This is a genomic window from Streptomyces sp. NPDC090088 (assembly GCF_044747345.1).
In the GTDB taxonomy this organism is placed as follows: Bacteria; Actinomycetota; Actinomycetes; order Streptomycetales; family Streptomycetaceae; genus Streptomyces.
The window spans coordinates 55,373-822,247 of the sequence record NZ_JBIVDZ010000005.1 but is presented as its reverse complement, the minus strand read 5'-3'; the positions used below and the strand labels follow the sequence as shown (position 1 = coordinate 822,247).

Genomic DNA, 766,875 nt, shown 5'->3' with positions numbered 1-766,875 from the left:
CCGCGAGCCGCGAGCCGCGAGCCGCGAGCCGCGAGCCGCGAGCCGCGAGCCGCGAGCCGCGAGCCGCGAGCCGCGAGCCGCGAGCCGCGAGCCGCGAGCCGCTGACCAGCGGGAGGCGCGGGTTTGTTAGAGGCGGCCGCTGTGTCGGATAGCTGGCCGCTTCGCGTGCCGGTGGGCGCTGATGCCCACCGGTGGAGCACGTTCTCCGGTGAGCGCACTCTGGTCATCGCCGCCCGTACGGTCACCTCGACCGTACGGGTTCTTGAGACGCTGCCGTCCCTCCTACGGGGCGACAGCCGGGTGACCGTCATCTTCGCCTACGACCCCACGTCCGCGTTCAACGCCGGTGTCCTCGAACTCCTTCGCGATGCCGGGTGCCGGGTCATGCCCTGGGAGCAGTTGGAGAGCAGTTCCCCTGACCTGATCCTGTCCGCCAGTGAGAACATCGAGGTGCCGGAGGGCAACTGCCCGGTATTGGTGCTGCCGCACGGCGTGGGCTTTCAGAAATTCGTGCCGGATTCACGGAGTTCGGGTGAGAGGCTGTCGGGGGCCGTGGCGGATTCTCTGCTGGAGACGGGGCGTGCGTGGCTGGCCGTCTCGCACCCGGCGCAGGAGGAACAGTTGCTCGCCGTCCACCCGAAAGCGGCCGGGCACACGCTGCTGGTCGGCGACCCGTGTTTCGACGAACTGGTCGGCAGCCAGCCGCGCCGGGTGATGTACCGCGAGGCGCTGGGCGTGGCGGAGCACCAGCGTCTGGTCATGGTCAGTTCCACCTGGGGACCAACGTCGCTTCTGGGACGCCATCCAGACCTTCCGCAGCGTCTGCTCGCACAGCTTCCCTGCGACGAGTACCGGGTCGGTGTGATCGTCCACCCCAATGTGTGGGCGGCCCACGGGGCGTGGCAGATCCGCACCCTGTACGCCGCCGCCCTGGACGCGGGACTGCTGCTGATGCCGGCCGTGCACGCGTGGCGGCCCGCGCTCGTCGCCGCGGACGTCCTCGTGGGCGATCACGGCTCGGTGACACTGTACGGGGCGTCGGCGGGCATACCGCTGCTGCTGGCCGCGTTCGGCAGCGACTCGGTACCCGGGACGGCCGTCCACGAACTGTCGGCCCTCGCGCCCCGGCTCGATCTGCGCGGGGATCTGCTGCGGCAGGTGGACGACGTCGTGCGCGGGCACACGCCCCAGCAGTACGCCGCGGTCGCGGACCAGGCTTTCGCCGAGCGCGGACACGCCCTCGCCCGGTTGCGCACCGTCCTCTACCGTCTGCTGCAACTCCCCGAACCTGCTTCCCCGCCGCCGTCTGCGCTGATGCTGACGGCTGCGGATCCTCCCGTCTCCCAGGTCACCTCCTGGCAGGTGACCACGCTCGTCGCCGGGGAGCGCGAAGAGGTAAGCGTCGTCCTGTCCCGTATCCCGGCTGCCGTCTGCGGGTTCGACGAAGCGCGCCCGGGCCCGCCGGGATCCTTCGCCCATCTGGCGTGTACGACCGACGAGCGTGACCGGCGTCTGGCCGAGAGCGCCTCAGTGCTCGTACGCAGCCGGTGCTCGGCGACCCCAGTCGAGGCGCTGCGCTGGATCCGGGACACGCTCGCCGAGCTGCCGGGAAGCCTTCTCGCAGCCTCGGCCGTGCGCCAGGGCGTGTGCCTGGTCGGGCTCCGGGACGGCCGGGTGGTCGAGGCGTCTGCCACGGGCCCGGCCGGTGACCCCGGCTTGCCAGCTGCGGTCGTCTACGCCTGTCTGCGCGCAGGGCATCCGCTCAACGGCAGCCGGGTGACGCTGCGGGTCGGCGGCGTGCGGGAGGAGGACATCGTGCTGCGTCTTCGCCCCGTACTCGCGGCCCGGTAGCGTCTGGAGCCGCCGGCCGGCTGGTCGTGCCGGATTCAGCCGCCGAGACCGTCCAGCCGCTGCCGCAGGATCTCCGCCGTGCGGCTGCCGGCTGCCTCGTGGATCTCGACGGCGCGGGTCAGGCACGCGCGCACCAGGTCCTCGCGACCGGATGTGCGCTGTGCGATGTCGGCGAGCTGCACCAGTGCCTGCGCCTCATAGTGCGTCGCCCCCGCCTCCTTAAGGGCCCGGATCGCCTCGCGCAGGTCACCGATCGCTTCCTCACTCTGACCGAGATGATCGCGAACCACGCCGATGGCTGCCTGGGCACGGGCCGCCATCCGCCGGTCCGGCTCCTGACGGGATTGAAGGTCCTGCAGCGCCCGGCTCAGGGTGGCCATCGCCTGTGTGTGATCGCCCTGGGTGTCCTGGGCGCATCCGAGGAAGAATGCGGCGATGGCTGCGCCACGCGCCTCCCCGGCGCTCTCGTTGAGTTCCAGGGAGCGCCGGTATGCCTCGACGGCGTGGGAGGGCTCGAAGAGATCCCGGTACCGGCCGAGGAATTCCTGCACGGAAGCGCGCAGCACGAGGTGGCCGGACGCCTCGGCCAGGACCACGGCCTGGTCCAGTTCGGCTGCCGCGCGGCCGTTCTCGCCGAGGTCGAGCAACGGGCGCGACAGCAGGCTGCGCAGCCGCGCCTCGGCCGCGACGTCCGCCGCCGCGGCGGCGGAGGCTGCGCCCAGCTCCAGTGACTCCTTCCACGTCCCCAGGTAGCGGCGGTACAGGAACAGGACCGTGAATGCTTCCGCCAGCTGCCAGACCAGGGTGTGCAGCTCGTGCCGGACAGCCGAGCGCAGCACGGCCAGGACGGCGGAGCGCTCGGTGTCCAGCCACTCCAGCGCGGGCGGCCCTCCGGCGGCGGCGAAGGGGTCGTCGGCGCCGTGCAGCAGGGCCGACAGGTCGGCGATGCGCAGCCGCTCGCGACGCAGGGCCCGGTCGGCGAAGGCGGTGAGCACGAGGTAGTGCGTGCCCACTCGGCCGATCAGCGCCTCTTGTTCGCTCTCCTGCTCCTCGTCTGCCGCGCGCTCCCGGGCGTGCAGGCGCACCAGATCGTGCATCCGGTAGCGGCCGTCTCCCCCTGCCTCTACCAGGCTCGCCTTCGTCAGGACACCCAGCAGGCGCTTGGCACGCGCGGTGTCGAGGTCGGCGGCGACCGCGGCCACACCGGCGTCGAAGACACCCACCGGCAGCCATCCGAGCAGGCGGTAGAGCCGGGCGGCGTCGGGCGGCAGCAGCCGGTAGGAAGGATTCAGAACAGCGGACACCGTGGACTCCTCACCCTCCAGTGCCATGCCGGCCAGCCGGCCGGCCTCGTTGTCGAGTTCGGCGGCCAGTTCGGTCATGCTCGGGCTGTCGTCGCCGACCAGACGCGCCGCTACGACCTGCAGGGCCACCGGCAGGCCGCCGCACAGTTCCACCAGGCGCCGTGCGGCCTGCGGTTCGGCTGCGACCGTCTCCTGGCCGCAGCGGTCCGTCAGCAGTGTCAGTCCGCCGTGTGCGTCCAGCGGCTTGACGGAGATCAACCGGGCTCCGTCCAGGGCCAGTTCACCGAGTCGGCCCCGTCCGGTGACCAGGACGGCGCTGCCCGGGCCCTTAGGGGTCAGGGCACGCACGTGTGCGGGCTGGTTCACGTCGTCCAGGACGAGCAGGATCCGCAGGCCGGCCGAGCGGGAGCGGAACAGATTGGTCCGCTCGGCGAGGGAACTCGGAATGCTGTCGCTTCCCGGTAGCGATCTCAGGCACATGGCGAGGGCCTCGGAGACGTCCGCACCGGCGCCGGTCGCCAGCTCGGACTGGGTCCGCAGGGCGGCGAAGTCCACATACAGCTGCCCGTCCGGAAACCGCCGTCGGGCCCGCTCCGCCCACCGCCAGGCCATGGTCGTCTTGCCGACTCCGGGCAGTCCGCCCAGCACACCGACGCGGACGGGGCCCAGGCCGCCTTCTAGCGTGCCGAGAGTCTCATCCAGCACCGCGAGTTCGGCTGTGCGGTTGCTGAACAGGACCGTGGTGACGGGCACTTGGTCGGGCAGCGGGCGCGCGTCCGGTCCGGACTGGTCGGGCCGGACATTGAAGGTGATGCCGCCATGGATGTGTGAACCCTGGAAGGCCGGACCGTAGTTAACCCCTCCGCTCACGAGGCTGACGAACCTGCGTGAGGCGTCGGGTGCCAGCTCGGACAGCAGTCCGGCCAGTTCCTGCGCCGCACCGGGGTCCTCCCGGAAGACGTCCTCCAGCCGCTGCTGCCACCGGGCCTGGAGGTCCGCCCGGGCACTCGCGTCGCCCGCTGCCTGCGCGCTGTCCAAGCCCGTGCTCGACGCCTGCAGTTCCCCTGCGGCGTCCTCGCCCGCGGCCCGCCGTGCGAAGAACCGGGCAAGGCTGCCCTTCGCCCGCTCCCACGACTCCGAGACCATCAGCCCGACCAGCGTCGTCGCTCCCGACGCCGCAAGCGCCGCCAACTCGGCTTCCACACTGCCCCCTTCGCACCGTCCATGCCCACCGGGCAGGCACCAACCGTAGAGAGATCTTGGGCGCATGGGCAATCCGACTCACTACAGCGCGGCCGCCAGCCACAGGTAAGGGTCCTGTTGTGCCACCTGGCTGACCGGCACGAAATCGCCGGAATGCTCGGCGCGCCGCGTCCCGGCGATGACGACCAGGACGCACGGATGTGGTTCTCGGTAGGCCAGAGGTTCACGGAAGACAGGCGGACGTCCTAGCCCAATGAGCAGCAGCTGCTCACCGAGGCGTGTCTGCACCGACTGCCGGCCCGGCTGTGTGACGACTTCGACGCGCTGGACAGATACCCGCCACCGCACATCGCGGCGCTCGCACGGAAGCCGGGGTGCTGAAGGTGCCGCAGCCGACACCCGCGTGACGACGGGGGCCGTGCCGTCGGCGTCACGCTGTCGTTGAACAGCACGACTCATATGCGGGGCCCCGGGGTCCGTAACTTGCTCTGCCGAAGTCACCTTGTGGGGACAGGGCGTAGGAAGGACTGGTCTCCGTCGTCGGCGAACAGCTCGACTACGAGAGAATTGGTGGCCACCAGGGCGAGGTTCAGGTTGAGGAGCCGTTTCACGGCTGAACTGCGGTCTTCCTCGCCTCCGATATTGAGGTGGATCTGAACCAGGAGCTTCCGCAGCACCGTCCTGGCCTGTGCGACGAGCCCGAGGGCTGTCTCCTCGCTCATGTTCCGTTCCCGGACCCCCACAACCAACGCGGCGAGCAAGGTGGCCGCGTTCTCCACATGCCCCGGCCCCAGCGGTCGCCCCTCCGACACGCAGTCCAGCCAGCGCCGGAGCAGGTCGAGGTCGTAGGAGATCCGGTCCAGCAGGTCCAGAATCTGGGTGACCCGCCCGTTGACATCGTTCACGCTGGCGCGGAGCCGTCGTGATCCGTGCGCCTGGTTGTCTCGCTGGAGGGCCGCTTCGACCGAGATGCCGGCGAAATCGATGACACTCCCGTCCGGGCCGATCTTCCAGCCCGGGGGCTGGCGGTCTTCGCGTTCACAGGCCGTCACCTGGGCGAACAGGACCGCGCGTCCTGCGTCGAGGTCCAGACCGTCCTCCACGGCAGTCAGTACCGCCTCGTCCGCGGACCGCAGCACGGCATCGAGTTCGGCGTCGCTGTCGAAATGGGTCATCGCTCGCCCCCGTCGTTCACGCTGAGCAGGATCGTCTTGAGCCGGGCGCGGCCGCGGCTAAGGTTCTGCCGTACGGCTTCGTGGGTCATATCGAGGGCATCGCTGATCTCGCCGGTTGCGAAGCCGTCCAAGTGCCAGGCGAGAACCGCCCGTTGCAGAGGCGGCAGAGCGGCGAGGGCGGCGTAGACACGGGCCTCTTCCTCTTTGAGTTCCACTGAGCGCAGGGGGCAGACGCCGCCCGACAGTTGCGGAACGTTGTCGGTGAGGTCCTCGCGGCGCACCGGCTGGCGAACATAGAGGCGGATGGCGACCTTGCGGAGCCAGGCGGCGGGGTGGTCGATGGTCTCCCACTTCACGAACGCTTCGGCGAAGGCGGCCTGCGCGGCCTCTGCTGCTTCGTGGCCGCTCGCGCCCTGTCGCAGCAGGTGGCGGACCAGCTTGGCCATGTGCTGCTCGTAGAACTGGGTGAACTCCACCCGGACGACGCTGCCACGCTCCTGTGGCGGTACTGGCGGAATGTACGGCTCTGGCGCAGACACCGCGGGTGTGTGGCTGACCGTGTGCCGTCCGGGGGGCTCCAGTTCGAGCTGTACGGTCTCCAGGTGGATCTCAAAGTCAGCCACGGGCGTCTCCGCCAGCCGCACCGACCTCGCTGCGCAGTTCCTCACCGGCCCTGCGCTCGGTGACCTTGCTGCCGGGCGGCAGGGCCCGGACGCGGTCACTGACGCCCTGCTGGGTGAGGCGGGCCAGCTGGACCTGGGTACGGCTGCAGATCCACTGGTAGAGCAACCGCCCGCTCAACGTCACGCCCAGTGCCGCTAACCCGATCGCTGTCTCTGGCAACCTGTCCCCCTCAATACTCCGTACGACGCCCGACGCGCCCTGTCACCAAGGAAGTGCAGCAAGGGGCGGCAGCCGTGACATCGAGGCGGTTGTGACGTGCGTCTCGCGCTGCGAGGATCAGCCTTCGCTGACTCACGGGGGTGCGTCAGCGAACAGCGTCGGGCTGCCGGAGGAAGGTGGCGGGAAGGTCCGCCTGCCGCAGGCGGACCGGAATACGGTTCGGCCAGTGCGGCGTGACCGCGTCCCGCGCGAAGGCCTCCAGACCGCTGCCGGGCCGCAGGTACACGTAGTCGGCGGCCGCCCGGACCTGGGCGGTGTTGTAGCGGTCCACGTCGTCGGCACCGATCGTGGCGTAGCCGTGGCCGGCCCCGAGGACTGCCAAGAGTTGAGGCCCCAGCGGCAGGACAAGTTCGTCGCAGTTCTCCAGCCCGAGGCCGTCGCGGGCGCCAGTGCCGGGGTGCCCCTCGCGCAGGGTGAGGGCGGGTACGTCGCCGATCAGGAACTCGCCGGATGCGGGCTGGCAGAGTTTCACGGACTCGTTCGCGAGCATGCGGCTAAAGCGCCCGAACCGTTCGACGACCGTGACGCGGAAGTACACGCCGCGGTCCATCTGGGCAGCCAGGTCGGAGATCAAGGCTTCGGCCATGAGTTGCAGTTCCTGGTCGCTGGTCGGTGACCAGCCGAAATGGGCGCGGTGCAACCAGAACAGGACGTCACGGCGGTGCCGCATCCACTGGGCTATGTGTGCGGCGTGGCGATCGCGCCATGTCTCGTCGGACCCGATCAGCGCGGGGATGCTTCGCACCATGTGCAGCACGATCGCGTCGCGCACCGTGTCGGAGTGCTGCGTCTGGTCGAAGAACGTGCCGTTGTCCGCCGCGTTGAGCGCCTCGCGCATCCGGGTTTCCGTGGCCATCCAGGCGGCCTCGCTGGAGTCGGAGGCATGGCGCACGAAGTGCCGGAACTTCCCGCAGCCGGCCGGGCCCCGCTTCGTCGGCTTGGCCTTCATGTACGCGCGGTTGAGACTGCTGACCAGGCGTTCGCCCTTGACGCCGACCGGTTCGGCGAACTGGTCAAGGAGCACCCGGGACACAACATGCTGGTCGGGCTTGAGTTGCTGCGAGTCCTGGGAGGCCTCGTGCACCAAACGGTCGTATTCGACCGGTGTGGGTGGAGGGACGTATTTGAACGAAAGCACGAGTACAGGCTGACACGCGGCACAGCCCATCTTCCGCCGGTTTTTCTACCATCGCCGTCAGCATCGGCGCCGCGCCGTCGTGCGAGGGCTCTCAGGATGCTGCGAGTCCATCGGCGGATGTGTCTCGGTCGGCGGTCATCGAGCCGGTGATCCCATTCCGTCACGTCTTCCGGGCCGCGTGTCCCCTGCCCGCCTTCCTCTCGTGATGTGTCGTTGTCGGAGGGGCTGTCCAGCAGTGCGATGGCGCGGCTGGGCTCCACGTTCGTCATGGCTCAGCTGTCGGCCTCGTCGTCCCCGTCGACGGTGCGGCGGTACTCGGGGTGGTCCTTGTCCATCTGGATGCCGAGGTGGACGGGTGCGGGGTACTGGGTGCGGTGTTCCCAGTGAAGGGCGTGGTCGCAGAGGCGGGCGGCGGCGAGCCCGTACGTGAGCAGGGCCTGGTCAGCCGGGTGATGCAGCACGGTGATCTCCGTTGCCGTGTGGCTGTACCAGGTTTCGGCTTGTTCCTCGGCGTCGCTGCTTCCCCACCGGCTGCAGGACTCGCCGGCGCGGGCGTAGCGCGCGCCTCCGGTGAACTGGTGGGGGAGGTTGCACAGGATGAACGTCTGGTCGGCCTCTTCCATCTGGAACAGGCCGGTGGCGAGTTTGCCCTCCTCGGTGACGGGCTCGTCGTACTCCTCGATGTGGCGGAGCCGTTCGACCAGGGCTGGCCTGGCCACGTCCTGGCTGCCGGAGGTGATCCGGATGACCGCTCGGGGGCGCTGGCCGGGCGGGAGTGTGAAGCCGGGCAGTGCAGGCCGTTTGTTGATGTGGCCGGCGGCGTCGGGGGCCTGGCCCAGGTTCTTGTTGGCGAGCAGGGGCCAGATGCTGCGGGCTTCGTCTCCGGAGACGTACAGGAGGTATTCCTGGGCCGGGCCGGCGTGGCTGCCCAGCTCGTAGAGTGCGCGGTCGATGTGGCGAGGCAGGAGTTCATCGCGGCGTCGGCCTTCGGGCAGCGGCCGGGCCCGGAAGCGGCAGTTGGCGGTGGCGTAGTCGAGCCAGGCGCCTGGGCCTGTGTGCTCGGCGGGGAGGTAGGCGAGGGTGCGCCAGTAGGGGCCGTGGGGGACGAGGGCGACCAGGGTCCACATCAGTTTCGGCTCGTCGGTGGCACTGCGCCGTTTGCCGCGCTGCTGGCGCAGGTGCAGCCCGACGTGGACAGGTGGTTCCTTGAGGCCGTGGGGGCCGGAGTTGAGGGCTTTGGTCAGTCGCGGGTGTACGAGGCCGGCCACGCGGGACAGGTCCGCGACGGCCATATGGCCGCGGTGGTGGCCTTGGAGTTCGTGGCCCAGGAGCTGGAGATCAGTGGTGAGCTCGCGGTCCTTCTTGCGGGGGTTGCGGCGTCCGGGCTTGTACAGGGTGAGGAATTGCGCGAGGACTTGGTGGCGGGCGAGTTCGGCGTTGACCCGGTGCTTGGCGTCCAGGGTGTCGGGGTCGGCGACGGTGGAGTCGGTCTTCTTGGAGGCGCGTCGTTGGCGTGCCCAGGCTTTGGGGTCGTACTCGGTTTCACACAGGGCGAGCAGGCGGGTGCCCTCGGGCGCGCCGAGACCGAGGAGTTGTCTGACGAGGGCGGGGCGCTGATCGTGGTGCTCGCCGTGGGCCAGCAGCTCGGGTGCCGGCTGGAACAGGACCTCGACGTGGTCGTTGAGGGAGACGGGTTTGTTCTCGCCGATGCCCTTGGTGGCGAGGTCGGGGCGGTTGAAGTGGTAGGCCAGGAGCATCTGCATGCGTGCGCGCATGGCCTGGCCCTTGTAGAGGGCGAGGATGCGCAGGTTCCGGCATCCGGATGCTGCGAGGATCTGCGGCAGGTTCTCGTCGTCCCACAGGACCGCATCGCGGCCTTCGACGGTGGTACGCCGGTTTCCGAAGGGGCGGCGGCCGGCGACCTGGACGCACTTGACCAGGGGCTGGTCGAGAGCGGTGCTGATGAACCGGGCGAGTTCTCGCTGGCTGTACATGCCCACGCCTCTGCCGAGGGGATAGCTCGTGGCGAAAGGCAGGAGGGCGCGGAGCTTGCCGGGAGGGCCGCTCAGGTCGAGAGCGCTGGGCGCGAGGAACTCGCCGTCTTTGTCGTGGGGGAAGACGTGTTCGCCGTGCAGGCGGATCCAGGCGTCCAGTGCCAGGCGGGTGGTGTGGTTGAGGTGGGTGTGGTCGCCGTATCCGCCGAGTTCGAGGTTGAGGAGGGGGCCTTTGTCGTCGCGGGGCTCGAACCAGGCGGTGCGGGCGTTGCGCAGGGTGTTGCTCAGCCGGGAGACGGAGGGTTGTACGACGGCCACGGGGCGGGGCAGGCCGGGGTGGGACTTCATCATGATGTCGAGCCGGAGCGTGGCGTATCGGGTGGCGGTCTTCCAGGCGTGTTCTTCGTCGTCGTTGCCGGCGAGGTCGTCGGGGGTTTCACCGCGGGCGGCGAGCCAGGTGTTGGTCCAGAGCAGGGTGCGGTCCCAGACCTGGAGGCTGTTGGCGAGGTCGCGGCGGAAGGTGACGGTCTTGGCGTCGATCGTCCACGTCTCACCGGAGAGTTTCTCGGCGATGGTCCAACCGGCGGCCGTCCATACCCAGCTGGGGGCGTCGATGCAGGCCGTGGTGCGGGTGATCTGGTCCCACAGCTGGACTTTTTCGGGGGCGGTCCCGGCGATGAGGTCGGCGATCTGGCTCGGGTGCTGGAAGGTGAATCTGTCGGCCGGGGTCTGCAGCAGTGCCTGTTCCCAGAGGGTGATGGCGGCATGTAGGTCGTCGCGGTCGATGGGCCGGGTGGTGGCGAGGAACTTCGGCGGGTCGGTCTTGGTGACGGGGTAGAGCGTGGCGCTGGTGTAACCGATGGCGCGCAGGACGGTCAGCAGGCCGCTGTAGGGGAGGTTGGCCGTGGAGCCGGTGATGCCGCGGTATTCCTCGCGCAGCTTCTTCCAGGCCGTGTCGATCTTCACGGTGGGCAGGCGGTAGAGCAGCACCGTGCCCAGGAGGTCTTCGTCGGTGTGGCAGGCAAGCAGGGACATCTGGCTGGTGGCCGTGGTCATCAGACGCCTTCGTGATCAAGGTCTTGGCTGCGGGGCAGGGGGACGTGGGTGAGCGGGAGGAGGTCGGGTGCGTGGGCGAAGTCGAGCCAGGCGGTCAGGGTGGTGCCGTAGATGCGGCGGAGGCTGGCCTGTTCGTCCTCGGTGAGCCGGTCGTAGTAGGAGCGCACCAGTGAGGGGAAGTCGGAGCCCAGACGGGTGTCGAGGAGGGAGTTGTCGACGAGGTAGAGCTGGACGGGGGTGCCTCCGCGGCGGGCGCGGCCGGCGAGTTGGATGAGGTCGACCAGGATTCCGGCGAGGATCTCGGTCTTCAGGTGGCGGGGGAGCCTGCTGAAGCGGGGGTCGCTGCGCAGCAGGGTGTGCAGTTGTCTTCGGGCGGCCCGGCTCTGGATGGCGAGCATGCGGGCGGGGTCGGGGCCCGGGCAGGCCGCGGCGATGGCGGTTGCGTTGACGCTGGCGTACATCGCCTCGGGTGAGTGCAGGTCGGCGACGGGGCGCAGGCCGACCCAGACGGAGGCCAGCGCGGAGTTCTCGGTGCCGGGGACGAGGATGTTCAGTCCGCGGGCGACCAGCGGCAGGGGCGCGCAGATGACTTTGACCTGGGGGTGGGTGCGGGGCAGGTCCTCGAGTTGATCGAGGGTGATGGTCACGACGCCGGGGGGCAGGTGGACGCCGGCGGGAGTGCCTGTCTTCGGGACGACAGCGGCGATCCAGGAGGCTTGCACGGCCGCCGAGGCGATGCCGGCGGCGAGGAGGACGGCTTGCTTGTAGGAGTTGGAGACCACCATGGCTCGGGCCCGGTCGGGGTCGTCGATCTCCAGTTGGCGCAGGTGTTCGGAGAGCCGGGTCTGCCACAGTCTCTCCCCCAGTTTCTGGATCTCGGCTGGTTTGTAGGCTTCGGCGATGCCTCCGATGGTGATGGGGTCCCATACGGTGTCCCGGGCGGAGACGTTGCCGGCCAGGGCGGTGACCGCGCCGGGGGTGGCGTCCGTCATGACGTAGGCGGGCTCGGTGTGCACGTGTTCGCAGGATGCGCGCGGGAAGAAGGCGGTCGCGGACAGGGCGAGGACGCTGCGCTCGATACCGGCGGCGGCCAGGGCCATGGTGCCGCCGAGCTGGACGGTTCCGGTGTGGGGGTCACCGCCGAGGGACTGGACGAGGAGTTCGCCGCCGCCCCGGTTGTCCTTGTTGACCTTGAATCCGAACAGCTGGTAGCCCAGGGGCCCGAACGGCAGGGCGCCGTTGTGTGTGGAGGAGCCGAGCGCCCGTGCCAGTTCGCGGCCTGCGGTCAGCTGGGCGCCGAGTCCGGCGATCACTGACTTCAGGTAGGTCAGGCTCTGGTGGAGGCTGCCCAGCCAGGCGCGTACGAGCAGTGCGTTGGTGAGGTTCGGGTGCCGCGTTTTGGGGATCTTGAGGCGTTTGAGCGCCTGGGAGATCTCCGTTTTAAGGACGGGTAGTTCGTCCTCGCTGCTGTCACGGCTGACGGCCCGGGCAAGGATGCGGGCCAGTTGCTGAAAGCGTGGCTCGGGGAGGGTGTTGCCGTCCGAGTCGGGGAAGATGGCACGGAACGCCTTGTGCGTGCCCGGGTCGATGCGGGCGTGTTCGTCGAGGCCGAGCAGGTCCCTGATCAGGATGCGGTCCCAGATGCCGGGCACGTGCCAGCCGGAACCGGGACGTTCTTCCTCCCCGGCGTCCTGCTCCAGCCAGAGCTCGCCGTCCAGCACGTAGTTGAGGAACTGTTCGCCCAGTCCCCTGGCCTTGAACAGGGCGTTGACCACGCGGCGGTCGGCAGCCGCCGGCAGGGTCTGCCGCTGCTGGTCCACCTGGAGCAGCAGGGAGGTCTTGCTGATGCCGCGGGTGGCCAGGGAGAAGTCGTGGGCGCCCGTCGAGCACCAGCTGTTCTGCAGGTTGTCGACCTCGTCGACGATCAGTGTGCGGCAGTGCCGGCTGAGGAACTCCATCACGGGGATCTGCCGCAGGAGATGCCGGCCGGTGTCGACGGGGACCGGGATGAGGCCGCGCAGCAGGTTGTGGTGGTTGGTGACGATGATGTCCGCCTGGACCGCCTCGCGCAGCAGCGTGTACTTCCCGCACACTCCCATCCGCGGGCAGCCGTGCGGGCCGGCCGGCTCTTGGTCGTCTGTTCCGGCCACGGGATCGGTGACCTTGGTCAGGGTGCGGCACGGCTCGCGGCCGCGGGTCACCTTGGGGCCGTCCGTCACCCATGTGGACAGCTCGCATCCGTAGGCGAGCCGGTCGTGGCGGTCCTCGCGGCCCTGTTCGGCGGCGCGCTGGGCCTGTTCCGCGATCCGGACCCCGGTGACCAGCGGCACGCAGTTCAGTTTCCGGGGGGCGGTCGCCTGGGCGAGCTGGGCGGTGACCTGGAAGACGAGTTCGTCGTCCGCTGCGATCTTCTCGGCGCCTGTGAGGCTGTCGTGGACCGTGCTGACGACGACCGCGATCGGGCCCTGGCCCCGGCCGGCCAGGAGCGGGGCGAGGACGTTCATCAGCACGCTCTTGCCCACGCCCGTGGGCGCGTTGACGATCGTGAGCTTCCCGGCCGGCAGGTCCAGGCGGGTGGCGGGGGCGCCGGAAGCGTCCTGGAGCCGGTCGAAGAAGGAGGCGAGCACGCCCGGTTTCCAGCCGTGGCGGCCGGGTCCGGCCGCCGCCTGGCGCCGGGCCATGCGCAGGATCTTCTTGCGGGTGACGGCCGTCGTGGCCGTATAGGGGGCGGTCGTCAGCTGCAGCGGCCGTACATGGGCGTCCTGTTCGGTGTCGGGGATGGTCACCACCGAGGGTTCGGGTCCCCCGAACTGCCACCGGCCGGGGCCGGCCACGGGCAGCGGCAGGCGGGTGCCGTGGTAGTGGTCTTCGGCTTCGCGCACCAGCTCCCGTGCCAGGTCCAGCGGCTTTTGGGCGTGCGCGGCCAGCAGGTAGGCCGCCTCCCGGGGCGGCACGTCGTCAGGGAGCCGGTAGAGGCCGCCGCCCGAGTTCGCGCAGGTCCGCGCGATGGCCTCGAACGTGCCGCGGCCGGCCAGGTCCTCGGGGCGCACGCGCCAGTACCGGCCGGCCAGTTCCCGTACGCGCCGCGGGACTCGGGGCCAGCGCTCCCACAGATCCGTGCGGGCGGCCGCGAACACATGGGCCTGGTCCAGTGGCACAATCATCCGGCCGTCGGCGTCACGGAAGCCGAAGTACTCCTCGGCCAGTGCCAGCGCCGTGTTGACGCACAGCGTGTGCAGTTCCCACTCCTCCGGCTTCACCGCGGCGCTCCGCAGGCGGCCTTGACGCGGTTGGCCAGACGGCTGACCGTGGTCACCTTGACGCCCCGGTCGCGTACCTGGGAGGCGAGGAAGTGCCGCTCGCTGTGCTGGTGGTCGGGCAGGACGATGGTCAGCCCGCGGCGCAGCCCCGGGCGTGCCGAGAGCGCGTTGCCGAGCGCGACGACCGACTCCCATGCCTTGGCGTCCACCCGCCAGTGGCGTTTGTTCTTGCCCGGCACGGCGACGGTGATGTGCACGTCGTACTCGTCCGGCCGCTGCTCCCCGGGCCACATCTGCATCTGGAGGAACGGCAGGCCGATCAGCGCATCGCGCAGCTGGAGTTCGAGGAGCACGGGAAGGGTTCCGTAGCGCCACACGGGCCGGCTCACGGCCAGGTGATCGGCGCTGGCCGGCAGGGGGGTGACCGGCACCGCCGCCTTGCCGGTCCCGGTCAGCTCGCCCGGGCCCGGCCCTTTGCCGGGGGTGTACCGGTAGTGGACGCCCCTGGGTGCATGGGCCTCACAGCGCACGTCGAACTGCGGCCCGGACCGCAGGACCCGCATCGGCCAGTGGCAGAGCGGGCACGGATACCACCAGCCGTCGACCTGGCACCACGGCCAGTCGGCCACGGACTCGAAGAAGTCGAACCGCATCCACAGCCGGTCCCACTGACGCCGCAGGTCCCTGACCGGGCCGGCGGGGTGCTCGCCCAGCAGGATGCGGGCACACCGGTAGTCCTGCGGCGTAAGGCGCCGCAGGAGGTCGAACATGCGCTGTTCTTCCTGTTCGGCACGCACCCGGGCCCACGGCCAGTACTGCTCGAGCGCCGCTTGCGGGACCAGGTGCTCGCTGCACAGGTCCTGGACCGCGTCTCGGGCCAGTCCCTGCGTGTCGAACAACCGCAGGGTGTCGAACCGGTCGGGTCTGCCCGTGGCCGGGGGAAGAAGCGGACCCAGCGGGCCGCGCAGGCCCTGACGGAATTCCCTCATGCCGATCTGTGCCGCCCGCTGCGGATGGTGGGCCGCTCTCAGCACCGCGAGACAGTCCATCAGCACCCTGCTGCGGCGGCCGGGTGCCAGTACCGGATCGCTCTCCGCGACGACCGCCATGCAGCACGCCGTCAGGGCCTGGTCACGCCGCTCCTGGTCCGCGGCGACTTCTCTGAGAGCCACACCGGAACACATAGTCTCGGCAGGCGGGCCATGTCACATACCGTTCGTTCGTGCGCAACGAGCCCACCCGGACAGGCCAACAGCCCGCAAAGACACCCCCGCCGTCATCCGACACCTGCCGCCCGTGGCATTGGGCCAAAGCCCCCGGGGACAGCCTCCCGGCCGCGGCCGGCGCATCCATCCAATCCGGCAAGTGGCTGTGGTTCCTGCCGGTCCGCGCCCTCGATGTGGGCTGGCACCTGATCAAGACGGCTGTGGAAGCCGGACAGCTCGGCCCCCAGGCCAAGGTCGCCACGCTCGGCAACGGCTTCGACGGCGATCCCACACGCCGACCGGTGATCATCTACACCGCCGACTGCAACGACGAGCAGGACGTACGGAGGGTCCTGCTCGCTCTGCGGTCACTCGGCGTCCACGACGCTCTGGCATACAAGACCGACGAGGCCACCACCCGCGGCGAATACGGGGACAGGACCAGCATCTACACCAGCCCCGCCGGAACCACCAAAGTCATCCGGCGTGAGCGTCAGGCCCGCCCGCCGCACGGCACCCGACAGCACCGCACAACCGGCCGGCGCAAGGCACGGGATGAGAGCACGTCCGCCCCGCGCACCCTCGCGGCCAAGACCGGCGGGCGCGGAGCACGCCCGGCCGCTTCCGGCCGGACACCGCCGGCGGCCCCGTAGCCGAGCGGCCGGTAGAACGCGCCGCGGTTCGCGGGCGCGTTGGCGGGCGGGACATGCAAGGTCGAAGGCGCGGGGGCTGCCAGGACCTCAGCCGTACCGCTGCGCGTTCAACCGGTGCCCGTGCCGCAGCCCGGTGCAGGGTCCGGGCCCTGACGGATCTTCCGTCAGGCGCGCTGCGTCCCGAACCGCACGTCCGACGCTCCTCCCCCGTCGTGCCGATGAGGCGCTGCGGGACGTGGTCTGCCCCCGTTCAGTTTCGGGGGCCGGGGGCGATGTGGAGTGCGTGCAGGGGCTGCCGGGCGGTCGCAGGCAGGACCTCGAACCATGCCTGGCCGTCGTTCAAGTAGCGGTTCGCTCTTCTCCAGTAGCGCCAGCCCAGGTCGACGAAGCATGCGATGGCTTCGTCCGTCTTGCTGTGGTCGAGGTACTGGCCGTGCACCTCGACCTGGTCCAGAGGCTGGCCGCTGTTCTCCAGGTGGGCGAGCGCGGCGGCGGCCTGGCGGCGCAGCGGGCTGTTGGGGGTCCAGCGTTCGTCGATGTGGTCCACCGCCACGGCCGAGCTGGGCTGGGCGTCGGGCAGGGGGAACGCCGACACTGTCGCGCCGCCGCTGGTGCACAGACGGTGCAGATCAATACGGACCGGGCGCGGGAGCAGGTCGGCGAGTACCTCGTAGGAGGGCAGGACATGGTCCCTGGGCGCACGGCCGGCGTCCGGGTCAGGGGTGATCGCGGCCAGCCTCTGCCAGGCGAGGTCCACCGGCTCGCCCCGCTTCCAGAGCAGGAGCAGTTCGAAGCCTTCGTCCTCAAGGGCACTGCGGTACTGGAACTGGAAGCTGAGACCGCGGCTGCGGCCGCGCAGCGCCTGCCGCATCACCGTGTAGCCGTCACGGCTGCTGAACATGGCCTCGAGGGATTCCTGCCTCCAGCGTTCGTCGGTGGTGTGCTGCACCACGACGTCCACGTCGCCCACCTCCAGGGCGCCGCGGCTGTAGGACCCGAACAGGTGGATTTCCTCTACGAGGTTCAGGGGCCACGCGCCTTGTTCCAGCCGGTCGAGCATCTCGCGCAGCACCGCGGTCGCCCGTTCACGCTTCATACACACCGCTCCTGCTCGTCACACGGCCGGCACGATGCCGGAGGCCGGGCCTGGCTCAGGGGATCCGGCTCGGGGGCGACGCTACTGCGTGCTCGTCGCCGGTGCCGGTCCAGCGTCCGAAGACCAGCCAGAGTTCGTAGTGCAGGAACCATGCCGAGGCCCACGGCAGGATCGTGTCCGCGAGGAGCATGTGTTCCTTCCACTCCCCGGGCAGGTGCAGGCACAGGTCACCGTCGGGGTAGAGGTGCGGGAGCTTGGTGGCGCCCGGGTGCAGTGTCAGCGGCGGGCCGGTGACACTCACGCGGGGCCTGCGCCGGTGGCGGTAGACGATCCGCACCGGGTAGTTCCTGCTCATGGGGGTGGGCTGCAGGGTGAGGGTGCAGCGCAGTTCGCCGCCTCGTACGGTTCCTCGGGCGCCGGGGACGGCCGCTTTGATCGCGGCCATCTGGAGGGCGAGATTAACCGCGTGCGCCGGGATGCTGGCCATAGAAGGTGTTCGGCTTCCTGCGAGGACCTGCGGCGGTCGCGGAGAGCAGTCCAGTGGCGCCCATCCGCTGGCCGGCGGGGGCCTTCATGCGGGTCGCGTAGTGTGCGAAGGAGCGCTTGACGGGTTCGGGGTCGAAGGACTTGATGAGCTGGGCGTAGACGACGTCCAGGCCCTTGGACTCCGTCAGGGCGAGGTCGTTCATGATCGCGCTGATCTCGTCGTACCAGGTGCGGAAGGCCTGGCGCCGCTCAGGGTATTCGTTCCACTTGTCGGTGAAGTTCTCCTCCTCGTGGGCGGGGTTGGGAACCCACCACTGGCCGTTGTGCTTCTCCACGAGGTGCGGGATGGCGGCGAGGACGCTGCGTACGGCGGTGAACAGGTCGTCCTCGCCGCGGTAGGCGCGGGCGGCGAGCGTGGTGAGGAGGATGGACGGCGGCCGGTTGTCGGTGTCGTCGCCGAAGAAGAACATGCAGTGCCACTTGAGGATCTGCACGAGGCGCTGCAGGGTGCTGCGGATGTGGTGTTCAGGGACCTGCTGGACGTTGGCGGCGAGCCTCTTTTCGAGGAGGGCGCGGGAGAGCTCGGAGCGTGTCCGGAACCAGTCCGCGTAGCCGAGGGGGTTGCTGTGCTGCCACTCGTGGAGCTTCTTGTCCGTCAGGAGGATGCCGGTGGTGGGGTGTTCCTCGTCGGGGATGGCGGGCAGGACGTCGAGGTGGAAGTCCGGGTATCCGAGGGTCCAGCAGCGGCGGCGGGCTTCGAGGCTGTCGGGTCCGTCGGTGTGGCCCCGGCGCTGCTTCCAGCGCCGGTAGGCCACCAGTTGGTCGCCGACTCGCTGTTTGAGGCCCTCTTTCGTGGTGCTGTCCCGGTGCAGCGGGAGCCGGCAGACGAGGTCGATGTCGAACTCGCCGGTCTCGGTCTGGGGGCGGACCACGGTGCCCAGGAGGAAGGAGCCCTGGGGGTGGATCTCCCATCCGGGGCTGCCGTTCTCGGCGAGCCAGTTCCCGACCTCTTCGTAGCGCCGGACGGCGGTGTCGTGGAGGTCCGGGGAGATGTCGAGGACTTGCACGGCGCCGTCGAGCAGCATGGACAGCATCTGTTCGGGCGTGTCGGTGTTGTCCCGCGTCTGGTGGTACGCGTTCACGTCATTCCTTACGAGCGGGGTGGAGGGGGACGAATGCCGGGGCGAGGTGATCGCAGAAGGTGCGGTGGACGGCCGGGGAGACGTCACGGCTGACGTGTCCGGCCCATCCCGAGAGGGTGGTGATGTCGACGTCGTCCAGGGCGAGGGCGCCGGTGGGGACCGTCGGGTTGAGACGGAGCACGTTGTCCTTGCCGACGAAGTGGCGTACCTGCTTGGTGGCGCTCTCGCTCTGTGCGCGCATGAGGATCTCGACCGCGTCGCCGGCCCAGGGCAGCAGGCCGCCGCGGTCGAGACGGCGGTGGCGGTGGCGGACGTCGGTCGTGGTTCCCAGGCTGAAGACCCGGATCGTGTCCAGGGGCACGGACAGCGGGCCGACCGCCTCGGTCAGTGCGACCATGGCCGGGTTGTTCGCCCAGAGGCCGCCGTCGACGAGCCTGGCTCCGTCCAGGGGCATGCCGGGCAGGTAGGTCGGCGCGGCGGAGGTGGCCAGCGCGACGTTGACGGCTTTCTCCCGCCAGTCGCGTTTGAGGCCGGGCAGATGCGGGGTCCGGAAGAGGTAGACGTCGTCGGCGGCGACGTTGTAGGAGGTGATCACCAGGCGTTTGGTGCTTTCCCCGAAGGTCCGCTCCCCGAAGACTTCGGCCAGGGCCGCGCGCAGCGGCTCCGCGTCGTACTTCGCGCGTACCAGGTGCCTGAGGCCGCGCATGCGGCTGCGGTCGCGGAAGATGCGCGGCCCGTGCTCGGTGTAGAACTCCAGGGTCTGCTGCGGGGACAGCCCGAGTCCGAGGCCCAGCGCGATGATGCCGCCGGTCGAGGTGCCCGAGATCAGATCGAAGTGGTCGGTGATGCGGACGCCGAGGTCGTCTTCGAGGCGGGCCAGGACTGCGGCGGAGAACATGCCGCGGAAGCCGCCGCCGTCGAGGGCGAGTATCTGGAAACGCTCCGTCATGCCAACCGCCCCCGAACCATGGGTTCTTCGAAGGCTCCGCCCGCGGGGGCCGGATCTCCGCCATCGAGACTAACTTAATATCACGGCATGTATTTCCGTGCGGATTTCCGCGTGTGAGTCGTAAGGTCTGTGTCGGACACCCGCCCCGGGGCGTGAGCGGCGTACGCGTTCCGCCAAGATGTGGAGATCAAGATCGGTCGGCCGGACGAGGGGAAAGATGAGCACGCAGGCGTTCGAGCGCACCCGGCTGCGGACCGCCCGCGAACTGGCCGGGCTGAGCCAGACGCAGCTCGCCCGCGAGAGCGGGCTCACTCCTGCCGCGATCAGCCAGTTCGAGAGCGGCGCGGCACGTCCCAGTCCGGACACGGCCGGTGTCCTGGCGGCCGTCCTCGGGGTGCCTGCGGGTTTCTTCCGTGAAGCGATGGTCGAAAGCCATGAGGGCTTCTTCCGGTCGCTGCGCCGGACCTCGGTGTCCGACCGCCGCCGCGCACGGGCCGTCGCCCACGTCGCCCACGACCTGGCCGTCCACGCCGCGTCCGAGCAGCAATTCTGCGCCGGCGACGTGCCGATGCTCCCGGTGAGCGGACTGCAGGCCGAGCGGGCCGAGATCGAAGAGGCCGCGGCCTGCATCCGGGCGATGTGGGAACTGCCCTCGGGACCGGTCCCCGACGTCGTGGGGCTTCTTGAGAGGCACGGGGTAGCGGTGATCCGCCTCCCCCTCGACAACACGGACGTCGACGCCTTCTCCCTGCCCTTCGCAGACCATCCGGTCATCGTCCTGGGCACCGACAAGAACGACCGTGCCCGCTCCCGCTTCGACAGCGCGCACGAACTCGCCCACCTCGTGCTGCACGGCGAGCAGATCTGGGGCGTCAAAGAGGTCGAGACACAGGCCCACCAGTTCGCGGCGGCTTTCCTCATGCCCGCCGAAGACATCCGCGACCAGTTGCCGACCACGGTCGACTGGCCGGCCCTGTTCGCGCTCAAACGGCAGTGGCAGGTGTCCCTGGCCGCTTTGCTCATGCGCGCCCGGACCCTGGGGCGGATGAGTGAGAGCACCTACCTGACCGCCATCAAGGCAGCGTCCGCACGGGGATGGCGCCGCGTCGAGCCGGTCCCTCTGGGCCGGCCGGAGCAGCCCACAAGGCTTCTCGCCTATCTCGCCTCCGCCGACAGCGCCCCGGTGCGGGACATCCTGCCGTCGAAGATCGTGCAGAGCCTCCAGGACGCGTCGGCGGCATGACCGCACCAGCTCCGCGCGCGCCAAACGCCGCGGCCCCTCCCCGCCCGGCCGCCGCGCTTGCTACGCGTGGCCTTCGTCGGTGCGCGAAGGCCGTGAGGCGCGCTCCTTGTGGCTGAGCGCTTCGCCGATCAACTCGCGGCACAGCTCGATCAGTTCGTGTGGCCGGCCGCTCACCTCTCCCAGGCGGACGGCATGTTCCACGACCGCCGTGTCCTCCAGCGAGCTGAGCCAGGTCCGGAGCGTTTCCGCCTCGGGTCCTTCAACGGAAGGAGCGAGGATCTCGACGAGAGTGGCGCGTGCGACGGCTGCCGTGATCCTGTCCCTGGCGCGCACGACAGCGGGTGCGCGGCCCGCAGCCGCAAGTGCCCCGCGCAGGTCCTCGCGCCCGACCTCGATGTCGAGCTGCGGGGGCAGCGGGCTGACCTCGTGGCTTCCGGTGACAAGAACGGGGATGGCTATGGTGCGTACCCACTCTTCGAGGAGCTGCAGTTCGTGAGCGGCGATGCTCCACACCCCGGTGTGGGGCCGCTGCAACGAGACCGTCGTGACGAAGGAGAAGTGGGCGCGGGTTCCGCGCGGGGCGCTGGCGAGTACGTCGCCTTCCCGCAGCGGCAGGCCGTCGCCCGGTTGCGGCCGCGGTTTGAGAGGAAGCGCGACCGTCAGGTCACTGCGCGGATCATCCGGGTACACGGCCCCGAGGCGGGGCTCCAGGAGTGCTGGGGCGCGGTGCTTGGCCAGGTTGGTGTAGACGGCCAGGAGCCTCAGCGGATGCTCGTCGGGGTTCCGGCGCTGGAAGGGCTGCAGGCGCTCGATGCGCTGGACGAGAGGTGTGCCCGCGTGCAGCGGGGCAGGCCGGCGTCGCCGGCCGTCTCTCAACCACTTGGCAAACGCCCCAGCATCAACAGCCGCTGGCATCTCGACGCCTCTCCCCTCCTCTTCCGTCAAGGGCCGCCCGAAACCTGCCTCGACCTCCGCGTACAGGGTGTGCTCCAACACAGCCCGCAGCTGGGTGAGGGCGTCAGCCACGAGCCGGGGAACCGCCTGCGGGAGGGGGGCAACCGCCTTGACCACAGCCTCTGCCCGGCCGCCCCTGATCACCTCGGTGAACGTGATCGGCCCCCGCTCGCTGTAGTCGTGCGTCAGCCGTAGCAAGTGGTCGATCGTGTGATCCACGTGGGCCAGCGTCGCGATCACATGTAGCTGGTGGTCCGGCAGCCAGGAGCAGTCCACATCGGAAGGGCTCATGGGCACGACCTTAAGGGCAGGCTGCGACTCCCCCGGCCGGCCGGCACCACGGGCCATGGGGTTCGGTCGCAGTAAAGGGGGGCGGCCCCGCTGATGGCAGAACGGTGTCGCAAGGCCACGGATCCCCGTCGTGCTCGGCGTGCCGGCAGGTGCCTGACAGTTGCGGCGGCTGAAGCCTGCCGGGCATTGCCTCCGCGGCGGCGGACGTCTGTCGTGTCATCGCTTGATGCGGTGCAGTGGCAGCGCCCGCAGCAGCATCCCGAGAGTGCGGTGTGCTGCGGCACGGCGATCGGGCCGGCGTGACCAGACGGTGGGAAGGATGACGCCCACGTACACGAGGGCGAAGGCGGCAACTGCCAGGACAACCAGGCCGGTCGGCAGGGGGACAGCGCTGCTGCGCAGAAGAAGGCCGGGACTCATGGTGGGCTCCTTGGTGACCGTCGATGACGTCGGCCTCCGCTGGTGGGGAGGCCGGTGACGACGTTGGCTGTCCAAGGCGGTGTCCAGCAGCCATTCAGCGGCGAATTGCACACACCGCGCAGAGCAACGCTGGTCAGGGACGTAGAGTTCGGGGGGTGTCCAGCTGTGTCGTGTGGACGTGCAAGGGAGTGGGAACCGTGGTGGGCACAAGTGGCGAGGACGCCTTCTTCGTCGGCCTGCGACGGCTCGGGCAGATCCACGAACAGCATCTTGCGCGGCGGGTCAGTCTGCGGGCCCTGTCACGGGGTGCGGGCGGCCCCGTCACGACAACGATCGGGGCGTGGCTGGACGGCAGCCGGTTTCCTCAGCAGGTCGACGCGCTGATCTCGGTGGTGGAGCAGTTACGCACGGCCGCCGCGGCCGAGGGGGTCGCACTGTCTGCGTCCGAAGCGCACCTGCTGGATCCGCTGTGGTGGCGCGACCAGCATGCTGCCGTGGCCCGCGGCCGGACGGAGACGGTGCGGGCCGGAGTGCAGCGCGCCCAGGCCCAGGCCGTACGGCAGGAACAGCAGATGGCCGATGCCGTGGGACGGCCCGTCGGCGAACTCGACCCGTTCGATCTGGAGGTGCACCACAGCATCGAGACAACGGGCTGGCCCAGGCGTTTCTCCCACGTCTTCTCCTTCGACGCCTCCCCACCTTCGGCGTCCTGGACGACGCACCGCGATCTGCCGGAGCTCACGCCCTACATCCGGCGTCCCCACGATGAGGAACTGAGTGCGCTGACACGCCGGGGAGAGGCCGGTCACAGCGGGATGGCGATGCTGGTGGGCGGTTCTTCCTGCGGCAAGACGCGTGCCTGCTGGGAGGCTGTCCAGGCACTGGGCGAGGGCTGGCGGCTGTGGCATCCCTTCGATCCCACCCGGCCTGAAGCCGCGCTGGCGGATCTTCAGAAGGTCGGTCCCCGCACCGTGGTCTGGCTCAACGAGGCACAGCATTATCTGCTGCCGTCGACGGGTTCCCTGGGAGAGCGGGTCGCTGCGGGGGTACGGGCGCTGCTGCAGGACCAGGCCCGGCGTCCGGTGCTGGTGGTGGGCACGATGTGGCCCGAGTACTGGGACACGCTGACGGCTCTGCCCTCGCCCCAGGCCCCCGATGTCCACGAGCAGGCGAGAAAGCTGCTGGCGGGTACCAACCTCTCCGTTCCTTCTGCTTTCTCCCCTCTTGATCTGAGAGCCTTGCTCAACGACCGGTCGAAGGACCCCCGCCTGCGCTACGCCGCCGAGCGGGCCGCGGACGGCCAGATCACGCAGTACCTGGCCGGAGCACCCTCTCTCCTCGACCGCTACCGCAATGCCCCCGCAGGCGCACGAGCCGTGCTGCAGGCAGCCATGGACGCACGCCGTCTCGGACACGGTCTCGCCCTTCCGTACTCTCTGCTGGCTGATGCCGCGCCCGGCTATCTCACCGACCAGGAGTGGGACCAGACAGGCGACGACTGGCTGAAGCAGGCCCTCGTGTACACCGCGAAACCCTGCCACGGCGCCCGGGGCGCACTCACCCGCATCAAACCTCGCCCGGGCCAGACTGCCCCCAGCACCCCGCACTACCGGCTGGCCGACTACCTGGAAGAGCACGGCCGCAACACACGCCATGGCCGGCCCGTACCGGACACCTTGTGGGAGGCCGCCTTCCAGCACGGCCATGCAGAGAACCTGTTCGCCTTCGCACGCTCCGCCATCGGCCAGAACAGACCCGAAGATCACCTGCGGTTCGCCGTCAAGGCAGCGGACAAGGGCGATCACGCTGCTGCTTGGGAAGCAGCGGAGACCCTCTGCCGCCAGGGCAGGCCGGCCGAGGCACTGGTCATGTATCAGCGAGCCGCAGACGACGGAGCCTTCCTGGCGGCCCGCAAGAAGGCCGCCGCGCTGCTGCTGCAGCTTGGGCGCCTCGACGAAGGCCTGCAGGAGTACCAGGCAGCAGCCAGCCAGGGACATCTTTCCTCGGTGCACCAGGCCGTCACCCTTCTGCTCGACCAAGGACAGCTCGAGGCAGCCGCCACGTGGTGCCAGGACCTCGTCGAGCAGACCGACCTCGACATCCTTGACATGGCCATCTCGCTGCTCCGGCAGGCCGGCCGCGGCGGCGCCGTCACCGCTTGGCTGTGCGAACTCGCCGATCGGGGCCGCCCAGGAGCCCTCGGGCGCGCAGCAGATCTCCTGCAGCAAGAAGGCCGGGCCGAGGAGGCCGTGGCCTGGCTCGTGCCGTTGGCCCAGGCCGGGTACCTGGGCGCCGAGCTGTGTGTGGCGGACATTCTTGAAGAGGCCGGCCGTCACGACGAAGCCCTCCACTGGTACCGGCAGGCTGCCGAATCCGGCTACCCGAGCGCCCGCAGCACACTGGCCCGCCTGTCCGCCACCACTCCCCCAACAGCCCCACCCCACCGACCGCCGGCATGAACGGCTATGGGTGCGGTTCTTCTCCAGTGAGCCGCTTTGGCCTGCGCGGTTGCTGACCGGGGTGTGGTTGCTCGATCATCATGGTGTCGGGTGTCCGGGTTTCGGGGGTGTCGGCGATGGTGGCGTGGCTGGAGGAGATCGAGCGGCGGGAAGCTGCCTCGCGGGAACGGATCGAGGACGGCAACATCGGCGTGCGGGCGAAGCTGTACACGTCCGGCCAGTACGACGACGTCAAGCAGCGTGACGCGCTGTTCACGCAACTCCAGGAGGCGGGCATCGTGGTGCGCGGCGACGTCACCACCGACCAATTCCGGGCCATCCTCGCCATCATGCAGCCCGACGCCTGACCCGAGAGAGGGCCACCACCGTGCCTAAACTCCACATCCCCGCCGACGACTTCCAACTCGGCGACCTCGTCCACCTTGCCGACGGCCGAACCGTCAAGATTCGCGTTCTTGAACGCGGCGGCAGGGGCCTCATCGTCGTCAACCCGGGCGCGGCTGACCGGCTCGAAGGCCGTGTCTGGGAGCAGGTCACCGTCACCCGCGAGGAGATGTCGTGACCGTCCGCCGTCTGTCCGGCCGCCCAGAACTGCCACCAACCCGAACACCGAGACCGGGTGCGGCTCTTTGGAGTGAGCCTGCTGGTCAGCCCAGGAGTTCGCAGTTGTGCTGGCTGGGCCGGGGGTAGAGGCGTTCGCGTTCTCTGCGGGTGTGGAAGGTCCAGTACTGCGGGAAGTCGCCGTTGCTGATGAGGGCCCGGAGGGTCAGGACAGCTTCGGCTCCGGGGACGGTCCACCTGCTGCCGGTGATATCGAGGCGGTCGGCCACCAGATGGCGTGCTGCTCCTTCGACGATGCCGCTGGCGATCGGCCATCCGGCAGCGAGGGCCTGGTCGTAGTGGAGATGGGCGGCGTTGTTCTCCAGGTAGCGGCAGGCCCGGTCGGCTGCGGCCCGCTGGTCTGCGGACAGGCCCAGCCGGTCGGCTTGGGGCGGATGCCGGTGACGGCGCCGGGGCTGTCGCCGGCCAGGATCCGGGCGGCCTGGGCCCCGACCCAGGTCTCGGCGGCCGGATCGGTGGCGGTGTGGAAACACCGCGAGGCCGCCCACGACTTCTCGATCACGTGGACGATGTCGAGAACGACATGGACGGTGACGCCGCGGCGGGCGGCCTCCGCATGGATCAACTCCAGCTGGTGCTCGGCGCCGTCGACCAGGACCACCCAGCACCGGCGGTGCTGTGGATCACGGGCTTGGGCCTCGTCGAACGCGCCAGCGATGACCTGGTCCGCGTCGTGCTCCACCGAGGCGGTGAGCCACTTCGCGCGAGCCTTGGGCCCCTTGCGCGGAGCGCGGCGGGTGGTACGGCCGCCAGGCGAGGCGATGATGTCGTGCGGCCGGCGCACGGCCGGATTGGCGTCGTGGACGACGGCGAGGGTGGCCATCGCCTCGCCCGCCTCCGCTTCCGCTTCCGCCCCTGTAACCGAGACCGTCTCGCCGCCGGACAAGATCTCGGTCATCGTCTCCCGCGTGATCTGCAACCGGGACAACACGTCCTCCCGCTCAGCGAGACGCCTGGTCAACTCCTCGATCTGGTCCCGCAGTCCGGCGATCTCCTCCCGCGCGGCAGCCTCCCGCCGATCGAGTTCCTCCAGCCACGACGCCATCGCCGCCTCCAAGACCACGTCCTGGGACACGACGATCCGCCGTCCGACCACGAACGGCAACGGCGCACAGCATCACCAACTCACTGCAGAAGAGCCGCACCCGTTCTCCTTCGGCGGCCTGGAACCGCCTCGAACCCGTCGGCACGATGCCTGCCAGTGGGATCTTGTGAGGGCGTCCCGCTCCACGCTCAAGGGACGTGACACAGCCACAGAGCGTCGCTAGAGCGCCAGACGAGGATGGGGTGGGCTCATGAGCGTTGACCTGGGAACCCGCTTGAGCGGTCGGCTGCTTTACCATTCCCCAGCCGGCTGTACGCGTGCCCGCACCGCGAAGATCTCATGGTCCTCAGCCGACCCCCTGATGGAGGAGACCTCCCGGCGCCACAGGCCCAGGACCAGTACCGAGCCCGCGCGGCGTGCCGCCTGAATCCACTGGTTGCTGGCGTCTGCTGCGTGCTTGAGGGACCCCACGGTGAGACGGGGCATGTCCTTGCCCCAGCTGCGCACTCCCCAGGGGCGCTGGGTCTGCGGGTGCTGTTGCAAGATCCACGGCGTGATGCCGGGCAGGGTGTTCCAGGTGTAGAGGGGGAAGCCGCAGCGTTCGGCGAGGTCGTCGACCGTGCCAGTGAGGTCCGGAGAGTTGATGGTGAGTGCGGGGAAGGGCCCGCCGGGGACGGGGACGAAGCCGGTGTGTGCAGCCACGTAGAAAGGCGGCCTGGGTGGGGTCAGGTCGATGATCAGGGAGTTGAGTGGCTGACTGCCGTGTCCGTTCTGGATCAGTCGTGGGATGGCCCACGCCCAGACGTTGATGAGATCGGTGACGAGGTCGTGGAGTTCGTCTTCTTCGAGATAGACGACGAAGAGATACGCCTCCTCGTGCTCGTACCGGGGGATGGTTGCGCAGAAGGCGGTGGTGGTGGGAGTGAAGCCCTCACCGAGTGAGGCGGGCAGGGATGCGGCCAGAGCAGTCGGGACGAGCGGGAACCTCCACGTCATCCGGTCCACTGCGGAGGCAAGGCAGGCCTCGCAGTCAGCGAGCCGAGCGCCAATGGCCTCAGCTGCATCGCTCATGTCGACCGTGAAAGGAACGCCGAAGGGTTTGCCGCTGACGGGGGGCAGGACGGGGGCGGGGTGGGTGTGCACGGTGCCCGAGCGAGCGGAGGTGTAGGAGGCGCCGGTGCGGCGGGCGGTACGTCGTGCTCGGTCTTTACGGGCGTGTCCTTTGGTCATGGTGATGGCCTCGAGTCTGCGCTCCGGCCCCATGATCCGGTGCGCGAGTTCGGGCGCATGCGGACGCGTTGGTCAGGCTGGTGAACAGCGGTGGTGTTACGCGCAGTTGATGCGGCGATCGCTCCGGATGCCCGGGCACCTTTGCCGTGTGGGGCCGTTCATGGGCCGACCCTGGCTTGGGCCGATGCGCTCGGCCTGTTGACAGGCTAGCGCGTGCAGTTGCCGGTCGGGGCTGATTCCGCCTTGTTGCATGCTCTGGCGGCGCGGGACCCGCCCTTGTCAGGCGGGTCGAGGTGCCGGGCGGTGTGCACGACAACGGCCGGGCACGGCAGAAACATCGCATGTGGTGGAGGAAGACAGGTGGATCGCTCTGTCGGTCGTGGGTTCGGCCTCGCTTGCTGGCATGTTGGCTCTCGTCTTCACTCCCTGCGAAGCTGTCCTGGCCTGAGCCCCCGCGTGCGGGCCCGGTGGACGGCGTCCTCGATCAGACACCCAGCGCCCGCACAGCCGGGTTAGACCCCAGCCACAGCACCGGCTCTCCTTGCCTGCCGTCTGGCGGGCCGGGAGCGCCGACGGGGGTGTCCCGGACGGCGGCGGGGAGGGACAGCGCGGCGGCCAGGGCCCTCAGACGGGCCAGGACGGCCGTCTCCTGGCCAGCGGGAAGCACGGTGTCGGTGCGCCACGCGAGAGTGAGCAGGTCGAACAGCGCCTGGTCGGCGAAGGACACCGCGTCGGACCGGCCGCCGCCGACGGCCGCGGAGGACGTGGTGGGGGCGGTGGTGAGGGCCACATCTCGTCGAGGCGGCGGCGCACCTCGAGCGCCGCCGTGACGGCGTCCGCGAGTACGCTGGCGGGGAGGGCGCCGGGGCGGCTGGCAAGGACGGCAGCCGCAGCGAGGTAGAACGCGCCGAGCTCCGGCAGGGCCAGAACGGCGGGCAGGTCGCTCGTCCAGGCGGCCAAGCCGGCTGCCACGAGACGGTGCACGACCATCGCGTAGCCGCCGTCGCCGGCATCCCCAGCTACGGCCAGCGCGGCGGCGGCCGCCGCCAGCCCCTGCTCGGCGGCCACCTCGGCCAGGTCCTCGGCATCCAGCACCGTGGTCGTCCTGACCGGCTCCAGGACGGGGCGGTCCGTGGGTCCGGCGGGCCGCCGAGCCGAAGGCGATTCACCGCGTCCAGTACCGGCCCAGCCAGCACCGGCGCAGGCAGGGCCGGCGACCACTCCCACACCCGCAGCCAGGAGACGAGCAGCTCGACGGTCCAGTCGACCCGCTCAGCGCCAGCGGGCAGGACCTCGGCCAGCAGAGCGGCCGACGGCGGAGTGCCCAGCGCCGCACGGACGTCCGCCTCCAACTGCGCAGCGCGCTCGCGCGGGCAGGCACCGAACACCAGGGCGGCGAGGCGCGCCGGCTCCGGGACGGACTCGGCGGCCACCAAATGGGGGACGAGCGCGACGGCCTTTTCCCACCACTGTGCGGCGAGCCCGGCCAGGGCCGCACCTGACGCCTAGGCGGAGTCAAGACAGCCAGGCTGCCTACGACCAGGCCGATCAGCTGACCGGGGCTACCCCGGGACCGGGCCGCCGCCCTACCGTGGACGAGGCACCTGACCCGGGAGGAGGCGCCATGGCCTCGGTCATCCGCGTCGTGACCTTGCGCTCACAACCCGACAGGGCAACAGAGTTGGCCACAAGAGTCAGGGACAACCTCGTCACGCACGAGCTGCCGCCTGGCCTCGTGACCGTGTACGTCGTCCGTGACATCGGAGATGCCGCGGTGGTCCAACTCATCAGTGTCTTCGACGGGTTGCCAGCGATGGAGGCCAACATGCCGAGCCTGGATACCGGCCTCGCTCCCCTGCACCCAATTCTCGCAGACCAGCCCCGCATCTCCTCCTACGAAGTGGTGGCGCACGGTCAGGGGAAGGCGGCGGTCCTGGAGGGGTTATGACGCCAGCGCAAGCAGCACGCCCAAGGCCACCAGCGCGACGCCGACGACCTCCATCGCCACAGCGCCTTGCAACAAGTGCGCCTTCGTGTCATTCAGGGACTTCGCCCGCTTGAGGAAGTCCGCCTGGGCCTGCGACACGAGCCACCGCGCGTCCTCACCGTCGCAGTGCCAGTCTGTCAGCATCCGGTCGACGTCCTCGGCCGCGAAGTCCCGGTACGAACGGGGTGAGTTGGAGCCCAGGGCGAGAACGGCGGCGAGCACGAACGCCACGACCGCCGCGATGAGCGACACACGGGTTCCCGACTGCAGACGCAACTCGGCGTCCTTCCCAAGCAGGAGCGCGGACAGAGCGACCAGGAGGCTCACCAGCGCGCCGGAACTCGTAATCACTGCCAGGGACCGCTGCTCCACCGACGCCTTGCGGGCGGACTGCTCGTTCAGCATCGTCACCATCAGCGGGCCGTAGACGTCACTGGCCCGCAGCGGCTGCCGGCCCGGCGTGGAGTCGTCGCTCATGTCGGGCTCAGCATGCCGCGAAGCCACCGCGGAACGGTGGCGGCAACGCTCCCTTGGGGAACTCGGCCCTCATCAATTCCTCGAGCTCCGGCACGCTCATCATGATGGCCCTCACGCGCTCCACCTTTTCCGACGGCATCAAATCGCTCCGCGCCTGTGCCGTGGCAAGCCGTAACTCGTCCACGACGGGAGGGTTGCGACCGGCATCGCGATACCGGGCCAGGGCCAGTTCCGCCGCCTCAAGAATGGCCCTGCTCCGTTCGTCCCAGCCGGAAGGCATCCTGTCGTGTCCTTGGAGCCGCGTATCGTCACCAGACGCTTGTCGCCTGTGTAGAGCACCGCAGTTCGGTGCGCAAGGGGCGCGCGCCGCGCGCGATCAGGGCGTACGGTCAAACCGTCCTGGGTCGCCTGCGCGTGAGGAGAGCCACGTGAACTCGGCTGATCGGCCGCGCGTGCGCGTCGGGGTCGTGGGACTCGGGGCACCCGGCACCGCCCTCGCGCGTCTGCTCGCCGCCGACGGCGCCAATGGGCTCCTGCTTCTCGACCCCGACCCTCTCACAGCCCTGGACGCGCGACGGCTCGGTCTGCGGGCCGCATACGTGGGGCGATCGCGCCAGGCCGCCCTAACCGACGAACTCACCGCCGTGCACGGACCAGTGGCCACTACGCTCGACGCGTCCAGGCTCGACGCATCGGCCGTGGACGAATTGGTCCGTCGCGTCGACCTCGTCGTCGTCACGACGGAGCCGGGGCCGGTTCTCGTGCATGACTGGGCCGACCGAGCTGCCAGAGGACGCGTACCGGTTGTGCACGGCACCGTACGAGGACACACGGCCCTCATCGGTCCGACGGTCCTGCCCGCGCGGGGCCCGTGCCACCGATGCCGGCGGATGCGCGCCCTCGCCTGCGGCGAACTCGGGAGCGCGTGGTCCCCGGCCCAACCCGACGACCACGCGGACGACTTCACTGCCGCGCGTCACAAGCCACCCCTCACGACGCTGGCCCCGTACGTGGCTTCCGTGCTCGGTCAGGAGGTGTCGGCCCTGTCGGCGCACGGGGACCTGGCACGGTTCGTGGGCACCGTACAGACCTACGACGGACGCAGCCTCGCACCGCGATGGCACCGCCTCTTGCGGCACCCCGACTGCCCCACGTGCGGCCCGTGGAAGCGCCGCCCCCCGCCGGACGGCCCCACCGCACCGGACTTCGACCGCATCGAGAAGAACCTCGTCAGCCCTGTCTGCGGGGTGATCAGGTCACTTGAGACGGTATCGCAGCCCGACGGTGAACCGAGCGTCCTTCACCTCGTGTGGGCCCGGCTGGCGAACGCTCCGCTGTCGCGTCCCGCGAGCAGGTTCCTGAACAGTTCGGGGCGGGGCTGGTCGCAGCAGGAGGCGCGCGACGGCGCGGTCGCCGAGGCGCTGGAGCACTATTGCGGCCTCATGTGGCGGCCCGACGTCCTGCTCACCGCCAGCCACACCGACCTGAACCACTCCGCCGTGGACCCGAGCACGCTCGCCCTCCACGAGCCGCGCACCGAGAACACGGTGCTGGACTGGACCCCCACGCGCTCGCTGCTGACCGGCGAGGAAGTCTGGGTCCCCGTGGAGACTTTGTCGCTGGGACAGGCCCAAAGCGGGCACACGCGGCAGCAAACGTCGAACGGTCTCGCCGCCGGGGCCGGACTCCAGAACGCCGTCATGCGCGCCCTCTTGGAAGTCATCGAGCGCGACGCGTTCTTCCGTTGCTGGACGGGCCGCCTGCCCACTCGGCGCCACCGCTGCACGGAATCGCCCGATCCGCTCGTACGTGCCCTGGCGCACGAGTACGCGGGGCGCGGGATCGAGCTCGACATCCACGTCGTCCCCACGGACACGGCCGCTCATGTGGCGTGCGCGGTGGCCCGTGCACAGCAGCCGCCGGTGCGGGCCGTGGGGCTCGGCGCGGCGCTTGACCTAGCCGGCGCCGTACGCCGCGCCGTCATGGAAGCGGCCCAATTGCGCACGGCACTGGCCTGGCGCCTGCACAGGTCGTCGGCAGATCTCCAGCGGGCAGCGTGGCTGGCCGAGGACCCCTCACGGGTAACGACGATCGACGACCACGGCCTCCTCTACGCCGTGCCGCAGTCGGCGAGCGCCTTCGCGTTCCTGGAGACCGTCCCGTATCTGCCCTGGCCGTCGCCGTCTTTCAGTCCAAAGGCCACGGACAGCTCACCCGCACCCGACCCGCTCCGGGAACTGGCCCTCTCGGTCGGCCGCGTCGCGCCCGATGTGCTCTACGCCGATGTCACCACGCCGGACGTCACGGATCTGGAGATAGCCGTGGCACGGGTGATCGTGCCCGGACTCGTCCCGCCCTGGTTCGGGTCCCCCCCACGATCGCGTGCAAGCAGCCGCTTCCCCCAAGGAGCCCTCTTTCGGAGCGACCCACACCCTTTCATGTGAGGTCTGAGCAGATCACCGCGTCTTTGTCCGTGATCGGTAACGGCCCGATCCGGGCGGAGTGGAGCAGTGCGTGACGCGGGTACGCGCCCCACGCACCGTCCAGCAGCACCCCGCCCCCGTACGCGGCGTGGTGGCAGCACCCGGCGTGCACGCAGTGCCCTTCGGCCGCCCAACTCGCCTCCCTCAGCAGCGCGGCCACCACCCTGTCCCCGGCGTAGCGAACAACCTGGAACAGGGGCTGCACCGGCAGCAAGTCCTTCTCCTACCCGACGCCGTGGATGACTTCGTCACCGCCGCAGATACGCCCGTCCCCGCTCTCCTGATGCGCATCCTGCAGTCAGGAACAGGGACATGACATCCGCCCGCCCAACGGAAAGACGCACAGCACACGACCAGGCGCACAACAGCAGCCCCAGCCCCCGGTAGTCCTGATTCACTTCTCTTCCGCGCACACGGAATACTGGGATCATGGTTCAGCAGCCGCGCCCTGGTGCCAGGCCGTCCGTCGCCGAGGTGCTGCGCGAGCGGTATGCGAGGCGCCTTCCCGACACCCTGGAGGCCCTCACCGGACCAGAACACGGCCTCGTCGACCTGCCGCTCCACATCGCCTGGTCAGGACTGCGCACCTACGACCTCGACCAGCCCCGCCTGCGCATGAGCCTCTACCGAACCGTGCTCGCCGAAGGACAGCGCGATGACATCACCCGCTTCCTGAACCGCGATCTGCTGCTCGCGCAATGGCCCACGATGAGGACCATGATCAGCAGGCCCGTCCGCGAGGTGTGGGAGACCGCCTTCCCCGAGCTTGAGCGCTGGGCGTCCAGCACTGCGTGAGTGATCCGGCAGCCCGCCCTCGGCAAACCATGATCACAAACGCCCCGACAGGGCACACCCCCCTGCCGCCCCGCAGGGCGGGTCACCCACGACGTTGCAATCCACTGCTACACTCCATCAGCTCTCTGACCTGCGCAAACTCCGGGAAATCCATAGGGATTCCCGAGGTATCCGCGACATTCCAGCTCTACCACGTATCAGCAGGTCACAGACCCACACACCTCTGGCCAAAGGCACACACTCCGCAGTTCCCGCTGGCCAGATCGACGCACCGACCCACCGTAAGAATCCAGATCTGCGCCGACTCCCCAGCTCAACAAGCATTCAGACACTGCGCAGAGTCGGGAACTCACACAGGTGCACGACCGCCGCGAGCTGTCCGCCGAGGCGCACCTGCTGCTGCGCGGCACGTACGAAGGCGGACAGCTCCAGCCCCGCAGGCACCTCGTCCACTGCGGCCGCGTCGCAGTAGGCGTCCGCCACATCGGCGCATGAGGCGGTTGCTGTGGTCATATACCGAGCGATCGCGTCGGCAACGCCGGCGAGGTCGCCCTGCAGGACCCGAAGCCTGCGGCCACGGCCGCATCGAACCGCAGCGCGTTCCACCCTCGGCAGCAGAGCTTCCAGGGCGGTGAAGTCCGCTGCGGTCAGGGCACGGTGTGCCGCCGCCAGCCGTCGCACCTCCAGGTCGACCTCGCCCAGCGCGTGCAGTGTCTCGGCGAGGTCAGCTCGCCGGCGATCGCGTCGGCGGTACCAGGCATACAGCAGCCATCCGATGACGGCGACGCCCAGCGTCACCGCGCCGGCGACGAGCGGGTCCGTGAGCGTGTCGCTGGCTGCTGCGGGATTCGGGGTGCTGCCGGCATGCCGCCATACGCCGGGGCTGGCGCGGTCGGGCAGGCAGCGGGGGGGGAGAACAGGGCTGGCACGTCTCGGAAGACCAGGCTCGCTCCGACTGGCAGAACAGGGAGAACTGGCATGTGCCGCTCCTGACATGAGACTGGCGACGCCCATCTGCTCGGCCCTCGAAGCCGTAATGCAGCGAGTGTCAGGCTTTCTGCTCTGCCTCATGCGTGTGTTGCTGAGCCGGTGCTGTGAGGTCTGTGCACGGCTTCGGCACGGCGAGGTCGCAGGGCCGCTCCATCAGCCTGTCCGCTGGCGGCACTTGATCTCCCCAGCCGGAAGTGGCCTATGTACTTACGACCTACCGTCATCTGTCGGTGCGAGGTCTCAAGACTTTCTTGGCGGTTTGCCGCCAGAAGAACGTGTGATGCTGCCTGGTGAAGACAGTTCAGGTGAGCCCCAGAAGAGGCCAATTGGTGATTGGGGAGCTCCGAGCGCCGGTTGGCCTGGAGCAGCGGACAGCGGCTCGCCCGGGCGTGATGGTCGCGGGCGGTATCGGCAGTATTCCGCGACTTCGACTTCTGGCAGCCGGGTTCGCGAACATCAGGTGCCGAGTGCCTGCCGCGGCCTCGGCATAGCCCCAGCAGTTTCGTCCAGAGCGCCGAGTGAGGGGTGCCGTACCGGCAGGCACCTCTGCAAGTGGATGCGGAGCGCGGCACATTGCCCCTTACAGCCGAGGCGTGCACGAACGTGCACGCCCGTTCCGATGAGGTGTTCGACCGCGTCACCCGTCTGCTTGCGTGCCGTGGCGGGTGCCCTGGACCGGCGTGGCGCGCGATCTACAGTCCGTGGTGCCGGTGCACCGCGGATGTCGTGGATCCGGACGAAGGTGAGGAGGGTGACAGTGAGGCGTTCTGGGCAGGGCCGGTGCTGGACGGTGCGGCTGGTCCCCTACGGTCGCCCGGCGGCAGGCGTGTGCGTCGTCGACTGTTCGGTGCCGGCGTGCCAGCCGCGTGCGCGGGCGGCACAACGTCACCGTGATCCTGCCCTTGCCCGCAGGGCGGCCTTGCGCCATATCCGCCTGCATGCCGCAGAGTTGGAGGTTGTCGCCGACGCCTCCTGCCGGTGCCGTGGTGCGGGGTGTGTCTGGCATTCCCGATCTGCCGTCTGCGCCGGCTCCGCCGTCCTCGTGATGGTGCCCGGACTCGCGGGCCGGGTGTGGACCGTGGCGGAGATGTGCTTGGCGTGCGCGGACGTGGTCCCGTTCGCGCAGATCCTCAAATACAGCAGTCCGCAGGTCGTGGAGAGGGCGCCGGAGGCCGTGGGGCCAGGACGCGGCTGTGCCGTGTGCGTGCAGGAGGCACCGGCACTTCTTGCGAGAGTGACTGCCCCGGAGACCGGCGAGGTGTCTGCGGCCGAGGCGGGATCGGTCCTTGCCGGTCGGCTTGAGCCGGTACTGCGGCGTTTGAGCGACACGGCCGCCGGGCGAACCGCCGAGGCCCGGCTGCTGGCGCTCCTGGCTGTACTGCACCCGCACGGTCAGCGCGGATTCCGGCTCACTGGTGGGGACTTCCTCTTCTCGGATGCAGCTGCGGCCGAGGCCGCAGTGAGCGATCTGGCGAGCAGCGGTCTGCTGCGCCGCGCCGATGCCCCGTCGCGTTCCTCTCATGGTGCCCGGGAGCCGGTGTGGGCGGTGGCCGGCACCGAGCAGAGCGGGGCTGGCATGCCAGGGACCGTACTCGAACGATTTGTGCTGCACATGTGGGTAAGCCGGCTGGTCCAGCATGAACTGCTCGACGGCCAGCCTGCCGGGGTCCGGCTCGCCGCCTTGTATCTCACCGAGTGTTCCCTGTTGCGCGGCCGTGGGCAGGCCGGACTGCGGTCACTTGCCCGACTGTGTGCTCTTGGCCCTCCTGAGGCCGGCGCCGAGACGCTCGGCTCGTTGCAGGCGGCAGGCTGGGTGGATGCATTGCATATGAACAGCGGCTGGAACCGACCCGCCACCTATCGCCTGAGCGAGACTGCACGGCTGCTCGTGCCCGGCTGCGACCCTCCTGCCGCAGAATGCTCTGTCTCCCTTGCGGAGGGTAGCGAGTTCGCCCTGGCGTCCTGGGTTCACGCCTTCGGGCGCCGGCATGGTCATCCACCGTCGCTGGACGGCTTCCTGGCCTTCCACAACCGGCAGTCCTCGTACCGGTTCTTCGGCAGTCGAGAACTGCAGATAATGGTCAGTGCTCTCCGGCAAAAGGGCTGGGTGGAAATCCACGACGCCGCCGTGCCGACCGTGCGGCCCGGCGCACGGTATTGGCGTCATCGGGCTGCCTCCAAGGGCAACCCCTCCAAGCGGCACGCGCTTTCACCGCGGCAGGACGCCCCGCCGAGCAGACGCACGACAGACAGCAGCAGTCGGCAGAGACAGGCAGGGCTCTCGCCTCACGGACGCGGGCCCGATCTGCCGCTGACGCCACCGCGCCCTCGCACGACGGCACAACCGACCGTTTACGCATCGGCACCGACTGCGTCCGTGGTGCCTCCGGGGATCTGGTTGCTGCCTGGAGCCCGTGCGGTCCTGGATCCGGACTCGCCGTGATCACCGGTACCTCAACGCGGGGGGCGTGGGTCCGACGCTCTCGTTGCCTGCCGTCAGGGTCAGAGCTGCACTGAACGCCTGCCTGGCCTAGGTCCACGGCGGGGAGCTCGGGCAGCCGCCTTCCAACGACGTCTCCGCCGCGCGAAGTTCGAGCAGCAGGTCGCCCTGGAGGAGTTCGATTTCACCGCTTGCCCGAAGCTGCCCGCGGCTCAGATCTGTGACCTTGCCGCCCTGCGCTGTCTCCGTGCTGGCGAGTCAGTCATCCTCATTCGGTCCCGTCGGAGTAGGCGCCCAGGCCTCGGCCGCCTCGCCGTCCAGCAGGGGCCTACGTCGGTTTCGCCAAGACCAGCCGGATCCTGGCGGAGCTCGCCGGCGGCCACGCGGACCGCACCTGGGACAAGCGCATGCGCGAGTTCATCCACCCCGGCGTCTTCGCGACGCGCCAGCCGACCGCGACACAGGCCGACAACCTGTACGAACTCGTCTCCGAGCGCCAGGGACGCTCGCTGATCGTCATCAGCAACCAGAGACCGTCGAACTGGTATCCCCCGTTCCCCGACTCCGCCGACTCCGAATCCCCGCTCGACCGGCTGATCAACACTAGCCACCAGGCCATGAACGGACCCGGCTACCGGCCGAACAAGCACCCCAGGACCGTCGGCGACACAGTTACACCGGTCAGCTTCGGCCTGAATTCAGTCCGACCTGAGTATTGACCGACCTGAATTCAGGCCACACGATAGGGGTATGGACATCACCACAAGTCTTGGACCGATCCGCGACAACTTCCTCGGCGAACGGCGCCTTCTGGTCGACGCGATCGCTGGAGCCTGGCGGGAGGGAACTTCCGCCAAGGAGATCGCCCGCACCGTCGCGCCCGCCTTCGGACGCGACCAGGTCCTGCAGTTCCTCGCGGCCGTCGCCTTGCACGACTCCGCCCGAAAAGCCCTGGCCGAGGCTGGCCTGGACGGCGTCACGGAAGTCACCGTCACCGGAGTCGACGCCCCACGCGAAGCACGGCTCTGCATCTCGGCCGACCCGAGCGAGGTCACCGACTTCGACTCCCTGCCCCAGCGCATCCGGGCCGCGCTGCACGACTTCCAGATCACGCTGGCACCCACGCGCGACAGCGACGATCCAGCCGCGTCCCCGGACGACCTCATCCTCGACGGGCAGGCGGTCCGCCTCGTCAGGACCGAACCTCGCAGCTAAAACTCGAACGGCCGAGGCCCCCCACCGGACTCCGCCCGCCCTGCTTGATCAAAATGGAGATCCCGATGCAGCTCACTACGAACGCCAACAGCCAGTGGGGCGACAAAGCCCCCCCCCCCCCCGCGTCCTGCCCGGCTCTACGATCCGCTGCAGCCTGCCCCGCCGACACACGGAGACCCACCACCGGTGCGACGCGGTCACCCCCGAGGTTCGCTGGCTCGTCGAGGGCAACGCCTCCCCGGAGGTGTTCGGGATGACCGGCACCGGCTTCTGGACACCGATCGGCCTGACGTCCGAAGCCGCTGCCTGCGAATCCATCCCTGGGGCTGGGGAATAACGCGACCACAACTATGGGGAACTGCGCAACCGTTCACACCCGTGCTGCCGCCGGACTGCCATACCACCGGTTCACGACCCGGTGGACAGCAGGTACAGCCGACCGGCCGGTTCAGCGAAGTTGCCAGCCAGGAGGCCGCACTATCCGCACGGGTGCCACGTGGTCCGACCGCGTCAGCGCGGTTACTCGCCGCCGAACAAGGCCGAACCGAATCCCCGGGCCCGAAGCCCCGTAGAGAGGGAAGGCTCGTAGAGTGGCCCTCATGACCGACGTGCCCGGCAGCAGCACCATCACGATCGCGCTCGCAGCCCCGGGAGACGGGACCGCAGCAGTGGAACTGGGTGCCCTCGCTGTCGATGGCCTGACGCCCGCTCCCGGCACGGCCCCGCCAGCCCTGGCCCAGGCCATCGACACGTCCGGCGGGCAGGTCCCACTCCCCTACGGACACGGCCGCTGTCTGGTCGCACGGGTCGAGAACACCGTGGCCGGGATGGTGTACATGACGCCTCCCATCCGGTGGATCCGGGACCATCCGCCCACGCAGCGGGCCGGCCTCGTCCAGTCGCTCGTCGAGATCGAGCTGCTGGCCGTCGCCGAGCCCCACCGCGGCCGCGGCATCGGCACCGCGCTGCTCGCCGCGGCCGAGGAGACCGCCCGCAACGCTGGCAGCCATCTGGCCTTCGCCAAGGTCAAGATCGGTGCCTTCGCCACCATGCGCTGGTACCGCAAGCGCGGCTACACCATCGCCGCCCAGGCCGAACCGGTCATCTTCCGTACCCGGTCGGGGTTCGAATCCTGCGACGACGGATCGGACGGCTACCAACTCGCCGTGAAAACCCTGCAACCGGGCGCCGTGCTGCGCCGCCGCCTGGAGCGTGGCCTCTCCATGCTCCTCGCGGAACGCGATGTCTGAGCTGGCCGTCGCCGACGTGCTGCGCGAACGGTAGACGGGGCGCCTTCCCGACAGGCCGACGGTCCTCGCCGGGCCGGAGCACAACCTCGCCGCCCGGCCGCTCCGCATCGCCTGGTCAGGCCTGCGCACCTACGGCACTGTCCTCGCATCATCGGGCATCAGCCGGGTGGTGATGGTGATGTTCACCCGGCCGCTGCCGTTCGGGTTGGTGTCGGTCTGGACGTAGGAGGCATTTTCCACGGGCAGGGCGGCGTCGCGGCTGTGTCCGCCGGAACGCGCACTGAGCCACTTACGGACTGGCAGCCTGTCAGCAGGCGGGGCCCACGATCTCCTCGATGATCCGGACAGCCTGGGCGCAGGAGACGTGCTTGAGAGAGGCGGTTTGTGCCCACGTCGGGTCGGCCTCCTCTTCGGCCTGTGCAGCCGGGGGCCAGCCGTTGCCTCGTATCTGTTGTTTGATGTGTCGGCTGAATGCCCAGGCGTCCTGTGCTGCGGCAAAGCGCCAGCGTGCCAGGATCTGCCATGCGCGCCGCGTGGGGTGGAGACGGCGCCGACCTGCCTGGGTTACTCCCCATCCCAGGGCGTGAAGGCCGTCGTGAAGGACGAGATAGAGGTCTCCAGGCTCGCTGGGGCTGATGTCCTGTCGCGCACACACGGGGCAGCCGCGATGGTGGCCTGGCAGCGTCCGGGGAACGGGAGCCGAGAAGCTGTCGCAGGTGGTGCACTGCGATGCCCAGGGCGTGTCCGTTCGTCCTGGGTAGGGGTCGAGGGGATGGAGGCCGTGGGTGAGCATGCAGGCGACGGCCTGTTGTTCGTCGAGAACTCTCTGGGCGGGGAAGGCGGTGGCGTGGCAGGCCCAGCACTGGTGTCCGCGCAGGCGGACTGAAGACAGGGTGGGAGTGCCGAGGTGGCCGCAGCGCAGGCATCTGGCGAGCCAGGGTCTGAGTTCAAGGCCGGGATAAGGTGTGAGGGGAACCAGGCCGGATGCGGTCATGATGGTGGTGGCTGCGGCAGCTTCGGTGACGCGGCCCGTGCAGTGGGTGCACCGTGCCCGCCCGTTGCGGACATGGGTGAGCCGTTTGGTCTTGACCACAGCACACTGGGCGCACCGGCACTGCCAGGCCTTGCCGGCTCCGGGGTAGGGTTCCAGGGGCAGCCAGCCGTGCTGTTCCATGGTGGCCGTGGCCTTGATGCCGTCGTGCATGAGGCTGCTGGCGATCTTGCGTGAGCGGCAGGCGCCGCGGCAGGGGCCGCTGCCCTTGTTGACGACATCGTTGTAGCGCGGTGAGTTGATCTGTCCGCAGCGCAGGCAGCGGCAGCGCCAGGGTTGCTGGGTTCCGGGGAAGGCCTCAAGGGGTTGCGCGCCCCGTTGGAGCATCGCCCTGACAGCTTGGGCCTCTGTGATTCTGCGTGGTGCCATGCACTCCCCCGGCTCGCGATGGCGTGCGGCAGGAGCCTGCCGCTGTGCCTGTCCTTGCGGCTTGGCTTCATTGTGACCGCTCCGGGCTTGCTGCTGAGCAAGATCGGCCGAACTGCATCAGATCGGGGGCTCGGCACTCTTGTTTTGCGTGGGGGCTTCAGGTCGATGCCGGGCCCGGCTCCCTGCGGTCCCGGGCGGGGGGCTACCTCGGGCAACGAGTCCGCGTGGCGTGGTGGAGCCGTGTCAGAGGGCCTCCATTTTTTGCATCTGCACGTGCAGATGAATGGATTACCGTCTTCCGTTCAATGTCGCGACACCCGAAAGCGTGAAGGAATCAGACACTTGGTGACGTCGGGTGTGGGTCATCGGGCCGCTACCGCGTCCAGCCGTGATCACCTGAAACCTTATTTTGAGCGCATCATGCGCTTCAGGACCGTTCGTTGCCATGTTTGCCGAGAGATCAGACAACTTATCTCTGGAACCACAAAGACGCCTGGACGGTGCGGGAGTTGACTTCACATTTTTGCGTCACAACACATCACCGGATCTCTCGGTTAACGTGACGCAGACCCGGGCGAAGGAGTACCTTCCATTCCCGGAAAATAGTCGCGCCCTGAACAGGGGCGGGCCCCGGCGGTGTCTGATCCACACCATCCGGGGCCCTCGCGCGGACAGGTCAGAAAAGAAAGGCGCTAACCCTATGACTGCCCGGCTCTCCGGGGGGATGCAGTGCATGCCCCCGACTCGCGAAAATACCATTTCGCGCTTCCGTGTTCCACAAAAAGCCTGCCTAGACACCCTGGACGTGCGGCTGCGTCTGAGCATCGTCATCGTGGTGATCGTCATCGTGTGGCCGATGGCCACCGACAGGGTCACCGTGCTGCTCGCGGCCGCCGCTCTGGCATCCCGGTCCTCTGTCAGGTACCTGCGCCTTCGGCGTTAGGACGGCTCCCGGGGTGTCTGCGGCCCTCAGCCGGCAGACACCCCGGGAGGGGGTCGGTTTCCCAATGACGGAGAGGCGGAAAGCCAAGGTGCACACGGCAGTTCAACGCAAGGAGTGCGGCTTCTGCGGTCAGCCGTTACGCCCGCACGAGGGACGCGGACGGCGGCGTGACTACTGCGACGACGCGTGCCGCAGGAAGGCCCAGCGCGAGCGGAATGCCCAGCGGGGCTTACCCGTCGCAGTGCCCAGCGGGATCCGGATGGCCCGCGACCTGGCCGCTCTGGCCGGACGGCTCCTGGTCGCCGAGCAGATGCAGCTGCCCCTGGGGACCCGCCTGGCCCTGACCGATGGCATTTTGCGGCAGATGGACCGGTATACAGCGTCTGCGGTGCACGAGGCCCGGCAGGCGGGAGCGGGCTGGGAAGACGTCGCGGCAGCCGCCCGCCTGACCGCGGCTCAGGCTGGTGCCCGCTGGGACACGCCGGCGCTACGGGTGCTGTTCCCCTCACTGCAGGCAGCTGAGCGTCCCCGCGCGATGCAGCAGCACCTGGCGGACGCGCTGGCCTACCTGCAGATAGGTTCGGGCGTGTCGGTCGACGAGGCAGCCGAGCGGGCCGGTCTCCAGATGCCGTACGTCCTGCAGGTTCTCGAGGGCGTGTGCGTTCCGTCCTGGCCCGAGCTGTACACACTGGCCTGCGTGTTCGACGGACGCCCGGAAGATCTGCGGGTGCTGTGGGAGAGCGCCCTGGGCAGTGTGCACCCTCCCCGTCTGCCCGCACAGGGTGCGGCCGGCTACCTGGCGGCCGCACTGCGCGGCCTGCATCTGGCCGCCGGCTCCCCCACCATGCGCAGGCTCAGCAAGCAGGCGCTGTTGCCACCCGAGTGCCTGACAGAGGTGCTGGAGGGCCGCCACACCCCGCCGTGGAATACGACAGCGCGCCTGGTCCGCGCGCTGGGCGGGCGGGTCGAGGACGCCGAACCGTTATGGCAAGCGGTCCTCCAGGCGGCCGTCGGCCTGCACGGCACGGACTCGTCCCGGCAGCTGGGCTGCGAGCACTGCCGTGTCGCAGCCCAGGACGGTCCGTAGAGACCACCCGGCCGTACCCGTCGCGAGACGCCCCAGCTGCCGGTGCGCCGGAGGCGCACCGGCGCCTTTTCTCCCTCGTTCCGGTGGATTTTCTGTACCCGGGGCGCAGCTTTCCGTCGATGGCTTGGATGGGGTGAACTGCCCCTCTAGCATGGGCTGTTCAGCGGAGACGACCTTGGGGGCATTGTGACGCGGGCAAGGGGCAGGCAAGAAGAAAACGAGATTGACGTGAGCACGCCAAGCGTTGCGCGTATGTACGACTGGCTGCTGGGCGGAGTGGAAAACTACGCCGCCGACCGGCAGGAGTGCGAGAAACTTCTGGAAATCGCACCCAGCAGCAAGCTCCTTGCCCGGAACAACCGCGCCTTTCTGCAGCGGGTGGTGCGGATCCTGGCCGAGACGTACGGGATCCGTCAGTTCATCGATCACGGTTCCGGGCTGCCGACCCAGGACAACGTGCACCAGATCGCACAGCGCATCGACCCCCAGGCCCGGGTCGTGTATGTCGACAACGACCCGAGCGTGCTCGCCCACGGCCGGGCCGCTCTGGAGGAGAACGACAACACCCTTGTCCTCAACGCCGATATGCGGGAGACGGAAGCGATCTTCGGGCATCCCGAAGTGTGCGGCCTCATCGACTTCGGCCAGCCGGTTGCGGCACTCTTCGTTTCCGTGCTGCACTGCCTGCCCGACGCGGACCGTCCCGCGCAGCTCGTGCGGCGTGTGGCGCAGCGGCTGGCGCCCGGCAGTTTCCTGGTGGTCTGTCAGCTCGTCAGCAGAAACCGGGACGTGCGGGACCAGGTGACAGAGCTGATGCGTGTGGCCACCCACGGCACCTGGGGCCGGGTCCGGGAGGAAGCCGAAGTGCGGTCCTTCTTTGGAGACTGGGAGATCCTCGAGCCAGGACTGGTCAATGTCGTCGACTGGCGGCCGGACAGTGAGGTCGTGGCCCGTCCCCGCGACGAGGAATGGGTCGAGTGGGGCGGAGTCGCCCGCCTGTGACAGCTCCCGGTCTCACCGGCCGGCCGCCGCCTGGGCCTCGTAGCGGTCGCGTGCCTCTTTCAGCAGCATTCGGCTCTCCCTCATCCGCTCCGAGGCGTTCATGAGGTTGAGCAGTACCTGCCGGTACTGCTCAACCTCGGCTGCCCGGGCCAGGTACATGGCGCTGTCGATGAGTTCCACGTAGACGAGTTCCGAGGGCCCGCCGTCCCCGAACGTGAGATGGGTGATCGGATAGCTCGGGGCGGCGCTGGCGCTGCGCTCGAAGGGCACGATGCGGATGTTGATGCCCTCCTGGAGCGAGAGGTCCAGGAGGTGGGTGAGCTGCCTGCTCATCACCGCGGCGCCGCCGACCGGCCGCAGCAGGATGCCCTCGTCGAGCATCGCGATGACGTCGGGCCGGTGAGAGTCCCGGAGAATACGCTGACGGTCCAAACGCAGCCTCACCCGGCGCTGGATCTCCTCCGGGCCGGCGCCGGGCATCCCATTGGACAGCAGGGCACGGGTGTAGTCGGCGGTCTGCAGAAGGCCCGGGATGACGTGGTTCTCGTAGCAGGAGATGCGGGTTGCGCCGGCTTCCAGGCCGATCAGGCGTTTGAGCCAGTTGGGGGTGACGTCCCCGTACTGCCGCCACCAGGCGTTGTCCTTGGCCTGCTGCAGCAGGCCCTCGATCTCGTGAACACGCTCGCCCGACAGCTGATAGAAGGCCACCAGGTCATGAACGTCACGGTCCTTGGGCGGGCTCTCGCCGCGTTCCAGACGGCTGAGCTTGGATACCGAGCCGCGAATCACCGGCACGACGTCCCTCAGCGCCAGATGGCGTTCCTTTCGGGCCTGCCGCAGTGCCTCGCCCAGCAGGCGGGCCGCGATCTCGGGCCTGGGGGCCTGCCCCCCGACCTCCGTGACCGGCGCAACGGTCTCCTCCCGCGCCGCGGAACCGTCGGACATGCACAAGCCCCCCTGCGAAACCGGCCCTGGACCGGCGTCAGTTTCGCAGACTCCGACTCTGCATGTCCGACGTATGCCGTCACCTCACTCAGCCGGCCAGCTGATCGAACTCGCCGTCCTTGGCGCCCGCCACGAACGCCGCAACTTCCTCGCTTGTGTACACCAGCGCCGGGCCCTGCGGATCACGGGAGTTGCGCACGGCCGCTCCCCCGCCAGGCAGAGCCGTCACTTCAACACAGTTGCCCCCGGTGGCACCGCTGTGGGAACTCCTCACCCACACGGCGCCCTGGATCTGACTGGCCTGAATTCCGTTGCGGTATTCCACTGTTGCCACCCTCGCTCTCGCTCGATGCATGCCCACCGAGCGAGTCCCCTCTGGGCTCCCGCACACGGACCACTGCATTGCTCACAACGGGAAACGGGATCCCATATGCAATTGCATGGGGGTGGGTTGGAAGGATCGTAGCCGCCCCAACCGGTACTGCGGTGTCACCCACAAGGGGCACGATCCACGCGATCGCATCCTTGACAGAAGGATCGAACACACAGGTGGGCAGGGCGGGTTGGCAGTTCGGCTGCCACAACGCCGAGCTGCCCCGGAGGGGGGCGGGAACTAGGGGACCAACTCCGACCCGATAATCGCTTTTCTGTTCGCTCGGTGAATGGCGGCTATCTTGCCCGTTCCCAACCAAGGCGACGCATCAAGCGCGTAAGGGACTGCCAGTCCGCAAGGGCGGCAGCAGAGAAGGCGGGCATCTCGGACGGGTAGCGATCGAAGGCGTAAGCCATGCGGAAAACGCTACTGGCGACCACTGACAATCGGGCTGGCCTGCAGTTTCACCGCAAGGGAGCCAGCAGCGGAGCAGGCCGACGTACTGGAGTCCTGCATCCCACCGGCGGCTGATCGCACGCAGGACAAGTGGAAGACCGCGCTGTGCATGTTCGACAGGTTCCCCCTCCTCGTATGAGCCGAGGGTGCAGGGCGCTCTCGAGAAGGCTGGAGTAGAGGAGCGGTGTCGAGAAGTTCCTCCCACGATGGGCAGCAGTGGTGGCCTGACGCCGCTGGCCGCCGCTCCCACAGCCAGGGAGCGAAGCCGCGGCGAGGCGCCTTTCTGTCGATGAACCCTCTGCTGGCCGCCGTCGGCAAGGGGCGTCCGGGGCCAGCGCCCGTGTGTGAAGCTCGACACAGGGGCCGCCCGCTCGCGATCCCACCGACCTCCATCCAGGTAAAGACCTGCACGGACCGCTCACCTCAGGCTTCAGGATGGGCTCGCGGTGATCGACAGCGGGCAGGCATGTTGCCCCAGGCCTGTGATCGCCTTACTCTTTTTATGCGGAAGCGTCGTTTCGACGGATGGGAGCAGGGATGGCGGCTGAGCATGCCGGTCCGCCGACGGTCCGGCCCTGGCCTGTCGTGGAATGGCAGGACGTCCTGAGTGCCTACACTCCGACGGATGACCCGTCGGAGGCCCGTCTGCGCACGCTGCGCCGCAGTGCCGTCCTGTCGGACGGAGTGCAGGGACCGGTCAAAACGGCCGAGGGACGTTTCAGCGGGAAGTTGTCCCTGTTCTGCGAGCTGAACCTGGATGCTGCGGTGCTGTGGCGACGGGGGCTGACCGACTGGGCCGAGCAGTACCGCACAGCGGCCAGCAGCCTGGAGACGAGCCTGGAAGGCCTGCTGGCCGAGCACAGAGTGCAGATCGCCGAACTCATCCGCCCCACCGAGCCGCGCCGCCGCGAGGCCTGGCGCGTGTTGGCCCTGTTCAGCGAGGCGGTGGCAGCAGCGCGCACGCAGCTGCCACCGGTGCCCGACGAGGACACCGTGCCCGGCGTCCTGGAGGCCAGAACCGGCCGGTGGGTCCGCTTCGTCGCGACCATGGGCACCGGCCGGTATGACGTTCCCTGGCAGATGGTCCGCTCCGCCGGCCTTTCGGTGGGCGATCCGGCCGTGCTGTTCCGTGAGCTTCTACCCAATGGCAATGCGGTGCTGCGCCTGCAGGCCGGCCTCGATATGGGGCACGCCGAGCAGGCCGAACAACCTGCAGAGGAACTGCATCCGCTGGAGGCACGAGCCGTACGCCGCGCCCAGTCTCCCGCCGCGCGCAGGGCTCTTCTGGCCACGTTGGAAGAGGAAGAACCGCTGGTGAAGCGAGTGCTGGGGTGAGCGATGTCAGATGGCGCCCGGCCGCCCGCCAAGACCGGCAGCGCTTACAGCAGTTCACGTGCTGTCCCGGCACTGACCAACCGCACAGGTCAGATTGCTCGCAGCCCTGGGCGCATGAGGTACAGGGCTATCTACGCCAGAACGCTCTGGGTTACTGCCTGCGCAACCCACCCGCCCGCGACCAGCGGCTGCTGCTCATCGAAGACGGCCCCGAGTTGGTCGGGGCTGTGGTGCACGCGCTGACGGTCTCCGACGATCCTCACGGCGTCCGCGACCGTGCCATCGTCGCCTATGCCGTGGCACTCCCTCATCAGGGCAAACAGCTCTCCGACGGAAGACGCGCCTCGCACGCGGTACTGGACGCCGCAGTGGAGGACGCCGTTTCCCGCCACGCGCAAGGAGTCCGGATCGTACTGAATGCCCTGGTGGATCCACGCAACGCATCCTCCTGCGCATGCCTGCGCAGTTACGGCCTTCTGCCACGGGGCCGCGACCAGTCAGGCGACTACGTCCTTCACAGCAGGCGCCTCACCTAACCGGATGGACCAGTTCACCGCCCAAAGCCCGCTACCACGGCAAGCCGCTCGTCAGCTTCCGGAGCCGCCAACGCAGCGCGTGCGGTCGTGTCAGGTTCGGCGTCCGCCGCTGTCGCCTTCGCTCCCCGCCCGGTGGGCCTGCTTGCCCTGCTGGGCCAAGTACTCGCCTCCGAATTCCGCAACCACCGTGTATAGACGGTCGATGACGGCCTGTTTGGCGTCCGGAGCCATGTCTCTGAACCAGGCGTCGAGCAGACGCGCGGTCTGCACCCAGGTGGCTCCAGGTGCGTGCGCAGCCACTTCTTCCGCGATTCTCGGAATGAGCAGGACAGTCTGATCGGTGACTGTCTGCGGTGTGCGGTGAGCCCCTTCGGTGAATTCGGCACGGCATCCGGTGTACCGGCAGGCCCGGCGCTGCTCCTCGGGTACGGGAGACTGCCAGCATCCTCGATCGCCCAGGCCGTGAAGGAGCTGTCCGCCACGGTACGCGCGGCAGCCGCGGAAACCGGCGGATGCAAACGCAGAGAACTCCACCGCTGCGCGGCCCCGCACCAGGAATGGGCTAGGGCCTGTCTGACAAATTACTGCGCTTGAAGGGGGTCTTCGGGAAGGATGTGAGGTCCGGTGGGTGGCGTGACAACACGGCCTACCAGTACAAGGTCCGTGGAGGGGAGACGATGTTGGCCGGTCAAGCACTGACTTTCGCCCGCTGGGTGGACTACATGATCGATTGCGGGGAGACGAACACGCACGCCAGCGCGTGGGGGATGCCAGTCGATACTCCCGTCCCGGTCTTCGACCATGAGAGCAAGACAGTGTCTTTGGGCGGACGGTTCGAGGGCGCTTCGTTCGGTGAGTACGTTGAGCTTCTGAGGTCCTCGTCGGCGGACTGCCGCTACGCCAGCGGCTGGCAGATGAAGACTGATGCGCCCGTTCCTGTATTCACCCCCTACGCCCGGACTGTTCACCTCGGAGAGCCGTCGAGCGCGTTCTCGTTCTTCCCTGCGGATCCAACCCCAGCCTGATGAGCAGGTCGCCGGCCGGAGCGGAGGGACGTCACGCTCTGCGCGGCGATGGAAGGCCGATCGTCTGTCTCGGAGAGCATGCTGGACGGCTTGATAATCGACCTTGTGGCGGGAGGGGATGAGGTGACGGATGCGGCATGGGAGCGGATAGTCCCGCTCCTGTCGCGTGTTGATGGTCGCGGTCGGCCGTAGCGGGATCATCGGCAGGTGGTGATCGGTGTGTTGTGGCGGTTACGGACCGGGCACCCTGGCGCGACCTTCCCGAGCGTTACGGCCCGTGACAGACCGCCCATGAACGATTCGCACGCTGGGAACGGGACGGCACCTGGGCAAGGTTGCTGGAATACGTCCAAGTCCGTGACGACGCAGTGAGCGCGGCGCAATGGACGGTGTCTGTCGACTCGACCATCGACCGTGCCCACCAGCACGCTGCAAGAGCTCGCAAAAATGGGGGTACTCGCGGTGGACGAACTGGATGATCTGGTGCCTCCGGCGGCCGACCAGGCTCTGAGCAGATCCCGGGGTGGACTGCCACCAGGGTCCACCGCGCAGCGGACGGTCGCGGGCTGCCGCTGGCTGTAGTCATCACGCCAGGCAACATCAACGATTCCACAGTGTTCGACACGGTGCTGGAGGCACTGCGGGCACCCCGCGCCCGCGCAGGTCGGCCGCGGCGTAGGCCCGAGACGGTGATCGCGGACAAGGCGTGTTCCTCGCGGGCCATCCGCTCCGGTTTACGACCGCGTGGCATTCGAGCGGTCATCCCTGAACGGGCCGACCAGACCGCAGGCCGACAGCGCCGTGGATCGGCCGGCGGGCGACCGCCAGCCTTCGATTCCGGGCAGTACAAGGCCCGCAACGTGGTCGAGCACTGCTTCGGCAGACTTCAAGCAGTTCCGGGCCGTCGCCACCCGCTTTGACAAGCTGACAGCCCGCTACCGCGCCGGGCTCCGTCTCGCCTCACTGATCCTCTGACTCCACCAATGCTGATCGTTTTGTCAGACAGATACCAGCCCTCGGAAATCCGGTCAGTTGCGGGGTTCGGCAGTGTGATCGGAGGTGTGTTCCTGCTGCAGGCGGGGGAAGTCGGTGGTCAGCAGGGCGATGAGGGCCTGCAGGTCGTCCTGGGCAAGGTTCTTGCGGAGGCTTCTGGCGATTTTCTCAGGGTCTCCTATGGGGAGGGTGAGGGTCCTGTCTCTCAGGCCAGCTTCGATCATGGCCGCGTGCAGGGAAGGAATGTCTCCGGATTCCACGCGGGCGAGCAGGTCCGGGCGGTGCTCCTTGAGCTGCCGCAGGGCACGTTCTCTGCGATTGCCGGTCGGGCGGGGCAAAATGTTTACATTGTGCACGGTTTCCTGGTCGGCTTCGTCTGGGACAGGATGGGTGGATGCCGGTGCGCCGGAGGATGTGGGAGGGCCCGGCAGCCGTTGCAGCACGGTGTCCAGCAGGACGAGGGTGGTGATGTCGTCGGCGGCCAGGCGTCTGACGAGTTCTTCGGTGGCTCCGAGCCCTTTGAGCGGCGGCGTGCGGACGAACTCCAGGAAGTCGTCGTAGCGTACTTCTTCTCCGCGCAGTGTGACGAAGTGACGCCACTTGTCGTTTTCGAGGACCTGGCGAAGCAGGCCAGGGACGCTGGCGAGTCCGTTCCTTCCCCGGTCGAGGCTGGAGCTGAGCGCGTCGATGACGCTGGATCGGGCGCGTAGGTCGTCCATGGGGGCTGCGGGTTCGGAGGGGTTCATCGGGGGCCTCCGGCATCCAGGGATTTGGCCCAGTCGGCAGCGAAGGTGATGCCGTCTTTGGTCTGCGAGAGGGTGGCCCAGTCGGCATTGGCCTGGGTTTCGCGGTTGACGCGGCCGCGCACCATCTTGAAGTCGTCCTGAAAGTGGACGCGTCCGATATATTGGCAGATTTTGTGCAGCTTATCCTGGTATTCCTTGCGGATCCGGAAGAGGGCCCGCGCCTGAGCTGCGGCCTGGCTCTGCTGTGGCGGCTCATGCGGATCACGGGTCGGGCCAGGGGCCGGAATGCGGCCTCGTGCGATGAGGCGGCGGACGACAGCGACGTCGGTCTGGGCCATGCCGTCCTCATCGATGATGTATTGCGCGTAGTGGTGGTATTCCACAGCGTGGGGTTCGGAGCCCAGGAAGGTCCGTTCCAGCTCGACGTCTTCGACCGAGAAGGAAGAGAAACCGAGTTGTCCTGATTCATCCATGCATTGGGTGGCTTCTTCCGGGTGCGCTCCTCTCTGCGTTGGCGGGGGATGCGCGCCGTTGCCGTCTGTGTTCTGGGCGAGCAGTTCCAGTTGTTCCGCCTCGTATGCGGCGACTTGCTGTTCGAGTTCGGTGATCTCGTGGACGATGTCCTTGTCGATGCCTTGGGCGAGTTCACGCAGGGGATCGAGAGAGGGCATGAAGACCACGGCGGGTCCGGAGTCGGCCCGGTCGGGGATCCGGACGACGCGGGCGGTTCCCTGGGCGAAGAAGAGTTCTGTCTTGGTCCTGGTCAGCCAGACGAGGACTCGTAGCCGGGGGATGTCGACGCCTTCGGAGACCATGCGGATCGCGATGATGTAGGGCTCGTCGCTGTCGGTGAAGGCCTCGAGGGTTTCGCTCGCATCGGGTTTTTCGCTGATGACAACGGCCGGTGTGTGGCCGGTGATCTCTTTGATGAGGCGGGCGTAGGCGTGGACGTGGTCTTTGTCGTTGGCGAGGATGAGGCAGCCGGCGTTGGGCACGGTGCGGCGGATGGCTGTCAGTTCTTTGTGGACGGCGGGCAGAAGGTCGGAGAACCAGCCGCTTTCGGGATCCATGACCACGCCCATGAATTTGGAGTGGTCGCTGCGGGTGACGGCCTCGGAGATGTTCGCGCTCATCGGCACGGTGTCCCCGAAGGGGAGTTCGTTGACCTTGGCGTCGTAGAAGCGGAAGTCCAGGCTGCGGATGACCTGGTCGCGCACGCCTCGGCCGGTGCCGTAGTCGTAGTCTCGGACGATCCGGCGCACCCCGTCGGCGTCCTGGCGGTAGCGGGCGAACGGGATGCGGTCCATGTCCGACCGGGTGGGCGTGCCGGTGAGCAGCAGACGGTAGCGGGCCAGTTCGAACGCGGTCTGCACCGCGACTCCCCAGGCCTTGTTCTCGCCGGTGTGGTGGGCCTCGTCGAGGATGACCAGCGTTTGGCGGATCTGCATGGCCTGGCTGAACGCGAAGGCGTTCTTCTTGGCGGCCAGCAGTCCGTAGGTCACCGATCCGCCGACGAATTCGCGGGACTGGTTGCGCGGCTGGTCGCCCTGCATGTCCGGGTTGAGGGCGATGCCGAACTGGGTGGCCTTGTCAGCCCACTGCCGGGTCAGCGCCTCGGTTGGTGACACCACGATCACAAAATTGATCAGGCCTTGCTGGATCAGGTGTTTCGCCACCGCGAGGGCGTACTCGGTCTTGCCTCCGCCGGGGCACACCGCGGCCAGGTAGGTCTGCGGCAGGCGGCTCGTGTACTCCTCGAACGCCGCCTGCTGCCACTCGCGCGGGCTGCGGACCCAGATCTCCGACATGACCATCCCATTTCTCCGGCGTCTTCGGCACCACGGCTTCGGGCAACCGGGCCCTGGCCCGGGGCGCCCACGCTCATCAGGCAGAACGATCTGTAAGCAGATCTGTATCGGCCCAGTACGGTGACAGCTATCGGCCTGCGGTTTCCTGCCGGCATGGCACTCGCGGCGGCGCAGTCGGGGTCCGGGGCCGCCGTGCCTCAAGGACCGGACGAGGTGGACAGCGGCGGGAGAGCCACCTTGGCGTTGGCAGGGTCCCGCAGTGTGGTCATCCGGATACGTCCCAAGAGGCCATCCAGCCGCGGGCGTAGGCGATGGCCTCTTGGAGCTGGGCGATGGTCGCCCGTTCCACAGTGGTTCCGGTTACGTGCATGATCCGCCTGTACACAGTCGCGAAGTCGTCTCGGCGACGGCGCCCGATGTACAGGACGATCAGCAACAGTTCGGCTCTGTATCGGCGCAGAACGCGGTAGACAGGCTCAGGCGACTTCGGGGCGGGCCCGTGTTCGGCGCGCGGATGGTGGTCGCAGGCGGGCAGCCCCGGCCCGCCCGCCTCAGCCTGATGCCGGGGTACGGGGGCCGTCGTGTCGTCGGCGGCGCATGAGGGTCCTACCGGATCGTGTGCCGTGACGGGCTGCTCGGGCAGCTTGCCGGGGTTCGGCCGGCGACTGTGTGGACGGAGGCTGGCAGCAGCTTCCGGAGTGCTGTGCCGCAGCCCGGCAAGCCAGTGCGGCAGGGGCCGGGAAGATTTCCTCGTGGCCCGGACCATGTCACCGGTTCTGGCAGGGTGCGGGAAGTACTCGATGCCGACCACGTGACTGTGCAGGGGGGCAGTGCGGATGCCGGGGAGGCGATCGGCCAGGGTCTGCCGCAGGTCTGCGGTCGTGCGGGCGAGCAGGGGCCAGACCAGTACGCCGGCGCTGGCTTCGTCGATCTGCTGATGGGCGGGAACGAAGATCTTGCAGTGCTTGCCGGTGGGAACGAGCGTGTCGGCATTGGCGTGCTGCCAGTGCACGCATTCGGTCGTGGGGTCGAAGAGCATCAGGATGACGGGGAGCCAGTGCCGCAGCCAGTACTCGACGTGCGCGCTGTCGCAGGCAACCCACCACCCTCCCGGTGCCGCGGCGCGGACGCAGCTTCTGCCGGACTTGATCTGCACGGCGAGCAGAGAACCGGTCGCCCGTCCGGTGCGGCCAGCCGCAAGGCTGGCGCCGGTGACGACTTCAAGGTGCGCGTCGATCCCGACGTCGCTGGTCTGCTGCTCTCTGAAGAGCCAGCCCAGCCGGGTGGTCACGAGGTAGCAGGCTCTCGCAACGCCGGCCCGGTCGACGAGATGGGTGGGGTGGATCCTGGTCACCAGGTGAGTCCTCCTGGATGGGCGGGCTGCGGCCGCGCAGATGCTTCGGCACCTGCGCAGACAGGCCAGCATCTGCTCGGCGCCTTGCCAGCTGAGTGCCCGTGGTTCACCGCTGCCCCGGGCCGTCGGGGCAGGCAGCCCATTGGCGGGCCAGGGCGATGCCCTGCTTGATCTGACTGATCGTGGCGGATTCGGAGATGGCTCCGGTTTCCCGGTCGATGTCTGCGCGGACAGCGGCAAGGTCTCCGGCCCGGTGACGGCGCGCGACGGAACGTGTCGCAGTATCGAGATCGTCCCGGTATCGCCTACGGACGAACTCGGCGGCCGTGCTGGCCATCTGCTCGGCCTCGTCGAGCGTGAGCTCGATCCGGCCGCCGGGCTCGGCCCGCAGGCGCCCCCTGGCCACGAACTCGCGGACCAATGCCACCTCCGTCAGCGCCTGCCCGTCAGCGCAAAGCAGGAAGTCACTGCCGACCTCAATGCGCTCACCCATGAAGACGTCACACTCCGAGCCCAGCAAGGCAGGTTCCGGCTCACCGTCATCCAGCGCCATCCGGCCGGGCTGATCCACTCCGGCCGGCTCAGGAGAGGCAGCCGAACTCTGCGCGTGCCGTCCCCCATACGGGAGGTTCGGCTCCTCGTCTGGCCACGACGGCGTGGGGCCGAAGGCGTGCTCCCCGGAAAGTGTCCGGCGTGCGTGTGGCAAGCAGGCCTGGAGTCTGGTGCTCAGGCGCTCAAGTGTCGCCACCTGGTGGGTGATGCTCTCTTCGACGTCCCGGGCGAGGGCGTGCAGCGTATCGAGGGCCGGCAGGAAAACCACAGCGGGCTCGCAGTGCGCGGGGTCAGGGATCCGCGTGACGCGGGCGATGCTCTGAGTGAAGCGGAGGTCCGACCGGTCCGCGGTCAGCCGGAGCAGAACACGCAGGCGCGGGATGTCGAGCCCTTCGCAAGCAGCCGGTATGGCAACGAGGTACGGTGCGCGGCTCGCGGCGAACTTCTTGAAGACCGCCGATGCCTCCGGACCGTCTGCGGTGGCAACTGCCGGAAGATGTCCGGTGATGGCTGCGACGAGACGGCCGCACGCCTGGGCCGATTCGGGCCCGTCGGCAAGGATCAGGCAGCCGGCGTCGGGAACGCTGCGGCGGATGTCCGTGAGCTCCCTGTGCACGGCCGGCATCAAGGCGGCGAGCCAGCCGCTGCTGAGGTCCATGGCCCGGCTCGTGAGGTTCGGGGTGCTGTCGTGTGCTGCGGCCTCAGTGACGCCGCCGGTAGGCGCTGCCTGCCCGAAGGGAACTTCCCGGACATCGCTGTCATAGAAGCGGAAGTCCACGTTGCGGATGCTCTGTTCCCGCACGCCGCGGCCGTAGTCATAGCTGAAGTCGGGAACCATCCGCGGCACCCTGTCAGTCTCAGGGCGGTAGGCGGCGAAGGGGATGCGCCCCTCACCCTGGTCTGCAGCACCCGTAAGCAGCAGACGAAAACGCGTACCCTTGAAGGCGGTTTGCACCGCCTTGCGCCAGCGCTTGTTCTCGCCAGCGTGGTGCGCTTCGTCAAAGATGGCGAGAGTACGGCTGGGCGGCACGGCCCGGGTGCGGATGGTGGACGCCTTCTCCACACTGGCCAGCAGACCGTACGTGATGACCGTGCCGGAGGGCGCTGTCGGATGGTCTTCTGCACTCCGGTGGTTGCTCGGCAGGCCCGCGTACAGGTCGATCCCGAACTGGCCGGCCCGGTCGATCCACTGCTGGGACAACACCTTCGTGGGAACCACGACGATCACACGACTGATGAGCTTTTCCGTGATCAGGTGCTTCGCCACTGCGAGGGCGAACTCGGTCTTTCCCCCGCCCGGACAGGCGGCCACGTGGTAGGTGGCGGGAAGCCGGCTGGTGAAGTCGTCGAAGGCTTCCCTCTGCCAGTGGCGCGGTTCACGGCTCCACACATTCGAGGCGCAGATGCCGCCGCCCGTCCCTTCGGCGTCGGCGCGCGCCGGCGCTGCGGTGATCCGCCGCAGAATCCTCTCCAGGACGCGATCGGGGGTGGGCGGACCGAGAGGCTGTTCGAGCCAGCGCGTCAGTTCGTGCAGCAGGGCACCGACCGGATCCGCCAGCGGCTCCTTGTCTTCATCGCTCATCCTGTCGTCTCCCGCTCTCCCGTCCCGGATGCCCCTGTGTCCATTTGATTCGTTCCTTCAGCCTGTGCCAGCGGACTCTCTCATTACCTGGTGACAAACCGAGAATTTCGGCCCGTTCCTTCGGAGCAGCCCCCAGGGCGACGAGCAGAACGTGGCTGCGGTCCACATCGCCCAGTGAACTGATGAGATCGCCGAACCACTTCCGTCTGTCCATCTCGGCCGCCCAGTCCCGGTCACTGCACAGGCCGCCCAACGGGTGTCCTGCAGATCCGAGTTCATCAAGAAACTCACTGGCCGAAACCTCAGGGCGCTGTTTCTTCTCCCGCCAGCGGTCGATCACGCGGCTCTTCACTCGCACACACATGAAAGCGTTCAGGGAGCTGGTGCTGCGGTCGACTCCGTCCCAGGCCAGCCAGAGTTCCTTGAAAGCCTGCTGCACGATGTCGTGACGGGCGCCGGCGTCTCTCACACCAGCCCTGCCCGCCCACCCGATCCAGACGTCGTACGTCTGCCTGAAGTAGGCGGCAAACCACGACTCTCCATCATTCACGCTCCGTGTCTCCCATGTGCCTCACTTGGCTGACGTGCCATCAACGCCGCTTCTGGAGGCTGAAGAGGGCGTCAGACATCGTGTCTCTCCTGTATGCCGAGAGCGGGGCCCATTTCGTTACACGCCCTGCGTCCGTCCCAGACAGCGCGCCAGGTGCCGGTCGTTTCGCACTCGGCAGGGTTTTAGACCGGAACCGGCGCCGCTGTCACTGCCTCGTGACCGCTGCAGAGCGGATTTCCGGACGCGAGGAATCACCCTGATGAGCGATGAATTCCGGCAGCCTCGTTGACAAGGCGCAGACAGTCCGCCCTCCGCTGCGAACCCTGCCCACGCACGCGGCGATCAGGGCGAGCGGGACGGCACGCCGGTGGGATCGATAGGCGGGGGCCCGGTGTGTCAGAGGCCCTGACAAAAGGCGCTGCACGTGCCGGTAGGTCATGAGACGGGTGGCGAGGCCGAGGAAGATGGCGGCGTATAAGCCAGTCCGTCCTCCCAAGAACGAGTCCGCTGACCAAGCTGCCGAGGAACTCGGGCAGCGCCGCGGAGAGCACGTTCACCGCATTCTCGGTGCGATGGGCTCTGCCTCCACCCGCGCCACTGACCGACGGAATCCCGTGCACCCACAGGGAGGCCCTTCACCTGGGCGCGGGCGGACCTTCGTGGAACAGATACCCGGCCTCACCCCCAGGTACGGCCAGCACACCGAGCGGCTGCGCTCCGCTCTGGCCGCGGTCGGTCTTGCCCTGGCCGGACGGGCCAGCGCCCGGCTGGCCGCCGTCCTCGGTATGTCCGTCAGCCGGAGCACGATCCTGCGCCTGGTCGACGCCCTGCCTGCCTCCAACAAGGCGTGGACGGCTGCGTGCCGGGTCCGGTCAGCGAAGCGGTGGCCTGTCGGCCACCTCGATGTCCGCGACCGCCGGGAACAACAGCTCCTTCAGCTGGAGCATGGCCTCTTCCACGGCCGGGACTTTCAGCCCAACCACTCTCGTGGCGACTGTTTCACGCTCAGCCGCCAGAGCGGATCCCTCGCACTGTCTGAGCCCCTTGCCTCAGGAACAGGGCCGGCACGCTGCCGCCTCGCCGACCGGATCCGCGCTGTCAGCGGCGCGCCGTAGGGTGCTCGTATGCCCACATATGACACCGCTGCGGTCCTGGACCCCATATACGTCCGTCTCGTCTCCGAACGCGGAGACATCCCCGCGCAAGCCCGTGACGAGGCACAGCGCGCTCAGGGCCTGCTTGAGCAGTTCTACCCCTCGGGCGTCACCGGCCCGGCTCAGGGTGCACAGCCTAGTTTCTTCTCTCGCCGTGCACCGCTTGCGCCGGGGACGTCGCCGTCCTCGGACCAGTCCGGCGTATAGCAGTCGAGCTCTTGGGCCAGGAGCAGCCCTGGCGCTGGAGGAAGTTCTGACGAGGACCGGTAGTCCGTCGGACAGCGGTCTACTCGAACGGCTCCCGGCCGACGCGCTCGAGCACGCGGCCGCCGGCACCGGCTCGGATGACAGGACGTTTCCTTCTCCCCTGCCAGCCACCACACCGAGTACGAACCGGAGTGTTGGGCTCAGTCGGTGTGGCGCTGGGTCGGGTCGAGTCGGCTGAGCACGGCGCGGACCAAGTCGCGGCTGCAGGGGGCGCGGTTTCGATCTCCACCGTCGTTGCGTCCCTTTCCCATCCCGACTCACGCCCCGTGTCCATGCTGCAAGTCTCACATCACAGTCAAGCCGTGGCACCTGGGCCAGGCAGCCTCATTCTCACACTCGAAGGCACAGTCACCAATTGAGATGACGTCTAGAAGCCTGATCCACGACCGCCCCACGGCAACGAGCAGGAGACACAACCATGGTGGAAGCGTCTGCGTAGGCAGGACTGATCCCGGCCAAGGCGGAGCAGAAACCACACCGCCAGCTGGAGCTGTACCGGAAACTACAGGCGAGCGATTCCTCCCGGGCATACCGGAGTTTCGCCGCTCGGCCGGCCGATGGCGGCTTCTACCAGCAGCCCGCTCCTTGGGGCTCACGACGGCGCGCAAGAAACGCAAGAGCCCGTCCGGTGTTTCGAAGCCGCCGGCGACTGGGCGGAGTGCACTGGATAGACGTATGCGGAGGGTTCGTCCTCGTCTCGTCAGCGGGTCCGTTCAGCTGCCCCGAGCAACTCCGATATGCCCTGACCGGCCAGGGCGTCGCCGCCCATCTCTCCGACCGGTCTGCGGACCGAACGACATCGGGCACACCATGCCCTCGTCCATCACCTGTTGAACGAGGGCATGGGGCTATGCGCCATCGCCCGTCACCTGGGCTGGGGCCGGCACACCGTACAGCGGTACGCCGCGCGACCCGCTGGCAGGACATCGTCACCGGCCGCCGCACCCGGACCAACCACCTCGACCGTCACCGCTCCTACCTACAACACCGCATCGACGAAGTCGGAGGGAACACCACCATCAAGGAACTGCACGAGGACCTCGCAGCACACGGCCAGCCGGTGCCCTACACCGGCCTGCGCGACTGGGCGCGCACCCGTCTGCAATGGCCTGTCCGGCCCGACGCCCCCGATCCCCCCATGGCCGCACCGTCCGTCCGGACGGTGTCCGGCTGGCTCACCCCCCACCCGGACACCCTCGCCCAGGACGAGATCCAGCAGTTCAAGGCCGTGCTGACCGCCTGCCCAGAACTCGACCAGGCCCATCAACCCGTAGGCGATTTCGCGGAGATGCTCACAACACGCGCCGGCACTCTGCTGCCGGAGTGGATCGACAGAGCCCGTGCCGCACAACTGCCAGGCATCACGGGCTTCGCCAGCGGGCTGACCGCTGACCTCGAAGCCGTGGTCGCCGGCCTCACCCTGCCCTGGAGCTCCGGAAGCATCGAGGGCGCCGTGACCCGCATCAAGAAGATCAAGCGGCAGCTCTACGGACGCGCCGGATTCGGACTACTCCGCAAGGTGATCCTGCTCCAGTTACCCTCTGCGACAGCTCCCCCGGATCTGTGACAGATTCGAATTTTGTGACCTCCGCCCAGACCTTCGAGCCCGCCCTGGCTCAGGTTTCATGAACCGGATGATTTCACTCACCACGCCGAGGCGGCCTTTTCATTACCTCACGAATCTTAGTTCTGCAGGCATGGCTAACCTCTGTCCAGCTTTGGAACGCGATCAGCCATCCTGCGTCGTGCGCATTCCGCTGGTGATTAAACTGATTCGCAATACTCCTCAATCGGTCCACAACCTGTCCGGTCAGTTCCTCCAGTGAATCCGGACCGAACTGGGTCAAGCCCGTCCTTGCTGCATCCAACTGATTCGCCAACTCATGACAGGAACGTGCACTCCTGGCCAACACTACGGGGAGCGACTCCGAAGCCTGACCCTGTTCCCCCCGGTTGGGGAAGCAGCGAACCACGTTGCGCCAGATCCCGTCGAAACTTCCTTCAACCTGCACTAAGGCGTTTAGGAACTCGGCGCATGCAGCTTGCCTCTTTTCCCACAATCCTTGCCCGTGCTGGACTGATCCCGCCTCACGCGGCTGCCTAAAAGTGACCCAGACGGCTGCCAACGCCGCCGGAACGCCTACAATCGCTGCCAGCAAGGCAGCCCATCCCGGATCCATGGGGCCATATTGTCGCTCTTCATGCGTTTCTTCCTGAGGCCCATTCAATATCGCCTCACCGTGTGAATGTCCGTACCCCAGTGCCAGTAGTTGACGCTATGCCTACGTTTGTCGAGTCCTGACCACGAGTGCAGTCAGAGCGGGTGCCACCCCATAGGGATGTCTGGACGGAAGAGTCCACCCCAGCAGCCAGCTGGGCACTACCTCCAAGCCCGGTCCTTCAGGGCCGGGTCAAGTTGACCGTGTCTCAGACCGATCCGCCCCGCAGCACTTGTTGAGCTGCCCCGGTGAAATCCCGACCTGCACGCTCAAGATCGTCCAAGGAACTGCTGCTCATGCCCACGAGGTCGGCGAACCGACGTGCAGTACCCGCCACCTCATCCGGCCCCTCCAACAGCACGGCGCCCAGTGCACGTTGCAGTCCCGGACGGTCGCCTGGCTGCCCCTCCCCCGTACGCCGCGCAAGAAGCGCGGCCTCCACCACTTCGACATAGCGCGCATAGATCTGCCGCCGCGCTTCGTGGAGGCGGGCGGCGCGCTGCTCCTCCAGGGTCATCCGTACCGTTTCGAGCATGGCATCCGCCTGCCGGTTGCCCGCATGCCGTGCTGCCTCGGCTTGCTGCTCGCCGGCTCCGCGGGCGAACCATCCGGTGACAAGGCTCCCGAGCAGTGCCGATCCGGCCGCGAGCGCTGCAATTCCCCACTCCGTCATGCGGCTCATTCTTCATGCCCGCCGGGTTGTGGCCGGGACGAGAGTGTCGATCTCGCCGACCGCGCAGGACGGAGCGGAGGCCTCTACATGCTCGCCGGTACGATCTGTCTATGCCGTCCGAGAAATGGGACTCTCTGATCAGCGGAAACGCCAGACACGACGTCTCGTCAGCCAATAGGATTAACAGGATTGGGGCGACGGGCGACGGGCGACGGGCGACGGGCGACGGGCGACGGGCGACGGGCGACGGGCGACGGGCGACGGGCGACGGGCGACGGGCGACGGGCGCGATGTGCTGTTTGCTGCCCGGTCGGCGAGTGCGCTGTACCGGCTGCTGGACGTGCTGCCCGTCTTCGCCGGTGACGAACGCGTCAGCCGGTCCTACGCACTTGTGCCGGGTTCCGATTTCGGTATCGACGCGCTGAGCGCTGTGGAGCGTGCCGGGGCGCGCACGGTCGCCTGGGACGAGGCTTCTCGCCGCTCCTACGACCTGGTCGTGGCCGCCAGTCCGAAAGGGGACATCGGACTGCTGAGCGGGCCGCGGGTGCTGCTTCCGCATGGTGCCGGCTTCGGCAAGAGCGTGCCCGGCGAGGGCTCTGGAACCGATACGGCGTCCGGCCTGGATCCGCTCTACCTGCTGTCCGGCGGCCACACCCTGGCGTCCGTCCATGCGCTGGCCCATCCCAGCCAGGTGACCCGGCTGGCCGCCGCCAGTGAACAGGCGGCAGCACGGGCCAGGATCGTGGGGGATCCCACCCTGGAGCGAGTGCTGGCCTCCCGTTCCCTGCGGGAACGCTACCGGGCCGCGCTGGGTACCGGCCCCCGGAAACTGGTCGTCCTGACCTCCACATGGGGTCCCGAGTCGCTGCTTCGCCGACGTCCGTCCCTGGCCGTCGACCTGCTGGGGGCCCTGCCGTACGACGCGTATCAGGTGGCGCTGATCGTGCATCCCAACGAACGCACCCGCACCGATGCCTTCGACCTGTCCGAACAGCTATCGCCTGCCCTGGACGCCGGGCTGGTGCTGGCCGGGGCGTATGAAGAGTGGGCCGCGGTCCTTGTGGCAGCCGACGCCGTGATCACCGATCACGGGTCCGCCGCCGTGTACGCGGCCGCGCTGGGGTGTCCTCTGGCCAGTGTCTACGACGGCGGCAGGGAACTCATCCGCGGCACGCCGATGGCCGAGTTCCTGGAGAATGGTCCTCGCCTGCGCGAGGCGAGCGCCGACGCGCTGGAGGAGGTCCTGGCCGCGTCTGATCCCGGTGCGATACGGGCGTTGGCGCAGGCCTCGTTCGCCGAGCAGGGACATGCCCTGCAGTTGCTGCGCGAGGAGGTGTACCGGCTGCTGGATCTCGCACTGCCTGCCGCACCGGTCAATGCGCGGGTTCTGCCGCCTCCCCGCCGAGCCGAGCGCGTGCCGGCGGCGTTCGCCGTGCGCGCTGACCTCGGAAGCTCGCGTGTCACGGTGGAGCGCCTTCCCGTGCACACGAGCAGGACGGCTCACCATCTGGCCGCCGTGTACGGGGCGGCCGGTGAGCGGCATCTCCAGAGTGCAGCTCTGCTGTACCGGCTGGCCGCGCAGCCTGCGGCCGGCTCGCACGGCACGTTCTGGACGGCCGCCGGATGGACCGCCCGTGTCCTTGAGGACTATCCCGGCTGCCGCACCGCTGCGGTCATCGTGTCATCGTCGCTGTGCCTGCTGCGCAGACGTGCGGGGACGCTGCTGACTGTGCGGATTGCTCCCTGCCGGTCCGGCGACCGCGTCACCTACGCCGATCCGGCGGCCGTGCTCAGCGCGGTACACGCCTGGCTGGGAAGCCACACCGGGCCCACGCCACTGTCCGGGACCGTGACGTGCTCGGTGGGGGGTCTCGCCTTTCGGGCCGAGATATCCGCAGCAACCGATGCGCAGGCAGCCGTTCTGCTGTAGTCGCCTCATCCCGGGAAGTCCCTCCCGGTGCACCCGGCACGCCGGCACCAGGGCATCGGAGACAGCCAGGGGGAGAAAGTCAAGCCAGCGCTCCGTTGCGTCGGCGGATGATGGCCGCCGTCTCGCGGTGCTGGGCGGCTTGCGTTTCGTCTGCGGTGTCCTGCGCCAGCGTGGCGAGGCAGTCGTGAATGGCAGCCTGGTCCTGTTGGGCGCTGCGTTTGACGGCTCCGGTGAGGGCCTCGTCGTACAGCGCCCGGGCCTGGTCGGTGCGCCCGAGACGGTGCAGCACCTGGCCCAGGGCGAAGGCGGTACGGGCTGTCATGCGTTCCCGGCCCAGGTCGCGGGCCATGGTGTGAGCTTGCTCCAGCAGTGGTGCGGCGGGCTCCCACTGCTCGGCCCCTGCGAGTGCCTGTCCCCACCGGTAGGTCTGAAGCATGACGCCGTAGGTGTTATTGAGGGTGCGGTGTGTCTCCAGCGCGGTCTGGAAGTCGGTCGCCGCGCCGGCCCAGTCTCCTTGCGCCTGGCGGAACATACCGTGGAACTCGGTGACGGACGCGGCCAGTTTGCGGTCCGTGTCGGTGTCTGACAGTGTCTCGGCTGCCGCCAGAGCCTTCTCCAACTGCTCCTGGGCGCCTGGGACGTCGCCCCGTTCCCACAGCGGCCGTGCCAGCTGGCAGCGCATGCGGATCAGGGCAGGCACCTGTCCGGCCCGCTGGGCTGCCAGGACGGCGGTGCGGAACGTTTCGACAAGGTCGGAGCTGTACGGGTGGTCGAGGTAATGCGTCCACAGGGGCTCGCACAGCGCCCAGGCCTCTTCGTCGAGGCGCAGGGTGTAGGCGATCCGGACGCATCCGTACAGTGCGAGGCGTTCGGTCTGCAGCCAGCCCAGTGCCCGGCTCGCCGCTGTCTCGTTCGGGGCGGACGGTGCCAGGGACACGTCCGGTGAGTTCTCGATTGGTGGCACGGCAGCAGCTAGTGTCAGCCGGGTGCCGGCGGCGGCGGTGTCGGCGCGCTGGGCCTGGCGCAGATACCAGTGCACGATCCGCCGCTGCCCCTCGGCACATTCCAGGTCGTCTGCCCCGTCGCGTTCGGCGCAGCGGGCCGCGTGGGCGCGCAGCAGTTCTGGCAGGCGGATCCGCTCGCTGTGCAGATCGAGCAGACCGGCGCTTTCCAGTTCCTCCAGTGCCTCCTCTGCCTTCTCGCGGCCCATGCCGAGCAGTGCGGTGGCGCTGTCGGTGGTGAAGGAGGTTGAGGGGGCGGCGGCGAGCAGCCGGTAGAGGGTCTGGGTATGCGGGCTGAGCGTCGTGTAGGCCGCGTCCCATACCCGTTCCACCACGGCTACCCCCTTGTCGTGCAGTTCCGTGGTCAGTTCGGCCAGCAGGCGCTCCAGCGGGCGGCGGCGGTGGCGGCGCATCCACCGGCCGGCGACGTGCAGGGCTGCGGGCAGTCCGGAGCACAGGCGCACGAGGCCGGCCGCTGCCTCTGGCTCGGCGGCCAGCCGTGGGTCGTCCACGACCTGCCGCAGCAGGTCCAGGGCGTAGCCGTCGTCCAGCGGGCCCAGCGGCAGCTCGAGCACCGCCCCGTCTTCCAGGTCGTACAGCGGGCCCTGGCTCGTGATGATCACCAGGCTGCGGCCGGACGCCGGGAGCAGGGGCACCACCTCGGCGCCGTAGCGGGCGTTGTCGATGACGACCAGCAGCCGCTTGCCGTCAGTCCGCGTCCAGTACTGCTTACGGCGGGCCTGGAAGGAGCGCTCAAGCCATTCCGCACCGACGCCGAGGGAACGCAGAAGTTCCCGCAGAACGTCGTCGACCTCCACGGCCCCGTCTCGCCGCCACTCGTCCAGGTCGACGTAGAGCACCCCGTCCGGATAGCGGTCCCGCACGTGACGTGCGATCCGGAAGGCCAGTTCGGTTTTCCCCACACCTGCAAGGCCTTTGAGGACCAGGCACAGAGGACGGGAGCGGTCGTTGCCCTCCGCGAATGCGCCGAATGCGCGTGCCTGTTCTGGCTCCCGGTCGACGAAACAGGCAGCCTCCGGCGGGATCTGATACGTCATTCCGGGACCGACTCCGTTGCCTCGACTCGTACAGCCCGACCGTGCATGACAACACTCACCCAGCCAGGCACCCTGGACACCACAGCCCAACCCTACGGTCACATGCGCCAGTTGAACTGCATTTCCGGCCCCGCCCCGGGGCAGTGGTCGTCGACCCGGTTCTTTCAGCAAGCCCTCTGCGCGGCACAGCCTTCGGGTGGCCAGTAGCTGTCGTAGGCCGCTGCTAGCGTCAACGCAGGCCCAAGAAGCAAGAAGCGCGGGACAGTCACGCAGAGGGAAGGTGGCACGAAGCGAGGGAAGACCAGGGCCTCGACTGGGCTTCCTGCGCAGCTCGTCAGGGCGGCGAGCACGTTGCGGCCCATGGTGCCGAGCTGGTGGGCGATCAATTCGAGTGTGAGGCTGTGCAGAATCTCGATCCCTGCTGCGGCAGGTCCTCGCGCAGGAGCCTGGCGGGTTTGTTGGTGTGGTCAGGAGTAAAAGAGTGTTTTGTCCCGGCGAGGTTGTTTGGTGGCGTTTCGAAGGGCGAGTGGGTCCGCGACCGTTGAGGCGAGAGTGGTCCATGCGGTCCGTGTGACAGGAGGCTGCACACCCCTGCCCGTTTAGTTCGAGTTGCCCCTTCCTGATAGGCAATACCCTCGTTTGATGCTGTTTGTTCCCTGGGGATGCGTCGTGCCCGACGGAACTACCGAAACATGACGCGACAGCGCGCCCGTACCCCCCAGCGACCTGTCCGATGCCCGCTGGGAGTTGATCGGCCTCACGCTCACCGCCTGGCGGGCCGAGCGCAGAGGCAAGGGCCTGGACATCGACTGCCCACCCGAGCACGACCTGCGCCGCTTCATGGACGCCATCCTGTACGTCGACCGCACCGGGATCCCCTGGGCGGTACCTGCCGCACGATTTCGCACCCTGGGAAACGGTCTACGGCTACTTCGCCGCTCGGCAGAAGGAAGGCATCTTCGACCACCTCAACGGCCTGCTACGGCGTCTGGCCCGTGCGTCCGAAGGTCGGAATCCCGAGCCGAGCGCCTGCGTGCTGGACGCACAGAGCATCAAGACCTCCGCCAACGTGCCGGCGGCCGGCCAGGGCATCGACGCAGGCAAGGAAATCGCAGGCCGCAAGCGCCACATCGGCGTCGACATCCTCAGGCCTGTTGCTGGCCGCCTGGGTGACTGCGGCGAGCGTCTCCGACAACACCGACGGGATCCACCTGCTCTCCCAGCTCTCCGCCGCAACCCCTCGAGTGACCAAGGCGTGGGCCGATACCGGCTACCGGACGAAAGCCATCGACCACGGCGCCCGCCTGGGAATCGACGTCGAAGTCGTCCAACGTGACCCTGGCGTCAAAGGGTTCAAGGTGATCCCCCGACGTTGGGTGGTCGAACGGACCCTCGGTTGGCTGATGCACCACCGCCGTCTCGCACGCGACTACGAGACCCGCCCCCACCGATCCGAAGCCATATCCACGTCGCAATGATCGACCTCATAAGCCGACTCGCCAATGAATCCACTCCGAACTGGTGTGACACCTGAACCTCGAACCAAACAACCTCGCCGGGACAAAGCACTCTTTCAGAGGACGGTTCGGAACTTCATGTCCGTTTCGGATATAGCGAAGCACGTCAGCTGGCAAGTGAGCACGGCGGGGCAATAGCTTGACTGGAGGAGGGTGGGCGTGGGGCCTCGTGACATGGCCGGCAAAGGTGCGCCACGATGATCACTATGACCGACGGAATTACATGGCTTGCTGCTCCCCAGTCGATCGCCTTCGGTGGCTACAGTGTGGTGCTCGCTCGGGGATTGGACGCCGAAGAGCTGGTGTCTCGGCTGACCGCGACAGTGTTCGGGCCGACGCGTACGGCGCGTGGTCTGGGCCGCCTCACCAGCAAAGACCTGATCGATGTCGTGGAGGACGGGCCCTGGGACCCCTACCCCGCGATAGGTCTACGTTATGGAGAGACCGGCGAATGGGTCTTCGTCATCAAGTACGGTGGCTGGCAGGCGGAGTTCGGCTCGCAGCCAGCTGTTTCTCGGGGTGGTGCACACGTCTTCCAGCTGGAATTCGAAGAGGAGAACGGTAAGCCGGTACCGCCTCAGTTCTCTTATCTTCACGACGATCGTCTCATGTGCGCCTTCAATCTCCACCTGGACCGTTCATGGGGATACGACGGCGTGAACGGTGATCGCGAGGTGGCGGTACGCGTTGAGGAGATGCTGACTGCTGCCGGACTACCAGACGCCACCGCGCCTCGCCGCGAAGTGCACCGCACCGCATTGGAGATCATCGAACGATACTTCGGCCTTTCCCTGCCACGCAGGCAAGTCCTGGGGGCCGAACTTCCCGCTGTGGTCCTGGAGATCGCGTAGCCGACGAATCCCCCAACTGAAGCGACTGGTCACATCGAGGTAGGGACGTGGCAGGGTTGCTGGTCGCTTACTGCTTCCTGGTGAAACTGCCGACGTCGACTTCGGTGAGGACATCGAGTTTGACCAGGCGTTTCAGCTTGGCGCGGGCGCCTTCGATGTTCTTCGGCAGCAGTTCGTGACCGAGCGCTTCGCAGACGTCCTTCGCCCGTAGCGGTCCGGCCGCGTGGTTGAAGGCGGTGAGGATGCCGGGGTAGTCCGGGTGCTCGGGCAGACCTGGTGTGTGGGCCGGGAGCCGGTCGGCGAGGGCGGTGACGGTCTTGCGGGTGATCGCGAGGTGCTCCAGGTGCATCTCGGCCTGCCGCAGCCGGGTCTGCAGGTCGTCGATCTGTGCGCGGAGGTCGTCGGCCAGGGCCCGGGCGGCGTCTTCCTGGAGGCCCAGGGCGTCGAGCAGGGGCTGGATGTTCACGCTGCCACTGCCTGCGCCTCGCGCCAGGCGGGGGCGTTCGCGCCCGTGAGGCGTCGGGTCATGACGTGGGTCATCGCCCAGTAGACGCGGGAGGCGGAGGAGGAGGGGCAGTGCTCGTAGTCGCGGACCAGGCGCCGGTGCAGTATCAGGATCCCGTAGGTCTGCTCGACCCTCCACCGCTTCGGCTGCGGCACGAACCCCTTGGCATGCGGGCTGCGTTCGACGATCTCGACCTCGATGCCCAGGCCGGCGCCGTGCAGGACGACCTGGTTCTTGAAGCCCTGGTCGACCAGGGCTTTGCGGACGGTTCCGCCGGTGCGCTTGGCGACCTGGTCCAGCAGGATGGTGCCCGCGGCGTTGTCGTGGGTGTTCGCGGCGAGGACGACGACCGCGATGACCAGGCCGAGGACGTCCACGGCAAGACCCCGCTTGCGGCCGGGCACGCGCTTGGCGGGGTCGCGACCGGTCGTGGCGGCGGGGACCCCGGCGGCCACGTGGACACTCTGGGTGTCCAGGACCACCAGGGTCGGGTCCTCTAATCGTCGGGCGCGGTCGCGGACCTGGCAGCGCAGGAGTTCATGAATGACCCGGTCGGTCCTGTCGTCCCGCCAGGCGGCGAAGTAGTAGTACGTCGCGCTCTTCTGCGGCAGGTCGTGAGGGAGATAGGCCCACTGGCAACCGGTCCGCCCCTGGTAGAGGATGGCGTTCACGATCTCCCGCATGTCGTAGGCGCCCTGATGACCGCTGACTGAGCGGTGCCGGTCCTTCCACGCGGTGATCACCGGCTCGATCAACGACCACTGCTCGTCCGATAAGTCGCTCGGGTACGGCTTGCGTTCGCTCACCCGGCCACATCACCAGATCACCAACCGCGGACCGGCAGAGTCCGCCCCGCCGCCACACGATCAGGCGACAGCAGATCCACTCAAAGACTCACGAACCGCCCACTGAGACCGTTCATGATCGCGACTTTGGTGATCCTCCGTGGCTTTGGCACTGAGTTCGGCCGATCTTGGCGCATAGGGACGCGTGGTGGAGGGCATGCACCGGCTGCAGGCTGCGATCCTTTCGGCGCAACCGCGCCCACGGCGTTCGCCGAGGAGTTGGCCAAACGGGCCACTTAGCCCCCCGATACGATCACGGGCTTCCCCCTGCAACCGTCCACCGGTGAATGTCAGCTATGTACTTCTTACCGTCGACAGTCGAGATCCGATAGGACCCTTCCCCTAGGTCCTCGACCCGTGACTCCTCACTCTCGATGAGGTCCGCCGCCTTATCGACTACGAGGTCCTGGAGGAGCGCTGGAGCGTTCTCGAGCTTCACTTTCCCTCCACGTCCTTGATCTTGCTACTACATTCTCGATGTAGGGTACTGACCCCTCGACCGCACCGCTTGAAACAACAGGTCAGCACGGCGGTCACGCTGCGGCCCCGCTGAACCTCACTACTGATGCCAGCTTTCGGCTCCTAGGTCCAGGAGCGGCGTGACGCCATCGAGGTGGCCGCTTCGTCCTCAAAGAGCAACCCTTGTTCCTCAGCCTTCCGGGCCCACGTGACTAACAACTCTGCGTCACGTACGACGCTTTCGACCACAACATGTCGACCTGGTGGAACCACAGGTTCTGGAGGAGGACATCGCCCACGGCCGTTCATGATCGCGGTTGTGGTGACCCTCCGTGGCTCTGTCGCTGATTCGGGGGGGGTGTCAGCCGGTTGATCAAGGCGACAGGAGGATGCGGCGTCGTAGGAGGTCGAAGTTGGCCCGGCCGTACATCTGTCTCTTCAGCAGCTTGATCCTGGTGACGTTGCCCTCGACCGCTCCCGAGGTGAAGGTGGTGGTCAGGGCGCCGAGTACGGCTGCGCGGTCGCGGCGTATGCCGGCGGCCAGGGTGCGGAGTTCTCGCTGTCCGTCGAGGCGGACGTCGGCGAGCCAGACGTCGAGGGCCAGGTGCTTGCTGCGGCGTTCGCGCACCATCGCGGCCAGGCGCCGGGCGCATTGGGTGGTTGTGGCCAGGGCGGGGCTGCGTTCGCACAGCTCACCGAGGCACTTGGACTCGGTGTCGGTGAGGCGTTCGGGCCGGCGCATGATCCAGTCGGTGACCCGGCGGACGGTCAGGTGGGGAAGCGGAGCGTCGGCCGGGATCGTTCCGGTGCGGTAGGGCCGCACGTGGCGGCGGACGGTGTTGATGTCGCCGCGGTAGCCGAGCTGCTGGATCTCCCGGGTGAGTGCGGCGGCGTTGGTGCAGCCCTCCATCCACCGGTGATGCAGGTAGAGCCGGTAGTCGTCGATCACGCTGGGGCGGTGGGTTGCCGCGATGAGGAGCTGTTCGACGTCGGCGGCCCGGGCGAAGCGCAGGACGGTGCCGCGGCTGAGGCGGAGTTCGCGGGCGATGGCTCGCAGGCTGTCGCCGCGTTCGATGCGTTCGTGGATCTGCTGGTGGCGTTCGCGGGTGCGGGCGACCAGCGGCCGCTGCCGTCCGTGCACGTCCAGTTCGTCCAGGGTGGTGGGGCGGACATCGTCCTGGCCGGCCTGGACGCTCAGGGGTTCTCGCAGGTCGGCGCGGTGTCGTCCGACGATGCGTTCGACGGCCTCGGCGAGGTTGTGTAGCAGGTGCCAGGCATCGGCCACTTGCCGGGCCTGTGGTGCACCGGCGTGGGCGCCGTCACGGAAGGAACCGGCACGGTCTCGGCAGACAACCCTCACCTCGGGGTGTTCGCGCAGCCAGACGGCGAAGGTGTGCGCGGTTCGGTCCGCGAGGACGTCGACGGGGCGGTGGGTATGCATGTTGACGAGGATCGTCGCGTAGGTACGGCCGCGGCGCACGGCGAACTCGCCGACGCCCAGGCATGGGACAGACTCTGGCTGCGGGAGGGGCAGTGCGCGAAGGAGGCGGAGCAGGGTGTCCTTGCCGGTAGCGACGGCCAGGCGTCCGCACAGACTGGCACCGGCACGCCCGCCCAGGAACAGGGCGATGTCCGTGAGCTGGGCGGTGAGGGCATTCGTGCGGCGTGCGTGCCGACGCGTCAGGTCCGGTATCTGCTCGGCGAAGGTTCGGCGCCTGCAACTGTTGTTGCCGCACACGAGACGCCGTGCCCGCAGGTCCAGTCGCACCTGCCGACCAGCGACGGGACGGTCCGCCAGACACCGCTGGTAGTAGCAGTGCACACGCGAGGATCTCCATCCACACCCCGGACAGGCGGCCGACCCCACCGTTGACCGGACCGCAAGACGGACCTCAGCGACCCCAAGGACAACCTCTTCCACCTCGACTCCGGCCCTCTGAAAAGGAGGTCAGCGAGGCGAACCACATCCCCCACGCACAGGTGATGCCCACCTGCCCGTGATCGTCACACACCCCCAAATCAGCGACAGAGCCAGATCTTGTAGAGCGGTCACAGCCAGCGAGGACCCAGAGTGTCGGCCTGGATTCAGGTTGGACTGAATCCAGGCCATTCGGACATGCTTCAAGGCATAGATATCGGGACTGAGCTCGACAACTTCCTTGGTGAGAAGCGGGCCCTGGTCGACGCCATCAGGCAGGAGTTCCGTGATGGCACACCCGCCAAAGCCATCGCCCGGGCCGGCTCTGTCCCAGATCTTGGGGAGCGGTAGCGGAGCGTTGCCGTGAGACGTCGACGGTACGTCGTGATCACGAGCGATCTCCGCGCTGTACACCGTCGTAGCCAGCACTACCGTACATCGCCTTCCGCTAGTGTCGAAGCGGCGCAAGACATTCGCTGTACCCTCACCCCAGGAGCCCCCCATGCCGGTGATGTACAAGGCCGGGGACTGGCTGACGGTTCTCGATGGACCGGACGAAGGCGCGACTCTGCAAATCACCTCCGTCCGGATGTTCGCTGCGGACCCCGGGTACTACCTTGTTGGCGGCGCGGGACTCTACAACCCGGGAATGGTCACGCTGGCCCGCGAGCGCAGCGAAGGCAACCCGTGCGGGAATCCGTGTAACGAGCGCCAGCACGGTGAGCTGAGGACCTGCGAGCATTGCCGGGGCATGTGCCTTTGCCACCTTGTTCGCGAGTTCGTCAAAGACGTCCGCCCAGCATGACTCCAGCAGGGGCAGTCCTCACTCGCCGCGGACCGCCAGTTCCACAGAGCGTCGCAGTGGATCACTGTGCTGGGTCTCCCGGTACGCCGCAGCTTCCTCTTGGGTGTATCCCCGGTAGAAGCGGGTCATGTGGCGCGTTGGGTACGACGGCGGGAAGACGCTGCCGTGTCGGTCGTATTCGATCACGCGGCGCCGGGGCTGTACGGCGGCCGCGAGTTCCCTGGTGGCTCGGTGGGTCTGCGCTGACTGTGCGCGGTGCCAGGCGTCCGTCCAGTCTCCTTGGTCCTGGTAAGGGATGTTGCAGACCTGGAGGAAGGCCTGGAGCTGGCTGAGGCTGAGCATGGTGACGCCCTGGAGCATGCGGCTGACGGTGGTGGTTGGCAGTCGGCCGTGCTGGGCTCGGCGCTCCATTTCCCGCAGTGGCATGTACCCGGCCCGTGCATAGGCGGCCTGCAGCGCCAGGCGCAGTTCAGCGGGCGTGTTGATCAGCCGGGGTACCGGTACAACGTTTGGTCCCTTGCGGCTTTGGGCTCGGGCCTCTCGCCAGTACCTGCGGGCCTGGTCGATTGAGGCGCCGCAGGCTTGAGCGTAGGCCTCCACGACGGGCAGGCGTGGAATGGCCTGTGCGCTGGCGGCTCGCTGCAGTGTGCTGATGGAGCAGGGGTGCTGTGTGGTTTGTGTTCGGGCGGCGAGGTCGGCGTATCGCAGGCGGGCTTCGGTGCGTCGTTCCCGCAGCCAGGCGGCCAGGGTGAGCAGGGGAAAGTTGAACTGGTTGTTGGGCAGGGGCTTTTCCGGGCGTCCCACGGGTCGCCTCCTCACGCTTTGCCTGAGGCGGGGGTGATCCGCCCGGTGGGTTGGATCCTGCGGCGGGCGGTAGCCGCGCTAATGCCGAGACTGCTGAGCACGTACATGAGGGCAGCCGGATCGACAGGCTGCGAGGCAAGCCAGGAGCTGGCAAGGATGACGACGATGATCAGGATGGTCTGGTGACGGGTCGCTGGGTGTCGCTCTGGCATGGCGACACCTGCGGCATGGCGCCGTCGGCTCATGCGGATCTCCCCTTCGGGGATCGGACCGGCGGATGTGGCTGGAGCCGTCCGCCGGTCGTTGCGGACTCCTTCTTCTTCCCGCGGGGTGGTGGCAGTCACCGGGCGGGTGCAGCACATCGTGCCCTACAACGCGGCTGCGTGCGGGAGTTGTTTCATCCTTGAGCCTTCCCTGGGGCGAGCCCGCCCTGGGAGCACCTGCCGCAGGAGCGCACACCGTGCTGACCTGCTCAAAGAGCCGACTGCTCGGTGTCTCACTCCGATGGGAACGGAGATTGTTTCAGTGGTGTCCCATTCTGGGTTGTCCTTTGCCGGCCGGGGTGCAACGCTCTGCGCAGGTTCTCCTCGGCGGCTGCGGACTCCTTCCACTGGCATCGAGGCACGACGAACTCAGGTACCGGCGATGTGTGTGGCAGCACACGGTGCCCAGATGAGAGCCGGACTTCCAGCCCGGCTCTCGTCGCAGTCCAGCGGTCGCCCGTTTCTCAGTATCTGCTCGACGCCCGGTTCCACGGACCACAGATGACAGCGGTGGGCCCTTCCTGTATGGAAAACCGCGCCTGTCGGGGCCATGCCGGCAGGCCCGCACGCTCAGTCGGTGTGACGCTGGGTTGGATCGAGCCGGCTGAGTACGGCGCGGACCAGGTCGCGGCTGTAGGGGGCGTGTGGCTTCCGGATGGCCTCGGGAGACGCGGGGTTGGTGGGCGGGTGCGGAGGTTCGGCTGATGTGACGGCCGTGCCAGGGCCGTGCTGTTGTTCTTGGATCAGGTAGGTGATCTTGGCCCATTGGCGGAAGTTGCCGTGACAGGCGAGATCGTCGATCCATAGCAGGTCGTCGGCGGGAGCGCCGGCCCACAACGGGTGGTACTGAGGGATGACGGTGAGGACTTCGCCGGGGGTGAGGGGCTTGTAGCGCTGCCAGACGAGGATGCGGGAGTCGAGGGCGGGACGGTTTTTGATCTTCTGGTAGCAGCTTTCTGCGCCGACGAGGACGACGGCGAGGCGGGTGTCCTCGTCGTCCCAGAGCTCACGGATGAATTCGAAGGCGCGGGTGTCGAGCCACTGTGCTTCGTCGACGACCAGGACCCGAGAGGTCTCGGCCAGTGCCTCTTTGATCATGGCCTCGCAGCGGGTGCTGCGGGCGGGAGGCTGGCCGGGCAGGTCGAGCTTTTTGTAGAGGGTCTCAAGGAGGGCCTGGATCCTGGAGGAACTGAGTTTGACGCGCAGGGTGGTGTAGGGGGCGAGATCATCGAGGTGGCTGTTGACAGAGAAGGTCTTGCCCAGGCCAACGCCGCCGTGGACGCACATCATGGCGCCTCTGCCGTTGTGGGCGTTGAGGGTGGTGACGAGGTTGGCGTAGGTCTCTGCGCTGGCCTGGGTGAGGATGGCGCTGGCGCCTGGCAGGCCGAGGTAGTGGTAGTTGGGGCCGGTGGCCGGCTGTTTGTCGGGGGCGGTGGCAGGGTGCGTCATGGGGTGTCCTGGGGCTTGGGATCGGGCAGCGGCTGGGTCCAGCGGGAGGATGAGGGCTGGGGCCGGCTGAGGAGGTCGGGCCGGGCCTCGGAGTGCTGGTCGTGCGAGAAGCTCTTGAGTTCGCGGAGCTGCGCGGCTGCCTGGCTGGCGGTGAGGCGGTTGCGGGGCTGGGGCGGTTGAGCGACGGTGGTGGGGACGAAGCGGGGTTTGGAGTTCTTGCGGGCGCGGCGGGCTTTGGCGGCGTAGTGATCGGCTTCGCGACGGCGGGCGTTGCGCAGTTCGCGGGCGTGCTGGGGGCTCATCTCGTCGCTGCGGAAGGCGGCGCCGCGGTAGGCGAGGGTGTCGGCGTCGTAGAGCTCGACGCGGTGGAACTGGTTGGGTTCGTGGCGCAGGCGGACCATCTCGCCGGCGCTGCCGTGACCGTGCATCCAGGTGCCGACGTAGTAGGCGCTCTTCCAGCGGACGCCCTTGCTGGTGATCTTCAGGGGTGGGCCGGCGTCTTTGAGGGTGTAGGTGTGGAGGTCTTCGGCATCGAGGGTGTCGATGGGGGTGAGGTCGGTGTGCCAGGCCTGGGCGGGGGTGCGCCGGTGGAGGCGGGCGATGGCGTGGTCGTTGTTCCACCAGTCGACCCAGTCCAGCAGGAGGGTGACGAAGGTTTCGTAGTCGAGGAGTTCGTCCATTTCCCACAGGGGGCCACCGCGGCGGTCGCGGCGGCTTCGGGGGGTGTGAGAGTAGCCGGGCAGGCCTTTGAACAGCGTGTGTTTGACGGCGCCGTTGACGGCTTCGACGGTGCCTTTGAGGTGGGGGCTGTAGGGGGGCAGGACGATCAGTTCGGTGCCGAATTTCTTGAACGCCTCGTCGACGCAGGTGCTCAGGAAGTCGCGGCCGCGGTCGACGCGGACCTTGCGGGGGACGCCGCCGAAGGGCCGGTAGTGGTCGCCGCAGAGGATGGCGTCGCGGGCGGCGGCGAGGATGGCGTCCTGGCCGGGCTGGTGGGGGGTGACGGCCAGGCCGCAGATGGTGCAGGTGGCGTGGTCCACGAACCAGGTGATCCACGGTTTGCTGCGCTGCCCGTCGACGTTGACGAAGACACTGGCTTCGACGTGGTCGGTCTCCCAGACGTCGTTGCGGTTACCGTGGGGGCGCAGGGCGTGGACGTCATGGCGGCGCCGCCCGGCTTCTCCTGCTCTGAGAGCGGCGCGCTGGCCGGGGCTGAGTGCGCGGCCCACCGCACGGTGGAAGGTGGCCGGGGAGGCCGGCGGGGTGCCGAGGAGGGCGCGTCGGGCGAGTTCGCGATAGGCGGCCGTGACGTTGCCGTGCCATTGGGCCAGGGTCTCGTGCATGGCCGGGGTGAGGGTGAAGTGGTGGCGGCCCCTTGGGGTGTAGGTGCCGTTGTGGGTGTCGGCGTTGTCCATCCAGCGGCGCACGGTGCGCCAGTGGACGGTGAAAGCGCTGGCGACGGTTCGGATGTCGTGGTGGGTGAGGTTCTGTGCGTCGCGTAGGCGCAGCAGGCGGCGTACGGCGGCGGCGCGCAGCGAGGTGGTGTCGTAGGGGCCGTCGGGCGGAGGTGTGGCGGGCACGGAAAGGGAGGTTTCTTTCTGTGGGTGGTGGGTCCTGCCCGTGGGGTGGATGGTCAGGCGGGGGCGAGGGAGAGCAGACCGGCTCCGTAGGGTTTGCCGCGGCCGATGCCCGCGAGGAGGGCGTGGCGCAGCTGGTCGGGGTCGGTGATGGTGGCCGCGCCTTCGAACCGGGTCAGTGGATGCCGGAAGGGAGTGGGGCCCTTGTCGCGGTCGGGTTGGGGGCGATGGACGGGCAGCGGGGTCAGGTCGGTGTGGTGCAGGTCGAGGCCGGCGTGGGTGGCTTTGCTCTGCCACCAGGCGAGGGCGTCGGCGCCGTGCAGTCCTTCTTCCTGGTGGCGGTCTTTGGTGCCGAAAGCGCGGCCGGTGCCGGGGACTTTGCGGCGGACCAGAGCGCAGGCGGTGATGCGGTAGCGCACGCTGCGGCCAGAGGTGAGGGCACGGAGCATGGGGGTGAGGCTGCGGGTTTCGGCGGTGCCGTAGCCGGGGGGCAGGCGGGTGAGGTCGGGCAGGTGGTGGGACTGGATGAGCAGGGTGGGCGGCACGGGGCCGGTGGCGTCCTCCAGGCGGAAGAGCAGACCCGCCTGCTGGCGGGGACTTGGGCCGAGGTTCTCGGGGGCCAGGGACATGACGGTCTTGTGCATGCTCGCGGGCCAGGTCAGGTCGCGGCGGACTTCTTCGCAGCGGCGGTCGAGGCGGATACGGATGAGGGTGACGGTGTCCGTCAGGGAGATGGTCATGAGGTGGGGGCCTGGAGGTAGGTGGCCAGCGCGGGCAGAGCGGGCCGTGGCGTGTACAGGGCGGCGCGCAGGTTCTCGGTGGTGAACCAGATCCGGCGGGTGCGGTGGAAGCGGCGGGTGGGGGCGAAGTCGACGGGGACGTCGGCGATTTCGCGGTGGGAGTCGGCGGCGGGCACGTGGTCGGGCTTGTGGTCCCAGATGAACGTCACCGGCACGGTGGTGTGGCCTGGTGTGGGTGGGGCGGCGAGGCTGAGCGGGACGTGGCGGCGGAGCTGGTGGACGGGGTCGGGGTGGATGCCGCCCAGCAGGAGGGGTTCGTCGGGGATGCAGGCGCGCCGGCCCAGGTAGGGGGCGAAGGCGGGTTGTTCGAGCCGGGCCAGGAGGTGTTCCAGGAGGGAGTCGGGGGCGCTCACGGCCAGGGTGAAGACGGCGTCGGCGAGGTAGATGCGGTGGCTGATGTGGGTGGAGGCCTTCTGCGCGCGGTACTCGCCGCTGCTGGTGATCAGGCCTCCTTTGTGGGGGCGGCCGCCGCCGGCGGTGTGGTAGTCGGTGTGGCGGGTGCCGGGCCGGTCGACGCGGACGGTGATGTCCAGGTCCGTGTAGGGGATGGCTTTGGTGTGGGGGTCGGGGGTGAGGGCCTGTTCGCGGGAGCGTCCGTCGGCGGCGGCGAACAGGCCGATGAGGGCGGAGCGGGTGGGGAAGGGGAGGGTGTCGCGGTAGGCGAAGGCTGCGTGCTCTCCGAACGACATCAGGGGCGCGGCCAGGCGCAGCAGGATGCCGTTCATGCGCTGACCGGGGTGAGGGCGGGCTGGGCGGCGGCCTGGGTGAGGGCGTCGGCGAGTGCTTCGTAGGAGGGGTGGCGCTGGCCGAGGTGGTCGATGTTCTCGGGCTGGAAGGTGGCGTAGCCGTGGGCGACGCGCCGGCGATGGCCGATCAGCTGGTTGAGGGTGCCGGCATGCTGGGAGAGGGCGTGGACGGCGGGCTGGGTGTGGCCGCCGCCCGGGGCGTGCCGGACGGGTTGTTCGAAGGCGGCGGCGTAGGAGACGGGGCGGCGGTCGCGTACGGCGTAGTGGATGAGGTGCGGATAGGTGTGGGGGGCGGTGGAGGTCTTCTTCGCGCCGGGCATGACCTCGATGAACGCCTCGGTGAACAGGGTGAGCAGGTCGAGTGCCTGCTGGGTGTCGCCGCCGAGGTTGCGGGTGAGTTCAGTGAGGTTGACGGTGGCGTAGCGGTAGAACAGGCCGGTGGTGAACATGCCGGTCTCCAGGTGGGCGCTGCCTGGTGTGTCCGGCAGCGGCCAGTCCTCGACAGCGGTGAAGTAGTCGGGCTGGGCGTCGCTTTGGTGGACGGTGAAGGCGTGGGCCATCTGTACGGCTCCGTCGACGTGGGCCCCGGGCAGTTCGGCGAGCATCCGGCCGAAGAGGTTGATGGTGGCGGTGCGGCTGCGGATGAGCTGGGCCACCTCGCGGGTGGGCAGGACGGCCGGCGTCTTCGGCTTCTTTTTCCTGCTGCCGCCGGCGGACTCAGCTGCTGTCTTTTCTGCCTGTTTGGCGGCGAGGTCCTGGGCGAGTGCTTCTTCCAGCTGCGCGCGGTGCTGGTGGCAGAGGTCGATGAGGTCGGCGAAGATGTCGCGCGGTACCCACAGGAGGGCTGAGGTGATGCCTCCGGCAGTGCCTTCGGTCTTCAGGCCTTCCGTGGTGGCCGAGCGGACGATCTGGGCGCCGGCGAAGGCGGCCAAGTCGGCGGGCCAGCCCGTCTCGCGCAGGGCGGTGGCCACCTGCGGGGGAAGGTTGCGGGTGCGCACGGCGTGCTCGTCGAGGTCTTCTTCCAGGCGCAGCCGGATGGGCCGCTTCCATGCCTGGGAGGAGACCAGGGCGCGTACGACGCCGCCCAGGAGCACGGTCTTGGGTTCGTTGTCCTCACCCCGGTTCAGGAGTGAGGCGGGCACGGGGTGCAGGGCGTGCAGGTCGATGTAGCGGGCGGGGGCGTAGGCGGCCATGTCAGGCGGGGTCCTGTTCGGTGAGCGTGTGCAGGGTGGTGAAGTAGGAGGTGCGCCAGCGGGCGGCGATGTCCTTGTGGTGGTGGTCCCACCAGGCCAGGTCCTCCAGGAGGACAGCGAAGTCGAGGCGGGCTGCGTCGCGGTTGTGCAGGCGGGAGGTGAGCCGCCACATTTCCGGGTGCAGCAGGGGGGCGCCGAGTTTGGTGAGGGTCTTGAATCTGCGGGTGATGTGGGCTTCGTCCAGGCCGTGGCGGGCCACGGCGATGGCGAGGCTGGTCCCGAGGTCGGGGCGTGCTCGCCAGGCGACGGGGGTGGGCTGGTTGCCGGCCGGTTCGGATAGTCGGGGCGCGCCGGCGGTCGCGGCGGGCCGGGGGTGGGTGTACGGGCCGATGCTCGCTGCGCGGGCGGGGGTGGTGGGGAGTTCGGGCTGGTAGGGGCTGTCTTCGTGCGGGAGGTCGCGTTGCATGGCGATGAGGCTGGCGACGGTGTAGTGCGCTCGTTGTGCGCCGAACCCGAGGATGTGGCGGGTGAGGTGTTCGGGCATGCGCGGGCAGTCTTCGAGGGGGCGGCCGCGGCCGGAGACGAGGTCGGCGCGGATGCCGTTGACCTTGCACAGGTTGATGACCTGCTGGACGAAGTCGTCGTAGTGGGTGCGGCGTTGGGCGGTGGTGGGCATGGGCGGGCAGTGGCTCTTCTCGGGCAGGCGCCGTGGCGCGGTCACCAAGGGGGTCAGCGTGCGCGGCGCAGCCGGGTCACAGCATGGGCGAGGGCGGGTGCTGCGTCGAAGTAGTGGGCGACGGCGGTGGCGGTAGCGGTGTGCAGGGCGGTGATGGCGTCGCGGGCGAAGGCGGCGTCGGCGTTACGGGAGGGGTCTTCGAGCAGCTGCCAGAAGGTGCTCTCGGCACGCGGCCAGTAGTGGGTGCGGGCCTTGTGTGTCCAGGAGGGCAGCCGTCGGGCCTGTTTGGGGGGCTGCCGGCCGTCGCGGTCGGGAGAGACAGTCTTGTGCCAGGCCTCTTTGGAGACGTCGTCGAGCAGCTGGCCGATCTTCTCGGCGGCTTTGCAGCATTCGCTGAACCGTTCGGCTGCGGCGTCGTCGTGTTCCTGGGTCCAGAGCCAGATCGGCGGGGTCAGGGCGGTGTACCAGGTGCGGTTGGAGGTCTTGGCGTCCTGGTCGAAGCCGTGGACGCGGACACGCAGGTGTGAACGCAGGCCGGAGGGGAGGTCGTTGAGGGTGGTGAAGGCCTCGGGGCGCCGGGTGTAGGGCTGTTCGGAGTCTTCGTCACCGGCCAGGATCAGGGTGGCCAGGTCGCGCCACAGGGCGCGTTCGGCATCGGCGCGGCGTGCCTTGTAGCGCTCTGCGGGAGGCTTTTTGGGGTCCACGTGGTAGATGAGGTAGGGGTCGGCGGCCGGGAGTTTGGACTGGGTGGCCCAGGTGACGTAGGCGTCGGTGACGTGCCGGCCGTCGGGTGAGGAGATCAGGAGCAGGGCGTGGCAGGAGCGGCCGGTCAGCAGCCGTGCGGGAGAGGTCACCGGTGGGGGCGGGGCATCGGGGTCGGGCAGGGGCTCCTCCCACGGGCAGCGGTCCTGCGCGCCGGGCCAGGGGCGGGAGGGCTTGGGCAGGCCGGCCAGGAGGGTTTCGTAGAGGGTGCGTCCCAGCGGGTGGAAGGAGAGAGCCGCGCGCAGAGGGCCGGCCTTGGCGCCGCTTTGCCTGCCGGCGGAGGTGGTGCGGGCCGAACATTGGCCCGAGGCCCCGTAGTAGTGGTGGATAAGCAGGTGCCACAGGGCCTGGCCGCTGGGGACGGGCTGGGGGTCGGTGTCGGTGTGGGGGCTGAGCCAGGCCAGGTTGTTGCCCTCGGGACGGCCGAAGACGAGTTTGTTGACTCCGGCTCGCTCCGTGCACTGCTCGGCGAGCCGCGGGTCCTGCAGGAAGGGCCGCTCGGGATGGAACAAGTCCCAAACGTGGTGGTCGAAGTAGGCCTCGACGCGGGCGGGGTCGAACCCGTCGGGATTCTTCAGCAGGTCGCGGCGGCGCCTCGCCCACTCCCCCGCGCTCAGGTGCGGGTCGTCCAGGCCGCTGATGCGGGCGGCCATGGCCACGAGCGTCCGCAGGACGGCGGAGGCGGCCGGCGGGAGGGGCAGGGCGAGGTCCTCGATGGTGTGGGCGCGCAGCAGCACCTGTCTCCATCCGAGGTCTTCCTGGTGCCCGTCCAGGAACAGCACAGGAATCCAGGGCTCTTTGTCCGTTGGGAATTGCGGGGCTTGCACGGCGGACTCCACAGAGCAGGGATCAGCAGGGGTGGGGAGACGGAAAACACGAAGGGTGCTGCCGTGCGGCAGGTCGACGCGGCACGGTGATAGAAAACGGATACGGGGCCTCTGCGCCGTTTCCTTGATGCCTGGTCAAGGCCTGCGGCAGGGAGGGTGGTTGCCGTGCGGCCGGCACCGGGATGGGGTGCGGGCAGCGCAGCACGCAGGGAGCGCACCGAACCCTTGGATCGAACATACGTCCGGGTTGCGCTTTCCCATATTAACCATGAACGGGCAGCCCCTTGAGCCATCAATTGAGCATTTAATTACCGGCAGGTATGTCTTTTCGGATTACCGGAAGCTCTCCCTTTTCCGGGTGAGCCCGTTGAGGCCGCGACGCCTGCTGCGGCAACTCCTCAGGCAGCTGGACCCGTTCTTCCCGGATGTGCCGTGTGCTTGCCGTTTCCCGGACCGCGGGGGGACGCGCCGGCAGCAGGCGGCTTGCCGGGGGCGCCGGGCGGACAAGGCGTGAGCCGGTGCGCCGCGGCCCTGGACGTCGCCGGACTCGCGGGGCCGGCGGCCCCGGGCCGGTCGTTGCCGGCAAGGCAAGGGACTGCCCAGTAGGGCGCGGCCGCCTGTCACCGGCGCTGCCGGGCCACTCGCGACAGCCGGAAGGGGCCGGGGTGTGCGCCCGTGCCGAAGCCGGTCCGCCCGGCTTCGTGCGGCAGGGCAGATGTCAGGACGGTTCGGGCGCGGCCGGGTTCTCGTTGTGGACGAGCCCGAGTCCCGGGTCGAGGCGCAGGGTGTGGCGGCCGAAGTGCACAGGCTGGTGGGGCGTGTCGCCGTGGTGCTCGAGGAGAACGAGGTCGGCGAGCAGGGCGTGCTTCTTCCAGGCGGTGGGAGTCCGGGGTGTCTGGCGCCGGTCGGCGACCCAGGCGGCGGGCACGGGCAGGGTGTGCTGGAGGATGCTGCGGACCTGCCCGGTGGTCGGTTTCCTGTCCATGGGCAGCGGGCGGGTAGCCGCCGCATCCAGCGTCAGCTGGCCGTCGGGGGCGCGGTAGACGGGCAGCAGGCGGCGTGGCATGACGCCGAGCCGAGTGGCGGCGTCGCGGGCGTGCAGGTGATGGCGGTGCAGGTCGGACAGGGACAGGGTGTCCTGCCAGACAGGGATGAGGGGCAGGTCGCTGTGGTGCTGCTGGATGCGGCGCCGGCTCTGGTAGGCGGTGTGGCGCTGGTGCAGGTGGGGGGTGGTGCGGGCGAGTTCCTCGGCGTCGCCGTGCACGGTTTCGACCAGGTGCTGGACGTCGTCGGGCAGGGTGAGGGCGAGGATGTGCCCGGGCCGGCGCTTTATGAGGTCGGCGGTGGCGTGCTGGAGGAAGGCTGCTTCCAGGGTGCGCCAGGCGGGCGGGATGAGGGTGCGGCCCTGGTGGTCGGTGGGCTGCAGCACGCTCAGCCGCGCGGGGAGCCCGTCGAGCCAGGCGGGGCGGCGTGTGCCGGTGCCCCAGAGGTGTTCGAAACGGCGCAGGCGGCCCAGGCGTTGCAGCAGGGTGTGCAGAGCGGCGAGGTCGCTGATCATGACGTCGGCGTCGATGTCGAGGCTCATGTCGAGGAGGCTGGTGGTGACGATCACCAGCCGGGCGGGACGCTGGCCGGTGGGGCCGAGGGTGCTGCGGATGCGGCGGGTGAGCGTCTCTCGTGTGTGGCCGGGTATGCGGGCGTGCAGCAGGAGCAGTTCGCCCTCTGCCAGGCCGGGGCCGGTGAGGGTGTTCAGGTGACGGTAGGTGGTCTGGGCGTCGTCCATGGTGGCGCAGTAGACGACGGCGCAGCCGCCGCCCTCGAGGACGGGTGCGAGCTCGGCGGCGATGCGTTCCAGGCGTGTTTCGCGGGCTGGTGTGTTCTCGGGGTCGGTACAGGAGGGATGGCGTACCGGGTGCAGGCTCAGGTGTGCGTGGCGGCGGTGGCGGGCGGCGTGGGCCTCGGCCGCGGCGGGGGTGATCCGGGTGAGGGAGGCGTCGGCGGCCGCGGCGAACAGCCAGCCGGGGTAAGGGGGATGGCATTCCAGGCCGGCGGTGGTGGTGTGGGGGCGGCCGGCTCCGGCCAGGTAGTGGCGCACGAGGTCGCGGCTGATGTGCTCGGGCAGGGTGGCGGACAGCAGGACGACCGGGGTGCCCAGAGCGCCCAGCCAGTGCAGTAGCCGGCCGAGCATGTGCTGCATGAACGGGCTCATGGCGTGGACTTCGTCCACGATGACGGTGCGTCCGGACAGTGCCAGCATCCGCAGGGCACTGAACCGGACGGGGAGAACGGCCATGAGGGCCTGGTCGTGGGTGGCGGCGGTGAACTGGGCCAGCAGAGCGCGGTCCCAGCCGCGAAGCCAGCCGTCCGGGACCGTCACCTTCTCCTCCGGGCGCCCGTCGGCGGGCGCGGTGCGGTCGTCTTCGTCCCAGAACTCGTCGGTGGTCGAGGGCTCGTGGGCGGCCAGGCGGTGGTCGCTGTAGGCGGAGTTGGAATAGCTGTGGCTGTGGACCAGGGAGACCGGTGCGTGTTCGGGGCCGTGGGCGGCGACGTAGGTCTCAAGGGTGTCGTAGGCGGCGTCGGTGGTGGCGGTGGTCGGCAGCAGCCACAGGATGCCTGCCGTGCCGGAGGCGGTGTTGAGGATGCGGGCGGCTTCGAGTCCGGTGATGGTCTTGCCGCCGCCGGTGGCATCGGTGACGACCGCTATGCCCGCCCCGCTCTTCGAGGCCGCGGCATCGAGTTGGCCCATCAGGGAGGCCTGCAGGTCGTTGGGGGCGGTGAGGCCTTTGTGGGCCTGGGTGAAGGGGGTGTCAGGCAGGGTGATGCGGGCAAGGCCTGACTCGTGCACCAGGCCGGCAGCTACCGCCAGGGCCTGGCCGTAGTGCTCGCCGGCGCTGAAAGCAGGGGCACGGGCCTTGGGCAGCCAGTAGTGCCGCTGGCTGGTGAGCCGGTCCGCCATGGCACCGACTCCGGTGATCAGTACGGCCGCTGGTACCGAAATCTCCGCTGGAACGATGGTGGCACCGGTCAGATGCCGCACCAGGGCGAAGTAGCGGCGGCGCAGGTCCTGCCAGACGGGGCCGCCCAGAGCAGCGTCCACACGGGACCGTTTGGCCGCGCCGTCCAGGTCCAGTTGCAGGAACCGGCCGTGGTGCCCGCCCAGCATCTGCGCCACCCGCACCCCGGGACTGTCGGAGGTGTCGATGTCGTAGCCTGCCTCGGCCAGCAGGTGCAGAGCGCTGTGCATGGAGGCCCGCTCGTGCGGCATCCGCCGCCAGCCGCGCGTGTCCGCCCGCAGATTGTCGCTCAGCCGCGCCCAGGGATGCGCTTCCTGCTCCTGGAAAGCCGACAGTTTACCCAGATCGTGCAAACCTGAAAAAAACATCACCAGTCGACGCGCCTCGGTGAGAGTCACACCGAGCCCCTGTGCGATCAGCCGCCGCTGAGCCCGAGCAAGATAGAGGTCCCATACCGCGCCGGCGACCGCCGCCGCATCCAGCATGTGGAACAGCAGCGAATACACCGCCATCTGCCCCGGCAGCTCACCGCGGTCGAACTTCCCCCACGGTGTCAGGTCTATCCCACCGATCCGGGCGTCCTCCCGTGCTCCCACACCCGCTCCACAGTCAGCTACCGCATACGAAAAGAAGATCGGTGCTCATTATGGCGCAACTGCGATGACTCACGTCGACGCGCTGGGGATTCTCAGTAGATACCGCCCCTGATTGGCCCGGCGCTCAACGAGTTAGAGCTTTGACCAGCGGGGAAATCTGATGTCCAAGCGAGAGCCAGGCTGAACAACGAAATGAGCCGCCGCGCCTATCCGTGGAAGGGCTGTACGCGTGACGAGGTCTTCGATTACTCTTCACGCACGTGATCAGCGGCAGGCCACCAACCCCAATTCTGGGTGGTGGCCTTCATCATGTCTCGCGGGTTACTTCGGGTCGGTGGAACGCCTGGGAGCGACCAGGTTGAACGGCCTGGGAGGAAGTTGCAGATTGGGGCCGGCCTCAGGCCCTTGGTAGTTTCCGCCGCAGGAGCAGAAACTTCCCTCGTACACGTAGCAGTGGACGAAGTGGCGACCGTAGCAGTTGGGTTCCGTGTTCTCCATGGCTTCCTCCTAGGCGGCCAGGCCGGTCTGGTACTGGGTCAGCTTCACCCGGGGACGGTAGTCGGCGTCGTCGGGGTCGCGCTCCAACTCGAACATGATGAGCGCGGTCTCGGTGTCGGCCGGGGCCGGCGCGGGGCGCTGGTAGACGGTGGGCCCTGCCCTCTAGACCGGCCCTCGCTCTCACGGGCCCCACTCCAGCGCTGACGTCCGCGCCAGCCCAGCTACTGCCAGAGCGACGGTAGTATTCTACCCGCACCGCCTGGGCAGCCTTCCTGGAATCATGACGGCTGCGGGCGCCTCGCTTGAGGCTGTTCCCCACACGCGTGGGGGTCTGTCCCCGCCGACCCAGTCGCCCCTCTGGGAGTAGACATCCTCCCCACACGCGTGGGGGTTGCTCCTGCACGTGGTCCTGCACTTCGAGTTAAGGCCCGCCATGGACTATGCAGCGTTCGTTTAGCACGCTGCTGTCCTTTGAACCGGCGCCGCGCTCACGTGAGCCACTGGCGCGGGGCCTTGCCACGCATGGCAGCCGTTCGAGGCGAGTTCCTGGCCGAGAACCGGTCAGCTGCCTCACGGGCGTCAGCTTTCGACGCGTGCGAAAATGTACCAGGGCTCCCAGTTGCACAGGCGCCACTCCCCTGGCCACGGCTCGGGTTTGGGGTGGGCGGTGTCGTCTTCCCTGATCCATCTCAGGGCGGCCGTTGCCGTTTTGCCGCCGGAGTACTCCAGGCGAACGGTCACTGTGCAGGCCGCGGGCATGTCGTGGCCGATGGCCAGGATGTCGTAGGAGGCGAGCGGGTAATCCTCGTAGGCCCGACGGATCTCGCTGCGTGCCGCATTGCCGTGCTTGGTGTGCAGGCTGTGGGTGATGAGATCGCTCATGGATCCGTAGTTGGTGCGCATCCAGTAGGCCAGCAGACGTTCCGTGCGCTGGCGGGCGGGGTGGCTGGTGAACTCTGCGCTGCCGGGCAGGTGTTCACGTGGTGTCCACTGCTGGTTGGCCTGGTCGATCCTGGCCTGCTCCAGGAGCGAGCCTGCGAGGCTTTTGAGTTGTCGTCCCAGTCCGGACCAGGTGAGGGGCTCGGCGGGTGCCTGCTGTTGCTCCTTTTCGCGGGCGTGGGCCCAGTCGGCGACGGCGAACAGCCGGTTCCAGGCTTTCGTGGCGACGGTGATGTTGTCGTAGTTGAGGATGCTGCCGTGCACGATGCCGTTGCGGTAGAGCTCGTAGACGGGTTCTTCCTGGGTGGTGCTTCTGCCTTTGGTGAAGGTCCGGTGGGCGTGGGCGAGACCGCGGTGGTGGCCGACGACGCTGTCCCAGGCGTGCAGTTCCTCGGGGGTGCGGGTGTGCAGGCCGCGGCGGACGGTCTCGAACTCGTTGACGAAGCCGTCCATGACGCTCAGCAGGAGGTGGACGCAGGAGTAGTAGCGGCCGGCGAAGTAGTCCTCGTGTGCCTTCTCGACCAGAGCGAGCCTGCGGTGCATCGCGGGAAGCTTCCTGAGTGGAAGGATCATGAATTGCAGTCGCTCGCTGTCGTGGTAGTGGTCGATGAGCATCGTCTCGGCCCGCTCCGCGTCCTGGGGCGCCTCGGCAAGCAGGGTCTGGACCATCGGCACCGACAGACGGTCGTGGAAGATCCAGTTTTTCTCGCTGAGCAGGTCGTAGAAAGCGTCGACCAGATCACCGAGCTCATGCATCTTCCGCTGGATGGATTTGAGCCGTGTCCTCATGGGCCAGGCGAACAGGCGCATGGCCGCCAGTTGCCGTTCCATCTCCAGGAACGACGGAAGGTCACGGGCCGATTCGTAGGACATGCGCGGATCGTACGCAGGGGCACTGACATCCTCCCTCGCGTTTTCGGTTGACGGCCTGGTACACGCTGGCAGAGACCCCACCCGGCCGGGGGGGGCTCCTTGCCGCGGGCGTGAGACGTGAGAGGTCTTGCACCCGAGTACAGGCACCACGTGGATGCCGGTCATGCGGATCCCCGACCCTCGGGTTCGGTCCGCATGCGGAGAACGGACGACGCGTCGTCCTTGCTGCGAAAGCCCGGAGGACCCTGCACGGCTGCCGGCAGCGGCCCGACCTCCAACCCGCCGTGCAGGCCAGCCCCCGGCAAGGGGCGGCGGTTCGGGCCGGCGGGACGGTCTGCACCAGCATCGGCCGGACTACAAGGACTGGTTAGCGGAGAGGAAGCCGCCGATGGTCCGTGTCAGCCGGGTGGCCTCGGACAACCCGTAGCGGAACGCAAGCAGCGCATACACCAGCACGAAGAACGCCACCATCGCCAGCGGCACCAACAACTCCGCCGAGGCCCCCAGAGGTGACAGGACAGAGGAAGAAGCGATCACGAGTACGGCCGCCCACAGACAGGCAATGCCGAACCGGCGACCGTCAAGCCGGTCGGGCTCAAGCACCACATCTTCCGCGAGGGCAGGCGCCGGCAGCACTGCGGTGAAGCGGCCGGCGGCAATGCCGCCTGCGGCCTGTGCAGCAAGTTCGCCGAGTTTCCGTGCGGAGACCTCACGGTCGCCCGCAAGGTTATGGGTGTCGGGGCCCGCCAGCCCTGTGTCCTGGTTCTCCTTTCAGCGCCCCTGGCCGCGACGCTGGGCGGTACGTGGGGTGCGGTGTGAGCGGCGGGGCTTGCGAGCCGGGCCCTCGGCGGGCTGGGCGGTGGGCGAGGAGAAGCCGCCAGGGATGCCCGGCCGTGCGGATGCTGGCAGTTGCGGCGCTGGCACTTGCCCGTCCTGCCGCTGGTTCGCCCGTGAGGGGCGGATGGCACGGGCCAGGACGCGGGCGTTGGGGATCAGCGGAGCACACACCTCACAGACCTCTTCGAGCGTCCAGACACGACCGACAACGGGATCGTGCTGCAGGACCAGCGCCACACCGCCCGCGCAGTGGACGGTCGTGTCCGGGTGGGCGGCGCACTGCGTGGAGGCGCAATGGCACCAGGCGTTGGCGTGGACGGTGGCCACCCGGGCGTGGGCGGCGGCGTGCTGGGCGGCGAACGCCCGCATGCCTGCGAGGTCCTTGGAACGCGGCGGCATCCGGCACGCCGCAGTGGTGCAGGTGACCGTGGCAGTCCGGTCGGCGTGCCCGGTCAGGCGGATCGTCCAGACCCGGCCGGGGACGCGCTCGGGGGAAGGCTCGCTGGCCGCAGTCGACACAGGCACCTGCTCCTGAAGGGATCAATGGCATCAAGCAGTCCACTATGAGCTACCAGCCACCTATGCGGCACCACCTTTGCGCCGGTGCTTCGAGACGCATTCAGCGTCGTAGGGTTGCCGAGCACCACCACGAGAGCCGCGTCCGGCCGGAGTTCCGGGCCGTGGACGCACGCGTGGCCCCGGCCAGGGGGCTGGGCCACAGGACGTGCTCGTGGTCGTGAAGGGGCGGTCGCCTACGCGGCGAAAAGCTCTATGCGGCTTCAGCCGAACGATCGTCCTCATGGGCACGAGGTGAGGCCCGGGACACTGTTCCCCTCCGCAACCACACCCTCCACAACCAGGCGCAGGGGCCAGGCATCCCCACTCGGGTTCGCCGATTCCCGGGCCTCTTGCAGCCGGCCGGCTCAGGCTGGACCCGGGCGTCAACAGCAACCGGCTGCCCCAGGCCACCATGACGGCCGCCGGGAAGCCGCGGGTGACCGCCCCGACGCTGTCGTCCTCGTCACCCAACAGGGGCAGCCCCCCAGATCCACTTTGAGGGTGCCTGGGGCTCACGGGTGACGGCGTATGCCTCTGGCTAGATCGCCACCTTGTCGACGACTTGCCGCGGCTTCAGTCTTTCAAGGTCACTAGTGACCGTATGGGGGGACCATGCCGTTTGGTAGTGCAGACCGAGCCCAACTCCAACAGATCGCCGACCAGCTCGGCCGAATCAGCGTCGACCTCGCAGCCCTCAAACAGCAAGCCACCGATCAGCAGCACACGATCGACCAGATCCGGCAGGACGCCAGCGCCGCCATCAACACCGGCCTCGCCGAAGTCAGAGCCGTCGCCCGCGAGGCCATGACACGCACCACCGACCTCGTCACCGGCCCGCTCAGCCACCTCAGCACTGAGATCGTCGGCGTCCGTGGGGTCCTCAACCAGATCGACGGGTACCTCCGCGCCGCCTCCGCCCGGCCAGGGCCAGAACCCGAGCCGACGTCCGCCCCACAAGATCAGCAGCAGCCCGCGCCGAGCCTCGAACCCCAGAACCTGCCGACGACCGGCCCAGAGCCCGCACCGCAGTCCGCCCCCGCACACGACAGCAACCCGGTCCACTCCGAGCCGGCCATCCTGCGAGCGGCCGCCGGAATCGCCCACGCCACCATCGAAGCCCACCGCGACACCTGGGCCTTTCTCATCCAAGTCGCCGGCCGCGAAGAGCACTTCCATATCCCCGGCAAAGTCGACGACAACGACGGATTCGTCAGCGTCCGCTTCTCCGGTCCCAGCCTTGTAGCCGCCATCACCAGTCTCACCCATGTCACGCACACGGCCGACAACCCCGTCACACGGGCCATCGCCGACCACATCGCAACGAAGATCACCACGGCCGTTCAGGCTGTCACCGACAACCCGCGTACCAGCGGCAACGGCAACGGCAAGCCTGTCCGTATCGTCATCGACGACCGAGCCCAAGCAGACGAAGCAGGCAACGGCGTCGGCCCGGACACCGCTGCCGACGGAACCGTCTGACTACGGAACGGCCGGGCGGAATTCCGTCCGGCCACCCTGACGGGGTTCTCGTAGGCCGCCCGTCCTGCTCGTCGCCCCGCCCGGGCCGGAGTTCGACGAGGTGGGGAGTTTCAACAAGCGCGGCGCACAGTCGACTGGGGCCGCCCTTTCATTTGGGCCCGCGGCCCACCCTCATCTCGCCCTCGTGCTGACCAGTCGGCAGCTGGCCGTCGAACGCGACGACGGCACCGTCATGACCTGCGTGGCCGTACAGGCATTCCAGCCAATGGCGACAGGCGACCATCTCCCGCCACAGCGCGGGACTGTAAATCGTTCGGTGTAACTCCCGATCATGGAAGATGCATCGATGACCAGTGAGAACGTGGCTGAGCACGAGGCCGTTGAGTCGACGGAGGCTGTGCCGGTGAAGGCCGTGGACGACCAGTTGATCGACGAGCTGGTGGGCCGCGCCCAAGCCGAGGGCCTGCAGCTGACCGGCGAGGGCGGCCTGCTGCAGCAGCTGACCAAGCGGCTGCTGGAGTCCGCTCTCGAGGGCGAGATCACCGACCACCTCGGCTATGACAAGCACGATCCGGTCGGCAAGAACGGCGGCAACTCCCGCAACGGCAAACGCGGCAAGACCGTGCTGACCGACGTGGGGCCGGTGGAGATAGCCGTGCCCCGCGACCGGGACGGCACCTTCGAGCCGAAGATCGTCAAGAAGCGGCAGAAGCGCCTGACCGGCGTCGACGAGATGGTGATCTCGCTGGCGGCGAAGGGTCTGACGACGGGCGAAGTGCAGGCCCACCTGGCGGAGGTCTATGGCGCCGAGGTGTCCCGGCAGACCATCTCCACCATCACCGACAAGGTCCTTGAGGGCATGGCCGAATGGCAGAGCCGGCCGCTGGACGCCGTCTATCCGGTGATCTTCATCGACGCCATCCACGTGAAGATCCGTGACGGTGCCGTCGCCAACCGGCCCGTCTACGTGGCGCTGGCCGTCACGGCCGAGGGCCGGCGGGAGATCCTGGGCCTGTGGGCCGGGGACGGCGGCGAGGGCGCCAAGCACTGGCTGCACATCCTCACCGAGATCAAGAACCGCGGCGTGCACGACGTCCTGATGCTCGTCTGCGACGGGCTCAAGGGCCTGCCCGAGGCGGTGGAGACCGTCTGGCCGAAGACGATCGTGCAGACCTGCGTGGTCCACCTGCTGCGGAACTCCTTCCGTTACGCCGCCCGCCAGGACTGGGACAAGATCGCCAAGCTCCTCAAGCCCGTCTACACAGCGCCAACCGAGGAGGCCGCCCTGGAGCGGTTCGCCGAGTTCGCCGACGCCTGGGGCCGGAAGTATCCGGCGATCGTGAAACTGTGGGAGAACGCCTGGGAGGAGTTCACCCCGTTCCTGCGGTTCGACACCGAGATCCGCCGCATCGTCTGCACGACGAACGCGATCGAGTCGGTGAACGCGCGGATCCGCAGGGCGGGTCAAGTCACGCGGCCACTTCCCGAACGAGCAGGCCGCACTGAAGTGCGTCTACATGGCGATCATGTCGCTTGACCCCACCGGCAAAGGCCAGGCGCGCTGGACCATGCGCTGGAAGACCGCGCTGAACGCCTTCGACATCACCTTCGACGGCCGCCTGTCGGCGGCGCGTCAGTAACCCCAACCACCCTGGATACACCGTTCATTTGACAGACCAACACTACGAAGACACAGATCACCAAAGCGGAACGGCATATTCCAATTGCGGGCCCGCATGAGGACTCGCTCGGGGAGATCCGGGCGACCGATCTGTACGGGGCGACGCCGGGCGAGACGTTTCATGCCCTTTCCCGTCATCAGTAGGCCCTCTCAAACCCCAGAAGGATCCATAAAATAGGGATTTTACTCACATCGCTGTGCGTGATCGTCCGTCCCGTAATGGACCACTTGGCGCGATTCCTCCTCACGTTTCTTACCGTACCTTTACTTTTCGCTCGCGGTGATCGCGATGCTTCAACGAGTGAAGAGACGGGCCTTTATGAACTACCGTCAGTTCCTTCCAGACAAGCAGAGACAGGGGCATAGACAGAGACGGCCGAGAGGGAAGTCCGGCTACATAGCCGGCGGTCTGGCTCTCGCCTTGTCTGTCATGTTGCTCGACGGCACAGGAGGCGCCGCCTTCGCGGCGCAGGATGTGGCACCGTCGGCCGGCCGCGCCGAGAAGCCGGCGGCCACGCAAGCGGCGGACATCCCCTCGGCGCGAGTCGCAGCCCGCCTGTCGGGGCGGCGTGTCGAGGCGCTGTCGGAGCGCACGGAGACCTCCACGACATGGGCCAACAAGGACGGTTCCCTCACGACCGAACTCTCGGCCGGTCCCATCCGCTTCCAGGAGAACGGCAAGTGGCATCCCGTCGACCTGACGTTGGTCGAACGCAGCGACGGCAGCATCGAACCGAAAGGCCACCCCAAGGGGTTGCGGCTCAACGCGGGCGCCGGCACCAGGGCGCGTTCGCTGCAGGAGACCAAGACCGCGGCTGCGCGGGATCTGGTAACGCTCTGGGAGGGCGACCAGCGCATCACGTTGCAGTGGAAGGGCGGACTGCCCGCGCCCGAACTCGACGGGACGCGTGCGACCTACACGAACGCCGTGCCCGGCGCGGACGTCGTCGTGGAGGCGACGCGTACCGGCTACGAGCAGTTCGTCAACATCAAGCAGAGACCGTCGTCCGACGGCTACACGTACACGTTGCCGCTGAAGGCGAAGGGGCTGACGGCCAAGCAGCGCAAGGACGGCAGCCTTGTCTTCACTGACAGGAAGAACCGCAGGCGGGCGGTGATGCCGGCCCCGGTGATGTGGGACGCGACGGTCGACCCGGTCTCCGGGGAGCACACCCGTCGCGCCAAGGTCGGGCTGAAGGTCGTCCAGCGCAAGGGCTCCGTCGATCTGCTGGTCACGCCCGATGCGGACTTCCTCACCGACCCGAAGACCCGGTACCCGGTGACCGTCGACCCTTCGACGTCGTCGCTGGGGAACGTCTTCGACACCTACGTCCAGCGCGGCGAGAGTGTCGACTGGTCCACCGACACCGAGCTGGACCTGGGCAACCCTGGCACGACCAACGCCGACGGCACAGCGCGCACGGCGCGTTCCTTCATCTCCTGGAACACCACACCAATCCAGGACGCGCTGGTCCTTGACGCCAAGCTGTCCCTGTGGAACTTCCACTCGGCCAACACCGACTGCAAGCTATATCCCTGGGAGGTGTGGTCCACCGACGCCGCGTCCACGTCCTCGCGCTGGGGCTCGCAGCCGGCCTGGATCGCGAAGAAGGCCACGTCCACCGAGACCACCGGCAACGCGGGATGCTCCACGCAGCCGGACGGCTGGATCAACGCCGACCTGACCACGCTGGTACAGGAGTGGGCTTCGGCGAAAGCCACCGCCAGCCACATGGGGCTGCGCGCCTCCGACGAAAACGTCGTGGAGCAGTGGAAGCGGGTCAACTCCGCCAACGCAGCCTCGAACCCGCCGAAGCTGGTGGTGAACTACAACTACCGGCCGCGCACCGGCACCGCACAGGAGGCCGGCCCGCCGTACTTCACCTACGGCGGCGACTACGTGGTGAACACGACCACCCCCACGCTGCGGGACACCTTCGTCGATGCCAACGGTGACCCGGTCAACGGCACTTTCCAGATCTTCGACTCCGCGACCGACACCCAGGTCGGCAGCTACATCGTGTCGAAGTACGTGCCGTCCGGGCAGGTCGCCTCGGTGACCGTGCCGTCCGGACTGCTCACCGACGGCAAGACGTACAAGTTCCGCACCGTTCCCTACGACGGGACGCACTACAACACCGGCTGGTCGGCGTGGAAGACCTTCACCGTCGACACCACCAAGCCCTCGGCGCCCGCGAAGGTCACCTCGGCGGACTACCCGACTGGCAAGTGGGCCAAGGGCGCGGGCCAGGCCGGTACCTTCACCGTCACCCCGCCCGCCGCGGACCACAACTGGCTGGAGTGGTCACAGGACGGCACCACCTGGAACAAGGTCGCCACCGGCGGCGGCGCCGGCGACAAGACCATCGAGGTCACTCCGCCGGACAACGGGTCCCAGTCCCTGCTGGTCCGTGCGGTGGACAAGGCCGACAACCGGTCCTCGACTGTCGAATACAGGTTCAATGTGGGCCCGGGCGGCTTCCTGCGTCCCGCCGCCAACGAGCGCACCGCCCGCCGGCTGACCCTCGAAGCCGAGAGCGACGCCGAGAAGTACAACGCGGTCTCCTTCTCGTGGCGTCGTTCGGCCGCAGACAACTGGACGCCCATCCCCGCCTCGGACGTCAGCCAGAGCGGCACACCGCTGTCAGCCTGGCCGGTCACCATGACGAACGGCAAGAGCCCGGCACTGGTGTGGAACGCTGCCGGCACCGTCAACCCCGACGGATCCGTAGAGATCAAGGCCGACTTCACCGGAACGGGCGGGGCCACCGGCAGCACGGACCCCTTCACCGTCGTAGTGGACCGCAACGCGGATGACGCTGCGAACGAGGACGTGGGTCCCGGCTCGGTCAACCTGCTCACCGGCGACTACACCATCAGCCAGGAGGACGCGTCCTTCTTCGATCTCTCCGCGTCCCGCACAGCCTCCTCACGCAGCCCCGACGCCGGAGCGAAGCAGACCGACCAGGCCCCCATCTACGGGCCGCAGTGGGTGTCGGGATTCACCGCAGAAGTGACCGAGTCCACCTACACGCACCTGGAAAAGATCTCCGACACCGCCGTCAGCGTCGTGCTCGCGGATGACAGCCCGATCCACTTCACGGCCAACGCCGCCCAGACCGGCTGGGTGCCTGAGCCGGGGGCCGAGGAGATGACCCTCAAGGGCACTGTGAGCGGCACTTTCACCCTCTCCGACAGTGAGGGCACGGTCACCGAATTCACCCGGGTCTCCCCGACATCCGACGCCTGGCAGGTCACCAGCACCCTGGTGAACGGGCTGTCCAACTCCGCAACCAAGGTCGTGTCGGAGAACGTCACCGTCGACGGCAAGACCCTGGCGCGGCCGAAGCGGATCATCGCCCCGACGTCCGCGGCCACCGCCGCAGCGTGCGACGCCGACCCGGCCACGAAGGGATGCCGCCTGCTGGAGTACGTCTACGCGTCCGCCACGACGGCGACCGCGTCGGCCTTCGGCGACGTCAGCGGGCAGGTCAAGGAGATCCGGCTGTGGTCCACCGCCCCCGGCGCGGCCGCGGCCACCTCGAAGTCGGTCCAGATGTACCAGTACGACAACTCGGGCCGACTGCGCCGCGCCTGGCTTCCCCAGATCTCCCCGTCTCTGATCACGGACTACTCCTACGACAGCGCCGGACGTGTCACCGGGCTCACCGCGCCCGGCCAGCTCCCGTGGACCTTCACCTACGGCAAGGCCGGCAACGATCCGGCCGCCGGTGACGGCATGCTGCTGAAGGCCGGACACCCCGGGCTGAAGCAGGGATCCGCCGATGTCACCGAAGGCGTGGCCAACACCAGCATCGTCTACGACGTCCCGCTCACCGGATCCTCCGCCCCCTATGCCATGGGCGTGTCCGACGTCGGAACGTGGGGACAGCAGGACGCTCCGGCCGACGCGGCCGCAGTCTTCCCCGCCGATGCCGCCCCGTCGTCGAACTCCGGCGCTGATCTCGCACCGGCAGACTACAAGCGGGCCACGATCCACTACCTCAACGCTTCGGGGCAGCGGACCAACACCGCGGCTCCCGGCGGCCGGATCGACAGCACCGACCACGACCGGTTCAGCAACATCGTGCGCTCCCTTTCAGCCGGAAACCGGGAAACAGCCCTCGGTATCAGCGCGGCGGACCGGGCAACACTGGCGGAGCTGGGTATAGCGGATCTGCCGAGCGCCGAACGCGCCGAGCTCCTGTCCACCCGGTCCGTGTACAACGGCACCGGCAGCCGGGAACTGGAGCGGTTCGGCCCGCTCGGACGGATCGATCTTGCCAAGGCCCTGAAGTCCGGCACCACCACCCTGGTGGCCGCAGGCACGTCCGTGAACGCCCGTAGCTGGACCACCAAGGCGTATGACGAGGGACGCCCCAACGGTGAGACCGCCGCAGCGAGCGACCAGGTCACCACCACGACCGAAGGCGCCCAGGTCCGCGAGCACCCAGGCGTCATGGGTGACGCGCAGGTAACCAAGGTCGAGTACGACTGGGCCAAGGGCCTGGCCACCAAGGTCATCCAGGACCCGGATGGGCTGGCCATCACCACCACCACGGAGTACGACGCCCAGGGCAGAGTGGTCAAGCAGGGCGCTCCCGGCACCTCCGGCACCGACGCCGGGACGCAGACAGCCACCTACTGGTCCGCCACCGGCACCGGAACCTGCGCGGGCCGTCCGGAATGGGCCGACCTGCTGTGCAGCAACGGACCGGCCGGAGACATCACCGGCGGCGGCAGCAATCCGGCGCAACTGCCCACGACGACCGTCGAATACGACCGGTGGGGCAACACCGCCAAGACCAGCGAGACCGTCGGCTCCACCACCCGGACCATCACCCGCAGCCACGACGCGGCGGGCCGCGAAACCACCGTGCAGATCACCGGCGGTCTCGGACAGGCCGTCCCCACCGTCACCACCGAATACGACCCGGACTCGGGCCAGAAGACCACAACCACCTCGCCGACCGGCGGAACCGTCACCCGGGCCTACGACAAGCTGGGCCGGCAGATCTCCTACACGGACGCCGACGGCGGCGTCACCACCACCGAGTACGACCTCCTCGACCGCCCGGTCAAAACCAGCAACAACATCCCAAGCAGCACCACCTACACCTACGACACCTCCATCGAGCCCCGTGGCCTGCCCACGAAGGTCACCGACTCCGCCGCCGGAGAGTTCTCCAGCACCTACGACCCGGACGGCAGCGTCGCCACGGAGAAGCTGCCCGGCGGCTACACGCTCAAGCAGACCAAGGACCCCGCCGGACAGGTCACCGAACGCGTCTACACCAAGGACAGCGACGCAACCGTCGTCTACTCCGACACCGTCACCCAGACCATCCACGGACAGAACGCCTCCCACGCCGGCTGGTCGAACCAGAAGTACGGCTACGACAACGCCGGGCGCCTGACCCGCGTCGAGGACACCGTGGCCACCGTATGCACCCTGCGCGGCTACACCCTGGACAAGCGGTCCAACCGAACCGCGGTGACCACGGCATCCGCCACACCCGGAGGGGCCTGCCCCACCAGTGAGGGCACCGCCACCACCACGGCGTACGACACGGCCGACCGGATCGCCGGCGAGGGCTACTCCTACGACGCCTTCGGCCGGACCACCGCAGCGCCCGGATCCACCCTCTCCTACTACGCCAACGACCTCGCCTACCAGCAGACCGCCGGCACCAACCGCCAGACCTGGCAGCTCGACGCCGGCCTGCGCTTCCGCTCCTGGACCATCGAGACCAACAGCTCCGGCACCTGGAGCCAGACACAGGCCAAGACAAACCATTACAGCGACGACTCCGATAACCCGACCTGGACCACCGAGGACACAGCCGCCACCACACTCACCCGCAACGTCGCCAACGCGACCGGGTCACTGACCGCGACCACGGGCAAGACCAACGGCACCGTCCTGCAGCTCACCAACATCCACGGCGACATCGCCCTGCGACTGCCGCTCGACACGTCAGTTGCGCCCACAGCGCTGGACAACGACGAGAACGGCGCCCCCCGAGCCGGCCAGAGCCCCCAACGTTACGGCTGGCTCGGCGGCAAGCAGCGGTCAAGCGAGACCCTCACCGGCCTCACGCTGATGGGAGCACGCCTCTACGATCCGACCACCGCACGGTTCCTGCAGACCGACCCGGTCTTCGGCGGCAACTGCAACGCCTACGACTACGTCTGCGGCGACCCGGTCAACGGTACCGACCTGGACGGCCGCTGCGGCGCCTTCGGCAACCCGTTCAAGAAGTGCGACAAGTGGCGCATCCTCATGTGGTCACGCGGCATGAACTCGTACTGGAGGACCATCCGCGAAGGCAGCACGACAGCCGTCAAGCAGAACGGCGTGAAGTACGGCAAGTTCGGACTCGCGCACATCAAGGACAAGCACGTCGGCTTCGGCAAGCCATCCAACTGGTACACCACTTCCGGGATGATCAGCGACCTCAAGAGCGCGCTGCTCTACGGCAAGTGGAAAGTAGACTGGGACCACGGCTACGACAACACCGCCTGGAAGATCACTTACACGTACACGACGGGCTGTGGCTGCCGGGGGAAGACGAAATGGACCGTCACGGTGTTCTACCGCAACATCGCGGCACCTGACGGAAAGCCGCTGGGCGTAACCACGGCGTACAAGAACAAGTCCTGACGCACCGTCCGGTTCCGGTGCCCCCAGCGCCGTGCTGGGGGCACCGGAACCGGATTTGCATCCCGTACAACACTGAGGATTCAGAGCCTGATGAACAGTTCCGCAGACAACGACATCCGCGCGGTGATTGACACTCTGAAGCAACGAGCCTCGGCTCGGGGAGAGACAGTGCCAGCCCTTGATTCGGTCCTCAACCTCGTCGCCAACGGCGAGGCAGAGATCGCGATCGACTACCTCGTCAACACTGCCAATGCGTTCCGGCTCCCCCTGCGGCAGGACGAGTACGCCAGACTGCTGTCAGCGGCTGCCCGACTCGACTACGCGGACGGTGTGACCGACATCGATCCCAGTTTGCTTCTCCCGGACCCGGACGACACCTGACTGTGGCCCTGGTACAACCGGGACTGACCCATCACCGGCGATCGAGGACGCACACGCGCTCATCCCCCAGTCGAAGCGGCCGTGACTGTAGACACATCGACAGCTCCTCGGACCGCTTGATTGCGACACCGATGAATCTTGGTGAACAGGCACATACTGCCGCGCCATCGTGGACACCCATCCCGATCACCAATTTGCGGTCCTCCACCCGGCGGCCCGGGACAGCCCTCCCGCCACGTTCGGCAATGACGCCTGCCAGTACGAATTCGGGATTCAGCATCTGCCCACGGCCTACACCTACGCCGAGGCGGTCTCCGACGCCGCGCAACGGCTTCCCCGACAAGCCCGACCTCCCCGCTGGAAGTCAACGCTGTGCACGTTGTCGACTTCACCGCGGACCCGCAGACCAAGACGATCACTTGGGAAAGGCTGATGCAAGTCTCTCTCGCCACAGCCCTCTGACGGCCCTGAGACACACGGATCCTTCTCGCGGCCCGCCGGGCAGCGGAAAGGACAAGATCGCGAGACGGAATGCCGGGCCAACCAAACGAGACAGTGCGGGAACACACAGGTCGTCACCGCGGAACGGGACATTCCAATTGCGGACCTACATCATGCGAACAGACAAGCTCGCCATCGCCTACCAGGCCGCACTCCACCTCGCCGCCATCCTCATCTGGACAGCCGCTTGACCGCCGAAGCACCTCGCCCGCGAGGATGGCCACATGGACGATCTTGTGAAGTTCCTCGTCGCACGTATCAATGACGACGACCACGCCTACGCCTACGTGGCCGGCACCCTGAGCGGCGAGGCTCTCCTCGACAGCCACCTCCCCATGCTCGACCTGATCGAGCAACTGGCGAACAACTACAAAGCCATGGACCCCTCGGACTCCCGCTCGGCCGGCCTGGCCTACGCGCTGCGAGTCCTTGCCCAGTCCTACGCCGAACACCCCGCCTACCAGTGGGAATGGCGCCCGTAGCCTTTCAAAGAGACAGTCTCTAGGCTCCGCCCTCCACGACTCCCTCACGCACCGGCACCTCATGACCTGACCCGACGAGCTGCGGGCCCACATATCCGCCGGCCTCCAGCCGGCGCCCTCCGTTCAGCACCGGCTGCCGACTGCGGCCCGTCGGCAGCCTCGCCGGTCGACCCGTGCCCGGCGGAGGAAACCCCACAGACAAGCGTAATTACCGTGCTCCTCGTGATCCCAAGTCCGCCTGCCGGCTGAGGAGTCCCGGCGCAACCACCACCACAAGATCCTGCAGGACTGCTGGCCAGCGGGCGACGGTCTCCATCACGCGGTCCAGGCCGTCGCCCACATGCACAACCTGGACCTCGCGTCATGAGCAGAGGCGCTTACCACCCGCTCTGACCTGCCCGTACTCAGCCTTTAGGCCCGCGTGACGGGCATCCGGCATCCCCACACGCGGGAGGGTTTGTTCCAGCCCGGCTCCGCAGGTCCTCACCGGTTCGTCCTCACGATCGACATCGTCCGCCGGAAGGGACAGGCCGGCCGACAATCGGTGGAGGAAACCGCTCCCGGGCAGTCCAACGATCGTCGGGATCACGCGACGGTCAACAGGTCCTGACCTCGTGCGCTGCGATCGTGTGTGGAAAACGAAAGTCCACGGCGCGGCCGACCTCCCGCCAGATCACTTCTGCCGTCTTGCAGGCATCGGCGGCTACATCGCCGCGTTCGTGTATGAGCCGTTCGTAGATCGGGGCGTTGCTTTGCGCCGTCGCACTCACCGTAGGGGCCCTTCCTGATGACGACACCCGCTCGGCCTCCAGGCCGCAGGCGGGGGGCCGATTCTATGGTGCCCGTTCCGCCAGCATCGTCCGGTACCGCCAGGCGGGACAGAGGTGCACCAGCACCTACGACCGCATTCCTCTTGCACTGCGTCCGTCACCTCCCCGGCGAGGTGGTGGTCATGACGGCCGGGCCCAAACGGCTGCCACCAAGCGGCGCGGAGAGCGACCAACGCGCCGAGGAAGAACAGGGCGCTGTCGGGGCCAGGCACCCCCAGGTGGTCTGCAAGTTCGGTCGCGGACGGCCCCGCCTGTGCTGGCCGAAGGAATCACCGCGTCGGCGTCGGGCAGAACCTTCCGCCGCCGTGGTGGGCAGGGTGAGCATGCACGCGCGGCTACTACGTATGCAGTCATCAGGGACGCAACGACGAGGCAGACCCGGTCGACGAGGGTTGAGCCCTGCTGCATGTCCGGGCCTTACCGCTTGATCAGCTTGTCGTGCTGGGGTTGCGGAAGGCGATCAGCCGTTGGCCAGTTCGACCGTGGCGAGGTACCACCACAAGATCCAGTCGAGGAACGCTTCGTCGTAGTCGCCTTGCTGATTGCGCCTTCGCTGAGGGCGGGGCGTAAGCAACCACCGGCTTCGTCTCGATCCGATCCCGTGCAGGGCCGAGTTATCCGGGCTGGTGGACCGTCGGCTTCAGTGATCTCAACGGGCGCAACCGGGCCCCGGGGCATGTGATCGCATGCCGTTGCGCTCGCGTGGCCCCCGGGCCGGTTCGGGACGTCGCAATGGTGTGCGCCTCGCTACACACCACCGCCGCCGTGGTCACGGCGCAACAGCGCGGCATAGTTCACAGACTCTTCTCTCAGGGCTGGTATGGCCAGGAAATGCAACCATCAATGTGACACAGATCACTAAGTGAAGGTGGCGGGTCATTGCCGGTTCGCCTCCAGGCCGGGCCATAGAGGTAGCAGCCTCAACACGTGCCACGATCAAGGAGCATCACATGGCCCTACTGTGTTACAGGGACCTCGACGACGAGGACCACACCGACGCCTCCACGCTCCACGCCTCGCTGCAGAGTTGGGTACTCGGTCTGCTGTCCGACACCCAGGACCGAGCCACTCGGCTACCCGCACGCTTCGCCCCGCATACCGATGAACGCGCGCCACGGCCCGTAGCGCTGGCGTTGCAGACGATCCTGTTCATCCGGTACGCGCAGGAACAGTTGTTGGACAGGAACGCCTTCCTTCGTTACCTGTGCCCGGACTGCCCTCGCGACGGGCAATCGCGTTGCCCGGCTCGTGACCAGTCGCGCCCTCCACGGCCGGGCGTACACAAGGCCGTATGTGCGGTGCCCGTCGAGCCTATGCCCCTGCACGGTAGAACCTGGCTGGCGCAGACCCGTCCGGCAGCTTCCCGGGTGTTCGAACGGCTGCGCCGGCTGGCCAGGCAACGACGGGAATCTACGCCCGACGGCAGTGAGCAGGCTGCCCGCGAGCTCGCCGTGCGTCATCTCTACGAGATGGCTCGTATGTGGAGGACACAGGGGCTTCCCGATGAAGCCGTGAACGTCGACGGGAAGCAAGACGGGTACTTCGTCCAGGACGTCATGGGCGCACTGATGCTGAGGGGGCACGACAGGGACAGGGATACTGACGCCAGGCACTCCCCCGTGAATTTCATCGCCGTTGTCCTTCACACGCTCACCCAACAACTGGGCGCACAGCAAGCTTTCACGACCCGCGAGGCCGTCATGGCCGCGCTCGTAGCGCGCAACGCCTGCATCGAGGGTGACACGGCAGCCGTGGACGAGTTTTCCCGGACATGGCTTGGCCTCAGCAGGCCGAAGCAATGGCGCTCGGCCGTGGAGATGGCCCTTCTCGGTGGCTGGGTCGACGCTCTCGGCCGGCACCTGAGCAACGACGCCGAGATCATGGAATTGCTCCATCGTCACACCGACCGGGAACATCGCTGCCTACAACCGCTCTGGGAACGAAAATCCAGCGGCCGCCGGGTGCGTCTGCTGGACGACCCCGTGACCCCGAGGATGTCGCTGAGAGACCTGATCACCGACCACCGACGCCCCGAGGACCAGCTGATGCTCGGGGAAGTGGAAGACCCCCGCGTCCAGGCCGTTCTCACGCACCTCGCGCCTGCGGAGAGAGCCGTAGCCATGGCCTACGCCATGCAGCGCATGACATGGGCCCAGGCCGCAGCGGAGGGCGGTGCCGGCAATCCGGACGCTTTCGGGGAACGGGTGCGCCGCAAGCTCAAACGGCTGGGAGCGCACCGCAGTACGGCGAACTCGCCCGCCCCGGCGCCGGTTGCCGACCGGTGAACCTTCTCAGCTCAGCAGCGGCAGAGTTCCTGGGAAGTCTCGCAGCAGCACTCACACTGGCCGCGGCGCACAGCATCAGGCGCCGCATCAAGCACCGGGCACGTCGCGCCCTGACCACGTCGGCCAAGCCAGGTTCAAGATCGCGTTGACACACTCGCCTCTTGAACATGCTCGACAGCAGCCCCTTCCCGGAGGAGCCGCATGAACGGGTGACGGGCCGGCCAGCCTCTGCTGAGCGCGGCACGGGCCGGGCGGCCTGGAACTCTGGTGAGCGCCAACTCCGCAAGCTGCAGCGGTGTCGCCCCCAGCTCACATCACCCGAACGCCTTGAGCCATCGACGGAACAGGATGGAGCTGCGACCAAGTCGCTCGACAAGGCGACCAGATCCCGCTGGCGAGAACTCCCTCATCGTCCGGCTGGTACAGCTCCGTGCGCGACCAGACCAAGTGAACCGCTCCGGGATCGGTGGAGGTGATGTGCCCCGACTTGTGTGGAGCCGCGTCGCTGGGTTTCACGCTACAGGCGGTTGCTGTAGCTCGTGCTGGCTTGGGGTGAGCATTCCCAGGGCGGAGTGCCTGCGTTGCCGGTTATGGAAGATCTCAAGGTACTCGAACAGCGCGGTGGAAAGCTCCATCCGAGTTCGCCAGCGTCGGTCTGCACTCGGCCCCAGAAGGACTCCATCAGACCCGGGGCGCATCAGAGCCTCCATCAGACTCGGAGCGGTTCAGTCGGGCAGAGCCCCACAGAACTGGAGCGCCATCTGGATACACGGCGAGGCCGGCGCTCTCGGGGAGAGTGCCGGCCTGGAGCGGTCTCACGCGGCAACGTGATCGCGCTGGGATTCCTGATCTGCTGGTTGGAGCCCGCAACTTTCAGGAGTGGCCGAAGCCGTCGTGCCTATCGAATCGTGCCTGCTGTCACTGAACAGGCTCTGAACACGATTGGGATGGCGTGACATCTAAATGCCGTGCGAGCGGCACGAGGTCCTGCCGCCGGTGGCAAACGTGCTGGTCTGCCAGGGCGCCTACAAGCAGCAGCGCCTGGACAGACCTGCATGAAAGTCTTGGACGCTGACGCATCATCGATTCTGAGGATATCCCCTGATCGGTAGGGCGGGTGGGAGGATGCAAGCCCTGGACGGCGTCGGCAAACGCTGTTTCGGTAGTTCGGCACTGGAGCCCGCAACGTCCCCCGCTGTGTGCGGGGGCTCTTGATTCAGGAGAAGACCATGCCTCGAACTCTCTTTTCAGCGCAGTGTGCAGTGCACGGCTCGTCGTGCGGGCACCGGTCTCCATCCACCGACGCCGTGGTGATCGTGGTGATCGTCGTTTTGGCCTGCGTCCTGTCCGTGCACGGTCTGGAGCTTTCGTCTGTCCTGGCCGTGCTGGGAGGTGCTGGTCTGGTGGCGGCGAGCACGCTGACTGCTGTTCACGGAGGAGGCAGGCGACTGCACGGCGCTGTGGTGCAGGCTGCGGCCGCTATTGCCGCTCGCTGACGGCCAAACAGCCATGGGGCGCAAGGAGAAGCCGATTGTCTCGTCGAACCGGGCGCTGGTGAGGCTTGCCAGATGGCTGCGTGATCAGCGGTCGAACAGTGGTTTCACGTATGCCGAGTTGGCGGTACGTTCAGGCCTTCACTCCACCACGCTGCAGCGGGCGGCGTCTGGCCAGTCGGTTCCCAGTGAGCACAGTGTGCGCGCTTATGCGGTTGCCTGCAGCGCGTCGGTGGACACCGCGATGGACCTGTGGCGCCAGGCACGCCGGGGCAGGCTGCGCAGTGCCGGGCCGGCCTCACCAAGCCCACAGGACATCGACGGCGTCGAGATGCTCCGTGCGGGGCTGCGAGAGCTGTACGAACTGGCCGGACGCCCCTCGGTGCGGGTGATGGAAGAGCGCGCGGGTACGGGGCGGCTTCCTCACAGCACGGCCCATCGCATCCTGCTGGGGCGGACGGTACCGCGTGACGCGCACCAGCTGACCGGTTTCCTCACCGCGTGCCTGGTCACACCCTCCGACCATCCGGCGTGGGTCACGGCCTGGCAGCGCAGCTGCGGGAAACAGCCTGCCGCAGCCCCCTCTACGCCTCCTCTGCAAAGGCGCGCACCGCAGACACGCACGGCGACGCCAGCACCGGCGCATCCTTCGGTTCCCGCTGCAGGTCCCTACGCCGCGGTACTGGGACCGGTACGGCTGTGGCAGGACGGAAGACCGCTGCCGGCCGGATCCCCCCAACAACGGGCCATGCTTGCCGCCTTGGTGCTGAGAGAAGGACGGACCGCGACAGCAACAGAACTCATCGACGCACTGTGGGGCGACGAACCACCGTCGCAGGCGCTGGCCGCTGTGCGGACGTATGCCTCCCGGCTGCGCAAGGTGATGGAACCCGGAGCACTCGTCAGCGAGTCCGGCGGCTACGCCCTGCGTCTGCCCGATCAAGCATGCGACGTGGCCGTGGCAAGAGACCTGGCCCGCCAGGCTGAGCAGATGCGCATACAAGGGGATCTGGAGCATGCGCGGATGCTGCTGCGGCACGCCCTGGGGCTGTGGGAAGGCGAGTCCTTGGCCGGAATTTCCGGGCCCTTCGCGGAGTCTCAGTACGTCCGTCTGGAGGAATGGCGGCTGCAGTTACTGGAAAGCCGCCTCGACCTAGACCTTGCGTGCGGTCTGCATGCCGACATCGTGGCCGAGTTGGCCGAGCTGGCGTCTGCTCATCCGCTGCGTGAGCGTCTGCGTGAGCTGCTGATGCTCGCCCTGTACCGCGCGGGGAGGCAGTCCGATGCCCTTGCGGTGTACGCGGCCATCCGCCGGCTGCTCGCCGAGGAGCTGGGCGTCGAACCCCGGGAGGGGCTGCTCCGCCTCCAGCAGCAGATCCTGCGGGCAGACCCAGAGCTGGCCTTCGACACGGTGTCCTTCCCCGGCCAGGCGCAGGTTCCTTCCTTCATCCGCCCAGCCCAGCTGCCGCCCGCTGTCTCCGACTTCGCGGGACGGTCTAAGGAGCTTGCCGAACTGAAGGGTGTGCTGAGCGCTGCCGCGGCCGGTGAAAGCCTGCCGGTCGCGGCTGTCTGCGGTACCGGCGGAGTGGGAAAGACCGCCCTGGCCGTCCAGGCCGCTCATGCGGTTGCGCGATTGTTCCCGGACGGCCATCTCTACCTGGACCTTCACCAGACGACGCCGGAGGCTGCACTCGCCGCGGCACTGCATGCTCTGGGGATGGCGGAGACGGCCATTCCGGCAGGCCTCAAAGAACGCTCCGCGCTGTACCGCTCGGCTCTGTACGGCCGTCGTGTCCTGGTGGTGTTGGACCACGCGAGGGACACGGCACAGGTCCAGTGGCTGCTGCCCTCAGCACGGGGGTGCGCCGTTCTGGTCACCTCCCGCAGGCGGATGATCGACCTGGCCGGTGCACACCTGGTGGAGCTTGACGTCATGTCCCCCGCCGAGGCGCTGCAGCTCTTCACCCGGCTCACGCGTAGCCGCACGCTGCCCCGTGAACAGGGGTCGGCTCGCTACGTGGTAGCCGCATGCGGTTTCCTACCGCTCGCTGTCCGTGCCGCTGCCTATCGCCTGGTGACACACCGGACCTGGACGGTCTCAGACCTGGCGGACAGGCTCGCAAACGAGGAGACTCGCCTGGACGAACTGCGGACAGGAAGCTTTGCAGTCAAGCCTGTCATCGAAGATAGCTACCAGCGGCTCAGCGGCGGCGAAGCAGACGCCTTCCGGACACTGACCTCATCCACTGACGCATTCCTGTCCCTCCAGGAAACCGCGCGTCTCCTCAGCTGTGACATCGCGGATGCAGAACGCCTTTCGGAGAAGCTGGTCGACGCCGGGCTGCTCACATCCCTCGGCAACGGGGCCTATCAAGTACCCCTGCTGGCCTGGCTCTACGCGAGAGCCCTCCCTCGCCCCTGACGCCCATCGCGGGGGCGCATTCGGATGGTGCCGCGCATCAACGGGCTGTCCGGCTGCACCTGTTCGGACCGCCACGCGAGCGCATCGTGGTGCCGACCTCGGTGAGCAGGCGGTGGACGAAGCCGTAGGACCGGCCGCAGCCATGGGCAAGGGTCCGGCTCGAGGCTCTTTTGTCGTACGCCTTCTTCAGCTCGGCGCCGATCTTCTGCCGGGCCCGGCCCCTTGATGTGAACGCGGACTCCCAGCATGTCGGCCTCCTCCAGGCTCGTGAACGGCTACCGGTCGCCGCCGGGCAGCTCACTGGCGGGCTGCGGCGTCGATGTCGTCGGCGTCGACGAGCGACGTCCTCAGTTCCTGCACCCCGCAGGGGCGTTCGTCATGGGCAAGGCGGTTGCGGCGTCCAGCAGGACGCGGGCATGGCGTCGCACGGCCGGCTCCCGCCGTGACCCGGGCGCCTGGGTGACCAGCAACGCGGCCAGGAACAGGGCGTCGGCACGGTCGGGGTGGTCGGCAGCGCGTTCGGCAACAAGGTCGGCGTCGGTCACGGCTGGAGAGTACTCGGCACTCACCCGCATCACCTCCAGCCCCACCGTCTCCTCCGCTGCCGGCGCTCCAGCGGGTCCGTGACGAACTGGCGGCCGCCGAAGCCGAGCTTGAGGACGCGGGCGTGACCGGACACCGTGCCCCCTCGGCCGCTGGCAGTCCCTGCCAGCGGGACCGTCCAGGCCCGAATCGTCCACGTCAACGACTACCAAGCAACAGACCTGCCTGCGTACCCCGCATGTAAACTGAGTAAAAAACAGCCCGCTCATCTTCAATCCCGCAGGGCACAAAGGGCCTTCCCCACACGCGTGGGGGTCTGTCCCCGCCGCGTGGTTCCTGCGCCAGGCCTTGAGGAACGCGGTCGCGGCAGTCAGCCCTGTGTAGGCACATTGTCGTCGGCGTCCCGGAAAAAGCGCATTGCCATGCGCTCGACGCCCCGGAGGGCACCGATCGTGCGCAGCCATTCCTCGACGGCGTGGCGTGACAGTGGCGTACGCAGTCCCAGCATCGCCGTGCTGATGTATGCAGTGTGCGCTTCCAGCCCCTGAAACAGCGAGTGGACTTGGTCGCGGGCCAGAGTGCGTGCCTGCAGACCGGTGTGCAGGCACTGGAGAACGGTCGCTGCGGTCTGTGTCCTGGTGTGGACGTCGGACGGCAGGTCCGCACTGGCGCGCACCCTGTCTACCATCAGCCTGATGTCGCGCAGCCGGGTGAGGATCTCCTGCAGGCGGGCGGACGGGGACGGGGCGGCGGACTCGGGGGTGCCGTCGGCGGCCGTGCGGCCGAGGGGCGCGGCGAGCTTGAAGGGCCCCAGGCCGTGGAAGAGTTCGCGGCGCAGCGGCACCAGTGCGTTGCTGCCGGTGCCGGTGTCGAGGGCCTCGGTCACCGCGCTCGTCAGCTGCGTGCGATGGTGGGCGAGCAGTTGGTCCAGAAGGTGTTCGGGATCGCTTCCGCCGCCGTCCTCGCGGAACGCGCGGTCGGGGTGGGTGTTCATGTGCATCCCCCTTTGTGGAGGTCGAGGACGGTGGTCACAGGCTGAGGAGAGTGATCAGCCGTTTGCGGGCGCGGCTGATGTTCTGTCGTACGGCGGCGGGGGTCATGGACAGGGCTTCGGCGATCTCTGTGTAGGTGAAGCCGTCGATGTCCCAGGCCATGACGGTGCGCATGGTGGGCGGCAGCCGGCGCAGGGCGTCCAGAACGGTCTGCTGGAACTCGGAGATGACCACGGTGTCCAGGGGGCAGGTGCCGCCCGGGCGGTCCGGGACGGGGTCGGTGGGGGCGGCGCGGGTGCGGTTCTGGCGCCAGTAGCAGCGTTGGGCGCTGACTCGTAGCCAGGTCCGTGGGTGGTCCAGGGTGCGCCACAGGTCCGGCAGGAGTTTGGCTATGGCCTCGTGGGCGGCGTCGGCCGCTTCGTAGGCGGTGGCGCCCTGGTGCATCAGGAACACCGTGACCGCGCTCATCTCCTGGGCGTAGAAGGCGTTGAAGTCATCGCGCAGGACCGGGGTGTGCGGCGCGGGCCGGGCGTGTTCGGTCGTGGTGGGGACCGGTGGGGGCTGGTGTTCGAGGGCCATGTCGGGCATCACCTCGTCGGGTGGCCAGCGGCCGCGCCGCCGATCACGATGTCGACGTTGTGATGCGCGGTCTTCTCGATGAGCCGGCTGCCCGCCGGCAGCGCCCGGGTCCGCTCCGACAGTCCGTGCTGGTCGAGTTCTGATTGCCGGATCTGCGCGTGGAGCCTGATCCAGCGGTGACCAAGACGCAGGAGGTATCCGCCTGCGGCGAGTCCCGCCGCAGCCGTTGCTGCCATGGGATCCATAGCCATTCCCTGTGTCCAGGGCGGCGTCCGTCACGCCGCGCTTCGTCTCTATAAGCACGCAGCAGGCCTGGTTGTGACAGAGGGCAGGCCGTGGGGGCGGCCCTCGTCAGTCGAATATGCGGGTCAGGCGCCGGAGTTTCCAGAGGAACAGCTCTCCCCGTCCTCGGTGGACGAGTCGTCCGGAGGTTCGCAGGGCGTACAGTTTCAGGCTGAATTCCTGGGTCGGGCATGCTTCGTAGGCCATGGTGATCAGGCGCTGTGCGGCGCCTTGCGTCGCTGCTGCTTCCAGAGCCGTGACCCAGGCGAGCTGACGGTCGACCGGGTAGTCCCGCACGGCGCGTGCCAGCAGTTGGTCGGCGACCTGGATGGACTGTCCTTTGCTGGGCAGGTCCAGGTGCGCCAGGTTCTCGATCACCTTGGCTGCCTCGGCGGGGGTTCGTTCCAGGGCCCCGCCGGACAGAACGGCGTCGAAGTGGGCGGGGAGGCCGGCCGTGTGCAGGGCGAGGGCGAGGTTGGTGATCTCGGATGCCGTGCTGGTTCGGGTCCGCTTGTGCAGGGCGTGCGGACTGAGGTAGTGGGGTCGGTCGAACTGGAGCTGGCGTAGTGCGGCGCCCGCGTGTCCCGTGGGTCGTTCCTGGACCGTGCAGAGGTAGACGGTCTGGGCGTGTTCGGTGAGGTTGCAGTCAAGAAGGGCGACCAGCATGTCGGCGACGTCCGTGGCGCTGGCGCGCATGGCTGCCTCGGTGAGCAGCGAGCGGGCGTCCATGGTGGGGTGGATCTGGTCCAGGTTGTCCAGGAGATCTCGCACGTAGGCAGCCGCGGAGGAGCGCAGCACGGTAATCAGGGCGTTGGTTGCGTCTTGGAGACGGTCGGCGACATGGAGATCGACGATCAGGCGGGCGTTCTCTGTGACGGGGCGGGAGGACAGTGCGCGCGAGAGGATCGTTGAGGCCTCGTCATACAGGTTTGCGGTGCGCAGGGCGGAGGCGAGGGCGGCTAGGTGTCCGGTGGGGCGTTGCTGTGTCAGCCGGAACACGGCGAGGGCGGCTTCGATCAGGTCGGCCCGGTAGAGTGCTGCGATCAGTTCGGCCACATCTGTGGCCGGGCGTTCCATGGCCATGGCGTGCTGCAGGGTCTCGGCGAGGTTCTCGGCGCCGCAGTGATGCAGGTGGATGACGAGTGCCGTCAGTTCGGCGCAGGGGCGTTCGCCGACCGGAGTCCTGATGGCCTGCGGCAGGATGTCGTTCAGGCCGGAACCGGCCAGCAGGGTGTAGACGGTGACGATCTCTTCGGTGGTGCGATGAGTGGCGGTGGCGCCGAGCAGGACCTGTGCAGCGTCGTCGCGGCCGCGCCGGTGCAGCAGGTCTGCGAGCGAGGCGAGATCGCCTGGGGTGTGGATCTCGACTGAGGCCTGGAGCAGGGCCCCCACGGGTTCTTCGAGACCGGCGTGCAGGAGTTCGGCTGCCAGGTCTGCCGTGTCCTGGACGGGCCGCATGGCCACCAGGGCGGGAAGCGCTGCCTCGGCGTGTTTGTGCAGTCCGGCGCTGTAGAGGGCGCTCAGAAGCGCCTGCACTTCCTGCACGGGCCGGCATCGGCTGGCAGAGGTGACGAGTTCACTGGCGAAGGCCTGCCGCGGGCTGGTCGCCAGGCCGCCGACGAGTTGCACGAGTTCAGGCACGGGCGTGGTGCGGTCGGCTGCTTCGAGGACGTCCATCAGGGAGGCCCCCGAGATGCCTTCCTCCAGGAGTTCCTCGGCGGCCAGGAGTTGCTGCTCCAGGTGCCGGCGGTGTTCTTCGGCGGCCTTGAGCGCGGCCCGGGTGTCCTCAAGTGCCTGCCGGAGCCAGGCTGCTTCCTGTTCCACGGAGCTGAAGGCCCCGTACAGGCCCATGGACACTCCTTGCCATAGGGCTACCGCGTTTGCCTGGGCGCGGTATTTGCCGTTGAGTTCGTGCAGTTCTCCTTCTGCTCTGGTGCGGCGGGTCCTCTCCTGCGCGTGCTGGTGCTCGCTGTCCTTGAGTGCCTTGGCCAGCGCGCGTTCCTGGGCGCGCAGCCGGCCGACTTCCTCGTCCGCCTCACGCAGGCGGTCTTCCAGGGGGTCGAGCCCGGAGGCCAGCTGACGGGACCGCCGGTCCGCCTCGTGCAGCACACGAAGACAGCTGACCGCTTCAGGGGTGGGTCCGACGCCGCAGTGCTCGGCCACGTCGGTCAGCAGGTCCTCCACGAACCTCCAGGGCACGGGCCGCTTGCCGTTGAGATAGCGGCTCAGGGTGGCAGGAGACACATGCCGGCGGACGGCATAGACACGGACACTGACGTCGAGCCGGTGGAAGCAGGTTCGCAGATCGCTCACGAAGTCCCGTACGGCAGCGGGCAGGTCCGTGTCCAGCTCGGCGAGCTCGGCGGTCCGTGGTCGGTTACTCATGGCGGGTGTCCCTGGTGGCGGTCTGGAGCAGCAAGGTGCCGGTGCAGCAACTATGGCGTGCGGCAGGGGTGTTGGGCGCAGGCTGGTGTTTCCAGCAGGGTTTGGCAACACCCCTGGTAACACGGTGCGGTGTTGCCGTTCCAGAAGGTCACTGTTGCCCTCTGGCTGGTACCGCCCAGGGCTCGGCAGCATCCAGGACAGCAGGACTCACATCCCATGACGGCCCTGCATACGGTATTCACGCACAAACAGCGGGAGAGACCCATTTCTGCGCACCAGCATGCCCCGAAGCCGACAACCGCCCGCCGCACAGCCCCTCCCCCGGCCTCCGACAGCCCCCTGGACGGCCGGGACCGGGTGACGCTCGAGTTCACCGCACCCAGCGTGGGCGGCAGCGGCGTGCTCGCCGCAGCCCTAGCAGGCGGACACATCCCGCCGGAGACTGCACTGGTCTGGCCACTGGTGGCGCTGAGCATCGCCGGTATGGCCTACGACCTCGGCCGCGAGGCCCTGCAGCGCAACCGGCGTTGATCTGCCGCGCCCCGGGGCAGGCGGCAACTGCCCCACCTGGGCGCGGTATGCGGGGAACAAGGCACCGCCGGTGCGTTGTTCGTTCCCCGCTGCTCACAGTCGTACAGCTTCGTGGATCAGACCAGCACGACCAGCTCATGTAAAGTGAGTAAAAAACGCGCTACCGACTTCCAAACCCACAGATGGGCAAGAGTCTTCCCCACACGCGTGGGGGTCTGTCCCGCTCCAGGTTCTTCGGCGTGCGCATCCACGTGTCTTCCCCACACGCGTGGGGGTCGCCCGAGCGTGATCCGTCCGGCATGCGTTTGGTGCTGTGTTCTTTGCACTCGTGCGCTTCCTTCACAGCGTCAAGAACTCGTCGTTGGTCATGCCGGCCGCCAGATCTTCGGGAATCTGTTGGGCAACAAGCCACCCTCATATCCGGTGCGCATGTAGGCGCCAGAGCCCGGTGATCTCGTCGTCAAAGTCCGATTCCTCACTCAGGGAATCCGCCATCAGGGGTTGATGCGGCCCGTCGGCGGCTGCGACGGGTCTGTGTCCACCGGGCCGAGTACGGTCCCCGGCGCCACGCGGATCAGCCGCGTACGTCCGCCGGGCTCCGACTCGTAGAAGTCGATCCCGGGCTGAAGGGACGACAGCAAGACTACCGTGGCTTCGTTCCTCACACGCTCCAACTCCACGGCCTGGCGCGCCTGCACGCGCGTTGTCAGGAAGTGCCACATGCCGCCCGAACGGCGGACAGCGGCGCGAGCCACAGATGCGATGCCGACCATACTGCCCTCACCTCTCGACCAAACTGACACCTCCTTAAGCCCCCCTGCTGTGCGAAAGGTCGGGTCTCCACCCAGGTTTGGGGCGAGCCAGTCTTTGACGGCTGGCACGGGGCCTGGCGAACCCGGCTTTGCTGGGCAATGCGTACTCGCGGATGCCCTGGTGGGACGTGTCCGGCTGTCCTGCGGCGTGCTGTGAAGTCAGCGCGGCGGGGTGACGGCTGGATCTACGGCGGCTGACGCGCCAGGTTACGGCGCTGACGACGGCAGCCGAGCCCAAGGCACCAAGCAGTTCCAGGAGGGCATCGCCGACGATGTTCATGGAGGGTCTCCTCGCTCTCGGCGCAGGGCCGTTGTGGCTGAAGGTTTGTGACAGCGGATTCGAGGATCTCCCTGCGGACGGGCCTGGCATGTCGGTTGGATGTTGTTCGGCCGACAACACGGGGTTGTCTGCAAAAACCGCTTTTGCCAAGGAGGCCTCGGTGTGACTGGGGGGAAGCGGCCGGGACGCCCCTGGAGCCCGCCGAAGGGGTCCTGCCAGGAGATCAATGACCTCGTCGCGCTCATCCGTGACTGGTTGGACGGTGCCGGCATCACCGTGCGAGGGCTGCACGCGGCGCTCACACCGGATCACTTCGCGGACAAGGGTGTACCCGATGAGCGCAGGCTGCGAGAACGCCTTGCCGGGGTCGGTCTGACGTGGGACACCGTCGAGGCTGTCGCGGACATCTGCTTTGCCTGTGAGTCGCACGCGGTGGTGAGCCGACGTCTGGAAAGGGCGCAGGACTTGTGGAGGGCCTCAAAGGAGCGTCCTACGGTCATCGGTGCCGACGGTGAGCCGGCCGTGCCTGCGCGCGATCTGCTGCTGGCTCAGGAGCGTGCTATCGGCGCGCTCGAAGAACTCAACCGGGTCCGCAAGGCCTACGAGGCGAGCGAGCGAGCACGCAACCAGTCGCTGCAGATGGCGACCGTGCTGTTCGCGCTGCTCGGGCAGGCCCAGGCACAGGTGCAGGAGTTGACGCGCCGTCTTGAGTCGTTGCAGGCATCTCCCGATGCCCTGAGCCGGGAGATCGACTCCGCGCACCTGCGGCTGCTGCGTGCCTCGACGCAGGAAGACGGTCTGCGCACGCAGCTGGTGCGTGCGCAGACCGAACGTGAACGGGCACAGGCTCTGGCCGACCTGGCGGCCCGCCGCATCCAGGAGCTGGAATGCGGGCTGCGTGGCCTGGGTGACCGGGGCGATGACGCCGTGGACAGCGGGTCGGGGACGGTCATGCTTCCGCAGCAGGTGTTCACCGCAGACGCGGACACAGACGACAGGCTCGACCAGGTGGATGCCACGCTTCAAAAGGCGCGAGAGGCCCTTGACCGCGAGCATGAGACGGTCCAAGGCATCGCGCATGATCTTGTTGCCGGGTACGGCACTCAGGCTGGTGCCGAAGCCGTGCAGGTACGCGCAGGCGGACCGGGGGATCTCCAGGCAGTGCCCGAGGACAGGTTGTTCAAAACAACTCCGAACAAAACCGGATCTGCCGCGAGCGACATCGTTGTTCGCCGCCAGGCCGATCGGATGCAGTTCGTCGGGTCGGCCACTCGCCGGATTGCGCGGGGAATGTATCCGGACGAGATCGTGCTCGCCCTGCGCCGGGCGGCGGTACCCGTGTTCACAGACGCGGTCCTGGTGTACCTGCTAGATCCGCTGTATATCGGCGATCGGCCTGTGCCCGGGCAGGGCGACCTGCGGCTCCAGTTCGCCGAACAGCCGCCCGAGGAACAGGCGGACTCGATCATTTCCGGACTGGGCATCGAGGCCCGTGCCGATTTTGCCGAGCCGTCGAGGACATCCGCTGTCCGCCCCGGTGGTCCTCTCTCACTGGTCTTGCAGGGAGTGCGGCCGGTCTTCGGTGACGTTGCGCACCGCAAGGCCCTGTCCGAGCTGCTCGGCGACGGATTCTCCTGGCCGCGCGACGGGCAGTCCATTCTGGCGCCGTTGCGGGGGCGGCAGCGAGTTGTCGGCATCGCCGTCTTTTTGCGGCAGCACGAACGGGTCGCATTCGAGCCGGACGATCTCCAGGTGGCCGCCCAGCTGACCACCCAGACTGCTCTGGGGATCGACAAGGCACTGCTCTATGGCCACGACGCATACAAGGAGGGCGAGTTACAGCGCAGGATGCTGCCCTCGGCGCTGCCCAACCTGCCGGGGGTGCAATTGGCGTGCCGCTACCTTCCCGCGTACGAGTCCTGGCGTGCCGGTGGTGACTGGTATGACGTGATCGCGTTACCCGATGGCAGAGTCGCCCTGATGGTCGGTGACGTCATGGGGTACTCCATCACGTCTGCGGCAATCATGGGCCAACTGCGTACCACCGCGCAGACTCTGGCCGGTCTTGGTATGTCCGCGACGATGGTCCTGCGCAACCTCGACCAGCAGGCCCAGCGCCTGGGCTCCGACCGCCTGGCCACCTTCCTGTACGCCGAATACAACCCGGTCGCACACCACATCACCGTCGCCAGCGCAGGCCATCTGCCTGCCATCCTGTTGCATCCGGACGGCCAGGCACAGGTAGTGCAGGTGCCGCCCGGTGCTCCTATCGGCGTCGGCGACCCCCACCTGGAGACGGCGACCGTGGCAGCACCCGCCGGCTCGACGCTCCTGCTCTACACCAACGGCCTGCTCACGCGCGTGGACAGCTCATATACCTTTGATGTCTCCGTTGAGATCGAGCGACTCCGGGAGCGGGTGGCTGGCACAGCGCACCTGAGCGAGCCGGTGGGCCAGCCGCCGCTGGAGGAACTCTGTGACCTGCTCCTGGGGATGAACAGTCCAGGCAGTCCCAGGGACGACATCGCACTGCTCGCGGCCCGCTTGGAAGGTCTGTCCGAGGCTCGTGCCGAATCCCACAGCGCTCGCCTGCGGGATGAAGACCTCCCTTCGGGCTTGCGGTGACCTGACCTGCCCCACCTCTGGGGTTCCAGTTCTGGTGGCTAACTGACAGCCCTTCACGGAAGGCTGGCAGTCATGCCTCGTCCCTATCCTCCGGAGTTCCGGGCTCGCGCCATCGCGCTGATCCGCGCCGGCAAGCAGGCCAGACAGACAGCGGTGGAGCTCGGCATCCATCCCGTCACGTTGTCGAAGTGGTTGCGGCAGGACGACATCGACAACGGGCGGCGACCGGGAACCCCGTCGAGCGAGTCCGCTGAGCTGCGGGCCGCTCGCCGGCGGATCCGTGAGCTGGAAACCGAGCTGGCGATCGTCCGGCAGACGGCGAAGTTCCTCGGCGAGGACAAGCCCCGCCCAAAAGGCTCTACCCGGTGATCGACCGACTCGTCGGTGCCGGGGCACCGGTCGACAGGTGCTGCCGGATCCTTGGCGTCGCCCGGCAGAACTACTACAAGCACAAGCGCACACCGACCACTCCACGGCAGCTGCGGCGGGACTGGCTGACCGGGCTGATCCGAGAGGTCCACGTCGCTTCCCGCGGCACCTACGGCTACCGCCGCATCCACGCCGAACTCACCCTGGGCATGGGCATCCGGGTCTGCTCCAGGACCGTGTCGGTACTGATGACGCAGGCCGGGATCCACGGACTGCCCGGACCGGTGCGCATCAAGCGGCTGCGTGGCATCGTCACCGCCGAGGACCTGGTCAATCGCAAGTTCCATCGGCTGCGTCCCGACGAGCTGTGGGTCACCGACATCACCCAGCACCGCACCAGGGAAGGGTGGGTGTACTGCGCGGCGGTCCTGGACGCGTTCAGCCGCAGGATCGTGGGCTGGTCCATCGACTCACGGCAGGACTCCACTCTCGTGGTCAACGCGCTGGACATGGCCATCCGCAACCGCCGCCCCGAGCCGGGCGGGATCGTTCACGCCGATCACGGCACCCAGTTCACCTCCTGGGTCTTCGGGGAGCGGATCCGCTCCGCCGGCCTCCTGCCGTCGTTCGGCACCGTCGGGGACGGCCTGGACAACGCGATGATGGAGTCGTTCTGGTCCTCGATGCAGATCGAGCTGCTCAACCGCAAACGCTGGAAGACCCGGGTCGAACTGGCCAACGCGATCTTCGAGTTCATCGAGATCTTCTACAACCGCCAGAGACGACACTCGGCACTGGGCTACCGCACCCCCATCGAGTACGAACTACTCTCCAAGAACGACACCATCCCAGCTGCCGGTTAGCCACCGAGCCTGGAGCCCAAACGGTGGGGCAGGTCAAGATGTCACCCGATCGTGCAGCAGACCCCAGCCCCCTGACACCGAACCGGCTCACAGGTGCGCCAGTGGCGCGCCGTCCTTCTGCTTCTGTTTCCGCGCCCGGCACCACGCCTCAACCGGTCTAGCCGCCTCGTGTAAAGTCAGCAAAGGCCCGTCTGCCACCCTTCAAACCCACAGGTGAGGAAGGGTAAGCCCCACACGCGTGGGGGTCTGTCCTCGGCGGCGTGCAGCAGGAACCTGACGTCAAGGTAAGCCCCACACGTGTGGGGGTCTGTCCGCGAGGACCGTCCGGTCGTGCAACGTGGCGCGGTATGCCCCACACGTGTGGGGGTCTGTCCATGTTGATCCGCGAGTTGCCGAGGTCGTCCAGGTAAGCCCCACCCGCGTGGGCATCTGCCTGTGATGCTCGACCGTGCTGATCGTGCTTTCCCCACGCACGTGGGGGTGTTTCCACGAACCTACGTCATCCGCGGCACCAGCCGCGCATACGTCGCATCGGCCCAGGCTTGCGGCAGGGGGCTGCTGGCGCGCGCCGGGCGGCAGACAGAGTATGGCCGCCGGAGACAGCTCACGCACGCAGCGGCTGGCTACCAGCACGCGAGGTCCGCACCCGTCCTCGGCCTCTGGCCAAGCCACCGCCATAATCAACGAGGCCGCAACAGCACGACAGGAGCCCGGTTTGACCAGCACGCCCGACGTCCCCGACGCTTCCATCGATGCTGTCCCGACCCGCTACGGCGACACCACGTTCCGCTCCCGGCTCGAAGCCGACTGGGCCGCCACCCTCGACGGCAACGGCATCAAGTGGGAGTACGAACCCGCGACCATCACCCTGGACTCGGGCGCCCTCTACCTCCCCGACTTCTGGCTGCCCGAAATCGGCACCTGGATCGAGGTCAAAGGCCCCGGCATACCGCGCACCGAAAAGACAGAAGAACTGGCCCGCACCCGCGCTTGCCGGTGTCAGACCTCCTGCACCTGCCGGTGGCCGGGAGGCGAGTTCGTCCTCCTCGGCAGGCCGTCCCTGCCCTGTGACCGGACCGAGCCCGGCCACCGTCCCCGCAGCGGCTACGCGAACTGGGAAACCCCCTTCGGACCAACCGCGTACTTCGTGACATGCCGCGGGTGCACGCGGGCACAGTGGATCACTCTCCGGCGCCCGTGGCGCTGCCGCGCCTGTCGGGCGCTGCTGGAGAAAGAACAGGCCCACCGGCCTGTTGACCGGTTCGTCCGCTTCGTCGAGACCAGCATCGGCCGAGGTCTCTTCGCGATGCCCGACCTGGGCGGACCCTTCACCGACGCGGAACTCGGCCTTGACGACGGTCCGGATGATGACGTGCTGTGATCAGTACGCTCCTGCGGGACGGCGGCCAGGCCAGTTTGGGCTGGATCCTGTACGGGCAGCCCGTTGTCCTTGTCCTAAGCGCCTGCCCTACCTGCGCGCGACGGCACCCCGGTGCGTTCGTTGTACCGGCGGGCCTCCGCGATCAACTCGCCTCCCATCTGTATCAGTTCACGTGGCCGGCCGCTGACACCGTACGCAAGTGCAGGACGTGCTGGACGGCCTGCGCGTCCTCCAGCGAGTCGAGCCATGCCCGGATCATGTCCGCCTCGGGCCGTTCCGGGAAGGAAGCCAAGAGGTCGACGAATCCGGCACGGCCGGCGGCAGCCGCGGTCCTGCCCCAGCTACGGACGGCTGCGGGCGTGCGGCCCGCCGCCGCTAAGACGGCGATACGGGATCTCGAGGGTGGTCACGACCGTGTCGACGATGGACGCGAAGCCCAGCAGGTCCACGCCCGTAGGATTGTCGTCCCTCGCCAGCGCACTCCCCCATAGCGCGATCCCGGTTTCGTCTGACGCGATGGCCCGACCGAGCCTCAGGACGGCTTGACGGGCAGGCGCCAACCGCCGCGAACCGCCGCAGCCGGACCAGACGGAGGAGAGTCTCGGGAATCAGCTGCACCACGGCGGCCGATCGCACCTGAGCCGACCGTCCGCTCCATTTTGCCGCCTGCTGCGGCCGGGCCGGATTCCGGCTGTCCATGCCCCGATGTCAGTGCCGTGCCCCACCATGGTGGCAACTGCACGACCGGCCGGCAGGCCCGGTCCTCGCTGGAGTAGGAAGGCGATCTGAGGTGCACAACAATCTGGTCTACCTCACCGACGGCCGCGGCAAGATCGACGCCAGTGTGCTCAGTGACGCCCAGTGGGACCAACTCGTCGCCGACAACCGCGATTCCGCCCGGCGCCGGCTCGTGAAGTATGCCTGGTGTTGGGACGAGGACCGCGTCACCCACTGGATGAGGACTTACTCCCTCGGCAGCGGAACGCGGGTTGTCGCCCACCAGCCCGGTGAGGTCGCCGACCATCCTTACCGGGCTCTGGAGAGCGACGAGCACAAGGCGTACTGCGACCGTGTCGAACGCGTGGGGGTGACCGAGGGGTTCAAGGCCCGGCGTGAGGCGCGTGCCAGGGACGGTCTGACGCGCTCCGATGTGCTTCTCGTCGGATCCCGGGAGGTCTCCTACGAGATGCAGCACTCCCCGTTCAAGCCGGGCTACGGGGCCAGAGAGCGAACCCGGCGGACACTCGCCGCCCAGCGGGATGCCGTCGCGTGGCATACCGACAGCTCGATCATCGCGGAGCGGGCCCGCGTGGCCATGCTCCGTTCCAACCAGGCGCGCCTGCCTCAGATCGAGAACCCGCGCTATGCCATCCGCATCCTCGGTGGGTACCGGAAGGTCGTGACCTGGGGCTGCACTGTCCGCGAGGGACACCGCTGCCCCCGCCGCCGCTCCGCAGGCTGCGGTGCGGTTCATATCAGGACAGAACCCACGGGTATCACTCTGGACGACTTCATACGCCAAGCCCCCGCGGGGCTGATCATGCCGGTCCAGCCACTGGACCGGCTCGGTTTCTGGACCACAGTTCAGGAATTTAGGATCTGGATGGACCACGCCGCTGAGACCGGCCGACCCGCAGGCCGCCGAGGGGCGACGCCGCTCGCAGCCGGAGGCAGAGGGGCACTCCCGTGGGACGGCGGCCGCAGACCACGCTCCGGCCGACCCGCAACGCACCGGCTGTCTCCCAGGTGAGGCAGGCATCCCGGACAAGCTCATCGCACTGCAGCGAGCCGTGCGGCAGGAATAGGCGCAACTCGCCGGTCTCGAAGGCGATGCGCACGCCGCGCAGTGGAAAGGTGGCGTACGGCAGCCAGCGAGTTCCAGGCGGCCGTCAGCGAGTACGCGGCGCGCACGGGCGCGTCACGATACGAGGCGGAACAAGCGGCGAAGCGGGCCGCGCGCCACCCCGATCCCGGCAGCTGACCTGCCCACCAGTCTGGGAAACCGTCCTCACCTGCTCCGCGGGACAGCCGCCCGGACACCGGCCCGCATCCACCCCATCTCCCGTCCCCCCGCCGGACGGCCCGCGCCACAACCCGCCGAGACACAACGAGCACGAACAGTGCCGGCGCCTCACCCCAGACAGCACCACCCCACAGCTGACTCACGCTCAACAGCACTCGCCCCCACTACCCGTGATACCGGGTACCGGGACGGGCACACGTCACCGGCACGGGTGAATACCCAGCCCCACCGGAATCCCCACACACGAGCCGGACAGTACTGGCTTTCGATTCGATCCGCGCATGCGGAGATGCACCGTCCTTTTTCCGGTCCATCCGCACTTTCTCCGGCTCGGGCCGTGCACGCGAAGCTGTACAGCCGCTGGCACGGCATGGCCCTCACCCAACCGCAGCTCGATGGCTTTCTCGCCGATCACCAAACCAAGGCAGCACCAACGTAAGGATCGTGCCCGCTGGCGAAGGCCAGTAGCACCTGGCAGGGAAGGCAAAGGGCTCGGCGCAAGGTCTCCGGGATCCACATCCGGATCGCTGATCGTCACCGTGACGGTCTGCGCAGCTCACCACTCGACTCGTGTGCGAAGATCAAATCCCTCGTGATCGAGGACCTGACCGTTCACAACCGCCTGAGGAACGGCAGGCTCATCCGCGCCATCTCGGATGCCGTGTGGTCGCGGTTCCGGAGCCTGCTGGAGTGCAAGGCCCACTGACACGGCAGCGAAGAATCTCCTGAGCGCCGGGCTGGCCCTGTCCGGGGAGCTGGGGCAAGACCTCAACAAAGTTCTCCGGGCGGGCAGTCGGCAACGAAGCAGACAACCCACGGTGCGAGCCGTAGAAATCCCCCTCGCTTACAAGGACAGGAAGTCAAGGACTTGAGCGTGTGCCCTGCCGACACCCCTCGCGGTCTGGTCAGCTGACCGGCCTCCATGCAGAACTTACATCGCGAATGAGCGGTCTCCGTCCGACAGCCGGTGCGGCGTTCGGGCACGCTGGGACACATGAAGGGACAAGGTCACGTTCCGATCGGAGACAACATGGCAGGAAGACGGTTAGCGACGAAAGCACAGTTACAGCCGGGTACGCGGAAGGCAGCTCCCGCAACCGGGAAAGGGACTGGGCTGGGCCAGGTCGTAGCCCGCACGGCGGTGTGCGCTGCCACTGCCAGCGTCGTATCCGCGCTGGTGAACGCGTTGATCGGCCTCCTGACATGAGCCAACCTGACAGTCGACGGCTTGCTGCGGTGAGTGACGGCACCGCCGACGACCTAGTTGCCGACGCCCGGTCGTTGGGTTTTTCCCACGTGACACGACGGATGATCGTGGACTGGACGCAGCACGGCCTGCTCGCGGCGCCCCGGTTCCAGAAATCCTCACGAGTCGGCAGCGACCGGCGTCTCTACCCGGGAGACCAGCGGCGGTTGTTCTGCGTACTTCTGCACGCGGTCGAGGGGAGTGGCGCCGGACGCACCCCCAAGCTGAAACATCTTGCCTTGGCAGTCATCGTGCTGTGGGCGCGCGGCATGCCCAGCATTCCGACGGAGCAGGTTCAGCGTGCTTGGAGAACGGCCGCGGACAGTACGAGCAGGCTGCCTGCCTACCAGGCACGGGAGATAGCACAAGTCATGGTTGATGCCGCCGCACATCCCTCGGCTCCGGCCACGGCACGACGCGCGGCCGTCTTGGTCCTGACGAACTGTCTGCGCAACGGGATCTCCGACGCTGAGGCAATGTGTTCCGTCTTGACTTCGGTTACTTCGCCCTGGCCGGCTCCGCCGGGGCAACGTATAGAACGTTCGCTGGGCCTTGCCCCTACGGGCCTGCCGCTGGGAGTGACGGAGGTCGTGGCAGACATCCAGGCGAGCGGGCGGGTACTGGACCTGCTTCGGGCGGAACGCGTGGAGGCCGCCGATCTGGATGCTGCACGTCGGGGCTACCAAGCACTCGTGCAGCCGGTGGTTCCTGGAGTACGGCCTTTAGTGATCGGCCAGACTCTCTCTACCTCCGCTGGACCATGGGTTTTCTCCTGGGACGACAAGGCTCCAGCCCTCATCGTTCTCGAGCTGGCCAGAGTTCTCGGTCTCGGATCGCGCTCAGGGATGCTGTTCACCAGCGGCATCTACCGCCATCCGCCGCACCGCCCCGGCCACGCCGAGTAGCCGAGGGGAATCTCACTCCTCGGCTCCTGCGGAACTGCGCGGAACAATCTCGCATCACACGGCTCCTGTCGTTGCACGGGAGGAGATCACGCAGTCCCCCCGCCGCGACCGGCCGGCGTGTCCTTCTCGCCGGTCTCGGCACCCAGATCGTGTGACGTGTTCTGTGTGCCTGGAGGAATCCGCCGCCCCGCCCACGGCTCACGGGCCGCGACCGGATATCACGTTGCCCGCTGCAGAACGTGACTGCGGTGGTCAGCCCTGCGTGGGCACGTTGTCGTCGGCATCCCGGAGCAAGTGCACAATCATGCGCTCGACACCCCGCAGTGAACCGGCAGTTCGCAGCCATTCCTCGATGGTGTGGCGTGGCAGCACAGTGCGCAGTGTCAGCATCGCCGTGCCGATGTGCGCGGTGTTCATCTTCAGTTCCCGAAACAGCTCGTGGACCTGGTCGTGAGCCAGGGTGCGTGCCTGCAGGCCGGTGTGCAGGCTTTGGAGAACGGCAGTCACGGCCTGGCCCTGGTATGGACGTCGGGCGGCACGTCCGTGCCGGCGCACGCCCTTTCCACCATCAGCCTGATGTCGCGCAACCGAGTGAGGACTTCCTGCAGGCGGGCGGACGGCGACGGGGCAGCCGACTCGGTGATGCTGCCGGCGGCCGTGGGGCCGAGGGGTACGGCAAGCCTGAAGGGCCCCAGGCCGTGGAAGAGTTCGCGGCGCAGCGGCGTCAGCACGTTGCTGCCGGTCTCGGTGTCTAGGGCCTCGGCCACCACACTCGTCAGCCGGGTGCGGTGGTGGGCCAGCAGCTAGTCCAGGAGCTGTCCGGGGGCGGTCTTCGTTGAACAACTTCAGACGGTCCCTGGACGGCCCAGCACGACACCGCTGTCCCAACCCACCGGGAGCAGCCGCCTGATCCAGCCACAAGACGGAATCTGCGGCGCCTGCCGCTGCCCCCGCCAGGGCGCCCAGGTGGCCCGTATCGGCGAGATCACCAGCGATGGCAGGAGGCCCCGCTGTACGCCTGCCGGGAGTGCGTACAGGAGCTGCTCACCATGCACGAGCGCGGCATGGAGCGAATGGACGGGCGCCCCCGGATACTCCAGATCCCCAAGGCCCCTCGCAGAGCAATGGCCAACTGATCAGATGGCTCCCCCAAGTTGCCCGTGAGGAAGAAAGCCCCGGCCGTCTCGCAGCGGCCGGGACTTTCCCACGCTCCTGCGTCAATGGTGCACAGTGAGGCGAAGCAGGAGCATTACCCGAGATGCGCTCCTGCGCTCCGTGTGCTCCGGTCCACGCTCCCGGTCACGCACCTCCGGGCCTACATTCTCCATACGAACGGAGGCGGGGACCCACGTTCAGGTCAGGGGCGAATCGACACGCGAAGCCGCAGAGGAGGCGGCTGTGTTGCCGTAGGGCGAAAGTCGTCCGAGTCCGACAGCTAACCCGCTAGGCACCGCGATCATCCAGAGCCGAGTCCGTCAGCACCGTGTCATCACGCGTGTGGATGCGATTTGGAGATGTGCATGTTCGCGCTGAGCGGGCTCATGTTCCGGGCCCTTACCGCACTGACGGCGATCCTCTGCGCTGTCGGCCTCGTTTGCATGATCATCCTGATGAGTCCGACCTGGTTGCTGTGGCCACTGCTGTCAAAGCACCAGCGGTCTGATCTCCAACGGCTCGTGACCGCGTGGACAAAGTGGGTCGGCACGTTGATCACGGCACGTTCGACGCCCAACTAGCCCTCAGATAGACGCCCTCCAAGAAATCTGCCGCGCGGCGCCGAGATGGGGTGGCCGGTGACGAGTCTGGAGGGGCCTCAGTCTCGCTGACCGGGCGTTGCGGCGCGCAGCATAGGGGGATTGAGCAGCCGTGCTTGTCCTCGGCGGTAGAGGGCGGCTGGACGGCCGGTGGGGGGCAGCCATTGATCTCCTGTCGGCTGCACGAATCCTGCGGTGTTGAGGATTTTGCGGCGGAAGTTGCTGGGGTCCAGTTGTTGGCCCCAGATGACTTGGTACACCGTGCGCAGGTCTCTGAGCGTGAATGTCTCTCCGCAGAAGGCGGTGGCCTCAGCGGTGTACTCGATCTTTCTGCGGACTTCTTCCAGGGCCTGCGTCAGGATGGCGTGATGGTCGAACGCCAGGGTGAGCGTGCCGTCCTCCAGGTGCGCCGCGGGGGCCCAGAATGCGCGTGCGGCGTCGGTTCCGCCGACAGGGGCCGGCAGGTCGGGACCGAGTGCGAGGTAGGCGACCGTCACCACTCTGCCCCGCGGGTCGCGTCCTGGGTCCGCGTAGGCGCCGAGCTGTTCCAGGTGCAGCCGGCTGCCGTCGATGCCGGCCTCTTCCGCCAGTTCGCGCAGGGCTCCCTGGCGCAGGGTCTCGTCCTTTTGCACGTAGCCTCCGGGCATCGCGGGCATGCCCAGGAAGGGGTCCAGGCCGCGCTCGACCAGGAGCACCATCAGCTTGTCGTCCCTGAGGGTGAAGATCGCAAGGTCTACGGTCAGCCAGGAGGGTCCGACCTCGTCTGAGTCTTTCAGCCAGTCGTCCATCCGCACCCCTAAAGGTCTCATTGACTTAAACTCCGCCGGCACTTATGGTCACAGCAACCATAACTGTCGGAGCCGGGGGTAGGACATGACCACGTCCGACGCGCCACCAGCACAGGAGACAACGCCCCAACCCACGGCCGCCACCCGTCATCTGTGTGCCGGCGTGTACGTGGACGAGCGTTTCCGTGACCTCGTGATCGACGAAGTCTGCACCGCGCCGCACCGCCGGGTCGCCCCGTCCTACGGCTTCGACATCGTCCCGGTCATGCAGCACGCATGGCGTGCCGCTGCACTCAGGGCCCTCCCCCGTACCGCGGTCCTTGCCGCGGTAGCCGGTCCCCTGCTCACCGGAAGCGTTCCCGCGGCCGTCCTCATCGCCGGCGGTTTCGCTCTGCTGTTGCTGCTGCGTCTGGCCGTAGGGCTGCGAGGCGTCGACAGCCAGTCGGTGGCGTCCGGCAGGTCCCGACGTCGCACCCCGGATCCCTTACGGGCTCACCGCTTTCTCCTCAGGTTCCTCCTCCCGCGTGTCACCACGCCCACAGCGCGCGTGGTCAAACGCGTCATCACGGCCGCGCTGTGGCTGGCCCTGGCCATCCTGGCCATCGGTCTCCTCTATCCCGGGCAGGCACTGGCGGCGCTCCTGCTGGCCGCGGTGCTCACCCTCGTCTATCTGGCCGTGGGAGCCACACGCCAGCTGATCCTCAACCGCATACTGCGCACCCCTGCCCTGCGCCCCGCCCGCCTGTCCGGCCGCCAGCGGGCAGCCGACCGCCAGCAGCACCACATGTGTGCCGTGTACCGCCGTTCCCGGCACAGCGACGACGAGGACGACGACCTGACCATGTTCACGCTCTTCGGTGACGAATCGCCGTTCATCGGAGCGGGCGAACTCGTCTACCAGTGGAACCCGCCGATGAGCATCCAGCTCCTGCGGGCCGACTCCGACGAGGCGCCGCTGCACGAGCGTGAGCACGCGCTGCCACCCTTCAAGGCACACGAACTCGTGGAGTATTTACGCGAAGCGGTGCTGCCGCTGAACGCCGACACCCACGACGTCCGGCTGCCGGCCGAGATCCGGGACCGCGTCTACGTCGCCGAAACCGATGTCGCCGTCGACCGGTCGCTGCTTCCGCATCACTTCACCCGGAGCGAACTGCGCTCCATCATCAACACGCCGGAATCGAAGCAGCACCACTTCCTCGAGATCATCACACCCGCCGACGGGTCCGAATTCGTCGCGACCGTCATGCTCCACGTCAGCCTGCAGGGACGCACCCTGAGCCTGTCCACGGCAGCATGCGTGCTCGCCCACACACCGCGCTCTTTCCAGCGAGGTGAAGAGTTCGGCCACCACGGCGCCGCAGCCGTCCTGTGGGCGGCCTTCAACGAACTGCGCGCGCTGCCCACCGACATCCAGCACTCGTGGCGTCTGTTGCGGTACCTCTACACGCTGGCCAAGGCCGCCGTTCTGCCCCGCGACCTCACCACGACCCCGATCCGCAACATCCTCATCGGCAGCCGCGTGAGCATACGGGAAGAATCGTCCCAGAGGTGGACCAAGGTCCAACTGGAGAAGAGCGACATCCTGGGACGTCTGAAAACCATAGAGCAGCGGCTTCTGAGCGCCGCCAGCGACTTCCTCCAGGCCAGGGACGTCGACACGTCCGGGTTCAACGACCGCGCACTGAAGATCATCAACAGTGGGATCTTCAACTTCGGTGACAACAACAGCTTCACCAACAATGCCGTGGGAGACGCAGCTCAGGTCAACGTCTCCGCGAACCAGCCCGCACCGGCCGAGAACGGAGCAGCCACATGACCAGCAACAAAGGCATCATCAGCCGCGGCAACAACAACACCTTCAGCACCATCGCCATCGGGGAGAAGGCTCAAGCCTCCGCGACCACCCCTCAGCCTTCGGCCGAGCCCGCCGCCGAGGCAGGCATCCCGTGGGACCTCGGGATCGTCACCATCCTCAGCGAGGAACTCCGCTCCGTCATCGACGAGTTAAAACTCCACCGCCACAAGGCACCCAGCGGCCTCTACTTCTACCAGGGCGAACACATCGCCTCCGACGCTACGCTGCGCATCGTGGCCACCCAGGCGCAGAGCCAGGGCCAGCGGTCCACCATGGCCGCCCTGGAAAACCTCCGCCGCCATTACAACCCCCGGCTGTGGGCCCTCGTCGGTATCGCCGGAGGCATCCATGACGACCACGCCCGAATCGGCAACGTCATCGTCTCCACCGACGTCGTCTACTACGAGAACCGCAAGATCAATCCTCGGGGAGACACCCGTCGCCGCGGGGAACACCGGCAGGCACCGGCGCACATCGTCCACGCCGTGAATGCCTACTTCACCGACCACGGGACACCGGCACGCATCAACGGCCAAATGACCGCCCACGCCGACGACCAGTACGAGATCTACCCCGGAGTCATCGGGTCCGGCGAAGCCGTCATCACCGACCGGGCCAGCGAGATCCGCACCTACCTCACCACCTACCACGAAAAGGTCCTCGCCGTAGACATGGAAGCCGGCGGCCTCAGCCAGTACTGGCAGGAGAACTCGGTTAACGGCACGGCCAATCCCGGCTGGATCGTCATCCGCGGCGTATCCGACAGCGCAGACGAACACAAGGGCCACAGCCACCACGAACTCGCGAGCCGGAACGCCGCCCACGTCCTCAGCCTCCTGCTCCCCTACCTCTGCTGACCCGGTCCCGGGCGCCGGCACGGCCACAAGAGAAATCGAGATGCTGCTCGTCAACGCCCACACCCGCATGAAAACGGCTGCCACGCCGTATGACAGCACGCACACCCAGCAGTTTCGGTGCTGCCCATCTCCCACCCTAAAGACTGGGCAGCAACCTCTGACGGGCCCGGCCGGTCAACCGAAGAGAGCGGCCGGTACCCCCCCCCGTTGGCTTGGCCTACAACATCGCAAGGCACCCAGGAGGCAAGGGATCGTGTCAGCCGGCTCCACCCGTACGCAGAGCGCCGGCGGGTGCCAATGGGATCCTTCCCGATTCAGCAACCGGGTCCGCGACCGCTTCCGGCGTGCTCAACTCGCAAAGCAGCGAAGACAGATCAGCCGCCACCTAAGAATCCTCGACTCACTGGAGCTGACGGACACGGCCCAAGAAGGGCACCTGCGAAGAGATGTCCGGGGAGCTGCCGCCCGAAGGGCAACAGCAGTCTGCAAAGCGAACCGCGTCACCATCTGGCTTGTCGCTGTACCGATGATGACCATCGTCGTCAGCGTGCTGTTCGCGCGGTCGACGCGGTCGACGTTCCCTTCCGACGGCTCAACCAGCTCACTCATCACCCACTACCTGGCCGGAGCCGCAATAGCCAGCGGGGTCATCGTGACACCGCCCGCCGTGCTGGCCCTGACGACATACGTCCTCGCTCCCTCGCTTCGTCACCTGTTCGAGAGGCTGCTTCTCTACCCGCTCTTCGGAGCAGCCGCGCTGGTCTTCCTCTTCCTGGCTGTCACCACATGGAAGCCCGGTCCCGGCACTCCCACCTCAAACATGGACACCGCCGCTTCGCTCGTGAACGCTGCCGCAGCCAGCGCTCTGGCCACGTCCGGGATCATCGTTACCACCACCGGCATTCTGGCGAGCAACTTCTGGCTTACGTTGTACTTTGACGCCCGACGGTGCCACCCCTATGACCACATCGTGCTCTTCCTCCTCGGCACGGCGGCGCATATCCGCCGTGAGCGCCACCGTTGGCACGACGACAACCAGGTCACCATTTGGCGGGCATCGCTCGAAGTCGTCGCGGTCCAAGTTGAGCGCGACGCACCGCTTTCGGGGCGCACCGGCCTGGCGGAGGGCAGCGCGTACATGGAACTGCGCCAGGAAGCCCGGCGCATCGCTGCCGTCATACGCAGCCACAAACGGGATCTGGCCGAAGCGTACTCCGCCCACGACGTGGACGCTGTCGTCGCATCGCTCGTAGTGGGCCTCCGGGCGTTCTGCGTCGGAGACCGAACAGCACTCCTGGCCCATGCGCCTGCCGAAGTGGCCCCTCGGGTCGGCAGGTTCGCCAGGACCGCGCTCCGCCTCATCCCCGCAACGGTGCTCATCGTGGCTGGCATCCTCCTGCCGCTGGTCCCGTCCATCGCACACAGCGAACTGGCATCCAACCTCCGCTGGTACCTGATCGTCATGGGGACGATCACATTCATCACCACCCGCGAGGACCTGGCCACCAAGATCGGCGAAGCAGTCGCCAAGGTGCTCCTGAAATGAGGCCAGGGCGCTGCTCGCCAACAGGCGACCACGACCATGACCACGTCAGGGCCTCTTGATCAACTATGCTCTGCCTTCTGCCGTCGCAGGATGCCGGCGGGCCTTTCTCCATGTCCGCCTCACCGGACACCCGGTCCTTGCCCTCGGCCTTCGCGTAGGTGGCTCCGTTGCAAGGCGAGCAGGACGCCGGTGTGAGCCGCCTGTCCCGGAAGGAAGACGACGCCGCGACCGGCAGACCAGGCGTCTCACGTCTGGCGCGAGAACCGTGAGGTCGGTCCCGGTCGGCATCGCTGCCGTCCGGTCGACTGACAGACCGACGGCGGAAGTGGAACAGGTAGTGGCGCATGGCCGGCCCGGAGCGAAAGACCCGGATGCTCCTTGAGGAGCACCCGCGGCTGGTCGTCGCCCGCCAGACGTGCGTCCTGCCAGGCCCTCCGGGCGGCCTTCGCGCCGGCTCACGTCTCGGCGTTCGGGTCGGTGGCGGTTCTGGGCGGCCTTCGCGGACAGACAGCGGACGGTCACGGCATCTCCTCGCGGGTGACGGTGACCTGCTCCCAGACACGGCCTTCGAGCCGGTCAGCCGCGCCCGGGTTGACGACGATGAGGCCCCTGTCGCCGCGTTCAATGACGCGGATCTTGACGGTTCGGCCGTCGGCAAGGTGGACGAGGTCGCCGAGTTGGAAGTCGTCGGCAGGGATGTGGAGTTTAGGCACAGTGGTGGCACTCTCTCGGGTCAGGCGTCAGGCTGCATGATGGCGAGGATGGCCCGGCATTGGTCGGCGGTGACGTCGCCGCGCACCGCGATGCCGCCTCCTGGAGCTGCGTGAACAGCGCGTCACGCTGCTTCACGTCGTCGTGCTGGTCGGGCGTGTACAGCTTCGCCCGCACGCCGATGTTGCCGTCCTCGATCCGTTCCCGCGCGGCAGCTTCCCGCCGCTCGATCTCCTCCAACCACGACACCATCGCCGACACCCCCGAAACCTGGACACCCGACACCATGACGATTGAGCAACCACACCCCGGTCAGCAACCACGCGGGCCAAAGCGGCTCGCTGGAGAAGAGCCGCATCTATCTCGAACAGGCCCGCCAGTTTACGGCTCACGCCAGCCTGCTGCGCATCCCAGAGCGCGTACTGGCCAGCTTGGACGCCGCACAGCGCCGCCGGCACGAACCGTAAGAGAAGCCTGCCCGGTCCACGGCCGACCGAACGCCAGAGCTCAGCCTGGGAACACGCCTCGTGTAATGTGAGCGAAGCTGAGCCCTTTCATGTTCGAATGTGCTGCCCTTCTAGGCCGTGTATCGAAAGTGGATCTTGGGTCGCGAATGATCACGGTTCATGGGGCGGGGAGATCTCACGGAAGAGCAGTGGGCGGTGCTGGAGCCGTTGTTGCCGAAGGGGACGAAGGCGGGGCGACCGCCTGTCTGGCCTCGGCGGCGGCTGATCGACGGCATACGGTTTCGGGTCCGTACCGGTGTTCCATGGCGGGACGTGCCCGTCGAGTACGGGCCGTGGAGCCGGGTCTACGACCTGTTCCGCCGGTGGCAGCGGGACGGCACCTGGCACCGCATCCTGACCCAGCTCCAGTCCCTGGCCGACGCGAGAGGTGCGATCACGTGGGACCTGAACGTTGACTCCACGGTCTGCCGCGCTCACCAGCATGCGGCCGGAGCTCGCAAGCAGAGTGATCTGCAGAAGGAACCGCCGGGCGGGGTGTTCACCGAGCCTCGTGATCACGGGCTGGGACGTTCGCGCGGCGGGTTCACCACCAAGCTGCACCTGGCCGTCGAGCAGGGGCAGAAACCCATGTCGATCGTGGTGACGGCAGGGCAGCGTGGGGACTCTCCGCAGTTCGAACCGGTGCTGGAGAAGGTCCGCGTGCCTCGTCGCGGGCCGGGCCGGCCACGCGTTCGTCCCGACCGGGTGCGGGCGGACAAAGCGTACGCCTCCCGCTATAACCGCGCTTACCTGCGCCGCCGCGGGATCCGCTGCACCATCCCGGACAAGGCCGACCAGGCCCGCAACCGCCGAAAGCTCGGCTCCGGTGGCGGCCGACCGCCACGCTTCGACCCGGCCGACTACCGCGAACGCCACGCGGTCGAGTGCGGGATCAACCGCCTCAAGAGACACCGCGCAGTCGCCACACGCTACGACAAGCTCGCCGTCCGCTACGAGGCGACCGTTCTCGTCGCAGCCATCAACGAGTGGCTTTGACCCTCGGTCCTCACGCGGTGGGATCCACGTTCCACGTCTCCGGCAGATCGTTGCCGCAGAAGACGCAGACGAAGTCGTCCTCGCGCACGATGTTGCGTTCCTGGCAGCTCAGGCACCGTCGGAACACCACCTCGTGGGTGAAGCCGGAGGGCCGCTCAAGACCTATGTCGTCCAGTGCACGGGCGACTTCCGACCAAGAGGTGACGTCTGGGCAATACCCGGTGGACTGGTTGCTGACCTCGCTCACGGCCCACCGGTCTGCCTCGCGCACGAAGCTGATCTCGCCGGCACTCAGAACCATGTCTCCACCGGCACAGGCCACGTGCTCGCTTCGCCGCGGCGCCAGCCGGAGCACACCGTCCACGCCGACTACGAAGGTGAACGGTTCGGTCAGCTCCGCCACCGATCGCTTAGCGATCCAGGCGTCGAACACAGCCGCCGAGCTGATCGGGCACCCGCCGCTGTCAGGCCGGACCGCAGCCTTCAACTCGACCGGCCCGACATATCGATAACTCCGCCCCCGCCCACTCACGTCCGCCAACCTAGAGCACTTCCGACACACGCCCTAGCTTGATCTTTAACCTGTGCGCCGTGGGCGAGGGGTGGTTGACGCCTTCTTCTGCCGCTTTGCCGTGTCCGTTTTGCGGACTGTGTGGACGTCGTGGCGCGGAGTGGGGCGAGCGTTCTTGCGGCCTGGCGGCCGTCCCGGTCCTGGGCTGGTGGGTTTCGGTGCGCCGGCCGGGCATGCGGCCTTGGGGCGCAGGTGACGAAAGTCGCGGCGGACGCGGGCGGGGGTGAGCTGGTGCGGTTCGCTGGGCCGTTCCCAGGGGCGACGCAGATCGGCTGCCAGCGGCCGGGCGAGCCGGAGTTGGGCGTAGACGGCGAGGACCAGCCAGGTCCATCGGTCGGCCGCCTCGGGAGTCCGGATCTTCGGGCAGGTCCAGCCCAGGGTCTGCTTGAAGAACCGGAAGGTGTGTTCGATGTCGAATCGCCGCAGGAACGCCTGCCAGAGCCGGTCCACATCCGCGGCGGTGGCGCTGGTGCCCGACCACCACAGCCAGACCGGCTTCGGTGTGGCTCCGCTGGGAAGCCGCTCGACCCGCAGATGGATCACGGTGCCCTCGATGACAGGGAGGGCACCCAACTGGGCGGTCCATGCGGAGCGGTGGGTCAGCCGCGGGTGGAGCCGATCCCATGCCTGGACGGTGGCCTTCCCATAGAGACGGGTCTCGGTCACCGTCTCGGCATGGGGTGTGTCCCAGGTGGCCGGGTCGCCGAAGACGAACTCGCCGCCGTGCCGCGGCGGGCGGCCCATGGTGTGCGGCTCGCGCCGCGGAGCGGCCCGGCGCAGAACGCGGTCCGAGCGCATCCGCCCGAGCACCTGCACCGGCAGGTCCTTGAGGAGGAAGGCCAGGCGAGGGACGTCGTAGCCGGCGTCGACCACGATGAGGACGTCCGGGTCGCCCTGACGCCATTGTCCGGCCTCGATGAGCCGCTCGATGAGCTCGCGCATCTGCCGCGCGGTCACCGTGGCACCGTCGTCGCCCGGAGCCAGCCGCAGCGCGTCCAGCGGTGCGGTCCACGAAGTGCGGCCCGTCTCCAGCGCGCAGATCACCGAGTACGGCCAGCCCGGAACGGGAATGTGCTGGTCTTTGCCACGACCGTAGGTGTGACACAAGATCCGCTCAGGCGAGGTATGCGCGTCCGGCCGCAGCCAGCAGGTGATGTCGGCGGCCAGCACAAGCCGGCCGTCGGCCGCCCGGGGCAAAGGAACCCCGGCCACGGCCCGCCGCAACCGGGACACGTCCACCCGGCCCGAAGCCAGAGCGGAGTACAGGCTGCCGTGCCCACGGCGATGCTCGCCCACCAGCGACAACTCGACCAGCGACCTGACCGGGCCATCTGCACACAACACCGCATCCGCCAACTCGAACAGAGCATCCGCACGCGAGGTCAGACACGAGTAGAACTCGCCCCGGAAGCGTGACAGTTCGGAGAACGGCTCCGCCGGAGCAGCGTTGTGCAACAGACTCATCCCACGGCCTTCGTGTTGAACATGTGTGTCCTTGGTCGGAGCACATGATCAACCGAAGGCCGCCTGCACGTACGGGAGTTACCATCACGAGTGATCAAGTTCGAGGCCGCATTCGACCCACGACCTTAAAGATCAAGCTAGGGGTCTTCCCCACACGCGTGGAGGTCTGTACGCCGCCTTCTCCTCCCGCTTGGGAAGGCCGCGGTCTTCCCCGGCATCCGCTGCGGCCGTTGTCGTCAAGGCATCCATACCCCCGGCTCCCTGTGTCCGCGGCGGCGTCCGTCACGCCGCGCTCCTCCTCTATAAGCAAGCAGAGCGCTTCGCTGTGGCACCGGACCGCGTGCCGGTGGTCCATCAAGGCCGGTTCCCCGCTGTCGGTGTCCAGCGCGCGGAAGAACTGCTCGGGGTCTGCCCCAACGCCCCTCACCTGTGAGGGCGGATGGCGCAAAAGTACGCCATGCTCATGCCGCACAGCGTCGCGGGGAGTGCTCTGGCCAGGGCCGATCACATCGTCGGCACACGCGTGTTGGGTGCCGCTGCCGACACATGGCGGCACTAGCCAAGGAGTTGGTTCTGCAGCACGACGGTCAGCGTCACGGTTGCGCCGAATGCCACGCAGCCCGCGACGATCGCCTGCGTGATTGCGGCGCCGCCGAGCGCGGCGAGGATCCCGGCGGCTTCGCCGACCACCACGCCGAGCAGCAGAGCGACGATGACGAGCAGGATCTTCACGGTCGTCGAGTTGTTCGCGCTCATCGTTCCTCCAGATGTGCGGGGACGTCCGATGTGTCCCGTCCACTGGCTAGGTTGTCGCCCTTCGGGGGAGAATCGCGGAACGTGCTCAGCCTTGCTCAACGGTGTTCAGCTCTGCTCTGGCTCCCGCCTGCCATGGAGGTCTGTGAGCCCCCAAGGGTCTTGTGAGGAGGTGTGCCCAGCGGATGCAACTGCCGCCGTTGCCCGACGGATCGCTGGGTGAGCTGCATCGCCGTTTGCGCGAGCTGTATCGGGATGCCGGATACCCCGGTGCGCCACGGATGGCCAATACGACGGAGTTCAGCCACAGCACGATGCGCCGGCTGATGACGAACGCGGCGGCCGCCCCGAAGTGGCCGGTGCTCAGGGCCGCGGTCAAACGCTTGTGTGCCCTCGCGCGGTGGCCGCTTGAGCCGACCCTCAATGAGTTCCATGCCCTGTTCACGAGGGTCAACGGTCCGCTCATCGGGAGTGGCGGCGTGTCGACTCCGCCGATCGTCAATGATCATGGCGTGTCCGAGCGGCCGGCTGGGGGCAGCGCGCTTGTGGTCCCTAGCGGCACGGGCACTTCGGCGCGAGCGCTTGTGATCGGTGTGAACACTGGCCAGGGCGGTTTCGTGGATACGCACGTCAGCGAGCTCGGCGATGTGCTTCTCGAGCTCAACGATCGCCAGCCTGAGCGCGTCCGTGTCGTGACCGACCTTCCGGCCGCGGACGTCGAGCGGGCGGTGAAAGTGCTGGCGACCATCAGCGACTTGCCCGATGAGCAGGTTGTTCATCTCATCGGCCCCGGCACTCAAGGAGGTTCGTCACGGGCGGTGTACTTCGCGGCCCGGCCGTCGGCGGACGGGCTACATCTCGGCGCGTTCCTTGACCGCCTCGAGGACGCCGAGGGGCCGGCCACTTTGGTGTTGCTCGACATTGCCGTGTCCGCAAACGCTGTCGCCAACACGCCGCAGCGGTGGAGTCTGCGTCCCCGGAGGGACAGTCGTGTAGCCGTGCTGGGTGTCGTTGTCCCCGACCAGTCGCAGCTGTTCGGGCGCTTTTCCGAAGCCGTGGCGGCCGTGTTGCGGCGGCTGCACGAGGGCGCACTCCCGATCCACCCGAGCGAGCCGTTCGTGCCGCTGCCCTATTTACGTGACGCGATCCGCCGGGAGCTGACGCTCAGCCGCGGGAAGACACCTTTTCCCGAGCACTTCTTCGTCGACGATGTGCCCCCAGACCAGCCGGGGAAGTCCTGCTTCGTTGTGAACCGCCGGTACCAGCCCGATGCCACCGCACGCTATGAGCTGGCACGAGATGACCAGGCGCGTGTCTTCCTCGACGAGTTGGCCGGCGAGATACCCTCGCTTGACCCTGGACACTACTTCTCGCGCGCGGTAGGTCGACCCGCTGCCGCCCCCGACGCACCGATCCTGTTCAGCGGGCGGACAGCGGAGCTGAGTACCCACCAGGCCTGGCTCGACGAGCCGACGCCAGCGCTCTCGCTGCGTGTCGTGACCGGCCAACCTGGTGTCGGGAAGTCCGCGCTGCTCGGGATGATCGTATGTGCGGCCCATCCGAGCCTGACTGCGCTTGCCGGCTTCACCTCGTCGACACGGCAGCGCCTCGGGGATTTCGCGGCCGTCCATGCCCGTGGGCTGGTCGTGCAGGAGGTCGTCCATAGCATCGCCGTACAACTTGGCTTGGGCCGCGACGTTCAGGCCGCGCGCGATTTGCTCACTGCTCTGGCCTCCAGACCGGCCGACTCCGCGATTCCGTCGATCGTGATCGACGCCCTCGACGAGGCGACCGCTCCACGTGAACACCTTGACAGGCTCCTGCTTCCCCTCACCGCCCTGGAACGCACAGCAGATCCCGGACGTCCGGCGTGCCGGCTTCTCGTCGGCACTCGGCCTTGGGCCGAGTTCGGGCCCCTCATCGACCGCGCCCGCGATGCTGGAGGGCTCTGCAACCTCGATGCGGTGCCACGGGCGCGTCAGCGCGCCGAGCTACGCGACTACCTCCGACTCCGGCTTGGGACACCGTTTTTCGGCGAAGCCGGCTTTGCTGAAGTTGACGCGGATCTTCTGGCCGAGCGGATCGCGTACGACCTCACCGATCCGCAGCGCAATCGTGCTGCGGGCGGTGGTCCCTTCCTCGTCGCGGTGCTGCACGCCCACCGGCTCATGAGCGCCGCAGCACGGTCCGGTACGGATCCCATGACGCTCCGGGTGCCTGCTCACCTGGGCGAGGTGTTGGAGCTGGAGCTGGCCGAACGCTCACCCGACCGCCTTCTGCGGCCGATGCTGGTCGCGCTCGCCCAGGCTCAGGGCACCGGTATCCCCGAACGCCTGCTCCGCGACACGACCGCCAGCATCGCAAACAGTTTTCAGCAGACATGCGCGCCACGCGTTCGCCGGATCCCGAGACCAAGCGAAGGACGCATCGCCGATCTGCTCGCGTCGGTGTCGTTCTATCTGCGACACAGCCCCGGCCCTGACGGCACGACGTACCACCGCTTCTTCCACCAGGCGCTGAGCGACTATATGACCAGACACCCCGGCGGGCCGTCGGAGGAATGGCGATGACAGTCCCCTCGGATGAGCGGCAGCTCGTGGCCGCGGCGATGCTCGATGGGCTGCTGGACTCGATCCGCAGTGCGCGGTCCGCCCGCCCGCGATGGGATGCCGCGGAGCCCTATCTGCTGCGCCATGCCATGACCCATGCTGTCGCGGCCGGCCAGGTCGACGTGTTGCTCACCGACCTCGAGTTCCTGGTGCACGCCGACCCCGAGACCGTGCTTCCCGCCCTCGACCTGGCCGCAAGCCCACAGGCGCGCACCCTGGCCGCGGTCTACCGCGTCTCAGCCGGTAAGCACTCCCGCGTCACCGCCCAGGTCCGCCGCCATCTGCTCAGTCTCGACGCCGCCCGGCTGGGCTTGCTCAGGGAGTCCCGCCGCCTGCTCGCACCACAACGGGTGCCTCTGGCGCTGTGGTCTCCGAGCTGGTCCACCGCCTCGCAGGCGGACCCGGCGCTGGTACGGACGACCGAAGAGACTGCGTGGGTGGAGGCGGTGGCGATCGCGGCCATCGACACGCGTCCTGTCATCGCCGTCGCGGTCGCCGACGAGATACTCCTGCGCGACATGGCCACCGGCGAGCCGATCGGCCTGCCGCTGCGCGGCCACACCGACACCATTCGCGCGCTCCACGCAGCCAACGTTGACGGACGTCCCACCCTGTGCTCAGCCGGTGACGACGGGACGGCTCGGCTCTGGGACCTGCGTTCGGCAGAACCCGTTCCGTTCGCTCCGTCCCTTGCTGACGGCCCCGAGCCGCGGCCTGGGGTGACCGCTGTGGCGCTCACCGACATCGACGGCCGCGCGACGCTACTCGCCGGAGGAGAGGACGGCATCCTGCGGTTGTGGGACCTCGCGACCGGCCGCGTCCGCGAGTGCACCGGCCATGGCCGACGGATCAGCGACATCGCCGTCGGCATCGCCGACGGCGTACCGATCGCCGCTACAGCCAGCTGGGACGACACCGTCCGGATCTGGCAGTTGCACGACGCTACTACCTTGGCGGTGCTGTCAGGTCACTCCACGTGGGTCAACGCCGTGACGATCGCCGCGACACCTGAACGCACCACCGTGATCAGTGCCGGCAACGACGACACCGTACGCCTCTGGGACGCCGCGACAGGCGCAGCGATCCTCGTCATCGGCAGCCCGATCAGCACCATCCGTTCCGTCTCGGCCATTTCGACCGACCGCGGTCTCGCACTGGCCGGTGCCGGTGTCAGCGGTGCACTTTGCTGGTGGGACCTCTCCCCCTCTGAGATCCGCCCCCGGGTCATGACCGGCCACACCGAATCTGTGTCCGCCGTGCGGATCGGCCACTTCCTCGGGACTCCCCTCATCGTTACCGGTGGAGCCGATAGATCCGTCCGTACCTGGGATCCCACCATCTCGTCAGGCCGCGCCACATCGATCGCGTCCGGGCAACGGCACGACACCGACATCACGGCTGTCGCCCTCACAACCATCGACAGCGAGGAACTCGTCGCCAGCGGCGACGAGCACGGAACGCTCTGCCTGTGGCGGCTCTCCGACGGCACGCCCATCGCCAGCTTCAGCGCCCATGACCTCGGTGCTGCCCCGCCTGCCGAGTTCGGCGCCGAAGGGCCCGACATCTTCGCGCTCACTTCGGTTGACCTCCGGGGCGTCCCGACGATGCTTATCGGCCGAGCCGACGGGTCCCTGACCATCCTCGATCTCGCCACCTCTCGGGTGGCGCACATCATCAACGCACATACGGGACCGGTCAGCGCGCTCACTACCTGCACAGTCGACGAGCGTGTACTCCTGTTCAGCGCAGGAGACGACGCGATCATCCGCGTCCACGATCTTGAGACTGGTGAACCGACAGCCACGCTGGAGGGGCACACCGACTTCATCAATGCCCTTGTCAACCTCGGCGAAGACATGATCGCCAGCGGCAGCAACGACGGCACCATCCGTGTCTGGCGCGCCTCGGACGGCGCTCCGCTCGGGCCACCACTGCACACCGATGAATACACCATCAACTGCCTCGCCGTGCTCAACGGCCTGGACCCCGACCATGCCGGGCCTTTTGTCGCAGGGGCAGGAGACGACGGTCGGATTCAGATCTGGGACGTGCCCACAGGTCGCCTCGTTCGGACCCTGCGCGCTTCACGGGAGCCGATTAACTCCATCACCACCGTGACGGCCGTAGACGGTCCTGTCCTGGTCAGCGGCGGTGACGACAGTAAGCTTCAGACCTGGGACCCCGCAGAAGCCAGCCTGCTCGACGTCAAACCACTGCCCGCCCGAATCAGGGCTCTGCACTCTCGCGACGGCCTGCTCGTGGCCTGTTTCGGATGGGAAGTCGCAACCCTGCGATATTAGGGTATGCCGCCATAGTGGATCTTAAATTGGGATAATCATCGCCGGGTTCGAGGGGATCCAGCAAACCAGCAGCGGGGCTCGACCCGGCGGTCAGGCAGTTCCAGCCGCTCCGCCAGAAGCCACCGCTGCCTGGAAGCCGACCTCACCGGCACAGCCAGCCCGGGTAGAGTCAGTGAAGTACGACCCACCGATCTTCAAACACGCTGGTCTTCAAGGGCCTTCCCCACACGCGTAGGGGTCGTTCCTCCAGCGCACTACGGCTGTACTGGCGGTCGGCGTCTTCCCCGCACGCGTGGGGGTCTGTCCTCGAACAGGATTTCGCCAGTGCTGTCGTGGATGTCTTCCCCACGGGCGTGGGGGTCTGTCCTGAGTCGTCTCCGGGTGCAGTTCGAGGAAGCGGTCTTCCCCACACGTGCGAGGGGGTCGCTCAGCAACAGGCGGATCATGCAGACGCTTGCTGGCGAGCCCCGATCGCGCCGGCGCACCCGGCGCTCGGCGCCCCGACCCAAGCTGGGGCGACTGAGCTGTCTGGGGCGTGTGTCACGAAGGTGAGCTGTGGGATGTGGCATTGCTGACGCCTGCCCCCGATCCGGTGCCGGTGTCGGTTCGGCTGCGATAAAACAGGGAGCCGACAGCGCAGGGGGGCGAGCGTGAGCACGGCACAGTTGGTTGTGGTCGTAGTGGTGGGCTTGGGTCTGGGGGTGCTGTGGAGGCGCTACAGGTATCCCGGCGGTTGGGCCTTCGCATTCAGCTGGAAGTACGAAGGCGACCGCAACGCCTTGGCGAATGCGCGCAGTAAGGCACGTACGGTGTCCCGCAAAGCGGCTGAGGCCGAGTCCGCCGCGCAGGCCGAACTCACCTCGGCGCAGGCCGCCTACGAGCGAGGACTACGTCAACTGGAGCAGCAGATAGCGCGACTGCGTAATCCCGGTGCCGGTGAGCGATTGGGCAACCTGGGAGAACTCGTCCTGTTCCAGCACGTCCTAGTGGTGACGTCCGGATCGGCAACGTACTCGATCGAACTGGCTGGCCTTGATGCCCGCTTCGACACGGGCAGGACGAACCACTCGATCTACCTCACCGACGTCACCGGGCGGGTGCACCGTGCAAAGTACCCTCATATTCTTCCCGCAGCGGATGACCAGCAGCGATTCGATGAGGAATCGGTGCGCGACTTCACTGTGGCCATCCAGAACACCGTCGCCGACGAGAACAGCTTCCGCGCCCGGATCCCCCACCAGCTCACGCAGGCTGAGCAACAGTTGGAAGAAGCCCGGACCGACACCCGTGCACAGGAGGCAGCACGCAAAAAGCTCGCTGCCGTACGGCAGCGCAACCGCCAAGACCCGAACCGCAAAATTGCCGACTCCGAACTGGAAGACGCTCTCCAGGACTGGAAAACCCTCACAGGCCACCTTCCACCCGAGTAGGTTCAGGGAGCATGAGGCGTCAGCCCCTAAGACACCACGCTTTCGATGTCAGTAGGAAGTACCGGCCTGCAGCGCTGTCGTCATGTATCTGGCCCGTGTGAGAGCCACGTACAGCTTGCGGTGATCTTCGTTGTTCGGGTTGAGCCCTTGGCGGAGGGATCCTCGTTCGGCGGAAGTGAGGCGTACGCCGACATGGTCCCACTCACGGCCTTTGGCCTGGTGAGCGGTGAGTCCGGGGACGAGACGGCGGCCGGGTGCCTGCAGCCGGGCGCGGAGGAGTTTCAGGCGAGTGATGTGCGTGGCGTGGCGTCTGGGCAGTTGACGGCCTGTTTCTTCCTTGATGGTGGCGGTAAGTCCGGTGAGGATCGCGTCGAGCTCTTTGGTGCCGGAGAGGTCGTCCAGAAGGGCGCTGAGGCGTGGTTGCAGGCGCTGCAGTGTCTGGTGGTCGATGCCGAGTGTGGTCAGGGCGTCGTTGTGGAACGTTGCGTGGTCGCCGAAGGTTCGTTGGGTCAGTTCGCTGAGCAGGAGTGTGCAGGCTGCTTCCTGGGGCTGGCCGGTGCTTGAGTTGTAGGCCAGGGGCAGTATCTGGGGGCCGGCGTCCCACAGATGGCTCCATTGCAGGGCGAGCAGGACGTCGGTGTCTGCTGCGTGTCCTTGGGAGAGGGCGACGCCGTTGCCTTGTCTCAGCTGGTCTGCCAGGAGTTGTTGTCCGGTGCTCTTCCAGCGGAATGAGGTGCGCAAGTCACGCTGGATGAAGCCGGCTTGCGTGATGAGGGCGGGAACTTGGTCGGGTTGCGCGCCGCGGAAGCCGTACAGGGCTTGCCAGGGGTCACCAACGACGGTGACGTCCAGTTTGGCAGAGGCGGCGAGCCGGACCAGAGTGAGGTCCAGGGCGTTGGCGTCGAAGATCTCGTCGACGATGAGTGCGCGTGCGGTGCTGGTCAGGTAGGAGCGCAGGACGTCGTGGATGTTCGGGTCGGTGAGGGCGGTTCCCAGCAGGTGGCGGGCGTCCTGGTGGGTGCACAGACCTTCGGCCAGCGCCTGGTTTACAGCAGCGGTGGTGGGGCGGCCCTCATGGCGGGGCCGGGTCGTGGTGCGGGTGACGACCTGGTGGCCGTCGAGGGTCACGACGGGTTCACGCCGGGTCCAGGAGGTGTCCAGGCACACCCGCCAGTGGTCGATGACGGTGAGCTCGCGGCGCCCTCCGGGCCACTGCACATGCCCGGTATGGAGCAGGTGGGTCAGCAGTTCGCAGACGAGGGTATCGAGGGTGACGATGCGGTGAGGCCAGGCCAGGGCGACGGGGCCCCACTGGCTGAGTACGCGGTCACGGAGTTCGGCGGTCGCGGAGCGGGTGAAGCTGACGGCGATGACGGCACGCTGGTCGTCGGCGCTGCGGAAGCGCTGGATACCGAAGCGCTGGGCGGCCACGGTGGTCTTGCCGGAGCCGGGGGCGGCTTCAATGTAGAGACGGCGCAGAGGTGTACCGGCGGCGATGATCTGTTCGCGGGTGAGGCCTTCCGTGGTGTCGGTGGCGTTCACGGCCGCTGCCATGGGGCCGGTCGGTCGGCCACCGGCTGGGCGGGCCGGGCACCGGCGGTCACAGGCGCGCTGGCCGGAACGGGGGTGGCGGGCTGGGCTGTGGCGGTGGCTTCATGCGCAGGTGTCGCGGGCGGGGCGTCTTCGTGCGGCTCGCCGGTCTCGGCCTTGTCGTGGGTGGTGTCCGGCTCCTGGTCGGCCGTGGGTTCCTCTGGGGTGGTCTGCGGCTGCGGGTAGAGGAAGTCGAACAGGCGCCTCAGATGGTTGGGAACGCGAACGTCCTGTTCTTCCTCGATGGCGTCTGCGATGCGTACGGCGAGGGCGTCGGCGAAAGCCGCCTTGTCCTTGGCGTGCGGTCCGGCCGGGGTGGCCGGCGTCTCGCCCTTGGCTTTGCGGGCGCTCTTGAACAGGTCGTGCACGGCTTCAGGGGTGACCGGGTCGGGGAGCGGATCGGCGTCGATGTCGGCCAGCGCGGCCGCGACGAGGTGCTCGTTGCCTTCCGTGATGGACGGCTCCAGCGTGGGGTGGCTGATGAAGGCCCGCACGACAGCGGGGTCGTGCTGGTCCAGCCAGGCCGGCGGGGCGTAGACCTCGTCGAACGGTTTGTCACTGTCGCGCAGCACCGCCAGCCGGGTGCAGACCTCATGCCCTTGGGTGGCCAGGAACCGGGATGTCCACGCTCCGACCTTCGTCCCGACGTACATGATACTCAACGCCTCGATGAAGGACCGCTTGGCGGGGTCGCCGGCGGCCCAGGCACGGCCGAAGTCGCGCAGGATGGCCGCTTCGGTGACGCCTTCGACAACGACCAGGTACTCGGCGAACAGGGCGGCGGAGCGGCTGGCGTCCATGTGGAGACGGGCCATGCGAAGGGTGCGCCGACGGTCGGCCATCGGGATGGTGGCAATCTGCCGGCACACGCGGCGGCCCTCTGCCGTGCGCCGCAGTACGACGAGGTCTTCGGGATTGCAGGAGGTGATGATGTCGGTGGCGTGGCTGGACAGCACGATCTGCAGCTCGGGGCGTTCGCGGACGGTCCTGCGCAGATAGCGCACGAGGGCGTGCTGCAGCTGGGGGTGGAGGTGGGCTTCGGGTTCCTCGATGACGACCGTGGCGTGGAAGGGGGTGCTGGGGAAGAAGGAGTCCGCTTCGGACTCGGCCTCGGCGACGGCCTGTGCCCGGTGTTCGCGTGCCAGCCGTTCCTCCTCCGCTTCCGTCAGATCGTCATGCTCGGGGCCGGCTTCTGCCGGCGAGGTCGGCGTGGGCGGTGTGCCACGCCGGGTGGAGTCGGGTATCGCGGCCAAGGTCACGGCCATGTGCAGCAGGTTGACGTAGCCCAGGCCGGAGACTTCCAGAGGGCGGGCGGCACTGCGGCCTTCGATGACGGCCAGCATCAGCTCCAGGACACGGGCGAGGTAGGTGTCGTCGATGACCTGGCCGCGGACGTAGGGCCACTGCTGCTGCACGCCGGAGGTGAGCGCGGCGAGGTGGCTGCTGATGCGTTCCTCGACCGTCTCGATGAGGCTGTCCTTGGCCAGGTCCTCCAGCAGACGGGACGCCTTCACACGCAAAGACACCAGATTACGGCTGCCGTCCAGCCGTTCCTGCTGAGCGCGCAGCAACTCGATCAGGATGCGGGTCTCGCGACGGGCCAGCTCGTCCAAGGGGTGACGCCAGGCCGGCAGGTAGATGAACTTGAACGGCTCCGTGCCCAGTCCCGGGTTTTGGATCCGAGTGCGTTCAACCCGGGCACGGACCGTGCCGAGGTTGCGCTGCAGGCCCGCGAACCACCGCTGGACGGAACCGTCAGCACCGCTTCGGCCAGGATGATGCAGGGACTGACCAAGGGGGCCTTCACGATCAGCTGCCCCCTCAAGGTTGTACTGCACCTCGATGCCGGGCGTTCCGCCGCTGCGCAATGCGGCGGCACTCATTCGCGGCAGCAGCGGGAAGCGGCTGGTGTGGGCCAGGTAGAGAGCGTCGGTGACAGTGGTCTTGCCTGCCCCGTTCGCTCCGATGAGGACACTGAAGCGACCGGGTATCTCGCAGTCGATCTCCCCCTCGGCGCTGGCTCTCAGACCGGACACCTTCACACGGCTCAGATACAACGAAACCCCCTCCAGCGACAGCACACTCGCCCCCATCATCGCTGCCCGAACAGCCACAGCCTGACCGCACCCCGGTCGACCGAAGCCTCCGACTCCTGGCGGGGGCAGCGAGGTACCCCGACCGCCTCAGTTCCTGACCGGCGCACTCGCACCTGCCACCCGGCGGTCAGACAATTCCAGCCGCCCCGCCAGAAACAACCGCTGTCAGGAAGCCGGCCCCACCAGCTCAGGTAAAGTGAGTAAAATACGGCTCGCCGATCTTCAAATACGCAGTTCGTCAAGGGTCTTCCCCACACACGTGGGGGTCTGTCCTGGTCGGCGAAGGCGAGCTTTTCGCCCTGAAGGTCTTCCCCACACACGTGGGGGTCTGTCCCGCACACCCGGACCCCAGCGCTCCTGCACCGGGTCTTCCCCACACGCGTGGGGGTCTGTCCTTCCTGAGGCAGGCGGCTATCCCGATTCAGGCGCCTTCCTCACACATGTGGGGAAGGCGCCAAGGTGACCGCCGAGGACGGCCAGCGCCAGGCGCGGCTTCTCCTCCATTCAGCAGTATCTGCGCCCGCCAGTGAGCGCGCGTAGCGGCTGACGGGAGCGAGGACGTATCACACTGGCTCTTCCTGCCCATAGTGGTCGGGGGTGCTGCCTTCAGCGGCGAGTCCCGTATTACCGCCTTCATCGGGGTCGTTCCGAGGCGGCGGACTACTCGTGGTCGGCGGGGCTGTCATCTCTGTCCCGGACCTCTTCGAGTCCGCGGAGGGCTTCGGTCACGGACGACTCGGCTTCACTGAGGGCGTATGCCAAGGCTTTCAGTGCGGTCTCTCTCCGTTCGTCGGAGAGCAGGTTGAGTTCTCTCTCGATCTCGTCGAGGTCCCGGCGGATGCCTTGGATAGAGGAATCCACGCTTGTCTCCGCCGGCAGGGCGGTGGCCACCGCCTTCAGCACACCGAAGGCCAGGCGGCCGCCTGCGGCCGCCTTCATCGCGATCGGGCCGACGGCGGTCACCGTCTTTTTCAGTTTGTCCCGCACGGTTCAGTCCTTTTTCGCCGACGGCGGACGCCGTCTTCTCGTTGTGGTCGCGCAGCATACGTACAGCGTGTCGACGCGGGCGAGCATTCTGCTCTCCTCCGTGCTCTTGGTGGTGCGTGGCGTGGTGGAGTTGGTTGTTCTTCACCTGTTTCCAAGGCGTAGTCGGGTTCGTGCCGGGAGCCCGAGTGTGGGTGAGGAAGCGGCGTATGCCTTCAATCCGCAGGCGTCGGCGAACCAGCAGTGATCGTCTCGATTCCGGCGGTACCGGGGCACCGGGGGAGGCGCCTCCTGCACCGCTACGACGAGGTCGTCGGCCGCGGTGCAGGGGGCTTCCAGCCGGATGAGGAGGGCGAGCACGCAGGCCATTGGCCCGCTCGCTCATCGCGACGCGATCCCGGCTCCCTTCCTCCGCGCGTATCCGGCAACTCGGCAAGAAGGCATGCCGGTCTGGGGATACTCGTGCACGTGCCACCCGTTCCCGGCGGGTGCACCACAACACCCTTCTTCCGCAGAGGAGTTGGACTATGCCGGAATTCCGGATCGGGACGCGTCGGTACCCCACGAAGCAGGCCGCCGGAGACGCCGTACGCGCAGTGCTCTACGGCTGCAAAGTGGGGAGCACGGTGGACCGGCTGGAGGACCGTCTCCTGCTCCTGGACCTCCTTGACCTGCACCCGGAAGCTGCGGAGAAGGCAGGCCCCGGTGTGGAGAAGTTCGTCATCGCCCCGCCGCTGCGCGGCAGTTATCCCGGCTTCGCGGTCGTCTGTACGGACGGCACCAGCATCGGCTTCTCCTACCTGGCGTGTCTTAAGCCGCCCACCTACCGCCAGCAGGTGTCCAGTGCGATGCGTGCCGAGGTCGAGGAGGACGTGAACGCCTTCTTCGCCTCCCGGGTGGCGGCAAGCGCCCTCGTGTCGGACGAGTCAGGCGCAGAGCTCGACTTCGGTGATGTCCACGTCAGTTACTTCCGCGGCCCGTCCTTCGCCGAGATCGCCGTCGGCTTCGCCGCGAGTGCCGGCGGCTGGGACACGATCGGGCTGGCCTCCTCCACGGACCAGGGCCTGAGCACGTTCACCGACCGCGACCTCGCCGAACAGTGGCGCAGCCACCACGCGGAACACGCTGTACTCGGCCTGTTGTCGTCGCAGGAGAACCTGCGCCGGCCGCGTCGGTGACATCACGTCGTGGACGGCCGACAGCGACCAGGCCGCAGGCTGGTCTTTCCCACGCGTGGGGGTGTCCGCCGACGGGGTTCGTCCTCAGAACCCGATCGCGTTGGTCTGTCTGACCGTCGGGTCGGGGTGCCTGGCTGCGTCGCGCGGCCGGGCCCGCTGCCTGGGGGCTGGCGCTTGGTGGAGGCTGGCAGTTGGGTGCTCCGCCGGCGTGGGCCCGTGACGCGTGTGATCGCGTCACGGGATCAGTCCGCGCGTCCGGCCGTGTCCTGCTTTTACGCGGCGGCGTCTTGGGCGATGGTCTCCAGTGCGTTGATCTCCTCGTCGGAGATCGACGGGCGGAGGCGGCCGACCAGTTTCCATTGCTTGGTCAGGTTGCCGTAGCGTCCGGCGACCATCGGGACGCCGACGCCGAGCCGTGCGGCGATAATGATCATCTCTCGGTGGGTGGTGGCCTGGGCGATCGAGTCGCTGCTGTCTCCGGGAAACAGGGTCTGGGCCGCGAAGTCGTTGGCTTCGGCTTCGGCCTGGTCGCCGGCGTCCCCGCCCTCCAAGTCGAGGAAGCTGGTACGGCGGGGGTGGCGCACGATGTGCCCGATCTCGTGCAGCAGGTTGAACCAGAAGGTGTCGTGGCGTCGATGGCGTTCGGTGACGCCGATGGCCGGACGGTCGCCGTTGATCCACCAGGTGGCCGCGCACACGCGTGTGCCCGGCACCTCGCGCACGAAGGTGAGGGCGACTCCGGCTTCGGCCAGGGCGGCGCGCGCCGCAATGAATCCGTCGGGCACGTTCATGGTGGTCATCGTCGGGATCGACTTGGCGACGGTGCGCAGTTTTCTGGCGTTGAAGGGCTGGACGGAGACGTCGAGGGCGGACCGCTCGACCAGGCGCAACCACAGGGCGGTGTTGGGCTCGCTGACGGTGAACGCGTGGCTGCGGCGGAAGGACACTGACGGTCGCAGCCATGTCTGGGTGAAGGCATCGGGTGTGGCGACCTGGAAGAGTTTGAGGATCTTCTCGGCGCGGGTGATGGTGGTGTCTGCGGCGTCGATGATCTTGTGGAGGCGCAGGGTGCCGGTGTCGAACTGGCTGGCCCAGGTGCCGTATTCGCCGAGTGCTGCTTCGGCGCGGCGGCGGCTTTCGAAGGCCTGGTATTGCGTGTCAAGGTCGTTCCAGAAGGAGGCCTGGACGTTGAGGGCGCGTTCGAGGAGGATCGAGACGTCCGAGCTGATGCCGATTGTCTGCTTGATGATCTGATTGACGTGTTTCGCTGACAGTCCTGTGCGCTGGGCGAGTTCGACCTGTTTCATGCCGCGTTGGTCGAGGATGCCGCCGAGGATCTCGCCGGGGTGGACTCCCCAGTTGGGCTGGAACTCTTTCGTGTCGGTGTTCATGACCGCACCTGCAGGCCTGAGCGTCCGTCGGCGCGGACGTCGTGCACTTCGAGGCGGGTGATCTCGGCGAGGTGCGAGTGCGGGGCCTCCACCTTGGTGCCGTCGGGGCGGCAGCCGGTGGCGGTGAGGGCGGCGCGGCGGTGGCTGAGTTCGACTCCGGGCATCGCCGTCGGTGCGGCCAGGACGACCAGTCCGATGGCGAGGGCGTCGGCGAGTGTGGGCATCGCCGATCGCAGGGTTTGCAGCAGCACCATGACCTCTCGGGCGGTGTCGGGCCAGACCTTGAGGAGCAAGGTCTGCGAGGCGAGCAGTTCGCTGAGGTCGGCGTCCGGGATTGTCACAAACACCGTACCAACGTATCTCGTCGGCGGTGGGTCGCCAAACACACGACCGCCCGCCGTTTGGGGATTTTTCTTTACCGACTTCGCGACTTTATGGACTATGATCGCTCCGTGCCGCGGCTTGGATCATGTCCCCTGTCGCGATTTCTGATGGAAAGGTGCATGTCATGCGGGTTCACACCTACAGGAGCGGTCGAGACGGGGCAGAGACCGGGGAGGTCGCTGCGGAGGCCCGGCTGGCCGACGTAGTGGTGGTCGAGGCCGACGAGAAGGTCTACCGCGTCGGTGACGAGGCGGAGATCGACGTGGAGCTGACGGTGGTCGAGCTGTTCGGCGACCAGCCGGGACATGTCGTCGTGCACAAGTGCCGCCGGATCGAGGTCACGGTCGCCTACGGCGGCGCGGAGAGGACCGTTCAGGCGCATCCGGCCACACGGGTGCGGAAGGTGCGCGAGGAGGCGGTCAAGGCCTTCGGCATCCCCTCCTCGGACACCGCCGATCTGGTGCTGCGGCTGCCGTCGACCACCACGGACCTGCGGCTGACCGACCCGGTCGGCGCGATCGTCCCGGCCGGCTCGTGCGCGGTGGCGCTCGACCTGGTCCACGCCGGCAGGTCGCAGGGATGACCACCGCCGCGGAGCCGGGCGTCGACCCGTGCAAGGCACGACTGCTGCGCGATCTTCAGGATGCGGCGGCCGACGCCGGGGTCGACGCCGGGCTCTGGCGCATCGTCAGCATCACCTGGCCGACGATGACCGTCGCGATCGCCGTCGGTGGCGGCGCCGAGTGCGGAATGCGTCTCGACGTCCAGGACTATCCGGCCTCCGCGCCGGCCGGCCAGCCGTGGGACCTGACGGCCGACGCGCTCCTGCCCGTCGACCAGTGGCCCGTCACCGGCCACAGCCCCGAGGTCTTCCGCCCGGACTGGTCGCCCGACAACGGCAACGCCCCCTACCTGCCCTGCGACCGGATCGGCCTGGCCACCCACGGCCAGTGGGCGTCCGAGCACCCGGAGCGGGCCTGGAACCCCGGCAGGACCATCGTCTTCTACCTGGAGGAGATGCACCGCATGCTGTCCGGAGCCCGTCTGCCGTCGGGCGGCACATCATGACGGACGCACGCCTGGTCTTCGACGCCGCCCTGTTCAGGGGCATGATCCGCGAACTCGCCCGCCGCGGGGAGGGCCGACGCGAGTCGGGGGCGTTCCTGCTGACCGACCGCGACCGCCCGGCGGGCCGCCTTCCCCAGCCGGTGACCGCCATCGCCTACTACGACGACCTCGACCCGGGCTGCCTCACCGGAGCGATCACCTTCGGCGCCGACGGGTATACGGCGCTGGCCGCGCGGTGCCGGCGCGACCGGCTGCGCGTCGTCGGCGACATCCACACCCACCCCTTCGACCGGGTGGCACAGAGCCGCACCGACGCCGCGAACCCGATGATCGCCCTGGACGGGATGTGGCGCTCATCGCCCCCCGCTTCGCCTCCGGTGTCACCGACGCCCAGGAACTGGGTGTGCACGTCCGGGAGAACGGCGCCTGGTCCCCGGCCTTCGGGGCACGGTCCGCGGCCCTCGTCCGCATCCGCGAGCACAGCCGCCCCCGGCGGGCGCTGCGGCTGCTCACCCACCGCCTGGCCGCAGGATGCAAGCGACTCCGGAGGAACACGTGAACGTCCCGGACAAAGACACGGTCCACCGCACCGCACTGCTGGGCGCCCGCGACGGGAGTCACCCGACCCTGGAGGCCGCGCTCGACGCCCACGCCGCCACCGGCATCGCGGTCGTCGCCGGGACCCAGCCCGGCCGGCAGGCGGCGTACCAGGCCGCGCTGTGCACCGCGACCGCCACCGCCGCACGGGCCTTCGGCAGCACCCGGGTGGTGGCGGACGGCGACGGCGTACTGACCGCCGGACCCTACCGCGGGCGCACCGTCGCCGACGCCCTGGCCGCCGAGGGCGCCACCCTGGCAGCGGATCTGCAGGACATTCCGGCCCACTGGCCGGTGGTACTGCTCGGCGCACCGGACGCGGCGCTCCAGCAGGGTCTCTCCCCGCACCGCGTCGTACTGCAAGTGGCCTGGAAGGGGTGGACCGCCTCCGTCCGCCCCGTCACAGGGCCGGCAGCCGCGACGGACAGCGTGAACGAGAACACGGAGAGCGTGGAGAACGGCGAGGACGTGCTGGCCGCCCTCTGCGCGGCAGCCCTCGGCGTCCACGAGGCGTTCGGAGCCGTACAGGCCCGTCCGGGCAGCGACGCCGGCTACCGGCCCATCAGCCTCGACCTGTGGTCTCCCACCGGGGAAGGCACCACCGGGCCGTCCCTTACCCACGCGCCGGCCTCATGGTGGCTGGTCGGACTCGGCCACCTCGGACAGGCCAACGCCTGGGTCCTGTCCTGGCTGCCCTACCCCGACCCCACCCGTGTCCGTGTCGTGCTGCAGGACGTGGACACAGCTGTCGAAGCCAACCACAGCACCGGCATGCTGACCCCCCGCCGGCCCGCCCAGGTCCGCAAGACCCGCCTGGTCGCCGCCCGCCTCGACGCACTCGGCTTCGACACCCACATCATCGAGCAGCGCCTCCACCACACCACCCGCGTCCCCCCAAAGGACACTCATGTCGCGCTCCTCGGCGTCGACAACCTGGCGACCCGCCGGATGATCAGCGCAGCCGGCTGGAACCTCGCCATCGACGCAGGACTCGGCGCGGGCCCGGCCGACTTCAACGCCATCCAGCTCCGCCGCTTTCCCGCGGCCCGCCCGAGCGACCAGGTCACCGCCTGGGCCGACCCCCCGGCCGACGCCCCCGAACTGCCCCGCAACAGCGCATTCGACGACCTGTCCCGGCGCGACGCGTGCGGCGCGGTCCAACTCGCCGGAACCGCGGTCGGCGCCGCCTTCGTCGGTGTCATCGCCGCCTGCCTCACCCTCGCGGAAGCAACACGCCCGCTCCTGGGAGGCACCGGCCTGGACGTGCTGAGCCTGCACCTGGGCTCCGCCGACCTCGAAGCAGCACCGGCCAGCCGCCCGTCCTTTCCCATAGCCATCCAGCTCACCACACGCTGAAAGACCAAGACCCCGCGCATCCATACGGCCCAGCACGAAACCCAGTCCTCCAACAGCAGCCAGACCGACGGGCCGGAACAAGCAAGCAACACCCGCGAGTGCGTCGATCCGATGAGGACCCGGTATCCTCACCAGCACCGCAGTCTCAGGTAAAGTCACCGAAATACGGCCTGCTGATCTTCAGATACGCAGGTCATCAAGGGTCTTCCCCACACGCGTGGGGGTGTGTCCGTGGTTGGGCACCAAACGCCCTTCAGAACGATGTCTTCCCCACACGCGTGGGGGTGTGTCCCTGCCGGACATCGCGGCCGGACGGAGCTACGTGTCTTCCCCACACGCGTGGGGGTTTCCTGTCTCGTCCGATACGGGACGCCTGCCCTCAAGCACGCCCATCCTGACCCCACCCTCACACGAGCCACTCAGCACCCTTACTCTGCCGACACTCCCGATGCCACCACCGCGCCTGCCGTGAACGGCGCGGTGCGCCTGCCGCACGCCGCCTCTCTCGGCCACCATTCACGGCCCCTAACCAGCAAGGTCGAAGCGTAAAGCAGCAGATCAGACGGTCATCCCTAAGGCCTTCTCATTTCAACGCGCTGGGAATTCTCACTCGATGTCACCAATATTTCTCACTCGATGTCACCACTACTGCACTCCGAACAGCAGAGATGCATGACATCCAGATGAGAACTACTGGTGACATCAAAATGAGAAGCCGCACCGCCGCTACAACCCCCGCGGCCGGTTCCTGCGCGCCTGGGGCGCGCTGGAGGACCCCGCCAACGCCGGGCGAGTCATCATCGACACGATGATGAACCTCGACCTGCTCGTCTTCGCCGGCGAGCAGACCGGCCAGGACCGCTACCTCGACATCGCCGTCGCGCACGCCGACACCACCCGGCGCCTGTTCCCGCGGCCCGACGGATCCACCCCCCACGTCTTCGACCTCGACCCCGCAACCGGCACCCCCCTCGGCCCCGGCACCGTCCAGGGCTACAGCCCCGCCTCCTGCTGGTCACGCGGCCAGGCCTGGGGCATCTACGGATTCACCACCCTCTACCGCCGCACCGCCCACACCCGCTTCCTGGACACCGCCGCCCGCCTCGCCGACTACGCCCTCAGCGCCCTCACCCCCGACCACATCCCCGTCTGGGACTACCGCGCACCCCAGCAGCCCCACGACATCAAAGACGCCTCCGCCGGAGCCGTCATGGCCTGCGCACTGACCGACCTCGCCACCGCCACCGGCCGCACCCACTACCGCACCACAGCCCTGAAGATCCTCACCGCACTCGCCCGCACCTGCCTCACCCGCACCTCCACCCGCGCGGACGCCGTCCTCGCCCGCTGCACCCGCAACCGGCCCGCCGAAGACGGCATCGAGGTCTCCCTCCCCTACGCCGACTACTACCTCCTCGAAGGCATCCTGCGCATCCTCAACCCCCACCACCTCGACCACGCCATCGACCTCACCCAACCCTGACACCCCAACACCCCGTCATACCCGCCCCCACAACCGGGACCGGGCACCAGGCACCAGGCACCGGACAAGGGACGCGGCCGGAACCGAGACCAGGCAGCGGATGCCGGGCAGCGGGCAGGCGCCCGCCGGACAGCCGGCAGGCCGGCCAAAGGGGGCGGCGGCGCGCCACCGGCCGGACACCGGACCCGGGGCCGCACGGACGAACGACACCCAGGGCACAAGGTGTTCAGCGCAGGAAGGAGCACGGCCCAGAGCAGGGGGGTGGTTCAGCAGAGCCGGGGGTGGTTCAGGTGCCGAGCGGGCCGCTGATGCCGGGACGAAGCCGACCAGCAGCGCAGCTTCTTCGACCCGGCACCGTCCGGCCGCGCGGGCGCGGCCGCCCTCGACACCGACCACAGGGGCCGGCCGGGAACAGGCAGCCCAGACCTCCCCAGCCACCGCACTCACCCGCGCCCGGGAAGTCAGGCGGTGAGGCGGCCCACGGCTTCGAGGAGAGCGTCGACGTCGTGCTCGGTGGTGGAGAAGGAGGTGGCGAAGCGGCAGACGCCGGGCTCCCAGCGGTCGTGGTAGAAGGCGAACCCGTCGGCCAGGAGCTGGTCGATGACCGGCTGAGGGAGGCGGCAGAAGAGGATGTCGGCCTCGACGGCGTGCAGCAGGCCGGCACCGGGCAGAGCCTTGAGTCCGCTGTCCAGGCGGGCGGCCATCGTGTTGGCGTGGGCAGCGTTGCGCAGCCACAGGCCGTCGGCGAGGCAGGCGTCCAGCCGGGCGCACTGCAAGCGCGTCTTGGACGCGAACCGGCCGGCCGCTAGTACCCGGCAAGGCGCAAGGAGATGTTTCACATCTTTTCGTCGCCGTCGGTCGTTGGTGCGGTGTCCGTGCCGGATTTCGATCCCGGAGCCCCTGTGCCCGCTCCCGTCCCTCCATCTCCGCCCGCCGACCTGCCGGCCGCGCGAGTGCACGACCCCTACCCCTACTTCGCGTGGCTGCGTCGGCATGCGCCCGCGTACCCGGATCGCAGACCCGGGCGCCCCACCGTGTGGCAGATCTCTCGCTACGACGACGTCCGCGCGCTGCTGACCGACGGGCGGCTGAGCAAGGACCCCGGCCGGGTGCCGGGCTATGTCCCGGGGCCGGCCGGGCTGAACCGGCATCTCGTCCATGCCGACCCCCCGGACCACACCCGTCTGCGCGCCCTGGTGAACGCCGCGTTCGTACCGCGCCGTATCGCCAGGCTGGAGCCCTTCGTCGCGGACACCGCGACCCGGCTGCTGGACCGGATCGGACAGCACACCCACGTGGATGTGATCGCGGCCTTCGCGGCGCCGCTGACCTTCCGGATGATCTGCGCGATCCTCGGCGTCCCGGCGGAGCTGGACAACGCGGCGACCCGGGAGACCGTGATGGCCACCATCGCCCCCGCCGCGGGTCTGGACCCCGCCCGGGTGGAAGGCGATCTGCACGAGCTGCTGGACGTGCTGATCGCCGGCAAGCGTGCGGACGGCGAGCGCAGCGAGGTGGACCTGCTGGGCGCCCTGGTACGGGCCAGCGACGAGAGCGGGGCGATGAGCGAGGAGGAACTGCGCTCCACCGCCTACCTCCTGCTGCTCGTGGGACATGACACGACCATGAACCTCATCGGCAACGGCACGCTCGCCCTGCTGTGCCACCCCGGTGAGGCCGCCCGGCTGACCGGAGCCCAGACCGGCGGTGCGCTGGTCACCACCGCGGTCGAAGAGCTGCTGCGCTACGACTCGCCGGTACGGGACGCGACGTTCCGGTGCGCCGCCGAACCGATCACCCTGCACGGGCAGCTGATCGGCGAGGGAGACATCGTCAGTCTCCTGATCGGCTCCGCGAACCGGGACGAGGCCCGCTTCCCGGACGCCGACCGGCTCGCCCTGAGCCGCACGCCCAACGACCACCTCGCCTTCGGCTACGGACCCCACTTCTGTATCGGCGCCGCCCTGGCCCGCCTCGAAGGCGCCGTCGCCTTCCCCCTGCTGCTCGAACGGCTGGGCCCGGTGGCACTGGCCAAGCCCGCCGACGAACTCCCCTGGCGGCCGGCCCGGGTGATGCGCGGACTGGCCGCGCTGCCCGTCGTACGGACCTGACCACCCCCGCCCACCCCACCTGGCCCCGACCTGGAGCACACCCGATGGACAGCGAACACCCCGTGCTGGTGACCGAGCCGCGCCCCGGCGTCCTGCTCATCACCCTCAACCGGCCCCACGTCCGCAACGCGATCGACCGGCCGCTGGCCGAGGCGATGGACGCGGCCCTCACCCGACTGGAGACCGATCCCGCGCTGAGCGTCGGCATCCTGGCCGGCGCGGACGGCCACTTCTGCTCGGGCATGGACCTCAAGACCTTCCCGGCCGACGGCGTCCCGGTCATCGCCGACCGGGGACTCGCGGGACTGACCCGGGCATGCCTTGTCAAGCCCCTCATCGCCGCGGTCGAGGGCGCAGCCGTCGCCGGCGGCTTCGAACTCGCCCTCGCCTGCGACCTCATCACCGCAGCCGACACCGCCTTCTTCGCCCTGCCCGAAGTCGCCCGCGGACTCATCGCCGCCGAAGGCGGAGCCATCCGCCTCCCCAGCCGCCTGCCCTACCACCTGGCCATGGAGATGCTCCTGACCGGCACGCCGCTGCCCGCCCCCCAGGCGGCCCGCCACGGACTCGTCAACCGGCTCACCCGCGAAGGCGAAGCCCTCCAGGCAGCCCTCACCCTGGCCGACCGGCTTCTGGCCCCGCCCCGCGACGCCGTCCTCGTCACCAAACAAATCGTCCGCGACACCCGCGGCCTCGACGACGCAGCCGCCTACACCGTCCAGGATCCCCTCAGCAGCCCCGTCTTCGCGACCGCCGCCGCAGCCGAAGGCGCCCACGCCTTCACCGAGAAACGCCCACCGGCATGGCAGCACTGAGACAGCAGACACCGCCAACCCCGCCGCAGCGGAGTCCGCGCAGCAGGGCTCAGGGCCTTCAGGGGGGCCGTCGCCCGCTCGCCGACCACGCGGATCCTGGCTCAGCCGGCCGCCTCCGCATCACGATCCGAAGGCGGCTCCCCCCACGGAAACACGCAGGTCAGTCGAACACGGCGCAGTTGACCGCGTCCATCAGGGCCGCGCCGGTCTGGTGCGCCTGCCTGGTGAGAAGAGTGGACGTGGCGAAGAAGAAGGCGGCCGTGCGACGGCCGGTGGAGTCGGTGACGTTGTAGGTCGCATAGCCCGGGACGACGCCGACGTGGTCCCAGACCGTGCCGCAGGAGGTCTGCGCCGTCTCGATACCCAACCCGTAGCCGAGCCCGTCCGGGTCCCCCGGCCCGTCCTCCGGCACAGTCGTGCGCATCTGGGCCAGCTGAGCGGCGGGCAGCAGGCGCCCCGACATCAGCGCGCCGTAGAAACGGGACCAGTCACCGGCGGTGGACACGACCGCGGCATCCGCTCCGTCGGCCGTGACGTAGTCGCCGGTGACGTCCACATGGCCGTCGTGCTGCGGCCCGGCATAGTTCCTGAACTCCTCCGGGACGTCCGCCGGCATATGGGCGGCATCGGGTTCGTAGCCGTGCGCGTGCCGGCCGTGCCAGGCGGAGCCGGTGGCGTAGAACGTGTGCCGGAGCCCCAGAGGTCCCGCGATCCGCTCCCGCACCAGCGCCGCAAGACTCTTACCGGTGGCCTTCTCCAGGACGGCGCCGATCGCGATGTAGTTGGTGTTGCTGTACGACCACTCGGTACCGGGCTCGAACAGTGCCGGGTGCCCGCTCACCAGGCCGAGGATCTCCGTCGACGTCCACACATGGGAGTCCCGTCCGGTGAGGGCCGGCGCGAGAGCGGGGTCGTCGGTGTAGTCGAACAACCCACTGGTGTGGTTGAGCAGCATCCGCAGGGTGATCGCCCCGCCGTTGCGCACCTGGCCGGGCAGCCACTTGCCGACCGGGTCGGTGAGGGCGAGTCTGTGCTCGGCGACCAGCTGCAGGACAAGGGTGGCCATCACCGTCTTGGTGCTGGACGCTTCCCGCACCTCGTCGTCCGCCCTGAGCCGGTGATCCTTCTTCGTCCAGGCCGCCTGCTCGGAGATCTCGACGGGCCTGCCGTGACCGCCGTCCACCCGCACGATCACCCCAGGCACTCCTTCCTCCACCAACTTCCGCGCCAGCTCCCGCAGGTGAGCACGTGTCTGCGCAGTGCCGTCCTGCCGGACCGCCGCACTCTCATGGACCGTGTCCGCACTCGCCGGGGTCACAGCAAGGGGCACGACGAGGGCCGCGACTACCGCAACCGCTGCCACCGCACGAACACCCGCACGTTGCGGACGACGTCGAAAACGCACATTCACACCCAATTCATGCTCCTTCGAGAATCCGGGAAGGCCGCCGGGCACGACCGGGATACGCGGAGGAGAACACGGCACTCCGCCCGGCGCGTTAACGCCCGCCTTCGGGGCGAAGCCAGCTCCGGCGGGCCTGCCCAGCCCCGAGACCCAGGTACTCAACCGCGATTCCCCGGGCGCAGTCCGTGAAACGAGCGGATCCGGCACATCGAGCCCCTGCCAAACCCCGGATGGCGAGGGCGGGCCATGGCAGCCGGGCGGCAGCCGGCGGACATCACAGCGTGTGCCGACGGAGATGACTGCCGTGTCCGAACCCGGCGCCATCCACGTACCCCAGTACGACCCGCGCCGACCCCGGCAGGCCGCTCCCGCCGGCGACGCCATCCGCGCAGCGGCACCCGGGCTGTCCGCCAAGATCGACCACATCGGCTCGACCCCTGTCCCAGGACCGGCGGCCAAGCCCGCCATCGACCCGACGGCCGCCGTCCACAACCTCACACACGCCGCACCCCACCAGAGGGCACTCGCCGGCCTCGGCCTCCACCCCTACAACCACGCAACGACCGACCGGCTGCCGTACGTCCGCACAGACAACGGCGTCCGCAGCCATACCCCGCACGTGGCGACCCCGGAGAGCCGGCCAACCCGCAACCAGAGAACCTTCCGGGACCACCCGCACACCCACCCCGAGAACCCCACCCCCTACGCGCAGCCCAAGCGGGCGACCGCCGCAGCTGGAACGGCACCGGGCGAGTACGCGCGAGCCAAAACAGCACCGACACAGAAACCCACCGACCGCGCCCGCACACAACTCGGCCCGCCATCACTGCCCGCAGGGGAGAAACAGTGAAGCGCGTCATCCGCCGGCTGGGGCGGGAACTCGAGGAAGGCGCAGCTCAAAGCACGCTCCGAGAGTGCGAGGAGCAAGGGTGAGAGTGCCTCGGTGACGGTGAGCCAGATCGCGGGCGATGGCAAGGCCCAGACCGGTGCCACCCTGATCGCGGGAACGGGCGTCATCGAGCCGGACGAAACGTTCGAAGATCCGCTCGGCATCCTCGGCAGGCACACCCGGCCCGTCATCGTGCACCGTGAGGACGATCCAAGCGCCCTGACCGCGGACCGTGATCTCGATGCGGTGGGCAGCATGGCGGACGGCGTTGTCGACGAGATTACGCAGCAGCCGTTCGTACTCACCAAGGCTCCCGTATACGTACGCGGAGGCGACACCGCCACAGGTGAGAGTCAACCGTCTTTCAGCGAGCAAGTGCTGCTCAACCAACCCAGAGACCACCGCAGTCAAGTCGACGAGTTCGGCGTCGGCCGCGGGACTGCGGGTGTCGAGGCGGGCCAGGAGCAGCAGGTCTTCGGCGAGGGCCTGGAGGCGGCGGGTCTGGCGTGCGGCGGTAGTAGCCGCGGCGGGCCAGTCGGTGCGTTCCGGGTAGGCGAGCGCGACTTCCAGGCTGGCCAGCAGGGTGGTGAGGGGGCTGCGCAGTTCGTGGGCGGCGTCCGCGACGAAGCGGCGTTGCCGGGCGGCCGCGTCGTCGAGGCGTTGGAGGGTGGTGTTGAGGGTGGTGGCCAGGGCGGTGATCTCGTGTCCCGTGGCGGGGACGGTGACGCGTTCGCGGGGGTCGTGCGCGGTGACCGAGGCGGTGAGGACGCGGATGGCCTCGACCGGCCGCAGCGCGACGCGGACGGCGAAGTAGGTGGCGGCGGCGATCAGTACGAGGCCGACGAGCCCGGCGCGCAGCAGCAGCAGGTCGGTGGTCCTGGTGATCTCCTCAGCTGTGTCCGGGAGTACCACCACATAGGCCCGCAGTGTGGCATCGGCGGTGACGCCCAGAGCGGCGGCTTTTTCGCTGCTCAGCGCACCGACCCAGACATCGGCGTACAAGACCGGGTAGGTCCCGCCGGCCGGGTCGAATGGGTTCCCGGGGTTGTCGTCGCGGTGCGCCGGTATGCGCAGGGGACGGGTCGTATAGGACCACTCCCCATCGGCATCCGGTGGGGCTGAGAGCGCGGAGGGAGCGGGCAGTACATGGCGGGTGCCGGGATCCAAGGCTTCCATGCCCCCGCCGGAGGCGACAGCGGTGCGTCGGCCGGTGGCGACGACCTCGTACGGCACGGCGCTTCTGCGGCCGGGAACCACCCCCTCGTTCAGCTGATCAACGAGGGCAAGGAGATGTTTCTGGGCCTGCTCTTCGGCGATCTGCGTGCTCTGGCGGTAGACGTCGTGGTGTACCCACCAGCCGATGCCGAGCAGGATGACGGCGGCGGTCGAGGCGGCGGCCAGCGCCGTGCGGGCTCGTACCGAACGCGGCCACCAGCGGCGTCGCGGCTCAGTCGCGGTCACGGTCGTCCACCAGCCGGTAGCCGCAACCCCGTACGGTCTGCAGGGACTTCCGGTCGAACGCGGCGTCCACCTTCTTGCGCAGTGCGCTGACGCGCGCCTCCACCAGGTTGGGATCCCATGCCTCGTCGGGCCACGCGTGATACAGCAGGTCCGCTTTGGAGACCGCCTGGCCCGCCCGGCGGGCCAGCAGCTCAAGAACGGCGAACTCCCGGGGCGTGAGGTCCACCCGACTCCCGGCCCGGCGGCAGACCCGGCCGGCGACGTCCAGCGAGAGGTCGCCCACGGCAAGGACGGGCGGGGCAACCGTCGCGGCTCGCCTGACCAGGGCCCGCAGCCGTGCGACGAGCACCATGTAGGAGAAGGGTTTGGCCAGGTAGTCGTCGGCCCCCGTGTCCAGGGCCTCGGCCTGGTCGAAGTCCCCGTCCTTGGCGGTGAGCACCAGGATGGGGGTCGCGTTGCCCTCCCGGCGCAACTGGGCGCAGACCTTGTAGCCGTTGAGTCCGGGCAGCATCAAGTCCAGTACGACCAGGGCGTATTCGCCGGTCCGGGCCATCCACAGCCCCTGCCTGCCGTCATGGGCGAGGTCGACGCTGTAGCCCTCGGCACTCAGGCCGGTGTGCAGGGTCCGGGCGAGGTCCACCTCGTCTTCGACCACCAGGATGCGCATGCGGTGCAGCCTCGCACAGCGCCGGCCCGCCTTCCTGATCGGCCGGTCAGGTTGGGTCAGCAACCGGTCAACGAGGTCCGGGCACGGTGGCGGGGTTTCTTCGCCGCTGTCGAAAGGCCCTGTCGCCGATGTCCGTTGCCGAACGTGGTCCCGCCGTGGCCAGGACGGTTTCCCCTCCCGTATCCGCCCGCCGGCCATCACCGAGCCCGGCCCGAGCCGTTGTCGTCACCGCGCCCTTCTCGCTGACCATCGCTCTGGGGCTCTGGGGCATCCGCAGGCAGAACACCCTGTGGGGGGACGAGTCCGTCACCTACCAGCTCGCACACCGCGATCTCGCACAGATATGGCACACCGCCCAGCACGTCGATCTGGTCCACGCCCTCTACTACGCCCTGATGCACGAGATCTTCGGCCTCTTCGGCGCAGGGCTGCTGACGTTGCGACTGCCGTCCGTGCTGGCGATGTCCCTGGCGGCGAGCGGAGTCGGACTGCTGGGACTACGCCTGGCGGGACCCCGTGCCGGACTGCTGGCCGGGCTGGTGTTCGCACTCCTCCCCCAGGTCCAGAAGTACACGCAGGAAGGCCGCTCGTACGCCATGGTCTGCGCCCTGGTCACCTGGGCCACCTACGCACTCGTGACCGCCGTCCCGCATCGCACCCGATGGCGGTGGGCGGTCTACGGCGCCACCATGCTGCTGGCCTGCCTGCTCCATGAATTCGCTGTCCTCGCCCTGGTCGCACACGGCGTCACCCTGGCCCTCTCCCGTGTTCCACGACCGGTCCTGACCGCATGGACCGCGACGGCCGCAGGCGTCGTGGCCGGCCTGCTGCCGCTGGCAATCCGCAGTGCCGGGCAGTCGGAGCAGGTGTCCTGGATCAGCGGACCGGTGCGGCTTCGCTATTTCCTGGTCGTCGCGGTCGTGGGCGTACTGTGCGCCCGAACGCCCCTGGCGACGAGGGGACCCGTGCGGCTCTCCGCGCTGGCTGTGCCGATTCTCGTGCTGCCGGGCCTTCTGCTGCTGACCGCCTCACTGGCCAAGCCCCTCTTCGTCGACCGGTATGTGCTCTACGGCAATACCGGAATCGCCCTGCTGCTGGGCGCCTGGCTGGACCACTCCCACCGGCTGCGGCGGTCCTCCCGCACCGCATGGATCGCGGCCGCTGCCGTACTGGCCGCACTCCTCCCGCCGAGCCTCGCGCTGCGCACGCCCCAGAGCCGGAGCAACGACGTCACCGCCATCGGCGCCACCGTACGCGAGGAAGGCCGCCCCGGCGACGGACTGCTCTACCTCCCCGGCCGGCAACGAATCCTGACCGCGGCCAACTCCCAGGACACCCGTCTACTGACGGATCTCGCCCTGGCGCAGGACCCCGTTGCGTCGAACACACTCGCAGGCGTCGAGCTTCCCGCCCAGGTCATTGCGGCACGCATGCTGGAGTTCGACCGGATCGTCGTGGTCCGCGCGGCGGGTGCACACTCGTCGACCGACCCGCAGGAAGAAGCGAAAACAAGCACCCTGCGGCGCCACTTCCACGAGTACGAAACAACCCATGTCAACGGGGCGCGAGTCACCATCTATCTCCGGGACCACCACCCGTCCCCGAACGCCGGTCCCGGTTCCGACAACCCCGGAGCACACCATGGGGCGATGAAGTGACAACCCGCAAGCCTTGATCCTTCACTTGCCACTCGCTGCCGCCATGGGAGGCCGCATCTGTTCTGCGCTGCCGCCCAACTCATCACGACAACACCCCAACGGCACCTGCAACACACCCACCACCGGCCACAGACAGAAAAGACCACCAGCACGAACAGCCGGCCCGGCACCAACCCGGACCCAGACCGACAACAGCCCGAAGAAGTGCACAAGGAGCCCTGTTGGGCGTAGGCCACAACATCCGCAGTACCGCCGTATCCCAGACCGGCTTCCCGTCCCCTACCACGACCAGTTCGTCGGCCAGGCCGGCCACGATCTCACTGACCGTCATGTGCGCACAGGAGCCGGAGACGGTCAGGTCAGGCCCGTCCCGTGCACGCCGCCGGACACCTGCCGCAGGAGAGCGTCATACATCGGATGATGCTCAGCCGGAAGGCCCTGGCTGTGCTCGGCGGCCGGTACGACGGCCTTGATGCGGCCGTTGTGGGCGAGGACCTCCTCGGCGAGCCAGGAAGGGCGCGGATCCTTTGAAGTGACGACCGGGATCAAGCGGTGAGGCTGTAGTCCTGCTGGTCAGGGCTGGGGTAGAGGCGCTGGTGTTCGCGGGCCGTGTGGAAGATCCAGTAGTCCTCGAAGTCGCCGTTCGTGATGAGCGCGCGGAGTTGGAGGACGGCTTCGGCTCCATCGAGTCCCCAGCGGGCGCCGGTGATGTCGAGGCGGTCGGCGATCAGGTGGCGGCAGGCGCCTTCGACGGCGCCGGTGGCGATCGGCCAGCCGACCGCGAGGGCGGTGTCGTAGTTGAGCTGGCCGAGGTGGCCAGTGAGGTAGCGGTGGCAGGTGGTGACGGCGTCGCGGCGGGCGGTGGGAAGCTGTTCGGCCGCGGCCGGCCTGTCCGGCGAGGATCGCGGTGAGTTTGTCCGGGGCCCAGGTTTCTGCCCCTCGGCTGCCGGGCGGGGGGGAAGGCGTGCGCGGCCGTCCACACGTATTCCGCGACGTGCACGAAGTCGAGCAGGATGTTCAGGCGGATGCTGCGGCGGGCTGCTTCGTCCTGGACGAGGTCGAGTTGGTGGCGGGCGCCGTCGACGAGCACGATCCAGTCCCGCAGGCGGTGCGGGTCGCGGGACGCGGCCTGGTCGAAGGCGTCGGCGACGACCTGTTCCGGGGGACGGATCACCGAGGCGGTGCACCATTTCCGCTCCGCCTTCGGGCCCGGCCGCGGCGACCGCGTCCCGCTGCGCCCGCCGGGCGGGTGGATGATGTCGTGCGGCCGGCGAGGGGCGGGAGCGATGTCGAAGACGCAGGCCACCGTCGCCATGCGCTTGCGGTTGGGTTTCTCGCCCGGGGCCAGCCGCCCGCGCCGTCCGGCCACCGCGCTCTTGGCCGCGGCCCGGCGGGTGGCCTCGCGCAGGGCCTCGGGGCGCATCACCACCCCCTTTCCGTCGATCTGGATGACCAGGGGCATCTCGCGGGTGCACGGGGTGGGGATCTTCGCTGTGTAGTAGGCAGCGATGTCGATGGCGGAGGCGACCACGAGTTCTGTGAGGCGGCGCTTGCCCAGCACTTTTCCGCATCGCCGCTCGATCGCGGCGGCGGCCTGGTCGAAGGAGCCTCGCACCGCTTCCACGGCCGCGAGCCGGGCGAGTCCGCGGGAGTGCCGGCCGGCGGGCAGTGACAACGCTTCGTCCGCCGGGTGCACGTTGGCGACGCCCCGGCCGCGGTAGGCGATCCGGCTCACGCTCACCGGCCCGAACACACAAGCCAGCAGGCGACGATGGCCCTTCTCCCGCCAGGGCCTGGCCCGCCCCTCCGGACCGGTGATCACCGGCCGGCCCGCATTCGCCCGTACTGCGTCCTCCTCCTTCCTGGCACGCAGATCGAGGTGGTCCTGCATCAACTGCCGCAGCAGGTCGCGTCCCAGCTGTTCGAGCCGCACTTCCGGTTCGTCATGAGGCAAGTCGGCGGCCGGGCCGTCGGCCAGTGTCCAGACGAGGCGTTCGAAGGCATCACGTGAGGCGGAGTACGGATCAGGTTCGGGTAAGGCGTCGTACTGTTCCACCGGGCTCTTCTTTCAGCGGATCCGATGTGGTTGGCACCCTCGCATCTACGGAGAAGAGCCCCTTGGTCACCAGGAGTTGGCCCGGTCGGCACCCGGCCCGCGACAGGCGAGGCCGAACCGTCCCGGCGCATCCTCGTCCAGCCGGCCCCGCTCCACCAGTCGCTTCAGTTTCCCCCGGGTCCCCTCGATCTTCCCGGTCGTGGCCTCCAGCCCGATCCGCGGCACGATCTGCTTGGCCTGCAACGGGCCCGGCGCGTCCGCAATGACCTCCACGATGTCCCGGTACATGTCCGGCAACACCGCCGCCACCAGTCCCTCCCGCCAGGGCGGCACCATCATCACCCCGACACCGTGAGGCGCCGATGTCTTCTCAGGCCCTGGCACCTGCCCCGCCGGCACATCCGGCCCGGCATCACTCTCCGCGGCCGACAGCTCAGCCAGCACCTCCGTGGCCGTCTCCCGCGTGATCTCCAGCCGCGACAGAACCTCTCGCGCCTTCTCCAGCCGCAGGGCCAGCTCCACAGCCTCGGCCTCAAGTTCCTCGACTCGCTGCCGAGCCGCAGCCTCCCGGGCCTGAAGCTCTTCCGGCAAAGACACCACGGCGCCCGACCTCCACCCGTCACGGTAGGACTACGACGGCACCGCCTACACGCCAATCAGCTTCTTCCCAGCTCAGCCACCCCTCGCAAGGATCCGCACCCATCGCATGGAGCCTGTCTGTGTCGCGGTGGTGTCTGCTGCTACGTCCGCACCGCATACAGGTTGCCGTCAACGTTGCCGATGTAGACGACGCCGTCGGCCACGGTCGGGGACGAGGACACGGCGCTGCCGGTGAGGAAGGACCAGCGTTTCTTGCCGGTTGCCGCGTCCACCGCATACAGCCTGCTGTCCCGGCTGCCGACGTAGACCACGCCACCGACCACAGTGGGAGACGAGTACACGACATTGTTGGTGAGGAAGGACCAGCGTTTCTTGCCCGTTGCCGCGTCCACCGCGTACAGCGAGTTGTCCCAGCTGCCGACGTAGACCACGCCGTCGACCACGGTCGGGGACGACGACACGACATCGCTCGTGGGGAACGCCCAGCGTTTCTTGCCGGTTGCCGCCTCCACCGCATACAGGTGGAAGTCGTCGCTGCCGACGTAGATCACGCCGTCGACCACCGTCGGGGACGAGGACACGGCGCCGTCGGTGGGGAACGCCCAGCGTTCTTCGCCGGTTGCCTCCACCGCATACAGGTTCTGGTCAGCGCTCCCGAAGTAGACCACGCCGTCGACCACGGTCGGGGACGAGGCCACCAAGCCGCCGGTGGGGAAGTTCCAGCGTCTCGCGCCCGTTGTGGCGTCCACCGCGTACAGGCTCTCGTCCCAGCTGCCGACGTAGACCTTGCCGTTGGCCACGGCAGGGGAGGAGAACACGACGTTGTCGGTGCGGAAGTTCCAGCGTTTCCTGCCGGTTGTGGCGTCCACCGCGTACAGGCTGCCGTCCCAGCTGCCGACGTAGACGACACCGCCGACCACGGTCGGGGACGAGGACACGCCCTTGTCGGTGGGGAAGTTCCAGCGTTTCTTGCCGGTTGCCGCCTCCACCGCGTACAGGTTGTGGTCGGCGCTGCCGACGTAGACCACGCCTCCGACCACGGCCGGGGACGAGGACACGGCGTCGCCGGTGCGGAATTTCCAGAGTGGTGAGCCGCTGGGTGTGCGTGGTTCCGTAGATCCGGTACCGGAGTCCGTGGTGTTGCCGGTGAGTAATTTCCAGGCGGTGAGGCCGGCTCCCGCGGTGAGGGCGGTGCCTGTCAGGCCGAGCAGGGCGCGGCGCCGGGATATCGCGTGCTGGGCTCTGGGTGGATGTCCGTGCGGCAGCGGGACCAGGTTCAGCGTCCCTGTCGCCGGGGTGGATCCGCTGGGTGCGGGCCGGCGCGGGGTCGGGGGGACGGGGCGGTGCTGTTCCCCGGTCAGGGGCAGTGCCTGATGCGGCTCGAGGACGGGCGGCGGTGGGGTCGGCGGTGCTGATCCGGGGGGTTCGGCAGGTGGGGGAGGCAGTGCTGCTGCGGGCGGTGGGGTGCCGGTGGCGGGGTCTGCTGCCGAAGGCGGTGTCGGGGGCGGGGTGCGGGGCAGGGCGGTGGCGGTGTGTGTCTGGACCAGTCGGGCGATCTGCTCGGGCATCCAGCCGGGCTTGGTCGGCAACGTGGCCGCGGCCGACTCTTCGCTCCCGTCGGCGCCGTCCGCGGGAGTGAGCCGGTCGAGGAGGTGGGCGATGGTGGGGCGTTGGTCGGGATCCTTGGCCAGGCAGGCGGCCACCACCTCGCGGAGTTCGGGTGGCAGGGGGGCGAGGTTGGGGGGTTCGTGGACGGCGCGGTAGTGCAGGACGTGGGGCGTGCCGATGCCGAACGGGCCGACTCCGGTGGCGGTGTAGGCCAGCACTGAGCCGAGGGTGAAGACGTCGCTGGCGGGTCCGACCGGGCGGTCGGTGAGCTGCTCGGGGGACATGAAGCCGGGCGTGCCGATGGTCATACCGGTGTGGGTCAGCGCGCTGGCGTCGACGGCCACCGAGATGCCGAAGTCGATCACTCTCGGGCCGTCGACGGCCAGGAGGATGTTGGACGGTTTGAGGTCGCGGTGGACGACGCCCGCGGCGTGGATCGCCTCCAGCGCCTCGGTCAGCCCCGCCCCCAGCGCGAGGACGGACCGGGTGGGCCAAGGCCCGTGCCCGGCGATCGCCTGGCCCAGTGAGAGGCCGGGGACGTAGACGGTGGCCAGCCAGGCCGGGGAGCCGCCAGGGTCGGCGTCGACCACACCGGCAGTGAAGGCTCCGTTCACCCTGCGGGCGGCGGCCACCTCGCGGGCGAAACGGCGCCGGAAGTCGCCGTCCCCGGCCAACTCGGGACGCACTACCTTCACCGCGACCGGACGTCCTCCCGGCGAGCGCGCCAGGTACACCCGGCCCATGCCGCCCGCGCCGAGCCGTGCCACGATGCGGTAACGCCCCACCAGCCGCGGGTCTTCCGGCTCCAGGGCCTCGAACACTGCCACTCATCCCACGCTCCCTGCCCTGCGGCCCCCGGGGTCGCTGTCGTAGAGACACATCATTCCCGACAGCCTCTCAGCGAGTCATCGACGGGTTGACAGAGGTTGCGGATCTGGAGGTCGCAGATCACTTCCCCCGGCCAGGTGGCCCGGGCTTCGCGCGGCGGTCTTCACGCCTACCGTCCGGTCCCGTGCTGGGCGGATGGGGCAGGCGTGCGTACGGTCGCCGCATGGGCAGGGGAGGCGTTCCCCGGCTGCGGCCGGTCGTGATCGCGGATACGCATGATGCGGGGCTGCGATTGCGCCGTGGGTGTGGTGGTCCGCTGATGCCGTCGGTGAATTCGTCGGCGGTGTTCTGTTCGTCGGCCTGGCGCCCCAGGCACTGGCACAGGCTGCGGCGCATGAGGAAGAGGACCGAGGCTGTCCACCGCGTTGCCGAACCGAGGCGTCGACAGCCGCCCTCGCAGCCGTCTCAAGAACAGCGCCCCGCCACTGCCGTCGGAACAACGACCACGGATGCCCAACCAGACGATCAGAAGCGGCCCTTGACCAATGAGTACAAGGCCTTCGGACTACGCCGGGTGCCGTCACTCCCGCCGATGAAGTTCGTGCTGCCGTCCGCGCGGCACTGCGGACGTACGTGTTCCCGGTGCAGGTACCGTCCATGTGGACCTCAACAGGCCTGCCGCCCAGCGCCACCTCGTCGAGCGGATCCGCCCACCGGATCCCTTTGCCGCGGATCGACCAATAGGCACTCCTGACCAGGAGAACCCGGCGGTCCGTCACCCCGACGACGGCACGCCGGAGACCGGCACCCAGGTAGCCGGACAGGGACACCTGCAGCGTCTCCTCATCCAGAGAGGGATGCAGCGCCCGCTTCAGCACGGGCTCACTCATGGCTCTCCTTCGTCAGCCGTTCCTCAGCTGCCTGCGGTACGAGGTGATCGCGGTCAGTGCGAAGACCAGGGGCACCGCTCCCAGGGCCACGAGCGGGTGCACCATCGACGTCACCACCAGCACCGTCAACGGGATGAACGCCAGCATCATGGCGCCCACGCCTGCCCACAGGGCTTTGCGGCGCGCCTGGCCCTGGCCGATGAGGACTGCGGCTTCCAGGTCCGGCGACCAGTCCGCACCGCGCAGTTCCTGCCACGCCGTCATCAGCATCGCGAGTTCCCACTCGACATCGACGTGCAGATCGTCGACGAACGGCAGCTGCACCCTGCGGCCGTCCCGGCCGTAGACGTACACGACCACGCCGGGCGAAGGGCTCTCCGCATGTGTTGCCTCCGCCTGGATGTCCTGGACGTCCTCCCAGGCCAGCCGTCGGCGCCTGATCATGCCGCGCACATGGATCGCCTTGATGTCCGCCGCGGTGGAACAGCGCAGGAGGGCGTAGCAGAACCACCCTCCGAGCGTCACCCACACGACGGCGATGGGCAGGACGACCGAGGCGGACACGTCGTCGGCCAGCATCCCCCCGGGGAGGCTCACCGTGGCCCCGAACATCACCAAGAGGAACACGAGCATCCGGGACCGTCTCATCCGATACTCGCGCGGCAGCAACTCGTCGCCCACTTCCCACCCCTTGCTCGGACGCACCTTGGTCCCAGCCATCGCCAGGCATCATGGTGGCGCCCCAACTCCCCTGTGTCGAGCGCTCCTTGAGACTCACACCCGCTCGACTTCGTGCACGTTGCCGAGTACTACTGGACGGCCGCGCACGCCTTCCACCCGGTTGGCAGCCGCGAGGCCGAGACCTGGGCCGCGGACAAACTCACCGCGATCCTCGCCGGCCACGCCGGCCGAGCCGCCGCCGAGATGGCCGCCCAGGCCGCAGCCGAACAGCTTCCCACCACACGTCGCACGGCCGTTACTACGTGCCATCGCTACCTGAGGGATTACAAGCGCGAAGAGTGCCAGTGCGCTCTAGCCGGCAAGTCGCCGTGGATGTTCGTGCGGCGCCAGCGCAGCAACGGCCAGGTGGCGTGGGTCGCGGCGCATCTGCCGCTCACCCACGCGGCGACACCGCAGGAGAGCGACAAGCACAAGGCGATGAAGGAACGGATCGCGCGCACGGCAGAACGGCACGGACTGAGCGTGGAGACCGAAGCCCGATCGGAGAACGGGCGGGTTATCACCGATGTACTGGTAACGGGCGCCGGAGCCCAAGGCCGACCACCGCCGGCAGCAAGAGGCCGTACAGCTTCACGAGTGGGTGGACTGCCAGCTTGCCAAAGCACCTCCCTGGTCGGAGAAGAAGCGGGAGCAGATGCTTGAGCTCCTGGGGTCTCCGCTGCCTCCATGGGAGTTCCAGCGGTGGCGGCTGCGCTTGTACTGCGGACACATCATCGAAGCTGCCCGAAGCCGGAAGAGCCTTCGATCCGACGGAGGAGTCTGCGACAAGGAGATTTGCCCACAGTGCGGTCTGGATCCGTCTGTGGTCGTAGCCCTCGAGCCCCTGGGTCCCCTCGCAGATCGCCCACCGAAGACAAGTTCGCAAAGGCCCGAGCGCTCCGCACAAGAACCGCCCGCTAATCGGCGCAGCAAAGCCGAACTGGCAGCTGAAAACGCTGCGCTGCGTGCGGAACTGCAGGCCCTACGCGATCAGGCATAAGACCGTCTGCGGCAGCTCGATCGGCGGTCGAGACGGTCCAAGCCAAGCGACAGCCCGAGAGGGCGGTATGCGATTTTATAGGTGATTTGTCGTCACTTGAAAGTGTGGGATTGTGGCATCCCGGCCGGTCGGCGAGGTCGGGCGTGCTGAGCTGCACGCCGTGAGCGAGCGCGAGCCGTACAAGACCGACCGCACGGCGTAGCAGCGGAGGAGGCTGCCCGGATCGGGCGGCCACCTCCGTGTGTCCGCGGCGTCGGTCAGACCGGAGCGGACGACGGGTCCGTCGCGTGCGCCGTGTTCTGGGCCGGCTGTTTCCTGGGCAGTGCCACCGTCAGCATCAGGGCCACGAGCGTCACCCCGATGCTCACCAGGAACGTCCTGACGGTGGCGGTCTCGTATCCGTGGTCCGGCAGCAGGGAGAAGAACACCGTGCCGAACAGTGCGATGCCCGCGGCCTGGCCGACCTGGGCGGTGGTGTTGACCAGACCGGAGGCCGCACCGGCCTGCTGCGGCTGGATCTGCGCGAATGCCGTGCCGAACAGCGCGTTGAGCACGCCGCCGATGCCGAAGCTGAAGAGGATGATCGGGCCGAGCATCTGCCAGACGTTCAGATCCTTGCCCGCGGCGTGGATCACCAGGGCGATGGAGGCCAGGCTTGCCGACAGCACCGCGACCATGGCCATGATGAAGGGGCGTCCGATCTTGGCGGCCAGGTTCATGGACAGGGCGTTGCCGATGACGATGCCGATGATGCCCGGGGCGAAGGACAGTGCGGCCTGGACCGGCGAGAACCCGAGCCCGAGCTGCAGGTACAGGGTCAGCATGAAGAACACGCCGATCGCCATCTGGGTGGTGAGCATCACGAGCAGGCTGGACGCCAGGCTGCGCATCCGGACCATGGGCGGCGGGACCATCGGCTCGCCGCCCCGCTCGTCCTGGCGATGCTGGTGCAGGGCGAACAGACCGGCCAGCGGCACGGCCGCGACCATCATCAGGATCGACCACAGCGGCCAGCCCTGCTCACGGCCCTGCACCAGCGGATAGAACACCGCTAACCCGGTGACGGTCAGCAGTGCCAGACCGCCGATGTCCAGCCGGTGGCGCAGGAAGCCGGGCCGGGTCGGCATGGTCGCCAGGGCGCCGATCAGGCCCGTCGCCCCGATCGGGATGTTGACAAGGAAGATGGCGCGCCAGCCCGATCCGAACAGGTCGGCCTCAGTCAGTACGCCGCCCAGGAGCGGCCCGAGGAGCCCGCCGAGCGGGAAGGCCGCGGCGTACAGGCCCATGGCCTTGGGCCGCTCGGCTTCGTCGAACTCGGTGTGGATGAACGACAGGACCTGCGGCACCATCAGGCCGGAGCCGATGCCCTGCACCACCCGGGAGGCGATCAGCAGGCCCGGCTCGGGGGCCAGCCCGGCGGACAGCGAGGCCAGCGTGAAGACGCTCATGCCGGCCAGGAACATTTTCTTGACGCCGTACTGGTCGCCCAGCCGGCCGCCGACGATCAGGGTGAGGGCGAATCCGAGGGCGTAGCCGGCGGAGATCCACTGCATCGCAGCCTCTCCGGCGCCGAGGTGGCGGTGGATGTCAGGCAGTGCCACGGCCACGATCTGGTTGTCGATCATGTCGACCAGGACGGCCAGGACACATACCGCCAGCCCCCACCACCGCAGCGGGTGCTTTTCCATCACTTACTCCTTGGCTCGAACGTGGTATCCGGCAGCCCACAATCAATGATCAAAAGGACTGTGTCAACTAGTTGTTTGATTAAGCTGCCTCTGCGCTTGATTCGGCCACTTGTGTGTATGGTTTGGGGATGACCGTGTCGAAGCCCCGCCGCTCCCCGAAGCCGTCGGAGCGGCAGCGCGATCCGGAGCGCACGCGCAAGCTGATTCTCGACGCGGCGGTGGCGGAGTTCGCCGCGCACGGCTACGCGGGTGCCCGCATCGCGGCGATCGCCAAGCGGGCGGGCGTCAACCAGCAGCTGATCTCCTACTATTTCGACGGCAAGGAGGGCCTGTTCCAGGCCATGTCGGACAGTTGGGGCGAGCGGTCGAGCAAGCTCGTCGAACCCGGCACCCCGCTGCCCGAGCAGCTGCGCCGCTATGCGCTGGAGGCGCTGGAAAACCGGGACGGCATGCGGCTGCTGGCCTGGGGCGGCCTGGAGTACACCGGCCCGGAGGCGGACCCGGACCACGTGCCCCGCACCGGGCGCCTCGCCCAATCCGTGGCCGACGTCCGTGAACGGCAGGCGGCCGGGGCCCTGCCGCAGGAGATGGACGCTGCCTGCCTGACCGTCATGCTGATGGCGGCGGCGATGGCCCCCGTCACTCTTCCGCATGTCATCGCGGGCGTCTGCGGGGACGACCCGTACTCCCCGGAATTCATCGAACGCTTCGCCGACCAACTCTCCCTACTGGTGCGTCGGCTCGGACTCGATACCGATTAAGGCGCCGGCTACGTGGCACCATCCGCGCCGGACCGCCACCGGGACGAACGCCCGCGCGACGCCCCAGCAGCCCAACAGGTTCACCTTTGAGAGAGCGGTGCGTGAGCTGACGCGTGTTTCGCCGGCGACGGCGTCGCCAGAGCTGCTACGGCCGCGGGTGGGTGAACAAGCCCTGCTCGGTCTCGATCAGGATTCCGCGCTTGGTCAGCCGTTTGAGTTTCAGGCGGGTGTTGTTGATGTTGTTGGGCGTGATCTTCAGGTCCATCGCCTCGCACACTTGCCATGCTCGCAGCGGGGCGTCGGCTGCGGCGAACACCGCCGTAGTCTGCTGATAGGCCGGATGATCCGGTAGCTTCGCGGCCGGCGGCGCGGGCGACTGCGGATCGGGCAGCTCCAGCAGCGTTTTGCGGGTGACCCGGATTTCCTCGGCGGCCCGGCCGAGGTCATCCAGCAGTGCGGCCAGCTGCGCGATCTGCTCCCTCGTCGCCTCAGCCTGCGCGGTGACCTCCCGTTCCCGCTCCTCCAGCCGTACCAGCACCGCCCCGAGGGTCAGCTCCCCGCCACGCATGCGCTGCGCCGGGCCGCAGCGGTGGCCCCGGCCAGCCGGCGCAGTATCACCGCGGTCATCGCTCAGTACACCCGCGACTCCGAACTGCGCGGCAGGTGCTCGTAGTCACGCACCAGCCTGCGGTGCAGCATCAAGATCCCGTAGGCGCGCTCCACGATCCACCGTTTGGGGATCGGCACGAAACCGCTCTGGGCCGGGTTGCGCTCGACGATCTCCACCTCGATGTCCACCGTCTGGCCGTGCGCGACGACGGCGTTCTTGAAACCCTGGTCGACCAGGGCCTTCTGAACGGTGTCGGTGTCGGCGGCGACCTTGTCCAGCAGCGCGATACCGGCGGCGTTGTCGTGCACGGACGCGGCGGGCACCACCACCGCGATCACCAGACCCAACACGTCAACAGCCAGGCCGCGCTTGCGGCCCGGTACTTTTTTGCCGCATCACACCCCGTCGACTGTGCAGGCACCCCGGCCGCCGCGTGCACGCTCTGGGTGTCGAGCACCACCAGACTCGGATCCGCCTTCCGCCGCGCCTGCTCCCGCACCTGCCAGCGCAGCACGTCGTGGATCGCCTGGTCGGTGCCGTCGTCGCGCCACTTGGTGAAGTAATACATCACCGCGCCACGCGGCGGCAGGTCGTGCGGAAGCAGGCCCCACTGGCATCCCGTGCGGCCCTGGTAGAGAAGTGCGTTGACGATCTCCCGCGCACCTGCCCTGATGGCCACTGACCGAGCGATGCGCGGCCTTCCACGCGACGATCACCGGCTCGACCAGAGCCCACTGCCCGTCGGACAGGTCGGTCTTGTACGGCTTGCGCTCGCTCACGGTGCTCAGCTCAGCACGCCCGAGCCCGCCGACCGGCTGGAATGCCACAGTCCCCCACGTTCAGGTGACGACAAATCACCTATCAACTCGCATACCACCCTCTGAGGCCTACAGGCGCCGTCTCATACCCGCAGTGAAGGCGGCAGGCGATTATCGATCAAGGCCGAGATGGCGCGGGGACAGATGACGCCACCGTTGGCGTCCTACTGGCTGCCGCCTCGGACAGAATGACATCGGGACCACAAAATCTACGTGCCAGGCCGCGACTTGAACCGCCAGACGGCGTGCTCCAGGCCGCCAGGTTCGTGCCCGAGAACAGCGGCGCTCTCTTCGTACGCGGCTTGCAGTTCCTCATACCCAAGGCCCGCGACACCGGCATCCACGGCGAAGGCACGCAAGTGGACATCCACTGCCACCTGCGACCGACCGACGAGATTGCCGATGTAGTCGACGCTCTTCGGCCCCACGCCCTTCACCGTGCGCAGGGCGGCACGACTGCCCGAGAGACCGAGCCACTCATGGAGATCGTCCCGGGTATCGACACCCCGGGCCACCAGCAACGCGGTGACGGCGTGAGCCGCCGCAACCCTGCTCGGGGCGTTGAAGGCCATGGCGACGGCCAGGTCTTCCGTGGTGATCCGTGCCTGGAAGCCGCGGACCGTGACAGCGTCAGGCCACGCCGACTGAAGCCGGAGAAGCCGCGGCCGGACGGTCGATCGGTAGCGGCGTCGGGCATGGAAGCTGGCGTCGCAGATGACGGCGCCCATGTGCGTCCAGCCACGGGGCGGGTGAAACGGACCGTGACCCAGGACAGATTGCACATGGGCCGCGAGCAGCTGCGCAGGGCTCCGAGAGGGCATGAGCCAATGATCGCGCTCCGGCCGGACGCGCGTGAAGAGAGCGTCGCGCACCCAGCCTCAATTGCCGACGATCCGGCCTGTCTGCGCCCATCGGCCGTCCGGCGTGACCCCGAAGCTGAGCCGCCACGGCCTGTGCCCCTCGGCTTCGCAGTCGGCCCACAACCGGGTCGTCGCGTCCTGGTACTGCCGCCGCCAGCGTTCCTCACCATCAGTGCCTTCGTACCAGGTCGGCTTCACGGACGGGTCAAGGGCCAGCCTGGTGCGATCGCCCGCCTCCAACGGGAACGGTCCAGCGCTCCGGCCGAGTTGGTCGGCACCGTCTATACCAGGCCGGAATCGGTAGGGGCCCCAGACGATCCCCGCGATCGCCTCCGGCGTCGGACCGCCGGCAAGGCTCCGCACCCGGGAACGGTCGAAGTCGTCACGAACGGTCAGTCGCACGCTGAGACGGCCCAGCTGGGCCGGACCGTCGAAGCGGACGTAGAGCAGCCCGTCCGACCGCTCCAGCTTCAGCCGGAGCTGCGGAGTCAGCGCGTCGTGCCAACGGTCCCGCTCGATCCGAGCAACGGACGCAGCGGTCTCGTTAGCCTCACGTGAGGCCTTCAAGCGCCGAACGCCGCGAGTCCGCTGAACGCAGCCGAAAGAGCCGCGATGGAAGTGTCTCCAATGTCCAAGCGGGACTCTAGCCCAGACGCAGCAGCCTGTGGTCGGTTCACGTTCGGCCAACGGAATCCGCAGTAGCCGCTCACTCGTGAGCCCGACTTCACCTTCGCAGTAGGTTTCACACTTCCGCGATATGATTTCGGCGGTTTGCAGACTGGCGGCTGTCGTATCACCCGGGAGTTGGCGTGGCCCTGCCCGTTCATCCCGTCCTGCCGGGCGACGGCGATCGGCCGACCGGTGGTTCCTCTTTGCGTCTTCAGGTCTTGGGCCCGTTGCGGGTGTGGCATGAGGGTGTCGAACTGGATACCGGTCCCCGGCAACAGGCCTATCTACTGGCCTTGCTCCTGGCCCGGGTGGGCAGGCCGATCAGCACGAGCGAAATGATCGACCTGATCTGGGACCACGACGTCCCCAACAGCGCGCTCAACATCATCCACAAATACGTCGGCGCATTGCGGCGACTGCTCGAACCCGCGATCCCCGCCCGTGGAACCGGTACCTACCTGCTCCGCCGCGGCAACGCCTACCTGTTCACCGCCACCCCCGGCGCCCTGGACCTTCTCACTTTCCGAGAGCTCGTTGTGTCCGCCAAAGAGGCCATGGCAGGGCAACGCCAGGAGACGGCGCTGAATCGCTATGTCGAAGCGCTCGGTCTCTGGCGGGGCCGTGCGGGCGAAGGGTTCACCCACAGGTCGATCGCGCTGCCGACCTTCGCCGCTCTCGACGACGAGTTCCACGCCGCCTGCACCGAAGCGGCCGAGCTGGCGGTGTCGCTGCGCCGACCGGCATCGGTGCTGTCGGCGCTGCGGCTGGCCGCATCGACGGCACCGTTCCACGAACCCGTCCACGCCAGCCTCGTCACCGCCCTGGGGGCCGCGGGACTCCGGGCCGAGGCACTGTCGGCGTATGACACGGTCCGTGCCCGTCTCGCCGACGAACTCGGCATCGATCCTGGCCCGGAGATACAGGCCGCGCACCTGCAAGTGCTGACGCAGCCCCCGGTCTCACCGCCCGTGGCGAGTCCGGCCGGCGCTTCGGCGCGGACGGAAGCCGGCCTCGTCGGCAGGGTCGAGGAACTCGCCGTACTGCGGGAAACCGTGGAGAAGGCTTTCACCGGCCGCGCGGCGCTGGGCATCGTCCAAGGCGAGCCGGGCGTGGGCAAGACCCGGCTGCTGCGGGAGGTCGCCGACGAAGCAAGCCGACGTGGCGCACTGGTCGTCTGGGGTTCATGCCTGGAAGGCGACGGAACACCGTCGATGTGGCCCTGGGAACAGACGCTCCGCGCGATTCTCGACAGCCTGTCCGCGCCGTTGCGGGAGAAGTGGCTCGCCAGCGAGCTCGGCGGCCTCCTTCAATCTCCAGACGACTACGCCGCCGGGTCTGCGATTCCCGACAGCCGTGCGCAGTTCCGCCTGTTCGAGCAGGTCGTCACTGTCGTCGGGCAGGCCTCGGCGCAACGGCCCGTGCTGCTGATCGTCGATGACCTGCAGTGGGCCGACGCCGCCTCACTCCAGCTGTTCGGCCACCTGACGACCCGGCCGCCCACCGGCACGGTGATCATCGGAGCGCTACGCGATCGCGCACCCGCACCCGGCTCCAGCCTTTCGCAGGTCCTGGCCGCGGCCGGTCGGCTGCCCGGCCACCGCAGGATCCGGCTCGGCCCGCTCGGCCTGACCGACGTGACCGAGCTCATCCGCCGCGAAACCGGCCACGAGCCCGGTGTCGAAGCCGCCCGCGGTATCCACGCTCGCACCGCCGGCAATCCGTTCTTCGTCCAGGAGCTGTCCCGGCTGCTCAGCGACGGCGGCTCGCTCAGCGACGGCGGCTCGCTCGGCGACGGCGGCACAGCCGTGCGGGCCGGGGTGCCGGTCACCGTGCAAGACGTCGTCCGCGATCGGATGGCCGGTCTCGACGACAGCACGCACGGCCTGCTGCGCACCGCCGCGGTCATCGGCCGCGACGTGGACCTCGACCTGCTCGCCCGCGCGATCGGCGTCGAGATCGCGGACTGCCTCGAACGCCTCGAACCGCTGCAAGAACTAGGTCTGCTAGAGACCAAGCCGGAAGACCCGTTCTCATGGCGCTTCGCGCACGACCTCGTCCGCGAGTCGGTCACCGAGACGACCGCGCCGCACCAGGCCGTCCAGTTGCATCTGCGCGTCGCCGACGCCCTCGAACCCATCCACGGAGACGACGAGTCCGTCGCCGAACGCCTCGCCTACCATCTGTGGGCCGCAGGCCCCCTGGCTGACCCGGGTCGCACCGCGAAGGCACTGGCGCGCGCCGGTCGCCGCGCGGCGGCGAAGCTCGCGTTCGCGGCGGCCTACCGTAACCTGGAATCGGCCGTCCAGATCGCCCGGACGGCGGGGCTGCTGGAGCTCGAACTGTCCGTCCTGGCGCTGCTCAACCTCCTCGCCGTCGAGCCTCCGGGAATGGGCGGCTCAACGTTCGATCTGCTGGAACGGGGCGCATATCTCGCCCGCAGACTCGGCCGCGAAACGGCCGAGGCCGAGTTTCTCTTCTTTCGGATGACCGGGGCCTACGTCTCCACCGAGAACGACCGTGGAATGTGGGCTCGCCGGCTGCATGAGCAAGGCGAGGCGTCCGCGGATCCGATCATCAAGGCGTACGGCCGGCAGGCCTGGGGCTTGCACCAATGGGACATCGGCGACATTGGCGCGGCGTTTCAATGTTTCAGCTGGCTGGGCCGTACCACTGCGGACGACGTCGCCTCGCTGCTCGCGAACTCCGCCAACCCGCACCCGGGACCGGCTCAGGAAAGTCTGTACCACCTTGCCGGCCAGGTCGGAGGTGTCCCGGTTCGACGCCGCGACGACCGCGGACGTTGGCGGATCCCGGATGAGTGGATCGGCTATCTGGGGGTCATCACCTCGCTGCATGGCGATGTCGAGACTGGGCGGTCCCTGCTCGGCACGGTGTACCAGGCCGAGGGAGACCTCTTTGAGATGTCGGGCTGGACCCGCTACCAGACCATGGCCGCCTCGATGGCCGGTGACGCCGCCTGGGCGATGCAAGCGACCGAACGGTGGGTCAAGGCCAGCGCCGACCTTCCCGGCGTCGCCCAAGAAGCCTATATACGGCTGGACTGGTACTGGGCCCGTGCCCTCTCCGGCGATGACCCGGCCAGCGCCGCGGCCAAGGCCGAACATCTCCTGGCCGCGACCCTGGCCGACCCGCCGAGATGGGGCCTCGCCTACTGGTACGGACTGATCGCCGAGATGTGGCTGGCAGCCGAGAGACCCGACAAGGCCGCGACCGCCCTCGAGCAAGCCGACCAGGCCATCGAAGCCCACGGCCAACGCTATGCCGAAGGACTTCTCCTGTTGCTGCGCGCACGCCTGCTGCACGCCCGCGGTGAACCCGTCGATGTCGTGCGAGCCGCCGGCGACGAAGCCCGCACCCGATCCCGCGAACGCGGGGCCCACCTCTTCGCTCGCCGCGCCGAGAGGTTCCTGGCCGACCTCGACCACAATCCATCAGGAAACTGATCGGCACGGCGACTTGCGCCGACTTCCACTACGGGATTGCCGCAGGTCCGTACCGTGCTGACCGGCTGGGGCTACCAGTACGGGCAGGACCACGACAAGGGCGTGCCCTCCGTCATGAGCCAGCTCTTCCTCCTCAACCGCAGCCCCCACAGCAGCGACCTCACCACCCTCCTTCTTCGACCGCGTCCGGCGCGAGGACCTCCTGACCGACGGGGGCACGAAGGTCCTGTTCGCAGTGCAGCGGGCTGTTGCCGCGCCCGGCTACTGCGAGGCGCCCGCCCTGCGCTCGTCGGGGGCTGAACCGGCGGCCCACACCGGGGTCCCACCGGTATGGGGTGAGTGGGTGGAACGGTGGACGGCCACGACGACCATGACGCACCGTCCCCGTCTCCACTGCCGCGCCGCGCTCTTGAAAGCCGGCCGGTGGGTCGCGGATCAGCAGCCGGAAGCCGCTGATCCAGCCGCGTGGACACGGCAGGCGTGCGCGGCCTGGATCGCAGCCGTCGGCCGCATGAAGATCGGCGACTACGTCGTGCGCACCAGCAGCTTCCAGGAGCGTCTCGGCCTGCCGCTGCAAGCCGAATCGAAGGCCGGGCTCGTGCGTGCCGTCCGAGTCTTCTTTCGGGACATCCAGGACTGGGAGTTGCTGCCCCGCCGGTTCGATCCCCAGCGCGCTCTCGCCCTGCCGTGCAGCATCAACGCACTCATGGGCCCACGGCCGCGCGTGATCGCCGACGATGTCTGGGCGAAACTGCTGTGGGCCGGGCTCAACCTGGAGGCCCACGACCTCCCACGCGGCAAAGCCGGTCCCATCTACCCCGTGGAGTTGGTCCGCGCCGTCACACTGACCTGGCTCTTCTCCGGCCAGCGCAGCAACGAGATCGCGCGCCTGCGCCTGGGATGCGTCCGGTGGCAGCACGACGGGGATCCCGTCGCCGCGAACTCCACGCAGATCCTCGCCAGGGACGCCGTCTGTCTCCTGGGCGTGCCCGCTCACAAGACGGGCACGGCCTTCGCGAAGCCGGTCGACCCGCTGCTCGGGCAGGCCATCAACGCCTGGCAGGCACTCCGCCCCAGTCAGCCCAAACGCACCGACAAACGCACCGGAGAACAGGTCGACTTCCTCTTCTCCTACCGCGCACGCACCATATCCAGCGGCTACATCAACAGCCGCATCACCCCCATGCTCTGCCGCAAAGCAGGCGTGCCGGCCGTCGATGCCCGGGGCAGCATCACCAGCCACCGCGCCCGCTCCACCATCGCCAGCCAGCTGTACAACGCGAAAGAGCCCATGACCCTGTTCGAGGTGCAAGCGTGGCTCGGACACCGCTCCCCGGAATCCACCCAGCACTGAGCGAAGATCAACCCCAACACGCTGACCAAGGCGTACGAGGACGCCGGTTACTTCGCCCGCAACGTACGCACCATCGAGGGTCCTCGTCGACCGCGACGCCGTCGCCTCCGGTTCAGCCGCGGCCGGGGAACCGTGGCAGCACTACGACCTGGGGCACGGCTACTGCACGTACACGTTCTTCGAGCAGTGCCCGCACCGCATGGCCTGCGCCCGCTGCGGCTTCTACACACCCAAGGACTCCAGCAAGGCCCAGCTTCTGGAGGCGAAGGACAACCTCCAGCGCATGCGGGCCGCGATCCCGCTCACCGACGAAGAACAAGCCGCCGTCGACGATGGCCAAGCCGCCCTGGACCGGCTACTGGAGCGCCTCGCGAGCGTCCCCACACCATCCGGCTCCACCCCACGCCCGCTGCTGCCGATCATCGAGGTCCGAGGCGGCGCCACCGAAGACGGGTGAGAGGTTCTCTCTGAGCGACGCATGAGAGCAGTTCCAGCCTGCCGTGCAGCGTCTCGCTGACAGCAGGCTTCGCCGGTCGCCGGAGCTGAGCCTTCTGTGATCAAATGAGCGCTCAGCAACGGGGAGGATGCTGGCGTGAGCGGCGAGTGCCTTGCGTGCGATCTCGTGGAAGGCAGGGCCCCGCTGCCGGGCGGGAACCTGTTGCGGACGCAGCTCTGGGTTGTCGAGCACTGCGTCGGCCCCCTGGGCCTTGGTGCCGTTGTGGTCAAGCCGGTCCGGCATGTAGTGCATGTGGCGGACCTGGCAGCGCAAGAATCCATGGAGCTCGGACCTCTGCTGCAGAAGGTGAGCGCTGCAGTCACTGAGGTGATGGCCCCTGAGCAGGTGTATGTATGCCTCTGGTCCCATGCTGGCGGCGTTCCCGGACATATCCACTTCGTCGTGCAACCCGTCGGCACACAAGACATGGCACGGTTTGACGCCTTTGGCCCTGCACTGCAGGTGGCCATGAGGGAGGCGCAGCGCTTCCCGCCGGCGGCGGAGGTGAGGCGGGTCTGTCGCCGACTGCGGAAAGCCCTGAGTTCCAGTTCAGCCGGCGCTTGACGGTCCGCGCACGGTTGCCACGCGCGGTCACAGGGCTGGCGCACCCGTGGTCATGTCTGTGTCGCTGTCAGTTCGTCGGCGTGTTCGCCGGTGACCAGGAAGATCACACGGCTGGCGACGGACACGGCGTGGTCGGCGAACCGTTCGTAGTAGCGGCCGAGCAGAGTGACATCGACCGCGGTCTCGACTCCGTGGTGCCAGCGGTCGTCCATCAGGTGCTGGAATATCCCGCGGTGCAGTTCGTCGATCCGATCGTCGTCCTGCTCCATCTGGACCGCCGCCTCCAGGTCATGGGTGACGAGGACGTCCGCGGCCTGCGCCATCAGACGCTGGGCGAGCTGGCTCATCTCCAGGATGGTGCGGCGCAGATCCTGCGGCACGGCATGCCCGGGGTAGCGCAGCCGGGCCAACTTGGCCACATGCTGGGCCAGGACCGAGCAGCGCTCCAGGTCCGCGCTCATGCGCAGCGAGGTGACCACCAGCCGCAGATCGGTGGCGACCGGCTGCTGGCGGGCCAGGACCGCGATCGCCCGGTCCTCCAGATCGCGCTGCAGATCATCGACCTTGGAATGAGCAGAGATAACGCTTTCCGCGAGCTGGAGATCGGCGTCCAGCAGTGCGCTGGTGGCCCGGCCCAGGGCCGACCCGATCCGGTTCGCCATGTCCACCAGGCCCTCGCTGATCGAGGACAGCTCCTCGTGGTACGCCTCGCGCATACGAACCCCACTCCCCTTTGTCTGCCCCCGGTCCGCTTCATTGCCAGAATCCCACACCCCGCGCGAGCAGCGACATCAGCGTCACGCCGGACGCCAGAGGGTCCTGCTCCGGGCGGCGCGCCGGTGGCCGGGAGTAGGTCGTGGCCGGCCAGTGCGCGCGTAGGCTCGAAATGCGGAGGTCACAGCTAGTGATGTGGCCCAGACCTTCGCCGATGAGCCCGGCTGGCTACGCGCGGGCCGGGCTCACCTGGGGCGCGAGCGCGGCTGCGTCACGCGGCCAGAGCCAGGATGCCCGGGTTTTGCCAGATGGCGGGATCCTCGGCACTGCCCTGGCCGCGCTGGCCGCGGACTGGGCTGCGGGCCCCGCCACCGCGCTCGCCCGGGCCCGTGACGGCAACCCGGTCGACGAGGACTTCGTCGCGCTCCTGGAGACCACCGGTCAGCACCTTGGCGGCCTCGCCACCGCGGAGCGCCAGCATGCCCCCGCCCTGCTGGACGCCTGCCTGTCCACCGTGACCGATCTCCTCACGCACGGCCACTACACCCCGGCCGTCGGACTGCGCCTGCACACACTGGCCGCCTCCCTGGCCCAGACGGTCGCCTGGCACCGCTTCGACCAGGGCCGCCACACCCACGCCAGCCAGTACTGGATCGCCGGCCTGCACAGCGCCCGCGCCGCCGGAGACCACGACATGGGCGCCGGCCTCCTGGGCGACCTCGCCTACCAAGCCGCCTGGCGTCAGGACCACACCACCGCGGTCCACATCCTCAACCACGCCCTGACCCGGGCCGACAACCCGGCCGCCCGCTGCCTGCTCCAGCTGCGCCTCGCCCGCGCCCTCGCCGCCCAGGGCGACCGAAACGAACGCCGCATGGTCCTGCGCGCACTCGCCGCGGCCGAGCAACACCTCAGCGACGCCGGGACCGACCGGCCGGCCTGGTGTGCCTGGATGTCCGAGGCCGACCTCGCCATGGACTCCGGCCAGGCCCTCCTGGACCTCGGCGACACCGGCCGCGCCCACCAGCTCATCACCGAGGGGGCGAACGCCGGCTGCCAACAGCCCGCGACGAGAGCCGAGGGGTCTTCCTCGCCTACCGCGCCGCCGGCTACCTCGACCTCAAGGAACCCGAGGCCGCCGCGGCCGCCGCCAGCCAGTCCCTGGTCCTGGCCCGCCGAATCGGAGCACCTCGCTGCATCAGCCTCATCGACGGCCTTCTCCCCGCTTCCAGCCGTACAGCCGAACCCAGGGCGTCTCCGAGCTCCTCCAACTCTCCATCGTGTAGCCGAAGACAGCCACTCAGCGGAGCTGGCGCCGTACAGAGCGATCCTGAGGACGGTGGCCAGCGACACTTCCCGGCAAGGCGATGCGGCCCGGCCACCAGGCGGCGCACCAGCGGACGCTGCTGCTCCGATACCACACCAGTTATTACCGGAGAAATGCTTCATCTCGGACGTGAAGATCGCGATCTACAGCCGGAGTACCAGGCGTAGGCGCGGACCAGGCTGCCTGGCAAGGCGGTCGCCGGCGGTCTCGGAAAGCCCGACGCCGCGGGGCCGATCGCCACGCGTTCTGCTCGTCGGCTCCTGTGTTTGCGGGTCATTCTGCGAGGGTCAGCGGGAGCAGGAAATAGCAACCCTTATGGTCGTCATCGCGCACAATCGGGTGAACGGCGAAGCCGAGCCGGAGCTTGAGCCGGTGATTCCCCGCGTTCGCACCGGAACTGTGCGACCTGATCTGGTGGCAACCTTCCGTGGCGGCCGCGCCGATGACCGCTCGCTGCAGGGCCGTACCCACACCCCTTCGGCGCCACCCCTCCTGCACGCCGAAGGCAAGGATCTTCGCCTCCGTCGCGACCTGCCCGTCGATGGTGACCGGTGGGCAGCCTGTGTCGGGGCCGATGGGCTGCACCACATAACGGCAGAATCCAATGGGCCGACCGTCCTGCGTGACCGCGGCGAACAGGTGTGAACTCAGATGGAAGTCGGCGGAGAACCGCACCCAGTCGGTCTGCCCGAGTTCGTCGACCAATGCCCGCACCGGGTCATTTTCAAGAGCGCCGACGGGGACTTCCCTGATCTCGATCTCCACCCTCTTGCCTCCCGCCTGCACCCGGCCAATGCTGTATTGACGGCGTCCCCCGGCCGGCAGGTTCGCACCGACCGGAAAGAAGACTGCTTCCCCCGCTGCGGCCCGCGCGGCTGTTCGACGCGCTGGTCGTGCCGAGAGAAGCAGGCCCATCACCCCACCGACGAAGGTACAGAGCCCCGTAACCATGCGCGTAGTAAAACAGGCGGAAACTTGTTCACCAAGATCTCGTAGCACGATCTTGTCGAACGTGCCCTGCTCTGCTGTCACGAACGCGGTGTTGTGCTCGGCGGCGGACCGTGAGCAGCCGACTGTGATCGCGGATCAGCGCCCACAGATCCTCGTCCGGATCCACGGCCGATTCCCCACGTCTCACGAACGGCGGAATCGACCCGCTGGCCACGCCCAACCAGCACACCCTCAACAAGATCGTGTTATGAGCTCTCAGGACTGGCGTCCTGAGCCAGAGCTGGTCCTCCACACACTTGTACCGCTGCGCCATCAGTTCCTCAAGGCGCTGCCGGTCGCCGGCACGCCGTGCGGCCAGCAGCTGCTGGCTATACCAGGCGATGACGGTGCCCACGATCTCGTGTGCTTCCTCAGCCCCGACCGCGCCGTCGCCGGCCCGGCCGGGAGCCGGCTCCGGCGGGAGTTGTGGGTCGGGGGACGATGCGGAGTCGTGCACGAAAGGACCACCTCGGGATGCCGGAAACCATCACGGAAAGGGCCATTGCCGGTGGTGGGCCGAACCTGGACTGTGGCTGGTCACGGCAGGCGGCATAGATCGGGACCGCAGGTGATCACTTCTGGGGGGGGGGATCTCATGGCTGACCTTCGTGCGCTGTTCAGCTCCAATGACCCCGCGGGCGTGGGCAGCAGCGAGGCGTTCGCCAACCGCTAGCACCAGTGGAACCTGGTCGCCACCGCGATCGGGCAGCACTTGCGGCACGTTGCCGGCCCGGGCTTCGACGTGGAGGACCTCAAGGCGCCGCGCAACAACGTGATCGTGTTCCACGGAGTGGGCGGCATCGGCAAGTCGACCCTGCTGCGCAAAGTCGAGGCGGCGTTCACCACGGCCGAGCAGCGGCCTGGCCAATAGGGTGCCCTCGCCTGGGGAGGAGTGGTGTGCACGGGGGTATCTTTCCGGCATGGATCCACTCACATTCGACTACGAGGACCTGCATGTGCGCGTGGACCGGGGGGTGTTCGAACTGTTCCCGCTGAGGGGCAGCGGCATGCCGCACACACTCAGGGTCCCGCTGCACCGGCTCGGGGTGCTGGTGCACTACAAGAAGCCGAACAAACCGGGCGAGCTGATCTTCGGTGTCGTACAAGACCCGAACGCCGCCCTCTACGGCACCGACTTGGCGGCCTTCGGGTACACGTCCACGGAGGCGGTCCGGGTGCCGCACGCCGACGAGCCGTTGTTCCGCGCGTACTTCACCGAAGTGGCCGCGCTCGCCGGCCGACGGGTTGTGTGACGTGGAGCCGGTGGCCTTCAAGCACAGCAAGGCGCATCTGCGGGTCGATCACGAGATCTTCGAAGTGTTCCGCCGCAACCGCACCACCAGGTCCTACCGAGCCCCGCTGTGCCAGCTCAAGGTGCGCACCGACGCCCGCGGGGGCGGCGTGACCCGGCTGCACTGCAGCAACATCGCCCAGCTCGACGAACCGATCCACGCACCCAAGACCCGCCCCGGACGCCTGCTCGTCACCATCGAGATCCCGGCCTCCGAGGAGCCCCTCCACCGTGCCTACTTCACCAGACTCGACCAGCTGTCGGAGTTCGTGGCCGCCTCGTAAAACCTGATCGGTGGCAGCGACGGCTGGACCGCCATTCTGCGCGAACGGGCGGTGCCCACGGACCTGGGATCGCCGTAGGGTGCCGAAGCGCGGCGGCGAGGCGCCTGCCCGCCTCGGGAGTGGCTGCCCGCCTCGGGAGCGGCTGCCCGCCCGGTCCAGCAGGAGGCGTCCCGCACACGATCCACGTCGGGCGCTGGCAGGGTCTTCGTCGCTACCGCTACGCCGCACCTGACAGTGCCGTCTCACTCCGGCCTGGTCAGCGCAGGAGAAGCCGGCGGTCCGGGAGAAGGCCACGACGCCGCATCGTCGCGGAAGACCCGCGAAAGACCGGGTTCAACGCCGGCGGAACTCCCGCATGGGAGAAGATGTGCCCCCGCACCGTGCGAAGTCATCGGAGAGCCACCGCAGCATGACGAAGAGCGCTCCCCACACCTCGTCCCTCGTCCTCGCCGAGGACGGCCTCATCGACCACCTCCGCCAGCACGCCGCACTCTCCGAGGCCGCCCACCGCACGCCCGAAGACTGGACGTACCGGAGCCAGTTCCATCTCCTGCTCTGGCCGTGAGTCGCCGGTTCACACCCACCCCCAGCCCCGACGATCTGGTCAAAATGCCCCACCAGTTCTGCTACAGCAACGCCGCCCGTTACGCCTTGGCCCACCGCGACGAAGGTGTGGTGTACGCCGAGGGATTCGCCCTCACCCATGCCGGACTCGACGTCTACCTGCCTCACGCCTGGATCGTGCGCCCTGACGGGACGGTTCTGGACCCGACCTGGGGCGATGCGCCCGGCCGGGCCTACGTCGGCATTCCGGTCGCCGACTCCCGGCTGTGGCCCGTCGACAGCGGAGGGCTGCTCCAGGACTTCGACCGGACCTTGCTGCTGCTGCGCAACGGCTTCCCACGACATGCGCTCGCCGATCTGGGCCGTCCGTTGACCGCGGAAGGGCACCCATAGGCAACAACCACAGGAGCGTTCTCATACGTCACGGCAAATGCCGATGCCCCAGGCGTGGGCCGCGAACCTGCGCGCGAGGACCGGCTCGGACCTGCCTGGGCCACCATCAGGCTCGGAGAGCCGCCGCCCGGCCACCCGCCACGATGTGGGCCGCGTCCTCGCCGCCGGCAAGCCATACAGCCGCCCCGCCCGCCACAAGGTCGGCACCGAGCCGCGAAGGCTCGGCACTCGCTCGGCCGGCTGGTCCGCGGGATCGAGTCCCACACGCAGCACGTTCACGAGCCGCCCGTCGCTCAGCCTCACGTCGAAGCCGTCTGCTGGATCGGTATGCACAGCCTCGATGACCCCACGGGTTCCGGCTACGAACTCCGGATCCTCACACGCAAGCTCGACGGCAGTACCGACATGAAAGTCGCCGGCCCCTGGAGGAGTCACCGCACTCGTCATGGGGCCGATTCTTCACCACGAACAGCACCCTGACCGTTGGATGGCAAGCTCGCGGCCGGCAGGACCGGCGTGCGGCCGTCATCGTAGGGCGTCTGTGCCGGCCGGCGAGAGTGCCTCGTCCGACGCGGCTGGGCTGAGGGGCTGGCGCAGGTCCAGGTAGCAACTCGCCTGCGTCACGGGTCGTGTGCCGCGCGAGGGAGGTCGCCCAGCGGTCGGCGAGCAGCTGCTGGAAGGCGAGCGCGGTTGCGTCGTCGGCGGCTGCGACGTCGACGACGACCAGGCCTGGTTCGCTCACGTGTGCTTCGTTGATCCGGTCCATGTACGGCTCTACGCCCAGGCGCCCAAGGTGGGTTCCCGGCAGGTAGTTTGTTCACCCGACCGAGTGCTCCGGGCGTGCCCGCTGTCCGGCTTCCCGGATCCGCAGATCAGCGGTGGCGCAGTTCTTCGGACCAGTTCCGCAGCGGCCCTTCGAGAGTGAGGTTGTCCCCACGGCTCACTGTCTGGAGCAGCTGGGCGCACACGGTCGCTTCCGCGGCGAGGCCCGCCGGACTGCCGAGGACGGGGAAGGCCGTACGGACGCGGGCGGCGGTGTCGGGCTGGAGCAGCGTGTAGGCGTAGAGGGTGGCGGCATCGAAGCCTTCCGGTGCCATGCCCCAGCCTACTGCTCGCGGTGCTGGTCACCGTGACCGGCGTCCAGGACTCCACCGCTGGCCGCACCCTGCTCGAGCAGGCCGCCGCCGAGCACCCCACCCTGCGCAAGGTCTGGGTCGACGGCGGCTGCCGCAAGCACTTCGTCGAGCACGCCGCGACCCTCGGCATCGACCTCGAAATCGTTCAACGCACCCCCAGGGCTGGGGGATTCACCCCGATCCCGAAACGCTGGGCGGTGGAGCGGACCTACAGCTGGCTGATGCTGCACTGCTGTCCGGCCCGCGACTACGAAATCCACCCACACCGCTCCGAAGCCATGATCCACCTCGCCATGACCGACCTCATGCCCCGTCGCCTCACCGGCGAGAACACCGTCTCCTGGCGCGACCCGACACCAGCACACCAAAGCTGCATCATGGGATGAAACAACAGAACGAAACGACCTCTGAGGGGGCACTCCACCACCGCTCTGGTACCGGGCGCCTGACCGAGGCTCGTCGGTCAGGCGCCGGGCTGTCCGGACCGGGGGTCACTACCCGAGGACGGACTCCACCCAGCTGATGAAGTTCGTCGTGGAGTCGCCGGTGCGCTCGGCCTGGGTGTGGCCCTGGGCCCACACGGTGGCGAAGTCGACGTCGCTGACGCCGTCGTAGTTCTGCAGGGCCAACGCGACGTTCATCTCGGTCGTGGTGGCGGTGTCGCCCTGCATGATGCCGGTGCGGATGCGCCAGTGGGGCGCCACCTGCGACTGCTGGTAGCCGTCGAAGGCGGAGGAGAGGAAGTACAGCGGGTTGTACGCGGCGACCCGCCAGGCCATGTCCTCGCCGACGCTGTCCGTCTGGGCGAAGTCGCTGTCGTACGCCGAGGAACCGTACTCGGAGTCCCAGTCGGAGTATGTGGCGTACGTCGACTCGTTGGCCGCGACGACGTCGCGGGTGAGCGGCGCGAAGTGCGCCGGGGAGTCGAGACCCATCCCGAAGACGTTGTTCTCGGTCTGCCCGCGGGAATACCCGTCGAACGCGCCGACCGGCTTGCTCGCGGTCTTCTGGCTGTTGACGAAGCCTTCCAGACTGGTCACCGTGGCGGTGCCGGTCGTGGAGTCGTAGGTGATCCAGGTGCTGTCGGTGTTGAGGTAGTCGATGTAGTCCTCGGCCGTCTCGTACGTGGTCGAGGAGGGGGTGTACGGGAAGGTGGTGTCGGACAGGAAGTTGTTCAGCGAGGTGGTGATCACCCCGAGCAGGTAGTCGTAGTAGCTGCCGGCCAAGTAGGTGCCGCTGTCGGACTCGGTCAGCTCCAGGGTGTTGCCGTCTTCGTCGAGCAGACCCAGACCGTTGAGGTACGTGGGCCAGGCCTTCGCGAGGTCCGCCGAGTAGGCGCTGGTCCAGGTGCCGGACGCGCGTGTGCTGGTCGAGGCGAACTGGCCCATGTTCCACTCGTAGGACAGGTTGGCCTCGTGCAGGCTGGTGATCGGGCACCAGGCCATGACGCCGGCGACCGCGTCGCTGAGGGTGTTGCCGTCGGCGTCCTGCATGGCCGCGCCGATCGAGGTGAGGTAGGGCTCGAACAGGGAGCTGTCGCCGGACGCGCCCGCCACGGTGTCCTGGGCGCCGCCGCCGCTGTGGCCGAACAGGACGACGGAGTCCGTGCTGCCGGGCAGGAGGCTCGCGTTGTACCGCAGGAAGCGGACCGCCGCCTTGAGGTCGGTCACGCCCCAGGGAGCAGCGTCGGAGCGGGAACTGGTCGAGCTGTCCCGACCGCGCAGGCCCGGCCATACGTAGACGAGACCGGCCTCCAGGTAGTCCGACACGCTGCTGTACTTGTAGGACGTGGCCGGCGACTGCGCGGCGTAGCCGGCGGTGTTGACGGGAATGACGATCGGCGCCGTGCTTCCCGTGTACGAGCCGACGGTGCCGCTCGCGTTGACCGTCGCGGTGTACGTGGTCCCGTCGCTGTTCGCGGTGGCCGTCAGATAGGCACCCGGCACGTAGATCGACAGGTTCTCGTAGTCCGTCGCGGCCGGGTCGGTGACGTACATCGTCCCGATCTGGTAGTACACGTCGTTGGTCGAGTCGTACGACCAGGCGGTGGAGTCGAACTCCAGCGAGTACGTCGAGTCCGTGCTCGACGAACTGCTCGACGATGAGGTGCCGGCGAAAGCCGTGCCTGCCGCGCCCTCGGCGATTCCGAGCGCGGCTACGGCTGCGGCGCCCCGGAGAACGGTTCGGCGGTTGATGTTCACCTCTAGACCTCCCTGTGTAGTGGGTTGCGTGGCGACAGCCCTACCTGTGCGCCGCCGGGGCGACATTGTGGGTAGGTCGGGCTGTGCGGCTCGTTCGCGTCCCAGACGGTAGGGAAGGAGTCCGTGGATTGACCCAGGATTACCTACGGAATTGTTGACAATGTTGCTGATGATTTTGCCGGAAGGGTCACTGTGCGAGAGGGAGTCGCGTGGAGCTCCCGGCGGAGTGTCAGATGATGCTCGACGGGCCGATCCGGGGAGCCGCCCAGGGGTTGCTGCGCCCCGTGGACGACGCCGGTTCCCGCAGGGAGGCGCCCCGGGCGGCGCGCTCGCCCAGCCGGAGAGTGGTCCGGAGGACGACCGGGAGAGGGGGAGGTTCCCGCTCGGGCCGGTACCCGTGATCGTGAGGGCTCGTCCGGCTACCGCACCGTCGCCTACCGGTGGTTCGTAAATCCGGTGGTTGTGTGGGTTGACGGTGGGTCGGGTTGGTCGTAGGCCGTTGGTAGGAGTCAACTGCCTTGCTGGGGGCTGATGATGACCGTTCGTCGTCCGTGTCCGCCTGCCCCGGGGCCGTTGGAGGAGTACGCGGCAGGGTTCGACGACCTCTTCTTCGGCTTGGCCAGCGGCGAGGGTTTCGCGAGCACCTGACGGGGCTGCCGGCGCCGCGGGAGCGGAACAAGACGATCACCTGCCTGGCGGGGGGCGGAGCCGGTGGCGGGTGCGGGGATGCCGGGGGTGCAGCGGCCGCAGTTCTTCCTGTCGGAGTCACCCATGGAGGTCGAGCAGGTCAACGACCGGCGGCTTGAGCTGCTGCGTGCGGGTTCGGCGACGGCTCCGCACGGCGGTGGGGTGATCGTGATCGATGATTCCGGTGACCGCAAGGACGGGACGGCGACTGCGCATGTGGCCGGCAGTGGCTGGGCCGGCCGGGCAAGACGGACAACGGTTCTGGTCCAGTGCAGCAAGGTCGATGTGGTGGGCGTCGAGCCAGTCCAGGAGGTGCAGCGCCTGGCGGACACGGCGGCGGACGTGCTGGGCCGCGGAGGCGGTGTGGAGGCGTCCTGCGGCTTGGCGGCGGGCTCGTCGGAGCAGCACCCAGGTGGTGAACGGGCGTATGAGGCGGCCGTGGTGCGCAGGCTGGTCGGCGAGCAGGCCGTCGAGCCAGACGGGGATGCGTTCGAGGTCGTCGTTGCGGGGCGGCAGGATGCCGGTGGCGATCCGGACGACGGCCGTGGGCAGGGCTGAGGAGCGGAGCAGGGGCAGGTCGTGCTCGACCGCCTTGTATCCCAACTCCGGAGTGGCGCCCCGCACGTAGAAGACACGGTCCTCGGGCACCGAGAAACCGTCCACGGCGAATGCGCGGCGCACCCCGTCGAGGCGGATGCGGTGTGCGGGCAGGTCGGCGCAGGCCGCGACCCTCTCATGGCCAGTTCCCGCAGGTGACGGCCCGCCAAATCGCCGGCTTCCTCGTAGTCGATGGTGACCGCGAACAGAGACTCGGGCGGGTCGATCTCCCAGGCGCACAGGGCGAGGGGTAGGCCCTTCTCCTCCAGCATCCGCGCGTGCTCGCCGAGTTCGAAGTCGCCGGCCACGAGAAGGGCGTCCACCCTGACCGTCGGCGACGAGATCGACACCCTCGCGTTCACCGCGGACGGCGCCGCCCTGTACGCCGTCGGCCCGGACGTGCTGCTCCAGCGCCACCCCATCGCCCCGGACGACGTCGTCCGGGTCCTGTGCGAGCGGTTCGGCGGCGGGCTCACCCGGGCGCAGTAGCAGACGGACGTCCCCGGCGCATCGCACCGACAGGTATGCCCCACGACACACTGAGTGACGGGAAAGGCGGGCGAGTGACGGAACTCCATTGTTCGCAGTGACCCCGGTGGATGAAGAAGTACGTGCAGCAGCCTGGCGAACCTCCGCTCCTCGTGCCAGGCCGACCACAACGAGCTCAACATCAGCCACCAGTTCCCGGTCCCCTCCAGAGGCGTCCTCGGCATCCGACTCAGCACCCAGGACCACACCTCGGCGGCGGCCGGACTGATCTCGCGCATCTACTGGTACGACGGAGAGACGGGCGTGTCCCGCGACGCGCTCGCGTTCGTGCGGGACGGCTCCCGGACCGCCTTCGTCATCGCCCTGAAGACGCAGCTCAAGGGCCGGGACGGCACGGGCACAGACACGGAGACACTGGACGAGGCATTCGCCGATTCCTCGGCGCTCCCCGACATCAGCGACGACATGGTCTTCACCGCCGACGGCGGACTGCGTGTGACCTTCAACCCGGGCGCGATCGCCGGCACGGCCGCGGGCTCCTACGTCGTGCCCCTTCCCAAGGAGACGGCCGCCCCCCGGCTGTCCGCCTTCGGCAAGCGCGCCCGGCAGCAGGCCGTCAGCCCGTCCGGCACTGTCGACCTCCGGTCGGCCGTCACGCCCACGCCCTCGGCGCCGACGCACACTGCCTCCGGCGACGGCCTTGCCACCGCCTGCACCGCGACCCTGCTGACGTATCTCGCGCAGTACAACCCGCGGGCCACCTTCTTCACCGTCGGCCAGAACGTCGCCGCCCACCCCGAGCTGGTGCGCGCCGAAGCCCACACCGGCAACGAGGTGGGCAACCATTCCTGGAACCACCCGATCTCACCCGTATCAGGCCCGAGCAGGTCGCCTACCAGCTGAACCGCACCAGCGCCGCCATCAAGGCCGCCACCGGCAAGGCCCCCACCCTCTTCCGGCCGCCCTACGTCGCCATCAACAGCGCCGTCCACGGCGGCGCCACCGTCTCCCCGGTGCTGTGGACCCTGAACACCGAGGACTGGAAGTACCTCGACGCCACGAAGGTCGCCCGGACCGTCATCAACAAGGTCAAGCGCAACGACGTGGTTCTCCTGCACGACATCCACCCCACGTCGGTCGCCGCCGTTCCGGAGATCCTGCGCACCCTCTCCGTCCGGAGCTAGCAGTTCGTGACCGTCAGCCACCTGCGGGCGACGATGTGACCGTGCCCCGACGACCGTCCCGCCCTGGCCTGTAGGCCTGCCTCCGGGGCTGGCTCCTTCGCCCCCGGCATGACTGCTACGGCGCATCGTCCTCCGACAGCAGCCGCACCAGCAGATCCCGGCTTGCCTCTGTCATCAGCGGCCGTACGCCGAGGTCGTCGAGCATGTCAGCCGCGGCCCGCAGCTCCGCGGTGCGGCGCACGGCGTGCCGCTTGCTGCCGTCGACGAGCCGGTCCAAGGTCGCCGCGTCCGCACGTGTCAGCTCGTCGGCGATGTGCTGCCGCAGCCACTCCTCGCAGCCGGCCGCCCGCGCCGCTTCGAGTGCTTCCACCACGGCCGCCGCCAGCCCCTTGTAGAAGACGCTGCGCAGCAGCTTGCGCTCGGCGGCCAGGCCCGCCGGGCCGCCGAGTACGTCCACCTGCGCGCCGAGGGGCTGGAGCAGTTCGGCGAAGCGGCGGGCCGCCGGCCCGGAGGCGAGCATCGGAGTGCGCAGCCCCCGGCCCGGGACGGTCGCCATCAGGGACACATCGACGAAGCCGGCGACGCCCGCTCTCGCCGCGACTTCGCACAGCTCCCGTTTCGCCGCGGGAGAGGCGGTGTTGAGGTCGGCCCACAGGCTGCCGGGAGCCGCGCCGGCGAGGCCGGCGCGCAGGGCGTCCAGGGCGTCCGATGCGCTGTTCACACTGAGGACGAGGTCGCTGCCGGTGGCCGCCTCTGCCTCGCTGCCGGTGCCGACGACACCGTGCGGCGCCGGGACCCTCGGGTCGTAGCCACGTACGCGTGCTCCGGCGGCCGCCAGGTCATCCGCGATCGCGCCGCCCGCTTCGCCCAGTCCGAGCACGGCGACTCGCAGGCCTTCGGTGCCGGTCCGGCCCACAGGTGTCCCAGGTGCCACAGGTGCCTCCAAGTTGCTGCTCATCGTCCGTGGCCAGGCGCCGTCACCGCAGGCCAGAATTGGCGACAATATCGTTGCCAGTCTGGCCGCTCATCGCGGGAAGGGGAACCACGTGTCGGCAGTGCCCAATATCCCGTCCGGGTCCGGCCCGGTCGTCGAGATCATCCGCGCCGCGATCGTGCGCGGGGAGTACGTGCCGGACCAGCGGCTCGTGGAGGTCGATCTGGCGGAGCGGTTCGCGGTCAGCCGTAGCGCCGTGCGCTCGGCACTGCTCCAGTTGGGCAACGAGGGGCTGGTGGAGCGCATCCCGAACCGGGGCGCCCGGGTGCGCGCGGTGTCGCTGGCCGAGGCGATCGAGATCACCGAGGTCCGGATGGTCGTGGAGGGTCTGTGCGCGGCGAAGGCCGCCGAGCGGGTGACCGACACGGAGATCGCCGAACTGCGTGAGATCCGGGCGGGCATGCTCGGGGCGGTGGACGCCGGGGAGGTCATGACCTATTCCGAGCTGAACAACCGGCTGCACCGCCGACTCATGGAACTGAGCGGCCAGGGCACGGCCGGGGGCGTGCTGGAGCGGCTGCGCGGCCAGTCGGTACGCCACCAGTTCCGGCTCGCCCTCCAGCCGGGTCGGCCGTCCGTCTCGCTCCCCGAGCACCTCGCGATCATCGATGCCGTCTGCGACCGTGACCCGGTCGCGGCGGAGCGGGCCGCGCGGGGACACCTCAGCAGTGTCGTCCACGCCCTCCAGGTCATCACCAACGCCCGGTCGCCCCAGGCGAGTTAGCACGTCGAGGGCACGCGGCCGACAGTCCGTACCGCTTTCTGCGCAACCCATTGACGCTCCCCCGACTAATTGTCAACAATCTGGGTCACCAAATTGGCAACAGGGAGGCGGCGTGACCGACCGACCAGCCACCCATCCGACACCCTCGGATGAGGCCCGTGAGCTCGTCGCGGGGGCTTACGACATCCATCTGCACATCGCACCCGACCTCATGAAGCGCCGCGTGGACGACCTGACCCTTGCGGCTCGTTTCACCGAGGTCGGCTTATCCGGCTACGTGCTCAAGTCGCACTACGTGCCGACGACGGAACGGGCCGAGGTGGTCCGCGGGGCCGTCCCCGGTTTCGGAGCGCTCGGGGCCATCACCCTGAACGGCTCGGTGGGCGGTATGAACCCGATCGCCGTGGAGATCGCCGGTCGCGGCGGGGCCCAGTTCGTCTGGCTGCCCACGGTGGACAGCGCCAATGAACGGGCCTGCGCGGCGAGCAACCCCGAGGGCGCCACCCCGCCCATGTGGATGCAGTTGCAGAACGAACTGCGCGAGGCCGGCATGACGGCCGACCCGGTGGACGTGGTCGGGCCGGACGGCAAGGTACTGGACATCACCCGCCAGGTGCTCCGAGTGATCGCGGCCCACGACATGACCCTCGCCACCGGCCACCTCGGCACCGCCGAGATCACCGCCGTCGTGGACGCGGCGGTCGACGAGGGCGTACGCCGGATCGTGGTCACCCACCCGGAGTTCACCTCACAGCGGGTTGGCGTGGCACGGCAGCGCGAACTCGCCGCCCGGGGCGCCCTGCTGGAGCGCTGCTTCACCACCCCGTACACCGGCAAGGTCTCCTGGGAGCTGTGGCTGGAGAACATCAGGGCTGTCGGCCCGGAGCACTCCGTGCTCTCCAGCGACCTCGGCCAGCCCTTCAACCCGCCGGTGGAGGACGGACTGCCGCTGCTCGCCGAACGGCTGCTCGCCGCGGGTTTCACCGAGCACGAGGTGCGGGTCATGGCTGTGGACAACAGCCGTTGGCTCGCCGGAGTGGCGCGGGACCGATGACCGCCGTCCTGGAACTCCGCGGGCTGACCAAGCAGTTCGTGAAGGACGACACCGGGATCGTGGCGTTGCGGGACCTGAGCCTCGGCATCGAGGAAGGGTGCTTCGTCACGGTCCTCGGGCGCAGCGGCTGCGGCAAGTCGACCATGCTCAACATGATGTCCGGACTGATGCCCCCGACCTCGGGCAAGGTGACCTATCGGGACATGCGGGTGTCCGGACCGCGCCACGAGGTCGGCTACCTGACCCAGTCCGACACCCTCATGCCCTGGCGCGACGTCCGCCGCAACGTCGAGATGCCCATGGAGATCAAAGGGGTCGACGCAAAGAAGCGCCAGGAACGAGCGGCCGATCTCATCGCGCGAGTCGGACTCACGGGGTTCGAACGGCACTATCCGCGCGAACTGTCCGGCGGCATGCGGCGCCGGGCAAGCCTCGCCCGGATGCTCGCCGGCGAGCCGGACGTGCTGCTCCTCGACGAGCCGTTCGGCGCACTCGACGCACAGCTCCGGTCCGTCCTCCAGGCCGAGTTGCTGCGACTCTGGCAGGGCAGCGGCCAGACCGTCGTCTTCGTGACCCACGACATCGAGGAGGCATTGCTGCTCGGCGACCGGATCGTGGTGCTCGGCCGCGTCGGCCAGATCGTGCTCGACAAGCGGATCGACCTGCCCAGACCGCGCGACGCCGACGAACTGCGGGTGGACCCGCACTTCGTCGGCCTGCACAAGGAGATGTCGGCGGCGCTGCGGGAGGCGCGGTGAACACGGTGGGCGAGAAAACACCAACGGAAACCCAAACGGAGACGGAGACGGCGATCGGCCAGTCGGTCACCGTCCCCCTGAACCACGGCTGGTGGGAACGCCACGGCGGCACGGTCGTCATCTGGGGCGGCCGGCTGGCCGTCACCGTCGTGCTGCTGGTGGCCTGGCAGCTGTGCGCCGGCCGCGTCTTCGACATCACCTTCACCAGCAGGCCGCTCGACGTCGTACGGCGGCTGGTGGACTGGCAGCGCCAGGGCCTGCTGTGGTCCAACACCTGGGTCACCCTCAAGGAGGTCATCCTCGGCTTCCTGCTCGGCGCCGGGGCGGGTGCGGTGACCGGGTTCGTCCTCGCCTCGCTGCCGACCTTCTACCGCATGGTCGACCCGTTCATCGTGGCGTTGTACTCGCTGCCCAAGGTCGCCCTCGCCCCCCTGTTCATCGTCTGGTTCGGCATCGGCATGGAGATGAAGGTGCTGCTCGCCGCCGTCACCGTGTTCTTCCTGGTCTTCCTCAACACCGCCGTGGGCGTGCGCGAGGTCGACCGGGGACTGGTCGACGCGGTACGGCTGATGGGCGGCCGCCGCCGGGACATCGTCCTCAAGGTCGTCCTGCCCGGGGCCATGACCGGGCTGCTCACCGGCCTCAAGGTCGCCGTCCCCTACTCGCTGATCGGCGCCGTGATCGGTGAACTCGTCGCCTCCAACCGCGGGTTGGGCTACCTGATCAGTGACGCGGCGGCCAACTTCGACACCGCCGGCGTCTTCGCGACACTCGTCGTCCTCTCGGTCATCGCCACGGTCCTGAACCTGCTCGTCGGCCTGATCGACCGCAGGGCCAACCGCTGGAAGCCACTGGAAGGCCGGAAATGACAGTGCCGGAGACAAAGGGGTCGCACATGAACCGTCGGCAACTCGTCAAGGGGCTGCTCGCCACCGGAGCCGTCACCCTCACCGGCACGGGCTGTGCCGAGTCCGGTGCCTCCACCGGGACCGGGAAGATCTCGGTAGGGCAGGTCAGCCAGTCGATCGCCTTCTTCCCGATGTACATCGCCACCAAGAAGGGCTACTTCAAGGACGAGGGCGTCGCCTTCGGGGACCCGCCGATCCTCGGCACCGGCGCCAAGGTGGCCGCCGCGCTGAAGTCCGGCAGCATCGAACTCGGCGGCTCGGTCATGACCGACGTCCTCAAACTCTCCGCGATCCAGGACGACATCCGCCTGGTCGCCGACCTGGTGGACCGGTACTACATCGACATCATCACCGGGATGAACTTCAAGGGCGCGGCGGCCGACGCCACGCTCGACGAGCGGATCAAGTCGCTGCGCGGCCAGAAGATCGGCATCACCGGACCGGGCAGTGGCACCGAGGCGCTCGTCATCTACCTCTTCGACAAGGTCGGCATGAACTCCAAGAAGGACGCCCAGCTCGTCAACCTCGGCAGCGAGCCCAGTGCGGCGCTCGGCGCCCTCAAGGGCGGCCAGGTCGACGCCCTGTCCTTCGCCCAGCCGCTCGCCCAGCAGGCGGAGGGAACCGGCGTCGGCACCCTGTACATCTCACCGTCCCGAGGCGACATCCCCGGGCTGGTGAACGTGTCCCACGGCGTCATCTTCACCACCCAGGGCATCCTCAAGGACAAGGCCAAGGAGATCGCGGCCTTCCAGAGAGCGCTCGTCCGGGCGAAGAAGGACATCCACGGCAACGACACCACCGTCGTCAGGAAACTGCTCGCCGAGTACCGCAGCGGGCTCCCGGACGCCACCCTCGACGCGCTGATCCCACTCCTGAAGAGCGAGATCCCGACGACGAACGCCTTCAAGCGCTCCTCCTTCGACGCCGCGGTCGCCTTCCACAAGTCCGCCGGCCTGATCACCGAGGATCCCGACTACGACCAACTCGTACCGGCCAACCTGCGACAGACGTGACCCCTGCCGGCGAACAGACGGACGTCCTGGTCATCGGCGGCGGGAACGCGGCGCTCGTGAGCGCGCTGACCGCCGCCGACACCGGAGCCCGGGTGCTGCTCCTGGAACGCGCCCCCGCGGCCTTCCGCGGCGGCAACAGCCGCCACACCCGCAACATCCGCTGCGCCCATGACACCGGCGACGACTTCACCACCGGCCCCTACCCCTACGACGAACTCCGCCACGACCTGTACTCGGTCGGCACGGGACCGGGTGACGAGCGCCTCGCCGACCTGACGATCCGTCAATCCATGGACGCTCCAGCCTGGATGACCGCCCACGGCGCCCACTGGCAGCCCGCCCTGTCCGGCACCCTCAACCTCGCCCGCACGAACCGCTTCTTCCTCGGCGGTGGCAAGGCACTGCTCAACTCCTATTACCGCACCGCCGAGCGTTCCGGGGTACGCATCGCCTACGACCGCACGGTCACGCACCTGGAGTTCGACGGCCCTACCTGCACGGAGGCGCGCACCGCCGACGGACGCCGGATCCGGGCGGCGGCCGTCATCTGCGCGAGCGGCGGCTTCGAGGCCGACCTGGGCTGGCTGGGCCGCTACTGGGGCGACGCGGTCCAGGGCTTCCACGTGCGCGGACCGTCGTACAACGACGGCACCGTGCTGCGTGAGTTGCTCGACGCGGGCGCCCGGCGCGCGGGCGAGGAACGCGGGTTCCACGCCGTCGCGGTGGACGCGCGCAGCCCGCGGTACGACGGCGGCATCGCCACCCGCATCGACTCCATCCCGTTCGGCATCGTCGTCAACCGTGAGGGCCACCGCTTCTACGACGAGGGCGAGGACATCTGGCCCAAGCGGTACGCCATCTGGGGCAGGAACATCGCCCTGCAACCCGGGCAGATCGCCTACGCACTGTGGGACACGAAGGTCCAAGGGGCCTTTCTGCCTCCGATGTACGGGTCGTACACGGCGAAGACGGTCGAGGAACTCGCCGGGCTGCTGGGGCTGGACCAGCGCGCTGTCACCGAGACCGTGGACGCCTACAACGCGGCCGTCGACCGTGGCGGTGCCGCGCGCCGGCCCTTCACGATGGCCCGCCCCGACGGCCGGGCGACCGCCGGACTCGACCCGCCGAAGAGCAACTGGGCCCAGCGGCTGGACACTCCGCCGTACCGCGCCGTGCCGATGCGTCCCGGCATCACCTTCACCTACCTCGGCGTCGCGGTCACCGACCGGGCGCGGGTGCGCCGTGCGGAGGGCGACACCTTCCGCAACGTCTTCGCCGCCGGCGAGATCATGTCGGGGAACATCCTCTCCACCGGGTACCTCGCCGGCTTCGGCATGACCATCGGCACCGTCTGGGGCCGTATCGCCGGAAGGGAGGCCGCCCGGCATGCCCTCGGATGACCTCTTCGCCGAGGCCCGGCGCCAGCTCACCATCTGCAACTCCTGCCGCTACTGCGCCGGTTACTGCCCGGTCTGGCCCGCGCTGGAGCTGCAAACGGACTTGGAGCGTGCGGACCTCACCCACCTCGCCAACCTCTGCCACGACTGCGGCGACTGCCTCAGCGCGTGCATGTACGCCCCGCCGCACGAGTTCGCGGTGGACCCGCCGAAGGCCTTCACGGCGGTCAGGGAGGACACCTACCGCCGCTACACCTGGCCGCACCGCGCGCCGGGTCGCGCCGGGACGGGCATCGCGTTCGCCGCGGTCTTCCTCGTACTCGCCCTGCTCTCGCTCCTGTTCACTCGCCGTCCGCTCGTCGTGGCACGGTCGGCGGGAGACCCGTACGAGATCCTTCCGCACACGCAGGTGCTCCTCGCGGTCGGTGCGCCGAGCGTGTGGGCCCTCGCAGTGCTCGGCCGGGCGGCTCTGGGCTACTGGCGCGACATCCACGGCCCGGTCACCGACCTGTTCCGGCCACGCGGCTGGGCCGCCACGCTCACCCAGGCGGCCCGGCTGCGGCACATGACCGGCGGCGGCGCGGGCTGCGAGGTGCCCGGCCGACGCGGATTCCACCTGGTCCTGCTGTACGGCTTCGGGCTCTGTGTGCTGTCGACGACTGCTGCGGCGTACCTGCAGAACGTGCTCGGCACGCAGCCGCCGTTCGGTTACCTGTCGATCCCGGTGATCAGCGGCAGCGCCGGCGGGATCGCGGTGATCGTAGGCGGAACGGGACTGTGGCTCCGCGGCGGTGGCACGGGGTTCCTGTGGGCGCTGCTCGTGCTCGCCGCGTCCGGGATGCTCACGCTGCTGCTCAGGGAGACCGTCGCCTTCGGGCCGCTGCTCCTGCTGCACGTGGCCGCGGTGGCCGTCGCCTTCGCGATCTCCCCGTACACCAAGTTCACGCACTGGATCTTCCGGCTGCTGTCCATGCACCACGACAACCTGGAGCGACGGAAGGGCTGACATGGGGAACACCGCCGCGGTCGTCGCGGAGTACGTCCGTGCCACGGGGGTGCGGTTCGTATTCGCCTATCCGGGCGACCCGATCATCGAACTGATGGAGGCGCTGCGGGCCGCCGGCGTCGAGGTCGTGCCCGGCAGTCGGGAGGGCACGGCCGTGTTCATGGCGGAGGCGCAGGCGATGGTGACCGGTCGTCCGGGCGTCTGCCTGTCGACGCTGGGGCCGGGGTCGACCTCGATCGTGAACGGGGTGGCGGCCGCCACCTGGGACCGGGTTCCGCTGCTGGCGATCTCCGGGCAGATCGATGCCGGCCGCGAGGACCTGGTCACCCACCAGGTCGTGGACCACAAGCTGCTGTTCTCGCCCGTGGCCAAGTGGGCCGGTCGCATCGACCCCCGGTCGGTCGACGCCGTGCTGCGCAAGGCGCTGCGGCTGGCCGTCGCGGAGCGCCCTGGCGCGGTCCACCTCACCGGTTCCGCCGAGACGTTCGCCGCTCCCGCACCCGACACCGAGGTCGCGCCGCCGCCGCTCGACGGCGCCGCCGGAGGCGTCCGCGTCCACCTGGCACCCGGAGCCCCGGACCCAGCGGCGCTGCTGCGGGCGGCCCGGCGCCCGTTACTGCTGGCCGGGGCCGCCGCGACCCGGTGCGGAGCCTCCGGCAGCCTGATCCGGCTGGCGGAGGCGGTCTGCGCCCCGGTGGTGGTCGCGCCGATGGCCAAAGGGGTGTTCCCGGAGGACCACCCGCTCTTCGCCGGTGTCCTCGACATGGCCTGCAACCAGGTGCTCTGGGACTTCCTGGCGGGCAGCGACCTCGTCGTCGCCGCCGGGTTCGACCCCGTCGAGCTCATCAAGCCGTGGTCCCTGCGGACACCCGTCCTGCACGTCGACACCACGCCCAACACCGACCAGGTCTACCCCAGCGACTGCGAACTGGTCGGGGACGTCTCGACCGGACTGGACTGGCTCGCCGACGGCTGGCGGGGCGAGCCCCGCTGGAGCGAGGCCGATGTCGCCGCGCACCGCGCCCGGCTCCGCACGGCCTACTACGCGGGCCGGGTGGTCGGCCGTCTCAACCCCACCGACGTCATCGACACCGTCCGGGCCGGCGCTCCTCCCGGCACCGTCGTCACCTGCGATGTCGGCTCGCACAAACTCCTCGTCGGCCAGGGCTGGCAGACGCGCGAGCCGCGCGGCGTGCTCATGAGCAACGGCCTGTCCTCCATGGGCTTCGGGCTCCCCGGTGCGATCGGCGCCGGGCTGACGCTGGGGGAGGTCCCGGTTGTCGCGCTCATCGGCGACGGCGGTTTCGCCATGGCCGCCACCGACCTACGGCTGGCGGTCTCCCGCCGACTGCCGCTGGCAGTCGTGGTGTTCTGCGACGGCAGTCTCAACCGTATCGAGCTCAAGCAGCGTGCCCTCGGCTACCGGAGCACGGCGACCCGGCTGGACGAGGTCGACCAGGTCGCGCTCGCGGGCTCCATGGGCTGCGACGGCGTGCGCGTGACCTCGGTGGCCGAGCTGGAGAAGGCCACGGCCGGACTGGCGTCCCGCACCGGGCCGCTGCTCATCGAGGCGCGCATCGAACCCGCCCAGTACGAGGCCCAGTTCTGAACCCGTTCCGCATCCGACCAGTACGAGGCCCAGTTCCAGAGAGCGGAGCCGCAATGACCGTCGTAGCACAGCTGGCGGAGTTCGCCGTGGCCCAGCGGGCGGTACCACTCGCCGAGGACGTACGGCACGCGGCCGTGCGCGCGGTGGTGGACTGGGTCTCGGCCACAGTCCCGGGCGCGGAGACGCCCGCCGCCCGAGGCCTGACCGAAGCCCTCGCGCCGGCCCCCGGTCCGGCCCGGCTCATCCCCTCCGGGCGGACCGCCGACGTACGCACCGCCGCGCTGCTCAACGGAACCGCCGCCCACGCGGCCGAACTCGACGACATCTACCGCGACGCCTTCTACCACCCCGGCGCCCCGACCATCGCCGCCGCGTTCGCGGTCGGCGACCGACTGGACTGCTCCGGCGAGGAGTTCCTGCGTGCCGTGACCATCGGATACGAGATCGGTGCACGGATCGCCCTCGCCGTCGGAGCCGCCCACTACCGGAACTGGCACACCACCGGAACGGTCGGCACCTTCGGCGCCGCTGCCGCCGCGGCGGAGCTGCTCGGCCTGGGGCCCGAGCGGTTCGCGGGCGCCCTCGCGCTCGCCGCGACCATGGCCGCCGGACTGCAGGGGACCTTCCGCTCGCCCTCGACCGGCAAACCGCTGCACGCGGGGCACGCCGCCGAGGCCGGCGTGACGGCCGCGCTCGCCGCCGGCAAGGGGCTCGGCGGCGCCCTGGACGTGCTGGAGGGACCGGCGGGGTTCGGGGCCGCCACCGCCGGGATCACCGGCCTCACTGTCTCCGGTCTGGGCGAACCGTTCGCCGTCACGGCGACCACGGCGAAGTACCACGCCTGCTGCGGCCACACCTTCGCCGCGATCGATGCCGCGCTCCTGCTGCGTGCCGAAGGGGTACGACCTGAGGACGTCACGTCCGTGAAGATCGAGACCTACGAGACCGCCACCCGGGTCGCCGGCCGCACCGACCCCCGGGAACCTGACGAGGCGAGGTTCAGCCTGGCGTACACCGTGGCCGCCGCCCTCACGCTGGGCAGCGTGAGGCTGCGCGCCTTCTCCCCCGAGGCACTGCGGGACCCGGTGATCCGGACGATCGTGGCCCGCACCACGACCCGGGTGGACCCGGAGCTGGACGCGCTGGCCCCCGGCCGCCGGGCCGCGCGGGTCCGGGTCACCGACCGGCGGGGCACCGTACGCGAACGGCTACGGCTGACCCGCAAGGGCGACCCGGACGACCCGCTGGACGACGCGGAGTTGAGGGAGAAGTACGACGAGCTGGTACCCGGGTTCCTCGGCCGCGAACGCGCCGACGCGATCGCGGACACGTTGTGGAAACTGCCCGCTCTCCCGCGGCTGAGCGCTCTGGAATGGAGCTGAGCACATGCTGGACCAAGGCACCGGACTCCTCGTGGACGGGGCATGGGTGAAGGGCCACGACAGGCTCCCCGTGGCCGACAAGTACACCGGCGACGTCATCGCCGAACCCCACGTCCCCGGGCCGGACCAGGTCGACGCGGCGATCGCCTCGGCGGCCCGGAGCGTGGGCCGGCTCCCCTGTGCCCGGCGGGCGCTGGTCCTGCGCCGTGCCGCCCGGCTGCTGGACGAGTGGCGTGACCCGATCCTCGCCCAGTACGTGGCCGAGACCGGCTTCACCCCGGCGGACGCCGCCACCGAACTGGACCGCACCCTGCTGGTCTTCGAGCTCTGCGCCCAGGAGTCCCTCCGGCTGACCGGCGAGATGGTCCCCGTCCAGGCCGCCCCGGGCCACGAGGACTCGCTCTGCCTCACCCTGCGCACACCGGTCGGCGTGGTCGCCGCCGTCACTCCCTTCAACGCCCCGCTCAGCACCGTCGCCCACAAGCTCGCACCCGCGCTCGCCGCGGGGAACGCGGTGGTGCTCAAACCCGCGGAGCAGACCCCGCTGGGCGCGATCACCCTGGTGTGGGCGCTCGTCGAGGCCGGACTGCCCGACGGCCTGGTCCAGTTGCTCCCCGGCTCCGGTGGGACGGTCGGGGAGCAGGTGGTACGGCACCCCGCCGTCCGCTACATCACCTTCACCGGGTCGACCGCCGTCGGCCGGCACATCCGGGCCGTCAGCGGCCTCGCCCGCACCCACCTCGAACTGGGCGCGAACTCACCGACCTTGGTCTGGCGCGACGCCGACCTCGACCACGCCCTGCCTCTGATCGTCCGCGCCGGATACCGCAAGGCCGGCCAGGTGTGCACGTCCGTGCAGCGCCTGCTCGTGCACGAGGCGATCGCCGAGGAGGTGACCGGACGGCTCGCGGACCTCGTCGCATCCGTCCCGTACGGCGACCCCCGGGCACCCGGGAACCAGGTCGGACCGCTGATCGGCGCGGCGGCGGCCGCGCGGGCGGAACAGCTCGTCGCGGACGCCGTCGGTCACGGGAGCCGGCTGCTCACCGGGGGGAGCCGGTCGGGCTCGGTGATCGCCCCCGCCCTGCTGTCCGGGGTGTCGGAACGGGCCCGGCTCGCCTCCGAGGAGGCGTTCGCGCCGTTGGTCGCCATCGCCGCGGTGGGCGGCCTCGACGAGGGGGTGTGCCTGGCCGACGCCACCCGCTACGGCCTCCAGGCCGGCGTGTTCTGCCAGGATCTGGACGTCGCCCTCGCCTTCGCCCGGCGCGTGGCGACGGGCGGGGTGGTCGTCAACGACACGTCCAGCTGCCATCCCGACCCGATGCCGTACGGCGGAGTCAAGGACAGCGGCCAGGGCGTGGAGGGTCCCGCGTACGCGGTGCGTGACATGACCGACTCGCGGACCGTCCTGATCAGGCACCGGCCGCCCCGCGGTGCCTGATCCGCGGCCGGAACCGTCAGCTCTTGCCGGAGGTGGTCACCCACTGGCCGTCGACCCAGTTGCCGACCTTCTCGTAGCCGGAGCGGAACGAGCCGAGGTAGTCGACCGTCAGATCCCGTTCGGCGGTGGAGACCTGTGACGTGTAGCTGTCCGGGTCGTCCGCCGAGCCGCCCGTGGTATTGACCGCGCTGTTCGGGAACGGGTAGGCGGGCCGGGCGGCGGTGACATCGCCGCTGCTGTCGAGGCCCTGGCTGAGCAGGCTGTCAGGGGCCTGGTCCGCGGTGACCCAGTCGATGACCGCGGTGAGCGCGTCGATGCTGTCCGGGCCCTGGCCGCCGCCGCAGTGGGCCACGCTGGGGAGCAGGAGCAGCCGCGCGAAGTCCGTGGTGGCGGACTCGCCGCCCGTGACATCGCCGCCAAATGCACCACCCGCAACGGAAGCCGACTGCTGCCGTACATCAACACCCGCAACACCGCACGGGACATGGACATCATCCGCGGCATCCTGGGCGAGAGGAAGCTCTCCTACATCGGCTGGTCCTACGGCACCTATCTCGGCGCCGTCTACACCCAGCTCTTCCCTCACCACAGCGACCGCACGGTCCTCGACAGCGCTGTGGACCCGGCCAACGACAACGCCGTCGGCCTCAACTGGGCCATCACCTGCGCCGACAACACCGTCTCCTGGCCCCGCGACCCCGCCCGCTACCAACGGGACGCCCGCCACGAGAAGGCCCGCCACCCCCTCTACGGCGACTTCGCCGCCAACATCACCCCCTGCGCGTTCTGGCCCCGCGGCGCCGAACCCGCCACCCGCGTCGACAACACGGCCGCCGCCCTCGTCATACAGAACCAGTGGGACCCCCAGACCCCCCTCTCCAGCGGCCGTGCCCTGCACCGCGCCCTGCACGGATCGCGTCTGGTGTACATCCACGGCGGCCGCGGCCACACCGTCTACGCCCTCCCCGGCGCCCCCGCCTGCGTCACCCGCACAGTCGACGCCTACCTCACCGACGGACACCTGCCGAAGGCGGACCTCACCTGCAACTCCTGAGATCGGGCGCGGCCGAGCCTGCTGCACCGCCGGATCGAACACAACGGCGTACCGGATGCCGCCCGCCACCTCGCCGTCACCCTGATCGCCCGCACCCCACCGAAGTCCGGCATCCTCACCGGCACAATTCACCGTCTTCCCGAACGGAGCGACAACCGCCCCCGGGGCACAGGGCTCACGTAGGGACCAGGATCCAGTACCGTCGATCCGTTGCCATGGCGCATCGGGGCAGACGAGGTGCGCGTCGACGGCGAGCCGCAACACATACGCCGCCGGACCGGTTCGGGAGACGAGCCCGGCTGACCGCCGTACCGTGGCCGGCCGCGTGGCGGCCCGAACGGCTCACACCGAAGGTGCGCACACGCTGATCTCATCTCGACGGGACTGCTGTTGGCGAGGAACCGGCCGACCCGGGAGGCTCGCAGAGCGCCGGAGAACACCTGCGGCACTCTGCGAGCAGACCCTCTTCGAACCACGCTTGTCGGCTCAGCGCGCCCTGATGACGTGGAGGATCGTGGCCGCGTCTTTGTTGAACGTCTCGATCTCGTCATCGGTGAACGCGCGGATCTCGTCGAAGCCGAGCCCGACCACGGCGAGCACCCGTGTGCCGTCGTCCGGATCGAAGACAGGAAGTGTGAGAGAACCCCTCGCCCCGGCGGCACGGCCCGCCTTGACGGCGACGCCCGTGGGGTCGTTCTGGAAGTCGTCGATGGCGACGGCCTCCCGGCGCCGCAGGGCGGTTCCGGCCATCCCCTTGCCGAAAGGGATGACGGAGGTGCCGTTCTGCACTGCGGGCGGCAGGTTGTGCGCCGCCACGAGGGCGATCTCGCCGTCTCTCACGAGTCCGGCGAGGTGAACGGAGCCGAGGAAGCCGCCCTGCCGCTCCACGAAGGCGGCGAGCCAGGCGGCGATGTCGGGACGGGCGTTTCGTATCACGGTCTCATTGAGGGGGGTGGACATCTGTGCTCCTTGATGACGGAAAGAGTGGCAGAACGCAGGGGGCGGCCGTCGGGGGTCAGATGCCTGCCAGTCGCAGGAGCAGTGCCTTCACTTCGGTGGCCGCGTAGGCGTCCTGCTTCAACTCCGGCGCGGAGCAGAGGAGTACGGGGGCGTGGTCGGGGTCATCGGGCAGGCGGCCATGGCTGCCGCTCACGCGGGAGGGGTCCAGTGGGACCGTGCGGATGCGGTAGCGGAAACCGGCCTTCTTGCGCACCACCGAGCCGACGGCGCGGAGCTTCACCGCCGGGACCGTGTCGTCGTAGAGCAGCTCGGCCGGGTCGTAGCCGGGTTTGCGGTGGATCTCGACCTGACGGGCGAAGTCGGGGGCGCGGGCGTCGTCGAGCCAGTAGTACGTGAACCAGGCGTCGGGGTCGGCGATCACGACGAGTTCACCCGAACGCTCGTGGTCGAGTCCGTGGGCCGTCTTGCCGTCCGCGTCCAGGACCTGTGCCACGCCGTCGAGTTCACCGAGGAGCTTGGCGACCCCGGCGATGTCGTCCGGGTCCGTCACGTACACGTGGGCGATCTGATGGTCGGCGACGGCGAAGGCGCGGGAGGTCCAGGGGTCGAGGTACTCCATGCCGTCCTGGGTGTGCACCTCCAGCAGTCCGGCCCGGCGCAGGGCGCGGTTGATGTCGACGGGACGGGACGCGGGGGCGATGCCGTACTCGCTCAATGCCACGACGGTGGCGCCGGCCCGATGGAAGTGGTCGATCAACGGGCGGAGGGCGTCGTCGAGTTGACGTGCGGCGCGGATGGTCTCGGGAGAGGTGGGGCCGGTGCGCTGAGGCTCGTAGTCGAGGTGGGGGACGTAGACGAGGGTGAGGTCGGGCTGTTTCTCGTCGAAGATCTGGCGGGCGGCGCCGAGGATCCACCGGGTGGAGGGCAGGCCGGCGTTCGGTCCCCAGTAGGTGAACAGCGGGAACGGGCCCAGCCGGTCGGTGAGTTCGTCGTGCAGGGGCGGCGGCCAGGTGTAGCAGTCGGGTTCCTTGGCACCGTCGGAGTAGTAGACCGGGCGCGGGGTGACGGTCCAGTCGACGTCGGCGCCCATGGCGTACCACCAGCAGACGTTGGCGACCGTGTAACCGGGGGCGGTCTTTCGTGCCGTCGCCCAGATCTTCTCACCGCCGACCAGGGCGTTGTGCTGACGCCACAGCAGTACGTCGCCCAGCTCCCGGAAATACCAGCCGTTGCCCACCACTCCGTGCACGCGAGGGAGTTCACCGGTGAGGAGGGTCGACTGGACCGTGCAGGTCACGGCGGGCAGCACGGTGTCGAGGCGGGCCCGGGAGCCGCGTTCGCCGAGGGCGGCGACGGCGGGCATGTGTCGCAGCAGATTCGGGGTGAGGCCCACGATGTCGAGGACGACGAGGCGTTTCAAGACGGCTGCTCCTTGAGGCCGAGTCCGGTCAATCGGTTGCCGGCCCAGGCGAGTTCGGCGGCGATGCCGCCGGGGAGGTCGGTGGGGGGTTCGGGGAGGACGGACCAGGTGTAGGTCTCGACCTCGATGTGGTCGCAGTGGGCGGCGGGTCCGCCGAGGAGTCCGGCGAGTACGTCGGTGAGGTGGGCGGCCGTCGTCCGCAGCGGTGGCTCGGGGTCCGCATGCAAGGGAGCATGGAAGTGGGTCCGCCAGGGGCCGGGGGCCGCGGGGAGCCCGCCGTCCAGGGCCTCGCCGAGGTCGTCCGTGCCGAGCACGTCCCCCAGGTGAGCGGTCCGGGTCTGGTGCAGGAAACGGGGTTCGGCGAGTCTGCGCAGCGCGGCCTGGGCCGCGCCGTCTGTGGGGTCGGCCGCCTCGACGGCGCAGGAGGCCTGGAGCTTCACCACGGGGATACCCGCCTCGGACAGCCGGTTCAGGGCGGCGGCCGGGTCCTCGAACTGGACTGCGAGGTGGCAGGCGTCCAGGCAGACTCCGAGCCGTTCGGGGTCGAGGCCGCCCAGTTCCCGTACCGCCTGGGTGGTGGTCTCGACGACGCAGCCGGGCTCCGGTTCGAAGCCGACGCGGATACGGCGGCCGGTGCCGCGCTCGATGGCGGCCAGCCCGTCGGCCAGTCGGTCCAGGGCACTCCGGGCGGCCCCGGCCCGCTCCGCCGGCCAGGGCTCCCGCCAGGCCAGCGGCAACGTCGAGACGCTCCCCCGCTCGGCGTCGTCGGGCAGCAAGGCGGCGAGCAGCCGGGCGCAGTCCAGGGTGTACTCCAGCCGGGCCTCGTCCGCCCAGTCGGGGAGATAGACGTCCTTCTTGACGACGTCGCGGTGGAAACCGGCGTAGGGAAAGGCGTTGAGGGTGACGGTCTCCAGGCCACGGGCGGCGAGTTCGCTCTTCAGCCGCGACAATTCGCCTGCGTCCGCGACCAGTGCGGACACGACGTCACGCGCGAGCCACAGGCCCAGGCCCAGCCGGCCCACGCCCAGCCGTTCGCGCACAGGCTCGGCGTACTGGGCGAGCTGGGCCACGACGCCCTCCAGGTCCTCCGCCTGGTGGACGTTGCTGCAGTAGCCGAGGTGGACGACGGTGCCGTCCTGGTGCCGGAAGCGCATGGGCGGCTCACTCTCCCCCGCGGCGGATGGAGTTGCCCTGGAAGGCCGAGGCCTCGTCCGGCTTGGGCTCGTCGAGGTCGAGGCGGCCGCTCTGTCCGTAGAAGGCGACCGGGTTGCGCCACATGACCCGGTCCACCGTGTCCTCGTCAAAGCCGGCGGCGAGCATCGCGTCAGCTGTTCTGCGGGTCTTGAGCGGGTCCGAACGCCCCCAGTCAGCTGCCGAGTTGACCAGCACCCGCTCGGTGCCGTGCTCCTTGAGGATCTCGACCATGCGGTCCTCGCTCATCTTGGTCCTCGGGTAGATCGAGAACCCGGCCCAGCAGCCGCTGTCGAGGGCCAGCCGCACAGTGAGCTCGTTGAGGTGGTCGAGCAGGACGAGTTCGGGGGCGATACCCGACTCCCGTACCACGTCGAGGGTGCGGCGGGTGCCGGCCGCCTTGTCGCGGTGCGGGGTGTGAACCAGGGCCGGCAGCCCGTGGTCGACGGCGAGTTGGAGCTGCCGGGCCAGCGCTTCGTCCTCTTCGGGAGTCATCGAGTCGTAGCCGATCTCGCCGACCGCGACGACGCGGTCCTTGGCGAGATAGCGGTCGAGCTCGTCCAGCACGGGGGTGCACCGCGGGTCGTTGGCCTCCTTGGGGTTGAGCGCGATCGTGCAGAAGTGCTGGATGCCGAACTGGGCGGCGCGGTAGGGCTCCCAGCCGAGCAACGCGTCGAAGTAGTCGTAGAAGCTCTCGGGCGAGGTGCGGGGCTGGCCCAGCCAGAAGGCCGGCTCGACCACGGCGCGCACTCCGGCGGCGTGCATGGCCTCGTAGTCGTCGGTGGTGCGGGACGTCATGTGGATGTGGGGGTCGAAGATGCGCACGGTCAGGACTCTTCCTCAAGTGGTACGACCGCCCCGAGTGCGGTCAGGGCGCGGGTGGCGGCCTCGGGGCGAGTGGGTGCAAGGGTGCGGGCCCGGACGGCCAGGGTGTCCGCGATGTCGTGGTGGGGACGGACCAGGGGCCAGATGTCCTGCGGCACGTCCCGGCCGGCGGCGATGCGTTCGTGGGCGAAGTCGGCCAGCATGCGGGCCAGTTCCTCGTCGGCGCGCAGGTCGACTCCGGTCACGCGGGAGAGCGGGATGTCGAGGAAGACGCACTTGAGGACGGCCTGGCGGAATTCACCGACCGGGAGGTGGGCCGCGGTGTACGGGCCGAGGGCGGCTTCGACGACGCTGGTGTCGTTGCCGCGCAGGGCCTCGCGCACCAGGGTGAGGGCGAGGTCGCGGAACGGGTCCTGATCAGCGGCGGGGAGCAGCTGCAACGAGCGCAGGATCGCGCGCTGTTCGGCCGGATCCCCGTGCCGGTACAGGCCCGCCACCTCGTCGGCGAGGGCTTGGCCGCGCAGCGGAAGCGCGGTGAGCAGGGCGGCGCGCACCGCCTCGTCCGTCGTCCAGTGTTCGTCGAGGGAAGCTTGTCCGCAGCATCTTCGGGCCGCGGGGAACAGGGCCCGGATCGCAGTGGGCCGGTCGGCGATCCGAGCGGCCGAGGCGTCCAGCCAGATGCGGGCGGTCGGGCTCAGGAGGGGGCGGGGGTCGGGGGGTGTCGCCGGCGGGAGGAGAGGGGTGGGGGGCATGGCGGACCGAGCCTCCGGTGGGGCGGGAGGAGTAGGACAGGAAGGGGGTTACGCCACTGCGGCGCGGAGGAATTCGATGGAACGCCGGGCGACTTCGGGGGCGTCCAGGGCACCGCCCTGGATCTCCACGGAGACCAGCCCGCGGTGCCCGAGGGCGCGCAGTTCCGCGAGCACCGGCGGGAAGTCGACTTCGCCGGCGCCGAATTCGAGGTGCTGGTGGATACCGCGCCGCATGTCCTCGATCTGTACGTTCAGCAGCCGCGGCGCCGCCAGCCGGACGCACTCCAGCACGGGACGCTCCTCCACGCAGTGGGCGTGCCCGATGTCCAGGGTGATGCCGAACAGCTCGTGACCGCCCAGGAGTCCAGCCAGACGCAGACAGCGCTCGACGGTGTCGACGAGCATGTACGGCTCCGGTTCGAAGGCGAGCGCCACACCGTACCGCTCCGCCGTCTCGAGCACCGTCGCCAGTCCGTACGCCAGCAGTTTGAAGGCGTCCGCCTCCGACAGCCCGTCCGGCGCCGGGCCGCTGCACAGGTGCACGGTGGGGGACCCTAGGTCGGCAGCGATCCGAACGGCCCGGCGGAGCAGATCGGTTCTCCGTCCGTCCGTCTGCGACATCAGCGTCGGGAGGTGCTTGCGCCGGGGATCAAGGAGATAGGGCGCGCCGGTCTCCACCGTGACGTCCAGGCCGTACCGGTTGAGGGACCGGGCCAGGGCGGTGAGACGCCGGGACAGGTCTTCGGCGTACGGGTCGAGGTGGACGTGGTCGAGAGTGAGGGCGACGCCGTCGTAACCGAGGTCGGCGAGGATGCCGAGGGTCGCGTCGAGCCGGTGGTGGGTGAAGCCGTTGGTGCCGTAGCCGAACTTCAGGGGCGTGGGGGGTGGTTCCATACTGGTGGTACCTCACACAGCGTTCAGGTGGGGGATATGCGCCGGGCGAGCCGTCGCGCGAGGGGGTGGCCGACGCCGAGGACCGCGGCGGCGACCGGTGCCCCGGCTCGTGCGGTCAGCGCCGCCTGCAGCGGGATGAGAGCGAGAATTCCGGAGCCGACGGCCTTCCGCAGGTTCTCCCCGGAGGGCTTGCGGACGGCTTTGAGCTGGGCGCTCCCGTAGGCGCCGAGGTAGGCGAGGGCGGCGCCGACAGTGACGAGGGGGGTGGTCCCGACAGGGTTGGCGATGGGCTCGGAGGGAGTGAAGCCGGGTGTCGACCGGGGTGAGCCCCGGACGGTGAGTGCGGGCCCTGGGCGCACGGCGCCTGGGGCGAGGAGCGGGGGTGCGGAGCGCCGGACTTCCCGGACTGCCGCGCGTACCGCCGGAGCGGCGGCCGCGACTGCCGTGGCGGTGGAGGCGGCGAGGGTCACGGCCGGCAGTCGGGCGGGGGCGCCGTGGATCTCGTGACGGCTCAGGGCCATGAGCGTGTATGTGTGGGCTCCGACCAGTGTCGCCGGCCCCGCGCCCTTGCGCAGGGCCGTGCCGGCCCATTGGCCTGGGGCGGTCGCCAGCGCGCCTGTCAGGACATTCAGGGTGCGCGCTCCCGCCATGGCCGCCGGTCCCGCCGGTGTGCCCTTGAGACCGAGGTCGTAGGCCCAGATCAGTCCCGCCAGAGGTACCGTCCCCACAAGGCCGCGGCGCCCTCCGGTGACGGCGGCCAGTCCCAGACCGGCAGCCGTCAGACCGCCGGCGACGGCAAGCGCCGTACGGCGGGGCACCCGGCCCGACGGCACCGGCCGCTCGGGGCGCTCCACGGCATCGACGGTGGCGTCGGCGTAGTCGTTGAGGGCCATGCCGGCCCAGTAGAGGCACACGGACGAGCCCATGGCGCCGAGTGTCCGAATGCTCAGGGGATCTCCCGCAGCCGCCGCCCCAGCGAGCACATCACCGGGAACACTGAGCGCGGCTGGCGCCCGGACGAGAAGCGCGAGGTCGGAGAAGCGTCTCCGCTCTTTCATGAACCGCACCCTAATCCCAAAACTTGAAACTTCATGCGCATCACCCACACCGACGGAAGTGACAAAGGAAACACATGAGATACTTCCCGAATCCTCAACTCTAGGGTCAGAATGACGAGTTGAGGCGATTCGGGCGCCGTCGTCGCACCTGCCGCAGTCACCTCCACACCTCTTTCCGCCTCGACGACAGCACCGGCGGGGCGGCCGACACCGGCCTCGCTCTGCACGAGCAACGCCACAGGGAACGCGCCAGCGCTGCCACTACGCCTATCGCTCACACTCCGCAGCACCAGCACCTCCACGCAACGACCGGCCTCCTGTTGCGTCGCACCACGCGCGGCAGCACCCCTCTCACGGATGCCGTCCCCCCAGGCCTGTCCACCGATCAGCGAGCGGCGCTGTCGCCCTCTCCCGGCATCCCCGTGTACGAGCTGAGCGACCTCATGAAACCGAGGGCAATCTGGTGAGGCAGCCCTCCGCGCCGTCGCCACACTCCGGTGAAGTGGCGCCTGTGTAGGCGCCACCCGGAGTGGTGCTCGCAAATGGCTGCCGCGCACACGGCCGCGTCGCCCGCGTGATGGGGTCCGATGACCTGCAGGCCGACTCCCGTGAACCCGCAGGGCAAGGTGAGGGAAGGATGGCCGGCGCGGCCCAACGTCTCGGTGAAGCGATGGAAGCCGTAGACGGATCGCTTCACCGGCTGCCCGTCGACCGTCAACGGACCGCTCCCGCCGTCGACGAGCGGGATGAGACCGTCGCGTTGCACGCACAGTCCCCCAAACGCCGATCACCGGATTCTCCAAGAGGTCCTAACAAAGGCGCTGCATGTGCCGGTAGGTGATGAGGCAGGTGGCGAGGCCGAGGAATGCCTCGTGGATGTCGTCGCGTCGTTCCCAGCGGATGTGCAGGCGGCGGAAGGCGTGCGGCCAGGCGGTCGTTCTCTCGACGACGTACCGGAAGATGCCCAGCCCGGTGCCGTGGGGCGGGCCTCGTTCGGCGATGAGCGGGCGGATGCCCCGGGCCCACAGCAGGTGCCGGTACTTGTCGTGGTCGTAGCCGCGGTCGGCCAGCAGGGCGTCCAGGGGCCGCCCGGGACGGCCCACGGTCCCGGCGACGGACGGGATCTTGTCGACCAGAGGCAGCAACTGCGTGACGTCGTTACGGTTCCCGCCGGTCAGCGACACCGCGAGCGGGATGCCCTGGGCGTCGATGATGACATGGTGCTTGCTGCCCGGCCGTGCGCGGTCGACCGGGCTGGGACCGCTTTGAGGCCCCTGCGGGCCGCCCGCATGTGGGAGGAGTCGATCACCGCCCGCGACAAGTCCGGCTTCTTCGCCGCACGCAGCTTCTTCAGCAGCACCAGATGCAGATCGTCCCACACGCCGGCCTCGTTCCAGGCGGCCAGCCGCCGCCAGCAGGTCATGCCCGAGCCGAACCCCGGCTCCTGCGGCAGGTACTCCCACTGGATACCCGCGTGCAGCACGAACAGGATCCCGCACAACGCCTGCCGGTCCGGCACCCGAGGGCTGCCCTCGACCAGCTTCGGCCCCGGCACAGGCAGCAACGGCTCGATCAGCGACCACAGTTCATCCGACACGATCCACGGCCGGGACTGACGATTCCCCAGGACCAGACCAACGACCGCCCAAACCGAAAGTCACCTGATCAACAGCTTCTGTTAGGACCTCTTAGACCAGATCCCCCGTCCCGGACCGCGTAGCCGTCGATCGGGCAGCGGCACACCCGTCCGCCTCCGGCCCGGTCCGGGCGGCGCCCCCACCTCGAGGCCTCGACTCGTCCCGGTCGGCAGCGCGCTTCCCCCCTCGCATCGAACGCTCGATTCAATCGTCAGGACACTTGATTCGAGCGTAGAAAACCGGCATGGTGCTCGCATCGGTCTTCATGGCCACTGTTCCGGCAGCGAAGAGGTGCTTCATGGATGAGATCGACCGCGCCATCCTGCGGGAGTTGCAGGTGGACGGCCGGATCCCCTACGCCGACCTGGGACCCAAGGTGGGTCTGTCGCCGTCGGCCGCACGGCTCCGGCTACAGCGCCTGATCGACGCCAAGGCGGTGCAGGTGGTGGGGGTGACCGATCCGATGACCATGGGCCACCAGACGATGGCCCTGCTCGGCCTGCACATCGACGGCGATCCCCGAGCCGTGGCCGACGCGCTCTCACAGCACGACGAGGTCGTGTACGCGGTCCTGACCGCCGGGACCTTCGACCTGTTCGTCGAGGTCGTCTGCGCGCGGCCCCACGACCTGCTGGACTTCGTCAACGATGTCGTACGCGCCGTCGAGGGCGTCACGGCCGTGGAGAACTTCCCGTACTTCGCGATCCACACCCACCGTTTCCTGTGGCACGTCGACTGAGGCGGCCGTCCTCCCCGAACCGCCCCGCTCCCGCCCGCGCACCACGCCGAGGACCCCGTCAATGCCGCACACCGAGCACCGCACGATCGACTTCTTCGCCGAGGGCGCACTCCCCGCGCCTCGGACCACACCGGCCGAGGCGGAGCACATAGCCGCTCAGAACCTCGGAATCGCAGCGCATGCAAACTCCCTGGGCAGCCAGCAGGACGCCAACTTCGCGCTGCGGGACGGGGCTGGGTCGGTCCTGGCGGTTCTGAAGATCGCCAACCCCGCCTTCGGCCCCGTGGAGGTCGAGGCCCAGGACGCCGCCGCCGACCTGGTCGCTTCGGCGTACCCCGAGCTGCGGGTCGCCACCGTCCTGCGCCACCCCGACGGCACCCCCCGCCGCACGACGGTGGACACCGACAACGGGCTGGCCGTCGCGCGGCTGCTGCGGCACCTGCCCGGCGACGCGCTCTCCGGACCGCGGCACCTGTCCCCCGGCACGGTGGCGGCGATGGGCACGATCGCCGCCAAGATGAGCACCGCCCTGCGCGACTTCCGGCACCCGGGCCTCGACCGTGTGCTCCAGTGGGACCCGCGGCACTCCGACCGCGTCGTCGCACACCTCGCCCGACACATCGACGAGCCCGACCGGCGGACGGCCGTCCAGGACGCCACCGCCGAGGCCTGGGCCCGGGTCCAAGAGGTCGCCGCCGCGCTGCCGCAGCAGGCCGTGCATCTGGACCTCACCGACGACAACCTGATCCGCCGCCCCGGCAGCCGCCCGCCGATGCCCGACGGGGTCATCGACTTCGGTGACCTGACGACGAGTTGGGCGGTCGGCGAACTCGCCGTGTCCCTCTCCTCGATGCTCCACCACGACGGCGTCGAACCACATCACGTGCTGCCCGCCGTCCGGGCCTTCCACGCGGTGCGACCGCTGTCCGCCCCGGAGGCCGAGGCACTCTGGCCACTCGTGGTGCTGCGCGCCGCCGTCCTCGTCGTGAGCGGGCGGCAGCAGGCCGCCGTCGACACGGACAACGCCTACGCCACGGGCGCGCTCGACCGTGAGTGGCATGTCTTCGAACAGGCCGTCCGCCTGCCGCTGCCGGTGATGACCCGGCTCATCATGGACGCGATCGATCTCGCCGGCGTGCCTGTCGCGGCCGACGTCCCGGAACTCCCCCTGCTGCGCGGCATCGCCGCCGACGGCATCGCCGTACTCGACCTGTCCACCGACTCCGATTCCATGGACGGCGGGGCCTGGCTCGACTCCGGTGCCGAGGATGCGTACGCGGCGGCCGCGCTCACGAACGGCGCGGTCGCGACGGCCACCCGGTACGCGCAGGCGCGGCTGAGCGGGGCCCCTGCCTTGTCCGCGCGCTCCGGTGCGACGGTTCCCACCGGCATCGACCTGCGGCTCGGCCGCGCAACCGTGCTCCAGGCCCCTGGTGCCGGGGAGGTCCTCACCGCGAGGGCCGGGACCTTGGAGATCACCCACGGCGCGTTCGTGCTGACGGTGTCCTTCCCCGCCACCGCTCCCGCGGTCGCGGCCGGTGCGACGGTGAGGGCGGGCGACGACCTGGTCCACCTCCCCGCCGGGAGCCGCGCCCGCCTCACACTGCGCGGGTCCGACAGCCCGGAAGTCCCGCCTCTGGTGCGTCCCGAGTACGCCGCCGGCTGGCTGCCGCTCACCGCCGACCCCGCCCCGCTGCTGGGTCTGCCCGCGACCGACCGCACGGAGCGCGCCGACCTGCTGGAGCGGCGCGGCGCCGTGTTCGCGACGGTGCAGGAGCACTACTACGCCGCCCCGCCCCGGATCGAACGGGGCTGGCGCCACTTCCTGCTGTCCACCGAGGGCCGCTCCTACCTGGACATCGTCAACAACGTCACCCCGCTGGGCCACGCCCACCCCCGCGTCGAACAGGCGGTGGCCCGGCAGTTGCGGCGACTGAACACCAACTCGCGGTTCCACTACGCCTCGGTCGTGGAGTTCACCGAACGCCTCACGGCTCTGCTGCCCGAGCCGCTCGACACCGTATTCCTGGTCAACTCTGGCTCCGAAGCGGTCGACCTGGGCCTGCGGCTGGCCATCGGCGCCTCCGGCCGACCCGACGTGGTCGCCGTGCGGGAGGCCTACCACGGCTGGACCTACGCCTCCGACGCAGTCTCCACCTCCCTCCAGGACAACCCGAACGCCCTGGCCACCCGCCCCCGTTGGGTCCACACCGTGGACTCGCCCAACTCCTACCGGGGCCGCCACCGCGGGACGGACGCGGCACGCTACGCGCCGGAGGCCGCGGCGGTGATCGACGGACTGGCCGCCGCCGGGCACCCCGCCGGGGCGTTCGTCAGCGAGACCTTCTACGGCAACGCGGGCGGGGTCGCCCTGCCCGACGGCTACCTCGCCGAGGTGTACGCGGCGGTCCGCCGGCACGGCGGCCTGACCGTCGCCGACGAGGTCCAGGTCGGCTACGGCCGACTCGGCCACTGGTTCTGGGGCTTCGAGCAGCAGCAGGTCGTCCCCGACATCGTCTGTGTGGCCAAGGCCATGGGCAACGGGCACCCGCTCGGCGCCGTGATCACCTCCCGGCAGGTCGCCGACCGGTACCGCGAGCAGGGCTACTTCTTCTCCTCCACCGGAGGCAGCCCAGTCTCCAGCGTCGTCGGCCTCACCGTCCTGGACACCCTGCGCGACGAGGACCTCCAGGGCAACGCGGTCCGGGTCGGCGGCCATCTCAAGAACCGGCTCCGGGTCCTGGCGAACCGCCACCCCGTCATCGGCACGGTCCACGGCTCGGGCCTCTATCTCGGCCTCGAACTCGTCCGCGACCGGACCACCCTGGAGCCGGCCACCGAGGAGACCGCCGAACTCTGCGACCGCATGCTCGACCTCGGCGTCGTCGTCCAGCCCACCGGTGACCACCTCAACATCCTGAAGATCAAGCCCCCGCTGTGCATCGACACCACGGCCGCAGACTTCTTCGCGGACACACTCGACCTGGCCCTGACCCAACTCGGCCACGCCGGCTGACCTCAAGCTCACTGGAGAAAAGCGAAGATGATGGACACGATCGTCGTCGGGGCGGGAATGGCCGGCCTCACCGCGGCGCGGCTGCTGCACGCCGCGGGACAGCGGGTGGTGGTGCTCGAAGCACGGGACCGCGTCGGCGGGCGGCTGTGGACGGACCGCACGGCGGGGTTCTCCGTCGACCGCGGCGCCTCATGGATCCACGGCCTCACCGGCAACCCGCTCACGGATCTCGTCACCGCGCTCGGGATGGAGACGCGGGAGTTCACGGTGGGGAGCTTCCAGGCCGGCGGACGGCCGATCGCCGACTACGACGAAGCGGGGCACCTGCTGGACCACGACGCGACACGGCGATGGACCGGCGACGTCGACACGGCGGACGCGCTCTTCCAACAAACCATCGCGGTGTCCGGCTCCGAGGAGAGTTACGCCGCCGCGGCCGAGCGCACCCTTACCGCGACCGGATGGGAACCCGAACGCGCCGAACGGCTCCGCGTGTTCTATCGGCACCGCACGGAGGAACAGTGTGGCGCGGAGGCCGAGCAGGTCGCCGCGCACGCCCTCGACGAGGACACCATCGACGGTGACGAAGTCATCTTCCCAGGCGGCTACGAGATGGTTGCCCACGCTCTCGCGGAAGGCCTCGACGTGCGTCTGGGAATGACCGTGACCGCAGTCACCAGGTCGGCCACCGGTGTACGGGTCGGCACGGAGACCGAGTCCTTCGACGCCGCCCAGGTGGTCGTCACCGTGCCGTTGGGCGTGCTCAAGGCAGGGGCGATCGAGTTCACTCCCGCTCTGCCCGACGCCGTCGCGGGACCGATCGCCCGACTCGGCATGGGCGTGTTCAACAAGGTCTTCCTGCAGTTCCCGGAGCGGTTCTGGCAGCACGATGTCTACGCGATCCGGCAGCACGGCCGGCCCGGCGTCCCCTGGCATTCCTGGTACGACGTCTCCGTGGTGAGCGGCGAGCCGATGCTGCTGACCTTCGCCGGCGGCGCCTGGGGCCGGGAGATTGAGCAAATGTCCGACGAAGAGGTGGTCTCGTCGGTGCTCCGCTCCCTGCGCACGATCTACGGCGACTCCCTCCCCGACCCGGTGGCGCATTGGATCACGCGCTGGGGCATCGACCCGCTGGCCCTCGGCTCGTACTCCTACGTTGCCGTCGGCTCCTCGCACGCCGACCACGACGCGATGGCGGGCCCCGTCGACGGCGTGCTCCACTTCGCGGGAGAGGCGACGTGTGGCCACGAGCCGGCCACCGTCCACGGCGCGCTCCACTCGGGACATCGCGTGGCCGAACGCATCCTCGGTGCACCGGTCTCCCTGGCCGGACTCGCCATGGGAGTGCCCTTTTCGAGGTGACGCGTCCAGGCGCAGCTCCGCAGCGACCGGAATCGCCCGGCGGGAATTGACGTGCAGGTACGCCGTGCGGAAGACGGTACGACCGCTGTTGGCGAGGCGTCCGAGGACCTCGTCGAACAGCAGCGGGAGGGCGCTGCCGTGGCGGGATCTCGCCGACGGGTACTTCGTCGGGCCCACCGTGTTCGCGGACGTGGACCCGCGCGCGGAACTCGCCCAGCGGGAGTGTTCGCCCCGCTGCCGGCCATCACCCCGTTCGGCACCGACGACGAGGCCGCCATGATCGGTCGGCGCGAGCGTCAACGTGACGTCGGCGTCCAGGAGACCCAGGAGCGCGGGATCGTTGCTGTCCACGACGGCCAGAACCGGGACGTGGAGCGTGCAGGCCAGTGTCGCCAGGACCTGGGAGGCAGACGGCAGGCGGTCCCCGGACAGCGGGCAACCGGGCGCTGTGTGCGCTCCGGAGGCGGTCCACGACCCCGAGAGCCGGGCCGTCGGCATACGGGGCGGTCTCGGCGATCGCCCCGGCAGTCAGGTCGCTGCCGTCGTCGATCATCAGGGGAGCCTGCCGCAGCCGCTGGGCGACCTCCTGCTCGTGCGGAGTCAGCGGGCCCTGCTTCAGACACAGGTACTCCCCGCAGGTCTCGGCGGGCAGAATCCGGCGGAAGATGTCGTCAGCGCTGGGCCTGGATGCGTCCGGCCAGGATGTCCAGTGCGGACAGCCCGATGGGCGGGCCGCTCGCCGGGGCGGAGTCCAGGGCGGTGCCGATCGCGTCGCCGAGCGTGGCGGGCCGACGGGGCAGGCTGTCGCGGGGCGAAGGGCTCACTGCGTCTCCTGCGGTCACCGCGCCGGCGGCCGTGGTCGGATCGGATGACGGAGCACGGTGAATCGGGCCGTCGGGCAGCAGGACCGCGACCGGTGCGGAGCCGTGCAGGAGCACCTGCGGCTCCCCCAGAGCCGCCCGGCTGGCAAGCTCGCCGAAGTCCCGCTGAGCGGCACTGAGGGTACAAGGGGCGAAGTCCTCGGAATTCCGGGCGGCGGGAAACCGGTCCAGCGGTATCAGCACCACGCTCACCACGGCGCCCTGTCACGCTTCTGGATCCGCATGGTCTGCCCGCTCGCGACCAAGGCATACAGATAGAACGGAACCATATGATCGCGGAGTAGTCACAGGACCTATCGGACACCGCCTGGTTGGCTGCCTGGTTCCTCGCCTCCGAGATCACTGCCTTGCTGCTGCGGCTGCGCAGGCCGACCGGGTCACCGCGGGAGGAGTCCTGACGGCGGCGACCGGGTCCGGCCCGGTGCGGGGCCGACGACTCGGCGACCCGGGACCGAGTGAGGGGGCAGGAGCCGCGTGTCCGGTCAGCGACGGATGAGGCCGAGGTGAGTGGCGGTGGCTACGGCGGCGGTGCGTGAGTCGACGTCGAGTTTGGTGTAAATGCGGACGAGGTGCGACTTGATGGTTCCCTCGGTGAGGTGGAGGCGATGGGCGATGGCCTGGTTGGACAGGCCGTCGGCCACCAGGGTGAGGACCTCGGTCTCGCGTCGGGTCAGGGCGGTGCCGGGTCTGCGCAGTCGGTTCATGAGCCGTTCGGCGACCGAGGGGGCGAGGGCGGTACGCCCGGCGGCGGCGGCGCGTACGGCGGCAGCCAGGTCCTCCGGCGGGGCGTCTTTGAGGAGGTAGCCGGTAGCGCCGGCCTCGATCGCGGGCAGGGTGTCGGCGTCGGAGTCGTACGTGGTGACGACCAGCACGCGGGGGGCGCCGGGGCGGGCGGTGATCCGGGCGGTGGCTTCGGCGCCGCCCATTCCCTTGCCGAACTGCAGGTCCATGAGGACGACATCGATGCCGCCCTCGGCGGCGCGGACGATGGCCTCCTCCGCGGTGGCGGCCTCGGCCACGACGACCAGGCCGGGTTCGGTTTCCAACACGGCGCGCAGTCCCGCCCGCACCACGGGATGGTCGTCGGCCAGGAGGAGACGGATGGGGACCTCGGTCACGGGCGGGCCTCAGGCTCGGTGCGCGGAGTGCGGGGGAGCCGGGCGACCAGGGCGGTGCCGTGGCCGGGGGCGGACTCGACGGTGAGGTTGCCGCCGAGGGAGTGCATTCGGGCGCGCATGGCGGCCAGGCCGAAGCCGCCGCTGTCGGGGCCGTGCGAGTGGTCGGCGGCGAAGCCGTGCCCGTCGTCGACGACGCCGAGGGCTATGTGGTCGCCGAGGTCGCCGAGGGTGACCTCGACGGTGGTGGCGTCGGCGTGGCGGACCGTGTTGGAGAGGGCGGACTGAGCGATGCGCAGCAGGGCGACCTCGTGCGCCGTCGGCAGCGGTGCCGGGTCACCGGCCTGGTGGAAGCGCGCGGTGAGGGGATGACGGGCGCTGATGGTGATGCACAGACGCTCCAGCGCGCCGGCCAGGGTGGTGCCTTCCAGCGCGGGTGGGGTGAGGGCGGCCACGAAACGACGGGCTTCGGCGAGGTTGTCCATGGCGGCCTGGCGAGCCGCCTCCACATGGCGAGCAGCCGTGTCGGCCTGACCTGGCAGGGCACGTTCGGCGGCCCGCAGCAGCAGCTGGATGCTGGACAGTCCCTGGGCGAGCGTGTCGTGGATCTCGCGGGCCAGACGTTCCCGTTCGGCGAGCACCCCCGCGGTGTGCTGGGCGGCGGCCAGGTCGGCGCGGGTGGCGGTGAGTTCCTCGATCAGGCGTCGGCGCTGTTCGCTCTCCCTGTACAGGGCCTGGTACCCCCACACCACCGCGACCGCGACGGAGGCGCCGAGGGTGGGGCCGATCGCCATGGCCGGGCTGAAGGAACGCTGGTGGGCGGCGAACCCGGCGACAGCCGCGACTGTGGTCGCGGCCACGGCGGCCACCCCGGCGCGGCGGGGCAGCAGATGAAGCTGCAGGAAGTACAGCGGGAAGGCCACCCAGACCGCGTCGGCGGACAAGGAAAGCAGGATGAGCCAGCAGGCGCCGACGATGCCGAGCCAGCCCGCCGCGGACTGCCGGGACCGGCGGACGCGCGGCAGGAGCGGCCCGGCCGTGGACGCCCCGGCGCAGGCCGCGGCCACGGCGACGGTCACAGCAGCGTGAGCCTGGCCTTCCGCCAGGGCCCGGCCGGCGGCGAGGGCGAGGAGGCCGAGGATCAGGAGGTGCAGGCACCAGGCCAGGGCACGGGTGGTCGGGGTCAGCGGATGCGCAGCGGTGTTCACAGTGCTTCCCAGGTTACGGAAGGCGGGAGTCCCGCCGCCTGCATCGAAAGTTGGAACCCGAGTGCCGTCCTTCGGCCAGCGAAGTGCCGTCCTGCGTCAGTCGCGCACACGGCAAGTCAGCGGCGACGGTGGCGTCGTACCGGTTCCGCCGTTGGAAAGGGCAGGGCAAGAGTGTGTTCGTCGCCTGGAGAGACCTCAGGTTCGCCAAAGGGCGCTTCGCCCTGATGGGAACCGTCATCGTCCTGATCACCCTGCTGGTGGGGCTGCTGTCCGGACTGACGGCCGGACTGGGACAGCAGAACGTCTCCGCCATCACGGCACTGCCCGCCGACAGGATCGCCTTCCAGGCTCCCGGCGGCGGAGGGAAGCTGTCGTACTCCGACTCCATCGTCACCGATCGACAGTGGCGGCAGTGGTCCAAGGCACCCGGTGTGGAGAGCGCCGAACCGCTGGGGATCATCACGACCAGGGCCGCTGCCTCCGGCAGGAGCACCGGGGTCTCCGCCTTCGGCGTCCGCCCCGGCTCCCGTATCGCCCCCGACGGCGGCAGGATCGGCAACGGAGCGGTGGTGCTGTCCACCGGGGTGGCCGACGACCTCGGTGTACAGACAGGCGACTTCCTCATCCTGGCCGGGCAGCGGCTGAAGGCGGTCGCCGTCAAGGGCGATGCCTACTTCAGCCACACCCCGGTCGTCTGGACCAGCCTGGCCACCTGGCGGAAGATCGCGCCGCCCACCGGCGCAGGTGACGACCCGACCGCCACCGTCATCGCGCTGAAGACCACCTCCGCAGCAGAGGTGGCGGACACGGACAAGCAGGCCGGCACCAAGACCGTCACCATCGACGCGTCGCTGTCCGCCATCGGCTCCTACACCTCGGAGAACGGCTCCCTGCAACTGATGCGCGGCCTCCTGTTCGCCATCTCCGCGCTCGTCATCGGCGCCTTCTTCACTGTGTGGACCATCCAGCGCAGCGGTGACGTCGCCGTCCTCAAGGCGCTCGGCGCCTCCACCGCCGGCCTTCTCAAGGACGCCCTCGGTCAGGCGATGGTCCTGCTCACCGGCGGCACCCTCCTCGGCACGGGCAGCGCCGCCGCCCTGGGAGCCCTCGCATCCGGCTCGGCCGTGCCCTTCCTCCTCACCCCCGCCGCTGTCCTGCTCCCGGCCGTCGTGATGATCCTCCTCGGCGCCCTCGGGGCCGGCCTGTCCATCCGACGCATCACCTCCGTCGACCCGCTGACCGCCCTGGGGAGCGCCCGATGAGCCTCGGCCTGACCGACATCACCCTCACCTACCCTGACGGCCCCACCCGTCTCACCGCCCTCGACCAGGTCACGCTGGAGGTCCCCAAAGGCAGCCTGACCGTGGTCGTCGGCCCCTCCGGCTCCGGCAAGTCCAGCCTCCTGGCCGTAGCCGCCACCCTCGTCACCCCCGACGTCGGCAGCGTCACCGTCGACGGCACCTCCACCACCGGGATGACCCGCCGTGAACTGGCCGAGCTGCGCCGCCACAGCATCGGCATCGTCTTCCAGCAGCCCAACCTCCTCCCCTCGCTCACCGCCGCCGAACAGCTCCAGGTCATGGCCCGGATCGACGGCCGCAGTCCGGCCGAGGCCCGCACCCGCGCCCTCGAACTCCTCGACTCCGTCGGCCTGGCCGACCAGGCCCGGCGCCGCCCTCAGCAGCTCTCCGGCGGCCAGCGCCAACGCGTCAACATCGCCCGCGCGCTGATGAACGACCCCACCGTCCTCCTGGTCGACGAACCCACCAGCGCGCTGGACCACGAACGCGGCGCCGCCGTCATCGACCTGATCACCCGCCTCACCCACCAGCAGGCCACCGCCACCGTCCTGGTCACCCACGACCGCACCCACCTCACCGCCGCCGACCGGATCGCCGAAGTCCACGACGGAAAGCTCACACTCCTCGCGGCCGCCCACTGACCTTGGGAGCGGGACACCGCCCTGCGCCAACTGTGCTTACCCGCACTCTCCGGTGCCACGATCCCGGCGGCGCGCATCGGCATCGGCAGGCGGGGAACATGTGCGGTACCGGCGACGGCCGAAGACATCCTCGACCTCCTGCGCGACGCACCGGGAGGGCCGCAGCGTGAGGACTCCCGCCACGGCGATCGCGGAGAGTCCGTCCGGGCCCGGTCCGTCGCACGTCCTGGGCGCCGAAACGGACTCGGCTGTCCCGAAGGCGCGGCGAGGCATGTGAACGACTGCCTCGGCTCTGCCGGAAGGTGGCGAGTCACCGTCGACGTCGCCTGCGCCGGTCCTGGGCGGCGCAGGCGTGGTGGCTCTCGCCGGTTCAGCAGCCGGAGTCGGCGATGACGAAGTACCCCGAGGAGGTCTCCTTCAGCGTGTGGGTGACGGCGACGTTGTACAGGCCCATGTTCTGGGCGGAGCCGTCGGCGTAGGTGTAGCCGCCGCTCTGGTAGGCGCGCCCGGCCCGCACCTGGTTGTAGTTGTTGTCGGTGTAGCACGTGGCCCCGAAGCCGGTCGTCGTCGCCGTGACGGACGCGGATGTCGCGCCGACGGCGCCGGAGGAGTCGACCGCGGCGACGGTGTAGGTGTAGGTGGTCGCGGCGGTCAGGCCGGTGTCGGAGTAGGTGGTGCCCGTCGTGGAGCCGGCCTTTGTTCCGTTTCGGTAGACGTTGTACGAGGCGGCGTCGCTGACGGAGTTCCAGGACAGCGTGGCGCCGGTGTCGGTGGTGCCGGTCACCGTGAGGCCGGACGGGGCGGACGGGGAACCGGTTCCGGTCCCGCTGCCGTCCAGGCCCCAGAACTTCGCGGTGTAGTAGCTGGAGCAGATGTAGTCGAGGTAATAGGTGCCGGTGGTTCCGCACTGGTCCGTGCCGGAACCGGGGCTCACGGCGAGGCCGTGCGTCATGCCGGAGACCGAGAACAGGGCGACGGCGGGCGCACCGGTGCTGTCGTCGTAGATGCTCTCGGTGGTGCCTCCGGACAGGCTCTGGGTGCTGGAGGCCGTCTGGCCGATGCCCCACACGTCGGTCCACTGGTCGCGCAGCTCGGTGCCGTTGACCGGAGCGACGGTGGTGTCGGAGGACCCCTGCCAGATGGCGACCCGCGGCCATGGGCCCGAGTAGCCCGCGTAGGAGTTGCGGACCTTGTCGCCCCACTGTGCCGCCGTGAGGCCTTGGTTGCTGTACTGGCAGCCGGAGGCGTCGGTCTGCGTGGTGGCGCACTGCGCGGGGAGCCCGGAGTCGACGGAGCCGCCGGCGAACACGTCGGGGTAGTCGGCAAGCAGGTCCGCGGCCATGCCGCCGCCGGCGGACAGGCCGGTGACGTAGATGCGGCTGGTGTCCGAGCCGTACTGTGCCACGGCGGTGTCGACCATCTGCTTGATCGAGGCCGCCTCGCCCTTGCCCCGGGTGTCCTTGGTCGAGTCGAACCAGCTGAAGCAGGACAGGCTGTTGTTGGCGGAGCTGGTCTGCGGGTAGACGACGGCGAAACCCCACTCGTCCGCGAACTTCTGCCAGCCGGAGTGGGAGTGGTAGTCGCTCGCCGACTGGGTGCAGCCGTGCAGCGCCACGACCAGCGGTGCGCCGGACGAGAGGCCGGACGGGGCGTATTCGTACATCGTCAGGTTGCCGGGGTTCGAGCCGAAGCCGGTGACCTGCTGGAGGGTGCCGGCGGCCGCCGCGCTCGTCGCGAGGGGGCTGACGGTGGTCAGGCCCGCGGCGACGGCGCCCAGTACGAGGGCCAGTGCGGTGCGCCGGAAGAATCTACGCAAGGTGGAGTGGGGCATGGCGCGACTCCAATGAGGGAGAGGGAGGGAGAGGGCAAGCCTGCGCGGCGTCCCGGCCGCACACGGCCCGATGTGGTGGTGGCTCGCTGAATGCGGACCGTACGACCGGCCGCCCCACCCACGACATGGGAGAGACAGCCAGGACCAGGGCACCCGGCGTGGTTCGTGCACACATGGTGTCGGCGGTGACGCTGTGCCATGTGACAGGCCGCGCGATCCTGCACATCTGCGCATATCAGGTATTCCGGGCAGGTAGGCCCCACCAGGGCGCCGGACGGACCGCCGGCACATGGTGGTGGAACCCATCTGATGGCTCCAAAGTATGTAGGCCACCCATGTGCCTCTCCTCACGGTTCCTCCTTACCGTGTTCGGCCATGGACAGCACCAAGAGCTCCGGCGAGGGCTCGCCCCAGCGTTCCAGGCCCGGTGACACGACCGCGCCCGGTCTGGCCGCGACTCGATTTCTCACCGGCCGCAAGGCTCTCGTCACCGGTGCGGCCAGCGGGATCGGCCGGGCCTGCGCCGAGGGCTTCGCCGCCGCCGGCGCCGACGTCTACGTGGTGGACCGAACCGCCGGTGCGGCCAAGGAGGTGGCCGAGGCGATCGGCGGGATCGCCGTCGTGGCCGACCTGTCCGACGCCGGCTCCGTGGACGCGTTGCCGGACGACGCCGACATCGTGGTCAACAACGCGGGCCTGCAACACATCGCGCCCGTACACGAATTTCCCCCGGAGCGCTTCGCGCTGATCCAGCGAGTCATGGTGGAGGCGCCGTTCCGCATCCTGCGCCGCACCCTGCCCCATATGTACGCGCAGGCGTGGGGCAGGGTCGTCAACATCTCCTCGGTGCACGGCCTGCGGGCAAGTGCCTACAAATCAGCGTACGTTGCCGCGAAGCACGCGCTGGAAGGCCTGAGCAAGGTGGTCGCCCTGGAAGGCGCCGCGCACGGTGTGACCAGCAACTGCATCAACCCCGGCTATGTCCGCACGCCCCTGGTCGAGGAACAGATCACCACTCAGGCACTCGCCCATGGCATCCCGGCCGCGGACGTGATGGACCAGGTGTTCCTGGAACGCACCGCGATCAAGCGCCTGATCGAGCCGGCCGAGGTCGCGGAGGCGGCGCTGTGGCTGTGCACCGAACGCAGCGGCTACATCGCCGGCACCTCGATTCCGCTGGACGGCGGCTGGACGGCCCGCTGACCGAACGCCGGGCGGCCTCGGTCATCGCACGGCCGGTGCGGTCCCGGCCGGCCGGGACCGCACCGGCCGCCTCCCCTGAACCACCGCACCGAACCCCGGACCCCGTCCCTTCGTCCCCCACCGCCGGACGGGTCCGGCGGTCTCCGCTCCCCTCCCACTCCGAAACGGTGACAATCATGTCCAGCGCTCACAACGCCGTGAACGACCCGAATACCTCAGGAAAGCCGCGCCGTCTACGCAAGATCGTGGCCGCCAGCCTGATCGGCACGACCATCGAGTGGTACGACTACTTCCTCTACGGTTCGGCCGCCGCCCTGGTCTTCGGCCGGGTGTTCTTCCCCGAGTCGGACCCGCTGACCGGCACCCTGCTGTCCTTCCTCACCTACGCCATCGGCTTCGCCGCCCGCCCGATCGGCGCCGTGGTGTTCGGCCACTACGGCGATCGCCTCGGGCGCAAGAAGCTCCTGGTGATCAGCCTGCTGATGATGGGCCTGTCCACCGCCCTGATCGGCTGTGTCCCCGGCTACGACACGATCGGCGTCGCGGCCCCTGTGCTGCTCACCACCCTGCGTCTGATCCAGGGCTTCGCCCTCGGCGGCGAGTGGGGCGGGGCGGTGCTGCTGGTGTCCGAACACGGTGACGCGAGGCGACGCGGCTTCTGGGCGTCCTGGCCGCAGGGCGGAGCACCGGCCGGAAACCTGATCGCCGTCGGAGTGCTGTCCCTGATGACCACCGTGCTCAGCGACGACGCGTTCGACTCCTGGGGCTGGCGGGTGCCGTTCCTGCTCTCCGCCGTGCTGGTCATGATCGGTCTGTGGATCCGGCTGTCCGTCGACGAGTCCCCACTGTTCAAGGAGGCACTGGCCAAGGCGGAGCGGCGCAAGGCGGAGCAGCGTGCCGAGCAGCTGCCGTTCGTCGCGGTCGTGCGCCACCACTGGCGGGACATCCTGGTCGCGATGGGCGCGCGGATGGCCGAGAACATCTCGTACTACGTGATCACCGCTTTCGTCCTCACCTACTGCGTCGAGCACCTCGGGATCGACAAGCAGACGGCGCTGAACGCGGTGCTGATCGGCTCGGCGGTGCAGTTCTGCCTGATCCCGCTGTTCGGCGCACTCTCCGACCGGGTCGGGCGCAAGCCGGTGTATCTGGTGGGCGCGGTCGGCGTGGGCCTGTGGTCGTGGGCCTTCTTCGCTCTGCTGGACACCAAGTCGTTCCCCGCGCTGGTGCTGGCCGTCACCGTCGGCCTGATCTTCCACAGCGCCATGTACGCGCCCCAGGCGGCGTTCTTCTCCGAACTGTTCGCCACCCGGATGCGCTACACCGGCGCCTCCATCGGTGCCCAGCTCTCCTCGGTGGCGGCCGGTGCACCGGCCCCGCTGATCGCCACCGCGCTGCTCAGCTCCTACGGCAGCTCCACCCCGATCTCGGTGTACGTCGGTCTGGCCGCCCTGATCACCGTGATCGCCGTCGTCGCCGCCCGTGAGACGCGCGGCAGGGACCTTTCCGCCATCGAGCCCGACGGCTCCGCGGCACGGCCAGCCCCGGAGCAGCAGAGGACCGCGTCCGCCTGACGGTCCGCTACCGTCGGCAGGTCGAAGGGGCGGAGTCTTCCCGAGCGGGAAGGCCCCGGCCCTCCCCTGCCGTCGTCTCCTCTGCCTTGCGCAGTTTCCCCTGCCCACCGACTTCGCAACGGTTGCCCGCCCATGTCGCACAAGCCCATCCCCGTCACCCGTCACCTGCGCAGACTGCTCGAACTCCTCGCCGCGGGGGCCCCTGCCGAGGACCTCGGTGCCGTCGCCGTCGACGCCAGGCGCGGTGGTGCCGCCGGCCAGGACCTCGCGGAGGTCGAGCAGGCCACCGAAGCGGCGCTGCGCGTCCAGACCGCGCTCAGGCAGCACCGGCGCCGGGAGGCGGAGCTGACCGCGCTCTTCGACACCGCCGGCGACCTGGCGGCCCTGCGCGACCTCGACGCCGTGCTGCGCTCCATCGTCCGGCGGGCCAGGATGCTTCTGGGCACCGACACGGCCTACCTCACGCTGCCCGACGAGGAGGCCGGGGACACCTACATGCGGGTCACCGACGGTTCGGTGTCGGAGCTGTTCCAGAACCTGCGCCTGCAGCTGGGTGAGGGCCTCGGTGGTCTGGTCGCGCAGACCGCACGCCCCTACGCCTCCCCGGACTACCGCACCGACGACCGCTTCCGGCACACCGGCAGCATCGACGCCGGTGTGCTGGACGAGGGCCTGGTCGCGATCCTCGGCGTGCCGCTGTTGCTGGGGCCGGGAAGCGGCGGCCAGGTCATCGGGGCGCTGTTCGCCGCGGACCGCACACCCCGTACCTTCGCCCCGGACGAGGTGGCTCTGCTGTGCTCGCTGGCCGATCACGCCGCGATCGCCATCGACACCGCCAAGGCCATGGCCGACGCACGGACCGCGCTCGCCGAACTGGCCGAGGCCAACGCCGTGATCCAGGAGCACTCCGCCGCCATGCAGCGGGCCGAGGAATCGCACGACCGGCTCACCGACCTGGTGTTGCGCGGGGGCGACGTCCCGGACGTGGCCGCTGCGGTGGCCGCTCTGCTGAAGGGGGACGTCGCGGTCCACGACGGCTCCGGGTGGCCGCTCGCCACGGTCGGCGAGCACGGCGGAGCGGCCGTCAGGGCCTCGGAGGACAGCGGCGGGGCAGCGGAGGCGGCGGCGCTTGTCTCGGCGGCGCAGAACTCACGCGCGGCCGCCCACGCGGTGTTCCGTGACGGGCGCTGGGTCTGCGCGGTGCTGGCCGGGCAGGAATTGCTGGGCTGTCTGGTCCTGTACGGGCGGCCGGATCTCGACGGCCCCGACCGGCGACTGTTCGAGCGGAGCAGCGTCGTGACCTCGTTGCTGCTCCTGCTGAGGCGTTCGGTCGCGGAGACCGAGAACCGCGTACGCGGCGACCTGATCACCGATCTGCTCACCACGCCCGACCGCGACCCGGCCGGGCTGGTGGCCCGCGGCCGCCGCCTCGGCTTCGACCTCGACCGGCCCCACACCCTGCTCGTCGCCCGGACCGCGGACACGGCCCGGGGGCGGCTCGCCGACGCCGCCGTGCAGTACCTGTTCGGGTGCGGAGGCGTCACCGCGGAACACGGGGGTGCCGTGGTGGTGCTGCTCCCGTACGACGGTACGCGGCCGGGGGAGGCGGCCCGCGGTGCGGCCGGGCAGCTCGGCCAGCTGGCCGGCGCACCGGTCACGGTGGCGGGCGCCGGGCCGGCCGCCGGGCCGCGGGCCATCGCCGACGCGCACGCGGAGGCCTTGCGCTGCCTGCGTGCCCTGCAGGTGCTCGGCCGCACCGGGCACGGCGCGAGCGTCGCCGAACTCGGCTTTCTCGGCGTGCTGTTGGGTGACAACCACGATGCGGACGGTTTCGTCACCACCACGCTGGGGCCGCTGCTGGAATACGACGCCCAGCGCGGCACCCAACTGGTCCGCACGCTGCGCGCCTACTTCGACTGCGGCGGGAGCCTGACCCGGGCGAAGGAGGAGCTGCACGTGCATGTGAACACCGTCGTGCAGCGCCTGGACCGCATCCAGGCCCTGCTCGGCGACGACTGGAACACTCCAGGGAAGGCCCTGGAACTCCAGCTCGCCCTGCGTCTGCACCTGCTGTCGACCGTCTGACATCCGAGCGGGCCGGTAGGAGAACGGCCCGCGTTCACCGTGCCGGTCCGGCGCCCGGCGCGTCGGCTCCCGGAAGGCCGGCCGCGGCCAGCAGGTGCGATGCCACCACCCGGGCGCCCTCGTCGCCGATGAGGATCGTGTAGTGGTTGGTGCCGGCCACGAGCCGCGTGCGCACCAGGCGGGGGTCGAGGCCGGCGGAGGCGAGCCGCCGTTCGTCGTAGAGACCCTGCGGCTCGTCCATCAGGCCGCGTTCCGCCCACAGCAGCACGGCCTGGAGGGGCAGCCGGTGCACCGCGCCCGAGACCTCCGCACCGAGTTGGTCCACGCCGTCGGTGCGGACCGCCTCCAGACTGCAGGAGGAGCGCAGTCCGGGCTCCTCCCCCACGAGATCACGCTGGATGTAGGCGTCCACCCAGGGCGTCCAGGAGCCGGCGAAGGCAGGATGCTGCCGCCAGAACGCGCGGTAGGCGTCCCGGTCCGGGAAGGTCATCGTCAGCCGCCGCATGGCCGGGCCGATCACCGAGGTGATCAGCGCGTCGGGATCCAGGCCGGCCGGCACGGGGAAGCCCACGCCTCCGTCCACCAGCAGCAGGGCTGTCGGCAGGTGCGGGTGGCGCACCGCGGTCAGGGCCGCGGTGAAGGCCCCCATGGAGTGGCCGGTCAGCACCACCTTCCCCGGACTCAGCGTGTCCACGACGGCGGCCATGTCGTCGGCGTGGGCGGCGATGCCGTACGGGCCGGGCAGCCGCCCGCTGCGGCCCCGGCCGCGCAGGTCCGGTGCCACCAGGGTGACCCGTCCGGCCAGGTGGTGGGCGACGCGTGCCCAGCTCAGGCCGTTGGCGGTGATGCCGTGCAGCGCGAGCACGACGGGCGCGTCCGGGTCGTCGGCGGGCCAGCGCGACACGGCCAGTCTCCCGCCGGGCACCGGCACCTGAAGCTCCTCGTGCCCCGGTGCGCCCGCGTCCTGACGGGCCGGGGCGCTGTCGCGCGGAGTCCGGCTCATGACGGGAGGACCTCCTCGCGGGCGACGGCGGCGCGGGACGTACGGGCGGCGCGCAGCCGGGCCGGCAGCCGCGCCACGCCTCCGGGAAGCAGGTATATCACCGCGACGAACAGAGCGCCGAGCAGGAACAGCGGCTGCGAGAGCGGCACCCGTACCGCAGTGGGCAGAGAAGCGACCGCACCCGAGCCGGCCAGGTCTCCGAGGCGTTGGTCGGCCCAGGTGTAGAGGATGCCGCCGACCATGGGACCCCATCGGGTGCCCGAACCGCCCAGCACCACCATCACCAGCAGGGACAGGGTGAAGTCGGAGGTGGTCGCCTGCGGGGTGGCACCGCCGGTCAGCAGCAGGTACACGACGCCGCCGAGCGCGGCCAGGGTGCTGGCCAGGACGAAGGCGGCCAGTTTGAAACCGTACGGGCGCAGGCCGAGCACCTCCACCCGGCGTTCGTTCTCCTTGATGCCCTCCCAGACCCGGCCGATGGGCGAGCGGACCGTCCACCGCACGACGACCAGCACCACGACGAGGTAGGCCAGGGCGATCCAGTACAGGTTGGCGGTGTGCTCGATGCCCACCAGCGAGGCGGGCAGCCCGCCGACGGGAGCGGCCCTGCCTTCCTCACCGCCGGTGACGCCTCCGGGGTCACGCTGCACGAGGATCGACGCGGCCTGTGCGAAGGCCAGGGTCACCATGGAGAACCCGATGCCGCTGACCCTCAGGCTGACGGCGCCCAGCAGCGCGGACAGCAGCACCCCCGCGAGCAGGCCCAGCAGCGCGGACACGGCGAACGGCAGGCCCGCTTCGAGCAGCACGATGTCGGTGACGTAGGTGCCCGCTGCGAAGTAGAGCGCGTGCCCGAAGGACAGCAGTCCGGTACGGCCGAGCAGCAGGTCGTAGCCGGTGGCCAAGGCGCCGAACACCAGGCAGAGGGCGAGCAGTTGGAGGTTGCCCGGGCTGCCGATCGGGCCGTCCAGCAAGCCCGGCAGGGGGAGCGCGCTGTACGGCGCGGTGAGGAGCACGACCAGCAGCAGGGCGGGCCACCAGCGGGCGGCCCGCCGCAGCCGCTCGGAGCGGGTGGCGGTGGTGCGGTCCGCCGCGCGGGCTCGGCCGCGGGGCTGGGTGGCGGTGGTCATGCGAGCCTCCCGGTGAGCCCCTGCGGCCGGACGAGCAGCAGGGCGGCGAGCAGGACGACGACGGCGAGGTCGCCGAGTCCGGCGGTGGTGTAGTAGTTGGCGAACTGCTGGACGAGGCCCACGGCCACCGAGGCCAGCGCGGCGCCGGTGAGTGAACCCATACCGCCCGCCACGACGACCACGAAGGCGAAGATGAGCAGCGAGGTGCCCTGTTCGGGGTCCACGGAGCCGAAGTAGAGGCCGCCGACGGCCCCGCCGAGGGCGGCTGCCGCGCCGCCGAGGGCGAAGACCAGTGTGAAGGCCCTGCGCACGTCGATGCCGAGAGCGGTGACCATCGCCCGGTCCTCGACCCCTGCACGGACGACCAGCCCGTGCCGGGTGCGGCCGAGGAACAGCTTGAGCGCGGTCAGCACCGCCAGGGCCGCACCGATCAGCACCGGGCGGTTGAGCGGCACTTCGGCGCCCAGCAGCCCGAAGGTGCCGGACAGGGCCTTCGGCCCGGGGAAGGGCCGGGCGTCGGACCCCCAGATGGCGGACAGCAGGGCCGGCACGGCCAGCCCCACGCCCACCGTGGCGAGGATCTGCTCACGGGGGCGGCTGTAGAGCGGGCGGATCACGGCGAGTTCGATCAGTACGGCGGCGACGGTGCCCACCGCGGTGCCGAAGACGACGGAGAGTACGAAGCCGGCACCGCCGGGGCCGGCACCGGGCAGATGGCCGGAGGCGGCCCACCAGGTGCCGTAGGCGCCCACGGACAGCAGGGCACCATGGGCGAAGTTGAGCACGTCCATCAGCCCGAAGATCAGCGACAGTCCGGAGGCGACCAGGAAGTAGAGGGCGCCCAGGCCGAGTCCGGTGAAAGTGAGCAGTACGACGGTGGACATCAGGCGTCGGTCTCCGGAGGCCGGGCGGCGGGGTGCGCCGCGGTCTGAACGGGCGGACGAGCGGGCGCCGTCACGGTGCCGCCGTGGCCGGCACTGCCGACGCCGAGCAGCCGGCGGGCCGCCTCGGCGTCGGCGAGCAGGTCGGCGGCGGGGCCCTGGTGCGCGGTGCGGCCGTCGGCGAGGACGACGCAGTGGCGGGCGAGGCGGCGCACCACGGCGAGGTTCTGTTCCACGAGCAGCACCGGCACCGCCTCGGCGGCGCGCTCCAGCAACCGGGCGACCTCGGTGACCACCTTGGGCGCGAGGCCCTTGGTGGGTTCGTCGGCGATGATCAGCCTGTTGCCGTTGAGCAGGGTCCGGGCGATGGCGACCATCTGCTGCTGGCCGCCGGACAGGGTGCCGGCGGCCTGCCCGGCGCGTCGTCTCAGCTCCGGGAACAGCTCGTAGACCATGTCGTAGGCCGGTTCACCGGCCCCGGGCCGCTCGGCGAGGCGCAGGTTCTCGGCCACGCTGAGGGCGGCGAAGACGCCACGGTCCTCGGGGGCGTAGCCGATACCCCGGCGCACCAGGACGTGGGTGTCCAGGCGCACAGTCTCCTCCCCGGCCAGCAGCACGCTGCCGGTGCGCGGAACCAGGCCGAGGACGCCGCGTACGGTGGTCGTCTTGCCGGCTCCGTTGCGGCCCAGCAGGGCGGTGGTGCCCGAGGCGGCCACCTCCAGGTCGACGCCGTGCAGGATGTGTCTGCCCCCGATCACGACCCGCAGATCGCGCACGGTCAGCAGGGGCGCCAAGGCGGACGTCACAGCTCCTCCCCCAGGTAGGCCTGTTGCACGGTGGCGTCCGCCATCACGGCCTGCGGAGTGTCCAGCGCCAGCAGCGTGCCGTGATGCATGACGGCCAGCCGGTCGGCCAGGTCCAGCAGCACGTCCATGTGGTGCTCGACCATGAGCACGGTGCGCCCCTCCTCCTTGTGCAACGACCGGATGAGCTCGGTCAGCGCGGGCACCTCTTCGGCGCTCACGCCCGCCATCGGCTCGTCCAGCAGCATCAGCCGGGGCTCGCCGACCAGCAGCACGGCGAGTTCGAGCTTGCGTTTCTCGCCGTGCGACAGGGCGTCGGCGCAGGTGTCGGCACGGTGCGCGAGATGCGTGCGCGCCAGCACCCGCTCGACCGGTTCCGGGTAGGTGTCGGCACGGCGCCAGACCCGGTACGAACCGCCGTCGGCGGCCTGGGTGGCGAGCGCCAGATGGTCGGCGACCGTCATGCCCGGCCACAGGCTGGACGTCTGGAAGGTGCGCCCGAGGCCGCGCCGGGCCCGGGCGTGGGCGGCTTCCGTGGTGATGTCGCGGCCGTCCAGTTCGATCGTGCCCCGGGAGACCGGACTGAGCCCGCTGACCAGGTTGAACAAGGAGGTCTTGCCCGCGCCGTTGGGGCCGATGAAGGCGAGGAACTCGCCTTCGCGGACGTCGAAGGAGACGGAGTCGACGATGGTCGCGCCACCGACCGTCCAGCCGATGTCGCGCAGCCGGAGCACCGGAGCCGGAAGAGGACGGGCTTCCCGGTCGTCCGGAGCCCCTGCGGCGCCCGGTGACGTCGTGTTCGACGAGGACATCCGCTCAGCCCGCCGTTCCCGCAGTCGGCGGCGCGACCACTGTCATCGGGATGCTGTCGATCAGCTGGGGCCGGGCGGCGCTGCCGCTGCCCTTGAGACGGGCCGTGAACATCGGCTGCAGCAGGGCGTGGTCCTTCGCGCGGATCTGCTCCTTGCCCTTGGGCCCGTCGAAGCTCCAGCCCTCCAGTGCATCGGCCATGGCCTTGGTATCGGTGGCGCTGCCGGACTCGATCGCGTGCACGATCATCTGGGCGGCGGTGAAGCCGTCCGGGCTGAACAGGTCAGGGGTGCCGCCCGCCTTGGTGATGCCGTCGAGCATGGCCTTTTCCACGGTGTTGTCGCCGCCGGCGCCCGGGAAGTAGTGGGCGAGGAAGGAGACCTTTGCACCCGCGGCGCCGAACACCGGGTACGAGGCGGTGCCCGCGAGTCCGGTGACCACCTTGCTCGCGTCCAGCACCCCCTGCTGGTTCAGGGCGGTCCACAGGGCGGGGGCGGTGGCCCCCGCCCAGGCGACGAACACCAGGTCCGGCTTGCCGGCCCGGGTCTGGCGGGCGAAGGGCGTGAGGTCGGTGGCGCTCGGCGGGGCCAGCACGGAGCCGACCTTCGCGCCCTTCTTGCCGAGGACCGCCTTGACCGCGGCCACGTTGGCCTGTCCGAACGCGGAGTTCTGCGCGAGCACGGTGACCTTCTTGCCCTCGGCGTCGCCGAGCAGGGTTCCGGCGGCGAGGATGTCCTGGTACGACTGCCGGCCCGAGCGGAAGGTGTAGGCGTTGACACCGGTGACCGCGTCGGTGGCGGCGGGACCGCTGACGTACAGCACCTCGTTCTGCGCGGCCAGCGGCGCCATCTGCAGCGCCACACCGGAGTCGGTGGTACCGGCGAGGATCTTGTAGCCCTTGCCGACGAGGGTCTTGGCCGCGGCGACGGCCTTCGCCGGGTCGCCCGCGTCGTCCTCCTCGGTGACCTCGATCGGGTGGCCGCCGGCCTTGTTCGTCCCGTGGGTGGCGTAGGCGAGGCCCGCCTTGAAGCCCTCCTCGTACTGCTTGCCGTAGGCCGAGAGCAGTCCGCTGCGGGAGTAGACCAGCCCCACCCGCACGGGAGCGGTCTTGCCGCCGGAGCCCGACGCGGTGCCGGCCGTGCCGGCCGAGGAGCAGCCCGCGACGAGGGCTCCGACCGTGAACAGGGTGAGCGCGCGAGCAGATCTGCTTCTGAGGGTGTCCGTGAGGCTGCAACGCATGTTGGTCGGCTCCTGACAGTGTGGCGCCCGCCCGCCGCCTCGTGCCGCCGGCCTCGTCATCGACGGCGACCGGGTTCGTGACGACGGGAGCGCGGTGCGTAGTGGCCGGAACCCTAGGAGCGCCGCACGCCGGGCGGCATGTTGCCGACCACCGCTCTTCGAGGTCCCGTCATAGCCCCGGCACACATGGCCCGAGACTTCCGGTCAGGCGAGGGTGAGGAACACCCGGTGCTGATCGCGACGTCGTGGGCAGACCGGGCCGGTACACGGAACGGACCTCGGTGTGGGAGAGGAAACGGCATGGACAAAGTGATGGCCGCGGCCGCGCAGGCAGTGGCGGACATCCCCGGCGATGCGACACTCGCGGTCGGCGGGTTCGGCCTGTGCGGCATCCCGTCGACGCTGATCGCCGCGCTGGCCGAGACGAGCGTGTCCGGCCTGCGGGTCGTGTCCAACAACTGCGGTGTGGACGACTGGGGGCTGGGTCTGCTGCTGCGGGCCGGCCGGATCGCCCGGATGACCTCTTCCTACGTGGGCGAGAACAAGGAGTTCGCCCGCCGGTATCTGGCCGGAGAGTTGGAGGTGGAGCTGACACCGCAGGGAACTCTCGCCGAGCGGCTGCGGGCCGGCGGTACCGGCATCCCCGCGTTCTACACCCCGGCGGGAGTGGGCACCCAGGTCGAGGAGGGCGGCCTGCCCTGGCGCCACACCTCCGACGGTGGTGTCGCGCTGGCCTCCCCGCCCAAGGAGACACGGGAGTTCGGTGGCCGCCGCTATCTGCTGGAGGAGGCGATCACCGCCGACTTCGCCCTGGTGCGGGCCGCGGTCGCCGACCGGCACGGCAACTGCGTCTTCCACGCGGCGGCGCGCAACTTCAACCCGCTGTGCGCGATGGCGGGGCGGGTGACCGTCGTGGAGGCCGAACGCATCGTCGAGGCCGGTGAACTGCCGCCGGACACCGTCCACCTGCCGGGCGTGTACGTGGACCGTGTGGTCGCCGTCGACGCGTCGCTGGACAAACGCATCGAACGCCGCACCGTACGTCCGGCGCGGACCGGCACCGGCACCGGCACCGGCACCGAAACAGCCGTCTCGCGCACCGACTCCGAGGAGAAATGACCATGCCGCTCGACCGCGACCAGCTGGCCGCCCGCGCCGCCCGGGAACTGCGCGACGGCCAGTACGTCAACCTGGGCATCGGGCTGCCCACCCTGATCCCCAACCACCTGCCGGACGGCGTGCATGTGGTGCTGCACTCGGAGAACGGCATTCTGGGTGTGGGCCCCTACCCGTACGACGGCGAGGAGCACCCTGATCTGATCAACGCCGGGAAGGAGACGGTGACCACCGTCGCCGGCACCGCCTACTTCGATTCGGACCTCTCCTTCGGCATGATCCGGGCCGGCCGGATCGACGTCTCCGTGCTCGGCGCCATGCAGGTGTCGGCCCAGGGGGACCTGGCCAACTGGATGATCCCGGGCAAGATGGTCAAGGGCATGGGCGGCGCGATGGACCTGGTCCACGGCGCCCGCCGGCTGCTGGTCGTGATGGAGCACGTCGCCAGGGACGGCAGCCCGAAGATCGTCGAGGAGCTGGGTCTTCCCGCCACGGGGCGCCGTGTGGTGGACCGGATCATCACCGACCTGGCCGTCATCGATGTCACCCCGGAAGGGCTGCGGCTGGTCGAAACCGCCCCCGGTGTCACCGTCGGAGAGGTCGTGGCCGCGACCGGCGCCCGGCTCGTCGTCGAGGAGGACCTGTCACCGCTCGTGTCCGGCTGATTCTTCGTGGGGGCTGTGGCGCGCCGGCCGACACCCCATGGACGGCCAGGTGGCCTGCGGGCGACGCACAAGCCTCCGCCGCCGCGCGGGCCCGAAGTCCTGGCCGGAGTGCGCGGCCATGTCCTGCGGCTCCGCTTCCAGGAGACCCGCGAGCCCCGGTCCGGGTGTCAGGGACCGAGCCGGGACTCGCGGGAGTATCGCTGGGTTCAGACGTCGATCGCGACGTTGATCCTGCGGTCGGCGACCGAACGGCCGACCTGGATATTGTACGAACCCTTGATGAATGTCCAAGATCCTGCGGTTTCGTCCCACACCTCGAATGCCCGGCGGGGAATCTCGATGACGGCTTCGGCGGTCTCGCCCGGCCCTGCCTCCACAGCGGCGAAACCGGCGAGCCACCGCACCGGGCGGTCGTTCTCGCGCTCCGCCGGGGACAGGTAGACCTGCACGACTTCCCGGCCCGGCCGGGAACCGCTGTTGTGCACGCGCACCTTGGCGACGTTGCGGTACATCTCGACGGACTTGTAGGTCCAGTCGGTGTACCCGAGACCGTGACCGAACGGGTACGAAGGGACGCGGGCGGCCTTGCCCCAGGCGCGGTAGCCGATGAACACGCCTTCGCTGTAGGGCAGTTCGCCGTTCTCGGGGGCGACCTGGGTGACCGGCGCGTCGGCGAGGGAGCCCCAGGTGGTCGGGAGGCGACCGCCGGGCTCGTGAGTGCCGGTGAGGACATCGGCGAGGGCGGCGCCGCCTTCCTGGCCCGGGAACCAGCTCAGGAGCACGGCGGCGACCTCGTCGCGCCAGGGCAGGTCCACCGGGGAACCGGAGTTCACCACGACGACGGTGTGCGGGTTGACGGCGGCGACGGCGCGGACCAGGTCGTCCTGGCGGCCGGGCAGCCGCAGGTCGGCGCGGTCGAAGCCTTCCGACTCGACGCGGTCGGTGGTGGCGACCACGACGACGGCCGTGTCGGCGGCGCGGGCCGCCGCGACCGCCTCCGCGATCAGTGCGTCGGGGTCACGCTGTGGCTCCTGGTGCGCGAGGCTGATCGTGATGTCTTCCCGGAGGTAGTCGCCGAGCGCGATGAGGTGGGTGAGGCTGACCTCGACGGGCTCCTGGGCGGTGAGCTCCACCTGGGCGCGGGGGGCGGGGGCAGCGAAGAAGCCCTCGAAGGGGTCGTCCTCGTCGGGTGCCTGGACTCCGTCGTAGTGGGTGTATCCGTCGACGGAGAGACTGAAGGCGCCCTTGCCCTTGATACCGAAGGTGTGTGGGCCGGTGTTGCGCGGCGTGAATGTTCCGGTCAGTTCGACCGTGTGGAGGGTGTCGAACGAGACGCCGTCGGGGAGGTCCGCGAACGACCAGTGGATCTGGCCGTTGGGGATGCCGGTGGTGGCAAGGACGGTGCCGGCGGCGTCGCGGCAGACGGCCCGGAGGGTGAATCCCTTGTCGGCGGTGGTCAGTTCGGTGTTCGGGTCGGCTCCGACCGCGTAGCTCAGGGTGCCTTCGGGGAGTGCTTCGGTGAGGCCGTCGAGAGGGGCGACGGTCCGATCCGGGAAGACGGTGGCGGAGCCGCCTCCGAGGACGCGGGCGTCGCGGGCGGCGGCACCGATCAGCGCCACCGTGCCGCCCGGCTTCACGGGAAGGGTGTCGTCGTTCTTGACGAGGACGAAGGAGCGCCGGGCGATCTCCCGTGCCAGTTCGACGCCGTCGACGGTCTCGGGCAGCTCCGTGACGGCCGGCTCGGCACCCTCCAGGGCGCCGACGCGGACGGCCAGCCGCAGGACGTTGCGTACGGCCTCGTCGACGGTGGCCTCGGCGATCGTGCCGTCCCTGACCGCCTGGGAGAGGGCTTCGCCGTAGACGGTGCGTGGTCCGGGCATGGCCACGTCGAGGCCGCCGTTGATGGCGTCGACGGTCGAGCGGGCCGCCGTCCAGTCGGAGACGTTGAAGCCGTCGAAGCCCCATTCCCCGCGCAGGACCTCGTTGACCAGGTAGTGGTGCTCGCTCATCGTCGTGCCGTTGACCGAGTTGTAGGCGGTCATGATGCCCCACGGGTGGGCGTTCTCGACGATCGCCTCGAAGGGGGCGAGGTACAGCTCGCGCAGGGCGCGGGCGGAGATGAGGTTGTCGACCGTGAAACGGTCGGTCTCGGCGTCGTTGGCCACGAAGTGCTTGACGGTGGTGCCGACTCCGCCGGACTGCACACCGTTCACATAGCCGGAGCCGATCGCTCCGGTGAGGTAGGGGTCCTCGCTGTAACACTCGAAGTGCCGCCCGCCGAGCGGGGAGCGGTGCAGGTTGACCGTGGGGGCGAGCAGGACGTGGACGCCCTTGCGGCGGGCCTCCTGCGCGAGCAGCACGCCGGCACGGTGGGCCAGTCCGGGGTCCCAGGTGGCGGCGAGGGCGGTCGGCGAAGGCAGTGCGATGGAGGGGCTGTCCGCGCTCCAGCGCACCCCCCGCACCCCGATCGGGCCGTCCGACATGACCAGGGACCTCAGCCCGATCTCGGGAACGGGCGGCAGCGACCACCGGTCCTGCCCGGCCAGGAGCCGGGCCTTCGTGTCCAGGTCGAGCCGGGCGAGAGCCGTCTCGACAGCCGCTTCCGTGGCGCTGGGTGCGTGTGTCACTGCGACTTCTCCTCGGGGAAAGTCGTTGGCCGTGTTCATCGAGTGGTCATTCCGTACAGAGCAGTGAAGGTGGGTATGGCGGGGTGGCCCGTGCGCGAGTGGAATGGGGGCGGCGGGGTGCGTGAGGCCGGTCCGCCGGCGGGTTCATCCCTTGACGGCGCCGGAGAGCATGCCGCGGATGAACTGCCTCTGGAAGAAGAGGTAGAGGACCACCACGGGCAGGCAGATCAGGACCGCCGCCGCCGCGAGCAGGTTGATGTGGACCAGATAGCGGCCGGAGAACGCGCCGAGTCCGAGGGTGATGGGCTGGTGGGACGGGTCGGAGACGAGGATCAGGGAGAGGAAGTAGTCGTTCCAGGTCCACATGAAGCTGAGGAGGACGAAGGTGAGGATCGCGGGCCGGGCGATCGGCAGGTAGACGCGCCACAGCATGGTCCAGCTGTTGGCACCGTCCATCTGGGCCGACTCACCGATGCTGGGCGGCACCGCACGGAAAGCGGCGCGCATCCAGAAGGCGCCGAAGCTCACGCCCAGGCCCACATGGGCGAGGATGATGCCCTGGTAGGTGTCGGTCAGTCCCCCGGACTGGAAGTCGTAGTAGAGCGGGACGATGATCGCTTCCATCGGGATCATGATCCCGAACAGCAGGACCGGGAAGAGGACTTTCTCCCCCACCACGCCCAGCACCCCGAAGGCATAGCCGCTGAGGATCGCCAACACGGTCGAAGCGGCCACCGCCGTGCCCGTGATGATCAGGCTCGACCTCAGGTACTGGCCGAAACCTCCCTGTCGCCACGCCTCGGTGAAGTTCGACCACTGCAGATGGCCGAGGTCGAGTGTTCCCGCGGTGTCGGGGCTCACCGCGACACCGAGGATCCACACCACCGGGAAGAGGACGCCGACGGCGAGCAGGGTCAGGAAGGTGTAGTTGAACACCTTCTCCCGCTTCGAGATCATCAGTCGTCTCCTTCCGTCAGCTTGACCACGACAAGCGACACGGTCAGCGAGACCAGTGCCAGGACGACGCCGATGGCGCAGGCGGCCCCGACGTCGGGGTTGGTGAAGGCCCGCTGGTAGAGGACCACGGTGGGGGTGATGGTGGACGTCCCCGGGCCCCCCTTGGTGGTGAGCCAGACGATGTCGAAGACCCGGATGGCGCCCAGCAGGGTGAGCGTCAGCACCACCGCGAGCTGTCCGCGCAGGCCCGGCAGGGTGACGGTGAAGAACTCCCGAACCGGGCCGGCCCCGTCCATGCGCGCGGCGTCGTACAGCTCACCGGGGATGTTCTGGGTCCCGGCGACGAACAGCACCATGCACAGTCCGTACGCCGCCCAGGTGCCGGCCAGACCGAGTGCGGGCAGCGCCCAGGTGAAGTCACCCAGCCAGCCGCGGGTCAGCCCGCCGAGGCCGAACGCGGTGAGGACGGAGTTGAGCGGACCGTCCGGTGCGTAGATCCGCGTCCACACCACGGCACTCACGGCCGGAGTGAGCACCTGGGGGAGGAAGATGACCGAGCGGTAGACGGCGGCGCCGCGCACGTCCTTGCGTGCCGTCACCGCGGCGCTCGCCATGCCGAGGACGATCGGCAGGAGGGAGAAGAACACGATGAAGAACAGCGTGTGCACGACCGCCTGGCGCAGCGTGGCGTCGGTGAGGAAGCCGGTGTAGTTGCCGAACCCGGCCCAGGTGGCGGAGGTGACCCCGTCCCAGTGGTAGAAGGACAGCTGCAGTCCCTGTCCGGCGGGCAGCAGCACGACGAAGGTGTAGACCAGCAGTGCGGGGGCGAGGTAGACGAGTCCCAGCAGGCGCCGACGGCTCCGGGAGGAGGAGAACCGGGCGCGCCGCGCTGTGCGGGGAGCGCGGCCGGCCTCGGCGGCGCCTGCGACGGCGGCCTGCGGGGCGGGCCCTTCCCTGAGTGTGGCCATGCCTACTTCCCCAGGGTCTTCACATAGGCCGCAGCGTCGCGGTCGGCCGCGGTGACCACCGCTTTCTCCGTGGACTTGCCGGCCAGCATGCTCTGCATGGTGGTGTTGATGGTGTTGTAGAGCGTCGGTGTGGCCCAGTCCAGGTAGGGCACGGCGGTGCCGTCCGCCGAGATGCCCTGGGCGATGGCCACGTCGTCCGCGAGCAGCGGGTCCTCACCGGTCGCCTTGACGTCCGGGTGCAGCAGCGGCATCGTCCCGTTCTCCACAGCCAGTTCGGCCGCCTGCTCACCGGCCGCGAAATCGAGGAAGGCGGCGGCCGCGTCAGCGTGCCGGGACTTCGAGGAGATGGAGAAGTTGGCCGCCGCGGAGGCGGTCGCCACCGCCTTGCCGCCATCCGCGCGGGGCAGGACGAACGAGCCGAAGCCCTTGGACTGCCCCGTCTTCAGCGGCAGGGAGCCGGAGTAGTCGAAGTGGAAGAGTCCCTTGCCGTTGACGAAGGACTGGGCGGCGGCCGCGGAGGCGACGCCGGCGTAGTCCTCGGTCAGATAGCCCTTGTCGGACCACTTCTTGTACGTGGCCACCGCCTCGGGGAAGCCGGTCCGGGTGATGCCCACGTCGTTCTGCGAGTAGACGAAGTCGGAGATCTTGCGCTGACTTCCGTAGGCGTCCATCAGCGAGTAGAGCGTCTGGGTGACGCCGTTCTGATCGGAGTTGCCGACGGTGACGGGGGTGATGCCGGCCGACTTGGCCTTGGCCAGATCGGCCTCGAACTCGGCGAGGGTGGTCGGGACCTTCGCTCCGATCTTCTTCAGGAGCGAGCGGTTGTAGTAGACCTCGATCAGGGATGCCCGGGCGACCGGGGTGCCGAACAGCGAGCCGGTGCCCATCTGCTTGCCGTCGGTGCTGAACTCCTCCTGGCTCAGGATCGACTGCGGGAAGGACTTGTTCCACCCGTAGGCCTTGGCGTAGTTGTCCAGGTTGAGCAGGAGTCCACCACGGACCAGCGTTCCCATGGACTGCCAGCCGTTGTTGGGCGGGACGATGTCCGGCGGGTTGGCGGACTTCAGCTTGAGCGGCAGGGCGGCCATCGCGTCGCCCCAGGCCATCGAGGTCCGCTTGATCGTGATGTTGGGGTACTTCTTCTCGAAGGTCTTGACGACGGACGTCATCCACGTGTTGTCCGTACCACCGGAGAACGTGTCCAGGACGTTCAGCGTGACCTTGCCCATGGCAGCCGGATCAGTGGCGACCGCGCCCTTGCCCGCGCTGTTGGCGGTGCCGGCCCCGGTGGTGCCCGGCACGCAACTGGCGAGCAGGCCGACTGCCGTGAAAGAAACGAACGCGCCGGTGATCCGTCGGGTTCTACTGCGCGAGACCACGGTGTCTCCTGTCCTCGATAAGTGCCCGGGAGCCCGGGTGAACCGAGCCTAAGTCAGGGCATACCACTTAGTCCAGATTGGTGAAGCTGGTTTGTTCACTCCATTTGTCAGACCAGTTTTGATAGCGTTGGAGGCATGACGAGCGTGGAAGACACCAAGGCGGGGGCCGCCGTCGACCAGACCTACCGTCGGCTCAGTGATGCACTGCGCCGCGGGCTCTACCAGGCCGGAAGCCGGCTGCCTGGGGAGCGCGATCTCGCCGTCGCCCTCGGGGTCAGCCGGTCCACGCTGCGCCTGGCCCTGAGCCGCCTGGCCGAGGAGAACAAGCTGGAGCGGTCCTCGCAGCGCGGCTGGTTCGTCCGCCGCAGCGTCGTGGGCGAACCCCCGAGCACACTCCAGAGTTTCACGGAGATGGCGCGTGCTCGCGGGCTGCGACCGGAGTCCAAGGTTCTCCACCAGCGCGCCCGGTCCGCCACCTTCGAGGAGGCCGAGCAACTGGCCGTCGCTCCTGCCTCCCGCGTCCTCGACCTTCGGCGGCTGCGCAGCCTGGACGGCGTGCCCGTCTGCGTGGACACCAGCGTGGTGGCGCTGACACTCGCACCCGGACTGGCGGAAACCGACCTCACCGATCGCTCGCTGTACGAGACCCTGGAGCAGGCCTGTGGGCTGCGCATCGCCCGCAGCTCCTACACGGTCCGTGCGGCGGCGGCCGATCAGACCACCGCCGCGCTGCTGGACATCCCGTCCGGGGATCCGGTGCTGATCGGCGAGGAGCTGACCTACACCGACGACGGTTCCCCGGTGCTGGTCGGCCGGATGGTGTACCGCAGCGACGCCTACCGCTTCCAGGCCGACCTGTTCCGGCCGATCCCCAGGGGCTGACGGCACCGGCGGGCGCCGGCCGGTGCCTCAGGTGGCCAGGAACTCCTGGGGCGGCATGCTCCGCCTGACGCGGTCCAGCACGGCGTCGGCCGTCTCCGGCTCAGGCAGCGGCACGCCCGCCTCACCGAGCGCGTCCAGGAGCGCTCCCGCCACCGGCGGCAGCGAGCTACGCAGCAGCACCGCCCCCGGTACGTGGGCCGGCAGCTCCGCGAGCAGTGCCTCGGCGACCGGGGAGTCCGGCGCCATCAGCACCGAGCCGGACAGCACGATGCTCACGGGCCGGTCGGCCCGCATGAGACCGGTGCGCCGCGCGGCCACTCCGGCGTACCGGGCGAAGTGGGCACCCTGGGCCCGGACGATGTCCGCTGCCACCGGATCGCCCGCCGCGGCCACCGCTGTGACCACCCGTGCGCAGCTGTTGCGTTCCTGCCCGGAGGCATGATCGTGGCGTCGCGTCAGCCAGTGGTTGAGCGCTGTCACGGTGGGTTTCTCGTAGTGCGCGAGCAGGGCCTCGGTCAGGGCGGTCCCCGGGCCGAGCCCCAGTTCGGCCAGGACGACCGCCCGGAATGCCTCGTTCGCCAGACCGACCGCGCCCATGGGGTACTGGCCCCACCAGCCCATGTCCCACAGCTCGCCACCGGGCCCGCGGGCGGCGATCGCCGACGCCGTGCCCCCGGTCACCGAGATGCCGACCCCCGAGGGGTCACCGCACCGGATCGCGGCATAGCCGTCGTTGAGAATGGTCCGCGCGCTCAGCCCGCCGGCGCAGTGCCGTGTCAGGGCCTCGTCCCAGTAGTCCCGGTCCTCGGGCCAGTCGACGCCGGCCAGCCGGAAGGCCGCTCCGGAGACGTCGCCGATCTCCGCCCCGGCCTGGTCCAGCGCCGTACGCACGGCTGCCAGCACCTCGGCCACGGCGTCCTCGGGGGTCGGGGTGCCGTAGATGTCACCGCAGCCCGAACGCCCGGCGCCCACCACCTCACCGGAGGCGGTGGACACCAGGGCGGCGGTCTTGCTGTTGCCCGCGTCCACGCCCAGGAAGAGCGTGGACGCGGGGCCTGCCGTCTGTGTCCGGGTCACGGCAGCAGACGCTCCGGCAGCCAGGCACGCTGGGCGTGGGCCATCTCGGCGTACAGTGCCTCGGCCACGGACAGCGACGGCACGAGCGGGTTGGCCGTCATGGCACGGACCGCGTCGGCCACGTCACCCTCCCAGCCGGCCTTGGCGGTGAGGATCTGGTACTCCGCCAGCTGCTGGGTGATGCCCAGCACGGAGTGCGGCAGCGGCTTCTGCTTCTCGGGGTGGAAGCCCTTGCCGTCCACCGTGCCCCACAGCTCGACGACGGTCGAGTCCTCGAAGCCGGGCAGCCAGCCGCCGGTGTTGGTGATGTTGAAAGGCTGTCGGATCGGAGCGTCGTTGTAGTAGGCGCTGATCGCGTCGATGGCCAGCTCCAGCTCGTGGATACCACCACGGGAGCACTCCTGCCGCAGCTGCGGGGCATCGGAGTCCGCCTGCTCGCGGTAGTGCTGCCAGTAGCCGGGCAGCGCGTCCATGATGATCTCGGAACGGGTCTTCTCGGCCAACTGCCGCTCGCGCAGGATCTCGTCACGGAAGTAGTAGTAGTTGAAGTAGTCCGAAGGAATGGACTCCATGGCCACCGCCAGGTGCAGCGCCCGCAGACCGTTGATGTCGTCGGTCGGCTTGTCCCTCAGCGCCTCGTAGCGCTCGCGCAGGATCGGGAACGCGTCCCGCCCGTCGTAGGTCACTTCGTTGGACCAGCAGTTGTGGTTGATGCCGACCAGGTTGGCCTTGAGCTTCGCCGGGTCGAGCCCGGCGGCCTTGGCGACCACCGGCGGGAAGACGATCGGGCCCTCGCAGAAGGAGACGATCGGGATGTCGGTGTAGTCGGACACCGCCTGGGAGACGATGTTGACCGGGTTGGTGTAGTTGAAGATCCGTGCGCCTGGGGCGACGTCGGCGAGATCTGCGCAGAGGCTCTTGATGATCTGGATCGAACGCAGCGCCATCATCATGCCGCCCGGCCCCTGCGTCTCCTGGCCGATGACGCCGTACTTGAGTGGGATCCGCTCGTCCAGCGCGCGGGCCTCGAAACCGCCCGGACGGAAGCTGCTGAGCACGGCGTCGACATCGCGCAGGGCCTCGCGCTGGTTGGTCGACGTGGTGATGGTGATGTCGAGACCCTGGTTGCGGGCCATCTTCCGGGTGAGCTTCTGGACCACGTCGAGCCGGTCCTGCTCCAGGTCGATCAGGACGAACTCGGAGCCGTCGAACTCCTTGCCGTGGTGCATGAACGAGGCCATGGTCCCCGCCGCACGTGAGGAGCCACCGCCGAGGTAGGCGATCTTTACGCGAGCCATCGATCCTCCAGGATCTGTCGTTGAGGCAACTTCGGGTGGTGAGGTGAGGCGCGACGTCAGAGCGAGGCGAACGACGCGGCTGCGGCGACCGCCGCCTGGTCCAGGTAGAGCTGTGGATGTGCGCAGTCGGCGAAGACGGTCGCCGGCCAGTCGGCCTCGTACCTCTTGGCCTGAGTGAGTCGCCGGACCGCCTGGCCCTTGTCACGACCGTGCGCCACCATCACCACACGCCTGGACTGCGAACGGATGGTGCCGAGGCCGACGGTGACCCCGTAGCGGGGAACGTCCTCCAGCCCGCCGAACGTCGGGAAGGTGGACAGGTTGTCGATCCGGGTCTGCTCCCCCAGCGGGACCACCCGGGTCCGGGAGTCCGCCGCGCCGCCCACGGGGTTGAAGGCGATGTGCCCGTCCCCCGCCCCGGAGGCGAGCAGGAAGAGATCGATGCCGCCGGCTTCCGCGATCCTGCGGTCGTACGCCTCCGGATCGCTCGGGTCCGGGGCCCACAGCCGCTCCTGGGTGACCCCCCGCCCCGGCTCGGCGGCCCTGTTCAGTGGTTCCACTATCTCCTCGCGCCCGAACCGGAGGCAGCTGTGGGGCAGCCTGGGATCGATCACCCGGTACTGCCAGCCGTATGCGTCCGAAGCCGCGACCTCGACGTACTCGTCCATCATCACGATGACGACATGCCCGAGATCCATACGCCGCGCCGCGGCTTCCTCCGCCAACGCGCGGTACGTACTGGCGGCGCTGCGACCTCCAGGGCAGCCGAGCAGGTACATCCGCCCCGCTCGCGCGGCCTGCTCGATCTCGTCCGCGATCTCCGCGGCAAGCCTGCGCCCCAGCGACTCCGGATCCGGGAAGACGATCGGCGAAACCCGCACAGGATGAACTCCTCATCAGCCGGCCAAGGAATTGGGCGAACCAGTTACGCCAAAGATATTAACCTGGTCTGACTGGTATGAGCAATGGCCCAAGTGATGACATCCACGCCTTGCCCGAACGAGCTCGACGGAAGCCGAGCAGGACAGCAGCCTCGGCACCACGATGCGTCCGCCACTCCTGGATGCCGTTCCGGCCCGGTTCAGACACGAAGCCGGATTCGGACCGGGGGTCCGGGCCGCCCGGGCGGAGAAACAGAGTGAGCGCCTGGGGGCGCGCGGCGCCTTCCTCGCGGGCCAATGCGTCTGTGCCTTCTGGGCCGACCACGGCAGCCCGCGTCGTGACGATCGTGAGGTCGGGCCAGGGGCGAACTGCCGGAAACCGCCGGCGAGAGCCACTGCGGCGCGAACCGGTCGGCAACGGCGACTGCGACCTGCCCGTCGACGGCTCCGGCTGATCGGGAGGTAGCCCTGGGCATGGCTCGAACCACGGCACGGTACGGCGGTTGAACGCGACACGGCAGGGGCTGGAACAGCGTCCCTCTTGTCGAAGCACTCCGGCGCGGCGTATGTCTCAGACGTCTTCCCAGCCCCTGCCTGGACCGGCCCAACGACCAACCCACATGCCTATTGGGCGTACGACTCCGCCGCACACCTTGCCTGGCTCCGCCCCCGAGGACTCATCCCGCGCATCGCGCGCCCGGGCATCGAGTCCGGCGAGCGGCTCGGCCGACACCGCTGGAAGATCGAGAGGTCAATCGCCTGGCTGTTCGGCTACCGCCGTCTCACTGTCCGCTATGAACGCAAGGGCAGCAACTTCCTCGCCTTCCTGGGCCTCGCCGCAGCTCTCATCTGCTACAAGAAACTCGCGAAACTCACCACGTGAGGCAACTTCTAAGCTGCCCACCAACCGGCCGGCGAAGGGACACCAGCCGTGGCTCAGCGGACAACCGACGACCAGTCCAAAGCCCTGCCGCCCGCACTTGAGTCCATGACTCTGCTGATCGCCGCCGTCATCGTCCACGACAGGACCACCGACCGGGTCGTCCTCCTCCAGCGCAGCCAGAACGCCAAGTTCGCCCAGGGCATGTGGGACCTCCCCGTCGGCAAGAGCGAACCCGGCGAGTCCATCACGGAGACTTCGGCACGCGAGCTGTACGAGGAAACCGGCCTGACCGTGAAACCCGAGTCCCTCCAGGTCGCCCACATCATCCACGGAGCCTGGGGCGTCGAAGCACCCAACGGCGAACCCGAAAACCGCGAGCCCCGAAACGCGCCCAGGTCCGCTGGGTCGACACAAATGCCATCCCCGACGACTTCGTCGCCACCACCGCGAGTGCTCTGCGGCGCTCCCTCTCGAGCGGCCCACAAGTGTCCCTCGACGGCTGGCAGTAACAGCCATACGCCCTGGCAATCGATGGCGGACGTGGATCCGCACCCCGCGCGGCCTGCCGAACGGTGGGAAGGACGCGAGCGGTCGTGCGGACAGAGCACAGAGGGGCGGGGCAACATCCACGTAGTGAGCGCCGTCATCAACAGCGGCGGCAACGGCCTCCCAACATCTCGGCCCGGAGATGCGGGACCTCGGTTTTTGCCGTGCTCGGCGACGACCAAGCCAATGGGCGGTCAGCGGACTCAGCGGTCAATCGCCGGCACCCGGTCCAGGCCGGTCTCGCGCATGATGCGGTCCACGGTGACGTCCAAGGCGCTGCCCGGGCCGATAACGGTCTCGATACCGCCGGGCAGCAGGTCCCGTTCGCGGAACCACTCACGCAGGTGCTCGTCGGTGACTTGCCCCCGGTACTCCGCGGGCTTCGTCCCGTGTCGCACAAGTGTCTCCTGCAGCGGCACATCGAGGTAGTAGCAGCAAGTGGTGCCCCGGTGGTCGCGGACGAGGCCCTCGAGCATCGCGCCATACCGGTCGGCGTACAGGATCCCCTCGACGACCGTGTGGAACCCGGCGGACAGCGCGTAGCGGGCTGTCATGTCGATCAGGCCGATGTTGGCTGCCCCGGGCCGGTCCCGCTCGCGCAGCACGATTCGTCGCAGGTTGTCCTGGCCGACGAGGGCCAGGTTACGGCCGAACCGCTCGCGCAGACCAGCCGCGACAGACGACTTGCCCGAAGCGCTGTTGCCGCGCAGTACGACCAGCCTGGTCTCCTCCGCTCCCACAATCACCCTGGGTACGTTACCCACGAGCTCCGGCGTTCCCCAACCGAATCCGACCGACCATGGCAAGGCCGGATCGAAAAATCACCTCATCGTCCCGGGCCCTTGCCTCGGGTGAAGCCGCGGCTAGGCTCCCCAGTGGCGCATCACGTTCCCTGCTGCCTCCGCGCTCCGAGCGCCACTCCCGTCCGAGCCGGTCACGCCTCTTGCGACATGACGGGGTTGTTAGAGGCGGACGACGATCAAGGCGATGTCGTCGTGCCCACCGCTGCTGACGCCGAGGCGGGACAGCAGGGCATCGGCCAGGTGGTCCGGGCTGAGCCGAGGGTTGCCGCAAAGGGTGTCGGTGAGCCGATGCAGGCCGACGTCGATGTCTTCTCCGCGGCGTTCGATGAGCCCGTCGGTGTAGAGGACGAGGGTGTCACCGGATGCGTAGGGCACAGCGGCCTGGGGGCGCGGGACATGGTCCGGACGGGCGCCCAGAGGCGGGTCGGTGGCCTGGTCGAGCAGGACGAAGGTGCCGTCAGGGCGGACAAGGACCGGTGGAGGGTGGCCGGCGCTGCTGTAGGTGATGTGCCGGCCGTGGGTATCGACGACGGCTTTGACGGCAGTGGTCGTGCATGCGCCTTCCACCGACCGGGCGTACAGGCCCAGCGCTTCCATGGCGCTGGCGGGTTCATGCAGGGCGCGGACCGCGGCGGACAGGGCGCTGCGGAGCATGCCCATGGCGGCGGCGGCCTCCAGGCCGTGGCCGACGACGTCGCCCACCGCGACGGCGAAGCGGTCATCTGGCAGGTCCACGACGTCGTACCAGTCGCCGCACACGTTGAGGCCCTTGGCCGCGGGCAGGTAGCGCACCGCGATGTTCGGGTGCCGGGCCAGGTCCGGCGACTGCATCATCGCCTCCTGGAGGGTGACGGCGATCTTCCGTTCCCGGGCATGGGCCTTGCGCAGCTGCTCGATCACCAGCTGGAGTTCCCGCGACCGCGCATACAGCTCGGCCTCCATGGCCTCATGTTCGGTCAGCGCCTGACCAGGCCGGGCGCGGGTGTTGTGGGAAAGCACGAATTCGGTGACGTCTTCCACCCGGTGGATGATCCACGCGACCTGTTCATCCGGCCCGAGCACGGGGGTGTTGATCGGGGACCACCAGCGTTCCTCGAACGCTCCGGGACGGTCGGGCACAGGGATGTCGTACTTCTGCACCGCCATGGTGTCCGGCTGCTTTGACAGCAGGACCCGGTGCAGGGAGGCGCTGAGGTTCTGCACCCCGTCGGCGTTGGGGTCCGCCGGGTTGTCGGGGAACGCGTCGAAGAGATACTGCCCGATGAGGTCGTCGCGCGTGCGGCCGGTCGCCCGGCAGTAGGCCGCGTTGACGTCGAGGATCACGAGATCAGGGCCGAGCACCAGGTAGGGACTGGGGGTGGCGGCGAACAGCGCGTGATAGTCGATTGCTGGTGTGGTCACAGGCGCTCACCCCGTTCCCTTCCGGACCTCCTCCCGGTTCCACTATGCGCCCGCACCACGCCAGCGGGCCTGACACGAGAACGTCGGATTGCCACTTTCGCCCCTCACTGTCCCCCACCTGTCACTCGGCCGCCCTACGCCGGAACCACCCCGCACCGGCGACAGGACGCACCGAACGGCCCTCAGCCCGGCACCGCGTATCGGCCGTCGACGCCCCGCGGCAGCATCGCCTGCCACCGCGCCCGCTCCACCATCGCCAGCCAGCTCTACAGCGCGAAAGAACCTGTGACCCTGTCCGAGCTCCAGGCGATCCGCCAGTTCCTGGGCGAGACGTTGCTCGGCCGCCGCAGACAGGCCCCGCTCCAGCGCTCCCTCTGTCCGAACACGGGCACGGACACGTGCGGAAGCAGGCCGCCGGCCGGGGTGAGGACCGGCTCGTCGTCGGCGAACGCCTGGGCAGGCATGCCTGCGCCGGGCCGGGAGGCGGCAGGGAGGGTCATCGGTCGTACTCCCCAGACGGCCTGCCATTGCTGCGGGGCCAGCCGGTTACGCATCATCTCGATGTGCTCCGCCAGCAGGACCAGGCGCGGCAGGTGGGCGGGGAAGACCACCGCGTTGCGGCACAGCATGCACATCGCCGGCGCCACATGGCAGACCTGCCCTGTGGGGCTGTGCGGAGAGCCGAAGGGATCACGGCAGTTGACCGGCCCCATGTCCAACTGTTCCTCCCGCATCGCCTCTGCCACGTCGGGCTCCAGGCCGAGTGCTGCCGCCACCTCCGGTTCGGCCAGGTCAGCGACTGTCTCTTCGTCCGCGAAGACCGGACGGGTCAGCGAGGCAAACACCTTGTGCTGCACGCCGGTCAGCGCACGGCCGGCCAGCAGGCACAGCAGCATCGATGCCAACCGACCTCGTGGCAATCACGGGAGTGGTCGTCACGCGAACAGCCCGTCCCGGGGACCGCGCGAACCTGTGCCGTCCTCAAGCCGAGCTGTCGCGGTTCAGACCCAGGTTTCGGCTCAGCTGCGCGCGAAGTCGAGGAGGTCCTTGTTGAACGTCTCGGCGAATTTGGGGACCATCGCCAGTCCGTGCGGGGCGCCCTCGTACACCTTGTAGATGCAGCCCTTGACCAGCTTGGAGGACTTGGCGCCTGCGGACACGATGGGGACGATCTGATCGTCGTCACCGTGCACGATCAGCGTAGGCACGTCGACCTTCTTGAGGTCCTCGGTGGTGTCCGTCTCCGAGAACGCCTTGACGCAGTCGTAGGCACCCTTGATGCCGACCGTCATGCTCCAGAGCCAGAATTCGTCGCGGGTGCCCTGCGAGACCGTCGAGCCGTCGCGGTTGGCCCCGTAGAACGCAGCGCTGAGGTCCTCGTAGAACTGCGAACGGTCCGTCGCGACGCCCTCACGGATCTCGTCGAAGACTTTGAGGGGCAGGCCCTCGGGGTTCGCGTCCGTCTTGAGCATCAGCGGGGGGATCGCGCCGAGCAGGACCAGCTTGGCCACTCGTCCGGTGCCGTGCCGACCGGTGTAGCGGGTGACCTCACCGCCGCCGGTGGAGTGGCCGACCAGGATTACGTCGTGGAGATCCTCGGCCTCGATGACCGCTGCCAGGTCGTCGGCGTACGTGTCGAGGTCGTTGCCCTCCCACGGCTGCCCGGAGCGTCCGCCACCGCGCCGGTCGTGGGCGATGACGCGGAAGCCGTTGTCCGCCATCAGTTTCATCTGGGGATCCCACGCATCCGCGGTCAGCGGCCAGCCGTGGGAGAACACGACGGGCTGGCCCGAGCCCCAGTCCTTGTAGAAGATCTGTGTGCCGTCCTTGGCGGTGGCGAAAGGCATCTGCTTGTTCCTCTCGAAACGGGTTCGCAGCCCCACATGAATGGAGCTCGATACCGTGACCGCAACTAGCAACCTTGTCCGTAATGTGCACTTCGTTGAACCCTAGCCGAGGAGTATTGCTTCAGCGCGCTGAGCAGCCGCGGTTCACTGATGTTCCGGAGCTGGTGCCCTGTGTGCCGCACCATTCGGTCAGTGCTTGGCGGGCCGCGGTGATGCGATGTTCGGGTGACTCGTCCGAGATGGCCCATGCGATGTAGGCGTCCGGTCTGACCAGAACACTTTTTTTGGTGGCGCCCTTCGGGGATACGATCTCGACCTCGCCGACCCACTCTGTGATGAGTGAGGGGAGGTGCTCGGTGTCGGGCGGGGTGACAAGGATGAACCGCCGCCGGCGGAGGGCTTCGTAGAGCCTGCGGCCGTCGGTGAGGGGGATGTCGGGTGCCCGCTTGCCGACGAGGGGGTGTGCGCCGGCCGGGGCGGCGTAGGAAATGTCGATTCCCGAGATTGCTGTGGCCAGTCGGCGGGACACTGGTGGGATTTGCAGCACTGTTCGCGCCGAGAGGTCACGGAGGCCGCACAGTGCCCGCGGTGTGGTGAGGACGCCGCGGAGCAGTGCGCCGCTCATCCGCAGGACCCGGTGTCCTACCGGGTGCCGTTCGTTCTGGTAGCTGTCGAGCAGAGCGTCTGGTGCGCGGCCGCGCTGAACGGCCGCGAGTTTCCAGCTCAGGTTTGCGGAGTCCTGGATGCTGGTGTTGAGGCCCATGCCGCCGGCGGGAGAGTGGACGTGGGCGGCGTCGCCGACGAGGAATACTCGGCCGACTCGGTAGCGGGGGGACTGGCGTTCGTCGCTGTGGAATCGGGAGAGCCAGCGAGGGTCGTGCATGCCGAAGTCGCTGCCGAGCGCCTGGCGGGCGACGTCTTTGATTTCTTCCAGATCGACCGATGCGTTGTCGGGCATGGGGTGGTGGCGATTCCATGCCATGACCCTGAACCAGCCGTCGCCGAACGGGACGACGATGGCGAAGGCGTCTCCGATTGCTGCCACGGTGGGCGGCTTCTTGGGCGGGTCGGCCATGCGGACGTCTGCGAGCATCATGGAGCGAACGGCGGAGCGGCCGGGGAACGGGAGGCCGAGGGACTGGCGCACGCAACTGTTTCGTCCGTCCGCGCCGACGACGAAGTCCGCGCGCAGGCTGTGTGCGGTGCCGGCTGGTGTCTTCACTGTGACGTCGACACCGGTGGGGTCTTGCTGGACGCCGGTCGCTTCGTGGGCCCGCATGATGTTCACGCCGTGTGCCAGGGCGCGGGCCAGGAGCAGTCGCTCGGTGTTGTACTGGGGCGTCACGAGTACGTGGGGGTAACGGGTCGGCAGGTGCGAGAGATCGATCCGCAGGAATTGCAGGATCGGGTTGCGCAGGCCGGTCAGCAGTAGTTCGTCGGCAAGGCCGCGGGCGTCCAGTTGCTCCATCGTTCGGGCGTGGACGGCGAATGCGCGGGTCAGCTGGGATTCCCGTTCCCGCCGTTCCACGATGGTGCAGCGCACTCCGGCCTCGGCCAGGTCACCTGCGAGCAGCAACCCCGCTGGACCAGCACCGACGACCAGCACCTCAACGTCGGATCCCATGGTCTGCCCTCCGCGTGCCACAGAACGAGCAGTACGACGGGTGATCGGCAGACTGCCGCCCGCCGCCAGCGGTGACGTTCAGGGCGAGTGGGTGACCCGTGCCCGGGTCTTCACTCGGGTGGCGTAACCCGTGGCTTCTCCTGACCGTGCAGGCACCCGCAGCATCGTATGGACCACCGTACGAGACAGGCCGCGGCCCCGCCTGTCAGGCACCGGCCCGACGGTGCTCCCGAACCGCGTCCCGGACAACCGCGTGCCGAGGGGCTGACCCTGGCTCGGCGGCCAGGGCGACCGCGCGCCGTATCCACAGTGAACGTCCGGTCCTGTGCCGCCTGGATGGACGGAGCGCGATCGGCTCGTCGTGTCAGCCGATCGGGCTTGCGCCCTGCTGGAAGACGTTGATGAGATTTCCGTCGTTGTCACGGATCGCGGTCGAGATGCTGCCGTCGCCGAGGTCCATCTGCTCCCAGACGGTCGTCACGCCCAGGTCACGAAAGGTGCGGGTCACGCTGGCGAGGTCCTCGACACGGAAGACCAGGGCCTTGTTGCCGATCGGGCGGATGTGGGCGGGGGGCTCTGCCGTCAGTTCAGGGATCCGCACACCGTCTGCGGGCTGAAGGAGTTCGAGCCGGAAACCGGGGCCCTTCAGGAAGGCGACGTCCGCTCCGATGGCGTCGAAGCGGGACTTCGCCAGCAGGGTGAGGCCGAACACCCGGTTCCACCACTGGATCGACGCGTCGAGGTCACTGACGGAAATCGTCACGTTGTGGAGGCTGTAGGTGAAGGGCGGCTGGGCAGCGGTGGTCATGGTGATCACTTTTCGTTGGGCGTGTGCAGGCGTTTGCGGTGGGGCACGCGAGACCCTCGGGCAGTCCCGCCCGACTTCTCTCTGCCGTGCAGCGGAACAGTCTGTGCCCGTCTGTCGCCGACCCGGCGTCTACTTGCAGTGGCAAATCCACGGGTCGTAGCTCAAACGTAGACCTTATGGACCGTACAGTCAAGAACTTATGTCCTCTTCAGGCGCAATGCGAAGTCAATGGATCAATGCACCAGTTGAGGGCTCGCCGCCGGCACGCGGGAGAGAGGCGCGAACGACGTCCTGCGCGGACTTGGGGAGCTGGAGGCCTCGCCCCCAGGGCCCGTTCCAGCGCGGTTGACGGCCTGCCCCCTTTCGCCATGCCCTCGAGCAGGCTCTGCGGCCGTGCGGCTGCGCCATCGACTGCGCCTCAACGCGGGCCGAACGACGCTTCGGCAGCCGGCGGCGCCGGACCATTGCCTACGGGCGCCCGGGCTACTGGTGGGGGCGTTCGGAGGGCAGATGGGCTGGGCTCGTACGCCGACCCAAGCAGGCACACCCGGATCCCTGCCTGTCGGCACATCACCTGCGAAAGGTGCCGGCCCGCAGGATGGTCAATGCCGGGCCAACTGCTTGAGGGCGGCCTGGCTTATCTGCAGCAGAGCTGAGCCGTCCATATCGGTCTTGGCGAGAAACTCGATGCCCTGCATGACAGCAAGGAGCAGTCGCCCGAGCTCCTGGGCGTCCGCGCTCGGTTCGACCGTCCCCTCGTCCTGGGCTTCCTTCACAGAGGCGATCAGAAGATCTTCGACCGCTTGATAGCTGGTTCGGGCCCGGGAGACGACGTCCGGATCATTGCTGTGCAGCTCGGACGTGCTGTTGACCAGAAGACAGCCGCGCCGCTGCGGGTCCTCCGTGAAACCCTTGGCCACCTCCTCGACCAGCAAGGTCAGCCGCTCGAAGGCCGTACCGGGCCCGGCGAGGACCGCCTGGACGCCGTTCAGCTGTTCGTCGCGGTAGCCGTCCAGCACGTGCAAGAACAGCTGCCGTTTGTCACCGAAGGCCCCGTACAGGCTCCCCTTGCCCAGTCCCGTGGCGTCCGTCAGGTGCTGCAGCGACGTCGCCGCGTAGCCCCGATTCCAGAACTGCTCGCGCACAGACTCCAGTACCTGGTTCTCGTTGAAATTCCGCGGTCGCCCCATATCCAACAGCGTACGCCATTCTTGACCTATCAGTCCAGATTGCGGGGTGCCGTCCCGGCCGGACGCGGCACCGAGGCAGGCCCGGGCGGCCTCTCCGCCATCGCGGCACAGGGCGCCAGGCCGCACGATGGCAGGGGTACGTGATGCACGACTCTCGGGCGGGAGCCTTTCCCGGCGCCCTCGCGGGCAGGCCGGTGTCGGCCGACACGTCAGACACTCCGAGGTGTGCATGCGGTCACGTTTTTGTCCGTGCGGTCCATAACGCGGTTCTTTACCGTACAGTCCATAACTGGGCCCAGAGCCGTCGGGTTCGGGCTGTAATGCCGCAGTGACACTTGGTGCACGACTTCTGGCGTTCGCACCGGACAGGGGTAAACGATCATGGGACAGCTTGACGGGAAGACGGCAGTCGTCACCGGAGGCAACAGCGGCATCGGACTGGCCGCCGCCAAGCGATTTGCACGTGAAGGCGCACACGTGTTCATCACCGGCCGCCGGCAGGAGGCCCTCGACGCCGCGCTGGCCGAGATCGGTGGCGAAGCCACCGCCGTCCGGGGCGACGTCGCGAACCTCGCGGACATCGACCGCCTCTACGCGGCTGTCGCCGACCGAGGCCGGACCATCGACGTACTGTTCGCCAACGCGGGCGGCGGTGAGTTCGCCGCTCTTGAGCAGGTCACCGAGGAGCACTTCGACGCCACCTTCAACATCAACGTGCGCGGCATGCTCTTCACCGTCCAGAAGGCCATTCCACTGCTCAACGACGGCGCCTCGGTGATCCTGACCGGATCGACTGCCGCCACCTCAGGCGGCGCCGCCTTCGGCGTGTACGCCGCGTCCAAGGCCGCGGTCCGTTCCTTCTCCCGCACCTGGGCCAACGAACTCAGCGGCCGCGCGATCCGAGTGAACACCCTGGTGCCCGGCCCGATCGTCACCCCGGGCATCACCGGCCTGGCCGCGGACGCCGAGCAGGCCGCAAAGATGAGGGACGTCTTCGCCAGCCAGATTCCGCTGGGCCGGATGGGGCACGCTGACGAGGCCGCATCTGCCGCACTGTTCCTCGCCAGCAGTGAAAGCAGCTTCGTCACCGGATCCGAGCTGTTCGTAGATGGCGGACTCAACCAGATCTGATCGCTGTACGGCTTCGGCGCAAGCAACATGAGTGGGGCCCGGTCGTTGGCGGCCGGACCCCACTCCTATGGTGCCGGCGAGTCAGATCACCACCGCTACCTCGTTCGCGGCCGTCGCCCACGCCCGTGCAGAGCGTGACGAACCCGAGCAGCCACAGCATCAGGACAGTAGGCGCCACCCGCCAAAGGGACTTGACGGTGAAACCCGCACCGAACGGTCGCGTACGAAAGCAGAACGAGCAGCAGGGAAGCCATGGTTGTCGACTTCGTGCGCCGTCACCTGCCCTGCTGCGGCTCCTTCAGCCCGTAGCCCGCTGAACCGGACCAGAGGATGTCGAGCTGCTCAGCCGGATCTGCACGGCAGCCGGCGACGGCGGGTTCGGGTCCGACGCCGGCCTGCCCTCCGCGACCGTGGCGGCCAGCGCGCAGCACGGCATCCGACGGGAGGGCCTTGCTACTTCAGCACAAGGTCAGTGAGGACCAGCACGCGCTAGTAGGTGTAATCCCGGGTTGGCCCTACTCCTGGGGCGTCGCCCGGGAATCGGGCCGGACCTCGTGGGGCGCCCCGCTGGACGCCGTCCGGCTGCGGCCGGGCGACGACCTCGCCGCGGTCACTGCCTCGCAGCCGCGGGACCTGGTCGAGCGCCTGATCGCCGCACGGCAGTGGCACCCGGGCGACCCCGCGGTGTGGATCGTGACTGACGCCGGCTACGAGTCGTCCGGGGCTGCAGCGCACCGGAGCCTTTCGTATCCCCTCGTAGTGCCGGACCGAGCCTCCAGGGTGTCGGTGTCCGCCTGGCGGGTGTGGTCGGATCAGGGCCGGTGGGGTCCGCGTTGGGGAAGTGTTCGGCTGTAGACGACGCTGGTGGTCGTGCTGCCGAGACCGGCCAGCTCGTCCACCAGCGTCTCCAGGTGCTCCATCGAGGTAGCGGCCACCTTAAGTGTGTAGCAGTCGTCGCCGGTGGTGCGCAGGCACTCCAGGATCTCGCGGCGTTCGGCGAGGAGGTGGTGCAGCGGCTGGTGGCGGTTGCCCGGGTACTTCAGACGGACGACGGCGAGCACGGGGTAGCCGACCTTGGCCAGGTCCACGGTGGCGTGATAGCCGGTGATGACACCGAGCGACTCCAGATTCCGGACTCGCTCGGTGGTGGCCGACGGGCTGAGGTTGACCCGGCGCCCCAGCTCGCTGAGGGAGATCCGGGCCTCCTGCTGGAGCTGCTCGATGATTGCCCAGTCGATGTCGTCGAGGTTCACGGCCATGGGCTGATATTACCGGGAGATTCCTGGTTGACAGAGGGAATCGCCGGGAGGAGTCGGTTCCCAACGCGTGATCACCGGAATAACCTCGGGTCATGCAACTTGGCGTCAACGTACCCAACTTCGGGCCTGGGACCGACCCCGGCGTCCTGCGCGCGTGGGCGCGGGTCGTGTCCGGGCTCGGGTTCGACCTGTTGATGGTGTCGGACCATGTGGCCGTCACCCCGGATGTGGCGGAGCGGTATCCGGAGCCGTTCTACGACCCGTTCACCACGCTGTCCTGGCTGGCCGGAATCAGCGATGGCGGGCTGCGGCTCGGCACGACCGTGCTGGTGCTGCCGTACCGGCACCCGCTGCTGGTGGCGCGGATGGCGAGCAATCTCCACCAGCTCAGTGGCGGGCGTTTCGTACTCGGGGTGGGGGTCGGCTGGGCGCGACAGGAGTTCGACGCGCTCGGGGTGCCGTACCGCGCGCGGGGACGGCTGACCGACGAGTACCTGGGTGTGATGCGGGAGGCCTGGCGGGCCGAAGACAGCGCCGCTCCTGCGGTGTGGGTCGGCGGGCACAGCGCGGCGGCGATCCGGCGGGCGGCCGCGTTCGGCGATGCCTGGCATCCGCTGCGGCTTCCGATGACCCGGATGCGGTCGGTCCTCGCGGACAACGCGTTGCCCGGCTTCGCGCCACGGATCGCGCTGCGGCAGACCGACGCTCCCGTCCAGGAGGCCGAACGGCCCGCCGGCGTCGGGGATCTGGAGCAGATCATGGGTGATCTGGGGGAACTCCGCGAACTCGGCGCCGAGACGGTGGTGCTCGACCCGTACCACGGGGACCCGGCCCAGACCCATCATCCCGAGACCGCGTGGCGGGCGCTCGCGGCGGTGACCGAACAGTGGAGGACAGAGTCGTGATCACACCTGCTGACGAGGCGCTGCTGCGGCGCGCCATCGGAATCGCGGCGCGCGCGGTGGAGCTGGGCGACGCGCCGTACGGTTCGCTGCTGGCCGGGCCGGACGGGGCGATCCTCGCCGAGGCCCACAACACGGTCCAGCGAGACGACGACATCACGGCCCATCCGGAGTTGAAGCTGGCCCGGTGGGCGGCCCGTGAGCTGGACGCGGACACAGCGGCCCGCACCACCATGTACACCAGCTGCCAGCCGTGCGGCATGTGCGGGGGCGGCATCGTCCGCTCCGGCATCGGCCGGGTCGTCTACGCACTCTCCACCGAACAGCTCATCGAACTCAACCCCTCGGGTGACTGGCCGACGGTCCCGCAGGACGGCCCGGCCCTGTTCGACGAGGCACGCGCCCCCATCGATGCCCACTACCGTCCCAGCTGACGGCATCCGGCATTCTGAGCAACATGCTCGTGACGGTCACGGCCGCCACATACACCTACTGCCCGTTGCCGACGGAAACAGCTCCGACCGCAGTCCTGTCGGGGGCGTGCAATCGCGTGCCCTTGTCTGTCGGGATCGTTCGCCGGGTGGGGAGTCCAGTCCTGGCTAAGCTGCGCGTAACGGAATGATGTTCGGCTGTAAGGGGGCAGGGCGGATGCTGATCGAGGTTGCGGGGGTGCGCGTACCTGCGGGGCGGGCGGCAGAGGCGGCGCGGCTGGTCTGTGAGGAATACGCTGACGACGCGCTGTACCACCACTCAGTGCGGTCATATTTCTTCGGTGCGGCCTGGGCGGAGGAGCGTGGCCTGGACTTCGACCGTGAGCTGTTCTTCGTCTCGGCGTTGCTGCACGACTTGGGTCTCGTTCCGCCCTTCGACAGTCACACGCTCTCGTTCGAAGAGGCTGGTGGCCACCTGGCCCGGGTCTTCACGGCCGGTCTCGGCTGGCCGACTGAGCGACGCGACCGGGCGGCGGAGCTGATCGTGCTCCATATGCGGGACGATGTTGCGCCGGAAAGGGATGTGGAGAGTCGGCTGTTGCAGGTGGGGACCAGCGCGGATGTGTCCGGAGCGGGTCTGGAAGCCTTCGACCCGTCTTTCATGGACGCCCTCGTCGGGGCGTACCCCCGGCTGGGTTTTGCCAAGTCCTTCGTGCGCCTGTTTCAGGACCAGGCGGAGCGTAAGCCGGGGTGCGCGGCGGCGGAGTTGGTAGCGCGAGAGTGGGCGGAGCGGACTGTGTCCAATCCGCTCGATCAGGGCTGAGGCCCGAGGGTTCAACGGGTTGTCATGCGGCTTCGGTGGGGGGCGTCCGCCCCAGCAGATGCCGTTCTCGCTGCGGATTCACGCGCGCTCTTTGCGCTGGGCGGCGAGGGTGTCGGGGTCGCGGGCGTTGGCAAGGGTGAACTGCCGAAGTAGCCCGAAGCGGGCCTCGATGGGGTTGGCCCAGGAGGCGTTGGTCGGGGTGAACGCCGTCCGGGCGGTCGGCGCGGATCGGCTTCAGGGCGGCCCGGGAGTTCGCGGCGCCTTTGTGACGGCGGTTGAAGCACTCCACGAGCTGCTCTCGCATCGGCCCGTGTCCACCAGCCGGAAGAACTTGTAGAAGGTGCGTGGATCTCGCGCTCGGCGTCCGCACGGCGGTGTCAGAGCACGGTCACGGGGTGGCGCACCACCGCGTCGAACAGGTAGCCCTGCGTGTTGAACACGGCGGTGTCCGGCTGAGTGCGGCCCGCCGTGTCCGTGGCGCGGGCCAGCAGGTCCGTCGGGCCGGGCCCGCCAGGCGTCCACGGAACTGACCAGCGCGTCCAGGTGGCGGAACGCGGCCGGTCATGGAGTCGAGCCCGCCGCCAGTTAGTCCCACCGTCGGTGCTGACGTCGACCCGTTCGACGGCCCCAGCGCCCGACCAGGACCTGCCGTGCAACACCTGCCTCTCCCCCGCCGGGAACGTCGCGCCGCTCGCCAGCTCGAAGGCGCTCTTGATCGTCTGCCGGCTGAGCGGCGCACTGCCTTCCTCCGGGTAGGCGGGGCCGAACAGCCGGTAGAAGGTGGTGTTCCACGGCGAGTACAGCGGCTGCGCCGACACCTCGATGTCGCCGAGCCATTTGATCGACGCGATCCCCACCCACGAGGGCACGAGCACCCGCACCGGGTAGCCGTGGTCGTACGGCAGCGGCTCGCCGTTCATCTCGTACGCCAGCAGCACGTCGTCCAGCGCCTTGGCCAGCGGCAGCGGCCGGCGCACCCGGCCGAGGCTCTCGCCGCCGCTGACGTACTCGGCGTCCAGGCCACGGGGCTGCACGTCCACGGCGTACGGGGACAGCCCGGCCCTGTGCAGCACGTCGGCCAGGCGCACGCCTCGCCAGCGCGCGACGCCGACCGCGCCAAGCGTCCACGCGGTGCCGGTGACCGTCTCGCCCTGCTGCGTCGTGTAGTAACTGCGGCCGTTTCCGGCGCACTCGACGAACGCGGTCCGGGTGACGGCGGGCAGAGCGCGCAGATCGTCGTACCCGAACTCCACCGGCTTGTCCTCGGCCGGCGTGCCGCGCAGCCCGTCTCCCCACAGTCTCAGCCGCCAGTCGGCGGTGTCCAGGACGGGGGTCGCGGTGTGGTTGCGGACGAAGAACAGTGCGTTGGGGGTGTGATGACCGGTTCCGCGCAGCGCCTCCCAGCGGGTCTCGGCGTTGGTGCCGCGTTGGATGAACCACTCGGGCGGCAACGGCTTGACGATCGAGGAGCCGGCGCGAGCAGGATTCCTCGCGGAGAGCGCGGTGCCGGCGGCGGTTGCGGCCAGCAGGGTCAGCAGCCGACGCCGCGTGACCCCGTCCGCTCTGGCCTCGCCGTCGAGCCACTGGCGCAGCCTGCGGCGATCGTAGGCGATCTCTTGGTGGGCGGCGGAGCCGGCGGCAGACATGGCAGTCCCGTCATGCGTAGGTGGGGAGAAGGGAACTCGGGCAGAGCGCGGCAGCCGACGCGCAAGGGAGCGTCCTCGGCAGGCCTACGAAGACCAGCAGCGCATGCGCGACGCGGCCGTCGAAGAAGAGAACCGGGAGAAGGCCGATCAGCGGGGGAACCGACACAGCGCCGCGGCCACGCGGACGAGGTCCACGGCGCGGCGACGGGTCAAAGGCTCCGGCAGCGGCATGACGCGATGGAAGCACTTAGTTCGACGCGTGTCAACGAGCCAGTATTTACAGGGTAGTTGGGGCGCCCGGGATCCGGTCGGTCCCGGGCGCCTGTCGGGCGCCGTCGACGCCCGGGCAGGCCCCCGGCGCGGTCAGACACGGACAGGTGCGGCGTCGCGGGCCGGCAGCTCGAGTCCGAGGTTCTCGCGCAGCGTGGTGCCGGTGTAGTCGGCGGCGACGATCTTTCGTCTGCGCAGCTCGTGCAGGAGGCCGTTGACGAGGAAGTCGTGCTGGCGCGGGTCCGCGAGACCGCCGAGCGAGATCACGTCCAGGACGCCTGCACGGAAGCGTTCCTCGACGGCGTCGGCGAGTTGCTCGGGTGTTCCCGCGGCGGCCCAGTGCCCGGTGTCCTGCGCCGCGATGATGAGCTCCCGCAGCGTGTAGCCCTGCCGCGCGTATCCGGTGAAGATGTCGACCCGCCCGCGACGGCGGTTCACCGAGGTCACGTCGGGCAGCAGGCTCTCCGGCAGCGTCGCGTCGAGCGGGAGCTCCGACAGGTCGACTCCGCCGCCGAGCATGTCGGCCAGCTGGGCACGGCCGCGTTCGAAGTCGATCGACTCCCGCTTCTCGCGTACGAGCCGCCTCGCCTCCTCCTCCGTGGCGCCGTAGGTGGCGTGGAACGAGCTGAAGATCAGCGGCAGCCCGTCGGCCCGACCCAGGCGCTGGGCCTGGCCGCGGATCTTCCGGGTGAAGTCCAGCGCGTGGTCGAGGGTGGGCAGCGAGGTGAACACGATCTCCGCGTAGCGGGCGCCCAGCGCCGTTCCCGCCTCGGACTGCCCGGCCTGGATCTGCACCGGGCGCCGCTGCGGCAGCGGCGGGATGTTCAGCGGACCGGTCACGGTGAAGAACCGGCCGGAGTGGTGGATCGGGTGCACCCGGTCGCGCTGCAGCACCGCCTTCCCGTCCGCACCGACCGTCAGCGCGCCGGGTTCCCAGCTGTCCCACAGCGCGTTGACCACGTCCAGTGTCTCCGCGGCGCGCGCGTAGCGCTCCTCCGGGCTGGGCAGTTCGCCGGCGCCGAAGTTCTCCTCACCGATCGAGGAGGTCACCAGGTTCCAGGCGGCCCGCCCGTTGCTGACGTGATCGAGGGTGCCGAAGAGACGGGCCAGGTTGAACGGGTGGTGGAAGGTGCTCGACACCGTCGCGATCAGGCCGATCCGCGAGGTCACCTGGCTCAGCGCTGAGACGAAGACCAACGGCTCCTGCGAGCCGATCGCGCCCTGGGCGTCGAACCTGAGCAGATCGGCAGTGAACAGCGCGTCGAACCTTGCCGCCTCGGCGAGCTTCGCCACCCGCACGGCGGTGTCCAGAGTGGATCGGGTCGGGTCGATCGCCAGGTCGTACGTCTCCGACGTGCCACCGGCTCCGGTCACGGTCTTCAGTGTTCTGGGCTGCTTTGCGCTCACTACTCGACCCTTCTCATCGATGCCGGTGGCATCGGGGGTGGCGGCTTCTCCAGGGATGGGCGGACGCCCCGGCATGCGAGATCAAATCCGGCCGGGCATCACGGGTGCGCACGGTGTTGCCGGCAGGCGGCCGGGACGTACGGTCAGCGACAGAGCGCGGTGTGGGTCCGGCACAGGTCGACGTGCCGGCGCTTCGTCCGGACCAGCGGCACAACCGCGACCGGTCCGACGTGCGATGCCCTCACCCTGACTCCCATCGAACCCGGCCCAGGTACCCGACAGTGCGCGGATCACGGCCGTGGCCGGCGCGGCGTCGACAGGCCGGATCGCTCGGCACGACAATGGATCAACCGCCACATGATGTGCCTCTGGAGCACGGGAGGCAAGGCCGCCTGCCGAAGGCCGAGGACGGTGACACCCCCCTGGATACCTCCGCCGGTCAGTTCAGGGACGCGAGAAAGGGCCTCCCCAGGGGCGCACGCAGCGTGGGGTGTTCAGGTGTTTCCGTCGGCGTTCACAGTTCGCGTTCCAGGAGTGCGGCAACCTGCCGACAGCGGCTGACGAGTACGAGGTGCACCCCGTCGAACGCGCCGCTGTCGCGGAGGGCCAGGATCTGTTCGCACGCTGCGGCCACGCCGGCGTCGCGGTCGCGTTCCACGTCGACGACCAGACTCTCGGTGATGTCGATGTCGGGGATCTTGGCTGCTAGGTTGCGGGCCATGCCGGCGCCGGCCAGCACCATCACTCCCGCGTAGACAGGTTCGTGACGTGCTGGCCTGGCGGGTCGGCTGGTGGGTGATCAGCAGGTGGCCTGGCGGGCGAGTACCAGTTCGGTGCCCGGCTTGCGACGGGTCGCCCGCCGGGCGGATCGGTCGGAGACCGATCCGGCGATGGCCTGGTGGGTCTCGGCGTAGGTTTCGCGGCGGCCGGTGAACCGCTGCAGGGGCCGCCACTGCTTGTATTCGGCGTTGGTGTGCTCCACGCAGATCCGCCGGGAGGACTGGCGGCGCCGTTGCTCACGCCAGGCATGGCGCTCGCCCACCGGCGCGTCGCCCTTGGGTTTCTTCGGCGGGGCGCTGACCTGAGCGGGGAACTCGTTGGCCAGGCCCCGGTAGCCCTCGTCGACCTCCGCCTTGACCTTCGGGTGCCAGCGGAACTGTTCAGCGATGCCCTCGGTACGAACGGCCGTCTGGTCGTGCAGCCGGCCGGGCCGGACCACCCCGCTGAACAGGGTGCGGCCCTGCGCGTCACTGAAGGTGGTGGTCTTGACCGTGTTCTGCTTCTTCGTACCGGAGACGAACGCCTTGCGGCCGGGGCGACCCGCTCGCGTGCGGCGGACCTGCACCTCGGTCCCGTCGATCCGCAGGTCCACGCCTTCTGCCTCGGCATAGGCGAATACGTCCTCCAGTGTGCGCAGCCGCAGCCCGGGCCGGTCAGGGACGGCGAAGCCGCGGGCCGCCACCAGCGGGCGGACCTCTCGGACCGCTGTGGATACGGTGGAGCGGTACACGCCGTACAGCTGTGCCAGAGCGGCGTGCGGCAGCCCCAGCCGCAGGTGCACCAGCGTGACCAGGAGCCGGTCGACGAAGACCAGGCGTTGCTTGGGCCCGGCACGGCGGGGCGGGGACCGCATTCTTCGAGCAACTCGCCGAAATGTGCGCGGGAGACCCCGGACAGGGCAGGGTGGGAACAGGCCGCACGGACCCAGGCTTGCGTCACAACTTGCCCAACCCGTGCGGACCTTCGCCTGTAACGGCCAAGGCGCCTGCCATGATCGTCACCATGGGGATACATATCGCACCGGCCGGGGTTGCCGACTTCCACCAGGTCCTGACTGATCACCCCCGTTACTGGGGCGAACGCGACCTTAGGTCGCTGCACCTTCTGGCACTGGTGCAGGAGTTCGGTTCCACCTGCTTGGTTGCCCGAGCCGAGGACGGAATCCGTGGGTACATCTTCGGGTTCGTCACCCCAGACGGTACGGGGTACGTGCATCTGATCGCCACGCGGGACGACGCCCGTGGCACCGGTCTCGGGCGTCGTCTGTATACGGCGTTCGCTGAAGCAGCGGAACGTCACGGTGCGCGGCAGTTGAAGGCGATCACGTCAATCGAGAACACCGGCTCAATCGCCTTCCATCGCAGCCTCGGCTTCGACACGAAGATCGTCGACGACTACAACGGCCCCGCCCGGGCTATGGCCGTCTTCCACCGAGATCTGCCGCTCGACGTCTCGCGGCCCTGACCAACCAGCCGTCAGTGGTAATCGCTCCCCGGTCCGTAAGCCTTGCCCTTGACCCCTGGGGCAAGGCTTAGCGTCCGGCCATGAACGCGACTCATCGTCTTGTACGCCTGGTCCGCCGCCCTGATGGATTGCCGACCCCGGACGACTTCATCCTGGTACAGGCACCCATCCCCCGGCTTGAGGCCGGCCAGGTACTCGTCCGCAACACCCATTTCCTCGTCTTCCCGGGACTGCGCACCCTCATCGGGGGCGAGACACGCGATGTTCCGCTGCCACCGCTGCGCCCCGGCGACACCCTGTTCGGCCCCGCGATCGGCGAGGTGGTCGATGGAACACTGGGGAAAGGGCAACTGGTGCTGCACCTTCAGGGCTGGCGGGAGTACGCGACGCCCGCCGCTGCTGAGTACCGGCTGCTGGCCGGCACCCTGCCCGACCCGGTGGCCCATCTCGCCCAGGGCTCTGCCGCGTACGGCGCGCTGACCCGGCTGGCCGAGGTCCAGGAGGGTGACACCGTGTTCGTGACCGGCGCCGCGGGTGCTGTGGGCACCATGGCGGGTCAGATCGCCCGGCTGCTGGGTGCTGGCCGGGTGGTCGGGAGCACCGGTTCACCGGACAAGGCTCGGCGACTGGAGCGGGACCTCGGCTACGACGCCACCGTGTTGCGCGGAGCGGCCCCCCTCGGCAGGCAGCTCGCCGAGGCGGCGCCAGGCGGTATCGACGTCGTCCTGGACACCGTGGGTGGCGAACAGTTGACGGCCGCCGTACACGCGGCGAACCGGGGTGCCCGGTTCGCCCTGGTGGGCGCGTTGGACGGTCAGCTGTCTCCGGACCGGGCGGGCGGGAGCGCGCCGACTGTGCTCGACACCTTCCGTTTGCTGAACCGTGGCATCACGATCGCCGGCTACAGCGGTGTGGACCACCCGGATGTCGAGGCGGAGTGGGAGGCGCGCCTCGGAGACTGGCTGCGGGCGGGCGACATCCATTTCCCGTACACCCCGGTCCGCGGAATGGAGCGCGCCCCGGGGGCGTTGCCCGCACTGATCGCCGGCCGCTCCTTCGGAGCGTCCATAGTGGAGTTGTAGGACAGGACGGAGCGGGTATGCGGATCGGCGAGGCAGCGGCGGCAGCTGGGACCACGCCACGTGCTCTGCGACTGTACGAGGCCCGCGGCCTGCTTCGACCTCCGCCACGCACCTCGTCCGGTCAACGTGAGTACGACTCCGCCGCGGTGGCCCGCGTCCGCGTCATTCGCAGCCTTCTGGCTCTGGGCCTCACCCTGGAAGACCTCCGCCGCCGCGCCCACCGCCTGGACGTCCTCGTCCAGGACCAGCCGTCGGCGTGCTGTGCCGGCCGCCCCGGCGAGTTCAGTGACGTCGTGGCCGATCGCCTGGCGGCCCTGGACACGGAGATCGCACGCCTGACACGCCTACGGCAGGGTCTCGCCGCCGCCGCGGGAGAGGCTCGGTGCGCCCCGGGCTCACCGGCCCCCGACGAGGACAGGCGTTCCAACCCGAGCGGTTGAAACTCAAGTTCAGTGCCCACTCTTGAGATCTACACGCCAAAGCAATTAGGGCATCGAGTCCAAGCGTCCAGTCGTCTCAGGCGTCTGCGGCAGAAGGAGTGAGGTGATGAGTCCTGCGATGACGAGTGCGGCGCCGGTAAGGGTGATGCCTGTAAATCCGGCAAGGTGAAGGACGAGTCCGCCTGCGGCTGAACCGCCTGCGATGCCGATGTTGAAAACGGAGATGTTGGCTGCCGCGGCGATGTCGGTGACGGGATGAGCCTGCAAGGAGACGTTGACCTGCGCGGCGGTGCTGAAGGCGTTGAAGGCTGCTGCCCAGATCAAGGCGACGAGCCAGGTCAGGAATGGGCCGGTCATGACCAGCGGGAGAACGATCAGGCTGGTGGCCAGCAGGACCAAGGAGGCCAGCAGAGCGTGCCGGGCGTGTCGGTCGGCGGCTGTGCCGCCGACGATGGTGCCGACTGCGCCTGAAACACCGCTGGTCAGGAGGAGAATGCTCGCCGCGGTAGTGCCCAGGCCGGTCTGTTGGCTCAGGAGGGCGACGAAGTAGGTGGACGCCGTGTAATGCCCCGCGGCGACAGCGGAGTTGATGGCAAAGGCGAGCAGCAGCCGGGCTCTGGCCAACACCTTGAGCTGAATCAAGAGGCTGGAGAGGGGCGCCTGTGTGGGTTCCGGCACCAGGTGGAAGGCTGCCATCAGGACGCCTATGGTCAGGGCGGCCAACACGCCGTAGACGGCGCGCCACCCGAACACGCCTCCGAGCAGCATGCTCGCGGGAACCCCGACGACGGTGGAAACGGTGATCCCTCCGAAGACAATGGCGACAGCCCGTCCTCGCCGCTCAGGACCGGTCAGCGTCGTCGCCAGTGTCAGGGCCGTCACGGCATACATCGCCGCAGCGGTGCCGGTGAGCACCCTGGCCACCCACAACGCCGGGAAGCGGGTGGCGAGAGCGGTGACGCCGTTCCCGACAGCAAGCGCAACCAAGGCCCCCACCAGGACCTGCCGACGAGACAGATGACTCGTCAGCGCGGTGAGCACGGGCCCCAACAGCGCGACGGCCACGGCGTACGCGGAGACGAGGGTGCCTGCGGCGCCAGTGGAAACCGTAAGGTCGGCGCTGATGGCGGGCAGTAATCCCGCAACGGCGAGTTCGCTCGTGCCCAGGACGAGAGCGCCCAATGCCAGCACAACCAGAGCCGGCACGGCAGCTGACTGGTGAGTACCAACGGCGGGTGAACACGTTCGCATGACACCTCTTGAGGGGGAGACAGATACAGGTTGTGCAGCGCTGACGACCGGCCGGGACATGCGAAGGCGGCCGGTGAGAGCTGTGCAGGAGCGCCGACGAGGATTGCGGCGGGAAAAGAGGGTCCGCGGAGGCGGTCACCCGGAAAACAGCAGGAAGGGCCCGGCCCTTCGCTGTTGTCGCGGAAGGCGGTGCCGGACTTCACGATAGAGCAGTGGTGCCGGTCGCGGTGAGCGTGCTCACGAGCCTGGCCCGCTGCTTTGGCGACTGCTCAGTTTCGTTGAAGGCCCTGCTGCTCCGTGATCAAATGAGGAATGACCTCGTTCCGGACTGGTTCACGTGTGCGCCTCCGCGGTATCGAGCCGGATGACTGGACCGCGCTCATGGGCTTTGCGATTGACGAGGAAGGCCTGGGAGACAAGCGAACCAGTCGGCATCATGGCCTGTCATGACGCCGACCCGAACATGGGATGGTTCGAATGCGGCGTGACCATGGGGGTTGATCATCGGCGCAAGGGCTACGCAGCGGAAGCGGTCGGAATGCTGCTGCGGTTCATGTTCGCGGAACGGCGATATCACAGGTGCGAAGCTCGGATACTCGCCCATAACGCGGCATCGCTGGCGCTTCATCGGCGGCTTGGGTTTGTCGAAGAAGGCCGACTCCGTGATCGTGTGGGCCTCCTCGCTGAGGACTTCGCTCAGTCGCACGCGACCGACTGACAGCGATCCAGTGTCGGGCTGACTGGGTGGCGGTCAAAACTGAGCATGGCGGAGCTCGCTGCGGGGCCTGACGGAGACGGGCTGGCGCATGTACTTCCGCCGGGGCACTTTCACTCAGTGAACGACGATCCGGGAACCGTTGTGTTTCTTCAGGCTGCCTGTGCGAGGTAGTGCGGGGTGACGACACGTCGTACGGCGAGACGCGGCGTGCGGCGTCGGAGGGGTGTTCGTGGTCGCGGCAGTGCCGGCGGGCCCTCACGATCCACGACCACGATCACTCCACGATCCAGCGGCGCGGAAGGACCTGGCCCTGGTCACCCGTTCCTTGGCAGCGTCGCGGTGGGTCACGTCGGCGGCGGTCTTGGCTTCGCCCCAGCCCCGGCTGTCCTTGCCGACGGTCGGGACGCCTTGACGGTCCGCGAGTCAACGATCGCCGAGGCCGCGCGGACGTGCTGTTCGCGATGCTCCGCGACGGCACCTTCTACGAACCCCGAACCCCACAGCGTCGACGCCGACTGCGCCGTGCTGATCCGCACGCAACGAAGAAGACGTCTCAAAAATAGGGGGGATGAACCATAAGAAATCATTCAGATCAGGACAGCGACGTATCAACATGTGAGATGTGGTTCCACTTGTATTGTTCCTGTGAAGGTCGCTGCTACTGTTCCCGCCGTGATCCAGACATCCACACCGGCGCTGACACGGCGTCGCGCCATCGACCTGATGCGGGTGCTCAGCGCGAGCTGTTGCCCGGGTCTCGCCGTGGCCTGCTGCTGAGTCTGACGAACACTCACACGCGCGCTCACTCCTCCCGGCCGTGACCCCCACGTGCGCGGGCATGCCTAGGCACTCGCTTCCTCCGGACGCCCGGCTTCGGCCTTTCGCGCCTCCGGTCATCGCACCTCGCGGTCATCCGCCTTCCCCTGCTCACGCCCCATGCCGCCGCGCGCTTTCCCCTGCGCGGACGCACCCCACGCGTGGGCCGCCTACCGAGGAGTCCAACCATGCGCATGAGACGCGCCTCCGTCGTGGCTACGGCCGTCGTCGTCACCACTCTCGCCTCCGGTATCACCCTGACCTCCGGTGCCGCGTACGCGGACCCCGGCGCCGGCATCACCGCCCACCAGTTGGTCGGCGTCGGCTCGGACGTCACCCAGGACGTCCTGGACGCGCTGGCCGGCGAGACCGTCAACGGCACCAGCTACGCCTCGTCCGCCGTCACGGCGGACGGCTACACGCTCGCGTCCTACGATGCGACCGAGCCGGGCACCGGCTCCACGACCTCCCAGATCCAGACCCGGACGGGCGGCCCGAAGTTCCTGCGCCCCAACGGCGCCAACGCCGCCCGTGTCGCCCTGAGCGACTCGGTCGCGGGCGGCAACTACGCCGTCTCCGGCAGCGCGAACGACGGCACGGTCGACATCAAGGACCAGATCGACTTCGCCCGCAACACCAGCACGCCCGCGGTCGCCGGCACCGCCCTGACCGCCGTCCCGTACGCCCGCGACGCGGTGGGCTACGCGGCCAAGGGCAGCGCGCTCGCGCAGCTGACGAAGCAGCAGCTCCACGACATCTACACCGGGGCGCTGACCGAGATAAACGGGGTGACGATCCACCCGTTCATCCCCAACTCGGGATCCGGCACCCGCAGCTTCTTCCAGAAGGCCATCGGGGTCACCGACGCCCAGCTGGGCAGCAACGTCGACACACTGGACTACAACGGCAAGGCGGTGCAGCAGAACCGCCTCGACGACGTGATCAAGAACGACGGCGACCTCGTCCCGCTCTCCGTCGCCAGCTTCGTCGCCCAGCACAACGGAACCGCCCAGGACCGCAGTTCGACCGCCGTAGCGGGTGGCGCGTTCGTCGGCGCGCTGGACGAGGAGAACAGCGGAACCTACACCCAGCCGGTGATCGACAACGCCGACGGCAGCCTGTCCTCCAACCCCGACTTCTTCGCCGACACCACCTTCGGCCGTGACGTCTCCAACGTGGTCGCCACCCGAGCCATCGACCCGACCAGCGTCTTCTTCAACCAGGCCCTCTACGACGTCTTCGTGACCGACGGCGACCACAAGGCGGCACTCGCCTCCACCGCGGCGCAGTCCGTGATCGAGAAGTTCAGCTTCCTGAACGTCAGTTACAACGGCGTCGCCGACCCGACCAACAAGCACGTCAAGCGCGGCGGCCTGGAGGACCCCAACCTCTCCACGGCCGTCCCGGCGGCCCCGTCCGTGACCGCGACGCCGGGGGGCGGCACGCTGAAACTGTCGTGGGCCCCGGCCGCGGGTGCCGACGTGAGCGACTACCGCGTCACCGTCCAGGACGGCAACGGCGCGGCCGTCGGCGGCTACGCCTACAAGGACGTGCCCGCCGCCACCACCGGCACGAACCTGACCGGCCTGGCCGCAGGCACGTACACGGTCACCGTCTACGCCGCCGACATCAACGGCAACAGCGACGCCACCACGAAGACCGTGACCGTCCGCACGGCGACGACCGTGACCGCCACGGCCGCGACGGCGAAGCCCGCGTACGGCACCACCGAGTCGATCGCGGTGACCGTCGGCCACACCGACGCCACCGTCCCGACCGGCACCGCCGGCGCCTACTACGGCAGCACCAAGGTGGGGTCCGCCACCCTGAACTCCTCCGGCAAGGCCACCGTCAAGGTCGCCACCACCAAGCTCGGCGCGGTCGGCGCCAAGACCCTCAGCATCCGCTACGGCGGCGACGCCACCCACGCCGGCTCCTCCCACAACGTCTCCTTCACCGTCGTCAAGACCACCCCGACCCTGACCGTCACCGCACCGACCCGGATCAGCCACACCAAGCACGCCGTGATCACCGTCAAGGTGAGCGCCACCGGCGTCACCCCGACCGGCAAGGTCAAGATCTACAACGGCTCGACACTCGTCGGCAGCGGCACCCTCTCCGGCGGCAAGGTCACCGTCACCGTCGCCAAGCTCCCCAAGGGCAAGCGCACCCTCAGCGTCCGCTACTTGGGCAGTGGCTACGTGAACGCCAAGTCCAAGACCATCAGCATCACCAGCTACTGACGCATCGCCAGTTCCGTTCAGAGGCTCTCCCGGTCCGGAGCCGGCGCCACGCCGGCTCCGGACCCGTGGGCAAGGTGACGCCGTAGCGCCGTTCGGCCGTGCTCAGCGCCGTATCACCGTGATCAGAGAGGAGTGAAGGGACCGTGGGTATCCCGTTCACCGCGCCGGGCGAGGACGCGCCACGGCGGCCGGACTCCGCACCGGGCGCCGGTGACCGCCTCTTCCGGGGCGTGCTGCGCGCCTCCGGGCTGGCCGTCCTCGCCGTCATGGCGGCCGTCGGCCTGTTCCTGCTGCTGCGCGCTCTCCAGGCGCTGCGCACCTCCGGGTTCTCCTTCCTGACCACCGAGCGGTGGGAGCCCGACGCGCACAACTTCGGCATCGCCGCCGTACTCACCGGCACCGTGCTGATCGCCGCCGTGGCGGTCGTGGTGTCGGTGCCGCTGGCGCTCGGGACCGCGCTCTACATCTCCGAGATCGCCCCCGCGCGGCTGCGCCGCACCCTGATCGCGCTCGTCGACCTGATGGCCGCGGTGCCGTCGGTGGTCTACGGGCTGTGGGGCCTGTTCTTCCTGCAGGGCAAGGTGATCGGCCTGTCCCGCTGGCTCTCCACGTGGTTCGGCTGGATCCCGTTCCTGCACGTGGACGGGGTGAACCAGAACGACCCGCTGGCGTCCGCCAGTGTGTACACCGCCTCGACCTTCGTCGCGGGCATCGTGGTCGCGCTGATGGTGGCGCCGATCCAGTGCTCGGTGATGTGCGAGGTGTTCGGCCGCGCGCCCGCGGGCGAGCGGGAGGGCGCCTACGCGCTCGGCTCGACCCGGGCCGGCATGATCCGCACCGTGGTCCTGCCGTACGGGACCGGCGGCATCATCGGCGCCACCATGCTCGGGCTGGGCCGCGCCCTGGGCGAGACCATCGCGGTGTACCTGGTCATCTCGCCCGTCTTCGAGATCCAGCCGCACATCCTGCAGACCGGTGCGAACTCGGTCTCCTCCCTGATCGCCCTGCACTACGGCGACTCCTCCGAGTTCGGCGTCTCCGCCCTGATGGCGGCCGGGCTTGCCCTGTTCCTGATGACCCTGGTGGTCAACTTCACCGCATCGTCGATCGTGGCCCGCTCCCGGTCCGGCGCGCAGAGCGAGGCATGAGCCCATGACGACCACTGTCGACCAGTCCGCGGAGCCCGTGGCTCCGGCGGCCGACCCCACCACCCTCGTATCCCGCCCCGCGCCTTCGACCGCGGTGGAGCAGCCCCGACGCGTGGGCGGAAGCCGCCGGGAGGACACCCTCGCCCTGGGCGGCTCGGCCGCGACGGGCCTCAGCCTCGCCTTCCTCCTCTTCGGCCGGCTGGCACCGCTCTCGGGGCCGCTGGGCTTCGCCGTCGTCGCCTATCTGATCTTCCTGCTGGTCCACTCGGTGCTGGTGTGGATGGACGCCTCGGGCGACGGGGTGCCGCCCTGGCCCGTCGTACGCGACCGGCTGCTGACCGTCGTCCTGACGTCCGCCGCCGTCCTGCTGTTCAGCGCACTGGTGCTGGTCGTCGGCTTCACCGCGCTTCGGGGCTGGCACGCGCTGCCGCACGGCAGCTTCTACACGCAGGACATGCAGGCGGCCGGGCCGCTGGACCCGGTCACCGTCGGCGGGGTCAAGCACGCGGTCGCCGGCACCCTGATCCAGATCGGCATCGCGCTGGCCGTGACCATTCCGCTCGGCATCGCCTGCGCCCTCTACCTCGGCCAGGTACCCGGCAGGCTCTCCCGGTTCGTGCGGACCATCGTCGAGGCGATGACCGCGCTGCCCTCGATCGTGGCCGGTCTGTTCGTCTACGCGAGCTGGATCCTGATGCTGGGTTTCGAGAAGTCGGGCCTGGCCGCGGGGCTGGCGCTGAGCGTGATGATGCTCCCGATCGTCATCCGCGCCGCCGACGTGGTGCTGCGCCTGGTGCCGGGCACCCTGACCGAGGCCGCCGAGGCGCTGGGCGCGCCGCGCTGGCGGACCGTGTGGCACGTGGTGCTGCCGTCCGCCCGCTCCGGCCTCGCCACCGCCGTCATCCTGGGCACCGCGCGCGGCATCGGCGAGACCTCCCCGGTGCTGCTCACGGCCGGGGCGACGGCCGCGCTCAACGTCGACCCCACCCATGGCCCGATGATGTCCCTGCCGCTCGCGGTGTTCACCTTCGTCAGGTCGCCCCAGCCCGCCATGATCACGCGCGCCTTCGGCACCGCGCTGGTGCTCCTGGCACTCGTGCTGCTCCTCTTCACCCTCGCCCGCACGATAGGCGGCCGCGGCCCGGGCCACCTGAGCCCCCGCCAGACCCGCCGCGCGGACCGCCGCTCGCAGCGCGACCTGCAACGCCTCACGGCCGCCGCCGGCACCGAGGGGCCCGACGCCGATGTCCCCACTCCCGACCCCACTCCCGACCCCGCTCCCGACCTCGCTCCCGACTCCGCTCCCGCAGAGGTGGACTGATGCTCCGTCGAATACGTTCCGCGCTGCGGTCCGCCGCCGCCGCGGTCCTGGTACCGGCCGCGGTCCTGGTACCGGCCACGGCGCTGCTGCTCGGCGCCGCCGCGCCCGCGGCCGCCGCGAGCTACACACCCATCAGCGGAGCCGGCTCCAGCTGGGCCTTCAACGCCGTCGACCAGTGGCGCCGGGACGTCAAGCAGTACGGGATGCAGGTCTCGTACAATCCGCAGGGCTCCTCCTACGGCCGCCAGCAGTTCCTGGCCGGCACGACGGACTTCGCGGTCTCGGACATCCCCTTCCAGACCCATCCGACGGACGGCTCCGCTCCCGAGCGGCCGGTGGCGGGATCGTACGCGTACATGCCGATCGTGGCGGGCGGCACCGCGTTCATGTACCACCTGACCATCAACGGACGGCAGGTGACCAACCTGCGGCTCGGCCAGGACACCCTCGCGAAGATCTTCACGGCGAGCGTGCGGTACTGGGACGACCCCGCGATCAAGGCCGACAACCCGGGCCTGCAACTGCCGCACCGGACCGTCGTACCCGTCGTCCGCTCGGACGGCTCCGGTTCCTCGGCGCAGTTCACGCTCTGGCTGTCGAAGCGGCAGAGCGGGCTGTGGAAGGCGTACTGCGCCAGGGTCGGCCGCAGCAACGCCTGCGGGGAGACCTCGTACTACCCGACCGTCACCGGCATGATCGCCCAGTCCGGCGACCTCGGCGTGGCCGGCTACGTCTCCCAGGGCTACGGCGAGGGCTCCATCGGGTACGTCAACTACTCCTACGCCCTCAACGCCCACTACCCGGTCGCCAAGCTGCTGAACAGGGCCGGTTACTACACCGAGCCCACCGCGCCGAACGTCGCGGTGTCGCTGCTGAAGGCGAAGATCAACACGAACAAGAGCTCCGCGGACTACCTCACCCAGAACCTGGACGCCGTCTACACCGACAGCGATCCTCGCTCCTACGTGCTCTCCAGCTACGCCTACATGATCCTGCCGCTGAAGGTGCAGGGCACCTTCACGCAGGCCAAGGGCACGACGCTCGGGGCGTACTCGTACTACTTCATGTGCCAGGGCCAGCAGCAGGCGCCCCAACTGGGCTACTCGCCGCTGCCGATCAACCTGGTACAGGCCGGGTTCGACCAGATCCGCAAGATTCCCGGCGTCGTCCCCAAGAACATCAACATCAAGGGCTGCCACAACCCGACCTTCAGCACGGACGGCAGCAACAAGCTGGCCACCACCGCGCCCATGCCCGCGGCCTGCGACAAGCAGGGCGCGACCCGGCAGTGCGCCACCGGCTCCGGCGGTGCCAAGTCGTCGTCCGCGGGCGGCGGTTCCACAGGGACGACCGGCACGTCCGGCGGCACGGGTACGGGCACGGCGGGCTCCGGCGCCGGGGGAACGGGCGCGGGGAGCACGGGAGGTACCACGGGGGGAACGGGTACCGGCGGCGCAGCGGCCACCACCACGGTCGACCCCGACACCGGTCAGGTCGTCGCCTCCACCGCCACGGGCGGCAGCGGCGGCTCCACCACGCTGCTCGGATCGCCGGTCGCCGTGGCCGCCGACGACGGCTGGAGCGGCAGGCAGACCCTGATGGTCCTGGCCGCCGTCACCCTGCTCGTCGTCGTGCTCGTCCCCGCCGTGACCGCGCACCTGCTCTCCGGCCGGGGCGGCAGAGCCAAGGGAGGAGAGCAGAAGTGAGGACACGTCAGATCGTGCGCTCGCTCGTGGGTGCCGCCGCGGGCGCCCTCGCGGGGGCGCTGCTCGCCCTGACCGTGGCGCCCGCCGCCGCAGCCGGTCCGTCCGCCGCCCCGGCGGCCACCGGCTCCGCCGTGACCGTCTCCGGGCGCGGCGAGTTCGCGGACATGAGGTTCACCGTGAGCCAGACCAAGGGGCTGGCCGACCGCGCCGTCACCGTCTCCTGGACCGGGGGCACGCCCACCACGTTCGCGGGCACCGACTTCAAGACCGACTTCGTCCAGATCATGCAGTGCTGGGGCGACGACGACGGCGCGGTCCCGGCCAACCCCGGCCCCTCGCGCACCCAGTGCGAGTACGGCGCCTCCCCCACCACCGACCGCTCCAACTGGCCCGGCAACGGCTACGACGACACCCGCGCCGTCGTCTACCGCGCCAAGCCCGGCAACTACGGGCAGGACGACACCTACGGCTCCACCATGCCCTACGGCCTGGGCGAGGTGCCGTTCAAGGCTGTCGACGGCACCGTCATCACCAGCGGCACGCAGAACAACAAGCTGTTCAACCACTCCACCACCAACGAGATCGACTTCGCCCGCACCGGGGCGGACGGCACCGGCTCGGAGATCTTCGAGACCCAGACCGTGAGCGAGGCGCCCCAACTGGGCTGCGGCTCCCCCATCACGCACGCCGACGGCACAGTCAGCGGCCGCTCCTGCTGGCTGGTGATCGTCCCGCAGGGCCACCTCGACCTCGACGGCGCGCCCTACGAGGACCAGACCCAGGTCAACGCGGGCTCCCCGGTGTCCTCGACCAACTGGAAGAACCGCGTCGCCGTCCCGCTCGACTTCAACCCGGTCGGCGCCTCCTGCACGATCGGTGCCAAGGAGCAGGACACCACCGGCAGCGAGCTGGTCGCCGAGGCGATGACCAGCTGGCAGGCCAGACTCTGCGGCACCGGCACCGTCTACGGCTTCACCCAGCTCGGCGACTCCGACACCCGGTCCCGGATCACCTCCGGCGCGGACACCCTCGGCTTCGTCAGCCGACCGCTCGGCTCGGACGACGGCACCACCGGGCCACCGGGCACGGTGACGTACGCCCCCGTCGCCCTCTCCGGCGTGGTCGTCGGCTTCAACATCGAACGCCAGCCGGGCTCCACGGCCACCAGCGAGCAGAAGGCCCTGGCCGGAACCAGGTTCACGAGCATGAAGCTGAACCCGCGGCTGATCGCCAAACTGCTCACCGAGTCCTACCGCAACTCCCCCTGGGGCGCGGTCAGGACCGTCTACAAGAACGGCACCGACACCCCCACCGCCGCGACCGGCTACGGCTGGGCCCTGCACAACCCGGCCGGCCTGCTCTCCGACCCCGAGTTCCTGGCGCTCAACCCGGAGTACGCCGACCAGTCCATCGCCGAGAACCCGAGCACCGACACCGACCTGGAGGTCGCGCTCGGCCACACCGACGCGGCCCGGCAACTGTGGAACTACGTGCTCGCGGACAAGGACGCCCGGCGGTTCCTGGCGGGCGTCCCGGACGAGAACGGCATGCAGGTCAACCCGTACTACAGCACCAACGCCGACCTGAACCCCACCGGTTCCGCCTTCGACGCCGCCCGGGACGACTACCCCAAGGCCGACCCGTGGAGCACCATCCCGCCGGGGTCCGCCGAGGCCACCGTCAAGCAGGGCATGACGGACTTCCGTCCCTACGTGGACGACATGCTTCTCGCCGCCGTGCACGCCCGCCGCGGCGACCAGCTGTGGAAGTCCAGCTGGGACGCGAACGCCAACCCGCCGGTGTGGAAGTCCCCCGGCCCGCAGAACGTCGGCCAGCGCTTCCAGCTGGTGGTCACCGACGCCGCCTCGGCAGCACGTTACGGTCTGGGGACCGCCGGTCTGCTCAACTCCGCCGGCCACTACGTCACACCGACCTCGTCCGCGCTGACCGCCGCCGCCCGCTCGGCCACGGGCCGCCCGGCCGTCGTACCGGTCACCGCGTCCCGCCCGGCCGCGTACCCGCTCGCCATGCTGGTCAACGCCGTGGTCCGGCCCGGAGTACTGAAGCCGGCGCAACGGACCAGCTATGCCGCACTGCTGCGCTACGCGGCGCAGGCGGGCCAGCGGACCGGCATCGAGCTCGGTGACCTGCCGCTCGGATACGCGCCGCTGAACGGCACGATGCGCGCCCGCACCCTCGCGGCGGCGAAACAGCTCGCGACCTACAAGGGCGGTGCCGCGGACGGTGGCCCGACCACGTCCGGGACCGGCGGCGGCAACGAGGGCGGAGCGGGTACGACCGCAGGCGGCGCCGGCACGGGGTCCGGCTCCGGAACCGGCGCCGGGGCAGGCACCACGGCGCCGTCCGCGGCCGGTTCCCCCGGCCCGCACGGCAGCACCGCCCCCAACCTGATCAGCACCGCCGCCGGTCTGACCCCGGCCGACCCGGCGGTCCCGCTCCGCCTCGCCCTTCCCATCGGCGCGGGACTCGGCGCGCTCACCGGGCTGATCGCGCCGTTCGCGGCCGGCTGGCGGCCCCGGGGCGTGGCCGCCGTACTGTCCGGGGCACCGTCCTTCGTCCGCCGTACGACTCGCCGACTGGGCGGGAGGTTCCGCAGGTGACCGCGACGACCGACACACGGGCCATACCTCCGGCGGACGCCGGCACGCCCCACCCGGAGGCAGCACCCGACGCAGCCGTCGACCAGGGCCGCACGGACGCCCCGCCCGGCAGGCGCCGCCCGGCGACGCCGTATGTCCTCGGCGGCGCGCTTCTCACGGTGAGCGTGCTGCTGCTCGGCATCTGCGCACAACTGGTCCTGCTCAGCCCGCTGGAGCACCGCGCGTCCCAGTCGGCCGGCTTCGACAAGCTGCGCGGGGAGCTGGCCGCCGGGACCGTGGCCGTGTCGCAGACCGACCAGAAGGGCCGGCTGCTCACCCCCGGAACACCGCTGATGCTCCTGGAGATCCCCGAGCTGCACGTCCGCGAGGTGGTCTTCGAAGGCACCGACTCCGACGTACTGGCCAAAGGCCCCGGCCACCGCCGGGACACCCTGCTGCCCGGCCAGGCCGGCACCGCCGTGATCATGGGCCGGGCCGCGGCCTACGGCGGGCCGTTCGGGAAGCTGGCCGGACTGGCACCCGGCGACACCTTCCGCATCACGACGGGTCAGGGCCGTTTCACCTTCCGGGTCCTGGACCTGCGGCACGCGGGCGACCGCGCCCCGGCCGCGCCCGCCGTGGGCAAGGGCCGCGTCGTCCTGATGACCGCGACCGGCACGCCCTATCTCCCGTCCGGCGTGCTGCGACTCGATGCCGACCTGGTGGGCAAGGCGGCCGACACCCCGGCCCTGAGGATCGCCCCGGATTCCCTCCCGGCGAGTGAACTCCCCCTCCGCGGCGCCCCCGCCGTCTGGTGGGAGCTCCTGCTCTGGCTCCAGGCGCTGGGCGCCACCTCCGCCGCCGCGGTCTGGGCCTGGTTCCGCTGGGGCCGACGCCAAGCCTGGATCGTGTCGGTCGGACCGCTCGGCGCCATCGGCCTGGAGATCGCGCAACAGATCACCCGACTTCTGCCCAACCTGCTCTGACCGCCCAGGACCGAGGTTCTCGAACATGACCGACACCACCGCCACCACAGAAGAGACGGACCGGACGGCCGAGCCGGGAGCGACCGGAGCGGCCGCCGAGACCCAGCCCCTGACCGTCGTCGCCGACGCGGAAACGGCGCACGCGACGGATACCACGGCCACAGGCGCCGGACCGGCCGCACTGGAGGCCCGTCAGGTGTCCGCCTGGTTCGGCAGCCACAAGGTGCTCGACCGGGTCTCGCTGACCATGCCGGCCGGCCGGGTCACGGCCCTGATCGGCCCCTCCGGGTGCGGCAAGTCCACCTTCCTGCGCACCCTCAACCGCATGCACGAGATGGTGAACGGCTCGGCGTTCGCGGGCGAGGTGCTGCTGGACGGCACCGACATCTACGGCCCGGGGCGCAGGCTCACCACGGCCCGCAGGGACATCGGCATGGTGTTCCAGAAACCCAACCCCTTCCCGGCGATGTCCATCTACGACAACGTGCTGTCGGGACTCAGGCTGACGGGCGTCAAGGCCGACCGTTCCACCAAGGACGCACTGGTCGAGGAGTGCCTGACCCGCGCGGGCCTGTGGAAGGAGGTCCGGGACCGTCTGCGCCGGCCGGGCGGCGCGCTCTCGGGCGGCCAGCAGCAGCGTCTCTGCATCGCCCGCGCGCTGGCGGTCCGTCCGCGCGTGCTGCTGATGGACGAGCCCTGCTCAGCCCTGGACCCGACGTCCACGCGGCGCGTGGAGGAGACGATCCACAGCCTCTCCCAGGAGGTCACCGTCGTCATCGTGACCCACAACATGCAGCAGGCCGCACGTGTCTCCGACCGGTGTGCGTTCTTCCTGGCAGAACAGGGCGTCCCCGGCGGCATCGTCGAACACGGGCCGACCACCGCAATGTTCCACGCCCCCCAGGACCAGCGCACCGCCGACTACGTCAACGGACGCTTCGGCTAGAGGTCTTCGACGGTGTGGCACACGTCCGGGGCGGACAGGCAAGCCGGCTCGCTGCCACTGACCTGCGTGGAGCCGGTACCGATGACCGCGAGGTGGCCCAGGGGCGAGCGCACGTCGCGTTCGGACGGTCGGCAGACCCTGGGCTCGGCCGGGTGACGGACGATTCCGGCCTTCGACGCGAAGGGCCGACCGTGACACGGAAGTACCGGCAGTATCCGCAGGTTCCCGGCAGGAGCAGTCAGCGAGATCCTCTCGCCGGTGATCACTTCCAACAGGTTCTGCTGCCAGACGCTCCATAGGTGATCGAGTTCAGCCAGAGCGGGCCGACAGGAGGACATCCCGTCTCAGGTCGGCCTCCGGTGCGCAAGCATCGGGGGCCTCATCTGTAGTTGACATGACTGCCGGTCAACTGTCATCGGTACCGGCGATCAGCCGATGTGAGTGGCGATGTTCTGCGCACACACCGGAGGCTCCGTATGCGTCGTGCAAACATCCAGGTCATGGGCGCTAGACGACTTCTCGTACCCGAGGGAAGTGACAGGCCGCCCCGTCCCCGTGGAGCACCGGCACCTCCTGGTCGCACCGTTTCCGCTCCTCCTCCCCCAACTGCGCGTGCAGCGGGCAGCGCGCCCGGAACCGGCAGCCGTCGTAGCGTCGCGTCGCGCTGGGCGGATCCCCGGCGAGCAGGATGCGCGAGCGCTGCCGCTCGCGTTCGCGTACCGGATCGGGCAGGGGTACGGCGGAGAGGAGTGCCTGGGTGTAAGGATGCCGGGGGCGCTCGAACACCTCGTCGACGGGGCCGGCCTCGACCGTACGCCCGAGGTAGACCACACTCACGCGGTCGGCGATGTTCCGTACGACGGACAGGTCGTGGGAGACGAAGAGATAGGCAAGGCCCAGCTCCGCCTTGAGGCGTTGCAGCAGCTTGAGGACTCCGGCCTGGACGGAGACGTCGAGTGCCGACACCGGTTCGTCGAGGACGAGCAGTTCGGGTTCGACGGACAGCGCGCGGGCGATGCCGATGCGCTGGCGCTGGCCGCCGGAGAACTCGTGCGGGTAGCGTTCCGCGTGGGCCGGGTCCAGGCCGACCTGGGCGAGGAGTTCGGGCACGCGACGGCCGATCGTCGCCCGGTCGGCGCCCTGGGTGCGCAGCGGCTCGGCCACGATGTCCCCCACGGGCATGCGCGGGTCGAGGGAGGCCATCGGGTCCTGGAAGACGATCTGGACGCGGCGGCGCAGGGGCTTCACCTCCGCCTTGCCGAGCCTCGCGAGGTCCCTGCCGAACAGCTCGACCGATCCGCCTTCCGGCCGGGCCAGTTCGAGCAGTTCGAAGAGGGTCGTCGACTTCCCGGACCCCGATTCGCCGACGAGGGCGAGCGTCTCGCCGCGGCGGATGTCGAGGTCCACGCCGTCGACGGCGTACACGGAGCCGATACGGCGCTTGAAGACGGTCCCCTTGAGGAGCGGGAAGGTCCTGGTGAGTCCGCGCACCTTCAACACCGTTTCACCGGTGGATGGTTGAGGGGTGCGCGGGGTGTCCATCCGAGGCACTGCTGCCAACAGCCGCTTCGTGTACGGCTCCTGGGGCCGCTCGAAGACGTCGACGGCCGTACCCGCTTCGACGACCCGCCCCTCGTGCATCACGGCCACCCGGTCGGCCATCCCGGCGATGACACCGAGGTCGTGGCTGACCAGGAGCACCGCCGCTCCGGTCTCGCGCTGCGCGGTGCGCAGGACGTCGAGTACCTGTGCCTGGATGGTGACGTCGAGGGCGGTGGTCGGTTCGTCGGCGAGGATGATGTCGGGGTCGTTGGCCATCGCCATGGCGATCATCGCGCGCTGGCGCATGCCGCCGGAGAACTCGTGCGGGAACGCCCGTGCGCGCAGGGCGGGTTCGGGGATCCCGACGAGGTCGAGCAGTTCGACCGATCGTTTCAGGGCCTGTTCGCGGGAGACGTCCTGGTGGGCGCGCACCGCCTCGGCGATCTGGTCGCCGATCCGGTAGACGGGCGTGAACGCGGACAGCGGGTCCTGGAACACCATGGAGATCCGGCTGCCGCGGATCCGCGTGAGCCGGCGCTCCGGGGCGCCGACGAGTTCCTGCCCATCGAGCCGTACGGATCCGCGTACCACCGCATTGCCCGGGAGCAGACCCAGCACGGCGAGCGCGGTCGCGGACTTGCCGGAACCCGACTCGCCGACAAGACCGAGGACTTCACCGCGTTCGAGAGTGAGGCCGACCCCCCGCACGGCGGGTCGCCCGTCGAAGTCGACGTCAAGATCGGTCACTTGCAGTATCGGGCTCACCGGGAGGTCCCTTTCGAGGTGGGGTCGAGCGCGTCCCGCAGCCCGTCGCCCACCAGGTTCACGGCCAGGACGAAGACGACCAGCAGCCCGGCCGCGAAGAAGAACATCCAGGGGTATGTCACCGCCGCGCCTGTCCCGTCGGCGATCAGCGTGCCGAGCGACACGTCGGGCGGCTGTACGCCGAAGCCGAAGTACGACAGCGCGGTCTCGCTCATGACGGCGCCGCCGACCTGGATGGTCGCGTCGATGATGAGGAAGGAGGCGACGTTGGGCAGCACGTGCCGCCAGATGATCCGGAACGGTCCGACGCCCATGTACCGTGCGGCGCGCACGAATTCGCGCTCTTTGAGGGAGAGCGTCATGGACCGCACGACTCTGGCGGTGATCATCCAGGCGAAGAGCCCGAGCAGCCCGACCAGGGCGAACCAGCCGCTGGGGTTCAGCCTGGGCGAGACGATCGCGATGATCAGGAAGGAGGGCAAGACCAGCAGCAGGTCCACGAAGAACATCAGCAGCCGGTCGGTCCAGCCGCCGAAGTACCCGGCGCAGGCGCCGACGAGGGAGGCGAGCCCGGTGGCCAGCACGGCGACGAGCAGTCCGATGACGAGGGACTTCTGCAGTCCTCGGACGGTCTGCGCGAACACGTCCTGACCGATGCGGTTGGTCCCCCACCAGTGGTCGGCGCTGGGAGCGGCCCGCAGCGCGGTGTAGTCGATGTGGCTGTAGGACCACTGGGTCGCGTACGGCCCGACGAAGGCCAGCAGGAACAGCAGCACCAGGGCGACGGCTCCGGCGAGGGCGGTGCGGTTGCGCAGGAAACGGCGCAGGACGACGGTGGCGCGGCCGGCGGGCGGGGCCGCAACGGGTGCCTCATCGGCGATGGCGGTCGTGGTCATGACGCCTGCCTGATGCGCGGGTCGAGCGCGGCGTGCAGGACGTCGGCGAGGAAACCGGAGAGCAGCACGGTGACAGCGGCGAACAGGTTCACAGCGACAACCGAGTTCACGTCGTTCTTGCCGATCGACGCGACGAACCACTCCCCCATACCGTGCCAGCCGAAGATCGTCTCCGTGAAGATGGCGCCGGTGAAGAGCGTGAGGAAGCCGTACGAGAAGTAGGTCGACATGGGGATGAGGGCCGTACGCAGTCCGTGTTTGAGGAAGACCGTCCGCCGGGCGAGGCCCTTGGCCCGCGCGGTGCGCAGATAGTCGGAGCCGAGGACGTCGAGCATCGTGTTGCGCTGGTAGCGGCTGTAGCTCGCGACGGCGAAGAGGGCGACGGAGAGGGTGGGCAGGAGCAGGTGCACACTCCGGTCCCTGAGGACGGCCCAGAAGCCGCCGGTCAGGCCCGGGCTCTTCTCCCCCGTGAACTGGATCAGATCCGTGCCGGTGCTCCGGTTGAACCAGATCGCGCCTGTCTTGAGGAGAATCGCCAGCAGGAACACGGGAGTTGAGAGCAGTGCGAAGGAGGCGAGGGTGACGGCCCGGTCGCTGAACCGGTACTGCCGTACGGCCGTCCAGGCCCCGACGAGCACACCCGCGACGGTCCCGAACACGGTCCCGGCGAGCAGCAGCCGCAGGCTGACGCCGAGGCGGCGGCCGAACTCGGCGTTGACGGCGGTGCCGTCGATGGTCTCGCCGAGGTCGCCGCGTACGGCGTGTCCGAGCCAGCGCAGGAAGCGGTTCAGGAGCGGGGTGCGGTCGTTGACGCCGATCTGGTCGAGATGGTGGTTCACCGAGGCCGCGGGGATGGGCGGCTGCCGGCCGGCGTAGTACTCGCGGGGGTGGAGCGCGAGCGAGGCCAGCAGGTAGGAGAGGCAGACGGCGGCCAGGAGCAACAGGGCGTAGTAGCCGAGTCGTTTGGCCAGGTAGGCAGGCACAGAGGAAATGGTCCAGGCCTCTTGTTGCCACATCATGAAGAGAACATGTCAGATGTCCAGGGGGTCTCCCCCGAGGGTCGTAGGCCGCTCTACGTTCGGTGCGTCCCACCGATGACCACCGGCCTCACGAAGGACACCGACATGCGACAGACCTCCGCCGCAGCATGGATCGCCGCCACCGCGGCCACCGCGTTGCTGGTGACCGGCTGCGGCTCCTCCGACGACGGCAAACCCGCCGCACAGAAGAGCGCGGCCCCGGCCGGCAGCCAGGAGATCAACGCACGTCCGCTGAGCGACGTCCAGCAGGGCGGCACCCTCAAGCTGGCGATCTCGCAGTGGATCGCGGACTACAACCGCTACACGGCCAACGGCAACCAAGGTGATGCGGCGGACATCAACGAGCTGGTGGAGCCCAGGCTGTTCTGGGCGGACGCCCAAGGCGAGTCCCACCCCGACAGGGACTTCCTGCTCTCCGCCTCGGTGACCTCGACCAGCCCGCAAACGGTGGTCTACAAGCTGAACCCGAAGGCCAAGTGGTCCGACGGAAAGTCCATCGGCTGGCGGGACTTCGAAGCTCTCTGGAAGGCGGACAACGGCACGGACAAGGCGTACGAGGCCGCCGACACCTCCGGCTACGAACAGATCGGCAAGGTCGAACAGGGCGCCGACGCGCACCAGGTCAAGGTCACCTTCTCCACGCCCTACGCCGACTGGAAGCATCTGTTCAACCCGCTGCTGCCGGCCGCCGGGATCGACACCCCGGACAAGTTCAACAGCGGCTGGACACAGAAGATCCCGATCACCTCGAACGCCTTCAAGATCTCCTCGTACGACAAGACCGCCCAGACCATCACTGCGGTGCCGGACCCCAACTGGTGGGGAACGAAACCCAAGCTGGACTCGATCGTCTTCCGTGCCCTGGACTACTCCGCCTGGACGGACGCCTACCTCAACAAGGAGATCGACTACGCGAGCGCGCTCCTGCCGGAGGACTACAAGCGGCTGTACAAGGCGGCGGGCACCGACATCCGCGTCGGCGCCCGGTGGGACGAAGTGCACATCGAGTTCAACGGCGCGCACGGCCCACTCAAGGACGTCCGCGTCCGCCAGGCTCTCCAGCACGCCATCGACCGCAAGTCCATCGCCACCGCCTTCGGCAAGGACCTCCCCGTCCAGCTGAAGCCGTACGGCAGTCACTTCTTCATGCCCAACCAGTCCGGCTACCAGGACAACTCCGGCACGTACGGCACGTACGACCTGAAGAAGGCGGGTGAACTGCTGGACTCGGCGGGCTGGAAGCTCCAGGGCGGCAAGCGGGTCAAGGACGGCAGACAGCTCACCCTCGGCTACACGCTCAGCGCGGGCTCCACCTCCGCACAGGTGGACCAGTCGGAACTGGTGCAGGCGCAGTTGGCACAGGCCGGGATCAAGCTGAACATCGTGAAGGTGCCGTCGAACGACTACTTCTCCAAGTACGTCACGATCGGCAACTTCGATCTGACGAGCTTCCGTTGGGTAGACCAGACCTTCCGTTCCCAGGCGTACCCGATCTATCGCCGGCCGTCCGGCAAGAACCTCTACCAGAACTACGGATCGGTCGGCTCCCCGGAGATCGACGCCCTGTTGAAGAAGGCCACCGAGACCACGGACACCACCGAGGCGAACAAGCTCTACAACGAAGCCGACACCAAGATCTGGGCATTGGGCCACTCCATCCCGGTCTACCAGCGCCCCCAGGTCCTCGCGGTCCGCTCGAACCTCGCCAACTACGGCGCGAGCGGCCTGGCGGACGTCGACTACACGAAGGTCGGCTGGCTGAAGCGGTGACTCGCCGGAGGGCGCGTCGACCGGCTCCGTGCCGGTGGGGCGGAGACCTCGGACAGGTCTCCGCCGTACCGGTTCAGGAGGCTCGTCGTTGTAGAAGGCGAACGACGGGCGGACGGTGGCCTCCAGCCCGTACCGGCGCAGGACCGGCCGCGCGTAGCGGTGGCCCGAACGCACCGCGATGCTCTCCTCGTTGAGCGCGGCGCCCATCTCCGCCGGGCACGCCGCGCATACCTCCGGTGGCGTGCTCGACCAGCGTGTGCTCGTAGGCGGCGATGTTGCCGGTGCCGGCCTCGAAGCGGCCCGTAGGCGGCTGGTAGCTGGACCTCTCGAAGGTGACGTCGGTGATCAGGTTGCCGCCGCCCTCCCACGGAGGCATGTGCTCAAGGGCCTCCCGTTTGGCGTAGAACACCCCGATCCCGGTCGGTCCGAACAGCTTGTGCCCGGAGAAGACCAGGAAGTCCGTGTCCAGCGCCCTGACGTCGATCGGCGGGTGCGGTACCGACTGCGCGGCATCGACCAGAACGCGGGCCCCGGCCCGGTCCCGATCTCGACGACCTGCTCGACCGGCACGCCGGTGCCAGCGCGTTGGACATCTGGGTGACCACGACGAGCTTGCTCCGCTCCGACAGGAGCGCGGTGTACTTGTCGAGCAGGAGCTGCCCGTCGTCGACCGGGATCACCTTGATCACCGCACCGTTCTGCCACGTCGGCATCTGCCCGGGCACGATGTTGGCGTGGCCCTCCAGACGGGAGAGCACGATCTCGTCGCCCGCGCGGATGTTCGCGGGACCCCATGCCCTGGCGACCAGAGACGGCCGGTCAGCGGTGGGCGGGGGCCTCGGCCGGGGCGAAGGCGCCTCCGGGGACGGCGGCGAGGAGTTGCCGGGTGTACGGGTGCGCCGGGCGGGCGAAGATGCCGCGGACGTCACCGGACTCGACGACCTGTCCGTCCCGCATCACCAGGACCCGGTCGCTGACGTGGTGGACCACCCCCAGGTCGTGGGAGATGAACAGCAGGGCCACTCCGGTCTCGGCACGCAGGTCGTCCAGCAGGTCGAGGATCTGGGCCTGGACCGAGACGTCCAGCGCGGAGACGGGTTCGTCGCAGACGAGGACGTCGGGGGCGGGCGCCAGGGCGCGGGCGATGGCGACGCGCTGGCGCTGGCCGCCGGAGAGGTCGCGGGTGCGGCGCGTCAGCACCGAGGCGGGAAGGCCCACTTGGTCGAGGAGTGCGGTCACCCGGGCCCGGCGCCTCCGTCCGCGGCGTACGCCGGTGAGGGCGACCGCCTCCCCGATCACCCGCTCCACGTCGTAGCGGGGGTCGAAGGAGCCGAGCGGGTCCTGCTGGACGGCCTGGACCCGGCGGCGCAGCGGGCGGCGCGCTCGCTCGGGGACGTCGCTCCAGGGGAAGCCGTCGAAGGTGACGGTGCCCTCGTCGGGTTCGGTGAGGCCCAGCAGGATGCGGGCGACCGTGGTCTTGCCGGAGCCGGACTCCCCGACGATGCCCAGGGTCTCGCCCGGGTGCAGGGTCAGGGAGACGTCGCGGACGGCGTGGTAGGCCGTGCCGTCGGGGGCGCGGTAGCGCTTGGTGAGGTGTTCGGCCACGATCAGCGGCGCGCCGGGGTCGCGGTCGGACGGTGCTGCGGAGCGGGGCGCCGGCGGCGGGCCGGGGGCGGTGTCCGATGGCGCCCCGGAGAGGGGGGCCGGTGTCGGCGCCGGGTCCTCGGGGGCCGGGGCGGGCCGGGGAACCAGGATCGTGTCGGCGGCGCCCGGCCGGGGTGTCCCGGTGAATGGGTGGTGGCACACACTGCCCTCCGCGTCGCGTTCGGGGAGCGCGGTGCGGCAGTCGTCATCGGCCCAGGGGCAGCGTGCGGCGTAGGCGCAGCCCTCCGGTCCCGCCGGGGTGCCGGAGGGCAGGGCGGTCGAGAGCCGGGTGCCCTTGGCGTGGGTGGCCGGGACGGCGTCCAGCAGAGCCCTGGTGTAGGGGTGCCGGGGGGCTTTCAGCACCCTGTCGGCGGGCCCCTGTTCGACGATCCGGCCGGCGTACATGACGGCCACCCGGTCGGCTATGCCGGCGACCACCGAGAGGTCGTGGCTGATCAGGAGCAGGGCGGTGCCGTCACCGCGCAGTTTCCGCAGCAGGGCGAGGACCTGGGCCTGCACGGTGACGTCGAGGGCGGTGGTCGGTTCGTCGGCGATCAGCAGGTCGGGGCCCGCGGCGACGGCGGAGGCGATGAGGGCGCGCTGGCGGAGGCCGCCGGAGAGTTCGTGCGGATACTGGCGGGCGCGACGGGCGGGGTCGGGGACGCCGACGTCGTCCAGCAACGACAGGACGCGGGGCCGGAGTTCGGCTCGGGAGAGCAGCCGGTGGGTACGTAGTGGTTCGGCGATCTCGGCGCCGACGCGGCGCAGTGGGTCCAGGGAGACCAGGGCGTCCTGGAGGACGAGGCCGATGCGGCGGCCCCGGACCGACCGCCAGCCGGACTCCCGGAGGGTGCGCAGGTCGGTGCCGTCGAAGTCGAAGCGGCGGGCGGTGACCGAGGCGCCGTGTCCGGCGAGGCCGGCCAGGGAACGGGCGGTGACGCTCTTGCCGGATCCCGATTCGCCGACCAGGGCGAGGCATTCGCCGCGGCCGAGGGAGAGGGAGACGTCCCGGACTGCGTGCAGGGGGCCGAAGGACACGTCGAGTCCGTCGACGTCGATGAGGCTCATCCGTCGGTCCTCCGGGTGAAGCGGGCCTGCGCGCGGCGGCCCATGACGTTGACGGCGAGGGCGGTGACGGTGACGGCCGCGCCGGGGAAGACCCCGACCCACCAGGCGGTGGCGAGGAAGTTCCGGCCTTCGGAGAGCATGGTTCCCCATTCGGGCGAGGGCGGCTGCGGGCCCAGGCCGAGGAAGCTGAGTCCGGAGGCGGCGATCAGTGAGGAGCCGAAGCCGACAGTCGCGAGGACCAGCATCGGTCCCAGCGCGTTGGGCACGATGTGCCGCAGGACGAGCAGCGGGCGGCGCAGGCCGAGCACGGTGGCCGACTCGACGTATCCGGAGCGCCGGACGACCAGGGTCTCGGCGCGCACGATGCGGGCGTACCCGGGCGAGAACGCGACGGCGATGGCGATCGTGACGTTGACCGAGCCGGGGCCGAGGACGGTCACGGCGAGCAGGGCGAGCAGGATCGGCGGCAGGGCGAGGAGGATGTCGGCGAACCGCATCAGTGTCTGGTCGGCCCACCGGCCGCCGAGCGCGGCGGCGAGGCCGAGGACGGCTCCGCCGAGGATGGCGAGCAGGGTGGATCCGGCGCCCAGCAGCACGGAGGTGCGGGTGCCGTAGAGGACGCGGGTGAAGATGTCACGGCCGAGCTGATCGGTGCCGAACCAGTGGCCGGGGCCGGGGGCGGCCAGCGCGTGCGCGGGGTCGATCCGGATGGGCGAGGCCGAGGTGAACAGAGCGGGGAAGGCCGCGACGAGGGTGATGAGGAGCAGGGCCGCGGCGGCCGGCAGCGTGGCCGGGCGCAGGCCGCGGAGCCACGGCCTGCCGCGCGGGGCGCGGGCGCGGCGGGGCGCGTCGAGAGCGGTGGTGACAGCTGGGGTCGTGGTCGAGGGCATGGTCAACGGGTCCTGAGCCGGGGGTCGATGACGAGGTAGAGCAGGTCGATCACCAGGGACAGCAGTACGAACACGAACGCGGACAGCAGGACGAGTCCGATGACCAGGGGGATGTCCTTGTTGGTCGCGGCCTGGAGGGTGAGGGCGCCGATGCCGGGTCGGCCGAAGACCGTTTCGACGAGGACCGCGCCGCCGAGCAGTGACCCGGTGAGCCAGCCGGTGAGGGTGACCAGGGGTACGGCGGCGTGTCGCAGTGCGTGCCGCAGACGTACGGCGGTGACGCTCAGGCCCCTGGAGCGGGCGGTGACCGCGAACGGCTGGCCGAGGGCGGTCTCCAGGCCCTCGCGCAGCACCTGGGCCAGGACTCCGGCCAGGGACAGCGCGAGGGTGACGGCGGGGAGCACCAGGGACGCGAAGTCCTGGGCTCCCGCCACGGGGAAGAGCCGCAGCCGGAAGGAGAACGCCGTCAGCAGCAGGATGCCGGTCCAGTACGCGGGGGTGGACACGGCGAGCAGTTCGGCGAAGGAAGCCACGGCGCGCAGCGCCCGGTTGCGGCCGGCCGTCGCCACCGCGAGGGTGACGGCGGCGGTGACGGCCAGCAGCAGGGCGAACAGGGCGAGTTGCACCGTGGGCCACAGCTGCTCGGAGATGAGCCCCGAGACCGGCCGTTGGAGCTGGTAGGACTCGCCGAGGTCGCCACCGAGCAGGTTCCCCAGGTAGTGCAGGTACTGCTCGATCACCGGTCGGTCGAGTCCGTAGGTGCGGGTGATCTCCGCCCGCACCTCGGGGGTGGCCACGGTGCCGGGGCCGAGCATCACCGACACCGGGTCGCCGGGGATGAGCTGCAGTGTGAGGAACGCCAGGGTCGCGGCGCCCAGCATCACCGCCAGTGCGGCTGCCAGGCGCCCCGCGACCGCTCGGAGCAGGCCGGTCGGGCTCACTTGGCGATCCACGCGTCGTAGAAGTTGGCCCAGGTGTTCGGGTCGGTCTTCAGTCCGTGCACCTTGGCGGAGACGCCGAGGGTGGCGGTCCGCACGTACAGCGGGATCTCGGTGGCGAGGTCGATGACCTTCTTCTGGGTCTCGGCGTACAGCTTCGCGCGGGTGGTGGCGTCCAGGGTGGCCTGCGCCTGCTCGGTCCACTTGTCGATGTCGGCGTCCTTGTAGAAGGTCGCGTTCTGGCCGCCCTTGAGAGGTGAACTGGCGCTGTTGAAGTACAGGCGCAGCACGTCCGCGTCGTTGCGGGCCCAGCTGTAGTCGGCGATGCCCTCCTTGCCGCCGTACACCTTCTGGATGTAGGTGCCGATGTCGAGACGCGGTCGCTTGATCTCGACGCCGATCTTCTTCAGGTCGGCCTGGATGGCCTGCCCGAGGGTGTCGCGCTGTTCGCGGATGTACTCCTGCGGCATCAGCGGCCACTCGATGCTGAGGCGCTTGCCGTCCTTGGTGCGGTAGCCCTCGGAGTCCCGGCCGGTCCAGCCGGCCTTGTCCAGGTAGGCGTTGGCCTTGTCGGGGTCGTAACCCCAGCTGTTCTCGGTGGACTTGTCGTAGAACTGGGTGCTGGGGCTGATCGGGCTCCAGGCCCGCTTGTACACGCCGAAATAGACGCTCTTGACGGCGGTGTCGATGTCGATGCCGCTCTGGATGGCGCGGCGGACGTTGATGTCGTCGAGCGGTTTCTGGGTGGTGTTGAGGACCAGGGCGTAGTTGGCGCCGGGCGCGTCGGTGGTGATGGCCTGCAGCGACTGGTTCGCCTTGAGGGTCTTCACGTCGGCGGGCGGGATCGGGTCGGCGGCCTGCACCTGGCCGCTGGTGAGCGCGCCGACGCGGGTGGCGTCCTGGCTGAGGAAGCGGATGGTGAGCGTCTGGAGGTAGGCCGCTCCCTGGTGCGCGGCGGTGTCGGGGGCCCACTTGTAGTCGGGGTTGCGAGTGAGGGTGACGCTCTGGCCCTTGGTGTAGCTGGTGAACTTGAAGGGGCCGGTGCCGACGTCCGCCGCCCCGCCGGCGCTCAGCTTGCCGCCGTACTTCTTGATCGCGGCCGGGGAGTAGAAGCCCAGGTAGGGAGTACTGGCTGCCTGGAGGAAGGAGGCGACCGGCGAGGAGAAGGTCACCTTGACGGTGTGGTCGTCGACGACCGTCGTGCCCTTGTAGGGGCCGAGAAGGCTGGCGGCGTACTGCGACTTGGTGGCCGGGGCGACGATCCGGTCGAAGTTGGCCTTGACGGCCTCGGCGTTGAACGGGGTGCCGTCGTGGAAGGTGACGTCGTCGCGCAGGTGGAAGGTGAACGTCTTCAAGTCGCCGGAGACGGTCCACTTCTTGGCGAGCCAGGGGTGGAACGTGCCCTTGGCGTCCTGGTAGACGAGCGAGTCGAAGACGTTGCGCTGGATGTTGCCGGTGATGTCCTGCGGGCTGGCGTGGATGTCGAACGACACCGGTTCCGTGTCCACGGCGTAGGTCAGCGAGCCGCCACTGACCGGCTTGGCGGTGGCCGCCGCGTTCTGTCCGGCGCCGGTGCCGGCCGAAGAGGAGCAGGCGGCGAGGAACAGCGAGCCGACTGCGGTCAGGACGAGCGCTCTGGAGCGGTCGAAGGGCATGAGAGAGACTCCGGTGGGTCGCGGACGGACGCGCGGCGGGCATCGGCCGGCGCAGACGCCGGCCGATGCCAAGGACGGGGATGACCTGCGGGAACGTGGGGGATTGGTGATGAACGTAGTCGGGCCGTCCGTCCGGCAGGCCCCTAGCGAACCCCTACCCGACCCGTACGGGGTAGCGGGGCACCGAGCGCCGGTGCGCGATCCGCCAGCCCTTGGGGGTACGGACGAGGATGTCGAGGTAGTCGCCGTTGTGGACGTTGCCGTCGGGCAGCACCGCGAGGTAGCGGCTGCGGGCGCGGACGGTGCCCTCCGGGTCGGCCGGTTCGACGGAGAAGACGGTGTCGAGGGTGTGGTGGTCGGGCGACCGGTCACCGAGAGCGGTATTGAACTCCCTTATGGCCGCGAGGCCTTGGATCTCACGGCCGGGGCCGGCCAGGACGATCACCGCGTCCTCGGTGAACACCTCCTCCAGCGCCTCGGTGTCGCCGTTGTCGAAGACATGGGCGAAGTGGGCGAGCAGCCGTCGCAGTTCCTCCAGGTCGGTGGGGGTGAGGGTGGAGAGCAGGGACAAGACGGGCTCCTTCGGAGAACGCGGGGGACGTCAGAGGCGGGAGTCGGAGAGCTGCTGGATGATGCCGAGCCGGTCGGGCAGCACGGTGTAGCGGACCACCTGGCCGTCACGGATGGTCAGGGTGCTGATGCTGTGGCCGGTGAACGCTCTGCCGGAGGCGGGGACGCCGAACAGGGTTCCTGCCTGGATGCCCTGGATCCGCCAGAACACGATCACCCGGTCGGCCTCGGCGACCAGGTCGGTCACGGTGATCTTGAGATCCTTGACGTTGTCCCAAACCGACTGGGCGTGCAGGCGGAAGTCGTCGCGGGTACCGGTGCCGCCGGGGCCGACCCGGGTCTCGTCGGCGGCGTCGACGGCGACGATCTCCTCCAGGACGTCCAGTCGACGGCCGTCGACGAACTCCTCGAAGTAGCGGCGGGCGACGGTCTTGTTGCGCTCGATGTCGGACTGCTCGTTGCTGCTCATGGCGATGCGGGTCCTGTTCTGTGCGGGTGAGGGATCGGGGATGCGGGATCAGAGAGGTACGGACCTAGCGCGGCGGCGGGAGGATGCCTCCGTTGGCGCTCAGTCCGCCGTCGACCGGGACGGTCACCCCGGTGACGTACGAGGCGGCGGGCGAGGTGAGGAACCAGATGACCTCGGCCTGCTCGCGGGGGTCGGCCCAGCGGTGGACGGGGATCCGGCCGGTGATCAGCTCGGAGAAGCGCGGGTCGGCGATCTGGGCGGCGGTCAGCGCGGTGGCGGTGCCGCCCGGGGCGATGGCGTTGATCCGGATGTTCTCGGCGGCGTAGTCGATGGCGGTGCCGCGTACCAGGTTGATGACGGCGGCCTTGGTGGCGTTGTAGCCCCAGGTGCCGGGGTCACCGCGCAGGCCGGAGACGGAGGAGGTGGCGACGATCGCGCCGCCGCCCCCTGCCCGTAGGGCCGGCACGGCCGCCCGGATGCCGAGGGCGACCGAGCGGACGTTGACGGCCCAGAGACGGTCGAAGCGCTCGATCGCGCCGGGTGACTCCAGCGGGCCGGCGCCGCCGATGCCCGCGTTCAGGACGGCCGCGTCGAGTCGGCCGAACAGGTCCGTGGCGAGGCGGACGGCGGCGGTGTTGGTGTCCTCCTCGGACACGTCGCCGACCAGGGTGGCCACGCCGTCCAGCGTGTCCAGTTCGGCCAGGCCCTCCTTGTCCACGTCCACGGCGACCACGTGGTGGCCGCGCTCGGCGAACAGGCGGGCGGTGGCCGCGCCGATGCCGGACGCGGCGCCGGTGACCAGCGCGACCGGAGCGACCGGAGCGGCCGGAGCCTCGGGGGTGGTGTCGGACGTCATCGTCGGTGTCCCTTCGGTGAGGTGTTCTCGGGGTGCTCCAGTTCGCCGAGCCAGTCCCGCACCGCCCCGGCGGTGGTGGGGGTGTGCTCTTCGAGCAGGGTGAAGTGGTCGCCCGGCACGTCCCGGGGCTCGTGCGGGACGGGCCAGTAGGCGCGCCAGTCGTGGCGGCCGGTCGGGTCGATCACGGTGTGCCGCAGCGGGGTGTCGGCGCGCAGGGCGAGGGTGGGGGCGGTGAGGGCCTGCGGCTGCCAGGCGGCGAAGAGGTTGTTGTAGCCGCCCATGGCGGTCAGGCTGGCGTCGCTCCAGACCATGTCGTAGGCCTCGATGCGGTCGACCATGCCGGTGAGCATGGCGGTCATCCACCACTCCCCCATGCCTTCGCGGACGGCGCTGTCGATGGGATAGGCGTCGACCAGCACCAGCCCGTCCGGACCTCGCCCCTCGGACTCCAGTCGGGCGGCGACCGCGTTGGCCAGGCAGCCGCCCATGGAGCGGCCGAGGATCACGTACGGCCGGTCCTCGCCGACGGTGCGGCGGACCGTCTCGGCGTGCAGGGTCAGGAAGGCATCGAGGCTGTCGGGCAGCGGGTCGTCCGGGGCCCAGCCGGGCGACGGCAGCACGAACAGGTCGCGCTCTCCCTGGAACTCGTGGCCGAAGCGGGCGTATTCGTGCGGGCCGGAGATGGCGCTGAGCGCCGGGAAGCACACCACGGCGGTTCTGCCGTCTCCGTTGGCCAACTGGATTGGCGCCGCCCGGTGTTCGTCGCGCTGCTCGGCGGTGAACCGGGTGCGCAGCGCGGAGGCCACGCCGATCAGGGCGGAGGCGTCGGTGAACTTCGTCTCGGCGGCGAGCCTGCGGTAGAGGGTGGACAGCGGGTCGTCGGCGCCGGTCCGTCGGGCGTCCGGGGCGGCAGTCGCGGCGGGCCGTGCCTCCACCGTGCCGAGCAGGCCGTCGAGGTGTGCGGCGAGGTCGGCGGGCGTGGGGTGGTCGAAGGTGACAGTGGCGGGCAGGCGCAGTCCGGAGACGGAGGTGAGGCGGTTGCGCAGTTCCACGGCGGCCAGTGAGTCCAGGCCGAGGTCGTTGAACGGCGCGTCTGCGGCGACGGATTCGGGGCGCGCGGCGAGCACCGCGGCGGCCTCCTCGCGTACCAGCGTCAGGAGGATCTCGTGCCGCTCCTGTGGGCTCCGTCCGGCGAGCCGGGTGGTCAGGTCCGGTCCCCCGGCGGTGCGGTTCGCGGTGCGGCGGGAGGGGCGCACCAGGCCACGCAGCAAGGCGGGGACCGACTGGGCGTCCTTCACCACCGCCAGGTTCAGGGGAGCCGGTACCAGATGGGGGTGGGGCGATCCGGCCGAGCGGTCGAAGAGGTCGGTGCCCCGGTCGGTGGACAGGAGCCGCAGGCCCGCGCGCCGGGCCCGGCCGAGGTCGGCCCCGGTGAGATGCCCGGTGATGCCGCTCGGCTGCTCCCACTGGCCCCAGGCGAGGGAGTGGGCGGTGCGGCCCAGGGTGCGGCGGTGCGCGGCGAGGGCGTCCAGGAAGGTGTTGGCGGCGGCGTAGGAGCCCTGGCCGGGGCCGCCGAACAGGGCGGCGACCGACGAGTAGAGCACGAAGGCGTCCAGCGGCAGGTGGGCGGTCAGCTCGTGCAGATACCAGGCGCCGTCCGCCTTGGGCCGCAGCACCGTGTCGAGGCGGCCGGGGGTGAGGTCCCCGACGAGTCCGTCGTCGACCAGTCCGGCGGTGTGCACGACGGCGGTCAGCGGGTGTGCGGGATCGATGCCGGCGATCGCCGCCCTGAGTTGCTCGCGGTCGCCAGCGTCGGCGGCGATCACGCTCACCTGGGCGCCTTCTGCTGTGAGATGGTCCGCCAGCTCACCGGCGCCGGAAGCTCCGGGGCCGCCGCGGGAGAGCAGGAGCAGGTGGCGTATGCCGTGCCGGGTCACCAGATGGCGAGCCAGCGCGGCGCCGAGGGCGCCGGCCCCGCCGGTGATCAGGACGGTGCCCTCACGATTCCAGCGCGAGGGGTGCGCGGTCGAGGCGGCCTCGGCCGGGGAGTCCTCGGCGACGCGGTCGAGGCGGGGGACGTACGCGGTCCCCTCGCGCAGGGCGAACTGCGGCTCCCCGGCGGCCCGGGCGGCGGCGACGGCCGAGGGCAGGGCGCCGGTACTGGCCGGGTCATCGTCGGTGTCGACCAGGAGGATCCGGTCGGGCCGCTCGGCCTGGGCGGAGCGCAGCAGTCCCCAGACCGCCGCGGCGGGCAGGGCGGGCCGGTCGTCGTCCCGCACGGTTCGGGCACCGCGCACCACGGCCACCAGCTGATCGGGGCCAGGCGTGTCGTCGCGCAGTGTGTCCAGCGCCTCGGCGAGGGCCTCCCGCACCCGGCGCGGCACATCGACCGGGCCACCGGACGGGTCGGCGGCACGCCCACCCGGGTCGCCGGCCGGCCCGTCAACGGCACCGCCACTCGGGCCACCGGCGAGCACGTCAGCCGCACCGTCACCCAGGCCACCGGCTGTCTCCGTCTCGCCGAGGCGGACGGTCTCGGGAACGGCCACCGGACCGGCGGGCAGAGGCAGTTCGCGCCACGTCTCCCGGAACAGGGTGTCCGGGTCGGCGCTGCGGGCGACAGCCAGTTGGTCGGACGAGACCAGGCGGGCGTGCAGACCGGCCACCGCGGCGACAGGCGCGCCGGAGGAGTCGGCGAGATCGACGGCGAGGCTGTCGGGGCCGGTCCGGGTGAGGCGGACGCGCAGCGCGGTGGCGCCGTCGGCGAAGAGCCGGACCCCGGAGTAGGCGAACGGCAGCCTGCTGAAGCCCTCGGGCACGGTGGTCAGGTCGTGGTGCGCGGTGATGTGCACCGCGGAGTCGAGCAGGGCCGGGTGCAGACCGAAGCGGGCGGCGTCGGCGTGCTGCGGTTCGGGGAGTTCGACCTCGGCGTAGAAGCTCTCGCCGTCCCGCCAGGCGGCGCGCAGTCCGCGGAACGCCGGGCCGTACTCCAGCCCGGAGGCGGTGAGTTCCGCGTATACGTCGTCCACCGCGAGAGGGGTCGCGCCGGGCGGGGGCCAGGCGGTGAGCGCCACGCCGTCGGACGGGTCGCCGGGGGACGCGGCGACCAGGGTGCCGGTGGCGTTGCGGATCCATTCGCCGTCGGGGGTCCGGGAGCGGATGACGGCTTCGCGAGCGCCGTCCGGGCCGGTCCCGCCGACCTCGACCTGGATCCGCACCGCGCCGTGGGCGGGCAGCACCAGCGGTCCCTCGACGACGAGTTCGGCCACCACCTCGGTGCCGGTCTCCTCGCCGGCCCGGCGGGCCAGCTCCAGCAGCGCGGTGCCGGGGACGATGACGGTGCCCTGGACGGCGTGCCCTGCCAGCCAGGGGTGGGTGCGCAGCGAGAGGCTGCCGGTGAGCAGCACGCCGTCGCTGTCGGGCAGCGGCACGGCGGCCGCGAGCAGCGGATGGGCGACCGGTTCCAGGCCGAGTCCGGCGGGGCGGCCGCCGGTGCCGGGCTCCAGCCAGTAGCGGCGGTGCTGGAAGGCGTAGGTGGGCAGTTCGGTGCGGCGGGGGTGGTGGCCGGTGAAGAAGGCGGTCCAGTCGACGGGCCGGCCCCGGCCGTGCAGCCGGCCGAGCGCGGCCACCGCGGTGCCCGGTTCGGCGCGGTCGCGACGCAGCGCCGGGAGCGCGATGGCGTCCGGGAGGGTGGCGCGGACCAGTGCGGTGAGGGTGCCGTCGGGGCCGAGTTCGAGGTAGGTGCCGGTGCCGGCGGCGTCCAGGGCGCGGACCACGTCGGTGAAGCGGACGGCCCGGCGGACGTGCCGCACCCAGTACTCGGGGTCGGTGATCTCCTCGGCGGTGGCGATCCGGCCGGTGACGTCGGAGACCACGGGGATGCGCGGCGAGTGGTAGGTGAGGCCCTCCGCGACGCGGGCGAACTCGCCGAGCATGCCGTCCATGTGCGGGGAGTGGAAGGCGTGGCTCACGGTGAGGCGGCGGGTGCGGCGGCCGCGCTCGGTGAACCGGGCGGCGACGGCGAGGACGGCCTCCTCGTCGCCCGAGATCACCGTCGAGGACGGCGAGTTGACGGCTGCGACGTCCACCCGGCCTTCCAGACCCTCCAGTTCGGGCAGGATCTCCTCCTCGGTGGCCTCTACGGCCACCATGGCGCCGCCGCCCGGGAGTTCCTGCATCAGCCGGGCACGGGCGGCGACCAGGGCAGCGGCGTCGGGCAGGTCGAGCACCCCGGCGACGTGGGCGGCGGCGAGTTCGCCGATCGAGTGTCCGGCCAGATGATCGGGACGTACGCCCCACGACTCGTAGAGCCGGAAGAGGGCGACTTCCAGAGCGAACAGGGCAGGCTGGGTGTACCGGGTCTCGTCCAGGCCGTCGCCGGAGGCGGTCACCTCGGCGAGGGGTCGGTCCAGGTGCGGGGCGAGCGCGCCGGCAACGGCGTCGTAGGCGGCGGCGAAGGCGGGATAGGTGTCGTACAACTCCGTCCCCATCCCCTTGCGTTGGCTGCCCTGTCCCGTGAACAGCACGGCCAGCGAGCCGCCGTTCGCGGTGACGGTGTCGAGGGAGCCGCCCTCGGCGAGGTCGCGAAGAGCGGCGAGGAGTTCGGGCTCGTCCCCGGCGACCAGGACCGCGCGCTCCCCCAGAGGCGCGCGGGTGGTGAGCAGGGAGTAGGCGGTGTCGGCGGGGCGGGCCGGGTTGCGGGCCAGGTGGTCGCCGAGTCGCCCGGCCTGGGCGCGCAGGGCGTCGGGGGTGTGGGCGGTGAGGACGAACGGCAGCGGCTGGGAGGGCGGTTCGGGAGTCAGCGTCTGCTTCCCGGCACCTGCCGTGTCGGCGTCGGCCCACTCCGGGGCGGCGGAGGTGCGACCGGGGGTGACGGGGGCCTGCTCCGGTTCGGCGGCCGGGGCCTGCTCGATGATGACGTGGGCGTTGGTGCCGCTGGCGCCGAAGGCGGAGACGCCGGCCCGGCGGGGGCGGTCGTCCGGGGTGGCGGGCCAGGGTCGGGCCTCGGTCAGCAGCTCCACGTGGCCCGCGTTCCAGTCGACGTACGGGGTCGGCTCGTCGGCGTGCAGGGTGCGCGGCAGGACGCCGTACCGGATCGCCTGGACGATCTTGATGACGCCGGCCACCCCGGCCGCGGCCTGGGTGTGCCCGATGTTGGACTTCAGCGAGCCCAGATACAACGGCCGTCCGGCCTGGCGCTGTTGACCGTAGGTGGCGAGGATCGCCTGGGCCTCGATGGGGTCGCCGAGCGAGGTGCCGGTGCCGTGCGCCTCGACCACGTCGACGTCGGCGGAGCGCAGCCCGGCCGCGCCCAGGGCCTGGCGGATGACCCGCTGCTGGGAGGGGCCGTTGGGCGCGGTGAGGCCGTTGGAGGCGCCGTCCTGGTTGACGGCGGAACCCCGCAGCACGGCGAGCACCGGGTGGCCGAGCCGGCGGGCGTCGGAGAGCCGCTCCACCAGGAGCAGGCCGACGCCCTCCGCCCAGCCGGTGCCGTCGGCGCCCGCGCCGAACGCCTTGCACCGGCCGTCGGCGGACAGGCCGCGCTGGCGGGCGAACTCGACGAAGCCCTGCGGTGTGGACATCACGCTCACCCCGCCGGCCAGCGCCAGGTCGGACTCGCCGGAGCGCAGCGACTGGGCGGCCAGGTGCAGGGCGACCAGCGACGAGGAGCAGGCGGTGTCCACGGTGACCGCCGGACCCTCGAAGCCGAAGGTGTAGGAGATCCGGCCGGAGGCGACGCTGTCCAGGCCGCCGATGCCGAGGTAGCCCTCCAGTTCGGCGGGCGCGTCGTGGAGCCGGGGTGTGTAGTCGCCGCCTGCGATGCCCGCGAAGACCGCGGTCCGACTGCCCTTGAGGGCGCGGGGGTCGATCCCGGCGCGTTCGAAGGCCTCCCAGGCGGACTCCAGGAGGAGCCGGTGCTGGGGGTCGGTGGCCAGTGCCTCGCGCGGGGAGACGCCGAAGAACTCGGCGTCGAAGTCGCCGACGGTGTCGAGGAATCCGCCGTGGCGGGTGTAGGAGGTTCCGGTGCGTTCCGGGTCGGGATCGTAGACGGCGTCGATGTCCCAGCCCCGGTCGTCGGGGAACTCGGTGATCGCGTCGACACCGTCGTCGACGAGCTCCCAGAGGTCGTCCGGGGAGGCGACGCCGCCGGGCAGCCTGCAGGCCATGCCGATGACGGCGATCGGCTCGCGCAGGCTCTCCTCGACCTCCCGCAGCCGATTGTTGGCCTGCCTGGCGTCGGTGAGCGCGCGCTTCAGATAGTCGCGGAGCTGCTGCTCGGTGGCCATCGGGGTCGTACCTCTTCCCGTTCGGAGGGATCGTGGTTCTGAGTGGAAGGGGGCGCCGGGGTGGGCGCCCCGCCCCGCGTTCAGTGGGAGCCGGCGTTGCCGTCGACCAGTCGGAACAGTTCCTCGTCGCTGGCGCTGTCGAGGTCGAGGTCCGCCAGGTCCGGGGCGGGCCCGGGACCGGTGCCGTCGCCCGCCGGACGGCGGTCGAAGCGGCCGATCAGGTCGAGCAGCCGGGACAGCACGTCGCCGGTGTCGTCGCCGGTGGTCAGCGCCTCCTCCAAGGCGGAGAGCGAGGCCTCGACGGTGGGTGCCGACGTGGTGTCGTCCACGGGGAGCCGGGCGGCCAGGTAGGCGGCGATCCCGGCCGGGGTCGGGTAGTCGAAGACCAGGGTCGCGGGGATGTCGAGGCCGATCGCCGCGCCGATCCGGTTGCGCAGTTCGACCGCGGTGAGCGAGCTGAACCCGAGGTCCCGGAAGGCCCGGTCGGCCGCGACACCCTGGGCCCCGTCGGTGTGGCCGAGCACGACGGCCGCCTCGGCGCGGATCAGTGCGGTGAGGGTCCCGACCCGTTCCTCCGGGCCGAGGCCCGCCAGCCGCCGGAGCCAGGCCGGGCCCTGGCCGTCGTCGGACGGCTGTCCGCCCGGCGCGGCGGTGAGGCTCGCGGTGGCGACGGTGGTGTTGGTGACCTCCGCGTCGAGCCAGTAGCGCTGCCGCTGAAAGGCGTACGTCGGCAGCGGCACCCGGCGGGGCGCGGCCGGAGCGAGGAACGCCGCCCAGTCGACGGGCACCCCGCGCACGTACAGTTCGGCGGCCGAGGTGAGGAAACGCCCGAGGCCGCCCTCGTCACGGCGGAGGGTGCCGGTGGAGACGGTGTGGCGGGCGGCGCCGGCCGACTCCAGGGTTTCCTGGAGCGGGACGGCGAGCACCGGGTGCGGGCTGATCTCGACGTACGCGGTGTGCCCGGAGGCGGCGAGGGCGCGGGTGGCCTCCTCGAAGCGGACCGTCTGCCGCAGGTTGGCGACCCAGTACGCGGCGTCCAGTCCCGCGGTGTCCTGCCAGTCGCCGGTCACGGTGGACAGCAGCGGGACCGTGCCGGTGCGCGGGCGCACCGGGGCGAGCAGGTCGAGGAGTTCGTCCCGCACGGCGTCGACGTGGGCGCAGTGGGAGGCGTAGTCGACGCGGATCAGCCGGGCCCGTACGTCCTCGGCCTGGTAGGCGGCGACCAGTTCGGCGAGGGCGTCGGCGTCGCCGGAGACCACCACCGAGCCGGGGCCGTTGACCACGGCGACCGACAGCCGGCCGGCCCAGCCGCTGTCCAGACGGGCGGCGACGTCGGCGGCGGGCAGCGGCACGGAGGCCATGCCACCGCGTCCGGAGAGGGCGATGATGGCGCGGCTGCGCAGGGCCACGACGCGGGCGCCGTCGTCCAGGGTGAGCCCCCCGGCCACGGTGGCGGCGGCGATCTCGCCCTGGCTGTGGCCGACCACGGCGTCCGGGCGGACCCCCAGGGAGGTCCACAGCTCGGCGAGGGAGACCATCACCGCCCACAGCACCGGCTGGACCACGTCGACCCGGTCGAGGCCCGGGGCGCCCTCGACGCCGTGCAGGACGTCGAGCAGCGACCAGTCGGTGTACGGGGCGAGGGCCTCGGCGCACTCCTCGATCCTCCGGGTGAACACCGGTGCCGTGTTCAGGAGTTCGACGGCCATACCGGCCCACTGGGCGCCCTGGCCGGGGAAGACGAACACGGTCCGCCCGTCGGTGTCGGCCCGGCCGCGCACCAGGCCGGGGGCGGATTCCCCGTTGGCGAGCGCGGTGAACGCCGGACGCGGGTCGGGGCCGAGGACGACGGCGCGTTCCTCCAGCGCCGCGCGGGTGACGGCGAGCGAGTGGGCGAGGTCGGCCCGCTCATCGTCCGTGCCGTCGAGGCGGTTGGCGAGCCGGGCGGCCTGGCCGCTCAGGGCCGCCGGGGTCCGGGCGGAGAGCACCCAGGGCAGTGCGGCGGGCGCGTCGCCGCACGCGGGCGGCGTGGGGGCGGCGGGCGGTGCTTCGAGGATGACGTGGGCGTTGGTGCCGCTGACGCCGAAGGAGGACACGGCGGCCCGGCGCGGGCGGTCCAGTGCGGGCCACTCACGGTTCTCGGTGAGGAGTTCCACGGCACCCGAGGACCAGTCGACGTGCGGGGACGGCTCGTCCACATGCAGAGTCTTCGGCAGCACACCGTGCCGGATCGCCTGGATCATCTTGATGACGCCGGCGGCACCGGCCGCGGCCTGGGTGTGCCCGATGTTGGACTTCAACGAGCCCAGCCACAGCGGCCGTTCGACGTTCTCCCGCTGCCCGTAGGTGGCCAGCAGGGCCTCGGCCTCGATGGGGTCGCCGAGGGTGGTGCCGGTGCCATGGCCCTCGACCACGTCCACGTCCTCCGGGCCGAGTCCGCTCGCGGCGAGCGCCTGACGGATGACCCGCTGCTGGGACGGACCGCTCGGCGCGGTCAGCCCGTTGGAGGCACCGTCCTGGTTCACGGCCGAACCACGCACCACCGCCAGCACCTCATGCCCCAGACGCCGGGCGTCCGACAGCCGCTCCACCAGGAGCAGGCCGACGCCCTCCGCCCAGCCGGTGCCGTCCGCCCCCGCCGCGTACGCCTTGCAGCGTCCGTCGGCGGAGAGGGCGCGCTGGCGGCTGAACTCCACGAACGTGGTGGGGGTCGACATCACGGCGACGCCGCCCGCCAGGGCCAGGTCGCACTCCCCCGCCCGCAGCGACTGCGCGGCCAGGTGCAGGGCGACCAACGAGGAGGAGCAGGCGGTGTCCACGGTGACCGCAGGGCCCTCGAAACCGAAGGTGTAGGAGATCCGGCCGGAGGCGACACTGCCGGCGGTTCCGTTGCTCAGCCAGCCCTCCAGCTCGGCGGGCACCTCACGGACCCGGGGCGCGTAGTCGTGGTACATCACACCGGCGAAGACACCGGTACGGCTGCCGCGCAGGGCCTGCGGGTCGACGCCGGCGCTCTCCAGCGTCTCCCAGGCGGTCTCCAGGAGCAGCCGCTGCTGCGGGTCGGTGGCCAGCGCCTCGCGCGGGGAGATCCCGAAGAACGCGGCGTCGAAGTCGGCGGCCCGCTCCAGGAATCCGCCGTGCCGGGTGTAGGAGGTGCCGGGCCGGTCGGGGTCCTCGGAGTAGAGGGCTTCCAGGTCCCAGCCCCGGTCGTCGGGGAACGCGCCGACCGCGTCGACGCCGTCGCGCACCAGCGCCCACAGGTCGTCCGGGCCCGCGACCCCGCCGGGCAGCCGGCAGGCCATGCCGACGATGACGACCGGGTCGTCCTCGCGAGCGCCCGCCGACGCGGTGATGGCAGGCAGCGGCTGGGGGTCGGGGGCTCCGAGGAGGCGTTCGCCCAGATGAGCGGCGACGTCGGCGGGGGTCGGGTGGTCGAAGACCAGCGCGGCGGACAGGGTGAGGCCGGTGGCCGTGCCGAGGCGGTTGCGCAGTTCGACCGCGGTCAGGGAGTCGACGCCGAGCCCGGTGAACGCCTTGCGGGCGCCGACCGAGGCGGGGGTCGTGGCCAGCACGGTCGCGGTCTCGGTGCGGACCATGTCGAGCAGGGCGGCCTCGCGGGCGGCGGTGTCCGGCAGGGCGGCGAGCCGGTCCGCGAGCCCGGCGGCCTCGCCGGTGGCCGGCGCGGCGGCGGCGTTGCGGCGGACCGGCCGTGCCTGCCTCGGGAGGAGTCCGCGCAGCAGCGGCGACACGGGCGCCCCGGAGGCGGCCACGGCGGCGAGGTCGAACGGGGACGGCACCAGCAGGGCCTCGCCGGTGGCCTCGGCCGTGTCGAACAGGGCGGTGCCCTCGGTGTCGGTCAGTGGCCGCACGCCGAGCCGGGCCAGTCGGGCGAGGTCGGCGGCGGTGAGGTGGCCGGTGATGCCGCTGGGCTGCTCCCACTGGCCCCAGGCCAGCGACTGGGCGGCGAGCCCCTGGGCGCGGCGCCGGGCGGCGAGCGCGTCGAGGAAGGTGTTGGCCGCGGCGTAGGAGCCCTGACCGGGCGAACCGAGGACTCCGGCCACGGAGGAGTAGAGGACGAACGCGTCCAGCGGCAGGTGGGCGGTCAGCTCGTGCAGGTGCCAGGCGCCGTCGGCCTTGGGCCGCAGCACCGTGTCGAGGCGGTCGGGGTCGAGCGCGGTGGTCACGCCGTCGTCGACGACACCGGCCGTGTGTACGACCGCGGTCAGCGGGCGGTCGTCCGGGATCGCGGCGAGCACGGCCGCGAGGGCGTCCCGGTCGGCGGTGTCCACCGCGGCGACGGTGACCTCGGCGCCCGACTCGGCCAGTTCGGCGCGGAGTTCGGCGGCGCCGGGGGCGTCCTCGCCGCGCCGGGAGGTGAGCAGCAGGTGCCGTACCCCCCGCTCGGTGACCAGGTGGCGGGCGATCAGGGCGCCCAGGGTGCCGGTGCCGCCGGTGACCAGGACGGTGCCGTCCGGGTTCCAGTCGGCCGCCGGGGCGACGGCGCCGGGCGCCACGGCCAGGCGCGGTACGTGGACGGCGCCGCCGCGAAGGGCGATCTGCGGTTCTCCGCCGGCGACGGCGGAGGCGAGGGCGGCCTCGGACTCCGGGGTGCCGTCGAGGTCGGCGAGGACGATCCGGTCGGGGTTCTCGGTCTGGGCGGAGCGCAGCAGCCCCCACACGGCGGCGGCGACCGGGTCGGGGGCGGGGTCGCCGGGTCCGGTGGCGACGGCGCCGTGGGTGACGGCGACGAGCCGGGCGGTGGTGGGGTGGGGGCCGGTGAGCCACTCCTGGACGGTGGTCAGGGCGCGGGCCAGGGCGGCGCGGAGCCGGTCGGGGGTGCCGGACAGGTCGTCGCCCTCGGCACCGGGCAGGTCGTCCGCGATGCCGCCGCCGAGCCGGACCTCGGTCCAGTCGGTGATGTCGGAGACCTTGGCGCCCGCACCACCGTCCCTGGCCACCGGCCAGGTGAGGGTGTGGAGGCCCTCGGGTGCGGGCGGCCCGGCGGGCGCCTTGGCGGGCCGGGTGACGAGGGTGCCGACCGTCACCACCGGGGCTCCGGACGGGTCGGTGGCCTGGAGGGAGAAGGTGTCGGCGGCCTGGGCGGTGAGCCGGACCCGCAGGGCGGTGGCGCCGGTGGCGTGCAGGGTGACGTCGCGATAGAGGAACGGCAGCCGGGTGGGCTCGCCGGAGCCGCCGGACGCGTTGCGCAGGCCGGGCAGTTGGAGTGCCGCGTCGAGCAGGGCGGGGTGGATGTCGAAGCCGCCGACCTCGCCGTGCCGCTCCTCCGGGAGGGTCACCTCGGCGTAGTAGGTTTCGCCGTCCCGCCAGACCGCCCGTATGCCTCGGAAGGCGGGTCCGTAGTCCAGACCGGTCGCGCCGAGCGCGGTGTACACGTCGTCTACGGCTACCGTCTCGGCGCCGGTCGGCGGCCACTGGTCGAGGCGGAACTCGGCCGGTCCGGCGTGGGCGGCGAGGACTCCGGTGGCGTTGCGGACCCAGTCGGCGCCGGACGCCTGCGAGCGGATGGTGACCGGCCGGTCCCCGGCGGCGTCGGGCGCGGCGACGGACACCTGGACCCGTACGCCGCCCCGCGCGGGCAGCACGAGCGGAGTCTCGACGGCGAGTTCACCCAGCCGGGCCGCGCCGACCGCGTCGCCCGCCCGTGCGGCCAGTTCGACCAGGGCGGCGCCGGGCAGCACCGGCGTGCCGAGCACCACGTGGTCGGCGAGCCACGGGTGAGTGCGGGTGGAGAGGGTGCCGGTCAGCAGCAGGGCGTCGGCGTCCGGCAGGGGTACGGCCGCCGCGAGAACCGGATGGTCGACGGCGCCGAGCCCGAGCGCGTCCGGGTCGGAGGCCGCACCTGGCTCCAGCCAGAACCGGCGCCGTTGGAAGGCGTAGGTGGGCAGGTCCACCCGGCGGGCGCCGGAGCCGGCGAAGTACGCGCTCCAGTCGGTCTCGTGACCGCGGACGTGGGCGTGGGCGAGCGCGGTGAGCGCGGTCGTGGTCTCGGACCGGTCGCGGCGCAGCGCCGGAACGGCGACCACGTTGGTGCCCTCGCCGTAGGTCTGGCGGACGAGTCCGCTCAGGGTGCCGTCGGGACCGAGTTCGAGGTGGGTGCGGACCCCGGCGGCCTCCAGGGCGCGGACCGCGTCGGCCCAGCGCACCGCGTCGCGGACGTGCCGGACCCAGAACTCGGGCGTGGCCAGGTCGCCTTCGGCGGCGATCCGGCCGGTCAGCGCGGACACCACCGGGATCTCCGGCCGCGCGTAGGTGAGTTCGGAGACGACCGCGCGGAAGTCGTCGAGGACGGCGTCCAGGTGCGCGGAGTGGAAGGCGTGGCTGACGGTGAGGTGCCGGATGCGCCGGCCCCGGGCGGCGAACGCCTCGGCGACGGCGTGGACGGCCTCGGTGTCGCCGGAGACGACCACCGAGCGCGGCCCGTTGACGGCGGCCACGTCCACCCCGGCGGGCAGTTCGGCCCGGATCTCCTCCTCGGTGGCCTGGACGGCCGCCATGGCGCCGCCGGACGGCAGCGCGCCGATCAACCGGGCCCGGGCGGCGACCAGAGCGGCGGCGTCGGGCAGGTCGAGCACCCCGGCGACGTGGGCCGCGGTGATCTCGCCCACGGAGTGCCCGGCGACGAAGTCGGGGCGCACGCCCCAGGAGGTGTAGAGGCGGAAGAGGGCGACCTCCACGGCGAACAGCGCGGGCTGGGTGTACACCGTGTCGTCCAGGCCGTCTCCGGAGGCGATGACCTCGGTGATCGGACGGTCGAGGAGCGGGTCGAGGACGGCGGCGACCTCGTCGAAGGCGGCGGCGAAGACGGGGTGAACGGAGTACAGCTCGGCGCCCATTCCCGCGCGTTGACTGCCCTGGCCTGTGAAGAGGAAGGCCAGGCCGCCCGGTTGGCCGGCGGTGCCGGTGATCACCGAGGGGGACGGGGAGCCGTCGGCGAGCGCGCGCAGGCCGTCGGGGCCGCCGACGACGACGGCGCGTTCCTCCAGGGCGGCCCGGGTGGTGGCGAGGGAGTGGGCGAGGTCCAGCGGGGCGTCGGCGGAGGCGTCGACGTGGTCGGCGAGACGGTCTGCCTGGGCGCGGAGGGCTTCGGGGGTGCGGGCGGACACCGGCCAGGCCAGCGGGAGTCCGACGGTGGGCTCACCGGCGGCGGCTGCGGCGGGCTCACCCGTGGCAGGTTCCCCGGTGGCGGTCCGGCCGCCTGCGGTTCCGCCGGTGGTGGCTGCGGCACCGGCAGGTTCCCCGGTGGCTGCCCGGTTGTCCGCGGGCTCACCGGCCGGTGGTGCTTCGAGGATGACGTGGGCGTTGGTGCCGCTGACGCCGAAGGAGGAGACGGCGGCGCGGCGCGGGCGGTCGAGTGCGGGCCAGTCGCGGTTCTCGGTGAGGAGTTCCACGGCACCCGAGGACCAGTCGACGTGCGGGGACGGCTCGTCCACGTGCAGGGTCTTCGGCAGCACGCCGCGACGGATCGCCTCGACCATCTTGATCACACCGGCGGCGCCGGCCGCGGCCTGGGTGTGCCCGATGTTCGACTTCACCGAACCGAGCAGCAACGGCCGTCCGCCGGGGCGATCCTTGCCGTAGGTCTCGATCAGGGCGTGCGCCTCGATGGGGTCGCCGAGGGTGGTGCCGGTGCCGTGGCCTTCCACGGCGTCCACGTCTGCCGGAGCGAGTCCGCTCGCGGCGAGCGCCTGACGGATCACGCGCTGCTGGGACGGACCGCTCGGCGCGGTCAGCCCGTTGGAGGCACCGTCCTGGTTCACGGCCGAACCACGCACCACCGCCAGCACCTCATGCCCCAGACGCCGGGCGTCCGACAGCCGCTCCACCAACAGCAGCCCGACACCCTCCGCCCAGCCCGTGCCGTCCGCCCCCGCCGCGTACGCCTTGCAGCGTCCGTCGGTGGACATCGCCCGCTGGCGGCTGAACTCCACGAAGACGGTCGGGGTCGACATCAGCAGCACCCCGCCGGCCAGCGCCAGGTCGGACTCGCCGGAGCGCAGCGACTGGGCGGCCAGGTGCAGGGCGACCAGCGACGAGGAGCAGGCGGTGTCCACGGTGACCGCCGGACCCTCGAAACCGAACGTGTAGGAGACCCGGCCGGAGGCGACACTGCCCGCGTTGCCGATGCCGAGGTAGCCCTCCAGCTCGGCGGGCACGTCCTGGGTACCGGACGCGTAGTCACGCCCGGAGATGCCGGCGAAGACGCCGGTCCGGCTGCCGCGCAGTGCGCGTGGGTCGATACCGGCTCGTTCGAGCAGCTCCCAGGTCGTCTCCAGGAGCAGCCGTTGCTGCGGGTCGATCGCCGGGGCCTCGCGGGGCGAGATGCCGAAGAACTCGGGGTCGAAGTCGGCGATGGAGTCGAGGAATCCGCCGTGCCGGGAGTAGGAGGTGCCGGGCCGGTCGGGATCGGGGCTGTAGAGGCGGTCGAGGTCCCAGCCGCGGTCCTCGGGAAACCCGGTGAGCGCGTCGGTGCCGTCGGCGACCAGCCGCCACAGTTCCTCGGGCGAGGTCACGCCGCCCGGGTAGCGGCAGGCCATGCCGACGATCACGATCGGGTCGTCGTCCCGCGCGGCGGTCCGGACAGGACCGGCGACGTGAGTCCCGACGTCCGCGCCGCCCAGTTCACCGGCAAGCCAGTCGGCGAGCGCGGTGGGGGTCGGGTGGTCGTAGACGAGGGTGGCCGGCAACTGCCGTTCGGTGGCGGCGGAGAGGCGGTTGCGCAGTTCCACCGACATCAGTGAGTCGAAGCCGTGTGCCTTGAAGGCACGGGCGGGGTCGATGACGTCCGGGGAGGCGTGCCCCTGAACGGCGGCGGCCTGCGCGCGTACGACGGTGAGGAGTTCGCGGCGCAGCTCGGCCGGGGCGAGTGCGGTCCAGCGGCCCGGGCGCGCGGCTCCTTCCACGGGTTCCGCCGACTCCGCGCGCACTCCGGGCAGTTCGGCGGCCAGCGGGTGTCGGCGGTCGCGGAAGAAGGTAGGCCAGTCCGCGTCGGCGACCACCAGGTGCGGCTCGTCGTGGGCGAGGACCTGACCGAGGACGGTGAGGGCGCCGTCCGGCGGGAGGGAGACCAGTCCGTGCCGGAGCAGGGTCGCTTCGGCTCCGTCGGCGGCGATGCCGTCACCGGCCCAGTGGCCCCAGGCGACCGAGTTCGCGGGCAGCCCGGCGGCGCGGCGCTGGTCGGCGAGCGCGTCCAGGTAGGCGTTGCCGGGGGCGTAGTTGGCCTGGCCAGGGACCCCGCACACGCCGGCGAGGGAGGAGAACAGCACGAAGGCCGCCAGGTCGGCGTCCAGGGTCAGTTCGTGCAGGTTGCGGGCGCCGGTCGCCTTGGCTCGCAGCGCGCGGTCGAGGTGGGCGGGGGTCAGGCGGCCGATCAGTGCGTCGTGCAGGGCGGCGGCGGTGTGCACGACGGCGGTCAGCGGCCGGTCCTCCGGGACGGCGGCGAGCACGGCGGCCAGCTGGTCCCGGTCGGCGACATCTGCGGCGGCGAACGTCACGGTGGCGCCGGAGCCGGCGAGTTCCTCGGCGAGTTCCAGGGCGCCCGGCGCGTCCGCGCCCCGGCGGCTGAGGAGCAGCAGGTGGCGGGCGCCGTGCCGGGCCAGCCAGCGGGCGAGGTGGCCGCCGAGGGCGCCGGAGCCGCCGGTGATCAGCGTGGTGCCGGACAGCAGGCGCTCGGGGAGGGCCTGTTCGTCGGCGCCGTCGGCCGGGGCGGGCGGCAGCGGCGCGGCGGGGACCAGGCGGCGGGCGAGGACGCCTGCGGCGCGGACGGCGGTCTCCCGTTCCCGGTCCGGGCGGGGGTCGGCGAGCAGCGCGGCGATCCGCTCCCAGGTGCGCCGGTCGGGCTCGGCGGGCAGGTCGACGAGGCCGCCGGCGCGGGCGGGGTTCTCGGCGGCGAGGATGGCGCCGAAGCCCCACACCAGGGCCTGTTCGGGGTCGGTGACATGGTCCGTGGGGCCGGTGGAGACGGCGCCCCGGGTGAGGAACCAGAGGGGAGCCTGGAGGCCGGCGTCGTCCAGGGCCTGGGTGAGGGCCAGCTGGGCGGCGTGGGAGCGGGGGACGGCGTCATGGCCGTCGAGACGGCCTTCGGCGAGATGGAGCAGCGAGACGACACCGGTGAAGGAACCGGACGCGGGCAGCAGGGCGGCGAGCGCGGCGCGGTCCGTGTCCGGCGGGACGAGGAGGGTCACCGGGCGGGCTCCGCCCGATTCGAGGACGGTGCGCAGCGCGTCGACGTGGGCGTGGCCGGCGTGGGTGTCGGGCACGGCGAGCAGCCACTCCCCCGTCGGCCGGCGCGCGGGCCCGGCGGGGCGGACCGGGCGCCAGACCAGGCGGTGGCGCCAGCGGTCGGTGGCATCGGCGGCGAGCCGACGTTCCCGCCACGAGGTCAGCGCGGGCAGCACCGGCGCGAGGGCGGCGGCGGGCAGGCCGAGAGCGGTGGCGAGCCGGTCGTCGTCCTGCTCGCCGACCAGGTCCCAGAAGAAGTCGTCGGGGGCGGCGCCGGCGGGGGCGAGGAGTTCGGGCGAGCGGGTGGCGTCGAGCCAGTAACGCTCGTGCTGGAAGGGATAGGTCGGCAGGCCTGCCGCCGGGCGCGGGCCGGGCGCGCCGATGACGGCGGCCCAGTCCAGCGCCACGCCCTGCGTGTGCAGTTCGGCGGCGGACCGCAGCAGCCGGTCCGGGCCGCCCTGCCCGCGGCGCAGGGTACCGGTGACGATCGGGGCGCGGTCGGGGCCGACCTGGGGCTCCCGGGCCTCCAGGGTCTCCAGGATCGCGCCGGTGAGCACGGGGTGGGCGCTGACCTCGACGAAGACGGTGTGGCCGGTGTCGGCGAGGCGGCGGGTGGCCTCCTCGAAACGGACCGTGCGGCGCAGGTTGGCGACCCAGTAGGCGGCGTCGAGTCCGGCGGTGTCCTGCCAGTCGGCGGTCACGGTGGACAGCAGCGGGACGGTTCCGGTGCGCGGGGTGACGGGTGCGAAGGCGTCGAGGAGTTGGCCACGCAGGGCGTCGGTCTGCGAGGAGTGGGAGGCGTAGGCGATCGGGATCACGCTGGTGCGCACCCCCAGGCCGGCGTAGAAGGCGCGGAGTTCGTCGAGGGCGTCCAGGTCGCCGGAGACGGCCACCGAGGCGGGGCCGCTGACCACGCCGATGGACAGCCGTCCGGCCCAGCGCGCGTCGAGTTCGCGGGTGACGTCGGCCTCGGGCAGCGCGACGGCGACCATGCCGCCCCGGCCCGCGATGTCCTCCAGGGCGCGGGCGCGCAGGGCGACGATCAGGGCGGCGTCCTCCAGGGAGAGACCGCCCGCGACGACCGCGGCGGCCACCTCGCCCTGGCTGTGCCCGACGACGGCGTCCGGGGTGAGGCCGTAGGACTTCCACACCTCGGCGAGGGCGACCATGACCGTGAACAGGGCGGTCTGCAGGACGTCGGTGCGGTCGGGGTCCGGCGTGCCCTCGGCGCCGCGCAGCACGTCGGTCAGGGCCCAGTCGTGGTACGGCGCGAAGGCGGCCGCGCACCGGTCGACGGCGGCGGCGAACACGGGCGAGGCGTCGAGGAGTTCGGCGGCCATGCCGCGCCACTGGGTGCCCTGGCCGGGGAAGACGAAGACCACCTTGCCGTCGGCGCCGGCCGGGCGGACGGTGCCGCGGACGGCGTCGGCGGGCTGTTCGCCGGCGGCGAGGGCGCGCAGGGCGTCGGCCGGGTCCTCGGCGATCACCACGGCGCGCTCGTCGAACGCGGTGCGAGTGGTGGCCAGGGCATGGGCCACGTCGGCGGGTGCCGCGGCGGTGCTGTCGAGGTGGTCGGCGACCCGGCCGGCCTGGTCGCGCAGCGCGTCGCCCGTGCGGGCGTAGATCACCCAGGGCAGGATCCGGGCCGGCACGGCGACCTCGTCGAGGTCGGTCGCCCGCGGGGCGGGCAGCGGAACCGGGGCGGGCGGCTGCTCGATGATGACGTGGGCGTTGGTGCCGCTGACGCCGAAGGCGGAGACGGCGGCGCGGCGCGGACGCCGGTCGTCGGTGGCGGGCCACGGCTGCGCCTCGGTGAGCAGCCGGACGGTGCCGTCGGACCAGTCGACGTGTGATGAGGGGGCGTCCACGTGCAGGGACTTGGGCAGGACGCCGTGCCGGATCGCCTGCACCATCTTGATCACGCCGGCGACGCCGGCGGCGGCCTGGGTGTGGCCGATGTTCGACTTCAGTGAGCCGAGCAGCAGGGGCCGGTCGGCGGTGCGGCCGCCGCCGTAGGTGGCGATCAGGGCCTGCGCCTCGACGGGATCGCCCAGCCGGGTTCCGGTGCCGTGCGCCTCGACGGCGTCGACGTCGCCGGGGCCGAGTCCGGCAGCCTTGAGCGCCTCCCGGATGACCCGCTGCTGGGAGGGGCCGTTGGGGGCGGTCAGCTGGCTGCTGCGGCCGTCCTGGTTGACGGCGGAGCCGCGCAGCACGGCCAGCACCGGGCGGCCGAGGCGCTGGGCGTCGGAGAGACGGGCCAGGGCGATCACGCCGACGCCCTCGCCCCAGCCGGTGCCGTCGGCGGCGGCGGCGAACGGCTTGCAGCGGCCGTCGGGGGCGAGTCCGCGCTGGCGGCTGAACTCGATGAACATGCCGGGCGCGGCCATCACGGTGGCGCCGCCGGCCAGCGCCAGGTCGCATTCACCGCGGCGCAGCGACTGGGCGGCCAGGTGGAGGGCGACGAGGGAGGAGGAGCAGGCGGTGTCCACGGTGACCGCCGGGCCCTCCAGCCCGAGGGTGAAGGCGACCCGGCCCGAGGCGACCGAGGTGGTGGTGCCGGTGAGGACGTAGCCGTCGGTCTGGTCGGCGGGCTTGTGGTGCAGGCTCGGGCCGTACTCCTGGGCGATCACGCCGGCGAACACTCCGGTGCGGCTGCCGCGCAGGGTGGCCGGGTCGATGGCGGCGTTCTCCAGCGCCTCCCAAGAGGTCTCCAGGAGCAGCCGTTGCTGTGGGTCGGCGGCGAGGGCCTCGCGGGGGGAGACACCGAAAAAGGCGGCGTCGAAGTCCCCTGCGTCGTAGAGGAATCCGCCTTCGCGGGCGTAGGTGCGGCCGGCGGCGTCGGGGTCCGGGTCGTAGAGGTGGTCCAGGTCCCAGCCGCGGTCGGCGGGGAAACCGCCGATCACGTCACGTTCCTCGCTGACCAGTCGCCACAGGGCGTCCGGGGTGTCGGCTCCGCCGGGGTAGCGGCAGGCCATGCCGATGATGGCGATCGGCTCGTCGGGGCGGTCGGCGGCGGCCCTGGCCTCGGCCTCGGCCTCCTTCAGCTTCTCCCGGGTGTGGTGCAGCTCGGTGGCGACGCGGTTGAGGTAGTCGCGCAGCTTGGCCTCATGGGTGCTCATGTGGGCGTGCCTTTCCTACGAAATGCCGAGCTGGCTGTCGATGAGGTCGAAGATCTCGTCGTCGGCGGCGGAGGTGATCAGGGCCGCCAGGTCGACGGACGGCGCGGACGGTCGCGGCGCTGCGGCCGGGGTGGCGGGTGCGGGTTCCGGCTCGGCCGGGGCGAGGAGTTCGAGCAGGTGGCCGGCGAGGGCGGCCGGGGTGGGGTGGTCGAGCACGACGGTGGTCGGCAGCCGTAGTCCGGTGGTGGCGCCGAGCCGGTTGCGCAGCTCGATGACGCCGAGCGAGTCGAACCCGCTCTCCATGAACCCGTTGGCGGGCCGGATCGCGGTGGCGTCGGAGTGGCCGAGGACGGCCGCGGCGGTCTCGGCGACATGGGTGAGCAGCAGCCGTCGCCGGTCGGCCGGGGAGGCGGCCGCCAGGTCGCGGCGCAGGGCCTCGGCCGGGTCGGTGGTACGCGTGGTGGTCGCGGGACGGGACCTGCCGGCCGCCTCCCCGGCCTTCGCCGTGAGGGCGCGCAGCACCGGGGAGAGCCGCCGGACCCCGTGGCCGGTGTCGATCTCGGCCGCCACCAGAGCGGCGTACGGCGTCGCGGCGGCGACGGGGGCGGGCAGCGCGGTGTCGAACAGGGCCAGCGCGGTCTCGTTGGTCATCGGCGCGAGTCCGGTCCTGCCCAGCCGGTCCGCCTGGGCGGAGTCGAGGCCCGCGGCCATGCCGCCGGCCTCCGCCCAGTGCCCCCAGGCCAGGGACACCGCGGGCAGCCCGCGCACCGCCCGGTACTGGGCCAGCGCGTCCAGCCGGGCGTTGGCGGCGGCGTAGTTGGCCTGTCCGGCGTTGCCGAGCACGCCGACGGCGGAGGAGAACAGCACGAACGCGGACAGGTCGAGGTGGGCGGTGGCCCGGTGCAGGTACAGGGCTCCGTCCGCCTTGGGTCGGGCGACCCCCGCCAGTCGCTCGGGAGTGAGCGAGGTGAGCACGGTGTCGTCCAGGACACCGGCCGCGTGGATCACGGCGGTCAGCGGGCGGTCGGCCGGGACGGCGTCGACCAGGGCGCGCACCGCGTCCGGGTCACCGGCGTCGAGGGCGGCCAGCGTCACCTCGGCGCCCAACACGGCCAGTTCGTCCCGCAGCGCCTGCGCGCCCGGGGCGCCGGGACCACGGCGTCCGGTGAGCAGCAGGCGCCGTACCCCGTGCCGGGTGACCAGTCGGTGGGCGACCAGCCGGCCCAGGGCGCCGGTGCCGCCGGTGACCAGGACGGTGCCGTCCGGGTCGAGCGGGGGCGCCGGGAGGGTGAGCACCAGCTTTCCGGTGTGCCGGGCCTGGCTGAGGCGGCGCAGGGCGCTCGGGGCGTGCCGTACGTCCTCGGCGAGGAACGGCAGGGGCTCCAGCGCGCCCTCGGCGAACAGCCGCAGGAGCCGCGTGAGGATCGCCCCGATCCGGTCCGGGTCGATGTCGAACAGGTCGAAGTCGAGGTAGTCGACGTCGTATTCGGCGGCCACCGCCGCCGCGTCCCGTAGGTCGGTCTTGCCCATCTCCACGAACCGGCCCTCGGACTCCAGGAGTCGCAGCGACGCGTCGGTGAACTCCCGTGCCAGGGAGTTCAGTACGACGTGGACGCCGCGTCCGCCGGGAGTGGCCGCACGGAAGGCCTGCTCGAAGTCGAGGGTGCGGCTGGAGGCGATCCGGTCCTCGGGCAGCCCGAGCGCGCGCAGGGTGTCCCACTTGTCGGGGTGGGCGGTGGCGTACACCTCGGCCCCGGCGTGCAGGGCGAGCCGTACCGCCGCCTGGCCCACGCCGCCGGCCGCGGAGTGGATCAGCACCCGCTCCCCGGCCTTGAGTTCGGCCAGTTCGAAGAGGCCGTACCAGGCGGTGAGGAAGACGACCGGCACACCGGCCGCGCGGGCGAAGTCCCAGTCGTCGGGGATGCGGGCGAGCAGGCGGTGGTCGGTGACCGCGACCGGGCCCAGAGCACCCTGGGTGAGGCCGGTGACCCGGTCCCCAGGGGTCAGCCCCGGCACACCCGGCCCGGTCTCCAGGACCACGCCGGCACCCTCGGCTCCGACCCTGGCCCGCCCCGGGTACATGCCGAGAGCGATGAGGACGTCCCGGAAGTTGAGGCCGGCGGCCCGCAGCGCGACCCGGACCTGACCGGGGGCGAGCGGTGCGGTCGCTTCCGGGGCGGGCAGCAGGGCGAGGGCGTCGAGACTGCCGGGCGGTTCGGCGTCCAGTCGCCAGGGGCCGGCGCCCTCGGGCGGGGTGAGGGTGGCGGCCGCGGGGGCCGACCGCAGCCTGGGCACCAGCAGGTCGGGGCCGCGTACGGCGAACTGCTCCTCCCCGGCGGCGAGCAGGGCGGCGACGGCGTCCGCCGAGCGGGCGGCGGGTGCGGCCGGGGTACCGGGGGCACCCGCGAGGTCCAACAGGGCGAAGCGGCCCGGGTGTTCGGCCTGCGCCGCGCGAACCAGTCCCCACACCGCCGCGGCCTGCTCGGAGACGTCCTCACCGGGGTGAGTGGCGACGGCGTCTTGAGTGAGCAGGAGCAACTTGCCTTCGTCTTCGCCGTGTTCGGCGATCCGGTGCTGGAGCAGGGCGAGTGCGGTGGCGGCGTCCGGGGCGGGCGCGACGACCAGGCCGTCAGGTCCGGCGGCGGCCACCGGGCGGCCGGTGGCGTGGGCCACCGCGGTGCGCAGCGGGTCGTTCTGGTCTCCGAGGAACGTCCAGGAGGAGTCCGCCTGTCGTGTCCCGTCCGGGGTGGGCGCCGGGGTCCAGTCGAGCAGATGACCGGTGCCGGTCCGGGGACGGGGCGCGGCGCGCAGGGTGAGCGCGTCGATGTCGGCGACCGGTGAGCCGGAGGTGTCGGTGAGCCGGAGGGCAACGGTGTCGGTGCCGGTGGGGCGGACGCTCACTCGCAGGGCCGAGGCGCCGGGGCGGTGGACGGTGACTCCCTCCCAGGCGAACGGCAGCCGGAGGCGGGCGGTTCCGGGGACCAGGGCGACCACGGCGTGCAGGGCGGCGTCGAGCAGCGCGGGATGGAGGACGTGACCGGGGGCGGCGGACGGGCCGTCGTCGGCGCCGGGCAGGGGGCCGACCTCGCCGTGGACCTCCTCTCCGACCCGCCAGGCCCGCGTCAGCAGGCGGAACGCCGGGCCGTACTGGTAGCCGTCGGCGGCGAGACCGTCGTAGAAACCGGTGAGGTCGACGGGCTCGGCACCGGGCGGAGGCCAGACAGTGTCCTCTGCCTCGGTGCGTACGGCGCCCGCCGCCGGAGCGGGGCCGTCGTCCGGGCGGGCCGGGGCGTCGGCGGTGAGACCGGTGGCGTGCCGGGTCCAGGTGCCGTCGGCCCCTTCGGGGCGGGAGTGCACGGTGAGCGGGCGGCGCCCTTCGTCGTCCCTCGCGCCCAGCGCGACCTGGAGGCGGACGGCGCCCTCCGCGGGCAGTTCGAGCGGTGTCTCCAGGGTCAGTTCGTCCACCCGGCCCCCGGCGTGCAGGGCGAGGTCGACCACCGCGGCCCCGGGCAGCAGGGTCCGCCCGGCGATGGTGTGGTCGGCGAGCCAGGGATGGGTGCGCAGTGCGAGGCGTCCGGTGAACACGGTGCCCGCGTCGTCCGGCAGGTCCAGCGCGGCGCCGAGCAGCGGGTGGCCGGCCGGGTCGAGTCCGGCCGTGCCGGGGGCGGCGCCGGACGGGGTGTCGAGCCAGTACCGACGGCCCTGGAACGGGTAGGTGGGCAGGTCGAGGCGGCGGACCGGAAGTCCGTCGAAGGCGGCCCGCCAGTCGACGGGGACACCGTGGACGTGCAGCCGGGAGAGCGCCTCGGCGAAGGTGCGGGCCTCGCCCCGGCCCGGACGCAGCACGGGGACGACCGTGCGGGCGGGCGGCTCGGAGGCGTCGGCGCCGTCCTCGTCGGCGCCGTCCTCGTCGGCGCCGGCCTCCAGGCTCGCCTCGGTGAGCGCGGTGAGCACCGCGTCGGGGCCGAGTTCGAGGTAGGCGGAGACACCGAGTTCGCGCAGCGCGTCCACTCCGTCGTGGAAGCGTACGGCCTCCCGGATGTGGCGCACCCAGTACTCCGGGTCGGTCAGCTCCCCGGTCGCGGCGAGCCGCCCGGTCACGTTCGACACCACCGGCACCCTGGGCTCGCGGAGTTCGACGGTGGCGGCGGCATCCCGGAACTCGGCGAGGGCGGGCTCGGTGTGCGGGGAGTGGAAGGCGTGACTGACCGTCAGGTTCTTGGTCTTGCGGCCCCGGGCGGTGAGGGCGGCGGCGATCTCGTGGACCGCGTCGGCGTCGCCGGAGACGACCACGGAGGCCGGGCCGTTGACCGCGGCGATGCTCACACGTCCCCCGGATCCGGCGACCAGCGGGGTGACCTCGGTCTCGCTCGCCTGAAGGGCGGCCATTGCCCCGCCCTCGGGCAGGGCCTGCAGGACCCGGCCACGGGCGGCGACGAGCCGGACCGCGTCGGGCAGCGACAGCACACCCGCCAGGTGCGCGGCGGTCAGCTCGCCGATCGAGTGGCCGATGTAGGCGTCGGCACGGAATCCGTAGGACTCGGCGAGGCGGTGCAGGGCGACCCCGAGCGCGAACAGGGCGGGCTGGGTGTAGGCGGTGGTGTCCAGCAGGGCTGCGGCCGGCGTGCCGGGCTCGGCGAAGAGCACGTCCCGGAGCGGGGTGTCGAGTTCGGCGTCGAAGAGAGCGGTCACCTCGTCCAGTGCGGCGGCGAAGACGCGGTGGGTGTCGTACAGCTCCCGGCCCGCACCGACGCGTTGGCTCCCCTGGCCGGGGAAGGCGGCCGCGGTGCGCGGGGCCCGGCCGGTGACGGTGCCGCTGACAAGGCCAGGGGCCTCGGTCCCGTCGGCGAGTGCGCGCAGAGCGGTCACCCGAGCGGCCCGGGAGTCGCCGGTGACCACGGCCCGATGGTCGTGCAGCGCCCGTGTGGCGACCAGCGACCAGCCGAGGGATGCGTCGTCGGTGCCCTCGGCCCCGCCGGTATCCGCGCCGCCCCCGGTGTCCGCGCCGCCGGCGACGCCGTCCAGGTGATCGAGCAGCCGGGCGGCCTGGGCGTGCAACGCGTCGTCGGAGCGGGCAGACAGGATCCAGGGCACGGACGCGGACAGGGTGTCGGAGGTGGACGTGGGGTCGGCGGCCGTCGGTACGTCCGCGGCACCCGCACCGGCCGCGGTCGCGGCCGAGTCCGGTGTGTCCCGCTCCGGCGGCGCGGACTCCAGGATCAGGTGCGCGTTGGTGCCGCTGATGCCGAAGGAGGACACCGCGGCGCGCCGGGGGCGGCTCTCGGCCGGCTCCGGCCAGGGCGTGGCGCCGGTGAGCAGGGTGACGGTCCCGGCCGACCAGTCCACGTGCGGGGTGGGCGCGTCCACGTGCAGGGTGCCGGGGAGTTCGCCGTGCTCCAGCGCCTGGACGAGCTTGATCACACCGGTGACGCCGGCGGCGGCCTGGGTGTGGCCGAGGTTGGACTTGGCCGAGCCGACCAGCAGGGGACGTGCGGGGTCACGGTCCTGGCCGTAGACGGCGATGAGCGCCTGTGCCTCGATCGGGTCGCCCAGGGTCGTGCCGGTGCCGTGCGCCTCGATCGCGTCGACGTCGGCGGGGCCCAGACCGGCCGAGGCGAGGGCCTGGCGGATGACGCGTTCCTGCGCGGGTCCGTTGGGCGCGGTCAGCCCGTTGGAGGCGCCGTCCTGGTTGACGGCGGACCCGCGGATCAGGGCGAGCACCCGGTGACCGTTGCGCCGCGCGTCGGACAGCCGCTCCAGCAGCACCAGGCCGACGCCCTCCGCCCAGGCGGTGCCGTCGGCGGCCGCGGCGAACGGCTTGCAGCGGCCGTCGGGGGCCAGTCCCTGCTGGCGGCTGAACTCGGTGAACATGCCCGGTCCGGACATCACCGTGGCGCCGCCCGCGATGACCAGGTCCGACTCGCCCGACCGCAGCGACTGCGCGGCCAGGTGCAGCGCGACCAGGGAGGAGGAGCAGGCGGTGTCGACCGTGACGGCGGGGCCCTCCAGGCCGAGGGTGTAGGCGATCCGCCCGGAGGCGACGCTGGTGAGCGAGCCGGTCAGGGCGTGGCCCTGGTAGCCCTCGGGGGTCTCGTGCAGCCGGGGGCCGTAGTCCTGCGGCATCACGCCGACGAACACACCGGTGCGGGTGGAGCGCAGATCGGCCGGGACGATCCCGGCGCGCTCCAGCAGTTCCCAGGAGGACTCCAGGAGGAGCCGCTGCTGCGGGTCCATGGCGGCCGACTCGCGCGGGGCGAGCCCGAAGAACGCGCCGTCGAACCGGTCGGCGTCGTGCAGGAAGCCGCCCTGGCGGGTGTACGAGGTGCCGTGGCGCAGGCCTTCGGGGTCGTACAGGGCGTCGACGTCCCAGCCCCGGTTGGCGGGGAAGTCGCCGACCGCGTCCCGGCCTTCGCGCAGCAGCTCCCACAGCTGTTCGGGGGTACGGGCGTCGCCGGGCCAGCGGCCGGCGAGGGCGACCACGGCGATCGGTTCGCCGACGGAGGGTGGGCGCGGTGTCTCCGCCACGGCGGCGGGGCCGTCCCCGCCGCCGTTGAGCCGGGTGCGGACGTGGTCGGCGACCGCGCGGGCGGTGGGCCGGTCGAAGGTGAGGGTGGAGGGCAGGTCGAGGCCGGTGGCGGCGGCAAGCCGGTCACGGAACTCGACGGCGGCCACGGAGTCGAACCCGAGGTCCTTGAAGGTCAGATCGGGGTCGACGTCGTCCGGCGAGGGCTGCCCGAGCACGAGGGCCGCGCTGGAGAGCACGACCCCCAGTGGGTCCGCGCCGGGCGCCGTCGTCGGGGCGGGCACGGGGGCGGCGGGTTCGGGAGCGGTACGGGGCTGCTCGCCCCCGGCATCCGCGAGCAGGGGCGCCTCGGGGCCGGGCAGAGCCTCGGGCCAGATCCGGCGGCGCTGGAAGGCGTACGTGGGGAGCGGTACCCGGCGCGCGTCGGGGCCGTACAGCTCGGTCCAGTCCACTTCGCCGCCGCGGGTGTGCAGGTCGGCGAGGGAGGTGAGGAATCGGCCGGGTCCGCCGTCGTCCCGGCGCAGGGTGCCGGTGACGGCGGCGCCGGACAGGTCGGCGAGGCCGAGGGTGAGCACGGGGTGCGGGCTGACCTCGACGAACGCGCGGTGCCCGGCGCTGTGCGCGGCCTCCACCGCCTGGCGGAAGCGCACGGTCGAGCGCAGGTTGCGGAACCAGTAGGCGGGGTCGAGCGCGGTGCCGTCGAGGAGGCCGCCGGTGACGGTCGAGTAGAAGGCGGTGTGGGCGGGGCGGGGCCTGACGTCGGCGAGGAGGGCGGGCAGCGTGTCGCGGAGGGGTTCGACCTGCGCGGAGTGGGAGGCGTAGTCGACCGGGATGGCCTTGGCACGGACGCCGTCGGCGACGTAGGCGGCGACCAGTGCCTCGACGGCGTCCCGGTCCCCGGAGACGACCGTGACGGACGGGCCGTTGACCGCGGCCACGTTGAGGAGGCCGCCGAAGTCCGCCAGCCCGGCGGCGACTTCGGCCTCCGGGAGCGGGACGGAGGCCATGCCGCCGCTCACCGTGGCGGCGAGTTCCGTGATGGCCCGGGAGCGCAGGGCGACCAGCGCGGCGGCGGCGTCGAGGCTGAGCGCGCCGGCCACGTGGGCGGCGGCGATCTCGCCCTGGGAGTGGCCGATCACCGCGTCCGGGTGCACCCCTCGGGCCTGCCAGGCGGCGGCGAGGGAGACCATCACGGCGAACAGTGCGGGCTGGACGACGTCGGCGCGCTCCAGCGGCGGGGCGTCGGGTGCACCGAGCAGCAGGTCGCGCAGAGACCAGTCGGTGTGCGGGGCGAGCGCGTCGGCGACGGCGTCGATGCCCGCCGCGAAGTCCCGGTCGACGCCGTAGAGTTCGCGAGCCATGCCGGGCCACTGGGAGCCTTGTCCGGGGAAGACGAACACGGTGCCGCCACCGTCGCCCGCCCGGCCGGTGCTGAGCCCGGCGGACTGCGCGCCGGACTCCAGCGCTGCGAGTCCGGAGAGGAGTTCACCGCGGTCCTGACCGGTCACCACGGCCCGGTGCGGGAGGGTGGCCCGGGTGGTGGCGAGGGAGAACCCGACGTCGTGCGCGGTGAGTCGAGGGTGCTCGGCCAGGTGGGCGCGGAGCTTCGCCGCCTGGTCGCGCAGTGCCTGCGGGGTGTGCGCGGACAGCGGCCAGGCGACGGGACCGGCCGGAGCGGTACGGCGCTCGGGGTCGGCCGGGGCGGTGCGCGGGGCCTCGGAGACCAGGACGTGCGCGTTGGTGCCGCCCACGCCGAAGGAGCTGACGCCGGCGATCAGCGGACGTTCGGGGCGCGGCCAGGCGCCGCTCTCGGTGCGGACGGCGAGCCGCAGCCGGCCGAAGGGGATGTCGGGGTTGGGCTCGGCGAAGTGGAGGCTGGCGGGGAGCCTGCCATGCCGGAGGCCCAGCACGGTCTTCAGGAGTCCGACGATCCCGGAAGCGCCTTCCAGGTGGCCCACGTTGGTCTTCGCGGAGCCGACCAGCAGCGGCCGGTCCCCCGGTCGGCCGGGGGCGAACACCTCGCCGAGCGCGACGGCCTCGACGGGGTCGCCGACCCGAGTGCCGGTGCCGTGCAGTTCGACGTACTGGACGTCCTGGGCGCGGACGCCGGACCGGTCGAGGGCCCGGCGGATCACCTCGGCCTGGGTGGCGGCGCCGGGCACGGTGAGTCCGTCGGTGGCCCCGTCGTTGCCGACCGCGCTGCCCAGCAGGACGGCGTGCACCGGGTCGCCGTCGGCGAGAGCCCGGGAGAGCGGCTTGAGGACGAGCAGCACGGCGCCCTCGCCCCGGACGTAACCGCCGGCCCGGGCGTCGAAGGTGAAGCAGGTGTGGTCGGGCGAGAGGGCGCCGAAGCGGTCGACGACCAGGGTGCTGCCGGGGGCGAGGTTGAGGTTGACCCCGGCGGCCAGCGCCACCTCCGACTCGCCGGTGCGCAGGCTCTCCAGGGCGAGGTGCACGGCGACCAGGGAGGAGGACTGCGCGGTGTCCACGGTGAGACTCGGCCCACGCAGGTCCAGGGCGTAGGAAAGCCGGTTGGCGATGACGCCCTTGGCGAGGCCGGTCAGCGTGTGCCGGGTGATCGCGTCGGCGCCCTGCCGATGGACGAGGGAGGCGTAGTCGGCGGCGAGCGCCCCGACGAACACCCCGCTCCGGGACGCCTTGAGGTCGCGCGGGGGAATTCCCGCGTTCTCCAGCGCCTCCCAGGCGAGTTCCAGGACCAGTCGCTGCTGGGGGTCGGCGGCGGCGGCCTCGGCGGGCGATATGCCGAAGAATTCCGGGTCGAAGAGGTCGACGTGGTCGAGGTATCCGCCGGGCCTCACGTCCGCGCCGTCCGGCGTTCCCCGGAATCGGCCGGCCGGCGGCTCTCCGACCGCGTTCCCGCCTTCGTCGAGCAGTTTCCAGAAGGCATCGGGGTCGGGGGCGCCGGGGAGCCGGCAGGCGATCCCGACGACGGCTGTGGCTTCGTTCACCGGTGCAGACATGTGTCTCACACTGAGGCACCGCGTGCCACCGCCTACCCCTAGTGCCCCCCTGTGGCCCCCCTATCGCGGAGCCCCTAGGGGTCCCGCGACCTCGGCGGATCCACGTTCCCCGGCTTTCCGGTCCTCCGGTGCCCGGAGATTCTCCGGGACTTCGGACGGGCCGTCATCCGGCAAGTCCGGGACGGGGTTCCAGGGAATGCGACAGCTCCACTCTGCGTCGAACGCCGAGTTTCCGGTAGACCTTCGTCAGATGCTGTTCCACCGTGCTCACCGTGATGAACAGCCTTTTCCCGATCTCCCGGTTGGTGAGTCCGGCGGCGGCGAGCTCGGCGACCCGCCGCTCGGCCTCGCTGAGTTCGTCGTCGGTCTGGACCGGCGCGGTGCCCGAGACCCTGGAGAGGTGCCGTGCCCTGCGATCGGCTGTCCTGGCCTGTCCCGGGTCGCCGAGCGCGCCGTGCGCCGCACTCAACTCCGCCAGGGCTATGGAGAGTTCGAGCTGATCGCCGGATTCCTCCAGGGCGCGTACGGCGTCCTCCAGCAGGCTGGTCCGCTCGCTGGACTCAGCGGTGGCCGCTCCGGTGCGCAGCGCCATGCCCCGCACCCGGGGCTGTCCGGCACCCAAGCCGTCGAGCTGGCGTTCGATCAGGGCGCGGGCGGCACCCGGCCGGGTCAGGGCGAGCTGGGCACGGGCGGCACCGATCCGCCAGGGCACCAGGGCGGGCAGGTGGTCGAGGTCCCAGCGGGCCATGGTCTCCCCGCACCGCCGGTAGTCGGCGAGCGCCCCCTCAGCGTCGCCGGTCGCCAGCAGGTGCCCGGCGCGGGAGTACAGGTAGTGCAGTCCGGCCGGGGTGCGGAACATCGCGTCCGGCACCGGTAGGGCCAGATAGCGGGCCGCGTCCTCGTGGCGGCCCAGGGCCGTCCGGGCGCCGATCATGGTGGCGAGCGGGATGCCGACTCCGGTACCCCACTGGCGGAGCGTGATCTGCTGGAAGGCGGCCCGGGCGTATTCATCTGCGATCCGCACGTCCCCCTGGCGCAATGCCGCCTCCGCGGTCAGGGCGGCCAGCAGCGCGTCCTCGATCGCGTCGCGACCGTGGCCGCGCCGGTTGGTCGCCGCCGCGCACCAGCGGGCGGCCCGACCCGGCTGGTCGGCATAGAGCAGCACCGTCAACGCGGCGGTCAGCGAACGGGTTCCGATGTCGCTGACCCGACTCTCGCGCAGGATGTGCTCGGCGTGGGCGACGGCTTCGCGCTGAGCCAGTCCGCCGGCCAGGGCGGTGAGGACACGTACGCCGTCCGGTGCGGCATTCTTGGGAAGCGTGAGGTCCGCGCGGGCGCCACGGCCGGTGCCCGGTGCGTCCGGCAGCAGGGTGGGGTACCAGTAGCCGATCCAGGCGCGCAGTCCGGCGGCATTGTCCGGGCCCTTCGGGTGTTCGGCCTCGTAATGCGTCAGTGCTTCCAAGCCGTCGTCGACCCGGCCCTCCCAGAACAGGTGGCGGATGCCGGTCCGCCGTCCGCGCGCGGTGGGCCGAACTTCCTCGTCGGCGCCGGGGAGGACGGGCACGCACTGGATGACGATGTCGTCGGCGGGGGCGACGGGCCGGTCGCCTTCGGGGGCGGGGCCGGACTGGCCGGCGGCGGGCCTCGGCACGTCTCGGGAACCATGGGGCGGTGGACCGCCAGGGGCAGGGGCGGGCGTCCGCTCGGTGGACCAAGGCGCCCGCATCTGGCCCTCGGCGGCGCGGTACTGCTCGGCGACGTGGGTCTCGGCCCCGCCCCGGGTGTGCAGGAGTTCGGCGGCGCGGCGGTGCAGGGCGGCCAGTTCGGCGGGCCTCATCGCGGCCAGGAGGTCGCCACCTCCACTGGGGTGGCGGAAGCCGCCGTCCCGGAACAGGCCCGCGGCATGCAGCAGATAGAGGGCGCGGGCCGGCGAGTCGTTGGCGAGCAGGAGGAGTTCGGCCAGCATCGCGGTTCCGGCCGGGCGTCCCAGGGCGGCCACACCCCGGGCCACCCGCAGGGCGAGCGGGTCGATGCGGTGCAGGCAGTTCATCACGCCGCGTCGGTAGCTCTCGCCCACCACCAGAGTGCCCGTCGGCTCGGCGCGGGGCTGGTCGTCGATGACGGCCCGCACCAGCAGGGGGTTGCCGCCCGTGAGCTCGTACACCTCGGCCGCGCGCCGGCGGGCGCTGTCGCCGAGCCGCTCCGCGAGCAGGTCGGCTATGGCCTCGTGGCCGAACAGGCCGAGGCGGACGCGTTCGTGGTTGGGCCTGCTGGCCAGCTCCACCTCGAAGAAGGGGTCGGTCGGCGTCATGTTCTCCCGGGCGCACAGCACCGTCAGGATGCGGGCGCCCCGGGTGCGACGGGTCAGGTAGAGCAGGAACTCCAGGGACTGCACGTCGGCGTCCTGCCGGTCGTCGACCGCGAGCAGCACCGGGGTGTGGCGGGCGTACTCCAAGAGCAGGCTGCTGAGCCGGTGCAGCAAGTGGGGGGCGGGGCGGACTGCGGCCGGACCGCCGGGACCGCCGGGGCCGGCGTGGGCGGACCAGGCGGGGTCGGGGGCCGGGTCGAGCCCGTCCTCGAAGAGGCGGGCCGCCTCGGTGACGATCTCCGGGGGCAGCAGCGGGCTCTGGAAGAGCTGGCGCGCCACGCCGAGCGGGAACTCACGCTCCAGTGGGGAGCCGGCCGCCATCAGGACGTGCGCACCCTGGGACTCGGCGAACTCACCGAAGGCGTCGAGGAGTTCGGTGCGTCCGCTGCCGACCGGGCCATGCAGCGTCACCACGCTCCCCCGGCCGTCCAGGCAGCGTTCCCACGCCGCCTGGAGTCGGCCGGTCTCGTGTCGACGTCCGCTGAGGGAGTGGAATGAGGAGGTACGTCGGATCGACATCGCGTACATGAATTGCGCTCTCCTGGGGGCGCGGGCACATGATCAGGACGCGCTTCGTTGGGCTGTCCCCATCGTGCGAGGCTTCGGCTCGGGCGAGTCGCGCCGCGCGGCACGGCCGGGGCGCGTGAACCAGGCTGAGCCCGGCCGGAGGCCGGCCGGGTCGGGTCCCAGGGGTCAGCTACAGAGAGAACTCGCGAGGCGGCGCAGGTCGACGTCGAGGCGGGCCACCAGTCGGAGCGGTGCCGCACCGCTGTGCACGCGCTGCATAGCCGTCCCCATCCTCAGGCCGTTCCACCCCGGACGCGTCCCCCCGCTGGGGGCGCGCGGCCGGCCTTCGGGCCGACGTGCGACGTCGGCGACCGGCGTGCGTCGTGGGTGGAAGTGTAGGAACGCATGATTTGAGCCGTCAACGGCCGCCCGCCATACGGACGGTGGCCGAACGGATGCGCGTGCTCAGCGCGCCGGACCTGTGCGGCGGCTGAGCACGCGGGCCGGGCGTTTCAGGATCCGCAAGGTTGCCGTGCTCGCAGTTCCGTCATCGCCTACGCCTCCTGCGCTGAACTCGGCGCCCACGCTCTCCGACCGACACGGTGGTGCCGCCGGGGCTGCTCGATGCGCCGGCCCGGGTTCCCGATCCGCGCGATCGGCGCGGGGTGCGCTTCAAGCTGGTCGCACCGCTTGCCGTGGGCATGTGTGCCATGACATGCGCGGGGCACAACTCGCTGACGGTGATTACCGATTGAGTCCCCCGCCTGGGCCAGGACGTACCCGCCCGTCCGAGCTGCCCGATCGATCCGTTCGCGCCGCTTCCGGGCGCTTGACAAGGATTCAGAGTCCCTGGGTGAGGAAGGTGGCGTCGGGGACCTGGACCGTGGCGGGGGCGGCGCGGGGGACGAGGCCGAGGATCTGGGCGACGACGTACTGTGCCGACATCATGGCTCCCTCCTGCCAGCCGGGCAGCGGGGACGCCTGGTCGCCGACGACGTAGAAGCGGTCGCCGCCCTCGGGCTCCAGGAGCTCCTTGTAGGCGGCCTCGTGGCCGGAGTCGGAGGGGTCCCAGTCGGCCCAGCCGCCGAGCTGGTGGGGCACCTTGTGCCAGGCGATGGTGACCCCGAGCTCCTGGGGCACGGTGGTCTTCTCCAGGAATTCCTGGTGCAGCTGTGATGCGCCGTCCCGGGCCAGGATCAGCCGGTCGCCCGGTGCGAGCTTGCCCATGTTCTCGGCGTGTTCGCCGAAGTTGTAGGCCCCGGTGAGGGTGCCGGTCGGGGAGAAGTAGTCATTGGAGGGGTACCAGAACTGGGTGATGGGGTGGTCGGTCCAGCTGATGCCGCCGTAGATCTGGTTGTGGTCGTCCTCCCAGAACCGCCGGTTGGCCTGCCAGCCGACCTTGCACGTGGGCGCGAAGTCCACCGCCTGGAGGGCGTTCTCGAACTCGGTGGAGAAGCCGGTGAGCGTGAGCTGCTTCAGCACGGGCAGCGGGATGTTGCTCACGCAGTAGTCGGCCCTCGTGGTCAGCGTCTGTCCGCCCGAGCGGTAGGTGACGCCGACGCCCTCGCCCGTCAGGTCGACGGAGGTGACCTCGGCCTCCAGCTCGACGGTCACGTCGTACGCGGAGGTGATCCGCTCGGTGAGGGCGCGGACGATCATGTCCATGCCGCCGACCGGCTGGAACATCGTGGCCTGCCACAGGTAGTCCACCGGCTGGTAGAACCGGTACTTCCAGAACTGCGAGGCGAGCAGTTGGTCCAGGCTCAGCGGTGACGCGGGCTTGGGGAAGGCGTGGACGTCGAGGGGTTCGGTGTAGCCGGAGCGGGTGGAGCCGTCGTAGGCGCCGTCCTCGTCCAGGTCGCCGAACGTGTGCAGCAGGTCCCGCAGCAGGGCGGTGGACGCGTCGTTCCCGGTCAGGGTGGCGGCCAGGCGGGCCGCGAGGTGGCCGCGGGTGTCGTTGGCGATCCGGCGGTTGCGCCAGGGCCGGCCGGGCGGGGTGTGGCCCGTTCGGTGCAGGACGTTCGCCGTGGTCTCCATGATGTACGGCTCCAGCGGCACCCCGAGGTCGGTGCAGTACTTCAGGACCCGGCGGTGGTGGTAGGGGATGCGGCCGGGGCCGAGGTTGAGGTACAGGTCCTTGTCGAAGGCGCAGGTGTGGGTCAGTACCGGGCTGTTGCCCTTGCCGTCGAGTTCGTACAGCTTGTCGCCGTTGCGGGCGGTGCGGCTGCGGCCGCCGGTGCGGGTCTGGGGTTCCAGGACCGTGCACCGGTAGCCGAGCCTGCCCAGTTCGTAGGCGGCGGTGAGTCCGCCGACGCCCGCGCCGAGGATCAGTACCGACGGTTCCCGGCCGGCTACCGGGTGCGATGCGGTGGTGAAGTCCGGCGCGCTGCCCTCGCCGGAGCTCAGCGGGCCGGCGAGCCCGGACATGGCCTGGTAGAGCGACTGTGCGGAATCGGGGGAAGTGCGGGACGTGCGGGTGCTCATGGATCACCTTTCGGGTCGGGTGGGGTGGTGCGGCTCGCGGTTCGCCCGGTACCTATGGCCTGCGGCGCTCGGACGGGGTGGCCGGGCGCGGCGCGGCTTCGGGGACGGGACCGCTCCGGAGGGGAGGCGAGGCTGGGCGAGTGGCGGGTAAAGCCGCTCGGACAGGGCGTCCCGGGGCTGTGGCGGGCGGCCGCCGTGGTCGTGCCCAGCCGCGTGGAGCGGGTGATCCAGCGTTTCGCGTTCCGGTCCTCGGTGCCCCGCGGCCTCCGCGCGGCGGCGGTCCGTGGGGCGTCCCGCTGTGGTGAGTTGAGGGCCGGCTTCGTCGCGGCAGCAGGCGCCGACCCGCGGATTCCGGCGCCTCGATCGGCTGCGGCATGAAGCGGGACACCATCGACGCCGGCCGTCCGGGCAAGCGCACGGAAGGGAAGTCGACGCCCGGCCGACGTGCGCCGGAGACCCTCGGCCGGGCGTCGGACCGCCTTCAGGAGCCTCCCCTGCGGTCGGCGGAACCGCTGCTGTGCCGGGCGGGCAGGAGGGCTAGCGGAAGTCGACGTCGGAGACGCTGACGAAGAACTCGCCCTTGAACTCGTGTCCGGCGTCGCCGCCGCCCCAGATGTTGACGATGGCGTGACGTCCCCGCCGGGACGCCAGTGCCTCGGTCGTGTAGCTCAGCTCCGGGTCGGCGTGCGTGCCGCTGCCGTGGTACTCGACCATGAAGGGCGTCGGCTCCAGCGTGTCCCAGGAGATGCCCTGGGCCGGGTTCCAGCCCTCTTTGGTGATGAACCACTGGTGGGTCCATTTGGGGCCCATGTGGTTCTGCCGGTAGTTGTAGGTGAAGGTGTGCCGGCCGTCGACGGCCTCCAGCGCGCTGGTCGGCCAGTCGCCCAGGCCGTCCCCGCCCGCCAGGTCCAGGCCCTTGAAGGCGGGATTGGCGGCCGATGCCACGTCCGCGCCCCGGAAGAACTTGCGGTACTCCAGGTACCCGCGGTCCTCGTTCCACGGCGGGTTGCCGGCCGTGCCGGAAGGTACGACCTCCTGCCAGGTGGTGGACGTGTTCAGCCGTCGTGCTTCCTGGCAGATCGGCGCGTCGTCCTCGTCGCGGATCGCCCGGATCGCCCGGCTGACCGGGAACTCCAGACTCCCGTGCCGCTCGCGGCCGCCTTCCGCGCGGTCCTCGGCGCGGGCGGGGACGTGCACGCTGTAGGGCTTGGACGCGGACGTGTCGACGGTGAGCTCGTCCGTGAACGGTCCCCACGAGCCGTCCGCCTGCCGGGCCCGGACCTTGACCCGGACCTCGCGGGCCGGGGTCTCGCCCAGGCACACCCAGTGCCGGTTGGCCGACTGCCAGTGCGGGTACCAGGTCGCCCAGTGCAGGTCCACCGTCTGGGCCAGTCGTCCGTCCAGCCATACCTCGTAGTGGTGCGGGTAGTCCGGATGTCCGTTGTTCCAGTCGGGCGGCTGGGTGGTGCCCTGGTCGGGGGCGTTCGCGCCGATCCGCCAGGTGAGAGAGACGCCCTCCAGCTTGACGTCACCGTCGTCGCGGTACGTCGCTTCCGCGCGCAGGTCCTCCGGTTGGGACAGCATCTGGGTACTCCTTCAGTCGCACAGAACGGGTGGTCCAGCGCGACGACGTCGCACCGAACCACCCCAAAGTTCACTACTCACTGTATTCAGGCATATGCATACCGCAAGTGCGGCGAATCGGATGCGCACGCAGCCGGCGCCGGACACGTATGGGCGCGGCCTTCAGTCCCGGATGCGCCGGCCTGGGAATCGGCGCGCATTTCCGACAGGCCGGCGCCCGCACACCGTCACAGCGCATCCCGCGCTTCCTGGAACCCGCTCTCCTCGCCCTCGCCGTCCGCGCATGCGTCGAGCGCGGCTGGCGTGTGTCAGCCGTGAGGGTGGATTCACCGAGCCGCTGTGCCCTGGAACGGGGCACCGTACGCCGGACACGAGTGATCGTTTCCGCAGCGAGTGCTGCGGAGCGGGCGCGTCGGGCGTGTGCCATCCGCCAAGCGGCGGCGAGTGGCTCAAGGGGTCTGCGATGACGACCCGATACAGGCGAAGGGCCGTGGCCCGGGATCCGTCACAGGTGCCGGGCGCGGCTCGCCCCACCGATCCCCCCCGTACCCCAGGGAGTCCTTCTTGCGTCTGCTCCTCACGGCTGCGCGCCTGACCACCGCGGCCGTCCTCGCCCTGAGCCCCATGACGGCCGGCACGGCCTCCGCCTCGGCTCCACAGCCGTCCCCGGCCCCGCTGCTCAGGACCACCCACGCCATCCCGGGCCACTACATCGTCACCCTCGGCACGGCTCTCGACCCGAAGCACTTCGCCCACTCCGCCGGGCTGAAACCGCAGTTCACCTACACCCGCACGATCAACGGGTTCGCCACGGCCCTCACGCCGAGGCAGCTGAGGGCCGTCCGCACGTCCCGCGGGGTGCGCTCCGTCCAGGAGGACGGCTGGGCCAGCGCCCCACCGGTGCGCTCCAAGGAGGGCCAGACGAGATCGCCGGCCCACTCCTGGGGGCTGGACCGCATCGACCAGCGCGCCCTGCCGCTCGACAACAACTTCAGCGCTTACGGCAGCGGGCAGGGAGTGACCGCGTACATCCTCGACACCGGCATCGACTTCACCCACCCCGACTTCGGGGGCCGCGCCCAGCGCGGCTTCGACGCGATCGGCGACGGACGCAACGGCGCGGACTGCAACGGCCACGGCACACACGTCGCGGGCACGGTCGGCGGCAGCACCTTCGGAGTGGCACGCAAGGTGAACCTGGTCAGCGTCCGGGTCCTCAACTGTGAGTCGAGGGGTGCCTGGTCGGGGATCATCGCAGGTTTCGAGTGGGTGGCGAACAACGCGCACCAGCCGGCCGTCCTGAACGCCTCCCTGGGCGGCGACCGGCTCGAGTCGGTCAACAACGCCGCCACAGCCGTGTCCAATCAGGGCGTCCTGCCCGTCATCGCGGCGGGCAACAGCAACATCGACGCCTGCCGCGTCTCGCCCGCCTCCGCCGCCCGCGTGGTGACGGTCGGCGCGACCAACCGCTACGACGAGGAGACCGACTTCTCCAACTGGGGCGAGTGCCTCGACATCTACGCCCCCGGCAAGGACATCGTCTCCGCCAAGCTCGGCGGCGGCAGCGTCGCGCTCGACGGCACCTCGATGGCCGCTCCGCACGTCGCCGGAGTCGCCGCCCTCTACAAAGCCGAGCACCCCAACGCACTCCCGGCCGAGGTCGCCAACTTCCTCTCCGACAAGTCCACGAAGGACACCATCCAGAACCTGAGCGACAACAGCCCCAATCAGCTGCTCTTCACCAACGGCCTCTGACGGGCCGAGCACACACCGCGCAGAATCTCGTTGGTGGAACGGTCACCATGATCGTTCCACCAACGGCCGGGCAAGGCGGCCCTTTCGAACTGACGGCACTTGACCTGCTGATACAGGAATGCGGAAGTGTCGCACTTCTGGTCGGAGCCGTACGCGTGTCTGACCGCGCGGGGCGACGCGCTGCCGTGCGCGGAAGGGCTGGTGCGGATGCTGGTTGATCTCGCGCTCACGCCCGGACACAACCGAGTCCAGCCCCACACGCAGCACGTTCACCGACTGCCCGCCGCCCAGCCTTGCATCGAAACCATCTGCGGGATCGTCGTACGCGACCTCAACCACACCGGTGGTATCCGCCGGGAGTACGGGGTCGTCCAACACCATCGCAACCGAAGTGCCCACACGAAGATCGACCGTCGCATGCGGAGTCGCTCCGCTTGTCATGGGAGCGATTCTCCAGCGTCAGTGACATCCGAATGATTGACCGACGAGCTACCAGCGCTCCCGCCGGCGGGCGCGTGTACGGCTGCCCGGCGCCGTTGTGCGACGGTTCAGACCCGGGCTGCGTCGATGTCGCCGGCGTTGACCAGTGCTTGCCTCAATGCCCGCAGCGCGTCGGGGTGTTCGTCTGCGGGCTGGGCCGCGGCGGCCTCCAGGAGGGCGCAGGCGTACCGTCGTACGGCCGCATCCCGCCGTGTCCCGGCGGGGTGGGTGACCGGCTGCGCGGGCGGGAGCAGCGCGTCCTCGCTGCCGGGGTGTCCGGCGGCGCGTTCGGCGTCCGCCAGAGCCGGGGGTGCTCGGCGCTCGCCCGCATCAGGGACAGCCACGCCGTCCTCGTCGAGGCCGGCGTCCGCGAACTCACCCGCGTCGGGCGGGACGGGACCGATGGCGCGCGGGGTGCGGGAGGCGATCGCGGCCAGCAGCAGGCCGACCGCCTCCGCTCCCTGGGCGCCGGTGGCCAACTCCGTCAGCTGGTCCGTCACGGCGCCGAGAATTCCCTGCTGCGCGACCTCTACCGCTGGCAGGGCGGGGCCGTACCGCGCCGCATATGACTTTCCGTTGTCCGGCGATCGGGCTTCGGAAACCTACGTGGGCTCCGTGGCGCTCCGTGGCTGCGAACTGCGCTGAGGCTGTGCCCTCTTGAAGTGGCTGGTCAGGGGGACTTGAGTGAGGCTCGTCACCGCGCAAGGGAACAGAACGCGCTGACCGGCCGTCCCCGCGCGCCGCGAGCCCGGTCGGCTGGGGAGTTGCCGCCGGGCTCACGCGAGACTCGCTGTGTGGATTGCGGTGGTGGGGGCCCGGGACACAGGTGACATCAGAGCCCGGGGGTTCTGGTGGCTGGTGTTCGCGACCGCCGGGCGGTCTGTCACGCCGACAGGGAACCGTACAGTCCAGCGCCGGCGGCGGCGAAGGCGGCGCCGGCCCAGTGGGGCCAGGAGCGGGTGCGTCTTCCTGCTGTGTAGGTGAGGGCCGATCCGGCCATGGCCGGCCACAGGATGCTGAATGCGGCGGACCCGGGAGAGAACTGGCCGGCGATGACGGCGGCGACCGCGTATCCGGCGATCGCGCCTGTGGCGACAGCCCGGAAGTCCGTGTCGATCGGGTTCCAGGCGTCGGAGGACGTGTTCCGGCGTTTGGCCCGGACGGAGAGCGCGATCGACGTGATCAGGGAGATCGCGGCGACCGCGGTCCACAACAGCGCCGGGGCGACCAGGAGGGGGGTGGGTGAGTCCATGGGGAATTTCCTCATCAGCCGCTCCGGCCGGGAACGGTCCCGGCCGGAGCGGCTGCGGTAGCAGGGGTGGGGGCAGCGGGTGCCGTCGGTTTCAGTGCCGACGGCACCCGGTGTCTACAGTTTGGTCTTGACGCACTTGTCGTAGACGGTGTCGATGCCCAGGATCGTGGCGCTGGCGGTGAGAAGCATGGTTGCCAGGCGCTCCATCTTCAGGTAGCGGGTGCGTGCGCTCATCACGCGGGTGACGGCGGCGCGGACACCGCCCCACCGTTTGATGACGCGCCAGATCCTGCGGATCTTGGTGACGGCGAAGTAGGAGCTGCCGAGCAGCCAGAGGACGGCGCCTACGCACACGGTGATCCGCCAGGCCCGGCCCCAGGAGAACCAGCCCTTGCCGTTCAGGTCGTACATGGTGATCGGGTCCGGAGGGTATCCGTAGGCGTTCGCACCGCCGCCGGCAATCGGGTCGAGCTGGAGGAATCGGCCGGTGGTGGAGTCGTAGACGCGCGCGCCCATCAGGGTGAGTCCGGAGAGTGTCTCGCCGGAGCGTTGCTGGGCGCCGAGCCAGCCGTAGCGTGCGGGCACGCTGCTGGCGCGGACGTTGCCGTATTCGTCGGTGTCCTGGACGGTGGGAGCCTTGCCGGTGTCCAGCGGGAGCTGGACGGAGACGTCGCCGTGGATGTCGCTGAGCTGCAGAACGGTGCCGCCGGTCTTGCCGGTGGTGGCGGCGAGGCCGCCGCCGAGCGACTCCACGTAGCGGGTCACGTTGCCCTGGCTGTCCTCCGTGGTCCACGCGGGGCTGTCGCAGCCGCAGTCGTAGTGGTTGACCTTCGACTCCGTGGTGCCCCAGGTGCCGCCGCTGTTCGTCTCGACGGTCCATGAGCGGATGCGCTGGGTGCCGTCGAGCTGCCAGGTCTGTCGCTTGGCGCCGACGGTTTCCTGGCGGATCAGGTCGTTGTTGTAGTAGGCGAGGGTCACCCCGCCCGGCTGGGCGGTGGTGCGGCCGAAGGCGTCGTAGGTGTAGCCGGTGTCGACCTGCCGGTCGGCGCTGTCGTAGGCGTAGTTGGTGGTGGTGCCTCCTGAGGTGGGGCAGTCCGTCCCGGGGGTACCGGTGGCGCTGGTGAGACTCTTGCGGTTGGAGCGTGCGTCGAAGGTGTAGGTGCGCTTGGTGCACACCGTCTCGGCCGTGTCCTCGACCGAGGTCAGGCGGCCGATCGCGTCGTAACGGTAGTTCTGCCCTGTGACCTGCGCGTCCGAGACGACCTGGCCGTGGATGGAGCGGGTGACGGTGTCGGACTGCACGAGAGTGCCGTCGCTGTCGCGGGTGTAGGTCCGCTCCAGTGCGTTGCCGTCCGCGTCGAGGGTCTGGGCCAGGGTGTAGCCGCCCGGCAGCTCCTCCTCGGTGAGGTTGCCGTCCGCGTCGTACGAGGCGAGGAAGGTACCGGCCACCGAGTCGACCACCTTGGTGGCCAGTCCCCGGGGTTCGGCGGTGTGGTCGTAGGTGTAGTTCACCGTGGACGGGATGTTGTTGCCGCGCTTGACCTGGCGGTCGAGCAGGTCGTACTCGGTGGTGGTGGTGCCACCGTCCGCGTCGGTGTAGGAGATGATCCGGCCGAGCTTGTCGTAGCCGGTGGTGATGGTGCCGTCGGTCGGCGAGACGGTCCTGGTCGGGCGGCCGGTGGCCGTGTCGTAGGTGGTGCCGGCCTCCGGTGCGGCCGTGCCGACGCCGCCGGTGATCTTCACCGAGGTGGTGCGGCCCGCGTTGTCGGTGCCGATGGTGGTGGTCCGGGTCGAGCTGTTCGCGGTCTCGGACGTCTTGGCCGGGTTCCCCCACCAGTCGTACTCGGTGGTCTTGGCCGGCAGTTGTGTCGGGTTGGATCCGCCGCCGGTGATCGCCCCGGCCGGGCCGGTCGAGCACACCAGGTCGGCCCACTCGGGACGGCCGGCGCAGCTGCCGGTGCCGGTCGCGGACCAGTACGTGGTCACCCGGCTGGTGGCGTCGGTGGCGCCGGCGCCGGGCGCAACGCGCTTGGTCTCGCGGCCCTGTGCGTCGTATTCGACCGTGGTGGTGATGGCCAGGCCGCCCGGGTCTTCCACGGTCTTGGTCTGCAGGCCCTTGGTCCAGTCGTAGGCCGTCTGAACAGCACGGGTCTCGCCCTGGATGCCCGGGTGCTCACGGACCTCGGCGCCGGTGGTGACCTTGGTGAGCTGGTCCCGGATGACGGCGCTGCCGTCGGTCGGACGTCCCTCGTCGTAGTCGTGGACCGTCCAGGCCCGAGCCGTCACCGAGGCGCCGGCGGTGGCCAGCGTGGTGGTGCCGGATTTGAGGTCCGCGGTCAGGTCGACCCGGCGCAGCGGGCCGAACTCCTCCAGCAGGCGGGTGCCCTTGCTGCTGAAGGTGCGGGTGGTGGACAGGAGTTGGGCGCGTTCGGCGGACGGCAGGGCCGCGATGCCCAGGTCGCCGCGGGCCGCGGTGCCGGCGGCAGTGGTGCCGATGGCCACCTCGCGGTTGGCGGGCGTCAGTTCGCGCACGGTGTTGCCGAACTGGTCGTACTCGGTGGTGGCGATGTGCCCGCCGGGGGCGGCGGTGTTCACCGTGCGGCCGGAGGCGTCCAGGTAGTGGAGGGTGGCTCGCCTGTAGTCGGCGGCGGTCAGTGCGCTGCCGGCGTTCGAGGCGGGCACGGCGTCCGCCGGGAAGACCGCGGTCGCGTCCGTGGGCGCTTCCTTCTGCCCCCATGCCTTGACGCTGGACGAGCCCATGGAGTTCGGGGCCGCGGTGCCGGTCAGCGGTACGTCGTAGACCACGGACGTGACCGCCTCGCCGGACACGGTGTCCGCGCTGCCTTGCGCGAGCGCCGGGCGGGATGCCTTGAGCAGCATGCCCTCGCCGGCCGCGCTGCTGGAGCCGGCCTTGCCGTAGGTGAAGGTCCACGGCAGCTCGCCGGGCGGGGTCAGCTTGGTGATACGGCCGCTGCTGTCGTAGGCGTACTCGGTCTTCAGGGACGGCGAGATCTGCGGGTGCCATGCCTGGCGCAGTCGGCCGGAGCCGTCGTACAGGTACATCTGCACCGACTTGGAGGTGGCCGTGGTGGCGCCGGGCGCTGTCGACCACAGACGGATCTCCTTCACCTGCCCGGAGATGTCACCGTAGGTGCTGTCGGTGGCGGTGGTGGAGGTGGCGTAGACGAACTGGAGCGCGCGGCAGCCCTTGGTGGTGTGATCGGTCTTGCAGGCCGCCACCGTGGTGGCCGAGGTGGGTGCGTAGACCCAGGTGGGGCGGGCCAGTTCCTTACCGTCGACGGTGACCGTCTCGGAGTCCATGGACGTCGTGGAGTCGCTCTGGCCGTCGTTCTTGGTGGTGGAGACCTGCCAGGTCGTGGCTCCGGTCGGCTTGGTGAACACGGTGACGCTGCCGTCGTCCGCGGTGAGTGTGAACGTGCCCGAGGTGGATCCGGTCAGCGTGCGGTCCTCGGCGCCGGGCTCGGCTGTCCACCCGCTCCGGTCGGAGTTGGCGGTGAAGTGGATGGCGTCACCGTCGAGTGTCACCACGTCGACGGCGGTGTCGGACACCTTGCTCACATGGCTGTACTCGGAGCCCGACAGCTCGGCCGCGGTGCCGCTCGCCCATTCCTTGCCGAAGATCGGCGCCTGGCCCTCGGGTACCCCGTTGGGGGTGCGGGAGGACGTGGTGCGCTCCACCGCCAGTCCGAAGGCGGATGCGTCGGTGGCGTTCAGGGTGTAGTCGCCGGTGAGCAGGTTCAGCGAGCCGGGGCCGACCTCCTCGGCGGCGGCGTCGTCCGCGGTGCGGTCGACCACCGCGTTCAGCGGCTCTGTGCTGCCGGAGGCGGAGCTGGGGCCGGTGAAGTCGGCCTTGATCTCGATGTTGCCGTCCGGATCGACGGTGTCGGTGGCGTTCCACACCAGCGCCGCGTTCTTGCCGCCGGTCAGCGGAACCGGCCAGGCGGAGAGCGCCAGACCGTCCTTGGTGACGTCGCCGGCCGGGATCTTCACCCACGCGTCGGCGGCGGAGCGACGCCAGGAGAAGGAGACGCTGTCGTACTTGCCGGCATCGGCCTCGGCGACCAGGGGAAGGCGGCGCGCGGTGCGCTGGCCCTCGGAGGGCTGGACGAAGCCGCCCGGACCGGCGTGGAAGGTGTACTCGATCGCCTCGGAGTCGTTGCCCGCCTTGTCCACCGCCCGCACCTGGAGGGTGTGGGTGCCGTCGCGCGGCGGCGTGACGGAGATGCTCTTGTCGGCGCTCGATCCGCCGGTGGTCACCTTGGTCCACGTCACGCCGTCCAGCGACCATTCCAGCCACTGGTGGTCAGCGGCCGGAGGAGTGACCGTGAAGGCGCCGACCTGGCCTGCCCCCTTGACCCAGGCGTTCGACGGGTAGTCCGTCGAAGTGATCTTCGAGGGGGCGGAGGGTGCGCTGGTGTCGACGGTGAAGGTCTTCCACGCCGACCAGCCGGTGTTGTAGTGCGCCCCGTCGTAAGGGCTGGTACGGAACTTGTACGTCTTGCCGTTCGCCAGCACCCCGGAGGGGACGGTCACCGAGGCGACCTGCCCTGAGGGTACGTACTTCGACACGATGACGTCGCCGACCTGTGTGTTGGTGGCGTTGTCGTAGATCTGGAAGGTGCCGTTGACCTTGTCGCCGTCGGCGTCGACGAACGTGTCCCGCAGGGTGGGCGTGGTGGTGCTGACGGTGTAGGCGCCGCCGTAGGAGAAGTACGGCGGGCCGGCCTCCTGCTTGGTGCCCGTGCGCGGCCGGTAGTTGTAGTTCACCACCAGCTTGGGCGGGTTGGAAGCGGCGTTGGCGGAGTTGACCCGCTTCCACTGCGCCGCGGCCGTCTCGGAGGTGGCGCGCAGGCCCAGGTGGCCACGGGTGGCCTTGGCGGAGGCCCATTCCTGCACCAGCGTGGTCACGTCGGCGTTGATCCAGCCGTCCGGCTGCGCGGTGCAGGTGGCGTTGCCCCGGGTCTCGGTGGAGGTGGCCTTCTTCGCCGTCCACGACGGCTGCGCCGTCCAGCGCGAGGACGTCGAGGCCGCGCCGGTCGACCACACCTCCCAGGGGTGGAGCGCGCAGTCGGTGTTGTTGCCCGAGTGGAAGTTCCACAGTGACAGCTTGGCGTCCAGGACCAGCGCGTCCTGGACGGGTGTGGTGTTCCAGGAGATGAAGGAGCGCGCCGTACGCGGGGTGCCGTCGGCGTTCGTGGTGCCGGGGTTGCCCAGGTCCAGCTCGGTGTCCGTGGACCAGTCGACGGTCTCGCCCTGCTGCACGTAGGTGTCGAAGACGTTGGACAGCGAGGAGGTGGACGGGTCGACGGTGACCGGGTACTGGGTGTCCGGCGCGGTGAGGAACTTCGCGTCCGGGGTGACGACCAGGTCGACGGTGGAGCCCTTCTGAACGACTTTCAGGCCGACCTTGGATCGGTTGGTGTGCTCGCCGGACCGTTTGTCGACGGTGGCGTCCCACATCACCGGTGCGGGCATCACCGCCCGCTTCTTGTTCTTCTTGTCGGTGAACAGGACGCTGCCGTCGGCGAGTTGCCTGGCTTTGAGGCCCTTCGCCTTCAGCGGCAGCGTGTAGGAGTAGTCGCCCGAAGCGGGGCGCTGCCTGATCTCGACGAACTGCTCGAAGCCGGTCCGTGTGGCTTCCACGACCACGTCCGCGCCGGGAACGGCGTTGGTGTACTCCGCTCGCGTCCCGGCGAGTTTCGGCTTCGGCAGCCCGCCCTTCCACTGGAGGGTGATCTGCTCATCGCCCTCGCCCAGCGTCACCAGGTCCGTGGCCTTGGCCTCGCGCGCGGCCTTCAGCGACTTCGCGGGGGTCCCGGTCCTGCCGGCCAGGCGCAGCCCGCCCGGGTGTGCCTCGGGTTCGACGGCCCCGCCCTCTTCCTGGACCAGGTCCAGGTCGACGTCGCGCCACTCCCCCGTGGTCTCGTCCCGGAACCGGACGGGACCGGCGGTGAGTTCGGCGGTCAGCGAACCGTCCTTGTTCGCCCATGTCGTGGAGGTCTCCGTACGCTCCGAGAGCGCCTCCACACGCTTGCCCGACAGCCGGGCGGCGACTCGCGCGGACGGGATGTCCGGGGCCTGTGTGGCCACCGCCTTCTTCGGCGCATCAGCCTTGAGGCTTCGAGGTGTCGTGGCAGCCGCGGCATACGCGCCGTCCAACAATGTGACAGCCAGGGCCAGGGGCAGACCTCCCGCTATCCAGCGAGTGCTTCCCCCGGACCAGAGACGTCTGCGTCTGCGGGACGCAGGATCCTGAATCACCATGATTCTCCGGTCGTTTCACTTCGTTGACGCATCACAGATGTGATGTCCCTGTGAAGCTACCTTGCGCAAAAAGAAGGTAAATACAGTCAAGCGATCGCAAAGTGGATCCGTGGCGGCCGACCGTGATAGTGATGTGCGTCACCTGGTGGTGCGGTGTGCCCTGAACTGCCGTCGAATTGGCGGCCAGTTCGACGGCGGCGGCCGCGTCCTGGACGGCCAAGTCGGCGTCGCGGACGACCTCGGCGGATTCGTTCGGATCAGTCGGTCGGTGGTCCGGGTATGCCGTCAAGGGATGCTCAGTGGGCGGGGATTGAGCCGCTACTAACGGACCGGGCTCGCAAGCGGGGTGGCCGGCGGCGGCATCACGGGGGCGTCCGGGCAGTGATCCCCATTTCGGCGGGCCAAGGAGGGCATCGGCTTCGCTGGGACGGCCGCCCACTGCGACAAGAGCGCACCTGTCCACCTCGCCGGACTCCACCTCGCCGCCGTCTTCATCTGGTCAGCGAGGTGATCCGGAAGAAGCGGCCTGGGCGAGTGCGCTGTCGTACCCGGCGAGCAGGTCGTCGACGACTTGCTCGGCGCTCGAGAACGGGGCGTCGGCCAAGGCGATGCCGTCAGGCTCGGGACGGCGTGGGACGCCTCGTTGGGCGGGGCGCACGGGGCGACGGTGGCGGTGAGGGAGCCGCCACGCTCACAGTGCTCAGCGTGAGCGCCGGCGCCTCCAGGTCGCCAGAGCCGCGACGAGGACGAACACCCCGAGGGCGATCCCGGCAGTCGCGCAGAGGCCAGGAGTGGCCCAAGCCGGGCCCGGCCACACGGACACCGCGACGTCGGCGCTGTCGTTGGCGGTCTCCGGGTCGTTGCTCGGGTGGTGGCTGTCGCCGTCGGCGACGGTGACCCGCCCGCCACGATGCGCCATCTCCTTGTCGATGCGGAGGGTGAAGGGGAAGGTCGTGGTGGTTCCCGCTTTCCCCGCCTCCGCTGTACACACGTACCGGCGGGCGCTCGGCTGCCTCACGGACGCTTCGGCAAGGGGCGAGCCGTTGGCGGCGAGGGCCCGGCAGACCTGGTCGATCACCTCCTCGTCCCGCTCGGGGTCGTACGGCGACGACACGACGGTGGTGCCCGCCGGAACCGCGAACTCGACCTTGACCTTGGCCGGAAGGGCGCCCGGGCCGTCGTTGCGTACGCCGACCCGCACGTCGGCCCGGCTGCCGACGGGCCCCCTCGCGGTGTCGGCGAGCGCGACCAGGTCGCTGGTGCTGCGCACGGCGAGCTGGAGGTGCGCTGCGCTCTCGCCCGTCGCTTGCGGCGCTCCCCTGTCCTTGCCGTCCGCCTGGCCGGCCCCGGGGACGTAGCGGAGTGCGGATCCCTGTCCGGACTCGTACTGCGAGGCGATCTCTTCCGGCGGAACGTAGTCCTCCCCGAGGGCGGCGGCCTCGAAGGTGACGGTCGGGTAGGTGGCGTCGTCGGCGAGCGTGAAAGCCTCGGGAGCGGCGAGGTGGTAGGACGCTCCGGGCGGGATGACGACATCATCGGCGGGCAGCCGGCACCAGGCCGATGTGGTGCCGCGATAAAGGCAGTTGCGGTGCTTGCCTGCCATCCGGAGACCGTCGCGGGTACCGATGAAGAGCGAGACTCCGCGAGCGGGGACGTCCCCGGTGTTGCGCAGGGTCAGCGAGACGGCGACCCGTCCGCCGGGCGCCACGCCGGCCCGGTCCGCCCGAGTCTCGACGGACAGCGCCGGCTTGCCGACGACGATGCGGGTGCTCGCCGTGACGCTCGGCAGGCCCGGCGAGGTCAACCGGTAACGCAGCACTGCCGAGTCGCCCGCCTCGGCCCCGTCCGCGGGACTGACGCGGAAGGACTGCCCGCTTCCGCCGTGCCGGCGATCGACCGGTTCGCCACCGCAGCGGAAAGTGGGCAGCCGGACCGGGCAGTCGTCCTGACCCGTCTTGAGGACGGCGACGCCCCGGAGGTCCGTCGCGTCGAAGGCGACCGTGTAGTGGCCCGATCCCTGCTCCGCGAATCGCTCCTTGATGCCGAACCTCGACGTCGGGCTGTTCTCGGGATCACGCGAGACGTAGAAGACGGAGGGCACATCAAGTTCGGGACGGTTTGTGTCCGACGAGGCCGAGCAGCCGAGGAGCCCCGCCAGCACGCCGAGGACGAGAACCACTACCTCGACCGCCGACCGGAAGGACCGGATCGGGCACGAGGCACCTCTGCCCGGTATTCGCCGGCACTTGGTGGTGACGCGCTTCGACGTGTGCACGACGGTTACTCTGCCATGGCGCCAGAGTGACGGGATGTTTGACGCCGGACGGTGTCACGGCCCGGCTCACGCCGGTGTCCGGGACGGCAGGGTCGGCGGAATCCCTGGATCGCCCGGCGGAGCTCAGGAACCCGTTCCAGGCCGGGGCGAGCGCGGGGTGCACGAGCGGGGCGACGGGCTCGTGCCGACCTGAGGAGCTGTCCGGTCGATCACGGTCCCGGCTGCCCCGGGACCTGCGCCGGCCGGCACAGAGGGCGGCTGCCGACCAGGAGCCGGCAGGTTTTACGATCAGTCCGTGATGGATACCCCGGCGCATTGGACCGCCCGCCATTTCTCGCAGGCCAACCCCGCCGGCCCCGGCTGCGACAGCATGCCGGCTCTCTTGCGACGGCTGGCAGACTCCATCGAGGCGCTGGGCCCGGCGGAGATCCAGCACGTGGTGATCGAGTCGGAGCCGACCGAGCACGGCCCTTGGCGGTCGGGCACCGTCTACTTTCACCTGCCGGGGGACGAATGAGGAGTCATCCTCACGCTCACGGGCGGAGCCAGACGCGCTGTTCGACGCACACCGCGACGGGCCGGAGTCCGGCTGCCGGCCGTCGGCCGATGAAGCCCGTGGTGCCGGGGCCGACATCACCGAGCGCACCGGTCTCGGCTGTCGCCGAAGGCCACATCGCCAAGAACACCACCGTGATCGACCCGGCCGAACGCGCACTCATGGAAGTACCGGACACGGCGTGACGACTTGATGGCGTCAGCCACGACCACGGCACACGAAGTGGGCGCCCGAGGTCGGCGGCCGGCGCGGTTGCCGCAGCAACGCGGGCCAGGGTCCGTCCGGACTCCGCGCGAGACACGCGAGACACCGGTGTAGTGAACGTCTCCGATCACCGCCTTCCCTCAGCGCTGTACCCGGCCTCCCGGTTCACACGGCTCACTAGTTGACACTTCACCTATCGCTGATGTGTCATCTACCTGTACCGGAAACCCCGGGACGGGCCGAGGAGATTCCATGAGCACGCCATCCATGCGCGACCTCGTCGCGCTGCCGGCGCCCGAGGCGAGTGTCCTGCTGCTGATCGACCACCAGCCACTCCAGTACCTGTACAGCCACGATCCGACAACAGTGTCGGAGGCTGTTCTGGGATTGGCCGCGGCGGCCGAAATCCTCGGTGTTCCGACGGTGCTGACGACCCTCGCAGAGGAACACAACGGACTCCTTGTTCACCCGCTCCAGGACATCTTCGCCGGCCACGAGCCGATCGACAGGCCGCTCCTCGACTGCTGGGCCGACCCACGCGTGACGGACGCGGTGCTGGCCGCCGGACGCAAGAACCTGATCATCGCCGGTATGCACACGGAGACCTCGGTGTGCATACCGGCCCTGCGCGCGGTCAGTGATGGGCTGGACGTATACGTCGTCACCGACGCCTGCGGAGGCGTGACGATCGAGAGTCACGAGGGAATCGTGCGGCACATGGCCCGGTCAGGCGTCCTCCCGGTCTCGTGGGAGGTAGGCGGCGCCGCATGGCTGCGCGAGCGGGACCGGAGGGCAGCCACCGTGTCCGCGGACGCGGTCGGGACGCGAGCGACGACGGCCCTTCGACGTCCTTCGTCGGGGCGCGTCCGCTCCCTGCCGGCCCGGCCGCCTGGCTGTAGGCCTTCCTCACCAGCTCGCGCCCAGGGGCCCGCCATGGGTCCGCAGGCCGCGGGCGAAGCAGTCCGATGACCCCCGGCCCTCTTCCACCCTCCGCCCGGGCTTCGCGGAGAAACAGGGCACACTGCGGCTTGCGCCGCTGGGCCACGGGCGTGGCGGTGACCGTCCTCGTCTATGTCGCCCTCATGACGATGACCGCGGGTGCCGCGTCCCACTACTGCTGCGATTAGCGAACGGCCGTCGAACCCGAAGGTGCCAACGTCCATGACCACTACGCCGTTTCCGCCGCCGGCCACATTTCCGAAGCTGGTCGCCACCGATCTGGACGGCACGCTCCTGCGCAGCGACGGAACACTCTCCCTCCGGACGAAGGCCGCGTTGGCGGCGACGGAGAAGGCCGGGATACGTGTCGCGCTCGTCACGGGCCGCCCTCCGCGAAGCGTGTCGGCGCTGTTGGAGCGCATCGGGCCCCACGTCGTCATCGCCGCCAACGGCGCCACGGTCCATTCCTCGGACGGCGCTGTCGTCCAGGCCTTCTCGATCCCCTATCCCGCAGCCGTACGACTCATTCGACGCGTACGCGCGGCGATCCCCGGTGTGTCGTTCGCCGTCGAGTTCGAGGAGGCCTACGGTCACGAACCGGCTTATCCGGACTGGTCGTTCGAGGGCGAGGCGGTCGAACTGATCGGCCCGGCCGAGGAGATACTCGCCCGTGTCCCGGGCAGACTCCTGCTCAAGATCCTCGCACACCACCCGACGCTCCCGTTGGGCGACTTCTACGAGCTGGCACGGCGCGCCGCCGGACCGGACGCCGAGACCACACACTCCACCGGGCTGTCCCTGGTGGAGTTCAGCGCGCCTGGCATCACCAAGGCAAGCACCCTTGTCGCGTGGAGCGGCCGGGAAGGGATCGCCCGCCACGACATCGCCGCTTTCGGCGACATGCCCAACGATCTGCCCATGCTCCGCGCGGTGGGGCAGTCCTACGCCATGTCCAACGGCCACCCGGACGTCCTGGCGGCCGCCCGTTTCCGCGCGCCCTCCAACGACGAAGACGGCGTGGCACGGGTGCTCGAAGGTTTCATCGATCTCCGGGCTCACGGGTCGACGGCGGGGGCCGGTGTCTGCGAGACACGTGAGCACGGTCCTGGAGCCCCGTAGAGGGCGGCGTCCGCCCATGGCGGCGTGGAGTGTTGAGAAGCGACGTGTCCGGTGCAGTGGACGCGACCGGCGAAGGGGTGACCGGAGTCCGGTCACCCGTTCACCGCCGCGCCGCTCCGTCCTCGTCGTCCGGGAACTCCCCGGAGAACGCGGCGGCCGTACGGAGCCACGGCTGCGCCTCGTCCTGGCGGCCCTGGCGTTGCAGGGTCCGGCCCAGCATCAGGTGGGCGTAGTGCTCGACCGGGTCACGCTCGACGATCTGGCGCAACTGCTCCTCGGCGCACCGCAGTTGTGCGGAGTGGTAGTAGGCACGGGCCAGCAACAGCCTGGGGCCGGTCTGTTCCGGGGCCTCTTGGACGACATCGGTGAGCAGCCGCACCGCGCCGATGTAGTCCTTGGCCTCGAACAGCAGCTGGGCCCGCTCCCAGCGCTCGGTGGTGCTCTCCTCGTGCGGTCCGCCGACGCCGTTGTCGAAGAGGTGCAGGGCACTTGCCCAGCGGTCGGGCGCCACTCCGTCGGTGGCCGGGTATTCGTTGAAGTTGTCGGTCATCGTTTCCTCCGTTCCCGAGCGTGGTGCAAAGGGGCGGTCTCAGGCCGCCGGTGCGGCGCTCGGTGTGCCGGCCGCGTCGCGCGCGGCGAGCAGCGAGGCATGGGTGGGGGCGTCGGGGACATCGGCGGGCCGGTTCTCGGCGAATTCCTTGCGCAGTACCGGTACGACCTCCTCGCCGAGCATGTCGATCTGCTCCAGGGCGGTCTTCAGCGGGATTCCGCCGCCGTCCACCATGAACAGCTGACGCTGGTAGTTCCCGGCGTACTCGCGGAAGGTGAGCGTCTTCTCGATGACCTGCTCGGGGGTGCCGACGGTCAGCGGGGTCTGGTCCATGTACTCCTCCATGGAGATCCCTCCGCCCATCACCGGTGAGTGGTCGAAGACCGGGCGGAACTCGCGTACGGCGTCCTGGGAGTTGCGGCGCATGAAGACATGGCCGCCGAGGCCGACGATCGCCTGCTCGGGGCTGCCGTGGCCGTAGTGCGCGTAGCGCTGCCGGTACACGTCGATCAGCTTCCGCGTGTGCTCCCTGGGCCAGAAGATGTTGTTGTGGAAGAAGCCGTCACCGTAGAAGGCGGCCTGCTCGGCCATCTCGGGCGAGCGGATCGAGCCGTGCCACACGAACGGCGGGACACCGTCGAGCGGGCGCGGAGTGGAGGTGAAGCCCTGCAGCGGGGTACGGAACTTCCCCTCCCAGTCGACGACGTCCTCCCGCCACAGCCGGCGCAGCAGCGCGTAGTTCTCGACGGCGAGACCTATTCCGTGCCGGATGTCCTTCCCGAACCACGGGTAGACCGGGCCCGTGTTGCCCCGGCCCATCATCAGGTCGACGCGGCCGTCGGCCAGATGCTGGAGCATCGCGTAGTCCTCGGCGATCTTCACCGGGTCGTTGGTGGTGATCAGCGTGGTCGAGGTGGACAGGATGATCCGCTCGGTACGCGCGGCGATCCAGCCCAGCATCGTGGTCGGGGAGGACGGCACGAACGGCCTGTTGTGGTGCTCCCCCGTCGCGAAGACGTCCAGCCCCACCTCTTCGGCCTTCTGCGCGATGGCGACCATCGCCTTGATCCGTTCGTGCTCGGTCGGCGTACGCCCCGTGTTCGGGTCGGTGGCCACATCCCCGACGGTGAAGATGCCGAACTGCATCGTCTTCAGCCTTTCCATATTGTTGACGCATCAACCATCAACTGTGTCGTGGGAACACGGGCGCAGTGATGGCTATTCCGCTTCCGCCGGGCGCGGGGCTACTCGGACCGCTTGTCCAACTGCTCGACGACGCGGCCCGCGACCCGGGCGAGCGTGCCGAGTTCCTCCGCCGTGAGCAGGTCGACGAAGAGGCCGCGAACCGTGGCCACATGACCGGGCGCGGCCGACGCGATCGCCTCGCGTCCCAGCGGGGTGACGACCACGAACGCGCCGCGCCCGTCCTCGGGGCATTCCGACCGGACGGCCAGACCGCGCTTCACCATGCGGGAGATCTGGTGCGACATCCGGCTCTTCTCCCACTCCACCGCCTTGGCCAGGTCCGCGGACCGCATACGGGCGCCGGGTGCCTCGGTGAGATGAACGAGGACGATGTAGTCGGCGGCGGACAGGCCGGAGTCCGCCTGGAGGCGGCGCGCCACTCGGCCGTGCAGCCTCTCCTGCATGCGGACCAGACAGCGCCAGGCATCACCCTCCGCGGGACTGAGCCGTCCCGGCGTCTCGTTCACACGGACCACTCAGCCAAGCTGTGCCTCCAGCCACCGCAGGACGTCGGGGGTGACCGGGTCGGTGATGTCCGCGAACTCGTCGTGCCGCTTGAGGAACTTGGCGACGTAAGGGCAGACCGGGACGATCCGCATGCCGGATGCGCGTACGTCGTCGAGTGCCCGCTGGACCAGTTGCGCGCCCAGCCCCTGGCCCGCGAAAGCCTCGTCGATCTCGGTGTGGAAGAAGACACGCCGCGCGCCCCGATCGCGGTACGCGGTCAGACCGGCGCGTTGGCCGTCGACCAGGATGTCGTATCGGTGACCGGCGTCCACACGCTCGACGACCGTGGTGGTGGAGGACTCGCTCATGGTGTGCCTTTCGTCAGGGGGAGGTCAGCGGGTCGGCGGGTTCCGGCGCGGTGTGATGACGGCGTTCGGCAGGGCCGGTGCGGGAAGGCGGCCGCCGGGAAAGTCCTCGATCACGCCGAAGCGGTCGGAGGAGGCCTCCCAGTCCTCGCGGGCTTTCACGATGTCCTCGTGGCTGCGGCCGACGAAGTTCCACCACATGACGATCTCCTCCCCGAAGGGAGGTCCTCCGAGCAGGACGGTCCGCGCCGGGGCGTCGGTCTCGTTCACCACCGTCAGGGTGTCCGCGCCACGAGGGACGTAGCCGAGTTCGGCGGGCCGCAGCACGGTGTCGATCAGGCGGACGTCCCCGCTGTCCACGAGGAGGCCGTGCTCGAAGGCCGCGTCCACGGCGAGGGTGAGCGTCGCGTGGGGCTCGAGGACGATCTCGGCGCCGAGCAGCGGTGTGAAGGCCCGGACCGGGGAGGTCCGGCCGGCGAGCGAGCCCAGAAAGACCTTGATCTCGGCCCCGTCGACCTGCACGGGTTCGGGTACGTAGTGCTGGAAGTCCCGGGCCGTGTCGCGGTGTTCCTCGGGAAGCGCGACCCACAGCTGGACGCCGTGGATGACGGTGGTGTTCGGGGTGGAGACCTCCGAGTGGGCGATGCCGTATCCGCCGGTCATGAGGTTCATCTCGCCGGGCCGGACCAGGGCGTGGGTGCCGAGGGTGTCGCGATGCTCGACCTCGCCGCTGAACAGCCAGCTCACCGTCTGCAGTCCGGTGTGCGGATGCGGGGGCAGGTCCATGCCGCCCGCTGCGGTGACCTGGTGCGGGCCGTAGTGGTCGGCGAAGCACCAGGCGCCGATGAGTGTGCGCTCCCGCTGGGGCAGCGTCCGGCGTACGCGCATCGCACGTGGACCGCCCAGGGGGACCTCACGCGGCGGCAGGACGTCGACCCGGGGCGCGGAGCTCGCCCGGTCGTCTTCGACGAGCGCGCCGCAACGCAGCACAGCGGCGTCGGTTTCCACGTTGCTCACCGGGAGCACCTCCCACACGATCTGGTTGTCACATCAACTATGATGCCACGGAGGTGGGCCGATGGCCACAGCGCCCATCCGTACACAGGCCACCCCGAGCGTGGCCCGAAGGAGGCCTCGACGTGACCAGCCGCACCCCACACGGCTCCCCGCCCCGAAGTGTTTTCATCGACAAGCAGAGCCCCAAGGCCTTCCACGCCCTGGTACAGGTCTCGGAAGCGGTCCGGACGACAGCTTCCGAGGCCGGGCTCGACCGCACCGCCGTGGAACTGATCAACCTCCGTGTGTCGCAGATCAGCGGCTGTGCCTACTGCCTCGATGTGCACACCAGAGCGGCCCTGCGCGCCGGCGAATCGCCGCGGAGACTCGGCGTCCTGAGTGCGTGGCGGGACACCGGCCTGTTCAGTCCCGTGGAGCGCGCCGCCCTGGCGCTGGCCGAGGCCACGGCCGATCCGGTGAACGCCGCGGCCCGGGCATCCGCCTACGAGGCCGCCCGGGAGGTTCTCTCCGAGGACCAGATCTCAGCCGCGATCTGGGTGGCGGTCACCATCGACGCGTTCAATCGCGTGTCGATCATGAGCGAGCACCCGGTACCGCCGCTTCACGACGAGTGACGGCGGCCGGCCCGCCAGACCGCCGAGAGCCGGCCGACGCGCGGCGGGCCGCCCGCTCCGGTCAGGCCGGTTCCTCGTCCAGCTTCTCCACCACGCGCTCGGAGATACGGGCCAGCAACCGCAGTTCAGACGGCGTGACGTTGTCGAGGAAGAGCTCACGCACCGCCTCCACATGGCGCGGGGCGGCGGCCTCGATCATCGCCCGCCCCTCGTCCGTGATCACCACGAACGCGCCACGGCCGTCCTCGGGACACTCGTCCCGCACCACCAGCCCGCGCTTCACCATCCGGGCGATGTGGTGGGACATCCGGCTCTTCTCCCACTCCAGCGCCCTGGCAAGGTCCAGAAAGCGCCGCCGCCCGTCGGGGACGTCCGTCAGCTCGACCAGTACGGCGAAGTCCGCAGGCGACACATGGGACTCTGTCTGCAGCAAGCGAGACAACCGGCCCATGAGCCTCTCATGCATGCGGACGAAGCTCCGCCACGCATGCTGCTCCTCCGCCGTCAACCAGCGCACCGTCTGTTCCATGAAGCAAGTGTAAACGTAGTTGACAGTTCACCGAATAGGCGCCACGGCACCCACGAGGTCGGTCTACCAGCACTGTGGCCGGGGCAGGTCAGAGGGGCGTCCGCGCTGTTCTGCCGGCGGCAGAACCCCGGCCCGCCCGGGCTCGACGATCACTACCGTCCAGTCTCATGACGACGATTACGACGCGCACGGTCCAGTACCCGGCCGACGGTCTGACGATGATCGGGCATCTCGCGCTCCCGGCCGGTGTTGACCCTCGGCCCGCGGTGCTGCTCGGACCGGAGGGCATGGGGCTCAGCGACGTCGAACGCCGCCGGGCCGACGCGCTCGCCGAGCTGGGATACGTGGCGCTGGCCTTCGACCTCCACGGCGGGCGCTATCTCGACGACCCCGAGGAGATGCTGGCCCGTTGCCTGCCGCTGCTCGCCGACCCCGACCGGATGCGGTGCATCGGCCATGCGGCGCTCGACGTGTTGCGCGCCGAACCGCGGACCGACCCCGACCGGATCGCCGCCGTCGGTTACGGCACCGGGGGCGCCGTCGGGCTGGAACTCGGGCGCGACGGCGTCGACCTGCGCGCGATCGGGACAGTCAACGCACTGACCACCGGCCGACCGGGCGAGGCGGCGCGCATCCGCTGCCCGGTGTGGGCCGGGGTCGGGTCGGAGGACCCGATCATGCCGCCCGCGCAACGGGAGGCGTTCACCGCCGAGATGCAGGCCGCGGGCGTTGACTGGCGCCTCGTGGTCTACGGCGGCGCCCTGCACGCCTTCCACCACCCGCCGGTCGACCACCCCGTGGTCCCCGGCGTCGGCTACCACCCACGGCACGCGCGGCGAGCCTGGCACGACGTCGTCGGCCTGCTCGCCGAGTGCCTGCCCGTGACGGAGTGATCTGGTCGATGCAAGCTCGGGCGCCCGCTGACCGCCGCGACGCCTGGGCTCCACCGCCACGGCGGGCGGGGCAGGCTGGAGGTTCACCACCTCCGACCCGGACGATCTGCCGGCCAGGCTCGACCGGCACACCCCCGATCACCACGAGGAAGCCTCCGCCGCACCGGCAGCGTGATCAACCCCCGAAGGGCTTACGGAGCCGACCACTGAGGCGCGCGACGACCGGCACGCCCGGGGGTGTCCGTCGGCAGGACGGAACCCCCGGGCATGGCGTGCCGGCGGTGGCCGGTCAGCCCACCTGGATGTTCGCGGCGTTCTCGGCGAGCCAGTCGTCGAAGCTCTTGAGCGCCGGGTTGATCTCCCGCAGGAGGTCCAGGTCGCGGGCGCCGGTGAACTCCTGGTCGAAGTCGCCGTAGTACTGGAACATGTTGGCGATCTCGTCGCCCGCCGGTACACCCAGGGAGCGGAAGACGTCGTAGGGCACCGACTGGAAGCGCACCGGCTCGCCGATCGCGGCGCCCAGCTTCTCCGCGTACTGGGCGCCGGTCAGGTGGTCGCCGGCGAGGCCGACGGTCTGGTCGACGAACCGCTCGCCGCCCTTGAGGATGGCGAGGGCCGTGCGGCCGATGTCGTTCACATCCACGCCGGCCAGCAGTTTGCCGTCCTCGAGCGGCAGGGTCAGCGTCAGCACGCCGTCCTCGGCACGCTTGGGACCCATCATCGACAGGAAGCCCTGGAAGAAGAAGGTGGTGTTCAGGAAGGTGGTCGGCACCCCGGCCTGCCGGAACAGTTCGTTGCCCTCGCCCTTGGCGTCGAAGTGCGGCACGTTGTACTTCTCCTGCAGGACGGGCATCCGCTCGTCCTGCAGCGGCAGCAGTTCGCGGGTGTCCTCGAGCGTCGACCACACCACGTGCCGCAGCCCGGCATCCTTGGCGGCCCGCACCAGAACCTCGATCTCCTCCGTCTCCTTGGCCGCCGAACCGTGCGCCCAGAAGTTGGTGACCAGGAAGGCGCCGTAGGCACCCTCGAACGCCTTGTGCACGGTCGGCTCGTCATAGAAGTCCGCCCGCACGACCTCCGCACCGAGCTCGGCGAGTTCCTTGGCCGCGGGTGAGTCGGGGTTCCGGGTCAGCGCACGCACCGTGAACCCCGAGTCCGGATCGGCGAGGATCGCCCGCGCGGTGCCGCCGCCCTGCGCACCGGTGGCTCCGGCGACCGCGATGACCTTCTTCTCACTCATGTCACTACCCCTGCCGACGAGAGATTGTTGATGCATCAACCGAACCACATTCCGGTTGATGGATCAACTTTTGACGTGAGTTCGAGCCATGATCGCCGCGAGATTCACCCGTACGGCATATCGCGACCGGCCGGACGCCCAACTCGGCCGAATGCGGGACTACTTGCCCCGATCCACGCGCGGGCGACGCCCGGGGCCGTCACGACCGTCGACACGCCCAGTCCTGCGGCGCGGCCCGCCGGGTCGATTGCCACCTCGGTTCGCTTTGTACCTTTTTGCTTGACACGTCACCTACATGCCCATATGTTCGCACCTGAAGCGTCAACTGAGGCCTTCGAGGCCCCGCCCCGTTGAACCGGAACGCGGAGGCCGGGTACGGGAGCCGTTCGCCTTCGGGGACAGCCACGGCCCCCACCTATCAAGCGGAACCCCCATCCGAGGTTCCGGAATCAGCAAGGAGAACCACCATGAAGCACCACTTCACGCGGCGTGCGGCCACCACGGCAGCGGCGCTCGCCGTTGCCGCCGGCACCCTGCTGGCCGTGGGCGGCACCGCCTCGGCCGAGCCGGGCTCGGCCACCGATCGGATCGCGGTCACCGCGCACCACTCCTCGGACCGGACCGAGTACGGCAACCAGCGCGACGACAACCGCGGCGACCGGAACAGTCATGGCCGTCGGGACAACCGTGGCGACCACCGGTGGAACGATCGAGACGACCGCCGCGACAATCGCTGGGACGGTCACCGCAGGTGGGAGCGGACCGGCAGCGGCAAGTGGCGCGTCGTGAACACCTCCTCGCGCACCTTCGACCACCGCACCTTCGACCACCGCATCTCCGACTGACCCCGCAGGGTGGCCCGGCAGGCGCATCGCGTGCCGACCGGGCCGCCCGCAGGGACCCGGGCACGAACCGCGGACGGGGGCGCGGGGGTTCCCGGGCAGCGCAGACCCTCTGGAAGCGATCCGAGCCATGCCCGACCATGCAATAGATCAGATGCTGCACATGGAACTCGTCCTCCCGTCCGGCGAGCGTCTCGCCGTGCCGACCCTTCTGCACTACAGCGCTCAGGACCCCTTTGCCGTCGTCTTCGTCTTCCACGCCGGCGCCGACCGTCAAGTCCGCTGGGTCCTGGACCGAGACATGGTGGCCAAGGGGCTTCGCCGACCCACCGGGCTCGGGGACGTACACCTTCGGCCGACCGGATCCGGCCCCGATACCGAGGTCGACCTGACCCTGTCCTCCCCGCACGGGACGGCGCAACTCGCCGCTCCGCTCGGGGTGATCGCTCAATGGCTCGGACGGACATACGAGTTGGTACCGTCCGGACAGGAGGCCCAGGGACTGGACGTGGACGCCGAACTCTCCCGGCTTCTGCGCGGCGCAGCCTGAGATGGACGTCCCGCGACGCCGAGGAACTGTTCGCGAAGGCAGGGACCCTCGGCGCCGACACATGGTTGACACATCATCTTCTTGCTAGCATCGGAATGAGCACATCCACCGAAGAAGTCGGAGCCAGGACATGTCCCTTGCAGTGCGGTTCTCCGAGTACGGCACCACGGAACAGCTCCGTGTCGTCGACGTGACTCCGCCGGCTCCCGGGCCGGGTCAGGTACGGCTGGCCGTGCGCGCGGCCGGCGTCAATCCCGTCGACTGGAAGATTCTCCAGGGAGCGATGCGCGAGCAGATCCCGCTCGCCCTGCCCGCCGGCCTCGGGTCCGACGTGGCAGGCGTGGTCGACGCCATCGGCGAGGGTGTGACCGGGACGAAGGTCGGCGACGAGGTGCTCGGCACCTCGCTCACCCCCTCCTACGCCCAGTTCGCACTGGCCGATCCCGCCGCACTGATCGCCAAGCCCGGCACGGTGCCGTGGCATGTGGCGGGCGCCCTCGCCGGCGCGGGCGGCACCGCATGGGCGGTCCTGGAGCGGCTGAAGGTGACCGAGGGCGAGACCGTGCTGATCCATGCCGCCGCCGGCGGCGTCGGCACCTTCGCGGTGCAACTGGCCGTTGCCCGCGGCGCCCGCGTCATCGGGACGGCCAGTGAGCGCAATCATGGGCTGCTGCGCGATCTCGGCGCCCTGCCGGTCACCTACGGGCCCGGGCTGGTGGAGCGGGTCCGGGCCATTGCCCCCAGCGGCGTCGACGCCGTCATCGACGCGTCCGGCCGCGGCGAGATCCCGGACTCGATCGAGTTGGCGGGAGGTCCGGAGCGTGTTCTCACGCTGGTGGCCTTCGATGCCGCCGGGACCGGTGTCCAGATCCATGCGGGCGGCGCGGCCGGGCAGGGCGCTCGCGCTCTGACCGAGATCCTGGGCCTGATCCAGGAAGGCCGGCTGCGCGTGGCGGTCGCGCGCACCTACGGACTCACGGAAGCGGCCGCCGCGCTGGAGGCGAGCCGGGGCGGCCATGTGAGCGGCAAGATCGTCCTGTTGACGGAGTAGCGGTCGTCCGCCGCCCGGCCCCGCCCTCCATTAGTTGACACATCAATCACATTCCCAGATGATTGACAGGTCAACGATCGGCTTCCACAGGAGCACGCCATGTCTGATCTCGTCTTCGGTCTGGACACATTCGGAGACGTACCGGATGACGACCTCGGCACCCCGGTGTCCTACGCGAAGGCCATCCGCCAAGTGGTCCAGGAGGCCGTACTCGCGGAGGAGACGGGCGTGGACGTCATCGCACTCGGCGAACACCACCGCCCGGAGTACGCGATCACCACACCGGAGACCGTACTCGCCGGGATCGCCACGCGCACCAGCCGGATCCGTCTGAGCTCCGGCGTGACCGTGCTCAGCTCCGACGACCCGGTCCGGGTCTTCCAGCGCTTCGCCACCGTGGACGCGCTCTCCGGCGGCCGCGCCGAAGTCATCCTCGGACGCGGCTCGTTCACCGAGTCCTTCCCGCTCTTCGGCTACGACCTCGCCGACTACGACGTGCTGTTCGAGGAGAAGATCGAGCTCTTCGCCAAGCTGCTGGAGGAGAAACCCGTCACCTGGAGCGGCACCAAGCGGGCTCCGCTGGACAACGCCGACGTCTTCCCCAAGACCGAGTCCGGCCGCCTGACCACCTGGGTGGGCGTCGGTGGCTCTCCCCAGTCCGTCATCCGCACCGCGCGCTACGGCTTCCCGCTGATGATCGCCATCATCGGCGGCAACCCGGAGCGGTTCGCCCCCTTCATCGACCTCTACCGGCGCGCCACCGACCAGTTCGGCACGACCGCCCATCCGGTCGGCATGCACTCGCCCGGCTTCATCGCCGACACCGACGAGCAGGCCCGGGAACTGCACTGGCCGCGCTACAAGGAAGTCCGGGACCGCATCGGCGCGCTGCGGGGCTGGCCGGCGCTCCGCAAGGAGGAGTACGACGCGGAGATCGCGCACGGCTCCCTCTACGTCGGTTCCCCGGAAACGGTCGCCCGCAAGATGGCCCACGCCATCAAGGCGCTCGGCGTCGGCCGCTTCGACCTCATCTACGGCAACCAGTCGATCAGCGCCCGCCTGCGCGCCGTCGAACTGTACGGCACCAAGGTGCTCCCGATGGTCCGCGAGATCCTCGCGAGCTGACATCGTGAACGGAGAGGCAGACATGCCCACCACGGCCGTGAACACCGTAGGCATCCTGGGCGCGGGCAAGGTCGGCACGGCACTGGGGCGGCTGGCCCTGGCCGCCGGCTACCGGGTGCTCATCGCGGGCTCGGGCGAGCCCGCCAGGATCGCGCTCACCGTCGAGGTCCTCACCCCGGGCGCGTCCGCGGTCACCGCGGCTCAGGCCGCCGGTGCGGCGGACGTCGTCATCCTGGCGCTTCCGCTCGGCAAGTACCGTGCCCTTCCCCTCGACGCACTGCGGGGCAGGCTCGTGATCGACGCCATGAACTACTGGTGGGAAGTCGACGGCATCCGTGAGGACTTGACCGACCCGCTCACCTCCTCCAGCGAGATCGTTCAGGGCTATCTGACGGATTCACGGGTGGTCAAGGCGTTCAACCACATGGGCTACCACGACCTGGAGGACGGAGCCCAGCGCGCGGGAACGCAGGGCCGCAAGGCCATCGCGATCGCCGGTGACGATCCGGACGACCTCACCGCCGTCGCGCGCATGGTCGACGCGGTCGGCTTCGACCCCGTCATCGCCGGCCCCCTGGCCGAAGGGGTACGGCTGGAACCGGGCACCGAGCCGTTCGGTGCCAACGTGGGCGCCGAAGAACTCCGTGCGATGCTCCTGCGTTTTCCGGAGTCGGAGCGCGGAAGGGTCGTACTCCGTGCACGGGCCGCCGAGGAGTCCGCGGACCACGTGGCCTGAGCGCCCGATCCGACGACCTCGGCAGGCGGGTATCCACCCGTCGGGTTGATGCGTCATCTATCTTCCGCTAGATTAGGTGATGCATCAACATTCCATCGCAAGAGGTCTCTGTGAACATCACGTTGTGGGTCGTCGCGGCCCTGTTGGCTCTGGCTTTTCTCGGCGCCGGCGCCATGAAGCTCACCAAGTCGAAGGAGCAGCTCCTGGCTTCGGGTCCGACCATGGCCTGGGCCGAGGACTTCTCACCCGGGATGATCAGGACGATCGGATTCGTCGAGGTTCTCGGCGGGGTCGGGTTGCTGCTGCCTCCGGCGGTGGACGTCGCGACGATCCTCGTGCCCCTGTCCGCATCCGTCCTGGCACTCGTCATGATCGGGGCGGTGATCGAGCACGGTCGGCGCAAGGAGTTCCAGTCGACCGCCGTCAACCTGGTCCTGCTGATCCTGGCCGCCTTCGTGGCCTGGGGCCGGTTCGGACCGCACTCCTTCTGATCGACGCGAACCCTGCTCGACAGCGCCGGGACCGGCTGCTCGCCGGACGGGATCACACCTGCGCCCCGACGTTCTCCGCCTCCGCCCGTCGCGCCAGTGCCCACTCCGTGACCAGTACGGCCAGTAGGTCCACAGCGCTGCGGGCGAGCCGGTCACCGATCCGGGTCCGATGGCACTCCGCCTCCGAGACGAGCGCGGTGAGGAAGTGGGTCACCCGCGCTCGTGTTCCGTCCGTGCAGGCCAGACGCACCCCGCGGATGCGACGCAGGTCGGATTCGGCGATGCCCAGGCTGCGCCGGGGCACCCGGAGGACCGTCATGGCGCATGCGTGACCGCAAGGGGTGAATTCCGGCCGCCGCGGATCGCAGAAGACCAGGTCGCCCGCGTGCGCGCAGGTCTGCTGCCGCTCCTTCACCGAGGCGGCCGAACCGTGCCCGTGTATCGCCGCGTACAGGGCATCACCGGCGTTCGGGTCCGACACCCAGGGGGGATCCGAGGCGGACCGGTCATCCGGGTGAAGGACATAGATCCTCAGGTGGCCGAGGTCGTACGAGCGTGTGGGGGCGTGTGTCGCGAACGGCATCGCATCTCCGAAAGCCGGGAGGTTCGTTTTTCGCGGGAAAGGCCGGGACGTTCGCGACGTCATTCGGCGTCCTCGAGCAGGTCGGCCACAGCGCGGTCCAGATCGATATGGACGCCCTCCTCGCCCTCGGGCACCAGTGCGAGGGTCCGCAGCAGGAACGCGCACACCACGGAGGTCTCGACGTCGACGGCCGCCTCCTGGGCCCGCGACCGGAGCACGATGCGCACGCGGTCCGGGTGTCCGCGGCGCCGGGGGATCACCCGCACGTCTCCCGTACCGACCGCCAGATGCAGGCCCTCCGTGAGCAGGCTGCGGGCGAAGAGCCAGTCGACCGGAGGCGCGAGGGGCGCCCCGAGCGAGAGGCAGACAGCGTAGGGATCGGTGGTTCTGTAGCGCAGCTCCGCCAGGAGGGAAACCTCGGGCTCCCCGCTGACGTTCACTTGTGCCATCGTTTCGTACACGACCGTGTGAATTGAATTTCTCATTTCACCCCTCCGTCCATGGGGGCGCGAGTTGGTTCACCGCGAGGTGTTCGACCGTCGCGAGGTGAAAGGGGACTTGCATGGATGAGCGTTGCATAACCGGACGAAATCGGTCATCACATGTCATCCCAGTGGTTCCATACGCGGATGTGGGATATTGAGCGGTTACTCCGTGTGTTCCCGCTCGCGCGCCAGCCGCGCCAGTTCGGTACGCGAGGTCAGGCCGAGTTTGAGGAAGGCGTGCCGCAGGTGGGAACTGACGGTGTGCGGCGAGTTCACGAGGTGCTCGGCGACCTGCCGGTTGGTCATGCCCTGCGCCACCAGTCGCACGACGGCGACCTCCGACGCCGTCAGTTCCGGCCACGCGGTCACGGTCTCGGTGGGTGCCGTCCGACGGCGAGGTGCGCCCAGCACCCTCAGCCGGCGGCGGACTCGGGCGGCGTCGCACCCGGCGTCCGCCTCGCTGTAACGGTCGAGCGCCGCGCCGAGGACGGGCACGGCGTCCGCGGGGTGGGCCACGGCCAGTTTCCGCCCGGCGTCCTCCAGGGCCGAAGCGTGCGGCAGGAGCCGTTCGATCCCGTCGTACAGCTCCACGGCGTGCAGGAGGTGTGCGGTGTCGTTGTCGAGCAGGCCCCGGGCGTGGGCGGCGGCCGCGGCGAGGATCGTGAAACCGGGGTTGCGGACGGCCCGGTGCTCGGCCTGGGCGACCGCGACCGCGGCACGGTCATGGTCACCCGCCCGCAGCGCCATGCGCACGAGGACGGGGAGATCGGCCGGATCGTCGGGGCTCGCCAGCGAGGGGCCCACCTGCTCGAACGTGGTGAACGACTCGTCGAGCAGCGCCATGGCCCGGTCCGGGCGGCCCTCCGCATCGGCCATGAGCGCCAGCAGCCAGGACCCGGCGTTGCGGACGAGGATCGCCGGATCGCCGACCATCCGTCCGACCTCCGCCGCGTAGGCCCGCGCCGCGTCGCGGTCGCCGGTGTGCAGGGCGACCCGGAGCAGGGTGTACAGGAGCGTCGCGTCGGCGAAGTTGCCCATGCCCAGTTCGTCGGCCATGGCTGTGCCCGCCTCCGCCTCCGCTCTGGCGTCCGACAGCCGGCCCGCGTCCAGCAGGACGCGGGAGCGGTTCATGAGCCACAGACGCATGGCGGCTGCCTGGCCTTGCCGCTGGGTGTCCCGGATGCCGTTCTCCGACTCGGCGAGTGCCTCCGCCGTACGCCCTGCCGCGTTGAGCATGAACGCCTTCCACAGCGCCTCGGGCACCCAGAGGGAGCGCGAGAAGCCTGCTTCGGACGCGATGTCCTCGGCCTCGTCCGCGCGCCTGAACGCCCGGTCCCAGTCGCAGTCGTAGTAGAGCAGGACCGAGTGGGCCGTCATGGCGGTGGCCAACGCGGCCCTGTCCCCCACCTGCCGCGCGGATCGCAGTGCCTCGTCCACCGCCGCCCGGGCCGTCGCGCCGTAGTCCCCCACCAGCCCCAGATCGAGGCAGTACAGGGCCAGAAGGTGTGCGCGCAGGCACTCCGGGATCCCCGGCAGGGCCGCTCCGATGCCGGACTGGCGCGCTCCCTCCGTGAAGTCGTACTGGCTCGACACGCGTGCGAGGCTGAGACGCACCCGCGCCTCGGCCTCGCAGGGCAGGCTGCCGGGCAGGGCCGTCGCCCCGAGTGCGCGCGCCTGTGTCGCACGTCCGGCTCGCCAGAGCAGTACCACCGTCTCCGCGATGATCGTCGACCGCTCCGGCGCCTGCGCGGCGGTGAGGTTCAACGCCTGACGGCTCAGTTCTCCGGCAGCCGAAGGGGCGGTCTCCGAAAGCTCCGCGGCGGCGGCCCGCAGCAGCCGCACGGCGGCCTGGTCACCGGGTTCCGCGCTGTCCATCACCAGGGAGGCCGCCTCGCTCAGCGATGCTCCACGGGCCAGCACGACCTCTGCCGCATGGCGCCGCAGGGCCTTTCGCACGGACTCCGGAAGGCTGTCCGCCACGGCTTCGCGGATCAGGTCGTGGCGGAAGGCCAGCCTCCCCTCCCGTTCGACGAAGAGGTCGGAGTCGAGGGCCTCCTGCACGGGTGCGACCAGCGCGCCGACCGGCCGGTCGAGGAGTTCGGCGAGAAGCTCGACGGTGAGGGTGTGCCCGATGGCGGAGGCCGCGCGGACGACCTCCCTGGTGGGCTCGGAGAGGCTGTACAGGCGCTGCCGGATGGAGGTCTGGAAACGGGCCGGCAGGCGGTGGCCGACCAGGCGGGCCACACCGTCGGTGACGACCACTCTGCCTTCGGCGGTCATGCCGTGCAGCAGCTCCACCAGGAGCAGGGGCACCCCCTCCGCACGCCGGACGACGTCCAGGGTCGCGGTGTCCGGAGGAGCCCCGAGCACGTCCTGCGCGATCTCGCTGACGGCGGCATCGGAGAGCGGACCGAGGCAGAGCCGGAGTGCGCCGTCCCGTTCCATCCGGTCCAGTGTGGTGAGGACCTCCGGAGCGCTGCTCCCGCCCCGTATCGCCAGCAGCCACAGGATGGCGTGGGCGGACAGCCGGGACGAGAGCGTGCGCAGGGCGAGGAGGGTCAGGTCGTCGCACCACTGGACATCGTCCAGGACCACGACCAGGGGACCGTCGAAAGCGGCCCGCTCAAGCTGGTCCTGCAGTTCCTGCAGGAGCCAGAAGCGCTGCTCGGGTGCTGTGGCCAGGGCACGCAGTCTGACGGTGTCGAAGAGCGGTTTCCCGTCCGTCTGCGTGCCCTCCAGCAACGGGGTCAGCGGCACGAACTGGCTGTCGGGGTCCGCGCCGCCCCGGAACACGGTGAACGCACGGTGCCCTGCCATCGCGCAGGCTTCCGAGAGGAGCCGGGTCTTGCCGCTGCCGGGCGGTCCCTGTACGCAGACGACCCCGCCGCGGCCCTGGGCCAGCGCGTCGAACCGAGCGTCGAGTACGGCGCCTTCCGCCAGCCGGCCCCGTACCGGGGGGCGACGCGCATCGCCGGCGGGGAACGACGGGGGCGGCGGCTGGGTCGGCTTCACGGGCGGTCCTCGGGGCGGGAGCGAACGAGTCGCTTCACCTGAGGCTCAGGACGACACGCCTCCCCTCAGGTGCATCCCAAAGTAGTCGTCACAGCGGAGCGCGACCACCGGCGCCCTTCCCGCCTGGGGACGCGCCGGAATCGGGGAGCGCAGGACGATCTCAGGGTCGGGGGATGTTGCGCAGGTTGGCGCGGGCCAGGTCGAGCATCCTGCCGACGCCCCCGTCGAGCACGGTCCGGCCCGCGGCGAAGGCGAATCCCCTGACCTGGGCGGCCGAGATGTGCGGCGGGATCGACAGCGCGTTGGGGTCGGTCACCAGATCGACCAGGAACGGTCCGTCGTGGGCGAGCGCCCGCTTGAGTCCCTCGACGACATCCCCGGGGCGCTCGATGCGGATCGCCTCGATGCCCGCGCCGCGGGCGATCGCCGCGTAGTCCACCGGCTCATGGTCGGTCTCGTGCTCGGGGAGACCCTCGACCAGCATCTCCAGCTTCACCATGCCCAGCGAGGAGTTGTTGAAGACGATCGTCTTCACCGGCAGATCGTGCAGCTTCACCGTGAGCAACTCGCCCATCAGCATGCCCAGTCCACCGTCACCCGACATCGAGACCACCTGGCGGCCGGGGTAGGCGAACTGCGCGCCGACGGCGTGCGGCAGCGCGTTGGCCATGGTGCCGTGCAGGAACGAACCGATCACCCGGCGCCGCCCGTTGGGGGTGAGATAGCGCGCCGCCCAGACGTTGGACATGCCGGTGTCGACGGTGAACACCGCGTCGTCGGCGGCGAGTTCGTCCAATACCGAGGCCGCGTACTCGGGGTGGATCGGGGTGTGCCGCTCTACGTCGCGGGTGTAGGCGGAGACCACCGTCTCCAGCGACTTGGCGTGCCGGTGCAGCATCCGGTCCAGATAGGTACGGTCCCGCTTCGCCCCGACCAACGGCAGCACGGCCCGCAGCGTCTCCCGGACGTCGCCGTGGACCCCGAGTTCCAGCACGGTGCGACGGCCGAGGCGGCCCGCGTCGTGGTCGATCTGCACGGTGCGCGCCTGTGGCAGGAAGTCGTTGTACGGGAAGTCGGTGCCGAGCAGGACGACCAGGTCGGCCTCGTGCATCGCGTCGAAGCAGGCGCCGTAGCCGAGCAGACCGCTCATGCCGACGTCGTACGGGTTGTCGAACTGGATCCACTCCTTGCCCCGCAGGGTGTGCCCGACGGGTGCGGCGGTCTTCTCCGCGAGCGCCATGACCTCGGCGTGCGCGTCCCGTACTCCCGCACCGCAGAACAGCATGACCTTCCGTGCCGCGTTCAGCTTCTCGGCCAGCGCCCGAACCCTCGTGTCCGGCGCGACGACCCGGCCGCGCTCGGTGACCAGGTCACTGCTTCCCGTCGGGTGGGCCGCCTCGCCGTGCGCGACATCCCCCGGTATCACCAGGACCGACACCCCGCTGTTGCCGAGAGCCCGCTGCATCGCGATCCGCAGGACCCGGGGCATCTGCTCGGGGGTGCTGATCATCTCGCAGTAGTCGCTGCACTCCGTGAACAGCCGTTCCGGGTGGGTCTCCTGGAAGAAGCCGGTGCCGATCTGATGGGACGGGATGTGCGAGGCGAGTGCCAGCACGGGCGCACCGGAGCGGTGGGCGTCGTACAGCCCCTGGATCAGATGCGTGTTTCCGGGGCCGCAGCTCCCCGCACACACCGCGAGCCTGCCGGTCAGCTGCGCCTCCGCCGCGGCGGCGAAGGCGGCGGCCTCCTCGTTCCGGACGTGCACCCACTCGATGCCGTCGGTACGGCGCACCGCGTCGACCACCGCGTTCAGGCTGTCGCCCACCACGCCGTAGATCCGCTCCACTCCCGCCTGGCGCAGGACGTCCACCATCTGCTGGGCCACGGTCAGATTCCGCATCGCCGGACTTCTCCCCTCGGGCTGCACACCTGTCTCATATGACGCTCGACAGCCTCAATATAGTTGATACGTCCACCGCGGAGGCGGGGCGCCAAGGCTCGTCTCCTTCGTCGTCCTGACGCCTGGCTCATCTCCCCCGCCAGCAGCGGCAACTGACGCAATGTCGGATCAGACACCGCCGGGGCGCATTCGCTGTCGCCGTCGATATTGGCCCCCGAGTGGCGTCACCCCCATGCTCCTGCACACCGAAGGCAGCGCCTCGTCTCCGTCGATGCCCCACCCCGCCGCATCACGCGCACTCCGGCGAGGCCGCCGCCGTCCGGTGCACCGCCGCGTCACAGGATCGACCGGATCGCGCTCAGCCACACCTCCTGATCATCCACCGGCCGACCTCGCCGACCCCGCCGCCAGAGTCCCCCGAGCAGCACGGCGGGCCGGCCGCCGTCGCCGCCTGAGGAAGTCCACGACGCATTCACCAGCAAGGAGCCGCACACATGAACGAGCCGCAAGCCGAGAGCAACCGCCCGACACTCTCCCCGGAGCACGAACCCCTCACCCGCCGCCGCTTCTGGCAGGTCGGCGCCGCCGCCGCGCTCACCGCCGGCGCGGCGACCCTCCTTCCGGGACACGCCGCCGGGGCCGCGACGGCCAGGCCCACGGGCAGGCCGTCCAGCACTCCCCCGATCACCCCCTCCAGCACCAGCAGCAGCGGCACGACTTCGCAGGACTACTTCGACCAGGCCGCCGCACTGGCCGGCGACAACCCGATCCTGACGGACCTCGTCACCGCGCTGACCTCCGGCTTCACCCCGCCGCACCCTGATGCGCCGGATCCGACGATGATCTTCGATGATGTCGCGGTGCTGAGCGTCGGCTGGGTGTCCGCCACGGCGATCCTCACCTCCGGCGGAATCATCCTCATCGACTCCCTCACCTCACCGAGCGACGCCCAGAACACCATCGTCCCGGGCCTGAAAGCGCTCGGCGCGGACCCGTCCACGATCAAGTACGTCGTCGTCACCCACGCCCATCCCGACCACTACGCGGGCGCCCAGTACCTCGCCGACACCTACGGCGCCCGCGTGATGATGTCGCCCACCGACTGGACCACCCTCGCCGCCAGCTCGGGATCCAACATCCCGACCCGCGATCTGGACATCAGCGACGGCCAGCAACTGACCCTGGGCACCACCACGGTCACCCTCCACTACACCCCGGGCCACACCCCCGGCACCGTCTCCCCGATCTTCCCCGTCCACTGGCAGGGCACCGCACACACCGCGATGCTCTGGGGCGGCACCAACCCACCCACCGCCACCACGGACAAACAGACCTACCTCTCCTCCGCGATCAGCTTCGCCTCGACGATGTCGCAGGCCGGAGTCGACGTCGAACTGAACAACCACCCGTTCAGCGACTACGGGCTGGAGCGCATCGCAGAGCTGAGCAGCACCAGCAACCCGTTCGTCGTGGGAACTTCCGGCACCCAGCTCTTCATGCAGGTCATGGAGGACATGCTGAACGGACGCATCCTCCAGGACCAGGAGTCCTCCACCGCCTCCACGGTCACCACCGCCGCGTTCACCACCGGAGCGGCCGGGTCCGCGACGGTGACTCGCGAGGGGGGCTGCGGCTGCTGACGGAGAAGGCAGCGGGCAGGGCTCGGCCGGAGCTGTCACACCGGCCGTGCCCTGCCAGGCAGGGCCGGTGGCTCGACGGTGAGGAAATGGGCAATCCCCAGAGCCGGGAGCGGCGATGCGGCGTGACGAACGCCATAGCGGATGCGCCACGTCACGGTTTACTTGACATATCAACCTGTTGAATCATGTGCAGAGCCACGCAAGACCCTAGGAGCCCCGCCCATGCAGTTCGGCATCTTCAGTATTGGTGACATATCACCGGACCCGACCACCGGGCGGACCCAGAGTGAGGCCGAACGGATCAGCAACATCGTCAAGGTGGCACGACGCGCCGACGAGGTGGGTCTCGACGTGTTCGCCCTGGGGGAGCATCACAACCCGCCCTTCGTGCCGTCCTCTCCGCCGGCCCTGCTCGCCCACATCGCGGCCTTGACCGAGCGGATCGTCCTGAGCACAGCGGTCACTCTGATCACCACCAACGACCCGGTGAAGATCGCCGAGGACTACGCCATGGTGCAGCACCTCGCCAAGGGGCGCCTGGACCTGATGCTCGGGCGCGGGAACACCGTCCCGGTCTATCCCTGGTTCGGCAAGGACATCCGTCAGGGCGTACCGCTCGCCCTGGAGAACTACAACCTGCTGCACCGGCTGTGGCGCGAGGACGTGGTCGACTGGGAGGGGCGGTTCCGCACCCCGCTCCAGGGCTTCACCTCCACCCCGCGCCCGCTGGACGACGTCCCGCCGTTCGTGTGGCACGGCTCGATCCGCAGCCCGGAGACCGCCGAGCAGGCCGCGTACTACGGCAACGGGTTCTTCGCCAACCACATCCTGGCGCCGAACTTCCACTTCAAGCCGATCGTCGAGCTCTACCGGCGCCGGTACGAGCACCACGGCCACGGCACCGCCGAGCAGGCGATCGTCGGCCTCGGCGGTATGGCGTTCATCGCCCGGCGGTCCCAGGACGCGGTCAACACCTACCGCCCCTACTTCGAGAGCCACTCGATGTTCCGCGGCATGAAGCTGGAGGACTACATGGCCGCCACGCCCATGACGGTCGGCAGCCCGCAGGAAGTGATCGACAAGGTCCTCACCTGGCAGGAAGGCTTCGGCGACTACCAGCGTCAGCTCTTCGCGGTCGACTCCGGCGGCCTGCCGGTCGAGATGGCTCTGGAGCAGGTCGAGTTGCTGGGGACCGAGGTGGTGCCGGTGCTGCGCAAGGAGCTGGCGGCCCGCCGCAGGCCCGGCATCCCCGACGCACCGACGCACGCCTCGCTGGTGAGGGCGAAGTACGGCGACGCGGAGCCGCGCCGGCCGCGTCCGAACCCCAACCGGGGCGACAACCTGTCGGGCACCTCGCCGTACCAGGACAGCGATCCGGACGTCGAGGCCAGCTTCCCGGCAGCGTTCTGATGGCGGACGTCAGCCGGCCGGCGAACGGGGCCCGGCGCGCAAGGAGCATCGCGTGAGCGACCATCCGCCTGCCCCCGTACCGGTCACGCTCGTGGTCGTCAACGCCGGCGTCAGCGACCCGTCGTCGACCCGGCTGCTCGCCGATCGCATCGCCCAGAGGACGATCGACGCCCTCCGGACCACGGGTACGACGGCGACCGTGCGCTCGATCGATCTCGGCTCGCTCGCCACGGACATCGCGCAGGGCATCGTCTCCGGCATGCTCAACCCGAAGGTCCAGTCGGCCATGGACCTGCTGGCCGGGGCCGACGCGGTCATCGCCGCCACCCCGGTCTACAAGGCCGGCATCAGCGGTCTGTTCAAGTCGTTCGTCGACCTGATCGACAACGATCTGCTGATCGCGAGGCCCGTCGTCCTCGCCGCGACGGGCGGCAGCGCACGGCACGCCATGGTGGTCGACGAACACCTCCGGCCCCTGTTCGCCTTCCTCCGCGCCCTGCCCATGCCCACCTCCCTGTACGCGACGCCCGAGGACTGGGGGTCGACCGACCTCGGCAACCGCGTCGCCCGCGCCGCACAGGAGCTCTCCGTCCTGCTGCGCTCCGGAGCCGGCCGGCAGATCGCCGACAGCAACTGGGGCGGCTACCAGCACCGGTTCGGCGGGAACGCCACCGCCGCCGAACGGTCCGTCGAGGACGTCGACTTCGACACCGACCTCATGCGACTGGCCACCGGCGGCAGCGCCCCGGTCCACCGGCAGGAGCCCCGAAATGACCACTGACCAGGCAGGCGCGTACGCGTCGCCGTCCCCTCGGAGAGCCACCGTGGTGGTCATCGGCGGGGGCCAGTCCGGGCTGTCGGCCGGCTATCACCTGAAGCGGCGCGGGTTCGTCAGCGCCCTGGACGCGGATGCCGCGTACGCGGATCGCACGTTCGTCGTGCTCGACGGCGAAACCGCGCCCGGCGGAGCGTGGCGTCACCGGTGGGAGTCGCTGCACATGGCCACGGTCAACGGGATCTTCGATCTCCCGGACTTCCCCAAACCCCCCATCGACCCCGGGGAGCCCAGCCGTACCGCGGTGCCACGCTACTTCGCCGACTTCGAGCGGCGGACGGACCTGCACATCCTGCGACCGGTGCGGGTCACCACCGTACGTGCCGCCGACACCGACCCCGACGGCGAACTGGTGGTCGAGTCCGATCACGGCACCTGGCTGACCCGGGTGGTCGTCAACGCGACCGGCACCTGGACCAACCCCGTACTCCCCCACTACCCGGGGCAGGAGACGTTCACCGGACCGCAGCTCCACACCCACGACTACGTCAGAGCGGAGGACTTCGCCGGCCTGCGGGTCGCCGTCGTGGGCGGGGGCATCTCCGCACTCCAGCAGCTGGAGGAGATCTCCAGGGTGGCGACCACCTTCTGGTACACCCGTCGCGAACCCTTCTTCCGGGACGGCGGGTTCAACCCGGAGGTCGAGGGCCGCGAGATCATCGCCAAGGTCCTCGCCGACGTCGAGGCGGGCAGACCCACGGGCAGCGTCGTCTCGTACACCGGCCTGGCCTGGACCCCGTACGCGCTGGCGGCCAGGGAGCGCGGCGCGCTCGAACGCCGTCCGATGTTCACCGCGATCGAACCCGCCGGTGTGCGGGAGGCCGACGGCTCCTTCACCGCCGTGGACGCGATCCTGTGGGCGACCGGCTTCAAGGCGGCACTCGCGCACCTCGCCCCCCTGGCGCTGCGCAACGACCACGGCGGCATCCGGACGACCGGCACCCAGGTGGCCGGCGAACCCCGGGTCCACCTGGTCGGATTCGGCCCGTCCCAGTCCACGGTCGGCTCCAACCGCGCCGGCCGCGGCGCGGTCGTCGCGATCACCAAGTACCTGGGCGGACAGCAGCCCGTACACCGTGCCGTGACCGACAACCCTGCCTCCGCACAACCCTCTTGAGCCTCCCGAGGCCGAGGCGCTCCGCTGCCTCGGCGTCGAGGAGGGCGGGCCACACCGACGCCGTCTCGGACGGCCGCGCTTGGCCGGCGCCTTGTCGACGCGGCTGGAGCGGTGCCCACCGGGAGGCGGCCCATCCCCCACCACCAGCAGGAACCAGCCGGGCACCGTCCCGCGAACAGCACGCCACCTTGGAGCACCAGCATGAGATTTCAGGTTCTCGACATCCTGCCGCACCTGACGAACCCGGTGACCGGACGCCGGATCCGCACCGACGAGCGGTATGCCCAGGCGCTGACGTCGGCGCGCTACGCGGAGCAGTTCGGGTACGACGCCGTGGCACTCGGTGAGCGGCATGCCGGGGAGTTCCTCAGCAGCGGCGTCACCGTGCTGCTGGGCGCGATCGCCGCGACCACCGGCCGGGTGCGGATCCAGACCGGCGTGTCCGTCCTGTCGATCCACGACCCGCTCCGGGTGGCCGAGGACTACGCCACGGTCGACCAGCTCTCCCGAGGCCGGCTGGAGCTGGTGATCGGCAAGGGCAACGAGATGCGTCAGCTGCCCATGTTCGGCATCGGGAACGGCGACCAGTGGGACGCGCTCGCGGAGAAGTACGAGCTGCTGCGGCGGCTGTGGCGCGAGGAGGAGGTGACCTGGGAGGGCCGCTTCCGGGGGCCGCTCGACAAGGTCACCAGCCTGCCCCGGCCGTTCGCGGGCGCCCCGCGCATCTGGCACGGCTCGGCCACCACGCAGACCTCCGCCGAGTTGGCGGCCAGGTGGGGGGACCCGCTCTTCTCCGCCAACGCGATCCAGCCCCGCGACAACTACACCGTGCTCATCGACCACTATCGGCAGCGGTACGCCGCGCACGGCCACGACCCGCGGTTCGCCTACGTCGCGGCCGGCGCCGGATTCCTGTACCTGGCGGACACCACGCAGGAGGCCCGGGACGCCTTCGGCCCCACCTACGAGAAGATCGTCGCCTTCTTCAACCAACCCGGCATGCACACGCCCGGCAACGAGATGACGTTCGCCACCATCGACGACGCCATCGCGCACGGGCCGGTGCTGGTCGGCAGCCCGCAGCAGATCGCCGAGAAGATCCTGTGGTGGCACGAGGCGTTCGGCCACGACCTGCAGTCCTTCAGCCTGCCCACGATGATCCCGCACGAGCAGCAGCTCGACATGCTCGAACGCTTCGCGAGCGAGGTCGTCCCCGTCGTCCGCAAGGCCGCCCCCACGACGCTGTGGACGGACGCGGATCCCTACGGCGGACGCCCCGCCGTCCACGGCCGTACCGTCGCCGACGCCGCGAACGAGGTCGACAAGGCACAGCCCTGAGCCATGCCTGCGTCCTCCCGCTCGGGAGACGAGGCGGAACCCGAACGGTCGGGTTCCGCCTCGGACGTGGGTCCTTCGTGGGTCCTTCCGAAGCCGGCTCGGACGGTCCGGATCGTCAGCAGCCGCAGCCGGCCGTGCGCGGGGTGATCGCCGCCAGCGCCACCGCCCTGGTGGTGCCGGCAGCGGCGGAGTCGGCGGACTCCTGGTCCTGGAGGATGCGTCCGTTCACCATCGCCCGCACGACCTGCATGAAGAGCTGGGTGTCGGAGGTGCCGACGACGAACGGGTTGTCGGCGGTGTCCGGCGTGCCGCTCAGCTCCTGCATGCGCTCCAGGCCGTAGTCGCAGAAGGGGTGGTTGCTCAGCTCGACGTCGACACCGGCCCGCTTCATCAGGGAGCCGAAGGTCTTGGCGGAGGAGAGGTAGGTCTGTTTGTCCGTGGTGGCGGTGGGCGGGTTGGTGCCGCCCCAGAGCATCGCGGTGTGTGCGGTGCCCTGCCAGTGGACGGGGAAGATCGGGGAGACGGTGCCGGGGGTGTGGCCCGGGGTGTAGTGGAGGGTGACCGTGGTGGTGCCCAGGGTCAGTTGCTGGCCGTCGCTGATGTCCAGGTCCCGGGCGGGGGCGTTGGCCGGCTTGCTGGTGGCGAGGGTGGTCCAGTCGGCCGGTGACATCAACACCCGGGCGCCGTAGGTGTCGGCGAGGTACTGGGCGCCGCCGAAGTGGTCGCCGTGGGCGTGGGTGACGACGACGTACTTGATCGTGGACGGGTCCGCGCCGAGCGCTTTCAGGCCCGGGACGATGGTGTTCTGGGCGTCGCTGGGCGAGGTGAGGGAGTCGATGAGGATGATTCCGCCGGAGGTGAGGATCGCCGTGGCGGACACCCAGCCGACGCTCAGCACCGCCAGGTCGTCGAAGATCTTCAGCGGGTCCGGCGCGGTGGGATGCGGAACGGTGAAACCGGACGTGAGCGCGGTGATGAGGTCCGTGAGAATCGGGTTGTCGCCGGCCAGCTTGGCGGCACGGTCGAAGTAGTCCTGCGAGGTGGCGGCGGTCGCGGCACCGGCGAACTGCCCGTGCAGGAGCGATGCCGTACCGGCGCTGACCGCCACGGCGGCGCCGACCTGCCAGAAACGGCGGCGCGTGAGGGATTTGTGGCGGGGACCCTCGGAGGACGCCGCAAGGGGCATGTCGGCCGTCGGATCGGTCATTCGGGTGGCTCCTGGCTGGAGAGGGACGGGGGGGATACGTAGTTGATATATCATCTACGTCTGTGGGGACCGGCCTTCGGCTGCCCGGTGGAGTCCTCCGGCCGGTCGGTGGCGGCCCCTCAGGCGGTGACGGTGGTCTGTTCGTCGTACTGCTCGGCGTGGGCCTCGGTGCCGGTGAGGGGGGTGTCCCGGCGTTCCTTGAGGAAGAACGTGACGGTGAGACCCACGAGGGTGACGGCCGCGAGGTAGACGGCGACCGAGTAGACGGTGCCGGTGCTGGTCTGCAGGGCCTCGGCGATCATCGGGGCGAACGCACCGCCGAGGACGGCACCCAGGGCGTACGACAGGGCGGCACCGCTGTAGCGGACGGCGGTGGGATACAACTCGGCGAACAGGGCGGACTGCGGGCCGTAGGTCAGGCCGAGGCCGATGCTGTAGAGGACGAGGCCGAGCACGATCAGGCCGGTGTTCGCGGTGTTGAGCAGTGCGAAGAACGGGAACATCCAGGCGAGTTGGATGAGGAACCCGATGCGGTAGACGCGGATGCGGCCGATCCGGTCCGACCAGATGCCGCCGGCCAGGGTGCTGGCCAGCCAGCCCACGGCGGCGATCATGACGCAGATCAGGATGGTGGTGGGGTTGATCTTGAGGTGGTTGACCGAGTAGGCCTGCACGTAGCCGCCCGTGGTCATGTAGCCGACGGCGTTGTTGGCGGCGAACAGCAGGGCGCCGGCGACGACCAGGGGCCAGTGGTGGCGGAAGAGCGTGGCGAGCGGGGTGCGGGCGCGGTCGCCGGTGTCCTTCAGCTCCTGGTAGACGGGGCTCTCCTCGACCCGGCGGCGGATGACGAAGCCGGCGGCCACGAGGACGACGCTGAGCAGGAAGGGGATGCGCCAGCCCCAGGAGAGGAACTGCTCGTCGGTGGTGAGGGCGGTGATCAGGGCGAGGACGCCGTTGGCGAGCAGCAGGCCGAGAGGCGCGCCGAGTTGGGGGAAGGCGCCGAACCTGCCGCGCTTGCCGGTGGGGGCGTGTTCCACGGCGATCAGGGCGGCGCCGCCCCACTCCCCGCCGGCGGACATCCCCTGCAGGATGCGCAGGAAGACCAGGATGACCGGGGCGGTCACACCGATGGAGTCCCGGGTGGGCACCAGGCCGATGAGGGTGGTGGACACGCCCATCAGCACCAGGGTGGCGATCAGCATCGCGCGGCGGCCCAGCCGGTCGCCGAGGTGGCCGGCCACAGCGGCACCGATCGGGCGGAAGAAGAAGCTGATGCCTATGGTGGCGAAGGAGATGATCAGCGAGTCCTCGCCGAATCCCTCGAAGAACACCTTGCCGAAGACCAGGCCGGTGCACAGGGCGTAGATGAAGAAGTCGTACCACTCGATGGTGGTGCCCGCCATGGCTGCCAGCGCGACCGTGCGGTGCTGGCGGCCTGTTGCCGTTGAGGGCTGGGACATGGCTGGTCCGATCGTCAGCGGGTCATCGTCGACCCGGAGCGGAGAGGTGAGCAGTGGGGGGTGGGGGTGGGGAGTGAGCAGCGGGGGGTGCGGGGTGGGGATCGGGAAGGGTTCGGCGGCTCCGCGTCAGGCGGCGTAGTCCGGGGCGATCCGGTCGATACGCCGGCGCAGCGCGGTGAACAGCGTCCGCCCCGCCTGCGTGCGGTCGCCCATCTGGAAGGACTCCCTGGTCGAGCGCACCGCGGCCGCCGGCGTCACCGGCATCAGCGGCTGTCCTGAGGACTGGGCGGCCAGCTGGATCTCGCAGGCCCGCTGCAGGGTCCACAGGGCGGAGAAGGCGGCCGGCAGGGTCGGGCCGAGCGCGAGGAGGCCGTGGTTGCGCAGGATCATCAGGTTGCGCTCGCCGAGGTCGGCCACCAGGCGTGGCTTCTCCTCGGGGTCCACGGTGACGCCCTCGAAGTCGTGGTAGGCGACCATGCCGTGCAGTTGGGCGGCGTAGAAGTTGTCCGGGTCCAGTCCGCCGCGCAGGCAGGCGACGCCCGTGCCCGCGGTGGTGTGGGTGTGCATGATGCAGTGGGCGTCGGGCCGGCCGGCGTGGATCACGGAGTGGATCAGCAGTCCCGCCTCGTTGACCGGCCAGTCGGAGTCGGACAGCAGGTTTCCGTCGAGATCGATCTTCACCAGGTTCGAGGCGGTGACCTCGTTGTACATCAGGCCGAACGGGTTGATGAGCAGGTGCCCGTCCTCGCCCGGCACCCGCACGGTGATGTGATTGAAGATCATCTCGACCCAGCCGAGGTGGTCGAAGATCCGGTAGCAGGCCGCCAGTTCGAGCCGCGCCTGCCACTCGGCCTCCCTCATACCGGCAGGCTTCTTCGTGCTCGTGGGGAGGTCCAGAACGGTCACTGCCGTGCTCCTTGATCCATGGGTGTCGCCGCTGGGGGGGGGGAGGCGTACCTCGGTGTGCAGGAGCATGGGTGCGCGAGCCGTGGGCAGCCAATGTCGAGGCCGCCATCAAAAGCGCCCGCGCACTGTGCGATCCGACACTAAGGCTGGGTCAGCGCCGTCAGTTCCAGGGTCAGCAGCAGACGTCGCGTCGGGTCGGCGAGCGACACCCCGAAGAGTTCTTCGGCCCGGCGCAGCCGCAACCGCAGTGTGTTCTGGTGGATGTGCAGCGCACCGCTGGCCGCGACGACGTCACCGAAGTGCCGCAGATACGCGAGCAGGGTGGCCGCGTACTCGGTGGCGTGCTCGGCGTCGTGCGCCCGCAGGCGTTCCACGATGCCGGTGCGCAGTTCGCCGTCGTCGCGGACGGCGCGTACGAGCCGCCGCAGCACCAGCTCCGGCCGCAGCTCCTCGGTGCGGTACGCACCCGGATCCGCGCACCTCTCCCGGAGGTGGTCGAGGGCTGCGTCGATGTCGCGGCGGGCCCTGAGCAGGGGCGAGAGCGCGCCCACGGTCGGTGAGCCCACCGCGACGAACGAGCGGTGCAGGCTGTGCCGGGCCCGGTCGAGGAGGTGGTCCAGCAGTACGCCGGTGGACACCCGCCCCGAACCGGCGGCGGGCAGCAGGACGTAGACGTGCTCGCCGAGCAGGGCCGCCGCCGGTTCGTAGCCGAGGGAGCGGCTGTCGAGGACGGCGAGATCGACGAGCCGCAGCAGAGCGGCGTGCCGCCGGGCCGCCACGCCCGAGTCGCCCGTGTCGCCGCCTGCGGGTACCGCCTCGCTCAGCCCCACCAGGACACCGGGGAGGCGGACGCCGCCGGGCAGGTCGCTCTGCCCCGACCGGCCCTCCAGTGCGGACCGCAGGGCGCGGTCCCGGCTCTCCTGCTCCGCGTCGACCTGGCGGCGCAGCGCCAGCATGTGTAAAGCCGCCACCCGGGCCGCCTCCTGCAAGGTGGGCCCGCAGTCCGGGACCGCGGTGTCGTCGGGGAACGCGGCCCACAGGGAGCCGAGCACGTCCTCGCCCGCCCGGATGACCACGGCCATGCGCGGCAGGCTTCCGGACCTCTGGTGGCGTACGACCGTTTCGCTCGTCCACACCTTGCGGTCCAGGTGGTCGGCGATCGCGTCCTCGGGCACCCGGCGGCCGAGGATCCCCTGCCGCCGGATCTCGTCGATGGGCTGGTCGGGCAGGTTCGAGTAGGCGACGATGATCTGCTGCGTGTCCATGATCGCCACCGCTCCGCCGACGATGCCGGCGACCGCGTTGGCCAGGGAGAACAGATCACCGCCCGTCCGTGCGCCGTCGGGCTCGGAATCCACCGCACGCGCCGCCAGCACGGAGGTGGCCAGGCGCTGGACCCGCGTCCACGGCATCTGGGGATTGACGGCGAGTACGGGAACCCCTGTGGAGCGGATCCGGGCCAGCAGGCCGTCCGGCGCGGGAAGGGCGCACTTGACGGCGAGCGCGCACGAGGTGTCCGCCGCCGTCCGGAGGGCGGCGTCCATCGCGCCGGCGTCCGCGATGTCCACGCCGACGCCGAGCAGCAGATGCCCGGCCGCGGTCGCCCGCACGACCTCGGCAGAGTCCAGCAACTCGACACCGACGACCCGCGGTTCGGCCTCGGCGCCCTCCGACAGCACGCTGACCACGTCGTCCTGCAGGGCGACGACGAGCTGTTCGAGGAGCATGGCGGTCATACGGGGTCCTCCCGCACGTGAGAAATGGAGCGATGGCGGAATCTACATCAGAGGACGACCGCGAGTGTAGATACCGACATTGTCGTGGATGACGCCGCAGCGCATGCTCGCTGCCATGGGACAACGGATCACCATCGTCGGCCCGGGTGCCGTCGGCGCCGCCCTCGCCGGGGCGTTCGCCGCGTCGGACGCCGAGGTCTCCCTCCTCGGCAGGCCGGGCCCGCACTTCGACGCGATCGCCGCGCGGGGTCTCGCCCTGCGCGGCGAGGAGGCTCGGACCGAGCACCGTCACTGGTTCCCCACGGCGTACGACGCCTGGCGGCTCCCCGTTCCGGATCTGGTGGTCCTGTGCGTCAAGAGCCAGCACCTGCTGTCGGCGGTCCGCTCCGTCCGGACGTGGATCGATCGCGGTGCGGACGTCCTCGTCGTGGCGAACGGTGTCCCCTGGTGGCTGCTGTCCACGGTCGAGTACTCCAGGGCCGGCCACGTCCTGCGTTCGGTCGACCCCGACGGGGAGCTGCTGGCCCTGCTGCCCGCCGAGCGCGTGATGGCGGGGGTCGCGCACTTCAGCAGTGTGGTCGACAGCCCGGGCCGGGTGACCCACGTCAGCGGCAGCAGGCTGATCGTCGGCGACCCGGCGGGCGGAGTCTCGCACCGTGTCACACGGTGCGTCGCCGCGCTGTCCGGGGGCGCCATCCGCCCGGAGCCCGCCGTGGACGTCCGCCGGGACATCTGGGAGAAGCTCCTGGGCAACGTCAACCTCAACCCCGTCAGCGCGCTCACCGGCGCCACCGTCCTGGACATCCTCGACGATCCCGACACACGCCGGTTGTGCGCCGCCATGTTCGAGGAGACGGCGGCCGTCGGCGCCGCGCTGGGCATAGCCAGTGCCATGACGGCCGACGGGCGGCTGGCCGTCGCCCGCGAGCTCGGCGCGTTCCGGACCTCGATGCTGCAGGACGCGGACCACGGCCGCCCCCTCGAACTCGACGCCGTCGTGGGTGCCGTACGCGAACTCGCGCGTCACACCGGCGTCCCCGCCCCCTCCCTCGACACCGTGCACGGCCTGCTCGCCCTGCGCGAGCGCGTCCGCGGCCACGCCCGGACGCCCGGCACCTGAAGGAGCCCCGTGCCACACCCTCTGGGCACTCCCCCGTCGAAGATCATCGCCGTTCACCTGAACTACCCCAGCCAGGCCAGGGAACGCGGACGGGCCCCGGCCCACCCCTCCTACTTCCTCAAGCCGCCCTCGTCGCTGTCCGGCACGGGCGAGCCGATCGTCCGGCCGGACGGCTGCGAACTCCTGGGCTTCGAGGGCGAGATCGCCCTTGTCATCGGTGCCCGCGCACAGCGCGTGGCGCCGGAGGACGGCTGGTCGCACGTCCGCTGGGTGACCGCCGCCAACGACGCGGGCGTCTACGACCTGCGCTACGCGGACCGCGGCTCCAACCTGCGCTCGAAGGGAGCGGACGGCTTCACGCCGATCGGGCCCCGCCTGCTGGACGCCGCCGAACTCGACCCCGCCGCCCTGCGCCTGCGGACCTGGGTCGACGGCGAACTGGTCCAGGACGACACGACCGACACGCTGCTGTTCCCCTTCGGGCGGCTGGTCGCCGATCTGTCCCGGCTGGTCACCCTGGAACCCGGGGACGTGATCCTGACCGGTACCCCGGCCGGTGCCTCGGTGGTCTCGCCCGGCGACACGGTCGAAGTCGAGGTCACAGGGGGCGAGTTGTCGACCGGACGACTGGCCAACCCGGTCACCGCCGGGCCCTCGCTGGAGCCGTTCGGCGCGATGCCCCGGGTGGATCCGGCCGAGCGCGATGCCGCCTACGGCACCGCCCTCCCGTTGCTGGACCCGGTCCTCGAAGAAGGGCTCACCTCGGTGGCGGTCGCGACGCTCAGCGCCCAACTGCGCGCCCGCGGCATGCCCCACATGTCCGTCGACGGTGTACGACCGCTGCGGCCGGCCTCGGCGAACCTGGTCGGCGTCGCCCACACCCTGCGGTATCTGCCGCTGCGCGAGGACCTGTTCGCGCGGTACGGCACCGGCATGAACGCGCAGAAGCGGGCGATCGAGGAGCTGCGTCCGGGCCAGGTCCTCGTGATGGACGCCCGGCGCGACGCGAGTGCCGGCACGCTCGGCGACATCCTCGCGCTGCGGGCGGCGATGCGGGGCGCGGCCGGAATCGTCACCGACGGCGCGGTCCGGGACAGCGCGACCGTCGCCGACCTGGACCTGCCGGTCTACGCGGCCGGCGCCCATCCGTCCGTCCTCGGCCGCCGGCACGTCCCCTGGGACACCGGCGTGCCGATCGCCTGCGGCGGCGCCCTCGTCCAGCCCGGTGACCTGATCGTCGGCGACGCGGACGGGGTGGTCGTCGTACCGCCGGAACTGGCCGCCGAACTGGTCGCCGACTGCCGGGAGCAGGAGCGGCAGGAGCGGTTCATCGCCGCGCAGGTGACCGCGGGCGAGAGCGTCGACGGTCTGTATCCGCTGGGTCCGGCCTGGCGGGAGGCCTATGAGAACTGGTGCAAGGGAGACTCACAGTGAAGTTCCGCAGCGATCCGGCGGTCATCCGCGGGTCCATAGCCCCCGTCGTGACACCGTTCACCGACGAAGGAGCGGTCGACCACGACGGCCTCGCCGCGCTGATCCGCTTCCAGCTGGACAACGGCTCGCACGGGATCTCCCTGGGCGGATCCACCGGTGAGCCGAGCGCGCAGAGCGTCACCGAGCGGATCGCCGGCATGCGCACGGCGGTGGAGGTGATCGGCGACCGGGTGCCGTTCCTGCCCGGCACCGGCTCCCACAAGCTCGGCGAGACCATCGAACTCACCGCCGCCGCACACGAGTTGGGCGCCGACGCGGCCCTGGTCATCACGCCGTACTACGCGCGGCCCACCCAGGAGGCGCTGTACCAGTGGTACGCGACGGTGGCCGGGGAGTTCCCGGACCTGCCGATCGTCGCCTACAACGTGCCCTCGCGCACGGCCGTCGACATCGCCCCGGAGACGGTCAAGCGGCTGTTCACCGACTTCGACAACTTCGTCGGGGTGAAGGAGACCACCAAGGACTTCGAGCACTTCTCCCGCATCCTGCACGCATGCGGCCGCTCCCTTCTCGTGTGGTCCGGCATCGAGCTGCTGTGCCTGCCGCTGCTCGCCCTCGGCGGTGCCGGTTTCGTCTCGGCCGTCGCCAACCTGGCGCCGGGCGCGGTGGCACGGATGTACGAGCTGTGGGCGGCCGGTGACTTCGACGGAGCCCGTGACCTGCACTACCGGCTGCACCCGCTGGTGGACCTGCTGTTCGTCGAGACCAATCCGGCGCCCGCCAAGTGGGTGCTCGCGCGGCAGGGCCGCATCTCCTCCCCGCACGTCCGCCCGCCGCTGACGACCCCCACCGACGCGGGCCTGACGAAGATCCGCGCGCTGCTTGCCGAAGGCGGCGACCTCACCGCACAGATCGGAGCCGGCCGGTGACCCCCGCGAACCTGCCCTCGACCATCCGGCACTGGATCGGCGGCGACCTCGTCGACGCGTCCGACGGCCGCACGTTCGACGTCTCGGATCCGGTGTCCAACACCGTGTACGCGCAGGCCGCGCGCGGTGCGGCGGCCGACGTCGACCGGGCCGTGACCGCCGCGCGGTCCGCTTTCCCGGCCTGGTCCCGTATCTCGAACCGCGAGCGCGCGGGCGTGCTGTACCGGATCGCGGAGGCGGTCGAAGCCCGGCACAACCGCCTGGCCGCCTTCGAGACGTACGACACCGGGCTGCCCGTCACCCAGGCGAAGGGCCAGGCGCGGCGGGCGGCGGAGAACTTCCGCTACTTCGCGGACGTGGTCGTCGCCCTCGGCGAGGAGGCCTTCCGGCAGGGCGAGGAGCAGTTCTCCTACGTCGTGCGCACTCCGGTCGGGGTCGCCGGGCTGATCACGCCGTGGAACACCCCGTTCATGCTGGAGAGCTGGAAGCTGGCCCCGGCGCTCGCCGCCGGCTGCACCCTCGTCCTCAAGCCCGCCGAGTGGACGCCGCTGTCCGCGTCCCTGTGGCCGGAGATCTTCGCGGAGGCGGGCGTGCCCGCGGGCGTGGTCAACATCGTCCACGGCATCGGCGAGGAGGCCGGCCAGGCCCTGGTCGACCATCCGGACGTGCCGCTGATCTCCTTCACCGGGTCCACCGACACCGGCCGGCACATCATCCGATCCAGCGCGCAGCACCTGAAGACCACCTCGATGGAACTGGGCGGCAAGTCCCCTGCGGTCGTCTTCGCGGACGCCGACGTGGAAGCCGCCCTGGATTCCGTCGTGTTCGGGGTGTTCTCCCTCAACGGCGAGCGCTGTACGGCCGGTTCGCGGGTGCTCGTCGAGCGACCCCTGTACGAGGAGTTCACCCGCCGTCTGGCCGAGCGGGCGGCGAATGTCCGGGTGGGCCTGCCCGCCGACCCGGCCACCGAGGTCGGCGCGCTCGTCCATCCCGAGCACTACGAACGCGTCCTGGACTACGTCGAGATCGGCAGGAAGGAGGCGAGGCTGGTGGCCGGCGGCACCCGCCCGGACCATCTCACCGGTGGCAACTACCTCCAGCCGACGGTCTTCGCCGACGTCGAGCGCGACGCCCGTATCTTCCAGGAGGAGATCTTCGGCCCGGTCGTCGCCGTCGCCCCCTTCGACACGGAGGCCGAGGCGATCGAGCTGGCCAACGCCACCCAGTTCGGGCTGGCCGCGTACATCTGGACCTCCGACCTCAAGCGCGGTCACCGCATCGCCCACGCCGTCGAGTCCGGCATGATCTGGCTGAACTCCCACAACGTCCGCGACCTGCGCACCCCCTTCGGCGGGGTCAAGGCGTCCGGCGTCGGCCGCGAGGGCGGCGCCCACTCCATCGACTTCTACACCGAGTCGAAGATCGTGCACGTGGCCCTCGGCCAGGTGCACACCCCCCGCTTCGGGACCGGCTCATGACCGCGCCCGATGTCGTCCGCTCCGCCTACGCCCAGCTGGCCGTCACCGATCTCGGCGCGGCCCGCTGGTTCTGGGTCGACATGCTCGGCTTCCACGTCCAGTACGAGGACCCCGGCACCCTCTGCCTGCGCGGCACCGACGAACTCACCCACAACTCCCTGGTGTTGAGGCGGGGCCGACGGGCAGCTCTCGATCACATCGCGTACCGGGTGCGCACCCCGGAGGACGTCGACAAGGCGGAGAAGTTCTTCACCGGCCTCGGCCGGCCGGTCAGGCGGGTGGCCGAGGGCGAGGGCACCCCCGGCGTCGGCGACGCCGTCCGCGTCGTCGACCCCCTCGGCTTCCCCGTCGAGTTCTTCCACGACATCGAGCGCGCCGAACGCCTCATCCAGCGGTACGACCTGCGCCACGGCGCCGAGATCGCCCGCCTGGACCACTTCAACCTCTGCACCCCCGACACCCCCGCCGCCTACGCCCACTACGAGTCGCTGGGCTTCGGCTGCTCGGAGACCATCGAGGGCGACGAGCACGAGTTGTACGCGGCCTGGATGTACCGCAAGCAGACCGTCCACGACGTCGCCTTCACCTGCGGCCCCGGACCCCGCCTGCACCACCTGGGCGTCGCCACCCACGAGTCCCACCACGTCCTGCGCGCCGCCGACCTGTTCGGCGCGGTGCGCAAGGAGCACCACATCGAGCGCGGACCGGGCCGGCACGGCGTCTCCAACGCCTTCTACCTGTATCTGCGGGATCCGGACGGCCACCGCGTGGAGATCTACACCTCCGACTACTACACCGGCGACCCCGACCACGAGACGTACCGCTGGAACGTGCACGACGACCGCCGCCGCGACTTCTGGGGCAACGCCGTCATCGAGTCCTGGTACAAGGAAGCCACTCCGGTGCTCGGCCTGGACGGCGCTCCCCAGCCGGTGGCCGACGGCCTGCTCGACGAGTCGGCCGTGCAGGTCGGCGCCGACGGTCTCGGCTGACGCCGGCCCGGCGGGCGGGCGGTGCTGCCTCCCCACGCGCGCCGCACCGCCGGATCGGCTCCCACCACACCCGGGACATGTCCGTCCCGTTCTGCACGAAGGACCCCCCTTGCCCCTCCACGCCGTCGCGAGCGCACGGCTCCTGTCTCCCGTGGCGGCGGTGCCGCTCGCCGCCCCGTGCGATCGGCTCCTTGCCGGGCTCGGGGCGCCGGCCCTGTTCCCGGACGCCGTCGTGGTGCCCATGCCGTCCGCGCGGCGGCCCTGGTGACCCCGCCGTTCGCGCGGCGCCGCGCCCGGGCCGCCGCGCCCGACCCCGTCCCGGCCGTCGTCTCCCTGGGCCTCGGCGTGCCACGCCTGACCGCGGGCCTGAGGCCGAGACGCGCCCAGGAGCGTCTGGACCACGGCGCCCACCTCACGGCACACGGCCCGCTCCCCGACCCTGGCGAACTCGGGCTCCGCGATCTGCTCGCGCTCACCGAGCGGATCGCCCTGCGGGAGCGCGGCCCAGCAGGCTTCCCCTTCCACCACAAGCTGCGCGCCGTCATGGCCTCGGCCCGGCGCGGCGGACTGACCGCGGCTGTCGTCGTCGACGCGGTGGAGGACGACCCGTCGTGCCGCAAGGACGAGGTGCTGCTCCGCCGCGCGCCCCATCTGGTCCTGGACGGCGCGCTGCTGACCGCGGAGGCCCTGGGCGCGCAGCAGGTGGTGATCGCGGTGTCCCACCCGGCGGCAGCGGCCGCGATCAAGGCCGCGGTCGCCGAGCGGCAGCCCCGGCGACGCGCCCGGGGACCCGAGATACGGATGGCTCGGTCGCAGGAACGTTTCATCGATGGAGTGGGTGACGCCTCGGCGGGCGGCCTCGAAGCGGTGCCGACGCTCCTCTCGAACACGGAGACATGGGCGCAACTCGCGGTCGCGGCCCGGATGGGCGCGGCGCGATTCGGCGCGCTCGGGGAGCGGGACGAGCCGGGAACATTCCTGGCGACGGTGACCGCGCATACGCCGGGCGGCAAGGGGCCCGCGCAGACCGTGGTGGAGGCGCCGCTGGGAACGCCCCTGGCCACCCTGCTGGAACGCTGTGGAACGGATGCCGGACAGGCGGTGCTGCTCGGCGGCCACGACGGAGCCTTCCTGCCCCGCCGGGCGGCCGACACCGCGCTGATGTCGCGCCGCGGAATCGAGGCGGCGGGCGCCGTGTTCGGAGCGGGCTCTGTGACACGGGTGCCCGAGGAGACGTGCCCGCTGGGAGAGGTGGCGCGAGCGGCGCACTGGCTGGCCGCGGAGAGGGTCTCGCACTGCGTGCCCTGCTTCCGGGGGCTGTCGGCGCTCGCCACGGCCCTGGACGACGTCGTACACGACGGCGGTGCGCCGGTCAGGGAACGGCTGCGGGAGCAGGTGGCCGCGGTCCAGGGCCGGCGCGCGTGTGCGCATCCGGACGGGTCGGCGCGGTTCGTGCTGTCGGCGCTGTCGACCTTCTCGGACGACCTGGCGGCGCATGCGCTGGGCAGCGGCTGCGGGCGGCGGGTATGGGGCGCCTTGCCGTTGCCGAGGGGGCCGCAGGCGGCGAGGACGGCCGAACGGTTCACGATGGACTGGACGCTGTGCGACGGACACGCGCTGTGTGCCGACGTGGTCCCGGAGTTGATCCGGATGGAGCAGGACGGCTATCCGGTTCTGTCCGCCACCGCGGTCCCTCCGCGTCTGGCCGCCCGAGCCCGACTCGCGGTACGACGGTGCCCGACACTCGCCCTGCGCGTCGAGAGAATCTGACAGGCGCGGCGCATCGGGGGTGCCCGGCCGCCCCAGATGCCCCGCCCCGCGCCTCACCCCTGCGGGAAGGGCGGCCGCCATGCCGCTGCCGGGCAGCTTGTGCGCTGCCCGGCGGAGGAGGCGTTACCGCGTCACAACCGGCCGGGTGGCTCGCTCCAGCTGCTGGATGACCGAGGTGTACGCCGCGCCGGTGGCATGGTGGAGACCGATCTCACAGGTGCGGTTCGCGCTGAGATGGGCCTGGGCGTCGAGTCGCCCGACCTCTTCGGCCTCGGCCGCGGTCGCGCTCTCCGTCAGTTCCCGGTGCAGAAAGCCGCGGTCGCCGGCGAACCCGCAGCAGGACTCGGCGATCGGCTGGACAACGCTGTCGGCGACCGCCTGTGCCACGGCCTTCAGGGCCGAGCCGTGGTCGGTCTGCTGCATCGAGCAGGTGGCGTGGACCACGGCGGTGGGGACTCGTTCGGTGACCGTGAGATGCGGCAGCAGTTCCCGCTGGGTCCAGTCGACGGCGTCGTGGATGGACAGCCGGCTGTGGCGGTCCCGGTCGGCCGGGCTCAGATGGGGCACCACGTCGCGCAGGGCGCCGAGCGAGCAGGAGGAGGCGTCCATGACGACCGGCAGGCGTCCCTCGTCGCTCCACCGCCACAGCCGCTCCACGAGCACCCCCGCCATGGCGGCGTGCCCCTTCTCGTAGCCCTTGCTGTGCCAGATGGTGCCGCAGCAGGTGCCCGCCACGTCCGCGGGGATCCACAGCGGTCGGCCGGCCCGTTCCGCGAGCGTGACGAGGGCCTGCACCACCGTCGGCCCGCTCTCTCCCGGGGGAGTGCCGAAGATCCGGTTGACACAGGCGGGTACGTAGACGGCGTGCGCCTGCTGCCGTCGGGTGGCGGGCAACCGCTTCGGGGCGGCCTGCGGCACCTCGGGCAGCCAGGCGGGGATCAGTTCGGTGCCGAGCACGCCACGGGCCGCGGCGGTGACCGCGCGCAGCGGGGCGTCTCCCGCGATGTCCGCGGTGCGCCGGGCGAGGCCCACGGCGGCCCGGGCGCCCCCTTCCAGACCTGCCCAGTGGCGTGCGGCCCAGGTGGCCGCGCGTTCGGCGAGCGAGCCGTGCCCGGCGTGCCGCAGCCTCTTCATCGCGGCGCCGGTGTCGATGCCGACGGGACAGCTCACCGCGCAGCTCGAATCCCCGGCGCAGGTGTCCACGGCGTCGTAGGCGTAGTCCTGGGTGAGGGAGAGCACGAGGGGGGAGTCGGCCCGGTGCCGGGCCATCTCCCGCTGCAGCACGATGCGTTGGCGGGGTGTGGTGGTCAGGTCGTGGCTGGGGCAGGCCGGTTCGCAGAAGCCGCATTCGATGCACGGGTCCAGGGCCGGGTCGACCGGGGGCAGCGTCTTGAGGTTGCGGACGTTCGCGTCCGGGTCGTGGTCCAGGATCACGCCGGGGTTGAGGATGCCGCGCGGATCGAGGGCGGCCTTGAGCCGCCACATGAGTCCGACGGCGGCGCTGCCCCACTCCTGGGTCACGAACGGCGCCATGTTGCGTCCCGTGCCGTGCTCGCCCTTGAGCGCGCCGTTGTAGGTGTTCAGCACCAGGTCGGCGAGAGCCTGCATGCAGGTGCGGTAACGGCGCACGTCCTCGGGTGCGGAGGGGTCGAGCATGAGCGGGAAGTGCAGGTTCCCGGCCGAGGCGTGCCCGGCGATGGGCGAGGCGAAGCCGTGCTGCTGAAGGAGCAGGAACAGGTCGCGGGCGGCGTCGGCCACCCGGTCCGGGGGGACACAGACATCCTCCACCAGCAGCACGGTGCCCGGGGGGCGGGTGCTGCCGACGGCGGCCAGCAGGCCCTTGCGGACCCGCCAGTAGGCGCCGGCGGTGGCCGAGTCGCGGGTGAACTGCCCCATCACGGGGGCGGTGGAAGCGGCCAGCACTGCCTCGGCGCGCTCCTGCTGGACAGTCAGGTCGTCCGAATCGGCGGCCCGGAACTCGACCAGCAGTGCGGCGTCCTGCGCGTCCTCGGTGAGTTCGGCGAGCCAGCGGGGGGCTCCGGAGACGCCGGCGGTGGAGCGCAGGGACGGGGCGTCCAGGAGCTCGACGGCATGGGCACCGGCCTCGACCAGGTCGGGGACGAGGGCAGCCGCGTCGTGCAGGCTCGGCAGGCGCAGCAGCGCGGTGGCGTGGTGGCGGCCGAAGGGAACCGTGTCGAAGACGACTTCGTCGAGGAAGCCGAGCGTGCCCTGGGAGCCGACCATGAGTCCGCGCAGGATCCCGGCGGGAGTGTCGGCGTCCAGGAAGGCGTCGAGGCGGTAGCCGTTCGTGTTCTTGATGGCGAACTTGGTCCTGATCCGGTCGCACAGCGCCGGGTCGGCCTCCAGCTCCTTCTTGATGGCCATGAGCTCGCGGACGAGGGCGGGTTCGGCGCGCTCCAGGTGCTCGTCGGCCGCAGGGTCGGAGGTGTCGACGACGGTGCCCGAGGCGAGGACGACGCGCAGGGACCGCACCGTGTGGTAGGCGTTGTGCACCACCCCGCACGACATCCCGCTGGCGTTGTTGGCGACCACGCCACCGATGGTGGCCGAGGCGCTGCTGGCGGGGTCGGGGCCGAGCATCCGGCCGTGCCGGGCGAGTTGCGCGTTGGCGCGTGCGATCACGGTTCCCGGACGGGTGCGGAGCACCCGGCCGTCCTCCTCGACCACGGCGCCGGCGAAGTGCCGGCGCACGTCCACCAGGATGCCCGAACCCTGGGACTGTCCGTTGAGGCTGGTCCCCGCGGCCCTGAAGGTCACGGGCAGGTCGTGGCGGCCGGCGAAGGCCAGTACGGCCGCGACATCCGCCGCGTCGCGCGCCATCACGACGACGCGGGGCAGGTAGCGGTACGGGCTCGCGTCGGAGGCGTAGCGGGCGAGGTCGGTGGGACGGGACAGCACCTGCTCCGCTCCGACCACCGCGGCCAGCCCCTCGCGCAGCCACCGCGGGGTGGCGACGGGAGAGCCCTCCGCTCCCCCGGTGTCCCGGCCGGTGGGCAGCGCGGCACGCAGCCGAGCCAGTTTCTTCATGTCGTGTCTCCTGGGATGTGCGTGCCGGCCGGTGGTCGAAGGCCGGTACGTCGGCTGAGCACCCGGTCGGCCTCGTGAACTGCGGCCGGCGCAGGGGCCGCCGGGCGGCTGGGGCATCCGCGCGGTGCCCGGGCGGATGAATCGCCCGGCACGGCGTCCGTGGCCCACGACGGAATTCCGGCGAGGCCGACGTGCCGGAACAGGGCGGCAGGGCTCACCGGGAGAAGGGCCGACGGTCGAGCACGAGGGCCGTGGTTGTCCCGTAGGCGCAGCGGTCGTACATCTCGATCGTGGTGCCGACACTGCTCACCGCGGTCATCGAGCTCCTCGTGGACGTGTGCGGAATGCGGTTGTTCGAGTGTGTCTCCCGCTTTCCCCTGCTGCTATGTTGCTTTCACTCAAGAGCGCGGGGTTCGTTGAGGCAATGACACAAACGCGCCCGCCCCTGGCAGGAGTGAGCATGGCCCGATCAGAGACAGGTGCCGTAGAGAAGCCGGGCGCGGAAGTGCCCGCTTCGGCGACGCTCGCCTCCCTGCTGGACGCGGTCGGCGACACCCTGCTGAGGGCGCTGGAGACCCCTCTCGGCCTGGACGTCCCAGTGAGCGAGCTGGAGATCCTGGATCCGCCGCACGCGGTCAGCGCGGCCCCGGACACGATGCTGTTCGGCATCGGCGTGCGGCCCGCCTCACCGGAGGCCGAAGCAGCCCTCCGCATGGCCGCCCGCGCTCGGTGCACCGCCCTGGTGGTCAAGCTCCACGGGGAGGACCCGGCCGGGTTGCGCGCCCTCGCCCGGGAGCAGGGCATCGCTCTGCTGGCGGCGGACGACGAGGCGAACTGGCGCCATCTGGACACCCTCCTGTCGGCGGTGCTCGCGACCCGGTCCGGACCGGCCGCGACAGGCGGTGACGGCGGAGAATGGGACGACCTGTTCGACCTGGCCAACGCGACCGCCGCCCAGCTGCGCGGCGCGGTGGCGATCATGGACGACAGCTACCGGATCATCGCCTATTCCACGATCTCCGGTCAGCCCACCGACGAGGTGCGGCGCCAGGGGATTCTCGGCCGGGAGGTGCCGGAGGTCTTCCAACCCCTGCACGCCGACCCCCGGTTGCGGCAGCGGCCCCAGCCGGTGCGGTTCACCGGGCACGGAGCTCTGCCTCGCGTCGCCGTCGGCATCCTGGCCGGTCGCGTCATGCTGGGATCCATCTGGGTCATCGACGCCGACAGCAGTCTGGGAGCGGAGCAGGAGCGGACACTGCGGGACGCCGCGGACCTCGCGGCGCTGCGCCTGCTGCGGCACCGCAATTCACGCGACATGGCTCGCCGGGCTCGCGAACAGGCGCTGCGCGGCGCCCTCCAGGGCGAGGACCTGCCCCACGCCGGTTCGCTCGGCTCGCACGGCACCGGATTCGTCGTCGTCGCCTTCGAGCACGCGCAGACGGAGACCGATGTCAGCGAACCCGACATGGCGCACATCATCGAGCTGATCACCAGCAGCGCACAGGTCCAGCACTTCAGGGCGAGCACCGTCCAACTCGACGGAGTGGTCTACTCGCTGCTGCCGGCCGACCCGTCGACGGCCGGCGCGGTGGGCGGAGAACTGGCGGGCAGTGTCCTGGAACGCATCCGGGTCATGCTGGGGGTCAGGCTGCGCGCCGGGATCGGCGGCCACGCGCCCGCCCTGTCCGGAGTGCAACGTTCACGCCAGGAGGCCGACGCCGCCCTCGGCGTTCTGGCCCACCGCGGGCAGGACCACGCCGTCGCGGACTTCCAGGAGGTGCGCGCGGAGTCCTTCTTCCTGCGGCTCCGCGCCGACCTCGACGCTTTCGACGCGGTGCAGCTGGACGCGCTGGAGGCGATGCGGGAGCACGACGAACGCAACGGCACCGAGTACACCCGCACCGTCTACGCGTACTTGCGGTGTCTGGGCGACAGCGCCCGGGCATCCGCCGAGATGTACGTGCACCCCAACACCCTGCGCTACCGCATCAAGCGCGCGGGGGAACTCTTCGGCATCGACCTGCACGACCCCGACGAGGCACTGCTGCTCTGGCTCCGCCTCCGGCTCCGGCACTGACGACGCCTTCACGCCGTCCGACAGGGGCGGTGCGGCACTTGTGCAAATCCACCAGGCACACCTGGTCCGATGAGTGAATCCACCATGGCCAACAGCAGTGGCAGCGGCCATTCTTGGTGCACCCCAGCGAGGGGCATTGCGGGACAAGTCAAGTCACCCCTCGCCTTCCGTGACCGCGCCAAGCCGTGACCATTCGCTTTTCGGGCGCCGGTGAACCGGACATGTTCAAGTGGAGGATGCACTCATGCCGCACAACAGACGTCTCACCGCGATAGGTGCGATGCTCGCCCTCACCGCCACCGCCTGCGCCGGCTCGGGCGGAGGATCCGGCAGCGGCGGCGGCACCATCGAGATCGGCCAGATCGCCTCGCTGACCGGGAACTTCACCCCGCTCGGCCAGAACGACAAGCTCGGCGCGGCGCTCGCGGTCGAGCAGATCAACGCCGCCGGCGGCGTCCTGGGCAAGAAGCTGCACATCACCGTCAAGAACGACGAGAGTGATCCCCAGCAGGCCATCACCGGCTTCAACAACCTGGTCAGCGGCGGCGCCGTCGCGTTCGTCGGCACGCCCGTCTCGAACGCGGCCCTCGCCGTCGAGCCGCTGGCGAAGCAGCGGCAGGTGCCCTACGTCTCGACCGCCGCCGTGGACCAGCAGGTGCAGCCGCCCTCCCCCTACATCTACATGACGCCGCTCACCGCGGGGGTGGTCTCCGAGCAGCTGCTGAAGTACTTCAAGGCGAGCGGCATGACGAAGATGGCGGTCGCCTACGACACCCAGAACGCCTTCGCCAAGACGGGCTGGGAGGACATGAAGGCGAAGGCCGCCCAGTACGGCATCGACTTCGTGGACGCCGAGACGTTCACCACCACCCAGACCAACTTCACGTCCGTCCTCCAGCACGTGCGGGGCAGCGGCGCCAAGGGCCTGATGGTGTGGGCCACCGGCGCGCCGGCGGTCATCCTCGCGAAGCAGTTCGCCGCCGCCGGCATGGGCGGCATGAAGCTCGTGTACAGCCACGCCGAGGCCAGCTCGCTGTTCACGGAGCCGGTGGGCGCCGCGGGTGAGGGCATCATCCTGGCGAGCTCGCTCGCCGTCATCGGCAACGACCTGCCGACGTCCGGAGTCAGGACGGCCGCGCTGAAGATGGCGGAGCCGTTCCAGAAGGCCAACGGCTCCTACCCGCCCGGGTTCGCGTTCGACGGCTACAACGCCGTCCAGCTCATCGCGGCGGCCATCAAGAAGGCCGGCAGCGCCGATCCCAAGAAGATCGCGGCCGCGCTCGACACCATGACCCTCCAGACCACCGTCGGCACGTACAAGTACACCTCGGGGGACCACGCGGGCCTCGGGGTCGATCAGGTCGCCATCAACACGATCAAGGGCGGCCACATCGTCCCGACGGACTGGACCACCGTGCAGCTCAAGGCCAGCCTGACGCCTTGATCGGGCAGGAGACCACACACATGCTCACAACCGAGAACCTGGCGCGGTCCTTCGGTGGCGTGTTCGCCGTGAACGACGTCACCATGTCGGTGCCGCAGGGCGAGTTGCGCGGGATCATCGGCCCCAACGGGGCGGGCAAGTCGACGCTGTTCAACCTGATCAGCGGACACCTGGCGCCCACCCGTGGCCGGATCACCTATCGCGACAAGTCCCTGGCGGGCACGGCGCCCCACCGCCGTGCCCGGGACGGCGTCGCCATCGTCTTCCAGGGCGCCCGCCTCTTCCACGGGATGACCGCCCTGGAGAACGTCATGGTCGGGACACACGCCCGGACCCACCACGGATTCGCCTCGGCGGCGCTCCGGCTGCCCGGCCACCGGCGCGAGGAACGGCTGATCGCCGAGCGCGCGAGGGAGGCTCTGGAGCAGGTCGGGATGGCCGACTTCGCCGACGTCTCGGCCGAGTCCCTCCCGCTCGGCCAGCAGCGCCGGCTTCAGGTGGCGCGCGCCCTGTGCGGCCGGCCGGATCTGCTGCTGCTCGACGAGCCGGCCTCCGGACTGCGGCTCGGGGAACGGCAGATACTCGCCGACCTGCTCCGCGAGCTGCATGACAGGGGCATCACGATGCTCCTCATCGAGCACGACGTCAGCATGGTGATGAGCCTCGCGGACCGGATCACGGTCCTCGACCTCGGCAAGGTCATCGCGGAGGGCACACCCGAAGCCGTGAGCCGCGACCCGCGGGTCGTCTCCGCCTACCTCGGTCAGGAGAGCTCCGATGCTGCAAGTCGATGACCTCGTCGTCCGTTACGGGTCGGCGGTCGCCCTCGACGGCGTCAGCCTCCGTGTCGGCCGCGGCGAGATGGTGGCGCTCGTCGGTCCCAACGGGGCCGGCAAGTCGACCCTCGTGAACGCCCTGTCCGGCATCGTGCGGCCGGCCGGTGGCACGATCCACATGGACGGACGGCTCGCGCAGGTGCCGGAGGGCCGGCAGCTCTTCGCCGACCTGTCCGTGGAGGACAACCTGCGGCTCGGCGCCTGGCGTTCCCGCAACCGTGATCCGCGGCGCATCTACGAGGTCCTGCCGGTCCTCGCCGACATGCGGCGCAAACCGGCCGGGACGCTGTCCGGAGGGCAGCAGCAGATGGTGGCGGTCGGCCGTGCGCTCATGGCCGACCCCGACCTGCTCGCGATCGACGAGCTGTCGCTGGGCCTCGCGCCCATCGTGGTCGCGGACCTGGCACGCCACCTGGCGCAACTCAACTCCGAGCAGGGCACGGCGATCCTGCTCATCGAACAGAACGCCAGGCTCGCCCTCGACCTGTGTCAGCGGGCCTACGTGATCGAGTCGGGACGGATCGTCGCGGACGGGCCCAGCGGGGAACTCGCCCGCAGCCCGGAGGTCGCCCGCGCCTACCTCGGCGGCATCACCGGCTCCGACACGGAGACTCACCTGGAGAGAACGGCGGAATGAGTTCCTTCTTTGCCTATCTGGTGTCCGGCATCGCGATCGGCTGCACCTACGCCCTGGTCGCCAGCGGCTTCGTGATGATCCACCGGGTCACCCGCGTGGTCAACTTCGCCCAAGGCACCTTCGCCGTCGTCGGAGGCATGGCCACGGCGTCACTGCTGAGCCGCGGTCTCCCGCACGGCGCCGCCGAAGTGGTGGCCCTGGCGGTGTCCGGCGCGCTGGGACTGCTCATCGGGATCATCGCGATCGGCAAGCCGGGCACCCCACCCCTGTCATCGGTCATCATCACCCTGGGGCTCGCCATCGGCGCCTACGCCGGGGAAGTGATCGTCTTCGGCGACCAGCCGCTGTCGTTCACCATGGCACGCGGTTCCACGAGCTTCCTCGGCGCGCACGTCGACCGGCAACTGTTCGTCGTCATCGCCGTCGCCGTGGTCAGTTACGCCCTGCTGGGGCTGTTCTTCGGCCGTACCTACGTCGGCAAGGCGCTGACCGCCTGCTCGTCCAACCCCTACGCGGCACGGCTGTCGGGCATCAACGTCACCCGGATGGGTCTGCTGGCGTTCATGATCGGCGGGGCCCTCGGCGGGCTGGCCGGCATCCTGATCACCCCCATCCAGCCGGTGTCGTTCGACTCCGACGCGCAGCTCGCCGTCAACGGTTTCGCGGCGGCCATCTTCGGCGGGCTGATGCACCCCTGGACGGCACTGCTCGGCGCGCTCGTCCTGGGTGTCTCCGAATCGATGATCGGGGGCTATGTCGACGCGTCCTACGAGATCGAGGTGGCCCTGGTGCTCATGCTCGCCATCATGGTGTGGCGCGCCGCCCGCACCCCGGCCATGGCCGAGGAGGTCGCATGACCGGCCGTCCGACACCTGCGAAGCCGGCCCGCGTCGGCGCCGTCGTCGCGGTGGCCGTCGTCACCGCGGTCCTGCCGCTGTTCCTGGACTCCACACAGCTCACCGTCTACACCGAACTGCTGCTCTCCGCGGTGGTGACCACCGGGGTGTCCCTGCTGCTCGGGTACGCGGGGCAGATCTCCCTCGGGCACGGCGGGTTCTACGCCGCGGGGGCCTACACCGCGGCGCTGATGGCGACCCACGGCCTGCCGAGCCTGCTGGGGCTGGCCTGCGCGCCACTGGTCGCGGGGCTGCTGGGCCTGCTGGTCGGCATGCCGTTGCTGCGTCTGCGCGGGCACTATCTCGCCTTCGCGACGCTGGCCTTCCAGCTCATCCTGCTGGCGGTGATCGGGCAGCAGACCTCCCTGGGCGGGGACATCGGCCTGAGCGGCATCCCCAGCCTCGGGATCGGTTCGCACCACATCTCCGGGTTCCGGGGCTACGCGTGGGTCGCCTGGCTGGCCCTGGTGGTGGTCATGGTGGTCACCAGGAACATCGTGCGTTCCCGTCCCGGCAGGGGGCTGCGCGCGCTGGCCACCAGCGAGATGGCGGCGTCCTCGTCCGGTGTCCCGGTGGGCCGCTACAAGCTCGTGGTCTTCGGTCTCTCGGCGGCGTTCGCCGGGCTCGCCGGCGGTATCTTCGCCTTCTTCATCGCCTACGTCGCCCCCGGTTCGTTCGGGGTACTGGTGTCCTTCCAGTTCGTCGTCATGGCCGTGGTGGGAGGACTCGTCACGCTGTGGGGGCCGTTGATCGGCGCGTCCACCATCACGCTGCTGCTGCAGTGGCTGAACGACGTCGGAGCGCGGCCGGGCATGCCCGACTACGCGCCCCAGGTCTTCTCCTACGCGGTGTACGCGCTGCTGCTGGTGCTCGTGGTGCTCTTCCTGCCGCGGGGTCTGGTGCCCGCCGGGACCGACGCGCTTCGACCGCTGGCACGACGGCTCGCCCGTGAGCGGCCGGAATCCGTGAACGGCACGTAGGAAGGCCCGAAGCCCCGCTGTACGAACCGTGGTTCGTACAGCGGGGCTTCGGAGTCGTACGGCCCTAGAAGTTGCCGCGCCTGGCCTGCTCGCGCTCGATCGCCTCGAACAGGGCCTGGAAGTTCCCCTTGCCGAAGCCCAGGGAGCCGTGGCGCTCGATGAACTCGAAGAACAGCGTGGGCCGGTCGCCGATCGGCTTGGTGAAGATCTGCAGCAGGTAACCGTCCTCGTCGCGGTCGACGAGGATGCCGCGCGAGGCCAGTTCCTCGATGGGCACGCGTACATGGCCGATCCGGGCGCGCAGTTCCGGATCGGTGTAGTAGCTCTCGGGGGTGTCGAGGAACTCGACGCCCCTGGCCCGCAGCACGTCGACGGTCTGGATGATGTCGTTGGTGGCGAGGGCGAGGTGCTGGGCGCCCGGGCCTCGGTAGAAGTCGAGGTACTCGTCGATCTGCGAACGCTTCTTGCCGACGGCCGGCTCGTTGAGCGGGAACTTCACGCGGTGGTTTCCGCTGGCGACGACCTTGCTCATGAGTGCGGAGTACTCGGTGGCGATGTCGTCGCCGATGAACTCGGCCATGTTGGTGAAGCCCATGACCCGGTTGTAGAAGTCGACCCACTCGTCCATGCGCCCGAGTTCCACGTTGCCCACGACGTGGTCGAGCGCCTGGAAGAGGCGCTTGGGCGCACCGTCGGGCTTGACGTATCCCGAGGTCCGGGCCACATATCCGGGCAGGTAGGGGCCGGTGTAGCGGGAGCGGTCCACCAGGGTGTGGCGGGTGTCCCCGTAGGTGGCGATGGCGGCGGTCCGGACGGTGCCGTGTTCGTCGGTGACGTCGTGCGGCTCTTCCAGCACGGTCGCGCCCTGCGCGCGGGCGTGGGCGATGCACCTGTCGACATCGGGCACTTCGAGGGCGATGTCGATCACGCCGTCACCATGGCGGTGGTGGTGGTCGAAGAGCGGGCTGTCCTGGGCGACACCGCCCTTGATCACGAACCGGATCGCTCCGGAGCGCAGGACGTACGCGTGGTGGTCGCGGTTCCCGGTCTCCGGACCGGAGTAGGCGACCAGCTCCATCCCGAAGACCACCTGGAACAACAGCGCGGCCTGGGTCGCGTTGCCCACCGCCCAGACCACCGCGTCCCAGCCGGTCACCGGGAAGGGGTCGCCCTCCGCGTCGTACTCCACGAGCCCGACCAGCTGCTTGAGCTGCCGCAGGTCGAGCTCCGCCAGCCGCTCCTGGCTCGTGAGGGTCTGTTCCATGCTCATGCGTCGTCCTCCTGGGTGTCCTGCTTCCAGCGCGTGGCGCTCAGGAGACACTGGTCCTGCTTACTGCACAACAGACGCTTTCTGAGCTGTTCAGGCTGCTCACTTTGCCTGCCTGACGGCGGGGTTACCTGTGCAATATGCCTAGTTGAGAGAAGGTGGTCGTGGTGACCGACGGGCAGCCGCTGGACTCGCTGGACATCGACCTGCTCCGCCTGCTGCGGGACAACCCGCGCACCGGCGTTCTCGAACTGTCGCGGACCCTGGGGGTCGCCCGCGGAACCGTCCAGGCGCGGCTGGACCGGATGGAACGCACGGGCGTCCTCGTCGGCTTCGGCCCCGAGGTGGACGTGAGCGCGGCGGGATTCCCGGTCCAGGCGTTCGTGACCCTGGAGATCGCCCAGGGCGCGCTCGACGATGTCGCCGCCGAGCTTGCCGCCCTGCCCACCGTGCTGGAGGCGTACGCGACGACGGGAGCCTCCGACGTGCTGTGCAAGCTGGCGGCCTCGTCCCACCAGGACCTCCAGGAAACCCTGCTCGCCCTGAACCGCTCACCGACGGTGGCCCGCTCCACGAGCGTGATCGTGCTGTCGGTGGTGGTGGCGCCCAGGGTCCTGCCGTTGCTGCAGTCCCGTCAGCACCGTGCGCCCCGGCGCTCTCCCGCCTACAACGACCCCCAGTGACACGGGCGATGGCGTCCGGCGCCGTCAGGACCTGCTGAGTGCCGCCAGCCGCGAGGCCGCCTCCTTCACCTGTGCCGCCACCCGCTCGCCGTCGAACTCGTGCATGGCCACCACGCCGACCGAGGCGCCCGCCGTGCCCGGAACCTCGAAGCCCGCCGCCACCCCGGTGGCACCCTGCTGGAGCTGCCCCGAGGTGATGCTGTAGCCCAGCTCCCGGGCCCGCGTGATCTCCTCGGGCTCATCGGACGCGGGCGGCTGCAGGGCGAGGATGGCGATGCCGTTCGCCCCCTTCTCCAGCGCGTGCCGTACGCCGATGCGGTACCCCACCCGGACCGGGCCGTGCTGGACGGCCGGCTCCGCGCCCGCCACGGGGACGCACTCCCGCGCGCCGTGGGCCACCGTCAGGAACGCGGCGGCGCCCGTGCCGTCGGCGAGCTCCTGGAGCACCGGCTGGGCCGCCGGTACCAACTGGCGCTGGAACCTCCCCGCGAGCGTGGCGGCACCGGCACCGAGCCGCACCCGCTTGCCCTGCCGGGCGACCAGGGCGTGCTCCTCCAGCGTCTCCACGATCCGGTACGCGATGGACCGGTCGATCCCGAGCTGCGCTGCCAGGTCTGCCACCGTCAGGCCGTCGGCCGTCAGCGAGATCACGTCCAGGGCCCTCAGCCCGCGATCCAGACCTTGCAGGGTGGCCATCGACACCTCCTGATCCCGGGGCCGCACTCGGCACCCGGAGAAACCGACAGATCTTCTTCTGGCGCCACGTTAGGGCACGGGCGCCCGACCGCACATGATCACGGACGCGCGGAGGCGGAGCGCGACCTTGACTGGGCCGCCACCGGGACCTAATTTCGCCTTGTTGCTTTCATCGCACAAAAATGTGCGCTCAGCGCACATTTTTCTGGTGCGCGGCACCGCGACTCCGAGTCACGAGGAGAGAGACTTGCCGTACTACCACCGGGCGGGCTCGGTCCCGCCGAAACGTCACACCCAGCACCGTGACCCGGACGGGAACCTCTACTACGAGGAACTGATGGGCGAGGAGGGCTTCTCCTCGGACTCCTCGCTGCTCTACCACCGGCACATACCCTCGGCGGTGCGGGAGTTCCGTGTCTGGGACCTCGGGGACCAGTCGCTGGTGCCCAACCACCCCCTGCTCCCCCGTCACCTCTCCACGCACAAGCTGTTCGCGGAGGGCGAGTCCGGGATCGACGCGGTGACCGGGCGCCGGCTCCTGCTGGGCAACGAGGACGTGCGGCTGGCGTACGTCGTGGCCGACTCGGTGAGCCCGTACTACCGCAACGCGATCGGCGACGAGTGCCTCTACGTCGAGGCCGGGCGGGCGCGGGTCGAGTCGGTCTACGGCGACCTGGAGGCCGGCGACGGCGACTACGTGATCGTCCCGCGGGCGACCACGTACCGGATCGTTCCCGACGGGGTCGTACGGATCTACGTGATCGAGGCGAACTCACACATCGGGCCGGTGCGGCGCTATCTGTCCAAGCACGGCCAGCTCCTGGAACACGCCCCCTACTGCGAGCGCGACTTCCGTCTCCCCGACGGGCCGAGGACCGTCGAGGGCGAGAACGTCGACGTGTACATCAAGCACCGGGGACCGGGCGGGGTCGCGGGAACCGTCCACACGGTGCCGAACCACCCCTTCGACGTGGTCGGCTGGGACGGCTGCCTCTACCCGTACGCGTTCAGCATCCGCGACTTCGAGCCGGTCACGGGCCGGGTGCACCAGCCGCCGCCGGCCCACCAGGTCTTCGAGGGCCACAACTTCGTGGTCTGCAACTTCGTCCCGCGCAAGGTGGACTACCACCCGCTGGCCGTCCCGGTGCCGTACTACCACTCCAACGTCGACTCCGACGAGGTGATGTTCTACTGCGGCGGAGACTACGAGGCACGCAAGGGCTCCGGGATCGGGCAGGGTTCGATCTCGCTTCACCCGGGCGGGCATCCGCACGGTCCCCAGCCCGGTGCGACGGAACGGTCGATCGGGGCGGAGTTCTTCGACGAACTCGCGGTCATGGTCGACACCTTCCGGCCGCTGCAGCTCGGCGAGGCCGCCCGCGCGACGGACGACGGAACGTACGTCTACTCCTGGGAGCCGAAGCGATGAGCGTGCCCCGGACGCCTGGGATTCCTCCGGTACTCGCCGGACTGTTCGACGACGCGGCGGTCTTCCCGCCCGGCAGTCTGCCGATCGAGGAGGCGGTCCCGGCCCACGTGGCGCACACCCGCGGCGCGCACGCCGGGCTGGTCGGGCCGTTCGTCCTCGCCGCCAAGGATCTCGACCGGCTCGCCGATCCGACCAGCGCTCTCGCCGAGGAGTCCTTCGACCTCTCGGTGACCGTGCCACTGCCGGACGTCTCCGCCGCGATCGCCGCGGCGGACCGGATCCCGGCCGTACGCCTGGTCGCGCTGGAGGTCTCCGTCCCGGACCTGGCCGCCGCCGAGGAGGTGGTCCCGGCCCTGGCCGAGGCGCTCGGCGAGCACGACACCGTCACCGTGTACGTGGAGGTACCGCGTGACGGCCGGCGCGACGCGCTGCTCGCCGAACTCGCCGGGACCCCCTACCTGGCCAAGTTCCGCACCGGAGGCGTACGCCCCGAGCTCTACCCGGACGAGCGCGAACTCGCGGCGACCGTCCTGGCGGCGACGCGGGCCGGGGTCGCGTTCAAGGCGACCGCGGGGCTGCATCACGCGCTGCGCAACACCGATCCGGAGACCGGCTTCGAACAGCACGGCTTCCTCAACCTGCTGGTCGCCGTCGACGCGGCACTGCTGGGCGCCGAAGAGGCGGAACTGGTCCGGCTGTTGGCCGACCGGGACGGCAGGCGGGTCGCCGAGCGGGTCCGTGCCGTGTCGCCTCGGGTCCGTGACCTGTTCCGCTCCTTCGGCACCTGCTCCGTCGCCGAACCCGCCACCGAGTCGGCCGCGTTGGGGCTGCTGCCCGCCGGGGCCGTCGCCGACCTGACCGAGGTGTCCGCATGACCAGCACCATCCAGTTGACCGTCCCGGCCGACTCGCTGTTCGGCCCGGCCAACCTGCCCTACGGCGTCTACTCGGCACCCGGTCGACTGCCGCGCGTGGCGACCCGGTACGGCGACCACGTCATCGATCTGGCGGTGCTGCTGGACGACGACGTCTTCGACCGGCCGAGCCTGAACGCCTTCATGGCCCAGGACCACGCCCGCTGGGTCGAGGTCCGTGCCGCGATCACCGAGCGGCTCCGGGGCCCGGTTCCCGCGGCGGCGGTCCACGACCTGGGTGCGGTGACGCTGCACCTGCCGTTCGAGGTCGCCGACTACGTGGACTTCTACGCCTCCGAGCATCACGCCGCCAACCTGGGCCGGCTGTTCCGGCCCGGCAGTCCCGAGCCGCTGATGCCGAACTGGAAGCACCTGCCGGTCGGTTACCACGGGCGGGCGGGCTCCGTCGTCGTCTCGGGCACCGACATCGTCCGGCCCTCGGGACAGCGCAAGGGACCCGAGGACCCGGCACCGGTCTTCGGGCCCTCGACCCGGCTCGACATCGAGGCCGAGTTGGGCTTCGTCGTCGGGACCGGCAACGCGATGGGCGAGTCCATCGGCGCCGAGGACGCGGAGCGGCACATCTTCGGGGTGGTGCTCTTCAACGACTGGTCCGCGCGCGACATCCAGGCCTGGGAGTACGTTCCACTCGGCCCGAACCTGGGCAAGTCCTTCGCCTCCACCGTCTCGCCGTGGGTGGTTCCGCTGCTCGCCCTGGACGCGGCCCGGGTCCCGGTCCCGCCCCAGGAGCCGGCCGTGCTGCCGTACCTGCGGATGGCCCGGCCGTGGGGCCTGGACGTCGACCTCGCGATCGAGTGGAACGGTCAGGTCGTCTCCCGGCCGCCGTACGCCGCGATGTACTGGTCCCCCGCCCAGATGCTGGCCCACCAGACCGTAAACGGCGCCCCCTCCCGCACCGGCGACCTGTTCGCCTCCGGCACCGTCTCCGGACCGGAGAAGGAGCAGCGCGGCGCCTTCATCGAACTGACCTGGGGCGGCAGGGAGCCCGTCACGGTGGGCGGCCGGCCGCGCACGTTCCTGGAGGACGGGGACGAGGTCGTCCTCACCGCCACCGCCCCGGGCGCGGACGGAGTCCGGATCGGCTTCGGCGAGGCCCGCGGCCGGATCGTCAGCAGCAAGCGTCGGGAGGCGTGATGAGCAAGACGGTGGCCTCGCCCGCCGAGGCGGTTGCCGACATCACCCCGGGCAGCTCCCTGGCCGTCGGCGGGTTCGGGCTCTCCGGGATCCCGGACCGCCTGATCACGGCACTGGCCGAGCAGGGAGCCGACGGCCTGGAGGTCTTCTCCAACAACTGCGGGGTGGACGGGACCGGGCTCGGCATCCTGCTCGACCTCGGCCGCATCCGCCGGGTCACGGCGTCCTACGTCGGGGAGAACAAGGAGTTCGCCCGCCAGTACCTGTCCGGCGAACTCGAAGTGGAACTCACCCCGCAGGGGACGCTGGCCGAGCGGTTGCGGGCGGGCGGCTCCGGCATCCCCGCGTTCTACACCCCGGCGGGCGTGGGCACTCCGGTCGCCGAGGGCGGCCTGCCGTGGAAGTACGACCGGGCGGGGAACGTCCTGGTCGCGTCCCCGCCCAAGGAGGTCCGTGAGTTCCGTGGCCACCGGTACGTCCTGGAGGAGGGCATCGTCGCCGACTTCGCGCTGGTGCACGCGCGGCTCGGCGACACCGACGGGAACCTCGTCTTCAACAAGGCGACGGTGAACTTCAACCCCCTTGCGGCGATGGCGGGGCGGATCTGTGTCGCGCAGGTGGAGGAACTCGTCCAGCCCGGTGAGATCGACCCCGCCCAGGTGCATCTGCCCGGCATCTACGTCCAGCGGATCGTCCACACCGGCCCGCAGACCAAGCACATCGAGAAGCGCACCGTCCGGGAGAACGTGGCATGAGCGAGCAGCGGACCGGCTGGTCCCGGTCACAGATGGCGGCGCGCGCGGCGCGGGAACTCCGGGACGGCGAGTACGTCAACCTCGGCATCGGCCTGCCGACCCTCATCCCCAGCTTCCTCCCGGAGGGGGTCCGGGTCACGCTGCACAGCGAGAACGGCATCCTCGGAACGGGCCCCTACCCGACCGACGACGAGGTCGACGCCGACCTGATCAACGCGGGAAAGGAGACCGTCACGGTCGGCCCGGGTGCGTCGTTCTTCGACTCCGCGCAGAGCTTCGGCATGATCCGCGGCGGCCACATCGACACCGCCGTGCTCGGGGGCATGCAGGTCTCCGGCACGGGTGACCTGGCCAACTGGATGGTGCCCGGGAAGATGGTCAAGGGAATGGGCGGCGCGATGGACCTGGTCCACGGCGCCCAGCGCGTCATCGTGCTCATGGAGCACGTCGCCAAGGACGGCTCGCACAAGATCGTCGAAAGGTGCACCCTGCCGCTCACCGGGCAGGGAGTGGTGCAGCGGATCATCACCGACCTGGCCGTGCTGGACGTCACGGCCGAGGGCTGCCGCCTGGTCGAACTGGCGCCCGGTGTCACCCTCGACGAGGTGCGTGCGAAGACGGGCACTCCTCTCTCGGCCTGACCCGCCCGACGGAACTCCTCTCGGCGGCACGGCCTCGGACGGCAAGCGGGGCGGCGCTCCCGGAACCGGTGCCGCCCCACGTTGTCGGTCCGACGTCACGCCCCGCTCGGGCCCGCCACCCGGGTCTCCCAAGAGAAGTGACTGGCTACGCGGGCATCAGGTAGTCGACGCGCCACCCAGATGACGCATCAACTAGGTGTCCGGACTCGGGATTTGGAGCGCACCTGGTGCCGGCGCCACGGTAGGGCGCAAGCTGGCCCGCATGGTTTGGTTGCCGCTGCTCTCCACCCTGGCCGGTGCCGCGATCGGTATCGTCGCGACGCTCATCGCGGATCGGAATCGCTGGAAGCGGGAGGACGCCAAAGACGCTCTTCGCCTGCGGCTCGACGTCTACACGCAGTACACCACCGCCGTGAAGGTCCTCGGTGACACCCTGCGGGCGCTGGCCGCGAGCGAGCACCCGTCCGACGGCGAGCGGGCGCTCGCGCTGCGCGAGGCATTCCACGAATCAGGCATCGCCACGGCATCCGAACGCATGTGGCTGATCGCACCCGACCCCGTCGTCAGCGCCTCCAACAGCGTCTTCCACTGCCTGCGACGCATCCGCGACGGCTACGTCGACGGCGCCGCCGTCAGCAGTCCGGAAGACCACGCCCGTTGGGAGGCACGCGGCAAGGCGGCCGCCAGAATGCGCGAGTTGATGCGCGAGGATCTCGGCGTCGGGCCGCTTACGGAACGCCACAGCATCTCCTAGCGGCGGGCTCGGCGAGAGCCGGCCTGGACGTCTGCGGCGGCCGGACGGGAGGCGATCACGGGGTACGAGACAGACTCCCGGCCTCCGCTATGCCGTGGCGCGCGCCTTCTCCAGCAGGAGCGGGTCATGGGCGTTGACGATGAGGAGGTCGGGGTCGGACCGTCGGTACAGGTCGGCGAGGCGGTCGTGGTTGGCGCGCACCTTCTTGCCGTCGTACGCGATGAGCGCCTCCATGCCCCGCAGGGAACCGGGGACGCGGGAGTGCTCGTCGAGGGTGCCGTGGTGGTAGAAGGAGTCCCCGGCGTGCAGCAGCCAGCGGTGGCCGGCGTCGACCGCGACGGCGGCGTGGCCGCGGGTGTGGCCGGGCAGCGCGACCAGGACGATGCCCGGGGCGATCGCGTCGAGTTCGCGGGCGGCGGCGAAACCGCGCCACTGCTCGCCGTCGGGCCGGTGCTCGACGAGCTGGGGACCGTGCTCCCACTGGGGGCTCTGATAGCGGATGCGCTCCCGCCAGGAGGGGGCGTGGACGGCGCCGAGCGCCTCGTCCGCGGTGAGGTGGACCTCGGCCCAGGGGAAGTCGGACAGACCGCCGATGTGATCCGCGTCGAAGTGGGTGAGGACGATGTGCCGGACGTCCTCGCGGCGGAAGCCCAGCTTCTCGACCTGGCGGGCGGCCGTCTCCTCTGCGTCGAACACCGGCCGGACGAAGTGCCGGGCGGGTCCGACGCGCCGCTTCGGGTCGGCGATGTCGTCGAGGCCGTAGCCGGAGTCGACGAGCACCAGACCTCCCGGGGCTTCGATCAGGAGGACATGGCAGACGAGGGGGGCTCCGGGAGGCCGCATCGTCCCGCAATTGAGGTGGTGGACTTTCACGGGAGGGGTGTCCTTGGTGTCGAGGGGTGCGTCGGTCAGCACCGCGAGACGATACTTACGACGTATGTCTACACTCAGCCAGGCTGACTTATGACATAAGTAATGTCAAGGTGACGCAGTCGCCGACACGCTCGGGAACCCTCTTCAGCGGACACGGGGGTACCCGCAGGTCAGGACTGTCCCTCGACGCGACGGCGGATCGCGTCGAGGAGCATCTCCAGCCCGAACTCCATCTCCGCCTCGTGGTCGCAGACCGCCAGTTCCGCGGCCGCCGCGGCGACCGCCGGCAGTCCGCTGTCGACGAGTTCCTGCTCCCGCATGGCCGTCACCGCCGGGATGGCGCCGGCGTAGGTGGGTGCGAAGCCCACCTCGCGGGAGAGCGTCCCGATCAGGAAGGCGATGAAGGCGCGCAGCACGTGGACGGCGGCGGCGCCCTCCAGTCCCGCACGGTTCAGCACCCGCAGTGCGGCCTCCACGACCGGCATGGCCGCGGGGGCGTTGAGGCGCCTGGTCAGCACCAGGGACGCGGAACGGGGGTATTCCAGGGCGGCGGCGCGGAAGGACCTGGCCAGGGCTCGGAGTCCATCCTCCCACGGCATCGCGTCGACCTCGGGGATCCTGATCCCGCTCAGGATCAGGTCCGCCATGGCGTCGAGCACGTCGGTCTTGTCGTCGACGTGGTTGTACAGCGACATGGTGCGCACGCCGACCGCCGCCGCGATCTTGTGCAGCGACAGCTTCTCCATGCCCTCCGTCTCGGCCACGACGAGGGCCTGGCGCACGATCTCCGTCCTGGTCAGTGGGCCACGGCGGGTCATCCGCTGTGCCATCGCCTCTCCTCCGGTCAGCCGTAGTGCCTGGCAGCAGGCTTCAATTTATCCAATGCGCCTCAGGCGGTAGCGCGTCGGCGGCGGCCATCCCGGACGACGGCACCGGCGAGGATCGCCTCCCGGGTACGGGCGAGAACCCTCGCGCGGGCGTCCGGATCGGCGCACCGGAGGGCGACAGTGACGCCCTGGACGAGGATGCGGGCCGTGAACTCGTCGGCCTCGTCCGCGCATCCCGGGATGCCGGTCAGGGAGGTCGAGAGGGTCCGGAGCAGCACGTTCGGTTCGTCCTGCGGCTCCGCACCGCGCAGCAGGGACAGGAGAGCGGGTCGGCGCTCCGCGAGGGCCGCCACCTCTTCGAGCATCTCCGCCACGGCCGCCTCGGGCGCCGGATCGGTCCGCCCGTCCCGGACGGTCCGCGCCGGGAGATCTGCGGCCAACCGCCGCAGCAGCGCGTCCACCACGGCCCGCTTGTGCGGGAAGTACTGATACAGCGTGCCGGGCGAGACGCCCGCGTGCCTGGCCAGCGCGTTCATCCCGACGGCGGCCACCCCGACGGCCGCGACGAGTTCCTCGGCCGCTTCCAGGATCTGCTCCGTGCGGCGCAGGCCGCGCTGCCGACGGCTTCCGCCGGTGCGGGTCACCGGTGCGGCCCCTTCGGCCCTCCGTCGTACGGCACGCCCACCCGTGCCGCCAGCCCGGCGATGAGCAGTTCGACACCGTGCCGGAACTCGGCATCGTGGTCGCTCACGGTCAGATAGGGCGCGGCGGCCGTCAGCACGGGGTCGCCCACGGCCGCGATCTCGGCGATGCGCCGCTCGACCTGGTCGGGTTCGACCGCGCCCGCGGTGATGGCCGAACCGAGCTCCCGCATGATCATGCCGACGGTGTATCCGGCGAAGCTCCGCACCACATGGACGAGTTCCCGAGGGGAGAGGCCGAGTTCGGGGAAGCCCGCCAAGGCGCAGCGGATGCTTTCCAGGGCCGCGGGTGACTGGGTGGGCCGGGTCAGGACCAGCGTGAACGCCTTGGGGTGGCGCAGGGCGGCGGCGCGGAAGGCGGCGGCATGGGCGCGGGCCCGCTCCTGCCAGGTGCCCAGGCCGGCCCCGGAGAAGTCGACACCGCCCAGCAGCACCTCGGCGACGCCGTCCAGCAGGGCGTCCTTGTTCGGTACGTGGTTGTAGAGCGACATCGCCTCGACGCCCAGCTCTCCGGCGAGTTTTCGCAGGGAGAAGGAGTCGGGACCGTCCCTGTCGATCATCTCCAGTGCCGCGTCGACCACCTTCTCCCGTGTCAGACCGGGCCGCCTGCCCCGACCACCGCCGCGGACCTTCATCGCACCGTTCCCCTTCCCGCATCCGACTCTTGACATGACTTATTACGTAAGTCTAGCTTGAGGAAACATTGGACATACGGCGTAAGTATTAATCATCGGAGAACACTCATGACCAGCACCATGCGCGCGCTCATGGGCGGCGCCGGCCCCGAATGGGAAGCCCGTGACGTCGCCGTCCCCGAGCCGGGGCCGGGGCAGATCCGGGTCCGGGTGCGGGCGGCCGCCGTGAACCGGGCGGACCTGTACATGCTCCAGGGCACCTACAACCCCCGGGCGAAGACCAGCGACCTGTTCACCGCCGGCCTCGAACTCGCCGGTGAGGTCGACGCGATCGGGACCGGCGTGCCGTACACGGCCGTGGGCGACCGGGTCATGGGTGTCACACTCGGCGCCTTCGCCCCGTACGCGCTGGCCGACCACCGGCATGTGATCGCGGTGCCGGAGTCCCTGTCGTGGACGGACGCGGCGGCCCTGCCCGTGGCCCTGGCGACCGAGCACGACGCCCTCACCCAGGGCGGGTTCGGCCTCAAGGACAGCGTGCTCGTCGTGGGCGCCACCTCGTCCGTGGGCCTCATCGGCGTACAGCTGGCCAAGGCGCTCGGCGCGGCCAAGGTCATCGCGACCACCACCTCGGACGGCAAGGCCGAGACGCTCAGGGCGATCGGCGCGGACGTGGTCGTCAACACGGCGTCGGAGAACCTCGCCGAGGCCGTGGCGGCCGCCAACGACGGCGCGGGAGCCGACCTCACCCTCGACCACGTGGGCGGGCGGCTCTTCGCGGACACCTTCCTGGCCACGCGGATCGGCGGCACCGTCGTCAACGTCGGCCGGCTCGCCGGCGCCGAGTCCACTATCGACCTCAACCAGCTGTCGTTCCGCCGCCTGCGGGTCATCGGTACGACGTTCAGCGTGCGCACCCCCGACGAACTGGCCGACGTCTGCGCCGCCCTCATGACCGACGTCGTGCCCGCCGTGGAGGAGGGCCGGATCCGCGCCGTCGTCGACAGCGTTTTCGCCTTCGACGACGCCAAGGCGGCGGCCGACCGCATGCGTTCCGACAAGGCCGTCGGAAAGATCGTTCTGGAACTGCCGGAGTCCTGATCCGACCGGGGGTTCCCTCCCCCGGCCCTCAAAGAGAGAAGTGAGCCGCAGCATGAGCCGTGTATTCGGGCAGATCGCGCAGATCGGATACGTCGTCCGCGATCTGCACTCCGCCATGGAGTTCTGGGTGGCCCAGGGCGTGGGCCCCTGGTTCTACCAGGACCCGGTGCAGACGGACTGGTTCAGGTACCGAGGTGTGGAATCCGGCATGAGGATGGCCGCCGCGATCGCCAACTCCGGTGACGTCCAGATCGAGTTGATCCAGCCGCTCGACGACGAACCGTCCCTCTACAAGGACTTCCTGGACGCCGGGCACGAGGGCGCGCAGCACGTCGCCTACTGGACCAAGGACTACCAGGAGCTCTACGACCGGGCCCTGTCCCTCGGCTACACCGTCGCCCAGGAGGGCGCGATCCAGGGCGGCCGATTCGCCTACCTCGACACCGAGACGCACCCCGGCACGGTCATCGAGATCTCCGACATCGGCGGCGCCAAGGGCGAACTCTTCGCCGCGCTGCGGGAGATGGCGGCCCAGTGGGACGGCACCAACCCCATCACCAAGGTCGCCTGACACCACCGTACGGAGGAAGAACGATGGACTACCCCGACCTCACCGCCCTCCCCGCCGAGTTGCAGAAGCTCGCGGCCGAGCGGTCCGCCGTCAACATCTACCGGATGGCGTTCCACTCCCCCGCACTGGCCCCCGCCTTCCTGCAGCTGGCCGACGCGATCTTCCAGAGCGCGCTTCCGCACCCCCTGCGCGAACTCGCCATCCTCCGCGTCGGACACAGCTACCAGGCGCCGTACGAGATCCACCACCACGAGAACATCGGCCGTCTCCTCGGCCTCGACGAGGCCGGTATCGCCGCCGCGAAGTCCGGCTCCGCCGAGGACCTGACGGCGGAGCAGGCCGCGGTCCTCTCCCTCACCGACCGGTTGCTCGCCCAGCACACGCTCACCGAGGCCGACCGCGCCGAGGCGCTGGGGTTCCTCACCGCGGGCCAGCTCTCCGACCTGGTCCTCACGGTCGGCTTCTACCAGCTGGTCTGCAACTTCCTCAACACCTTCGATGTGACGACCGAGGGCGAGAAGGCCCCCTACTGACGCCCTTCACCGAGTCCCGGGAGGACCCATGAAACTCGCCTGGCAGGACTCCGACGTCCTCGACATGCCCACCCTCGGCACCCGTGTCCCCGCCTTCGACGGCCTGGACGACGTCCCTGGCGGATACGGCGCCAAGCTCGCCTGGGCCCGTGGTCAGGCCGAGGTGTTCCGGTCCGAGTTCACCGCCACCGGCACCCCCGACAGCGTCGCCACCTGCGACCTGATCACGCTGCCCTACCCCACCAGGTTCGGCCTGTTCCGGGCCAGCCGGGCGATAGCGCCGTTCGTCAGCATCACCAACCGCATGCTGGTCGTACGGTGGACGGAGAGCGACGGACGTCGGCGAGTGCTGCTGTTCGAGCCCAGCGACCACGAACTCGGCCAGAACACGCCCTACTTCGCCGCCCTGATCCGCCGCACCCCCAAGCCGTTGCAGTCGCTGCTCACCACCGAACACGGCACCGTACTGAGCCACTTGGATCGCCTCGGCATCAAGCCGGCGGACGTCGACTACCTGCTCTTCGACCATCTGCACACCCAGGACCTCCGCCGCTGGGTGGGCACGACGAGGCCGCAGTCCGACCTGGGCGGCGCCACCGTCACCCCCGCCTTCCCCCGCGCCAAGGTCATCGTGCAGCGCCACGAACTGCTCGCGATGTCCCAGCTGCACCCGCTCCAGCAGCCCTGGTACCAGCCTCGGACCTACCAGGACGTACGGCCGGACGCGTTCCTCGCCATCGACGGCTCGCTGCTCCTCGGGCCGGGTGTGGCCGTGGTGGAGACGCCGGGGCACGTCCTCGGCAACCAGACCCTGGTCCTGAACACCTCCACCGGCGTCTGGGCGTCCAGCGAGAACGTCATCGCCGCCGAGTGCCTGACCCCCGAGCACTCCCGCATGCCGGGCATCGCCCACTGGTCCCGCACCTGGGGCCAGGAGGTGGTCCTCAACGCCAACACCATCGAAACCACGGCCGAGCAGTACAACTCGCTGATCATCGAGAAGACCCTGGTCGACCGCTCCCAGGCCGACCCCCGCTTCCTCCAGTTCTTCCCCTCCAGCGAGCTGACCGCCTCCTGGGCCAACCCGGGCACCACCCCCACCTTCACGCACAAGGCGATCACCCACTCCGGCAGGACGAGCCGGTAGGACAGCGCACCCAGAGCCGGTAGGACCGCGCGATCCGCGGACCTACCGGCCTTCGGCGACCGCGGCCGGGTCCCGGGTCCCGGGTCCCGGACAGGCTGAGGGCGATGCTCACAGGGTGGCGGCGCCGGCCCTCAGGAAGTCCATCGCCGCGTCGATGTCCGCCTTCTCCGGGTGATGGCACAGCTCGCTGATGACCGCGGCAGCGGTGACGGCCAGCATGCGGGGCCCGAACGCGTCCGGCGCGTTGCCGCTCTCCTCGGCGAACATGCGCGTGCCTTGCTGGACCACGTCCGAGAGCCGGCCGTTGCTGACCGCCCGCAGTTCGGGGTTGAGGTCGAACATGCGCTCCGAGAGGTCGTCGAGGTCACTGCGGTGGGCGATCTCCGCACGCAGCCAGTGCTCCAGGGCGTCCAGCGTCAGCCACCCCGGCTGCCGGTCGGAGAGGGCCGTGCGCAGCCGCTCCGCCAGCGCGTCCGAGCGGGCCAGGGCCAGCTCCAGCTTGGAGGGGAAGTAGAGCGTGACCGTGCGCGGCGAGACCTCCGCCGCCTCGGCGATGTCGGCGATGGTCGTCGACTCGAATCCCCGCTCGGCGAAGAGCCGGTACGCCGACCGGAGGATCGATTCCCTGCGCCGGGCCTTGCTGCGCTCCCGGAGCCCGTCCCTTGGCTCGTTGGTCACCATGCCGAGAGATTACCACCGATGGCTATTTTACAGTCGAGTGTAATTATGCCTTAGGCTGCATCTCATGACGGGTGCCGCCACGGCACCCGGACGGCACGACGAAAGGACGGCGCGGACATGGCGTCTCGCCTCTACACATGGGCGCTGCTGGCGGTACGCCGCCGCGGCCGGGTCATCGCGGCCTGGATCCTCCTGCTGACCGCGGTCGGCGCGCTCGGGATCACCGTCCACGGCAAGGTGGCCTCGGACTTCACGGTGCCGGGCATCGAGTCGCAGCAGGCCCAGGATCTCCTGGAGGAGAAGTTCCCGGACGCCGCCGGCGGCGTGGTCCGCGTGGTCTACGCGGCGCCCGACGGAAGCACCCTGACGAGGACGGCGAGCAGGACAGCCATCGAGCAGGGACTGGCGAAGGCGGCGAAGATCCCGGAGGTCGTACAGGTCACCGACCCCTTCAAGACCGGGTCCCTCTCCGCCGACCGGCGCATCGGCTACGCCGACGTCCGCTTCCGGCAGGACGCCGCCGACGTCACCCAGGACGCCAAGGACGCGCTGAGCGGCGCCATGGCCCAGGCCCGCAAGGCAGGGCTGGACGTCGAGTACGGCGGAACGGCGATGAAGGCCGAGACCAAGGTCGGCGGCCCCGCCGAACTCGTCGGCGTCGTGCTGGCCCTCGTCGTCCTCGCCGTCACCCTCGGCTCGCTCGTGGCGGCCGGACTGCCGCTGCTGACCGCCGTCGTGGGCGTGGCCATCGGTGTGCTGGGCGTGAAGTTCGTCTCGACATGGGTGTCGATCACCGGCACGTCCACCGTGCTCGCGCTCATGATCGGCCTGGCGGTGGGCATCGACTACGCCCTGTTCATCATCTCCCGCCACCGTGAACAGCTCACCGACCCCGACATGGACGTCGAGGACTCGGTCGCCCGGGCCGTGGCCACGGCGGGCAGCGCGGTCGTCTTCGCCGGGGCCACCGTCATCATCGCTCTGGCCGCTCTGTGCGCGACCGGCATCCCCTTCCTGGCCGTCATGGGCCTGTCCGCCGCCGCGACCGTGCTGATCGCCGTCCTCATCGCCGTCAGCCTGGTCCCGGCCGTACTCGGCCTGCTCGGCGAAAGGCTCCGCCCGAAGCGGCCTCGCGCGGGCCGCCGCGAGCGCGTCCCCGGCGCCTGGGGCCTGGCCTGGGCCCGTGCGGTCACCCGCCGCCCGCTGATCATTCTCCTCACGGGCGTGGTCGCGCTCCTCGCGCTCGCCCTGCCCGCCCGCAACCTCCGTCTGGGACTGCCCAGTTACGCCTCCTCACCCACCTCCAGCACCCAGCACAAGAGCTACGACCTGCTGTCGGAGGGCTTCGGCGCGGGCTTCAACGCGACCCTTGTCGCCGTCGTCGACACCGGGGACATACCCGCCGGGAAGGTCACGGCCACCGTCACCGCCCTGCGCACGTCCCTGGCCGAGGACTCCGACGTGGCGGCCGTGTCGAAGCCGGTCGCCAACTTCGACAAGAGTCTCGTCGTGATGGCCGTCGTACCGAGGACCGGACCCGACGCCCAGGCCACCACCGACCTGGTCCACCGTCTCCGCGACAACGCCCCGGCCGTCACCGAGGCCGGCGGCACCCTCTACCTCGCCGGCCAGACCGCGGCGGCCATCGACGTCGCCCACAAACTCTCCGGCGCCCTCCCGCTCTTCGTCGCGATCATCGTGATCCTCGCGCTGATCCTGCTCACGCTCGCCTTCCGGTCGCTGCTGGTACCGCTCAAGGCGACCCTCGGCTTCCTGCTCTCGATCGCGGCCGCCATCGGCACCACGGTCTGGGTCTTCCAGTACGGCCACCTCGACGGCCCGCTCGCCATCCCCTCGGCCGGACCGGTCACCAGCTTCCTGCCGGTCCTCCTCATCGGCGTCCTGTTCGGACTCGCCATGGACTACGAGGTGTTCCTCGTCAGCCGGATGCGCGAGCACCACGAGAACACCCTCGACCCGCAGCAGGCCGTCGTGTACGGCGTCGCCCGCAGCGGACGCGTCGTCAGCGCCGCCGCGCTCATCATGGCGGCCGTGTTCGCCGGGTTCATCTTCAACGAGGACCCCGTCATCAAGTCCATCGGCTTCGCGCTCGCCGTCGGCGTGCTCATCGACGCCTTCGTCGTCCGCATGACGCTCGTCCCGGCCGCCATGGCCCTCCTCGGCCGCCGCGCCTGGAGCCTCCCCCGCCGGCTCGACCGCGCGCTGCCCAACGTGGACATCGAGGGCGCGGGCCTCCCCGTACGCATCGCACCGCAGCGGGACGCCGAGCAGGAGAAAGCAGCCGCGCGATGACCCCGGCACCCCACCCACACACCCCTCATCCCGTCAGGAGACAGAAATGAAGATCGCCGTCCTGGGCGCCACCGGAAACATCGGCTCCCGCTTCCTCGAACAGGCCCTCGCCCACGGCCACGAAGTCATCGCCTACGTCCGCCGCGCCGATGCCCTCGCCCCACGCGCCGGACTGACGGTCGTCCAGGGATCGCTGGACGACGAAGCCGCCCTGTCGAAGGCCTTCGCCGGTGCGGATGCCGTGGTCTCGTGCATCGGCGTACCGCTGCGCGCGAAGAAACCGATCGACCTGATGCGGCGCACCCTGCCGGTCATCACCCGCGCGACCCGCAACGCCGGCATCCAGCGGTTCGTGCTGGTCTCCGCGTTCGGTGTCGGGGACACGGCGCGCAAGGGGTCGTTCCTGGCCCGGCTCGTCTACCGCACCGTCGTCGCCCCCATCTTCAAGGACAAGGAACTCGCCGAGGAGATCCTCCCCTCGACCGGCCTGAACTGGACGACCGTCTACCCGGTCAACCTCAAGGACGCCCCGGCGGCCCCCTCGGCCGCCGTCAAGCGCCTCGACCAGGTCGCCAAGGTCCCCGGCCTGCCCACGTTGCCGTTCGCGAACGCCGCGACCGCGCTGCTCGACATCGTGACGACCGAGGATCCCTCCGAGCAACGGCTGCTCATCACGACGGAGACCGGCTGGAAGGCGTCGCACCACGCCAGTTGATCCCGTACGGCCGGGCGACGACAGCCAACCCGGCCACGGAGAGTGGCGGTCACGGGTCCGTGATGTCGAGGGTGACCTTCGACAGGGGGCGGCTCACGCACGTCAGCACGTACCCGTCGGATTTCTGCTGCGGGGTGAGGCAGCCGGGCTCGTCCTGGGTGACCTCGCCGCCGCGGAGCCGCACCACGCACTCGCCGCAGTTGCCGACCGTGCAGGAGTACGGCAGCGGGAGCCCGGCGGCGAGTCCCGCGTCGAGCAGGGTCCGTCCGGGCTCGACCACCGCCGTGCCGACGGGGTGCCCGTCCTCCTCGACGGTCATCTCCTGCGGCACGGTCACCGGGGTACCGGTCTCCGCTCCGCTGGTGTAGCGCTCGTGGTGCACCTGTTCGTCCGGGACTTCGAGCCCGGCGAGGACCGTGCGGACGGCGTCGGCCAGCGGTCCGGGACCGCACACGTAGTAGTGGGCGTCCGGGGCCGGGGACAGGCCCGCGACCCAGCGGCGTACACCGTCCGCGTCGAGGCGCCCGTCGCGGCGGGTCAGCACGTGGGTGACCGACAACCGGCCGGGATGGTCCTCGGCCAGCTGGGTCAGCTCGTCGCCGAAGATGATCTCGTCCGCGCTGCGGCTGCTGTAGAGCAGCGCGATCCGGTCCCGGCCCGACGGGACGGCGAGCCGGGTACGGATCATGCTCATCAGGGGCGTCACCCCACTGCCCGCCGCGATCAGCACGACCTCGTCCGGGGGCTGCGGTCCGGCGTGGAAGGACCCCGACGGGCCCCGCACCGCGAGGCGGTCCCCCGCACGAAGGGCGCGGTGTGCGTGCGTGGAGAACCGGCCGCCCTCGACCTGCTTGACGGTGACCTCCAGGCGGGGCGCCCCCGGCACCGACGAGGCCGAGTACGCCCGGCGCACGGCACGGCCGTCGATGTCGGCGACGAGGGTGAAGAACTGGCCGGGCCGGAAGTCGAACGCCCCCTGCCGTGCGTCGGCGTCCTCCAGTACGAGTGTCACGGCGCTCGGTGTCTCCCTGCGCACCTCGGCGACGCGCACCTGGCGCAGACCGTGGTACTCCGTCCCGGCGACGGGGACGGGGACGGGGCGTCGGCCTCGGCGCCCACGCCGGCCCCGGCCGGCAGCGCCAGTGTCCGCGCCGGCGCCGGTGCCGGGCTCGACGTCCTCGTAGCCCTCCTTGCCGAGTCCGGAACGGTAGGCGCGGTTCATCGCCAGCCGGAGCAACCGGGTCACCCCCGGGATCGCGCCGACCGCCCGCACCAGGAAGGCGGTCGAACCGCTTCCGGATTCCGCGGAGTTGGCGGCGAGGTGCTGCCCTCCGAGCGCCAGCAGGTCCGGCACGGTGGCACGGTCGAGGTGGGCGCCGGGGGTCCAGAGGCGGGCGCGTGCCACGGCGTCGTTGCCGGTCACCTCGGCGTGCTCGACGTCGATGAGCAGCGCCAGTTGCGGGGGCATCCCGCGCAGCGCCATCGTCTCCAGGAGCGCGGGATCGTCGGTGATCGCGCCCCGGCCCCGGACGTGCAGCACACCGGCGCGCCCCGGCAGCAGCGCGGCGAACGAGAGCCGGTCGTCCCGCAGCAGGTTGTGGAGCGTGTCGGCGCGCTTGTTGCCCTTGCGGTCCGGGACGACGAGCGTGCGGCCGTCCAGGATCCGCGCCGCCGCCTGCCGGTCCCCGCGCGGACTGGTGTCGCTCCCGCCGGAGGCGTCCCAGGTGGACAGTGCGAGGAACGGCGCCGCCGCGAGGAACTCGGCGACTCCGGGCCGTCCCAGAGGACCGTCCGCGGTCGTGGGTCCGGGCACCGTCCCCGCCGGGGCGGGCGGCTGCCACAGCCGGGACCGGAGAACGGCCTGCGCGCAGTGTACGTATGCCTCCTGGATCTCGACCGTCGTGCGCGCGCCGCCCTTCTCGGCCACCACCGAGCCGTTGACGCGGAGGATCTCGCCGATGCCCGGCAGCAGGAAGAAGAACGAGACCGGGCCGTGCGGGGCGCCGGGCCCGTGCCAGGAGAACGACATCCGCGTGGGCGAGTGGACCCGCGCGAACCCGGGTGCGCCGCCGATGAAGGTGGTCCTGCTGGTGCCGTCGGCGTCCCGGTAGCCGAAGGCCGCGATCGGGCACCGGGCGAGGACGGTACGGCAGCCCTCGTCGAGGGCGCTGATCTGCTTGCGCATGATCATGGGCGCGGGGCGGCCGATGGCCGTCTCGACCTCGTCCGCCGCGCTCAGCCGGCGCGGAGTGCTCGCTCGGTCCGCTTCCTGCACAGGGGTCTCCTCCCGTCGGCGAACGCAGTGGCCGCCCTTGCTCCCGTCGCCATGCATGACCTTGTTTCCGCAGGTCATGACAGTATTGTGAGCAATAGCTCACCTCTTTGGCTACTCGCGTTTCGTACGTCGGGAAGGACCCCGGATGCCGTCGGCCGACCGCCACCTTCAACCACGTCGCAGGCCTCGCCAGGTGCGCGCCGAGCTCACCCGGGAGCGGATCCTCACCGCCGCTGCTCACGTTTTCGCCGAGTACGGCTACGCCGCCGGGACCACCAACCGCATCGCCGAACAGGCCCGTCTCTCCATCGGCTCGCTGTACCAGTACTTCCCCAACAAGGACGCGATCCTGGCCGAGCTGATGGTGCGGCACATCGACCGCGGCACCTGGACCCAGGCCGACCGGCTCGACCTGTCCCCCGGGAGCCTGGAGACGACGGTGCGGGCCCTGGTCCACGACGCGATCGACAACCACCGTGACGATCCCCAGCTGTTGCGGATCATGATCGAGGAGGCGCGGCTCTCCCAGGACCTGCTCGACACGATCGAGCGGCACGGCCGGCAGCGCGTCGCCCAGGTACGCGACCTCCTCGCCCGGCACCCGGACGTCCACGTGGGCGATCTCGGCATCGCCGCCGAACTCATCGTGTTCACCGTGGAGACGAACACGCACAAGCTCATGGCCGACCCTCGGACCATCCCCGTCGAGACCTTCGAGAACGAACTCGTCGACATGGTCACGCGCTATCTGCGCGGCGGCCGGTAGCCACGCGGCGGCCAAGCCACCCGGTCACGCGACGCCGGCCCGGTCCGGGAGGTCCTGCTCGGTCCAGATGCACTTGCCGTCCTGGAGGTAGCGGGCGCCCCAGCGGCGGGAGAGGGCGGCGACGAGTTGCAGGCCGCGTCCGCCCTCGTCGGTGTGGGTGGGGTGGCGGATGCGGGGAGTGGTGAGGCTGCCGTCGTAGACCTCGCAGGTCAGGGCGCGGCTGCGCAGCAGCCGCAGATGGACCGGGCCCGTGGCATGGCGGACGACGTTGCCGACCAGTTCGCTCACCAGCAGCTCGGTGGTGAGCACCAGGTCATCGAGGTCCCAGTCGCGGAGCTGCGTGCGGATGTGGTCCCGCGCCTGCCCGGCGGCCCGGGGATCCACCGGAAGGTTCCAGGAGATGACGTCATGGGGGGCGGTGCACCGGACACGGACGATGAGCAGCCCCGCGTCGTCCTTCATCTGCCCTCGGTCGGGCAGCAGCGCCGATACGACCCTGTCGCACAGGTTCTCCAGGTGCCGGATGTCGTCGCGCTCCCCGCCGTCCGTGGAGTGTAGGGCGGGGGTCGCGGCCCCGGCGAGGATCTGCCGGAGCTGCGTCATTCCCTGGTCCACGTCCCGGGTGGCGGATTCGACGAGTCCGTCGGTGCACAGCGCGAGCATGCTCCCGTCCGAGAGGTGCAGCCGGTGGAGCCCGAAGGGGGGCTTGGCGGCACCCAGCGGCGGGTCGGGGGCCGCGTCGGCGGTGTGGACGGTGCCGTCGGGGCGGACGACGATCGGTGGCGGATGACCGGCCAGGGAGTACGAGAAGGTGGCGGCGACCGGGTCGAAGACGGCGTACAGGCACGTGGCGTAGGTGTCCTCGCTGACCTCGCTGACCAGGTCGTTCAGACGGCTGAACAGCTCGTCGGGCGGGATGTCCAGGTCGGCGAGCGTGCGGACCGCGGTGCGCAGCCGTCCCATGGTGGCCGCCTCCGTGATGCCGTGGCCCATCACGTCGCCGATCACCAGGGCGACGCGGTCGGCCGGCAGCGGGATCACGTCGTACCAGTCGCCTCCCACCTCCTCGCCCCGGCCCGCCGGCAGATAACGGGCGACGGCGCAGGCGGCGGGCAGGCAGGGCAGGGTCTTGGGCAGCAGGCCGCGCTGCAGTTCCTGGGCGCGGGCGTGCTCCATGTCGTACAGGCGGGCCCGCTCCAGTGCCTGGCCGACCATGCCGCTCAGGGCCATCAGCCATACGCGCGCCCCTTCGTCGAAGGAACGCGGCCGGCTGAAGGACACGACGCACAGGCCGATGACGCGTCCGGAGGCGATCAGCGGCAGGAACGCCCAGGCCTCCTTCGGTGACAGCTCGTTCACCGCCCGCAGCGCCGGGTAGCGCCGGTAGATCTCGGCGCGCGACTCGATGAACCGGGGTGTGCGCGTGCTCACCACGTCGTGCACGGTCTCATTGGCTTCGAGTGGGATCCCCTCGACCACCCGCAGGAACTCCGGCGGGTAACCGGCGGAACCGACCACGTGCAGCCGGCCGGCTTCGAGCACTTCCAGGACCAGCCCGTCGGCGCCGAACGGAGCCTGGATGTAGTCCGCGACGGCACGGGCGACGTCCTGCGTACTGATCGCCTCGGCGAGCGCGACGGTCAACTCGCTCATCCGGACGGAACGCGCCGCCGCGGAGACGGAACTCGGCCCGGGTGGCGTGCCCGGCGGGCCGATCAGACCCGTGCCGACCCACTGCGCCACCGTGCGCAGGAAGGACCGCCGTACCTCGTCCGGTTCGCCAGGCCCGGCCACGAGCCCCGACAGCACGCCGATCGGCCCGTCGATACCGACCAGAGGGATCGCCACGGTGCCGGCCGCCCCGACTCCGAGACTGTCTCCGCTCACCCATGTGCAGGCGCCGCGCCGAAGAGCGAGGACGGGCGCCTCCCCCTCGTCCTCACCCAGTTCCGCCCACGCCTGCACGTCCGCCGAGGCGGGTCCGTCGGCGGCGACGAGGATCAGCCTGTGGGCGCCGGGATCGAGCCGGTGCACGGCGGCACCCAGCCCTCCCAGGCATGTCGTCACCTGCTGGAGCGCCACCGACAGCGTCTCCGCGTCGCGCGGCCTCACGTCCGAGACCGCCGACAGGCAGGGCCACGACGGCTGCGCCCTCTCCGTACGGCTCCCGGGGCCGGGCTCTCCAGCTGCCACTGTCTCGCCTCCTGCCCGTCCGCAGGAACACTCTGCTCAAGTGGGTGCAAATAAGGAAAATGACCCATGCCGCACAGTCACGTTAACACCTGCCGTCCCACGGAGGACGGGCCTGGTCACAGGGCGCACGGCTCGCCACGGTCGGGCGGTCTCGCTTGTCGAAGCGGGCCGAGGGTTCGGGGTCAGGCGCGGCGCAGCTCCAGGACCTGGCCGAAACCCATACGGCGGACGAAGTCCTCCCGCGCCTCGGCGACGACGGCGTTGGCCTGATCGACGCCGGATTCGGTCAGGTCGACCACCGCGCGGAAGGGGCGCTCGCCGTACGGCAGGTCCAGGATGCGGGTGATCTCCTCGGCGACGACGACGGGGTCGGCCGTGGTGCCGGGCGTGAACAGGCTCGCGGTGGCCTCCTCGTTGCGGTCGACCAGCGGGTCCAGGGCCCGGTACGCCTCGGCCACGGCGGTGTCGGCGGCCCGGCCGGCCTTGGGGAAGTGGTCGGTGCCCTCGGTGAAGGGTCCGGGCATGACGATCACGGTCTCGATGCCGAACTGGGAGACCTCGTAGGAGGTGACCAGGGCGAGCGAGTCCATCGCCGCCTTGGAGACGACATAGGGGCCGAGGAAGGGGGGCGCGGTGACGGATGTGGTGCTGCCGACGTAGAGCAGGGTGCCTCGGCCGCGGCCGCGCAGGTGGGGCAGCACGGCTCGGTTGAGGCGCTGAACGCCCAGGGTGTTCACGTCGACGAGGTGGGCGATCTCCTCGGCGCTGAACGCCTCCACGTAACCGACCACCAGGTGACCGGCGTTGTGAACGACCACGTCGAGGCCGCCGCTCTCGGCGATGACCGTTTCGACGGCGGCTTCGGCCGACTCCTGTGAGGTGACGTCGAGTTCGACGACGCGGATGTCCACGCCCCGGGCGGCGGCGAAGTCGCGCAGTTCCCCGGCGCGCGGGGCGTTGCGGCCCTCGGGGCCGCGCATCGTCGCGTAGACGCGGTGCCCGGCGCGGGCGAGCGCCTTGGCGGTGAGGTTCCCGATTCCGGTGGCGGCGCCGGTGATGAGGACGGTGGACATGGGGTCTCCTGTCTTGGTCGGTGCGCACAGGGTCCTGTTCGTGCCCTGCGGTGCCTCCCTGGCGGTTTCACCCTCCGCCGCCCCACCACTATTTGTCTAATGAATCTTTGATATTTAGAGTATGCGTATGGCGCATATTGAACGGGTGGACCTCAACCTCCTCGGCCCGCTGGCCGCGCTGCTCGCGGAGCGGCACGTCTCCCACGCGGCCGAGGTGGCCGGGATGAGCCAGCCGGCGATGAGCAGGGCCCTGCAACGGCTGCGGGACACCTTCGGCGACGAACTGCTGGTCCGGACGCCGGCCGGGTACCAGCTCACCCCGCGCGCCGAACGCATCCAGCGCCAACTGGGCGCAGCCCTGCCGCGGTTGGAGACACTGTTCGCACCGGAGCGCTTCGACCCGGCCGACGCGGCCGAGACCTTCCGGATCGCCGGCACCGACTATGCCTCGGTCTTCGTCCCCGGCCTCTTCCAGCGCGTCTTCAGGGACTCCCCGCGCTCCACCCTGCACTTCGGCAGATGGCACGACGGGGTCTTCGACGACATCGAACGCGGCCTGGTCGACCTGCTCTTCTACGCCACCACCAAACCCGTCCCGGGCCTGCGGACCGAGCACCTGTTCGACGACCCGTTCGTGTGCGTCATGTCGCGGGACCACCCGCTGGCCGACCGGTCGCGGCTCGCCCTGGACGACTACCTCGACTCCACGCACGTGATCGTCGCCACCGTCGGCGGCCGGCAGACGGCGATCGACGATCTCCTGGTCCAGCTCCGCACACCGCGCCGGGCCGGACTGACCGTGCCCTATCACTCCTTGGCGCCCCTGGCCGTGCCCGGCACCCGCCTCATCGCCACCCTCCCCCACCGCATCGCCGCAGAGCACGCGTCCGACCCCGCCCTGCGCACCCTTCCGGCACCCCAGGAGATCCCCCCGTTGAGCTACCACATGACCTGGCACCCCCGCCTCGACGACGACCCGGCCCAGCGCTGGCTGCGCGACACGGTCCGCGACGTCCTCGCCGAGGCGTCCTCGTAACTCCCCGCCCGTTCCCAGTCCCGACTGCGTGGCGTTGTCGTACCGCCGAGAACAGGACCCCGGCCGCCGCCCGCGGGTCGGTGGCGGCCAGGGTGCTCACGACATCGTGGCTCCTGTCGAGGCGTCGCGGGTGTTGCTCAGGAACAGCGTGCGCGGCAGGCTGCCGTCGGCCCGGCGCGGGGCGGTCGTGGCGGCCGTGTCGGTGAGGCGCAGATCCGCGGCCGTCCATCCCTGCTGGTCCCAGGAGTTGCCGCTGGCGCTGGCCGCGCTGCCCAGCCACGAGTCCGGCTTGTTCGCGACCGCGAGGTTTGCCTTCAGGGTCGCGGCCATGTGGACGAAGGCGAAGCCGGCCGCCCCGTTGCGGTAGGCCGTGTCATGGGTCAGCGTGGGGGCGCCCGCGGTGCCGAGCTCGGTGAACCCGAAGCCGGCGTTGTCCCAGGCCGCGCTGTCCGTGACGGTCTGGGCGCTCTGGGCGGTCGTGCCCCCGCCGAGTTTGAACCCGCTGCCGCCGGCGGCGAAGTCCGCGGTGCCCCAGTGGTTGACGCCGTTGCCGAACGCCCAGGTGCGGTCGATCGTGACGGCGCCGACGAAGGAGCTGACGTCGAGGCCGTCACCGGAGTTGTCGTACACCCGGCAGCCCTGGATCCGGTTGCCGGTGCCGGAGCCCTCCTGGAACAGCAGCCCGTCGGCGCGCCCGCCGGTGGACCCGGTCTCGTGGTTGGCGAAGAAGTCGCTGTCGAGGACCGTGTTGCCGGTGGTCCCGGCGCCGTGGAGCAGGAGTCCGATCCGGCCGTTGTCGTGGACGCTGAGACGCGTGAAGGCGTTGTCGTGGCAGGAGCCGCAGGCGTAGGCGACATCGGGGGCGTGGACGATCTCGATGCCCTGGACCGTGACGTACGCGCCGCTCTGGACGAGGAACCAGGTGCCCGACGCGAGTCTGGATCCGTCGAACACGGGCCGCTCGTCACGGTAGTTGCTCACGACGATCCGGTGGTCCGCCGTACCGGAGGCCTTGAGGGCGACCGTGGTGCCGGGGCGATACGTTCCGCCTCGGACGGCCACCGTCTGGCCGGGCCTGGCTTCGGCGACCGCATGGGTCACTGTCGCAAACGGTCGGGTGAGGGTGCCCGGGTTGGCGTCGTCGCCGTCGGGGGCGACGTAGTGGTCGGCGGTGGACAGGCCGGAGTAGGCGTGGGCCGGCGTGGCGGAGGGCGTCTCGCCGGCGGCCGAGGGGGCGGGGCCCGGCAGGCGCGCGGCGCTCGCGACCGCGGTCGGGGAGGTGCCGGGGGTCGCCGGGGTGGTGTGGTGCGGGGACGGCGCGTACTGCTGGATCGCGAGGCCAGTGACAGCGGCGAGGGTCACGGTGGCGCCGACGGCCGCGGTGGTCTTGGCGGGAACCAGTCGCCCCGCGCCGTGCTGGAGAGCGTGCCACAGCGAGGACAGCAGGCCGGAGGCCACACCGTGCCGGGCGACCAGGCCCGGGATCCCCGCGGCGAGGACCGCCGGGACGGCCAGCCCGCCGAGGCGGATGGGGACGTTGTCGATCGAGTCCCAGGTGGCGGCCGCCTGGCAGCTCGGGCAGTCCGTCACATGGCGGCCGAGTCTGGTGAGCGCTCCCGCTCCGGGTGCGGCGCTACCGCCGCCGGTCGCCGAGTCGAGTCCGGGGCAGCGCGGGCGGGCCCGCCACGCGGCGAGCACCCGGACGGCGAGTTCGAGCCTGGCCTTCATCCGCTGGATGCGGACGGCGGTGTGCGGAACGCTCAGATCGAGCGCCTCGGCGACCTCTTTGCGGCTCAGCTGTCCGGCGGCTTCCTGCCACCACAGGGCCATGGTGCGACGCTGGTCGTCGCTGAGCCAGCGGCTGGCTTCCAGCAGTTCGCCGCCCGCGTCGGCCAAGGTCTGCCGGTCGACGGTGACTTCGGCGAAGTCGGCGCCGGCGTCGGGGAGGTCGTCGGCTTCGGTCAGGGGCGCCTGGCGGACCAGCGCGGCCTTGCGCCGGCGTCCGTGGTCGTGGATCTGCCGGATCGCGATGGCCACGATCCACGACCGGAACCGCTCCGGCTCCCGCAGCCGGGGCAGCGCCCGCAGGGCGCGCAGCATGGTCTCCTGGACGGCGTCGTCCACGTCCGGATGCCCGTGCAGTCCGCGCCCGATCACGTTGTAGATCAGCGGCAGGTACTCGTCGAACAGTGCGGCCTGTGCGTGGGTGTCACCGGATCGGGCGGCGTTGACCAGGTCCGTTCCAGACAGCCGCGCGGCCGTGTCGACCGCCGTGGGCGGCCCTGAAGCCTTGCGCAAAACATCCTCACAGAGTCATCACTCGGGGGGAGGCGGTCATGATGGCACGGGCCCCCGACCGCGCCAAGTGCGGGCCGGGGACCGCCGATCGGCCTGCCGAACCTGGTTCACGAAACGTCCCGAACCTCGTTCGTGAAATTCGTGGGCGAAACCTTGTTATGGGTTGCCGAGCCGGTCCGTCTCCGTAGTGACAGCGGAGAAAGGAACCGAACGGCATGTACCAAAGTCGCGGCAAGCGGGCCCGGAGCAAGCGGCCCCGGTTGCGCATCGCGGCCCCGGCCGGCGTGGCGACCCTGATCGTCGTGGGTGGTGTCGCGACGGCGGCCACCGTGGCGGCGGGCTCCGGGGAGCAGACGGCCGACGCCAAGGCGGGCACGTACACCCTCGCGGTCGCGAAGAGCGGCCTGTGCATGGATCTCATCGGGGGCGGTTCGGCCTCCGGCACGCTGATCCAGCAGTGGGGCTGCGCCGCAGCGCAGAGCAACCAGCAGTGGACCCTGGTCGACCGCGGGTCGGGCAGGTTCACCATCAAGTCCGTGGCCAGCGGGCTGTGCCTCGACGTCCCCGACGCCTCCAAGGCGAGCGGGGTCCGCCTCCAGCAGTGGGGCTGCGGGACCGACCAGGCCAACCAGTTGTGGACGGTGAAGCCGGCCCGCGACAACACGTACCAGATCGTCGGCGTCAGCAGCGGCCTGTGCGTCAGCGACGCGGGGGCGAGCACCGCGCCCGGTGCCGCCGTCGTCCAGGAGACCTGCACCACCAACAGCAACAAGCGGTGGTCGCTGAAGGCGGTCGGCAGCACCCCGGCCGGCACGGGTTCCGCGTCCTCGGCGGGCTCGTCGGGCACGGCGGCTTCCTCGGGTACGACCATCACCGTGGCCGCGGACGGCAGCGGAGACGTCACCACCGTCCAGGCGGCGATCGACAAGGTCCCGGTGAACAACACCAAGCCGGTGACCATCGCCGTCAAGAAGGGCACCTACCGGGGCGTCTTCACCGTCCCGGCCGCCAAGCCCTATGTCACGCTCAAGGGCCTCGGCGCCGCCGCCTCCGACGTCGTGCTCGTGGAGCGGCACGCCGCCGGTGTGAAGAAGTCGGACGGAACGTCGTACGGAACCGGCGACAGCGCGACCGCCGCCGTGTACGGGCACGACTTCTCCGCGTCGAACCTGACCATCTCCAACGACTACGACTACGCGGCCGCCCCTAGCCAGGCGGTGGCGCTGAACCTCGACGCCGACCGGGCCGTGTTCACGAACGTGCGGGTCCTCGGCCACCAGGACACCCTGCTGGTCAACAACAACGCGCGGGCCTATGTCCGGAAGTCGTACGTGGAGGGCAACGTCGACTTCGTCTTCGGCGGCGGCACCGCGGTCTTCGACCAGGACGAGATCCACCACCTGGGCAACGGCGGCTACGTCACCGCGGCCAGCACTCCGGCGGCCAAGACCTACGGGTACCTCTTCTACAAGTCGGACATCACCGGAGACGGCGCCGCGGGCACCACCAGCCTCGGCCGCCCGTGGCGGCAGGACGCCCAGGTGCTCTACCGCGAGTCCACCCTCGGATCCTTCGTCAACACGGCCCAGCCCTGGAGCGACATGGGCACCGCCACCTGGAAGGCCGCCCGTTTCAGCGAGTACGGCAACAAGGGCGCGGGTGCGACGGCCAACGCCAACCGGGCGCAGCTGAGCGCGGCCCAGGCGGCGAACTACACCCCGGCGAAGTACCTGGCGGGCTCCGACGGCTGGAACCCCGTCACGGCCGCCGCCACCAGCACGCCGACGCCGACGGCCTCGACCACCTCGTCCGCCGTGGTCTGCAAGCCCACCTCCTACGGTGCGAAGGCCGACGGAACGACGAAGGACACGGCCGCCCTGCAGAAGGCGGTCAACGCCTGCGCGGGCAAGGGAACGGTGGAGCTGACCAGCGGCAGGTACCTCTCGGGTCCGCTGAACCTGGCGAGCGACCTCACCTTCAGGATCGACGCCGGGGCGACCCTGCTGGCCTCGCGGGACACCGCCGACTACCCCGTCACGGCAGGGAAGCTCGCACCGCTGCTGTCCGCGTCGGGCACGAAGAACCTCACCGTCACCGGCGCGGGGACCATCGACGGCCAGGGCGCTCCCTGGTGGGCCGTGATCAAGGCCGAGAAGGCGGCCGGCAAGACGACCCTGTCGGCCCGGCCGACCCTGGTCTCCGTCACCGACGCCACCAACCTGAAGATCAACGGCATCACCCTCAAGAACGCCCCCAACGTGCACATCGTGCTGAAGAAGGTCACCCAGGCCGCCGTCGACAGGATCACCATCTCCTCGCCCTCGGACTCCCCCAACACCGACGGGATCGACGTCTGGTCGTCGTCCGACGTCGCGGTGACCGACAGCACCATCGACGACGGCGACGACAACATCGCCATCGACTCCTCGCCGTCCGGCGGGCCCGCCCACGACATCTCACTGAGCAACTGCACGATCCTGCACGGCCACGGCCTGTCCATCGGCAGCTACACGGCGGGCGGTGTCTACGACATCGACATCCACGACAACACCCTCAGCGGCACCACCGCGGGCGTCCGGATCAAGACGGCGCGCGACCGCGGCGGCGACGTCCACGACATCACCTACCGGAACCTGAAGATGACCGACGTGACGACGCCCGTCCAGATCGTCGAGTACTACCCGAAGGTCCCCGCGGACGGCGACGCCGCCCAGGCGATCACCGGCACCACCCCGAACTACCACGGCATCACCGTCTCCGGCGTCACCGCGACCGGGGCGCGGGAGGCGGGCACGATCGTCGGCCTCCCGGAACAGCCGATCACCGGGATCACCCTGTCCTCGGTCACCATCAGCGCCAAGACCGGCCTGACCGTCCGCAACGCCACGGTGAGCACGAAGTCCACCACCGTCAAGCCGGCTTCGGGCTCGGCCTACCTGCTGCAGAGCAAGTCCACCGTCAAGTGACCGCATGACCCCGCAGGGGGCCAGGACCTCACCGAGGTCCTGGCCCCCTGTACCGAGTTCACCCGGCGTGTCGGCCGCCGCGCCCTTGGCTCATGCCCAGTGCGTGTCGTCCGCCGGCCGGTATGCCGACGGGTACGGGGCGTCGTACGGCGGCTGGTGCAGTGGAGCGGAGTACGCCGTCTGCTGGTACTGGTCGTCGTATCCGGGCTGCTGGAACGGAATGACGTTGTCCTGCTCCTCGTGCGAAGCCCCGCCGCGGTAACTGGAGACGAGGCCGCCCGCGGCTCCCAGCGAGACCAGGCCCATGCCGACGGCGGTCGCGATGCCCTTGGCGCCGTCCACCGTGAGGTAGGAGAACGCGGCGACACCGCCGTTGAACAGGAACAGGAACCACAGCACCGGCCGGGTCGACAGGAACGCCTTGATCTTCGGCTTCTTCGCGATGCGGGAACCCGTGACCAGCGAGACGGTGACACCGGCCAGCGTCGCGGCGGTCTTCTCCGTACCGTCCAGGAACGCACCCGCCCCGCCCATGCTGGTGGCGAGACCCGCCACGAAGAACGACCAGAGCAGCAGATCGGCGACGAACGACTTCAGGCGGGCAAACGGCGACTTCGACGCCATGGGATTTCCTCCGGGACGGGGGCTCGGTGCTGTCGGACTCTCTGCCGAATACGATCCCGTCGCCCGGCCGGCACCGGCAGGGAGCGGCCTCCCGAGTCGATGGTGTAGCCCGCTGCACCATCGCCCGCACCGGGCACGCATCCCTATCGTGGCGCCATGACGGACGAACAGCTCCCCGCGCGGGTCTTCCCGAATCGCTTTCCCGAGGCGGTGGACTCCCGGCCCGGGGCGCGGCAGGACCGCTGCCACTGCTTCAGCCAGGCCCGGGTGAGTCTGCCCGGCACGACGACGACCTTCCACGCCGACATCCAGGACACCAGCGCTCCGGGCTGGCTCCGGCTGCTGGAGCTGATCGACGAGGCGGCGGCCGACGGGCGGGAGGAGTTCCGCCCGCTGACGGAGCTGAGTCCCGAGGAGCGGCGGCAGATCGTGACGCTCCCGGCGTCGATCGGGCGGCTGACGGCGGTGCGGACCCTTGTGCTGTACGGGAGCAACCTGGTGCGGATACCCCCGGAGATCGGCGACATGACGAGCCTGGAGGAGTTCAGCCCGTACACCTCGCGGCGGCTGCACTGGTTCCCGTACGAAATCACGCGGTGCGGCCGGCTGGTGAACAGCACGGTGAGCACACGCTCGATCTACGGCAACTACAAGTACCGGCCGCCGTTCCCGCGGCTCCTCCCGCCCGGCGACACGGTCCTGGACCTCGACGGCCTGGCCCCTGCTCGCTGGGGTACGACCGCGGCCCGCACCTGCGGTGTCTGCACCGGGCCGGTCCCGGCGACGGGCCCGCACCAGGCGTGGCTCTCCCGGGTGGTGGCGACCGACGTCCTGCCGCTCCTGGTCAACGCCTGCTCCCAGGCGTGCCTGGACGCCCTGCCACCGGGAGCGCGGGGCCACGTTCCCGCGCCGCACCGGGGCGGGGCGGCCGAACAGCCTCCGCCGAGTACGACACCCAGGTTCTGACCGGGCGGTGGCGGGGCGCGGGTCGCGCTCAGAAGGCCGTGGTCCGTGACTCCAGATACCCCTTCAGGAAGGCGAGCTTCGCCTCGCTGTCCGCGGCGGGGATCGGGCGGAAGCCGTCTCCGATCTCCATCGTCAGCGCCTGGCCCGTCCGCAGGGCCGGCCAGGCCGGCAGTGAACGGCCGCTGTGGGCGGGGCTGTTCGGGTTGCCGGTGGCGGCGAAGTTCACCACGTACGAGGAGGTGAGGTCGGCGATCCTCCGGTCGTCGGCCGTCCAGGGGCGGTCGGTGCCGTCGAGGCCGCCGAACAGGTAGTACAGGTCGGCTCCGTGGTAGGCGCCGGCCGTCGAGGCGTCCTGGCCGGGCATGATCGGGTTGCTGGTGTCCGTGCCCGGCGGGACGTGGCTCCAGAAGTAGGTGTGGACGGGGCTGCGGTTGCCGGCCGTCTTCCTGAACTGGGTGCCCCACAGGAAGGTGGAGACCCGCTCCTCGTCCCGGGCGTAGGCGTTGTACCGGGCCGCCGCCTCGGTGTCGGTGGCGGCGGGATAGAGGGCGAGGAACTCCTCGGCCCGGTCGCCGAACGCGCTCGCCGCGTACGCCTGGAACTGGGCGACCGTCATGGCGGGCGTCGGGGAGGCGCCGTTCTCGTCCTTGTTGTTGCCGGTGTAGACCGGCACGTCGGTCTCGGACCGCGACTCCATCGCGCCGGTGTACGTCGTCGGCAGGACATAGCCGTCCAGGACGTTGCCGAAGCTCGTGCCGGCGCTCGGCGCTCCGGACGCGTAGACCTTGGCGACGATCTCCTCGGCGGACAGCTCCCGCAGCCGGGCGGGGCCGGAGGCTCCCATGTAGGCGGCGAAGGCGGTGCCGTTGGCCTCGGCGGCGGCCAAGGTGCTGTAGCCGCCCGCGACATGACCGAGCGCCGGGTCCTTGGTGTACTGCACGCCCGACGACAGCAGAGCCCGGTGGTAGAGGCCTCGGGCGAGCCGGGAGATCATCAGGATGTTGACGAACGACGAGCCGTGGGACCAGCCGGCGATGGTGACCCGGTCGGGATCGCCGCCGAACGCGGCGATGTTGCGCCGGACCCACTTGAGCACCGCGACGGTGTCCAGGACGCCCCAGTTCCCGGAGGCGCCGTGTCCCGACTCGGCGCTCAGCCCGGGATGGGCAAGGTTCCCGAAGGCTCCGACCCGGTGGTTGAAGGTGACGACGACCGCGCCCTTGGCCGCCAGGTTGGCACCGTCGTAGACCGGCTGCGAGGCCCACATCGCGCTGGCCCGGCCGCCGTAGATCCAGACGAGGACCGGGCGGCGTTCACGCGAAGGGGTCGCGCCGGTCCAGATGTTGAGGTTGAGGCAGTCCTCGCTCAGGGACGGGACCTGCTCGGCGGGGATTCCCGTGACGGGCTGCGGGCAGGCCGCACCCCAGGTGTCCGCCTTGCGGACGCCTTTCCAGGACGGTGCCGGCCGCGGGGCGCGCCAGCGGTTCTCACCGGCGGTGGAGGCCGCGTACGGGATGCCCTTGTAGACGGTGACCCCGTGCAGGCCCGCTGGGACACCGGTCACCCGACCCGACTCCGTGACCACCGGCCGATCGGCGCCACCGCGCTCGGCAGCCTCCGCCGGGCCGGCCGTCACACCGCCGACGAGGGCTGCTCCGGCGGCGGAGGCCGCGGTGCCGACGAGGAAGCGGCGACGGCCGAACGAGGTTCCGTCATGGTGCGGGGCAGAGGGATTTCGCGGACTCAAGGGGTCTCCCTGGCGACGAGGAAAGGGGGCCCGCCGACGCACGATCCGTGTACCGACCGGTCGGCGGATGATCGCCTCATGCTGGGCCCGCCGCGTGGCTGTCACAACAGCGCGGCGCGGACTCACAGCGTCCATGACGCAGCCTCAGATTGCGTGATGGACGGGTTGACACCCTTGCCTGACGGCGGCATGGACCGGGGCGGGTGGTCCCAGGGGGCGGTGGACGGGCATTCCCCGGCGCGCTCGCAGATGACCCGCCGCCGATGTCCACACCGTCAGCGCGGGTGTGGTGCGGCGCAGATACGCCTGGCTCGGTTGATGCGGGAACAGCACGCGATCGTCGTCGGTCTGCGTCCAGGTAGCGCGCTGCGGCGCAGGGCGAAGGCACCGGCTCGGGCACCGGGTCGTCGGGGGGGCACGGTCGATCAGTCTCCTGACGGGACAGGGGCCACGGGTCGATCGCGGTGGCGCCGGCCGGGTCAGCTCTCGGAGCCGGGGCCGGTGTGCCGCGTGGTCACCCGGTACCTCCTCACCACCAGGCCGAGCACGACGAGCAGTACGGCCCCGGTGGCCAGGCTCATGGGACCGGTGCCCAGCTGGAGGCCGTCACCGTAGGGCGCGGGTACGCCGAGCCAGTCGGCGAAGGACGCTCCCAGCGGACGGGTGAGGGTGTAGGCCACCCAGAACGCGACGACCTCGTTCAGCGCGAACCGGCGGTAGGCCAGGGCGGGAAGCAGGATGAGTCCGAGGAAGACGAACGTGGACGCCAGGGTGCCCAGCCCCAGTGGTCCGGCGGCCAGGTCACCGGCCGCAGTGCCGAGCGCGAAGGTGAGGATCACCGTGAGCCAGTAGAAGGTCTCGCGGGCCCGGCTGTCGATCGAGTGCATGTCCAGCGTCCCCTGGCCGCGCCACCAGGCGGCGAAGACCCCGGCCTGGAGAACCAGCAGCATCACCGTGGATCCCCACAGCGGCATGCCGAGATCCTGGTTCAGGAAGTCCGCCGACATGGTCCCGAAAATACTGACGGCCACGACGGTCAGCCAGTAGGCGAGCGGCGAGTACTTCCGCATGGACAGTTGTACCGCGAGACAGCCAGCGAGCAGAGCAAGGCCACCGAGGATCGCCGCGTCCCTGCCGATGCGGTCATTGAAGAAAACGTAGTCGGAGAATGCCTCGCCGAACGCGGTCGTCGCCAGTTTCGCCACCCAGAAGACCAGGGTGACCTCGGGAACCTTGACGGCGATGTCGAGTCGTGTCCGGTGCGGACGGATGGTCGTCACGTAATTGCTCCTTGTTTTCGTCCGTCGGCACCGGACGATCCGCCCGGGAAATTCCACCGGGCTTTCTTCCGGCACCGTGCGCACCACCGTAGGAAGCCCGGGGCCGCGGCGGATCCGACGATCGTCGCCATTTCCCGGAATGTGTACGACCTTCGGTTGATGCCGGCCGGTCACGCCGCCCGTATGGTCGGGGCTGTGAAAGACCACGCCCGGCCCGAACGTGTCAGCAGGCCCCGGATACCGCGGCCCCGGGTGGCGACGGCGGCGCTCTCGGCCGTCCTGCCGCCGGCCGCGTGCAGCGTGGTCGCGGTCCATCAGCTCCTGTACGACCACGCGCCCGCGAGCCACTGGCCGCTCGCGGCGGCGACGATCTGGATCCTGCTGCTGCGGCGCCGCGCGCCGGTCGCCGTGTTCTGGGCCTGCTGGGCGGGCACCATGGCGGGCTGGGCGCTCGGGGTGGGGCCCGGACCGGATTTCGCGGTGCTGGTGGCCCTCTACACCGTCGCCGCCGGGTGCGGACTGCGCGTCTCCCTGCCGTCCGCCGCCGCCACCGAGCTCGGGGTGGTGCTGGTGGCCATGGAGGTGGCTCCGCGGGGCAGTGTCAACGACGGGATCATCATCCTGACCGGCCTCGCGGCGGCCGTCTTCTTCCTGGGGACGACCATGCGCGCGCAGCGCCGGTATCTCGCCTCCCTGGAGGACCAGGCGCAACGGCTCCAGCGCGAGCGCGCCCAGCGCGAGCAACTCGCCACGGCCGCCGAACGCTCCCGGATCGCCCGCGAGATGCACGACATCGTCGCCCACGGGCTGGTGGTGGTGATCGCCCTCTCGGAGGCGGCGGCGGCCACCACGGCCACCAGTGCGGAGGACGCCCGCGACCAGATGCTGCGCAGCGCCGCGGCCGGCCGGGAGTCCCTGGCGCAGATGCGGCGCCTGCTGGGCATGCTCCGCACCGAGGAGGGCGTGGCCCTCGCTCCACAGCCCGACCTCCGTGCGCTGGAGGTGTTGCTCGCGGACACCCGCCGCGCCGGACTGGACGTCCGGCTGGAGGAGACCGGACCGCCTGCGGTCCGGCAGAGCCTCGGACCGGCGGCGCAGACCACCCTCTACCGAGTGGTGCAGGAGTCGCTGACCAATGTCGTCAAGCACGCACGCGACGCCTCCCGGGTCGACGTGCAACTGCGCTACGCGGCCGACACGGTCGGCTTCCGCATCACCGACGACGGGTCACCGGCGCACCCCGCGCCGGCCGGCAACGGCCTGACCGGAATGCGGGAACGGGTCGCGATGTTCGACGGCGACGTGAGGGCCGGGCCGGGACCGGCCGGCTGGTCCGTGGCGGGGCGGCTGCGCCTGCGCGAGTCCGGCAGCCGGACGCGGGTCTCCGCGGACCGGGAGCTTCCGGAGGCACAGGGATGACCGTCTCCGTGCTGCTCGCCGACGACCAGGCGCTGGTGCGCATGGCCTTCCGGAGCCTGCTGAACACCATGCCCGGCATCTCCGTGGTGGCCGAGGCCGCCGACGGCCGCGAGGCGGTCGAGGAAGTCCGCAGGCACCGCCCCGACGTGGTCCTCATGGACGTGCGCATGCCCGTGATGGACGGGATCGAGGCCACCCGCCTCATCTGCGACCAGGCCTCCTCCCGGGTGCTGATCCTGACCACGTTCGACATGGACGACTACGCCTTCGAGGGCCTGCGCGCCGGTGCCGCGGGGTTCCTGCTCAAGGACGTCCTGCCCGCGGTGCTCGGCGACGCGATCCGGGCCGTGGCCCGCGGCGACGCCGTCCTCACCCCGCGCGTGACCCGTGGCCTGGTCGACAAGTTCGCGCGGATCGCGCCCTGGCCGCACGACGAGGACGCCGGAAAGCGCTTCGCCCAGCTCACCGCCCGCGAGCAGGAGGTGTTCCACCTGATCGCCTCCGGACTGACCAACGCCGAGATCGCCGACCGGCTGCGCCTGACCGAGGCCACGGTCAAGACGCACATCACGCGGATCCTCGCCAAACTGCAGCTCAGGGACCGGGTACAGGTCGTGATCTTCTCCTACGAACACCGGCTCAGGCCCTGAGACAGCGGGACGTCCGGGAGTGCCGCCCGTCACTCCACCGAGTGGCGCGGACCGCCTTCGGCAGGAGAAGCGGCGGCGGGGCGCCTAGCCTGAGCGGGCGCCGAAAAGGGCCGGGACGTGCCGTCGGCGTAGGAGGGGAACATCTTGTGCCGGGGGACGCAGGTGGCGCACACGCCGATTCCGGACGACCCGCAGGGGGCGTCCGGCGCCCAGCCGCACGGGCAGGCCCCGACCGCACTCGACGCGGGCCCGGCCGTCACCGTCATCGATCCCGAGGGCCGTATCTGCCTGTGGAGTTCCGAGGCGCGGGCGCTCACCGGCCACCCGCCCTCCGAGGTCGTCGGCCGCGACCTCTCCGTACTCGCCGACCGCCCTGACGTTGACGGCCGGGCGCTCGTGACCGAGCTGGTCCGGGCCGGCGGTGGGGTCCGCACGGACTGGTTGCGCTGCCACGACGGCACCTGCCGCAGTGTCCGGTGGCGTGCCCTTCCCGTGCCGCTCGCCGCCGGTACCGGTCTGATCGCCGTGGCCTGCCACCACTCCCAGCCGCTCCACTGGTGCGACCCCTCGTCGGTCGACCTTCTCCTGCACTCCTCACCGGTCGGCCTGGCCGTTCTCGACACCGACCTGCGCTACCGCTTCATCAACGGCGCCCTCGCCGACCTCAACGGACTGCCCATCGCCGCGCACCTGGGCCGCCGCATCCTGGACGTCCTCGATCTTCCCGACCCACAGGCGTACGAGGGCATGCTCCGCCGGGTCACCGACGGCGGCGAGACGATCAAGAACCTGCACGTGGCCGCGATCAGACCCGACGGGACCCCGTACGCGGCGGTGGGAACCCTCTTCCCGCTCCGGAGCGCCGACGGACGCGTCCTGGGCCAGGCCGGTGTGGTGCACGACCTGGGCGGCACGAGAGCGGAGTTGTTGGACACCGCGCGAAGCCGGCGCCGCCTGGAACTGCTCAACCGGATCAGCGCCGGTCTCAGCCAGGAACTGAAGCTGACGAGCGTCGCGTCGAAGCTGTCGGCGGCCTGCACCCCGGCGTTCGCCCGCACCGTCACCGTGGATCTCCTCGCGAGCGCGGTGCGACCGGCCCCGGACACGTCCGCCCCACCGGGGATCCACCGGCTCAGCGCGTCCGCGGCGGACGGTCCCGCCCATCCGGAAGGGGATCTGCCGCGGGCCCGTGCGGCGTCGCCCCCTGTCAGCGAGTGCGTCCGCACGGCCGAGGTCGTCACCTTCCACGTCGACGCGGCCGGGGACCAGCCGCACCGCGGAGTCTGCGTACCGCTCCTGGCCGCCGGACACGTTCTGGGGGCGATCACCTTCTCCGGCCCCGGAGACTTCGACCCCGACGACGTGCTCACCCTGCGCGAGATCGCCGCCCGCACCGCCATGGCCGTCGACAACGCCCTGCTCTACCGCAGGGAGAGGCTGGCCACACTGACCCTCCAACGCCAGCTGCTGCCCGCCCGCCTGCCCGGGATCCCCTGGGCCAGGTCGGCGCACCGCCATCTCCCCGCGCAGAACGGGACTCTGGCCGGCGGCGACTGGTACGACGTCGTGCAACTCCCCGGAGGACGCGTGGGGATGACCGTCGGCGACGTGATGGGACACGGACTGGGGGCAGCCGCGGCCATGGGCCGATACCGCTCATCGGCTCGCGCTCTGCTGGCCGTCGGCCTGGAACCCGGTCAGCTCCTCACCCGGCTGGACGCACTGCACGGACCGGACGACGGAGCGGACAACCACCTCCCCGCCACCTGCGTCTGCGCGGTGTACGACGGAGTGACCGGAGACCTCGGGCTGGCCCTCGCCGGCCATCCGCCACCGCTGCTGATCCGTCCGGACGGATCAGCGGACACCTTGACGGCGGACCCCGGGCCGCCCGTGGGCATGGGGCTCGACCACACCTACGAGAACGTCCACCGCGCCGTCCCGTCCGGAAGCCTGCTGGTCCTCTACACCGACGGCATGATCGAGGACCGCGGCGCGCTCTTCGACCTCGACCAGGGCATCGCCATGCTCCGCCGGGCGGTCCACAGCACGGAGACACCCCTGGACGAGGTGTGCGACGCCCTGATGGCCGTACGCCCCGCCAACTCGCAGGACGACGCGACCCTGTTCGTGACCAGACTCACCCGCGTCCGGCCCGCGGCCTCCTGACCTGAGGCGGTGTCGTCCCCGCAGCAGTACGTCGGTGCCGGATGCACGCCGAGGAGTTTCGAGGCGGCCGGCTTCCTTCGAGCCGGTTCTCGGAACCCGTCGTTCCGGCGTTTCACCGGCACGGCCGAGCGGCTTGTGGCTTCGCGGCGAGTGGGCTCGGGTCAGGCGCCGGATCCGGACGTGGCTCTCGGGATGTGGGCGGAGGTGATCGTCATGGGCGTGCCGGTGACGGCGATGAGGTAGGTGCCGGGCCCATGGCCGCCGGGCATCGCGCGGAAACCCCCCGCGGGTTCCACGCGGTACTCGGCAGCGGTGTGCGGGGCCAGCACCGCGGGGCCCGAGGCGATCGTCCACCAGTTGGAGGCGCCCTGGCCGGTACGGCTCGCGAAGTGCGGCTGGAGCGCCGTACCGGTGGTGTTGACGGCCCGGACTTCGATGCCCGTGACCCCGACACGTGCCCCGTGCCTGGCGAAGTGCGGGGAGAGGCTCATGCGCAGCGGCGGTGGGCTCGCGGCGGCGATCACGACGCACGCGAGGGCGGGGGTGAGGGCGAGGGCCGCGACCATCGCCTTCGCGCGGCGGCCGGTGAGACGGGGCGGGCGCGGCTGCCAGGCATGGGCGAACGCGGCGGCCGGGACGGTGGCGGCGGCCGCCAGCCACAGCGGGGTCATCATCAGGAAGTAGCCGTCCTGGGAGCGCGTGGCCAGATAGAACGCGATCCAGGGCAGGACCGTGAGAGCGGGACCCAGCCGCCGGACGAACAGGAGTGTGGCCGCGAGCAGACCGAGCAGGAGCAACTGGCTGCCGTAGGAGTAGTAGTCGAGGCGGCTGCTGCCCGCGGTGAAGTAGTAGGAGATGCCCATCATTCCCTGGCCGTGCAGGATCGCCTTCTGCTCCAGAGGCAGCAGGATTCCGTTCAGCCAGGCCGAGAAGCCCTGGGCCGCGAAGTAGGCGTTGACCACGGACCAGGCGAGAGCGGCCGCGGCCGCGTAGCGGGTGGTGACCGCCAGCGCCCGTCGGGGGCCGAGTTCGCCACGGCGGACCGCGTAGAGGCCGATCAGGAGGAACGGCGCGAGGAACCAGGCGAGTTGTTGAGCGGCGCAGGCGGCGCCCAGACACGCCGCCCGCAGTACGCCCCGTGCTCCGAGGCGGCCGCCCGCACCCGTGCTCGGCCAGCGGACCACCACGGGGACGAGGAGGGCCAGAGCCGTGATCGCCGGATAGCCGGAGTAGGCGTAATGGGGCAGGATGCCGAACCCCAGGCAGACGGCCGTGGCCGCGGACCGCCAGGGCGCCGGCAGCAGGACCCACAGCAGGACCGTGGAGGCGAGGAGCGCCACGGTGGGAACCAGGGTGGCGGCCGCCGTGGAGTGGAGGACGGCGTACACCGGTGCGGCGAGCAGGGCGGTCAGCGGCGGATAGCCGTAGGTGTAGTCGGCGCCGCCGGACATGGTCTTGGTGATCCCGGCGCGGGGCGTGCTGAACAGCCAGGGCCACGGCTGACCGTAGACGCGGTGCCCGTGCAGGATCTCGCGCGCGGCCTGGGCGGTCAGCACGCCTTCGTCGGTGCCGGCGTGGTCGAGCAGATAACCGCAGCTCACCAGGGTGACAGCGGTGACCAGTACCAGCGCGTCGACCCGGATCAGCGACCGTGAGCCACGCACGAGAAGGCTGAGGACGGCACAGACCAGGATCGAGGCGTAGCAGACGGAGATGACGGCGGCCACCGGCGGGCTCGACGCCATCGCGGTGGTCCAGGCGGCGCGGGTGCCGATGAACAGGCTGATCGTGGCCACGAGTGTCATGCCCCGGTGCCACTGCTGGGGCCCGGCGTCGGGGACACCGGGGGTGGGGGCCGCGTGCGGGGGCGGTGCCACAGGGTGCGTCGCCGTACGACGGCGGGTCTCGACGCCCGTTCCACCACGATGGATGACGGCCAAGGACTGCTCTCCTCTGCGGCTGGGTTCGGAGGGTGGGATCCCGCCGGGCCGGAGGTCCGTCCGGCCGCCCCGGCAAGGGATGCACACATCCACCAGGCAGGGCAGGGACGAGTGGACGCCCCTGTTCGATCATCTGCCGTTCACCTGACGTCTACAAGGATGTAGTCGGTAAGCGGTTCGCTTGAAATGCCCCGCATCGGGGCGTGAGTTCTTACCTGCGCCTGCGCGTGGCGGGCTGATCGCCGCGGCTTCGTGACGTGCTTGCGGGGCGCCGCCGACCAGGCCGAAGAGCACCGCGGACAGCCAGTGGCCGAAGTCCATCCGCTCGCGGACCAGGTCGCCGGCGGCGGTGCCGAGGGCGAACGTGATCGGCGGCGGCCTCGGGAGAGGCGCCGCCGGTCGGGTCGTTCAGCCCATGTCCGTGAGGAGGGTGCCGAGTTCGGCCTGCTGCTGTGCGGACGGCATCGGCGCGTTCGGGTGGTCGATGCCGAAGGTCTTGAGGACCTGGTCCATCTGGGCGTCGAGGAACGTCCAGCCGGTGTTGTCCAGTGGCTGCAACGAGGCCTGGTCGGCGTCCCAGAGGTCCCGCAGTGACTGGGCGGCCGCGTGGGCCCCGGTCTCGTTCCCCGCTCGCGCGTCCTTGAGCGAGGTCGACGCGAGTGCCTTGAGCGCGGAGACCTTCGCGGGCGGGAACTTCTTCACGGCCTGGCCAGGGGCGAGATGAACGGTGGAGGTGGCGTCGGTCTCCGGCGCCGGGCCGACGTGCGGCTGGTTGTGCGCCCAGACCAGCAGGCTCCCGGTGGCGACGGCGATGAGCGCGAAGCCCGCCAGTGCGGTGCGCTCCCGGCGCGGGTTGACGCTGATCTGCGGGGTGTGCGTGGCCTCGTAGGTCTCGGTCACGTCGGGGCGCGTCACCGTCAGGTAGATGACGGTCGCCAGGATCAGGCCGAGGAAGATCAGACTGGTGGTGAAGGTGCCCAGCGCGAGGCCGGTCGGCTCGCCCGGCTGAGCGACCTTGGGGGAGCCGAGCCAGTCGCCGATGTTGGCGCCCAGCGGGCGGGTCAGGATGTAGGCGAGCCAGAAGGACAGCATCGGGTTCGCGCCGAACCTCCACAGCAGCATGATCGCCGCGATGAGGCCGAGCGGCAGCAGGACCGAGACTCCCGGGCTCCAGCCGGTGAGCTCCAGGGTCCAGTCGCCGGTCGCGGTGCCGAGCGCGAAGGTGACGAGGACGGTGAGCCAGTAGAACGACTCACGCGACAGCGTCGTGACCGAGTGGATCGAGAGGGTGCGCTCGCGCAGCCACCACATACCGAAGACCACGGCGAGCAGGACCGAGAACACGGCGGAGCTGATCCACAGGGGCACGCTGAGCTGGTCGGTCAGGATGTCGGTGTACAGCGTGCCCGTGACGCTGACCACGACCACGGTCAGCCAGTACGGGAACGGGACGTACCGCTTCAGCCGCAGCTGGACGGCCAGGACCACCACGAACACCGCGGTGAAGATCCAGGCGGTGTTCACCAGACCGACGCCCAGCTTCATGTTGATCCAGTCGGCGAAGCTCTCACCGACCGTCGTGCACAGGATCTTGATCACCCAGAACCAGACGGTGACCTCGGGAACCTTGTTCAGCAGGAGCCGCCCGCTGCGCGTGCGTGCCTCGCTCGTCGTTGTCATGCGACGAGGTTGGCTCGGCCAACCTGCACACAACCTGACTACGTGATCGCCTCCGGGGTGGGGAAGGTCACCTCCACGCGCCCGTGACCGTCCGCGACCGCACGGACCGCCACTCCCGCGGACGCGGCGAGACGCCGCACCACGGCCAGCCCCAGCCCGTGGCCGTCGCCGCTGGTCACGCCCGCCTCGAAGACCCGGTCGACCTCCGCCGGATCGAACCCCGGGCCGTCGTCGAGGACATCGATCACGACCCTTTCGGGCTGCACGCGCGCCGTGATCCAGACGCGTGAACTCGCATGCCGCAGGCCGTTCTCCAGCAGGGGTGACAACACGGCCACGACGAGTTCGGCCGCCACGGCGACGTCGACGTCGGCCGGGACGGCGAGTTCGACGGAGCGGCCGGCGATCGCCTGCCGTGCCGCCGCTCTGAGATCGCAGCGGGTACCACCCCCGATCCGGGTCCGGGCGGAACTCAGAATCGTCGTGACGGCCGCGTTCAGACGGTCGACCTCGGTCAGGACGAACGCCGGCGCCAGGGGGTGACCGGCGAGTTGCGCCAGCTGCGCCTCGCCCCGCAGGGCCGTCAGGGGGGTCCGCAGCTCGTGGGCGATCTCATCGGTGAGCCGGCGCTCGTCCGCGAGCGCGTTGTTCACGCGGTCGAGCAGGCGATCGAGAGTCCGCCCGAGTTCCCCGAACTCGTCGCGGGGAACACCGAGGTCGAATCGGCGCCCCGGTTCGTGATCGCCCCAGTCGTCCGCGAGCGCGGCCATTTCGTGGACCACCCGCAACGCACGGCCCACCACGAGGTGTGCGACCACGCCCGCGAGCAGGATCGAGATGCCGCCCAGCATCAGGGACATGGTCAGGCTGCGCTGCTCCGACGTCTCGTAGGGCGTCAGATCCACCCTCACGACCGCCATGACGTGATGGCCTTCGAGCAGGATCGGCCGGGCGTACAGAAGGTCACTGCCGACCGTGACGGTCTGGGACCGCCCTGAGCCGACGAGCGCGTCGACCCGGTCGAGAACACCGCCCGGCACGATCCCGTCGACGAGGTGTCCGTCGGCATACACCCACGAGACCGTGTCCAGCGCTTCGTTGCCGCTCTCGACCAGCACGACGTGGCCATTGCGCAGGGTCACGTTGGCCGCCACCGCCTCCGCGCGTGAACGCGCCAGCGCGTTCGCGTCGGACTCGGTCACCTGGCTCAGCAGCACGTGGGAGACCACCACCAGCACGGCGACGACCGCTGTCGCGATCAGGACCGCGAGGGCGACGACCCTCCCGCGGAAACCCGTCACTCCCATCGGTAGCCCACCCCACGGACCGTCGCCAGGCGATCGGCCACGCCCAGCGCACCGAGTTTGGTCCGCAGCCGGCGGACGAAGGAGTCGAGGGTGTTGTCGCTGACCTGCGCGCCATGGGGCCAACCGGCGGCGACGAGGGCATGGCGGCGTACCGCGTCGCCCTGGGAGGCGATGAGTCTGCCCAGCAGCCGGAACTCGGTCGGGGTCAGGCTCTCGCTCGTCGAACCGTGGATCACGACATGTTTCGCCGGATCGAGGACGACGCCCCTCGGCGGGGTCGTCGCGGTCGTTCTGCGCAGCAGGGCGCGGACCCTCACCAGCAACTCCGGGATGTCGAACGGTTTCGTCATGTAGTCGTCGGCTCCCGCCTCGAAGCCACCCACCTTGTGATGCATGCCGTCCAGAGCGGTGAGCATCAGCACCGGGGCGTCGACGCCCCGTGCCCGCAGCGCCAGGCAGACATCGCGGCCGTCGGCGTCCGGGAGCCCCAGATCGAGGACGACCAGGTGCGGGACCGGCTCGAGCTGTCGCAGCAGGCCGTCCGCCGTGGAAGCGACCGCGACCCTGTGACCGTCGTGCTCGAGTGCGCGCTTGAGGACGTCACGGACCGCCGCGTCATCCTCACAAACCACAATAAAAGCCACAGGCTGACCCTAGGTACTCCGGCGGTAGTTCTCCAAACCCCCTGACCCGGGCGCCGGTCAACCGCGGCTCCCACGGGACTTGGCGGCCCGGCGTCCGCGGTACACCTCGGCGGCGAGGGGGACCAGGGACACGACGACGATGAGCGCCACCAGCGGCAGCAGGTACCGGTCGACGTTCGGGATCGACGAGCCCAGCGCGTAGCCGGCGAGGGTGAGGCCGACGCTCCACACGAGGCCGCCGACGACCTGCCACAGGGTGAAGGTCCGCACCGGGACTTCGAGGGCGCCCGCCAACGGGTTCAGGACCGTGCGCACCACGGGCACGAAGCGGGCCAGCACGATGGCCTTCGCGTACCCGTACCGCTCCAGGAGTTCCTCCGCGCGTTTCGTTCCTTCGTGCAGGCGCGAGGAGTGACTGCGAGCCAGCAGCGCTCCGCCGGCCTTCCGCCCGAGCAGATACCCGCACTGCGCCCCGGCCAGCGCGCCGACCGCCGCCGCCACGAGCAGCGGGCCGAGGGACAGGCGCAGGCTCCCCTGCGCCGAGCCCGTGCAGAGCAGGCCGGCGGTGAACAGCAGGGAGTCGCCCGGCAGGAAGAACCCGACCAGCAGCCCGGTCTCGGCGAACATCACCACCGCCACGCCCAGCACGCCGAAGGCGGCGAGCAGCGAATGGGCGTCGAGCACGTTCACAGCCAGCTGGGAGGCGGCCGGAAACGGTGCCGTCATGGGACAGGGTCCTTTCGGAGGGACGAGTGCGGATGCTCCTCGGGGCACCCGGCCCCGGTGGCACTCCCACGATACGTCTCACCTCTACATGACGTAGTAGATGTTCGCGAGTCGTTCGATATCTCACACTCCGCCGGGGCCTCACACGCCACCGTTCCACCGGCCGGACAGGCGGTCAGGGCCGGTTTCCGGCCGAAGCGGCTTGCCGGGCAGGCTGTGCGGTGGCGGTGGGCTCGGCCGCGAGCAACGGGCGCAGCGCCCCATGACTCAGGGAGCCGACCAGCGGGGCGGCCCAGCGGCACAGCGCCCAGCTGACCAGGAAGGCGACGGGGAGAGCGAGGACCGCGGAGGCGAGGACGTCATGGGGGTAGTGGGCGCCGACGTAGACCCGGCTGAAACCCTCCAGTACGGCGAACGCGGCGGCGACGGCACTGAGCCGGCGGTCGAGCAGGAAGAGCGCCGCCACGGTCGCCGCGGCGACGGTGGCGTGCCCGCTGGGGAAGGCGTAGTCCGACGGTGCCGGGCAGGTGTCGACGAAGTAGGCACGGGGCATCGACCGGCAGGGCCGCACCTCCCCGACCAGCTTCTTGACGACCTCGGCGGCGGCGAAGGCGGCCAGGACGGCGACCGGTGCGGCCAGCGCGAGGGTCATCGCCCGCGGGCCGCGGCGCCGCGCGGTCCACCAGCCCGCGATCATGAGGATGGCGAAGACCCCGAGACCGAGGTTGGTCCACAGTTCCATGGGCGTGTTGAGCCACTTGGTGTCACGGGCGAAGTCGGTGACCGAGGTGAACAACGAGCCGTCGATGCCGGATCCGTCGAGAGCCAGTTGCGCGGTGGCGGCCGCGGCCATAGCGAGACGTCCTTTCGTCCTGGTGGGCACGCGTCAGCGCGCCGCATGCCCACCGGAGTGAGCGAGGGGCAGGGGCGCGGGCCGCGTCACCGGTCACCTCCTGTACATGAGGTGACGTCCAGATGACATCGCGGCGACGCCGGAGCGATCACCGATCAAATCTACTACATCTTGTAGATTCGAGGGTGCCGGGCCATCACCGCGCAGTCCGTCGGCTCACCGGGACTCCCCCTCGACCTCCCGCGCCGCCTCTTCCCGGCCGACGGGAACCAGCAGCGTGAAGGTGGCCGGAAGGCCCTTGGTCAGGGAGAGCCTGCCGCCCAGGGCCGCGGCCAGATCGCGGGCGAGGGCCAGGCCGATGCCCGTGCCGTGCCCGTTCCCGCTGCGCCCGCGGTCGAAGAGCCGGGCGGGCTCGCCCGTCACCGCTCCTTCGTCGCTCACGTCGAAGGCGAGGACGTCGTCCAGGTCCCGCACCGTCAACCGGACCGTGCCGTGCCCGTGCACCCGGGCGTTGTCCAGCAGGATGCCGAGCACTTCCGACACGGGCGCGCCCGGAATCCGCGCGTCGGCCGGTGCGTCCCGGACGGCGCACTCCAGGCGCCTGCCGTCCTGGGCGAAGAGGCCGTGCCACCGCTCCTCCGTCTCCCGCAGCAGCTGCCGTACCTCGGTCGTCGCGGCGGTGGGGCGGGCCGCCTCCCCGGAACGGGACAGCCGCAGGACCTCCTCGACCGTGTGGTGCAGGCGTTGCGTGGTGGCCAGGGCCTCGGTCAGAACGGGCCGCAACCGGGCGTCGTCCTCCTGGGTCAGGCCCGCCTCCAGGGCGAGTTGCAGGCCGGTGAGCGGGGTGCGCAGCTGGTGGGAGGCGTTGGCGGCGAAGTCCCTTTCGTGGCGCAGGAGTTCGGCAAGGCTGTGCAGCATCTCGTTGTGGGTGCGGGCGACCTGGTCGATCTCGGCGATGGGGCTCGGTGCGGCCCGTGCGGTCAGGTCGCCCTCGGTCACGGCCCGGCAGTGGCGGGAGAGTTCCTCCAGCGGAGCGGCCAGCGCCCGGGCCTGGCGGCGGGCGACGAGGACGGCGACGGCCAGTGCGAACACCGCCACGCCGAGCAGGACCGCCCACGCGGTGAACACCCGGTCGCGTACGGCCGCGACGGGGGTCGAGGCCCGTACGACGCCGATCACCCGCTCGGCATGGGCGACGGGTACGGCCACGACGAGGTCGCCGCCCGCCCGGCCCCGCGCCACCTCACCGGTCAGGGCGTGCCGGACCGGGGTGCCGCCCGGCCGGGGCCCGCTGCCCGCGCGCAGTACCGAGTGCGGGTCGTACAGGCCGAGCCGCCCGCCGGCCGGGGGCGCGGGCAGTTCCACCGGATCGCCGCTCACGTAGTCCGGACTCACCCGTACCGCGCCGGCCAGGGCCGCCCGCTCCAGGGTGTCGCGCTGGTCCGCGTACAGGGACGACCTGATCGCCAGGGCCAGCGGCACGGCGAGGAGGACGACGGCGACCAGAGCGGCGGTCAGGGCGACTCGCACCACGCGCTGTCTCATGCGCCCATCATGCGGGCCGTTCACCTGGGCGGATGCACTGCGCCACACGGTTTTGCCGTCGTCTAACCCGCGGCGGGCGGGGCGTTAACCGGCGGCTTCCTAGCGTCGGTGCCATGACCGTCCGGTCAGCGGAGTTCCCTGGAGGGCAGTGGCCATGGCAGCACACACAAGGACGTACGCCGTCGTCGGGCTGAGCGTCGTGGCGGCGGTGACCGCGGGCTGTTCCGGGTCCGGGTCGAGCACCGGTTCCAGTACCCCCGCGTCCGGTTCCTCCACCGTCAGCGGACAGAACAAACCGGCGCCCACCGAGTCCAATCCGCCCGGCGACATCCCCGACAACCAGGTGTACGTCTCCTACCGGCCGAGCGGCGGTTCCTTCACCGGCTTCACCCTGAAGGTGCCCGAGGGCTGGGCCCGCACCAGCCAGGGCGGCACCACCGCGTTCACCGACAAGCTCAACACCGTGCGGATCGCCGCGGTCACCGCCTCCGGTGCGCCGACGGCCGGCTCGGTCACCAACACCGTCGTACCCCGACTTCGGTCACAGGTACCGAAGTTCGCCGCGCCCAGGGTGAGCGAGGTGCCCCGGCACGCCGGCCGGGTGGTCCTGCTCACCTACCAGGGCGACTCGGCCAAGGACCCGGTCACCGGAAAGGTGGTGCGGGACGCGTTCGAGCGGTACGCGTTCTACCGCGCGGGGCACGAGGTGGACGTGACGCTGTCCGGACCGGTCAAGGCCGACAACGTCGACCCGTGGCGCACCGTCAGCGACTCCTTCACCTGGCAGTGAGCCCCATGTCCGACACCACACACACCGGCGGCGGCTCCGACGATGTCCTCACGGCCCGCGAGCTCTACCGCTTCTACCGGGCCGGGGAAGAGGAGACACTCGCGCTGCGCGGGGTGTCCCTGCGGGTACGACGGGGTGAGACGGTCGCGGTCGTGGGCCCGTCCGGGGCCGGCAAGTCGACCCTCCTGGCATGCCTCGCCGGACTCGACGAGCCCTCCGGCGGCGAGGTCCACGTCGACGGCGTACGCATCAGCCACCGGCCCGAGACCGAGCGGGCCCGGCTGCGCGCCCGGCACATCGGTGTCCTGCTGCAGAGCCGCAACCTGCTGCCGCACCTGAGCGTGCGCGACAACGTCCGGCTGCCGCAGCGGGCGCGGGGCCGCAGGGCCCCCGTGGCGGCCGGGGAACTGCTGGACCGGGTGGGGCTGGCCGCCCGGGCGCACGCCCTGCCGCGCCAGTTGTCCGGCGGAGAGCTCGCGCGGGCCGGGCTGGCCGTGGCGCTCGCGAATGCGCCCGCCGTCCTGCTGGCCGACGAGCCGACCGGTGAACTGGACGGGGAGACCGAGCAGTTGGTCCTGTCGATGCTGCGGGAGCGGGCCGCGGAGGGGTGCGCGGTGCTGATCGTCACGCACAGCCGGGAAGCCGTCCGCGTCGCGGACCGGGTGATCACTCTGACGGACGGGAAGGCCACCGATGTCCGGCGGCAGGATCACGAGGAGGCCCGCGATGCCGTCGGATGAGACGCTCGTCAGCTGCGCGGACGCGGCCCTGACCTTCGGCCGGGGAGTGCAGTCCGTGGTGGCCGTGCACGGGGCCGACCTGGAGCTGAGGGCCGGGGACCGGCTCGCCGTCGTCGGCCCCTCGGGGTCGGGCAAGAGCTCGCTGCTGCACCTGCTCGCGGGGCTGGAACAGCCCACCAGCGGCACGGTCACCCGGGCCGCCTCCCTCGGGCCGTACGGCATCGGTCTGGTCTTCCAGGGCGACAGTCTGATCCCCGCCCTGAACGTGGTCGAGAACACCGCGCTCCCCCTGGTCCTCGCCGATCGTCCGGAGGGCGAGGCGCGACAGTGCGCGCTCGCGGCCCTCGCCCTCGTGGACGCCGCGGACCTGGCCGACCGGCTCCCCGAGGAGATCTCCGGCGGCCAGGCCCAGCGGGTGGCCGCCGCCCGGGTCCTCGCCCAGGCGCCGCGCCTGATCCTCGCCGACGAACCCACCGGCCGGCTCGACCACGCCACCGGAACCCGCGTCCTGGACGCCCTCCTGACGGCCGCCGACCACACCGGCGCGGCCCTCGTCGTCACGACCCACGACCCGGCCGTCGCCGCCCGGCTCACCGTCCGCCGCAGCATGCGCGACGGACGCCTGCTCGCACCTCTCGCACCCGAGGAAGTGTCATGATCGCCGCATGGGCCCGCGGACTGACCCGCCACCGCACCGGACGGCTGCTGGCCGCCCTGACCGGCATCGCGCTCGCGGTCGCCCTGGTCGCCGCGCTCGGTTCCTTCCTCACCGCGTCGAAGGCGACCATGACCCAGCGCGCCGTGCGCTCGGTCGCCGTGGACTGGCAGGTCCAGGTACAGCCCGGCGCCGATCCGAACGCCGTCCGGTCCCTGGTGGCCGGGGCCCGGGGCACCCGCGCCGCCCTGCCCGTCGGCTTCGCGCACACCAGCGGCTTCACCGCCCGCGTACAGGGCAGCACCCAGACCACGGGACCCGGCATGGCCCTCGGCCTGCCCGACGGCTACCGCGCCCGCTTCCCGGACGCCCTGCGCACGCTCTCCGGCTCCGGCACCGGTGTCCTGCTGGCCCAGCAGACCGCCTCCAACCTGCACGCCGCCCCCGGCGACACCATCGGCGTCCGGCTGCCCGGCGCCGGTCTGCGCCAGGTGAAGGTGGACGGTGTCGTCGACCTCCCCCAGGCCGACTCCCTCTTCCAGACCGTCGGTGCCCCCAGCCAGTCCCAGCCGACCGCGCCCCCGGACAACGTCGTCCTGCTGCCCGCCGCCCGGTTCGCGGCCCTGACCCACGGCGCGACCGGGGTCACCACGCAGATCCACGCGGCCCGCGACAACACCCGGCTGCCCTCCGACCCGGCCGCCGCCTACACCTCCGTCACCGGCGCCGCCCACAACCTCGAAGCCCGCTCCTCGGGCACCGCCCTGGTCGGCAACAACATCGGTGCCGCCCTCGACTCGGCCCGCCAGGACGCCCTCTACGCCCAGATCCTCTTCCTCTTCCTCGGCGTGCCGGGCGCGGTACTGGCCGCCGCGCTGACGGCGGCGGTCGCCTCGGCCGGCGGCGAACGGCGCCGTCAGGAACAGGGGTTGCTGCGGCTGCGCGGGCTGCGGCCCCGCCAGATCACCGCGCTCGCCGGCCTGGAGGCCGCCCTGATCGGCCTGGTCGGCGGCCTGGCGGGACTGGGCGTCGCCGCCCTCACCGGCCGGCTCGCCTTCGGCACCGCCTCCTTCGGCGCGAGCGCCGGAACCTGGTCCCTCTGGTACGCGGTCGCCTTCGTCCTCGGCGTCGCGGTGGCCGCGGGCGCCGTCCTCGTCCCCGCGCTGCGCGACCTGCGCGCGGTCACCGTCGCCGACACGCGCAAGCAGGAGGAAGTACGACGCTCCCGGTCGCCCTGGTGGATGCGCTACGGCGTGGACCTCGTCCTCCTGATCGGTTCGTGGCTCGTCTTCCGGGCCTCCTCCGGCAACCAGTACGCACTCGTCCTCGCCCCCGAGGGCGTCCCCAGCATCTCCGTGTCGTACTGGGCCTTCCTCGGTCCCGCCCTGCTGTGGATCGGCGCGGCCCTGCTGCTGTGGCGCCTCACCCTGCTCGCCCTCACCCACGGCCGGACCACCCTGGCCCGGCTGGTCCGGCCGTTGACCGCGACCCTGGCCGGTACCACCGCGGCCGTCCTGGCCCGGCGGCGCCGACCGTTCGCCCGGTCGGTGGTGCTGCTCGCCCTCGCCGTCTCCTTCGCGATCTCCACCGCCGTCTTCAACGCGACCTACCAGCAGCAGGCCGAGGTCGACGCCCGGCTCACCAACGGCGCCGACGTCACCGTCACCGAGCCCCCCGGCGCCCAGGTCCCGCCCACCGCCGGGAACAGCCTGAAGATCTCCGGCGTACGGCATGTCGAACCGCTCCAGCACCGTTTCGCCTACGTCGGCTCCGACCTCCAGGACCTCTACGGCGTCCGGCCGGACACCATCGCGGGGGCCACCTCCCTCCAGGACGCCTACTTCGCGGGCGGCACCGCCCAGCAGCTGATGCGCCGCCTCGCCCAGCGCCCGGACAACATCCTGGTCAGCGTCGAGACCGTCAACGACTTCCAGCTCTCCCCCGGCGACACCCTCAACCTGCGCGTCCAGGACGCCCGTACCAAGGCGCTGCGCGCGGTCCCCTTCCACTACGCGGGCATCGCCAAGGAGTTCCCCACCGCCCCCAAGGACAGCTTCTTCGTCGCCAACGCCTCCTACATCGCGAAGGCCACCGGCAGCGACACGGTCGGCGCCTTCCTCCTCGACACCGGCGGCACGAACCAGCCGGGGATCGCCGGTCAGCTGCGCAAACAGCTCGGCACCGGGGCCACCGTCACCGACCTCACCCAGACCCGCGGCACCGTCGGCACCAGCCTGACCTCCGTCGACCTGGCCGGCCTCACCCGCATCGAGCTCGCCTTCGCCGTCCTGCTCGCCGCCGGAGCCGGCGGTCTCGTCCTCGCCCTCGGACTCGCCGAACGGCGTCGCACCTTCGCCGTCGCCACCGTCCTCGGCGCCCGGCCACGCCACCTGCGCGGCATGGTCCTCTCCGAGGCCCTGCTGCTGGCCGCCGGCGGTCTGGCCGGTGGCGCCCTCATCGGCTGGGCCCTGTCGGAGATGCTGGTCAAGGTCCTCACCGGGGTCTTCGATCCGCCACCGGCAGCCCTGTCGGTCCCCGGGGCCTATCTCGCGCTCACGGGTGCGGCCGCCCTCGCCGCCGTCCTCGCCGCGGCCCTGAACGGCATCCGCGGCAGCCACCGCCCCGCCGTGGAGGAGCTCCGGGACCTGTGACCCCGGCGTACACCGGCGACGGGCCGCTCGCCGCCACGGCTTCTAGGCTGTCGCCCATGCGCACGCCCGCCGCACCCGACCGCAGCCGACTGCGCGTCCTCGTCGTCGAGGACGACGACACCATCGGCCGCCACCTGGAGACCGGCCTGCGCGGCCACGACTACGCGCCGACGTGGTGCCGCACCGGAACCGGCGCGCTGGCGGAAGCCGCGCGGGCACCGTACGACGTGCTCCTGCTGGATCTGGGGCTGCCGGACATGGACGGCCTGGACGTCGCCCGGCAGCTCCGGGCCCGCCTTCCCGACCTGCTGATCGTCGTACTGACGGCACGGACCGACGACATCGACATCATCGCCGGACTGGACGCCGGCGCCGACGACTATCTGGTCAAGCCGTTCAGCCTGACCGTGCTGCTCGCCCGGCTGCGCGCGCACCTCAGACGGCACACGGCGGCGGCGCCGGCCCGCGAACCCGTGCGGCTGGGAGACCTCGTCGTCGACGTGACGGCCCGGCGCTGCGCTCTGCTCGGTGTCGACGTCCCGCTGCGGGCCAAGGAGTTCGACCTGCTCGCGGTGCTGGCCGGGCGGATCGGCGAGGCGGTCTCGCGCGAGACACTGATGGCCGAGGTGTGGGACGAGAACTGGTTCGGCTCCACCAAGACCCTCGACGTGACGTTGGCGGGCCTGCGCCGCAGGCTGACCGAGGCGGCACAGGCGGGCGGGCGTCCGGTCCTGCTGCCCCGGGTCACCACGCTGCGGGGGCACGGGTACCGGCTGGAGCGGCAACCGGAACCGCGGGACTGAGCCCGCGCTCGCTCCTGCGGTACGGCGACGTTCACAGTGCCTTGCGGCGGACCAACAGCGCGAGTACGAGCAGACCGGGGGCCATCGGAAGCCAGCCGGTCAGCAGGCGGTAGCCCAGGACCGTGGAGACCGCGTCCGGTCCCGGCGCTCCGGCCGCCGTGAGGGCGAGGGCGAGCACGGCGTCCAGCGACCCCAGTCCGCCCGGTGTGGGCAGCAGCGCCGCCGCGCCACTGGCGACCAGGTAGGCCAGGACGACCCGGCTGGTGGGGAGGCCGAGGCCGATCGCGTGCACCACGGCGACGACCACCCCGGCGTGCAGCAGGGCGAAGGCGACCGACCCGCCCCACAGCGCGCAGGCCCGCGCCCGGCTCCGGTGCACCTCGCGCACGTCGCCGAAGGCCTGGCCCACAGCTCGTCGAAGGCGGCGGCTGATCGCGACCGCCAGACCTACCGCTCCGGCCACCGCCGGCAGCAGGACCAGCACGTGCGGGATCCGCACCGAGAGACCGACCGTGCCGGGTGCGGCGACCAGCAGGGCCACGCCCAGCACGCACCGGACGACCCCGCCGACGGCCGCCTTCACCGCCAGCGCGGTCGCCGCGCGCCGGGTGGACAGCCCGCACCGCCTCAGGAACCGCAGGTTGACCAGCGTCGCTCCGGCGCCCGCCGGAAGCAGGTGATTGGCGGCGCCGGCCGCGAACTGCGCGGCCACCAGCCGCCCCCTGGGCAGGCGTTCGACCACCGCGCCCTGCTGTGCCACGGCCGCGCTCACCCAGGTGGCGACGGCGGCGAGGCAGGCGAGCACCAGCCACTCCCCGTCGGCGGCGGCCAGCCGCTCGGTGCCGCTGTCCAGCGTGGCCCGGTGCGCGGCGAGCACCGCACCGGCCGCGGCAAGGACCACCAGGGTGATTCCCAGGTGGAGGTACAGGCGTCTGCCCGAGGTGACCGGCAGGCTCTCGGTCGCGGACACGTGGATCACCTCCCCCGCCGCGCGCCGGGCGCCACGTACGCCTGGAGGACACCGGCCCGTTCGTCGGGCCAGGCGCGTGCGTACGCGGGGGCACGTCTGCCCGGTGGGACGAGGACGGCGAAGGACGTGCGGTGGGCGGCACGCTTCAGTCCGGCGACGCTGGTGCTGGCGTCGTGGCCCGCCGTCTGGGCGGAGCCGCAGCCGGTGTAGTAGGCGATCGGGACGGCGTCGTAGCCGCTGAGCAGGCACGGTCGCCGTACGCCGAGCCGGTGGAGGGCGGCCGCGGTGCGGGCCCAGTCGGCGCGGGAGGCGGCGGAGCTGTGCACGGTGTGTTCCAGGACGACGTACTGCACGGCCAGATGGCCCGCCAGCCCGACCGCCACCAGGCCGACGGCCAGAGTGCGCGCGCTCCTGCGGGCCGGGGCGGTGACCAGGTGGGCCAGGCCGCCGGCGACGGGGAGGGCGAGCAGGGCGTAGGCGGGGAGCAGGAACCGGGGGGCCGCGTAGCCGATGAGGAAGAGGTAGGGGACGGCGGCCGTGGCGGCGCAGGCCAGCGGCAGCAGGGTGGGCTGCGCGCGGCGGGCGCGGACGGCGATCACGGCCCCCAGGACCGCGAGGAGCGGGAGCGCGAACCACCACAGGGTCACCACCGGGTTCGGGGCCGAGCCGGTGCAGGGCCGGCACAGGGTGCGCCCGCCCAGGCTGCGCAGTTGGTCGACGACGGCGAGGTGCCAGCCGAGGCCGCCCTGGACGGCGGAGGCGTCGGAGAGGCGTTGCCCGAGACCGCCGTAGCTCACATAGGCCTCGATCACCCATTCGCCGGCGCCGGCCAGCAGCCCGGCGGCCAGTACGGCGAGCAGGCGCGGGCGGCGCAGGGAGAGGGCGAGCAGCGGCAGCACGACGTAGACCGCGTCCATGGGGCGCATCCACGCCATCAGCGCCGCTCCCGCGAACACGCCCCACCAGGCCGCCCGGTCCCGTGCGTTCGCGCGGGCGCGCAGGAAGCAGCCGACGCAGGCCAGGGCGCCGATGGCGACCCAGTAGTTGGGCATGGCCTCAAGGCCGTAGAAGAGCGTCACCCACAGCGAGGCGAACAGGGCGGCGGCCAGGGCGACCACGCCGGGCCCGAGGTGGTTCCGCCAGACGCGCAGGGCGAGGTAGAGGGCCAGGCCGGAGAGGACGGCCAGGTAGATCCGCAGGAGGACGGTGGAGTCGGACCACGAGGCGATCGGGGCGACCAGGAGCGAGATGCCTCGGGAGCGGGGCGCGCTGAAGTAGGCGGCGGGAACGTGGCCGCTGACCTGGCTGACGTAGACCGTCTCGTCCCAGCCGAGCCCCAGGCCAGGTCGTACGAGGACGAGCTGGGCGAGCGTGAAGGCGGCCGCGACGGTCGCGAGCCGGGGTTCCCCGCGCCGGCGGCGGGGCACGGCGGGTCGCGCCGGACGTCCGGCCCGTGGGGCGCTGATCGCCGTGGCGTTCGAGCCGTCCGCCATCTCGCACCTCTCGTCGTCCCGGGCCGGCGGTGGAGCCGGCCCCTCCTACAGGTCGTAGGAGAACGCTCCACACTACGGCTTGTAGGGTGAGAGGCGAGTGAGAAGAGGGCGTGCCGGCGCCTTACCTCGGCCTTCCGTTCAGCCGGTGCCGGGGCGGGCGAGTCCCTGGTCGTAGGCGAAGATCACGGCCTGGACGCGGTCGCGGGCGCCGATCTTGGCGAGGACCCGGCCGACGTGCGTCTTCACGGTGGACTCGGTCACGACGAAGCGGGCGGCGATCTCGCCGTTGGTCCAGCCCTTGCCGATGGCGACGAGGATCTCGCGTTCGCGTTCGGTGAGCGCGGCCAGGCGCGGATCCTCGGCCGGGTCGCCCCTCCTGGCCGGCACATGCCGGGCGTACTCGTCCAGGATGCGCCGGGTGAGGGCCGGCGCGATCACCGCGTCGCCGCCGGCGACCGCGCGGATCCCGGCGAGGAGTTCCTCGGGGCGCGCGTCCTTGAGGAGGAAGCCGCTGGCTCCGGCGCGCAGGGCGGCGTGCACGTACTCGTCGACGTCGAAGGTGGTCAGCACGAGGACCCGGGAGCGTCCCCCGGACTCGGCGATCCGGCGGGTCGCCTCGATGCCGTCCATGCCGGGCATCCGTACGTCCATCAGGACGACGTCGGGGCGCAGCTCGGCGGTCTTGCGGACGGCCTCGGTGCCGTTCGCGGCCTCGCCGATCACCTCCGTCTCGGGGATGGAGTCGAGCAGCACCCGGAAGCCGTAGCGCTGCAACTGCTGGTCGTCGACGATGAGGACCGTGGTCACCGGGCACCCGCCTCGGGGGTCAGGTCCAGGGCGGCCTCCACGGTCCAGCCCCCGTCGGCCGCGGGTCCCGCGCTCACGGTCCCTCCGTACAACGCGGCTCGTTCGCGCATGCCCACCAGTCCGTGTCCTTCCTCGTTCCATGGTCCGGGGTGTCCGGCCGTGCCGTTGTCGCGGATCCGGATGACGAGCCGTTCGTCCTCGACGACGACCGCGAGGTTCACCCGGGTGCCGGCGCCGGCGTGCTTCAGGGTGTTCGTCAGGGCTTCCTGGACGATGCGGTAGACGGTCAGCTGCATGCCCCGGTCCAGGGCGTCCACCTCGCCGACGGTCCGGTAGACGATCTCCAGTCCGGCGGTGCGGACACCGTCGCACAGCGTCTCGATGTCCGCGAGGCCGGGCTGGGGGCTGAGCTCGGGCGCCCGGCGGGCGCCGTCCGACGCCTCGCGCAGCACGCCGAGCACCCGGCGCAGCTCGCCGAGGGCCGTGCGGCCGGTGTCGCCGATGAGCCGGAGCGCCTCCTTGCCGCGTTCGGGAGCGGTGTCGGTGGCGTACGCGCCCGCGTCGGCGAGGGTGATGATGACGGACAGGTTGTGGCCGACGATGTCGTGCATCTCGCGGGCCACCCGGGCGCGTTCCGTGGCGGTGGCGAGCCTGATGCGCTGGTCGCGTTCCGTCTCCAGGCGCGCCGCCCGCTCCCGCAGCCCGGCCAGCTGCGCCCGCCGGCTCCGGACCATCAGGCCGACGGCGAGAGCCGCGGTCGCCGTGCTCAGCAGGAAGAACAGGGCGTCCCAGACGGACACGGCGGGCGACACGCGCACCGCGACCAGCACCATCCCCGCCGCTATGACCGCGCAGGCCCACGGCAGCCGACGCAGCCGCCCGTGCAGGGCCAGGCTGTACAGGGCGATGAACAGGGCGACGTCCGCGCGCAGCGCGGCGCCGAGCGACCACTGCAGGGCGAAGACCGCGGCGATGACGGCGAAGGTCGTCATGGGCCGGCGCCGCCGCCACAGCAGCGGCAGCACCAGGCCGGCCTGCAGCGCCAGCACGGCCGGCAGCGGGAGCCGGGTGAAGGCGAACTGGAACCTGTGCCGGTCGCCGTCGCCGTCGCCGACCTCCGCACCGCCGTGGTGCACGAGGTCCGGCAGACAGAACATGAGGACGACGAGGGCCGCCACGGCGGTGTCCAGCACCCACGGATGGGCGCGGTCCGCCAGCCGCAGCCGCTGGCCGCCCCGGGCGAGCCGGGCGGCCAGCGGTCCCATCCCACCGATGTCGTCGGTGGTCGCGGTGGTGGAGTCGGTGGTCACAGTCGTCACCTGCCCATGGTGCAGGCGGTCAGACGTCGCTGCGCACCAGCCGGTACGCCGCCCCCGCCAGCGCCAGCGCCGTCCAGCCGAGGAAGACCAGCAGTCCGGCGCCCGGCGAGAGCGTGGTCGAGTCGTGGGTCAGGGCGAACATCGACTCGCCCGCGTTGCTCGGCAGGTAGGGGCTGATGTTGTCCTGCCAGGAGCTGGGCAGCAGCGAGATCAGGCCCGGGACCAGCATCAGGGAGGCGACCAGGACCGAGATGCCGCCGGCCACCGACCGCAGCAGCGCGCCCAGCGCGGTGCCGATCACGCCGACCAGGCCGAGGTAGAGACCCGCGCCCAGCAGGCTGCGGACGACTCCCGCGTGCGAGAACCCCATGGCCGCGGGGGTGCCGGAGACGATGGCGCTGCCGAACCCGAAGGCGATGAACACGCCGAGGGTGGCGACCACCAGCGCGACCAGGCCGAACACGGCCGCCTTGGACCACAGCACGGGCAGCCGGCGCGGCACGGCGGCGAGGGTGGAGCGGATCATGCCGGTCGAGTACTCCCCCGCCGTGACCAGCACGCCGAGCACGCCGAGGGCGAGCTGGGCGAAGTTGGTGCCGAAGAGGGACAGGCTGACGGCCGTCGACGTGGCGAAGTCCGGGTCCCGGTGCGGGGACCCCACACCGGACTTGTAGTGGTTCGCGGCGATGAGCCCGAAGGCGACGAGGAAGAGCAGGCCGAGGCCCAGGGTGATCCAGGTCGAGCGCAGCGACCACAGCTTGGCCCACTCGGAGGCCAGGACGCGCCGTCCGGTCACCCGGTAGGCGGGGCGGGCCGGGGCGTTCCGGGGCGTCTCGACGGTTGCGGTGAGCGTGCTCATGCGGTCCTCCCGACGGTCTGAAGGCTCTCGACGGTCGCGGAGCCGTGGTACTCCACGGCGTCCCTGGTCAGGTTCATGAACGCTTCCTCCAACGACACCGTCCGCGCGGTCAGTTCGAACAGCGCGATCCCGTGCTCGGCCGCCTTCAGGCCGATCTCCCGGGCACTCACCCCGGTCACCTGAAGCTCCTCGGAGCCGGCCCGGCCGGTGATCTCCACCCCCGGAGCGGCCAGTACCTCCCGCAGCCGGGCCGGGTCCTGGGTGGCCACCTGCACCGTGTCGCCGCCCGCCTCGCGGACGAGGTCGCCCACGGTGGTGTCGGCCAGCAGCCGGCCGCGTCCCACGATGATCAGGTGGTCCGCGACCAGGGCCATCTCGCTCATCAGGTGGGAGGAGACGAACACGGTCCGCCCCTCGTCGGCGAGGGCCTTCAGCAGGTTGCGGATCCATAGCACGCCCTCCGGGTCGAGCCCGTTGACCGGCTCGTCCAGCATGACCGTCTGCGGATCGCCGAGGAGGGCCGCCGCGATGCCGAGGCGCTGCCCCATGCCCAGGGAGAAGGCACCGGCCCGCTTCTTCGCCACGCTGCCCAGCCCCGCCATCTCGATGACCTCGTCGACCCGGCGGCGGGGAATCCCGTGGGTCAGCGCGAGCGCCAGCAGGTGGTTGTAGGCGGAGCGGCCCGGGTGGATCGACTTCGCCTCCAGCAGCGCGCCCACCTCCTGAAGCGGCGCCTGGTGCTGTGCGTAACGCTGTCCGTTGACCGTGACGGAGCCGCTGGTCGGGGCGTCGAGTCCGACGATCATGCGCATCGTCGTGGACTTGCCCGCGCCGTTGGGCCCCAGGAAGCCGGTCACCGTGCCGGGCTGCACGGCGAAGTCCAGGCCGTCCACGGCCGTCTTCTCCCCGTACCGCTTGGTCAGCTTCTGTGCGTCGATCATGTGCGTCTCTTCCTGCCGGAACCGGCGCCTGTCTGTCACCCTCGACGCCTCACCGACCACGCTAGGAGGCGACACCCCCCGATCCGGTCGTACCCCGGGTCGATCCACGTCCGCGGGGTCGTACCGCGGTACTACGGGTCTCTACTCCTCCGCGCTCACCTGCCGGTCCGGGTCCGGACCGGCCATGCCCCGGCGGGGACGGACGCTGCCCGGACGGATCGGGCGCGCCGGTGGGCCCGGCCTTTCAGCACGGCGGGGAGCACGAGCGCGGCGGCGGCCGAGACGGCGCCGCCGAGAACGAGACCGGCCCTGGCGCCGAGGGCGTCGGAGACCAGTCCGGTGAGCGGGGCGCCGACGGGGGTGCCGCCGAGGAGGACGACGAAGTAGACGGACATGACGCGGCCTCGCAGGTGCGGTGCGGTGTGGAGTTGGGTGAGGGCGTTGGCGGTGGTGGTCACGGTCACGGCGGCGAAGCCCGTGGGGACCAGCAGGGCGGTGAAGGTGCCGTAGCCGGGCATCAGGCCCAGCGCGGTCTCCAGTGCGCCGAAGACGACCGTGGTGGTGACGAGGCGCCGGGTGCCGGGAGGCTTTCCGCGGCCCGCCGCGTACATCGCGCCGATGAGGCTGCCCGCGGCGTAGGCGGCGGAGAGCCAGCCGAACGCGGCGGCGCCCGAGTGGAGGACCGTGATCGCCACGAGCGAGATGGTGACCTGGAAGTTGAGCCCGAAGGTGCCGACGAAGGCGATGAGGCTGATCGGCAGGAGGAGGTCGGGGGTGGTGGCGATGGCGTGGAAGGCGTCCCGCAGGCGCGCGGAGCGAGGGCGGGGCCCACCCTGGTCCTCCGGCTCGTCCGGCTCGTCCGGCTCGTCCGTGCGGATGGTGGCCAGGCCGTACAGGACGGCCAGGTACGAGGCGGCGTTCACGAGGAAGACGGGGCCCGTGCCGAAGGCTGCGACGGTCAGGCCCGCGAGGGCGGGGCCGAGGATGCGGGCCAGGTTGAACTGGGCGGAGTTCAGGCTGACCGCGGTGGCCACGTGTTCCCGGGAGACCAGTTCGCAGATGTACGCGCTGCGGGCCGGGCTGTCCACGGCGGTGGCGGTGCCGAGGGCGAAGGCCAGCGCGTAGACGGAGAGCAGGCTCACCGTCCCGGTGACCGTCAGCAGTCCGAGCAGGAGGGACTGCGCCGCCATGGCCGTCTGGGTCAGGAGCAGGATCCGCCGCTTCGGGCAGCGGTCGGCGAGGACGCCTCCGGTCAGGCCGAACAGGGCCTGGGGCAGGAACTGCAGCGCGGTCACGATGCCGACCGCGCTGCCGCTGTCGCCGGTGAGGTGGAGGACGAGCAGGTCCTGGGCGGCGCGCTGCATCCAGGTGCCGATGTTGGAGGTCAGCTGGCCGAGCAGGTAGCGCCGGAAGGGGCGGACGGCGAGGGCGGTCCGCGGCCGGGAGCCCTCGCTCATGAGCGCCGGTGGGCGTACGTGCGCTCGGCGGGCGCCGGTTCTTCCGGTGCTTCTTCGACGTGGTGGAAGGTCGGGTGCGGGTGCATGAGGAAGGAGTGGTGGGAGATGTTCCAGGCGTAGGCACCGGCCATGGCGAAGGCGACCCGGTCGCCGACGCGCAGCCGGTCGACCATGATCCGGTCGGCCAGGACGTCCTTGGGCGTGCACAGTTGTCCGACCAGCGTCACCGGCTCGTCGCGGACCTCCGGGCGTTCCCAGGGCCGCGGCCAGACGTCGTCGGGCATCACCTCGAAGGGCTGGTCGTGCTGTTTGGCGGCCGGGGTGCGCAGGTGGTGGGTGCCGCCGCGGAGTACGGCGAACGCGTGCCCGCGGCTGAACTTGATGTCCAGGACCTCGGTGACGTACCAGCCGCAGTACGCCGTGACCGAGCGGCCCGGTTCGATCCGGAGGGTGAGGCGCGGGTGGCGGGCGAGGATCCGGCCGAGCCCGGCACCGAAGGCGGCCCAGTCGAACATCCTGGGCGGGTGCGTGTAGTCGACGCCCATTCCGCCGCCGACGTTGACCTCGGACAGGTCGATCCCGCGGTCTCCGGCCCAAATGCCGGCCCAGGTAAGGATCTTGTCGACGAGGGAGAGCTGGGGCCGGGCCTGGAGTCCGCTGGCCAGGTGGACGTGGAGACCGCGCAGCCGGACGCCCGGGGCGTCCGCCAACACCTCCAGGCAGCGGTCCAGTTGGACGGGATCCATGCCGAAGGGGCCGCCACCCATGGCCAGGGCGACCTGGCCCACGTCGACGGGCAGGTTGACCCGCAGCAGGACGTCCGCGGTCCGGTCGCCCGACAGGCTGGTGAGCAGGCGCAGTTCGTGTTCGCTCTCGATGTGCAGGCGCTCGACTCCCGCATCCAGTGCCCGGACCAGCTCGCGCGGTGTCTTGCCGGGGCCGCCGAAGGCGATCGGTGCGCCCGGGACGAGCGCCCGGACGTGGTCGAGTTCGCCGCCGGAGGCGACCTCGAACCCGTGGACGTGCTCGGCGAGGGTCCCGAGGATCCGGGGGTCGGAGTTGGCCTTGGCCGCGTACAGCAGTTCGACGCGTTCCGGCAGGGCGGCGCGGATCGTCCGCACGTGCTCGCGCAGGTCCGGCAGGTCGTAGACGTACGCGGGCAGGTCGTCGTCGGGCAGTCCGGCGACGAGGTCGTGCGTCGCGGGCCTCATCGGACCACCTCGCGGGGGAAGTCCGCGCCGAGCGGGCTGGGCAGCGGGACGTAGGCGGCGTGCCGGTCGGCCTTGCGGGACCAGCGCAGCAGCAGGTTGGCCTTGGCGGGCAGCGGTACCCCTGACAGCAGGGCACGCAGCCGGGGCGGTTCGGCGGCGGTGCGCGCGTAGGCGTCCAGGTGGTCGCGGACCAGCCCCCACAGGGCGGGTTCCAGCGTCGGGTCGAGGTCGGCCAGGGCGCCTAGGACTTCGGCGGTGTGGTTGACCAGGAGGCAGTAGGCGACCCGGTTCCAGCCGCGTTCGGGATCGTAGGTGAGGGCACCGCGGACGTCGTCCGGCAGGTCGCCCAGAGCGTGTTCGTGGTGCCCGGGCAGGATCTTGGTGCCCTCCAGGTCGCGGAAGAACATCTGCGCCGGGGTTCCGTCGGCGCGCACACCGACGACGACGTTCTGCAGATGGGGTTCCAGGACCACGCCGTGCTCGAAGTAGGCGGCGAGGACCGGGGGCAGCAGGAGCCGCAGGTATCCGTCCCACCAGGCCAGGACGTCCCCGCCGGCGCGGGCGAGCAGATGGGAGACGTGGGCGGTGCCGGTCGGGTACTCGTCGGCCACCGCGGCGGCGAGCAGGGGCGTCACCCCGGGCAGCAGGTGCCGGCGCAGGCCGGAGCGGACGACGACGCCGAAGCCCTCCAGGAGGTCCGTGTCGCCGGTGTCGAGCGTGCGGTAGCCGGGCTCGGCCAGGAGTACGCATCCCGGGAAGCGGACGGCGAGTGCGGCGAAGAGCGGCCGGAGCAGGCGGTCCAGGGCGACGCCTCCGGTCAGCTCGTAACGTGCGTGCTTGCGGACGCAGTTGGTGAGGCGGACGTTCAGGCTGAACTTGAGGAAGGTGTCGGCGTCGGGGTCGTAGAGGGTGCGCACCGACGCGGTCGGCGCCAGCTCCGGCCCGCTGACCCCCGTGTCGACGACGTCGCCTGCGGCCATCGCCGCGCGCAGCCGGACGTGGCCCCGCAGCATCCGGTACTGCCATGGGTGCACCGGCAGTACCGCGAACCCGGGGTCGACGGCCGGGTGCGGCGCGTCCAGCTCCCGCAACTCGCCCTCCTCGCGCACGAGGGAGCGGCGCACGGCGAGACGGCGCAGGCGGAAGCGGGCACCGGTCTCCGGCCCGTACGCCAGCCAGTCCTCCGGGTTGCCGGTGCGGGCCTTGGGAGTGGGGTGGAAGCGATGACCGAACACCAGTGACTGCTCCGAGGCCACGTAGGGGTCGGCGTGCGGGGTGAGGTCGGCCCGCTGCGCCAGCGCGGTGTGGATCGTCTCCCGGCTGTCCGCCACCTGGCCGAGGAACTCCTCGTTCGCGACCCCCGTACGCAGTTCCAGTTCGTCCCGGATGTGACCGGCCAGCTCCCGCCAGCCCACGGTCACCCAGGTGCCGTCGTCGAGCCGCTGCACCGGGCCCCGGAAGCGGTGCGCTCCGATCAGGGACACCCGGCGCAGCCGGGAGCGCAGCAGGATGCCCCGGCGGGGCAGCCGGAGCAGGAGAAGGTCGCCGTCGACCGTCACCTGGTGTTCGGGGGCGGACACCTCACGGATCAGGCAGTTGAGCAGCGTGTGGGCGGTGACGGAATCGGCGAGCTCGGCGGGCTCCGTCGGCTCGGCGGGCGATGCGGTCGGGGTGCTGGTGGTAGCACTGGTGGTCATGCGGTTGCTCCAGGTAACGGCGAGACAGGGCAGGGAAGTCGGGACAGGGGGCTCGGCAGCGCAGCGGCGGACACGGGCCGGTTCGGAGGTCAGCGGCACCGCGCGAGCGGGTTGGGGAGCGGCGTCCACCGGGCCCTGCCCGGGTCGTCGGCCAGGCGCATCGCGACGGTCGCCTTCAGCGGGATCGTGTCCCCGAAGAGCGCCGCCTCGTCCTCCCGGCCGTCCGGCAGGCCGGCGAAGACCCGGCGGGCGACCTCGGCCACCACGCCCCACAACGCCCGGGGTTCGACACCGCGGGTCCGGGCGAGGACGTGGACCAGTTCGCTGAAGACCCCGCTGACCAGCCCGCCGAAGAGCTTGGTGTGCAGGGCGGCCACGTCGTCCCCCGCGCGGGTGCCGAGCAGCGGCGGCAGCTGGAAGCCGCAGCGGGCCAGGCGGCGCGGGCTGACCCGGACGCCGTCCAGATCCCGGTACAGCACCCGGACCGGCCGCCCGTCCCGCAGGACGACCAGGGTGTTCTGGCCGTGCGCCTCCAGGGCCACGCCCATGGACAGCAGCGTCAGCGCGGGCGGCAGGACGAGCCCGGCGAAGTCGGCCAGCCAGCGCACCGGGTCGCCCGACACCATGGCCGCTCCGGTCGCCTGGACGGCGGTGAGCGGAACCGCGATCTCCCCGGTGTCGAGGTGGCACTCCGTCGACTCCCGGACCATCGCGGCGAGGCTCGCGGACGGCTGTCCGGCCACGCACACCGCGCCGCCGCCCAGCTCGCGCAGGACGCGCAGGCTGTCGCCGTGTCCGGCCTTGTCGACGAGGGCCGAGACCAGGTCGGACAGCGGGGGGCCGTCGGCGACCTCGGCCGGGGAGATGGTGCGCCGGTAGTTGGTGACCTGCACGTCGAGTGCCGTCTTGAGGTGGCAGCCGGGCAGGACACCCAGCGGTGCCAGGGTGCGCAGCGACAGCAACGGCCGGGCCGGGACGGTCTCCTCCGCGACGGCCAGGTCGCGGTGGTGCGTGAGCACGTGGTCCCGCTGCCAGGGGTGAAGCGGCATCAGGATCGTGTCGCCGTCCCGCAGGTGCCGCGGCCAGGCTCCGGCTCCCCGCCATCGGTCGGCCGGGACACGCAGCAGCGCCAGCCGGACGACGGGGTGGTGTTCGGGAGCGTAGGCGAGTACGTCGGCGATCGACATGCCGGTACGCGTGCGGCAGCAGGGATGCTGCGGATGGCCCTCGATCACCGCCTGCTCGGCGTCGGCCGAGTCGGCCGGAAGGGCCGCCCCGCCGGGGTTCGCGGCCCTGGCCAGGGCCAGGTTGACCACGCTGTTGTCGAGTTCCGCCCTCAGGCGCTCCGCGGCGGGGGTGTCAAGGCCGAGCTGTGCCAGCAGCTCGGCAGGCCCGCTGATCGGTCCGTCGGGCCCGGACACGGTGAAGTCCTCGGGTACCTCGGCGAACGGCCGCGCGCAGGACTCGGCCGCCGAGAGCACGCCACCCCGCCGCAGCTCGACCATCAGGGCACCGGATTCTCGCCGGTGCCCCGCCACTCCGGGCAGCGGTTCTCGTACGAGGGCTCCCCACAGGCGGGCCAGGACGCTCGCGCGTGCTCCCGGGAGCGCGGTCGTGAAGGGCTCTGCCAAGTCCGGGCGCACGCGGCGCAGTTCGTCAAGCGGTGGTCGTTCCATGGGCATGGGCTGTCCCGGGTGCTTGTGGGGGGCGCTGACCGGGCGGCGCCCAGGTGGCGCCGGCCGTGCAACCGACGCTAGGAGAGGGCCGTCCAACGGATGGCCAGGGGAATGACAGCGGGACTTCCGGCGCCCCCTGGAGAAGCGATTCGCCGTGTGGCGTCCCGGTGGCTTCCACGGCGGTCGACCCGTTCGGTACGACGGCCCGTTAGACATGTTTTCGAGCGCTGTCGGCGCGATCGCACCGGCCGATGGCCCTCACCGTGTTCGAAAGCCCTGGCTCTTTCCTTGATCCACGCTGTGCATCGCCTGGATGTCGCTGTCTCACCACGTGTCAGCGGTTACGCCATTCGTGGTGCGCGAGGTTGACCGGGAGGGCGAGGATCACCGAGTCGGGGGAGCTTACGGCGTTTGCGCCGCGCGCTCCGGCCGGCGTCTGTGAGCCTTTCGGCATGCGTGTCTTGCTGATCGAGGACGACGACCGGGTGGCCGGACCGTTGGCGGAGGGGCTGCGCCGTTTCGGATTCACCGTGGACCACGCCGGGACCGGGGCCGACGGCCTCGCCGCCCCCGAGGCACAGATGGTGCTGCTGGACCTGGGGCTGCCCGACATGGACGGCATCGACGTCTGCCGGGCGCTCCGCGCCCGTTCCGCGGTTCCGATCATCATGATCACGGCCAGGGACGACGAGGTGGACCGGGTGCTCGGCCTGGAACTGGGCGCGGACGACTACGTCTCCAAGCCGTTCGGCGTGCGCGAACTCGTGGCCCGGATCCGGGCCGTCACCCGCCGCGCCCGGCCCGTGGCGCCGGACACCTGCCGCACGGAACCGCGCTCCTCGGACGGCCCGGCACCACGCGGAACCCCCGACGTCCAGCGGATCGGGCCGCTGACCATCGACCGCCGCACCCGGCAGGTCCATCTGCACGAGTCGCCCGTCGCCCTCGCCCCCAAGGAGTTCGACCTGCTCACCTGCCTGGCGGAGGATCCCGGGGCCGTCTGCACCCGTCGGCAGATCCTCGACACGGCGTGGGAACCGAACTACTTCGGTCCCACCAAGACCCTGGACGTCCACATCGCCGCGCTGCGCCGCAAGCTCGGTGACTCCTCCTGGATCGAGAACATCCGGGGCATCGGTTTCCGCCTGGTGCTCCCCGCACATGCCGATCCCGCGTCCGCCGGGTGGCCGCCGCACGGCGGAGGGTCCCGGTGACGCGCCGCCTCCTGCTCAGCCACCTCGGTCTCATACTGCTCGTCCTGCTCGCGCTCGAAGTGCCCTTCGGCGTCTTCTACGGACGCAGCGAGCTGTCGCGCTTCTCCCACGCGGCCCAGCAGAGCGCGATGACGCTCGCCGCGGTCTGCGAGGAGAAGATGGAGCACGGTCTGTCGGCCGACCTCCCGGACGTGGCCCGGGCCTACGGGCGGCGGACCCACAGCCGGGTGCTCGTCACCGGGCACACGGGCACCGTCCTGATCGACACCGCCGCCCGAGCCAGGGCCGGCGAGGACCTCTCCGGCGAGCCGGACATCTCCAGCGCGCTGCGCGGGAACCCCGCCGTCGTCACCGGGGGTGCCTCCGGCCCGGGCAAGGAACTCCTCTTCGTCACCGTTCCCGGTGGCTCCGCCACCACCGTCCCCTGTGTCGTGCGGACGGTGTACGCGCTGGGTCCGCTCCGGGCCAGGGTCCACGCGGTCTGGATGGTCCTCGGCGTCGTCGGGCTGGGCGTCCTGGCCACCGTTTCCCTGATCGGCTTCGCTCTGGCCCGCTCGATCACCCGCCCCGTCCAGGCCCTGGAACGCGCCACCGCGCAACTCGCGGAAGGCCGGATCACCGACCCTCCGGCCACCGACCACGGGCCGCCGGAACTACGTCGGCTGACCGCGTCGTTCACCAGTACCGCGACCCGGCTCCAACACCTGCTCCAGGCGCAACAGGCGTTCTCCTCGGAGGTGTCGCACCAGCTGAAGACGCCCCTGACCGCACTGCGGCTGCGCCTGGAGAACTTCGAGCCGCACCTCGCCCCCTGCGCCCGGGACAGCCTCGACAAGGCGCTCGGGGAGACGGAACGGCTCAGCCGGGTGGTCCAGGGGCTGCTCGCGCTCGCCCGGCTGGAGGTCTCCGCGACCAGACCGGTGGCGGTCGATCTCGACGTCGTCGTCGCCGATCGCGCGGCCGTCTGGGCGGCCTTCGCGGACGAGCAGCACGTCGGCATCGACGTCGCCGTGGCCACCGGCGCCCAGGTGTGGGCGGTCCCCGGAGCCCTGGAGCAGATCATCGACAACCTGCTCTCCAACGCGCTGCGCGTCTCCCCGCCGGGAACGGCCGTCAGGCTGGCGACCGTCACGCCCCGGCGGGACGGCGGCCGCACACCGCTCATGGCCGAGCTGCACGTGATCGACCAGGGCCCCGGTATGGACGAGGCGGACCGCGTCCGCGCCTTCGAACGGTTCTGGCGGGCCACCGACGCCGACCACGACGGCACGGGCCTGGGCCTGCCGATGGTCCGGCAACTCGCCCAGGCCGGCGGCGGCGAGGTCACCCTGGAAGCGGCCCCCGACGGCGGACTCGACGCCGTCGTCCGCCTCCGGCGCGCCGAGAGCCCTCCGCACCGGGAGCGACCGGTGCCCCTCTCGGAACGCCGGCACCACTCCACCACGCCCCCACTGGGCCGGACTCGGACGGGCGAGCCCAAGGCCGTCCGCAACGCGGCTCACCAGCGGCAGACACACAAGTAAGGGTAGCCTTCCTTATTCGTCTACATGCATGTAGACTCCGCGGAAGCCGCCCACGCAACAGCTCGCCGCACGACCGGCGGCACCTCACGCGCCGTCCGCCGCCAGCGGGTGCCGGTCACTCCGAAGCCATGACACCGCTGACGGCTGCACGCAACCGAGGCTCCCGCCCCCTGCCGAGCGGGCGCGGACGGAGGAGATGATGTACGACTCCAAGAGGCCGGTCGACCAGGCCACCGAGGAGACCTCGGTCCAGCCCGACCGAGTGGTGCAGTGGCTGACCAGTCGGCTGGAGGTCGAGCAGGCGCTCCAGGCGCCCCTGGGCGCAGTGCCGCGCGAGCGTGACGACCGTATCGCTCGCATGGCGGACGTACTGCAGGCCACGGCACAGGGACTTGGGCCCGCCGCAGCCGCCGTGTGGGCAGGCGTCCCAGAACACGTACTGGACAACTGGCTGGCGAACGACCGGGGCTTCTCGGCCGCCGTCGAGACCGCGGCAGCGCTGGCCGCCGCCCATGGGCTTCGGCAGGACAACAGCCCGACACCGGCGGCGATCCGCGTCATGCTGGTGGCCCTCAGCTCGGGAACGGCCGGGCGGACCGCGGCCGAACTCGCGGGCTTCACGGCACACCGGTTCCGTCAGCTCAGGAAGAGCTCTCCCGCACTTGCCGCCCTGGCGGACTCGGCCCGTCGCGCGCGTCCGCACAGACCCGCGCACTTCGTGCCGAACTCCCGCAGGCCCCGGCGACCGGGCGAAGCGAGAACCGGGACGAGTTTCCGGCTCGTCCTACGCGACGACCAGTAGGTCCGCCGGAGGCCGGCGACATCCCTTTCCTCACCCCCCGCCCCTCTTACGAACGAGCCCACTTCGATGCACCTCGGCCACCAACTGAGCACGACTTCTCACATTGAGTTTCGCCATGGCACGCGAGATGTGCGTTTTCACGGTGAAGTGCGAGACGACCAGTCGGCTGGATATGGCCTTGTTGTCCAGCCCCAGCGCCGCAAGCGAGACGACTTCGCGCTCCCTGGGGGTGAGTTCGCTCCACAACTGCGCGATGTCGTCAGCGGAGCCGGACAGCATGAAGGGAAACAGTTTGTCGAGGACGCATCGCGTTGCGGCAGGAGACAGATGGGCCTCACCGCGCGCCACCGCCCTGGTGGCCTCAACCAGGGTTTCCGACTGCGCGTCCTTTTCCAGGAATCCGCGAACTCCGGAATTGAGGGCTCCCAGCACGGAGTCGTCTGCGGCCGAGTCGGCCAGCATCAGCGTGTGCACATCGGACAGTTCACCACTGCCCACGATCTGGCGCGCAATCTCGACTCCGTCCATCCCCTCACTGAGGGCATAGATGAGGACGACATCCGGATGCAGGTCATGGACCAGGCGAACGCTCTCCACACCACTTTCGGCCGCTGCGACGATCTGGATGTCCGGCGCGCTTTCAAACAGTTCACCGATACGGGAGTGTACGGAGGTCGGCCCGCCGGCCAGCAGTACACGCAGCACCATTCACATCCTCGCCGAACGTCCGAAGAAGAGCGTGCGACCGGGGAGCACATCCACCTTGACCTGGGGGAGTTGACAGGCCGAGGGCACGTCCGGTGCCACCTCCCTCGGAAAGAGCAATGAATCCGTCTACAAGTCTGTAAACCGTCTACAACACTGTAGTCGACAACTGGGGTGAGTGCATAGGTGATTGCCGAGGAAGGCTTGTCCTCCGACCTGGCGGCGCAAGCGCGGGTACGGGATCCTGCTCGACTCCGGGACGACTGTTGCTGACTCCGATCTTTCTCGTGCCGCTTGTACTGCCGTTCCTGCTGGGCCCGGTGACGGATCGTGTTCTGGCCCGGGCCCGGCCGACACCCGCTTTGTGGATACTCACGGTCGGTTCGGCGGTTCTCGCCCTGGCCTGTGCCGTCTCTCTGGGAGCTCTGGTGATGACCGGCCTCTATCTGCTGCCGGCTTTCGCCCATCTCAATCACTTCGTCAGCCATCTGTGCACGCCTTCGGCACATCTCATGGCCGGAATGGCCGTCCTGGCGGCCTGCGCTCTCGCCATCGGCGGAGTGCGCTTCGGCTATTCGGCGGTGCGCCACGGCCGCACTCTGCGGGCGACCCGGCGAAAGGTCGCCGGACTTCCCGTCGTCGGCGATCTCTGCATCATCGACTCGCCGCGGCCCGACGCGTATGCCCTGCCGGGTCGCGTCGACCGGATCGTCGTGACCGCGGGAATGCTGCGCTGTCTGCGGGCGGCCGAGCGGGAGGCTCTCTTCGCCCATGAACGAGCGCATAATTCCGGACGGCATCACTACTTTCTCGCCATTGCGGAAATCTCGGCGCATTGCCATCCGGCACTGCATCAGGTCCGCGCCGGGATCCGGCTCGCCGCGGAACTGGCGGCCGACGAGGCGGCGGCCCGGGTGGTCGGGGACCGCAGGCTGGTCGCCGTCGCCGTGGCCCGGGCCGCCTTGGCCGGTCATGACGCCGGCCCCACGACACGGCCCCATCTGACGCTCGGCGCCGCGACCGAGCCCGTGTCACACCGTGTCGCCTCACTCCTTGAGCCTTCGGCGCCGTCTGGCGGCGCAGCCTCCCGCCGGCTCGCCGTCGTCATGGCTCTGATCGTCGCGCTGTCGGCGAGCGCGACGGTGGCGGGCGTGGTGCACCTGCGGCACGAAGTGGGTGAGGCGCAGGGAGCCATACCCCGCTGACCATCCGCACCGTGGGCGCGGGCCGTTCAGGTGGGCGCGAGACGCGCGGAGAGCAGCTCGCGCGTCGCCGTGTCCTGCGGAGCGGCGAAGACATCCGCGGTGGGACCGGATTCCACGATGCGGCCGGAGGCGAGAACCGTGATCGTGTCGGTGCGCTCCCGGACGAGTGCGAGGTCGTGGCTGATGACCACGAGAGTCAGGGAGCGCTCCCGGCGCAGTCCGTCCAGCAGATCCATCACGGCGTCTCCCGTGGCCGGGTCGAGCGCGGAAGTGATCTCGTCGCAGATGAGGATGTCCGGCTCGGCCGCCAACGCCCGTGCGATCGCCACCCGTTGGCGCTGGCCGCCGGACAGCTCATGCGGGTAGCGGCTTGCGAAGTCCCCCGGGAGCCCGACGAGTTCCAGCAGCTCCCGCACCGAGCCGTCGGCAGTGCCGGCATTCGCTCTCCCGTGAATGCGCAGGGGCCTGGCCAGGGACGAGCCGACCGTACGGCTGGGATTGAGCGCGCCAAGGGGGTCCTGGGTGATCAGCTGGATCCGGCGGAGCTGTTCACGGCTGCGGCGCCGCACTGTGGCGGGAAGCTCCACGCCGTCGAGCCGTACGGTGCCCGACCGGCGCTTCCGCAGGCCGACGAGAGTGCGGGCGAGCGTGGTCTTGCCGCACCCGGAGGCGCCGACGACGGCCGCGACCGACCCTTCGGCCACCGACAGCCGAATATCGGTCAGCCCCGGCCGACCGCCGCCGGTCCCTCGGTCCGAGAACGGCACGCCGAGATCCCGGACATCGAGAACCGGCCGAGCGGTCGCGGCCGTGTGCGGCGCCCGAGCCGGGGCCACGGAGCGCTCGGCCGGAGGCCGAGGTGTTCTCGGGTGGCGGACCCCGTCGACGGTCAGGTGTACGGCGTCGTCGGCCAGCCTCGCCACGACGTCCGTGTCATGGGAGGAGAAGGCCAGGGCGATCCGCCGTTCACGAGTGAGGGTGCGCAGCAGCTCGGTGATCTCGTCGCGGAGCACCGGGTCCAGGCCCGCCGTAGGCTCGTCGAGCAGGAGGAGCCGGGGCCTTTTCGACAGGGCGCGGGCGAGTGCGACGCGGCGCAGCTGGCCGCCCGAGAGCTGTCCTGGCCGACGGGCCGTGAAGTCCCGGTCGGCGGGCAGGCGGACGGCGTCCAGGAGTTCGCCGACGGCGTCGGAGGTCCGGTCCGCGCTCAGCTCGGACAGCAGCGTGCGGACCCGCAGCCGTGGGTTCAGCAGTGCGGCGGGGTCTTGGCCGACGTAGGCGACCTCGCCGCGGCGGATCTCACGGCGCGCGGTGTCGTCGGCCGCGAACATGTCCTGCCCGAGCACCTCGACCGTGCCGCCCGAGCGGGTCGTGTCGTGGGGCAGATGGCCGAGGAAGGCCCGCAGCAAGGTGGTCTTCCCCGCTCCCGAGGGACCCGTGACGGCGACGACGCGCCCTGGCCGCAGGCTGAGCGAGGTCGCGGCCAGGAGGTGTCGCCCGTCCGCCGCCACGACGCCGAAATCGCGCGTCGTGGCGACGAGGTCCTCGGTGTCCGTGGCGACGAGGTCGTCGGTGTCCGTGTTCCTGGTCGGGTGACTCACAGCAGCGCTGCCGCCTTTCGGCCGGTTCCCGGGGCCAGGGCGGCCGCCGCGAGGTTGACGCTCAGTGCCAGCAGGCCCACAGCCGCGCTCGGGGCGATGACGGCCCAGGGGTTGAGCAGGATGCCCGAGGAGTTCTCCCGGATCATCAACGCCCAGTCGGCGGCGGGAGGTTGGGGCCCGACCTGGAGGAATCCCGCCATGGAGACGACGTAGACCGCCTCCACGAAGCGCAGCCCGAGGAGGGCGAGCAGGGTGGCCCGCAGGTTGGGCAGCACTTCGCGGACCACGAGGAACCAGAGGCGTTCGCCGCCGGCGGCGGCCGCCTCCACATAGCCGGACGCGGCCACGGGCGCTGCCGCGTTGGCGGTGAGCCGGACGGCGTACGGGAACCCCAGGACGACCGCGGCCACGAGCACGGCGAGCCGTCCGCCGCCGGGCCAGGAGAGGGCGACCAGCAGGACGCCGAGGACGGCGGGCAGGAGGATCAGCAGGTCGGCGGCGCGTTCCACCAGGCGGCCGACGGCGGGTCGCAGGGCTCCGATCGTGCCGACCACGGCGGCCGACGCCGTCACCACCACGGCGATGAGCAGTGCGGACAGGACGAGTTCGCGACCGCCGGCGAGCAGTCTGCTGAGGACGTCGCGGCCGAGTTGGTCGCCGCCCAGCGGCGCCCCGTGGCCGGGTGCGGCGAACGGCATGGTGACGGGCTCGTCGACGGCGTGCGGGGTGAGCCAGGGGCCGGCGAGCGCCAGCAGGACGAGCAGGACGGCCGGTGTCACCCGCGGCAGGACCGCACGGGTCGGGGCGCTCATCGGCCGCCTGCCGTCAGCCGGTCGCGGACGAGGTCCGCGCCCAGCAGGACCACGGTGATCGCCGCGCCGGCCAGTGCCGTCACGCCGGCGATCACCGGGGTGTCCCGGTCGGCGACCGCCGAGGACAGGACCACTCCGATCCCCGGGTAGTTGAAGACGGTCTCCACGGCGACCGCCCCGCCCAGGAGCACCCCCGAGGAGGTGGCGATGCCGGTGGCGATGGCCGGGAGGGCTCCGGGCAGGACGTGGCGCAGCAGCACGCGGCCCGGTGGGAGGCCGTCCAGGACGGCGGCCTCGACGTAGGGCGCGCGGGCCTCGTCGGCGAGGGCGGCACGGGCGATGCGCGTGTTCCAGCCGGTCTGCGGGACGGTCAGGGCCAGGGTGGGGAGGATCAGCATGGTCCAGGACGCCGGGGTGCCGTCGCTGTCGGTGAGGGTGACGGCGGGCAGCCAGCCGGTCCACAGGGACAGCACCAGGACGAGTGCGACGGCGACCACGAACTCCGGGACGGCGAAGACCGCGGTCGAGAGGCTGGTGACGGTCCGGTCGAGGAGTCCTTCGGGCCGCAGCGCCGCCCAGGAGGCGAGCGTCACCGACAGTACGGCGGTCAGCAGCAGGGCGGTGCCGCTGAGCACCAGGGTGTTGGGAAACGCGGTGGTGAGCAGGCCGGTGACCGGCTGGCCGTGGGCGGAGGTGCCGAGGTCGCCGGTGGGCAGGCCGGACATCCAGTCCCAGAAGCGTTCCAGAACCGGTCTGTCCAGGCCGAGTTCATGGCGGCGCGCGGCCAGGTCGGCGGCGCTCTCGCCGCGTTCCGAGGTGGCGCTCGCCGCGTCGCCGGGCAACAGCTCCACCCCGGCGAAGACCACGGCGAGCAGCGCGGCCAGCAGCAAGGCTCTTCTGAGCAGGACGAGACCGACGCGGGCCACAACGGCCCACGCCCGTCCGCCCCTTGGCGCCGCCACCGCCGACACCGTCGGCAGCGCCCCGGTTTCCGTGCTCAACTGGCCAGCCACGCCTTCTCCAGCTGGACGCGCCCGTAGCCGGGCAGCGTGGGAAGCCCGCGGACCTTCGCGGCGGCGAGGTCCACGCCGTCCGCCATCCCCCACAGGAGATAGCCGGAGCTGTCGTACTCGATCTGCTGCATGTCCCCCAGCCGGGCGGTGCGTTCGGCGGTGCCTGAGGTGCCGATGGCCTTCTCGTACGCCGTGTCGAAGGCGGTGTCCTTCCAGCCGGCCTCGTTCTGGCCGCTGTCGGAGACCATCGTCTTGCTGGCGAAGAAGACCACCGAGTCGTTGGTGCCCCAGTAGGTCGTGTAGAGGTCGCCCTTGAGCCAGGTCCTGTCCCAGAAGACCGCGGACTCCTGCTTGACCACCTTCACCTTGACGCCGGCCTCGCGGACCTGGGTGGCGAAGAGGGTGGCCGACTCGGCGAGCCCGGGGATGTCCTCGGTGGTGAGGATCTCGTAGGTCCTGGCGGTGTCGAACCCGGCTTCCTTCAGGAGCTGCTTGGCCTTGGCGAGGTCGCGGGTGCGCTGCGGGATGCTCTTGGCGTAGGCGGGGTCGCCGGTGCCGAGGATGTCGTTGGCGACGCTCCCGTAGCCGGACAGCACCTGTTCGACCATGGCCTTGCGGTCGACGGCCAGGCGCAGCGCCTCGCGCACCTTGGGGTCGGCGAAGGGCCCGTCGGCCGTCCGCATCACGATGGGCATGGCCATGTCGTTGGGGCGGCGGACCCGCTGGATGTCGCTGCGCGTCTCAGCGGTGCGGGCCGCGACGGCGCCGGCGTTGGAGGCGAGGTCGATCTGGCCCGCGAGCAGGGCGTTGGCCATGGCCTGGGGGCTCTCGAAGATCTTCACCTCGATGGCGTCGAGGTGGACGTCCCCGCCGTACCAGTCGTCGTTGCGGACGAGGCGGGCGTTGCCGCCGCGGAACCAGTCGAGCTTGAACGGGCCGGTGCCGGGCGCCCTGGCGATGTCCTTGTCGGCGGTGCCGTCGGGGACGACGAAGGTGGTCAGGCGGGTGAGCAGGGGCAGTTCGGCGTTGGCGTAGTCGGAGACCAGGACGACCGTGTCGTCACCGTCGGCGGTGATGTCGGCGGCCTGGATGCCGGGCAGCCGGGAGGCACCGGACGGGGTGGCGCGCAGCCGCTTGAGGGAGAAGACGACGTCGGCCGCGGTGACGGGAGAGCCGTCGTGGAACGTGGCGCCCTCGGCCAGGGTGAACCGCCAGGTCTTCAGGTCCTCGGACGCCTTCCAGCTCGCGGCGAGCCGGGGCACGGTGTTGGGCTTGCCGCCGGGCACGGCGAGCGTGTCGTATACGAGGCTGATGATCAGGTAGTCGCTCTCGTTGGCCTGGGTGCCGTGCGGGTCGCGGGTGATGGCGCTCACGCGGCCGAGGGCCCCGACCCTCAGGGTGCCGCCCTTGCGGGGCTTCGCGCTCGCACCGCCGGTGGCCCCGGTCGACCTGGCGTCACCGCCGTCGCCGCAGGCCGCCAGCAGGGCAGTCGCCCCCAAAGCGCCGCAGGCCCAGAGCAGTTGGCGTCTCGTCACATCCACGTCGTCCTCGACTTTCAGAAGCGGCAAACCAATTACTTAGGTTTGCCTATCCTAAAAATCAGAGTTGGAGCAATACTCCAAGTGGAGTACAGCGCACACGGCGTGAACGCTCTAACTTAGGTGTGGCTTACCTGAGCCGAGCCGGCCCGGCGCGTCACTGGAACGCAACACGTGGACCTCCCGTCCCGTCACAGACGATCCACCGCCAACGCCCTGTTGCCCGGCCTCCCCCGATCACCACGCCGCGCACCCGCACGCGCACCCCCAAGAACGGATGGTCGACCATGCCCACGGCAGTCACGCCTGTGCGCCAGTTGCAGCCGCACGCCGTACACGAACTGACCGAGGCGGCCCACACCCTTCTCTCCTCTGCCGGCCCCCGCGAGGACGACCTCGACTGGCCGCGGCTCATACCCCGGGTACCGCTCGCCGCCGCCTCGTTGAGCGCCGACGTCCGCCATGCCTGCCGCCCCGTGGACACCGCGGCCGGCCTCTTCGTCCTCCGTGGCATCCCCGTCGACGACGAGGCCATCGGCCCCACACCGCGCCACTGGTCCAGCGCCGGGCACGCCGGGGCGCTGTACGACGTCGTCCTTCTGCTGCTCTCCACGGTGATGGGCACGCCGATCGCCTGGGAGGGCCAGCAGGACGGCCGGTTCGTGCACAACATCGTCCCCTCCCCCGGGCACGAGGCCGAGCAGACCGGAGCCAGCAGCACCGTGCTGCTCAGCCCGCACACCGAGGACGCCTTCCACCCCGGCCGCGCCCATCTGCTGGTCCTCGGCTGCCTGCGCAACCACGACGCCGTGGCCACCACCGCCGCCTCCGTCCGCGAGGTCAGGCTCGACGCGGCCGACATCGCGCTGCTCAGCGAACCGACCCTGCCGATCCTCCCCGACGACGCCTACGCCGAGGCCCAGTCCTACACCGGCACCCCACCCGCCGTACCCACCCTCTGGCACACGCCGGACGGCCTCACCCTGCGCTACGACCCCGCCTACACCCCGCTCGACCGGGGGACCGCGGAACACCGTGCGGCCTACGCCCGGCTGACAGCCGAACTCACCAGGGTCTCCGTGGCCGTGAGCCTGACGCCCGGCGACGTCCTCGTCGTCGACAACGACCTGGTCGTGCACGGCCGGGTGCCCTTCCGGGCCCGCTACGACGGCACCGACCGGTGGCTCAAGCGCGCCTCGGTCCGCGTCCCCGACCGCCCCGGCAGGCCGGCCGCCGAGCGGAACGAACACGGCTACGGCCAGGCCGCGGTGGAGGCGTACGCATGACCCGCGTCCCGACCGAACCGGCCTGCGCCCGCGCCCGCGCCGAGGGGGATTCCGTGCCGCCCGACGACAAGACCCTGCGCATCCTGAGCACCGGCGACGTGGCCGGCATCGACATCACCCTCGCCGACGTGGTGTCCGTCGTGGAGCAGGCGTACCGCACCCTGGCGGCGGGCCGTTCCGACAACCCGCGCAAGCTGACCGTCAAGCCGGACGACGGGCATTCGGTCGCCTACGCCATGCTCGGCCGCGACGGCGAGCGCAACGTCGTCGCCGTCAAGACGTCGTACAAGTACGGCCTGCACGAGGACCGTGACCGTCAGCACTACTACACGACACTGACCCTCTACGACGACGAGACCGGGCTGCCGGTCGCGATGCTGGACTGCGGACGGGTGGGCGCCCTGCGCACCCCCGCCGTCTCGGCACTGCTCGCCCGTGAACTGGCCGCTCCCGGCAGCCGCAGCGCGCTGGTCATCGGCACCGGCACCCAGGGACGGCTGGCCCTGCCGTTCCTGCTGACGACCCTGCCCGAGCTGGACCGGCTGATGCTCTTCGGCACCCATCCGGACGGTATCGCGGCCGTCCGGGCGGAGCTGGAACGGCATTTCCCCGGCCGGGAGCTGGACGTCGTGTCCGATCTGCGGGCGGCGGCCGAGGAGGCGGACATCGTGCTCGCGACGGCGGGCCCGAACACCCCGGCCTCCGTGGAGGCGGCCTGGCTGAAGCCCTCCGCCCTGTGCGTCCTGGTCGGGTACGGCATCGCTCCCTCCACTCTCCACCGGGCCCGGCGGGTCATCGCCACCAGCGCCGCGCAGATGCGGGTCACCGGCACGGACATGGCGGACGGCGACGGGCGGCTGCCGGACGTCGACGCGGAGTTCCCCGACGTCCTGGCCGGACGGGCGTCCGGGCGCACCGACGCGGGGCAGAGCATCTTCGCCTACAACAGCGGTCTGGTCGTCACCGACATCGCGCTCGGCCACCGGTTCGCCCAACTCGCCCTGGCTCAGGGGCTGGGGACGGCGGTGCCCTTGTGGAAGTGACGGCACGGCTTCCCGCGCACACCGGCCCCGAGACGCGCGGGCTCCTGGCCGACCCGTTGCTGCACGAACTCGGCCACGGCCTCGGCGGCCCTTACCACGTGCTCCTGCCGAACGCCTTCGACGCCAACGCGGCCGCTTTCCTTGGGGTGTTCACTGAGGCAGGTGTGCAGGGCCGGGTGTACTACGCCAAGAAGGCCAACAAGGCAGCCGTGTTCGCGGAGCAGGCGGCCGTGACCGGGCTGGGCATGGACGTGGCGAGCCGGGGCGAGCTGCGCGAGGCGCTCGCCGCCGGGGTCCGGGGCGAGGACCTGATGGTCACCGGCCCGGCGAAGGCGGACGAACTGCTGCGCGTGGCCGTGCTCCAGGGCGCCCTGATCGCCGTGGACGCCCTGGACGAACTGGACCGGCTGGAGGCGGTGGCCCGCGAACTCGACGGCAAGGCAAGGGCGTTGCTCCGGGTCCTGCCTCCCGAGCAGCCGCACAGCCGGTTCGGCCTCGACGAGCGAGAGGTCACCGCCGCACTGGTCCGCATCGGCCTCTCGGCGGTCTCGCTGGAGGGCTTCAGCTTCCATCTGTCCGGCTACGACGTCCGTCAACGTGCCGATCTGGCGGCGACGTTGGTACGGCTGTGCCGGCGGACACGAGCGCTCGGGCTGCCCGTCGACAGCGTCAGTATCGGCGGCGGCTTCGCGGTGGACTACGTCGGCGCCGAGGACTGGCGGGAGTTCGAGGAGACCAGCCGACCCGAACACTTCCACGCCGGGAAGCGCTTCGGCGGCGGCTTCTATCCCTACCACTCCCCCGCGGCGGGCGCCGACGCCCTGCGCGCGATCCTCGCCGCCGTCCCCTCCGGCGAGAGGGTCCCGCTGGCCGAGGTGCTGCGGACGGCGGACGTCCGGCTGCTGGTCGAGCCCGGCCGGGCACTGCTCGACCAGGCCGGGTTCACCGTCTTCCGGGTGCAGGGGGTCAAGGAGCGCGACGGCTACGCGATCCTGACCGTGGACGGCAGCAGCCTGAGCCTGTCCGAGCAGTGGTTCGACAGCGAGTTCCTGCCGGACCCGCTACTCGTCCCCGCCCGCGCCCACGCCGACGCCCCCGCCGGACCGTACCCGGCCTGTGTGGGAGCCGCGACCTGCCTGGAGTCGGACCTGCTGACCTGGCGCAAGATCCCCTTTCCGAAGCCGCCTGCCGCGGGCGACCTGCTCGTGTACCTCAACACCGCCGGCTACCAGATGGACTCCAACGAGTCGCCTTTCCACGAACTCCCGCTGCCGCCCAAGGTCGTGGTCGAGCCGGCGTCGGACCGCTTCCGCTGGCATCTCGACCGCCGCCCCGCCTGACCCCACGTCTGGAGCCGCCCATGCCCGCCCCCATGCCCGCCCCCGTACCCGCTCCTCTGCCCATGCCCCTCCGCTCCTCCGTGCACGATCCCCTGTACCGGCCGCCTGTCGTCCGGCAGGTCTCCGAACTCATAGGCGCCACCCCCCTGTTCGAGCTCTGCCACACCACGGGCGGCAGTCGGCTGCTGCTGAAGCTGGAGCAGTTCAATCCGACCGGCACGGCCAAGATCCGCATGGCCCGGCAGATGGTCGTGGACGCCGAGGAGCGCGGTCTGCTGCGGCCGGGCGGCCGGATCATCGAGTCGACCTCCGGAAACACCGGGCTGGGCCTGGCCGTCGTCGCGGCCGAGCGGGGCTACGCCTTCACCGCCGTCGTCGACCACCACGCGGCCGCCGACAAACTCCGTGCGATGACGGCCCTCGGCGCCGAACTCGTCTACGTCGCACAGGAGGGCGACGAGGAGCTGGCGACGGCCGCCCGCGAGGAACTCGCCGAGAAACTGGCCGCCGACTCGGACAACGCCTACTTCACCGAACAGCACAACAACCCGGCGAACGGGGTCGGTTACCACCCCGTGGCCCGGGAGATCGACAAGGCCCTGGACGGCCGGATAGACGAACTGATCGGCGCCGTCGGCACCGGCGGCGGGCTGTTCGGCACCGGAAGGGTACTGCGCGAGACCGTTCCCGGAGTGCGGATCGTCGGCGTGGAGCCGAAGGGGTCGATCGCCTTCGGACCGCCGGCCCACGACTACTACCAGTCCGGTACCGGCACCCCCGAGGGCGCCACCATCGGCGCCATGGTCGACTACGGCCTGCTCGACGAGGGCGTCAAGGTCGGCGACGTCGAAGCCTTCGCCACGGCACGGGTGGTTGCCCGCAGGGTCGGGCTCCTCGTCGGCGGCTCCGCCGGCGGAGTGGTGTACGAGGCACTGCGCCGGCTCGCCTCGCAGCCGCCGGGAACCACGACCGTCGCCCTGGTCAACGACGGCGGGGAGAAGTACATGGACACTGTCTTCGACGACGACTGGTTGACCGCGCGCGGTCTGCTCGACGCCCAAGTGGAGTGCGATGTCGATGAGTTGTTGACCACCCTCCGCCCTGTCACCACCGAGATCCCGCGGGAACACCTCTGATGCGGTTCGCCCAGAGCCTGCTCCGCGCCGATGCCCGAGCCCTGGCCGCTCTCGCCGTGCCCCTCGCCCTCACCCAGCTCGCCCAGGTCGCCCTGACCACCACCGACACCGTGATGATGGGGCTGATCAGCACCGAAGCCCTCGCGGCCGGCGGGCTGGCCATGGTCGTCTTCAACCAGCTGCGCACCATGGGCGTCGGCATGGTCACCGCGGTCGGCAACCAGGTCGCCGCCGCCGACGCACGGGCCGAGCGGGGCGAGCGCGGTGAGCCGGGCGGGACGGAACGGGAGGACGTCCGCGACCTGGTCCGCGCGAGCCTGCTGCTGGCCACGCTCGCGGGTGTGGCGGGCGCGGTCCTGATGCTGCTGCTCGGGCACGCGCTGGTCCGGCTGGGCCAGGATCCGGACGTCGTGCGCACGGCGAGGCCGGTGCTCTACACCATGGCGCCGGGCCTGCTGCCGTGCCTGTGGTTCCAGGCGATCCGCCAGTTCACCGTCGGCATGCGCCGGCCACAGGCACTGCTGCGCATCACGATCGCCTCCATCGCGGTCAACGCGGGCCTCAACTGGCTTCTCATCCACGGCACTTGGATTTTCCCGAAGCTGGGACTGCCCGGCATCGGCCTGGCCACGACCTCCGTGTACGCACTGTCCTTCCTGGCTCTGTACGCCTCCGCCCGCCGCGATCCCCGGCTGGCACCGCTGCTCTCCCTCCGCATCTGGAAGACCCGGCCCGCGACCCTGCGCAGGCTGGCCGGACTCGGCGCCCCGATCGCCGCGACCTACGGCTCCGAGGCCGGCTTCTTCTCCGTCGTCGCGCTGCTGGTCGGCAGCTTCGGCACGGCGGCGCTGGCCGCGCACACCGCCGTCAACCAGCTCGTGTACATCGTCTTCCAGATCGCGGTCGGCCTCTCGCACGCCGCGTCCCTGGGGGTCAGCCGCGAGCTGGCCCTCGGCAACTCGGCCGCCGCTCGGCGGCTCAAGACCACCGCGCTGGCCTGCGCTGCCGGGGTCATGGCGGTCGTGGCCGTCGTCTACGTGACAATTCCGCGCATCGTCCTCGCGCCCTTCTTCGACACCCACGACGACCGAGCCATGGACACGGCCGTGAAGCTCCTCCTGGTCGCCGCGGTCCTCCAGTTCTTCGACTGCACGCAGAACATCGGGGTCGGTCTGCTGCGCGGACTCGACGACACCAAGGGTGGCTTCCGGGTCACCCTCGTCGGCTACTGGCTCATCGGCCTGCCGGCCGCGGCCCTGTTCGGGTTCGCCGCCGGTCTCGACACCCTCGGCATCTGGCTCGGCCTGCTCACCGGCCTGGCGGCCACCGCCGTACTGCTGCTGCGCCGGTTCCGGCGGCTTGTGACCGGCCTGCCGACGGGGGTGACGCCGACGGCCCCGGTGAGCACCCAGTCGTAACAGGCCACAGCGTCACGCGTTGAAGCGGTACGAGCCCGGTAGACCCGATGGGTGGTCCTGCCCGGGCGGCGCCTTCGGGCGACTATGCACTGCATGTATACGACGTGTGTATAGTACGGCGGGACGCAGGAGAAGTGCGGCGGTGTGAGTGTGAGCGCGGAGGCTGATATGGCGACGGCTGCGACCCCGAACGAGCTGACGGACCGGAGCGTTGGCCTCGGTGCGTGGGGCGCCATCACGACAACGACGGCTGGTGGCGTGCTGCTCGGCGTGCTCACCAACCTGGCTCAGGGGTGGCTCCCCGGAGGCTGGAACCAGCTCGCCAACTCCGGCGCCGTCTGGTCGGCCGTCGCGTTCGCCGCCGGCGCCCTGCTCGCCGCGCGGGGCACGGCGCTCCGGGCCGCCGTCGGCGGACTGGGCGCCGAGGTCGGACTCGTCGTGGGGTACTACGGCTACGCCGAGTTCGGGCGTGACGGTATGGGCGCGCTGCTCTTCCCGCTGGTCTGGCTGGGCATGGCTTGCGTCGCCGGACCGCTGTTCGGCGCCGCGGCCTACTGGTGGCGCCGGGGCACGGAAGCGCGGGGCCGTATCGCCGGTCTGGCCGCGTTCGCCGGGCTCTTCGGTATGGAGGGGATGACGGCTGCCTGGGACCTCCACTACGCGTCGCAGGCCTGGGCCTGCTGCGCGGTGTTCGTCCTTGTCCCGCTGCTCATGGCCCGCACGCACCGGGAGCGGGCACTCACCCTGGCGGCAGCCGTACCCTGTGCGTTCCTCGCCTACGCGATCGTCGAACTGCCCCTGCAGGCGGTCTCGTCCTGAACCCTGAGCCGTGAGCCCTCGCCCCGGGTGACGTCGTCCGCAGCGGGGAGGACTAGGCGGTGCCGGGCGGGAAGATTCGCTCGCCGTTCTCCGTCCTCGTGATGCCGATGGCCTCGATCGGACAGGACTCGGCGACTTCCAGGACCAGTTCGGAGGCCGGGAGGGTCCCGGACCGGGCGCGGCCCTGGCCGCTCTCGTCGAGTTCGAACTCCTCGGGCGCGGAGGCCGCGCACAGCCCGGTCCGGACGCAGACCCGTTTGTCGACGGCGACCGTCCACTGTTCGGTCATCGGCGGGCTCCTTCGATGACGAGCGGCAGGGTCTTCCAGCCGCGGACGGTCGAGGTCTGGGCCAGTTCGGCGTGGTCCCAGTCCACGTCCCAGCCGGGGAACCGCGCGAGGATCTCCTCGGCGGCGATCCTGCCCTCCAGCCGGGCCAGGGCGGCGCCCAGGCAGTAGTGGGCGCCGACGCCGAAGCTCATGTGCTGGGTGACCCGGTGGATGTCGAAGCGGTCGGGGTCCTCGAAGCGCCTCGGGTCGCGGTTGGCGGCGGCCTGGACGAACAGGATGGCGCTGCCGGCCGGGACCGTGCGGTCGTACAGCTCGACGTCCTTGGTGACGTGGCGCGCGGTGAACGGTCCGGTCGGCTCGAAGCGCAGGATCTCCTCGATGGCGTTGGGGATGAGCGAGGGGTCGGCCGCCAGTTCCCGGCGTGCCTCGGGGTAGCGGGCCATCAGGGCGCCGAACCAGCCGATGAGCCGGCCGGTCGTCTCGTTGCCGGCGCCGGCGACCACCGTGCAGTAGGTGAGGACCTCGTCGTCGGTGAGGGTGCGGGTGACGCCGTTCTCGTCCTCGAACCCGGCGGTCATCAGCTCGGTCATGAGGTCGTCGGAGGGGTGCTGCTTGCGCCACTCGATGTAGTCCTTGAAGGCGTCCGTGCTGAGGATGTCCTCGTGGTTGATCCTTCCGCCGCCCTCAGTGCCGAGCGTGTCGTCGGTGTAGTCGCGGATGGCGGGCTGGTCGGCCTCCGGTATGCCCAGCAGCATGCCGATCACCCGCATCGGCATCTCGGCGCCGACCGCCTCGACGAGGTCGAACCGCTCGGCGCCGGTGACCGGTTCGAGCGCGTGCCGGCAGAAGGCCCGTACGCGGGGCTCCAGGGTGGCGATCCGGCGCGGGGTGAACACCCGGGCGAGCAGGCGGCGGTGGATGTCGTGGACGGGCGGGTCCTCGAAGATGAGGGTGCCGGGCGGGAGTTCGATGTCCGCCTGGATGATTTCGAGGATGTCGCCGCGGGCGGAGGAGTAGGTCTGCCAGTCGGCGAGGCCGCGCTGGACGTCGGAGTGGCGGCTGACGGCGTAGAAGTCGTGCCGGTCGTTGTAGTAGAGCGGTGCTTCCTCGCGCAGCCGTGCGTAGAGGGGGTAGGGGTCGCGGGCGAGGGCGGGGTCGAAGGGGTCCCAGTAGATCGCGTCGGCGGTGGTCACGGGCACAACTCCTTTGCTGTGCGACTCACTTGAGCAGGGCGCCCGCGTCGATGGGCAGGGTGACGCCGGTGACGAAACGGGACTCGTCGCAGGCGAGGAAGAGGACGGCGTTGCTGATGTCCAGCGCCTCCACCCACGGGGTGGGCAGCACGTGCATGCTCTGGGAGACCGCCGCGAAGTCGTCGACGGTGGGGTTCTCCAGGTCGGGGCGGAACATCCGGTAGGTGCCCTCGTGCATCACCATCGGCGTGTTGACCTGAGTGGGGTGCACCGTGTTGACGCGGATGCCGTGCGGCCCCAACTCCCCCGCCAGCGTGCGCATCAGGCCCACCACGCCGTGCTTGGCGGCGATGTAGTGGCCGATGTTGGCGTAGCCCTTGAGGCCGCCGACCGAGCTGGTCAGGACGACCGAGCCGCCCCGGCCGCCCGCGACGATGTGCGGGGTGGACACCTTGGTGGACAGCCACACGCCGGTCAGGTTGACGTCGATCATGTCGCGCCAGGTCTTCTCGTCCATGGCGTCGAGGGTGGCGCCGCCGCTGCCGAGGCCCGCGTTGGCCACGACGATGTCCAGACGGCCGAGTTCGGCGACACCGTCGTCCACGGCCGTCTTCAGTGCGTCGTGGTCGCGGACGTCCGCCCGCATGGCGTGGATCCGCCGCCCCAGCTTCTGCACCTGCCTGACGGTCTCCTCAAGGTCCTCGGGCGTCGACATGGGGAACGTGACGCCGTCGAGCTGCCTGCACACGTCGACAGCGATGATGTCGGCGCCTTCTTCGGCCAGCCGTACGGCATGGCTGCGGCCCTGGCCGCGAGCGGCGCCGGTGATGAATGCGACCTTGCCTTCGACTCGTCCGGGCATGACTGCCTCGCTTTCTTGGCGCGGGTTGGATGGAACGAGGTGAGGTGCAGCGGTGCGGGGTGGATTGCGGTGCGGTGACAGCGAGGCGGGGAGGCCTGGTCACCGGTCAGTGCGTCGGAGGGCGCTCGGGGTCGCCGACCGCCTCGACGAGGTCGGTGGGTGCGACGACTGGGGTTTCGGCAGGACCTGCAGCGATCTCAGTCCCTCGGAAGGTCTCGTACGGGGTGATCGCGTCGTAGGGGCGCGGCGGTGTCGAGGAGGTCCTCGCGGGCCGTGGACTCGAACTGCCAGGGGTCGCGGTACGGCGCCCGGCCGCTGGTGTCGGAGAAGACGAAGCGGGAGCGGAAGGCGCCCTCGGGGATCTCGCGCCACGGCAGCACCTTCTGTCCGAAGCCGCCGCCGGTGTGCCGCATCGCCACCCGTACCCGGTGTTCGTCGACGCCGGGTGGCCGGACACAGAAGGAGCGGACCTCGTGCGGGGCCCGGTCGAAGTCGGGCGCGACGTCCGCCCTCGGACGTCCGGCCGGCTCTCCCACCAGGTTGCCGGCGTGCGTGGCGTCCACGGACTCGGCGGCGTCCTCGGCGAGCGGCGGGCGCGGGGTGTCGGGGTCGTCGCGTCCGCTGAACGTGTACCACTGCTCGCGCACACGGCAGTTGGGGTCCTGGGCGGTGAACACCCCGTGCACGCGGTCCAGTCGGAGCGCCCGCGACACGTCGATCCCGCTGATGCGGGCTCGCGCGACCGGGCTGCGGACGAAGCGGGCGTGCGGCATGCCGGGGCGTACGACGTCGGCGACATGCGTGGAGGTGCCGGTCAACAGTCGTGGTTCCGCGACGCGCAGAGCGCGGGTACCCGTGGAGCGAGCCATCGATGTGGCCCTCCGTTCACGCTGAACGAGTGTTTAACACGAGTGCTGAACAACTGTTTAACAGTGCGAGCCGGGGCCGTCAAGGACAATGAGCGGCATGACTGCGCCTCGCCGTATGGGCACCGAGAACTCCAAGACGCGCCAGGTCCTGCTCGACGTCGCCGAGCGGCTGATGCTGGAGGAGGGCTACGCCTCCGTGGGCATCCGCCGGGTGGCGCGCGAGGCCGAGGTGGCACCGGCGCTGGTGCTGTACTACTTCCGCACGCTGGACGACCTGTTCCTCGCGATGCTGCGGCGGCGCGGCGAGCACGAGATGGAGCGGGTCACCCGCCTGCTGGACGGCCCAAGGCCGCTGCACACCCTGTGGCGGATCGCCAGCCACCCGGGCAACGCGCTGACCACGGAGTTCGCCGCCCTGGCCAACCACCGCAAGGCGATCCGCACCGAACTCGCCGCCTTCGCCGACCGCTACCGCGAGGCACAACTGGCGGCGCTCACCCGGCGGCTCGCGGAGACGGGCGTGGAGCTGCCGTCCGAGGTGTCCCCGGCCGTGCTGCTGATGCTGACGAACGCGCTGGGCCGGATCATCATGATGGAGAACGCGATGGGCATGACGACCCGTCACGCCGAGGCACTCGCCTTCGTGGAGCAGTTCCTCCAGCGCCACGAGGGGGCCACGACGAGCGACTGACACAGTGCGGCCGGGAGAGAATCCGACCACTTGGCAGGTTCTCTGCGCGGGATGTCGTGGACGGCTCCGCCGAGCGCGGTTACTCCGGCGCCTCCCTGCATGCGGTACTCAACGGGCTCCGGTCGCGGTGGCTCCTCGACCAGGAACTCGACATCGTCGGCCCGGTCACCGACTTCGTGCGGCTGCTGCTGGAGAAGAACGGCGAGATGGAGCCGTGGAGTTGAGGGTGTCCCGGCGCGCCGCCGGTCACCGCGAGTCCTCTCGCCCGTGCCCCGCCCCCTCTTGCGCACCGCCGGGGATCGGGTTGTCCTTGTACCAGTGGGCGAGGAAGTCGAGGAACACGGTGATCTTGCGAGGGGCGGGCTGCCCCGGCCCGTAGATGGCGTAGAGGGGCCGGTCGGGCACCGTGTGGCCGGGAAGCAGGGCCCGCAGTCTGCCTGCGATCAGGTCGTCGTGGACCGACCGCTCGGGAAGCAGGGCGATGCCCCGACCGTGCACGGCGGCCTTCTGCAGAGCGATGTAGGAGTTGGACGAGTAGGCGACGTTGCGGATCTTGTGCAGGGTCGAGGTGGACCCGTACCCGAACCGCCAGACGGGCTCGTTGACGTGCACGAGGCAGTCGTGGGCCGACAGGTCGTTCGGGTGGTTGAGCACCCCGTGTCTGCCGATGTACTCCGCCGACGCGCAGAGCACGAACGGCAAGGACGTGATCTTCTTGAGGTGCACGCTGGAGTCCCGTAGGTCCCGGGTGTGCAGGGCGACGTCGAAGCCGCTGTCCAGGAACTCGTAGGTGCGGTCGGACAGGCCGCCCAGTTCGAACCGTACGGAGATCTTGGGATGGGCGGTGGAGAAGGCGGCGATGGCGTCACCGAGGTCGAGGCTGCCGATCCACTTGGGCGAGACGATGCCCAGGCTCCCCTCGGCTCGGTCGTGGACGCACGCGATGCCGGCGTCCTCGGCCGCGATCTCCTTGAGGATGCGGGTCGCGAACTCGGCGTACCGCACGCCGGCTTCGGTGAGGCTGACCGAGCGGGCCGTCCGGTTGACGAGCCGGACGCCGACCTGCCGCTCCAACTCCGCCACATGGCGCGAGACGAGCGACCCCGAGGAGCTGAGGGCCCTGGCCGCCTGGCTGAAGCTGCCCACCTGCGCGACGGTCACGAAGCTGTTCATCAGGAGCATGCGGTCCATGGCGTCACCCCGCCGACACGTCGGTGCGCCGACGGTCCGGCTTGAAGGGCAGTGCCACCACCGTCGCCCTGATCTCGCGCTGCGCGGTCCCGGGCCTGCCCCACACCACGACGACCTCGGTTCCGGGTGCCGCGCTGCTCTCGTCGATCACACAGAGCGAGATGGTCGACCGGAGGTTCACGCTGACGGTCCGCCCTGTCGAGACGCCCACCGGACGTCCACCCGCGAGCACCTGGTCGAAGGCGGGGCCCCGCCCGCGGGGAAGCTCCATGGGCTCGGGCAGGTCGCCCTCCCCCAGGGCGGCGGTGAGGACGCCGACGACGTCCGCCGTGTTCCAGCGCAGCCCCACGAGGGTCCGCCGGGGTCCGCCGCCCACCGCGTCCGCCGCCAGCGCGTCCCGCCCGAGGAAGTCCCGGCCGGGCACCCCCTTGCGGAACCCCCAGCCGAGCTCGGCCGGCTTGCGGAAGTAGTCCGTGATGCCGTTCTCCGGTACGTAGCTGCCGCCGGGCCTGCCGGTCCTGAACTGGGTGGGCGCCCCCGGGGTGAGGATCGAGGCGGGGAGGTAGTCGAGGCCGTTCGTCGCGATACCGGCCTCGATGTGCTGCACCGGCTGGGACCGCAGGCCGAGTTGGCTGATCCCGAGCGGACGGCCGGCCTCGACGGTCGCCGACCAGATCTCGCCGGCCTGTTCGGCGGGACCGTGGATCTCGTAGCCGAGTTCGCCCGAGATCCCGGTGCGCAGGAGCCGTACCGGCACTCCGGCGAGCCGCGACATCCGGCTCCGGCTGAAGCCGATGTCCCGGAGGCTCTCACCGGTCAGCTTCTCCAGCGTCGCCAGCGACGCCGGCCCCTGGACGCCGAAGATGAACCGCTCGGGGCTGACGTCCAGGGCCTCGGCGTCCCAGTCGCCCCGGCCGAGCTGCCAGATCAGCCAGTCCCCGCTGCCGGCCGTGTACAGGAACTCCTCCTCGGCCAGGCGGCACAGGATGCCCTCGGAGGCCACCCGGCCGTGCTCGTCGAGCTGGACATGGTGCTTGATCTGCCCGTACTCGAAGCGGGTCAGGTCGCGCATGCCCAGCCAGGAGAGGAAGTCGCGGGCTCCCCGTCCCCTGACGAGCACCTTGTGCAGGCTGGACCAGTCCCCGAGGTAGCACGCGCTCACATGCGCGGCGCTCTCCTCGGTCCAGTCCGTGTACTCCAGGGGCAGCAGGGTCTGCGCGAACTCGCCGAAGCCGCCCCGGGTGTTGCTCGCGTCCTGGGCCGCCGCGGCGGGACTGAAATAGGCAGGCCGCTGGGCGATGAAGGGGGCGCCCTTCAACCGCCGGACCGCGTCGTACGTGGTGCGCTGGATGTCGGCTGTACCCATGACACTCTCCTGCTCGCGGGCGCTGGTGACTCTCGCCGCCCCGTCCCGGTCGTACCGGCCAAGGCGCGGGTCTCGCGCGTGACCCCTTCGCTCGTCCATGACGAAGAAGCCATCAGATCACGTCACTAGATCGGTTAAGTGCGACGGTAGCAGACGCCTCCGCCGACGGCGAAGAACCCGTCGGAGACCAGTTTTCGCAGACCGGTTTTCCGAGCAGTGGGGTGGCCCGTGCGAGGTCAGGCCGACTCGCGCACCACGATCCGGCCCGGCACCGGGGACAGGCCCGCGGTGTCGAGGCCGAGGGCCTCGCGCGCCGCGATCCGCCCGAGGACCTCGGCATCGATGCGGACGGTCGTGAGGGCGGGAGTGGACAGGGAGCCGTACTCCGTCTCGTCGAAGCCGATCACGGCCACGTCGTCGGGCACCCGCCGTCCGAGATCGCGCAGGGCCGTGAGGCTGCGCAGCGCGATGTCGTCGTCGAACGCGGCGAGGGCGGTCACCTCCGGGTGCGCCGCGAGCGCCGCCGCCACGGCGGCCTCGCCGGCCCCTCGCGGCTGCGGTACGACGAGACGCTCCAGGGGTGGAAGCCCCAGCCGCCGGGCCGCCTCCCGGGCGAATCCGAGGCGCGCCTCGGTCAGCGGGAAGTCGTGGTCGGGCATGGCCATGGCGATGTGACGGTGTCCTCGTTCGGCGAGGTAGCCGATCTGCAGGCCGGCGTTAAAGGCGAATCCGCGCTCCCAGTCCTCGTCGGCGGGCCGGTCGCCCCGCATGTAGGCCTCACCGAGCCGGAGGACCGCCCGTGGGGCGATGGTGTCGAGGATCTTCTTCAGGTTCTCCGGTCTCGCCCGCCCGTGCCGGACGAGAAGCACGTGGTCGTGTGCGGCCAGTTCCTCGTCGAGGCCCAGGACGTAGCTCCGGGAGAAGTTGCCCTCCAGGCCGTGGTCGACGCTGAGCACGACGATGCGCGAGGCCCCCTCACGCAGTGCCCGGGCGATCCCGTGCGGGACGTACCCGAGGTCCCGGGCGGCCGCCAGGACGCGTTCGCGGGTGGCGGTGGAGATCGTCTGCCGTGGGTCGTCGTTGAGCACGAAGCTCACCGTCGCCCGCGACACGCCGGACGCCTCGGCCACATCGGTCAACGTCACCCGGCCAGAACGGGCCATGTCGGACGGACTCCCTCTCCTGCGCGCGCATCGGCTGTCCACCGTGCATCGGCTGTCCGTCAACCTTACGGGACTGGATCGTTTCAGCTGCGGGCGCTGGGGCCTGCTCGGCGCATGCCCGCACCGGGCCTCTTCGGCCGGGGCGGACGCCCGGGCTGGACTTCGACGAGTTCCACGGCGGCGCGGCCGGCGCCCTCCAGGCGCTGCTTCTGCCCCGGCCCGCTCACCTTGTCGTCGGCGACGGCGGGTGCGCGGAGGTCTTCATGTGCGCGCCGGGACCGTGGAAGGGCTCGGAGCCCGCGGCGAGGATGTCATCGGCGTTGTACCGCCTGAGCCGATCCGGCACGGCCAAACCACCTGGGTGCATGGGGCCGATGCCCCGGCCGCGGTGAGTGCGCGGGGCGGCCGCCTCGTGAAGGCGAAGAGAAACGGGGCGAAGACCATCACGGCCGACGGGGACGCGAACGGCCGACTGCGCATCGCGGTTGGCCCGCGTTCCTGACAGGTGTGCACGTGTGACTCAGTGCGGCAGCCACACCGCGACAGCGCTGGCCAGTAAGGGGGTGAGTACCACGATGCCAGCCTGGAGATCGGCAAACGGACCCGCCTCGGCACCCAGCAATTGTTCGAATCTCGCACGTTGTTCGGCACGCTCAAGAAGCTGTGTCGGCTCATCGGTGCCGGTCAGCGGAAACAGCCGCTCGGCGAGGAGATGCGCCTGGCGGCGCAGCCCGATGGCGGCCGGTGCGTAGGTGATGGCCACGTTGAGAGTGCCCACGCCGCCGAAGACCAGGACGTATTCAAAGGGGGTGGCATCGGCCGAGGCCATGGTGTGCGCCTTCACCAGTTCAGCCTGCATCCGCACAACTGCCCCCAGTGCCAGCGTGGACAGCGCGACCAGCGCACCCAGGCCGGTCACCGCGGCCCGCATGGTCCGCCGGCGAGCCAGCAGCCACTCCAGCAGTTCGCCCGCGGCCGTGGCGCTCCGGTCCGTGCCCGCTGCCTTCCAAATCGAGTGGGCGACGCACACCATGGGCGTTGCGCCGAGCAGAGCGGTTCCCACCAGCAGAGGCCCCCGCCACGCTCCCGGACGGTCATCCGTCGAGGCCACCACCACTGCATAGAGCACTGCAACCAGCGCCACCGCGCCCGCGACGACGGCCGCCTCGCGCCGCGATCGGCGTTCGCCCTCGGGCAGACCGCGCCACTGCTGGGCACCAACCGCGAAGACAACCCCTGCACCGCAGGTCAAGCCGAGGGCAAGCACCGCCCAGACGGGCCACAGATCTGCCTCTCGGTACTGGGACGTGGCCACCAGGCCCACCCAGATCCCGAAGCCGACCCCCACCGGTGCCGCCGACACCGTCCAGACCGACGCCCGCTCCCCCCACGCCGCCATCAGGCCCCCCTGTCCTCCGATCGCCGCAGGAACCCATCGTTGCGCAGCCGAGGCGAGCGCACCGCCACCTTGGCGCCACTGTCGAAGAACGTGGATGCCGACGCAGCGGGTAAGTCATGCCGGAACGTACGGCCGCCAACCCCGGCGCCATCCCCCACTCCGCCGGGGGGCGATACCGACGCGCAACGAGCCGGTCGCTTCCTCGCGCCCAAGCCACACGGCTCGGTTCACGTACTGCGCAGCCGGGTCACCGTCACCACGGCGTGCCGGGGCGTCCCGGCCAGAACCTCCACCACCAGCCCGGGAGCGGCGGCAATGCGGGGCTCACCACGGTCTCGGCATGCCGGATCTTCCTCCGGACCCGACCCGTGGTCCGGTAAACGGACGTGGCCTGCCCGGCGACGATGCCCTCGCTGGTGTGGACGCTCGGGTGAACGGCTCGCCGAGCCGGAATCGGGCGGGAGCACGGGCCATTGTGCGATGCGAGGAGAAGCTGCGGACCGCATCCTCCTACGCTGAGCATTTGGCATAGGACATATTTTTTATGACCTATGCCGAATGCTATGGTCGCGGGAGGAGGTGATTCCCGGTGCGGATCAGCGGGACGACGGCGACGGAGATCGCGGGCAGTGTGCGGGACCTGATCGCGTCGGGTCGGCTGGCGCCGCAGGACCTGCTCCCGCCCGTGCGCAAGCTGGCCGAGGAGCTGGGGGTGAACCGGAACACGGTGGCCTCGGCGTACCGGCAGCTGGTGGCCGCCGGCGAGGCGGAGACCCGCGGCCGCGGCGGGACGGTCGTGACAGGGGTGCCGCAACTGGCGGGCGAGGGAGCGTGGTTCGGCGGCCGTCTGATCGACCTGGCCAGCGGTAATCCCGACCCGGAGCTGCTCCCCGATGTGCTGCAGGCCCTCGACGGTGGCGCGTATCGGCCGGCGCTCTACGGGTCGGCGGCTCTCGATCCGGACCTGGCCGCCTGGGCGCGGGAGCGTTTCGCGCCGGACGTTACCGTGGACGGTTTCCGGGTGCTTGTCACGCATGGCGCGGTCGACGCGACGGAACGGCTGCTGAACGCCTATCTCACCAGGGGTGATGCGGTCGCGGTGGAGGATCCGTGCTTCCTGGCCAGCATCGGCACCCTGCGGCTGAACGGTCTTCGCACCGTCGCGGTCCCGGTCGACGAGGAGGGGATGCTGCCCACGGCGCTGCGGGCAGCGCTGGACGGCGGGGTGCGGGCGGTGGTGTGCACGCCTCGGGCCCACAACCCGACCGGGGTGAGCGTCACGCGCGAGCGCGCCGCCGAACTGCGGTCGGTCCTTGCGGCGCATCCCCAGGTCCTGGTCATCGAGGATGATCACTTCTGGGCCGTCTCCAGCACGCCGTACCACCGGATCACGCCGCCCGGGATGTCCCGGTGGGCGCTGGTGCGCTCGGTGTCGAAGTTCCTCGGGCCGGATCTTCGGCTCGCGATCGTCGCCACCGACGAGGAGAGTGCCCAGCGTCTGCGGACGCGGCTCAACACCGGGACGACGTGGGTGAGCCGGCTGCTGCAGCACGCGGTGTACCGGCTGGTGAGCGATCCGCGGGTGCTCGGTCAGACCGTCCGGGCGCGCGACGCCTACGTCGAGCGCAGCGCGTTGCTGCTCGCCGCGCTGGGCGAGCGGGGCCTCGGCCGTCCGGCCGGCTACCGGCCGGACGGGCTGAACGTCTGGGTGCCGCTGGGCACGCAGGCCCGTCCGGTCGCGGATGCGCTGGCCCGGCGCGGGTGGGCGGTCCAGCCCGGCCACCTCTTCGCCGCCGGGACCGGTACCGGGCAGGAGATCCGGGTCACCACCTCCACGCTCACCGCGCAACAGGCACGCGAGTTCACCGACGACCTCGCCGCCGTCCTCCCCGTCCTCCCCGTCCTCCCCGTCCACCCCGCCTGACCCGCCCCGGCCATTCCGCCGGGCGGCATCAGCCACCGCAGCACACCGCTGCCATGACACACAGAAACAGAGAGGCCGGCACAGCCATGCGCACACACATCGTCGTCCATGAGGCGTTCGAAGCCCCGGGGGCCTTCGAGGACTGGGCCGTCTCCCGGGGGCACGACCTCGGATTCTCGCGGGTCCACGAGGGCGACCCGCTCCCCTCGTCCAGCCAGGGCATAGACCTGCTGATCGTGATGGGCGGCCCTCAGCAGCCCGGCACGACCGTCGAGGAGTGCGCGCACTTCGATGCCGCCGCGGAGAAGGCCCTCATCTCCTCCTGCATCGAGGCGGACAAGGCGGTCATCGGTATCTGTCTGGGCGCCCAGCTTGTCGGCGAGTCGCTCGGCGCCACCTGGGCCCCCAGCCCGAACACGGAGATCGGCTCCTTCCCCGTCACCCTCACGGCCGCCGGCCGCGAGCACCCCTTCCTCGCCGGCTTCGAAGACTCCTTCCACACCGGTCACTGGCACAACGACATGCCGGGCCTCACCGGCGACGCGACGGTGCTGGCCACCAGTGCCGGATGCCCCCGCCAGATCGTCGCCTACGGCCGCTTCGTGTACGGCTTCCAGTGCCACATGGAGTTCACCCCGGACTGCGTCGAGGCCCTGATCGAGCACGATGAGAAGGACCTGGCCCTACTCGCCGACCGGCCCTTCGTCCAGCAGCCCGATCAGCTGCGCGCCAACGACTACACCGAGATGAACGCCAAGCTCATGACATTCCTCGACCGGCTCGCCGCGGCCTACACCGGCCGCTGAAACGGCGCCGGTGCTGTTCGCCGGGGCGTGGGAAGGTGGCCTGACCGCGGCCCAGGTGTTCGGTGATTCCGTGTGCTGGATGAGCCGTTCGTAGTCGCGTGCCGTCCGGCATAGCCGGAGTCGGCCCGACGAGGGTGATCTCGGGGTGCGTCAGACCCAGCGGGAACAGGACCTCTTTCGCGGCGTCGCGGTCGGCCATGTCGGCCGGGGCTCACCTTCCGACGGGCAGGTGCAGCAGATCCTCGCCCAGGACCACCCGCCCGGTGAAGCCGCCTCGCCGTGCGCTGTCCTTGAGCAGCCTGCGCCAGGTCGCGTCGGGGACCACCGCCGGGTCACCGGGGCCGAGATGGGTGGCGACCAGCGTCCGCACGCCGGCCCGCGCCGCGATCCGCCCGAGGTCGGCGACGTCCGTGTGGGTGGCCAGAATGTGGTCGATCAGGGCCTGGGGCAGCCCCAGGCCCGCCAGCCCGGCCGGGTAGACGGCCTCGTGGACCAGGACGTCCGCGTGCCGGGCGAGTCCGACCACGTTCGAGGTCGGTGCCGTGTCTCCCGAGAAGACGACGCTGCCGTGTTCGGTGTCGAACCGGTAGGCGTACGCCGGGAACACCGCGCCGTGCGGGACCAGCACTGCGGTGACCTTGACGTCGTCGTCCTCCATGACGGTGAAGGGGGCCATGTCCGGTGCGGTGTCCGTCGCCGATGCGCCGGTGCTCGCCGGCGGCAGCACGTCGTGGACGCGCAGCAGCGTCATGGGGTCGATGCCCGCGTGCTCGCTCATGAAGAAGGTGGGGGACGCGGCGTACGCCCGCGCCGCCAGCTCTGTCATCGCCACCGTGCCCGGAACCGGGCCGGAAGCGGCGGCCACGGTCGAGTCGACGCCCGCCGGGCCGGGCCCGTGGACGGCGATCGGGGCGGCGAAGCCGACACCGCCCGAGGCGCCGGCGGCGAGCATGGGGAAGGCGAAGTAGTCCACGACGTGGTCGGCGTGCAGGTGGGTCAGGAAGATGCCGGTGAGCGACGGCATCGACAGGCCCGCGCGCAGGTACTGGCTGACGGCTCCGCGTCCGCAGTCGACCACGTAGGTCCTGCCGTTGACGACCAGGGCGGAGGAGATGCCGTACCGCGTGGCCAGCGGCGCCGGACCGGCGTTGGTGCCCAGCAGGGTCAGGGAGAGCGGCGCGCCGGACCGGGACACGGATCGTGCCGTGGCCGCGGCAGCGGTCTGGGTACCGCTCCACTGCCCGGCGGCCGCCGCCGCGGTGGCGGCGAGTCCGGCGAGCATCGTCCTGCGCGTGGCCGTCTGCTGCGGCGCGGGACCTGCTTCGGCTGCGTCACGGTTGCTGAGCGACATGGAATCCGCGGCCTGGCACATTCTCGGGACCTTTCTTCGGCTCACCGGAACAGGCGTGAGAACGAGAGGACTCACGGCTGCGTCGACGCGACAGGAGACATCCGTGATCTCTCCTGTCGCTGTGCCACGGTGTCCAGCGGCCCGTGATCTGTCCACAGCCCGGTACGAAACGGTCCTTCCGGCAGCGCAACATTAGGTACCGCGTTTGCCGCTTGCGCCCCCGAGCCGGCGCGCCGGGAGCAGGCCGGGCCGAACCGCAGGAAGGCGGCCCTGCGCCGTCCCATAACATCCAGGACATGGCAAGCGAGCGGAGAATGACCGCGACGGACCGGCGGCGACTCATCGTGCGGGCAGCCGGGGAGCTGTTCATCGTGCGTGGCTACAGCGGTGTCTCCATGGACGATGTACTGGCGGTGGTGGGCGGGTCTAAGGGAACGCTCTACCGGTACTTCTCGGACAAGAGCGCGCTCTTCCGCGCCGCCGTGGAGTCGCTCTGTGACGAGTGGTCGGATCCCCTGCACGCCTTCTCGCCGAGCGGCCGGAGCCTCTCCGACACCTTGGTGGCCCTCGGCGAGCACTTCGCCTCGATCGTCCTGACCCCGCAGGCCATCGCCCTGCACCGGCTGGTGACCGCCGAGGCCGGACGTATCCCGGGGATCGGCGACGCGTTCTTCGAGCACGGGCCCGGCGCAGGGTACGCGGTGCTCGGGCGCAGCCTGCGGCAGGCGTACGACGACGGTCTGATCGAGGTCGAGGATCCGGTCCGCGCCGCGGCGCAGCTGTACCAGGCCATGCTGGGCGACGCCCAGATGAGGCTGCTCACCGGTGCTCCGTACAAGCTGACAGAGGCCGAGGTGCGCGCGTCCGTCGTCGAGGCGGTGCGGGTCTTCCTCCGCGGGGTGTCCGTCCCCGGGGCCGACGGCCTGGGCTGATACCCGGGTCTGGTGCCCGGGTCTGGATGTCGTCCGGCGGCCTGCCCCTTGTCCTCCGTTCGTACCGTACCGTACCGTACGGTCGCTGCCATCGTCGGCAGACGCCGGCGCGCGCTTCGGGCACCGCACGGAGGGATGACCCATGGGTACGACGACCATCTGGGCCGAGCATGTGGGAAGCCTGCTGCGCCCTGCCGAACTCCTCACGGCCCGTGCCGAGTTCCGGCGGGGCGCGATGACGGCCGAACGTCTCCGTGAGCTGGAGGACGCTGCCGCGGCCGCCGCGCTCAAGGTGCAGGGGGACGCCGGGATGCAGGTGTTCACCGACGGCGAGGTCCGGCGCGAGGACTTCATGGCCTCGGTGGTGGAGACCGTCGGTGGCCTGGTGCCCGCGGCGGAGGGCGGGGGCGCTCCCGTCTCGATCGGCGCCCCGTTGTTCCGGCGGACGCCGTTGTCGCTCACCGAGGCGCGGTGGCTGGCCGGCAACTCCCCCGGACCGTACAAGATCACCATGGCGAGTCCCACCATGGCGGCGGGCTTCTGGCGGCCGGGAGTGTCCGGCGCCGTCTACCCGACCCCCGAGGACGCGGTCGCCGCACTGGCCGGGATCCGCCGGCAGGACATCGCCGACCTGCTCGGCGCCGGAGTCACCTGGCTCCAGCTCGACTCCCCGGCCTACTGGGCCACCATCGGTCCCGAAGCCGCCCGGACGCGCCGGGTGAAGGACCTGGACGGCCATCTCGGCCATGTCATCGACACCGACAACTCCCTGATCCGCGCGGCGCGTTCGCACCGGCCCCGGGTGACGGTCGCCCTGCACTTCTGCCGCGGGAACATGCACGGTGCCCGGTCCGCCCAGGGAGGCTACGAGCACATCGCGGAACGCGTCTTCGGCGAGGTCGAGGTCGATCGCTTCCTCCTTGAGTACGACACCGAGCGCCCCGGCGGTTTCGAGCCACTCCGGTTCGTTCCGCCCACCAAGACCGTGGTGTTGGGTCTGGTGTCGTCCAAGGTGGCGGAGCTGGAGTCGGTCGACGCGCTGCGCCGCCGTATCGACGAGGCCTCCCAGTACATTCCCCTGGAGCAGCTTGCCCTCAGCCCGCGGTGCGGGTTCGCCTCGACGGGTCGGGGGAACCCGCTGACCGTCGACGACCAGCGCCGCACACTGGAGTTGGTGGCCGAGACGGCCCGCCTGGTGTGGGGCTGACGGGCGTTCGAGGGCCGTCGTCCGACCCCGGTGGCAGGTGGTCGGCCGGTGTCTGTCCCGGCTCGACGTGGGACGCGATGGCCAGGAGTCTGGCCGCCTTGAGTTCGGTCTCCTCCCACTCCCGGTCGGGATCCGACCCCCAGGTGATGCCCGCTCCGGTCCCGAAGAGAAGTCGGCCGTGCGCCCGGTCGATCCAGAACGTGCGGATGCCCACGGCGAGTTCGCCGGTGCGACGGTCGGCGTCGACCCATCCGACGCCACCGCAGTACGGGCCGCGCGGTGCCGTCTCCAGCACCTCGATGATCCGCAGGGCGCTCGCCTTCGGCGCGCCGGTGACCGAGCCCGGCGGGAACGCGGCCGCCAGCAGATCTGCCCAGCCGGCACCGTCCCGCAGCTCGCCCCGGACGGTGGAGACCAAGTGCACGAGCCCCGGATGCCTCTCGACGGCGCACAGTCCGGGGACGGTGACACTGCCGGTCGCGCAGACCCGGCCGAGGTCGTTGCGGACCAGGTCGACGATCATCACGTTCTCGGCGTGATCCTTTTCCAGGAGGTCCGCCTCGGTGCGTCCGGTGCCCTTGATGGGACCGGACTCCATCACCCTCCCCGTCCGCCGGAGGAACAGCTCTGGGGAAGCCGTCGCCACCTCGATGCCGTGCTCCGGCAGTCTGATCATCCCGGCGTACGGCGCCCGGTGGCGCGAGGCCAGCAGGTCGGCCAGGGCTTCGATGTCCGCGTCGGAGGCGACGGGGGCGGAAAGGACGCGGCACAGATTGGCCTGGTACACCTCGCCTGCCGCGATGTGCTCGCGGATGCGCCGAACCCCGGCGGTGTACGCGGCCCGGTCCAGGGACGTCGACCACTCGGCCCGTCCGGGCCCGTTCCACCGGGTTGCGGGGACCGCGCGTCGCGGCAGCGGCCGTGCATCACGAAAGCGGGCACAGGTCAGCCGGCCTTCGAAACCGGCCACGACGGCCCACATGCCCCGCGAGTCGAGTGCCGCCGGGTCGGAGGTGACGTCGAGGAGTCCGGTCATGACACGTCCGCCGAACCGGGCTACGGGTGGGAGATCCTTCATGTCCAGCGCCTTCCTGTGCGCATGTGGGCGGCCAACTGGTCCGGGGGCGCCCGGCGGAGCGCGAGCATGCGCCGACTACGCGGGGACGGCTTCGCGTCCGGCGCTCCATTCGGCGGCCTGGAGTGTGTTGACCAGGAGCATGGCTATGGTCATCGGGCCCACTCCGCCGGGAACCGGGGTGATGCGGCCGGCGATGCCGTCGAGTTCGGCGGCGCGCACGTCGCCGGTGAGGCCGCCCGGCGTGCGGTGGATGCCGACGTCGATGACGGTCGCCCCGGGCTTGACGTGTTCCTGGCCGATCAGGCCGCGCACGCCGGTGGCGACCACGACGACATCGGCCGGACGGGTCACGGCGGCGAGGTCCGCGGTGAACTCGTGGGCGACGGTCACCGTGGCCCCGCGGCGCAGCAACAACTGGCTGAGGGGACGGCCCACGAGTTCGCCCCAGCCGACCACGGCGACGCGGGCGCCCTTGAGTTCGACGCCCTCGGCGTCGAGGAGTTCGATGACACCGCTGGGCGTGCACGGGCGCAACCCGCGTTCGCCCCGGGCCAGTCGGCCGGCGCTGGCCGTGGTCAGGCCGTCGACGTCCTTGGTGACGGGGATACGGTCGATCAGCGGCGCGGCGTCGAGCTGTGCGGGCAGGGGCAGTTGGAGGAGGATGCCGGAGACGTCGGGGTCGGCGGCCAGGTCGTCGATGACCGCCGCGACCTCGGCCTGCGTGGCCTGGTGCGGTAGATGACGGTGGACGTCGCGCATGCCGGCTTCGCGGATGGCGCGGCGTTTGGCGGCGACGTAGACGGCGCTGGCGGCGTCGTCGCCGACCAGGACGGTGGCGAGGCCTGGTACCGGTCCGGTGGCCGCGGTCGCGGCCACCCGCTCGGCGACCCGGGTCCGTATGGCGCGGGCGATCTCCGCGCCGTCGATGGTGTGTGTCATGGTGGCGAACCGCTTTCTGCCGGTGAACGATTCGCCCGGTGAAGAGGACTGCGTGCGGGGACCGCGGCCTGGTGCGGCCACGGTGTACGGCGCCGGGGATCGGGGCGGCGGCGAGCACCGCGGCGGGCCGTGCGGAAGTCCGCCGCGTGTGCCGCGTCCGCCGCCCCGACGGCCTGTTCCGGCGCACGACAAGACCACCTGTCCCTGTTCCGGGCGGGTTTCCCTGTCGGGGGGTACGAGTGAACGGTGGTTCAGGAGAAGACGATGGTGTGGTTGCCGTCCCGGATCACCCGGTCCTCGGCGTGCCACAGCACGGCGCGGGAGAGCACGGCCCGTTCCACGTCGGCGCCCCGGCGGGTGAGGTCGGTGGCGGTGTGGGCGTGGGTGACGCGGACGACGTCCTGCTCGATGATCGGGCCCTCATCGAGGTCCTCGGTGACGTAGTGCGCGGTGGCCCCGACGAGCTTCACGCCCCGCTGCTTGGCCTTGGCGTACGGCCCGGCGCCGATGAAGGCCGGCAGGAAGGAGTGGTGGATGTTGATGATCGGCACCGCGGCCTTCGCGATGAAGTCGCCGGACAGGATCTGCATGTAGCGGGCCAGGACGACGAAGTCGACGTTGTCCTTGAGCAGCCGCAGGTGCTCGGCCTCGGCCGCCGACTTGTCGGCCCCCTGGCACGGGACGTGGAAGAAGGGGATCCCGAACGACCGTACCTCCTCGGCCAGATCGGGGTGGTTGGAGATCACCATGGGGATGCTGACCGGGAGTTGGCCCTGCCGGTGCCGCCAGAGCAGGTCGAGCAGGCAGTGGTCGGACTTGGACGCGAAGATCGCGACCCGCTTGGGTGCCGACATGTCGCGCAGGGTGTAGCTGAGCGCGAACTCCTTCGCTAGGTGCTCGTCGAGGTCGGCGCGCAGCGCGGGCAGGACGGCCTGGAGGCCGGGGAGGGTGAAGACGGTGCGCTGGAAGAAGGCGCCGCCCTGCGGGTTGTCGGAGTACTGGTCGAGGGAGACGATGTTCGCGCCGTGCCTGCTGAGCACCGAGGTCACCGCCGCGACGATGCCGGTGGCGTCGGCGCCCTGGACGATCAGCGACGCCTGGTGGTCCGCCTCCTTGCCCTTGCCGGCGTTGCCGGCGGGCGCGGTCTGCGTGATCGTCATGCGCGGGCGTCCTTCCTGAACTGGCCGATCCATTCGGAGGTGGCCTTGAGCCCGCCGAACGTATAGAAGTGGATCTTCACCGTGCCGTGCCGCTCCGGGTCGTAGCCGTCCGCCAGGGCGTGCAGGAACCGGTCCGGGCCGGCGGTGCCCATCAGGTTGGTGAGCGACAGGCCGTACTTCTTGGCGATGGACGCGCTGGTCCCGACGCCGAACCGGGCCGCGTAGCCCATGAGTCGGCGTACCCCGGCCGGGCCGGGGACGCCGATGCGGATCGGCAGGTCGATGCCCTCGTCGCGGACGCGTTCGACCCAGGTGAGGACCGGATCGACGTCGAATCCGAACTGGGTGATGATGCTGCCGTCCAGGCCCTGGGCGGCTATGGCCGCGCTCTTGTCGCGGAGCGCGGACCACAGCTTCTCCCCGCTGATGGCGGGGTGGCCCTCCGGGTAGCCGCTGATACCGACGTGCCGTACGCCGTGTTCCCGGAGCAGGCCGGACTCGATCAGGGCGAGCGAGTCCTCGTAGGGGCCCTCGGGGCGGGCGGGGTCCCCGCCGATGGCGAAGACGTCGGTCTCGGTCCCGTCGGCCCGGAGTCCGGCCAGGAACTGCTCGAAATCGGCGCGCGAGCCGAGGCGGCGGGCCGAGAAGTGCGGGACCGGCACGAAACCGAGCCTCTTGACCGCGCGAGCGGCGTCCAGCCGCATCGGCAGGTTCTCGTTGCCGAGGAAGGTGACGTTGATCCGCGTGCCCTGCGGGATGAGGTGGCTGGCCTCCTCCAGTTTGGACACGTCCTTGCCGGTCATTTCCAGGGAGAAGTCTTCCAGCAGCGACGTCCTGACCGCCGCGGAAGCCGTACTGAGCTGGCTCATCGTGCTCCTAGTGGTGTGGGACGCGGTCCGGCCGGCAGCCGTGCGGTGAGGCGCCGGCCGGACCGCGGGGGTACTGCTCCGCGTCAGGCGTTGCGGCGGTACTCGGTGCGGGCGTGGCGGTCGTACGGGCTGGGCTGGACGGTGGCGCGGATGCGCGGGAACCCGAGGTCGGCCTCGGGGTCCGTACCGGCTCCGGGGTGCTCGCCCCAGACCACCGCGACCTCGGTGCCGGGCTGGGCGTGCGCGGCGTCGATCAGCGTCTGCGACAGGAGCGTGCCGACCGGGTCGATGGAGGCCGTCTGCATGGTGACGCCGGCCAGCCCCGCGGAGGTCTCCACCCGGTGGCGGGCGTAGCTGAGCACGAAGCCCGGGTCCGCTCCCCCGCCCAGGACACGGCGCACGTCGTCCGGGTCGAAGACCAGCGTCACCTTCCTGCGCAGGCCGGTGCCCTCCTTGGCCGCCAGCAGGGCGTCGCGGCCCAGGAAGTCGTGGCCGAAGTGGATCAGCTTGCCGTAGCCCAGCTCGTACGGGGAGACGTAGTAGTCCTCGATGTCCTCCGAGAAGTAGCTGCCGTTCAGCGGACGCTTGCCCTCGATGCCGAACAGCGGGAGCCACTGGCGGTATTCCGCCAGCTCCGGGTCGGAGTAGATGCCGGGTACGGGCGAGGGGATCCAGCCGCTCTCCACGCTCGGCGTGGCGTACGCCAGGGCGCCGACCTGGATCAGGCCGAGGGGTTCGCCGGCGGTGAGGAACGCCTCGTGCACGTGGGCGGCGTGCTCCCAGGGGCCGATGAACTCGTAGCCGGCCTGGCCGGCCATCCCGTGGCGCAGCGCCTTGAAGGCACGGCCGTCCAGGGTGACCGGCGTGGCGTGGAAGAACTTCGTCTCGGGGATCGGGGCGCCGAAGACCTTCTCGATGAGTTCGAGCGCTCCCGGTCCCTGGATCTGGTAGCGGAACAGCTTCGGATCGCCGCCGCCGGGCCGGAAGGCGCTGGAGGCGTCCGTCTCGAAGGCGACGTCGTAGCCGCCCTGTTCCGCGTGGTACTGCACCCAGTGCTGGGCGGCCGGGATGCCGCTGAGCAGGTAGGCGTTCTCGGCCTCCCGGGCGAGGATGCCGTCGGTGACGATGTGCCCGTGGCGGGTCACCGGCACGTACTGCTTCGCCTGGCCGATGGCGAACTTCTCGAAGTTGTTGGCGCCGTGGTCGGCGAGCAGCCGGGTGGCGTCGCGGCCCTCGATCCACAGGTCGTACATGTGGTGCGACAGGTTCAGCAGCGCGACGCCCTCGTGCCAGGCCGTCTGCTCCTGCCGCCAGCCGTGGTACTCGCGGGCGACGACCTCCGGGGTCCACGGCTCGGCGCCGGGCTTCCACAGCAGGTCGATCGGCGAGCCGGCCTTGTCGATGCCGTCCTGGAGGCTGGGGATTGCCATGCGGCTCCTTCTTTCATGGAGATCCATCAGGTGACTGAATCGGCGACTAAATCGATCTAGTGATGGTCCGACGGCGACCCGCGCGGACAGGGATGAGCTGGGGCTAAATCGATCTAGCGCAAGCTAGCAGAGGCCGCTCTCTCCGGCGAGACCCATGAGGCACATTTCTCGTCAGGCGTCCTGCGGGCCACTCCGGGCGAGAACATCCGGCCACCGTCGGCCCAGGCCGCGGCCATGCAGACCGCGTGGAGACTGGAACGGACATCGTGCACGCGCACACAGGCCGCCCCGGCGGCCGCCGCGAGCGCGGAGACGGCGGCGGTCGCCGCGTCCCTGGCGCGGGGCGCGGACCCGCCGTCCACGCACCCACTCAGCGCCGCGCCGATGAAGCGCTTCCTGGAGGCACCGACGAGCACCGGGAAACCGGCGGCCCGCACGGTGCGCAGTTCCCCGAGGAGCCGCCAGTCGTGGCCCGCGTGCTTGGCGAAGCCCAGGCCGGGGTCGAGAATGACGCACCCCGGATCCACCCCCGCCGCGACGAGCGCGTCGACACGCCGGAGAAGCTCCGAGACGACCTCGCCCACGACGTCCCGGTAGATCGCGTGACGATCCATCTCGCGGCTCGGCGCCCGCCAGTGCATCACGACGTAGGGGACGCCCAGTTCGGCGACGGCGGCCCCCATCGCGGGGTCCGCGAGTCCGCCGCTGACGTCGTTGACCAGGCACGCCCCCGCCTCGACGGCGGCGTACGCCACCTCGGCGTGCATGGTGTCGACGCTGACCGGCACTCCGGCGCGGGCCAGTTCCCGCACCACCGGCACGACCCGGGACAGCTCCTCCGCCACCGGGATCGGCTCGGCCCCCGGACGGGTCGACTCCCCGCCCACGTCGACGAGGTCGGCGCCTTCTCGGGCCATCCGCAGACCATGGCGCACCGCGCGTCGCGCGCCGACATGGCGGCCGCCGTCGGAGAACGAGTCCGGCGTCACGTTCAGTATCCCCATCACGAGGCACCTGCCGGGACGCGGAAGCCCGTCAGGGAGCTCGGACGCCGGCCGGAGGGTGACAGGGGATTCCATCTCAATCACGGCTCGGGAACCTCCTCGGCCCGCGGATCGGGACCTGCGGGCAGGCACTGCTCAATCGATATGCCGGTCACGTTACATGAGTTCACTAAATCGATCTAGCCCTTCGTGGAAAGCCGTCGGGCATGGACGAGCCGGTGTGGAAGGTGTCAGGCCGGGCGGCGGCCACGCGCGTGACGGGCGGGTCCCTAGAATGGCAACGCGCCGGCCCGGAGGAGGATGCGGCGCAGACCGCATCGGAGCAGGGGTGATGGGCGCTTCCCGAAGAGTGACGCTGAAGGATGTGGCCGCGGCCAGCGGCGTCTCCCGTGCCACCGTCAGCTTCGTCCTCAACGACGATCCGCGCCAGACGATCTCCGCCGCGACGCGTGACCGCGTCCAGCAGGCCGCCCGCGATCTCGGCTATGTGCCGCACGGGGTCGCCAAGGCCCTGCGCGAAGGCTCCTCACGTGTGGTCGTCCTGAACATCGACACGGGCATGGAAGGCACCTACTCCTCCAGTTACGTCCGCGGTCTCGATGCCGAACTCGCCGCCCACGACCACGTTCTGCTCGTCCGTCACGGCCGCCACACGCCACGCTCCACCCAGCAGGTACTCGACGCCATCGCCCCTCGCGCGGTCATCCGCTTCGGTGAGACGTATCTGACCGGCGACGACCTCCACGACCTCGGAGGCGGCTGGCGCGACGGGCTCGCGGCCCACTCCGCGCTGCAACTCCGTCACCTCGTGGAACACGGCCACACCCAGGTCGCCGTGGCGCTCCCGGACGTCGAGGCCCCACTGGCCGCGGCCCGCCTGAAGTTCACCGGACACGCCGCGATGAACATGGACGTCCCCGTCCCGGTCTCCTTTGCCACCCCGCGCGACCGGGCCGCCTGCGCCGAGGCCGTCGGGAGATTCCTCGCCGGCGCACCCGAGGTCACCGCCTTCGCGGGGTTCAACGACGATGTCGCCCTGCGCGTGCTCATGGCGCTGCGCGACCTCGGCCGCCGCGTGCCGGACGAGTTCGCCGTCATCGGCTTCGACGACAACGGGTTCGGCGCGTACGCCAGTCCCGCGCTGACCACGGTCGGCATCGACGCCGAGGCGCACGGCCGGCTCAGCGCCCGCCTCGCCCTGGGCCTGGAGACCAGCGGCCTCCGCCCGCCGCCCGCCCGGATCGTCGTGCGCGAGTCGGCCTGACCGCCGGCCGGCGGCTCGGCTCACCCCCGTCCGGGGTCACGCCCGCGCCGGCCGCGGCGAGCGGCTTTCCGCCTCGGAGCCGCACCGCGGGACGCACCCCTCCATGGAGCGCAAGGTAAGCCTGCGCGGCGCGCAGACTTCGGCATTTGCGCAGTTCAGGGGGGAGAAAGCCCTGCGGGAAGGCGGCACTTGGATCTCGGCGCGCGCCTTGTGACGTCTCGGAGGCGTACCGTACCGTACGGTTCCATGTCGATGTAGGCACCTCGTCGGCGGCCCCACCCGTGGGGTGACGTGATCGCCGTCGGGCACCCCCGCGCCGGTCCGTCCAGGACATCCAGGCGCCCTGTCCGTCGGTCACGTAGCACGGCGACCGTCGCCGCCCCTGCCGCCTTTCCCGCACACCGCGCGATGACATGGAGAGCTTGATGGCACATCTCGAAGACCAGATCCAGGCGAGCGGTGGCCCGCTGGCCCTGATGCGCAGCGGCCGTTCCGGCGCGTACCCCTTCCCGATCAGGGCCGAGTTCACCAACTGGCGTGACGAGCAGGAGTCGTGGCGCAACTCGGCGGCACTGATGGACCTGTCCCACCACATGACCGATCTGACGGTCGAGGGTCCGGACTGCTACCGGCTGCTGTCGGAGGTCGGCGCCAACACCTTCGCCGGTTTCGGCCCGATGAAGGCGAAGCAGTTCATCGCCGTCAACTACGACGGTTACATGGTCGGCGACTGCATCCTGTTCTGCCTGGCCGACAATCTGGTCCGGCTCGTCGGACGGCCTCCGGCGCTGAACTGGGTCCAGTTCCATGCCGAGACGGGCGGCTACGACGTCACCCTGCGCCGCGACGAGCGCACCGCGCAGAACCCGAACGGCCGCGAGTTCTTCCGTCTCCAGCTCCAGGGCCCGCACGCGGCGGCCGTCTTCGAGAAGGTCAACGGCGGTCCCCTGCCCGACATCCCGTTCTTCTCGATGGGGAAGTTCAACATCGGCAAGCACGAGGTCACCGCGCTCAACCACCGCATGTCCGGCTTCCCCGGCCTGGAGTTCTTCGGCCCCTACGAGTACCTCGACGACGTCCGCGACACCATCCTGGAGGCCGGCGAGTCCTTCGGGGTCCGCCAGGTCGGCGGGCGCGCCTACGCGTCGGTGGCCACGGAGTCCGGCTGGATCGCCAACACCGTCCCGGCGGTCTACTCCGGAGACGCGATGAAGCCCTACCGCGAGTGGGCGAACGCGAGGAGCTTCGAGGGCAGCCTCTCCCTCGGCGGCAGCTTCGTCTCGGACCGGGTCGAGGACTACTACGTCACCCCCTGGGACCTCGGCTACGGCCATATCCTCAAGTTCGACCACGACTTCATCGGCCGTGCGGCCCTGGAAACGAAGCGCGGCGAGAAGCATCGCAAGAAGGCGTGGCTGTCCTGGCATCGCGACGACGTCGCCCGGATCTTCGCCAGCCAGTACGAGCAGGGCGAACGGCGCTTCAAGCACATCGAGATGCCCGCGGCCTTCTACGCGGCCTCGCAGGTCGACCGCGTCGAACGCGACGGCCGTCTCATCGGCGTGTCGACCCTGTGCAGCTACACCGCCAACGTCCGGGGCTGGATCTCGGTCTGCATGATCGACGAGGACGAACTCACCTACGGCCAGGAAGTCGAGCTGGTGTGGGGCGAACCGGACGGCGGCTCCGCCAATCCCACGGTGGAGCGTCACTCCCAGACGAAGATCCGCGCCACCGTCTCCCGCCGGCCCTTCGCCGGCGGCAAGCACTGACCGCATTCCACCCCGGCCGGTGAACAGCGGGGCGGGTCACCGGGCAGACACCGTTCTGCTCAGCCGTCACGGTGACTTGTCCCGCCCGGCCGTAGAGACGAGATGCTCATGACCGACCTCGTAATACCCCTCGTCGGCGCTCGCACGGGCGGATTCGACGCCCTACGAGCCGAGAACGCCGTCCGGGAACTGCTTCTCGCCATCGGCGAGGACCCGGATCGCGAAGGGCTGCGCGCGACGCCGGCCCGGGTGGCACAGTCGTACCGGGAACTCCTCGCGGGGATGCGGCAGGAGCCCGAGGACGTCCTGGCCACGACCTTCGAGCTCAGCCACGACGAGATGGTGCTGGTCAAGGACATAGAGATCGTCAGTCTCTGTGAGCACCATCTGCTGCCGTTCCGCGGTACGGCCCACGTCGGCTACATCCCCGCCGAGGACGGCAGGGTCACCGGACTGTCCAAACTGGCCCGCCTGGTGGACGTCTACACGCGCCGCCTCCAGATCCAGGAACGGCTCACCGGGCAGATCGCCGACGCCCTGATACGCATCCTCGACGCGCGGGGCGCGATCGTGGTCGTCGAAGCGGAGCACATGTGCATGTCGGCCCGCGGCATCCGCAAGCCCGGTGCGCGGACGACGACGTCAGCCGTACGCGGCCAACTGCGCAGACCGGCAACCCGCGCCGAGGCGATGAGCCTGATCCTCGCACGCTGACCGACGGGGAGACGCAGGGCGAGCTGAGCAGGCCCCACAGGCACCCGTGATCACCCGTGATCACCCGGTGCTCGGTTTCCCCTGCCTCCTCCGTCTCCTGCCGCTCCTGGTCCGCGAGAGCCTGCCCATGCCGATCCTTCCGACTCCACCTCACCTCTGACGGTTCGCGGACCACGCGCTCCCGGTGCCGGTGCCGAAGGATCGAGCCGGGCGATGAGGGCACGGCTGATGCGCTGGAGTTCCTCGTCGTGGTCGATGCTCTCGAACCTGCCTCCGCGGCGGGGCCGGGCCAGGTGCTCGCGGATCAGGGGCAGTGCCGGTGCCGCGAGGGGCCCATACGGTCCAGGCAGGCCACGACGCGGTTGGCCGTCGCGGGGTTCTTGGCCATGGCCGGCAGCAGAGTGTCCAGGACGGCCGGTGCCTCCGCGGCGCCGCCGATCTCCCACATGGCGGCAGCGCACTGCGCGGTCTTCGGAACGCAGCCGTGGGACAGTTCGGGAACAGGCGCTGCCGCCCTCTCCCATGGCGCTGTTGACGCACGCGCTCCCGCCCGGCTCTGCCACGGCCCTGCCGCGACCGCCCTCGAGTGGTCAGGAAGTCTGCTCGTCACGGGCGTCGAGGTGACCGGTGCGGCACGCGCGGACCGCCTGCGCCAGCGCCCACACCGCGGCCCGCGCCTGCTCCCGGTCCTCGCCCTGGTCGATGACTTCGAGCGTCTCGGCGGCTGCCAGTCGAACGGAGAGCGGCAAGTCGTCGAAGGCGGCCACCTGATACGCGACAGAGCGCCGGGACTGCCGCTCCGCGGCGCTGGCCCCGTCGGCGGCCAGCGGGAAGACCGCCGCCTCGTACAGCATGATCCCCCGCAGGACGGCATCCGCTGATGCCTCCGTCCTGCCGTCGCCCGCCACGATCCGCTTCAGGAACTCGTGCGTCTGCAGGTGCCACAGGGAGATCGTGATCCTCGCGGACAGGAGCACCGCGCCCGTACCCGCCAGGATCCCGGCACCCGCACCCGGCCAGCCTCCCAGTCGAAGACCGGCGTAGCCCGCCGCCGATCCCGCGCACAGGATCAGCAGCGTCAACGCCGCGAACAGCCGGATACGGACCGGAACTTTCATACCACCGAGTATGCCCACCCCGGCCGCACCGCGCTCCACCGGGACCGCACACCGTGGCAACTGCCGGGCACCCGCGACCCGATGCCGAAACTCCCCGCCGGTGCCCCCGCGCATGCCGTACGGTAAAGACACCGACGCGGGGTGGAGCAGCTCGGTAGCTCGCTGGGCTCATAACCCAGAGGTCGCGTGGTTCAAATCCCGCCCCCGCTACCACCATCCGGCCCCTCCGCATTCCCTGCGGAAGGGCCGGATCCCTTCCGGAGTAGTCGACGTCGTGTGCGGTGACCCGAACCAGGGTCGAGTCCGCGGTCCTTGACGGGAAGTCGATGTGGCGTACGCCTCGTCCGTCTACCGACGGGTGGTGGGAAAGCCCTCGGCGGCGGCCTCCTGGCACTGGGGTGCCGGTGGCGTAGTAGGTCACGAGGACGGTCATCAGGGTGAGCACGACCGCACCCGGCGCCGTCGCCCAGGGTGCGGTTCTGCCTCGTCGCTCGGATGCCATGGCTGCCTGGACTATGCCGACCGCGCGGCGGAACGCCTCGGCGGAGGCGGAGGCGGAGGCGGAGGTGCCGACGCCGTTCGGACGGTGGCTCTCACGGTTGACGCACCTGATGTCCCCGATCGAGTCGGCCATGAGTGCGGGAATCCGGGTGGCATTCCTCCACGTTCGACCAACAGCTTCTCCCCGCCCTTGCTGCGCGCAGGAGGCCTCTCACATGCCGGAGCCAGAGATCGACGCCCTTGTGTTCGACGTGCTCGGCACGCTCGTCGACGAGCCCGCCGGTATCCGCGCCGGAATTCGTGAACTCGACCCGTCGCTCGACGATCTCGGGGTCGAGGAGCTGTTGTCGTTGTGGCGGCGGCACATCGACCGGGAGCAGCACCGCATACTCGATGGCGACCGGCCGTACCTCACCAGCGAGGTCCTCGGCCTCGAGGCCGCCCGGCTCGTCGCAGAAGCCGCCGGAGTCGACGGCCCGACCGCCGTGACGGCGCTGGCGCTGTCGGCGCGCAGGCTCCCGCCGTGGCCGGACACGGTGGCAGGGCTCGCCCGGCTTGCCGAACGATTCCCGCTGATCGGACTCTCCAACGCGAGCCGGACGGCGTTGCTGGGACTCAACGCCCACGCCGGACTGCGCTGGCATCAGGCCCTTTCCGCCGAGGACGTCCGGACCTACAAGCCGGACCCAGCGGTCTACCAGCTGGCCGTCACCGTCTCCGGACGACCGCCGCAACGGCTCTGATGGTCGCCGCCCACGCCTGGGACCTGCGCGGCGCGCGGGGCCTCGGCCTGCGCACCGCATACGTCGCCCGTCCCGTCGGCGACCCACCCACCTCCTCGGGCAGGTTCGATCTGCACGCGGTCGATCTGGCCAATCTGGCCGACCGACTCGACCGCGCCTAGGAGCTGTCCGGTCGACCACGGTCGGTATCGACGTCTCCGAAGTCGATTGCCCGGGTGCGGCGGCCAGGCGACCATCTCGGGATGGATGAAGTTGAAGGTCTGATGCTGGTGCGGGTCGTGGAGACGTGTTCCGCCTACCCGTCCCAGTGGGATGCGTGGACGGCGGAGGGCCAGTACCTGTACCTCCGGTACCGGCACGGCGAGGGCTGTGTCGAGCGGCACCCCGGCCCCGACATCGACACACCGGACTCCTGGAACGACGGTCTCTCGGCAACCCTGATCGAATGGGACGACGGCACGGACGGCGGAGTCATCAGCCTTGAAGCCTTCCTCACGGCCTCCGGCTTGGCCTTGGCTCCAGGCGCGTCAGTGAGCTGACGTAGTAAGGACGAGCCACCTCGCGCCACGAGCTGACGTCCGGGCAGTACGCGGTGGAACGGTTGCTGATCGCGCGCCGAGTTGCCGGCCGAAGCACCCGCCCGGCAGGCGTGGGTGTCCGAGTGTCGGCGTCAATGTTGGCCGCACGTTCGCCGAGAACCGGAAGGTTCGGCGCACTCCAGTTCGGCAGCGACGGCCTCCTGGCGTTCGCGCGCGAAGCGGACCATGGGGTGGTGGGCCTGGCGGGCGTGGGACAGGCGGGCACGGCTCAGTGCGGATGTCGGCCCGGGGCCGGTGGCAGCAGGACCCGTAACCTCGCGCCTCGTCCGGGGCGGGTCGTCAGTTCCGCGCTGCCGTGGCGGGCCGTCACGAGTGCTCGCACGATGGACAGGCCGAGGCCGGCACCGGCTCCGGAGGAGCGGGAGCGGGAGCCGTCGGCGCGGTAGAAGCGTTCGAAGGCGCGCTCGGCCTGTTCCTCGGTCATTCCGGGTCCCTGGTCGGCGACTTCCAGGACGGCGTGACCGCCGGCGATGCCGACGCCGACACGCAGGGGACTCCAGGCGGGGGTGTGGGTGACGGCGGTGCTGTACCAGGTTGGAGACGACCTGTCGCAGAGCGGCCTCGTCGGCCAGGGCCGCGGCCGAGCCCAGGGGGCCGCCGCCGGGGCCGGTGAGGTCGACCGGGCGGGTGGGGTCCAAGGCGCGTACGTCGTGCAGGGCGTCGACGGCGAAGGTGCGCAGGTCGGTCGGGGCGAGCCGCAGGGCCGTGCCGGTGGGGTGGCCGGCCTGCGACTCGTCGAGACGCGCGAGTTTCAGGAGGTCCTCGACCAGGCGGGCCAGCCGCTCCGCCTCCCCGGCGATGCGGGTCATCGTGCGGTCGATGTCGCCGGGCCCGGAGAGGGCGCCCATGCGGTGTACAGGTCGGTGGAGCCTTTGATGCCGACCAGGGGGGTGCGCAGTTCATGGCTGGCGTCGGCGACGAAGCGCCGCATCCCCGCCTCGGAGCGGGAGCGGGCGTCGAAGGCGGTCTCGATCTGGCCGAGCATGTCGTTGATGACGCCGGCCAGTCGGCCGACTTCGGTGCGGGGGTCGGCCAGGTCGGGGACGCGGTGGGACAGAACAAGCCCGGCTTCACCACTGAGCCTTTTCCATCTTGATCACCTGGCGAGTTCGACGGCGACGACGGCCCGGACGATGGAGGTGATCCGAGTGGTGCTGCAGCGGAGTTTCCGCAGGACCCGCCAGCATTTGAGGGTGGCCATGGCGCGTTCGCCGAGGCTGCGGATCTTTGCGTGGTCCCGGTTGTGGCGATGGCGCCAGCCACGCAGGCTCTTGCCCCGGATCGGAACGCGGATGGCCGGCCCGGCGCCCTGGTACGCCTTGCCTGCCCAGCACTTGACGTCGGCGGCGTAGAGAGCGGTGGGAATGCCGTGAGTTCGGGCCGCGGTCAGGTCGTGAGTGGCTCCCGGCAGCGCGTCCGAAGCCCAGATCAGGCGTCCGGCTGGATCTGCGATGACCTGCACGCTCATCCCGTGGTACTTCCTCTACCCCCGAGTAGTACGGGCGGTCGGCGGCAATGCCGTCGATGGGCAGCACGGTGCCGTCCAGGATCACGTACGCCTTCTTCCGTACGGTCTCCATGGCCTGTTCAAGCGTGGGCGAGAAGGCGGCCAGGAGGTCGACCGCCTCGCGTATGTATCGGTGGACCGTCGCGATCCCGACGCGGAAACCGGCGGCCAGGCAGGCGCAGGTGTCTCCGCAGCGCAGGTGGACGAGGGCGAGCCGGGCCTGACGGCCACAGGTCAGGCGGCGCCAGCGGGAGCCGATGCGGCGGCGGTGACCTGCGAGAAGGGCGGAGAGGTCTTGCAGGGTGCGGCTGGACAGATCGATGGCGGATGGGTACGCAAGCACGACGACGCTCCTGGTCAGGCGAGTGATCTTGATGGTGAACTCGCCTGACCAGGAACTGCACACCTTTGCGCGTCCAAGGGCTGCATCTCACCTCACCGCGGCCGGTGCCTGGTTGGATGATGCGCGTACCGATCACTCCTCGTCGGGCCGCCACAGCCAGCGCAGAGCATCCGGCAGCAGGACCCCGCCGTGGTTGGGGCTGTGTCCGCCGTCTCCCAGGACAAGACGGAAGTCGTAGCCCGCTTCAGCGAGAGCGGCTGCCACGCGCAGGTTTTCGGCGAGCCAGTTCCACTGAGGCTCATTCCAGTGCAGGTCGCGGTGGCCACCTTGCATGAAGATGCGCAGCGGCTTGCGGGGGGCGCGGGATATGAGGTGGGGGTAGGGATTGCCGTCCGGTATCTGCGCGAAGCTGGACAGGTATCCGATGACGCGGCGGAACTTGTCCGGTCGCAGCCACGCGGCGGTAAAGGCGCAGTTGCCGCCGCTGCTCCCGCCGCAGATGCCCCACTGTTCGGGCGACTGGGCGATGGCATAGCGCTCTGCGACCTGCGGGATAATCTCGGTGAGGAGGAAGGTGACGTACAGGTCGTCGAAGGCGTCGTACTCGTTGTTGCGGTTCTTGGGGTTCTCCGCGCTGGGTAAGACGCCCGGATCGACGAACACGCCGATGGTGGCAGGGATGTCACCGTGGTGAATGAGGTTGTCCAGGACGATCGCGCCGCGTACCTCCCCTGTGGGGTCCAGGTACCACCATCCGTCCTGGAACACCATCAAGGATGCCGGTTCCGCGGGGTCGTACCGTGCAGGGACGTGTACCCAGAACTTCCGGAAGGTCCCCGGATAGACCTCGCTGTCCCTCCACTCGAACTCGCGTGTCTCGCCAGCGGGCACGCCCGGTTGGAGAGCGGAATCGGGTCCGTGGAGGTAGCGCACGTCGGACTGGTCGATCGGGAGTGGCTGGTAGGGCATCTCCATCGTCACAGGGAGCAACCGTAGGGCGATCAACCCCCTTGGCCGCAAGGCAATTTCGTCCAGACGCTCGACCTCGCGGCTTCAGCGCGAGGTTGGAAAAGGCTCATTGGATGGTTGGACGAGCAGGATTCAGCGAGCCGCCAGGAGTAAGAAGCACTGGAATCACCATCCGACATGTCGACCAGGTTCTACGCTGTTGGTGGATGGTGATTCCAGTGTGCGACAAGAGCGGGCCACCATGCCTCATGAGCGCCAACAAGTTGAACCAAGGCGGGTGATGTCTCACGAACCCTAAGCGCAAAGTCCTGCCACCCCTCATAATTGTCCGTCTCTGGGATGAGCGCCGTTATCATGAGTCCGTAGTCGATGGTGTCAGCGAGCATTCGGGCTAGCGCGAGCACGCGAGCCCTGCCCGGCTCGTCGACCGGCAGCTCGGCCCCTCCGTAGAAGCAAGCGTTCGTCTCAGGGCGTTGAAAGATGAGATCGTCAATGTGATGGAGCCTCTCGATCCCGTTATACATAGCCGAGGCTGCCGCAATGCCGTTGCTGGTTGCAGTTTGATGCGCCAACTCTCGGGTCTGCCAAGCCGACAGCAATAAGGATGCGACCACTCCCACCGACGCGATTACACCGAAGATATCCCCCATGCTCCTCCCAATTTCTCTGTCGCTACGCCAGCGCCGGCCTCGGCGGAACGTCCAACTGATGGTGAGCCACAATCACAGCGACGGACTGGCGGGCGTCGAGGTACCCGGCGTGCATCAGCAACTCTTCCAGCACTGGCCGCAGGATGGCGATGGTCGCTTCATCCTGCTTGCGCGACAGTAGTTGCCCCGCGGCGAAGCCGATGTGGGGACAGTTGGCGTAGCGCCTGGAGGCACGGGCGAAGGAGTCGGAGCCCGGTACGTCGAGTCGCTCCCACACGACTTGCCCCTTGATCGTGCTGATGCTGCCGCTTACTCCGATGCGCCAGTCATGCCGGCGGCGCTTCTCACTCCACCGCTGCCGGTACAGATTGCGGTACGCACTCCCCCGCACCACTGTGTGAAGCCGCTGGATGACGGCCGCCACCTCGGCCAGGGGTAGCGGGTCGGCCACCATGTCCACCACGGCCATGCGCAACCCCCAGCGGAGATCGAGCAGGCCGGAGCCGTGCACGTCCAACTGGTGACGACTGAAGACGCCAAACTCACCATCGTCCTCGACGACGAAGCGCACCTGCTCGTCTCCGGCGTAGTCGACCTCGTAGGGCGACTCCCCGAAGACCTCGCGCGCCACAACTTGGGCGCGGGCCGCCAGGTCGACGGACTCAATCGGTTTCACCGCGCGCGTCGGCGCAACGCACACCCGCACTACGAAGCGGTCGGAGTAGTCGCGCTCCATGCCGCCGCACGGAGCAATGGTGTAGTGGTCGCCCTGTACCGTCCGCTTACCCCAGCGCCAGCCCGACTGAAGCAGCCACCACGCCTTCTCGAAGATGTTGCCCGCCGCGTCAACCTCGCCAAAAGACACCAGACCACCCGCCTATGAGCGCCGACATGTGAAGCCGGTTCGGTAGTCCTGGCGGAGCAGTGATCCTGCCTAACGCGGCGTCGGCAAGGATAGTCGGCGGCACTGACACCTGGGAGCGCGAGACAGTACCCCGCTACGGGCGCGAGTGGCACGGACCACAGAGGTCGATTCACAGTTAGCCAACTCCGAAGAGCGTTTCGAGTTTCTTCTTCGTTTTATGGTGACTGAAGAGTCCGAACAGCAAGACCCCCAGGATGACGCACACATGCACGTACATCCAGAGCTGCGGAACATGCACACCTGCGGCACGGAGAGAAGCGCCTGTGGCGCTGACTACGGCCAGAATACCGGCACCGACTGCGTCCCCCGTAAGGCGCTCGCGGTACTTCGACACATCACCACGAACGCTCGTCTCATAGCTGGAAAGCTTCAGGAGCCTCCGGGCGCGGAGGATTCCAGCAACAGCAAACGCCCCCACGCCTGTCATAGCCGCAAACCAGCCGACGACCAAGGGGCCGGAGTTCGAGAAGTCGACAACGCTTCTTGTCAACACCCCAAACACCATGAACTGAGCGAGCCCGATGGCGAGGGGTATGAGCAAGTCCCACAGACTCGGGATGCCTGCGGGTAGCGCAAACACACCCGTGACTGTCCCGGAATACACAGCCGCGATTGCGAGCAAGCCGCCGACCCACATCAGCCACATCAGCGGAGTAGTCTCCACCTCATCCTTCTTATGGATGGCAAGACCAGCCGCCGCAAACCCCGCCGCGCCCAATGCGATACTTACCAAAGTGCCGTGGAGTTGTGTGTAGTGGTTCGGCATATGGTCGTGAAGACGAGCTTTGAGTTGGTCGCGCGTCAGCCCTGGAGGTGGCGTCACAGAGTGTTCCTCCTTGTCGCCGAACTGGCTAACCGCCAGGGTATGGCTACTACTGGACCCGTCATAGTCCCTGGCGCTCCCGAAACAGAGTGTGTAACCGCTGGCATCTGTATGGATGCCGGCGCCCACACTCTGGGCGCCTCCTGTCGGTACTGACTCCCGCTCACCACGCTTTCCACCATGGCAGCAGACAGCGTGACGGTACGTGCCCTGGACGGCCTACACCTGGCGGGCACCCTCGTTCGTCCCCCCAGAACCGGCGGCTCAGGCGGTACTCCTCGTCCACGGTGGCGGCGTCACCCGGGAAGAGGGTGGCTTCTTCACTCGGCTGGCCAGCGCGCTCGGTGAAGCCGGTATCGTTTCCCTCCGCTTCGACCTACGCGGCCACGGGGACAGCGAGGGTCGCCAAGAAGAGCTCACCCTCTCCAGCATCCTCAATGACATCCGCGCCACCCTCGCCTACTTGCGGGAGGCCACGGCCGCCGAGAAGGTAACGCTGCTCGGTGCCAGCTTCGGGGGTGGCGTGTGCGCCTACTACGCCGCCAAGCGTCCCGCGGACGTTCAGCGACTGGTGCTGTTTAACCCCCAGCTCGACTACAAGAAGCGCACCATCGACAGCCGGGAGTACTGGCATCACGAGAGCATCAGCGAGGAAGCGGCGCGCGAACTGGACGAGAAGGGTGCCATCCAGTTCACCCCGACGTTGCGCCATGGGCGGCCCATCATGAACGAGGTGTTCTGGCTACGCCCTCATGAGGCCCTGGGAGAGGTGCAGGCACCCACCCTCATCGTGCACGGCACCGCTGACACCCTCGTCCCCTTCTCGTCGTCCAGCGAAGCCGTAGCGCGCTGCAACGCACCGTGTGAGTTGGTACCGGTAGAGGACTCACAGCACGGCTTCGCGGTGCACGACGACCCCACATACAAGGACCCCAAGAGCCAGGAGTACTAATAACCTGCGAGGCCGACTACAGGTGGCATTCGCAAAGACAGCCCTCGCTACCCGGGCAAGAAGCTGACACAAACACCTCGGCGACGAGTCCACGTTGCTGGAGTGCGGACAACAATCGAAGGACGCCTTGAATCGAATCCCTATCCTTGACCGTCCCATCGGGCGCCGTCGCCGCTAAAGGGTGTTGCAGAACGTCGATCACGCTCAAATCCAGCCAGCGATGGCGAGATCAGATGACCGAATATGCGATCCTTGCCGCCGTATCGCCGCTCACCATGAGGCAGCGCGCGGAGATCGTTCTAGTCTTGTGCAACGCCCTTTAGGCGTTCGCCCGACTCGCGAAGTGCGCCGACCACCGGCGGTCATCGCCGCTCCCTGCGGCATCGGCCTCGGATCCCTCAGGAGTACTTGCGCAGTTCCGGTCGGAGCCGTTTCCCGCCGTCCGCCCGTCCGCTGGGTCACGGCGCGCGGGCACCGTGGTTGCGGTCACAGCAGGCGGAGCACGCCGACGACCTTGCCGAGGATCCGTGCGTCGTCGCCGGGGATCGGCTGGTACGACGGATTGCGCGGCATGAGCCACACCCGCCCGTCGCCTTCCTGCCGACGCAGGACCTTCACGGTGGCCTCGTCGTCCAGCAGCGCGGCGACGATGTCTCCGTGGTCGGCGCTGTCCTGGCGCTTCACGGTGACGATGTCGCCGTCGCAGATCGCCGCGTCGATCATGGAGTCGCCGGAGACGGTCAGGGCGAAGACTTCGCCGTCGCCGACGATCTGCCGGGGCAGGGCGTAGACGTCCTCGACCATCTCCTCGGCGAGCAGCGGTGCACCGGCCGCGATGGTCCCGACGAGCGGGACCTCGACGGCCGCGTCGCTTCTGCCGCTCAGATCGGGTGCCCATGTGGGCCTGACCTGGTAGGCGCGTGGGGTGTGCGGGTCGCGGTAGATGACGCCCTTGTTCTCCAGCGCCAACAGCTGGTGGGCGACCGAGGAGGTGCTGGCGAGGTGTACGGCCTGGCCGATCTCCCGCATGGACGGCGGGTATCCCTGCCGGGCGACCGCTTCGGCGATGTAGCGGACGATCGCCTCCTGGCGGATCGTCAGCTTTCCGTCCGTGGTCTGCGGGCCTGGGGGCCGGCCCCGGCGCGGGGTCGTGCTGTCGTTCATGCCGGAGCCTCCGTATCTGCGTGTCCGCGTGTCCGCACAAGATCCGCTGGCGCGAGCCTAACCCGCCACTCCCGGTAAATGAAACACTCTTTCGGGTAGAGCGCGGGGCGGGCTGATCACGGCCCTGTGGCTTGGAGCGCTGGGCACGGACCCGTCCAGCGCCTCAGGCGTTGGTCCTTGAGGGGGTGAATGTCGCCCCCGCTGCTCATCTGGCGTGCGCGACGTGCGGAACTGTGTTCACCGGCCGCCGCCGTGTCTACCACGCGTGCCAGAGCTCACCGTGACGGTGACGGACCGGGGGGACGTCTACGTCGTCAAGGTCGTGGCCGGCGTGGTGCAGTCCGCGGATCCGCTGGACTTCGAGTCGGCCCCGGAGCCGGGCACGACGTTCAGCCGTGGCGATCTCCGCGGAGAACGAGCCCGTTCTGCAGGAGAGCACCATCGGCTGCCAGGAAGTGACGCGGCGCAGCGTCTTCGTCGGAGCAGGGCGACGACCTTCGCGGGCGGCCTGGACCAGTTCGGCGTGTGTGTAGCGCAGGTCGTACAGGGACATGGACTCCGACGCACCGTCTCGGACGCGGAGTCGCCAGGGAGTCGTGCGAACCGTCCTGGACATCGAGAACCTCCGTAGGGTCCTCTGGGCTCTCCAGAGGTACCTACGGGGGGGGTGCGAAGTGGTCAGCACAGCTCAGCCCCTCCCCCACTCGTCGGTGCACGATCCAGCAGCAGCACAGTAGTCGCGCAGAGGAGGAGGGCCGAGTCGTTTACCCGCCCCCGTCACCTGTCGTCGTCACGCACCCCTGCTCCTGCGCTCCTGACCGGTGCGGCACAATCGCGGCCAACGGGTGGGCAACGGTGGGAGTGGGAACGTGGGGCTCTTCGGCTCACGAGGTCGACGTGAGGGCATACCGAACGATCCGGCGCTGCTGGCCGCGGCTGCCGAGAATCCGGGTGGCAATGTCGCCGAGATCGACCCGACGTACATCGACGACCCGAACGGCTACGTACCTCCCGAGTCACGGGATGCCACAGGACGACTTCGGCAGACTCACCGACCCCGATCACTGGCTGGGCTGGCTCGGCGACGATCCCGCGGGGGCCGTCCGGAAGGGCATCGAGGAGTCCTTGCGCGCCCAAGTGGCAGACGCGGTGGTCGAGTGGGTCAAGATCCTTGAAGCACCCCGGTTTCTCACGGGTGGGCGTCGACATGCCGAGGACCAGCAAGTCATGTTGGTCACCCGCGCGGCACTCGCCGCGTCGTTCGCGTTGTCCGTGCGCACGGCGCGGCACGGGCGCTCCATCCTCCTGGGGGTGTTCTCCTGGGTGGCGGTGAATCTCTCATCGCCCGAAGTCCGCAAGGATCGCCACTGGTTCGACCTGGGCGCCGGGCTGGACTGGGCCGGTGAACGGCTTGAGGAGCGGATCTACGAGATCGACGGCGCGGAAGACACCGCCGAGCGGTAGAGCGGCGGCCACCGGGCGGAGCCGGCGATGCCCAGCACGGGCGATCGCTGGAAGAGTCCGTGCCGGTGCGCTCACACGCTGGGATCCCCGGCTTGGCGGCTCTTGCTCCAGCAGGCACTGCACGTGCCCGGAACTGTGGCTTCCACCACGGCGCATGTGGTCTTGATCTGCTGTGATCACCGGGTGCTCGGTTTCCTCCTCCGTCTTCTGCCGTTCTGGGTCCGTGAGCCCCTGCTCATCATGCTCGGGTCCGTTCTCGGCGTACGCCTCATATATCTCGCCGTCCGCGATCCCGACTGGGGTGTGGCCGGTTTCGGCGCTGTGTTCCTCGTGTTCACTGCGGTGCGCGTCCACACAGTGGTACGGGCCCTGCGCGCACGTCGTAACCCGAGTCCGGCGCCCTCCTCGGACGCGACCACCGTCGCCGCTGCTCTCCCGGTCCCGGCCACCGGAGCCGTACCGCGTCCCGTGCCGGTCACTCCGGAGAAGGAGCCCAACGCATGGGGCCAGGCCTTCGCGGCCGTGGCCGTGATCGGGGCGCTCGCGGGCGTGCTGTGGGCGGCCCCGCACGTGCTGCCGTCGGACGACACCACACCGCAGGCCGCCTCGTGTCCGGGCGGGGAGAACGAGAAGTTGCCGAAGGCCTACCGGCGGACACCCCGGCCTGTGACCGGTGATGAACTGTGCACGGCGCTCAACCGGCCAGAACTCGCCCAGCTTCTCGGAACGCCTGGAGAGGTCGCGACCTCTGCCTCGGGCTCGAACAACACCGCCGCTCTCACCGATGGGAAGGTCGCCGAACCAGAGGCCCAGGTCGCGTTCGACACGTACACCGTGAACGTCTCGGCCACGTACAACAAGCTCACGACCGACCAGTACGTGAAGCTGATGAAGTACGGGGACGAGAGGGACATCAAGACGCTTTCGGTTCTCGGCCGGCCCGCTGTCCTCTCCTCGGATCACACCATGAAGATCGAGATCAATCTCGGGGGCGGCACATCCGGCGGACCGGTCGAACAGGGTCCCCTGGCCAGGACGTTGTCCGTGGCCCTGGACCGCCATGACCGGGGCGGCTACTGCGAAATCACCGTGTGGAGCACATCCGGAACCCTCCCGAACGACAGCGCCCTCCTCGACATCGCCGAGAAGGTTCTCCCCGGGATCCCCGAACCGCCTGTGCGATGAGACGCCGGGACCGTCTCGGCACGAGGAGCGGCGTGTTGCCGCTGTTCGATCGCCTGGGTGACCCCGCTCCCACCCACACGGGAGCTGACCGGTAGGAAGACGTCCGGACGCCGCCGGGCCATGCCTCCGTACGACAGGGGGTCACCCGGTCGGCCTCTAGGGGCCCAGCGGTGGACCTGTGCGCTCCCAGCGCCTAGCCGAGTGGATTCCAGTCGAACCAGCCTCGGGAAGTGTCGTAGGGGCTCGTGGGTTCGTCGCAGGTCTGGGATGTGGAGATCTGGAGGGCGACGGCATCCGCGCGCGCCGCGTAGCCGTCCGCCAGAACCATCAGGATCAGCACCGAAGTCAACGTGAGCACGGGAAGAACGCGCCCACGGCGGATGCGCGGGATGACCAGTGCTGCCACGGACACCACAAGGCCGGCGAGCAAGAACCACCGGTTCGTGCTGGATTCCCGGTCGAGTCGTTCGGAGAGTTCTCCAAAGTCAGCGCAGAGAATGTACGTCTGCGGTCCGCCGAACAGTGACAGACAGCGCTCCAGTACCGCGGCCAGCACGATGACCATACCCAGCGCCGGCAGCGGACTCGGATCTCTCCTCGCCTCTGCCTCTGTCCTGACCTGCCCCGCAACCCCCATCGCCCCCACCCCTCGACCGCCCGGCGCAATATCCGGCCGAGCGCAGAGATTACCGGCCCGTGGGCCTGCCTTCGTTCACCGACCAGACCAAGTCCATTCGGCCAGGGCAGCAATCGAGATCGTCGCGTCGAGGATGCTGCGGCTGAACCTGGCCTTCGGGGCGCGTGTTCCGCTGTCGGTGCGCGACCGTACGCCGACATTCGCGCCCCGGATCGCGAGCCCCTAGGTGGTCAGCCCCAGCGACTCGCGCGGGAGAACGACGTCGGTGAACGGTGTGGCCGATGGACTCCGGCAACGCCATGCTCATGTGTGCCCCGCCGTCCGGCAGGGTTCGGTATCCCCGCGGGCAAGGGGGAGTCAGTTGATGCCTCGCTCCTTTCCCGCCCAGTACGGCTCGCGCAGTTTGAACTTCTGGATCTTGCCGGTGGCCGTCCGTGGGATCGAATCCCTGAACTCCACGCTTGTCGGCGCCTTGTACCCCGCCATGCGCTCCTTGCAGTGCGCGATGATTTCGGCCTCCGAGACCGACTCTCCCTCCGCGAGGACCACCAATGCCTTGATCGTCTCGCCCCACTTCTCGTCGGGCACGCTGATCACGGCCACTTCGGTCACGGCCGGGTGGCGGAAGATCACGTCCTCCACCTCGATCGACGACACGTTCTCGCCACCGGTGATGATCACGTCCTTCTTCCGGTCCGAGATCGTCAGGTGACCGTCCTGTGCGTCGATCGTGCCGCCGTCGCCGGTGTGGAACCAGCCTTCCTCCAGGGCGACTTCGCTTTCCTCGGGCTTGCCCCAGTAGCCGTCCATGACCGTGTTCGAGCGGGCCAGCACCTCGCCCGTATCGGAGACCCGCAGTTTCACCCCGAGCGCCGGCAGTCCCGCACGTGACAGCTTCCGGGCCCGTTCCTGCGCGGAGAGGTGTTCATCGGCGGGACGCGTGCGGTTGAACGTCAGCAGCGGAGACGTCTCCGTGAGGCCGTAGATCTGGGTGAACTCCCAGCCCAACTCCTCTTCCACCCGCTGGATCAGCCTGCTCGGAGGCGGCGCTCCCGCGCACACGATCCGCACGCGCTGCCGGCCCGGAACCGGCCCCTGCCAGTCCGCTGCCGCGTCCAGGACCGCCTGCCACACCGCAGGCGCCCCGCACATCAGGGAGACCCCGTGCTCGTCGACCCGCCGCAGGATCTCGGCGCCGTCCACCTTGCGCAGCACCACCTGCTTCACGCCGAGACCTGCCATCACGTACGGCATGCCCCAGCCGTTGCAGTGGAACATCGGCAGTGTGTGGAGGTAGACGTCCTGCTCCCACACCCGCGTGTGCAGGCCGAAGGTCAGGCCGTTGACCCAGATGTTGCGGTGGGTCAGCTGCACGCCCTTCGGGCGGGCCGTGGTACCGGACGTGTAGTTGATCGTCGCCGTCGCGTCCTCGTCCGGCGCGGACCAGGGACGCGGCTCGACGCCGAACCGCATCACGTCCGAGTCCGTCTGCTCCCCGAGGACATAGCGGTGCCGCACCTTGATCCCCGACAGCGCACCGTCCAGTTCCGGATCGGTCAGCAGGACCGACGCCCCGCTCTGCTGCACGATGTAGTCGACCTCGTCCGGCTTCAGACGGAAGTTGACCGGAACACAGATCCGCCCGCTCATGGGAAGCGCGAACAACAGTTCAAGTAGACGGGCGGAGTTGTGGCTCGCCACCGCCACCCGCTCGCCCTCCCGTACGCCCAGCGCGTCGAGACCGGCCTGCCAGGCGCGTACACGCTCGGCGAAGGTCCCGTACGTGCCCGTCGGCACGGCCGACGCGGGCTGGCTCGGCTCGTCCACCACGCCCACGCTGTCGCGGAATCCGAGTTCCGCACGCTCCAGGAAGTCCGTGATCGTCATGGGTACACGCATCAGTACCGCCTCTTCGCAGATAGGGGCCGACCCTGCCCGGAGCACCTCCGGCTCCGGCCAGGGGACCTGGCTCGTGCGTCTGGTGTCCGAGCCGCACCGTACCCGCGCCGGAGCCGCGTCGGGGCGGCGGCTCACGCAGGAGGGCGGTCTCGGCCCGCCCGTGCGTCCCGGTGGTCCGATACCGGCGCGCACCGAGCCGAGGCCCGGTCCCGTACCGGCGCCGACCGCACGAGTGGAGGTGATTCAGGCGCGGTCCTCGGGTGCGACGTAGTCGAAGGTCGGGCCTACGGCGAGACCGTCGTCGTCCTGGAGGGCCATGAGGCTCTGGGCCTGTCCCTTGATCGCGTACATCGTGCCCACCGACATACCCAGCATCGCCGGGTTGCCGTTGAAGGCCTGCTCCAGCTGGTGCAGCATCTTGCAGTACGTCTGGTTGAACGCTTCCTGTGCGGTGCGGACCGGGCTGCCCTCGGGGTGGTCCTCCAGCCTAGGGTTGGGACGCAGGGGGCGGACCCCGGCGGGGTCCACGGTCACCGCCTCCCCGGTGGGGCCGGACTGAGGCGTGTCACCGGGCTGGTAGCGCCGGCCCAGCGCGAGTTCCTGGAAACGGTAGTAGTGCGAGACCGCCTTGGTCCTGGGGTGGAACAGGTCGGTGTCACCGTCCCAGACGTCGGCGCGGGCGGCGCCCTCACCCTGCTCGACGATCTCGTCCAGCGCCGCAAGCGCCGAACTCAGATCGGTGACCGGGCCGAGGTGCCCCGCCGTGTGGGCGAACGGGCCGCCGGCCACCTGCCGGGCGGGGTCCCCGCAGAAGACCTGGTCCTCGCCCAGTTCGGCACACAGACGCCGCAGCCCCTTCTCGATCGCGTCGTAGAACTGCCCGATGGTCTCGTAGTCGTCGTCCTCGGCCGGGTCTCCCGGGTGTGCCGGCTGTTCGAGACGGAGGAACATCCCGAGGGCGTCCTGCCCGAACGGCAGAAGGGCCAACTCGATGGACGGGTCGGCGTGCGGCATGGTCCGCGGGTGGGGAGGCAGCAGGTGCGGCGCGTCCAGGCGGGGCTGTCCGCCGACCGCGTTCAGCAGGTTCGCGGCCAGGGCGAGGTGGATCATCTCCTCGACGAAGACACCGCTGAGGAGCTGTGCGGCGTCCGCGTTCCGCTCGGGATCGAGGGAGTACAGGGCCGTCAGATACGGCGGCAGCGTGGCGTGTTCGACTTCGATGGCCCACTGCAGGTGCCTGCGCAGGTCTTCCAGCGTCGCGATGCCGGTCGCCGAGGCGGTGTCGAACGTGTCGGACTGGTCCTGAAGCATGGAGGGGGTCTCGCTTTCCGTGTCGTTGCCGCAAAGGCTGCGCACCTGCGGCGGGTGACAACGGCACACTGACGTCGTCACATGGATGCCGAAGCTGTTCGCCCGCCACCGAAACGGCAGGCACGCGCCTGGACTCTCCTCACTGACAGGGAAGACAAAACATCTGTGACACCAGGCCGGGAATCACCGTGGGGCCGTGCCTCACACGCACGGGTCGATGCATTTCAGATGTGAGATAGTGTTTCGACCTTCGGCCGGCGGGGGCAGTGCCACGCTTTCCGAGATACGGCCCCGGCGGGACAACTTGCCGACCCGCCGCCCCTCCTGGTGCTCACGTTGCCGGGGAGTCATCCATGAAAGGTGTGTCCCATGGCCGAGCTGTTCTACGACGCCGACGCCGACCTGTCCGTCATCCAGGGCCGCAAGGTCGCGGTCATCGGCTACGGCAGCCAGGGCCACGCCCACGCGCTGTCGCTGCGCGACTCCGGTGTCGACGTCCGCGTCGGTCTGCACGAGGGCTCCAAGTCCAAGGCGAAGGCCGAGGAGCAGGGCCTGCGCGTGGTCACCCCGGCGGAGGCCGCCGCCGAGGCCGACGTCATCATGATCCTCGTCCCGGACCCGATCCAGGCCCAGGTCTACGAGGAGTCCATCGCCCCGAACCTGAACGACGGCGACGCGCTGTTCTTCGGCCACGGCCTGAACATCCGCTTCGGCTTCATCAAGCCCCCGGCCGGCGTCGACGTCTGCATGGTCGCCCCCAAGGGCCCGGGCCACCTGGTGCGCCGCCAGTACGAGGAGGGCCGCGGCGTCCCGTGTCTGGTGGCGGTGGAGCAGGACGCGACGGGTGGGGCACTTCAGCTAGCGCTGTCGTACGCGAAGGGGATCGGCGGTACCCGTGCCGGCGTCATCAGGACGACCTTCACCGAGGAGACCGAGACCGATCTGTTCGGCGAGCAGGCCGTCCTCGCCGGAGGTATCACCGCCCTCGTGAAGGCCGGTTTCGAGACCCTGGTGGAGGCCGGCTACCAGCCGGAGATCGCCTACTTCGAGTGCCTGCACGAGCTGAAGCTGATCGTGGACCTCATGTACGAGGGCGGCCTGGAGAAGATGCGCTGGTCGGTCTCCGAGACCGCCGAGTGGGGCGACTACGTCACCGGCCCGCGGATCATCACCGACGCCACCAAGGCCGAGATGAAGCAGATCCTCGCGGAGATCCAGGACGGCACCTTCGCCAACAACTGGATGGCCGAGTACCACGGCGGTCTGAAGAAGTACAACGAGTACAAGACCGCGTACTCCGAGCACCTGCTGGAGACCACCGGCAAGCAGCTGCGCAAGCTGATGAGCTGGGTCGACGAAGAGGCGTAGCCCTCGCTCGGCCGACGGTTCGGGGCGGTTTTCCGCCCCCAGTGCCGCCGGCTCCGGGCACGCTGAGGCCCCCGTCCGATGACAGACCAGCTCGATGAAGAAGGCCGTGTTCATGGTGAATGCGACGGGGGCGGCCGGCACGCCGCACGAGGACCGCGCACAAGGGCGGCGGGCGGAGCGGGACATCGACGGGTTGGCGTCGGTGTTCGCCAATTTCCGTCAGTACCTCATGGGATGGGATGCGCGGAGCCGCCCGGGGTCCGTGGCCGATCAGTTCCGCAGCGGACTCGCCGCCCCGCAGTTCAACGGCGTGGTACGAGTGCGGTCCGCCGCTGCCGTCGGGCAGGCCGTGGCTGCCGCCCGCACGGAACTGGCCGGTCTTCCCTGGTGGTGGTGGGTCGGACCGGACAGCCCCGAAGGCACCGCCGACGCCCTGCAGCGCCACGGAGCGCGCGAGTTCGCCGTCCTCCCGGTGATGGTGCGTTCACTCGGCCACTCGGCCGGACCGGACGACAGGCTCGATACGGCTGGTTCGGACGATGCCCCGGTCGGACTCACTGTGGAGACGGTCGGGGACGGGGAACGGCTGGCGGAGCTGGTCCGGACGTACCGGACGTCCATGGGTATCGCGGCCGGCCTGGAGCCCGAGATGGTGCGCATCGAGTCGCGGCGCGAGGACAACGCGGACATCGTCCGGCTCGCCGCGGTGCTGGACGGCCGGGTGGTCGGGTCGACAGTGGTGATCACTGCCCATGGGGTGGCCGGGATCTTTCTGGTGCACGTGGCCGAAGCACATCGCCGGCGCGGTATCGGTGCGGCCATGACGGTCGCCGCGCTCCGGGTGGGCCGGGAGAGGGGCATGCGCTCCGCCGCGCTCGTCGCCAGCCCCGCGGGTGAGCCCCTCTACCGGCGCTTCGGCTTCACGACGAGGGCCGAGTACCGGTTGTTCGCCTTCCCAGCCTGACAGGCGATCCGTCACCCCGCGTGGTACCGGGCTGTTGCTCATCCGTGGGTGGGGGCTTGTCCGTCGGCCGGTGGAGAGGTCACGGTGTCGTCCGTGCTCCCCTTGAGATAGCGGAGCAGGAATTCGTCGGCGTCCTCGGCGCCGAGCTGCCGCACGGCCTCCTCGACCGCCTGGTGGAGAAGCGGCGTGCCCAGCCGCAGCACGTCGTGGGCGACGGCGGTGAGTTCGATCTCGACGCTCCGACGGTCACGCGGCGAGGTGTGCGTGGTGATCAGACCCCGGTCCTGCAGACGGGTCACAAGGCGGCTGGTGGCGGACTGGCTGAGGCCTATCCCGTTGGCCAGGTCGTTGAGGTAGAGCAGCCCCGTTCCGGCCCGCGCGCTCTCCCGCAAGGTCCGAAGGGCGTAGAACTCGCTCACTCCCAGGCCCAGATGCCGGTGAAGGTGTCGCTCCATCCGGCTCTCGATCCGACGATGGACACGGGTCAACCGGTTCCACTGTGTGATCAACGTGGCATCGTCACTCATGACCGATGGTCTCCCTGGTGAGTGTCCGCGGCGTCCGAATACGTGCTGCCGTTGCGGCATCCCGGCAGGAACGGACGGCCATCCGGCCGGTGAGCCGCCGCCGCTCCTCTGCATCATGTGGACAAGAGTGGGGCCCCCGTTGTGACGGCCAAGTGAGTGTCACAACATCTTGGCGTGGTCGGTCATCACGGTATGAGTCAATCCCTGGAGTCCGGGACCGGCACCGATGAGCCGGTCACCGTGATCAAGAGCTACACCGTGCCGGCGGACGAGGCCGACTACTTCACCGAGGTGTACCAGGAGAACGCCCGGATCATGGCGGCGCAGCCCGGCTTCCTCCGCTCTCGCCTGCACCGTCCCCTGGCCGACGCCCCCGAGACGCGGTTCGTCCACGTCGCCGAGTGGACCTCGGGCACCGCGCTCGACGAAGCCACCGGGAACCCCGAGTGGCACGCCTCGTTGCAGCGCATGTTCGACGACCCGGGCCTTCACATCACCTCGGAACCCGCCGGCTATCGCGTCGTGGTCGAACTCCACCCCTCCTGACAGCAGCGACGACCGCCCGCGGCACGGGCCGGCCACGCCCCGCCCTGCTCACAAGGACATGGGAAAACCACGGTCTTGCGGTCGCCGCGGGCCATCGGAAAAGGAAGGAAGCGGGGACTGTGAGCAATCGGGTCGGCGGTCGGACGGACGGCGGGGCGGTGCCGAGGCCGTTCTTTCGGGTCATGGTCAGGCGTGACCCCGGGGAGGCGCACCGCGCCGCGACACCCCTGGAGCTCCTGTTCGATCTGTGCTTCGTGGTCGCCGTCGCCCAGGCGGGCGACAGGCTGGTCCACGCCGTGGTGCACGGTCACACCGGTCACGGGGTCGCGGGGTACGCCATGATCTTCTTCGCGATCTGGTGGGCCTGGATGAACTTCACCTGGTTCGCCACCGCGTACGACACGGACGACGTGCCCTATCGGATCGCCACACTGGTGCAGATCGCGGGCGTGCTCATCCTGGCGGCCGGCGTGCCGCGGGCCTTCGACCAGGCGGACTACACGGTCGTGGTGGCCGGCTACGTGGTGATGCGGCTGGCCCTGACCACCCAGTGGCTCAGGGCGGCACGCGGTGAGCGGGGCGGCCCCCGCACCACGGCCCTGCGGTACGCGGCCGGCGTCGTCCTCCTGCCGGTCGGCTGGACGGCCTTCGGGTTCCTGCCCCGCGGCGGCGTCCAGACGTGGGTGTTCGTGCTGCTCGCGGCCGCCGAACTGGCCGTACCCGTGGTTGCCGAGCGCAGTGGTCCCACCCCCTGGCATCCGGGGCACATCGCCGAACGCTACGGGCTGTTCACCCTGATCGTCCTGGGCGAGACGGTCGTCGCGGCGACCCTGGCCGTGCAGCGAGCGGTGGACAGGGGGAGTTCCACGGACCTGCTGCCGATCGCGGCCGGTGGCCTGCTGATCGTCTTCGCCGCCTACTGGACCTACTTCATCGTGCCCATCCACGAACATCTGCGGGGCGGGAACAGCGCGTTCCTGTGGGGATACGGCCACTACCTCGTGTTCTGCAGCGCGGCGGCGATCGGCGCCGGCCTCCACGCGGCGGTCGAGCAGGTCACCGGCGAGGCACCCATCGGCGCCCTGACCGGCGCCGCCGCGGTCACCCTTCCCACGGCCGGATTCGTCTTCTTCACCTGGCTCCTGCACGCACGCCATTACAAGCCGTCGCTACGGCAGCAGGTCGTCCTCCCACTGACCGCCGCCGCGATCCTGGCCTGCACGTTCGCGGGCACCTGGGCGGTGCTGTGTGCCGGCGGAGTGGCGGCGGCGAGCGTGGCGGTGTCCTTGGCCATACGTCACCACACGTCCGTGTCGGGCACGGCGGAGGACCAGGTGCGGCCGGTCCCGACGAGCCCGGCCACCCACGAACCTCCTCGCACGGACCAGGAAGTTCCCCGGCGCCCTGAGACCCCGCCGGGGCGTTGAGGGAGACGAGGGCCGGCGCTCCAGCCGGCTTCTGTCCGGACGGGCAGCGTCATGCCGGGACCCGCACGGCCGCCGGCCCGAGAGGCGCTCGACGGGACGGCGGTGGCAGGCGGTGGACTCCCCCTTCGGGGACGAGGAGCCGCACGAGGCCTTCCAGGTCTCCGGTGCTGGCGGCGGTCCGGAACGCGGTGACGAGGCGCCGGTGCGACGCGGCGGGAACCGGCCGCTCACGGTCGCAATCGAGGCGTGCCTGCGCGCGGTGGACCACCACCCGTGCGTGCGGGGCGTTGATCCGCAGCAGCTCCGCGAGATCGGCATAGGTGAAGTCGAAACCCTTCCGGAGCACGTAGGCGGCCAGTCGATCCGGTGTCAGCCTCGCCATGAGCAGGGCCAGGGCCGCCTCGACCGCCGCCGTCTGCTCGGCGTTCAGCAACGGATCCTGGGTGGACCGGTCGCCGAGGTCGGCCGCCTGCGGGTCGGCGGGGGTCTCGTGGCGGTGCCGTCCCGACTGGATGACGTTGATCGCCAGGCGGGTGGTGGCGGTGGTGAGGAACGCGGCCGGATTCTCGATCGACGCGCGGTGGGTGAGCTGCCAGCGCAGCCACACCTCCTGAACCACGTCCTCGGCTCCGGAGGCGTCGCCGAGAATGCGGTAGGCGATGCGGAACAGTCGTGTCCGCTGGGCCAGGAAGACGTCGAGGGCGAGGTCCAGGTCGTCCTCGTCCGGCCGGGCGGTCGAGGGCTCGGCCGGTGTCGTGGTCTCCGGACTGGGGGCGGACATCGGGGACTCCTCTTCGTGGACGGGCACCCCTCAAGGGCGTTGGTTCCACCCTCCGTCCGAGTCACCGCCCACCGCGCCCTTGATCCCCGTGGTCGAGTCCGTAGGCCCCCCGTGGTCGAGTCCGTGGCCCCCCCGGGGGGGCCGTGGGGACCCCGGGGGGGCCGTGGGGATCCCGGGGGGGGCCGTGGGGACCCCGGGGAGGCCGTGGTCCCGCGTCGGTCCTCAGCCGGCTCGTGCCGTGGGCTCGTCCCTGGTGTGCGTGGCCGGGGTGCTCGCGAGGGCACCCGGCAGCGCGCGACGGGAGTTGATGCCGAGCTTGGTGTACACCTTCCGCAGGTGCCACTCCACGGTGTGCGGGCTGATGAACAGCTCCGCGCCGATCCTCGCGTTCGTCATGCCGTCGGCGGCGAGCGTCGCGACCTGCGACTCCTGAGGGGTGAGGGCGCTCGTCGGCTGGTCCTCCCGTGCCCTGACGTGCTCTCCGGTGGCGAGCAGTTCGCGGCGGGCCCGTTCGGCGAACGCGTGCGCCCGCATTCCGTCGAACATCTCGTGAGCCGTACGAAGGTGATCCCGGGCCAGGGATCGGCGGTTGCCGCGGCGCAGCCACTCGCCGTACAGCAGGTGGGTGCGTGCCACCTCCACGGTCACGGTGCCGCGGCCGAACTCCTGGATCGCCGTCCGGTAGAGACGATCGGCCTCGTCGCCGTCGGCGAGGAGGGCCCGGCTGCGGGCGCCGGCGCCACGGGCCCAGCCGGAATCGGCGGCCCGGGTGAGTTCGACCAGCCGGGCCAGCGACGCCCGGGCCTCGGCGAGTTCACCGCACCGGGTGGCGGCCTCGACGTGTTCGACCAGCGACAGGCCGGTGAAGTTGAACCCGTCGTGCTCGATGCCGGTGCGGGCGGCCGCCAGGGCATCCTCGTAACGTGCCAGGCCGTTGAACAGCACCCCTTGGATGTAGCCCATGGCGCCCAGCAGGGACACCTCGCCCCGTTCGTCGGCCTGTTGCCTGGCCTCCTCGATGATTCCGGAGGCGACGTCCGCCTCGCCCCGCCACGCGGCCAGGACGAGCGTCGCGTACTTGTGCGGGGCGTGGCCGGTCGCGGCCGCGAGCGCGTCGGCCTCGTCGATCATCCGGGCCGCCTCGGCGAAGTCACCGCGGTGGATGTGCACCCCGCCGGCGTAGATGAGGGCAGGTGGCAGCGCGCCCAGCGCCCCGATGTCACGGGCCAGGCGCACCGCGCGACTCGACAGCGTGTCCCACGCGTGCAGGTCCCAGCCGTAGTGGATGAACGCCTCCAGCGCGACCGGGACCAGCAGAAGCCAGCGCATGGTCGCCTCACGGGTGCCGAGTTCCTCGTGTGCGAGGGGTTCCAGCGCACCACGCAGGGCCGGGACGCCGGTCTCGTAGCCGTCCGCGAGGAGCGCGGCCACACCGTCCAGGAGCAGGTCGGCGGCCTGGGAGCAGGAGGGGGGTGCGCCGGAGCCGCGGGCCGCGATCGCGGCGGCCCGGGCACCTGTCGGACCGTGCACCCGGCCCGCGAAGACGGTCGCGCCGATCGCCTCCAGGTACGTCTCCCGCGCCAGTGGCGACCCGGCGGCGGCGAACTGCGCGGCGGCGTCGAGGAAGAGAGGTGCCGCCTCGTCACTGCGGCTGCGGGCGAAGAGGATCCTGGCCCGCAGCCGCGCCAGCCGGGCGCGGTCCAGGTCGCTCAGGGGACAGAGTTCGGCCACCGTCGCCAGCTCGGTGGCCCGGTCGGGTGCGGCAGCCGAGAAGTGTGCCTCGGCGGCGGCGAGGGCCCGGCGCCCGCGCGGCCACCGGTCCGGCGTCGCCTCGACCGCGCGTTCGAGCAGGACCGCTTCGGCCGCGATGCCGCCGCGCTGCCGCGCACGGTCGGCGGCCCGCTCCAGTCCTGCGGCGACCTCCTCGTCCGGCCCTTCGGCGGCCTGGGCGGCGTGCCAGGCACGCCGGTCGGGGTCCAGCACCGGGTCCGTGGCCTCGGCCAGCGCCCGGTGTACCGCTCGGCGCTCCTCGGGCTCGGCCCGGTGGTACACCGCCGAACGGACCAGCGGATGCCGAAACCGAACGGACTCGCCGAACTCGATGAGGCCGGCCGCCTTGGCCGGTGCGGCATAGGGAGTGATCTTGAGCGCGGCGGCCGCGCGGACCAGCAGGCGCGCGTCACCGACGGGTTCCGCAGCGGCGATCAGCAGCAGGGTGCGGGTGGCCGCCGGCAGCGACCCGAGCCGGTTGGCGAAGTCCCGTTCGACCCGGCGGGCGACCGGCCCCTGGATGCCCGGGTGACTCGACGAGTCCAGGCCGTAGGCGAGTTCGGCCGCGCTGCGACCGCGGGAGAACTCGAGCAGTGCGAGGGGGTTGCCGTGCATCTCGGCCACGAACCGGTCACGGACCCGCTTCTCCAGCTTCCCGCCGACGGCGCCCTCGAGGAGTTCTCCTGCCGCGGCCGTGTCGAGACCGCCGATCGTCAGCGCGGGAAGACCCGTGAGTGCGGCCTGCCCCTCGGGGTCGCGCACCGCGAACGTCATGGCGACCGCTTCGGCGAGCAGTCGCCGGGCCACGAACTCCAAGGTCTGCAAGGACACCTGGTCCAGCCACTGGGCGTCGTCGACCAGAACGAGCACCGGCCGGGTCTCCGAGGCCCGGGTGAGCAGAGTGAGCACGGCGAGGCCGACCAGGAAGCGGTCGGGCGGGTCTCCGGCCGCCATCCCGAACGCCACGCGGAGGGCATCGCGCTGGGGTTCCGGCAGTTCGCCGAGTTCGTCCAGGAACGGCGCACACAGTTGGTGCAGGCTCGCGTAGGGCAGTTCCATGTCGGCCTCGATGCCGTGTGCCCACGTCACCTTCACCCCCGACGCCCGCGCGGCCACGTACTCCAGCAGCACCGACTTCCCGATGCCTGCCTCCCCGCGGAGCACCAGGACTCGGGACCCGCCTTCGCGCAGGCCGACCAGCAGGTCGTCGAGCGCCGCGCACTCGCGGTGTCGGCCGACCAGGTCCGGAAGCGGGCTGGCGATCATGGGAAGTGGCTCCTTCGGGGAATCCGGCGGACGGGAAGCTTCCACAACGGTTGACGCAACGATCCTTGCCACGATACCCGCGGCAGTGCCCACACGTTGTGTCGGAACGTTGTGACGGACTCCACGTCAGAAAATGCTCCGAGGCTGTCACATCTGGGCCTGCTGCTCGGTCGACCACTGCCCATGCCCTTGCCCGTCCGCCGTCACAGGAGGTCCCATGTCTTCGCTCGGACACCAGCTCGCCACGTCCGTCCTCGTGGTCGGGGCCGGTGGGGAGGGCCTTCGAGCGGCCGTCGAAGTCGCCGAGGCCGGTGTCGCGGTCCTCGCGATGGTCAGGCGCACGGCAGACGACGCCCGCGCGGGCCGGACGCCGGCCGACCCACGCACCGCGCAGGTGGTGGCCCACGAGGCGGGGCGCGAGTTCCACGATGTGGGGCGTTACGGCACGTGTCTCGGCCGACAGGGTCCCGGCCGGGCCGCCGGGCGCCCGTTCGGCGATCTCACGTATCAACGCGCCGCGTTCGCCGGTGAGTTCGCCGGCCCGGAGGTACGGCGAGCGCTCCGTGAACGCGCGAGGCAGCTCGGCGTTCCCGTCCTGCCGAGCGTGTACGTCACCCGGCTGCTGGTCGAGGACGGGACGGTGTTCGGTGCGTACGGGTTCGATCTCGTCGACGGCTCCCGCTACCTGGTGCACGCCGACGCCGTGGTCCTCGCGACCGGAGGGCACACGCGCATCTGGCGGCGGACGTCCTCGCGACGCCATGAGAACACCGGCGACGCCTTCCGCCTCGCGGTCGAGGCCGGTGCCCGGTTGCGGGATCCCGAACTGGTGCAGTTCCACCCCTTCGGACTCATCGAGCCGGAGAACGTGGCCGGCGTGCTCGTCAGTGAGGCGGCACGCGGCGAGGGCGGGGTCCTGCTCAACAACCTCGGTGAGCGGTTCATGGCGCGCTACGACGCCGACCGGATGGAGCTCGGCAGCCGGCGCGGGGTCGCGCTGGCCTCGTACACGGAGATCAAGGAGGGCCGCGGCACCCGGGCGGGCGGGGTGTGGCTCGATCTGTCCCATCTGCCGCGTGAGACCATCCTGACGCGGCTGCCACACGTGCACCAGAGCCTGCTGGACCTGCAGATGCTCGACATCACCCACGACCCGATCGAGGTCGCGCCGACCGCCCAGTACTCCCTGGGCGGTGTCCGGGTCCGGCCCGAGGACCACGGCACCGATGTCAACGGGCTCTATGTGATCGGGCAGGCGGCCAGTGGTCTGCACGGCGCGACCCGGTCGGAGGAGAACTCCCTGATCGAACTGCTCGTCTACGGCCGGATCGCCGGCCGGGCCGCGGCGGAGTACTCGGCCCGGCTCACCGCCCAGCATCGGTCGCCCGCGGTGGTTCGCGCCGCGGAGACGGACGTCGACCGCCTGCTGGCCGCCGACGGCGACCAGAACGTCCGCGCGCTGCTGCGGTCGGTGCGCCACCTGATGACCGAGCGCGCCGGTGTCGTGCGGGACGAGACCGGGCTCGCCGCCGGACTCGACGGACTCGACGAGATCGAGGACCGTATGCGGCACGTGGGCGTGCACATCGACATCGGCGGCTTCCAGGACCTCGCGTACGCCTATGACCTCAGGTCCACCGTGCTCGCCGCGCGCGCCACTCTTGAGTGCGCGTTGGAGCGGCGGGAGACACGGGGCTGGCACCACCGGTCCGACTACCCCGATGCCGACCCTGATCTGCAGGTCAACCTCGTGTGGTCGCCGGCAACCGGGGTGCGCCGGGAGCCCGTGCCGCCCATCCCCGCCGACATCGCCGAGTTGATGCGTGACGTCTCGGCCGACGTCAGGTCGCTCGAATGATGCGGCGGGCCTTCTCGACGAGTTCCCGAGGCAGGTCCGGCCCCGCACAGGCGTAGTCGATCAGCAGATTCCGGTAGGGGGTACTGCCGAGTTCCGGCGCCAGGTCGATCAGGGCGTTCAGGTCGCCGGACGAGCCGGAAAGGCGCGTGCGGTAGGCGGCGGCCGCCACGCGCAGGGAGATTTCCTGTGGGGCATGTTCCAGGCCCTGTTGGACGAGGTGCGCGGCTGCGGCGAAGTCGCCCTGCTCGGCACGCACGTCCGCCAGGTCCAGGTACAGGGACCAGTTGGCGGGGTCCAGGGTCAGGGCGCGTTCGAAGGCCGCCGCGGCCTGGTCCAGGTCGCCCAGCGCGCGCCAGGTGCCGGCGCGTGCGACTGCGGTCCACATGACCTGAGCCACGGCGTCGGCGCGGTCGCACAGCGCGAAGGCCAGCTCGTACCGCCCGCAGTGCCGGGGCAGCCGGGCCATCGAGGCCAGTGACTCCGGGACGGGACTCCGTTCGGACACCACGTCGAGGGCGTGGAACCAGGGCGCGAACCGCTCACGCATCTCGTCGGTGTTCAGGTCGTGGTCGTAGTCCAGCGTCCGCAGACACGCCTCGGCCAGAGCCTCGGCGCTCACCGCGCCGAGAAAGCGCGCATCGCCGAACCAGGGTGCAGCGCCCCATGCCACGTCGGGCCGGACGCCCGTGACCGAACCGAGGGCCATCGCGGCGTCGTCCATGTCCCCTTCGAGGAAGAAGAAGTAGGCCTGCGCCGGCACCGCGCTCAAGGAGCCGTCCTGTTCGAGGCCCGACTTCAGTTCCGGGCGTCGGCTCTGCCACAACTCGGCCAGGGCCGCGTAGGGCTCCGTCGCCGCCGGTGCCGAGGCCATGGCCCCCACCAGAAACCTCACGGCGGCTACCGGGTTTCCACCGCAGTGCGCCATCACACCGGCGAGACCGACTCCCGCCACCACCGACCGATTCGACATCGCCAGAGGATAACCGTGGCCAAGGGTTCAGTGCGCTTCGGTCTGAACGGCGGTACTCCCGGCCTGGGGCGGGGCGAGCGCCGTGCCTAGGCGACCGGCAGCAGGGACAGCAGGCGGAGGCTGGTGTGGCTCTCGGTTCCCGGTGTCGCGGTGTAGACCACGAGCCGCTGCGACTGGTCGGGGTCCACCAGTGTCTGGCAGTGCAGTTCCAGCGTCCCGACCTGCGGGTGCCGGAAGCGTTTGGAGGCGCAGTACGGCCCCAGCACGGGCCGCTCGCGCCAGATGCCGGCGAATTCGGGGCTCTCCCTGGTCAGCGCGGACACGAGCTCGGCGGCACGGGAGTCTCCGCCGTCGCGGGTGTAGGCGCCGTGCAGGTCCGCCACCATCAGCCGGCTCTGCTCGGCGTGGTCGCCCTCGGGGTGGACCAGTCGGGAGACCGGATCGGTGAACCAGCGGTAATGGGCGCTGCGTGCCAGTCCGCTGTGGTCGGTCAGGTCACCCAGCAGCGCCACCGCCGGGCGCGTCTGCTTCAACGTCTCGCCCAGGTGGTTCATCACCTGGGCGGGAGTGTCCTCCAGCCGGTCCAGGATGCGCATCATCCCCGGACTGATGTGGTCGCCGCGTCTCGTCCGCTGGGGCAGGGCGTGACCGGCGAGTTGGAAGAGGAGGTCGCGTTCCTCCAGGGACAGGTGCAGTCCGCGGGCGATCGCGGCGAGCATCTGTTCCGAGGGGCGGGGGCCTCGCGGCTGTTCCAGTCGGCTGTAGTAGTCCACCGACATGTCGCACAGTGCCGCGACCTCCTCGCGGCGCAGCCCTCCGGTGCGCCTGCGACGGCCGCGGGGCAACCCGACGTCCTCCGGCTGGAGGGCCTCGCGGCGTGCCCGGAGAAAGGCCGCCAGTGCTGCCCGATCCGCCATGGTCGTCCTTTCTCCGGGGAGGAGCGCCGCGTCGGCCGCCGCCGTCGCTCAGTGCGTCGACAGTGTCAACCATGCGGCCAGGGTCTCCCATTCCCGGGAAACAGTGTGCTGCTTCGGTTGTCCAGGATCGAGGAGCGCGGTCGCTGACAGTGTTGTCATACGGCGGGGCCGACGGTGTCAGCGGGTGATCGCTTTGGTCTCCAGGAACTCCTCAAGACCGGCACGACCCATCTCCCGGCCGTTGCCGGACTGTTTGTACCCGCCGAACGGGGCCTGGAAGTTGTGCTGTCCGCCATTGACGTCGACCTGGCCGACGCGCAGGCGCCGGGCGATCGCCAGGGCGTGGTCCTCGTCACCGGTCACCGCACCGTTGAGTCCGTAGATCGTGCCGTTGGCGATCTCGACGGCGTGGTCGTCGTCGGCGTAGGGGATGACGACGAGGACGGGGCCGAAGATCTCCTCCTGGGCGATGACCGACGCGGGGTCGACGTCGGAGAAGATCGTGGGCCGGACGTAGGCGCCGGTCTCGCAGCCGTCCGGCCGGCCGGGGCCGCCGGCCACGAGCGTGGCGCCGTCGGCGATGCCGCGCCGGATGTAGTCGTCGACGCGCAGGCGCTGGGTCTCCGAGGCGAGCGGGCCGATCCGCGTGCCCTCGTCCGAGGGATCGCCGACGACGTACGCCTCGGCAGCCGACCGGAGCTTGTCGACCACGGTCTCCTGAAGGCTTTCGGGCACGAGCATGCGCACATAGGCGCCGCAGGCCTGACCGCCGTTGGCCCAGGCGAACGCCAGTCCGCGGGTGACGGCCGAGTCGAGGTCGGCCTCGGGAAGGATGATGTGGGCCGCCTTGCCGCCCAGTTCGAGTGCGACCCGCTTGACCGTGGCGGAGGCGGCGACGGAGACGCTCCGGCCGGCGCGGGTGGACCCGGTGAACGAGATCATGTCGATCCTCGGGTGGCGGGCGAGGGCCTCCCCGACGACCGGGCCGGTGCCCTGCACCACGTTGAGGACACCGTTCGGCAGGCCTGCTTCGGTGGCGATCTCCGCGAACATCCGGGCGCTGAGGGGGGAGAGCTCCGAGGGTTTGAGGACGACGGTGTTGCCCGCCAGCATCGCGGGGACGACCTTGGTCACCAGTTGCTGGAGCGGGAAGTTCCACGGGGTGATGGCCCCCACCACGCCGATGGGCTCACGGACGACGAGCGAGTTCTCGACCACCTCCGTCCACTCGAACCGCTCCGCCGCCGTGATCGCGGCCAGGGTCGACGCGACGGGAAACCCCACCTGTGCCTGTCGGGAGAAGGCTATCGGGGCGCCCATCTCCAGGGTGATGGTCTCCGCCAGTTCCTCACTGTGCTTCTGCATGCCTTCGGCCAGGCGCCGCATGACGTCCGCGCGGTGCTGCGGAGCCGCCGACGCCCAGCCGGAAAAGGCGGCCAGCGCTGCGTCCACCGCCAGGTCCACTTCTTCGGAGGTGCCCTCCCGGACCGTGGCGAGGACCGATTCGTCGGCGGGATTGACCACGTCGATCAGCGGCCCGGAGCCGCGGACGGCGCGGCCGCCGATCCAGTGGGACGGGGTCGGGAACGGAAGCTCGGGGTTTTCGCTCATGCCACCCAGACAACATCGCTCGTCGCGGGGCATCCATGCCCTCCCATGCCCATGATCCAGGTCACTCGTGGAATGTCCCAGGAATCGCGGCGCGCCGATCGGGAACACCGGAACGGACGCCACGACCTCGGCCGCCCGCACGTTGTTATGCTCCCGGCGTGCGGGGGTCGACATGAGGGGGAACGGTCCGGAGCGGCTGCGTGGCCGGCGTCGCGAGCGTGCGGCGCTGGACGGGCTGGTCTCGGAGGTGGAGGCCGGACGCAGCGCCGCACTCGTGCTGCGCGGTGATGCCGGCATCGGGAAGTCCGCCCTGCTGGACCACCTGGCGGCACGCGCCGCCGGGCACCGCGTCGCTCGCGGGGCGGGTGCCGAGTCGGAGATGGAGCTTCCGTTCGCGGGGCTGCATCAGTTGTGCGCCCCGTTCCTCGGTCGCGCCGGCTCCCTTCCGTCTCCGCAGAGAGAGGCGCTGTCGACGGCGTTCGGGGTGAGCGCGGGACCGCCTCCGGACCGGTTCCTGGTCGGTCTGGCCGTGCTCGGGCTGCTCACCGACGTGGCCGCCGAGCAGCCGCTGTTCTGCCTCGTGGACGACACGCAGTGGCTCGACCGGGTCTCCGCGCAGACGCTGGCGTTCGTGGCGCGCCGTATGCTCGCCGAGCCTCTCGCCCTGGTCTTCGCCTCGCGTGAGCAGCGGGGACGCGACGAGTGGGCCGGTCTGCCCGAGCTGACGCTGGACGGCCTCGACGACACCGATGCCCGCGCGCTTCTGGACGCGGCGGCCGACGGCCCGATGGACGAGCGGATCCGTGACCGCGTCCTCGCCGAAGCACGCGGCAACCCCCTCGCCCTGTTGGAACTGCCCCGCGGCCAGGTCGAGGCGGAAGCGGCCGGCGGCCACGACGGGTCCGGTCCGGGACCGGTGACCGGGCGCATCGAGCGCAGCTACCTCGCGCGGGTCCGCTCACTGCCGGAGGCGACGCGGCGACTGCTGCTGATCGCCGCCGCCGAGCCGATCGGTGACGTGGCGCTGCTCAGGCAGGCCGCCGCACGGCTGGACATCGGCCCGGACGCGGCAGAGCCCGCGGTGCGGGCGGGGTTGCTCGATGTCGGGGCGCTGGTGCGTTTCCGGCATCCGCTCCTGCGTTCCGCGGTCCACCGCTCGGCCGGGCTCGCGGAGCTGCGGGAGGTGCACCGTGTCCTGGCGGAGGTGACCGACCCCGTCCTCGACCCCGACCGCCGGGCTTGGCACCTGGCGCGCGCGACGGTACGGCCGGACGAGGCGATCGCCGCCGAACTGGAGTCGTCGGCCGGGCGGGCGCTGGCGCGCGGAGGCGCCGCCGCGGCGGCCGCGTTCCTCGCACACGCGGCCGTGCTGACGCCGCACCCCCGGCGCAAGGCGTCGCGTGCCCTCGCCGCCGCCGGGGCGAAACTCCGCGCCGGTGCGCCCGCCGCGGCGCGCGATCTGCTGGCCCTGGCCCGGAGCGGAGTCCTGGACGAACTCGGTCAGGCCCGCGCGGACCTCGTCCAGGCCCGGATGGCCCTCGCCTCCAGTCGGGTCGGCGAGGCGCTTCCCTTGCTGCTGAGCACCGCGCAGCGCCTGGTCCCGCTCGATGCCGGACTGGCTCGCGAAACCTTCCTGGACGCCCTGTCGGCCGCCATGTTCGCCGGGCGCCTCGCCTCCGGTACGAGCGTACGGGAGGTGGCGGAGGCGGCACAGAAGACGGCCTCCCCCACGACCGGACCGCCGCGCAATTCCGATCTGCTCCTGGACGCCTTGGCCACCCGGTTCACCGGCGGGTACGGCGCGGCGGTCGCCGCCTCGCGCGACGCGGTCCGCGTGTTCCGCCGGGAGACCGACCCGGACGAGGTCCTGCGCTGGTCATGGCTGGCCTCGGCGCTGGCCGCGGAGGTGTGGGACTTCGAGGGCTGGACGGAACTGGTGACACGCCATGTGCGGACCGCCCGTGCCGTCGGCGCGCTGACCGAGTTGCCGCTCGCGCTCAACTCGCGGGCGGTCGTCCACACCTGTGCCGGTGAACTGGACAGCGCGGCGCTGCTCGTCGCCGAGATCGACCGGGTCCAGGAGGCGGTCGACAGCGGCTTCGCGCCGTACGGCACGATGACACTCGCCGCCTGGCAGGGCCTCGGAGGCGAAGCCACCCCGCTGATCGAGGCCGGTACGGAGAATGCCCTGAACCGCGGTGAGGGCATCGGCGTGGCCGTCGCGCGCCGGGCCGAAGCCGTGCTGAACAACGGTCTGGGGCGCTACGAGGAGGCGTTCGAGGCGGCCCGGCAGGCGAGCGCGTACCCGCAGGACCTGGTCGCGGCCAACTGGGGGCTGGTCGAACTGGTGGAGGCCGCCGTGCGCAGCGGTCGCCCGGACGCGGCCGAGGCCGCGCTGGTACGACTGACCCACATCACCGACGCCGCCGGCACGGACTGGGCACTGGGCGTGCAGGCACGCTCCCGGGCCCTGCTCAGCCAGGGGCAGACGGCCGAAGAACGGTACCGGGAGGCGATCGAACGACTCGGACGGACTCGGGTCGCGATGGAGTCGGCCCGGGCCCGTCTGGTGTACGGGGAGTGGCTGCGGCGGGAGGGCCGTCGCGCCGACGCCCGGGAGCAGTTGCGCGAGGCGCACGCACTGTTCACACGGTTCGGCGCGGGGGCGTTCGCCGAGCGTGCCGTCCGCGAGTTGCGGGCCACCGGCGAGACGGCGGCCCGCCGCGAGGGCACCGCCGCGGCGACGCTCACCGCCCAGGAGACCCAGATCGCCCGTCTGGCCCGGGACGGGCTCACCAACTCCGAGATCGGCGCGCAGTTGTTCCTCAGTCCGCACACCGTGGAATGGCACCTGCGCAAGGTGTACGCCAAGCTCGGCATCACCTCCCGGCGGCTCCTGCGCGCGGCGCTGTGAGCGGTCGGCTCCTCTGCCGGGGTGGGTCAGCGCCCTCGAAACGCCGCGGGAACCGAGCTCGCGCGGCGGCACGGCCCACCCGCGCGGGCACCGCGTGGCGGACCCGTGGCCGCGCGGGGAGGCACGGGTGGGCACGGAGCCCGTACGGCGGCGCGCTCCCTCCGGACCGGTCTGTCACACCCGCGCAGGCCGCGCGGTCTCTCCGGAAGAGGTGCGAGCCACAGCATGGCCCGCGCATCCCGGCCGAGAGGAAGACCCATGACCACGCGCATCGTGTCCATTGCCGAAGGCAGGCGGCTGACCCGCTCCGTCGCGATCGGCACGCACACACTGACGGCGGACGAACCCGAGCCCGTCGGCGCCGATGCGGGACCCACTCCGGGAGAGCTGCTTCTGGCCGCGCTCGGGTCCTGCACCTCCATGGCGGTGCGGGCGCTGGCGGACCGGCACCGCTGGCCACTTGAGCGTGTCGACGTGGCCGTGCGGTTCGGGAGCCAGGGCAACATCGTCAAGAACGTCGGGCTGACCGGTGATCTGGAGCCGGACCAACGGGAGCAGTTGCTGGCGGCGGCCGGCCGCTGTCCCGTTCACCGGCTGCTGACCAGGGAGGTCACCATCGTCACCGTACCCGCCCTGCTGGCGGAGCCGGACGCGGCGCACGCCTAGTCGCTCCCCCGCCGACCGCGCCCGCCCGGGCCGGGGCGGGGCGGGAGGCGGGTCAGGACGTGATCGCCATGCCGTCGAGCCGCATCGTGCCGATCTCTTTGCGGGAGGAGATGCCCAGCTTCGCGAAGATCTTGCGCAGGTGCCATTCGACGGTGTGCGGGCTGAGGAACAGCCGGGCGCCGATCTCCGGGTTCGTGAAGCCTCCTTGGGCGAGTCGCGCGATCTCGGCCTCCTTGGCGGTGAGGGTCACCGGCGTCTCCGGTACGGGCTTGCGCGTCCTCACCCCCGCGGCCTGCAGCTCCCGTCGCGCGCGCTCCGCGAATGCCTCGGCCCCTGCTTCGCCGAGCATCTCGTGTGCCTCGCCCAGCCGGGTACGGGCTTCTGCCCGGCGCTGTTCGAGGCGGAGCCACTCGCCGTAGCGGAGCCGTGCCCGGGCGCTGTCCATCCGGACCTCGGCCGCGTCGAGTCGCTCGATCGCTTCCTGGTGCAGGCGGTCGGCGGCCCGCCCCTCGCTCACCAGGGCCCGTGTGGCGGCGGAGGTGCCGAGCGCCCAGGCGGTTCCGCTGACCCGGGCCATCTCCTCGATCGTCCGCACCGCCTCGGCCGCAGGCGCGGACCGCCCCAGTCGCACGGCCGCTTCGACGAGTTCCACCCGGGACTGGAGGGACAGCCCGAGTTCCTGCGGGTTCTCGCATCCCCGCTCGGCGGCGGCGTAGGCCTCCTCGTAGCGGCCGAGGCCGTTGCAGAGGACCGCCGCCGCCCACTGGGTGGCCGTGGTCACCTTTCCCTCGGCCTGCAGCAGACGGTCGTGCGTGACGGTCTCGATCGCTTGCCGGGTCAGGGACTCCTGTCCTCTGAAGGGCGCCACCACGAGCGCTCCGTAGTGGGCGAAGAAGCCGCTGCCCGTGGCTTCGCCGATCGCGTCGGCCTCCACGGCGAGGGAGGCGGCGCCACGGAGATCACCGGCGAACACCCGGTTCGACAGACGCAGCAGGAGGGCGGAGGGCAGCACGGCGAGGGCTCCGTTGCCGCGGGCGAGATCGACCAGCCGCGCCGAGAGTTCGGACCAGGCGGCGAAGTCCCAGGTGCTGTGGGCCATGCGGCACGCGAGCGGAAGCCACCCCAGGCCGTCCTCCCGGGAGAGGTCTTCCGTCCGGAACGCGGCCACGGCCTCCAGGAGCATCGGCGCACCCACCGCGTAGTCCTCGGTGATCGACCGGGCGAGACCGGTCAGGAGGAGACCCTCGCGGCTCCCGGTGTCCACCTGGCCCGGCGCGCTCAGCACCGCCTCCGCGACGTCGCGGACCCCGCCCGTGGCGAGCCGGCCCGCGGTCAGGGCCGCGTAGATCGCGTCCCGGTACGTCTGGACGGCGAGTCCGGAGTCGTACGGCCGCAGTCGCCGGGCCGCTTCGAGCAGCAGCGGCAGTCCGGCGCCGGCTCCCTTGGTCGCGGACATGATCTGTCCCCGGAGCAGGGTCGCCCGTCCCGGTCCGGCCTCGTCGTGGTGGCTCAGTTCCGCCGCGTCGACCAGTTCTCGCGCGGCGTCGAAGGCGCCCGCCTGGTAGTTGGCCCGCGCCGCGGCCAGGGCTCTGGCGCCGCGGCGTACGGGATCCGGGGTGAGCTCGGTGGCTCGCAGCAGGAAGGCCGCTGCCGCCGCGATGCCGCCCCGCGCCTGCGCCCGCCCGGCGGATCCCTCCAGTTCGGCGGCGACGGTCTCGTCCGGCCCCACCGTCGCGCTCGCCCGGTGCCAGACGCGGCGTTCGGGGTGCAGCTCGGCGTCGATCGAGTCGGCCAGAGCCCGGTGCACGCGCCGCTGCTCCTCCGGGCCGACGGCGCGGTGGACCGCGGAGCGGACCAGCGGGTGGCGGAAGCGCACCCAGGTGCCGAGCGTCATCAGGCCGGACGCCTCGGCGTGGGTCACGGCGGTGTCGACGGAGATGCCCAGGCGTTCGGCGGCCTGCCGCAGCAGGGCCACGTCACCGACCGGCTCGACGGCGGCGATGAGCAGCAGTTGCTGCGTCTCGGCCGGGAGCGACCGGACGCGTCGCAGGAAGCCCGCCTCGATCTGGCCGGACAGCGGCCGGGGCTCGGGTCCCCCGAATCCTCCGGCCATGTCGACGGCGGTCAGGCCGCGCGGCAGCTCCAGCAGGGCCAGCGGATTGCCGCGTGTCTCGGCGACGATGCGGTCCCGCACCCGCTGGTCGAGCGAGCCGGTCACGACCGAGTCGAGGAGTCTGCGGGACTCGTGCTCGTTCAGTCCGCGGACAGCGAGTTCCGGCAGGTCGGGGAAGATCTCACGGGAGCCCGACTCGCGGACGGCCAGGACGAGCAGAACGGATTCGGCGAGCAGCCGGCGAGCGACGAACTCCAGGGTCTGGGCGGACACCCGGTCCAGCCACTGCGCGTCGTCGACGAGACAGAGCAACGGCTCGTCGCCCACGGCCGCGGCCAGCAGACTCAAGGTGGCCAGACCGAGCAGGAACCGGTCGGGCGCGTCTCCGGACTGCATCCCGAACGCCGTGCGCAGCGCGTTCCGTTGCGGCTCGGGGAGACCGTCGAGATGGGACAGCAGCGGAGCGCAGAGCTGGTGCAGCCCGGCGTGGGAGAGCTCCATCTCGGACTGCACGCCGGCCGCCCTGACGACCCGGCATCCGGTGGCCCGGTCGAGCAGGTGGTTCAGCAGCTCGGTCTTCCCGATGCCCGCCTCGCCGCGCACCACGAGGACACCGCTGCGCCCTGCCCTGGCCTGGGCGAGGAGGTCGTCGAGCACCCGGCACTCGTGCCGCCGCCCGATGAGCCCTGTCCGTGATCCGTCCCTCGCCATGGCAGCCTCCCCCGGCGCCACGATACCCCGGCTTACGATCTCCGCGACCCTGGCTGAAAGTCGCGGCTCCTGCGTTCGCCGAGTCGTCCGGGAACAGCCCGTCCGGTGCCGTCGGTCGCGGCCGCCCGCCCGCCGCCTCGTCCCACGCACCTTCCTGAGCTGGCCATGGCTCGCGCGGGGTAGGCGGTGTCCGCGCCGGCCGAGTGGCGGCGGCGCTGTGTGGCACCCGCACAGCGACCGGGGCGCGGGTGGCCGGAAGCCGCTGCTTCGGACCCGTGTGGCAACCCTGGCGACGCGGCGGAGTGTCAGGCGACCGACTTCACGACGACCGCCGTACACACGAACATCACCACGGTGATCACCGCCATGGCGATCAGTGTCCCCCGTAGCCATCGGCCGAACCGGATGTCGTGGGCCGCCTCGGCGGCGCCGACGCTGTCCGCGATGTGCTGCGTCACCATGCGTGCCACGTAGTTCTGTTCATCGAGGTACCACAGCTCGATGTCCCTCCGCTGCTCCTGGGTCAGCCCGTGCGTCCTCGCGACGAAGGCGGCCACGCGTCCGCGAGCGGCACGCAGATGAGCCTCCCGGTACAGATGGGCCTCTATCTCGACCAGCCCACGGGCGGCCTGCTTGGCCATGTTCATGATGCGCTCCCAGAGTCGATGGTCCCCGCTCGGAAGGCGGGCCGGGCGGCCGGGACCGCGCGATGGCGGGTGCACCGCGCGGTGGACGGCGGCGCCGGTCGGGACACAGGTCGGCGACCCGGCGTTCGGAAAGGTGACGCCGGTGGACCGCCGCCGGCCTCCCGGGTGGCGGCGGCCCACCGGCCGCTCGGCCGTCGGCTCAGCCGGTCACCCGCGCCGCCTCGTTGATCAGGCGCGCGACATCACCGGGACGGGAGACACCGACCGCGTGGGAGGCGGACACGCTCACCACGGTGGCCTTCGCGCGCTCGGCCATGAAGGTCTGCGCCCGCGCCGGGATGTTACGGTCCTCGGTGGCCACGAGCACCCAGGACGGGATCTCCTTCCACGCCGGGGCGGAAGCGCCTTCCGCCAGCGCGGCATCGGCCACGGGCCGCTGGGTGGCCGCCATGATCGCCGAGGTCTCCTCGGGGACGTCGGCGGCGAACTGCTGGTGGAACCTGCTCTTCTCGATGTAGAGATCCGCGACCGGGCTCCCGTCGGCCAGTGTGACCGGCACCGGGCGGAGCGTCTCGCCGAGGGTGCTGCCCGGGAACCTGCCGGACAGGGTGACCGCGCTCTCGCCCTCGTCCGGCAGGAAGGCCGCGACGAAGACGAGGGCCTTGACGTTGCCGAGCCCCCGCGCGGCGTTGCTGATGACCGAGCCGCCGTAGGAGTGCCCGGCGAGCACCACCGGGCCGTCGATGGAGGCCACGAGCTGTCTGACGTACTCGCTGTCCCCGGCCAGTCCGCGCAGCGGATTGCTCGCGGCCACCACCGGATAGCCGTGGGACTGCAGCTTTTCGACGACGCCGTTCCAGCTGGAGGAGTCCGCGAACGCGCCGTGGACGAGGACGATGGTCGGATTCTGTGCACTCATGGGAGTGGCCTTTCATATTGCCGGTGAAACAAGCGCGTCATCGGGCGTACGGCTGTGCTCGATTGCGGGGCATTCCGGTTCTGCCGATACGCCCGGGAATTCCCGTGGAGTTGTCTCGTGCGAGGAATCAGTCGGTGCCGAGGGCCTTGCGCAGGACGTGGACGGCCTGCTCGACCGCCGCGGTGGAGGCCTGGGTTCCGCGCACCGGGTTCAGCATCATGAAGTCGTGCAGGCTGGCGTTGTAGCGGACGCTGGTGGTCGGCACACCGGCCTGGATCAGCTTGCGGGCGTACGCCTCGCCCTCGTCGCGCAGTACGTCGTTCTCGTCGACCGCGACGAACGCCGGCGGCAGTCCCCGGAGGTCCTCCAGGGTCGCGCGCAGCGGGGAGGCGGTGATCTGGTTCCGCTCGGCCGGGTCGGTGGTGTAGGCGTTCCAGAACCACTCCATGGCCTTGGCGGTCAGGTGGGGTCCGTGGGCGAAGGTCCGGTAGCTCTCCGTGTCCTGGCCCGCGTCGGTGACCGGGTAGTACAGCGACTGGTGCAGGAAGGTCACGTCGCCGCGCTGCTTGGCCAGGTGGGTGAGGGCGGCGCTCATGTTTCCGCCGACGGAGTCACCGGCGACGACCAGGCGCGAGCCGTCCAGCCCCTCTTCCGCGCCCTTGGCGGTGACCCACTGGGCGGTGGCGTACGCCTGCTCGACGGCGACGGGGTACTTCGCCTCCGGGGAGCGGTCGTACTCGACGAACACCAGGGCCGCGTCGGCGCCCACGGCGAGTTCACGCACGAGTCGGTCGTGGGTGCCGGCGTTCCCGAGGATCCAGCCGCCGCCGTGCACGTAGAGGATCACCGGCAGGACGCCGGTGCTGCCGACGGGCTTGACGATGCGCACCCGCACATCGCCGACCGGGGCGGGGACGGTGATCCACTTCTCGTCCACGTCGGGCTTCTCGACCGGTCCGGACTGAACGTCGTCGAGCAGCTTGCGGGCGCCCTCGACACCGAGTTCGTACAGCAGGGGCGGCTTGGCGGTCGCGTCGGCGAATTCCTGCGCGGCGGGTTCGAGAATGATCTCACTCACGGCAATCTCCTTGCGAGACGGTGGCTTTCGGAAGCCTTTCCCTCTCATGAGACCGGGCCGGGAGTCGATATGTGACGCACCGGGGAGAACGGCGCGGAAATCACTCGTCGGCCTCAGCCTTTTCCCGAGCGGTTTCCGCGCCGGCCGCCGAACCTCTGGTCGGAGCGCTAGTCGGACCCCACCCGGGTGGGGTCGGCGGGCTTCGGCAGCAGGAAGCCGTCGACGTACAGGTCGACGTGCTCGTTGTAGAACGCGGTCAGCCCGGCGATGCGGTTGGCGTGGATGGTCGGGAAGTCGTACGTCCAGGCGATGTCCTCGTGGGAGGCGGTGTCGCTGTCGAACGACCAGTAGCTGCTCGTCGTCCCCTTGTACGGGCATCGGGTCACCGTGTCCGAGTGCCGCAGCCGGGTCCAGTCGACGGCCGCGCGGTCGAGGTAGTACCGGGTCGGCAGGCCGGTCTCGAACAGCTTCACGCAGTCCGAGGCCTCCGCCAGCACGACACCGTCCACCTCGACTCGGACGCTGCTGCCGGAACGCAGGGCGTCCACGCGGGAGTAGGGGCTCCGGGGATGGACGAAGACCGGCTCCTCCTCCTCGAACCAGGAGTCCAGCGCCTCCCATGCGAAGCGCACGGTGTCGCGCAGCGGTCCCGGCGCGCCCTCCCCCCAGACCCATGCCGCGCCCGCACGGACCTCCGGACCGACCTGAAGGGTGTGACGGTGCGCGGGGCCCGCACCGAGCTGCTCCGTGTGCTTGTCGTCGTGGAGTACACCGTCCACCAGATCCGCGAGCGGGATGCTGAACTGGGGGTAGGCCTGCCATTCCCACACGTACAGCGCGCGGCGGGTGTCGAAGACGACACGGCCGCCGATCACCCCCCGGATACGGCGGGGAACCGGCTCGACGTGCCCGATCGGGACGATGAGACTCGGATGCAGGACACTTTCGGTCGCCATGGTGATCACCTTGTGTTCGCTGATGGTAGCGGGGGAAGCGCAGAGGTTGTTGTCACACACTGTTCCACGTCACGGTGTGAAATGCGTCGACGAGCCTCGATGTCACACATCCCAGGTGTCCCCGGTCAGTGAGCTGTAACTGTTCCGTACCTGAGGAGATTCCGTCATGGACGCGCGTATCGACTACTTCGGCAACGCCCTGGCCGGGAAGGTCATGAAGCACCTGAACTCCACCGGCGCGGCGGTCCAGGGAGCCCTCCCGGTCGCCACCCAGGAGCTGGTGAAGATCCGTGCCAGCCAGATCAACGGCTGTGGTTTCTGCACCGACATGCACACCAAGGACGCCGTCGTCGCGGGCGAGGACCAGCAGCGTCTGAACCTGGTGGCCGTGTGGCGCGAGGCCACGGTCTTCACCGATGCCGAGCGCGCGGCGCTGGAGCTGACCGAGCAGGGCACGCGCATCGCCGACGGCGCGGGCGGCGTGTCGGACGAGGTCTGGGCGAACGCGGCGAAGCACTACGACGAGGACCAGCTCGCCGCGCTGATCTCGCTGATCGCCGTCATCAACGCCTACAACCGCATCAACGTCATCAACCGCCAGCCCGCCGGCGGCTACCGGCCCGGCATGTTCGGCTGAGCCGACCGCTCCTGCCCGGCAGGACACGGCCCGTCCGTCGGTCTCCCGGTCGCCCCGACCCTCGACCGGCCGACGGGCGGGCCCCGCCTCCGCGGCGAGCCGTGGCTCCGCCCACGGGCAACGGAATCCAGAGGACTCTCATGTCAGAGCGCCATGTACTCGCCCCTCTCCGACGAGCCCGCACCGACGTACTGGACGTCGCCTACTACGAGACAGGCTCCGCGGAGGACGACACCGTGCTGCTACTGCACGGATTCCCCTACGACATCCACAGCTACGTGGAGGTGGCCCCGCTGCTCGCGGACAGCGGCTTCCGGGTCGTCGTCCCCTATCTGCGGGGCCATGGACCCACCGCGTTCCGGTACGGATCGACTCCGCGCTCGGGTCAGCAGGCCGCGCTGGGCGCCGACGTCGTCGCCTTGATGGACGCCCTGGAGGTGGAGCGTGCCTACCTCGCGGGCTACGACTGGGGCGGCCGCGCCGCCAACGTCGCCGCGGCCCTGTGGCCCGAGCGCGTGCTCGGCCTGGTCTCGGTCAACAGCTACCTCGTCCAGGACATCGGCGCGGCGGCGGAGCCCCTCGCCCCCGAACTGGAGGCGGGCTTCTGGTACTTCTACTACTTCCTCACCGAGCGGGGCCGGGCCGGCCTGGCGCGCGATCCCCAGGGGGTCGCGCGGGTGATCTGGAAGCGGAACTCCCCCAAGTGGCCGTTCAGCGAGCACGATCTGGAGCGGGCCGCGACGGCCTTCGCCAATCCCGACCACACCGACGTCGTGGTCCATTCGTACCGGCACCGGCTCGGCTTCGCGCCGGGCGCCGAGGAGTACGCGGGCCTTGAGGCACGTCTCGCCGAACTGCCCGCGATCACGGTTCCCGCCGTCACCCTCGACGGGCTGGCCGACGGCAACTTCCCGGCCACGGACGGCTCCTCGACCGCCAGGCACTTCACCGGCCCCCGGCTGCACCGCCAGGTGGCGGACGCCGGGCACAATCTGCCGCAGGAGCGCCCCGGGGCGTTCGCGGCGGCCGTACGCGACGTGCGCCGGCTGCGGCAGGGGAACGCCGGCCGCGACCGCCTCGCCGGATGACGCCAGGACACGACATGAACCACTCCCCCGCTCCGGAGGCCGCCGCCTCCCTCCGTATCGGCAGTGCCCGTGGACGGTGGACCCTGCTGGCCACCGTCCTGGGGTCCGGCGTCGTACTGCTCGGCTCCACCGTCACCAACGTCGCCCTGCCGCACATCGGCGACGACTTCGGCGCCGGCCTCGCCATGCTCCAGTGGACGGTGAACGCCTACATGCTGACCCTGGCGGGTCTGATCCTGCTGGGCGGGTCGCTGGGCGACCGCTTCGGGCGGCGTCGCGTCTTCGTGGTGGGCCTCGTGTGGTTCGCCGTGGCCTCGCTGCTGTGCGCCCTGGCCCCGGACACCGGCACGCTGATCGCCGCCCGGGCCCTCCAGGGCGTCGGCGGTGCTCTGCTCACCCCCGGCTCGCTGGCGATCATCGAGGCCTCCTTCCACCCGGACGACAGGCCGCGCGCGATCGGCCTGTGGTCGGGCTTCGGCGGCATAGGCGCGGCCCTCGGGCCGTTCCTGGGCGGATGGCTGGTGGACGGCCCCGGCTGGCGCTGGACCTTCCTGCTGAGCATCCTTCCGGCGCTGCTGTGCGTGCCCGTGGCGCTGCGCCATGTCCCGGAGTCCGTGGGCGCGTCTCCGCAGGACGCGGTCGTCACGGCCGGTACGGGGAGCCGGGGGCGACTCGGCTTCGACATACCCGGCGCCGTCCTCGGCGCTCTGGCACTCGCGCTGGCCACCTACGCGCTGACCGAGGCGCGCGACGGCGGCCCGTCGGCCGTTGTCGCGGCCGTCGGCAGCGTCGCGGCGGGTGCCGGGTTCCTGCGCGTGGAGCGGCGCAGCGGCGACCCGATGATGCCGCCGGCGATCTTCGCGTCCCGGCAGTTCACCGCCGTCAACGTGATCACCTTGTGCGTCTACGCGGGCACGGGCGGGTTCTTCTTCCTGACCACGCTGCAACTGCAGATCGTCGTCGGATACTCGGCGCTGGCGGCCGGTGCCGCCATGCTGCCCTGCACCGTGCTGATGCTGCTGCTCTCGTCCCACTCCGGGACGCTCGCCCAGCGGCTGGGGCCACGGACGCCGCTCACCGTCGGCCCGCTGGTGTGCGGGGCGGGCATGCTGATGACGCTGCGGGCCGGTCCTGGCGCGTCCTACCTCCAGGACGTCCTGCCCGCCCTGCTGGTGATGGGTACCGGGATGGTCGTGATGGTCGCTCCGCTGACCGTGACCCTGCTGTCCTCGGTGGATGCCTCGAACGCCGGGCTGGCCAGCGGCATCAACAACGCCGCGGCCCGGGCGGCCGGTCTTGTGGCAGTGGCGGCGCTGCCGCTGCTGGTCGGGATGGGACCGGACGCCTACCGTTCGGGCCCGGCCTTCGACACGTCGTTCGGCCGGGCCATGCCGCTGTGCGCGGGCCTGCTGGCTGTCGGCGCGTCCGTCGCCTTCGGCACGCTGCGGCAGACCGCGGGGGCTTCTCGCCCGCCGCACGGGCGGACGCACGGCTGGCTGATGGAGCCGCCGCTGGTGTCCCGTTTCGCCCGTCACCAGGCAGCCGACTGACACCCGGCCGGGAACCCGCCGGCCGGCACACCGGCGACGCGCCACGGCGCGCCCGCCCCGAGAAAGGATCCAGAGATGTCGTACCCGTACCCGGCGCAGAAGTACTGGGGGGAGCACGGTGAGGTCAACGCCGTCTTCCGACCGGCCGGCACACCGCCGGACATCGGCGAGAGCGGTACCGGGAAGGACGCCATCCACTACCTGGCGACCACCGGCACCACACGGGGTGAGTTCGGCCTGTACCGCATGGAGATGCGGCCCAGGGCGGGCGGCCCCAAGACGCATTTCCACAAGCGGATCTCGGAGTCGTTCTACATCCTGGACGGGACCGTGCGCGTGTTCGACGGCGTGCGGTGGGTCGACGCGCGCAAGGGGGACTTCCTGCATGTGCCCCAGGGCGGGCTGCACGCCTTCCGCAACGACTCCGACGCCCCGGCCGACATGCTGCTTCTCTTCACCCCGGGTGCCCCGCGCGAGGAGTACTTCGAGCAGGTGTCACACCTGGCGCACGCTTCGGAGGAGGAGCGTGCCGCGTTCTTCGACGAGCACGACTCGTACTTCGTGGAATAGGAGCAAGAGGAGGAGCAGAAAGCAGGAGCCGGAGCAGGAGCCATCGACAGGCGGGGCCCCGCGCCCGTGACACCGGTCGTCGCCGGGAGGTCACGGGCGCGGGGCCCGGTTGTGTGCCGGATGTGACGGGGGGACAGGGCCCCGCCCGGTGGGCGCCGGCACGACGCCGTGAACGTGCGGGTCAGGCGGTGGGCCGCGGGGCGCGCAGGTGGGCGCGCTCCTTCAGCTCCTCCTCGTCGACCAGTTCGAGCATGGGCTTGCCGGGCGCGCACATCATGGTGACGACGAACTCGGTCCTCTCGTCGGCGAGGGCGTTGCCGTCCTGGTAGTGGATGGCGTCACCGCCCGGCTCCCAGAAGGTGCCGCCGGCCTCGACGACCCGCTCGGGCTCACCCTCCAGTTCGAAGCGGACCGCACCCTTGACGACGTAGCCGAACGCCGGACCGGAGTGGCGGTGCGGCGGGGTGCCGGGGTCACCGGGCTCCCACTGGACGTGGATGGTCATGGCCGAGGCACCCTCGGGCACGATGATCGGCGAGGCGTCCTGGAGCATCTTCGCCGCTCGGGTCCAGCTCGGGCCGTCCTCGCCGCCGGTTCCGTGTCCGTGTCCGACGTGGCCGTGGTGGGCGTGCTGTGCATTCTCCGACACTGAGTCGCACCTTCCGTGGTTCCACCGTGTCCGGGCAGCACATCGTCCGCCGTCACGGTGGTCGTCTCCGGTCCTGTAGACCGCTCTACCCTCCTGACCGGGTGTGGGGCGGATCTGTGACAAGGGCCGACGAGCGGCACCTGGAGGGCCGGCGCGGTGTCACAACAACCGTCCCCAGGCTGTCTAGGTGTGATGAGCACGGTGGCACACATCTCCGTCCGCCGCCGTCTCCGACGCACGCCCAGCGGGGTCATCGGCCCCCCCGACGGAAGAGATCCAGATGAGAGTCGTCGTCGCAGGTGCCACCGGTCGGATCGGGTCAAGGGCCGTCGCCAGGCTCCGGGACCACGGGGTGGAGGTCGTGCCGGTCTCCCGTGGAGAAGGGGTCGACATCACCACCGGACGAGGGCTCGACCAGGCGCTGCGCGCCGCCGAGGTGGTGGTGGACGTCACCGACGCACCCTCGCGGGACCCGGAGGCCGGCACGGAGTTCTTCACCGCCGCGACGGGCAACCTCCTCAAGGCCGCCACCGCCGCGGGCGTGGAGCACTACGTGGCTCTGTCGGTGGTGGGCGCCGACCGGATCGGCTCGGGGTACTTCCGGGCCAAGGCGGCGCAGGAGGACCTGGTGCGGCACAGCACCGTTCCGTACTCCCTCGTGCGCGCCACCCCGTTCCACGAGTCCGTGGAGGCCGCCGCGACCGCGGGGACCCGGACCGACGGCGTGCATGTGCCACCACTGCTGCTGCGGCCGGTCTCGACGGACGACGTCGCCGCGGCGCTCGCCCATGTCGCCGTGGGCCTGCCGCTGTTCGGCGTGCTGGAGGCGGCCGGGCCCGAAGAGCTCCGGCTCGAAGAAGCGACCTCCGAGCTGCTGACCACGCTGGGCCGGCCCGGCCCGGTGATCGCCGACGCACGGTCCTCGTTCTTCGGCGCGGTACTCGAGGAGCGGGCGCTCCTTCCCGGGCCGGACGCCCACTCCGGCCATCACACGTTCACCCAGTGGCTCAGGAGCCGCTGACTCCACCGGACGGCGGCGCGTCGCCGCCCGTCCTTCCCCACCGGTCGCCCGCGACCCCCACCGTGTCCGCGGCCGACGTCGCCGACACCCACGCCGTGACAGGAAGGCCGCCATGAGTGAACCGTCCCGGCCCACTGAGTCCCCCGTGCTCAGTGAGCTCGACCAGCTACCCGACCGTGACCACGAGGAGACCGCCGAATGGCAGGCCTCTCTCGACGCCGTCGTGCGGAACGCCGGGCCGGAACGGGCGGTGTACCTGATGCGGCGGGTGCACGAGTTCGCCGCGAAGTCCGGCACGTCCCTGCCCGGGCTGCTGTCCTCGGACTACGTCAACACCGTTCCGGCCGCCGCGCAGCCGGAGTTCGACGGTGACCTGGAGATGGAGTCCAGGATCACCGCGCTCAACCGGTGGAACGCGGCGGCGATGGTCACCCGTGCCGCGCGGCTGGGGCTGGGCGGCCACATCTCCACCTACGCCTCGGCGGCCTGGCTCTACGAGATCGGGTTCAACCACTTCTTCCGGGGCAAGGACGGCGACGGCTCGGGCGACCAGCTCTTCCTTCAGGGGCACGCCTCCCCGGGCATCTACGCGCGGGTGTTCCTCGAAGGGCGGCTGAGCAGGGATCAGCTGGACGCCTTCCGGCGGGAGGCCGACGGTCACGGCCTGCCGTCCTACCCGCACCCCCGGCGGCTGCCGTGGCTGTGGGAGTTCCCCACGGTCTCCATGGGACTGGGCCCGCTCGGCGCCGTCTACCAGGCCCGCTTCAACCGCTATCTGCGGGCCCGCGGTATCAAGGACACCTCCGCCTCGCGGGTGTGGGCGTTCCTCGGCGACGGGGAGACGGACGAACCGGAGTCCCTGGCCGCGCTGTCACTGGCCGCCCGCGAGGGACTGGACAACCTGACGTTCGTCGTCAACTGCAATCTGCAGCGCCTGGACGGGCCGGTGCGGTCCAACTCGAAGATCGTCCAGGAGTTGGAGGCCCGGTTCCGCGGCGCGGGCTGGCACGTGGTGAAGGCCCTGTGGGGCGAGGCCTGGGACCCGCTGCTGGCCCAGGACACCACCGGGCGCCTGGTGCGGCGCCTGGGCGAGGTGCCCGACGCGCAGCTGCAGACCCTGGCCGCGCGGGACGCCGCCTACATACGCAAGAGCTTCTTCACCGGTGACGCCCTGTCGGCCCTCTCGGCCTCCCTGAGCGACGCGCAGGTGGTCGAGCTGTTCGAGAACTCCCGGGGCGGACACGAGCCGTTGAAGGTGTACGCCGCCTACCGCGCCGCGGTGGAGCACCGGGGCGCGCCGACGGTGGTCCTCGCCCAGACGGTCAAGGGGCACACCCTGGGCCCCTCCTTCGAGTCCCGCAACGCCAACCACCAGATGAAGAAACTGACGATGGATCAGTTCCGGTCGATGCGGGACCTGTTGGAGCTTCCCATCCCCGACAGCGCGCTCGCCGGCGATCAGGTCCCGTACTGGCACCCGGGCGAGAACGCGCCCGAAGTCCGGTACCTGCGTGAGCGCCGGGCCGCCCTGGGCGGTCCCGCTCCGCTGCGGCGGGTGAACGCCACACCGCTGCCCGAGCCGCCCGCGAAGCCCTTCGAGGCGTTGGAACAGGGTTCCGGCCACCAGGAGGTCGCCACCACGATGGCGCTGGTCCGGCTCGTCAAGGACCTGATGCGCGACGGGCGAAGCGGGGCACGCTGGGTGCCGATCATCCCCGACGAGGCCCGTACGTTCGGCATGGAGTCGATGTTCCCCACGGCCGGCATCTACTCGCCGCTCGGCCAGACCTACGATCCGGTCGACGCGGACCAGTTGCTCCACTACAAGGAGAGCACCACCGGGCAGCTGCTCGTCGAGGGCATCACGGAGGCCGGTTCCGTGGCCGAGTTCACCGCCGCGGCGACCTCGTACGCGACGCACGGCGAGCCGATGATCCCCTTCTACATCTTCTACGCCATGTTCGGATTCCAGCGCACCGGGGACCAGTTCTGGGCGCTCGGCGACCAGATGGGCCGCGGCTTCGTGGTCGGCGGCACCGCCGGGCGCACCACCATGACCGGTGAGGGACTGCAGCACGGGGACGGGCACTCGCATCTGCTGGCCGCAACCAATCCGGCGGCGATCAGTTACGACCCGGCTTTCGCGTTCGAGATCGCGGTGATCGTGCGGGACGGTCTGCGCCGGATGTACGGCGATCGGCCAGAGAACGTCTTCTACTACCTGACCGTGTACAACGAGCCCAAGCACCAGCCGGCCATGCCGGCGGCGCCGGGCGTCGAGGAGGGCATCGTCCGCGGCATCTACCGGTTCCGGCCCGCCGATCCCGCCGCGGCCGGACCCCGGCTCCAGCTCCTGTCGTCCGGTACGGCGGTGCACTGGGCGCTGCGCGCGCAGGAACTCCTCGCCTCCGACTGGAACGTGCACGCCGACGTCTGGTCGGTGACGTCCTGGACGGAACTGCGCCGCGACGCGATGCGCGCCGACGACGCCCGGATGCGCGGCGAGGAGCGCACACCGTTCGTCACCCGGGCCCTGGCCGGCGCGCCGGGGCCGGTGCTGGCCGTCAGCGACTGGATGCGGCAGGTGCCCGACCAGATCAGCCAGTGGGTCGAGCAGGACTACTACTCCCTGGGCACCGACGGATTCGGTCTGTCCGACACCCGTGAGGCGGTGCGCCGCTACTTCCGGGTGGACCCCGAGTCGATCGTGGTGACCGCCCTGGACCGGCTGGCCCGGGCCGGGCAGATCCCCCCGGCGACCGTCACCCGGGCCCGCGCACGCTACGGCCTCGACCGGTGACCGGTGACACGACGGGTCCGACCCCCACCTGACACGGGCGACGACATCGTACGGGCCGGCCGCTGCGCTCAGCGCGGCCGCCGGCCCGGTCAACTCACCGACGCCCGGCGCGGAAGAAGCCTCGCCGTCGGCGGGCGGGCAGCGCGGTTGCCAGGTCGGGGACCTGGCCCCAGGCGGTGACCGTGCCGTACTCCTCGCTGCGGTGCACGGGGACAGGCGCGTGGCGGAGGCGGCTCCACAGCGTCCGGGCCGAACAGCGGCGACGCTTGGCCACCGTCCGGGCGAGATCGCCGGGGCGTATCGGGATGATCCGCGGTTCGCGGCGCATGAGTTCGTCCTGGCACGGCCGGCCCGGCGCGGAACGCGCACGGGCGGACCGGCGGCCGACGGGGCGGGGTTCGCGGGAGTCAGCGCACCGAGCGGGCGGCGTCCTCGATGACGTCGGTCACCTTCCCGGGCTGGGAGACGCTCACCGCGTGGGACGACCGCACCTCCGTGACGTGGGCGTGGGCCCGCTCCGCCATGAACTCCTGGGCCCTGCGCGGGATGTTGAGGTCCTGGGTGGCGACGAGGGCCCAGGACGGGATGGTCTTCCAGGCCGGCTCGGCCGCTCCCTCGGCCAGGGCGGCGTTGGTGACCGGTCGCTGGGTGACGGCCATCAGGTCGGTCCGGTCACGGGGCACGTCCGCGGCGAACTGGTGCCGGAACGTGTCGTTCTGGATGTAGAGGTCGGTGCCCTGGGAGCCGTCGGCGTTCGTGAACGGCACGGAACGCAGGGCGTCGCCGAGCGTGCTGCCCGGGAACTTCCCCGACAGGTCGATCGCGCTCTCGCCCTTTTCGGGGAGGAAGGCGGCGAGGTAGACCAGTGCCCTGACGTTCTTGTCGCCGGTGGCGGCATCGCTGATCACCGAGCCGCCGTAGGAGTGGCCGGCCAGGACGACGGGGCCGTCGATGCCCGCCAGGACGTCCCTGAGGTACGCGGAGTCGCCGCTCAGGGAGCGCAGCGGGTTGGCGACGGCGACCACCGGATAACCGTCGTGCCGGAGCTTCTCTATGACGCCGTTCCAGCTCGTGGCGTCGGCGAACGCACCGTGGACCAGCACGACGGTCGGCTTGGGGCCCTGCGAGGAGGTGCCCTTGTCGGCGGAGGCCGGGGCGACCGTGGTGACGAGCAGGCCCGCGGCGACGGTGGCGCCGGCCAGCACGGTGAGGGAGGTGCGGACCCGGCTGATGCGGGCGGTGCGGTTCATGTCGAGTGCCTTTCGGGAAGGTAGGGAGCGCTGCGGTTCGGGGGCGGTACGCCCTGGTCAGGGCCGGTGCCGGCCGCTGATCTCCTGGTGTTCGGCGGCGGTGGGCTTGGGGATCTGCGTGCCGGGGCCGTAGAGGACGCGGCTGAGCCCGACACGCAGGCGTCGCCCAAGGCGGCCGGGCAGGGCGCCGTCCAAGTCCCCGGCCGGAGCGGCCTCCAGGGGCCGGTACTGCTCGTGCGCGGTCAGGGTGTGCAGTCGCGCCTGGCTGAGCGGTTCATGGATCTCGACGTACTCGCCGTGCGGAAGCCGTTTGATGATGCCGCTCTCGCGTCCGTGCAGCACCTTGTCGCGGTCGCGCAGTTGCAGACCCAGTGCGACGCGTTTGGTGACGAGGAAGGCCAGCACCGGCACGGCGAACAAGCCGATCCGCGCCGCCCAGGTGACGGCGTTGGCAGAGACGTCCAGTCGGGTGGCGATCACGTCGTTGGCGGCGGCGAAGAGGGCCACCGCGTAGACACTGAGCCAGGCCACACCCAGAGCGGTCCGTACCGGGCGGTTGCGGGGGCGGTCCAGGAGGTGGTGCTCACGATCGTCGTCCGTGACCCAGGCCTCGATGAAGGGGTAGGCGCCCAGGGCCAGGAAGAGCAGCACACCGGTCAGCAGGGGCAGGATGTTGTCCAGGGCCAGGGTGTGGCCCCAGAAGTCGATCTCCCAGCCGGGCATGATGCGCAGGAAGCCGTCGGCGACGCCCATGTACCAGTCGGGCTGGGAGTCGGCGGAGACCTGGTCGGGGCGGAAGGGCCCGTATTTCCACACGGGGTTGATCTGCGCGACGGCGGCCATGAAGAAGATCACGCCGGAGACGAGGAAGAAGTAGGCGCCGGCCTTGACCGCGTACACCCGCAGCGGGATGCCGACGACGTTCCTGTCGGTGCGGCCCGGTCCGGGGTACTGGGTGTGCCGGTGCCGTAGGGCCAGGGCCAGGTGGCCGGCGATCAGAGCGACCATCAGTCCGGGGATGACCAGCACGTGGATGGTGTTGAAGCGGGCGATCAGGTCGTCGCCCGGGAACTCGCCGCCGAAGAGGAAGAACGACAGGTAGGTCCCGACGACCGGGATCGAGAGGATGGTGCCGTTCACGACCTGGAGGCCGGTTCCGGACAGCAGGTCGTCGGGCAGGTCGTAGCCGGTCAGCCCGCCGAACATGGCGAGGATGAGCAGCAGGAACCCGAATATCCAGTTCAGCTCTCGTGGCTTGCGGAACGCGCCGGTGAAGAAGACCCGGAGCATGTGCACGAACACGGCGGCGACGAAGACAAGTGCCGCCCAGTGGTGGGCCTGGCGGACGAGGAGACCGCCGCGCACGTCGAAGGAGATGTGCAGGGTCGAGTCGAATGCCTCCGACACCCACAGCCCCCGCAGCGGTGTGTGGCTGCCCTGGTAGACCACGGGGTCGGACGAGGGGTGGAAGTAGAAGCTCAGGTAGGCCCCTGTGATCAGCAGGACCACGAAACTGTAGAGCGCGATCTCGCCGAGCATGAACGACCAGTGGTCGGGGAAGACCATGCGCCGGGCGGAGCGCGCCAGCCGCTGGTAGCCGAGTCGGCCGTCCGCCCATTGCGCGAGCCTCTCCCCCGTGTGTCTCTGCTCCGTGTGGCTCTGCTCCGGTTCGACCGCCCGACTGTCGTCGCCCATCTCTCCACCATTCGTCTCTGCGTCACCCGAAGCCCGCGCGGCCGTGCGGCACAGCGGAACCGACTCGTCCGCGGCTGTGCTGTTCGGGCATGATTCGTGAACTGCCGTCCGAGTCATGACCGGTGAGGCGCCTCAGGTGTGACACGGGACGTCCGGATGACGTGCCACCGAGGTGGTGGCGGCCGGGCCGTCGAGTGCGGCACACACCGCCCGGTCCGACGCGCGGACCGGAGCCGGAACACCGACCGCTGTCACACACACGGTCCGCGTGCTGTCTTGCTGGACATGCACCCTGTCATCGCGAAAGCGCCGACCGCCGGAGCGGAGGCGGACTCCTACGCCGTCACGGCGGAGTTCTACGACATCCTGCAGGCCGCCGAGGACGAGAGGCGGGTACGTCGCCTCTACGGCCGCTCCGTCGCGAAGGCCCGTCGCGGTGTGCTGGACATCGGGGCCGGTACCGGTCGGGTCACACTCATGAGCCTGGCCGAGTCCCGGGCCGATGTGCACGCCGTCGAGCCGGCCCGGGCCATGCGCTCGTCCCTGATGACACGTCTCTCCGCCCTGCCCGCACGGCAGCGGGAGCGGGTGACCGTGCACCCGCACGCCCTGAACGAGGCGCCTCTGTACGCGGTCGCGGACGTGGCCGTCTGCCACAACACGGTCGCCTGCCTCTCGCCGGCCGCGCGTCACGCCCTCTGGCCCGCGATCGGCGCGGCCCTCGCCCCCGGCGGCTCGCTGTTCCTGCACCTGCCGCCGGCCCGGCTGCCGGCCCGCAACGTCCTGCGCGTCCTGCCCCGGCAGCGGGTCGGAGCGCACACCTACGGCGGGCGCATCGTGATGTCGAGGGCCGGGGACCGCATCCGCACATGCGTCGACTACTGGGTCCGGAGCGTGGAAGGTGTGCTGCGGGAGCACACCGAGACGTTCTGGATGTGGCCCGCATCGCGTTCCGCGCTCCTCGGCGACCTCGCACAGCACGGATTCGTCCCGTTGCCGGGGCACGACGACCCCGAGGTCCTGGCAGTCGCCCTCCATGCCCCGCCACGGCCCACGGTGTGTCCTCACAACCTGCGACCGGAATCGTCATGACGGGTGTGAAGACGTTCGTGATCGGGGACGAGCTGCGCACGGGTCGGTGCCGAGAAAGGACCATCCATGACAAGTTCGTGCGAGCGGCCGTGCGCCGGCACCTCGCCCCGGCGGCAGGCTCCCGCTAATGCGGCATGAGCAGCATCACGGCCGTCCCCAGCGCCATCGCTCCGTCGCGCAGATGGCCGTACGGGTCCGTCGCGGCGGCGCGGTGAGCGGTGTCCGTGGCGGACCGCAGTGCGGGCATGGGACGGGTCAAGGACCGGATGGCGCAGGCGAGGAGATACGCCGTCAGCAGGCCGGTGACGACGGCGGCCGGTACCGGGGTGCCGGCGGCACGGCCGGCCACCGCGATGTGGTGCGCGGCCGGGGTCCCGTGCGGGAGGGCGTCCCCACCGTGGGGGGTGTGCAGCATCCAGGCCATGGCCGCCATGCCGGCCGCGGGTGGCAGCCGGCCGGCGATCGCCGCCACGGTGTCCGCCGTACGGTGGTGGAGAGCGGTCAGCGGGAACCACAGGGCTGCGGCCGTGAAGAGGACCGTCAGGGCCGGACCGGACGGCGGTCGGACGGGGTTCCAGGGCATCGCCGCCATGGCCGCGGCCATGGCGAAGTGCAGGAGGTGGTCCACCCGGTCGCGGCGGCCCGTCCCGGGTGACCGGACGCCGTGCAGCAGTGCGTGCGACGCGGCCACGGCGAAGAGCGCCGTCAGCATGCCGTTCGCCACGTCGGCGGGAGTGTCCATGGGGCGGGTCAGACGGTGTGTCCGGGAGCGGTGCGGTCATGTACTGGCGTCTCGTCCGACACTGTGTGCGCCTTCCCTGGTCCACGACGGTTCGCACTCCTGACCGGATGCACGGTCGGTTCGTGACAGGGTGTGTCACCTGACAGGCGGCAGGCGCCATCGTGTCATCGGCTCCTTGTAACATGATGCGTACGAAGCCAGAAGGGATGATCCATGCAGGCCGGCGCCCGCTCCGACAACCTTGATCAGGCGACGAAGGACTTCCTGTCTGCGCGTTCACAGCTTTTCGGCATCGCGTACCGTCTCCTGGGCAGTGCGGTGGAGGCCGAGGACGTCGTGCAGGAGACCTGGCTGCGCTGGCAGAACACGGACCGCGCGAGGGTCCAGGAACCCGCCGCCTTCCTGACCACGGTCGCCACCCGGTTGGCGATCAACCTGGCCCAGTCCGCACGGGTCCGGCGGGAGTCCTATGTGGGCCCCTGGCTGCCCGAGCCCGTCGACACCGCGCAGGATCCGCAGCTGGGCGCGGAGCGGGCCGAGGCCCTGGAGATGGCGGTTCTGATGCTTCTGGAGAAGCTGAATCCCGTGGAGCGCACCGCCTACGTCCTGCGCGAGGCGTTCGACTATCCCTACGGGCGGGTCGCCGAGATCCTGGAGACGACCGAGGCCAACGCCCGTCAGCTGGTCAGCCGCGGACGCAGGCACCTGGCCGCCGAGCGCAGGGAGCGCGTCGCCCCGGCAGACCACCGGCGGCTGCTGGAGGTGTTCCTCACCGCGGCGCGGACGGGTGATCTGACGGTACTGGAGGACGTCCTCGCCGCCGACGTCGTCAGCTACTCGGACGGCGGCGGCATCCGCGGCGCGTCCAGGATCCCGGTGGTCGGGCGGCGCCGTGTCGCCCAGTACCTCGTGGCCTTCGCTCCCCGCTTCTGGCCACGGACGGAGGTCCGGTGGGTCGAGGCGAACGCCCGGCCGGCCGTGCTGGTCTCCTCCGGCGGAGCGCCCGTCGCCCTGCTGTCCGTCGATGTCTCGGCGGACGGCATCGACCGGATCATGTGGGTGATGAACCCGGCCAAGCTGTCGCCCTATGCGGCCGCGCTGAGCGGCTGACCCGCTCGGGCGGCCTTGCGGCGCCAGATGGACGTCACAGGAACCGTTGCTCGCCGGTCATTGAGTAGTCCGGTCCGGCCCGCACGAGAGACCGTCCCGGTCCGCGCGGGGCGCACCACGGTCAGGTCCGTCGCCGCCCTCCGCGTCCAAGGCCCCCGCATACGCACTCCCGGACCTGTACCGGGACGCCGTACCACGACGACATCGGAGTCATGCCGTGACCGAGCGGATCCAGTTGCCCACCCTGTCGACCGAGAAGGACTACGACGGGGACGAGTTCTCGCCCATCTACACGACCACCGTGACGGTCCACGGCGGTGTCGCCTCGCACGGGCGGGCTTCCGGACGGGCACGCTCGTCCGACGGTGCCCTGGACCTCGATCTGCGGATGCCCGCCGAACTGGGCGGGGACGGCCGGGGAACCAATCCTGAGCAGCTCTTCGCGGCCGGCTTCGCGGCGTGCTTCCACGGCGCGCTGAGCCTGCTGGCCCGGCGGGAGGCGCTCGACCCCGCAGCCATCTCGGTGGTGGCGACCGTCGCCTTCGGACGGGATCCCGAGGACGGCGGCTACGTGCTGCGCGTCGGCCTGGTGGTGCGCTGGCCCGGTGTCGCCCGGGAGACGGCCGCCGGACTGATGGAGGAGGCCGACGCGTTGTGTCCCTACGCGCGCATGGCCTGGAGGGGCACGCCGACCACCATCGCCCTCGACTCCTGACCGGTACGTCCATCCGGCCATCCGTGGCCGCCGCCCCTGCGGCGAGGGCCACGGATGGTGGGTCCGGCCGGTCAGGACGGGACCCACAGGTCCACGTCGGCGGCTTCCTCCTTGCCGACGGTGAAGGCGGAGATCTCCTTCTTGTGCAGGCTCTGCGGGGCCATGGTGGCGACCAGGGGATGGTCACGGGGAGGGTCACACCGTTGGTTCAGCCCCGAGGGCGTGGCGGAGAAGAACTCCGCGTTGACGGAACGGAAGTGCGCCCAGTGCCGCGGCAGGTCGTCCTCGTGGAAGATGGCCTCCACGGGGCATTCGGTCACACATGCCCGGTCCTTGATGTCGACGCAGGGCTGCGCGATGACGTAGGTCATCCCTCTTCTCCTCCTCGCCGTCGCACGCTTCACGGACGGCTCCCGCGGCCGTCGGGCTCGTCGATATGACCGTCGACGCCGTCATGTTGTGACACCCGCACACTCCCGAGCGGGCGGTGCCGGTGTCACAGACCGCCGCCCGGCCCGGTCCTAGTCAGTGACCACCCACAGCGACGGGAGCAATCGTGCCTATCACCGAACAACGTCTGTCCACCACGGTGCTGGTGATCGGTACCGGCGGAGCCGGCCTGCGGGCGGCGATCGAACTGGCCGAGGCCGGCGTCGACGTGATCGCCGTCGGCAAGCGCCCCAAGGAGGACACGCACACCTCGCTGGCCGCCGGCGGGATCAACGCGGCCCTGGCCACCATGGATCCCGAGGACAGTTGGCAGCAGCACGCCGCGGACACCCTCAAGGAGAGTTACCTGCTCGGCGACCCCCGCACGGTCGAGATCGTCACCCAGGGCGCCGCCCTGGGCATCGACGACCTGGAACGCTACGGCATGGCCTTCGCCCGCGAGGAGGACGGCCGGATCTCGCAGCGCTTCTTCGGCGCCCACAAGTTCCGCCGTACCGCCTTCGCCGGCGACTACACCGGCCTGGAGATCCAGCGCACCCTCATCCGGCGCGCGAGCCAGCTGGACATACCCGTGCTCGACAGCGTGTACATCACCCGCCTGCTGGTCCACGACGGAGCCGTCTTCGGGGCCTACGGCTTCGACCTCGGCAACGGCACCCGTCACCTGATCCACGCGGACGCCGTGATCCTCGCGGCCGGCGGGCACACCCGCATCTGGCGCCGCACCTCCTCGCGACGGGACGAGAACACCGGTGACTCCTTCCGCCTGGCGGTCGAGGCGGGGGCCCGGCTGCGCGACCCCGAACTGGTCCAGTTCCACCCCTCCGGCATCATCGAACCGGAGAACGCCGCCGGCACCCTGGTCAGCGAGGCCGCCCGCGGCGAGGGCGGGATCCTGCGCAACGCCCTCGGCGAGCGGTACATGAACCGCTACGACCCGCAGCGCATGGAACTGTCCACCCGCGACCGTGTGGCCCTCGCCTCCTACACCGAGATCAAGGAAGGCCGCGGCACCCCCAACGGCGGGGTCTGGCTCGACGTCTCCCACCTCCCCCGGCAGACGATCATGAACCGGCTGCCCCGGGTCTACCAGACGCTCCTCGAACTGCAGATGCTCGACATCACCCGCGACCCCATCGAGGTCGCGCCCACGGCGCACTACTCGATGGGCGGCGTCTGGGTCCGCCCCGAGGACCACAGCACCGACGTCCGCGGCCTGTACGCCATCGGCGAGGCCGCCAGCGGCCTGCACGGCGCCAACCGCCTCGGCGGCAACAGCCTCATCGAACTCCTCGTCTACGGCCGCATCACCGGCCAGGCGGCCGCCGCCTACTCGGAGTCACTGACCGCGCAGCCCCGGTCCGCTGCCGCCGTGGCCCAGGCCCGCGCCGAGGTCGACGAACTGCTCGCCGCGGACGGACCGGAGAACGTCCGCGCCCTTCAGCGCGCCATCCGCAACACCATGACCGAACACGCCGGGGTCGTCCGTGACGAGCAGGGTCTGCGCGCCGGCCTGGCGGAACTGGACACCATCGAGAAGCGCATGGAGAACGTCGGAGTCCACCCCGACATCGCCGGTTTCCAGGACCTCGCGCACGCCTTCGACCTCAAGTCGGCGGCGCTGGCCGCCCGCGCCACTCTCGAAGCCGCGCTGGAACGCCGGGAAACCCGCGGTTGTCACAACCGCAGAGATTTCCCCGACATGGACCCCGCCTTCCGCGTCAACCTGGTCTGGTCCCCGGCCACCGGAATCACCCACGAGAGCATTCCGCCCATCGCCGCCGAGATCGCGTCCCTCATGGCAGACGTCTCCACCGAGGGAAAGCTCGTCGAATAGCCGTCCTCACATCATGAGAGGCGCGGGACACGCAGTGACCTTGTCACAGACAACACGCACACCCGGTCCTTCCTGATGCGGACGACATCGCGGAGACCCGTTTCACCGACTGGCTCGCGCGGCGGCGCTGAGTCGCCGGTGGGGGGCCTGTCGTCGCCATCGCGGCACGACAGGCCCCTTCCCCACCTCTGGAACGAAAGCCACTCACCATGCTGATCCACCGCTCGCGGGCCCGTTCCCACGGCCTCGGTCCGTTCCCGGCACTGACCGGCATCTACACCATCGACCCGGTGCACAGCACGATCGGGTTCTCCGTCCGGCACGCCATGATCTCCCATGTCCACGGGAGGTTCGGCCGTTTCGAGGGCCTGCTGAAACTCGACGGCTCCGACCCGTCGCGTTCCGAGGCGTACGTGAGTGTCCAGACGGACAGTCTGGACACGGGAGTCCGGGAGCGCGACGCGCACCTGGGAGGACCCGTCTTCTTCGATTCCACGACGTTCCCGCTGATGAGCTTCCGCTCCACCGGCATCGTCCCGCTCGCCGACGGTGCCTTCCGCCTCGCGGGAAGTCTGCGCGTCAAGGACATCGAGCTGCCCCTGGACGTCGACGTCGTCCTCGGCGGCGCCGGCGACGACGCCTTCGGGAACCATCGGGTCGGCTTCGAGGGCACGGCCACCCTGCGGCGTTCGGACTGGGGGCTGTCCTGGAACACGCCGTTGGAGACGGGGGGCGTCCTCGTCGGCGACAAGGTGACTCTGGCCCTCGACGTCTCGGCGGTACGGGTGGACCGGGGCACGGCGGCCTGACGGGAAGCCGATGCGGGTGGGCGGGGTGGTTCCGGTTCCGGCTCCCCGGCCACCCCGCCGTCAGGCGGCGGCCTCCGTCGCCGCCTCGCGCTCCGCGGGCCGGCGCATGGCACGGCGCTCCCCCTCCGTCGTACCGCCCCAGATGCCCTCGATCGGACCCGCGTCCACGGCCCACGCCAAGCACTTCTCCAGCACGGGGCATCGACGGCAGACGGCCTTCGCCGCGTCCGTCTGTATCGCTACCGGACCACTGCTGACGCTGCCTATCGGAAAGAAGAGATCAGGGTCTTCGCGTAGGCACAGGCCCCGTACGCGCCAATCCATGGAACACCTCCTGGTCGGCATTACGTCACCGCCGCTCACTTCAAAGACCGAACGGCCGGCGCCTATGTGACATCGGGCAGGTGCCGATCCGGCAAGAAATCCACCGGGAAACTGTCACGAAGAGCCTGCGCCGCCGGTCACTTGGGGCGGAGGTGATCGCGGCATCCCGTCAGAACCGCCGACGCGCCCGCCCGCGGGCCACGTCGGACGGCCGGATGGTCGCCTCCGTGAATTCACCGGTAGCAGAAGAACGGAGACCCAAGGATCATGCATCCAGAGGCGCCCCCTGTGGAAGGCGACTTGAGCGAGGCCGTTTCCGTCTTCGTGGAGCTCCGGCCGCGTCTCTTCGGCATCGCCTATCGCGTGCTGGGCAGTGCGGCGGAGGCCGAGGACGTCGTCCAGGAGGTGTGGCTGCGCTGGCAGAGAACCGACCGTTCCGTCGTGGTCAGCCCCGTGGCGTTCCTGTCGAGTACCACCACGCGGCTGGCCATCAACGTGGCTCAGTCGGCCCGTGTCCGCCGCGAGACCTACATCGGTCCCTGGTTGCCCGAGCCCGTCGACACCAGCCATGACCCGGTGGTCGGCGCCGAACGGGCGGAGGCACTGGAACTCGCCCTGCTCCTGGTGCTGGAGAAGCTTCCCCCGGTCGAGCGCGCCGCATACGTCCTGCGGGAGGCCTTCGACTACGCCTACCCGGAGATCGCGCGCATCCTGCGGCTCAGCCCCGTCAACGTGCGGAAGATCGTGAGCCGGGCGCGCAAACACCTCGCCGACGAGCAGCGGGACAGCGTCGACGCCGCCGAGCACCGCAGACTCCTCCATGCCTTCGTCGCCGCTGCTCGGCAGGGGGACGTCGCCTCACTGGAGGCACTGCTCACACCGGACGCGGTCAGTCTGTCCGACGGGAACGGCATCCGGGGAGCTGCCCGGGTCCCCGTCCTGGGCCGGGCCCGGGTGGCGAACCTGTCGACCGCCTATCCACGGTTCTGGCCGGCGGTCGAGGCCGAACAGGTCGAGGCCAACGGGCGTGGCGGAGTCCTGCTTCACCGGGGCGGGCGACCGGCCACGTTCATGACCATCGCGGCCACGCGCCGTGGCGTTCACCAGGTGATGTGGGTCTTCAACCCGAGCAAGATCGCCGCTTTCGTCGACTCCCGCTCCCGTTGTGCGGCTGTCAGTTTCGCCTGAGACCGACTCCTGCTTCGGCAGATGAGCGCATCAGGCACGAGGGCGGTTCCAGGAACGCAGTTTGTCGGGGTTGAGGACGACCCAGACCCGTACGACGCGGGAGCCGGCCACGTCGAGACCGACGACGGCGGCGACCTGGTCGGCGTAGCGAGCGACGAGACCCGTGCGGCCGTTGACCGGGTGGGCGCACAAGGTGGTGCGCGGGTGACGGGCGAGCAGCGTCAGCAGACTCCGGGCGACCCTTTCACTGCCGACGACCGGACGGGTCTGCGCGCGGACCTTGCCTCCGCCGTCGAAGAACGCGATGACGTCGCTGGACAGCAGGGAGAGCAGACCGGCGGTGTCCTCATCGGCGCAGGCCTGTCGTACGGAGTGGACGATCCGGTCCTGCCGACACGGTGGTGCCGGCTGTGCACGCCGGGCCCGCAGGCTGCGAAGGGCATGGTCCGCCGGCCCGGTGCTTGCGCGCTCTGCCTGTTCCTCGGCGCCCGCGACCGCGCCTGCTGCCACCTCCGGAACACCGTCGAGCCGCGCCAGGGAGATTCTCCCCACGGTCTGGGTCAGCCAGGCTCTCGGCGTCCCGATCCGCGCCCGACGGTGATCGGAGAGCCCGTACCACTCCCGGTACGCTTCGTCGGTGACGCGCTCGGCGGCGACACGGCTGCCCAGCATCCAGTGTGCGACCTCCAGCAGATGCCGGCGCTCGTCCAGCATCTCCGCGATCGACATCGTGTCACCGGCCGGTTCCATACCGCCTCCTCCCCCTGAACAGCCATCAGGTCGCTGCCCCGTGCCACCGTATCCACCTTTCTGTGGACGGCACGGTGTCCTCGCCCCAAACACACTTTCCCTTGCGGCTCGTTCGGAACCCTCGGGCAAGGAGCGGGAGGAGCGGATTCCTGGGGTTGTCACAGCTCTCCTCGCTGTTCGGTCAAAGCGGTGTCGGCGGCTCGGCGGTGACCGGCCGAGCCCGGAGCGACGGAGGAAGAGCATGAAGGACGAGAGCATGCCCCGGAGCACTGACCGGCGGACCGATCCCGCCGCCGTGACCGCGTCGCTCGCGGCGGAGGCTGCCCTGCTGGAGGGACGTATGAGCGTGCTCCGGGAAGCGATCGACTCGGTGGACGCCCGCATCGACGCGGTCTCCGAGACCCTGAGGCGACTGCGGCACCCCGTGGCGGGTGCCACCGACGACGACGTGTGCTCGGCGACCGGGCGTCCCTGACGGATCGCGCGGGCGGATCCGGTGGGTCACCGTGGCAGGCGATCCGTTCCCCCGCCGCCCGCTTCCCTTCTCGACGGGCACGGACCCCTGCATATGATGTCCGGGTAGCATCCCCTCGGTGCTGGGCCGAGTGACGGAGCCGGCACATCGGGCGGCCCCGCCGGAACAAGGGGTGAGGACGAGAGGAACACATGGTCCCCGTGACCTCCACGGCTCGTAACATCGCCATCACCGCCGAGAGCCTCCAGGAGGACCTGACCCGGCTGGAGGTCCAGAAGCAGGCTCTGGAGCGGGAACTGGCCGCGGTCACCGCTCACCTCGGCTCCGTACAGCGAGCCCTCAGCGCCCTTCAGGCCCTCATGCCGGAGGCCGTTTCCGTCGGTGCGCCGTCGTCGGTGGAGCCCACCCCCGCGCCACGTGTGACACCTGTGGACGACACGACAGAGAGTGCCGACGAGACCACGGCGTCGCCCGGTCACACCGACAGCGGCGACGACGCCGACCACGCGAAGACGTACGGCAAACTCACCGAACAGATCCTGGAGTACTTCGCGCAAGCCGGTGACGTCGACGTCCGTGCCCGCGATGTCGCCTCCGCGCTGGGCCGTGACACCGACAGCGGCAGCATCAACGCGGTACGGAGCACCCTCGACCGTCTGGTCGGCTCCTCCCGCGTCCGCCGTGCCGGCCGCGGTCTCTACCGCGCGGCCAAGTCCTGAAGCCCACGCCGGGCAGCAGGTGTTCTCGGCGAGACACCCGCCGCCCGGCAGCGACATGGACGGCCTATCCGGCGGCTACGTCCGTGGGCTCCTCGCTTCGGCGTGGGGCGCCGCGGGAGACGAAAGCCTCCCTCGGGTGCTGGACCGCGACGAGAGAGACGATGTCGCGGCCGTAGCAGACGGCGGTGGCCCACACGGCGAACACACGGACTTTGCGCTCCCAACTCGGCACGGCCAGAACGTGGTAGCCCCGGTGCATCAGCCAGGCCGGGAAACCCTTGATGACCAGGCGTCGGTACTGGAAGATGCCACGGCCCAGCCCCAGGGTGGCCACCACCCCCAGGCTGTGGTGCACATAGTCCTTGGCCGGACGGCCGCGCAGTGACGCCAGGATGTTCTTGGCCAGGAGCTTGCCCTGGCGGACGGCGTGCTGGGCGTTCGGCACCGTGCGGGCGTCCGGTCGTCCGGCCGCGAGATCGGGCACCGAGGCGTCGTCGCCGGCCGCCCAGACGTCCGCCACGACCTCCGTGTCCGTGCCGACCCGGAGATCCGCGCGCACCGTCAGCAGGCCACGTTCGTCGACGGGAAGGTCGGTGTGGTTGTGCACGATCGGGTTGGAGGCGTTGCCGGCCGCCCATACCAGCAGCCCCGACTCGTACTCCTCTCCGTCCGACAGCACGACGCGCCCGTTCGCCGCGGAGACGAGCTGGGTGTTCAGGTGCACGCGCGCACCCCGCTTCTCCAGCGAACGCACCACCCACTCACCGGGCCGGTCGGTGACCTCGGGCAGGATCCGCCCCCGCGCCTCGACCAGATGGAAGGCCGGCTCGTCCGCGCCGATCTCCGGATAGTGCTTGAGCAGCGCGCCGGCCAGGCCCAGCAACTCGCCGAAGCCCTCCACTCCGGAGAAGCCGCCGCCCACGACCGTGACGGTGAGCAGCTTGCGGCGTTCGGGTCCGTGCGGCAGGGTCGCCGCGCGGTCGAACGAGGTGAGCAGCCGGTCGCGGATCGCCACGGCCTCCTCTACATGCTTCAGCCCGTACGCCTGGTCGCTCAGCCCGGGGATCGGGAAGGTGCGGGTGACGGCTCCCGCCGTCACCACGAGCAGGTCGTAATGGAGGTCGAAGTCGGGCCCGGTCTCCGGCCGAATCGTGACCGTGTGCGCACTGTTGCGGATCTCCGTCACCGATCCTGTGATCAGACGGGTGCGGCGCAGATGCCGCCGGAGCGAGACCGCGGCATGACGGGCCTCCACCGATCCGGCGACCACCTCGGGCAGGAACGGCTGGTACGTCATGTACGGACGAGGGTCGACCACGGTGACGCGAGCCTCACCGCGCCGCAGCTTCTTCTCCAGGCCCCACGCGGTGTAGAAACCCGCGTAGCCGCCACCCACGATCAAGATCTCACGCACGGTGTCCTCTGTTCCTCTCGGTTTCACCCCTCTAGACCGGTCGGCACCACTTGATGTGACACGGCGTGCGCGCTCCAGTGCCGCTCCAGGATCTCGGCGACCTCCGCGGGCCGTTGGAGGACCGGCCAGTGATTGCAGTCCAGCTCGATCACCTCGGATCCGTGCAGGGAGGCGCCGAGCCTGCGCCCGAACTCGATCTGACAGGCGGGGTCGAGCGCTCCCCAGAAGACCAGGCAGGCCGCCGACACCGCGGACAGCCCCGGCTCCCACTCCGCCCCCATGGTGACCGCCGACCGGTACAGCCTGAGGATCGCGTCCTTCATCGGGCCGTCCACGCGGCCTGCCATCTCCCTGGCCAGGTCGACGGGTACGTCGAAGCCGGCCGCCAGGTCGTCGGCGAAGGGCTCCGTGCGCAGTTCGGCCATGAAGCGGTCGCCCTCGACCTGGTCCTGCCAGACCTTGGCCAACGGGTGCCAGAGGTATCCGGCGTTGACCGGCCCGTTGCCTCCCGCCCAGGTGCGGACCAGATCAGGACGCAGGCCGGCGACGCGGAGAGTGAGAATGCATCCCCAGTCGTGACCGACCAGGTCCACCGGCTCACCGACCTGCTCAAGGCGGTCGATCAGCCACTCCACGTACTCCTCCTTCGTGCAGCCGAAACCGGCCGGGCGCGCGGCGCCGAACCCGGGCAGGTCCCAGGCCTCCACGTCGGTCCTGGTCAGGTGCCGGCGCACACCGTCCCATACATGGTGAGTGTCGGGTACGCCGTGGATCAGGATCGCAGGCATGAGTGAATTCCTTCATGAGTGGACGACGCCTCGTGAATGAGAGCGACACCGCATCTTGTCACACTGTTTTTCACACTGTCTGAACAAACGGGGGGCTGATGTCCAGGCTCGTGGCGGACTGTGCGCCAGCCGCGAGCCGATGTCACACCCTGCGTGCGTGTCCGGTCTGCACTGCCGAGGGCACTGCCATCCGATCACGGTGGTGGCGACGTGGTGCCGGATGAGAGGAAGGACGCCACATGGGCCAGGCCGGTGACACGGTACCGATCGCGGAGCTGCTCGACGAGCGACGGCATCTGCTCAGCGTCGCCCACTGGATGTTGGGCACCGGCCCCGAGGCCGAGGACACGGTCACCGAAACCTACCGGCGCTGGTACAGCCTGACCGACGCCCAGCGAACAGGGATCACCGAGCCGCGCACCTGGCTCACCAGGGCCACGGGCACCATCTGCCTGGCACACCTGTCACAGCCCGGCCGCCGGCCCGTGCACGCCGACGAGAGCGGCAGCGGCAGCACCGGACTCAATCGGGCCCTGCCGGTGGACATCAGCGGCGTCCTGCTCGATGCCCTGGACACCCTGCCCCCGGTCGAACGGGCGGCGTTCGTCCTCAACGATGTCTTCGCCATGCCCCCGCAGACGGTCGCCGACATCGTGGGACAGACACCACGGGAATGCGCCGAACTCGCCGACCGCGCCCGCCGCAGCCTGCGCGACAGCCGCGCACACCCCACCACACCGCGACAGCACGACAGGATCGTCCGCGCCGTCCAGCAGGCCTGTGCCACGACCGACGCCGCGCACCTGGCGGCCCTGCTGGCGCCCGACGCCACCGCGTTCTTCGACGGCGGCGGCAAAGTACGCGCCCTGACCCGACCCGTCCACGGCAGCCAGCACGTCGCCCGCACCCTTCTGACCCTGCTCACCCCCCGCCCCCGCACCACGCTGCACCTCCGCTCCGCCAACGGCCGCACCGCGATCGTCGTCGGCCACAACGACCAGGTCGCCGCCGTGATCAGCTTCGACGTCACCGACCACCACGTCACCCACGTCTGGGCCGTCCTCAACCCCGACAAACTCCGGGGCTGGAACCGACTCCGCACTCCTCCGGGCGAGCGTGGAACACCGTCCGAGGACGGCCCACACGCGCGGTAGCGTCCGGGGGCCGTCCGCCGAGGCATCGCGCGCCCGTCCGTGCCGACAGAACACTGTGATCAGCCTACCTCACGCTGTCATGTCACGAAGTCGACGCATCTCATAACAGTGTGATCACCTGTTGTGCTTCTTCTTGAAGTGGACCCACCTCTGACGGATCATCGGAAGACGTGAAGCACTCGCATCAACCTCTGTCACCCGGTACCCACACGATCACTGTCCCTCATGGAACCGCCGACGTGGAACAGCGTTACCACGTCGCCGGATCGGGCCCGGTATGCGTCGCCCATTCGGGCGGACCGGGTATCGGCTGGGACTACCTGCGCATGCCGGACCTCGAACGCTCGCTGACCATGGTCTACATCGAACCGGTGGGCACGGGCGATTCCGGTCGGCTCCCCGATCCGCACGACTACACGGTGGCCACGTACGCACGTTTCCTGCACGGTGTGGTGGAACATCTGGGGTTGCCGAAGGTCACTCTGCTCGGCCACTCCCATGGTGGGTTCGTCGCCCAGCAGTACGCCCTCGACCACCCCGGACGACTCGCCGCACTGCTCCTCTACGACACGTCGCCGGTCACCGACGAACAGTTCTGGTCGGCGGCGGTCGCCGCCATGGAGCAGTTCGTGAAGGACCATGTCGACGGCCATCCGGAGGTGGCCGGTTACGTCGACGCCCTCACCACCCCGCTCGACCGGCTGGACGACGAGGGCACCACTGCCGTGCTGCGGACGATGATGCCGGCCTATCTCTTCGACTACTGGGGCAGGGAGGAGGAGTTCGCGCCCGCCCGTCGGTCGCTCCGGATGTACGCGGCTCCCAACCGGGGGCAGGGCCCTCCGTTCGATGTCCGCGAGCTGCTGCCCGGCATCACCGTCCCGACACTCGTCCTCACCGGCCGGCAGGACTTCATCTGCGGGCCGCGCTGGGCCCGCCTCCTGCACGAGAGCCTGCCTGTTGCCGAGTTGTCGATCCTGGAGCACACCGGACACCTCGCACACATCGAACGGCCCGGACAGTTCAGCGCCTCGGTCCTCACGTTCCTCCGCGCCCACTCCGTCCTCGGGGGGCTCGGCTGATCCCGGGGCCCGTCCCTCGCACAACGTGAGAACAGTGGTCGAGGCCACGAGCGCGCTGCCGGCGGCCAGTCACCGACAGCGCTGAGCCGCGATCGGTTCGGCAGGCCCAGGTCGGTGGTCAGGCCACCTCTTCGGCCGGTACGCGTGCGAAGGCCTCCCAGCGGTCGAGTTCGGCCAGGCGGGAGCGGAGGGAGGCGCGGATGCCCTCGACCGCGTCGGCGCCGACGGCCAGGCGCAACGGCGGCTCCTCCATCGCCGTGACCGCCATGATCGCGTCCGCGACGGTTTCGGGGTCACCGAACGCCTCGGGCGGCAGGGCGGCGAAGTCCGTGAGGAACTTCCCCACGGACGGGACGTAGACCTCACTCGGGGCGACGACGTGGAGGCTGGCGGCGAACTCGGTCGCGAAGGTGCCCGGTTCGATGAGGGTGACCTTGGCACCCGTGGGGGCGAGTTCATGGGCGAGGGCCTCGCTGAACAGCTCCACAGCCCCCTTGGACGCCGCGTACAGGCCCGCCGAGGGCCAGGCGAACTGACCGAGGAGTGAGGACAGTTGTACGATCCTGCCGCGGGCGGCCCGCAGCGCCGGGAGGGTGGCGCGCAGGACGGCGAGGTTGGCCAGCACGTTGGTGTCGAAGATCGCCCGGGCCTCGGCTGCCCCGATCTGCTCGACCGAGCCGAACAACCCGTAGCCCGCGTTGTTCACCAGGACATCGAGCCCTCCCGCGGATCGTACGGCGGTGGCGAGCGCCTCCTCCGCTTCGGGCGAGGTGATGTCCAGGGGCACCGTGGTGACCTGTCCCGGCGTGGCCCGGTCGGCCAGTTCGGCGAGTCGGTCGCCGCGCCGGCCGACGGCGATCACATGGGCACCTGCGGTCAGCGCGCGTTCGGCGACCAGACGGCCGAAGCCCGAGGTCGCGCCGGTGATGAGCCAAGTGGAAGACATGTCGAGAACTCCCGGGGAGGGTGAGCCGTACGCCCTGCGCGCGGCGATCAGAGTGAGGAGGAAGCACCTGGGTGGTGTCTCCGCTCTCCAGGCAACACCCGGGAGAGGTGCACGACGGCCCCCTGGCCGGCCCGCCGCTTCCTGGGTTCAGGAGGGCCACCTTCGCCACGGCGGCACGGGCCCTCGCGCGCGACCATGGACCCATGGACCGGAACGAAGGGCTCGGCGACTTCCTGCGCGCGCGGCGGGCGGCGATGGATCCACGAGGGCTCGGCATCCACGACCCCACGCCGCGCCGGGTCCCCGGGCTGCGCAGGGAGGAACTGGCGGCGCTGGCGGGCGTCAGCGTGGACTACTACACGCGGCTGGAACAGGGCAGGCCCATCACCCCCTCGGAAGCCGTTCTCGACGCCTTGGCGAACGCTCTTCGGCTGGACCCGGCGGAACGCGGCTATCTGCACACGGTGGCCCGTCAGCCGGCCACGGGCCGCCGTCGCGCGTCCCGTGCCGTGCAGAAGGTGCGCCCCGGCGTGCACGCGCTGCTCGCCCGTCTCGGGGACACCCCGGCCTTCGTGCTGGGGCGCCGCACCAACGTCCTGGCAGCGAACCGTATGGCCCGCGCGCTGCTCGCCGACTTCGACGCGATGCCCGCCCGGGACCGCAACGTCACCCGCTGGATGGTGCTCGACGAGGCCGCCCGGTCGCTCTTCGGAGACGGTTGGGAACGGGTCGCCTCGGAGTTCGTGGGCGCCCTGCGCATGGACGCGGCCCGCAACCCCGACGATGCCGCCACCGCCGAGCTCGTGGGCGAACTGTCCATGAAGAGCGAGCGTTTCCGGCGCTGGTGGGCCGGACAGAAGGTCGTCGTCCACAGCTACGGCACGAAGGTCCTTCACCATCCGATCGTCGGCGACCTCACCCTCCACACCGAGACACTGACCTTTCCGGGCGACCCCGACCAGATCCTCTACACCTTCCTCGCCGCCCCCGGATCCCCGTCCGAGGAGGCCCTGGCGGTGCTGTCCACCTGGGCCGCCCAGCACGCCCGCCCCAGCGGCCCGAAACCGGCTCGGGTCCGGCACCGCTGAGCCCCAGGAGGATCAATCCGTGTCGTCGGTCTCTGCCGTGAGCCACAGTTCGAAGCAGTTACGACGGGCCAGTTGCATCACTCCGATCGCGGCGCGGCCTGCGACGCCCGCGCGGGGACCGAAGACCTCGGTGAGGAGGTCGGTGGCACCGGAAGCGACCTGGTGGACGTCCTCGAAGTCGGCGGTGCACACGACGAAGCAGAGGGCGCGGACCATGGAGGTGACCCTGTCGAGGGAGCCCAGGGCGAGCCGGATGCCTCCGAGAGCGTTGATCGCGGCGGCACGGGCGGCCTCCTGGCCCTGGCTGAGCGTGAGATCGTCGCCCAGCCGGCCGGGGTGCAGGATGGTGCCGGCCCGGTCTTCCGGGGTGTACCCGCTGAGGAAGAGCAGGCGGCCGCTGCGGTGGAAGGCCTTGACGGTGCCGTAGCGGCCCCCGTACGGGGGATCACGGTAGTCGGGAATCTCCAGGCCGAGACGGGCGGCGCGCGTCTCCGCGCTCTCGACGGTGCTCACGGGCGGTCCAGCAGGCGTCGCGGGGTGGTGACGAGGATGCGGTGGACGGCCTCGGAACCGACCCGGCGTTCCAGAGCGGGTGCGATGCGGCGGAAGAGGTGCTCGTAGCCGAAGCCTCCGTTGTGCAGGAGGTGGGACTGCGTCCACACGTCGCAGCCGATCACGAGCTGGTCGGTGTGTCCTTCCGACAGCAGCCACTCGGCCATGTCGAGGCGTTCGTGGTCGGCGGGCGAGCGCAGGTCGGGGCTGCCGTAGAAGAAGTCGGTGCCGAAGGTGTCGTACTCCAGGACGGCTCCGGTCTGGGCGGCGTCCCGGTGGTAGGAGCGGTCGAGGACCTCGTCCATGTGGCTGAGCACGATGCGGTCGGCCCGCATGCCCTGCGCCAGCAGCAGTTCGGCCAGGGTCAGCGCGTCCTGGCCGCGGAAGGAGACGTGCACGTTGACGGTGCACCCGCTGATGGCGGCCGCCTGTCCCGCGGCCGCCACCACGCGCCGTTCCGCCGCGGTGGGCGGGTGGCCGGTGCCCAGTTCGCCGATCAGGGCCGGTCTGATGCCGGTGTCGTCGATGCCGCCGCTCAGCTCGGCGAGCAGCCGTTCGGTGAGGGTGTCGACCGAGGCGGTCCGGATTTCCTGCGGGTGGGTGGCCTCGACGTACCAGCCGGTGCCGACGCAGATGGTGACGCCGGTACGGCGGGACATCTCGGGCAGTCGCGCCAGGCGGCGGCCCATGCCGTCCAGGGTCAGTTCTACGACGGCGGCTCCGCCGGCGGCGCGCAGCGCGGTCAGCTCGGCCGTCGCGACCTCGGGGTCGTGCAGGACGAGGTTGTCGGGCACGGACAGGGCGTTCCAGCGCAGCCGGGCCATGTCGTGCGGGCGGATGGGGCCGGGCAGGGGGGCCTCGTCCGGTGGTGCGGGCCGCGCCCACAGTCTGAGGTCGCTCAGGAGGTGCTCGTGCATGGAGGTCGGGCCGAGTGTGCCGGCGTCGACCGGGCCCAGCACCGTGTGAATGGGCATGCGTGTCCTCGGGGAAGGGGGGTGCGGACGGTTCAGCCGGTCGTGGGGGGCCGGTCCAGGAGGCGGCGGGGGCCGTCCACGAGCATGGTGTCCAGCAGGTGCCGGGGCACGCCGCGGTCGCGGAGGGCCGGGACGATCCGGCGCAGGAGGTGGTCGTAGCCCATCCCGCCCCAGCGGCGCAGCTGGGTCTTGGTCCACACCGAGCAGCCGAGGACCATGCGGTCGGCGAAGCCTTCGGCGAGGAACTCCTGTGCGACATCGAGGCGTTCGGCGTCCGTGGGGTCCTTGTAGCCGTCGCGGTAGTAGGCCTCGTTGCCGAAGCACCATTCCGTGGTGGTACCGGCGGCCGCGAGTTCACGCAGGTAGGGCTTGTCCATGTACTCGTCGACGTTGGAGAAGACGATGCGCTCGGCCGACAGCCCGGCTGTCGTCAGCAGTTCCAGTACGTCGAGGCCGAGGCGTGCGCCCGGGTCGAGCCGGACGGCGACCGCTGCGCCGCAGCGCGCTGCGGCGCGGGCGGCGGCGCGTAGGACGCGGCGTTCGGCGGGGTCGAGGGGTGCGCTGGTGCCGAGGAGGCCGAGGAGGCCGGCGCGGTAGTCGACGCCGGGTATGTGGTCGGTCAGTGCCTCGTGGAACAGTTTCTCCAGGGCCTGTTCGTCCAGGGCGCGCAGCCATTCGGGATGGGAGCGGGCCAGGTAGGCGCCGTAGCCCGTCACGATGTGCAGTCCGGATGCCCGGGAGAGCGCGGGGAGTTCACGGTGGCGGGGGCCCAGTCCGAAGGTGGTGAGGTCCACCGCGCAGGACTGGCCCAGCGCACGTGCGGGCGCGAGTTCCACGGCGGTGGCCACGGGATCGTCCAGGACGAGGTTGTCCTCTAGGGCCAGCAGGTTCCAGTGCAGGAAGCCGAGGTTCTCGATGCCGACCCGGGTGTCGTCGGGCAGTGGTTCGCGTGGGGGCCGGTGCAGGACGCGGGCGTCGGACAGGAGGTGCTCGTGCATGGAGGTCGGACCGAGGAGGGAGGCGTCGACGGGGCCCAGGACGGTCTCGATCACGGTTGCCTCCCGGTGTGCCGGAGCTCGCTCATACGGTGCGGCCGGCGAGGTGGGTGCGGTCGGCCCGCTCGACCTCGGGGTTGGGCACGGCGGTGTCCAGCCAGCGCAGTACCTCGTGCTGTTCGACGAGGGCGTCCCGCTGGAGGTAGTGGATGGCGCGCAGCGCCGCGTCATGGGCCTGCCTGCTGGAGCCGCCGACGCAGTCGGTGACCACCCGCACCCGGTAGTCGTGCTGGTGGGCGTCGACGGCGGTGTAGTGGACGCAGACGTCGGTGAGTCCGCCGATGAGGAAGAGGGTCTCGGCGCGGTAGGCCTTGAGCACGATCTCGAGCTCGGTGCCGAAGAACGCGGAGTAGCGGCGCTTGCGGATCAGGAACTCGTCGGGGCGTGGCCGCAGGCCCTGGGACAGTTCCGTCTCCGGCCAGCCCTCGATGCAGTGCGGTCCCTCGGAGCCGTCGAGTTCGCGTCCGATGTCGACGAGGTTGGGCTTGTGGACCTCCTGGATCCAGACGACCGGGATGCCCTGTTCGCGGGTGCGGCGGATCAGTTCGTGCACCCTGGGCATCCGCTCGGCGCGTCCGTCCATGTGGGGGATCTCGGTGCGGGCGGCGGAGGGTTCGACGTCGCCGCCCTGGATGTCGACGACGATCAGGACGGTGTTGCCGACTGTGTTCATGCGGGTGGTTCCTCTCTCGGTTCGGGGTGTGACGGGCCTCAGGTGAGGGCCAGGCGGCGGTCGGCGAGGACCTGGAGGACGTCGACGACGGTGTTGAGGACGACGTAGACCACGCCGAGGAGCAGCGCGACCCCGGTGATGCCCGGGAGGTCGGCGGCGGCGACGGAGGCGTCCAGGTAGGAGCCGACTCCGGGCCAGTCGAAGATCTTCTCGACCACGACGAGTCCGGCGAGCAGGGCGCCTGCCTGGATGCCGACCATGGACAGGGTGGGCCCCAGGGAGTTGCGGACGGCGTGCCGCAGCAGGACCGCGCGTTCGGTGAGACCGGCCGCGCGGGCGGTGCGGGCGTGGTCGGCCGCCAGGTTGGCGGTGAGCCCGTCGACCAGGACGCGGCCGATGGCGACGGCGGGCGAGATCGCGGCGCACAGGGCCGGCAGTGCGAGGTGGGTGACGGCGTCGCCGAACACCTCGGGCCGTCCGGCCAGGAGGCTGTCGACGAGCAGGAACCCGGTCGGGCCGGTCGGCGCGTCCCGGAAGGAGGTGCGTCCGCCGGCCGGCAGCCAGCCCAGCCGGCCGTAGAAGACGAGGACGGCGACCATGCCGAGCAGGAAGGTGGGGGCGGCGGCGCCCGAGAACAGCACGGCGCGCAGGATCCCGGCGCCGCGCGCGCCGATCGCCGAGACGTAGGCGAAGGCGGCGCCGAGGAGCACGGCCAGGAACAGGACGCAGCCGGCGAGTTCGAGGCTGGCGGGCAGTACGGCGGCGAGGTCGGCGGCGACGGGTGTGCGGGTGCGCAGCGAGTTCTGCAGGTCGCCGTGGAGCAGGCCGGACAGGTAGTGCAGATAGCGGGGCACGAGGGGCTGGTCCAGGCCGAGGCGGGCACGGGCCGCGTCGAGCGCGGCCTGGGAGGCGTTGGCGCCGGCGTAGGCCTTGGCGGGGTCCGTGCCGGACACCTGCTGAAGGGTGAACAGGGCCACGGTCAGGGCGAGCAGCACGCCGAGCATCGCCGCGACGCGGCGCAGCGCGTAGGTCACGGGGTGGGTCCTTTCCGGTGCGGGGGCGGGTTCACCTGCGGCGCAGCAGATCGCGTACGGCGTCGCCCGCGTAGTTGGCGACCAGGGCGAGCAGCATCACCGCGACGCCCGGCACGATCGGCACCCACCAGGAGGTCAGCAGGTACGGCATGCCCTGGGCCGCCATGGCGCCCAGTTCCGGTGCGGGGGCCGGGGAGCTGAGGCCGACGAAGGACAGCGCGGAGAGGGCGACGACCAGCGAGCCGACGTCCAGGCTGGCGGCCACGACGAGGGTGGAGCGGACGCCGGGCAGCAGGTGGCGGACGACGCGCCGGCCCCAGGGAACGCCGGCCAGCCGGGCCGCCTCCAGGTGCGGGCGGGCCGCCCAGGCGCGGATCTCGCCGCGGACGAGACGGGCGTACATCGGCCACCACACGACCGCGATCCCGATGAGCGCGCTGTGGTAGCTCGCCCCGAGGGAGGCGGCGACGGCCATCGCGATGACGAGGCCCGGCAGGGCCAGGAACAGGTCGGTCACCCGCATGAGCGCCGAGTCCGCCCAGCCGGGCAGGGCTCCGGCGAGGACCCCGACGAAGCCGCCGGCGAGCACCCCGGAGGCGATCACGACGGCCGCGGCGAACAGGCTGGCCCGCATCCCGTACAGCACGCGGGCCAGCAGGTCGTAGCCGAGGGCGTCGGTGCCCAGCAGGTGGCCGGGGCTGCCCGGGGACAGGAACGCCTCGCCGCTGCGCAGGACGGGACTGTGCGGGCTGACCAGCGGGGCGAGCAGGGCCAGCGCGACGAGCACCGCGAGCGCCCCCAGGGCGAGTCGGTCTCCCGCCGCGGGACGGAGACGGCCCGCTGCCGGGGTGGCGGTGGTGCCCTGCCTGCCGCCGGTCAGGAATCCGAGGGCGGTCATCGGGGACCTCCGGTCGTCGTACGCCGCGGGTGGCGGGGTCGGGGTACGGCATCGAGGGGACTGTCGGCGCGGTGTCCGGGGGCGGCGCACCGCGTCCTGGCGGGCCCCGGGCTGACCGTGGTCATCCGGGATCGCTCCTCTTCGTCAGCCGCCGACGCGGTCGGGGTACGGCGTCCAGGAGGGCGCGGGTGCAGTGCTCGGCGGGCTCGGTACACACGCGCTCGGTGGGGCCCGCCTCGACGATGCGGCCCGCCTGCATCACGGCGATCCGGTCGGCGACGAGGCGGGCCGCCGCCAGGTCGTGGGTGACGAACAGGACGGACATGCCCAACTCCCTTCGGAGCCGGCCGAGGAGGTCGAGCACGGTGGCGGCGAGCGTCACGTCCAGGGCGGACGTCGGCTCGTCGCAGAGCAGGACGCGTGGCGGCACGACGACCGCGCGGGCGATGGCCGCGCGCTGCCGCTGGCCGCCGGAGAGCTGGTCGCCCCGGGCACCCGCGATGTCGGCGGGCAGGCCCACGGTGGCGAGCACGTCCGTCACCGCCGCCCGGCGCCGGGCGCGGTCCAGGCCGGAGGCGGTCAGGGCCAGGCGTTCCTCCAGCATGTCGCCGACGGTGAGCCAGGGGGTGAGGGAGGAACCGGCGTCCTGGAAGACCATCTGGGGGGTGCCGCCGGCCACCGACACCTCGCCTGAGGTGGCGTGTTCGAGTCCGGCGACGATCCGCAGCAGGGTGGACTTGCCGCAGCCGCTCTCCCCCACGAGGGCCACCGCCTCGCCCTGTGCGATGTCGAGGTCGACGCCGCGCAGGGCGTGCAGCTCGCGGCGGGCCCAGGGGGGTCCGGAGCGGTACACCCGGGTGGTGCCGCGCAGTCGTACGGCGAGTTCGTCGCCGATGACCGGCTCGGGCCAGCGTGCGGGCAGATCGCGGTCGGCCGCCGGGGCGCGGCCCGAGGTCAGGACGCCGTCCGCGTCCACGGCCCGGCCGTGCCCGCCGCCCGCCAGTTCGACGATGGTGGGCACGGCCATGTCCTCCTGCTCCGCGGGCGTGGTGGTGCGTCGGGTCAGTGGGCGGTCCCGGGGGGTGTCCAGCGTGATCCGGGAGGCGAGCAGGCCCTGCGTGTAGGGGTGCCGGGGATCGTTGAGCACCTGTTCGGTGGTGCCGTGCTCGACGAGGAGTCCCCGGCGCATCACGGTGATCCGGTCGCTGATCTGCGCGGCCACGCCCAGGTCGTGGGTGACGAACACCATGGCGCAGCCGATCTCGTCACGCAGCGACCGGAGCAGGTCGAGGATCTGCGCCTGGACGGTGACGTCGAGTGCCGTGGTGGGTTCGTCGGCGATGAGCAGGGACGGGGTGCGGGCGATGGCCAGCGCGATCATCACGCGCTGCCGCAGACCGCCGGAGAGCTGGTGCGGGAACGCCTTGAGCCGCTGTTCGGGGTCGGGTATGCCGACGGCCGTCAGCAGGCGGGTCCGTTCGGCCCGGTCGCGTTGGACCTCACCCAGTTGGGCGCCGACGGTCATGGTGGGGTCCAGCGAGGTCATCGGGTCCTGGAAGACGGCGCCGACGTGCCCGCGGCGGACCCGGCGGCGGGTCTCGTCGTCGGCGGTGAGCATGTCGGTGCCGTTCAGCAGGACCGAACCGTGGGCGTGGGGCCGTGACCGGCGCGGGAGCAGTCCCATCGCGGCGAGACCCAGCACACTCTTGCCCGAGCCGGACTCCCCCACCATGGCGACGATCTCGCCGGGTCGCACGTCCAGGCTGACGCCGCGGACGGCGTGTACGTCCTGGCCGGCGCGGGTGAGGTGCACATGCAGGTCGCGGACAGAGAGTACCGGGGAGGGCCCGAGGGTCCTCGCCTCGGCCGCCACCATGTCACCCGCGGTCCTGACCGAGGTGCTGTTCGCCGCGTTGTCCGTCGCGTTGTCCGTCGCCATGTCAGGAGCTTCCGAGGGCGGCGAAGTGCAGGACGTTGTACTCCAGCAGGTTCTGGGCCTTGCGGGTGCCGGTGATGCCGGGGACGGTGAGCAGGGTGGTGTTGAGGGAGCCGATGGAGAACCAGTAGCGGGAGTCGATGACCGAGCGGGCCACGGCCGTGTAGGCGGAGGTGCCGGTGGTGGTCAGGGCCTTGTCGAGATCGGCGGTCAGGCCGTCGACCTGGGCGCCGTAGAGGTCCAGGCCGCCCTTGGGGGTGTAGATGATGCGGGCCCAGGAGTCGGGGTGGCCCGCGTCCGGGAAGACGCCGAAGACCGCGAGGTCGGGGGCGGCGTCGAGGTCGTCGGTGAGTTTGTAGATGGAGCCCGCGGCGTAGGCGACGGCTTCGGCCTTGAGGCCGGCGCTGTTCATCCGGGAGGCGAGTTCCTCGGCGACCGCCTTGCCGTCGGCGCTGCTCGCCGCGTACCCGACGCGGACCGTGCGGCCCTTGGCGGGTGCGGTGCGGGCGAGGGCGGCCAGGGCGGTGTTGTCGTAGGTGATGCCCTGGTCGTCGGCGGAGGAGTCGAGCATGCCCTTCGGGAAGAGCTGGCCGGTGGGTTCCTCCAGGCTGCCCATGGCGGCGGACAGGATGCTCTTGGTGTCGATGCCCGAGAAGAGCCGCTCCCGCTGCGCCGCGGTTCTGAATGCCTTGGACTTCGGGTTCACGTAGATCATCTGGGTGGTCATGTTGGGGAACGTGCTGGTCGTGACGGCTTTGCTGCCGGTGTACGACTCGAAGGCGGGCTTGTTGAGGTTGCCGAGGATGGCGTCGATCTGCCCGCGTTCCAGCTCCAGTTGGGCGGCGGAGGCGTTCTGTGAGATCTCCAGGTCCACGGTGTCGAAGGTGGGCTTGGCTCCCCAGTAGTCCTTGTAGGCGGTCAGTTCGTAGCTGGTGCCGGTCCTGGCCGAGGTCAGTTCGTAGGGGCCGGTGCCCGCGTCATGGGTGGTGAGATAGGTCTGGGCATGGTCCTTGCCCGCGTGCTTCTTGAGGGTCGCGGGGCTGATGAGCTTCAGGCCGAAGGGCGAGGCGAGGTAGTCGAGGAAGGCGGAGTCGGGGGTCTTCAGGGTCAGGACGGCGGTGTGCTGGTCGGGGGTGGTGACCTTGGTGACGTCGGCGGTCATGTAGGCGGGGCCGCCGTTGACGGCCGCGCGGCGCTGGACGGCCGCGGCGACCGCGTCCGAGGTGAGCGGGGTGCCGTCGTGGAAGGTGACGCCGTCGCGCAGGACGAAGGTGTAGGTGAGGCCGTCCTCCGAGACCTTCCAGGAGGAGGCGAGGGAGGGGACGATCTCGGCCGTGTCGCTGCCGTCCTGGTACTTCACGAGGCCTTCGTAGGCGTTCTGGATGATGTTCAGACCGGGGCCGTCGTAGTTCACGTCGGGGTCCGGCGGGGTGGAGTAGGTCTGCACGACGGCCGCGGTGAAGACGTCCGTTCCGGCGGCGCTCCCGGTCGCGGCGGCCGAGCAGCCGGTGAGCGTGAGAACCGTGGCGGCGGCGAGGCCGGCCCGGGCGGTGCGGCCGCGCGATGCGGTGGCGAGGTCTCGGCCCGCCGGAGCGGCGGTCATGGCGCTGGTTCGCATCAGGACCCTCTCGGTGAGGAGATCCGGCGGACGGGCCGCACGGAGGGATCGGGGATTCCTGTCAGTGACCGAAACCTAGGGCGGAGTTGACCGGAAAGGGTTTCCCGGGGGTTGCCCGGCATTGCCGGACGGTAAATTCTGTCGCTGATAGAAATCCCGCCGGGTGGTTGGTAGCGTGACGGGCCCCGGCGTCGAACCGCCGTGCCGTTCGGGCACCTTCGCGGCCGGGCCCGTAGGACCGTGGAGAGGACCCAGGTGCCGCAGGACGCACAGCAGACCGCTCCCGCGCTGCTGCTCAGGAACGCGACCGTGATCGACGGCGCGGTGAACCAGCCGGTGCCCGCGCTGGACGTGCTCGTGGAACACGGACGTATCCAGGCGGTGGCCCCCACCGGCACGCTGCCGCTGCCCGCGACGGCCGGGCCCGAGCGGCTGCGGGTCCTGGAATGCACCGGACTCACCGTGCTGCCCGGGTTCTTCGACTGCCACGTGCATGTGAGCACCCGCCCGGACGCCGACCGGTTCGACACGCTCATGGCTCCCGAGAGCCTGCTGACACTGCGCTCCGTGCCCGTGCTGGCCTCGACGCTGGACGCCGGCATCACCACCGCCCGGGATCTCGCGGGCGCGGACTCCGGCTTCCGCAGCGCGGTCGAGGCCGGACACGTGCGTGGCCCGGCGCTCCAGATCGCGCTGCGCATCCTCAGCATCACCGGCGGGCACGGCGACTGGCGGACCGTCGGCGGAACCCCGCTCGACTCCGGCCCCGGCGCGGGCGTGGTGGCCGACTCGCCCGCCGGGTTCGTACGGGCCACCCGCGAGGTGGTGCGGGAGGGCGCCGACTGGATCAAGGTGGCGGCGACCGGAGGCATGTCGAGCCCGCGCAGCGCACCGGAGGCAGGCGGGCTGACGGAGGCCGAACTGCGCGCGGTGGTGCAGGAGGCGGAACGCCAGGGCGTCGTCGGTGTCGCCGCGCATGCCCAGGGAACCGCGGGCATCGCGGCCGCGGTCCGCGCCGGTGTGCGCAGCATCGAGCACGGTTACCTGGTCGACGGTCCGACCCTGCAGGAGATGGGCGAGCGCGGCACCTATCTGGTGCCCACCCTGTCCGCGCTGACCCGGCCCGCACCGGAGCACGGACCGCCGCACGAGGTGGAGCGCCGTCACCGGATGCGCGAAACGGCGCTGGAGCGGCTCTCGGCCGCGCTCACCAGCGGCGTCCCCGTGGCCCTGGGCACGGACGCGGGCATCGCCCCGCACGGGCGGAACCTGCGTGAACTGGCCCTGATGGTACGGCTGGGCCTCTCCCCCGCCGCCGCCATCGCCGCGGGCACCTCGGTCGCGGCCCGCATGTGCCGGCTGGACGACGAGGTCGGCACGGTCCGTGCCGGGATGCGGGCCGACCTCGTCGTCACCGGCGTGGACCCGCTCACCGACATCGCGGCGCTGGGCGATCCCGACGCGATCCGCACCGTCGTCCGGGGCGGGCGGATCGTCCGGCACACGGACGTGCCGTCGGACGCCGGACGGGAGAGGGCGGCATGACACACGACACCCCGCATCCGGACACCGGGACCGTCCGGCGGCAGGCACGTGAGGGCAAGCCGGGCAGGCCACGCTCCGAACCGAAGCAGCACAACGGGCTGAGCACCCGCGAGGAGATCCTCAGAGCCGCCTCGCAGTTGTTCGGCGAGCAGGGGTACGCCAAGACGACGACCCGCCAGATCGCCGAGAGCGTCGGGATCAAGCAGTCCACGATGTACTACCACTTCGCCGACAAGCGGGCGATCCTCGCCTCGCTGCTCTCCAGCACCGTCACCCCGGCGCTGGAGTGCGCGGAGTGGCTGCGCGAACAGGATCTCGAACCCGCCGTGCGACTCTGCGCGCTGATGGCCTTCGACCTTGAGACACTCCTGAGCGACCGGCACAACCTGCACGTCGTCTACCACCTGCCGGAGCTGGAGGAGGACGACTTCGCCTCCACGCGGTCCGCGCAGACCGCCCTGCGGGATGTCTACCGGGACTTCGGCCACGCGGCTCTCGCCTCGCTCCACCCCGAGCAGGTGGCGGCCGAACTGGCCGAGGACCTGGACCTCCTGTTCGCCCTGGTCGAGGCGTCGGTGTCCCAGCGTCACTGGGGCGGCGAGGAGAACCGGGCCCAGTACGCCCGGTCCGCCCTGCGCGGTTCACTGCGCCTGCTCGGCGTCGCCGGTCCCGCGATCCCCGACGTCGTGGCCCGCGCCGAGGAAGCCCTGGCCGGCTACCGGGCCGCGGGAGACAGGCGCCCGGCTGCGCGCCGGTCACGCGGCACCGGTTGAGATCCTGCCGGTCAGGTCCCTGCCAGCCGTTCGGTCAACTCCGGCCAGACGACCGGGTCATGGCCCGGGACCAGCTCGTAGCCCTTCTCCTCCGCCAGGCACTTGAGGCGCCGGATCGGCTCCAGGGTCGCCTCCGGGGGCACACCGATCGAGGTGCCGGCGGGGCGTTCCTCGGTGATGTTCTCCGTCAGGTCGGCCGCGTCGCAGGTGAACACGTAACCGCCGCCTTCGGCAAGGTCCACCACGAAGCTCTGGTGGCCCGGGGTGTGTCCGGCGGTCAGTACGGCCGTGACTCCCGGTGCGAGCTCCCGGTCGCCGTCGGCGAGCCGCCAGTCGATGCGCGGATCGTCGAAGTCCACCCGGAAGATCGTCTGGCGCTCCACCTCGGGCCGGCCCGACAGCCCGTACTCCAGCTCGGCCCGCTGGATGTGCACGGGCACCCGGTCGGCGAAGTGCTTCAGCCCGCCGGCGTGGTCGGCGTGCAGATGGCTGACGGCGACGGCCGTGATGTCCTCCAGAGCGACACCGACAGCGGCCAGCGCCTCCGGCAGGGGCTCGCCAGGACCGGGGAGTTCCGGCTGGTAGGAGGGCGACGGGTAGTAGCGCCGCCGCAGCGCGGGGTCGCGCAGCAGGGCCGTGTTGAAGCCGGTGTCCAGCAGCAGCCATCCGTCGTCGGTCTCCAGCAGGATCCCCGCCACCGGCTCCCGCACACGTTCCGTGTATGGCGCGCCGTGCACCGACACCGATCTTGGCAGGTCCTCCCAGCCGAGGAGAAGGGGCAGGACACGCCGTACACCGCGTCGGGTCATGATGCTCCGTCGGTCGTCGGGTGGCCCCGCGGGGCCGGGGCTCAGAGGTCCAGCTCGATGACAGGTGAGGCGGCGCGGCTGACGCAGATCATCATCGTCGTGGCGGTCGCGCGCTCCTGCGGCCCGATCACCGAGTCGCGGTGGTCCGGGGTACCGGCCAGGACGGATGTCTCGCAGCTGCCGCAGTAGCCCTCCTCGCAGGAGTAGGGCACATCCGGTACCCGGTCGCGTACGGCCTCCAGCAGCGATCGGTCCGCCGGGACCGCGAGCCGCAGCCCCGACCGGCGGAGCACGACCTCGAACCGCCCGTCGGCCGCCCCGTCCTCGCCGTCCCCGGCGGCCGGGCCGAACCGTTCGACGTGCAGCGGGCGCGGTGGTACGGCGGTGCGGCACAGGTCGGTCACCGCGTCCAGCATCGCCGCGGGACCGCACGCGTACACGGCGTGTCCGGGCGGGGTGGCGGCGAGTTCGGCGGCCAGGTCGGGCAGGCCCGCCTCGTCCTGGGCCACCAGGCGGACCCGGTCGCCGCCGAGCGCGGTCAGCTCCTCGGCGTAGGCGAGGCGGGAGCGGTCCCGGGCACCCAGGACGAGACGCCACGGCAGCCCACCGGCGGCCAGCGCTCTGGCCATGGGCAGCAGGGGGGTGACGCCGATGCCGCCGGCCAGCAGCAGGTAGCCGGGGGCGGGAACCAGGGGGAACCGGTTGGCCGGGCCTTGGACGGTCAGTTCCCGGCCGACCAGTGCCGTGGTGTGGATCTCCCGGGATCCGCCCCGGCCGGCCGGCGCGAGATGCACGGCGACCGTCCAGGTGGCGCGTTCCGTCGGGTCCCCGCACAGCGAGTAGGAGCGGCGCAGACCGGACGGCAGGGTCAGCTCCACATGGGCACCGGGCTCCCACGGCGGCAGCGGCAGGCCGTCCCGCCGGACCAGCCGCAGCTCGACGACGTCCTCGGCGATCCAGCGGCACTGGCGGACCAGGAGCCGTGGGGGCGCGGGCGGAGGCAGGTCAGAAGACACGGAAGTACTCCCGTTGTTCCCAGTCGGTGACCTCCTGGTCGAAGCGGGCCAGCTCGGCCCGCTTGACGCTCGTGTAGTAGGCCACGAAGTCCTTGCCCAGACGGTCCCCGAGGGCCTCGTCGGCCTCCAGTGCGTCGAGGGCCTGGCCGAGGGAACGCGGCAGCGGCTCCGCCCGCGTCGCGTACGGCTCGTCGGCCGCCGGACCCGGGTCCAGGCCGCGCGCCACCCCGTCGAGACCGGCCGCGAGCTGGGAGGCGAGGTAGAGGTAGGGGTTGGCGGCCGGTTCGCCGATGCGGTTCTCCAGCCGGGTGGACGACGGGCCGTCGCCGAGGACCCGGACCATCGCGCCCCGGTTGTCGCGCCCCCACACCGCGCGGTCGGGCGCCAGCGACAGCGACCGGAACCGCTTGAAGCCGTTGAGGGTGGGCGTCGAGAACGCGCTGGTGGCCCGGGCGTGGCGCAGCAGCCCGCCCAGGAACGCGGTCCCGTACGGCGACAGCCCCGGCCCGCCGACGGTGGCACCGGCCTCGGCCTCGCTACCGGCACCTGTACCGGGCTCCGGGGCGAAGATGCCCACCCCGTCGCGCAGCACGCTCTGGTGCAGGTGCCAGCCGCTGGAGAACACCCCGGGCAGATGGGGGCGGCACATGAAGGTCGCGTGGTGGCCGTGCCGGGCGGCGACCTGCTTGACGGCGCCGCGCAGCAGCACCATCGCGTCCGCCGTGCCCAGTCCGTCGGCGGGCCGCAGGGTCAGCTCGACCTGGCTCGGCCCGAACTCGACCTCCAGGGTGCGCAGCGGCAGACCCAGCTCTTCGAGCGTGCCGCGCAACACGTCGAGCATCGGGTCGAGTTCGTCGTAGCGCAGCTCGCTCAGGTACTGGTAGCCGTGGTTGAGCATGCCCACCTCGGGCGCCGCGCCCGGCTGGCCGAGGTCGGCCGGGCCGAGGCGCGGGTCGTCGAGGCGGAACAGGTGGAACTCCACCTCCAGGCCGGTGCGGTAGGTGAGACCGCCGGTCTGCTCCAGGACCGAGCGCAGCAGGCCGCGCGTGCACAACGGGACCGGGGCGCCGGAGGTGAACCGCAGGTCGCACAGCAGCCAGCCGGTGCCCGGGGACCACGGCAGCATCCGGAAGGTGAGCGGGTCGGGCACCATCACCATGTCGGCGGCGCCCCGCAGTTCGGGCAGTCCGAGCGGGGTCTCCTTGGTGAACAGCGGGAACACGGTACGGCCCGAGGTGTCCTTGGCCAGCAGCGAGGAGGCGATGCCGGTGCCCTCGCGCAGCACGGCGGGCACCTCGGAGGCGGTGACGGTCTTCCCGCGCAGCAGCCCGTGCTGGTCGGCGAAGACGAGCCGTACCACCTTCAGCCCGCCGCCCTCGGCACGGTCGCGGATCTCCTCGGCGGCGGCCGACTGCGCGGCCGTCCACCCCGCGTGACGTTCGACGAAGTCCACGCCGCTCAGCCGTCCGTTCCGGCCGGCCGGGCCCAGCCGCTCTCCGCCCGCTGTTTCGCGGTCACGGCCGCCCAGTGCTCCGCCCACCCCTCGCTGGGGCCGATGCCGTCGAGCGTGACGGGACCGCGCACTTCGGCCGCGCGGTCGGCGGGCAGCACCAGCGGCGGATCCTCGCCGCGTCCGACGGCCGATATCGCCTCGCCCAGCATCCGCCGGTACATGACGATCGCCTTGTCGGAGCGGCCCAGGTGTTCACGGGTGCGGTCCTGGATCGCGCCCTGGCCCTCGACCGCCCACTGGTCGTGCACGTTGATGTCGGTGCCGAGGCCGGTGTACGTGGTGGTGAGCTGTTCGGCGGGGTCGTAGCCGTAGCCGTTGGAACGGCCGAAGCGCGGGCGGTAGTCGGGCAGGGTGACGGCGTCCACGCGCTGGCGGCGCATCTCCGCCCGGTCGACCGGACCGCCGACGCTGGTGAACTGGGCGTACCAGTAGCAGGAGGTGTCGTCGATCGGCACGTGCCACTGGGTGATGGCCGTCTCGGCGTCGAGCGGGATGTGGAACCCGTGCGGGAAGACCTGGTGGGTGACGCGGACATGGGTGCGGCTGCCGTCCATCTGGCGGCCCTCGGTGTCGGTGCCGTCGAGCGTCCGCAGTGCCGTGATCCGGATGCCGTAGGGGGTGCGGACGGCGTCGATGTCGGGGCGGCCGTACTCGCGCAGGATCTTCGTCATCGGCAGGTCGGTGCCCTGCGAGGCGGCCCGGAACTGCTTGCCGTAGCCCTCCGAGGGGTCCTCGTCCTGGAAGAAGCGGTGCAGGTAGGAGGCGTGCGCGGGGTCGATGCCGACCTCCAGGGCCTGGAGCCAGTTGCACTCCAGCAGGCCCTTCCAGGCGAACGTGTGCCCGGCGGGGGCCTCGAAGCAGTCCAGCGCGGGCAGTTCGGGCGGCTCGCCGGGGCCGAGGTAGCCCCAGATCACCCCGTTGACCTCGCGGACCGGATAACTGCCCAGCCGGACCCGGGCGGTGAGGTTGCCGCCGACGGGCTCGGCCGGGGTGTCCAGGCAGGCGCCGTCCCGGCCGAAGAGCCAGCCGTGGAAGCAGCAGCGCAGTCCGCCGTCCTCCAGCCGGCCGAGCGCCAGATCGGCTCCCCGGTGCGGACAGCCGCGGTCCACCAGGCCGAGTTCACCGTCCCCGTCCCGGAACAGGACCAGGTCCTGCCCCAGCACCTTCGGGGCCACCAAGGGCCGCACGCCGCCGAGTTCCTCGCTCAGGGCGACGGGCTGCCAGTAGCGGCGCATCCAGTCCCCGGCGGGCGTGCCCGGACCGGTCCTGGTGAGCCGCACGTTCTCTTCCTCGCGCATCTGACGCCTTTCTGTCCCGGTCACGCAGACCGTAACGAAGGAAGGATCCATGAAGCCATGGATTGGATCCAATATTTACGTCGGTGTAACCGCCGACGAGCAGGCACCCGACCATGACCATGTCCACGACCGCCATCAGCAGGCCGGCCCCGCCCCGCCCGGTGCCCGCCATCAGCGCCGCCAACGGCAGCACGGCGAGGTGCGCCACCAGGAACGGCCCCGGGCGGGCCGACGCGGGCAGGCACAGCAGGAGTCCCGCCGCCAACCAGGTGAACGACCGCGCGGCCTCGGCTCCCGGGCCGTCCAGCAGGTGCAGTGGGGGCAGGTGCCAGGCGTACGCCGACACCGTCCACACGACCGCCCCCAGGGACGCCCCCCGGTACCGCCGCCGCGCCACCGGCCCGGTCGAGCGGACCGCGTGGACGAGCAGCGCGGGGCCGAGGACCGCCAGCAGTTCGAAGCGGATCATCCCCCACAGATGGGGGTCGACGGTGGTCGGGGCCCACGTCAGCGCGAGCGGTACCCCCAGCGCGCAGGCGGCGGCCGCCGCCGCGAGCATCGAACGCCCGGTGAGTCGCCGCGCCTCGGGCGCCAGCGCGACCCGCAGCGCGGGCCAGGCGAACACCAGCGTGCAGGCCAGGGCCGCGCCCAGCAGTCCGAGGGCGACCGCTCCCTGCGAGGCATGTGCCGCGTGACCGCCGGCATCGATGTGGTGGCCATGGCTGCCGCCCGTCAGTGCGGTGCCGCCGGTCACCGCCGCCACCGCACGCCGCCGCTGCACGGCCGGTTCCCCGCCGTCATCCGCAGCAGTGGCCGCCGCCGGCGTCCGCCGCGGGGGCCGGCGCGTGACAGGAGACCGGGGCGGGCACGTCCAGGGCGGGGTTGCGGTCGAAGAAGCCGTCGGGCTCCAGGCGCAGCCGGGCGCGGGCCACCGGCATCACCGGCCACTCCTCGGGGCGCGGGAAGTGGTGCGAGCCGACCGTGGCCCACAGCACCAGCTCCGTGCCGTCCAGCGAGCGGTCCTCCTGCTGCCAGCGGTGGACCCCGTCCGCCCCGGGTTCGGCCTGGTTGGGGTACTCCCCCGCGACGAACCGGCGCGCCGGGTCGTACTCCGTCGCCCACAGCTGCTTCGCCACGAACGGCGCCCGTCGCGCGCACACGCTGTCCGGTCTCACCGGCAGCACCGCCGTGTTCTCCACGTGCACGCGGTAGGCGGTCGGCTCGCCCATCCGGTTGCGGGCCTCCGTGCTCTCCACCCGCCAGTGCAGGGCCCGGGCCGGGTCGGTGGTCCGCCCGCCCTCCGACTCGCGCAGGACCGGCCGCAGCACGGTCCGCGCCGCGTTGCCGTACGGGTCGAGCGCCGGGTCGCTCTCGTGCTCGGCGGTCACCTCGACCAGCCGGTTCGCCGTCCCGTCGACGGCCATGTCCAGCCGTACGGCGAAGAAGTGCTGGTGGTTGGTGACGGCCACTTTCGGGGCGACCCGCCGGGCGTAGGGCGTCTCCTCGTCCTCCGTGACACCGGTCGCGGACAGGATGCCGGTCATCTTGATCTCCAGCATGACCGAGCCGTCCTGGTACAGGGACCAGTAGAAGCCGTAGTCGTAGTTGGCGACCGTGGCGAACGCCGAGATGATCAGACGGCGGGAGCGGCGCACCTCCGTACGGCCGGTGCGGCCGTCGTGGTGCTTCCAGAGGATCCCGTCGTCCTCCTCGTGCATGCAGATCGCGTTGGGGATGACCCGCGGCACGCCGTCGCCGCCGAGGACGGCCGCGTCGAAGTAGTGGATGACGCCGAGGCAGTCGCAGCCGAGGGCGAGGGAGTTGGTGAGCGGGCCGGCGCCGTACTCGCCCCAGTCGAAGAAGTTCTTGCGGTACTGGGTGGAGGCGGTGTCGAAGTACGGCACGTACATCTCGTTGACGGCCGCCCGGCGGATCACCCGCCGCGGCCCCTTGCCGCCCGCGTCGAAGCTCAGGTCGTGCAGGACCAGGCCCTCACGGTGGGAGAAGCCGACCCGTACCGACCAGCCCTGCCAGTCCACCCGCTGCCCGGTCACGGTGAAGCTCGGTCCCTCGGGCTGGACCACCTCCAGCGGCCTCAGCCCCGCCCGCTCCGGCACGGTTCCGGCCGCGAACACCCCGGACTCCCCCGACAGCGGGACGATCCCGTGGTCCTCGATGTGCAGCACCTCCATCGACTCCATGTCGATGATCGGTACGACCCCCTGCACGGGCCGGGCGTAGCCGTTGTCGTCCTCGGACTCGCGGTGCCACACGCTGCCCCAGGTCAGGCGGCGGCCCGGGTACGCGGGCGGTTCGAAGCCGCCGATCGACTCCGGGTCGACCATCACCAGCGACACGTCGTGGATGCCGCGCAGCGCCAGCGCCTCCCGGAACCGCGGGTCCGCCCGGCACGCGGCGGCGGCCTGCCGGGCTTCCTCCGAGGAGCAGCCCGGGCTGCGTACGTCCAGCTCGCACCAGGCCGTGGACTGCGGCTTCTCGCCGAGTTCGAGGGCGACCTCGTAGGCGAGTCGGGCCGAGGGACAGATCACGACGGCGCGGGCCCGCCGTGCCTCGTCAGGGCCGGCCGTGCGCGCGTGGTGCTCGTCGAGGGCCACGCCCCAGAACCGGGCGTCCTCGGTGACCCTGGGATCCGCCTTCAACACCTTGACGGCGACGGCGAGTTCGGCGGCCGTCAGCGGGTCCAGCGGGTGCGGTGCCGGTGCGGCGGCGGGCCGGGGGGCGAGGGTACTCATGGGCGCTGTCCTTCCGGGGGCGTGCGGGTGATGGCGGGCGCGGGGGTGTCGGTGCGGTTGTGGTGGGGTGCGGCCGGGTGGTCGGGGCTCGCGCTGATGCGGTTGTCGAGGGCTGTGGCCGGGGCCTCCGGGAACACGGCGGCGTGGTCGTGGTGGGTCACGTCCGGGGACGTGCCGGTGCGGTGGTCCGCGCCGACCGGCGCAGTGCGAGGGGTGTGGCGTACGGTGCCGCCGTCGGCGCGCGGGTCGGAGGCGCCGTCCAGGCGGCCGTCCCGCGCCAGTCGCACCACCTGGGTGTGGCCCGCCAGATCGGTGGGCCCGGCGGTGACGACGACCGGAAGTCCCAGGAGCGGAGCGTCCATCGGCATCGGGAGAGAGCCCGGCTCGGCCAGCAGGGTCGGCCCCTCGAAGCCGATGTCGCGGGCGCCTGTCACCCAGCGCGGACTCCTCAGGGCGGCCTCGGGATCGGTGCCGGGGTCGGCGAGCCGGGGCAGGGTCTGGGCGAGGATCTGCGGCTGGGCCCGGCCGCCCTGGCAGCCCGCCGCCAAGAGCAGCGCACCGGAGCGGCCGATCACCGGGCACAACGTGTGCGGCGGCCGCGCGCCGGGCCGCAGTACTCCGGGACGGCCGGGTTCCAGGCTGAACGCCGAGCCCCGGTTGTGCAGCACGATCCCGGTGTCCGGCTCGCACAGGCCCGAGCCGAAGGTCTGGTAGACGCTCTGGATCAGCGACACGGCCAGCCCCGAGGAGTCCACGGCCGTCACCGCGACGGTGTCCCCGGACGGCCGGAACGGCGGATCGGGCGGAACCCTGCCCGCCAGCGGCGCCGGATCCAGCAGGCCCGCCAGGTCCAGCGATTGCCCGTGCGGGTCGCCGAGCAGCCGGTCGCGGGCGGCCGAGGCGTCCTGACAGCGGGCGGCGAGCAGAAGGGTGCGCTCCGGTTCCGGCAGGCCCGCCGCGTCCGCCGCCGCCCGGAGCAGCGATGGCAGTACCGCGCCCTGGCTGGGTGGCGGAGCGGCCCACCAGGTGACGCCCGCCACCTCGACGGTCAACGGCTCGGCGGACTCCGCCTCGTGGGCGGCCAGGTCGGCGGCCGTGAGCGGGCTTCCGAGGCGGCGCAGACCGGCGGCGAGAGCCTGCGCGACCGGGCCGCGGTAGAACGACACGGGGTCCTCGGCGAGTTGGTCGAGCACCCGGGCCAGGCGCGGCTGCGGGAGCGGGTCGCCCTCGCCCACCGGGCGGCCGTCGGGACCGGTCAGCAGGGCGGACAGGCCCGGGTCGGCCGCGACCTGCGCCGCGCGCTCCCCTACCGCGCGGGCCAGCCCTGCGGAGACCACGGCCCCTTCCCGCGCGAGGCCGGCGGCGTCCCGCAGCGCGGCGGGCAGCGCGCCCGGTGTGCCGTACGCCTCCGCCAGCGCCGCCCAGCCCGCCACGACGCCGGGCACGGTCACGGTCTGAGGGCCCTGGGCGGGCATGCGCCGGTCCGCCGCGCGCAACGCCGTGACGTCCACGTCCCGGGCCGCCGCGCCGACCGAGAGGACCGCCCGGACGGTGCCGTCGGGCGTGTGCACCAGGGCGATCAGGTCGCCGCCCAGGGAGCACTGGTGGGGGTAGACGACGGTCAGCGCGGCGGCGGCGGCCAGCGCCGCGTCGACGGCGTTGCCGCCGCGCCGGGCCGACCGTCCGGCCGCGTCCAGCGCGGCGGGGTGCGGAGCGGCGAGAATCAGCCCGTCGCCGGGGCTCACGTCTCGTCCCGGGGCAGCAGCAGGGTGCGGGAGGGGGCGGCCTCGGCGCCCTGGAGCGGCACCGGCAGCGACAGCATGTCGTAGACACCCGCCGGGGTGTGCAGCAGGTCGACCACTTCGAGAATCAGCACGTCCGCCCCGCACAGCAGTTGGTGCGTCTCCCAGTGCGTGGTGTAGGCGACGGCCTCGATGCTGAGGTAGTCGATACCGGCCGTGCGCACCCCCGCCTCGATCAGCCGCTCCGCGCCGTCCGGGGCCAGACCGACCCACTGCCGCGCCTTCCACGGACTGCGCAGCACTCCCTGCGAGTTGCTGGTGCGCAGCAGCACCCGTTCCTCGGTGCCGAGCCCCGCCGCGTCGAGGTCGGCGGCGGTGATCTGCTCCTTGACGTGGGTGAGGTCGAGCACCCGGGCGGTCCCGTTGAGGGCCGACAGGTCGAGCCGGTCGACGGTCTTGCCGCCGTCCACGAAGTGGGCCGGGGCGTCGATGTGCGTGCCGGTGTGGGCGCCGATGCGCCAGCGGCTGACGTTCGACGCATCACCCGCGGTACGCGACTCGACTACCTCCACCTCGGGCCTGCGTCCCCAGTGCAGCATGCCGGGGTGGATGGGCACGGAGACGTCGATCGCCTTGGTGACGTCGAGGTTCATGACAGGCTCCTATTGGATGCGGTTATCCTGTTAATGGATCCAAAGTCGACGGATGGTGCGCGGCGACGGCGTGGCAGACTGCTCCACCACCGCGCGGCCCCCACCAGCCCCCGCCAGCCCCGAGAAGGGTGAGACCCACTCCGATGACGTCCCAGACCGACGAAGGCGCCCTCGTCGACGACATCGCCGCCCGCATCCGCACGCGGATCATGAACGGCGAGCTTCCCATCGGGAAACCGCTGCGCCAGGCGGCGCTGGCCGCCGAGTTCGGCGTCAGCCGTACCCCGGTGCGCGAGGCGCTGCGCCAGTTGCAGCACGGCGGGCTGATCGAGATGCAGCCGCATCGCGGCGCGGTGGTGCGGGTGCCGGCGCCGTGGGAGGTGCGGCAGGCGTACGAAGTGCGCGCGGAGCTGGAGGCCCTGGCCGCCCGGCGCGCCGCCGCCCGGATCACCGAGAGCCAGCTCGGCGAACTGCGCCGCCACAACGACGTGCTGCGCGCGGCGGCGGAGGGCGTCGCCACCCCGCCGGAGGGACCGCTCGCCACGACGGAGGCCAACGACTGCTTCCACACCGTGGTCTGCGCGGCGGCCGACAACCCCTGGCTCAGTCGCATGATCGACCGGATCAACGAGAGCTTCCCGCGCAACGTGTCCTCGCTGGCCCTGGCCGGCGACGAACGCCACCGCCAGCTGAACGTCCGTCAGCACGACGCCATCGTGGCCGCGTTGGCCGACCGGGACGAGGACCGGGCGCAGGAGGCGATGCGGGAGCACGTCATCAGCGCGGGCGAACACCTGACGGCCTGGTACGAACGACGTTCCCGGACGGTGTTCAGCGGCTGAGCCGCCCCCGGCCGCCCCCGTGCCGGCCCTCACCGGGCACCGCCGGGGGCCAGTCTGGCCGGGGACAGGAAGCCCAGGTCCGGACGCGGGAGTCCACACACCAGGTCGGCCAGGGCGGCACCGATCGCCGGACCGAACTTGAAGCCGTGACCGGAACAGGCGGAGGCCACCAGGGCCTGCGGCGCTCCGGGCACCTCGCCGACCAGGAAGCGCCGGTCCGCGGTCATCGTGTACAGGCAGGTCAGGCTCTCGGTCACCGGGCCGGCGCCGGGCAGCACCCGCGCCACGGCGCCCGCGAGGAGGGCGAGTTCGGCCTCGGTCGCGGCGGGTCTGGCGGCCTCCGGGTCCCACGCCGGACCGGAGTCGAGCCCTGCCTTCAGGCCCCGACCGTCGGCGGCCGGGAAGCCGTACAGCAGCCCTTCCGGCAGGTCGACGGAGAAGCTCCCCAGCCCGCCGCGCCCCAGTGGCCCGGAGGGGTCGGCGGCGAAGTAGGCGTTCACGATCCGAGTTACCGTCAGATGCGCTTGCAGTGAAGGAAGTTGATACGAAGTCCAGGGGCCGGTGCACAGGACCAGTCGGCGGGCGTGGATCTCCCCGGCCGCCGTGCGCACGACGACCCCGTCGGCGTCCGGGGACCAGCCGATGACGGGCGTCCGGTCGGCGATCCGGGCTCCGGCGCGTTCGGCGAGGGCGAGCTGGGCGCGCAGGGTCTCGCGGGCGTCGATGATCCCGGCGGCCGGGTCGTGCACGGCCGTGAACCCCTCGGGCAGCCGCAGCCCGGGGAAGATCCGGCCCGCCTCCGCAGGGCCCACCTCGCGGCAGCCGGGGCCCCGCAGGGGATCGGGCCGGTCCTGCGGGGCGGCGTACAGACCCCCGGTGACCTCGATCAGCCGGGTCTTCGACGCCTCCTCCAGCTCGGCCCAGGCACGGTATGCGGTGTCGACCAGACCGTCCCAGTCGGGGTGCGGGTAGGCGCGGCGGATCATCCGGGTGGCACCGTGCGAGGAGCCCAGGTCGTGGCCCAGCGCGAACTGTTCGAGCCCCAGCGCGTCGAGCCCGCGCTCGGCCAGCTGCCGCAGCGCCGCGCTGCCGTGCACACCGAGGCCGATCACCACGACGTCGTGACGGCGCACGGCGGGGCGTCCCGCCGGACCAACCACCGGGGAGTCCGCCGGTGCCGATGCCGGTGACGGTACGGACACCGCCGACCCGGTGCCGCGCGTGCCTGACGAGATCTCGGCCACGGCCTCGACCAGGGCGTCCAGGTCGCCGTCGTCGGTGTAGACGTGCACCGAGGCGCGTACCACCTTCGCAAGACCGCGCGGGTCCATGTCCCAGCGGCCATGATCGGCGGGCACCGCGATCAGGTGGACCCGCCGCAGGGCCAGTCGTCGCTGCACCTCGCCCGCGTCGAGGCCGTCCACGACGAAGGTGACGATGGCGCCGCCCGCCGCGGGCGGATCGGTGACCCGTACGCCGGGGAGCGCGCCGAGGCGCGCGCGCAGTGTCGCCGCGAGCGCGGCCAGATGCGCGAAGACGCCGCCGGGTCCGAGCGTGTGCAGGTCGGCCAGGGCCGAGCCCAGGCCGAGCCGCAGCGCGTGGGCGGCCTCCCACAGTTCGAACCGCCGTGCGTCCGGGGCCAGTTCCCAGCTCCGCTCGGCCGTCCAGCGGGCCCCGCGCACATCCGGGGCGTGTGGGGCGAGGGTGTCCAGCAGGGGGCGGCGCACGGCCAGCAGGCCGGTACCGCGCGGGGCGCGCAGGAACTTGCGTCCGGTGCCGATCAGGAGATCGCAGCCGAGCGCGGCCATGTCGACCGGCAGCTGGCCCAGCGACTGGGTGGCGTCGAGCAGGAACGGCACCCCGTGGGCGGCGGCCAGCGTGCCGATCCCGGCGGCCGGTTCGACCAGCCCGGAGGAGGTCGGCACGTGCGCCGCGGTGACCAGGGCGGCCGGGCCGGCGCGCAGTGCCCGCTCCAGGGCCTCCAGATCCGTCGCCCCGTCGGGGCCGTTGGGCAGCACCTCGACGCGGACGCCGGTGTCGCGCTCGGCGGCCAGCAGGTGCAGGGCGCTGCTGACGTAGCTGGAGCGGGCGGCCAGCACCCGGTCGCCGGGCCGCAGCCGGAGCGCCGAGACGACGCGCTGCCAGCCCGCGGTGGCGCTCTCGACCAGTGCGACCTCGTCGGCGTCGACCCCGAGCAGGGTCGCGGTGTGCGTGTAGACGGCGGTCAGGTCGGCGGCGGCGAGTTTGGCGGCCTCGTAGCCGCCGTACAGGCTTTCGGTGCGCAGGTGGGCGATGACCGCGTCGACCGTGTCGGTGGCCGGCAGGGCGGCGCCGGCGGCGTTGAAGTGGTGGCCGGTGGCGCAGCCGGGGGTGCGGGCCCGCTCGGCGGCCACGTCGAGGGCGGTGGTGGGGGTGGGCGAGGCGGCTGTCACGGGGGCGTTCACAGTGCGATCGTGATGCTCTTGAGCTCGGTGAACCCGTCGACGGCCGCGTCGCCGAGGTCCCGGCCCAGCCCGGACTGCTTGGTGCCGCCGAACGCCACGGCGGGGTCGAACTCGTTGTAGGTGTTCACCCACACGGTGCCCGCCTGGAGTTCCGCCGCGGCTCGGTGCGCGCGGCCGAGGTCGGTGGTCCACACGCCCGCCGCGAGCCCGTAGTCGCTGTCGTTGGCGAGGGCGATCGCCTCCTCCTCGGTGTCGAAGGGCAGGACGGCGGCAACCGGGCCGAAGATCTCCTCCCGGGCGATCCGCATGTCGGGCGTGACCTCGGTGAACACCGTGGGCCGCACGAACCAGCCGGGCCCGGGCAGCGGTTCGCCGCCCGTGGCCACCTGAGCGCCCTCGGCGCGGCCGAGTTCCAGGTAGCCGGTGACGCGGTCGAACTGCTCCTGCGACACGAGCGGGCCGATGTTGATCCCGCCGGTCAGACCGGGACCGATCCTGAGGGCCTCCACGGCCGGCAGCATCCGGTCGAGGAACTCCTTGAGTACCGAGCGCTGCACCAGCAGTCTGCTGCCCGCCGTGCACATCTGCCCGGAGTGCCCGAACACCGCGCGTACGGCGGCCGGTACGGCGGCGTCCAGGTCGGCGTCGGCGAACACGATGTTGGCGGACTTGCCGCCCAGTTCGAGAGTGAGCCGCTTGACCGAGGGCGCCGCCGCGGCCATGATCAGCCGCCCTACATCGGTGGATCCCGTGAACGAGACCTTGGCGACCCCGGGGTGCGCGACCAGTTCCGCCCCGGTACGCCCGTCACCGGTCAGCACGTTGACGACGCCCTCGGGCACGCCCGCCTCCAGGCACAGCGCGGCCAGCCGCAGCGCGGTCAGCGGCGTCTGCTCGGCGGGCTTGACCACCACCGCGCAGCCCGCGGCCAGGGCCGGGGCGAGCTTCCAGGCAGCGATCATGAAGGGGAAGTTCCAGGGGAGTACGGCGGCCACCACGCCCACCGGTTCCCGCACGCTGTACACGTGCCGCCCGGGTCCGGCCGGGTGGACGGTGCCGGTCAGCCGGGTGGGTGTGCCCGCGAAGTGCCGGATCGCCTGGAGACCCAGTTCCACGTCGCCGCGGGCCCGTTCGACGGCCTTGCCGTTGTCCAGGGTGTCCAGGATCGCCAGTGTCTCGGCGTCCCGCTCCACCAGGTCCGCGAGCCGTAGCAGCACGTCCCGGCGCCGCCGGGGCGGCAGCTTCCGCCAGCGCCCGTCGCGGTGCGCGGCGGCAGCGGCGGACACCGCGGCGTCCACGTCCGCGTCGACTGCGCCGACCACGCTGGTCAGCCGAGTCCCGGTGGCCGGGTCGAGGACCTCGATCCGCCGCGTCGAGACCCCCGTGGTCCACTCGCCGCCGATGAGCATGGGCTCGCACTCCGGCAGCCGGGGCAGGGTGATGCTGAGGTCCAAGGTGTTCTCCTCGTGGTTCGTTCCGCCGCCCGGCCGTGTCCCGGCCCGCAGGGGACCGGGCGGCTGGGCAGAGGCAGGCGGATCGGTGGCAGTAGGGCGGTCGCCCCGGTAGCGCAGGCCCGCGCCGCCGGGCTGGATCGCTGGGCCGCTGTGCCGGGATGCGCCAGGGGACGGGTGGGGACTGCCGGGCCGGCGTGCCGGGCCGGACCAGGAGTCAGGCGGGATCGCCGGGCCGGTGTGCCGCGTCGGGCCAGGGTTCGCGCACGGCCGCCGAGACCGCGCGGGCGGTGGTGAGCACACAGCGGTCGAACTCCGCGCGCCCGTGGGCCGCGTTGGCCTCGGTGACGTCCCTGCCCCACACCCCGGTCTCGCTGACCTGGTCCATGCGGTAGTCCCAGAAGGAGTCCACGTCCACGTGCGAGGTGGCCCGCTCCATCCGCACCAGGTCGGGCGCGAGGTGCAGCATCACCGACGTCTCGAAGAAGTTGGCGTGCATCAACGCGCGGCCGTAAGTGACATGGCCGTCCACCTCCGGCCCCGGGTACATGGTCACGTAGCCCAACGCCCGCACCCGGGCGTCTCGATGACGCACCCTCAGCTTCTCGGCGGACACGTCGAGCGCACCGTTGTTCCAGATGTGGCCGTTCAGCAGGACGAACTGCCGTACCCCGCTCTCGTACAGCGAGTCGATCACGTCCTCCACGACGGCGATCAGGGTCTCGGGGCGCAGCGCCACGGTGCCGGCGAAGCCGCCGTGCGAGGCGGACACCCCGAAGCTCAGCGGGGGCAGCACCGGTACGCCCGTCAGTGCGGAGACGCCCAGGGCGACCGCCTCGCAGATCAGGGTGTCCACGGCGAGCGGCAGATGCGGGCCGTGCTGTTCGGTGGCACCGACCGGGATGACGACCGCGTCCCGTCCGGCGACGGCGGTCTCGGCCTCCGGCCAGGTCAGTTCCTCCCACGGCAACGGCGTACCGGTGCCGCCGAGTTGGGCCGCGAGCGCGGGTACGTCGAGCCCGGTGGGCACGCGCAGGCCGTGCGGCCCCGTGATGACGGACGACATGACTCTCCTTTCCTCAGGGGGACTTGGGGGCGCTCACCAGCGGCGCCGGCTCTTCTCCGGCAGCAGGTCCAGGGCACGCACGGGGACCGGCCGGTCGTCGTCGACGGTCGTGATCCACACGACGGTGTCCGGGCCGTAGTCGCTGATGAGTTCGCGGCACACCCCGCACGGCGCGATGATCCGGAACCGTCCCGCGGGTTTGATCTGCACCGACACCACCGACGTGACCGCGAGCGGCGCACCGGGTGCCAGCGCGCCCCGCGCGGTGCCCAGGGCGACGCCCTCCGCGCAGATCGAACTGCGCCGGCAGGAGCCCTCGACGTGGACGCCGGTGTGGATCCGGCCGTCCGCGGTGCGCAGCGCGGTGGCCACCTCGTGCCGGTCCGCCTGCCACACACGTGACAGCAACGCCTGTGCCACAGTGAGGAGTTCGGCGTCGTCCACGCTCATTCCCGGCGGGACGGCCACCGGGGCGGCGGTCATGCTTCCAGCCCGAGCAGACGGGCCATGTTGCCGCCCTCGATCAGCGCCCGGTCCTTCTCGTCCTCGACCGCTTTGGCGATCTTCATGCGCTCCAGGTCGAAGTCGGAGCCCGGCCACTCGCTGCCCATCAGGATCTGCCGGGGCCCGAGCCGGGCGTAGGCCCGCTTCACGTCGCTCATCAGCGTCGCGGACGTCTCCAGATAGACGTGCGGCTGCCGTTCGGCCACGATGATGGCTTCGGGTACGTTCCACACGGCACCCATGTGCGCGATGATCGTCGGCACCGCGGGGTGATCGCGGGCGATCTCCTCGATGGCGAGGGGCGCGCAGAAGGCGTCGTCCAGCGCGTTGACCAGGACCATCAGTCCGCGTCTGGCGCAGGCCTCGAACACCGGGTCCAGCAGGCCGTGGTCGGCGACGTGGTAGCCGTGCAGGCTCGGGTGCAGTTTCAGGCCGGCCAGGCCGGCGTCGGCGATCCGGTCGATCTCCTCGATCGCGTCGTCCGCCTGCGGCAGCACCTGGCCGAAGCCGAAGAACCGGTCCGGGTGGGCGGCCACGAGCGAGGCGATGAAGTCGTTCTCGATGCGCTGGGCGAGCGAGCACACCATCGCCATGTCCACTCCGGCGGCGTCCATCCGGTCGAGGATCCGGCGCGGCTCGAAGGGCTGGTACGGCGGGGGCGCCTCGCCCTTGCGGGCACCGGTGAGGTAGTCGGAGCGACCTCGCACGTCCTGGGTGGTGTTGTAGGCGTCGATGATCAATGCGGCTCCTCGGTGGCGGTGTCGAGCGGCAGGTGGCAGCGCACGCTGCGGCCGGGGGCGATCTCGCGCAGTTCCGGGTGGGCGGTACGGCACAGGTCGGTGGCGAAGGGGCAGCGGGTACGGAACAGGCACCCCGCGGGCGGATCGGCCGGGTCGGGCAACTCGCCCTGCAGCGGCTGCCGTTCACGCGGCGGACCGGGCCGCAGCTCGGGCACGCTGGCCAGCAGGGCGCTGCTGTAGGGGTGCGCGGGGCCGGCGAAGAAGGTGTCCCGGGAGGCGATCTCGATGATCTCCCCGAGGTACATCACGGCGACCCGGTCGGCGATGTGCCGTACGACGCCGAGGTCGTGGGAGATGAACAGCATCGTCAGGCCGCGGTCGCGCACCAGGTCCGACAGCAGGTTCAGCACCTGCGCCTGGATCGACACGTCCAGCGCGGAGACCGCCTCGTCCGCGACCACGAACCGCGGCGAGGAGGCGAGGGCTCGCGCGATGCCGATGCGCTGGCGCTGGCCGCCGGAGAACTCATGCGGCTTGCGCCCGCCCGCGTCGGCGCCGAGCCCGACGAGGTCGAGGAGTTCGGTCACGGCGCGGTCCGCCTCGGCGCGGCTCGCGCCCCGGGAGCGCAGCAGTGGCTCGGCGACGATGTCGGCGACCGTGCGGCGCGGGTTGAGCGAGCCGAAGGGGTCCTGGAACACCATCTGGAGTTCGGCCCTGGTCCGCTTCAGCCGCCGTCCCCGCAGCCGGGTGAGGTCGGTGCCCTGGAAGTCGATCCGGCCCGCCGAGGGCTCCACGACCCGCAGCAGCGCTCGCCCGAGCGTGGACTTGCCGCACCCCGACTCGCCGACCAGGCCCAGCGTCTCGCCCGGGGCGATGTCCAGGTCGATGTCCCGCAGCGCCCGCACCCGGCCGCCCGCGCGGCCGGGGTAGTCCACCCGCAGTCCGCGCGCGCTCAGCATCACGTCCGTCATACGCTCGCTCCCGCCGCCCGGGCCCGAACCCGGGCCTCCCGCGGCAGCACACAGGCGTCCAGGTGGGCGGTGCCGCCGAATCGCCGTCGCAGTGCCGGGCGCTCCGCACAGCCGTCGTCGGCGAAGGCGCACCGGGGCCGGAAGCCACAGCCCGAGGGTCGTTCCACCCCGCTCGGCGGGCTGCCCGGGATCGCCGGCAGCCGTTCGGGTATCGGCCCGTCCAGCGGGGGCACCGAGCCGAGCAGGCCCATCGTGTACGGGTGCTGGGGGTCGAACAGGACCTCGTCGCGGGTGCCCTGTTCCACGATCCGGCCCGCGTACATGACCGCCACCCGGTCGGCGACCTCGGCGACCACGCCGAGGTCGTGGGTGATCAGCAGCACGGACGTGCCGTGTTCGCGCTGCACCCGCTTCAGCAGCGTCAGCACCTGCGCCTGGATGGTGACGTCCAGTGCGGTGGTCGGCTCGTCGGCGATCAGCACCGCCGGGTCGTTGGCCAGCCCCATCGCGATCATCACGCGCTGCCGCATGCCTCCGGAGAGCTGGTGCGGGTAGGCGCGCGCGGCCCGTGCCGGGCCCGCGATCCCGACCTCGCCGAGAAGTTCCACCGCACGGGCGGCCGCGGTGGCGCGCTTTACGTCGGCGTGGGCGCGGATGGTCTCCGCGACCTGGGCGCCGGCCCGGTGCAGCGGGTTGAGTGCGGCGAGCGCGTCCTGGAAGACGACCGCCACGTCCTTGCCGCGCACCCGGCGCAGCTCCCGCTCGGAGGCCCCGACCAGTTCGCGGCCCCGGAAGGACACGGATCCGGTGATGTGGGTGCGGGGGCCGCGGTTGAGGCCGACCAGACTCATCGACAGCGCCGACTTGCCCGACCCCGACTCGCCGACCAGCGCGAGGATCTCGCCCTTGCGCAACGTCAGGTCGACCCCGTCCACGGCGGGCAGCCGGCCCGTCGGGACGTCGAACCGCACGCGCAGGTCGCGGACTTCGAGCACCGCCTCGGGCTCGCTCATCCCGCACCGCCCACGGCCAGCGCGGCCCGGTGGATCAGCTCGGCGACCCGCTCGGGCCACACCAGCGTGGTGTAGTGGCTGCCCGGCACGTGCTCGACGGTGGCCTTCATCCGTTCGGCCATGAAGTTCTGGATCTCCGGGCGCAGGGTGCGGTCGTCGTCGGCGACCAGGTACCAGCTGGGCAGGGTGCGCCAGGCCGGGACCCCGGTCGCCTGGGTGAAGATCAGGTTCTCGGCCTTGCGTCCCTCCGCCTCGACGATCGCGCGCTGCTCGGCCGACAGGTCGGGGCCGATCTCCGCCCAGAACTCCGGGCCGGGCTCGGACTTCCACTCGCCGTTCGGGCCGCGCCGCATGTACTTGGAGATCTCCGCGGGCTCGTAGCGCTCGACGATCCCGTTGACGGTCTCGCCCTCGTCCGGCCCGAACGCGGCGATGTACACGAGTCCGCCGACCCGTGGGTCGCGCCCCACGTTCGTGATGACGGCGCCGCCGTAGGAGTGGCCCGCGAGCAGTACCGGGCCGCTCGTCTGCGCCAGCACCGCCGAGGTCTCGGCGATGTCGTCCGCCAGGGAGGTCATCGGATTGGTGACCGTGAACAGCCGGTGCCCACGGGCGGTGAGCAGTGGCCGCACCGCCGACCAGGTGGTGGGCCGTCCGCCGGCACCGTGGACCAGCACGATGTCCATGGGGATCATCCTTTGCGCAGACGTGGGTCGAGGACCGTGTACAGCAGGTCGACCGCGTGGTTGACGAGGGTGAACAGAAGTGTGATCGCGAGCGCCGCGCCCTGTACGACCGGGTAGTCGCGCTGGAGTACGCCCTGCACCAGCAGGCGCCCGACACCCGGGTAGGAGAAGACGGTCTCGGTGACGACCGACCCGCCCAGCAGGGAGCCGAACTGGAGCCCCAGGACGGTGACGATCGGCAGCCAGGCGTTGCGCAGGACGTGCCCGCGCACCACCGCGCCCTCCCCGAGGCCCTTCATCCGGGCGGTGCGCACGAAATCGTCGCCGAGGACCTCCAGGACGGAGGCGCGCACGATCCGGGTGATGAAGCCGGCCATCGACAGCGCGAGGGTCACCGCGGGCAGGATCAGGTGCTGGATCCACGGCCACACCAGCTCGGGCCGGTCCTGGAGGATCGCGTCCAGCGGCACGAAGCCGGTCGTCGGGTTGTAGTCGAGGGTGCTGGGCAGCCGTCCCAGCACCGGCAGCCAGCGCAGCCACACGCCGAACACCACGATGGACAGCACGCCGAGGGCGAACCAGGGCAGCGAGAAGCTGACGGTGGCGACGGCCCGCGTCGACGTGTCGATCCAGCTTCCCCTGCGCAGCGCCGCGACCACGCCCGTGACGACGCCGAGCAGCACCGCGACCGTCATCGCCGCGAGGGTGAGCTCCACGGTCGCGGGCAGCGCGTCACCGAGCAGGCCGAGGACGCTGTTGGAGCCGAAGAACGAGGTGCCCAGCCGCAGATGGACCAGATCGTCGAGGAAGTGCCCGTACTGCGTGAGCAGCGGCTGGTCCAGGCCGAGGGCCTTGGTGACGCGTTCCTCGTTGGCGCTGAACTGCGCGGCGGAGGCCGTGTTGCCGCCCGCGGCGAGGGAGGTCGCCGGGGAGCCCGGCAGCAGCCGTATCGCCACGAACACCAGGGTGGCCAGTGCGAAGAGCACGACGGGGATCGTGGCGAGCCGGCGCAGGAACATCCCGGTGGCGCCGGACAGCCAGGCGGGCCAGGTGGGCCGGGGCAGTCGCGCACGCACGGCGGCGCCCGCGCTCATGCGGTCCCCCTCGGGTCGAGGGCGTCACGCAGGTCGTCGCCGACGAAGTTGCAGGCCACGACGAACAGCAGGGTGAGCAGCGCGGGCAGCACCACCAGCCGGGGCGCCGTGTACAGGAACTCCTGCCCGGCCTGCACCATGTATCCCCAGTCCGGCTGCGGCGGCTGGATCCCCAGGCCCAGATAGGACAGGCCCGCCGCGAACCCGGCGGCGACCGACAGCGTCATGACGACCTGGGCGAGCAGCGGGCCGCCGATGTTCGGCAGCACCTCGCGGACCATGATGCGCGGCGCGCCGGTGCCGCCGAGGCGGCAGGCGACGACGTAGTCCTTGGCGGCCTCGCGCGCCGTCAGCGCACGGGCCAGCCGGGCCAGTCCGGGCGCGAGGGAGATTCCGATGCCGAGGATCAGACTGACCGTGCCCGGTCCGGCGGCCGCCACCAGCAGGATCACCAGCAGGATGGACGGGAAGGCGAGCGCCAGGTCGACCAGCCGCATCAGCACCAGCTCCACCAGCCCGCCCGTGTACCCGGCGACCAGCCCGACCAGCGTCCCGAGGCCGGCCGCGAGCGCGGTGGCCGTGAAGGAGACCAGCAGCAGCGGCCGGGCACCGTGCACCAGCCGGGCCAGCTCGTCCCGGCCCAGGTCGTCGGTGCCCAGCGGATGCCCCGGGGAACCGGGCGCGAGCAGCGCCGACGAGGTCTGCCGCAGAGGGTCGGCCTGGACGAGCAACGGGCCGAGCAGGGCGACCAGCACGAGGACGGTCAGCAGCAGCCACGACAGCAGCGCGGGCCAGGACCGGGCCAGGGTACGGCGGCGCAGCGCGCGGAGAAACCGTCCCCGGACGGCCCCGGACGGCGACGCCGTAGGGGAGGCCGCGGGAACGGTCGCCGCGGCCTCGGCCGCTACGGCGTCCACCGCGGCCCTGGTCTCAGACACTGGCCTTCTCCATGTAACAGCGGTGGTTGGCCAGTGCGTCGGTGTTCATGCCCTTCACGGCCGAGCCGCTGACGACCAGGTTGCTGAAGCAGGCCAGCATCGACAGGACCATGTACTCCTCGGCCCATCTGCGCTGGATCCTGGTGTAGGCGGCGGTGCGCTTCTTGGTGTCGGTGAGGTTCTTGGCGGTGTAGAGGTCATCGGCGAGGGAGGCGGCACCCTTCAGGGTGTCCATGCCGGAGATCTTGGAGCCGTAGATGCTGGTGGGGCTCGCCATCGCGCCGACCATGTCGTCGGGGTCGGGGACGTAGGTGTTGCGTTCCCAGATCATCAGGTCGTGGTAGTCGTCGCTTCCGTCGAGGAGCCGGCCGAAGTAGGTGGCCGGATCCACCGAGGTGGTGGCGACCTTGAAGCCGACGTCGGTGAGGTTCTGGGCGATGATCTGCGCGGCCTTGGGGTGCCAGGAGTCGCTGGCCGCCATGAGCCGGATGGTGCGCCCCTTCGCCCCGGCCTCCTCGACCAGCCGCTTGGCCTGCGCGGTGTCCTGGGTGCTGAGGTCGGCGAGCGCGGTGTCGTATCCGCTCTGGGCGGGCGGGATGGCGTAGCCCCTGGGCTCGGCGCCGATGCCGTAGAACGCCTGCTGGAGGATGGCCTTGCGGTTGACGGCCAGGTTGATGGCCTTGCGCACCTTCAGCTCGGGGATCCGGCGGGCGTCGATCAGCATGATGGCGTCGGCGTTGTGCGGGGTGTCGTACACCTTTACCGCGCTGTCCTTGCGCAGCTGCGAGACGGCGGAGTACGGGGCGAACTGGGTCGCGGAGACATCGCCGCTGAGCAGCGAGCTGACGATGGTGGACGGGTCCTGGACCTGGCGCAGCACCAGCCGGTCGATGGGCGGCTTGCCCAGTCGGAAGCCGTCGAACGCCTTGAGCGTGATGGCCTGCCCCGAGGTGGCGGCGGAGAACGCGAACGGCCCGGTGCCCACGAGGTGCTTGCCGATGTCGGCGCCGTACTTGTCCAGCGCGGCCTTGGAGATGATCCGGCCGCCGATGTCGGAGAGCTTGCCGAGGACCGTCCGGTCGGGCTTCTTGAGGACCATCTTCACGGTCATGTCGTCGGGCGCGGTGAGCGAGGCGACGTTGGCGCCCATGCTCGCCAGCGGCCGGGTCGCGCCCTTGGGAAGCGTCTTGTCGTCGGGGTCGAACTGGCGGCCGAGGCTGGCGAGTACGTCGGCCGAGGTGAGCGTGGTGCCGTCGTGGAACTTGACGCCCTTGCGCAAGGTGAATGTATAGGTCATCTTGTCATCGGATACGGACCACTTCTCCGCCAGATCCGGTGTGGGCTCGTTGGTCTCGAAGGAGATGAACGTCAGGCCGCGGCAGATGCAGTCCACGGCCATCCAGTCGCCCAAGGACGTGTAGAAGGCCGGGTCGTTGACGGCGCTGGTGGCGTCGATGGCCAGGGTGAGCGTGCCGCCGCTCTTGTCGCCGCCGTCCGCGTCGTCGGCGGCGGCGCCGCAGGCGGTGAGCAAGGCGGGCAGCCCGAACCCGACGCCCACCCCGAGCAGGCCTGCGCCGCGGAGCATCGTCCGGCGCGAGACGTCCGGCGCGGCGATCGCCGAGACCGGTACGGAGGCGGTCGAGGGCGATCCAGATGTGTGGTCCGGCATGGGGCCTCCTCGGGCACCGATCCTGAGAATGGATGAAATCTTCGCTTGATTGGATCCAAAAACATGCTCAGTGGCTCCCGATTCCCTCTTGTGTCCCATGCGTTAAAGGCACGTGAATCGCACCCGCGGTCGCGCCGCGATGGCACGACACGGAACGTGGCCGCCTGCACCTCGTGCGGCACCTCGGTGTCGAGGCCGGGGGCGCGGTCGAGGGGGACCTTCTGGCCGGGGGCGGGGAAGCCGTCGGTGAGTTCGGTGATGGCGGCCAGGTCGCCGACCGGGCGGCGGTCGGGCTCCGGGCCGGTGTCCCGCGGCACGCCCACCGTGCGCCTCATGGGGGCGAGTGCCTCGGTGGCCGCCCGTTCGATGCCCGCAGGCACCGGGTCCGGTTCCCCCGAGCCGGTGGCCGCCATCATCCGGGCCACCTGTGTCTGGACGAGTATCCCGGTGACGTGGTGGGCGACGAAGTCGTGCAGGTCGGCCGCGATGGCCGGCCGCTCCGCCCGGCGTGTCTCGCCGACCGCGACCGCCCGCCGGTAGTCCAGCGAGCGCAGGTAGCTCGCGAGCCCGGCGGTGAGGCCGACCAGGACGAGCCCGATGGCGATGAAGGCCGGTGCGTTGTCGTCGGACAGCGAACCGGCGTAGCGGACCGGTGTCGCCAGCAGCGCGACCGCGTCCAGCGGACCGCGGGCCACCACCCAGCGCGGCGAGCGGTGCCGCACCGCGATGAACAGCAGGCACAGCAGGCACAGCAGGCACAGCAGGCACAGCAGGACCATGGCCTCGCCCGGGCCGAACAGGTACCGGGCGCCGGACACCAGCGAACCGACCGTCAGCAGGGCGGACAGCGCGCCAGGGACGGTGGTGCGCAGTTCGGGGGTGAGCCACGGCGGACGGCGGGCGGCCGGCCAGAGCACCGCGGTGAGGCCGGTGAGCAGTACCAGTGCGACCGGCCAGACACTGTGCCCCGCCGCGCCCGTGTCCAGCGCGTCGACGACCGCGGCCGCGACCAGCACGCCGACGCCGAAACCTCGCAGGCAGCCGTGGGAAGGGACGGACTTCGTGCCGATCACGGTAGACACCGGCGCCCTCGCACCGGATCGGCCGAACGGCCGAGGCGGCCGAGGCGGCCGCGCCGGACCATGGCCTTACGGCCGAGGCGGGCGCCCGGGCCCGCGGGCGAGGGTGATGGCACGACACACCGGTCGCTCACCCGCGGTCTCAGGAGTACGCCATGCAGCGCAACAAGTTCGTCATCGGAGTCATCGGCGGTGCCACCGCCGTCATCGCCGTCGGCGCCCTCGGCACCCATCTTCTCGCCAACCCCGAGTCGACCACCCGCCTGGACGCCTTCAGCACGGTGACCCTCGACGGTCACAAGGCGCTCGCCGCGAACATCGTCGCGGGGCGTACCGAGAGCAGGTACCACCCGCTCCCCTGGATCGGCGACAAGATCACCGGCGTCACCTGCCCGACGGGGCTCAAGGCGGTGGCCGGGGCGACGGTGACCTGCACGGGAAAGAAGAGGGACGGTTCCGCGGTGCGTATCCCGGTCCGAGTCGTCCAGGCCACGGACTCGTCCGTGACCTGGAAGTTCGAGCGCTGAGCGGAGGCCCGGCAAAATGACGGAGGTTCTGGCCGGGCACAGCCTCGTGAAGAAGTTCGGCGCCACCACCGCCCTCGCGGGCGTCGACGTTGCGGTCGGCGAGCGCGACTCGTTGGCGATCATGGGCCCGTCGGGGTCCGGCAAGTCCACCCTGCTGCACACTCTGGCGGGCATCATCCGCCCGGACGACGGTCAGGCGCTGGTTCGCGCCGCTCGGCCTGGCCGGGCTGGAGCAGCAGCAGCCCGGCCGGCTCTCCGGCGGCCAGGCCCAACGGGTCGCCATCGCAAGGGCGTTGGCCGTCGAACCTACGGCGAGGCCTATGCCGACGCGCAGAACATCACGGTCTCCGACCGGCTCGCCCAGCTCGCCACCGCCACCCTCGCCGTGAGCTTCCTCGTCGCGACGGCCTCGGCGGGCCTGACCGCCGCCGCGAACGTGCTGGACCGGCGGCGGGTGTACGGGCTGCTGCGGCTGTCGGGCACCCCGCTGAGGGTCCTCGACCGGGCCCGGCTGCGAGAGACGGTCCTGCCGCTCCTGGTCCTGGCCGGCGGCACGATCAGCGCCGCCGAGGCGATCCAGCTCGCTGTCTGTGTCGCACCGGGCGCGCCGGCCATGTTCGCCGCGATCGGCGCGAGCCGCCCCCTGCTGCGCAAGGTGACGGCGGACCCGGCCCGGACGGCGGACCGAGGGATCGGAGATCATCGAGTCATGACCGCCCCAGTCTCCGGTTCCGCCCCGCCCATCCGGGTCCTCATCGCCGACGACCAGGCCATGGTCCGCACCGGCTTCCGGTTCTTCCTGGACGCCCAGCCCGACATGACGGTCGTCGCCGAGGCCGCCGACGGCGAGGAAGCGGTGGCACTGGCCCGCAGGCTGCGCCCGGACGTATGCCTGCTGGACATCCGGATGCCCAGGTTGGACGGCCTGGAGGCGACCCGGCTGCTGGCCGGGCCGGATGTGCCCGACCCGCTGCGGGTGGTCGTGGTCACCACCTTCGACCTCGACGAATACGTCTACGGCGCGCTGCGCGGCGGCGCCTGCGGGTTCCTCCTCAAGGACTCCGGGCCCACCCTCCTCGCGGAGGCCGTCCGCGCCGCCGCGGCCGGCGACTCGCTGGTCTCCCCCTCGGTGACCGTCCGCCTGCTCAAGCACCTCACCGAGCAGCCGGCTCCCGCCCCGACGCCAGTGCCGGTCCGGGAGCCGCACACCGAAGCGCTCACCGACCGCGAGCTGGACGTGGTCCGGCTGGTCGCCGTCGGCCGCACCAACGCCGAGATCGCCGCCGAGCTGTACGTCTCGCTCTCCACGGTCAAGACACACCTGTCCAGCGTCCAGCTCAAACTGTCGGCCCGGAACCGGGTCGAGATCGCCGCGTGGGCCTGGCGCAATGGGCATACCTGAGCGGGCGGCCACTCCCCCGACAGCACGAGAGCCTCTTGTGGTTGCGTACCTCGTCAGGGCCACCCACCGTCGTCCGACGCGCCCTCGGCCGGCTCATGCACCACCGCCACCCCACCTGCGGCTTCGGAGCGCCGCTGGGCACGAGGGCCGGTTCGGACCATCCGGCAAGTGAATCGGGCACGGACCACGCCTTCGCGCACACCCTCGTGCCCAACGCGGCCCGGCACGGCCCGGCACGGCAGGTACCCGAGTCCGTACCGCGCGGCCCGGGCTCAAGTGAGTCCGGGGCATGCCGGCTCCCCGGCGGCCGCCACAGCTTGCGCGGGCGCCGTGGTCGCCTCCTGCCTCCGGGTCATCCCCACACCCACCAGTACCACCGCCATCCCCAGCGCCACCCGGACACTCAGGTCCTCACCCAGGACGACGGCTCCCAGCAGTACGGACACCACCGGCAGCAGGTAGCCGACCACGGCGGCGTTGGTCGCGCCCTCGTCGTTGATGATCCGGTAGGTGAGGTGGAAGGTGGCCGCGGTGCAGAACACGCTGAGGACGACGGCCGCGACGAGGACCGTCGGGCCGGGGTCGATCGCGTCCAGACCGCCGACCGGCACCGCGAGGGCGGTCAGCCCGCTCGCGGCGACGAGTTGGGCGGCGGAGAGCGAGATCGTGGGCGTGCCCCTGCGGACCAGGGTGCGGCCCATGTAGGCGAACGCGACGGCGTAGCTGGCGGCGGCGCCCAGGATCGCGAGGGCACCCCAGCCGGTGGCCCCGCTCGCCCGCCACGGGGCGAAGATGACGACCGTGCCGGTGAAGCCGAGCAGCAGCCCCGCCAGCCGTACGGGCCGCAGCCCGCGCTCCGAGCCGAGGGCGAGACCGAGGATGATCGACCAGAGCGGGGTCGTGGCGTTCAGGACGCCCGCGAGCCCGGAGCCCACGGTCTGCTGGCCCACGCTGAACAACGCGAACGGCAGGGCGTTGCAGAAGAAGGCCGCGACGACGATGTGCCGCCAGACGGCGACGCCCGTCGGCAGCCGGTGCCCCGTCGCGTAGCAGGCGACGACGAGGACAAGCGCGCCGAGGGCACACCGCACGAACGTGACCTGGAGCGGGGAGAGCCCGCGCAGCGCCAGCTCGATCCAGAGGAAGGTCGAACCCCACAGCAGGGCGAGCACCGCCACCCGCACTCCGCCCCGCAGGGCCCGCGTGCCGCTGGTGTCGGTCATGGCGCTTCCCCGTTCTCGTTGTCTCGTCGGGTGGTTGTCCCGTCCTGGGCCTGCCACTCCCACGACGGTGCCCCAGCCGAGCATTGAGGACAAGCAAACGCTTCTACCCATACCGTTAAGCTGTACTACATGCTTGATGTCAGGCGACTGCAGGTCCTGCGCGCGGTGGTCACCAGCGGCACGGTCACCGCGGCCGCGGCCCACCTCGGCTACACCCCGTCCGCCGTCAGCCAGCAGGTGGCGGCGCTGGAGAAGCAGGCCGGTACGGCGCTGCTGGAGCGGGTCGGACGCGGAGTCCGCCCCACGGCGGCCGGGCTGCTGCTCACGGAGCACGCGGCGCTGATCAGTGCGGCGGTCGCCCAGGCGGAGACGGCGCTCGCCGACCTCCGCGCGGGGCGCATCGGCCGCCTGTCGGTCCGCTACTTCGCCACGGCCGGCTCCACCCTGATGGCGCCGGCCCTGGCCAGACTCCGCGCCGAGCACCCCGGCGTCCGCGTCGACCTCGAACTCACCGACCCGGAGGACCCGTTCCAGGAGCTGGCACGAGGCCGGGCCGACCTGGCCGTGGTTGTCGCGGCCCAGGACCGCACGGGCGACGGCTTCCGGCTCGTCCACCTCCTCGACGACCCGTACGCGGCCGTACTGCCCCTGGGCCATCCGCTCGCCGCCCAGGAGACGATCGACCTGCACGAGCTGTCCGGTGAGCAGTGGGTGGGCAGCGAGCCCCCCGGTCCCTGCCTTCGGCCCGTCCTCGACTCCTGTGCGGCGGCCGGATTCAGCCCCGACTTCGTCATCCAGAGCGAGGACTACGCCACCGCGCAGGGCTTCGTCGCGGCCGGCCTCGGCGTCGGTCTGATGCCGCGTCTCGGGCTGCGCAACCAGCACCCCGGTGTAGTCCTACGCCCGGTCCGCAACCCCGAGCCGGTCCGGGTGATCTCGGTGGCCGCCCGGGAGACCGCCCTCGAACAGCCCGCCCTGCGCAGCCTGCTGGACGCGCTGCGGGACGCGGCCGTCACCGCCGACCCGGACGGACCTCACCCGACAGTGGCGTCCAGCTCGGCGTAGCGCATCGAACTCGGCGCCGCCTGAGCCACCCAGGGCGGGACCCGGCACATGGCTCTTCCTGCGTGTTGCAGGCGTCAGGCATCGAAGCGGCGGCGGGCGGTCTCGATGTGACCGAGGTAGGTGTGGGTCCAGTCGCACATTCCGTCGACGGTTGCGCGCAGACCCTGGCCCGGTTCGGTGAGGGTGTATTCGACCCGGGGTGGCACCGTGGGATGGACGGTGCGCTCGACCAGGCCGTTGCGCTCCAGCATGCGCAGGTTCTGGGTGAGCATCTTGTGGCTGATGCCCTCGATCTCGTTCCGCAGTTCGCTGAAGCGCAGGGTGCGCTCACCGAGGGTCTCGATGATCAGGAACGCCCACTTGTTGGCAACGTCGGAGAAGATCTCCCGCGCCAGGGAATCCGCGCGTCTGAGGTCCGCTTCGTCGGGTGAGCCCCTGAACTGCTTGGTCACCATCAGGTTCCCCAGTCACTGAAAAGTGCGTTCTTCCACGTCAGCGCTCACTCTCCTACGGTTCCTGAGTAACCACAAGAGAGTGAGAGCGCCCTGATCGCGTGGACACGAACCCGCGGGCACTCATGACAAGGAGACAGACAGCATGGCCATCACCCTGATGAACCCCAGCGGATTGCCCAAGATCGACGTCTACCAGCAGGTGTCGATCGCATCCGGGTCGAAGCTGGTCTTCATCGCCGGGCAGGTCGCCTGGAACGCCGACGGAGTCACCGTGGGCGAAGGCGACCTCGCCGCCCAGGTCGAGCAGTGCTACCTCAACATCGGCACCGCCCTGGCCGAGGCCGGGGGCTCCTTCGGCGACGTTGCGAAACTGACCTTCTACGTCGTCGACTGGACCCCCGACAAGATGCCCCCGCTCCTGGAAGGCATATCCCGGGCGGCCGCGAAGTTGGGAGTCACCCCGGTCCCGCCCACCACCCTGATAGGCGTCGCGGCACTGGACATCCCCGACCATCTGGTCGAGATCGAAGCCACCGCGGTCCTCGACTGAGCAGACGCCCCGTGCCCACCGAGCACGCAATGGCCAACCGCGTTGCTCAGCAGCACGGAGCGTCGGGTCTACGACACCGACAGGGCTGTGTGCTCGGCTTTCCGCAGCCAGTCGGTGTACCAGTGGGCGAACGTCACGGGCCTGCCGTCCTCGTCGAGGAGCGGGACGAGGTCGACGTCGTCCACCCGGCAGTCGGACCAGATCGTGCCGCGGTGGCTGCCGCTGACGATCAGCCACTCCCTCTGGGCGCAACCCAGGTGGGAGATCACGATCGCGCCGGCGGTGCGCTCCGGGGCGAACATGGCTGCTTCCCACCGTTCGTCCCACGCCTCCATTGCGTCGTCGAAGTCCTCGGTGTCGCCGAAGTCGTCCTCCTCGGGACACTGGGCCAGGAGTTCCCGCAGCAGCTTCGGGTCCGGGCCCTGGTCGGGAAACGGCTCGGCAAGCCTCGACAGGTCGACCATCTCCGCGCCGTCGCCTTCCCAACGCCAGCGGCCCTGCACGCGTCGAACGGGGAACAGGCCGTACGCAGGACCAGCACCACCCGCACCAACGTGAAGCAGGAAGGCCCGGTACTCCTCCGGTAGCCGCACCCCTAGCTGACCCTCGAGTTCGGCGAGCTCATCCCGGGTGAGCGGGTCCTCCACGACCCACCTGTGCCCCGACGCCCCGAACACCTTGCCGCCCGCAGGCCCCGCAGCCACCGCCCCGACCCGCTGCCGTACACCCACCCACCGCTGATCAGTCATGAGCCCACACCGTACGTGCCGCCGCCGACATCCCGGGCGCCAGGCCCACCACCACCGCCGCGGCAGTTGCACTGCTGGCCTTCCGCCACGGCTGTCTGGCGGTTCTCCGTTGGTGCGGGAGGCATCCGGCGGCCTGCCCGATGCGGCGTCGCCGTGATCCCCGCATGGCTGCGATGAAGCCCGCCAACGCTGACGTTGACGGGCCTGAGCAGCAGACAGGTACGCCCATTTACGGGGCGGTGACCACGTCCACGTTGGTGACCCTGGCACAGATGGCGTATGCCCTGAGCTTGCCGGGGGTGTTGGGGTCCATGTTGGTGGCGAAGGCCCACCACTGCTGGTTGCCGTTCGGGAAGCTGGAGACCAGCTTGTAGTTCTGGGTGTAGGAGTTGCCGGATGTCACGTTCGCCCCGCCGCCTGTGAGCGTTTCCCCGGCGGGGCAGGTAGCGGTGGCCGCGGCGTTGCCGGCGAAGCTGCCGGTGGCCGGGGGAATGGTGACCTCGGCTCCTTGCACGATGTGCAGATCCGAGTCGGCCTGCGCCAGCCCGGCCGTTCCGAACACCATCGCTACGGCCGCGGCGGCCACGAGAGACTTCTTGAGCACAGAGTTCTGCTTTCGCTTGTTCCGGTGGACAGTTCGCGCCTCATGCGTGAACTTGCCAGAGGAATATCAAGACAATCGACAGAAATCGGCTCGCCTCGCGAGAGGGATCAACCGTTCGTCGTAGATGTATTCGATGAGCCGGCCGCGGTGTCGTTGCGGGCGAACCGAAGCCCACGGAGGCCAAACTCGGCCGGCGGGCGCGGGTCTCGAGGCCCGGCCGGCTTCAGCCGGGCGCCTACCAAGTCCGGGCGAGCAGCCGACGCGCACGGTGCCCCCGGCCGCCGGATAGCGCCGCTCCCCCATGCCCGCGGTACTGAAGGACTCTGACGCCCTCGCTCAGAGCCTGTTGCTGCGCACCCGCGCCGAATCGGCCGGAAGCGAAGGCGCCGCGCGGGTCTCGGATGGCAAGCTCGTCGGCCGTGGTCGGCGACCAAGGCTGGAAGCTGCGGCGCCGCGGGAGCGATGCCGTTCGAAGCAGCCCATGGGGTGTAGCCTCCGCCCCGCCGGTTCGGCCGACCGGCCGCCGGGCGGCCCGCATGGGGCTGTCCGACACGTACAGGACGTCGACGGCGAGGCGTTCGTCCTGGACGCCTTGATCAGGCTCAGCGCGTCCGGGACACCACCAGAATCCCCCGCGCCCGGCTCCGGACCTTGACCCGGCGTCGCCTCGCTCGGTGCTCCTCAGGCGGGGGGGCTGGGGCGCCCTGCCGTGCGCACCACAGGTTGCTTCATGCCTTCAGCGGTGGGTCGCCCGTCCGGTCAGCTCCTGGGGGTCGAGCGGGACAGGCGGAACGCCGAGACGAGGAAGAAGATCCCTCCGAGCGTGGCGTAGCCGGCGAGGGCGGTCAGCGAGGGGGTGTCCTGCGAGGCGCTTCGGATGAAGCTCGCACCGGCCAGCACCGAGATACCGCCGCTGACGATCATGGGCCACTGGCCGCCCATCGGCCGGCGCGCGACGCCCACGAGGAGCTGGACCAGCCCGGAGGCGACGGCCCACGCACCCCAGACGCGCAGCACGTCGGCGACGCCCGAGGCGCCGGCGACCGCGACGCCGACGGCGGCGAGCACGCTGACGGCCATGTTGGCGTACAGGCCCCTGACCGGCCCGGCGGCACGCGCCGACCTGGCGTCGACGACGGCCGCGGCCACATCGAAGGCGGGATAGATGAACAGCAGCAGCCTGGCCGCGACGGTGAGTTCGGAGCCGGACACCAGCAGGAGTGCGGCCCACACGATGGCGAAGGCGAAGCGGACGACGTACAGCCGGCGCAGGGCGGGCGTGGCGCCGACGGGCTCGGCGGAGGCGGTGGATGCCATGGGGTTCTCCAGTCACTGCGGTTGGCAGAGAGAACGCTCTCTCTTGTTTTGCAGACTGGCACACCCGTTCCGTGAAAACAAGAGAGAGCGTTCTACCCGCTAACATGGGTGGCATGACGAAGACGGAAGCCGGCACAGGCACCGGCAGGCGAGTCTCCGAGGCCCGGGAGCGGCTCCTGAGGACCGCCGGGCAGCTCTTCTACGCGGAGGGCATCCACACGGTGGGCGTCGACCGTCTGGTCGCCGAGTCGAAGGTCACCAACGCCACCTTCTACCGCCACTTCCGCAGCAAAGAAGACCTCGCCGTCGCCTACATCGGAAGCGTCGACCAGGCGATCCGCGCGCAGATCGACTCCCTGACAGCCGCGGACGTGCCGCCCGACGGCATCCTGCGGGGCATCGGCGTGTCCTTGGTCGAGCAGATCCGCTCACCGGGTTACCGCGGATGCGCCTTCCTCAACGCGGCAGCGGAATTCCCCGATCCCGACCACCCGGTCCACCGTGCCGTCGTACAACACCGCGAGTGGTTCCTGCGGACGATCACCGGACTCTTCGCCGAGATCACAACCGCGCAGGCCGACCACGCCGGGCAGCACTTCGTCATGCTCCGCGACGGCGCGATGAGCGCCGGCTACCTCGGCGACCCCGTCGCGGCCGGCGAGACCCTGCTGCGCGGCATCGAAGGACTGCTGCGGATCCACACCGCCCGCGGGCTCGACGATCAGACCGACTCCACACCCGGCCAGACCCCCTCGGCAGCGACGACGGTCCCCGACATCGACTGCTCGCCACCCAGCGCGTAACCGAGGCCGGGACACGACCAGCCACGCCGAGCGCCGAGCGAGCCCGGGCGTGGTCTCCTGCCGGAGCGGGCACAGCCGGCCAGGTGTGGCATGTCCGGCGGGCGAAGGACGCGGTGTGCCGCCGGGCGAGCCGCCGGCCGGGCAAGGCCTTGGACCGGGCACGGGTCGCGAACACGACGGACGGACGGGCGGCCGTCCGCGGCCGGGTCGGCGGACGCCGGCGGCCGAACCGACCGGGCACCTTTCACCCGGGGTCACCGACCGGCTCTGCGGGCGGGCGGCGGAACATGGCGCGGTAGTCCCGTGGTCGCCGGCCCGTGTGCCGGACGAAGACGGCGCTGAACGTGCTCGCGTCGGCGTAGCCGAGGTCGGCCGCGATGTGGGCGACCGTCCTGTCGGTCGTCTCCAGCAGATGCCGGGCCCGGCGGACCCGGGCGGACTGCAGGTACGCGAGGGGGCTCTGGCCCGCCTCCTCGCCGAAGCGGCGGAGCAACGTCCGCGTGCTCACGTGGAACGCCGCGGCGAGGGCGGAGAGGTCATAGCGGGAGCCCAGATTCCGGTCGAGCCACCGCTTCACACCGCGGGAGAACTCGCGGCCGGCGACGGGCAGCAGCGCCGGGTCGACGTACGGGGTCTGGCTGGTACGGGTGTCGTCGACGAGCGCCACACGGGCGGTGGAGCGGGCGACGCCCGGGCCGTCCTGGGCGCGGATGAGCTGGAGCGCGAAGTCGTACATGGCGCTGAAGGCGGCCGTGGTGGTCACCCCGCGGTCGGTGACGACGAGGCGCTCGGGGCATACCTTCACGTCGGGGTACCGGCGGGCGAGGCGATCCGCGAACAACCAGGCGGTCGTCGCCTCACGCCCGTCGAGCAGGCCGGCCTCGGCCACGAGGAAGGCGCCGACGCAGATCGACACGACGGCGGCACCGGAGGCGGTCTGGGCGCGGATCGCCGCCACCTCGGGCCGCAGGTCCGCCAGTGCCGCGTCGAGATCGAGCGCGGGCGTGAGCTCGAAGCCCGGCACCACCAGCACGTCCACCGGGCGCATGGCCGAGACGCCGACCGTCGGACCACCGGACATGATCACCCGCCGCCTGGGTGAGACCACGAACACTTCGCACGAGGGCTGTGCCAGCCCCTGCGCGGCGGCGACATGACGGGCCATCACCAGCAGGTCCGGGACTCCGAACACCTCCGAGCCGAAACACCCGGGGTAGGCCAGCACTCCCAGTCGCAGTGAATCCATGCGTCCCCCCGGCACGAGCGGGTGGCGATTTCGCCGCAGTATCTGGCGATGCCGCCGTTTCTGAGGGAGGCAGTCTCCTGCCACGCTGCCGCTCATGACAAGCACCCACCCGCGACACGACGACTCCCTGGACGATTCTCTGGAGGACTTCTCGCACCGCGTGGTCGACATCGATGCGGTCGGCAGGACCGTGTACGTCACCGGGTCGGGGCCGGCCGTCGTCCTGCTGCCCGAGATGCCGGGGATCAGCCCTGACGTCGCACGGCTGGCGCGCTGGCTGCGCGAGGCCGGCTTCCGCGTGTATCTGCCCTCCCTGTTCGGCGTCGACGGCGCCTACCCGACCGCCGAGGCGGGCCAGGCCGTCGTCCGGCGGGCCTGTGTCAGCGCCGAGTTCCGTGCGTTCGCCGGCGGTGGCACCAGCCCCGTCGTGGCGTGGCTGCGCGGGCTCGCACGGGTGGCGCACGCGGAGTGCGGCGGGCCGGGCGTCGGTGCGGTCGGGCTCTGCTTCACCGGCAACTTCGCCCTGACCATGACGCTCGAACCCGCCGTCATCGCCCCCGTCGTCAACCACCCCTCACTCCCCCTCGACGACCCGGCGGGCCTGGAGATCGGAGCCGATGACGCCGCCCGCGTCGCCGAGCGCGTCCACCGCGACGGCCTCAAGGTGCTCGCCTACCGCTTCGAGAACGACAGGTGGTGCACCGGCCGGCGGTTCGCGGCCTACCGGGCCCTGCTCGGCGACGCGTTCGACGGCCGCGTGCTCGCGGACGAAGCGGCGAACACGAACCCGCCGCCCTTCTTCCGCGACGTCGTCGGCTGCGCCCACAGCGTCACCACGGCCCATCTCGTCGACGAGCAGGGCCACCCGACCACACGCGCCCGCGACGAGATCATCGCCTTCCTCGCCGAACGGCTGAGGCCGGCCACATCCGGCACCGGAGCCGACGGGCCGAACTGACGCGAGCGCCTCGACAGGATCACGTCACATCGGCGAAGCTCGCACAGCGCCCGACCACGTCCAAAGCCGGGCCGCCAACGGAGCCACCACGGCGGTGGCGTGCCGACAGCTTCGGGGAGGGCATGTCCATGCGGCACAGCTGTGGGGTCACGCGATCGGTCGGGCGAGCAGCGGCCGTTGTCGTCGCCGCTGCCCTGATGAGTAGTTGTTCGTCACACGATCCGGCGCAGGCCAAGGAGTGGCAGCGGGATTACTGCACCAAGTTGGGGTCTTGGCAGGACGCGGCACACGCCACGGCAACCAGCGGAGCGAACGCCGATACCGGTGACGGGCCGAGTGTCCGGTCGCCCGAGTTCGACAACACCGAGTCGGCGGGGCATGCGGTGATCGCGGCCTCAAAGAGGCTTGACCAGGCAGGTCTGGAACACGGCGGCACCCACATCCTCGATGACACCGTCGACGCGGTCGGCGGCGACGTCGGGGCTGAGGGCCGTGCGGTGTCCTACTGCGACAGCTCAGGCTTCGAGACCTTGGTCAGTTGGGCTGGATAGTGCCATGAGCGCATGGGTTCGCCGAGTCTCGGTCAAGCCGCGCTTCGGGCAGGCCTTAGACGACGGCCGGCAGGACGGTCAGCGTTCCTGTGGCCGTGTCGATCGTCGCCTGGGTACCGAGCGGGATGGTCGGGGGGTTGGTGCCGTGCCCGGCGGGGAGTCCGCCCAGGACCGGCACACCGAGCCCGGCGAGCCGGTCGCGCAGGACGTCGCGGATGCCCCATCCGCCCAGCGTGGGGTCGTGGGCATCGCGTTCGAAGCCGAGGAACTGGCCGAGGGCGACGCCGTGCAGACCGTCGACTGCCCCGGAGCGGGTGAGCTGGGCCAGTGCGCGGTCGACCTCGCCCAGCCCGGTTCCTCGCTGGTGTTCGAGGAAGAGGATCGCGCCCCGCAGGCTGGGCAGGCCGGCTCCGATCTCCGTGCGGATCGCGTCGAGGTTGCCGCCCATCAGGACGCCGGTCGCCGTGCCGTCCACGGTGATGTCCGCGGTGGTCTCGGGTCGCCCGCCTGTCCGGCGCACGCCCAGGTGGGCGGCCTGGTTCGAGGAGCTTTTCGACTCGTCGGTAGCCTGCATCACCATGATGCGTGCTTGGACCTTGCCGATGCTGCTTGTGCTCAGCGGCTCAGTCGTCGCGGCTGGGCAGACCCTCAAGGGGAGCCCCGGCATGGCCGCAGCACTCCTGCTGGTGTTCCTGGCGCTCGCCGGCGCGACCTCACCCCTGATCTTCCCGAGGTCGATCAGTGCGCAGGAGGCACAACGCCGCAGCGCGGTCGACGGCCGACCGGTCGTCTTCTGGCGGCCGGGCTGCACGTACTGCATGCGACTGCGCATCCGGCTCGGCCGCAGCGCCCGCCAACTGCACTGGGTCAACATCTGGCGCGACCCCGCAGGGGCCGCAGCGGTGAGAGCGGTCAACGACGGCAACGAGACCGTGCCGACCGTCGTCGTGGCCGGCCAGCCCCACACCAACCCCGATCCCGGATGGGTGCGCGAACAGCTCTCCCCCTCCGCGTGATCAGGAACGGCGCCTTACGGAGATAGGGAGAGGCACCCGCGGGCACCCTCCGCGTTCTGCCCCCGTTCCAGGTACAACGGCGCATTCGCGCTCGGCTCTGTCGATGGAACGGACGCACCGATCCGGGTGGTGCGGCGAAGGAAAGACCTCAATTTGGTGACGGCCTGGCGCAGGTTCGCACACGCCAGGGCGGTCCACAGACCAGGCGGCCCGGCTGCGTCGGCGACCGGGACGGAAGAGGCGGCCAGGATCCCGAACCAGACAGCGGCAGGGCCTCGGTGGCCACCACCGCCAGGATCAGCGGCAGCGGGTTCCAGGGGGGTGTTTCGGTGCGGCGCGATGAACGGCATCACCTCGCGGAGCGCCCCGCCACGAATGCGCTGCGCGCTCTCACCTGCGCAGCCGCTCAACCTCGCCTCAGCGCGCACCCGATGATGATGACGCGGTTCGAGGGCGGCGGTCTCCGTGCCGGTTGTGCGGGTGGTGAGGCGGGCGGGATCCGAGGCTCACGGTGCCTTGCACGTGGGCCTGTCCTTCAGGGCAGTCGGCCAGATGTGTGCAGCACGTCGAACACCATCTGGTCCACTGCCGAGACCCGCGCACGATCGCCGTAGCCGAACCAGTCCGACTCGGCGATCTCCCTTGAGGCAACCAGCGGACCGGAGTACGCGGCGGTGTAACAGATCATCCGGAACTCGGTGCGCCCGTCGGAGTCCCTTTGGGTTTCGAAGGTACCGACGTGCTCCATCGTCGTCGTATCGATCCGGGACTGGAGCTCCTCGTCGATCTCACGCGCCAAGGTCTCGGCATCGGACTCACCCGGCTCCCGTTTCCCGCCCGGGAAGTAGAAGACATCGACACCGCGGTTGCGCGTCACCAGCACCCGCCCGTCACGCACCAGAACCCAGGCCACTTTCTCCGGAACGACCTCGATGTTCCCCATCTCCGGACCCTACCCACCCACACCGACACACCACCAAGACCCTCAGGATCCAGCACGATCGCGACCACCTGGCGAGAGCGCGGGGTCAGGGAAGTCCGCGGCGCGGGAGGCGGTCTCCTGGGCGCGCAACTCGGCTAGGGCGCCGCGCAGTTGGTCGTGGACGGCGTCGTAGCCGCCGTTGCCCAGGACGATGCGGCGGGGCGGGGAGTCCTGCCGCATGGCGTCGACCACGGTCTCGACGCCGCGGTGGGGATCGCCGGGCTGACGGCCGTCCTGACGGACCATGGCCGCCCGCACCGTCTCCACGAACGCCCGGTAGGCCTCCACGGTCTCGGTCACCGGCTCCTCGGCGAAGCCGGCATAGGCCCGGGTGCGGAAGGCCCCCGGCTCCACGGCGAGGACCCGGATCCCGAACGGCTCCACCTCGGTGCGCAGCGCGTCTGTCATGCCCTCCACCGCGAATTTGGCGGCACTGTAGAAGCCGAAACCGGGCACGCTCGCGATCCCGGCGACCGAGGACATGTTGACGATCCATCCGCTGCGCCGCTCCCGCATGCCGGGAAGCGCCGCGCGGACGAGGTCGACGACGGAGAAGAAGTTCAGCTCGAAGGAACGGCGTACGTCCGTCTCCGGGGAGCCCTCCACCGATCCGTACCAACCGCGGCCGGCATTGTTGACCAGCACATCGATCCCGCCGAAGTGCGCCTCCGCGGCCCGGACCGTGTCCCGGACCTGCTGGGGGTCCGTGGTGTCCAGCTCCAGCAGCAGGATCCGCTCACGCGCCTCCGCGCCGTGCAGGTCGGCCCATTCCTTGAGCTGCCCGGGCCGGCGAGCGGTCAGTACGACGTTGTCACCCTGTTCCAGCGCGACGTCGGCATAGGCCCTGCCGAAACCGCCGGTACCGCCGGTGATGAACCATGTCTTCATGGAGTCCCTCCTTGGAGTGTGCGAGGCAGCAGTGCGTCAGGGGGCGATGACCAGGCCGCTGATCAGTGCGCCCTCAAGGGTGAAGCGGTAGTCGAGGTCGACGCTGCCGCCGGGGAAGTCGCCTTCCAGGTGCTGGATGAGGGTGAACCGGTGGGTGCCGGTGCGCATGGCGGCCACCGGCGTGGTGGTGTAGGTGAACTCGGAAGCGGCGTTGGCGATCCAGTCGGTGATCGAGGGGATGCCTGTGTGGGTGCGGCCCTCATCGGTCACGCTCGCCTGCGGGGTCAGGATCCGGGCCGCCGCGGTGGTGTCCCGGGTGTCGAGCGCGGTCACGAACTGCTGGACGGCCGCGGGCAGATCGGTGATGTCGATACGGACAGTGCTGTCGGTCATGGGGTGCCTTACATGAGTGACGGCGTGGCGCTGACGGCGCGAACGCTGCGGTAGGGGAATCCGGACCGGTATCCGTTCCCGTCGGCGGTGGCCATACGGACGGGTCCGGGCATCGGTCGGTAGTAGTCGAGCGTCTCCTGGACGGGGTCGTCGGCGAAGCCCGCCCGGGGGCGGGTGCGGCGGCGCCGTGGTGACCGCGCCCGTGGACGCCCAGCAGGTGGCTCATGGCGATCACGATGGGGGCTCCCCCAGGGAGAGGGTCAAGCAGGTCGAGGCCGGCGGATGCACACTGGGGGCATGTCCTGCGGATTGACGATCGGCGAGTTCTCGCAGTTGACGCACCTGAGCGTGCGGACGCTGCGCCGGTACCACGAGTCCGGGCTGCTGGAGCCCGCCTCGGTGGACCCCGTCAACGGCTACCGCTGCTACACCAGCGACCAGATCCCCACCGCGCAGGTCATCCACCGGCTGCGGGAACTGGACGTGCCGCTGGCCGACGTGGCCAAGATCCTCGCCACCGAGGACGCCGTGGAGCGCGCGGACCTGGTCGGTGAACACCTTCGACGGCTGGAGGCAGAGCTGGACCGCACCCGAGCCGCTGTGACCTCCCTGCGCAACCTGCTGCGCCCCGACGACGCCGGCCTGCGGGTCGAGCTCCGCCCGGTGGCGGCCAGAACGGTCGCCGGAGTCGAGGACCTGGTCGGCCACGAGGAGGTGCTCTCCTGGTTCGACGGGGCGATGACCGAACTCGACGCCGCGGTCGCCGGTCTGCCGGCATGGGGGCCGCCGGGCGGGTGCTACGCCAACGAGCTGTTCACCCGCGGCCGGGGAACGGCGCTGGTCTACCGGCCTGTGGCCGACCCGCCGACCCTAGGCCGGGTGCGACCGGTGGATCTCCCGGCCGGCGAACTCGCCGTGGTCGTCCATCCCGGACCGCATGACGACATCGACGTCACCTACGGCCGGCTCGGCGCCTGGGTGGTCGACCACGCCCTGGCGGTCGATGGTCCGGTGCACGAGACGTATCTCGTCGGCCCGCGCGACGACCCGGATCCGGCGGCCTGGCGTACCGAGATCGGCTGGCCGGTGTTCCGGCTCGCGCCCACACCTGGTCGACGGCCGGACGACGACTGCTGACCCGCAGGGCGAACCCCTGCTTCCGCCGGCGCCAGAACACACGGCTCAAGCGCTTCGAGCCCATCTCGGCCCAGCCCCTCGACCCGCGCCCACGGCTCAATGCCCATGGCGCTCGGCGAGCCGCTTCAGGTTCAGCAACTGCCGTCGGGCCATGATCAGATCGCCGACCGACAGGCCAATGGCCGTCCAACGGCCGGTCTGCATGACGACCTTCAGCAGCAGGCGCGTCCTGTCGGGATCCTGGGGCACGAGGACGTAGGAGAGGAGGGCACCCATGATGGTGCCCGTCAGCTGCTGTCCGGGTTCGACCGACACGATCCGGCCCAGCCGGCGCCCGCCGACAGCGGTGAACCGCTCTCCCACTTCAGGCTCGGGAAGTCCGGCCAGTTCGCGAGGCGAGCGGCGGCCGAGGTTGTCGATCCAGTCGTACGCGTACGGCGCAAGCCTCACTTGCGTGATCCACGGCCACAGCGTTTCGGCAGGCACCTCGACACCCACGCCGCGCCATGCCTGCAGCGCGGGTGAGGTGACGAAGTCGTCGCACGGATAGGGGCGCGCGATCTCGGCGTCGCTCACACCCCACCGGTCACCGATCATGCGTCCGCCCTCCGCCGACATCCCCGCCAGCCGGTGCTCGAAGGTTGATACACGCGTCAGCGGACAGGACAACCGGACCGCACGTCGCTGACATCAACCCAGCCGTACCAGGTCAGGCCAGTCGGCCGCTCGCTGAGTGGCCGGCTCGACGAACTCAGTCTGCCCTGGACGGCAGCTCACAGCCGACTTTCTTCTTTGAGGACTGAAGAGGACGGACGTGGAGGAGACCCTTCTCACGGGTCGGCGGGAGAAGGGCTCCGCCGGCCCCCGATGCCCGCCTCGCCCTTCAGCTGGGCCGACCGAAAGCGGAGACACGGCATGACGGACACCCCGGAGAAGGCCAACGCCAACGCGTGGAGGGCGTACGGCACCCATCACCTCCAGCGGGGCACCCAACCGGCCGAGGCGGACCACGTCGAGTGGGGTCCGGGCGGCACCGGACCGGGCGATGAGCCACTGGGCGATCTCCTCGGCAAGCGGGTGCTCGATCTCGGCTGCGGCACCGCCCGGCACGCCGCCCACCTCGCCCGCGACCGGGGAGCACAGGTGGACGCCGTCGACGCCTCAGCCCCGCAGATCGAGCGCGCCCGGGCCCGCTACCACCGGCAGCCCGGTCTCACGTTGGCCGTCGCGGACGCCGTCGCGCACCTGCGGACGTGCGCGCCGTACGACGTGATCTACTCCGTCCACGCCCTCCCCTACATCGACCCGTACCGCCTCCTGCCCGCCCTGGCCACCGCCCTCAGACCCGGGGGCCGCCTCGTCTTCACCGTCCTGCACACCAATTCCCTCGGCGACGGGCCGGCCACTTCTGTGACCGCGCGGCCGGAGACCTTGCGCCTGGCCGGAGGCGAGGACGTGACGGTGCAGATGTGGGTCCTCAGTTCCGGGCTGTGGGAGGACCTCCTCGTCGAGTACGGGCTGGAGGTGGAGACGGTCACGGCCCTGGACGCACCCGAGGCGGACAACCACGCCTCCTACCGGCTCTTCGAGGTCCGCAGGCCCCACCGGATCAGCTCCCGTCCGCGCACCGGCCGACCGCCGCGGGCACACGCCGCCCTCGGGGTCGGCGCCGTCCTGGGCGGTCCGGGTGGTGTGCTGCTGGGCCGTCACCGACTCGGCACCTGGGAGCTGCCGGGCGGCAGCGTCGAGCCCGGCGAAGCGCTCCAGCAGGCGGTCGTACGCGAACTCGCGGAGGAGACCGGGCTGATCGCCGATCCCGCCGATGTGCGGCTTGTGGGGACGCTGTTGGACAGCGTGGGCGAGGTGGTCCGGATGACGGTCGGCGCCGTCGTCACCCGCTGGCACGGCGAGCCCGCCGACCAGGACGGCGAAAGCGTCGGCAGCTGGCGCTGGTGGCCCCTCGATGCCCTGCCCAACGGATTGTTCGTGTGCAGCGCGCAGATCCTCACCGCCTGGCGGCCCATGCTGCGAATCGACCACCCACCTGCGGCCTTCGCCCCCTTCGCCGACCAGCCCCTGAACTCGGGGGAACGGCCGCCCTCTTGACCGCGACGAGCCGGAACGCCCGTGCGAGCGGCTGGTACGACGGCCGGCGGAGCCGCCGGAATCGCACGTGCCGCACGGCGACGAGGGGAACGGGGGCACCGCGTTCACCGGGCGGCGCCGGGCCTGACCGCTGTCAGGCCCGGTCTCAGGCGCCCAGGCGGTTGATGTCCGGGCTGAACAGAATGCGGTGCTCCACGGGGTGACGGGTGACGGCGAGCATGGCGCGGCCGATGTGTTCGGTGGTCGTGGTGTGCTTCGGGGCGATGCGGTGCAGCACGGGATACAGCCAGGCGGTGAGGGCGTAGGTGAGGCGGTAGACGGTGGTTCTGGAGACGGCGCCGTGCCGTGGCTGGATGTAGCCGGGGCGGAACATGAACGCGGTCATCGGCAGGGCCAACAGGGCGTTCTCCGTGCGGCCCTTGACGCGGGCCCACATGGACCGGCCCCGCTCGGTGCTGTCCGTGCCCTCGCCGGAGACATAGACGAAGGTCAGGTCCGGGTTGTGCACCAGGAGGGCATGCGCGGCGGCGAGGGTGAAGTCGTGGGTGACGCGGGTGTACTCCGCCTCGCCGAGGCCGGCGGACGACACACCGAGGGGATAGAAGCAGGCGTCCACGTCCGTGAGCCGGTCGCTGATGGCGGAGAGGTCGGCGAAGTCCTGGTGGATGATCTCGTGCAGCTTGGGATGGGTGATGCCGAGCGGGCGGCGGTTCACGACCAGGACGCGAGCGACCTCGCTGTCCAGCAGACAGGCGCGCAGGACGCCGTGTCCGACCATGCCGGACGCGCCGAAGATGACGACGTTCATGAGGGGCTCCGTGCGGAGAGGCGAGGCTGGGGTCAGGTGCGCAGGATCGCGGTGGCGACGGCGACGATCGTCGCCCGGCGCCGCTCGCGGTCGACGTCGGACCCCATGACGGGCATCAGCGGGGTGTTGCTGAGGGAGAGCAGGATCATGAGGTCACGCAGTTCCCCGGCGGGCAGGCTGTCGGGGACGGCGCCGTCCTTCTGCGCCTGGGCGATGCTCTCGGCCTTCTCCCTCTGGGCGTCGTAGACGACCTGGGGGAGGGTGTGCTCGGGGCGCTCCAGCTGCCGCCAGGCCGCGAGGCGCACCACGTCAGGGTGCGCCTCGTAGTAGTCGTACAGTCGCCCGGCGTAGCCCGGCAGGTCCGTCGGCTCCATCGGGACCGCGTCGACGATCTCGGTGACGAGGCGGCTGTACACCGTGTCGAACAGCTCCGTCTTGCTGCCGAAGTAGCGGTACAGCAGGGCGTTGTTGACGCCCGCGGTCCGGGTGATGCGATCGACCCGGGCACCGGCGATGCCGTACTGGGCGAACTCCTCGGTGGCGGCCTCCAGGATCTTGCGCCGGGTCTCGTCTGCGTTGCGTGCCATAGGCCCAGCATAAGTAAGTAGGTGCCCACTTGCATAGTCGGCCCCACAGTCGTACGGTCGAGATGTAGGTAACCACTTACATTCCTAGCGCAACAGAAGGCATCATGATCAATTACGAGAAGCTGTACATCGGCGGCCACTGGGTCGCCCCCTCCCTCGACGAGCGGATCGAGGTCCGCTCCCCGCACGACCACTCACTGGTCGGCCGGGCGGCGCAGGCGGCTCCCGTCGATGTCGACGCGGCCGTCGCCTCGGCCCGGCGGGCATTCGACCACAGCCCCTGGCCGGCCCTTCCGCCCGAGCGACGCCGCGCGCTGGTGGCCCGGTTCAACGAGCTGCACGCCGCCCGCGCCCAGGAGATCGCCGCTCTGGTCACCTCGGAGAACGGCTCCCCGGCCTGGTTCACCCAGTCGCTGCAGACCTCGCTCACCGAACAGACGGCCGCCTATCTGAGGTCCTCGGAGAGTTTCGGCTGGGAGGAGGAGGTGACCAGCCCGTCGGGTGCCCGGTCCCTGGTCCGGCGTGAGCCGGTCGGTGTCGTCGCGGCGGTGATCCCCTGGAACGCTCCCCACCAGTCCGCGCTGGTCAAGGTGATCCCGGCGCTCCTCGCGGGCTGCACCGTGATTCTGAAGGTGGCCCCGGAGACGCCTCTGGACGGTCTGCTGCTGGGTGAGCTGTTCACCGAGGCCGGCTTCCCCGACGGAGTCGTCAGCATCCTCCCGGCAGGCCGGGAGACCAGTGAGTACCTGGTGTCCCACCCCGGTATCGACAAGATCGCCTTCACCGGCTCCACCCGTGCCGGCCGCCGGATCGCCGCCATCGCCGGCGAGCACCTGAAGCGGGTCAGTCTCGAACTCGGCGGCAAGTCGGCCTCCATCGTCCTGGACGACGCCGACCTGGACACCGTCGCCGGGGCCGCCCCGCTGCTGGCGTTCGCCAACAGCGGGCAGTCCTGCGTCGCCCACACCCGCCTGCTGGTCCCCCGGAGCCGCTACGAGGACTTCGTCGCCGCGGTCGCCGCTGCCGCCGAGCAGGTCACGGTCGGCGACCCGGCCGATCCCCGGCACCGGGTCGGCCCGCTGGTCACCGCCGCCCAGAAGGAGCGGGTGGAGTCCTACATCCGGTCAGGGCTGGACGACGGCGCCCGGCTCGTCGTGGGCGGCCTCGGTGCCCCCGAGGGCCTGGAACAGGGCAACTACGTCAGGCCCACCGTCTTCGCCGACGTCGACAACTCGATGCGCATCGCCCGGGAGGAGATCTTCGGCCCGGTGCTCGTCGTCATCCCGTACGAGGACGAGGACGACGCCGTGCGGATCGCCAACGACTCTCCCTACGGGCTCGGCGGCGGCGTATGGACCACGGACACCGAGCGCGGCCTCGCCGTGGCCCGCCGTGTCCGTACCGGAACCTTCCTCGTCAACGGCGCCCCCATCGGCTTCGACGCGCCCTTCGGCGGATACAAGGCCAGCGGCATCGGCCGGGAGTTCGGCACGGTCGGCCTCTCCCAGTACGTCGAGCACAAGTCGATCTCGGTGTAGCGCGCCCGTCCGACGACCGCCCACTCCCCCGGCCAGCCGTCACCACCGGCGGCGGGGCAGGCCGCGACCTGCCCCGCCGCCGGTCGCCACGGTCCGCCTCGCCGCCGCCCCACTACCGGAACCGGTCCGGCCTCGCCGCCTTCGACCCCGACGCGACCCGTCGGCTGCCGCTGACGATCGTCGTCGACGCCAAGGGCAAGCCGCTCGGTCTGTACGTCTTCGGGTACGACCGGCGGGCGGTGAACACCGTCATCCGGCGCACGTCCAGCGGCGGCGTCTCCGTGAACGAACTCGCCCTGCACGCCCTGTCCGACAGCGCCCGCCTCAGCGCCAACGCCGTCCCGCCGTGGAGGGGCGATCGAGGTCGAGATGACCGTGTTCGTCTCGCCGTGCCAGAACCGCCAGGCCGCCTCCAGCCGTAACCGTTCCCGAAACTTCCGGCGTTCGGGCAAATGCTGAGGGTCAGGGATTTGCCATGCGCTGGAGGCCGGTTAGGTCGTGTCAGTCGTGGCCGAGGAGTGCCTCGCGCCGGGCCAGCGCCCACGCGCGCTCCTCCTCGATGTCAGGGATGAAGTTCTGTCGTTGAAATGCCGCCCAGGGATCCTCGCCGAGCGGGCCCAGGCGCGCTATCCGCTCGGTCTCGTCGCGTTGCAACCGCGCAAGCGCGTCCAGTACGTCGCCTGGATCCGCACCGTAGGCGTGGCAGAGCAGCCGCAGCCGTCGTGCCAAGGGGGCGCCGCCCGCGTCGTAGCCGACCCTGCGCTGACGGTCCGGAAGCCGCAAGGGCACGCTGTACCAGGCGAGTTGCGCGAGGTCGTCCAGCGCCTCGCCGGGGATGGCCAGGTCCCAGTCGATGACGCCCACCAGGCGGTCGTCCGCCCAGACCGAGTTCCAGCTCGTCAGGTCACCGTGGCGCATGATCAGCCCGGGACGCCAGCGGGCCTCCGGGTCGCACCAGACGGCCCGCGAGGAGGGGCGGAAGTCGCGTACGGCCTCGTGATAGTCCCGCAGCCACCGCCCGAGCGCGGTGACGCCCTCGTCCGCGAGGAGCGCCCGCGGCCACGGGTACAGCCCGACTTCGCCCCGCAGCAGCGACACCACCTCGTGGCCGTCCACGGGACCGTCGCCCAGGGCGCGCGGCGCGCCGGCGAATCCCACCTGCTCCAGGTGGCGCAGCAGTTCTCGCACTGCGGGGGTCCACACGCGCCAGGGCCTGAGGATGGTCTCGCCCTCACGGCGCACCGTCGACAGGCCGCCGCGCATCGATTCACCGTCCGCGATCATGGTGGAATCCTAGTGAGCGGCGGGATTCTGGGGCCGGGCGCGGTACAGCCTCCGGAGGGGGAGCCGGTCCGCTGTGGTCGGGGCGGCGGTCAGGGCGTGTCGCCGGAGTAGTGGAGGCGGCAGATCACACCTGGGCCGGGCGTGCGCGTTTCACCCGGGCGCGGGTCGTACAGGGCGCGGCCTCCGGGCCACCGCGACAGCTCTGTGGCCAGGGCCACACCGTCGTCGACTTCCTCGGCCGGCCGGCCGTGGATGTCCAACAGCAGGCCGTCCAGCGGTCCGCCGACCAGTTCCGCATAGGTCCGGTCCGGAAGCGGTCCGGGGTTGGCGTCGTCGTGGTCCGCGCCGTACACACGGCCGTTCAGCAACTGCTCATCGCCGTTCATGCGGTCCAGACTCGCAGCCGCCACCGACAACGCGGGTTCGCCCGCCGTCACCCTGGCCTTGCAGTGAAGGGACGTGTCCGTCGTCGGCGAGTGCCTCGTGGACGGAGGAGACCGCGCCGGCGCCGTCGCCGACGGCGGTGGCCACCCGTTTCGTCGAGCCCGCGCGGAGGTCGCCGACGGCGAAGACCCGGGGTGCGCTGGTCTGGAACGGCAGGGCCGCCGCACCGAACCGGCTGTCCGTGAGGACGAAGCCGTTGGGGTCCTTGGCCACGCCGTCCAGCCAGTCCGACGCCGGGTCGGCGCCGATGAAGCAGAACAGGGCGCGGGAAGCGAGCCGGTCCCGTCGCCCGTCGGGTCCCTCGGCCACGATCGACGCGAGGGTGTCGGCGCCGTCCAGTTCGCGGATCGTGCTGCCGGTGTGCACCTGGATCCGGGTATGTGCTCGGATCCGGTCGGTGAGGTAGGACGACATCCGGGCTCCGAGGTCGGCGCCGCGGACGATCAGGTCCACCGTCGCGCCGCGGGCGGCGAGGGACAGGGCCGCCTGCCCGGCCGAGTTGGCGCCGCCGACGACCGTCACCGGCTGGTCCTCATAACCTCGGACGTCCAGCTCGGTCGCGGCGTACCGGACGCAACCGGACTTCTCGAAGGTCGTCCATTGCGGCAGGTCGAGGTGGCGGTAGTGGGCGCCGGTCGCGGCGATCACCGCCCGGCACCGGATGCGTGTGCCGTCCTCCAGCAGGACGGCCGGCCGGCGCTCCTCGGAGAGGTCCAGGCCGGCCACGGCGCAGGGCGCGTGGATCCGCACGCCGAACTTGAGCGCCTGGACCATCGCCAGACGGGTCAGGTGTTCGCCGCTGACTCCGTGTGGGAAGCCCAGGTAGTTCTCGATGCGGGCGCTCTTGGCGGCCTGGCCGCCGAGCCCTGCGCGATCCAGCAGTACGGTGACGAGACCCTCGGACGCCCCGTACACGGCGGCGGCCAGACCCGCCGGGCCGGCGCCCACCACGACGAGATCGACCGGCCGCCCGTCGGCTCGATAGGTGAGGCCGAGCACCTCGGCGAGAGTGCCGGGCGTCGCACGCCGCAACAGCGATCCGTTGACCAGCGCGGCCGGGAGGTCGTCCTCGCCGAGCCCCGCCAGGCTCATCAGCGCGCGTCCGGGGTGCGAGGCCGCGTCGAGCCAGGAATGCGGCAGGAGCATCTGCGTCGCGTAGGTGCGTAGTTCCAGTGTCTCCGCGGCGGACGGTCGGCCGAGGAGCTCCAGGGCGTTGTCTGCCGCGTCGCGGATCACGTCGCGCCGTTCCCTGAACGCCTCGATCAGTGTGTCGGCGATGTCGACCTGCTCGGCGAGGGCCCGGCGCAACATCGCCGCCCGGATCCGGACGACCGTCCCGGCGGACACCACCCGGGCGGTCAGGTAGACGTGCTGACCGGTCAGCAGGTTGAGCTCGCCGAGGAAGTCTCCGGGGCCGCCCCGGTAGATCAACCGCTCTGGCTCGATCGCCGTCGCGTCCCGGACGATGTCCACGGCCGCCGACCGGAGCAGGAAGAAGTCGTAGGTGTCGTCGCCGGAGGTGTACAGGTCCCGGCCGGGCTCGGTTTGCTCCGCCTCGCCGTACTCGGCCAGCCTGCGGAACTGTTCGTCGTCCAGGACCGGCCCGCGCTGTGCCGCGCCGTCGTTCACGTGATTCCTCCGAGTCGGGCTGTTTCAGGCACGGACCGGGACGGGCGCCGGCTTCACCCGGGCGACGGTCATGAGGTACAGGAGCAGACCCGTGGTGGTGAGGACGAAGCCGGCCCATACGGTGGACAGGGTTCCCCAGCCGGCGTCGAGGGCGACCGCGCCACCGATCGCGCCGAGGCAGTTGGCCAGGTTGAGGGCGGCCAGATTGAGCGTTCCCATCAGGGTCGGGGCGTCCGGTGCGAAGCCGGTCAACCGGACCTGGATGGTGGGGATGGCGAACATCATGGTCGCGCCGACGCCGAAGAGGCAGGGCAGCAGAATCACCAGGTTGTCGCCCGCCACGCCGATCAGTACCAGGAACGCGAGCGCACCGCCGTAGCCCGCGATCAGACCGCGGTTCTCGTACCGGTCGGCGACACGTCCGCCGACGTGGTTGCCGACCGCCATGCCGAGGCCGAAGACGGCGAGCGCGATCGGGATGAACGAGGGGTCCCGCAGCGCCGCGTCGGTGACGAACGGGCCGATGAACGTGTACACGGCGAAGATGCTGGAGATGCCGAGCGCCGCGACGGTGACCATCAGCCAGACGCCCCGCCGCCGGAGGGCGCCCAGTTCGCCGGTGAGGGAGCTGCCGCGCAGGTCGTCGGTGCGCGGCAGCCAGGCCAGCAGGGCGGCTCCGGCGAGCAGGCCTACGGCGACCACGGTCCCGTACATGGCCCGCCATCCGGCGTGCTGGCCGATGAAGGTGCCGAGCGGTGACCCGGCGATGGTGGCGACGGTGAGTCCGCCCATCACGGTGGCGAACGCCTTGCCGCCCCTGCCCGGCCCGTACACGTACGCGGCGACGACGGCCCCGGCGCCGAAGAACGCGCCCTGCACGCTGCCCGTGACGAACCGGAAGACGACGAACAGGGTGATGTCCGGTGCCAGGGCGGAGAGCGCGTTGCCGACCAGGAACAGTCCGATCAGGCCGAGCAGCAGGGTGCGCCGGTTGACCCGGGCGGCGAGCAGGGTGATCGCCGGAGAGCCGATGATCACGCCGAGGGCGTACGCGGTGATCGCGTAGGTCGCGACCGGAACCGACACGTCCAGATCGGCCGCGAACAGCTGGATGATGCCGTTGCTGCCGAACTCGCCGGCGCCGATCGCGAAGGTGCCCAACGCCAGGGCGAACAAGGTCAGTCTGGGATGTCTGATGGGCGACTTCGCGATGGTGTGCCGCTTCTCCTCGGCGGCGCACTGGCTGTCGTATGCGTGCTGATGCATCGTCTCGTCCTCGGTAGGAGGGTGCCTCGGCAGGAGGGTCAGTCGGACGGCGTACGGGCCGGTGCGGGACGGAGACCGGAAGTGGAGGGCGGGTCGTCGTCGCCTTCGCGGAGGCCGTGGCGGGCGTAGAAGCGCCGCAGAGGTGCCGGGGCCCACCAGTTCGCGTTTCCGAGCAGGCGCATGGTGGCCGGTACCAGCAGCGCCCGGACGATCGTCGCGTCCACCAGGACGGCGATGAGCATCGCCACCCCGATCAGCTTGATGAACGTGATTCCGGAGACGGAGAACAGGCCGATCACGACCAGGATGAGCAGCGCGGCGCTGGTGATGATCCGGCCGCTGCGCTGCAGGCCGACCGCGACCGCCGCGGTGTTGTCACCGGTCCGGTCGTACTCCTCGCGGATCCGGGACATGAGGAAGACCTCGTAGTCCATCGACAGCCCGAACACGACCGCGAGGACGAGGATCGGCTGGGTCGCCTCCAGTGTCCCGGTGGAGGTGAAGTGCAGCAGGCCGGACAGATGGCCGTCCTGGAAGATCAGGACCAGTGCGCCGAACGAGGCGCCGAGCGACAGGACGTTCATCACGATCGCCTTGACCGGCAGCACGACGGAGCCGAAGGCGAGGAACAGCAGGACAAAGCCGGCGCCGCCGATGATCAGCGCCATCCAGGGCAACAGGTGCCCCACGGCGTCGAGTTGGTCGGCGAGCTGCGCGGTCTGGCCGCCCACCAGCACCTCGCCGCCCGGTGGTGCCGGTACGGCCCGGATCCGGCTCACGAGTTCCCGCGCCCGGGGCGATATGGGGTCGCCGTCGTACATGATCGTGACTCGGGCGACGTCCTCCGACCGGCCCGTCACCTCGGCTCCGGACACGCCGTCGACCGTCCGGACGGTGTCGACGTAGCGCTCCAGACCGGCGCGGTCCGACGCGGTCACGATCGCCTCGACCGGTGCCTGCCCGTTCCGGACGAAGTCCCGGTCCAGGGTTTCCGAGACCACGCGGCTCTCGGTGCCCGTCGGCAGCACCCTCGGGTCGATACCGCCGAACTCGACGCGCAGGAAGGGCGCGGCGGCCAGCAGCAGGACCGCGAGCACCCCGGTCGCGTAGACGACCGGGCGGCGCATGATGCTGTGCGCGAGGCGGTACCAGAACCCGTGCGCGACCTCGTCGTGCGGGCGGGCCGGCGGCGGGCGGCGGAACAGCCGCCGTACCGAGAGCGCCTCGACCCGGGGGCCGAGGACGGCGAGCAGGGCGGGCAGCACGGTCAGTGCCGCCGCCATCGCCACCACGACCGCGGACAGACCGCCGAGGCCCATCGAGCGGAGGAAGGACATCGGGAAGATCAGCAGCCCGGCCAGCGAGACGGCGACGGTGACGCCGGAGACCGCGACCGTGCGACCGGCGGTGGCCATGGTGCGGGCTACGGCGTCCTCGACATCGAGCCCGCGGGCGATCTCCTCCCGGAACCGGCCGACCATGAACAGCCCGTAGTCGATCGCCAGGCCCAGCCCGAGAATCGTCACCACGTTGACCGAGAAGACCGAGACGTCGGTCAGGTAGGTCGTCACGCGCAGCGCGGTGAACGCTCCGAGGATGGCCAGAGCGCCGATCGCGAGCGGCAGGCTCGCCGCGGCCACGCTGCCGAAGACGACGACCAGGAGCACGAGCAGCACCGGTATGGAGATCGTCTCGGCGAAGGCGATGTCCGCCGCGACCCGCTCACGGATGTCGCGGTCGACGGTGGTGGTGCCGCCGACCTGGGTCCGCAGGCCGGGCGCGGCCAGGTCGTCCTCGATCTGGTCCAACCGGTCGCCGCGCCGCGCCTCGTCGTCGCCGGCCAGGGTCAGCACCGCGTAGGTGGCGTGCCGGTCGTGGCTGACCAGGGCCGGGCTGCCGGTGGTCCAGTAGGTGACGGTCCTGGTCACCACGTCGTGGGGCAACGCCTGGAGCGTCCGGGTGACGGCTCGCCGGAACGCCGGGTCGTCAACTGTCGTGCCGGGGCTGGTGTACAGGACCACCGCGTCGTTGCCGGTCCGGCCCAGCGTCGCCTCGGCACGTGCGGCCGCGCGCGAGCTCTGGCCCGCCGGGTCGTCGAACCCGCCGGTGGTCAGGGAGCCGAAGACCCGCGTGCCCCAGATGCCGCCGAACGCCAGGAAGGCCGCGGCCAGGCCGATCACCCACCACCGTCGGCGGACCGTCGTCCGCCCCCACCTCTCGAACATCGCGGTCCCCTCCTGGCTGCGTCGGCTCGGTGGTGTCAGCGCGCGGCGCGCTTGACGAGGGCGGCCGTCGCCGCGGGCTGCGCGATCATCGCGACATGCGAAGCGTCGGCCTCGAAGGTGTGTGCGCCGGCCCGGCGCGCCATGAACCGCTGTGCCGCCGGGGGCAGCACCTGGTCGTCGCGGCCGACGAGGTACCAGGACGGAATGGTCTTCCAGGCCGGGGCGCCGGACGGCTCCCCGAGGGTGCGCACGTCCGCCGGCCGCTGGCCGGCCCACATCAGCTCGGCGGTCGCCCTCGGCAGGTCCCCGGCGAACACGTCGTGGAAGCACTCCTTCTTGATGTAGCCGTCGACGAGGCCCTCACCGTAGGGACGGAAGTCCAGCGCCTCCTCGCTGAGTCTGCTTCCCGGGTACTTCGTCTGCAGGCCCAGCAGGGTCTCCCCCTGGTCGGGCACGAAGGCGTTGACGTAGACCAGCGCCTTCACATTCGGGTTGCCGGTCGCCGCGTTCGTGACGACGATCCCGCCGTAGGAGTGCGCGACGAGCACGAGCGGGCCGCTGAGGGTCGCGAGGATGCCGGCCAGATAGGCCGAGTCGGAGGCAACGCTGCGCAGGGGGTTGGGCGGTGCGACGACCGGATAGCCGTCGCGGATGAGGCGCGAGGCGACCCCGTTCCAGCCGGAGGCGTCGGCGAACGCGCCGTGCACAAGTACCACGGTGGGCTTCTGGCCGCTGCCGCTTCCGGTGTGTGCCTGCGCGGCGGGCGCGTCGAGTGCGGCGCCCACCACGACGGCGGCGGATCCGGCCAACAGGCCCCGGCGAGTTGTCGTCATCGATATGTACCCTTCGTATCCGGTGTTCTCGCTGATGAACGCGGGTCAGCGTAGGACCGGTCACTTGACGGGCACTGAACACGAATCCGGGCGCCCTCCAGGGGCCGCTTCACTACAAGTTCCGTTACCCCACCGCTTTTCCCTGGGCGACGGCACGCGGCGCCGCGGTGTGGGCGCGCTCGTCCAGGGTGTACCGGCGTTGCAGCACGATGGCGATGGTCATGAGCAGGGCCGGCAGCAGGGTGAAGCCGTAGCGGACGGCTGCCAGTGCGCCGGGAGACTGGGTGGCGTGCTCGCCCGCGGTAGTGGCCACGAACCCGCCTGCGGCGAGGCAGGCCGAGTACGCGTACGGTCCCAACGCGCCACCGGTGGCCTCGGCTGCGGTCCACACGCCGGTGTAACTGCCCGCGCTGGCGGTGCCGGCGGGCCCGGCGGCGGCGATGACGTCGGGCACCATCGACAGCGGCATCAGCTGCATCGCGGCGAACGCGACGCCCAGCGTCGCCACGGCCGCGAGCAGCAGGGACAGGCCGGCCGAGGCGCCCAGGGCCAGCACCGACGCGCCGGCGACGAACGCGGACTGGGCGGCGAGCAGGCTGCGCTGCTTGCCGAGACGCCGGGCCACCAGTACCCACAGGGGCGTGGTCAGGACCGCAGGCGCCATGAACGCCGCGATGAGCACGGGCGTGAGCGAGGAGCGGCCCAGTTCGTACTCGGCGAAGTACGGCATGGCGGCCAGGACCAGGTTCATCGTGATCGCGACGGTCAGGTACGACGCGGTCAGCGCGCGGAACTGCCGGTCGCGCAGCGCCACCAGCAGCCCGCCCCGGTGCCCCGGCTGGGTCGGCGTGCCCGGCGCGGCCTGGTTGAGGCGGGCGACGCCGGTGATGCCGACCAGCAGCGCCGCGAGCATGACCGCGCCGAGCAGCAGGGCCATTCCCGTGTAGTCGCCGACGCCCGGATCGTCGCCGGCGACCAGCGGCGCGGCCACGCCGGCGAGCAGGACGCTCACTATGATCACGACGCTGCGGTAGCCCATCAGGCGGGTCCGCTCGTGGTAGCCGATGCCCAGGTCGGCCGGTGTGGCGAGGTAGGAGACCTGGTAGCACGAGTAGAGCAGGTTGCCGGCGACCAGCGCCACCGAGACCCATAGCGCGGCGGTCGTCCCGTGCAGGTCCGACGGCACCGCGAACAGGGCCACGAAGGCGAGCACCACGACGCAGCCGGCCAGCATCAGTCGCCGGCGGTGGCCGACGCGGGCCAGGCCGGCATCGGAGAGTCGGCCCACCCACGGGTGCACCACGATGTCGGCGACATTCGGCAGCAGCAGCGCGAGGCCGGCCACTTGCGGGGGCACGCCCAGGACATCGGTCAGGAAGTACAGCAGGAAGATGCCCGGCACGGTGACCCAGATGCCCATGCCGATCGAACCGGCGGCGAACGGGACGAGTGCGCGCAGGGGGAGCCGAACGTTCGTCATGAGCAGCCTTCCGGGAAATTTGCCACAGGGGACTGTCGTTGCTCGCGTGCGTGGTCAGAAGGCCAGGGCCAGCCTGCGTACGGCCTCCCGCAGTTCCTCCGGGGTGCGGTCGCTGTAGGACAACCGCAGGTGCCGGTCCGAGGACCGCTGCCGGGGGTCCGCCGCGAAGTACTCGCCCGGCTGGTAGAGCACGCCGTGGGCTGCCGCGCGCCGCGACAGCGCCGCGGGGTCCACGGCGTCGTCGGTGAGCCGCGGCCAGAGGAACAGCCCGCCTTCGGGGGCCACGATGTCGAAGGCGCCCGGGAGCTGTTCGTTCAGGGCATCGATCAGCACACCGGCACGTTCCTGATACAGCGCGGTGGCGCCGCGCACGATCCGGTCGAAAAGTTGGGCGTCCTCGGTGAGCAGCCGTTCGATGATCGCCTGGGTCACCGAGGACGTGTGGACGTCGAGCCGGTTGCGCAGCCGGATCACCGGGTCCACGAGGTGCTCCGGCAGCACCAGCCAGCCCACGCGCCAGCCGGAGCCGAGGGTCTTGGTGAAGGTGTTGACGTGGATCGCCCGATCCGACCGGTGGAAGACCTCGACACCCTGGCCCCGGCCGCCGAAGCGCAGTTCACGGTACGGATCGTCGACGATCACGTAGAAGCCGTACCGCTCGGCGAGTTCGATCAGTGCCTGCCGCTTCGGCGCCGAGAGGCTGACCTGGGCGGGGTTGTGGAAGTCGGGCACGGTGTAGGCGGCGGCGATCCGGGTGCCGGTGGCCAGCCGCCGGGCGAGGTGTTCGACGTCGAAGCCGTCGGCCACGACCGGTACCGGCAGGGTCCGCGTCGTCACCATCTCCAGAGCCCACGGGAAACCCGGGAACACCGGATCGTCCACCGCGACGGTGGCGCCGCGCTCGACCACGGTCAGCACCGCCAGGGCGAGGCCGTGCATGCCACCGTTCGTCACCACGATCCGGCTCGGGTCGACGCCCTCCCGTTTCGCGATCCAGTCGCACAGCTCGGCGGACCCGCGCGCCGGCACGTACTGAAGGCTCGCGACCGAGGCGTCGGGGTCCCGCCACAGCCGCTCCGCCGCCTGGCCGATCGCCCCGACGGGCAGGGCCTCGGGCGCGGGGATGCCGCCCAGCAGGCGGATGGTTCCGGGGACCGGGGCGGCCAGGCTGGCGTCGACGAAGCCCTTCGGTGCCGAGAGCCCACGGGCCAGTGATGTCAGCCCACCCTGTTCCTCAGCGCCTGCGGTCATGCGTGGTCTCCGATTCCTGAGAGGAGTTGTTCGGCGCGTCGGGCGAACAGGTGCGCCTCGCATGCGGTGGAGTGCGCGTGGGCCCGTTCGGCTGCGGCCCGGACAGCGGTGGGGGGCGCGTCCCGGGCCTGGAGGAGGCGTGCCCTCAGCAGCAGGATCAGCCCTTCGGCGAACCGCTGGCCGTAGTCCCACAGGGCTTGGTCGGCACGGTCGAGGGCGGCGTCGGCCCGGTCGGGCGATCCGGCGGCCAGCCACATCTCGGCGATCAGTGCGTAGTGGTAGGCGATGCCCCACTGCGGTGGATCGAGCAGCTGGGCGGTCAGGAGTTCCTCGGCCTCGGCCGCAGCGCCGGCCGGGTCCTCGCCGGTGAGGGCGCGTGCCCAACACCAGTACTGCCGGACGTAGTGGTCGGCCAGGGTGCGGAGCCGGTCGAGGTCGGTGGCGATCCACTGCTCGACGGCCCGCCGTGCTGTGCCGGCGTCCCCGGCCATGGAGGCGATCATGGCCGTGTAGTAGGCCCAGATCGAGGCCGCGTACGGATCCTCCGGGGTGTCCCAGGTGGCGACAGAGGCCAGCGCCGCGTCGACGTCGCCGTGCAGTGCGGTCACGACGGCCCGCCAGCCGGGACCTTCCCCGGGAACGCTGCCGTCCCGCCTCAGCGGTGTCTCCTCGTCCGGGAGGACGGTGCCGTCGGCGGCGACGGCGTCCTCCTTGATGAAGAACCGGTACGCCTCGCCGATGTTGCCGATGTCCCACTGGTGCAGGCCCCAGAGATGCCGGCCGTAGCGGACCACGACCGGGTCGGCGGACGCCTGGCCGAATTCGTGGATGCGACGGGCCAACTGCCCGCGGTTCTTCTCCATGGCGGTGTAGGCGCCCATCACCCTGATGAAGAGGAAGTCGGCGGCTTCCGACTCCCGGCCGAGCGTGCGGGCCAGGTACTCGGCCCGCTCCAGCAGATCGACGGTCGAGGTGTCGTACCCCGACTCCCGTCGGACGACGATCGCGAGGAGCGTGAGGGCGGAGAACTCCAGCTCCATCAGTCCCGAGGCCCGGCTGACCTGTACGGCGGAGCGCAGCTGCCGGCCGGCCGACTCGAACGCGAGCTTGGCCGCGGCGCGGCGCCCCGCGCGGATGAGCGCCTCCGCGGTGCGGTCGGGCTCGGCGAGGGGGCCGGCGGCCCACAGGTGGTAGGCGAGGCGTTCGGCGACGTCCTCGTCGTCGGCGTGGATCTGTTCGAGCGCGTCCGCGACGCGCAGATGCAACTGGGTGACCTGCCCGTTCGTCGCGCTCCCGGAGACCGACTCGCGCACCAGGTCGTGCGCGAAGCGCAGCGAGGACGGGTCCCGCGGCCCGGGTTCGAGCAGCCCGAGCGTATACAGCGGTTCCAGGCGATCCAGACAGTCCGCGACGTCCACACCCGTGGCGCGGGACAGCAGCCTGAGGTCGACGTCACGGCCGATCAGCGCGGCCACCCGCAGCAGGTCACGGGCACGGTCGTCGAGCCCGGCCATCCGGTCGCGCACGACGTCATGGACGGTGGAGGGAACCCCGGCCGCAGCAGAGGTGCCGCTGTCACCGATCGCGCCGGCCGTGCCGAGGAGCCGGGCGAGTTCACGGACGAAGAACGGATTGCCGGAGGTACGGGCGTGGATGGCACGGGCGACGGCGTCGCCGGGATCCTGCCCGGCCTCGTGGCGGATCAGCTCGGCCACCTCGGCCGGACCGAGCGGGCCCAGCCGGAACCTGCGGTGACCGGGCCGCCGACCCGCAGCGGCCAGCACCCGGGAGAGGCCGGGGCCGAGTGCGGGGGCGCGGTCGCGCAGCGCGCCGATGACCGCGGTGGACTGGGGCAACCGCCCCGCCAGATGCTGCAACAAACGCAGGGAGGTGGCATCGGCCCATTGGAGGTCGTCGAGGATCAGGAGGGTCGGCCGCCGCGCAGAGGCCCGTCCGACGAGGGCCACGACCTGTTCGAACAGCCGGAACTGGGCGTTGCCGTCCGGCAGTTCCCGGAAAGCGTCGTCCCGCGCCGCAAGCAGACTGCCCAGCCCGCCGGTGAGCCACCGCTCGCCCGCCGCAGCGGGCAGACTCCGCACCACCTGGCCCAGCGCCTGCTCCCAGGGCCACATCGCCGGAGTCCCCTCGCCCTCCAGACAGGAACCCCACACCGTCAGTGCGCCCAGCCGCTCCGCCACGGCGGCGGCCTCCTCCAGCAGCCGCGTCTTGCCCGCACCCGGCTCGCCCTCGACCACACCGATCGCGGTGTCACCCGCCAGCGCACGCTCCACCACGCGCCGCAGCACGGCGAGTTCCTCGCTCCGGCCGAACAAGACGGCCGCCGAGGACCGCCCGGCCCCCTCGTCCGCCTCCCGCGCCGGCGGCGGCGCAGGGGGCTGGGCGAGAATCCGCCGGTGTGCGTCCTCCAGCACCGGACCCGGGCCGATCCCGAGTTCCTCGGCAAGCCGGTCACGGGCCTGACGAAACACCGACAGCGCCTCCGCCTGACGCCCGGCAGCACCGAGAACGCCGATGAGACCGGCCTGCACACGTTCGCTGAACGGTCCCATCGACACGGCCAGTCGCAGGGCCACCAGCACCCGCTCCGGCCGCCCCGTCGACACCGCCAGCTCCGCCGCCGCGATGCACGCGTCGTAGAACTCGTTGTCGAGCGCGGCGAACACCGCCGTGGCGTTGGTCCCCTCGGCGATGCCGTCGCCCGCCGAACCGTGCCAGAGCCCGAGCGCCTCCACGAAGTGATCGAGGGCCGCCTCGTGATCCTGCCGATTCGCCGCAACCCTGGCGGCAGCGACGCGTTCCCGGAAGGAGACAAGGTCCAGCATGGCGGGGCCGGCGGCGAAAAGGTAGGAATTGCCACGGCGTTGAAGGAACGATCCGGCTTCACGGACGGGCAGCACAGGCTCGAACAGCCGACGCAACGCGCCGACGTACTTCTGAAGAATGTTCACCGCCGACGCCGGGACGTCCTCGCCCCAGATCAGATCGACCAACTCGCTCGTACTGACCGGCTGACCCGCGCGGGCGAGCAGCACCGCGAGCAGATACGACTGCTGCCGGGGCCCGGGGTCCAGCTCGACACCGTCCCGCCAGATCCGCAACGGACCGAGAATCTGCAGGCGCAGATGTCCGCCCGAGGAAGCCATGCCCACCCCTACCCCCACTCACGGGCCGACCCCAATCGGCTGCGGCACAGCCACTTTACGGTTGCTTTGCGACCCGGGTCCATCAGCCGGGGCCACCGCCGGGCGGTGCTGTGGTGGCGGAACCAGGTTCCCGATCTGAAGGGACCCGGTGCGGTTCGGCGTCGCCCAGCGGCGGTCGACGTCGTGAACCCGGCTGTCAGCGGCGCGTGTTGTCCGCGAGTTCGGCCAACAGTTCGTCGGCGCGGCGGGCGAACAGGTGGGCCTCGCTCACGACGGCCAGTGCGTGCGCTCGCTCGGCGACGGCCCGGACGGTGGCGACCGGTTCGCCGCGTGCCTGCAGCACCCGTGCCCGGAGCAGGAGCAGCAGGCTTTCGGCGTAGCGCTGGCCGTAGGCTTCGATGGCCGAGTCCGCCCGGTCGAGCGCCGCGTCGGCCTCGTCCAGTTTTCCGGCTGCCAGCCACATCTCGCCGAGGAGTCCGTACCAGGTAGCCAGGCCCGAGCGTGGCGGGTCGCAGAGCGAGGCGACGATCAGATCCTGCGCCTCCGCGGCGGCGCCGACCGGGTCTTCGCCGGTGACGGCGCGCGCCCAGCAGCGGGCCAGCCGTTGGTAGGCGCCGAGGAAGCCGAACGAGAACGCGGGGTCCACGTCGATCCCGCACTCGGCCGCGTGCAGCGCCCGCGCCGGGTCGCCGATCAACGCGGCGACCCTTGCGGAGTACGCCGCCCAGACCGTGATCGCGTAAGGGTCGTCTCCTGCGGCGGCCTCCATCGTGGCGAGTTGGGCCAGTGCCCCGTCGACGTCCCCGTGCAGTGCGGTCGTCATCGCGAGCATCCCGGCCGCGAGCAGTCGTAGATCGCGCCGTAGCGGGTCTTCCTCGTGGTGGGCCAGGTCGTCCAGAACGTTCCAGTCGGTCCGGCTCAGGTACCGGTATGCCTCGCCGATGTTGCCGACGCCCCACTGGTGGATGCCCCAGGCGTACCAGCCGTAGGCGCGCACGGCGGAGTCGTCGGACGCCTCCCCCTGTGCCAGCAACTGGCCGGCCAGCCGGCCGGCTCGGTCCAGCCGTATGCCCTGGGCGTACGCGGCCCAGCGGGAGAAGAGGAAGTCGGCGGCCTCCCGTTCCCGGTCCAGTCCACGGGAGAGGTGTTCGGCCCGCTCCAGCAGATCGACCGCCGAACCCACGTATCCCGCCCGCATGCCGTCCACCGCGGTGAACAGGGACAGGGCAGCCAGCTCCAGCTCCGCCAGGCCCGCTGTGCGTGCGACCCGCGCGGCCGAGTACAGCCGGCGCGCGGCTGCCTCCAGCGCCAGCTTGGCCGCGGCGCAGCGGCCGGCCCGGACGAGCGCGGTCGCGGTGCGGGCCGGATCCGCGAGCGGTCCGGCGGACCACAGGTGATGGGCGAGGCGCTCGGCCACCAGTTCGGTGTCCGTGGCCCTGTGCTCCAGGGCGTCGGCGACCAGCAGATGCAGCCGGGCCGCGCGCGGCGGGGATATGGTCTCGGCCACCGATTCGCGGACCAGGTCGTGCGGAAATCCGAACGAGTAGGGGTCGCCGGGCGAGGGTTCGAGCAGGCCCAGCCCTTCGCACGCCTCCAGGCGGTCCAGACACGTCCGGTGGTCCAGACCGGCGGTGCGGGCGAGGAGCGCGAGGTCGACGGTACGGCCGATCAGCGCGGCGATCTGCAACAGACTGCCGGCGTCAGCGCTCAGTCCGGTCATCCGGTCGCGTACGACGTCCCGGACGGTGGCCGGTACCGCGGTCCGGGCCGCGCCGGCCTCCGTGAGGACATCGCCGTCGGCGAGAAACCGGGCCAGCTCGCGGACGAAGAAGGGGTTGCCGGCCGTGCGGGTGTGGATGAGGAGGGTGGTACCCGGGCCCGGGTCCTGCCCCGTCTCACGGCGGACGAGCTCGGCCACCTCGGCCGGGCCGAGCGGGCCGAGCGGGATTCTGCGATGCTCGGGCAGCCGGCTCGCCGCGGCGAGCATCCGCCCCAGTTCCGGGCTCGGCACGGGCGCGCGGTCGCGGAGCGCCCCGATCACGGCGGTGCCGCCCGGCAGCCGGGCCGTCAGGTGGCCGAGCAGATCGAGCGAGGCGGCATCGGCCCACTGAAGGTCGTCGACGACGAGCACCACGGGGCGCCGCGCCGCTACCTGGCGGACGAGCACGACGGCCTGCTCGAAGAGGCGGAACCGGACGCCGCTGTCCGGCAGGACCGGCGTCGTACGGCCGCTGCCGCGCGGTGTCACGAGACGACCGAGTTCGCCCGCCTGCCAGTCCTCGCGCGCCGCGGTCGGCACTTCGTCCAGAAGGGCGCCGATGACCTCGGCCCACGGCCACATCGACGGCGTGCCGTCCCCCGGCAGGCAGCGGCCCCAGACAACGAGCGCGCCTTGCCGGTTCGCCTCGGCGCCGGCCACCTCCAGCAGGCGGGTCTTGCCCACGCCTGGCTCTCCTTCGACGAGCACCAGCCCCGTCGATCCGGCGAATGCCGATTCCACCGCGTGCCGCACCACCGCCAGTTCCTCGGCCCGGCCGACCAGCCGGTCGTCAGCCGACGCCCCGGTGGTGAACTCGGTCATGGGGCCGGTGGCGGGTCCGGTGATGGGTGTTGCCGGCCGCTCCTGGGGCAAGTCCTCCCGTTCAAGGGGCATTTCCTCGGCCGGTGCCCGTTCCAGCACCCCCAGGTGAGCGGCCACCAGTCCCGGGCCGGGGTCGACGCCCAGTTCCTCGGCCAGCCGGGCGCGGACGGTCCGGAACACCGACAGTGCCTCGGCCGGCTGGCCGGCGGCGGCCAGGGCGGCGATGAGACTCGCCTGCACTCGCTCGTGCAACGGCGCCATCCGCGCGGCCATGTGCAAGGACTGGAGCACCCGTTCGGGCCGGCCTAGCCCGGTCGCCAACTCGGCCGCCGCCACACAGGCGTGGCGGAACTCGTCGTCCAGTCCGGCGAAGATCGCCATACCGGTCGAACCGTAGGCGACCCCGTCCCCGGCCGGGCCGTGCCAGAGGCCCACCGCTTCCAAGTACCGGTCGAGTGCCGCAGCCGGCCGCTGCTCCGCGACGCCGGCCTCGGCCGCCTCGACCAGCTCACGGAACCTGACGACGTCCAGCGTCCCGGGGGCGGCCACGAACAGGTACGCGCTCCCGCGACGTTGCAGGTACGAGCCGGGTTCGCGCGCGGGCAAGGCCGGCTCCAGCAGCCGCCGCAGGGCGCCGACGTACTTCTGGAGAATGTTGACCGCCGAGGCCGGGACGTCCTCCGCCCAGATCAGGTCGACCAACTCGCCGATGCTGACCGGCTCGCCCGCACGGGCGAGGAGGACGGCGAGGAGATACGCCTGCTGCGGAGGACCGGCGTCCAGTTCCACACCGTCCCGCCAGACTCGTAGCGGACCGAGAACCTGCAGACGCGGAGATGCGTCGGAGGAGGCCATTCCTTCTTCCATTCCCAGTCACGGGTCGCCCGCGCTGCCGTCGGAAACGGTCAGGGGCGGCAACAGTGATCGCGGCGGGTTCTTCAGCCCGGCAACGCGCCGAGTGCCACAGGACCGGACAGGCCGGTGTCAGAAGCCGTTGTCCTTCGTGCCGGCGACGGGACGGCGGGCCCGGCGCGGGCGGCAGGCGCGGGCAGCGGGCGCGGCCGGCCCGTCCTACTGGTCGATCACCAGGTCCTCGGTGGGCAGCGTCTGGCAAGCCAGCCGCCAGCCCGCCGCCAACTCGTCGGCGGAGAACATCCCCCGGTCGTCGGTCTCGTAGGCGCCGGAGAGCACCCGCACCCGGCAGGTACCGCACGCGCCTTCGCCGCACGACTGGGGCAACGCGACGCCGACGGCGTTGGCGGCGTCGAGGACCGACTGCCCGGGACCGCACGGGAACGCCGGGGCGCCGCCCACCGTGCCGATCATGAACTCGCTGACCCCGGCCGCCGCAGCGGCGACGGCGATGGCGTGCGCCTTCTCCCGGCGGGTCTCCCTGCTCCGGCCCGACACGAACGCCTCGGTGCGGATGGCCTCGCGCGGCACTCCCAGTTCCCTGAGGCGGCCGATCAGGTCCTGCATCATGGGGGCCGGCCCGCACAGGTGCGCGCGGGTCGCCGGGCCCGCGTACGGCAGCAACTCGTCGAGACCGATCCGCCGTTTCCGGTCGGTCACGAAGACCGACACCTCCAGCCCTGGCAGCCGGGACCGCAGCGCTTCGATCTCCGGCCCGAACAGCACCTCGTCCTGGGTCCGGAAGCTCGCCAGCAGGACGATCCGCCCCGTGTGACCGGCGTCGGCGGCCGCGAGCAGGACGCTCATCAGCGGGGTGATCCCAACGCCCCCGGCGATGAGCAGGAGGGTGTCCGCCGTGCCTTCCACGGGGCCCGGCTCCCAGGTGAACGCGCCGTGCGGGCCGCTGACGCGCAACGCCAGCCCGGCCTCCAGCTCCTCATGCAGGAACCCCGAGCCCAGCCCGTCCGGCTCGTGCTTGACAGCGATCTCGACGAAGCCGCTCTCCCCAGGAGTGCTGCAGATCGAGTACGACCGTTCGATCGGCTCGACGGCGACGGGCAGGTCGACCTTCAGGTACTGCCCGGCGGCGAACGCGAACGGCATCGTGTCTCCGGCCAGGGGCTCGAAGCGGATCCTCCGGACCGTCGGGGTCAGCACCTCGATGCCGGCCACGCGCAGATAGCCCTCCCAGGGCGTGGCCGGGTCGCGGGCCACCCCGCCGGAGCGGATGGCCTGCCACATCGTTCCCAACTGCCGTGGTTTCAGCACCGCGTTCGCCGCCATCAGCCCGCCCGCCAGCGCCCCCACCACGCCGGAACCCCAGGCGTCCTGCCCGGCCACGAACAGGCCCTTGACCGGAGTACGGCAGCCCGCCCGCGCCGAACGCAACCGCTGGGGAGTCGCCGCGAGCCCGTAGAAGGATCCCCGCACGCTGTGCTGATAGGTCTCGAACGACAGCGGCGTCGCCAGTTCGGCAAACGCGATGCGCTCCCGGAAGCGGGGCCAGCGTTCCTCCAGGCGGGCGATCAGCCGTCCGGTCAGCTCGTCCTTGAACTTCCGGTAGCTGTCGGGCCGTTCGTTCTCGGGCGTTCCGCGCCACTGGTCGACCACCTTCGGATCGACGAGTTCCAGCAGCTCCACCGTGTGGAACCGGGCGGCCGGGTTGTTGAGCGAGGCGAAGGAGACGTACAGCGTGCCTTCCCCGGGAAGGCGTCGAACGCCGTCGTGCTCGTCGAGACCCGGCATGAACCAGTGGTTCTCGCCGCGCAGTCCGAACTCGGCCGGCGACCGGTCCAGTCCGAGAAACAGCATGACCGCCGACCGTTCCTCGGGCAGCTCCGCCAGTTCCTGAGCCTTCCCGATCAGGGCATACGTGTTGCGCACTCCGGCCGCCGAGACGACGGTGTCCGTCCGCACCCGGTAGCGGCGGCCGGTGGCGGTGTCCTCGACGTCGACGCCCACCACCTTGCCGCTCTCGACGACGACTTCATGGACCTGCTGCCGGGAGCGCAGCACCACGTCGTACCGCCGCAGGATCTCCAGAACGACCCGGTTGAGCTCATGCGGGCCGCCCACGGGATGTGCGGTGCCTTCCATGAAGAAGGTCAGCGGGACCGCCGCGTGATAGCCGAACGCACTCGATGCCGGCGGAGTGCCGTACAGCCCCCATCGCGCGGCCAGAACGGCCCGCAGACGCGGATCGCGGAAACTGCGGGCAACCTGCTCCCGCAACGATCGGAACGCCGAGGGGAAGAGCCGCTCGACGAGGGGCACACCCGCTCGCCGTACGCCGGCGGGGAACGAGGCGAGGACATTGCGCGCGGTCAGCCCGGCCATGGCCCAGCGCGTGGTCCGGAAGAATCGGTCGATCGCGTCGGACTCGGCAGGGAACCGTTCCTTCAGACGCTCACGGAACCGTTCCTTCGTGGCGGGGACCGAGAAATCGAACCCCGGAAAGTGCAGTGCGTCGTATTCGACCGGCAGGGGCGAGAGCTGCGCCCTTCCGTCCGTCATGAACCCGAGGAACGGGCCGGCGCTCGCGCTCATGTAATGCAGCCCGGTGCCGAAGCGGTAGCGCCCGGCGCGGGAGAACTCGTGCGTCATCCCCCCGAGCGTGTAGTGCTGTTCGAGGACGAGGACACGCTTCCCGCCGAACTGCGCGATCGTGCGCGCCGCCGCGAGACCGCCCATACCCGACCCGATCACCACCACATCGGCTTCCTCGTCCGACACCATCGGCAACCCCCCCAGTCGTCTGTCCTCCGAGGCGCTCAGATTGGCCGAACCGGCTTGACGCCGACTGAATCATCAGTGAAGGCCACCCGGAACCAGGTCCCGGTCTCATTCAATTCCCGTCCAGTGCGGGGTCGTAGCTTTGCGCCGAGCGTGAGGGTGTGGATCGAAGAAGTGGTCGTCATCAGAAGGAAAGGTTGGTCCATGGTGAGCGGGAAACCGACGATCGTGCTCGTGCACGGAGCCTTTGCCGACAGCAGCGGCTTCAACTCGGTGGCCAAGCGGCTTGTCGCCGACGGCTATCCGGTGGTCGCCGCGCCGAATCCACTGCGCGGGCTCGCCTTCGACGCGGTCCACGTCAAGGCGCTGCTGGACAGCGTCGAGGGACCGATCGTGCTGGTCGGGCACTCGTACGGCGGTGCGGTCATCTCCGCTGCAGCCGCGGGGAACGCGAACGTGAAGGCGCTGGTCTACCTGGCGGCGTTCGTGCCGGAGACGGGCGAGAGCGCGCAGGCACTGGTCGAGAAGTTCCCGGGCAGCACCGTGGGCGAGTCCCTGAAGCCTGTGCCGCTCCCCGACGGACAGGTCGACCTCTACATCGACCCGAGGGTCTTTCACCCCCATTTCGCGGCCGACGTGTCGGCGGAGGAAGCCGCCCTCTACGCGATCACGCAGCGTCCGGCCACCGGCGCCGCCCTGGGCGAGCCCGCCACCGGTCCGCAGGCCTGGCACACGATCCCGGCCTACAACCTGATCAGCGGCGCCGACCGGATCATCCCGCCGGCCACGCAGGAGTTCATGGCCCAGCGCTCCGGCGCGAAGACCCAGGTGGTCGAGGGTGCTTCGCACATGGTGTTCGTCTCCCGGCCGGGCGCGACGGTGGCCCTCATCGAGACAGCCGCCAAGGAACAGACGCTCCTTCGGTAGCGCAGCCGGTCACCGCGAGTACAGCGATCCGATGAACCATGGGAGGGAAGATGCACAAGAGCGAGAAGGCCATGAGGTGGGGCCTGCGGGTCCACCTTTTCTGGTACGTCATCGCCAATGCGGCCCAGGTGGTGGTCTGGGCGATTTTCACGTCCGACCACTTCTTCTGGCCCTTGTGGTCGATTCTGGGCTGGGGTATCGGGCTGGCGATCCACTTCTGGGCGATTCGCTCGAAGTCCCGGTCATTCGCCCGGCCGTGATCTGACCCATCGCAAGGAGGACCAGAGGAGAGTCATGTCCGAGAAAGTGATTCCGGGTCGCAACACCGCCGCAGCCGAAGGCGACATCGTCGTCTTCCACATCGGGCTACGGATCAACCGGCTGCGAGCGGTCTCCAGCTGGTTGCCGGCATTCATGTCGATGCCGCGGATGCTGCGTGAGCTGTCACGGGAAGAGGGCAGCGGGCTGCTCGGTTACAAGGTGCTCTACGGCGGCCCCCGGGACTTCTACGTCGTCCAGTACTGGTCCGACAAGGAACGGCTGCTCGCCTACGCCCACCAGCAGGACAGGGAGCACCGGCCCGCGTGGTCGGCCTTCAACCGACGAGCACGCGCCGGCAAGGGGCATGTGGGCATCTGGCACGAGACGTTCATCGTCCCGGCGGGCTCCTACGAATCGGTGTACGTCGACATGCCCGCGTACGGCCTCGCCGCCGCGACCGGTGTCGTACCGGTCGGCCGGCGTGGCGACACGGCGGCCCAGCGGCTGCGGGCGGCGGAGAGGTAGGCGTCCATCGGCGGGTCGGCGGAGGTCGTCAGCGGTGAATGGGGAGGGGGGTCGTATCGACGAGGCGGCGGCCGGTGCCGCCCCAGCGCAGGGCGATGATCTCGGCCATGATGGCGACAGCGGTCTCCTCGGGGGTGCGGGCGCCGAGGTCCAGGCCGATGGGTGAGGCCAGCCGGGCCAGTTCCGGCTCGTCGAGTCCCGCCTCGCGCAGTCGGCGCAGCCGGTCCTCGTGGGTGCGGCGACTGCCCATGGCGCCGACGTAGCGGGCGGGGGTGCGCAGGGCGCGTTGGAGGAGAGGGATGTCGAACTTGGGGTCGTGGGTGAGGACGCAGATGACCGTGTTCTCGTCCACGACGGTCTCGTCGAGGTAGCGGTGCGGCCAGGAGACGACCAGTTCGTCGGCGTCGGGGAAGCGCCTGCGGGTGGCGAAGACGGGGCGGGCGTCGCAGACGGTGACGTGATAGCCGAGGAACTTGCCGATGCGGGCGACCGAGGAGGCGAAGTCGATGGCGCCGAACACCATCATCCGCGGCGGCGGCGCGAAGGACTGTACGAACACGGCGAGTTCGTCGCGCCGCTCCTCCCCCACCCTTCCGACGTGCACGACGTCGGTGCCGCCCCGCGCGAGCAGACCCCGGGTCCGCTCGGCCACGGCGCTGTCCAGACGGGAGTCGCCGAGCGTACCGAGGACGGAGACAGGGGTGACGACCAGCTCTCCGACCAGCTCTCCGGTCGCCCCTCCGGCGGCGCCGTCCCCCGGCAAGGGCATCGCCACCGCCACGGGACGGCCCGCCGCGATGTCCTCCAGTACGGCGGGCAGCTCCGGAAAGCGCCCCGCGCCCGCCGGGCGGACCAGGATCTCGATGATCCCGCCGCAGGTCAGTCCCACCGCCAGCGCGTCGTCGTCGCTGACGCCGTAGGTGACGAGGGCCGGCTCGCCCGTCCGCAGCACCTCGCGGGCCAGTTCGTACACCGCCCCCTCCACACAGCCGCCCGAGACGCTGCCGATCACCTCGCCGTCCTCCGCGACCGCGAGTGACGCGCCGGGTCTGCGGGGCGCCGACTTCCAGGTCCGTACGACGGTCGCCACGGCGAACCGCAGGCCCGCCGCGCTCCAGGAGGCCAGGCCCTCCGCGATGTCCCGCATCCGTATGCCTCCTTCGCCCGCGTCCACCACGGCGCGCCGTGCCGCCGGGGCGTCGGGCCCGGCGTCCGGAGCATGCGAAGGCGGTCCGGCCCATGTCAACGGCTCCTTAAGGCTTCGCTTAGGTCGGCGGAGGGATCGGACGCGAGTGACTTAAGCGATCGGTTAAGCAGCCGTTGACACCCCTCACCGCCGAGGGCCCAATGAGGGCGGACACGGCGCCCGAGGCGCCCGGCCGCGCGCCGGGCGGGACAGGGGGAGTTCGGCATGCAGGTTCCCGCTCCGTTCGAGTACCAGCGGGTGAGCACGGTGGACGAGGCGGTCACGCTCCTGGACCGGCTGGGCGACACGGCGCGTCTGGTGGCCGGCGGGCACAGCCTCATCCCGATGATGAAGCTCCGGCTGGCCAACTTCGAGTATCTGATCGACATCAACGAGCTGCACGACGAGCTGGGTTACATCCGCGTCGAGCCGGGAGAGATCCGCATCGGCGCGATGACCCGCCACCGCGAGCTGCTGGAGTCCGACGAGCTGGCCGCCGCGTTCCCGATCTTCCGGGACGCGGAACGGGTGATCGCCGACCCCGTCGTCCGCAACCGGGGCACGCTCGGCGGCTCCCTGTGCCAGGCGGACCCCTCGGAGGACCTCTCGGCGGTGTGTACGACGCTCGACGCGTCCTGCGTGATCCGCGGGGTGGACGGCGAGCGGGTGGTGTCGATGGAGGCCTTCCACCAGGGGCCGTACGAGACGGCCGTCGGCGACGCCGAGATCCTCACCGAGGTCCGCTTCCCGGTCCGGCCGCGCGGGTCGAGCGCCTACGAGAAGGTCGAACGGCGGGCCGGCGACTGGGCCGTGGTCTCGGCGGGCGCGGCGGTCTGGCTGGACGGGGCGGGACTGATCGCGGACGCCCGGGTCGGGCTGGCGGCCGTCGGGCCGAACACCGCCGGGATTCCGGGGATCGCGGACGCCCTGCGGGGACGGCCGCCCGCCGAGGAGCTGTGGGCGCGGGCCGGCGACATCGCCACCGAGGCCTGCGCCCCGGTCACCGACCGGCGCGGCAGCGCCGAGTACAAGCGGCATCTCGCCCGCGAACTGACCGTACGCGTGCTGCGCCGGGCCGTGGCCCGGATCAACGGAGAGGAGGTGTGATCGTGCAGGTCACCATGACCGTCAACGGCGAAGAGGTCACCCGGGAGATCGAGGGGCGGCTGCTGCTGGTGCACTTCCTGCGCGACCACCTGCGGCTGACCGGCACCCACTGGGGCTGTGACACCAGCAACTGCGGCACGTGCGTGGTGTGGCTGGACGGCGAGCCCGTCAAGTCCTGCACGGTGCTCGCCGCGATGGCGGGCGGCCATGACGTGCGCACCGTCGAGGACCTGGAGCAGAACGGCCGACTGGACCCGGTCCAGCGCGGGTTCATCGAGTGCCACGGGCTGCAGTGCGGGTTCTGCACCCCGGGCATGATGATGACGGCGCGCGCCCTGCTCGACGCCAACCCGGACCCCTCGGACCAGGAGATCCGGGAGGCGATCTCGGGACAGATCTGCCGCTGCACGGGCTACGCGACCATCGTCCGCTCGATCCGCTGGGCCGCGGCGGAGGAGGCCGGCACCCGGACGACTGCCCCGGACACCGAGCACACCGTCGCGACCGCCCCGGGGAGCGCGTCATGAGCACCGTCGCGTCGAACGGCCACCGCACCGCGTTCGTGGACAACGACCGGAAGCCCACCGGGCACGGCCGGATGCTCCGCAAGGAGGACCCGCGCTTCGTCCGCGGCAAGGGCCGTTACGTCGACGACCTCCAACTGCCCGGCATGCTGCACCTCGCCGTCCTGCGCTCCCCGCTGGCGCACGCCCGCATCGTGTCCGTGGACACCACCCTGGCCGAGGCCCATCCGAAGGTCCGGCTCGTGGTGACCGGTGCCATGCTCGCCGAGAAGGGCCTGGCCTGGATGCCGACCCTCTCCAACGACGTGCAGGCAGTGCTCGCCACCGACAAGGTCCGCTTCCAGGGCCAGGAGGTCGCCTTCGTCGTCGCGGAGGACCGCTACGCGGCGCGCGACGCACTGGAGTTGATCGACGTCGAGTACGAGGCGCTCGACCCGGTGATCGACGTCCGCACCGCCCTCTCCCCCGACGCCCCCGTCATCCGCGACGACCTGGAGGGCAAGAGCGACAACCACGTCTTCGACTGGGAGACCGGCGACGAGGCCGCGACCGACGCGGTGTTCGCCCGTGCGGACGTGGTGGTCACCGAGGACATCGTCTATCCGCGTGTCCACCCGGCGCCGATGGAGACGTGCGGCGCGGTCGCCGACTACGACGCGGTGGACGGCAAGCTCACCCTGTGGTCCACCACGCAGGCCCCGCACGCCCACCGCACGCTGTACGCGATCGTGGCGGGGCTGCCCGAGCACAAGATCCGGGTCGTCTCACCGGACATCGGCGGCGGCTTCGGCAACAAGGTGCCGATCTACCCGGGTTATGTGTGCGCGATCGTCGGCTCGCTGCTCACCGGAAAGCCGGTGAAGTGGATGGAGGACCGCGCGGAGAACCTGATCAGCACGGGCTTCGCCCGCGACTACGTGATGCGCGGCGAGATCGCGGCGACCCGGGACGGGCGGATCCTCGCCGTCCGCACCAACGTGCTGGCCGACCACGGCGCGTTCAACGGCACGGCGGCACCGGTGAAGTACCCGGCGGGCTTCTTCGGTGTCTTCACGGGCAGCTACGACCTGGAGGCCGCGTACTGCAAGATGACGGCCGTCTACACCAACAAGGCACCGGGCGGGGTGGCGTACGCCTGCTCGTTCCGCATCACCGAAGCCGTGTACCTGATCGAACGGATCGTCGACTGCCTGGCGTTCGAGCTGGGGATGGACCCGGTCGAGCTGCGCATGAAGAACTTCATCCGGCCCGAACAGTTCCCGTACCGCACGAGGACGGGCTGGGTGTACGACTCCGGGAACTACGCCCCGACCATGGAACTCGCCAAGGAACTCGCGGGCTACGACGCGCTGCGCGCCGAGCAGGCCGAGAAGCGGGCCCGGGGTGAACTCATGGGCATCGGCGTGTCGTTCTTCACGGAGGCGGTCGGCGCCGGCCCCCGCAAGGACATGGACATCCTCGGCCTGGGCATGGCCGACGGCTGCGAACTGCGGGTCCATCCCACCGGCAAGGCGGTCGTGCGGCTGTCGGTGCAGTCGCAGGGGCAGGGCCACGAGACGACGTTCGCGCAGATCGTCGCCGAGGAACTGGGCATCCCGCCGCAGGACATCGAGGTCGTGCACGGCGACACCGACCAGACACCGTTCGGTCTCGGCACCTACGGCAGCCGGTCCACACCCGTCTCGGGCGCGGCGGCGGCGCTGGTCGCGCGCAAGGTGCGGGACAAGGCGAGGCTGATCGCGTCCGGGATGCTGGAGGTGTCGGTCGCCGACCTGGAGTGGGAGAAGGGTTCCTTCCGGGTGGCGGGCGACCCGAACGCGTCGGTGACCATCCAGGCCGTCGCGATGCGCGCGCACGGCGCAGGCGATCTGCCCGAGGGCGTCGAGGGCGGCCTGGAGGCGCAGATCTGCTACAACCCGGAGAACCTGACCTATCCGCACGGCGCGTACATCTGCGTGGTCGACATCGACCCGGGCACGGCGAAGGTGACGGTACGGCGGTTCGTGGCGGTCGACGACTGCGGCACCCGCATCAACCCGATGATCATCGAGGGGCAGGTGCACGGCGGGCTCACCGACGGTGTCGGCATGGCGCTGATGGAGATGATCGCCTTCGACGAGGACGGCAACTGTCTGAGCGGTTCGCTGATGGACTACCTCATCCCGACGGCCCTCGAAGTCCCCGACTGGGAGACCGGGTTCACGGTCACGCCCTCGCCGCACCATCCGATCGGCGCCAAGGGCGTCGGCGAGTCGGCGACGGTCGGATCGCCGCCGGCGATCGTCAACGCGGTGGTGGACGCGCTGGCGCCGTTCGGGATCCGGCACGCGGACATGCCGCTGACGCCCTCACGGGTGTGGGAGGCGATGCGGGGCCGTCCGGTGCCGCCGATCTGAGCGACAGGCCGGGACACGGGTGAAAGCGGCGGTGGAGGTGACAGGAATGGCCGGCACGGTGAGCGCACGGGCCCGCGAACTGGCCGAGCGGCGCGTGCCGTTCGTCCATGCGCGCGTGGTGCGCGCGCAGGCGCCCGCGTCCGCGCACCCGGGCGACGAGGCGATCGTGTTCGGCGACGGCACGATCGACGGTTTCGTCGGCGGGGTGTGCGCCGAGGGCTCGGTACGTACGGCGGCCCTCGGTGCCCTGCACGGCGGCGGTCCGCTGCTGCTGCGGGTGCTGCCACAGGGGGCGGCCGTGTTCCCGGACGCGCCGGGAGCGCAGGTGGTGGTCAATCCCTGTCTGTCCGGAGGGGCCTTGGAGATCTACCTGGAGCCCGTGCTGCCGCCGCCGCTGATCGAGGTCGTCGGACACACCCCGATCGCCGAGGCGTTCGTGGCCCTCGCCGACATCCTCGGCTACGCCACGGCCCGTTCGCTGCCCGACCGTCCGCCGGCCGAGCACGCGGACGCGGTGATCCTGGCCGGGCAGGGCCGCGGTGACGCCGAGGCGCTGCGTGCCGCGCTCGACGCGGGAGTGCCGCACATCGCGCTGGTCGCCAGCCGCCGCCGGGGCTCCGCCCTGTTCGACGAACTCGGCCTCACCGAGCAGGAGCGGGCCCGGATCCACTCCCCGGCCGGGCTGGACATCGGCGCCCGTACGGCCCCGGAGGTCGCGCTGTCGATCCTGGCGGAGGTCGTCGAGTCCGTGCTCCCGGCCCACCGCCTCGGCCGGCCGGTCGCCGACGGCCGCCCGGCCGAGGCGGTGGACCCGGTGTGCGGGATGACCGTGACCGTGGGCGCCGGCACTCCTCGTCTGGCCGCCGGGGACGAGGAGTTCTGGTTCTGCGGGACCGGCTGCCGGGACCGCTGGGCGGCAAGGACGGTGGGCTAGCGGATGAGCGAGTTGTTCTCCGACGCCGAAGACGTACGACGGCGCCTCGCCGAGGTCGGCCACCTGGTCGACGAGGGCACCGCGACCGCTCTCTACCTGGCCACGGTCCTCGACCGGCCGCTGCTCCTGGAGGGCGAGCCGGGCGTGGGCAAGACCAGCGCGGCCAAGGCGCTCGCCGAGGCGCTGGACACCCCGCTGATCCGGCTGCAGTGCTACGAGGGCCTGACCGCGGGCGAGGCGCTGTACGAATGGAACTACCAGCGTCAGCTGCTCGCCGTACGGCTCACCGAGGCGCACGGCGCACCCCTCGCCGACGCGGACCTGTTCACCGAGGAGTTCCTGCTCGACCGGCCCCTGCTGCGGGCCGTACGGCATCAGGGCCCGCTGCCTCCGGTGCTGCTCGTCGACGAGATCGACCGGGCCGACGACGAGTTCGAGGCGCTGCTCTTCGAGTTCCTCGGCGAATGGGCGATCACCATCCCGGAGCTGGGTACGTTCGCCGCCGTCCGGCCGCCGGTCGTGGTGCTCACCTCCAACCGCAGCCGCGAACTGCACGACGCGCTGCGCCGCCGCTGCCTCTACCACTGGATCGACTTCCCCACCCCCGAGCGCGCCGTGGAGATCCTGCGCCGCTCGGTGCCGGCCGCGAGCGAACCGCTGATCGCGTCCGCCACCGAGTTCATCGGCCGGGTGCGCGCCCTGGATCTGGACAAGGCTCCCGGTTTGGCGGAGGCCATCGACTGGGTCTCCGCCCTCGCCGCGCTGCGGGTGTCCCGGCTGGCCCGCCGTGACGTCGTCACCACCCTGAGCGCGGTCGCCAAGAGCCCCGACGACCGCACCACCATCACGGCGGCCCTCGAAGAACTCGGCCACCCCGAAGAGGCGAGGAGACCATAAGCCATGAGGATCGACAACGAGTTCGGCGTCGACGTACCCGTCGAGCGGGCGTGGGAGGCGCTCACCGATCTGGAGGCCCTCGCCCCGTGCATGCCGGGCGCCCAGCTCACCGGAGTGGACGGCGACGTCCATCACGGCAAGGTCCGGGTCAAGGTGGGGCCGGTGATCAGCCAGTTCCAGGGCACGGCCCGGTTCGTGGAGAAGGACGAGGCCGCGCACACCGCCGTGATCAGGGCGACGGGCAGGGACATGCGGGGGCAGGGCAACGCGTCGGCGACGGTCCACGCGCGGTTGCGCCCCGAGGGCACCCGCACGGTCGTGTCGGTCAGCACGGATCTCAGCATCAGCGGAAAGCTCGCCCAGTTCGGCAGCGGCATGATCAAGGAGATCTCGGAGAAGCTGTTCGCCCAGTTCGTCGCGAACGTGGAGGAGCAGCTGCTGGTCCCGGCCGACCCGCCCGCTCCGGCACCGGAGCCCGTACCTACGGCGAGCGCGCGAGCGGATGCGGCACCGGCCTCGGCGGTCGTACGACCCTCCCCCGCCCCCGAGCCGGTGAGCGATCCGGAGCCGAAGCCGCTCTCGGACCCTTCGTCCGGCGCACCGCGCGAGGCGGCATCCCCGTCGGCGACGGCGTCGGCGTCGGCCGAGGCACGACCGGTGTCCGTGCCGGCCGAGGGGGAGAGCGAGCCGCTGGACCTGATGCGGCTGGCCGGCACGTCGGTGTACAAGCGGCTGATCCCGTTGGCCGTGGGTGCTTGCCTCATCGGTGTGCTGGTCTATCTGCTGGTGCGCTGATCCGGAGCCGGTGCGATGACACGGACCGACCCGTTCCTGCCCGCCGTCGACCGGGCCGCGTTCGCCGTGGCGCTGGCGGACCGGCTACGGCTGCGGGGCGTGCCCGTGGGTCTGACCGCGACGCGGGACTTCGTGGCCGCACTGGCCGCGTCGCCGCCGGTCACGCGCACGGCGCTGTACTGGGCGGCGCGCGTCACGCTGGTCCGCGACCAGCCGCACCTGGCCCGGTTCGACGAGGTCTTCGACACCGTCTTCGGCGAGGCCGTACCGGCGGTGGACCCGCACGCGCGCCGCGTCGGCCGCACCGGCTCGTCCCCGCGCGGGGACGGCACCCGCACGACACCGCCCGGAGCACCTGGTGACCCGGTCGAGGGTTCCGGGCTCCCGTGGGTGACGCTGCCGCCGGTGGTCTCGGCCGCCACTCACGACGACGCGTACGCCCTGACCGTGCCGGAACGACTGCCGACCGATGTGGCCGGTGCCGTGGGCACACCGTTCGAGCAACTCGGTGAGCGGGAGGCCGAGTTGCTCGGACGGTGGCTGGAGCGGGCGCTGGGGCGGTGGCCGACACGGCGTTCTCGGCGGCACGCGGTGCGGCCGGGCGGGCACCGGGTGGCGATCCGCGAGACGGTGGCGCGGGCCCGCCGTACCGGCTGGGAACCGGTGCGGCTGGTACGCACGGGGCCCGTGGACCGGCCGCGCCGGGTCGTCGTGCTGTGCGACGTGAGCCGGTCGATGCAGGCGCAGGCCGTGGCGTACCTCCACCTCATGCGGGCGCTCGCGCTGACGGCGCGCGCCGAGGTGTTCGCCTTCGGGACGTCGTTGACGCGGCTCACCACGGTGCTGGCGCACCGCTCGGCCGAGACCGCGTTCGAGGAGGCGGCGGAGCGGGTCGTCGACCGGTTCGGCGGGACCCGGATCGCGTCCTGCCTGGAGACCCTGCTGGCCTCGCACCACGGAGGCACGCTGCGTGGCGCGGTCGTCCTGATCGCCTCGGACGGCTGGGACGGCGACCCGCCCGAACGCCTCGCCGCGGCCATGGCCCGGCTGGGCCGCCGCGCGCACACGGTGGTCTGGCTCAACCCCCGTGCGGGTGCCCCGGGGTTCGCCCCGCGCACGACGACGATGGCGGCGGCGCTCCCCCATGTCGACCTCCTCCTCCCGGCCGACACGTTCGCGGCACTGCTGCGGGTGCCGGGCGAGATCGCACACCTCGCCGGCCGCGGCGCCGAGCGGTCGGGCAGCGCCGCGAAGGGGCGCGGGTCTGTATAGCGGGTCTGTATAGATGTGCGGCTACCGCCGCGCGGGCGCGACCGGCCACGACAGTGCGGCAGCCGATCCACGGCACAGCGCGGCGCTTCGAGCGGAGCGCTCAGCTCCAGAGCGTCACATGGATGGCCGGCCGGAAGCGGCCCGGGGTGACGCCCGCGCCGCGCAGCATGGCCTGGATGGCGCGGGGCGTGGTGACGAAGCGGCGCAGCTCGGCGGCGGCGGGCAGGGCTTCGCGGTCACCGAGGGCGAGGAGGTTCCAGGAGCCGCGGGCGGGTAACTGCGGCCCGTTCAGCTCGTGGAGGCCGCCGTCGGCCAGGTCCTTCGCGACGGCAGACGCCACCGCGAGCGCGATCCCCTTGCCGTGCTTGGCCTCGTCGACGGCGGCGGCATGGCTCTGGAAGATGCGCTGGTTGTGCTCGGCCACCCCGATTCGGCGCACCACGGCGGGCACCAGACCCACCCGCCCCACCGCCGACGGACCGAGCAGCCACGTCTGGTCACGCAGTTCGGCGATCCGAGCCGGCCCGGACCTGGAGGCGAGGGGGTGGCCGGCGCCGACGACGGCGATGAGCTGGTAGTTCAGGAAGTGGGTGCACGTCATCGTATCGTCGATGGTGGCGGGCCGGGGCCCGATGGCGACGTCGACGGTCCGCTCGGCGAGCAGGAGTCCGAAGCGCTGCGGGTCGTGCAGGCTCAGCTCGACGTCGAGGTCGTCGGCGCGGCCGGCGAACAGTTCGATGAGTCCAGGGGCGGCGTACTCGGCGAACAGGCTCGACGCGGCGACCCGCAGCAGCCGCCGCCCGGACCCGGCCTGCCGGACCTCCAGGACGGTCTGCTCCTGCAGTCCCAGCATCTCGGCGGCACGACTGGCGAGCCGCAGCCCACCGGGTGTGAAGGCGAGTCCGTTGGCCGTCCGGTTGAACAGCCTGTCACCGAGTTCCTTGCGCAGATGCGCGATGTGCATCGAGACCGCGGCTTCCGTCACGCTCAGGTCGGCCGCCGCGGCCTTCACGGAGCCGAGGCGGACGGTCACCGAGAACGCCCGCAGTTGTGCCGGGGTCAACAACCACCTCCCGCACCACGGATGCCCATTGACCTGTGACTTGTGTTTCAAGCTAGCGCACAGATCCATCGGGAACCGTGGAAACGACGAAACCAGGAGGGGTTCCCCACTGCCGGGGGGCGCCACCGGCGCGGTGTCGACCCGCGGGCTCAGGCGAGGGCGGCGACCAGCAGGGTGAAGGCGGCGATGAGGACGGCGACGCGGACGTAGTGGTAGCGGCCCCACCGGTTCAGCTGCTCCTTCCAGTCGGCGGGCCGGTTCTCGGGGGTCCAGGTCTTGTTGCGGTTGTTGATCGGGACGAGCAGCAGTATCGACATGACCACGCTGACGATCAGCAGTGCGGCGGCGGCGACGACAAGTCCGGCGCCGTGGTGGTGCCATCCGGCGATGGCCCAGATCGCGCCGAGGACGAGCGAGCCTATGTACCAGAACGGCATCAGGGCGCCGAGCATCCGGCCGCCGTGGGCGTGGCCGAGTTGCCCGCTGTCCTCGGGAAGCGCGTCCAGGATCCGGTTCATGATGAAGGCAACGGAGAACTCCACCCCCACCAGCAGGCCGACGACGACGGTGGTGACGACCTCGAGTGCGTTGAGCATGACGATCCCTCCGTTGATCTAGCGTTGCTAGTAGATAAGGCAACACTAGACCTGCTGCCGCTCAGATGTCTAGCAGTGCTAGGATCGATGCATGTCGGTACAGGAACGCAAGGAGCGCGAACGGGCGGCCCGCGAGCGCCTCATCGTGGCGACGGCCCGCGAACTCGCCGAGCAGCAGGGTTGGGACGCGGTCACCACCCGCCGGCTCGCCGAGCGCATCGAGTACAGCCAACCCGTCCTCTACAGCCACTTCCGCGGCAAACGGGAGATCATCGGCGCCGTCGCCCTGGAGGGCGCCACCGAGATGGCCGCGTTCCTGCGGGCCGCGACCTCCGCCGAGGACGACCCGCGCGCCCGTGTCGCCGCCCTGGCCCGCGCCTACCTCGACTACGCCGCACGCAACCCGGCGGTCTACGACGCCCTGTTCCAGCTCGACGGCGGCCTGCCGTACGCACGGGAGGACACCCCGCAACCCTTGAAGGACGCCTTCGCCGCCCTGATGGAGAGCCTGGGCGAGGTCGCCGGGGACGGCGTCGACCCCGGGCTGTTCACCGAGGTGTTCTGGGCCTCCCTGCACGGCCTTGCGACCCTGACCCGCGCGGGCCGCCTGCTGCCCGAGTACGCCGAGCCGAGGGTGGAACTGCTCGTGGACCGGCTCGCCGCCGTCTGACACACGGCACCGGTTCCGGCATCGGGTGCGTCCGGGCCTTGGAGTTCTCGGCTACAGCTTCCAGTCGCGCAGCTGATCGGCAACGTCCAGGACGCCGATACGAGTGTCGCGGACCTTGCGGACCAGATCCGACAGCGCGCCGTAGGGGGGATCGATGCCCTCGCCGGACTGCGCCATGTACTGGGCGGCGATGAACGCGGCATACAGGCTGTTGCGGTGCGGAAGCGGCTCCAGGCGCACGATGGTGTGCAGCAGCACCGCGGCACGCCAGGCCGTGTCCGGGTCGGCGGCCGCGAGGGTGGGCAGCCGGGTCTTGTGGCGGGCGACCGCGGCCACCAGCGCCGAGTAGTCCGAGACGGACAGGTCGTCGTGGCCGAGCGCGTTCTCCTGGACGTCCAGCAGCCAGGAGACGTCGACGTAGAGGGGCGGCATCAGGCGGCGGCAGCTCCGCCGCCGCGGCCGGCGGGTGGCACCTCGTCCGGGAAGGCCTCGTCGAACTCGCCGCGCAGCCGCTCAGCCCATTCGGTCGCGCCGGCGACGAACCGCTTGCGCTGCATCTCACGGACGCCGAGGTCGTGAAGGTACTGCTTGAGGCTCTTGCCCTCGGCCGCGGCAGCGGCCCGGACACCCTCGAGTTCCTCGTCGGTGAAGGACACGTTCAGGGATGGCATGCCCCTCATGGTACCTACTTGGTGCCAGTCGGGTGAAGCGGGCGTCGGCGCAGGCGCGACTGCCGTCCCGCACTGCCCTCTTCGCCGGCACCACCCCGTCAATCCGGCTGACCCGTCGGCGGGTGGTCATCGACGCTCACGGAGTCGTAGAAGCGAGCGCTCCTGGTGGTGAGGCGAAGGAGGGCGCGGCTGGGGCGCGCGGGCAGAGCGGAGATCAGGCGCGCGCCCTGGGCCAGCCCCCACACACCGCGGCGGGACGTGGGAATCAGTGTCTTCGCCGCACTCAGCGCGACCGCGCGGCTGCCTCGTACGTGCTCCGCCATCGCCCGCTCGTACGCGGGAAAGGCCAGCTCGTGGTCGCCGCCCGCCCGTGCCAGCTCTCCGGCGAGGACGTACGCGCCCACGACGGCCAGGCTGGTGCTGCCGCCGACGGCCGGACCGGGGCAGTAGCCCGCGTCTCCGACAAGGGTCACCCGCCCACGCGACCAGGTGTCCATATGGAGCTGGGTGATCGAGTCGAAGTAGAACGCAGGGGTGCGGTCGAGCTCGTCCAGCCACCCGTCCACGTGGGCGTGCATACCGGCGAACGCATCGCGCAGCAGTTTCTTCTGCCGGGCGACGTCGCGGTGGTGGTAGTCGAGTTCGCGCTGGCTGCGGAACAGGAACAGCGCCCGCGCGTCGCCGAGATGCCGGGCGCCGTACAGGCCGGCGGTGCGGCCGACGCCGACGTGGATGAGGAGTTCGCGGTCGAGGCCGGGGACGTCCGGCAGGGTCAGCACCCCGAAGTAGGCCCCGATGAAGGCGTGATGGCGGCTCTCCTCACCGAAGACGAGGCGGCGCACGTTGGAGTGCAGTCCGTCCGCGCCGACGACGAGGTCGAAGCGGCGCGGCGCCGCGTTCTCGAACCGCACCTCGCCGTCGGGCGAGATCTCGGTGATCGAGTCGCCGAAGACGTACTCGGCGTCGTCGCGTGCGGCGTCGTAGTAGATCTCGCTCAGGTCGTCGCGCATGATCTCGACGTGCCGTTCGGAGGTGGCGCCGAAGATCTTGGACAGGTCGGCCCGCACGGGACTCCGCAGGCCCTCCCCGTAGACGGTCATCCGCTTCGCGCCGGTGGCCCGCTCCTCGACGCGCGCGAGCACGCCCATCTTCTCCGAGATGTTCATCGCGGGCCGAAACAGGTCGACCGCGTGCCCGCCGGTCTTGCGCAGAGCCGGCGCACGCTCGATGACGGTGACGGAGAAGCCGTGCCTGGTGAGCCAGTAGGCCAGCACCGGGCCGGCGACGCTGGCGCCCGAGACCAGAATCCGCATGGAGTCCTTCTCTTTCATTCAGTGGTCATAGGCCTACTGTGTCCGCCGGTAGGCGCCGGTGGATTGGACGAATGTTCCCCTCGTTCGCGCTGGGCCCGTGCCTCGCCGCGTGCGAGTTGCCGAAAGGTGAATGACCAGGTCAGGTGGTGCAGGGGTGGGGACAACCCCATGGGGTGGTGGGGGCTCGGCCCCCGGGGAGGTCTGCGGCTGACCGGCTGGTCCCGGTGGGAGGGCCGTAACGAGACTCGACTGCATGACGACTTCTTCCGACGCCTCGGTCGCGACCGCAGCGGCCGCCGTGCGTCCCAGCAGACTCCGCACCGACGTCGGCAGCGACTTCGCCGGGCTCTCCCGGCGCATCACCGAGGCAGGTCTGCTGCGACAGCGGCACGGCTATTACGCGGTGCGGCTCACTGTGGTGATCGGACTTCTGGCGACGGGCTGGGCGGCGTTCGCCGTGCTGGGTGACAGCTGGTGGCAGCTGGCGGTCGCCGCCTTCATGGCCCTGGTCTTCGGCCAAGTCGCGCTGGTGGCTCACGACCTGGCGCACCGCCAGGTGTTCCGGCACCGCCGCACGAGCGCAATCTGGGGCCGGCTCTTCGGCAACCTGGGCATCGGCATGAGCTACGGCTGGTGGATGAACAAGCACACCCGCCATCACGCCAACCCCAACCACGAGGAACTCGACCCCGACGTCGCCCCGGAGATCCTGGTGTGGTCCACGGAGCAGGCCCGCAACAGCAGTGGGCTGGCCCGCCTCATAGGCGGCCACCAGGCGTTCCTGTTCTTCCCGCTGCTGACGCTGGAGGGCTTCAACCTGCACGTGTCGGGCGTACGGGCGCTGTTCTCGCCTTCCCTGAAGAGCCGCCGGCTGGAAGGCGGCCTGCTCTTCCTGCACATGGCGCTCTACCTGTCCGCGCTGTTCCTGGTGCTCTCCCCCGGCAAGGCGATGGCCTTCCTCGCCGTCAACCAGTGCCTCTTCGGGGTGTATCTCGGGTGCGCCTTCGCCCCCAACCACAAGGGCATGCCCACCTTCACCGGCGACGACCGGCCCGACTTCCTGCGCCGCCAGGTACTCACCTCGCGCAACGTGCGGGGCGGCCCGGTCACCGACCTGATGCTCGGCGGGCTCAACTACCAGATCGAGCACCATCTGTTCCCCAGCATGCCGTCTCCGCATCTGCGACGGGCCCAGGTCGTCGTGCGTGCGTACTGCGAGGAGATCGGCGTGCCGTACCACGAGACCGGGCTGATCCAGTCGTACCGCGAGGCACTCACGCACCTGCACCGGACCGGGGAGCCCATCAGGCGGCAGCGAAAGGCGTCATGACTGCGGGGCGGCCGGTGTGCGCTGACGTGCGAGAAGTACGACGAGTAATGGGTTCGCGCCCGGGGCCGGCCGCCCCCTACTCTGCGCGCCATGGCGAAAGCACGCGTTCTCACACCCCGGGCGGACGACTTCCCGCGCTGGTACCAGGACCTGATCAACAAGGCTGAACTGGCCGACAACGGGCCGGTGCGCGGCACCATGGTCATCCGGCCCTACGGATACGGCCTGTGGGAGCGGATGCAGCAGGAAGTCGACGCCCGGATCAAAAGGGCCGGCGCGCAGAACGCGTACTTTCCCCTCCTCATCCCGCAGTCCTATCTGACCAGGGAAGCCGAACACGTCGAGGGCTTCGCACCCGAACTGGCCGTCGTCACCCACGGCGGCGGCAAGGAACTGGAGGAACCCGCCGTCGTCCGGCCCACCTCCGAGACGATCATCAACGACTACTTCGCCAAGTGGGTACAGAGCTACCGCGACCTGCCGCTGCTGATCAACCAATGGGCGAACGTGGTCCGCTGGGAGCTGCGGCCGCGGGTCTTCCTGCGCACGACCGAATTCCTGTGGCAGGAGGGCCACACGGCCCACGCCACCCAGGACGACGCCCGCACCTACGCGGCACGTGTCCACCAGGAGGTCTACGCCGACTTCATGGAGAACGTCCTCGCCCTGGACGTCGTACCCGGACGCAAGACAGCCCGGGAACGCTTCGCCGGCGCCATCAACACCCTCACGCTCGAAGGCATGACGGGCGACGGGAAGGCCCTCCAACTGGCCACCAGCCACGAGCTCGGCCAGAACTTCGCCAGGGCCTTCAACACCCGCTACCTGACGAGGGACGGCCGCCAGGAATACGTCTGGCAGACCTCCTGGGGCTCCACCACCCGCATGGTCGGCGCGCTGGTCATGATGCACGGCGACGACGGCGGACTGCGCATCCCGCCGCGCCTGGCCCCGGTCCAGGCGGTCGTTCTCGCCGTCAAGGACGACGAGGCCGTGGTCGCCAAGGCCCGCGAGCTCGGCGAACGGCTGACGGCCGCGGGCATCCGTGCACACGTGGACGACCGCACCGACGTGCCCTTCGGTCGGCGCGCGGTCGACTGGGAGCTCAAGGGAGTACCCGTACGGATCGAGATCGGGCCTCGCGACCTCCACGACGGCACCGCCGTGCTGGTCCGCCGCCTGCCCGGCACCAAGGAACCGGCATCGCTCGACGCCCTGCCCGCGCTCCTGCCCACGGTCCTCGAAGACGACCAGGCTCTGCTGCTGGCGCAGTCCCGCGAACACCGCGAAGACCACACCGTCGAGGTCACCACCGTCCAAGAAGCCCTGGAAGCGGCGAACACCGGCTGGGCTCACATTCCCTGGGCAGCACTGGGCCCGGAGGGCGAGGCGAAACTCGCCGAACACGGCGTGACCGTACGCTGCCTCACCACCGCGGACGGATCAGTACCCCACGACGACAACCAACCAGGCACCACCGCCGTCATCGCACGCGCCTACTGACCCCGATGACATGAAGTCGGCCGACTCACCCGCCGCGCCGCCGAAGAGAAACGGACTCGACGAGGATGACCCGATGGATCGTGCTGGCCGTACCCGTCGCCGGCGTCGCGGACATGGATCGGGAGGCGCAGACCGTCGCGGAATTCGAGGGCAACGCGGAAGAAGCGGCGGCGGCACTGCTGCAAGCAGCGACCGGCTTTGAGCATGGACGGAGGAAGACCCGCCGGCGCGAAGTCTTCAAGGCCTCCGACCGCTCCTACTTCGTGCGCCTTCAGGGACGGCTGTCAACATACGGCTTCCTCATCCAACTCGCTGAACTCGTACACGACACGGATTCAGCGCCCGGGGCCCACTCAGAAGTCGCGTCCAACGAGCTGGAATGATCAACGGAAGCCGGATCCGATGTCAGGTGGGAGTCAACGATGGACGGGACCGAGTCAGCGCATACCGCGCGAGTGTCCGCTTACGCGGCCGTGGGGACACGTCTGTCCCTGTTCAGCGACCGTCGGCTTGCGGATGCGGTCTCCGCCGCGCCAGGTCTTGGCTCCGGTATGGGCGGCAGGTCGGCGGAGATGGAGGTCGAGGGCATACGCGTCTTCGTCAAACGGGTCCCCCTGACGGACGTCGAACTGCGGCCGGAGCACGTGCGGTCGACGGCAAACATCTTCGGGCTTCCTCTCTTCTACCAGTACGGGGCGGGGTCGGCGGGGTTCGGTGCCTGGCGTGAGCTGGCCGCGCACGTCATGACGACAGGCTGGGTGCTGAAGAACGAGTACGCCGGTTTCCCGCTGCTGTACCACTGGCGAGTCCTGCCCGACACTCCCCCGGACGGTTTCGTCGACGGGCTCGGCGGCGTCGAGGGGGCCGTAGCGCATTGGGAGGGTTCGTCGGCCGTGCGGCGTCGGCTGGAGGCCATCGGACAGTCCTCCTACAGCCTCGTGCTCTTCCTGGAGCATGTGCCACGGACGCTCGCCGCCTGGCTCGGCGATACCCGTGACGCGGCCCGGTCGCGGCGCGGGGGCGAATCGCCCTATCAGTGGGTCGAGAATGCGCTGGTGCGCGGGACGGAGTTCCTGAGCGCGCGCGGACTGGTCCACTTCGACGCGCACTTCACCAACCTGCTCACGGACGGCCAGCGGGTGTACTTCGCCGACTTCGGGCTCGCGTTGAGCCGCGATTTCGAACTCTCGGCGGAGGAGCGCGACTTCCTCGCCGATCATCTCGTCTACGACCGCTCTTACGCACCGAACCACCTTCTTCGCCACCATCTGCCGGACGGCGTACGCAGCGGCGCCGATCACGGGGATTTCCTGCGGGGATGGATCGACGGCCGCCGACCCGCCGGCATTCCCGCCGACATCGCCGCGATCATCAAGCGTCACGCTCCACACGCCATCGTCCTGGACGATTTCCACCGTCGGCTCCTCACGCAGAGCAAACGCACTCCCTTCCCCGCGGCTGACATCCAGCGGGCTCTGGCCGAGGCGTCATCCCCGGAGGCGTAGGGACCCGCTGCTCCGGTCCGGTCAGCCGAGCACGCCGCATCCCACCAGCGCCCTGGTGCGGGCAAGGCAGCCGGACTCGGTGCAGGCCGGGACGACCGCGCTGCTGACGCCGAGGGTGCGGTTGAGCGAGACGGTCGCTCACTTCCGGGACCGGAGCACATGAGACGGTCGGCGCAGGAGCAGGTTCGCGGGCCGCCACAGGGCGAAGGCCAGGCCGAGGCCGAGTGGGATCTGCAGGAACTGCTGGATCACCGGAGGCCCTGGCTTGTCCCCCCGCCTGAGCGGGACACGGCCCTGCGGATCGACGGTCACCGTGTAAGTGCCGCCCACCACCCACTTCCAGCCCAGGAGCCCGTTCTCCTCCAAGGGAGCCAGCGGCGGGCCGTCGAGGACGGTGACCGTGTAGAGGTGGACGCTGTCACCCATGCCGTCGCCGGCGGTCCACTGAATCCGCCGGACCCTGACGTGTTCGGTACGCCCGTGCTGGTGCAGTGCCTGCTGATCCAGCTCCCGGTCCTGAAGGAACAGCACCCCGAGGAGGCACACCGCACACAGCAGCCACCGGATGTCGAAGTACCAGCACATGGACAGGAACACGCAGCCGAAGAGGATCACCAGCACGCACAGCTCGTCGATCCGCTGGGCATGCGTGACGAAGGCCGTGCGCTCGATCAGACGTACGACCGCCCACAGTGCCAACGCCGCGCCGGTGCTCGCGGCACCCACCAGCACCCGCCGGCCCACGCCTGTCCGCACTTCGCGCACTTCCTCCACGCTCAACTTCACCCCTGCTCTCGATGAAACCGCCGGCCTGGTGGTGCACGCATTCCAAGGTATGGATTGTTCAACGATCCTTCAATAGCATCGTTCAAGAACCCGTCGTCGGCATCACGGACGCGGAACGGCAACCAACCGGAGGGCTGACGAAGATGAGCGGGTATCAGTTCGAACAGATCGACGACCTCGGGGAGATCCTGTTCTGCGACGACCCCGCGCTGCGGCTCGAGCGCGTGCTGATGAGTCTGGAGACCGCGGAAGGCACCGTCACCCTCCATCACACACAGACACGCCACATGCCCGCCGCCCTCTTCGAGTTCAGGCATGCCCTGAACGTGGGCGACTTCGGGTACGTCGCGCCGAAGGGAGCCCCGCTCGACCAGATACCCGAGGAACCGCAGATCGAAGGCGCCATCCTGTTCGGCATGAGGCGCCTACCGCCCGAGCCCTCCGACCTGCACTGGATCCCCGGATGGGAACTGCACGAGACACCCGATGAACAGCCAAAACTGGAGCAGCGCTTCGGATACACCTACTCCCGGCTGGAACTGCGCACGCCCGACGGTGAGATCTACTCCCGCACCTGGGTCCCGCACGACCCCGAGTGGGAGGCCGCCGCCCTGCGTCGCGGATACGTCGTGTGCCTGTGCGGCGTGGAACTGGGGATCCGCGCACCGTACGCGATGACCGACGCGCAGTTCACCCCGGTCATGCGCCACGAATACTTCCGCCACGGATGCGCAGCGGGTCTGACCATCGGCGGACTCGTCGCCTACGTCAACCACCGCTGACGCGCAACACCGACCCGGCACGCATCGACTACGAACCGGGCCGCGACGCGGCGTTCGAGCGGGCCCTGCGGACGACGCGGTTCGTTGTCCTGGCTTGTGCGCGTACCTCTAGTCGCGCAAGGCTTCGGCTGACGCGGCGTTCGGGGTTTGTTCGGACAGGACGGGGACAAGCAGGTGTGCACTACGAATCTGGTCGCCAAGGAGACAGCGATAACTCGGTTCCTCCAGGACCATCCGCCGGCGGCTGAGGCCGGTCGTGGCCATCACGCCCTCCGCGGATGTGAGGATGTCCGCTGGTCCGAGTTCCCGGAGTGCCCTGCGGCGATCCCGGTGCTGCTGCACGGCCTTCTCGATGAGGCTGCCGCGCCCGAGGCCACGCGCGTACTCACCAACTCCCTCCTCAACAGCGTCAGAGAGATGAACGTGAGCGTTCCGACAGCGCTGCCGTTCCTGTTCCGCCTGGCAAGCGACCCGCAGGTTCCCGTACGGTCCGGGCTGCTGGATCTTCTGGTTTGCATCGCTGGATTCTCCGCGCCGATCGACGGACGCAACGAGGGCGTGGTGCGCTGGTTCGGCAGTGACAGCGATCATCCCGAGCGTGAACAGTGCCGGGCTGTGTTCGCGGAGAACGCGAGCGTCGTGGCGATGTTGGCGGAGGAACTGACCCGACCCGACGATCGAGCAACGCTTCGGCAGGCCGCCGGACTCGACTGAGTCACCGCCATCCGGTCGCTGCCGCGGCCGCGGGTGGCGATGCGGGGAAGGCGACCGCTTCGTCGATGAACGCGCCCTGCCCACGCCCGAATTCACCACCCGCTCCAGTCCCATGGCCGACGATTTCAAGAGCTGGCGGGATTGCCGACGGTCCGTCAGCAGGCACGGTTCATTCGCTCACGGCGTCTTGGGACTCCCAGCGGAGCAGGTCGCCCGGCTGGCATTCCAGCACCTCGCAGAGCGCGGCGAGTGTCGCGAAGCGCACCGCCTTGGCGCGGCCGTTCTTGAGTACCGCCAGGTTGGCGGGGGTGATCCCGACGCGGTCCGCGAGCTCGCCCACGGACATCTTGCGCTTGGCCAGCATCACGTCGATGTCGACGGCGATCGGCATCAGATCACCTGGTCCAACTCGGCCTGCATCCGCGTCGCTTCGACGTCGCGGGCGACGGCCTGGGCGAGCAGCATTCGCAGCACGAGCACGATGAGCGCGACCCCGAGGATGGCCAGGCCGATCCCGCCCATGATGAGGGTGACGCCCGGGTCGTCCCGCTGGCCCGGCGCGTTGACGGCCGTGACCGCGAACCACACGAGAGCGGCCGCCACGATCGCGCCGATCACACCGTCCACGTACCGGAACGCGGCGTGGGAGAACACCGTTCCGCGCCGCACCATCGTCACCAGCCGCCCTACGCAGACCACCGCGACCTGGACCGCCACCATGCCCAGGATCGTGATCACCCGCAGCGAGGTCAGCGGAAGCGTCCCGTCCTCCGGGTCGTTCTTGCTGACCAACGCCCACACCATCCCCGCCTGCACGAACACGGTGCCGACCAGCACCACCCCGAGCACGGCACGCAGCGCGCCTACCGCCAGCTTTCCCATGACCCACCCCTCCATCGATTCACGATGGGAATCTATCGAAATTCGATAGACGAGGCAAGGGCTGAAGGAGCCCGAGACGGAGGCGGAGGCGGAGACGGGCGGTGCGCGTGGCCAGGTGATGTCAGAGCTGTTGGACCGCGCCCGGGCCGTCGCCGTCTCCTTTCTGCGGGAGCGTGCCGGGCAGGGAGTCGTCCCCCCGGCGAAGGCCTTGTACGGCCTCGCCGGCGAAATCGCGCCTCTTCCGCGCTGTCTGGAACAGGAACTCCAGGGCGGTGCCGGTCAGCTGGGGAACGCTGCCAGGACGGCGGGTGTGCTCGGTCTCCGGGGAGTGGCACTGGCGCCGGTCCTTCGTGAGGCGCTCAGCTCCCCCGAGGACGAGACCACGCCTGCCCTGGACAAGGACACGGAGGTCGCCGAGGCTCTGTGGTGCGTCACGGCGGAGGCGGACGAAGCGGTCGCCGTGCCGGATTCGGTCTTCTGCCGCGCCGGACAAAATCCCTGGTCCCGGTGGTCGGTGGTGCGAGCCTCCCGCACTGCGACGCTCTTCGGCTTCGCCGGACGACCGCTCGCCGCCTCGCCGACGGTGACGCCCGGGTGGTCCGCTCGGGAGTCGAAGACCGCATCATCGACCAGGACGACGCCTTCCGCAGTCGCGCGCAAGCGCCCCTCACCGCCTTCACGGATGCCACGGCCCGCTGACCTCCCGACCGGCTTTCTCCGCTACGTGTCGATCGGTGGGTCTCTTCCGCGGGTCGCTCACTCTCGGCCGGGCGGGCCGAGAGGGGTAGTGTCTGCGGGATGACCGCGACGCCCACGGACTTCTTGGCACTTGCCCTGGACGCCCCAGGCGAGCCGCCTCTGCGGCCGCTGCCGCCCGCGGTGGCGGAACTGTTGCGTTCGCTGGACGCCCCGCCCCGGCTGGCGGCGCATCTGCGTGCGGTCCATGACGTCGCGGTGGAACTGACGGACTGGGTGCGGGATCGCTATCCGGAACTGGGCGTGGACCGTGATGGCGTTCTCTTCGGTTCGGCGACGCACGACGTGGGCAAGGTCCTGCATCCCGAGGAACTCACCGGGGCCGGCTCAGCCCACGAGGACGCTGGTCGTGAGCTGCTGCTGAGCCGCGGCTTCCCGCCTTCCCTGGCCCGGTTCGCCGCCACTCACGCCAGCTGGGACGACCCCGTGGTGACGATCGAGGACCTCCTGGTCAGCACCGCCGACAAGGTGTGGAAGGACAAGCGCGTCCCCAGCCTTGAGGACCGGCTCGTCAAGGAGCTGGCCGCGGCGACGCAGCGGGAGCCGTGGGAGGAGTTCCTCGCGCTGGACGATGTGCTCGCTCGGCTTGGGGCAGGCGCTGGGCCTCGCCTGGCCTTCCAGTCGGCCTTTCCGGTGTACACCTGACCCGGTCGCTCGACGCGCGCGCGTCAGTCGGATTGCTGCGACGCCTGCCGCCGTCCCCGGGGCGGTTCGTCATCCGAGGTGGAGGTGTTGTCCGAATCCGTGGCCGGCGGCTCTTCCGCGGAGACAGGGGCGCGGCGCCGTAGGTCGCTGGTGATCATCTTCGCGGTGCCCCAGACCGCTGCCAGACTGGTGGCGAGGCCGACCATGGTGACCCAGCCGGATGTCAACCAGTCCCACGCGACCGTGAGGAATCCGCGAGGGGCGGCATCGACGTGTGCTTCGAGAGGGATCGTCTGCTCGTCCAGGACCGTATCGGTGTCCCGGTAGTACGTCGTGACGGTGATACTGAAGGCGAGGGGCCCGGCGGTGTGCGGGGTAATCCACCAGGTCCAGTTGCTCCAGTCCTCGGAGTCCAGGACGGGCTGTCGGCGGGAGGAGTCGCTCCGGCAGGTGGCGTCACCGTGGCAGTGGAGCTGAACTCCCATTTCCGCACCGACTTGCACGGCTTGGTGCGGTTTTCCGTTCCCCAAGTTACTCCAGCTGCCGGAGACGGTGATCTCAAAAGGGGTTTGGTGTCCGGCCCGGAACTTGAGGCGATGGACGTCGTCGTACTCGACGTCGCCCTTGAACAGCGACGTACGAGCCTTGTCCATCGCCTTGACCCAGCTGTGCTGTGTCGGTACGTCGCCCCTGTCGGGGGCGGAGCAACTGGCCAGGAGGAGAAGGAGAAGCGCGCACAGGACTGCCGACGCGGACCTGGCAAGGAGTGCTGGAGAGGCGCATAACGCGCGCCGTCGAGACCGGCTCCGCCCGCCGTCTCTGCCCGTCATGGCCACCCTCCGGTACGGCGCGGCTACAGCTGTGCAGAGGGGACTTTAGCCATGCGCGACCAGCGTATTCGGGAATCCACGAAAGCTCCGCGAGAATGAGCCACCCAGCTCCGCTTTCCGCAGGGTTGCCGGTGCATCGTCCTGACCTCGTCGCGTATCGGACCGCTTCGGTCAAGAGTCGGATCCCTCATGGATCCCGTTCGGGAAAGACGCGGCATCGCCGGATGCGTCCGCCCTACAGTCGACGTCATGAGCGATCACTCCGAAGCACCTGTCGTGCCGGTCGAGGCCTATGAACCCCCTTACTACGTAGCCGTCTTCACCGCGGTGCGGACCCAGGACCAGAGTGGCTACGGCGAGACCAACGCGCGTATGGAAGACCTGGTGAAAGACATTCCCGGGTATCTGGGAATGGATTACGCGCAGAATCCTGGCGGACTGGCCATCACCGTCGGGTACTTCCGCGACGCCGAGGCCCTCGCGGAGTGGCGGTACAACGCCGAGCACCGTGCCGCGCAGAAGCGCGGGCAGGCGGAGTGGTACGAGAGCTACTCGCTGCATGTGGCCAAGGTGGAGCGGAGCCACGGGTTCGTGCGGGCGAGGGTCCCGCGGAGCCCAGCAACGGACTGACCGACGCGGTCACCCCGGTGTCCGTCCCACCGCCCGCGAACCGCGGAGCTTCCTCAGGTCCATCTCCCGGTCCGAGCGCCGTCGCGTTCCCGCGTAGAAGAGCGTCGCGGTCGTGGCGGTGAACAGGCCGACCGTGGCGTACAGGCCGACGACGTCCACAGTTCGGTCGTCGGTGGCCTCGGCCCACGGTTCGAGGACGTCCAGTGGATCCTTGTAGAGGACGATGTGCTGGCCGCGCTTGAACTGGCCTTGGCAGTTCTGCTGTTCGGTCAGGTCCTGGACCTTGCCCGAGGTGTCCACGACGCGGCAGACGGTGCGCTCGCTGTTCCTGGCGTTCTTGTACGTCGCGGTATCGGCGACCAAGGCGTCGGTCTTCTCGCCGACCTGCTTGACGTAGGTCTCGAACAGGCTGGGCCCCGCGAAGAGACCGAGGGCGAACGTGGTCACGGCTGCGAAGGTCGCGGCCCCCGCGCGATTCCAGAAGCCGCCTGCCACGGCGGGCGCGGCGAACCCCGCGAGGACCACGACGACGATGCCGATCCACGACCAGGGAAACTGGGCAAGGACCGCTCCCGTCACAGCTACCAGCGGGATCGCCAGCGCCCACAGCGACGAGTTGAGCGTCCTGGTGGGCCTCGGGGCGGCGGCGTCCTGTGTCGGGTCGGCCATGCCCGCTGTCCCGGACGTTCCCACGCTGATCCCCCTGTTTGCGACGGGCAGTTGCTGTGAAGATCAGCTTAAGGGAGATCGGGCACTGTCCTGGGCCCGCACACATCGGCGTGGCCTCAGAGAAAGCAACGGCCCTCTCCGCGGTAGGTCGGGACGACGTCGACGATCTTCCCGTCCCGGACCAGGTGCAACTCGTTGAAGCGCTCGCACAGTTCGCCGGCCTTGGCGTGCCGGAAGAAGACCGGCGATCCGACCGCGAGGTGCGCCGCGGGGGCACCGGTCAGTGGCGTCTGCACCTCGCCCGCGCCCTCGTTGCCGTCGTACCGCAGTCCGGGCGGGAAGGTCGGCACGGGCGCCCGGTCCCAGCGCGGGACGCCGGAGGCGACGTAGCCGCCGCCGAGCACGGTCACCGTTTTCGGGCCGGGTCTGCGGACGACGGGCAGGGCGAAGAACGCCGCAGCGCGCGGAGTGAACCGGGAGTACCTGTCGAACAGGGCGGGCGCGAAGAGGCCGGATCCGGCGGTGACCTCCGTGACGGCGGGTTCACTCGCGACCAGCTCCAGGTCGCCGGTTCCGCCGGCGTTGACGAAGTCCAGGGGCGTGACACGGGAGACCGCCTCGACCGCGAGCGCGCGACGATGCCGTAGCTCGCGGTGGGACCGGTCCTGCATCAGCCGGATCGCACGGTTGGCGACCGGCCGCTTCGGCACCGCGTCGCCCGTTCCGGCGATCTGCGCCTCGTACGACATCACACCGACCAGACGGGCGTACGCGCTGCGCTCGACGCGCCGGGCCGCCGCGGCGGCCTGCTCCGGGGTGTGGATCGGAGTGCGCTTCGCCCCGATCCGTATCCGGCCGCCCGCCAGCCAGAAGGACGCGTCGAAGTCCAGGCAGGTCTTCACCCTGACGTCGTGGCGGCGGGCCGCGCGTTCGATCAGCTCGACATGGTCCGGCGAGTCGATCATCACGACGGGCGCGCCCTCGGGGTCCTCGACGGTGCGCTCGGCGAGGGTCCCGAGCAGTTCGGTGTCGGTCGTCGGGTAGGCGACCAGGACGTCCCGGGCGCCGAGACCGTGCAGCCACAGCGCCTCGTCGAGGGTGAACGCCATGATGCCCTGGAAGCCGGGGTCCAGCCCGAGGGCGTGGTCGATGATCGTGCGGGCGCGGAGGGACTTGGACGCGATGCGGACGGGTTTCCCGTGTGCCCTGCGCAGGAGGTCGTGCGCGTTGGCGGTGAACGCGTCCAGGTCGACGAAGGCAAAGGGTGGTCGGGTCCCGGCGAACACCTGCCGGTAGTAGTCCTCGGCATCGTCGAGTGCCGTCATCGGGTCACCACCTCGTCGTGGGTGCCGAGGACCCTTCGGGTGTGGGCGTTGGCGAAGGTCCCGGTCGGATCGAGCTCGGTGCGCCGCTCGGCGAAGTCGTCCCAGCGCGGATAGAGGGGCCGCAGGTCGCTCGCCGTACGGGTGTGCCGTTTGCCCCAGTGCGGTCGGCCCCCGTACGCCGCCATGACGTCCTCGAAGGCGCGGAAGAAGGGGTCGGCGTCCATGCCCTGGTACTGGTGGGCGGCGAGGTAGCAGGTCTCGCGTCCCTCGGCGGTGGACAGGTACGCGTCGTCGGGGGCGGTGAAGCGCACCTCGAAGGGGAACAGGATCGGCAGGTGCTGCCGCTCGACGAGATCGAGGCACGCGGTCAGCGCGTCGGCGCAGTGGCGTCGCGGGATCGCGTACTCGCTCTCGGTGAACTTCACTTTCCTGGCGGTGGCGTAGACGCGATGGGCCACGTCCTCGACCCGCGACTCGGACATCGACCGGGCGACGGTGGCGTTGACGGTCGGCACGAGGGAGGGGAACCGTCTGCCGACCCGGCACAGTGCGCCCAGAACCGTGTTCTCGGCGAACTCCTCACGAAGTCGGCGCTTCCAGTGGGGAGTTGGGCTCGGGGCCTCGTCGGTGCGGGTCGACGTCCTGGTCATGGCCGTGCGGGTGTACGGCCAGATGAAGAACTCGAAGTGGTCGTGGGTGTCGACCAGTTGGTCCAGTTCGGCCAGTACGTCGTCGAGCGGCCGGGGCCGGTCGACCCGGCGCAGGGCGAAGGCCGGGACGCAGGCGACGGTCACCTCGGTGACGATGCCGAGCGCCCCCAGTGACACCCTGGCCGCGCGCAGCAGCTCCGGTGTGGTGGTCCGGTCCAGCTGTCGTACGGTGCCGTCCGCGGTCACCAGCCGCATCCCCACCACCCGCGACGACAGGTTGCCGAACGCGCGGCCCGTGCCGTGCGTGGCCGTCGCGAGAGCCCCGGCCATCGTCTGCGCGTCGATGTCCCCCTGGTTCTCCAGGGACAGGCCGTGCTCGGCGTTGCGCGGGCCCAGCTCGCGCAGGGTGATGCCGGCCTGAAGGGTGACGTGGTGCGCGTCGACCGACAGCACCCGGTTCATGCGCGACAGATCGATCATGACGCCGTCGGTGCAGACCAGGTCGCTGAACGAGTGGCCGCTGCCCACCGCACGCGCGGTGAGCCCCCGCTCGGTCGCGGTCCGCACGGCGCGGACGACCTCTTCCTCATCGCGCGGTCGTACGACGGACGTCGGGTGACTGGTCCGGTCGCCCGCCCAGTTCGTCCAGGTGGCGGTCCTGGCGGCGGTCCTGCCGGCGGTCCTGATGGCGGTCATCGCGCCTCCACCTCCGGGGTCTTCAGACCGGCCCGGGAGGTCAGTCCCATGCGGAGGGCGCCCGCGACTTCGCGCAGCACCGCCCGGGGCGCGGGGCCGGACCCGGTCGCGTTGACCATGCTGTGCGTGATGCCGCTGTGGCGCCGCAGGGCGGCCGGCACTCCGGCGTCCCGCAGCTTGTGCGCGTACGCCTCGCCCTCGTCCCGCAGGACGTCGAATCCCGCGACGGCGACGTAGGCGGGTGCCACGTCATGGACGTCCTCGGCCAGGAGCGGCGACACCCGTGGGTCCGCGGCCAGTTCCGGATCCGGAAGGTAGTGGGCCTTGTACCAGTCCATCTGGGCCTCGGTGAGGAACAGCCCCGTCCCGAACAGCTCGTACGAGCGGTGCTTGCGCGAGAGGTCCGTGACCGGCATGAGGAGGAGCTGCATCGCCGGCGTGGGGCAGGAGGCTTCGCGCGCGCGCCGGGCCGTCTCCAGGGCCACCACGGCGGCGAGGTTCCCGCCCGCGCTCTCCCCGCCGACCCCGACGGCCGCCGGATCGACGCCGTACTCCCCCGCGTGTTCCACGACGTGCGTGAAGGCCGCGAGCGCGTCGTCCACGGCCGCCGGGAACGGGTTCTCCGGTGCCAGCCGGTAGTCGACCGCGATGACGGTCAGCGCGGCGTGATGGGCGAGGAACCGGGCCACGGAGTCGCTGGCGCTCAGGTCTCCGAGCACCCATCCGCCGCCGTGGAAGTAGACGAGCGCGGCCGACGGACGCCGTACCCCCGCCGGACGGTACAGGCGGGCCGCGATACCGCCCTCGGGTGTCGGGATCGTGAGGTCCCGGATCTCCGCCACGGGAAGTTCGTCGCCGAAGATCCAGGCTTCGGAGGCGATCTGCGCCCGCCCCTCGGCGAGTGGCAGCGACTCGAACGTCTTCGATACCGCCAGGCCGAGGACCCGCTTGCCGACCTGCGCGTCCAGGTCCATGACCTGCCCGTCGACGGTGACCGGCCGGCCGGCGACGGCCCGTTTCACGGCGGCCGGGAGGCGGCCGAGTCCGCGTGCCGCGCGGCGCGCCACTCTCTCGGACAGCGGATGTACGTCGGTCATCGCGTCACGCTCCTTGGGGGTTGGGCTGCTCGGCGGCTGGAGTGGCGCCAGGCTAGGTTCAACTCTGGACGTTTGTCCAGAGTTCGGTGAGGTGTCTGCCGGGGTTCCGGCGCTTGGGCGACCGGAACCCGGTCGGGTAGCTTCGAGGCATGGGGATCAGGCCGCAGACGCACTACGCACGAGGACAGGCACGCCGGGAACGGCTCCTCGATGCCACGGCGGAGCTCATCGCCAGCCGCGGCCTGGAGGGGGTGACCCACCGGGCGGTGGCCGCGGCGGCCGGGCTGCCGGCGTCCACGACCTCGTACTTCTTCGCCTCCATGGACGAACTGATCGGCGCTGCCGTCACACGGATCGCCGACGGCGTGCTGGAAGCGACCCGGGACCTGGTGGCCGACGCGCCCACGGCCGACGGCGCCGCCCCCGCCCCGGACTACGTCGACCAGCTGATCGACGTTCTGATCGCGTCCAAGGAGACCCTGATCAGGGCCCAGTTCGAGGCGTATCTCGCGACCTCGCGGCGGCCGGAACTGGTCGAGCCGGTGCAGCGCATCGTGCAGGCCCTGGAGGACGCGGCCGAATCCATGTTCGTCGCCCTGGGAGCGCCGGACGCGCGTCTCGCCGGCCGTGAACTCGTCGCCATGGTCGACGGGTTCGCCCTGCAGCGGCTCGCGCATCCACGCCCCGACGACCGCGCGGTGCTGCGCGACGCCCTGCGTCGGCTGATCGCGGCCCACCTCGACGAGGCATCCGCGCGGCCCTGAGGATCGGCACTTCCCCCGGCGAGGCGCCCGCACCCGGGGGGGGCGGCCCCGTCATCCCTTCCCGGCGAGGCGGTCGAGCGCCCTCATGGCGACGGTCATCGCCCGTGCGTAGCGCTCGCCACCGACTCCGGGAGGCCGGCCGAGGGACCGCCCGCGCTGCCGTGCCACGGTCTGCGGGTCGGTGTACTTGAGCAGGCCCTGGCGTCCGTGGCGCGTGCCCTGGCCGGAGGCACCCCAGCCGCCCATGGGGGCATCGGTGGATCCCCAGGCGGCGGCGTAGCCCTCGTTGATGTTGACGTTGCCGCTGCGCAGCCGGTGCGCGAGACGCCGCCCGCGTGCGGGATCGCGGGTCCACACGGAAGCGTTGAGCCCGTAGCCGGTGTCGTTGGCACGGGCCACGGCCTCGTCGTCGCTGCCGACACGGTAGAGGGAGACGACGGGCCCGAAGGTCTCCTCCGCGCAGACCCGCATGGTCTCGTCGACATCGGTCAGGACCGTGGGTTCGTAGAAGGTCGGCCCCAGGTCGGGACGCGCCCTGCCGCCGACGAGCACCGTGGCACCCCGGGCGGTGGCGTCGTCGACGTGCCCGCGGACCGTCGCCAGCTGCCGGGACGACACCAGGGGTCCCAGATCGTGGCTCCAGTCCAGGGCATGGCCGAGTCGCAGTCCGCCCACGGCCTCGACGAACCCCGGTACGAACTCGTCCCAGACCTGCTCGTGGACGTAGAGCCGCTCCAAGGAGACGCACAGCTGCCCCGCGTTGGCGAAGCAGGAGCGGACCGCGCCGGGGACGGCCTTGCCGAGGTCGGCGTCGTCGCAGACGAGGAGGGCGTTCTTGCCGCCGAGTTCCATGGAGAAGTCGGTCAGCCGCTCGGCCGCTCCGGCCGCGAGGGTGCGGCCGACCCGGGTGCTGCCGGTGAACATCAGGAAGTCGGTATGGTCGATGACGGCCTCCGCCAGCTCGGACCCGATGCCGGTGACGACGGTGAACACGTCGTCCGGCAGCCCGGCTTCGGCCAGGAGCTCCTTGGCCCACAGACAGGAGAAGGGGGTGAGCTGGTCCGGCTTCGCCAGCACCGCGTTGCCGGCCAGGAGCGCGGGCAGTGCGTCGGTCACGCCGAGGGAGAGCGGGTAGTTCCACGGCGAGAGGACGGCCACCACACCCTTCGGGTGGCGGACCTCGTGGGTGACGGTCAGGCCCGGCACGGCGCCGCGCCGCCGGTGGGCGCGCAACAGGTCCGGGCCGACGGTCGCATAGTGGCGGCAGACCTGGGCGACGTCGAGGATCTCCTCGAAGGCGTCGGTGCGGGTCTTCCCGCTCTCCAGCTGGACGATGTCGAGGATCTCGCTCTGCCGGTCCAGTACGAGCCTGCCGAACTGCCGGACGACGTGGGCGCGTTGCCGGACGGGCACCCGTGCCCAGCCCCGCTGCGCGGCTCTGGCCCGCCGTACGGCGGAGACGACGTCATCGGGGGTGGCGTGCGGGATGTCGCCGATCCGTCGTCCGTCGGCGGGGCAGTCCACGGGGATCCGGTCACGGTCGCCGGGGACGGTCGCGAGCGCCGCGAGGCGGGCCATCCGGCGGGCCTGCGGGTCCGGCGGCCCGGACCGGTCGCGGTGGCCGGCGGTGGGCCCGTCGGGTGCGGGGTGCAGAGGGGACATGGGCGGGGATCACTCCTTCGGGTCAAGCGGGGGCTGAGGCGTTCAGGCGAGGTCTGAGGCATTGAGGCGCGCGGTCACCAGTCGCCGTGCCTCGGCGGACTCCGGCAGGAAGGTCACCGCCGGGTAGACGTGGAAGCCGTCGGCGCCTTCGAGCAGGGTGATGTCGACACCGGCCGCCCGGGCCCGGGCCGCGAAGTCACGGCAGTCGGCCACGAAGATGTCGCGGGTGCCGACGATCACCGTGGTCGGGGGCAGCCCGCGCGGGTCACCACCGCCGGGACTGACCTGGGGCGAGTCGAGAGGGAGCGCTCCGGCCCACAGCCGGCCGGCGTAGCGCAGCCCGACGACGCCGAGCGTGGGATCCCGGACGACGACATCGGCCACGCCGGGGTTCGTGAGTCCGACGTCGAGCCACGGGGCGAAGAGCACGAGGTGCCGCGGCGCCGGCAGCCCCTCGTCCCGCAGGCGCATGGCCGTGGCCAGCGCCAGCCCGCCGCCCGCCGAGTCCCCGGCCCACACGGGCGCCGTACCGGACTCCGCGGTCAGCCGTACCTGGAGGTCGAGCAGGGCCGGGACGACCGTCGCGGCCGTCCCCTCGGGGGCCAGCGGATAGAAGGGTGCGATCACCCGGGCGTCGTTCTCCGCGGCGAGTGCGGCCATCAGGTCCCAGTGCTGTACGACGACCGGATTGATGTAGGCGCCGCCGTGGAGGTAGACGATCGTGCGCTCGGGCCGCCGGTCGCGGACACCGATCTCGGCACACCGCAGCCCGCCGCGGTCGTGCACCGTGACCTCGTGGGTGCGCCGCAGCCGCCGCGGCACGGCGGCGGGCCCCTTGCCGCGGTTGCGGAGGCGGTCGGCCTCGGTGGACGCGTCGGCGCCGAGGATCCTCTTCGTCCTGGTGACGGCGAGCCCCGCGCACACCAACCGCATACGCAGCGACGGACGGCTGCGCCGGGTCACAGCCTCGCCCCGCTCCCTCGTGGACATCTCGAACCTCCTCACCCGCCGGGCGACGCCGCGGCGCTCGTATGCACTGGTCGCGTGTGCTGGTCGTATGCGTCGGTCGTCGCGTTCAGCTGCGTGTTCCCGGACGGGGTGAAACGCGGGCACGTGCGTCCCACCCGGCCACGGCGCCGGCGCTACGACTCCCTACGACTCCCTGAGCGCGGCCAACTCCCGGTCGACCAAGGCGTCGTGCGCCCGCTCGTCCTCGCGGGCGCGGCGCGGGTTCCACCGGCCGGCCATGAGGAAGACGCAGGGCAGGAACAGCAGCTGACCGGCGACGCACACCCACCACCAGGTCTGCCACTGCCTCGGGTTGTCCCGGGCGGCCTTCGCCACCTCGGCCCCGTGCGCGGTGAGGTACGCCATGTCGCGCTTGCCGATCGCGGTCGGCGCGGCCTTCAGGTCGGCGGCATAGCGCACCGCGAGCCGCAGACCCTGTTGGGTGCCCGGGTCACCCAGACCGGCCAGCAGCTTGACGGCCGCCGCCCGGTCGACTCCGAGACCGGCCGTGATCTGTTTCACCGCATCGGCCTGGGCGGCCGTGTCCCGCGGGTCGGCCTGGATCGCGGCCATGGTGGCGGGGGCGACGGTCTGGGCGGCGGCCAGCTGACCACCGCGTACGACCGACTGCGCCCTGTGGATCTGGACCGGCCCCGCGCCTTCCGCCGTGGCGACCTGCCCGAGCAGCTCGGCCAGCGCGTTCCGGTCGGCGGGGTCCTGCCGTACGCGGGCCGCGAGGGCGGAGTCGATGCCGGTGACGATGGCGAACTGCCGAGGGTGTTCCTGCTGCACGGCGGTGATCCGTGCCCCCTTCTCCACCAGTGTCGAGGTCGCCGGGACGATGAACGTCAGCACCACGAGGGAGAGGGTGACGACCAGCCGCAGCGTCCAGCCCCAGACCGCGAGCCCGACCGCGGTGGCCGCCGGGTTGCGCTTCTCCACGGTCTCGGTGAACGAGGCCATCCAGGCGACGTAGGCCATGCCGCCGCCGACCGAGCCGAGGACGAAGTAGAGGGCGAAGTCGTAGTAGCCGGTGTCCGGCCGGGTCGCCGCGACGGCGAACAGGACGGTGCCCACGACGCTGATGAGGCCGCCGAGCACCATGAACGGCTTGCGCACCCGCAGCTTGTCCGACAGCAGGCCGAACACCACCAGACTGATCGCGTTGAACGCCCAGTACCAGTTGACGAGGGCGTTGGCGCGCTGGTCGCTGTAGCCGAACGTCGTCGCGAAGTAGACGACGGCGAAGCCGACCAGCGCGTAGTAGAGCAGCAGGAAGACACTGATCGCCACCGCCGGGCCGACGATGCCGAGGCTCAGCATCTGCCGCCACGCACCGCCGGGTTCACTTGCGGAGCCGGCGTCCTTCGCACGGGCCTCCACCAGGGCGCGGTCGCGCATGCTCACCATGAGCTGGTCACGCAGCGCCGGGGACAGCTCGCGCAGACCGAGGAGGGCGGCGACGAAGACGACGAGCCCGACGACGCCGCAGACGTGGAACTGGAAGCGCCAGTCGGGGTGTTGGTCCAGCGTGTTGCTGGAGACGGTGGTGACCACGAGGCTGCCGAGGACGGGGCCGAGCGTCCAGAACCCCATGGCGGCGCCGCGCCCCACCTGCGGGGAGAAGTCGCGGATGAGCGCCGGGGTCGCCACCAGGACGACACCCTCGACGAAGCTGAGCAGGACGTACAGGACCAGGTACGCGACCCCGTTCGGGGCGTGGGGCAGGCCGACGAGGATGATCAGGCCGGTCGCGAGCAGGCCCCCGACCACCAGGTTGGCCCGGCCCCAGCGGTCGGCGAGTCCGGCGAACAGCGAGGCGAAGGCACCGACCGCGTTGCCGGCGACCGAGATCCAGACGAAGTAGCTGAAGGACATGCCGAGTTCGGTGATGATCTGGGTCGCCACCGAGCCCGAGACGTACAGCTCGTAGTAGAGGACCACGGTCGAGAGCACCGTGATCGCCAGGTACAGGTACCGGAGTCCGGTGTCGGGATAGTGGGACAGCTGCCGGTTCCACAGGCCGCGTCGCGCTGCGGGACTTCCATCGGGGAGCACGGGGACGGGGGTCGTTGTCACGGTGATTCCTTCCCTGGCGGTACGCCGGTGGCGCACCCAGCGTGTGGGGCGGGAACCCGGTCGGGAGGGCCGGCCCGCACCGGTCCGTGGCTCGACGGCCGCTACCTGGACGCCGATGACCCCGGACCCTTTCGCCGCGGGACCGCGGCGTTTTCACGGGTGGCTCGCCGGGTCCGCGGACCACCGTTCGGCGGGCGGTCTCGGGGAGGGCGCTTCGTGGACGCCGTCCCGCTCCTGTCCGCTGCCGTGGACGTTGCGGAGACGGTAGGACGTAGTCTGGGCAAATGTCCAGACTTCGATGACCGAATGTTCCGCACGAGGCGAAACATCGCTGGTCACAGGCGACTTCACGGTCGGCAATCGGCGACAGCCACAGCTACGGTCGGCGGGCCGGCGTTCGGCGTTCTCACCAACCTGACTCAGGGATGGCCCCCTGGAACACGGAACCAACTCGCCGACCCGGGCGCCGCCTGGTCCACCGCCGCATTCGCCGCCGGAGCCCAGATCGCCGTCGCCTACGCGGTGATCGGCCTTCCCCTCCGGCTGATCCACAGCCGAGCAGCCACTGTGTCGTCCGACGCGACGGCGAGGGCGGGCCGCCGCACGCGACAACCGATCGCCCCGCGCGACGAAAGGGCCCGATTTGCCGACCCGAACATGCGGAGACCTAGGCGACCGTGAGGACGATCTTGCCCTGGATATGACCCCGGGAGGCGCGTTCGTGTGCCGCGCGGGCGTCCGGGAGGGGGAAGGTGCTGTCGATCGCGACACGGACCGCGCCCGCGGTGAGGAGGCGTCCCGCTTCGGCGAGTTGCGGGCCGTGCGAGCGGACCTGGGTGCCGGAGACGGTGACGCCGAGGTTGGCGGTCTCCTCGTCGTCGTACGCGCCGAAGAAGACGGGGAACAGGGCACCGCCGCGCTTGAGTGTGCGCAGGAAGCGGCTGCTGTCGGGGCCGCCGACGGCGTCGAGGACGAGGTCGACGTCGTGCGCGAGTTCCTCGGGGCGAGCCCTGGTGTAGTCGATGAACTCGTCGGCACCCAGCTCGCGCAGGAAGGACTCGTGGGTACCCGATGCCACCGCGATGACATGGGCGCCCTTCCACTTCGCCAACTGGAGCGCGAAGTGGCCGACGCCGCCCGCGGCTCCGTTGACGAGCACCCTCGTGTCGGCGTCCAGGGCCACCGGGCGGTGCCGTGCCGCCTGGAAGGGTGACGGGTGGTCGTGGCCGAGTTCGATCAGGAACTGCCACGCCGTCAGCAGGGACATGGGCGCACCGGCGGCGTGCACATGGTCGATGCCGGCCGGCTTGTGCGCGAGGTCGGACGCGGGCGCGGCCACGTACTCGGCGTACGCCCTGCCGTCGAAGCTGGGGAAGCGGAGGAGGCCGAAGACCTCGTCGCCGACGGAGAAGCCCTCCACGCCCGGGGCGACGGCCTCGACCACGCCCGACACGTCCGTTCCGGGGGTCACGGGCAGGTCGAACGTGGGCCTCGTCTCCGGAGGGATGTTGCGCAGCCCGTCGCGCAGGTACCAGTCGGGAGGATTGACGCCGACCGCGTGCACGCGGACGAGCACCTCGCCGGGAGCCGGTTCGGGGAGCAGCACCTCGTCGTAGCGCAGCACTTCGGGGCCGCCGTGCTCGTGCAGCCGGATGGCCCTCATCGTGCGTCCTGGCATCGTTTCCTCCTGCCCCCGGCCGGGGGTACCGTTAGCGGATCAGTGGTCCATATATCCGGACCACTGATCCGAATATATGGACCACTGATCCGGATCGTCAAATGGACCACCGGTCCGGATAGTCAAGAGGGATGGATGCGGGCCGACGCCAGGAAGAATCGCGACCACCTGCTCGCCGTCGCGGGTGCCGTCATCGCCGAGCAGGGCGCCGAGGCGTCGCTGCGCGACATCGCGCGCAGGGCCGACATGGGGCTCGCCACGCTGCTCCGTCACTTCCCCACGCGCGAGGCACTGCTCGACGCCTTGCTCCGGACGAGCTTCGACGGGCTGACGGCGAGGGCGGCCGAGCTCGAGACGTCGAGCTCGGCCGAGGACGCACTCGTTTCGTGGCTGCGTGACTGTGTGGCGTGCGCGCACGAGTACCGGGGCGCGACCGCGCTGATGGCGGCCGCCCTGGAGGACAGCGAGTCCGCGCTGCACGCCTCGTGCGTCACGATGCGCGCGGCCGGCACCGGGCTCCTCGCCCGGGCCCAGGCCGCGGGCGCGGCCCGGGCCGACATCGACGGCACCGATCTGTTCGCGCTGGTGGCGGCGCTGGCCTGGATCGGCGATCAGCCCTCGCTCACGCCACGCGCGGACCACCTGCTCGATGTGGTCGCGAGCGCGATCCTGACGAACCGACCGGCGTGAACGGGTTGTCCCGGGACGCGGTGGGCGTCCCGGGACGAGGGGTGTCCACGGCCGGTGGGGCCGGGTGGGGTCAGGGGATGAGCCGCCACTGGGCGATGTAGCCGACGTCGATCGCGGCGTGGTCCTGGACCCGGAGTTTCCAGGTGCCGGAGAGGGGCTGCGCGGAGGCGTCGAGGGTGAACGTCTGGTCGACGTTGTCGGCGGAGCCGCCGCTGCGGTTGAGGAGGGAGTAGACGGTTCCGTTCGGGCCGACGAGGTCGACGGTCAGGTCGCCGCGGTAGGTGTGGACGATGTTGACGTAGACCTGGGTGGTGGCGGACGCGTTCCCGGTGCGGCCGGTCACGGTGACCGGGGACTCCACGGCGGCGGCGTTGTCGGGGATGTCGACCCGGGTGGCGTTGGCGTAGACGTAGGCGATCTGCCAGGAGAACCGCTCCGTGGCGGAGGCACCGGTGTCGTCGGTGACCGTGACGGTGACGTCACTGGTGCCGAGGGTGGTCGGGGTGCCGGATATCAGGCCCGTGTCGCTGATCGTGAGGCCGTCCGGGAGACCGGTCGCCGTGTATGTCAGGCCGGCGCCGGAGTTGGTGGTGTAGGCGTCCGTCTGGAACGACACCGCCTGCCCGATTCCGCTGATCTGGTCGGCGATGGGTGCCACGTTCACGCCGAGCGCGATCCGGTTGCCGACGTTGATCGCCGCCCACGCGTCGGCCACGGCGAGGTAGGAGGGGCTGTAGGCGCCGAAGAGGTCGGCCGCGGCCTGGAGGGTGGCCGTGCGGGCACCCGCGTAGTTCGTGCTGGACGTCATGTAGGTGGTCAGCGCCCGGTACCAGACGCGCTGGGCGTTCTCGATGCCGATGCCGGTCACCGGTTGGCCGTCGTAGGTGGGGCTGTCGTACGACACCCCGTTGACGGTCTTCGCTCCGCTGCCCTCGGAGAGGAGGTAGAAGAAGTGGTTGGCGGGGCCCGAGGAGTAGTGGACGTCGAGTCCGCCCAGGGACGGGCTCCAGTAGTCGTTGGACGCGCCGTCCTTGGAGGGCTTGTCCATGTACCGCAGGGGCGTGCCGTCGCCGTTGATGTCGATCTTTTCGCCGACCAGGTAGTCCGGGACGTCGGCGGGCAGGTTCTCGTAGAACTCGACGGCCGCGGCGAAGATGTCGGAGGTCGCCTCGTTCAGGCCGCCCGACTCGCCGGAGTAGGTGAGGCCCGCGGTGGCGGCGGTGACGCCGTGGCTCATCTCGTGTGCGGCCACGTCGAGCGCGGTCAGCGGGTGGGTGTTGCCCGATCCGTCGCCGTACGTCATGCAGAAGCAGGTGTCCGACCAGAAGGCGTTGACGTAGCCGTTGCCGTAGTGGGCGCGGCTGTAGGCGGCGACGCCGTCGTTGCGGATGCCGTTGCGGCCGAAGACGTTCTTGTAGAAGTCCCAGGTGGCGGCGGCGCCGAAGGCGACGTCCACGCCCGCGGTCTGCCGGTTGGCCGGTGTGCCGTCGCCCCAGACATCGTTGTCGTCCGTGAAGAGGGTGCCGGTGCCGGAGGTGCCCTGGTTCAGGTCGTAGGTGCGGTGTCCGGCGCGGTCGCCGTCGACGAGTTGGTAGGTCGAGCCGGAGAGCGTGGTGCCGAGGGGCACGGTTCCGTTGAACTGGCCGGTTCCGGTGCCGGTTTCGATGCCCTGGTACTGGAAGATCCGCTTGCCGGAGGCCGCGTCGGTGATCACGTGGAGTTCGTTGGGCGTGCCGTCGTCCTGGAAGCCGCCGACCACGGACTCCCAGGCCAGGGCGGGCTTGCCCGAGGCGGCCCAGACGACGAGACGGGGGCCGGCGTCGACCGCGGGCCGTTCGGCGCCCGCCTTCGCCGCGAGGGTGAGCGCCTGGGCCTTCGCCGCGGCCGAGGAGATCCTCGCCTTGGTGGACGGGACCGCGAGGTTCGCCTTCGAGGCCCGGGACACGGTCAGGCGGCCCGCGCTGTCGTGGACGACCAGGTCGCCGCCGAGGACGGGGAGGCCGGCGTAGGTGCGGGCGTAGCGGGTGTGCGTGGTGCCGTCGGCGTCCCGGGTGACGTCCTTGACGAGCAGCTTCTCGTCGGCACCCAGGCCGAGGGTCTTCGCGGTGCCGGAGGCGCCGGCTGCGGCGTTCTTGAGCAGGGCGGCCCGCTTGGCCGGTGACAGCGGCGTCGGGGCCGCGCCGGCCCGGGGCGTGGCGTGGATCCTGGCGGGGCCGGGGTCGCCGGGCGCGGCCAGGGCGGTGCCGTTCTGGAGGCCGGCCGCGAGGAGGGTGGTCGCCGTGGTCAGCGCCAGGGTGATGCTGTGTCTGACACGGCGGTGGTGACGGTCCTGCCGGAACATGGCGTTCTCCTTCTGTGGGGTGGTCGGGCTCGGTGGAGCCCGGGAGAGCGGGTCGGCTGGGTCGAGCCGTCCGGCGGCGCGCGGGTCCTGGAGGGGGGTGAGCAGGGCGGGTGGGCACGGTGCGACGAGGTGACGTCTGCTCGGCCGTGCGGTGAAGTGGGGGCTGAGATAGGGATTTTGCGTGAGGGAGCTGTGAGTTCGCGGTGAACTTTCGCAGAGCAGATTGACATCCGCCGCTCGCGATTGTCATGAGCGCAACACCACAACGGCTGGAACTGACGGTTGCGAGCTACGGTTTCGACCGGCGCGGCGACGGTTTTTGGCCGGGTGGGGGCCCAGCGGGACAGCGGGGCGGCGTGCCACGCGGGGTCCGTCGTCCAGGTGGACCGCTGCGCCGAGCGCGGTGACGATGACGAGCAGGTGACATCGGCCGAGGTCGTCCCACTCCCCCGCCAACAGCCGTGACCGTATGGCAGTCGAGGCCGCTTGAGGACTGTCCCGCAATTGATCTCGTGCTCCTGGCGGTCGGGCGACCGTCCGATCAGCGGACCGGCGATACGGGACCACCAAGCCAGGGCCCTGACAGCCGCCGTCGGCGATAGTCGTGGTCCTGCCGACGGCCGCCCTCGCACCCGATGCCGCCCACGCCCCGCAGTCGTCGCGGTCGGCCGAGTACCCGTAGCGCTGCCGCTGCCTGAGGACCGGCAACGGCCCCATGCGGTCGATGATCCGACCCGGCAGATGGCTCGCAGATGCCGAACAGCGGGGCGAGTTGCCTCGATGCCAGGTTGGCCCGCCAGTACGCGGTGACCAGAAGTGCACCCGCTCGTCCGGCGGCGCGGCACGGGGTTCCAGGATGCCGGCTTCGGGCTGCGGACCTTGACCGTGGGAAGCGGTCACGTGCCCGACTCCGCGCACCCCAGGGTCGGTTGAGGCGGTCAGGCCAGGGGGCGCCCCGGTGCGCCGGCATCTCGCCTGCCCGACCACTGCGCTTGCTGCCAACGGCGTCACCGTGGCCGGTGTGCGTCAGGTGGACATGACTGTCCTTGCGCCTGCCGGCGTGGAGCATCCTGTCTGCCGGCAGGGGTGGACATCGCGGAGGCGGCTGATCTCCACCCTCGTTTCCACCTATGGGTCCAGGTGCTGTGAGCATGATCGCAGCAGGCTTGGGGGCATGACAACAACCGAGTGGATCACCGACATCGCCCTCGTCCTCGTCGTCTTCCGGCAGCTCCGGGAAGGCCGGCTCGACCTCAAGTCCTTCCTGATCCCGCTGGGCATCGTGGCCTTCGTGGCCCACCAGTACCTGGACAGCATCCCCACCGCGGGCAACGACCTGGTGCTGGTCGGGGTCCTGATGGGCGTCGGTGCCGCGCTGGGCGTCGCCGGCGGCGTCTACACCCGACTCCGGATCGTCGGTGAGCACGTCCTGATCAAGGCCGGTGCGGTGTCGGCGATCCTGTGGGTGCTGGGCATGGGAGCGCGCATGGGTTTCCAGCTGTGGACCGAGCAGGGCGGGGGCGCCGACGACGTCGCCCGTTTCAGCGTCGCCCACCAGATCACCAGCGAGCAGGCCTGGGTGGCGGCGTTCGTCCTGATGGCACTGACCGAAGTGGTCACGCGGCTGGCCACGATCTTCATACGGGGCCGGATCACCCGGGCTGCGGCCGACCCCGTGCCCGTCCTCGACGGTGTGGCCTGACCGTGCGTTATGTTCTGCCCATGACCGCAACCGAGAGCGCCTCGCCCCCTGGCCGGTCCACGGCCCAGGGGGCGGCCCCGCAGCCGGTTCCCGGACGGGACCCGCGTGTGCAGTGGCTGCTGACCCTCGCGGTGGTCGTCGTCGGGATCCTGACGGTCCGCCCGATGGGCTTCAGCGGCTGGGGCCTGGCCGTCACCGCTCTCCTCGTGGTCAACTCCGTGGCCCTGCTGGCCCGGCACCTGCCCGAGCACAAGGTCCCCGGCCGTCCGGCCCTCCTCTGGCTGACCCTCGGCGTCGTCGCGGCCGCCGCCCTGATCGGTGCCAGCCGCAGCGGATCGGGCTATCTCTTCGCCTTCTTCCTCTCCGGTCACATCGGATACCGCCTGGAGACCAAGCCGGCCCTCGCGCTGGCGGGGATCTGCAGTCTGCTCTGCGGCGGGGTCCTGTACTTCGGCCTCGGGCCGGGGCACGACGTGTTGTCCTGGACACTCGGGCTCGCCACCGGCATCCCGGTCCTGATCGGCATCGTCAACCGCAGCCAGCGCCGGGCCGTGGTGGCGGCGATAGAGGCGGCCGAGTCGGCCGAGCGCGCCGCCCGAGCCGAGGCCAGGACCGCCGTACTGACCGAACGTGGCCGGATCGCCCGGGACGTGCACGACGTGCTGGCGCACTCGCTCGCCGGCATCAACATGCAGTTGGAACTGGCCGACGCGCTGATCGACACCGGTGACCTGGAGAAGGTCCGGGAGGCCAACAACACGGCCCACGGCCTGGTCAGAGAGAGCCTGAAGCAGGCGCAGTGGACCGTGCACGCCCTGCGCGAGGACTCCCTGCCGCTGCTGGAGAGCCTTGCCGCGATGCTCGAATCGTCGGGCCACCGGGACGTCCTCACCGTCACCGGGACCGTCCGGGAGGTGCCGCCTCAGGTGACGCAGAACCTGCTGCGGATCGCCCAGGAGGCGCTGACCAACGCCGCCCGGCACGCCCCTGGCGGAGACTTGGCCGCCGAACTGGACTTCGCCGGCTCCTCGATGACCCTGACGATCCGCAACCGCCCCGCCACGCGCGCGGTGACGGCGGGGATCGGCAGCGGGATGGGGCTGATCGGAATGCGCGAACGCGTCGCCCTGTTGGGCGGCACCGTCACCGCCGGCCCGGTCACCGAGGGACCGGACCAGGGCGGCTGGAATGTGAAGGCAGTGATCCCGGGATGAGCGAACCGACCGAAACTCCGCAGCCGTTGAGGGTGGTCGTCGCCGACGACCAGGCCGCCGTCCGGGAGCCGCTGGCCGCCGTGCTCGGGCTGTCCGAGGGCATCGACGTCGTCGCGGCCGCGGCGGACGGCAGCGAGGTGCTGGCGGCCGTCGCCGCCGGGCCGGTGGACGTCGTGCTGATGGACCTGCGCATGCCCGTGATGGACGGGATCGAGGCGACCCGCCGCCTCGGCGAGGAGCACCCCGAGGTGGCGGTGGTCGTGCTGACCACGTTCGCCGACGACGACTCGGTCCTTGGCGCGCTGGGCGCAGGGGCGCGCGGCTACCTCACCAAGAACGCGGGACGCCAGGACATCACCCGGGCGATCCGGGCCGCTGCCGCCGGCCAGTCCGTGCTCGACCGCGAGGTGCAGGACCGACTGCTCGCCGCCGTCCGGACCAAGGCGCCGGCACCCGGGCAGGGCCTGCCCGAGGACCTCACTCCCCGGGAACGCGAGGTGCTCACGCTGATCGGGCAGGGCCTGCCCAACCGGGGCATCGCCGAGAAGCTCTTCATCAGTGAGGCCACGGTCAAGACCCACATCAACAACCTGTTCGCGAAGGCGGGGATCCGCGACCGCGCCGACGCCGTCCGCCGCGCCATCGAGGCAGGTCTGACCTGACCTTCCCGCTGTGGGACCGCGTCGCGATGCGGTTCCGGTCGGACGGCTGGTCTCCGGCGCGGGGGGGGGCTCACTCGTCTTCGTCCGCACGGTCGGCGCCCGGGAATACGGCCCCGCTCGGCATCCGCGGGCGTCAGGTGTGAATCGCGTACAGGAAATCGTCCGAACTGCCGACGTACACGGTCCCGTCCGCCACCACGGGCGTCGCATACACCTCCCCGCCGGTTTGCAGACGCCAGCGTTCCTCGCCCGTGACCGCGTCCACCGCCCAGAGCGACATGTCCTCGCTGCCGATGTACACGGTCCCGTCCGCCACCGCCGGTGACGACTGACGAGCGGTTCCGGTCTCCTGCTTCCAGCGTTCCGCTCCGGTGGCCGCGTCCACGGCCCACAGGTACCAGCCGTTGCTGCCCATGTACACCGTCCCGTCGACGACCGCGGGCGTGGACCACGTCGGACTGCCGAAGGGCCGCTGCCACCGCTGTTCACCGGTGGCGGCGTCCAGCGCGATCAGACCGTGGTCACAGCCGGCGTAGACGGTACCGTCGGCCACCACCGGCGAGGTGTGCGGTGAGGCGTAGGTCTTCACCTGCCAGAGTCTGCTTCCCGTGGCGGCGTCCACCGCCCACAGGGAGTCACGGGGGTGCGAGACGTAGACCCGGCCGTCGACCACCGCGGGGGAGGTGAACTCCTCGTAGGAGCGTGGGCGGCGCGGCCTGAGCCGCTGCTTCCACCGCCTGCGGCCGGTCGTCGCGTCCACGGCCCGGATTCCGTCGCCGACGGCCAGGTACACGGTGCCGTCGGCCGCCGTCGGCCGGGTATCTGCCGCGTAGTCGGTCGCGCGCTTCCACCGCAGGCGGCCGGTGACCGTTTCCACGGCCCACAGGTGCCGCCCGTTGCGGATGTACAGGGTGGCGTCGGCGACCTCCGGTGACGAGTGGAACGGGAGGGCGGACGTCAGTCGCCACCGTTCCCGGCCCGTGGCGGCGTCCAGCGCCAACAGGTCACGGTGGGCGGGCTGGTACACGACGCCGTCGGCGACGGCCGCCGTGAAGTGGCCCGCGCGCGGGACCCGCAGCCGCCAGCGCACGGTGCCGCTGATCGCAGCGGGATCCGCCGGAGCGGGTCCTTGACGGGTGCTCGTCCGGGTCGGACGGGGAGCCGAGGCACGGTGGTCCTCGGCGGGTGCTTCACCGGGCTGTTGGGCCCGCACGGCGTAGAGGTGCTCGTCCAGGCTGTCGACGTACACCGTGCCACCGCTCACCAACGGGGTGGAGTGCACCGGCTCGGTGGTCCTGACCTTCCAGTGTGTCTCGCCGGTGGCCGCGTCCACCGCCCACAGGCGTCCGTCGTGGCTGCCCGCGTACACCGTGCCGTCGGCGATCGCCGGCGTCGCGTGGATCTCACCGCGGGTTCTCAGCCGCCATCTCTCCCGACCGGTCCCGGTGTCCACCGCGATCAGATACCAGCCGTAGACACCGACGACCGCGATGCCCTCGGCCACGGCGGGGCTCGCCCACACCGCCCCGCCGGGAGACAGCCGCCAGCGTTCCTCACCCGTCGCGGCGTCCACCGCGACCAGGCCTTCGTCATTGCCCACGTACACGCTGCCACCGGCCGCCGTCGGCGTCTGCCGAACGCCCCCGGGGGGACGGACCTTCCATCGCCTGCTGCCGGTGGCCGTGTCCAGGGCCAGCAGATGCCCGCCCACGGCCGCGTACAGGACGCCCTGGGCCACGGCCGGGGACGGACTGCCCGAGGTGCGATGGTCCACCACCTTGACGTCCCACACCGACCGGCCGGTGAGCCCGTCCAGGGCCCACATCCTGCCGTCGTGCGACACGGCGTAGACGGTGCCGTCCGCCACCGCCGGCATCGACATCTTCGACCGGCGCGCTTCCCTCTTCCACCGCACGTCGCCGGTCGCGGCGTCGACCGCCGTCAGACAGCCGGCCCTGTCGGCGAAATACACGACGCCGCCGTCGGCCACCGGCGATGATCCGACTCCGGAGCCGTCGCGCAGCGTCCAGCGCCGCTGTCCGGTGTCCGCGTCGACCGCCGCCAGACCGAAGAGGCCGTCGAGGAGATAGACGGCGCCGTCGGCCATCGCCGGTGTGTGGTAAAGCACGCCACCGCCGGGCACCTTCCAGAGAGTCCTGTCACCGACATCGATACCAGTCATCTTCTCTCCCTCCCCTGGCGGGCCTTGTCACGCGGTTGACAAGCGCGACCATGAAATCCCCTGGCTCCGCGGCGTGTTGCCCGCGGCCGAACGTGTTCACTGTCCGGTGAGCGGGAGGCTGAGCACGCCGCGGTCGTGTCCGACGATCAGGTCCGCGCCCGCGGTGGCCAGACAGGTGAGCGCCACGTCGAGAGCGATGTGCTCCACCACGCCGGTCGCCGGTTCCCATATCCGCAGCCGGTGACCGTGCCGGGCGCCGGTGACCAGGACCGTGCGGCCGTCGGGCAGGGTGGTGGCGGTGACGACCGGCAGGCCGGCGGTGCCGGTGGAGGCGGGCAGGCCGCCGCCGACCGGCGCGCCGGTGGCGAGGTCCCACAGCATGACCGCACCGCGGTTGTCTCCCGTGGCCAGCACGGCCCGGTCCGGTGTGGGCACAGCCGCCACCGCTGCCGCACGGTGGTCGGCGTCGGCGAGCGCACGTGCGCTCAGCTGCACGGCCGCGCCCTTTTCCCAGGGGTCGTCGACGGCCGGATCCCACACATGAACGCGGCCCGCGGTGTCCGAGGCCGCGATCAGCGCCTGGCCGGCGGAGATCGGGACGGCGGCGATCGACTGGATCGGGCTGCCGTAGGGGTTGAGGCGTCCGACGCACTCTCCGGTGTCCGGTTGCCACAGCCGGACCGCGCCTCGGGGGGTGGCGGTGACGAGCAGGGTGCGGCCGTCGGGGACGGCCGCGACGCACATTCCGGTCACCCCGCCGGGCCAGTCGCCGGCCGGTTCGCGGACCGGTTGCCCGGTGGCGGGGTTCCACCAGCCGATCGTCCCGGTATCGCCTCCGCTCGCCAGCAGGACGCGGCCGTCGGGCAGGGACACGGCCGTCATCGAGCGGACCCGGTCGGGATGTCCGGCCGCCGGATCATGGACGAGCCGGCCGTCGGCCACGTCCCACAGGCACACCACGCCGCCTCCGCCTCCGCCTCCGGCTCCGGCCACGAGCGTCGGCAGCCCGGGGCGGGATACCACGGCCAGTGCGTCGACGCCCCCGGACGCACCGGGCGCGGAATCGGAGGACATCGCCATGTCGGAGAACACCGTCATACGGCCCCGGGGTGTGCCGTCGGCCGCGAGCACCGCGTCCCCGTCCCGCCGGAACCGGGGCGCCGCTTCACCGGTGCGTCCGGCCGCCGCCGGCTCCATCGTGGCGGCCGGCCCGCCGGAGTCCGTCGACGCCCCCGCCGACCACTGCCTGGGACGCGCGCCGTCCGGGTTCTCCGCCAGGCCGTCGGCGATCGCCCAGGTCCGCTCGCAGTCCCAGCAGCGGAAATGTCCGGTGAGCGACATCAGTTGGCGGGCGAACTCCCTTGCGGCTCCTTGCGGAGTGCCCCGGACCGCGACGATGCCGGCGACCAGGCACAGCACGGCCGGCCCCGGTGTTTCGGGGGTCACACCCGCCACCGCGACTTCGCGTGCCACCCGCAGGAAGGCCTCCCATCCCTCCCCCAGCGCCTCCTCCCGCAGCGCCGCGGCGAACTCGCCCCAGGGATGCCCTCCCGCCCGGACCGGCGCGGGAGCCGGCACCCCCGGAACCTCGGAGGGCCGACCCGCCGGGTCCACGAAGAACTCGGCGATCTCGGTGTCGCTCCCACACCCGGGACACACCAGCAGGAGGCCGCTCTCCCGGGCGTCGAGGAGCCGGTTCAGCGCCTCGCCCGTGTAGTGACCGGCGAAAGCCACGCAGGAGAGCACGAGATGAGCGCAGACCTGCGCGGGAACGCCGGCGGCCGGCAGGCTCCGGGCAGCCGCCCGCTCGGCCAGACGCAGCGCGGCACCGAACCCCGCCTCAAGGTCGTCCGGGACGGGGGGCAGGTGGTCGGCGGTCACGATGAATCCGAGGTCCACCCAGAAGTCCGCGGTCTGTCCCGGCGGTAGGGCCGCCACCGCCTCGACGAGATACGGCAGCGCCGCGTAGGCCCCGTCGGCGACGACCCCGTCGTCCATCAGACCGCCGGCCAGGTACGTCCAGGTCTGCCGCCATGGGTCTCCGCTCCCCGTGGCCGTCGCAGCGCTCTCGACGGCAGCCGCGGAAGCCAACTGCTCCAGAAGTACTTCCACCTCCTCGGCCTTCACACCATCGAGATCACGCCAACGAGGGCTGTGCAAGGGCAGCTTCGCAATCATGGAACGAGTCTCGCAGTCGGCACTGACAATCAGGACGCGGTGTGCCCTCCGACGGCCTGCGGCTCAGCAGACGGCTCCCGCCTCCAGAACGCCCGGCCGGTTGACGAGGACGGCGTGGCTACCATGCCGGTTATGCCCGGGCAAATCCAAAGCGGCGGTCCGGCCCGTGAACTCGCGCCGCCGACTGGACAGTTCACCGATCCTGGATCGCTGGTGCACGGTGACCCGGAGCTGATCCTCGCGGCCCTGGACGTAGCTGCCGGGCAGGAGGAGGCGCTGACCGCCGCGGTATACCGGGCGTCGGGGCATGTCCACCGTGACGCCGGCGCGGAAGTGCGGCGGCAGGTACTGGCGTTGGACGCCGCCAGGTACGGGAACCGGGAGTTGGCGAGAAACTTCGCCGAGGTCGCGGTTCACCAGGAGGAGGCTGACACCTGGGTCGTACGGTGGGCGACGGGCGGCGACCTGGACTCCCGGCTGCGGTACGCGTTGCCTGGCCACCGGCGAACTGCTGGCACCGCCGCTGACCGGACACACCGGTCGGGTACGCGCGGGGGCGAACGGCATGCTGGACGGTCGCCCTGTCGTCGTCGCCGGCGGCGACCGAACCGTGTGGATGTGGAACGCGGGCACAGGGCGGCAGATCGGTACGTACACCCTTGCTTCCCGTATCAAGGCACTGACGGTGGCGCCCGACGGGCGGATCGTGGTCGGTTTCGGTGCGGACATAGCGGTCCTGACCCATCGCCACTGACTTCGCGCATGTGACGGTCCGTCCGGATCCCGCGCAACTGCCCGCCGCCTTGGCGGCGGTGCGACCTCAAGGCTGCTTCGGGGTACCCGGAGGGTGAGAGAAGCCTGCCGCCGCCGTGCAGGCAACTCCGTCCGGGCTCGACGAGCCGGCCCGGGCCGACCTCGTCGCATGCTGCGGGTCACCGATCGCAAGAAGGAACTCGTCATCACCGCGAGTGTGCGTCAGCGATGGCGGCCGGATGCGGCGAAGCCCCTGGCGACCGGTTTCGTCGTGGGCCGCCAGCGGCGACCCGCGAAGAGCTGGATCGGCGCGATCAGTTCCCTGGGGTGGACGCGGGTGGCGTCGCCCCAGTTCTTCTCGTAGACGATGAAGGAACCACCCCCCTCCGAGGTGACGGAGTTCAGCTCACACCACGCCCCGCTCGGAGCATGCCCGGGGACGAAGCGCAGGTGCACCTTGCCGTAGGGCTTGTCGGGATGGTTGCTGACAAACACCGCGTCCACCAGTGCCCAGGGGATGTCCAAGGATCGGCGCGGCCCGGTGCTGCGGCGGATGTGCAGGCCCTCGCTGTCGATGAGCACCCGGTCGGAGCGCCGTAGCAGCGCCGCGGCCCCGGCGATGAGACTCACCACCGCCCAGGCGACGAACCCGGTCGTGAAGGCGCCGGCCACCGCGTTTCCGAAAGCCGAGGTTTCGTATGCGTCGAGGTAGCGCAACGGGATGACCGGATGGCCCGGTGAGGTCGCTCCTCCGACCGCGCCGAGCACCGCGACGAATCCCCCGACGCCCGGACCCCAGGAGCCTGTCCCCTCGCTCATCATGGCGCCGACCGACTGGACCACGGTCACCGGACCTGTCTTCAACTCCGGGGCGTCGACGACTACATGCTCCGCCGCCCCGAGGACGCTGCCCTGGTGGGACGCACGGCCCTGACCGGCTGCGCGGTCGGGGGCGGATGTTCGTCGTGCCCGGGCCGACTGCAGACGGTATGCGTTGTCCGCCGCCTCTGCGGCTCGCCGGACGTGGAGAGCGCGGAACAGCGTGGCCGCGTCGGTCAGCAGTCGGGTGCGGTGTTCGAACCGCTGTCCGTCCGCGGTGCCGTCCGTGGTGCCGTCCGTGGTGCCGGGTCCGCGCCGTGGCTGTTGTCCGATGCCCCGCAGCCGTGCGGCGACGGCGGAGGCGTCCGCCGGGCGGTCCGCGGGGTCCTTGGCCAAGAGGTCCAGCACGAGCCGGTCCAGTTCCTCGGGGATGTCCGGCCGGGAGGCCGCCGGCCGCGGCGGGGCGCCCTCGACATGCTGGTACATGGCGGCCGGCCAGTCCGCCCCCGGGTCCACCCATGTGCGCCCGGCCAGGAGTTCGTAGAGCACGCAGCCGAGCGCGTACAGGTCGCTGCGGTGGTCGACCGCCAGCGTGGCGAACTGCTCGGGCGCCATGTAGGGCAGAGTCCCGGCGACCTGGAATCCGGTCAGCAGATGCGTGGCGTTCGCCAGCCGGGAGATGCCGAAGTCGCAGATCTTCACCAGGCCGGAGTCCTGCAGGAACAGGTTGGCCGGCTTGACGTCGCGGTGCACGACACCCTGCGCGTGAGCCGCGCCGAGCGCGGCCGCCACCTGTCCGGCAAGGTCGACGACCTGCTCCACCGGCAGTCCCCCGGGGTGCCGGGCAAGCTCTCCTGCGAAATTGTGCCCGACGAGCCGCTCCATCACGATGTACCAGGGCGTGCGGCCGTCGTGGGAGGGGCTGCCCATGTCGAAGACCGTGGTGATGCCGGGGTGGGACAGCATCGCGCCGATCTCCGCCTCCCGGCGGAACAGAGCCAGGTCACGCGGCTCCGGAACGCCGGCGGGCGAAAGGATCTTCACGGCGACGCGCCGCTTGAGGCGCAGGTCCCTGGCTTCCCATACCTGGCCCATGCCGCCACGCCCCAGCGTGTGCAGGAGCTCGTAGCGCCGGCCCAGCAACAGCCCGGCCGAGACCGTTCCGCCGTACATGCGCTGCCTCCGCGCTCGGGTCCGACAGTCGGCGTTGCTGTCGCAGCATAGCCAGTTCACCCACCCAAAGGAACACCCGTGTCTTTTAGGGGCGCGAGGGGGTGGGCGGCCGGTCAGGGACGCGAGCCCAGTAGGCCGGCGTCCCAGAGCCGCCGCACGTAGCGGTTCAACTCCTCCCCTGCGGCATCGAGTTGACCGCGGTCGCCATCGGCCACCGCCGAGGTCGCAAGGGCCGTGGTGGAGGCCAGGATCATCCGGCAGACGAGCCGGCCGTCCTCGTCCGCGACTCCAAGGGTCTCTGCGACCAGGTCCACCACGGTCTCGTACAAGGGCGCCCGGACGGGGAGCACGCCGGGGCCGGCCGCGAACGCCTCCACCAGGCAGAGCCGGGCCGTGGGCCAGTCGGCGGCCAAAGTACTGAGGTAGGCGCTGACCAGCCGTTCGAAACGGAGTGGCGAACCGTCCTGCGCGCCACCCCCGGAGCCGCCGGAGCCGCCGTCCAACACGGCCATCCGGTCGAGGACCTGCGTCAGCAGACTCTCCCCGGCCGCCTGGTAGGCCGCGGCGAAACAGTCCGCCTTGGAGTCGAAGTAGCGGTAGAACGTCTGCCGGGACACCCCCGCCCGCCTGATGACATCCTCGACGGTCACGGCGGCGTATCCCCGCTCGGTCAGCGCCTGCGCCATGGCCGTGTACACCCTGCCCCGCTGCACGACCTCCGCCTGGTCGGCCGGCAGGGCACTCCTGCCCCGGGGAAGCTTGCGCCGCGGTGTCGTCACAGACGCAGGCTAACCTCCGGCGACGCCGCCTGGTCTCCCCTCCCGTCGACGGAGGCCGAGGCACGGGCGCGGGCCCGAATCGTCGAGCGTTCCGAGGCTGTGCGGCCGCGGGATGCCAAGGGCTTCCGGCTCCCAGGAGGAGCCGCCCGCACCCCGCGCCGATGGAAGCGGTCATCACCTATGTCGACGCCAAGGCCGGCATCGACGCCGCCGATCCAGAAGATCACTCCGCGGGCGGGCTTGTCAGCGGCGGGGTTTCACGGCCGAGGCCACGGCCGGCCTTCGAGACGCTCGATTCCGCTGTTGAAACGCCTCAGATAGCCGGCGAACGCCGCGATGTCGTCTTCCGGCCAGTCGTCCATGACGCGTTCCAGCGCCGCGATCGTGGACTCGCGTTCCTCGTCGAGCAGTTGCCTGCCGTTCTCGGTGAGGCAGAACTTGCGGGCGATGCCTCCCTCCGGATCGGGAATGCGTTCCACCAGTCCGTCGCGCTGGGCTGCGGCCGTCTGGCGGTTGAGAGTCGAGGCGTCGAGCCCGAAAGCCTCGCTCAGCTCGCCGATCGACATGGGGCCCTGGATCCGCAGACGGCTGAGAATGACGTAGGCGCTGCGCTCGATGAGCCCGTCCTTGCGCCGTCCGCCGCGTCGGCCCAGGCCGTGCCGGCTCAGGAGCATTTGCTCGTACTCGACTTCATGCACGGGGTCAGTCACGCGAATGCCACCTCCGCTCCCCGGTCCACCCTGTCGAGCCTGCCTGTCATGTGTATCACCCACGACTGATGCACCATGCACACAACATGCGTGATACACATCATGTGCACAATACACATCCCCGGAACCGTAGGAGTCCTTGAATGGACACCCCCGAGCCGACCGGCCATGCCGGCCGCGTGGTCGCCACCCTGGCATTCGCGGGCACGGTGGCAGCGATCATGCAAACGCTCGTCACCCCGCTGATCGCGGAGCTGCCGACCATCCTTCACACCTCGTCCTCGAACGCCGCCTGGGTCATCACCGTCACCCTGCTGGTGTCCGCCGTGTGCGTACCGGTCACCGGACGCCTCGGCGACATGATCGGGAAGCGGCGCATGATCCTCGTCTGCACCGTGCCCCTCATGGCCGGCTCCGCGGTGTGCGCGGTCTCCTCGTCCGTCGCGCCGATGATCGTCGGACGCGGCCTCCAGGGGATGGGCATGGGCATGGTCCCGCTGGGCGTCGCCCTGCTGCGCGACGTGGTCCCGGCGGAGCGGCTCAGCTCCTCCATCGCGCTGGTCAGCGCTTCCATGGGCATCGGCGGCGGCCTGGGCCTGCCCATCGCGTCCGCCGTCGCCCAGTACGCCAGTTGGCGCGTCCTGTTCTGGGGCGCGGCGGCGCTGGCCGCGGTGATCGCCGTTCTGGTCTGGAGGTTCGTCCCGGACATACCCGTCGTGGCCCGGCGAGAGCGCTTCGACACAGTCGGCGCGCTCGGCTTCGCCGCCGGACTGGTCTGTCTCCTGCTGGCGGTGTCGAAGGGTGCCGACTGGGGCTGGGCCTCCGGCACGATCCTCGGGCTTTTCGCGGCCGCCGTGGTGCTGCTGCTCGGCTGGGGCATCTGGGAACTGCGCATCCCCAGCCCGCTCGTGGACCTGCGCACGACCGCCCGGCCACGCGTCCTGGTGACCAACCTCGCATCGGTGTTCGTCGGCTTCGCCATGTACGCGAGCCTGCTGATCTTGCCGCAGTTGCTGCAGTTCCCGAAGGCCACCGGTTACGGTCTCGGCCAGTCGATGCTCGCGGCCGGCCTGTGGATGGCGCCCGGCGGACTCATGATGATGATCGTCTCCCCCTGGGGCGGCAAGCTCACCAACGCCCGCGGGCCGAAGTTCACGCTCATCTCCGGTGTCCTGGTCATCGCGCTGGGTTACGGCCTCTCGCTCGCGCTCATGGGCCAGGCGTGGGGCTGCATGCTGGTCAGCATGGTGATCAACAGTGGGGTCGGTCTGGCGTACGGAGCGATGCCCGCCCTGATCATGGGCTCGGTACCGCCCGCCGAGACCGGGGCCGCGAACGCCTTCAACACGCTCATGCGTTCCCTCGGGACCTCGATCGGCTCGGCGGTCGTCGGCGTCGTACTCGCCCAGATGACCTCCACGGTCGGCGGCTACACCTTCACCTCCGAAAGCGGCTTCCGCACCGGTCTGCTCGTCGGTTGCGGTGTCGCGGTGGCCGCCGCACTGGTCGCCGCCTGCATTCCCGCCGTCCGCGCCGAGGCCGGCGACCGGCGCAGCGACGAGAAGACCGAGGAGCAAGTGGCGACCGCCTGATCCGGGCCTCCACGGCGGCGACAGGCCTGGCCGAGAACACGACGGCAGCCCCTCGTTCGAAGCCCGCACCCGTGCCCCCGTGCCGCCACGCCCCGCAAGGGTATGACGGCACGGGTCCGCACGGGGGCGGAGCAACCGGTTGAGAATCCCGCCGCAAGGCGCCCCGGAAAGCCCCTGGTGTGCCACACCGGCCAAGGCGCCCACACCGGCTCCCGACAGTGGACCGACGTGGCACCGGCCGACGCGCAGCCGGCGCCACACCTCCGCCGTGCTGAAGGCAATTCGGTCCCGATGGCGAGCCCTGCCGCGCGGGAGGATCGCGGTGGTCCTCGCAGCCACACTGCGCCACAACCAACGCGCCCCCACATGGTTCTGCGAAGCCACCGTTGAGCATCGGCACCGTCGGCTCTCCCGCAGCCGTTCTTCCTGTCCGGAGGCCCACCCGAACTCGGCTGTTCGATCATCCGATTGACCGACCGGAACAGGCGCCGATGCGATCATCTGTCCATGGACACGACCGCAGGAAAGATGATCGCCGTCCCTCCTGGGCAGGTAACGCTGTCGGACCGCCGGACGCAGCGCAGTTGGTCGGTCGACCTCGCGCCTTACGAGATCGCGGCATTCCCGGTCACCCAGGCACTGTACGCACAAGTCACCGGCCAGCGGCCGAGCACTGCCCGCGGCGACGAACTGCCCGTCGAGAGCGTTTCCTGGTGGGACGCGGTCCGGTTCTGCAATGCGCTGTCCGAACAGGAGCGGATCCCATCCGCCTACCACTTCTGTGCCGACGGCGAAGGAGTCGAGTGGGATGCGTCCGCCGGCGGATACCGGCTGCCGTCCGAAGCCGAGTGGGAGCACGCCTGCCGTGCCGGTACGACCGGACCGCACTACGGGCCGCTCGACGAGGTCGCTTGGTACCGGGACAACTCACACGAGCGGATCCACGAAGTAGGAGGCAGGCGACCCAACCCCTGGGGTCTGTACGACGTGCTCGGCAATGTCTGGGAGTGGTGCTGGGACGTCTACGACGCCGAGGTCTATGGCGAATACAGAGTGCTACGCGGTGGCGGCTGGTTCGACGAGCACTGGAGTTGCCGAGCCTCCGCGCGCCGCCGCAGCCACCCGACTTTCCAGGTCGACGACGTGGGATTCCGCGTCGCACGCTCCCTCGTGCGCTGAACCACGTCCACCGCGGCTGCTCGACGGGGGTCACCTCCAGGGCAAGCTCGTCCTCACTGTCCGAGTCCCTCGCGGGGCCTCGCGTGTGCGCGGCCCCGCTGGCACGAACTCGAACGTCACCTCCAAGCCACGTCCGGGGAGGCCTCGGCGGCCAGTCCTCGCATCACGTGTTCGAGCAGGGCGAGCAGCACGTTCTTGACCGACTCCCTGTCCCGGGCGTCACAGAGCACGAGCGGTACCCCGGGCGGGAGGTCGAGGGCCGCGCGGATGTCCTCGGGGTCCTCGTCGCACATGCCGTCGAAGCAGTTGACGCCGACGGCGAAGGGGATGCCGCGGTGCTCGAAGAAGTCGACGGAGGGGAAGCAGCTGTCCAGCCGCCGGGTGTCGGCCAGGACGACCGCGCCGAGGGCACCGCGGGACAGGTCGTCCCACATGAACCAGAAGCGGTCCTGTCCGGGTGCCCCGAAGAGGTAGACGACGAGGGCCGTGCTCAGGGTGATGCGGCCGAAGTCCATGGCGACGGTCGTGGTGGTCTTGCGCTCCACTCCGGCCAGGTCGTCGACGCCCACGCTGGCCTCGGTGATCAGTTCCTCGGTGCGCAGGGGCTCGGTCTCGCTGATGGTGCCGACGAGCGTGGTCTTCCCGACGCCGAAGCCGCCGGCGATGAGGATCTTGGCCGTCGCCGCGTCGGGCGAGACCGCGGTGAGGTCAGAGTCTTCGAATGCCATCGATCACTGCCTGAAGGAAGCGGGCGTCGGGGGTACCGGCCGCCGTGGGTGCGGAAACGGAGACGAGTTCGGTGTCGAGAAGGTCGCCCAGCAGGATGCGTACGACCGTGACGGGCAGGTCGAGGCAGGCCGCGACCTCCACCAGCGCCGTCGGCCTGCGGCACAGCGCGAGCAGCCGGTGTTGTTCGGGCTGGAGCCGCTGGGCGCGGGTGGGTGGCCGGACGGTGCTGATCAGCGCGATCAGATCGATGTCGGCAAGGGCGGAGTGGGTACGGCCGCCGGTCACGGTGTAGGGGCGGATGAGGTGGTTGGGGTCGTCCTCCGCCCAGGGGTCTTCCTCGGACCAATGTCTCATTCATGCTCCCCCGTATGTGGACCGCCGGTGTACTGGGGAAAGCGGGGGGCCGCGCTGAGGTACTGGCCGACCTGGCGTACCAGCATCGTCATCTCGTAGCCGACGTTGCCGACGTCCACCGCCGAGGTGGCGAGCACCGCGAGCCGGGCGCCGCCGCCGGCCGTGGTGACGAAGAGGAACAGGTCGTCCATCTCGATGACCGTCTGCTGGACCCGTCCGCCGCCGAAGTGGCGGCTGGTGCCCTGGGCCAGGGAGTGGACCCCCGATGCGATGGCCGCGAGCTGCTCGGCGTCGGCCCTGGCGAGTCCGGCCGAGGAACCGACCAGCAGACCGTCCTCCGAGAGCACGATCGCGTGCCGCGTCTCCGGAATGCGGTCGATCAGGTTGTCCAGAAGCCAGGACAGACCTTCGCGCGCGGTGTTCGTTCGTGTCATGGGGTGGTGTTCCTTGTCGGGCTGGTGCGGGTGGGCAACGGACGCTGGTGGGACGGGGGCTGGGGCCAGTCCGGTGCGGGCACCTCGTCCTGGGCGCGGGCTCGCCGGGTGCCGTCTCGCAGTGCCGCGAGCATCGAGCGGGCCTGTTCCGGGCGGCGCTCCTCCGCCGCCCGCCCCGGGCCGTGGTCCGGCTGTTCCTCGTGCCGCTCGCGAAGCTGGGGAGCGAGGTTGGCCAGCCGGACCCGGCGCGGCAGCCGACTCGGGCCGCCGGGGCGCGACGGACCCGCCATCGCCGACGAGCCCGCCATCGCCGACGGGCCTGCCATGGCCGTGCCGCCGGGAACCGGTACGGACCCGTCGCCTCCGCGTCCGGCCACCTGCGGCCGGGCCGCCGCCGGGCCGCCCCGCGTCGCGCCGGGCGAGGGCGGGCCGGGCGGAGTCGCGCCGGGCGCGGCAGGCGGACGTATCCGGGCAGCGGCCGGAGTCGGGGCAGGAGCGGGCGCGGGAGTCGGTGCCTGAGACGGTCCAGGAGCCGGGGCCGCCGTACGGGTCCGCCTCGGCATGCCGGCGATCGTCGACTCCTCCGGCGGCGCGCTGTCGACCGAGGCCAGATGGCGTTCCGCCCGCGGGTCCAGCGTCATCGGCGGGAGGTCGGCGGCCGGTTCGGTCAGGTTGTGCGGCAGGATGACGACGGCCAGCGATCCGCCGTACGACGAGGGCTGCAGGCTGGCCTTGATGCCGTGCCGCTGGGCGAGATGGCCGACGGTGAACAGCCCGAGGCGCGGATCCTCGCCCAGCGAGGTGATGCTGAAGTCCTTGGGTTCGTGCAGCAGGACGTTGGCGGCCTCGTACTCCTCCTGTGCCAGCCCCAGGCCGCGGTCCTCCACCTCGACGGCGTATCCCTGGGCCACCGGCAGGGCGCGGACCCGGACTTCGGTGTGCGGGGGCGAGAACGTCACGCCGTTCTCGATCAGTTCCGCCATGAGGTGGATGGTGTCGCCGACCGCCGGGCCGGCCAGGGCGATCGCCGGCATCGGCTCGACCACCACCCGCGTGTAGCCCTCGATCTCGGACACCGCGCTGCGCAGCAGGTCCGCGAGGGACACGGCCTGCTTCCAGCGGCGCCGGGGCGCCGAACCCGACAGGACCGTGAGGCTTTCGGCGTTGCGGCGCATCCGGGTCGCCAGGTGGTCGACGCGGTAGAGGTCGGCGAGGAGCTGGGGGTCCTGCTCCTTGCGTTCCATGCCGTCGATGACCGTCAGCTGCCGGTGCACCAGGATCTGGATACGGCGGGACATGTTGAGGAACACCGTCCGGGCGCCCTCGCGCAGCTCGGCCTGTTCCAGGGCGACACTCACCGCGATCCGCTGGGCGCTGTTGAAGGCCTCCGCGACCTTGCCCAACTCGTCCGTCCCGTAGTCGAGTTCGGGGAGGTCGTCGGGGCCGGCGTGCTTGCTGTCGGTGCGCAGTCTGCCGATCAGTTCGGGGAGCCGTTCCTGGGCCAGGTCGAGGGTGGCCTCGCGCAGGCCGGTCATCCGCCCGATGAGCGATCGCGTGATGCGCCAGGACAGCACGGCGACGGCGAACACCGCGAGCAGCGCGAGGGCGCTGCCGGCCATGACCCGGTCCCTCAGCTCGTTGTTGCTGTCGACGTTGTTCTGGGTGACCTGGGCCAGGTACTGGTTCTCCACGCCCTGGACCTCGGTGAACACACGGCTCGGCGCGGCGGCGCGCGCGGCTGTGAGGCGGGGCACCTCGATGGTGTCGCCGCCGCCCTCGGCCGCCGCGGGAAGGGCCGCCTCGAAGGCGTTCAGCTCGGCCCAGTCGCGGCCGTCCATGGTCTTCGCCAGATCCTGCCGCAGCTCGGTCGGCAGATAGGGAGCGACTTCGTTGGTGAGGATGGAGGCGCGAACGGCGGCCTCGGCGGCCAGAGTTGTCCGCTCCTCGACGCTCAGCCGGCCGCCGGCCGCGGCCGCGTCCAGGACGGCCCGCTCCCCCGCGAGCGCCTCGGCCGCCCGCAGGAACGACAGGGCGTGCGCGGCCTCCGCCGCCGTGGCGCCGCTGCCGTTGTCCGTGCTCAGCGTTCCGAAGAGGTTCAGCACCGACTGGATCGTCTCCGAGTACACCTCGTAAGCGTGCCGCCGGTCGGCCTTTCCGCCGTCGACGGTGGCTCGTTCCGAGGTCAGGGCGTCCAGTCGCTTCCGCACGGTGGCCAACTGGGCCTGGTACTCGGCCGATCCATCGCTGGCGGAGGCGGCGTCCGCCTTTCGGAAGGCGGCGAGGACTCGGTCGGTACGGGCGCGCTGGGCGACCAGCGCGGCACGGTGCCCGTTTCCGTGCGGCGACAGCAGGAGCACCGTCAGCTGGCGTTCCTTCTGGAACTCGCCGACTCCCGGCACCAGCGCGTACGTCGTCTTCGCCGCGTCCCCGACGTGGCCCGCCTGGCGCCACTGGTTGAACAGCACGGCCGAGCCGCTGAACCAGAGCAGGACCATCGCCACCGCCGGAACCAGCGCGAGCGAGATCAACGAGGCGCGGATGCTGCGGCCCCGGCCGGTGTGCGGCCTCGTGCGTACGGCCTTCCCCCGGTGCCTGCTCACTTCGCCCGCCGACGGGGGGCGGAGCGGGGGCGGAAGCGGTCTGAGGCATGGAGCTGGGGCACCGGGAAATTTCCTTTCCGGAAGGGAGGCGCGCACTGCGTCGCGGGCATGACGAACATGCCGACGGGGGCCGGGAGTTGGGTGGAGCACGAGTGGACGTGCACGAAGGCGCTGCCGATTCGGGCGGACCATCCACCCTGTCAGGAAGCTGAGGTAAGCATGAAACCGACCATGCGGAGCACGGTCAAGCTGGTGCACAAATATGCCGCAACAACTGTTTAGGACAGTCAGTACACTATGCGCGTAGACACTTCTGACGCCCCCTCATGCGGAACCTTCCCCTCACTGTTGCGTTTTGACTGATTACACATGGTGAGGCGAGGATTCCGACCCCTTCGCGCGCCGACGAGGGGCCCCGCGTCACCCCAGGAGGCCACATCCATCACCTCCATGAGGTGTGGCGCAGATCACAATCGACGAGGGGAGGTGAAAGCCCTTCCCCTCCCCTTCACCAGCTCGTCACAGGCTTCGACGGAAGCCGGGTCAATTCAGCCAAGGAGATTGGGGCGCTCGGTCGAAAAGGTCACCCGTGACCGCCGCGCACATGAGCCAGGGAGGGATCGAGACGAACTCAGTACACTCAATTAGCCTGCCTGCCGTTACAGTGGGCTCCACCCACGAAGGCGCGGGGACCGTCGACGCGGCGGCTCACGGCGCCTTCGACGCCGAGGCAGAGGAGTTTCTCCGTGACGCAGGCGAGCGTATCCACGGAGCCCCGGATGCTGTCCGGGCGCCGCATCCTCGTCACCGGTGCGGCCGGCGGCATCGGAGCGGCGGCGGTGTCCGTGTTCCTCTCGGCAGGGGCGCAGGTCGTCGGGCTGTTCCACTCAAGTCCGCCGCCGGACGAACTCCGCGACCGGTGCGACTGGCTGAGCTGCGACGCGCGTTCCCGGGCTTCGGTCGACGCGGCGTTCGCAACGGCCTCCTCGCTCCTCGGCGGCCTGGACGTGCTGCTCAACGCCGCGGGCAACTGGCGGGCGGGCGTGCCGGAATCCCTCTCCGGCGACGAGTTCGACGCGGTCCTCGACGTCAACCTCCGGTCCACGGTCTTCACCAACCAGGCCGCGTTCGAGCACATGCGGCACGCCGGCGGGCAGATCATCAACCTCGGGTCGGGCGAGGGCGTACGCGGCAACCCGCTGGCACCGCACTACGCGGTGGCGAAGGCCGGCGTGCACGCCTGGACCCGTTCCGTGGCCTCGGCCTGGGGCAGGCACGGGATCACCGTGAACGCCCTCGCGCCCGCGGTCCGGACCGCGGGCGCGGACCGCCTCTGGGAACACCTGGGCACGGAGGGAGCCGCGCAGTTCAGGCAGAGCCTGCGCACGGCCATGCCCCTGCGAGGCGAACTCGGCGATCCGGAGGCGGACCTCGGCCCGGTGATGGTGTTCCTGGCCAGTCCCGGGGCCCGTTTCATGACCGGCCAGCTGATCGCCGTCAACGGCGGCATCCAGATGCTGGGCGCGTGATGACGCGGCACGAAGAAATGAGTGACCTCAATAGCGCTCGCGTTGGTCTTGAACATCTCACTCTTCGCGCGGCGCCGCGGTCCGAGTCCGGGTGTCCGCGACCGGAGCACGCGTCACGAGACGGTGGGGTCGGCAGTCGGCTTGGGGCTCAGGCCCGAACGTCCCACAGCACGTGCAGCGCGTCCGGCTTGCGGAACACCAGGCCGTACGGCGTGGCGGGCCGCTCCGGGTCGAGGCGGAGCCCGGGGAGGCGTCGGAGCAGGTGCTGCAGGGCGATGCGGGTCTCCAGGCGGGCCAGGTGGGCGGCGAGACAGTGGTGCGGGCCGTGGGCGAAGGCCAGTTGGAGGCGGGCCTCGGCGCGGCGGACGTCGAAACGGTCCGGGTCGGTGAAGACGGCCGGGTCCCGGTTGGCGCCCGTGAGGGAGACGCTGACCAGATCGCCGCGGCGGATGGCGGCCGAGCCGAGAACGGTGTCGCGGGTGGCGTAGCGGTCCACCACGGCGGCGCCGGGCTCCAGGCGCAGGGACTCCTCGACGGCTCCGTCCAGCAGACCGGAATCGGCTTGTACGAGGGCGAGTTGGCCGGGGTTCTGGAGCAGGTGGAGCAGCGCGTTGGTGATCATCGCCTCGGTCGTCTCGATGCCGCCGAACATCAGGACCGCCGCGTTGGACGCCACTTCGGACAGTTCCAGTTGCCCGGCGGCGGAGACGAGGAGCGAGGACGCGTGCCGGTCGGCGACGGTGGCCTCGACGGCGGACCGCAGCCGCTCGTAGGCAGCGGGACCGGCCGGGCCTGCCTCCAGGCCCGCGGTGAGGTCCGAGACCGACCTCACGATGGCGTCGTACCAGGAGAGCACCGTGTCGGTGGTCGCCCCGACCAGTCCGAGTGCCTCGGTGACGACGGCCACGGCGAGCGGTCCGGCGAAGGAACGACGCAGTTCGGCGGCGCCCGCCGGTTCCAGTGCGGTGACGAGACGGTCGGTCTCCCGTTCTATGAACCCCGCGAAGCCCTCGTGCACTCTCCGGGGCCGGAAGGGGGCCGCGAACGGCTCGCGGTGGCGGGCGTGCTCGGCACCGTCCAGGGACAGCATGCTCGGGCCGACGACCTGGGCGGTGGTGAAGCGGGGGTCGTCGACGGTGAAGGTGACGGAGTCCCGCATGACGTCGAGTGCCAGGTCCCGGCGGGTGACCAGCCAGCCGTTCAGCTCGGGCAGCCACGACACCGGTTCGTGGGTGCGCAGCAGCGCCAGGCGCGGGTGCGGATCCCGGGCCAGTTCGGCGAGCGTGGTCGAGGCGCCGAGGGGGAAGGAGACGGCGGTGCTCATCGCGCCGTCCGGCCGGGGAGCGGGAAAGGGTTCACGGGGCATCGTAACCACGACACTCCGACCGGCCGGTCCACCGGCCCCCGACCCGTGGGCGCCGCGCGGCCCTGCCGCGGGCCGTTCTCGCCGCCGGGCAGCGGCGAGCCGATCCTCGCCGTCGGACGGCGGGCGCGGTCCGGTGTCCTCGCCGTCGGACCTCGGGCGCGGTCCGGAGTCCTCGTCCCCGGCACCGCCAGGGGGCAACGCGGCACTCGGCGAACGGGCTTGGCGTCGGCGGGCGCGGCGAGTCCGGCGATCGTGGTCAGACGTCCTGGGCAGGCGCGTTTTCGGCCGTCACGTCGTCGACCGACACCGCCACGGGGGTACCGGCCTCGACAGTGCGGCTGACGGTGCACAGCCGGTCGTGGGAGATGGCGACCGCCCGGGGCAGGATGGCGCGGGAACGATCGCCCTGTGCGCCGTCCGGGAAGGTGACGTGGAAGCTGACGGCGAGGTCGGTCATGCGGTTGCCGTCCTCGTCGCTGACCTTGTGGCCGCTGACGGTGACCGTGAAGGCGGTCGGCTCGGTGTGGCGGCTGGTGGAGGCGTCGACGTCGGCCGCCGTACAGCCGCCGATGGCGGCGAGCAGCAGCTCGACCGGGGTGAATTCCGTGGCGTCGCCGTCGCCTGTGCCGGCGCCCGTGCCGAAGTCGATCGTGCCGCCGCGGGTGTTCGTCGCGGTGAAGTGGCCGGTGCGGGTGCGCTCAACCGTGACGAGGCGCAGGGAGTCATCGCTCATGTCGAGAAACCTAGGACACCCCTGTCGTCAGCGCAGGATGTTGACGGCCCGTGCCACCACCAGGACCACCGTCACCAGGGAGACCGTGGACTGCAGCATCATCAGCATCTTGGCCCAGCGGGACAGCGGCATCACGTCGGTCGGGCTGAAGGCGGTGGAGTTGGTGAAGGAGAGGTAGAGGTAGTCCAGGAAGGCCGGTTCCCAGTCGGTCGGCGCGGTCTCGGGGCTCTGCATCTGTACGAACAGGAAGTCCGCGTACTGCTGGTGGCCGCGGACCCGGGCCATCGGTCCGCCGCGGTCCCACTCCCAGTACCAGAGGGCGAACACGATGACGTTGGTCAGCCAGATGCCGCCGCCGGTCAGCAGCAGGGGCCCGGCGTCCTTGCCCTCGGTGCCGTTCACGAGGCCTGCCACCAGTCGGACCGCCGACCAGCCGTTGGCGACGCTGATCACGGCCATGAGGGCCAGTCCCAGCAGGCGCAGCCATCGGGTGCGGGGCTCGACCCGCCGGGGGTTGCCGGCGATCAGGCCGGCCAGCAGCACCGTCTCCAGGACCGGCAGGACCCAGTACGGCTGGAAGGCGAGCCGGTGCGGCAGCATCAGCTGGAGGGCGACGGCGACCAGGATGACGGCGGTCACGGCCCACCGCGGCTCGCCCTGGGTGGCTCTGCGCCACGCGGGCACGACGTCGCGCTCGCCGCTCTCCAGCCGCCGTTCGATTCTGGCCAGCCGGTCCTCGGCATCGCGCATTCGGTCGCTCATGAAGCTCATTGTCCCGGGGCGTGCCGCCTGGTGGTCGTACGGCATCGCGGATCTTCGTTCGTCTCTTACCTGGAGTCCGGCCGGTCCGGGACGGGGTGGGATGGGGTGGGGCTCGGCCCGGTGGGGCGAGGTCGGTGTTGAGCGGGGTGCGTCCTGGCGAAAGCATGGGTGCGGTGGGACGGACACACTGGCACGGAGACGAAGGGTTGTCGCATGCACACGACGCGCGGGGAGCACCGCAGGGTCACCCTGGCCGCCTGGCCGACACCTCTCGAACCGGCCCCGCGCCTCGCCCGGGCGCTCGGTCTCGGGCCGGACGACCTGTGGATCAAGCGGGACGACCTGATCGGGCTGGGCGGCGGAGGGAACAAGGTCCGCAAGCTTGAGTGGACCTGTGGTCAGGCTCTGGCGGAGGGCGCGAGGACGCTGGTCACCAGCGGGGCGCCGCAGAGCAACCACGCGCGCCTCACGGCGGCGGCCGGAGCCCGTCTCGGCATGGACGTCGTGCTCGTCCTCGCGGGCGAGCCCGCCGAATACGGCAGCGGCAGCGACGGCGTCGAGGACACCGTCACGGCCGCGGGCAATCTGGCTCTCGACGGTCTTCTCGGCGCGGGGATCGTCTGGGCGGGCGCGGTGGGCGGGACGGAACTCGCGGCCGTCCTCGACCGTGTCGTCGGGGAGCTGCGCGAGCGGGACGCGGCTCCGGCGCTCATTCCGTTCGGCGGATCGAGTCCCGTCGGCGCCCTGGGCTATGTCGAGGGCGGGCGCGAACTCCTCGCGCAGGCTCCCGACCTGGCCACCGCGGTGGTCGCGTTGGGCAGCGGTGGCACGATGGCCGGGCTGGTACATGCCCTGGGCCCGGAGCGGGTCCTGGGCGTGCACTGCGGGGCGGTGGCGGATCCCGCACGGACGGTCGACCTGTTGCTGACCGGCCTGTACGCGCCCTCCCCCGCGCCGCGACAACCACCTCTGCGGCTACGGCTGGACCAGGTCGGTCCCGGATACTCCCGCCTCACCGAACCGGTCGCGGACGCCCTTCTGCTCGCCGCCCGGACCGAGGGGCTCGTCCTGGATCCCGTCTACACCGGGCGGGCCATGGCCGGTCTCGTCGCCGCCGTGCGCGAGGGGGACATCCGCCCGGGTGAGCGCACCGTCTTTGTCCACACCGGAGGGCTTCCCGGTCTCTTCGGCCATCCGGAGGCACTGGTGCGGGCCGGAGAGGCTCTCGCGGCCCGCACCATGTGATCCAGGGCTGTTCACGCGTGGCCGTATCGTCGTACGGCTGTGTCGCCAGGCCGGACCGTGTCGGGGCGGGGCCCGGCTCGGCTCGGCTCGGCTCGGCTCGGCTCGGCTCGGCTCGGCTCAGGCGGAGAAGACGGTGAGGAGGGTGGCGATCCTGCCGTCCCGGACGGTGATGATGTCGATGCCGCGCACCGCGGGCTCGCCTTCGGGGCCGAAGGCCCAGGCGAGCGCGCCGTCGTGCGGACCGGCGTAGTGGCGGCTGTCCTCGGTGAACCCGAAGTTCGCGGGGACCTTGTCGAGCAATGTGCGCGCCTTGTCCTCCAGTGCGTCCCAGCCCGTGCTGACGCCTTCCGGATCGGTGAACACGACGTCCTCGGTGTAGGTGCGCTCGATCGCCGCGCGGCGGGAGCCGGGGTCGCGGTTGCCGAAGACCTCGTGCAGGTTGGCCGCGAGCAGGTCGGTCACGCTGGGCATGATGCTCCTTCGATGAACAGGGATCGGTGATCGGTGATCGGTGATCGGTGAACAGGGTTGTCAGATCTGGCTGGCGCCGCCGTCGACGTAGATCTCGGCGCCGGTCATGTAGCTGCTGGCGTCGGACGCGAGGAACAGTACGGTCTCGGCGATCTCCTCCGGGCGCCCCAACCGGTTCATCGGCACGCCGGCGGCAAGGCCCTTGAGCAGCTGTTCGGCGGATCCGGGGTCGTCGGCCAGGCCGCTGAGGCCGGGGGTCTCGATCGGACCGGGGGCGATGCTGTTGACCCGGATGCCCCGGGTGACGAGTTCGGCGGCCCAGCTGCGGGTGAGCGAGCGCAGGGCGGCCTTGCTGGCGGCGTAGACGCCGAACGACGCGGCGCCCTTGGTGTCGATGTTGGAGCTGGTCAGGATGACCGAGGAACCGGGCTTGAGCAGCGGCAGCGCCTTCTGCACGGTGAAGAGAGTGCCGCCGACATTGGTGTGGAACGTCTCGGCGTAGTGCTGCCAGGTGACGTCGGGCAGGGCCGCGAACGCTCCGCCCCCGGCGTTGGCGAACACGATGTCGAGGCTGCCCCGCTGTCCGATGACGGCGAACAGCCGGTCGAGGTCGTCCAGGTCCGCGACGTCCGCGCGCACTCCGGTGGCACGGTCGCCGATCGAGGCCACCGCCTCGTCCAGGGCTCCCTGGCGGCGGCCGGTGAGGAAGACGTGCGCGCCTTCCGACGCGAGTCGCCGGGCGGCGGCGAGGCCGATGCCGGAGGTGGCACCGGTGACGAGGGCGGTCCTGCCGTCGAGCTGTCCCATGGTCGTTTCTCCTTGAGTGGGGTGACGTGTCACTGGAACGGTCACCTTCTTTCTGTACCTTTCGGTACTGAATAACGGCGGCACCGCGCGGACTATTTCCGTACCGGCCGGTTAAGATTTATGGGACGCCTGGGAACGGGGTGCGGATGGCGGAGCGGGGCAGACCTCGGGGTTTCGACGCGGACGCGGCGCTCGACCGTGCCGTGGAGGTCTTCTGGCGCCAGGGCTACGAAGGCGCGTCGCTGAGCGACCTCACCGAGGCCATGGGCATCAACCGGACCAGCATGTACGCGGCGTACGGCAACAAGGAGGAGCTGTTCCGCCGCGCCGTGGCCCGGTACGCCGAGGCGGACATGGCCTATGCCCGCGAGGCGCTCACGCGGCCCACCGCGTACGCCGTCATCGAGGCCTTCCTACGGGACAACGCCGACGCGCTCACCCGCGTCGGCCGCCCGCCCGGATGCCTGTCCGTGCAGGGCGGACTCGCCGAGGGTGGCGACCACGGCCATATCGCCGGGTTCCTCGCCGACAGCCGCCTGGCCGGCGAGCGGGCACTGGCCGACCGGCTCACCCGCGCGATCACGGAGGGCGACCTGCCCGAGGACACCGATCCGCTCGCGCTGGCCCGTTACGTCATGGTCGTCAGCGAGGGCAACGCCGTCCACGCGGCGGCCGGCGCGGGGCGCGCGGCGCTGCACGCCACCGTCGACATCGCCCTGCGCGCCGTGCCCGGTCATCACACGGACGGCGCGGCCTGACCGGCCTGACCGGCGCGACAGGCGCGGGCGGACGAGCGGACGGACGGGGCGGCGGGGACCGGGAGACCTGGGATGCGACGCCGGCAGCGGGCTCGGGCAGCGGGTAGCGGCCGGCGGGCGACGTCGGTTAGGCCCGCCGGTCCCGCGGCTCAGCAAGGACGTACTTGCCCATGACCCGTTCCAGGCCCGGCCCGGTCCGGGCCCCGAGTACTACCCCAGGTCGAAGGTGTTGGGCAGGCCCAGGCGGTAGCGCACGGCGTCGATCCGCTTCAGGGGCTCCAGCTCCGGGGGCCGGAACAACTCCCAGATGTGGCACCGCTCGGCGGTCGAACCGTCCGCGTCCAGGAGTGCGTTGACAGCGCGGCGCGCGGACTCGTTGGCGCCTTCCATGGTCGCCAGGTCCACGTCGGTGTGGACGTAGTCGCCCGCGAGGAAGAAGTTCGGTACGGCGGTCCGTGCCGACGGGCGGTTGTAGAGGGTGCCGGTGGGGTGGATGAGGAGCTGTTCGCGGTTCTGCGGGTCGGGGCCGCCGAGGCCGGTCACCGCCGGGTCCATGAACCAGCCGAGCCGGTCCTCGTCCCTGAGGGTGGTCTTGCCCGAGTCGTTGAGCCCGTCCTTGAGCTGGGCCCACAGTTCGCTGACGATCTCGTCCTTGGTGCACTCGCGGGCCGTCTTGCCGTACAGGATTCCGGGCTTGTCCCACTCGGAGATGATGGTGGACAGGCACTCGTGGGCCTGCCCGTCCCCGTAGTCGCGTGCGAAGTCCCGTCCGTCCCAGAACTGCGTCTGGCCGATGCCGGTGACCGCCCAGGGTGAGTCGAGGCAGTTGATGTGGCCGTGCACGACGGGGGTGGGCGTGCGCAGGTAGAACATCACGCCGGTCATCCAGTCCGTCTTCAGCGCGTCGCACCGCCCGAGTTGCGGGTCGGCGGCGCGCAGGGCCGGGCCCCAGGTCACGCGGGCGTGCTCGACCGGGAGGGCGGAGACGTAGTGGTCGGCGGTGATGGTGCGCAGGCGGCTGCCGTCGTGGGCCGCCACCTGTACGCCGGTCACCCGGCCGCCGTCGTACACCACCTCCCGGACCTCCGTGCCGAGCACGAACTCGACGCCCCGGGAGCGCAGATGGGCCTCCCAGGGGTCGATCCACGCCTCGCTGGTCGGGGCGTTCAGCACCCGGTCGACGTCCGCGTCGCCGTCCATGCCGCGGCCGAGCAGGCCCCACAGGATGAGGGCCTCGATGATGACGCGGCCGACGGTGCGGGTGGAGGCGATCTCGGCGCGGGTGGCGACGAGGTTGCGGGTCTGGCCGATGCCGAGGAGCACCTGGTACTCGCGGCTCATCTCGCCGGCCCGGATGAAGTCCCACCAGGCGACTCTCTCCCACTGGCCCTCGCGGCGGGCGTCGCAGCTGGTGAGGTGGACCAGGAGGCGGTCGGCGAAGTAGGCGGCCTCGTGGGCGGGCAGGTGGGTGGCCAGGTCCAGTACGGACAGGATCTGGTCGCGGATCCAGGACGGGGTGAGGTCGCCGGGGGCGGGCGGGGTGGTGGCGCGGCGGAGCGGGAAGTGCAGGTCCGGGCGGCCTGAGCCGCGGGCGAACAACTCCTCGGTACCGTTGCGGAGGTTGTCGTGGACGCCGTTCGCGTTGCCGGGGAAGGGGATACGGCGCATGGTGTCCGGCAGGTTGCGGTAGAAGCCGGGGAAGAAGCGGAAGCCGTGCTCGCCGGGAAGCGGCTTGCGGCCGCCCGTTCCGGTCCCGGGGACGTCCATCGAGCGGGCCTTGCCGCCGAGGACGTCGTAGTACTCGTAGACCGTGACCTCGTAGCCGCGTTCGGCGAGTTCGTGGGCCGCGCTGAGGCCGGAGACCCCGCCGCCGAGGACGGCGACGCGCCTGCCCGAGGAGGCCGCTGCCGCCGCGCTGCCGGCGGCGACCCCCAGGGCACCGGCCGTTCCCCCGCCGACGACCCCGGCGACCGTCGCCCCGGTCGCCGTCAGGAAGTGTCTCCGGCTGTGTCCGTCATGGCTCTGGGACTGGTGCGCGTGTTCTGTTGCCATGAGCATCGGAGGCTAGGGAGGGTCCCCGGACGCCGGAAGCCCTTTCCCTTGTCACCTACAGCATCCTCACAATCACAGGGAGTCCTTTCCAACTTCCTTCCCAGGCAAGCAGGTTGCTCTGACGGACCCGGCCCTAGCCGATGGCACCGAGGACAGCGCCGGGATCGACGCCGGTCAGCTCGCTGCTCGCGTCCCACAGCCGGGCCGCCACCGAGGGATCGGCGGCATGGCTCCACACCGGTTCGGGTCGGGGTTCGCCGCGCAGACCGAAGACGCGCGGTCCCCACAGCAGGCCGCCGTGCACGGACGGGTCGAGTACCGCCCGGACCGCCGGCCAGGCGCCGGCGTGCTTGCCCTGGACGAGCAAGGCCGCGGGCGCCGCGCCCCACCGGGCGCCGGCTGTGCGCGCGTGGACCGGGGGCCGTGGCGGGGTGAGGGAGTCCAGCGCGCCGCCGGGATGGACCACCACGCTCGCCACCGTGCCGCCGGCCGCCCGTAGCCGCCGGTCGAGTTCGACTCCGAAGGACATCTGCGCCAGTTTGGAACGCCCGTAGGCGCGCTTGGGCCGGTAGTCCTTCCGGGACTGGAGGTCGTCCAGATCCAGCCGCTCGGACTTGGCCGCGAAGCTGCCCGTGGTCACCACGCGGGCCACGCGGGCCGCCGGTGCGGCCGCGAGCAACGGCATCAGCCACCGGGTCAGCGCGAAGTGCCCGAGGTGATTGGTCGCGAACATGAGTTCATGGCCGTCCGTCGTCTCCCTGCGCGGCGGATCGTCGAGCGCGACACCCGCGTTGTTGACCACGGCGTCCAGGTGTGCCACGCCCAGCGACCCCACCGAGGCTTCGAGCGACGGGAGGTCGGCGAGGTCCAGCCGTACGGCCCGCACCCGCGCGTCCGGGACCTGTGCGCGTATCGAGGCCATGGCGGCCTCGGCCTTCGCGGTGTCGCGGCTGCCGAGCACGACGGTGGCCCCGGTGGTCGCCAGTTGCTCGGCCACGAAGTACCCGATTCCCGCGTTGCCCCCGGTGACCAGGAAGACCCGCCCGTCGGCACGCGGCAGCCGGTGCACGTTCCAGGGCGGTGGGGCGGAGGTGGACGACATAGCGGCGGGCTCCCTTGCTGTCGGCGGCGAGGCGATGGGGATCGTGGCTGCCGCACCGGGCAACTCGGCGTCCACGGTTCCAGCGAGCACCGACAGACGGCCGACGGATCACCGACAGCTCCGGGCGACCGAGCCACGTGCTCACAACGAATTGAAACCGTTCAATCGAGTTGCCCCCACCCTCTGACGCCCCGCACTGCCCGACCTCTCGAACCGAGCACGTGAGAAAAACAACCGCACGATGATTGACCCCCGCCCCTCCCGGCTCTACGTTTTCCACGCCTCTCCGTTCTGAATCGATTCATTCCTTTCTCTGTGCGAGGAGTCGTAATGATCAGCAGGAGGAACATTCTCGCGAGCGCCGCCGCCGCGGCCGTGGCGGCGGCCGTCGACAACGGGTCGGCGGTGGCCGCGCCGGTGCGCGGAACCGCACCGGCCGGGGCGCGACGCGCGGGCCCGCGCGTCGCCGGGCCCACCGTGGAGTACGTGCGCCACCCCCTGGGCATCGACACCCCACACCCCCGTCTCAGCTGGCCGCTGACCGCCGACGGGACGGGTGTGCGGCAGAGCGCCTACCAGGTCCGGGTCGCCACCAGCGTCCCGGCGCTGGCGCGTCCGGACGTGTGGGACAGCGGGAAGGTCACCTCCGCCGAGTCCGCGCTCGTGCCGTACGCCGGGCCCGCCCTCGAGCCGCGCACCCGCTACCACTGGGCCGTGCGGGTGTGGGACGGCGACGGCGAGGTGTCCGGCTGGAGCGAACCCTCGTGGTGGGAGACCGGGCTCATGGACACCGGGCAGTGGACCGCCGACTGGATCTCCGCCCCGGCGAGCCTCACCGACGCGCCGTCCTTCGAGGGCGGTTCGTGGATCTGGTACCCCGAGGGTGATCCGACGAGCAGCGTGCCGACGGCCACCCGCTGGTTCCGCGGCCGGGCCGACCTGCCCGACGGCATCACGGCGGCCACACTCGCCATCACCGCCGACAACGTCTACGCCGTCTCCGTGAACGGCGTCGAGGTGGCCCACACCGACCTCGACACCGACAACGAGGACTGGCGCCGCCCGGCCGTCGTCGACGTACTGGACCAGGTGCGCGCGGGAGACAACGTTGTCGCCGTGGCCGCCACCAACGCGACCGTGGGTCCGGCGGGGCTCCTCGCCGTCCTCGTGGTCCGTACCGCCGCCGGTGAGCGGAAGGTGTTCACGGACGACTCCTGGAAGACCAGCGACCAGCAACCCGCCGACGGCTGGGCGGAGTTGGGCTTCGACGACGGCGGGTGGCCGACGGTCCGGGTGGCGGCGCCCTGGGGCGGCGGCCCCTGGGGGCGGGTCGTCCCGGTGTCGTACGCCGTCACCCAGCTGCGGCACACGTTCCGGCTGCCGCGCAAGAAGGTGTCCCGCGCCCGTCTGTACGCCACCGCGCTGGGCCTGTACGAGGCCCACCTCAACGGCAGCCGGGTGGGCACCGACCAGCTCGCGCCCGGCTGGACCGACTACCGCACCCGCGTGCAGTACCAGACGTACGACGTCACCGGCCTGCTCAGACCGGGCGCCAACGCCCTCGGCGCCCACCTCGCACCGGGCTGGTACGCCGGAAACGTGGGCATGTTCGGGCCCGGCCAGTACGGCCCGCACCCGGCGCTGCTCACGCAGTTGGAGGTCGAGTACGCGGACGGGACCGCCGAGCGCGTCACCTCCGGCACCGGCTGGCGGGCCGCCGCCGGGCCGATCGTCGCCGCCGACCTGCTGAACGGGGAGACGTACGACGCGCGCAAGGAGACCCCCGGCTGGACCTCGCCCGGGTTCGACGACGGGAGCTGGCTCGCCGTACGCGGCGAGGGCGACATCGGGCCGGGGCTGATCGTCGCTCAGGTGGACGGACCGGTGCGGGTGGAACGGGAGTTGACGCCGCAGGCGGTGACCCAGCCCAAGCCGGGAGTGTATGTGTTCGACCTGGGGCAGAACATGGTCGGCTCGGTGCGGTTGCGGGTCTCCGGCGACGCGGGGACGACCGTACGGCTGCGGCACGCCGAGGTGCTCAACCCCGACGGGACCGTCTACACCGCCAACCTGCGCAGCGCGGCGGCGACGGACACGTACACCCTCAAGGGCCAGGGGGAAGAGGAGGTCTACGAACCGCGCTTCACCTCGCACGGGTTCAGGTACGTCGAGGTGACCGGGTTCCCCGGCACGCCGACCGCGCGGGCGGTCACCGGGCGGGTCATGCACACGGACGCGCCGTTCACCCTCGACTTCGAGACCGACGTGCCGATGCTGAACCAGCTGCACCACAACATCACCTGGGGGCAGCGCGGCAACTTCCTCTCCGTGCCGACCGACACGCCCGCGCGCGACGAACGGCTGGGCTGGACCGGCGACATCAACGTCTTCTCGCCGACCGCCGCCTACACCATGGAGTCCGCGCGGTTCCTGTCCAAGTGGCTCGTCGACCTGCGGGACTCGCGGACCTCGGCGGGCGCCTTCACCGACGTGGCGCCGGTGGTCGGCACGCTCGGCAGCGGTACGGCGGGCTGGGGCGACGCCGGTGTCACCGTCCCCTGGGCCCTCTACCAAGCGTACGGCGACCGCCAGGTCCTCGCGGACGCCTGGCCGTCGGTGCGGGCCTGGCTCACGTACCTGGAGCAGCACAGCGTCGGGCTGCTGCGGCCCGCCGAGGGGTACGGCGACTGGCTGAACGTCGACGACGACACCCCCAAGGACGTCATCGCCACCGCCTACTTCGCGCACAGCGCCGACCTCGCGGCCCGGATGGCCGGTGAACTCGGCGAGGATCCCGCGCCGTACAGCGACCTCTTCGGCCGGATCCGGGCCGCCTTCCAGAACGCCTACGTCACCGCCGACGGGCGGGTGCGGGGCGACACGCAGACGGCGTACGTCCTCGCCCTGTCGATGGACCTGCTGCCGGACGCGTCCCGGAAGGCGGCCGGCGACCGGTTGGTGGCCCTGGTCGAGGGCCGGGACTGGCACCTGTCCACCGGGTTCCTCGGCACGCCCCGGCTGCTGCCCGTCCTCACCGAGACGGGGCACACGGATGTCGCCTACCGGCTGCTGGAGCAGCGCTCGTACCCGAGTTGGGGCTACCAGATCGACCGGGGCTCCACCACGATGTGGGAGCGCTGGGACTCGATCCGGCCCGACGGAAGCTTCCAGGACCCGGGCATGAACTCCTTCAACCACTACGCCTACGGCTCGGTGGGCGAGTGGATGTACGCGAACATCGCGGGTATCGCGGCCGGGCGGCCCGGCTACCGGGAGATCGTCGTCCGCCCGCGTCCGGGAGGCGCGGTCACCTCCGCCCGCGCCACGTTCACCTCGGTGTACGGGCCCGTCTCCACCCGCTGGCGGCTGCGGTCCGGCCGCTTCACCCTGACCTGCGCGGTGCCGCCCAACACGACCGCCGAGGTGTGGATCCCGGCGTCCGACCAGGCGACGGTCACCCACTCCCACGGCACGTTCCTGCGCCGCGAGGACGGCTGCGCGGTGTACCGGGTGGGCTCGGGGACCCACGAGTTCACCGCCTGACGGCCACCCGCCCGGCACCCACACGAGGGGGTGCCGGACGCGGTGTTTCCGCGGCGGCGTGCGGGAGGGGGGCGGGCCGCCGCCGGAGAGGGTGCGTTCGTAGGGAGGCGTGGGCAATTCGCCTTCGGGGTGGCGGTGTCGGGGTGGGTGGGGTACGCCAGGGGTGTCATCGTGAGCGGTACGGGGGGGTACGCGGCGGTATGGAAGAACTGACGAAGCTCGGGGAATGGGTCGCACTGATCGACGCGTGCGTCGAGCCGATCGCGACGGGGCAGGTGGATCTCACCGACCCCGACTGGGTGCGGAAGGTGCGGGAAAGCGCGCATCCGCTGGACGAGGCGGGGCTGCGGCCGGAGGCCGAGGCGGCGCTGCGGGACGTGCTCTCCCGGTACGAGGCGGGCGGCGAGGACGTCCGGGCCACCCTGCGCGCGCTGCTGGAGCGGTGCCACTCGTTCTCCTGGGCGACGACGCTGCCCTTCGCCGCCACGCCCCAGGGTTTCCGGCAGCGCCTGCTGGAGATGTCGGTCGAGGATCAGGGCCAGGACACACGGGACATGATGGTCGCCCTGAACGACCTGTGCGGGCAGGCACGGGATGCCGGTGTCGACCTTCGCCCGCTGCTGCTGGAGGTGGCCGGACTCTCCAGTGACATCGACAAGTACGGGATGGGTTCCACGCGGGACATCCTGCTCCGGGCGGCGGGAAGGGAGCCCACCGGACTCTGGTGAGGGTCTGTCGGGTCAGGTGAACAACCTCATGCCGCCCCTCTAGGCGTACCGACTAGTCGGTACTACCCTCTGGCCACGCTCTCGGAGCCGGGTCGCCGCGCACCCTCGTCGAACCGACGTGGGCACCCGGTCTCCGGGCATCCCTGGGAGGAGCCGTATGTCCGCCGCTACGACGCCGTTCGACGCCGACAGACCCGCGCCCGATGGACCCTCCGCGGACGCCCGCGGCCCGCTGGCCCGGCTGTACCGCCGTGAACTGGCCGACTATCCGTCCACCGGCCGCCGCATGACGTATCTCGCGATCGTGGTCGTCACGACGGTCGTCCTGTACTACATGCTGTACATCCAGTACGCGGTGGCGACGTCGATCATCACGCACTTCGGCATGACGTACCGCTACTTCATCTGGGTCTCGGTGATCGGCAACGCGATCGGGGCCTTCGCCTCGCTCGTGGCCGGCCTGGCGGACCGCTGGGGCCGGGCGAACCTGGTGGTCTACGGGCTGCTGGTCGCCGCGCTGCTGGTCTTCTTCGGGTTGCCGAACGCGGCGAACAAGACCACCTATCTGGTGCTCTTCGCGCTCGTCAGCTTCATCGAGGGCATCGTGCTGGTCGCCACCCCCGCGCTGATCCGGGACTTCTCCCCGCAGCTCGGCCGGGCCACCGCGATGGGGTACTGGACGATGGGCCCGGTCATCGGCTCGCTGGTGGTCACCACCGTCACCAGCAACACCCTCGACAGCGCCACCTGGCAGGACGAGCTGCGGTACTCGGCGATCGCCGGGTTCGTCGTCTTCGTCGTCGCGATCTTCGCGCTGCGCGAGCTGTCCCCGGCGCTGCGCGACCAGATCATGGTGACGCTGCGGGACCGGGCGCTGGTCGAGGCGCGCGCCAAGGGGCTGGACACGGAGGCGCTGCGCCGTGGCGAGTGGCGGCAGATGATGCGGCTGGACGTGCTGGGCTCGGCCTTCGCCATCGCCGTGTTCCTGCTGCTGTACTACGCGGCGGTCGGCAACTTCGTCGTCTACTTCGCGACGGTCTTCGGTTACAGCGAGCAGCGCACCAACGCGCTGGCCAACTGGTACTGGCTGGCGAACGCCGTCGCCCTGGTGCTGGTCGGTCTGCTCTCGGACCGGCTGAAGGTGCGCAAGCCGTTCATGGTCGTCGGCGCGGTCGGCTCCATCGCGGTGACCGCGGTCTTCGCCACCCGCGCCACCCATCTGACGACCGACTACTACACGTTCGCCTGGCTGTTCGTCGGCATCGGCGTCTTCAGCGGCATCGCCTACGCGCCCTGGATGGCGAGCTTCACCGAGACGGTCGAGAAGCACAACCCCGCGGCGACCGCGGCAGGGCTGGCGGTGTGGGGCTGGACGGTGCGGATCGTGGTCGCCGTCTCCGCGGCCTTCATCCCGGTGCTGGTCACCTCCGTGACCCCGCTCGTGGAGCACGGCGCCGAGGTCAAGGCCGCCTCGGCGCAGGCGGCGCCCGCGCTGGCCGTCGTCGACGCGCACCAGGAACTCTTCGCCGAGCTGAACAAGTACACCCCGGCCACCGTGCCGGCCGCGCTGAACGCCCGCGCCCTCCGGGAGGTCGGCGCGGCGGACCTCGCCGTCGTACAGAAGGCGGCGCCGCAGCTGAAGGTGTTGCAGGAGCACGGTGCCGAGGTACAGAAGGCGACCAAGGACGGGCCGGGCGAATGGCGCACCTGGTGGTGGATCTGTGTCGGCGGCCAGGTGCTCTTCCTGCCCTTCGTCTTCGTGATGGCCGGTCGCTGGAGCCCTGGGAAGGCGCGGATGGACGCCGAGGCGCACCAGGTCGCGGTCAACCGTGAGCTGGCCGCCCTCACCGCCGCCGAGGACTGATCGCCCGCGCGGTCGGCCGTCCGTGGGCGGGGCGGCCGGCCGCGCGGCACCGGATTACCGACGCGGCCCTCGTCTTCGGCAGGATGGGCGCCATGACCGAGATCCGCACCCCCCGCCTGCTCCTTCGTCGCTGGTACGACGACGACCTCGCGCCGATGGCCGACATCAACGCCGACCCGCGCGTCATGCGCTGGGTCGACGACGGCTCGGTGCGCGACCTGGAGGACACGGCCACGGCCATCGAGGAGTGGGAGGAGGAGTGGGACGAGGAGGGCTTCGGGCTCTTCGCCGTGGAGCTGCTGGGCTCGGGCGAGCTCGCGGGGTTCACCGGTCTGTCCGTGCCCGGCTTCCTGCCGGAGGTGATGCCCGCCGTAGCGGTCAGCTGGCGGTTCGGCTCACAGTTCTGGGGGCAGGGGTACGCGTCCGAGGCCGCCCACGCCACGCTGGAGTTCGCCCTCCAGGACCGCGGCCTCGACCGCGTCATCAGCATCAGCCGGGTGGGGGACAGCGCCTCCGAGAACGTGATCCGCAAGCTCGGCATGGTTCCCGAGCGGGAAACGGTGCACCCGGTGTACGCCCATCCCCTGAGCGTTCACTCCATCGATCTGACGGAGTTCCAGGCGTGAGGCAGCCGCACCGTCGATCATCACCCGGCTGCTGAACGCCGGCCGCACGTCCCCGACCGCACGTCCCCGACCGCACGCCACCGGGCAGACACGCCCCGTGCTTTCATGGAACCGCGGCCGGGCCCGGATCCGGATGCCGCTGTCAGGGAGGCGACGCCGGTGTGCAGGGTGGATCACGAGGCCGCGGCGACGGCCGCCACAGCGGCTCTCGCGGCGGCCCACCCGCACCTGGGACAGGCGGCTTCCACGCATCCCGCGCTGGAAGGGTGCGAGGCGGTGGAGTGGTCGTCCATTCCCGGGTGCCCGGTCGATGTCCCGGTCGTGCTGCGCGGGCTGGCCGATCCCGACGCGGCCGAGATGGCCGAGCGGGCGTTGGACTGGCTGGTGATGTCAGGGCCCATGTCCATCAGTCCCACGATGCCGGCGGTCGTCCCCTATCTGCTGCGACTGACCACCGACCCATCGGTCCCGCGCCGCAACGAGCTGTTCGGGATCGTCCTCGTGGCCGCCGCCCTGTCCGCACCGACCGACCCCCGCAGCTCCTGGGACCTGGCAGTCGGCGGACCCGAGGCCGACCATCCTGAACGGGCCCTGTGCCGAGCGGCGTTCGCCGCCGACGCCGCGTGCGTACGACGTCTGCTGGCCGACGATCAGCTGCTGGCCGAGTTCGGCCCGGACGAAGGCGAACGGGCGTCACTGGCCCAGGCGGCCGGCTTGTAGGGGGCCGGGGCTCTCCTGGGCCACCCCGGCCGGCAGGAGGGATCAGTCCGTGAGCAACATGCCGGGTCGCAGCCCGAGTTCGGACTCGGCCACGGTGCGCGGCATGTCCTCCGTGGGCGCCCTGCGGTGGTCGGCGCTGGTGTTGATGTACGCGCTGGCGCCGTCGATCGCGACGAGGACACGGGTGGCCGCTCCCCAGGGATCCGCACAGCCGAAGACCCCGGCCGCGGCCCCGGCGGCGATCAGCTCTTCCAGGCGCCGGCACCACCGCAGTTCCTGCTTCGTCACGTGCTCGCGCAGTACCGGACGGTAGCGCGACAGGTGCCGTGCGTTGAGCCAGAGCCTGCTGACGTCGTCGAAGTCGGCGCTCGACGTGAGGCCGAAGAACCGCCGGAAGGCCTGTAGGGGGTCGCCCGGCTCGGGCGGCAGCAGGCTGTCGAGTTCCTTCATCGTGGCGTGGGTGAACGCCTCGGCCACCAGCTCGTCCACGGCGGGGAAGTAGTGGCCGACAAGTCCGGGCTGGACACCGAGCTCGTCGGCGACGCGGCGCAGGGTGACGCACTCCAGACCCTCGGTGAGCCCGATCCGCGACGCCGTGGCGACGATCTCGGCGCGGCGTTCGGCGGGCGCCTTGCGGACGCGCCTGCCCGGGGCTCTTGACGTCATACGGCTAATGTTATTGAGTAGGCGACCAATAAATCAATTGGTCGCGCACCCAATAAGTGGGATCGGCCGGAAACCGACGCTCGCAGAGAGGCCGATGTCCGCCCGAGACCACCGCTCGCCGCGGCCCCCGGCCGACGCAGCACCGTCAGGAGACCCACGTGAACGACTCCCCCACCGATGCCGGTGAACCGGGCCGTCTCCGTGGACCCCACGTGGACGCGGGCGGTGATCGTCGCCTCCCCGGGCCCCGCGCGAAGCTCGCGGACCCCGCGCCGACGGCCCGCACTGAAGTAGTGAAGGCCCCCTGATGCCGTCGCGGCTCTCCCCGGCCGTCGACCTGGACCCGGACACGGGCCCGGGCATCCGGGACGTCACGGTGCGGCCCGCCTCCACCTCTCCGGCCGCCTTCCCCTGGAGGAACTCGCCGCCCGGACCCGCCCGTTGGGCGAAGCCGCCCAGGCGTTCGGCGACCGCGGCTCCGACTCCGGCCTGAGGACCGTCCTCCAGCCCTGACCAGCTTCCTTCCCCCTCCCTCATCCCCCTGCCACTTGGAGGCACCATGTACGCCGTCACCGACCCGGCCACCGGCGAGATCGTCGAGACCTACCCGACCGCCACCGACGCCGAGATCGCCACGGCCGTCGACGCCGCGCACGCCGCCGGTGCCTGGGGCCGGTCCAGCTCCGTGGCCGAGCGCGCCGCGCTGCTGCGCCGCCTCGGTGACCTGCACGCCGAGCACAGCGCGGAACTCGCCGCGAGCATCGTGCGGGAGATGGGCAAGCCGCTCGCCGAGGCGGAGGGCGAGGTCGGCTTCTGCGTCGACATCTACCACTACTACGCCGACCACGCCGAGGAGTTCCTCGCCGACGAGGTGCTCGACGTCACCTCCGGCCCCGGCACCGCCGTCGTGCGGCGCGGTCCCGTCGGCGTGCTGCTGGGCATCATGCCGTGGAACTTCCCGGCCTACCAGGTCGCCCGGTTCGCGGCCCCCAACCTGGCCGTGGGCAACACCATCGTCCTCAAGCACGCCCCGCAGTGTCCCGCCACGGCGGCGCTGCTGGAGCGGCTGTTCGCCGAGGCCGGCTTCCCGGCGGGCGCGTACGTCAACGTGTACGCCACCAACGAGCAGATCGCCGACGTGATCGCCGACCCCCGCGTGCACGGCGTCTCCCTCACCGGCTCCGAGCGGGCCGGGGCCGCCGTCGCCGAGATCGCCGGCCGGCACCTGAAGAAGGTCGTGCTGGAGCTCGGCGGCTCGGACCCGTTCGTGGTGCTGTCCACCGACGACCTGGACACCGTCGTCGAGGCCGCGGTCGCCGCCCGTCTCGACAACACCGGCCAGGCCTGCAACGCCGCCAAGCGGTTCGTGGTCGTGGCGGACCTGTACGACGCGTTCGTGGAGAAGTTCACGGCCCGCCTCCTCGACTCCGCCACCGGGGCCCCGCTCTCCTCGGCGGCCGCCGCCGAGACCCTCGCCAAGCAGGTCGGCCAGGCCGTGGCGGAGGGCGCCACCCTCCACGGCTCCGGCGAGCGGCAGGGCGCCTACTTCCCGGCGGGCGTCCTCACCGGCCTGACCACCGAGCACACGGCGGCCCGCCAGGAACTGTTCGGACCGGTCGCCATGGTCTTCCCGGCGACCGACGAGAACGACGCCGTACGGATCGCCAACGACACCCCCTACGGCCTCGGCTCCTACGTCTTCACCACCGACCCGGAGCAGGCCACGCGCGTCGCCGACCGCATCGAGGCCGGCATGGTCTTCGTGAACGGCGTCGGCGCGGAGGGCGCCGAACTCCCCTTCGGCGGCGTGAAGCGCTCCGGCTTCGGCCGGGAACTCGGCCGACTCGGCATCGAGGAGTTCACCAACAAGAAGCTGATCCGCACGGTGGCCTGAACGGCACGGCCGATCAGCGGGCGGGCCCCGGGCGGTACCGGACGGCATCTCGCGCGGGGCCCGCGCCGTCTCGTCGTGGACGCCTCCGAGCCGCGCCTGACGCGGAGCCGCGCCGCGCGAGCCGGGGGCCTGCGAGGTGGCTGAACGTTCTCCGCCGCTCACTCGCGGCGGCCGACTGCGCCTCCCGATCGTTCGCCGACAGGGGCGCCCGGTTCGCCCACTCCGGGATCGAAGACCGCGTCCACGACCATGACTCCGTTTCCCAAGGGCACGCTCAGCAGTTCCTCACGCCGGATCAGCCCGGTCGGCGTCGCACGGAATCGGCGACCACCCCTGCCACGAACCTGCCGACGACTGCCGTGGCCGGTGGGCCGGGGTCGCGGTCGGCGAACAGGAGATGCCCGCCGCCGACCAGGGAGAGGGTGAGTGAGCCGATGTCGGCGTCGGCCGCGATGCGGCGCCCAGTCCTGGCACTGGGTGGATCCGGACGTCGGTGCCCTGAAGGCGGCATGTGTGCTGCGTCCAGGGGGCCGGCTGGCGGTGTTCGGGCACGTGTACGAGCCGCCTGCCGAGGTGGCCGAACCGTTCGCCGCCGCCTTCCGGCGGGCAGCGCCCGACTCCCCGCTCAACGGCCGACCGGCCCGCCGTCCGCTCGACCTGTACGAGGCGGCGTACGCGAAAATCGCCGACAGGATCCGCGAGACGGAACAGTTCGACGATCCCGAACAGTGGCGATTCGACTGGGCGCGGTCCTACACGCGCGACCAGTGGCTGGAGTTGCTGCCCACCACCGGCGGCCTCACCCGGCTGCGTCCCGATCAACTGGACGGGATACTGGACGTGGTCGGGGAGGCCATCGACTCCCTGGGCGGCCGGTTCACGATGAACTACACCACCCTGGCCGCAACCGCCCTGCGCGCCGCCACCTCCTGAGCCAACCGGCGGAAACGGACCTGTGACGGGGACAGGGGCACCGACGGGGGCCGCTGCGATCACGAGCCGGGGGGTGTGTCTGCCCGCACGGTGTTGCGGTCAGCCACGGTCCGTGCGGACGGCGAGTTCCGTCTCCACCAGCCGGTTCAGGTGCCGGCGGGCGTCCTCGGTGCTGAGCGGTGGTGACTGGCGCAGTCGTTGGAGGGCGAGGCCGTCGGCGAGGGCGGCGAAGCGGACGGTGAAGCCGTCGAGGTCGGCGCCGTCGAACTCGCCGTCCGCGACGCCCCGTTCGGCCAGGGCGCGGATCTGCCGGTGCCAGGCGGTGTAGCGGTCGGCCTGGCCGCGGGCGAAGGCCTCGTCGGTGGCCGGTTCGCCCGCGTGCCAGTAGTCGAACCACATCCGCCAGTGCCGGTCGGTGTCCTCCGTGAAGAGGGCGTCGACGAGCAGCCGCAACGCCTCGGCACCGCTGCCCGCCTGCTCGGCGGCCTCGCTGAGCTCCGCGTAGTAGCGCTCGATGTGCAGCACCATCGCCTCGGACAGGATCTCCTGCACACTGCCGAAGTGATAGGTGACCGTGCCGACGGAGACCCCGGCCGCGGCGGCCACGTCCCGGACGCCCACCGAGGCGTAGCCGCGCTCCGCGATCAGCGGGATGGCCGCCTCGACGATCAGCCGTCGGCGCACCTCGGTGGGCTGGCGGGTGCGGTCGGCGGCGGCGACGGCCCGGCGCGGGGGCTTCGCGGAGCGCTGCGGCTTGGCGGCGGTCATCCCGACGTCCTCGCGCTGGTGTGGTGCCAGGACCGCTTGACCACTGTCTCTCCGTTCGCCCGTGCCTCGATGCGGCTGTCCATGACGAAGTCCGCCGCCGAGGCGCGCAGCTCCGTACGCGCCATGATCTCAGCGTCGTAGTCATCGCCGCGCCGCAACCGGATGCGCCACTCCGACACGGCGCTCGCGGACAGCGGGTCGTCGCCGCGGACACGGTACGTCTCGCGGGCGCTCTCCTCGTAGCGGAGCCCGTCCGGGTACGTCCGTGATCCCCCGTAGTTGGGGTCGACCTCCAGGGTCCACTCCCCCGCCGCCACGTCGTGCGTGACGAGCCGTTCGGGGCGGGGTTCGGCGGGCCGGTCGTGGGTGACCGGGAGCGGTGGCGCCTGCTCCGGCTCCTCGAAGGCGATCGGCGGTTCCTCTCCGGCCGCCCGTACGGGCAGGAGTACGGCGCTGTCGGCGGGCACGACCCGCAGTTCGCCGCGCTCGCCGTGCGGCCACACCCAGGGCCAGTAGACGTCGGAGACGGCGACCCGGACGCGGTGGCCGGGCGGGAAGGCGTAGCCGATGCCGGTGAGTTCGATCTCGACGTCCTCGTACGTGCCCGGGGTCCACTCCACCGTCCGGTCCCGGCCGTGCCGGCTGAGGAGGTTGAGCACCCCCCGGGTGACCAGCGTCGAGGAGCCGTCGGGAGCGACGTCGCAGAGCCGGACGATCACGTTGGCGCGCGGGGTGGCGCTGTCCAGACGCAGCCGGACGCGGGGCCTGCCGAGGATCTCGACACGTTCGGCGAGGGGTTCGGAGTCGAAGCAGACCGAACGGCCGTCCTCCTCGCGCTGGTCGGGCGGCAGGTCGCCGGCGTTGCCGAAGGGGAAGAAGCGGCCGGCGTCGAGACCGGTGTTGAGCGGGGAGCGGACCAGGACCGGCTCGCTCCCGGCTGCCAGGGTGCGCTCGCTCCAGGTCACCTTCGGGGAGGGCCAGTTGTCGTCGCCCACCCAGCGGCCGGGCATCACGTCGTACGAAGTCGCGGGCGGGACCGGGTCGTTGATCCAGGCGCGCAGCAGTGGTTCGCGCATCACTCCGGTGTCGGTGCCCTTGAGGTGCTGGTCCCACCAGCGCAGGGTCTCCTGGAGGAAGCCGATGGCCGGGCCGGGCGGCAGCCCCCGGTCGGGGTACTGGTGGGACCAGGGGCCGATGAGGCCGCGGACGCGGTCGGCCGGGAGGTGTTCGACGAGGCGGAGCACGGTGTCGCGGTACGGGTCGTGCCAGCCGCCGACCGCGAGCACGGCGGCGTCGATGGCGCCGTAGTCCTCGCAGACGCTGCCGTGCTTCCAGTAGGCGTCGCGTTCCTGGTGGTCGAGCCAGGTGTGCAGGAAGGGTTGGAGGGCGTCGAGGCGTTCGCGCCACATGGGCAGCCAGCGGTCGGCGCCGACGTTCGCCGGGTCCGGCGGGCGGGAGGCGAAGGCCAGCATGGTCCCGGCCCAGGCGAGCATGTCGATGCCGAGGACGGCGCCGCCGGTGTAGTGGACGTCGTTGTCGTAGCGGTCGTCGGTGGAACAGACGGTGACGACGGCCTTGAGCGGTTCCGGGGCGAGGGCGGCTATCTGGAGGGAGTTGAAGCCGCCCCAGGAGATGCCGAACATGCCGACCTTGCCGGTGCACCAGGGCTGGGCGGCGAGCCAGTTGACGACGTCGACGCCGTCGGCGAGTTCCTGGGCGTCGTACTCGTCGCCCGGGGTCCCCTCGCTGTCGCCGTGGCCGCGGATGTCGACCCGGACGGAGGCGTAGCCGTGTCCGGCGTACCAGGGGTGGCGCTGGGCGTCGCGGGGCGCGGTCCAGTCGCTCTTGCGATAGGGGAGGTATTCGAGCAGCGCGGGTACGGGGTCGGCGTCCGCGTCCGAGGGCCGCCAGATCCGTGCGTGCAGCCGGGTGGCGCCGTCCCGGGTGGGGATCCAGACGTCCTCGCGGACGACCTGGCGCTCGAACTGTTCGCGGTACTTCACGAAACTCCTTCGGCCACGAGGGTGTTGAGGGGCGTCCAGCGGCGGACGCGGTGGCCGTCGCCGAGGTCGGTCCAGACGGTGTCCGCGTCGGTCGCGTCCGACCAGTCGGGGGCGTCGTCGGTGCGGGGCGGTGCGTCGGGGTCGGGTTCGAGGGCGGCGGCCATCAGCCGGCGGGTGTAGGGGTGGCCGGGCGCGCCGAACACGGCCTCGGTGGGCCCTTCCTCCACCACGACCCCGTGACGCAGGACGACGACCCGGTCGGCGATGCCGCGCACCACGGCGAGGTCGTGGCTGATGAACAGGCAGGCCAGATCGCGTTCCCGGCGCAGGTCGTCCAGGAGGCGGAGCACCTCGGCCTGGACGGAGACGTCCAGGGCGGTGGTGATCTCGTCGGCGATCAGGACGTCCGGTTCACCCGCCAATGCCCGTGCGATGCCGATGCGTTGGCGCTGGCCGCCGGAGAGCTGGGCGGGCAGCCGGTCGGCGAGGGCCGGGTCGAGGCGTACGTCGGCGATGAGCCGGCAGGCCTGTTCGGCGGCCTCGGTGCGGCCGGTCGCGGTGCCGAAGAACCGCAGCGGGCGGCGGACGGCGTCACCGACGGAACGGCGGGGGTTGAGGGAGGTGTCGGCGTTCTGGAAGACCAGCTGGACCCGGCGGCGCAGCGAGAGCGGGCGCTTCGGCGCCGGTCGGGCCAGGTCACCGGCCTCGTGGGTCATGGTGCCACCGGAGGGGGTGCGCAGTCCGGCCAGCGTCCAGGCCAGCGTGGACTTCCCGCTGCCCGACTCACCGACGAGGGCGAGGACTTCGCCCCGGCGGACGTCGAAGGACACGCCGTGCACGGCGCGGGTGCTGCCGTAGTCGATGGTGACGTCGCTCGCGGCGACGGCGACCGGCGCGCCGTCGGGGACGGCGGCCTTGGCACGGACCGTCCGCTCCCCCGCCTCGTCGACGACCGCGAGTCCGGCGTCGTCCAGGCGCGGCACGCTCGCCAACAGCCGCTTGGTGTAGGGATCCTGGGGTGCGGTGAACAGCCGGCGGGTGGCCGCAGACTCCACCACCCGGCCCGTGTTCAGCACGCACACCTCGTCGGCCATGTGCGCGACGACGCCGAGGTCGTGGCTCACCAGCACGGCGGCCAGGCCGAGTTCGTCGCGCAGGGCGGCGATCAGGTCGAGGACGCTGCGCTGGGTGATGACGTCCAGGCCGGTGGTGGGCTCGTCGAGGACGAGGACCTTGGGGCGGGCGGCGATGGCCATGGCGATGGCGACGCGCTGCTGCTGGCCGCCGGAGAGTTCGTGCGGGTAGCGGCGGGCGAGTTCGGCGGGACGGGGCAGCCGGACCTGTTCGAGCAGGTCGACGACCGGCACCTCGCCGCCCGCCTCCTCGATCTGCCGGCCGATGCGCATGGTCGGGGTCAGTGCCTGTCCGGCGTTCTGGCCGACCATGGCGACGGTCCTCCCACGCAGCAGCCGCAACTCCCGTGCGGGCAGCGCGAACACGTCCCACCCGTCCACGTGGACGCTGCCGCCGGTGATCCGGGAGCCGTGCCGCAGATGGCCCAGCAGGGTGGCGGCGACGGTGGACTTGCCGCTGCCGGACTCGCCGACGAGGGCGAGGGTACGGCCCGGGGCCACCGCCAGGGACACCTCGTGCACGACCGGCACCTCGCGGCCACCGGAACGGTAGGCGACGGAGAGGGAGTCGACGGATACGACAGAGGTCATCAGGAACCCTCCCTGATCCGGTCCACGCCCCACGCCTTGGCGAGGCCGTCGGCCGCGAGGTTGAGCCCGACCACGAGGGTGGCCAGGGCGATGATCGGCGCGAGGCTCGCCATCGGGACGACGGTGATGGCGGTGCGGTTCTCGGCGACCATCAACCCCCAGTCGGGGGTGGGCGGGTCGGCGCCGAAGCCGAGGAAGGACAGCGAGGAGATCAGCAGCACCACCCAGGAGGCGCGCATCGCGAACTCCACGCAGACCACGTCGGTGATGTTCGGCAGCACCTCCCGGCGCAGGATCGCCCAGGTGCTCTCGCCCCGGGCCCGGGCTGCGGTCACGTAGTCCATGGGGACCACGGCCAGCGCGGCGCCGCGCACCACGCGGACGACCTGCGGGACGTAGACGACGGCGATGGCCAGGACGATCACCGCGGGTCCGGTGCCGAGGGCGGTGACGATGACGAGCAGTGCCAGGATCGACGGCACGGACAGGATCGCGTCCAGCACCCGGCCGAGCAGGTCGTCGAACCAGCCGCCGCGCAGGGCGGCGGCGCAGCCGACGACCGTGCCGAGGGCGACGGTGATCAGAGTGGCGGCGACGGAGACGCCGAGCCCGTACCGGCCGCCGTACAGCACCCGGGCGAGGACGTCGCGGCCGTACTGGTCGGTGCCGGCCCAGTGCTCCCAGCTCGGGCCGAGCAGGGCGTGCGAGGCGTCGTTGGCGATCGGGTCGTAGGAGGTGAGCAGCGGGGCGAGCAGCGCCACGAGGACGTGCACGGCGACGACGGCGAGGCCGACCAGGGCGGTGCGGGACGAGCGAAGGCCTCGCCAGGCGCGGACGGCCGCGTGCGGGGCCGCCGGGGCGGCACCTGCGGTGGCCGGGGTGGTGTCGAGTGCGGTCACCGGGTCCTCCCTCGGGTGCGGAGCCTGGGGTCGAGGGCCATGGCGCCGAGGTCGGCGGCGAGGTTGCAGACGACGTAGATCACGGCGCTGACGAGGGCGATGGCCTGGATGACGGGCAGGTCGCGGTTCTGTACGGAGGAGAGCATCAGCTTTCCGATGCCGGGGTAGTTGAAGACGTTCTCGACGACCGCGACCCCGCCCGCGAGCCAGGCGACGTTGAGGGCGATCACGTGCAGGGTGGGCAGCAGCGCGCTGGGCAGTGCGTGCCGGGTGACGATCCGCCAGGTGGACAGGCCCTTGAGGCGGGCGGTGGTGACGTACTCGCCGGCCATCACGTCGATGACGGAGGTGCGGGCCATCCGCACGATGTAGGCGGCCATCACCACGGCGAGCGCGAGCGCGGGCAGCCATACGGCGGGCAGGAGCTGTCCGGTGCTCGCCTCGGGGCCGTAGAGGACGACCGCCGGGAACCAGGGCAGCGCGACCGAGAAGACCAGCACCAGGACGGTGGCGACCACGAACTCGGGGACGCTCATGCCGACCAGGCTGACGGTGGAGATGAGGTGGTCGGGCCAGCGGTCCCGGTACAGCCCTGCGAGGACGCCGAGGACGATCGACCCGGTCACCGCGAACAGCACGGTGACGACGGCGATGAGCGCCGAGTTCCCGAGATACAGGGCGACTTGGCCGCCGACGCCCTTGCCGGAGACGAGGGAGGTGCCGAAGTCGCCGTGCAGGGCACCCTTGATCCAGTCGAAGTAGCGCTCCCAGGCAGGCCGGTCGAGACCGAGCTGGTCGCGCAGGGCGGCCACGGCGTCGGGGGTGGCGTCCTTGCCGAGGATCTGCGTGGCCACATCGCCCGGCAGCGCCTGTACGGCGAGGAAGACCAGGACGGAGGAGAGGAGGAGTGTGCCGACGGCCGAGGCCAGCCGGCGCAGGGTGAACGACAGCATGCTCAGGCCCCCTTCACGCCGATGTTGAGGTAGTCGAACTCGAAGCCGTGCTCCGCGTAGCCGCGGACCTTCCGGGAGATGCCGACGAGCCGGTCGGCGAACATCGGGGTCATCGCCCCGCCCCGCTCGATCACCAACGTCTGCGCCTCGCCGTACAGTTCACGGCGTCCCGTGTCGTCGGTCTCGGCGCGGGCCCGGTCCAGGACGGCGTCGAACTCCTTGTCGGACCAGGCGGTCTCGTTGTAGGAGGAGCCGCTGCGGAAGATCTGGGTGAAGAGCTGGTCGACGGGCCGCCCGGTGAACCAGTAGGTGGCCATCAGCGGCTTCTTCATCCAGATCTGCGTGTAGTACGAGTCCGCGGCGGCCGTCTTCACCTTGATCCGGATACCGGCCCGCTTGGCGGAATCCTGGTAGGCGAGGGCCATCGGCGTGAACAGCGGGTCGTAGGAGGAGGTGTAGAGGTCGACGGTCAGGCCCTCGTGTCCGGCCTGCTTGAGGAGGTGGCGGGCCTGCTCGGGGTCGTGCGCGGGGTGGGTGGTGATGTGGGCGGGGTCGCTCGGCGGCACGGGGTTGTCCCACCCCGCCGTGCCCGCGCCCTGGAGCGCCACCTTCACGACGTGCTCGGGGTCGTAGGCGAGCTTCATCGCCTGCCGGACGCGGACGTCGGTGAAGGGTTTCTCGGTGGTGAGCATCGGCAGCACGTACCACTGCGCGTCCTTCACCCGGGCGACGGTGGCCCGGTCGGAGGCGGCGACCACCCGGGCGGTGGCGAAGTCGAGGTTGGTCTGGGAGAGCAGGTCCACCTGTCCGGCGAGCAAGGCGTTGGAGCGGGCGGACATGTCGGCGACCGAGTAGAAGGCGACGGCGTCGAGGACGGGGCGGCCGGCCCAGTGGTCCTTGTGCGCGGTGACCCGGCCGGGGCCCGCCGGGGCGAAGGACTCCAGCTTGAAGGGGCCGGTGCCGATGCCGGTGCGGCCGATGCCCTTGGCGCTGCCGTCGGGGATGACGTAGCAGTTGTAGTGCGTGAGGAGGCTGGGGAACTCGGCGTTCGGGGTCTTCAGGGGGACGACGAGGGTGTGGGCGTCCGGGGTGCGCAGCGTCTTCGGGTCGACGAGCGGGGCGAGGACGGCGGCCTGGGGTGAGGCCGTGGCCTTGTCGAGGATGTGCCGCAGTGTGTAGGCGGCGTCGGCGGCGGTGAAGGCGCGTCCGTCGTGGAAGGTGACGCCCTTGCGGAGCCGGAAGGTCCAGGTGCGGGCCTTGGCGTCGGACTCCCAGGACTCGGCGAGGTCGGGGGCGAGTTCGCCGCCCGTACCGACGCGGACCAGCCGGTTGTAGAGGGCGCCGAGGTATTCGTACGCCGACAGGGAGCTCGCCGGATCGAGGGTCTCGGCGTCGGAGGCCGGCGGCCGGGCGATGCGCAGGGTGCCGCCGGGGTCGGGGGTGCCTTTCAGGGCGGCAGCCGTCAGGTCGGGGGCTGCGGCTGCCCCCGTACAGCCGGTGAGCAGCCAGGACGCGCCGAGCGAGGCCGTCGCGGCCGCGCCCGCGGCGAGCACCGAGCGGCGCCCCGGGAGGCGCCCCGGGAGGTGGATGTCGGGCATGGACCGACCGTCTCCCTCGCTATTCGTTCAGCGGAACGATTGAGTGGAGTTCGTGAACGATAACCAGGAGACGACTTCCAGCCAACCCTTCGGGCGCGGAAATTAACCTGCGGAAACGCATCGGTAACGGCACGGGAGGCGCAGGGGGCGCCCCCGCCTAGGCGTCCCGGAGGCGGGCTGCGGTCGCGTGGTGTTCGCCGACGAGGTGACGGAGCCAGGTGTGGGCGGGGTCGTCGGTCATGGTGGTGTGCCAGAGCGCGGTGACGGTGTACTCGGGCATGGGCAGGGGCGGTTCGACGGCGGTCAACGACAGCGCGTCGGCATAGACGGTGGCCGCGTGGGTGGGGATTGTGGCCAACGCCGGCAGGGTGGTGAGGTGCAGGGCGGCACCGGCGAAGTGGGTGGTGGAGGCGACCACCCGGCGGGTCAGTCCGCGCGCGTCCAGCAGGTCGTCGACGATGCCGCGGCGGCCGTCGTAGGAGATCAGCAGGTGGGGGTGGGCGAGGTAGTCGTCCAGGCCGAGGGGTGCGGTGAGGGGAAGCAGGCGGGGGTTGAAGAGGCAGGTGTAGCCGGAGCGGAACAGGTCCTGGGTGCGGTGGTCGGGGCCGTGTGCGGGGGCGGCGGCGATGCCGAGGTCGATCTCTCCGCGATCCAGCATGTCGGCGACGGAGTTGCGGTTGGCCTGGCGTACGGCGACCCGGATGCCGTCCAGGCCGGCGGTGGCGGTCAGCAGCCGGGGCAGCAGCGCCGCTTCCAGGTCGTCGGACATACCGAGGGTGAAGGTGCGCCGGGCGGTGGCCGGGTCGAAGCGGTCGCGGCCGGTGACGGCCTGCCCGATCAACCCGAGCGCCGGTTCGATGCGGCGGGCGAGCTCGACCGCGCGACGCGTGGATTCGACACCGGTGCGTGTACGGGTGAACAACTCGTCGTCGAAGAGCCTGCGCAGCCGGCCGAGCGCGGCACTGACCGCACCCTGGCTCAGATGGAGGGCGGTGGCGGCCCGGGTGACGCTGCGCTCACGCATGAGGGCGGCGAACACCACCAGCAGGTTCAGGTCCGCCTTCCTGAATTCACTGCCGTAGATGTCGATCATCATGGACATTAGCTTGCTCGATGATTGGCGTGATTTCTAATCTCGGGGACATGACCTCCCAGAACCCCATCGCCCCCGCCGCCTCCGAGTCCCGCCGTACCGTGACCGCCGCCGTGGTCCAGGCGACCGCTCCGCTCTTCGACACACGAGCCGCCCTGGACCGGGCCGGGGAACTCATCCGGGAGGCGGTCTCGGGCCGGGGAGCCGAGGTCGTCGTCCTGCCCGAGGCCTTCCTCGGCGGCTACCCCAAGGGACTGGACTTCGGCATCACCGTCGGCAGCCGCACCCCGGCCGGCCGCGAGCTCTTCCGCCGGTATCACGCCGCCGCGATCGACGTCCCGGGCCCCGAGGTCCACGAACTGGCCGCCCTGACCCGGGAACTCGGCTGCCACGCCGTCGTCGGCGCGGTCGAACGGCAGCGGGGCACCCTGTACTGCGTCGCCCTCTTCTTCGGGCCCGACGGCTACCTGGGCCTGCATCGCAAGCTCATGCCCACCGCCGCCGAACGCTATCTGTGGGGCCAGGGGGACGGCTCCACCCTCCCCGTCGTGGACACCGGCGCCGCCCGCATCGGTGCGGGCATCTGCTGGGAGAACTACATGCCGCTGTTCCGTACGGCGATGTACGCCAAGGGCGTCGACCTGTGGTGCGCGCCCTCGGTGGACGACCGGGACGCCTGGCAGGCCACCATGCGGCACATCGCGCTGGAGGGGCGCTGCTTCGTCCTCGGCGCGAACCAGTATCTGCGCCGCGACGCCCTGCCCGCGGACCTCCACCCCGTCCAGGGCGACGACCCCGGTACCGTCCTGATCGGTGGCGGCTCCGTCATCGTCTCCCCGCTCGGCGAAGTGCTGGCCGGCCCGCTGCGCGACGGCGAAGGCATCCTGACGGCCGAACTCGACCTGGACGACCTCACCCGCGCCCGGTTCGACTTCGACCCCGCCGGCCACTACTCCCGCCCCGACGTCTTCACCCTCCACGTCGACGAATCCGCCCGCGCCACCGTCCGCACCGTCTGACCGGCAGGACGGTGGGACAGTGCTGACGGTGGGCGTCCGTGACGCCCGGTCACCGACGGGCGTCCCAGAAGGCGCAGTGGTGGCGGAGCCGCGTCGTGCGGGTGGGGACGACGTGGTCCGGTGCCAGGGACAGCACCGTCTGCCGTGGCCAGTAGGGCGAGGAGGGACCGTTCGGGTCGGCGGTGCGGGCGAAGCGGGTCCAGTAGTCGATCATGGTGTCGGCGAGGCGGTGCCGGGGCCGGGTCGCGGGCGCGGCCGCCCCAGGTGGTCAGGGCACGGTGCATGCGGATCGTCTCGCCCTCCGGTCAGCTGCCGCCCATGCCGCCCTGAGCGGCGATCATGGTTGTCGGCAGTGCGCGTACGGCTTTCTCCAGGCCGGGCGCGAGCGCGGCCAGCCGTCCTGTGCAGGCGTCGATACGGGTGCGGTAGGCCTTCTGGTCCGGTCGGGACACGACCGAGCGGACGCGGCCCGCCGCGGCCAGGGCCAGTAGTGCGGCGTCGGTGGCGGGAATCTCCCCGACGGGCCCGTCCCCGCGCAGGGCCGCGGAGACCCGGCCGCGGAGGGCGGTGGCGATCGCGGGGTCCGTCAGGGTGAGCCGTCGGCTGCCGAGACGGGTGCGGGGTGCCCGCACCGTGAGGACTCCGGCCGTGGCGAGCCGGTCCTCCACCTCCGTCCGGGTCCGTCGGCGGTGGCGGCGCATGAGCCCCTTCCAGCCGTGCCCGGCGGCGGCGTCGCGCAGCACGCCGTCCAGGACGGGGTCACCGGTCGGCGCCGTGCCGCAGACGGTGACCGTGCCGCCGTCCTCCCCGAGCCGGCCTCGTGACGCGAGGTCGACGAGGGCGGCGGCGCGCAGGAGCAGTTCGGTCCGGGAACGGTCGTAGGGGCCGCCGGCCACGTCGTCGTGGGCGAGCAGGTACATGAGGCAGGCCAGGTCGTCGATCACCCTTCGACGCTAGGGCCGGCCGCCCGGGCACGGATCGGCCGCGGGAACGGACCGGGACTGGGAGCGTGGGAGGACCACTGCCCGGCCTCCTCCTCAAGGAGGAGACGGTGTGCTCAGGGGCTGCGCGGGTGCACGAGGCCGTGGTCGTAGGCGGCGACGACGGCCTGGACGCGGTCGCGCAGCCCCAGTTTGCGCAGCACGGCGGTGACATGGTTCTTGACGGTGGCCTCCGACAGGCGCAGCCGCTCGGCGATCTCCGCGTTCGACAGTGCCTGGCCGATCAGGGTGAGCACCTCGCGTTCGCGGCCGGAGAGGTCCCGCAGGGACGGCGGCGGCGCCGGGTCGGGCGTGGTGCGCAGGAACCGGTCGAGGACGCGGCTCAGCACGGCCGGTGCCAGCAGCGAGTCGCCGCGCGCGGTGAGGCGGATCGCCTCCACGAGCTCGCCGGGGCGGATGTCCTTGAGCAGGAAGCCGCTCGCCCCGGCCCGCAGGGCGGCGACCACGTGTGCGTCCACGTCCCAGGTGGTCAGCACGAGCACTCGGGACCGGCTGCCGCTCCCCGCGATCCGCCGGGTCGCCTCGATGCCGTCCACGACGGGCATGCGGACGTCCATCAGCACCACGTCGGGGTCCAGTTCCCCGGTCAGCCGTACCGCCTCCTGGCCGTCGGCGGCCTCGCCGACCACCTCCAGGTCGTCCCGGGCGTCGATGATCATGCGGAATCCGGTGCGGACCAGGGCCTGGTCGTCCGCCACCACCACGCGCAGCGTCATGACGCGCGCTCCACGGGCAGTCGCGCCGCCACCTCGAACCCGCCTCCGGGCAGCGGGCCGGCCCGCAGGCTGCCGCCGACGAGCCGCGCGCGCTCCCGCATCCCCACCAGGCCGCGTCCCGCTCCCGGCGAGGCCGGGCCGCTCGGCCGGGTCCGCCCGTTGTCGACCACCGTGACCTCCACGCACTCCCCTTCCACTGCCACACGGACCCGCACCTCGTCGGCGCCGTCGGCGTGGCGCAGCGTGTTGGTGAGAGCCTCCTGGACGATCCGGTACGCCGCGAGGTCCACTCCGGCGGGCAGCCCCTCGGCGGCACCCTCGCGGTGCACGCGCACGGTCATCCCGGTCGCGCGCACGCGGTCGGCCAGCTCGTCGAGCCGCGCGAGCGAGGGTCCCGGCCGGCGGTCGCTTTCGCTGCCGCCGCCAGGTGCGGCCTCCGGCTCCCCCTCCGCCTCGGGCCGGAACGCCCGCAGCAGCAGGCGCAGTTCGCCGAGGGCCGAGCGGGCGCCGGACTCGATGGCGCGCAGTGCCTGGCGGGCCTGTTCGGGCCGCTGGGCGAACACGTCGTCGGCGGCGGCCGCCTGGACGACCATCACCGAGAGGGTGTGCGCGACGACGTCATGGACCTCGCGGGCGATCCGCGCCCGCTCCTCCACCACCGCCCGGCGCGTCTCCGCCCTGCGCCGTGCCTGCTGCGCCCCGCGCCACTGCCCGGCGGTCCACGCCAGGAGCACCGTCAGCAGGTAGACCGCGAGCCCGGCGGATCCGCCCGCGTGGAACGCCAGTGGCGCGGGCACGCACATCGCGGCGAGCGCCCGTACCGAGACCCGCCGTGGCCTGGTGGCGGACAGCGCGCACAGGGTGACCTGTGCGGCGAGCAGCGCCCCGGTCAGGCTCACCGCGGGCAGCAGCGCCCACACCGCGAGCCCCGTCAGCGCGTTCACGGCCAGTACGAGGACGGGGGCGCGTGTCTGCCACCGCAGCGCGCAGGCCTGAACGAGGACCAGGGCGACGGCCACGGGCAGTCGGCGGCCGTGCTCGGTGCCCGCGACGAGCACCGAGGTGCCGAGGACGGCGAGCACCAGACCGGCCGATCCCCACCACAGCGCGCGGGCCGACCGGGCCGACAGCTCGCCCCGCGCTTCCCCGGCACACGCCTCGTCGGGCTGTCTGTTCCAGCGGTCCACGCCCCGACCCTACCCAGCGGCGTCGGCCGGGCCGCTCAGCGAACCACCGGCGCGGTGCCCCGAGCGTCTCTCAGGCCACCAGGCCCGCGATGTGGGCGGTGACCGTGTCGAAGATGTCGTTCCAGGCGGACTCGTCGCCCAGGACGAGGTAGTTGAGGGTGAGACCGTCGGTCACGGCGGCGAGATAGCGGGCCAGTACGGAGACGGGGACGCGGAGTTCGAGGTCGCGGCTGCTGCGCAGCTGCTCGATCAGCTCGGTGTAGGCGGCGCCGTACAGCTCGTACTGCCGTCGGGCCAGGTGCTCGCATCCCGGCTCGCGCAGGGCGTACTGGGTCAGTTCGTAGGTGAGCATGTGCTCTTCGGGGCGGTCGCGGACGTGGTCCCAGTAGGCCTCGAAGCCGGCCCGGACGGTCTCCTCCAGCGTGGTCCTGGGCCGCAGTGCCTCGCGTACGACGGTCACCGAGTGGTCGGTGAGGGTGGTGATGACGGACTCGATCAGGGCCTGCTTGGACTCGAAACAGTAGTGGAAGACGCTCAGTGACACGCCGGCCTCGGCGGCGATGGCCCGGGTCGTCGCCTTGGCGACACCGTCCCGGGCCATCGTCCTGATGGCCGCTTCCGTCAGCTGTTCGCGCCGCTGTGCCGACGGCATGCGTGCCATGCGTGAACCCCCGCCTCAGGCGCTGTGGACCCCGACCTCGTAGAGCGAGTATCCCCAGTCGGTGCCTCGGTCGAGTCCGTGGACCCGTACGTAGCGGGCCGGGGTTCCGGTGAACCTGGCCGTGTCCAGGCCGCCGTCGCCGCTCGTGGTGGACCAGGCGGTCTGCCAGGTGGTGCCGTCGGTGGAGAGTTCGATGCGGTACGACTTGCCGTACGCGCGCTCCCAGTCGAGCGTCACGCGGGAGACCAGGTGGGTGGAGCCGAGGTCGACCTGCCACCACTGGTCGTCGCTCCAGTCGCTGGCCCAGCGGGTGGAGTCGTCGCCGTCGACGGCGCGGCCCGGCTGGTAGCTGGTGAACGGGTTCGACTCGGACGAACTGGCCGTGGCCGGCTGCCCCTTGGCGAGGTTGACCGAGGCCTGGTGCTGTTCGGTGGCGCCCCAGGTGTCCAGGTAGGACTCGGCGCCCCGGAACAGGTCGTTGACCACGTCCTGGCCGCCGACCTGCCGGATGTCCTCGATCCAGTCGGGGATCATGCCGGCGTGGGCCGCGCCGTCGGTGTTGATGTCGAAGGTGCGTTCGCCGGAGGTCTGCTTGTCGATGACGGAGCCGCCGTCGACGCTCTTGAAGGGGTACGTCACCTTGTTCGCGGCGTCCGCTCCGCGCGGGGCGGGGTGGTCGCCGATGCCGTTGAAGTCGGTGCCGTAGCCGTAGCCCACGCCGTACTTGTCGCGCAGCGCCTTGGTCCGGGCGGCTTCCGCGACGAAGCCCTCGGAGCCGTGCATGTACTGGGCGACGAAGCCGCCGAGGGCGTAGACCCGCTCGGTCCAGTTCAGGTCCATCCAGCTGTGCGAGGAGATCACGCCGGGGTAGGAGGCGGACTCCAGGATGTCGAGGGCCTGGCCGACGGCCTTGACGCCCATGTGGTCGATCTCCAGCATCATCTTGCGCTTCATCATGCCGCGCACGGCGTACTCGCCGAGTTCGGTGAGACCGCGTTTGTTGCACTGGGCGTCCGAGTCGTACGCGGGGACGTCCACGCCCGCCGGCAGGTCGGACTCGGCCTCCGAGGACGCGCTGCCGATGGGGTTGTCGTGCTGCGCGCCGGTACACTTCTCGGTCTGCCAGAAGGTGCCGGTGGACAGGAACTGGCCGACGTTGATGGCCGTTCCGAGGCCGCCGGAGTCGAAGCGGACGCCGCACAGCGCGTTGTCGAACTTGTGGCAGAGGAACATGGAGCGGACGCCGAGCGCGTAGAGCTCGTCGAGGCCCTTGTCGATGTCCTCCTTGCTGCACTGCGGGATGTCGAGGATCTGCTTGCAGCCGAAGGGTTCGGAGGTCTCGACCCCGAGGACGACGGCGAGTTTGCCCTCCTCGATGACCTGCCGCGCCTGCGCGCTGTCGGTGACGATGCGGAACCAGCCCTTGCCTGTGCCGCCGTACATCGTGTCGATGTACGCCTGGAGGGCGTAGGTCATCTTGGCCTGCAACCGGATCGAGGTCATCTCGTCACAACTGCGGTCCTTGAAGGGGTAGATGGAGCAGATCATGCCGTTGGTGACGAGGTCGTTGACCAGCACGCGCTGTCCGCCGCGCCAGGCCCGCTCCACCCAGGCGTAGTAGTCGGCCTGGTGGGTCATCGAGTCGTACGCGGGCCAGTCCTTGAAGGTGGGCCAGCCGACCGGGTCGTGCTTGCCGTCGCCGCCGTGGGTGATGTAGTCGAAGAGGGCGAGGGTGCCGTCCGGGTAGTGCTCGGGGCAGTCCTTGAGGGCGTCGGCGACACCGGCCTCGGAGAAGACCTTGCCGCAGATCAGCCGGCCGCCGAAGGCCTCGTTGCCGAACAGGTGGTTGTGCGCGTCGACGAACCCCTGTACTTCGCCTGCGGAATCGGTCCCGGTGAACGGCTCGCCGGTGACGTTGATCTGGACGTCCGGGGCGGGTCGGGCGGTCGGGTCCCACCAGTTGTTGCCGGCCGCCGAACTCGGCGTGGGCCCGAGGGCCATGGTCAGTACCAGGAGCAGCAGCGACAGCATGGTGACGTGCCTGCGTCTGCGGTACGAGCGTCGAGTCGGCGTCACGGCCCACGTCCCTCGGTCGGCGGGGGCGCGGTTGACGAAACCATGGCGTTGTCATGAACCGCGCAATACCTGGGACGAGGATCGGGCCGCGCGCCCACCGAGTCAAGTGTCCGGGACGCTTGACCTGATGACTCAACTCCTCGATTCCCGGGCCCAGTCGGCGAGTACCGGAACGCACCGCTCGGCGAAGTGCTCGTAGTCGGCATGGGTGTTGTAGACGTGGGCGGACACGCGCAGATAGCCGATCCCGCCGAAGCTGGTGAAGGCGGCCTCGACGGCGAGTTCGCGGGCCACCCGGTCGCGCAGCGCGTCGGCCTCGATCCGGCTGCGCCCGAGACCGTCGGGCAGCCGCACCAGGCGCATGCCGGGGACCGGCATCCCGACGTCGGCCCGGCTGTCCGCACCGGTGAGGCGGGTGAAGGCGGCGCCGATGACCTGGGCGGCGTGGTCCGCGAGCCGGTCCATGTGGCGGCGGGCGGCGGACCAGCCCCAGGTGCGCTCGACGAAGGCCAGGGAGGTCGGGGCGGCCAGGTAGGAGGTGGCGTCGAGGGTGCCCTGGTGGTCGAAGCGGTCGGGGTACGGCTCCCCGGCGCCCCAGGAGTCGATCAGCGGGTGGAGCAGGTCCCGCAGCGGCCCGCGGGCGACCAGGGCCGCGGTGCCGCGCGGGGCGCAGCCCCACTTGTGGAGGTTGCCGGTCCAGAAGTCGTACGGGGCGTCGGCGAGCGGCGCGGCGAGCAGACCCGGCGCGTGCGCGCCGTCCACGAGCATCGGTACGCCCCGGCGGCGCGCCTCCGCGCCGATCCGCTCGACCGGCAGCCGGCGGGCGGTCGCCGAGGTGATCTGGTCGACCACGACCAGGTCGGTGGCCGCGCCGATCTCGGCGACGACGGCCTCGTACGCCTCGTTCTCGTCCGCGCCGAGCGGCACCCGCGCCGTACGCACCCGGCCGCCCCAGCGGCGGGCCAGCCGCTCGGCTCCCATGGTGACGGCGCCGTACCCGTGGTCGGTGACGACGACCTCCCCGCCCGCGCGGCGTCCGAGCGCGTTGTAGACCACGCTGGCCCCGGCGCTGGCGTTCGGCACCAGGGCGAGGTCGCCGGGGTCGACGCGCAGGAAGTCGGCGAGGTCCGCCCGGGTGGCGGCCAGCCGCTCCGGCAGTTCCGGGAACCACACCACCGGCGCGCGCTCCATCTCGGCGCGCAGCTCCGCCTGCCGCTCCTGGGCCACCAGCGGGACGGCGCCGAACGATCCGTGGTTCAGGTGCCGCAGGGCCGGGTCCAGCGACCATGCCTCGGCGGCGGGCCTGCCGTCGGGCAGCAGCAGGGGGTGCGGCGCGACGGCCACCTCGGTCTCACTCACGTCAGCGGCCTCCGGGAACACAGGTGATCACCCGGCATCCTGGCACGACGGTGACCCGCGCCCGGGCGGCGGGGCAGCCTCGCGGCCCGTCCGCCCGGCACGGAGCCGCCCGGCGCGGAGCCACCCGGCGCATCCTCCGCCCGGGACGTCCTCCGCCCGGCGCATCCTCCGCCCGGGGCGGCGACCTCCCCACTCCGGCCCGGCACGGAGCCGCACGGCGGGCCCGTCGACCGGGCCGGCGACCTCCCCACTCCAGCCCAGCACGGAGCCGCACGGCGCGTCCTTCGCCCGGGGCGGCGGCCTCCGCGCGCCGGCCCGGCACGGTAGCCGTTCGCCGGGTGGTCCCACGCCGGGCGGCTCTTCCCGTCGCGGGGTCCTCCGGTCCGGCGCCCTCCGGTCCGGCGCCCTCCGGTCCGGCTCCCCTTCCGTGGTGGCGCCTGTTCGCGGCGCTCAGTCCACGGGCCAGGTGTGCGCGGCCGCGTTGAGATGCATGTAGTCCATGTACGTGGTGGTCATCCGGCGCAGCGCCTCCCGGCGGTCGTGGATGCCGGCGTTCTCCAGGTGGTGGACCGTCTCCGCCTGCCACAGGGCGCCGTTGCGGCCGTCGACGCAGCGTCGCTCGATGATGCCCAGCATGGGCTCGCGCCAGGAGGCGTCCAGGCCGGCCAGCTCCAGGCCCCGGTGGGCCAGCGGCAGCAGCCGTCTCAACACCAGCTCCGTGACGGGCACTTCGCCCGTGCCGGGCCAGTACAGGCGGGCGTCGATGCCGTCGCGGGCGGCCGTGTGCAGGTTCTCCTCGGCGACCGCGAAGGACATCCGCGACCACACCGGGCGGTCCTCGTCCACGAGGGCGCGGGTCAGGCCGTAGTAGAGGGCGGCGTTGGCGATGATGTCGGCCACGGTGGGGCCGGCGGGCAGGACCCGGTTCTCGATGCGCAGGTGCGGGCCGCTGTCGGTCACGGCGTAGACGGGGCGGTTCCAGCGGTAGATCGTGCCGTTCTGCAGGGTGAGTTCGCCCAGCTGGGGCACCCCGCCGTCGTCGAGGGTGCGCTGCGGGTCCTCGTCGTCGCACAGGGGCAGGAGCGCCGGGTAGTAGCGCACGTTCTCCTCGAACAGGTCGAAGACGCTGGTGATCCACCGTTCGCCGAACCACACCCGCGGTCGTACCCCCTGGGCCTTGATCTCCTCGGGACGGGTGTCGGTGGCCTGTTCGAACAGGGGGATACGGGTCTCCCTCCACAGTTCCCTGCCGAAGAGGTAGGGCGAGTTGGCGGCGAGGGCGATCTGCACGCCCGCGATCGCCTGGGCCGCGTTCCAGTAGTCCGCGAACTCCCTGGGCTCGACCTGGAGATGGAACTGGGTGCTGGTGCAGGCGGCCTCGGGGGTGATCGCGTCCGCGTACATGGAGAGGCGGTCCACGCCCTCCAGCCTGATCCGCAGGTCCTCACCGCGGGCCGCGAAGATCTGCTCGTTCAGCAGCCGGTAGCGCGGATCACCGGACAGGGAGGTCTCGCCGACGTCCGACTCCCCCAGCGTCGGCAGGATCCCGATCATGATGAGGTGGGCGCCCACGGTCGCGGCGCGGTCCTCGGCGTGGTTGAGCGCGTCGCGGATCGTCTGTTCCCAGGCGCCGGGGCCGCCGGACGTCAGCTGCCGGGGCGGGATGTCGATCTCCAGGTTGAAGCGGCCCAGCTCGCTGGACCAGGCGGGGTCGGCGATCGCCCGCAGCACCTCGGTGTTGCGCATCGCCGGGAGCCCGTCGTCGTCCACCAGGTTGAGCTCGATCTCCATGCCGACCTGGGGGCGCTCGCTCTCGAAGCCCGATCCGCGCAGCATCTGCGCCAGTGCGTCGAGACAGCCGTGCATCTTCTCGCGGTACCGGCGCCGGTCCTCCCGCGTGAACACCCGGGCCGGCACATCACGTCCCATCGGGCCCTCCCGAGTCCCCTCGGCGGATGCCTGTCGTCCCAGCGTCGCACCTCACCGGTGTCCCCGACACTCGTCATCGCCCCGGTCACGCGGCGCGCTCGGCGGCGGGGCGGAGAGTGACCGGCGGTGCACGTCCCATCAAGAGGTCAAGGATTGGCATGGACCTGTCCATGATCAGCGGCTAAGCTCGGCCGCGTACGCCTGAGAGCGCTCTCACCGGTCTGCCGTTCCACCCCCACATCACTGGAACAACGAAGGGGCACTCCCTTGAGACGCACCACAGTCATGCGCTCCGCCCTGTCCGCGCTCCTGCTCCTCGCCACCTGGGCGACCGCGAGCACCCTGCCCGCCTCCGCCGCCGACACCCCCGCCCGGACCGCGGCCGAACCCGCCGCCCCCGCCCTCGTCTCCGCCATGCAGCGCGATCTGGGCCTGACCAGGACCCAGGCCGAGGCCCGGCTCGCCGCGGAGCGGACGGCGACCACCGTGGAGCGCACCGCGAAGCGGGCCGCCGGAGCGGCCTACGCCGGCTCCTGGTTCGACGCCGACAGCGGCACCCTCACCGTCGCCGTCACCCGTGGCGCGGACACCGGCGCCGTGCGCGCGTCCGGCGCGACCGTACGCCTCGTCGAGCACAGCGCGCGGCAGCTCGACGCGGCGAAGGCACACATCGACGACCTGCCCGCCCCCGAGTCCGTCGCGAGCTGGTACGTCGACCCCGAGGCCAACGCGGTCGTCGTGAACGTCGTCGACGGACACCGCGCTGACAACGATGTCCGATCCTTCCTCGCGCAGGCCCGCTCGGCCGGGCCCGTCCAGGTACGGCGGACCGCGTACGCGCCGAGCACCCTCGCCGCCGGCACCGTGGGCGGCGATCCCTACTACACCGGCAACGTCCGCTGTTCCATCGGCTTCTCGGTGTACGGCGGCTTCGTCTCCGCCGGCCACTGCGGCCAGCCCGGCGCCGCGGTCTACGGCTGGGACGGCTCGTACGTCGGCACCTTCCAGGGCTCCTCGTTCCCGGACAACGACTACTCCTGGGTGAGCGTCGGCAGCGGCTGGTGGACCGTACCGGTGGTGCTCGGCTGGGGCACGGTCTCCGACCAGTTGGTGCGCGGTTCCGCCGAGGCCCCCGTCGGTGCGTCCATCTGCCGTTCGGGCTCCACCACGCACTGGCACTGCGGCACCGTCCTGGCCAGGAACGAGACGGTCAACTACAGCCAGGGCACGGTCTACCAGCTCACCAAGACCAGCGTGTGCGCCGAACCCGGCGATTCCGGCGGTTCCTTCATCAGCGGCGACCAGGCGCAGGGCGTCACCTCCGGCGGCTGGGGCAACTGCTCCTCCGGCGGCGAGACCTGGTACCAGCCGGTCAACGAGATCCTCAGCCGCTACGGCCTGACGCTCCACACGGCCTGATACCGGGCCGGGTGCACGACGCGAGCCCGCCCTGGACGATACGGCCGCTCCCCCGGCCCGCCGTCCCTGCCGGTTCGCGTCGTGCACCGCCGCGGCTCCGCACGGCGCCCGGCCGGCGGCGTGGTGTTGAATGCGGGTTCATGAGCGAGAGCGGACGTGCGGCGAGCCGGACGGCGGTACTGGTCTGCCAGGGGCGGGCGGTGGCGGACGGCACGATCGCCACGGGGCGGTTCGTGGATCCGGTGGCGGTACGGCTGCTGCGCGCCGCCGAGCGGGTGCCCGTGGACGAGGTCCGGGCCGGCACGGTGCCGCAGGGCTGGCAGGCGCGGGTCGCGTACGAGAGTGTGCGGGCGTGCGCCGAGGTGGTCGTGCCGAGGTCGGTCGCGATCGACGACGCGCTGCGCGCCCGTCCGGCCGGCCAGCTCGTGATCCTCGGCGCCGGTCTGGACACCCGCGCGTGGCGACTGCCCGAGCTTGCCCGCACGGATGTGTGGGAGGTCGACCATCCAGCCTCCCAGCAGGACAAACGCGACCGCCTCCGGGACGCCGCGCCCCTGTCGCGAGATGCCGGGGAGGACGGTCCGGGCACCGCCGAAGCGGCAGCCGTCGCCCGTTCCGTACGGTTCACTCCGGTCGACTTCGCCGTCGATGATCTCGGCGCGGCGCTGGACGCGGCCGGGCACGACCCATCGGCCCCTACCGTCTGGTTGTGGGAGGGCGTCGTGCCGTACCTCACCCGCGACGAGGTGCGGACCACGGTGGCCGCCCTCGCCGCCCGGACCGCCCCGGGCAGCGCACTCGTCGTCAACTACCAGGCCCCGTCGGCGAGGGCGACCGTCGGCCGTCGTCTCGCCCGCGTGCTCGGCAGCTCCGTGACCTCGGGCGAGCCGTGGCGCTCGCTGTGGCGGCCCGGGCAGCTGGCGCACCTGCTGACGGAGTACGGCCTGCGGGTGGTGTCGGACGACGATCTCCTCACGCTCGCGGCCGCGCTGGGCAGCCCGGCGGACCGGCGGTCGTCCCTGCGGTCCGGGCGGGTGGCCGTGGCGGAGAGCTGATCCGGTGCGCGTCCGCGATCGCCGCAAGCCCGGCTCCCGAGGTGGTCGGCCGCCGGGGTTCGACGGGACCGACCACCACGAGCGTCATGCGCCCGGACGCGGCATCACTCGGTGTACAGCAGCCACGCGTTGGGCAGCGAGACCATGAAGGCCGTCAGGTACCGAAGAGCGACGAGAGTCCATCCCGTTCCCCTCCAGACCGCCTGCCGTCTCGTCACCATCCAGAAGGTGAGCGGTATCGAGCCCAGCACCCCGCCGATGCCCCACAGCACCAGGGGATATACCTGTTCCGGGTAGGCGAGGCACAGGTAGATCCACCACACGGCGGCCCCTGCGGAGAACACCGCTTCGAGGAGCAGCAGTGTCCTGTGCCCGCCGGCGAGTGGCATCGCCTGGTGCGGGACCGCCTTCACGAGTCGCGGCATGTGGATCTCCTCAGTACCAGTTCGGGTAGATCTTCGCGATCCAGACGGTCATGTTCTTGTACTTGCCCGTCCGCTGCGCCGTGAGGGCCTTGGTGTGCCCGGGAGAGTGCTGCGAGATGTAGATCTTGTGGTTGGCGCCGATCTTCGTGACCACGGAAGCATGACTGATTCCGGACCACCCGTTGGGCTTGTCGTCCCCCTTGATGTTCCAGTTGTAGAAGACGACGTCCCCGACCTGCACCTGGCTCTTCGTCGTGTGCCAGTCGTAGACCGCGTAGTTGTAGGCGAAGTTGGCGAAGCCGAGGGCATTCGACCACGAAGTCGACTGCGTCTGACGCAGGAACATCGTCTGCGGACTGCTGGCCGCGCTGCGATGCCACCAGTAGTCCACCTTCTTCCGGTTGGCGTAGCTGCCGTACTTCTTCGCCATGCCGCCACCGGAATAGAGGCTCCGGGAGACGAAGTTGGTGCAGTCGTTGCCGTACCAGTAGGTGTCCTCGTCGTCGTTCACATGCTTCTTCGCCCAGGCGACTTCGCCGGTGTAGGAGATGTTGCTTCCGGAGATCTGCGTCGCGTCGGTCGAGGCTTGGGTCGCGGTGCTCGTGGTGTCGCCGTCGACGAGGGCGCCGTTGCTGTCGACGCTCATGGCGGCCGGGACGTCGGCGGGCAGTGCGGAATCGTCGGTGGTCAGGGATTCCGAGAACTCCGTCAGGGCGTCCGCGGACTCCTGGACCGTCTGCTCCGAACCGGTGGCGTCCACATGGGAGATCAGCTCCGGGATGCTTCCCGTGGTGAAGGTGTAGACGTCGGTGCTGTTCTCCGAGGAGTCGGTGGCGTCCGCGTCCTCGGTGTCGATGTCCGCGACGGTCGTGTAGGTGATGTGGGTGGTGGCCCGGACCGAGATGGTGCCGTCGCTGTTCGAGAAGGCGATCGGATCGGCCAGTTCGACGGTGGACGCGTAGTTGTCGAAGCCCTCGTCGGCGAGTACGGCGCGCTCCTCCAGGAAGGAGTCCTGTTCCTCGGTGAGAGCGTCTTCGAAGCCCGACCCGTAGGTCGCGTCCGAGGAGGCGGTCGCCGCGTTGACGGAGTCACCGGTCAGCAGGTTCTGCCCGGATTCGAGGTACTGCTGGACCGCGTCGAAATAGACCTGCTTGCCGCCTGTCACGGCCTTCGGTGTCGCGGCGGCCGAGGTGACGGACGCGCCCGTACCGTACGTGTTGGTGCCCGCCACGGTGAAGGTGTACGGGGTGTTGTCCGTCAGGCCTGTGATTACGGCGGAGTTCCCCGTGGTGGTCGCGGTGGCCGCCTTGACCCCGGAGTTCGTGGTCGCCGTGACGCCGTAGGTCGTCACGTTGGACTCGTCGCTGGAGAAGTCGCCGTTCCACGTGATCAGCGCGCTCTCGGCGCCGGCGGTGACCGTGAGGTCGGTGACGGCCGAGGGCACCGTGGTCACCGCCGCCTCCGGGTCCGTGCCGTCGCTTCCGCCGTCGTCCGAGGTGACGTCGACGGTGAACGACTGCTTCGGGCTGTAGGAGGAGCAGACGGCCCCGTTGCAGGCCCGCGCCTTCCAGCTGTACGTGGCTCCGTCGGTCAGCGTCTCGGGCACCTGGAGGGCCGCCCGCTCACCGGCGTCCACGGCCGCCACGCCGAGCGGGTTCTCCCCGACGACGGCGGAGGAGCTGTCGTACAGGACGTACTCCGCGGTCAGGGCGTCCCGGTCGAGCGTGGTGACCATCGCGGTCAGGAGCGGGGTGGTGGTCTCGGTGGCGCCGGTCTGGAGGTCGGTCGGCACGTCCGGGATGTCGAGGGCGCCGGTGTCGACGGTGAAGGTCTGCCAGGAGGTCCAGGCGGTGGAGTAGTCGGTGCCGTCATAGGCACGGGCCCGGATGCGCAGGTGGGTGCCGTCCTTGAGCGGGGTGGACGACGGGACGGTCAGGGCGGTCGACTTGCCGGAGCTGACGTAGCCGCTGGACTGCGTCAGCGTGTACGTGGTGTCGGCGTAGTCGGGGTCGGGCTCGACGGCGTACTGCACCCGGACCTTGGCACCGGAGTCGACGTCGCCGACCTTCGCGGAGAACACCGGGGTCAGCGAGGTGACGACCTTCTCGCTGCCGCTGGTGGTGCTGGGCGCTAGCGTGAGCGAACCGGGTGTCTTCGGATACGAGTTGTACGTCACCGTCAGATGCGGCTCGGTGGAGCCGTCACCGGAGACGTAGTTGGCGGAGCGGAAACGGCGCCAGGTGTAGGAGTCGGTCTCGTCGAGGCCGCGGATCATCAGCCCGTAGTTGGCGGTGCCGTTCGCCCACGCCTGGACGATGTCGTCGATGTCGAAGTTCATGGTGCCGGCGGGGCAGGCGCTGCTGTACCCCTTGGCCGCGGTGTTGATCACCTGGCCGGTGGTGGTGCCGGCCGGCTTGGTGGACCAGGTGATGTCCGACGACGACCAGGACTCGGTGATCCGGCGCACCGCGGTGCCGGTGCCTCCGGTGCAGGAGGAGGACCAGTAGGAGTACAGGGCCAGGTTGGTGTCGGTGATGTGGGTGCCCACGAAGTCCGAGACGTCGAACTTCAGGTAGGAACGGGCCACGGTGTCGCCGCCGTTGTACGTGCCCGACTTCAGTTCGGTGGAGGAGATCTGCGAGTCGGTGTAGTTGGTGGCGACCCAGGTGTCGGTGGTGACCGCGAGGGTGGAGGTCGGGTCGACCGTGACCGGGTAGGTCAGGTCCTGCGCGAAGTAGTCGGCGTCCGGGTGCAGTACGAGGGTCTGGGTGCCGTCGGCTGCGGTCTCGATGTCGGTGTCCACGGACGCGAGGTGCTGGGACTCGCCGGAGACGGCGTCCTTCGAGGAGTCCCACATCATCGGTGCGGGGGCCTCGGCCACCAGGTCGCCGGCGGTGTTCCTCAGCAGCAGATGGCCGGAGTCCGCCTCGGAGAGGGTGAGTCCCCTGAGGGTGACGGGGATGCGGTAGGTGAGGTCTCCGTCGGGGGCCTCGTCCAGGACGACGTTCTGGGAGAAACCTTCCTTCAGAGCGGTGACGGTGAGCGTCTGCCCCTCGCCGAGGTCATAGGCCGCGGTGTCGCCGGTCACCTTCGGCGTGGGCAGGGTGTCCTCCCAGCCCAGGGCGAGCGAGGCGGAGCCCTCCGCGACCGAGGCCAGCCGCTTGTCACCGCCGTCCGAGACGGTGATGTCGGCGGCGGCCGCCTCGGGCTCCAACGCGGGCCCCTCGTCGGACAGTTCGGTGTCGATGTCCTGCCAGGAGCCGTTCTCGTCCTTGACCCGTACGGGCCCGGCGTACGACTCGGTCGTCAGGGTGCCGTCCGGGTTGACGTAGGTGGTGGAGGTCTCGGTGCGCTCCGAGGCCAGCTCGACCCGCTCACCGCTCAGCTTCGCCTGCCGGCGGGCGAGTTCGTCCTCGGACAGGAAGGACAGCGCCTTGGCGGCCGCCTGGCCGCTGGTGTCGTCCAGTGTGGTGACGGGGACACTCGCGGATCTCCCGCCCCCCGCGGTGCCGCTCCACCGCTGCTGCCCGGCGGGCGCGGTGCTCATGACGAGCCCGGCGAGCAGCAGCGCCGAGCCGGCGGCCAGCGCGCCGCGTCTGTTTCCGCGCCGGTATCCCCGTCTGAGGCCCGGCGCGCCGGGCACGGCTCTGTCTCTCTTGTTCACATTCCCACCCTCAAGTGCGGCGATGACAGCGAGAGTTCGACTGTCGTGGGCGGGAAGGTAACCGTCGCACTTGTGTGACCAGGCAGAACGCGGGCGTGGGCGGCGGGGCCGCTGTCCAGGAGATGTGGATCACCGAAGCGGAAGCACTCGTGCCGCTATGGGCCGGCTGTACGCGTATCGGGCGGTGTCCACATTTCCTCCCCAGGGGGCGCACATCTACGTCCCCCGGGGTCGCCACCGGACGGCTCCTGGAATTTGATCAAGCTGTGACCTGCGTCGATCGACCGCGGTACCGGCCTAACCGCACGTCAGCGTCGGTGTCCCCCAGTCGCCGTGGTCGTTGCCGTTGCCGTCGCCCGCGTCGCCGACCCTGAGGTCGATCACCTGGGCGCCGCTGACGTCGACGTCGATCGGTACGGCCGCCTGTTTGCCGCGGATCGTGGGTGTGGTGACCAGGGTCTTGCCGTCGGCGATGACGGAGAAGGTCACCGTGCCCGCGCCGTTGGTCTCGTCGTCGACGCCGACGTCCGCGGTCAGGCGGGAGCAGGTTCCGGCGAGGTAGAGCTGGACGTCGCTGACCGAGTTGGTGCCCAGGCCCTTGGCGTGGGCCACGCCGGCGATGCTGATCGTCCGGCCGTCCCCGGCCGCCTGTTCGCCGACGCTGCTGTCGCGCTCCACCGGTCCCCAGCCGTTGGTGGCGGACAGGAACGGAAGGTCGCTCACCGCGCTCCTGCCGGAAGGGGGAGCGGGTGGGATGCCGCCGACGATGCGCTCGTCGGCACCGGTCGCCTGCCGTCCGTGCTGCACGTAGTGCGCCGTGGTGGTGAGGGCGGAGGCGGACGGGAGGGTGCCGGTCGGGGGGACGACGTTCCAGGTGAAGGTGGCCGATCCGCCGGGTCGTACCCGCTTGACCGAGGCGGGGCCGGTGGCGGTGACGCTCCAGCCGTCGGGGGCGTCGAGGGTGGCCGTGAGGTGGGAGGCGGAGGATGCGTCCTTGGGCACCCGGACGGTGGTGCGGGCCGTGAAGGCCTGGGCCGGCTGGGCGGTGTCGGGCACGTCCAGGGTGACATCGGCGCCCGGGCGCTTCGGCATCGCGTACGTGCGGGCGTCGTAGCGGGGGCTGTCGTTCTGGGCGACGCGCAGGGAGGACGCGTAGCTGCCGTAGTCGGTGAGCGCGACCTTGCCGAGGCCGCCGGTGCTGCCGTCCAGGTTCCAGACGGCGATGGCGATGCTGTTGTGGCCGTTCGGGTTCAGGATCCCGTTGGGGATCGGGAAGGTGTGCTGCGGGCCGAGGTAGTTGACGTAGTTGCCGAGCTGCCAGCCGTTGACGAAGATCGTGGCGCGGTACTCGCGCGACGCGTCGTCGGTGAACGTCAGTCCGACCGAGGTGTCCTGACCGCGTGGCAGGTCCAGGTCGGCGTCGGTCCGGTACCAGGAGACCCCGGGCCGGGTGTCGGTCGTCGGCAGGGTCACCTTGTTCCACTTGGCGTCCGGGTAGCCCGGCAGGGACCAGCCCGCCCGTTCGCCGTACAGGCCGCCCGTCGACAGCGGGCCGCGCACCGTGTCCTGGAGGTCCTCGCCGCCGCGTACGCCCTGAAGGCGCCAGGTGATGGAGGTCAGCGGGGCGCCGACGAGGGAGGCGCTGGTCAGGCCGCGGGCGGTCTTGTTGCCGTTGGTGGAGTTGTAGTCCTCCTCGTGCCCCATGTTCACGGTGAGCACGGAGAGGACGTTGTCGCCTGCGGACTTCAGCGCGCCGGCCGGGAAGGTGAAGTCGCCGCTGCCGGTGGTGGAGCTGCCGAGGAAGGTGCCGTTGAGCCAGACGGAGAAGGCCTGGGCGTCGCCGCCGGAGTCCGAGACCAGGTGGATGCCTGACTCCTTGCCGGTGGCGCGGAACCGGCCGCGGTACCAGGTGTTGCCGGTGTGGAAGCCGTAGTCGTCGGCGTAGAGCACCGGCAGCGAGTTGGCGCCGGAGACGCTGTTGGTGCTCGACTTGTCGGCCACCTGCCAGCTGGAGTCGTCGAAGCCGGGGGCCGCTTCGGGGGATTCCTCGGCGTGCTTCCAGTTCGTCAGCGCCGGGAGGTGCACCGCGGCGGCGACCGGGATCGCCCCGGTGAGGCTCGCGGTGCCGGTGGTCCGGGTGCGCACGGTCCGGCCGTTCCAGGTGACGCGGGCGGCGGAGGTGAACACCTCGATGTTCTTGTCGTCGGCGTTGTCGCCGGTGAGCGCCACGGTGCGGCCGCCGTCCAGGCTGGTCGCGGTGCGCAGCAGGTGGGTGCCGCGGACGAGGACCGGGCCGTTCGCGGTGTCCTGGCGCCAGAAGGTCTTCGCCGTGTCCTTGTCCGCGACGAGCAGGAGCAGCGGGCGCTTGCCGCCTCCGCTGATGCTGATCCGGGTCAGGCCCTGGTGCGTGTAGTTCAGCCGCAGGTCGCCGGTGGCCGGGTCCCAGGTGGTGGCGGCGGTGCCGTCGCTGGTGGTCACGGTGGGCTCGGAGGAGTAGCGCAGGACCGTCTCGCCGTCGCTGCCCGCGTCACCGTAGAGCACGGCCACGTCCCGGTCGCCGATGGTCGCGCTGGTCATGATCTCGGAGGTGGAGTACTGCAACTGCGAGTCGCCCAGCCGGTAGTTCGCCACGATCACGTGCGAGTCGCGGCCGTCGAGGGTGATCGCGGTGCCGGGCTGCTGCGGGACGACCGGGTAGGCCGGTGTCGCGGTGTCGGCGGTGGGCACGTCGATGGCGTCGACCGCCACGTAGTTGTCCGTGGACGCCGAGCTGTGGCTGCCGCTGACGACGATCTTCAGCGTGTGCGCGCCGGGGGCCAGGCCGGTCTTCTGGAAGAGCACCGCCTGGTTCTCGGAGCCGGAGTCGTCGACGGTCGCCTCCTTGGTGCCGTCGAGGTAGACGTCGGCGTAGCCGTGGTTGTTGGTCTTCGAGCCGATCCAGCGGATCGCGGTGCCGTCGAAGGGGACGGTGAGCGAGTCGCCGGCCTGCTTGGAGAAGGACTCGGTGTGCCGGTAGTCGCCGCCGGTGTAGCTGGTGTCGGCCACGTGCGACCACGAACCGCTGTACTGGAGGGCGGAGTCGGGGTCGTCCCAGGTGTAGGTGGTGTCCGTGACGGGCTGGGCGTTGAAGTCCAGCGAGATGTGGGTCTTGTCGACGGCCGTCGAGGTGGAGTTCCCGTGCCGCAGGACGTGGAACTGCGTCCTGGTGTCGGGGTTCATCCGGGCGGTGTCGACGACGGCGGAGTCGTCCGGCGGGGTGGCCCTGATCGCCTCGGTCTTGGTCAGCGGGGCGACGGCCTGGGTGAAGTACCCGATCAGCTTGTCCTCGTCGTACTTCGGATCGAGCTGCCGGTTCTCGCGGATCGCGGCCCCGTAGTCGTACGACGTGTAGTTCTCCGGCATGCCCAGCCAGCCCCAGTTGGTGCCGCCGTAGGTCATGTAGAAGCTCTGCGCGGTGGCGCCGACGGCGATGTTCTGCTTGTAGAACACGTTGGCGAACTGGTCGTTGATGAGCTGGGCGCACTTGTCGTAGCCCGGTCCGCCCCAGGGGTCGAAGGCGCCGCCCTGGAACTCCGGTGAGTACAGCGGCTTTCCGGCGGGGTGGTCGTAGCTGATGTCCGGGACACCGTTCCACTTCGAGGGGTTGGAGCAGTTGAACCCCTGCGGGTAGGAGTCCGGGCCGTCGACGTCCAGGGCGCCGGTGCCGGAGTTGAAGGTGCCGTTGTTGTTGCCGGTCAGCGGGACCGTGATGCCGTCGGCGCGGGCCTTGTCCTCCAGGTGCTGCATGTAGGAGCGGCCGGCGGCGGAGCCGTTGTAGTACTCGTTCTCGACCTGATAAGCGATCACCGACCCGGTGCCGTTGGTGAGTTGGTGGCGGGCGATGATCCGGTCGATCTGGGTCAGCCACTCGTCGGCGTACTTCAGGAACCGCGGGTCGTCGCTGCGGTTGTTCCCGGCCTTGGTGGTCAGCCAGCCGGGCAGACCGCCGCTGTCGACCTCGGCGTTGATGTACGGCGCCGGGCGGGCGATGACGTAGAGGCCGGCCTCCTCGGCCATGTCGAGCAGCTTGTCGACGTCCCGTACCCCGGTGAAGTCGTACACACCGGGCTTCGGCGAGTGGTAGCCCCAGTCGAAGTACAGGGAAGTGGAGTTGAAGCCGGCGGCCTTCATCTTCTGGAAGATGTCGCGCCACAGGTCCTGGCTCGGGAGCCGGAAGTAGTGGAACTCGCCGGACCACAGGTAGGTGCGCCGGCCGTCGACGAGGAACGAGTAGCCGTCGAGGGTCACCGTGTGCGGCTGCGGGTCGGCGGCGGGCGCGGCGGCCGGTGGCCGTTCGCCGACGTCCCGTGCCGCGGCGGGCGCGGTCATGCCCACGGCCAGGGCGATGGTCGCGGTGGTCGCGAGGACCGCCCTCCACCACCGGCCACGGCCGGGTCTCGCGACCTCTGAACGGATCCGACTGCTCCCCACCGCGGCCTCCATCCGCCTGAGCAATCAGGATCGAACAGACTCAGGCAAAGCCGAACAGTAGAGCCACACGAGTTCCCACACAATGGGGCGGGAGGACACACCTCTCAGGTCTGAGGACCTTCCGCCGCCACCCCCAGCTCGGTCGCCGCGCGTACGGCGAACCAGACCTCGGTGAAGGCGGCGGTCGTCGCCAGGTCGCGGCCGGTCACCTCACCGAAGCGGCGCAGCCGGTAGGAGAGGGTGTTGGGGTGGATGTGGAGGGCCGCGGCGGCGTCCTCGGTGCGGCGGTCGCGCTCCATCCAGGTGCGGACGGAGACCAGCAGCTGGGAGCCGTGCGCCTCGTCGTAGCGCAGGGCCTCGCCGAGGACCTGCTCGACGAGTGCGGCCAGCAGCCGGCGATCCTCGGGCAGCCAGCGTCCGGTGGCGTCCTCGCCGTAGTGGACGAGCGGCTTGCCCGCCTCCTCGGCGCGTCCGGCCGCCCACTCCGCCTCCTGCCGGGCGACCCGCAGGGGCTCACCGACGGTGAAGGGCCGGCTCACCCCGCACACCGCGCCGGGCAGGTCGGCCAGGGCCTCGGTGAAGCCGGGCTCGGCCAGGACCAGCCGGTCGTCGCCGCGGCGCAGGGTGAGGTGGGGGTGGTCGGAGAGGGCCACGCCCAGGTGCTCGTCCGGGGCGCGCCGGACCACCGCGAGGACGACGGGCCGCTGCGCGTCGAGGCCGTGGTGGGCCAGCCGGCGCTGGGCGCCCGCCGGGTCGAGGGTGTCCTGGAGCATCTCGGCGAGGGTCTCCGCCCCCTCCCGGCGGAGCACCTCGCGTTCCTGGCGGACCATCGCCAGCCGCAGGGCGGCGACGGTGGCCAGGTGCTGGACGACGGCCAGTCCGGCCGGGCGGGCGCCGGACTGCTCCAGCGCGACCAGATAGCCGGCCGCGCCGCCCGGGCCGAGGACGGGGAGCACGAAGCCGCCGGGCACGGTCGGCGGGGCGTCCGGGTCCGCGGGGAGCACGGAGAGGTCCTCGGGGGCGGCGACGCCGGGCAGCAGTGGGCGTCCCTGGGTGGTGCAGAGGAAGATCCGGTAGCCGCTGAGCTGCTCCAGGCGGGCGAAGAGCGCGGGGATGTCGAGGTTCTCCTCGGCCATCCAGCGCAGCGCGCCGAAGACCTGGAGCTGGGCGCCGAGCCGCTCGGCGGACTTCTCACTGACAGCGGCGGCCACCTCCTGGGCGATGGTGACGAAGGGGACCGCGAGCGGTACCTCCAACACGGGGAAGCCGCGTTCCTCGGCCGCCGCGAGGAACGCCTGGCGCAGCGGCGGGGTCCGCAGCTGGGTGCTGAGCACCAGGGCCGCGACGCCCGCGTCGTCGAGGCGCTCCAGGTAGCGCCGCTGGCCCTCGCCGGTGCGGGGCACGGCGAGGCCGACGGTCATGATCACCTCCGAGCCGTGCAGCCAGGGGGTGGGGTCCTCCAGCTCGCTGACGTGCGCCCAGGAGACCGTACGGCCCAGGCCGCCCCTGCCCGCGAGCAGGCGCATCTGCAGCGCCGGGAAGGACAGCAGATCACGGACGGTGAGGGCGGAACGGGCCGGCCCCGCTCCATCGGTTTTGTGGTCAGACACAAGTCCACTGTAGTTCTTCGTGTCGTCAACAATTGACCGGATGGGCAGCCGCTTCGCACACTGAGGCATCCCCCGCTACCGGAATTGTTCACTCCGAGTACGGGATCCGTTCTTTCCCGGCGGTGCGCTTCCGGGCTCGACAGGAAGGTGCCCGATGACGACCGAGCCCCGTGGACCCGTGGATTCCTCCCGTGTCCCCCGCTACGCGGGACCGGCGACCTTCGCCCGGCTGCCGCGGCTGGACGAGGTGGCGCGGGCCGACATCGCCGTCGTCGGCGTCCCCTTCGACACCGGTGTCTCCTACCGGCCCGGCGCCCGGTTCGCCCCGGCGGCGGTGCGCGAGGCGTCCCGGCTGCTGCGCCCCTACCACCCGGGTCTCGACGTGTCGCCGTTCGCGGCGGCGCAGGTCGCCGACGCCGGCGACATCCCGGTGAACCCCTTCGACATCAACGAGGCGATCGAGACCGTCGAGGAGGAGGCGGGCCGGCTCCAGTCCGAGGGCGCGAAGCTGGTCACCATCGGCGGCGACCACACCATCGCGCTGCCGCTGCTGCGCGCCGTGTCCAAGCGGCACGGCCCGGTCGCCGTCCTCCACTTCGACGCGCACCTCGACACCTGGGACACCTACTTCGGTGCCGAGTACACCCACGGCACCCCGTTCCGCCGCGCCGTGGAGGAGGGCATCGTCGACACCGAGGCGCTCAGCCACGTCGGCACCCGCGGCCCCCTGTACGGCAAGCGGGACCTGGAGGAGGACCGTCGCCTCGGCTTCGGCATCGTCACCTCCTCCGACGTACTGCGCCGGGGCGTCGACGAGACCGTGGACGCGCTGCGGCAGCGCATCGGCGACCGGCCGCTGTACGTCTCCGTCGACATCGACGTCCTCGACCCCGCACACGCCCCCGGCACCGGTACCCCGGAAGCCGGCGGCATGACCTCGCGTGAGCTGCTGGAGATCCTGCGCGGCCTGGCCGGTCTCAACCTGGTCGGCGGTGACATCGTCGAGGTGGCACCCGCCTACGACCACGCCGACATCACCTCGTTCGCCGCGTCCCACGTGGCCTACGACCTGATCAGCCTGTTGACCCTGGACTCCGCCGTCCCCCGCGAGGAGCAGAGATGACCACCAGCCCCCAAGGGGAGCAGCACGACGCCCCGGCGCTGACCGAGATCGAGACCTACGGCGTCGAGCGCATCCCCGACGCCGACCGCACCGCCCGGCCGCTGGACCTGTTCCGGGTGGCCTTCGGCGGCGCGAACACCTTCGCCACCTGTGTCCTCGGCGCCTTCCCGATCCTGTTCGGGCTGTCCTTCTGGCAGGGCCTGGCGGCCACCGGCCTCGGCCTGGCCGTCGGCGCGCTGATCCTCGCCCCGCTGGCCGTGTTCGGACCGCTGAACGGCACCAACAACTCGGTGTCCTCCTCCGCCCACCTGGGCGTGCACGGCCGGGTCGTCGGCTCGTTCCTCTCCCTGCTGACGGCGGTCGCCTTCTTCTCCATCTCCGTGTGGTCCTCCGGCGACGCCCTCGTGGGCGGCGCGCACCGAATGTTCCACCTGCCGACCAACGACGGTGTGTACGCGCTCGCGTACGGGCTGTTCGCGGCGCTGGTGCTGACGGTGTGCATCTACGGCTTCCGGTTCATGCTCTTCGTGAACAAGATCGCGGTCGCCGCGGCCTCCCTGCTCTTCGTCCTCGGCCTGTTCGCGTTCGGCGGCGACTTCGACGCCGGCTACCAGGGCAGCTTCCACTCGCTGAGCACGCCCGGTTTCTGGCCGGCGTTCATCGGCTCCGCGCTGATCGTGCTCTCCAACCCGGTCTCGTTCGGTGCCTTCCTCGGTGACTGGGCCCGCTACATCCCCGCCGACACCCCGCGCCGCCGGGTCATGGGCGCCGCCTTCCTCTCCCAGATCGCGACGATCCTGCCGTTCTTCTTCGGCCTGGCAACCGCCTCGATCATCGCCGCGAAGGCGGGGAAGTTCCTCGACCCGAGCGCCCCGGACTACGTCGGCGGCCTGCTCGCCGTCTCGCCGTCCTGGTACTTCCTGCCGGTCTGTCTGCTCGCGCTGATCGGCGGCATGTCCACCGGCACCACCTCGCTGTACGGCACCGGCCTGGACTTCGCCAGCGTCTTCCCCCGGTTCAGCCGGGTGCAGGCGACCGTGTTCATCGGTGTCCTGTCGATCTCCTTCATCTTCGTCGGCCGGTTCGCCGCCAACCTGACCCAGTCCATCTCCACCTTCGCGACGCTGATCATCGTCTGCACCGCGCCGTGGATGGTCATCATGACCCTGGGCTTCCTCACCCGTCGCGGCTGGTACGACCCCGACTCGCTACAGGTCTTCAACCGCCGTCAGCGGGGCGGCCGTTACTGGTTCACGCACGGCTGGAACTGGCGCGGTATGGCCGCCTGGCTGGCCTCCGCCCTGCTCGCGGTCCAGTTCGTCAACCTGCCCGGCCAGTTCGTCGGTTCCCTGGGCGACCTCGCGGGCGGCGTGGACATCTCCCTGCCGGTCGGCCTCGGCCTGGCCGCGATCAGCTACCTCGCGCTGCTGTGGCTGTTCCCCGAGCCGCGTGCCGTCTTCGGTCCCGAGGGCCCGCGGCTGGTGCGGGCCGTCGACACCCCGGTGCCGCCGATCACCTCCGCCGACGGGTCGACCGTCAGCGTCCCCGAGCCGGCCGAGGTGTGAGCGGGATGCGGCTGATCGACCTGTCCGTGCCCCTGCGTACCGGCATGCCGGTGTACCCCGGGGACCCGGAGGTCGACATCCGGCCCGCGCTCACCGCCGCCGAGGACGGTGTCAACGTCCTGCATCTGCGGATGGGTTCGCAGTCCGGCACCCACGTGGACGCCCCCTCCCACATCGAGGACGGCCTGCCCGCGCTGGACGAGCTGCCGCTGGACCGTTTCGACGGCCCCGCCCACGTGGTCGACGCCCGGGGCCTGCCGCCCCGGGCGGCCATGGGGGCGGAGCTGTTCGCGGACGTGCCCGCGGGCCGGATCGTGCTGCTGGCCACCGGCTGGTCCGCCCACTGGGGCACCGACGCCTACCACGGCCACCCCTACCTGACGGAGGAGGCGGCCGCCCTCCTCGTCGCCCGGGGCGTACGGACCGTAGGGATCGACGCGCTCAGCGTCGATCCCACCCCCGGCGAGACGCTTCCGGCCCACCGCATCCTGTGCGGCGCCGGAGCCGTCATCGCCGAGAACCTCACCAACCTGGCCGAGGTCCTCGACGCCCAGGACGCCGGCCACGACGTCCACGTCAGCCTCTTCCCCCTTCACCTGCCCGGCGCGGACGGCGCACCCGTCCGCGCCGTGGCCCGGATCCCGGAGCCGCAGCCATGACGAACGACCACGACACCGTCCTCGCCGCGGCGGACGCGCTGATCGCCGCCTTCGCCGAGGGCCGCACCGACGACTACTTCGACGCCTTCTCGCCCGACGCCAGCTTCGTCTTCCACACCACCGGCAAGCGGCTGGACTCCACCCAGGAGTACCGCGACCTGTGGCGCACCTGGACCGAGGAGGACGACTTCCGCGTCCTCGCCTGCGACTCGGCGGACCGCCGGCTCCAGCTCTTCGGCGACACCGCCGTCTTCACCCACTCGGTGACCACCCGCGTCTCCACCAAGGCCGGCGAGGAGACGGTGCACGAGCGCGAGACCATCGTCTTCCACCGCACCGGCGACGGCGACTGGCCCGCCGTGCACGAGCACCTGTCGCCCGCGGCCGCCTGACCGGGTCGGTCGGCGGCCGCCCACGAGCCGTCCACCGCCGAGGGGGGAGACGCTAGCGCGCGGTCGTGGCCCAGGCCCCGAGGACGAACCCGCCCTCCCCCCGGCGTACTTCGACGGCGCCCGAGCCGGCGAAGTGCGCGGGGATGAGCAGCTCGCGTTCGTCGGCCGCCCGTTCGAGGATCCGGCTGCGGCTGAGCGCCGCCTGTTCCGGGTCGAGGCAGGCGCCGCTGTTGCAGCAGGGCTGGAGGATCTGCACCGGGCTGTGCACCAGGTCGCCGACGAAGACCGCACGGTCGGTGCCCGACGCGAGGCGCAGCACGGAGGAGCCGGGGGTGTGGCCGGGCGCGGACTCCAGCGTCAGGTGTTCGTCGATGTGGTGCAGGCTGTCCCACAGCACGACCTGTCCGGCCCGGTGCACGGGCGCGACGCTGTCCTCGTAGATCAGTCGGTCGACCTCCCGGAGGCCGTTCCCGCCGGTGTTGCGCGGGCCGTAGTGGAAGTCGTCGGCGGCCGGAACGAGGTACCGGGCGTTGGGAAACGTCGGCACCCACTCCCCGCCCGCGTCGACGGTGTTCCAGCCGACGTGGTCGGCGTGCAGGTGGGTGTTGACGACGACGTCGACGTCCCGCGGCCGCACCCCGGCCCTCGCCAGCCGGCCGAGGAAGTCGCCCTGACGCCGGTGGAACGGCGCCATGCCCGGCCGCTCGCGCCCGTTGCCCACGCCGGTGTCGACGAGCACGGTCCGCCCGGCGCTGCGCACCACCCACGTCTGCAGGGCGAGCACCGCCCGGTCGCTGTGCGGCTCCCAGTGGTCCGGTACCAGCCAGTCCTCGTTCTCCTTCCACACCTCGGGGGGAACCTCCGGGAACATGTCGGAGGTCGGCGCGAACGGCTGCTGCCACTCGACCACCCGGATGACCTCGACATCCCCCAGCACCATGCTCTGCGCACTCTCGGTCTCGTTCGTCATGTGCTTGAGCCTAGGGAGGCCGGGTGAGCCTCTCAATGCGTCCCATGCTCACTGGGATACGCATCCGTCTCACGCGCTTGTACGGGGGATACGCTGGGCGTATGGACGTGGTCAGCGACGCGATCTCCGCCGTACACCTGGGGCACCCCTCCTCG

At 70.6% G+C, this 766,875-nt stretch carries 620 protein-coding genes, 1 tRNA gene, 26 pseudogenes and 1 riboswitch (1 of these 648 running past the window's edge); of the genes and pseudogenes, 279 read left to right on the top strand and 368 right to left on the bottom strand.

Going from position 1 to position 766,875, the window contains the following annotated elements; translation table 11 throughout:
- Window positions 1-165 precede the first annotated feature (165 nt).
- Window positions 166-1,851 carry a hypothetical protein gene (locus tag ACIPSJ_RS27450; protein ID WP_401350132.1) on the top strand — a complete coding sequence of 562 codons (1,686 nt, stop codon included), beginning with the start codon at window positions 166-168 and terminating at the stop codon, window positions 1,849-1,851.
- A gap of 35 nt (window positions 1,852-1,886) precedes the next feature.
- On the opposite strand, the gene ACIPSJ_RS27445 is transcribed toward ACIPSJ_RS27450, so the two are convergent.
- From ACIPSJ_RS27445 to ACIPSJ_RS27410, 8 genes are all read right to left on the bottom strand, one after another.
- Window positions 1,887-4,358 carry an NB-ARC domain-containing protein gene (locus ACIPSJ_RS27445; RefSeq protein ID WP_401349953.1) on the bottom strand — a complete coding sequence of 824 codons (2,472 nt, stop codon included), beginning with the start codon at window positions 4,356-4,358 and terminating at the stop codon, window positions 1,887-1,889.
- Between the two features lie 497 nt (window positions 4,359-4,855).
- Window positions 4,856-5,533 carry a hypothetical protein gene (locus ACIPSJ_RS27440; protein WP_401349950.1) on the bottom strand — a complete coding sequence of 226 codons (678 nt, stop codon included), beginning with the start codon at window positions 5,531-5,533 and terminating at the stop codon, window positions 4,856-4,858.
- Window positions 5,530-6,156 carry an RNA polymerase sigma factor gene (locus ACIPSJ_RS27435; RefSeq protein WP_401349947.1) on the bottom strand — a complete coding sequence of 209 codons (627 nt, stop codon included), beginning with the start codon at window positions 6,154-6,156 and terminating at the stop codon, window positions 5,530-5,532. The genes ACIPSJ_RS27440 and ACIPSJ_RS27435 overlap by 4 nt, the downstream gene beginning before the upstream one ends.
- Window positions 6,149-6,376 carry a hypothetical protein gene (locus tag ACIPSJ_RS27430; RefSeq protein WP_401349944.1) on the bottom strand — a complete coding sequence of 76 codons (228 nt, stop codon included), beginning with the start codon at window positions 6,374-6,376 and terminating at the stop codon, window positions 6,149-6,151. The genes ACIPSJ_RS27435 and ACIPSJ_RS27430 overlap by 8 nt, the downstream gene beginning before the upstream one ends.
- Before the next feature lie 145 nt (window positions 6,377-6,521).
- On the bottom strand, window positions 6,522-7,604 hold the full coding sequence (locus ACIPSJ_RS27425; RefSeq protein ID WP_401349942.1) for a DUF4238 domain-containing protein: 1,083 nt from the start codon (window positions 7,602-7,604) through the stop codon (window positions 6,522-6,524).
- 242 nt (window positions 7,605-7,846) lie between these two features.
- Window positions 7,847-10,624 (bottom strand): RNaseH domain-containing protein, encoded by a 2,778-nt coding sequence (locus ACIPSJ_RS27420; protein ID WP_401349939.1) that lies wholly within the window; start codon window positions 10,622-10,624, stop codon window positions 7,847-7,849.
- Window positions 10,624-13,884: a hypothetical protein gene (locus ACIPSJ_RS27415; protein WP_401349936.1), complete on the bottom strand. Its 3,261-nt coding sequence runs from the start codon at window positions 13,882-13,884 to the stop codon at window positions 10,624-10,626. Before ACIPSJ_RS27415 ends, ACIPSJ_RS27420 begins: the two co-directional genes overlap by 1 nt.
- A complete protein-coding gene (locus ACIPSJ_RS27410) occupies window positions 13,881-15,056 on the bottom strand; it encodes a hypothetical protein (RefSeq protein WP_401349935.1) in 1,176 nt (391 codons plus the stop codon). Before ACIPSJ_RS27410 ends, ACIPSJ_RS27415 begins: the two co-directional genes overlap by 4 nt.
- Before the next feature lie 50 nt (window positions 15,057-15,106).
- On the opposite strand from ACIPSJ_RS27410, the gene ACIPSJ_RS27405 reads away from it, so the two are divergent.
- Window positions 15,107-15,742 carry a putative phosphothreonine lyase domain-containg protein gene (locus tag ACIPSJ_RS27405; RefSeq protein ID WP_401349933.1) on the top strand — a complete coding sequence of 212 codons (636 nt, stop codon included), beginning with the start codon at window positions 15,107-15,109 and terminating at the stop codon, window positions 15,740-15,742.
- 250 nt (window positions 15,743-15,992) lie between these two features.
- Here ACIPSJ_RS27405 and ACIPSJ_RS27400 read toward each other — a convergent pair whose 3' ends face one another.
- Genes ACIPSJ_RS27400 through ACIPSJ_RS27385 form a run of 4 tightly spaced genes read right to left on the bottom strand, consistent with a single transcriptional unit; the run spans window position 15,993 to window position 19,415 of the window.
- Complete coding sequence (locus ACIPSJ_RS27400) at window positions 15,993-16,838, bottom strand: hypothetical protein (RefSeq protein ID WP_401349931.1); 846 nt, start codon at window positions 16,836-16,838, stop codon at window positions 15,993-15,995.
- 55 nt (window positions 16,839-16,893) lie between these two features.
- Complete coding sequence (locus tag ACIPSJ_RS27395; protein ID WP_401349930.1) at window positions 16,894-17,325, bottom strand: hypothetical protein; 432 nt, start codon at window positions 17,323-17,325, stop codon at window positions 16,894-16,896.
- Window positions 17,297-18,466, bottom strand: a complete 1,170-nt coding sequence (locus ACIPSJ_RS27390) for a cyclic GMP-AMP synthase DncV-like nucleotidyltransferase (RefSeq protein ID WP_401349927.1) — start codon at window positions 18,464-18,466, stop codon at window positions 17,297-17,299. The genes ACIPSJ_RS27395 and ACIPSJ_RS27390 overlap by 29 nt, the downstream gene beginning before the upstream one ends.
- A gap of 1 nt (window position 18,467) precedes the next feature.
- A complete protein-coding gene (locus tag ACIPSJ_RS27385; protein WP_401349925.1) occupies window positions 18,468-19,415 on the bottom strand; it encodes a CBASS cGAMP-activated phospholipase in 948 nt (315 codons plus the stop codon).
- Between the two features lie 217 nt (window positions 19,416-19,632).
- On the opposite strand from ACIPSJ_RS27385, the gene ACIPSJ_RS27380 reads away from it, so the two are divergent.
- The gene (locus ACIPSJ_RS27380) at window positions 19,633-20,658 is read left to right on the top strand and encodes an XRE family transcriptional regulator (RefSeq protein WP_401349924.1); all 1,026 of its coding nucleotides are present in this window, start codon (window positions 19,633-19,635) and stop codon (window positions 20,656-20,658) included.
- Between the two features lie 60 nt (window positions 20,659-20,718).
- Here the strand turns inward: ACIPSJ_RS27380 and ACIPSJ_RS27375 are convergent, their stop codons facing one another.
- Together ACIPSJ_RS27375 and ACIPSJ_RS27370 are read right to left on the bottom strand one after the other, a co-directional pair.
- Window positions 20,719-21,903 (bottom strand): hypothetical protein, encoded by a 1,185-nt coding sequence (locus ACIPSJ_RS27375; protein WP_401349922.1) that lies wholly within the window; start codon window positions 21,901-21,903, stop codon window positions 20,719-20,721.
- A gap of 216 nt (window positions 21,904-22,119) precedes the next feature.
- Complete coding sequence (locus tag ACIPSJ_RS27370) at window positions 22,120-22,323, bottom strand: hypothetical protein (RefSeq protein WP_401349920.1); 204 nt, start codon at window positions 22,321-22,323, stop codon at window positions 22,120-22,122.
- A 197-nt stretch (window positions 22,324-22,520) separates the two neighbouring features.
- Here ACIPSJ_RS27370 and ACIPSJ_RS27365 point away from each other — a divergent pair, with 197 nt between their 5' ends.
- The 3 genes from ACIPSJ_RS27365 (at window position 22,521) to ACIPSJ_RS27355 (ending at window position 25,344) form a co-directional block, all read left to right on the top strand.
- Window positions 22,521-24,782: a hypothetical protein gene (locus ACIPSJ_RS27365; protein WP_401349918.1), complete on the top strand. Its 2,262-nt coding sequence runs from the start codon at window positions 22,521-22,523 to the stop codon at window positions 24,780-24,782.
- A 116-nt stretch (window positions 24,783-24,898) separates the two neighbouring features.
- Window positions 24,899-25,129 carry a hypothetical protein gene (locus tag ACIPSJ_RS27360; RefSeq protein ID WP_401349915.1) on the top strand — a complete coding sequence of 77 codons (231 nt, stop codon included), beginning with the start codon at window positions 24,899-24,901 and terminating at the stop codon, window positions 25,127-25,129.
- A 20-nt stretch (window positions 25,130-25,149) separates the two neighbouring features.
- Window positions 25,150-25,344, top strand: coding sequence for a hypothetical protein (locus tag ACIPSJ_RS27355; protein WP_401349914.1), 195 nt, complete (start codon window positions 25,150-25,152; stop codon window positions 25,342-25,344).
- Between the two features lie 204 nt (window positions 25,345-25,548).
- On the opposite strand, the gene ACIPSJ_RS27350 is transcribed toward ACIPSJ_RS27355, so the two are convergent.
- From ACIPSJ_RS27350 to ACIPSJ_RS27335, 4 genes are all read right to left on the bottom strand, one after another.
- Window positions 25,549-26,508, bottom strand: coding sequence for a hypothetical protein (locus ACIPSJ_RS27350; protein WP_401349913.1), 960 nt, complete (start codon window positions 26,506-26,508; stop codon window positions 25,549-25,551).
- 231 nt (window positions 26,509-26,739) lie between these two features.
- Entirely contained in the window at window positions 26,740-27,711 is a 972-nt protein-coding gene (locus ACIPSJ_RS27345) for a hypothetical protein (RefSeq protein WP_401349912.1), read from the bottom strand.
- Window positions 27,712-28,162: 451 nt separating this feature from the next.
- The gene (locus tag ACIPSJ_RS27340) at window positions 28,163-28,468 is read right to left on the bottom strand and encodes a hypothetical protein (protein WP_401349910.1); all 306 of its coding nucleotides are present in this window, start codon (window positions 28,466-28,468) and stop codon (window positions 28,163-28,165) included.
- Window positions 28,469-28,697: 229 nt separating this feature from the next.
- Window positions 28,698-29,111, bottom strand: a complete 414-nt coding sequence (locus ACIPSJ_RS27335) for a hypothetical protein (RefSeq protein ID WP_401349908.1) — start codon at window positions 29,109-29,111, stop codon at window positions 28,698-28,700.
- A gap of 191 nt (window positions 29,112-29,302) precedes the next feature.
- Here ACIPSJ_RS27335 and ACIPSJ_RS27330 point away from each other — a divergent pair, with 191 nt between their 5' ends.
- Window positions 29,303-29,626: a hypothetical protein gene (locus ACIPSJ_RS27330; RefSeq protein ID WP_401349907.1), complete on the top strand. Its 324-nt coding sequence runs from the start codon at window positions 29,303-29,305 to the stop codon at window positions 29,624-29,626.
- Here the strand turns inward: ACIPSJ_RS27330 and ACIPSJ_RS27325 are convergent.
- Window positions 29,621-30,142, bottom strand: coding sequence for a hypothetical protein (locus ACIPSJ_RS27325; protein WP_401349905.1), 522 nt, complete (start codon window positions 30,140-30,142; stop codon window positions 29,621-29,623). The genes ACIPSJ_RS27330 and ACIPSJ_RS27325 overlap by 6 nt on opposite strands.
- 7 nt (window positions 30,143-30,149) lie before the next feature.
- Window positions 30,150-30,422 carry a hypothetical protein gene (locus ACIPSJ_RS27320; protein ID WP_401349902.1) on the bottom strand — a complete coding sequence of 91 codons (273 nt, stop codon included), beginning with the start codon at window positions 30,420-30,422 and terminating at the stop codon, window positions 30,150-30,152.
- Between the two features lie 148 nt (window positions 30,423-30,570).
- On the opposite strand from ACIPSJ_RS27320, the gene ACIPSJ_RS27315 reads away from it, so the two are divergent.
- Window positions 30,571-32,586 carry a TOMM precursor leader peptide-binding protein gene (locus ACIPSJ_RS27315; protein WP_401349900.1) on the top strand — a complete coding sequence of 672 codons (2,016 nt, stop codon included), beginning with the start codon at window positions 30,571-30,573 and terminating at the stop codon, window positions 32,584-32,586.
- Here ACIPSJ_RS27315 and ACIPSJ_RS27310 read toward each other — a convergent pair.
- Window positions 32,579-32,785 (bottom strand): DUF6420 family protein, encoded by a 207-nt coding sequence (locus tag ACIPSJ_RS27310; protein ID WP_401350131.1) that lies wholly within the window; start codon window positions 32,783-32,785, stop codon window positions 32,579-32,581. The two genes, ACIPSJ_RS27315 and ACIPSJ_RS27310, sit on opposite strands and share 8 nt — an antisense overlap.
- Before the next feature lie 269 nt (window positions 32,786-33,054).
- Here ACIPSJ_RS27310 and ACIPSJ_RS27305 point away from each other — a divergent pair, with 269 nt between their 5' ends.
- On the top strand, window positions 33,055-33,420 hold the full coding sequence (locus tag ACIPSJ_RS27305) for a hypothetical protein (RefSeq protein WP_401349898.1): 366 nt from the start codon (window positions 33,055-33,057) through the stop codon (window positions 33,418-33,420).
- 324 nt (window positions 33,421-33,744) lie between these two features.
- Here the strand turns inward: ACIPSJ_RS27305 and ACIPSJ_RS27300 are convergent, their stop codons facing one another.
- Window positions 33,745-34,218 (bottom strand): hypothetical protein, encoded by a 474-nt coding sequence (locus ACIPSJ_RS27300; RefSeq protein ID WP_401349896.1) that lies wholly within the window; start codon window positions 34,216-34,218, stop codon window positions 33,745-33,747.
- 1,450 nt (window positions 34,219-35,668) lie between these two features.
- Here ACIPSJ_RS27300 and ACIPSJ_RS27295 point away from each other — a divergent pair.
- The 4 genes from ACIPSJ_RS27295 (at window position 35,669) to ACIPSJ_RS27280 (ending at window position 39,315) form a co-directional block, all read left to right on the top strand.
- On the top strand, window positions 35,669-36,853 hold the full coding sequence (locus tag ACIPSJ_RS27295; RefSeq protein ID WP_401349894.1) for a hypothetical protein: 1,185 nt from the start codon (window positions 35,669-35,671) through the stop codon (window positions 36,851-36,853).
- Window positions 36,854-37,257: 404 nt separating this feature from the next.
- Window positions 37,258-37,569 carry a hypothetical protein gene (locus ACIPSJ_RS27290; protein WP_401349891.1) on the top strand — a complete coding sequence of 104 codons (312 nt, stop codon included), beginning with the start codon at window positions 37,258-37,260 and terminating at the stop codon, window positions 37,567-37,569.
- Between the two features lie 31 nt (window positions 37,570-37,600).
- Window positions 37,601-38,065 (top strand): hypothetical protein, encoded by a 465-nt coding sequence (locus tag ACIPSJ_RS27285; RefSeq protein WP_401349889.1) that lies wholly within the window; start codon window positions 37,601-37,603, stop codon window positions 38,063-38,065.
- A 599-nt stretch (window positions 38,066-38,664) separates the two neighbouring features.
- Window positions 38,665-39,315 (top strand): GNAT family N-acetyltransferase, encoded by a 651-nt coding sequence (locus tag ACIPSJ_RS27280; RefSeq protein WP_401349887.1) that lies wholly within the window; start codon window positions 38,665-38,667, stop codon window positions 39,313-39,315.
- A gap of 307 nt (window positions 39,316-39,622) precedes the next feature.
- On the opposite strand, the gene ACIPSJ_RS27275 is transcribed toward ACIPSJ_RS27280, so the two are convergent.
- A complete protein-coding gene (locus tag ACIPSJ_RS27275) occupies window positions 39,623-40,693 on the bottom strand; it encodes a hypothetical protein (protein WP_401349884.1) in 1,071 nt (356 codons plus the stop codon).
- 775 nt (window positions 40,694-41,468) lie between these two features.
- Here ACIPSJ_RS27275 and ACIPSJ_RS27270 point away from each other — a divergent pair.
- The 3 genes from ACIPSJ_RS27270 to ACIPSJ_RS27260 all read left to right on the top strand — a co-directional run bounded on the left by ACIPSJ_RS27270 (window position 41,469) and on the right by ACIPSJ_RS27260 (window position 43,767).
- Window positions 41,469-41,678, top strand: coding sequence for a hypothetical protein (locus ACIPSJ_RS27270; protein WP_401349882.1), 210 nt, complete (start codon window positions 41,469-41,471; stop codon window positions 41,676-41,678).
- Between the two features lie 241 nt (window positions 41,679-41,919).
- Window positions 41,920-42,765, top strand: coding sequence for a hypothetical protein (locus ACIPSJ_RS27265; RefSeq protein ID WP_401349881.1), 846 nt, complete (start codon window positions 41,920-41,922; stop codon window positions 42,763-42,765).
- Window positions 42,766-42,951: 186 nt separating this feature from the next.
- The gene (locus ACIPSJ_RS27260) at window positions 42,952-43,767 is read left to right on the top strand and encodes an SAM-dependent methyltransferase (protein WP_401349878.1); all 816 of its coding nucleotides are present in this window, start codon (window positions 42,952-42,954) and stop codon (window positions 43,765-43,767) included.
- A gap of 12 nt (window positions 43,768-43,779) precedes the next feature.
- Here ACIPSJ_RS27260 and ACIPSJ_RS27255 read toward each other — a convergent pair whose 3' ends face one another.
- Window positions 43,780-44,712 carry a helix-turn-helix domain-containing protein gene (locus ACIPSJ_RS27255; RefSeq protein WP_401349876.1) on the bottom strand — a complete coding sequence of 311 codons (933 nt, stop codon included), beginning with the start codon at window positions 44,710-44,712 and terminating at the stop codon, window positions 43,780-43,782.
- A gap of 88 nt (window positions 44,713-44,800) precedes the next feature.
- Window positions 44,801-45,067, bottom strand: coding sequence for a DUF397 domain-containing protein (locus tag ACIPSJ_RS27250; RefSeq protein WP_401350128.1), 267 nt, complete (start codon window positions 45,065-45,067; stop codon window positions 44,801-44,803).
- A gap of 1,011 nt (window positions 45,068-46,078) precedes the next feature.
- Between ACIPSJ_RS27250 and ACIPSJ_RS27245 the strand changes: the two genes are divergently transcribed.
- Both ACIPSJ_RS27245 and ACIPSJ_RS27240 read left to right on the top strand, forming a co-directional pair.
- Entirely contained in the window at window positions 46,079-46,876 is a 798-nt protein-coding gene (locus ACIPSJ_RS27245; RefSeq protein WP_401349875.1) for a hypothetical protein, read from the top strand.
- Window positions 46,873-47,412, top strand: a complete 540-nt coding sequence (locus ACIPSJ_RS27240) for a hypothetical protein (protein ID WP_401349873.1) — start codon at window positions 46,873-46,875, stop codon at window positions 47,410-47,412. The genes ACIPSJ_RS27245 and ACIPSJ_RS27240 overlap by 4 nt, the downstream gene beginning before the upstream one ends.
- Window positions 47,413-47,502: 90 nt before the next feature.
- Here the strand turns inward: ACIPSJ_RS27240 and ACIPSJ_RS27235 are convergent, their stop codons facing one another.
- The gene (locus ACIPSJ_RS27235) at window positions 47,503-47,682 is read right to left on the bottom strand and encodes a hypothetical protein (RefSeq protein ID WP_401349872.1); all 180 of its coding nucleotides are present in this window, start codon (window positions 47,680-47,682) and stop codon (window positions 47,503-47,505) included.
- 320 nt (window positions 47,683-48,002) lie between these two features.
- Here ACIPSJ_RS27235 and ACIPSJ_RS27230 point away from each other — a divergent pair, with 320 nt between their 5' ends.
- Window positions 48,003-48,437 carry a hypothetical protein gene (locus tag ACIPSJ_RS27230; RefSeq protein WP_401349870.1) on the top strand — a complete coding sequence of 145 codons (435 nt, stop codon included), beginning with the start codon at window positions 48,003-48,005 and terminating at the stop codon, window positions 48,435-48,437.
- Window positions 48,438-48,515: 78 nt separating this feature from the next.
- A pseudogene (locus tag ACIPSJ_RS27225) lies at window positions 48,516-49,412 on the top strand (IS5 family transposase).
- A gap of 53 nt (window positions 49,413-49,465) precedes the next feature.
- Here ACIPSJ_RS27225 and ACIPSJ_RS27220 read toward each other — a convergent pair.
- The 5 genes from ACIPSJ_RS27220 to ACIPSJ_RS27200 form a co-directional block, all read right to left on the bottom strand.
- On the bottom strand, window positions 49,466-50,176 hold the full coding sequence (locus ACIPSJ_RS27220) for a hypothetical protein (RefSeq protein WP_401349868.1): 711 nt from the start codon (window positions 50,174-50,176) through the stop codon (window positions 49,466-49,468).
- On the bottom strand, window positions 50,173-51,984 hold the full coding sequence (locus ACIPSJ_RS27215) for a DEAD/DEAH box helicase (protein ID WP_401349867.1): 1,812 nt from the start codon (window positions 51,982-51,984) through the stop codon (window positions 50,173-50,175). Before ACIPSJ_RS27215 ends, ACIPSJ_RS27220 begins: the two co-directional genes overlap by 4 nt.
- 265 nt (window positions 51,985-52,249) lie before the next feature.
- Window positions 52,250-53,338, bottom strand: a complete 1,089-nt coding sequence (locus tag ACIPSJ_RS27210) for a DUF4365 domain-containing protein (RefSeq protein ID WP_401349865.1) — start codon at window positions 53,336-53,338, stop codon at window positions 52,250-52,252.
- A gap of 106 nt (window positions 53,339-53,444) precedes the next feature.
- On the bottom strand, window positions 53,445-55,472 hold the full coding sequence (locus ACIPSJ_RS27205) for a DEAD/DEAH box helicase (protein ID WP_401349863.1): 2,028 nt from the start codon (window positions 55,470-55,472) through the stop codon (window positions 53,445-53,447).
- On the bottom strand, window positions 55,462-56,022 hold the full coding sequence (locus ACIPSJ_RS27200; RefSeq protein WP_401349860.1) for an RNA polymerase sigma factor: 561 nt from the start codon (window positions 56,020-56,022) through the stop codon (window positions 55,462-55,464). The genes ACIPSJ_RS27205 and ACIPSJ_RS27200 overlap by 11 nt, the downstream gene beginning before the upstream one ends.
- 2,271 nt (window positions 56,023-58,293) lie before the next feature.
- Between ACIPSJ_RS27200 and ACIPSJ_RS27195 the strand changes: the two genes are divergently transcribed.
- The gene (locus tag ACIPSJ_RS27195) at window positions 58,294-59,010 is read left to right on the top strand and encodes a transposase (protein WP_401349859.1); all 717 of its coding nucleotides are present in this window, start codon (window positions 58,294-58,296) and stop codon (window positions 59,008-59,010) included.
- 860 nt (window positions 59,011-59,870) lie between these two features.
- Here ACIPSJ_RS27195 and ACIPSJ_RS27190 read toward each other — a convergent pair.
- Window positions 59,871-60,335, bottom strand: a complete 465-nt coding sequence (locus tag ACIPSJ_RS27190) for a hypothetical protein (RefSeq protein WP_401349857.1) — start codon at window positions 60,333-60,335, stop codon at window positions 59,871-59,873.
- Between the two features lie 292 nt (window positions 60,336-60,627).
- Between ACIPSJ_RS27190 and ACIPSJ_RS27185 the strand changes: the two genes are divergently transcribed.
- Complete coding sequence (locus tag ACIPSJ_RS27185; protein WP_401349856.1) at window positions 60,628-62,265, top strand: translation initiation factor 2; 1,638 nt, start codon at window positions 60,628-60,630, stop codon at window positions 62,263-62,265.
- Between the two features lie 79 nt (window positions 62,266-62,344).
- Here ACIPSJ_RS27185 and ACIPSJ_RS27180 read toward each other — a convergent pair whose 3' ends face one another.
- Window positions 62,345-64,324, bottom strand: coding sequence for a tetratricopeptide repeat protein (locus ACIPSJ_RS27180; RefSeq protein WP_401349854.1), 1,980 nt, complete (start codon window positions 64,322-64,324; stop codon window positions 62,345-62,347).
- Between the two features lie 726 nt (window positions 64,325-65,050).
- Between ACIPSJ_RS27180 and ACIPSJ_RS27175 the strand changes: the two are divergent.
- Together ACIPSJ_RS27175 and ACIPSJ_RS27170 are read left to right on the top strand one after the other, a co-directional pair.
- Window positions 65,051-65,858: pseudogene (locus ACIPSJ_RS27175) on the top strand (IS5 family transposase).
- 180 nt (window positions 65,859-66,038) lie between these two features.
- Entirely contained in the window at window positions 66,039-66,692 is a 654-nt protein-coding gene (locus tag ACIPSJ_RS27170) for a DUF6461 domain-containing protein (RefSeq protein ID WP_401349853.1), read from the top strand.
- A gap of 67 nt (window positions 66,693-66,759) precedes the next feature.
- Here ACIPSJ_RS27170 and ACIPSJ_RS27165 read toward each other — a convergent pair whose 3' ends face one another.
- The 4 genes from ACIPSJ_RS27165 to ACIPSJ_RS27150 form a co-directional block, all read right to left on the bottom strand.
- Window positions 66,760-67,158: a hypothetical protein gene (locus ACIPSJ_RS27165; RefSeq protein WP_401349851.1), complete on the bottom strand. Its 399-nt coding sequence runs from the start codon at window positions 67,156-67,158 to the stop codon at window positions 66,760-66,762.
- On the bottom strand, window positions 67,155-68,003 hold the full coding sequence (locus ACIPSJ_RS27160) for an IS5 family transposase (protein WP_401349848.1): 849 nt from the start codon (window positions 68,001-68,003) through the stop codon (window positions 67,155-67,157). The genes ACIPSJ_RS27165 and ACIPSJ_RS27160 overlap by 4 nt, the downstream gene beginning before the upstream one ends.
- A gap of 292 nt (window positions 68,004-68,295) precedes the next feature.
- Complete coding sequence (locus ACIPSJ_RS27155; RefSeq protein WP_401349846.1) at window positions 68,296-68,481, bottom strand: hypothetical protein; 186 nt, start codon at window positions 68,479-68,481, stop codon at window positions 68,296-68,298.
- 393 nt (window positions 68,482-68,874) lie between these two features.
- Window positions 68,875-70,422, bottom strand: a complete 1,548-nt coding sequence (locus ACIPSJ_RS27150; RefSeq protein WP_401349844.1) for an ISL3 family transposase — start codon at window positions 70,420-70,422, stop codon at window positions 68,875-68,877.
- Between the two features lie 499 nt (window positions 70,423-70,921).
- Between ACIPSJ_RS27150 and ACIPSJ_RS27145 the strand changes: the two genes are divergently transcribed.
- Window positions 70,922-71,224, top strand: a complete 303-nt coding sequence (locus ACIPSJ_RS27145) for a hypothetical protein (RefSeq protein ID WP_401349842.1) — start codon at window positions 70,922-70,924, stop codon at window positions 71,222-71,224.
- An 18-nt stretch (window positions 71,225-71,242) separates the two neighbouring features.
- Here ACIPSJ_RS27145 and ACIPSJ_RS27140 read toward each other — a convergent pair whose 3' ends face one another.
- From ACIPSJ_RS27140 to ACIPSJ_RS27080, 13 genes are all read right to left on the bottom strand, one after another.
- Window positions 71,243-72,028: a helix-turn-helix domain-containing protein gene (locus ACIPSJ_RS27140; protein ID WP_401349841.1), complete on the bottom strand. Its 786-nt coding sequence runs from the start codon at window positions 72,026-72,028 to the stop codon at window positions 71,243-71,245.
- A gap of 11 nt (window positions 72,029-72,039) precedes the next feature.
- Window positions 72,040-72,273 (bottom strand): hypothetical protein, encoded by a 234-nt coding sequence (locus ACIPSJ_RS27135; protein WP_401349839.1) that lies wholly within the window; start codon window positions 72,271-72,273, stop codon window positions 72,040-72,042.
- A gap of 588 nt (window positions 72,274-72,861) precedes the next feature.
- Window positions 72,862-73,740, bottom strand: a complete 879-nt coding sequence (locus ACIPSJ_RS27130) for an AAA family ATPase (protein ID WP_401349837.1) — start codon at window positions 73,738-73,740, stop codon at window positions 72,862-72,864.
- Entirely contained in the window at window positions 73,737-75,320 is a 1,584-nt protein-coding gene (locus tag ACIPSJ_RS27125; protein ID WP_401349835.1) for a recombinase, read from the bottom strand. Before ACIPSJ_RS27125 ends, ACIPSJ_RS27130 begins: the two co-directional genes overlap by 4 nt.
- A 53-nt stretch (window positions 75,321-75,373) precedes the next feature.
- Window positions 75,374-76,057: a type I-E CRISPR-associated protein Cas6/Cse3/CasE gene (gene cas6e, locus ACIPSJ_RS27120; protein WP_401349833.1), complete on the bottom strand. Its 684-nt coding sequence runs from the start codon at window positions 76,055-76,057 to the stop codon at window positions 75,374-75,376.
- On the bottom strand, window positions 76,054-76,842 hold the full coding sequence (gene cas5e / locus ACIPSJ_RS27115) for a type I-E CRISPR-associated protein Cas5/CasD (protein WP_401349831.1): 789 nt from the start codon (window positions 76,840-76,842) through the stop codon (window positions 76,054-76,056). The genes cas6e and cas5e overlap by 4 nt, the downstream gene beginning before the upstream one ends.
- The gene (gene cas7e / locus ACIPSJ_RS27110) at window positions 76,839-78,056 is read right to left on the bottom strand and encodes a type I-E CRISPR-associated protein Cas7/Cse4/CasC (protein WP_401349828.1); all 1,218 of its coding nucleotides are present in this window, start codon (window positions 78,054-78,056) and stop codon (window positions 76,839-76,841) included. The genes cas5e and cas7e overlap by 4 nt, the downstream gene beginning before the upstream one ends.
- A 1-nt stretch (window position 78,057) precedes the next feature.
- Window positions 78,058-78,777, bottom strand: coding sequence for a type I-E CRISPR-associated protein Cse2/CasB (locus ACIPSJ_RS27105; protein ID WP_401350125.1), 720 nt, complete (start codon window positions 78,775-78,777; stop codon window positions 78,058-78,060).
- A gap of 8 nt (window positions 78,778-78,785) precedes the next feature.
- A complete protein-coding gene (gene casA / locus ACIPSJ_RS27100) occupies window positions 78,786-80,321 on the bottom strand; it encodes a type I-E CRISPR-associated protein Cse1/CasA (RefSeq protein WP_401349825.1) in 1,536 nt (511 codons plus the stop codon).
- A gap of 718 nt (window positions 80,322-81,039) precedes the next feature.
- Complete coding sequence (cas3, locus tag ACIPSJ_RS27095) at window positions 81,040-83,931, bottom strand: CRISPR-associated helicase Cas3' (protein ID WP_401349824.1); 2,892 nt, start codon at window positions 83,929-83,931, stop codon at window positions 81,040-81,042.
- 1,077 nt (window positions 83,932-85,008) lie between these two features.
- A complete protein-coding gene (locus ACIPSJ_RS27090) occupies window positions 85,009-86,241 on the bottom strand; it encodes a hypothetical protein (protein WP_401349821.1) in 1,233 nt (410 codons plus the stop codon).
- Between the two features lie 354 nt (window positions 86,242-86,595).
- Window positions 86,596-86,844: a hypothetical protein gene (locus tag ACIPSJ_RS27085; protein ID WP_401349818.1), complete on the bottom strand. Its 249-nt coding sequence runs from the start codon at window positions 86,842-86,844 to the stop codon at window positions 86,596-86,598.
- Between the two features lie 168 nt (window positions 86,845-87,012).
- Window positions 87,013-87,597, bottom strand: a complete 585-nt coding sequence (locus ACIPSJ_RS27080; RefSeq protein ID WP_401349815.1) for a hypothetical protein — start codon at window positions 87,595-87,597, stop codon at window positions 87,013-87,015.
- Window positions 87,598-88,248: 651 nt separating this feature from the next.
- On the opposite strand from ACIPSJ_RS27080, the gene ACIPSJ_RS27075 reads away from it, so the two are divergent.
- From ACIPSJ_RS27075 to ACIPSJ_RS27045, 7 genes and pseudogenes are all read left to right on the top strand, one after another.
- Window positions 88,249-89,115: a hypothetical protein gene (locus ACIPSJ_RS27075; RefSeq protein ID WP_401349814.1), complete on the top strand. Its 867-nt coding sequence runs from the start codon at window positions 88,249-88,251 to the stop codon at window positions 89,113-89,115.
- A gap of 346 nt (window positions 89,116-89,461) precedes the next feature.
- Window positions 89,462-90,755 (top strand): annotated as a pseudogene (locus ACIPSJ_RS27070) (IS256 family transposase).
- 471 nt (window positions 90,756-91,226) lie between these two features.
- On the top strand, window positions 91,227-97,460 hold the full coding sequence (locus ACIPSJ_RS27065) for a DNRLRE domain-containing protein (protein WP_401350122.1): 6,234 nt from the start codon (window positions 91,227-91,229) through the stop codon (window positions 97,458-97,460).
- Between the two features lie 90 nt (window positions 97,461-97,550).
- Window positions 97,551-97,841, top strand: coding sequence for a hypothetical protein (locus ACIPSJ_RS27060; RefSeq protein ID WP_401349811.1), 291 nt, complete (start codon window positions 97,551-97,553; stop codon window positions 97,839-97,841).
- A 725-nt stretch (window positions 97,842-98,566) separates the two neighbouring features.
- Entirely contained in the window at window positions 98,567-98,824 is a 258-nt protein-coding gene (locus ACIPSJ_RS27055) for a DUF6221 family protein (RefSeq protein ID WP_401349810.1), read from the top strand.
- A 259-nt stretch (window positions 98,825-99,083) separates the two neighbouring features.
- Window positions 99,084-99,191, top strand: a pseudogene (locus ACIPSJ_RS27050) (IS5/IS1182 family transposase); the annotation flags it as partial.
- 1,413 nt (window positions 99,192-100,604) lie between these two features.
- A complete protein-coding gene (locus ACIPSJ_RS27045; RefSeq protein ID WP_401349808.1) occupies window positions 100,605-101,939 on the top strand; it encodes a hypothetical protein in 1,335 nt (444 codons plus the stop codon).
- A gap of 512 nt (window positions 101,940-102,451) precedes the next feature.
- Here ACIPSJ_RS27045 and ACIPSJ_RS27040 read toward each other — a convergent pair.
- Window positions 102,452-102,637, bottom strand: a complete 186-nt coding sequence (locus tag ACIPSJ_RS27040) for an IS3 family transposase (RefSeq protein WP_401349805.1) — start codon at window positions 102,635-102,637, stop codon at window positions 102,452-102,454.
- Between the two features lie 811 nt (window positions 102,638-103,448).
- Here ACIPSJ_RS27040 and ACIPSJ_RS27035 point away from each other — a divergent pair.
- On the top strand, window positions 103,449-105,854 hold the full coding sequence (locus tag ACIPSJ_RS27035; RefSeq protein ID WP_401349804.1) for a BTAD domain-containing putative transcriptional regulator: 2,406 nt from the start codon (window positions 103,449-103,451) through the stop codon (window positions 105,852-105,854).
- Window positions 105,855-105,891: 37 nt separating this feature from the next.
- Here ACIPSJ_RS27035 and ACIPSJ_RS27030 read toward each other — a convergent pair whose 3' ends face one another.
- The 6 genes from ACIPSJ_RS27030 to ACIPSJ_RS27005 form a co-directional block, all read right to left on the bottom strand.
- A complete protein-coding gene (locus tag ACIPSJ_RS27030) occupies window positions 105,892-106,056 on the bottom strand; it encodes a helix-turn-helix domain-containing protein (protein WP_401350121.1) in 165 nt (54 codons plus the stop codon).
- A 145-nt stretch (window positions 106,057-106,201) separates the two neighbouring features.
- Window positions 106,202-106,399 carry a hypothetical protein gene (locus ACIPSJ_RS27025; protein ID WP_401349801.1) on the bottom strand — a complete coding sequence of 66 codons (198 nt, stop codon included), beginning with the start codon at window positions 106,397-106,399 and terminating at the stop codon, window positions 106,202-106,204.
- A gap of 368 nt (window positions 106,400-106,767) precedes the next feature.
- Window positions 106,768-107,391 carry a hypothetical protein gene (locus ACIPSJ_RS27020; protein WP_401349799.1) on the bottom strand — a complete coding sequence of 208 codons (624 nt, stop codon included), beginning with the start codon at window positions 107,389-107,391 and terminating at the stop codon, window positions 106,768-106,770.
- 34 nt (window positions 107,392-107,425) lie between these two features.
- Window positions 107,426-107,968, bottom strand: coding sequence for an RNA polymerase sigma factor (locus tag ACIPSJ_RS27015; protein ID WP_401349797.1), 543 nt, complete (start codon window positions 107,966-107,968; stop codon window positions 107,426-107,428).
- An 8-nt stretch (window positions 107,969-107,976) separates the two neighbouring features.
- Window positions 107,977-108,204: a hypothetical protein gene (locus tag ACIPSJ_RS27010; protein ID WP_401349796.1), complete on the bottom strand. Its 228-nt coding sequence runs from the start codon at window positions 108,202-108,204 to the stop codon at window positions 107,977-107,979.
- A 115-nt stretch (window positions 108,205-108,319) separates the two neighbouring features.
- The gene (locus ACIPSJ_RS27005; RefSeq protein WP_401349794.1) at window positions 108,320-110,635 is read right to left on the bottom strand and encodes a hypothetical protein; all 2,316 of its coding nucleotides are present in this window, start codon (window positions 110,633-110,635) and stop codon (window positions 108,320-108,322) included.
- A 357-nt stretch (window positions 110,636-110,992) separates the two neighbouring features.
- Between ACIPSJ_RS27005 and ACIPSJ_RS27000 the strand changes: the two genes are divergently transcribed.
- Window positions 110,993-111,166: a hypothetical protein gene (locus tag ACIPSJ_RS27000; RefSeq protein ID WP_401349792.1), complete on the top strand. Its 174-nt coding sequence runs from the start codon at window positions 110,993-110,995 to the stop codon at window positions 111,164-111,166.
- A 494-nt stretch (window positions 111,167-111,660) separates the two neighbouring features.
- Here the strand turns inward: ACIPSJ_RS27000 and ACIPSJ_RS26995 are convergent, their stop codons facing one another.
- Complete coding sequence (locus tag ACIPSJ_RS26995) at window positions 111,661-111,939, bottom strand: hypothetical protein (RefSeq protein WP_401349791.1); 279 nt, start codon at window positions 111,937-111,939, stop codon at window positions 111,661-111,663.
- A gap of 481 nt (window positions 111,940-112,420) precedes the next feature.
- Between ACIPSJ_RS26995 and ACIPSJ_RS26990 the strand changes: the two genes are divergently transcribed.
- From ACIPSJ_RS26990 to ACIPSJ_RS26980, 3 genes and pseudogenes are all read left to right on the top strand, one after another.
- Window positions 112,421-114,883 (top strand): SpoIIE family protein phosphatase, encoded by a 2,463-nt coding sequence (locus tag ACIPSJ_RS26990; RefSeq protein ID WP_401349788.1) that lies wholly within the window; start codon window positions 112,421-112,423, stop codon window positions 114,881-114,883.
- A gap of 72 nt (window positions 114,884-114,955) precedes the next feature.
- Window positions 114,956-116,115: pseudogene (locus ACIPSJ_RS26985) on the top strand (IS3 family transposase).
- A 715-nt stretch (window positions 116,116-116,830) separates the two neighbouring features.
- Window positions 116,831-117,496, top strand: coding sequence for a hypothetical protein (locus ACIPSJ_RS26980; RefSeq protein WP_401349786.1), 666 nt, complete (start codon window positions 116,831-116,833; stop codon window positions 117,494-117,496).
- Between the two features lie 163 nt (window positions 117,497-117,659).
- On the opposite strand, the gene ACIPSJ_RS26975 is transcribed toward ACIPSJ_RS26980, so the two are convergent.
- A complete protein-coding gene (locus ACIPSJ_RS26975; RefSeq protein WP_401349783.1) occupies window positions 117,660-117,788 on the bottom strand; it encodes a hypothetical protein in 129 nt (42 codons plus the stop codon).
- Between the two features lie 498 nt (window positions 117,789-118,286).
- Here ACIPSJ_RS26975 and ACIPSJ_RS26970 point away from each other — a divergent pair, with 498 nt between their 5' ends.
- Both ACIPSJ_RS26970 and ACIPSJ_RS26965 read left to right on the top strand, forming a co-directional pair.
- Window positions 118,287-119,246: a hypothetical protein gene (locus ACIPSJ_RS26970; protein WP_401349781.1), complete on the top strand. Its 960-nt coding sequence runs from the start codon at window positions 118,287-118,289 to the stop codon at window positions 119,244-119,246.
- Window positions 119,247-120,722: 1,476 nt separating this feature from the next.
- A complete protein-coding gene (locus tag ACIPSJ_RS26965) occupies window positions 120,723-121,670 on the top strand; it encodes a hypothetical protein (RefSeq protein WP_401349778.1) in 948 nt (315 codons plus the stop codon).
- Window positions 121,671-121,922: 252 nt separating this feature from the next.
- On the opposite strand, the gene ACIPSJ_RS26960 is transcribed toward ACIPSJ_RS26965, so the two are convergent.
- The 3 genes from ACIPSJ_RS26960 to ACIPSJ_RS26950 all read right to left on the bottom strand — a co-directional run bounded on the left by ACIPSJ_RS26960 (window position 121,923) and on the right by ACIPSJ_RS26950 (window position 124,212).
- Window positions 121,923-122,177 carry a hypothetical protein gene (locus ACIPSJ_RS26960; RefSeq protein ID WP_401349775.1) on the bottom strand — a complete coding sequence of 85 codons (255 nt, stop codon included), beginning with the start codon at window positions 122,175-122,177 and terminating at the stop codon, window positions 121,923-121,925.
- Window positions 122,174-122,437: a hypothetical protein gene (locus ACIPSJ_RS26955; protein ID WP_401349773.1), complete on the bottom strand. Its 264-nt coding sequence runs from the start codon at window positions 122,435-122,437 to the stop codon at window positions 122,174-122,176. Before ACIPSJ_RS26955 ends, ACIPSJ_RS26960 begins: the two co-directional genes overlap by 4 nt.
- A gap of 546 nt (window positions 122,438-122,983) precedes the next feature.
- A riboswitch (cyclic di-AMP (ydaO/yuaA leader) is annotated at window positions 122,984-123,119 on the top strand.
- 364 nt (window positions 123,120-123,483) lie between these two features.
- The gene (locus tag ACIPSJ_RS26950; RefSeq protein WP_401349770.1) at window positions 123,484-124,212 is read right to left on the bottom strand and encodes an NUDIX hydrolase; all 729 of its coding nucleotides are present in this window, start codon (window positions 124,210-124,212) and stop codon (window positions 123,484-123,486) included.
- An 85-nt stretch (window positions 124,213-124,297) separates the two neighbouring features.
- On the opposite strand from ACIPSJ_RS26950, the gene ACIPSJ_RS26945 reads away from it, so the two are divergent.
- The 3 genes from ACIPSJ_RS26945 to ACIPSJ_RS26935 all read left to right on the top strand — a co-directional run bounded on the left by ACIPSJ_RS26945 (window position 124,298) and on the right by ACIPSJ_RS26935 (window position 128,473).
- A complete protein-coding gene (locus ACIPSJ_RS26945) occupies window positions 124,298-126,031 on the top strand; it encodes a hypothetical protein (RefSeq protein ID WP_401349767.1) in 1,734 nt (577 codons plus the stop codon).
- Entirely contained in the window at window positions 126,028-126,927 is a 900-nt protein-coding gene (locus tag ACIPSJ_RS26940) for a hypothetical protein (RefSeq protein ID WP_401349765.1), read from the top strand. Before ACIPSJ_RS26945 ends, ACIPSJ_RS26940 begins: the two co-directional genes overlap by 4 nt.
- Before the next feature lie 526 nt (window positions 126,928-127,453).
- The gene (locus tag ACIPSJ_RS26935) at window positions 127,454-128,473 is read left to right on the top strand and encodes a hypothetical protein (protein ID WP_401349762.1); all 1,020 of its coding nucleotides are present in this window, start codon (window positions 127,454-127,456) and stop codon (window positions 128,471-128,473) included.
- Window positions 128,474-128,991: 518 nt separating this feature from the next.
- On the opposite strand, the gene ACIPSJ_RS26930 is transcribed toward ACIPSJ_RS26935, so the two are convergent.
- Together ACIPSJ_RS26930 and ACIPSJ_RS26925 are read right to left on the bottom strand one after the other, a co-directional pair.
- On the bottom strand, window positions 128,992-129,186 hold the full coding sequence (locus tag ACIPSJ_RS26930; RefSeq protein WP_401349761.1) for a hypothetical protein: 195 nt from the start codon (window positions 129,184-129,186) through the stop codon (window positions 128,992-128,994).
- Complete coding sequence (locus tag ACIPSJ_RS26925) at window positions 129,179-129,424, bottom strand: hypothetical protein (RefSeq protein ID WP_401349758.1); 246 nt, start codon at window positions 129,422-129,424, stop codon at window positions 129,179-129,181. The genes ACIPSJ_RS26930 and ACIPSJ_RS26925 overlap by 8 nt, the downstream gene beginning before the upstream one ends.
- Before the next feature lie 53 nt (window positions 129,425-129,477).
- Here ACIPSJ_RS26925 and ACIPSJ_RS26920 point away from each other — a divergent pair, with 53 nt between their 5' ends.
- Window positions 129,478-129,651 carry a hypothetical protein gene (locus tag ACIPSJ_RS26920; protein ID WP_401349755.1) on the top strand — a complete coding sequence of 58 codons (174 nt, stop codon included), beginning with the start codon at window positions 129,478-129,480 and terminating at the stop codon, window positions 129,649-129,651.
- A gap of 159 nt (window positions 129,652-129,810) precedes the next feature.
- Window positions 129,811-130,686: an IS5 family transposase gene (locus tag ACIPSJ_RS26915; protein ID WP_401349753.1), complete on the top strand. Its 876-nt coding sequence runs from the start codon at window positions 129,811-129,813 to the stop codon at window positions 130,684-130,686.
- A 10-nt stretch (window positions 130,687-130,696) separates the two neighbouring features.
- On the opposite strand, the gene ACIPSJ_RS26910 is transcribed toward ACIPSJ_RS26915, so the two are convergent.
- The 3 genes from ACIPSJ_RS26910 to ACIPSJ_RS26900 form a co-directional block, all read right to left on the bottom strand.
- Window positions 130,697-131,218: a hypothetical protein gene (locus ACIPSJ_RS26910; RefSeq protein ID WP_401349750.1), complete on the bottom strand. Its 522-nt coding sequence runs from the start codon at window positions 131,216-131,218 to the stop codon at window positions 130,697-130,699.
- A gap of 45 nt (window positions 131,219-131,263) precedes the next feature.
- Entirely contained in the window at window positions 131,264-132,721 is a 1,458-nt protein-coding gene (locus ACIPSJ_RS26905) for an NF041680 family putative transposase (RefSeq protein WP_401349747.1), read from the bottom strand.
- Window positions 132,722-133,276: 555 nt separating this feature from the next.
- Window positions 133,277-133,477 (bottom strand): hypothetical protein, encoded by a 201-nt coding sequence (locus ACIPSJ_RS26900; RefSeq protein WP_401349744.1) that lies wholly within the window; start codon window positions 133,475-133,477, stop codon window positions 133,277-133,279.
- A gap of 182 nt (window positions 133,478-133,659) precedes the next feature.
- Here ACIPSJ_RS26900 and ACIPSJ_RS26895 point away from each other — a divergent pair, with 182 nt between their 5' ends.
- From ACIPSJ_RS26895 to ACIPSJ_RS26885, 3 genes are all read left to right on the top strand, one after another.
- Window positions 133,660-136,044 carry a hypothetical protein gene (locus ACIPSJ_RS26895; protein WP_401349741.1) on the top strand — a complete coding sequence of 795 codons (2,385 nt, stop codon included), beginning with the start codon at window positions 133,660-133,662 and terminating at the stop codon, window positions 136,042-136,044.
- The gene (locus ACIPSJ_RS26890) at window positions 136,041-138,383 is read left to right on the top strand and encodes a WD40 repeat domain-containing protein (protein WP_401349738.1); all 2,343 of its coding nucleotides are present in this window, start codon (window positions 136,041-136,043) and stop codon (window positions 138,381-138,383) included. The genes ACIPSJ_RS26895 and ACIPSJ_RS26890 overlap by 4 nt, the downstream gene beginning before the upstream one ends.
- A gap of 650 nt (window positions 138,384-139,033) precedes the next feature.
- Entirely contained in the window at window positions 139,034-139,813 is a 780-nt protein-coding gene (locus tag ACIPSJ_RS26885; RefSeq protein ID WP_401349737.1) for a hypothetical protein, read from the top strand.
- A 48-nt stretch (window positions 139,814-139,861) separates the two neighbouring features.
- Here the strand turns inward: ACIPSJ_RS26885 and ACIPSJ_RS26880 are convergent, their stop codons facing one another.
- From ACIPSJ_RS26880 to ACIPSJ_RS26870, 3 genes are all read right to left on the bottom strand, one after another.
- Window positions 139,862-141,367 (bottom strand): UvrD-helicase domain-containing protein, encoded by a 1,506-nt coding sequence (locus ACIPSJ_RS26880; protein WP_401349734.1) that lies wholly within the window; start codon window positions 141,365-141,367, stop codon window positions 139,862-139,864.
- A complete protein-coding gene (locus tag ACIPSJ_RS26875) occupies window positions 141,352-143,484 on the bottom strand; it encodes an AAA family ATPase (protein WP_401349733.1) in 2,133 nt (710 codons plus the stop codon). Before ACIPSJ_RS26875 ends, ACIPSJ_RS26880 begins: the two co-directional genes overlap by 16 nt.
- A 675-nt stretch (window positions 143,485-144,159) precedes the next feature.
- Window positions 144,160-144,486 carry a hypothetical protein gene (locus ACIPSJ_RS26870; RefSeq protein ID WP_401349731.1) on the bottom strand — a complete coding sequence of 109 codons (327 nt, stop codon included), beginning with the start codon at window positions 144,484-144,486 and terminating at the stop codon, window positions 144,160-144,162.
- A 524-nt stretch (window positions 144,487-145,010) separates the two neighbouring features.
- Here ACIPSJ_RS26870 and ACIPSJ_RS26865 point away from each other — a divergent pair.
- Window positions 145,011-145,661 (top strand): DUF3223 domain-containing protein, encoded by a 651-nt coding sequence (locus ACIPSJ_RS26865; protein ID WP_401349729.1) that lies wholly within the window; start codon window positions 145,011-145,013, stop codon window positions 145,659-145,661.
- Between the two features lie 272 nt (window positions 145,662-145,933).
- Here ACIPSJ_RS26865 and ACIPSJ_RS26860 read toward each other — a convergent pair whose 3' ends face one another.
- Window positions 145,934-147,052 (bottom strand): ImmA/IrrE family metallo-endopeptidase, encoded by a 1,119-nt coding sequence (locus tag ACIPSJ_RS26860; protein WP_401349727.1) that lies wholly within the window; start codon window positions 147,050-147,052, stop codon window positions 145,934-145,936.
- Window positions 147,049-147,399: a hypothetical protein gene (locus tag ACIPSJ_RS26855; RefSeq protein WP_401349725.1), complete on the bottom strand. Its 351-nt coding sequence runs from the start codon at window positions 147,397-147,399 to the stop codon at window positions 147,049-147,051. Before ACIPSJ_RS26855 ends, ACIPSJ_RS26860 begins: the two co-directional genes overlap by 4 nt.
- 161 nt (window positions 147,400-147,560) lie before the next feature.
- Here ACIPSJ_RS26855 and ACIPSJ_RS26850 point away from each other — a divergent pair, with 161 nt between their 5' ends.
- The 5 genes from ACIPSJ_RS26850 to ACIPSJ_RS26830 all read left to right on the top strand — a co-directional run bounded on the left by ACIPSJ_RS26850 (window position 147,561) and on the right by ACIPSJ_RS26830 (window position 151,940).
- On the top strand, window positions 147,561-148,019 hold the full coding sequence (locus tag ACIPSJ_RS26850) for a hypothetical protein (RefSeq protein ID WP_401349723.1): 459 nt from the start codon (window positions 147,561-147,563) through the stop codon (window positions 148,017-148,019).
- The gene (locus ACIPSJ_RS26845) at window positions 148,016-148,504 is read left to right on the top strand and encodes a hypothetical protein (RefSeq protein ID WP_401349721.1); all 489 of its coding nucleotides are present in this window, start codon (window positions 148,016-148,018) and stop codon (window positions 148,502-148,504) included. The genes ACIPSJ_RS26850 and ACIPSJ_RS26845 overlap by 4 nt, the downstream gene beginning before the upstream one ends.
- 346 nt (window positions 148,505-148,850) lie before the next feature.
- Window positions 148,851-149,063 carry a hypothetical protein gene (locus tag ACIPSJ_RS26840; protein WP_401349720.1) on the top strand — a complete coding sequence of 71 codons (213 nt, stop codon included), beginning with the start codon at window positions 148,851-148,853 and terminating at the stop codon, window positions 149,061-149,063.
- Window positions 149,060-150,457: a hypothetical protein gene (locus ACIPSJ_RS26835; RefSeq protein ID WP_401349718.1), complete on the top strand. Its 1,398-nt coding sequence runs from the start codon at window positions 149,060-149,062 to the stop codon at window positions 150,455-150,457. The genes ACIPSJ_RS26840 and ACIPSJ_RS26835 overlap by 4 nt, the downstream gene beginning before the upstream one ends.
- 808 nt (window positions 150,458-151,265) lie before the next feature.
- Complete coding sequence (locus ACIPSJ_RS26830; RefSeq protein ID WP_401349715.1) at window positions 151,266-151,940, top strand: hypothetical protein; 675 nt, start codon at window positions 151,266-151,268, stop codon at window positions 151,938-151,940.
- Window positions 151,941-152,401: 461 nt separating this feature from the next.
- On the opposite strand, the gene ACIPSJ_RS26825 is transcribed toward ACIPSJ_RS26830, so the two are convergent.
- Window positions 152,402-152,716, bottom strand: a complete 315-nt coding sequence (locus ACIPSJ_RS26825; RefSeq protein WP_401349712.1) for a hypothetical protein — start codon at window positions 152,714-152,716, stop codon at window positions 152,402-152,404.
- 258 nt (window positions 152,717-152,974) lie between these two features.
- Between ACIPSJ_RS26825 and ACIPSJ_RS26820 the strand changes: the two genes are divergently transcribed.
- Window positions 152,975-154,051 carry a cytochrome P450 gene (locus tag ACIPSJ_RS26820; RefSeq protein WP_401349709.1) on the top strand — a complete coding sequence of 359 codons (1,077 nt, stop codon included), beginning with the start codon at window positions 152,975-152,977 and terminating at the stop codon, window positions 154,049-154,051.
- A 44-nt stretch (window positions 154,052-154,095) separates the two neighbouring features.
- On the top strand, window positions 154,096-154,866 hold the full coding sequence (locus tag ACIPSJ_RS26815) for a crotonase/enoyl-CoA hydratase family protein (RefSeq protein WP_401349706.1): 771 nt from the start codon (window positions 154,096-154,098) through the stop codon (window positions 154,864-154,866).
- A 160-nt stretch (window positions 154,867-155,026) separates the two neighbouring features.
- Here ACIPSJ_RS26815 and ACIPSJ_RS26810 read toward each other — a convergent pair whose 3' ends face one another.
- A complete protein-coding gene (locus ACIPSJ_RS26810; protein WP_401349704.1) occupies window positions 155,027-156,595 on the bottom strand; it encodes a serine hydrolase domain-containing protein in 1,569 nt (522 codons plus the stop codon).
- Between ACIPSJ_RS26810 and ACIPSJ_RS26805 the strand changes: the two genes are divergently transcribed.
- Complete coding sequence (locus ACIPSJ_RS26805) at window positions 156,576-157,121, top strand: GrpB family protein (protein WP_401349702.1); 546 nt, start codon at window positions 156,576-156,578, stop codon at window positions 157,119-157,121. The two genes, ACIPSJ_RS26810 and ACIPSJ_RS26805, sit on opposite strands and share 20 nt — an antisense overlap.
- 6 nt (window positions 157,122-157,127) lie before the next feature.
- Here ACIPSJ_RS26805 and ACIPSJ_RS26800 read toward each other — a convergent pair whose 3' ends face one another.
- Window positions 157,128-158,621, bottom strand: a complete 1,494-nt coding sequence (locus tag ACIPSJ_RS26800) for a sensor histidine kinase (RefSeq protein WP_401349701.1) — start codon at window positions 158,619-158,621, stop codon at window positions 157,128-157,130.
- Window positions 158,608-159,288, bottom strand: a complete 681-nt coding sequence (locus ACIPSJ_RS26795; RefSeq protein WP_401349699.1) for a response regulator transcription factor — start codon at window positions 159,286-159,288, stop codon at window positions 158,608-158,610. Before ACIPSJ_RS26795 ends, ACIPSJ_RS26800 begins: the two co-directional genes overlap by 14 nt.
- Before the next feature lie 128 nt (window positions 159,289-159,416).
- Here ACIPSJ_RS26795 and ACIPSJ_RS26790 point away from each other — a divergent pair, with 128 nt between their 5' ends.
- On the top strand, window positions 159,417-160,946 hold the full coding sequence (locus ACIPSJ_RS26790; RefSeq protein WP_401349697.1) for a glycosyltransferase family 39 protein: 1,530 nt from the start codon (window positions 159,417-159,419) through the stop codon (window positions 160,944-160,946).
- A 354-nt stretch (window positions 160,947-161,300) separates the two neighbouring features.
- Here the strand turns inward: ACIPSJ_RS26790 and ACIPSJ_RS26785 are convergent, their stop codons facing one another.
- The 5 genes and pseudogenes from ACIPSJ_RS26785 to ACIPSJ_RS26765 form a co-directional block, all read right to left on the bottom strand.
- Window positions 161,301-161,495: a hypothetical protein gene (locus ACIPSJ_RS26785; protein WP_401349696.1), complete on the bottom strand. Its 195-nt coding sequence runs from the start codon at window positions 161,493-161,495 to the stop codon at window positions 161,301-161,303.
- A pseudogene (locus ACIPSJ_RS26780) lies at window positions 161,492-163,002 on the bottom strand (ISKra4 family transposase). Before ACIPSJ_RS26780 ends, ACIPSJ_RS26785 begins: the two are co-directional and overlap by 4 nt.
- 66 nt (window positions 163,003-163,068) lie before the next feature.
- A complete protein-coding gene (locus tag ACIPSJ_RS26775; RefSeq protein WP_401349695.1) occupies window positions 163,069-163,602 on the bottom strand; it encodes a hypothetical protein in 534 nt (177 codons plus the stop codon).
- A 140-nt stretch (window positions 163,603-163,742) separates the two neighbouring features.
- Entirely contained in the window at window positions 163,743-166,037 is a 2,295-nt protein-coding gene (locus ACIPSJ_RS26770; RefSeq protein WP_401349693.1) for a PQQ-binding-like beta-propeller repeat protein, read from the bottom strand.
- Window positions 166,038-166,940: 903 nt separating this feature from the next.
- Window positions 166,941-167,561 carry a PH domain-containing protein gene (locus tag ACIPSJ_RS26765; protein WP_401349691.1) on the bottom strand — a complete coding sequence of 207 codons (621 nt, stop codon included), beginning with the start codon at window positions 167,559-167,561 and terminating at the stop codon, window positions 166,941-166,943.
- Between the two features lie 150 nt (window positions 167,562-167,711).
- On the opposite strand from ACIPSJ_RS26765, the pseudogene ACIPSJ_RS26760 reads away from it, so the two are divergent.
- Window positions 167,712-167,981 (top strand): annotated as a pseudogene (locus tag ACIPSJ_RS26760) (ISKra4 family transposase); the annotation flags it as partial.
- A gap of 924 nt (window positions 167,982-168,905) precedes the next feature.
- Here ACIPSJ_RS26760 and ACIPSJ_RS26755 read toward each other — a convergent pair.
- A complete protein-coding gene (locus ACIPSJ_RS26755; protein ID WP_401349689.1) occupies window positions 168,906-170,336 on the bottom strand; it encodes an MFS transporter in 1,431 nt (476 codons plus the stop codon).
- A gap of 128 nt (window positions 170,337-170,464) precedes the next feature.
- Between ACIPSJ_RS26755 and ACIPSJ_RS26750 the strand changes: the two genes are divergently transcribed.
- Window positions 170,465-171,097 (top strand): TetR/AcrR family transcriptional regulator, encoded by a 633-nt coding sequence (locus tag ACIPSJ_RS26750; RefSeq protein ID WP_401349687.1) that lies wholly within the window; start codon window positions 170,465-170,467, stop codon window positions 171,095-171,097.
- Between the two features lie 145 nt (window positions 171,098-171,242).
- Here ACIPSJ_RS26750 and ACIPSJ_RS26745 read toward each other — a convergent pair whose 3' ends face one another.
- The 4 genes and pseudogenes from ACIPSJ_RS26745 to ACIPSJ_RS26730 form a co-directional block, all read right to left on the bottom strand.
- Entirely contained in the window at window positions 171,243-171,635 is a 393-nt protein-coding gene (locus ACIPSJ_RS26745; RefSeq protein WP_401349684.1) for a hypothetical protein, read from the bottom strand.
- Between the two features lie 11 nt (window positions 171,636-171,646).
- A pseudogene (locus ACIPSJ_RS26740) lies at window positions 171,647-172,486 on the bottom strand (IS5 family transposase).
- Between the two features lie 248 nt (window positions 172,487-172,734).
- Window positions 172,735-173,253 (bottom strand): hypothetical protein, encoded by a 519-nt coding sequence (locus tag ACIPSJ_RS26735; protein WP_401349681.1) that lies wholly within the window; start codon window positions 173,251-173,253, stop codon window positions 172,735-172,737.
- A 150-nt stretch (window positions 173,254-173,403) separates the two neighbouring features.
- Window positions 173,404-173,952 (bottom strand): hypothetical protein, encoded by a 549-nt coding sequence (locus ACIPSJ_RS26730; protein WP_401349679.1) that lies wholly within the window; start codon window positions 173,950-173,952, stop codon window positions 173,404-173,406.
- Between the two features lie 242 nt (window positions 173,953-174,194).
- On the opposite strand from ACIPSJ_RS26730, the gene ACIPSJ_RS26725 reads away from it, so the two are divergent.
- The 3 genes from ACIPSJ_RS26725 (at window position 174,195) to ACIPSJ_RS26715 (ending at window position 179,329) form a co-directional block, all read left to right on the top strand.
- Complete coding sequence (locus tag ACIPSJ_RS26725) at window positions 174,195-177,518, top strand: AAA family ATPase (RefSeq protein WP_401349677.1); 3,324 nt, start codon at window positions 174,195-174,197, stop codon at window positions 177,516-177,518.
- Between the two features lie 511 nt (window positions 177,519-178,029).
- Window positions 178,030-178,872, top strand: a complete 843-nt coding sequence (locus ACIPSJ_RS26720; protein ID WP_401349675.1) for a tyrosine-type recombinase/integrase — start codon at window positions 178,030-178,032, stop codon at window positions 178,870-178,872.
- A 199-nt stretch (window positions 178,873-179,071) separates the two neighbouring features.
- A complete protein-coding gene (locus ACIPSJ_RS26715) occupies window positions 179,072-179,329 on the top strand; it encodes a hypothetical protein (protein ID WP_401349672.1) in 258 nt (85 codons plus the stop codon).
- Window positions 179,330-179,982: 653 nt separating this feature from the next.
- Here the strand turns inward: ACIPSJ_RS26715 and phoU are convergent.
- The 3 genes from phoU to ACIPSJ_RS26700 all read right to left on the bottom strand — a co-directional run bounded on the left by phoU (window position 179,983) and on the right by ACIPSJ_RS26700 (window position 183,005).
- Window positions 179,983-180,648 carry a phosphate signaling complex protein PhoU gene (gene phoU, locus ACIPSJ_RS26710; protein ID WP_401349670.1) on the bottom strand — a complete coding sequence of 222 codons (666 nt, stop codon included), beginning with the start codon at window positions 180,646-180,648 and terminating at the stop codon, window positions 179,983-179,985.
- 269 nt (window positions 180,649-180,917) lie between these two features.
- A complete protein-coding gene (locus ACIPSJ_RS26705) occupies window positions 180,918-181,706 on the bottom strand; it encodes a hypothetical protein (protein ID WP_401349669.1) in 789 nt (262 codons plus the stop codon).
- 540 nt (window positions 181,707-182,246) lie between these two features.
- Window positions 182,247-183,005 (bottom strand): GNAT family N-acetyltransferase, encoded by a 759-nt coding sequence (locus ACIPSJ_RS26700; RefSeq protein WP_401349668.1) that lies wholly within the window; start codon window positions 183,003-183,005, stop codon window positions 182,247-182,249.
- Between the two features lie 670 nt (window positions 183,006-183,675).
- Between ACIPSJ_RS26700 and ACIPSJ_RS26695 the strand changes: the two genes are divergently transcribed.
- The 5 genes from ACIPSJ_RS26695 (at window position 183,676) to ACIPSJ_RS26675 (ending at window position 185,495) form a co-directional block, all read left to right on the top strand.
- Window positions 183,676-183,834, top strand: coding sequence for a hypothetical protein (locus ACIPSJ_RS26695; RefSeq protein WP_401349666.1), 159 nt, complete (start codon window positions 183,676-183,678; stop codon window positions 183,832-183,834).
- A gap of 49 nt (window positions 183,835-183,883) precedes the next feature.
- On the top strand, window positions 183,884-184,216 hold the full coding sequence (locus ACIPSJ_RS26690; RefSeq protein WP_401349664.1) for a hypothetical protein: 333 nt from the start codon (window positions 183,884-183,886) through the stop codon (window positions 184,214-184,216).
- A 10-nt stretch (window positions 184,217-184,226) separates the two neighbouring features.
- Window positions 184,227-184,538: a hypothetical protein gene (locus ACIPSJ_RS26685; protein ID WP_401349662.1), complete on the top strand. Its 312-nt coding sequence runs from the start codon at window positions 184,227-184,229 to the stop codon at window positions 184,536-184,538.
- 409 nt (window positions 184,539-184,947) lie between these two features.
- Window positions 184,948-185,103, top strand: a complete 156-nt coding sequence (locus ACIPSJ_RS26680) for a hypothetical protein (protein WP_401349660.1) — start codon at window positions 184,948-184,950, stop codon at window positions 185,101-185,103.
- A 44-nt stretch (window positions 185,104-185,147) separates the two neighbouring features.
- The gene (locus ACIPSJ_RS26675; RefSeq protein ID WP_401349657.1) at window positions 185,148-185,495 is read left to right on the top strand and encodes a hypothetical protein; all 348 of its coding nucleotides are present in this window, start codon (window positions 185,148-185,150) and stop codon (window positions 185,493-185,495) included.
- Window positions 185,496-185,871: 376 nt separating this feature from the next.
- Here ACIPSJ_RS26675 and ACIPSJ_RS26670 read toward each other — a convergent pair whose 3' ends face one another.
- Both ACIPSJ_RS26670 and ACIPSJ_RS26665 read right to left on the bottom strand, forming a co-directional pair.
- Window positions 185,872-186,261 (bottom strand): DUF6207 family protein, encoded by a 390-nt coding sequence (locus tag ACIPSJ_RS26670; protein ID WP_401349655.1) that lies wholly within the window; start codon window positions 186,259-186,261, stop codon window positions 185,872-185,874.
- 106 nt (window positions 186,262-186,367) lie between these two features.
- Window positions 186,368-186,592: a hypothetical protein gene (locus tag ACIPSJ_RS26665; protein ID WP_401349653.1), complete on the bottom strand. Its 225-nt coding sequence runs from the start codon at window positions 186,590-186,592 to the stop codon at window positions 186,368-186,370.
- Here ACIPSJ_RS26665 and ACIPSJ_RS26660 point away from each other — a divergent pair.
- Window positions 186,568-187,017 (top strand): annotated as a pseudogene (locus tag ACIPSJ_RS26660) (IS5/IS1182 family transposase); the annotation flags it as partial. The gene ACIPSJ_RS26665 and the pseudogene ACIPSJ_RS26660 sit on opposite strands and share 25 nt — an antisense overlap.
- A gap of 108 nt (window positions 187,018-187,125) precedes the next feature.
- Here the strand turns inward: ACIPSJ_RS26660 and ACIPSJ_RS26655 are convergent.
- Entirely contained in the window at window positions 187,126-188,832 is a 1,707-nt protein-coding gene (locus tag ACIPSJ_RS26655; RefSeq protein WP_401349651.1) for an esterase, read from the bottom strand.
- Between the two features lie 771 nt (window positions 188,833-189,603).
- Here ACIPSJ_RS26655 and ACIPSJ_RS26650 point away from each other — a divergent pair.
- The 4 genes and pseudogenes from ACIPSJ_RS26650 (at window position 189,604) to ACIPSJ_RS26635 (ending at window position 191,789) form a co-directional block, all read left to right on the top strand.
- Entirely contained in the window at window positions 189,604-190,077 is a 474-nt protein-coding gene (locus tag ACIPSJ_RS26650) for a hypothetical protein (RefSeq protein ID WP_401349650.1), read from the top strand.
- A 231-nt stretch (window positions 190,078-190,308) separates the two neighbouring features.
- On the top strand, window positions 190,309-190,605 hold the full coding sequence (locus ACIPSJ_RS26645) for a hypothetical protein (RefSeq protein WP_401349648.1): 297 nt from the start codon (window positions 190,309-190,311) through the stop codon (window positions 190,603-190,605).
- A gap of 465 nt (window positions 190,606-191,070) precedes the next feature.
- Window positions 191,071-191,534 (top strand): annotated as a pseudogene (locus tag ACIPSJ_RS26640) (polysaccharide deacetylase family protein); the annotation flags it as partial.
- A gap of 84 nt (window positions 191,535-191,618) precedes the next feature.
- Window positions 191,619-191,789 carry a hypothetical protein gene (locus tag ACIPSJ_RS26635; RefSeq protein ID WP_401350137.1) on the top strand — a complete coding sequence of 57 codons (171 nt, stop codon included), beginning with the start codon at window positions 191,619-191,621 and terminating at the stop codon, window positions 191,787-191,789.
- A gap of 115 nt (window positions 191,790-191,904) precedes the next feature.
- Here the strand turns inward: ACIPSJ_RS26635 and ACIPSJ_RS26630 are convergent, their stop codons facing one another.
- Window positions 191,905-192,747 (bottom strand): DUF1932 domain-containing protein, encoded by an 843-nt coding sequence (locus ACIPSJ_RS26630; RefSeq protein WP_401349645.1) that lies wholly within the window; start codon window positions 192,745-192,747, stop codon window positions 191,905-191,907.
- 88 nt (window positions 192,748-192,835) lie between these two features.
- Here ACIPSJ_RS26630 and ACIPSJ_RS26625 point away from each other — a divergent pair, with 88 nt between their 5' ends.
- The 10 genes from ACIPSJ_RS26625 to ACIPSJ_RS26580 all read left to right on the top strand — a co-directional run bounded on the left by ACIPSJ_RS26625 (window position 192,836) and on the right by ACIPSJ_RS26580 (window position 204,075).
- Window positions 192,836-193,507 carry a GntR family transcriptional regulator gene (locus ACIPSJ_RS26625; RefSeq protein ID WP_401349643.1) on the top strand — a complete coding sequence of 224 codons (672 nt, stop codon included), beginning with the start codon at window positions 192,836-192,838 and terminating at the stop codon, window positions 193,505-193,507.
- A 112-nt stretch (window positions 193,508-193,619) separates the two neighbouring features.
- On the top strand, window positions 193,620-194,561 hold the full coding sequence (locus ACIPSJ_RS26620) for a DUF6282 family protein (RefSeq protein WP_401349640.1): 942 nt from the start codon (window positions 193,620-193,622) through the stop codon (window positions 194,559-194,561).
- Window positions 194,558-195,319 carry an ABC transporter ATP-binding protein gene (locus ACIPSJ_RS26615; protein WP_359225578.1) on the top strand — a complete coding sequence of 254 codons (762 nt, stop codon included), beginning with the start codon at window positions 194,558-194,560 and terminating at the stop codon, window positions 195,317-195,319. The genes ACIPSJ_RS26620 and ACIPSJ_RS26615 overlap by 4 nt, the downstream gene beginning before the upstream one ends.
- Window positions 195,316-196,188, top strand: a complete 873-nt coding sequence (locus ACIPSJ_RS26610; RefSeq protein ID WP_359225576.1) for an ABC transporter permease — start codon at window positions 195,316-195,318, stop codon at window positions 196,186-196,188. The genes ACIPSJ_RS26615 and ACIPSJ_RS26610 overlap by 4 nt, the downstream gene beginning before the upstream one ends.
- Before the next feature lie 26 nt (window positions 196,189-196,214).
- Complete coding sequence (locus ACIPSJ_RS26605) at window positions 196,215-197,240, top strand: ABC transporter substrate-binding protein (RefSeq protein WP_401349636.1); 1,026 nt, start codon at window positions 196,215-196,217, stop codon at window positions 197,238-197,240.
- Window positions 197,237-198,640, top strand: coding sequence for an FAD-dependent tricarballylate dehydrogenase TcuA (gene tcuA, locus ACIPSJ_RS26600; protein WP_401349634.1), 1,404 nt, complete (start codon window positions 197,237-197,239; stop codon window positions 198,638-198,640). The genes ACIPSJ_RS26605 and tcuA overlap by 4 nt, the downstream gene beginning before the upstream one ends.
- On the top strand, window positions 198,627-199,643 hold the full coding sequence (locus ACIPSJ_RS26595; RefSeq protein WP_401349632.1) for a hypothetical protein: 1,017 nt from the start codon (window positions 198,627-198,629) through the stop codon (window positions 199,641-199,643). Before tcuA ends, ACIPSJ_RS26595 begins: the two co-directional genes overlap by 14 nt.
- Window position 199,644: 1 nt before the next feature.
- Window positions 199,645-201,252, top strand: a complete 1,608-nt coding sequence (locus ACIPSJ_RS26590; protein WP_401349631.1) for a thiamine pyrophosphate-binding protein — start codon at window positions 199,645-199,647, stop codon at window positions 201,250-201,252.
- Between the two features lie 53 nt (window positions 201,253-201,305).
- Window positions 201,306-202,634, top strand: coding sequence for an MmgE/PrpD family protein (locus ACIPSJ_RS26585; protein ID WP_401349629.1), 1,329 nt, complete (start codon window positions 201,306-201,308; stop codon window positions 202,632-202,634).
- A 4-nt stretch (window positions 202,635-202,638) separates the two neighbouring features.
- Complete coding sequence (locus ACIPSJ_RS26580) at window positions 202,639-204,075, top strand: aldehyde dehydrogenase family protein (protein WP_401349627.1); 1,437 nt, start codon at window positions 202,639-202,641, stop codon at window positions 204,073-204,075.
- 16 nt (window positions 204,076-204,091) lie between these two features.
- Here ACIPSJ_RS26580 and ACIPSJ_RS26575 read toward each other — a convergent pair whose 3' ends face one another.
- Entirely contained in the window at window positions 204,092-204,427 is a 336-nt protein-coding gene (locus ACIPSJ_RS26575) for a tannase/feruloyl esterase family alpha/beta hydrolase (protein WP_401349625.1), read from the bottom strand.
- Here ACIPSJ_RS26575 and ACIPSJ_RS26570 point away from each other — a divergent pair.
- The gene (locus ACIPSJ_RS26570) at window positions 204,419-205,129 is read left to right on the top strand and encodes an alpha/beta hydrolase (protein WP_401349622.1); all 711 of its coding nucleotides are present in this window, start codon (window positions 204,419-204,421) and stop codon (window positions 205,127-205,129) included. The two genes, ACIPSJ_RS26575 and ACIPSJ_RS26570, sit on opposite strands and share 9 nt — an antisense overlap.
- A gap of 486 nt (window positions 205,130-205,615) precedes the next feature.
- Here ACIPSJ_RS26570 and ACIPSJ_RS26565 read toward each other — a convergent pair whose 3' ends face one another.
- From ACIPSJ_RS26565 to ACIPSJ_RS26530, 8 genes are all read right to left on the bottom strand, one after another.
- Window positions 205,616-206,089 (bottom strand): GAF domain-containing protein, encoded by a 474-nt coding sequence (locus ACIPSJ_RS26565; RefSeq protein WP_401349619.1) that lies wholly within the window; start codon window positions 206,087-206,089, stop codon window positions 205,616-205,618.
- A gap of 55 nt (window positions 206,090-206,144) precedes the next feature.
- Entirely contained in the window at window positions 206,145-207,452 is a 1,308-nt protein-coding gene (locus ACIPSJ_RS26560) for an alkaline phosphatase family protein (protein WP_401350118.1), read from the bottom strand.
- A gap of 53 nt (window positions 207,453-207,505) precedes the next feature.
- Window positions 207,506-208,663, bottom strand: coding sequence for a metabolite traffic protein EboE (gene eboE / locus ACIPSJ_RS26555; protein ID WP_401349617.1), 1,158 nt, complete (start codon window positions 208,661-208,663; stop codon window positions 207,506-207,508).
- Window positions 208,664-208,670: 7 nt separating this feature from the next.
- Window positions 208,671-209,525, bottom strand: a complete 855-nt coding sequence (locus ACIPSJ_RS26550; protein ID WP_359226871.1) for a TatD family hydrolase — start codon at window positions 209,523-209,525, stop codon at window positions 208,671-208,673.
- A 2-nt stretch (window positions 209,526-209,527) separates the two neighbouring features.
- Window positions 209,528-210,277, bottom strand: a complete 750-nt coding sequence (locus ACIPSJ_RS26545) for an EboA domain-containing protein (RefSeq protein WP_401349614.1) — start codon at window positions 210,275-210,277, stop codon at window positions 209,528-209,530.
- A 48-nt stretch (window positions 210,278-210,325) separates the two neighbouring features.
- Entirely contained in the window at window positions 210,326-211,171 is an 846-nt protein-coding gene (locus tag ACIPSJ_RS26540) for a sugar phosphate isomerase/epimerase family protein (RefSeq protein ID WP_401349611.1), read from the bottom strand.
- A 23-nt stretch (window positions 211,172-211,194) separates the two neighbouring features.
- Entirely contained in the window at window positions 211,195-212,229 is a 1,035-nt protein-coding gene (locus ACIPSJ_RS26535) for an SCO3242 family prenyltransferase (RefSeq protein WP_401349609.1), read from the bottom strand.
- An 809-nt stretch (window positions 212,230-213,038) separates the two neighbouring features.
- A protein-coding gene (locus tag ACIPSJ_RS26530; RefSeq protein WP_401350116.1) for an IS5 family transposase occupies window positions 213,039-213,829 on the bottom strand; the annotation gives its coding sequence in 2 pieces (ribosomal slippage) (window positions 213,039-213,508 and window positions 213,508-213,829; 792 coding nt in all).
- A 335-nt stretch (window positions 213,830-214,164) separates the two neighbouring features.
- Here ACIPSJ_RS26530 and ACIPSJ_RS26525 point away from each other — a divergent pair.
- From ACIPSJ_RS26525 to ACIPSJ_RS26515, 3 genes and pseudogenes are all read left to right on the top strand, one after another.
- Window positions 214,165-214,605, top strand: a complete 441-nt coding sequence (locus ACIPSJ_RS26525) for an Lrp/AsnC family transcriptional regulator (RefSeq protein WP_401349606.1) — start codon at window positions 214,165-214,167, stop codon at window positions 214,603-214,605.
- Between the two features lie 61 nt (window positions 214,606-214,666).
- Entirely contained in the window at window positions 214,667-217,621 is a 2,955-nt protein-coding gene (locus tag ACIPSJ_RS26520; protein WP_401349603.1) for an aminotransferase, read from the top strand.
- A 24-nt stretch (window positions 217,622-217,645) separates the two neighbouring features.
- Window positions 217,646-218,983 (top strand): annotated as a pseudogene (locus ACIPSJ_RS26515) (flavin monoamine oxidase family protein); the annotation flags it as partial.
- Between the two features lie 671 nt (window positions 218,984-219,654).
- Here ACIPSJ_RS26515 and ACIPSJ_RS26510 read toward each other — a convergent pair.
- The 3 genes from ACIPSJ_RS26510 to ACIPSJ_RS26500 all read right to left on the bottom strand — a co-directional run bounded on the left by ACIPSJ_RS26510 (window position 219,655) and on the right by ACIPSJ_RS26500 (window position 222,187).
- Complete coding sequence (locus ACIPSJ_RS26510) at window positions 219,655-219,807, bottom strand: hypothetical protein (protein WP_401349601.1); 153 nt, start codon at window positions 219,805-219,807, stop codon at window positions 219,655-219,657.
- Between the two features lie 539 nt (window positions 219,808-220,346).
- On the bottom strand, window positions 220,347-220,982 hold the full coding sequence (locus ACIPSJ_RS26505; RefSeq protein ID WP_401349599.1) for a response regulator: 636 nt from the start codon (window positions 220,980-220,982) through the stop codon (window positions 220,347-220,349).
- Window positions 220,979-222,187, bottom strand: coding sequence for a sensor histidine kinase (locus ACIPSJ_RS26500; RefSeq protein ID WP_401349597.1), 1,209 nt, complete (start codon window positions 222,185-222,187; stop codon window positions 220,979-220,981). Before ACIPSJ_RS26500 ends, ACIPSJ_RS26505 begins: the two co-directional genes overlap by 4 nt.
- Before the next feature lie 173 nt (window positions 222,188-222,360).
- Between ACIPSJ_RS26500 and ACIPSJ_RS26495 the strand changes: the two genes are divergently transcribed.
- The gene (locus ACIPSJ_RS26495; RefSeq protein ID WP_359226888.1) at window positions 222,361-223,449 is read left to right on the top strand and encodes an ABC transporter permease; all 1,089 of its coding nucleotides are present in this window, start codon (window positions 222,361-222,363) and stop codon (window positions 223,447-223,449) included.
- Window positions 223,446-224,129: an ABC transporter ATP-binding protein gene (locus ACIPSJ_RS26490; RefSeq protein WP_359226890.1), complete on the top strand. Its 684-nt coding sequence runs from the start codon at window positions 223,446-223,448 to the stop codon at window positions 224,127-224,129. The genes ACIPSJ_RS26495 and ACIPSJ_RS26490 overlap by 4 nt, the downstream gene beginning before the upstream one ends.
- 370 nt (window positions 224,130-224,499) lie before the next feature.
- On the opposite strand, the gene ACIPSJ_RS26485 is transcribed toward ACIPSJ_RS26490, so the two are convergent.
- A complete protein-coding gene (locus ACIPSJ_RS26485) occupies window positions 224,500-225,960 on the bottom strand; it encodes a PHB depolymerase family esterase (RefSeq protein ID WP_401349594.1) in 1,461 nt (486 codons plus the stop codon).
- 375 nt (window positions 225,961-226,335) lie between these two features.
- Between ACIPSJ_RS26485 and ACIPSJ_RS26480 the strand changes: the two genes are divergently transcribed.
- From ACIPSJ_RS26480 to ACIPSJ_RS26470, 3 genes are all read left to right on the top strand, one after another.
- Window positions 226,336-227,163, top strand: coding sequence for a 3-hydroxybutyrate dehydrogenase (locus tag ACIPSJ_RS26480; protein WP_401349592.1), 828 nt, complete (start codon window positions 226,336-226,338; stop codon window positions 227,161-227,163).
- A 176-nt stretch (window positions 227,164-227,339) separates the two neighbouring features.
- Complete coding sequence (locus ACIPSJ_RS26475) at window positions 227,340-228,737, top strand: MFS transporter (RefSeq protein WP_401349589.1); 1,398 nt, start codon at window positions 227,340-227,342, stop codon at window positions 228,735-228,737.
- 132 nt (window positions 228,738-228,869) lie between these two features.
- Entirely contained in the window at window positions 228,870-230,822 is a 1,953-nt protein-coding gene (locus tag ACIPSJ_RS26470; RefSeq protein WP_401349586.1) for a helix-turn-helix domain-containing protein, read from the top strand.
- A 34-nt stretch (window positions 230,823-230,856) separates the two neighbouring features.
- On the opposite strand, the gene ACIPSJ_RS26465 is transcribed toward ACIPSJ_RS26470, so the two are convergent.
- From ACIPSJ_RS26465 to ACIPSJ_RS26440, 6 genes are read right to left on the bottom strand one after another with little or no spacing between them, the layout of a single operon-like run.
- Window positions 230,857-231,825 carry an alpha/beta fold hydrolase gene (locus ACIPSJ_RS26465; protein WP_401349583.1) on the bottom strand — a complete coding sequence of 323 codons (969 nt, stop codon included), beginning with the start codon at window positions 231,823-231,825 and terminating at the stop codon, window positions 230,857-230,859.
- Window positions 231,822-232,955, bottom strand: a complete 1,134-nt coding sequence (locus ACIPSJ_RS26460; RefSeq protein WP_401349580.1) for a branched-chain amino acid ABC transporter permease — start codon at window positions 232,953-232,955, stop codon at window positions 231,822-231,824. Before ACIPSJ_RS26460 ends, ACIPSJ_RS26465 begins: the two co-directional genes overlap by 4 nt.
- A complete protein-coding gene (locus ACIPSJ_RS26455) occupies window positions 232,952-233,839 on the bottom strand; it encodes a branched-chain amino acid ABC transporter permease (protein WP_401349577.1) in 888 nt (295 codons plus the stop codon). Before ACIPSJ_RS26455 ends, ACIPSJ_RS26460 begins: the two co-directional genes overlap by 4 nt.
- Window positions 233,839-234,642: an ABC transporter ATP-binding protein gene (locus tag ACIPSJ_RS26450; RefSeq protein ID WP_401349574.1), complete on the bottom strand. Its 804-nt coding sequence runs from the start codon at window positions 234,640-234,642 to the stop codon at window positions 233,839-233,841. Before ACIPSJ_RS26450 ends, ACIPSJ_RS26455 begins: the two co-directional genes overlap by 1 nt.
- Window positions 234,639-235,451 (bottom strand): ABC transporter ATP-binding protein, encoded by an 813-nt coding sequence (locus ACIPSJ_RS26445; protein ID WP_401349571.1) that lies wholly within the window; start codon window positions 235,449-235,451, stop codon window positions 234,639-234,641. The genes ACIPSJ_RS26450 and ACIPSJ_RS26445 overlap by 4 nt, the downstream gene beginning before the upstream one ends.
- Before the next feature lie 4 nt (window positions 235,452-235,455).
- Window positions 235,456-236,688 (bottom strand): substrate-binding domain-containing protein, encoded by a 1,233-nt coding sequence (locus tag ACIPSJ_RS26440; protein ID WP_401349568.1) that lies wholly within the window; start codon window positions 236,686-236,688, stop codon window positions 235,456-235,458.
- A 300-nt stretch (window positions 236,689-236,988) separates the two neighbouring features.
- Between ACIPSJ_RS26440 and ACIPSJ_RS26435 the strand changes: the two genes are divergently transcribed.
- Complete coding sequence (locus ACIPSJ_RS26435; RefSeq protein WP_401349567.1) at window positions 236,989-237,807, top strand: CoA transferase subunit A; 819 nt, start codon at window positions 236,989-236,991, stop codon at window positions 237,805-237,807.
- Window positions 237,808-237,809: 2 nt separating this feature from the next.
- A complete protein-coding gene (locus tag ACIPSJ_RS26430; protein ID WP_401349565.1) occupies window positions 237,810-238,469 on the top strand; it encodes a 3-oxoacid CoA-transferase subunit B in 660 nt (219 codons plus the stop codon).
- A gap of 206 nt (window positions 238,470-238,675) precedes the next feature.
- Here ACIPSJ_RS26430 and ACIPSJ_RS26425 read toward each other — a convergent pair whose 3' ends face one another.
- The 4 genes from ACIPSJ_RS26425 to ACIPSJ_RS26410 all read right to left on the bottom strand — a co-directional run bounded on the left by ACIPSJ_RS26425 (window position 238,676) and on the right by ACIPSJ_RS26410 (window position 244,400).
- Entirely contained in the window at window positions 238,676-241,135 is a 2,460-nt protein-coding gene (locus ACIPSJ_RS26425; protein WP_401349564.1) for a beta-glucosidase, read from the bottom strand.
- 105 nt (window positions 241,136-241,240) lie between these two features.
- The gene (locus ACIPSJ_RS26420; protein WP_359221629.1) at window positions 241,241-242,053 is read right to left on the bottom strand and encodes a carbohydrate ABC transporter permease; all 813 of its coding nucleotides are present in this window, start codon (window positions 242,051-242,053) and stop codon (window positions 241,241-241,243) included.
- Complete coding sequence (locus ACIPSJ_RS26415; protein WP_401349561.1) at window positions 242,053-243,021, bottom strand: carbohydrate ABC transporter permease; 969 nt, start codon at window positions 243,019-243,021, stop codon at window positions 242,053-242,055. Before ACIPSJ_RS26415 ends, ACIPSJ_RS26420 begins: the two co-directional genes overlap by 1 nt.
- A 2-nt stretch (window positions 243,022-243,023) precedes the next feature.
- Window positions 243,024-244,400 carry an ABC transporter substrate-binding protein gene (locus ACIPSJ_RS26410; protein ID WP_401349560.1) on the bottom strand — a complete coding sequence of 459 codons (1,377 nt, stop codon included), beginning with the start codon at window positions 244,398-244,400 and terminating at the stop codon, window positions 243,024-243,026.
- 135 nt (window positions 244,401-244,535) lie between these two features.
- Here ACIPSJ_RS26410 and ACIPSJ_RS26405 point away from each other — a divergent pair, with 135 nt between their 5' ends.
- Window positions 244,536-245,282 (top strand): GntR family transcriptional regulator, encoded by a 747-nt coding sequence (locus ACIPSJ_RS26405; protein ID WP_359221625.1) that lies wholly within the window; start codon window positions 244,536-244,538, stop codon window positions 245,280-245,282.
- 27 nt (window positions 245,283-245,309) lie between these two features.
- On the opposite strand, the gene ACIPSJ_RS26400 is transcribed toward ACIPSJ_RS26405, so the two are convergent.
- The 3 genes from ACIPSJ_RS26400 to ACIPSJ_RS26390 are packed head-to-tail and all read right to left on the bottom strand — an operon-like array spanning window position 245,310 to window position 248,538.
- Window positions 245,310-246,359: a BadF/BadG/BcrA/BcrD ATPase family protein gene (locus tag ACIPSJ_RS26400; RefSeq protein WP_359221624.1), complete on the bottom strand. Its 1,050-nt coding sequence runs from the start codon at window positions 246,357-246,359 to the stop codon at window positions 245,310-245,312.
- Window positions 246,356-247,657 (bottom strand): hypothetical protein, encoded by a 1,302-nt coding sequence (locus ACIPSJ_RS26395; protein ID WP_401349557.1) that lies wholly within the window; start codon window positions 247,655-247,657, stop codon window positions 246,356-246,358. Before ACIPSJ_RS26395 ends, ACIPSJ_RS26400 begins: the two co-directional genes overlap by 4 nt.
- Before the next feature lie 56 nt (window positions 247,658-247,713).
- Entirely contained in the window at window positions 247,714-248,538 is an 825-nt protein-coding gene (locus tag ACIPSJ_RS26390) for a 6-phosphogluconolactonase (RefSeq protein WP_401349555.1), read from the bottom strand.
- Between the two features lie 619 nt (window positions 248,539-249,157).
- Between ACIPSJ_RS26390 and ACIPSJ_RS26385 the strand changes: the two are divergent.
- Window positions 249,158-249,421: pseudogene (locus ACIPSJ_RS26385) on the top strand (transposase); the annotation flags it as partial.
- A gap of 105 nt (window positions 249,422-249,526) precedes the next feature.
- Window positions 249,527-249,930: pseudogene (locus ACIPSJ_RS26380) on the top strand (NUDIX domain-containing protein).
- A 240-nt stretch (window positions 249,931-250,170) separates the two neighbouring features.
- Here the strand turns inward: ACIPSJ_RS26380 and ACIPSJ_RS26375 are convergent.
- From ACIPSJ_RS26375 to ACIPSJ_RS26345, 7 genes are all read right to left on the bottom strand, one after another.
- Entirely contained in the window at window positions 250,171-250,731 is a 561-nt protein-coding gene (locus ACIPSJ_RS26375) for an AAA family ATPase (protein ID WP_401349554.1), read from the bottom strand.
- A gap of 198 nt (window positions 250,732-250,929) precedes the next feature.
- Window positions 250,930-252,171 (bottom strand): PP2C family protein-serine/threonine phosphatase, encoded by a 1,242-nt coding sequence (locus tag ACIPSJ_RS26370; RefSeq protein WP_401349552.1) that lies wholly within the window; start codon window positions 252,169-252,171, stop codon window positions 250,930-250,932.
- Between the two features lie 266 nt (window positions 252,172-252,437).
- Window positions 252,438-253,076 (bottom strand): hypothetical protein, encoded by a 639-nt coding sequence (locus ACIPSJ_RS26365; RefSeq protein WP_401349549.1) that lies wholly within the window; start codon window positions 253,074-253,076, stop codon window positions 252,438-252,440.
- A 114-nt stretch (window positions 253,077-253,190) separates the two neighbouring features.
- Window positions 253,191-254,018: an alpha/beta fold hydrolase gene (locus tag ACIPSJ_RS26360; protein WP_401349547.1), complete on the bottom strand. Its 828-nt coding sequence runs from the start codon at window positions 254,016-254,018 to the stop codon at window positions 253,191-253,193.
- A 121-nt stretch (window positions 254,019-254,139) separates the two neighbouring features.
- Window positions 254,140-255,642: an FAD-dependent monooxygenase gene (locus ACIPSJ_RS26355; RefSeq protein WP_401349545.1), complete on the bottom strand. Its 1,503-nt coding sequence runs from the start codon at window positions 255,640-255,642 to the stop codon at window positions 254,140-254,142.
- 364 nt (window positions 255,643-256,006) lie between these two features.
- A complete protein-coding gene (locus tag ACIPSJ_RS26350; protein ID WP_359221610.1) occupies window positions 256,007-256,450 on the bottom strand; it encodes a VOC family protein in 444 nt (147 codons plus the stop codon).
- Window positions 256,451-257,052: 602 nt separating this feature from the next.
- The gene (locus ACIPSJ_RS26345) at window positions 257,053-257,640 is read right to left on the bottom strand and encodes a TetR/AcrR family transcriptional regulator (protein ID WP_401349543.1); all 588 of its coding nucleotides are present in this window, start codon (window positions 257,638-257,640) and stop codon (window positions 257,053-257,055) included.
- A 381-nt stretch (window positions 257,641-258,021) separates the two neighbouring features.
- On the opposite strand from ACIPSJ_RS26345, the gene ACIPSJ_RS26340 reads away from it, so the two are divergent.
- A complete protein-coding gene (locus ACIPSJ_RS26340; protein ID WP_401349541.1) occupies window positions 258,022-258,771 on the top strand; it encodes an SDR family oxidoreductase in 750 nt (249 codons plus the stop codon).
- 330 nt (window positions 258,772-259,101) lie between these two features.
- Entirely contained in the window at window positions 259,102-259,626 is a 525-nt protein-coding gene (locus tag ACIPSJ_RS26335) for a transposase (RefSeq protein WP_401349538.1), read from the top strand.
- Here the strand turns inward: ACIPSJ_RS26335 and ACIPSJ_RS26330 are convergent.
- Window positions 259,584-260,030 (bottom strand): Lrp/AsnC family transcriptional regulator, encoded by a 447-nt coding sequence (locus tag ACIPSJ_RS26330; RefSeq protein ID WP_359221606.1) that lies wholly within the window; start codon window positions 260,028-260,030, stop codon window positions 259,584-259,586. The genes ACIPSJ_RS26335 and ACIPSJ_RS26330 overlap by 43 nt on opposite strands.
- Before the next feature lie 92 nt (window positions 260,031-260,122).
- On the opposite strand from ACIPSJ_RS26330, the gene ACIPSJ_RS26325 reads away from it, so the two are divergent.
- From ACIPSJ_RS26325 to ACIPSJ_RS26315, 3 genes are all read left to right on the top strand, one after another.
- The gene (locus ACIPSJ_RS26325; protein ID WP_401349535.1) at window positions 260,123-260,935 is read left to right on the top strand and encodes an LLM class flavin-dependent oxidoreductase; all 813 of its coding nucleotides are present in this window, start codon (window positions 260,123-260,125) and stop codon (window positions 260,933-260,935) included.
- Window positions 260,932-261,366: a nucleoside deaminase gene (locus ACIPSJ_RS26320; protein ID WP_359221603.1), complete on the top strand. Its 435-nt coding sequence runs from the start codon at window positions 260,932-260,934 to the stop codon at window positions 261,364-261,366. Before ACIPSJ_RS26325 ends, ACIPSJ_RS26320 begins: the two co-directional genes overlap by 4 nt.
- A gap of 214 nt (window positions 261,367-261,580) precedes the next feature.
- Complete coding sequence (locus ACIPSJ_RS26315; protein ID WP_401349533.1) at window positions 261,581-262,186, top strand: HD domain-containing protein; 606 nt, start codon at window positions 261,581-261,583, stop codon at window positions 262,184-262,186.
- 78 nt (window positions 262,187-262,264) lie between these two features.
- Here ACIPSJ_RS26315 and ACIPSJ_RS26310 read toward each other — a convergent pair.
- The 5 genes and pseudogenes from ACIPSJ_RS26310 to ACIPSJ_RS26290 form a co-directional block, all read right to left on the bottom strand.
- Window positions 262,265-262,463: pseudogene (locus tag ACIPSJ_RS26310) on the bottom strand (IS630 family transposase); the annotation flags it as partial.
- A 100-nt stretch (window positions 262,464-262,563) separates the two neighbouring features.
- A complete protein-coding gene (locus ACIPSJ_RS26305; RefSeq protein ID WP_401349532.1) occupies window positions 262,564-263,832 on the bottom strand; it encodes a sulfite oxidase in 1,269 nt (422 codons plus the stop codon).
- A 363-nt stretch (window positions 263,833-264,195) separates the two neighbouring features.
- Window positions 264,196-265,476, bottom strand: coding sequence for an NtaA/DmoA family FMN-dependent monooxygenase (locus ACIPSJ_RS26300; protein WP_401349529.1), 1,281 nt, complete (start codon window positions 265,474-265,476; stop codon window positions 264,196-264,198).
- 547 nt (window positions 265,477-266,023) lie between these two features.
- Entirely contained in the window at window positions 266,024-266,251 is a 228-nt protein-coding gene (locus ACIPSJ_RS26295) for a hypothetical protein (RefSeq protein ID WP_401349526.1), read from the bottom strand.
- A gap of 57 nt (window positions 266,252-266,308) precedes the next feature.
- On the bottom strand, window positions 266,309-267,142 hold the full coding sequence (locus tag ACIPSJ_RS26290; protein ID WP_401349524.1) for a transposase family protein: 834 nt from the start codon (window positions 267,140-267,142) through the stop codon (window positions 266,309-266,311).
- Between the two features lie 137 nt (window positions 267,143-267,279).
- On the opposite strand from ACIPSJ_RS26290, the gene ACIPSJ_RS26285 reads away from it, so the two are divergent.
- From ACIPSJ_RS26285 to ACIPSJ_RS26275, 3 genes are all read left to right on the top strand, one after another.
- Complete coding sequence (locus tag ACIPSJ_RS26285) at window positions 267,280-267,753, top strand: GNAT family N-acetyltransferase (RefSeq protein WP_359221593.1); 474 nt, start codon at window positions 267,280-267,282, stop codon at window positions 267,751-267,753.
- Between the two features lie 80 nt (window positions 267,754-267,833).
- Window positions 267,834-268,835: an MDR family NADP-dependent oxidoreductase gene (locus ACIPSJ_RS26280; RefSeq protein WP_401349522.1), complete on the top strand. Its 1,002-nt coding sequence runs from the start codon at window positions 267,834-267,836 to the stop codon at window positions 268,833-268,835.
- Between the two features lie 17 nt (window positions 268,836-268,852).
- Entirely contained in the window at window positions 268,853-269,275 is a 423-nt protein-coding gene (locus ACIPSJ_RS26275; protein WP_359221590.1) for a MerR family transcriptional regulator, read from the top strand.
- A gap of 45 nt (window positions 269,276-269,320) precedes the next feature.
- Here ACIPSJ_RS26275 and ACIPSJ_RS26270 read toward each other — a convergent pair whose 3' ends face one another.
- On the bottom strand, window positions 269,321-270,481 hold the full coding sequence (locus ACIPSJ_RS26270; protein ID WP_401349520.1) for an MFS transporter: 1,161 nt from the start codon (window positions 270,479-270,481) through the stop codon (window positions 269,321-269,323).
- Window positions 270,482-270,890: 409 nt separating this feature from the next.
- Between ACIPSJ_RS26270 and ACIPSJ_RS26265 the strand changes: the two genes are divergently transcribed.
- The 8 genes from ACIPSJ_RS26265 (at window position 270,891) to ACIPSJ_RS26230 (ending at window position 283,010) form a co-directional block, all read left to right on the top strand.
- Entirely contained in the window at window positions 270,891-271,244 is a 354-nt protein-coding gene (locus ACIPSJ_RS26265) for a GNAT family N-acetyltransferase (RefSeq protein WP_401349518.1), read from the top strand.
- 1,004 nt (window positions 271,245-272,248) lie between these two features.
- Entirely contained in the window at window positions 272,249-274,303 is a 2,055-nt protein-coding gene (locus ACIPSJ_RS26260; protein ID WP_401349516.1) for an Ig-like domain repeat protein, read from the top strand.
- A gap of 143 nt (window positions 274,304-274,446) precedes the next feature.
- The gene (pstC, locus tag ACIPSJ_RS26255) at window positions 274,447-275,451 is read left to right on the top strand and encodes a phosphate ABC transporter permease subunit PstC (protein WP_401349514.1); all 1,005 of its coding nucleotides are present in this window, start codon (window positions 274,447-274,449) and stop codon (window positions 275,449-275,451) included.
- A gap of 4 nt (window positions 275,452-275,455) precedes the next feature.
- Window positions 275,456-276,772, top strand: coding sequence for a phosphate ABC transporter permease PstA (gene pstA, locus ACIPSJ_RS26250; RefSeq protein ID WP_401349512.1), 1,317 nt, complete (start codon window positions 275,456-275,458; stop codon window positions 276,770-276,772).
- A complete protein-coding gene (locus tag ACIPSJ_RS26245) occupies window positions 276,772-278,478 on the top strand; it encodes a substrate-binding domain-containing protein (RefSeq protein ID WP_401349509.1) in 1,707 nt (568 codons plus the stop codon). Before pstA ends, ACIPSJ_RS26245 begins: the two co-directional genes overlap by 1 nt.
- Window positions 278,475-281,099, top strand: a complete 2,625-nt coding sequence (locus ACIPSJ_RS26240) for a hypothetical protein (protein ID WP_401349507.1) — start codon at window positions 278,475-278,477, stop codon at window positions 281,097-281,099. The genes ACIPSJ_RS26245 and ACIPSJ_RS26240 overlap by 4 nt, the downstream gene beginning before the upstream one ends.
- Window positions 281,096-282,064 carry a sortase domain-bontaining protein gene (locus ACIPSJ_RS26235; protein WP_401349504.1) on the top strand — a complete coding sequence of 323 codons (969 nt, stop codon included), beginning with the start codon at window positions 281,096-281,098 and terminating at the stop codon, window positions 282,062-282,064. Before ACIPSJ_RS26240 ends, ACIPSJ_RS26235 begins: the two co-directional genes overlap by 4 nt.
- 25 nt (window positions 282,065-282,089) lie before the next feature.
- Window positions 282,090-283,010 (top strand): phosphate ABC transporter ATP-binding protein, encoded by a 921-nt coding sequence (locus tag ACIPSJ_RS26230; RefSeq protein WP_401349501.1) that lies wholly within the window; start codon window positions 282,090-282,092, stop codon window positions 283,008-283,010.
- Window positions 283,011-283,517: 507 nt separating this feature from the next.
- Here the strand turns inward: ACIPSJ_RS26230 and ACIPSJ_RS26225 are convergent.
- The 3 genes from ACIPSJ_RS26225 to ACIPSJ_RS26215 are packed head-to-tail and all read right to left on the bottom strand — an operon-like array spanning window position 283,518 to window position 287,196.
- Complete coding sequence (locus ACIPSJ_RS26225) at window positions 283,518-285,308, bottom strand: dipeptide ABC transporter ATP-binding protein (protein WP_401350113.1); 1,791 nt, start codon at window positions 285,306-285,308, stop codon at window positions 283,518-283,520.
- A gap of 5 nt (window positions 285,309-285,313) precedes the next feature.
- Window positions 285,314-286,213 carry an ABC transporter permease gene (locus tag ACIPSJ_RS26220; RefSeq protein ID WP_401349499.1) on the bottom strand — a complete coding sequence of 300 codons (900 nt, stop codon included), beginning with the start codon at window positions 286,211-286,213 and terminating at the stop codon, window positions 285,314-285,316.
- Window positions 286,210-287,196: an ABC transporter permease gene (locus ACIPSJ_RS26215; RefSeq protein WP_359221575.1), complete on the bottom strand. Its 987-nt coding sequence runs from the start codon at window positions 287,194-287,196 to the stop codon at window positions 286,210-286,212. The genes ACIPSJ_RS26220 and ACIPSJ_RS26215 overlap by 4 nt, the downstream gene beginning before the upstream one ends.
- A gap of 141 nt (window positions 287,197-287,337) precedes the next feature.
- On the opposite strand from ACIPSJ_RS26215, the gene ACIPSJ_RS26210 reads away from it, so the two are divergent.
- Entirely contained in the window at window positions 287,338-289,023 is a 1,686-nt protein-coding gene (locus ACIPSJ_RS26210) for an ABC transporter family substrate-binding protein (RefSeq protein ID WP_359221574.1), read from the top strand.
- 141 nt (window positions 289,024-289,164) lie between these two features.
- Here ACIPSJ_RS26210 and ACIPSJ_RS26205 read toward each other — a convergent pair.
- The 16 genes and pseudogenes from ACIPSJ_RS26205 to ACIPSJ_RS26130 all read right to left on the bottom strand — a co-directional run.
- Window positions 289,165-289,230: pseudogene (locus ACIPSJ_RS26205) on the bottom strand (hypothetical protein); the annotation flags it as partial.
- 118 nt (window positions 289,231-289,348) lie between these two features.
- Window positions 289,349-289,507: pseudogene (locus ACIPSJ_RS26200) on the bottom strand (aminotransferase class V-fold PLP-dependent enzyme); the annotation flags it as partial.
- Between the two features lie 154 nt (window positions 289,508-289,661).
- A pseudogene (locus ACIPSJ_RS26195) lies at window positions 289,662-289,781 on the bottom strand (hypothetical protein); the annotation flags it as partial.
- Window positions 289,782-289,842: 61 nt separating this feature from the next.
- Window positions 289,843-291,735, bottom strand: coding sequence for a dipeptide ABC transporter ATP-binding protein (locus tag ACIPSJ_RS26190; protein WP_401349496.1), 1,893 nt, complete (start codon window positions 291,733-291,735; stop codon window positions 289,843-289,845).
- Window positions 291,732-292,625, bottom strand: a complete 894-nt coding sequence (locus tag ACIPSJ_RS26185) for an ABC transporter permease (protein ID WP_401349494.1) — start codon at window positions 292,623-292,625, stop codon at window positions 291,732-291,734. Before ACIPSJ_RS26185 ends, ACIPSJ_RS26190 begins: the two co-directional genes overlap by 4 nt.
- Window positions 292,626-292,627: 2 nt before the next feature.
- Window positions 292,628-293,566, bottom strand: a complete 939-nt coding sequence (locus tag ACIPSJ_RS26180; protein ID WP_401349492.1) for an ABC transporter permease — start codon at window positions 293,564-293,566, stop codon at window positions 292,628-292,630.
- Window positions 293,563-295,218, bottom strand: a complete 1,656-nt coding sequence (locus ACIPSJ_RS26175; protein ID WP_401349489.1) for an ABC transporter substrate-binding protein — start codon at window positions 295,216-295,218, stop codon at window positions 293,563-293,565. The genes ACIPSJ_RS26180 and ACIPSJ_RS26175 overlap by 4 nt, the downstream gene beginning before the upstream one ends.
- A gap of 154 nt (window positions 295,219-295,372) precedes the next feature.
- Window positions 295,373-295,789, bottom strand: a complete 417-nt coding sequence (locus ACIPSJ_RS26170; RefSeq protein ID WP_401349487.1) for a nuclear transport factor 2 family protein — start codon at window positions 295,787-295,789, stop codon at window positions 295,373-295,375.
- Window positions 295,790-295,819: 30 nt separating this feature from the next.
- The gene (locus ACIPSJ_RS26165; RefSeq protein WP_401349484.1) at window positions 295,820-296,257 is read right to left on the bottom strand and encodes an ester cyclase; all 438 of its coding nucleotides are present in this window, start codon (window positions 296,255-296,257) and stop codon (window positions 295,820-295,822) included.
- A gap of 64 nt (window positions 296,258-296,321) precedes the next feature.
- Complete coding sequence (locus ACIPSJ_RS26160) at window positions 296,322-297,113, bottom strand: SDR family NAD(P)-dependent oxidoreductase (RefSeq protein WP_401349481.1); 792 nt, start codon at window positions 297,111-297,113, stop codon at window positions 296,322-296,324.
- Window positions 297,110-303,394 (bottom strand): annotated as a pseudogene (locus ACIPSJ_RS26155) (type I polyketide synthase); the annotation flags it as partial. The gene ACIPSJ_RS26160 and the pseudogene ACIPSJ_RS26155, both read right to left, overlap by 4 nt.
- 86 nt (window positions 303,395-303,480) lie before the next feature.
- On the bottom strand, window positions 303,481-316,758 hold the full coding sequence (locus tag ACIPSJ_RS26150) for a type I polyketide synthase (RefSeq protein ID WP_401349479.1): 13,278 nt from the start codon (window positions 316,756-316,758) through the stop codon (window positions 303,481-303,483).
- Between the two features lie 15 nt (window positions 316,759-316,773).
- Window positions 316,774-326,262 (bottom strand): type I polyketide synthase, encoded by a 9,489-nt coding sequence (locus ACIPSJ_RS26145; protein WP_401349476.1) that lies wholly within the window; start codon window positions 326,260-326,262, stop codon window positions 316,774-316,776.
- Between the two features lie 163 nt (window positions 326,263-326,425).
- Window positions 326,426-329,149 (bottom strand): AAA family ATPase, encoded by a 2,724-nt coding sequence (locus ACIPSJ_RS26140; protein ID WP_401349475.1) that lies wholly within the window; start codon window positions 329,147-329,149, stop codon window positions 326,426-326,428.
- Between the two features lie 828 nt (window positions 329,150-329,977).
- Window positions 329,978-331,621 carry a flavin monoamine oxidase family protein gene (locus ACIPSJ_RS26135; protein ID WP_401349474.1) on the bottom strand — a complete coding sequence of 548 codons (1,644 nt, stop codon included), beginning with the start codon at window positions 331,619-331,621 and terminating at the stop codon, window positions 329,978-329,980.
- A 537-nt stretch (window positions 331,622-332,158) separates the two neighbouring features.
- On the bottom strand, window positions 332,159-333,205 hold the full coding sequence (locus ACIPSJ_RS26130) for a lytic polysaccharide monooxygenase auxiliary activity family 9 protein (protein WP_401349473.1): 1,047 nt from the start codon (window positions 333,203-333,205) through the stop codon (window positions 332,159-332,161).
- Between the two features lie 624 nt (window positions 333,206-333,829).
- Between ACIPSJ_RS26130 and ACIPSJ_RS26125 the strand changes: the two genes are divergently transcribed.
- Window positions 333,830-334,960, top strand: a complete 1,131-nt coding sequence (locus ACIPSJ_RS26125) for a S8 family serine peptidase (protein ID WP_401350110.1) — start codon at window positions 333,830-333,832, stop codon at window positions 334,958-334,960.
- Between the two features lie 548 nt (window positions 334,961-335,508).
- Here ACIPSJ_RS26125 and ACIPSJ_RS26120 read toward each other — a convergent pair.
- The 4 genes from ACIPSJ_RS26120 to ACIPSJ_RS26105 all read right to left on the bottom strand — a co-directional run bounded on the left by ACIPSJ_RS26120 (window position 335,509) and on the right by ACIPSJ_RS26105 (window position 345,252).
- Complete coding sequence (locus ACIPSJ_RS26120) at window positions 335,509-335,940, bottom strand: hypothetical protein (RefSeq protein ID WP_401349471.1); 432 nt, start codon at window positions 335,938-335,940, stop codon at window positions 335,509-335,511.
- Window positions 335,941-336,323: 383 nt separating this feature from the next.
- The gene (locus ACIPSJ_RS26115) at window positions 336,324-336,692 is read right to left on the bottom strand and encodes a hypothetical protein (protein ID WP_401349468.1); all 369 of its coding nucleotides are present in this window, start codon (window positions 336,690-336,692) and stop codon (window positions 336,324-336,326) included.
- A 114-nt stretch (window positions 336,693-336,806) separates the two neighbouring features.
- Complete coding sequence (locus tag ACIPSJ_RS26110) at window positions 336,807-342,887, bottom strand: DNRLRE domain-containing protein (RefSeq protein ID WP_401350108.1); 6,081 nt, start codon at window positions 342,885-342,887, stop codon at window positions 336,807-336,809.
- 790 nt (window positions 342,888-343,677) lie between these two features.
- Window positions 343,678-345,252: a hypothetical protein gene (locus ACIPSJ_RS26105; protein ID WP_401349466.1), complete on the bottom strand. Its 1,575-nt coding sequence runs from the start codon at window positions 345,250-345,252 to the stop codon at window positions 343,678-343,680.
- A gap of 298 nt (window positions 345,253-345,550) precedes the next feature.
- Here ACIPSJ_RS26105 and ACIPSJ_RS26100 point away from each other — a divergent pair, with 298 nt between their 5' ends.
- From ACIPSJ_RS26100 to ACIPSJ_RS26085, 4 genes are all read left to right on the top strand, one after another.
- Window positions 345,551-345,769, top strand: coding sequence for a hypothetical protein (locus ACIPSJ_RS26100; RefSeq protein ID WP_401350105.1), 219 nt, complete (start codon window positions 345,551-345,553; stop codon window positions 345,767-345,769).
- An 89-nt stretch (window positions 345,770-345,858) separates the two neighbouring features.
- Window positions 345,859-345,993, top strand: a complete 135-nt coding sequence (locus tag ACIPSJ_RS26095; RefSeq protein ID WP_401349463.1) for a hypothetical protein — start codon at window positions 345,859-345,861, stop codon at window positions 345,991-345,993.
- 271 nt (window positions 345,994-346,264) lie between these two features.
- The gene (locus ACIPSJ_RS26090; RefSeq protein WP_401349461.1) at window positions 346,265-346,981 is read left to right on the top strand and encodes an isochorismatase family protein; all 717 of its coding nucleotides are present in this window, start codon (window positions 346,265-346,267) and stop codon (window positions 346,979-346,981) included.
- 192 nt (window positions 346,982-347,173) lie between these two features.
- Window positions 347,174-348,070 carry an HAD family hydrolase gene (locus tag ACIPSJ_RS26085; protein ID WP_401349459.1) on the top strand — a complete coding sequence of 299 codons (897 nt, stop codon included), beginning with the start codon at window positions 347,174-347,176 and terminating at the stop codon, window positions 348,068-348,070.
- 100 nt (window positions 348,071-348,170) lie between these two features.
- Here ACIPSJ_RS26085 and ACIPSJ_RS26080 read toward each other — a convergent pair whose 3' ends face one another.
- From ACIPSJ_RS26080 to ACIPSJ_RS26060, 5 genes are all read right to left on the bottom strand, one after another.
- Window positions 348,171-348,620 carry a tetratricopeptide repeat protein gene (locus tag ACIPSJ_RS26080; protein ID WP_401349457.1) on the bottom strand — a complete coding sequence of 150 codons (450 nt, stop codon included), beginning with the start codon at window positions 348,618-348,620 and terminating at the stop codon, window positions 348,171-348,173.
- Window positions 348,621-348,659: 39 nt separating this feature from the next.
- Window positions 348,660-349,766 (bottom strand): LLM class flavin-dependent oxidoreductase, encoded by a 1,107-nt coding sequence (locus tag ACIPSJ_RS26075; protein ID WP_401350102.1) that lies wholly within the window; start codon window positions 349,764-349,766, stop codon window positions 348,660-348,662.
- A gap of 98 nt (window positions 349,767-349,864) precedes the next feature.
- Window positions 349,865-350,332: a MarR family winged helix-turn-helix transcriptional regulator gene (locus ACIPSJ_RS26070; RefSeq protein ID WP_401349455.1), complete on the bottom strand. Its 468-nt coding sequence runs from the start codon at window positions 350,330-350,332 to the stop codon at window positions 349,865-349,867.
- Window positions 350,333-350,341: 9 nt separating this feature from the next.
- Window positions 350,342-350,680 carry a GNAT family N-acetyltransferase gene (locus ACIPSJ_RS26065; RefSeq protein ID WP_359221556.1) on the bottom strand — a complete coding sequence of 113 codons (339 nt, stop codon included), beginning with the start codon at window positions 350,678-350,680 and terminating at the stop codon, window positions 350,342-350,344.
- A 24-nt stretch (window positions 350,681-350,704) separates the two neighbouring features.
- Window positions 350,705-351,694 (bottom strand): pirin family protein, encoded by a 990-nt coding sequence (locus ACIPSJ_RS26060; RefSeq protein ID WP_401349452.1) that lies wholly within the window; start codon window positions 351,692-351,694, stop codon window positions 350,705-350,707.
- Window positions 351,695-351,816: 122 nt separating this feature from the next.
- Between ACIPSJ_RS26060 and ACIPSJ_RS26055 the strand changes: the two genes are divergently transcribed.
- Window positions 351,817-352,308, top strand: coding sequence for a carboxymuconolactone decarboxylase family protein (locus ACIPSJ_RS26055; RefSeq protein WP_401349449.1), 492 nt, complete (start codon window positions 351,817-351,819; stop codon window positions 352,306-352,308).
- 61 nt (window positions 352,309-352,369) lie between these two features.
- On the opposite strand, the gene ACIPSJ_RS26050 is transcribed toward ACIPSJ_RS26055, so the two are convergent.
- On the bottom strand, window positions 352,370-352,837 hold the full coding sequence (locus ACIPSJ_RS26050) for a MarR family winged helix-turn-helix transcriptional regulator (RefSeq protein WP_401349447.1): 468 nt from the start codon (window positions 352,835-352,837) through the stop codon (window positions 352,370-352,372).
- Window positions 352,838-353,004: 167 nt separating this feature from the next.
- Between ACIPSJ_RS26050 and ACIPSJ_RS26045 the strand changes: the two genes are divergently transcribed.
- Window positions 353,005-353,730, top strand: coding sequence for a dienelactone hydrolase family protein (locus tag ACIPSJ_RS26045; protein WP_401349444.1), 726 nt, complete (start codon window positions 353,005-353,007; stop codon window positions 353,728-353,730).
- Window positions 353,731-354,019: 289 nt separating this feature from the next.
- Here the strand turns inward: ACIPSJ_RS26045 and ACIPSJ_RS26040 are convergent, their stop codons facing one another.
- A complete protein-coding gene (locus tag ACIPSJ_RS26040) occupies window positions 354,020-354,970 on the bottom strand; it encodes an NmrA/HSCARG family protein (protein ID WP_401349441.1) in 951 nt (316 codons plus the stop codon).
- A gap of 467 nt (window positions 354,971-355,437) precedes the next feature.
- Between ACIPSJ_RS26040 and ACIPSJ_RS26035 the strand changes: the two genes are divergently transcribed.
- The 6 genes from ACIPSJ_RS26035 (at window position 355,438) to ACIPSJ_RS26010 (ending at window position 359,765) form a co-directional block, all read left to right on the top strand.
- Window positions 355,438-355,815 (top strand): hypothetical protein, encoded by a 378-nt coding sequence (locus ACIPSJ_RS26035; protein ID WP_401349439.1) that lies wholly within the window; start codon window positions 355,438-355,440, stop codon window positions 355,813-355,815.
- Window positions 355,816-355,942: 127 nt separating this feature from the next.
- A complete protein-coding gene (locus ACIPSJ_RS26030; protein ID WP_401349437.1) occupies window positions 355,943-356,362 on the top strand; it encodes an SsgA family sporulation/cell division regulator in 420 nt (139 codons plus the stop codon).
- A gap of 130 nt (window positions 356,363-356,492) precedes the next feature.
- A complete protein-coding gene (locus ACIPSJ_RS26025) occupies window positions 356,493-357,413 on the top strand; it encodes an NADP-dependent oxidoreductase (protein ID WP_401349435.1) in 921 nt (306 codons plus the stop codon).
- Between the two features lie 99 nt (window positions 357,414-357,512).
- Window positions 357,513-358,538: an LLM class flavin-dependent oxidoreductase gene (locus ACIPSJ_RS26020; protein WP_401349432.1), complete on the top strand. Its 1,026-nt coding sequence runs from the start codon at window positions 357,513-357,515 to the stop codon at window positions 358,536-358,538.
- Between the two features lie 22 nt (window positions 358,539-358,560).
- Window positions 358,561-359,274, top strand: coding sequence for an NADPH-dependent F420 reductase (locus tag ACIPSJ_RS26015; RefSeq protein WP_401349431.1), 714 nt, complete (start codon window positions 358,561-358,563; stop codon window positions 359,272-359,274).
- 110 nt (window positions 359,275-359,384) lie between these two features.
- Complete coding sequence (locus ACIPSJ_RS26010) at window positions 359,385-359,765, top strand: DoxX family protein (protein WP_401349430.1); 381 nt, start codon at window positions 359,385-359,387, stop codon at window positions 359,763-359,765.
- Window positions 359,766-359,817: 52 nt separating this feature from the next.
- Here ACIPSJ_RS26010 and ACIPSJ_RS26005 read toward each other — a convergent pair whose 3' ends face one another.
- From ACIPSJ_RS26005 to ACIPSJ_RS25990, 4 genes are all read right to left on the bottom strand, one after another.
- Window positions 359,818-360,348: a hypothetical protein gene (locus tag ACIPSJ_RS26005; RefSeq protein WP_401349428.1), complete on the bottom strand. Its 531-nt coding sequence runs from the start codon at window positions 360,346-360,348 to the stop codon at window positions 359,818-359,820.
- A 59-nt stretch (window positions 360,349-360,407) separates the two neighbouring features.
- On the bottom strand, window positions 360,408-360,797 hold the full coding sequence (locus ACIPSJ_RS26000; RefSeq protein WP_401349426.1) for an SsgA family sporulation/cell division regulator: 390 nt from the start codon (window positions 360,795-360,797) through the stop codon (window positions 360,408-360,410).
- Between the two features lie 198 nt (window positions 360,798-360,995).
- Window positions 360,996-363,845, bottom strand: coding sequence for an ATP-binding protein (locus ACIPSJ_RS25995; protein ID WP_401349424.1), 2,850 nt, complete (start codon window positions 363,843-363,845; stop codon window positions 360,996-360,998).
- A 160-nt stretch (window positions 363,846-364,005) separates the two neighbouring features.
- Complete coding sequence (locus tag ACIPSJ_RS25990; protein ID WP_401349421.1) at window positions 364,006-365,745, bottom strand: pyruvate dehydrogenase; 1,740 nt, start codon at window positions 365,743-365,745, stop codon at window positions 364,006-364,008.
- 494 nt (window positions 365,746-366,239) lie between these two features.
- Between ACIPSJ_RS25990 and ACIPSJ_RS25985 the strand changes: the two genes are divergently transcribed.
- From ACIPSJ_RS25985 to ACIPSJ_RS25965, 5 genes are all read left to right on the top strand, one after another.
- Window positions 366,240-367,385, top strand: coding sequence for an MBL fold metallo-hydrolase (locus ACIPSJ_RS25985; protein WP_401349418.1), 1,146 nt, complete (start codon window positions 366,240-366,242; stop codon window positions 367,383-367,385).
- 222 nt (window positions 367,386-367,607) lie between these two features.
- Complete coding sequence (locus tag ACIPSJ_RS25980; protein ID WP_401349416.1) at window positions 367,608-368,795, top strand: CE1758 family FMN-dependent luciferase-like monooxygenase; 1,188 nt, start codon at window positions 367,608-367,610, stop codon at window positions 368,793-368,795.
- A gap of 52 nt (window positions 368,796-368,847) precedes the next feature.
- Window positions 368,848-369,576 carry a CE1759 family FMN reductase gene (locus ACIPSJ_RS25975; RefSeq protein WP_401349414.1) on the top strand — a complete coding sequence of 243 codons (729 nt, stop codon included), beginning with the start codon at window positions 368,848-368,850 and terminating at the stop codon, window positions 369,574-369,576.
- Window positions 369,566-370,747 (top strand): NAD(P)-binding domain-containing protein, encoded by a 1,182-nt coding sequence (locus ACIPSJ_RS25970; protein ID WP_401349412.1) that lies wholly within the window; start codon window positions 369,566-369,568, stop codon window positions 370,745-370,747. The genes ACIPSJ_RS25975 and ACIPSJ_RS25970 overlap by 11 nt, the downstream gene beginning before the upstream one ends.
- A 201-nt stretch (window positions 370,748-370,948) precedes the next feature.
- The gene (locus tag ACIPSJ_RS25965; protein ID WP_401349409.1) at window positions 370,949-372,085 is read left to right on the top strand and encodes an LLM class flavin-dependent oxidoreductase; all 1,137 of its coding nucleotides are present in this window, start codon (window positions 370,949-370,951) and stop codon (window positions 372,083-372,085) included.
- A gap of 115 nt (window positions 372,086-372,200) precedes the next feature.
- Here ACIPSJ_RS25965 and ACIPSJ_RS25960 read toward each other — a convergent pair whose 3' ends face one another.
- The 4 genes from ACIPSJ_RS25960 to ACIPSJ_RS25945 all read right to left on the bottom strand — a co-directional run bounded on the left by ACIPSJ_RS25960 (window position 372,201) and on the right by ACIPSJ_RS25945 (window position 377,394).
- Entirely contained in the window at window positions 372,201-373,292 is a 1,092-nt protein-coding gene (locus tag ACIPSJ_RS25960; protein WP_401349407.1) for an MBL fold metallo-hydrolase, read from the bottom strand.
- A gap of 119 nt (window positions 373,293-373,411) precedes the next feature.
- Window positions 373,412-374,752: an MFS transporter gene (locus ACIPSJ_RS25955; protein ID WP_401349406.1), complete on the bottom strand. Its 1,341-nt coding sequence runs from the start codon at window positions 374,750-374,752 to the stop codon at window positions 373,412-373,414.
- 126 nt (window positions 374,753-374,878) lie between these two features.
- Entirely contained in the window at window positions 374,879-375,658 is a 780-nt protein-coding gene (locus ACIPSJ_RS25950; RefSeq protein ID WP_359226860.1) for a class II aldolase/adducin family protein, read from the bottom strand.
- A gap of 140 nt (window positions 375,659-375,798) precedes the next feature.
- Window positions 375,799-377,394: a PucR family transcriptional regulator gene (locus ACIPSJ_RS25945; RefSeq protein WP_401349403.1), complete on the bottom strand. Its 1,596-nt coding sequence runs from the start codon at window positions 377,392-377,394 to the stop codon at window positions 375,799-375,801.
- A gap of 115 nt (window positions 377,395-377,509) precedes the next feature.
- On the opposite strand from ACIPSJ_RS25945, the gene ACIPSJ_RS25940 reads away from it, so the two are divergent.
- The 7 genes from ACIPSJ_RS25940 to ACIPSJ_RS25910 all read left to right on the top strand — a co-directional run bounded on the left by ACIPSJ_RS25940 (window position 377,510) and on the right by ACIPSJ_RS25910 (window position 385,117).
- Window positions 377,510-378,514, top strand: coding sequence for a ketopantoate reductase family protein (locus ACIPSJ_RS25940; protein WP_401349400.1), 1,005 nt, complete (start codon window positions 377,510-377,512; stop codon window positions 378,512-378,514).
- 9 nt (window positions 378,515-378,523) lie between these two features.
- Window positions 378,524-379,948: a fumarylacetoacetate hydrolase family protein gene (locus ACIPSJ_RS25935; protein ID WP_401349397.1), complete on the top strand. Its 1,425-nt coding sequence runs from the start codon at window positions 378,524-378,526 to the stop codon at window positions 379,946-379,948.
- Window positions 379,945-380,877, top strand: coding sequence for a 4-hydroxy-tetrahydrodipicolinate synthase (gene dapA, locus ACIPSJ_RS25930; RefSeq protein ID WP_401349395.1), 933 nt, complete (start codon window positions 379,945-379,947; stop codon window positions 380,875-380,877). Before ACIPSJ_RS25935 ends, dapA begins: the two co-directional genes overlap by 4 nt.
- The gene (gene hpaE, locus ACIPSJ_RS25925) at window positions 380,874-382,355 is read left to right on the top strand and encodes a 5-carboxymethyl-2-hydroxymuconate semialdehyde dehydrogenase (protein WP_401349392.1); all 1,482 of its coding nucleotides are present in this window, start codon (window positions 380,874-380,876) and stop codon (window positions 382,353-382,355) included. The genes dapA and hpaE overlap by 4 nt, the downstream gene beginning before the upstream one ends.
- Window positions 382,352-383,347, top strand: coding sequence for a 3,4-dihydroxyphenylacetate 2,3-dioxygenase (gene hpaD / locus ACIPSJ_RS25920; protein ID WP_401349390.1), 996 nt, complete (start codon window positions 382,352-382,354; stop codon window positions 383,345-383,347). The genes hpaE and hpaD overlap by 4 nt, the downstream gene beginning before the upstream one ends.
- A gap of 109 nt (window positions 383,348-383,456) precedes the next feature.
- On the top strand, window positions 383,457-383,615 hold the full coding sequence (locus tag ACIPSJ_RS25915; protein WP_359226846.1) for a hypothetical protein: 159 nt from the start codon (window positions 383,457-383,459) through the stop codon (window positions 383,613-383,615).
- On the top strand, window positions 383,612-385,117 hold the full coding sequence (locus ACIPSJ_RS25910; RefSeq protein ID WP_401349387.1) for a ferredoxin: 1,506 nt from the start codon (window positions 383,612-383,614) through the stop codon (window positions 385,115-385,117). Before ACIPSJ_RS25915 ends, ACIPSJ_RS25910 begins: the two co-directional genes overlap by 4 nt.
- 123 nt (window positions 385,118-385,240) lie before the next feature.
- Here the strand turns inward: ACIPSJ_RS25910 and ACIPSJ_RS25905 are convergent, their stop codons facing one another.
- Entirely contained in the window at window positions 385,241-388,165 is a 2,925-nt protein-coding gene (locus ACIPSJ_RS25905; protein ID WP_401349386.1) for an FAD-binding and (Fe-S)-binding domain-containing protein, read from the bottom strand.
- Window positions 388,166-388,625: 460 nt separating this feature from the next.
- On the opposite strand from ACIPSJ_RS25905, the gene ACIPSJ_RS25900 reads away from it, so the two are divergent.
- The 6 genes from ACIPSJ_RS25900 (at window position 388,626) to ACIPSJ_RS25875 (ending at window position 395,035) form a co-directional block, all read left to right on the top strand.
- The gene (locus ACIPSJ_RS25900; RefSeq protein WP_401349383.1) at window positions 388,626-390,242 is read left to right on the top strand and encodes a PucR family transcriptional regulator; all 1,617 of its coding nucleotides are present in this window, start codon (window positions 388,626-388,628) and stop codon (window positions 390,240-390,242) included.
- Between the two features lie 244 nt (window positions 390,243-390,486).
- A complete protein-coding gene (locus ACIPSJ_RS25895; protein ID WP_359226839.1) occupies window positions 390,487-391,686 on the top strand; it encodes an ABC transporter substrate-binding protein in 1,200 nt (399 codons plus the stop codon).
- 20 nt (window positions 391,687-391,706) lie between these two features.
- A complete protein-coding gene (locus ACIPSJ_RS25890) occupies window positions 391,707-392,480 on the top strand; it encodes an ABC transporter ATP-binding protein (protein ID WP_401349381.1) in 774 nt (257 codons plus the stop codon).
- Window positions 392,464-393,159 (top strand): ABC transporter ATP-binding protein, encoded by a 696-nt coding sequence (locus ACIPSJ_RS25885; RefSeq protein WP_359226835.1) that lies wholly within the window; start codon window positions 392,464-392,466, stop codon window positions 393,157-393,159. The genes ACIPSJ_RS25890 and ACIPSJ_RS25885 overlap by 17 nt, the downstream gene beginning before the upstream one ends.
- Window positions 393,156-394,016 (top strand): branched-chain amino acid ABC transporter permease, encoded by an 861-nt coding sequence (locus ACIPSJ_RS25880; protein WP_359226833.1) that lies wholly within the window; start codon window positions 393,156-393,158, stop codon window positions 394,014-394,016. Before ACIPSJ_RS25885 ends, ACIPSJ_RS25880 begins: the two co-directional genes overlap by 4 nt.
- Complete coding sequence (locus ACIPSJ_RS25875) at window positions 394,013-395,035, top strand: branched-chain amino acid ABC transporter permease (RefSeq protein ID WP_401349378.1); 1,023 nt, start codon at window positions 394,013-394,015, stop codon at window positions 395,033-395,035. The genes ACIPSJ_RS25880 and ACIPSJ_RS25875 overlap by 4 nt, the downstream gene beginning before the upstream one ends.
- A 64-nt stretch (window positions 395,036-395,099) precedes the next feature.
- On the opposite strand, the gene hppD is transcribed toward ACIPSJ_RS25875, so the two are convergent.
- Window positions 395,100-396,305: a 4-hydroxyphenylpyruvate dioxygenase gene (hppD, locus tag ACIPSJ_RS25870; protein WP_359220029.1), complete on the bottom strand. Its 1,206-nt coding sequence runs from the start codon at window positions 396,303-396,305 to the stop codon at window positions 395,100-395,102.
- Between the two features lie 164 nt (window positions 396,306-396,469).
- Here hppD and ACIPSJ_RS25865 point away from each other — a divergent pair, with 164 nt between their 5' ends.
- Window positions 396,470-396,985, top strand: a complete 516-nt coding sequence (locus tag ACIPSJ_RS25865; protein ID WP_359220026.1) for an Lrp/AsnC family transcriptional regulator — start codon at window positions 396,470-396,472, stop codon at window positions 396,983-396,985.
- A 24-nt stretch (window positions 396,986-397,009) separates the two neighbouring features.
- Here the strand turns inward: ACIPSJ_RS25865 and ACIPSJ_RS25860 are convergent, their stop codons facing one another.
- Complete coding sequence (locus ACIPSJ_RS25860; RefSeq protein ID WP_359220023.1) at window positions 397,010-397,681, bottom strand: helix-turn-helix domain-containing protein; 672 nt, start codon at window positions 397,679-397,681, stop codon at window positions 397,010-397,012.
- 247 nt (window positions 397,682-397,928) lie between these two features.
- On the opposite strand from ACIPSJ_RS25860, the gene ACIPSJ_RS25855 reads away from it, so the two are divergent.
- The 6 genes from ACIPSJ_RS25855 (at window position 397,929) to ACIPSJ_RS25830 (ending at window position 403,328) form a co-directional block, all read left to right on the top strand.
- Window positions 397,929-399,110, top strand: coding sequence for a homogentisate 1,2-dioxygenase domain-containing protein (locus ACIPSJ_RS25855; protein WP_359220021.1), 1,182 nt, complete (start codon window positions 397,929-397,931; stop codon window positions 399,108-399,110).
- Window positions 399,107-399,985 (top strand): hypothetical protein, encoded by an 879-nt coding sequence (locus ACIPSJ_RS25850; protein ID WP_401349374.1) that lies wholly within the window; start codon window positions 399,107-399,109, stop codon window positions 399,983-399,985. The genes ACIPSJ_RS25855 and ACIPSJ_RS25850 overlap by 4 nt, the downstream gene beginning before the upstream one ends.
- Window positions 399,982-401,178: a fumarylacetoacetase gene (gene fahA, locus ACIPSJ_RS25845; RefSeq protein ID WP_401349371.1), complete on the top strand. Its 1,197-nt coding sequence runs from the start codon at window positions 399,982-399,984 to the stop codon at window positions 401,176-401,178. Before ACIPSJ_RS25850 ends, fahA begins: the two co-directional genes overlap by 4 nt.
- Window positions 401,178-401,933, top strand: coding sequence for a CoA transferase subunit A (locus tag ACIPSJ_RS25840; protein WP_401349368.1), 756 nt, complete (start codon window positions 401,178-401,180; stop codon window positions 401,931-401,933). Before fahA ends, ACIPSJ_RS25840 begins: the two co-directional genes overlap by 1 nt.
- Window positions 401,930-402,574 (top strand): CoA transferase subunit B, encoded by a 645-nt coding sequence (locus ACIPSJ_RS25835; protein ID WP_401349365.1) that lies wholly within the window; start codon window positions 401,930-401,932, stop codon window positions 402,572-402,574. The genes ACIPSJ_RS25840 and ACIPSJ_RS25835 overlap by 4 nt, the downstream gene beginning before the upstream one ends.
- A gap of 262 nt (window positions 402,575-402,836) precedes the next feature.
- On the top strand, window positions 402,837-403,328 hold the full coding sequence (locus ACIPSJ_RS25830; RefSeq protein ID WP_401349362.1) for a hypothetical protein: 492 nt from the start codon (window positions 402,837-402,839) through the stop codon (window positions 403,326-403,328).
- A gap of 87 nt (window positions 403,329-403,415) precedes the next feature.
- Here ACIPSJ_RS25830 and ACIPSJ_RS25825 read toward each other — a convergent pair whose 3' ends face one another.
- From ACIPSJ_RS25825 to ACIPSJ_RS25810, 4 genes are all read right to left on the bottom strand, one after another.
- Window positions 403,416-404,243, bottom strand: a complete 828-nt coding sequence (locus ACIPSJ_RS25825; RefSeq protein WP_401349359.1) for an MBL fold metallo-hydrolase — start codon at window positions 404,241-404,243, stop codon at window positions 403,416-403,418.
- A 128-nt stretch (window positions 404,244-404,371) separates the two neighbouring features.
- A complete protein-coding gene (locus tag ACIPSJ_RS25820; RefSeq protein WP_359220006.1) occupies window positions 404,372-405,031 on the bottom strand; it encodes a TetR/AcrR family transcriptional regulator C-terminal domain-containing protein in 660 nt (219 codons plus the stop codon).
- 59 nt (window positions 405,032-405,090) lie between these two features.
- Window positions 405,091-405,672, bottom strand: a complete 582-nt coding sequence (locus ACIPSJ_RS25815) for a TetR/AcrR family transcriptional regulator (RefSeq protein WP_401349356.1) — start codon at window positions 405,670-405,672, stop codon at window positions 405,091-405,093.
- Window positions 405,669-406,364 (bottom strand): TetR/AcrR family transcriptional regulator C-terminal domain-containing protein, encoded by a 696-nt coding sequence (locus ACIPSJ_RS25810; protein WP_401349353.1) that lies wholly within the window; start codon window positions 406,362-406,364, stop codon window positions 405,669-405,671. The genes ACIPSJ_RS25815 and ACIPSJ_RS25810 overlap by 4 nt, the downstream gene beginning before the upstream one ends.
- A gap of 108 nt (window positions 406,365-406,472) precedes the next feature.
- Between ACIPSJ_RS25810 and ACIPSJ_RS25805 the strand changes: the two genes are divergently transcribed.
- Genes ACIPSJ_RS25805 through ACIPSJ_RS25790 form a run of 4 tightly spaced genes read left to right on the top strand, consistent with a single transcriptional unit; the run spans window position 406,473 to window position 409,716 of the window.
- A complete protein-coding gene (locus ACIPSJ_RS25805) occupies window positions 406,473-407,465 on the top strand; it encodes a zinc-binding alcohol dehydrogenase family protein (protein WP_401349350.1) in 993 nt (330 codons plus the stop codon).
- Between the two features lie 52 nt (window positions 407,466-407,517).
- Window positions 407,518-408,036: a VOC family protein gene (locus ACIPSJ_RS25800; protein ID WP_359219996.1), complete on the top strand. Its 519-nt coding sequence runs from the start codon at window positions 407,518-407,520 to the stop codon at window positions 408,034-408,036.
- A gap of 23 nt (window positions 408,037-408,059) precedes the next feature.
- Window positions 408,060-408,569 carry a carboxymuconolactone decarboxylase family protein gene (locus tag ACIPSJ_RS25795; protein ID WP_401349347.1) on the top strand — a complete coding sequence of 170 codons (510 nt, stop codon included), beginning with the start codon at window positions 408,060-408,062 and terminating at the stop codon, window positions 408,567-408,569.
- 28 nt (window positions 408,570-408,597) lie between these two features.
- A complete protein-coding gene (locus tag ACIPSJ_RS25790; RefSeq protein ID WP_401349344.1) occupies window positions 408,598-409,716 on the top strand; it encodes a hypothetical protein in 1,119 nt (372 codons plus the stop codon).
- Between the two features lie 108 nt (window positions 409,717-409,824).
- Here the strand turns inward: ACIPSJ_RS25790 and ACIPSJ_RS25785 are convergent, their stop codons facing one another.
- The gene (locus tag ACIPSJ_RS25785; RefSeq protein ID WP_401349342.1) at window positions 409,825-410,397 is read right to left on the bottom strand and encodes a TetR/AcrR family transcriptional regulator; all 573 of its coding nucleotides are present in this window, start codon (window positions 410,395-410,397) and stop codon (window positions 409,825-409,827) included.
- A gap of 117 nt (window positions 410,398-410,514) precedes the next feature.
- On the opposite strand from ACIPSJ_RS25785, the gene ACIPSJ_RS25780 reads away from it, so the two are divergent.
- Window positions 410,515-412,710: an MMPL family transporter gene (locus tag ACIPSJ_RS25780; RefSeq protein ID WP_401349339.1), complete on the top strand. Its 2,196-nt coding sequence runs from the start codon at window positions 410,515-410,517 to the stop codon at window positions 412,708-412,710.
- Window positions 412,711-412,756: 46 nt separating this feature from the next.
- Window positions 412,757-413,425, top strand: a complete 669-nt coding sequence (locus tag ACIPSJ_RS25775) for an NAD(P)-dependent oxidoreductase (RefSeq protein ID WP_401349336.1) — start codon at window positions 412,757-412,759, stop codon at window positions 413,423-413,425.
- 49 nt (window positions 413,426-413,474) lie between these two features.
- On the opposite strand, the gene ACIPSJ_RS25770 is transcribed toward ACIPSJ_RS25775, so the two are convergent.
- Window positions 413,475-415,700 (bottom strand): 2Fe-2S iron-sulfur cluster-binding protein, encoded by a 2,226-nt coding sequence (locus ACIPSJ_RS25770; RefSeq protein WP_401349334.1) that lies wholly within the window; start codon window positions 415,698-415,700, stop codon window positions 413,475-413,477.
- Window positions 415,701-415,845: 145 nt separating this feature from the next.
- Between ACIPSJ_RS25770 and ACIPSJ_RS25765 the strand changes: the two genes are divergently transcribed.
- Entirely contained in the window at window positions 415,846-416,466 is a 621-nt protein-coding gene (locus ACIPSJ_RS25765; protein WP_359219983.1) for a TetR/AcrR family transcriptional regulator, read from the top strand.
- A 24-nt stretch (window positions 416,467-416,490) separates the two neighbouring features.
- Here the strand turns inward: ACIPSJ_RS25765 and ACIPSJ_RS25760 are convergent, their stop codons facing one another.
- Window positions 416,491-418,578 carry a SpoIIE family protein phosphatase gene (locus tag ACIPSJ_RS25760; protein ID WP_401349332.1) on the bottom strand — a complete coding sequence of 696 codons (2,088 nt, stop codon included), beginning with the start codon at window positions 418,576-418,578 and terminating at the stop codon, window positions 416,491-416,493.
- 263 nt (window positions 418,579-418,841) lie between these two features.
- Window positions 418,842-419,732: an SDR family oxidoreductase gene (locus ACIPSJ_RS25755; protein ID WP_359219979.1), complete on the bottom strand. Its 891-nt coding sequence runs from the start codon at window positions 419,730-419,732 to the stop codon at window positions 418,842-418,844.
- A 127-nt stretch (window positions 419,733-419,859) separates the two neighbouring features.
- Between ACIPSJ_RS25755 and ACIPSJ_RS25750 the strand changes: the two genes are divergently transcribed.
- Window positions 419,860-420,768 carry a LysR family transcriptional regulator gene (locus ACIPSJ_RS25750; RefSeq protein ID WP_401349329.1) on the top strand — a complete coding sequence of 303 codons (909 nt, stop codon included), beginning with the start codon at window positions 419,860-419,862 and terminating at the stop codon, window positions 420,766-420,768.
- A 96-nt stretch (window positions 420,769-420,864) separates the two neighbouring features.
- On the opposite strand, the gene ACIPSJ_RS25745 is transcribed toward ACIPSJ_RS25750, so the two are convergent.
- On the bottom strand, window positions 420,865-423,066 hold the full coding sequence (locus tag ACIPSJ_RS25745; RefSeq protein ID WP_401349327.1) for a sigma-70 family RNA polymerase sigma factor: 2,202 nt from the start codon (window positions 423,064-423,066) through the stop codon (window positions 420,865-420,867).
- Window positions 423,067-423,281: 215 nt separating this feature from the next.
- On the opposite strand from ACIPSJ_RS25745, the gene ACIPSJ_RS25740 reads away from it, so the two are divergent.
- Complete coding sequence (locus tag ACIPSJ_RS25740) at window positions 423,282-426,032, top strand: pectinesterase family protein (RefSeq protein WP_401349325.1); 2,751 nt, start codon at window positions 423,282-423,284, stop codon at window positions 426,030-426,032.
- Window positions 426,033-426,122: 90 nt separating this feature from the next.
- Here ACIPSJ_RS25740 and ACIPSJ_RS25735 read toward each other — a convergent pair whose 3' ends face one another.
- The gene (locus tag ACIPSJ_RS25735; RefSeq protein WP_401349323.1) at window positions 426,123-426,656 is read right to left on the bottom strand and encodes a hypothetical protein; all 534 of its coding nucleotides are present in this window, start codon (window positions 426,654-426,656) and stop codon (window positions 426,123-426,125) included.
- Between the two features lie 156 nt (window positions 426,657-426,812).
- Here ACIPSJ_RS25735 and ACIPSJ_RS25730 point away from each other — a divergent pair, with 156 nt between their 5' ends.
- Window positions 426,813-427,622 carry a leucine-rich repeat domain-containing protein gene (locus ACIPSJ_RS25730; RefSeq protein WP_401349322.1) on the top strand — a complete coding sequence of 270 codons (810 nt, stop codon included), beginning with the start codon at window positions 426,813-426,815 and terminating at the stop codon, window positions 427,620-427,622.
- A 28-nt stretch (window positions 427,623-427,650) separates the two neighbouring features.
- On the opposite strand, the gene ACIPSJ_RS25725 is transcribed toward ACIPSJ_RS25730, so the two are convergent.
- Complete coding sequence (locus ACIPSJ_RS25725; protein ID WP_401349319.1) at window positions 427,651-429,369, bottom strand: carboxylesterase/lipase family protein; 1,719 nt, start codon at window positions 429,367-429,369, stop codon at window positions 427,651-427,653.
- Window positions 429,370-429,848: 479 nt separating this feature from the next.
- On the bottom strand, window positions 429,849-430,649 hold the full coding sequence (locus ACIPSJ_RS25720) for a hypothetical protein (protein WP_401349318.1): 801 nt from the start codon (window positions 430,647-430,649) through the stop codon (window positions 429,849-429,851).
- 195 nt (window positions 430,650-430,844) lie between these two features.
- On the opposite strand from ACIPSJ_RS25720, the gene ACIPSJ_RS25715 reads away from it, so the two are divergent.
- The 3 genes from ACIPSJ_RS25715 (at window position 430,845) to ACIPSJ_RS25705 (ending at window position 434,887) form a co-directional block, all read left to right on the top strand.
- Entirely contained in the window at window positions 430,845-432,068 is a 1,224-nt protein-coding gene (locus ACIPSJ_RS25715; protein ID WP_401349316.1) for a sensor histidine kinase, read from the top strand.
- Window positions 432,065-432,718: a response regulator transcription factor gene (locus ACIPSJ_RS25710; RefSeq protein WP_359219961.1), complete on the top strand. Its 654-nt coding sequence runs from the start codon at window positions 432,065-432,067 to the stop codon at window positions 432,716-432,718. Before ACIPSJ_RS25715 ends, ACIPSJ_RS25710 begins: the two co-directional genes overlap by 4 nt.
- 162 nt (window positions 432,719-432,880) lie before the next feature.
- Window positions 432,881-434,887, top strand: coding sequence for a SpoIIE family protein phosphatase (locus tag ACIPSJ_RS25705; RefSeq protein WP_401349314.1), 2,007 nt, complete (start codon window positions 432,881-432,883; stop codon window positions 434,885-434,887).
- Between the two features lie 161 nt (window positions 434,888-435,048).
- Here the strand turns inward: ACIPSJ_RS25705 and ACIPSJ_RS25700 are convergent, their stop codons facing one another.
- The 7 genes from ACIPSJ_RS25700 to ACIPSJ_RS25670 form a co-directional block, all read right to left on the bottom strand.
- Window positions 435,049-436,692 carry a hypothetical protein gene (locus ACIPSJ_RS25700; RefSeq protein WP_401350100.1) on the bottom strand — a complete coding sequence of 548 codons (1,644 nt, stop codon included), beginning with the start codon at window positions 436,690-436,692 and terminating at the stop codon, window positions 435,049-435,051.
- A gap of 543 nt (window positions 436,693-437,235) precedes the next feature.
- Window positions 437,236-438,507 (bottom strand): hypothetical protein, encoded by a 1,272-nt coding sequence (locus ACIPSJ_RS25695; RefSeq protein WP_401349312.1) that lies wholly within the window; start codon window positions 438,505-438,507, stop codon window positions 437,236-437,238.
- 38 nt (window positions 438,508-438,545) lie between these two features.
- Window positions 438,546-439,814: a sensor histidine kinase gene (locus ACIPSJ_RS25690; protein ID WP_401349310.1), complete on the bottom strand. Its 1,269-nt coding sequence runs from the start codon at window positions 439,812-439,814 to the stop codon at window positions 438,546-438,548.
- Window positions 439,805-440,458: a response regulator transcription factor gene (locus ACIPSJ_RS25685; RefSeq protein ID WP_365691744.1), complete on the bottom strand. Its 654-nt coding sequence runs from the start codon at window positions 440,456-440,458 to the stop codon at window positions 439,805-439,807. Before ACIPSJ_RS25685 ends, ACIPSJ_RS25690 begins: the two co-directional genes overlap by 10 nt.
- 57 nt (window positions 440,459-440,515) lie before the next feature.
- On the bottom strand, window positions 440,516-441,184 hold the full coding sequence (locus tag ACIPSJ_RS25680; protein ID WP_401349309.1) for a DedA family protein: 669 nt from the start codon (window positions 441,182-441,184) through the stop codon (window positions 440,516-440,518).
- 175 nt (window positions 441,185-441,359) lie between these two features.
- The gene (locus ACIPSJ_RS25675) at window positions 441,360-442,037 is read right to left on the bottom strand and encodes a phosphatase PAP2 family protein (protein ID WP_401349307.1); all 678 of its coding nucleotides are present in this window, start codon (window positions 442,035-442,037) and stop codon (window positions 441,360-441,362) included.
- 216 nt (window positions 442,038-442,253) lie between these two features.
- Window positions 442,254-443,582, bottom strand: a complete 1,329-nt coding sequence (locus tag ACIPSJ_RS25670) for a histidine kinase dimerization/phospho-acceptor domain-containing protein (protein WP_401349306.1) — start codon at window positions 443,580-443,582, stop codon at window positions 442,254-442,256.
- A 154-nt stretch (window positions 443,583-443,736) separates the two neighbouring features.
- On the opposite strand from ACIPSJ_RS25670, the gene ACIPSJ_RS25665 reads away from it, so the two are divergent.
- The 5 genes from ACIPSJ_RS25665 to ACIPSJ_RS25645 are packed head-to-tail and all read left to right on the top strand — an operon-like array spanning window position 443,737 to window position 449,221.
- Window positions 443,737-444,372, top strand: a complete 636-nt coding sequence (locus ACIPSJ_RS25665; protein ID WP_401349304.1) for a hypothetical protein — start codon at window positions 443,737-443,739, stop codon at window positions 444,370-444,372.
- A gap of 5 nt (window positions 444,373-444,377) precedes the next feature.
- Window positions 444,378-445,112 (top strand): ABC transporter ATP-binding protein, encoded by a 735-nt coding sequence (locus ACIPSJ_RS25660; RefSeq protein ID WP_401349302.1) that lies wholly within the window; start codon window positions 444,378-444,380, stop codon window positions 445,110-445,112.
- On the top strand, window positions 445,099-445,770 hold the full coding sequence (locus tag ACIPSJ_RS25655) for an ABC transporter ATP-binding protein (protein ID WP_359219941.1): 672 nt from the start codon (window positions 445,099-445,101) through the stop codon (window positions 445,768-445,770). Before ACIPSJ_RS25660 ends, ACIPSJ_RS25655 begins: the two co-directional genes overlap by 14 nt.
- Window positions 445,767-448,418 (top strand): FtsX-like permease family protein, encoded by a 2,652-nt coding sequence (locus ACIPSJ_RS25650; protein WP_401349299.1) that lies wholly within the window; start codon window positions 445,767-445,769, stop codon window positions 448,416-448,418. The genes ACIPSJ_RS25655 and ACIPSJ_RS25650 overlap by 4 nt, the downstream gene beginning before the upstream one ends.
- A 56-nt stretch (window positions 448,419-448,474) precedes the next feature.
- Window positions 448,475-449,221, top strand: coding sequence for a response regulator transcription factor (locus tag ACIPSJ_RS25645; protein WP_401349296.1), 747 nt, complete (start codon window positions 448,475-448,477; stop codon window positions 449,219-449,221).
- Between the two features lie 31 nt (window positions 449,222-449,252).
- On the opposite strand, the gene ACIPSJ_RS25640 is transcribed toward ACIPSJ_RS25645, so the two are convergent.
- The 10 genes from ACIPSJ_RS25640 to ACIPSJ_RS25595 form a co-directional block, all read right to left on the bottom strand.
- The gene (locus ACIPSJ_RS25640; protein WP_401349293.1) at window positions 449,253-450,191 is read right to left on the bottom strand and encodes a YbhN family protein; all 939 of its coding nucleotides are present in this window, start codon (window positions 450,189-450,191) and stop codon (window positions 449,253-449,255) included.
- A 5-nt stretch (window positions 450,192-450,196) separates the two neighbouring features.
- Window positions 450,197-451,684, bottom strand: a complete 1,488-nt coding sequence (locus ACIPSJ_RS25635; protein WP_401349290.1) for a hypothetical protein — start codon at window positions 451,682-451,684, stop codon at window positions 450,197-450,199.
- Window positions 451,685-451,822: 138 nt separating this feature from the next.
- Window positions 451,823-452,491, bottom strand: coding sequence for a response regulator transcription factor (locus ACIPSJ_RS25630; RefSeq protein WP_359219931.1), 669 nt, complete (start codon window positions 452,489-452,491; stop codon window positions 451,823-451,825).
- Entirely contained in the window at window positions 452,488-453,756 is a 1,269-nt protein-coding gene (locus ACIPSJ_RS25625; RefSeq protein WP_401350098.1) for a sensor histidine kinase, read from the bottom strand. Before ACIPSJ_RS25625 ends, ACIPSJ_RS25630 begins: the two co-directional genes overlap by 4 nt.
- Before the next feature lie 73 nt (window positions 453,757-453,829).
- Window positions 453,830-454,669, bottom strand: a complete 840-nt coding sequence (locus ACIPSJ_RS25620; protein WP_401349288.1) for an ABC transporter permease — start codon at window positions 454,667-454,669, stop codon at window positions 453,830-453,832.
- On the bottom strand, window positions 454,666-455,610 hold the full coding sequence (locus ACIPSJ_RS25615) for an ATP-binding cassette domain-containing protein (protein WP_359219927.1): 945 nt from the start codon (window positions 455,608-455,610) through the stop codon (window positions 454,666-454,668). The genes ACIPSJ_RS25620 and ACIPSJ_RS25615 overlap by 4 nt, the downstream gene beginning before the upstream one ends.
- Before the next feature lie 155 nt (window positions 455,611-455,765).
- Window positions 455,766-457,067: an MFS transporter gene (locus ACIPSJ_RS25610; RefSeq protein WP_401349286.1), complete on the bottom strand. Its 1,302-nt coding sequence runs from the start codon at window positions 457,065-457,067 to the stop codon at window positions 455,766-455,768.
- Window positions 457,064-458,278 carry a type III PLP-dependent enzyme gene (locus ACIPSJ_RS25605; RefSeq protein ID WP_401349283.1) on the bottom strand — a complete coding sequence of 405 codons (1,215 nt, stop codon included), beginning with the start codon at window positions 458,276-458,278 and terminating at the stop codon, window positions 457,064-457,066. Before ACIPSJ_RS25605 ends, ACIPSJ_RS25610 begins: the two co-directional genes overlap by 4 nt.
- Window positions 458,275-459,975, bottom strand: a complete 1,701-nt coding sequence (locus tag ACIPSJ_RS25600; RefSeq protein WP_401349280.1) for an IucA/IucC family protein — start codon at window positions 459,973-459,975, stop codon at window positions 458,275-458,277. Before ACIPSJ_RS25600 ends, ACIPSJ_RS25605 begins: the two co-directional genes overlap by 4 nt.
- An 89-nt stretch (window positions 459,976-460,064) precedes the next feature.
- Window positions 460,065-461,651: an IucA/IucC family protein gene (locus tag ACIPSJ_RS25595; RefSeq protein ID WP_401349278.1), complete on the bottom strand. Its 1,587-nt coding sequence runs from the start codon at window positions 461,649-461,651 to the stop codon at window positions 460,065-460,067.
- A gap of 452 nt (window positions 461,652-462,103) precedes the next feature.
- On the opposite strand from ACIPSJ_RS25595, the gene ACIPSJ_RS25590 reads away from it, so the two are divergent.
- The 3 genes from ACIPSJ_RS25590 to ACIPSJ_RS25580 all read left to right on the top strand — a co-directional run bounded on the left by ACIPSJ_RS25590 (window position 462,104) and on the right by ACIPSJ_RS25580 (window position 465,190).
- Entirely contained in the window at window positions 462,104-462,865 is a 762-nt protein-coding gene (locus ACIPSJ_RS25590; RefSeq protein ID WP_401349276.1) for a response regulator transcription factor, read from the top strand.
- Window positions 462,862-464,388: a sensor histidine kinase gene (locus ACIPSJ_RS25585; protein ID WP_401349273.1), complete on the top strand. Its 1,527-nt coding sequence runs from the start codon at window positions 462,862-462,864 to the stop codon at window positions 464,386-464,388. Before ACIPSJ_RS25590 ends, ACIPSJ_RS25585 begins: the two co-directional genes overlap by 4 nt.
- A gap of 199 nt (window positions 464,389-464,587) precedes the next feature.
- A complete protein-coding gene (locus tag ACIPSJ_RS25580) occupies window positions 464,588-465,190 on the top strand; it encodes a hypothetical protein (protein WP_401349270.1) in 603 nt (200 codons plus the stop codon).
- Between the two features lie 30 nt (window positions 465,191-465,220).
- Here the strand turns inward: ACIPSJ_RS25580 and ACIPSJ_RS25575 are convergent, their stop codons facing one another.
- Window positions 465,221-465,898 carry a LuxR C-terminal-related transcriptional regulator gene (locus tag ACIPSJ_RS25575; RefSeq protein ID WP_401349267.1) on the bottom strand — a complete coding sequence of 226 codons (678 nt, stop codon included), beginning with the start codon at window positions 465,896-465,898 and terminating at the stop codon, window positions 465,221-465,223.
- Window positions 465,899-466,161: 263 nt separating this feature from the next.
- Here ACIPSJ_RS25575 and ACIPSJ_RS25570 point away from each other — a divergent pair, with 263 nt between their 5' ends.
- Window positions 466,162-467,100 (top strand): M48 family metalloprotease, encoded by a 939-nt coding sequence (locus tag ACIPSJ_RS25570; RefSeq protein ID WP_401349264.1) that lies wholly within the window; start codon window positions 466,162-466,164, stop codon window positions 467,098-467,100.
- A 26-nt stretch (window positions 467,101-467,126) separates the two neighbouring features.
- Here ACIPSJ_RS25570 and ACIPSJ_RS25565 read toward each other — a convergent pair whose 3' ends face one another.
- The 4 genes from ACIPSJ_RS25565 to ACIPSJ_RS25550 are packed head-to-tail and all read right to left on the bottom strand — an operon-like array spanning window position 467,127 to window position 472,064.
- On the bottom strand, window positions 467,127-468,698 hold the full coding sequence (locus ACIPSJ_RS25565) for an ABC transporter ATP-binding protein (protein ID WP_401349261.1): 1,572 nt from the start codon (window positions 468,696-468,698) through the stop codon (window positions 467,127-467,129).
- Window positions 468,695-469,510, bottom strand: a complete 816-nt coding sequence (locus tag ACIPSJ_RS25560) for an ABC transporter permease (RefSeq protein WP_401349258.1) — start codon at window positions 469,508-469,510, stop codon at window positions 468,695-468,697. Before ACIPSJ_RS25560 ends, ACIPSJ_RS25565 begins: the two co-directional genes overlap by 4 nt.
- Window positions 469,507-470,523 (bottom strand): ABC transporter permease, encoded by a 1,017-nt coding sequence (locus ACIPSJ_RS25555; RefSeq protein ID WP_401349255.1) that lies wholly within the window; start codon window positions 470,521-470,523, stop codon window positions 469,507-469,509. Before ACIPSJ_RS25555 ends, ACIPSJ_RS25560 begins: the two co-directional genes overlap by 4 nt.
- Entirely contained in the window at window positions 470,508-472,064 is a 1,557-nt protein-coding gene (locus tag ACIPSJ_RS25550) for an ABC transporter substrate-binding protein (RefSeq protein WP_401350095.1), read from the bottom strand. The genes ACIPSJ_RS25555 and ACIPSJ_RS25550 overlap by 16 nt, the downstream gene beginning before the upstream one ends.
- Before the next feature lie 284 nt (window positions 472,065-472,348).
- Between ACIPSJ_RS25550 and ACIPSJ_RS25545 the strand changes: the two genes are divergently transcribed.
- From ACIPSJ_RS25545 to ACIPSJ_RS25520, 6 genes are all read left to right on the top strand, one after another.
- Window positions 472,349-473,347 (top strand): TauD/TfdA family dioxygenase, encoded by a 999-nt coding sequence (locus tag ACIPSJ_RS25545; protein WP_359219901.1) that lies wholly within the window; start codon window positions 472,349-472,351, stop codon window positions 473,345-473,347.
- Complete coding sequence (locus tag ACIPSJ_RS25540) at window positions 473,344-474,390, top strand: ornithine cyclodeaminase family protein (protein ID WP_401349251.1); 1,047 nt, start codon at window positions 473,344-473,346, stop codon at window positions 474,388-474,390. Before ACIPSJ_RS25545 ends, ACIPSJ_RS25540 begins: the two co-directional genes overlap by 4 nt.
- On the top strand, window positions 474,387-475,730 hold the full coding sequence (locus ACIPSJ_RS25535; RefSeq protein WP_401349248.1) for an alanine racemase: 1,344 nt from the start codon (window positions 474,387-474,389) through the stop codon (window positions 475,728-475,730). The genes ACIPSJ_RS25540 and ACIPSJ_RS25535 overlap by 4 nt, the downstream gene beginning before the upstream one ends.
- 62 nt (window positions 475,731-475,792) lie before the next feature.
- Window positions 475,793-476,866 (top strand): cysteine synthase family protein, encoded by a 1,074-nt coding sequence (locus tag ACIPSJ_RS25530; protein ID WP_401350092.1) that lies wholly within the window; start codon window positions 475,793-475,795, stop codon window positions 476,864-476,866.
- The gene (locus tag ACIPSJ_RS25525; RefSeq protein WP_401349245.1) at window positions 476,866-478,284 is read left to right on the top strand and encodes an MATE family efflux transporter; all 1,419 of its coding nucleotides are present in this window, start codon (window positions 476,866-476,868) and stop codon (window positions 478,282-478,284) included. Before ACIPSJ_RS25530 ends, ACIPSJ_RS25525 begins: the two co-directional genes overlap by 1 nt.
- Before the next feature lie 168 nt (window positions 478,285-478,452).
- Entirely contained in the window at window positions 478,453-479,103 is a 651-nt protein-coding gene (locus tag ACIPSJ_RS25520; RefSeq protein ID WP_401349242.1) for a DUF6518 family protein, read from the top strand.
- Window positions 479,104-479,155: 52 nt separating this feature from the next.
- Here the strand turns inward: ACIPSJ_RS25520 and ACIPSJ_RS25515 are convergent, their stop codons facing one another.
- The 4 genes from ACIPSJ_RS25515 to ACIPSJ_RS25500 all read right to left on the bottom strand — a co-directional run bounded on the left by ACIPSJ_RS25515 (window position 479,156) and on the right by ACIPSJ_RS25500 (window position 482,316).
- Window positions 479,156-479,392 (bottom strand): ferredoxin, encoded by a 237-nt coding sequence (locus ACIPSJ_RS25515; protein WP_401349239.1) that lies wholly within the window; start codon window positions 479,390-479,392, stop codon window positions 479,156-479,158.
- Window positions 479,389-480,585, bottom strand: coding sequence for a cytochrome P450 (locus tag ACIPSJ_RS25510; protein ID WP_401349236.1), 1,197 nt, complete (start codon window positions 480,583-480,585; stop codon window positions 479,389-479,391). Before ACIPSJ_RS25510 ends, ACIPSJ_RS25515 begins: the two co-directional genes overlap by 4 nt.
- A 25-nt stretch (window positions 480,586-480,610) precedes the next feature.
- A complete protein-coding gene (locus tag ACIPSJ_RS25505; protein WP_401349233.1) occupies window positions 480,611-481,447 on the bottom strand; it encodes a mycofactocin-coupled SDR family oxidoreductase in 837 nt (278 codons plus the stop codon).
- A 197-nt stretch (window positions 481,448-481,644) separates the two neighbouring features.
- Window positions 481,645-482,316, bottom strand: coding sequence for a hypothetical protein (locus ACIPSJ_RS25500; protein WP_401349230.1), 672 nt, complete (start codon window positions 482,314-482,316; stop codon window positions 481,645-481,647).
- A 97-nt stretch (window positions 482,317-482,413) separates the two neighbouring features.
- On the opposite strand from ACIPSJ_RS25500, the gene ACIPSJ_RS25495 reads away from it, so the two are divergent.
- The gene (locus tag ACIPSJ_RS25495) at window positions 482,414-483,007 is read left to right on the top strand and encodes a TetR/AcrR family transcriptional regulator (protein WP_401349227.1); all 594 of its coding nucleotides are present in this window, start codon (window positions 482,414-482,416) and stop codon (window positions 483,005-483,007) included.
- A gap of 56 nt (window positions 483,008-483,063) precedes the next feature.
- A complete protein-coding gene (locus ACIPSJ_RS25490; protein ID WP_401349224.1) occupies window positions 483,064-483,231 on the top strand; it encodes a hypothetical protein in 168 nt (55 codons plus the stop codon).
- A gap of 22 nt (window positions 483,232-483,253) precedes the next feature.
- Here ACIPSJ_RS25490 and ACIPSJ_RS25485 read toward each other — a convergent pair whose 3' ends face one another.
- From ACIPSJ_RS25485 to ACIPSJ_RS25470, 4 genes are all read right to left on the bottom strand, one after another.
- Window positions 483,254-484,198, bottom strand: a complete 945-nt coding sequence (locus tag ACIPSJ_RS25485; protein ID WP_401349221.1) for a LysR family transcriptional regulator — start codon at window positions 484,196-484,198, stop codon at window positions 483,254-483,256.
- Between the two features lie 4 nt (window positions 484,199-484,202).
- Window positions 484,203-485,564, bottom strand: coding sequence for an aminomethyl transferase family protein (locus tag ACIPSJ_RS25480; protein ID WP_401349218.1), 1,362 nt, complete (start codon window positions 485,562-485,564; stop codon window positions 484,203-484,205).
- 236 nt (window positions 485,565-485,800) lie between these two features.
- Complete coding sequence (locus ACIPSJ_RS25475; RefSeq protein ID WP_401349215.1) at window positions 485,801-486,727, bottom strand: LacI family DNA-binding transcriptional regulator; 927 nt, start codon at window positions 486,725-486,727, stop codon at window positions 485,801-485,803.
- A gap of 520 nt (window positions 486,728-487,247) precedes the next feature.
- Window positions 487,248-488,126, bottom strand: a complete 879-nt coding sequence (locus ACIPSJ_RS25470; RefSeq protein WP_401349212.1) for a hypothetical protein — start codon at window positions 488,124-488,126, stop codon at window positions 487,248-487,250.
- A 589-nt stretch (window positions 488,127-488,715) separates the two neighbouring features.
- Between ACIPSJ_RS25470 and ACIPSJ_RS25465 the strand changes: the two genes are divergently transcribed.
- Both ACIPSJ_RS25465 and ACIPSJ_RS25460 read left to right on the top strand, forming a co-directional pair.
- Window positions 488,716-490,050, top strand: a complete 1,335-nt coding sequence (locus ACIPSJ_RS25465) for an aminotransferase class I/II-fold pyridoxal phosphate-dependent enzyme (RefSeq protein WP_401349209.1) — start codon at window positions 488,716-488,718, stop codon at window positions 490,048-490,050.
- 86 nt (window positions 490,051-490,136) lie between these two features.
- Complete coding sequence (locus ACIPSJ_RS25460) at window positions 490,137-490,856, top strand: hypothetical protein (RefSeq protein WP_401349206.1); 720 nt, start codon at window positions 490,137-490,139, stop codon at window positions 490,854-490,856.
- Between the two features lie 211 nt (window positions 490,857-491,067).
- Here ACIPSJ_RS25460 and ACIPSJ_RS25455 read toward each other — a convergent pair whose 3' ends face one another.
- Window positions 491,068-492,207, bottom strand: coding sequence for an MBL fold metallo-hydrolase (locus tag ACIPSJ_RS25455; protein ID WP_401349203.1), 1,140 nt, complete (start codon window positions 492,205-492,207; stop codon window positions 491,068-491,070).
- A gap of 296 nt (window positions 492,208-492,503) precedes the next feature.
- On the opposite strand from ACIPSJ_RS25455, the gene ACIPSJ_RS25450 reads away from it, so the two are divergent.
- A complete protein-coding gene (locus ACIPSJ_RS25450) occupies window positions 492,504-493,139 on the top strand; it encodes a TetR/AcrR family transcriptional regulator C-terminal domain-containing protein (protein WP_401349200.1) in 636 nt (211 codons plus the stop codon).
- A gap of 142 nt (window positions 493,140-493,281) precedes the next feature.
- The gene (locus tag ACIPSJ_RS25445; RefSeq protein ID WP_401349197.1) at window positions 493,282-494,346 is read left to right on the top strand and encodes a cobalamin-independent methionine synthase II family protein; all 1,065 of its coding nucleotides are present in this window, start codon (window positions 493,282-493,284) and stop codon (window positions 494,344-494,346) included.
- Here the strand turns inward: ACIPSJ_RS25445 and ACIPSJ_RS25440 are convergent.
- From ACIPSJ_RS25440 to folP, 6 genes are all read right to left on the bottom strand, one after another.
- Window positions 494,234-495,424: a chorismate-binding protein gene (locus ACIPSJ_RS25440; protein WP_401349194.1), complete on the bottom strand. Its 1,191-nt coding sequence runs from the start codon at window positions 495,422-495,424 to the stop codon at window positions 494,234-494,236. The two genes, ACIPSJ_RS25445 and ACIPSJ_RS25440, sit on opposite strands and share 113 nt — an antisense overlap.
- A gap of 75 nt (window positions 495,425-495,499) precedes the next feature.
- Window positions 495,500-496,363 (bottom strand): bifunctional 5,10-methylenetetrahydrofolate dehydrogenase/5,10-methenyltetrahydrofolate cyclohydrolase, encoded by an 864-nt coding sequence (locus ACIPSJ_RS25435; protein ID WP_401349191.1) that lies wholly within the window; start codon window positions 496,361-496,363, stop codon window positions 495,500-495,502.
- Window positions 496,364-496,614: 251 nt separating this feature from the next.
- Entirely contained in the window at window positions 496,615-497,523 is a 909-nt protein-coding gene (purU, locus tag ACIPSJ_RS25430; RefSeq protein WP_359219860.1) for a formyltetrahydrofolate deformylase, read from the bottom strand.
- Complete coding sequence (locus ACIPSJ_RS25425; RefSeq protein ID WP_401349189.1) at window positions 497,520-498,392, bottom strand: methylenetetrahydrofolate reductase; 873 nt, start codon at window positions 498,390-498,392, stop codon at window positions 497,520-497,522. The genes purU and ACIPSJ_RS25425 overlap by 4 nt, the downstream gene beginning before the upstream one ends.
- Window positions 498,393-498,475: 83 nt before the next feature.
- On the bottom strand, window positions 498,476-499,822 hold the full coding sequence (locus ACIPSJ_RS25420) for an aminomethyl transferase family protein (RefSeq protein WP_401349186.1): 1,347 nt from the start codon (window positions 499,820-499,822) through the stop codon (window positions 498,476-498,478).
- Between the two features lie 113 nt (window positions 499,823-499,935).
- Window positions 499,936-500,826, bottom strand: a complete 891-nt coding sequence (gene folP / locus ACIPSJ_RS25415; RefSeq protein WP_401349183.1) for a dihydropteroate synthase — start codon at window positions 500,824-500,826, stop codon at window positions 499,936-499,938.
- A gap of 364 nt (window positions 500,827-501,190) precedes the next feature.
- Between folP and ACIPSJ_RS25410 the strand changes: the two genes are divergently transcribed.
- From ACIPSJ_RS25410 to folE, 3 genes are all read left to right on the top strand, one after another.
- Window positions 501,191-502,090, top strand: coding sequence for a LacI family DNA-binding transcriptional regulator (locus tag ACIPSJ_RS25410; RefSeq protein ID WP_401349180.1), 900 nt, complete (start codon window positions 501,191-501,193; stop codon window positions 502,088-502,090).
- A 425-nt stretch (window positions 502,091-502,515) separates the two neighbouring features.
- Complete coding sequence (locus tag ACIPSJ_RS25405) at window positions 502,516-503,862, top strand: aminomethyl transferase family protein (RefSeq protein WP_401349177.1); 1,347 nt, start codon at window positions 502,516-502,518, stop codon at window positions 503,860-503,862.
- A 108-nt stretch (window positions 503,863-503,970) separates the two neighbouring features.
- A complete protein-coding gene (gene folE, locus ACIPSJ_RS25400; protein WP_401349174.1) occupies window positions 503,971-504,576 on the top strand; it encodes a GTP cyclohydrolase I FolE in 606 nt (201 codons plus the stop codon).
- 304 nt (window positions 504,577-504,880) lie between these two features.
- On the opposite strand, the gene ACIPSJ_RS25395 is transcribed toward folE, so the two are convergent.
- Both ACIPSJ_RS25395 and ACIPSJ_RS25390 read right to left on the bottom strand, forming a co-directional pair.
- Window positions 504,881-505,024, bottom strand: coding sequence for a hypothetical protein (locus ACIPSJ_RS25395; protein WP_401349171.1), 144 nt, complete (start codon window positions 505,022-505,024; stop codon window positions 504,881-504,883).
- Between the two features lie 142 nt (window positions 505,025-505,166).
- A complete protein-coding gene (locus ACIPSJ_RS25390; RefSeq protein WP_359219846.1) occupies window positions 505,167-505,694 on the bottom strand; it encodes a hypothetical protein in 528 nt (175 codons plus the stop codon).
- Window positions 505,695-505,829: 135 nt separating this feature from the next.
- On the opposite strand from ACIPSJ_RS25390, the gene ACIPSJ_RS25385 reads away from it, so the two are divergent.
- From ACIPSJ_RS25385 to ACIPSJ_RS25375, 3 genes and pseudogenes are all read left to right on the top strand, one after another.
- Window positions 505,830-505,907: transfer RNA gene (locus ACIPSJ_RS25385), tRNA-Met, on the top strand.
- A 503-nt stretch (window positions 505,908-506,410) separates the two neighbouring features.
- Window positions 506,411-507,099, top strand: a pseudogene (locus ACIPSJ_RS25380) (haloacid dehalogenase type II).
- Between the two features lie 81 nt (window positions 507,100-507,180).
- Entirely contained in the window at window positions 507,181-507,477 is a 297-nt protein-coding gene (locus tag ACIPSJ_RS25375; RefSeq protein ID WP_359219844.1) for a hypothetical protein, read from the top strand.
- Between the two features lie 268 nt (window positions 507,478-507,745).
- Here ACIPSJ_RS25375 and ACIPSJ_RS25370 read toward each other — a convergent pair.
- The 6 genes and pseudogenes from ACIPSJ_RS25370 to ACIPSJ_RS25345 form a co-directional block, all read right to left on the bottom strand.
- Window positions 507,746-508,045, bottom strand: a pseudogene (locus tag ACIPSJ_RS25370) (ATP-binding protein); the annotation flags it as partial.
- A 297-nt stretch (window positions 508,046-508,342) separates the two neighbouring features.
- Entirely contained in the window at window positions 508,343-508,522 is a 180-nt protein-coding gene (locus tag ACIPSJ_RS25365; RefSeq protein WP_401349167.1) for a histidine kinase dimerization/phospho-acceptor domain-containing protein, read from the bottom strand.
- Window positions 508,523-508,633: 111 nt separating this feature from the next.
- A pseudogene (locus ACIPSJ_RS25360) lies at window positions 508,634-509,387 on the bottom strand (transposase family protein).
- A 132-nt stretch (window positions 509,388-509,519) separates the two neighbouring features.
- Window positions 509,520-510,362, bottom strand: coding sequence for an alpha/beta hydrolase (locus tag ACIPSJ_RS25355; RefSeq protein ID WP_401350090.1), 843 nt, complete (start codon window positions 510,360-510,362; stop codon window positions 509,520-509,522).
- Between the two features lie 666 nt (window positions 510,363-511,028).
- A complete protein-coding gene (locus ACIPSJ_RS25350) occupies window positions 511,029-511,871 on the bottom strand; it encodes a hypothetical protein (RefSeq protein WP_401349165.1) in 843 nt (280 codons plus the stop codon).
- 175 nt (window positions 511,872-512,046) lie between these two features.
- A complete protein-coding gene (locus ACIPSJ_RS25345) occupies window positions 512,047-512,883 on the bottom strand; it encodes a hypothetical protein (protein WP_401349162.1) in 837 nt (278 codons plus the stop codon).
- A 76-nt stretch (window positions 512,884-512,959) separates the two neighbouring features.
- Between ACIPSJ_RS25345 and ACIPSJ_RS25340 the strand changes: the two genes are divergently transcribed.
- On the top strand, window positions 512,960-513,706 hold the full coding sequence (locus ACIPSJ_RS25340; protein ID WP_401349159.1) for an alpha/beta hydrolase: 747 nt from the start codon (window positions 512,960-512,962) through the stop codon (window positions 513,704-513,706).
- A gap of 486 nt (window positions 513,707-514,192) precedes the next feature.
- On the opposite strand, the gene lexA is transcribed toward ACIPSJ_RS25340, so the two are convergent.
- Window positions 514,193-514,870, bottom strand: a complete 678-nt coding sequence (lexA, locus tag ACIPSJ_RS25335; protein ID WP_401349156.1) for a transcriptional repressor LexA — start codon at window positions 514,868-514,870, stop codon at window positions 514,193-514,195.
- A 1,023-nt stretch (window positions 514,871-515,893) separates the two neighbouring features.
- On the opposite strand from lexA, the gene ACIPSJ_RS25330 reads away from it, so the two are divergent.
- Window positions 515,894-516,334, top strand: coding sequence for a hypothetical protein (locus ACIPSJ_RS25330; protein ID WP_401349153.1), 441 nt, complete (start codon window positions 515,894-515,896; stop codon window positions 516,332-516,334).
- Window positions 516,335-516,517: 183 nt separating this feature from the next.
- Window positions 516,518-517,519: a DUF6215 domain-containing protein gene (locus ACIPSJ_RS25325; protein WP_401349150.1), complete on the top strand. Its 1,002-nt coding sequence runs from the start codon at window positions 516,518-516,520 to the stop codon at window positions 517,517-517,519.
- A 193-nt stretch (window positions 517,520-517,712) separates the two neighbouring features.
- Here ACIPSJ_RS25325 and ACIPSJ_RS25320 read toward each other — a convergent pair whose 3' ends face one another.
- The 3 genes from ACIPSJ_RS25320 to ACIPSJ_RS25310 form a co-directional block, all read right to left on the bottom strand.
- The gene (locus ACIPSJ_RS25320; RefSeq protein ID WP_401349147.1) at window positions 517,713-518,084 is read right to left on the bottom strand and encodes a hypothetical protein; all 372 of its coding nucleotides are present in this window, start codon (window positions 518,082-518,084) and stop codon (window positions 517,713-517,715) included.
- A gap of 429 nt (window positions 518,085-518,513) precedes the next feature.
- Window positions 518,514-520,055, bottom strand: coding sequence for an AMP-binding protein (locus ACIPSJ_RS25315; RefSeq protein ID WP_401349144.1), 1,542 nt, complete (start codon window positions 520,053-520,055; stop codon window positions 518,514-518,516).
- A 243-nt stretch (window positions 520,056-520,298) separates the two neighbouring features.
- Window positions 520,299-521,366, bottom strand: a complete 1,068-nt coding sequence (locus tag ACIPSJ_RS25310) for a ferritin-like protein (protein ID WP_359227237.1) — start codon at window positions 521,364-521,366, stop codon at window positions 520,299-520,301.
- Window positions 521,367-521,735: 369 nt separating this feature from the next.
- Between ACIPSJ_RS25310 and ilvC the strand changes: the two genes are divergently transcribed.
- Together ilvC and ACIPSJ_RS25300 are read left to right on the top strand one after the other, a co-directional pair.
- On the top strand, window positions 521,736-522,734 hold the full coding sequence (gene ilvC / locus ACIPSJ_RS25305; protein WP_401349140.1) for a ketol-acid reductoisomerase: 999 nt from the start codon (window positions 521,736-521,738) through the stop codon (window positions 522,732-522,734).
- Between the two features lie 112 nt (window positions 522,735-522,846).
- Entirely contained in the window at window positions 522,847-523,698 is an 852-nt protein-coding gene (locus ACIPSJ_RS25300) for a GNAT family N-acetyltransferase (RefSeq protein WP_401349137.1), read from the top strand.
- Between the two features lie 38 nt (window positions 523,699-523,736).
- On the opposite strand, the gene ACIPSJ_RS25295 is transcribed toward ACIPSJ_RS25300, so the two are convergent.
- Window positions 523,737-524,153 (bottom strand): MarR family winged helix-turn-helix transcriptional regulator, encoded by a 417-nt coding sequence (locus ACIPSJ_RS25295; RefSeq protein WP_401349134.1) that lies wholly within the window; start codon window positions 524,151-524,153, stop codon window positions 523,737-523,739.
- Between the two features lie 264 nt (window positions 524,154-524,417).
- Here ACIPSJ_RS25295 and ACIPSJ_RS25290 point away from each other — a divergent pair, with 264 nt between their 5' ends.
- Together ACIPSJ_RS25290 and ACIPSJ_RS25285 are read left to right on the top strand one after the other, a co-directional pair.
- Window positions 524,418-524,771, top strand: a complete 354-nt coding sequence (locus ACIPSJ_RS25290) for an antibiotic biosynthesis monooxygenase family protein (protein ID WP_359221297.1) — start codon at window positions 524,418-524,420, stop codon at window positions 524,769-524,771.
- Between the two features lie 182 nt (window positions 524,772-524,953).
- Window positions 524,954-526,198 (top strand): low temperature requirement protein A, encoded by a 1,245-nt coding sequence (locus ACIPSJ_RS25285; protein WP_401349130.1) that lies wholly within the window; start codon window positions 524,954-524,956, stop codon window positions 526,196-526,198.
- A gap of 49 nt (window positions 526,199-526,247) precedes the next feature.
- Here ACIPSJ_RS25285 and ACIPSJ_RS25280 read toward each other — a convergent pair whose 3' ends face one another.
- Both ACIPSJ_RS25280 and ACIPSJ_RS25275 read right to left on the bottom strand, forming a co-directional pair.
- A complete protein-coding gene (locus ACIPSJ_RS25280) occupies window positions 526,248-526,979 on the bottom strand; it encodes a sigma factor (RefSeq protein ID WP_401349128.1) in 732 nt (243 codons plus the stop codon).
- 222 nt (window positions 526,980-527,201) lie between these two features.
- Window positions 527,202-530,015 carry an AAA family ATPase gene (locus ACIPSJ_RS25275; RefSeq protein WP_401349125.1) on the bottom strand — a complete coding sequence of 938 codons (2,814 nt, stop codon included), beginning with the start codon at window positions 530,013-530,015 and terminating at the stop codon, window positions 527,202-527,204.
- A gap of 217 nt (window positions 530,016-530,232) precedes the next feature.
- Between ACIPSJ_RS25275 and ACIPSJ_RS25270 the strand changes: the two genes are divergently transcribed.
- On the top strand, window positions 530,233-531,873 hold the full coding sequence (locus tag ACIPSJ_RS25270) for an FAD-binding protein (RefSeq protein WP_401349122.1): 1,641 nt from the start codon (window positions 530,233-530,235) through the stop codon (window positions 531,871-531,873).
- Here the strand turns inward: ACIPSJ_RS25270 and ACIPSJ_RS25265 are convergent.
- From ACIPSJ_RS25265 to ACIPSJ_RS25255, 3 genes are all read right to left on the bottom strand, one after another.
- Entirely contained in the window at window positions 531,857-532,843 is a 987-nt protein-coding gene (locus ACIPSJ_RS25265) for a tetratricopeptide repeat protein (protein ID WP_401349119.1), read from the bottom strand. The two genes, ACIPSJ_RS25270 and ACIPSJ_RS25265, sit on opposite strands and share 17 nt — an antisense overlap.
- Window positions 532,844-532,929: 86 nt before the next feature.
- A complete protein-coding gene (locus ACIPSJ_RS25260) occupies window positions 532,930-533,760 on the bottom strand; it encodes a helix-turn-helix transcriptional regulator (RefSeq protein WP_401349116.1) in 831 nt (276 codons plus the stop codon).
- A gap of 177 nt (window positions 533,761-533,937) precedes the next feature.
- Window positions 533,938-535,404, bottom strand: coding sequence for an aldehyde dehydrogenase family protein (locus ACIPSJ_RS25255; RefSeq protein ID WP_401349113.1), 1,467 nt, complete (start codon window positions 535,402-535,404; stop codon window positions 533,938-533,940).
- Window positions 535,405-535,543: 139 nt separating this feature from the next.
- Between ACIPSJ_RS25255 and ACIPSJ_RS25250 the strand changes: the two genes are divergently transcribed.
- The gene (locus ACIPSJ_RS25250; RefSeq protein WP_401349110.1) at window positions 535,544-538,285 is read left to right on the top strand and encodes an AAA family ATPase; all 2,742 of its coding nucleotides are present in this window, start codon (window positions 535,544-535,546) and stop codon (window positions 538,283-538,285) included.
- 258 nt (window positions 538,286-538,543) lie between these two features.
- Window positions 538,544-538,951 carry an OsmC family protein gene (locus tag ACIPSJ_RS25245; protein ID WP_359221313.1) on the top strand — a complete coding sequence of 136 codons (408 nt, stop codon included), beginning with the start codon at window positions 538,544-538,546 and terminating at the stop codon, window positions 538,949-538,951.
- Between the two features lie 52 nt (window positions 538,952-539,003).
- Here the strand turns inward: ACIPSJ_RS25245 and ACIPSJ_RS25240 are convergent, their stop codons facing one another.
- The 5 genes from ACIPSJ_RS25240 to ACIPSJ_RS25220 form a co-directional block, all read right to left on the bottom strand.
- Complete coding sequence (locus tag ACIPSJ_RS25240) at window positions 539,004-541,775, bottom strand: ATP-binding protein (RefSeq protein ID WP_401349106.1); 2,772 nt, start codon at window positions 541,773-541,775, stop codon at window positions 539,004-539,006.
- 305 nt (window positions 541,776-542,080) lie between these two features.
- Window positions 542,081-542,422, bottom strand: coding sequence for a hypothetical protein (locus ACIPSJ_RS25235; RefSeq protein ID WP_401349103.1), 342 nt, complete (start codon window positions 542,420-542,422; stop codon window positions 542,081-542,083).
- Between the two features lie 199 nt (window positions 542,423-542,621).
- Window positions 542,622-543,341: an alpha/beta fold hydrolase gene (locus tag ACIPSJ_RS25230; protein ID WP_401349100.1), complete on the bottom strand. Its 720-nt coding sequence runs from the start codon at window positions 543,339-543,341 to the stop codon at window positions 542,622-542,624.
- A gap of 127 nt (window positions 543,342-543,468) precedes the next feature.
- On the bottom strand, window positions 543,469-544,419 hold the full coding sequence (locus tag ACIPSJ_RS25225; RefSeq protein WP_401349097.1) for an alpha/beta hydrolase: 951 nt from the start codon (window positions 544,417-544,419) through the stop codon (window positions 543,469-543,471).
- 167 nt (window positions 544,420-544,586) lie between these two features.
- Complete coding sequence (locus tag ACIPSJ_RS25220; RefSeq protein WP_401349094.1) at window positions 544,587-545,375, bottom strand: DUF427 domain-containing protein; 789 nt, start codon at window positions 545,373-545,375, stop codon at window positions 544,587-544,589.
- Between the two features lie 166 nt (window positions 545,376-545,541).
- On the opposite strand from ACIPSJ_RS25220, the gene ACIPSJ_RS25215 reads away from it, so the two are divergent.
- The 4 genes from ACIPSJ_RS25215 (at window position 545,542) to ACIPSJ_RS25200 (ending at window position 549,220) form a co-directional block, all read left to right on the top strand.
- Window positions 545,542-546,012, top strand: a complete 471-nt coding sequence (locus ACIPSJ_RS25215; RefSeq protein WP_355727287.1) for a carboxymuconolactone decarboxylase family protein — start codon at window positions 545,542-545,544, stop codon at window positions 546,010-546,012.
- A 140-nt stretch (window positions 546,013-546,152) separates the two neighbouring features.
- The gene (locus tag ACIPSJ_RS25210; RefSeq protein WP_401349091.1) at window positions 546,153-547,100 is read left to right on the top strand and encodes an alpha/beta fold hydrolase; all 948 of its coding nucleotides are present in this window, start codon (window positions 546,153-546,155) and stop codon (window positions 547,098-547,100) included.
- A 14-nt stretch (window positions 547,101-547,114) separates the two neighbouring features.
- On the top strand, window positions 547,115-548,650 hold the full coding sequence (locus ACIPSJ_RS25205; RefSeq protein WP_401349088.1) for an MFS transporter: 1,536 nt from the start codon (window positions 547,115-547,117) through the stop codon (window positions 548,648-548,650).
- Between the two features lie 75 nt (window positions 548,651-548,725).
- Complete coding sequence (locus tag ACIPSJ_RS25200) at window positions 548,726-549,220, top strand: cupin domain-containing protein (protein WP_359221322.1); 495 nt, start codon at window positions 548,726-548,728, stop codon at window positions 549,218-549,220.
- Between the two features lie 181 nt (window positions 549,221-549,401).
- Here ACIPSJ_RS25200 and ACIPSJ_RS25195 read toward each other — a convergent pair whose 3' ends face one another.
- Window positions 549,402-549,869, bottom strand: a complete 468-nt coding sequence (locus ACIPSJ_RS25195) for a cupin domain-containing protein (RefSeq protein ID WP_355725977.1) — start codon at window positions 549,867-549,869, stop codon at window positions 549,402-549,404.
- A gap of 280 nt (window positions 549,870-550,149) precedes the next feature.
- Here ACIPSJ_RS25195 and ACIPSJ_RS25190 point away from each other — a divergent pair, with 280 nt between their 5' ends.
- Window positions 550,150-550,890, top strand: a complete 741-nt coding sequence (locus ACIPSJ_RS25190; RefSeq protein WP_401349084.1) for an SDR family oxidoreductase — start codon at window positions 550,150-550,152, stop codon at window positions 550,888-550,890.
- A 112-nt stretch (window positions 550,891-551,002) separates the two neighbouring features.
- Entirely contained in the window at window positions 551,003-553,690 is a 2,688-nt protein-coding gene (gene aceE, locus ACIPSJ_RS25185) for a pyruvate dehydrogenase (acetyl-transferring), homodimeric type (RefSeq protein ID WP_401349081.1), read from the top strand.
- A gap of 94 nt (window positions 553,691-553,784) precedes the next feature.
- On the opposite strand, the gene ACIPSJ_RS25180 is transcribed toward aceE, so the two are convergent.
- The 3 genes from ACIPSJ_RS25180 to ACIPSJ_RS25170 all read right to left on the bottom strand — a co-directional run bounded on the left by ACIPSJ_RS25180 (window position 553,785) and on the right by ACIPSJ_RS25170 (window position 556,635).
- Window positions 553,785-554,018: a hypothetical protein gene (locus ACIPSJ_RS25180; protein WP_401349078.1), complete on the bottom strand. Its 234-nt coding sequence runs from the start codon at window positions 554,016-554,018 to the stop codon at window positions 553,785-553,787.
- A 79-nt stretch (window positions 554,019-554,097) separates the two neighbouring features.
- Window positions 554,098-554,940 carry an alpha/beta fold hydrolase gene (locus tag ACIPSJ_RS25175; RefSeq protein WP_401349075.1) on the bottom strand — a complete coding sequence of 281 codons (843 nt, stop codon included), beginning with the start codon at window positions 554,938-554,940 and terminating at the stop codon, window positions 554,098-554,100.
- 57 nt (window positions 554,941-554,997) lie between these two features.
- A complete protein-coding gene (locus tag ACIPSJ_RS25170; protein WP_401349072.1) occupies window positions 554,998-556,635 on the bottom strand; it encodes a cytochrome bc complex cytochrome b subunit in 1,638 nt (545 codons plus the stop codon).
- Between the two features lie 285 nt (window positions 556,636-556,920).
- Between ACIPSJ_RS25170 and ACIPSJ_RS25165 the strand changes: the two genes are divergently transcribed.
- The gene (locus ACIPSJ_RS25165) at window positions 556,921-557,727 is read left to right on the top strand and encodes a class I SAM-dependent methyltransferase (RefSeq protein ID WP_401349069.1); all 807 of its coding nucleotides are present in this window, start codon (window positions 556,921-556,923) and stop codon (window positions 557,725-557,727) included.
- A gap of 124 nt (window positions 557,728-557,851) precedes the next feature.
- On the opposite strand, the gene ACIPSJ_RS25160 is transcribed toward ACIPSJ_RS25165, so the two are convergent.
- Window positions 557,852-558,469, bottom strand: coding sequence for a DUF5134 domain-containing protein (locus ACIPSJ_RS25160; RefSeq protein ID WP_401349066.1), 618 nt, complete (start codon window positions 558,467-558,469; stop codon window positions 557,852-557,854).
- A 213-nt stretch (window positions 558,470-558,682) separates the two neighbouring features.
- Here ACIPSJ_RS25160 and ACIPSJ_RS25155 point away from each other — a divergent pair, with 213 nt between their 5' ends.
- Complete coding sequence (locus ACIPSJ_RS25155; protein ID WP_401349063.1) at window positions 558,683-559,579, top strand: RNA polymerase sigma-70 factor; 897 nt, start codon at window positions 558,683-558,685, stop codon at window positions 559,577-559,579.
- A 217-nt stretch (window positions 559,580-559,796) separates the two neighbouring features.
- Window positions 559,797-560,294: an Ohr family peroxiredoxin gene (locus tag ACIPSJ_RS25150; protein WP_359221334.1), complete on the top strand. Its 498-nt coding sequence runs from the start codon at window positions 559,797-559,799 to the stop codon at window positions 560,292-560,294.
- 149 nt (window positions 560,295-560,443) lie between these two features.
- Here ACIPSJ_RS25150 and ACIPSJ_RS25145 read toward each other — a convergent pair.
- Window positions 560,444-560,665, bottom strand: a pseudogene (locus ACIPSJ_RS25145) (ferredoxin family protein); the annotation flags it as partial.
- A gap of 185 nt (window positions 560,666-560,850) precedes the next feature.
- Between ACIPSJ_RS25145 and ACIPSJ_RS25140 the strand changes: the two are divergent.
- Window positions 560,851-562,581, top strand: a complete 1,731-nt coding sequence (locus ACIPSJ_RS25140) for an L-aspartate oxidase (RefSeq protein ID WP_401349059.1) — start codon at window positions 560,851-560,853, stop codon at window positions 562,579-562,581.
- 209 nt (window positions 562,582-562,790) lie between these two features.
- Window positions 562,791-563,390 (top strand): YceI family protein, encoded by a 600-nt coding sequence (locus ACIPSJ_RS25135; protein WP_401349056.1) that lies wholly within the window; start codon window positions 562,791-562,793, stop codon window positions 563,388-563,390.
- Between the two features lie 60 nt (window positions 563,391-563,450).
- Here the strand turns inward: ACIPSJ_RS25135 and ACIPSJ_RS25130 are convergent, their stop codons facing one another.
- Window positions 563,451-563,714 (bottom strand): WhiB family transcriptional regulator, encoded by a 264-nt coding sequence (locus ACIPSJ_RS25130; RefSeq protein ID WP_359221340.1) that lies wholly within the window; start codon window positions 563,712-563,714, stop codon window positions 563,451-563,453.
- A 267-nt stretch (window positions 563,715-563,981) separates the two neighbouring features.
- Here ACIPSJ_RS25130 and ACIPSJ_RS25125 point away from each other — a divergent pair, with 267 nt between their 5' ends.
- The gene (locus ACIPSJ_RS25125) at window positions 563,982-564,902 is read left to right on the top strand and encodes a sigma-70 family RNA polymerase sigma factor (RefSeq protein WP_401349053.1); all 921 of its coding nucleotides are present in this window, start codon (window positions 563,982-563,984) and stop codon (window positions 564,900-564,902) included.
- Window positions 564,903-564,932: 30 nt separating this feature from the next.
- Here ACIPSJ_RS25125 and ACIPSJ_RS25120 read toward each other — a convergent pair whose 3' ends face one another.
- Window positions 564,933-565,652: an RNA polymerase subunit sigma gene (locus ACIPSJ_RS25120; RefSeq protein ID WP_401349050.1), complete on the bottom strand. Its 720-nt coding sequence runs from the start codon at window positions 565,650-565,652 to the stop codon at window positions 564,933-564,935.
- Between the two features lie 256 nt (window positions 565,653-565,908).
- Here ACIPSJ_RS25120 and ACIPSJ_RS25115 point away from each other — a divergent pair, with 256 nt between their 5' ends.
- Window positions 565,909-566,127: a hypothetical protein gene (locus ACIPSJ_RS25115; protein ID WP_401349047.1), complete on the top strand. Its 219-nt coding sequence runs from the start codon at window positions 565,909-565,911 to the stop codon at window positions 566,125-566,127.
- Window positions 566,128-566,318: 191 nt separating this feature from the next.
- Window positions 566,319-566,846: a hypothetical protein gene (locus ACIPSJ_RS25110; RefSeq protein WP_401349045.1), complete on the top strand. Its 528-nt coding sequence runs from the start codon at window positions 566,319-566,321 to the stop codon at window positions 566,844-566,846.
- Between the two features lie 64 nt (window positions 566,847-566,910).
- On the opposite strand, the gene ACIPSJ_RS25105 is transcribed toward ACIPSJ_RS25110, so the two are convergent.
- Both ACIPSJ_RS25105 and ACIPSJ_RS25100 read right to left on the bottom strand, forming a co-directional pair.
- Window positions 566,911-568,260, bottom strand: a complete 1,350-nt coding sequence (locus ACIPSJ_RS25105) for an NAD(P)/FAD-dependent oxidoreductase (RefSeq protein WP_401349042.1) — start codon at window positions 568,258-568,260, stop codon at window positions 566,911-566,913.
- A gap of 23 nt (window positions 568,261-568,283) precedes the next feature.
- Window positions 568,284-569,048, bottom strand: a complete 765-nt coding sequence (locus ACIPSJ_RS25100) for an alpha/beta fold hydrolase (RefSeq protein ID WP_401349040.1) — start codon at window positions 569,046-569,048, stop codon at window positions 568,284-568,286.
- A 239-nt stretch (window positions 569,049-569,287) separates the two neighbouring features.
- Between ACIPSJ_RS25100 and ACIPSJ_RS25095 the strand changes: the two genes are divergently transcribed.
- Both ACIPSJ_RS25095 and ACIPSJ_RS25090 read left to right on the top strand, forming a co-directional pair.
- Window positions 569,288-570,202 carry a sigma factor-like helix-turn-helix DNA-binding protein gene (locus ACIPSJ_RS25095; protein ID WP_401349038.1) on the top strand — a complete coding sequence of 305 codons (915 nt, stop codon included), beginning with the start codon at window positions 569,288-569,290 and terminating at the stop codon, window positions 570,200-570,202.
- A 239-nt stretch (window positions 570,203-570,441) separates the two neighbouring features.
- Entirely contained in the window at window positions 570,442-571,284 is an 843-nt protein-coding gene (locus tag ACIPSJ_RS25090) for an alpha/beta fold hydrolase (RefSeq protein ID WP_401349035.1), read from the top strand.
- Between the two features lie 118 nt (window positions 571,285-571,402).
- On the opposite strand, the gene ACIPSJ_RS25085 is transcribed toward ACIPSJ_RS25090, so the two are convergent.
- On the bottom strand, window positions 571,403-572,230 hold the full coding sequence (locus tag ACIPSJ_RS25085; protein ID WP_401349032.1) for an SDR family NAD(P)-dependent oxidoreductase: 828 nt from the start codon (window positions 572,228-572,230) through the stop codon (window positions 571,403-571,405).
- Window positions 572,231-572,433: 203 nt separating this feature from the next.
- Here ACIPSJ_RS25085 and ACIPSJ_RS25080 point away from each other — a divergent pair, with 203 nt between their 5' ends.
- Window positions 572,434-573,318: a helix-turn-helix transcriptional regulator gene (locus ACIPSJ_RS25080; protein ID WP_401349029.1), complete on the top strand. Its 885-nt coding sequence runs from the start codon at window positions 572,434-572,436 to the stop codon at window positions 573,316-573,318.
- A gap of 12 nt (window positions 573,319-573,330) precedes the next feature.
- Here the strand turns inward: ACIPSJ_RS25080 and ACIPSJ_RS25075 are convergent, their stop codons facing one another.
- The 8 genes from ACIPSJ_RS25075 to ACIPSJ_RS25040 all read right to left on the bottom strand — a co-directional run bounded on the left by ACIPSJ_RS25075 (window position 573,331) and on the right by ACIPSJ_RS25040 (window position 582,058).
- Entirely contained in the window at window positions 573,331-573,831 is a 501-nt protein-coding gene (locus ACIPSJ_RS25075) for a RidA family protein (protein WP_359221356.1), read from the bottom strand.
- A complete protein-coding gene (locus tag ACIPSJ_RS25070) occupies window positions 573,828-574,844 on the bottom strand; it encodes a phosphotriesterase (protein ID WP_401349027.1) in 1,017 nt (338 codons plus the stop codon). Before ACIPSJ_RS25070 ends, ACIPSJ_RS25075 begins: the two co-directional genes overlap by 4 nt.
- Before the next feature lie 32 nt (window positions 574,845-574,876).
- Window positions 574,877-575,896, bottom strand: coding sequence for a hypothetical protein (locus tag ACIPSJ_RS25065; RefSeq protein WP_401349025.1), 1,020 nt, complete (start codon window positions 575,894-575,896; stop codon window positions 574,877-574,879).
- 28 nt (window positions 575,897-575,924) lie between these two features.
- Window positions 575,925-576,572, bottom strand: coding sequence for a cysteine hydrolase family protein (locus ACIPSJ_RS25060; protein ID WP_401349022.1), 648 nt, complete (start codon window positions 576,570-576,572; stop codon window positions 575,925-575,927).
- A 38-nt stretch (window positions 576,573-576,610) separates the two neighbouring features.
- Complete coding sequence (locus ACIPSJ_RS25055; RefSeq protein WP_359221362.1) at window positions 576,611-577,606, bottom strand: ABC transporter permease; 996 nt, start codon at window positions 577,604-577,606, stop codon at window positions 576,611-576,613.
- Window positions 577,607-577,637: 31 nt separating this feature from the next.
- Entirely contained in the window at window positions 577,638-578,504 is an 867-nt protein-coding gene (locus tag ACIPSJ_RS25050) for an ABC transporter permease (protein WP_401349019.1), read from the bottom strand.
- A gap of 121 nt (window positions 578,505-578,625) precedes the next feature.
- Entirely contained in the window at window positions 578,626-580,443 is a 1,818-nt protein-coding gene (locus ACIPSJ_RS25045; protein WP_401349016.1) for an ATP-binding cassette domain-containing protein, read from the bottom strand.
- A 1-nt stretch (window position 580,444) separates the two neighbouring features.
- On the bottom strand, window positions 580,445-582,058 hold the full coding sequence (locus ACIPSJ_RS25040; RefSeq protein ID WP_401349015.1) for an ABC transporter substrate-binding protein: 1,614 nt from the start codon (window positions 582,056-582,058) through the stop codon (window positions 580,445-580,447).
- A 240-nt stretch (window positions 582,059-582,298) separates the two neighbouring features.
- On the opposite strand from ACIPSJ_RS25040, the gene ACIPSJ_RS25035 reads away from it, so the two are divergent.
- On the top strand, window positions 582,299-583,603 hold the full coding sequence (locus ACIPSJ_RS25035; RefSeq protein ID WP_401349012.1) for an amidohydrolase family protein: 1,305 nt from the start codon (window positions 582,299-582,301) through the stop codon (window positions 583,601-583,603).
- Window positions 583,600-584,376, top strand: a complete 777-nt coding sequence (locus tag ACIPSJ_RS25030; protein WP_401349010.1) for a TetR/AcrR family transcriptional regulator — start codon at window positions 583,600-583,602, stop codon at window positions 584,374-584,376. The genes ACIPSJ_RS25035 and ACIPSJ_RS25030 overlap by 4 nt, the downstream gene beginning before the upstream one ends.
- 11 nt (window positions 584,377-584,387) lie before the next feature.
- Here the strand turns inward: ACIPSJ_RS25030 and ACIPSJ_RS25025 are convergent, their stop codons facing one another.
- Genes ACIPSJ_RS25025 through ACIPSJ_RS24990 form a run of 8 tightly spaced genes read right to left on the bottom strand, consistent with a single transcriptional unit; the run spans window position 584,388 to window position 594,160 of the window.
- Window positions 584,388-585,185, bottom strand: coding sequence for an N-acyl homoserine lactonase family protein (locus ACIPSJ_RS25025; protein WP_401349008.1), 798 nt, complete (start codon window positions 585,183-585,185; stop codon window positions 584,388-584,390).
- 41 nt (window positions 585,186-585,226) lie between these two features.
- Window positions 585,227-586,201 carry a PDR/VanB family oxidoreductase gene (locus tag ACIPSJ_RS25020; protein WP_401349007.1) on the bottom strand — a complete coding sequence of 325 codons (975 nt, stop codon included), beginning with the start codon at window positions 586,199-586,201 and terminating at the stop codon, window positions 585,227-585,229.
- The gene (locus tag ACIPSJ_RS25015; RefSeq protein WP_401349005.1) at window positions 586,191-587,654 is read right to left on the bottom strand and encodes a glutamine synthetase family protein; all 1,464 of its coding nucleotides are present in this window, start codon (window positions 587,652-587,654) and stop codon (window positions 586,191-586,193) included. Before ACIPSJ_RS25015 ends, ACIPSJ_RS25020 begins: the two co-directional genes overlap by 11 nt.
- A gap of 5 nt (window positions 587,655-587,659) precedes the next feature.
- Complete coding sequence (locus ACIPSJ_RS25010) at window positions 587,660-588,949, bottom strand: Rieske 2Fe-2S domain-containing protein (RefSeq protein ID WP_401350087.1); 1,290 nt, start codon at window positions 588,947-588,949, stop codon at window positions 587,660-587,662.
- Complete coding sequence (locus ACIPSJ_RS25005; RefSeq protein WP_401349002.1) at window positions 588,834-589,793, bottom strand: hypothetical protein; 960 nt, start codon at window positions 589,791-589,793, stop codon at window positions 588,834-588,836. Before ACIPSJ_RS25005 ends, ACIPSJ_RS25010 begins: the two co-directional genes overlap by 116 nt.
- Before the next feature lie 16 nt (window positions 589,794-589,809).
- Entirely contained in the window at window positions 589,810-591,765 is a 1,956-nt protein-coding gene (locus tag ACIPSJ_RS25000; protein WP_401349000.1) for a primary-amine oxidase, read from the bottom strand.
- Window positions 591,762-593,510 carry a gamma-glutamyltransferase family protein gene (locus tag ACIPSJ_RS24995; RefSeq protein ID WP_401348998.1) on the bottom strand — a complete coding sequence of 583 codons (1,749 nt, stop codon included), beginning with the start codon at window positions 593,508-593,510 and terminating at the stop codon, window positions 591,762-591,764. Before ACIPSJ_RS24995 ends, ACIPSJ_RS25000 begins: the two co-directional genes overlap by 4 nt.
- Window positions 593,507-594,160 (bottom strand): cyclase family protein, encoded by a 654-nt coding sequence (locus ACIPSJ_RS24990; RefSeq protein ID WP_359221381.1) that lies wholly within the window; start codon window positions 594,158-594,160, stop codon window positions 593,507-593,509. The genes ACIPSJ_RS24995 and ACIPSJ_RS24990 overlap by 4 nt, the downstream gene beginning before the upstream one ends.
- A 143-nt stretch (window positions 594,161-594,303) precedes the next feature.
- Between ACIPSJ_RS24990 and ACIPSJ_RS24985 the strand changes: the two genes are divergently transcribed.
- A complete protein-coding gene (locus ACIPSJ_RS24985) occupies window positions 594,304-595,002 on the top strand; it encodes a GntR family transcriptional regulator (protein WP_401348996.1) in 699 nt (232 codons plus the stop codon).
- A gap of 29 nt (window positions 595,003-595,031) precedes the next feature.
- Here ACIPSJ_RS24985 and solA read toward each other — a convergent pair whose 3' ends face one another.
- From solA to ACIPSJ_RS24925, 12 genes are all read right to left on the bottom strand, one after another.
- Entirely contained in the window at window positions 595,032-597,446 is a 2,415-nt protein-coding gene (gene solA / locus ACIPSJ_RS24980; protein WP_401348994.1) for an N-methyl-L-tryptophan oxidase, read from the bottom strand.
- The gene (locus ACIPSJ_RS24975; RefSeq protein WP_401348991.1) at window positions 597,443-598,900 is read right to left on the bottom strand and encodes an aldehyde dehydrogenase family protein; all 1,458 of its coding nucleotides are present in this window, start codon (window positions 598,898-598,900) and stop codon (window positions 597,443-597,445) included. Before ACIPSJ_RS24975 ends, solA begins: the two co-directional genes overlap by 4 nt.
- A 214-nt stretch (window positions 598,901-599,114) precedes the next feature.
- A complete protein-coding gene (locus ACIPSJ_RS24970) occupies window positions 599,115-599,963 on the bottom strand; it encodes a creatininase family protein (RefSeq protein ID WP_359221387.1) in 849 nt (282 codons plus the stop codon).
- 33 nt (window positions 599,964-599,996) lie between these two features.
- A complete protein-coding gene (locus ACIPSJ_RS24965) occupies window positions 599,997-600,446 on the bottom strand; it encodes a cytidine deaminase (protein WP_401348989.1) in 450 nt (149 codons plus the stop codon).
- The gene (locus ACIPSJ_RS24960; protein ID WP_401348987.1) at window positions 600,443-601,207 is read right to left on the bottom strand and encodes an amidohydrolase family protein; all 765 of its coding nucleotides are present in this window, start codon (window positions 601,205-601,207) and stop codon (window positions 600,443-600,445) included. Before ACIPSJ_RS24960 ends, ACIPSJ_RS24965 begins: the two co-directional genes overlap by 4 nt.
- A complete protein-coding gene (locus ACIPSJ_RS24955; protein WP_365677913.1) occupies window positions 601,204-602,178 on the bottom strand; it encodes an oligopeptide/dipeptide ABC transporter ATP-binding protein in 975 nt (324 codons plus the stop codon). The genes ACIPSJ_RS24960 and ACIPSJ_RS24955 overlap by 4 nt, the downstream gene beginning before the upstream one ends.
- Complete coding sequence (locus ACIPSJ_RS24950) at window positions 602,175-603,191, bottom strand: ABC transporter ATP-binding protein (protein WP_401348984.1); 1,017 nt, start codon at window positions 603,189-603,191, stop codon at window positions 602,175-602,177. The genes ACIPSJ_RS24955 and ACIPSJ_RS24950 overlap by 4 nt, the downstream gene beginning before the upstream one ends.
- Complete coding sequence (locus ACIPSJ_RS24945) at window positions 603,188-603,877, bottom strand: alpha/beta hydrolase (RefSeq protein WP_401348982.1); 690 nt, start codon at window positions 603,875-603,877, stop codon at window positions 603,188-603,190. The genes ACIPSJ_RS24950 and ACIPSJ_RS24945 overlap by 4 nt, the downstream gene beginning before the upstream one ends.
- A 5-nt stretch (window positions 603,878-603,882) precedes the next feature.
- Entirely contained in the window at window positions 603,883-604,971 is a 1,089-nt protein-coding gene (locus tag ACIPSJ_RS24940) for an ABC transporter permease (RefSeq protein WP_401348980.1), read from the bottom strand.
- On the bottom strand, window positions 604,968-605,909 hold the full coding sequence (locus ACIPSJ_RS24935; RefSeq protein ID WP_401348978.1) for an ABC transporter permease: 942 nt from the start codon (window positions 605,907-605,909) through the stop codon (window positions 604,968-604,970). The genes ACIPSJ_RS24940 and ACIPSJ_RS24935 overlap by 4 nt, the downstream gene beginning before the upstream one ends.
- The gene (locus tag ACIPSJ_RS24930) at window positions 605,902-607,308 is read right to left on the bottom strand and encodes an ABC transporter substrate-binding protein (protein WP_401350084.1); all 1,407 of its coding nucleotides are present in this window, start codon (window positions 607,306-607,308) and stop codon (window positions 605,902-605,904) included. The genes ACIPSJ_RS24935 and ACIPSJ_RS24930 overlap by 8 nt, the downstream gene beginning before the upstream one ends.
- Entirely contained in the window at window positions 607,278-608,651 is a 1,374-nt protein-coding gene (locus tag ACIPSJ_RS24925; RefSeq protein ID WP_401348975.1) for a histidine kinase, read from the bottom strand. The genes ACIPSJ_RS24930 and ACIPSJ_RS24925 overlap by 31 nt, the downstream gene beginning before the upstream one ends.
- A 161-nt stretch (window positions 608,652-608,812) precedes the next feature.
- On the opposite strand from ACIPSJ_RS24925, the gene ACIPSJ_RS24920 reads away from it, so the two are divergent.
- The 3 genes and pseudogenes from ACIPSJ_RS24920 to ACIPSJ_RS24910 all read left to right on the top strand — a co-directional run bounded on the left by ACIPSJ_RS24920 (window position 608,813) and on the right by ACIPSJ_RS24910 (window position 610,586).
- Window positions 608,813-609,184, top strand: coding sequence for a DUF4333 domain-containing protein (locus tag ACIPSJ_RS24920; protein WP_401348974.1), 372 nt, complete (start codon window positions 608,813-608,815; stop codon window positions 609,182-609,184).
- A 16-nt stretch (window positions 609,185-609,200) separates the two neighbouring features.
- A pseudogene (locus ACIPSJ_RS24915) lies at window positions 609,201-609,492 on the top strand (ATP-binding cassette domain-containing protein); the annotation flags it as partial.
- 401 nt (window positions 609,493-609,893) lie between these two features.
- Window positions 609,894-610,586 carry a response regulator transcription factor gene (locus tag ACIPSJ_RS24910; protein ID WP_359221434.1) on the top strand — a complete coding sequence of 231 codons (693 nt, stop codon included), beginning with the start codon at window positions 609,894-609,896 and terminating at the stop codon, window positions 610,584-610,586.
- Between the two features lie 272 nt (window positions 610,587-610,858).
- Here ACIPSJ_RS24910 and ACIPSJ_RS24905 read toward each other — a convergent pair whose 3' ends face one another.
- Complete coding sequence (locus ACIPSJ_RS24905; protein ID WP_401348973.1) at window positions 610,859-611,809, bottom strand: DMT family transporter; 951 nt, start codon at window positions 611,807-611,809, stop codon at window positions 610,859-610,861.
- 129 nt (window positions 611,810-611,938) lie between these two features.
- Here ACIPSJ_RS24905 and ACIPSJ_RS24900 point away from each other — a divergent pair, with 129 nt between their 5' ends.
- On the top strand, window positions 611,939-612,874 hold the full coding sequence (locus ACIPSJ_RS24900; RefSeq protein WP_401348971.1) for a LysR family transcriptional regulator: 936 nt from the start codon (window positions 611,939-611,941) through the stop codon (window positions 612,872-612,874).
- A 74-nt stretch (window positions 612,875-612,948) separates the two neighbouring features.
- Here the strand turns inward: ACIPSJ_RS24900 and ACIPSJ_RS24895 are convergent, their stop codons facing one another.
- Complete coding sequence (locus ACIPSJ_RS24895) at window positions 612,949-613,329, bottom strand: helix-turn-helix domain-containing protein (protein ID WP_355726408.1); 381 nt, start codon at window positions 613,327-613,329, stop codon at window positions 612,949-612,951.
- 142 nt (window positions 613,330-613,471) lie between these two features.
- Here ACIPSJ_RS24895 and ACIPSJ_RS24890 point away from each other — a divergent pair, with 142 nt between their 5' ends.
- Window positions 613,472-613,879 carry a RidA family protein gene (locus ACIPSJ_RS24890; RefSeq protein WP_401348969.1) on the top strand — a complete coding sequence of 136 codons (408 nt, stop codon included), beginning with the start codon at window positions 613,472-613,474 and terminating at the stop codon, window positions 613,877-613,879.
- Between the two features lie 68 nt (window positions 613,880-613,947).
- Here the strand turns inward: ACIPSJ_RS24890 and ACIPSJ_RS24885 are convergent, their stop codons facing one another.
- From ACIPSJ_RS24885 to ACIPSJ_RS24875, 3 genes are all read right to left on the bottom strand, one after another.
- Window positions 613,948-614,628, bottom strand: a complete 681-nt coding sequence (locus tag ACIPSJ_RS24885) for an SMI1/KNR4 family protein (RefSeq protein ID WP_401348968.1) — start codon at window positions 614,626-614,628, stop codon at window positions 613,948-613,950.
- Window positions 614,629-614,857: 229 nt separating this feature from the next.
- Window positions 614,858-615,232 (bottom strand): hypothetical protein, encoded by a 375-nt coding sequence (locus ACIPSJ_RS24880; protein ID WP_359221406.1) that lies wholly within the window; start codon window positions 615,230-615,232, stop codon window positions 614,858-614,860.
- Between the two features lie 759 nt (window positions 615,233-615,991).
- Window positions 615,992-616,549 (bottom strand): hypothetical protein, encoded by a 558-nt coding sequence (locus ACIPSJ_RS24875; RefSeq protein ID WP_359221408.1) that lies wholly within the window; start codon window positions 616,547-616,549, stop codon window positions 615,992-615,994.
- Window positions 616,550-616,653: 104 nt separating this feature from the next.
- On the opposite strand from ACIPSJ_RS24875, the gene ACIPSJ_RS24870 reads away from it, so the two are divergent.
- Window positions 616,654-617,352 (top strand): TetR/AcrR family transcriptional regulator, encoded by a 699-nt coding sequence (locus ACIPSJ_RS24870; protein ID WP_401348966.1) that lies wholly within the window; start codon window positions 616,654-616,656, stop codon window positions 617,350-617,352.
- Between the two features lie 244 nt (window positions 617,353-617,596).
- Here the strand turns inward: ACIPSJ_RS24870 and ACIPSJ_RS24865 are convergent, their stop codons facing one another.
- A complete protein-coding gene (locus ACIPSJ_RS24865; RefSeq protein WP_401348964.1) occupies window positions 617,597-618,598 on the bottom strand; it encodes a GlxA family transcriptional regulator in 1,002 nt (333 codons plus the stop codon).
- 94 nt (window positions 618,599-618,692) lie between these two features.
- On the opposite strand from ACIPSJ_RS24865, the gene ACIPSJ_RS24860 reads away from it, so the two are divergent.
- Together ACIPSJ_RS24860 and ACIPSJ_RS24855 are read left to right on the top strand one after the other, a co-directional pair.
- Window positions 618,693-619,556 carry a dienelactone hydrolase family protein gene (locus ACIPSJ_RS24860; RefSeq protein ID WP_401348962.1) on the top strand — a complete coding sequence of 288 codons (864 nt, stop codon included), beginning with the start codon at window positions 618,693-618,695 and terminating at the stop codon, window positions 619,554-619,556.
- Window positions 619,557-619,678: 122 nt separating this feature from the next.
- A complete protein-coding gene (locus ACIPSJ_RS24855; protein WP_401348960.1) occupies window positions 619,679-620,107 on the top strand; it encodes a hypothetical protein in 429 nt (142 codons plus the stop codon).
- A 55-nt stretch (window positions 620,108-620,162) separates the two neighbouring features.
- Here the strand turns inward: ACIPSJ_RS24855 and ACIPSJ_RS24850 are convergent, their stop codons facing one another.
- A complete protein-coding gene (locus ACIPSJ_RS24850) occupies window positions 620,163-620,687 on the bottom strand; it encodes a hypothetical protein (RefSeq protein ID WP_401348958.1) in 525 nt (174 codons plus the stop codon).
- Here ACIPSJ_RS24850 and ACIPSJ_RS24845 point away from each other — a divergent pair.
- Window positions 620,686-621,123, top strand: a complete 438-nt coding sequence (locus ACIPSJ_RS24845; RefSeq protein ID WP_401348956.1) for a glutaredoxin domain-containing protein — start codon at window positions 620,686-620,688, stop codon at window positions 621,121-621,123. The genes ACIPSJ_RS24850 and ACIPSJ_RS24845 overlap by 2 nt on opposite strands.
- Window positions 621,124-621,658: 535 nt before the next feature.
- Here the strand turns inward: ACIPSJ_RS24845 and ACIPSJ_RS24840 are convergent.
- Genes ACIPSJ_RS24840 through ACIPSJ_RS24830 form a run of 3 tightly spaced genes read right to left on the bottom strand, consistent with a single transcriptional unit; the run spans window position 621,659 to window position 623,386 of the window.
- Complete coding sequence (locus ACIPSJ_RS24840) at window positions 621,659-622,066, bottom strand: NUDIX domain-containing protein (RefSeq protein ID WP_401348955.1); 408 nt, start codon at window positions 622,064-622,066, stop codon at window positions 621,659-621,661.
- Window positions 622,067-622,108: 42 nt separating this feature from the next.
- A complete protein-coding gene (locus ACIPSJ_RS24835) occupies window positions 622,109-622,993 on the bottom strand; it encodes an SDR family NAD(P)-dependent oxidoreductase (RefSeq protein ID WP_401348953.1) in 885 nt (294 codons plus the stop codon).
- A gap of 36 nt (window positions 622,994-623,029) precedes the next feature.
- Window positions 623,030-623,386, bottom strand: coding sequence for a nuclear transport factor 2 family protein (locus tag ACIPSJ_RS24830; RefSeq protein WP_401348951.1), 357 nt, complete (start codon window positions 623,384-623,386; stop codon window positions 623,030-623,032).
- Window positions 623,387-623,683: 297 nt separating this feature from the next.
- On the opposite strand from ACIPSJ_RS24830, the gene ACIPSJ_RS24825 reads away from it, so the two are divergent.
- The gene (locus ACIPSJ_RS24825; RefSeq protein ID WP_401348949.1) at window positions 623,684-624,523 is read left to right on the top strand and encodes a MerR family transcriptional regulator; all 840 of its coding nucleotides are present in this window, start codon (window positions 623,684-623,686) and stop codon (window positions 624,521-624,523) included.
- A 96-nt stretch (window positions 624,524-624,619) separates the two neighbouring features.
- Here ACIPSJ_RS24825 and ACIPSJ_RS24820 read toward each other — a convergent pair whose 3' ends face one another.
- The gene (locus ACIPSJ_RS24820) at window positions 624,620-625,120 is read right to left on the bottom strand and encodes a hypothetical protein (RefSeq protein ID WP_401348947.1); all 501 of its coding nucleotides are present in this window, start codon (window positions 625,118-625,120) and stop codon (window positions 624,620-624,622) included.
- Window positions 625,121-625,438: 318 nt separating this feature from the next.
- Between ACIPSJ_RS24820 and ACIPSJ_RS24815 the strand changes: the two genes are divergently transcribed.
- On the top strand, window positions 625,439-626,629 hold the full coding sequence (locus ACIPSJ_RS24815; RefSeq protein ID WP_401348945.1) for a bifunctional class I SAM-dependent methyltransferase/NUDIX hydrolase: 1,191 nt from the start codon (window positions 625,439-625,441) through the stop codon (window positions 626,627-626,629).
- A gap of 145 nt (window positions 626,630-626,774) precedes the next feature.
- On the opposite strand, the gene ACIPSJ_RS24810 is transcribed toward ACIPSJ_RS24815, so the two are convergent.
- Together ACIPSJ_RS24810 and ACIPSJ_RS24805 are read right to left on the bottom strand one after the other, a co-directional pair.
- Window positions 626,775-627,437: an epimerase gene (locus ACIPSJ_RS24810; protein ID WP_401348944.1), complete on the bottom strand. Its 663-nt coding sequence runs from the start codon at window positions 627,435-627,437 to the stop codon at window positions 626,775-626,777.
- A 32-nt stretch (window positions 627,438-627,469) separates the two neighbouring features.
- Window positions 627,470-628,024 carry a TetR family transcriptional regulator gene (locus tag ACIPSJ_RS24805; RefSeq protein ID WP_401348941.1) on the bottom strand — a complete coding sequence of 185 codons (555 nt, stop codon included), beginning with the start codon at window positions 628,022-628,024 and terminating at the stop codon, window positions 627,470-627,472.
- Between the two features lie 104 nt (window positions 628,025-628,128).
- Here ACIPSJ_RS24805 and ACIPSJ_RS24800 point away from each other — a divergent pair, with 104 nt between their 5' ends.
- Window positions 628,129-629,562, top strand: a complete 1,434-nt coding sequence (locus ACIPSJ_RS24800) for an aldehyde dehydrogenase (RefSeq protein WP_401348939.1) — start codon at window positions 628,129-628,131, stop codon at window positions 629,560-629,562.
- A gap of 501 nt (window positions 629,563-630,063) precedes the next feature.
- Here ACIPSJ_RS24800 and ACIPSJ_RS24795 read toward each other — a convergent pair.
- The 11 genes from ACIPSJ_RS24795 to ACIPSJ_RS24745 form a co-directional block, all read right to left on the bottom strand.
- Window positions 630,064-630,846 (bottom strand): phosphotransferase, encoded by a 783-nt coding sequence (locus ACIPSJ_RS24795; protein WP_401348937.1) that lies wholly within the window; start codon window positions 630,844-630,846, stop codon window positions 630,064-630,066.
- Between the two features lie 89 nt (window positions 630,847-630,935).
- On the bottom strand, window positions 630,936-631,232 hold the full coding sequence (locus ACIPSJ_RS24790) for a hypothetical protein (protein ID WP_359227254.1): 297 nt from the start codon (window positions 631,230-631,232) through the stop codon (window positions 630,936-630,938).
- Window positions 631,219-632,919: an FAD-dependent oxidoreductase gene (locus ACIPSJ_RS24785; protein ID WP_401348935.1), complete on the bottom strand. Its 1,701-nt coding sequence runs from the start codon at window positions 632,917-632,919 to the stop codon at window positions 631,219-631,221. Before ACIPSJ_RS24785 ends, ACIPSJ_RS24790 begins: the two co-directional genes overlap by 14 nt.
- 24 nt (window positions 632,920-632,943) lie before the next feature.
- Window positions 632,944-634,185, bottom strand: a complete 1,242-nt coding sequence (locus ACIPSJ_RS24780; RefSeq protein WP_401348934.1) for an MFS transporter — start codon at window positions 634,183-634,185, stop codon at window positions 632,944-632,946.
- 38 nt (window positions 634,186-634,223) lie between these two features.
- On the bottom strand, window positions 634,224-636,410 hold the full coding sequence (locus tag ACIPSJ_RS24775) for an MMPL family transporter (protein WP_401348932.1): 2,187 nt from the start codon (window positions 636,408-636,410) through the stop codon (window positions 634,224-634,226).
- 35 nt (window positions 636,411-636,445) lie between these two features.
- Window positions 636,446-637,243 (bottom strand): alpha/beta fold hydrolase, encoded by a 798-nt coding sequence (locus ACIPSJ_RS24770; protein WP_401348929.1) that lies wholly within the window; start codon window positions 637,241-637,243, stop codon window positions 636,446-636,448.
- A 124-nt stretch (window positions 637,244-637,367) separates the two neighbouring features.
- Window positions 637,368-638,723 (bottom strand): MFS transporter, encoded by a 1,356-nt coding sequence (locus ACIPSJ_RS24765; RefSeq protein WP_401348927.1) that lies wholly within the window; start codon window positions 638,721-638,723, stop codon window positions 637,368-637,370.
- A 54-nt stretch (window positions 638,724-638,777) separates the two neighbouring features.
- The gene (locus ACIPSJ_RS24760) at window positions 638,778-639,974 is read right to left on the bottom strand and encodes a PLP-dependent aminotransferase family protein (protein WP_401348925.1); all 1,197 of its coding nucleotides are present in this window, start codon (window positions 639,972-639,974) and stop codon (window positions 638,778-638,780) included.
- Entirely contained in the window at window positions 639,971-643,138 is a 3,168-nt protein-coding gene (locus ACIPSJ_RS24755; protein ID WP_401348922.1) for an ATP-binding protein, read from the bottom strand. The genes ACIPSJ_RS24760 and ACIPSJ_RS24755 overlap by 4 nt, the downstream gene beginning before the upstream one ends.
- Window positions 643,139-643,334: 196 nt before the next feature.
- Window positions 643,335-646,574 (bottom strand): ATP-binding protein, encoded by a 3,240-nt coding sequence (locus tag ACIPSJ_RS24750; protein ID WP_401348919.1) that lies wholly within the window; start codon window positions 646,572-646,574, stop codon window positions 643,335-643,337.
- 216 nt (window positions 646,575-646,790) lie between these two features.
- Entirely contained in the window at window positions 646,791-649,367 is a 2,577-nt protein-coding gene (locus tag ACIPSJ_RS24745) for a 2Fe-2S iron-sulfur cluster-binding protein (RefSeq protein WP_401348916.1), read from the bottom strand.
- Window positions 649,368-649,568: 201 nt separating this feature from the next.
- Here ACIPSJ_RS24745 and ACIPSJ_RS24740 point away from each other — a divergent pair, with 201 nt between their 5' ends.
- The 3 genes from ACIPSJ_RS24740 to ACIPSJ_RS24730 are packed head-to-tail and all read left to right on the top strand — an operon-like array spanning window position 649,569 to window position 651,077.
- The gene (locus ACIPSJ_RS24740) at window positions 649,569-650,291 is read left to right on the top strand and encodes an alpha/beta fold hydrolase (RefSeq protein ID WP_401348914.1); all 723 of its coding nucleotides are present in this window, start codon (window positions 649,569-649,571) and stop codon (window positions 650,289-650,291) included.
- 50 nt (window positions 650,292-650,341) lie between these two features.
- Window positions 650,342-650,551, top strand: coding sequence for a 2TM domain-containing protein (locus ACIPSJ_RS24735; RefSeq protein ID WP_355727979.1), 210 nt, complete (start codon window positions 650,342-650,344; stop codon window positions 650,549-650,551).
- A 34-nt stretch (window positions 650,552-650,585) separates the two neighbouring features.
- Window positions 650,586-651,077, top strand: a complete 492-nt coding sequence (locus ACIPSJ_RS24730) for a DUF4188 domain-containing protein (protein WP_359217692.1) — start codon at window positions 650,586-650,588, stop codon at window positions 651,075-651,077.
- 28 nt (window positions 651,078-651,105) lie between these two features.
- Here the strand turns inward: ACIPSJ_RS24730 and ACIPSJ_RS24725 are convergent, their stop codons facing one another.
- Window positions 651,106-652,224, bottom strand: coding sequence for an XdhC family protein (locus ACIPSJ_RS24725; RefSeq protein ID WP_401348911.1), 1,119 nt, complete (start codon window positions 652,222-652,224; stop codon window positions 651,106-651,108).
- A gap of 264 nt (window positions 652,225-652,488) precedes the next feature.
- Here ACIPSJ_RS24725 and ACIPSJ_RS24720 point away from each other — a divergent pair, with 264 nt between their 5' ends.
- The 7 genes from ACIPSJ_RS24720 to ACIPSJ_RS24690 are packed head-to-tail and all read left to right on the top strand — an operon-like array spanning window position 652,489 to window position 660,188.
- Complete coding sequence (locus ACIPSJ_RS24720; RefSeq protein WP_359217698.1) at window positions 652,489-653,370, top strand: xanthine dehydrogenase family protein subunit M; 882 nt, start codon at window positions 652,489-652,491, stop codon at window positions 653,368-653,370.
- Window positions 653,367-653,897, top strand: a complete 531-nt coding sequence (locus ACIPSJ_RS24715) for a (2Fe-2S)-binding protein (protein ID WP_401348909.1) — start codon at window positions 653,367-653,369, stop codon at window positions 653,895-653,897. Before ACIPSJ_RS24720 ends, ACIPSJ_RS24715 begins: the two co-directional genes overlap by 4 nt.
- Entirely contained in the window at window positions 653,894-656,290 is a 2,397-nt protein-coding gene (locus ACIPSJ_RS24710; protein ID WP_401348907.1) for an aerobic carbon-monoxide dehydrogenase large subunit, read from the top strand. The genes ACIPSJ_RS24715 and ACIPSJ_RS24710 overlap by 4 nt, the downstream gene beginning before the upstream one ends.
- Window positions 656,291-656,336: 46 nt before the next feature.
- Window positions 656,337-657,224, top strand: a complete 888-nt coding sequence (locus tag ACIPSJ_RS24705) for an XdhC family protein (RefSeq protein WP_401348905.1) — start codon at window positions 656,337-656,339, stop codon at window positions 657,222-657,224.
- A gap of 3 nt (window positions 657,225-657,227) precedes the next feature.
- Entirely contained in the window at window positions 657,228-658,121 is an 894-nt protein-coding gene (locus ACIPSJ_RS24700; RefSeq protein WP_401348904.1) for an AAA family ATPase, read from the top strand.
- 3 nt (window positions 658,122-658,124) lie between these two features.
- Entirely contained in the window at window positions 658,125-658,916 is a 792-nt protein-coding gene (locus ACIPSJ_RS24695; protein WP_401348902.1) for an SRPBCC domain-containing protein, read from the top strand.
- Between the two features lie 15 nt (window positions 658,917-658,931).
- On the top strand, window positions 658,932-660,188 hold the full coding sequence (locus ACIPSJ_RS24690; RefSeq protein WP_401348899.1) for a VWA domain-containing protein: 1,257 nt from the start codon (window positions 658,932-658,934) through the stop codon (window positions 660,186-660,188).
- A 100-nt stretch (window positions 660,189-660,288) separates the two neighbouring features.
- Here ACIPSJ_RS24690 and ACIPSJ_RS24685 read toward each other — a convergent pair whose 3' ends face one another.
- Both ACIPSJ_RS24685 and ACIPSJ_RS24680 read right to left on the bottom strand, forming a co-directional pair.
- On the bottom strand, window positions 660,289-661,251 hold the full coding sequence (locus ACIPSJ_RS24685; RefSeq protein ID WP_401348897.1) for a LysR family transcriptional regulator: 963 nt from the start codon (window positions 661,249-661,251) through the stop codon (window positions 660,289-660,291).
- A 149-nt stretch (window positions 661,252-661,400) separates the two neighbouring features.
- Window positions 661,401-661,847 carry an anthrone oxygenase family protein gene (locus ACIPSJ_RS24680; RefSeq protein WP_401348896.1) on the bottom strand — a complete coding sequence of 149 codons (447 nt, stop codon included), beginning with the start codon at window positions 661,845-661,847 and terminating at the stop codon, window positions 661,401-661,403.
- A 91-nt stretch (window positions 661,848-661,938) separates the two neighbouring features.
- On the opposite strand from ACIPSJ_RS24680, the gene ACIPSJ_RS24675 reads away from it, so the two are divergent.
- On the top strand, window positions 661,939-662,517 hold the full coding sequence (locus ACIPSJ_RS24675) for a TetR/AcrR family transcriptional regulator (RefSeq protein ID WP_401348894.1): 579 nt from the start codon (window positions 661,939-661,941) through the stop codon (window positions 662,515-662,517).
- Between the two features lie 51 nt (window positions 662,518-662,568).
- On the opposite strand, the gene ACIPSJ_RS24670 is transcribed toward ACIPSJ_RS24675, so the two are convergent.
- The 3 genes from ACIPSJ_RS24670 to ACIPSJ_RS24660 all read right to left on the bottom strand — a co-directional run bounded on the left by ACIPSJ_RS24670 (window position 662,569) and on the right by ACIPSJ_RS24660 (window position 664,519).
- Window positions 662,569-662,949, bottom strand: coding sequence for a toxin Doc (locus ACIPSJ_RS24670; RefSeq protein WP_401348892.1), 381 nt, complete (start codon window positions 662,947-662,949; stop codon window positions 662,569-662,571).
- Window positions 662,949-663,188, bottom strand: a complete 240-nt coding sequence (locus tag ACIPSJ_RS24665; RefSeq protein WP_359217731.1) for a hypothetical protein — start codon at window positions 663,186-663,188, stop codon at window positions 662,949-662,951. Before ACIPSJ_RS24665 ends, ACIPSJ_RS24670 begins: the two co-directional genes overlap by 1 nt.
- A gap of 98 nt (window positions 663,189-663,286) precedes the next feature.
- Complete coding sequence (locus ACIPSJ_RS24660) at window positions 663,287-664,519, bottom strand: FAD-dependent monooxygenase (RefSeq protein ID WP_401348890.1); 1,233 nt, start codon at window positions 664,517-664,519, stop codon at window positions 663,287-663,289.
- Between the two features lie 235 nt (window positions 664,520-664,754).
- Here ACIPSJ_RS24660 and ACIPSJ_RS24655 point away from each other — a divergent pair, with 235 nt between their 5' ends.
- The 4 genes from ACIPSJ_RS24655 to ACIPSJ_RS24640 all read left to right on the top strand — a co-directional run bounded on the left by ACIPSJ_RS24655 (window position 664,755) and on the right by ACIPSJ_RS24640 (window position 668,839).
- The gene (locus ACIPSJ_RS24655) at window positions 664,755-665,831 is read left to right on the top strand and encodes a fatty acid desaturase family protein (RefSeq protein ID WP_401348888.1); all 1,077 of its coding nucleotides are present in this window, start codon (window positions 664,755-664,757) and stop codon (window positions 665,829-665,831) included.
- A gap of 90 nt (window positions 665,832-665,921) precedes the next feature.
- Window positions 665,922-667,334 (top strand): proline--tRNA ligase, encoded by a 1,413-nt coding sequence (gene proS / locus ACIPSJ_RS24650; RefSeq protein WP_401348887.1) that lies wholly within the window; start codon window positions 665,922-665,924, stop codon window positions 667,332-667,334.
- 65 nt (window positions 667,335-667,399) lie between these two features.
- Window positions 667,400-667,717 carry a hypothetical protein gene (locus ACIPSJ_RS24645; protein WP_401348884.1) on the top strand — a complete coding sequence of 106 codons (318 nt, stop codon included), beginning with the start codon at window positions 667,400-667,402 and terminating at the stop codon, window positions 667,715-667,717.
- A gap of 39 nt (window positions 667,718-667,756) precedes the next feature.
- Window positions 667,757-668,839: a protein kinase family protein gene (locus tag ACIPSJ_RS24640; RefSeq protein ID WP_401348882.1), complete on the top strand. Its 1,083-nt coding sequence runs from the start codon at window positions 667,757-667,759 to the stop codon at window positions 668,837-668,839.
- A gap of 138 nt (window positions 668,840-668,977) precedes the next feature.
- Here the strand turns inward: ACIPSJ_RS24640 and ACIPSJ_RS24635 are convergent, their stop codons facing one another.
- Window positions 668,978-669,595 carry a hypothetical protein gene (locus tag ACIPSJ_RS24635; protein ID WP_401348880.1) on the bottom strand — a complete coding sequence of 206 codons (618 nt, stop codon included), beginning with the start codon at window positions 669,593-669,595 and terminating at the stop codon, window positions 668,978-668,980.
- 173 nt (window positions 669,596-669,768) lie between these two features.
- On the opposite strand from ACIPSJ_RS24635, the gene ACIPSJ_RS24630 reads away from it, so the two are divergent.
- Together ACIPSJ_RS24630 and ACIPSJ_RS24625 are read left to right on the top strand one after the other, a co-directional pair.
- On the top strand, window positions 669,769-670,407 hold the full coding sequence (locus tag ACIPSJ_RS24630) for a hypothetical protein (protein WP_359217750.1): 639 nt from the start codon (window positions 669,769-669,771) through the stop codon (window positions 670,405-670,407).
- A gap of 330 nt (window positions 670,408-670,737) precedes the next feature.
- The gene (locus ACIPSJ_RS24625; protein ID WP_401348878.1) at window positions 670,738-671,121 is read left to right on the top strand and encodes a hypothetical protein; all 384 of its coding nucleotides are present in this window, start codon (window positions 670,738-670,740) and stop codon (window positions 671,119-671,121) included.
- A gap of 169 nt (window positions 671,122-671,290) precedes the next feature.
- Here ACIPSJ_RS24625 and ACIPSJ_RS24620 read toward each other — a convergent pair whose 3' ends face one another.
- The gene (locus ACIPSJ_RS24620) at window positions 671,291-671,512 is read right to left on the bottom strand and encodes a helix-turn-helix transcriptional regulator (protein ID WP_359217755.1); all 222 of its coding nucleotides are present in this window, start codon (window positions 671,510-671,512) and stop codon (window positions 671,291-671,293) included.
- Window positions 671,512-672,003 carry a DUF2975 domain-containing protein gene (locus tag ACIPSJ_RS24615; protein ID WP_401348876.1) on the bottom strand — a complete coding sequence of 164 codons (492 nt, stop codon included), beginning with the start codon at window positions 672,001-672,003 and terminating at the stop codon, window positions 671,512-671,514. The genes ACIPSJ_RS24620 and ACIPSJ_RS24615 overlap by 1 nt, the downstream gene beginning before the upstream one ends.
- A 798-nt stretch (window positions 672,004-672,801) precedes the next feature.
- On the opposite strand from ACIPSJ_RS24615, the gene ACIPSJ_RS24610 reads away from it, so the two are divergent.
- Window positions 672,802-673,404 (top strand): HD domain-containing protein, encoded by a 603-nt coding sequence (locus ACIPSJ_RS24610; protein ID WP_359217764.1) that lies wholly within the window; start codon window positions 672,802-672,804, stop codon window positions 673,402-673,404.
- Window positions 673,405-673,427: 23 nt separating this feature from the next.
- Here ACIPSJ_RS24610 and ACIPSJ_RS24605 read toward each other — a convergent pair whose 3' ends face one another.
- Window positions 673,428-674,057, bottom strand: coding sequence for a hypothetical protein (locus tag ACIPSJ_RS24605; protein ID WP_401348874.1), 630 nt, complete (start codon window positions 674,055-674,057; stop codon window positions 673,428-673,430).
- A gap of 426 nt (window positions 674,058-674,483) precedes the next feature.
- Here ACIPSJ_RS24605 and ACIPSJ_RS24600 point away from each other — a divergent pair, with 426 nt between their 5' ends.
- Window positions 674,484-674,864: an antibiotic biosynthesis monooxygenase gene (locus ACIPSJ_RS24600; RefSeq protein WP_359217767.1), complete on the top strand. Its 381-nt coding sequence runs from the start codon at window positions 674,484-674,486 to the stop codon at window positions 674,862-674,864.
- A gap of 9 nt (window positions 674,865-674,873) precedes the next feature.
- On the opposite strand, the gene ACIPSJ_RS24595 is transcribed toward ACIPSJ_RS24600, so the two are convergent.
- From ACIPSJ_RS24595 to ACIPSJ_RS24580, 4 genes are all read right to left on the bottom strand, one after another.
- Window positions 674,874-675,533 carry a hypothetical protein gene (locus tag ACIPSJ_RS24595; RefSeq protein WP_401348871.1) on the bottom strand — a complete coding sequence of 220 codons (660 nt, stop codon included), beginning with the start codon at window positions 675,531-675,533 and terminating at the stop codon, window positions 674,874-674,876.
- Between the two features lie 116 nt (window positions 675,534-675,649).
- Complete coding sequence (locus ACIPSJ_RS24590; RefSeq protein ID WP_401348869.1) at window positions 675,650-676,858, bottom strand: amino acid deaminase/aldolase; 1,209 nt, start codon at window positions 676,856-676,858, stop codon at window positions 675,650-675,652.
- Window positions 676,855-678,204 (bottom strand): D-arabinono-1,4-lactone oxidase, encoded by a 1,350-nt coding sequence (locus tag ACIPSJ_RS24585; protein WP_401348866.1) that lies wholly within the window; start codon window positions 678,202-678,204, stop codon window positions 676,855-676,857. The genes ACIPSJ_RS24590 and ACIPSJ_RS24585 overlap by 4 nt, the downstream gene beginning before the upstream one ends.
- Complete coding sequence (locus ACIPSJ_RS24580) at window positions 678,201-679,301, bottom strand: alpha/beta hydrolase (RefSeq protein WP_359217779.1); 1,101 nt, start codon at window positions 679,299-679,301, stop codon at window positions 678,201-678,203. Before ACIPSJ_RS24580 ends, ACIPSJ_RS24585 begins: the two co-directional genes overlap by 4 nt.
- Before the next feature lie 149 nt (window positions 679,302-679,450).
- On the opposite strand from ACIPSJ_RS24580, the gene ACIPSJ_RS24575 reads away from it, so the two are divergent.
- Window positions 679,451-680,065, top strand: a complete 615-nt coding sequence (locus ACIPSJ_RS24575; protein WP_359217782.1) for a TetR family transcriptional regulator — start codon at window positions 679,451-679,453, stop codon at window positions 680,063-680,065.
- A gap of 51 nt (window positions 680,066-680,116) precedes the next feature.
- Here the strand turns inward: ACIPSJ_RS24575 and ACIPSJ_RS24570 are convergent, their stop codons facing one another.
- The 3 genes from ACIPSJ_RS24570 to ACIPSJ_RS24560 all read right to left on the bottom strand — a co-directional run bounded on the left by ACIPSJ_RS24570 (window position 680,117) and on the right by ACIPSJ_RS24560 (window position 684,814).
- Window positions 680,117-681,727 carry a succinic semialdehyde dehydrogenase gene (locus ACIPSJ_RS24570; protein ID WP_401348863.1) on the bottom strand — a complete coding sequence of 537 codons (1,611 nt, stop codon included), beginning with the start codon at window positions 681,725-681,727 and terminating at the stop codon, window positions 680,117-680,119.
- A gap of 42 nt (window positions 681,728-681,769) precedes the next feature.
- Window positions 681,770-682,717, bottom strand: coding sequence for an alpha/beta hydrolase fold domain-containing protein (locus tag ACIPSJ_RS24565; protein WP_401348860.1), 948 nt, complete (start codon window positions 682,715-682,717; stop codon window positions 681,770-681,772).
- Between the two features lie 162 nt (window positions 682,718-682,879).
- Window positions 682,880-684,814 (bottom strand): MFS transporter, encoded by a 1,935-nt coding sequence (locus ACIPSJ_RS24560; protein ID WP_401348858.1) that lies wholly within the window; start codon window positions 684,812-684,814, stop codon window positions 682,880-682,882.
- Window positions 684,815-685,120: 306 nt separating this feature from the next.
- Here ACIPSJ_RS24560 and ACIPSJ_RS24555 point away from each other — a divergent pair, with 306 nt between their 5' ends.
- Window positions 685,121-685,495, top strand: a complete 375-nt coding sequence (locus ACIPSJ_RS24555) for a DUF6518 family protein (protein WP_401350081.1) — start codon at window positions 685,121-685,123, stop codon at window positions 685,493-685,495.
- On the opposite strand, the gene ACIPSJ_RS24550 is transcribed toward ACIPSJ_RS24555, so the two are convergent.
- The gene (locus ACIPSJ_RS24550; RefSeq protein ID WP_401348855.1) at window positions 685,482-686,492 is read right to left on the bottom strand and encodes an NADP-dependent oxidoreductase; all 1,011 of its coding nucleotides are present in this window, start codon (window positions 686,490-686,492) and stop codon (window positions 685,482-685,484) included. The genes ACIPSJ_RS24555 and ACIPSJ_RS24550 overlap by 14 nt on opposite strands.
- 135 nt (window positions 686,493-686,627) lie before the next feature.
- Between ACIPSJ_RS24550 and ACIPSJ_RS24545 the strand changes: the two genes are divergently transcribed.
- Entirely contained in the window at window positions 686,628-687,182 is a 555-nt protein-coding gene (locus ACIPSJ_RS24545) for a helix-turn-helix domain-containing protein (RefSeq protein WP_359217800.1), read from the top strand.
- Between the two features lie 70 nt (window positions 687,183-687,252).
- Here ACIPSJ_RS24545 and ACIPSJ_RS24540 read toward each other — a convergent pair whose 3' ends face one another.
- The gene (locus ACIPSJ_RS24540) at window positions 687,253-689,523 is read right to left on the bottom strand and encodes a M4 family metallopeptidase (protein ID WP_401348853.1); all 2,271 of its coding nucleotides are present in this window, start codon (window positions 689,521-689,523) and stop codon (window positions 687,253-687,255) included.
- Between the two features lie 549 nt (window positions 689,524-690,072).
- Window positions 690,073-690,340: pseudogene (locus tag ACIPSJ_RS24535) on the bottom strand (transposase family protein); the annotation flags it as partial.
- A gap of 357 nt (window positions 690,341-690,697) precedes the next feature.
- On the opposite strand from ACIPSJ_RS24535, the gene ACIPSJ_RS24530 reads away from it, so the two are divergent.
- The 3 genes from ACIPSJ_RS24530 (at window position 690,698) to ACIPSJ_RS24520 (ending at window position 693,101) form a co-directional block, all read left to right on the top strand.
- Window positions 690,698-691,225 carry a hypothetical protein gene (locus tag ACIPSJ_RS24530; protein ID WP_401348851.1) on the top strand — a complete coding sequence of 176 codons (528 nt, stop codon included), beginning with the start codon at window positions 690,698-690,700 and terminating at the stop codon, window positions 691,223-691,225.
- A gap of 107 nt (window positions 691,226-691,332) precedes the next feature.
- Window positions 691,333-692,439: a sensor histidine kinase gene (locus ACIPSJ_RS24525; protein WP_401350078.1), complete on the top strand. Its 1,107-nt coding sequence runs from the start codon at window positions 691,333-691,335 to the stop codon at window positions 692,437-692,439.
- A complete protein-coding gene (locus tag ACIPSJ_RS24520; RefSeq protein ID WP_359217808.1) occupies window positions 692,436-693,101 on the top strand; it encodes a response regulator transcription factor in 666 nt (221 codons plus the stop codon). Before ACIPSJ_RS24525 ends, ACIPSJ_RS24520 begins: the two co-directional genes overlap by 4 nt.
- 133 nt (window positions 693,102-693,234) lie before the next feature.
- Here the strand turns inward: ACIPSJ_RS24520 and ACIPSJ_RS24515 are convergent, their stop codons facing one another.
- The 3 genes from ACIPSJ_RS24515 to ACIPSJ_RS24505 form a co-directional block, all read right to left on the bottom strand.
- A complete protein-coding gene (locus ACIPSJ_RS24515) occupies window positions 693,235-695,283 on the bottom strand; it encodes a PQQ-binding-like beta-propeller repeat protein (RefSeq protein WP_401348848.1) in 2,049 nt (682 codons plus the stop codon).
- A 96-nt stretch (window positions 695,284-695,379) separates the two neighbouring features.
- Window positions 695,380-697,395: a WD40 repeat domain-containing protein gene (locus ACIPSJ_RS24510; protein WP_401348846.1), complete on the bottom strand. Its 2,016-nt coding sequence runs from the start codon at window positions 697,393-697,395 to the stop codon at window positions 695,380-695,382.
- A gap of 129 nt (window positions 697,396-697,524) precedes the next feature.
- Window positions 697,525-697,878, bottom strand: a complete 354-nt coding sequence (locus ACIPSJ_RS24505) for a hypothetical protein (protein WP_401348845.1) — start codon at window positions 697,876-697,878, stop codon at window positions 697,525-697,527.
- A gap of 148 nt (window positions 697,879-698,026) precedes the next feature.
- Between ACIPSJ_RS24505 and ACIPSJ_RS24500 the strand changes: the two genes are divergently transcribed.
- Entirely contained in the window at window positions 698,027-698,215 is a 189-nt protein-coding gene (locus ACIPSJ_RS24500; RefSeq protein ID WP_401348843.1) for a hypothetical protein, read from the top strand.
- 221 nt (window positions 698,216-698,436) lie between these two features.
- Here the strand turns inward: ACIPSJ_RS24500 and ACIPSJ_RS24495 are convergent, their stop codons facing one another.
- The 3 genes from ACIPSJ_RS24495 to ACIPSJ_RS24485 all read right to left on the bottom strand — a co-directional run bounded on the left by ACIPSJ_RS24495 (window position 698,437) and on the right by ACIPSJ_RS24485 (window position 701,659).
- The gene (locus ACIPSJ_RS24495; RefSeq protein ID WP_401348841.1) at window positions 698,437-700,206 is read right to left on the bottom strand and encodes a serine/threonine-protein kinase; all 1,770 of its coding nucleotides are present in this window, start codon (window positions 700,204-700,206) and stop codon (window positions 698,437-698,439) included.
- Window positions 700,207-700,319: 113 nt separating this feature from the next.
- Window positions 700,320-700,985 (bottom strand): TetR/AcrR family transcriptional regulator, encoded by a 666-nt coding sequence (locus ACIPSJ_RS24490; protein ID WP_401348838.1) that lies wholly within the window; start codon window positions 700,983-700,985, stop codon window positions 700,320-700,322.
- A gap of 257 nt (window positions 700,986-701,242) precedes the next feature.
- Complete coding sequence (locus ACIPSJ_RS24485; RefSeq protein WP_359217958.1) at window positions 701,243-701,659, bottom strand: MarR family transcriptional regulator; 417 nt, start codon at window positions 701,657-701,659, stop codon at window positions 701,243-701,245.
- Between the two features lie 179 nt (window positions 701,660-701,838).
- On the opposite strand from ACIPSJ_RS24485, the gene ACIPSJ_RS24480 reads away from it, so the two are divergent.
- Window positions 701,839-703,287 (top strand): MFS transporter, encoded by a 1,449-nt coding sequence (locus tag ACIPSJ_RS24480; RefSeq protein WP_401348836.1) that lies wholly within the window; start codon window positions 701,839-701,841, stop codon window positions 703,285-703,287.
- Between the two features lie 507 nt (window positions 703,288-703,794).
- The gene (locus ACIPSJ_RS24475) at window positions 703,795-704,466 is read left to right on the top strand and encodes a formylglycine-generating enzyme family protein (RefSeq protein WP_401348833.1); all 672 of its coding nucleotides are present in this window, start codon (window positions 703,795-703,797) and stop codon (window positions 704,464-704,466) included.
- Between the two features lie 116 nt (window positions 704,467-704,582).
- On the opposite strand, the gene ACIPSJ_RS24470 is transcribed toward ACIPSJ_RS24475, so the two are convergent.
- Genes ACIPSJ_RS24470 through ACIPSJ_RS24455 form a run of 4 tightly spaced genes read right to left on the bottom strand, consistent with a single transcriptional unit; the run spans window position 704,583 to window position 708,583 of the window.
- Complete coding sequence (locus tag ACIPSJ_RS24470) at window positions 704,583-705,194, bottom strand: ATP/GTP-binding protein (protein WP_359217822.1); 612 nt, start codon at window positions 705,192-705,194, stop codon at window positions 704,583-704,585.
- A complete protein-coding gene (locus ACIPSJ_RS24465; protein WP_359217823.1) occupies window positions 705,175-705,549 on the bottom strand; it encodes a DUF742 domain-containing protein in 375 nt (124 codons plus the stop codon). Before ACIPSJ_RS24465 ends, ACIPSJ_RS24470 begins: the two co-directional genes overlap by 20 nt.
- Window positions 705,546-705,983, bottom strand: coding sequence for a roadblock/LC7 domain-containing protein (locus tag ACIPSJ_RS24460; RefSeq protein WP_359217825.1), 438 nt, complete (start codon window positions 705,981-705,983; stop codon window positions 705,546-705,548). The genes ACIPSJ_RS24465 and ACIPSJ_RS24460 overlap by 4 nt, the downstream gene beginning before the upstream one ends.
- Window positions 705,980-708,583 (bottom strand): nitrate- and nitrite sensing domain-containing protein, encoded by a 2,604-nt coding sequence (locus ACIPSJ_RS24455; RefSeq protein WP_401348830.1) that lies wholly within the window; start codon window positions 708,581-708,583, stop codon window positions 705,980-705,982. The genes ACIPSJ_RS24460 and ACIPSJ_RS24455 overlap by 4 nt, the downstream gene beginning before the upstream one ends.
- Window positions 708,584-709,329: 746 nt before the next feature.
- On the opposite strand from ACIPSJ_RS24455, the gene ACIPSJ_RS24450 reads away from it, so the two are divergent.
- Window positions 709,330-710,112 (top strand): SDR family NAD(P)-dependent oxidoreductase, encoded by a 783-nt coding sequence (locus ACIPSJ_RS24450; RefSeq protein WP_401348827.1) that lies wholly within the window; start codon window positions 709,330-709,332, stop codon window positions 710,110-710,112.
- A 148-nt stretch (window positions 710,113-710,260) separates the two neighbouring features.
- Here the strand turns inward: ACIPSJ_RS24450 and ACIPSJ_RS24445 are convergent, their stop codons facing one another.
- From ACIPSJ_RS24445 to ACIPSJ_RS24435, 3 genes are all read right to left on the bottom strand, one after another.
- Window positions 710,261-711,436, bottom strand: a complete 1,176-nt coding sequence (locus ACIPSJ_RS24445; protein ID WP_401350076.1) for a cytochrome P450 — start codon at window positions 711,434-711,436, stop codon at window positions 710,261-710,263.
- Between the two features lie 298 nt (window positions 711,437-711,734).
- Window positions 711,735-712,211: an OsmC family protein gene (locus ACIPSJ_RS24440; protein ID WP_359217831.1), complete on the bottom strand. Its 477-nt coding sequence runs from the start codon at window positions 712,209-712,211 to the stop codon at window positions 711,735-711,737.
- A gap of 27 nt (window positions 712,212-712,238) precedes the next feature.
- The gene (locus ACIPSJ_RS24435) at window positions 712,239-712,973 is read right to left on the bottom strand and encodes a hypothetical protein (protein WP_365678098.1); all 735 of its coding nucleotides are present in this window, start codon (window positions 712,971-712,973) and stop codon (window positions 712,239-712,241) included.
- 213 nt (window positions 712,974-713,186) lie between these two features.
- Between ACIPSJ_RS24435 and ACIPSJ_RS24430 the strand changes: the two genes are divergently transcribed.
- Window positions 713,187-714,218 (top strand): D-cysteine desulfhydrase family protein, encoded by a 1,032-nt coding sequence (locus ACIPSJ_RS24430; RefSeq protein WP_401348824.1) that lies wholly within the window; start codon window positions 713,187-713,189, stop codon window positions 714,216-714,218.
- A 117-nt stretch (window positions 714,219-714,335) separates the two neighbouring features.
- On the opposite strand, the gene ACIPSJ_RS24425 is transcribed toward ACIPSJ_RS24430, so the two are convergent.
- Together ACIPSJ_RS24425 and ACIPSJ_RS24420 are read right to left on the bottom strand one after the other, a co-directional pair.
- Complete coding sequence (locus ACIPSJ_RS24425; RefSeq protein ID WP_359217837.1) at window positions 714,336-714,689, bottom strand: nuclear transport factor 2 family protein; 354 nt, start codon at window positions 714,687-714,689, stop codon at window positions 714,336-714,338.
- 60 nt (window positions 714,690-714,749) lie between these two features.
- Window positions 714,750-715,496 (bottom strand): SDR family NAD(P)-dependent oxidoreductase, encoded by a 747-nt coding sequence (locus ACIPSJ_RS24420; protein ID WP_401348820.1) that lies wholly within the window; start codon window positions 715,494-715,496, stop codon window positions 714,750-714,752.
- A 146-nt stretch (window positions 715,497-715,642) separates the two neighbouring features.
- Here ACIPSJ_RS24420 and ACIPSJ_RS24415 point away from each other — a divergent pair, with 146 nt between their 5' ends.
- A complete protein-coding gene (locus ACIPSJ_RS24415; RefSeq protein ID WP_359217841.1) occupies window positions 715,643-716,254 on the top strand; it encodes a TetR/AcrR family transcriptional regulator in 612 nt (203 codons plus the stop codon).
- 210 nt (window positions 716,255-716,464) lie between these two features.
- Here ACIPSJ_RS24415 and ACIPSJ_RS24410 read toward each other — a convergent pair whose 3' ends face one another.
- Together ACIPSJ_RS24410 and ACIPSJ_RS24405 are read right to left on the bottom strand one after the other, a co-directional pair.
- Window positions 716,465-718,306 (bottom strand): FAD-dependent oxidoreductase, encoded by a 1,842-nt coding sequence (locus ACIPSJ_RS24410; RefSeq protein WP_401348817.1) that lies wholly within the window; start codon window positions 718,304-718,306, stop codon window positions 716,465-716,467.
- 133 nt (window positions 718,307-718,439) lie between these two features.
- A complete protein-coding gene (locus ACIPSJ_RS24405; RefSeq protein ID WP_401348814.1) occupies window positions 718,440-719,408 on the bottom strand; it encodes an SDR family NAD(P)-dependent oxidoreductase in 969 nt (322 codons plus the stop codon).
- 330 nt (window positions 719,409-719,738) lie between these two features.
- On the opposite strand from ACIPSJ_RS24405, the gene ACIPSJ_RS24400 reads away from it, so the two are divergent.
- The 5 genes from ACIPSJ_RS24400 (at window position 719,739) to ACIPSJ_RS24380 (ending at window position 726,889) form a co-directional block, all read left to right on the top strand.
- Entirely contained in the window at window positions 719,739-722,951 is a 3,213-nt protein-coding gene (locus ACIPSJ_RS24400) for an alpha-L-rhamnosidase (RefSeq protein WP_401348813.1), read from the top strand.
- Window positions 722,952-723,151: 200 nt separating this feature from the next.
- Window positions 723,152-723,679: a hypothetical protein gene (locus ACIPSJ_RS24395; RefSeq protein WP_401348811.1), complete on the top strand. Its 528-nt coding sequence runs from the start codon at window positions 723,152-723,154 to the stop codon at window positions 723,677-723,679.
- Window positions 723,680-723,836: 157 nt separating this feature from the next.
- On the top strand, window positions 723,837-725,543 hold the full coding sequence (locus ACIPSJ_RS24390) for a nitrate/nitrite transporter (RefSeq protein ID WP_401348809.1): 1,707 nt from the start codon (window positions 723,837-723,839) through the stop codon (window positions 725,541-725,543).
- 92 nt (window positions 725,544-725,635) lie between these two features.
- The gene (locus ACIPSJ_RS24385) at window positions 725,636-726,169 is read left to right on the top strand and encodes a GNAT family N-acetyltransferase (protein ID WP_359217853.1); all 534 of its coding nucleotides are present in this window, start codon (window positions 725,636-725,638) and stop codon (window positions 726,167-726,169) included.
- 168 nt (window positions 726,170-726,337) lie between these two features.
- A complete protein-coding gene (locus tag ACIPSJ_RS24380) occupies window positions 726,338-726,889 on the top strand; it encodes a hypothetical protein (RefSeq protein ID WP_401348807.1) in 552 nt (183 codons plus the stop codon).
- A 42-nt stretch (window positions 726,890-726,931) separates the two neighbouring features.
- On the opposite strand, the gene ACIPSJ_RS24375 is transcribed toward ACIPSJ_RS24380, so the two are convergent.
- Entirely contained in the window at window positions 726,932-727,555 is a 624-nt protein-coding gene (locus tag ACIPSJ_RS24375) for a TetR family transcriptional regulator C-terminal domain-containing protein (protein ID WP_359217856.1), read from the bottom strand.
- 559 nt (window positions 727,556-728,114) lie between these two features.
- On the opposite strand from ACIPSJ_RS24375, the gene ACIPSJ_RS24370 reads away from it, so the two are divergent.
- Window positions 728,115-729,449 carry an NAD-dependent succinate-semialdehyde dehydrogenase gene (locus tag ACIPSJ_RS24370; RefSeq protein WP_401348804.1) on the top strand — a complete coding sequence of 445 codons (1,335 nt, stop codon included), beginning with the start codon at window positions 728,115-728,117 and terminating at the stop codon, window positions 729,447-729,449.
- A 295-nt stretch (window positions 729,450-729,744) separates the two neighbouring features.
- Here the strand turns inward: ACIPSJ_RS24370 and ACIPSJ_RS24365 are convergent.
- A pseudogene (locus ACIPSJ_RS24365) lies at window positions 729,745-729,906 on the bottom strand (TetR/AcrR family transcriptional regulator); the annotation flags it as partial.
- A gap of 2 nt (window positions 729,907-729,908) precedes the next feature.
- Here ACIPSJ_RS24365 and ACIPSJ_RS24360 point away from each other — a divergent pair.
- Window positions 729,909-730,382 (top strand): annotated as a pseudogene (locus ACIPSJ_RS24360) (SAM-dependent methyltransferase); the annotation flags it as partial.
- Between the two features lie 99 nt (window positions 730,383-730,481).
- Here ACIPSJ_RS24360 and ACIPSJ_RS24355 read toward each other — a convergent pair.
- The 7 genes from ACIPSJ_RS24355 to ACIPSJ_RS24325 all read right to left on the bottom strand — a co-directional run bounded on the left by ACIPSJ_RS24355 (window position 730,482) and on the right by ACIPSJ_RS24325 (window position 739,423).
- On the bottom strand, window positions 730,482-731,150 hold the full coding sequence (locus tag ACIPSJ_RS24355) for a TetR/AcrR family transcriptional regulator (protein WP_359217866.1): 669 nt from the start codon (window positions 731,148-731,150) through the stop codon (window positions 730,482-730,484).
- Window positions 731,147-733,153 (bottom strand): CocE/NonD family hydrolase, encoded by a 2,007-nt coding sequence (locus tag ACIPSJ_RS24350; protein ID WP_401348802.1) that lies wholly within the window; start codon window positions 733,151-733,153, stop codon window positions 731,147-731,149. Before ACIPSJ_RS24350 ends, ACIPSJ_RS24355 begins: the two co-directional genes overlap by 4 nt.
- The gene (locus tag ACIPSJ_RS24345) at window positions 733,150-734,877 is read right to left on the bottom strand and encodes a dipeptide ABC transporter ATP-binding protein (RefSeq protein WP_401348800.1); all 1,728 of its coding nucleotides are present in this window, start codon (window positions 734,875-734,877) and stop codon (window positions 733,150-733,152) included. Before ACIPSJ_RS24345 ends, ACIPSJ_RS24350 begins: the two co-directional genes overlap by 4 nt.
- Complete coding sequence (locus tag ACIPSJ_RS24340) at window positions 734,877-735,776, bottom strand: ABC transporter permease (RefSeq protein ID WP_401348797.1); 900 nt, start codon at window positions 735,774-735,776, stop codon at window positions 734,877-734,879. The genes ACIPSJ_RS24345 and ACIPSJ_RS24340 overlap by 1 nt, the downstream gene beginning before the upstream one ends.
- Window positions 735,773-736,729: an ABC transporter permease gene (locus tag ACIPSJ_RS24335; protein ID WP_401348796.1), complete on the bottom strand. Its 957-nt coding sequence runs from the start codon at window positions 736,727-736,729 to the stop codon at window positions 735,773-735,775. Before ACIPSJ_RS24335 ends, ACIPSJ_RS24340 begins: the two co-directional genes overlap by 4 nt.
- A 2-nt stretch (window positions 736,730-736,731) precedes the next feature.
- Complete coding sequence (locus ACIPSJ_RS24330) at window positions 736,732-738,327, bottom strand: ABC transporter substrate-binding protein (protein WP_401348795.1); 1,596 nt, start codon at window positions 738,325-738,327, stop codon at window positions 736,732-736,734.
- Between the two features lie 157 nt (window positions 738,328-738,484).
- Window positions 738,485-739,423 (bottom strand): LysR family transcriptional regulator, encoded by a 939-nt coding sequence (locus ACIPSJ_RS24325; RefSeq protein WP_401348793.1) that lies wholly within the window; start codon window positions 739,421-739,423, stop codon window positions 738,485-738,487.
- A gap of 47 nt (window positions 739,424-739,470) precedes the next feature.
- On the opposite strand from ACIPSJ_RS24325, the gene ACIPSJ_RS24320 reads away from it, so the two are divergent.
- The gene (locus tag ACIPSJ_RS24320; RefSeq protein ID WP_401348791.1) at window positions 739,471-740,439 is read left to right on the top strand and encodes a nitrilase-related carbon-nitrogen hydrolase; all 969 of its coding nucleotides are present in this window, start codon (window positions 739,471-739,473) and stop codon (window positions 740,437-740,439) included.
- A 49-nt stretch (window positions 740,440-740,488) separates the two neighbouring features.
- On the opposite strand, the gene ACIPSJ_RS24315 is transcribed toward ACIPSJ_RS24320, so the two are convergent.
- From ACIPSJ_RS24315 to ACIPSJ_RS24280, 8 genes are all read right to left on the bottom strand, one after another.
- On the bottom strand, window positions 740,489-740,653 hold the full coding sequence (locus ACIPSJ_RS24315; protein ID WP_401348788.1) for a hypothetical protein: 165 nt from the start codon (window positions 740,651-740,653) through the stop codon (window positions 740,489-740,491).
- A 91-nt stretch (window positions 740,654-740,744) separates the two neighbouring features.
- Window positions 740,745-741,383, bottom strand: a complete 639-nt coding sequence (locus tag ACIPSJ_RS24310) for a GPP34 family phosphoprotein (protein ID WP_359217881.1) — start codon at window positions 741,381-741,383, stop codon at window positions 740,745-740,747.
- A 113-nt stretch (window positions 741,384-741,496) separates the two neighbouring features.
- The gene (locus tag ACIPSJ_RS24305) at window positions 741,497-742,156 is read right to left on the bottom strand and encodes a response regulator (protein WP_401348785.1); all 660 of its coding nucleotides are present in this window, start codon (window positions 742,154-742,156) and stop codon (window positions 741,497-741,499) included.
- A complete protein-coding gene (locus ACIPSJ_RS24300) occupies window positions 742,153-743,343 on the bottom strand; it encodes a sensor histidine kinase (protein ID WP_401348783.1) in 1,191 nt (396 codons plus the stop codon). The genes ACIPSJ_RS24305 and ACIPSJ_RS24300 overlap by 4 nt, the downstream gene beginning before the upstream one ends.
- A 70-nt stretch (window positions 743,344-743,413) precedes the next feature.
- Complete coding sequence (locus tag ACIPSJ_RS24295; protein ID WP_401348780.1) at window positions 743,414-744,004, bottom strand: TetR/AcrR family transcriptional regulator; 591 nt, start codon at window positions 744,002-744,004, stop codon at window positions 743,414-743,416.
- Between the two features lie 15 nt (window positions 744,005-744,019).
- Entirely contained in the window at window positions 744,020-746,035 is a 2,016-nt protein-coding gene (locus ACIPSJ_RS24290; RefSeq protein ID WP_401350074.1) for a discoidin domain-containing protein, read from the bottom strand.
- A 177-nt stretch (window positions 746,036-746,212) separates the two neighbouring features.
- Window positions 746,213-747,439 (bottom strand): aminotransferase class V-fold PLP-dependent enzyme, encoded by a 1,227-nt coding sequence (locus tag ACIPSJ_RS24285; protein ID WP_401348778.1) that lies wholly within the window; start codon window positions 747,437-747,439, stop codon window positions 746,213-746,215.
- Between the two features lie 450 nt (window positions 747,440-747,889).
- A complete protein-coding gene (locus tag ACIPSJ_RS24280; protein WP_359217891.1) occupies window positions 747,890-749,368 on the bottom strand; it encodes a glutamate--cysteine ligase in 1,479 nt (492 codons plus the stop codon).
- Between the two features lie 285 nt (window positions 749,369-749,653).
- Here ACIPSJ_RS24280 and ACIPSJ_RS24275 point away from each other — a divergent pair, with 285 nt between their 5' ends.
- Window positions 749,654-750,787, top strand: a complete 1,134-nt coding sequence (locus tag ACIPSJ_RS24275; protein WP_401350071.1) for a S1 family peptidase — start codon at window positions 749,654-749,656, stop codon at window positions 750,785-750,787.
- 140 nt (window positions 750,788-750,927) lie between these two features.
- A complete protein-coding gene (locus tag ACIPSJ_RS24270) occupies window positions 750,928-751,842 on the top strand; it encodes a class I SAM-dependent methyltransferase (protein ID WP_401348774.1) in 915 nt (304 codons plus the stop codon).
- 104 nt (window positions 751,843-751,946) lie between these two features.
- On the opposite strand, the gene ACIPSJ_RS24265 is transcribed toward ACIPSJ_RS24270, so the two are convergent.
- From ACIPSJ_RS24265 to ACIPSJ_RS24250, 4 genes are all read right to left on the bottom strand, one after another.
- A complete protein-coding gene (locus ACIPSJ_RS24265) occupies window positions 751,947-752,267 on the bottom strand; it encodes a hypothetical protein (protein WP_359217897.1) in 321 nt (106 codons plus the stop codon).
- Between the two features lie 10 nt (window positions 752,268-752,277).
- The gene (locus ACIPSJ_RS24260; RefSeq protein ID WP_401348772.1) at window positions 752,278-755,931 is read right to left on the bottom strand and encodes a DNRLRE domain-containing protein; all 3,654 of its coding nucleotides are present in this window, start codon (window positions 755,929-755,931) and stop codon (window positions 752,278-752,280) included.
- A gap of 297 nt (window positions 755,932-756,228) precedes the next feature.
- Window positions 756,229-760,299, bottom strand: coding sequence for a beta-galactosidase (locus ACIPSJ_RS24255; RefSeq protein WP_401350069.1), 4,071 nt, complete (start codon window positions 760,297-760,299; stop codon window positions 756,229-756,231).
- 206 nt (window positions 760,300-760,505) lie between these two features.
- On the bottom strand, window positions 760,506-762,011 hold the full coding sequence (locus tag ACIPSJ_RS24250; RefSeq protein ID WP_401348770.1) for a PucR family transcriptional regulator: 1,506 nt from the start codon (window positions 762,009-762,011) through the stop codon (window positions 760,506-760,508).
- Between the two features lie 154 nt (window positions 762,012-762,165).
- On the opposite strand from ACIPSJ_RS24250, the gene speB reads away from it, so the two are divergent.
- Genes speB through ACIPSJ_RS24230 form a run of 4 tightly spaced genes read left to right on the top strand, consistent with a single transcriptional unit; the run spans window position 762,166 to window position 765,750 of the window.
- Window positions 762,166-763,134: an agmatinase gene (gene speB / locus ACIPSJ_RS24245; protein WP_401348767.1), complete on the top strand. Its 969-nt coding sequence runs from the start codon at window positions 762,166-762,168 to the stop codon at window positions 763,132-763,134.
- Entirely contained in the window at window positions 763,131-764,699 is a 1,569-nt protein-coding gene (locus tag ACIPSJ_RS24240; protein WP_355724111.1) for a cytosine permease, read from the top strand. Before speB ends, ACIPSJ_RS24240 begins: the two co-directional genes overlap by 4 nt.
- 5 nt (window positions 764,700-764,704) lie before the next feature.
- On the top strand, window positions 764,705-765,358 hold the full coding sequence (locus ACIPSJ_RS24235) for a cyclase family protein (RefSeq protein ID WP_401348764.1): 654 nt from the start codon (window positions 764,705-764,707) through the stop codon (window positions 765,356-765,358).
- Window positions 765,355-765,750, top strand: coding sequence for a nuclear transport factor 2 family protein (locus ACIPSJ_RS24230; protein ID WP_401348761.1), 396 nt, complete (start codon window positions 765,355-765,357; stop codon window positions 765,748-765,750). The genes ACIPSJ_RS24235 and ACIPSJ_RS24230 overlap by 4 nt, the downstream gene beginning before the upstream one ends.
- Before the next feature lie 52 nt (window positions 765,751-765,802).
- Here the strand turns inward: ACIPSJ_RS24230 and ACIPSJ_RS24225 are convergent, their stop codons facing one another.
- Window positions 765,803-766,720, bottom strand: coding sequence for an MBL fold metallo-hydrolase (locus tag ACIPSJ_RS24225; RefSeq protein ID WP_401348758.1), 918 nt, complete (start codon window positions 766,718-766,720; stop codon window positions 765,803-765,805).
- A gap of 101 nt (window positions 766,721-766,821) precedes the next feature.
- Between ACIPSJ_RS24225 and ACIPSJ_RS24220 the strand changes: the two genes are divergently transcribed.
- Window positions 766,822-766,875: the 5' portion of an AraC family transcriptional regulator gene (locus tag ACIPSJ_RS24220; protein ID WP_401348756.1), read on the top strand. It continues 903 nt past the right edge of the window; the window shows 54 of its 957 coding nt (coding positions 1-54); it begins with the start codon at window positions 766,822-766,824; its stop codon lies off the right edge, out of view.

Coding starts and splice junctions, on each gene's coding strand:
- ACIPSJ_RS26430 (WP_401349565.1), top strand. CDS start 237,810: ATGCCGCTCGACCGCGACCAGCTGGCCGCCCGCGCCGCCCGGGAACTG.
- ACIPSJ_RS27395 (WP_401349930.1), bottom strand. CDS start 17,325: ATGGCCAGCATCCCGGCGCACGCGGTTAATCTCGCCCTCCAGATGGCC.
- ACIPSJ_RS26045 (WP_401349444.1), top strand. CDS start 353,005: ATGACGACGATTACGACGCGCACGGTCCAGTACCCGGCCGACGGTCTG.
- ACIPSJ_RS25700 (WP_401350100.1), bottom strand. CDS start 436,692: ATGACACTCGTGGCCACGATCAGCCTGTTCATCGGCACCCGCGCCGCC.
- fahA (WP_401349371.1), top strand. CDS start 399,982: ATGACCAGCACCATCCAGTTGACCGTCCCGGCCGACTCGCTGTTCGGC.
- ACIPSJ_RS25495 (WP_401349227.1), top strand. CDS start 482,414: ATGACTGCGCCTCGCCGTATGGGCACCGAGAACTCCAAGACGCGCCAG.
- ACIPSJ_RS25085 (WP_401349032.1), bottom strand. CDS start 572,230: ATGTCTTCCACTTGGCTCATCACCGGCGCGACCTCGGGCTTCGGCCGT.
- ACIPSJ_RS27170 (WP_401349853.1), top strand. CDS start 66,039: ATGATCACTATGACCGACGGAATTACATGGCTTGCTGCTCCCCAGTCG.
- ACIPSJ_RS24860 (WP_401348962.1), top strand. CDS start 618,693: ATGACAAGCACCCACCCGCGACACGACGACTCCCTGGACGATTCTCTG.
- ACIPSJ_RS25520 (WP_401349242.1), top strand. CDS start 478,453: ATGGCGACGGCTGCGACCCCGAACGAGCTGACGGACCGGAGCGTTGGC.
- ACIPSJ_RS25750 (WP_401349329.1), top strand. CDS start 419,860: ATGGCGCATATTGAACGGGTGGACCTCAACCTCCTCGGCCCGCTGGCC.
- ACIPSJ_RS25050 (WP_401349019.1), bottom strand. CDS start 578,504: ATGACCGCCCTCGGATTCCTGACCGGCGGCAGGCAGGGCACCACCGCC.
- ACIPSJ_RS26360 (WP_401349547.1), bottom strand. CDS start 254,018: ATGCCTTTCGCCACCGCCAAGGACGGCACACAGATCTTCTACAAGGAC.
- ACIPSJ_RS25060 (WP_401349022.1), bottom strand. CDS start 576,572: ATGAACACAGTCGGCAACACCGTCCTGATCGTCGTCGACATCCAGGGC.
- ACIPSJ_RS26830 (WP_401349715.1), top strand. CDS start 151,266: ATGATGAACCTCGACCTGCTCGTCTTCGCCGGCGAGCAGACCGGCCAG.
- ACIPSJ_RS26895 (WP_401349741.1), top strand. CDS start 133,660: ATGCAACTGCCGCCGTTGCCCGACGGATCGCTGGGTGAGCTGCATCGC.
- ACIPSJ_RS26680 (WP_401349660.1), top strand. CDS start 184,948: ATGACGAAGAGCGCTCCCCACACCTCGTCCCTCGTCCTCGCCGAGGAC.
- ACIPSJ_RS24325 (WP_401348793.1), bottom strand. CDS start 739,423: ATGATGATCGACATCTACGGCAGTGAATTCAGGAAGGCGGACCTGAAC.
- ACIPSJ_RS25595 (WP_401349278.1), bottom strand. CDS start 461,651: ATGGAACGACCACCGCTTGACGAACTGCGCCGCGTGCGCCCGGACTTG.
- ACIPSJ_RS27145 (WP_401349842.1), top strand. CDS start 70,922: ATGCCGGTGATGTACAAGGCCGGGGACTGGCTGACGGTTCTCGATGGA.
- ACIPSJ_RS26850 (WP_401349723.1), top strand. CDS start 147,561: ATGCGGGTTCACACCTACAGGAGCGGTCGAGACGGGGCAGAGACCGGG.
- ACIPSJ_RS25395 (WP_401349171.1), bottom strand. CDS start 505,024: ATGTGGGAGATCGGCGGCGCCGCGGAGGCACCGGCCGTCCTGGACACT.
- ACIPSJ_RS27075 (WP_401349814.1), top strand. CDS start 88,249: ATGCCGTTTGGTAGTGCAGACCGAGCCCAACTCCAACAGATCGCCGAC.
- ACIPSJ_RS26350 (WP_359221610.1), bottom strand. CDS start 256,450: ATGACCACCGCTGCCCAGCCGCCCTTCACCTACAGCCTCCACAACGTG.
- ACIPSJ_RS26585 (WP_401349629.1), top strand. CDS start 201,306: ATGACCGTCGTAGCACAGCTGGCGGAGTTCGCCGTGGCCCAGCGGGCG.
- ACIPSJ_RS25200 (WP_359221322.1), top strand. CDS start 548,726: ATGTCGTACCCGTACCCGGCGCAGAAGTACTGGGGGGAGCACGGTGAG.
- ACIPSJ_RS27065 (WP_401350122.1), top strand. CDS start 91,227: ATGTTGCTCGACGGCACAGGAGGCGCCGCCTTCGCGGCGCAGGATGTG.
- ACIPSJ_RS25800 (WP_359219996.1), top strand. CDS start 407,518: ATGAGCCGTGTATTCGGGCAGATCGCGCAGATCGGATACGTCGTCCGC.
- ACIPSJ_RS25580 (WP_401349270.1), top strand. CDS start 464,588: ATGTACGACTCCAAGAGGCCGGTCGACCAGGCCACCGAGGAGACCTCG.
- ACIPSJ_RS24850 (WP_401348958.1), bottom strand. CDS start 620,687: ATGGTGATGCAGGCTACCGACGAGTCGAAAAGCTCCTCGAACCAGGCC.
- ACIPSJ_RS27130 (WP_401349837.1), bottom strand. CDS start 73,740: ATGACGCACCCTGCCACCGCCCCCGACAAACAGCCGGCCACCGGCCCC.
- ACIPSJ_RS24430 (WP_401348824.1), top strand. CDS start 713,187: ATGCACACGACGCGCGGGGAGCACCGCAGGGTCACCCTGGCCGCCTGG.
- ACIPSJ_RS24645 (WP_401348884.1), top strand. CDS start 667,400: ATGACCCGATGGATCGTGCTGGCCGTACCCGTCGCCGGCGTCGCGGAC.
- ACIPSJ_RS24540 (WP_401348853.1), bottom strand. CDS start 689,523: ATGTTCCGGCAGGACCGTCACCACCGCCGTGTCAGACACAGCATCACC.
- ACIPSJ_RS27425 (WP_401349942.1), bottom strand. CDS start 7,604: ATGGGCTGTGCCGCGTGTCAGCCTGTACTCGTGCTTTCGTTCAAATAC.
- ACIPSJ_RS25540 (WP_401349251.1), top strand. CDS start 473,344: ATGACCCGCGTCCCGACCGAACCGGCCTGCGCCCGCGCCCGCGCCGAG.
- ACIPSJ_RS26145 (WP_401349476.1), bottom strand. CDS start 326,262: ATGTCTGCACCGGTGAACGAAGCCACAGCCGTCGTCGGGATCGCCTGC.
- ACIPSJ_RS24425 (WP_359217837.1), bottom strand. CDS start 714,689: ATGCCCAGCGTGACCGACCTGCTCGCGGCCAACCTGCACGAGGTCTTC.
- ACIPSJ_RS26035 (WP_401349439.1), top strand. CDS start 355,438: ATGAAGCACCACTTCACGCGGCGTGCGGCCACCACGGCAGCGGCGCTC.
- ACIPSJ_RS24825 (WP_401348949.1), top strand. CDS start 623,684: ATGTCCTGCGGATTGACGATCGGCGAGTTCTCGCAGTTGACGCACCTG.
- ACIPSJ_RS26765 (WP_401349691.1), bottom strand. CDS start 167,561: ATGCTCGTGTTCCTCTTGGTGATGTTCGGGGCCACGGTGAGCCTCCCC.
- ACIPSJ_RS26315 (WP_401349533.1), top strand. CDS start 261,581: ATGCTGATCGAGGTTGCGGGGGTGCGCGTACCTGCGGGGCGGGCGGCA.
- ACIPSJ_RS25435 (WP_401349191.1), bottom strand. CDS start 496,363: ATGACACACACCATCGACGGCGCGGAGATCGCCCGCGCCATACGGACC.
- ACIPSJ_RS26340 (WP_401349541.1), top strand. CDS start 258,022: ATGGGACAGCTTGACGGGAAGACGGCAGTCGTCACCGGAGGCAACAGC.
- ACIPSJ_RS25905 (WP_401349386.1), bottom strand. CDS start 388,165: ATGAAGAAACTGGCTCGGCTGCGTGCCGCGCTGCCCACCGGCCGGGAC.
- proS (WP_401348887.1), top strand. CDS start 665,922: ATGGCGAAAGCACGCGTTCTCACACCCCGGGCGGACGACTTCCCGCGC.
- ACIPSJ_RS26125 (WP_401350110.1), top strand. CDS start 333,830: ATGACGGCCGGCACGGCCTCCGCCTCGGCTCCACAGCCGTCCCCGGCC.
- ACIPSJ_RS27275 (WP_401349884.1), bottom strand. CDS start 40,693: ATGCTCCAACGGGGCGCGCAACCCCTTGAGGCCTTCCCCGGAACCCAG.
- ACIPSJ_RS25420 (WP_401349186.1), bottom strand. CDS start 499,822: ATGGCAATCCCCAGCCTCCAGGACGGCATCGACAAGGCCGGCTCGCCG.
- ACIPSJ_RS25045 (WP_401349016.1), bottom strand. CDS start 580,443: ATGGCGACGGACAACGCGACGGACAACGCGGCGAACAGCACCTCGGTC.
- ACIPSJ_RS24690 (WP_401348899.1), top strand. CDS start 658,932: ATGACACGGACCGACCCGTTCCTGCCCGCCGTCGACCGGGCCGCGTTC.
- ACIPSJ_RS26095 (WP_401349463.1), top strand. CDS start 345,859: ATGAAGCCCGTGGTGCCGGGGCCGACATCACCGAGCGCACCGGTCTCG.
- ACIPSJ_RS27420 (WP_401349939.1), bottom strand. CDS start 10,624: ATGACCACGGCCACCAGCCAGATGTCCCTGCTTGCCTGCCACACCGAC.
- ACIPSJ_RS26935 (WP_401349762.1), top strand. CDS start 127,454: ATGATGACCATCGTCGTCAGCGTGCTGTTCGCGCGGTCGACGCGGTCG.
- ACIPSJ_RS24840 (WP_401348955.1), bottom strand. CDS start 622,066: ATGGGGAACATCGAGGTCGTTCCGGAGAAAGTGGCCTGGGTTCTGGTG.
- ACIPSJ_RS26345 (WP_401349543.1), bottom strand. CDS start 257,640: ATGGGGCGACCGCGGAATTTCAACGAGAACCAGGTACTGGAGTCTGTG.
- ACIPSJ_RS26485 (WP_401349594.1), bottom strand. CDS start 225,960: ATGCCCCACTCCACCTTGCGTAGATTCTTCCGGCGCACCGCACTGGCC.
- ACIPSJ_RS24920 (WP_401348974.1), top strand. CDS start 608,813: ATGCAGCGCAACAAGTTCGTCATCGGAGTCATCGGCGGTGCCACCGCC.
- ACIPSJ_RS25795 (WP_401349347.1), top strand. CDS start 408,060: ATGGACTACCCCGACCTCACCGCCCTCCCCGCCGAGTTGCAGAAGCTC.
- ACIPSJ_RS25670 (WP_401349306.1), bottom strand. CDS start 443,582: ATGAGACAGCGCGTGGTGCGAGTCGCCCTGACCGCCGCTCTGGTCGCC.
- ACIPSJ_RS25985 (WP_401349418.1), top strand. CDS start 366,240: ATGAACGAGCCGCAAGCCGAGAGCAACCGCCCGACACTCTCCCCGGAG.
- ACIPSJ_RS24565 (WP_401348860.1), bottom strand. CDS start 682,717: ATGTCCACGAGGGAGCGGGGCGAGGCTGTGACCCGGCGCAGCCGTCCG.
- ACIPSJ_RS26630 (WP_401349645.1), bottom strand. CDS start 192,747: ATGAGCAGCAACTTGGAGGCACCTGTGGCACCTGGGACACCTGTGGGC.
- ACIPSJ_RS26405 (WP_359221625.1), top strand. CDS start 244,536: ATGACGAGCGTGGAAGACACCAAGGCGGGGGCCGCCGTCGACCAGACC.
- ACIPSJ_RS25110 (WP_401349045.1), top strand. CDS start 566,319: ATGGTCCCCGTGACCTCCACGGCTCGTAACATCGCCATCACCGCCGAG.
- ACIPSJ_RS25275 (WP_401349125.1), bottom strand. CDS start 530,015: ATGATCGCCAGCCCGCTTCCGGACCTGGTCGGCCGACACCGCGAGTGC.
- ACIPSJ_RS26535 (WP_401349609.1), bottom strand. CDS start 212,229: ATGAAAGAGCGGAGACGCTTCTCCGACCTCGCGCTTCTCGTCCGGGCG.
- ACIPSJ_RS26490 (WP_359226890.1), top strand. CDS start 223,446: ATGAGCCTCGGCCTGACCGACATCACCCTCACCTACCCTGACGGCCCC.
- ACIPSJ_RS27290 (WP_401349891.1), top strand. CDS start 37,258: ATGCGCGAGTTCATCCACCCCGGCGTCTTCGCGACGCGCCAGCCGACC.
- ACIPSJ_RS24815 (WP_401348945.1), top strand. CDS start 625,439: ATGACGGACACCCCGGAGAAGGCCAACGCCAACGCGTGGAGGGCGTAC.
- ACIPSJ_RS25205 (WP_401349088.1), top strand. CDS start 547,115: ATGAACCACTCCCCCGCTCCGGAGGCCGCCGCCTCCCTCCGTATCGGC.
- ACIPSJ_RS24835 (WP_401348953.1), bottom strand. CDS start 622,993: ATGAAGACATGGTTCATCACCGGCGGTACCGGCGGTTTCGGCAGGGCC.
- ACIPSJ_RS24320 (WP_401348791.1), top strand. CDS start 739,471: ATGACCTCCCAGAACCCCATCGCCCCCGCCGCCTCCGAGTCCCGCCGT.
- ACIPSJ_RS25260 (WP_401349116.1), bottom strand. CDS start 533,760: ATGGCGGATCGGGCAGCACTGGCGGCCTTTCTCCGGGCACGCCGCGAG.
- ACIPSJ_RS24670 (WP_401348892.1), bottom strand. CDS start 662,949: ATGCCGCCCCTCTACGTCGACGTCTCCTGGCTGCTGGACGTCCAGGAG.
- ACIPSJ_RS24905 (WP_401348973.1), bottom strand. CDS start 611,809: ATGACCGACACCAGCGGCACGCGGGCCCTGCGGGGCGGAGTGCGGGTG.
- ACIPSJ_RS26265 (WP_401349518.1), top strand. CDS start 270,891: ATGACTGGACCGCGCTCATGGGCTTTGCGATTGACGAGGAAGGCCTGG.
- ACIPSJ_RS24480 (WP_401348836.1), top strand. CDS start 701,839: ATGGACACCCCCGAGCCGACCGGCCATGCCGGCCGCGTGGTCGCCACC.
- ACIPSJ_RS24640 (WP_401348882.1), top strand. CDS start 667,757: ATGGACGGGACCGAGTCAGCGCATACCGCGCGAGTGTCCGCTTACGCG.
- ACIPSJ_RS25960 (WP_401349407.1), bottom strand. CDS start 373,292: ATGACCGATCCGACGGCCGACATGCCCCTTGCGGCGTCCTCCGAGGGT.
- ACIPSJ_RS25605 (WP_401349283.1), bottom strand. CDS start 458,278: ATGAGGCCCGCGACGCACGACCTCGTCGCCGGACTGCCCGACGACGAC.
- ACIPSJ_RS24610 (WP_359217764.1), top strand. CDS start 672,802: ATGACCGCGACGCCCACGGACTTCTTGGCACTTGCCCTGGACGCCCCA.
- ACIPSJ_RS25135 (WP_401349056.1), top strand. CDS start 562,791: ATGCTGATCCACCGCTCGCGGGCCCGTTCCCACGGCCTCGGTCCGTTC.
- ACIPSJ_RS24335 (WP_401348796.1), bottom strand. CDS start 736,729: ATGCTGTCGTTCACCCTGCGCCGGCTGGCCTCGGCCGTCGGCACACTC.
- ACIPSJ_RS25125 (WP_401349053.1), top strand. CDS start 563,982: ATGCATCCAGAGGCGCCCCCTGTGGAAGGCGACTTGAGCGAGGCCGTT.
- ACIPSJ_RS26720 (WP_401349675.1), top strand. CDS start 178,030: ATGAAGATCGGCGACTACGTCGTGCGCACCAGCAGCTTCCAGGAGCGT.
- ACIPSJ_RS25330 (WP_401349153.1), top strand. CDS start 515,894: ATGCCACAGGACGACTTCGGCAGACTCACCGACCCCGATCACTGGCTG.
- ACIPSJ_RS26305 (WP_401349532.1), bottom strand. CDS start 263,832: ATGTCTGCCGCCGGCTCCGCCGCCCACCAAGAGATCGCCTACGATCGC.
- ACIPSJ_RS26085 (WP_401349459.1), top strand. CDS start 347,174: ATGACCACTACGCCGTTTCCGCCGCCGGCCACATTTCCGAAGCTGGTC.
- ACIPSJ_RS24910 (WP_359221434.1), top strand. CDS start 609,894: ATGACCGCCCCAGTCTCCGGTTCCGCCCCGCCCATCCGGGTCCTCATC.
- ACIPSJ_RS25805 (WP_401349350.1), top strand. CDS start 406,473: ATGACCAGCACCATGCGCGCGCTCATGGGCGGCGCCGGCCCCGAATGG.
- ACIPSJ_RS25970 (WP_401349412.1), top strand. CDS start 369,566: ATGACCACTGACCAGGCAGGCGCGTACGCGTCGCCGTCCCCTCGGAGA.
- ACIPSJ_RS25660 (WP_401349302.1), top strand. CDS start 444,378: ATGTCCGACACCACACACACCGGCGGCGGCTCCGACGATGTCCTCACG.
- ACIPSJ_RS25470 (WP_401349212.1), bottom strand. CDS start 488,126: ATGGCGGCGTGGGGGGAGCGGGCGTCGGTCTGGACGGTGTCGGCGGCA.
- ACIPSJ_RS24345 (WP_401348800.1), bottom strand. CDS start 734,877: ATGACCTCTGTCGTATCCGTCGACTCCCTCTCCGTCGCCTACCGTTCC.
- ACIPSJ_RS26150 (WP_401349479.1), bottom strand. CDS start 316,758: ATGAGCACCCATGAGGCCAAGCTGCGCGACTACCTCAACCGCGTCGCC.
- ACIPSJ_RS25675 (WP_401349307.1), bottom strand. CDS start 442,037: ATGGCCGCGGCCGCCACCGCGCAACTGGCTCTCGACGGATCCGGCATC.
- ACIPSJ_RS24295 (WP_401348780.1), bottom strand. CDS start 744,004: ATGGCACGCATGCCGTCGGCACAGCGGCGCGAACAGCTGACGGAAGCG.
- ACIPSJ_RS25785 (WP_401349342.1), bottom strand. CDS start 410,397: ATGGTGACCAACGAGCCAAGGGACGGGCTCCGGGAGCGCAGCAAGGCC.
- ACIPSJ_RS25230 (WP_401349100.1), bottom strand. CDS start 543,341: ATGAGTGCACAGAATCCGACCATCGTCCTCGTCCACGGCGCGTTCGCG.
- ACIPSJ_RS24795 (WP_401348937.1), bottom strand. CDS start 630,846: ATGATCGCGGACGGTGAATCGATGCGCGGCGGCCTGTCGACGGTGCGC.
- ACIPSJ_RS25695 (WP_401349312.1), bottom strand. CDS start 438,507: ATGACAACGACGAGCGAGGCACGCACGCGCAGCGGGCGGCTCCTGCTG.
- ACIPSJ_RS25295 (WP_401349134.1), bottom strand. CDS start 524,153: ATGGAGCGACACCTTCACCGGCATCTGGGCCTGGGAGTGAGCGAGTTC.
- ACIPSJ_RS25030 (WP_401349010.1), top strand. CDS start 583,600: ATGACACACGACACCCCGCATCCGGACACCGGGACCGTCCGGCGGCAG.
- ACIPSJ_RS27060 (WP_401349811.1), top strand. CDS start 97,551: ATGAACAGTTCCGCAGACAACGACATCCGCGCGGTGATTGACACTCTG.
- ACIPSJ_RS25600 (WP_401349280.1), bottom strand. CDS start 459,975: ATGACCACCAGTGCTACCACCAGCACCCCGACCGCATCGCCCGCCGAG.
- ACIPSJ_RS24940 (WP_401348980.1), bottom strand. CDS start 604,971: ATGAGCGCGGGCGCCGCCGTGCGTGCGCGACTGCCCCGGCCCACCTGG.
- ACIPSJ_RS24485 (WP_359217958.1), bottom strand. CDS start 701,659: ATGCTCCTGAGCCGGCACGGCCTGGGCCGACGCGGCGGACGGCGCAAG.
- ACIPSJ_RS25820 (WP_359220006.1), bottom strand. CDS start 405,031: ATGGCACAGCGGATGACCCGCCGTGGCCCACTGACCAGGACGGAGATC.
- ACIPSJ_RS24520 (WP_359217808.1), top strand. CDS start 692,436: ATGAGCGAACCGACCGAAACTCCGCAGCCGTTGAGGGTGGTCGTCGCC.
- ACIPSJ_RS25830 (WP_401349362.1), top strand. CDS start 402,837: ATGGTTTGGTTGCCGCTGCTCTCCACCCTGGCCGGTGCCGCGATCGGT.
- ACIPSJ_RS25895 (WP_359226839.1), top strand. CDS start 390,487: ATGCCGCACAACAGACGTCTCACCGCGATAGGTGCGATGCTCGCCCTC.
- cas6e (WP_401349833.1), bottom strand. CDS start 76,057: ATGACCATCTCCCTGACGGACACCGTCACCCTCATCCGTATCCGCCTC.
- ACIPSJ_RS25355 (WP_401350090.1), bottom strand. CDS start 510,362: ATGGAGATGCCCTACCAGCCACTCCCGATCGACCAGTCCGACGTGCGC.
- ACIPSJ_RS26025 (WP_401349435.1), top strand. CDS start 356,493: ATGTCCCTTGCAGTGCGGTTCTCCGAGTACGGCACCACGGAACAGCTC.
- ACIPSJ_RS27325 (WP_401349905.1), bottom strand. CDS start 30,142: ATGAGCGACGACTCCACGCCGGGCCGGCAGCCGCTGCGGGCCAGTGAC.
- ACIPSJ_RS25160 (WP_401349066.1), bottom strand. CDS start 558,469: ATGGACACTCCCGCCGACGTGGCGAACGGCATGCTGACGGCGCTCTTC.
- ACIPSJ_RS24890 (WP_401348969.1), top strand. CDS start 613,472: ATGGCCATCACCCTGATGAACCCCAGCGGATTGCCCAAGATCGACGTC.
- ACIPSJ_RS26650 (WP_401349650.1), top strand. CDS start 189,604: ATGGAGGTCGAGCAGGTCAACGACCGGCGGCTTGAGCTGCTGCGTGCG.
- ACIPSJ_RS26750 (WP_401349687.1), top strand. CDS start 170,465: ATGACCGTGTCGAAGCCCCGCCGCTCCCCGAAGCCGTCGGAGCGGCAG.
- ACIPSJ_RS25285 (WP_401349130.1), top strand. CDS start 524,954: ATGGTCAGGCGTGACCCCGGGGAGGCGCACCGCGCCGCGACACCCCTG.
- ACIPSJ_RS26230 (WP_401349501.1), top strand. CDS start 282,090: ATGACCGACACCACCGCCACCACAGAAGAGACGGACCGGACGGCCGAG.
- ACIPSJ_RS26525 (WP_401349606.1), top strand. CDS start 214,165: ATGGATGAGATCGACCGCGCCATCCTGCGGGAGTTGCAGGTGGACGGC.
- ACIPSJ_RS24605 (WP_401348874.1), bottom strand. CDS start 674,057: ATGGACAAGGCTCGTACGTCGCTGTTCAAGGGCGACGTCGAGTACGAC.
- ACIPSJ_RS24710 (WP_401348907.1), top strand. CDS start 653,894: ATGAGCACCGTCGCGTCGAACGGCCACCGCACCGCGTTCGTGGACAAC.
- ACIPSJ_RS26190 (WP_401349496.1), bottom strand. CDS start 291,735: ATGAGCCTCATCGACGTCGACGGACTCGACGTGTCCTTCGGCCCCCTG.
- ACIPSJ_RS27375 (WP_401349922.1), bottom strand. CDS start 21,903: ATGAGCCCTTCCGATGTGGACTGCTCCTGGCTGCCGGACCACCAGCTA.
- ACIPSJ_RS25460 (WP_401349206.1), top strand. CDS start 490,137: ATGCGCACACACATCGTCGTCCATGAGGCGTTCGAAGCCCCGGGGGCC.
- ACIPSJ_RS27205 (WP_401349863.1), bottom strand. CDS start 55,472: ATGAGCGATGAAGACAAGGAGCCGCTGGCGGATCCGGTCGGTGCCCTG.
- ACIPSJ_RS26420 (WP_359221629.1), bottom strand. CDS start 242,053: ATGATCTCGAAGCGGGAGAAGGTGTTCAACTACACCTTCCTGACCCTG.
- ACIPSJ_RS25955 (WP_401349406.1), bottom strand. CDS start 374,752: ATGTCCCAGCCCTCAACGGCAACAGGCCGCCAGCACCGCACGGTCGCG.
- ACIPSJ_RS24945 (WP_401348982.1), bottom strand. CDS start 603,877: ATGGACATCGTGCTGGTCCACGGTGCCGGCGGACGGCCCACCACCTGG.
- ACIPSJ_RS24885 (WP_401348968.1), bottom strand. CDS start 614,628: ATGACTGATCAGCGGTGGGTGGGTGTACGGCAGCGGGTCGGGGCGGTG.
- ACIPSJ_RS25560 (WP_401349258.1), bottom strand. CDS start 469,510: ATGAGCGCCCCGACCCGTGCGGTCCTGCCGCGGGTGACACCGGCCGTC.
- ACIPSJ_RS25040 (WP_401349015.1), bottom strand. CDS start 582,058: ATGCGAACCAGCGCCATGACCGCCGCTCCGGCGGGCCGAGACCTCGCC.
- ACIPSJ_RS27040 (WP_401349805.1), bottom strand. CDS start 102,637: ATGCGCCCCGGGTCTGATGGAGTCCTTCTGGGGCCGAGTGCAGACCGA.
- ACIPSJ_RS27385 (WP_401349925.1), bottom strand. CDS start 19,415: ATGACGGAGCGTTTCCAGATACTCGCCCTCGACGGCGGCGGCTTCCGC.
- ACIPSJ_RS25775 (WP_401349336.1), top strand. CDS start 412,757: ATGAAGATCGCCGTCCTGGGCGCCACCGGAAACATCGGCTCCCGCTTC.
- eboE (WP_401349617.1), bottom strand. CDS start 208,663: ATGCGCTTCCGGCACCAGGACGGCACCGTCGTCCACCTCGGCTACTGC.
- ACIPSJ_RS24270 (WP_401348774.1), top strand. CDS start 750,928: ATGAGCGAGAGCGGACGTGCGGCGAGCCGGACGGCGGTACTGGTCTGC.
- ACIPSJ_RS27440 (WP_401349950.1), bottom strand. CDS start 5,533: ATGACCCATTTCGACAGCGACGCCGAACTCGATGCCGTGCTGCGGTCC.
- ACIPSJ_RS26690 (WP_401349664.1), top strand. CDS start 183,884: ATGGATCCACTCACATTCGACTACGAGGACCTGCATGTGCGCGTGGAC.
- ACIPSJ_RS26285 (WP_359221593.1), top strand. CDS start 267,280: ATGATCGTCACCATGGGGATACATATCGCACCGGCCGGGGTTGCCGAC.
- ACIPSJ_RS26260 (WP_401349516.1), top strand. CDS start 272,249: ATGCGCATGAGACGCGCCTCCGTCGTGGCTACGGCCGTCGTCGTCACC.
- lexA (WP_401349156.1), bottom strand. CDS start 514,870: ATGAACGACAGCACGACCCCGCGCCGGGGCCGGCCCCCAGGCCCGCAG.
- ACIPSJ_RS25765 (WP_359219983.1), top strand. CDS start 415,846: ATGCCGTCGGCCGACCGCCACCTTCAACCACGTCGCAGGCCTCGCCAG.
- ACIPSJ_RS25635 (WP_401349290.1), bottom strand. CDS start 451,684: ATGGCGGACGGCTCGAACGCCACGGCGATCAGCGCCCCACGGGCCGGA.
- ACIPSJ_RS25940 (WP_401349400.1), top strand. CDS start 377,510: ATGGGACAACGGATCACCATCGTCGGCCCGGGTGCCGTCGGCGCCGCC.
- ACIPSJ_RS24435 (WP_365678098.1), bottom strand. CDS start 712,973: ATGAGCGACCGAATGCGCGATGCCGAGGACCGGCTGGCCAGAATCGAA.
- ACIPSJ_RS24775 (WP_401348932.1), bottom strand. CDS start 636,410: ATGTTCGAGAGGTGGGGGCGGACGACGGTCCGCCGACGGTGGTGGGTG.
- ACIPSJ_RS25445 (WP_401349197.1), top strand. CDS start 493,282: ATGGGTACGACGACCATCTGGGCCGAGCATGTGGGAAGCCTGCTGCGC.
- ACIPSJ_RS25980 (WP_401349416.1), top strand. CDS start 367,608: ATGCAGTTCGGCATCTTCAGTATTGGTGACATATCACCGGACCCGACC.
- ACIPSJ_RS27005 (WP_401349794.1), bottom strand. CDS start 110,635: ATGAGTAACCGACCACGGACCGCCGAGCTCGCCGAGCTGGACACGGAC.
- ACIPSJ_RS25265 (WP_401349119.1), bottom strand. CDS start 532,843: ATGTCGAATCGGTCGGTGGTGGCGGGAGTCGGTCTCGCCGGTGTGATG.
- aceE (WP_401349081.1), top strand. CDS start 551,003: ATGAGTGAACCGTCCCGGCCCACTGAGTCCCCCGTGCTCAGTGAGCTC.
- ACIPSJ_RS24305 (WP_401348785.1), bottom strand. CDS start 742,156: ATGACGCTGCGCGTGGTGGTGGCGGACGACCAGGCCCTGGTCCGCACC.
- ACIPSJ_RS25365 (WP_401349167.1), bottom strand. CDS start 508,522: ATGCTCGGCCAGATCGAGACCGCCTTCGACGCCCGCTCCCGCTCCGAG.
- ACIPSJ_RS24255 (WP_401350069.1), bottom strand. CDS start 760,299: ATGACCGCGCCCGCCGCGGCACGGGACGTCGGCGAACGGCCACCGGCC.
- ACIPSJ_RS27220 (WP_401349868.1), bottom strand. CDS start 50,176: ATGAACCCCTCCGAACCCGCAGCCCCCATGGACGACCTACGCGCCCGA.
- ACIPSJ_RS25790 (WP_401349344.1), top strand. CDS start 408,598: ATGAAACTCGCCTGGCAGGACTCCGACGTCCTCGACATGCCCACCCTC.
- ACIPSJ_RS25730 (WP_401349322.1), top strand. CDS start 426,813: ATGACGGACGAACAGCTCCCCGCGCGGGTCTTCCCGAATCGCTTTCCC.
- ACIPSJ_RS27090 (WP_401349821.1), bottom strand. CDS start 86,241: ATGTCCTACGAATCGGCCCGTGACCTTCCGTCGTTCCTGGAGATGGAA.
- ACIPSJ_RS24390 (WP_401348809.1), top strand. CDS start 723,837: ATGTCCGCCGCTACGACGCCGTTCGACGCCGACAGACCCGCGCCCGAT.
- ACIPSJ_RS24830 (WP_401348951.1), bottom strand. CDS start 623,386: ATGACCGACAGCACTGTCCGTATCGACATCACCGATCTGCCCGCGGCC.
- ACIPSJ_RS27400 (WP_401349931.1), bottom strand. CDS start 16,838: ATGAAGCGTGAACGGGCGACCGCGGTGCTGCGCGAGATGCTCGACCGG.
- ACIPSJ_RS25425 (WP_401349189.1), bottom strand. CDS start 498,392: ATGAGCCAGCTCAGTACGGCTTCCGCGGCGGTCAGGACGTCGCTGCTG.
- ACIPSJ_RS26355 (WP_401349545.1), bottom strand. CDS start 255,642: ATGGGATCCGACGTTGAGGTGCTGGTCGTCGGTGCTGGTCCAGCGGGG.
- ACIPSJ_RS24955 (WP_365677913.1), bottom strand. CDS start 602,178: ATGACGGACGTGATGCTGAGCGCGCGCGGACTGCGGGTGGACTACCCC.
- ACIPSJ_RS26280 (WP_401349522.1), top strand. CDS start 267,834: ATGAACGCGACTCATCGTCTTGTACGCCTGGTCCGCCGCCCTGATGGA.
- ACIPSJ_RS26140 (WP_401349475.1), bottom strand. CDS start 329,149: ATGTCGATCCGACGTACCTCCTCATTCCACTCCCTCAGCGGACGTCGA.
- ACIPSJ_RS26670 (WP_401349655.1), bottom strand. CDS start 186,261: ATGGACCGGATCAACGAAGCACACGTGAGCGAACCAGGCCTGGTCGTC.
- ACIPSJ_RS26115 (WP_401349468.1), bottom strand. CDS start 336,692: ATGGACTCACCCACCCCCCTCCTGGTCGCCCCGGCGCTGTTGTGGACC.
- ACIPSJ_RS25850 (WP_401349374.1), top strand. CDS start 399,107: ATGAGCGTGCCCCGGACGCCTGGGATTCCTCCGGTACTCGCCGGACTG.
- ACIPSJ_RS26815 (WP_401349706.1), top strand. CDS start 154,096: ATGGACAGCGAACACCCCGTGCTGGTGACCGAGCCGCGCCCCGGCGTC.
- ACIPSJ_RS24865 (WP_401348964.1), bottom strand. CDS start 618,598: ATGGATTCACTGCGACTGGGAGTGCTGGCCTACCCCGGGTGTTTCGGC.
- ACIPSJ_RS24855 (WP_401348960.1), top strand. CDS start 619,679: ATGTCCATGCGGCACAGCTGTGGGGTCACGCGATCGGTCGGGCGAGCA.
- ACIPSJ_RS26605 (WP_401349636.1), top strand. CDS start 196,215: ATGAACCGTCGGCAACTCGTCAAGGGGCTGCTCGCCACCGGAGCCGTC.
- ACIPSJ_RS25130 (WP_359221340.1), bottom strand. CDS start 563,714: ATGGATTGGCGCGTACGGGGCCTGTGCCTACGCGAAGACCCTGATCTC.
- ACIPSJ_RS24695 (WP_401348902.1), top strand. CDS start 658,125: ATGAGGATCGACAACGAGTTCGGCGTCGACGTACCCGTCGAGCGGGCG.
- ACIPSJ_RS24375 (WP_359217856.1), bottom strand. CDS start 727,555: ATGACGTCAAGAGCCCCGGGCAGGCGCGTCCGCAAGGCGCCCGCCGAA.
- ACIPSJ_RS26440 (WP_401349568.1), bottom strand. CDS start 236,688: ATGCGTTGCAGCCTCACGGACACCCTCAGAAGCAGATCTGCTCGCGCG.
- ACIPSJ_RS24330 (WP_401348795.1), bottom strand. CDS start 738,327: ATGCCCGACATCCACCTCCCGGGGCGCCTCCCGGGGCGCCGCTCGGTG.
- ACIPSJ_RS24770 (WP_401348929.1), bottom strand. CDS start 637,243: ATGACGACAACTCGCCGGGGCCTGTTGGCCGGATCCGCCGCCGTCGTG.
- ACIPSJ_RS25610 (WP_401349286.1), bottom strand. CDS start 457,067: ATGAGCGAGGGCTCCCGGCCGCGGACCGCCCTCGCCGTCCGCCCCTTC.
- ACIPSJ_RS25070 (WP_401349027.1), bottom strand. CDS start 574,844: ATGCCCATTCACACGGTGCTGGGCCCGGTCGACGCCGGCACACTCGGC.
- ACIPSJ_RS25310 (WP_359227237.1), bottom strand. CDS start 521,366: ATGCTTCAGGACCAGTCCGACACGTTCGACACCGCCTCGGCGACCGGC.
- ACIPSJ_RS24780 (WP_401348934.1), bottom strand. CDS start 634,185: ATGCATCAGCACGCATACGACAGCCAGTGCGCCGCCGAGGAGAAGCGG.
- cas7e (WP_401349828.1), bottom strand. CDS start 78,056: ATGGCCGCCTACGCCCCCGCCCGCTACATCGACCTGCACGCCCTGCAC.
- ACIPSJ_RS25625 (WP_401350098.1), bottom strand. CDS start 453,756: ATGGGACCGCTGGCCGCCCGGCTCGCCCGGGGCGGCCAGCGGCTGCGG.
- ACIPSJ_RS25170 (WP_401349072.1), bottom strand. CDS start 556,635: ATGGGCGACGACAGTCGGGCGGTCGAACCGGAGCAGAGCCACACGGAG.
- ACIPSJ_RS25290 (WP_359221297.1), top strand. CDS start 524,418: ATGAGTCAATCCCTGGAGTCCGGGACCGGCACCGATGAGCCGGTCACC.
- ACIPSJ_RS24600 (WP_359217767.1), top strand. CDS start 674,484: ATGAGCGATCACTCCGAAGCACCTGTCGTGCCGGTCGAGGCCTATGAA.
- ACIPSJ_RS25115 (WP_401349047.1), top strand. CDS start 565,909: ATGCCCCGGAGCACTGACCGGCGGACCGATCCCGCCGCCGTGACCGCG.
- ACIPSJ_RS24420 (WP_401348820.1), bottom strand. CDS start 715,496: ATGGGACAGCTCGACGGCAGGACCGCCCTCGTCACCGGTGCCACCTCC.
- ACIPSJ_RS27180 (WP_401349854.1), bottom strand. CDS start 64,324: ATGACGTATCAGATCCCGCCGGAGGCTGCCTGTTTCGTCGACCGGGAG.
- ACIPSJ_RS26965 (WP_401349778.1), top strand. CDS start 120,723: ATGAGCCAACCTGACAGTCGACGGCTTGCTGCGGTGAGTGACGGCACC.
- ACIPSJ_RS25300 (WP_401349137.1), top strand. CDS start 522,847: ATGGTGAATGCGACGGGGGCGGCCGGCACGCCGCACGAGGACCGCGCA.
- ACIPSJ_RS25165 (WP_401349069.1), top strand. CDS start 556,921: ATGCACCCTGTCATCGCGAAAGCGCCGACCGCCGGAGCGGAGGCGGAC.
- ACIPSJ_RS25680 (WP_401349309.1), bottom strand. CDS start 441,184: ATGACGGCACCGTTTCCGGCCGCCTCCCAGCTGGCTGTGAACGTGCTC.
- ACIPSJ_RS26455 (WP_401349577.1), bottom strand. CDS start 233,839: ATGTCCACCGTCGTACTGCTCACTTTCACCGGACTCGGCCTGGGCGCC.
- ACIPSJ_RS24750 (WP_401348919.1), bottom strand. CDS start 646,574: ATGGCCTCCTCCGACGCATCTCCGCGTCTGCAGGTTCTCGGTCCGCTA.
- ACIPSJ_RS25235 (WP_401349103.1), bottom strand. CDS start 542,422: ATGAACATGGCCAAGCAGGCCGCCCGTGGGCTGGTCGAGATAGAGGCC.
- ACIPSJ_RS24870 (WP_401348966.1), top strand. CDS start 616,654: ATGGGTGGCATGACGAAGACGGAAGCCGGCACAGGCACCGGCAGGCGA.
- ACIPSJ_RS26100 (WP_401350105.1), top strand. CDS start 345,551: ATGGATACCCCGGCGCATTGGACCGCCCGCCATTTCTCGCAGGCCAAC.
- ACIPSJ_RS27010 (WP_401349796.1), bottom strand. CDS start 108,204: ATGGCAGCAACGGCTGCGGCGGGACTCGCCGCAGGCGGATACCTCCTG.
- ACIPSJ_RS26665 (WP_401349653.1), bottom strand. CDS start 186,592: ATGGCACCGGAAGGCTTCGATGCCGCCACCCTCTACGCCTACACGCTG.
- ACIPSJ_RS26590 (WP_401349631.1), top strand. CDS start 199,645: ATGGGGAACACCGCCGCGGTCGTCGCGGAGTACGTCCGTGCCACGGGG.
- ACIPSJ_RS26645 (WP_401349648.1), top strand. CDS start 190,309: ATGGTGACCGCGAACAGAGACTCGGGCGGGTCGATCTCCCAGGCGCAC.
- ACIPSJ_RS24275 (WP_401350071.1), top strand. CDS start 749,654: ATGCGCTCCGCCCTGTCCGCGCTCCTGCTCCTCGCCACCTGGGCGACC.
- ACIPSJ_RS24725 (WP_401348911.1), bottom strand. CDS start 652,224: ATGCGGGACATCGCGGAGGGCCTGGCCTCCTGGAGCGCGGCGGGCCTG.
- ACIPSJ_RS24235 (WP_401348764.1), top strand. CDS start 764,705: ATGCGGCTGATCGACCTGTCCGTGCCCCTGCGTACCGGCATGCCGGTG.
- ACIPSJ_RS25880 (WP_359226833.1), top strand. CDS start 393,156: ATGAGTTCCTTCTTTGCCTATCTGGTGTCCGGCATCGCGATCGGCTGC.
- ACIPSJ_RS26915 (WP_401349753.1), top strand. CDS start 129,811: ATGGGGCGGGGAGATCTCACGGAAGAGCAGTGGGCGGTGCTGGAGCCG.
- ACIPSJ_RS26135 (WP_401349474.1), bottom strand. CDS start 331,621: ATGAGCACCCGCACGTCCCGCACTTCCCCCGATTCCGCACAGTCGCTC.
- ACIPSJ_RS25120 (WP_401349050.1), bottom strand. CDS start 565,652: ATGGAACCGGCCGGTGACACGATGTCGATCGCGGAGATGCTGGACGAG.
- ACIPSJ_RS24705 (WP_401348905.1), top strand. CDS start 656,337: ATGGCCGGCACGGTGAGCGCACGGGCCCGCGAACTGGCCGAGCGGCGC.
- ACIPSJ_RS25835 (WP_401349365.1), top strand. CDS start 401,930: ATGAGCGAGCAGCGGACCGGCTGGTCCCGGTCACAGATGGCGGCGCGC.
- ACIPSJ_RS26075 (WP_401350102.1), bottom strand. CDS start 349,766: ATGCAGTTCGGCATCTTCACCGTCGGGGATGTGGCCACCGACCCGAAC.
- ACIPSJ_RS25990 (WP_401349421.1), bottom strand. CDS start 365,745: ATGCGGAATCTGACCGTGGCCCAGCAGATGGTGGACGTCCTGCGCCAG.
- ACIPSJ_RS25475 (WP_401349215.1), bottom strand. CDS start 486,727: ATGGCCCGTTCTGGCCGGGTGACGTTGACCGATGTGGCCGAGGCGTCC.
- ACIPSJ_RS25175 (WP_401349075.1), bottom strand. CDS start 554,940: ATGAACCGCACCGCCCGCATCAGCCGGGTCCGCACCTCCCTCACCGTG.
- ACIPSJ_RS24585 (WP_401348866.1), bottom strand. CDS start 678,204: ATGACCGCCATCAGGACCGCCGGCAGGACCGCCGCCAGGACCGCCACC.
- ACIPSJ_RS24680 (WP_401348896.1), bottom strand. CDS start 661,847: ATGCTCAACGCACTCGAGGTCGTCACCACCGTCGTCGTCGGCCTGCTG.
- speB (WP_401348767.1), top strand. CDS start 762,166: ATGACGACCGAGCCCCGTGGACCCGTGGATTCCTCCCGTGTCCCCCGC.
- ACIPSJ_RS26615 (WP_359225578.1), top strand. CDS start 194,558: ATGACCGCCGTCCTGGAACTCCGCGGGCTGACCAAGCAGTTCGTGAAG.
- ACIPSJ_RS26040 (WP_401349441.1), bottom strand. CDS start 354,970: ATGAGTGAGAAGAAGGTCATCGCGGTCGCCGGAGCCACCGGTGCGCAG.
- ACIPSJ_RS26425 (WP_401349564.1), bottom strand. CDS start 241,135: ATGAACACGGCCAACGACTTTCCCCGAGGAGAAGTCGCAGTGACACAC.
- ACIPSJ_RS25095 (WP_401349038.1), top strand. CDS start 569,288: ATGGGCCAGGCCGGTGACACGGTACCGATCGCGGAGCTGCTCGACGAG.
- ACIPSJ_RS24410 (WP_401348817.1), bottom strand. CDS start 718,306: ATGGCAACAGAACACGCGCACCAGTCCCAGAGCCATGACGGACACAGC.
- ACIPSJ_RS25450 (WP_401349200.1), top strand. CDS start 492,504: ATGGCAAGCGAGCGGAGAATGACCGCGACGGACCGGCGGCGACTCATC.
- ACIPSJ_RS26880 (WP_401349734.1), bottom strand. CDS start 141,367: ATGGCAGCGGCCGTGAACGCCACCGACACCACGGAAGGCCTCACCCGC.
- ACIPSJ_RS24745 (WP_401348916.1), bottom strand. CDS start 649,367: ATGGTGTCGGACGAGGAAGCCGATGTGGTGGTGATCGGGTCGGGTATG.
- ACIPSJ_RS25650 (WP_401349299.1), top strand. CDS start 445,767: ATGATCGCCGCATGGGCCCGCGGACTGACCCGCCACCGCACCGGACGG.
- ACIPSJ_RS26295 (WP_401349526.1), bottom strand. CDS start 266,251: ATGGTGCTGGCCGGCGCCGGCATGGCCCGCAACCTAGCAGCCAAGATC.
- ACIPSJ_RS26165 (WP_401349484.1), bottom strand. CDS start 296,257: ATGAGCAGCAACGAGCAGTCCGACATCGAGCGCAACAAGACCGTCGCC.
- ACIPSJ_RS27055 (WP_401349810.1), top strand. CDS start 98,567: ATGGACGATCTTGTGAAGTTCCTCGTCGCACGTATCAATGACGACGAC.
- ACIPSJ_RS24355 (WP_359217866.1), bottom strand. CDS start 731,150: ATGACCGCCGCCAAGCCGCAGCGCTCCGCGAAGCCCCCGCGCCGGGCC.
- purU (WP_359219860.1), bottom strand. CDS start 497,523: ATGACGATCACGCAGACCGCGCCCGCCGGCAACGCCGGCAAGGGCAAG.
- ACIPSJ_RS25440 (WP_401349194.1), bottom strand. CDS start 495,424: ATGAAGGATCTCCCACCCGTAGCCCGGTTCGGCGGACGTGTCATGACC.
- ACIPSJ_RS27270 (WP_401349882.1), top strand. CDS start 41,469: ATGCCCCCGACTCGCGAAAATACCATTTCGCGCTTCCGTGTTCCACAA.
- ACIPSJ_RS27190 (WP_401349857.1), bottom strand. CDS start 60,335: ATGACGGAGTGGGGAATTGCAGCGCTCGCGGCCGGATCGGCACTGCTC.
- ACIPSJ_RS24400 (WP_401348813.1), top strand. CDS start 719,739: ATGATCAGCAGGAGGAACATTCTCGCGAGCGCCGCCGCCGCGGCCGTG.
- ACIPSJ_RS25250 (WP_401349110.1), top strand. CDS start 535,544: ATGAGGGGGAACGGTCCGGAGCGGCTGCGTGGCCGGCGTCGCGAGCGT.
- ACIPSJ_RS25270 (WP_401349122.1), top strand. CDS start 530,233: ATGTCTTCGCTCGGACACCAGCTCGCCACGTCCGTCCTCGTGGTCGGG.
- ACIPSJ_RS25900 (WP_401349383.1), top strand. CDS start 388,626: ATGGCCCGATCAGAGACAGGTGCCGTAGAGAAGCCGGGCGCGGAAGTG.
- ACIPSJ_RS25735 (WP_401349323.1), bottom strand. CDS start 426,656: ATGGCGTCGAAGTCGCCGTTTGCCCGCCTGAAGTCGTTCGTCGCCGAT.
- ACIPSJ_RS25390 (WP_359219846.1), bottom strand. CDS start 505,694: ATGAAAGTTCCGGTCCGTATCCGGCTGTTCGCGGCGTTGACGCTGCTG.
- ACIPSJ_RS25690 (WP_401349310.1), bottom strand. CDS start 439,814: ATGGGAGTGACGGGTTTCCGCGGGAGGGTCGTCGCCCTCGCGGTCCTG.
- ACIPSJ_RS25240 (WP_401349106.1), bottom strand. CDS start 541,775: ATGGCGAGGGACGGATCACGGACAGGGCTCATCGGGCGGCGGCACGAG.
- ACIPSJ_RS24895 (WP_355726408.1), bottom strand. CDS start 613,329: ATGGTGACCAAGCAGTTCAGGGGCTCACCCGACGAAGCGGACCTCAGA.
- ACIPSJ_RS26755 (WP_401349689.1), bottom strand. CDS start 170,336: ATGGAAAAGCACCCGCTGCGGTGGTGGGGGCTGGCGGTATGTGTCCTG.
- ACIPSJ_RS26900 (WP_401349744.1), bottom strand. CDS start 133,477: ATGAGCGCGAACAACTCGACGACCGTGAAGATCCTGCTCGTCATCGTC.
- ACIPSJ_RS25665 (WP_401349304.1), top strand. CDS start 443,737: ATGGCAGCACACACAAGGACGTACGCCGTCGTCGGGCTGAGCGTCGTG.
- ACIPSJ_RS24280 (WP_359217891.1), bottom strand. CDS start 749,368: ATGGGACGTGATGTGCCGGCCCGGGTGTTCACGCGGGAGGACCGGCGC.
- ACIPSJ_RS26130 (WP_401349473.1), bottom strand. CDS start 333,205: ATGCTGTCCCAACCGGAGGACCTGCGCGCGGAAGCGACGTACCGCGAC.
- ilvC (WP_401349140.1), top strand. CDS start 521,736: ATGGCCGAGCTGTTCTACGACGCCGACGCCGACCTGTCCGTCATCCAG.
- ACIPSJ_RS25280 (WP_401349128.1), bottom strand. CDS start 526,979: ATGTCCGCCCCCAGTCCGGAGACCACGACACCGGCCGAGCCCTCGACC.
- ACIPSJ_RS27250 (WP_401350128.1), bottom strand. CDS start 45,067: ATGCATCGAGCGAGAGCGAGGGTGGCAACAGTGGAATACCGCAACGGA.
- hpaD (WP_401349390.1), top strand. CDS start 382,352: ATGACCGCGCCCGATGTCGTCCGCTCCGCCTACGCCCAGCTGGCCGTC.
- ACIPSJ_RS24655 (WP_401348888.1), top strand. CDS start 664,755: ATGACGACTTCTTCCGACGCCTCGGTCGCGACCGCAGCGGCCGCCGTG.
- ACIPSJ_RS26940 (WP_401349765.1), top strand. CDS start 126,028: ATGACCAGCAACAAAGGCATCATCAGCCGCGGCAACAACAACACCTTC.
- ACIPSJ_RS27015 (WP_401349797.1), bottom strand. CDS start 107,968: ATGGCCCTCGAACACCAGCCCCCACCGGTCCCCACCACGACCGAACAC.
- folP (WP_401349183.1), bottom strand. CDS start 500,826: ATGGGGATACTGAACGTGACGCCGGACTCGTTCTCCGACGGCGGCCGC.
- ACIPSJ_RS26950 (WP_401349770.1), bottom strand. CDS start 124,212: ATGGACGACTGGCTGAAAGACTCAGACGAGGTCGGACCCTCCTGGCTG.
- ACIPSJ_RS25000 (WP_401349000.1), bottom strand. CDS start 591,765: ATGAGTACCCTCGCCCCCCGGCCCGCCGCCGCACCGGCACCGCACCCG.
- ACIPSJ_RS26080 (WP_401349457.1), bottom strand. CDS start 348,620: ATGACCGACAACTTCAACGAATACCCGGCCACCGACGGAGTGGCGCCC.
- ACIPSJ_RS26050 (WP_401349447.1), bottom strand. CDS start 352,837: ATGGAACAGACGGTGCGCTGGTTGACGGCGGAGGAGCAGCATGCGTGG.
- ACIPSJ_RS26865 (WP_401349729.1), top strand. CDS start 145,011: ATGCCGGAATTCCGGATCGGGACGCGTCGGTACCCCACGAAGCAGGCC.
- ACIPSJ_RS24730 (WP_359217692.1), top strand. CDS start 650,586: ATGTCCGAGAAAGTGATTCCGGGTCGCAACACCGCCGCAGCCGAAGGC.
- ACIPSJ_RS24465 (WP_359217823.1), bottom strand. CDS start 705,549: ATGAGACATTGGTCCGAGGAAGACCCCTGGGCGGAGGACGACCCCAAC.
- folE (WP_401349174.1), top strand. CDS start 503,971: ATGACCGACCTCGTAATACCCCTCGTCGGCGCTCGCACGGGCGGATTC.
- ACIPSJ_RS24580 (WP_359217779.1), bottom strand. CDS start 679,301: ATGACCGACGTACATCCGCTGTCCGAGAGAGTGGCGCGCCGCGCGGCA.
- phoU (WP_401349670.1), bottom strand. CDS start 180,648: ATGCGCGAGGCGTACCACGAGGAGCTGTCCTCGATCAGCGAGGGCCTG.
- ACIPSJ_RS26715 (WP_401349672.1), top strand. CDS start 179,072: ATGGCCTGCGCCCGCTGCGGCTTCTACACACCCAAGGACTCCAGCAAG.
- ACIPSJ_RS24620 (WP_359217755.1), bottom strand. CDS start 671,512: ATGCCGATCGCCGTCGACATCGACGTGATGCTGGCCAAGCGCAAGATG.
- ACIPSJ_RS26090 (WP_401349461.1), top strand. CDS start 346,265: ATGAGCACGCCATCCATGCGCGACCTCGTCGCGCTGCCGGCGCCCGAG.
- ACIPSJ_RS27320 (WP_401349902.1), bottom strand. CDS start 30,422: ATGCCTTCCGGCTGGGACGAACGGAGCAGGGCCATTCTTGAGGCGGCG.
- ACIPSJ_RS24810 (WP_401348944.1), bottom strand. CDS start 627,437: ATGAACGTCGTCATCTTCGGCGCGTCCGGCATGGTCGGACACGGCGTC.
- ACIPSJ_RS26460 (WP_401349580.1), bottom strand. CDS start 232,955: ATGACCACCGCCACCCAGCCCCGCGGCCGAGCCCGCGCGGCGGACCGC.
- ACIPSJ_RS25755 (WP_359219979.1), bottom strand. CDS start 419,732: ATGTCCACCGTCCTCATCACCGGCGCCGCCACCGGAATCGGGAACCTC.
- ACIPSJ_RS26845 (WP_401349721.1), top strand. CDS start 148,016: ATGACCACCGCCGCGGAGCCGGGCGTCGACCCGTGCAAGGCACGACTG.
- ACIPSJ_RS24630 (WP_359217750.1), top strand. CDS start 669,769: ATGAGCGGGTATCAGTTCGAACAGATCGACGACCTCGGGGAGATCCTG.
- ACIPSJ_RS24845 (WP_401348956.1), top strand. CDS start 620,686: ATGATGCGTGCTTGGACCTTGCCGATGCTGCTTGTGCTCAGCGGCTCA.
- ACIPSJ_RS27195 (WP_401349859.1), top strand. CDS start 58,294: ATGCGCCATCGCCCGTCACCTGGGCTGGGGCCGGCACACCGTACAGCG.
- ACIPSJ_RS25255 (WP_401349113.1), bottom strand. CDS start 535,404: ATGCCCCGCGACGAGCGATGTTGTCTGGGTGGCATGAGCGAAAACCCC.
- ACIPSJ_RS26465 (WP_401349583.1), bottom strand. CDS start 231,825: ATGAGCCGGACTCCGCGCGACAGCGCCCCGGCCCGTCAGGACGCGGGC.
- ACIPSJ_RS25810 (WP_401349353.1), bottom strand. CDS start 406,364: ATGAAGGTCCGCGGCGGTGGTCGGGGCAGGCGGCCCGGTCTGACACGG.
- ACIPSJ_RS25890 (WP_401349381.1), top strand. CDS start 391,707: ATGCTCACAACCGAGAACCTGGCGCGGTCCTTCGGTGGCGTGTTCGCC.
- ACIPSJ_RS24820 (WP_401348947.1), bottom strand. CDS start 625,120: ATGATCGGTGACCGGTGGGGTGTGAGCGACGCCGAGATCGCGCGCCCC.
- ACIPSJ_RS26275 (WP_359221590.1), top strand. CDS start 268,853: ATGCGGATCGGCGAGGCAGCGGCGGCAGCTGGGACCACGCCACGTGCT.
- ACIPSJ_RS24315 (WP_401348788.1), bottom strand. CDS start 740,653: ATGATCGACTACTGGACCCGCTTCGCCCGCACCGCCGACCCGAACGGT.
- ACIPSJ_RS25590 (WP_401349276.1), top strand. CDS start 462,104: ATGCGTGTCTTGCTGATCGAGGACGACGACCGGGTGGCCGGACCGTTG.
- ACIPSJ_RS27380 (WP_401349924.1), top strand. CDS start 19,633: ATGAGCACGCAGGCGTTCGAGCGCACCCGGCTGCGGACCGCCCGCGAA.
- ACIPSJ_RS25220 (WP_401349094.1), bottom strand. CDS start 545,375: ATGGCGACCGAAAGTGTCCTGCATCCGAGTCTCATCGTCCCGATCGGG.
- ACIPSJ_RS24405 (WP_401348814.1), bottom strand. CDS start 719,408: ATGTCGTCCACCTCCGCCCCACCGCCCTGGAACGTGCACCGGCTGCCG.
- ACIPSJ_RS27370 (WP_401349920.1), bottom strand. CDS start 22,323: ATGAGTCCCGGCCTTCTTCTGCGCAGCAGCGCTGTCCCCCTGCCGACC.
- ACIPSJ_RS26860 (WP_401349727.1), bottom strand. CDS start 147,052: ATGAACACCGACACGAAAGAGTTCCAGCCCAACTGGGGAGTCCACCCC.
- ACIPSJ_RS26560 (WP_401350118.1), bottom strand. CDS start 207,452: ATGCCCGCCGTCGCCGCCCTCGGCGAACGCGGCTCCCGGGCCCGCCTC.
- ACIPSJ_RS24575 (WP_359217782.1), top strand. CDS start 679,451: ATGGGGATCAGGCCGCAGACGCACTACGCACGAGGACAGGCACGCCGG.
- ACIPSJ_RS26395 (WP_401349557.1), bottom strand. CDS start 247,657: ATGGCTCGCGTAAAGATCGCCTACCTCGGCGGTGGCTCCTCACGTGCG.
- ACIPSJ_RS26435 (WP_401349567.1), top strand. CDS start 236,989: ATGGACAAAGTGATGGCCGCGGCCGCGCAGGCAGTGGCGGACATCCCC.
- ACIPSJ_RS24445 (WP_401350076.1), bottom strand. CDS start 711,436: ATGAGCACCGCCGTCTCCTTCCCCCTCGGCGCCTCGACCACGCTCGCC.
- ACIPSJ_RS24590 (WP_401348869.1), bottom strand. CDS start 676,858: ATGACGGCACTCGACGATGCCGAGGACTACTACCGGCAGGTGTTCGCC.
- ACIPSJ_RS26175 (WP_401349489.1), bottom strand. CDS start 295,218: ATGCCCTTCGACCGCTCCAGAGCGCTCGTCCTGACCGCAGTCGGCTCG.
- pstA (WP_401349512.1), top strand. CDS start 275,456: ATGACGACCACTGTCGACCAGTCCGCGGAGCCCGTGGCTCCGGCGGCC.
- ACIPSJ_RS25245 (WP_359221313.1), top strand. CDS start 538,544: ATGACCACGCGCATCGTGTCCATTGCCGAAGGCAGGCGGCTGACCCGC.
- ACIPSJ_RS24970 (WP_359221387.1), bottom strand. CDS start 599,963: ATGTCGTCCGTCATCACGGGGCCGCACGGCCTGCGCGTGCCCACCGGG.
- ACIPSJ_RS24595 (WP_401348871.1), bottom strand. CDS start 675,533: ATGGCCGACCCGACACAGGACGCCGCCGCCCCGAGGCCCACCAGGACG.
- ACIPSJ_RS25215 (WP_355727287.1), top strand. CDS start 545,542: ATGGACGCGCGTATCGACTACTTCGGCAACGCCCTGGCCGGGAAGGTC.
- ACIPSJ_RS24460 (WP_359217825.1), bottom strand. CDS start 705,983: ATGACACGAACGAACACCGCGCGCGAAGGTCTGTCCTGGCTTCTGGAC.
- ACIPSJ_RS24385 (WP_359217853.1), top strand. CDS start 725,636: ATGACCGAGATCCGCACCCCCCGCCTGCTCCTTCGTCGCTGGTACGAC.
- ACIPSJ_RS26905 (WP_401349747.1), bottom strand. CDS start 132,721: ATGAGTCTGTTGCACAACGCTGCTCCGGCGGAGCCGTTCTCCGAACTG.
- ACIPSJ_RS24660 (WP_401348890.1), bottom strand. CDS start 664,519: ATGAAAGAGAAGGACTCCATGCGGATTCTGGTCTCGGGCGCCAGCGTC.
- ACIPSJ_RS25320 (WP_401349147.1), bottom strand. CDS start 518,084: ATGGTCATCGTGCTGGCCGCGGTACTGGAGCGCTGTCTGTCACTGTTC.
- ACIPSJ_RS27330 (WP_401349907.1), top strand. CDS start 29,303: ATGGCCTCGGTCATCCGCGTCGTGACCTTGCGCTCACAACCCGACAGG.
- ACIPSJ_RS24545 (WP_359217800.1), top strand. CDS start 686,628: ATGCGGGCCGACGCCAGGAAGAATCGCGACCACCTGCTCGCCGTCGCG.
- ACIPSJ_RS25545 (WP_359219901.1), top strand. CDS start 472,349: ATGCCCACGGCAGTCACGCCTGTGCGCCAGTTGCAGCCGCACGCCGTA.
- ACIPSJ_RS24230 (WP_401348761.1), top strand. CDS start 765,355: ATGACGAACGACCACGACACCGTCCTCGCCGCGGCGGACGCGCTGATC.
- ACIPSJ_RS24755 (WP_401348922.1), bottom strand. CDS start 643,138: ATGGCTTCCTCGGGCGGACATCTGCGCCTGCAGATTCTCGGTCCGTTG.
- ACIPSJ_RS24495 (WP_401348841.1), bottom strand. CDS start 700,206: ATGTACGGCGGAACGGTCTCGGCCGGGCTGTTGCTGGGCCGGCGCTAC.
- ACIPSJ_RS26675 (WP_401349657.1), top strand. CDS start 185,148: ATGCCCCACCAGTTCTGCTACAGCAACGCCGCCCGTTACGCCTTGGCC.
- ACIPSJ_RS25615 (WP_359219927.1), bottom strand. CDS start 455,610: ATGATCGACGCACAGAAGCTGACCAAGCGGTACGGGGAGAAGACGGCC.
- ACIPSJ_RS26540 (WP_401349611.1), bottom strand. CDS start 211,171: ATGGAACCACCCCCCACGCCCCTGAAGTTCGGCTACGGCACCAACGGC.
- ACIPSJ_RS27345 (WP_401349912.1), bottom strand. CDS start 27,711: ATGGGGCCGGAGCGCAGACTCGAGGCCATCACCATGACCAAAGGACAC.
- ACIPSJ_RS25180 (WP_401349078.1), bottom strand. CDS start 554,018: ATGCGCCGCGAACCGCGGATCATCCCGATACGCCCCGGCGATCTCGCC.
- ACIPSJ_RS24440 (WP_359217831.1), bottom strand. CDS start 712,211: ATGAGCGATGACTCCCTGCGCCTCGTCACGGTTGAGCGCACCCGCACC.
- ACIPSJ_RS25010 (WP_401350087.1), bottom strand. CDS start 588,949: ATGCGCCGCTACTGGCAGCCCGTCGCCCTGAGCGAGGAACTCGGCGGC.
- ACIPSJ_RS27045 (WP_401349808.1), top strand. CDS start 100,605: ATGGCCCTACTGTGTTACAGGGACCTCGACGACGAGGACCACACCGAC.
- ACIPSJ_RS27135 (WP_401349839.1), bottom strand. CDS start 72,273: ATGAGCCGACGGCGCCATGCCGCAGGTGTCGCCATGCCAGAGCGACAC.
- ACIPSJ_RS26290 (WP_401349524.1), bottom strand. CDS start 267,142: ATGCGGTCCCCGCCCCGCCGTGCCGGGCCCAAGCAACGCCTGGTCTTC.
- ACIPSJ_RS24615 (WP_401348876.1), bottom strand. CDS start 672,003: ATGGGAAAGCTGGCGGTAGGCGCGCTGCGTGCCGTGCTCGGGGTGGTG.
- ACIPSJ_RS25885 (WP_359226835.1), top strand. CDS start 392,464: ATGCTGCAAGTCGATGACCTCGTCGTCCGTTACGGGTCGGCGGTCGCC.
- cas5e (WP_401349831.1), bottom strand. CDS start 76,842: ATGAACGGCATCCTGCTGCGCCTGGCCGCGCCCCTGATGTCGTTCGGA.
- ACIPSJ_RS25780 (WP_401349339.1), top strand. CDS start 410,515: ATGGCGTCTCGCCTCTACACATGGGCGCTGCTGGCGGTACGCCGCCGC.
- ACIPSJ_RS25945 (WP_401349403.1), bottom strand. CDS start 377,394: ATGACCGCCATGCTCCTCGAACAGCTCGTCGTCGCCCTGCAGGACGAC.
- ACIPSJ_RS25645 (WP_401349296.1), top strand. CDS start 448,475: ATGCGCACGCCCGCCGCACCCGACCGCAGCCGACTGCGCGTCCTCGTC.
- ACIPSJ_RS25875 (WP_401349378.1), top strand. CDS start 394,013: ATGACCGGCCGTCCGACACCTGCGAAGCCGGCCCGCGTCGGCGCCGTC.
- ACIPSJ_RS25480 (WP_401349218.1), bottom strand. CDS start 485,564: ATGGGTACAGCCGACATCCAGCGCACCACGTACGACGCGGTCCGGCGG.
- ACIPSJ_RS26470 (WP_401349586.1), top strand. CDS start 228,870: ATGTCGCACAAGCCCATCCCCGTCACCCGTCACCTGCGCAGACTGCTC.
- ACIPSJ_RS24470 (WP_359217822.1), bottom strand. CDS start 705,194: ATGGCATTCGAAGACTCTGACCTCACCGCGGTCTCGCCCGACGCGGCG.
- ACIPSJ_RS27305 (WP_401349898.1), top strand. CDS start 33,055: ATGGTTCAGCAGCCGCGCCCTGGTGCCAGGCCGTCCGTCGCCGAGGTG.
- ACIPSJ_RS26160 (WP_401349481.1), bottom strand. CDS start 297,113: ATGACGTCCGACACCACCCCCGAGGCTCCGGCCGCTCCGGTCGCTCCG.
- ACIPSJ_RS27285 (WP_401349889.1), top strand. CDS start 37,601: ATGGACATCACCACAAGTCTTGGACCGATCCGCGACAACTTCCTCGGC.
- ACIPSJ_RS24790 (WP_359227254.1), bottom strand. CDS start 631,232: ATGAACGGCGATGAGCAGTTGCTGAACGGCCGTGTGTACGGCGCGGAC.
- ACIPSJ_RS24370 (WP_401348804.1), top strand. CDS start 728,115: ATGTACGCCGTCACCGACCCGGCCACCGGCGAGATCGTCGAGACCTAC.
- ACIPSJ_RS26580 (WP_401349627.1), top strand. CDS start 202,639: ATGCTGGACCAAGGCACCGGACTCCTCGTGGACGGGGCATGGGTGAAG.
- ACIPSJ_RS25155 (WP_401349063.1), top strand. CDS start 558,683: ATGCAGGCCGGCGCCCGCTCCGACAACCTTGATCAGGCGACGAAGGAC.
- ACIPSJ_RS26325 (WP_401349535.1), top strand. CDS start 260,123: ATGCAACTTGGCGTCAACGTACCCAACTTCGGGCCTGGGACCGACCCC.
- ACIPSJ_RS24530 (WP_401348851.1), top strand. CDS start 690,698: ATGACAACAACCGAGTGGATCACCGACATCGCCCTCGTCCTCGTCGTC.
- ACIPSJ_RS25315 (WP_401349144.1), bottom strand. CDS start 520,055: ATGCGTGTACCCATGACGATCACGGACTTCCTGGAGCGTGCGGAACTC.
- ACIPSJ_RS24555 (WP_401350081.1), top strand. CDS start 685,121: ATGTTCCGCACGAGGCGAAACATCGCTGGTCACAGGCGACTTCACGGT.
- ACIPSJ_RS26015 (WP_401349431.1), top strand. CDS start 358,561: ATGCCCACCACGGCCGTGAACACCGTAGGCATCCTGGGCGCGGGCAAG.
- ACIPSJ_RS24290 (WP_401350074.1), bottom strand. CDS start 746,035: ATGCTGTCGCTGCTGCTCCTGGTACTGACCATGGCCCTCGGGCCCACG.
- ACIPSJ_RS24985 (WP_401348996.1), top strand. CDS start 594,304: ATGACGTCCCAGACCGACGAAGGCGCCCTCGTCGACGACATCGCCGCC.
- ACIPSJ_RS24570 (WP_401348863.1), bottom strand. CDS start 681,727: ATGTCCCCTCTGCACCCCGCACCCGACGGGCCCACCGCCGGCCACCGC.
- ACIPSJ_RS24415 (WP_359217841.1), top strand. CDS start 715,643: ATGGCGGAGCGGGGCAGACCTCGGGGTTTCGACGCGGACGCGGCGCTC.
- ACIPSJ_RS25530 (WP_401350092.1), top strand. CDS start 475,793: ATGCCCCTCCGCTCCTCCGTGCACGATCCCCTGTACCGGCCGCCTGTC.
- ACIPSJ_RS24720 (WP_359217698.1), top strand. CDS start 652,489: ATGCAGGTTCCCGCTCCGTTCGAGTACCAGCGGGTGAGCACGGTGGAC.
- ACIPSJ_RS26210 (WP_359221574.1), top strand. CDS start 287,338: ATGCGACAGACCTCCGCCGCAGCATGGATCGCCGCCACCGCGGCCACC.
- ACIPSJ_RS26020 (WP_401349432.1), top strand. CDS start 357,513: ATGTCTGATCTCGTCTTCGGTCTGGACACATTCGGAGACGTACCGGAT.
- ACIPSJ_RS26545 (WP_401349614.1), bottom strand. CDS start 210,277: ATGCCCCCCACCCCTCTCCTCCCGCCGGCGACACCCCCCGACCCCCGC.
- ACIPSJ_RS25190 (WP_401349084.1), top strand. CDS start 550,150: ATGAGAGTCGTCGTCGCAGGTGCCACCGGTCGGATCGGGTCAAGGGCC.
- hppD (WP_359220029.1), bottom strand. CDS start 396,305: ATGAGCATGGAACAGACCCTCACGAGCCAGGAGCGGCTGGCGGAGCTC.
- ACIPSJ_RS26810 (WP_401349704.1), bottom strand. CDS start 156,595: ATGGCGCCGGGTTCGGACACGGCAGTCATCTCCGTCGGCACACGCTGT.
- ACIPSJ_RS25405 (WP_401349177.1), top strand. CDS start 502,516: ATGGCACATCTCGAAGACCAGATCCAGGCGAGCGGTGGCCCGCTGGCC.
- ACIPSJ_RS26005 (WP_401349428.1), bottom strand. CDS start 360,348: ATGCCGTTCGCGACACACGCCCCCACACGCTCGTACGACCTCGGCCAC.
- ACIPSJ_RS27360 (WP_401349915.1), top strand. CDS start 24,899: ATGGTGGCGTGGCTGGAGGAGATCGAGCGGCGGGAAGCTGCCTCGCGG.
- ACIPSJ_RS24930 (WP_401350084.1), bottom strand. CDS start 607,308: ATGGCCGTGGACTGCATCTGCCGCGGCCTGACGTTCATCTCCTTCGAG.
- ACIPSJ_RS25655 (WP_359219941.1), top strand. CDS start 445,099: ATGCCGTCGGATGAGACGCTCGTCAGCTGCGCGGACGCGGCCCTGACC.
- ACIPSJ_RS24765 (WP_401348927.1), bottom strand. CDS start 638,723: ATGACGAACGTTCGGCTCCCCCTGCGCGCACTCGTCCCGTTCGCCGCC.
- ACIPSJ_RS25080 (WP_401349029.1), top strand. CDS start 572,434: ATGGACCGGAACGAAGGGCTCGGCGACTTCCTGCGCGCGCGGCGGGCG.
- ACIPSJ_RS26520 (WP_401349603.1), top strand. CDS start 214,667: ATGCCGCACACCGAGCACCGCACGATCGACTTCTTCGCCGAGGGCGCA.
- ACIPSJ_RS25455 (WP_401349203.1), bottom strand. CDS start 492,207: ATGTCGCTCAGCAACCGTGACGCAGCCGAAGCAGGTCCCGCGCCGCAG.
- ACIPSJ_RS24240 (WP_355724111.1), top strand. CDS start 763,131: ATGACCACCAGCCCCCAAGGGGAGCAGCACGACGCCCCGGCGCTGACC.
- ACIPSJ_RS26330 (WP_359221606.1), bottom strand. CDS start 260,030: ATGGCCGTGAACCTCGACGACATCGACTGGGCAATCATCGAGCAGCTC.
- ACIPSJ_RS25840 (WP_401349368.1), top strand. CDS start 401,178: ATGAGCAAGACGGTGGCCTCGCCCGCCGAGGCGGTTGCCGACATCACC.
- ACIPSJ_RS25515 (WP_401349239.1), bottom strand. CDS start 479,392: ATGACCGAACAGTGGACGGTCGCCGTCGACAAACGGGTCTGCGTCCGG.
- ACIPSJ_RS26995 (WP_401349791.1), bottom strand. CDS start 111,939: ATGGTCGGCATCGCATCTGTGGCTCGCGCCGCTGTCCGCCGTTCGGGC.
- ACIPSJ_RS24550 (WP_401348855.1), bottom strand. CDS start 686,492: ATGCCAGGACGCACGATGAGGGCCATCCGGCTGCACGAGCACGGCGGC.
- ACIPSJ_RS24675 (WP_401348894.1), top strand. CDS start 661,939: ATGTCGGTACAGGAACGCAAGGAGCGCGAACGGGCGGCCCGCGAGCGC.
- ACIPSJ_RS24225 (WP_401348758.1), bottom strand. CDS start 766,720: ATGACGAACGAGACCGAGAGTGCGCAGAGCATGGTGCTGGGGGATGTC.
- ACIPSJ_RS26245 (WP_401349509.1), top strand. CDS start 276,772: ATGCTCCGTCGAATACGTTCCGCGCTGCGGTCCGCCGCCGCCGCGGTC.
- ACIPSJ_RS25505 (WP_401349233.1), bottom strand. CDS start 481,447: ATGCCCGGACGAGTCGAAGGCAAGGTCGCATTCATCACCGGCGCCGCT.
- ACIPSJ_RS25525 (WP_401349245.1), top strand. CDS start 476,866: ATGCGGTTCGCCCAGAGCCTGCTCCGCGCCGATGCCCGAGCCCTGGCC.
- ACIPSJ_RS24965 (WP_401348989.1), bottom strand. CDS start 600,446: ATGACCGCCGCCCCGGTGGCCGTCCCGCCGGGAATGAGCGTGGACGAC.
- ACIPSJ_RS26890 (WP_401349738.1), top strand. CDS start 136,041: ATGACAGTCCCCTCGGATGAGCGGCAGCTCGTGGCCGCGGCGATGCTC.
- ACIPSJ_RS24395 (WP_401348811.1), top strand. CDS start 723,152: ATGGAAGAACTGACGAAGCTCGGGGAATGGGTCGCACTGATCGACGCG.
- ACIPSJ_RS25965 (WP_401349409.1), top strand. CDS start 370,949: ATGAGATTTCAGGTTCTCGACATCCTGCCGCACCTGACGAACCCGGTG.
- ACIPSJ_RS26945 (WP_401349767.1), top strand. CDS start 124,298: ATGACCACGTCCGACGCGCCACCAGCACAGGAGACAACGCCCCAACCC.
- ACIPSJ_RS25710 (WP_359219961.1), top strand. CDS start 432,065: ATGACCGTCTCCGTGCTGCTCGCCGACGACCAGGCGCTGGTGCGCATG.
- ACIPSJ_RS24875 (WP_359221408.1), bottom strand. CDS start 616,549: ATGGCATCCACCGCCTCCGCCGAGCCCGTCGGCGCCACGCCCGCCCTG.
- ACIPSJ_RS26000 (WP_401349426.1), bottom strand. CDS start 360,797: ATGGCACAAGTGAACGTCAGCGGGGAGCCCGAGGTTTCCCTCCTGGCG.
- ACIPSJ_RS25500 (WP_401349230.1), bottom strand. CDS start 482,316: ATGGCTCGCTCCACGGGTACCCGCGCTCTGCGCGTCGCGGAACCACGA.
- ACIPSJ_RS24700 (WP_401348904.1), top strand. CDS start 657,228: ATGAGCGAGTTGTTCTCCGACGCCGAAGACGTACGACGGCGCCTCGCC.
- ACIPSJ_RS24515 (WP_401348848.1), bottom strand. CDS start 695,283: ATGACTGGTATCGATGTCGGTGACAGGACTCTCTGGAAGGTGCCCGGC.
- ACIPSJ_RS25025 (WP_401349008.1), bottom strand. CDS start 585,185: ATGACCCGACGCGGTGTACGGCGTGTCCTGCCCCTTCTCCTCGGCTGG.
- ACIPSJ_RS26415 (WP_401349561.1), bottom strand. CDS start 243,021: ATGGCCACACTCAGGGAAGGGCCCGCCCCGCAGGCCGCCGTCGCAGGC.
- ACIPSJ_RS26445 (WP_401349571.1), bottom strand. CDS start 235,451: ATGTCCTCGTCGAACACGACGTCACCGGGCGCCGCAGGGGCTCCGGAC.
- ACIPSJ_RS24800 (WP_401348939.1), top strand. CDS start 628,129: ATGATCAATTACGAGAAGCTGTACATCGGCGGCCACTGGGTCGCCCCC.
- ACIPSJ_RS25485 (WP_401349221.1), bottom strand. CDS start 484,198: ATGGACCGCATGCTCCTGATGAACAGCTTCGTGACCGTCGCGCAGGTG.
- ACIPSJ_RS26565 (WP_401349619.1), bottom strand. CDS start 206,089: ATGTCCACCCCCCTCAATGAGACCGTGATACGAAACGCCCGTCCCGAC.
- ACIPSJ_RS27280 (WP_401349887.1), top strand. CDS start 38,665: ATGACCGACGTGCCCGGCAGCAGCACCATCACGATCGCGCTCGCAGCC.
- ACIPSJ_RS24735 (WP_355727979.1), top strand. CDS start 650,342: ATGCACAAGAGCGAGAAGGCCATGAGGTGGGGCCTGCGGGTCCACCTT.
- ACIPSJ_RS27255 (WP_401349876.1), bottom strand. CDS start 44,712: ATGTCCGACGGTTCCGCGGCGCGGGAGGAGACCGTTGCGCCGGTCACG.
- ACIPSJ_RS24950 (WP_401348984.1), bottom strand. CDS start 603,191: ATGAGCGAGCCCGAGGCGGTGCTCGAAGTCCGCGACCTGCGCGTGCGG.
- ACIPSJ_RS24805 (WP_401348941.1), bottom strand. CDS start 628,024: ATGGCACGCAACGCAGACGAGACCCGGCGCAAGATCCTGGAGGCCGCC.
- ACIPSJ_RS25375 (WP_359219844.1), top strand. CDS start 507,181: ATGGATGAAGTTGAAGGTCTGATGCTGGTGCGGGTCGTGGAGACGTGT.
- ACIPSJ_RS25100 (WP_401349040.1), bottom strand. CDS start 569,048: ATGCCTGCGATCCTGATCCACGGCGTACCCGACACTCACCATGTATGG.
- ACIPSJ_RS25620 (WP_401349288.1), bottom strand. CDS start 454,669: ATGAGCACGCTCACCGCAACCGTCGAGACGCCCCGGAACGCCCCGGCC.
- ACIPSJ_RS26475 (WP_401349589.1), top strand. CDS start 227,340: ATGTCCAGCGCTCACAACGCCGTGAACGACCCGAATACCTCAGGAAAG.
- ACIPSJ_RS26030 (WP_401349437.1), top strand. CDS start 355,943: ATGCCCGACCATGCAATAGATCAGATGCTGCACATGGAACTCGTCCTC.
- ACIPSJ_RS24760 (WP_401348925.1), bottom strand. CDS start 639,974: ATGACCGCAGGCGCTGAGGAACAGGGTGGGCTGACATCACTGGCCCGT.
- ACIPSJ_RS27035 (WP_401349804.1), top strand. CDS start 103,449: ATGGGGCGCAAGGAGAAGCCGATTGTCTCGTCGAACCGGGCGCTGGTG.
- ACIPSJ_RS25860 (WP_359220023.1), bottom strand. CDS start 397,681: ATGGCCACCCTGCAAGGTCTGGATCGCGGGCTGAGGGCCCTGGACGTG.
- ACIPSJ_RS25210 (WP_401349091.1), top strand. CDS start 546,153: ATGTCAGAGCGCCATGTACTCGCCCCTCTCCGACGAGCCCGCACCGAC.
- ACIPSJ_RS26480 (WP_401349592.1), top strand. CDS start 226,336: ATGGACAGCACCAAGAGCTCCGGCGAGGGCTCGCCCCAGCGTTCCAGG.
- ACIPSJ_RS25740 (WP_401349325.1), top strand. CDS start 423,282: ATGTACCAAAGTCGCGGCAAGCGGGCCCGGAGCAAGCGGCCCCGGTTG.
- ACIPSJ_RS26795 (WP_401349699.1), bottom strand. CDS start 159,288: ATGCGCATCCTGGTGGTCGAAGACGAGGTGGACCTCGCCCGGACCCTG.
- ACIPSJ_RS27245 (WP_401349875.1), top strand. CDS start 46,079: ATGGCGGCTGAGCATGCCGGTCCGCCGACGGTCCGGCCCTGGCCTGTC.
- ACIPSJ_RS26790 (WP_401349697.1), top strand. CDS start 159,417: ATGTCCGTTGCCGAACGTGGTCCCGCCGTGGCCAGGACGGTTTCCCCT.
- ACIPSJ_RS26065 (WP_359221556.1), bottom strand. CDS start 350,680: ATGAGCGAGTCCTCCACCACCACGGTCGTCGAGCGTGTGGACGCCGGT.
- ACIPSJ_RS24265 (WP_359217897.1), bottom strand. CDS start 752,267: ATGCCGCGACTCGTGAAGGCGGTCCCGCACCAGGCGATGCCACTCGCC.
- ACIPSJ_RS27020 (WP_401349799.1), bottom strand. CDS start 107,391: ATGAACACCCACCCCGACCGCGCGTTCCGCGAGGACGGCGGCGGAAGC.
- ACIPSJ_RS26185 (WP_401349494.1), bottom strand. CDS start 292,625: ATGCCCTCGACCACGACCCCAGCTGTCACCACCGCTCTCGACGCGCCC.
- ACIPSJ_RS26735 (WP_401349681.1), bottom strand. CDS start 173,253: ATGGGCGCCGTCATCTGCGACGCCAGCTTCCATGCCCGACGCCGCTAC.
- ACIPSJ_RS26335 (WP_401349538.1), top strand. CDS start 259,102: ATGTCGAGCTGCTCAGCCGGATCTGCACGGCAGCCGGCGACGGCGGGT.
- ACIPSJ_RS24990 (WP_359221381.1), bottom strand. CDS start 594,160: ATGAACCTCGACGTCACCAAGGCGATCGACGTCTCCGTGCCCATCCAC.
- ACIPSJ_RS24900 (WP_401348971.1), top strand. CDS start 611,939: ATGCTTGATGTCAGGCGACTGCAGGTCCTGCGCGCGGTGGTCACCAGC.
- ACIPSJ_RS25575 (WP_401349267.1), bottom strand. CDS start 465,898: ATGGTGCTGCGTGTACTGCTGGCCGGCGGGCCGACCTCCGTACACTCC.
- ACIPSJ_RS24665 (WP_359217731.1), bottom strand. CDS start 663,188: ATGCCATCCCTGAACGTGTCCTTCACCGACGAGGAACTCGAGGGTGTC.
- ACIPSJ_RS26220 (WP_401349499.1), bottom strand. CDS start 286,213: ATGACCACGACCGCCATCGCCGATGAGGCACCCGTTGCGGCCCCGCCC.
- ACIPSJ_RS27215 (WP_401349867.1), bottom strand. CDS start 51,984: ATGTCGGAGATCTGGGTCCGCAGCCCGCGCGAGTGGCAGCAGGCGGCG.
- ACIPSJ_RS24475 (WP_401348833.1), top strand. CDS start 703,795: ATGGACACGACCGCAGGAAAGATGATCGCCGTCCCTCCTGGGCAGGTA.
- ACIPSJ_RS26595 (WP_401349632.1), top strand. CDS start 198,627: ATGCCCTCGGATGACCTCTTCGCCGAGGCCCGGCGCCAGCTCACCATC.
- ACIPSJ_RS24740 (WP_401348914.1), top strand. CDS start 649,569: ATGGTGAGCGGGAAACCGACGATCGTGCTCGTGCACGGAGCCTTTGCC.
- ACIPSJ_RS24500 (WP_401348843.1), top strand. CDS start 698,027: ATGCTGGACGGTCGCCCTGTCGTCGTCGCCGGCGGCGACCGAACCGTG.